Here is a 922,746-nt window from a genome sequence, read left to right as displayed (position 1 = left end):
GGCTTTTCACGAAAACTCAGATGGCTGCAGAATGTCGTGCCTTGCCCTCTGCAAGGTAAGCGTCGAAGGCGGCTGCCGCGAGCCTGACATAGGGGCGACCCGCATCCGTTACTTCGACCTTGGCATTATCGTTTGCTCCAAGATCCAGTCGAACAAGACCATCCCTTGCAAGGTCCTGAAGTGCGTCGATTGCGTCCGAAAGATCATGTGTCGACAGGCCGAATGCATTGCAGGCCGGCTTGAGATCGCAGGAATAGTTGGTCATCAACTCTTCAATGATGTGACCGCGCAGCCGGTCGTCGGCGGACAGTGCAAGTCCCTTCGACACCGGCAGCTTGCCGGCTTCAACATTGCGGCGCCAGTTGCCGACATCCGGCATGTTCTGAATGTATCCGTTCGACACCTTGCCGATGGAAGATACACCAAAGCCGATCAGTTGCTCGCCCTGGTCCGTTGTGTAACCCTGAAAATTCCGTTTGAGCGATCCATCCATCAGCGCGATAGCCATGCTGTCATCCGCTCGTGCGAAATGATCGAGTCCAATGGCAACATAACCGGCATTCAGCAGTTCGGCCCTCGCCAGATCTGCCAATTCGATCCGTTCAGCAGCTGTCGGCAGGGTGCCTTCGTCGATCAGCTTCTGGTGCTTGCGCATCCAGGGCACGTGGGCATAGCCGAACAGCGCGATGCGACCCGGCGCCAGCGCAAGAGTTTTTTCGACCGTATCAAGGATGGTTTCACTGGACTGGCCAGGCAGCCCATACATCAGATCGAAATTGAGGTCGTCTAGACCGGCCGCACGGAGATTCGCTGTCGCGCGCTCGACAACCTCAAAGGGTTGAACTCTGCCGATCGCTTTTTGCACATCCGGATCGAAATCTTGAACGCCAAGGCTGGTTCGATTGATGCCGATCGCTGCCAGGGTCTCCGCCAGACCGGCAGATACGAGACGCGGGTCCAGTTCGATTGCGTGTTCCACGTCGGGAGCGAAATTGAACATCACCCGCAACAATGCCGTCAGCTCCACAAGGCTTTCCCGTGGAAGCAAGCTCGGGGTTCCGCCGCCCCAATGTATGTGCCTGACAGGGCCGGCATTTTGCAGTTGAGCGCCGACAAGAGAAATTTCCTTGCCCAATGTCGTTGCATAGGCCTTCAGCGGCGCATCTTGACGGGTTGCTTTGGTGTGGCACCCGCAATAATGACAGAGCTCCCGGCAAAACGGTACATGCAGGTAAAGCGAGAGCGAGTCGGCCGGTGTGACCGCCTGGAGCCAATCTGAATAGGTCTCTGCCGACACGCCATCGTGAAAATGCGGCGCGGTCGGGTAGCTGGTGTAGCGCGGTACATTGCGCAGTGCGTAGGAAAGCGGATCTTTCATCATGGTTCATGTTTCTGATATTTCGCTGGCCCTTTCCTTGATCTTGCTCAAGCGTACGACTGAAGTCAGGCCTGACTTAGCAGGGAGGGGTGTTGTTTGACCGAAATGCCCACATCATCCAACCCAAATCGCCCCGATCAACCCGTCGCCGGCACCTACCGGCTCCACGGATCTCCAGACAGCGCCAATCTGGTTGTGCGCCTTGTGCTGGAGGAAATTAAAACGCCTTATCAATATGTTCCGGTCGACCGGCTCCGGTCTGAGCAGAACTCCGCAGCCTATTTGAAACTCAACCCGCAAGGTCTCATTCCGGTGTTGGAAGTGCCGGGGCAGGATGCCCCCTTATTTGAAACTGGCGCTATTCTCCTTCATCTCGTGGACGCACACGGACACCTCGGTCCGGCAGTCGATTCCTCGGAACGGGGACGGTTTTTGAAATGGCTTTTCTTCATTTCCAATACACTTCATTCCGAACTGCGCATTTCATTCAAGCCGTACAAATATGTTGCAGAAGGAAAAGCGGCCGATGACCTGTCGGACGGTCTCATTGGGCAAATTGCCCGGAGCTTCGAATTGCTGGATCGGGAAATCTCGGCAAGTGGTGGTCCCTATCTCATGGGGCAGGATCTGACCTGTCTGGATCTTTATGTAGCCTGCTGCGCGCGCTGGGCGCAGATCTATCGCAACGAGGGCAAATGGGCTCCACTCGGCACGCCAAACCTTAGAAGAATGATCGAGAAGCTGGAGGGACGTCCTGCAGTGAACCGCGCTTGCAGTCTCGAAGGTATCAGGGGTTTGCCCTTCAGCGAACCTAAGCCCGTGACTTTGCCCGGCACGACGGCCTAAGTCTCGTCATTTGGTCTTCTACCATTCAGGTTATGTTGATTGAAGCAATCAAGCATGCCAAAGCTGATGGACGGTTCTATAGGGTATCTTCCCTATCAGAAAACGGTTGCTCATGAATTCGATGTCTATCGAGTCGATCTTCGGCCGCGTTCTCCTCACGGTACTGGTTGCCGCACTCGGAGGAACTGCGTTTTATCTTATGGACCTTCCGGCCGCGTGGCTTTCCGGCGCGATGGTTTTTGTTGCGCTTGCAACGCTGGCCGGTGCGCCAACACTGCTGCCCGACAAACTTCGTGACACGCTCTTTGTCCTGATCGGCCTGTCAATGGGAGCCGGTGTCCGTCCCGATGTTCTTGAACGGATAGGAGAATGGCCGGTTTCCATGGCCTTGCTGGTTGTTGTCGTGGTCAGCGTGACGCTGGCCGGATATGTCGTGCTGCATTTTGGTGCGAAGTGGTCACGTGACACGGCTTTTTTCGGCGCTATTCCGGGCGCACTGAACTACGTGATTGCGTTGGCGACGGAGCGTGGTGCGGACTTGCCACGCATCGCATCCAGTCAGTCTCTCCGCCTTTTTGTGTTGGTCGCAATATTGCCCTTTGCCGTCGTGACATCGAATGGTGAGCCGACAGGGGAGGGAATGTCGGTCATTGTTTCCACCCCTCTGGAAATCCTTTTGGGTCTGCCATTGTGTCTGGCGGCCAGTTTTCTGGCCGTAAAGCTTCGGGTGCCCGGCGGTTGGATGACCGGTGCCTTTTTCATGAGCGGGGGGCTCAACGCAACCGGACTGCTAACCGTTGCCTTACCTGAGTTCGTTGTTCTTCCCTGCTTTGTCATGATGGGAGCGATGATCGGCTGCCGCTTCGCCAACATGACATTCCGTCAGTTCATGAGCGTGCTGGGCGCTTCGATCGCCGCGTTTTGCGCTGCTTTTCTAACGTCGATCGCCGGAGCGCTGCTTCTGTCGGAAATGGCCGGCATACCTTTTGGCCAAGCGCTTCTCGCCTATGCGCCCGGCGGACTTGAGGTCATGACACTGCTGGCGTTCATGCTCGATCTCGACCCGGCCTTTGTCGCTGCGCATCAGATTGTCCGCTTCACGAGCATGGTTCTCTTGCTGCCGCTGATAACCGTTCTTGTCCTGGGCAGGCGGCCGACCTGACGTTTCAAAGAAGCAAAGATTGAAATCGCAGCCTTGTCTGAAAAGAGTGTTCCAAGATTGCACGTCGCCCGACATGGCCAAGAAAAAAGGGCCGTTTTGCAACGGCCCTTTTGATTTGCGAAGCGATCAGTCTCAAGCAGCTGTGCGCAAACTGAGTTGCTCCAGCTGAAACTTGATATCGGCAATATGATCCAGCTTCAGCGGGAACTGAAGTGTGGTGCCTTGATCGTCCGTTACGGAGACCCGTGCCTGGACGGGCTCTTTCAGCCACTCCGTCTCAAACACGACGGGTGTTCCGGCCGGGCAATCGAGTTTGACGTCGATCAAGCAATTGGCTGAAGAGATGCGAACACATTTTGCGGTCATCTGGTTGTCGCCAACGCTCAGATTGGCAGCCCAGTCGACACTATAGATCCGATAGGTCTCGTCATCGGACCGGTTTCCGATCGCGCCGAGGAAAGTTTCGACCTCAGAGCCCAGAAGCACAGCTTCGTCATAGACAACGGAGCTTCCTCTTTTGACAAGAAGTGAGGAAGAGGCGCAGTTTTCAGCGTTGTCCCGCATGACCGATACGCTATCGCGCACCCTCATGGCATTGCTCGACACGGTTTCCATGCTCTGCGCAATTTCCGAAGTCGCGCTTTGCTGTTGCGAAACCGACGCCGCGATGCTGTTGGCAACTTCGCTGATTTCCTGAACAGTCTCGTAAATTTCGCTCATGTGCTGTTCGGCGCCCTGGGCAGTGCGCTGAACGGCACCAACCTGATTGCCGATTTCGCCTGTGGCGCGGGCGGTCTGTGCGGCGAGCTCCTTGACTTCGGAGGCAACCACCGCAAATCCCTTGCCCGCTTCACCTGCACGCGCCGCTTCAATCGTCGCATTCAGGGCCAGGAGGTTGGTCTGGTCAGCAATTTCGCGAATAAGATCAACAACGCTTGTGATCTGATCTGCTGCGCTGACGAGCTCGGCAAAATTCGAGCGGGTTTCTTCCGCCTTTCCGGACGCCTTCGTGGCGATTTCCGCCGAGTGGTCTGCGTTTCGCTGGATTTCCTGAATGGAGGAAATCAGTTCTTCGGCCGCGGAAGAAACGGTTGCGACCATTCCGGAAGTTTCCGAAGCATCCTGATCAAGTGTCAAAGCCTGAGACGTTGAATGATCTGCATTCTGGGTCAAGTCTTCGGCGGTCGTGGACATTTCGGTGGAGGATTCGGACATGCGTTTGAAGATGCCGCGGATGGTGTTGCCGAAGATGCCGACCATCTGGTCGAGCTCGTCCCTGCGCCGTTGCGAAGTTTCGCGATCTTTTTCCTGCTCTTCACGCATTCTGTGACGCTCAATCAGACCGTCCCGGAATACGATGACTGAACGGGTCATTTCTGCGACTTCGTCCTTGCCACGCGGTTCAGCAACAGGTGTGTCGAGCTTGTTTTCAGAAAGGTCATGCATGGTTCCCGAAAGCTGAACGATGGGGCGGCTGATCATGCGACCGAGAACAACGGCGGCTGAAAGGCCCAGCACCAGTCCAATCAACGTTCCTGCAATCGAAAACAGAATTGCGCTGGATGTCTGCGCGTGAACCAGGTCTTCGATCTTGTGTTCGGCCTCGACTGCAAAGTTTTTGATCATTTCCAGATCATCGGTGATGATCTTCGCCTCAGACAGCATGACGTCCGTTTCAAGACGTTTGATGTCCCGATCAAGTGTACGGTAGTCGCTCAGAGCAGCAACGTAGACTTCAATCTGTTGAACAGCGTCGTCGACGAGTGCCTTGTCTTCACCTTTCAGCGCCGCCATGGAGTCGCTGGTTAGATCTTTCTTCACACGCTCGATTTCTGCGAGGGCATAGTCCAGTTCGCTTTCATCGTGTGAATAGACATATCGGTTGGCATGATCGCGGGCGATCAGCAGGTGAACGGTGGCATCCGTGACGAGATCAAGTGTCTCGCTCGGGGTCCCGCTTGCGAGCTCGCCTTCCAGTTTGTGTTTGAAGACGGTCAAGATTTCCGACTGAAGCTTGTCTCCAGTTTTGTGGAGCTGTGTGTCCACGATAACGAGCTGCTGTTCACGCTCCTCGGCGAGTTTCTGAAAGTTTTCCCAATAGATCTCGATATGCTTTTTCGCATCCTTGAGGCGCTCAACCTCTTCCGGAACATGCAATTTCTTGAGCTTTTCCTCGATCAGTTGAGCGAGTTGCGAGTGTGCAGTGTCAACCCTGTCCAGGTTCTCATGTGTCGGATTGGTGACGTAATTTAACGCCGAGATTTCCATCTCTGAAAACCCTTGCGTGATGTCCGCGGCGGCAGCAAGCGCATTGCCATGCTCTGAGAATTCGGAGAATTCATGATCGAGCGTTTGGAACATCAAGGCGGACTTTCCACCGAGAAAGAGCATCACAACGAGTAATGCGCCGAAGGCAAGCAGAAGCTTCTGCGTAAGCCGCATATTGTAAAACCAGGCCACGATTACCCCTCCGAAAGCGTGGTTGAATGTCTAGATCAGCTCGAGGTGAGATCGCGCACTGTGTCGATCAGAACTTCGTTTGTGAAAGGCTTCTTCAGAACTGCGTCGGCCTGCGAAGACGGAAGATGAAGTGCTTCCTTTGCAGGAATGCCTGCGCCCCCGCCTGACATGGCGACCACTTTCGGCCCTGCCGGTGCAGACTTGAGCGCAAACACGACATCTGTGCCGTCTGTTGCGGGCATCATGATATCCGTGATCACGAGGTCGAATGTCCGGCTTGAAGCGATCTCGAGACCTTTTTGACCGTCCTCGGCCTCGACAACTTCATGCCCAGCTTTACGCAAGGTAGCCGCAATCGCGTGGCGAACCGGCTGCATATCGTCAATCAGCAGAATTTGACACACGGTATTCCCCTCCAAGTACTACCTAGAAACAACCTTACGTAATGTTGGGCAGATCTAAAGTAAACATACAACCATATCCACGTCCGTCTGGTTGTATTAAGCCCTCACTAAGATGAATTATTCCACCAATATTATTAATAATTTGCAAAGCGACAGGAAGGCCAAGTCCGGAACTATTTTTACTTAGACTTTTTGAGTAAAATGGTTTGAATATTTTATCCCTATCAGACTTTTCGATGCCTGGCCCATTATCGGAAATGGAAATCTGGAGTCTGGTGTTTTCAGTTTTCTTGAGTTCTATACGTATTATCCCTAGATGCTTTGTCGCTTGGGACGCGTTGGTGATGATATTGATTAATACTTGTGCAAACAGAGTTTCATTGATGGGTATAGCCAGATCTGCTGGAACGTTCCGAAAGTCGGACTGAATACTGACAGTTGTCGGCAACATGAGCTGCACCAGTGAGATTGTACGGACCAGCGCGTCAGGAAGCTGAGTCGAATCGGCACTGTCTTGAAATTCCCCGCGTGAGAGCCCGAGCAGATTGTTTGAGAGGTCTGCAGCCTGGTGCGCGCTATAACGTGCCATATCCAGGTCAGCCCTGATCGTGGGGTCGGGGATGTCAGGCAAATGAAGAGAAATCAGGCTCTCTATGGGATGCAGCAGATTGTTCAATTGATGGGCGAGTGCGCCTGACGCAGTCCCAAGCGTTTCTAGCCGGTTCTGTGTCTTTTCGCTTTCTTCTCTAAGTCGTTCCTGGGTGATGTCGCGCTGAATGCCCAAATAGGCGGAAAGTTGTTCGGATTTGTCGAAGATAGGTGCCATGCGCAACGCATTCAGGAATGGCTCCCCGTCTTTCCTGTAATTCAGCAGAACGATGTCGATTGGTTTCTGCTCTTCGATGGCCTTTCGAATTCTGGCAACGTCATCCCTGTTGGTATTCTCGCCCTGAAGAAACCTGCAGTTCCGTCCAAGTGCTTCGTCTGAGCCATAGCCGGTTGTCTGCGTAAATGCCGGGTTCACATAGGTGAGTGGCAGATCGGGCTGGGTTACATCTGAAACGCTGATGGTGTCTGGCGAACCTTCAAGGATCGACTTTAGGAGATCCGGGGCTCCTTTGATCAGGTGCCCCAGGGCTGCGTATCCGTCGTTGCTAGAGTCCGGCATATCCGTGTTGCCCCCGATGCACTGAAGAACTTGCAACGCAAAGGGTATTCACAGACTGGACAAAACGGAAGGCACTTGATGGTTCAAGTCCACGGTCTGGATTACGTCAGCACATAGTGCAAAGCTCCGAAACTGCCACGCCATTCCGCCACCCGCCCGGCCATTGCTTTCGGATCGTTTGATCGCAGAGCCTCGGCTATCAGGTGCGCCAGCTGCGGCATATGGGTATCGTCCATGCCCCAGCGCACCAGTTCGGGTGTGCCGATTCTCAGGCCGTTCATGTCACCGGCAACATTCGCGACAGGCAATCCGATGCCGCACGCCAGAAAGCCGGCCTTGCGAAGTTTCTTGGATGCAGTCTGCCCGCCACCAAAAGGAGCCGCCTCAAGTGCGAATTGATGTGACGCGGTAAAGCCATTGCCGGTCTTGAAGACCGGCATGCCTTCTTCGGCAAGCGCTGCGGCAAGCGCCTGCGCGGTGTCCGTCACTTTCCGGGCATAGGCAGTCCCGAATTCGCGCCAGTCCAGCAATGTAATCGCCAGCGCTGCAGACTTTGCCACGTCGAAATTGGCCGTCATGCCCGGGAACGCGATTGCATCAAGCCTCTGAGCCAGGTCCGCCTCGTTCGTGACGATCAGTCCACCGGCAGGGCCACCAAGGCTTTTGTAGGTGCTCATAGTCATGAGGTGAGCCCCTTCAGAAAGCGGATCGGCAAATACACCACCGGCAATCATTCCACATTGATGTGCTGCATCGAACAGGACCAGGGCACCGACTTCGTCTGCTATCTCCCGAATGTCCGCAACGGGATGTGGAAAGAGGTTCAGGCTCATCCCGATGGTAATGAGGTTCGGTTGCTTTTCCCGGGCAAGCTGCCTCAAACCGTCAATGTCGATTGTGTAGCCGTCTGCATCAACCGGGGCTGTATGAATTTCGAGACCGTAGAGACCGGCGCATCCCGGTTGGTGGTGGGTCACGTGGCCACCGACCGATGCCGGTGGAGCGATAATGACATCGCCCGGACGCGTGGTGGCCATGAAGGCGTAAAGATTGGCCATGGCCCCGGAAGCGACGCGGATTTCGGCATGGCTCGATCTGAAAACTTCGCAGGCCAGTGCGCTAGCCAGCACCTCTATCTCTTCTATTGCTTCAAGACCCATCTCATATTTGTCACCTGGATATCCAAGCGACGGCCTGGAACCGAGACCGCTTGCCAACAGAGCTTCGGCCCGTGGGTTCATGACATTGGTTGCAGGATTGAGATTGAAACAATCCTTTTCGTGGATTGTCCGGTTTTCGTCGGCCAAGTTTTCGATGCGTGAGACGATTTGCTGCGAAGTCAGTTTCCTGGAAGCGTCCGTGATCCCGTCGATCCGTGAAACGACTTCTTCGGGCAACCAGGGATGTGTGTCACGTGCACTCATGTCTCAACTCCAGTTTCTCGTCTCTATCAGATTGCATCGAGACCTTGCTTTTAAACAAACTAGATTTTAGAAATTTAAGGGCTAGAAAAAATAGGCCTTAGACTATGTCAGTTGCCCCTCCGGTGCCCCGGCTGCCGTCTCTCAACGCGTTGCGGGCGTTCGAAGCTTCCGCAAGGTTGGGCGGGTTCTCCCAGGCAGCACAAGAACTGAATGTGTTGCCGGGAGCCGTTGCGGCCCTGGTCAAGAAATTGGAAGAAGATATCGGGGCACCGCTTTTTGAGCGCCGTGCACGGGGCGTGCGTTTGACACCGCTTGGCGAAAGAGCACTACCCGGTTTTGTCGCCGTTTTTGACAGTCTGGGTCAGACCGTACGTGACCTTCGACGAGAAGCAGCGCCGCGTAAGGTTCACATCGCCGCATTGCCGGCGCTCGCGGAACTCTGGTTGGCACCCCGTCTCCCCGCGGTCCGGGCGAAGCACCCGGACATGGATATTTCCGTGACGGCTCTGGAGGTTCCGCCGAACCTCAAGCGTGTTCCGTTCGATTTATGCCTTTTTTATGCGGACGCGTCAGACCGTGGGGCAACTGTCATTTCGTCAGATGAGCTGCTGCCTGTGTGCACTCCGGAAATTGCCGCGACGCTTAAGTCACCCATGGATCTCGACAAAGTCACTTGCCTGACTGACAGCGCCTGGTCGGATGACTGGCGCATCTGGGCATCTCGTTCTGTAAACGGTTGGGAGTTTGTTCCCAAAGGCCCCGTCTATTCGCTCTACTCCCTCGCTGTTCAGGAAGCTCTCAGCGGTGCCGGCGTTCTGATGGCGCACAGGAGCTTGATTGAGGAACACTTGCGTTCAGGTGATCTGGTGGCTCCGTTTGCAATGTCGGTGCGCCTTGAGAGACCGATGAGCCTGTGGAGCCTTCCGGGAGGGCGAGGCAACAAGGCGGTCGACGATGTCACGCTGGAATTGAAGAGACTGGCAACGCTGAACGATTAAACAAGACCGAACGACGACAGCTGATCACGATTTGCCGCGAACTTTGCCCCCACGCCACAAAATGAACAGTCCCGAACCGACAATGATGCCGCAACCGATCAGCATTTGCGTATCGACTGTTTCTCCAAACCAGACAACACCCAGTAAGACACCGAATAAAAGCCTGGAATAGCGGAAGGGTGCGACCGTGGCGATTTCACCCGTCCGCATCGCCTTCATCAATGCCGTATAGGCAAAGATGCCGAAAAACACGGCGGCCAGAAGGGCGAAAATACTGTTAGGGGGAGGTGCGACAAATACCGGTTGTTCCCAAAGACCAAACAGGAGCCCCGCGATCAGTATGGTCACGAAGCCGTAAAACCCGAGCACATTTGTGCTGAGCGACGCAGGTGCAGCCCGGCTGGCCAGGTCACGTCCGGAAAAGCCGAGCATTCCAATGACAGCAAGAAGCGACAGGGGGGTAAACGATCCGCTGTCAGGTTTCAAAACGATAATGACGCCGACAAGGCCGACGAGAATGGCCGTCCAGCGGCGCCAGCCAACCTTCTCGCCGAAGAAAAGGGCTGCGCCCAACACCACAAAAATTGGCGTCGCCTGCAGAATGACGGTTGTGGCCGAGAGCGGAGTGAGGGCAAGAGCGAGAATATAAAACAATCGTCCGACAAGCTCAAAACCGAACCGCACCTGCATTACCGGCGATATGACTTCGCGCCTGAATACGTGCTCGCGATTAAAGGCCGCCAGCGCCCAGAAAGCCAATGCCCCGCCGAGGCCAAACAAGACAAGAATTTCGCTGACAGGAAGCTGAAGCGCAGCCTGCTTTACAAAAGCATCCTCCAGTGCGAACGCCGCCATGGCGGCGATCATCCAGAGGCTGCCGGCAAGATTCGGCGGCAAGGGCGTTCTGTTCTCGTGCATCGACGGCAAGAAGCATGTCCTGGTTTGGCGGTGTCGGCGGCACTTTAACCAGCACCGACGTGAGGAAGGGCAGTGACGAAGTAGCACAGCTTCCTGGTGCGCGCGCTGAAAATTCGTGTTTCAGGGACGAAAGTGGTCGGCAGTTCCTGATTGGAAAGAGGGCAAATTATTGCGCTTTGCGGGGCCCGGACCAGGAGCTGCGACATTGTGCCGGTCAGGTGCGACAACCTGCACTCAACCTTTTGTCTAGAGGGACTGTATGACCCCATTGATATGAATCAACGCGGCTCGGGAAAGTCGTGTGCATGGTCGTGCCATCGTTGGCACCTTGTATGGATTCTAAGGACTGGGGCGCTGAAATGGCACAAAATAAGGCCAAAATGATCTCGCTCGAGGAAGGCGGTTTTGCGATCTTCCTCGTGGTGCTTGCTTTTGTCTGCTTGATCGTAGCGGGCAAGACATTTGATCAGGTCATGGCATTTCACGCTGGCATCGGCACTTTGTTTGCCGCTGTGGGCGTGTTTTTTATCTTCAAGAACTACTTCGACGACGGCGGGGAACCGATCCCGGCTGAAATCGACGGAAAACCGAACTACAACATGGGACCGGTCAAATTCGGGACCATCGCAGCAATGTTCTGGGGACTGGCCGGCTTTACGGTCGGGCTCGTGATCGCGTTGCAGCTGGCATGGCCAGCGCTGAATTTCGACCTTCCCTGGACCAATTTCGGGCGCTTGCGTCCCTTGCACACCTCAGCCGTGATTTTCGCCTTTGGCGGCAACGTGCTGCTGGCCACGTCAATGTATGTGGTGCAAAGGACCAGCCGGGCTCGCATGCCGGGCAGGATCCTGCCCTGGTTCGTTATTCTCGGCTACAACGCTTTCATCGTTATTGCCGGCACTGGATACCTTCTGGGCGTGACCCAGAGTAAGGAATATGCGGAACCGGAATGGTATGCCGATCTGTGGCTGACCATTGTCTGGGTCTTCTATCTGTTCCTGTTCCTCGGCACGCTCTGGAAGCGCAAAGAGCCGCATATCTATGTGGCCAACTGGTTCTATCTGGCGTTCATCGTCACGATTGCCATGCTTCACATCACCAACAACCTGACGATACCGGTGTCGATCTATTCGACAAAGTCCTACATCGTCTGGTCGGGTGTACAGGATGCAATGGTTCAATGGTGGTACGGCCACAACGCGGTCGGGTTCTTCCTGACAGCCGGCTTCCTGGCCATCATGTACTACTTCATTCCGAAGCAGGCTGACCGGCCGGTCTATTCTTACCGCCTGTCGATCGTCCACTTCTGGGCGCTGATCTTCCTCTACATCTGGGCTGGTCCGCACCACCTGCACTACACGGCTCTGCCGCAATGGGCATCGACCCTGGGTGCAACCTTCTCCATCATCCTGTGGATGCCGTCCTGGGGTGGCATGATCAACGGTCTGATGACCCTGTCGGGTGCCTGGGACAAGCTGAGAACCGATCCGGTTCTGCGTATGATGGTTGTCTCGGTTGCATTCTACGGCATGTCGACCTTTGAAGGTCCGTTGATGAGCCTGCGCTCGGTCAATTCACTGTCGCATTACACCGACTGGACCATTGGCCACGTGCATTCCGGTGCTCTCGGCTGGGTGGGTTACATCTCCTTCGGCGCGATTTACTGCCTCGTTCCCTGGCTGTGGAACAAGAAGCAGCTCTATTCGCTGAAGCTGGTGAACTGGCACTTCTGGCTGTCGACGCTCGGTATCGTTCTCTACATCACCGCGATGTGGGTGTCCGGTATCATGCAGGGCCTGATGTGGCGGGCATATGACAGCCTCGGCTTCCTTGAATACTCGTTCGTGGAAACCGTGGAAGCAATGCATCCGTTCTACATCATCCGTGCTCTCGGTGGTGCGCTGTTCGTGCTCGGCGCCGTGATCATGGCCTACAATCTCTGGATGACCGTCCGTCATGGCGAGGCTGAAGAAGCCGACGCTGCGCCGGCTGGCTCCCTGGCTCCGGCCGAATAAGGGAGGGACAAAAATGTCTGCATGGAAAAAACACGAAGTCTTTGAGAAGAACTCCTTTGTTCTGCTGATTGGCATTCTGGTGGCGGTCGCCATCGGCGGTCTGGTCGAGATTGCACCGCTCTTCTACCTGAAGAGCACAATCGAGAAGACAGTCGGAATGCGGCCCTATACGCCGCTCGAGCTCAAGGGGCGCGACATCTATATCCGTGAAGGGTGTTACCTTTGCCACTCGCAGATGGTGCGCCCGATGCGGGATGAAATGGAGCGCTACGGTCATTTCTCGCTGGCGGCGGAGTCAATGTATGACCATCCGTTCCAGTGGGGGTCCAAACGCACAGGCCCTGACCTTGCCCGCGTTGGCGGCAAGTATTCCGACGCCTGGCACACGGAGCACCTGATCAACCCACGGTCTCTGGTTCCTGCGTCAATCATGCCCGGCTACCCGTTCCTGGCGGAAAACAAGCTGGACACGCGTGACACTCAATCGGCCCTGACGGTCAACAGCATCGTTGGTGTGCCTTACACCGAAGAGCAGATTGAGAACGCAGCCAGCGATCTGATGGGACAGGCTCGGCCGGACACGGATGCAGCTTACGCATTCGAGGAGCGTTGGCCGACGGCTCAGATCCGCGACTTCGATGGCAATCCCGACGCCGTCACCGAGATGGACGCTCTCGTCGCCTATCTCCAGGTGCTCGGCACGATGGTGGACTTCTCCATCTACGACAACAAGGCAAACTCGAGGTAAGGGCGATGAACGAAACGTATACCGCTTTCGCAGGCTTCGCGCAGACCTGGGGCCTACTCTACTTCATGATCCTGTTTGGCATCGTCCTGGCCTATGCGTTGTGGCCAAAGAACCGCAAAAAGTTCGACGATGCAGCTCAGATCCCGTTTCGGGAGGATTGATTGATGGCTGACGCACACAACAAGGAAGTCGACCAGGTTTCCGGGGTCGAGACCACCGGCCACGAGTGGGATGGCCTGAAAGAACTGAACAATCCCTTGCCGAGATGGTGGCTGTATCTCTTTTACGTCACCATCGCCTGGGCGGTTGTTTACTGGATCCTCTATCCGGCTTGGCCGTTGGTATCCAGCTACACGAAAGGTGTCCTCGGCGCTAACCAGCGCATGGAAGCGATCGCCGCTTATGATCAAGGTATTGCCGATCGGTCCGAGTTTGCCGACAAGATTGTCGCCACCTCGCTACAGGACATTTCGGCTGATCAGGAGATGCTGCAATTTGCGTTGGCAAACGGTCAGGCTGCCTTCGGCGACAACTGTGCACCTTGCCACGGCAGTGGCGGTACCGGTGCTGAGGGCTATCCGAACCTTCAGGATGATACCTGGCTTTGGGGCGGTACGCTGGATGACATCCACACCACCTTGCTCCATGGCATCCGGACCACCAACGACGACACCCGCTTCGGTGACATGCCGGCCTACGGTCGCGACGAACTTCTGAGCAAGGACGAGATCAATCAGGTCTCGAACTTCGTTGCGTCCAAAGCCGGACTTGATACGGACGACGGTGTTGATCTGGCCGCTGGGCAGACACTCTACGAAGACAATTGCGCAGCGTGTCATGGCGACAACCTGGAAGGAATTCAGGAAGTCGGTGCACCGAGCTTGATGTCGGCCAATTACCTTTATGGCAAATCGCTTGATGCCATCAAGGCGCAGGTCACGAACCCAAGGAACGGCGTGATGCCGGCATGGTCGGATCGTCTCGATCCGGCGACCATCAAGTCGTTGACCGTTTACGTCCACTCCTTCGGTGGTGGTCAGTAAATCCGTCAGGCCGGACCTGTAATTCACAGGACTGATGCGACAAAAACGCCAGAAGGCCTGAATGATTTGATCCGGCGCAAAGTGTGACGCTTTGCGCCGGTTTATTTTGAGATCCGGATGCTAAAGATCATGAGCATCTGAAAGTTCAGATCCTATTGGGGCAGGATCGCGTTTAAGAGGACGGGCGGCATGTCTACGGACACCGAAACGCATGAAGGCTCGCAATCCGAAGAATGGTTTGCGTCAGCCAAAAAGATCTATCCCATGGCGACCCACGGTCTGTTTCGCAGAATCAAGTGGGCTCTGCTTTTCATTACTCTGGGCATCTACTACTTCCTGCCTTTCATTCGTTATGACAGGGGGCCGAACGCACCCGGCCAGGCTGTCCTGGTCGATATGGAGCATCGGCGGGCCTACTTTTTCTTCATCGAGATCTGGCCGCAGGAAGTCTACTACCTCACGGGCCTGCTCATCATCGCTGCAGTGACCCTGTTCTTGATGAACGCTGTTGCAGGCCGGATCTGGTGCGGCTATCTGTGTCCTCAGACGGTCTGGACGGATCTGTTCCTGTGGGTTGAGCGAAAGGTAGAGGGCGACCGGCGTGAGCGGATCGCGCTCGACAAACAGCCCTGGACCGCCGGAAAGGTTGGCAAAAGGGCTACAAAACATTTCTTCTGGCTGATGATCGCCTGGTGGACGGGTGGAGCCTGGGTTCTTTACTTCAACGATGCCCCGACGCTGGTCTGGCAGTTGCTGACGTTCCAGGCACCCATGATCGCCTATATCTGGATCGGGATCCTGACCACCACAACCTATCTGTTGGCAGGTTTTATGCGGGAACAGGTGTGCATTTATATGTGCCCCTGGCCACGTATTCAGGCTGCACTGACCGATGAAAAAGCGCTCAACGTTACCTATCGCTGGGACCGCGGTGAACCGCGCGGGTCCCTGAAGCAAAACAAGAAATTGGTTGATCAGGGGCTTCCGGCAGGTGATTGCATCGACTGCTACCAGTGTTTTCAGGTCTGCCCGACCGGGGTCGATATTCGCAAAGGCATGCAGCTAGATTGCATTCAGTGCGGTCTCTGTATCGACGCGTGCGACAACATCATGACGAAGATCGGAAAGCCTACGGGCCTGATCGCTTATGATACTGACGAAAACATTGAACGCCGGATCGAAGGCAAGGAGCCGGTCTACGAGATTGTCCGGGTCCGGACGGTTATTTACGCAGCAGTCATAGCACTGGTTGGCGCAATCATGCTGTTCGTGCTGCTCAACCGTGATTTTGCCGATATCAGCGTTCTGCACGACAGAAATCCGATCTTTGTGGAACAGTCCGACGGATCTGTGCGCAATGGTTATACGGTTCGTCTTTCGAACAAACGCCGCCACGAGCGCCACTTCATGCTTCATGTGGAGGGCATGCCGCCCGAAACGCTTGTTGAGGCTGTAGGTGTCGACGAAACCTTTGCCGGCCGGCCCTTCATCGAAGTTGGTCCGGACACCACACGGGAAGTTCGGATATTGGTGACATCGCCACCCTCTGAGGACATGCCTCATTCGACACCTGTCGTCTTTCGGATCACGGAAAGCGTGATGGGTGAGGTTGTGACCGCCAAAGACACGTTCAAAGCCCCGGGAAATCCTTGAGGAGATAATGATGACCATGGTTCAGTCGAACATGAAGGATCCAAAGGCCATCACCGGCAAAACGGTGCTGGCTTGGTTGATAGGATTTTTTGGCGTTATTTTCACGGCCAATGCGATCTTTCTTTACCTCGCTTTCGGTTCATTCCCGGGGGTGGTCGTAGAAAGTTCCTATGAGGCCGGACAGGCCTACAATCGGGAAATTGCGGCTGCAAAGGCCCAGGAAGAATTGCGCTGGCAGGTGACCAACGAAGTTACGCGGACGACAGGTGCAGGTGCCAAGGTTCAGGTTACGGCGTTGGATGCGAAGGGCACGCCTCTTTATGGTGTGGATGTCAAAGCCGCGTTGCGGCGACCGGCTCAAGGGGAGGGGGATGTGGAACTCTTCCTGAATGCAGATGGCGGCGGCAGGTATACGGCAGACGTTTCTGACCTGCCCGCGGGCAACTGGAACCTGGTGTTGGTAATCGAGCAGGACGGTAAGCGGATGTTCAAATCCGAAAACCGGATTTTCCTGACGGATTGAGGCGACGGTTTTGACGGTTCATCAGCGCGATTGGCAGGCCTTTGTCACCCCGGGAAAGGACGGCGCGGTTCATATGGACCTCGCCGTCGACGGCATCACCTGTGCTGCCTGCATGGGCGAAATTGAGCGCGGTCTGCATCGTCTTCCCGGAATTCGCAATGCGCGGGTCAACCTGACCAGCCAGCGTCTCGCGGTCGATTGGGTTCAGGATGAAACCGGAGCCGATGAGATAGTCGCCGAGTTGGAGCGCCTCGGCTATGCGGCGCATCCCTTCGATCCGGCAAGTCAACGCGAACGCCAGGACAAAACCGGCAAGCAGTTGTTGCGTTGCCTGGCGGTCGCGGGCTTCGCCGGCATGAACATCATGCTGCTGTCCGTTTCCGTCTGGTCCGGAAACGCAACTGACATAACCCCGGAAACGCGCGATTTTTTCCACTGGTTGTCAGCATTGATTGCCTTGCCGACCGTTGCCTATTCGGGCCGTCCATTTGTGACAAGCGCGTTCAAGGCGCTCGCTGCCGGGCGGTTGAATATGGACGTGCCAATAGTGATCGGTGTTTTTCTTGCGGTTGCGCTTTCAGTCGTGCAAACGATCCAGCATCATCATCATGCCTATTTTGAATCTGCGGTGATGTTGCTCTTCTTCTTGTTGATCGGTCGTTATCTCGACCACAACATGCGCGGGCGCACGCGGTCCTTCGCTGAGAACATCGCTGCATTGAAGGCTGAAGTCGCAGCCCGGATCAATCCGGATGGCACCGTCCGCGAGGTTCCGCTTTCCAAGATCGAGACTGGTGACCTGGTCATGGTCTCCGGCGGTGAACGTGTCCCTGTCGACGGAGTTGTGGAAACGGGCGCTTCGGAAATCGACCAGAGCCTCGTGACGGGGGAAAGCGTACTTGTTCCCGTAAATCCCGGGCAGCGTGTTTATGCGGGTACCTTGAACGGGGCAGGAGCCTTGCAGGTACGTGTTGAGGCAGCGTCCGGTGCGACGCTCCTGGATGAGGTCAATCGGCTTCTTGAAACCGCATCACAGGCAAAGTCGAAGTATGTGCGCGTTGCGGATCGAGCAGCCCGGCTTTATGCACCGCTTGTGCATGGCGCAGCTGCCATCACTTTCCTTGGGTGGCTGCTTGCGGGACTGGCGTGGCAACCCGCGCTTGTGATTTCCATTTCGGTTCTGATCATCACCTGTCCCTGTGCACTCGGACTTGCGGTGCCCGCGGTCCAGGTCGTTGCCTCAGGACAGTTGTTTCGATGCGGTGTCCTTTTGAATTCAAGCGATGCGATCGAACGTCTGGCTGACATTGATACCATCTTGTTCGACAAGACAGGCACCTTGACACTGGCTGAACCGGAACTGTGCAGTGAAATAGACCCGGCAGACGACACCGTGCTTCTTGCCGGCCGGCTTGCTCTGGCCAGCCGGCACCCTTTGTCAGCTGCACTGGTCAAGGCAACGGGCGCAATCACACCGCTTGCTGAAGTGACTGAGATTTCTGGCGCAGGACTGGAAACAGAGGTTGCCGGCAAGACACTCCGGCTCGGCAGCCCGATGTTCTGTGGTGCGTCTCACCAGCAGATCGAGCAAGCCTTGTCCGAGACGCCCGGTGCATCGCTTCTTGCAATCCGCCACGGTGATGCGCCGGTTCGGCTTTTGACCTTCCGTCAGAGCCTGCGGCCTGATGCGCGCGCTGTCATTGATCAGCTGAAGGCGGATGGGTTCGCGCTAGAGATTGTCTCAGGAGACACGGAGCCGGCTGTCGCCGACTGCGCACGGGCTCTTGATGTGGAGGCCTGGCAGGCAGGCATGAAACCTGCCAGCAAGATTGCCCGGTTGGAAGCACTTCAAGCTGAAGGCAGGAACGTGCTGATGGTGGGGGATGGCCTCAACGATGCGCCGGCATTGGCGGGCGCAAATGTGTCGCTGTCTCCGGTCTCTGCGGTGCATTTGAGCCAGGCTGCTGCGGACGCGGTCTTTCTGGGCGAAAAGCTGCAGCCCGTTGCGGATGCGCTGCGTCTTTCAAAGAGAGCCCGAGCGGCGATCGAGCAGAACCTTTGGATATCTGTAGTCTACAACATCATTGCCGTACCGATCGCCGTTGCCGGCTTCGTGACACCGCTTATGGCCGCTGTCGCCATGTCTGCGTCTTCGCTGGCAGTGACGGCAAATGCGCTGAAACTGCGCTTCGGTGAGACCGCCAATTCACGTGAACCAGTGCCGGTTCGCAAGTCCCAAGACCAGCTGGCAAAGGGATAACGCTCATGGATGTGCTCATTTTCCTGATCCCGATAGCCTTGTTCTTGGGGGCGCTTGGCTTGGGCGCATTTCTTTGGTCTCTCAAGAGCGGCCAGTATGACGATCTGGAAGGTGCAAAATGGCGCATTCTGGACGATGACGATCTGCCCGACTGAACGGCGCTCTATTTGATAGCGTGAGCTTGTACTGACGACTACACTGCTAAGACTTGGTGCTAACGCCAGCCTTGGGATGTTGTGCGTGGGAAAGTTTCCCGAAGAAAACAAACCCGGTTACGCGGTCTATTCTCGAAGAACTCTCGCGCTCTACGACGCATTGGTTCTGGGGTTTTCCAACCGTTTCATCTGGCGCTGTCCAAGCAGGCATCTCATTGGACATCACGTGGCCAACTTGTCGGCTCGCCATCTTGATATCGGCGTCGGAACCGGCTTCTTCCTCGACAAGGCCAGGTTTCCTGCAAAGTCACCGCAAATTACTCTGCTTGATCCAAACAGAGAGTGTCTTGAAAGCGCGTCGGAACGCATCAGCAGGTACAAGCCGAAATCCGTTCATGCTGATGCTATGGTGCCATTACCCGGCGCTCTTGGTCACTTCGACAGTATTGGCCTGAACTATCTTCTGCATTGCCTGCCGGGCTCCATGGCTCGAAAGTCGGTTGTCTTCGATCACCTGAAACCCCATCTTTCCGAAGGGGGAACAGTCTTTGGATCAACCATCTTGCAAGTCGCAAATCCACGCCCTCTGCTCGCAAGCAAGCTCATGAGCATCTATAATGCAAGAGGCGTGTTTGCAAACGCTGACGACACTCTGGAAGCATTGCGAGCGGAACTCTCTGCGCGGTTCGCCGAGGTGTCCATTGAGATGATTGGATGTGTTGCCTTGTTTACTGCCAGATTTGCAAAAACCTGATGGGCAAGTTGCCGGTTAAATGCGAGTCCGCTGGCCTAGGCCAATGCGTTTGACATCGCCATGCCTGCTGCCAGCAATACCAGCGCGACACCGGCAATCAGTAAGAGATTCTCGCGCTGAAAAGATCTCTGACGCACATCAACGTCCGGTTGCTCGGCAGCAAACGTTTCTTCGTTTTGGAACATTTCTTGTTGCAAAGGCATATGACGGACAACCGGTAGAATGTGTGTTTAAGGCTTTGACGATACAGCGTTACCATGACGCTCAGAATTGAATCTCGTGTTAAACCGATAGGCGACAAAAGATTAATGTGGCGCAACATTACCGAGAGATGAAACCGTCTCTTTGCATCCAAACGGTTTTGTAAACGCCTTGCCAATCCATGCAGGCACTTTGGCCACTGCAATTCAAAGCAAGACAGGCACAAGCCTCTGGCTAACTCATTGTTCAGACTTTCATGTCAACACTGTCAGGAAACATGGAGGACTAGGTGAGCCTGGATCTTGCCTCGCTGACATTTTTGTTGGTCGAAGACAGTGCATATATGCGGACGATCCTGCGCACGATGCTGCAGGGTTTTGGCGCGCGCCGAATTGTCGAGGCTGAGGACGGTGCTTCCGGCCTCGAGGCGATGGACCGCGCCAATCCGGATATCTTGATCCTGGATTGGGTCATGCCCATTCTGGATGGCGCCGATATGGTTCGCATGATCCGCAGTCCCAACAATCCGTTTGCTTATATCCCGATAATCATGGTGACGGCGCATACGGAACGCAGCCGGATCGTTGAAGCACGCCGGCTCGGCGTGCATGAACTGTTGTCCAAACCGATTTCTGCGAAGTCTCTGTATCAGCGCGTCTCGAGCGTCATATTGCATCCGCGCGACTTCATCAAAACCGCCACCTACTTCGGTCCTGCACCGCGGGAAATCCGCAACCGCCAGAAGATCTGGCAGGGAGGACCTGGTCAGCCACAAGGCCAACCACCGGGCCAGGATGGTCCAGTCGAAAACGTTACCGCAATCGGTTGATTTTCAGGATATTCGTGCCGCCAACTCTGGCTGCGGTTAAGCAGCAGCGCCGGCTCTTGCCGACTGGTACGTCTCACCGCCTTGTGCAACGACAGAACTTCTGTCTTCCACTGCATCGGCAAATTGGGCCAGCACATCAAGATCAACAGTATAGTGGTCCAGAAGGAACTGAGACAGAACGTCAATGGGGAGGTGCTGATAGCCCTCGATGGCTGACATCAGAGCTTCTAAAGTGTCCAGCCGTTCACGCAGCTTGATCATGATTTCTCGCTTAGGTGATTTTCATACACACTGGAGATTTATGGTTAATAGTGCGTAAATCTGGCGAGTGCAAGTGCACGTCTAAGTATGCTTGGTGTAATCGGGAGCCGTCCACAATCTTTTGTGGTAGTTCAATCAATTTCGCAGGAATGTCTGCAGGAATCTTGCCGTTTTTGACGGTGAATAGGGAACATCTTACATGGCGAAAGTTGTCTACATACTGAACGGACCGAATCTCAACCTTCTTGGGAAACGGCAACCGGAGATATACGGTTCTAAGACGCTTGATGATGTTTGCCGGCTTTGCGAAATCATGGGTTCGGAAGTCGGGGTCGAAATCGTATTTCGTCAAAGCAATGCTGAACATGAACTCATAGACTGGATCCATGAGGCCCGCGAGAAGGCCGATGGGATTATCATAAACCCCGCCGCATATTCACACACGTCAATCGCTATTCTTGACGCGCTCAACACCTTTGACGCACCTGTTGTCGAGGTTCACATCTCGAATATCCATAAACGCGAGGATTTTCGCCACCATTCCTACGTTTCAGGGCGTGCGGATGCTGTGTTGGCAGGATGCGGCGTTGACGGGTATCTGCTGGCCGTCCGACATCTTGCGGACCTGCTCAGGTCAAAAGCCTGAATTTGTCCGTCTGGAATATGGAATCTAGCGGTTCAGATCGGCGCACTCAGTAGCCTTTGCCACTGAAAAACTCGGTTCGCACGGTTTCGAGAATAATCTTTATGTCGAGCAGCAGCGACTGGTTCTCGACATAGTGAAGATCGTGCTCCAGCCGCATGCGTGCCGGATATTCTTCCCGGGTCTCACCTCTGAAACCGCTGACCTGTGCCAGTCCTGTAATGCCTGGAAGAATTCTGTGGCGATCCATATATCTTGGATCAAACTCTTCGTACGGAACGCCGGCGGCGAGCATACCGGGCACATGCGGGCGAGGCCCAACGAGAGACATGTCCCCCTTCAATACATTGATCAGCTGGGGCAGCTCGTCGAAATTGCTCTTCCGCAGGAAGGAACCAACAGGTGTCACTCTGGGGTCATTCTGAACGGTTTGCACGACACCGCTATCGTCGCACATATTCTTGTACATCGTCCGGAACTTCAGCACTTCGAATGGCACGCCGTTCAAGCCATGTCGCCGCTGCTTGAAAAAAACAGGTCCTCGGCTCGTCAGTTTGATTGAAAGCGCAATCAGCACAAACAAAGGCATCAGCAGGACGAGCCCGAAGCTTGCTCCGACAACGTCGAGAGGTCGCTTCAGGAAGCGTGACCTGTTCTTTCGCGCAGATCGCAACCGACGCGGCTGCAGACCGGAAATTCCGGACAGCTTGATCGGTCCGCTGCGATGATCGTCAGCGTCATATGAGACAGTTTCGTTTGCCAAAATCCGTCAGCCTCGCGCGGTCGCGTGCAATGGGAGAACAACGGTAACATTGTACCTGTTGGGTCCTGTGCGCGCCACGAAATCGTAAACAACTGGTTAACAGAACTCGTAAAAGTTCTTCTTGTTAAGGATTTGGTTACCACGCAGAATTTGATCGCGCAATAATCCAAAGTTAAATGTGATGTGAAATTTTGGTAACGTTTTCAAAGGTGTGAGTCAGAGCGGTTGCAACCAAGTACAACCATTCTGAATACTGTCACCGTCAATACAACTTAGTAGCTTCTACCAATGCTTGTGTATTCGAACCCGCGGCTACCCATATAGTCAGAGGTGTAAATGTTGCGCAGGTCCACCACTTTCGGCGCGTTTAGAAGCGTTTTCATGCGCTCCAGATCCAGTGCCCGGAATTGATCCCACTCGGTAACAATGACAACGGCGTCCGCGTTTTCGATGGCGTGATAGGGCCCATCGCAGAACAGAACACCCGTCATGAGCTTCTCTGCTTCTTCCATGCTTGCAGGATCAAAGGCGCGGACGTTGGCACCGGCATCTTGCAATTTTTCGACAATGTCGAGGCTGGGCGCTTCACGCATGTCGTCCGTATTCGGCTTGAAAGCCAGTCCGAGCAGGGCAATGGTCTTTCCATCGACATCTCCGCCCAAGAAATCAATCACCTTGTCAGCCATCTTCTTTTTTCGGGCTGAATTCACCTCAATCACAGAGTCGACCACTTTCAGGTCGGACTGGGCGTCTGCGGCGATCTTTGACAGAGCAAGTGTGTCCTTGGGGAAACAGGAACCGCCGTAGCCTGGGCCAGCGTGCAGAAACTTTGAACCGATGCGGTTATCAAGTCCGATGCCACGCGACACTTCCTGAACATTGGCACCGACCTTTTCGCAAAGATCTGCGATCTCGTTGATAAAGGTGATCTTGACGGCGAGAAATGCATTCGCGGCATATTTGATCAATTCAGACGTGCGCCTGCGGGTGACAATGATCGGCGTTTCGTTGAGGTAGAGCGGCCGATAAAGCTCACGCATGACGTCCACGGCCTGTTCGCTCTCGGTTCCCACAACAACCCGGTCAGGGCGTTTGAAGTCATTGATTGCTGCACCTTCGCGCAGGAATTCCGGGTTCGAAACCACCGCGAATTCAGCATCAGGATTGGTTCGCTGAATAATGGCTTCCACTTCGTCACCTGTACCAACCGGTACGGTCGATTTCGTGACGATAACGGTAAAGCCTTCGATCAAGGCTGCGATTTCTTCTGCGGCAGCATAGACATAAGTGAGATCCGCATGGCCATCACCGCGCCGCGTTGGTGTGCCGACAGCGATAAAAACCGCGTCCGCCTGTCTGATTGCGTCCTCAGGATCGGTCGTGAAAAAAAGACGTTCTTCAGAAACGTTTTTTGCGACAAGATCCTGCAGGCCAGGCTCATAGATCGGGATCTCGCCATTGTTCAATGCATCGATCTTGGAGGTGTCCTTGTCAATGCATGTCACGACGTGACCAAAGTCGGCAAAACAAGTTCCGGACACCAGACCGACATAGCCGGTTCCAATCATTGCAACGCGCATTGTTCATTCCCGCTTTTGGAGGCTTCTCGGCGAACGCCAATCATCGAAAGTTGCGAACCGATTACATCCTGCAGCCGGAAAAGGCCAGACCTGAATGGGGAGACGGTCAATTTGCCCTTACGCTTTTGCAACGAGCCTCTGCAGTATTTTAGGCTGGGCAGCCGTCAAGATCTCAGACTGTAAGGAAACGCCTGACTTCGGCCTCGCAGAGGTCAGCACCGGACCCGGAGAGAACGATTTCGCCGCGGTCCATCACGGAATAGTCGTCTGCCAGATCGCGCGCAAACTCAAAATACTGTTCGACAAGCACAATGGCCATGGTGCCTTGATCCCTTAGCCAGGAAATCGCCCGTCCGATATCCTTGATGATAGACGGTTGAATACCTTCAGTCGGCTCGTCCAGGACCAGAAGCCTTGGCCGGGTAACAAGTGCACGTGCAATGGCGAGCTGCTGTTGCTGACCTCCGGAGAGATCTCCGCCGCGCCGGTTCAGCATGTCTTTCAGGACCGGAAACAGTTCGTAGATCGTTTCCGGGATATTTCGATCCTGGCGTTTCACTGGAGCGTAGCCGGTCTCCAGGTTTTCCTTCACCGACAGGAGCGGAAAAATCTCACGGCCTTGGGGCACGATGGCAATGCCGCTTTTTGCGCGCGCATGCGCTGGCAGCGTGGAAATGTCGGTTCCATCCCACACAATCTTGCCAGAGCTTATGCCATGCTGGCCGGCAACTGCGCGCAAAGTCGAGGTTTTGCCAACACCATTGCGGCCCATCAGGCACGTCACTTTGCCTATTTCGGCGTTGAGCGAGACGCCCTTGAGCGCCTGAGCAGCACCATAGTGAAGATCGATTTTCTCAACTTGCAGCATGTTTCAACGGCCCAGATAAACTTCGACAACCCGCTCATCCGCGGATACATGATCAAGCGACCCTTCTGCCAGCACCGAACCTTCATGAAGCACGGTAACTTTGACATCCAGGGATCGCACGAAGACCATGTCGTGTTCGACGACCACAACGGAATGGTCCTTGGCGATATCTTTCAACAGTTCCGCGGTTTCGGCGGTCTCCGCGTCGGTCATTCCAGCCGCAGGCTCATCAACCAGCAGAAGTTTCGGGTCCTGCGCAAGCAACATGCCGATCTCGAGCCATTGCTTTTGGCCGTGACTTAGGTTGGCGGCCAATTCATGGCGTTTCGACCCAAGCCGTATGAGATCAAGGAGGTGGTCAATGCGTTTCTTTTCGCTCTGAGCGATGACGTGAAACAGGGTTGAAAACGGGCCACGTGGAGCTTTAAGCGCAAGCTCAAGGTTGTCCCAAACCGTGTGGCTTTCGAACACCGTTGGTTTTTGAAACTTGCGGCCAATCCCGAGCTCGGCAATCGATGCTTCGTCTTCACCAGTTAAATCAATGGCACCATTGAAAAACACTTCTCCAGAGTCTGGGCGGGTTTTGCCTGTAATTACGTCCATCATGGTCGTCTTACCGGCTCCATTGGGACCAATAATGGCACGCATTTCCCCTGGAGCAATGATCAATGAAAGCTCGTTCAGCGCCTTGAAGCCGTCAAAGGAAACGGAAACGCCATCGAGATAGAGAAGGCTTGTTGCTCGGGCCATCGACTTACTCCGCAGGCTGTGGTTTGGCTGCGCCAGAGGCGTTAGGTGCAGTGTTCTCGGTTCTAGGGGAGACGTTTGCAGCAGCGCCTGGTGAGTGGGGCGCAGGGCTTGGCGGTTGATCGGAACCAGCTTCATATCTGGCGGAAATCTTGCGTTGCCTCAACGCGGTCCAACCGGAGCTAAGAGTGCCGACAATTCCCTTCGGCAGGAACAGCGTGACCACGACGAAAAGGCCACCAAGTGCAAACAGCCAGACGTCCGGTAGTGCTGCGGTGAACCAGGTCTTGGCAAAGTTGATCAGAACTGCACCGAGAACCGCACCGACCAGTGTTCCTCGTCCGCCAACGGCCACCCAGATGACCACCTCTATGGAATTCGCAGGCGCAAACTCGCCTGGATTGATGATACCGACCTGCGGCACATATAGCGCGCCTGCAATCCCTGCCATCATGGCGGACAGGGTCCAAACAAACAGTTTGTAGTGTTCGACCCGGTATCCCAGAAAACGTGTTCGGCTTTCCGCGTCGCGAACAGCTACGAGAACCTTGCCGAGCTTTGAACGCGTGATCGACCGGCAAATCAGGAAGCACAAGACCAGCGCAAGGCCTGAGGCTGCAAACAGGCCGGCGCGGGTCGTGTCGGCCTGAATATCGAAGCCGAGAATGTCCTTGAAATCAGTCAGGCCATTGTTGCCGCCGAAGCCCATGTCATTGCGGAAAAAGGCAAGCAGCAGGGCGTAGGTAAGCGCCTGGGTGATGATGGAAAGGTATACGCCGGTAACACGCGAGCGGAACGCGAACCAGCCGAACACGAAGGCAAGAGCACCTGGCACCAGCAGCACCATCAGCGCGGCGAACCAGAACATGTCGAAGCCATACCAGTACCAGGGCAAGTGCTCCCAGTTCAAAAACACCATGAAGTCTGGTAGGACCGGGTCGCCATAAACGCCACGGGTACCGATCTGACGCATGAGATACATGCCCATGGCATAGCCGCCAAGCGCGAAAAACGCGGCGTGGCCGAGCGAGAGAATGCCGCAATACCCCCAGACCAGATCAACTGCCAGGGCAAGCAGCGCATAGGTCAGGTACTTGCCCATTAGCGTCACGGCATAGGTCGGCACATGGAAGGGCGATGTCTCCGGAACCAGAAGATTGCCAGCCGGAATGAGGACAATCGCTGCTCCGAGTATCGCCAGGAACAATCCGGCTTTTGCGTCCATCGCACGGAAGAGAAAGGAAGACATCATGCTTCAACTGCCCGGCCCTTGAGGGCAAAGAGGCCTCTTGGACGCTTTTGAATAAAGAGAATGATGAAGACGAGCACGAAGATCTTGCCGAGCACGGCGCCGGCATAAGGCTCAAGAAACTTGTTGACGACCCCGAGTGTCATCGCACCGACGAGTGTGCCCCAGAGATTTCCGACCCCACCGAACACGACAACCATGAAACTGTCGATGATGTAGCCTTGGCCGAGATTGGGGGAGACATTGTCGATCTGGCTGAGCGCGACACCCGCTATACCGGCAATGCCCGATCCGAGCCCGAAGGTCAGAGCGTCGATCCACGGGGTGCGAATACCCATGGAGGCGGCCATGCGCCTGTTCTGTGTAACCGCGCGTGTATAAAGGCCAAAGGGAGTTTTCTTGAGAACCAGCATCAGTCCTGCAAAAACCAGCAATGCAAAGACGATGATCCACATCCGGTTATAGGTGATTGTCATTTGTCCAAGCTCGAACGCTCCAGACATCCAGTCAGGATTGCCGACTTCCCTGTTGGTCGGCCCGAAGATCGAGCGCACGGCTTGTTGCAGGATCAGTGAAATGCCCCATGTTGCGAGCAAGGTTTCAAGAGGCCGACCGTAAAGCCAGCGTATGACGCCGCGTTCGATCGCAATCCCAATCAAGCCGGCGACAATGAAGGCAAGCGGAAGCGCAATAAAGAGCGAGTATTCAAACAGCCCCGGCATAGAGGTGCGGATCACGTCTTGAACCACAAAAGTGGTGTAGGCGCCGATCATCACCATCTCGCCATGCGCCATGTTAATGACGCCCATCACACCAAACGTAATGGCAAGACCGATTGCCGCCAGCAACAAAACCGATCCCAGCGACACCCCGTACCAGATGTTTTGGGCCGCATCCCAAGCGGCAATTGACTTTTCAATCTTTGTAACGGCGTCGCTTGCAGCGGATTGGACCGCGCCTTCAGACGAGGCTCTGACACTTAAAAGCAACGAAAGGGCATCTCTGTTGCCCATGTCCGACAGAGTGGCAACAGCGTCAAGCTTTTGCGTCTCATCAAGATCTGAATTCAAAACGGCTGCCGCACGAGCCTGCTCCATGACACGGCGCACACCTTCGTCTTCTTCTGCAGCAAGTGCGACATCAAGTGCTTCAATGCCGTCCGGATCCTTGGCCTTGAAAATTGCCACAGCCGCCTGTCGCCGCACCTTCGGGTCCGATGCCATCAGCGTCAAGGAACCAAGCGCCGACCGGATCACCCGGCGCAGCTTGTTGTTGACCTTGATTTTTTTGACTTCGCGTCTTCCGGCTTCCCCTGCTGTCTCGAGCGTCAATGGATCCGTCAGGTTATAAGACTTGCCTTGCTTTTCAGCGATGAAGACGGCGCCGTCGGACTTGCGAAAGAAGAGATCGCCTTCGCTGAGTGCTTTCAGCGCTGGTGCAACAGCAGGATCGCCCGTTGCAGCCAGGGCGCCGATCTGCTGTTCCGTTTCGGCATATTTGCCTTTGGCAAGCTCGTTAATCAACGGGCGGAGCGTTTCCGGCTCGGACTGGGCAAGTGCTGGGCTCGCGATGGCGCCAGTGACAAGACCCAGGATCAGGAATAAGGATTTCAAGAAGGACATGTGTCCACCGGCGTTGTGAGCTTGAGATGGCGGCCTCTCTTTGAGGAACCGCTTGGTGGTGCCCGCAAAGCGGGAAACCGGTGCCTTGGATGTCGGCGTGTTCATCCAATTGAAACTGTTGGCAATCGATGGGCGGGAAGGATCCTTTGAGGCCTTTGTTGTCCGCGTCACGAACCAAGCCGATAGGGCGGGCCAAAGTGAAGGCCCGCCCCTGTGCTGGTGGATCCCTTAGGAACCGGAGCCGGTGCACTCGCCGGTAGCGGTGTTGAAGCTGCCGCAGGACATCGGAGCACGCCAGTCGGAAATCAGGTCCTTGGAGCCTTCCAGGTAGTCGGACCAGGCGTCGCCGACGACGAGGCCGGAGGTTTCCCAGACGGTTTCGAACTGGCCGTCATCCTGGATTTCACCGATCAGGACCGGCTTGGTGATGTGGTGGTTCGGCATCATTGCGCTGTAACCGCCAGTCAGGTTCGGCACCGTCACACCGACGATGGAGTCAATCACGGCATCGGGATCGGTCGTGCCGGCCTTTTCAACGGCCTCAACCCACATGTTGAAGCCAATGAAATGGGCTTCCATAGGGTCGTTTGTCACGCGCTCTTCGTCGCCGATAAAGGCATGCCAGGCGTCGATGAATTCAGCGTTGATGTCGGTGTCTGCGGACTGGAAGTAGTTCCAGGCAGCCAGATGGCCGACGAGCGGCTCTGTGTCGAGGCCTGCAAGTTCTTCTTCACCGACCGAGAATGCAACGACCGGAATGTCCTCGGCCTTGATGCCGGCATTCGCAAGCTCCTTGTAGAAAGGAACGTTGGCATCGCCGTTGATGGTGGACACAACAGCGGTCTTCTTGCCAGCGGAACCAAAGGTCTTGATGTCGGAAACGATCGTTTGCCAATCGGAGTGACCGAACGGCGTGTAGTTGATCATGATGTCTTCTTCAGCGACACCCTTCGACTTCAGGTAAGCTTCCAGGATCTTGTTGGTTGTCCGCGGGTAGACATAGTCCGTGCCAGCCAGGACCCAGCGCTCGACACCTTCTTCATTCATCAGGTAGTCAACTGCAGGAATGGCCTGCTGGTTCGGTGCCGCACCGGTGTAAAAGACGTTGCGCTGTGATTCTTCACCTTCGTATTGAACCGGATAGAACAGAAGTGAGTTCAGCTCTTCAAAAACCGGCAGAACGGACTTGCGCGAAACGGAGGTCCAGCAGCCGAAGACCGCATCGACACCGTTGACTTCAATCAGTTCACGCGCTTTTTCCGCAAAGAGAGGCCAGTCCGATGCGGGGTCGACGACAACCGCCTCGAGTTTCTTGCCGAGAAGACCACCCTTTTTGTTCTGCTCTTCAATGAGCATCAGCATGGCGTCTTTCAGCGTAGTTTCCGAAATCGCCATGGTGCCGGAGAGCGAGTGCAGGATACCAACCTTGATGGTTTCTTCTGCAGCTGCGCCGCCGATCATTGTGGAGGCCATCAGGCCTGCCAATGCGAGTTTGGTAAAAGACTTTTTCATATGAGTTCCCCTTTTCAATGACGTCGCCGGTTCCCGGCCGGCGAATGGCGGCTGGAAGGACTGCCGCTGTCGGGGAAGGATCGTGCGCCGGAACTGTTGCAGCGCAACATACGTCAATTGACGTAAGTGACCAAAACGGGGCTGCGACGAAGATAAGGCCGGTTCGGCACGAAAAATGCTGAGTGTTTTGGCTAACCAGGATAACGGGGCGGGAAAACGGGCTGATGAGGACGTGTGTTTGCCGAAAAAGCAGGCAAGTGCTGAATTATGAGGCAGTAACTTGCTTCATGACGGTACGCACACACGCCATTTTCGGGTTGAAGAAGCCGAATGCTGTCTTGGCTGCGAGGTCCGCCAAATGAATGCCCGTCAACGCATTCTGCCCATTCGGCGCCAATACAACAAATGGGTCAACAACCAGACGCTTGAAGACTATGCGTTGCGCTTCACCGCCAAGAGTGCGCGCAAGTTTTCCTCGCGCGCGATCTCACAAACAGCGATTGGAGCCATTTCCTTCCTGGCACTCGAGGCCATCGGCGGCGCCATCACGCTCTCACATGGAACCGCAAATGCTTTTCTTGCCATTCTGGTCGGCAGTCTTGTTCTTCTCGTAATTGGATTGCCGATCAGCCGGTATGCAATGCGCTACGGCGTAGATATCGATCTTCTGACCAGAGGCGCGGGTTTCGGCTATATCGGTTCAACGGTCACTTCGCTCATCTATGCCAGCTTCACCTTCATCCTCTTCGCCATTGAAGCGTCGATCATGTCGAGCGCGCTGGAATTTGCTTTCGGAGTCCCGCTCTGGCTTGGCTACATCATCAGTGCAGTGGCGGTCATTCCGCTTGTTACGCATGGCATTACCTGGATCAGCCGGTTTCAACTGGCCACACAGCCTTTCTGGATTATTCTCAACATTCTGCCCTTCGTTTTCATCGCCTTCACGGATTGGCAGGCCGTCGGTGAGTGGCTGAGTTTTTCCGGTATCGATCCAGCAACAGGCGCACCGGCGATGACTGGAGGAGGCTGGGACAACATCAGCCTCGTCAGCTTTGGTGCTGCCTCCGCAGTTATTCTGGCATTGATGGCCCAGATCGGCGAACAGGTCGACTTTCTTAGGTTTCTTCCCGCTCAGGATTTCGCCCGGAAGCGGCACCGCCTCGCTCTGTTTCTGGCTGGACCCGGCTGGGTTGTTCTGGGTGCTCCCAAAATGATTGCGGGGTCCTTCCTGGCGGTGCTTGTTTTGTCCCATGGGGTGCCGGTTGAACACGCGGATGAACCGGCGCGTATGTATGCTGTTGCTTTCGGCTACATGATCCCGAACGAGACCTTGGTGCTGCTGCTAATGGCGGCGTTTGTCGTCGTGGCCCAGCTCAAGATCAACGTCATGAACGCCTATGCTGGGTCGCTTGCATGGTCGAACTTCTTTTCACGTCTGACCCATTCTCACCCGGGCAGGGTGGTGTGGTTGGTCTTCAATGTCGGTATTGCACTGCTCTTGATGGAACTCGGCATCTATGGGCTTCTGGAAGAAACACTTGGTATCTTCTCCATTGTTGCCATGGCTTGGCTGTCTGCCATCTCGGCAGATCTGTTCATCAACAAGCCATTGGGCCTGTCGCCGCCGGGCATCGAGTTCAAGCGTGCGCATCTTTATGACATCAATCCGGTCGGCACCGGGGCAATGTTGTTGGCGGCGGGCTTGGCCCTTGCGGCCCATTTTGACATGTTCGGTGAGATCGCAGCAGCACTCGCAACGTTCCTGGCGATGGGGATTGCCTTTGTTACTGCACCTCTGATCGCCTACTTGACCGGGGGAAGATACTATCTGGCGCGAAAGCCGAGGCAGAGCTGGCAGAGCGCCGATCAGATCGCCTGCTCCATTTGCGAAAACCCGTTCGAGCCCGAAGACATGGCTTATTGCCCGGCCTATCGCGCTCCAATCTGTTCGCTATGTTGCTCGTTGGACGCTCGATGTCACGATTCCTGTAAACCGAAAGCGCGCCTTTCCTATCAGGTGGGGGCTGTCGCAGGAACGGTCTTACCCGAAAGAATGCTTGTCCATTTCCGGTCCCGGCTCGGGCGCTATGCCCTTTTTTCGTTCTTATCGGTGACCAGCATCGGCTTGGTGCTCTGGATTATCTATGCGCAGGCAGCAAGCCGGCTTGGCGATCCAACCGGGATTATTGCCCAAACCGTTGCATTGATTTTCTTCGTTTTCGCCATCGTTGCGGGCATCGCCTGCTGGTTTCTGGTTCTGGCCCACGACACCCGCCGGGTTGCGGAAGAAGAGTCAGTACGCCAGAACGCGCTCCTTCAAAAGGAAATCGACGCCCACGGGGTAACGGACGCGGCCTTGCAGAAGGCAAAGGAAGACGCTGAAGCGGCCAATCTTGCCAAGAGCCGCTATGTGGTCGGACTGAGCCATGAACTCAGAACGCCCTTGAACGCGGTCATGGGGTATGCGCAGGTCCTCGAGCGGGATGAAACTCTCCCGCCCGCGCGCAAGCCTGCCGTCAGCACTATACGCCGAAGCGCAGAGCATCTTTCTGGACTGATTGACGGTCTTTTGGATATCTCCCGCATCGAGGCGGGACGATTGCAGATCTATTCCAATGAAATCAACCTTCACGAATTTCTGGACCAGATCGTCGACATGTTCCGCATGCAGGCTGCCGCCAAAGGGCTCGGTTTCAACTATGTCAGGGCTCGCAACTTGCCGGTTTTCGTTCGAACAGACGAAAAGCGGCTGCGGCAAATTCTGGTCAATCTGCTCTCGAACGCGATCAAATTCACGGACGCTGGTGAGGTCTCATTGTCCATCAGCTATCGGTCCCAGGTCGCCAGCTTTGTTGTGAGCGACAGCGGCCCTGGCATTGCTCTGGATGAACAGGGAAAAATTTTTGAACCGTTCGGCCGCAGCAAGGCAGCCAGCGGTGCAAGGACGCCCGGACTCGGGCTCGGATTGACGATCACCAAATTGCTGACTGAGACGATGGGAGGTGCGATCGCGCTCGCCAGCGAGCCGGAAAAAGGCGCTTCATTTGAAGTCCGGCTCATGCTTGCGGCCGTGGATCGCCCGGTTGATACCGTTCGCCTTGAACGCCAGGTTCGTGGCTATGAGGGCCAGCACCGCACAATCGCAGTAATCGATGACAATCCGGACCATCGCGCCTTGGTGAGCGACATTCTCAAACCAATAGGCTTCACCGTTCTGGAAGCCGAGGACGCACAAACCTGCCTGGGCAATATCCTTGAGAAGGAACCCGATCTTTATCTCATCGATATCTTAATGCCCGGCATGAATGGATGGGAACTTGCAGAGGCCCTGCGGGACCGGACTGTGACTGCACCGATTGTCATGTTGTCGGCCAATATCGGTGATCAGGCTCTGCGGCCCGATGGCCCTTCCCATCATGATGCGACGCTGGCCAAGCCATTTGATATCGGCCAGTTGTTTGACCTTTTGCAGAAACACCTGTCGCTGATCTGGACTGAAAAACCAAATTTTGAAAACCGAATTCCTTTGCCTGCTACGAAATTGCGCTCACCTGGAGCCGATCAGGTGGCGGATCTGATCTCGCTTGCAGAGATCGGGTATGTGGAAGGCATCGAAGCGAAATTGACCGAGCTCGCCGAAACGCCGGAATTCCGCCCACTCACCGAAACCTTGCAGGGACATCTCACGCGTTTCGACTTCAAAGCCTACAAAGATGTCTTGAGCGGATTGGAATTACATGACGGATGAGCGCCGCGATACGGTTCTGGTCGTTGACGACAGCCCGGAAACGCTGGGCTTCGTCACTGAAGCGCTGAAGCAGACCGGCATTGCCGTGCTGGTTGCGACGAGCGGTGAAGCCGCGTTGTCCGTGTGCGATAAGGTGACACCCGACACGATATTGATGGACGCAGTCATGCCTGGCCTTGACGGGTTCGACACTTGCCGCAAGATCAAGGACAATCCTGCATTAAAGCATGTGCCGATTATCTTCATGACAGGTCTTTCTGAGACTGAACATGTGGTCAGGGCCCTGGAATCGGGGGGCGTGGACTTCCTCACCAAGCCCATTGACGTTGATGAGTTGAAAGCACGCATCAAGGTGCATCTGAAAAATGCGCGCTCTGTGCAAAGTGCGCATGTTGCACTTGATGCGGCAGGGCGCCATCTCGTGGCAGTGTCACGAGAAGGGGCAGTCCTCTGGTCGACGCCACAGATCCAGAACCTTCTTGCCCGCACTGGCACTGCGGAAAACAGTCTCTTCCGATTGGGCCGGGCATTGGGCGACTGGTTGGACGGCGCCGGACAGGCAAACGACCGGCGCAAAAGCTTCATGCTTGGACTGTCGGAAGAGCTTTCGGTTCAATTGCATCCGCTTGGCCGCGTCGGACCCGATGAAAACCTGTTCCGGGTGACTGCTGAAAACGAAGCCGGACAGATAAGCGCCTTGCAGGAGCGATTTGATCTCACCAATCGGGAAGCAGAGGTGTTGATCTGGATATCCAAAGGCAAGTCGAACAAGGACATCGGTGAAATCCTCGGTTTGTCCCCGCGCACGGTGAACAAGCATCTGGAGCAGATCTTCGTCAAACTCGGTGTTGAGAACAGGGCATCTGCCGCCGTCAGGGCAGCAGAAGTGATCTACGCACTTTAGACAGGTGTCATTCAACTGTAATGTCTTTGAAACATACGGAACGCCCCTAGGTCGACAAGTGGGCACCCTTCGCCTATGCATACATTAAAGCCGTGGAAAAACGGCACTAGACAATGCATGGAGGAGCGGGGATGCCGCAATTTAGGGAGGTGCAGCGGGCGTCTCTTTTGCCGGATCAGATAGCTGCTGACATCATGGCCAAGATCACCGATGGCGAATTGGTGCCCGGTGACTCATTACCGACAGAGCACAGCCTTGCCGACACTTTTGGCGTTAGCCGCAATGTCGTGCGAGAAGCCATCGCGAGGCTGCGTTCGGATGGCGTCATTGAATCCCGCCAAGGACGCGGTGCCGTCGTCAAACCCGTGTCGGAGCGCGAAACGTTCCGTGTCGATATTCGCGCGCTCGGCAAGTCGGACAATCTTGCCGATCTGTTCGAATTGCGCGGCATCCTGGAAATCGAAGCTGCAGGGCTCGCAGCTGAACGCCGAAGCGCCGAAGACCTTCAGGATATGCGAAATGCACTTGCCGAGATGGAAGGACAAGAGCAATTCGATGAAGAGCGATTGGAAGCAGATGCCGCGTTTCACCGCGCACTCGGAAATGCAACGGGAAACACCTATCTTTCCGGCATCATCGGATATATTTCGTCCCGGCTGAAAGACACCACCCGGGCGACGTCCAGCCTACATGCAAGGAAAGATCTGGTCGGCATTACGATTGCAGAACACCTGAAAGTTCTGAATGCAGTCGAGGCGTCTGACAAATCCGCTGCACGCGATGCCATGGCCGCTCATGTACGTGGCGCTGCCTCGCGGTTGAAGGTCAAATCCAAGCTGGCAGGCAGGCGCTAAGCATTTCCTGTTTGCGCAAGGTGAATTATCTGCTTGCACATCGCGCGCGCGCCAGCACTATTCGTTTTCAACAAGGATCATTCGCCGGTCATTTTGACCGCTGACGAGGCGAGGTGGATTTTGAGAGCGTTCACAGGGCAATTTACGCAACAGGAAGCCATTCCAGACGAAGCGATCGCGGCTGCGGTGGACGTTTTGAAATCCGGCCGCCTGCATCGCTATAATACCCTGGGCAGCGAGTTGAGCGTCGCAAGTGAGCTTGAGCGAGATTATGCAGCCTTTCAAGGCGCAAAATTCTGCCTTGCCTGCGCCTCTGGCGGTTATGCCATGTCGATTGCACTGCGTGCAGCTGGCGTTGTCCCAGGTGAAAAGATCCTCACAAACAGCTTTACCCTAGCCCCGGTTCCAGGTGCGATTGCATCTGTCGGCGCAGTCCCTGTTCTTGTTGAGATTACACCGAACCTTGTGATCGACCTGAACGATCTGCGCAAGAAAATCACCGACAGCAACGCGAAGTTCCTGCTGTTGTCGAACATGCGCGGACACCTGTGCGACATGGATGAACTTGTTGGGATCCTGAACGAGACCGGCGTGACGCTTCTCGAAGACTGCGCTCATACAATGGGCGCACGCTGGAACGGGACTCTGAGTGGAAATTTCGGCCTGGCGGGGTGTTTCTCGGCACAGACCTATAAACACGTCAATTCCGGGGAAGGAGGACTTCTGACATCTGATGATCCTGACTTCATGGCCCGGGCCATCATGCTCTCTGGCTCATACATGCTTTATGAGCGACATGGTGCAGCGCCTGCAAGGCAGCACTTTACCGACGCGCGCCTTGATACCCCGAACATGTCCGGCCGGATGGACAATCTGAGAGCAGCAATCCTGAAGCCTCAGATTGCAACACTGGAAGCAAACATTCAGCGCTGGAATCAACGTTACGATCTTGTCGCCACGCACTTGGGCCGCTCGGCCACAGTTGTCGTGCCAGAGCGCTCATCGAAAGAATTTTATGTCGGCAGCTCTGTCCAGTTCCGTATTCCCGGAATTGCTGAGCCTGATGCGAGGCAGTTTGTGGCTGATGCCAAATCATTGGGTGTGGAACTGAAATGGTTCGGCGACAGGGACCCCGTTGCCTTTACCTCAAATCATCACAGTTGGCGGTATCTGGAAAGTCAGATATTGCCGCAGACCGACGACGTTCTCGCAGGTTTGTTCGACATGCGGATCCCGCTTACGTTTTCACTGGATGATTGCCGGCAGGTCTCGGAAATCATCGTGCATTGCGCCGAAGGTCTCGTCCTCGACGGCGCAGCCTGACACTTGAGTTCACTGGGTGCTCCCTTTGAAAGCGCAATGCCGGGTCCACAAAAGGTCTGACGGATCAGCTCCGCATGAGTAGATGTCCGGGATCATATGGTGAATGTGGAATGACGGTCGCCGTGATCAACTCGCCGCACAGATCGAGCGTCATGGTGTTTCCGACTTCTGAAAAGGCCGGGTCAACAAAGGCATAGGCCAGGTTCAGTCCAACCCTGTGTCCCCAGTCGCCGGACGTCACCGTACCGACGACTCGCGCATCCATCATGAGCGAGGCTCCCGGTGGCGCCGGCGCATGTTCGGCTTCAATTCTCAGCGTAACCATCCTTTTGGTTGGCCCATTCGCCATGTGTTCTTGAAGGGAGGCTCTTCCAATGAATGTGTCCTTGGACATTTTCACAAATCGATCGAGGCCGGTCTCAAAGGGATTGAACTCAGTCAGAAGATCCGCCTTCCAGTGGAAAAAGCCTTTCTCCAGGCGCATGGTCTCCACCGCGCGCGCACCAAACAGCTTCATGTCAAACGGCGCTCCTGCCTTTCGGAGCGCAAGATATGCGCCATAGAGCGACGCATTCGGAACATGGATTTCATAGGCCAATTCACCGGAGAAGCTCACTGACATGACTGTGGCAGGCGCAAATCCGACAAAACACTCGCGGACGCTAAGCCACGGAAAGGCTTCAGCGGACCAGTCGCCTCGTGCGCATCCGGACAGGACCTTTCTTGCATTCGGTCCGGCAAGAACAAGGATGGTCTGATCATTGGTCAGGCTTTTGATCTCAACATCTTCGTTGTCTCGAAGGTGCTGCTGCAGCCAGTCCATGTCATGGAATTCACTTGCAGCGGCAGAGCCATACCAGACGCGGGCTGGGCCGCGATCGCTCCTTGGCAAGTTTGCAAATGTTGCTTCGCATTTGATCCTGCCATGATGATTGAGAAGATAGCCAAGTCCGACACGGCCATCGCGCTTTGGAACAGTGCTGCAGACGAGACGATCCAGAAAGGAATGCCGGTCGGCGCCTGAAATCTCAATTCTGTTGAAACCATTGACTTCGCAAAGGCCGACGTTGTCCCGGACGTTTTCAACCTCGTGCTTGACCACCTCAAACGCTTCATCGAACCCGTAGCCAAGTGAGGGATGAAAGGCTTCATTTGGCTTGATGTAGTCGACGCGTTCCCAGCCATTGACCACAGTGAACTCTGCACCCTCGACCTTCAATATGGGCGTGAGCGGGGTTGTTTTGGCCGGTCTTCCAGCAGGTCGGTGTTCATGTGGAAAGTGAAAACGGAATTCGTTCTGATAGTCTTCGATCGCTTTCACTGATGTCAGCTCGACATTGGCATGCCCGGTAAATCTTCGCGGGTCGATGCACCAGGTATCGTAGCAGGCCTCGCCGTGAACGATCTGCTGGGCCAGAAGCCATCCGTGGCCGCCACCTTCTCCAAGGCCAGCTCTGAGGCCGATTATGCAAAAGGCGTTTCGCTTGCCCGGAATGGGGCCGACAAGCGGTGCCCCGTCAATCGTATAGGTTATGGGGCCGTTTATTACCGAGCGGATTCCGGCACTTGTGAGCGCGGGCATTCTTGCAAATGCGCCTTCCAAAACATCCATGATGCGATCGAGATCGTCTGGACAAAGCGCGTTGACGAAGTTTGGGTCAATGCCATCCATGCCGAAGGTCTTGCAGCCTTGCTCGTAAAAACCGATCAGCAGTCCCTGTTTTTCCTGGCGGCAATAATAGTCGCTGATGGGGCACCGAATGAGCGGCATCCGGTGACCTGCCGCAACAATCTCCGGAATGTCTTCGGTAAGAAAATACTGGTGTTCCATGGAGGCGACCGGGTGGTGCACATCCATCATGGCGGCGACTTCATTGACCCGATAGCCGCACGCGTTGACAACGACATCGCAGTCAATATCTCCGTGTTCGGTATGCACCGTCCATGTGTCGTCCCGGTGTTGGGTTAAAGCCGTTACGGGGGTGTTGCGGTAGATTTCAGCGCCTGCCTTGCGGGAATGAAAGGCGAGGGCCTGGCACAATTGAGCAGGGTCGATGTCGCCGTCCAGGGGATCCCACAATCCACCCAGGAGATTATCCTTGGAAACCAGCGGGTGACGGCGGGCGCATTCGTCTGCGTCAATAACTTCAAAATGCACGTCCATTGCACGAGCCATGGAGGCGAAATGCCGATAACCCTGCATCTGGGCTTTGGTATTCGCCAGCCGCATACCACCATCGCCATGATGATAGTTGATCGGGTAATCAGGGTTCTCCGCAAGTTCCTTATACAGGCGGATGGAATGACTTTTGAGGCCGACCATCGTTTGGTTCATGCCAAAGTTCGTCACTTGGGCTGCTGAATGCCAGGTCGTGCCACTTGTCAGCTCATTGCGTTCGACGAGGACAACGTCGCTCCAGCCTTCTTGCGTGAGATGAAAGAGCGTTGAGCATCCAGCAATGCCTCCGCCGATGACCACGGCCCTGGTACGCGACTTCATTCAGTTAAACTCCAAATTCGGTGGAGCGCCCATAAAGCCGAATGCCCAGACTGCCGACAATGTAGTGATCTATAATTTCGAGAAATTAGAAATATAAAGACGATTTTTTCAAAATTTGCTCAATTTCATTGCACCGGCTTTGTGGATCTTCTGAAATTGCCTGCAAAGGTTCTGGAGGGTCCGTCATGGCGGGAGGTCTGAGGAAGAGAGGTGGCCGCAAGGAGCGATTGGCAATGCGGGCCGCAAAACCTTTGATCGACCCGTGTCCGCCCGGTCAGCTGGGGGGGCGGTACAGGCCGCTCGAAGACCATGAACTGCGTCAGGTTTTTCAAACCGCACTTGACTTGCTTTCGCATCTGGGAATGGGAGAGGTGCCAGCTCGGCTTCGAACCGATCTGCTGGCTGCGGGCGCAAAGCAAGCGAGTGGCGACAGACTGTGCTTTCCCCAAAAGCTTGTTGAGGCTGCGATCGCTTCAGCCGCCAAATCCTTCACTTTTCACGGGAGGGATGAGCAACGGTCGATTGTGGTCGGTGGTGACCGGGTCTATTTCGGAACCGGAGGCGCGGCAGTTCAAACGCTTGATATGGAAACCGGTCTTTATCGACCGTCGACGCTTGCGGACCTTCACAATTTCGCCCGGCTTCAGGACGTGTTGCAGAATGTCAGCTGGTTTACCCGCTGCTGCGTTGCAACGGATGTTCCGGACAATTTCGATCTGGATGTGAACACCGTTTATGCGCTTCTCAAAAACACCACCAAACCGATCGCGACCTCTTTCACGTTGCCGGAACATGTGAGCCCAATTGTGGAGATGCTGGATGTTGCTGCTGGTGGCAGAGGTGAGTTCGCAAAACGACCGTTTCTGAAGGCGCATATCAGCCCGGTGATCTCTCCTCTGAGGTATGGTGAGGACGCTGTTGGGGTGGTTTATGAATGCATCCGTCACAAGATACCGATGACGTGTATCACGGCCGCGCAGGCAGGTGCGACGGCACCGGCGACATTGGCCGGTTTTCTGGCGCAGTCACTTGCGGAAACCCTTGCGAGCCTTGTCATGGTGCACGCCATTTGCCCCGGGTTTCCGATGATCTTTTCCAACTGGCCACTTGTTGTGGACCTGCGCACAGGTGCCTTTTCAGGCGGCGGTGGGGAAACAGCCCTTTTGAACGCCGCTTCCGCACAATTGACGAACTGGCTTGGGCTTCCTTCCGGTGTTGCCTGTTCCATGACCGATGCCAAGGCTGTCGATGCACAGGCCGGTGTTGAAAAGGGCATTACATCGCTTGCAGCAGCACTGGCAGGTGGCAACCTGATTTACGAAAGTTCGGGCATGACGGCATCCTTGTTGGGGGCAAGTTTTGAAGCCTTCGTATTGGACGATGAAATGCACTCTCTCACTTATCGCACCTTACGCGGCATAGAGGTGACTGAGAAAAGCCTCGCCTTTGAAACCATTCGAGACGCAGTTCTGGGAGAAGGACATTTTCTAGGCTGCGAAAACACTTACCAGGCCATGGAACGGGACTATTTTTACCCTGCACTCGCGGATCGGGACGAGCCGAGAACCTGGGCGCAAAACGGCGCACAAGATGCCTGGGGGCGGGCGCGTGAACGCGCAACGGATATTCTCAACAGCCATCACCCGGTTTATCTCGACAAGGAAGAAGACCGGTATATCAGAAGCCGCTTCAAGATCCTTTGAAGGTCCACTGGAGCTTCCCAGTTATTTCAATCCCAGAACCTAGTCGAGCAGCCTGAAGCCTTCCGCCAGCCAGGACGCATTTTGTTGAGTGGGTTTGATGAGCTTTTCCTGGATAAGGTCGCGCACGGACGTCTCCACCAGATCCAGCACTGAACGGGAACAATCGTCGTTTGCCAACACCGCCAGCGTGCGCGCAAACCCTTTTCCCGGAAAACGGTGCATCTCAATATGCGTGTGAAAGCGTCGGGCTCTTGAAAACAAAAGGGGTGTGGTAACGGCCCAACCCGTCCCGGCCGCGACCATCGCAAGCAGCGTCTGGTTGTTGTCGCACTCGAACCGGTGCGCGGGCAAAACGTTTATCCGCCGCAGTTGAGCCTCGATCTGCCGGGCAATCACGAGATTGCTTGAAAATCTGAGAAATGGCAGGTTTGTTTTGCCGTTCAAGACCTCGGCGGGCGGCCATTCCAGGCTCTTCGGCAATACCATGACAAACGGGTCACGCAGCAGTGGCCGCTCAACGCAATCAGGAAACCGCTCATTTGAAGTCGCGGTAATGCCGATATCAAGGTCCCGGTTCTTCAGCATCTCCACGATCCTGTGGCTTGAATCAGTGTGATAGACGAAGTCGCACTTGGGCATGCTTTCAAACAGCGAGACGGCGAGCGAGGGAATGACGTCGCTGTCGAAATCTTCAATTGCTCCCACTCTCAGGAAACTTGCATCGGACGTGTCCCCGACAGCGGCCTCGGCTCTGGCCTTGCGCAATGCATGCAGTGCATCGTCAATGTTGCGAAGGAAAACCTTGCCCTTTGGTGTCAGGACTAGCGGACGCCGTGAGTGGTCTATCAATTGAACGCGTAAAGAACCTTCAAGGTTGCGCAAATGGTGTGAAACGGTGCTTGGCGACAGGCCGGTTTCAGTCGCAACAGCCTGAAGCGACCCGCGGCGGGCGCATAGTTGGAAAAGCTCCAGGGCCTTCAGGCTGAGATCCTTGATATCCGGGCGTTGAGGCATTGGTCTCCTGGTATCGGTTCATCAAGTTCAATTGATCCCGACACTCAGACTAGCACTGCAATACCGTCGATAGTGCGCTCGAGGACACTGAAAGTCCAAAAAGCTGTTCAGAAGCATATGAAGCCCTAGTCGATCAGGCGAAGGCCAATCAAAACATAGCCTCCCAGAAACACCGTTTCAGCAACGATGAGCGCGATGGCAACACCGCCGACGTCGAGCATCTTTTTCAAGGAGGTCTTGAGACCAACCGCTGCGATGGCAATCAGAAGAAACCATCGAGACAAATTGCCGGCGGCTTCGGAGATGAAGGGCGGGATCAGGCCGATTGAATTCAATATTGCAAGGATCAGAAAGCCAACGACGAAGCCAGGGAGGAGGGGAGGTTTGTTGCCGGTTGTTGCCTTGCTGCTGGAGCGATAAGCAAGTGAAAAAATCAACACCACCGGCGCCAGCATGGCGACCCGTATCAGCTTAACCAGAGTGGCGTTTTCGCCAACTTCAGGGCTTATCGAAAACCCTGCCCCGACAACTTGAGCAACGTCGTGGATGGTCCCACCCAAAAAGACGCCGCTGTCACGGGTGCTGAATCCGAACAGGTTCGACAGCATCGGGTAGAGCACCATGGCAATCGTCGAGAGGACCGTCACCGAAAGCACGGTGAAGACAAGATCCCGTTGGGATTTGTCGTGTTTTGGCAGGACCGCAGCAATGGCCATGGCTGCCGAGGCCCCGCAAATTGCGACCGACCCACCCGTCAACAACGCAAAGCCGATGGAGCGTCCGACAAGACGGCAGACAATCAGCGCAAATACGATTGTCACGAGCACGCCTGAGATCACGAGCGCGATCATCGGGGTGCCAAGCCCTACCAGCATGTCGGCACTGATCCTGGCGCCCAGCAGCGCAACACCGAGCCGCAGCACCGTGCGTGCCGAGAGCGAGATGCCAGGCTCGGTGCGTGTGCCTTCCTCCGCAAGAAAGTGCAGGGAAAGCCCCAGAAGCAACGCCATGAGCATGGCTGGTGCACCGTAATGCTCGGACAGGAATTGCGCCGATATGGCAATCAGGACAGAGACGGCGATGCCGGGAAAAAGCGACTGTAATTGTGCGGTTGTCGGGACAAATGATTTCATTGCGCCAATCCTTGATTGCGCATTCAAAAGAAACTGGAACGCGGCAGTGTTTCCGCCGCCGCGCTTAGTGTTTCAATGGATCAGGCAGCGCCTTGTTGCGGGCGCATATCGGCCTTGTCGATACCGGCGACAACGACCGGCTTTTTCATCGCATCCCGCCGGAACGGTTCACCGAGTTCCTGGTTCAGCAGCACTTCAATGAAAGTGGTTTTGCCTTCCTTCATCTGACGTTCGACAGCCTTGTGTAGTTCGTCAGTCAGTTCTTCCTGCGACTTGACCAATACGCCTTCCGCCGAGCAGGCTCGTGCGATGCCGGCATAGGATGTATCGCGATCAAGCTCCGTACCGACAAAGTTGTTGTCGTACCACAGCGTCGTGTTCCGCTTTTCTGCCCCCCACTGGTAGTTTCGGAAAATCACCATGGTGATGGGCGGCCAGTTATCTCGCCCGCATGCAGTCATCTCGTTCATCGAAATGCCGAATGCGCCGTCCCCGGCAAAGCCGATCACAGGCGTGTCGGGGTTGCCGATTTTTGCGCCGAGAATAGATGGAAAACCGTATCCGCATGGACCGAACAGGCCAGGTGCCAGGTATTTTCGGCCTTGCCGGAAGGATGGATACGCATTGCCGATTGCGCAGTTGTTGCCGATGTCGGAGGACACAATCGCGTCCTCAGGAACTGCCTGCATGATCGCGCGCCAGGCCTTGCGTGGGGACATCAGGTCAGCGTCGCGCTCGCGTGCACCCACATTCCATTCGGTGCCCGGATCGTCATCTTCATGATCGAGGCTGGAGAGCTCCTGCGCCCAGGATGATTTCGTCACCGAAATCAGGTCTCGCCGTTCCTGCCGACCCTTATCGCCTGCATTCGGGGCCAATTGTGCCAGAATTCCACGCGCGACCTTGCCAGCGTCTCCCTGAATACCGACTGTAACCTTCTTGGTCAGACCGATGCGGTCGGCATTGATGTCGACCTGAATCACTTTCGCCTGTTTCGGCCAGTAATCGATGCCATAGCCCGGAAGCGTCGAGAAAGGATTGAGCCGGGTGCCAAGTGCGAGCACGACATCAGCCTTGGCAATCAGCTCCATGCCCGCCTTGCTGCCGTTGTAGCCAAGAGGACCAGCCGCCAAGGGGTGTTGGCCAGGGAAGCTGTCATTGTGCTGATAGTTGGAGCAAACCGGGGCTTCCAGTCGTTCGGCAAGAGCAACGACATCCGGGATCGCGCCACCCAGCACCACTCCGGCACCAGACAAGATCACCGGAAATTCGGCTTCCGACAAAAGCTTGGCGGCTTCGCTGACCGCTTGTTCACCACCGGCAGGACGTTCAAACGCGACGACCTGTGGCAGATCGACGTCGATTACCTGGGTCCACATATCACGCGGAATGTTCATTTGCGCCGGTGCGCTGCAGCGCCACGCCTGCATGATGACGCGGTTGAGAACTTCCGGTATCCGGCTCGGATCGCGCACTTCTTCCTGATAGCAGACACTGTCGGCAAAAAGCCTCATCTGCTCCATTTCCTGGAAGCCGCCCTGACCGATGGTCTTGTTGGCTGCCTGCGGTGTTACCAGCAAGAGAGGCGTATGGTTCCAGTAGGCTGTCTTGACCGGTGTCACGAAGCCAGTCACGCCAGGACCGTTCTGTGCAATGGCCATCGACATCTTTCCGGTGGACCGGGTAAACCCGTCCGCCATCAGTCCGGCATTCGTCTCGTGGGCACAGTCCCAGAAATTGATTCCAGCCTGCGGGAACAGGTCACTCACGGGCATCATCGCTGACCCGATAATGCCGAATGCCTGCTCGATCCCATGCATCTGCAGTACTTTGACGAATGCCTCTTCCGTCGTCATCTTCATAGTGCGTCTCCTGATTTCAAAAAAATGGTGATCAGATCGAACCCGCGCGGTCTTCCAGGATCATGTTGCTGGCTTTCTCGCCGATCATGATGGCGGGAGCGTTGGTATTGCCGCTGACGATTTCCGGCATGATCGAGCAATCGGCGACCCTGAGACCGCGAATGCCGTGCACGCGAAGCCGGGAATCGACGACCGATCCCGGCCCTTGCCCCATCTTGCAGGTTCCCGTTGGGTGATAGATGGAGGAGGAATTGCTGCGGGCCCAATCAAGAGTTCCCTCATAGTCCTCCAGATCGAGATCATTGGATGGGCGGAATTCCTCCGAGATCTTCGATTTCAACGGGCTGTGCCGGGCAATTTTCCGCGCCACTTTCACACCCTCCACGATGGTGCGGCAATCCAGCTCCGTTGACAGGTAGTTTGGATGGATTTTCGGATAGGTTCGCGGGTCATTGCCGCTCAATTTGATTTCGCCGCGGCTTTCCGGGCGCAGCTGGCAAACCGACATGGTGAAAGCGGAAAACGGGTGCACTCCCTCGCCGGGGCTATCTGCGGACCAGGGCTGCACGTGAAACTGGATATCGGGTGTTTCGACATGCGACCCGGTTCTCATGAAACCCACGGCAAGACTGGCTGCCATGGTCATGGGGCCCGCGCGGAACAGTGCATATTTGGCAAATATGCGTGCCTGATTGAAAAGGCTGCGCACTTCGTCATTCAGGGTCGGTTCGTTGCATTTGAAAACCAAACGGGCCTGCAGGTGGTCCTGAAGATTCTTGCCGACGGCCGGTAAGTGGTTCTGCACCTCAATGCCGTTGTCTTTGAGATGTTCTGCGTCGCCCACACCCGACAGCATGAGAATTTGTGGCGACCCAATTGCACCGGAGGACAGAACCACCTCGCGAGAACAGTGGACTGTATGCTCTTTGCCGGTGCCGTTCAGATACGTGACGCCGGTGGCGCGACCGTCCTCAATCTCGATCCGGCGGACCAGTGCCTTGGTGATGATCTGCAAATTCGGCCGTTTGCGGGCGGGTTTCAGGAATGCAGCAGCAGAGCTGCAGCGCCGGCCATTGCGGGTCGTCAGCTGAAAATAGCCGACGCCTTCCTGAGTTGGGCCATTGTAGTCAGGGTTGAACGGATAACCTGCTTCCTGGGCAGCTGCGACCCACGCGTCGCAAATCGGCCGTTGCAGGCGCATGTTCGAAACGGAAAGTTCTCCTCCAACGCCGTGATAATCATCAGCTCCGCGTTCCTGATTTTCAGAGCGCTTGAACAGTGGCAGAACGTCATCCCAGCCCCAGCCTTCGTTGCCCATCTGCCGCCAGCGATCATAGTCTTCCTTTTGACCGCGCACATAAAGCAGGCCGTTGAGCGAAGATGATCCCCCAAGCACCTTGCCGCGCGGCCAGTCGATGGTTCGCTGATTGATTCCAGCATCCGGTTCAGTGCGATAGCACCAGTCGACCGAAGGGTTGTGCATGGTTTTGAAATAGCCGACCGGTACGTGGATCCATGGGTTCCAGTCACGCGGACCCGCCTCAAGCAGGATCACGCGGTTCGACGGATCTTCGCTCAAACGGTTTGCCAGCACACATCCAGCAGAACCGCCGCCAACGACGATATAATCGGCTTTTTGCGCTCCCATCTACCAGACCCTCCAAAAGACGCGAATTGGAACCGAATGAAGTTTTCCTTGCGGTAGCAACAATAATGATTAAAAATGATACTGCAAGTCTCAAAAATTGCCGAATATGAACACGGAGGAGGAGTTCATGAAAATTTCGGATAAGCTTGATGGGGTTTCTCGTCGGGAGTTTTTCCAAGTCGCCGGGCGATACGGTCTGTCTTCCACACTGTTTGCAGCAAGCGCTCTCGGAGGCACGGTTTCTCTGAGCGCACTGGCTTCAGCAGCGGAGTCCACTTACGAAAAGCGTTACAAGAAGGAAGCAAAGCACAATCTGAAGTTCGGAGCTGCGGGTTTCAATGCGCGCAACTTGTTGATCGAACGGGCAGGATGCTTGGAATTTGCGCGTGACCTGGAAGAGCGCACAGATGGTGAAATCAGAATTGAATTCATCGGTGACAACCAGATCTGTGGTCAGTTGAACTGCGTTGAAAAAACACAAAACGGCATCGTGGACATCTACGCTGCGTCGACTCAGAACTCTGCAGGTGGCGCTCCCTACCTGAACGTTCTTGACTATGCCTATGTGTTCCCGGGCCGCGCGTCTCAGTATCATTTCCTCTACAGCCCGGAATCTCAGAAGATCCTGCGCGATCCACTTGAAAAACGCCATGGCCTGAAGTTCCTCTTCAGCCATTGCGAATTGCGCGGCATCCAGCTTGGCCAGTCTTTTGCGGACAAGCCGACGGTTACGAAACTCGAAGAACTGTTCGGAACCAAAAACCGCGTTACTGGCACCCAGCTGGGGCGTATTGCCATGCAGCTTCTGAACCTGAACCCGGTTCCGGTTGCCTGGGAAGAGACCCTGGATGGCTTGAAAACAGGCCTGATCGACGGCGCGGAAACCTGGGCTTCTGCAGTTGCCTACGCCAACATGTCGCCGGTCGTTTCGCAATCGGTTGACCTGCGTTTCTTCTGTGGCACCGAGCACACTGCCATGTCCGCCAAGGTCTTCGACAGCCTTGATGCAAATCTGCAGGATGCGGTTATGGAATCGGCCTATCTGGCGCAGGTTCATGTTCAGGCTGCCAACGAGGCGGCGCTGGTCAAGACCGTCGGTTTCTCTGATCCGGTGATGCCGGGCACGCTCTTTGCCGAGAACGACGTTCGTCCGGCCTTCCTGGCTGATGATCAGATCAAGATGGCTGAGGAAATGTGTTCGCCGGAATTCAACCCGGAACCTTGGGCACAATGGCGCGAGCGCATCAACAACTGGGCTGGCGGCATGGATACCTACGCGGAACTCTATCGTGTGGCCCGCGAAGTGCCTGCCGACATGAAGCCGGAAAACGTAGAGCCTCGCCGTTGGTGGAAGGGCTGACGAGAAGAAAACAGCGGCGGCGGGGTGGAGGACCTCGCCGCCCTTTTCACAGATGGGGCCTGAGGGGAACTTCATATACGTTTCCAGGGAACGCGTTTTCAGAAACGTATTTCAAGAACCCCATGGCACGTGCCGTGGGCTCCATGGGTTACGTTGCAGATCTGGTGCCCGGACGAGCCGGCATTGAAACGGAGTGGTCACCAGCTGCAAAAGTCCAGACACGGTCTGGCTTGGGAGGAGACATGTCATGAGTATCGTCAGCGAAGCTGCCGAGATCTTCAGTGCTGTTTTGTCAAACGATGCCTGGATGATCAGTGAAGCCCTGAAAACCGATGCAGCTTGGGTTGTCGGAGCCTTTGTTACCCTCATTGGCGGCGCCCTGATCGTGCTTGTCTATCACTATGTGCCCTGGATCGAGCGGAGCCTTGAAGCCACAATCATGACGTCGACCTATCTCCTGATAGGTGCGATCATATTCGTTGAGGTCTTCCGGCGATTTGTTTTGAACGTACAGGCACCCTGGTCGACCACGCTTCCTCCTTTCCTGTTCCTGATCATGACGTGGATGGGCTGCGCTTATAATGTGAAGCTTAGGACGCATTTGGCGTTCTCCGAATTCCGAATGGCTATGCCGCGTCCCGCACAATTTTTGTGTCTTACCCTGGACGCCCTTTTATGGCTCGGCTTTTCCTGGGTTGTTGTTGTCACCTCCACACAGGTTGCGGCGAACTCTGCTGCAAATTTCCAAATCATGCTCGGCACCGACAACGTGCTGCAGTGGTGGTTCCTGATTTCCGTGCCGCTCGCATTCTTGCTGATTGCGGCCCGGGCAATGGAGAACTGGTTGATTGACGTGAAAAACCTGATGACCGGAAAGCCGCTTACCGGCGCCGTCGCGATTGGCTCAGACTGAGGAATTCAAGACATGACTGACGGTACCTGGACCACTCTCATCTCAATCGGCGTCACAGTCTTGTTCATGCTCGGCGTGCCGGTGTTTCTCGTCATCGGATACTGGGTGATCGGCATGAGCTTTGTGCTGGGCCTTCCCCTCATCAACACAGGTGCGGCGCTTGCAGACGTATTTACTGACGGTTTCGCGCTTCTTGCCATGCCGCTCTTTATTCTGACAGGAGACCTGATCAACCGATCGGGGATTGCCAAACGCCTGTCGGACTTTGCTTATGCCTGTCTTGGCTGGCTGCGCGGCGGTCTCGCGATGGCCAGTCTTGGAGCGTGCGGATTGTTTGCAGCCATATCGGGTTCCAACTCCGCGACAACGGCAACAATCGGCTCGATGCTGCATCCGGAAATGGTCAAGGGCGGCTACGACGAGCGCTTTTCAGCGGCGACGGCCGCCGCCGGTGGAACGGTGGGGATCATTATCCCGCCGTCGATCATCTTCATCGTCTATGGATTCCTTTTGAACCTGCCGATTTCCGAGTTGTTCCTCGCCGGAATTGTCCCCGGTGCCATGATGGTCGGCGCCATGATGCTGGTCGCATTTGTCATTTGCAGCAGAAATGCCTGGGGTCATCTCATTCAGCTGGATTTCATCAGGGTGTTCAAGACAGCAACCGGTGCGTGGCTGGGCTTCTTTGCCATCGGTCTCGTGCTCTGGGGCATTTACACCGGCAAGTTCTCACCGACAGAAGCTGCGGGCGTTACTGTCGGCTTCTGCGTTCTGGTCGGTTTCATAAGTTTGCCGCTGTTCAAGTTGCTGGGCTCACCATCTGAAGAGCGCAGCTACAAAGAACGGAACATCGGAGAATACCTGGTCGTCAAAGGTTTCGGCCCGTTGGAGCTGCCGCGCATCACGATGCGTTCTGCGCAGATCGCCGGTATTCTCGCACCGCTGATCGCTGTGTCTGTGGTGATGCAGCAAATACTGTCCGTGCTTGGTGCACAGCAGATCATCGGCGATTTCGTGACGGGCATGGGGGGCTACTACGCCGTTCTGTTCACATCGATGATGATTGTTTTCGTCGCAGGAATGGTGCTTGAAAGTTTGCCCGTGACGATCATCCTTGCGCCAATCCTTGCTCCGGCAGCCCATTCGGTCGGTGTCGATCCACTGCAATTCGGCGTCATCTTCCTCGTTGGTGCGTCAATTGGCTTCGTCACCCCGCCATACGGACTTAACCTCTATGTCGCATCGGGCGTAACGGGCGTTCCCTATTTCCGTCTTCTGAGGTACACGGTGCCATATCTGATCTCGCTCCTGGTGGTCTGGTTTATTGTCGCTTTGGTCCCAACCCTCTCGACAATCCTGGTTCCAACCGGTTAAAGCGGAGGCAGGACAGGGGGAAGGGGACTGCATGGTGGACGAAAACGGCAGGGAAAATGCAATTCCAACCAATCTGCGTTTGCTGTTCGTTCTCGAAGAATTGGCCGAAACAGGCGTTCCGGTCACCCCCACCGAGCTGAATTCCAAACTCGGGTTGCCCAAGCCGACCATCCACCGGCTGTTCACGACGCTGGAAAGTGAAGGGTTCATCCAACGGGAGATTGACGGAAAGGGTTACTCGCCCGGTCTTCGTTTGCGGAAGATGTCGGCAGGTATCCTGTCGTCGTTGCGCATTCGTACGGCGCGTCTGGCAATCCTGGCAAAGCTCGCAGAAGAGATCGGCGAGACCTGCAACATCGCTATTCCTGACCGCGATGCCATGATTTATCTGGACCGCGTAGAGACCAAGTGGCCTTTGCGCATACAGCTGCCGGTTGGCACACGAGTACCGTTTTACTGTACCGCTAGCGGCAAGATGTATCTGAGCAGTCTTGATCGCAGGCATCTCAGGAACTATTCGGCTTCAACAAAACTGGACGCCATGACCGAGACAACGATCTCAGATCCTCAGGTGCTGATCGAAGAGGTTGCGAAAGTTCGCGAGCGCGGCTTTTCAACCGACAACGGCGAGTTCATGGAGGGCATGATTGCTGTTGCCGTGCCAATCATCGAAGCCAACGGCCGGTTGGTTTCAACCCTGTCTTTTCACGCCCCGGAACAAAGATTGCCGCTCGATGACGCGATCAATCATGTCGACAAATTGAAATCAGCCGCGGCTCAGCTCTCCAGCCTTCTTGCCGATTGAGATCCATTCTCAGTCTTATCATTCAATGTTGAAGTCCGGTTTTGTGTGAAAAACCTGAAGTATCCTATCTAGTACCGAAGCACTCTTGGGTCAGTTCAATCGGAACTCGATGGCTTCGAAATCTGAAATCAACGGACACGCGGGTCTTGTGTCGGTTGGACTTGCAAAGCCGATCGCAATCACATCACATCCAGCGTTCAGTCCAGCCTGAATTCCAGCAGGAGCGTCTTCAAAGACAAGGCACTGGTCGGCGGTCGTACCAAGCCTTGTCGCAGCCAGGTGGTATCCAGAAGGATCCGGCTTGCCGTGTTCGATATCTTCCGCACACACGAGAACTTCGGGTATGGGCAGACCAGCAGCCGACAACCTTCTGATAGCGAGATCGCGGCCTGCAGACGTAACGACTGCCCAACGTGTCAGCGGCAAACGGCTCAAGAGTTCGGCTGCACCCGGAACGGGCACGATACCGCAGACATCGGCGGTTTCCGCCGCCTCAATTTTTACCGCTTCCACCTCACAATCAGTACCGGCTTTCGCGAAGTCCCGCAGTGTATCGATGGTCCTTCGGCCATGTGAAACTGCGAGCAGGGCATCGGGATCGACGCCGTTGGCAACAGCCCATTCCGTCAAAATCCGCTCGATTACCACACGCGAATCCACCAGCGTTCCGTCCATGTCGAACAAGACAGCCGAATAAGCTCGATCTAGCTTCATCATTTTTGGGGAATGTTCCTTCTGCAATAAGTTTTGAAATTTTGCCCAAACAACGGCTCGGCATGAAATCGCGTTGCGACGCTATCATATGTTCCGTCCCCGGAAGCCTTGAAAGTGAGACGCCTCCTGCCGGAAGGTGCATGGATTCTGATTGCACCGATGGCGCCTGGTAGAGCGAGACGCGCACATCAGATGAGATGGCACTCATGCCTTGCTCAAGTCGGCGAACCTATTGCTCAGCTGTCGATTGTGGAATGGGCATCGTTTCAAAGAAACGGCCTTTGACGCTCGTCAAAGTAAGATAGGTGGGTCTGAGTTAGCTTGTCAGGATCTTGAAAAACCAAGCAATTATTCAGCCCGGAACCAAGTCCATGGAAAGCAAAGCCAAGTTTGATTGTTGTGACAACGCCCAGGAAAAACGGCTTTCGAGCGTCAATGACACCGTGTCACGGGCTGTCAGCCTTTGCAGCAAGATCACCGAGTTTGAAGACGTTCCATTGCCGGACGCCGCCGGCAGGGTCAACTTTGGTGAAACGGTCTCGCTTTTCTCCTTGCCAATTCATGATCATTCGGCGGTTGACGGATATGCGCTGGGTGGAAGCGGGGAAAAAGCGTTCAAGATTGTCGGGCGAATGATTGCCGGAGACTGCCCGAAAGGCCGGATTGCCCCGGACGAAGCTGTCCGCATCATGACCGGCGCTCCAACGCCAAACGGTACCCAATCTGTTGTGATGCAGGAACACGCGAACGTTGCGGATGGGCATGTTGTGCCTAACTTCGACGTGCCCGAAGGCGACAACATTCGCCGAACAGGCGAAGACGTTCAAGTGAACCAGTCTCTTGTCCGCAGTGGCACACGCCTCGATGCGCGCCATACTGCGTTGATGACGGCAAGCGGCTATCAGACGGCATGTGTTGTCAGGAAAATTCGCGTGGCCGTGCTGTCGACAGGCAACGAGCTGCGCGATACGGGCGTTGGAATGGGCCCCGGCCATATTTTCGATACCAACCGGCCGATGCTGCGCACACTGCTCAATTCAAACGCCGTGGAGACAACCGATCTGGGCATCATCAAGGATGACCTCGGCGCGATTGCGGAGACGCTCAAAGAGGCAGCACGAGATCACGATCTCATCATTACATCGGGCGGAGTGTCGGTCGGTGAGGAAGATCATTTGAAATCTGCCGTGGTTGCCGCCGGAGGCAGCATAGAAGGCTGGCGTATGGCAATTAAGCCCGGCAAGCCGATTGCGCTCGGAAAAATCGGCAAGGCGGTATACCTCGGTTTGCCGGGAAATCCGCTTGCCTGTTTTGTTGATTTTCTTTTGGTCGGCAGGCCGGTTCTTGAAGCCCTGGTCGGTGCTGTGCAACGAGCGCCATTGATCCTGAACGCCAGAGCTGCCTTTAGTTGGCAAAGAAGGCCTGGTCGGCAGGAATTCTTCCCCTGCAATATAGTCGGAACGTCACAGGAAGGTTTTCCGCTTCTTGAAAAGACGGGCAGGGCCGGCTCTGCTCGCCTCATGCCTCTGATCGAGGCAGACGGCCTGGGGGCGGTTCCTGCTAGCTGTTCAAGCATAGAACCCGGATCTGAACTGCAATTTTATCCGTTCAGAGCCGACATGGGTCTCTAAAGATAGCAGCCGGCCCTTGAAGGATCTCAGGGCCGGCTGTTTTTTCAAACTGCTCCAAAGCCTACCCGGAATATTGCAGCTGAAACGCAGAAACGCGAGTGAACCGGGCTAACGCGGGAACTTTGCGTCCAGTTTTGCAAGCAGCTCCTGGAGCTTTTCGTCGTAACGACCTGAGAGTTTCCTGGTCCAGCTTTCCGGCGGATTTTTCCAACTGTCAGGGTCTCCGACAGCCAGCAGCATGACCATGCCATAGCGGCCATGAACCTTGCAGGTCAGGACATAAAGTCCAGGCACGTCCATTGTCATGGTTTCGGTTGCGGTATTGGCAACGGAAATCTTTTCAACTCCGTCGGGTATCAGTCCCTTGACGCTTACAACAGTGTGCTGGCCCCTGGAATTATTGAATGTGACCCGTTCTCCCGTCTTCAGTGCAACGAAATTCGGCTCAAACCGAAACATGTCCAGCACCCGGTCGGCCAACGGGTCGCTGATTTGATCGATCTTCGTGTTGGAAGTTGTGTCTTCGGCATAGGCGGGTGATGTCGCAAGGACGAGGGCAGCCAAAACGGAGGCTACCGCAGCATGTTTAGAGAATGCGCTTGGCATGGTTGAGTTCACTCCAGGTTGACCTGGCTACCTGTCAAGAAGTGGCGTTCACGACGCCTGTTGACCGCGATGGCTTGGCGGATTGAAAGTGTGGACAGAAGAACAGCCCAGTTGGGTGCATTGAGTGGGCGCTGCTAAGCGCCACGTTTTCTGGGACGTCCCCCGTTGGCAATCAGACGCAATCGGCGAACGTCCTCAATGGTGACCAGGTCGGCTTCGGGAAGGCTGATAACCCCTTCATTCGTCAGCGTGGTAAATCCTCTGCTGACGGTTTCTGGTTGAAGTCCGAGATAGTCGGCGATGTCGCGGCGCCCGAACGGAATGGTGATCGAATTGAATTGATGTCCGCTTCGCGGCAGCATCCGGCTTTTGAGCTCAAAAATGAACGCGGCAATGCGTTCGATCGGCGTCTTCTTGGCAAGATCGTTGCTGTGGTCGAGAAGGCGGAAAAGAAAGTTGTTTGTCTGATCGATAAAGTGGTCTCTGGCCGTATCGGAACGACTGAGAAGTTTCTCGAAAACCGGGTATTCCATCAACTGGACCGCGCTGGGTGTCAGTGCCGTTATCGTGCCATCGAACTGGCGTTGCAGTGTCGCGAGATTGATGTAGTCACCGGGCAGGAAAAGGCCTGTGATCGTTCTTCGGCCGTCGCTGAGGTGGGCAACGATCGCGACCGCGCCGGTCAGGATGCCGATAACGGGTGAATTTGGAAGTGTCTCGGGGTCTAATTCCTGTCCGGTCGCAAGCGCATATTTATGCGCACCTTTCGGGAGATCTATTCCGAAAGTCGTTCGAAGAGCGGCGCAAATACAGTTTTGGGAATGAAAACCGCAGCTGTGTTCCAGACTGCACAGATTGCCGGCATCTTGATCTTCAGTATAGCTCTCCGCCGACAGTCCGTTCATTGTTCTCATATCAGGCCCCTACTGTTGGAGGGACTATATGGTCTGTCTTCGAATACATAATTGAGCAATATCAATCGTCACAATTGTTTGATAAATATATATTTTCGAATGTTTGAATATTAAATTTACTTCCAATCTCTACGTATGATTACTCAAAAAAACAGACGATTGATTGCAATCAGTGCTGATGATTTTCACAAGTGAATACTCGCCGTGATGGGGGAGTTGAGCGGTCGCCGAATTCAGTGGTGATCGCGTTCTAATACTCCTCTCCACTACGGAGGGTCCTATGCGCCTTACTGCAAGTATTGCAGCTCTGCTATTAGCCACCACGGCTGCCTGGTCCGCAGATCAGGGTCCGGTTACGCCGATGGAGGTCAATCCCGAGCTGGCCGAACTCGGCAAGCGTCTTTTCTACGACACGCGCCTGTCCGGCGACACCAATCTTTCCTGTTCGTCTTGCCATCAACCGGATCTCGCCTTCACCGACGGCGAAGCCCTTTCAACGGCCTATAGCGGCTCGGAAGGTTTTCGGAACACGCCCACGCTTGCCAATGTTGGCCAGCGCGCGGCCTGGATGCACGATGGCCGGCTCGGCACGAACCTGAACGATGTATCCCGTGAAATGATCACGGAAGATTACATCATGAACATGGACATGCGGATGATGCAGGAGCGTCTGAAGCAGGATCCTGTCTATGTCGAAATGTTCAAGGCTGCCGGCAAGGGTGAACCCTCAAACGGCGGCGCGCGGTCTGCGCTTCAGGAGTTCCTGAAGTCGATCGCCTCTTCGGGCTCCCCGTTCGATACCGGTGAAATGAGCGAAGCCGCGAAACGCGGTTACGTGAACTTCAAGGGCAAGGCTGGCTGTACGGCCTGTCATTCCGGTGACCGTTTCACCGACGATCAGCCGCACAACATCGGGGTTCCCGACAATCCGGACATTTGGTCCGACCCGCTGCGGCACCAGACATACGTCGCCTATGCGAAATTCATGGGTGTCGAAAACTACATGAACGTGCGCACGGATCTCGGAGCCTACATTCGCGATCACAAGGAAAGCTCGAAACGAACCTTCATGACCCCGACCTTGCGCGAGCTGACCTACACCGCGCCGTACATGCACAATGGCACGCTGGCAACGCTGGAAGACGTGGTCGAATTCTACAACCAGGGCGGTGGAGATGATCCGAACAAGGATTCTCGTCTGAAGCCGCTTGAACTGACCCGCGGCGAAAAGGCTGACCTGGTTGAATTTCTGAAGGCGCTTTCCGGCGATAGCTACAACCAACCCGCCTATGTCTGGGAACAGGATGACTATGCATTTGAAGTCGTTCCCGACTGGAAAAACGCGACCAACTGAGGAGACAGGATCATGTCAAAAGCCATGAAGAAAACCGTCTCCGCATGGGCTCTCGCAGGTGCATCAGTGCTTGCAATCGCCACCGGAGCAATTGCCGCCGATCGGCCGGCAGACCTTGCGCCGCTGGGTGATCCGCCCATTCCGGCAGACAACCCGCAAACACCTGAGAAGATCGAACTCGGCAAGATGCTGTTTTTCGATCCGCGTCTTTCCGGTAACAGCGCAATGCCATGCTCGGCATGCCACCTGCCCGATGCCGGGTGGGACTTCCCCGACAAGATCTCGCTTGGATATCCAGGCACGGTTCACTGGCGGAACTCCCAGACAATCATCAACTCGGCCTATTACGGCAACCTCTTCTGGGCAGGGTCCTCCAAGTCGCTGGAGGCACAGGCTAAATCGGCAGCCAAAGGGGCAGTCGCCGGGAATGGCGAAGATGACATGCTCGAAGCTCGCCTGGCTTTCGTGCCGGAATATCGTGAACGGTTCAAGGACGTCTTTGGAACCGAATATCCGCGCCTGAGCCACGCCTGGATGGCAATTGCCGCATTTGAGCGCACACTTGTTCAGACCGACACGCCATTCGACAACTATATGCGCGGCGATGATGCGGCTCTGGACGATGCTCAAAAGCGGGGTCTGGAACTGTTCACCGGCAAGGCAGGCTGTTCCCAGTGTCACAATGGAGCATTGCTGAGCAACCAGAAATACTACAACCTCGGCGTTCCGGCATATGATGGCTGGGAAACTGACGAGCTTGCCCAGATCACCTTCCGCTATGAGCTTTATGCGAAGGGATCGACGGAAGAAATGTACCGGACCTTCAAGGACGATCCGGGTGTCTACTTCCGTGCGAAGGACAAGAACCATCTCGGCAAGTTCCGCGTCCCGTCGCTGCGCTACACAAAGTACACAGCACCATACATGCACAACGGCATGATCGAAACGCTGGAAGACGTCATCGAGTTCTACAACCAGGGTGGCGGTGAAAACGAGTTCGCTGAAACCAAGAGTGAGCTCATCAAACCTCTCGGCCTCAATGACGACGAAAAAGCCGATCTGCTGGCCTTCCTGGAAAGCCTTTCCGGTGAACGTATCGTGATGGAGGAGCCAGAGCTTCCCGAATACGACGTCCTTCCGGCGGCTTCGAACTAAGGAGACGGATTATGACGAAACATCAAAAACCGATCGATCCGGCCCTGATCGAAGCCATAAACGGCCCGAAGGACGTTGCCAAGACAGGCAAGCGGTGCCTCATGAACAGACGTCAGTTTCTTCTGACGTCGGGCATCACCACGTTCACGGTCATGGTCGCTCTGAAGGCAGGCCCTTCGTCTGCAAAGGTTCCGGCGGTGGTTTCGACCTACGAACGCAAGCTGATCGGCAAGCTCTCGGAGCTGAAAGAGGATGAGCCTCTCGACTTCACCTATCCGGATGATGGTGCCTATTCGGAATCCATGCTGGTCAAGCTCGGCCGTGAAGCCGGCGGCGGGATCGGTCCCAACAAGGATGTGGTTGCCTTCAACTACACCTGTACTCACCAGGGCGGACCGCTTCAAGGCACTTACAAATCCGAGGACAAGGTGCTGGGGCCGTGCCCGTTGCACCTGACCACATTCGATCTGACGCGCCACGGTATTTTCATTTCCGGACAAGCTTACCAGAGCCTGCCTCAGGTGCTGCTCGAGCTGGATGGAGATGACATCTATGCCGTTGGAATGTTCGGCCTGATCTATGGCCGTTACGACAATCTCAAGGGCTGAGGAGACCGATAATGTCCACACCCTACTATATCCCAGAGACGAATATTCCGCTGCCTCCGGTGGATGCGGATGTGATCTCGACCGCTTGCGACTACTGCATTGTCGCCTGCGGTTACAAGATCTATCGCTGGCCGGTCAAGGGCGGCAAGGTTGGCGGTGAGAAGGCCGAGGAAAACGCTTTCGGCGTCGACTTCCCGGTCGATCCGCTCGGCCCCTGGGTTGCACCCAACCAGTACAATGTCGTGCTGCATGATGGCGAACCACATCACGTCATCATCATTCCCGACAAGGATACCGAGCACGTCAATCTTCTCGGCAACTCATCCATTCGCGGCGGGGCTCTGGCGCAGAAGGTCTACAATCCGCAGACCCCGACCCGTGACCGGTTGAAGTCTCCGATGATCCGCATGTTCGGCGTCCTGATGCCGGTAACTTGGGACTTCGCGATGGAAATCGCGGCGGAAGTCGGCAAGCATGTGATCAAGACACACGGTGAAAATGCCTACTGCGTCAAGACATTCTCGTATGGTTATATGGAAAACACATATGCCATCACGAAATACGCCCTGAACAGTGTCAGCACCGCCAATTTCACCTTCCACGACACGCCGTCCGACGTGACGTCCACACCCGGCTTCCGGGATGCGGGCTTCGATAACTTCGGACCATCTTACGAAGACTGGAGAGACGCCGAAACGCTGCTTGTTTGCGGCACCGACCCTTATGAAACCAAGACCATCCTGTTTACGGACTGGATGATGCCTGGCATTCAGAATGGTCAAAAAGCGATCTTCATGGTTCCCCGCAAGACCGGTGGTATCGCCTACGCCGAAAAGAACGGCGGCATGTGGCTCGACATTCAGCCGGGCACAGACCTGCTGGTGGTCAACGCCATCGCCCGCGTCATCGTGGAAAATGGCTGGGAAGACAGCGACTGGATCCAGAAATGGGTCAACAACAAATGGGAAAGCTCGTCTGGTTTCGGTCAGGGCACCCGCAACACGCCGTGGCAGTGGCGCACCACTTGGGGCAAGTTCCAGACCGCCGGTTTTGAAGACTGGAAAGAATGGCTCCTGTCCCAGGACGAGTTCGCTCCGGAAACGGCTGCCGAAATCGCCCAGATCGACGTTGAGAAGATCTACACCGCTGCAGAATGGATGGCGAAACCGAAGGAAGACGGATCACGTCCGAAGACATCGGTCATGATCGAAAAGGGCTTCTACTGGTCGAACAACACCGGTAACACCCAGGCCATCTCCGCTCTCGGCATCATCGTCGGGGCCGGTGGACGTCCCGGGCAAGTGATTGGCCGGGCTGGTGGTCACCAGCGTGGTGGTCTACGTGGCGGCAAATACCCACGTAACAAATCGCCTGAAAAACTGCCTGGCCGCCGCCGCCGTGCGATGGATACGGACCGGTATCTGATGTCCGGCCACACGCGCTTTGCGCACGTGATCGGCAACACCTGGATACAGTCCATGTGCGGATCGCAGTCTCTTGCGGCGAAGTTCAACGAGCTGACTGTGCAAAATCCGCATCAGATCCGTTCGTTCGACAAGCAGGAGATCATCGACACGTTGAAGCGGCGCGTTGACAGTGGTGGCATGGTCGTCGTCAACCAGGATATCTATCTGGTGGATCCGATCGGCGCACGCTATGCCGACATCGTTTTCCCGGCTGCCGGTTGGGGTGAAGATACCTTCACCCGCGCTAATGGCGAGCGTCGTATTCGGCTCTATCCGAAGTTCTACGATGCACCGGGTGAAGCCAAGCCGGATTGGTGGATCATTGCCAAACTGGCAACCGCGATGGGTTACAAAGGCTTTGATTGGAAGAACTCCAACGAAGTGCTTGAAGAAGGTGCCCGTTTCTCACGAGGAAGCCGCAAGGATTTCTTCAACGTCAAGGTTGTCGCACAACGTGAAGGCAAAACCCTGCACGAGAAACTGGCGGAGTTTGGCACCAACGGCATCCAGGGGCCGGTCCTTCTGCAGGACGACGGCACGCTGGTCGGTACCAAGCGTCTGCATGACACTGAACGCAAGTTGCCAGCCGACGGACCGTCCGGAGCAAACCGCCTCGGCAAGAAACTGACCCATTTCAACTCGCAGACCGGCAAATGCAACATCCAGAAGTCACCTTGGAGCCTGTTCTCCGACTACTGGGCATGGCTGAAGCCGAAAGACGATGAGTTGTGGGTCACGTCTGGTCGTATCAACGAGCGCTGGCAGTCCGGTTACGACGATCGCCGTCGTCCGTACATCGTTCAACGCTGGCCCGAAAACTGGGTGGAAATCCATCCCGATGACGCGGCGGCCAGAGGCATCGAGAACGGCGATTATGTCATGCTCTATTCTGACCGGATTCCGGTTCAGAAAGACACGATCATCGGTGTGGAAGGCGATGACTTCCAGTTCGAAAAACTGATGGAGCATGGTCACATCGAGTTGACGGAAGCTGCGATCACAGCTGTCGCCATCGTGACACCAGCCGTGAAGAAGGGGCTCCTTTACATGGACTTCCTGCACACGGCTCAACCAGCCAACGCCTTGTCCGGGCGTGTGGTCGACTGGATCAGCGGTAACTACAACTACAAGATGGGCGTCGGCCGGATCCGTAAGATCGGCACATCGCCCTACAAAACAAGCTACCGTTCAATGTCCTTCGCACGCCGTGACATCGCCTAAGGGTGTTGCGAGAGACTGATCAAGATCAAGGCGGGGACGAGAGTTCCCGCCTTATTGTTTTTCCAAGCATTTTAACGACAAAGGTTCTTCTGAAATGGCCCAGCCTAAACCTTCGATTCCCTTGAAGCCTGAGGCGTTGGCACTTGGTAGCGATCTTGAAAACACCATGCTTCAAATCGTGCAATCAGGTTCGCCCGCAGAGCAGTGTCTGGCCATAAAGGCAGCTGGTCAGTGGGGGCTCCCGTCAGCGCGCAATGTGCTGCTGGAGGCAACTCGGAATGACGACCCCGATGTGCGGGTCGACGCGCTGCAAACGCTGGTAAAGCTTGGTGAGAAGGGATTGGGAGAGACCTTCCTCTGGAGCCTTCGGAACGATCCCGTAAGCGAATCCAAGATTGCGGCACTGAGCGGACTTCAAGCGGAAGACCGCGAGCTTGCGGCACCGCTTTTGCGCAAGCTATCGGTTGAAAGTTTCGACGACGAAATTGCCTGGGAAGATGAAAACGCCGACTGGGATGACTGGCTCGACGTTCAAAAGGAAGCGATCCGGACGATCGGCCGCCTGGGGATCGAGGAAGCACTCGATGATCTGATGACGGCGGCAAAGGATGAATTTGGCCAAGAGCTCTGGCGCGAGGTCTTTGAGGCTTATGCCGGTCTTGGTCGCCCCGGGTTCCTCGCGCTTCTCGATGCCGGGCAGAGCGCGTCGGAACGTCAGCGCTCCCGGGCTGCCCGTGCCCTTGGCGCCTCCTCTGACCCCCATGCCTTGAAGGCCTTGGATGGATTGTGTCAGGACAAGAGTGTCGATGTGCGTTTGGCCGCGCTCGAAACCATGTTGGAGCGCGGAGCCCCCTTGTCTGACGCTCAGTTGATCGAAGACCCGTCTCCGCTCATTCGATCCATGACAGCGGCAAAGTCGCCCACAATATCGGTCGATGACCTGGTCAATCTGGTTGTGCATGATGACGACAGAACCGTCAGGCTGGCCGCGATCCGTCGTCTGAACGAATGCAACTTGAAATCAACCCAACTTGGCAAACTTGTCGATCTCACCGGTGCGAAACTGCGCGGTGAAAGAGAAGACTTTGTATCCGCCCTGGTTGACGTTCTGGGCCGCAGCAAAAGCGAAGAGGCGTTTCAAGCACTTCAGGAAATCAAGACGCATAACCCAAAACCGGAAATCCAACGATCTGTATTGTCGGCGCTCGCTTATTTCCAAAAGCCTGAGGTCCTTGAGTATCTGGCTGAAGGGATAACTTCAAAGAGCCAAATGGTGCGACTTTCCGCGCTTGCGTCAGTGTCGGCCTTGTCCGATGGCGACGGCGAGGTTGCCGACAACGCTGCCGCTATTCTGCTTCTGGCTGCGCAAGGCGATCTGGTGTCTGAGGAAATGGACACCGAGAATGAAGAAAAGCAAGGTGGAGAAGAGGAGCAGAAGCAGTTTGGCGCGCGTGCACGCGATGATGACGGCGGTACGAAAAACCGTATCGTGTTGGACCGGGATGGAAACATTATTCCTCAGGACGAGACGGATGAGCCGGTCAAACTGAGCGACTATCGCAAACCGGAACCCAAGAATGATGACACTGAAGACGCCGACCAAATCCAAGCGCAAAGTGTTGTCCTTGATAGGGGTGAAGGCGAACAATCTGAGGAGACGGCTGAAATTGTCGCGTTCCCTCAAAGCACGCTGGCAGCAATCCTGCAAGGTGATGTCGAACAAGCTGAATTTGCGGAAGAGAAGATCGACTTGTCCGACGAGGACCTGAAGTTTCTGGAACTCGCGCAATCCACATTGAAAAAGAAGCGTGTTCGGCCCGACGTTGCATCAAATACGGCCCAGGAAATCCGTAGAATTGCCGTCAGGCTGATTGGCGAGCAAAAACTGACCGTATTCACACCGGTCTTGCTGGCGGCGATGGAGTCCCGGGACGACGAATTGCGCGTTGCTGCCTTAACGGCGCTTGCGACACGAAGCGGCAACGGCGTAACCCTGTCTCAGGCGGATTGGTCGCTTCTTGTGAACTTGCCACCAGATAATTATGCACCGTCAAGGGCAGCCTTTCTTGATCTCTTGTCCTTCGCACCAGACGCCGTTGCGGCTCCGCGCTTTGAGGCAGCTCTCAGCGGCAACGACCCGGCCGATCAGGCGGCTGCACTAAATGCTTGCATGACATTGCAGACTCTTCCGACGCAAATTGGTGAATTGCTTCGATCTGATGATCGAACGACACGGCGCGCAGCCCTGAAAGGGATGTGTGCATCTGCCGATGGGGATGCTGCCGATGCTCTGTTCGAGGCTGCATTCAAAGAAAGTGGCGCGCTCTGGTCAGAGCTCTCGGCCGCTGTCGGAAAACGAGGGGTTTGTGATCTGACCACCAGCATCATGACCAAGCTGCAAGACGCTTGCGCAGTCAGTGGAGCAGGCCGTATCATCGCGCTCGAAATTCTTGCTGATCTCGGCAAAACGGCTCGGGCCGAATAAACCTTCGATGCGAAACGCATGCGCCCGCGGACCAAAATGGACCGCGGGCGTTTTGACATGCGAGTCGGACCTATTTGCCGGGTCGGTGAGCCTTCAACACAGATGGATCGGTTTCGATGTAACCTGCACCGATCAGGTCAAGGCAATAGGGGACTGCGGCAAAGACCGCCATCAGACAGACATCGATGCTTCCAGGTGAGCCAGGCAGATTGAGCAGAAAAGTCTTGCCGCGAATTCCGGCTGTTTGCCGGGAAAGGATAGCCGTTGGCACAAAGTCCAGACTACGCCGGCGCATCAACTCACCAAACCCCGGCAGTTCTTTTGTGAAGACAGCCAGTGTTGCTTCCGGAGTAAGGTCCCGTGGAGCCGGACCGGTGCCACCGGTCGTCAGCACCATGTCAAATGCCTTGGCATCGCACAGGTCGATCAATGTGTCGCGAACGCTTTCAAAGCCATCCGGAATGATGATCCTTTCACATTCAAACGGTGTGGTGACGGTCTTTTCCAGCCATGCCTGAATAGCCGGTCCACCCCGATCTTCGTACTCGCCCTTTGAGGCGCGGTCCGACACCACGAGAATGGCAATACGCATCGGCTTATCCCCCAAGGGTCGACATGGAGCGAACGATTCCGCTAACCCCGGTGTCGTTGATTTGAAACGCATGTCCGCGTGGCTTGTCGAAGACCTTTTGTCGAATGAGCTGCGCCACTTTTTCGTTGCCGTTCGATTGACGCAAAGGCTCCCTGAGAGCCAGGCCGCCTTCATGCCCCATACAGGTATAAAGATCGCCGGTGCAGCTCAACCGGATGCGGTTGCAGTCAGCGCAAAAGTCGCAGGACATCGGCGTGATGAACCCCAGCTTGCCGCCGGTCTCCTTTAGCCGAACATATTTTGCGGGACCGCCGGTCGTCTCTGACAAGGGTTCGAGCGTCCATTCCGTTTCAAGTCGTCCGCGCAATTCCGCAAGAGAGAGGAAACTTCGACTGCGACACGCTGCCGCCCCGCCAAGTGGCATTTCCTCAATGAGGGTGAGATCCATATCCTTTTCATGGGCAAAACGGATCAAGTCATTGAGCTCGGTTTCAAAGACGCCTTTTTGGGCGACGGCATTCAGTTTGACTTTCAGGCCGGCCCGTTTTGCGGCCTCCAATCCTGCGAAGACGCGCTCGATTTTGCCCCAGCGCGTGATGGTTCTGTATCTATCGGCATTTAGCGTGTCGAGCGAGACGTTGACCCGGCGCACACCACAATCCACAAGCTCACCGGCGTAAGCTGCCAATAGTGATCCGTTCGTGGTCAGGGTGACTTCATCAAGTTCCCCTGTTTCCAGATGTCGGGACAGGTTCTTAAAAAGGCTGGTCACATTCTTGCGGACAAGCGGTTCTCCTCCGGTCAGTCTGATTTTGCGCACGCCATGACCGATGAAGATCGTCGCAAGCCGATAAAGCTCTTCAAGCGACAACAGATCCTTGCGTGGAAGGAAAGTCATGTTCTCTGCCATGCAATAGGTGCATCGCAGGTCACATCGGTCGGTTACAGACAGGCGCAGATACGTCGCGGTCCGACCGAACTGATCGTTCAGCGTACCGCATGCAGGATCAAGACTAACCATTGGCCGCCACCGCCGCCGGTTTGCCGGAAACAGTCAGGCACCAGGCCACGGTTGCATCCAGGTCAGCTGGAAGATCGACAGCCAATTCGCCGGCAAAATTACGCCAGGCCTCCAGGTACGGCTCTCGAACCACGGTCAGAACCGGAATGGAGAGCTCCATGGCCTTGCCGATCAACTGTCGAAAGCCCTGGCCATCCTGTTCGCCTTTTCCGAATCGATTCAGGACAAGGAGGTCGGGTCTCAGGTCGATTTCAGTCTGCAATCGAGCCGTTATATCGGCGAGACTGCGCGGATCGAGCCGGCAGCCCTGCGATCCTCGCCCCAGCGCCTGCGATATTTCGATCGTCTCGCCACTCGATATGAGTTCAAGCCCCATATCGGCGCAGCAGGTATCACCATATTCGGCGCGGCGTTGTACGACCCCGGATACACAAAGCCCCTCGGCCTGAAGCAGTTTGACAAGCGTTTCCAGGAGGCGATCTACGTTTTCGCCTCGGTTGGATCTGATTGCTCCGCAGAGCGGTGTGTCTTCAACCATCTGAATTGTCCAATGAGACTGTCAGCCCGTTGTCAAAAGCTGACGGATTGCGCTCAAGTTCAATTCAAGTTGTGAGCCGCTTCCAGCTGTGTTGCCATGACCTTAGTCAAAGTTGAGAAATGCTCTAGTGGCTGATCATCCAAGGCCTTTTTGAAGGAAACGTCTTGCTGCCGTCTGCCTTGTAAACAGCACTTGAACGAAAGCTGTTTTTGGAACTCGAACAGCAGGAACAACCAGCCGGGTGACGTTTCCTGCGCTCTTTGGCCCCATCTTCTCTATCCGACTTGGTCGAATGAACGGGGCTGTGGCGGGACGTTTCATTTCGTTGATGTGCTGTCCGATCGCTCGTTGAGAGAGTTGACATGTTCGGCGCTTGCAGGAAAGCGCGTGGCGCCTCCTGCTTGCAGACCGGACATTCGATTGGTTCTGAGTGAGCCGACATCGGTCGCAGCGCCGTTATCGGCCCACATTGTGCACAAAGGTAGTCATAAACCGGCATAGCATTCTCCTCAAAGGTCTAGAGCCAGCGGAATATCAACGGACCCGTCAATGAACTTCATTGGCCCTTCCGAGCCTGGCATCATGTCGAAGTCGAAAATGTCGGTTGGCAGCCACAATGTGGCGCAGGCATTTGGTATGTCGACTACGCCGGATATGTGCCCCTGAACGGGTGCTGTACCCAGAATGGCGTAGGCCTGAGCGCCCGAATATCCAAATTTCTTCATATATTCTATGGCGTTGAGGCAGGCCATCCGGTAGGCGATATGAACATCCAGATAGTGCTGGGTTCCTGCTTCATCGACTGAAATGCCTTCGAAGATCAGGTAGTCGTCGTAGCTTGGAGTGATCGGTGAAGGCTTGAAAATCGGGTTTTTGACACCATATTTCGCTACACCGCCCTTGATCAGGTTGACGCGGATATGCAGCCAACCGGCCATCTCGATCGCGCCGCAGAAAGTGATCTCGCCATCACCTTGGCTGAAATGCAGATCGCCCATGGAAAGGCCTGCACCGTCGACATAAACCGGGAAATAGATTTTTGAACCACGTGACAGATCTTTGATGTCGCAATTGCCACCATGCTCGCGCGGCGGCACGGTGCGCGCGCCTTCTGCGGCAGCCTTTTCCTTTGCTTCGCCTTTCAACTGGCCCATGTGAGCTGACTGAGTGTTGGGAAGCGCTGCCAACGGCGGAACACGGTCGGGCTCCGTTTCGAATAGGGCCTTCTCACGTGAATTCCACATATCCAGCATTGAGCGGTCAGGCAGACAGCCGATCAGTCCGGGATGAATAAGCCCAGCATAACTGACGCCCGGCACGTGCCTGGAGCGCGTGAACATACCTTCAATGTCCCAGATCGATTTTTGTGCCTCCGGGAAGTGTTCCGTCAGGAAGCCGCCGCCGTTTTGCTTTGAGAAGAAGCCATTAAACCCCCAGAGCATTTCTTCTTTGGCGCCGATATCGAGAATATCGACGACGAGGAGGTCTCCCGGTTCTGCACCTTTGACGCCGATAGGGCCGGAAAGGTAGTGGACCTGTTCAAGTTCGACATCCCTGACATCGGCTGCATCATCGTCATTCTTGATTTGCCCACCAGTCCAGTCGTAGGTCTCGATCCTGAAATCGTCACCCGGTTCAACCCAGACCGCCATGGGGATGTCCGGGTGCCAGCGATTGTGTATTTTCTCGTTTGTATGCGGAGACTCACTCAAATCTACCGAAATCAGCGTATCAGCCATGGGGTTCTCCTCTTGGAAGTGCGCATGCGTTGGCGCGGTTGGAAACGGAGTTAGACGGAAAGGAATGCTGCGACCTTGTCTTCATCGACACTGTCACGGGGTTCATCGTGGACGAGCCGGCCATTCTCCAGAACGAGCACGCGGTCGGCGACGTCCAATGCAAAGGAGAGCACCTGTTCGGAGACAACGATGGACAGGCCGCGCTCATCGCGGATGCGCCTCAACACCCTTGCCATTTCCCGGATAATGGAAGGCTGAATACCTTCGGTCGGCTCGTCCAGCAGAAGCACTTTGGGATTTGTTGCAAGTGCCCGGGCGATAGCCAATTGTTGCTGTTGACCGCCGGAAAGGTTACCTCCGCGGCGTCCGTTCATTTCAAGCAAAACCGGGAACAGCTCGTAGATGTCTCCTGGCACCTTGGATTGGCCGCTGATCGTCAACCCGGTTTCGATGTTCTCCTGCACCGTCATGGTTGGAAAGATCATCCGTCCCTGAGGTACATAGGCGATGCCGCTGGCCACTCTCTCGTAGCTTCTCATCGACGTGATATCGATGCCGTCAACGGCAGCCGCACCATCCTTGGTTGGAACGATACCCATCAGGGATTTCATCAGCGTGGTCTTACCCATGCCGTTCCGTCCCATGATGGCAATGATTTCGCCCGGGGCCACCGTGAAATCGAGCCCATGCAGGACCTCGCTTTGGCCGTAGGCCACGTGGTAATGCGCTACATTCAGCATGTGAGCCTCCTAGTGACCGAGATAGACATCGATGACCTTGGGATCTGCCTGGACCTTGGCCATTGACCCTTCAGACAGGATCTTGCCCTGGTGCAGGACGGTGACGCGGTGGGCGATGTCTTCGACAAACTTCATGTCGTGTTCGACCACCATCACCGAGCGCCCTTTGGTGATTTCATTCAGAAGTTTTGCGGTCTGTTTGCGTTCCGAGACGCTCATGCCGGCAACCGGCTCATCCAGCATCAAGAGCTCCGGGTCCTGAATGAGCAGCATGCCGATTTCCAGCCACTGCTTCTGACCGTGGCTCAAAAGAGCGGCTTGCATGTCCAGAAGAGTGTCCAGGAAGACCATCTCGGCGATTTCTCTGACGCGAGACCTGACTTCCTCGTCGCGCTGAAAGGTGAGAGCGCCAAAGACGGTCCGGCCACGTGGAAAAGAGAGCTCCAGGTTCTCAAAGACCGTAAGATCTTCATAAATGGACGGGTTCTGAAACTTTCTGCCGACACCCTCCCGCACGATCTCGTGCTCTCGCATGGCTGTCAGTTCCTTGTTGCGAAACTTGATCGACCCGTCGGTTGCCTTGGTTCTTCCGCAGATGAGATCCAGAACCGTTGTCTTGCCGGCGCCATTCGGGCCGATGATGACGTGGATTTCGTTCTCGTCGATGTAAAGATTGAGATCGTTGACCGCCTTGAAGCCGTCGAAGGACACGGTCAGGTTCTCGATGGCGAGCAGGAAATCCGTGTTGTTGTTGAGCGTGTTCATGACTGCGTCCTACTCCGCGGGTTTGGCTGTTGTGTCCGCACTGAAAGGTGCCACCGGCGTTGGCTCGTCCGGCTCAGCCTTTCGTCCCTTCGGAACGATGAAGCGGTCCACAAGCGGCGCGAGATAGCTGCGGTAGAGACCTGACAGTCCGTTGGGGAAGACCAGAACCACCGCGATGAACAGAGCTCCGAGGCCGAAGAGCCAGAGTTCGGGAAACGTCTCGGAGAATGTTGTCTTTGCCCAGTTGACGAGCAGCGTTCCGTAGACGGCTCCAAAGATCGACAGGCGCCCACCAACCGCGCAAAAGATGACCATCTCGATGGAAGGGACGATGCCGACGAAAGACGGCGACATGAACCCGACCTGCAGGGTGAACATCGCGCCCCCAATCGCGGACAGGACGGCTGCGAAGCAGAAGACGAAGATCTTGATATTGGAAACGTCGTAGCCGGAGAACCGGACCCTGTCTTCCTGGTCCCTGACTGCAACCAAAAGCCTGCCGAGCTTGCTCTTCAGAACGATTTGGCTGAGCAGCAGGACCGCGATCAGCAGGCCGCCATTGACATAATAGAGGATGTACTTGGCTTCATCGGTCCGTATATCCCAGCCTTTGAGAGTGCGCAGATCCGTGATGCCGTTGACGCCGCCCGTATAGCCCTGTTGACCGATGATGAGGATGGTCAGGATTGCCGCGATCGCCTGGGTAATGATGGCAAAATAGACCCCGCCCACACGGCGCTTGAACATGGCTGTGCCAATGATGAACGCAAACAGAGCCGGAACTGCGATGATCGCGACGATCGTGAAGGTGAGGCTGTTGAATGGTTGCCAGAACCAGGGCAGTGCCGTGATCTGGTTCCAGTCCATGAAATCGGGGATGCCCGGTGTCGACTGGATGGCGGTGGCCTCCGGTGTTGAGGCCTCCAGCTTCAGATACATGGCCATGCAGTACCCACCGAGGCCGAAGAAAACGCCTTGCCCGAGGCTCAGAATTCCACCCTTGCCCCAGCAAAGGACAAGGCCGATTGCGACAAATGCGTAGGTCAGATACTTGCCGAACAGGTTCAGTCTGAAGATATCCATGGCGAGCGGCATGACAACGAACAGCACCGCTGCAATCACCAGGAGGCCGAGCATTTCCTGCCGGGACATGAAGGATTTCAAGCTGGTCATCGTTACCTCCTCAGCGGCGGATTTTCAGGGAGAAAAGACCTTGAGGGCGCAGCATCAAGATGCCGACAACCGTCAACAGGGTGAGCACCTTGGCCATTGAGCCGGACAGGAAGAATTCCATTGTCGATTGCGCCTGACTGATGGCAAAAGATGAGGCAATCGTGCCCAGAAGGCTGGCCGCGCCGCCAAATACGACGATCAGGAACGTGTCGACGATATAGAGCTGACCCGCGGTGGGTCCGGTTGAACCGATCATGGTGAAAGCGCTGCCGGCGATGCCGGCGATGCCGCAGCCAAGAGCAAAGGTGTTCCGGTCGACTTTTTCGGTGTTGATACCGACGGCACCCGCCATCACACGGTTTTGCACCACGGCGCGCGTCTGCATGCCCATGCGGGACCTGAACAGGATGAAATAAACGCCGATCGCGATGAAGAAGGTGAGCACCATCACGAAGATCCCGTTGATCGGGATCTCGATGATGTCTGTCAACGGAACCGATCCGAGAAGCCAGTTCGGAAGGGTGACACCCACCTCTCGAGCACCGAAAATCGACCGGTATGCTTGCTGCAGGATCAGGCTGAGGCCCCATGTCGCCAGCAACGTATCGAGCGGCCGCTTATAGAGGTGTCTGATGAGAGACCATTCAACAAGCGCACCTAGCGACCCGGCGGCGACAAAGGCCAATATCATGGCAAAGAAGAAGTACACACCGAAGAGGGATGGCGCGTAAGCTTCGACAAAATTGGAGCACAGGTACGTCACGTAAGCGCCGAGGATCATGAACTCGCCATGAGCCATGTTGATGACGCCCATCTGGCCGAAAATGATGGCCAGGCCGAGGGCCATCAGGACAAAGACGGAAAACAGGATCAGTCCGGCAAAACCCTGCATGGCAAAGATTGACCCGAGTTCTGTCCAGGTATAGTCGGCGAACATTGCGCACGTCTCCATGCTTTGGGGCGGCGCAAATGCCGGTGCCCCTGCTGTGGGAATGGGTTGGGATGAGGTTGTTGAGGCGGCGCTGCGCAGGCTGCATCCACGCAGCGCCCCGGGTTGGCCCGTCCTTAGAGCGGGCGTTTCCGTCCCTGGGGAACAGGCGTCGGCTTACTGGTAGCCTTCCGGGAACGGATCCGGTTCCATCAGGTCCGCGGTTTCGTAGATCATTTCATACTGACCGTCGGTTTTGGCGAGACCAATTCTGGTCTTGGACCAAAGGTGATGGTTTTCATGCACGCGGACATATCCTTCCGGTGCGGTCGTCAGCTCAATACCAGGTGACGCGAGGCGAACCTTGTCGATATCGAAGCTTCCCGCCTTCTCAACGGCGGCTTTCCAGAGCCACGGGCCAAGATAGGCTGCTTGCGTCACATCGCCGATCACGATGTCGTCGCCCCATCTCTCCTTGAAAGCCTTGACGAATGCCTGGTTGTTTTCATTGTCGAGAGACTGGAAGTATTTCATCGCAGCGTAAGCGCCTTCGATGTTTTCTCCACCGATGCCACGAATTTCATCTTCGGTCACCGAAATGGTCAAAAGCAGAGGCTTCTCTTTTGTCATGTCGATGCCCGCAGCCTTGAGCTGCTTGTAGAAGGCGACATTTGAACCACCGACCACGATTGCGTAGATCACATCAGGCTTCTTCAACTTGATCTTGTTGATCACCGAATTGAACTGGGTGTGGCCGAGCGGATAGTACTCCTCGCCGACAACCTTGTGGCCCAGCTTTTCGATGTGTTTGCGTGCGATCTTGTTGGACGTGCGCGGCCAGATATAGTCCGAACCGAGCAGATAGAAGCTCTTGGCACCCTTTTCCTTGGCGACCCAATCAATGCCGGCAATGATCTGCTGAGTGGCTTCCTGGCCGGTGTAGATCACATTAGGTGACTGCTCCAAACCCTCGTAGAAGGTGGGGTAGTAGAGCATGCCGTTGTACTGTTCAAAGACCGGCAATACGGCCTTGCGGGATGCGGAGGTCCAGCATCCGAACACGGCGGCTACCTTGTCGTTGACCAGAAGTTTTTTCGCCTTTTCCGCAAAGGTTGGCCAATCGGAAGCGCCGTCTTCCTGAATATATTCGATCTTGCGTCCCAGAACGCCGCCCATGGCGTTGATTTGCTCGATTGCCAGCTTTTCTGCCTGTACCGAACCGGTTTCGGAAATTGCCATTGTCCCGGTAACGGAGTGCAGGATCCCGACTTTCACGGTGTCTTCAGTAACGGCAAGACCGGTCGTGTTGACATCTTGTGCGAATGACGGCGTCAAAGCACCGGTCATCGCGAGTGTTGCAGCCGACACTGTTCCGGCAAGAACTGCCCGGCGGGAGAGCCGGTTTTCAATCAGGTTTTTCAGGCGTCGCATCAGGTGACCCCTCCATGTTTGAGGTTGGAGCAGGGCACCACGTGGCGCCACCGCATGGAGGGAAGGCTCGCTTGAATTTGTGCACTGCCGCAATGCGTCAGTTGCTGTGGGTCAATTGACTGATTCCAAACGCAGAGAAATTATGAGATCGTTTTACGTTTGTATGGGTCGAATTGTTTGGGGGTTAATACGTTGAGATTTTTCATCTCTATTGATGATGAGAGAATATCAAGAGTGAATCGTAAATATAGTTTTGAATACAACTTTTAAGGTAAAAGTTATTTTCAAAATTTTTAGGCATGTATTTTGCTTTTGAGAAAGGTGAGGGGAAGATTTGTTGTTTCGTCAGCGCGCTCTGCCGTGAGATTGTGCGAAAGCAGCAGGTCAATTGATTGCATTGCACAAATACTAAGCGTGACTGACCAAAGCAGTTTCGCAAGGCGGGGTATATGGCAGGTCATCAGCGGGTCGTTCGCTTGCGTCGAACTTATAACCAGTGGGTCGCTAACCAGACCCTGGAAGACTACGCCCTGCGCTTTACCGCCAAAAGCGCACGCAGGTGGTCCCCGGTGTGGGTCGCCAATACCGCGCTCGGCGCGATTTCGTTCTTGGCACTGGAGGCGATCGGAGCTGCCATCACCTACAATTACGGCTTCACAAATGCCGTATCGGCCATCCTTTTGGTGGCATTGCTGATTTTCATTACAGGCTTGCCGATCTCCTACTACGCAGTGAAATACGGCGTAGACATCGACTTGCTGACGCGCGGGGCCGGTTTCGGTTACATCGGATCCACGGTTACCTCGCTCATCTATGCGAGTTTCACTTTCATCTTCTTCGCTCTGGAAGCGGCGATAATGGCAACGGCGCTTGAGCTGTTTCTCGGCATTCCGCTCAACATCGGCTATCTCGTCTGTTCGCTCGTTGTCATCCCGATGGTGATATACGGCATTACTTTGATAAGCCGTCTGCAAGTCTATACGCAGCCCGTGTGGATCGCCCTTCAATTGCTGCCATTCGTGTTTCTCGCCTGGCAAGGTGTTGCGCCGATTGAAGACTGGCAGAGTTTTTCAGGGCGCTTCGGGAATGAAGAGGGGCAGTTTGAACTTCTGCTCTTCGGCGCGGCCAGTGCGGTTCTATTTTCCTTGATTGCACAGATTGGGGAGCAGGTTGACTTCCTTCGATTTCTGCCACGTCAAAGGCGGGGACGACGCGGCAGCTGGTGGCTTGCGTTGTTGGCTGCAGGGCCGGGATGGATCGTCGTTGGCGCTATAAAGTTGCTTATGGGCTCGTTCCTGGTCGTCGTTGCCCTGCAAAGTGGATTGGCGCCAGACAAGGCTGTCGAACCGACGCATATGTATCTTGTGGCTTTCAGCAAAGTCACAACGCCGGAAGTGGCCATCGCCCTGACCGGCGTCTTCGTCATCGTGTGTCAGATCAAGATCAACGTCACCAACTCCTACGCGGGCTCAATTGCCTGGTCCAACTTCTTTTCCCGCCTGACACACAGCCACCCTGGACGGGTCGTTTGGCTGGTATTCAACGTGGTAATCGCGTTAACGCTCATGGAGCTGGGTGTCTACAAGGCGCTGGAGCGCACACTCGGCCTTTATTCAATCGTCGCGGTCGCATGGATTGGAGCGATCTTCGCCGATCTGGTGATCAACAAGCCGTTGGGTCTGAGTCCTCCGCATATCGAATTCAAACGGGCACATCTCTACGATATCAATCCAGTCGGGCTCGGGTCGATGACCGTTGCAAGCGTGGCCGCATTTATCGCATATGCGGGCTTTTTCGGTCAGACAGCGCACGCCCTGGCAAGCTACATTGCGCTTTTCACCGCAATTCTCCTCGCTCCTCTCATTGCCTATCTGACAAAGGGCCGGTTTTACATTGCCCGGGAACCTGAAGATGTGGTCTCCGAAACAGGCGTAAAACAACATCGGATCCAGTGCTGTATTTGCGAGCACACGTTTGAACATGAGGACATGACCAATTGTCCGGTCTATGCAGGGCCAATCTGTTCTCTTTGTTGTTCTCTGGACGCGCGTTGTGAGGACGATTGCAAGGAAAATGCTCGGCTGGGTGATCAGATTTCAATGTTTCTGCATGCTTTGTTGCCGGCAAACGCTGCCAGCAGGCTCGGGTCAAGGGTTGGCAAATACCTTGGTGTGATGCTGATTGTCGTGGCGTCACTGGGCGGCATTCTCTCGCTTGTCTTTGTCGAAGCGAAGTCCGTCGACCAGGATGGCGTTGCAAGAGCGCTGACACAGGTCTTCTTTATTCTCCTCGTAATCTCGGGTGTCATGGCCTGGCTCTTTGTGCTTGTTCACGAAAGCCGGAAATTCGCCAATGAGGAGACCCGGCGTCAGACAAGTCTCCTGATGAAGGAAATCAGGGCGCACAAGCGCACGGATGCCAAGCTGGAAAAGGCAAAGGAAGCAGCTGAATCGGCCAATCAGGCAAAGAGCAGGTATGTGGTCGGGATCAGTCACGAGCTGAGGTCACCGCTCAACGCGATTGCCGGTTATGCTCAGCTGATGCGCAAGGATCCGACGATCCCGGCACATCGCCGCGACGCGGTCAAAGTGATCCAGCATTCAGCCGATCACCTCGCAGGACTGATCGAGGGGCTCCTCGACATCTCCAAAATCGAAGCCGGTCATCTGACAATTTATCGCGAGCGGTTCAACCTGCACGATTTCCTCAACCAGATTGTCGATATGTTCCGATTGCAGACCGATGCCAAGGCGCTGACGTTTTCCTTCAAGCCTGCAGACAATCTTCCTCTCTTCGTCTTCGGCGACGAAAAACGACTGCGGCAAGTGCTGATCAACCTGCTTTCCAACGCAATCAAATGGACCGATCGGGGCAGCGTGAGCCTGATCGTCAACTATCACAGCCAGGTTGCAGAGTTTTCGATCGTTGATACCGGCATCGGTATTGCGGAGGAAAACCTTGGTCGGATCTTCAATCCCTTTGAGCGGGTGGAAGAAGAAGGGCAGGCAGGCGTACCAGGAACCGGCCTCGGCCTGACGATCACCAAGCTCTTGAGCGAAATCATGGGTGGTGACATTCAGGTTGAAAGCGAAGTTGGCAACGGCAGCACATTCAAGGTTCGCATGTTGTTGAGCGCAGCCGACGCACCGGCCAAGGTGGCAAGGGCCGAAATGCGGATCAATGGCTACGAAGGTCCGGTCCAGACGGTCATGGTGGTCGATGACGATGCCGCACAAAGAGCTCTCATCGAGGATTTTCTGAGCCCGCTCGGCTTCAAGGTATTGTCCGCTCCAGGCGGCCAGGCATGTCTGGAAATTGCGGAGGTTGAAAAACCGAACGCATTTCTCCTGGATATCAGCATGCCGGGCATGAACGGCTGGACCCTTGCCAGAACGTTGCGGGAGAGGGGGCATAGCGACGCGGTGATCATCATGATCTCCGCCAATGCGGACGAAAGCGGGCGCGAGCCGCTGCACCGGATCTTCCATGATGACTACCTGGTCAAGCCGGTGCGGCTGCAAGATCTTCAGGAAAAGCTGCAACAGGGACTTAAGATCGTTTGGCGGACCGTTCCGGCAGAGCCCCGCATACAGCCGGGTTTCCCAAAATCGGTCTCAGAGCCGGTTTTCGAGCGGGGCAGATTGCCCTCGGTGGAAAGCCTGGAAATGCTGAAACAATTGAGTGGTCTTGGATATGTGCGCGGCATTCGCGCCAAGCTTGATGACATTGAAGCACACGAACCCCACGCCGTGGAGTTTGTGGTGCATATGCGTCGTCTCATCCGCGAATTCGATCTGACACAATATGACAAGGTACTTGAAAGGCTCGGACATGATCATGAGTGCTCCTAGTCCAAGCGAAACGGTGCTGGTGGTCGACGACGCGCCGGCATCGCTGGGAATGCTGACAGATGCATTGGAAGAGGCCGGCTATACCGTGCTGGTCGCTCAGGACGGGCGCAAGGCGCTCGACATTGCCTCGCGGGTGACGCCAACCGCAATCCTCATGGATGCGATCATGCCGGAACTTGACGGGTTCGAAACAAGCAAACGGATCAAACGACTGGAGGCGCTCCGCGATGTTCCGGTCGTGTTCATGACGGGGTTGAGCCAGACGGAACACATTGTCAGGGGGCTGGAATCGGGAGGGGTCGACTACGTTACCAAACCGGTCGACCCGGAAGAGTTGATTGCCAGGCTCCGGGTCCACATCTCCAATGCTCGCAGTTCTCACAGCGCCCATGTGGCTCTGGATGCATCGGGCAGGTTCCTGATCTCCGTAGATCTTTCCGGCGCAATCTGCTGGGCGACACCGCAGGCCATGGTCTTGATCGACGGCGGCAGCCACAATGAGCCGGATTATGTCGGCCAGCTGCCCGCAGAAGCGGTAGAGTGGTTGCGCAGCTATCTCCTCAACGTCGGCAAAGCAGCGAACAATGACAGCAATGTCGTTGCCGACATGGCAGGCCTTTCGCTGCGCTTCAGCTATGCAGGGCAAATAAGTTCGGGCGAGCATCTGTTGAGGGTCGCCGAAATGGTTGACGGCAACCCGACCGACCTCCTGCGCAAATCCTTTGATCTGACCGAGCGCGAAGCAGAAGTGCTCATGTGGATCGCACACGGAAAATCGAACAAGGAAATCGCGGCCATTTTGGAAATGAGCCCCAGGACAGTGAACAAGCACCTGGATCGGATCTTCGGAAAACTGGGCGTCGAAAACCGAACCTCCGCCGCCGTCGTCTCACTCAAGAAAATTCTGGAGCGTTGAAGAAAGCCATCAAGCTGATGCCTAAGCTAGACAAAATGGCGATCAGGCCTGTTTCAGGTGAAAAACACCGCAAAAACAGACTGAGCGTTATATGACGCTTACTCTCCGAGATAGGTCCCAATTCTTCCTTGACGCATGCTGACCGGGTTGCCGTAGACGCATCCTGAGCGGTGAAAATCTAAGGAAATTTCTCCGCCTGCGTCCAGAAGCGGCTGGAATTCGTTGGGAGGAACGGATGAAGAAGCAACTCCTGGCCGCGGTATCAGCGGCTGCATTTCTAACGACAGGTGCCGCCTATGCGGCAGACCCCTTGAAAGTCGGCGTTCTGGCCACCTTGGAAGGAACCTATACGGTTCTCGGAGAAGATGGTGTGCGCGGCCTCAGAACGGCGCTGGCCGTCCGAGGCGAGCAGGCAGGTGGTCGAGATCTAGAACTCATCATCCAGTCGACCGATGCGTCACCGGACAGTGCCGTACGCGGAGCTCGCAAACTGGTCGAGCAGGACAAGGTGGACATTGTCATAGGTCCGCTTTCTGGATCTGAGGGGATCGCGATCCGCGACTACTCGAAGACGCAACCACAGGTGACTTTCCTGAACGGGATTTCCGGAGCACAGGAAACGACTTATGTCACCCCGTCCGACAACTTCTTCCGTTTCAACACAGACGGCGCGCAATGGTCGGCCGGCCTCGGCGACTATGTGTTCAATGACAAGGGATGGGAAACGGTCGCCACGATCGGTGAAGACTATTCCTTCATCTACACACAGGTCTTCGGATTTGCACTTGAATACTGTCAGGCCGGTGGCGAAATCACCGATCGCTTCTGGGTGCCGCTTGGAACCAAGGACTTCGGATCGATCATTGCCTCGCTTCCCGATGATGTGGATGCAATCTATCTCGGTCTGGGTGGGGGCGATGCCGTCAACTTCCTGAACCAGTATCAGCAGGCTGGCGGCGACGCCAATCTGATCGGCGGATCCATCATGGTGGACGGCACAGTGCTGAACTCCAAGGGTGACGCCAAAAAGGCTCTGATCGGAACGCCGTCTTCAGGACCTCAGGCAGACACCTGGGACGATGAAGGCTGGCAGGCTTATGTGAAAGCCTATCAGGATGCGTTCCCGCCCGACAAACGCTTCCCGAGCCCGTCTCTGCTGGCAACCGGCTATTACAACGCCACGACAGCGGCCATGACTTGCCTTGATGAGGTTGGTGGTGATCTGTCCGATGGGCATGCCGCGTTCCGTGCCTGCCTGAGCAATCTTGAACTGGATGCTCCGAACGGCAAGATCAAGCTTGATGGAAACCGTCAGGCCATCGGTGCCAATTTCGTGTCGGAAGTAACCGAACTCGATGATGGATCACTGGTCACGAAACTGGTGAAAATCAAGGACAATGTCCCTCAGACACTCGGCATCGATCCCGAGGTCTTTGCAAAGATCGGCCTCCCGAGCCGCGACGTGCCTGAGTGTAAGACTTCTTACTGACGGCGACTGCACCGGGCAGAAGTTTCTGCCCGGTGCCGATTTATCTTTTCGCGCTCCAGTGCAGCGTATCCTCGAGATCAGGCCATGACGCTCATCACATACGTCACGCGAGTTCATTTCGCCGACGGCGTTTTGGAAGAAGCGCTTTGGTCCGAAATTGAAGTCAATCGCAAAAAGCGTCCCCTGATCATCACGGACGAACCGCATCTGAACAGCGAGCTTTTTGAGCGCTTGCTGGCCGGTTTGCCAGTGCGCACTTCCCTTGAAGTTTTTAGCGATATTCCCGACATTCCGAACGAAACAGCGGCCAAGGAAATTGCGACGGTGTTCCGCCAGACTGAGCGCGACCTGTTGATCGCATTTGGCCGCAATACGGCGATTGACCTGGCCAAGATTGCAAGAATTTCAATCGCCCATGCCGAGCCTCTGGAAACCTTTTCCTATGCCAGCGGCGGATCGAGGCGGATCGGCACAAACCTGCCTGATCTTTATGCGGTGCCGAGCATTCAAGGGTTTGGTGCAGCCGTGAGCGCACATGCACCGGTTATACTGACAAGCGGCGAACGAACCCGCCTGATGTGCAAGAAACTGGTGCCGACCATGACGATCTGCGATCCGACGCTGACCTTGGGTGCAGGTCGGATTGAGAGTGCCAGTGCCGGGGCTGATGCCATGGGCCGGTGCATTGAGGCTTATCTCTCTCCCGGGTTCAACCCGCCCGCTGACGGCATAGCTCTCGACGGCCTCGGCCGTGTTGTCAGCAACCTTCATAAGGTTCTGGACGAGGACACTGTTCAGGCCCGCAGAGAATTGATGGCTGCCAGTCTGAATGGCGCGTTGGCACTTCAAAAAGGCCTCGGGACGATCCATGCGATTGGATGCGCCCTGGAAACGGTGGCCGGCAGACGACTGGATCCCGGTGCTCTCAGCAGGTTGCTTCTGCCGGCGGTTCTGCAGTTCAACGCAGATGCCGCACAGGAAAAATACATCACGCTGAGGCAGGTTCTCAAATCGGGAGAAGATAGGTCGCCTGCACGCTGCGTTGCTGATTTTCTTTATACGCTGCCACTGCCGGAAAGCCTTGCCGAGATGGGCATCAACGAGGAAGAAATCAGGATTGCGGCCGATCTTGCCGCATCGGACCTGGCAGCGGTTCAAAGCCCGAGAGCGCTCAGCAGCCCGAGCCTGTTTTCGATCATGAAGTCGGCTCTATCGAATGAAATTCAGGTGAATTGATGAAGCCTCTCTTGATTGACGGCGCTTGGGTCACGACAGCGCATGCGGAGGAAAACCGCAATCCGTCAAATACGAATGACGTGATCGATCTTTATGCCCATGCGGGCAGGGCCGAGACGCAGGCCGCGATAGAGGCGGCAGCCCGCGCCGTTCCGGCCTGGGCGTCCACCACCCCGCAATTCAGGTTCGACATCCTGAACCGTGTGGCAGACCAAGTGATCGGACGGAAAACTGAAATCGGGACGCTTCTGTCGCGTGAGGAAGGCAAGACACTGCGCGAAGGGATTGCGGAAACCGAACGGGCTGCCAATATCTTTCGTTTTTTCGCCGGCGAATGCCTTCGGCAAGCCGGCGAACTTCTTCCGTCCGTCCGCCCCGGTGTGTCGGTTGAAGTCACGCGTGAGCCACTTGGTGTTATCGGGATCATCACGCCCTGGAATTTCCCGATGGCGATACCATCCTGGAAGATTGCCCCGGCTCTTTGTTATGGCAACACCGTGGTTTTCAAGCCAGCTGAACTTGTCCCAGGATGTGCATGGGTGCTGGCTGACATCCTTCAAAGTGCTGGAGTTCCAAAGGGTGTTTTCAACCTGGTCACCGGGCAGGGATCAGTTGTTGGAAATACGATCCTCGAAGCTGAAAATGTTGAAGCCGTCACCTTTACCGGTTCTCAGGGCGTGGGCTCTCACGTCGCGCAGGCTTGCATCAGGCATATGCGCAAGCTGCAGTTGGAAATGGGGGGGAAAAACCCCCTTGTCGTGCTTGACGATGCCGATCTGGATCTGGCGGTCGACTGTGCTGTCGATGGAGCCTTCTATTCAACGGGTCAAAGATGCACGGCCTCTTCCCGGCTCATCGTGACGGAGGGCATCTATGGAAGGTTCATCGAAAAGCTGACCGAAAGATGCCGGGCACTAAAAGTTGGCGATGCATTGGACGCTGAAACCGATATCGGGCCGGTGGCCAGCGCTGCGCAACTGGAAACGGACCTCAAATACATCGAGATCGCGCGCGCTCAAGGAGGCAACCTGCGTGCTGGAGGCGATCTCGTCAAAGGTTCGAACGAGGGCTATTTTCTGCGGCCCGCGCTTTTTACCGATACCACCAATGACATGCGCATCAATCGTGAAGAGGTGTTCGGGCCGGTTGCTTCCGTTATCCGCGTTCGCGATTTTGAAGAAGCGTTGGCTACAGCCAACGATACAGAGTTCGGACTTTGCTCGGGCATAATGACAACGAGCCTCAGATATGCATCCCAATTCAGGAAAGAATCCCGTGCCGGGGTCGTGATGGTCAATCTGCCGACAGCAGGTGTGGACTACCATGTTCCCTTTGGCGGAAGGAAGTCATCGAGCTATGGCCCGAGGGAACAGGGACGTTATGCAGCTGAATTTTTCAGTACAGTAAAAACAAGTTACATCCGAGCCTGATCGCTGCATTGCAGCATTATTTGTAGTCTTTTTCCATAACTCTAAGTCTCTTTGTGAGTCATTTCGTATTGCCAATATCGATTTTTACGGAGGATACTTAAAAGAAAACGTTTACATCGATAAACGTGCAAGTCATCGGGAGGAATGATGATGAGCGAGGCGATCTCCGTTCACCACGGTGAGTTCGGTCGGGCAGCGCTTTATAAGCTGGACAAGCCGATCGTGACGCACGCACATCGAGAAGGTCATTTGATCTTCTATTTGAGCGGTGCCGAAGCAAAGGTCAGCGTATCGGGAAAGTGGGTGCCGGCCGACAAACACACAGGCGTGGCCGTCAGTCCCTGGGAACAGCACAGCTTCCATTTGAAAAATGCATCGACTGCAGAAGCATGTCTGTGCCTCGTGCTCTACATCAAACCAATCTGGTTTCTGGAAAACAGCCAGTCTGCGGAGTTCGCGCTGAACTTCGGAAGATCTCATGTCTCCATGACGCCGGATGTCATGAATTGGGTGAAGCGGCTGACGTCGCTGCTGCTGGATGGCGGCAATGATCATCTGTTTGATGGATATCTCTACCGCACAACGCTTCAGTGTTTCGAGCAATCCTGGCGCAATGCCGATCGCAGTTCGGTGCTGGAAGACAGCAAGCGGCGTTTTACCGATTATCGCGTCCGTCGTTCTCTGCGTCTCATGCAGGAAAACTACACTGAAGAAGTTGAGGTGGAGTGGCTTGCCCGTGAAGTCGGACTGTCGCGTCCGCATTTCTTCAAGCTTTTCAAGAAGCAAATGGGCATCACACCCAATCTCTATTTGAACACGCTAAGGGCGGAGCAGGCGATTTCGGATCTGATGACGACCGACAAGTCGGTCACAGAAATCAGTTACGATCTCGGCTTTTCCTCGCAGGCAAGCTTCACGCGGTTCTTCTCTTCCAATGTCGGCATTCCGCCAAGCGACTATCGCAGGGTTGCTCATGTCGAATAGCGCCTGAGCGCCAATCTGCATCGGCATCAATAATGCCGATGTTGGGCCATCCGAGAAGACTATCGGGTACGCCGAATTCCGAAACTAAGCCGTAGCCTTTCTTCAAGAGCGGAAGACTTTGTCGTCAACAGCGCTTTGGGAGGGTGTCGCATTATGCGGCAATTCGAATACAGCACCGGGACCTATCTCTTGTGCGAGGTCCGCACATGAGGGCCTTCGCATCACGGCATCCTGGATGGACGATTGTCATCCTGCTGGCGGTCGCAGTCCTGATCTGGCTGATTTTTGCGATCTGGCCGAAGGGGCTGGTCGATGTGATCGGCCGCAAGAAAGTGTTTCTCAACGCCTTGTTCAACGGCATCACGCTCGGTGGACTGTATTTTCTGGTCGCCAGCGGGTTCACGCTCATTTTCGGCCTCATGCGCAACGTCAATCTCGCGCATGGATCCCTTTACCTGCTCGGCGGATATATCGGCTACTTCGTTGCGTCTTCCACAGGGTACTGGGTGCTGGCCTTTCCTGTCGCGTTTGTGCTCGTGGCGGCCGTCGGTGTCCTCATGCAGATTTTCATCTTCCGCCGCATGGAAGGACAAGATCTCAGGCAGACACTCGTCACCATCGGAATTTCGATCGTCATGGCAGATCTCATGCTTTGGGGCGTGGGTGGAGATTTTTACAACATCACGCCACCAAGCTGGTTGAGCGGTCCGATGGAAACGCTTCTGGTGACAGGTGTGAAACGCTCTTCCGGCGATCTCATTTACCTCAAGTACCCCGTTGTGCGTGTGGTCATCTTCCTGGCCTCCGTCGTCATTGGAATTGCCATGTGGCTGATCTTGAACCGGACGCAGATCGGAATGATGATCCGTGCCGGCGTCGATGACCGGGACATGCTGTCGGCAACAGGTGCACGCATTCAACTTGTCTTTGTCGGTGTCTTCGCCTTTGGCGCTGGTCTTGCGGGCATCGCAGGTGTTGTCGGCGGCACGTTTCAATCCGTGGCACCGGGCGAAGACATTCGCTTTCTGCTGGCCTCGCTTGTGGTCGTGATTGTCGGCGGTATGGGGTCGATCACCGGTGCCGCGCTCGGCGCATTGCTGATCGGTCTGGCCGAGCAGTTCGGCTCTGTCTATTTCCCGACTTATGCGGTTGTTCTGACATTTCTGATCATGGTGCTGGTGCTTGCTTTCCGCCCGCAGGGCCTCATGGGGAGGTCTTGATCGATGGCGCTGGCGGAAACCAATTCCACATCCAGAACACATAATGCACAGGACAGGGTCTGGTTTGAGCGGATTCCGGCAAGCTATTGGGTTGTCGGCATCGTCCTCTTGATCATGCCTGCTTTTGCAAGCGACTTCGCACTTTATCAGGTCTTCGGCTGGACCTTCATCCTTGGCATGATTTCGCTCAGCCTGATGTTCCTGGGTGGTTATGGCGGCATGGTTAGTCTGGTTCAGATGTCCATTGCCGGCCTTGCCGGATACATGGTGGCTATTTTCGGTGACAGTGCGATCACCGATATCAGTATGGGTTGGCCCTGGTATGTCGCGATCCCGTTGGCGCTGATCGTGGCCATGCTTTTCGGCACGATTGTTGGCTCTCTCGCAGTGCGGACCGAGGGCATCTATACCATCATGATTACGCTCGCAGTGGCTGCGGCGTTCTTCTATTTCACGCGCCAGAATTACGTCGTGTTCAACGGGTTTTCCGGCTTCAACGGCGTTTTGCCGCCCGATCTCTTCGGTGTCGACTGGCGACAAAGCAAACCGTTCTACTACTTGACCTTGTTCTGGGCAGCCGTTGCCTATTTTTCGGTGCTTTATATCTCCCGGGCTCCATTCGGGCTCGCACTCCAAGGGGTGCGCGACAATCCCCGACGGATGGCGGCGTTGGGGTACAGCGTCAACGCACACCGGATTGCAGCCTACGCATTTGCTGCACTGATCGCTGGGACGGGAGGCATTCTACTCACCTGGCAGTCCGCGCAGATTTCGCCGGGTACCGCGGGCATCGGACCGGCAATCGATATTCTCGTGATTGCTGTCATAGGCGGTATGAGCCGGCCGATCGGCCCCTTTATCGGAGCGTTCATCTATGTCCTTCTGAAGACATTTGCCATTGATGTCCTGCTGTCAGTTGGTTTGAGCGGAGAACGTTTTCAGCTGCTCATCGGTCTCGGTTTCCTGGCAATTGTCTTCTTTTCGCCGGACGGTCTTCTCGGGCTCTGGGATCGTTGGCAGGACTACCGCAAGCGCGACCCGCTCCTTGATCGAGGGGAGGACATGCGTTGACCCTGCTTGATCGTGCCAGTTCCTCAGTTTCCGATCGCTTGAGCGCAACCGGGACAGCCAATGCGCTGGAACTTCGCAACGTCAGCAAGATGTTTGGCGCGCTGGCAGCGCTCTCAGATATCGACATGACGGTCAAGCCCGGTGAGAGGCGTGCGGTGCTTGGGTCCAACGGTGCCGGCAAGACAACGCTGTTCAATTGCATCACGGGCGACTTCGCCCCGACCACGGGATCTATCCGGTTTTTCGGCGAGGAAGTCGCAGCGTTTCCGGCTCAGGAACGCATTCGGCGTGGTTTGCGCAGAACCTATCAGATATCCCTGCTGTTCACCGGCTTGAGCGTTCTGGACAACGTCTATCTGGCGTGCTGCGGTGTCTCGCGCGGTCGGTTTTCTTTCGTCCGGCCTGGACGGGATGACGCGTTGATGGCCAGCGCGGAAAACCTTGTTCAGGTGGTGCACCTGGATGAGTTGCGCGACACCAAGGTGGCAGACCTTTCCTATGGTCAGCAGCGGCAGCTGGAAATTGCCATGGCGCTGTCCGGCGCACCGCGTTTCATTCTGTTTGATGAACCTGCCGCGGGATTGTCACCCACTGAACGGCGCGAACTGATCGAGATACTCACCGGTCTTCCCAGCCACATGGGGTTCATCATCATCGAGCACGACATGGATGTCGCCCTGCGCGTCGCGGAGTCCGTCACGATGATGCACAACGGACGGATCTTCAAGGAAGGCAAACCGGCTGAAATTGAAGACGACGAAGAGGTGCAGGCTCTCTATCTCGGCGGCGAGGAGGGGCTTGGACATGGCTGACCGCTCCGCACCCGCGCTCGAAATCAGAGACCTGAATGTCTACTACGGTCACTCACATGCCCTACAGGGTGTCGACCTGACACTTGACCACGGTGTGTTGTCCGTCGTTGGACGAAACGGCATGGGCAAGACCACAACCTGCAAGGCGATCATGGGGCTTGTGCCGGTAGCTGCTGGCACAATCAGCCTGGCAGGCCGAAATCTTGCGGGATTGGGCCCGGCGGAAATTGCCCGCCTGGGTGTTGGATATGTTCCGCAAGGTCGCCGTTTGTGGCGTTCGCTGACTGTTGACGAACACCTGAAACTGGTGGCTCGCAGAGGAGGCGACTGGACCCCAGAACGCGTTTACTCCGTCTTTCCGAGGTTGGCCGAACGTCGATCAAACGGAGGCGCGCAGCTTTCCGGCGGTGAGCAGCAAATGCTGGCAATCGGGCGGGCACTGCTTCTCAACCCCAAACTCCTCGTGATGGACGAGCCGACCGAAGGTCTGGCGCCTGTTATCGTCAATCAGGTTGCCGAGATGCTTGTGCGGCTCGGGCAGGAAGGCGACATCGACGTTCTGGTGATTGAACAGAACATCGGAGTCGCCTGTGCAGTTGCCGATCAGGTGGCCATTATGGTCAACGGCAAGATCAACCGGATCATGCCGTCAGCTCAACTGGCCGCAGATCGGGACCTTCAGCAGGCGCTTCTTGGTGTTGGCCGTCACGCTCACGACGAGACCCCGGCGCCTGCAAGGGTCTCGGATTCAGCGACAGGAACCCCCAGCGTTCCTTCGGTAGCCAGGATTTATGTTTCCAACCCGAAGATCCCCACACGCTGGTCGAATCCGGTTCCGGTCAGGGTGATTGAAAGTTCGGCGCGAACAAGCACCGCCGCCGCGGTTCCCTCTGCATCTGTGACGCCCCTGTCTGCGCAAAGAGCGAGGGCTGGGGCAACTGTCTATGTGGCAGGAACGCTGGATACCAAGGGTGAAGAGCTTCGCTACATGCGCGATGTCTTGAAAGCAGAAAGCCTGTCCGTTCAGTTGATCGATCTTTCAACGAGCGGCAAGCCTTCGGGCGCGGAAGTACCTCCCCATGCGGTCGCAGCATTTCACCCGCGCGGGGCGAGCGGTGTTTTCACCGGAGATCGTGGTTCTGCAGTCGCTGCGATGACACTTGCATTTGAGCGCTGGATGGAAGCCCAGTCAGGCGTTGCGGGGATCATCTCCGCCGGCGGATCCGGAGGAACGGCTTTGGTCACCCCGGCCATGCGCACGCTGCCGGTTGGCGTTCCCAAGATCATGATTTCAACGGTCGCAAGCGGAAATGTCGAGCAATATGTCGGCCCGTCGGACATCATGATGCTGCATTCGGTTGCCGATGTTCAGGGGCTGAACTCAATCACGCGCGAAGTGCTTGGCAATGGTGCCGGTGCGCTCGCAGGAGCTGTCAGGGCACGCTCGAAACGCAAACCTGTTCTGGATGCCAAGCCTGCTGTCGGCCTGACCATGTTCGGCGTTACGACACCTTGCGTGCAACAGGTCACCGCGGCCTTGGAAAATGACTTCGACTGCCTGGTCTTTCATGCCACAGGCGTGGGCGGCCGCTCCATGGAAAAACTCATGGACAGCGGCATGCTGGCTGCCATTGTCGATCTTACGACAACGGAAATCTGTGACATGGTCGCTGGCGGTGTCTTTGCCGCCAACGAAGACCGTTTCGGCGCTTCGATCCGCGCCGGGCTGCCATACATCGGCTCGTGCGGCGCACTGGACATGGTGAATTTCAATGCGCCAGACACAGTGCCGGAAAGATATCGCGGACGCATTTTCTATGAGCACAATCCGCAAATCACCTTGATGCGAACAACGGTTGAGGAAAACGTCGAGATGGGACGCTGGATTGGCCAGCGCCTCAACGAGATGACAGCGCCTGTGCGGTTTTTCCTGCCTGAAGGCGGTGTGTCCCTGCTTGATGCACCAGGCATGGCCTTCCATGACCCAGCCGCTGACGAAGCACTGTTCAAATCCCTTGAAGACACTGTGCGCCAGACGAGCGAGCGCAGGTTGATCAGGGTACCTCACAACATCAACGACCCCGAATTCGCCGATCTGATCGTCACGGCGTTCCGGGGCTTTCATTCCAGCCGGCGCAGCCGAGCAGCAGGAGACTGAGCATGTTTGATCGCAGGGAACTTGTTTCCAGGTACCGCGGCATGATCGCCAGGGGCGAGCCAATCATCGGCGGTGGCGCGGGCACCGGATTGTCAGCCAAGGGCGAGGAAGCGGGCGGCATTGACCTGATCGTTATCTACAATTCCGGCCGGTACAGGATGGCGGGGCGGGGCAGTCTTGCCGGGCTTATGCCTTATGGCGACGCCAATTCAGTGGTGATGGAAATGGCGGGTGAGGTCCTGCCGGTTGTGCGTAACACACCGGTCCTTGCAGGCGTCTGCGCTTCGGATCCTTTCAGGCTCATGGACCGGTTTCTGGACGAAGTGAAAATGGCAGGTTTCTCTGGCGTTCAGAACTTCCCGACGGTTGGCCTTATCGACGGAAACTTCCGGGCAAATCTGGAAGAAACCGGCATGTCCTATCAGCTTGAAGTGGACATGATCCGGATGGCTCATGAAAAGGACCTTCTGACGACGCCTTATGTCTTTTCAACCAAGGACGCGGCCGCAATGGCTGCTGCGGGAGCCGATATCATCGTCTGTCACCTTGGGCTGACGACTGGCGGCAGCATCGGTGCTGAAACATCCCTGAAACTGACGGACTGTCCGCAGATCGTCGATGAATGGTCCGAAGCAGCTCTTGAGGTCAATCCGGATGCCATTGTTCTTGTCCATGGCGGCCCGGTCGCCATGCCGGACGACGCGGAATTCGTTCTGAAGAATACGCGCAACTGTCACGGGTTTTACGGTGCGTCTTCTATGGAACGCCTGCCGACCGAAATCGCTCTTGTCGAACAAACCAAAAAATTCAAGGAAATCCGCGGCTCTTGAGCTGTGGAGGGAGGATCGAAAATGGCTGGTCAGCTCATCGGACAACTGGTGCTGTGGCTCATTCTCGCGGTCATTGTGGTCTTCATCCTCTACTGGGTGATGCATTGGCTCTATCGGCGTTCGACCAAGGAAGTTGCCTTCGTTCGGACCGGTTTCAGGGGAGAAAAGGTCGTGATCGACGGGGGCGCATTCGTCTGGCCGATCATTCACGACATCACACCGGTCAACATGAATTCGCTTCAGATGGCGCTGACCCGTGAAAAGGAAGACGCCCTGATCACCAAAGACCGTCTGAGGGTCGATGTCGATGCGGAGTTCTATGTGCGTGTCGGTCAGACCAAGACGGCCGTCAGCCTGGCTGCGTCCACATTGGGTCGCCGGACGCTGGAGCCTGAACGCATCCACTCGCTGCTTTCGGGCAAATTCATATCCGCATTGCGCACCGTTGCGTCCGAGATGACCATGGAGGAACTGCATGAGAACCGGCACGTCTATGTCGACAGAGTTCTTGAGGCGGCCCAGGTCGGCCTCGACAAGAACGGCCTGGAGCTGGAAAGCGTTGCTATCACAGACATCGACCAGACCGGCATCGAGTACTTCAACCCATCGAACAGGTTCGACGCTGAAGGCCTGACGACAGTCATCAGGGATATCGAGGACAGAAGAAAACTGCGCAACGACATCGAGCAGGATTCGATGATCCGAATTCGCACCCGAAACCTGGAAGCGGAAAAGCAAGTTCTCGACATCGAACGCGAAAGCGAGAAAGCGCGTCTGGAACAGGAGCGGGAGATTGAGTTCAAGCGTGCGCAGCAGCACACCGATCTGGTGCGCGAGCGGTCCGAGCGTGAAAAAGAAGCCGAGCAGGCTTCACTGTTGAGCCGCGAGGCCATCGAAACGGCACGGATCGAAAACGAAAGGCTCATTTCCGAGGCGCGCATCGCATCGGAACGCGAAGTCAGGCAGAAGGAGATCGAGCGTCAGCGTGTGATCGACGAAGCCGAAATAGTAACCCGCGAGGCCGTCGAAAAAGCAAGGATCGGCCAGGAAAAGAACCTGACCGAAGAGCGGATTCGTACGCAGCAGACAACGGAAGCAGCCGACATTGCGGCAAAGGAAGCCGTTGAAAAGGCGCGTATTGCCCAGGAACGCACCCTGACCGAAGCCCGGATCGCCAAGGACCGTGAAACCGAAGCGTTGGAAATCGAGCGCCGCAAAACAATTGAGGAAACCGATATTGCCGCGCGTGAGCTCGTGGAAAAGGCAAAGATTGCTCAGGAAGAAGCGGTAACGGAAGCGCGCATCGCCTTTGAGCGTGTCACGCGTGAAAAGGAAATCGAACGAAATCTGGCAATTGAGCAGGCGGAAATCGCGTCGCGCGAAGCCGCGGAAAAACTGCGCGTTGCTCAAGAGCAGACTGTCAACGCTTCTAGGATTGAGGCGGATCGCGAAACACGTCGCCTTGAAATCGAGCGGCAAAAGGCCCTCGAAGAAGCCGAGATCGCAAGTCAAAAGGCAACCGAGGCCGCTCGTATCGCACGGGAGAAGTCTCTTTCAGCGGAGCGTATCGCATCTGAACAGGCCACACGAGCACTCCAGATCGAACAGCAGCGTGAAATCGAAATTGCGCAGATTGCTGCTCGCGAAGAAACCAACAAGACGCGGATTGCCCAGGAAGAGCGGATCAGAAATCTCGAAATCGCCTCCAACAAGGCGATAGACGAGGCTGAGATCACGGCCCGTGAAGCCGTCGAGAAGGCACGGATTGCACAGGACAAGCAGCTCTCCTTTGAGCGGATCGCGGCGCAAGAGGCAACGGACGGCCGCGACGTGGAACGTCAGGCAGCGCTGGATGCCGCCAATATTGCCGCCAAGGAGGCGACAGAAGCCAAGCGCATAGCACAGGAAAAAGTCATCGCCGCTGAACGGATCGGGTTCGAGCAGGAAACACGTGCACTTGAAATCGCCCGCAACAAGGCCGTTGAAGAGGCGGAGATTGCAGCACGTGAAGCTGTAGACGCCACACGCATCGCTCAGGAAGCCAAGATCGCCTTGCAGCGTATCGAAAGCGAGGAAGCCACCAGAGAACGGGATGTCGCCAGAGCGAAGGCCGTCGAAGCGGCAGAGATTGCGAAGGCCGAAGCGACCGAGGCAGCACGTATTGCCAAGGAGAAAAAGGTTGCCGCGGAACGCATTGCCTACGAACAGGATCTGAGAGAACGCGAAATCGCGCGCAACCGTGCCGTCGATGTTGCCAATATTTCTGCGCAGGAACTGGTCGAAGCGGCTCGCATTGCGCAGGAAAACAAGGTGCGCACGGCGGAAATCTCCAAAGATGCCGAAGTCAGAAAACGGGAGATCGAACGCACCGAGGCAATCGAGACTGCGGAAGTTGCCTCACGCAGATCCGTCGAACAGCTTCGGATTGCCAAGGAACAGGAAACGACGGCGGAGAAGATCGCCCGCGACGAGAAGATCCGGGCTCTGGAGATCGCCCGCAACCAGGCAATCGACGAAGCCCAGGTTGCCGCAGATCAGGCGATCGAGGCCGCAAGGGTGGCCAAGGAGAAATCCGTCGACGCCGAGCGTATTCTTGCCGAGCAGGAACTCGACGCGAAGAAGCTGGAACGCAAGAAAGTGCTCGAGCAGCTTGAGATCTCGCGCGTTCAGGCATTGCGCGAAGCCGAAATCTCCAGCCAGGAAGAAATCGAGCGGGCTCAGATCGCATCCGAGCGTGGTCTCGATGATGCCAGGATCGGTCATCAGACAGAGCGCAGACGCCTCGAGATCGCGCGTGAGAAGGCCGTCGAAAGTGCCCAGATGGACAAGGCCATCGAGCTCTACAAGAAATCGCTTGATGAAAGCGCAGCCGCTGTAGAGGCCGAGGCCGCCAAGGCTCGGGCAACCGAAGCTGCAGAAAAGGTCAAGACTGCGCAGGAAACCGAAGTCGCGACACGTCGCAAGTCGGTCGATGTGGTTCTTGCGGAAAAGGAAGCAGAAGAAAAGCGTATTGCTGCCGATGCAGAACGGGTTCGCAAGGCTGTGGAGGCCGAGGCCCAAAAACTCATCAACGAGGCCGAAAACGTTCTCACCGATGCAGCGCGACACTCGCTCTTCAAGCGCAAGATGTTGGAGCATGTGGAAGGAATTGTCTCAGCATCCGTGAAGCCGCTTGAGAAAATCAATGACATCAAGATCATGCAGCTGGGCGGGAGCGGAACATCCGGCCTTGGATGGGCGGATGGAAATGGAGCAGGAACCGTCGCCGGCGGTGGTGGTGGCGGAGGTGGAAGTCCCACAGACGAGGTCATCAACTCGGCACTCCGGTATCGGGTGCAAGCGCCGATGGTGGACAGTCTGCTCAGCGACATCGGGATCGATGGGTCCAATCTCGCCAAATCGGATGTGATGAGAACCGCCAACGACATGACCCGAGCCGCCAATGAAATGAAGCGGCTGAAGGCTGATGACAAACCCAAGGGCCAGGGCACCTCCAAGGAGGGCAAATAAATGGCACGGGTTTACACCTCATCCGTGATTGATGCCCCGGCGGCCAAGGTCTGGGAACGTATCCGGGACTTCAACGGATTGCCGAAATGGCATCCGCGGATACGCGAAAGCCGCATTGAAGAAGCGCTGCCGGCCGACAAGATCGGTTGCATCAGGAACTTCAATCTTCAGAACGGCGACAACATTCGCGAACAGCTGCTCGGTCTCTCCGACTACGACCTTTTCTACAGCTATTCGATGCTCGAAGGCCCCATGCCGTTGAGCGACTACATCGCGACCTTGCGCCTGACGCCGGTCACGGAGGGGGACCGGACATTCATTGAATGGTCGGCGGAGTTTTCCTGCGAACCGGACGTGGAAGACGAGTTGGTCACCGGTATCGGCACCAACGTCTTTCAAGGCGGTTTCGAAGCCTTGAAGAGACATTTTGGAGCCTGAGTTGCCGATTTGATCGTCGAATTGGGAGGAAAGACGATGAGTTTCCAGAAAACGTTTTGCGCACTTGGATTGATCTTCGGAACGTCCAGCGCATTGGCACAAGACCTGCCGCCACTCGAAATTCAGCCCAACGCGGAACGTGTGACCTTTGAACATATCGATGCGCTGAACGCCTGCGACTGGAACCGGTTGATGGCGCAATATCCCGAAGAGGTTCTGTTCATTCTTCCAAATGGTGTCTGGATTGAAGGACGGCGCAACATCGGAGACGTTTTTGCCGGGTTTTGCAAATCTCGAGAAGAAGGTGGCTTTAAGGGCGCGACCTTCATCGCGGAAAAGGTCAAAACCGTTGGCGACACAGTGAATGTCTCCTGGCGCGTCGAGGCAGACTATCTGGCTGAGCCCTACAAGGGGGCGGATGCATATGTCACGCGCGATGGGCTGATGTACGTGCAGGTCACGACTTTTGATCCAGCCGACATGAAATTCAAGTGAAAACAGAAAGTTAGCCTCGTGGTCAATGTTGTTCGCAGCACAATAGTGAAGGCACCGATCGAAGCCGTGTGGGACATCCTGCGCGACTTCAACGGCCACGACCGCTGGCATCCGGCAGTGGCGTCCAGCCAGATCGAGCGCGGCGGGAGCTCCGACAGGGTTGGGGCTGTCCGTCGTTTCAAGTTGAAGGACGGTTCAGAACTCAGGGAGCAGCTTCTGACGCTCTCTGATCTGGAACAGACCTTCTCTTACTGCCTTCTGGATACGCCCATCCCGCTTTTCAACTATGTCGCCCATGTCCGTCTGTCACCGGTCACGGACGACGACACCACGCTTTGGGAGTGGCAAAGCCGGTTCGATACCCCGGCGGGTCGCGACAAGGAGCTGGCAGCTCTCGTCGGCGATGAAATCTATGTGGCCGGCTTCAAAGCCGTATCGGACTTTATGGGACTGGAGGCGTAACAAATGGTGACGATTACAACAGTCGAAACGCTCCAGGAAGCAGCAGCAAACGGGGGCCAGGGAACTGCGTTCCTTGGCGGTGGTACCTTGCTCATGCGCGGTGTGAACTACGGCGATCAGGACGTTTCGCACATCGTGCGGCTGCGGCAGCCCCAAAGCCTTGCAGGCGTGTCGCTGGAGGGGGAACGTGTCCGGCTCGGGGCATGCGCGACCATGGCGACAATACTAAGATCCACCGATGTCGCTTTTTTGCACGCTGTGGCCCGTGCCGTTGGCGGGCCGGCGATCCGGAACATGGCGACAGTCGGCGGCAATGTCTATGCCCCGCATCCTTATGGAGATCTTGCGGTTGCGTTGCTGGCATTGGACGCAAAACTGCGCATGTCGGATGGCAGCGAAATGGAGATGGAGCGTCTGCTCGCAACGCGCGACACGGAAACACGTCTGATTGAATCTGTTTCAGCTGTGCGTCCTTCCGGCGATGATTTCCGGTTTTTGAAAGTCACCCGTGTCAAACCGCGAGGGGCGTCAGTGCTCAGCATCGCTGCCTGGTTGCCGAGACGTGCAGGCCGCATTTCCGGCGCACGCATCGCATTTGGCGCGATGGCTCCTACGCCGGTTCGAGCGCCGACTGTGGAGGCCGCGCTCGAGGGCGCCAGTCTCGATCAAAATGGCATAGATCGCGCCCTTCAAAGCGTTGCCAACGACCTGAACCCGCCAGACGACAGTTTGGCCTCCGGTTGGTACCGCAAGGAGGTCGCGCCCGTGCATCTCAAACGTCTTCTTCTCGGGCAGGGAACACGCTGATGTCCAAGACACCCGTACAGTTTTCACTCAATGGCTCCCCGTCAGCGGTTTTTGTCGATGACGCGCAGAACCTTCTTGATGTTCTAAGACGCGGTGTTGGCGACTTGTCGCCGAAATACGGCTGCGGCCAGGGCACCTGTGGGTCTTGCACCGTGCTGATCGATGGTGAGCCGCATTTGAGCTGTCTGACGCTGGCCGAAACCGTTGAAGGCCGCGCGGTGGAAACCACAAATGGCCTGGCGACCGGCCCTCAGCTCCATGCGCTCCAGGAAGCCTTCATGGAAAATTTCGCGGCACAGTGCGGCTATTGCACGCCTGGAATGCTGATGGCTGCCAAGGCCTTGCTTGACCGGACCCCAAGGCCGAGCCGCGAAGAAGTTATCGAAGCCATTTCGGGCAACATCTGCAGATGTACCGGTTATGAACCCATAATCGATGCAATCATGGCCGCGAGCGGTCAACCGACACGGAGGACCGGTTGATGTCTTCCGTGGAGTTTCGCAAAGACCTTTTCAACGATGAACGTGACGACAATCTGCAGGAGATCGGCAAGCCGACACGCAGACAGGATATCCTGGGTCACGTAACGGGCCGCTCGCCTTACTATGACGACCACCTTTTTGATGGCCTCTTGCACATGCGGTGTGTGCGGTCTCCCCACCATCATGCCCGGATCAGGTCTATCGATACCGGCACGGCGGAACGCATGCCCGGCGTTATCAGGGTGGTTCTCGCCCGCGATGTTCCGAACAATCTCAACACCTTGCTGTCGTTGATCAATTTTGGCAAAGACGAAGAGAAACTCATACAGGATACCAAGGTTGCCTATATCGGTGAACCTGTCGCGGCCATCATTGCCGAAACCGACCGTCAGGCCCGTGACGCCTGCGCTGCGGTCAAGGTGGACTATGAGGTTATTCCGCATGTTCTGGATCCGGAAGAGGCGCTTTCACCCGACGCTCCGGTTGTGAACGAGATCTATCCGAACAACACGTTCGACTACCACGACCTCTACGATCATCAGAAGCTCAGGTTCGGAGACGTTGAAAAGGGCTTTGCGGAGGCGGATCATATCGTCGAGGGCGAATATCAGATGTCGCCGATCGAACAGGCTCCGATCGAGACCTGCGGTGCAATTGCAGCGCCCGAAACCAATGACAGATACGTCTGTTATACCTCCACGCAAGCGCTGTTCTTCTCACTCGTGACCACTGCAAAGCTCCTGAATATGGCCTCGTCGCGGCTTCACTTCATCGGCGGTACAGTGGGTGGTGGTTTTGGCGGCAAGGTCGACAGCATTGTGGAACCACTGTCTGTCCTTGGTGCTGTATTGACCGGACGGCCTGTGAAGTTCATGTGGGACCGCACCGAGGAAATGCAGGTCGGAGCCCCGCGCGGCGCGGAGCGCTGGCGGATCAAGGATGGCGTTGCAAGAGATGGCCGCATTTTGGCCCGGGCCTTCACCGGTTTCTTCGATGCCGGCGCTTACACCCGGCTGTCTTCCTACGCGATCATCAAGTGCTCGGCGCATTTGCCCGGGCCGTACACCATCCCCAATGTGGCCTCGAACGTCTTTTGTGTCTTCACCAACCGCACGCCCGCGACCGCAATGCGCGGCTTTGGCATCACGGGTGTCGATTTCGCGATCGAGTGTCACATGGACAAGGTCGCGGAAACGGTCGGCTTGAACCCGATCGAATTGCGGATCCTCAATGCCTATCGTGATGGCGATATGAAGCCGCATCGTAGACTGGCAAAAAACACGGCTCTGATCGAGTGCTGTCAGGTCGCGGCGCAAAAATCCGGATGGAGCATTGGGGCAGATGCCACACGGCAGTCTTCTCTCTTGGGCGGTGGGGGCTCAAGGGCGGAGATCCCGGAAACAGTTACCGACAGTGCAGGACGAATAGGAGAGCGGAGGCGCGCACCAGTCCCGACGGCCCCTGGAGAAGGCGCTGCCAGCAAGGGGCATGTTCGTGCCGGGACACAAGGTATTCCAATCGTTGCTGCTGCACCTCAGGACGAAGACATGGTCATCGATCCGGCTCGCACAGGTTACCGGGGACCGGCTTCCACACCGACAAGCATACCTGATGCTGCCATGACGCAGGATCGTCCTCCTCAGCCTGCGGCAGCTCCACCGCCGGCAAGCCGGCCTGGCCCCGTGGCACCTCCAGGCAGCCCGCAATATCAGCAAGCGACGCCACCCCCTCCTGAAGCGCAGGCAGCTGCTGAGCCTCCTGCTGCGCAACCCCCGGCAGCGCCGCAACCACCGGCACCACAGCCCTACAAACCGGAGAAACCATTTTCACGCGGTGTCAATCGGCCTGGCGTTTCCAGGTTCTTGTCCGGTTCAAGGAGACGCTGATCATGACTGTTCACAAGGGACGTGGCTTTGCCTGCATCAATTACCCGATTGGCATGAACCTGGGTGGCGATCCGAGCCAGGCACTGGTCCATTCGACACCGGACGGAAAGTTCATGGTGTCCTTGTCCTCGATCGACCTCGGACAGGGCATGAAGTCGGTTACGCGACAGATCGCGGCAGAAACGCTCGGGGTTCCGGTGTCGGACGTCTATGTCGACACCGCCGACAGCGACACGGGTCCGCACTGCATGGGCTCCTTCGCATCCCGGGGTACGCACCGGGTCGGAAATGCCGTGATCCGGGCGGCAACGGAAGCTCGAAAGGCGTTGCTGGAAGCTGCCGCTGAAGAGCTGGAAGTCAACGCTTCGGACCTGGGCACCGACGGTCAGGGAAACATTCACGTCAAAGGGGCTCCCAGTCGAACCATCACGGTAGCCGATACCGCAATTGCGGCGCAATTCAAGCAAGGGCGGACCTTGTCGGGCAGGGGAATTTTTCTGATCCCGCCCTCAGATGTTGACCCCGATACAGGTGAAATGACGCCGGTGTCGTGTTTTGCCCATGCCGCATTGGTTGTTGATCTGGAAGTGGATGACGAAACCGGCGAGGTAACCGTCAGGGAAATAAACTCGGCCTATGAAGTTGGCCGCGCGCTCAATCCGAGACTTGTCGAACAGCAACTGATCGGTGGGGCGTGGATGGGTGTTTCCCACGCGCTCTATGAAACGACGGAACCCTACTATCCTGATCGCCGCCACGCTCCCGGAGACTTCAATGCCTATTTGATGCCCGGCCCGGGTGAAGTGGTCGATCACAACATTGCTGTCCTGGAACGACCCGCAGAAGACGCTCCTTTTGGCGGCAAGGGCCCCGGTGAAATGTGTGCCAATCCGGTCCTGCCGGCCATTGCCAATGCCGTCTATAACGCTGTTGGCGTTCGTTGCGACACGTTGCCGATCACGCCGGAAAAGGTTCTGCGTGGATTGATCGCCAACGGTGGTGCCCGGCCGCAGGGAGTGCGCTGATCCATGCCCGTGAAGCCGTCCATCGTCGGAATTGACGGTCCAGACCGCCTGAGAGACGCGTTGAATGCCGCCCAGTATATTGCGGGCGACGACCTGTCGACGGCGGCTTACCTGGCTTTAGCCCTTGGCAAACCCTTGCTGCTGGAAGGAGCGCCTGGTGTCGGCAAGACGGAAGCCGCCAAGGCCATTGCCTCGGTGCTGGGCCGCCGCGTCGTGCGTCTGCAGTGTTTTGAAGGCATTGACGCAGCATCTGCTCTTTACGAATGGAATTACACACGCCAGATGCTCGCCATTCGCCAGGCGGGTGATGATTATATCAACATCTATGACGATCAGTTCCTGTTGCAGCGACCCATGCTGGAAGCGCTTCGCTCCCCGGATGATTGTGTTCTTCTGATCGACGAGATCGATCGGTCTGACCAGGAATTCGAAGCTTTTCTTCTGGAATTCCTGTCCGACTTTGCCATCTCCATTCCGGAAACAGGTACGGTGAGGGCACAGCGCCCTCCCGTGGTGGTTCTGACATCCAATCGGACGCGGGATCTGCATGAAGCGCTTCGGCGGCGCTGTGTTTATCACTGGATCGACTATCCGGATATTCATCTGGAGTCGCGGATCGTGATGGCACGGGCCAGCTCAGTCGCCGAAGCAACTGCTGCCGCCGTTTCAGCGGCAGTGGCCAAACTCAGGACAGAGCCGCTTGCCAAACCGCCCGGCGTTGCTGAAACCGTGGAATGGGCCGAGGCCGCAACTCTGCTTCATGATCAGGGGGCGACATGGCCGGAGGCGTTCCGGCGTGCGATCGGCGTCGCGCTCAAGGACCATGACGACCTGGCTTTCCTGGAAGAGCGTTTGGACAGCTTCATGCCGCAGGAGGCCGCATGACGCTTCCCACCGCGACCAGGCCCTTTGTCGAGTTTCCAGCGATCCTTCGGGCGCACGGATTTCCTGTCGCACCGGATCAGACGATGGGTTTCGTTGAAGCCGTGGGTCTGCTGGGGCCGCGAGACATGCGCGATATCAGAAATGCGGCAATTGCCATGCTGTCCGTGCCCAGAGAGCGCCATGTTGAGTTCGATGCTTTGTTCCGGGCCTATTTCCTCGGTCAGGGTCTTGCCACCTCAATTGAAGATGAGGACGAGGAGGACGATCTCGAAGCCTTTGAGCCGACCGGAGCTCAGGTAGATGTTGAAGAGGGTGCCGAGGAAGACGAAGCCGGCGACCTTGCGACCTCCGCAGAGCTCCTGAGCCGCCGGCAATTCGTACCGGCAGACGCGGGCGATGCGCTGAGACATCTCGCGCGGCGTGCGGAAAGGGATCTGCCACGGCGCGTATCCTATGGGCGGAGTTTTTCGCAGCGTGGCGACCGCATCGATATGCGCAAGGCATTGAGACAGGCGTTGCGCCGGGATGGCGAGGTCCTCGATCTGCCGGTGACCCGCAGGAAAACACGACAGCGCCGTATTCTGCTTCTGGTGGATGTCTCCGGTTCTATGACGGACCAGAGCGAAGCGACAATGCGGTTTGCGCACGCGCTGACCCAGGCCGCTGATCGCGTGGAAACATTCACATTCGGGACCCGGCTGACGCGCATCTCGCAGTCCCTGCGTATCAGAAATGCCGATCAGGCTCTTCAAACGGTCGGCGCCAGCGTTGCAGATTTCGATGGCGGTACGCGCATAGGAGACGCGCTTCAGGCGTTTCTTTCAGTTCCACGATTTGCCGGTCAGGCAAGAGGTGCTGCCGTGTTGATCCTGTCAGATGGTCTGGAACGTGGAGACCCTGCAACGCTTGTTGAAGCGGTCCGAAAGCTGTCGCGCCTGTGTTGGCGCCTGGATTGGCTGACACCCCTTGCCGCTGACCCGCAATACGAACCGCGAACCGAAGCATTGTCGGACTGTCTGCCTTATCTCGACAGCCTCGTACCGGGCGACAGGATCGAGGTGCTCTGTTCACATGTTCTCAGCCTATCGAGGTCTTCATGATCGATGCCCATCATCATATCTGGTTGCAGAAGGATCTTCCGTGGCTACTGGGGCCGGAACAACCACGCATTTTCGGCCCATATGAAGCAATCAAACGCGACTATCTTGTCGATGAGTTTCAGACCGACCTGAGCGGAACCGGGATAACCAAGTCGGTATACGTGCAGGCCAATTGGGCGCCCAACTGGTTTGAAGATGAAGTTGCCTGGGTGCAATCGGTTGCCGATGCTTCGGGCTGGCCTCATGGCATCGTGGGTTATGCCGATTTCACGGTCGAGGATGTCCGGCCGCAACTGGACAGGCTGAAGCGCTACCCGCTTATGCGCGGATTGCGACAGCAGCTTCACTGGCACGAAAACTCGCTCTATCGGTTTGCTGCCAGACCGGACCTGCCTGCCGACCCGATGGTTCAAAAGAACATTGCATACTTGGCCGACTATGGCTGGAGCTTCGATTTGCAGGTGTTTCCTTCGCAAATGGATGATGCTGCGAACCTGGCGCAAAACTGTCCGGATGTTCAATTCGTGCTGATGCATGCGGGCATGCTGGAAGACACCAGCCAGCACGGCATCAAGCTGTGGCGCAAAGGCATGAGGCGCTTGGCAGAGTGCGAAAACGTTGCGACCAAACTGTCGGCATTCGGCACCTTCATTCACAAGAATGATCCGGAGTTCATCGCCTTCATGATCAAGCAAAGCGTCAGCCTCTTCGGCGCTGAAAGATGCATGTTCGGATCGAATTTTCCGATCGAAAAACTCTGGACGACATACGGCGATCTCTTTGCCGCCTTTCAGGACGGGGCAAAGGGACTGACCAAGGCAAAAAGGCAGTCAATTTTCAACGATACGGCCGAACGGATTTACCGGCTTTAGCCGGTGTCTGCCGAGCGGTCTTTCATTCCATGGGAGTAATAAAAATGGCCCTTACCATTCACGTTCTGGACTACGGAGATATCGAGCTGGAGACATCGTTTCTCGTGCTCGGTCACGAATGCGGCCGGGTGCGCAGAGTGCCTGTCTATGGATTTCTGATCCTGGGCGGCACGCACCCGGTTCTCGTGGACACGGGCTATCGCGACAACGCGATCATGGAAAGCCTCGGCATGCGGGGCCTTCAGTTTCACGACAACATGATTGAGAACCAGCTTGCCAAACACGGTCTGAAACTTGGCGACATTCGCTACATCCTGCACACCCACCTGCATATCGACCATGCCGGTAAGGACGACAAGTTTCCGATGAACACCACCGTGGTTCTGAACCGGAAGGAAATGGAATTCTCCGTCTCCGGCATCATGTATCCGCAGTATCCGAAGCCTGACATTCTGCACCTCGTCGAACGGATCTACGAACCGGAGGCAATGCGCTTTCTGGATCTGGAGATTACGGGTGCGGAAGAAATCATCCCAGGTGTCTGGTGTGAAGCTGCCGGTGCGCACACCGAGGGGTCCATGAATGTCATTGTTGAAACCGCTGAAGGTCTCGCCTGCATCTGCGGCGATGTCATCTATGACTTCAACGACCAGATCGTGAACCACGTTTACACCAACAACTGGATGGAGCCCCGTGTGACCGGAAACCATGCCGGTTCGAAGCGAGAGGAAAAAGGCGCTATCAAGAAGCTCCTCAACAACTACACCTTCCTGCTGCCGGTGCATGACAAGCCCGCGAAAATTCAGAACCAGCAGGTGGTCGGGCGGCTCGGGATGAGTGTGCCGGGACCGATGACGGAAACCGTGCCGGAAAGGCAATGGTTTCCGATGTGATTGGAGCCGGTGAGAACGGCTTTGAAAGCCGCGCCGGCAAAGGGTGAAATTGGGAGGAGCCCATGGGCCACACTGTTGTTGACCCGAAATTCCGGGACCTGATGGACGAATTTGCTCCGGTCAATCAGATCGGGACAGGATTTGTGTTCACGGAGGGGCCGATCTGGCACCCGGCGGAGAAGTATCTCCTGTTCTCCGATATGCCCGGAGACGTCAGACGGAAATGGACGCCGGAAACCGGCGTGAGCGAATATTTGCGGCCCTCAAACAAGGGCAACGGCATGACCTACGATGCGGAGCTGAACCTTCTCGTTTGTGAACATGCAACAAGTTCCGTTGCCCGGTTTCGAACAGACGGCACCCGCGAGGTTCTTGCCTCTCACTTTGAAGGCAAGGAACTCAATTCTCCCAACGATATTGTGGTCAAGTCCGACGGGACAATCTACTTCACCGACCCGACCTATGGACGGCTTGAACATTTCGGTGTGCCGCGGCCACTTCAGCAAGGGTTTCAGGGCGTTTACATGCTGCCTGCGGACCATCGGCCGGGCGGTGAAGCGATCCTGGTGTCGGACCGCTACATGTTCACGCAGCCGAATGGTCTGTGTTTTTCACCCTGTGAACGGTGGATGTGGGTCAACGACACGGAACAGGCGAACATCCGGATGTTTGATGTCGGCGAGGATGGCCGGCTCAAGAACGGCCGCGTGTTCGCCTCGGGCATCAAGGATCCGCTCAAAGCCGGTGTTCCGGATGGCATGAAGGCTGATATCAACGGCAATGTCTGGGTGACGGCGCCAGGTGGCGTCTGGGTCTATTCGTTTGAAGGGCTGCTAATCGGCAAGGTGGACGTGCCTGAAATGGTGGCGAACCTCCATTGGGGAGGTGACGACTGGCAAACACTCTTCATGTGCGCCTGCACATCCGTCTACAGCGTCCAGACAAAAATCAGGCCGCGCAATGAGCCTTTCATGTACGCAACGCCAACAGCTGGCGGCAGCAATGCCCAACCAGGGGCACCGGTTGCGGCAACGGCAAATGCCGGAAACGATCTTCTGGTTTCGGCGTGCCCGGCAATCGACCCGAAGAAAACCGCGCTTCTCATTCAGGACTTGCAAAACGACGTCATGATGGACGGCGGTGCTTTCGCTGAAACCGGTTCACCGCAACATGCACGCGACCAGAATGTCGTTGCCAACGCGATTGCGCTTGCGGAGGCCGCACGCCGAAAGGGCATGCCCGTCATTCACATTTGGATGGTCTGTGAGCCTGGCCACCCGCTTCTGTCCCAACATGCGCCGCTCTTTCAGGGGTTGAAGGGAGAAAATGCTCTTGTGCGGGGAACATGGGGCGTTGCACCGGTCCCGGGTCTGGAACCGCGACCGGGAGACCTCGTATGTGAGAAGATGTCCATGAGCGGTTGGGAGACATCGCGGCTTGAAAGCTATCTTCACCACGCCGGCATCGACACGATTATCAACACAGGATCCTGGACCAATATGAGCGTGGAACACACGGCCCGCACCGCGGCAGACAAGGGGTTTCAGGTCATTGTGCCGGAAGACGCCTGTTCCACCATGAATGCGGACTGGCACCGGGCTTCAATCAACTTTGCCATGCAGAACGTCGCCAGTGTGACCAGCACATCGTCAGTGGTCTCGGCGCTGTCATGAGGATAGTCTCGCCATAAGGCCAAGCGACCGGATCATGGCGGCACGGGTGCTGCGTTCAGGAGATCATCATGCGAGAAATTGCGATTGTTACGGGCGGTGCCCAGGGCATAGGTCTGGCATGTGCCAAGCGCTTGCGGGAAAAGGGCGTTGAAATCGCATTGTGGGACATCGATGAAACTGTAGTGAATGCCGCAGCGTCAGAGATCGGAGCTGTTCCGATCTGCGCCGACATCTCCAATTGGGCCTCGGTCACAACGGCGATGGAAGAAACCGTATCCAAGGCCGGCGAGCCCTCAATTCTGGTGAACTCGGCAGGGATCGCGGGCCCGAATGCGGTGATCGAAGACTACCCCCTGGAAGACTGGCGCCAGATTTTTGACGTCAACACCACCGGCTCGTTCCACATGTTGAAGGCCGTTCTTCCGGGAATGAAGCAACGCAACTATGGGCGTATTGCCCTGATCGCCTCGGTTGCCGGCAAGGAGGGCAATCCCAACGCGTCCGCCTACAGCGCATCTAAAGCTGCGGTGATGGCTCTTGCCAAGAGCGCAGGCAAGGAATGCGCGTCTTTCGACATCGCCATCAACGCCGTCACCCCGGCTGCCGCGCGCACGCGCATTTTCGACCAGATGAGCAAAGAGCATATCGACTACATGCTCTCCAAGATCCCGAGGAACCGGTTTCTGGAAGTCAAGGAAGCCGCCGACATGATCGCCTGGCTCTGCGACCGAGAAAACAGCTTCGCCACCGGCGCTGTGTTCGATCTATCCGGCGGAAGGGCGACTTACTGACGGTTGGAAAGCGTTTAAAAGGATCGGCAGATGCGAGGGTATGGGCCATATTGCAAGACAAGTTTCCTCTTTGGGAACTGGCTAAGGTCAATTGTGCACCCCGCCGATCAACAGCAAGTCAATCTCTGCGATGGGCATCTCGACGACGTATGAAGACGTTGGCAAAGACGCTTGAAGTTGGCGCAGTGGATCGTCGAATTTCTTTCAGGTTTTGCCACGATATAGCAGCAGTCCAGGTTTCAAAAATAGGGACCGTTTGAGCGTAGGCGTCTGCCCTTGCGTCAGTGTGTCATTTCAACTCAAGAGTGTTTTTACGTGCTTGTCAAAAGTTACTAAGGCGTTAATCATGGGCGCTGCAATCGGAAAGAGGCGTCCGGTTGATCACGTTGAATGGGCCGGTCTTTTGATTGGCCAAATACAGCGCTGTTTGAGGTGCTGAAATGGGGCAGGTGAATTGCAGAATGGGCATTTGAGCTCCGGCGATCATTCGAGCGCGTCTGAGGTGGTATCTCAGGTACCGGAAGAGGTTTTGCCGCCGGATGACCTTGGGCAAGTTGGTGAAGTTCAATCCGGGCAAGCGCCTGTGTCCCCGCGTCCAAAATCAAACATGACCGTGCGGCTTGCCAATGGCTCAGAGAGCGATTGTCGTGCCGGGGTGTTTCTGGCGCGGGAAGCGCATCGGAACACGATCTTCCGCGAAATCCCGTTCTCGGAAGACAAGGCGCGGGCAATCTTCGAGAAAGCGACCTCGCGGCCGGATCGGTTCGGGCTGATCTATGCCGTGCCGAGTGCGGATGAACCGCTTTCAGAGGACGGCCTTTACGGCTTTGCTTCGGTGCATGCCGGTGAGTACTTCCTAGGGACCGGTGCTCTGATTGCGACAGTGCAGACGCTGAACATTTCCAAAAGGCTTGCCGGTACGCTGCTTGGTGGGAAAGTGGCACTTCGATTGGTGCAGGCAGTGCGCCACTGGGCCAAGGAGCGAGGCTGTGCGCATTTTATGGTGCATGTGACGAACGGTGACAACGCGGAAGAGGCTGACAGGTTCTTCCGGCGATGTGGAATGAAAACGATCGGTGGCAATTATGTATAAGAGTCTTCGATACGCGAAAACAGTGTTATCTACGTTAGTTTCACTGTGTTGCTGTGCGCTATTCTTAGTTTTCTCTAGTCAAGTTTCTACCGCGGAGTTTCGGCTTCGTGAAAATTTGATCGTGCCAAAGATTGAGGTAGACAATCCAGAGATTAGGCAGTTCATTATTTCATACTTAAACATTATTACTACGTATACCGAAAGTACGGTTTCTCTTAATCACACGGAAAATCTTATCATTATCGACGATCCTGAAATAATGAGAGGAAATGAGATCAATGTTGATCTTTTGAAAAAGAAATATGAAATCGAAGATTTACTTGTTAATCGCATTTTGGAGGCGAAACAAGACGCGGGAAGTTGCGGGATTCAGATCCTTGTTGGCAAGTCTAAGGCAATAGAAGCTTCTGTAACTATTTTGAATTCATCGAATGACTTTCAAGAAAAAATACGCTGTATCGAGATTTCTATAGGTGAGATGTTTGGATTTAGGCAGAAAGTCCCAACAAAAGAGGGGCGTCTAATCATGCCGATGAACATATTAGCTTTATCCGCCATGAAAATTTGTGAAAGTGAAGACGAATTTGACACGTGCATAAAGGGAGTTCTCGAGGCGTACATTTTGGAAATTGGGGCGGCAATTGGATTGAAAGGCGACAAGTAATGTCGGGCAAAGATTTTTGGAATGATTTGTATTTCAACGCATCTTATCAAGCCGGAAATCCGCGAGTTGGCACTGAGATTACAGCGGGTTTTGCTGTAGTAAATGTGGTTGTCGGCTCCCAAACCTCGTTAATCACTGGTGAACGTACCGGATATCGAGCAGTGGAAATTGGGCCATATGGGAGATCAGTTAGTGGGCCTTTGGAGGGAAGTCTTGCGAATTCAGTGTCTTTCTATGATCAAGCGAAAGACTGGGAAACCATTGAATATACCTTTGGCGAAGAGATTTATCGCGGAGTTGGTCTAGGTTTTCAGCTGGGATCCAGTGGTGATATTACTTTAAAGACTGGGCTGGGACTCTATGACAAACACTACTTCACAAATAATGGCGTTGCTGCAAAGAAAACTTATGCTTTCAACGTAAAAGACTCAATTCAAACCAATTTTTTTGAGAAATGGGTTCAATACGAAAATTACTTAAATAAGGGCTTTGCACCGGGGGTTTTTGGTCTTAATCAATCGCCTCGAAGATGTTTTGCTGCTGATACTGTTATCTCAACAAATTCTGCTCCGAAGGAAATTGCAAAGATTATTGCAAGCGACGTTGTCTATTCTTTTGATCCGTTCGCCGATTTTGGCCGTGGTTCCTTGGTTCCCAAAAAGGTCGTGCGGACTTTTACGAACATTACGGAGGAATGGCTCCGGCTGACGTGGGAAGAGGATGGCGAGGAGCGCGAACTTGTCACCACGCCTTCTCACCAGTTTTTGGCGACTCATGGTGGGTTCCGGGAGATTGAGAGCCTTGTTTCGGGCGGCAAGGGCAGGGTTGTTCTGGCTGACGGGTCTGAGGCAGAGGTTACATCCGAGCGTATTGTTTATTCCGCAGCAACGGCCGACATGTTCGAGCAGGCGGAAGGATACGTCTATCCGGAGAACGGCAATCTCGCGCTGAAGCCGGTCTTTAAGAAAGGCTGGAAGACCTACAATTTCGAGGTTGAGGATTTCCATACCTATGTCGCCGGCGGTGTCCGGGTTCACAACGATTCCTGGAACGATGGCGCGGGTTTTGAGTTCCACAAGGAGGATTACGGAACCGGCAATGCATACGCCATTACTGATCTTGAAGGTATCGTTCCGGTCAACGGATATGCGGTAGCTGCCTACAGGCTTTCACAAAGCAGTTCCTACGATTCAACACCTCAGGGCCGCGCGGAATCGGTTGCATTTGGTGCGGCAGCCGAAGGAGCAAGCAATCGCCAAGTCAATGCGGCCTCTTGGAGTGAATACAAGGCAAAGAGTACGGAGGGTCTCAGCGACAAGGCTGCTGCAGCCTGGACCACTGCGCATTGGAGCGCGAAAGAGTTCTCGCGTTTCGAAGCTTCCATCAAACATGGCCGCGATCAAGGCCGTGAAGTTGCAAAGCAGATTAATGACCAGAACGACCGCAATTCTGGTCGTGATAGTGAGGGCTCACGTGCGGATACGAGCCGTTCCAGCAATCCTGCTGACCGTGGAATTGGTCGTGGGGATTATGACAATGACGGTGAGGTAAGTGCCCGGGAATTCCGCCGCGCGGAAAATGAAGGGCAATTTGAAACCGACAACAAGGCAAAGAACAACAACAGCGACGGCAATTCCGGCGGCAATGGAGGATCTGGCGGCAAGCCTGTGCTGCTTGATCTTGACGGCGATGGTTTGGATGTGACGGCGCTGGACCGTTCGACCATTTTCCTGGATACGGGTGGGGACGGGTTCTTGCGCCGGACGGCGTGGGCGGACGCTGGAGACGGCGTCCTTTTTTATGATCCTGATGGACGCGACGGGATTACGGAGAAGCGCCAGTTTGTCTTTACCGAATGGGACCCGACGGCGACGAGCGATCTTGAAGCGCTGGCCTCCGTGTTTGACAGCAATTCCGACGGCGTTCTGGATGCGGGCGATGCGGAGTTCGGCAAGTTCAAGGTTCTGGTGACGCTGGCGGATGGCTCGACGGTGGCCAAGACGCTTGCTGAACTTGGCATTACGGCGATCGACCTGACGGCGGATGCCACCAATATCGAGCTTGCCGACGGCTCTGTGATCACCGGCAAGACGACGTTTACGAGGAGCGACGGTACGACGGGCACGGTCGGCGACATGCTGCTGGCCTCCGAAGCGCAGGGTCACCGGGTTGAGCAGGTCGAGAATGTCGATGGCACTGGCACGCGCACGCTTGTCTCCACCGCATATGCGGCCGATGGCAGCAAGGCCTATGAGATCCAGTCTGCGACGAGCGCCGACGGATCATCGATCACCAACCGGTATGACGATGACGGCGATGGGGTGACGGACCGCATCCAGACCATCGTGACGGTGCAAAACGCTGATAACAGCGAAACGGAAACGGAAGAGACCCTTGCGGGCAGCGATGCGGCAACGGCTGTGCTCAAGTCCCGTACCGTGACCACGGTGAGTGCGGACGGCCTGACGGAAACGATCGAGCGCGACACGATGGGCGGCGGCTGGTTCAACCAGCGCGAAGTCAGGACGGAACAGGCAGATGGCAGCCTGACGATTGTCATCAGTGACCTGGCCGAGAACGGCACGATGATCAAAAGCCGCAGTGAAACGGTCTCCAGTGATGGGTCTGTGCGCGTTGACGGAATTGACGCGGATGGCGACGGCCATGCCGATACGGTGGAAACGCATGGGATTGCAGTCCACGCAGATGACAGCCGCACGGAAACGGTTGCGGTGACCAATCAGGATGGCTCCCTGCGTTCCAAGGTGACCGAGGAGGTGGGGAGCGATGGCCGGTCCAAGGTCATCACCCGGGATCTTGACGGCAATGGGCAGACCGACCAGCAGGAGATCCTGGATATCACGGTGGCGCCGTCCGGCGGCAGCACCTCGCGGCTCGATATCCGCAATGGCGATGGCTCGCTCAAATCGTCCTCTGTTACGGTCACGTCGGATGATGCGCTGACGAAGACGACGGAGCTGGACCAGGACGGGGATGGCGATATTGACCTGAAGACCGTCGATACCACGACGGTCAATGCCGATGGCAGCCGGGAGCAGGTGATTACCCAGTGGAATGGCGACGGCTCCGTGCGTGCCATGCGCAAGGAAACGCTCGGCAGCGACAAGGTCAGCTTCGAGACCTTTGTGGATCTGAACCAGAATGGGAGTTTTGACGCCGGTGAGCGTGTGTCCTTTGTCTCGGTCGACGATACAACCCTGGCAAGAACGGCGACCAGTTGGACCCGCAATGCGGATGGGTCTGCCTCGGCAAAAGTGACGAGCGTGACGTCAGCGGACGGTCTGAGCAGCAGCACTGAAAGCGATCTGGATGGCGATGGCGACATTGATCTTCAGGTGGAAGACGTAACGGTTCTGAACGGTGACGGCTCTTCCAAACGCACGGTGACGACGAAGAATCAGGACAACTCGCTGCGCACGAAGGTAGAGACTGAGACGAGCGTTGATGGTCTGACCCGGACAGTGCGGGAAGATGTCGACGGCAAAAGCGACGGCGCGTTTGAAAAGATCAGCGTCACCACGTTGGAACTGGAAGCCGATGGCGGCAGCAAGCAGACGGCCACTGCCTATGCCGGTGATGGCACGACCGTGCTTTCAAAGACCGTCACGACGGAAAGCGCTGACCGGCGCATCATGACGGTGAGGCAAGACCGGGACGGGGACGGCGCTGATGATGTGGTCTCTGAGCGGGTTGAGGCTGAGGACGGCTCCAGGACGCTGACGGAGACGACTTATGCCAATGACGGCACGGTGCTTGGTCAGAGCGTCAGCACCACCAGCGCCAATGGCCTGGAGACGACGACGCAAACGGATCTTGACGGCGACGGAAACGCAGATGTCGTCAGCCGCAGCACCACAGTGCTGAATGCCGATGGCAGCCAGACGACGGTTCAGCAGACAGAAAACGGCGACGGCACGCTGAGGAGTTCTTCGACGGTCACCGTCAGCGATGATGGCCTGAAGACGGTGACCCGGACCGATGCGGACGGCAACGGCACGTTTGAACGGGTCATCCATGACGAAACCGTTCTGGACGCTGATGGCGGCACCACTCGCACGGTTGAGACCCGCTCGCAGAGCGGGGCAGTCATCAATCGAACCCAGACCGAGGTGAGCGATGACGGTCTGGTGCGCGAGATCAGAACAGACCGGGACGGCAACGGCAGCTATGATCTGATCGAGACATCATCCACGGTTCTGGAGGCCGATGGCGACACGGTAACGACGACGGAGACCCGCGAAGGCGGGGTTCTGCGCAGTTCCACGACCCAAACGGTCTCTGACAATGGCCGTTCCAATGTCGCAGAAACCGACGTCAATGGTGACGGCAAGACGGATACCCGCATCACGCAATCGGTTGCCGACAGCGGGCTTGCGACGGACCATGTTCAGCACAAGGCCGCCGATGGCAGCGTGCAGAGCCAGGTCCGCACGGTCACCAGCGCCAACGGCCTGTCGGCAACGTCTTATCAGGATGCTGACGGCAATGGGGCTTATGAGACCCGCACGGAAACCGTCCGCACATTGAATGTGGATGGCTCGACCACGACAACAACCAGCGTCAAGGCACAGAACGGTGCGCTGCAGTCGAAGTCTCAAAAGACCGTCAGTGATAACGGGTTGACCGTCACGCGTACCCAGGATTTTGACGGCGACGACAACGTTGACGAGACCTCCGTGCGCGAGACGGCGATTGCTTCGGACGGTTCGATCACCACCACGGAAACGGTAACGGCCCGGAACAACGATACGCTGATGCGTTCCGTTGAGACCACGAGCGGTGACGGGCGCTCGGTAACTCTGTCGGTGGATGCGGATGGCGACGGCATCAATGACCGGGTGACGACGACGACGCTGGCAGACGACGGTGTCACGACGACGGTTGCCGAAGCTTTTTCGGGGTCCGGCGACCCGATCTCCAGGACCACCACCACGGCAAGCGGCAATGGGTTGGAGCGGACAGCTTCGTTTGACCTGGACGGCAATGGCGTCGCCGAGCGGGTGATGCAGGACACGACGGAGATTGCCTCCGACGGGACAACCACCCGCAGGGTTGATCACGAAACAGGCTCCGGTCGGCTCATCGCCCGAGAGGAAATGACGTCTTCCGATGACGGCCTGATTGTGACAACGGCGCTGGATCTGGATGGACAGGGCGGCAATGACTTTGTCACCACCAAAACAATCAGCTTTGGCCATGACGGGTCGAGCGAAGAAAGCTGGGTGACCCGGGGTCCGGGCGGCCAGAAGGGCAGCGCGGTGGTGACCACCAGCGCGAACGGGCTGGAAACGGACACCCTCATCGATATGGATGGGGACGGCAGCATCGACCGGGAGACGGCGCTGGTTCTGGGTGCGACCGGTGGCAGCACTGAGACGATGGACTTTAACGGCGTGCGCAGCACGGTGACCAGCGTCAGCGCCAATGGCCGTTCGCAAACGACGACCATTGACCGCAAGGATGGCCAGGGCACGGATCTGCGCATCCAGACCTCGGTCGATCTGAGCGGTGACAAGACCACCACCTGGACGGATCTGACAGATGGCGGAGCAACAGAGGCCGTTATCCGCCGGGAAGCGGCCGCCAATGGCACAAGCGATCTTTACCGGCTTGATATTGACGGCAATGGCAGTGACGACATCACCCGCAAGACGGTGGTCGATTATGACGCCTCGGGCAATGAAATCCGCGTCTTTGAAGAGCTTGAGGGCAGTGCCGGGGTTCTGGCGTTCAAGTCGACAACGATCACCTCGGCCAACGGTCTGACCTCGACAACGCAAACTGACAGCGACGGCGATGGTGAGATCGACACCACGGCGGAAACGAAAACCGTCTTCAACGCTGACGGCTCTTCCACCACGACCAGCCGGGACTGGCATGACGACGGCACTTTGCGGTCCAGCTATGCCGAGACCGTCAGCGCCGATGGGCGCACCATCGTCGAGAGTTTTGACTTTGACGGCAACTCCGTCACCGACAAGACCGTCGTGAGTGAAGTCGCAGCAGACGGCAGCCGGGAGGTGACCGAAACTGGCTTTGGCGCAAACGGCGTTCAAAAGCGCATTGTCACCAAGACCTCGTCCGATGGATTGACGACAACGGTGCTGCGCGATGGTGTGAGTGAGGTTCTGTCCCGTTCCGCTGTCGGCAACGGCAGCTATGACTGGGACAATGGTGTCAGGGCCTCGTCTTCGAAGGCCCATATTTTTGTCACCCACAAGATCGACGGCCAGGGCCTTGAAACCTGGGAGATGACCTCCACCCAGAACGGCGTTGCCACCACGCATAGCGAGCGCTTTGACATGGCGGCCAAAGACCGGCTGCTGGCGGAAGCTGCCCGTCTTTATGATGCTGTTCTTGACCGGGCGATGGACAACTCGGAAATCGAGGTTCTGGTTCAATACGCGTCCAACAGCCAACTGAACCTCACCGCTCTGGCAAATGCTTTGCTGTCATCGGGCGAATACGCTGCGCGCTATGGCAGCTTGAGCGACACGGGCTTCATTGCCCGGGCCTATCAGAACACCTTTGGCCGCGAGCCGACACTTGCGGAACTGGGCGAGCACCTTGCTGAGCTTACCTCCGGCACCAGCCGCGCCGCTCTCATCGCTGGGCTCTCTGAAAGCGCCGAACATATCGTTGTCGGAAACGGGCACGGCAAGACAAACAACTATGACGTCTTCCTGCTGCCGATCGTCAAGGAAGACGATCTCATCGTCTCGTTCGGTGTCGAAGGGTTCGACCTGAACACAAGTGACGACAGTGCTCTTGTCGGCACAAACGCAAGCCAGACCTTGAACATTGGCAGTCACGAGGCCGTCTTCGGCCTGGGTGGCAATGATTCTTTGAACGGAGGCAATGGATCCGACATTCTGGTGGGCGGCACCGGCAATGACGGCCTGCGCGGTGGCGCAGGAGATGACGTTTACATCGTCAACCGCGGCGAGGGTGACGACGTCATCATTGACACAGGCAGCGGCGCAAACGGCGACAGGCTGGTCTTCGGCGAAGGCATAGACATCGAAGATCTGAACATGATCCGCTCCGGCGATCATTTGCGGATCGAGTTCCATGCGGAAAGTGCGGCTGAAGCTGCAGCCGCAGCTGCTAAGGGCCTTGCGCCCCTGACTGGCTCGGTCACCATTCGGTACTGGTTCTCCGACAACAATCTGCGCGTCGAACGCCTGGCCTTCGATAACGGTGAAAGCTACTGGATCGGGCATATCTCCTCATTCTCGTCCGAACCCGGCGTCAACTACAACATGTGGCGCCGCCGATCCGACAGCAACGACACATTCACCGCAGATCCGGGCCATGACATAATCCTCGGAGCAGGCGGGAATGACACGCTCTATGGAGCAGACGGAAACGACGTTCTGCTTGGAGGGGACGGCGATGACAGGCTCTATGGCGGAAATGGAAATGATATCCTGGATGCGGGAGAAGGAAGCGGGTCAAGCTGGCAGTACCTCTACGGTCAGCAAGGTGACGACACCTACATTTTTGGTGCAAAAAACGGCAAGGTTTATATCGATCACACAGAAACATCGAACACTGGAACCGACACCATTGTTTTCGATGAGCTGACGTTAAATGACTTCTCTTTCAGCACCTATGACTTCACCCATGGCGGAACTGTTCAAACACCCGCGGGTATAGGACTTCAGTTCAATCTGAGCGGCCAAAACTCTGGAGCACTTCGAATCGCGAATATGGGCGACCATATCGAGCGGTATGAGTTTGCCGATGGAACGGTTCTAAGCAGAGTCGCATTTTCCAGCCATGATCGGATGCATTTTGAGGGTACAGATGGCGATGATCTGATCGTAGGCACAGACAAAGATGATCAGATTTACGGCGGCCATGGCGATGACATCATCGACGTCGGCGGCGCTGCCTCTTTCTGGCAGCATGCGCGTGGTCAGAGCGGTGACGATACTTACTTGATCGGCTCCAATGCCGGCCGGGTTTGGATCATGCGGAGTTCGGAGAGCTCCGGCAACGACACCATCCGGTTCAAGGACCTGACACTTGCAGATCTGAACGTCATTGTTGAAGCCTATGAAGGCCAGGGTCAGATCCTGAGACTGCTCTGGAACAAGAACGGGCAGTCGGGCGAGTTGCGCCTTGCGGACGAGGGCGATCACATCGAGCGGTTTGAGTTTGCAGACGGTGTGACAGTCAGCAAGATCGCCCTTTCGAGCCATGACCGGATACATGTTGAAGGCACGGGTGGCGATGATCTGATCATCGGTACGGACAAAGACGATCAGATTTACGGCGGCCATGGCAATGACATCATCGACGTCGGTGGGGCGGCCTCTTTCTGGCAGCATGCGCGTGGCCAGAGCGGTGACGATACTTACTTGATCGGCTCCAATGCCGGCCGGGTTTGGATCATGCGGAGCTCGGAGAGTTCCGGCAACGACACCGTCCGTTTCAAGGATCTGACACTTGCAGATCTGAACGTCATTGTTGAAGCCTACGAAGGGCAGGGTCAGATCCTGAGACTGCTCTGGAACAAGAACGGGCAGTCGGGCGAGTTGCGTCTTGCGGACGAGGGCGATCACATCGAGCGGTTTGAGTTTGCCGATGGGATGACACTCAGCAAGATCGCCTTGTCGAGCCATGACCGTCTCCATCTTGAGGGCACGGATGGCGATGATCTGATTATTGGAAGCGACAAGGACGATCAGATTTATGGTGGCCATGGCGATGACACGATTGATGTCGGGGGCGCTGCCTCTTTCTGGCAGCACGCGCGTGGCCAGAGTGGCGATGATACATACCTGATCGGCTCTGATGCGGGCCGGATTTGGATCATGCGGAGCTCGGAGAGTTCCGGCAACGACACCGTCCGTTTCAAGGATCTGACACTTGCAGATCTGAACGTCATTGTTGAAGCCTACGAAGGGCAGGGTCAGATCCTGAGACTGCTCTGGAACAAGAACGGGCAGTCGGGCGAGTTGCGTCTTGCGGACGAGGGCGATCACATCGAGCGGTTCGAGTTCGCCGATGGCGCGACGCTCAGCAAGATCGCTCTATCGAGCCACGACCGTCTCCATCTTGAAGGAACGAATGGCGATGATCTGATTATTGGAAGTGACAAGGACGATCAGATTTATGGCGGCGCAGGCAACGACACGATTGATGTTGGCGCTGGAGCCGGTCACTGGCAGCACGCCAGAGGTCAGAGCGGTGACGATACATACCTGATCGGCTCTGAGGCCGGCAATGTGTGGATAATGCGGAGCTCTGACAGCTCCGGCTATGACACGGTCCGCTTTAAGGACCTGGCACTTGCAGATCTGAACGTCATTGTTGAAGCCTATGAAGGCCAGGGTCAGATCCTGAGATTGCTTTGGAACAAGGACGGAAAGTCTGGCCAGCTCCGTCTCGCGGACGAAGGCGATCACATCGAGAGGTTTGAATTTGCCGACGGGACGACGCTTGCCAGTGTTAAGCTGCGCAGCGATGGCCGTCTTGGGTTGACTGGGGACTCAGCCGCAAACCTGATCAACGGCACTGACCTAGACGAGTATCTTCAGGGCCGGGCGGGAGACGACATTTTAAACGGTGGCGCGGGCAGTGACGTCATCAGGGGCGGTTTTGGCAAGGATACCGTCTTTGGCGGCGCTGGTGATGATACGATTTACTTCGAAAACGGCGACAACTTCTGGACCAATGGCATCGCACGCGATGTCGGCGGTGAGGGGCGTGACAAGCTGATTGTTGAAGCCGGGTCCAGTTTCAGCACCGATGGTCTGTCCTGGTATGGCTTTGAAGAGTTTGTTGGAGCAGAGCTGAGCGACCGTGTGATCGGCAACGATGGCAACATTGACTATCGTTTGGACGGTGGAGCCGGTAACGATGTGCTGACAGGGAGCGGCGGCAATGACGTGATCCGGGGTGGTGCAGGCGACGATGATGTCTTTGGCGGGGCTGGCAACGACACCATTTATTTCGACACCGGAGATCTTTTCTGGACAGACGGGATCGCACGAAACATTGGCGGGTACGGATTCGACACGTTGATCGTGGAGGCAGGCTCCAGCTTCAGTACAGGCGGACTTACCTGGTACGGATTTGAAGCCTTTGTTGGTGCAGAGCTAAATGACAGCGTTACCGGTAATTCCGCTTCAGTCGACTACGTACTCAATGGCGGCGGCGGAGATGACGTTCTCAAGGGCAACGGCGGCAAAGATACGCTTATCGGTGGTCTTGGTGACGATGTGCTTACTGGCAATGGTGGAATAGACACATTCATCTTCTCTGCCGAAAGCAGTAATGACCATATAACCGACTTCACAAACGGCGAGGACCTCATCCAGATCGAAAACGGTGCGACGGCGTTCGCCGACTTGTCGATCTCGGCGTCCGGATCGGATGCGTTGATCCAGTTTGGCGGAACAACGATCACGCTTGATGGTGTCTCCGTGCTCGACCTTGATCAGGGAGATTTCCTGTTTAGCTGAGGGAGTTGATTTAGTGACTTGACCAATTGCGCCTGGACCTCACGGGGGTTCAGGTGGCAATTTGGTCGGTCTCTCCAAGAGGCCCGATTGCATCAGCGAAGGTGCGGCGCTGATTGAGAATTGGTCTATTGTGGTCGCCGGCTGCGTTGTAGCTTGGAACTGGCTTCCTAACACCGACTTTGCCGGATCCAAGGTATCTCTGGTTCAATGACACTCTTCCGGCACCATCAGTTTACGTCGGAGAGCCGGAAATCGTCACGTTGCAAAGAGTGTTGCCGGAGCCATTGGAGTTCTAGTCGTCTGACCTGGCATATTTTTGTAGCAGGAACCTTTGGTTTTCCGAGGTGCCAGCGGTTCGAAGGCACGAAAGAGTTCGGTGTCAATTGCAGGTCGGAACAGAGAAGCTTTACCTTGCGCTGGCAACTAGGTTTTAGCAGTCTATGCCGGTTGCGATCATAGGATTTCTTGCGAGCCTAGTATCTTGACCGACGCACCTTCAGGTCTACGCGGTTCAAAGGTGGTCGCCAGCGAAAAACAGCTATCCCTCCTCTCGCCGGCAATGTGAACTTATTGCGGACCTTAGAAAAGGCCAGCAACTCGATATTAACCCGGAGGTATTCGAGTTGGAACAAACCCTGCACAAAACTGTATGGGTTTTGTACGAGAAATGCCGCATACAGGCGTTTGTTCCTTGCATGTTCCTGCAAGAAGCGGCACGGCACCAGATTGAAAGTTTGCGTTAAGTGTTGATTTTATTTGGGTTTTAATGGTGCTGCCGGAGAGATTTGAACTCTCGACCTCTCCCTTACCAAGGGAGTGCTCTACCCCTGAGCTACGGCAGCGTGTGCGCGTCAAACTGGACGGGCTATGCGTCTGGAAGATCTTTGAAAGTTCCACATGAGAAAAGACGCAGTTTTTGTTGCCGATCAGCGGTGCCGACCGGAATGAGGGCGCTTTTGCCATAAGAGTATCGGGGACGCAAGCTGTGTTTTGGTTTTTTTTCCGTGCCTTCGCCAGCAGTGCTGAACCACGCCCATGCAGGGCTTAAAGGGCACTGGAATGCCTGCTTTTGAGAACGCCAAACGGCTGTGGATATTTATCAATGGCGCGACGGCTCTGATCGCTGCGCACGGGCTGGTTACAGCCCGGAGCATTGAAAGCGTTCGGAAGTCTAAGAAAGGCTGAATTGTTGCCCGCGAACGAAAGCCCGTCTTTGCAGGCCGCCCGGCTGTTGGTAAAAGGTGTGACTACTGAAATGCGCAAGCGGGCCTCGTCCATGGATAAAAAAGATCAGCAAGGTGAGGGTGTTACGACCGGCAAGGCGCACTCATCCAATGAGACGGCCAAAAGCGGTCAGGCCGGATCGGCAAAGGCCAGGGAAGACCGTCTTGCTGAAGCGCTGAGGGCCAATCTGCGCAGGCGCAAAAACGCTGCCAAATCCCGTAAGGAAGACTGATTGGCTGCAAGAAGACCGCTTGAGGTCTTTCTGCTTGCCGGAAATTGCCTGATCAAAGACAGGCCGCTGCCTTGCATGGGCCATAAGTTGTGTATAGATGGCGGTTTGAATGTGAGTTTGAGGCTGCGCCGATGAGTTTGTTACAGGCGCGCGACTATCAGCCGTTTTTCGTTATACGAGGGTTCGGAAACAAATGGACAGTATCAAGGTTGTCGGCGGTTCGGAGCTGAATGGTGTCATTCCGATTTCCGGAGCCAAAAATGCCACTTTGCCGTTGATGATCGCATCGCTGCTGACAGATGAAACCCTGACCTTGAACAATGTGCCCCGTCTTCGTGATGTGGCGCAATTGATGCAAATCCTGTCCAATCATGGTGTCGATTATTCGGTCAACGGCAAACGCAGCGGCCAGGACGAGCTTGCCGGCCAGACACTGAACCTGACGGCCCGAGAGATTGTCGACACGACCGCGCCTTATGAGCTTGTTTCCAAAATGCGCGCCAGTTTCTGGGTGATCGGACCGTTGGTGTCCCGTTGCCATGAGGCACGAGTGTCTTTGCCTGGCGGTTGCGCGATCGGAACCAGGCCGGTGGATTTCTTCATTGACGGGCTCAGCGCGCTCGGAGCGGATATCGAAATTGAAGGCGGCTATGTCGTGGTCAAGGCGCCGGGCGGCCTCAAGGGCGCGCGCGTTGATTTTCCGAAAGTTTCGGTCGGGGCAACACACACCATTATGATGGCGGCGACCCTTGCAAAGGGCGAGACTGAAATCGTCAATGCCGCCCGTGAACCGGAAGTGGTTGATCTTGCCAAGTGTCTGAAGGCGATGGGAGCCAAGATCGAAGGCGAGGGAACATCAACCATCCGCATCCAGGGTGTGCCGCGTCTGCATGGTGCGCATCATTCGGTCGTTCCCGACAGGATCGAGACCGGAACCTATGCGATGGCCGTTGCCATGACGGGCGGTGATGTACTGCTGCAAGGAGCCCGGACGGATTTGCTGGAAAGCGCGCTCGACACTCTGCGCCAGTCCGGCGCCGAGATTGAACAGACCCCCGATGGGATCAAGGTCTATCGCAATGGCAACGGCATTCAGCCCGTCGACATCACCACCGAACCTTTTCCGGGGTTCCCGACGGACTTGCAGGCCCAGTTCATGGCGTTGATGACGCGGGCAGGCGGCTCGAGCCGTATCACGGAAACCATTTTTGAAAACCGCTTCATGCATGTGCAAGAGCTGGCGCGTCTCGGTGCACAGATCCAGGTTGACGGACGCACGGCAACAATCGAAGGGGTTTCGACGTTGCGTGGAGCGCCGGTAATGGCGACCGATCTGCGGGCGTCGGTGTCACTGGTGATTGCTGGCCTGGCTGCAGAGGGCGAGACCACCGTCAATCGCGTCTATCATCTCGATCGTGGTTTCGAACGGCTCGAAGACAAGCTGACGCGCTGCGGCGCGACGATCGAGCGGATTTCCGGCTAGGACACCGTCTTAATCCTTTGCGGTGCGCCGCTCAATCACACGTCCGCGTGAGGCAAAGGAGGGCCCGGGTCCTCCGATGCCGCTGGTCATGATCGCCTCTGCGATCGGGCTGAGCGCGACTTCGTCTGACGTCCAGGTAACGAGAAAATTCGCTCCGACGCCACCGGTCGTATCATTGATCGGAATGAGCACGGTTCTGGATTGCAGCGGCCCTAGAACAAACGGCTCCTCCAACATCGCGCGGATCAGTTCGCCGCCTTCTCCATGATAATCGACGCTTTGCAATGTGATGGTCGTCTTCGGATCGACATTGTGAACAGCAAGCGTGGACGCCAGGAGGTCGGAACGGTTGGGATAGGAAAAGATCCGGGAATAGGCCGGAACATAGATTGTCTCACCCAATGCTCTTTCGGCGATGTCCTGAGCCTGGACAGTGGACTGAAGAGGCCAGAGGGTCAGTGCAACAAGAAAGATAAGTCGTTTCAGCATCGGTGTTCTCGCAATCCCTCAAGCGGGCGACAGATCGATGCACTTTCCGAAATGCTTGCCCTGATTGCAAGGGATCGGCGAGAGTAGCTGCCGATAGCAATTGTTGTCGAATGAGAACCAGGGAGACATCAGCGGATGGGAGCACAGGCAATCCGGTTTCTAATCCAGGTGGCGTTTGCCATGGCCGGACTATTCGCTGTCGTGTTGGTTGCGCCGCCCTATGGCGCATCTCTCGGGCTTTTTCTGCTGGTGTTTGGTCTGTGGCTCGGCAGGCACGTTTTCAAGCGGATCGCGACACTGGATGAGGTCAAGGCCGATCTGCGTGACCGCGTGGATGATGGACCGTAAAGGTGCCGGGCGTGCCGGCAATAGGATTCAACATTGCCAAATCCTTCATTCCCCATTAGGTCAACAGCCTTGGGATCAGGGCCAGTCCGCCTTATATGCGGGAAGCCAAAACACACACTCGACCGGATCAGAAACCGAGCACTATGGATCAGCTGAAACTTGCCGCACTCGACCAGGAAGACCTTGAGGTTCTTTCGGCCCATCTACAGGATGCCATCCTGACGGTTGCCGACATCCGTTTTCTGCCGAAGGAAAAGAAGGCTGTCTTTATCTTGAACAGGTTTGTTTGGGACAAGGAGGCGGACAAACGCTCCAAGGAGCATGAACGCCGACGCTCGGCGCTGGCCATCGCGCAGGTCACGGCCATGAAAGCGCAAAACATCCAGCAGGATGCCAAAGGAGCGGTGATGGAACTGCTCGCGGTGACGTTTGAAGCCGGTGATGAGCCGTCTGGACGTATTCAACTGGCATTTGCAGGCGGTGCCAGTCTTGTCCTGGATGTGGAATGTATCGAAGCGCAGCTGTCTGATCTCGGCGCTGCCTGGTCGACGCCGAACCTGCCACAGCACGATCTGAGCTGACGGGCTTCTATAAACCGAACTTGTATTTTCCCCGGACCTGATGGAGACACCGCGTGGTTCTGCGCCTTACAACTGCCGACACCGGATTTGACGATGACTTCAAGGCCCTTCTGGCTGGAAAGCGTGAAGTGTCGGAAGACGTCGACCATATCGTCCGGGATATTCTGGAAAGTGTTCGCCAGAACGGCGACAAAGCAGTGCTGGACTATACCAGAAAGTTCGACCGTCTCGATGCTGGAACCATGGCCGAGCTCACGGTCAGCGAAGCGGAAATTGATGCCGCAATGGCCGAAGTTCCAGCCGAAACGCTAAACGCGCTTCAGCTGGCCTATGAGCGCATTTATGCCCATCACGCCCGTCAAATGCCGGAAGATGACCGCTATACCGATGCCATTGGCGTGGAGCTGGGTTCGCTTTGGACCGCCGTTGAAGCCGTGGGTGTCTATGTGCCAGGTGGTCTTGCAAGTTATCCGAGCTCTGTTCTGATGAATGTCGTTCCGGCAAAGGTCGCCGGTGTAGACCGCATTGTCATGGTGGTTCCAAGCCCGGACGGCATTCTCAATCCGATGGTTCTGGCAGCAGCCAAGGTTGCCGGCGTGAGCGAGATCTATCGAATCGGCGGTGCTCAGGCGGTCGCGGCGCTGGCATATGGTACGGAAACGATCTCGCCTGTTGCTAAGATCGTCGGTCCGGGCAACGCCTTTGTCGCAGCGGCAAAACGCCGTGTGTTCGGAACAGTTGGCATCGATATGATAGCCGGCCCATCGGAAGTCTTGATTGTTGCTGATGGCGGCAACAATGCCGACTGGCTGGCGGCGGATTTGCTTGCCCAAGCTGAACACGACACCGCGGCTCAGTCGCTGTTGATTACTGATAGCGCCGATCTTGCGGACGAAGTTGAAAAGGCCGTTGAAGCACAACTGAAAACCCTGCCGCGCGAGGACGTGGCGCGTGCAAGCTGGCAGGATTTCGGGGCAATTATCCTCGTGCCGGATCTGGATGCCGCCATGCCATTGGCAAACCGGATTGCACCGGAGCACCTGGAGCTTGCCGTCAGCGACCCGGAAGCGCTGTTGAAAAAAGTACGCAATGCAGGTGCCGTATTTCTGGGCCATTACACTCCTGAGGCGATTGGCGATTATGTCGGTGGATCGAACCACGTTCTGCCGACGGCACGTTCCGCGCGCTTTTCCTCAGGTTTATCGGTTCTGGAATTTGTGAAACGAACCTCGATCCTGAAGTGCAATCCGGACAATTTGCGAGCGCTCGGCCCCGCAGCCATCGCGCTTGGTGAATCTGAGGGGTTGTCGGCGCACGCTCGCTCTGTTTCCATCAGGCTGAACCTTTAACCGGAGTCGAAAGAGGCCTTTCGAAGATGAGCGACCCGCAATCCGAGACCGATCAGCAGACTGCCGGTGGCAGGCTTGTGGATGTGGTCCTGGATGAAGCATCGATTGCCCGTTCAACGCCGGAAGTCGAACACGATCGTGCCGTTGCGATCTACGACTTGATTGAAGAAAACTCCTTCCAGCCGGTTGGTCACCCGCCGGTAAAGTATGTGCTCAAGCTCGGTGTGGTCGAAAAGAAGCTCGTCTTTCAAGTGACCACCGAAGATGAACACGCTGTCGTCACGCATGTTCTGTCGCTTTCGCCTTTGCGCAAGATCGTCAAGGACTACGATCTGATTTGCCAGAGCTATTACGAAGCGATCCGCCATGCGACGCCCAGCCAGATCGAGGCCATCGATATGGGGCGGCGAGGGGTCCACAACGAGGGCTCAGCCATATTGATGGAACGTCTTCACGGCAAGATCGAACTGGATACGCAAACAGCAAGACGATTGTTCACGCTCGTCTACGCGCTGCATTGGAAGGGATAGGGTGTAAGGCGACAAATATGAACCAATTGATGGTGGTCGGCAGTAGATTTGGAAAAGCGCATTGCGCAGCGCCGTATGGTGCAGGCAACGGGTGCGTGGCGTTCAAAAGCTGTCATTGCTGCTGCCGCCAGGCAGGTCAATTGGTTCATATTTGCCGTCTTGCGCTCTAGTCGCGATGACAGGGCCGGGCCTTCGTCCGACTGCGGTCCTATTTGCTTGCAGCATGAATGCCGTACGTTCCCCGATGGCAGAAGCGCTGGCAAAGCAATTGTTTCCGAACCAGATTTATGTGCGTTCCGCCGGTGTGCGTCCTGGCAAGATCGATCCCTTTGTTGATGCCGTCATGGCTGAAATCGGGATCGACATGAGCCAGCATCAGCCAAAGACCTTCGATGATTTGGACGAGTCTGGATTCGATCTTGTTTTGACGCTCGCTCCGGAGGCCCACCACAAGGCGCTGGAACTGACCCGCACAGATGCGGTTGAAGTTGAGTATTGGCCGACAATGGACCCCACCGTGGCAACCGGTAGCCGGGAGCAGATCCTGAATGAATACCGCGCGGTGCGGGATCAGTTGAGCATGCGGATCAAGAAGCGACTCGACTGGGCACCACCGCCAGGTGATTGACAAGCGGTTCCCGGAACGCGCTATGCTTCAACTTGGGAAAATCGAACAGCGCCAAAGTACGTTCCGGGGAGGATCAATGATGATTGTTCGGCTGGTTGCCTTTGTTTGGATAGCGTTTTTTATGGGTGGAGCTGCATTGGCTCAGGACAACCCAATTCTCAATCGTTTGAACACCTATATTGCCGCTTACAATGCGAAGGATGCCGAGGCGATCTCAGCCTATTATACCGAAAAGGCAGCCTTGCTGCCGCCCCAAAGCAGAGCGCTTGTCGGACGCGCGCCCATAGCCGCGCATTTTGCCAACGCCTTTAACAACGGCGTCACCGAACTGGAATACAATGTTTTGGAAATCGATCAGACAGGACCGGACACGGCAGTCGAGGTCGCAGAAACAAAGGTCAAACTGGGTACCAAGACAATTTCAGGCAGATCGATGCATGTCTGGAAAAAAGTGGATGGTGTCTGGTTCATTCACCGCGACATGTACCATGTCCTTGGCATTGCGCAGTAGTCACTCGGACTGAAATGTCTTGCGAAAGTTCAAAGTCTGGCGTGTCGAGGCACTATGGAATTGCCTCTGAGTTGCGGCTTTGCCTCGTCCGGAAGAACATTTGAACAACTCGATTATGCCCCTTGGAAGCTTTCTTTGATTAGGGTGGAAAGAAAGGTTCACTTTCTGGCACTAATCCGTTAGTTTCCCCGGCACCCGCGGGCAGGGCCCGCTTCATTCAGGATATCAAATGGCCAAAGAAGAAGCTCTGGAGTTTCCGGGCGTCGTAACAGAACTGTTGCCGAATGCGACGTTCCGCGTAAAACTTGAAAATGATCATGAAATTATCGCCCACACTGCCGGGCGTATGCGCAAGAACCGCATTCGCGTTCTTGCAGGCGACAAAGTTCTTGTCGAAATGACCCCTTATGATCTGACCAAGGGGCGGATCACCTACCGCTTCAAGTAAGTGGTTGTTTGAAGGTGACATCGGCTATCAGGCACGCGCATTCATGAACACCGCCCCTCAGTTGATCCTGGCCTCCGCATCGCCGCGACGTCTCGCGCTTCTGCAGCAGATCGGTTTGGAACCGGATCACCTTCTGCCGGCCGACATCGACGAGACGCCGAAAAAGCACGAAACGCCGCGCAGTCTTGCATTGCGCCTGGCTCGGGCCAAGGCAGAGACCGTCCGGCAGACCGCAGATGCGTCGGATGAGCTGCGGGACAGCGTTGTTCTGGCGGCCGACACAGTCGTTGCTGTGGGGCGCCGCGCGCTGCCAAAAGCCGAACTGACGGATCAGGCGCTTATGTGCCTGTCTCTACTTTCAGGCCGTGGTCATCGGGTCTTTACGGCGGTCGCCGTGGCTGAAACCACAGGTAAGGTGCGCTCCAAGCTGGTGGAGACCCGCGTTCGCTTCAAACGTTTGTCCCGAAAGGACATGGACGAATACCTTTCTTCCGGCGAATGGCGCGGCAAGGCCGGCGGTTATGCCATCCAGGGGTTGGCGGGAAGCTTTGTCGTCAAGCTTGTTGGTTCTTACCCGGCAGTTGTCGGTCTTCCGCTTGTGGAAACGGCCGGGCTCCTGAGTTCTGCCGGCTACCCTGTTCATCAGGGCTGGGCCACAGCAGCAGCGTAAGGTCATTCCCGGGAGCGCGTGGATAAGGGCAAGCAGAGGTATCATGACCGACAGCCAGAAACCTGAACGGCGAATGCGCCCGTGCCCGATCTGCTCGAAACTCTCGACCCCGGGAAATTATCCATTTTGCTCGGATCGCTGCGCCAAGATTGATCTCAATCGCTGGTTCACCGAAGGCTATACGATTCCCGTCGTCGAGACCGACGACATCGATGAGAGCGACCTGCCCGGAGATTAGGCAGGCGTTCGTTCAAATTGGTATTTATTCGGCTAATTTTCTTGCTTCTTGCGCACACGATGTCACTTGCAGACGTCACAAAACTGCACCAAGATCCGTCTACACCAACTAACCCGGTCGACTCGTCGCCGGTTGTGGCGCCCTCGTAAGGACGAAATAGGGGAGTGCCTAGCCAAGGCATTGGGAAACGGTACCGGGAGGTGAGGGAGACGGCCTATGGGTCAGTTCCTGCACAACAACCAATCCAAAGGGCGAGGGTCCGATGAAAAGAACAATCCTGAGCGCTGCGGTGCTGTCACTTACGACCGCGCTGTCCACAGCGGCTTATGCCGAGTATTCACTTACGGTTTTGCATCTGAATGATTTGCACTCGCGCATCGAGTCCATCAACAAATACGATTCCACCTGCGACGCCGAATCCGAGACGGAAGGCAAGTGTTTCGGTGGTATCGCACGCATCAAATCGAAACTCGACGAACGCCGTGCCGCATTGGACAGCGAAGGCAAGAACGTTCTTGTCGTCGATGCCGGGGACCAGTTCCAAGGGTCGTTGTTCTATACGACCTACAAGGGCGAGGCTGCCGTTGAGTTTCTGAATGGCATGGACATCGATGTGATGGCAGTGGGCAACCACGAATTTGACGATGGTCCTGAAGCCCTCGCCAACTTCATTGACAAGGCCGAGTTTCCGATCCTGTCGGGCAACATCGATGTCAATGCCGACGCTGCACTCAAAGGAAAGGTTCCAGGCGTCCTGATCGTGGAGAAGGGCGGCGAGAAAGTCGGCATCGTTTCGGCACTTGCCGAAGATACTGTCGATACGTCGTCACCAGGCGCGGGTGTCCGTTTCATTCAGGCCGAAGATTACCTGAAGGGTGCTGTCGAGGGTCTTGAAGCAGCGGGCGTCAACAAGATCATTGCTGTCACCCATATGGGTCTGCCGCGCGACATGGAGATCGCAGCAGCCGTGCCGGGAATTGATCTCATCGTTGGCGGACACTCCCACACGCTTCTGTCGAACACTCAGGAAGGCGCTGCAGGTCCTTACCCCGTCATCGTTCAGAATCCGGACGGAAAAGACGTGCCGATTGTCCAGGCCTATGCTTATGGCAAATTCCTGGGTGAGATCGATCTGACCTGGGATGACGACGGCAATCTTATCAAGGCGGAAGGCGAACCGATCCTGCTGGATGCTTCTGTGGAGCCCGATGAGGCGTTCCTGGCCAGGGTTGCAGAATTTGCAGCACCGATTGAAGAACTGAAGGCCAAGGTGATTGGTGCGACCGATGCGCCGATTGACGGCGATCGTGGATCCTGCCGTTCCGGCGAGTGTCAGATGGGCAATCTGGTCGCCGATGCAATGCTCGATAGAGTGAAGGACCAGGGCGTTCAGATCGCCATCCAGAATGGTGGCGGACTTCGCGCGTCAATCGATGGTGGCGAAGTGACAATGGGCGAAGTTCTGACCGTTCTGCCGTTCCAGAACACACTTGCAACGTTCCAGTTGAAAGGCGCTGACGTCATTGCAGCGCTCGAGAATGGTGTGTCCCAAGTTGAAGACGGAAAGGGCCGTTTTCCGCAGGTTGCCGGCTTGAAATACTCCTGGACGCGCAAGAAGGCACCAGGTGAGGGCCGTATTCTTGTCGTGGAAGTCATGGAAGATGGTGCATGGGCACCGATTGACCCGGAAAAGGTCTATGGTGTTGTTTCCAATAACTATATGCGCGGCGGCGGCGATGGCTACAAGGTGTTCGCTGAAAACGGCATGAATGCTTACGACTACGGGCCTGGGCTTGAAGTCGTGGTTGCTGATTTCATTGCCGAACGCAATGGATACACGCCTTTCACCGATGGTCGTATCACCGAGCAATAAGGTTCGGGAAATCATGAATTGAGCGCGCCGGAAACGGCGCGCTTTTTCTTTGTGCTACTTAAAGCGCGCAGTGTTGCATTGCGGTCATTGCCCAAAATCCCAGGGAATTCTAGTATATTCGAGCGTTTCGACGGGATTTCGAGGCGGTTGGATCTGAACTAGAAATTTTATTGGTGAGCGTACTCCGCTGGTTTTTGGCAGGAGATGAGTTTTTGGCAGGCGTAAGACACACGAGTTGCGTAAAGTTCTGCGCGCCCGTTCTGGGAGCGCTTGTCTTCGCGATTTTTGTCTTGCTTACAACCGGTTTGGCGCGTGCACAAACTGCTACCGATGACGGCCAGACCCAGACTCAAACCCAGGCACCTGAAACGCTGGCCGCCCGTCAGCAAATGCTGCTTGAGGTCATGCTGGCGTCGCCAGACGATCTTGATACAGCCTTTGAATATGCAATGGTTTCCTCGCTGCTCGGCGACTATGAGGCCGCCATTTCCACGCTCGAGCGCATGCTGATCTATGCACCGGGTTTGCCGCGGGTCCAGCTTGAGCTTGGGGTGCTGTATTTTCGGCTGGGTTCAAGGGAAACGGCGAAATTCTACTTTCAGGAAGCGATAAATTCGCCAAATGTTCCAGCTGAGGTGGAAGCCCGGGTCCAGGCCTACCTGACGACCATCTCAGATCAGGAAGACCCGGCCGATTTCCGGGCGGCGGTCGTCACCGGCGTTCGCTACCAGACGAATGCCAATGCAGCGCCAGGCAGCCGCCGTGTGGACCTGAACGGTGGAACTTTCCTTCTTGACGACACAGCAACAGGCCAGGCGGACACCAACGCCTTCCTGGCTGGGCGTGTTCAAGGATCATATGACCTTGGATTGCAGGGAGATCTTCTGGAGGCGGATCTGATTTTCTACAGCGCCCGTTACGCTGATATCGTTCGCCTCGACACAGCACTGGCGGAACTGACCCTTGGACCATCCATCAATCTGGAGCGGATCGATTGGGACAACAGCAGGCTGAGCCTGTATGCGGTCGCGGCGGGCGTTCGGCTGAACCATGCCAATTACAACGGCGCATTGGGTTTCGGCGCTCGCATTGTATCCGAAGTCACGCCGACGATGCTTTTGGATGCCAAGGCCGAATGGCGGCGCAGATGGTACAATGACACGGCTGAGTTTCCGACGGTTTCAGATAGGAATGGCTCCTTCTGGCGCCTGGCAGCAACCTTGTCCCGCAAGATGTCACCGGCGGTCACAGTGAGGGCGCTGTTGCTGGCTGATTTCGAAGAGACCAAACAGGAATGGACACAAAGCTGGGAGTTGGGCGGGGGTATCGGCGCGACTGTTCAGTTCGCTTCGCCGATCGAAAAGCTGCGCCAACCCTGGTCCTTGGACCTTGAGGCAGGGTACATCTATCGGTCGTACGAGGGGCCAGATCCGTTGGTTGACCCGGTCTTGGCCCAGGAAGATCAGGAAGGCTGGCTCAGGGCAGGCCTGTCCGTTCCCCTTCGCAATGATTTTGCCATCGGTTTTACCGGTGAATTCCGCCGCCAGCATTCCAACTATGATCTTGCAACCTACTCCAACACGTCCGCGTTGATATCGCTGACGAAGACCTTCTAGAGACACCCATGGTCACACCCTTGAAGCATAAAGCAAAATCCATCGCTGATCGCCTGCCTTGTCTGGCAATGGCGCTGCTTGCTGTTGGAGTTGGAATCTCGTGTGCACAGGCAACTGAGGTCGGAGTTGCTGCCGCTGTCAATTCAGATGCCTTCGGCACACCACCGGGCGGTGCGCGCAGCACCAAGGTTCTGGGCGACAACGTCATCTACAATGAAAGGATCGAAACAAGTGGATCCGGGCTTGTTCAGGTTCTGCTGGTCGATGGGTCGACATTCACGGTTGGCGCCAATTCCAACCTTGTGATTGACGAATTTGTCTATGACCCGAATGCGGGGACCGGAAAGCTGGTATCTTCATTCGGCAAGGGTGTGGCGCGTTTTGTCGGCGGCAAGCTCAGCAAGAAGCGCGGTGGCGTGACGGTAAAGACACCCGTTGGTACGATTGGCATCCGCGGCGGTATCGCCAATATCAATCTGGCCAGCAATCCGCCGGTCTTTTCTCTGCTTTTTGGCAAGGATCTCACTTTCACGTCTCCGAGTGGACAAAGATCTCGCATCCACCAGGCGGGTTACTCCATGGAGATCGGTTCCGGCGGGTCCACGCGGATCCGGCGCAGCACACAATCCGATCTTGGAAACGTGCAAACGGCATTGACCAACAGTCGTCAGCGTGGCGGCACCAGAAACTCGCCAACTGATGGTCAAATCGTCCAGTCTGGCCTATCCCGCGTGATTTCCGGTCTTCAGAATGTAACCACAACACCCAGATCAAAACCGACTTCGGCGACCGGAAATGGAATAGAGCAAACTGTGAATGGATTGATCCAGACACAGATCCTGTCGCAGTCGCAGAACACCCAAAGCATCGAACAGGAAGAAAGCACCGTTACTACCGACCGCGCGCGGATCCTGCGCGCTGGCAATAAGTTCGGCAGTACAGCAGCGCTCAATCTTGCTCCCGGCACGCTTGGAGTTGTCGGTGGGACAAGTGGTTTCGATGAGGTGGTCATCTTTACACAGGACCCAGATACCAGCGGAAATTCCTATAGGCTCTGGAGCGGAACCGCAGACGGAACGTCCATTTATGTCTTTGATCCTGACACCAGTGTGAATGAGTTCTACACGCAATCGGTCAACTCAAATGGCGACGTTATCGAGAACTTCAGCACCAGCAATATTCCGGACGCACCGTCCCTTTCGGGCACGATTGTTCAAAATGCGCGTGGACAGCGCATTACTGGAGACGGTTTCGGCTTTTTTGCCCATTTCGTGGCAACCGAAGCCGGTTCGGATCCAACGTTTAATTATGGCGGGACAGACTATTTCTACGGTCTTTATGGGTCAGCGACCGACTTTGACAACTTCAACGGTTCCGACGCAGAAAAACTCCGAACCTATACACTTCACGGAGACATTCTGACTGCCTTTCAGTTGTCTTCGGAAGATAATTTCGGAAACATTCAGGCAGCGACGTCTCAAGCTCTGTTTCTCAATCCCTCCATTGCGGAAGATCTGGGAACAAGCTTCCTGAGTTCGGTGAAAAGCAGTGGTCTGAAGGTGTTGGAAGGCTCATCAGACACGCTTGAAGGTGCTAGGTATCTGGCTGCGTCTATGTATGTTTCCAGCGGAACCACTGCTCAAAAGTCTTTCGTCTCCCTAAGTCTCGGCGATATTGAAAACGAAGGCGGTACTTTGGTGCTGGGTGGTGAGCGCCGTGGTGGCCACCGAACCGATGCGGAAAACAGCGCCGGACTTTATGGCGGCTCGATAGAGAGCATAGAAGGGGGCACTGGCGGAACAATCTTCGGAAGCAACGCCGATTATTTGGTGCTCGGCCCCGGAAACCTGGAAGAGGATGGGACCTACACTGACGGCTATGTCCAGGTGCCCACCGGCATTCAGTCGACTGATCAATTGAGCGCCACGATGCATGTTGCCGAGTTGTCGAGCGAAGTGGATGTATCCACGCTGGACAGAACCAGCAAGACACTAACGGGATACGCGGCCGGCGTTCTTGAATCCAACGTCAACTATTCCGCAGGGGTCGACCCCGTCATATATGCCAGCAACTCACTGGGCGACTTCGAGATCAGCTTCGACAGTCAAAATGGCTCGCTCTATGCCACGCTGAAGGTAAAGGACGTCGCCAATCTGGATGACGAGGTCGACCGGTATCAATTCGCTTTTGGTGAGCAATCGGGTTCTGGTCAATCTGTCTACGTCGATGCGGATACGTTCGCGGCGATTGAAACCTCCGGCGGATCTGACAACACAATCCTGACCGACTCTGAGGTGTTCGTATCGCCAAAATCCGGAACGACACCAAACAATTACCTGATCTCAAACACCCTGGTTAATGGGGCGGATAATGCCCTGTTTGTCGACAAAACCAAATGCACCTGTGACTTTCTCGAATGGGGGTACTGGGGCAGCAAGATGGAAGCAGACGATACCAATCTTGCCGGTGGTGAAAGGTTCGACACATTTCATATGGGCACATGGGTTGCAGGTGATGTAACCAATTCCATCGACCTTCCGACCAGCGGAAGCGCAACATATGTGGGGCATGCTGTGGGGAGTGTTGCGGACGGCACGAGACAATACCTTGCTGCGGGTGATTTCAACATGTCGCTGGATTTCACCTATCGCACCGGAACCGCGACAATCAGCAACTTCGACAGCAGAACCATGAGTGCCACACTGTCGGAGACCAGTGTCACCAGCGGAAACCTGTTCGAAGGCACGCTTTCCGGGACCGGCGGCCTGTCTGGCGATATCAATACGTCTCTTGTAAGAGGACCCAATTCCAACCATCAGGGCGTCATTGGTGACTTTCATGCCACCCAGGGAAACTGGTCGGCAGCAGGCATTGTTGCAGGGGAGAAGCAATAGCGTCAGTGTGCTGTTTGCAGTCGTTGATCTTCCGATTAAAAGTGTATGTTTTACAGAGGCTTGATTTGAAAATCACTTATCCCCAAAAGGCATGCCCGAAGGTGGCAAAAAACTTTGCCGTGGTGCTGGACAAGGTTTGAACGAGCCTCTATAAGGACCGGGCTTTCGACGAACGGGGTCCTGCTCCGATCAGTTAGTAAGGCGCGCCCAGATAGCTCAGTTGGTAGAGCAGCGGATTGAAAATCCGCGTGTCGGTGGTTCGATTCCGCCTCTGGGCACCACTCCCTTCTTTCCCAAGAATGTGAAATCCTTCCGATGTTCTAAAAATTTGAACGTCTGAGGCGGCGCATCCGTATCTTCGTTTCGGGCAACGAAAAACGCCCCTCCCAAATTGGGAGGGGCGTCGTTGCATTGCCGGCCTCTTCTTCTTGTTGTTGTCCTACGCGAACAGGTCATCCCGGATCTGAAGGTCGCTCAACTGGTCGTCCAGGATCATGAAATCCGAAATAACACCGTCAAAATGGTTGTTGGCCCAACCTATTTCGCCCGCTGGGCTGCCCCAGCCATTGGAGCCGACCATCAGATATTCCTTGTTACCGAGCCAGTCGGACTGGAAGTCTTCGTTACTCGCCACCTCAACACCATCAACAAACAGAAACGCTCCGTCATCGCCAAATGTGAAGGCAAAGTCGTGGTCTTTTCCGGCCTCGACAACATCCTTGGCTTTCAGCCAGATCTCACTGTTCTCATTTTGGAAGCGGACTTTGACATCACCTCCATCCGTTACCCAGGCGGTCAGATGACCGCCGGTGCCATTGCCCTTGGCATCCTTGGAAAAGAGAGCATCCCAACCTGATATGGTGTTCGAGTTGAACGAAAAGGCAATGGTTCCTTCTTCGAGCTCCATGTTCTTGTTGTGCGAAACCGCAATCTGCCCCTCTCTGCTTCCGTCAAGAGCAATGTCTCCCGCGATTGCAAAGACAGGGCTCATGCCTTGGGGGAGGGGCAGGTCGGCCTTGCCTGGGAGGTTGTCGGGTGGAGCGATCGGTCCTTTATCGGTGCCCATCTCGATCGGCTTGAGGGCTTCATCGAGATCTTCGATGGACCTGACGATGCCATAGGCGGGTTTGGCCGTTGTGGAGATGTCGGCCTTTGTGACGAGATCACCGAAGACCTTGATGGTGCCCAGATCGTCATTGTTGTGCGCACCGCCGCCATTGCCCTGGTCTGAATAGACGCTGATCAGGGAATGATCGACCACACCGTCCCCATCGCTGTCGCCATAGGTGATGGAGCGGATCTTTGTGGTGTGGCCTTCAAGGACGATCCTGTCACCTTCCGCCTTTGAGAAGTCGGCAATGACTTCATCGCCCAGCATATCGACCCAGTGGTCATGGATGTTGGCGTTTTCTCCTGCAACCCCGTGCCAGCGGATGGAACCGTCATCTTGTGTGTGCTCCTCGATGAAGCGCTTCTTGGCGTTGATGAGGGTCTGGAAGTAGAAGACGTCTGCTCCGGTTCCGCCGATCATGAGATCGTCCGCCGGGATCGGCTGGTCAGGATAGAGCTTGCCGTTGGTGAGTTCCTTGTACGGATCGCCTTCATCCCTGTCCGGGTCTTCCGCAACCGGGCCCTCGCGTCCGTCGGAGCGGGAGATCAGAAGGTCGTTGCCGGCCCCGCCATTGAGAATGTCCTCACCGTGGCCGCCATCCAGAACATCATTGCCGTCGCCGCCCTTGCCGTTGACGATGTCATTGCCAAGACCGGCGTCGATTGCGTCTGCGTCCTCGGTTCCCTCCAGCGTCTCTCCGGCATCGGTTCCGGTTTGTGCGGCAGCTGCAGCTGTCATCTCACCGTGATGGTTGAAGCCATAGGCCATGGCGAGGGCCTTGGCCTCGTCGGAACCGTGATGGAGCTGCTGGAAGGCGGGCATCAGGTCGTCCTGTGCCAGGGCTGCCAGTGCATCTGCTTCAAACGCGGCATCGACTTCACCGGCCAGGGCCGCCATGTCGGAGCCTGCGATCTGTTCGTTGAAGACCATGACATTTGCGATGGTGCCCTTGAACTGCTGGTGAGCCGTCTGGGCATCATCCTTGCGCCAGGCACCTGACGCGCCGACCAGGAAGGCGCGTTCGTTCATGTCCATGCCCTGCTTGAACTCCGGCTCTGCTGCCCACAGCTTGCCGTTGACATAGACGTTGAGGCCATCTTCGCCGAAGGAAACGGCCAGGTGATAGTCCTTGTTGGCCGACAGCTGGAGGTCCGGGACCTTCAGGTATTCTGTCTTGTCATCGGACTGCTGACGGACAACCAGACGTCCGTTCTGGATCCAGACGGTGAGGTGTCCGCCATCGTCATAGCCGTTGCCGTCCTTGGAAAAGAGCGCCTTGGAACCGGAGACGGTCTCTGCATTGAACGTGAGTGCTATCGTGCCCGCCGCAAGGCTCAGACTGTCCGGATTGCCTGCATCAAGATAATCGCCCTTCTCACCGGAGAAGCTGTTGTCTCCTGCGATTGCAAAGACGGGGTTCATGCCTTGGGGGAGGGGCAGGTCGGCTTTGCCTGGGAGGTTGTCGGGTGGAGCGATCGGTCCTTTATCGGTGCCCATCTCGATCGGCTTGAGGGCTTCATCGAGATCTTCGATGGACCTGACGATGCCATAGGCGGGTTTGGCCGTTGTGGAGATGTCGGCCTTTGTGACGAGATCACCGAAGACCTTGATGGTGCCCAGATCGTCATTGTTGTGCGCACCGCCGCCATTGCCCTGGTCTGAATAGACGCTGATCAGGGAATGATCGACCACACCGTCCCCATCGCTGTCGCCATAGGTGATGGAGCGGATCTTTGTGGTGTGGCCTTCAAGGACGATCCTGTCACCTTCCGCCTTTGAGAAGTCGGCAATGACTTCATCGCCCAGCATATCGACCCAGTGGTCATGGATGTTGGCGTTTTCTCCTGCAACCCCGTGCCAGCGGATGGAACCGTCATCTTGTGTGTGCTCCTCGATGAAGCGCTTCTTGGCGTTGATGAGGGTCTGGAAGTAGAAGACGTCTGCTCCGGTTCCGCCGATCATGAGATCGTCCGCCGGGATCGGCTGGTCAGGATAGAGCTTGCCGTTGGTGAGTTCCTTGTACGGATCGCCTTCATCCCTGTCCGGGTCTTCCGCAACCGGGCCCTCGCGTCCGTCGGAGCGGGAGATCAGAAGGTCGTTGCCGGCCCCGCCATTGAGAATGTCCTCACCGTGGCCGCCATCCAGAACATCATTGCCGTCGCCGCCATTGAGCTCGTCATTGCCGTATCCGCCCTGGAGGATGTCGTTGCCGCCCTTGCCGTTGACGATGTCATTGCCAAGACCGGCGTCGATTGCGTCTGCGTCCTCGGTTCCCTCCAGCGTCTCTCCGGCATCGGTTCCGGTTTGTGCGGCAGCTGCAGCTGTCATCTCACCGTGATGGTTGAAGCCATAGGCCATGGCGAGGGCCTTGGCCTCGTCGGAACCGTGATGGAGCTGCTGGAAGGCGGGCATCAGGTCGTCCTGTGCCAGGGCTGCCAGTGCATCTGCTTCAAACGCGGCATCGACTTCACCGGCCAGGGCCGCCATGTCGGAGCCTGCGATCTGTTCGTTGAAGACCATGACATTTGCGATGGTGCCCTTGAACTGCTGGTGAGCCGTCTGGGCATCATCCTTGCGCCAGGCACCTGACGCGCCGACCAGGAAGGCGCGTTCGTTCATGTCCATGCCCTGCTTGAACTCCGGCTCTGCTGCCCACAGCTTGCCGTTGACATAGACGTTGAGGCCATCTTCGCCGAAGGAAACGGCCAGGTGATAGTCCTTGTTGGCCGACAGCTGGAGGTCCGGGACCTTCAGGTATTCTGTCTTGTCATCGGACTGCTGACGGACAACCAGACGTCCGTTCTGGATCCAGACGGTGAGGTGTCCGCCATCGTCATAGCCGTTGCCGTCCTTGGAAAAGAGCGCCTTGGAACCGGAGACGGTCTCTGCATTGAACGTGAGTGCTATCGTGCCCGCCGCAAGGCTCAGACTGTCCGGATTGCCTGCATCAAGATAATCGCCCTTCTCACCGGAGAAGCTGTTGTCTCCTGCGATTGCAAAGACGGGGTTCATGCCTTGGGGGAGGGGCAGGTCGGCTTTGCCTGGGAGGTTGTCGGGTGGAGCGATCGGTCCTTTATCGGTGCCCATCTCGATCGGCTTGAGGGCTTCATCGAGATCTTCGATGGACCTGACGATGCCATAGGCGGGTTTGGCCGTTGTGGAGATGTCGGCCTTTGTGACGAGATCACCGAAGACCTTGATGGTGCCCAGATCGTCATTGTTGTGCGCACCGCCGCCATTGCCCTGGTCTGAATAGACGCTGATCAGGGAATGATCGACCACACCGTCCCCATCGCTGTCGCCATAGGTGATGGAGCGGATCTTTGTGGTGTGGCCTTCAAGGACGATCCTGTCACCTTCCGCCTTTGAGAAGTCGGCAATGACTTCATCGCCCAGCATATCGACCCAGTGGTCATGGATGTTGGCGTTTTCTCCTGCAACCCCGTGCCAGCGGATGGAACCGTCATCTTGTGTGTGCTCCTCGATGAAGCGCTTCTTGGCGTTGATGAGGGTCTGGAAGTAGAAGACGTCTGCTCCGGTTCCGCCGATCATGAGATCGTCCGCCGGGATCGGCTGGTCAGGATAGAGCTTGCCGTTGGTGAGTTCCTTGTACGGATCGCCTTCATCCCTGTCCGGGTCTTCCGCAACCGGGCCCTCGCGTCCGTCGGAGCGGGAGATCAGAAGGTCGTTGCCGGCCCCGCCATTGAGAATGTCCTCACCGTGGCCGCCATCCAGAACATCATTGCCGTCGCCGCCATTGAGCTCGTCATTGCCGTATCCGCCCTGGAGGATGTCGTTGCCGCCCTTGCCGTTGACGATGTCATTGCCAAGACCGGCGTCGATTGCGTCTGCGTCCTCGGTTCCCTCCAGCGTCTCTCCGGCATCGGTTCCGGTTTGTGCGGCAGCTGCAGCTGTCATCTCACCGTGATGGTTGAAGCCATAGGCCATGGCGAGGGCCTTGGCCTCGTCGGAACCGTGATGGAGCTGCTGGAAGGCGGGCATCAGGTCGTCCTGTGCCAGGGCTGCCAGTGCATCTGCTTCAAACGCGGCATCGACTTCACCGGCCAGGGCCGCCATGTCGGAGCCTGCGATCTGTTCGTTGAAGACCATGACATTTGCGATGGTGCCCTTGAACTGCTGGTGAGCCGTCTGGGCATCATCCTTGCGCCAGGCACCTGACGCGCCGACCAGGAAGGCGCGTTCGTTCATGTCCATGCCCTGCTTGAACTCCGGCTCTGCTGCCCACAGCTTGCCGTTGACATAGACGTTGAGGCCATCTTCGCCGAAGGAAACGGCCAGGTGATAGTCCTTGTTGGCCGACAGCTGGAGGTCCGGGACCTTCAGGTATTCTGTCTTGTCATCGGACTGCTGACGGACAACCAGACGTCCGTTCTGGATCCAGACGGTGAGGTGTCCGCCATCGTCATAGCCGTTGCCGTCCTTGGAAAAGAGCGCCTTGGAACCGGAGACGGTCTCTGCATTGAACGTGAGTGCTATCGTGCCCGCCGCAAGGCTCAGACTGTCCGGATTGCCCGCATCAAGATAATCGCCCTTCTCACCGGAAAAAGTTCTGCTTTCTGACACTTCAAAGACTGGGGAACCGATATTGGAAACTGTGTTTGCGTGCACTAACCTGCCCTCCTGTTAGGCAAAACAAATCTGTTCGCCGACCGGACGGTCGGCGTTGAAATTCCTTGTGTCTAAGCGATTAAATTCAGCGGATTATTTTTATGGCTTTAATGTATTCGGGCTAATTGGGCGAAAAATGCGGTGAAATAAGGCAAAATATTTACAATAATTAGAAAATAATTAGATCAAAGTAACTTAAGTAATGATCGTATTTGCATAATTTTTGATAATGCGTTGTAAATAATGCGAAATTAAGATTGAGGATCGATATTTAATTGCGCTGATTAAGCTGATTTAGAAAGCGGAAGTACTTTGAAACAGGGTGGTGCTGTTGTATTTTGAATAAATCTTTTTTTGTAGAATTTTTGTTTTGAGCTTAGCTTTCGCGAACCAAAAATGGTTGTGTTCCGGTTGTGATGTCGGGGTGTTTTGGGCCACCAGTATTAAGGGATGTGCGAGGCGCTTCTGAACCAGAAGTAGGTTGCCGATTTGGTATGTCGGGCGACTGCTGCAGATCAACGATTCAGATCAAACAGCGCCGGAGTTCTCAGGGATACCTTTCTTGCCCGGTTACAGCCCGTAAAACCTCTCGGGCGACGATTTGGGCAGCTGGTGTCAAAACCTGGCCTTTTCGCATCAAGAATGAGTAGGTCTGAACGGACAGCGATACGCTGCATTCCAATATCGTCACCGTGCCAGGGGAGCCATCCGGCCGGGCGGCAAAGCTGTTTGCCACGGATCTCGCAACAGGAGCCACAGCGTTGGTCTGTTGCACGGTCGCCAGAGTGAACAGGAATGAGGATGTGGTCAGGACACGAGACGGCAAAGCCAGGCCTTTGTCGCGCAGCGCCTGTTCGGCAGTCGCTCTGATCGGCGAGCCGACCGGTGGGAGAACCCAGTCAAAACCAAGAAACGCCTCAAGCTCCAAGGGGAACTGACTGCGGGTGAGGGGATGCTCAATACGACCGACCATGAGAGCCGGCTCGCGCAGCAGAGGTTTTTCCTCAAAGAGCGAAGGGTCCAGCTCTGAAGGTACACGGCTGAACGAAAAGTCCAGCCGACCATCTTCAAGCATCGGTGCAAGCGTGTTGCTGGGCCCGACCTCAACAGAAATGGAAATGTCGGGGTAACTGAGGCGTATGTGGCGCAGAGCCGGCAGAACATATTCAATTGCAGGCCCTGTGACCGAACCGATTGTCACATGGCCGCTCTGACCCGATTTGTGCTCGTCGATATCTCGACCAGCATCCGCGAATTCCTGAAGAATGCGGACACAGCGTTCCGCGAGTTTGCGGCCAACATCGGTCAACTCGATTCCGCGCCCCGAACGCACATAGATCTCTGCTTCGGCAATCCGTTCAACCTCGGCAATGAGACGAGAGGCGGCCGGTTGTGTCATGCCGAGTGCAATGGCGGCATCTGTAAGGCGCGACTGATTGGACAGCTCTGAGAGCAGGCGCAAATGAGACATTTTCAGACCGCGCCGCAACAGATCCAGTGTCATTCGAAAGATCACTCCGATATATATCAATTTAGGTATGAAAGAATAACGAATAATAATTTGACGGTCATGTGATTTTTCTCACATCTACAAAGCCGGTCATTCGTTCTGGGGACCGAAACAGAGTGCGGTCGGCTGGCGTCCGACCCGGGAGGAGAAAGATGCATTTCATTTCAAAGGCACTGGTCGCTGCAGCAGCTGCCGCTACCGTGATGTCCAGCGTCGCGCTGGCGCAGGACAAAGGGTCCATAGGCATCGCAATGCCGACCAAGTCTTCGGCGCGATGGATTTCGGACGGAAATTCGATGGTCGAACAATTCACGAAGGCAGGCTATTCCGCTGATCTGCAATATGCTGAGGACGATATTCCGAACCAGTTGGCACAGATCGAAAATATGATCACCAAAGGTGTGGACGTGCTGGTGATTGCGGCGATCGACGGGACGACCCTGTCCAATGCCCTGGAAAATGCAGCTGCGACCGGTATCAAGGTTATCGCCTATGACCGCCTGATCCGCGACAGCGGTGATGTCGACTACTACGCAACATTCGACAACTTCAAGGTCGGCGTGCAGCAAGCGACGTCTCTTGTCGGCGGGCTGAAAGACCGCTTCGGCGATGGCCCCTACAATGTTGAACTCTTCGGCGGGTCACCGGACGACAACAATGCTTATTTCTTTTACGACGGCGCCATGTCCGTGCTGCAGCCACTGATCGATGACGGAACGGTTGTTATCCAGTCCGGCCAGATGGGCATGGACACGGTCGGAACCCTGCGTTGGGACGGTGCTGTCGCACAGGCCCGCATGGACAACTTGTTGTCCGCCCACTACACGGACAAAACCCTGCATGGCGCACTGAGCCCTTATGACGGCTTGTCGATTGGTATTCTGTCGTCGCTGAAAGGTGTCGGCTACGGTTCCGGCGATCAGCAAATGCCAATCGTGACCGGACAGGATGCCGAAGTGCCTTCTGTGAAGTCCATTCTGGCAGGTGAGCAATACTCAACCGTTTTCAAGGACACCCGCGAACTTGCACGCGTGACAGTGGGCATGGTGGATGCACTGCTTGATGGCGGCGAGCCGGAAATCAACGACACCAAAACCTACGACAACGGTGTCAAGGTGGTGCCGTCCTATCTCCTGGAACCGGTCGCGGTCGATGCGGGCAATTGGGAAGATGTGCTGATCGGCAGCGGTTACTACACCGAAGACCAGATCAAATAATCACCTGAGGATACAGCAACCAAGTCGCCCGCGAGCTTGTGTTCGCGGGCGGGTTTGCCACGTAATTTGGAGACCGGAGGCGATGGCACTCCTTTCCATGCAAAATATCAGCAAGGCCTTTCCAGGTGTGAAGGCGCTTGACCAGGTCAGTCTCGACGTTCAGGCCGGTGAGATTCACGCTATCGTCGGGGAAAATGGTGCGGGCAAATCGACCCTGATGAAGGTTCTCTCAGGTGTATATCCCTATGGTCAATATGACGGTGAGATCGTTTATAGCGGTCAGCCTGCCCGGTTCGGAGGGATCTCCGATAGTGAAAAACAAGGCATCATCATCATCCACCAGGAACTGGCTCTGGTGCCGGAGCTTTCCATCGCAGAAAACATCTTTCTCGGAAACGAATGCGCCTCCAGAGGCGTAATCGACTGGCGCCGGACAAACAGACGTACTGAGGAACTGCTCAAAAAAGTCGGTCTGAGCGAAGCCCCCACGACCAGGGTCGACAATATCGGTGTCGGCAAGCAGCAACTGGTCGAGATTGCCAAGGCGCTATCCAAGGATGTGAAGCTGCTCATTCTGGATGAGCCAACTGCGGCACTTCAGGAAAATGACAGTCGCAAACTGCTCGATCTGATGCTCGAGCTGAAGGCTCAGGGTGTGACGAGCATTATCATTTCGCACAAGCTCAATGAAGTTCGATATGTCGCTGACAGCGTCACGGTCATCCGGGATGGCCAGACGGTCTCAAATCTGGATGCAGCGGCGGGCCTCAGCGAGGACGAGATCGTTCGGGACATGGTTGGGCGGGACATGACACATCGGTTTCCGGATCACGACCGGACGCCCGGACAACGCCTTTTCGAAGTCAAGAACTGGAACGTCTGGCATCCCGAACATGCCGAACGACAGATTATCAAGAACGCTTCGTTCAATGTTCGGGCCGGCGAAGTGGTCGGGATTGCCGGCCTGATGGGCTCTGGTCGCACAGAGCTTGCCATGTCGATATTCGGCCGGTCCTATGGCCGCAATATTTCAGGATCTGTCGAGTTACATGGCAACGAGATTGACGTCAGTTCGGTCGACCGTGCCATTGCAGCGGGTGTCTCTTATGTCACGGAAGATCGAAAAGCGTTGGGTCTTGTGCTGGATGAAACGATCCGTTTCAACACAACGCTTGCTAATCTGAAGGGCGTGTCCACCGGATCCATCCTGAAGCGCAACGAGGAAACCGGCGTTGCTGAAAAGTACCGCGAAGTTCTGGCGATCCGTACACCGTCTGTCTTTCAAAAAACGGTCAATTTGTCAGGGGGCAATCAGCAGAAGGTGGTTCTGGCGAAGTGGCTATTCACTTCGCCTGAAGTTCTGATCCTTGATGAACCGACACGAGGCATAGACGTCGGTGCAAAATACGAGATCTACACGATCATCAACGACCTCGCCGCGGACGGGAAGGGCGTGATCATGATCTCGTCTGAAATGCCTGAACTGCTCGGAATGTGCGATCGAATTTACGTCATGAATGAAGGGGCTCTGGTGGGCGAACTTAACGCCGGCCAGGCAAGCCAGGAGCGAATCATGTCGCTCATTGTCAACGAATAGCGAGCAATACCTATGGATCTGGCAAAGAACGATAGCCAATCGAAAACGACGGTGGAAACCAAGGGCATCGGCGAATACCTGTCTTCTCATCTCAGACAATATGGTCTGCTGTTCGCGCTGATTGCCGTGATGGTGTTCTTTCAGATCGTTACGGACGGCACATTGCTGCGCGCAGTGAACATCACCAACCTGCTGCTGCAGAATTCCTATATCATCATTATGGCGCTCGGCATGCTGGTCGTGATCGTGTCCGGCAATATCGATCTTTCGGTGGGGTCTGTCATGGGGTTCATCGGCGCTCTTGCTGCCGTGATGATCGTCAACTTTGAGCAGCCCATTTTCCTTACCATTCTCACGTGTCTTGTCGCTGGCGGTCTCATTGGTGCGGCTCAGGGCTACTGGGTTGCCTATTGGAAGATCCCGTCCTTTATCGTCACACTTGCAGGAATGCTGGTTTTTCGGGGACTGTCGCTCTGGCTTTTGCAGGGGCAGTCGGTCGGACCGTTTCCCAAGGAATTCCAGATCATCGCAACCGGGTTTGTCCCTGACATCTTTCCGGCCGCACTTGGTCAGGGGTTGGCTGATCTCTTCGGGGCCCGGCAGGTCAATGTACTGGCACTCACCACCGGACTTGTCGCTGCAGCTCTCGTCGTTTGGCTTGGTCTGCGGCAACGAGCACAGAACAAGATTTATGGCATTGAAGATGAGCCCAAGAGTTTCTTCATTGCGCGGAATGTGATTGTCGCGGCGGCGCTCATTTTCGTGATGTATAAACTGTCCCTGTTCCGGGGGCTGCCCAACGTCTTGATCACGATGGGTGTTTTGACGATCATCTACGCCTTCATCACAGAAACCACCACTGTGGGCCGGCGTATCTATGCGCTCGGAGGCAATCAGAAAGCTGCCAAACTGTCCGGTATCAAGACCGAACGGCTTACCTTTCTGGCCTTTACCAACATGGGTGTGCTGGCGGCAGCTGCAGGTTTGGTATTTGCCGCGCGGCTCAACACGGCAACACCCAAGGCAGGTTTTGCGCTGGAACTGGATGTGATTGCAGCTGTCTTTATCGGCGGTGCATCGATGTCAGGCGGCGTCGGCACCATTGTCGGCGCAGTGGTCGGCGCTTTTCTGATGGGTGTACTCAATAACGGCATGTCGATCATGGGGATCGGGATTGATTATCAGCAGATGATCAAGGGTCTCGTGCTGCTCGCTGCCGTCATCTTCGATGTCTACAACAAAAACAAGCAGGGATAGGTGATGCTGATTTCGCAAATTAGGGACGATTCAGGTGAACTTGCTGTTGTCGTCCGAAACGGCAGCGAAGCCTCGATCCTGAAAGGCGTGTCTTCAAGTTACGATCTGGTGAAAGAGGCAATTGGCCGTGAGCAGAGCCTGACTGCGTGCATCAGGTCACATGAACTGGGTCCTGCTGTCGACCTTGAAAAGCTTGCCGAAGAAAACCGGTTGCTGCTGCCGATCCATCATCCGGACGCTGCGCACATGCATCTGACCGGCACGGGTTTGACGCATCTTGGCTCTGCCTCAACCCGGGATGCCATGCACAACAAGGCGAAAGAGGATCCCGACACCCTTACAGATTCCATGAAAATGTTTCACATGGGACTGGAAGCTGGACGGCCAGCGCCTGGCAATGTGGGTGTTCAACCCGAGTGGTTCTACAAGGGCAATGGCAGTGCAGCTGTCGCACCGGGGGACGATCTGATCAGCCCCGGCTTCAGCGAGGATGGAGGTGAGGAACCGGAAATCGCCGGCATTTATGTCATTGCAGATGACGGCACGCCTTACCGGGTCGGTTTTGCGCTTGCGAACGAATTCTCCGACCACGTCATGGAGCGGCAAAACTACCTTTATCTGGCGCACTCCAAACTGCGGCCCGCGTCCTTCGGCCCGGAGTTGCTGGTCGGACCTTTGCCGGAAACTGTTCAGGGGACGAGCAGGATTTTGCGCAATGGCAGTGTCCTTTGGGAAAAGCCGTTCTTGTCAGGCGAGGCGAACATGTCTCACACATTGGCCAATCTGGAACATCATCACTTCAAATACGAGCTGTTTTGTCAGCCTGGTGATGTTCATGTGCACATGTTCGGCACGGCAACGCTTTCATTTGCCGATGGTGTTTCATGCAAGGAAGGCGACGAGGTTGAGATTTCAGCGCCGGGCTTTGGCGTTCCACTCAAAAACCGTCTTGCCTTTCGCGCAGATGAAAATGCGGCCACACTCGTGAAAGTTCTCTAGTCAATGGTTTTCCAACCCGCAAAGTGGCCGCGCAAACTGCGTTCGGCCGAATGGTTCGGTGGCACGAGCCGCGATCATATCTATCACCGCAGCTGGATGAAAAATCAGGGCCTGCCTGATGACCTGTTCGATGGTCGTCCGGTGATTGGCATCTGCAATACCTGGTCGCAATTGACACCCTGCAACGCGCATTTGCGGGACCTGGCAGAACGGGTCAAACACGGGATCTACGAAGCAGGTGGGTTTCCCGTCGAATTTCCTGTCTTTTCGACAGGCGAAAGCACGTTGAGGCCAACGGCCATGATGTTTCGCAATCTGGCCAGTATGGACGTTGAAGAGGCTATCCGTGGTGCGCCCCTGGACGGGGTTGTCCTGCTTGTGGGATGCGACAAGACTACGCCGTCACTGATGATGGGGGCAGCGTCCGTTGATTTGCCCGCCATTGTTGTCACTGGTGGCCCCATGCTGAACGGCTGGTTCCAGGGAGAACGCGTCGGATCCGGAACGCATTTGTGGAAGTTTTCAGAAGCGGTCAAAGCCGGTGAGATGACTTCGGAAGAGTTTCTGGAGGCGGAAACGGCCATGAGCCGGTCACCTGGAACATGCAACACCATGGGAACGGCATCGTCCATGGCCTCCATGGCTGAAGCCCTTGGTATGGCATTGTCCGGGAATGCTGCGATCCCTGCAGTTGACAGTCGCCGCCGGGTGATGGCGCATTTGTCCGGGCGCAGGATCGTGCAAATGGTCAAAGATGACCTGAAACCGTCAGACATTCTGACGCGTGAAGCATTTGAAAACGCCATCCGTACAAATGGCGCAATAGGCGGATCAACCAACGCTGTGATCCACCTGCTTGCCATTGCAGGGCGTGTCGGGCTGGATTTGTCGCTGGAGGACTGGGACCGCTTCGGCAAGGACATTCCGACAATCGTCAACCTGATGCCGTCCGGCAAATACCTGATGGAAGAGTTTTTCTATGCAGGCGGTCTACCCGTCGTCCTCAAGCGTCTTGGGGACGCGGACCTGCTCAACAAGGATGCGATCACAGTTGCCGGCGAGCCGATTTGGACCCAGGTGAAAAACGCCCGAAACTGGAATGAAGACGTCATCCTGCCAGTTGACCGCGCCCTTACATCGCAAGGCGGCATTGCCGTTCTGAAAGGCAACTTGGCCCCAAGCGGAGCGGTCCTGAAACCTTCCGCAGCATCTCCGCACCTGATGCAGCACAGAGGCAGGGCCGTGGTGTTTGAAGATATCGATGACTACAGGGCAAAGATAAACGACGAAGCTCTCGACATCGATGAAACCTGCATCATGGTTCTCAAGAACTGTGGTCCGAAGGGATATCCCGGCATGTCCGAGGTTGGCAATATGGGGCTCCCACCCAAGGTTTTGAAAAAAGGGATCACGGATATGGTGCGCATATCCGATGCTCGTATGTCCGGGACAGCATATGGAACCGTCGTGTTGCACACATCGCCCGAGGCTGCCGCCGGAGGCCCGCTTGCCGTCGTGCGCTCGGGAGATATGATCGAACTGGATGTTCCAAACCGCCGATTGCATCTGGACATATCCGAGGTTGAGCTAGTAGACAGGTTGGCCGCTTGGACACCGTCGCATCATGTTCCGGAAAGTGGCTACGCTCGCCTGTTTCATGACCATGTCGAAGGGGCTGATACAGGCGCTGACTTTGATTTTCTGAAAGGGTGCCGCGGTTCTGCGGTGCCGAAGGACTCCCACTAATGGCAGAAAAACTGGCGCTGGTTGGCATAGGCAAGATTGCTCGGGATCAGCACATTCCGTCAATTGAAAGCAACCCGGACTGGTCGCTGCAGGCCGCGGTCAGCAGGCATGCCTCGATTGACGGCCTAGATCACTATGAAGCTCTTGACGAGCTTCTTGATAGCAGGCCCGACATCACCACGATCTCCCTGGCCATTCCACCTCAGCCCCGTTTTGAATATGCGGCTCAGGCGCTGAAGGCAGGCAAGAACGTGATGCTGGAAAAGCCGCCGGGGCAAAGCCTTGCAGAGTGCTATACGCTTGAGAACCTGGCAAAGGAACATGGTGTTTCGATTTTCGCGACATGGCACTCACGCTACGCCGATTGCGTGCCTGACCTGAAATCATGGCTGTCCAGCCGCGTCATCCGAAAACTGCTGATCACCTGGAAAGAAGATGTCCGTCGCTGGCATCCCGGTCAGGAGTGGATCTGGGAGCCAGGTGGCATGGGTGTCTTTGATCCGGGCATCAATGCTCTGTCGATCCTGACTGAAATTATGCCGTATCCGGTTCACTTGTCCGAGGCCACGCTTGAGTTTCCGGAAAACAGGTCGACACCGATCGCAGCGGATCTGACCTTCGTTGACCCCACGGGTGCGGACATGAGCGCCGTTTTTGACTGGAGAGAAGACGGACCGCAGAATTGGGATATCGATGTGGAAACCGATCAGGGCCGTGCAAGGCTTTCAGAAGGCGGTGCGAAGCTTGAAATTGACGGTACCCTGGTGAAACAAGGTGCAGACCACGAATATGCCAATCTTTATGCCCGCATGGCAGAGCTGGTCAAACACGGTAAAAGCGACATGGATCTTTCGCCTATGATCCATGTCTGCGACGCGTTCTCATTGGGCCGCAGGCTCACCACCGACGCCTTTCATTATTGATCAGTTACAAAACCAAAAGGTTTGACATGACTTTTATGCCCCACGGAAAGCAACTCGTTGCAGGTCAATGGGTTGCGAGCGACGCCTCGTTCCAGTCGCAGCCTGCGCAGGGAACACCTCACAGCTATTCCACTGGATCGGCTGCACAGGTGGATGCCGCCTGCCGCGCGGCCGAGGAAGCTTTCTGGAGTTTCGGATACTCTTCGCGTGAGGACCGGGCCAGGTTCCTGAATGCAATTGCAGATGAAATCGAGGCGCGGGCTGAAGCCATCACCGAGATCGGGACATCCGAGACAGGGCTCCCCGAAGCACGCCTTAATGGAGAGCGTGGCCGCACAACGGGTCAGCTTCGCCTGTTCGCCGCGCATATTCTCAAAGGTGACTACCTGGACCGGCACCACGACGAAGCACTTCCTGATCGTCAACCATTGCCGCGTCCAGATCTTAAACTGGTGCAAAGACCGATCGGGCCGATCGCGGTTTTCGGAGCATCCAATTTTCCTCTGGCCTTTTCGACTGCGGGTGGTGACACGGCGTCTGCTTTCGCAGCAGGTTGTCCCGTTGTGGTCAGGGGGCATCCGGCGCATCCTGGAACGGGCGAAATTGTCGCTGAAGCGATTTCTGCTGCCGTCAAATCCTGCGACCTGCATCCTGGCGTGTTTTCCTTTATCCAGGGCGATGGTTACGAAGTCGGGCAGGCGTTGGTGCAGCATCCGTTGATCTGTGCCGTCGGATTTACAGGTTCCTTGCGGGGCGGTCGCGCATTGTTTGATCTTTGTGCTCAGCGCCCGGTTCCAATCCCGTTCTTCGGCGAACTTGGATCCGTCAATCCGATGTTCCTGCTGCCCGCGGCGCTTTCGGGCAAAGGCGAGGCCATTGCAAAGGGCTGGGCTGGGTCCTTGACGATGGGGGCTGGTCAATTCTGCACCAATCCGGGTCTTGTCATCCTTGTTGACGGTCCCGACGCAGATGCATTTGCCCAAGCTGCGACAGCGGCTCTCAAAGAGGTTGGCAAGCAGACCATGTTGACCGATGGTATTGCAGCTGCCTTCCGGTCAGGCAGTCAGCTTGTTGCCGATACCACAGGCATCCGGGAGCTGATCGGCACCAGCTGTGATACCCGCGAAGCCTCTCCCTATCTCTTTGAAACGACAGGCGAAGCCTGGTTGGAAAACGAACAGCTCGGCGAAGAGGTATTTGGCCCGCTTGGCATTATCGTGCGCGTGAAAGACGAAGCGCAGATGATTGAGATTGCCAAGAGCCTTGATGGCCAGTTGACCTGCACGCTGCATTTGGAAGAGGGCGACACCGCGCTTGCTCGCACCTTGATGCCAGTCCTAGAGCGCAAGGCGGGCCGCGTCCTGGCAAACGGATTTCCGACAGGTGTTGAGGTCGCTGATGCCATGGTTCATGGCGGTCCTTATCCGGCATCGACGAATTTCGGCGCAACCTCGGTCGGTACGCTGGCAATTCGCAGGTTCCTGCGGCCGGTTTGCTATCAGAACCTTCCCGATGCGCTGATGCCGGAAAGCTGATCCGAAACGTCGAATTTGAAAAAAACGCCCGAGACACATGCTCGGGCGTTTTTCATTTGAGACGCTTGTAGCATTTAGCCGTCGAGTTTGACCCAGGCGGCATTGCGTGATGACGACTTTACGCAGGCATCTATAAAACGAACGCCGGCCAGGCCGTCTTCCACATTCGGCACGAGTGAGGAGAGATCTTCCCCGCGTTGATGCGCACGGATGACATCCGCCGCGTCCTTATAAAGGTTGGCAAAGCCTTCCAGATAGCCCTCAGGGTGTCCTGGTGGAATACGGGTTGAAGGCCCGATACTTTCCGACATGCCTGCACCGCCACGGGTGATAATCCGTTTCGGTTCGCCAAATGGTGTCAGGTAAAGATAGTTCGGGTTTTCCTGATGCCACTCCAGGCCGCCTTTGTCGCCATAAACGCGGATCTTGAGATTGTTCTCATTTCCCGGAGCGACCTGCGAACACCACAGCATGCCTCGAGCGCCGCTCGCGTAGCGAAGCATGACGTGGCCATTGTCGTCCACCTGGCGTCCCGGTACGAAGGATTGGAGATCGGCGGCGAGGCTTTCAGCCAGCTGACCGGTGATGAAGCTTGCCAGATTGTAGGCATGTGTTCCGATGTCGCCGGTCGAGCCGCCCAGCCCGGTCCGTGCCGGATCGGTTCTCCACTCGGCCTGCTTGTTGTCTTGTTCGATCGTAAGCCAGTCTTGAGGGTATTCGACCTGGATGACGCGAATTGTGCCAAGCTCGCCACTTTGAACGAGTTCACGCGCCTGACGGACCATAGGATAGCCGGTATAGTTGTGCGTCAGGAAAAACAGGGCACTCGAGCTCTCCGCTGCCTTGACCAGTTTCTTGGCGTCGGCAAGCGTAGACGTGAGCGGCTTGTCACAGATGACATGAATGCCGCGTTTCAAAAACTCCCTGGCGGCCGGATAATGCACATGGTTGGGCGTCACAATCGCGACGGCCTCGATGCCGTCCTTCAGTCGTGCTTCCCGTTTGGCCATATCGGCAAAGGATGCATAGGTCCTATCTTTTTTCAGACCGAGAGCCTGTCCGGATTCAAGCGCTTTTTCCGGGGTTGAGGAAAGGGCACCGGCAACCAGCTCATAGGCACCGTCGATCCTGGAGGCAATCCGGTGGACTGCTCCGATAAAGGCGTCTTTGCCACCTCCCACCATGCCGAGGCGGATCGGGCGTGTTTGCGCGGTGTCTGTTCCTTCAATGGCCATCCTGGTCCTCCAGTTTGTTCTACAAGCACCTGATCAGGCGCTTCATAAATCGATTGAATACTCTTTACAAAGAAACGCCGCCGGGAGGAAGCGCGCCGACGCCATCACGGAGAAGATCATTGAATTCGCCATAAATGACTGGTCCGGTAAGACGGCGTGCGGCAATGCATTGCGTGTTCTGACTAACCTATTCCAAGCATTTTTCGGTTGGCCGCGTCATCGGTGCCTCCGTCGGCGAAATCGTCGAAAGCCTTTTCGGTGACGCGGATAATGTGGTCCTTGACGAATTGCGCGCCTTCCCGTGCACCGTCTTCGGGGTGTTTCAGGCAGCATTCCCATTCGACAACGGCCCAGCCGTCAAAGTCATTTGCGGCCATCTTGGAAAAGACTGCACCGAAATCGACTTGACCGTCACCGAGAGAGCGGAACCGACCCGCACGATCGACCCATGGCTGATAACCGCTATAAACACCTTGCCGTCCGGTTGGGTTGAACTCGGCGTCCTTTACATGGAACATGCCGATCCTGTCCTTGTAGATGTCGATGTTGTCCAGGTAGTCGAGGCATTGCAGCACGTAATGCGACGGGTCGTAGAGCATTTTGCATCGGTTATGATTGCTCACCCGTTCAAGGAACATTTCGAACGTGATACCGTCATGCAGGTCTTCACCCGGGTGAATTTCATAGCAAACGTCGACACCCATATCTTCGGCATAGTCGAGAATGGGACGCCACCGTTTTGCAAGCTCGTCGAAAGCTGTTTCAACCAGACCGGCAGGGCGCTGTGGCCAGGGGTAGAGATAGGGCCATGCCAGCGCGCCGGAGAAGGTTGCGTGTGCCGAAATGCCGAGATTGTGGCTGGCGGTGAGGGCCATTTTTACCTGATCGACAGCCCAGGCCTGCCTGGCGGCTGGATTGCCGCGCACATGGGCAGCGGCGAAACCGTCAAAGGCATCGTCATAGGCAGGATGTACGGCAACCAGTTGGCCTTGAAGATGGGTCGAGAGTTCCGTGATCTCAACTCCGTTGTCCTTCGCTGTTCCAGCAAATTCTTCGCAATAGGTCTTTGAACTAGCTGCCCTTTCCAGATCGATAAGGCGTCCGTCCCAACTCGGGACCTGTACACCGAGATAGCCGCAATCCGCAGCCCATTTCGTGATTGAATCCCAGGAATTGAATGGTGCTTCGTCCCCGGCAAACTGGGCTAGAAACAGTGCTGGACCCTTGATGGTTTTCATTTTCGCTTCTCCAGAGTAGGGACAAAAATGGGCCGGGACCCCATCGCAAGATCCCGACCCAAGTGGCTACTTGTTCCTTAGAACGGTGAGTCCGGGAAATAGTAGCTTTCTGCGTTGTCTTTGGTGATCAGGGTCGCACCGAGAATGTAGCGACCGGCTACAGGACCGTTGGATTTGAATGCCTGAACAGTTGCATCCATGGCCGTTGCGATCATCGCAGGCGGATAAAGCACGTCGACCGGGATCAGTGTTTCACCATCCATGATGCCCTTGATGATTTCCTTCATGCCGGCACCGCCGACAACAAACATGCCATCACCATCGCGTCCGGCCTGTTTGAGCGCGGCCACAACACCGATTGCGATATCGTCGTCCTGAGCCCAAACCGCATCGATATCCGGGAAGCGGGACAGGAAGTCCTGCATCACTTCAAAGCCGTCGTCGCGGTTCCAGTTCGCATGTTTGTGGTCCAGAACGTTGATGCCGGAACCCTCGATTTCGGCCATGAACGCATCAAAACGCTCATTGTCGATCACGGTCGGTATACCGCGCAGGACAACAATGTTGTCGCCGTCTTTCAAACGGGTCTTCATGTATTGAGCCGAAACCCGGCCGAGTTCCGGGTTATTGCCGGCGACGTAAAGATCCTCAATGCCGGGCTGGCTGAGGCCACGGTCGACGACAGTGATCCAGGCACCGGATTTCTTGACGTTGAGGACCGGGTCGGTAAGCGGCTCGGATTCAAAGGGCAGAACCACCAGTGCATCGATCTGATGCACGGACACAAGGTCTTCCAGGGCGCTGGCTTGTGCTTCCGGGTCGGGAGAGTTGACCAGGATAAGGTCGACATCCGGATAGAGCTCTTCGAGCCTCTTTTCAGCCTGTTCCGCGTGCCAGTTCATGCCCGCAGCCCAGGCATGGGTCGGTGTCGGATAGCTGACGCCGATCTTGATTTTCTCGTCGGCGACTGCGGAGCCTGCAAAGGCAAGCATCCCTGTCAGTGCCATTGCTCCCAAGGCTTTCTTCATAAGCATGGTTTCCTCCTCCAATGCCTTTCACTTGGACGCACCTCTCCCGTCCGGTGCGAACCGGTCTTTAAATTGGGGACGGGACCCTATTCCGTTGAGTTCAGCGCATCTACCTACTTGCTCTTGCCAAGTTTCCAGTCGCTGCGCTGCAGTAGAACCGCAACGATGATGATCAAGCCCTGCATGGTTCCATTCAGGTAGTTCGAGATCAGATCGGTGAAGTTCAAAATGTTGCCGATGGTCGTCAGGATCAAAGCGCCGAGGATCGTGCCACCAATGCGGCCGTATCCGCCCTTCAGAACCGTGCCCCCGATGATCACAGCCGCAATTGCTTCCAGTTCCCAAAGAACGCCGGTTGAGGCAGAAGCAGATCCAAGCCGCGGAACATAGATGATCGTTGCGAAGGAAACGCACAGTCCCTGAATGACATAGGTAAGCGTCTTCACACGGTCGACATTGATCGCGGAATAGCGGGCAACGGCTTCGTTTGATCCGATCGCCGTGCAGTAGCGCCCGAATGCGGTCCGGTTCAACAGCAGCCAGCCGCAGATCGCCACTCCGATGAACACCCAGACCGGGTAGGGCAGACCAAGAAAACTGTCATAGTAGACGGGCCGATAGGTGCCGCGGATATCAAAGTTGAGCGACAAGGTCCCGCCATCGGCGAAGTAGGTCACGAGCGAGCGATAGATGCCCATCGTGCCAAGGGTGACAATGAACGCTTCGATCTTGCCTTTGGTTGTCAGGGCGCCGTTGATCCAACCGGCACCTATTCCGAGCACGACAGCGCAGCCGCAGCCCAGCAGAACCGTTGCGACACCGGTACCCATCGTATCGACCGCGTTGTTCATGATGATGATCATGACGCCGGAAATCGCCGCGGCCATCGAGCCGACCGAGAGGTCGATACCACCGGCCGTGATGACGAAGGTTGCACCGACCGCGATGATGCCGATGAAGGCAGAACGGGTCAGAAGGTTGGTCAGGTTGCCTTCGCTCACGAAAGACGGGTTCAGCAGAAAGCCGATGATACACAGGATCAGAAGGGCCAAAGCCGGTCCGATCGTCTTGAAATCGATGGAAGACCGCTTGGCAGTCGTCTCGGTCGATGAGGTGACCATGGTCAATGAAGTTCCTCCCGTTTCAGCCCGGCGGCGTAACGCATGATTTCGTTTTCGTTGATGTGATCACCGGTCAGAACGCCCGTAATGCCGCCTTCGCGCATCACCACCACCCGGTGGCAGATGCCGATAATCTCGGGCATTTCGGAGGAAATGACGACGACCGAAACGCCTTCGGCGGCGAGTGCTGCGATGAAATGATAGATCTGCTGCTTGGTCCCGACATCGATGCCGCGCGTTGGCTCGTCGATGACGACGATCTTTGGATCGCACTCCATGATCTTGGCGAGCAGCAGTTTCTGCTGGTTACCGCCGGACAGTTTGCCGACGGTGATATCGTTGTCCTTGGCCCTAACGTCGAAACGGCGGATCGCGCGTTCAAGCGCTTCTTCTTCACGTTTGCGGTCGATGGCAAAATTCTTCACGAATTTCGGGAGCGCGAAAAGGGTCAGATTCGGCTGCATCTTCTTGTCGAGCAGCAGCCCCTTTTCCTTCCTGTCCTTGGTCAGATAGGCAAGTCCGGCATCTCGTGCACCGGCCACTGTCATCGTGCCGACATCCCGTCCGAACAGCCTGATTGTTCCACTTTCGATCGGGGCAAGTCCGCAAACCGCTTCAAAAACAGCGGTTCGACCTGACCCGATCAGGCCTGAAAAACCCAGGATTTCACCTTTGCGAAGCCCGAAGCTGACCCCGCTCACGCCCGTTGCAACAAGGTTGTCGACTTCCAGAACCAGTTCTGCGTCGACATCCGCCTCCAGCATCGGGGGATAGAGGTCTGACAGTTCACGCCCCACCATCATCTGAGCCATCAGATCCGGCGTCAGATCCTGCGCATGTCGCGTGTCGATCCATTGACCGTCCCGCAAGATGGTGATCCGATCCGAGATTGCCTTGACTTCATTTAGCTTGTGGGAAACGAACACGATGCCAACGCCGCTTTCCTTAAGCTTCGTAACTTGCCGGAAGAAGACTTCCGTTTCTTCTTCGGTCAGCACCGCGGTCGGCTCATCCATAATCAGAATGCGGGCGTTGCGGCTGACAGCCTTGACGATTTCAACCATTTGCTTCTGCGCGATCGTCAGGTCGGAAATACGGTCGACCGGAGAAATATCCAAGCCGATTTCATCGAGATAGCCCTGTACGGTTGCGCGCATTGCTGCCTTGTCGAGCAAGCCCCTGGATTTGACCTCTCGCCCGAGAAAGACGTTCTCTTCGACCGTCATCTGCTCGGCAAGATTCAGTTCCTGGTGAATGAGCACAATGCCGAGCGATTCGGCTGCGCCATTTGGAGGCAGGTCTGTCTTTTTTCCATCGAGCCGGATCTGACCGGAGGTAGGGTCGTGGAAACCGGACAAGATCTTCATGAGTGTCGATTTGCCGGCGCCGTTTTCGCCGATCAGCGCATGCACTTCTCCCGGGCGCACATCCATGCTCACGCTGAACAGGACCGGCACCGGACCGAAGGATTTGCTGATGTTGACAGCTTCGATGATCGCCGCTTGTGCGGTCGTTTCCATCTGCATTTATGTCTTCCTCCCAAGCGCCGACATGTTTCCTCCACACTGGCGCCATGTTTGGTATGTAAACGTTTTCACGATTGATGTAAACCTTTACATTGCATGTTGTAAACCTTTTCATCAGAGCCAATGCGCTTTATACAGCGTAGAGGGCGTGTAGATTCATGAACTTATTGGGTGCTCGCGCTGCAACATGTCTGGATCAATAAATGAGCGAACCGCTGGAGCGGCCGGCCACAATTGAAGATGTTGCAAAACTTGCGGGCGTGTCGATTGCCACCGTCAGCAGGGCTCTGCGCTCGCCCGAGAAGGTTGCCGAAAGTACGCGGAAAAAGGTAACCGCCGCGATTGCGCGCACGGGCTACACCGCCAATGCCATGGCGCAGAACCTGCGTATGCAACGTTCGCAGATGGTTCTGGTCCTGGCCTCTTCGATTGCAGATCCGAATTTTGCCGGCATTTTGACCGGCCTGGAGAAGGCTGCGGCGGACAGAGGCTATGGCGTCCTGATCGGCAACACGGAAGGCACCACCGGCATAGAGCAGACCTACATGCGATTCTTGTCGACCGGCATGGCGGATGGACTGGTGCTTTTGACTGGCCATATTCCCGTTGCCGGCGAACCGCAGACGCCACTCAGCTCATTGCCGGCTGTTGTTGCAACGGAACGGCCATTGGCGCACTCAGATATCAGTTATGTCGGCGTGGATGACGTTGCCGCCTCAAAAATGGCGACGGAATATTTGATCTCGCTCGGCCATCGGAAGATCGTATTCATCTCCGGAGGACCTGCAGACATTCGAAGTGATTTGAGGCATTCCGGCTACCGCCAGGGACTGAAAGAGACACCGGACGCGCCGAGAGACTGGCGTGTTGAAGGAGACGGAACGGCAGAAAGCGGCCGTGCCGCCGTCGAGCGCCTTTTCATCAAGGATGACCTGCCTACAGCGTTCTTCTGCTTTAACGACAACACCGCAATCGGCGTCATTTCCGCCCTGCAGCTGCGTGGTTACAACGTTCCGGAAGACTTCTCGGTTCTGGGGTTTGACGATATTCCCTTTGCCAACAATTTCACGCCGGGACTGACGACCATTCGCCAGCCTCGTCATCATATCGGCGAAAAGGCCATGACAATCCTCCTGGATCGCTTGGCAAACAGGTCGCTTGAAACCAGGTCGCATCTTTTGCATGGGGACCTGATCGTCCGGGAAAGCTGCGCGGGTGTCAGCAAACGGGCCAGATAGGCCTGAAAGGTCCGTTGCGCGGTATCAGAACACCGTGACCTTTATGCGCTGACACGATCCTTTGCCGGAGCAAGTTCTGCAATTCCTGTCAGCACCTGGTTGGTCACGGCTTTGGTGCCCATGTCTCCACCAAATTCCATCGGTCTCAAGGCGTTTTGTTCAAATGACTCATCTACGGACGAATTGATCAGGTCTGCAGCATCTGCGAGATGAGAATTTCCAAGTTTCTCGGCCAGATAGTCCAGCATCAGGGCTGCGCTCAGGATTGCTGCCAATGGATTGGCCTTGTCCTGCCCCATAATGTCGGGCGCGCTTCCGTGGGCTGGCTGAAACAGGCCGGTCGTCTCTCCGATCTCACCGCAGGCTGCCATTCCCATGCCGCCAACAAGGCCACCTGCAAGGTCGGACAGGATGTCACCGAACATGTTCTCCATCACCAGCACATCGAATTCCCAGGGCTTGCGGACCAGGTCTAGCGCTTGTGCATCAACGTAGTTGTAGCCGACAGGAACGTCAGGATAGGTCTCTTTCACTTCATTGAAAATCTGGCGGAAGAAAGCGAGCGATGTGAAGACATTGGCCTTGTCGACGCAGGTGAGGGTGCCGTTCTTGCCTTTGGCTCTGCGTTTGCGTGCCAGATTGAAAGCAAAATGATGCAGTTTTGTTGTCGTCTTGCGCGTAACGCGAAGGACGTCCTGAACTTCGTCGTTGTTGGCAACAAGCGTGCGCTTGTGGGCGGCTGCCGAATAAAAAAGGCCTTCTGTGGACTCCCGCAGGATAATCAGATCGATACCCGCCGCGCGCGGATCTGCCAGCCGTTGCGGTGCATTCGGATAGGCCTTGACCGGACGCACTCCGGCAAACAGCTCAAAGCGATCGCGCAGCCGCAGGTGCGGAGAGATTTCCGTCCCATCGGCGTGACGGATCGAAGGCATGCCGATAGCGCCGAGAAAAATGGCGTCGGCCTCGCCCGCACGCATTTCACCATCTGGTTCAATGTCGGTTCCGGTTTCCTGAAAATAGCCGGCTCCGGCCAGGATCTCGTCATAGACCGGTAATGCCTGGCCTGTTTTCTGCAGAGCAGCTTCCATGACAGCCATGGCCGCTTCTGCAACATCGACGCCGATCCCGTCACCTTTAATCAGTGCTATTTTCATCGGTAACTTCCTCAATTCCAATCAACGTCAAAACGCTCAACCACCTGGCCAATCTGATCCGGTGTGAGAGATATGGCTCCGGTTCCGCGCAAAAGCAGTGCCAGCCGGGCCGTGGCTTCCAACTCTTCCATTGCATAAACTGCGGCGGTCAGATCCTTGCCGGCCACCACGGGGCCGTGATTGGCAAGCAGGACTGCCGATCGTTTTCCCGCCAGACCCCGCACCGCTTCGCCCATCGCCGGGTCGCCTGGTACAAAGAAGGGCAACAGTTTCACCTTGCCGAGCTGCATGATCCCGTAAGGTGTCAACGTCGGCAGGACGTTTTCCGGATCGATGTCTGGCAAAAGTGTGAGCGCGACCGAATGACAGGAATGAAGATGAACAACCGCACCGGTGTTGCTGCGGGTCTCATAAAAGGCGGTATGAAGCGGGATTTCCTTTGTCGGCTTGTCGCCTGACAAAAGGTCGCCCTTTTCGGACACATGACTGATCCGTGCCGGATCCAGAAACCCCATGGAAGACCCTGTTGGTGTGACCAGCAGGGTGCCGTCGGACAGCCGCAGCGAGATATTGCCCGTCGATCCGTGTGTCAAACCACGGTCAAACATGGATTTCGCCACAAGACAGACCTGCTCACGTGCCGAGGCGATTTCGCTCATACCCGGCCCTCCAGAACAGAAAGCGCTTCGGAAAAGAATTCAGGTCCGCCGAAATTGCCTGACTTCAGGGCAAGGGCGAGGGGGCGTCCGGCAACCTTCAATGCGGGAACGCCCGCTGCGATCTTGGGACCGATCTCAAGCGTGTCTGCCTGGAGGCCCGAGACAACAGCTCCTGAGGTCTCTCCTCCGGCGACCACGATCCTTTTGACCCCTTCATGCGACAAGGCGGCAGCAAGGTTGGCAAAGACTTTCTCGATTGCATCCGCACTATTCTCACGGCCGTATTTGTCCTGTGCGGCGGCAACGATTGCAGGATCCGCTGAAGAATAAAGAAGGGGAGCGGTATCCTGACGGATCGCCCACTCGACGACCTCCTGCAGCGACAGCCTTTGAGACATGATGTCGTCTGCATTCAGTTCGCGCGACGGCGCACTGGCCTTGTAGGCAGCCACTTGGCCGCGAGTGGCTGCGGAACAGGAGCCGGACAGGACAACGGCCTTGCCGGAGACCCCTGCCCAGGAAGACGTTTCAGGTTGAAACCCGAAGTTCTGTGGCAGGCCAAGGGCGATGCCCGATCCGCCGGTCAGAAGTTTCCGTGACGCCGCGGCGCGGCCGAATGTCATCAGGTCTTCGTTGCGGACAGCATCGACGACGACCATGGCCTTGCCGGCCTTTGAAGCGTTTTGGATTACGGCATCCGGACCGGCCCAGACGTCGGAAACAGAGATGTGCTTCACGGATCGCGAAGTTTGCCGTGCGAGCACACGCCGAATGTCGGGATCGGTCATGGGCGTCAGCGGATGGTGCTGCATACCGCTTTCGCTCAAAAGAACGTCCTTGACGAAGAGATGCCCCTGATAGACTGAGCGTCCGTTTTCGGGAAATGCCGGGCAGACCAGAACAGTTTCTTCACCAAGCCGATCTGCCAATGCTTCGGTTACCGGGCCAATATTGCCTGCGTCGGTGGAATCGAAAGTCGAGCAAACCTTGAAAATGATTTGCTGGCAGCCCTGGCTCAACAGCCAGTCACAGGCTTCCAGAGATATTGCAACGGCATCAGCGGCCGCAATGGTGCGTGACTTGAGACCGACAACGCCTGCCTCGATATGATCGTCAATGCTGTGCTCCGGGACACCGACGAATTGTGCGGTCGGCATGCCACCTTCAGACAGCATCAGCGCGATGTCGGATGCGCCGGTAAAATCGTCGGCAATGACACCAAGCTTCATGGCAGGAACACCTTTTCCGGGCCCCGGTCGAGGCGAACGATGTGGTCCGGACCGTGGGAAGGAAACAATTTGCGCACGAGTGGGTCATGCCCGGGAATGACGAGCTCCTTCGAGCTGGCAAGACGCTGAATGGTCTTGAACCCGTTAAGCATGTCGCCAAGGTTGACCACGATCGGAAAGGGTTTTTCCTCCAGGAAGTTTTCATAATAGTGAGACGCGTCGGAGGCGAGGCACAACCAGCCGGCTTCGGTCAGGACGCGCACGACCTGCAGGCCGTCGCTGTGCCCTCCGGTCCGGTGAACCGTCACACCTTCGCGAACTTCGCCGTCCCCCTCATGAAAGATGACCCGTCCCGAATAAAGCCTTTGAACGGCTTCGCAGATATGGTCAGCCGTGAAGGGCGCGTTCAAGGTTCCATGGCACATGCAGGGGCCTGTGGCATATGCCATTTCTGCCGCCTGGAGATGAATTGTGGCGTTTGGGAAATGCCGCAGGCCGCCTGCATGATCGTAGTGAAGATGCGTCACGATGATGGTTGTCACGTCTTCAGGCACGATGCCAAGCGGCGCCAGTGCCTCAGCCGGGTTCAGCCGAATGGGTCGGCCGCGCCGATCGCCTTCTTCCTGGTCGTATCCGGTGTCGACCAGCAGGATTTCGTCACGCTGACGCAGCACCCAGATGAAATAGTCCATGTCGTGGGGCTGATTGTGATTGTCATCGAACAGAAAACTGTCCTTGCGCGTCCTGGCATTCCGGTCGGCATATTTGACTGCGAAGACTTCCCAGGGGGTCATGCGTCCACCTTCTGAAATGTCTTGACGGATTTTTCGGCAATCATGTCGGAGACCCTGGCATCGAAGTCCTTGAAATGGTCGGTCGCAAGATGAAACTGGAATGCAGCAGCATCTTCATAGATTTCATAAAGGAAAACCTCACCCGGCAGATCCGGATCGGTGCAGACATCAAACTGTCTGCACCCTGGTTCGTCTTTCACCGAGGTTTGTGCATTTGCGATCATCAGGGGCATGAAGGCATCCATTTGTCCGTCCTTGATGCGAAACAGCACGGTTACTGCAAACATCGTTTCAACTCCTCCTCACCGGAACAGATGCACCATACTCATTGAGACGGCCGGTATGTAGGTGACTGCAAGGAGCGCGATGATAGCCGCGATGTAAAGATGTGCCATTTTTCTGGCAATCGAGAGCACGCCAACACCGGAAATCCGCGAGGCAACGTAGAGCGTTGCACCCACCGGCGGTGTGAACAGGCCCACGGCAACGTTACAGGTCATGATCACGCCAAGATGCACCGGGTCGACGCCAAAGGCCTTGGCCGTTGGCAGGAACAGTGGTGCGGTCAGCAGGATGGCGGGAACAGGGTCAAGCACGAGGCCCAGAATGAGCAGCACGATGTTGACCAGCAACAGGAACATCCACGGGCCGGAGGAGAACTCCTGAACGAAGGCAACCAGGATCTGGGGCATCTGTTCCAGGGTTATCAGCCAGCCGAGCACAGTGGTCGCGCCGATCACCACCATCACCACCGAACTGGTAACGAAGGAATCGATCAAAAGGCGCGGCAGATCCCTGATCTTGAAGTCGCGATAGACGACTGTCGTCACGAACAGACCATAGACAACGGCGAGAGCTGCAGCCTCCGTCGGCGTGACCCAGCCGGTGAAGATACCGCCAAGGATCAGGATCGGCATGAAAAGGGCAGGGGCCGTGCCGATAAAGGACGATGTCAACTCCTTCAGCGTTGTTGTTCGCCCGCCCGGATCGCAATTGGTCGTTTTGCCCACGTAGTAGCAAACCGCCATGAAGAGCGCGCCGAACAAGACGCCGGGGATCATGCCGCCAAGGAAGAGATCCGCGACGGATACGTTGCCGACAAAACCGTAGATGAGCATGGGAATGGACGGTGGAATGATGATGCCGATGGTTCCCGCAGCTGCGACGAGGCCCGCTGCAAACGCTGTGTTGTAACCCTCTCGCGACATGTTCTTGATCATCACCGAGCCGATGGCTGCAGAATCTGCAATTGCCGAGCCGGAAATGCCGCCGAAGATCATGGAGGCGCCAACGACGACCATGCCGAGCCCGCCCGCCATGAAGCCGAAAGCTGCGCGGGCAAAACCGATGATGCGCAGGCCAACGCCACCGCGGCTCATCATTTCGCCAGCCACGATGAAAAGCGGAATGGCCAGGAAGTGGTTCGGTTCCACACCGCCGATGAAATTCAGGAACAGCGCCTGAAGCGGATATCCAAGATCAAAGACGATGATCGGCAGAACGGCGGTGAGCAGAATAGCCCAAACAAGCGGAATACCGATGAAGACAGAGGTCAGGAAGACCGCCACTACAAAGATCAGTATCATTAAAAGGCCTCCCCGCCGTCAGAATGGGATGCATGAGGCACGACCGGGTTTCTAATGTCGAACACCATGTTGAACAGATGGAAGATCAGCGTCAGCGCCATGCCGGCGGGCATGGAGGCATAAAGCAGTCCGACCGGCCAATAGAGCACCGTGGTCTTCTGCGCCCAGGTATGAACGGAAATGTTGTACCCGGTGTAGATCAGGCTGATCAAAAGGATCGCGATGACGACGTCGATCGCAATCGACAAAATGCGCTGACCGAGCATTGGAACCAGTTTTTCGACAATCTCGGTAACGCGCATATGTGCACCGCGTGCAATGGCCGCCGCGCAGCCGAAAAAGGTGCTCCACAGCAGCAGAAAGCTGGTGACTTCCAGAGACCATGCCAGGTCAAACCCGGCAAATCCGCGAAGGGAAGCGTTGCAGAACACCAGTGTGACGATCGCAAATCCGCCAAGCGCCAGGCAAAAATCGACCATATGGCTGAGCCAGCGCAGCACAGCCGGATAATGCTCTCGGTAATCCAAGGCTCTTCTCTTTTAGGAAAGGGCCGGGACCCTGAGAGTCCCGGCTAGTTGTCGCCCGAAGTGCTTGATCAGTTCTGGGCGGGGAGTGCTTCGCGGATCGCAGCCGCGTCGGCCAGGATCTTGTCGACAGCTTCGTCGCCGTAAACGTCCTTGGCTTTTGAATAAACCGACTGGACGGCATCGCGGAACGGTCCGATTTCCGGAACGCTGACCGTTGCACCTTCTTCGGTCATCTCTGCAAGCTGGCTCTCAACAGAGCTCTTGACGAGGTTGCGGCTGAACGTTGCGGATTCCGCAGCTGCTTTCAACACGGCTTCCTTGTCTTCATCAGAGAAGGACTGCCAGGTCTTTTCCGCAATTGTCAAAGGCAGCGGGCTATAGACGTGACGCGTCAGCGTGATGTTCGGCGCAACTTCATAAAAGCGGAGCGACTTGATCGTATCGACCGGGTTTTCCTGGCCGTTGACGATGCCCTGCTGAATGGAGAGGTAAACATCAGTGATCGGCATGACCACTGTCTGGAAACCGATGGCTTCCATCGACCAGCGGATCATGTCGTTCGGAAAAACGCGCATTTTCATGGATTCCGCGTCGGTCGGAGACGCCAGCGGCTCATTGGTTGTGAAGCTGCGGAAGCCGGCTTCCCAGGTGCTCAGGACACGGAAACCTTTTTCGGGAAGTTTCGCGAACTCACCCTGCAACCACTCGGAATTGTCGTAAAGTTCCCAGCCCTGCTCGTAGGTATCGACCAGAAACGGCATGGCCGTGAGGTTCAGGGTTGGCATATGGGTCGCATAGGAACCTGTTGCGGACACGGTAAAGTCCAGACCGCCCAATTGCAGCAGCTCGATCGCCTTCGGATCGTTGGCGAGCTGCCCGGACGGGAAGATCTGAACTTCGTAACGGCCGTCCGTGTATTCAGCAACCTTTTCAGCGAACAGTTCTGCCGCCGCCTGGCGGGAACCGCCCGGATTGTCGGTGTGGCTGAAACGCAGGGTTTCCACAGCATGTGCGCCACCCATACCGGCAGCAAGGATTGCCGCGCTCAGCAACAGACGGCTCAAACTCTTCTTATCAAGCATTTCGGTCTCCTCCCACGGCCGCTCCAAAAGGCCGTATCGATTTACACATTCGATTGCGTATACGTAAATCAATCCCTTGTCAACTTGGGAAATGTCGACTATCAAAAATCCAACAATGAACGCGCTGATCTTGTTTGATCGGCGAAAGCCGGCTCTGATCGACGAGACTGCCAGTAGGCGGCGCACTCAGACATCGGGTGTCAGCCGGCGGGAGGAAGCAATTGACAAGAAACGGTGGTGAAGCCTTGCGTGTTGCCTGCCTTGGCGCAGGCTACTTTGCTCAATTTCATTATGATGCCTGGCGACGGAACGCGCGCGTCCGCCTGGTGGGCTCCTGCGACCGGGACCGGGAAAAAGCCAAGGCCACGGGTCTGACCGCCTTTGGCGATCTGGAGCACATGCTCAAGATGGCCAAGCCGGATCTGCTCGATATCATCACGCCGCCACCGACGCACTTCGAGGCCATCAAGCTGGCAATCGCAAAGGGTGTGAAGGCGATAATCTGTCAAAAGCCGTTCTGCACTTCTCTGGAAGAAGCAAAAGAGGCAACTGAACTGGCCGAGACCGCCGGTGTTACGGTTGTTGTCCACGAAAACTTCCGCTTTCAACCCTGGTATAGAACCATCCATCAGGCACTTGACGATCGTCTGATCGGAGACGTTCTACAGGTCACATTCCGGCTGAGAACAGGAGACGGGCAAGGGCCGCGCGCCTATCTCGATCGTCAGCCCTATTTCCAGGAAATGCCGAAACTGCTCATTCATGAAACCGGCGTTCACTGGGTCGACACTTTCCGGTATCTGCTTGGTGAGCCGGAGGCTGTGTATGCCGATTTGCGCCGTCTCAATCCGGCAATCAAGGGCGAAGATGCGGGCTATTTCGTCTTTGACTATGCCAATGGAGTTCGCGCACTCTTCGATGGCAACCGTCTTTTGGATCACGCTGCCGAAAACTGCCGCACGACACTTGGAGAAGCTCTGATTGAGGGGGCCGAAGGGACACTGACCTTGTCGGGCGATGGGTCTGTAAGACTACGCCACTTTGGCGATGTGAAGCCAAGCATTCTCCTGGCTGCTCAGAACTGGAATGGCTTTGGCGGCGATTGCGTAAAGAATCTGATAGACCATGTTGTCAACGGTGTGTTGGACGGAATGCCGCTTGAAAACGAGGCGCGCGCGTATTTGAAGGTGATCGCGATCGAACAGGCGATCTACGAATCGAACCGCCTGGGGACGAAAATCCGGGAGTTTGCCCATGCTTGAGGCGCCAAAACCAAAAACGATCACCACCCAGGCGATGGAAAAGATCCGTCAATTGATTTTCGACGGTGAATTGGCAGCTGGCTCCGATCATTTGGAAAGCGAATTGGCGGATCGCCTGGGCATGTCCCGGACACCTGTACGTGAAGCAACGCTGATGCTTGCCCAGCAGGGGCTTTTGGAAGTGCGGCCCCGCAAGGGCGTAAGGATCTCGACCCTGTCGCTGAGAGACATGGAAGAGATCTATGCTGTGCTGACGGAACTGGAGAGCCTGTCTGCGGAACAAGCCGCTGACAAGGGATACTCTGACGAGGATCTCAGTGCACTGAAGCAATCGATAGAGGCCATGGAAGAAGCGCTGGGACGTGAAGATCGTGAAGCCTGGGCAATCGCGGATGACGCTTTTCACGACGAGCTCGTGAGATTGGGCGGCAATTCACGCGTGGAATCCATCGTGTCCATGATGGCGAACCAGGTCCGCCGGGCCCGCGCCATGACGCTCTATATTCGTCCCCTTCCGGTCAAGTCCAACGAAGACCACAGGGCTGTCTATGCCGCGATCAAGAAGGGCTATGCCAACGAGGCGCGTGAACGTCACAGAAGTCACCGGCAACACGCCCGTGAAGTGCTGATCGAGCTGTTGAAAAAACACAAACTGTTTCAGCTTTAGGCCCGCGCAGTGTTGCCTCTGGTGCTGCAAGGGGCCCTTAGGACACGGTTACCCGCCTTGCCAGACCTTGATGGCCTCAATCGGGTATACAAGCATCAGGACGTTCAGGGTCAGATTGTCCCGAATGACCCAAAGTGCCAGCAGTTCAAAAGCGATGGCAGTCAGAATGGTCACCCAAACCGGCATACGCGCCGCAAAGAAGAACCCGGCAAGCATCCAAACAATATCGAAGACGGAATTCAGAACACTGTCGCCGGTATATCCGACGGCAATGGTTGCTTCGCGGTAGCGATCGATAATCCAGGGGCTGTTCTCTGCGATTTCCCAGGCCGCCTCGATCAGGATCGCACCAAGCGCCCGCTCTGCAACAGAGTTGCGACGGAAGAGCAGCCACAGCAGCCAGTAAAAGATAAAACCGTGAATGATGTGGGAGAACGTGTACCAGTCGGCAATATGCTGCGAGGAACCGGCGACATCGTCCGCCGGTGTCCAAAAGAGGACATAGCCGCACTCGCAAATGGGAATGCGCCCCATGGCCAGAAGAATGGCTGCGGTGACGGCGGTCATTGCGATCCCGATGATCAGGCATTTGGTTCGGCTCATTGTCATTCCAAATCTGTACAGGATTTCTAGTTGGCTTAGTGTTAGCGAGCCTTAAATTTGGCTAATTGGTTCGCAAAGGAGATTGATACTCTCGGCGGGACCCGTCAAAACTGCGGGCGCTTATCTGGTCTGATAACTGTTTCGCCCAGTTTCCGTTCCCCGGAAGTATTTTTTCCAAAGCTTCAAGAACCTCGCCTATTGACTGATCATTCCACGACCACTTTACGTTGAACGAATTGAATTCTTCGAAAACAAGATCGGCGAATGTGCTCGGGAGCAATGACTTTGATGCCACATCTAGCAATCCAAGTTCATTCCAAAGGTTTTCCACTGGGCCTCTTCCATCGCGGTATCGAATTGCGACCCAGAATATTCCAAACTTGAATGCTTCGCGCGAAGTGAAGCCATATTTTTCTAAGTAACTTCGAACCAAGATGTCTGAAGAGAAAACTTCATGTTCACCATCTCTCCGAGCAAGATACTTTCTGAAAACGTCCAAGCTTGCTTGTTCTTTCAGAACCAAATGCTTTAGGGCTTGCGCTAACCCACCCGTCGGATAGCCACTTTCCGGGTCTACCCCACCACACACACTTGTGTAGCATTCGGAATTTAGATCTCTTTCTTCGAATTTATCCAGCCATGTTTCCAGCAAGGCGCGGGTTTCACTTAGCAAATTCCAATTTTCACGTGTTACCCGGTCAAAAAAGTCGGCTTCGCTATACAATTTCTCTTGGTATCGAAATGCCAACTCAAAAGTATGATTGTATTGGCCTCCACCGAGCATATCTGAAAATCTAGAGCGCAACTCTTGCTTCAGGTTGGTCAGCGCCTGTTTTGCCCCAAGCTCGGACCATTCCATGAGTTCGACGATATGCCCGCTTAGATGAAGAAGATCTCGAGCTTTGAGATCTAGACCAGCATTCTCGCATAAAACAACTACTTGAGCGTCTTGCTCTGATATCCAAACCTCATTGGAATTTTGGAAAACAGACGATCTAGGCAATCGCAGCATGCAATATTCATTGCGTATGACGAATTCTTCGTCTGTTGCCGTTACATCAGCCAGCGTATGCCTCCATAATTCTCTCGTCGCCTCCGCGCTTTGAGCGCGCGAGACTTTGGAACCAATGCGAAGAATTGGCGATACGGTTCCATCCATTCCAATACGGCGGAAGCCGTCGGAATGCGTCATCCAAAATGCCTCGTTGGTATTCTCCCAAGCGCTTTGCCAGTCCCAGTAGCGCTTCCGAAACTTCTCATGAAGATCATCGAAATAGTGCGTAAATGTCGCTTTCGGAGGTTGTGAGAGGCCCTTGTCGATTTGATAAAAGGGTTTTTCAAGATTGTCGATCATGTCTCCGACACGTATCCGGTCGTTCACATCTTGCTTGTTCTCAATTGCAATCCAACTGACATCTAGATTCCGCACAAAACTTGCGTTTTCGAGGTCCCATAGCTCGAAACTGTACAGGAACCGATCACAGCCATCGTCGCGAAGATCAGGATGCCGGTAGCCTTTCTTTCTACCGAAGACTTTTTGCTGGAAACCGGCAAGCGGCACCGATTTATGGTGCTTCATATACCTAAGGTTTCGGCGAAGTCCCCATTTGCCATTCGGGCTGGCTGCAAAAAAAACTGGACGTATCGGATTGGCGTAAAAACTATCTATTTCCTTCTTAAGAATGGTTTGAGCGCGAACATCAATTTCATAAACTCCAATAAAATTGAGCCGTTTGCCCGTGTCAGAAGTCGAGCCTTGTTTCCCATCCCCTTCTTCGCAGTAGCCTGTGATTATCTTTTCACTGTTCCGCTCGCGGACAAACCCACTGAAACTTAAGCGCCGAAGAGATGTGCCAGGAGAACCTAGCTGCATTTTTAAATCGGGAGATAGTTCCCTGGTTCTTACTAATCGCCCGGTTGCTCCATTCCAGGTTGCGCAGTCGGTCGCGAATACATGAGATAGATCAATTTCATTCAGCAACAGCAAACGATGTTCTGCTAAAAGCGCAATATAGCCATGATGTTTTAGGTGAACCAAGTCCTTGACTAGACTGCCCGCACGGAAAAACTCCGAAATACTGCGTGAAGCGATGCGCTCGCCCGTTCGGCCATTGAATATCACGAGGTTTGCTCGCTCTCCGAGGAGAACAATCTGATCGTTGCTCAAAGCGAGCACGGATTCGAATTGTTCTCCTCGGAGTGGTTTGTGAAGATAAGTTTTGTGGGTCGATGTATCGACGACTTCCACAAAACCTCGATATTCGCTGTCACTGCTTCGAACTCTAACATCCAGCATTGCTGCACCAACACCCGTTCGCTTGATAGCTTTTTTGAATAGCTTGGATCGGTAAACCGGGGGTTACGACTTCAGATTGTAACGGTCACTCGGTCAGACTTGGCGCAGTTGGCGAACGTAGCTGGATCAGCGCATTGGGAAGCGCCAATTAAAAGGGACCCTTCAATAGAGGCACAGGCAGTGGGCTGCCACAAAGCTAGTTTTTGCCAGAATTCAATCAGTTTCCTGCGATCGAACCAAATGGCGAAAACTTCCATTATTCCAGACAGACGTCTCAAACAGGGAACAAGTTTACAAATTCCTCACTAGAAATCTTGCCGGATTCTCTCTATGAACTTGCGCCAACGAAACATCAATCCTTCCGGCCCCATTGATTGAAGTTGCGCCCCGGTTTCAACCGATGCGTTTGCGCAGCCTCGCCGGACAAGGCATTCAGGAGTTCTTTATGTCCAGCCTCAACGGCAAGGCACCGTTTCAGGACCGTCGCACATTTGCGATCATTTCCCACCCGGATGCCGGTAAGACGACCTTGACCGAAAAGCTGCTGTTGTCCGGTGGTGCGATCCGCGCTGCGGGGCAGGTGAGGGCACGTGGTGAAAGACGCCGGGCACGGTCAGACTGGATGAAGATCGAGCAGGAACGCGGCATCTCGGTTTCGTCATCCGTCATGACGTTTGAGCGTAAGGGAATTGTCTACAACCTGCTCGATACACCAGGCCACGAGGACTTCTCGGAAGACACCTATCGCACCCTGACGGCTGTTGATGCTGCGATCATGGTGATCGATGCCGCAAAAGGCATTGAGACCCAGACCCGAAAGCTGTTCGAAGTCTGTCGCTTGCGCGATATCCCGATCATCACTTTCGTCAACAAGATCGACCGTGAAGGCCGCCACGCACTTGAGATCCTCGATGAGGTGCAGGAAGCGCTCGCGCTGGACGTGAGCCCGCAGACCTGGCCGGTGGGCATGGGATCGGATTTCTTTGGCGTTTATGACTGGCAGAAAAAGAAATTCCATACTTCGGAGGGCGAGCGCGGTGGTGCTTTTGCCCAAACGAAGGAAGTCTCGGGTCTTGATGACGGCGCTTTGACCGACGTCGTCTTTGATCGGATCATGGAAGAGCTGACGGAAAACGTTGAACTCGGTGCAGAAGGCTACGCCGAATTCGACCAGGAAAGCTTTCTGGAAGGTCATTTGACCCCTGTCTTTTTCGGTTCCGCTTTGCGCGACTACGGCATTGAGGAAATTCTCGACTTCATCGCGGACTTTGCTCCGGCACCCCATTCCCAACCTGCCACCGGCGGGCGCACGATCATGCCGGCAGAAGACAAGGTCACGGGTTTCGTCTTCAAGGTACAGGCCAATATGGATCCCAAACACAGGGACCGGATTGCCTTTGTGCGGTTGTGTTCAGGCACGTTCAAGCGCGGCATGAAGCTGAAACATGTGCGAGCCAACAAACAGATCGCAGTGTCGGCACCGATCTTCTTCTTTGCCGAGGAGCGTGAGATCGCGGATCTTGCCTATCCTGGCGACGTGATCGGGGTTCCCAACCATGGCCAGCTGCGCGTCGGCGACACGTTAACCGAAGGCGAGAATATCCACGTCACCGGCTTGCCTGCCTTTGCTCCAGAAATTCTGCGCCGCGTGCGCCTTTCCGACACCATGCGGGTCAAGCAGATGCGTCAGGGCCTTCAGGATCTGGCAGAGGAAGGTCTTGTGCAGATCTTCAAGCCGGACCTCGGTTCAAACTGGATTGTTGGCGTCGTGGGCGCGCTGCAGCTCGATGTCGTGGTCGACAGGCTTAAGGCGGAATACGGGACAGAAATCGGCTTTGAAACCGTGCCGTATTCCACGGCACGCTGGATCGAAACCGACGGTCAGACCTTGCAGAAGATCATTGAGGGACACCGCATGTCAGTCGCAAATGACCGTGATGACAAGCCGGTGTTTCTCTTCAAGAATGCCTGGGAAATCGGACACGTTACCGAGAAGTTCCCTGATGTCACTTTTCGTGAGACACGGGAAATTGTGCACGAAGCCTGAAGAGGCTCATTTATCTGCCTCTTTTTTTGCCGAAGGTGCTTCCGGTTCTGCTGCGCGGCTGTGCAACGGTGTAAGGCTAACGAGATCGACGATGGCGTTGCGATCAAGTTCTTCGCTATCGTCATTGCCCAGGAGCAAAGCTAGCAGTTTGGCGTCGCCTTTGATGCGCTCAACCTCAGCCAGAGTTGCGTCTTCGGAATCGGGGAGTTCAGCCGCAAACCCCTTGTTTTTCATGAGCTTCTTGTAGGCCTGTTTGGGGTTCTGCTCACTGAGCAGTTCCGTCAGGGACGGATAAGAGGCCAATAACCGCCAGGTTTTTGGCCACTCGGTCATGATCACAATCCAGCGGGCAAGCTGTAACCAGCGTTCATCGTCAGGTGGCCAGTCACGTTGTCGGAACGCGACTGCGTTATACATCGTCACGCCATTGATGATGCGTTTGATCTGGCGCGGGTTCGCCGGAAGGTGATCGGCCAAGGGTTCGAGCCGATGGGAGATTTCTGCCTCAACCTCCTCGTCGGTGGCCGCGTGGATTGTGAATTCGTCCTTAAACCAATCATCGAAGGCTTCGGTGTTTTCAAGAGCGCTCTTCAAGTCCGCGGTCGGGACGGCCTTGGCATCAGAGGTGTTGCTGAAATCCGTAGCGGTCGATGCGGTTGTAGCTGCGCTGCGGACCTGTGCCTTGAGAGCTTCGCTGTCCAGCACTGGTGCGGCAGGTTGTTGAACCGCTTGTTGAAAGAAGACGCGCAAGTTTTGCGTTGTTTCGCTGGAGAAAGTCTTGGTCTGCTCGGTGTCCAGATTGGCTCTGGAGCCCAGGAGCAGGCGCCGGACATAATCCTTTTGCCTGTCCGGGATAAGGCCAGGCAGGATAAAGGACATCTGGATTGCCTTTTCAACGAAACGCGCACCGAAAGTCTGTTCGGGACCGACACTTACCTTGTTCATGTCCTTGTGATGGACTTCGAAGGCGCGCTCGATCCAGTCACGGTCACCAAGAATGACAAAGACGACGCGGGGACTGCGCAATAGCGTCTGCATACCGCGCACGAGGTCGACAATGAATTCCGGGCTGCAACGATCGAGATCGTCAACCACCACGAGAACGGGACGTTTCAGCCGCTTCATTGTCTTGTAGAAATGCCGTCGGAAACGCTCAAACGGGTCGCCATTGCCAAGGGACAGACGCTCGGCAAGTGTGTCGGTGCCAGGTCGAATGGACTCTGTAAAGCAGGCTCCGATCCCCCAGAGAAAACTCAGCCCCGTCAACGCCGTCAGCATGAGGCCAATGCCGTCTGCAATGCCGAAACCCTTGTCCGATCCGACGCTGAACATGAGACTGCTCTGGCCTTTGGCATTGGTGTTGAGTTCCAGAATGCCAAAAATATAAAGCAGCCAGAAAAGCAGCAGACTGACGACCCCCGTTGAGATCAGGGCCACGATTTTCGGGCTTGTCAGGCGCCAGAAAATTTCCGGTAGCCAAAGCCGCAAGCGCAGATACTGACGCTGCCACCAGTCGGGTTTGCGGGCCGGTTCTCCATCGACTGTTTCAGGATCCCAGCCTTCATAAATTACGGAATCAAAACAACGCTTGCGCACGGATTGGTAAAAGACCCACCAGGGCGGTGTGACATGCTGTGCCTGCCAGGCATTGAAAGGCACCACTATCCAGGGTCTGCGCGCGCTGGATGGCCAATTTCGGCCATCTCCGGTGGTGGAGCCGTCCTTTGGCAACGGGTCGCTGAGGAAGACTGTGGTCAGGTCTGCATTGCCGTATCTTCTGGTCAGAAACGAATTCTTGCCGTGCCGATATCCGGTAGGGTTGAGCACTCTTGCAAGGAAGTTGGCAAAGGTCGTTTTGCCACCGCCCCAGGGGGCGTCCAGGTGCAGGACAAATCCAGCGCGTGTGTTGGTGCGTGACCGGTCTCCGGAAAAACCCTCCGCCTGCTCAACTGAATCCGGATCGTTGCCGTCGCCGCTTAGTTCCGCTGCGCCCGCACCTGTCCAATATGCCGAAGAATAGAGCGGACGACGGGGAAACTCCGTCGGATCTTTCGCTTCCTGCCACATGGCGTCGTTGAGCCGGCACCAGATCAGATGCAGTCGTCTGGCCAGCGCAATGGCCAGAATTCCTCTGCCAAGATCGTCGCGTTCCGTCTCGGCGTCATCGGGTGCGAAACTGGTTTCAGATTCGACAAGAGCATCTCCTTGCCCGGTTCCCTTGGCTGTTTGATCGGCCTGCGTTTGAGAATTTGATCCTGCCGCATCGGATTGCATTCGGCTGGATTGAGCAACTGCTTGAATTTGGCTGTCATTGAACAATGGCGGGCGGTTTTGTGTCCGCAGAAATGCGTCGAGTTGAAGAGCCTGGCTTTCTGGCAAAGCCAGAACTGCACCTTGCCAGTTTTTCCGCGTTATACCTGATGCCTCGATAACGGATTTCCGCGAGATCAGGCGCGTCTGATCGAACTCGTGGACTTCTGTCTCAAACCTTCGTTGACCGTCATTGCTCGCTTGTGTTCCAAGCTCCGTCGATGTGACGCGGCCCGTGCCGACCAGTCCCCCGTTCGAACGTGTTCGCCAATAAATGACCGGATCATTGGTCTGCATCTCCGTCGGAAGTGCCTTTGCGGTCTTCCAGGGTAAGGTTTCACCTGTGTTGAGCACATCCGGAGCGGAGGTCCAGTCCTCCGGATTGAACTGCAGGATCCAGACCCGGGGCAGGGTGGCGGTCTCTTCGGTTTCACTTTGTCCGCTGGTGTCCACCTCGGACGAGACTTCGGCCTCGGTCTGCGTCCCATTGCTAGACAAGCGGGTTTCCTCTCCAGAAGAACGACTATGCAGTTCGTTCATGCGGGCCTCAACGGCCTCTGGCCCGTCCTTGTCGAAAAGCTCCTGTAGGTTCGCGATTTCAGGGTTGACTGCGCTTGCGCCATCCATCCACATCGGGTCAGGCAAGGCGATGCGTGCAATCTCCAGCGTCAGGTCACGCAGTTGCTGGCCTGCAAGGCGTTGCTCATACCAAAGTGTCCAGACGTCCCAGTCAGGACCGCCTTCCAGGAGCCGTGCCTTGAGCTCTTCCCACATTTTGAGGACATCATCTGGCATGTATGCGTCCGGCCAGAGAGCGCTTTGCACAAGAGCGTCAGCAGGAAGCCCCTCATAGAGTTGCAGAACGTCCTTTTCATAGGCTGAGCCGTTATAGTCGCTGTCAATGTAGATTGCGTTCAATGTGGCACGGATTGCCAGCGTCCGGATCGCGTCATCCTGCGTTTCATTGAAACGCGGATCGACAGAACCCTTCGTTGTTTCCGGTGAGGCGAATGCAGAATCTGCGCTCTGATATCCACTCACGACAGCCGGGTTTTCGCTTGACGTAACCTGACTGACAGAAGTGAGGCCTGAAGCGCGAATGAACTCGCCGCCGGAGCAGACAAAGGCAAACACAGCGTTGTTTTGGCGAAAGGTTTTCAGGATTGCCGCATCGGCAGTCTCGTCGTTTTCGAGGTGCAAAAGGAGAAGCGGCAATGCGCGCAGGGAACAACGCAGCGCAATAGCCGCCGCAACGCTTCGGGGCTGTTTTGAAAGCCAAGCCTCAAACTCAGTGAGATCAAATTCCTGTTGTCGCGCAGTCACGTGATCACTCCCCCAAACTTCAGCTTAAACGGGAGGCACTGTCTCGAGCAACCATCGAAAATGGCTGCTGCCATGGCGTAATCTGGCAAGGCGACACTTGCTGGCCGGATTTATCGCACATCATTTACACCGAAAGACGCCTTTGAGACACTTGGTACAAACAGGAGATTTCGTTGATTGAACAACCGCTTGAAATCATCCTCGATCTGCCTTGCTGGTCTGGGCCGATAGACCCTGAGCCACTTTCCGGTGGGATCACCAATACGAGCTACAAGGTGAAGGACGGCGGGCGCACGTTCGTTGCCCGGATTGGCGGTGATATCCCGGTGCACCAGATCATGCGCTTCAACGACATCGCGGCCAGCCGTGCTGCCTTCGATGCCGGTCTGTCGCCTGCGGTGCACTATGCACAGGACAATGCCATCGTGTTGGACTTCATCGAGGGGCGCACGCTTGCGGTCGATGACCTGCAAGATCCCATGATGTTGCAGCGTGCGGTCGACCTGTTGCGCCGTTGTCATCACGACGTGCCCCGGTTTTTGAAAGGGCCGGTCATGGCCTTCTGGGTGTTCCACATTTTGCGCAACTATGACCGGATCTTGCGCGATGACGGGAGCAAATATGTCCCAATGTTGCCGGAGTTGCAGTGGCAGGCGAGCCACCTGGAAGAAACCATCGGCTTGATCCAGATGGTTTTCAGCCACAATGATCTACTGGCGGCGAATCTGATCAATGACGGCATTCGCCTTTGGTTGATTGACTGGGACTATGCCGGTTTCAATTCGCCACTGTTCGACCTTGCTGGGCTTGCGTCGAACAATTCTCTCTCTCCGGAACAGGAAGCGCTTGCACTTGAGATCTACTATGGCCACTCGCCGGACGGACTGCTTGTGCGGCGTTACCACGCGATGAAGTGCGCCGCACTTATGAGAGAGGCGATGTGGTCCATGGTGTCAGAGCATCATTCTGAAATCGACTTCGACTTTGCGGCCTATGCCGAGGAAAATCTGAGCCGGTACCAGACGGCTTTTCGAACATTTGAGGGGCTCTAGAGAAATGCGGGGCCCTGGACAAAAGACTGCCAGGCGCGGCGTTGGCCCAGCCTTAGAATGACCAAAACGTTGACATTTGCTTGACATAGCAGCCCGGCAAGGTGCCAAACTGTGGTGCATGAATTGATTTCGACATTATCAGGCAGGGAAAGCGCCGCCAATGTTGACAGTGCCGGGACTTGCGGCCGACGCGCTCGGCGATTTTTTGACTGCCTACGTGCAGCGCCGGTTCGGCAAGTCCGATCCTGAACTGGCTGAACTGGTGCCCTCCATTGCCCGTATCGCCATGGAATGCATTGGCAACAGCGATGCGCTCTACCACAATATTGAACACACGATGCTGGTCACCTTGGCCGGGCATGACATCTTGCGCGGACGCGCATTGCACACTCACATGGCGCCAACGGATTATGCGCATGTGATCGTTGCCTGCCTGACGCATGATATCGGCTATGTACGCGGCATTCTGCCCGGCGACGATGCTGATGGCTTTGTCATCGATGACACGGGGCAGAAGATTCAACTGGCACGTGGGGCGTCTGATGCCGCCCTGACGCCGTACCATGTTGACCGGTCGCAGCTTTATATTTTTGAACGGATCTCCGGCACCGGATTGCTTGACCCTCACCGGATCGCCGATGCGGTTGAAGGGTCACGATTTCCAAGCAAGTTCCCGGACGACAATGAAATACTCGGTGAAGATGCAACTTTGGTTCGCGCAGCCGATTTCATCGGACAGCTCGGCGATCCGCATTACATCCGCAAGGCCAATGCCCTCTATTTCGAATTTGAAGAGGCGGGCCTCAACAAACAGCTTGGCTACGACACCCCGGCGGATCTTGTTCTGAAATATCCTCAATTCTACTGGAACAGCGTCGCGCCCTATATTCAAAAGGCTATTCAATATCTGAAAATCACGGCGTCCGGGCGTCAGTGGATTGCAAACCTCTATTCAAATCTCTTTTTGGCGGAGAGAGACATAGCGCTCCTCGGGCCACAGCGCTGAACTGCATTGCTTTCAGCCGACATGCTCGGCTTCAAAAGACTCCTCTTCAACCGATATAGTAACTCCAAGTTGCAGTGATGTTAATTTCGCTGAGCATCTCAAATTGCCCAATTGGTAATAATGCGGATTATTTAGTTTAAAATTCAATGGCAAGTATTGTTAGTAATTCTTAGTGCTGGAGTTTATTGAAAGTCGCTTGTTGGTAAGTAGTATGATTGAAGTAAGCATTTATAAATTCATGCTAATTCTAAAAGTGCTTACTTTGGGTGAGTTTTAGGGAGTAAATCCCGAGCATGGTTGAATGAGATCTGCAAAGAGGGTGGGTTTGTCTCCTTCTGACCAATCAGACGGCCGCAGCACAACTGTTGCAACTCAATCAGTTGGAGTTGAGGCCCAGGCGGCAGAAATTCGCCGACTGTCCAGACCGTTTTGGGCGACAGTCTTGATCGGTGCTGTCAGCTTGTTGGTCTTTGTCGCGTTTCTGACACGGTCGCTCGACCGGAATTCTGTCGAACAGTCTCAGCAGGTTTTCAGAGCCTTGTTGACCGACCGCATGGGACGACTTGAAACGGTCGTTCTTGAATACGGTTACTGGGACAGCGCTGTCGAGAACCTGGTGAGGGATTTGAACCTTCAGTGGGTGGAGGAAACCTTTGTCGACTACCTTCAGGAAAATCTTCAGGTCGAGGCTTTGCATGTTCTGGACGGCGACAACCGTCCTAAACTTCAAATCGTGGATGATGCGATAGCTGAATTTGATCTGTCCCAGTACGAGAGCGGCCTTGTGCCGCTTTTGACAAAAGCGCGAGAGGGCAATGCATTTACAGCACCCGAGCCCGTTTCCGGGTTGATTGGAGATTTGACCGATCTCTCAATGGCCGGTGCGATTGTTCTTACGACCTATGACGACGTGGATATTCGAACCGACCACGTTCTTGTTTTTGTGCAACCGCTGGATAGCAACGAACTGGCTGCGTTGAGCGAAAAATACGGCCTTCCAAACTTGCGCCTGTCCTCTTCCATGCCAACCTACTGGCAAGGTGGGTTTGAACTCTCGACGATTGACGGAACTGAACTGGGTTACCTGATTTGGGACCCTGCATTGCCGGGCATCCGATTGTTGCCCTTGATGGCCATCGGTGTCCTTCTGGTCTTCATATGCACACTGTTGACCGCGCGGCTCTACGTTCACAGGGCGACCGCAATTGTAAGGGACCTGGCAGAAGCCAAACACGAGGCGGAACGCTCAAAGGAGCTGCTTGCAGAACAGGCACGGCGCGACTTTCTGACTAAACTCGGCAACCGGCGCTTCCTGGATGAGAAGATGGCTGAACTGGAGGCACAGGAGGTCTCAGCAGACTATGCGCTGCTTTATCTCGACCTGGATGGCTTCAAGCAGATCAACGACGAGCACGGACACGAAATGGGGGATCTGGTACTTCAACACGTCGCCAAGTCACTGCGTGCATTTGCCGGCGACGATGACGCTGTTGTGCGCATCGGCGGAGATGAGTTCGTTGTCGTCTTTTCGAAGGCGGATAAAGAACGGATCAATGAACTCGGACGCACGATAATCGAGCACCTCAGTGAACCCATGCAGTTGAACGATGTGGCCTGCAAATTTGGAGCGAGCATAGGCATCGCATTCGCAACGCAACCTGCTGAACTGCTCAGGCAGGCTGATGTGGCCCTTTATGCTGCAAAGAGGCGCGGCAGGGGCCAGATGACCGTCTATACCGATGAGTTGCTTGAACTGAAAGGCAGCTAGCGCTGTGGTTCGTGCAAGCGCGTGCGGCAGGCAACTAGGTACGGAACCTTCTATCCGGATACCTTCTTGGCGCGTGGCTGGATCTCCCGATATTGAATGCGGAAACTTTCAAGAGGCCGGCGTGTTCGGCGGATCACGTTCACTCGTGAACTGCACCAGTGCCTGAGGATCTTGTGCTTCTTGAAAGAGAGCGTTTGGCCGGCGAGCTTCAGACCAATCTTCGAAGGGCCTGACCCACCCAATCAGGCGTTGGCATCAGAATTGAACCCTGCAGGGCATTTCTGGGCGCATCCGGGAAAGGGGCAGACCTTTCCGCCTTTGTGTCATAATGCAGAAGCATGCATTCGAAAGTGGCGCATTCACGGCTGTCGCACAGCATGGTGTGACCAACGTGCAATCGCTTTGCGTCCACCCCCAATATGGCGGTCTCTATTTTGAGAGTTGCAGGTGCACGGACTTCGCCGACATATCGTAAATGCGATTCCAGCGTGTAGAGTGCACAACCGGTCTTGTCGAAATAGTCTTTCCCAATCCCAAAGTGGTCTTGCAGCTTCCAGGTCGCATTGCTGAACGGGACCAGATAATAGGCCTCGTTCAGGTGGCCATAAGCATCCAGCCAGCTGGTCTGTAGCGGTTCTTCGTGCAGTTGCAACGTCGCCATGATGTCTCTGGATCAGGAGGGCTTCACAAAAACAACCAATTTGGTCATCGCGGGAATGAGGTTGTCAACGATATCGACTTTAAAGCCCATCTTTTTGCCTGCGTCTGTCAGCCATCCGACAGACAGCGAGCGGGCCTCAGGAGTAAATGCCATATGCTGCAACTGCCAGAGAGCGGCAAGGGCCGGTCCGCGCCGGTCCTCTTCAACCATGAAATCATGCACCATCAGCTTGCCGCCTGGAGACAGCGCATTGAACGCCTTCTTTAGCAGCCCTTCCACATCATCGCCCGGCACACCGCTCATGAGGTAAGACATCAGGATGGCGTTCTGATTGCTGGGCCATTGAACATCGATGGCATTGCCGGGAATATACCGGACGCGATCGACCAGATCGGCCTCGGAAATGAAGCGCCAGCCAATTTCCGCCACGTTTGGAAAGTCGATGATCGTCGCGTGCAAGTTTTTGTATTCATTGCACAGACTGATCGTCATGGCGCCGGTCCCGCCGCCAACATCCAAGAGGGATTCCGCGTCACCAAGATCGACTTTCCGTGCAAGTGTCCGGCCAGGTCCGAGTGAGCCCGCGTGCTGGCTTTCAGAATAGACGGAAGCCTGCTCTTCGTCCGTCATCCAGTGGCTATAGGAAGCAATGGCATCGTCGGACAAATCGCCTTTTATCACGGCGTTCAGCTGGAGCAGGAATGGATACATCTGCTGGTCGATCTGATGGCGAAGGTAGTCACCAAAATCATATTGGGACTGCTTGGAGAGAAAGTTCTGCGCTGCAGGAGAATTTGAAATCTTTTTATCGTCACCGATTGCCAGCAAGCCAACGCTGGCAAGGGCCGTCGTCAGAATGACGATGCGATTGACTGGTATATCAGTGGCTTCTGCCAACTGTTCGGCCGTTTTGGGGCCGTCAGCGAGAACTGAAAACATATCGACATGCAGTCCGGCAAACAGAGACTTGGATGCCATGAAGCCGAATGCGATCGATGACAGGTCCTCCGCGCTTTCGATAGTGTTTTCACTCGTTGCCGCGGTGTCTTGGACCAGCATGCCGTATTCACTCCTCTGTTTTGAACTTGAGGTGCAAAACATACACCTTCAGTTCCGCAGTGCAACAAAGAGGGCGGCTGCCGGGCAGTTGGGGACGATACATGCCCAAATGATGGAGGAGGTGTAGGCGCGTTCAATCCACGACCACGGAGAAAGCAAATCAGCTTGCATCAATGAACTGATTTTAGTCACAGGCGTTAGCCAGGGGCACACACCAAAGGACAGTCTCTGATGGACATAATCAGCCGGTTTCCGCCGGGATATGCCGTCTTCAATATGAGAGTTCATGCTTCATGCGGAACAGAAAAACCGGCCAAGAGGGCCGGTCAATCTCAGGTTACGAAGATGATCTCAAGAGGCGCGCGCGGCCGGAAGCTCGATGTCGATACCGAGTGTTGTCACATCACCGGAGCGGTCCATTTCAAGTTTGACGGAATCCGGATCAATGTCGACTCGTTTGGCGACGACGGCCAGAATATCTTCCCGAAGACCGGAAATCAGTGCCGCGTCTGAACCGTCATCTGCCCGCTCATGCGCTAGGAGAATTTGCAGCCGGTTTTTGGCCACTGAGGCGCTAGCGCCTCTTTTGCCAAAGAGGCTTAGAAGGTTCATGCGGCCCTCCCTTTGAAGAGCTTGCCGAGGAAGCTTTTCTTCTCTTCAGGAATGGTCACCGGAATGTTTTCACCAAGCAGCCGGCGCACCGCTTCCATATAGGCCTTGGAGGCCGGTGAGGTTTCGTCCGACACGGTGATCGGCAATCCGACGTTGGAAGCCTTGAGCACGTCCTTGCTCTCCGGCACGACGCCGATGAGAGGCACCGACAGGATGTCGACGACATCGTCTGTCTCCAGCATATCGCCGGACTTGGCACGTTCCGTGTCATAGCGTGTGATCATGAGGTGCTTTGGCATCCGGCCGCCGTCTTCGGCAATCTTGGTCTTTGCATCAAGCAGGCCAATGATCCTGTCACAGTCGCGCACGGACGAGACTTCAGGATTGGAAACAATAATTGCTTCGTCGGCGTGGCGCATGGCAAGGGTTGCACCGCGCTCAATGCCGGCCGGACTGTCGCAAATCACCCAATCAAAATACATCCGCAATTCGCTGATGACGCTGGCCACGCCCTCTTCGGTCAGCGCGTCCTTGTCTCGGGTTTGCGAGGCAGGAAGCAGATAGAGATTGTTGAGTTTCTTGTCCCGAACAAGGGCCTGCTTGATCGAGGCTTCGCCTCGCACAACATTGACCAGATCGAAGACGACACGGCGTTCGGCACCCATGATCAGGTCCAGATTGCGCAGACCGACATCAAAATCCACCGCGCAGACCTGGTAGCCCTCTTTGGCAAGCGCCGAGGCAATCGCAGCGGTTGTGGTGGTTTTGCCCACTCCGCCTTTGCCCGACGTGACCACAACGACAGTGGCGTTGCTCATGGTGTTTGTCCCGTTTGTTGTCAGCGCCGCATCTGATTGGACTGCGGCACCATGGTTAGTTCAGTGCTTCAAAGACCAGGGTTTCGTTTTCGAAGCGGATCTGAGCTGGTGCGTTGCGAAAAGTTCCGTCGAAATCGTCTGCGACTTTGTAAAGTCCGTTGATGGAGACCAGCTCCGCGTCCAGTTTCGAGCAGAAGATCCGTGCGCAATCCTTGCCGGAGACGCCTGCAAGTGCGCGTCCCCGCAATGTTCCATAGACGTGAATGGAACCGCCCGCGATGATTTCGGCGCCGGAACTGACTGATCCGATCACGGTGACGTCTCCTTCCGGATGCAGAATGCTTTGGCCGGAGCGCACAGGCTCGGTCACAACAATCGAAGATCCGCTGGGAATGCTCGCCGGGCCAGCCGCCTTGTCGGCAGCACCCTTTGGTGCAGCTGTGCTCGCATCGATACCGTTCGCAGAAGCAGCTTCTTTGCTTTGAGCTGTCGAAGTCGAATTTTGTGCAGTTTTCGTTTCTGCCGGTTCAATTGCAGCGTTTTCCTGCTCTTTGCCCTTCGGCGCTGGGTTCTTGGGCGAAACAGGCTCGGGCACTTCAACATCCGATGCCAGTCGGCCACCGGAAAAGCTGGGAGGCATACCTGGTTTCAACCGGGTTCCAGCCACACCGTCGATACCCATGACCCTGACTGAGCGTTCCGACAATCCCGACAGCAGCTCTTCCAGATCGTCTATCGGGATTTTGCTGCCTCGAACGTCCAGAATGATGGGGCGATCGATGAAAAAGCCCGGAGACCGGGCGATGATGCGGTCGATTTCCTGGAACCAGGCATCAAAGGGCGGCTCCGGCGACAACACAATCGCAATGAAGGATTTTCCTTTGAATTTCATTCAGAGGTCCGGCAGCGTCTTCAGTGATCGGGGAGGGGATTCCAGCCCGTGGTGGTTCAGGTTGATTTGCTTTTTCAAAGGTATCATCAACCGAACGGAAGGTTCACACGGGCGTTCGTTTTCCACCGATATCAATTTTCGTTTGATATTTCAGGTAATTGGCTGTTCGGCGGAGTCTGTCTTGGGAATCCGTCACTGGCGACTTGCTAGAAGTACCGAGTCCGATTGCCAGAATCGAACCGGTAACGCTGGTCCAAATTCCTTTGCCGGAGCAGGAGTTAACTGACTTCCCGCTTAACGCTGGATTTTTGCCATATTGCAGTGCAGTATGATGCAGTAGGTGTTGGGGCGCAATGGCGTCTTGGGGACAAAGATGAGTAATTTCAGTGATATGGTGAGTTACATTGGCCTGACGCCGTCTGAGGCGGCGGCGGCTCTTGATGTATCTGAGAATGAAATTGTTCGCTGGTGCAGCACGGACGAAGCGCCGCCCATCCATATTTGGCAGGGTCTGGTTCGCATGCTCGACGAGATCCGCATTTCCGCAGAAGAAGCTGCAAAATCTGCGGATCTCGACCATATTGATGCTTCTGATCTGAATAGGATTGACTTGACGGTGCCGGGTCAGACCACAGCTGAATTTGCGGGCCCGAAACGGGCCGCGACAGCGCTCGCCGTGGCAGCACTTGCCCGAGTGTTCGTCTGAAGCCTTGGACCGCGATCCCTATCCGGCAGTTTCTTTTCGGCAAATCAAATGGTCAGCCCTTTGGGAATTCGGCTCTTTCTGATATCAGATTGGAGGGCCAGCTATCCGAGGGCCTCTGGCGCAAAACTGGCTCAGCCGCACAGCGCCGACTTTCTCTAAATCGTGACGCCTGCTGGATTGCAGGCTGAAGTCAGATATCTGAAAGGGGCATTGCCATGTCTGCAACGCTCAAGGGCCTATTTGCGGCGCTGCTTGCATTCGGTGTGTTTTCGTCTCACGACGCGCTTATCAAGGCGCTGGGGGCGGACTATCCGGTCTTTCAGATTATCTTTTTTTCCGTGTTGTTCGCTTTTGTACCGATGTCGATGATGATGCTCGCGGACAAGGCGGTCGATAATTTCCGTCCGCGGCATCCTCTGCTTGTTGCAACCCGCGCAGGGCTTGCAATTATCGCCATGTCCTGTGGTTTCTATGCGTTCACGGCGCTGCCACTGGCTGAAGTCTACGCGCTTTTGTTTGCCATGCCGCTGCTGATAACGGCGTTATCCGTCCCATTGCTGGGTGAAACAGTGAGGGCGCAGCGCTGGGCCGCTGTGATTGTCGGCCTGATTGGGGTCCTTGTCGTGCTACGTCCGGGCGTGACCGAGCTTTCCTTGGGTCACGCAGCAGCGTTGGCGGCTGCCTTTGCCAATTCCCTTTCAACGGTTCTGGTTCGCAAGATCGGAGGCCGCGAACGTCCCGCTGTGCTGATCCTTTATCCGATGATCCTGGCAATGACGGCAATGTCCATGACACTTCCCGTCGTCTATGTGCCGGTCCAGCTTCCGGACCTGGCCATGATGGCCGCCGTGGGATTTTTGTCGGTCATCGCGCAGTTCTTCATGATCTCAGCCTATAAGGCCGCCCCGGCAGCCGTCGTTGCTCCGTTGCAATACAGTCAGATCCTGTGGGCAACCATGTTCGGTATGCTGTTTTTTGCCGAAACGCCTGACATGTATGTCGGCATCGGCTCATCGATCATCATTCTGTCGGGAATATTCGTTGTCTGGCGAGAAAGCCGAGAAAATGTTTCCGATAAGACACCGGTTCTGAAGACGGCCAACCCTCGTTTCGACACCGGCCCGCAGCCGAAATAGCAAGCTGTCTGTCAGTCCAGCCGCTTCTTGAAACGCAAGGCTGCAACGAACATACCAAGCACGAAGAAACCGCACATCCAGATCACATCGCGGTGCAGGTCCAACAGACTTGCGTCTCGAAGCACGAAGCCTCTGATCATGCGCATGAAATGGGTCGCAGGAAACACCTCAGCGATATATTGCGCGACCAGCGGCATGCCTTCATAGGGAAACATGAAGCCGGACAGCAGGATCGACGGCAGCAGCACGAATACGGTCATCTGTGTTGCCTGGAGCTGGCTCTGGGCGATGGTCGACATCACCAGTCCGAGAGAAAGGCTGGCACCGATAAACAGCAATGTGCCGACGAAAAGATCCAGCGTTCTGTCACCAAACGGTACGTTGAACAGAAGGTGCCCGAGGCCGAGAATGATCACCGTCTGCAAGAGGCCAATGAAGATGTAGGGAATGATTTTCCCGATCATCAGTTCCATTGGCCGGACCGGCGTGTTGATCAGCATCTCCATGTTGCCGCGTTCGCGCTCGCGTACGATGGCTGACGAGGTGAACATGATCATCGTCATGGTCAGGATGATCCCGACAAGGCCAGGCACAATGTTAATGGCAGTGCGTTGTTCGGGATTGAAGAAAAGGGCCACTTCGAAAGTGGGTGTCGAGCGGTTTGGAGGCTGCCGGTTGAGTTCGGACAATGGCATGCTTCGCAGGGATTTGATGGCGCCTGCGATCATGGTGTCAGATCCGTCGACGATCCATTGGGCGACCGGGCGACTTGTTTCCTCATCCGTTGAGGCTGGCGTGCCAAGTCCTGCCGCAGGCGATCTTGCAACACGCTGCGACAGGTCTTCGGGCAGAATGAAGGCCGCTCGGACACGTGCGGATTTGATTGCCTGTTCTGCTTCTTCGACCGAATTCAGACGCTCGGTGACTTCCACAACTGTCGTCGCCTCGACGATCTGGATGAGCACTCGGCTGAGCCCGGTCTGGCTGTGATCGACGACAGCAACGGGGATGTCTCGCACATTCGTGTTGATGGCATACCCGAAGAGAATCAATTGAATAAGCGGGATCATGATCACCATGCCGAAGGTCATCCTGTCCCGCCGCAACTGATTGAGTTCCTTGAAGAAGATCGCGGCAATGCGGGAAAGCGGTCTCATTGGCGGCCTTCTCCGGTTGCGGTGACGAAGACGTCCTCCAGGTTCGGACGGACCCTTTCAATCAGCGTAGCGCCATCGGTTTCAGGTCTGGCTTTCAAAAAGGCTTCAGGGTCAGCGATGCCTGTTTCCACAAGAACCCGAAGGCGCGCGCCAAGCTGCGCTGCGGCCACGATGCCCTCAGTGTCCAGAAGATGGCGCCGGATGTCGCGCAGGTTGGGACCTTCGATTTCCACCACGTTGGCGCCCATTTCGGCCATGAGATCCTTCGGGGCTCCGTCAGCCCGCTTTTGACCGGCTTCCAGGATGGCAATCTTGTGGCACCGTTCCGCCTCATCCATGAAATGGGTGGTAACGACGATGGATGTGCCACCTTCAATCAGGTCAAAGAGCTGTTCCCAGAAATGCCGCCGAGACTCAGGATCGACTGCTGAGGTCGGTTCATCCAGAAACAGCAATTGAGGCTCGTGCAAGACAGCTGTCGCCAAGGCCAGACGTTGACGCTGGCCACCGCTCATCCGGCCGGCAAATCGGTTCTGAAGGTCGCTCAGCTCATAGCGGTCCATGACCTCGTTGATCCGCTGTTTGCGCCTTGCACCCGACAATCCGTAGATAGTGGCCATGAAGCGGAGATTTTCCAGAACCGTCAGATCGCCATAGAGTGAAAACGCCTGCGTCATATAGCCAATTTTGTATTTCAGCGCCTCCGCATCCTTGGGGACCGACAGACCAAGGACTTCGACACTTCCTTCAGTCGGTGTGAGCAGTCCGGTCAACATGCGCATGGCGGTGGTCTTGCCGCAGCCATTTGGCCCCAGAAAACCATAAATCATGCCGCGTTCTATGGTCAGATCAAGCCCGTCGACCGCGCGGAAGTCCTTGAATTTTTTAACAAGTCCCTCGGCGTGGACGACAATATCGGTGTCTGCGGCCGTCACGGCAGCACGACCTGCGCAGGCACGCCATTGGGCAGATCGCTTGCGCTGTCGGGAAGTTGAACTTCGGCTACATACATCAGCCGTGCGCGTTCCGACTGATTGAGCGCGTAGTAGGGAGTGAAGGAGGGTTCGGAACTGATCCATCGAACGTGACCTTCTAACGGGTCGTCGAGGCCATCCACCTTGATCTCCAGCTTGTCGCCTTCGTTGATCTTGACCCGGTGCGGTTCTGGCACATAAACGCGGGCAAAGGGCGCTGCACCAGCCAACATGACGGCAACCGGACTGCCGGCCGTCACGCGCTCACCAAGATTCCAGGGAAGATTGTCCAGTACACCGTCGCGGCTCGCCGTGATGGTCAGATCGGACAGGATCTTTTCCTGTGTGGCAAGGCTCGCCATTGCTGCTTCAAGTTCAGCTCTTGCAATATCGAGATCTTCTGGACGTGTTCCGGTTACCAGTTCTTTCAGCTGTTGCTCGGCACTTTGAAGGCTGGCGCTGGCCGCATCACGTGTGGCCTTGGCACTGTCGAATTGCGCCTGGCTCGTCGTACCTCTTTGTGTCAGATCCTGAAAGCGCTTGAATGAAGCTTCAGCATCGACCAGCTCGGCCTTGGCTCCGGCAACATTTGCACGGGCCTTTGCGATTTCCTCTTCCCGCGCCCCGTTTTCCAGTTTGATCAGATTGGCGCGCGCCTTTTGTACCTCTGCACGTGCCTGGTTGACGATGGCTTGCTGCTCTCCCGGGTCGAGCTGTGCCAGGACGGTTCCTTTTTCAACGAAGGTCCCTTGTGCAACCGGCAGGGAAACCAGAACCTCGTTGGCGGTGGCCGTCAGCGCGACACGGTCTCGCTCCAAAGTTCCGAGCGCTATGTTGCCCTCATCGGGACTGCAGGCAATCAGCAAGGCGCAGCAGGCCAGAGCAAGGCTTGTGTGAAGTCGAGCCAGAGTCATGACGTTCCTCCCGTCGGATCGCTGGCATTGGGCCAAACGGATCTGAGTCGGATGAAACTTTAACGCGACTGTCGGAAGAGGGCCATTGCAAGAGAGTTGCCCTGGGAATGTGTGCAGATGGCCGACAGAGCTTGAATACCCTGAAAATAAGGAAGCCGGGAGGGCCCGGCTTCAGTGTCTCATGTGATTTGCTGTGGTCAGCTCGCGCGCTTGAAGATGTTGTACCAGCGCTTTTTGGGCACGGTGATTGCGCGTTCCAGGATTTCGGCTGCATAAAGGGCGGCGTTTTCGCGAGCCTTTTTGACGCCGGAAACCACCGATGGATCGAGTTCCGAAAGGCCGGCACCGAACTCAAACAGGTCGCGGAAGGCGGCTCGTTCAACAATCGGCGTCATCAGGACATCGATATTCTGGGCCGCCAGAAAATCCTGCACCGCCTTCATGGCCCGCGTCGTGACCGCGGCATTGGTGCGTGTCAGCACCACGCAGTGCTGGATGTCGTGGCGAACGATCTTTTCAAGCTTTTTGATCAGCGTCAGGATCTTGGCCCCGCCGCGTGCATCCATGGATGAGCCCTGAATTGGAACAACCACAAGATCCGACACAGACAGCGCATTCGCGACGACGAGGTTCTCGGTTCCTTCCAGATCGACCACCACGTAATCGGAGTGTTCCGCCGCATAGGTGATTTGCTCAGTAATGGAGGCTGGCGAGATCTCGCTGATCACAGAAATACCGGGACATTTCTTCGGCAACTCATGCCATTTCGAGATCCATTTTTGCGGATCGGCATCAAAGATCGTGACACGCTTTCCCCGGGCTGCGACTTCTGTCGCCAGCAGAAGCGCTGCCGTGGTTTTCCCGGCGCCGCCCTTTGCGTTTGCGAAGGAAATGACTGGCATTTGGGTTCTCCTGAACTTGCCGTGCATTGTCTCTAAGACGGGCCTCAAGGGGTCCTATCTATCTGGCAGTCTTGGATTTTTATGGTTACCAAATTCTTAAATTCGCATTTTGCGACAGAGTTATTCAGTGGTTGTTAATGAATGTGGATAAGAGGGGTAAGAACTCTAGTTACAATTTGCAGGGGTGCATCGTGATTAATCGCCATGTTCCAAAAAGAAACTGCGTGTTCACTTGTATTTTGTTGAAAATTATTTTCGGACTTCCTGGGTGAAGCAGCGTGATTTTGAACTGTTGCGAACCTTTTGTACACTTAAGCTGCCAGAGCGCCGATTACCGACAAGAGGCATAAGAATGCCGAGCCAACGGCATTCCAATTACAATCAGGCGAATGGAAGTCCGTGGTGCTGCAGGCTTGCTTCACTGCAGCTGACACTTCGAAAGAGGGCGGACCGCCGTGCACGACCAAGCCGAAGCCCGGTTTAAATGTCAACGGGCAATCCGCCTTTCACCCACTTGGATATTCCTCCCTCGACAATCTTCAGGTTGGTTAGGCCTACTTTTCGAAGGCGCCTTGCCGCCGATTTTGCACGGCTCCCGGACAGGCAACTTAAGGCCAGCGTGGTGTCCGGGGCGGCTTTAAGGAGGCCCAAAACGGCTTTCTCGAAGTCTTTATCGTTCTGACAAATGCGACGACTACTCTTTGGACTTCCCGTCGCCTTCCATTCGTTCGGCGTTCGAACATCAATGATCGTGACGTCGCCCCGAAGACTACCTTCATAGGCGTCCCCGGGCGAAAGCCGGTCGAACCTTGCAAAGAGGCTGAAGAGTTCGGAAATTTTCACGGTGACTTAGGAGTTGGACCGGGTGCTGGCACCAATGATCCGGTAGATCGGACAAAAACTGATGAACCCCGTTCCTACCAGAACCGCGCCTGCAATCATCAGCACAATTCCAAGCGTCGATGACACACTGGCAACGAAACCGAGCAAGGGGGCAAGAATGAGTGCTGCACCCAACACAATACGGACGATACGGTCGAGTGAACCCACGTTGGCGATGCTCATTTTATGTCTCCTGACTTAACGATGAGCCAGACATAAATCTTAGTGCCTGAAGGTGTCTGTGACTTAGTCACGTTGGCCGCAAAGCACGGTGAGCGCGGGGCGTGACAGGATGTCGATGCTGCCCCTGTGTCGGGCAATCAACCCCTGTTTTTCCCAGTCCGTAAGTTTTCTTCCGATCACCTCCCGAGCGGAGCCGAGGTCTTGCGCAAGACGTTCATGTGTCGTCTCAACGAAGTCTCTCTCGCCTGCCAATTCCAATAGCCGCTTGGCAAGACGGCTGTTGAGAGAAGCAAATGAGACTTCATCGACCTTGGCCATCAACCGGGTAAGGCGCGAGGAAAAAGAGCGGAAGACGATCTCTCGAAATTGCTCAGAGGAAGCGATACGCGCCTGAAACTCGTTTGCAGGAATGACCAGCGCAGTCACATCACTTTCCGTGACGGCTTCTGCGCTGTAGCTTTCGTGCGACAGCAGACATGACGTGGTGAGAACGCAGGTTTCGTTGGCACCGATACGGTAGAGAAGGATCGATTTTCCTTCTGAGTTCATGAGATCTACGCGGACTGAACCGCTTTCAATCAGATAGAAATTGCGGCAAGGATCTCCTGCCCGAAACACGGTTGCGCCCTTTGGGAGCGATACGCTCTGGGACCCTTCAAGGCATTTGGGTCTTAACTGGTCTTGCGGCATAGCTTTGCGTTTCTTCCAGATAACCGATCCACCAAAAATCGAGATCTTAAATTGGTCCGTGATTTCGTGATGGTATTGTTTGTCCCGGACCGGCGGCGCGTACGGTCGGTTGGCAGAACAAATTCAGGAAAACTTTATCATGTCGCCGGTTTGTGCACGATTGCGGCAAAAGGACCGAAAGGCTACCTTGGCGCTAAGATTCTATTGCGAAACTTTTCCAGGGTTCCTTGAGGACTGACATGACAATTCGGCACAAACTTTTGACGATTGCAACGACAGCGGCTTTCCTGGTGACGGGGGCTCTTGCCGCACACGCCGAAGCGTTGAAACCTTATAAGGACCGACTGTTCCGTTACAAGAAAGTCCATGAAACGCTTTATAATGGCGACTTCATCGTCGTTGAATATTCAAAGCAGAGAGACCTGCGTGACCGGGACGAAGTCGATGAACGCCGGGTCTATGGCAACTACGTATCCTATAAGCCCAAAAGGGGGCGCGGCAGCGCCGAGTTAAGCGCCAACGGTCGGACAATCCAGTATATGGGAACCGGCAAATGGAAGGGCGGTGCAAAGGCAATTGTCATCTACATTCATGGCCAGGGCGGAAATCGCTTTCAGGGCATGAACGATGTTTCCTTTGGTGGCAATTTCAATCGTATTCAGAACCTCATGGTGCGCAACGGAGGTGCTTACCTTACGGTTGATATCAAGAATTTCGACAAACGAGGAACGGCAGACGTCGCCGCGCTGATCCAATACCAGAAGCAGATTTCGCCGGGTGCGAAAGTCGTTGTCGCTTGCGGCTCGATGGGTGGGATTATCTGCTGGAACCTTGTGAGAAACGGCAATTACTCGCGTTTGCTCAGCGGTATCATGCTTCTTGGATCACCCAAGGATCCGAATTTCCTGGGGTCCAGTGCGCTGTCTCGGAATGTGCCGATCTACATGGGGCAGGGCACGCTGGATCGGGTCTATAATTGGGAAGATCAGGCGAATTTCTTCAAGCAGATCAAATCCAAAGCACCGAACTACCCGATCAAGTTCACGCTATTTGATACCGGCACACACGGGACACCCATTCGCATGACGGATTGGCGACTTGTGTTGAACTGGATGCTTGGGTGAGAAACTGAGCAACGGCGATTGAATTCAGAATTTGCTTTTCAATTTCTGTTAGCAGAAAGCGATGGAGGAGAAATTGAAGGTCAGCGCAAGAACCACAACTCGATACGTCGCAGTCACTTTCAGTCTCTTGTTGTTAGCACCGGCCAAGGCGCATGACGCAGAAGAGCTTCTTAAATCTGTTGAGGGCAACTCGTCGCGTATAGATCTTACCAATCAGATCCTGACCAACACCTCCTCGGATTGTGCAGACTATGTGAATGCCTATGAAAGCGAAGTGGAAGACCTGCAAAAAAACAGGGCATTGCGCGGTGCCGTGATCGTCGGGCTTGAGGGCAGCTATTGCACCATTGAGTCTAACGGTATTCCAAACCACGATGTAGGCGGAGGCTCTAGACGCGACTTTGCTTCAGAAGTCGAAGCCATTGGCCACACCTTCAAGATTGCTCGCAATCCTGAATCCAAGGGTTTGTCATCGACGCTGGAACATACGAATTACGACGCTGTGCTTTTGAACGGTGCAGTTGTCGATATTCAATCAGCAGGTTGTTATCGACCGAATAGCCCACAGGCAGACGAGAACGGGAATGTTCTGGCGGGTTGCAGGGCCAACGATCCATATCTGCTCGATCCAATGTCGCCATTGGCTACCTTTGCCGAAGATGATCACCATGCACATACCCAGCCAGATGGCCGATATCACTATCACGGCAACCCTAATGCCTTATTTGATGACAATCCCGGGCCGAACGGATCTCCGTTGATTGGTTTTGCCGCCGACGGGTTTCCTGTTTTTGGCTCTTTTTTCAAGGATGAAACTGGAACAGTCCGAAAAGCGAAACCGGGCTATACCTTGAAACAAGGAGAACGACCATCTGGTGATGGTAATCCGGGCGGTGCTTACAATGGTCTCTATCGTTCGGACTATGAATTTACCAACGCTGGCGACTTAGATGAGTGCAATGGCATGACCGTGAACGGCGTTTACGGCTACTACGTCACGGACAGTTATCCCTGGATCGTCGCATGTCTTATGGGAATGCCGGATGCGTCCTTCGACAAGTAGTCACGCTCCTGGCGGCGTGATCGTTGCTTTCAGTCGCGATCAAGCGGGGAAGGAAGCAGTGGGTAAACTTCAGCTCGATCTATTTGCCGAAATGTTCAATAACCCTTCAGCCAGATGATCGAAGACAGTCCGAATTCTCAAACTGGTGTGCAATTCCCTGTGGGTTACCAGCCAGATGGGAAAGGTGACCGGAGCAACGTCCTCGAAGGCGGGAACGATATCAGGACACCGATCGGCGACTTCGTCCGCTCCCACACCAAGGCCAAACCCCAAACGCACATACTCCCAGGCAACAATCAGGCTTGGTGAGCTGAGCTTGATGTTAGCCTGGGTCACGTCAAGGCCCATAGCGCGCAGATAGCCGATCAGCTGTTCGTTGTCTTCATAGCCGAGAAAGTCGAGCTTGGGCGCATCCTCTTTCGTCAGCTTACGGCCGAACCGCTGAAGATAGGAACGGGCGGCAAAAATTTGGCCGCGCGCATCGCGCAGTTTGCGGGCGTAGAGTTCCGGATGGTCGGGTTCGACATGGCGTATTGCGATGTCGGCTTCTCTGCGGCGTAAATCGCTGACGCTGTTTGTGGAGACGACTTTGATTTCGATGCCGGGGGCTTTCCGGCGCAGGTCCCGCAAGATGTCCGGCAAAAGATAGGCAGCCATCACATCGGTCGTGGAAATGGTAACCAGTCCTTCGATCTGCTGCGATTGTCCCGAGGCCGAAAGAGAAACGCGGCTGGCGGCTTCACCCATGGCACGCACGTGTTCGGCAAGCTCAACACCTGCCTCTGTCAGTATCAGGCTCTTGTTGACACGTTCGAACAAGGTCACGCCAAGCGTTTCTTCAAGGGCGGCGACCTGTCGGCTCAAGGTCGGCTGGGTCAGTTTGAGTGCTCGCGCGGCCGCCGAAAGCGACCCCTCTTCTGCAGTGACAAGAAAGGCGCGTGCCTGGTTCCAGTCAAATGTAATGCTCTGCCAGTTCATGCAAATATGTATATCACCCAGTGGAAATTCGGCAATTCCCATTCAAATCTGAAGGGGTTACCTAGCGGTTCAAAGGAGTGTTTCCCATGAATCCGCAATGGCTGACAGTGACATTGGTGAGAATGATTGAGCTGGTCTTGTGCTTTCTGGCATCGCCAAGTGGCGGCCGGGAAATCGGCCGCGCTATTTTTGATCGCATTGGGCTTTGGGGCGGTGCGGGGAAACGCAAATGACACTTGAAACCCACGCGCCACATATCCCGGTCTTCAAACGTCGTCTTGGTTCCTGGCAGATTGCCGTCAGCCGACAGGGCTTTGCCGACGACCAGCTGCGCCGCGCTTATGACGATTGTGCGCCGTCCTGGCAAAGAACCATCGAGCGGCTCGGATTTCCACTGGCCTACCGGCAGGTTCTTCGCCAACTGGTGCCAACCCTGACAAGTGATCGAGAGAGGCCCGTAAAGGTCTTGGACTGCGGTGTCGGAACAGGCGCGATGGCCCTTGCTCTGGCTGCGGAAATGGACGCTTCATTTGAGCTGTCGGCTGTCGATATCTCACCGGTCATGCTTGAGGAGGCATCTGGCAAATTTGGGCTGATGGGCGTCAATTGTCAGCCGCAAGTCGCCGACATCAGGGCGTTGCCTTACGCCTCTGAAAGCTTTGACTTCGTGATGTGCGCGCATGCGATTGAGCACCTGGAGGTGCCCCAAGCTGCAATCAGCGAGATGTACCGGGTATTGAAACCAGGCGGAACTCTGCTTGTCGTGACCACCCGGAAAACCCTCTTCGGCACATTCATACACCTGAAATGGCGAACGCACCGACTGACTTCTTCGGCCCTGCGTCAGTGGCTGACGCAGAGTGGTCTGACCGACCTTGAGACGATGCCCGTCGGTGCCGGCCGCTGGACCCGGCTCTGGAGCACGGCAGTTTCAGGACGAAAGCCGCTGTCGACGATATGCGCCGCGCAAGACAATACGCCATGCGCCGCGTCCCGCTCTGCATGATAAGGATAAAAACACCATGACGATCACTTGGACCAACGACATGACCCCTTCAACCCGCTTCTGGAGTAAGGCCGCCAAGAAATACGCTGCCTCCCCTGTTAAGGACCAGAAGGCCTACGAAAAGACGCTGGAACGGACAACCGAACATCTCGGCCCGCAGGACAAGGTACTCGAGCTTGGTTGCGGTACCGGCTCAACTGCGCTTCTTCTGGCCGGAAATGTCAGCTCTTATCTCGCGACCGACTTTGCTGACGGAATGATCGACATTGCCAACGAAAAACTGCTTGCAGAGAAAGAACGGGGCAGTGCCTCGGCAGACGGATTGAGCTTTGCGGTTGCTGATGTTTTCAGTGAGGAGATCGAAGCCCGGGACGGCAAGGGGTATGATGCGGTGCTGGCTTACAATTTCCTGCATCTGGTTGAAAACCCGGAAGACACTTTGAAAAGAGTGCGGGACCTTCTGAACCCGGGTGGTCTTTATATTTCCAAGACCGTGTGCCTGAAGAAAAAGGCCTGGTTGTTCACACCGATGATCAAGGTGATGCAGCTGTTTGGCAAAGCGCCATTTGTGCGCATGTTGTCCTTTCAGGGCCTGGAAGACATGATTGCCTCGAGTGGATTTGAAATCATTGAAACCGGCACCTATCCGGAGCCTTACAGCCGGTTTGTGGTTGCCAGAAAAACTTGAACCACTGGTTTGTGCTGCGCCGGGTGAACACAATCGGTTCGAGGCAAGCTGCAGTTGCAGGGCTTTATGGTGGGTGATACGACAGTCGTCCCGCCAATATTGGTCCTTTGAAAGCATCTGATGCTCGTTCGCGACCGCGCGTTTTTCGCGTCCATGTTTCTGACGGTTCTGGCCGATCAGATCCTGCTCTTTCTGGTGCCGCTGGTCATCTTCCAGATCACCGGTAATGTCGCGTGGTCCGGCCTGGCGTTTTTCTTTGAAACATTGCCTCGTTATCTGACATTTCCGTTCGCAGGAATTTTGTGTGACCGGTATTCCCCGATCATGTTGTTGCGCGTCAGTCGCGTACTGCGAGCCCTTGTCTGTCTGATCGGCATCACGGGTCAGCTCGTTTTCGGTGGTGTCTGGTGGCTGATCGCGCTCTCCGCGATTGTCGGCGTGCTGACGACACAGGGACTGCTCGCACTGGAAATGGTTCTGGTCGGCGCATTCAAGGATCAACGCTTTGAAAAGGTGGCGAGCTACAGTCAACTGGCCTCACAAATGGGTGTCGTGCTTGGACCATTGACGGCAGCTTATCTGATGGTGTTGTGGCCTTGGGAAACCGTTGTGATCCTGGCAACCGGGTTGTTTGTTCTGTCGGACGCCGTGTTTCGGCTCTGGCCTGGCCAGCTGCGCTTGGCAGATCCCCCTGCGCCCCTCGAAAAGCGTCACCCTGTTGCTGATCTGAAGCATGCCTTCGTGCTGATCTGGCAATTGCCGGATCTCTTGCGCGCCATCTTTCAGGCCGCGGGTGTCAATCTGATAATCGGTGCAACGCTGGCAACCGCGGCAGCCATGATGACGGGCTTTTTCGATCGGTCCGAGCAGGAATATGCCTGGCTGCAGGTAGGGGGAGCACTAGCGACGCTCGCCGTTCTGACTTTGACAGCACATATCCATTTTGGTCTGAACACGCTCGGTCGCACGGCCTACGCGCTCATTTGTCTTGGCGCTGTCTTGACCGGTCTCGGTGCTCATCCGCTGGTCTACGCGCTCGGGTTCCTGTTGATTGCCGGCTTCGACAAGATGTTCAACATCTATGTGCGCACCCTGCGCAAGGAAATCATCCCGCCATCCGAGTTCGGCAAGACCACAGGCGCAATCATTTGCCTGAACAATCTGTCTCAACCGCTTGCAGGTCTCATGGTGGCAGTGTTTGCCTCCGGAGATGATGCAAGAGCTGTCCTCTTAGGGTTGGCGGCGGCTATGGCACTCATTGGCCTTGGCACTTTCCGGCACAAAATAAAAGCGTCTCATTGAAGAGGCAGGGTTTCCGCCGACCGGCGGACGATGCCTGCAATCTCGGTCAACTGACTGGCAAGAGGGCTGCTTCGTCTCCACACCATGCCGATGGTTCTGTTGGGTTCAGGGTCTTCAAACCGGGATATGGCGACCGGTGCGGATCTGGTTTCAACCGGAACGGCCATTTCGGGAATGAGTGTTACGCCCATTCCTGCACTGACCATCTGGACCAACGTGGACAGGGAACTGGCATCCAGAACTTCCCTTGGTGGCCCGGAGGGCAGATTGCAGAAAGACAGTGCCTGATCACGGAAACAGTGGCCTTCTTCCAGCAATAGCAACCGCATTTCCTTGAGACTGTCCGCGTTGGGCAGTGGAAGATTGGCTTCACCTGCAGTGCGCACCAAAACAAAACTCTCTTGTATCAACGGTATTTCTTCAAGTGAGCTTTCAGAGACCGGCAAGGCGACGATTGCCGTATCGAGCCGGCCTTCCTTCAGCTCCTGTATCAGCTTGGGTGTCACCGTTTCCCGGACATGAATGTCGAGTTCCGGGTAGTCTTCCTTGAGATTTCCGATCACCTTTGGCAACAGGTATGGGGCAATTGTCGGGATCACGCCGATGCGGAACCTGCCTACCAGCCTTTCACGCGAGGCGCGGGCGAGATCGCCAAGTTCGTCGGCTGAGCGCAGAATGTCTCTGGCACGCTCAACCGCCACTTCCCCAAAATGAGTGAGTCTGACCTGGCGTGCGCCTCGTTCAAAGAGCGCTGCTCCCAGGACGTCTTCCATTTCCTTGATTTGCATGGAAAGAGCTGGCTGCGAAATTGCACAGGCTTCCGCTGCTTTGCCGAAGTGCCCGTGGCGCGCGAGCGCTTCAAAATAGCGGAGTTGCTTCAGAGTGATGTTGATCATAACTATAACTTATCGAAGCGATCAGAAAATTCAACTTCTTCTGATGATTGTGGTTTGCTAGTTTAGAATCAGAACAGACTGGACTGATGGCCTCACATCTATTGGTGGTATTGTCCGCAGTCTGTTCAGCCAAGAATTGAAACGGTGTGGTCTGTCACTATTTCCAGAGCATACAGCGAGTTTCGCAAGGTCGTTCCGGCCCGCTGTCAAATTGCTGACAAAGGGTCTGATTTGTGTAAGCCGGTGCAATGCACCGAGTTTAGAATTGGAGAGGAAGATGGACGCTAAGGTCGATAAATCAGGTGGTTGTCCCGTTATGCACGGTGGCAACACGGCCATGGACAAGCCCGTCACCAAATGGTGGCCAAATGCGCTGAACCTGGACATCCTCCACCAGCACGGTGCGCGTACCAACCCGATGGATCCGGACTTCGACTACAAGAAGGCCGTGAAAAACCTCGATCATGAAGGTGTCAAAGCCGATTTGCGTGCGCTGATGACCGACAGCCAGGAATGGTGGCCGGCAGACTGGGGGCATTATGGTGGCCTCATGATCCGTCTGGCCTGGCACTCAGCCGGCTCATATCGCATGCAGGACGGCCGTGGCGGCGCCGGTTCTGGCAACATTCGTTTTGCCCCGCTCAATTCCTGGCCGGACAATGCCAGCCTGGACAAGGCCCGTCGCTTGCTCTGGCCGGTCAAGAAGAAATACGGCAATGCCTTATCCTGGGCGGATCTGATCATACTCGCCGGCAACATGGCTTACGAATCCATGGGGTTCAAAACGTTTGGGTTCGGTTTCGGCCGCGCCGACATTTGGGGCCCGGAAACGGATGTTTACTGGGGGTCTGAAAAAGAATGGCTGGCGCCCGCAGAAAACCGTTACGACAACACTGATAACGCGGAGTCGCTTGAGAACCCGCTTGCTGCTGTTCATATGGGTTTGATCTACGTGAACCCGGAAGGTGTCGACGGCAAGCCGGACCCGGTCAAGACCGGTGCGCATGTGCGGGAAACCTTCAAACGCATGGCCATGAACGACGAAGAAACCGCAGCGCTGACCTGTGGTGGACACACCGTCGGCAAGGCTCACGGTGGAGGTGCCGGTGACCACATCGGTGCCGAGCCGGAAGCGGCAGGTGTTGAAGGACAAGGCCTCGGTTGGGCAAACCCGGACCAGGACGGCAAGGCGTCCAAGGCTTTCACTTCGGGTATTGAAGGCGCATGGACGAAGGAGCCGACCAAGTTCGACATGGGCTTCTTCGACTATCTCTTCAACTATGAATGGGAACTGACGAAGTCTCCGGCAGGTGCCTGGCAGTGGAAGCCGGTGGATATGCCGGAAGATCAGAAACCTGTTGATGCCTCTGATCCGTCGATCCGTCACGATCCGATGATGACCGATGCGGACATGGCCATGAAAATGGACCCGGTCTACAACGAAATCTGCCGGAAATTCATGGCGGATGAAGCCTACTTCCGTGATTGTTTCGCGCGTGCCTGGTTCAAGCTGACCCACCGCGACATGGGGCCGAAGGTCAACTATATCGGTCCCGATGTTCCTTCCGAAGATCTGATCTGGCAGGATCCGATCCCGGCTGGTTCAACTTCGTATGACGTTGATGCGGTCAAGGCGAAGATTGCTTCCAGCGGCCTTTCCGCCGCAGAGTTGATTGCGACGGCATGGGACAGTGCACGTACCTTCCGCGGCTCGGACAAGCGGGGCGGCGCAAACGGCGCACGCATTCGCCTGGCACCTCAAAAGGACTGGGCTGGCAATGAGCCGGAGCGGCTTGCCAAGGTTCTGTCTGTTCTTGAGCCAATTGCAGCCGAAACAGGTGCTTCCATTGCAGACGTGATCGTGCTTGCCGGCAATGTGGGTGTCGAACAGGCGATCAAGGCTGCAGGTCTGAGCGCGACAGTTCCATTCTCGGCCGGTCGTGGCGATGCAACGGACGCGCAGACGGATGGTGAATCCTTTGACGTGATGGAGCCGCTTGCGGACGGTTTCCGGAACTGGGAAAAGGAAAACTACGTCGTCAGCCCCGAAGAAATGATGCTCGACCGTGCTCAGCTTCTGGGTCTGACCGCCCAGGAAATGACGGTTCTAGTTGGCGGCCTGCGTGTTCTTGGCGTGAACCATGGCGGCACCAAGCATGGTGTCTTCACGGATCGCGAAGGAGCGCTTACCCCGGACTTCTTCGTCAACCTCACCGACATGACCAACAGCTGGCTTCCTGCATCGGACGGCACATATGAAATCCGTGACCGCAAGCTTGGAACGCTGAAATGGACTGCAACCAGTGCTGACCTGGTGTTTGGTTCCAATTCCATTCTGCGGGCCTATGCTGAAGTCTACGCCCAGGACGACAACAGCGAGAAGTTTGTAAAGGACTTCATTGCTGCCTGGGCCAAGGTGATGAACGCAGATCGGTTCGATCTGGCCTGACACATTCACCTTGAAAGGTGAAAAACGGCGTCCCGGAGCAATTCGGGGCGCTTTTTTTGCATTGCGATAGCTGGCATTGATCGCCGGAAGCACCTATTTTCCTTGCATGGTCATTCTGCCATCATGATGGATATGCTGCACTGCGGAGTGGTGCCAGGAGGCAGTCCGGTCAATGAGTTTCGGCCAGCCGTCAGGTATCACGGCAGCTGAGCCTTCCTTGTGGAAAGTTCGAGTTCATGTTCGATCTGACAGGTCACAAAGCCCTTGTTGTTGGTGTCGCAAATGATCAGTCCATAGCTTATGGCTGTGCCAAGGCTTTCAGGGCACAAGGTGCCGATCTTGCAATTACCTATGCGAGCGAAAAGGCCGAAGCCTTTGTCAGGCCTCTGGCCGAAGAGCTTGAGGCTGAGATCATCGCACCGCTCAATGTACGGGACGAGGGTGAACTTGATGATCTGTTCTCTGTGATTGCCGAACGTTGGGGCAGGCTCGACACGCTACTTCATTCAGTTGCCTTCTCGAACAAGGAAGATCTCCATGGCCGGGTTGTCGATTGCTCGGCCGAGGGGTTCGCTCTTGCGATGGATGTCTCTGTCCATTCGTTCTTGCGCTTGATCCGGAGGGCCGAACCCCTGATGCCGGAAGGAGGTACGTGTATGACGGTCTCTTTCATGGGGGCTCAGCGCGTGGTCGACCGGTATGGCCTCATGGGCCCCGTAAAAGCTGCACTTGAATCGGCAACGCGCTATGCTGCTGCAGAATTGGGCCCGAAAGGCATATCGGTTCATGCGCTTTCGCCTGGTCCGTTGATGACGCGCGCTGCCTCGGGCATTGCAGAATTCGATGCACTTCTCAATGACGCTGCGGAACGCGCACCAACCCATCAACTGGCAACCATCGATGACGTCGGCGCTTACGCCGCGTTTCTGGCAAGCCGCGAGGCATTCAATGTAACCGGCAGTATTCACCCGATCGATGGTGGCTACAGCATTCTTGGATAGGAGCTTCTGATGAAGGACATTTTCGACGCTCTTGAAAAGGGACAGAACCAGTTCCTGGACATGCTTTCCGATGCGACTGCCTGGGCGCCTTCCGAGCACTCCACCCGTATGCAGGCTCAGGCGACGGAACTCACCAAGATGACGGAGCTTATGACCCTTGGTCTGACCCGGCACATGACAAGAATAGCCGACGTTCAAAAGGAGCATTGGCAAAAGAACCTGTCGGCTTTCAACAAGTCCATGCAAGATATGGGCGAAGCGCAGAAATCAGGCGCTCTTATCGACAACTGGAACAGCTATTGGCAGGACGCGGTGCAACGTACCGTGCTGACCATGGATACGTTGCGCCAGCGCGGCGACATTTTTCTGGAACATGAAGCTGCTGGGTGCCCACCGGTTCTGATTTACGATTACGAGCTTGTCGTGGACGGTGCCGACCTGCCGCGTTCATGCAACTACATGCTGCTCAAGATTATCCCGCCAAAGGACTCCAAGTTCCGCGAGCACCAACCCTGGAAACGGCCCTATATCATCATCGACCCGCGTGCCGGCCATGGTGCCGGCATCGGCGGTTTCAAATCGGATAGTCAGGTCGGTGTTGCGCTCCGTGACGGCCACCCCGTCTACTTCGTTGCGTTCAAACGCTGGCCGGAAAAAGGTCAGACGCTTGCCGATGTCACCAATGCCGAAGCTGCTTTCGTTCGGAAGGTGAAAGAGCTGCACCCAAGAGCGCCAAATCCGATAGTGACCGGCAATTGCCAGGGTGGGTGGGCAACGCTTCTTTTGGCTGCCACCAATCCCGATCTGACTGGGCCCATTGTTCTCAACGGCGCGCCTGTCAGCACCTGGTCCGGGCGGGTCGGGGAAAACCCGATGCGATACAATGGCGGGATTCTGGGTGGAACCTACAACGCCATGTACTATTCCGACCTCGGGCACGGCGTTTTCGATGGGGCAGATATCGTTCAGAATTTCGAGTTGCTCAATCCGGCGAGAAACTATTTCGGAAAATACTACGATCTCTATTCAAAGGTTGATACGGAGCCTCAGCGTTTTCTGGATTTCGAGCGCTGGTGGGGCGGTTATTTCCTCTTGAACGAAGCGGAAATGAAATGGATTGTCGAACAGTTGTTTGTCGGCAACCGATTGGCCAAAAACGAGGCGCAACTTGAGCCGGGGCGCAATATCGACCTCAAGGAGATCAGGGCGCCGATCATTGTCTTTGCCAGTTGGGGAGACAACATCACTCCGCCGCAACAGGCGCTCAACTGGATAATCGACAGCTATACGGACGAAAGAGAAATCGCAATCCGGGGCCAGCGCATCATCTACATGGTGCATGACCAGGTTGGTCATCTGGGTATTTTTGTGTCTTCAAAGATCGCGAAGAAAGAACATACGGAAGTTACGTCGACCCTGAAAACCATCGAAGCGCTGCCGCCAGGGCTCTATGAGATGACGATAGACGACTACGCCGGTGACATTCTGGAGCGCGAATTCACCGTGAGTTTTCATGAGCGCACAATGGATGAGCTCCGAGAGATTGACGATGGCCGGGATGAAGAACACGCCTTTGCAGCAGTCGCGCGCGCTTCAGAACAACAATCTGAATTTTATGACGTCTGTGTTCGGCCGTTTGTACAGTCCGGCGTGACTGAGCAAAGCGCAGATCTGCGACGCCGCCTCCATCCACTTCGCGTGCAGCGGTCCATGATGTCCAGCCTCAATCCTTTTCTTGGACTTTTGCCGGGCTGGGCGGACAAAGTGAAAGAAAGCCGGACGCCTGCGGGTCCAAATAACCCGTTTGTAGAACTTGAGCACCTCAATGCGGCTCTTGTCGAACAGTCGATGGATCTCTTCCGGGACCTTCGCGACACAATGTATGAGAACTTGTTCCTTTCAGTTTGGGGCTCGCCCTATATGCGGTGGTTCGGTCACAGCAGACTGCCGGGACGCACGTTGAAACGGAAAGAAGATCTGCGCAGCTTGCCACCGGTTCAGGCAGCCTTGATGCGCATCGAAGAGGGTGGCTTCTGCGAAGCTGTTATTCGCATGCTGATCTTGCTTGCCGAAAGCCGTGGAGCCGTGCGCAAGGATAGACTGGAACGGTCGGCTCGGGTTCTCACTCAGGATGAGCCCTTCAAGTCGTTGGCTGCCGATGAGCGCAGCTTCATCCTTCAGGAACAGACATTGATCGTCGAGTTTGCCCACGAAAAAGCAATAGAAAGCCTGCCGAAACTGCTTAAAACGGCCGAAGAGCGAGAGCTAGCGTCCAATGTGGTTCGATTTGTCCCGGGTGCCTTGAAGGAAATGGCGCCTCATACTCTGGAGACCTTGCAGAAATTTCAAAAGGTCCTGGGCTTGCCGCCGGTTTCGGAAGACATCACTGAAAACCCACTGGAAGCGCAGGTGAAATGGAAGAAAACAGCTGCTGAAGCGAAGGCATCAAAGAGCGCCTCCAGAGAGAAACCGGAATCCTCTGAAGCAAAAACGGCGGTTGTCAAAAAGTCGTCTGCCCGAAAGGCACCGGCCCGAAATACAACAGCCAAAAAGTCAACTTCAGCGCGCAAGCCGCGGCGCGCCGTCGGAAAATCGCAAGAACCGGCAGAATGAAAAAGGGGCGCCCGGGCCTCTCGGACGCCCCTCAGAGCCCCCCTGGATTGTTGTTGGAGTTTGGCTCTGAACAGCAGTGGCAGCTTTTTGTGCCAAGCTTGTCTAAAGTCCCGGAATCCTGCAAATAGGCTCGTCTCGGAACGCTCTTTCGGTAAAGATTCTGCAAAACAGAATACCAAGACCACGTCACTCGGCAAGGCCTGAAGAGCTCTGCAAATATTAAATTTTGTCCTGTTGATGACCATGCATAGAAATTATGCACGGCCGCAACCATAGGAGGTGGTTTCCGCAGGGGAAGTAAAGGTCAACTGGGGAAGCCTCTTCACAGGAAGAGACGGATCGCCAAACCTTTGGCCCAATTTGGGGTCAACTCTTCCAACAACACGAGTGGTGCTTTGGCAGCCGATTGACTGCTACGGTAGGACGTATTGAAAATCAGTGGCAGAGCGGAATGTTCGACTGGACGTACAAAAAGAGATTGAAGGACGACCTTGAGGTCTGGGTGTCCAATGGATGGGTGAAGCCGGATGGAGCGGCGCTGATCCTCAAGGACCAGGAACAGGGCGATGGCCGCTCACGATTGCCGATGGTGCTCGCGGGTATCGGCATGATGTGTGTGGCATTGGCCGTATTCGCTTTTATCGCCGCAAATTGGGGGGTGATCCCCAAAACAGTGAAGCTCGTTGGGATTGCCTGTCTCATTGTGGCGAGCCACGGTCTCGCAGCATTGGCCGCTAAGGGTGGAAAAAGGGGCGTTGCCGATTTGGCAACCGGATTTGCAACGCTTGTCTTTGTTGGGGGCATGGCTCTGGTCGGCCAAATTTTTCATCTGCCGTCAGACTGGGCCGGAGGTGCATTTCTCGTCTGTCTAGGTGCGCTCGTTGCAGCATGGGTCACAGGCTCCAGGGCGTCTGTGGCTGTTGCTGCCATCGCCGCGATTACATGGCAGGTCATGAGGGAAGACTTCGGTGAACCTGGTCTGCTGCCTGGCCTTGTTGGACTGGCATTGCTCGTCGCCACTTTCGCACATTCCATAGTCTATCCGGCACGCTTGTCCAGGTGGGCCGCGATCGTACTCTTTTGGGTGACCTATGGTCGCTGGTTTGCCGAGACGGCTGACATCCTGAGCGGCGGGGACGATATCGTTCTGGCAATGGCTTTGGCTGGCATCGGCGGCGTGGCAGCGCTCATGGTTCAGCTCGACCCGGTTGCGGACCTGTTTGTCAAATGGTCGAGCGATCGACCGCTGCGAAGCCACGGCCATTGGCTGATGGCGCGGTCGCTTCAGGATGCCGGTATCATGATCCTTTGCATTCTGCTGGTTCTGTCGCTCATTCTCGTGCCCGAGATCTCCGACGACCTTGTCTCTGCAGGCCTTCTGGCACTTCCTGCCTTGGTACCGCTCGCATTGGCGGTGCTCCTGTGCGTGGTCGGCTTGGTACTTTCCTTCAAGACGACAAAGGCCCTTGCACTCTTTGCTGCTGTTGGGTTCGCGCTCTTCGCAATTCTCGTGCCCTTGGCCACTCTAAATGTTCTGCTTCTATCAGCATTCAGCCTGGCCGCTCTTGTTGGCCTTTGTGCACTTGGAACCTGGAACAGCAACCGGTTCTGGATGCTCTGCGCCTATCTCGGCCTGACAGCCGTTGCGCTTTGGCTGCTTGAAGTCACCATAGGTTCATTGTTGGGTCAGTCCTTGTTCTTCCTGGTTGCGGGAGTGCTGTTGCTTGGGGTGGCGCTTTGGCTGGCACGCGTCTTCAGACGGAGCGGGCAAGTGAAACAATCCCCGGCGAACGAGGAGGTCCTGCCGACATGAGCGATGTTGCCGGAACACTGCCATCTACCCGACCCAGTTTCCTTCGCCTGCCATATTTGCGGTGGGGCCTTGTGGCCATCATTCAACTGTTCCTGATTGCAATTCCACTTGCTGACCGGTTTGACGTCCAGCGAAATGGCCAGGTGGTGCCGTTGGAACTTGTACCGGTGGATCCGAGGGACCTTCTCAGAGGGGACTACGTCATCATAAATCTCGCAATCAACAGTCTCTCAAAAGATTTGAGTGAAGGCGACAAAATTGCTGTGGGAGACAAGATCTTTGTCGGCCTGCAGGCAGGAGCAGGCAAGGCAGCGCAGCCGGTTGTTGTGAGCGTGGAGCGCGACAACGCCGGCGATCTGGCCATGTCCGGGACCGTGCGTTCCCTCACTGAAAACGAGATCCGGGTTGACTATGGCATAGATGCTTTTTTCCTGCCCGAGGGCGAAGGGAGGATCATTGAGCGTCTCGATACCAGCCGCGTTCTGCTTGAAATCGCTGTGACCGAAGATGGCAGGTCTCTGCCGCTGACATTGCTTGTTGACGGTAAGGCGTTTCAGTCCGATGCAGCCTTTTGACCTGGAGGCCGTCAGACGTTATGAGCGCCGGGTAATATCTTCGCTCAATCAGGTTCTAAATGTCCGATCCCGTGCTCGAAACACTGTTGCTACCTCTCTTATCCGGTGAAGTGGAGCCTGGATCAGATCCAAAGGCTCTGTTCATGCGTGCTCGCGCCGGGCAGTCCCTGAGAGACCTCGCACCGGCCAAGCTTGTTTGCGAACAGAGTTTTGCACCTGATCGCGACGCCTTGCAAAAATCAGGCTTTGAAGTTTTGGCCGAGGTTGCCGAGACCGGATTTGATCTGGTGCTTGTATTGCCCGGACGCCAGCGCCAGGAAGCGCGTGCGCAACTGGCGCGGGCAGTTTCAAAGGCAGTAACCGGTGGGCAGGTGATTGCGTGTTCGGCAAATACGGAAGGGGCAAAGACACTTGAAAGCGATCTTTCCGATTTGCTCGGACGCACTGAAAAGCTCACAAAGAACAAGTGCCGCGCCGTCTGGGGAACCGTGCAGGTTGAGAATTTGAACCAGGATCTTCTGGAAAAATGGTCCAGACTAGATAAGCCCAGAACGGTGCTGGAGGGTGCCTATGTCAGCCGGCCAGGTATTTTCGCCTGGGATCGTGTAGATCCGGCCTCGGCGTTGTTGGTTAGCCATTTGCCGGAAACTTTGAAGGGGCGTGGGGCGGACCTGGGAGCAGGCTTCGGCTATTTGAGCCGTGCGATCTTGGAGAAAGCTCCGAAAGTTGCCGCAATGGATCTTTATGAAGCCGAGAAACGGGCTTTGGATCTGGCGGAGCAAAACCTTTCTGCCTTCAAAGGAAAACGCGCGTTGAACGGGATCTGGTCGGACGTGACCAAAGGACTTGAGGGACCATATGACTTTGTTGTTTCCAATCCACCGTTTCACCAGGCTGGGCGGGCAGATCGGGTCGATGTCGGGCAAGGCTTTATTCGTTCTGCAGCCGGAGGACTGAGGCCGGGCGGAGACTTTTTCATGGTCGCCAACAGGCACTTGCCCTATGAGCAGACACTTTCCGATGTATTCGCCAACGTCGCTCAATTGGCTGACGAGGGGGGATACAAGGTCATTCGGGCCGTAAAGGGAAAGGGAGGGCGGTAGCATGCGTCTTGTAAAGCTTCTCGCCAATCTGGGCTACGGCAGCCGCAAGGAAATGCAGCTCGCGATCCGGAACGGATGGGTGACAGACAAGGCAGGCAATGCTCTGAAGGTTGACAGCCGCGTCGACCACGAAGACCTCCTGTTTGATGATGAACCTTTGGATCCGGCACAGGGCGTTGTTCTGCTCATGAACAAGCCGCTTGGCTACACTTGCTCGACCAAGGATCAGGGCAGGCTCGTTTATGACCTGCTGCCTGATCGGTTCCGGATGCGCAAACCCGTCTTGTCGACGATAGGGCGCCTGGACAAGGAAACATCGGGCGCCTTGCTCTTTACCGACGACGGGACATTCCTGCACAAGGTGATTTCACCGAAATCGAATGTGCCGAAGATTTATGACGTGGTTCTGGACCGCCCCTTGAAAGGCGATGAAGCCGGCATTTTCGCATCCGGTGAAATGATGCTGGAGAGTGAGGAAAAACCACTGAAACCGGCTCTGCTAGATATCGTGGATGAAACGCACGCCCGCCTCACCTTGCACGAAGGGCGGTATCATCAAGTGCGCCGTATGTTTGCAAGCGTTGGCAATCACGTCAATGAACTGAAGCGCAGCGCAATAGGTGGTTTGGGCTTGGATTGTGTTGAAGAAGGCAGTTGGCAGGTGCTTTCCGATGCGCGCAAGGCTCAGATTTTCAACTAGGTCCGCCAAGTCGGGGTGCCCGGCAGATGACCGGACACCTTTGTCTGTCAATTCAGATCAGCGGCGTATCTGAAGTCAGCTTTCACGGCTGAGAACCCGAATGCGGCTGTCGAACTCTCCGCGATCAACGTAGCAGCCCCGCAAATGACGGAAGCCTGTATTCGGGTCAAATGACGACCTGCCATGCAACACGCGGCGATTGTCAAAGATGACCATCTCGCCTCCATTGAGGCGTGTGGTGATGACATAGTCGTCAGAGCGCGTCATTTTCATGATTGTCCGATAGGCCCGGTAATAGGTTTCCATCACCTCTGCCGGCAGGTCGAAGATGCCGGCCAGATGGGCATTGAAATGCAATTCCTGCAATCTGCCGAACGGATCCAGGTCGATAACCGTCTGGTGGCGCCGTATGTCGAAGTCCGTATCGTGGAACCGGAATGGCACCGGCGTTTCAGCCAATAGTCTGAAAGTCTCGGGGTCGTTTTCCCGAAGGTCGGAGGCAATTGCAAAACCGTCGCAGAAGGTCGAACCACCGCCTTCGGCCTCATTGGCCAGGCAGTGCAGGAACTGGAAGCCCGGTGGCAGTTCCTGGTTGGCAAGATCCGTGTGCAGGGGGAGTGCGTGCGAGGTATAGGCCAGATTGTTCGGGTTCGGCTTGGACATGACCTCAAAGGTGGTACCGAAATTGGTCTGCCGCAGGAAGCCGATCCGACGGGCAACCGTCATGCCGGCTTCAGAATCGTCAGCCATACCGGTAACGATAGACAGGCCCGTTTTCTTGGTTTCTGTCAGAAACTCCAGAAGGGCTGAATCATTGATCAAAAGGTCCTGCGCATCTGCGCGAGGCAGGGTGGCAGGCGGCAGGTCACCGCGCCAAAGTGTGGGTTCGATCTGTGCCGGATCTTTCAATCCGAAGCCGGGTCGATGTTTGCGCAACCAGCCTGAGTCAAAACGGCTGACATGGTCTCCGTGGTTCCAGGTCAAAACGATCTCTTCTGCCTCCAGATCGGCATTCGAGACTGAAATGTCCATTGGGATACTCGTCAGGTCGAATTCGCGTTCCTGGGTTTGCGGGTGAAAACCGCTTGGGCAGTTGTCGCGCAGCCAGACGAATGGAAAGTCTGCACTTGTGCCGTCACCCCAGGCAACATGAAGCACGCGGTCATCGCCGCGCAGTGAAATGCTGGTCATTCTAGAAATCCGTTGATGTGTTTTGGTCGTGTTTAGGCGGCGCCGTTGGCGCGCATCAACGGCTGGAGGGGGGCGGCCACCACCAGTAGGCTTTGTTATGCGGATTGCCGGGGTTGCGCCCGAGAATAGCAAACATCAACGTGAGCCTTTTGCAGGAAATACCTGCGATTAAACACGGGAAGAAAGTGACATCAAATAAAACACCCGGCAATAGAGATTTTGCCGGGTGAAACAATCTTCTGAATACCGGTGGTTACAATGCCTATCTAGCCTTTGGCCGCACGTGCTGCCAGGGCAATGGCAATGTAGCTCCAGCCATTGATCAACACGGAGACACCTGCGATCAGACCAAGGGCCCATGTTGCTGAGCCAGGCAGGTCAATTGCAATCATCAATCCAGCTGCCAGCGACACGATCCCGGCAACAAGTACCCAGACCCAACCCTCGTGCGGCTTCAGCTTGAAAGCCAGCAGGATCTGACTGATGCCTTGAGCGGCGAAGACAGCTGCGAGAAGTAGTGTCAATGTGAAGGCGCCGACAATCGGATTGACGTAGATCAGGATCCCGCCGATCACCGCCACGATGCCTGTAATCAGGTTCCAGAGAAAACTGGAAGTTCCTTTGGTTTTCAGAGAGTTGTAGATCTGCACAAGGCCGCCGATGAACAGGACTGCTGCAATCAGAACGGTGACGGCGATTGAAGTTGCCAGTGGCGCTGCAATCAGGATCATGCCGCCGATCACAAGAGCAATGCCAAGCGCCAGAAACCACCCCCAGTTTTCCTGAATTTTCTGTTTCATGTCTTCTACAGCTTGCAATGCGTCCGTCATATGGACCTCCTCAGATTGCATCATTCCGGTTGTCGAAGCTGACGGTAATCGCTTCTGGAGAAAACGCAAACTGCCGGTCAGCGTCGCCGATAGCAACCTGCCTCGATGTGCTAACTTGACAGTTGATGTGTATTTGCACAGTAAAAGGCATGGAAGAAGATGACTTCTCTCTTTGTGTACTGGACAACGCCCGAAAAGCCGCGCGTGCCGTCAGTCGCCACTATGATCGATTGGCGCGAACGGTCGGCATGACTGCTGGGCAGTTTTCTGTTCTGGTCGTGATACGCCAGGCACGTGAAGAGACGACGGGGCAACTTGCAGACCGGCTTTCCATGGAGAGAACAACCCTTGTGCGCAACGTTGCTTTGCTTGAACGCAAAGGCCTTGTCACATCGAACCCTGCGCATAAAGGGCGGGGCAAAACCTATTTGCTGACACCACGCGGATCAGAATTGTTCGATCAGGCCTTGCCTCTTTGGCGGCAGGCGCAACGCGATGTGGAAACTCTTCTGGGCAAAGAGAACTTCACCAAGGCGCTGGGTGCCTTGAAACAGCTTTCGGAGCTTTGATCGATTTGGCAGGAGCTTTCCGGCCAGCCAGGGTTTCAAGGGATCTGCGTCCGGAACATGCGGCCAATTGACCAGCAGAGCGTTCTGCGGCCGCTTGTATGTTTCGTCTGGTCCGGTTTTGCTCTAAACAGCAATTCTGTGCCATTCGGGAAATAAATCTATTCTATTTTCAACTATTTGGAATAAGTAATACTACCAATTATACAATTGTAGATGTTCCTGTGAAGTCTTATCTCAAGTAGTGGTGGCGTCGCGATTGTACTAAATCGCAATGAGGGGTCCTTTTAGTTGTGCTTTAGTATAACTATTTTCGATCTTGATCAGTGGTCAATTGTGAATTGTTAATCCCTAAGGATAATCATTGTGTTAGACGGCACAGCGACAGAGGATTTTGTTTGCGAGTCTTATGAACGCCTGGCAAATGTCAAATCAGCTTATGAGATATTCAAGTTCTTGAGGTCTGTTGCTGAAAGTTACGACTATTCTCATTTCTCGGTGATTTACATCCCCGTATTCGGGGAGGAGCAACTCCGCCGCAAGATTGTCTTGAGCAACTGGCAACCCGAACTGCTGCGCGCCTATGATGAAATGAAGTTGCTTTCAAACAGCCCGATCATCAAGAAACTCAGAAAATCGCACAAGCCGTTAGAATGGGAGCTTGAGAAGCTGAATCTTGAACGCTCGGAAACAGAGTTGAAAAATAGCGTGGAGCTGTTTCGAAGCTTCGATATGCACAACGGCGTTTATTTTCCGACATACGATATCAAAGGCATCAAAGGCGCTGTCTCTTTTGCAGGAAAGCGAGCGCCGCTGCAAATGAACGAAATTGCGGTGCTGCACATCATTTCCGTGTTTGTGTTCAAAAAACTTTCGATCTTCCTTGAAGAGGAAGATGGCAACGGACCCAGTTTGACAAAAAGAGAACTCGAATGTCTGAGCTGGTCAGCTCAAGGCAAAACGAATGCTGAAATCTCAGTTATTCTGTCGATTTCCGAAAATACGGTTTCAGGCTACATAACCTCAACTTGCCGGAAGCTTGATGCGTCGAACAAGGTGCATGCAGTCGCGCAGGCTCTTCGACTTGGCTTGATTAAATAAAATCGTAGTTTTCAAATCATTCGCAAATAGTGTCTCGTAAACAATTCGTTAATTTCATGCCCGCTATTTTAAGGGATCAAAACCTCTCACTGCTTGTTGACCAATTTTATTTGAAATCAGATCACCTTTATAAAGAAGGGTGGTAGTACGTATTTTTACGCGCTTAGCGCTAGTAAGCGTCAGGACAAACAACGCTCACCCTGATCAAAGCCCTAAAAAATGTGGGCGACAAACATGATTTTGTGCACTCGGGTGATGCTATGAATTATCTGTCAAATCTGAAAGTTCGAACGCTAGCGGTCGTTGTGATCGTCTTTGCGATTGCAACCGGGGCCGTATTTGTCGGCACGTCTCTTGTGATCGATCACGATGTCACGCAATCGGAGCAGGCCTGGGCTGCCTTCAAGGCTCAAAACGAGCCGAAGGCAAAGGCGCTCAGCGAGATCAAGCGGCACATCGGTTACGGCGGCATGATCCATCAGTTCAAGAACTATGTTCTGCGTCACGATGAAAAGCGGATCGGAAAAGTTCAATCGGCCAACGGCGCAGTCCTCTCGGCAATCGACTATTACGCAGCTAGCGGGCCCACGCCCGACGAGCTCGAAGCGCTCAATGTCCTACGCGACACCGTGACCTCCTATGCAGCGAAACTGCAAGATGTTCGCGATCTGGTCGGCGAAGGAAAAAGTGCTGCGGAGATAGACAAGGCCGTCAAAATCAATGACGCGCCTGCGTTGGATGCCATCGCGACGCTTACCTCTTCCGTAAGCGGTGCAAAATCTGACGATGCAGACATTACAAAAACCGAGCTTCGAGGCCAAATTCGCGCAGCGCTTGGTTATGGCGGCATGATCCATCAGTTCAAGAATTATGTGCTTCGGCAAGATGAGGCGCGCGTCGTGAAAGTCAGAGCCGGGCTGCACGCAACACTCGATGCGATCGACACGTTTCTGGCAGGTTCCATAGAACCTGCCGAACGGGAGGCGCTGCAAGACATCCGAACTGTTGTTCAGAAATATGCCGCCGGTCTTGATCAGGCTATTCAGTTGGTCAAACAGGGCAACACGCCGGAGCAGATTGATAAGGTCATCAAGGTGGATGACGGCCCTGCGCTCGCAGGTTTGCAGTCACTGACACTTCAGGCCGGAGCAGACACAGTGATTGCAGGTCAGGAACTGTCGCAAAACCTCAAAGAGGTTGCGCAGGTCACCAGGAGCATTGTGTGGATTGCCGTTGCCACAGCCGTCGTCCTCTCGCTTCTGGTTTACCTGGTCTTGTTCCGTCAGATTCTCTCGCCACTAAGAGCTTTGACTTCTGCCATGAAAGGTCTGTCGGAAGGCGATCTTGGTGTGGAGCTGCCTAAGAGCACAAAGAATGAAATCGGCGAAATGATCGCGTCTGTTCAGGTGTTCAAATCGAATGCGCTACGCGGCAAAGAGCTTGAAGCGGAACAGGAGCAGCAGAAGGAACACGCTGAGCAGGAACGCAAGGCACTTCTTGAATCGCTGGCCGATGATTTCGATGCAAATGTCGGCGAAATCATCAATACGGTTGCTTCGGCATCTTCCGACCTGAACAATTCGGCAAAGTTCATGGCCGAAACGACCGCAAAGACAGAAGCCCAGGCAACAGCTGTGTCCCAGGCGTCGCACGAAGCATCCATGAACGTACAGACCATTGCGACTGCAGCAGAGGAAATGGCGAGCTCTATTGGTGAAATCAACCGTCAGGTTGTTTCGGCTTCGGACGCATCAAAGCTTGCACTTGCTACAGTCGATCAGACCAGCTCCCGGATCGCACAGCTTGCGGAAACCGCGGAAAAGATCGGCGCAGTTGTCGAAATCATTTCTGAAATTGCCGAAAGAACCAATCTGCTGGCGCTGAATGCCACAATTGAATCTGCAAGGGCAGGGGACGCCGGCAAAGGGTTTGCCGTTGTTGCAGGCGAGGTGAAGCAACTTGCAAGCCAGACGGCGAGCGCGACTGCGGAGATCAACAAACAGATCGAAGGTATTCAGTCTTCCACCAAAGAAGCCGTTGTCTCGATGAACGAAGTGTCGAAGGTCATGAGCCAGCTCGATGAAACCTCGGCCTCGATCGTCGCGTCAATCGAACAGCAGGGAGCAACCACCAAAGAGATTTCTCAAAATGTCCATGAGGCGGCAAACGGCACCGCCCAGGTGTCCGAGAATATTTCCGGTGTGACCCAGGCGGCCAAGGAATCAGGATCTGCAACGACCGGCCTGACAGATTCCGCCAACAGACTGTCCAGTCAATCCGAGATCCTGAAACAGGCAGTCGGTTCGTTCATTTCCCAGGTTCGAATGGGCTGATAAATCCGCAATGGAGCCGGGTTCCGGCATTCCAGCGGACTGCTTTCGCGCAACCTTCCCCCCACCCCGGTTGCGCGAAAGCTCTTTTGTTGGCGCGGCATTTCATTGCTTCATGACCGGTCTGGCGTTTCTCATACTGAAAAACCAGAAGTTGCGCAGCGCGTTTTTTCGCTAAGCTGCCTGGCAGAAACTCAAATCCCTGAACTTTTTAAAGCGCGCTGGACAGTTGACGCTTGAGTTGCCGACGTTGGATGTGTAATTACACATTCGAATCCATGAATCAGTAGAGGTCAGATATGCGCCGCGTTGTCGTTACAGGATTGGGAGTTGTCTCGCCGGTCGGAACAGGGGTCGAAGGCTTTTGGGAACGACTGACCTCTGGCTACAATGGCATTAGGAAAATCAGCCACTTCGAAGCTGGTGATCTTGCTTGCCAGGTTGCCGGTGAAGTGCCGACACGCGCTGAAGACACGTTTGGTTTTGACGTCGACGCTGTCATGCAGCCGCGTGAACAACGCCGGTCTGATCGCTTCATTCACTTTGCCATGGGCGCCGTTCAGGAAGCGCTGGCTCATGCAGGCTGGGCTCCGAAGACGGATGCAGAGAAAGAGCGAACAGGTACGATCATCGGCACGGGTGTCGGCGGCTTTCCGGCAATGACTGCCGGCACGCGACTGGTGGATGAGAAGGGACCGCGCAGGGCATCTCCCTTTCTGGTTCCCTCATTTCTTGCCAATCTTGCAGCCGGACAGGTTTCCATCCGGCACGGCTTGAAAGGGCCGATAGGCGCACCGGTCACAGCTTGCGCGGCCAGCCTGCAAGCACTTGGAGATGCCGCAAGACTTATCCGCGCAGGTGAGGCAGATGTTATGGTCGCCGGTGGCGCGGAAGCCTGCATCGACCGTGTCTCATATGCCGGGTTCTGTGCAGCCAAGGCCATGTCTTCGAAGCGAAACGATGATCCGGCTCACGCGTCCCGTCCGTTCGATCAGGACCGGGATGGCTTCATCATGGGGGAAGGAGCCGGCATTCTCGTGCTGGAAGACTATGAGCACGCCAAGGCGCGCGGCGCGAATATGCTGGTGGAATTGACCGGTTACGGCACCAGTGCCGACGCCTATCACGTAACAGCCTCATCTCCCGACGGTGAAGGGGGCTTACGGGCTATGCGGCAAGCCCTGTCGACGGCAAATCTCAAACCGGCAGAGATTGGTTATGTCAATGCTCACTCGACCTCGACACCGGTTGGAGACGCTGCAGAAGTCGCAGCTCTGACAACGTTGTTCGCCGGGCGTGGCAAGGATCTGGCCGTTTCCTCGTCAAAATCGATGTTTGGCCATCTTCTGGGGGCAGCGGGCGCCGTTGAAGCAATTGCCTGCGTCAAAGCGCTTCTCAGTGGTTTGCTGCCGCCGTCGCGGAACCTGGAAAATGCGGATGAAGGCATGGCGAAATTCGAGATGATCCCGGATCGGGCCATCGCGAGGCAGGTGGATCATATCCTGACAAACGGTTTCGGTTTCGGTGGCGTCAATGCCAGCGCGGTGTTCTCAAAAGTCTGAGGCCATCGGCTGACTTGAATTTCAAGCAATTCCCATATTTGAGAATATTATCATTTATGGGAATTGGCTGATGACCGACACAGACGAACAGCTGGGACGCCGTATTGCCGAGTTGCGTAAATCTCGCAACTGGAACCTGGACCTGCTTGCTGAAAAGTCCGGCATTAGCCGCGCAACGCTGTCGCGAATAGAGCGGGGCGACACCAGTCCAACAGCAGCCTCGCTCGGGCAGCTTGCCCGGGCCTTCGAGATTACAATGGCAGAAATGTTCGGCTTCGGAGCCCCTGTATTGGACGCAAAGATAGCGCGCGCAGAACAGCCTGTTTGGCAGGATCCGGAAACCGGGTTCCTGAGACGCTCTGTGTCGCCGGCATGCAGCGGATTCCGTGGAAGTGTCGTTGAAGGCGAATTGCCTCCCGGCAAGATAATCTCCTACTCAGTACCTCCACTTCCCGATCTTGAGCATCACCTTGTTCTGCTTCAAGGAACCATGACGATGACGATTGGCGATGAGCGTCATGAACTCACACCTGGAGACTGTTTGCGGTTCCGATTGAACGCTCCCAACTCCTACCACGCAACAGGCGCAGAACCGGCGCGTTATCTTTTGACGGTGGTCACGCCATGACATCGACAGACTTTGTCCCGGAAGCACCGGTTTTCCTTCTGACGGGTAGTGAAGCAGAGGCCGCGTTGCCGCAACTTGCCGGCCTTCTCAGAGCCTGCGTCGAAGATGGCGCAGGGATTGGTTTCATTCTTCCATTGTCATCCAAAAGGGCGGAAGCCTTCTGGAAAAGACAGGTGGCAGCGATTGAGAAAGGCGAGGCGTTTTTAATGGTCACCCGCGAACAGGGGGAGGTGACCGGAGTGGTCATGCTCGTTCCTGCACTGCAGGACAATGGCTTGCACCGCGCAGACGTCGCTAAGCTGATGGTGCATCCAGATCACAGGCGCAAGGGTCTGGCGCGCCGGTTGATGGCAGCCGTCGATGGCTTGGCGTCGTCAATTGACCGCTGGCTGCTCGTTCTGGACACCGTCACCGGAGATCGGGCGGAGCAGCTCTATCCGACATGCGGTTACAACATGGTCGGCGTCATACCGGACTATGCCTATGGCAGCCACGGTGCCCTGGACGCAACGACCGTGTTTTACAAGGATCTGAGGCCATCGTAACTGGGGGAGGCCTGAGCCCGGGCACCAGACAATTGAAAGGCGCTGTCAGCTTTCCTCGCTCAACAATTCCAACTCCAGCCACTGTTCCTCGGCAGCGTCCTTTTCTGCTGTCAGATCAGTGATTTGTTGCGATAACTTGGCAAATTTGTCAGGGTTCTTAACGTAAAGCTGCGGGTCATTCATTTCCACCTGAAGCTTTTCAAGTTTTGCTTCAAGTTGCTCGATTGTGTCCGGCAGCGTTTTTAAAAGATGCTGCTGAGTGAAACTGAGCTTCGACTTTGATTGCGGCTTTTGAACCGAACCGTTTGATGAAGATGACTTTTCTTTCTTTGCCGGTGCAGGTTTCTCGCCTTTTCGCGCTTTCACGCCTTCACCGCGTTGCGCCAGCATGTCGGTGTAGCCACCGGCATATTCACGCCAGACGCCGTCATCCTCCGAGACGATGACCGAAGTGGCAATCCGGTCGAGGAAATCGCGATCGTGCGAAACGATCAGAGCTGTCCCGGGATAGTCCGCGAGCAATTCCTGCAGCAGGTCCAGCGTTTCCAGATCAAGATCGTTTGTCGGTTCGTCGAGCACCATCATGTTGGACTTGTTGGCAAGCGCACGCGCGAGCATGGCGCGGGCCCGTTCACCTCCGGAAAGAACACCGACCGGTGTCCGGGCCTGTTCGGGTGAAAACAGAAAGTCCTTCATATAGGACATGACGTGTTTGGTTTCGTCGCCAATGACAACCATGTCCCCTCGGCCACCGGTCAGCACAGAAGCCAGTGTGTCACCGAGATCGAGCTTTTCCCGTTTCTGATCGAGGGTCACCATTTCAAGGTTTGTGCCGAGACGGGTCGTACCACTGTCAGGCGCCAGCTCCCCGGTGAGCATTTTCAGGAGTGTCGTTTTGCCGGCGCCATTGGGGCCGACGAAACCGATCCTGTCACCACGCTGGATGCGGGTAGAAAAGTCCTGAACGATCCGCCGATCGCCATAGGCTTTCGAGATGCCTTTTGCTTCCACCACGAGCTTGCCGGAGACCTCTGCCTCCGTCGCGCTGAGTTTGGCGGTACCCTGCGGACCGCGATGTTCGCGCTTCTGTTTTCTCAAGTCGGCAAGTTCGCGCACCCGGCGCATGTTGCGCTTACGGCGCGCTGTGACCCCGTAAGTCATCCAGTGTTCTTCGCGTTTGATCTTTTGCGCCAGTTTCTGCTGGTCGATTTCTTCTTGCTCAAACACTTCGTCACGCCAGGCTTCAAAATGGGAGAAACCTTTTTCCATGCGCCGGGCAATGCCGCGGTCGATCCAGACCGTTGCACGGGAAAGGTTTTCCAGAAAACGGCGGTCGTGAGAAATCAGGACCAGTGCAGATTTCAGGCTTTTGAGCTCTTCTTCGAGCCATTCAATCGCAGGAAGGTCCAGGTGGTTGGTCGGCTCGTCGAGGAGAAGGATGTCCGGCTCCGGCGCGAGCGTGCGCGCAAGCGCTGCGCGCCGCGCTTCCCCACCAGAAAGCGACTGTGGGGTTTCTTGTCCACTCAGACCAAGCACTCCCAGTAGATACGCTCCACGATAAGGGTCGTCGCCCTCCGTGAGGCCTTCGTTCACATAGTCCAGTACAGATGCATACGAGGAAAGGTCAGGGTCTTGCGGTAGATAACGAATGGTCCGGCCGGGTTGAAAGAAACGCTCGCCCTTGTCCATCTCGACCTGGCCCGCAGCAATTTTCAAAAGCGTTGATTTGCCTGAGCCGTTGCGGCCAACGAGACAGAGGCGCTCACCTTCGGATACCGAAAGATCAGTACCGGTCAACAGCGGTGTTCCGCCAAAGGTCAGGTGGACGTCGCGGAGCGTAAGAAGCGGTGGGGCCATGTGTGCCTGTCGGTCAGAGGTCAAGGGGCAAGAACGGCGCCCGGTTTACTGGTCGTGCAAGTGCACTGCAAGCACATGGAACAACCCGTCGCTCATTTTTGATCGGCAAGCCCCGAGATTTTCGCCTAGAATTCGGTTATGATCCTTACGACGTGGACAGGGGCGACCACCAACGTTCGGCCGAAACGGCTGACAGGAGAGAGCATCATGTCTTATCGGCTAGTTGGCCCGAACTGGGCCGCGCGCCTGAAAACGACCTTCAAATCCTGCCTTGCAGCGACCGTTCTGACCGTAGCTGCCGGAACAGCTTCCGTATTTACAGGAGTAGGTGAGGCCCGCGCCGACGCATTCTATTTTGGCGGCGGCGGCGTCGGTATCGCGATTGGGTCGCGAGGGTACCGTGGCTATCGAAGCGGCTTCTATTACGGGTTTGGTCCCTACGGTTTTTCAGGACCTCCATTCAGACCCTATGGCGCTCCTTACTACTACCATCCCTATGACAGGCGGGCTTATCCGTACCGTTCAAGGGTTTATGTGAACCCGCCAAGACGCGCCTACAGACAACCGCAGCGTGTGCCTTACACCAAGACAGGATTGGCTCCGTTCACGCCGCAGTGGGTGGCCTATTGTTCGCGGAAATTCAAGTCTTTCAATCCCAATACGGGTACTTACCTGGCCTATAGCGGAAAATATCGATTTTGCCGATGACTTCGGCATAATGTTGCCCATCTCTGCGGGTGATCCATTGGCAATATCGGAAAAGAGCGGAATTTTATTCCGGTTGACGTGCGTTTTCTGCAAAAACATAGCCTATTTTCGACCTTCGTCGAAATGTGCCGTTGGGGGATGCTTGATTGCGCGCAAAGGTCGTGGAATCTTGTCCGGTATCGTTCCTGTAACATCAAACATAACCGAAGAGGGGAGAGCGATATGATCAAGTCTATGCGCGTGACCGCGCTTGCGGCGGCTCTGATGGCCGCTACATCTCTTACCGCCTTTGCTGAAGTGGTTTACCACCGCGGCAACACTGCTGACCCGGAAACACTGGACCAGCACAAGACCTCCACAACATACGAAGCGCATATCCTGCGTGACCTTTATGAAGGCCTCGTTTCCTACAGTGCCGACGGTCAGGTGATCCCTGGCGTTGCGACTGATTGGACGATTTCAGATGACGGGACAGTCTACACCTTCAAACTGCGTGACGATGCCAAGTGGTCCAATGGCGACCCTGTCGTAGCAGGTGATTTCGTCTATTCGTTGCAGCGTATCATGACGCCCGAAACCGGCGCCAAATACGCAAACATTCTTTACCCGATCAAGAATGCAGAGAAGGTCAACAAAGGCGATCTGAAGCCGGAAGAAATCGGCGTCAAGGCGATTGACGATCACACTCTGGAGATTACGCTTGAGGCTCCGACACCTTACTTCATCGATCAGCTGACGCACCAGACTGGCTTGCCGGTTCACCCGGCCTCCGTCGAAGCGCACGGCTCTGATTTCGTGAAGCCGGAAAACATCGTTACCAACGGTGCCTTCACGCTGGCTGAGTTCATTCCGAACGCGCATGTCAAGGCGACGAAGAACCCGAATTTTCACGACGCGGACAACGTCAAAGTCGACACCGTCTTCTTCTATCCGACCGAAGACCGTGGCGCTGCGCTCCGCCGCTTCCAGGCTGGTGAACTGCACACCAACAACGATGCTCCGACCGAACAGGTTGCCTTCATGAAGGACAATCTGGGCGATCAGTTCCGCGTTGCGCCCTATCTGGGAACCTACTACTACGCTCTGAACCACGAAGATGAGGCATTGAGCAATCCTGAGGTTCGCCAGGCACTGTCCATGGCGATTGACCGGGAGTTTCTTGCCGACGAGATCTGGGGCTCCACAATGGTCGCGGGCTACTCCTTCGTGCCGCCTGGCATCGGCAACTACGGCGAGCCGGCCTTTGCAGACTACAAGGACATGTCTCAGATCGATCGTGAAGAAAAAGCGATCGAAATGCTGGAAAAGGCCGGGTTCAGTGAATCCAACCCGCTCAAGCTGACCATCAACTACAACACCTCAGAAAACCACAAGAACACGGCTGTTGCGATTGCCGATATGTGGGCGCCGCTGGGTGTTGAGATTTCGATGATCAACACAGACACCAAGACCCACTACGCCATGTTGCGTGACCGTCAGGACTTTGACGTTGCCCGTGCCGGCTGGATTGGTGACTATTCCGACCCGCAGAACTTCCTGTTCATGGTCGAGAGCGACAACACCGGCTTCAACTACGCTCGTTACGAGAACCCGGAGTATGACGCGCTAATGGATCAGGCCGCGGAGACCATTGATTTGGAGAAGCGCGCCGGCATCCTGAAGCAGGCAGAAGAAATGTTCATGCGCGATCTGCCGTTCATCCCGCTGATGTACTACGGCTCCATGAACCTGGTTTCCGACAAGGTTTCCGGATTTGAGGACAATCTCCTCAATGTTCATCCGACCCGCTTCATAAGCATCTCCGAATAATCGATAACGCCAGGACCGGCAGGGAACTCCCTGCCGGTCTTTTGCAAGGCGGCAATCAAAGACCGCCGGCAAACCAACAGGGGCAAACCTATGCACCGCTATGTGCTCGGTCGATTGCTTGGAGCAATCCCGACTCTCTTTCTGATCGTGACCATTTCCTTTTTCCTGATCCGGATCGCGCCTGGTGGCCCATTCGATCTCGAGCGCCCGTTAGAGGCCAAGGTGATGGAAAACCTCAACAAGATCTATCACCTGGACGAGCCGCTCTGGAACCAGTACCTGCTTTATCTGAAAAGCATCGCGCAACTGGATTTCGGGCCGAGCTTCTATTTCAGAGATTTCACGATCAATGAGCTTTTTGCACAAAGCCTTCCTATTTCGATCCAACTCGGCCTGACAGCGCTCTGTCTGGCTCTGGTGGTCGGAGGAACGCTCGGTGTGGCTGCGGCCCTCCGCCAGAACAAGCCTGCTGATTATTCGATCATGGCGGCGGCAACGCTCGGTGTGACGATCCCGAATTTCGTCGTTGCACCCATTCTCACGCTGATACTTGGGGTCTGGCTCGGCTGGCTCCCGGTGGGCGGATGGAACGGCGGCGCCTTCGTCAACGTCATCCTGCCCGTGGTTACGTTGGCCCTGCCTCAAGTTGCTGTTGTTGCGCGCCTGACCCGCGGTTCGATGATCGAGGCGCTGCGATCAAATCATGTCCGCACCGCACGGGCTTATGGCCTGACCGGCTACATGGTCATCGTGGTGCATGCACTCAGGGGTGCGATCCTGCCTGTTGTTTCCTATCTGGGACCCGCCGCAGCCGCCCTGTTGACCGGCTCCGTGGTGATTGAAACAATCTTCGGCATTCCCGGTATCGGTCGCTACTTCGTCCAGGGAGCGCTCAATCGTGACTACACGCTTGTGATGGGAACCGTTGTGGTCGTGGCTTGTTTCGTCATCTTGTTCAATCTCGTTGTGGATCTGCTTTACGCATTGCTCGATCCACGCGTGCGGTACGATTGAGGAGGGGCGTTATAATGACCATTGCCATGTCAAACAACGAAGCTCCCGCGAAAGGCAGATCCCTTTGGGACGATGCCCGCGACCGGCTTCTGGCCAACCGCGCTGCTGTCGCCTCAATGATTGTTCTGGTGATCATCGCACTGCTCTCGGTTCTTGGGCCTATCTTGTCGCCCCATAAATTTGACACCGTCTACCGCGACTACGTCAAAGTACCTGCCAGCCTTGAAGCCTACCCGCGCCAGGAACAGGTCGAACCGGGCTTTGAAAGAGCAGTCAAGCGTGCTCGCGTGACCTTGGACAGCTATGAGCAGGTCGGCGACCAGGTGATTGCCCGCATCAGCTCCCGCCGTGAAATCGACCCGCGAACCACGCGATATATTGATCGAAGCGACCTGTTCAAGAATGCCGAGATTGGCGAGTTTTCGGCCGACAAGAAACAGGCAACACTTCGCGCTGACATCAACTACATCCATTTCTATTTCGGCACTGATGCGAACGGCCGGGATATGATGACACGAACGTTTATTGCCGGCCGGGTGTCACTGACCATCGGGCTCCTGGCGACAATCGTTGCCATCAGCATTGGTGTCCTCTATGGGGCCACCTCCGGATATCTTGGCGGACGCATTGATCAGATGATGATGCGGGTCGTAGACATACTCTATTCGCTCCCCTTCATTTTCTTCGTGATCATGCTGGTGGTGTTTTTCGGTCGCAACTTCATCTTGATGTTCATCGCCGTGGGCGCTGTCGAATGGCTCGACATGGCACGTATCGTGCGCGGTCAAACGCTCACGATCAAACGTCAGGAATATGTGCAGGCCGCAGAGGCCATGGGTGTTGCCGATGGCGGCATCGTGCGACGCCACATCATTCCAAACACGTTGGGTCCGGTCGTTGTCTACATGACACTGCTGGTGCCCAAGGTCATTCTGCTGGAAAGCTTTCTGTCCTTCCTGGGGCTCGGCATTCAGGAGCCGATGACAAGCTGGGGCGTTCTGATTTCAGAAGGCGCACGCAATCTGCAAGGAGCTGCCTGGATGCTCATCTTCCCATCCATTTTCCTGACATCGACGCTATTCGCGCTGAACTTTATCGGCGACGGTCTGCGCGATGCGCTGGACCCGAAGGATCGGTGAGGAGAGAGCGATGACAGATACGAAAAACAAGACAGTGCTCTCCATCAAGGATCTCGTCGTCGACTTTGAGACGGCAACGGGCACGGTCAACGCGGTTCGAGGCGTCAACATTCATGTCGATGCTGGCGAAACGGTTGCCATTGTTGGTGAAAGTGGGTCCGGCAAGAGCCAGACATTGATGGCCGCAATGGGCCTTCTTGCTTCAAACGGCAGAACCCAGGGCGAAGTGATCTATGAAGATCGCAACATTTTGGGGTTGCCGGTTCGGCAGCTGAACGGCATTCGCGGTGCCAAGATCACAATGATCTTCCAGGAACCCATGACGTCCTTGGACCCACTCTACACCATTGGCCGCCAGCTGGCGGAACCCATGGTGGTCCATGGCGGTCTGTCCTGGAAAGCAGCGAAGGCAAAGGCGCTCGACCTTCTGAAGCTCGTCAACATTCCCGAGCCTGAGCGCAAAATCAAAGCCTATCCATATGAGATGTCCGGCGGTCAGCGCCAACGTGTCATGATCGCCATGGCGCTTGCGAATGATCCCGATGTCCTGATCGCTGATGAACCCACCACGGCGCTTGACGTGACAACGCAGGCCCAGATCCTGGACCTTCTGGCAGATCTTCAAAAGCGGCTTGGAATGGCTGTGATTTTCATCACCCATGATCTCGGTATTGTTCGGCGCATCGCCGACCGGGTCTATGTGATGAAAACGGGTGAAGTGGTTGAAAGCGGAGAGACCAACAGCATCTTCACGCAACCGGAGCACCCTTATACGAAAATGCTTCTGGACGCAGAGCCCACCGGCCACAAACCGCAAGTTCCGGAGACTGCTCCTGTTCTTCTGGAAGCCCAGAAAGTTGAGGTGGAGTTTGAGCTGGATTCAGGTTTCCTGAAGCCAAGGCATGTCCTGCGGGCGGTTGACGACATCAGCTTTTCGTTGCGCAAGGGCCAGACCCTCGGGATCGTTGGTGAAAGCGGTTCCGGCAAATCAACACTGGGCCGGGCCATTCTGAACCTTCTCCCTGCCGGTGGACGGGTTGTGTTCCAGGGACAGCAGATTACCGGCAGAGACCGGGCGGCCATGCGGGAGCTGCGCAAGGACATGCAGCTCATTTTCCAGGACCCGTTCGGCTCTCTCAGTCCACGCATGACGGTCGGACAGATCATATCCGAAGGGCTTCTGGTACACGAACCGTCCTTGAGTGGAAAAGACAGGGACCTGCGTGCCTGCAAGGCGCTTGAGGAGGTCTCGCTCGATCCCGCAATGCGCAACCGCTACCCCCATGAATTTTCAGGTGGCCAGCGCCAGCGTATTGCGATTGCACGCACAATGGTTCTGAAACCGGAACTGGTTGTCCTTGATGAGCCGACATCCGCGCTTGACCGGACGATCCAGAAACAGGTGGTTGAACTGCTGAGAGATCTGCAGAACACCTATGATCTGACCTACCTTTTCATCAGCCACGATCTTGCAGTCGTGCGTGCACTCTCGGATACGGTGATGGTCATGCAGCGCGGTAAGGTGGTCGAGGCCGGTACGGTCGACGACATATTCGAAGCCCCGAAGTGCGAATACACCAAAGAACTGATCGGTGCGGCCATGCTGACACAACAGCAGATGATGGAAAGCGCCTGACGTTACGGCGCAGGCTTGAGCTTAAAACCCGGTCAGCCCGAGCGCCTGAACGGGCTCATGGTCGTATTCATTCTTCAATCTGCCGAGATCTGAACCATAGAAGTGCGGCGCGAGCAGAACGGCGCTTGAGAGAATGTGCGCCTGCAGTGAATTGAGCGCACCTTGGACATTTCGCTTCTGCAGCGCGTCGAAAATATCCTTGTGAGGGGTCACATTTGGCCGCGACCATGCCTTCTCCGATCTGGGTGTCGGCAGCATCACACGCTGCAGCATCATCGTAGTCCGGACCAGGACAGGTTCCAGAACAGGCATCTGTGCTATCCGGAAGAGCTTTAAGTGCAAATATCTGTCGACTTCCGCGCATCCAAAGACATCTCGCACGGCGCGGTATTCCTCAAAGTCCTGGTCAAGTTCCCTGAGTTCCTCGATCTGCCTTGGCGTGACCAGTTTGGCTGCTTCCAGAATGCCGGTGGATTCAATGTCGAAGCGCAGCTTCAGCATCAGTTTTGCTTCCAGCGGTGTCGGGTCGGTGACAAACGTGCCCTGGTAGCCGCGCCTGACAACAAGTCCGTATTCCTGAAGCAGCATCAAGGCTTCGCGTATCGTGCTTTGCGAACAAGCATAGTCCTTTGCGAGAGACTGTTCGGTGATCGGGCTATCGGCTGTCAAGGTTCCAGTCAGGATCTTGCGTTTAAGGTCCTGATAGACGGCATCTGACTTGCGCGCCCGTTTCTTGTTGGCCTTTGCCCTGGCTTGCGGCACGTTTTCCGCAATTACAATCTCGTCCAAGCCGTTGCCTCCCCCTGGCAGCGAATAAGACTGGCAGCACCACAAGAACTGTCGCCGGAGAATAATCTCAGGCCACTGTTTGTTCGAGTCTCTACCCGGTGTTCCAAGTTTGGAAAGCCGGTCGATGGGGCATGTCAGTCACGGACAGCCAATTTCCCGATGAAAGCACCTGTCTGCGTCTCTTCTTGCAAAATAACAGCAAGAGCAAAAATGCGCAGTTACAATGCGATACCTGATTGATGAGTCAATGGCTGCTAGAAATTACAGTGTCGTCATTCTTCCGTTTAGGGTAACCAATTGCAATCGCGATTTCGACAGCATCAGTAACAAAAATGAGAGCAGGTCCGAAAAGTGTACCTGTACGCAAGGCAGTATACGGCACCTTTCCATCCCGGCTCGGAAGTCAAGATGCCCTCTGTCGGTAACGCGATTGGCTTGTCTTTATGCCGCCGCCTTCTCAAGAGCGGAAAGCCAGTTTTTGTAAGCAATTTTCTCCAGAAGCTGGGAATTGAAGCCACGGGCATCAAAAGCTTCCATCAGACGATAAAGTCCGGTGACATCGCCGATGTCTTTTGGAAGCATGCATCCGTCGAAATCGGATCCGAGCGCCACGCAATCTTCGCCAACGCGATCAACAAGATAAGCCGCATGGTCGGCCATGACATCAAGTGACATGTCACGAGCGTAGGCGCCATCGGGACGTAAAAAGGCAATGTGGAAATTGATGCCGACGAGCCCTTCGCTTTCTTTGATCGCATCGAGCTGCTTGTCAGTCAGGTTCCGGCTGCTCGCGCATAGTTCGTGAACGTTGGAATGACTGGCAACGATGGGTCGATCCGTGATGCGGGCGAGGTCCCAAAACCCCTTTTCATTCAGGTGTGAGACATCGAGAAGGATGCCCAGTTGATTGCAGGCGCGAACCAGGTCACGTCCTGGGCCGGTCAATCCAGGACCGATGTCCGGTGACGCGGGGTGGGCCATTGGAACACCATAGCCAAACGCATTCTCGCGGCTCCAGACGAGACCAAGTGACCTGAGACCGCGCTTGTGGAGTTCCTCCAGGGCATATAATTGCGTATCGATCGCTTCCGCACCCTCAATATGGAGGCTGATCGCCATGGTCTGCGCGTCGATTGCCGAGCGGATTTCATCCGGCGTTCGGCAGATCGCGACGCGTTGATCCGAATCCTCAACAATCTGCTCGGCACGCTCGATCAGCCGATAGGTGAACTCCAGGGCTTCCTTTTGCGGGACAGGCTGATAATTGGCCGGGTCCTTGGGGTCGAACGGTTTTGAAAAGTCCTGGTCGGGATTGGAAGGCACAAACATGGCAAAGAGGCCGCCTGCAAAGCCTGCTTCCTCGGCGCGGACCATGTCGATGTGACCTGTCTTGGAGCGGTCGAAAAAGCTCCGTTCCTTGCCCTTTATCTTGTCAATTTCCAACTTGAGCAGTGTGTCGTTGTGACCGTCGAACACGGGGAAGGGGGACTTGGTCGTCTCGTTTTGCAAGGGAGAGTCCTTCAAGAATGGCAATAAACGGCAGGGAAGTGAGGCCCTCAGGTAACAGGCTCCGTTAATCTAGGCAATCATGCGAAGAATGTAAGGCAGATCGGCGGAATGTGACTTGCAACTGTTGAAAAGCTGTCTCAATAAGAAGCCTGATTTTCAGGAGGTCCCATGAAGCGTACCAAATCGCTGAATGATACTGTACCGGCGCAAGAAAACGTTTTCAGTCGCCGCTTTCTTCTTGCTGGCAGTCTTGCACTTGCCGGATCCGCACTCGCCGGTTGCCAGACTGCAACCATTGTCGGTCTGCCGGATCAGGCCGAACTGCCAGGTGAAGAATTCGACTATGCTTCGGCCTATGCAGCTTTGCCCGACGGGGACTTCACCTGGCCTGCGATCAACTACAAGAAATTCGACAAGCAATACTGGCGTCAGGTGGTTGAGTACAAAACCCGTGAGAAGCCAGGAACGATTGTCGTCGATCCCTACAATAATTTTCTTTATTGGACGCTCGGAAACAACAAGGCGCTGCGTTATGGCATCGGCGTGGGACGTGCCGGGTTTGCGTGGTCAGGCGAGGCATTGATCCGAGTAAAACGCCCTCATCCTATCTGGCGCCCTCCACGGGAAATGATCGCGCGCAAGCCGTCGCTGGAGCGATACTGGGAAAAAGGTTTTCCTGCCGGACTGCGAAATCCACTCGGGGCCCGCGCCATGGATTTGTGGCAAGGCGCAACGGACACGCTGTACCGGATACACGGAACAAACCAGCCAAATTCCATCGGTAAGAGCGTTTCTTCGGGCTGCATCCGCATGTGGCAGCAGGACGTCATTGACCTGTTCAATCGGGTGCCGCTCAGGACCAAGGTTGTTGTTCTGCAGAAAGATCCGAACGCCGAAGCTTGACGAAATGCGATGCTTTTAAAGTGCAGCTTGCTGAATGCGAGCTGCACTTTTTCTTTGTTTCACAGCCATCATGGTGTCATGGCCAGGGCCACATCGTGAAAAACGGCCGTGAAATGACAGACCGCGGCCGCAAGCACGAATGCGTGCCAGATCGCATTCTGGAACGGCAGCTTCTTCCAGGCATAAAAGACTGTTCCGATCGTATAGAGCAGCCCGCCGGCCAGGATCATGAAAAAGCCGAAACTGGACGCTTTTTCGATCAACGGCTGGACCGCAAAAACAACAACCCATCCCAGGCCGAGATAGATTGGTACCGTCAGACGGTCCAGGCCTGTCAGGTGCGCCAGCTTGACGATAGCTCCCGCCACAGCGCCAGTCCAAACGATGGCCAACAGGATACCTCCCGTCCAACCTCCGATGATGATTGCGGCCAATGGTGTATATGTGCCTGCAATCATGAGGAAGATTGCTGCGTGATCGAGACGTCGCAAGATGCCCGATTTATGGTCCTTGGCGAACATGTTGTAGAGCGCAGAACAGATCAGCATCGTCATCAGACAGGCGGCGTAGATCATGACCGTCACCTGGCGTGCGCGATCCGCTACGTCCCACATCGTCACGGCCAGAATGACCGTTGCCGTTATGCCCAAACAGATGCCGACCAAATGAACGGCGCCGTCGGCAATCAGTTCCGCCAGTGTCAGTCCCCTGATTTCAGGCATCCAGGATATCCTCGCTGCTTTCCTTGGCCGAAGTGACGGCACAACCCAGCATACCTTGAAAGAGGTGTTGGCCGAAATTGAGGTAAGTCAAGGAAAGGACCGTCACAACGGCCAGAGACTTCGTAAGTAGCATTGGCAGTTCAGCTAAGGAATGTGACCTTGCTGAAATTGTGGAGACTTGCTTTAACTGTCAACCCGAGCGGCTTATGGCCTCGGCACTTGACGGCAAACCTGGGAATTCTTGATGAGCAATCACCTATTCGACGCGCTGACCGCCTTTATCCCGGATCCCGAAAAAGTATTTCTGGAAACCGGAGACGGAAACCGGTTGACCTATCGAGGTATGCTTGCCCGCTCGGCGCAATATGCAGGGGCTTTGCAGAAACTCGGTGTAAAACCGGGCGACAGGGTTGCCGTACAGGCCGAAAAGGCGCCCGACGCATTGATGCTCTATCTCGGCACGATCAGAGCGGGCGGTGTCTTTCTGCCGCTCAACACAGCTTATACACCTGCTGAAATTGCCTATTTTGTCGGTGATGCCGAACCGGCAGTGTTTGTATGCGATCCTGCCAAGGCCGATGCGCTTGCCGGAACGGCGCAAAAGGCCGGTGCCAAGCTGCAGACGCTTGATGCAGACGGTGCCGGCACGCTCTCGCAGCTGGCCGATGAAATGTCGGAAGAGTACGAAACCCGCCCGAGGGACGAAGACGATCTGGCCGCAATCCTTTACACCTCCGGCACGACCGGCCGATCCAAAGGCGCCATGCTCAGCCATGGAAACCTGGCCTCCAATTCCCAGACGCTGGTCAAGGTTTGGCGGTTCACCGAAGATGATGTTCTGTTGCACGCGTTGCCGATCTTTCACACGCATGGTCTTTTTGTTGCAACGAATTGTTTGATGATTGCAGGTGGTTCGCTTCTGTTCCTGCCCAAATTTGACCTGGAGCGGATGCTCGCCCTGTTGCCGCGGTCAACATCGATGATGGGTGTTCCGACTTTCTATTCGCGATTGCTCGGGTCCGATGCGTTTACGCGAGATCTTGTTGCCCATATGCGGCTCTTCATATCCGGTTCTGCGCCGCTTTCGGCGGAAGTCCACAAGGAGTTCTCGGACCGCACCGGCCACGCCATTCTGGAACGCTATGGCATGACGGAAACCAACATGAACACCTCCAATCCTTATGATGGTGATCGGCGACCGGGCACCGTTGGCTTTCCGTTGCCTGGTGTCGGTATCAGGATCGCCGACCCAAAGACCGGCCGGGAGGTGGCGCAAGGTGACGTTGGAATAATCGAGATCAAGGGTCCGAATGTTTTCCAGGGCTATTGGCAGATGCCGGAAAAGACAGCTCAGGAGTTTCGTGTCGATGGCTTCTTCATCAGCGGTGACATGGGCCGCGTCGACGAAGAGGGCTACATCTCTATTGTCGGACGTTCCAAGGACCTAATCATTTCCGGTGGCTTCAATGTTTATCCGGCCGAGGTTGAAGCTGCGCTGGACGAAATGCCCGGTGTTGCGGAAAGCGCGGTGATCGGCGTACCGCACCCCGATTTTGGAGAAGCTGTTGTCGCGGTTTTGGCTCCAAAACCCGGAGCAAGTCTGGAGGGCGGCGACGTTCAATCGGCGCTTTCCAGCAAATTGGCCAAGTTCAAGCAACCCAAGCGGGTCCACGTTCTGGAAACCCTGCCGCGGAACACGATGGGCAAAATCCAGAAAAACGTCCTGAGAGACCAGTTTCAAGACGACTTCGCCTGAGAAGCGCCGGCACGGGTTTATAGGTTGCGCCGGAAACTACTGTTCTTCCGGCGCTTCATCGTTAAATGCGGTCAAACCGTAGAGCGCACACAAAATGATCAGAGCGCCTGTCACCCAGAAAATGGCAGGAAAGCCAGCGTTCATGGCCAACAGGACGCTGCCTAGAGTGACGCCGAGAGTTCCCCCGACCAGCCTGACTGTAATCACGATGCCACTGACTTCGCCCTGTTTGTCTTGGGGCACTGCATTGGCGTTCAAACGTGTTGCGGGGATCATGGCAATCGGCAGCGCGGTGCCCCACAAAACAAGGGCCGGCGCAATGGCCCAGTAGCTGTTGAAATGCATCAGTGCGCCAATCAGGATACAGGCGATACCAATCAGAAATAGAGAAATCACCACGGGTCGTCGTGACCCGTGTTTGTCGACGAACTTGCCCGCAGGTGCAGCCAGGAACGGGAAGGGGAGCACGGCTATCGCAGTTCCTATGCCCGCCCAAAGGGCAGCAAAATGGAGTTCCAGCTGGAGAAAGTGCGGAACGAAAATCGCAACCATGATCTTGCTCATCTGTGTCAGCAAGATCACCGCTGCGCTGGCGTGAAAGGGTTTCAGCCGAAACAGCGAAACATCGACCAGTGGTTTGCTTTGCTTGGCTTCAAACAGCACAAACGCAACAAGTCCAATGATGCCGCCCGCCAGGCTGGCGAGAATAACCGGCGTGGCCCAGCCGAAATCGGGGCCTTCCATAAGGCCGAAAATCAAGGCGGTTAAGCCGATCAAAAGCAAGACAAGACCGATACGGTCAATGACGGGGCGTGGCCGTGGATGCTCCGGATTGCGCCAGAGCACGCAGGCCAGACCACCACCTGCGACGACAATCGGGATGTTGATCCAGAAGACCCAACGCCAGGACAGGAAATCGGTCAAAATGCCGCCGAGCATCGGGCCTGCCGCCAGAAAGATCGTCGCCATGCCGGCCAGAATGCCAATGGCTCTTCCACGTTCCTTTTCCTCAAAAGACAGTGTCGTGGCAGCAAGCGACATGGGGAACATGATTGCGGCACAAAAACCCTGGACCACGCGCATTGAAATCAGCATGGCCGCACTGTCGGAAAACCCGGCGAGAAGGCTCGCAATCGCAAAAACGGTGCAACTCACGATTAAGGCTGGTCTCAACCCGAACAGGTCGATCGCCTTGCCGCCAATGGCAGCAAAGCACGTGAAGGTGAGCATGTAGGAATTGATGATCCAGTGTGCGGTCGTCGGCGAAAGATCAAGTTCGGCGCGGATTGCGGGAAGCGACACGCCCAAGATGGTCTCATCCAGCATGACTAGCCCGCCAAGACCGCCGACCGCGAGTACAAGACCGCGCTTTCGCTCCTTTTCAGATAATCCTGCCAAGTGCCGTCCCCCCAACTTGCAAAAGCTGCTCCCGCCACCTTAAGTCACCTCGGCGGTTTGTACCTGATTTTTTTGATCCGAGTGTTTCCTCAGGCATGATCGGGTGTCCAAAATATCTTTTATAAAAGTATCTTGATATCAAGATAAAAGCAAACTATCTCGAACAGGACAGGGCGGACAGAAGCCCAGTAAAGAGCTGGAGTAACGAATATGAACGTCAGAACACCTGATCATCCGGTCACGGATCTGTTTGTCGAGCGCTGGTCTCCACGTGCATTCGATGGGGCGGCGATGCCCGAACGGGATCTAAAGACCATCTTGGAAGCCGCGCGCTGGGCGCCTTCTGCATTCAACATTCAGCCGTGGCGCTTCGTTTATGCATTGCGGGGTGAGGACGCGTGGCAGCCATTGGTCGAGTTGCTGAACCCGTTTAACCGGGACTGGGCGCAACATGCCTCCGCACTTGTTTTTCTTTTCACCGATCAGGAAGTCGACGGCAAGGATGGCAAGCCGAACCGGGCCAATGGCGCACACTCTTTTGATGCTGGCTCTGCCTGGGCGCATGCTGCCTTGCAGGCAACGGCCCTTGGCTATCACACCCATGGCATGGCCGGTATTCTGAAGGATGAGATCCACGAAAAACTGGGTGTTCCTGTTCGTTTCAAACCAGAGATCGCCTTTGCCGTAGGCAGGCGCGGGGATGCCAATCAGTTGCCGGAGAGCTTGCAGTCCAGGGAAGCGCCAAGCGGCCGCAAACCGTTGACGGAAATCGCCTTCCCTGGTCGTTGGACCTGACGGAGAACGTCCGGGCTCTGGTGTTGGAACAATTGCACCGGAAACGCTGATTGCGGCAATCTGCTCAGCGTTTCCCGCAAGATCCTGGTGTAATGTCTTCACGTTCTATCAATGGATCCGGAGCTGAAGATGAGCATTGCCGACACTCTTCCTCGTGACAGTCGCCTCAACGCCTATCATTCGAAAGGCGACTATATGGACACCTTTTCCGTCTCACTGAGAGGCCGTCCTGACCTGCGGTCGGTCGATATTAGAGTGCTTGCGGATCACATGCTCAATGCGGATATCGGCTGGATGAACAAGCTTCTGTCGGCCCGCGATGCAGTTGTTAAGCCGCTGGGGCTGAAAACAACCGATGACCTTCTCAAAGAGCAGTCAGACACACCTTTGGCGGAGCGAGAGGCTGGTGACAGGGTCGGGTTTTTCAAGATCTACAGTGTCGGGCAGAATGAGATCCTCCTGGGCGAAGACGACTGGCACCAGGATTTTCGCCTGTCCATCTTCCGCAGCGTTGGAGAAGCGCCACGCGTTTATGCCACGACCTGCTGCAAACGGCACAACCTGTTCGGCTACGCCTACCTTGCGCTGATCCTGCCGTTCCACAAAAAAATCGCTGCGACAGTGCTCGACACAGCTATTGAGGAAGACCTGGCTGCTTAGGGATTGGGTCCTCCGTGATTGCAGATTTACGGCATTGATTTCCGCGATGCGCTGGAGGCACATATCGCACGTCGTGCCACCGCGCTTCCGGCGTTTGGTTTCGTTCATAGCGTGATCTTCGCCCTCTCCAAACACCTCTCCGCTGCAACAAGTTTACGGACTGCCGCAATAGTCGACGACCAAAAACCAATCCGAACCTCATGGATCGCCGCTGTCGTCCGTGATGATCTTCACCATCTCAATGCCCCGCCGGTGCGTGTGAAGAAAAGTTTAAACGTGCATAGTTTCAGGACGCCATGTCGTTGTGAATGACCTGAAAAAGTTGTGCGTTTTCGAACGAGATCGGACTTGGCTAATGGTACACGTCTGGAGGAAAAAATATCTCTCTAATTTCGTCATTTGACGTCGGCAAATTGTAGCATCTATATGGAACCCGAAATTCGGTTCGCTGTTACGGGTTACGCGGATCCGATTTCTTGTACCAGTATCACGTTTATGGGTTGAAATAAGATGGAAAATGGCAAAATTAACGATGGGGCTCAGGAGCACCACTGGACGGGCCGTAAAGGAGATCAATACACCCAGCGCAATGATATCGATGAGACAAATATTGCAAACCAAGTCCCTCAATGGAAACGTAGTTTTCGCAAAGCGGAGGGTATCACCTCACTCATTGAGTTTGGTACAAATTGTGGGCCAAATTTGCGATCTATTGTGCAGGCATTTCCAGCGTTACAAGTCTCGGGCGTAGAGATCAACAAAAAAGCAGCTGACCTTGCCAAGGAACGACTTCCAGAAGCAAACATATTCAATGAAAATATTGTCACTTTTAATTCAGATCTAAGGTGGGACCTCGTTCTGATAAAAGGTGTTTTAATTCATATCACTAAAGAAGAAAAATATCATGCCGCGCTCGCAAACCTGGATAAATATGCGAAAAAATTCGTTCTGATCGTCGATCATGTTTCTCAAGATCCGACAAAAGTACAATACTACGGACGCGATGACCTATGGCTTGTAAGAAATTTTCCGATTGATTTCATTGATAGATTTCCGAGCTGGAAGATCATTGATATTGGGCATTGGAGCCGAAATGACATTGGAGATGGATTGCGAGATGATTGTCGAGATGTGCGATGGTTTCTTCTTGGTAAGTAACGAGAGTAGCGAATACTTTCTAGATTGGCTTGCTGACCTGCATTCAAAATGTAGATGCTGAAACTTGATCTGGCAACTCGGTCAGCACTTTGAACTAAGCCGCCACCGCTTTGGCATCGTCGGATATGACAGGCATAACCGCGACTACTGATTAAGTGGTTTCTGGGTGTAGTTGGCGCAGTCCGTTTGCTTGAACGGAAACTGCTTCAGCTTCTTGGTGTTGTCCGCATTAGACAGCTTTACTGCTCAGCCAATCTGTATTGGCCAGCGCTGTCACACAATTCTGGCCGTTCTGCGGACGTGTCAGGGGCATTTTTTCTGTATTTCCAGCACAGTCAGTTCTCGGTTTTGAATGCACAAATATCCACAGGAACGCCCACAAAGTGTCCTGACAAATCGCTGTCACTCGCGCCTCGATGAATGGGAGCCAGCGAAGCCGTCTCCAATCACGCCAAACTTCCAAATGCGCCATAGCCGACTTCCGTGATCAATCTTAAGTCAACATCCCAAGATTCATCGACAACGATGTCTTCGAATGGGTTTTCGTAGTGGTGACCTCGCGGCTCGTCTAGCTCACGTTAGGAAAGGGTTGGCTGGTACCCGACATCTTGCCAGTCAGGGTGTCCAAGACGGTGTCCTTGCAATTTCTCCCTGTCATGGGGCGGGCGTTGATGTCCCGGTACCTTCTGTCGCGACCGGCGTAACCGCGCTGCTGAGGTTATTCCACTCGATGAAGGTCGAAGCATTGAAAGGATTAACAGCTGCGGGAACAAAAAGATTCCCCGGTGCGTGATGGATTTCCAGCGTGCTTATCTGAATTCGCTTCGCTGCTTTCAGAGTGTTGAGCTGCTCTAGGAGGTTGGTATTGTACCCCTTGCTAAAACTCCAAAATCCGGAATTGAAGGAGACGGGAGTGCGGGCGTAAGCGCGCAAAACTGGATCGAAAGAATACCGCTCTTTCCAAGTTGGAAGAAGCGTCAAATTACTGCGGATTTTCTCAAAAAAGGCCTTATCGCCTGTCCGCCTTGCCTTAGCAACAAGTGGGTGAGCTTGCCAGCCAACAGGTTCGTTGTGGGCGACGTGACAGCCTGGAAACTGCAACAAAGTCTCGAAAAAAACATCTGGCAATGTCGTGATTTGTTCGATTGAATGATTACTGAAAAACATGATTTTCCGAGGCCGGTCTTTAAGAAAATCAAGGTCTGGTTTGTAATAGTTGAAGGGGTAACCTGTAAATTGCATTTCAGGTTCCCGGCTTGCGAGTAATTCAGCGGCTTCGCGCCCTTTCTCTGTGAACTCACACCCAAAAAACTCTACACTTTGGCGAAATGGCCAATCGATCAAGTGGTAACATCGGAAAAGGTTGTCGCTTGAGCCGGACCCCAGTTCGACAATCGTGTTTACTTCACCGGCCTCGACTAGGCGTTTGGCGGTGATTGCGACATGCATCAGTGGGCTTGGGATGTAGCTTTCTCCACAGGCGACAACCCGATGACGTGTGTCGATTCCCCGCTGTGGCAATTCTAGTGCATCAAAAGCTTTTCGGACTTCGACGCCGACAGTCGGGTCGTTTAGAAGGCCGTAGCGCAGATTGCTGTCAGCCGAAATCAAGTTCAGAATATGCAGGCTGTCGGCCCTATCCGGGCCGAAAAAACGGTGTATGCGACGAATCTTGGCAGCCCATGTTTTGCGATACTCAGTGGCAGCATCTTTTTCCGAGCGATTTTTGTTTTGAAGCATTGAGTACGCCAGCGTTTGATTGGACAACGAATTTGCGATTAATAACGTTGTGCCACCAATAATTGTCAATATTGTCTGCACGAAAATGATGATCAAGACGGTAGCGGACAAGGGAGAATATGAATGCCAACGACATAATATTGGCCGTTATTAAAATAGATGTGGCTGATCGCTTCGGCACCGTTAGGGTAAACGGCATGCGTGGAGCCGAACTCCTTGTTATTCTGGGTTGCAAGCTTCTAATCATCAGCCTCGGCACGGGGCCAGCTTGGTGTAATTCGGACCTGTGGCTGTTTCCCAGTCGAATTCTACGAATTAATACATTTCGACCGTCTGACCTGACGAAGTGTTCTCCGAGTCAGGATTTACGTTTAACTATCTTGCCGCAGCAGGGGGCACTCATTCAGGAATGGCAAAGCTTACTTCGCCGTAGTCATATTTAGCTTTTCGAAGTCACCTGCCTAGAGCCGCAGTGTAGTCGCACGAAACCTGCTGACAGCCCGTGCCAATTCACGCTCTCACATGGCATTAATCGGCGCAAGAACATCCAGCTCAGGCTGGCGCTTTGTCATTTAAGTTTTGATCTCGTCGACGCACTACGATAGCAGTCTAACAGCCATAGAGCGAACATACCCGATTTCAAAACGCTCACAAAACTCAATTTTGTAAGCGTAGTAAGTGTTTTGATCGCATGGATGTGCATACTGACCCTCGATGAGGTTTATATTGAATGTCCAATTTTACCTTCAATTGGTCTAACTAGTTATTTTACGTAGTTGGAGTTTTTTCATGCCGCCAATCTTTAAGCTTTCTGTAAACATAAATATGGAGTCTTTATCGTCATTCCTACTTCGGGACCAGGCGCCATAATATCCTCGGTTCATCCCAACCTAGGCTTCAAACATCTTTGGCTCGCCCAGCGCTCTTTAAATTCGCTTCCGGTGGAATTCTGGGAAAACCCGGCTATGGAGGGCCCACGGCTTTGCAACGGTTGAGGAATCGTGCTGACTACCGCATTGCAGGAAACAAGGTCTGGGGAATGAAAGGCGCTGCAGAAGCGGTGTCTCAAGTGATCGTATGACAGTACAGATCGATATTGGGGAAATGAGGGGCGGGACACGCGCCGAGCTTGATCTTGAAGAGCTCTTGGCAACCCGGTTGTTGGTGCAGGGCAATTCCGGGTCCGGAAAGTCGCATTTGTTGCGCCGGTTGCTGGAGCAGTCGGCAGCCTGGGTTCAGCAGGCGATCATTGATCCCGAAGGCGACTTTGTCTCGCTTGCCGAAAAATACGGCCATGTGGTGGTCGATGCCGTCGGCACTGAAAAAGACTTGCAGATGATTGCGGGACGTGTGCGCCAGCACCGCGTGTCTGTTGTCCTCAATCTGGAAGGTCTGGATGCCGACCGGCAGATGAAGGCCGCAGCCACATTTCTGGACGGCTTGTTCGATGCGGACCGGGATCTTTGGTACCCGATGGTCGTCGTTGTTGACGAAGCGCAGCTGTTTGCCCCGGCCGCAGCCGGAGAAGTGACGGAAGAAGCCAGGCGCCGGTCGCTGGGTGCCATGACCAACCTGATGTGTCGTGGCCGGAAGCGCGGACTTGCCGGTGTCATAGCAACACAGCGTCTTGCAAAACTTGCCAAGAACGTTGCGGCGGAAGCCTCCAACTTTCTGATGGGACGGACTTTTCTGGACATCGACATGGCACGAGCAGCCGACCTGCTCGGTATGGAACGACGACAGGCGGAGAGTTTCCGCAATCTGGACCGTGGTCATTTCATCGCGCTTGGTCCGGCAATGTCACGGCGTCCGATCCCGGTCAAGATTGGCCCTGTCGAAACTGCGGGAAGGGGCGGTAGCCACAAGCTGATGCCACTTCCTGAGCAGCCAAAGGAAGAGGCAAAGGACCTGATTTTTACACCCGGCGCAGACGAAGTTCAGCCGGTGCGCCAGCGCTATATTGAACCGGTGGCTTCGACGGGTGACGTGCTGGACCGCCTCTCGAGTGCAGAAAAGGCAGGCGAGACCGATACACCGCAGGCTGAAAGCCTATTGGACTTTGGCGAGCGGGATGAAAAGATTTCCGAGATCATCGCCGGAATTCTTGAGGACGAAGACGCCGCCTTCCAGCCGATTGCATCGCTCTATCAGGACTTCCAGGTCCGGTGCCGGATTACCAAATTGCCAGGTGGGGCACCTGACCTGCAGGCCTTTCGCGAAAAGTTGTCTGTCGCCAGGGCTGGTGTTGAAAAAGGCGAGATGGATGACGGCGCTTGGACACAGGCAGAGTTGATTGCAGCCGAACTGCCGGAGGATATGCGCGGCGTCTATCTGCTTCTGGCCAAGGCCGCGCTTGCAAAGGCACCTTGCCCGGGAAATCTGGAGATCGCGACGGCCTATGGAACGCGCTCGCCCGGTCGCGCCCGCTGGCTTCTCAGCCATATGGAAGAACGGGGATTTCTTGTCTGCGCCACGGATCTGCGCGGCAACAGGATCGTGACATTGACGGACCTTGGCTGGCAAACCGCACCGGGTGACGAAGCAGCAGCATAAGCCGCGCCCCTTGGATGTGGATTTTGCTGTTGGGATCGTGAGCGTCATTTGAAGAGCGTGTCTGGTTTTCAAGACATGCAAAGATGCACCTTGAAGCTGGTGCTTCAGCTGGCTTGAAGAAACAAGAGCCCTGTGGCCAGGGAGGGATCTGTGACACTGGAAGAAACCATCGACACCTATTGTGCGGCCTGGTCGGAACGGGATCCCATTCGTCGTGGAGAGCTACTGGATAAGGCCGTGACGGCAAATATCCGATATACGGATCCTCAAACGGATATTGTCGGTCGTCCGGGCCTTGTCGACCATATTTCCGGCGTTCTTGCAGCGCATGTCGGCGCCAAGATTGTCCGCTGCAGCGCAGTCGATGAACACCATGGTATGGCGCGTTTCGCCTGGCGATTGGTCAAAGCAGACGGAACCTCACTGCCAGACGGACTGGATGTTGTTTCCTTCGATGCACAAACCGGGAAGTTAAAATCGGTGCTTGGGTTCTTCGGGCCGCTCAAAAGCTGAAACGACTTCATAGGTCTTAGGGGCCAGACAAGACATTCGGTTCTTTGCCACAGTCATACAAGTTCAAAACGTGCCTGCGTTCACTCACTTCGTGATGACCTATTTGGCAAATGAAAGTTATCGAGGCCATTGTTGAAACTGCCTTCGATCAACATAACTTTGACGCAGGCTGAATGAGAACCGAGGATTAAAAAATGCTTCGATGGTTGCTGCTTCTTTGTTCCCATGGCGCGGTGCTTGCGGTCGGGTTCGCCCTCGGCGTCTATTTTCTTCCCATTCTGACAGCGCCGGAAGGACCGGATGCCGCCTCTCTTTCAGCTGCAGCAGAACAGGCGCAATACGAAGCCGAACTGACCAGAGACTTGAAAGGTAGCGATCTTCTCCATTGGGGCGAAGGCACTATCAGCTTATCGGCTAAGCAGATTGTCCACGAAGGGGAGTTGTCGCCGGGGCCTGATTACAAGCTATATCTGACCAAGGAATTTGTTGAGGATGAAGCCGGGTTTGAAACCGTCAAGACAAGCGCCCGGAGGCTGGGCGATATCAAGACCTTCGATGGGTTTATTGTCGATGTGCCTGATGACGTGAATATCGACGACTACACCACCGTCCTTGTCTGGTGCGAAGCTTTTGGCGAATTCATCACGGCGGCCAAGTACCGCTGACGGTCAGAACAGGCATTGAAATGATGCGCCGATGTGGCTGATCGGCGAGCGAACAATCATCAGATAGCCGGGCGCATTCTCCGTTTAGGTGCTGGGTTCGAAGATGCATCAGCCGGCTTGCAGGCAAGCAGATAATCCAGTTGAGACAATTCCAGGGTGATGCCGTCTATCGTGCGTTTCAGAACGCCTTCAAGGTAGCTTCCCGCCGGTGCACGATCGCGAATGTCGATAGCCCGATCCCGTGCTTTTCTCAAATAAAGCATCATGGTTCGCACATCCTGTGCGGTGACATCAGTTGTAGACTGAGTTTCAAACTGTGGTGTGTGTGAAGCCACAAGTACGGATGATTGCTCACGGATCGGGTCTGCCAACCGCATCGGTCACCTCAAATGTTCATGTTATGTTCTCATATGTATCAGCTCTTCAAATTTCTGGCAAGAATGAATCTTTGCCGTCTGGGCAATTGCCTTGCGCGTCAGTGGAGCAGCTTGTGCAAACCGCGAAAAGCGAAAGCAGAACAGGCACTTGGTTTGGCAAATCGAGCTTCGTCGCGCGTAAGTGTCCGATCCAGCTTGACGCCGCATAGGTGAAAAGTTACATCTGTAACTAAATTAAATCTGAACCGGGAGGTCATCATGGATCAGAGAACAGACAGTTCGACCGGGTCCCGGAGCGCCGGACACAATTCTTCGGATCTGGGTTACATGCCTGGCTTTGGCAACGACTTCGAAACGGAAGCTTTGCCCGGGTCTTTGCCGCAGGGCATGAACAGTCCTCAAAAGTGCGCCTATGGTCTTTACGGTGAGCAATTGTCCGGCACTGCCTTCACAGCGCCAAGCCACCAGAACGAGCGCACCTGGTGTTACCGGATCAGGCCTTCGGTCAAACATACCAGCCGGTTCCGAAAGATAGACCTGCCTTACTGGAAAAGCGCTCCGAACGTCCTTGAGGATGTGATTTCGCTGGGACAGTACCGCTGGGACCCGGTGCCGCATACCGATGAGGACCTGACCTGGCTGACCGGCATGCGAACGATGACGACCGCGGGCGACGTGAATACCCAAGTCGGTATGGCAAGCCACATCTATCTGGTCACCCGGTCGATGGAAAATGCCTATTTCTTTTCCGCCGACAGCGAGCTGCTGGTTGTTCCCCAGGAAGGTATATTGCGCTTTGCAACCGAACTCGGTGTCATTGAGCTTGCACCTAAGGAAATTGCGATCCTGCCGCGTGGTCTCGTCTACCGGGTTGAGGTTTTGGAGGGACCGGCTCGCGGCTTTGTGTGTGAGAATTACGGTCAGAAGTTCGAGTTGCCGGGCAGGGGACCTATCGGCGCCAATTGCATGGCCAATCGCCGAGATTTCAAGACCCCCGTCGCCAGCTTTGAGGACAAGGAAGTGCCTTCGACGGTCACGGTAAAATGGTGCGGGCAGTTTCACGAGACCAGGATCGGGCATTCACCGCTCGATGTCGTGGCCTGGCATGGCAACTACGCGCCTTGCAAATATGACCTTCGAAATTATTGCCCGATCGGATCCATTCTGTTCGACCATCCGGATCCGTCGATCTTTACCGTGCTGACAGCTCCGTCGGGAGTGCCAGGCACCGCCAATATAGACTTTGTACTGTTCCGTGAGCGCTGGATGGTGATGGAGGATACGTTCCGCCCGCCCTGGTACCACAAGAACATCATGTCCGAGTTGATGGGCAACATATACGGCCAATATGACGCCAAACCTCAGGGTTTCGTGCCCGGCGGCATGAGCCTTCACAACATGATGCTGCCGCATGGGCCCGACAACAATGCATTTGAAGGAGCTTCAAATGCAGATTTGAAGCCTGAGAAGCTCGACAATACCATGTCCTTCATGTTTGAGACCCGTTTCCCTCAGCATCTGACCGAATTCGCCGGCAAGGAAGCGCCATTGCAGGACGATTATATCGACTGTTGGGAAACGCTTGAGAAGAAGTTCGACGGTACGCCAGAAGGAACCTGGAACGCAGAATGAGCGGAACGAAACTGCCTGAACTTCAGGATCGCCTGGTCATTCTGGGGTCCAAGGGCGGCCCGGCAATACGATCGGGTGGGCCTTCGCCAACCAGCTCCCTGCTCGAGATTGGCGGTCGTCGCTGTGTCGTCGACTGCGGGCTTGGCGTAACACGAGGGCTTGTGGAAGCCGGTGTTGTTCTGAAGCAGCTCGATCTTGTTTTCATAACTCACATGCACTCAGATCATGTGCTTGAACTTGGCCCATTGCTGCATACCGCGTGGACGACGGGTCTTTCCAGTACCGTGAAGGTCTATGGTCCTGCCGATCTCATGGAGTACTGGGACGGTTTCCTGGCGTCGATGCGCCATGATATCGATCTCAGAATTGAGGATGAAGGCCGCCCGGATTTGCGCGAACTCGTGGAAATTCATCTCCTGAAAGAAGGAGAGGTCGCGCTGGAAGATGGAACTCTCAACGTCAAGGCCTTCAAGGTGGATCATCCTCCGGTCGACGATTGCTTTGCCGTGCGGTTCGAATCGGAAGACTGGTCTGTCGTTTTCTCTGCCGACACCACTTATTTTCCCCCATTGGCCGATTTTGCGAAAGGGTGTGATCTGCTGGTCCACGAAGCGATGCTGGCTCGTGGGGTAGACAAGATCGTTGAAATCACGGGGAATGGAGACAGGCTGCGCCAGCACTTGCTGGCAAGCCACACAATGGCACCCGATGTTGCGAAAATCGCTGAAGAAGCGGGGGCGGGAAGACTGGTTTTGAATCACCTTATCCCGGCGGATTTGCCGGGCTTTGAACATGCGGAATGGATCGAGGCAACCAAGACCTTTTCGGGGGAAACCATCGTTGGCCATGACGGTCTGACGATCACAAGGAAACAAAGTCAATGAAGCTGGCAACGCTGAAGGACGGCACCCGGGACGGCAAACTTGTCGTCGTGAATGAAAGGCTCACCTATTGTACGGAGGCGGCCCATATTGCCCCCTCGCTTCAAGCCGCGCTCGATGACTGGGGCAAGGTCGCGCCGAAGCTGGCATTGCTCGCCGAAAGCCTTTCGCACGAAGCCGTCCCAATGCTTCGCTTCCATGAACATAACGCGCTGTCGCCACTCCCGCGCGCCTATCAGTGGGCGGACGGGTCGGCCTATGTCAACCATGTCGAACTGGTGCGCCGCGCACGAGGCGCAAAGATGCCTGAAACCTTCTGGACGGATCCGCTTATGTACCAGGGTGGATCGGACACATTTGTCGCGCCGCGTGACCCGATTAGAATGCGGGACGAGGCCTGGGGCATTGACATGGAAGGCGAGATTGCAGTTGTCACCGGCGATGTTCCCATGGGCGCTAGTGCCGAAGAGGCCCGCAACGCAATTCTGCTTGTCCTGCTGGTCAATGACGTGTCGTTGCGGGGCCTGATCCCGGCGGAGCTTGCGAAGGGCTTTGGCTTCTTCCAGTCAAAACCATCCTCGGCCTTCTCGCCGGTTGCTGTGACGCCTGACGAACTTGGCGATGCCTGGAAAGGCGGGAAACTTCATCTGCCCTTGCATGTTGATCTCAATGGCGAGCCTTTCGGCCGCGCCAATGCCGGCATCGACATGACATTCGAATTCGGCGAACTCATTGCGCACGCGGCAAAGACACGAGACTTGTGCGCGGGAACCGTCATTGGGTCAGGAACGGTCTCCAACAAATTGGAAGGCGGTCCGGGCAAACCCGTTGCGCAAGGCGGAGCCGGTTATTCGTGCATCGCTGAAATCCGCATGATTGAAACAATCGAGACCGGGAGCGCCAAAACACCCTTTCTGAAGTCGGGTGACACGGTGCGTATCGAGATGCCTGACGAGGAAGGACACTCTATTTTCGGCGCTATTGAGCAGACCGTCGACGTGTCGGATGAAGCCTAGCCTTTCTTTTTTTGTTCGGTTGATCAAAGACAAATTGAAACAGACTGCCGGGGAGCAGATTGGGAGATGAGATGAGCAAGCAATTCGCATCCGCCGGAGACATGACAGAAAAACAAATCTCGTTCACCGAGATTGGCAGGGATCTCTGGGCCTTTACCGCTGAAGGTGACCCGAACACCGGCGTTATCATCGGCGATGACAGTGTCATGATCATCGAGGCGCAGGCGACCCCTGAACTCGCCAACAAGGTGATCGAGAAGGTGCGCTCCGTAACCGACAAACCGATCAGTCATCTTGTGTTGACCCACTATCACGCCGTGCGTGTGCTGGGGGCTGCCGCCTATCAGGCGCCGACCGTGATCATGAGCCAGAAGGCTCGTTCGATGGTTGTGGAACGCGGCGCGGAAGACCGAGAATCTGAGTTCATGCGCTTCCCGCGTCTGTTCATGGGCTATGACAACGTCAGTGATATTCCGCCCCTGACCTGGCCGACGACCACCTTCAACGACCGCATGACCGTCTATCTTGGCAAACGCCGGGTTGATCTTCGCTTCCTTGGTCGCGCCCATACGGCGGGGGACATCGTTATTCATGTACCGGACGAGAACGTCATGTTCACCGGTGACATCGTCGAATACCACTCTGCGTGTTACTGCGGTGACGGCCATTTCAACGACTGGCCGACGACGCTTCAGGCCATCCGTTCCTTTGATGTGGAAGCCATTGCACCTGGCCGCGGCGATGCGCTGGTCGGCAAGGAGATGGTCGGCAAGGCGTTGACCAACACCGCCGATTTCGTGTCCTCGACCTTTAGGCCTGTGGCCCGGATCGCCCAAGGCGGCGGTTCGCTGAAGGACGCCTGGGACGCCTGCCGTGCCGAATGTGATCCGAAGTTCAAGGACTACGCAATCTACGAACACTGCCTGCCGTTCAACGTCGCCCGGGCCTATGACGAAGCGCTCGGCATCGACACACCGCGCATCTGGACGGCCGAACGGGACGCGAAGATGTGGGCGGATCTGCAAGGGTGAAAGGCAACAGTTTGATCGAAAGCCCATCATAGGGACATAATTTCATGCAGCTTCAGGTTGAGGATGATTTTCTAGATAGGATTTGCCATGAAGTTAGGTTGCAAGTTTTTGTCGTCAGCATTCGTCACTTGGGCGTGTGCTTTTGGACCTGCTCTGGCATGTCCGCAACCTGTTTCGGGTGAATACGATAAGCCTTCTCTTGAAGATGCCTTGGGATTTGTTGCGAACGTTGTAGCTTACGACCTTCAAATAACTGAAGAGTCCGTGTGTCAAAAAACGACATACGATATTCAGGAGGTTTTGATTGGCGAATATGAGGGGTTGCTTACGTCAGAAGTTTGCTATGCCAACGATGAGGACTTCCAAGGAGAAAAGGGTGTCGAAGGCCAGATCGAGGAGATGTCGGGCTACGATCGAATGATCGGTAACTATCCTGGGGCTCTCGTTGTTGGCCTTCTGACAAGACAAACAACTCCAGGCTCTCTCGTTCCGAAGATAGTGTTCCAGACACAATACCGGCCTGCGATAACCTCTTGCTGGCCTGTATATCAGCTTGACATCGGCGAGTTGCCTGAAGAGAAGCGTCACAGCCTCATATCTGAGTACAGAGAAGAATTAAAAGAAAGTCTTGTGAGTGAAGCAACGGCCGGTCAGGCGATGCAAAACACACAAGCAAATCAATGATCATGCGGTCAGGCTTGCCTGGGAAATTCCTGACGAGTTCTTTCTGGATTTCGACCGGCATCCGATTGCCGCCAAGTTTTTATGAGGTCAGGAGCCGGGAGGACAACCTGTGACCAAATTGTTCGAGGTACCGCTCTATCCCTATAAATGGAGCGATGATCAGGGGGCTGCTGCACCTGTGCGCCATGCGGTCGTCATCATCGGCGCCGGACCGGTTGGGCTCGCCATGGCGATCGACCTGGCCCAGTCTGACATTCCCGCTGTGGTTCTGGATGACAACGAGCGGGTCAGCGTCGGCTCACGCGCCATCTGTTTTTCCAAACGCTCGCTGGAAATTTTCGATCGGCTCGGCTGCGGAGACGAGATGGTCTCGAAAGGCGTTGTCTGGAACAACGGCAAGGTGTTTTTCAGCGACAGGCAGGTCTACGCGTTCGACCTGTTGCCTGAAGAGGGTCACAAGCGGCCAGCTTTCATCAATCTCCAGCAGTACTATTGCGAGCTCTATCTTGTTGAGCGTATCCGGGCACTGCAGGCAGAGGGAAAACCGGTTGAGATCCGCGGCGGCAATCGGGTTGCGAACCTTCAAAACCACGATGACCATACACTTGTGACCGTGGAAACCCACGAAGGCGCTTACAACATTGAGGCCGACTGGTTGATCGCTTGCGATGGTGCCGGCTCACCGGCAAGGCGCATGCTGGATCTTGATTTTGTCGGCAGGGTCTTTGAGGACAACTTCCTGATTGCCGATGTGGTTATGAAGGCAGATTTCCCGACCGAACGCTGGTTCTGGTTTGATCCTCCGTTCAACAAGGACCAGTCGGCTCTGCTGCACAAGCAGCCTGACGGCGTTTGGCGCATTGACCTTCAACTTGGGTGGGAAGTCGACAAGGATGAGGAAAAGAAGCCTGAAAATGTCGTGCCAAGGCTGCGGCAGATGCTTGGACCGGACGTTGAGTTCGATCTGGAGTGGGTATCCATCTACACATTCCAGTGTCGGCGAATGGAGAAATTCAGGCATGGCCGCGTCATCTTCGCCGGCGACAGCGCACATCAGGTTTCACCGTTCGGTGCACGGGGTGCAAATTCCGGTTTTCAGGATATCGACAATCTGGCTTGGAAGCTCAAACTTGTTCTTCAGGACAAGGCTCCTGAAACGTTGCTGGACAGCTATGGTTTCGAACGGGAACTGGCCGCAGATGAAAACATCCTTCAAAGCTCGCGCTCAACGGATTTCATAACACCCAAGTCGGAAATGAGCCGGATATTCAGGGACGCTGTTCTGGATCTTTCCGAACACCATTCCTTTGCCCGGCCACTGGTGAACTCGGGCCGTCTGTCCGTGCCGGCCGTCTATGATGGCTCGCCTTTGAACGGCGAAGACCAGGTTGACCTTCCCGTGCGCACGAGGCCTGGCAGTCCCGCCATTGATGCACCATTGGGAGATGACTGGCTGGTGGACAGTCTCGGAGACCGTTTTGTTCTGCTCGGTATTGGAGTGGATGTACCTGAAACGAGCGATATCCTGGGTGTGCAGATTGCTGGCAAGAGCTTGTCCCGAGCTGAAATCGGCCCCGAAATCAAAGAGCGCTATCTGGGAGATCTTGAGGCTGCTGTCTACCTGTTTCGACCTGATCAGCACGTGGCAGCAAGATGGCGTGACTTCGATGCGGATAGACTGGCCTTTGCGCTCAAAAACGCGGTCGGCAAAGGAGAGTGAAGCTCATGAGCAAGCAAGAAATTGGCCCCAATCTGGAAGCGCCGGACGACTTTTATGCCGATCTCTTGTCGGCCCATGAAGGCCTGACAAAACAGGAAAGCGACGCCCTGAATGCGCGTCTTATCTTGTTGTTGGCAAACCATATTGGCGAACGCGCAACTTTGAAGGAACTATTGGACGCCGCACATCTGAAAGAGGTTGTTGGCGGATGAAAAAGTCCCTCGCAAGCATTCAATTTGTGAAAAAAGTATAGAATCGATCGAAGCATAACTACATAATAGTAAGCGTTCAGAGGTCGTTTTTGAGCTCTTGTACACTTTTCAAGATGAGCATCATTTAATTTAGGCAAAAAAGATCGAGTGAATTTTTGCCTCTATCCTGTTGTTGATAATAGAACTTTCGCCTTCGATTTAATTCACCAGCCGAATGGTGTTTCGGTGGCCCAATCTCTTCACCAATTGTTTATCTGCCCCGCCTTCTATGAAAGAAAGTGCGGGGTTCACATGTCCAAGTTACTTACACCATTAAAGAATGCACGCTTCTCGGCCAAGGTTGGGGGCGGTTTTGTCACGATGATACTTGTTGCGGCAGCGGTAGGTGCTGTTGGAACTGTTGCAATTCTTGGATTGCGGGCTCAATCGGATGTCAGCGCCAAGGCCACGGCGGCTATGGCAAATCTACAGCAAGTTGCGCAGGCGCAAGAAGCCTATCTAGCCGACAGCAACCCGGATCTGGCACAATCAGCGAGTGCCCGTATTGGGCAGCTGGAACAGGCGTTGGTCTCTTTGGACAACGTCTCCGATAGCGGAGCGGGCGGTGAGGCGACCGATGAGGCCATAGCTCTGGTCGGACAGTTGAGCGGCGAGTTCTCCGGATTTGTAGCCGCGGTCGACAGCCGGCAGGCTCAGGTGGACAATCTGTTGAAGTCCGCGGTTCGGTTGGAGACACTTTCCGTTCAGATCACTGATCAGATGAACAAGATACAAAGGGATGCCGGAAGCGCTGCAAAGAAGGCGACCGGCACCCGGAACCGGGCCGACAAGGTTGGCCGCATGCTCTCCGATATGGAGGATACGAGCTCCGAATTGTCGGTGCTGATTGCCGAAGCCGGAGAGAGTGCAGAATTGCCAGGTGAACTGTCGGTTGGCCTTTCCGAGGGCGTTGCCTCTGTTGCCAAGTGGGCCAAAAAAGCCGCGAAGCTAAAGGTGGAAGGTCTGGACGCTGAAAAGATGAAAGGCCTTTCAGCGCTTGCCGTTGGTTTGAAAGATAAGTTGCCGAAGGTCGAGGGGGAGGGCGCTCAGGTCGCACCGGTGTCAGCTGATTTGGCCACTGAAATTGTTGCCGGGCTTCACAGCATTCATGATCAGGCGTCCGCATTGCGTAAGGTCGTTTACGCAGCGAGCGACGACGCCAAGAAGATTGCCGGAAAAGCGTCGTCCAAGCTTGGTATCGTCGATCTTGTGAACGTCAACGCCATCAAGTTCCAGCGGGCGGCACTGGAGATCCGCTCGGTCACAATGGAGTTTTTCGCCGGCTTTGAATCCATGGGGGCAGACGACGTCACCACGCGCATCGGTATTCTTCGCAATCTCGCGAACACGCTCAAGGCCGATAGTGCTGCCTTTCCTGAGATCACCGAAGCGGTTGCCGCTATTGAGCAGGAGGTGAACAACTATGAAGCAGAGTTTGCGAACATGGTTGCTGCCAAGGAGGCGTTCGATACCAAAAGGCTCGAGCTTGCGGCGATCTCCGACAAGGTCCGGACCGTCATCACGGGATTGACCGAAGCACAATCGGCAAGCGCTTATGCACGCGCCGACACGGCTCTTGGTCTGATTGCCGTTGCGCTGTTTGCTGCAGTGTTGGTTGGCGGATTGCTGGCCTTCGTCGTCTCGCTTGTCATTACCAAGCCGACAAGGGAGTTGACCGTCGCGATGGGGCGTCTGGCGGAAGGCGACACGGATGTGGAAATTCCCTCGACAGATCAACGCGACGAGATCGGCGACATGAGCCGAACAGTACAGGTTTTCCAGGAAAACGCTCGTGAGCGCGTCCGTCTGGAGCACGAGGCTGACGACCACAGACAGGAACAGTTTGCCCGCCAAGGGGCGGTTGAAGATCTGATCCAGGGGTTCCGGGAAGAAGTTCAGGGCCTTTTGAGCGCACTTGATGAAACCGCGGCCGGTATGAGCGGCACGGCGTCTTCGCTGGGCGGCATTGCAAAAGACAGCGCCGAACAGGCCGGGGACACTTCGCGTGTCAGCGAAGATGCTTCCATGAGCGTTGAAAACGTCGCTGGTGCCGCCGAAGAATTGTCTGCCTCGATCGCCGAGATTGGCGAACAGGTGCGCAGATCATCGGATATCGTGACACAGGCAACCGGGGCCGTTCACGAGACTAACGGCAAGGTGCAGGGTCTCGCGGAAGCCGCATCCAAGATTGGAGAGGTGGTCAACCTTATTCAGGCCATCGCTGAACAGACAAACCTGCTGGCATTGAATGCCACCATTGAAGCCGCGCGTGCCGGCGAGGCTGGCAAGGGCTTTGCAGTTGTTGCAGCCGAGGTCAAGGAACTGGCGAACCAGACCTCAAAAGCAACGGAGGAAATTTCTTCGCAAATCCAGACCATCCAGGACTCCACCACTGATGCGGTTGCCGCGATTGGTGAGATCTCCGACACCATGGAAGAGGTCAACGGTTATACACAGGGCATCTCAACTGCGGTTTCCCAACAAGGCTCTGCCACGAACGAGATTTCCGGAAATGTTCAGCGCGCTGCACAAAGCACGATGGCAGTGAAATCCAACATGGACCGGTTGGCAAAAGCAGTGGTTGAAACCAAGGATGCTTCCGGCAATGTGCTTGCAGCTTCGGATGACTTGAGCAACCGCAGTCTTGCTCTGAAGCAGGGGATCGAAACGTTCCTGGACAAGGTTTCAGCCGCCTGAGGCACTAACGCAGGATGCATTTTTGACATGTGAAAACCGCCGGTCCTTGGATCGGCGGTATTGCTTTGGTGGGCCTGAATTCAGTTCAGAAGGGTTTTTAATATTGCAACTCATTCGCAACTAGCTTGACAGTTGCGAATGAGTTGCAATATCACTTGCAAGAAGATACTTTTCTGTTTGGGAGTTTTGAATGACTGGTAACAAACGCTTTTCAATGACAGCTGCCTTGCTGGCAACGGCGCTGGCCTCATTTTCATCTGCAGCTGCCTGGGCTGACGACAAGATGAAGGTCGTGACAACCTTTACGGTTCTTGCAGACATTGCGCAAAATGTTGCTGGAGACACGGCTGAAGTGGTTTCCATCACCAAGCCGGGCGCGGAGATCCATGGATATCAGCCGACGCCACAGGATATCGTCCGGGCTTCTGACGCTGACCTGATCCTGTGGAATGGCATGAACCTCGAACTCTGGTTCGAGCAGTTTCTGGGCAATCTGGGAGATATTCCATCAGCAACCCTGACAGATGGCATCGACCCGATTTCGATCCGCTCGGGCTCATATGAGGGCAAGCCAAACCCCCATGCATGGATGGGTCTCGACAACGCATTGATCTATATCGACAACATCGTCGATGCGTTCTCCGCCCAGGATCCTGACAATGCCGCCGTTTATCAGAAAAACGCCGACACATATAAAGAGCAGTTGCGTGCGACGATTGAGCCGCTTCGCGATGCTGTTGCGGAAATACCGGAAGAACAACGCTGGCTCGTAACCTGCGAAGGCGCTTTCAGCTACCTTGCCCGCGATTTCGGCATGAAGGAGCTTTATCTTTGGCCGATGAACGCTGATCAGGTGGGAACTCCGCAGCAGGTACGTGCAGTCATCGATGGCGTGCGCGAAAACGAAATTCCGGTTGTTTTCTGTGAAAGCACAGTCAGCACCGCACCTGCGGAACAGGTTGCCCGGGAAACCGGTGCTGCCTACGGAGGTGTTCTTTATGTGGACTCTCTCAGTGAGGCCGGTGGACCGGTACCGACATACCTTGACCTTCTCAAGGTAACTGCCGGGACAGTCGCGGACGGATTGAAGTCGGCGGCAAACTGAGACCTGGCCTGCTGCGTAAAAACTGCAATTGCGGTCAAGAGTTGGCCGCAATTGTGATCGTTTCAATAGTGTTCTTTAATGGCTTTTCGTGATGCTTCAAATCCTCAAGGACCCGGACATGGACATGACCGCTCAGGCAGCCGGTGATGGCATAACCGCCGAAGACGTCACGGTGACCTATCGCAACGGACATACCGCGCTTTGGAATGCCAGCTTTGAAATACCGTGTGGCACCGTAACGGCTCTCGTCGGCGTGAATGGGGCGGGCAAGTCCACTCTGTTCAAGGCCATTATGGGATTCGTGCCGGCTGCAAAGGGACGGATCCGGATTCTCGGTCAACCGGTGCAGGATGCCTTGCGCCGGAACCAGGTGGCTTATGTGCCGCAATCTGAGGAAGTCGACTGGTCGTTTCCGGTACTTGTTGAAGATGTCGTGATGATGGGGCGCTATGGTCACATGGGCTTCCTGAGGCGACCGAAACAGGCAGACCGTGACGCCGTCGACCTGGCGCTGCAACGGGTCAACATGCAGGAATTCCGTCATCGCCAGATTGGCGAACTGTCTGGAGGACAGCGCAAGAGGGTGTTTCTTGCCAGAGCGCTGGCGCAGGACGGTCAGGTGATCCTTCTCGACGAGCCTTTCACCGGCGTCGACGTCAAGACCGAGGAGCAAATCATCGCGCTTTTGAAGGAACTGCGCGATGAGGGCAGGGTCATGCTCGTTTCCACTCACAATCTGGGTTCAGTTCCGGAGTTTTGTGACAGGACGGTTTTGGTTAAGGGCACTGTACTGGCCTATGGACCGACTGACACCACGTTCACCCGTGACAATCTGGAACTCGCCTTCGGCGGAGTGCTGCGTCATTTCACGATTTCCGACGAGACGCTTCACACCGATGGCGATCAACGCAAAGTGACCATCCTGACAGACGACGAACGGCCTTTCGTTCAATACGGCGATCAGGTGCAGACGACCAAGAAGGCACCGGAGCAAACCGGCCGAGAAGAGGCGTCTGGATGATGGAAGTGCTCCTGGAGCCATTCAGCTACAACTACATGACGAATGCCATGTGGGTTTCCGCACTGGTTGGCGGTGTCTGTGCGTTTCTGTCCGCCTACTTGATGCTGAAAGGCTGGTCGCTCATCGGGGATGCTCTTGCGCACTCCGTCGTGCCGGGTGTCGCAGGTGCCTATATTCTGGGTTTGCCATTCGCGCTCGGTGCGTTTCTGGCCGGTGGTCTTGCGGCAAGTGCCATGCTGTTCCTGTCCGAACGGTCGGGACTGAAAGTCGATGTCATTATTGGATTGATATTCACGTCCTTCTTCGGGCTGGGTCTGTTTGTCGTCTCGATCTATCCGACTTCCGTCTCCATCCAGACCATCACAATGGGCAACATCCTCGCCATCACGCCGGAAGACACGTTGCAGCTGGCGATCATCGGCTTCGTTTCATTGGCTATCCTGCTGACGAAATGGAAGGATCTGATGGTGACCTTCTTCGATGAGAACCACGCCCGGACCATCGGTCTTCGACCTGGCGTACTGAAGGCGGTTTTCTTTGTGCTGTTGTCGGCATCCGTTGTCGCCGCCATGCAAACCGTGGGGGCTTTTCTCGTCATTGCCATGGTTGTGACACCAGGTGCCACCGCCTACCTGCTCTGCGACCGCTTTCCGCGATTGATCGCACTGTCAGTCGTCATCGGAGCGTCGACAAGTTTTGTCGGCGCTTATGTCAGCTACTTTCTGGATGGCGCGACGGGCGGCATTATCGTCACGTTGCAAACGCTGATTTTCCTGGCCGCGTTCGTGTTCGCTCCCAAGCACGGATTGCTGGCGGCAAAACGCAAGGCCGCTCAAGCATTGTTGAAGGGACCACCCGAAGACTTGGAAACTCTGGATGATGCAGGGAATAGCCTGCACCGTTCCAAGAATGTGGAGGGAGTTGTCTGATGGACCTGGAGACACTTCTTCTGCCATTTCGGTTCCCGTTCATGCAGAACGCATTTCTGATCTGCGTGATTGTTTCCGTTCCCACAGCGCTCCTGTCCTGTTTTCTGGTCATGAAGGGTTGGGCCTTGATGGGAGATGCGGTCAGTCACGCGATCCTGCCAGGCATTGTGGTTGCCTATATTGTCGGACTTCCGCTTCTGATCGGTGCTTTTGCAGCTGGAATGATCTGCGCTCTTGCGACCGGATACCTGGCAGGCAACAGCCGGGTAAAGCAGGACACCGTCATGGGTGTCGTGTTTTCCGGAATGTTCGGCCTCGGGATCGTGCTCTATGTTTCGGTAGAAACCAATGCCCATCTCGACCATATCCTTTTCGGCAATATGCTGGGGGTCGGGCGGGAGGATCTTCTGACAGCCGGTATCATTGCTGTTCTCGTCGGCGCAGCGCTCATATTGAAGTGGAAGGACCTGGTGCTGCACAGCTTCGATGCAGCCCAGGCACAGGCCTCCGGATTGCCTGTAAACCTCTTGCACTACGGATTGCTGGCAGCCTTGTCTCTCACGATTGTCGCAACATTATCCGCTGCCGGTTTGATCCTTGCCATCGGCCTGTTGATTGCGCCGGGCGCAATCGCTTTCTTGCTGGTGCGAACATTCGGTACCATGCTCTGGGTTGCCGTTGGTGTGTGCATGGCATCCATGCTCGCCGGCACCTATGCGAGCTTCTTCCTTGATAGCGCTCCGGCTCCGACAATTATCCTGATCCTGACAGCGCTGTTCGTGCTTGCCTTCATTCGCCGCATACTGCTGACCCGGAAGATGTCGCAGAAGCGCATGGAAGTTCCTGTTGCGGCGGAGTGATTGACCTTTTCCTGACCTGGTTTACCCGGGTTTGAGGAAACGCTCGTGTGGGTGAAGCGGAAAACGGTAACGAGGGCGAGATTTTGGCCTCGCCCTCTCTGTTTTGACGCAATCAGATCAGTCGGGTTTTGCGTACTGATCGAGGAACTCAAGAATGAGCGCTCCTTCCTCTTCGGTGACGCCGGCATTCACGAACATGCTTTCAGTTATGCCTCGCCACTGATTTTTGGTGTGTGACGCCGGATCCTGCGGCACGTGGCACAAGGTGCAATACTCGTAAAAGAGCTTTTCACCTGGCTCCATATTCGCGGTGAAGGTTTCCTGAAGATTGTCCGCACGTTCCAGCCCGAAGCCCGATGTATCCAGAGAGACCACGTCAATCGTGGTCTTGGGAGGCTCATAAGCCTGGTTTGGACCATCAACGTCTGTAGCCTTGCGCATCTTGGCGATACATGTGTTGGCCGTTGTTGCCTGACTCAAGCCGCTTGAGGCCCTGCTGGACGTGAGAATGTTGATCGCGCCGGAATTGCAGCGCCCCTTGCTGTCGAAGGACAGCCAGGCTCCTTCATAGAGCGACGCGACACCACGCATGATGTTGTCGGAAACACGGGCACCGGCAATCAACGCACCACGCTCGTTGTGAAGCTCAACGAGGTCACCATCCTCGATGCCACGCTCGGCTGCATCTTCCGAATTGATCAGCAGGAATTCCCGATCCTGGACATTCAATTCATGCCTCAGATCGGATTGTGCGAATTGCGAGTGAATCCGGTTAAAGGGGTGTGGACTGACGACGTGAATATCGTCGGGTTCACTGTTACCCAAGTACTCGTCCGGCTCCAGCCACATCGGCATCGGCGGGCAATCGGGAATATTCATCTTTGCGATTGTCTCGCTGTAGATTTCAACCTTTCCGGAAGGTGTTCTGAGCGGGTTGGCATCCGGGTCTTCGCGGAACTTGCCATGGCGAACCCACTCGAATTCTTCCTGTGGCTGAGGGACACGGGCGACCCCGGTGGTCCAGAATTCCTCGAAATCCATGTGATCCGCCGCTGTGGACTTTTCATAGGACTCCTGAATGATATCCATGCGTTCCATGTTGTTGGTGAAGGGGCCCTCCACGCCGAATTTTTCCGCCAGGCGCCGGAAGATCTCAAAATCGTCCAGAGATTCCCCGACAGGATCTATGAGCTTGCGCATGGCATAGACCTTGTCCTTGGAATAAGTGCCACCGGAGCTGATTTCATCCCGTTCAACATGCGATGTTGCCGGAAGGACGATATCGGAGAACCGGGCGGCCGCAGTCCACCAAGGGTCCTGACAGACAACCGTTTTTACTTTCTCCATTGCCCGCAGCAATTCATTGGTGTCTTGCTGGTGAGACGCGAAATTGTTGCCGGAATTGTAGATGAGATGAACATCCGGGAACTTGAATGTGCTGCCATTTCGGGTGAACTCCTTGCCCGGATTGAGCAACATCTCGTTCAGCCGTGACGCAGGGCAAATGCCGATGACGCGGTTGCGCCCCTGAGGCAGGCCGCCCGGAACACGCGCTTGGGCGAACAGGGCGCCGCCCTGGCCCCAGTGCCAACTGAACCCTACGCCACCACCCGGCAGGCCGATCTGGCCGGTCATTGCCGCAAAGGCGGTTATCGCCCAATACGGCATTTCACCGTGTTGTGCGCGCTGGATGGCCCAGGACCCGGCGAACTGGGTTCTGGTAGTGGCACACCGATCGGCGAGGGCGCGGATCTGATCGGCATCGATGCCAGTGATCGCGGCGGCCCATTCCGGTGTTTTGGGAAGGCCGTCTGTCTCGCCGGTCAGGTAGTCAATGAACTTGTCTGCACCGACCGTATATGTGTCGAGGAAAGCTTGATCGTAGCTTCCGTTGTCAAAGACGTGGTAGCTCATGGCGAGGAAAAGCGCCGTATCCGTGTTCGGAACGATCTTGATCCATTCGGCATCCAGCCATTCATCAGTGGTTGTGCGCTGCGGGTTGATCGAGATGAAGTCGACACCGGCCTCCTTGATCTGTTCCCATCTTGGATACATGGAGTGATCGGTCGTACGGCCTTCTGCACGGCCGTTTTTATGCATGTCGGTGCCAATCATCACGAAGGTCTCGCAATGCTGCAACATTTGCCACCAGGAGGTCTGGCGCGAATAAACTTCCATGTCGCCCAGAACGTGCGGCATGATGATTTGTCCCGCACCGCCTGAATAGTCGCCAACGGTAACAGCCGCACCGCCGATCAGATTGAAGAAGCGACCCTGCAAGACATTGGGTGTCAGAACGCCGCCATGAGACCAGCCGCCGTAGGAAGTTGAAAAGAGACCCTCGTTGCCGTGTTCATCGATTGTGTCGAGGATCGCACGCGCCACCAAATCAAGTGCAGTGTCCCAGTCCACACGCACGAACTCTTCACGCGCACGCAAATCCGGCCGCACATCTCCACTTTCATAGCCTTCAAGATAAGACCGGCGGACATGTGGATATTTGACACGTGTCTGGTGATAGGTTCGGCTGACGACCCCTTCGCTGATCATTTTGGTTGGGCGTGGATCAAATTCTGTCCGTGGGATCGCCTTGATCAGTTGGCCATCCTTGATCATGCCCCAAAATGCGCCGGCCTGACCGGCATGGGGAACGAATGTCACGCCGCGGTTCGCCGCAGCATGCGCCGAGATAGGAAACATACTCACCAGAAGAGTTGAGCAAGTCGATTTCAAGAAGTTTCGACGCGATAGAGTTACAGACATCATCATCGTCCTGTTGATTTAGGAATTTGCGCCGCAAGGCAGAGACACGAAATTGCGCCCGGAACTCAATCCGGAGCTGAGGTAACGTGTTCAATTTTCATCAGAAAACCTTGGAGGCACCTCGCACAGAAGTCATGCGATGTAACTAGTTACAAAAAAATTGAGCACATCGGCATTGAGGTGTATCAATTCGCTGTTGCAATTTTTGGGGGTGGCGATTCGGCGCGCGAAAGTGAGGGCCTAAATTGCCCTCATTTTCGAGATCCAAGTCTTGAAGTGTGCGCGCTGAAGGATCCCTTTATGTGTGGCCTCAGCCTTCGGGAAATCCGTCGCCGAGATCCCAAAACAGCCCTGTCATCATCTGCAGACCTTCTTTCATCAAATGCGGCAGCACATGCTCATCGGGGGCATGTTGGGAGCAGCCTGTGTAGCTGTGCGGAACCCAGATCGTGGGCATGCCAATGATGTTGAGGAAAATATCGTTCGGCAGTGAGCCGCCCGCGTTTGGGATGACCGTAACCGGTTTTTCTGTTGTCTGTTCAATTGAAGTGACGGCCCAAGCCACTGCCGGGTGCTCAGGATCCAGTCGAGATGCGCGCAGCATCGACATGCGGGCCGGTTCAACGGTGATCCCGTCAAATCCTTGCGCTTTAAGATGTTCGCGGATCAGTGGAAGGAAAGTATCGGGATCTGTATCGACCACGAAGCGTATCTGACAGATGGCTTCCGCGAAGGGTGGCACGGCATTCTGAGTTTTCACAGGATCGCCGGTGATGAAGGACAACACCTCAAAGGTGTTCCAACCGAACACCTTTTCCGCCCCGCTCAGCCCGGATTCACCCCACCAGGGATCGATTTCAGGATCGTCGGGTCCGGAAGTAACTGTCACATTGGCCAAGGCAGCGCGGACTGATGGCTTGATTTCATCCGGCTTCAAACCGGGATGAAGGATTTCACCTGTTCGGCTCACAAGAGTGGTGAGAGCATGCATGAGCACGATTGCGGGATTGGCAAGCAAACCACCCCAATTGCCGGAGTGGTGTCCGCCGTCGCGAAACTCCAGTCTGAAGCGAAGGTTCAGACTGCCCCGGGTGCCGAGCTTGATATCCGGTCCGTCCGTTGAAAAACGAGGGCCATCGGAGGCGATCAGCAGATCGGCTGCCAGCAGGTCGCGGTTTTCTCGGCAGAACTCTCCAAGGCCCGGAGACCCCATTTCCTCCGCCGTCTCGATCAGAAAGGTGACGTTGTATCCAAGTTTGCCACGTGTTTGGAGAACGTGGCGCAGGGCTTCCATGTTGATGGCATGTTGGGACTTGTTGTCCGCTGTTCCACGACCGAACCACCGTTCACCGGATGGCGTTTGGGCGACCGTCAGGGCCCAGGGGTCACGCCCTTCGCTCCAGCATCCGTCTTCTCCGGGCACTGTGTCACCATGTCCGTAGCAAAACAGTGTGGGCAGGGCAGGGTCCTCAATGCGTTTTGCCACCAAAAACGGCGCGCGCTCAAGCATTTCATTGGGATAAATCTCGACCGAAAATCCCATCGCCTCAAAGCGGGCCCGCATCAGGTCATCCAAATATCGTGTCAGCTCCTTTTGGTGCTCGAGTTCCCTGCTCGATGTTCGCACCGCCACCCTTTCGGCCAGTTCGGCCTGAAATTCACCTGTGTCGAAATAGTTGGATACAGCCTTGATCGCCGCCTCGCGCGTCGCCATTTGCGACCTCCCTCAGTTAAAAAATCTTGTCAGGTATCACGCCTTGCCAATCTTACCGCCGTCTGTCCGCGCCAGAGGCGCTTGGAAGGCATCACGAGCATGAGATCGTCTTCAGGCGTTCGAACGGGAGTTGTCCCATCATATCCGATCAATGTTCCTTTCTGCGCGATAACTTCTCCCCCTGAAAACGGTTTTGAAAAGACGAATTCTTCGTTTTGAATGGTGATTGCCTCAACAACGGTGAATGCGGATTGCGCGACACTCGGTTTGGAAAATCCCGCTAATGTCTCCTTGCCAAGTGTCCGTGTGGCGACCAGAAAACGGATAGCAGCCTCCTTTGCAAGATCCTCTGCCGAAGCCTGCCAATGCTGACCGCATTCGATCAAAAGCGCTGTATTTCCCGCATCAGGATCGTCGAAAGCTCCATAGTCACGCATGCGACGACCTTCGGCATGGCCTGCATCACCAACGACCCGTTCCGGCACGCCAACGCTCCTTGCGAGTGTCTTTGCGCGTTTCTGGCGACCCGACATCATCAACGGGGGTGCAAGATGCTGCATACTGTGAATGTCGAGGAGGTAATCGATGTCAGTCAGCGCCGGTCGAACCTCCCGCGCTCTGCGCAATTCGACACTTTCTCGGTCTCCTTCAAGTACCGCGACATCCCAGACCCGGTTGAAGTCCTCGTCAATCCACCTTGTTGCATTCGGGTCTGCCGGGTTGAAGGCCTCATAGGCAGCAATGTTCATGAAGGCCAAGGTCAGGCTGCCAGCCGCCGGCCTCACGTCTCTTTTCAGTAACCAGTCGAGCGCAATCGCTCCGCAAGGCTCGTTGCCATGAACAATCGCGCTGATCATGACATTTGCCCCAGCCTTGCCGCTGTCAAACCGCCAGATGTAGGGGATACCTGAATTTCCGGACTTGTATGGCGAAAGATCGGGAGCCTTGAGTTCAACTGGGTATTCGTTCGGAATGTTGATTTCGGCCACGGGAACGTGCTCCTTTTTCATTAAGACAGGAGTGAGGAGAGACACTGGTGCACACACCCAAGGTTGCTTTGCTGGGCATGATTTTGGAATCGAACCGCTTCGCGCGTCCGGCAAGGGAAGAAGACTTTCGTTCGCTGACATGGATGGCTGGCGAAGAACTGCTTGAAGAAGCCCGCTCGGAAACTCCTGCGCTTGCTGCCGAGTTCGCCGCATTTGTCCGCGCCATGGATGCGACGGGTCCCTGGCAACCGGTGCCCTGTACGCTTGCAGCCAGTCACCCGGCGGGGCCCGTTGAACGGGAGGTGTTTGAAAAAATATCCGACAGTGCAATCGCTCAATTGACCGAAGCGGGGCCAGTCGATGCGGTCTACATTTGCAATCACGGCGCCATGGTCGCCGAACATTTTCACGACCCCGATGGAGAGCTGATGGAGCGTGTCCGGTCGCGTGTCGGTCAAGAGCCGATCATTGTCAGTACGCTCGATCTTCACGCAAACATTTCGCCGAAGATGGCAGACGCTTGCGACCTGATCGTTGGCTACCGGACCAATCCTCATGTCGATATGATTGAACGAGGAGAAGAAGCAGCCTTTTCGTTGCGGCGTTGCCTGGCAAGCGGAAGAAGGCCGAAGACAGCGCTTCAAAAACCACCGATCGTTCCGGCCTCCGTGACCCTCTTGAGTGCCGAGGCTCCTTACGGTGAGTTGATCAATTTCGGGCAGCAAAGACAGGCAGAGCTGGGCAGTGCGATTATCAATGTCTCGGTGTTCGGCAATTTTGTATTTTCCGACACGCCGGACAACGGCTTGAGCGTGGTCGTGACAGCGCGAGAGGATCAGAAGCTCGCAGATGATCTGGCTCTGGAAATTGCGCAGCGCGCCTGGAACCAACGAGAAAGCTTCTCGCGCGCTCTGACTTCGGTGCAACAGGCTACTGCGATTGCGCTCGGTCCCGGAAAATTGCCGGTGATCTTTTCTGACGCCGGCGACAACCCAGGGGGCGGTGGATCGGGGCGCACGACGGAGCTTCTTGCAGCGCTCAAGGAAAGCGGTGCTGATCGCGTTCTTTATGGTTCGTTTTTCGATCCTGACCTTGCCCATGAAGCTCATGCGGTTGGCGTTGGTGCCAGTTTTACCGCGAGGTTCAACCGCAGCGCGGGTGCTGAGGTCTGGGAGAAATGGGACATGCCGTTCGATGCTTCGGCCAAGGTGCTTGCCTTGCATGACGGCAATGTTGTGGGGGAACGCGGCATGACAAAGGGCCGCCGGCTTCATCTCGGGCCTTGTGCAGCTCTCGATCTCGGCGGGGTCCGCGTTGTTGTCATTTCCGATCGTACACAGACGGCGGACCCGGTGTTTTTCCATATGCTTGGGTTGGACGTCGACAGCGCCAAGTGCGTGGTGGTCAAGTCCCGAGGACATTTCCGTGCCGGATTTGCGAAATGGTTCGCACCCGATCAGGTTTTCGAAATCGACACCGCTGGCCTGACCAGCCCGGTGCTTGAGCGCTGGCCCTTTGAGTTTCTTCCACGTCCGAGTTTCCCATTGGACCCGGACACAAATTGGGAGAGCGCCGACCAAAGCTAAACGGTCTCCGAGTATTCGTCAGGCGGAGTGGTGACTTTGACATATTCCATAAATTGCTGGGCGAGCTCGGAGGGCTGTCGCCCGGTCGGCAAGACGAAGCTGGTGTTGTAGGTGATTGGCGCGTCGAACGGCCTGACCGTGATATCCGCCATCCCCCCGGCCAATACCGGAAAGGGATTGAGGAGCGTGACACCAAGGCCTTCCCGGACCAATTCAAGCGCTGCCATGTTTGTTGCAGTTTCAGCAACGGTGCGCGGGCGAACACCCGCCCGGGCAAAGACCTGTTCTGTGATTGCTCGCGTTCCGAGCCGCCTCAAGAACTCGATGAGTTCAACGTCTTCAAGGTCGGACGGGGTGATGATCTCTTTCTGTTCCAGAGGATGGCCGGTTGGCATGGCGCACACGACCTGCGACCGCCGCCAGGGCACAAGTGTCACACCGGAACGCTGGATCATGGCGCTGGTCAGGCCAAGGTCATACCGCAGGTCCAGGATGCCTGAGACAAGCACGTCCGTTGCTTGAATATCCAGTTGAAGGCTTTTGCCCGGGTTTTGCTTCAAAAAGGCTGCAACCTGCTTGATGACAAAATTATGCGCCAAGGTGGGCGGTACGATAAGGCGCAAAGGTTCTTCGTCCGCCGCTGCCCACTCCGCGCCTTCGATCAGAGCGAGCGTTTCAAAGAGCGGATCGAGTTGTTCATTCAGCCTTAGCGCAGCAGCCGTCGGTTCGATCTTGCCGGAGCTGCGCAAAAAGAGGCTGCGTCCAACGCGCTGTTCCAGTTGTCCCAATGCCCGGCTGATGGAGGACTGCGAGACCCCCAGTCTTCGTGCGGCCCCGATTGTTGTCCCAGTCGTCACAAGCGCTCTTAGCGCCTCCATTTCTCGCAGTCTGTGACGGTGTTCTGCCATGAATGTCGTGTTTCCAGCGTGAGGAGGGTGGTTGGTTATGTTGAATTGGCCTATGCAAAAATGCATTAACTTTACTGTTGGCAATGAATTTTCTGCAAGCTAACATCCTTTTCATCGTGCGGCAAAAAGTCCGGAAAAGGACACCGCACCTTCCGAGGGAGTTACACAGTCATGATAAAACTTACAGCCGCGGCTGCGGCTACAGTAAGCGCTCTGGCGTTGTTTACCGGAGCGGCTTTCGCAGAGAAGCTCACCATTGGCCTGGCGTCCGAACCAACGTCTATGGATCCTCATTTTCACAACTTGGGACCGAACAACGCAATGTCGGTTCACCTGTTCGATCGCCTGATCGCACAGGACGAGAAGCAGCGCCTGTCGCCGGGCCTCGCTGTCTCCTGGAAGCCGATTGACGATCTGACCTGGGAATTCAAACTGCGCGAAGGCGTCAAATTCCATGACGGCAGTGACTTCAATGCTGACGATGTCATTTGCACCATGGAACGAGCACCAGAGGTGCCGAATTCGCCGTCCGGTTATGGAACGTACTTGAAAGGCAAGACCTTCAAGAAGATCGACGATTACACGGTACATGCCATCACTGAAGCGCCTTACCCGCTGATGGCAAACGATATTTCGACCATTCCGGTTATTTCCGACAGTGCCGGATGCGGGGCTGCAACGGAAGATTTTAATGCCGGCACCGCAGCTGTCGGAACCGGTCCTTTCAAGTTCTCGAACTATAAGCCCGGCGAAAGCATCACACTTGTTCGCAATGAGGACTATTGGGGCGATGCTCCAGTGTGGAGCGAAGTGGAATTCCGTCCGATCAAGTCCGGACCGAGCCGTGTCGCGGCGTTGTTGGCCGGTGATGTGGACATGATCGCGGGTGTTCCGACAACGGACATCAAAACGCTTGAGTCAAAAGACGACATTCAATTGAGCCAGGGCGTTTCAAACCGCGTCATCTACTTGCATATGGATCAGTTCCGCGAAGACTCTCCCTTCGTCAAGAACAATGATGGCGGCGCTATCAAGAACCCGCTTATGGATCAGCGCGTTCGACTGGCAATCTCGAAGGCAATCAACCGTGATGCCATCGTGGAACGCGTGATGGAAGGCGTGGCGCTGCCTGCCGGACAGCTGCTGCCGGAAGGCTTTTTCGGCGTCTCTGACAAACTGCAACCTGTTGCATACGATCCTGAAGGGGCGAAGGCTTTGCTGGCGGAAGCCGGTTATGGTGACGGTTTCCAGATGACCATCCACGGCCCGAATGATCGCTACATCAACGATGCCAAGATCGCCGAGGCAATTGGCCAGATGCTGACAAGAATTGGCATCAAGACGGCGGTTGAGACAATGCCGCGTTCTGTCTATTTCGGGCGCGCTTCTCGCGGCAGCCCGGACGGACTGCCCGAGTTCAGCTTCATCCTCGTTGGATGGGGTGCTGGGTCGGGTGAAGCGTCTTCGCCGCTCAAGTCTCTCATCCACACCTATGACAAGGATAAGGGCTTCGGGTCTTCCAATCGTGGTCGGCACTCCAATGCGGAGATCGATGCGCTGATCGAGGAAGCTCTGAGCACCGTGGACGACGAGAAGCGTCAGGACCTGTTGGCCAAATCCACCGAAATGGCCATTGAGGATGTTGCAATCATCCCGACGCATTTCCAGGTCAATACCTGGGCAGCCAAGAAGGGCTTGAAGTACATTCCGCGGACCGACGAATACACCCTCGCAACGGGTGTCGTGAAGGAATAGTCGATCCTTCCGGGCCGCTACCTGTAGTGGCCCGGGCCTTCCTTAAGTCGGGAAATCCCCATGACTGTATTCGTCATCCGTCGGTTGATGCAGGCGTTCTTTGTCGTCTTTCTCATGTCCGTGATCGTCTTTTTCGGCGTGAATATCGTCGGCGACCCGGTCTATATGTTCGTCAGTCCTGATGCGGATCAGGCAGATATTGAAGCAGCTATCCGCCGACTGGGGCTCGATCGTCCGATTTGGGAGCAGTACTTCCTTTTTCTGAAAGGTGCAGCTCAGGGCAATCTCGGAGATTCCTTCGTCTTCGGTGAACCGGCTTTAAAACTGATCCTTCACCACATGCCGGCAACGCTGGAGCTGGCATTCAGCGCGCTGTTTTTATCGATCGTCCTCGGCATTCCGCTGGGTCTTTTCTCCGGACTTTATCCCGACAACCCGGTGTCAAAAGGCATCATGGCCGGGTCCATTCTCGGCTTCTCGTTACCGACCTTCTGGGTTGGCCTGATGCTGATACTTCTGTTTGCCGTCGAACTTGGGTGGCTGCCTTCAACGGGCCGTGGCGACACGGCATCGATTTTTGGAATTCAGACAAGTCTGGCCACTTGGGACGGGATCCGACACATCTTTCTGCCGGCCCTTAACTTGTCGCTCTTGAAGATTTCCCTGGCAATCCGGCTGACGCGGGCAGGGGTCCGCGAGGCGATGGGCCAGGACTACGTCAAATATGCCCGCGCCAAGGGCGTTTCGACCAGTCGCATCATTTTCGTGCATGTGATGAAAAACATCATGATCCCGGTGGTGACCGTGATGGGGCTGGAATTCGGCAGTCTGATCGGGTTCTCGGTCGTGACGGAGACGATTTTCGCCTGGCCAGGCATGGGCAAGTTGCTGATCGACGCAATCCTGCAACTCGATCGCCCTGTGGTCGTGGCCTACCTGATGATCATGGTTCTGTTCTTTGTCCTGATCAATCTGGTCGTTGACATACTCTATTCCATTCTGGACCCGAGGGTCCGCCTACAGGATCAGGGCGCATGACCGATACAACGATCCAGACATCAGGACAGGTAACGGCCAAGGTCGAAACGCCGTTTCAGCGGTTCAGGGCCGAGTTCTTCGAAAGCCGCATTGCGGCCTCGGCGTTCGTTATCCTGATGGTCATTATTCTCCTGGCGGTGCTAGCACCCTGGATAACACCCCAAAACCCCTATGACCTGGGGCAGGTCGATGTCCTGGATGGCCGACTACCGCCAGGTTCTGAAGCCTTTGCCGGTTACACCATGTGGCTTGGCTCGGATGGTGCTGGAAGAGATCTCTATTCGGCGATCCTGTATGGCCTGCGGATCTCAATTTCGGTCGGCTTGGCCTCAGGCGTGATTGCTCTTTTTATTGGTATGGCGGTTGGACTGATCGCTGCCTATTCCGGCGGCCGGACGGAAGCAATCATCATGAGAGTGGTGGACTTGCAACTGTCTTTCCCCGCCTCCCTGGTTGCTCTGATGCTGGTCGCCGCGCTCGGTAAAGGCGTCGACAAGATCATCCTCGCGCTCGTGGTTGCGCAATGGGCCTATTACGCGCGAACCGTCCGGGCGACGGCACTGGTGGAACGCGGCAAGGAATATGTTGAAGCGGCGCAATGCCTTGGCCTTTCCAGGATGCGCGTTGTCTTCAGGCACATTTTGCCCAATTGTCTTGCTCCGCTGATCGTGGTCGGCACGGTACAGACCGCACATGCCGTTTCTCTTGAGGCAACCCTCTCTTTTCTTGGTGTTGGACTGCCGCAAACCGAGCCATCGCTTGGCGTACTGATCGCCAACGGCTTTGAGTACATGTTGTCTGGCCGGTACTGGATTTCCGTTTTTCCCGGCATCGCGCTGCTCTTGACCGTTGCATCGATCAACCTCGTCGGCGACCAGCTGCGCGACGTTCTCAATCCGAGGATGAAGAAATGACGGCTGTCCTGGAAGTAAGCGGTCTGAAGACGCATTTCTTCACCCACGCCGGTGTCGTAAAGGCTGTCGATGGCGTCGATTTTTCGGTGCGAAAAGGCGAGGTCATGGGTCTCGTTGGTGAATCGGGCTCTGGCAAGTCGATTACGGGCTTTTCCATCATCGGCCTGATTGATCAGCCTGGCCGGATCGTTGACGGCGCCATCAGGTTCAACGGTGAGGATATCGCGGGCGCTCCCGAGGAGACGCTCAAATCCATACGCGGCAATCGGATTTCAATGATCTTTCAGGATCCTATGATGACGCTCAATCCGGTCTTGCGCATCGATACGCAAATGATGGAAGCGATCCTGGCACATGAAGCCGTGCCCAAGAAGGAAGCATGGGAGCGCTGCCGTGACGCGCTTGGACTGGTTGGTATTCCCTCGCCGGAAGAGCGTCTCCGGGCTTATCCGCACCAACTGTCAGGCGGCATGCGCCAGCGTGTGTCCATCGCCATTGCCTTCCTGAACAAACCGGATCTGATCATCGCAGATGAGCCGACCACAGCCCTCGACGTGACCATTCAGGCGCAGATCATTTATGAGGCGCAGAAACTGACGAAACAAACCGGGACGGCGATGATCTGGATCACGCACGATCTAGCAGTCGTTGCCGGCCTCGCCGACAGGATTTCTGTCATGTATGCCGGCAAGATTGTCGAGCAGGGAGAGACCGACGACATTATCGACCGGCCGCTTCACCCTTATACGGTCGGATTGCTTGGGTCCGTTCCGACGGCAAACAACCGAGGGGAGCGCCTGTTCCAGATCGAGGGCATGACACCGAACATGCTGGCGCTTCCTGAAGGATGCGCCTTTTCACCCCGTTGCGGCTTTGCCAGCGACGCGTGTCAGGTGCCGCCTCCAGTGGAGCAGGTGGCAAGCCGCGAACTGCGCTGTTACCACCCCCAGTCACAGGTGGCCGCAGAATGACGACCCCGTTGGTAGAAATCAAAGACGTCTCCAAACGCTTCGCAAAGCGGCTCGATGTTGCCGGAAAGATTGCCCGGAAACTCGGAGCAGATATCCATGAGGAAGTCGTTCACGCCGTGGACGAGGTCAATCTCGAGATCCGTCAGGGTGAGGTCCTTGGTCTGGTCGGGGAATCTTGCTGCGGTAAATCCACCCTTGGCCGTGTCGTGGCCGGTATTCACGCACCTAGTGCCGGACGGCTTCTCTTTCAGGGGTCTGATGTCGCAACCATGTCGAGCGCTGACAAACGGGCGGCGACCCTTGCCGTACAGATGATCTTTCAGGACCCGTTTGCCAGCCTGAACCCGAGAATGCGGGTTGAGGATATCATTGGTGAGGCCCCAAGGGTCCATGGCATTGTCTCCCGCTCTGAAGCGTCTGACTACGTCGACGATATCATGCGGAAGGTGGGGCTCGATCCTTCCTTGAAGAAGCGCTACGCCCACCAGTTCTCCGGTGGTCAGAGACAGCGTATCGGTATTGCCAGAGCACTTGCCGTCAAGCCGAAATTTCTTGTCTGCGATGAGGCGATTGCCGCACTGGATGTTTCCATCCAGGCCCAGGTAATCAACCTCTTCATGGATCTGCGCGAAGAGTTCGGATTGACTTATCTGTTCATCAGCCATGACCTTAGTGTCGTTGAGCATATCGCTGACCGTGTTGCCATCATGTATCTCGGCCGGATTGTAGAAAGCGCTTCGACCGAAGACATATTCAGCGCACCCAAGCACCCATATACGCGCGCTCTGTTGGCAGAAGCGCCGCGTCTCGATCAGCGCAAACGCGACTTCGCTCCAATCGAAGGAGAAATTCCATCTCCGCTGGCGCCGCCGGACGGGTGTTACTTCAACCCGCGCTGTCCGCATGCAAAGGACCTCTGTCGCCAAGAGCAACCAGGTCTTGAGAGTTTCGGAAATGCGCGTTCGGTCGCCTGCCACTATTGGAAGGACACATGATCTCAGTCACCGGAAATCCTGGCCCTTTGTCCCGTAGCTGACTGGACGCGGGCGCGTGCCCATGTCCGCTCGGGCCGGCCAGCCTGGTGGACAACGACAGAACTAATCGAATGACTGCTGCTCCGCATCTTCGCGGTGACGCAGATCTATTGCCAATTCTTGGAGGAAAACATGAAAAACACTGATCGGGTCTGGGATCTGGTGGATAAACGCCGTGAGGACTATATCGGTCTGTCAGACCGCGTTTTTGACCTCCCGGAGATCGCATATACCGAATTCAAATCGGTGGCTGAACACAAGAAAATGCTTGAGCAGGAAGGTTTCCGGATCAGCGAAGGTATTGCTGGAATACCGACCGCAATTGTCGGTGAGGCTGGCGACGAAGGACCGGTGATCGCAATTCTTGGAGAGTTTGATGCTCTTCCCGAGCTTGGACAGGTCGCAGGGGTTGCCGAGCACGAGCCGGTGGAAACAGGCGGACCAGGTCATGGCTGTGGGCACAATCTTCTGGGATCGGCTGCACTCATGGCAGCCTCTGCTGTCAAGGACTACCTTGCAGAACGCGGTCTCAAGGGTCGCGTTCGGTATTATGGCTGTCCGGCCGAAGAGGGAGGTGCTGCCAAGACCTTCATGGTGCGCGAAGGCCTTTTCGACGACGTGGATGCGGCAATTTCCTGGCACCCGGCAACTTTCACAGCGGTCAACGAAGCACGCTCACTCGCCAACACCCGGATTGATTTTACCTTCCACGGACGCGCTGCGCATGCCGCCGGTGCGCCGGAACTTGGCCGCAGCGCACTTGATGCGATCGAACTGATGAATGTCGGTGTCAACTACATGCGCGAGCATATGCCCGATGATGCCAGGGTGCACTACGCCTATCTGGACGCCGGAGGCATTGCTCCAAATGTCGTGCAGTCCAAGGCAACCGTGCGCCAGCTTGTCCGGGCGCGCAATCTGAAGGAGTTGCGAGATCTGATCGAGCGTGTGCGCAAAATAGGCGAAGGTGCTGCGCTAATGACTGAAACACGGGTTGAAACCAGCGTGGTAAGCGGTGTCTCGAACCTCCTCGGCAATCGCCCGTTGGAAGAAACCATGCAACGCAATATGGAGCGGCTCGGTGCACCGGATTTCGACGACAGTGATCGCGAGTTCGCAGAAAAGATCCGCGAGACACTCAGCGAAGACAATATCACCGTCTCCTTCCGCCGGATTGGAGCGGACGTCGACCCGGACCTGGCACTTTGTGATTTTATCGCTCCGCTTGACCGGCAAAGCGAAGGCGGGGAGGGGTCGACCGATGTCGGCGATGTCAGCTGGGCGGTCCCGACCGTTCAGGCACGCGTGGCAACCTGCGCGGTTGGAACCCCGTTCCACACATGGCAACTGACTGCACAAGGCAAGGCACCTGCGGCGCACAAGGGCATGACACAGGCGGCTAAGATCATGGCCGGCACAGCGGTTGATCTCTTTGAAGACACTAAAGTCCTCGAAAACGCGATCGAGGCTCACAAGAACACTCTGGAACGAGATCCCTACGCCTGCCCGATCCCGGACGATGTTTCGCCGCCACTGAAAGCCATGAGCAATCAGTAGTTTCCGGGCGAGATATGAGTGCGCCGTGCTGTGTCTTTGTGCTGCGAAGCGTCAAGCTTGGCCGGAAAGAACTGGCTCAATGCGGAATTTGTCGTCATCGCAAAACGACCAAAGCAAACTCTGGCTCGCTTTCCAGTTAAGTTGAACAGAGCATCCTTTGCGCAAGATAAGTGCTAGACCTTGAGCAACGTAAAACCGGGATCTGGAGAAGCTCTGTGATAGACCACGTAACCTTTGGTGTGACTGACTTCGCTCGGTCGGTGGAATTCTATGATCAGGCATTCGCACCGCTAGGGGTGAAACGGTTGTTTGAAGTGCCGTTGGAACACACAGGCGGCGTGAAGGTCGCAGGTTACGGCGACGACAGGCCCTGGTTTTGGCTTGCGGAAGAAAATGCGACACGGGGAATGCTGCATATCGCATTGACGTCGAAAGACCGTGCAAGCGTTGATGCGTTTTACGCCGCAGCACTCCACGCTGGAGGCAGGGACAACGGTGCACCCGGCTTGAGGCCCCACTATCACAACGACTATTATGGAGCTTTCGTTCTCGATCCTGACGGGCACAACATCGAGGCCGTTTGCCATTCCCCTGAGGCGACCTAGCTGCCTGGGCTGGTGAATTTCCAAATAGTGTTACAGTGATCAGCTCGGGCTCTGCTCGAAACAAGAAGACTGCGACCTCTTCCAGTCGGTTTAAGGCGGTCAGCCGTCAGAACCCATGTGCTGCCCAAATCGGATGTTGTACCCATTTAAATCGACGGCGTTGAACTCGCGCATTCCCCACGGATAGGTTTCCGGAGCGCGGGTGATGTTCACCCGACTGGTCGTTGCGCGGGCGTAAACAACATCCAGGTCATTCACGTCAAAATAGAGCCAGTTCGCACCAAGCTGAGGCTCACCTTGCCAGAAATGTACGCAGGCCTTGTCAAGCAGAACAGCGCCATGCGTTGGCGGCTCACCCCAAACGAACCTGATAGTGAAGCCGAGATGGTCGACATACCAGTTGCAGGTGTCCAGAACATTGGGCACGGCAAGTGTCGGGTAAACGGCAGAGCATTGAAATGACTTTGACATAAGCGTCTTCACAAGCGGTGTTTTTGGCGTCTCCATCAAAATGGGCGTCAAGAGAGCGAGGCGACGTGACCCACCAGATTTCCATTCAAAGTATAACGCGTTTCAACAGCCCAGCCATATTCGGCCAGCGTTTTCTGCACGCTCTCCCGGCTCAAGAACTTTCTGGCCGAAGTCTTGTTGCACGTGACGATCATGACCCTTTGGTTTTGGATAGGGCTTTTGCCGAGCCAACTTCTCAGTTCCTGAACGGACGAGACCTTGATGCGTTTCAGATTTGGAATGAGCATGTCCTGCCAAGCCCGTTGCTGATTGGGATCAAAGTGTAGGTCAGAACGGTGACGCCTTAAAGTGGCAATGCTTCAAACGCATCGACAAATGTTGCTCGCCAGGGGCGTTGGTTCTATCGCAATGATGTAAAGTGACCTTTACATTGCGTTGAATTATCGATATGTAAAGGAGGCTTTCCATTTTCGGAGAACTCATCATGACGACGGAACAGGCGACTTCCCGCTTCTTTAAGATCTTCATCCCGGCGATGATCGTCTACATTGTCGGAACAGCATCGATCCGATGGTACCCAGGTAGTGAAACGCTTCCTGCTTATTCGCTCTACGCACTGGCGCTCATCCCGATAGTGGCAATTTTCATTGCATTTTGGGCGCAATGGCGATTTGCGATGGAACTCGACGAATTTCTTCGCCTGATACAAATCAAGGGAACGCTCGTTGGAATAGCCTGCGTGATGATGATCGCATCGGGATGGGGACAGCTGGAAAGGTTGGCTGACGTACCGAGACTACCGGTGTTCTGGCTGTTGCCGATCTTCTGGGCGGTGCAGGGCTTGGCGACCACGCTGATATCGAAACGTGAAGGCGTGTTTTGATGAAGAACCACTTGAAGGCCCTGCGGGCAGAACGGGGCTGGTCCCAGGCTGTCCTCGGGGACTACTTGAGTGTTTCCCGGCAAACCATCAACGCCATCGAGGCGGGACGCTACGATCCATCGCTGCCGTTGGCCTTCAAGATCGCTCAGCTGTTTGAAAAGAAGATTGAAGATATTTTTGAAGCAAGCGAATGACAGGCAGCTCAACTTTCAAGCCGATGATGTTCAGTCTTTACCTTCGCGCTGGCCAGGTGTTGCGCTTCGCCTGGAAGTTGAACTCAACAAGGCTCCGGCGATGGCAAACAGCGCTCCAACAATTGTGTTTGAGGTAACATTGCCAAGTCCGAACGCAGCCAGCAGCCCCATGGCGACAAGCGGGGTCAGAAAGGCGAAGCTGGAAATTGCCGCTGCAGAACCTGATCGCGTGGCTTTGTCCCACAACATATTTGCAACCGTGAACGGGCCGATGCCCATGAGAACGATCGCAAGCCATTCCGTGGCGGACGGCCAGTAGGCAGGTTCGATGGCAAAATGTGCGCTGAGTGCGGCGAGCCCGGCAAGTCCGAGCGATGGCCCGACGACATTCGTTTCGATCCTGGCCAGAGAGCGACCGACAGAATAGACCGCGAAGGTCAGAGCGCCACAGACACCAAGCAGCACCCCAATGCCATCAAGGCTTCCTGCCATCTGAGGATAGAGGGCAACCGCAACCCCCATAAACCCGAAAGCAACGCCAAGCGCCTGAAGCAAAGACGGCAAGCGCTGCTGCAACATGGACGCGAGCAGCACGAGAAAGACCGGCCAGAGATAGTGGACGACATTGGCCTCAGCCGGCCCGATCCGTCCAATGGCGGCAATATAGAATGCGTTGTTGCCCATCAGCCCAAGGGCAACGAAAACCATCGTCTTGAACGGCAAGGACAGGAATGTGTGAGCTGCACCTTTTCGAGCTGCCAGCAAAAGGGAGAACAAAAATCCGATCAGTGCTGATGCACCCAAGGTCAGGAATGGCGGTGCAGGACCGACCGCCGTTGCAAGCGCCGGCCAACTCGCCCACAAAACAACAGCACCAGAGACAAGGCCCAGTGTTTTTGTCTGTGGACCACCGGAAGTGCCGGTCAGCTTCATTCCGACTAGCCGACCAATCCAGCGAAGGTGAATGTCAGCGGATTGTCTTGTGGGTGTAGCAAATGTCGCGGTCATTCTGCTCCAATCCTTACCTTCAACCGTTCGACTCACTCGACGATGGGCCGCTTACTTTGATAGAATGTCGAACAGATTGTTGAGATCTGCACGCAGATCCTCCTGGTCCTCCAGACCAACATTGATCCGCAAAAAGATCCGCTGATGTTCCGCTTGCCCGAACTTCCTCGCGTCTTTTACCGACATGGGAGCAACCAGACTGCGTGTCCCGCCCCAGCTCGCGCCAATTGCCATGACTTTGAGCTGATCAAGCCCTTCATCCAGGCGACGTTCCTGGCGTTCACTCAGGACTACACTGAAAACCCCGCTCGCGCCTGAAAAGTCGCGTTTCCAAAGCGAATGTTGGGGAAACCCCGGAAGCGCAGGATGCAGCACTGATCCAGCCTCAAGGCGGGATGCCAGTTCTTCAGCAAGGTTCAGCGCGACTTTTCCCACGTGTGCAAGCCGCACCGCCATCGTCTCGATACCCCGTAGTGCAAGCGATACTTCATCGGGTGAGACGCCAATGCCGAGCATTCTCATGGTGTCGCGCAGCTTTTTGCGCAGTTCCAGATCGTTGACGCAAATGGATCCGAGCAGCAGGTCCGAATGCCCGCCCACATATTTGGATAGCGCTTGCATTGAAAAGTCGATGCCGAGATCCAAGGGTTTCAGCTGCAAGGGAGTGGCCCAGGTATTGTCGGCTCCAGTCAAGATGCCATGTCGCTTGCCAAGGGCAGCGATCATTCGCAAATCCTGCAGTTCCATGGTTGTTGATCCGGGCGTTTCCGCCCAGATCAGTTTGACTGACGGATCAATCAGATCTTCGATGCCTTCGCCGTCGGGACGATAGATCTTGTGATGGATGCCGCGCGGTTCCAGATAGTTGACGCAAAAATCAAGAACGGGCGGGTAAACGTTGTCGGGAACAAGGACTGTGTCTCCCGGGTGCAGAACACTTAAAAAGACGATTGTCGCTCCGGCCTGGCCTGAAGGCACGATGACCGACCGAAGGCCGTTCTCCAGCTTTGTGATCTGCGCTTCCAGCGTTCGCGTCGTCGGTGTTCCGTGCAAACCGTAAAAATAGCTGTCGAGGTCCCGCTGAGTGCGCGTTGCATAGGACCGCGCATCTTCAAACACGATTGTGGATGCGCGATACGTCGGCACTGTCAGGCTTGAAAACTCCGACAGGTCAACGGCAGGGTGGATCGTGCAGCTTGTCGCGTCGCGCATGGGTCTTCCTCTGAATGTTTTCCCGACTACAGCAAAATCCAGACTGGTAAACAATTAATAGTTCGGCATAATTCTATGCACTAAACTTATATATGGTGAGCGCAGAGTATGAAGTTCAGACAGCTTGAGGCCTTTCATTCCCTTATGATCTCGGGATCGACGGTTCGTGCCGCTGAACTCATGCAGATCACGCAACCTGCTGTCAGCAGAAGCATTGCTGAACTGGAAGCGTCTCTCGGTTTCACACTTTTCGATCGGGTGCGCGGTCGCATGGTACCGACCACAGAAGGGCAGCTGTTCTTTCGTGAGGTTTCCGAGAGTTTCAAGGGTATGGATCGGTTGCGCTCCGCCGCGGCCTCGATCCGGGACTTCGGTTCAGGACACCTGAAAGTCGCTTCGTTATCGGCCCTGGGCGCGGAAGTGGTGCCAAAGGCAATTCAGGATTTCAGAAGGAGCAATCCGCGCGTCAGGATAACGCTTCAGATCTTGCCGTCGGCGCAGGTCCGCAATCAGGTCGTCGATGGAAACTTTGATATCGGCCTTGCCGCTGATGAGATCGACCGCTCCGGCGTCGATACGACCCATTTTGGCGGGTTCTCCGGCGTCATCGCGATGTCGTCCCACCATCCATTGGCAAAGCGCGACATTCTTGGCCCAGAAGATCTGGCCGGTCAGCCGATGATCGGCCTTGCCCCAGAAGACCGCGCACGCGACAGGTTCGACGCCATTTTGTCCGAGGCAGGCGTATCGCCCGAATATGTGGTGGAAACACCGTCGTCCACAACGACATGTGCCTTGGCGCTTGCCGGAGACGCAGTCGGGCTGGTCAATCCGCTTGTCGTGGAAGGTTTTGTTGCAAGAGGGTTGGAAGTTCGACCGTTTGCCCCGTCGGTCAATTTTCGTTCGTTTCTCTTGTTCCGTCCGGACATTCAAAGGTCGAAATTGGTCAGGGATTTCACGAAATGCCTGTTTGATCTGAGAAACGCGATTGTTTGATGTCAGCGCGCTCCACAGCGGAAACGCATAAGGATGCTCGAGAGGAAACTTTTATGCGTGAGGGTCTTTCTTCAATTTGCATCAGACCGCAAACCCAACGCAGCGTCGCAAGCGTCTGTGTGTTCGGCAACCTCCTCAGAGAACCTGTCCTTCCACTGTCGGCTTTCAGCCAACTCAAATGACAGCTCGGTCAGGGTGTTTGCAAGCCACAGACAGGGGGAAAATACATTCAGTTCGCTTAGTCTGGGCGGAGTGGCACTGGTTGCTGCAAGCGTGTCGGCAGACCATTTCGATTGAAACGCCAAACTGGCGTCAAGCAGTTCAAGAACACCCGCGCGATAGGTGTCTCTTTGCTGATTTGGCGGCGCGCCACTTGCCTGGGCAAGCATCCCGGCAACGACGACGTTTTTGGAATGAAGGTCCCCAGCCACCTTACGCGCATCCTGAAGGCTCAGGGTGTCTGCGGCATTGGCGAGTGAAACCGGCAAAAGAAGATAAACAACTGCAAGCACAAACTTCATGATTGTTGCCCAGGACTGAAATCAGCAGGAGTATGCAACTGCGAACGAACGAAGTCGATGATGCTGATCATACGAAACAGCGAACTGTCTCAACCTTCGCAAGAAACCTGTTCTGCCAAGAAGCCGAATACCAACGTATATCAACGCTTTAGAGGAAAAATGGTCGGAGTGAGAGGATTCGAACCTCCGACCCCCTCGTCCCGAACGAGGTGCGCTACCAGGCTGCGCTACACTCCGACACTTTATTGGATCGCATAAGACTAGATCCATCGGGAACAGCATGGCAAGGGCCCGCTGCGTGGAGGGTCATTTAGCAAAGCTGACTTGATCCCGCAAGAGAATTGCTGAAACGGGTAGGACTTTTTTGGTTTCCAAAACAAATTCAGAAAGTTAGGCTGAAACAGAGGTATTTCTTTACGGCAGTCAGCGCCAAGAATTTTCCGAAAATTCTATCGCTACATAGGCTTCCACACGAGCCCTGTCTTGTCGGTTCAAACAAGGTGCAAAGCCTTCTGGGGAAAACCACTCCAAACAGCTCAAAGATTGAGCCTGGGAAGGCTTGCGCTTCAGAAGCGGCCCCGTTATACACCTCTCCCACGGCCTTGGGGTGTAGCCAAGCGGTAAGGCAGCGGTTTTTGGTACCGCCATGCGCAGGTTCGAATCCTGCCACCCCAGCCAACTTTCTCTCTTAAGATTTGAAGCCTTTCAAAGCTCCCTTCCGGAGTTCAGCTGTGTCCTGCTGAAACGTCTGATCGCAGCAGTCATGAATTGACGCAGTGCCGCAGAAATATCCTCTATTTGCTGCGTTGCAGAAGTAAAATCCGACAAATCGCATAAGATTTTGTAGTTAAAATGGAAAGCTTACTCGTGAGTGATTTTATACACAAGTTGTCAACAGGCTTATTCTGTAGATGTTGAAAAGTAAATATCTCAGTAGACAGTAAGTAAATATTTGGCCACTATCATATCAACTACTGAGCCAGACAGGTTCCGCCCTGGTAAGCGGGTCACCAAACTGGGTAATCAGTAGCCCATGCCCAGATTGACTGGGGGTTATCCTTCGGGAGAGCTTACCAGAAGGTTTTGGGAGACCACATGGGATGCGCTTTCAGCGGCCACGTGACGCAGATGGCGCTCCGGCAAACCGGTAACGGCGGGCTATCCGTGAGACCGGCGTGGGTTCGAAATCCGCCAGATTTCGTGCGCATGGGCTGAAAGGCTTCTGGAAGGAAGCTTGAAGGTCAGGAGACCAGGATCGATTTGGCATCGCGTTTCTTCGGAAACGCAGCTGAAACAAGCGTCTTGCTCCAAACAGGGGGGTGCTGGTGCAAACCGGCACCCTTTTTGTTTGTCCGGCCTTCAGAGTACTTCGCCGTGAAGCCTTTGTTTCTAAATGGTTTTCAACTCTCCACACTCTAAAAAAATCCGATAGACTTTCTACGCTACGCAGTAAGCACTTGCAGGCCTATTGTGACCGCATGGCCGTCTGAAGCGAGCGCTGAAGTCAGGCTTCACCTGCTGGCGTGATTTCGGTACGCCGACGCATTGGTCGTTGGATGTCCTGCGCCGCCTGTACCTTTCGTTGAGCCTTTGAGTTGACCGCAAGACCGCGAAGGCGCGTGTCTTTTCCTGGCCCTGTCACGCCAACGAACATCGACAAGAAAAAAGTTGCCACTGGACGCCGCGTCCTTGCCCGTTCCAAACTGGAAAAAACAACTGGGAGGATTTCATGCGGCGGAAGGTTGTCTCTGCGTCGGATGCCGCTGCCCTGGTGAAGGACGGCGACACCATCACAACATCCGGTTTTGTCGGTATAGGTGTTCCTGATGAGCTTCTTGCGGCGATTGAAGCAAGATTTCTGGCGCACGGGACACCCAGAAACCTCTCGTTGTTTTTTGCAGCCGGTCAGGGAGATGGAAAGCACAGGGGCCTGAACCGGCTCGGTCATCATGGCCTTCTGAAAAAGGTGGTTGGCGGTCACTGGGGACTGATCCCGAAAGTGGCCGAGCTTGCCGTTTCGGGAAAAATTCAGGGTTGGAACCTGCCTCAGGGATGTATCAGCCAACTCTACCGGGACGCCGCAGCCGGTAAACCGGGCATGTTGTCAAAAGTCGGGCTTGAGACATTCGTCGATCCGCGCAATGGCGGCGGCGCTATCAATGACATGTCCACCGAACCTCAAATTGACCTGATGAAACTGGGTGGAGAGGAGTATCTTTATTATCCGGCCCCGAAGCTGACCGTTGCCTTGCTGCGCGGCACAACGGCGGATGAGGCAGGCAATGTCACGATGGAACGCGAAGCATTGGTGATCGACAATCTGGCGCAAGCCATGGCGGTCAAGAATGCAGGGGGTGTGGTGATTGTGCAGGTTGAGCGCCTTGCTCGCGGTCGCAGTCTGCAGGCGCGCGACGTCCAGATACCCGGTATTCTGGTTGATGCCGTGGTGGTGGCGAAGCCGGAAAACCACATGCAGACCTACAAGACTGACTTTTCCCATGCCTTCACCAACCGCATTCGACCCCCTGCCGGTGAAATCCCGGCGATGCCGCTCGGACCGCGCAAGATCATCGCAAGGCGCTGCGCGTTTGAGCTTCCGGTCAACGGCGTCATAAACCTCGGCATAGGAATGCCGGAAGGGGTGGCCGCGGTAGCGGCAGAGGAGGGCATGCTGAACCACGTCACCCTGACGGCAGAGCCTGGGGTTGTCGGGGGGCAGCCGGCGTCCGGTCTCGATTTCGGTGCGGCCGTGGATGTCGATGCCGTCATTCCCCAGAACTCGCAATTTGATTTTTATGACGGCGGCGGACTGGACATGGCCTGTCTTGGGCTTGCTCAGGCTGATACCCTTGGCAACGTCAATGTGTCCCGCTTCGGGCCGCGCCTTGCGGGGGCAGGTGGGTTCATCAATATCAGTCAGAACGCCAAATCGCTTGTCTTTGCCGGTACTTTTACGGCCAAGGGGCTGCAGGTCAGGTTGACGGACGGTCGGATGGAGGTTGTGAACGAAGGATCGTCGCGCAAATTCCTGAGCGACGTGGAACAAGTCACATTTTCAGGACGACGGGCTGCGCGCCTCGGGCAGCCAGTGCTTTATGTTACGGAGCGTTGCGTTTTCAAGCTGAGCGAAGAAGGGCTCGTCCTGACCGAAGTTGCACCGGGCATCGATGTCGATCGCGATATCCTGGACCGTATGGGGTTCCGGCCGATCATGGGTGAACTCCAGGAGATGGATGCACGTCTCTTTGCTGAAGGGCCAATGGACCTGAGGCGCGAATTGTTGCATCTCGATCTGCCCGAGCGTATCGCGCTCGATCCTCCCCACGACCGGCTTTTCATCAACTTTGAAAAGATGCGCATCCGCACACGGACCGAAGTGGAGCAGGTCCGCGATCAGGTTGAGCGGGTCTGCGGTCCCTTGAGCGAGCGTGTCGATGTGATTGTCAATTATGATGGTTTTCACCTGGATGATGACATTGCCAACGACTATGCGGAAATGGTCGCTGATCTTGAAAGTCGGTTTTACAACACAGTGACCCGGTATTCCGGGTCGGCCTTCATGCGCCTGAAGCTCGGAGAGACCTTGAAAGGGGCCTCTCACATCTACGAGACAAGGCAATCGGCGCAGGCCTTTCTGGACAGTCAGGAATAGCCGGGCGGGCAGCGCAATTCCGCCGTCGTTTCAGCTGAAGAGAGCTCCTTCGGCGATTCTCATTTTATGGACAGCGGTCTCTCTTGGATTGCAAGTTGTTGAAAAATCGATGCCAAGCAGAAACGCAGTAAAAAAGCCCCGTCAGAGGATCTGAGGGGCTTTCAGGTCTGCTAGAACCAAATACCTTTAGCGACGTTTTCCGAAGGTAGGTTTCCCGCCGGCCGAACCAGGTCGCGGGCGGCTCAAGGGTTCACCCGGCTTTACCGGCCGCCTGTCGTCAGCCTTGCGCCGATCGAAAAAGCCTCCGGTACTATCGACATACTGGTCGTCGTCTTTTGTCAGGGCTTCTTCGGATGTTTTCAGCGACTGGGCGCGCATTTGCGCCACTTGCCGCTTCTCACCGATGAACATGACACCGCAGCGCAAGCCCTCTTCCCAACGGCGTTCGCAGCTGACTTCATAGTCTTCCAAGTCGATGTAGAGCTCGAAGTGCTTGGGGAGCATATAGGCCTGCTCAAATTCCAGCAGTGCGCCACCTTGGGATATGTTGCGCACGATGCAAGGAATGGAACGCAGGCCGTTTTGGAAAACCATTTTCCCCTTTTTGTACACACGTGCACGGCGGGCACGCGGAACCATTTCCGTGGCCTCTTCCGAATCTGCCTGCAGCGAGGGACTGGTGTCCGACATGGCGACTTATTTCTCCAATAACTCGGGGTTTTTACCACCCTTGGCCTGTAAGTTTAGCCAAAAGCCCTTGCCAAGAAGTGAATCTGATCGTTGAAAGAGGCCAACTGCCTCGAACGTTTTCTTGAGCGGCGGAACAAAACCGCATAAGTCGGGGCGAGACAGTTTCGTGTGTTTTCCATTCTGCCGGTTTCGTGGAACACCATTCCTTGAATTGATACACATTGTTCCTTTTATTTACGGCGACGCTCATGAAGCGGAAAAAGCGCAGGGCTCCAGAGGAACTGCGCTTGAAGAGGTGTTGATGACGGAAGAAAAGATATCCTTATTGAACCAGCTTGCCGTGCAAGCTGGTGAGGAGATCCTGAAGGTTTATGCCGAGCCGTTCGAAGTGGAAAACAAGTCGGACGGATCGCCTGTGACCGTGGCTGATGCGGCTGCCGAAAAGGTTATTCTGGCCGGACTGTCAAAGATTTTCCCCGAAATTCCAGTGGTCGCGGAAGAATCCGTCGAAGCTGGAGAATTACCGGTTGTCGAGGGACGGTATTTTCTGGTGGATCCGCTGGACGGTACCAAGGAGTTCCTCAAGAGGAATGGAGAATTCACCGTCAACATTGCCCTGATCGAGGATGGCTGCCCTGTGTTCGGTGTCGTTTCCGCACCGGCGCTGGGTGAGATCTATTGGGGCGGCGCATTGTCAGCAAACGACCAACAGAGCGCCTTCAAAGGGCGGATCGAGGCTGGAAAAATTGTGGACGTTGCAGCTATTTCGGTGCGGACCCCACCGCAGTCTGGCTTGAGTGTTCTGGCCAGCCGTTCGCATATGTCCGAAGAAACAGCCGCGTTGATAAACCGGTTGGGCGTTGCGGAACAACTGAATGTCGGCTCCTCATTGAAACTGTGTTGGCTTGCCGCCGGGCGGGCAGATTTTTACCCACGGATGGCGCCGACAATGCAATGGGATATTGCAGCAGGAGATGCGTTGCTGCGTGCTGCGGGCGGTGCACTGGTCTATGCTGAAACAGGCAACGACTTCACCTACCAGGTGCCAACTCAAGCGATTAAAGACGATTTGCGGAATCCCCATTTTCTCGCGGTTGGCTGCCGTTCCGTATTGGCCGATCTTGCCGTTTCCGGCTGATCTCAGCTGAATGGACGAAACAAAGACTTTGGCCGTCCGCGGCCACAATGGAAAAGTGAACATGAACATGCAATCTCAGGGCATCACACCCGAGCGCCTCAGCAATCTGAAGCGACTGGAAGCGGAAAGCATTCACATCATCCGTGAAGTGGCTGCGGAGTTTTCCAATCCGGTGATGCTCTATTCCATCGGTAAGGATTCCGGTGTGATGCTGCATCTGGCGATGAAAGCGTTTTATCCGGCCAAACCGCCGTTCCCGTTGCTGCACGTGGATACCACGTGGAAGTTCCGGGACATGATCACATTCCGTGATGAGACGGCCAGCCGGTTGGGGCTGGATTTGCTCGTTCATACCAACCCCGAAGGATTGCAGAAGAACATCAACCCGTTCGATCACGGATCTTCGGTCCATACAAACATCATGAAAACCGAGGCCCTCAAACAGGCCTTGAACCACTATGGCTTCGATGCCGCCTTTGGTGGAGCGCGGCGAGACGAGGAAAAGTCTCGCGCCAAGGAGAGGGTGTTTTCCTTCCGCAATGCCAATCACGGGTGGGACCCGAAGAACCAGCGTCCCGAGCTCTGGAACCTTTATAATGCGCGGGTCGCCAAGGGTGAAAGCATCCGCGCTTTCCCGCTGTCGAACTGGACTGAGCTGGATATCTGGCAGTACATCCTGACTGAAAACATTCCGATGGTGCCGCTTTATTTTGCTGCCAAACGTCCTGTTGTTGAGCGGGATGGAATGCTGATCATGGTCGATGACGATCGAATGAAGCTTTTGCCCGGCGAAGTCATCGAAGAAAAAAGTGTCCGTTTCCGCACACTGGGCTGTTACCCGCTGACCGGAGCAATCGAATCTGATGCCGAAACATTGCCGGCCATTGTTCGCGAAATGCTGATTGCCCGTACGTCCGAGCGCCAGGGTCGTCTGATCGACAAGGACGAAAGCGCCTCGATGGAGAAAAAGAAGCGGGAAGGATATTTCTAAGATGACGAGTGTTGACGTTCAGGAAGCTGCCGAAACAGCTGTCACCGACTATATCCTCGCCCAGGAAAGCAAGGACCAGCTCCGGTTTTTGACGTGCGGCTCCGTCGATGACGGTAAATCCACCCTGATCGGGCGGTTGCTTTATGACACCAAGCTGATCTTCGAAGATCAGCTTGCGGCCCTTGAAAGGGACTCAAAAAAGCACGGTACAGTTGGTGAGGACATCGATCTTGCTCTGCTTGTCGACGGACTTGAGGCTGAACGCGAGCAAGGCATCACCATTGATGTTGCCTATCGTTTCTTTGCGACGGACAAGCGAAAATTCATCGTCGCCGATACACCAGGCCACGAACAATACACGCGCAACATGGCGACCGGAGCCTCGACAGCGGATCTTGCCGTTCTGCTGGTGGATGCACGTAACGGCCTGATGGTTCAAACACGCCGCCATGCGTTCATCGCGTCCCTCTTGGGGATCCGTCACGTGGTGCTTGCGGTCAACAAGATTGATCTGGTGGGCTACTCGCAGGATCGTTTTGAGGAAATCCGCAAGGAATTCGAGACATTCGCAAACGGCTTCGACTTCGAGACGCTGCAAGCGATCCCGATGTCTGCTCGCTACGGTGACAACGTCACCATGAAGAGCGAGAAGATGGTCTGGTACTCCGGTCCGCATCTTCTGGAACATCTGGAGACGATTGAAGTCGGCGAACACGCCCTTGAAGCCCCGTTCCGGTTTCCTGTTCAATGGGTGAACCGGCCCAACCTCGATTTCCGTGGCTATTCCGGCACAGTGGCGAGTGGCCGCGTAAGCGTTGGCGAAGAACTTGTGGTGGCAGGCCCGGCGACTTCATCGAAGGTTCAAAGCATTATAGGTACCGGTGGCGAAGTCAGCGAAGCTCGAGCGGGTGAAGCGGTCACGATCACGCTCGAAGATGAAATTGACATTTCCAGAGGCGATCTCTTGTCCTCAGCCGCGCACCGGCCAGATGTCGCCGACCAGTTTGCGGCGCATGTCATCTGGATGTCGGATGAACCACTGTTGCCAGGGCGCCCCTATTTGTTGAAGCTTGGCACACGAACAGTGACGGCGACCGTTTCGGAGATCAAACACAAGATCAACGTCAACACGTTCGAACATATTGCCGGCAAGACGCTTGAGCTGAACGAAATCGCCTTCTGCAATTTCGCGCTCTCCTCTGCAGTCCCGTTCGATCCCTATGAAGCCAACCGCTCCACGGGGTCGTTTATATTGATCGACCGCATGTCCAATGCGACCGTCGGAGCCGGATTGATCTGGTTTGCGTTGCGCCGTGCCAGCAACATTCACTGGCAGGCTTTGGATGTCGACAAAAGCGCGCGCTCGGAAAAACTCGGCCAAAAACCCGCAGTGCTCTGGTTTACGGGGCTGTCCGGGTCAGGCAAGTCGACCATTGCCTCGATTGTCGAGAAGAAGCTGCACATCGAAGGGCGTCACACTTATACGCTCGATGGCGACAACGTTCGGCATGGTCTCAACAAGGACCTGGGCTTTACCGACGCTGACCGTGTGGAGAACATTCGCCGGGTGGGAGAGGTCGCCAAGCTCTTTACGGACGCTGGCCTGATTACGCTGGTTTCGTTTATCTCGCCGTTCAGGTCAGAACGCCGGCTGGCGCGCGATCTGATGGGCGAGGACGAATTCATCGAAGTCTTTGTCGATACGCCGATCGAGGAGTGCCGCAAGCGAGATCCGAAAGGACTTTATGCAAAGGCAGACCGCGGCGAGATCAAGAACTTCACAGGTATCGACAGTCCTTATGAAGCACCGGAAAACCCGGAACTACATATTCGAAACGTCGGTCGTGATCCTGAAGATGTTGCCGAGGACATCATCGAATATCTGCGCGACCATGGCTTCTTGTCCAATGCAGGAACCCACGGAGACGGGATCTAAATCTTGAACGGAAACGTCTGAAGGGGAGAAGACGGTCAGACCCGATTTCTGCGGGTGAGACTGTCTTCCCAGCGATAGGCGTCCCCGACAATCTGGTCGATGGTGTCAAGTTCAGGTTTCCAGTCCAACTCGGTTCGAGCAAGCGTGCTTTGGGCGACCACTTCAGGGCAGTCTCCAGGGCGGCGTTCCCCCAGCTCGACAGCGAAATCCGATCCTGAGGCCTTCTTCACGGCGCGGACGACATCCAATACTGAAAATCCACGCCCGTAGCCGCAATTGACAATGAGATTGCCTCCGCCGTGACGCATGCGTTCAACAGCAAGGCGATGCGCCATCGCGAGATCCGAAACGTGGATATAGTCACGGATCGCGGTTCCATCGGGGGTGTCATAGTCCTGACCGAATACAGTCATTGATGACCGTTTGCCGGTCGCCGCTTCACAGGCGACTTTGATGAGATTGGTGGCGTTGTGCGTGGCTTGGCCGGCGCGTCCGCGCGGGTCCGCACCGGCAACGTTGAAGTAACGCAGCGCAGTAATCGTAAGATCGTGAGCATTTGCGACATCCAGAAGCATCTGCTCGGTCATGAGTTTCGACGTGCCATATGGTGCTTGAGGTCTCAATGGAGCCGTCTCGGCAACCGGAACGCTGTCCGGAAAACCATAAACGGCGGCGGTCGAGGAAAACACAAAGTGTTGCACGTTCGCCGCGACTGCAGCTTCCATCAGCCCGAGTGAGTTTGCAGTATTGTTGCGATAGTATTTGAGCGGATTTTCAATGGATTCCGGCAGTATGATCGATCCCGCAAAGTGAATGACGGTATCCACTTTGTGCTCAAGCATGATGTCGGTGACAGCATCCTTGTTCGCGATGTCCAGCTGGTAAAAAGGAACGCCCTCGGGCACCAGCCAATCGAACCCGGTACTCAGATTGTCGACGACGATCGGTGTTTCACCCGCATCCAGAAAATTGAGCACTGTGTGGCTGCCGATGTATCCGGCACCGCCGGTGACAAGAACGGACATGAATGTTGGAGCCTTTTCACTGAAGCCACGAAGGCAATGGCAATTTCTTAGCGCCCGGTCGGTGAATGCTCAAGCAGGTTCGAAAACGGACTTTGTCATTGCCCGGTCATACGAAGCCCTTTAAGACGCGTTTTAAATCAGTCATCGATGGAAGGCTTCGAGCGCAGTATGAAAACCGTTCTTGTAACCGGATCTGCCGGCTTTATCGGCTATTTCCTGTGTACGCGCCTCCTTGCGGACGGTTTCAGGGTCATCGGGCTCGACGCCATGACCGATTACTATGACGTTCGGTTGAAGGAGCGACGTCAGCAAATGCTGCTCCAGCACGAGCATTTCAAAGCGGTCAACGACCGGGTGGAAACACCTGAATTGCTCATGACCCTGTTCAAGACCGAAACACCTGACTTCGTCATACATCTGGCCGCTCAAGCCGGGGTCAGATACTCCATCGAAGCGCCGCGATCCTATCTGGAGAGCAATATTTGCGGAACGTTTGAATTGCTGGAAGCTGCGCGGGCGCATCCGCCGGAGCACATGTTGTTGGCGTCGACGTCGTCGGCCTATGGTGCCAATACGCAAATGCCATATACGGAAACCGACAAGGCGGATCACCAGCTCTCGTTCTATGCAGCGACAAAGAAGGCGACGGAATCGATGGCGCACTCCTATGCCCATCTTTATCATCTACCGGTGACCATGTTCCGGTTCTTCACGGTCTATGGGCCCTGGGGCCGCCCCGACATGGCACTTTTCAAATTTACCAAGGCAATTCTCGAAGAACGACCGATCGACGTTTACAATTATGGGGACATGAAGCGAGACTTCACCTACGTGGAAGACCTCGTTGAGGGCATTCGCCTGTTAATGGACGCGGTGCCAGTTCGTCCTGAGGAAGATGAAGAAGTACCGAATGGTGACAGCCTTTCGCCTGTTGCGCCCTGGCGGGTGGTCAATATCGGCAACTCCACCAGCGTGCAGCTGACGGAGTTCATTGCGGCGATTGAAGATGCGACCGGCAAGCAGGCGGCGCGCAATCTGATGCCAATGCAAGCAGGCGACGTGCCGGCAACCTGGGCAAATGCGGATCTGCTTCAGCGATTGACTGGATATCGTCCCGTCACATCAGTACAGGAAGGGGTTCGGCGATTTGTCGAGTGGTATCGCGACTACTACCAGATCTGACGCTCGGATTTCGTCAGGGACTTAATGGTGTTTGGCAGACATCGACCCATTCAGCCGAGGTTATCTCCGCCATGCGCTGAGGCGATATCTTGACGGCCGCGTTGGTTGCGCCGGCAGCGGGAATGACGATATCGAAATCCTTCAGCGACACATCACAATAGACCGGTAGTGGTTCGGCCAGTCCGAAAGGGCAGACGCCGCCAACGGGATGACCGGTTAGCCGCTCGACGTCCTCAAGACCAAGCATTTTGACTTTGCCGCCAAAGGCCGCCTTGGCCTTCTTGTTGTCTAGCCGGACATCGCCACGCGTGACCACAAGAAAGATTTTGTCCTTGAGCTGGAACGACAGGGTTTTGGCGATCTGTCCCGGTGCGACGCCATGCGCCTGAGCTGCAAGATCTACGGTTGCACTGCTCTCGGCCGTGACAAGAACCTCCAGTTCAGGTGCAACATTTTCAAAGTGGGCACGGACGCTTTCTAAGCTCATATTGGTCACAGAACCTTTTGCCAAAGAGGAGATATCTGAATTCCGGGGCGAAAATTTAAAAAATACGGGATAATTTTGTGTAGCGTCATGATTTCATCATGGTCTATTTTATTAATGTATCCATAGTGACTTTAAGTGGTAATTAACTATTTACCTTTTAAACGGTGAGATGCGGAGTTGGAACTGCTAATCCAATTGCACCGCTGAACACCATTTTTGAAGGTAGCCGGTATGGCCAGGACGGCATCAGCAATGTCCGACGTTTGTGACACCAGGGGTGGGGATCGCAAACGGTCTGCAACGCCGGTTCATCGGGGTGGGACTGTGAATATGCCCGTTTTGTTGGCGAAGAACTTGCTGTTTTGGGGTTCTATTTCAGCGACCATTTATGGTCTTTACGCCGTTGTGGCTGCCCTCTAGCACTCCATTGAATTTGCTGCGATTAGAACAAACACCTTCTGTTGGTGTGTGTTCCTCTTTGTGTTCCTCAAAGCGTGTCTCAACCTAATTCCGGCAACTCTGATCAGCTGTCAGCCTCCAACCGGTTGATGCCAAAATGGTGTGCTGGTTTGAAGGTCTCGGGCAGCTCATGCGGCGCAGATCCGCCGATAATCTCTGCTATGAGAGCATCCGCTATTCGGTGGGCGATGCCGAACGATATCTTGAAGCCACCAGTTGCAATGAAGAGCTTCTCGTGGCCGGGAAGTTTGCCGATCAATGGATCGCGCTTATGACATCGGGGCCGAATGCCGGCCCAATCCTTGATCAGTTGGCGGCCTGTCAGTTTCGGACAAAAGGCAGTGGCGCGTTCCATTAGTTCCCTGCTCCTGTCAGGCGCAGGTTGGGTGTCTGTGAATTCCCTGTCCGACGTGCTGCCGATCGCAACCGTTCCATTGTCATGCGGCACGACGTATAGGCCGTCACAATAGATCGCGGGATAGCCCTCCAGCCCGGCGCCGTCCAGGACCAAGGCCTGTCCCTTTTCGCCGCGTCCTACGCGCTCACCGGTCAACTGCTCGACAAGTTCGAATGTCGAAAAGCCTCCGGCAAGGATGAGGCAGCTGGTTTGGAAGGCGGACTGATCGTCTGCGAGCTTTACGCGTCCCGAGGCTTCGTCGAAGCCTGTGACCTTAGCGTCTTCGACAAGAGTTGCGTGCTTTTGAACAAATGCGCTGAGGGCTGCAAGATATTGCCGGGGTGAAACGCGTGCGGCGAGGGTCTCGTATACAATACCGAACGGCGCTGCATCCGCAGATAGCCAGTCTGCACGGCTGCCGGCTGGCTCAACGGCATAAGTGAAACCGGTTTGGTCAGGGTGCCAGCGGAGCCGGCTTTCTGCAGCGCGTTCCAGATGATGCTCAAGCTTGTCCTTTGTCGTGAGTGGCAGGATGCGGCCGCAGCGACTGTATCCAACGGATTGACCCGTTTCGGTTTCGAGTTGCCGAACATGATTTTCCAGGCTCAAAAGCGCCTGGAACTGAAATTCCTTTTTCGGGTTCCAGCGTGCCGGCATATGGGGCATCAAAGCGCCAAGCAGCCCGCCGCTTGAACCTGCGCCAACCTTTTCTGCTTCGAATACGATCACCTTCTGGCCAGCCTTGATTGCTGCATAGGCAATTGACAGGCCGAAAATGCCTGCACCGGCAATTGCGATGTCGTATGAGGCGGCTTGGCCGTGCGCCATGTTGAAAAACCTTGCTGGTTGATTGAGCCCTCCGGCTCTCATATGAGAAGCGTCAGGCAATGGCAATTGCGGCAAATGTGAAGCCTGTCGCTGACGACAACCGATTGATGTGAAGTGATATGTCGACAAATCCACCTGAACTGCAATGGCTGGACGGAGATGTCCCGAAAGCGATGGGATTTGAAGATACCTATTTCTCAAAGGCAGGCGGCTTGGCTGAAACGCGTCACGTTTTTCTTGCCGGAAACCAACTTCCTGCCCGTTTTGAAACGACAAAGACATTTACAATTGCCGAATTCGGTTTCGGCACGGGCCTGAATTTTCTGACAGCGCTTGCTGCCTCGCGGGCCGTTGAAAATCCGCCGGAACTGACCTTCGTGTCTTTTGAACTCTTTCCGATGACCACCGACCAGCTTGCAAAGGCGCTCAATGCGTTTCCGGAGCTTTCCGACCTGGCAGGTGAACTTGTTGAAAAGTGGCAGCCGCGGACCGGGTGGATGCAGGTCAATGTCGCCGGTGCAAACCTGGTTCTGGGCGTGGGCGATGCTCGGGAGTTGATCAAGGACCTGAAGCCTGAAACTCAGGCCGCCGATACGAGCAGTATTGTCATTCCACTTGTCGATGCCTGGTTTCTTGATGGCTTCAGCCCTGCGCGCAATCCGGAACTTTGGGATGCGGGTCTATTGAGGTCAGCGGCGGACCTGACTGCTCCTGAAGGGACGTTGGCCACCTATACGGCTGCGGGCTGGGTTCGGCGCAACCTGGTGGCCGCAGGATTTCTCATTGAAAAGAAAAGCGGTTTTGCAGGCAAACGGGAAATGGTCATCGGCCGGAAAGCTTAGTCCAGGCCGTTTTCAGACTTTGTTTCGGTTTCCAGCCAATGCCGGAACTTCTGCATGGCGCCCGTCTCCTCTCGCGACTTCAACCAGGTGAGCCAGTAGCTGCCGATACTGACGCCTGCCTGGAAGGGCTGAAAGATGCGTCCGCTTTTGAGGTCAGACTGAAACATGCCGACCGGGACAAGTCCGACACCTGCGTTTTGTGCGACAGCCTCAACCATGGTCAGGGAAGAATCGAACATCCAGCCACGTGTCCTGGGCGCGGGCAGTGAAACAGCCTGAAACCACAGCGCCCATTCATCAATCCGATAGGACCTCAGCAGCGGAAAGTTAGCCAGATCTCCCGGAGTAACTAGCCGTGTTGCTATTGCCGGTGCGCAAACAGGCGACATTGCTGCCGACATCAGTTTGACTGCATTCGTGCCGTGCCAGGCTCCGTCTCCGAAGCGGATGAAACAATCCAGACCATCGGCCAGGATGTCAGCGCGGTTGTTGTTCGTCCGCAGGCGCAGGTCGATCTGCGGGTTGGCAGCCGAAAAGTCTTTGAGACGCGGCAACAGCCAGCCGGTGGCAAATGTTCCCACGATGCCAAGTGTCAGGACTTCGCGAAAGTTGCCGTCCTCGAACCTTTTCAGGGTTGCGCTCATGCGGCGGAACGCGTCGCTAAGGACAGGCACAAGGGCCTGACCTTCTTCTGTCAGGTTTACACCGCGCGGCAGCCGTTCGAAGAGTTCAACGCCCAGCCGTTCTTCCAGCGCCTTCACCTGATGGCTGATGGCAGTCTGAGAGACACGAAGTTCCAGTCCCGCTCTTGTAAAACTCTGCAGCCGGGCGGACGCCTCGAATGCCCTGAGGGCGTTGAGCGGCAATTGCGAGATATCGATGTCAGTCTCCGAATGGCTAAGTTTTTCTCATGTCAGACGTCATAAATGATCGTTTGTTTGATGTCTATTACCAAGGCATTGTGAAGATCTTGCTGGACCGGCAGTGCTTTGGGGCGCGCATCGACGGTCCGAAACACAACCCGAAATCTTAGAGATTTAACGATGAACCATCTTATTCGCCGCGCCGCCTTTGGATTGTCTCTTGTTGCCGTTGGGGTGACCGGTCACCAGCAGGCGGCATTCGCAGCCGAATTCGACCCTGCGCCGATCGAGAGAGCTGTAAAGGATGCGCAGGCGCGTCTTTCGGCACGCATTGGCGTTGTCGTTGTTGACAGGCAGACCGGAGAAAACTGGATACATCGTGCACAGGAGCGTTTTCCTCTTAACAGCACCTTCAAGACTTTTCTGTGCGCTGCATTGTTGCATCAGGGCGAAGCTGGAGAAACGGATCCCACCCGGCGTGTTGAGATCCGAGGGGCGGATCTCGTGTCCTATTCTCCAGTCACGGAAACCAAGGTTGGAACCGATGGTATGACCCTCCTGGAACTCTGCGAGGCGACCGTGACGAAAAGTGACAATACAGCGGCCAATCTTGTTCTGGACGAAATAGGTGGACCTGACGCACTGAACCGCTACTTGCGCGGGATCGGAGACACGGTCACACGTCTCGACAGGCGCGAGCCTGAGATGAATTATGGCCAGCCTGGAGATGAACGGGATACGACGACGCCCGCAGCGGCCGCCGCCACTTTGCAGAAACTGGTTTTGGGAAACGCTCTGAGCGCTGACGCGAAAAATCAGCTGCAAAGCTGGTTGGAAGACAATCGCGTTGGGAACTTAACGCTGAGAGCTGGATTGCCGGCAGGTTGGAAGGTGGCTGACAAGACCGGGGCAGGAGGGAACGGATCGCGCAGCAACATCGCCGTCATCTGGCCGGAAGGTCGGGCTCCCGTCGTTGTCGCGGTCTATATCACCGAAACGCAGGCCTCTTTCAAGGCACGCAACCAGGCAATAGCCGATATCGGCCGCGCGATTGCTTCAGCCCTGAAACCGTAAGCCATTCGGAGGCCAAAGCTCATGTTCCCGGCGTCGCTTGGAGTTCAAGTCGTGATCAGGTTCTTGTCAGCACTTGCAGCGCTTTGTGTGGTCGCTTGCCTGGGAACAGGTGTTGCCACTCACGCGCTGGCGGAAAGCCGGGATGAACGGCGGCAGCGGAACTGTGCTCATTATCAGGAGATGTCGACGCGGGCCTTGGCCATGGTTGGTGAACCGAATTTGACGCCTGAATTCCTGAAAGACAGCAATGCCTTCATTGAGGCGGGCTGTCTTTCCAACAAGCCTGTCTGCCCGAAGACGGAAGCAGATTTTGCGTTCGCCGATCTGATAATCATGATGAGCGTGAGTGCAAACATGGGCAGCACTTTCACGCCTTTCCGGTGCCCGGTTGAACCCGGGCCTGGTGGCGCTGACTGAAAAAGGTTGGTTGTGTTTCTAGGTCATTTCCGGAACGGGAGTAACCGCCCGGCCGGACTTGAACCAGCTGGTCAGGTTGTCGACGACAAGCTGGCCCATTGCATTGCGGGTTGCTTGTGACGCCGAACCCACATGAGGCAGCACGGTGACGCGCGGCAACCTCAGCAAAGCTTCGGGAACTTGCGGTTCTTGTTCGAAGACATCAAGTCCAGCCCCGTAAATCGTGCCGTTTTCAAGAGCCTCGATCAAAGCAGTTTCATCAATAACACTTCCCCGGCCAATATTGAGGACGATGCCATCAGGGCCGAGTTTTTCCAGCACCTTCGCGTTGACCGCATGTTCGGTGGCAGCACCCCCCGGGGCGACCACCATCAGCGTATCGCAAGCCTCGGCCAGACCTTCCAGACTGTCGTCATAGGGATAGGCAACGTCTTTTTGCGGGTTCCGGCCGTGGTAGCGGATCGACATGCCAAAGGCTTCCGCCCGCTTGGCGATTTCCTTGCCGATGCGGCCCAATCCGAATACTCCGAGTGTGCGTCCGCGCAGTGTGGCCTGGGTCAGAGGGTAGGGGCCCTTTGCAAGCCAGTTTCCCTGCCGCAGCCACTGTTCGGCCTGACCGAGTTCCCGGATTGTCATGATCATTAATCCGATGGCCGTATCGGCAACCTCGTCGGACAACACGTCCGGGGTGTGGGTCACCATTACATTCGCTGCCTTGCAGTCGGGAATGTTGATGTGATCGTAGCCCACGCCGAGACTGGAGACGATTTCCACATTCGGGATCTTGGCCAGCAACTGTGCGTCGACTGCACCAAACGCCATGGCAACGCCTCGGATCTTGTTGCCCACTTCACGCAGCATGGCGTCGGGATCTTCGGCCTTATAGGACCGATGTACCGTAAACGCCGCATCCAGTTGCTCCTCGACAATAGGCAAGGTTGGACGGGGAAGAAGTATGTCGATCGCAGTCATGGGGATTTTCCGGAAGGAATTAAACAGGCTGTCCGGGCGACATTACGTCGAAGGCTCCAAGGAAGAAACCCTATATGATAGCTAAATGATTGGTTGGGACATCGACCAGGAAAACGAATTCTCGTCATTACTTTCTCAATGAGTTCGATAAGAGTTGGTAGTTGGAACAATTTGGATCAACCGCAAGCTTTCTTAAGCTCGCTAAGGCCGGTGCGCGAAATACTGCTAAGATCGCTTCTTGCAAAAATCGCGAAACCTTACCCATTGCTCTACGCGACCATTTCCCCTAAAAGACCCGGCAGAATTCCAAAGATTCCCGTCAGTTTTCGAAAGTGGAGAAGCGGAGCCCCATGGCGCGCCAGTTCATCTATCACATGCACGGCCTCTCAAAGGCCTACAACGACAAGAAAGTTCTCGACAACATCAACCTCTCCTTCTACCCGGACGCCAAGATCGGCATCCTCGGGCCGAATGGGGCAGGTAAGTCGACGCTTTTGAAGATCATGGCCGGTCTCGACAAGGAATATACCGGTGAGGCCTGGGCGGCGGAGGGTGCGAAAGTCGGTTACTTGCCGCAGGAGCCCAAGCTGGACGAAACCAAGACCGTGATGGAAAACGTCATGGAAGGCGTTGCCCACAAGCAGGCGAAACTCGACCGCTACAATGAACTGATGATGAACTACTCCGACGAAACCGCGGACGAGGGTGCTCAGCTTCAGGACGAGATTGACGCGCAGGACCTCTGGAACCTGGAAAGCCAGGTGGAAATGGCGATGGAGGCTCTGCGCTGCCCGCCATCCGACAGCGCTGTCGACAAGCTCTCGGGCGGTGAGCGCCGCCGCGTCGCGCTTTGCAAGTTGCTTTTGTCTGAGCCGGACCTTCTGCTGCTCGACGAGCCAACCAACCACCTGGACGCTGAAACCGTCCATTGGCTTGAGCGGCACCTGCGCGAATTCAAGGGTTCTGTTCTGATCATCACCCACGATCGCTACTTCCTGGACAATGTTACCGGCTGGATCCTGGAGCTCGACCGTGGACAGGGCATCCCTTACGAGGGCAACTATTCGGTCTATCTGGAAAAGAAGACCAAGCGCATGGAGCAGGAAGGCCGCGAGAACATGGCTCGCTCCAAGGCCATCTCTCGCGAGCGCGAATGGATGGGCATGAGCCCGAAAGGACGCCAGACCAAGTCGAAAGCCCGTATCCGGGCCTATCAGGACCTGGTGGCTATGCAGGAAGAGCGTCAGCCAACCATTGAGCAGATCCTTATTCCGGTCGGTGAGCGTCTGGGTGCTAACGTCATCGAAGTCGATGGTGTCTCAAAGGGCTTCGAAGACCGTCTCCTGATCGATGATTTGACCTTCAAGCTGCCACGCGGCGGCATTGTCGGCGTTATCGGCCCGAACGGCGCTGGTAAATCCACTTTGTTCAAGATGCTGACCGGTCAGGAAAAGCCTGACAATGGCAACGTCACCATCGGTGACAGTGTCCAGCTTGGGTACGTCGACCAGTCTCGCGATGCCCTGGACCCCAACAAGACGGTCTGGGAAGAAATTTCCGGCGGCGCTGAGGTGATTTATCTTGACGACAAGGAAATCAACTCCCGCGCCTATTGCTCGTCCTTCAACTTCAAGGGCCCGGCACAACAGGCCAAGGTGGGCGACCTTTCCGGTGGCCAACGCAACCGCGTGCATCTTGCCAAGGTCCTGAAAAAGGGCGCCAACGTGCTCTTGCTCGATGAGCCGACCAACGACCTCGACACCGAGACGCTTGCCGCTCTTGAGGATGCGCTGGAAAATTACGCCGGTTGCGCCGTGGTCATTTCGCACGATCGTATGTTCCTCGATCGCCTCGCGACGCACATGCTGGCATTTGAAGGCGACAGCCATGTGGAATGGTTTGAAGGAAACTTCGAAGACTACGAGAAGGACAAGGTGCGGCGTCTTGGTGCCCATGCCGCCGACCCGCGCCGGATCAAGTACAAGCCGTTGACGCGCTGACCCGCAAAGCGGTTGTAACGGAAAAAAGCGTTCCATTGGAACGCCTCAGATTGCTTGCAAGCCCGCGAATTTTCGCGGGTTTGTTTTTGCATATGTTTGCATTCGGGTTTTGGGGGGCAGAGTTTGGTGTGGGCGGCCACTGTGGGTGTCAGGTCATCGCCACGCCACCTTTTCCCGACAGGTTGGACACTTTGCATCCGTAATGCTTGCAACTCTGCCAGTGCATTGAATTGCCTGCTGAGCGATCACAATTTCTTCCGTGCAGTCGGCCAAAGTCGCTGTCACCGGCGGTATTTGAGCCTGCATGTTCAGCGTAGGTTCTGACCTCGTTTCTACAGCAGGGTCAGAAAGGAGTGTCGACAGCACCTCGCCAAAATCACGGAAAAAGTTGAACAATTGACAGAAACGGTGCCAATCTTCTTTTGAACGCAATGATTGCATAGTAGTTGGAAGCATGCATAGGCTGCATTATGGAAGTTCCCTCGCGGGCGGGGCTGCAGTACGAAATCGAATGTCAAATTGGTTCAAGGAAAAGCAATGTCTATCAAAAAAACTATCGTGGCAGGCGTCGGGCTTTCGTTGATGTTTTCCGGCGCAGCTCTTGGTGGAGGAATTTCAGAGCAAGCCGTAATCGATGCCCAAGAACGCTGGGGTAAGGGCATCGTCGATATAGCTGCTCTGTATGCAAACGGCGGTGACTATAAAGCCCGCGCAACCGATCATATTCAGAAACTTTATGCCTATGGCGACACCGACGTCATGTTCAAACCGACGTTGGCAGCTGAAGACCAATTCCGTGAAACATTTGACGAAGCACTCAGATATTTCATTGGCGCTGATGGCACAGAAGATAGTGGTTTTGCAACAAAGGGGTGGACACAAGTACGTTGGGAAAACAATGGAATCTATACGGGTGACAAAGTAGCCATGGCAATGGGTAATTACTTCTTCACTGATCCTGATGGCAAGGAGGTTAAAGTAGAGTACACGTTTGGCTACTTGAAGGGTGCTGATGGAAATCTAAAAATCAATCTGCATCACTCATCACTACCTTACTCGCCATAAGTAACAACTGGTTTTGTGAGTAATAAAAGCACTCGAGGAACGAAATCAATTCACTTTGGTGGAGCGTTCCATTGTTCGGTATCAGGTGAGTAAGTCCGCCTTGGATACAATCCGCATAGTCGGGTTTAGCTTTCACCTTGAACGGCTTGCAATACATTCTCAGCCGTATTCGAAGACTTTGTTGCACATCCTGTTTGCCTTTTCTGGCATTCGCGCAGTGCGGAACATTTCGAGCATCACTCGAGTGAATGGTCCCGAGCCGGGACCTTTGTGAAGTCGGTTATTCCCGAATGACCCATTGCTTTTGAGCTGCAGGCGTTGAGGCGCAATTGGCAAGTGCAAGGTCGCGTGAAACGAACGGTCCTGCGCTGCGTGTCTCTCCCGGGCTTGCCAGGCAAAGACCGCTTGTGTCTTGAGGTTGGAATTCCTGCTTGGCCGGATCGTAAGTGAACGCCTGCAATGGGCTGTCGCTGCAGGGCAGGAGCCCAAGCGTTACGCCATCCGTCGCCGAGGCGAGCAGTTCGGCACAAAGGTTCTCGAATGTGGCGGACTTGATCTGCCCGGTGGCCGCCAGGAAAAGGAACTGTACATCTCCCCCTTGCGGTTTGCAGGAATGGGCGTGAAGGCGATCCGATAAGCCGCGTCCGACCGTGTCTATACAGAAGCCGAGGTTCTGGTTTTCATCCAGATTGTCGGCCAGAAAGATGACGGGGGCTGGCGCTTTCAGATCAGGAGGAGCGGCGCTGGCCGTGTGCATGCCCGAAAGGATCAACACTGCGGTCGCTGCAATTGAGAATGTGCGGATCATGCCGTGCCTCCTGAAAGCCGAAAGTCTCGATAGGCTAAAGTCGCCAGGCAATGTCAGCAACATCGCTCACCGCCAAAAAGTGTAACAAACTGTCTGGCCCATTTTGCTCTGGTTTCGCGACGTCCGGTAACCGATGTGTCCCATAGCGGAAGTGAATAGGGATCTTGCGATCAACCCCATGAGAAAAGTTGTATCTTTTCTTTTGCCGCAGCCGATATTCGGCTGCATTCTGGGACATCCAGTTGCCGAGCCCCGATTGAGTGAAGGGTCTTGATAAGAAAACCAATGATTTGACACCAGCAGTTCACGTTAGACCAATGCTTCAAAAGCTGTTTCACGCGCCGTCCCGTTTGCTGACCTATGATCCTGGCGCACTCAGACTTGTGCGTGGTGTGCATTTGATGCTGACCGTTCTCGTGGCAGCCACATTGGGGCACATGGCTGGAGGCTATGTTGAAAATGTCTCTGGCTTCAAACTGGCTGTGCTTGCGGCGGCTGCAGGCGCTCATTGCCTGATCTTCACCCCAGTTGCGACGAAGCGTCAGGAAATTGCGTCGTTGACCGCGATGGCGGGTGTCTTGGTCCTTCTCTTCAGTATTGGCGGTGTCGTCGGGACATTGGCTGGAGCATCAGTCTCACTGGTATTGCAACTGGTCTGGGTGGCCGTGATCTCGCTTGGTTTCGCACTGGACGGAATCGGTGGATTTTGGCAACGCGCCGGTCGGATGATGGCGATTTGCTGGTTGTTCGTAATCATGGGCAGCTTGCCGACGTCTCCCGGCATCTGGATGCCGGCAATGGCGATCCTCGGAGCAGTTGTCGCTTTGATCATCCGCGTAGGCGTGTGGCGACCTTCAACTGAAAAGACCTATCTTAGCGTGGAAACGGCGAACAGGGAGGCAATGGCCGGATTTCTAAATCTTGCAGCCGCCGGTTCGTTGGAAGATCGCCAGAGTGCCGCTGCTGCTATGGCGGATCTGGCGGCTTTGCGCGGGGAACTGCGACTAAGTACGCAGCTTCTGGGCGCAAAGCCTTCCGTGCAAGGCATCTCGCCGGAAAATGCTACCATGATAGAGCTTGCTTTGGAGGTGGTTCGGGATGCATTGGCCCACATGTCGAAACCTGGCAAAGACCGGCTTATCTCCGCTCCAGCTTTCAAAAGCTCGGTCGATGCGCTCGTGGCAGCACTCCAATCTGGTCGCGAGCCGAAGCCGGAAGAGTTGAGAAAAGGCTGGGAGGTGCCGGATAAGAGCCTTCCGGTGAGTGATCAGTTCCATATACTGAGAATTGCTCAGGCGTTCAGGAGATTGAGTGTACTGTCGCGAAGGGGCAATCCTGTCCCCAAAATTTCACCCACAACAGCGGAAAGCAGCAATGCGGCCTGGTGGATCCGTCTTTCCTGGCCACTCGCGCTCCAGGCAGGGGTTGCTGCTGCAATAGGATATGGCCTCGGCGTCTATTTTCAGCTGAGTCACGCCTATTGGGTGACACTGACAATTGTCATCGTTCTGAGCAATACGCTTGGCACAACGGTTCAGCGCACCATTCAGCGAAGTCTTGGTACGGCAGCCGGTGTTGTTGTCGCAATGGCCGTTGATCCTCTGCTTTCTTCGTTGCCGGAAATCCGAATAGGCCTGGTGGTGGTCTCTATTCCTGTCGTCATCGTCTTCATGGAACGCAACTATGCGCTTGCGTCCGGCATCATCAGCTTTCTGGTGGTCATGGGGCTTCAGACGCTTGAAGACCTGCCCATTTTAGAGCTCTGGTCACGGCTCTATGACACGCTCATTGGGGCGGGTATCGGGTTGGGCATTGCCTTTGTCCTCTTTCCAAAACGGTCAGACACCGGGATTCGTGCGCTTGCCGCTGACTATCTGAGTGCCTGCAAAGCCTATCTGCGTACGGATGGGGACAAGGGGAAGGACGACTGGGGTGATTTTTCCGCATTGCGCGTGTCCGCCGGCAAGCTGGTGACCACCGCGAGCGCCTATCGTGCCGAGCAGGCTCCCTGGTCGAGTTTCTCCGGAACGGCAAACAGGCTTGATGTTCTTGTGATCGTTCTGGCCGACTATGTGGTTCTCTACCATCAAGCTCGAACGGCGGTGGAACAGGAATTGTCCGCAAGTCCGGACGCGGTCGATCTTCAACAGCTTGCGGACAGGCTCAATACCCGCATTTTGAGTGTGTTTGATGAGATACTGGCTGAACATGGATCTGAGATCGCCGACGACTGGTTAGCGGTTTTGCCAGATCTTGCAGGCACAGACACTGATCTGATCACCGATTGGGTTGCGATGCTCTATCACGCCCGCAAGGTGATCTATTGTCTCAACGCCTTGAAAGAAGACAGTCTATGGTCGTTGGCATTTGAGACTTCAATGGCACCGGCGGTCCGTTGAAACGAGAAGGTTGGCATCGGTGGATGCGGGCGGGGCAACGTTACCAAGATTTCACCCTGCCGCCTTCATCCAGCTGCATTTGGCGCGGCACAGTGTGTTCCATATCACAATCGAAATTCGCCACCCGTGTAAAAAGCTGAAGATCGGGTAATACCCGGAGGAGGTATGGACAATGACGACACTTCATTCAGCGCGTGATTTGATGATTGCAGCCGGTCTTGCCGGCATCATGATGTCCGGCCAGGCAATGGCCCAGGACGCCCAACCAGTTAATGCGGATCCGACACCGCCGCCGACATATGATTTTGTGCAGCAGGCCGGCGATATGACGTTTGACGGCAGCACATTGACCCTGTCGAATGCCAACACGGGTGTGCTTTTTTTCAGCGACCGTCCCTATCGCGTAGGCGGTCAGATTACCAACGCGCAGTTTGCGGATTTCTGGACATCTGCTGATGGCTTCGAAGGTGACCCGCCAAACGCGGTGGTCAGTATCCTGAGCAAGACGGACAAGGCACCGGCACTTGTCGAGCTGACGTCGGCTAAAACCGAAGGCTCATCCATGGTTTATGGTGTCACGGTGTTGCGCGGCGAGCTTCCGAAAAGTGCCGAGGGTGTTGCCTTGTTCATTGACCGCAGTTCAAGACCCCATCACGCGCAGCGCCATGGCACAACCGCAGCCGCGCCAGGAAGCGTAGGCTTTGAACCCTATGGACCCTATTGCTACCACTCGCCCCAGGACCCGCGATGCCGCGCCTGGCACCATCCCTATCATCCCTACTACCCGCCCTATCACCCGTATTACCCGCCGTACGGACCTTATTATCATCCAGGTGCCTATGCGGCTGGTGTAGCAACAGGAGCTGCGATCGCAAATGCCAACAAGCAGCCTGCCTACTACTACTATCCGATCCCGACAGGACCGCTGCCGCCGAATTGCTGGATCAATTCACAGCACACTCAAATGGTTTGCACTGTGAAGCTGCAATAGGTGAAGCTGCAGTTGTTGGATGACTGCCCTCCGTGCCTCAAGGCGCGGAGGGCGTCTCGTATGTGCCGGCGTGCAACTGGCCTTTGGCACAGACACATCAATCGGCATTCTTGATCAATTCATCAATTAGATTTGCTGGTTCAGGGAGACCTCCTCGCCTAGATTGGCCCAAATCGCCATCAGGAGGCTCTCATGAGTGACCAGCTTTCGCTCCTACCCAACACCTTCGAGACCACGCCCAAATTCAGAATCTCAGGGCGCATCGAAGGCGTTTTCGGAACGTCCGGCAAGGACGACTTTCGGACGGACCCTGTCGATTGCCTGGAGCTGACCTTCGAGGGTATCCCCGGGGACAGACACGCAGGTTTTACAAGACTGTCGGGTGGACGTGAGCCTTGGTATCCTCGAGGCACCGAAATGTGCAACGAACGGCAGGTATCGCTTCTGTCGAGCGAGGAGCTCACCGAGATTGCAGCACAATTGCAGATCGAGGAGGTGAAACCTGAATGGGTCGGGGCCAATTTTCTTCTCTCCCAAATTCCTGCCTTGACCAGAATACCAGCGCGCACGCGACTGGTATTCGAAAGTGGCCTTGTGATCCGCGTCGACGGCGACAATCTGCCGTGTCGCTTTGCAGGGGCCGCGATTGCGCAAAACTACCCCGATCGGGAAGGGCTCGATCTTCTCTTTGCACAAAAAGCCCGTGGATTGCGTGGTCTGGTTGGCTATGTCGAAAAACCCGGCATTGCTCGTCCGGGTGAAGAGGTCGTGGCGCATATTCCCGAGCAATGGATTTACCGGCGCTCCTGAATCGATACTCTGGGTCGTGAGTTCCATCGACGCGGAGAAACAGATGCTGCCCATCCATCACATGATTGATCAGGCCCCGGAGCCGGTCGCCCCGTTTTCTCATGCTGTTGAGATCGACGGCTGGATCTTCGTCACTGGCCAGATGCCGACCGCGCCTGACGATCCGGATGCTCCGTTGCCTGACGGTATCGAGGCGCAAACCGAGCGCGTAATGGAAAATCTGAAACTTGTTTTGGCAGGGCTCGGTCTCGGGTTGGAAAACGTTACCTTCATGAGGGTCTATTTGACCGAGTTCAAACGCGACTATCAGGCCATGAACGAGACCTACAAGAAATTCTTCAACGAAGGAAAACTACCGGGGCGTACCTGCGTCGGCGTCTCGGGCCTGGCTGTTGATGCGCTGGTTGAAATCGACCTGGTCGCGCGGCGTCCCTAGGGCGTTTCACCTCCAGGAGCGACAGTCGCAACAGGAGCTGTGTCTTCAGGAGATAACGTCGTCTTCTGCCGAGACACGGTTTTTACAGCCCCAGCCCTCCAGTACCGTGTTCATGTCGTCGACGACAAAGAACCTGGCGGCATCCCTGTCGTAACCATCGTCTAGAAGCGTATCGTAGTCTGTCAGTTCATGCCGCACATAGCTCGTTGTCGCCTGCCATAGCGCGATGGATGGAGGCAGATGCCTGAGATGCCCTGCCAGAGATGCTGCGAGGATGGCTTCGGCGTCGCGCATTGGGATGTGCGGTAGCAACAGCCGTAGAGCCTTGCGCATGTCCTTTTGTCGTTTCGTGCCGCCAGTCATGACTTCTGGTAGCACGGCGGGAGGATCAACATCAGTAACAAAACCGGTCAACCGTTCGATTGGAGAACTATTCCGTTGATGGAGCCGTTCGACAGTGAGAGGCCATCGACCGTCCCGGCTTCTAGGGCACTGGCTGCAACGGTTTCGTAAGGTTGCGGCCGGCCGAACAGGAATCCCTGAACCAGATGGCACTGCAGGGCTTCCAGGACCTCAAGTTGGTCGGGTTTTTCAACGCCCTCGACGACACACAAGATCTGCATGGAGCGGCACAGGTTGACGATCGAGTTGACGACACCGATGGCGACAGGGTCCGCGATGCCTGAAACGAAACTGCGATCGATCTTGACGCAGTCTATGGGCAGTCTGTGAAGATATCCGAGACTGGAATAACCGGTTCCGAAATCGTCCAGGGCCAGCTTTACCCCTGCGGCGCGCAGCGTCTTGAGGCAAGTCTCGGCAGCTTCATAACTTCCGATGACCGAAGTCTCGGTGATTTCGAACATGATCCTGCGCGGGTCAATTTTCTTCAGGCGAATGATGTCCAGAAGCGCGGCGACCGTCTCTGCCGAGGTAACGTCGTGCGCAGACAAGTTGAAGGAAAGACTGAGCGAACCCGGCAAGCCATTGATCTGCTCGACGGCCCGCTCGAAGAGGTGAACAGTCAAGCGATGGATCATTCCGGTGCGCTCGGCTATCGGAATGAAACGATCGGGTGGAACCCGGTTCAAAACCGGACTGTCCCAGCGTGCAAGCGCCTCGAAGCCGACAACTTCGCGTTCAGGCAGAGAAATGACCGGCTGGAAGTAGATTTCAAATTCTTTCGCCAGATCCGCGTTTTGCAACGCGTTTTCTATCGCGCGCTCAGAACGGATGCGTGCCTCATGCTCGGCTGAATAGACGGTCGTTCGGCCGCGCGAGGTTGTTTTGGAATTATAAAGCGCATAGTCCGAACGGTCGAAGAGAACATGCGCACTTGTGCCGGCTTCCGGATAATACGCTATCCCGCAGGAAGCCCCGACCGTCAGTTGCAGGTCACCGATGCGATAGGGTTCGCTGATCTGCTCGCAGATGGTTTGACCGGTCTGTGCGGCGTCTTCGAGATCGCCACGGTACAGAAAACCGAACTCATCACCACCCAGCCGGCAAATATCCAGCTGCGACATACCGAGGCTTTTCAGCCGGTTTCCGACCTCGGTGAGAAGCTGGTCGCCAAGCTTGTGACCATATGTGTCGTTGATGGGCTTGAAGCGGTCCAGGTCAACAACTCCGACGGCAAATACCGCGTCGGTTCCATCCACTTCCGAAATCAGGTTTTCGAGCCTGTTGAAGAAATAGCGGCGGTTGGGAAGGCCAGTCAGGGCATCGGTCTGCGCGAGTTGAGCGTTTTCAGCGCTCAGCCGTTCTGTTTCCTTTTGCTTGGCAGCCAGAGCCGCCTGGGAGCGAACGAGTTTGCAAAATCCCTTGTAACCGCTGAGCAGAACCTGAATGACGACAAGGCAGACGAGAAAGATGTTCATCGCGATCGCGATGTAGACGTCCTGTTCCTGGCGGATGTAGTGAAAGAGATATGGAACAGTCACGATAATCATTACCATGAGCGCTGCCTGTGGCAGGTTCATGAGGCAGAAAATACAGCCGATGACCGTGATGGCGATGAATAGCGCAATATGTCCTCTTTCGGCAGGACCGCCATATCCGTCCAGGCTTAAAGACCAGGCGATATAGATGACTGCCACGAGGCTTCCCAGAATGACCGTCTGGCGCATCTTCTTGATGGCCTCGTCCGGACCCAGAACCACGCGGCGCGCACGCAGCCACGTCACCATTCTGATCGAGGTGAAGATCAGCATCGGCACAAGGACGCCGACGGTTAGATAAAAGGGTGCAACGTCGTAATGCGTGTAGGAAACCGCAATCGCATTGACCATCAGCAAGGCATAAAGGGAAGGAATTTGCGACTTCAGCTCATTGTATTGAGCCTGAGCAATATCCGGATGGCGAGGATCGATCATCATCCATCTTATGAAAGCCGAAAATTTGTTCATCTTCTCCTCTGCCATGCTTTATTTCTATCGGATAGAAGATGAAAGAAAAGTTATAGATGTAATAGCACGTTACTTAACGCGTTTGACAATTTGCGCCAAAAGATCACATGGATGACGAAGCGTTAATACGGTGCGATCATTGGAAAAGCAACTTTTAAGTGTGTCATCTGAGGGTTCGGGTTGCTTTCTTTGGTGTTTTCATCGCGTCTGGCTTTGAACCTCGTGACCTTCACAACGTTCACAGGCACATCTTTGCAGGTTCTTCGGCTCCTGTCTGCGATGAAGGCCAGCTAAGGATTGCCGATAGATAGATCGTCGCTAATAAGAAAAGCGAACTATTTTTTTATCGTTGAAATGCGCTATATATCCGGCCATGGCAGATAGAACCAGAACACGGCTCCTGAACGCTCTGAAATCCTCCGGTCCCAAAACAGCGGCAGATCTTGCCGAAGGGCTTAGTGTGACATCAGTTGCCGTACGACAGCACCTTGACGGGTTGTTGCAGGATGGTCTGGTGGCCTTTGAGGACCTGAAGGGGTCAGTCGGGCGCCCGAAACGGGTGTGGGACCTGACGCCTCAGGGGCATCAGCAGTTTCCTGACAATCACTCCAATCTGGTGCTGGGGCTGTTGAACGGTCTAACTGATCTTTATGGCGCGGCAGGGCTGGAGAAATTGATATCCCACCGCGAGGAGCAAAGCCGGATTGCCTATCTGGAAGCCTTGAGCGAAGCATCCAGCTTGTCTGAAAAAGTGGATGTTCTGGCCGAACTGCGTACGCAGGAAGGTTACATGGCAGATGTTGCCCAGGAGGGCGATGGCTTTTTGCTGATCGAGAACCACTGCTCGATCTGTGCTGCTGCGACTGCCTGCCAGGGGTTTTGCCGATCGGAGCTCAAACTGTTTCAGGATGTGCTTGGCCCCGATGTTGACGTCGAGCGCCTTGAACATCAACTCTCAGGCGACAGGCGGTGCGTCTACCGCATCGAGGCACGTGCCTGACGTCGCTTCCTGCTGTTGAACTTGGAAGCATTCCCCGCAGATCCGGTCTCGCGTGACCGTCAAAACCATCAAGCCCCAGCATACAGCAAGGAGGTCAGGCAGTGTCGTTCATGAAACCCGTCCTGGCGCGGTTGATCGATCGGTATTTCCAGCCTTTCGAGACGCATTTCAAGCCGTTGGAGCTTCCTGTCACCCCTTTGCCGGACAAAGGGCCACTCTTTCTCGTCTGGCATTTTGCCAAGATGTTCCGGTGGCAGCTTGTTGTCGTGTCGGTTCTGGCCATGATTTCATCTGCGCTGGGTCTGGCTGGAATTTGGGCGATTGCCTATGTGGTGGATGGGGTGACCGGGCAGGGGCCTCAAGCGTTCCTGCAAACTCATGTCTGGTTTCTAACGGTCATTTTCGTTCTGTTTGTTCTGGTGGATCCGGTCGTGTTTCTGCTGCGGCAGACTTTCGCCTTTCAAACGGTCCGGATACTGCTTCCGGCTGCCATGCGCTGGCAGGCCCACAAGGCAGTGGAAGCGCAGGATCTCGCATTTTTTGAAGATACCTTTGCCGGTCAGGTCGCTTCGCGGATTGCTCAGGTCACAATGTCCGTTCATCGGCAGATGATGTTGGCAATCGAAACCATTCCGTACCTTGTTATCCAGTTTGGTGGTTCGTTCCTTCTGCTTTTGGCTCTCGCCTGGCCACTGGCAATCCCTGTGTTGATCTGGATTGGTGCCAATGTTGTGGTCGCCTGGGCCGCGATTCCAGCCTATTTGCAGCGCTCCGCGAAAGTGGCGGCGGCCAACTCGCGCGCGACCGGGGCCATGACGGACGTTTACTCCAACATCGCCATGGTGAAGCTCTTTGCGGCTGAAGATTCTGAAGCCGGCGCTATCCGGAAGGTGATCGGTGAAACCATAGATACACGCCACAACGAAAATCGTTCATACATTTTGACCGACAGCAGCGTCCATTTTCTCAATGTGCTGATGGTGCTGGCGGTTGTCGCCATCGGTTTTTGGGGTATGAGCGGCGGTTGGGTTTCGATTGGAGATTTCGTCGCCGGGCTGACCGTCACGCGTTCGCTCTCGGCTGCGTCTTCGAGTTTTATCGGCGTCGGTCAGTCAGTCACAAGCACGCTTGGCACCATCAAGGATGCCATGCCGATCATGACGAGCAGACCGGAAATAACGGACAAACGCGATGCGGTCGACTTGACCGTCGACACCGGAGAAATCAGTTTTGATCAGGTCTCCTTCGCATATCAGGAGGATCGTCAACCCGTTCTGGAAGACTTCAATCTCAGGATTTCCGCCGGTGAACGCGTTGGTTTGGTTGGTTTGTCCGGAGCAGGCAAGTCAACGGTCATTTCTCTTCTTATGCGACTGCGCGACGTGTCCGCCGGAACCATTTCTATTGATGGCCAGGATGTACGGGATGTCACCCAAGTCTCCCTGCGCAGTCAGATCGGTGTCGTGACCCAGGACATCTCGCTTTTGAACCGCTCTATCCGAGACAACATCCGCTATGGCAAACCTGAGGCATCGGATGCGGAAATTCTGCAAGCGGCGAGGGCGGCAGAAGCGCTGAACTTCATTGAAGACCAGAAAGACAGCAAAGGCCGGCAAGGACTTGATGCACATGTCGGAGATCGTGGCGTCAAACTGTCAGGCGGCCAGCGACAAAGGATTACGATTGCAAGGGTCCTTTTGAAGGATGCTCCGATCTTGATTCTGGACGAAGCAACTTCTGCACTCGACAGCGAGGCGGAACTCGCCATTCAACAAAACCTCGCACGCATGATGGAAGGACGTACGACGCTTGCGGTTGCCCATCGCCTGTCGACCATCGCTGCAATGGACCGGCTGGTGGTGATGGACAAAGGCAAGATCATTGAAGAAGGCAGTCACCGCGAATTGCTGACCCGCGGCGGGCTTTATGCAACGCTCTGGGAGCGGCAATCCGGCGGATTTTTGGCATTTGACTCAACAGAGTCGACTTAAGTGTGGCGAGAGTATAATTAACTCTAAGTAGAGTTCCTGCTTCGCTCACCAGTCGATGCAACCTATAGACAACCAGCTGTATCGAAACTGGAGTGCGTGGATGCCGGGCTGGAAAAGTGCCTTCCTTGCCATCGTTATGATGCTTGTGTCCGGCTATGTCTCGGCTGGCATTGTCTGGGCTCAGGCTATTTCGGACAGTTCGTCAGAAAAACTCACTTATAAAGAAGACTTCAACGGTGATGATCCGGAGCTGATGCTGGGTGGTCAAATTGAGTTTGACCAAACTGACCGACCCTGGGTGAAAAAGGTCGAAAAGGGCAGGCTTGTTTTCGTGAACGATGCCAACCCCAGGGCCACCCACTACGACATTATCAACTGGGCACGCTTTGAAGGAACCAACAGTTTGACCCGCTTGTACGGCAGGGCAATGGCTGTCACGGTGATTTCAAATAATTCAGGCAAGGGTGGCGCCGGTATTGCGGTCCTGACAAGCAAACGCGGTGACTACTGGTTGTTTGCTGTTGCAAGCAAGGGAAAATATCACGTCCTGCGAAAGGAACGTGGCAGACTGACATTGGCATATAGCGGCGAACACGCTGCCCTGAAAAAACGTGGACCAAACCGCATAAGTTATAGGGTTTTGGGGAACGAACTGGTTTTCAGAGGAAACGGTATTGAGATCACGCGCGTGCCGTTCGACCGATTGAAGTCCCGAGAAATTCAGCTGGCGCTTGCAGCTTTTGGGCGTGGTACTTTCGAGTTCGATGACGTTGTCTTTAGAGGCAGGAAAACCAACAAAACAAGCGGCTCCAAAATCAAGAAGATAAAACCCGGGAAACTCAAGGTATTGGTGCCTTCCGGTGCCAAGTTCGAACGGCTTGAGAAAAATGATCAAAAGCGCAGCGCTAGCCCATCGAGCGGGGGAACGAGGTTCTGATCAAAGTGTGGCAGGATCTGCTGGAGCCTGTGCGTCGCATTGCCGTAGCTTTTGAAAATCGCAAGACAGTCCGGTTAGCGCCTTCGTAAGATAACATTCAGATGCCATTGCTCGAGTGCAAGTGCTGAAGTCTTTTCCTTATAAAGTGCTTCATATCTTTTGAAAAACTCGGTCTCGAGTGCTTCAGCGGTCCGCTTGGTGGTTTCAGACGGGCGAAAGAGTTGATGCCTCAGGGAACTGGCTGCAAATGCTCGCGTATATCCGGCATAGTTCTGCGCATAGAGATCCGGTTCATCGATGCAATCGGCGAAGATGTCACCGTTCTGATCCGGGACAACCTCGATTGTATCTATTTCATAGGCTTCATTCAGATCGGCATGGATCTCAAACGGACTGCGCGCTTCTTCCGCGGTCATGAACCAAAGGCCGAACAGGAAAGCTTCTGAAGCTTTTCGATCCAGCAAACCGTCTTCGGTCATGCTGGAAGTCACGTCCTGCATTGCTCTGTAAAGCGTCCGCCCGGAAGCTGCGGTGCCATTGACTTCTCCTTTGTCCGGGGCCGCGCCGATTGTCGAGACAAAAAGATAGCCGTCCGGACGCAGTTCTTCCGCGCGCAGCCGCAGGAATCTGATCCAGTCTCGCTCGGCGATTTGCCACATTCTGGTTCTGGCCTCGCCCGTAAGGTCGGCAAACCAGACCGTGTCGGGAGCGGGCAGTGAAGCGGGGCTGCGAAGCCAGTGGCTTGCAAAGAAACACGTCGCCAGAGAAACGGACCGGTCGGGACGCATGCGTTCATAAAATGAACCAACGGACGTTGACACCTGCGCAGGGTTTGCGCCCCGCACATACCCGTTGTCACCGAAGATCCGCTGCATGAGCGCGTTCCAGTCGTTGCCCGGCTGGTCAGCATGACACACAGAAACCATCTTGTTGGGCGCGCAATCGTTCCAGCAGGAAAGGGCCGGCTTGACGGTTTCAATTGCGCTTTGCCCGGGGCCGCACCCAAAGTCGGTCATGTTCAGGACGTCAGCATGTGAGGAGACGCGCTGGGCAAGTTCACTGATGACCTCGGCATTTCCAAGAGCATTGTTTTGTTGCGCGCGAGAATTCGCATCGTAGTCGATCATACCGTCGGTCGAGCGGTTTTCTGCCTTGCCACTTTTCATAGAAATCTCCGGCGTTCCCACGAATTTCAGTATGCCCCAAGGATTTGTGCAGTTCAGCCTAAGTTTTAAGGGCCGCTTTGGCCAGCTTCATTGGCGCAATGCGAGTGCCTTGCAGGGATTGGAGAACTCAATCAAGACTGGATGAAGTCCTCCTGACCCATCGTTTGGTTGAATTGGATCCATTTGCTGGGTTTAGAACTGCTTGACGTGCCAAACCGCTTCCGGGTCGAAGATCTCCCTGAGACCGAGCGGCAGTTTTTGAAGTCACAGGCCTGTTGATTTTTCGAAACCTGAATGACAAAACTCCCCTATGGATAAAAGAGACCGCGCCGAGCTATTTCGCGAAAGGCTGTCAGATGCCTTGCGCAGCCGGGACATGAACCGGAGTGACCTCGCGCGCGGAGCAAAACTTGACCGCTCCACCGTGTCGCAACTTTTGTCTGAAGACGCGCCGCGATTGCCGAACGGGCAAGCTCTCGCTGCTATTGCAACGGCCCTGAGCGTGTCTTCCGACTGGCTGCTTGGCCTGTCCACCCATCGGGGGGCAGCAGCTGAGATCCTCGATCAGGCCGTCCAGGTGGCGGAAACTGAGCGCCATCCCGTCGATGAGCATCTGCTCGCATGGTATCGGGACGCGGTTGGCGCGAAGATCCGGCACGTCCCGGCCAATTTGCCGGATGTTCTAAAGACCGAAGCCGTGCTGGCATATGAATATGCCGGTGAAACGCTGCGTACCGCAGATCAGGCCATCACTGGTACGAAGGATCAGCGCGCCCTCTTGGGGCGGGCCGAAACCGACATGGAAATTGCGCTTTCCAAGGAAGCATTGGAAGGTTTTGCAAGCGGTGAGGGGCTCTGGTCAGGCCTTCCACCTGAAACGCGTAAAGAACAGCTCGAAACCATGGGACGGATCCTGAACGATCTGTATCCGTCTCTCCGGCTTCATCTTTTTGGCGCAAATGACAGGTTCTCCGCACCTTTCACGGTCTTCGGCAAAAAATGGGCCGCGCTCTATCTCGGCCAGCGCTATCTCGCTTTTTCAAACACCCGCCATGTACAGCTTTTCTCCGGCCACTTCGACGACCTCGTACGCCACGCACTGATCCGCTCCCACGAGGCTGGCCAGTTTGTTTTGGACTTGAGCAAGAGTATCTAAGCTCGAGACACCTCAACCGAGCCAGAACATCGCTAATGTTGATGGTGCAGCACCACTCAACAAGTCGGCCCGTCGATTGTAGCGTGTTGGAATCCGGCTTCGATCATTCCCCTGTTTGAATGACTTTTCACTTGTGTTCCGCTTTCGACAAAGAACCTTGTCGTGTTGCGTCGGTATTTTCGACCCTCGGGGTGTAACGTCTGGCATCATTTGTGGCGGGCTGAGCATCTGCTGGCTTTTGAGATTTCATATCTGCCACGCTCAAGCGATCTTCAACACCGAAAATTCAGATGGTAGCGGCGCTCGCCTGGGTTGATTTCACTGCCTTTGATACATTTCGGATTGAATTTTGTTGACATGTGTTAAAAAATGAATACATTTGTAAACGAAAGAAAACAAACGTTGACGAGTGACCATCGTGCCCAAAAGCATTCCAATCAGTGTCAGACTAAGTGATGATGATGTTGCGTTTCTGGCGAGTTATGAAGTTCAGGGCGCACGCACTCCAAGCGACAAGCTCCGTGAAATACTGAAAACGGCTCGAGAGCGAGAGCGAGGAGCACAGGATGTCTCGTCTTGTGAGGACTTGCTCCGACAAATGGCGCGGCCCGGTGAAAAAAAATTGCGCCAGTTACAGAGGGAGACCGGGGTCAGGTCCGACCTTGTACTTAAATTGTACGAGCGCTTGCCTGAAATGCTCGCAGAGCTGATCGCAGCTGCGCCGGGGCCAGGCGGAGAAGAAAATGAACTACGTCGATTTGAAGCGGACTTGTCAGCGGAATTGTTCTCATTGATCGAGGAGGTCTTCGACTTGGGTTTGACCTCGCCAAGCCGGACATACGATCCGGAATTAATGGACAACAGGCTGACGCCGATTTTGGAAATTGCCAAAATACTCGACCAGCGCCGGCAGTCTGAAACCTGAGTGGATACTTTATCGAGCGGTTTCTGCCGACAGTGCCGCTTTTGTGCAATTTGCGTTCGCGCATTTTTTTGATCGCTGGATTTCAGAATATTGGCGAAGGCTTCTCTGAAATCCGGGCAATGACTTTATTCTTGTTGAAGCGGAAAAGGAGCAAATCATGTCAGAAGGTCTTGTCGCACGGGTGACACGTCTGGTTTCGGGCGGTGTGAATCAACTTGTTGATTCCATCGAAAACGCATCTCCTGAAACCGTAATGGCTGAGGCTATACGCGAAGTTGAGCGCGCCATCGATCAGGTGCGAGACGAGTTGGCAAGCGTTTTGGCCAACAAGCACCTGGCGAATACTCGTTTGGGTGACACAACAAGTCGTCACGAGGAGTTGCAGGGACAAATAGCACTTGCGATCAACGAGAGCCGTGATGATTTGGCGGAAGCAGCAATTGCGCGCCAGCTGGATCTTGAAAGCCAGATCCCGGTTTTGGAAACTGCCGTCTCAGAAGCCAGCCGTGAGGAAAAGGAACTGGAGGGTTATGTTGAGGCCCTGCAGGCGCGCAAGCGTGAGATGGAAAGTGAGCTGGCCAATTACCGCAAGTCGATGCAGCAATCCACAGCAGATGCTGCAGCTTCTGGTGCCGCTGCCTCTAAGAACAGCGTCGAAAGCAAGACCCGCAAAGCTGAAGAGACCTTTGACAGGGTAATGAAAAATGCGACGGGTTTGCCGGGAGGCAAGGTGACGGATCTCGAAAACGCAGGCAAGCTGGCCGAACTTGATGAGCTCACACGCAAAAACAGGGTTTCCGAGCGCCTGGCAGCCTTGAAAGCCTCTGCGAGAGACAGTTGAGCATGATTGATTTCATTCTTGCGGATCAGAACACGTCCTTTGCGGTTGCACTTGGTTTGATGATTGCAATCGCAATGGCGGAGGGCGTCGGCACCCTTATGGGGCTAGGACTGTCGAGCATGATCGATAGCCTGCTTCCCGAGGTTGATCTGCCCGATGTTGATGTGCCGGAATTCGATGCGGACATGTCGGGCGGAGCGCTCCCGGCTGATCTTGAAGTCGTTGGCGCGTCAACTGATGCCACTGCCGCAGGTCCTGGTCTTTTTGGCAGGATCCTGGGATGGCTCTGCTTCGGACGTGTGCCGGCTCTGATCATCCTCGTGATTTTCCTGACCGGTTTTGGCATCGCGGGTTATCTGGTTCAAGGGATGATTCATTCTGTGACCGGGTGGCTCTTGCCCGGCATCGTTGCCTCTGCTGCTGCATTCGCTGGAGCTTTGCCGTTTACGAGAGTGACGGCCTTGGGGCTCTCGAAAATCATGCCCAAGGATGAAAGCGATGCGGTTTCTCGGGCAACCTTCGTTGGGCGGTCGGCGCTGATCGTTCAAGGAAATGCAATGAGTGGGCTGCCTGCGCAGGCGCGTTTGCGGGATGCGACTGGCCAAAGTCACTACTTGCAAGTGGAGCCAGACGTTGACGGTGAAGTTCTTGAACAAGGAACGGAGATCATAATCGTTCGCCAGCTGGGAGCCACTTACACCGCGATCAGGAACACCAATGAGACCCTCTCCGGGGCTGTGTGAAAACCGGAGTCATTCGCGGAAATTTTCTAAGAAGTTGAATAAAGGAGTGCCTTATTATGGAACAAATAGTTGGCATCGTCATTCTTGTGGGCATCAGTTTTGTCGCTCTGCTCGCCATTGGTTTGATTATTTCTCGGCTTTATCGCCGGTCATCCAAAGAAGTCTCGTTTGTAAGGACCGGCTTTGGCGGTCAACGAGTTGTCATGAATGGTGGCACGCTGGTCTTGCCGGTTCTGCATGACATTATTCCCGTCAATATGAATACGTTGCGCCTGGAAGTCCGGCGCTCCAACGAACAAGCTTTGATCACCAAAGATCGTATGCGCGTGGACGTGCTTGCCGAGTTCTACGTAAGGGTTCAGCCAACCATCGAGTCGATTGCAAATGCCGCCCAGACCCTCGGTCAGCGCACCATGAAACCGGAAGCGTTGCGCGAACTCGTTGAGGGTAAATTTGTCGATGCGCTACGTGCTGTGGCTGCGGAGATGGCAATGGAAGAATTGCACGAGCAGCGTGTCAACTTTGTACAGAAAGTGCAGGCGGCAGTTTCGGAAGACATTCTCAAGAACGGTTTGGAACTTGAATCCGTGTCGTTGACAGGGTTGGACCAGACCAACAGAGAGTACTTCAATCCGGAAAATGCCTTTGATGCGGAAGGTTTGACCAAACTTACGCAAGCGATTGAAGAGCGCCGCAAAAAGCGCAATGACATCGAGCAAGAGACTGAAGTGCAGGTTCAACGGAAGAATCTGGAAGCCCAGCAAGAGCGACTGCAGATCGATCGTGATAATCAGTTTGCTCAATTGGAACAGCAGCGCGAAGTGGAAGTGCGTCGCGCCGAACAGTCCTCTCTAATCGCCAAACAACAAGCCGAGCGAGAGCGCGAGGCCGAAGAAGCCAAAATCATGGCGCATCAGAAGGTACGGCATGCTGGTATCGAATCCGATCAAGCGGTGACAGAGCGGCAGATTGCCATGGATCAACAGGTCCGTGAGCGTGAAATTTCCAAGGAACGTTCCGTTGAAGCGGCAAATGTTGAAAAGCAGAAGCTTATCGAGCTTGCAGAGCAAGATCGCGATATCGCGGTTGCCGCCAAATCCCGCGAAAAGTCGGAGGCCGAAGCGGAAGCCGATGAGGCCCGTGCGATTGCAGCGCGCGCCGCAGAGCAGGTTTCAACTGCACGCGAAACCGAAGTTGCAGAGCGTGACAAGCAGATCGAGCTGATCGAGGCACGCAAGGCGGCTGAAATGGATGCCGTTGCGATTACAGTCGGTGCAGAGGCTCAAAAGCAGGCGGCAGCAGACCATGCTGAAGCCGTTCGCATTGCCGCAGAAGCGGAAGCTGCCAAGTCACGTATCGAGGCGCAAGGTTTCGCCGAGGCAGAAAAGCTGCGCGCGGAGGCACAACAGGCCATCTATGCAGTGGAAGCGGCCGGTCAGCAGGCAATCAATGAGGCTGCAAACCTCTTGTCGCCGGATCAAATTGCCATGCAGGTGCGCATGAAACTGCTTGAGCAGTTGCCTGAAATCATTGCTGAGAGCGTCAAGCCGCTCGAGCAAATCGATGGCATCAAAATCATCCAGGTTGATGGAATGGTTGGTGCTGGAAGCGCAACAAGCGGAGGGAGCGGAAATGGTGGTGGCGGAAACCTCGCCGATCAGATGGTTTCTTCTGCGTTGAAATATCGCTCTCAAGCGCCTCTTCTTGACGCAATGATGAAGGAAGTCGGGCTGGACGGTTCAGGTTTGGCAGGCCTGACTGCGAACATGGAGATGGCGCCAAAAGAGGTTGCTGATGAAAAGGCCGCCGCAGGGGAAACGCCTGTCTCAGAGTGCGGTTCAAGCAACGCTACGGTGGAAAATGAAGTTGTTTCTGTGGAACCGGTCAAGGGGAACAATGGAGATGCTTCGTCTCCGGTTTCAAGGTCCACGGACTGACCAGTCACAGGCCCGGTATCTGCCGGGCCTGCTTTTCCTCTATTAGATCTGACGCCGAAATTAATTGGAGCTTCTGCTCTCATTCGCAAGGTTGAGAACCTGTCGGTTGCACGCGAAATTCAACAATCGAAATTGCAAAGTTGTCGATCGTCCACTCTTGCGCATCCTTCGTTCCTGGAACTCCGTCAAAAACTTGAAACAACAAGCAAAGTGAACCAGCAGCCTGGAACTGACTAATTTCGCCCCCTTTGGACGTGACTTAACAATTACAAAAGACAAGTCTTTCATCAGGTTATTTCAGAACGCAACTTAACGCGTTTCAGGCTTCTCGGTCGATGGAGCGGACCGCAAAAACTATCACCACAAAACGGTGTTTCTTAAAGAAGGCATGTCCGTGAAAGTTGGGTTTCGGTTTTTCGATTTCCCTAGAGGAATTTCCCGCTACAAGACATTGCAGCTCAACATTGACAGGCAACAAGTCGCATTTGAAAACGTTCAGATCGACCCCTGAATTAAGTTACCTGCTGGGGCCTAGAATTCTGTCTCAGTGGCTAACCTTGTGATGCTGTAGTGCTTTTGCGGTTGCCAGGGATTTGGCTGGGTGAAAGCTGTCCGCCACGGCCATTTCCCAATAGGTTGAATAAGCGGGAATGTTGTGCGCTTCGTCGAGCAGTTCTCCGCGTTTCACCCAGGTGAGTGCAGCGCTTGCAGGCATGATGGCGCGGTTGCCTTCGCGCAGGTAGAAATGCTCCGGCTCGAATTCGCTCGGATGGTCGAAGCCGGAGGCTGCCGTGAAGGCCTTCAGAGACCTCAGCGTATTGCGATGGAAATTCTCGACCCTTTGGGACTTGTCGGGAACATCAAGCGCCTGCTGACGTTTGGGGTCCTGAGTTGCAACGCCGGTCGGGCAACGGTTGGTATGACAACTCTGGGACTGAATGCAGCCGACAGCAAACATGAAACCGCGTGCTGAATTTACCCAATCCGCACCGAGCGCCATGGTTCCGGCAATATCATAGGCGCTGATCAGCTTGCCGCTGGCTGCCAGTTTTATGTCGTCGCGCAACCCAGTGCCGACGAGGCAATTGTGCACGAATGAGAGCCCCTGACGAAGTGGTGTTCCAAGCCTGTTGGCAAACTCGACGGGCGCAGCACCCGTTCCGCCTTCCGCCCCGTCCACGACGATGAAATCAGGCTTGATGCCTGTCTTCAGCATGGCTTTGACAATTGCCATAAACTCCCATCTGTGGCCCACACAAAGCTTGAAGCCAATCGGCTTGCCGCCTGACAATTCGCGCAGTCTGGCGATGAAATCCAAGAGCTCGAGCGGAGTAGAGAAGGCGGAATGACTGGCCGGTGAAACGCATTCCTTGCCAACAGGTATACCGCGCGCCTCTGCGATTTCTTCCGTTACCTTGGGTCCTGGCAATACGCCGCCATGGCCAGGCTTTGCCCCCTGGCTCATCTTGATCTCGATCATCTTGATTTGCGGATTGGCAGCCTGTGTCTTGAATTTCTCCGCATCGAAGGTGCCATCTTCTGCCCGGCAGCCAAAATAACCACTGCCAAGTTCCCAGACCAGATCGCCGCCGCCTTCCCGATGGTACCGCGAGACGCTGCCTTCGCCCGTATCGTGATAGAAGTTGCCTGCCTTGGCACCCTTGTTCAGTGCCAAGATCGCGTTGCCCGACAACGACCCGAAGCTCATGGCGGAAATATTGAACAGAGATGCCGAATAAGGTTGCTTGCAGTCCGGGCCGCCGATTGTAACCCTCAAGTCGTCATGCGTTTCAGGTTTTGGGCTGATTGAATGGTTCACCCAGCCATACGCGTCGTCATAGACATCAAGTTCCGTGCCGAAGGGCAGCACATCTTCAATGTTCTTCGCCCGGTCATAAACCATCGACCGTCGTTCGCGCGAAAAGGGCCGCCCATCCTGGTTGCTTTCAAAGAAATATTGCCGAAGTTCGGGCCGGATGGCTTCAAACAGAAACCGGAAGTGACCGATGACCGGATAGTTTCGAAGGACGGAATGCTTGGTCTGCGAGAGATCCAGCACACCCGTCACTGAGAGAGCTGAAAAGACGGCAAATGGCCAGAGGAAATGAATGTTCCAGGCAAAGATCAAGATGAAGCTGACAAGTGTCAGAAAAAGGCACAGAAGGAAAACGAAATAGCGGGCGGGAAACACAGGCCGGTGACTCCTCAAACATATTGGCATTCATAGTTGTGTCAGGCAAAGGTCGAAAAGAAAAGAGAGATCCCGCCACCTGATCGAAATCCTGTCTTGCCGGTGGCCTTGAGAGCACAAGATATTTTGGTCGAACAAGGTACTTGAACTGTCGGGATTTGGCGTCGGTATTCACCGATATAGCGAGATCGGAAACGCAATTGTGCCCGATGCTTTTGGTACCAGGTCGGTTCTAGGAATGAATGCGTCTTTCAACCACTGGGTGTATATCGGTTGGTAGTGTCTGACGATAAGTCAATTTAGTATATTTATGTAATTTCAGATTTTTATTCTTCAAAATACAACAAAAATGGAGGGGAGAGTGCTTAGCTTGAACGCCATTCTGATTATAATTCTATGTTTGCTGGTCTTTATTTCCGGTGTGCTTGCTTACATCGCGTTTAATCGGAAGGCTAAGGAAGCTGAAAAGCCTGCACCAGCTTCCGAGGCATCTTCTGGTTTTCGTGAAATGCTGGCTGACGATATCGTCAAGTTTTCCATTGTCGGGTTGATTTTTGTCTCGGTGGTCGTTCTGGGCGTTGGTATTTTTGGCGCTTCGAACAGTGATGCAGTTGAAAACAGTCAGTATGTTTTCGCAGCGCTGTTGCCCCTGTTTGCGACCTGGGTGGGCACAGTCCTCGCTTATTACTTCAGCAAGCAGAACTTCGAGGCGGCCAGCAAGGCGACAGAGAGCCTCGTCAAGTTGTCAGGGCAAAAGCTCAGGGCTGTCCCAATCGAGGAAGCCATGATCCCGATCGACAAAATTGTTGGAACTGTTGAGGCGCCGAACGGAGATCTCAAGGAAGTTCCTATCCAGAAAGTGGCGGAAGCGTTTGAAGACAAACTCCCGGGCGGCAGGCCAATCTCAAGAGTTGTCATTCTGACGCCGGGCAAGGCCTGTGTTGGCGTGCTTCATCGAGGCCTGTGGAGTGAAATGCGCGCCATCGACCTTCCCTCAAATGTTACCGTGAATTTCAAGAATGACCCGAAGAACAAGGACAAACTGGAAAAGGTGCACGACCTTGCCAGCGAGTCGCGAGCACCTGAAACTTTTGGAGCATTCATCACCGGGTATGTCGCCTTTGCGCGTGCCGGGGGAACGCTTGCCGACGCGAAGATGCATATGGAGAACAAGGACGGTTGCCAGGATGTGATCGTGACGGCCACTGGAAAGTCAACCGAGCCGGTTGTCGGCTGGGTCACCAATGTGGAAATTGGCAAAGCTCTAGAAGCCTAAGTAGGCTCTTGTTTGACCTGGCAGTAGGTGCGGACGAGCGTCGAGTCATGATCAATGTGATTTCTGACCGGTCTTGAGAACGCCGAGCAGGTATCGCGCGGTTCCGGCCGCGCCGGGTTCGCTTGACATCGTTTCGGCAGCTTTTTCAGCACCAACTCGATATTTGGGATCTTCAAGGGCGTTCAAGGCGGTTGTCAGCTGTGTCGTGGTGAGTTGTTTTTGAGGTAATGGGGCAGGGCCCGCGCCGATCTTGTGCACCCGGCTTCCCCAGAACGGCTGATCGCCGAAAACCGGGCAAATGAGAGACGGCTTGCCCCAGCGCAGCGCTTCATGCGTGGTGCCGGCTCCGCCATGGTGGACAACGGCTGAACACCGCGGAAACAGCCAGCTATGTGGGGCTTTGTCGATCAGGAAAAGGCGATCGGCCATTTCAGTGGGAAGGTTCTCTTTCACAAGTCCGCCCCAACCAGTGGCAAGCACTGCGCGCTGTCCCGTGTTCTTAAGACTTGCAAGAACTGTTTTCGTCAGCTTCTCAGGATCTTTGCTCGGCATGGACCCAAAACCCAGATAGACGGGAGAACTGTCGTCTTGCAGGAATTGCTGAAGATCGGCTGGCGGGCGATACGCAGCGTCGGTCTCCGTGAGCCAGTAACCGCAGGCAATATTTTCTTCGCTCCAGTCTTCCGGTGTCGGCACCAGCGCTTTGGAAAAGGCTTGTAGCGCTGGCGCCATGCCGCCACCCGGCCAATGGCCGTCCATTAGAGCGCCGGACATTCCAAACTCTGCTTCTGCTTCCGGCTTGATTGGTTTTATGAGCGTTGCCAGTCCGACTTTCATCAAGAAACGTCCGGCCAGATAGCTTTTGCGATTGAAGTAGCTGCCAAGGTCAGGAATGGCGAACAACGGCAAAGGAAATTCTGCGGTCGGTGCGGTTACGGGCTGGAGAGCAGTCGGGAGCGCGGGCACTCCAAGGCGCCGGGCTGCGAGCGTCACCACAGTCGCTTTCAAATTGAACAGGATCAGGTCGGGCTGCTCATCGAGCGTTATCGACCACAGACACCTTGTCAGCTCTTTCTGAAGCGCAAGGTTCTGCTTTGCTGCCCGGATTTTCCCTTTCAGCGAAAACAATGCCTCTTGAATATCTTCACTCTGCAGGAGTGTCTGGTAGTTGATCGGAAGAGGGCGGGCCTTTGCTCCCACCTGTTCGATCATGTCCTCAAAGCCTTCGCCGGTGGAAAGCGTCACTTCAGCGCCCTGCAGCACAAGCTCTTTTGCGAGCGCGACATATGGCTGGACATCACCGCGCGTACCAAGCGAGGCAATCAGAATTCGTTTCGCAGGGATGGACATGAGTACTTCCAGAACCGGTGACACCGAGTGCGGCGATGAGAGGCCTTAGCTGAGATGGCGGTTGCCAGTCCCGGTTGCAAGCACCAAACTGTATCTTGGTTTTCGTGCCAGGCTGGAAAGCTGGTGCCTATGGGGTGATTGTCAGAGAAAAGCGAATGGCATAAGCCTCTACACAATCGAACAGTCCTCTTTCTGAAAGCCCCAAATGCACACCGTTTTTTCTATTCGCACGGAAGGTCAGGGTCTTTACGAGTTCACCCGTAATGTTGCCGGCTGGGTGTCCGATCAAGGTGGCCAGGATGGATTGTTGACGCTTTTTGTGCGTCACACGTCCTGCTCACTGTTGATACAGGAAAATGCCGACCCGGACGTGCAAATTGACCTGAAAGCCTATCTGGAGCGATTGGTGCCGTCTGCGGATCACCCGTCCATGAACTATCTGGTTCATACATTTGAGGGACCGGATGACATGCCGGCCCATATCAAGGCAGCACTCTTGCCTGTTTCCTTGTCCATCCCGGTGACCAACGGTCAAATGGTCCTGGGCACTTGGCAGGGTATTTATCTGTTTGAGCACAGGACACGTCCACATCAGCGCCAAATCGCGGCTCATTTCCTCTCGGACCACTAAGCTTCGTTGAAAAAAAAGGGAAATTGGAAACAGGTGTGACGATCGTCACACACGAAAATGTACATCTTCATAGAGTGGTCACTATGTCCAAACGCGTTTGCCGCGCAGGTGATCAGCCTCAATGGGAGCACTCCAATGCGATCAGGTCTTGTGATTTTCTTCATGCTGCTTTCCCAGTCTGCCTTTGCAGACCAGGACCCCAACCGGCCGACCGACAGGATTGCTCAGGACCTCCAAATTGAAGAAGCTGTGTTCATCGAATGTTTCAAGCCGGTCAATCCGGCGCCTGACAAATATCCAAGCGGTGCGGAACAACGGGCCAATAAGGCAATTCTTCTACCGTGCCTTCAAAATGCAAACCCTGCCATCACCAATGACCGGCTTGATGCCGTCATGGACAAGTATCGTCCGGAAGGGGCGTTTAGAAAATAGAGATCGGGCTTATTTGTCTCGAAGCGCGGGAAGACCGACACCAGTGCTTTCAAACCCACCATCGGCGGCGATCACCTGGCCGGTTACATATGCCGCCTGATCGGAACACAGGAACGCAATCACTTCGGCAATTTCAACCTCCTGGCCATAGCGGTTCAGCGGTATGGCATCGTGATAGGCATCGATGATTTCCTGGCTGTGTACCGCCAAGGCGAGTTTGGTTTTCACAGGTCCGGGACAGACGCAGTTGGCTCGAATTCCGCTTTCGCCGAGTTCGGCCGCTTGCTGTTTGGTCATCTGGATTACGGCAGCTTTCGAAGTACCGTAGGCAACGCGCAACGTTGAAGCGCGCAGACCGGAAATGGAGGCGATGTTCACGATCGCCCCCTTTGTTGCCTTCAAGGCAGGCATCGCCTCTTGAGATACAAGAAAAACGCCATCCAGATTGGTCTCCATGACCCGTCGCCACATTGCGAAGTCTGTCTGGTCGATTGGACCGAACTCTGCAACGCCCGCATTGTTTACCACCGCGTCCAGGCGCCCAAATCTGGAGAGAACCTGAGGCAGAGCCGTTGCCACCTCTTTTGGAATTGAGACATCGCAGATGAATGGCGCTGCTTTCTCAAGGCCACTCGTGACTTTGAGCAGCTCTTCGCCGTCCCTGTCCAACATGGCGACGTGCCAGCCACGATCCATCATCAGATGTGCGGTGGCAAGACCTATGCCTCTGGCCGCACCGGTGATCAGAACAACATTATTCGTCATGTGCTTCTCGATTGATGATTTCGGGCTTCAACGCATTGAGATACAGACACGGATCGCCCCGGCATTGTCCCAAAGGGCAACGTCCTTGTCGTTGATCCTGAAACTGTAGGTACCGGAAGGATCCGGTGCATTGACTGCCAGTGCGGCAAACTCTGCAAAAGGAACGATCCTTCCAGCCTGGTCCCTGACCAGCATTTCGCCAAAGGAATAGGACTGGTCAAATTTATAGCCATACAACGGGCCGAGGCTCTTCGCGTCCTTGCCGGAATATCCGCGCGGCCCGACCGGCTTGTAGATGCCATTGATGACACTCCAGCTGCCGTTGAAGCTGACCCGCCGTATTTTTCCATCAGGCAACGTAAGCCTCTGCCACCCTTTTTTGGAATGAACGTCGACACAAAAATCAGCCGCTTCTGCGGTCACAGGGAAGAGGCAGAGAAGAAAGACAGACAGGCGGGCCAGACACATGACAATTTCCAAGAGAACGATTTTCTAGAGAAGACCGCAGCGTCAATGAACCGTCAAGGCGGATAAACCGCGCAAATGCCCCGCTTCCTTTTCAATCGGGTTCGGGCCGTCAATCAGAGGCCCGTGTTGAATCAGCTTGTAAAGCCCTTGAATCATTTTCTCAGGAGGTAAAGATTATATTTTTCAATTAATTAATTGAGGTTTTTAATATGCTGGTATCAACTGGATATCGAGGATCCGCGTTTCGGCTCTCGTTCGGACGGTTCTTGAAAAGCTGATCCGGAAACAAGAGAGAGGCGCAATTCCAGTGCCTGTCGCGGCTCGGATTCACGTCATGCTCACATTTTATTTTCTTGCAAGTTTAACGATGCAGACCCACATGTCCTTTGAACGATGAGGGTCGTTCCTCCCCAGACTGGCGCCGGACTTCATGGAAGTTTCGGCGCCTTCTTTATGTGGGCTCTCGGAAATCTGCCTTGCGGACTGTCTTCAAAAGCCTTCGTTTTGTCGCAGCCGGTGCCGCCTTTTTTTGAGCCGCAGTATCGTGATCTTTCCAGTTTGATCGAAGATCGATTAGGTGGCCCGCGCCGTCGGACGGGGACGGCGCGGGCGCTAACACCGGCCTGAAAAGGAGGGGCTCAGGACACGGTGTTTTCGGTCGCCGCCAGTTTGGCGGCAATCTGGTCTTTCAAAAAAAGGCGTTTCTTCTTCAGGTCTTCCAATACCTCATCCGAGGCGGGTGCCACGTCTGTTTCGATGCGGTGAACTTCTCGATTGATGGTGTGGTATTCGTCTGCAAGACGCGCAAAATGACTGTCGCCAATTTTCAGTTGATGCAGTTTTTCGGCCGCTTCCGGAAATTCTTCATGCAGCTCGTGTGGGACGTGGCTCATTCTTGCCTCCTTTTAAGACACTCAAAGTGCCGCCAAGCCGGAGCGGTTACCTTGAGCAAGATCAATGTTGGTGGCATTTGAGCAGATGAGTTTTCCTGCCGCAGCGATAACAACGCTATGCAGGCTTGGCGATGTGCAGGCTTCTGTGGATTTGCTTCAGCGCAAGCGGGCCGTGCACGGGCTTCTTCGCTCTGTTTGGATGGCCTGATCGGCACCAGACACGAATGGTGCTGAGCGTACGCCCTTGGCATAATTGGGCGCATAAGTCAGTTCGATGTCGGAACCGAAAACTTATTGGACGCAACGACTTTTCAGGTTTTTGGAGGCTCGAGAGCACCTTTCACCAAGGTCTTGGCAGCCCGCCCAGCTTCTTGAATATAGCTTGGGTCTCGGTGCACGAGCATGGTGGAAAATGCACCATCCATCAGCAAAACAACCTGACGCGAAATTGCGTCCGGGTGGGTGCAGCCATGAGACGACAATGAGTTGGTCAGCCAGTCTTCGAACTTCTTTTTGTGTGCAGCGCCCACGCGCAGCGCGGGGTGGCCCGGCTGATTGGCAAGTTCCGCCGTGGTGCGCAAGAAACCGCACCCCTGCCATTTCGGGTGCCTCGCGGCCTCGGTCAATTCCAGGAAAATCGCTTCGACCTTGTCGGAAACGTCCCCTTGCGCAGCTCCAAACCAGGTTTCATAGAGCCTCAGATTGGGTTGGTCGCGTGACGAAAGGTACTCTGCAACAAGGTCATCCTTGCTTTCGAAGTGATAATAGAGCGTCTTTTTCGTAACACCGGCCTTGGCGGCAACTGCGTCGACACTGACCGCGCGAATACCCTCCCGATAGAAGAGCTTCGTCGCGGCATCAACAATCTTGTCTCGTGTGTCTTTTCTCATTTTTACATTATTTTCAGTTAGTTATAAAAAGTATACTGACTAGTGAGTTTACTGACATTCTCTCTCCCGCTAGCGTTCCTGTCAATCGAACAGGAGAAACGCCTTGGACAACACAGTGATCCTCGAAATGCGTGGCAAAATCGCCTTGCTGACATTGAACCGACCCGAAAAACTCAATGCACTCAACTACGAAACGAACGACCGGCTCCTCTCGCTCCTTGATCAGTTAGAGCAAGATGAAACGACCCATGCCATCGTATTGACCGGCGCAGGTGACAGGGCCTTCTCCGCAGGTGGCGACATTCATGAATTCACAAAGAGCATCAAACGTGGAACAGACGAGGCTGTAAAAGAGTTTTGCCGACGTGGACAACGCATGACAGCGAGACTTGAGGCATACCCCAAACCGGTGATTGCTGCAGTGAATGGCATCGCATTTGGCGGCGGCTGTGAGATAACCGAGGCGGTTCATCTCGCTGTGTCCTCCGACAGGGCAGTTTTTGCCAAACCTGAGATCAACATTGGAATTCCACCGACATTTGGTGGCACCCAGCGTCTGCCTCGCCTGGCCGGACGCAAGCGTGCATTGGAACTTCTGCTGACCGGCGACACGTTCGGACCAGACCGTGCTCATGAGCTGGGTCTTGTCAACAAGGTCGTTCCGCACAAAGACCTGTTGCCGGCAGCATTCGAGTTGGCAGAGCGGATCCTGAGGCATTCGCCTTTGGCGGCAGCGCGCATCATTACTGCCGTCACACGGGGCTTGAACATGGCCATCGGAGAAGGGTTGACCGTCGAGCAGGAACAATTTGCCAGGATGTGTGCAACGCAGGATATCATTGAAGGACTGGACGCATGGATTGCACGCCGCACGCCCTGCTATGCAGGCAACTGAGCGCAATGCGCGCACTTCAATCTCGGCGACCCGCCTGTAGAACCGCGCAATGACAGCTTCGAGCAACTGAGCACAGGTGCCGTAACCTGCCGTCCTCCGCGGAACTCACTTGTCTCAGATTGAATACACCAGACCGTTGAGCCGTTCCGCGATCCACCAGGAAGACAGTAGCGCGATCCCGGTCAGTGCTCCCAATCTGACGGGCTTGAGTGCCGGCTCTGCGAGTTGTTTCATGAAGAAGACAATGCTCCACGTGGCGGCAAGAATCGCGAGCTGACCAAGTTCAATACCGATATTGAAAGCAAGGAGAGCCGGGACGAGGTCCGGCGCGTCGCGGCCGAGAATGTCACCGAGCACAAAGGAAAATCCGAGTCCGTGCAACAATCCGATACCTGTAAAGACCAGAACCGAGCCGGATCTATGGATCATCGCCGCTACGGCGGCATAGAGCACCGAAGCAGCAATAGCTGCTTCAACAGCTGGAACGAACCATGGCCAGGTCGGTGTTGCACCCAGAAACGTAGCAATCAGCGTAACAGAATGCCCGAGGGTGAAAGCAGTCACCAAATAAATCAGTTTGCGTGTGGCACCGACGCCAAGGGCCATGGTAATGACCAGAAGCACATGGTCCAGACCTTCCACAATGTGCAGGGCACCTTGAAAAACGAAATGGCCAAAGGTTGAAAGACGCGATCCGTCGATCACTGCCGGTTGCTCGAGCTGCCCAGGTGCGGTCAGAGAGACCGGTGGGTTCTCGCGCGCGTCGATGAGATGATTGTCTATTGCAACACCCGGTCCCGGAATAAGCGGTCCATAGCCTGCACGCACGCTTAGGATCCCCAAAGGGTCCTGGCTGTCCAATTGCACCACGTAATCAACCACGGCCTGTCCGAAAAGCGGATCAAGGTGAGGGGGAGGCTCTGCGACTGCTGTCTTGGCCGCCGACAGCGAACCGAACTCTGATTGAGGACGCTGCATGTGCACTGTGAAGCCAGCGATCTTTGCGGAAAGGTCGAGACCCGCTTGAGAAAAGACCAGTGCTTCGGTCAAACGTGTTTCGAACGAGCTCCGGTCTTCAGCGATTGCACCCATGTTCAGTCTGTAGCGATTGCCGGTTCCGGTTGTCTCAAGGCGCAAGAAGGACGATTCCAGAGGCGTTTGGTCAACCTGCGCTTTGCCGACCAGATCCGAAAAGACAAGTGGCGCAGGCGCCCTGACATAGGCGACCAGAATACCGTTCTCCTCAGCAACCAGAATTGTGCGGACCTTTGTTCCGTCAGAAAAATGTGCGCCTGCGGGCTGCGTCAGCAGCATGGCAAGGACATAAAACAGGCTGAAGAATGCAAAGTTAAGTGCACTGGTGCACTTGCGGCTTTGAGGCATCGGGTCATTCCGTCGAATGGAGCCCGGCCGCTTCGAAAAAGTAGCCGGGTTATCTTTATTGCAGTTTACCGGTTCTTACAGGTTATTCATTCCAGAATTTCTCTTGCCATGTCATTTGCGGCAATTCGTCCACCACCTCGAAGGTTTTGGTTTGTTTATAAATGCGCCCATAGCGGTCTGTTGTGCGGACTTCGAGCGTATGGACGCCAGCCGGCAGATCTCCGGGGAGCTCGGCCCGCCAGAGATGGCTTGATTTTGTAGTCAGCATCCAATCCTGAAACGGGCCAGCGACACCGGTCCATTGAAGGCCCTGCCAGGTGCGGTAGCCGGCGGTTGCGTCGCCTCCGGTTGTACTGCGTACGGCCTGACGCCCGTTTGTGGACTGCTTCGCCATCGCAAGTGGGTCGGAATAGGTCGGACCGTCGAAGGCTTCCTCGCCTTCGCCTTTTTGCGTGCGCTCGGCCTCAATCGGATCGCCACCATTTATGGAGAAGGATACCCGGCTTTCCTTCGAACCGTTCCAGACGTTGATGGCGACATAAGTCGTTCCGGAGAGGTCCGCCCTTGTCAACATGTCCATGTCTCCCAGGTCGTTGACGGTGACCGGAGGTGTGATGTCGTTCGGGATGTCGTTTTGGGTCGTGTAGCTGACCAGTTGCTCCGCCCAATCGCGAAAGCGGGGCGTGTTGAAAGAGACGTGAAGTTGATCGTTTTCGTCGCCTTCGAAGGTCAAAAACGTGTCGACATAGTCAGAACCCGCGAAATCCAGAACATAGTAGCCACGTGGGGAGCCAAGACGCTGTGTCGCATGAGGAACGCCGCTGTTGTTCAGGTCACCTGCCCACCAGGAGCCGGAGACTGCACCAGTGATGATCTGATGAAATTTGGCAGGCCCTGTTCCCGTAGCCTCTTCCCAGCCCTTGTAAAATTCGCCCGGCAGGATCTGTTCCGTTGTGTGCGTATGGCCTGAAAGCCCGAGCGCGGGTCTGTCGCCTATCAAGTCGTAGAGCTTGTCGAGATTGTCGACCTGGTGTTTCTGGGCGGTTGCATCCGTGTAGGTCACGAATGGTATGTGAGCGCTCACAACGATCAGCTTGTTTTCCGGCACATTGGCAAGATCGTTTTTCAGCCATTCCAGTTGGCGCTCGGAGATGACGCCGTTGTAAGAGGGTTTGGCCGACAGATCACAAAATGCGTGGGCGTCTACGCCATTGCATGGGTACCGCACGTCATCGAGAACGACAAAGTGCACCTGACCGATATCGAAGGAATAATACTCCGGGCCGAATTCGCGGCGAAAAGTGTCAAAGCTGTCGGCATCGGATTTGGCATCGAAGTCGAGGTCATGGTTTCCTGCAACGTAGTATTGCGGCACGTCACCCTTGGCGACAATCTGCTTGAAGCGCGGATAGAGCGACAGGTCATCGCCCATGACATCACCCTGAAACAGCAGACACTGGGTGGCACTGTTGTCACGGTTGGTCAAAAGCTTGCCCACCGTCTGGCGGACATAGGAAACTTCCTGGTTGGAATATGGCTGTGTGTCCCCGAAGACCAGACATTGGAATTCATCGCCGACCGGATCTTCCACAAGCGGGAAATTGACCGATTGGGGCAGGGGCCCTGTTGGCTCGATGCCGCCAAAGCGCAGATTGGCGGAACCGGCAACTTTGTGCACATAACTGAACTGCGGGATCATGTCGTCACTAACTGGCGTCATGTAGCCAGCCGGTTTCGTAATGAAGAGGTTCATGTCGTCGTAAGCCGGCAATGTGTAGGAACCGTCTTCACCGGTTGCCACAACTTCACGCCCGTTTGAGACAAGAACCCCGGCCAGGCCAGCCTCACCGGCGTCCAGTCTGGAGTTGCGGTTGGTGTCCAAAAACACCTTTCCGGTTGCTGTGTCGGCAGAACTGTCGCCGTGAACGACATCAATTTCACCAATATAACCGGCATCCTTGGCAATCGCGCTGAATGCCATGGCACTGGTGCCCGCCAATAGCAGGACCTGGGTCAGTTTTCTCATGAGAGCCTCCGCAGGGAATGGGCTGGTGATCAGCCAGAACACTCTGCAAGCACACAGTGACGGAAGATTGACACTCGCGTTAAAGTTATATCTCAGTTTCGTTGCACGCAGTGTCATTGTGCTGGCAAATTGTCACAAACCGGATGAAACAAATTGGGCTGAAGGTCGTTTTAGGGCCAGAAACCAAAACCTTGCCAACGAAAGCTCTGATGGTTTCTCCTGACAGAAGGCTGTCAGGAGCCCTTTGCTAGAGTGCCTCACATCACTGCAGCCAAGGAGACTTTCAATGACATTTGTTCCTGACAACTTCACTGTTTGGATGGAGATCCCGGTAACTGATCTGGACAAGGCAATCAGTTTTTACAATGACGTTTTCAAAACCGAACTCAAACTTGTTACAGATATGGGACCGAACCATATCGCGATGTTCACGACCAACAAGCAGGACGGAATTGCAGGACATCTTTATCCCGGTAAACCGGCAGGTGACGGGTCTGGACCCACGGTGCATATCGCGTGTCCGGACACGCTTGAGGAAACCATGGAACGTTTTGCAAAGGCTGGCGGTGAAGTCGTCTCCGACCCGATTGCAATTCCGGCAGGCCGGTTTGCCTATTGCATCGACCCGGATGGCAATTCCATCGGGCTTTTCGCTGCTTAAGGGTCTTGCAGCATGAGACGCGCCGACCGCCTTTTTCAGATCGTTCAATATCTGCGTGGCGGCCGGCTTGTCCGGGCACGACAGTTGTCTGAATGGCTGGAAGTATCGGAACGCACCATCTATCGCGATGTCGCCGACTTGCAGGCCTCCGGTGTCCCCATCGAGGGAGCTGCGGGTGTCGGTTACATCATGCGAGATGGCTACGAGTTGCCACCTCTCATGTTCACACGAGATGAAATTGTCGCGTTGCTTGCCGGTGCACGGTTGATCCGCGCCTGGGGAGGTGCAGCCATGGCCCGTGCAGCCGAAGAGGCCATGATCAAGATCGATGCCGTCATGCCTGACAAGCTGCGGGTAAGGCAAAATGAGGTGCAAATCCACGCATTTGCGCCGGAGATGACACCTCAGGTTAGGTCACACATCGATTTTCTTGAAAATGCAGCGGACACACGCAAGCGTCTTTCAATCGCGTATCGCGATGGAAAAGGCGATGCCTCTGACCGGGTGATCCGTCCACTTGGTCTGTGGTTTTGGGGCAAGGTCTGGACACTTGTTGCCTGGTGTGAACTTCGTCACGACTTCCGCATGTTTCGTCTCGACCGCATATCCGAACTGCGGGAAACCGGCGAGAAGTTCAAGGCGGAGCCTGGCAAGACCTTGAAGGACTTCTATCGCTCAATGGAGAGCAAGGATCCGGGACGATAATTGCGTGGGCAGACTATGCCCGTCTGGGTGAGACCCCAGACAGTTGGCGGATTTCAGTCATCCGAATTGTGTTGGATTCCAGGACCCACAAAGCCTCAACTTATTTGAAAGCCATTGGAATATTGACCGGCGTAACGATTTGAATATCGCTGAGAGATGTGATTGGCGCCGCGCCGAGACCATGAAATGCCATTATGTGTCGAAAGGCCGTTCTCAAATCGGAGCGAAGGTCGTGATGCAGGACGAATGTCAACTTCTCCTGACGAAGCAGTTCAAGATTGTCTTCATCAAGGTCATGGGCGACGAAAACCGACGGCGTCTTTCCGGCACTTTCCAGGACTTTCAAGACAGCTTGGTTGCCACCGCCCATGGAATAGACGCCGGCAATTTCGGGTATGGACCGGATTTTCGCAGCAACCGCACGCTCTGTTGCAGTGTTCAGGCCGCCGCCACCGCTGGCGTCAATGACCTCAATATCAGGCCGCGACCGACCCAGTTCTGACCGGAACCCGTCGTATCGTTCCTCTTCGCCCTGAAATGCAAGCTGGCTGAGAATTGTCAGAACAACCCGGTCCGCTGGGCCAAGCTGTTTCAGCATGAGATAGGCGGCGGTCTTTCCCGCATTCTGATTGCTCAACCCAGCATATGCCAATTTCTGAGAACCGGTGATGTCGGTAAACATCGTGACGACCGGAATGCGCTTGTCTGTCAGGCGAGAGATGGCACTGCGCAATTCAGGAGTGTCTCTGGCTTTCAGGCAAACGCCATGACTTCCACGTTTGCGGATCCTGTCCAGCGTTGCTGCGCATGTGGCAGAGGTCATCGTCTCAGCGATTGAAAATCGCGTTCTGAGCGCCGCTGGAGCCAGCTGCTTCTGGACGTCTTCACTGGCCAGCTGAACTTCCCTGCTGAAACGGGCAGGTGCTTCCATGACCACGTCGATGAAAAGACGACGGCCCTTCGCCGCCAGCTGGCCTTCCTGCCGGCCAAGTTCTTCGATTGCGTCATGAACCCGGCGATGGGTCTGCGGGCTGACATTGGGTCGTCTGTTGAGAACGCGATCTACGGTCGCCGTGCTCAGGCCGGCCTGCAGTGCGATCTCCTTGATGGGAAACCGATGTGTCATTTGATGGATTCTTGATGGATCATGTCGGCGACGCAAGATCGATTTCTGATAATCTTCAGGTTCTGGCAGATTGACGGATGCCCGGGAGGAAAAGATGGACCAGAGAGTGGCTGTGAGCGGCTATTTCGATGCTGTTGATTGTGACATCACAGAGTTCAAGGAACTTGTCGGGCGTCAGCTCGATCCGGCCGCTGTGCCGCACGCGGAAAGGGTAGCATCAAACATACCGATTTATCGGGTCGCGGACTTGCAAGATGTGTTGCGTGGAACTCATTCACGTCAGCGTCTTATGGCCGAATGGGCAAAGGTGCTGATGGACGGAGCTGGTGTGCTCATCCTTGATGGAGCCTATGCAGATTTCACGGCCATAGATCAAGCCACCGAGATATTCAATCGGGTTATCGAGGCGGAGAAGCGTTCCACCGGCGGAGGGGCAGATCATTTTGCCGCAAGCGGGGCAAACGACAGGATATGGAACAGTCTTCAGAAGCTGTGCATGGCCTCGCCCGAAGTGTTCGCCACCTATTTTGCCAACACGGCAATCGACGCGGTCTGTGAGGCTTGGCTTGGACCCAACTATCAGATGACGGCCCAAGTCAACGTGGTGCGACCGGGGGGCGCTGCACAGCAGGCACACCGGGACTATCACCTGGGTTTCCAGACTGCAGAAATCTGCGCACGGTATCCGGCACATGTGCACGAACTCTCACCAGTGATGACCCTGCAAGGAGGCATTGCTCATTTGGATATGCCGGTTGAAAGCGGTCCGACAAAGCTGTTGCCGTTTTCTCAACTCTATCGTCCGGGATATGCGGCCTACCGCCTAGAGCCGTTCAAGCAGTTCTTTGAAGAAGCCTATGTTCAGCTACCTTTGAAAAAGGGTGATGCGTTGTTCTTCAATCCAGCTCTCTTTCATGCAGCGGGCGCAAACATCAGCAGCGATATCCAACGCATGGCCAATCTGCTGCAGATATCGTCCGCATTCGGAAGAGCCATGGAAAACATCGACAGGCAATCGATGTGTACTGTCCTCTATCCTGTCCTGCTTGAAAGGGTAAAAGCTGGCGATCTGGGGCAAGCAGAACTTGAGGCAGCAATTTCCGCCTGCGCTGAAGGGTATTCATTTCCCACCAATCTGGACAGCGATCCCCCGGTCGGCGGCCTTGCACCTGAAACCCAGAAGCAACTCATGTTAAGAGCCTTGGGCGAACGGATGAGCGTTGAAGAGTTTGTGGACGCACTCAAGACTCAAAGCTCTCGACGCCTTTTTTAAGGCGCTGCATGTCTTCACGACTTGCGATGCATAAAGATGAAGCGATGCTCTAATGCCGCCCGCGATGCGTTTGCGGGCGGTTAACGCCTGAAGTCCTTCGCCGTTGAACAGACACAATCGACATTTGAAAAAAGCTTCTGAGAAACCGGCTTGAGAGCCACCCGGTCCGATGGTCGGTCCTTTGGAATTGTTGCGCTGCAAAAAAATTTTGCCGAAGGACTTGAAGCCCGCCAAGCACCTGGGGCAGGCTTAGGACATGTACGCATCCCATGGATTTTTGAGGTCGGACATCGGCGACGTCGATGTCGTTTATCACGATGGGTTATTCCATCTTTTTCATCTCGTTCTTCCAAATCACGATTTCATTGCCCACGCAGTCAGCTCCGACGGCATGACCTGGCGCCGCGTAAAGAACGCGCTTTTTGTGGGAGAACCTGGAGAGTGGGACGACGACATGCTCTGGACGATGCATGTCACACCGGACCCCGACAAAGCGGGAGAGTGGCGCATGTTCTATACGGGCCTCGCCCGTTCTGAATTTGGCCGTGTCCAGAGGGTTGGGTTGGCGCGCTCGAGAGATCTCTACCAATGGGAGCGCTGCAATCAGGGTGTTTATCCACTCGAGATTCCAGCACCCCATTACGAAAGCTCGATTGACGAGGGACGGCACTGGGTCAGCTTCCGGGACCCGTTTTTCTATCATGATCGGCATAGCGGAGACCGGTTGCTTTTGAGCGCGGCGCGCGTCAAGGACGGACCGGTCATTCGGCGCGGTTGCGTCGGGCTTGCGCGCGAGACGGCACCTGACAGGTTTTCGTTTGAGGCCCCGTTGCATCGACCCGGCCTTTATGACGACGTTGAGGTTCCGAACCTCTTCCGGCTTCACGACCGCTATTATCTGATGGGTTCGATCCGAGAAGATACAAAGATCCACTATTGGTACGCGCGGTCCTGGGATGGGCCGTATGAGAACTTCTTTGACAACGTGTTGCTTCCCTCCGGAAACTACGCTGGCCGCATCTGTCAGACCGAAGATCGATTGCTCTTATTCAATTTCTTTTCAAAGACCGAGAATGTTTACGGACGCGAAGTGGTCAAAAAACTGCTGCCGCCTCCAAAAGAGCTGGACACCGACAAGGCTGGGCGTTTGAAAGTCAGATCCTACAGAGGTTTTGACAACCTGGTGACGGGCCGAGAGATCGTTACAGCCTCGTATCAATGCAAGATACTTTATGAAAACAAGTATGCCACGGCCGTAGATCGACCCGACGGCCTCCATCTGGCCTGCACAAGCGGCTACGAGGCCTATCTGCTTCCCGGTCAGCATCAGGATTTCAGGCTGAGTTCACAATTGATGCTTGAAGGGTCTGGAAAAACGGGTCTCGTGCTGCGGATGAACGAAGAGGGCGACGGATACTATCTGTCTCTCGATCTGGTGAATGGAATTGCGCAAATGCGCGCGTGGGGCGCAAATCCGACACCGGAATTTGAGCACGCATTCCGATATGAGCCGCTTCAGGAGGCGCATTTTCGCGGCAGCGACCAAGGACCATGGCAGATCGAAGTTGTTGCGCACGGCATGTATATCGAGTTTTCGATCGATGGATATGTCGTCTTAAGTCTGGTCGACGACAGTTTCCATGAAGGCGGTATTGGTTTTTATGTCGAAAGCGCAGCTGTTTGCCTGAAAGATCTCGTAATTGAAACTTTGCGAAGGCCAGTCAGTGAAGACACCGCGGAACGGGTCTATACGACCACTTATCTTGCGCCTGAAGACGAGGCGGACACGCGATGAGCGAAGCTGCCGATGTGTCAGAGCCGTGGCTCCTGGTCTGCGACATCGACGATACGCTGACCGGGAACAGCGAGGCTTTGCGAAAGCTTTGGCAGGCTTTAAAAGAACGTCAGAATACCCTGTCGCTGGCCCTTAACTCCAGCAGACCCTGGCAAAGCGTTGATGAAACCATTTCGACGTATTTCCCCGAAGATTTTGAACCTGAAGCGGTCATCACCGGACTAGGTACTGAAATCCGCGTAAGAGGTGCCTGGCTCGACAGCTGGCAGGAACAGTTCAATGAGTGGCCGGACCAGCGTGTCCGCAAACTCGTCACAGATATGGGGTATGCTGCTCATTCAAGTGCCTTCCAGACAAGTGGAAAGGCAAGTTTTGAGGTTGCCGGCAAAGAAGCGGTCCACAGTGTGTTGAACGCTCTGACGGATCAGGGAATACCGTTCCGTTCGGTCTATTCGGGAACAAGTGACCTGGACATTTTGGCGCCTGGCGGTGGCAAGGACACTGCTATGATGCATTTGGCAGACATCCTTGAGATCGCACCGTCCCGCACGATTGCTGCTGGAGATTCCGGAAATGATCTTGCGCTTTTTACTGCCGCAGCCAGGGCAATTGCCGTTGGCAACGCACGTCGTGAGTTGATTGCCGCCATGCCGAGGGAAAAAACCTTTCACGCAACAGCCTCTCATGCGGCCGGTGTGATGGAGGGACTGATAGAATTTGGTCTACTGACCGATGAAGAATGCTGAAAAAGCCTTCGAAAACAAAAAATAGAATGCCTGGGAGGGATGAAGTCTCAAACGCGAAAGAAGGCTATCTCTCATGACTAAGCAAAACATCGGTTCACTGCTGATGATTTCATTACATGGCTATGTCGCCGGCTCGCCAGAGTTGGGCAAACCCGACACTGGTGGTCAGGTTGTTTTTGTTCTGGAGCTGGCTAAGCGCTTCGCACGCCTCGGCTACAGGGTGGATGTCATGACGCGCCAGTTCGAAGACCAGCCAGCTGAAGATATTATCAATGAAAACCTGCGGGTTGTCAGAGTGCCGTTTGCGGGTAAGGAGTTTGTGCGCAAGGAAGACATGCACGACTGGTACGGCGATTTTGTCACGAACGCTTTGGCCATGATACGCGCCAAGAACTTGCATTATGACGTGATCAACAGCCACTACTGGGATGCAGGCGTGTCTGGACAGAAAATCGCGGAAGAACTGCAGATACCGCACATACACACACCGCACTCTCTTGGCTGGTGGAAAGAACATGACATGACCGGCGCCGGTGACGAGGAGATGGCTGGCTACCGGTTCGAGGAGCGCATTCAGAGAGAATTTGTTCTCTACAGGAACTGCGATCATGTGATCTCAACGACTGAGCAGCAGACCGATCTCATCGTCGAACACTATCAGCTGCCCAAAGAGCACATCACCATGATTCCGCCCGGGATTGACGAGGGCCGGTTCATGCCGGCAACGCCGGGTAAAGTTGAGGATGCCAGGGCCCGGCACGACATGAAAGACACCGACATCTATGTGGTCGGCAGAGCTGCGGAAAACAAAGGCTATGACCTTATTATCGAAGCCTTGCCCAAAATTCTGGAACTTCAACCGGACGCACGGCTGGTTCTGGCCGCAGGTGCGAATTCCGAAAGCGACATCGCTCTCCTGAACCAATGGAAACAGACGGCTGCCGACATGGGGGTTGGCGACCGGATCAGCTGGCGCGGATATGTCGAAGACGAAGACCTTGCAGATCTTTATCGTGCCCCTGGGATATTTGCCCTGCCATCGCGTTACGAACCATTTGGAATGACTGCGGTTGAGGCCATGGCTTGCGGAACCCCGACAGTCGTCACTGTTCACGGCGGCCTTTTTGAACAAATCGAATTTGGAAAACACGCGCTAATCGCTGATCCCAAAAGACCTGAAGAATTTGCCACCATGGTCAATATGCCGATGCAGTATCCCTGGATCCGGGAAACGCTCGCCGTTGAGGGCGCAAGATTTGCACGGCGTGTTTTTGGCTGGACCGGGATCGCCCGGCGGACGCTTCAGGTCTTTGAGCACTTCAAGGGCCGATATGACGATTTGCAAACCGAAGACATGCTTCTTGGCTAAGGATTTCTGAGAAGGTGGTGGTTTCCGTTTTCTAAAGGGATGGTTCAGCTTGCGTTCATGTGAATTTGATTACACGTTGATCATCAAATCGTAGGCAGAACCGGAACCGAAAACGTGAAACAGCTCGTTGCCCTTTTAATCGTGTTTTTTGCCGCCGTGACCCCGGCAAGCGCGGCCTGCCTGTCTCAGGCGCAGGCCCGCGATGCGGTGGCGAGCGGCAAGGCAGCGCCCCTCGGCGCAGTCGCGGGTCGTGCTGGCGGGGAAATCGTCAAGGCACAACTGTGCCAACAAGGCGGCGGCTATGTTTACAAGCTGTCGGTTCTGAAGGGCGGTAAGGTGACGACGGTCACAGTCAACGCCAGTCGCTAGAGGATATTCCCTGTTGTCCGGCGGCTCGGATTGAGAATTGCCGGAGTGTTCCAATTATGAAAGCCCGAAGTCAAAACGCATGCGCATTCTCGTTGTTGAAGATGATACGGATCTGAACCGCCAACTGGTTACCGCTCTCGAAGAGGCAGGTTATGTGGTTGACAGCGCCACGGATGGCGAGGACGGACACTTTCTGGGCGATACAGAGCCCTATGATGCAGTTGTACTCGATCTTGGTCTGCCAACGCTCGACGGTCTCTCTGTCCTGGAAAACTGGCGTCGCGACGGACGCACGATGCCGGTTCTGATCTTGACCGCGCGCGACCGCTGGTCGGACAAAGTAGCTGGGATTGACGCAGGCGCTGATGATTATGTCGCAAAACCCTTCCACATGGAGGAAGTCCTTGCGCGCGTCAGAGCGCTGGTGCGGCGCGCGGCCGGTCATGCTTCCAATGAATTGACGTGCGGCCCCGTTCGGCTCGACCTTCGGGCTGGCAGGGTTACGGTTGATGGTAATCCCATCAAACTGACCTCTCACGAGTACAGGCTTTTGTCCTACCTTCTCCACCACCAGGGCAAGGTCATCTCCCGCACGGAGCTGACGGAACATCTTTATGATCAGGACTTCGATCGGGACTCAAACACAGTCGAAGTCTTTGTTGGCCGTCTTCGCAAGAAAATTGGATCAGACCTGATAGAAACCATAAGAGGGCTTGGGTACCGCCTCGGAGACGCCAGTGACAGCTGAACCGGCTGAAGAGGCTCCAAACGTCAAAGCGCGGCCGCAGCGGTCGCTCGCAGCCAGGCTCGTTCTTGTCGCGGCTGTTTGGTCAACCATTGCTCTGGCCCTTGCAGGCGTGTTTCTTGTCAGCCTGTATCAGCGGGCAAGCGAGCGTGCTTTTGACACGCAGCTGGAAATTCATATCAAGGCGCTGATCTCCGAAATGCTGGAGACCGATGCCGATGCGCCTGAAGCTGCTGCACGCGTGACTGCGCCGACCTATCGCGGCGACCCAAGATTTTCGCTGCCACTGTCAGGTTGGTATTGGACTGTGCGGCGGGCGGACAGTTCAGCGATCCTCTATGCTTCTGAATCGCTTGTCGGTGACCCGTTGAACGTTCCGGAAATTGGAGACGCGGAAAGCGCGGTTGGTTTCATCACCGGGCCGACTGGCGATGAAATCAGGGTGTTGCAGCAAAGGATTTCCATAGAAGACGTGCCCTACATCATTGCCGTTGGTGCTGCCACGGCGGGCTTTTGGGCCGATATTGCCGAATTCAGCCGTATGGTCGCAATCACGCTCTGCGTCGTCGGACTGGGTCTGATTCTGGCAATTTTCCTTCAGGTTCGCGTCGGTTTGCGGCCATTGTCACGTTTGCGCGCGTCTTTAAGCGCAGTGCGTCAGGGAGAGGCAGACCGAATTGATGAAGCTCTGCCGCGCGAGATTGCGCCTCTTGCAGTGGAACTCAATGCTCTGATTGTCTCCAACAGGGAGATTGTCGAACGGGCCCGTACTCATGTCGGCAACCTCGCCCACGGGCTTAAGACCCCATTGTCGGTGATTTCCAATGAGGCTCGAGCGTCCGGTGGGCCGCTTGCCGAAAAGGTTTCGGAACAGACCGCTATCATGTCGACGCAAATACAGCATCACCTGGAGCGGGCTCGCATGGCTGCACAGCGCCGGGTGATCGGCGTTTCGTGCGAGACCGAACCGGTTCTGTCCCGTCTGATCCGAGCCATGGGCAAAATCTATCGCGACAAAGGCGTTGCGGTGACGTTCGATCAGGCACCCGAGATCCGGTTCCGTGGAGAGAGTCAGGATCTGGAAGAAATGGGCGGTAATCTGATTGACAATGCTTGCAAATGGGCTGTTTCGAAGGTCGCGGTAAAAGTCGAAACGCTACTGGACCCGACAACCAACCGGGACATGTTCTCAATTACCGTCGAAGATGACGGTCCAGGATTGACACCCGAAGAGCGCGCTGAAGCCGTCAAACGTGGCCGCAGGTTGGATGAAACTGTTCCTGGAACTGGATTGGGCCTGTCGATCGTTGCGGATCTTGCTGCTCTCTACGGCGGCAAATTCACGTTGGACGGGTCGGATTTGGGCGGTTTGAAGGCGAAACTCATCCTGCCGTCGCTCACCAGGGAATAGGCGATTTTTTAAGTGTTCCATGCCAGTTTGATAAAGCGACTGTGATAAGCTGAATCACAAATCGTGTGCTTATATTCCGGTTTGTGGCCAAGTTCGGCCACAAATTGAAAATATCAATGATTCACCCACCGGTTCAGGCCGGTTCTCAAACCCACCGGGGCATGTCACCTTCAAGTGACGATCGAAAAGATGCTCTGGTAACTGGAAATCGAGCAACAGCCCTGCGGTTGGCAGACTTGCCGCCTTACGGTGCTCTGGGAGCTTCAACGCATGCGTTTTCGCAGTGCCATATGTCTTGCTCTGTTCACCGCTCTGGCCGGCTGTTCCATGACATCCGGCACGAAGGACACCAGCGGATTGGGGTCGTTTTTCGGCGATCCGAACGCGAATGTCGCAGGCTCTGAAGCCAACGCTGCAATTTCGGTGCTCGTAAACAACGAGTTCGGAGATGCGCTTGAACCTTCGGACCGACGGGCAGCAGAAGATGCTCAGAACCGGGCGTTGCGGGCCAAGGGTGTCGGCGTGTCAGTGGCCTGGCAAAATGACCGTACCGGCCGCAGTGGCCAGGTGCGTCCTGGTCCGGTTTATTATGTGAATGAGACTGGCTGTCGAGAGTTCACTCATGAAATGGTTCTGCGAGGGCAAATCCTGCAGGCACGGGGTACAGCCTGTGAGACCGATCGTGGCAAGTGGCAAGTCATCGGTTGATGGTCGTTCTGCGGTCTTGATCTCAGAAAGCAATTCCCAAGAATTATCAAACAGCTACTTGCTATCTCAACAATTGCTTAAGTCTCTGCGGATACCATCTGTCGGATTGAGATCGCGATGTTGACGCTGTGAATGGTATATTCGGACAAGCTTGAAACCAAATTGAAGTCATATTTGGGCAGCCTCAGTCCTCAGGCGGTTGAGGCTTTGGTCCGTAATTTGGAACGCGCCAAAACCGAAAAGAACGCAGATCCCAACATTCAGTTTATTCTTGCTGCAGCTGTAAAATTACTTCGAAAACCTCAAAAGGTGACGCCTGATATGCAGGGCGGGGCGCAGCGGCGCGGCCAGATCCAGCGGATGTTTTTCTCGCCGTTGGATGACTTCCTGATCAACGAGGTTCTGCCGAACAGGCAGGAAGGCCGTATTTACCGGGGCATCCTGGACAAGGTCTGGGCATGGCTTTGTCGGGATGTCATGGCGACCGATGTAAAGATCGTCCTGGAACAGGCCGGCAATGCGACCGTAAGCGGTGAAAGGGTTGATGCTCTTGTTCAGGCTTTGCGCAGCCGATCCGTCGAGCTGATCAGTGAGGCATTGCATCGCGCCGAAATCTCAGAGAAAGAGCATCGGCGAATTGGCGTTGAACTCGGCGGCGAACGGGGTGTTGCTGAAGTCAGGGATATCCTGAAGGTTTTTTCCGCCGAAAAGTGGTTGTTGCCCCTGTTGCAAAACATACCAGACCGGATCAATGAACATCGTTTGAAGAAAGACATGGATGTTCTACGACTGGTCGACAAATGCTCTGCGCGTTTCCCCGATCACGTGCCCGTGCTCGCAGCAGCACTGGTCGAGCGATCCGAAACACCATCCGCGCTGTGCACCTTCGCCGGAAGGCTCGTTGGAGACGACGATCCGAAAGCCATTGCAGGGTCGCAATTCGCCCCGTTTGTCGATGTGGTCATGAGCGAGGCCGAACGCTTGCAGATCCTTGCGTTCGAACACCGTAATCACAATCCGGATCCTGTCGCGTTTTCTCAAGCACTTTCGGAGTATCACTCCCTTGTTCGTGGCGTGGAACGTGACATCGATCTGACAGTTACAGGCAAGTGGCACAAGCAGCTGTCGGAAACCAAGCGCAGCATCTCCGGTGTCGTCACACGTGAACTTGACGGGGCCCACGGGGCCATACGGCGCGCCTTGCGGCTTCCCAAGCATGACCAGAGCGGCAATCTCGTGGTGGACCAGTCTGCTGTCGATGAAGCGGTTCGGGCGCTTCGGGTCGTGGCGATGGTGCGCAATGCGTCGGAAACTTTTGCTGTCAACGAGATAGGAAAGCGGACCCGCCAGGCCGTCGAGCAGACGCTGGAAATCATGACCCGTTCCTTGATCACCGACCTTGGGAAGGCAAAGGGCCAGCAGTTGGAAGCAAACACGGCTGCGGCGGACACGGCGATCATGCTCTCTGAAATCTACTTCGGAGCCGACTATGCCGCACAGCTGCGGCGCAGCCGGCAGTCTGCGGTCGGCAAGGGTTCGCCGAAAGAGGGTGCTGCGCCCAAAAACCCTGAACGAAAGCTCGTCGCCAGCGCACTCGGGCGGCGCTGAAGACATCTCCAAATTCTTGTTGAACGTACATTGTTACTGGTTGGTGAGCCGCGACCGCCGGTCACAGGACAGCCGCCTTGCATTTGTCTGCTGCCGGTAGTCTATAGTGCGCCCATGATGTTCTGGATCCTTATTGCAGCATTGACGGCAGCCGCAACGCTTGCGGTTCTCGTTCCGCTTTCAAGAAACCGCCAACCTGCCGACGCCGCTTCAAAGGCGGATGAGGCTGTTTATCGCGAACAGCTTGAAACTGTGGATCGCGACCTGAAAAGGGGGCTGATCGAGCCGGAAGCTGCCGAGGCAGCGCGTACGGAGATCGCGCGCCGTCTATTGTCGGCTAACGAGCGGCAGACTCAAACAGTTGAAAAGAGCGAGAGGTCTCTCCAGAACAAGATTGCAATCGGCCTGGCAATTGTTTTCCTGCCGGCTGCAACTTTCGGCCTCTATGTCCTCCTCGGGTCACCGGATCAGCCGGACCAGCCGCTGTCAGCGCGCCTCGAAGGACCTGCGCAGGGCCAGTCTGTTGATGTGCTGGTTGCCCGCGTTGAGCGCCACCTTGCCGAAAATCCCGAAGACGGCCAGGGCTGGGCGGTGATTGCACCGGTTTATATGTCCATTGGGCAACCAGAGAGTTCGGCAAGAGCCTACGCGAACGCGCTTCGCATTGTCGGTCCGAATGCCGATTGGCTGACCGACATGGGTGAAGCGCTCACAATTGCCAATCAGGGCCTGGTGACAGCAGATGCACGAAAGGCCTTTGACCAGGCAGTGAGCCTGCAACCCGAAGCGGTGAAACCACGCTTTTTCCTGGCGATGGCACTTGGACAGGAAGGTCGGACGGATGAGGCGATAGCTGCCTGGGAACAGCTCCTTGAAGGCGAGGATGAAACGCAGGCTTGGGTGGGTGCAGCGCGTGCTCAACTTGCGGAACTTCAAGGAACAGCGCCTCCGCTGGCGAATCGGCCAGGACCCACGGAAGAAGATGTTGCCGCCACATCAGATATGACAGCCGAAGATCGCCAGACCATGATCCAGGGAATGGTTTCCGGTCTTGCCGAGCGGCTTTCGGCGGAAGGCGGAAGCGTGGATGAATGGAACCAGCTCATGCGCGCTTACATGGTTCTAGGTGAAAAACAGAAGGCGGAAACCGCCTTGAAAGATGCTCTGACGGCTTATGCCGAAAATCCGGATGATTTGTCTCTGATCAAGGACGCTGCCGATCAGTTAGGCTTAACTGGATCATGAACGGAGCCGAGTGAGGGACATTTGGGGGCCCAAACGACTTCGCAATTGAAATTCGGACGCAAAGCCATGACAAGAAAACAAATGAGATTGACGCTGATCGGATCGGCTGGTGCCGTTCTGGCCGTGGCGCTTGGGCTGATCCTGTTTGCCCTAAATGATCAGATCGTCTTTTTCCAAAGTCCAACTGACATCACGCAAAACACGATCCCCGACGGACAACGCATAAGACTGGGTGGTCTTGTCGAAGAAGGCTCCATCGTCCGCTCTGACAACGCTCAGGTTGAATTCCGCGTGACCGACATGGAGAACGTGGTTCAGGTGTCCTATAAAGGTATTCTGCCGGATCTCTTCCGTGAGGGGCAGGGTGTTGTCACGGAAGGTATCATCGGGACCAACGGTATTTTCGTCGCAGACAGCGTTCTGGCAAAACACGACGAGAACTATATGCCCAAGGAGGTTGCCGAAGCCCTGAAGGATCAAGGGCACTGGCAAGGTGGAGAGGCGACTGCAAACTAGATTTGCGGTCGAAATGGACGGGACTTAAAGGCCGACGATGATCATCGAATTCGGACACTATGCGCTGGTACTCGCGTTCGCTCTGACGCTGGTGCAATCCATCATCCCATTCTGGGGCGGTATCACGGGAAACGAACGGCTGATGGCGGTTGCCTCTCCAGTCTCCGTGATGCTTTTCATCCTGGTCTTGATATCCTTCATTGTCCTGACCCTGGCTTACCTGAATTCTGACTTTTCCGTTCTGAACGTCGTGCAGAATTCACATTCGGCAAAGCCGTTCCTCTATAAGTTCACAGGGGTTTGGGGCAATCACGAAGGGTCGATGTTGCTCTGGGTGCTTATCCTGGTGTTTTTCGGCGCCTTGGTTGGCTTTTTCGGCGGCAACCTGCCGGCTGATCTCAGGGCTCTGACCCTTGCCGTTCAAGGCTGGGTGACCGCCGGTTTCATACTGTTCCTTCTGGCAACGTCAAATCCGTTCCAGCGGGTTGTGAACCCGCCGCTGGAAGGCGCGGATCTCAATCCGATCCTTCAGGACATTGGCCTGGCAATCCATCCGCCGCTTCTTTATGTCGGCTATGTCGGGTTTTCCATCACCTTTTCATTCGCGGTTGCTGCCCTGATCCTGGGGCGGACTGACGCCGCGTGGGCACGATGGGTCCGCCCGTGGACACTGCTTGCCTGGTGCTTTCTCACACTCGGCATCGCGATGGGCTCGTACTGGGCCTACTACGAGCTCGGCTGGGGTGGCTGGTGGTTCTGGGATCCGGTTGAGAATGCCAGTTTCATGCCCTGGCTGGCCGGGACTGCGCTTTTGCATTCCGCAATCGTCATGGAAAAGCGTGAAGCGCTGAAGGTCTGGACGATCCTGCTGGCGATCTTCACCTTTTCGCTCTCGCTTCTTGGAACCTTCCTTGTCCGTTCGGGTGTCCTGACCTCAGTACACGCATTCGCTACCGACCCGGCGCGTGGTGTGTTCATCCTGGGCTTATTGTGCTTCTTCATCGGTGGTTCTCTGGCGCTTTATGCCTGGCGTGCGCCGATGTTGAAGCAAGGCGGATTGTTTGCCCCGATCAGTCGGGAGGGAGGGCTTGTTCTGAACAACCTCTTCCTGACAGCCGCCTGCGCGGCCGTTTTTGTCGGCACGCTTTATCCCCTGGTGCTGGACGCGATAACGGGTGAAACGATCTCCGTCGGCGCACCGTTCTTCAACCTGACATTCGGACCGTTGATGATACCGCTTTTGATGGCGGTTCCCTTCGGACCGATACTCTCCTGGAAGCGAGGGGACCTGCTGGCGGCCTGTCAGAGGCTTTACGTTGCACTGGGTATTGCGCTGGCAATGACCCTGTTCACATTCTGGCTCTGGGGCATGGAAAAGGTCCTGGCGCCGCTCGGTGTCGGTCTGGGTGTATGGGTCATGGCCGGTGCGGTTTCTGAGATCCTGACGCGCGTGAAGCTGTTTGAAATCGGCTTGAAGCGGGGCATCTCCAGACTTTGGGGACTTCCGGGTTCAGCCTGGGGAACTGCGGTTGCGCATTTCGGTGTCGGGGTGACGGTTCTTGGTATTGTGACCGCATCCGCTTTTCAGGAAGAACACATTCAGACAATGCGTCCCGGCGACTCGGTTGAGCTGTCCGGTTATCAGGTAACCTTTGACGGAGCCGCTCCCAGGCGGGGACCCAACTACACCGAAGAGGTCGGTCACTTCACGATCCGCAAAGGTGGTGTCGTTGTCAGCGAACTCGATCCATCCAAAAGGGTTTATACCGCGCGGCAAATGCCAACGACGGAAGCCGGGATTTACACGACCGGATTTTCTCAGGTCTATTTGTCGCTTGGTGAGAGTCGCGGCGATGGCGCGGTTGATGTCAGGGTCTATTTCAAGCCGATGATCACATTGATCTGGATTGGCTGCGTGATCATGTCACTCGGGGCGGTCTTCTCGATGGCTGACAGGCGTCTTCGCGTCGGCGCGCCCAAACCCTCACGAAAACGCACCGCGGCGGCAGCGCCAGCACCGGCAGAGTAGACCCATGTGGAAGACATACTTTTCAGCCATCGTCCTGAGTTTCTGCTTGATGGTTCCCTCTGCAAACGCTGTCACACCGGACGAGGTCCTGGATGACCCGGTTTTGGAACAGCGTGCACGAGCGCTTTCAGCTGAACTCCGCTGCATGGTGTGCCAGAACCAGTCCATTGATGACAGCGATGCACCTTTGGCAAAAGACCTGCGGGTCCTCGTACGCGAAAGGCTTGTGGCTGGTGACAGCGACAAGCAGGTGATCGACTATCTGGTGTCGCGCTACGGCGAATTTGTTTTGCTGAAGCCCAGGCTTGCCTGGCATACGATCCTTTTGTGGGCAGCTGGCCCGATTTCCCTGATCGCCGGCATGATCGCAATTGTCCTGACGCTTCGAGGGCGCTCGAAACGATTGCAGGCCGAGGCAGGCTCGGCGCATACGAAACTCTCAGCTGAAGAAGAGCAGCGCCTCAAAGCCTTGCTGGAAAAAACGGACTGACTTTGCAGCCGGCTCAACGCCTGTGAGTGCGGATCACACTGTTCACACCAAGGCGTGACTTGCATGGCAATTGCTCGTGCTTACCTCTGGCGCAGACAAACGCTGGAGGGCCTTGATATGGCAAGTCGACCGCAGAAACTGGAATTTGACGGCGCGCATGGTGCAAAACTGGCGGCGCGGTTGGATCTTCCGGCTGGCAAGATTCGGGCATTTGCATTGTTCGCTCATTGCTTTACCTGCTCAAAAGACATCCCTGCCGCGCGCCACATTGCTGGTGCTCTTTCGGCCGAGGGTATTGCAGTTCTTCGCTTCGACTTCACTGGACTTGGCGGCAGCGGGGGTGATTTTTCGTCCACCGGATTTTCTTCCAACGTCGAAGACCTGAAGCTGGCCGCCGACTTTTTGCGCAAGAACTACGAAGCACCGCAGCTCATTATCGGCCACTCCCTTGGGGGAGCTGCTGTCTTGAGCGTTGCTGGCGACATTCCTGAAGTGCGCGCGGTGGTGACCATCGGAGCGCCTTCTGACGCCGATCATGTGATCCACAATTTCAAAGGGGCGGAAGACGAAATTCGGGAAAAGGGCCTTGGCGAAGTTGATCTCGCAGGCCGGACCTTCACCATACGGAAGGAGTTTCTGGAGGATCTGGAGGCGCAGTCCGTGAAATCAAAAACGGCCAAACTCGGCAAACCGTTGCTTGTTCTGCACGCGCCTCTGGATGAAACAGTCGGCATTGACAACGCGACCAGTATTTTCGTCGCTGCCAAACACCCGAAGAGTTTTGTATCGCTCGACAAGGCGGATCATCTGCTCACTCGAAGCGAGGACGCGGCCCATGCGGCGCGTGTCATCGCCGGTTGGGCAAGTGGATATCTCGACATGGACGAAGGGACGAAGAATGCCCCGGTATCGGAAGGCGTTGATGTCGTCGAGACGGGGCAGGGCAAGTTCCAGGCGATGGTTGCTGCTGGCCATCATCGGTTGATTGCCGATGAACCGACTTCTTATGGCGGTCTGGACAGCGGCCCGTCACCCTACGGTTACCTGTCGGCAGCTCTCGGCGCCTGTACGGTGATGACGTTGCGCATGTATGCCGACCGCAAGGGGCTGCAACTTGACCGCATCGGGACGCGGGTTTTTCATGACAAGGTGCATGCGGCCGATTGCCAGGAGTGCTCTGAGGAGCAGAAAGCCCGGGGCGGCAAGATCGATCGCTTCGAGCGCGTTATCTCTCTGGAAGGCGATCTGGATGCCCAAACGCGCGCGCGCATGCTTGAAATAGCCGACAAGTGTCCAGTCCATCGGACGCTGGAGGCTGGTGCTGCTGTTGTGACCCGCGAAGACGCAAAATAGAGCCTTCCCCGAAGAGAGGCGGCTGACTGAGTTAGGCAGCTGCCTCGCTTTCGAGCGATGAAAGGCGGATTTTCATGAAGGACAGCAGGCGGCGCGCATCCCGGTCCGTCAGCGACTGATAGTCGTTTATCCAGTTTTCCACCGTCGATTGCGGCTGCTTGTTGTGCATGGCGCGTGCCTTGCACAATGCGGTGTAGTCTGTGTTGTCCACGCCAAGTGCGCGACAAAGAACGGCTACACCTGTTGCGTCGTACCGAACCATGACGTTGGTGACGTATTTCTGTTCCAGGCCAGCCATTTCTGCGAGCAGAAAACAGATATCCAGCAGGTTGTTTGACAGTGCCAGTTTGGTAATAGCCTTGCCGAGCGTGCGCTGGCCGGCACGGATTTCTTTCAGGACAGCCTTGGAGTCGATCCGGGTTGCCTTGCGTTCCAGTTTCGAGCTGGCAACGACCTTGCTTGCCTTGTGGAAGAGGTCGTGAATGAGTTCTTCGTTTTGCGACCGCATCTCACGAATGCGCTTTTGTTGCTCGCTCGGCATCTGTGCGATGAGCTTCTCATAGTCCGCTTCGCTGACGTCTGCCCGTTCCATCATCGCGTCGCGGATCTTGTCATCGCGTTCGGCGAGCTTGATGAGCAGGCGGGAGCCCCAATCGGAGAATTCTGCTCCGGAGTTGGCGGCAACGGACTGTTTGACCGGGCTTTCACCACGCTCCAGAAGAACGTCGGTGACCTTTGGTTCAAGATTGTCGCGCTTGGAAATGGCCAGCAGGTGACCTTGCCCCATTGTCTTGGCTAAACGGAGAATGTCTTCGCTTGCCAGTGCTTTGGATTGGGTTAGCATCGGACGGGCGATATCGATCTCTTCGCGGGCCAACTGGTTGGCAATCTCCGTTGACGTGCTGTCGATCGGGGCCAACTGTTCGGACACGTCTTTCTTCTGTTCCCGCTCCATCGTCGGCAACATCTTTTCAAGCACCGTATTGAAGAGTGTGATCTCTTCGGTCTGGTAACTGTCCGCACCATTTACAAACAGCTCGGTAACATGTTCGACGAGCTGATGGCGTTTTTCCGGCGTGGTTTCCTGGGCGAGATTAAGAATATCTTCGATCATATCGGGGCCAATCCGTTCTTTTGACCTTCAGGACTACCGTATAGACCGTTTACAACTGGATAAAACGCACCAAAAAAATTCAATTAATCTTGGATGCATTGTGAAAAATCACAGTGAAGGAGCGAGGCGACGCAGCAAATGCAAGTGTTCAGAGCTCTTTCCATTGTCGCATCGGCGTACTCGAAATCGACCCACGCATCGTTGTCGGACGCGCAGGTCGGGAGTGGAGCCTTTCGAGGGAGTTAGGAGGTGCTCAAAGGCGATGGATAGGGCCTCCGTTTTTACTGAGCAACCTCGAAATGATCTTCGCGCAACAGGACACTGCCGTCAGGTTGCAGGACCCAATGCTCATTGGTGATGATCCCTTGTGCATTGTTCATTTTCCAATCCGCCGCAACGCGCGCGGAGGTCAGACTTTTGTCAACGATTGTGGTTGATGTGTTGAAGTAGACGACATCATCAAATCCATCTTCAATGAGTTTTGTCCAGAACGCTTCAATGGCGTCACGGCCTTTGAATGTTCCGAACGGTTTGGCGACCATGATAGCGTCTTCTTCATAAAGCGCTGCAGCTGCGGTTGCGTCACCAGCATTGAAGGCATCGCGCCAGGCACGGCTGGCCTTTGCAACGGCGGTGCTGAGTTCGTATTCGCTGGCAGCACGCGTCTCCGCTTCCTGCGCGAAAATTTGTCCACCGGTCAGGGCGAGGATTGCGACAATGGCGGTGAGTGTATGTTTCAGTTTCATTGGTCTGGTTCCCTAATGTAGGTGTCAGGCTTGGGTGAAGTGAGTGAGGGCAGGTTCGGCGGCGAGAAGCTTGCGCAGCCTTGCATAGTCGCCGCGTTCAACGCGCCAGTTCAGATAGGCTTCAAAGGCGGTTTTCGATTGCCATTTCTCGATGAGCAAAGCCTGGGCAGGCGCGCTTTCAGAAAGGGCGAATTCAGCGTTTTTGCAGCCTTCAAAACGACGGGTCTCCGGCAGGATGGTTTCCAGGAAGGTGGCGAGGCTGTCACTCGCCCCGTCTGCTGAGGTCAACTCAAAGGTAACAATGTGGGTCATGATCGGCTCCGTGTTGAATTCCGGTGCCGCTTATTTGAGGTGTTTCTATTGTTCCAAAAAGAGTTTAAAAAAGAAAATACTGTTCATTTTTAGAGAACAAAAAATGATGTTATCCGTTTTGCCGCAAACTTTCGTCACTGTTGTTGAGACTGGCTCGATTACCCGTGCTGCGGAAGATATGAACCTGGCAAAATCGGCGGTCAGCCAAAATCTGAAGCGACTTGAAACCCAGCTCGATGTGAAGCTGGCCGTACGCACGACGCGACGTTTGTCACTCACGCCTGCAGGCAAACGGTACTACCAGAAGTGCAAAGAGCTGATTGCGTTGTCGCGACTTGCGCAAACGGAAATGGAAGCCTTCGGCGCCAGGCCATCTGGACCGATCACGATCACCGCGCCCCACGCATTGATTGCAACTGTCATAGCACCGGCGATCGCGCTTGTGAGGCGGCAGTTTCCGCATCTGACACCGCAGGTTATCGCTGACGACAAACGGCTTGATCTTGTTGCCGAGGGTATTGACGTATCACTGACTGTTGGAGATCTGCCGGACAGCAGTTTGAAGGCAAGACGTGTCGGCGCTTTGAGGGACGTGCTTTGCGTTGCCCCTGAACTGCTCGATGCCGCACCTTCTGCCGACGATCCGGCCTTCATGGAATGGGCGCAGTCACTGCCTTACATTGCACACGTGCGTGAGCCTGAGAATCTGGAGCACATCCTTCAATCTCAAGAAGGTGGCAATCCGATAAGACTTTGTTTCAAAACGAGCTTTCGCAGTAACACCGTCGAAGCCATCGCCGCACTCGCTAGGGAAGGTTTGGGCGTCGCACTGTTGCCGGACATAGGCGTTGTTGAAGACCTGCGCGCAAAAAGGCTTGTGCCTCTTTTTAGCAAACACACGCTCGAACCAACGCCTGTTTATGCACTTCATGCTTATGAAAAACTGCAGCCCGGGTCAGTTCGGGCAACCATCAAAGCGATCGAGACTATTCTTGCAAGCGCCGTTGCCTGGCGTTGAAGCAGGGGAAGAGATGACAGTACCCGCTTCGCCGTCTGCGCAAGGGAGTTCAAAAAAAAGACGTGAATGCAAATGGCCTTCGCCGTTCTGAGAACGGTCAGGCGGCCTTTTCCTGTTTTGTCGCCTTCAGCTTCATCTTCATGAGCGACAGCAAGCGCCGGGCATCGGTCTCATCAAGCATGTGATAGTTGGTCAACCACTTGCTGCCTGTGCTTTCGGGAAACTTCAAGTGCTTGCAGCGTTCCTTGCAGATGGCTTGAAATTCCTTCGCGCCAATACCGGTTGCACGGCAAACTGTTGCGATACCTGTTGAATCAAAGCGAACCATCAGGTTGTGAACATACTTCATGTCCAGTCCGCAGAAAAAGGACAACAGTGCAACGGCATCCAGAAGATTATGCTCGATGGAGAGCTGATAGATTGCCTTGTTCAGATTGGTTTTCTTCAGCCTGATGCCCATCAGCCAGGCTTTCGGACTGATCTTTGACGGGCGTTTGACAAGCTCTTTGCCGGCAGCGATTTCTCCGTCGTCCTTGAAAAGGTCCTCAAGCAGTTCGTCATTCGACTTGCGCAGATGCCGGATGCGATCCCCCAGCTGTTTGGGCATGTCCTTAACCAGGGTCTCGAACACCGGCATGGTGATCTCGGCGCCCAGATTTGCCGCGACCGCATGCTTAACCTTCTTGCTGCCGCGTTTGACGAGAATACCGCCAAGATCCTTGCTGATGTGGTCGCGTTTGGCCAACGCAAGCAGATAGGCTTCGTCCTTGGTTGCAGCGATGTTCTGAAGATCTTCCTCGCGAAGGGAATTGGAGCGCTCAAGAACCGCCTGAGCAATCGGCAATTCATCGCCCGCCATTGCTACGGCAAGCTTGTTTGAAGTCGCCTCAACAGTGCAAAGGCGTTCGGACATCGTTTTCCGGGCTTCCAATTCCAGAGAATCGTAAACGCCTTCGAGCATATTGTTCAGGAGACTGGTTTCTTCTGATCGAGTGTCGCTTGCCCGTGCTACAAGCAGTCCGGTCACGTGCTCTGCGAGCTCGTGTTTCTTGTCGGCGGAACTGTCTTTTGCAAGTTGAAGGAGCGACTCAGTCATGTTGATATCCTAAGTCAAAAGTATCACTGCAATTCATTTACAACCGGTGAAGAAAAAGCCTTTAGGTTGCATTTGATTGGTTTCATAATGTGTTTTTTGCACTTTATGATTGAAGTAAAGAATAAGCATGAATACCTACCCAATTCTGTACTCCTTTCGGCGATGTCCCTATGCAATTCGAGCGCGTCTTGCTTTTCACGCAAGCAGAAAAACAGTTGAACTGCGCGAGATTGTACTGCGTGACAAGGCTCCTGAATTTCTGAAAACGTCGCCATCGGCAACAGTTCCTTGCCTGAAGGAAGGGAACACTGTGCTGGATGAAAGTTTGGACATCATGCTGTGGACGCTGCGTCAATCTGATCCAGAGCATTGGTTGCAGCCCGAAGTAGGGACGCTTGATGAGGCACTCGAGTTGATCGAGATGTGCGACGGCCCATTCAAGCGCCATCTTGACCGTTACAAATACGATACCCGCTACCAGGACGCTGACCGTGAAACTGAGCGCGGTGCTGCGTCCGACATCCTCTGGCAGTGGGAAAAGCGCTTGTCGCAAGGCTCCTGGCTGATGGGAAAACGTGCGTCACTTGCCGACTACGCAATTCTTCCCTTTGTCCGTCAGTTTGCCAATTCCGACCGAACATGGTTCGACGGAGAGGCTTGGAATGCCATCAAAGCATGGCTTACAGCATTTGAGGCTTCTGAGCAGTTTCAAGCCGTAATGCCCAAATGGTCGAAATGGACGGCGGGGAACGCGCCAGTGTTGTTTCCAGACCCCTCGTCGTAAGAAGCAACTCTGCAATGGTTGGTTCCGACCGAAGAGACCATTTGCCATTCCTCTTTTTTGTATGAGCAACAGCGCAGAAGTCAGCGGGCTTTTACCGAAACTGCGCCCCTTCAGCACAATCTTACAAAAACGTAATGCCACCGACAGGCGGCTGTAAGGAACGATTACCTAAGTTCTTTCTCGAACCGGAACGTGAGTCCCCGCAAACGTTCCTGCAACGACCTTCAATTTGAAAGTCTACAGAGGAAGATAATATGCAAAACGGTCGGTCAGTTTCTCCCTTGCGGTCTCGCCGCGCCAAATTACTGGCAGGAGTATTCGCGCTCGGCGCTGCGGGTCTTTTGACCGCGCAAACCATTGTCCCCAGCCAGTTGGCGCACGCCGAAGCTGTACGCGTGAATGCAGCGTCTCCGGCGGACTTTTCTGACGTTGTCAGCACCGTAAGCCCTGCCGTTGTCAGTGTTCGCGTGAAGCAGGCAGTTGAGCCCCGCATGATGAACTTCAATGGCAGAGAAGGATCCCAGGAATTCTTCAAAGGCCTGCCGGACGGGCATCCGTTTGAACGCTTCTTCCGTGACTTTGGAAACCCTGGTGCTGAAGAAGGCCAGCGCGAGCGTCGCAATCCGCGTCAGTTCGGCATGTCTCAGGGCTCCGGCTTCTTCATCTCCAAAGATGGTTTTGTTGTCACCAATCATCACGTGATTGATCGCGGTACCGAATTTACGGTCATCGACCAGAATGGTGACGAGTCCAACGCAACCCTGATCGGCGCTGACAAGCGCACAGATTTGGCGCTACTGAAAGTCGAAGCCGACAAGGACTTTACTTACGTCGATTTTGCCGATGATGCTCCGGAAGTCGGAGAGTGGACAGTTGCAATCGGCAATCCGTTCGGTCTCGGCGGTTCTGTGACTGCAGGTATCGTATCTGCTCGTGGACGCGATATTGGCGCCGGTCCTTACGACGACTTCATCCAGATTGACGCGCCAGTCAATCGCGGAAACTCCGGTGGTCCGGCTTTCAACATGAAGGGTGAGGTGATTGGTGTGAATGCGGCGATCTTCTCGCCGTCAGGTGGCAATGTCGGTATTGCCTTCGCAATCCCGGCTTCGACCGCGCAAGATGTCATCATGGAGCTGAAGGACGACGGTACAGTCGTACGCGGCTGGCTGGGTGTTCAGATCCAGAACGTGACCGATGACATCGCGGAAAGCCTTGGCCTTGATCAGGCCCGCGGCGCCATCGTCGCGGAAGCGCAGGAAAACAGCCCGGCTCAGAAGGCTGGCCTGCGCTCAGGCGACACCATCCTCGCGGTGGACGGCACCAGCGTCGAAGGGCCTCGTGATCTGTCCAAGATCGTTGCTGCCTATGAGCCCGACACCAAGGTTGACGTTACCATCTGGCGTGACGGCGAAGAACAGGACGTGACCGTTACACTCGGCCGTCTGAAGGAGCAGGAACAGGCTGCTGTCGAACAGCCTCAGGTCGAAGAAACAAAAACCAGCCTTGATGAGTTGGGCCTGGTTCTGACCACCAAGTCCGAAGCCGGTATGGAAGGCAAGGGCGTTGTGATTGCGGAGATCGATCCGGAAAGCCCTGCAGCCGAAAAGCGTCTCAGCACTGGTGACGTCATTCTTGAAGTCGCCGGGATGCAGGTGAGCAACCCGGAAGATGTTCTCAAGGCACTCGACAAGGCCGAGAAGGACGGCCGCAAGGCGGTTCTCTTCAGGGTCGAGACCAACAACTCAACACGGTTCGTGGCGCTTCCCATGAACCTTGCCTGATCAGGACCCGGTCCCGCCCCGGACCGGCCCCTGTGTGGCAAGACCGGCCTGCCCTCTGCCCCCAAACCCCGACAGGCCGGTCTTTGCCTAGGGTTTAGCCTCTAAACCCGCACTGACTGGCGGCGGCGTCTCACATCCATCGCCGCCGCCAGCCATTTTCATTCTGCGCAACTCACGGTAAAAGGAAGCTATGTTGAGGATTCTTGTTATCGAAGATGATCCCGAAGCGGCCAGCTACCTCGTGAAGGGCCTGACCGAACTCGGGCACACGGCCGACCAGGCCGCAGACGGGCAGACAGGATTGCAGATGTCGCTGGACAGCGACTACGACATCCTCATTGTCGACCGCATGTTGCCCCGGCTGGATGGACTGTCCGTGATTCAGCAGCTTCGCGACGAAGGCAATCATACACCGGTGTTGATCCTTTCCGCCCTCGGTCAGGTGGATGACCGGGTCAAGGGCCTGAAAGCCGGCGGCGACGACTATCTGCCCAAACCTTATGCCTTTACCGAACTCCAGGCGCGTGTCGAAGCGCTTGCCAGACGGCCGAAATCCGCCAGCCAGGTCGAAACAACCTATACCGTCGGTGATCTGACACTTGACCGTATGGCGCATTCCTGCCGCCGGGGCGAAACCGAAATCCCTCTTCAACCTCGAGAATTCCGTTTGCTCGAATACCTGATGCAGAATGCCGGTCAGGTGGTCACCCGCACCATGCTTCTGGAAAATGTCTGGGAGTATCATTTCGACCCGCAAACCAATGTGATCGACGTTCATATCTCGCGCTTGCGCGGCAAGATCGACAAGGGCTTCGCCACACCGCTTCTGCACACCATCAGAGGTGCTGGATACACGATCCGTGACGCGGCTCACTAGATTTACTCGAACGACGGCATTCAAGCTGTCGTTGCTCTATGTCGGCGTTTTCACGGTCATGTCCGGTTTTCTGGTCGTTTACGTGGCTGAAAACACCGACCACCTGATGTCCGAGCAGGTCGTTCAATCCGTCGATTCCGAGCTTAAGGGATTGGCGGATGTGTACGTTCGCGGTGGCGTCCGTGATCTGGTGGAAACCATTGACCGTCGCTCCAGACATCCTGACGCCAGCCTCTATCTGCTGACCGACTTTGCCGGCAATGCCCTTGTCGGAAACATTGCCCGCCTTCCGACCGTTGTGCTCGAAGAAGCCGATGGCGGATTGCGCCGCGTACGCTACACGAGGCTTGGTCAGAATACCGAAGATATTGAACGCCAGGCCATGGTGCGCACGTTTGAGCTGCGCGGCGGCTTTCGTCTTCTTGTCGGACGGGACCTCGGCGATCAGCTGAAATTCTCCAATTTGTTGGCGAACGCGCTGCGGCTCTGGCTCGTCGTTATTGTTCTGATGGGCGCGATCACCTGGTTTTTTGTCAACAGCCGCGTGATGAAGCGTATCGACGATATCTCCGCCACCAGCCGGACCATTATGCACGGCGATTTGACAGGCCGGCTGTCTGTTGCGGGCAATAATGATGAATTCGATCGGCTTGCGATCAATCTCAACACCATGCTGGAACGCATTGAGCTGCTCATGCAGTCGATGAAAGACGTGACCGACAACATCGCCCATGACTTGAAAACGCCCCTGACGCGCCTTCAGACACGCATCGAAATCGCATTGCGCGATGCAAAGGGAGAAGAGGGGTATCGCGACGCTCTCGAAGCCACACTCGATGAGACCGACCACCTGCTTCGGATTTTCAATGCATTGCTGAGGATCGCCAGAATTGAATCGATGGCGCCTGGAACGGTCATGGAGCCGACAGATCTGAACAAGATGGTCGCGGAAATCGCAGAGCTCTATGAACCGCTCGTTGAAGATGAAGGCGGGCGCCTTGAGACCGAGGTACCAGCCGGCCTATACGCTGAATGCAACAAGGACCTGATCAGCCAGGTTCTGGTCAACCTGACTGAAAACGCCTTGAAATATGGCCGCCCTATAGAAGGTGATCTCGTGATCCGAATGTCGGCACGTCTGGAAGATGACCGGGTGCAGCTGTCGGTCAGCGACAACGGTGCTGGTATTCCGGAGAAGGATCAGGACCGGGTGAAAGAGCGCTTCGTGCGTCTAGAAGAAAGCCGTTCAGAACCTGGAACCGGCCTTGGATTGAGCCTTGTCAAGGCAGTCGCCCGCTTGCATGGAGGAGAGTTGCGCTTCAAGAATGAGACGCCGGGCCTGTCCGCCCGGATCGACTTGAAGCCGGCAGAGCCGGATGGCAGCGGGAGTGGAAATGGACAAGACGGGAAAACCGGAGAGAAACGCTCTTGATGGCAAAACTGGCACCAGAGGTCTTCTTGCTGACCGGATAACCATCGTCCCGACAACGCCCGATCCGGACCATGCAGACCTTTTTCTGAAAGACCTGCTGGATCATCCTGAAGCGGGCGAACTCCTGAAAAACCTGATCGGGGAAAAACCGAACCTGGGCGAATTTCTCTCAGGCATTATTTCCAATTCCCCTTATTTGCGCGACCTGATGCTTGCTGATCCGCCGCGCTTGTTGGCCTTGCTGCAGGAGGTGCCAGAGGAGCGCATCGGTCGACTGTTGTCAGAAGCAGAAAATGCAGTCGCGGAAGATGAAGACGGTATCATGCAAGCGCTCAGACTGTTCAAGCAGAACCTTGCGCTGACATTGGGGCTGGCGGATGTCTGCGGAGCAATTGTGCTGGACCAGGTAACGGGCGCGCTTGCCGGTTTCGCCGACGCGGCGCTGACAGCAGCCATCCGGTTTTGCCTCAAGGATCTGACCCGCCGCAACAAGTTTTCGCCTGTTGACGACGAGCGGCCCGAGGTCGACAGCGGAGTGATCGTGCTTGCAATGGGCAAACACGGTGCAAACGAACTCAATTATTCTTCAGACATCGATCTGATCGTGCTCTACGACCCGGACAAGGCACCGATGTCCGGCAATGCAGAAGCTCCTGTTGAATTTGTTCGCATGACCCGGCGCCTGGTAAAGATCATGCAGGACAGAACGGCTGACGGTTACGTCTTTCGAACTGATTTGCGCCTGCGTCCCGATCCGGGCGCAACACCGCTGGCAATGTCCGTTCCCGCAGCATTGGTCTACTATGAATCTCTCGGGCAGAATTGGGAGAGAGCAGCACTGATCAAAGCCCGGCCTTGCGCTGGCGACATTCCGGCAGGCAAGGAATTCCTCAGAGAAATTGTGCCTTTTATCTGGCGTAAGTATCTGGACTTCGCAGCGATTTCGGATGTGCAGTCGATCAAGCGGCAAATCCATATGCACAAAGGCCACGGCGCCATTGCCGTTGCTGGCCACAACGTCAAGCTTGGACGTGGCGGTATTCGAGAAGTGGAATTCTTCGTTCAAACGCAGCAGCTGATTGCAGGTGGCCGCAATCCTGAACTGCGTGGGCGCCGGACACTTGAAATGCTTGATGCGCTTTGCGATGCGGATTGGATCCGGGTGCGCGCAAGAGATGAGTTGAGGAACGCCTATGTCTTCTTGCGGGATGTGGAACATCGCATTCAAATGATGAATGACGAGCAGACCCAGCTTTTGCCAAAAGACAACGAGGGTCTCAATCGTGTCGCCGCATTGATGGGGTTTGAAGGCCTGCCCGAGTTCGAGAAAGTCTTGCTCGATCATCTGCGCAAGGTGCTGCATCACTATGCTGAACTCTTCGAAGACGAGCCCGGCTTGTCGTCCGAGCTGGGCAATCTGGTCTTCACCGGTGATGATCATGATCCCGATACGCTGGATACCCTGGCGAGGCTCGGCTTTCAGCAGCCGTCCGAGGCCGCCAACATTGTCAAATCCTGGCACTTCGGCCGCTATCCCTGCACACGGTCGACCAAGGCCCGTGAGCGCTTGACCGAAATGCATCCCTCACTGATCGGAGCGCTCGCGGCAACGGACAACGCGGATTCGGCGCTAAGAGCATTCGACAGTTTCCTGTCCAAACTCCCCGCCGGCGTGCAATTGTTTTCGCTTTTGAGATCGAACCCGCAGTTGCTGTCGTTGCTTGCAACGACCATGGGAGCTGCCCCGCGCATGGCCGAAACGGTTTCAAAGCGCGTGCATGTTCTGGACGCGGTCCTTGATCCGGCCTTCTTCGGTGCCATGCCAAGCGTACAGGAGTTTCGCGTCGGTCTTGATCGTACGCTTGCACAGTCTCGCTTTTACGAAGAAGCCTTGGACAGGGCGCGCATCTTTACTCAGGAACAGCAGTTTCTGATCGGCTTGAGGTTGATCTCAGACACGCTTTCCGCCGACCGGGTCGGGTTTGCTTTGGCCAGACTGGCCGAAGTTGTTGTCGACCGCATCCTGCGGCAGGTGATTTCTCATGTCGGTGAGAACCACGGCAGTGTTCCAGGGGGAGAAGTCGCGGTTCTTGCCATGGGGAAACTTGGCGGACGTGAGATGACCGCTGCCTCGGATCTCGATCTGATCTTGCTCTATGACGCTCCGGAGGATGTCAAAGAGTCCGATGGACGACGGCCATTGGCGATTTCACAATACTACACCCGCCTGACGCAAAGGCTTGTCACCGCTCTGTCTGCGCCGACAGCAGAAGGCTCTCTTTATGAGGTTGACTTCAGGCTGCGTCCATCCGGCAACGCTGGCCCATTGGCAACAAATCTGGGCGGCTTCATCGCCTACCAGGAAAAGGAAGCGTGGACCTGGGAGCATATGGCTTTGACCCGAGCCAGAGTGATTGCGTCGTCGTCACCGGAGTTCAGAGCCAGGATTATCGGGAACATCTGCGAGACGCTGACCAAACCACGGGATCTTGCGCAACTTGCCAATGACGTGCGGGCCATGCGGGCGCGCATTGAAAAGGAAAAGGGAACTAAAGATGTCTGGGACCTGAAACAGGTCGCCGGTGGCTTGGTCGATATCGAATTCATTGCTCAATTCCTGCAACTGGCCAATGCCGAAAAAAGCAAAGAGATTCTGGCGCAGGGAACAGAAGAGGCGCTGGAAAAACTGCGGGACGCTGGCTTCCTGGCACTCGGCGATGCGGAGTTGTTGCTGGAGGCGTTGCGTCTCTACCACAGGCTAACGCAGATCCTTCGGCTTGTGCTGTCCGGCAAGTTTGTGCCTTCGGAGGCTCCAGGTGGCGTGCTTGACCTGCTTGTTCAGGCGTCCTCGAGCCCGACATTCGTGCGACTGGAGGCGGAGCTGGCGGAACTGCAAAGTAAGGTTCGTTCAGTGTTCGTGCGATTGATTGGAAAAGTCGAGATCGAGGAATGATCGGTCTGCGCGGCGCGACTAGGCGGCTTCTGCCTCGGCAATTGGAAGCGTGAAGCTGACGGTCGTACCCTTTTTGACCTCAGATTCAATTGTCAGCTTGCCGCCATGAAGTTCAACGAGTGAACGCGCGATGGCCAGTCCAAGGCCGGAGCCCTGGTGGGTCTTGGTGAACTGGTTTTCAACCTGCACGAACGGTTGCGCGAGACGTTCTATGTCGCGCTCGGATATGCCTATGCCCGTGTCTGTCACCTCGAAGCGCAGCTTGTCGCCGCGCGGGATGGCCCGCAGTGTGACTGTGCCGTTGTCCGGTGTGAATTTCACTGCATTGGCAAGCAGGTTCAGGAGGATCTGCTTCAGCGCCCGTTTGTCTGCCAGCACCTGGTAGTTGTCCGAAACGTCCTCGACCACGGTGATGTTCTTTTCGGTCGCCGCGCCAGTAACGATCCGACCCGCATCTGCCGCCGCTGCTGTCGCGCTGACAATTTCGGTTTCGATAGACATGCGCCCGGCCTCGATTTTGGACATGTCGAGGACGTCGTTGATCACATTGAGCAGGTAAGTTCCGGAGGAATAGATGTCCTTGCAATAGTCATTGTAACGATCAGTGCCGAGAGGTCCGAACATTTCTTGCGTCATGATATCGGAGAAGCCGATGATCGCATTGAGCGGTGTGCGCAGCTCATGCGAAATATTTGCCAGAAACTCTGATTTGGCCTGGTTGGCAGCTTCAGCCCGTGTCTTTTCTTCCTGGTATTTATCCGCCATTTCCACGAGCTGGCGTGCCTGGATTTCAAGTGTCTGACGGGATTTCTGCAGATCGGAAACCGTGGCCTTCAACCGTTTCTCCGACTCCATCAGTTTTTCTTCGTGCTTTTTCAGCGCGGTAATGTCGGTGCCGACGGAAACGAAGCCACCGTCTTTGGTGCGGCGCTCGGAGATCTGCAGCCAGCGGCCGTCTTCCAGTTGAGCCTCATAGGAGCCTTCAGGCGCTCCGCCACGCTGTGTCACGGTGATCGGCTTCGGTGCGACTTCCGAATTGGATGCGGCCTCCATGACAGCCTGATAGGGCGTTCCCGCCTTGATGACCGCGCTCGGCAGGCTGTGCAGTGACTGATAGTTGGAGTTGCAGATGACCAATTCGTTTTTGGCATTCCAGAGAACAAAAGCCTCCGAAATGGTCTCGATCGCGTCACGCAAACGCAGGTCAGCCATCCGGCTTTGCTCCGCCAGCTCATGCTGTTCGGTGATGTCGATGCAAATGCCGATGAGATGCGGTTCTGCGCGGCCAGGTTCTGACTGGATCTCACCGCGAGCGCGAAGCCAGATCCAGCTTCCGTCTGAATGCCGCATGCGAAAAGTCTCGTCGACCAGTGTTTCGCCGCTTTCAAGCAGGTGTTCTGCAAGGCCGAGAAGGTCGATATCATCCGGGTGGGTGATGTCCGCGACGTCTGCAAAGCTCAGAATATCGTCTTTCGGCTCTCGCCCGAGCAACTCGTAGAGCGAAGACGACCAGAACATCCGGCCTCTGGAAAGGTCCCAGTCAAAGAGACCGCAGCGACCATGGGTGAGGGCGGTATCAATGCGTCCTCTTGTGGTCGCATACATTTCGTCGGCAGTTTCCGCGCGTGTTGCCTGGCTGAAGAAGCCGTAGATCACGGCCAGAAGAACCAGGGACGTTCCGACGAACAAGGTTACGTTGGCCGAAAGATCGTTGCGCCAGCTCGAATAGATGTCCGTTTCCGGTTGAATAACGGCGATCATGCCAAGACGACCGGACAAATGATGGACTGTCGCGAAAACTTGCTCTTCCTGGTCGAGGCCGCCGATGTCCGCGGGAATGGACAGTACACCGGCCCGTGCGCCAAAGACTGTCAGCGGCTGTGACGGGCCGAGCAAGTCGGTGATCGGCCGGCTCTCAAGACCAGGCTGAATGGGCGCAGTTGCAACGACAGTGCCTGATTTGTCGGCGACAATGTAGATACGTCCCTGGCTGGTTGCTCCAGCTGGCAGACTGTCAGCGAGAATGCGCTTGAGCGTCGTCCTGTAGCCGGTTTCGGGCAGGGTTGTTTCTGATGCGTCGAGACTGTTTGAAACGACAGTCGCCATCAAGCTGAGGGTTGTCTGCGCCGAGCGCTGCGTGTCTGTATATCCGTTTGCCAGCTCACCGGCTCGGAATATCGCAAGGACGATGATGAAGATGATGGCGAGGCCCGGAATAAGACGGCGCATCAGGCTGTCTGATCTCGCCAGGCCTGAGGAGAGGGCAGTGAGCAGAGAGCGGAGAGACAAGCTGGTGTCGCTTGTTCTTGTGTCGCCGTTTGACTCCTTATCGCCGCGCCGCGCAGATGCGTCGCCAGCCAATGCTCGCGCCATAGGAAGTGTGCCTCAAAAACCGCCGTCTCGGGGTCGGCCCCGAATCACTTCCATTTGAATCAAAACATGAGTTTTTGTCCAGACCTTGCCAAGAAGAAAATGGTTAACGCGGCGACGCTTTACCGGCTGTTGCGTTAACCTTTTCCAGTATTTCACACTATTGCAGTGTTCTGTCGACGATATCGCGACTGTCTCTTGACAGATTTTCGAATGATGAAACCCTCAAGAGGGCAGTTTCAGCAAGGGCAGAACGTTGTGGGTCTAGTGCGCGCCACGAACGGAAACTGGTCAAAAGCCTGGAAGCAACCTGTGGATTCCGGCGATCGATCTCCAATACTGATTCGGCAACAAGCTCAAATCCAGCACCGTCACCTCGTGCAAACTGTGTCGGATTTCCTGTTGCAAAGGATTGCAGCAAAGAGCGCACCCGGTTCGGGTTGCCGGCATCATAGAGCGGGTGGGTCTTGAGTGCGCGAACCTTTGCCAGAGTTTCTGCTCCAGGGGCTGTCGCCTGCGTCATGAACCATTTGTCCATGGCCAGCGAATTGCTCTCATGCCGCTTGAGATAAGTGGCGAGAGCTTCTTCTTCCTTGGCAAGGTGGTCATGGACAAGCAGTGTCAGTGCGGAGATCCTGTCGGTCATATTGTACGCTGCGGCAAAACGTTCCCAGATCGTTTCAGCAGCCCCTGCCAGTTCAGAGACGGCGACAAAGGAAAGCGCTCGATTGGCGAGTGCGCGCTTGCCGGCGCTTGCAGCATCAGGAGAAAAGGGGCCGTTTGGCATGGCAGACTTGGCAATCGACTGAAATTCAGCCCCGTGAGCGCCTGCAATGGCCTTTCGCAGTTGCTGGCGCGCCTCGTAAACGGCATCAGGATCAACGTTCTTGCCGATCTCCTGCGCAATATCGGCTTCACTCGGCAGGACTAGAGCCTGAGCGCGCAATGCTTCATCCAGCGATGCATCGGTCAGAACATTGCCGATCACGGCAATTGTATCCGAGGACGGTGCTGCGCGGTTTCCCTGCCTCGTTTCACCGGTCAGTCGCACGAGATCTTTCATCAACAGGGTTTGAACGGCCTGCCACCTGTTGAAGGGATCGCTGTCTTTGGCGGCGAGGAACACCAGTTCGTCTTGTGACAGGCTTTGATTGAGCCTGACTGGCGCGGAAAACCCTCTGAGCAGTGACAGGACGGGACGGGATTCAATATTGTCGAAGGTGATCTTCTGATGAGCCTTGTTGAGTATGAGTACGTCGCCTTGCAGGCGTGTCCCCTCGGGAGCCCCGGTATCGAGGTCATTTCCATTTGCACCAATGAGCCCGAAACGCAGCGGAATTACTGCCGGTTTGCTGTTTTTCTGACCAGGTACAGGAGGAATTTCCTGGGAGAGCGACACAGTGAATGTCTTGGAACCCTCATCGTAGTCGGTCTCGGCTGTCACAACCGGTGTGCCAGCCTGTTCATACCAACGCGAAAACTGATCGAGATTGGTTGACGCTGCTTCGGAAAAACATGCCAGGAAGGCCTCGATTGTCGTGGCGTCGCCGTCATGTCGCTCAAAATAAAGATCAAGTCCTGCCTTGAAGGCATCATCGCCAATCAGTGTTTTTAGCATTCGGACAACTTCAGCACCCTTTTCATAAACCGTGGCGGTGTAGAAGTTGTTGATTTCATGATAAGTTCTTGGCCGGACCGGATGTGCAAGCGGGCCTGCGTCTTCAGGAAACTGGTGGGATTTGAGCAATCTGACATCTGCGATCCGCTTCACGGCGCGGGAGCGCATATCGGAAGAAAACTCCTGGTCGCGGAAAACCGTCAAGCCTTCCTTCAGGCACAACTGGAACCAGTCTCGGCAGGTGATGCGATTGCCGGTCCAGTTGTGAAAGTATTCATGTGCGATCACGGCTTCTATGTTGGCGAAATCCTGATCGGTCGCTGTCTCCGGATCGGCGAGAACATATTTGTCGTTGAAGATATTAAGGCCCTTGTTCTCCATCGCTCCCATGTTGAAGTCCGAAACGGCGACAATGTTGAAGACGTCCAGATCATATTCGAGCCCAAAGACCTCTTCGTCCCAACGCATGGAACGTATCAAGGAGTCCATAGCCCAGGCGCATCGATCTTCTTTGCCGTGTTCAACATAAATGTTGAGCGCAATTTCATTGCCGGATTGCGTGGAGAAACGGGCAGGAACCCGGGCAAGGTCACCGGCAACAAGCGCAAATAAATACGCCGGTTTGGGATGCGGATCGTGCCAGACTGCAAAATGCCGCCCGCTGTCACCAAGGGGACCTTCTTCGATAAGGTTGCCATTGGCCAAGAGAACCGGACAGGCGTCTTTTTCAGCCTCCAGTCGAGTTGTGTAGACGGATAGGACGTCGGGCCGATCGAGGAAATAAGTGATACGGCGAAACCCTTCCGCTTCGCATTGCGTGCAATAGGTCCCGGACGAACGGTACAGCCCCATGAGTTTGGTATTGGCATCCGGGTCAAGGCGGGTAACAAGCTCAAGTTCAAACGACTCCGCCGGGGGCGTGAATAGCTCCAAACGATCCGGTGCAGCGTTGAATTCGTCTTGGCCAGGCACGCGCCCGTCAATCGTCAGGGACACCAGTGCCAAATCGTCGCCGTCAAGTTCCAGCGGGGTTCCAGGGTGTGTCCCGTCTTGCCGCGTTATGGACAGTACCGCCCTTACGATGGTTTCGCTTGGCGCAAGTTCGACGCGAAGATCTACCGTCCCAATGCGATAAGCAGGCGGTTGATAGTCTTCCAGCCGGATGGCGGGCGCCGTTTCAGAACGCATCTGGATCTCCTGAGTGACAATGGCCAAGCGTTGGCAGCGGATTGGGTTCCCGCGTTAACATGATCGCGGAACATGGCAAAGTCTAGATTCCATGGCGCGCTGTCGATCCCCAATTCCAGCACCCGGTGACAGCAATTTAAGCACAGGTTTTGACGCGGCTCCGGCCTTTGTCTATGTGAGGGGCAACGTCACTTGAAGGGACATTTTGAATGAGCCGTCTGGACAGCTTTATCCGCCGCATGACCTCGCAGAAAATCTTGCTCGAGTATCTGGTCGAAAAGGTCAATCAGGTCGATGGACCGGTCCTGGAGCTGGGGTTGGGAAACGGCCGGACCTATGACCATCTTCGGGAAATCTACCCAGAAAAGGAAATTTTCGTATTTGATTTTGCCATGAATTGCCATCCGAGCTGCGCGCCGGATGCGGACCATATGATCCTCGGTGATATACGCGACACACTGGCATTTTGCGAACCTCGTGTTGGTGCAAAGGCCTCGTTTGCCCATATTGACATCGGTTCTGCCGATCCGACCAATGACCTTGCCATCGTTCACTGGCTCGCGCCTCTTTTGAACGAACGCATGGCAGTTGGCGGTTTCGTCCTGACGGCATTGAAACTGGAGCTTTCGAATTTCGAAACGCTCGACAAACCGGAAGGCATTCATCCCGGCCGGTATCACATCTACCGCAAAGTTTCGGAAACCTGATCATTCCTGACCGTTCAAGGATATCAAGACTATGAGCGCCCCACTGGAAGGCATCAAGGTTGTTGAACTTGCCCGAATTCTGGCTGGTCCCTGGACGGGTCAGACGCTGGCAGATCTTGGCGCTGATGTTATCAAGGTCGAAAGTCCGCAAGGCGATGACACCAGAGGGTGGGGGCCACCATTTGTGGATGGCGATGCCGATGAGCGCAGTGACGCTGCTTATTTCCACGCCTGTAACAGGGGGAAACGCTCAATCACCGTCGATTTCCGGACCGAGGAAGGACAGGACATTGTTCGGCGGCTTGTCGCCGAGGCCGATATTCTGATCGAAAACTTCAAGGTTGGTGGCCTGGAGAAATACGGCCTCGACTATGACAGCCTTAGCAAGGTCAATCCGAAACTGATCTACTGTTCGATCACCGGGTTCGGTCAGGACGGGCCGTACGCTCACCGCGCTGGATATGATTTCATGATCCAGGGTATGGGCGGCATTATGGATCTGACAGGCGACCCTGACGGCGACCCTCAAAAAATCGGTGTTGCCTTTGCCGATATCTTCACGGGTCTTTACGGTGTCGTGGGTGTTTTGGCTGCCCTCAGACGTCGTGATCAGACCGGCGAGGGTGAGTGGATCGACATGGCTTTGCTGGATGCCCAGGTCGGAGTGCTCGCCAATCAAGCGCTGAACTACTTTGTGTCCGGCAACACGCCAAAACGCCTTGGCAATGCGCATCCCAACATCGTTCCCTACCAGGTGTTCCCTGTCGCCGATGGTCACCTGATCATCGCCGTCGGCAACGATGGTCAATTTGTAAGACTGTGTGACGTTTTGGGGTGCCCTGAACTGCCGAAGCGCGCCGAATTTGCTTCCAACGCTGCGCGCGTTGCCGCTCGCGATGAATTGGTGCCTCTCCTGACGGAGGCAATGGCCGGATACCGCCGAGACGACCTTCTGAGCGCGCTGGAAAAGGAAGGCGTTCCTGCCGGTCCTATCAATTCCGTTGAAGATGTCTTTAACGATGAACAGGTTCGGCACCGGGGCATGAAAGTTGATCTTCCCGCATCGCAGTCAGCGACAGGAAACGTTTCTTCAGTACGTACGCCGATTAGCTTCAAGAATGGAAATCTCGTTCTTGAAAAGGCGGCTCCTGTGCTCGGAGAACACACAGAAGAAATCCTTGAGGAGCTCGGTCTGCAATCCGACTCCTGAAAATTGGAGAATTGCGTGAAAGATACAGAGTATCTGAAGGTCAAGGGCACCAAGGTTCTGGCCAATGAATGGGGCACGCTGACCCAGTTCAAGGTTGACTATCGCCGCAAGGACGGAAGATGGCAGGAGCAGATCCGTGAAGCCTATGATCGAGGCCACGGCGTAGCCTGTCTTCTGCACGACCCGGAAACGGATTGTGTGCTGCTGACGAGACAATTCCGGCTGCCGGTCTGGTTGAGCGGCTCAGACCCGTTTTTGATCGAAGCACCCGCCGGGTTGCTTGAAGGAGCGCAGCCGGAAGAACGCATGCGTCTGGAGCTGATCGAAGAAACCGGATTTGAGGTTTCCGAACTCAATCACCTTTTCGATGCCTATATGAGCCCAGGGTCCGTCACCGAGTATCTGGCATTTTTCACTGGCACTTACCATTTGAAGAATAAGGTGGCCGTCGGCGGAGGCGCGGAAGACGAAGGGGAGGACATCGAGGTTGTTCATGTTCCCCTGCGTGACGCACTTGGCATGATGCGGTCGGGCGAGATCAGGGATGCGAAGACAATTATTTTGCTGCAGGAACTTGCACTTCGGCAGTTTTCTGTGAGCAAAGACTGAGCTGGGGACAGCTTCGATAACACTGTTACATCTCTTAAATTGACGGCTCTTTTCAGGCTAGTAAGCTGCCAGATGTAAATCGAGGAAATTGGCCAATGGCAAAACCAGCACGGAATGACCGGCGTTTGAAGCTGCGCTTGGCCACCGTCGTTGGACTTGGCTTTGGGGCATTTGTCGCAATCGCCATCGGCCTTGTGCTTGGTCTTTCCGTCGCCGCCAACTTCAAGAACACGTTCTCGCTTTTGAACGACAAGGCGATTTTGAGCACGCAGGCGCTTGAGCAACAGTTGCGCACGCATTTCGGCTCGGTTCAAAGTGCGGTTGTTGGACTGAAACCCTATTTCGACGACGGCACTCTCGGCTTTGAAAACCCTGAGCGTACGCTCGAAGACCTGAAAATAGCACTGAACTCCAACAACGATATTACGACACTTGCGGTAACGGATCCCTCAGGCAAACGCATGGGGATCTATCGCGCTCCAAATGGAAAAATGTGGCGTATCGAGAGCGATGTTCCGCCGCCCGGCATGACATCGAGGGCCTTGCCAAAACTTGATGCCGACAGCCCGCCGAGCTGGGGTCCGCTGGTGGAGCATGAAGTCGGCCTTTTTGCAAATGTCTCGGTTCCGATCGTGCAAGATGGCAAGGTCAAGGGCCTGCTAACGGCCGCCAGTTCCATGGAAGACCTGACTCACATCGTGGCCTCTCAGGACGAGGGCAGGGACAATACGGTTTTCATTCTGGATGGCGACAACCGAGTCATCATGCACTCAGATACCGGTGACTTGCAGACCGGCAGCGAAATCAAGGCGAAGCTGCCCAGTGCGCTCACAACTGCGGGGGATCCGGTGCTGGCGGGAATGTCGGACGAGGAAAAGCTGACCGAGTTCGAAAAGGCAGCGGACCTAGGTATCGAGGTTTCGTTTGTTCAGGTTGGAGACGCCGAATTCATCTTGATGAAGGCCGCGCTTTCCGGTTTCAGCCAAAAGCCATTTACAATCGGCCAGTATTTTCTAGGGGCGACAGTCTCGCGTGAAGTCGAGCGTTTGGCCGGTTCCATGTTTGTCGGATTTGGAGCGCTGGTCATCTCGGTCCTGATTGCATTCTGGATCGGACGCAGGGTTGCACGGCCTTTGCGGACACTGGCCGTTCAGTCGGAACGTGTCGGAACACTGTCCTTGAACGAAGTCGAACCGTTGCCGCGTAGTCGGGTTGCTGAGCTTGACCAGGTTGCCCTTGCCTTCAACACCATGGTTGAAGGCCTCAAGGCGATGAACACCTATGTTCCGCGTTCATTGTTCATCAAGCTGATGCGTCTTGGAGGCGGCGAAGCTGCCGAAGCAAGAGAAGCGGAACTGACGATCCTGTTTACCGATATCGTTGGCTTCACTGCGCTTTCTGAACACATGAGTGCCGAGGAAACCGCGGGCCTCCTGAACGATCATTTCGCTATTCTTGTGGAGGCGGTTGAAGGAGAGGGTGGAACCGTCGACAAGTTTCTTGGTGACGGCATGCTGGCGTTTTGGGGTGCGCCCGATGCGCGACACGATCACGCCGAAGCTGCCGTCAGAACGGCGCGCCGGATTGCTTCGGCGTTGCGTGAGGCCAATGCCAGGGCAAAAGAGAACGGAAAGCCTGAGATGTGCCTGCGAATTGGCATCCACACAGGACCGGCCGTTGTTGGCAACGTGGGAGCCCTTGACCGGTGGAACTATACCGTTGTCGGTGACACGGTGAATGCAGCCGAGCGATTGCAGACCCTCGGCAAGGAAGTTCCGGGGCACCCGGACGTCACAATCCTGGCAAGCGCGGATACGATTGCAAGGCTGCCGGAAGAAGAAAATCAGCGGGCTGTTGGCGAGCACCACCTGCGTGGACGCAGCGGTCTGATGGAAGTTTACTGGCTCGATCCGTTCCCGGTTGGCACGGTTCAGGCCAAAAACCTTCCCGTCAGTGCGGCGGAATAGAGCCTGTTTCCGGCCACTTGGCAGGCCAAGATCATGAACCGCAATAAAAAATTTTGAGAATGTGACGAACGTCACAGTCGTTTATCACTGATTTCTGCATTGCTATCGACCGGCGAATTTGGTTGTCTTTCTGTTGCAATAAGGGCTTAGTAAGCCTCTCGCAGACAATCCTTGCCGGGGAGGAAAAGCGCAGTGAATGTTCTCTCGATTGAGGGACTGACGGTAGATTTTAATACAGCAGAAGGCCGCGTGCGTGCTGTCGATGATGTGTCGTTTGTCGTTCCCGAAAACCGGACTGTCGCGCTGGTAGGGGAATCGGGGTCCGGCAAGACCGTTATTTCGCAGACAATCATGGGGCTGTTGCCTCAGGCAGCGGAGATCTCGTCCGGCAAGGTAATTCTGGCAGATCCGACAGGCGAAGAACCACCCGTGGACATCGCGGCTCTGGAACGCAAGGGGCCGCAAATGCGGCATCTGCGCGGAAATCGTGTTGCGATTATTTTTCAAGAACCGATGACATCACTCTCGCCGCTCCACACGATCGGAGACCAGATCGGCGAAGCCGCCCTGTTGCACAGGAATGTTTCCAGGGCAGAGGCAAGCGAACTGACCAAGACAATGCTCAGTCTCGTCAAGTTTCCCGATCCTGAGAGAGCGCTCGAAACATATCCCTTTGAGTTGTCCGGTGGCTTGCGCCAACGAGCCATGATCGCGATGGCGATGATCTGCCGGCCCGCATTGTTGATCGCCGATGAGCCGACAACGGCTCTCGATGTTACGATCCAGGCGGAAATTCTGAAGTTGATCCGTGAAGTTCAATCGGAACTGCGCATGTCCGTTCTGATGATCACCCACGATTTCGGTGTTGTTGCCAATATGGCTGACGAGATCGCAGTGATTTATCATGGGCGGATCATGGAGAAAGGTACTGCACAGCAGCTTTTTTCCGATCCGAAGCACGACTACCTGAAAGCGCTTTTGAACGCGGTTCCAAGCTTTCACATGGACAAGGATGAACGGCTGGTGCCGATCCGGCCCATTGTTCTGAAATCGGAAGAGCTGACGAGCAACAGGCCCCACTGCGACGTGGCGCCAGGCGAGCCGCTGGTTGAAATGCGGAATGTGACCAAGCAGTTCACGCTGCGCAAGGGGTCATTCTTCGGGGCCAAGGCCAAGACCCTGACCGCTCTGGACGATATCAGCCTGACCATTCGCCGCGGAGAATGCCTTGGTCTGGTCGGCGAATCCGGATCAGGCAAGACAACAGCCGCAAAGGCCATATTGAGGGCCATAGGTATCGAGGGCGGTCAGGTTCTCTACAACCGCGGCAAAGGACTGGAAGACGTCGCCAATCTGAGTGGCGCGGATTTGATGGATTACCGTCGCCGGGTTCAATTGATATTCCAGGATCCGTTTTCCTCGCTCAACCCGCGCATGACCATCAACGACACGCTGATGGAGCCCTTGGAAGTGCATGGTGTCGGTACGCCGAAGGAGCGCGCGGAACGCGCGCGCAATCTCATGAACCTTGTCGGTCTCGATCCGCGGTTCCTGAGACGGTATCCGCATTCCTTTTCCGGAGGTCAAAGGCAGCGCATCGGTATTGCCAGAGCGCTGACGCTCAACCCGGAATTCATCTTGTGTGATGAGCCGACGTCGGCACTGGATGTTTCTGTCCAGGCGCAAATCCTCAATTTGCTTCAGGACCTGAAGCGAGATCTCAATCTCACTTACCTTTTTGTCAGTCACAACCTTGCCGTTGTCGATTATGTTGCCGACAGGATCGCAGTCATGTGCCGCGGCCGTTTGGTTGAAATTGGTGAGACGCGAACTGTGGTTGGCAACCCGCTTCATCCTTATACAAAAGCGCTCTTGTCCGCGGTACCGGAACCGGACCTGTCAGCGCCACTTGATTTTGCCGCCCTGGATGCGAACAACGCATCAGAGCCGCAACTTTGGCCGGAACCATTCCGCCTTGTAGACGGTCAGGAACCGTTGCTTGTGGAAATGGAACCGGATCACTTTGTCTGCGCACCTGGCCTAAAGAACACTGGGGCGCAAGAGGGGACAGCTGCATAATGCTTATGAACACCGTAAGGGCCGGTCTGTTTGTGACCGCTGCCATGTTCGCGGGGCCTTTGGCCGCGCTGGAACTGAAGGAAACGCCAGGGCTCGACCCGGCACTTCCACCGGTGGCCGAAAGGCTTCCATCCGAACCGCTTGTCGTGGATCTCGAATCCAAGGGCCGCACGGTCGGCAAACACGGCGGTGCCATCGACACACTTATTGGACGCGCCAAGGATGTGCGTCTGATCAATGTCTGGGGCTACGCACGCCTCGTTGGCTATAACGACAAGCTGGAGCTGCTGCCCGACATTCTTGAAGATGTTGAAGTGGAAGATGGACGCATTTTCACGTTTCACACCCGTGAAGGCCACAAATGGTCCGATGGACATCCTTTTGGAGCCGAAGACTTCCGTTACTATTTTGAGGACATTGTCAGCAATGAAAAGTTGACACCCTCCGGTTTGCCGCCGTTTCTTGTTGTGAACGGCAAAGGTCCGAAGTTCGAGGTGGTGGACGAGACCACCGTTCGTTTCACGTGGGATGAGCCCAATCCGCTGTTCCTGCCGGAACTTGCTAAAGCCCGGCCTCCGTTTATCTATCGCCCGGCGCATTATCTGAAACAGTTTCATGAGAAATACGGCGATCCGGACTTCATCACCAAGGAAGCTGCCAAGGTAAAAGCGCGCAACTGGGCACCGCTTCATGCCAAAAGAGACGACATGTACAACGCCCGGAATGTCGCGCTTCCAAGCCTTCAGCCCTGGGTGCGCATGCGCGACGACAGCGATCTTCGGTTCATTCTGGAACGCAATCCATATTACCATCGGGTCGACAGCACCGGACAACAGTTGCCTTATGTCGACAACGTCATCATGACGGTGGCTGACGGCAAGCTGATCCCGGCGAAAACGCAAGCCGGCGAGAGTGACCTGCAGGCCAGAAACTTGAGCTTCTCAGATATCACCGTCCTGAAAAAGGGTGAGAAGCAGAACGACTACGTGACGGCGCTGTGGTCCAATACCAAGGGCTCCGAAATTTCCATTCTTCCGAACTTCACAGTGAAGGATCCCGAGTGGCGCGCGCTGTTCCGTGACAATCGCTTCCGCCACGCATTGTCGCTCGGCATCGACCGCAATCTGATCAATCGTGTTCTGTTCTTCGGTCTTGGTACGCCAGGCAACGACACGATCCTTTCGGCAAGCCCGCTTTACAAGCCTGAGTACACGACCAAGTGGGCCGAATATGACCCGGACAAGGCCAATGAGCTGCTGGATGAAATTGGTCTGACGAAGCGCGACGACGAAGGCACGCGCCTTCTGCCGGATGGCAGGCCGATCGAAATCATCGTGGAGACAGCAGGCGAAGCCCAGGTGCAGGACGATGCATTGGAACTGGTGGGTGAGATGTGGGGTGAACTCGGCATCAAACTGTTCGCCAAACCGAGCCAGCGCGACAACCTGCGTGAACGGGCAATCACCGGTCAGCTGGTCATGTCGGTCTGGTGGGGTCTTGAGAACGGTATTCCAACTTCAGAAATGCCACCGGAAGACCTTGCGCCGGTTCATGGAGATGTTTTGTCTTGGCACGCCTGGGGTGACTACTACGAGACACAGGGAGAGGGTGGCGAAAAGCCGGATTGGGCGCCTGCCGAGCGTTTGATGGAACTCTACAAGTCCTGGCTCGTCTCCAAGACACCCGAAGAGCGCACAAAGATCTGGGATGAGATGCTCCAGATCCATGCCAACGAGACAATCCGCATTGGTCTTGTCTCCGGCGTTCGCCAGCCAGTTGCGATCAAGAATGTGGAAAATGTCCCGCTTGAAGGCATCTATGGCTGGGATCCGGGCGCGCATTTTGGAATTCATCGTATGGATGAGTTCTATCTGACGAACTGAACCAGCACCTGAAAGGGATTTCCGGGACTCATACGGAGGAAATATGGCTGACCGGCTGGAGATTACCGCAGACCTTATCGACTATGTTTGCCAGCACGGGACCCGGGAATCCGCATCACTTAAAAGACTTCGCCACCACACTCAAATCCTGCCGGACGCCGATATGCGTGTCCCGCAGGAGCAGGGCCAGTTGCTGTATTTCCTGATCAAGGCCTTGAACGCCAAAAGGGTTATGGAGCTTGGTGTGTTCACCGGCTACTCCACACTATGGATGGCCTCTGCTCTGCCTGATGATGGCCGCGTTGTCGCCATCGACAAGCGCAACAATTGGCAGGAGCTGGCAGAAACCCATTGGCAGGAAGCTGGTGTTCGCCACAAGATCGATTTTCGGATCGGACGGGCGCAAGGGGTCATGCAGGACATGCTCAACGAAGGTGAAGGAAGTTCATTCGATCTGATTTTCGTCGACGCCGACAAGAAGAGTTATACCGCCTATTACGAGCTTGCCTTGAAACTGCTCAGAACCGGCGGGATTATGGTGTTCGACAACATGCTTCGTCTCGGTGACGTCATCGATCCGGAAATCAAGGATCCTGCTGTCGATGACATTCGCGCCTTGAATGCGCGATTGCGGGATGACGACCGGGTGGTGATTTCAATGTTGCCGTTTTCAGACGGCCTGACGCTTGCGCTGAAGGCGGCCTGATGCTGGGGTAATAGTTCATGTTGTCGCTGGTGCAGCGACGGCTCTTATTCAGACGCAGTTGGGGCTTAGGGGGAATAAGTGCTCTACTATATAATACGTCGGATATTGATGATGATCCCGACTTTGCTGGTGATCAGCTTTCTGACGTTTTTCATCATCGAGCTTCCGACCGGAGACTATATTTCCAACCAGATTGCAGCTCTGAAGGCTTCAGGGGAGAGTTCGTCTGTTGCGAAGCTGGAGTTCCTGCGCAAGGAATTTTCGCTTGATCGGCCATTTTTCGAAAGATACCTGATCTGGGTCGGTCTGTGGCCCGGACCTCATGGGCTTGATGGGCTCATTCAAGGCAATTGGGGCTGGTCTTTCGAGTTCGACAAGCCGGTTGACCAGGTAATCGGGCCGACATTGCCGCTCACGGTGGTTCTGAATTTTGCAACGATCCTATTTGTCTATGTGGTTGCCTTTCCGATCGGCATCTATTCCGCTACACGGCAGTATTCCTGGGGTGACTATGGCATCACCTTTGTCGGCTATATCGGATTGGCCACGCCGAATTTCCTGCTTGCCTTGATCCTTCTTTATTTCTTCAATCGCTGGTTCGGCCTCTCGGTGGGCGGACTTATGGCGCCGGAGTATATCGATCAGCCGTGGAGTTTTGATAAGGCGATGTCGGTGTTGGCCCATTTGATTGTGCCGACGATTGTGATCGGAACCTCCGGAACGGCGGCCATGATCCGTCGTCTTCGAGCCAACCTGCTGGATGAACTTCACAAACAATATGTCACCACCGGCAGGGCAAAGGGGCTGAAGGAGAATCAGCTTCTGGTGAAATATCCGCTTCGAATGGCGATCAATCCGTTCATTGCCGATATTGGCAACCTGATCCCGTCGATGGTGTCAGGCTCGGTGATTGTGTCCGTGGTGATGAGCCTTCCTACGGTCGGACCCGTTCTGGTTTCGGCACTTCAGTCGCAGGATCAGTTCCTTTCAGGGTTCATATTGCTTTTCGTAGCTGTTCTGACCCTGATTGGCATGTTGATTTCAGACCTGCTGCTTGCGGTTCTCGATCCGCGCATCCGTCTTGGCGGGAGGGCATCGTCATGAGCTCGGATGCAAACAATGGAACGCCGGTTCGGGACGTTGAACACTACGTCGATCCCACTCCTTTCAACCCCGCTGTCGCGGAGGAAATGACGCCTGAACAAGAGCGTTTCTATCAGGCTTCGCAGTGGAAGATCATGTGGTGGAAGTTCAAACGCCACAAGGTTGCGGTCTGGTCAGGTGTCATCCTGATCCTGTTCTACCTGACGGTACCTTTTGCTGAACTGATTGCACCTTATGACGCGAATACCCGCGACAGCTTGCATCTTTATGCGCCTCCCCAACCCATCCACCTCTTCCACGAAGGATCCTTTGTCGGGCCCTTTGTCTATGGGATGACGTCCGAGATCGACATGGAGACCCTGCAATGGGTGTTCAAGGACGACACGACGCAAGTGCAGAAGCTGCGGTTCTTCTGCAGTGGGGACGACTACGAATTCTGGGGCCTGTTCGACGCGTCTTTCCATCTGGTCTGTCCGGCTGAAGGCGGCACGATGTTCCTGTTGGGAACGGACCGTCTGGGCCGAGATCAATTCTCCGGTCTTGTCTATGGCGCACGTCTGTCCCTGACCGTCGGTCTTATCGGTGTTGCCATTTCAATCGTTCTCGGCCTCTTCTTCGGCGGCATCGCCGGCTATTTCGGTGGTTTGGCCGACAGCGTGATCCAACGCGCTATCGAGATCATTCGATCCTTGCCTGAGTTGCCGCTCTGGATGGCGCTTTCCGCAGCGTTGCCTGTTACCTGGAGCCCGGTCTGGATCTATTTCGGCCTCACGATCATCCTGGGGCTGCTGGATTGGCCCGGGCTTGCCAGAGCCGTCAGGTCAAAGCTTCTGTCTCTGCGTGAGGAAGAATATGCCAAGGCTGCGGTGTTGATGGGGGCAAAGCCGAAACGGGTCATCACCCGGCATCTGTTGCCCGGTTTCACCAGCCACATCATTGCGTCTGCTTCGTTGTCGATCCCATCGATGATCCTGGGGGAAACAGCGTTGTCGTTCCTCAACCTCGGCCTCAGGCGTCCGGCGATTTCCTGGGGTGTCTTGTTGAATGAGGCACAGAACATTTCGGTGGTAACGGTTTATCCCTGGCTGATGGCTCCGGTAATCCCCATCATCATTGTTGTGCTGGCGTTCAATTTCCTCGGCGATGGTTTGCGTGACGCAGCAGATCCCTATAAGTGATGCAGCACAAATTCTGAAAAGACATGACGGGCCGTTCTGGCCCGTCTTTAGTGTTAGGAAGCGATCCATGTCGAAAAACGCCACAACTGCCGAAGGTTGGGATGAAGAATATGAAGCAGGCCGTTGGGCCTTCTTGCGTTCACTGCCGGAAAGCGGACGCTATGGCATTATCGGCATGTGGCTCAGCCTGACCGGAACCATGGACGAGGTGCTCGACATTGGTTGCGGTGAAGGCCTGCTCTACGAACGCCTGCAGCCCATGGGTATCAAGCGTTATGTGGGCATGGATCTGTCTCCAGCTTCCCTGGAAATCGCCGATGTGGATCCGGCAATCGCATCCTTGCGCGCCGGCGACATGCACACATTCGAACCGAAGGACGGAGAATCCTTTTCTGCCATCGTTTTCAATGAAGTGCTGCATTTTGCTGACGATCCCGCAGCACTTGTTGCCCGCTATGTGCCGTTCCTGAAAAAGGACGGGGTCATCGCGCTTTCCATGTATTCCCCGAAACGTCCTGAGTCGGGGGCTAACAAGCTGATCAACCGGCTCTGGGAAGCGACGGACAATGAGGCGAACTGGGAAGTTCTGGATGACTACCGCCTTGTCTCGGACAAGAAGGGCGTGACCTGGCGCATGCGTCTTGTGAAGCCGGTGAGTTGAGTTTGATGCTGGCCGCTTTTTTGTCGCTGCCCAACAAAGTCGGATGTAATGCCCAGATGGCTTAATAGTCGGAAATCGCCGAAGGTGTAGCAAAGGCCGACGGAGACAACCAGCCCTGAAATCAGGGCTGGCTCAAACATCAATCCGGCAGCATGATGATGGTCGATTTACCACCCTTGTTGCGCAGTGCATGGACCTCGGCGAGCTCCGGATCCGCGTGCCATGCTTGAGCTGCCTTCGTATCCGGAAACGAGAGCAGTGCAGTGATATTCGGAGCGTCTATGGCAGCTTCCAGCACCAACGGCTCTGGATCAGCAGCAACCACGCTTCCCCCATGTTTGGCAAGCGCATCGGCGGCTTTTTCGCGGTAGGCGCTGAGAGTTTCCTTGTCTGTGACGGTAATCATGGCAAGTGCCTGTATGGTCATCTCAAAACTCCTTTTGAAGAGATGGCGCAACACTGCATCAAGTTTTCATGCGAAAAAATATTCAAATTCGGAATGCTAGTGTGCAAAAATGCACGGCATGGACAACTGGGATGATTTGAAGTTTGTGCTCGCCATTGCGAACGCTGGCAATGTGACCAAGGCGGCAAGGGCGCTCGGGGTAACTCACTCCACTGTGTCTCGCAGATTGTCGGCACTGGAAGACCGCCTCGGGACGAGACTGTTCGACCGCCTGCCGGATGGGTTCAAGCCAACCGTTGCCGGCGAAGAAGCTGTTTCGGCAGCACGGCGCGTTGAAACGGAAGTGTTTGCGCTCGACACTAGGATCACCGCACAGGACACGGATCTTGAAGGCCCCCTTCGTGTCACTGCGGCACAGTTGCTTTTTCAGGTTCAAGTCGCAGAGATCATGCAGAAGTTCTCAGAGCGGCATCCGCGCATTGAACTTGAGATGATTGCGGCCAACGAAAAGCTCAGCCTGCATCGGCGCGAAGCAGATGTCGCAATCCGCGTGACCAACAATCCTGATGAAAATCTGTTCGGCAGGCAGGCGACGGGTCAAAACCGAACGTTCTATATGTCGAAGGAATTTGCGCGCCGCAATCGTGAGGCCATGGATGTTAGTCATGACAATGCGGACTTGCCATGTGTTGTCTTCAAATGGTGGGGGCGCAACGTTCCAAAAGAGATCCGGGCGCGCTATCCCAAAGCCTATGTCAGTCTGGTGTCGGACGACATGATCGCCATGCTGGCAGCCATTAAAGCTGGAATGGGCATTGGTCGGTTGCCTTGCTTCTTGGGCGATCCCGATCCTGAGTTGGTCAGGGTGCCAGGCATGGAGCCGAGCCGGTATCTCGATATTTGGGTCCTGACTCATCCCGATCTTAAAAACGTCACCAGGATACGGACCTTTCTGCGGTTCGCAGCCGATTCATTCAAGGCGAGTAGCGATCTTTACCTCGGGCGAACCTGACGGGTCAGATCCAGCGCGGAACCCGAGCTTTGTAGGAAAGGTAGTCCTTTCCGAACTTGCTCTTGAGGTGATCTTCCTCCGGCTTGATTTGAAACTCCGTCAGATACCAAATGAAGAGAGGGACGACAGCAGCAACGGTCAACGTTCCGTAGTAGGCCGCCAGCGACAAAAGAAGCAGAACATCAGCAACATACATCGGGTTTCGGCTGAACCGATAGAGCCCGTTCGTCACAAGGACATTGACTTTGTCCGGTGTTGTTGGATTGAAGGTTGTCTTTGCCATTATGAATCGAAAAAGCGCGTGACATCCGATTGCAAGACCGGATGCCAGCAGCACGATCGCGAGCGATATCTGACCAGGAAACGACAGGCTAAAGCTCGGTAGCTGACGATCGCCCAAATAAAGCAGGCCGAGGCCAATCAACACGACGACGGGTGGTGGCACCTTCAGATGCATGATGCCGTCAGCGATCAAGTTCGATCGGTTGGCCATGAGGCGTCGCCCGTGCCGCTTGGTTCCAGGCTTCCCTTAGTTGGGAAAGCTGGTCCGCTGCCGCGACGCCTTTTTGGGCCAACAGTTTTTCAAATGCATTCAGCCAATGATCGTAGTACCCCTTTGTATCGCCTGAGCCGTCACCATCACCAGCAAGTTCAGCGCCAAGTGTGTCTGCCCATTCGCTCCACGAAAAGACGCCTGCTTCGTGGGCCTGGAGCGTCATGGCAAAGACACGCGCTTCCCAGGGAGCTGAAAAGACCGGCCCCCCATCTTCGTCAAGAGGAAGGTGCGGTGCTGAGCTCTTCTGATCAGGCCGGGTCAAGGTATGGCTCCCAAAGGTCAATACGAAGCGTCAGCGTTGGATCGCTGTCTTCGCCCCAGATATCCGGTCCGCGAAAGACCACGCCGTAGAGCCAGCAAGGCTGTTCACCCTTCCCATGTGCATTTGCATCCGGAAAGACATGAACGCCGTGGATGGCTTCAATTTTTCCAACAACATCTCGCGCGTATCTGGGAAGGCGTGTGTGATGCTCAGGGTGCATTCTTTTGGTTCGCACAGGGTCTCCAACCTTGAACCGGGCGGCTTCCGATTGGGGACGGTCAACCGTTGCGCCTTTCGCCAGTGTGGTTGCAACGTCAGCTGACTTGAGCACTTTTTTGACCGGTTGGGCCGGAGCCTTGGGCTGACCTTCCTTCAACTCGTCCTCTGTTACGAGGCCGTATTTGACGACGAGACGCTCCAGTCCCCTGGCCCAGATTTCGTAGTAGCTGGATGAAAGATAGACATCTGGCGGAAGCGACTCGCGTGAAAAGCGGGAAGCGTCGAGTGTCCATGTTCCGGTAGCGCCCATGGCAAGTGTCACTGCAAAAGCCCGCTTTTCCCAATCGGCATGAAAGTTGGGTTCGTTTTCTTCCAGCTCTATGGGGCCGAATCCCATCTGGCCCCCAAGGTCCTGTGCACCGTTCATGCGCTTTCCTTCGCCTGCTCTGGAGATGCTGCAAGTCCAGTGCCGATCATACTGTCTCGGGTGACAAGCTCCGCCAGTTGTTCTGCACTCCAGCCGTCTGTGCCCTCTGGGCGTTCCGGGACGACGAGATATCGAACTTCAGCCGTTGAATCCCACACCTTTATTTCCTTTGCCGCCGGTAAAGTTATTCCGAATTCCGCCAGCACACCACGCGGATCACGCACCGCGCGGGAGCGATAAGGTGCGGATTTGTACCAGACAGGCGGCAGGCCGAGCACCGTCCACGGATAGCAGGAGCAAAGTGTGCAGACGACCATGTTGTGTGTGCCGGGAGTGTTCTCAACCGCCACCATGTGTTCACCTTGTCGGCCTGTGAAGCCGAGTTCTGCGATCGCTGACGTGGCATCCTCCAGCAATCGGTTTCGATAGTCCGGATCGGTCCAGACTTTTGCAACCACTTGCGCCCCGTTCTTGGGGCCGATCTTGGTTTCATAAGTCTCGATCAGCTCATCCAGGGCAGGGGGGTCGACATAACCTTTTTCCGTCAAGAGCGTTTCCAGCGCTCGAACGCGGAGTTCGATGTCGCTCAATTCTGAATGGTCGTGATCATGGTCGTGACCGGACATGGATGTCTCCTGATTTGTGCCGGCCTCATTTGAGGTCGGACCACACTGGCTGTCAATCTTGGACCGAACTCAGCACCGGTTGCTGCAAGGATCGACGGTGTCAAACCGCCGCCGGGGCAGGGGCAGCGTGTAGAGCGCATTTTGAAAAATCTGTAAGTCATTGAAAGTGTGAGAAAATGCCCAGATCTCACTGGCTCTAAGCTCACTGTTGCAAACTCCCTTGGGGGAATCTTTGCCAAGCCATTTTGATTATTTCTCTTCAGGCGGCAAAATGGCATGCATTCGACGAAGCCTTGGAGACGTTTCTTGAAAATCGGGCTGGGCGGTGGGTGCCACTGGTGCACCGAAGCCGTCTTTCAGGCAATTGCTGGCATATCGAAGGTGGAGCAGGGATTTATCCGCTCTGATCCTCCCGAAGATGCTTGGTCGGAAGCGGTTATCGTGACCTTCGATCCAGAAGTGCTGCCTATGGACGTCTTGATCGAAATCCATCTGCGCACACATTCAAGCACTTCCCGCCACAAGATGCGGGGCAAATATCGCAGCGCTGTCTACGTGTATGATGCCGGAACAGGTGTGAAGGTCGGTCGCATCCTACGTAAACTTCAACGTGAATTCGATGAACCCTTGATTACCAACGTCATGACCCTCGCCGGTTTCAAGGCGTCAGACGAACGTTTTCTGGGCTACTACGAAAAGGGTCCCGAGCGTCCTTTCTGCAAGACCTATATAGATCCGAAACTCGCGTTCCTTAGACGGGAGTTTTCGAAGGTACTGAAGGAAGATCACGTCGAAGCTGCCCAATAGGTGCTCCACCCCTTGTTGCCTTGAGCCTTAGCCAAACAAGGTTTCAACGCGCGGCCATTCCGCACCCTCATGGTGGGCAGAAATAGCCAGAAACTCTTCCAGAAACTCAAAGCACTCTTCATCATGCGCCAAATGATGTGTCAGGAGGCCGACAGGTTCGCTGCCTGTGTTGCGGCGGCGCGTGAGCTGCAGATCAAAGCGTAACCGAGCACTTTCCCAGCCAATGAAACGAACCCGTTTTTTCCACTTTATGATGTCGACATGGGACTGGACTTGATGGTCGCGAGGGAAATTGTGCCATGTGAAAGTGGAAAGACCTGGAAGTCCCACGCCCGGCAATCTGCGTGAAATCTCAGGTGCAATCCGGTTCCAAGGCGGCACCATGGCCTTGATGAATTTGGCCGCAAACAACTTTTCAAGCCGTAATTTACCGTCGGTAAGCTGGGCTATCAGTTCATCCGGGTCGCGCCGGGTGCCAAGCTCAGCCGCTTTTTCGCGCAGATCCTTGCGTTGAAAGTTCTTGTGCTGCCAACCATGTTGCAGCACCCATGCATGAGGCTCGTCTTGAAGTCGGGCTGCAAGGTTTTCTGTCGCATTCTTCGGAATAACAGCGAGTGCCATATCGACCCCGTGTCGATTGCAAAAAGCCAACATGCGGTCAAGCGCTGGTGTTGGTTCCACCGCGTCGTCATCCCGCCACCAGAAGCTCACTTTGCGCCCGCGTTCTGCAAACCAGTCGAGATGTGCTGTCAGTTCGTCTTTGAAACGTTGCAGATCCGTTGTCATGCGGCGCACTCTTTAAGGTCGTTGAGGAGAATTTCAGCGCTCTTTGCTGCGCCGCCAAGCAAAACAGCATGATGACTGCGGGGAAGGGCCAGAGCGTCGTCTGCAGCTGCAGCAAGCCGTTCGGGTGTCAAACCCATTTCGGGCGTAACAATTGCCCTGCCATGGCGTGCCAATGCTTCCGCACGTTGCGTTTGCTCCGTTTCGTTTTTCTGTGCAAACGGAGCAAAGACAGCAGCGACACCGGCAGTCAGCACGTCGAGTACTGTGTTGTAACCAGCCTGGCTGATGGAGAGCCGAGCACGTTTCAATAGGTCAGGAAAATCCCTGCGAGCGCGTTCGACGCTAACACCGGTTGATGCGCGTTTCTGATAGGCGTGAAAGCTGTCTTCCGGCACGTCGTGTCCAACAAGGACCCGCCAGCGAGTGTCTCCCGCACGTCGCGACAAGGGGCGGGCATCCAGGGCTGCCGTCAGGAGACTTGCTGCGACTGCGCCGCCACCGCACGAAACGATCACTTCGTCATTGCCATCAGACCCGTCGGCAGCTCGGCCGGCATGTCCTTCGACATAACCGGTATAGCGGATCAGATGTTCGATCCGGTCTGCAAATGGGAAGCTGTCGGAAAGTTGGATGAAATCCGGGTCGGAATGGACAAGCACTCGATGATAATGGTTCAGTGCCTGATCAGCCATCCATTCTTCTTTCCAGAGTTCCTTCTTGCGCACCAGAATATCTCGAATGGATGTCGCAACAATTGGCGGATTGGGCCGTGCCTTTGCCGCGTTGAGGAGAGGACTTAGTTCAAAGTCCAGCTGGCGCCGCCCAAAGGGATAGGTCTCCGTCAAGAGCAGGTCGAATTCTTCTTCCTTAAACGCTTGAATCGATGCTTTAACGCGTGCTGTTTTCCATTCATTGTCAATATCTTCATCGTCTAAAGTAACAAGTCGCTTGAACGCAGCGTCAGGGCTTTTGCAGGCGGGGAGTTCGACAATACGAAGCGGCCCGGTGTCCAGGGTTGGGGGAATTTTGTTGCCGCTGGCTAATGTCACCTCAACGCCTGAAGAGGCCAATGCTTTGCCAATTGCGGCTGCCCTGACCACATGGCCGGTACCCAGCAGGTGCTGCACGTGAATGAAGGCCTTGCGGGTCATTTTCCTTGGTCTTTCTGAGGCCGTCTGTGGTTGTCGACAGCCTTGCGGGCAAAAAGGTCCAGCCGAGCAGCCCCGGCTTCGAGCGAATGGTTGGCGGATATATATGCGCTGGCTGCAATGCCCAATCGATCGGCAATGCCTGGGTTCCTGATGACGTTTTCCAGATTTGCGGCAAAGGCTTCAACATCGCCTTCTTGCGAAAGCAATCCGGTTTCTCCCTGCCGGACAATATCAGGAACTCCGAAAGTGTTACCTGCGACAACCCCGGTGCCAGCCGCTTGAGCTTCCATCAGGACCAGACCAAACGCTTCACGAATAGCAGGCCAAACAACGAGATCGTGTTGAGCATATTGCGCTGGCAAGTCTTCTGCCCCAAGAGCGCCGAGAACGGTAATCCTGTCCGCCGGGAAGAGATCAACAACCTTGGAACGGACAGGCCCGTCACCGATCAGGGTCAGATGCCAGGATAGATTCATAAGGCGATCAAGGGCTGCGGCAAGCACCTCATAGGATCGAAACTTGTCGCCTTCTCGCATCATTCCAACGGCAAGAAGTTTGAGGGGCGCAGATGCGGGCGGTTTGGAGCCGGTCACTGCTTGTCGATAAGGTGCTTCATCCAGAAAAGGCAGAAGAACGTCAAGACGGTCCGGAGGGACAACCTCGTGCAAGCACTCTGCATCTGCGTTGTGAATTGCGGCAACGGCGTCAGCCCGTTGCAGAGCCATATCAGCTGCAGCAAAGCCGAATGCCCAGTTGCCCGTTTTGCGTTTCGGCGCGCGGCTTGCTTCGATGATCGCGTAAGGCAGATCAAATCGATCCGCCAAAGCGGGCCCAATCCAGTCGGGTGCCTTGTGATAAAGATGATATGTCAGGAACAGGTCGGGCTTTTTCCTGTCACGTTTCCAGTCGTTGGCGATGCGGCTGACTTCCTTGAGAGCTTCGGCTTTCACCTTGGACTGGAGTTCGTCGCTGCCATCCTTGCGCCAGGACCGGAACGTGCTGGCTACCTCAACCTCATGCCCCGCTGACTTGAGGGCCTTTACAATCAGGCGACCCATCGTCCTGTCGCCAGAAGGGACAGGATGATCAAGGGGTTTCATCGGGGCTGTGAAGGCGATTCTCATAGGAAGTCCTGCTGGCGGATCAAAGCACCTTACGAAACTTCTCTGCCAACCGGTCAAGGCCGGGATCAGTTGAAAACTCCTTGCGTACACGGTTTGCGGCAGCAAGCCCTAGCATGCGCCTGCGATCGGGATCTGCAATCAACCCGCTCAAGGCATCTGAAAGCTCTTCTGGGGAACCGGGTTCCACAAGAACCCCGGTCTCACCACTGACGATCAACTCCGGTATCGCCGACACACGTGTGGAAAGGCAACAAAGCCCCATGGATTGAGCTTCCATCAAGACATTCGGCAATCCGTCCCGGTCGCCTGACTTTGCAAGTTTCGACGGCAAGACGAACAGGTCAGCGTCTGCACAGGTCGCGATGACCTCTTCCCTTGGCTGCGCTCCGCGCCAGGTGATACGCTGTGCAACGCCAAGACGCTCAGCTTCTTGCTTCAGCACCTCTGAGAGGTCGCCACCACCAATATGCGTGAAGCGCCAGTTCAAGTCGTTGGGCAGCATTGAAAGGGCGCTCAGGAGATCGTCGTACCCCTTCTTTTCAACCGCACGTCCAACGGATACGAGCCGAACCGGCTCTTCGCTGCCATCACGCTTTGACATCTCCTTGGAGGGCTCCGGAAAGCCGGAAAAATCAAGTCCGTGATACAGGAGCTCAACCTTGTGAGGTGTATCAGCAAGTCCCTTGAGGAAGGTGGCATTGACGGTGGTGCAGGTCACACCCCAGGCTGCGTCGTTGATCTTGGTTCTCAAATCCCACTTGGGGCTGGTCCAGATATCTTTCGCGTGAGCGGAAAACGACCATTGGCGACCGGACAAGTGCGCTGCATAGCGAGCCGCGGAACAAGGTGTATGCAGATAGTGGGTGTAGATCCAGGTGATGTCTTCCGGCAACTCGTGCGCGAAAACACAGGCCTGTGACCAGCGACGTTGCCGATCCGCATTGGATTGCCGGGCAAAGTCGGCATCAAAGAGCGCTTTGGCCTTTTCGAAAGTGGGTTGCCTTTCAGCCCATTTCTTGGCCCTGGCAACGCGCGCCGGGTCGTCTTTCACATATTCGGGAAGATAGAGAACGTCCGCAGAGATTTGTCGGTGCAGGTCGTGAATGAAGGGGTCATAGGGTTTGCGCAGCGCGACGATCAAGATGCCTATTCCCCGCCGCTCAAGGCCTAGAATCTCTTGTGCAATGAAGGTTTCGGACAGGCGTGGATAGCCTTTGACCACAACGGCAATTCGGGACATTACTACAATCTTTGAAAGGGTTGATCGTTGAGCTGTGAAACGCGAAAGCGATCAGACGATAGCCAGTTTGACTTTGCTATCTGCTGGAAGCTGCTCATCGAAGATTTCGCCGACACGACCGGAAATAACTTCCAGTCCGCCAAGCAGATTGTCTACACTGGCAGCCGAGGGTGGCGCGAGGTTTGGTAGTTCCGACAATGCCGTCGCCATGAGATCGGGATCCGGATAGCAGTCTATCGGCAGGACCTTCAACAGGCCGCTCTTTTCCGCCCGCTCAGCGCGAATAGCCTGTTCGCGGCGCGGAACGACACGCGGCACCATCAAGGTGGGTTTGTCGAAGGACAGTATTTCGCAAAACGTATTGTAGCCCCCCATACCGACAATTGCCGTGGCATTGGCAAGATAGGGTTCGATCTGGGGTGTGAACCGGATTACCTCCACGTCGCGAAGATGTTCTGCCCGTTCGGTAAACTGTGCGGCCGAGGCGGCTGGCATAAAGGGGCCAAGCACAATCAGGGCCGGAAAAAGAGGCCGTTGGCGCGCTTCATAGGCCCGCATGACCCAATCCACCATTTCAACGCCGTCACCGCCGCCGCCAGGTGTTACCAGAATATAAGGTTCTTCGTCGAAAGGTGCTGGCGCCGGGTTTTCCAACGCCGCACTCGGCATTTCTCTGCGCAGGTAACCCGTATATCGGAGTTTTTCCGCTACGCCTTCCGGCAGGTCCATACCCTCAAGCGGGTCGCAGATATCTTCCGGACCATATACCCAGATTTCGTCGTAGAGATCCTTCAAGGCAGGGAACACATTCTTGCGGTCCCATTCTTCTTTCAGGACGGTCGCATCGTCCATAACGTCCCGCAAGCCCAGGACAAGGCGGGTGTTGGTGCCTTTGAGAGCCTCCAATGTGCCAAGCACTTCGCCTCTCAGTCCAAGCGGTTCCTTGTCGACAATGAAAATGTCGGGTTCGAAAATCTCGGCCGTGTGCTCGATGATTGACGAACGGATTGCCAGCGTCTGATCGATGTTGATGTGCAGGGACAAAGGGGTGTATTCGCCGTTGCGCAGCTTGATGACACCGGGAATCCTGACAAAGTCGACCCGGGTCCTGAATTCGAAACTGCCAATGATGGGTGAGCCTGAGAGGATCAGAACGGAAAGAGTGTCAAAGTCCCCAACCAGTGACTGAGCGATTGCACGGCAGCGCCTTAAGTGGCCTAATCCGAACGAATCATGGCTGTAGATCAGTATCTTAGGCGTTCCGGAACTCATACTGCCCCTAAATTTGTAAATCTGCCCCGAGGCACTTATGTCTCAATTGACTGGAGTTTGTCACGTTCCGATCTGCCTTGACAGACATCTTTCGACAGGGAACGGTCAACTGATACTTTCAATACGGTTGTGCCAAATGCTAAACCCGGCTAGCACTTCGAATTCGGATCGTTAATATACCAAATATGATCTGCTTGCACATTTTTGATCCATTTCTGTTTGGATGAGCTGATGGAAAAAAGCCTTTTCCGCTTCATTTGGAAGTATAGTTCGCGCCAGCAGATTTTTATTTTGATGGTCACCGTCCTTACCTACCCGGTGGTCTATTTCCTGCTCGAATTGCCCAAGTTGATTGTCAACGATGCCGTTCAGGGAGACAATTTCCCGCGCGACGTCCTGGGATTTGACTTCGACCAGATCCCGTATCTCGTTCTCCTCTGCCTGACATTTTTGGGGCTCGTTGTGGTCTCCAACGGGCTCAAATTTTATCTGAACGTCTACAAGGGGCGCCTGGGCGAGCGCATGCTGCGCCGTCTTCGTTTCGAACTCTTTCAAAGGGTTCTGAGATTTCGACTGCCGCATTTCCGGAAAGTGAGCTCCGGCGAGATCATTCCCATGATCACGTCCGAAGTGGAGGATGTGGGCGGTTATATCGGTGAAGCCTTCGCTCTGCCCGCCTATCAGGGCGGTATGCTGATCGTTCAGCTGGGCTTCATCTTTATGCAGGATCCACTGCTGGGTCTGGCGGCGATCAGCTCTTATCCGATCCAGGGCTACATCATCCCGATGCTGCAGAAGAAAGTCATTCTGCTGTCTCGCAAACGGGTGAAAAACGTTCGTCTGATCGCGGACAAAGTCGGTGAGAGCATCACCGGGGTCGCAGAGATCCACGCCAATGATGCGGCGGCCTGGCACTCGGCGGACATTTCCGACCGCCTCTATGAGAACTTCAAGATCCGATACGAGATCTTTAACCGGAAGTTCCTCATCAAGTTCCTGAACAACTTCATGAACCAGCTGACGCCGTTCTTCTTCTACCTGATCGGCGGGTATCTGGTTATTCAGGGCAATCTGAGTATCGGTGCGTTGCTGGCCGTGATCGCGGCCTACAAGGATCTGGCAGGACCGTGGAAGCTGTTGCTGTCCTTCTATCAGATGACGGCTGATGTCAGCGTCAAGTATCAGACCGTTGTCGAAAACTTCGACCCGCCGGACATCTACGACACCGAGCGCCTGACCGATGACGACCAGGTTGAACTGTCGGGTGACGTGAAGTTTGAAAGCGTCAGCTTTTCTGGTGGTGCCGCCGGTCAGGAAGTCATGGATATCTCGCTGAAGGTCCCGGCGAACACCACATGCGCGATAGTCGGGCCCGACGGTTCGGGTCGTTCGGAAGTGCTGCAACTCGCTGCCGGTCTGGTGTCGGCGTCCTCGGGCAAGGTCTGTATTGGGGAGCACGACCTCGACAAACTGACCGATTCCACCCTCGGCCGAGAAATCGCTTATGTCGGTGGGGCTGTTCACGTGTGGACCGGCACGATCCGGGACAACCTTTACTATGGCCTGCGTCACCGTCCTCTCGTGCCGCCCGAGCGGGAAGGGGACGACCTCAAGAATTACAAGCGCAGGGTCAATGAAGCCAACCAGACACGCAATCCGGTCTACGACCTTGCTGCAGACTGGGATGACCTGTCGGCAGCGGGTGTTGATGATGAGGAGCAACTCGACGCCAAGGCGCTGCAGTTGCTGGAAGCGGTCAAACTCGACAAGGATATTTATCGGCTCGGCCTTCAGTCGCGCTTCGACCCATCCATGAATGACGCCTTTGCGGACAAGATCCTGAATGTTCGCAAAAACCTGGCTGGCCGCATTGCGAGCGAACCCGCCTTGGGTGGTTTGGTCGAGCTTTGGCACAAGGACCGTTTCAATGCCAGTGCAAGCCTGGCCGACAACCTGTTCTTTGCTGTCCCTTCAGATCCGGACATCACCATGGACGAGGTACCGGACCTTGAAGAGGTGAAAACGTTCCTGTCCGACACCGGGTTTGATGTCAAACTGCAGCAGATCGGTTTGAAGATCGCAGAAACCATGCTGGAACTCTTCTCCAACGTTTCCGGCGACAGCGGGCTTCTGGGGTCCTATTCCTTCATCAATCAGGATGATCTACCCGAGTTTGAACGGATTGTAAGGATTGCGAAGTCAGGGCACCAGCGTCCGGGTCTGACGGAAGCGGACAAGTCACGCCTGACCGGACTGGCGTTCAAGCTCGTCCCCGCCAGGCATCGTCTGGGCGTTATGGACGATAGCTTGAAGGATGAGGTCGTGGCGGCCCGCAAGCGGTTCCTTGAGGGTGTCGTGAAGAACAGCGATGGCTTCGTTGCGTTCGATCCTGACGTTTATCTGCCGCCGCTTACAATTGAGGACAACTTGCTGTTCGGTCGTGCCAGGGTCGACCGCAGGGACGCCCGGCGGCGCATCGACGACGTTATTCGTGCCATTGTGGAAGAGACCGGACTGCGTCATCCGATCATCTTTGCCGGCTTTGGCTACCATGTTGGCGTTTCGGGTTCGCGCTTGTCTGCTGGCCAGCGCAGGCGCATCGCATTGGTAAGAGGTCTACTGAAGAACGCAAAAATCACCATATTGGATGATATTGCTACAGGTATGACAGAAGACGACAAAGAATTGCGTAATGGTTTGCGGGGAATACTAGCCGGGAAAACGTTCTTGTTCGGTACATCGAACATGGATATTGCCGGTGAATTTGATCAGCGCTTCGTTTTGGATCAGGGACGTATTGCAGACAAAGGGTAGGACAATGGCGGAAAACACGGTAAGGCCGCGAAGCAGCGGCCCAAAATGCCGGGGAGGAGAACATGACACTAGAAACTGAAGTCGAAGCCCTTCGTAAGGTTCCGCTATTCCACGGTATTGACGAGACCAAGCTGCGTCTCCTTGCCTTCATCAGCGATCGGACCGAGTATCCTGAAGGAGAGCGTCTTTGTTCCCAGGGTGAAGAAGGTGACTGTGCCTTTATCATCCTGTCCGGCGACGCGAATGTCCTGGTCCAGACACCTGAAGGCGAGAAGAAAGTCGCCCAGGTGTCGGAAAATTCCATTGTCGGTGAAATTGCCATTTTGTGCGACGTTCCCAGAACAGCGACACTTGTCGCTGCCAACAACATGGACGTTCTGACTGTTTCAAAAGATGATTTCTTGAAACTCTTGCAAGAATTTCCGGATATATCGCTGGAAGTGATGCGGACGCTTGCGCTTCGTCTTGAACGCACGACCCGTGACCTTGCGGATGCGCGCAGGGGGTCCTCCGGTGGTTAGGGAGTAACACGTGGCTGAGGAATTTTCGCTTCGATGCTGGGGAGTCAGAGGCTCAACTCCGACGCCGGGTTCGAGCACTCTCCGGTATGGCGGCGAGACGTCGTCGTTCGAAATCCATGCAGGGGACGCACTCGTCCTCGTTGATTGCGGATCAGGCGCACGAAACCTTGGCATGGAGCTTCTAAAAGGTAAGCATCGCCGTTTCGATCTTTTGTTCACGCACACGCATCTCGACCACATATGCGGTCTGCCGTTTTTCAAACCTGCCTACGATCCGAGCTTTGAAGTGACTGCCTGGGCCGGTCATTTTCAGGATGAAACCAGCCTCGTCGACATCGTCAGCAGGATCATGTCGCCGCCGATCTTTCCAGTCGCGGCCAAAACGTTAAAAGCCGTGGAATTCAAATCCTTCACTGCAGGCGACAACATCCCGCGTGAAGACGACCTGGTCATTCGAACCACCAAACTGAACCATCCGGGCGGTGCCTGCGGCTATCGGTTTGACTACCATGGCAAGTCGATCTGCATCATTACGGACCACGAACATGGCGACCCGGAAATCGACGCGGCCTTGCCTGACTTCGTGCGCGGCGCTGACATCATGATCTATGATGCCATGTTTACTGACAGCGAATACGTTTCCTTCAAGGGCTGGGGGCACTCTACGTGGGAAAAGGCCGTTCAGTTGGCCAAGGATGGAGATGTGAAAACACCTGTGCTGTTCCATCACGATCCGCGCCGTTCAGATGATGAGCTCGATGAAATCGGGCTTGCGGCACAAAACAGCTACCCGGGTATGTTGGTTGCAAGTGAAGGCATGGTGTTGCGGCCCTAACGAGCCGCGACGGGGCCAGAAATTAAAGACGGGCCTCTAAATTAAAAAAGGCGGCCCAAACGGCCGCCAAAAAAATAATACACGCTAAACTATTGATCGCCTGCCGACTGCAGGAGTGCGGGAATTCCTTGGTTGCACCCGGAACTCAGACGCTCTCAACTTCCAAACACGTAGAGAACGAATGACCTTTGCGATCAAAAGTTGTTTACAGGGTGTATACATTAAGTGCATGGTCCATTTGGGCTAAACGTGTCGAAATCTTTTTCAGAACGCACGTGAGAAATGCCGAATTGACGTCGCGTATGTGAGAACCTTGGGGGGCAAGGGTGGTCATTTCTGCGGAAAAATTCCTGCATTTGTCCAATCTTGCAGTGGCCGCTGCGATGGATCCGCTTTGCTGGCAACCGTTTCTCGACGAATTGGGAAAGGTGCAGGGTACGCACATCTGCACGCAGTTGATCGGCTTCGATCAGCTCACCAAGGTTGCACCGCTGGCATTTGCCTCTGGCTATGATCCGGGGATCCTTGAATTATACGAAGCGCACTATGCCGATAAGAACCCATATGCGGCTCATTTCACCAAATGCCCGGTTGGAGACACCATCTCCTCTGACGAGATGATTGTCCCTGGCGAACTCAAGAGAACATCCTTTTATGCGGATCTTCTGCTGCCTATGGAAGACATCTGGGGTGGTGGGGGCGCCATGCTGGCCAACGACGCGGATCGCATGTTTCTGATCGGAGGCAACATAAGGGAAAGAGACCGGGCAAAATTTGAAAGCGACTGGCTTCAGCTCTGCAAGGATCTGGCTCCCATCATTCGGCAGTCGCTTGAAATAAATCGCACGATCGCGGGGCTGTCGTTTGAAAAGTGGGCCGCCGAACAACACAGGCTCGGTTCACGGACTGCCATACTGCTTGTTGATGCCGGCAGAAGGATCCACTACGCCAGCAGCGAGGCCCAGGAACTGCTTGCGGAAGGCAGTGTCATCGAGGCAGCATTTGGCGAGCGTATCCGGTTTTGCTCAGATGCCATCCAATTTGAATTCAGTCATATGGCCCAACTTCAAGGCAATGGCCGACGAGCACCATTTGGCAACTGGAATTTCAAGGACCAGAAAGGCCAGGGCTGGACCTGTCACGCGATGTCCGTCCGCCTGGATGAATTGGACAGAACGCCGTTCAGGGCATTTGTTTCCAAGAACAACCCGGCGCTTCTGGTTGCAATCAAACCTGAAGCTGACATGGAAACACTGCAACAACAGGTTCAGGACTGTTTTGATCTCAGTAAGACGGAAGCCACCGCAGCCGTGATGCTGGCAAACGGCCAATCGATCAACCAGATTGCCATGAACCGAAGCGTCAGCGTTCATACCGTGCGCAATCAGATCAAAGCAGCCTTGTCGAAGTCAGGGTGCCATCGACAGAGCGAACTTGTCTGCAAAATCGAGCAGTTGCGCCTGAGTGGCGGTCGGTGACCGGACTACAACTCTTCACTTTGACTCACATTCCCGAAGGTCTTATTGCGCGTCGCAGCATATATGTGGAAACTCCGAGGCCTTGAAATGAAGGGTCAACATGAGCTCACTTTCGGACAAAATGCGATACATATTGCGCGGCGGACCGCCGGAAGCCGGCATTCCTGACCGTGTGCGCGCCGAAATCCGCGCTCGTGAGGCCTCTTCGGAACGTCTGATCAGTTGGGTTCAACTGGCGCTCGTGCTGTTTTTCTCGACGCTTTACATCATTGCGCCACGTGCTGAGGGGTCAGCCGGGTTCAATTTTGTGCCCTTTGCGCTCGGAGCGTATTTCCTCTTCACGATCTTTCGCTTGCTACTGTCCTACCGTTTCGAACTCCCGCAATGGTATCTGCTGATTTCTATCGGCGTCGACATGGCACTGCTGGTCGGGCTCATTTTTTCATTTCACATTCAATATGATCAGCATCCGGCGTTTTATCTCAAGACGCCAACACTCATGTATGTGTTCATATTCATCGGTTTGAGAGCTCTTCGTTTCGACCCGCGGTTTGTATTGACAACGGGTCTTGTCGCTGTCGCCGGCTGGCTTGGCCTGGTGTTTTATGCCGCCTTTGCCGACATGGACTCCATGCGGGTCACCCGAAACTATGTGGAATACCTGACCGGAAATTCGATCCTGGTGGGGGCAGAGCTGGACAAGACCATGGTGATCTTCGCAGTCACCGTGATCCTGTCGGTCGCGCTCTATCGGGGACGCTCAATGCTTTTCGAAGCAACGCGCGATCATGCTGCGGCCATGGACTTACGGCGCTTCTTCGCGCCAGAAGTTGCTGCGTCTATTACCGATGCCAATACCGAACTTCAGGCAGGTGAAGGCAACCTGCGTGAGGCAGCCATCCTTTATGCGGATATTCGCGGGTTTACCTCAGTGTCCTCGTCGCTTCCTCCTGAAGTCGTTCTGAAGGTGCTTGCCGAATATCAGAACCTGGCGGTTGAAGTGATCAATCAGGCCGGTGGTCGGGTCGACAAGTTCCTGGGTGACGGCATTCTGGCGACCTTTGGAGCGGTTCAACCTTCGGAGAGTTTTGCCGCCGATGCACTTGAAGCTGCGACCACGCTCGTGGAAAGCGTCAGGTCGGATCAACAGCGCTTCCGCTTGGCCGGCTGGCCGGGAACTTTGACGATTGGAACGGCGGTTGCTGCAGGACCGGTAACGGTCGGTGTCATCGGCTCAAAGAACCGGCTGGAATTCACCGTTATCGGCGATGCCGTCAACCGTGCTGCAAAAATGGAAGACGCCAACAAGGCGCAATTGACAAAGGCGCTGACGGACAAAAGCACTTGGGAACTGGCGCAAAGCCAGGGGTATCTGGGTCCGGATGTCGAAATCCGTTGTGAAACGGTCGTATCAGGCGTCCTGAAGCCGTTGGATCTCGTTGTCTTGGCGCGGTGAACCAGAGCGCAACTTTACAACCTCCTTCACACTGTTTTCCTCGGAAAGCTTGACCGCAGGGCATTTCTCGGTCACTTTGGCGCGTAAATTGACTATATCGTCAATAGAGAGAATTAAATTCATTGATTTCAATGAATTATGTGTTCAGGGAGAGCGATGTGAAATTGGATTCCTCACTGGCTGCCATTGTTACTGGTGGTGCATCCGGGCTCGGTGCGGCGACGGCGCGCATGCTTGCAGCTGAAGGCGTCAAAGTAACCCTCTTCGATCGCAACTCCGAGCAGGGCGAGGATATGGCCGCGGACGTTGGCGGCTTGTTCGTTAGCGTCGATGTGACGGATCAGGCGAGTGTGGAACAGGGATTTAACACGGCCCGTGCTGCACACGGGCAGGAACGCATACTTGTCAATTGCGCCGGTATTGCCCCTGTTGCCAAGACCACGTCTCGCGGTGAGCCGCACCCCATCGACATGTTTGAAAAGGTGGTGGGCGTCAATCTGATCGGTTCTTTCCGCTGTTTGTCTCTGGCGGCCACCGGGATGGCAGATCTTGAGCCCGTGACACCTGATGGTGGCCGCGGCGTGATTGTTTCTACTGCTTCGGTTGCCGCTTTTGACGGTCAGATAGGTCAGGTTGCCTATGCCGCGTCGAAAGCCGGTGTCGCAGGCATGACGCTCCCTGTGGCGCGCGATCTGTCAAAGTCCGGCATTCGTGTGATGACTATCGCTCCCGGGATATTTGAAACGCCTATGCTCCTCGGTCTATCTCAGGAGGTTCAGGACAGCTTAGGCCAGCAAGTGCCGTTTCCTTCGCGGCTCGGCAAGGCGTCGGAATACGCCCAGCTTGTGAAATCAATCTGCGAGAATGACATGCTCAATGGCGAGACCATTCGTCTGGATGGTGCTATCCGTATGGCGCCGCGTTAGGGTACAGACCTGTCAATCTTTACAATCCTGCCAATGACCTGACCGGTGGAAGCGGGCCATGTTGCAGCTTTCCACTGCAAGATCTTCAGTTGACTTGTTTTTTTTAACACGGCCGGTTCAGTTTCCTTTTTAATGTGACGCAGCGTTGCCGGATTTTTCCCGGCGCCCTGGTACGCACGGGAGAAACCAATGGCCGAAAACGCGCATGAATTAGCGCCCCATCATCTACCTTATTTTATTCCAGCTGCCGACGGTAGCGACCAGATGATGACGAGTGTCCTCATCGGACTGATCGTCATCGTCGTGCTCCTTGGCACGTTTTACCTGTATTTGCATTCATTGCCTGAACGCCTGGCACACAAGCATGGCCGCATTCAATTCGAACTTGTTGCTGTGCTTGGGTTGTTGGCACTGTTCACCCATAACCAGATTTTCTGGGTCGCAGCACTCGTTCTGGCATTCGTGCAACTGCCGGATTTCATGTCACCCTTGGAATCGATAGCCAACTCGATGAGCAAACTCGCAAATCGTTCTGGGGATGATGCCTGTGAGCCCGCGCAGGCGAATGAGGGCTCTCCTGAAGGAGCTGCTGCGTCCGAGGCGCTGCCTTCTCAACCGGCAGAAGATCCCGGATCGGTAGCGGCAACACAAGCAGTTGGTGAAGCTCCGGTGGTTCAGGCTGAAAAGCGGGAGGACACATAATGTTCGAGACGCTTTTCAGTGCAATGATCACAATTCTTCCTGACTATTTGTTTCGCAGATACGTACAGGGCAAACGAATTGGTCACGAAATCACACTCTATTCGGTCTGGTATGAGCTTAGGTTCGGCATTGTGACGTGCCTGATGCTCACAATCACATTGATCACCCTGATTTTTTATTATCACCCAACGGCAACAAGCGCGGTGTCCACATTCCGCACAATTCCCATCCTCCCGGAAGCATCCGGTAGGGTGGAAGAGATATTCGTTCCCAACGAACTTGAGACAGAGATCAAGGCGGGAGCGCCAATCTTCAAGTTGGACAGCAGTCGGCAGGAAGCTGATGTCGTAACCGCGAAGCAGCAGGTTGAGGAAATCAAGGGTGAAATTGCACTCGCAGAGGGCGAACTTGCGGTCGCGTCTGCACAGGTTGACCAGGCTGAAGCTTCATTGAAACAGGCTCAGGACGAACTTGATACACGGCAGGAATTGTTTGAACGCAATGCGAATGTCGTCAGTGAGCGCGACCTGGAAAAGCTTCAAAACACGGTCGATTCCCGCACGGGAGCACTCGAGGCTGCGAAAGCAAACAAGGACCTGGTTGAAACCAAGATCAACGTTGCGTTGCCCACAAAGCTGTCCAGTGCAGAGGCAAAGCTTGAAGAAGCCGAAGTCGAATTGGGGAAGATGACCGTATATGCCGGCGTCGACGGCATGGTCACGCAATTCGTGCTGCGTCCCGGCGAGATCGTCAACCCGTTGATGCGCCCGGCAGGGATACTCATTCCTCATGATTCAGTGCAGGAACGGATTGTGGCCGGTTTCGGACAGGTCGAGGCGCAGGTGATCAAACGGGGAATGATTGCAGAAGCGTTTTGTCCTGCCGTTCCATTCACCATCATCCCGCTGGTCGTGGCCGATGTTCAGTCTGAAATTGCCGCTGGTCAGGTCAGCACTGGGAGCCAGCTTGTGGATGCGACCAAGGCGTCGGAAACATCGACTGTAACTGCGATCCTGGAGCCTTTGTATGAAGGCGGGCTCGACAAGCTGCCACCGGGTGCGAGTTGTGAGGTGAACGCCTATACCAGCAATCACGACAGGTTGTTGGAAGACAAGGACTTGACGACAGCGCAGTATGTTTTCCTGCATGTGATCGACACTGTTGGCCTGGTGCATGCAATTATTTTGCGCAGTCAGGCCATTCAGTACCCGATCAGAACACTTGTGCTGTCTGGGCACTGAGTTGCCGGTCCGGATCGGGCGGCTTTTTCCGCCCGATCCCGGTCCTGGGTGTCAGCTTGAATAGCTGACGACTTCAATTTCAATGCCGTCATCATCGTCGAAATAGAATCGGCGACCCGGTTCATAGTCACCGTGATTGTGGGTCTTGTAACCACCGGCCTTTATGCGCTCTTCCGTGGCGTCCAGATCGTCCACCACAACGGCAATGTGGTTGAGGCCACCGTGGCGGGAATAGCTGCTTTCCTTCACCGCTTCCGTTTTGTGCGCAGGTGTATAGGCCGCCACATAACTGGTTTCGTTGCCGATGTGATACGTGGTGCCACCGTCCTTAGCTGCACCTTTCCAGCGAACTTTCCATCCGAACCACGTTTCCAGCCGCTTTGCGGTCGCTTCCGGGTCGCTGACGGTGACGTTCACATGTTCCAAAAAGGGGGCGCTCATCTGGTGTCCTTTCTCAGATTGACTTGATCGGGACACTGGAGATAATTCCTCAAGTTAAGTTGAGGTCAAGAGGGAAAAGGGAAAAAATTGAATAGGGTTATGCGAGGGAGTGATCTTCTCAGTATTGGTGAACTGGCGAGCAGAACCGGTCTTTCAGTGTCGGCGATCCGTTTTTACGAGGAAAAGGGTCTGGTGCATCCCGTGAGAAACGAAGGCGGTCAAAGGCGATTCCTGCGCGCGGATATCCGAAGACTGTCTTTTGTTCTGGTTGCACAGGAATTCGGGTTTTCAATTGGAGAAATCGCCGGACAGCTGAAACAGCTACCAGAGGGTAGAGCGCCAACAAAGGCAGACTGGACCCGCATCGGAAGGGACTTTCGCCGGCATCTGGATGATCGGATTGAGCGCATGACGACATTAAGGGACAAGTTAGATGCGTGTATCGGATGCGGGTGTCTGTCGATGAAGTCCTGCCAGCTTTATAATGCTGGCGACGCCGCGTCCCGTCATGGCCGGGGTCCACGTTATCTGCTGGGAGACTTGCCGGATCCCGATGTCATTGAAAAAGCCGCCCGTTTGAACAGGCCCCGTCGTTAGAAAAAACAATCTGCTGCATTGCGTCAATGGCGTGAGTGAAGAAATTTCACGCTATTTATCAGAGTCTTGAAGTGTAATTGCCTTCAATCCTTCATATCCAGTTCTGCGTTTTAATCCATCTGTCATCTACCCGTCATCGCTCTGTCACGTGGACCCATTTAATGCGTGGTGTGCGCAACAATGCGATTCACCTCAGCCATCCGATGGAGAGCCACTATGGATCATATCAACAAGGACGATCTTTCCTGGGACGAATGGGACGAAATGGTCCGTCCCACTTCTGAAACGACAGATTTCGATAAAATTGTCGAATCCGGCCTTTCTCGGCGTGGTTTTCTCGGAGGCCTGGTGGCATTCGGATCCGGTGCGGCTGTCATGGGCCTCGGCACTGGAGCGAGCCTCCTGAGTTCCACTTCCGCCAGGGCGCAGGATGCTGGCCGCTTTGCATTCAGCCCGGTTGGCGTTGCGACCGACAGCACGGTTCATGTTCCGGAAGGCTACACATGGGACATTTTGGTGAAATGGGGCGATAAACTCGTTTCCGACGCGCATGATTTCTCGCATGAAGCCGGTGTGCCGATCAGTTCTGCCGACAAGGTCTTCGGTGAAAACACGGATGGCATGGAACTTTTTGCCGTTGGTGACAAGCAGGTCATCGCGGTGAACAGTGAATATGTGAACCCCAAGATAAATCTGCCGCATACTGAAGATGGAACCCCACAGACGGCTGATGATGTCCGTATGCTTCAAAACTTCCAGGGCGTTACAGTCATGGAAGTGGAGGAGGGCGAAAATGGTTGGCGCGTGGTTGTCGACAGCCCGTTCAACCGCCGCATCACGCACAACACGGAAATGGCGATTTCCGGTCCGGCTGCCGGTCATGATCTGTTGAAGACTGAGGCAGATCCAACAGGAACACGGTCTCTGGGCACCTTCAACAATTGCGGCGCCGGCAAGACGCCATGGGGCACATATCTGACCTGCGAGGAAAACTTCAACGGTTACTTCGGCTCCACGGATCCGGCCATCGAGCTTCCCGAAGACTTCAAGCGTTATGGCATTGCTGCTGAAAGCCGCTATTCCTACGAGAAGTTCGATGATCGTTTCGACATCTCCAAAAACATCAACGAGCCACGCCGCGCTGGCTATATCGTCGAGATCGACCCCTCTGATCCAGCATCGACGCCCGTAAAGAGGTCCGCGCTTGGTCGTTTCAAGCACGAAAACGCTGCTTGCGCGCTGGCACCCAACGGTCAGGTCATCGTCTACATGGGAGATGATGAGCGAGGTGAGTTTCTTTACAAGTTTGTCTCGAGCGGCACCTACACTCCGGGCGCATCGACAGACGGCCTTTTGGACAACGGTACTCTGTACGTCGCCAAGTTTGCAGATGACGGAACTGGCGAATGGATGGCCTTGACCCCGGAAACGACCGGCATGAGCCTGGAAGAAATCTCGATCTTCACGCGCATGGCGGCTTCAAAAGTAGAGGCAACAACAATGGACCGTCCGGAATGGGTTGCGGTCAATCCAGTTGCCGTCGAAGCGTACTGCGCGCTGACCAACAATAAGAATCGAGGAGTGAAACCGAATGCCGGTGGTGACGACACCGCGGTGAACGGTCCTAATCCGCGTGAGAAGAACAATTACGGCCAGATCGTCCGTTGGTATCCCGAAAACGATGATCATGCAGATACCAAATTCAAATGGGATCTCTATGTCATGGCCGGGAATCCGGATGTCCATTCTGGAACCCCTTATGCGGGTTCGGACAATGTCCATGCAGGCAACATGTTCAACTCGCCTGACGGCATGATGTTCGATACTTCCGGTCTCTTGTGGATCCAGACTGACGGAAACTACAAGAATGAGGGTGATTTTGCGGGCATGGGCAACAACCAGATGCTGGTTGGTGATCCCGTTACAGGCCAGATCGAACGCTTCATGACTGTTCCTTATGGATCTGAAGTCACCGGCATTACGTGGTCGACCGACCGACGCACGCTATTTGTCGGCATACAGCATCCTGCTGCACCATTCCCCGACGGCGAGGGCAAACTGGCGCGTTCGTCCGTGATTGCGGTAAAGCGCGCCGACAATGCCCTGATCGGCTAGCGTCGGACAAACTCGGTTTGAAGAAAAAGCGCGCCGGAACCCGGCGCGCTTTTGTTCCTTGTGCCAGAAGCACTTTTTTATCGATTGTCCAATTGTGAGCGGACACGCATCAAACCCAGCTGAGTAATGCGATATGGCCCGCTGTTTTTGGACGCGATAAGGCGCTTGTATTTGAGTTTGCGGAAAAGTCGCAAAGAGCAGCCGCCCCAATACCAACCGTCCCGCGTAACCGTTTCCTGTTTGAGAATATGGCCGTGCTCGTCCTTTTCCACGAGAATACAGCCACCTTGAGCCAGCAGGTGCAGAACCCGCTGCTCGGCTTTCGAAATGTCCATTGATGTGAGAAGCCTGAATTTTGATGCAGTTAATCAGCCACTGCCGCAAAACGCTTGCAGTGCTGGTGTGCATGACCCCGGCAAAAATCAGCCGGGGATTACCGGGACTCTGACAATCCGCGCATAAAACCTCTCAATTGGAAGCTTGCGCCTATCATGCCATGTCACGCAACACAATCACGAGCTTATGCTGGAGCTACAAAAGGGGCTGGATTTGATGCAACTGTTGCAATTCAGCAATCAGATCAGCTGCTTTCCGCTGGCCAAAAGCCGCTTTCAGGGTCTCTGGAAACGACAACTGCGTTGACCTCAGTCGACCCGCATTTGGCGCAAGTCAGGCCGCTGCTGACGTCGGATACTTTTTGAGAACCGGAAAATTTTGAAATCTTCAAGTAGCGAAAACGGCCGCAATAGTCGCACCGTATGGCGAGCCGCCGATCAGTTTGAGCCAAGGTGTCCATCGTGGGATCGTCGACGTCGACGGTTGCGCGCAATGCCATTGTAACAAACTTGTCTAGCTGAAAATCTGCATGGGATCGGTAAAAATCCGGATCTTCAAGGTAGCACACGGTTTCAATTAATAAAAGTTATATATAAGTATGATTAGAATTTCATTTTCTTAGATGAATGAAAATACCCTTAAGTAAAAATGATGAATTAATGTGCAAGTGGCGGTTGATCTAACCTCCTGCAGGTTTTTTAAAGTGCTTTGTTGAAAAACGATCCTCTTTCGGCATGGAAAGCCTCTCGCTTTTTTTGACAGGCGGCAGTATGAGGAGCGCATGACAATGCTATCAGACACTTGGTTCGACCTGCTCGGTCTGTCAGGCCTGCTCAATCCATTCGCACTTCTGATTGGAGGGTATCTTGGATGGCGGGCCGATCGCACTGGCAAATTGTGGATCGCTGGCTTTGCCGCAGCATCACTCTCTTTGATACTCGAGGCCGCAGTCGGAATGCTGCAGATACCGCTACCGGTTTCGCAGGATGCTGGGGCACTGGCCATGTTTCCATTTCGCTTTGTCGGTGGTGCTTTGGCCGGCGCACTCACCTACTGGATTGGCAGACACCGTCAAAGAACCTAAGCGGAGCTCAGTCGTCCAGCCAGCTGTTAAAAAGTTGCGCATTCGGACATTCGGACAAGGCCTTGTCAGCGCCATCAGCGTGCTTGTCCAGCCAGTTTTTGCATTTCTCGGTTTCCGAGCAATTGATACACCGGAATGCAGCAGACCGGATCGCAATTTCGCTCGGCGGTCCTGCCGGGATTTTTTTCATAGCGCCGATGGTTTCCAGCATTCTTCCCATCAGATCAGCGCGTTCGTTCAAACGGTCCATCCAGTTCACGCTCTTGTCTCCTTCTGCCGGGACGAGTAGCGGACATTTGCCGCTTAGTGTTTTGTGGAGCCGGACAGTGGCAGGCGCAGACCGGCAAGTCTGCACACACTGCCTGATCGCAGTCACACAAGCCTTGATCCGTATCAAGGCTGTGCAGGCAACCTGTTTACGGCCATAATCAGCTTGAGAATCTTTTCGGCACACGACACCAGGAGATGGTGTGATGGTTGACACGGTGAGCGCGCAGACGCTCCCACAAGGCGCTAGCGGTTCATCCACTGCCAAAGGGCTGGAACCCGGCATCGTACTGAAAGCCAAGGTCGAGCAGAACTTGCCTGGGGGCGTTGTTCGTTTGACAACGGCTGAAACGAAACTGGACCTTCGTGTCCCGGCTCCACTTCCTGTTGGCGCGGATGTGACAGTCACGGTATCCGGCAGCCGTCAGCAACCTGCGATCCAGATTACGACGCTTCCTGGAAGCGGGCAGGTTGCGAATTCCACAGGACAACAGTCGACGACTTCCGGCAATAGCGCTTCTGCGCCCCCGACAGCACAAGGGGCGGGCGTATTAAGCGGGCCAGCGCCGCGACCTGCTCCGTCAATGGCTCATGTGTTGCAATCGGTTGCGCCACCGTCGCCACAAGCTGGCGCTGGTTCCGAAACGTTGAGACCTGGAACACCACCATCAGGACAGAGCGCCGCGACACAAATTCGTCAGCCAATCCCTTTGCCGCTTCAAACGCAGCCTTTGGCAAGCGGGGCGCAACTGCCAACTCCAGCAACAGGTTCGGTTCCAAATGCGGGAGCAAACACCACCACCACGCAATTTGCTCCGACACAATCAGGCCTGCCAAATCAGCCATCGCCTCAGGTTCCGAACACCGCTCAATCAGCAGTGACACAAAGTCCGGGGAACACTCCGACACCCAGCGCTAATGCGCCAAACTCAGCACCGATTGGCGGCACGTCCGGTGTTCCGATTTCCGCCCAGGTAAGTGGTCCGGCAAGTGGGCAGTTGGCAACGGTCCCTCCGCCAACCACATCGACGACACCAGTGACCAGCAGTGGTCAGGGGCTGGCGCAGACAACTGGCGCTGAACAGGCTTCGGGTGCGCCGCGACAGCCTGTAAGCGTGCCTCAGGCAACAGTTCAACAGTCCGCCAATCCCCCGCCACTTCAGACCACGGGCTCAGGTCAAGGTGGGGCGGGGACACAGTTGACATCGGCACAACCTGTTGCCCCCAGCACTCAAAGAGTGCCTACCCCCAATGCAACAGACATACGCCAAACACCGCCGGGACAAACGCTCCAAACTCAATCTGTTCCTACTGCGGCAAATGCGGGCCAGTCGTCCGTCCCGAAAGCGGGCGCCGGGCTGATACCTGGTTCCCCACTACCGAGCAACACGCCTCAATCCGGGCAGACTGGCTCAACCGTGCCTGCGGGCACGCAATCCACCTCCGTTCCGGTCTCAGGAGCACGTGCGCCGAGCATTGCGCCCGCAGTCCCGTCGCACGTGTCGGCAGTTGCCAGCCTAGGAACAAGTTTTGAAACAGCATCGTCGCGTGCGCCCGTATCTCAAGCCTACGCTGCCAAGACCGGCGGACTGTCGGAAGGGCAGAGAGCGGTCACTCAACAAAAGGGTTTTCAACAGCCTGTGGTTCAAGCCGCAGCTCAGCTGAAAAAGCCGCTGACTGAACAACAGGCCAGCTACAGCGCGCTGTTTGCGCAAATTGGCAGTCTCACGACGGCTCAATCGGCAGGCAAGGTTTCCATGCCGGATGCCGTCGTCAAGGCAATGCAACAGATCCTGGGTCTGCGCTTGAATGTCGGTCAACCGCTGAGTGCGCAATCGCTGCAGCAGGCTGTGAGCCAGTCCGGACAGTTTCGTGAAGCCGGCTTGACCAGATCTGGCAGTGGGAATCTGCCGCCTCCTGATTTGAAATCGGTGCTTTTGTCCTTCAAGTCGCTCTTGCGATCTCTTGGAACACAGGAGCAAGTTACCAGGCCTGCCGGACAAGCGGCTCCGCCTTCGCGGCATGGTTCTCCGCAAGGACAGGCGCCGCAAGCTGCAAGCGGTTTTTGGGCTGGCGCAGCTGCGCAGAACTTGCAGGCATTGTTGAAGGATACCGATGCATCGCTCGCACGGATAAGGCTCAACCAGTTGGTCAATTCGGGTCTTGCGGGCGAGGAGGGGCCAAGGGCTGCGTCGCGCCCGATGGACATTGTGCTGGAACTGCCGCTCGCATTAGGACAGGAAACGGCCATCATGCAGATGCAAATCGGCAGGGATGGAAATGGTTCGCAACAGGAAGAAGACGGTGAGCCGGCATGGCGGCTGCGATTTGCGTTGGACTTGACCGCAACCGGACCTTTGGAGGCTGCGATCAGTCTGCGCGGTGGTGGCACCTATGCCAGTTTGTGGGTTGACCGCAAGGAAACCTTCGACAATCTGAATTCGTTGCGGGAGACCATGGAAGCTGCATTTGCCGATGCCGGGCTCGATCTCCAGGAGTTCCGGCTTATCCGCGGGTTGCCACCAGGAACTGCCGCCCGTTACGGCGCATTGATTGATCGTCAATCTTGAGGACGGCTGCCTGATGACTGATCAGAAAAAAGACAAGAAACTGGCAATTGCCCTTCAATACGAAAACGAGGGGGCGCCCATTGTTACTGCCAAGGGCGCCGGAACCGTTGCAGAGCAAATTGAACAGATCGCACGGGAAGCAGGCATCCCCATTGAGGAAAACCCGATGATGGCAGAGGCCCTCTCGCAGATCGAAATCGACCAGGAAATTCCGATAGAACTTTATCAGGCGGTTGCCGTCATGATTGGCTTCATCATGCGTACCGGGCAAGCGCAGAACCCTCCTGTAGAACCCGGACCGTCCTGAAGTCATCCCGGTTTCCCCGACAGCTTGTTACCGACTGTGCGAAAGCGCATGGCTGGAGCAAGGAAAACCTTGCAGCAGAAGCAATTCCCGACTAGGTCAACAGACAGCTACAAATTCGCGCCGCAACATAGTCTTCCGGGCTGCCTTTCAATAGGCGCAACCTAAAAACAGGATTCTTGACGAAAATGACGATTGTCGACGTACGCACACCCGATCCGAAGAAATTCATCAAGGGCGCGACCGGCGACTGGGAAATTGTGATCGGCATGGAAGTCCATGCCCAGGTCACGTCCGAAGCCAAGCTCTTTTCCGGTGCCTCTACTGAATTCGGCAAGGATCCCAACAACAACGTTAGCCTCGTCGATGCGGCCATGCCAGGCATGTTGCCGGTCATCAACGAAGAGTGCGTAAGGCAGGCAGTCCGCACTGGTCTTGGTTTGAAAGCCGAGATCAATCTGAAATCGGTTTTTGATCGCAAAAACTATTTCTATCCGGATCTGCCGCAAGGCTATCAGATCTCACAGTTCAAGCAGCCGATCGTGGGCGAAGGCCAAATCCTGCTCGACATGCCGGACGAGCAGGTCGAGATCGGTGTTGAGCGTCTTCATCTGGAACAGGATGCCGGCAAGTCGCTGCACGATCAGCATCCTTCCATGTCCTTCGTCGACCTGAACCGGTCTGGCGTTGCTTTGATGGAGATCGTGTCCAAACCTGACCTGCGCTCTTCTGATGAAGCCAAGGCCTATCTGTCCAAGCTGCGTACGATCTTGAGATATCTTGGCACCTGCGACGGCAATATGGACCAGGGTTCCATGCGCGCAGACGTCAACGTATCTGTTCGCCGTCCTGGCGGTGAATTTGGTACGCGCTGCGAAATCAAGAACGTCAACTCGATCCGATTTGTCGGTCAGGCCATTGAATATGAAGCGCGCCGACAGGTCGCGATCCTGGAAGACGGCGGCGAGATCGACCAGGAAACACGCCTGTTCGACGCCGTGAAGGGTGAGACGCGATCCATGCGTTCCAAAGAGGAAGCACATGACTATCGCTATTTCCCGGATCCGGACCTGCTGCCTCTGGAATTCACCCAGGGCTTTGTCGATGAATTGGCAGACCACCTTCCCGAATTGCCGGATGACAAAAAGAGCCGCTTCGTAGCCGACTACGGGCTCACGGCCTATGATGCCGACATACTTGTCGTTGAGAAGGCATCTGCAGATTTCTTCGAGGACGTTGCCAAGGGACGGGATGCGAAACTGTCCGCGAACTGGGTGATCAACGAGCTATTCGGCCGCCTGAACAAGGAAGGCAAGGATCTAGCCGACAGCCCCGTTTCTGCCGCGCAGCTTGGCGGGATTGTCGATCTGATCAAGGCCGGGACGATTTCGGGCAAGATCGCCAAGGACCTGTTCGAGATCGTGTGGACAGAAGGCGGTGATCCCGCACAGATCGTTGAAGACCGGGGCATGAAGCAGGTCACAGATCTTGGTGCGATCGAAGCGATTGTCGACGAAATCCTCGCCGCGAACCCGGACAAGGTCGAACAGGCCAAGGAAAAACCGAACCTCGTGGGATGGTTTGTCGGCCAGGTCATGAAAGCCTCAAAAGGCAAGGCCAACCCGCAGGCAGTGAACGATCTTCTGAAGCAGAAGATCGGTCTGGAATAAGACATGTCCGCAAATGCACCGCAAGCGAATGTGGCATTGCCGATTACCGGTTCATGCCACTGCGGTGCAGTCTCGTTTGAAATGAATGCAGTTCCTCGATACGCGGTTGAATGCAATTGTTCGATTTGCAGAAGTCTTGGAACAGTTTGGGGACACGGGCAGGCGGCTGATATCACCATTCACGCCGCCCCTGAAGCGACAATCAGCTATTCTCGTGGCGAGAAAGAACTGGCTTTCCACACATGCAGGACGTGCGGTTCAACCACACATTGGGAAGCCGTAAAGGGTGACGCCGTGGGCCGACTGGCCGTCAACCTGCGCCTTGCAGAACCTGGAACTATCGAAGCCATCGGACACCGCTATTTCGATGGGGCGGAAACCTGGACGTTTCTGGATTGAGATTTGAGGATTTCACCTGATATCGTGAGACTTCGGAATTCGAGACAGGACTGCTCCGTTCTGTCGGTTATCGCTATCACCAGTACCAGGACCAGGAGCTTTGATGAACGCGGATCTTTCAAGCCTGTTGCTGGCACTGGGCATATTTGCCGTCGGATTTGTTAGCATTGGTCCCAATATTCTCGCCATTATCGGCACCTCCATGGAACGTGGACGCCAGTCGGGTGTCAGGTTGGCGCTGGGCGTTGGTCTGGGGTCCGGCATCTGGGCAACTCTCACCGTTGCCGGTCTTACCGCGCTGATTGCCGCTTTTGCCTATGCAATCACTGTTTTGAAAATATTGGGGGCTGCCTATTTGATCTGGCTTGCTTTCAAAGCCTTCCGTTCCGCTGCCAGTCGAAACGGTCACATCGCTGTCAAAGCAGCCAGAGGTGATCGGCTCCTTTTGCAAGGACTGGCCATTCAGATGACCAATCCGAAAGCAGCCCTGCACTGGATCGCGATAGTTGGCGTTGGTCTGGGACCGAACGCGCCACTGTGGGTTGGGCTCGCGCTCATCGTCAGCTGCACGATCATGTCTGTTCTGGCTCATCTTGCATATGCCGTCACCTTTTCTACGCAGCCTGTCGTCACGCTTTATCGTCGCTTACGCCGTCTGATTGAAGCAGGGCTCGGCATGTTTTTCACCTTTGCTGCCTTCAAGCTTGCAACCTATCGCAGCTGACCGCTAGGCAACAAAGTCTCGATAGGCTAAACGGCTGACAGTCTTGATCAAACCGCTGAGCCGCATGACCGCTAGTTTCGACACCAGCTCTTCGAAAGCGCCATTTTACGCCACGCCTGTTGGTGTATGGGCTATCGTGGCTTTCTGGGGTCTTTCGCACCTGCTGCTGCGCGCCTTGTCGACACCGGTTCTCGGCACGGACGATATGTTCGAGAACGTGTTGGTTCAAACCCTTGAACCCGGATACATGCTGCGTCAACCGCCACTTTACGAATGGCTTTTGTGGTCGGCGCAGCAGGTTTTTGGACCGACAATCTGGGCAGCGCTTTTCGTCAAATACGGACTGATTTCACTAGCAGCCCTGTTCTTGTTCCTGATCGCACGCAAGGCGCTTCTTGATCCGAGATTGGCCGCGCTCTGTGCGTTTTCCTATTCGCTTTTTTATCAGTTTGGCTGGAACCTTCATGAGGGTGTGACCCACACCGTCGTCCTGACAACAGCTTGCGCCGCTAGCGCCTTCTTTTTTCTGAAGGCATTGGAAACTGAAAGGCTGGTCTTTTACCTGCTGTTCGGGGCAGTTGCCGGTGCAGGGCTTTTGGGCAAGCATTCCTATCCACTCTTTGCACTTGCCCTTGTTCTTGCCGCGTTGAGCGACGCCCACTGGCGCGAACGGTTCCGTTGGACTGGTCTATTGCTGGTGCCGCTCGCTGCGGTGTGTGTCTACAGCCCTTACGCGACCTGGATCCTGAGCGAAGGTTTGAAACTGCTCGCCTCCGTATCCGATACCATGGGCGTAACCGCGCAGACGCCGCATGTTCTCAGGGTTGGCGAAGGGCTGGGGAAACTCGCATTCGGACTTCTTGGGTTTTCCGTGCCGCTTGTTCCGCTTCTGCTTTTGCTATTCTGGCCGAGATATCTGCTGCGTCTCCAGCCGGATCGAGCTTCGGTCAATGCAGTCGCGCGCCTCTGTGGACGGACGGTGCTGGTGATGATCGTCCTGACAGCCTTGCTGATCCTGATAACCGGGGCGACCTATGTCAAAGAGCGGCACATGCATCCGCTGTTGCTGCTGTTGCCGGTCTATCTGTTTGCCGATTTGGAGCGTTTTGAAGCCAAGGCCCGTTGGCGTTGGCTGGCGGTCGTCGTGTTTGCTGTGGTGGCTGTGGCGTTTCTGGCCCGTGTTCCGGGCCTTATCGCGCCAGACAAGTTTTGGTGCGGCGGCAAGTGCCGCCACATGAAGCCATACGCCGATCTGCAGATGCCACTCTCTGAATTGGGTGCAGAAAACGCCACCCTGATTGCGGACGACGGCTATACGGGCGGCAATCTGAGAGTGCTTTTCCCTGACGCGAGGATTGTCACCAAGGCGATACCCGCTCGAGTGCCCCCTCGCGGAAAGTGTTTCTACATCTGGGAGGAAGGCGACCGGGAGCCGGAGCTCCCGGCCCAAGACCGTTTCAGCAAAAACGCCTATTGGGACGCGGCGGATCCGAAGTCAGCGCGCTATTTAACCGGAAGTTGGCCTCATCTTTGGAAAGATCAAGATTGGAGGACAACCTGGTGGGGCGTTGCTGAACTGGACCCGGATGAGCCGATTTGCAGATAGTGATCTGCTTAGACCAATCGAAATATGCCCTGGACAGGGAAAACAGCATGAGCACCACGATCCTAATTGAAAAAGCGTCTCCTGATCACTTGATGGAGATTGTCGAGATCATCAACGCCGGAGCAACATCCGTTCGCAAGAACAAGGAATATGACAACTGGCAAGACTATCGCCCCGCCTTTGATGCTCTAAGAACCGCCCCTGAGTGTGACATTTACGTGGCTCTGGATGAAACCGGTGCGGTTGTCGGAACATATCAAATCCATTTCCTGAAGGGCATTGCCTTCATGGGACGGCCGCGCGTGGAGTTGGAAAGCGTTCACGTACGCGCCGACCAGCGCGGAAAAGGCATTGGCCGTGCCATGATGGAACATGCGGAAGCACTGGCGCGTTCGGTAAACGCTTGCATCATTCAGCTGACCTCAAACAAGGAGCGTGAAGGCTCTCATCATTTCTACCGTCAGCTTGGTTACGACCAGAGCCACCTCGGTTACAAGAAGATGATGATGTGAGGCAGCCCACATTGGTGTTCGATGCTTAGGTCGCAATCGGCGGCAGCCGGGCTTGCCAGAACAAACCCGACTTGCTTCACTGCGCTGACTTTCCCCAGGCACGTCGCCGTCAAACTGGAAATTCCATGACCCAAATGCAGGAAAAACCGATCGAGCTCTATTTCTGGCCAACGCCGAACGGCTGGAAGGCAAGCATCATGCTTGAAGAGCTTGGGGTTCCCTATAATCTGAACTTGGTCAATATCGGCAAGGGAGATCAGTTCGAACCCGAATTCCTCGCGATTTCACCCAACAACCGGATGCCGGCCATTCTTGACCCTGAGGGGCCCGGCGGCGCACCGATCTCCGTTTTTGAATCCGGTGCAATTCTTCAATATCTCGGTCGAAAATTTCAGAAATTTTATCCTGAAGACGAACGCAAGCGCGTGGAGACGGAAGAGTGGCTGATGTGGCAGATGGGCGGATTTGGGCCGATGCTCGGGCAAAACCATCATTTCCGCCATTACGCCCCGGAAAAAGTGCCTTACGCGATTGAGCGATATTCAAATGAGACCCACAGGCTTTATGGCGTTCTGAACAGGCGGCTGGAAGGACGGGCCTACATTGCGGCTGATGAATATACGATTGCGGATATTGCAACATTTGGCTGGGCGCAGCGCTGGCAACGACAGAATATCGATCTGGAAGAGTTTCCCAATGTCAGAGACTGGCGGTTGCGGTTGGAGGCGCGTGGGGCTGTTCAGCGCGGTCTTGCTGTCGGCGCAGATCAGCAGAAAACACTGGTGATTGAGAAGGACAAGGCAGCCCAAAGCGTCTTGTTCGGGCAAAAGGCGCGGTAACGCTCTCAGACTGAATAAACGTGGGCCTGCACACTACTCAATTGACTTTGCGCCAGACTTCCTTTTCGCAAACATTGAACACCACCCGGACACAGCCTTGAACTTCGAGCGCTGACCCCCCCTTTTTTCGTATGGTCGCGTTGGCGCTGAAACCCCTGCGTGGATCATAAACCCGCCCCTTCCAGGCGTTGGACTGCGATTTCATCCGCCAGAGCACCTTGAGACCAAGGATCTTGCGGCCGCGTTTGCTGGCATCCCTGTTCTTAAGATCCGGCGTGTTTTTCATCGTGTAGCCCTTGGGCGGCGTGAAGCGCACGATTTTCCCGCAGGGTGCACTGCCACACGTGCTGATGTTGATGATGGCCCCTGCCGGTGTTTTCCAGTTGCCTGATATGTCAGGAGCAGCAGTTGCAGGAGGAGCTGCCAGGAGAAGCAAAACCGGGATTGCGATCCCGAAGGCGGCTCGGCATGGAAACCGGAGCAAATTGAAGAATAAAAAAGATGTCACAAAAATACCCCGCCGCGATGCCGATGAAGATTGCGCCACAATTTTTTATCAGCAAATGCGACGGGGCAATGGCCAAATCACAACGATTTGGCAAACAGCACAGTTTTCTAGTTGGCGCGGGTCCAGGTTTCGCCCTTGCAGATCAAACCACCCATGACACAACCTTCCAGCTTAAGCTTGTCTACTGCGGTCAGTTCAATGAAACCGGTGTAGGTCTTGCCGTCTTCGGCGTTGTAAACCTTGCCCTTCCACTGGTTGGATTTGGCCGTGGGTTTCATCGACTTGACGATCCGTGCACCGAGCAAGGGCTGTTCACGTAAGGAAGCGTCGGGATTGTTGGTGTCGTTGCGTGGTGTTTTCAGCCAGATCAGTTTGCCGCAAAGAGCAGCGCCGCACGAACTTATGCGGATTTTTGAGGCCCCGTTCGGGCGCACCCAGTCTCCCTTCGCGTCTGCGGCAAGAGACAGCGTTGAAGACGCGGTGACAAAACCAGCGGCCAAGGCAGCCGCCGCGATCATGGATTTCAGCATTATGTCCTCCCAAAGCGGAAAAGCTTCCGTTTACGGAAACGGAATGTATACGCATTGAAAGCTTGCTGAAAACCCGTGTCCCAACGTCACGTGGCGGATTTTTTCTATTCGCCTGCGAATTGTGACCTCAAACCCGATTCAGGTTCTCAATCCATTTCAAGGTTTTGGCGGCGATGTCTTCCCAGCCATCTTCAAGCTGCATGTAGTGGCAGCGTCCTTCAATCAGTTCGAAGGTTGCCTGGCTCCCATATCGGTTGGCCATGGTGACGGCGGTGGAGGGGGGAACGACTTTGTCTTCGCTTCCGGACAAAAACAGCAATGGCGCTTTCGCCTTGGCAAAGTCGACCTTGGTGGTCTGGTTGACATCGTACATCCAGAAAAACAGCTCGAAGAGCACGGCTCCGGACTCCGTACCCAACCGATCACAGATTTCGTGCTGTTGTCGTTCCGGCATGGTGTTGAGACCATAAGCGGCCAGCAACTCGAAATCCTGCCCAGGCACCATTTCCCAAAAACGCCCTGCTGACATGAACATCTTGCCGAGAGCCCGCTCCATTTCGGTCGTGGGCAGAGTGCCGTGAATAATGCTGCTGTTGATCAGAACGCCGGCCTCAATAAGGTCGAGTGGGGATAACAGCTGAGCAATCAGCCCCCCGAGAGAGTGACCAATGACAATGGGCCTTCGGTCCATCTCTTTAACGTAGTGAGCAATGTCCTCAACATAGTCTGCAATGCTGGCTCCCGTCAGCGCATCAATCCTGGCGTCTCCTTCGGGTAGGTCATGCCCACGATAGCTCGGCGTATGGCACTCAAATCCTGCACCCTCAAAAAAAATCTTGAACGTTTCCATGGTCCAGGGCTGTGCATTTGTGCCGTGCAGGAGAACGATAGGCGGGTTTGGCATTTTCTTTCACTCCGAAGTTGGGACGGTTCTCCCAAAAATTTCAGCCAAGACTGCACTGAATTTCTTGTTTGGTGAACAGAACGTTGAAAGGTCCTTTCAAATTTTGTGAGAATGTCACTGATTTTAAAGCGGAATTCGCAACTGCATGCTTACCGGCAAGTAAATTTCAGAGATATTTAAATTTTTGTTCGCATTACGTTAAACCTGTATTTTAACTGGCCATTTAACTGCTCCTGCTGAAGTACACCTCAAGAAACGACGGGGAAAGATTTGCGAAATCTTGCGTTTCTTCGGTCGGAATAAAGGCGCGTTTTCGCTCCTGACCGATCAGCAAACAGGGGGAAGCATCTGGTGTTCATCAGAACGCAGAGACGCTTCTGGAAAGACAGAGTAGGAAAGGGGAGCATCATGGCTCGTTTTGAAATTCATTCGGCTGATATGGCCATCATGGGCGGCAAGCCCGTTACGGCTGACATTCTGTTTCAGATGGGTCTGGACAGCGCATGCGGCCGCAACGGTGCAACTGATCTGGTCACGGCACATAAATGGTTCAACATTGCGGCTCTTAAAGGCAATCAGGATGCAGTCCGGTACCGGAAGGAAATTTCCGGTGAAATGAGCTCATCTGAAATTGCTGAAGCTCAGCGCTCCGCCCGTGAATGGCTGTCAATGCATTGAGCCGGTCGAAGGCTGCCGGCCATACGGCACCTCAACCGCAAACACTCATCTGACGCGGCAGTAGATTTCAGTCTGCCGCGTCCGACCCATGATCGAGATTGCAGTCCGCTCGATCAGCATAAGGTCAGTGAACTGGCGCTAGCCCGTGTTCATCCCAGAGCGTCCTCGCGATTTCCGCGCCGAGTGCATATTCAAAGCCGACAATTTTTTGGCTGCCCGGTTCAAGACGGCATCTATAGGCAATTTCGTACCAGACACGATTGCTTCTGATGGCACCTGCCGTGACATGGAGCGTGCTTCCTTTTGAAAATCCGTTCCTGAAAGCATGCGGCGCAAGCCGTGTCGGCCGAAAGTCCGGCCTGTCTTGACGGAGCTGTTCCATGGCTTCAAGTGCGCAAACCTGTTCGTGTTTGTCAGCCCCCGTCAACGAGGCAAGGGCCACACGTGCCTGCTGGGACCGAGGGTCTTTTAGGACGTCCGCAGCCAGGAAAGATTTGGCGGAAATCCAGCTTTTAACCAATGGATCGACCGGTTCCGCTCGAGGCGCTTCAGGCACGCCAACGTTTGCTTCACCCGTCAAGTCACGTCCCCTTGGAAGGCTCGCGTCGTCCAAGCTCTTTCTGGCTATTACCGATGCTCGCACAAGTTCCACTTCCACCGTCTCCTGGCCAGAGGTCTGTTGGTGTGGCCAGTAGCCGGCTCCGGTCAGAAAACTAAAAACAGCAAGGTGCAAAAGTACGGCGCAGACCCAGTCGAACCGGGTTGCGATGAGTTGTGAAAGTGCAGCAGGGGCAGGTGGACTATAAATGTCACGCTCCGAACCTTACCAAAAAAGAGCTGTCAAGGTGACCAAGGAGTGCGGCTGAAGTGTGAAAGCAGGGAAGCCTTGCAACCGTTGCCTGTGCAAAAGAGAAGCCTTTGAGAGAAAGGAGCGCGCGCCTCATTCATAATACTGCTCGTCGCTTGCCTTTCTTGAAGGACGAGGACCAAACCATATTGACGCATGTCGCTTAGCCGCGTCATTCAACCTGCAAGCCTATGGCGGCCAATGGGGAAAACAAAAGGGCGTTCAAAAAAACGCCTTGAACTCCGAGGTTTTTGTTCGTACACGGAGCTTACCGGAGAGGTGGCCGAGTGGCTGAAGGCGCTCCCCTGCTAAGGGAGTATACCGGGAACGGTATCGAGGGTTCGAATCCCTTCCTCTCCGCCATTCTCACTTAGAACCATCTGACTTTATCGGTATCTGAGAAAGCTTAACCATAGATCTTGTCCAGAGCTCTGAACTTCTTGGGCGAGTAGCCGGTGTAGTGCTTGAATTCCCGCGACATATGAGACGAGCTGCTGAAGCCAAGGTCCTCTGCCAGGATCGACAACGGCAGATCTGATGAGTGCAACTCGTTTTTGACCAGAGTGATCCGCTTTTTCCGGACGTAGTCTTGTGGAGAGACGTCGAACGTTGCCTGAAATTTCCGGACAAAGTGTGAGCGGCTCATGCCAGCCAGATGGTGCAGTTCCGAGATTTTCACACCCGTGCGGAGATTGTCTGCGATGTGTCTGAGAACCGGCGCCATTCGCCGGACATCGCGTTGACGCTTGAGATCCCTGTGTTTCGCGCGTGTTTTAAAATGAGGAGAGAGAAGGGATAGAATCTGGCTTCGAACGAGGATTTGATCTGCAAAGAATTCGCTGGTGAGATGCTCGTCGATCAGTGTCATCGATCGGAATGTCTCTGACACTGACTGCGCCTGAATTTCGAAGCACCAGGGATAGAGGTCGAGCACATCAATGCCGCCCTGAACAGTCATCTTAAAACAAACATTTAGCAACCTGAGATGCGACGGGCAGGAATAGTCGAAGCGTCGCGTTGTCGGAAAGAGATATGTCCGTCCCTCCTCAAGCTGGCAATGGTGACCATCGTAAGTCACTTCGGCAGAGCCCCCGGCGATGAAATAGAGCCGGTGATAATCGTCATTCAGACGGGTCCCGTTCCACTCGGTGAGGTAATCCGAGTTGTCGGAGTGAAACAGCACGATTTCAAGCCCGCTGATTTCCAAAGATCTGCTCACATTTGGAATAAAAGACATCACATCAGTGAATGATAATTGGCGATAAATAAAGCTATTTTTCCAAAAATGGGAAATCAGTGCAAAAAAATGAAACACTGATGCATAGACAGTGAGGTATCTCGCAGGCTGTATTTTCCAAGCCATTGAAGGCATCGACGCTCTGGGAGGACCGATGAGGATCGAGAAATTCGAGACCTGGATATGCAGGCGCGGGCACGGGGTATTCGATGAAGCCCGAGAAGGTGCAGCGCCAATGCCTTGGGACTATGGTGTCGGAAAAATTGTGACAAGTGACGGTGTCGAGGGTCTCGCAACCTTCTGGGCCGCACGCTCCGGCGCTGTTACCGACGCCTACCTGCAGGACGTTATCGCTCCGGTCATTCTCGGTCGCGACATATCAGACCGCGAACGTATCTGGCACGACTTCTGGAACATCGACCGGCACGGCGCTTTTTTTCCTGTCTTCCTGCCAGGTCCCATCGATGTCGCTCTCTGGGATGCGGCGGCAAAGACCGCAGAACTCCCGTTGCACAGATTTATCGGCAGTTACAGACAGAAACTTCCTGTCTATGCCAGCAGCCTGTGGCTGGATTCAGTGCAGGCTTACGTGGATGAAGCGCTGAAGTACAAATCGAAAGGCTTCAAGGCTTACAAGGTCCATCCTTGCGGCCCGTCCGAAATGGACATGGAAATTCACGCAGCAGTGCGCGCCGCGGTTGGTCAGGACATGATCCTGATGTCCGACCCGGTGTCCGAATACACACTTTCTGAAGCAATCAAAGTGGCCAGGCAGCTCGAGGATCTCAATTACAGATGGCTCGAGGAACCTTTCCGTGATTACGAACTTGATAAATACGCCAAGCTTACCCGCGCCACCGATATCGAAATCGTTGGAACCGAAACCACGCGCGGCGGCCCCTGGGGAATTGCTCAAGCCATCAAGTTCGACGCGGTTAACACCGTGCGCGCGGACGTCTCATGGAAGGCAGGCATCACGGGAACCCTGAAATCCTGTCATCTGGCCGAAGCCCACGGGATGAACTGTGAACTGCACACGACAACCATGGGGCCCATGGACATGGCGAATGTTCATGTCTCTTGTGCGGTTCGAAACTGCGATTTCTTCGAACTCTTTGTTCCAGAAGACATTTTCCAAGCCCCTATGCGCCAGAGCTACTACGAGTTCATCGACGAAAATGGCGACATTCACGCTCCTGAGGGGCATGGACTTGGCGTGGAGATCGACTGGGACCTCGTCGATGACAACTGCGTTTCTCATCGCATCTACAGCAACTGATTATTACCGGCGCAGGAGGAAGCGCACGGAATAATCGAACTGGGAGGAAGTAAAAAATGAAACTGATCGCAAAACTCGTAACCGGTGTCGCACTGAGTGCGATGACCATGGTTTCGGCCGTGGCTGACGACGCTCGCTACGCCTGGTATGCGTCAACCGTGCATCCCTATTTCGATGAGGTGCAAAAAGGCGTCGACAAGTTTTCGGAAGATTTTGGGATCGAGGTCACTAAGCGCCTCGGCCAGGATTGGACACAGGACAACCAGAACGAAAACGTCGCTGCCATGGCAGCACAGGGTTTCAATGCTTTCAGCATTTTTCCGTCAGATGTGTCAGGTGCCAGAGGGCTCTATGAAGAGCTTGCCGAGCAGGGCATCACCATCGTGGACTTTGGTCAGGCAACCAAGGAGCCAACACCAGCTGCCTTCTATGTCGGGACCCAGCTGAAAGAGGCGGCGATGCTCGCCACTGAAGAGCTGATCAAATCCATGGGTGGCAAAGGCAACATCATCAATGTTCTGGAGGTTCCGGGAGACAACACCCGCTTGCGTCAGGAAGGTGTCGAGGAAGTGGTCGCCAAGTATCCTGACGTCAAGATCATCCAGACTGTCGGCGATCTATCTTCAATCGAAGACAGTGTCGAAAAGGTTCAAAACGCCATTGCCGCCAACCTTGGCAATATCGACGGTATGATCGCGACCGGTTACACACCTACCGTTGCCATTGCCCAGCTGCTGACCGAGTATCATGAAAATGGCGGTGAGCGCATCCACTTCTACGGTATCGACACGGATGCTGTTGTTCTCGATGCGATCCGGGCTGGCCATATAGATGGAACGATGGCGCAGAACCCATTCGGGCATGGCTATATTCCAATGGTATTGCTGAAAAAACTGTCCGAGGGTTACAAGCCTCGCGAAGGCGTGCATGCGATCGATGCTGGTGTCGTGCCGGTTACTGCTGAAAACATCGATACATTTCAGGCTGATATCTCTGAACTGACCAAAGACATCATCGACAATCTCGACAGCACTTATCTGACCAATTGATCCAGCTGAAATACCTCGCGGAACCGGCTTGCCGGTTCCGCGAGCCATGCTCATATGTCAACGACAGGACCCAGCTGTGTTTCTCACCAGGCTAAAGTCGGGAAAGATCATCACGGGAGCAGAGTCAGGCATCATTGGTGCCGCCCTGATCCTGGTGATTTTGTTCGCACTCTCATCGGACAGCTTTCTGACCCAATACAATCTGTTCAATCTCACACGCACGCAGTCGCTCTATATCTTTGTCGCTCTTTCGCAGGCGGTAATGCTGGCCACCGGCAACATGAACCTTTCGGTTGGGGCGATTGCCGGACTGACCGCGGTAATTTTCGGCTACTCTGTCGACACGCTTGATCTCGCATGGCCGCTCGCTCTGTTGATTGCATTGGGTGTTGCCTTGTTTGCAGGTGCTTTCAACGGGTTCGTGATGACCGTTCTTGGTGTGAACTCGTTTATCGTGAGTTTGTCGACCCTCTTCATTTTCACCGGGTTCGTCTACGGGATTTCGGAGGGTTATTCCTACCGCGAGATACCAGCGGATTTTGTCAGGATAGGCCGCGGCAACTTTCTGGGATTGCCCTATTTGTTTTACCTGATGGTCGCGACCTTGATCGCTGTCTGGTACATGTTCCGGTACACAGTTTTTGGACGGCAGGTGCTAGCAACCGGCAGCAATCTGGAAGCTGCCAAACTCTCAGGCATCAACACTGGCCGCATCATAATGGGCGCTAATCTCCTGTCGGCATTCTTTGCTGGCGTCGGCGGCTTGCTTTGGGTGTCCAGGCTGGGATCTGCTCAACCTGCCATCGGTCAGAATTGGCTTCTGATTTCATTTGCAGTCGCGATCATCGGTGGAACAGCACTCGCCGGTGGCCGCATTACAGCCATCGGCCTTTTCTGTGGCGGCCTGATCATGGTTCTGATCAAAAACGGCCTCATCCTGGTGCAGGCAAATGTCTACTTCGAGCAGGCGTTTTTGGGATCAATCATCCTCCTGACCATATTGCTCGACCGGGCCCGTGAGGTCTGGAGCCGCAAGGCCGGAAAGTCATGACGCTCGAGCTTAGGAACATAAGCAAGTCCTTTCCCGGTGTGAGGGCCCTGGACGATGTGTCAGTCACATTTAATCCAGGGGAGGTTCATGCGTTGCTCGGTGAAAACGGCGCCGGGAAAAGCACTTTGATCAAGGCCATTTGCGGCATTCAAAGGGCCGACCACGGCACGATCTCGTTGGATGGTGTTCCGCTTAACCTGTCGTCCCTGAAGGACGGAATGCGTCACGGCATCACTATCGTGAACCAGGAAATCCAGGTGTTTTCGGAAAGCAGCGTCGCCGAAAACATCATGATCGACAAACTTGAAAAGTACCGCGGCTTTGGCGGGATTTCCTGGAAGCGTCTCAACGCTGATGCGCTGGAATATCTTGAACTTGTCGGACTTGAGATTGACCCGGAGACACCTATTGGAGGCCTCAGTGCCGCGCAGAAGCAACTTGTCCAAATTGCCAAGGCGCTTTCCAGCAAGGCGACTGTCATTTTGTTCGATGAACCGACATCATCCATTACCGCAAATGAAGTCACCAAACTGTTTGAGGTGATTGGGGACCTCAAGGCCAAGGGCTACACCTTGATCTTTGTGTCCCATAAGCTTGAGGAAGTTCTCGAGATTTGTGACCAGGTAACGGTGCTTCGCGACGGTCGCCATGTCGGGACGCGATGTATCTCGGAGCTGGACAAGGAAACGATCATCGAATTGATGATCGGCCGGAAAATTCAGATCGAGAATTTCGCCAGGCTTGAGACTGATCCAGATGACGTGGTCTTAAGTGCAAAGGATCTGTCGTCGAAAGGTCTGTTCGAAAACGCGTCATTCGCTCTCCGGCGCGGAGAGGTTCTGGGCTTTTACGGATTGGTCGGTTCCGGGCGGACCGAACTTGCAAAGACGATTATCGGCCACTTTCCAATCAGTTCCGGAGCGCTGTCCGTCCATGGACGCGATGTAAAGGTGCGAAACGTCGCGGACTGCATCAAGACGCACAACATCGGCTACGTTTCGGAGAACCGCAAGGAAGACGGTCTTTTTCTAGATTTTGATATCGAAACCAACATGACATTGGCGATCTGGAAGAGAATTCAGAACCCTTTGACACGCGCTATTGACGTAAAAGAACAACGCAACGTTGCAAACGGGCTGATGAGAGCGCTGGATGTGCGTGCAACCGGTATCGATCAGCGTGTCGGCAATCTGAGCGGAGGCAATCAGCAGAAGATTTCGATCGCAAAATGGCTTGCAGCAAATTGCGATATCCTGATTATCGATGAACCGTCGGTTGGCGTCGATATCGGCGCGAAGACCATGATTCACAAGCTGATCTGGGATCTTGCCAAGGTCGAGAAGAAGTCGATTATCCTGATTTCCTCGGATATGCCGGAAATGATTTCGCTGGCCAGCCGGATCCTTGTTTTCAAGGAAAAACGCATCACGGGCGTGGTTCCGGGCATCGCAGAACCCGGGCAAACCTACGATGCATTGAGCCGCGGGATCGGGAGACTGATGGCATGACGACACTGGAAAGTCCGTTCCGCCTGGACGGGAAAGTAGCCTTGATCACCGGTGGCGGAAGCGGATTGGGGTTGGCCATGGCCCGCTGCTTTGTTGCTTCAGGTGCCAAGGTTCTGATTGCCGGCAAGACAGAAGCAAAGCTGCGGAGCGCTGTGTCGGAACTGGGCGAAGGCGCTTCGTATCATGTCGCCGACATCACTTCGCAAGGTGCTGCACGCGATGTGATCAGCACCTGTGTCGAGCGCTATGGAGGCCTCGACATATTGGTCAACAACGCCGGAAATCATGTCAAGAAACCACTCCTTGAAACGGAAGTGGGGGACATTCAAGCCATATTGGACACCCATGTGCTGGCGGCATTCGAACTGAGCCGAAACGCCGTTCCGGTCATGAACGCCCGGGGTGGTGGCTCCATCTTGTTTATCGCATCAATGGCTTCATATCTTTCCGTACCCCAAGTCATCGGCTACACGGTGGCAAAATCTGCGGTGCTTGGGCTAGTCCGGGGAATAGCAGCGGAAATCAGCCTGGAAGGCATCCGCATTAATGGAATTGCCCCAGGGTGGATCGAGACCCCCATGACGGCCAAGGCACTCGACAATGATCCGGAACGCAAGAACAAGATAATTTCAAGAACACCGATGAAGACCATGGGCAAGCCGGAAGATATCGGCTGGGCGGCGACGTATCTGGCCTCAGATGCCGCCGCCTTTGTGAACGGTCATGTGCTGGTCGTCGATGGTGGGGCCCTTAGCGGATTTTAGCAATGAGAGCATTTTATATTGACAGCCCCGGAGTTACGCGCTTCGGGACCGCAACGCCGCCTGAGATGAAGGAAGATGAAGTTCTTCTAAGAGTTCAAAGGATTGGCTTATGCGGGTCAGATCTGAATACGTATCGAGGGCGCAATCCTCTTGTCAGTTACCCTCGCATTCCTGGGCACGAAATTGCCGGTGAAATTGTCAAAGTCGGATCACGGGTTCCGGGCTCAATCCAACCTGGTCAACACGTCACTCTGAACCCTTACAAAAATTGCGGTGAGTGCCCGGCATGCCGCAAAGGACGGATCAATGCTTGCCGCAACAACCAGACCATGGGTGTTCAGCGTGAAGGCGCTTTGACCGAAGTCATCGCGGTCCCCTGGGAGCGGATCGTGAAGGCATCCGTCAAGGAGCTGAATCATCTTGCGCTCATCGAGCCGATGGCCGTTGGCTTTCATGCGGTCCGGCGCGGGCGGGCCCACAAAGGGGACAAGGTCATCGTGTTCGGCTGTGGTGCCATCGGACTTGGGGCCATCGCCGGCTGCGTGCGTGCTGGCGCGGAGGTTCTGGCAGTCGATATTGTCGATCGGAAACTGGAGATTGCACGTGAAGTGGGCGCCGTTGCAACAATCAACAGCAGGTCTCAGGATGTCATTGATTTTGTGATGGATTTCACCCGCGGCGACGGTATGGACCTTGCAATTGAAGCCGTGGGCCATCCCCAAACCTTTGTTGATTGTGTCGAGGTGGCGGCTCCTGCTGGACGCGTGGTTTATATCGGTTATTCAAAAGCGCCGGTGTCTTACGACACAAAAAAGATCCTGACCAAGGAGTTGGACATCATGGGATCCCGCGGTGCGTTACAGCAGGATTTCGAGGATGCGGTAAATTATGTCGAGGCGGGCGGCTATCCAGCCGATGCGACGATCACCAGAGTTTTCGATTTCGAAGATGCCGGCACCGCGCTTCAGCTTTGGGAAGAGGACCCGAATTCGGTTACCAAGTTCATCATAGCGCATCCTGAAGTACCCAGCCGTGACTGATGCTGTTGGCGGTCTTGCTTTTGGCACTTCTGCGCTTGCCGGCCTTTATAGGCCTTGCGACGCGGATGCTGCCAATTCAGTGCTCTGGGCGGCTTGGGCACATGGCATCCGCTCGTTTGACACGGCGCCTCACTATGGCAATGGAATGTCCGAGCGGCGATTGGGCGATTTCCTGCGGGAGAAGGAGGGATGGGTTCTTTCAACAAAGGTCGGCCGTCTCCTGACACCTGCCGCCGAGACGACCGATAGTGTCAATGGGTTCCACAATCCGCTGCCCTTCGACCAGCATTTTGATTTTTCCTACGACGGCATTATGCGGTCTGTTGAGGCAAGCTTTCACAGGCTTGGTCTCAACCGGATCGATACGCTTTATGTTCACGACATTGGAGATCCCGTCGCTGGCACTGATACAGCTGTTCACAAGAAGCAGCTGCTTGAAGGCGGGCAGGTGGCCTTGAGCGAGTTGAAGTCTGCCGGTGTCGTCAAGATGGTTGGACTGGGCGTCAATCACACGGCGATCTGCTGTGAGCTTGTACCAGATATGGATCTTGATCAAATCCTGCTTGCCGGCAGATACACGTTGCTGGACCAATCCGCTCGGGAAAAGCTGTTTCCGATACTTGAAAAGAGAGGTGTCCGTCTGGTTGTCGGCGGAGTGTTTAACTCGGGTATTCTGGCAACAGGCCCAACAAAGAGCGCGCACTATGACTATGCTCCGGCTTCGGACCTTGTATTGAAGAAAGTGTCTGAAATCGAAGCAATTTGTAAGAGCCACAACGTTCCACTTGCGGCAGCCGCTTTACAGTATCCGGCACGCAATCCCCTGGTTGCATCGACCTTGATTGGCACGGCCAGGACAAGTTCATTGATGAGAAACATCGAGCAATTCAAGACACCCTTGCCCGAGGCATTGTGGAATGATCTGCGACGATCCGGGTTCATTGGAGAGAGAGAATGATTGTCGACGCCCATCAGCATTTCTGGACGCTGGCAAGAGGTGACTACGCCTGGCCGAACGAAAGCGTCGCACCGATTTTCAAGGACTTCGGTCCACAGGATCTGGAGCCATTGCTTGTCGCTGCAAGCGTTGACCGCACGGTTCTGGTTCAGGCGACCGATAGTGTCGACGAAACAAGGTTTCTACTCGATTTGGCCGGGAAGTCGGACCGCATTGCCGCAGTGGTCGGATGGGTCGATTTTGCATCCGATGCGGCGGTCAAAACAGTTCAAGACCTGGCGAAGAACCCTCTGCTCAAGGGGCTCAGACCCATGTTGCAGGGGATTGAACAGTCAGACTGGATTTTGCAAGACGCTGCCGAAGCTGTCCTGACACAAATGGTCAGTGCCGACTTGCGGTTCGACGCGTTGGTCCAGCCGCGTCATTTGCCGCATCTATTCGAACTGGCAAAGCGCCACCCGGGTCTGGCGATTGTCGTCGACCATCTGGCCAAACCGGAAATGGGAGAAGGTCGCGAACCTGATCATCTCTGGAGGATGGGAATGGAGAGCCTTGCAGCAAGGCCGAACGTCTATTGCAAACTCTCCGGCATGGTTACGGAAATAGGGCCAGACTGGAAACTGCAGGACCTGCAGCCGTTTGCAAAGACGATCCTTGATTGCTTTGGACCTGATCGGGTGATGTTTGGGAGCGACTGGCCAGTCGTAAACCTTGCAAGCGACTATGCTTCCTGGATAACAGCTGCCCGTTCACTTCTGTCTGGTTTGTCGGAGAGCAACGTGAGCAAGATCATGGGCGGCACGGCGCGGAAATTCTACGGGATCGACTAGCCTGATCTGTGCTGCGAAGATCAGAGATTTCTCGCAAGCCAATGATGTCATTACAAGATCTGAAGCCGAATACCCGGAACGCGATCAGGATATTTGTGGTCTTTCCTGAAAACGGTTGAGGACTGAGCGCCAGGCATGCTTGAGATGTCGACGCATGACAGCTCTGGCCGCACTGCGCTCGCGGGCTCGAAGAGCGTCGATGATTTCCAGATGATCATTGAGCGCAATAAGCCGCCGCTCCGTGTTGTGTTCCCGCCAGCTTTCGTGGAACCTGAAATAGAATATCAGGGACAAAGCAGCTTCGTTGACCAGCAACAGAATGCTGCTTGAATACCTCAACAGCAGGCGATGGAAGGCTGCATCCATCTCAGCGACATTCTGAGAGGACTCTTCGGGAGCGTCGAGGTAGGATCTGTGCAGCTGTTGTGCTGCGTCCAGGTGTTGCCAGAACTCAGAATCTTCGGGCAAGTCGACAAGTTTGTCCAACGCCGACATCTCGCAGTAGTACCGGAAATCAAAAAGGGTATCAGCCAGTTCTCTGGTGAAGCCATGGTAGATCCAGTTTCTGTGCTGTTCTTTGCTGAGAAACCCAAATCGGCTGAAGCTGACAAAAATCTGGTGGAGTGTTGCGATCGGGACGTTGATCTGAGAGGCAACATGACTTTCGGAGATCCTGGCTCCTCTCGCGATCTTCTCATCCAAAAGCCAATTGAAAAACCGTGTTTCAGCAATTTCGCGTGTAGGCTTCGTCAAAACGGGAGAGTAAAAATCGGAGCCTCTGACAGGTTGCAACAGTTGAACGCCACCATCGTTCCTTTCGATGATCTTGTTCTTTTCCAGGTGAGCCAAGACCTTTCGCGCTGTCGTCCGGCTTACTCCAAGGGCCAAGGCAAGCCCTTGTATGGTCGATGGAAGTTTTTCTTCACGGCATAAATTCAGCGACTCATTGTAGGACAGCTTAAATGTTTTGTCGGTTCGAGCCATTTCAAGCTCCGCTGCTGGAATTCTGAGTGTTCTTAATATCTGTTTTATATTTTTAAAAACATCTTCTCAAGGCATACGTGTCTTTTATAAATTTTGAACATAGAAGTGTGCGGCTGGATGGAGGTCTGGTCGAGGAAGGAGACACAATGTTCAAGAAATCTATGAATCGCCTGTTGGCCACGTCCATAGTCAGCGCAACTGCTGTTTTGGGGGCAAGTGCTGTTCAGGCTCAAGACGTTTTGAAGTTCGGACATGTTTACGAGGCGGCCACCCCTTACCATGAGGCAGCGCTCCGGACCGCGGCTGAATTTGAAAAGGCAACTGACGGCAGATTCAAAATTGAAGTGTTTCCTGCGTCTCAGCTCGGCAAGGAAGTCGCGTTGAACGAAGGATTGTCTCTGGGCACTGTCGACATAATCTACACCGGCATGGGGTTCATGGGTCAAAGCTACCCGCCAATCTCCATTTCAGACTATCCCTTCACACTGCGTGGGTATGACCATTGGAAGGCCTATGCCACATCGGATCTGTTCCGTGAGCTTGCTGGCGAATATACGAAAGTAACGGGCAATCTGGTTGCGTCGATGACGTATTACGGAGCCCGTCACGTAACGTCGAACAAGCCTATCCTGAAGCCGGAGGACATGGCTGGTCTTAAGATCCGCACGCCAAATGCACCCGCCTACCAGTTGTTCCCGAAGGCAACCGGTGCGAACCCGACACCGATGGCATTTTCTGAAGTCTATCTTGCGCTTCAGCAAGGCGTTGTCGACGCACAGGAAAACCCGCTTCCGACGATCCAGTTCAAGAAGTTCTACGAGGTTCAGTCGAACATCAACCTGACCGGTCACATCACCAACTCGCTGGCGGTTCTGGTGTCGCCGATTACAGCTCAGAAGCTGGGCGATGACTACGCGGTTCTTCAAAAGATCCTGGGTGAATCCTCTGATTGGGCTTCGGGAAAAATTGTTGAATCCGAAAACAATCTCGCTGGTTGGTTTCGCGAACAGGGCGTAACGGTCAATGAAGTCGACCGGGCACCGTTTATCGCTGCCGTAGCGCCGCATCTGAAAGGCGACGAAACACCGTTCTCGGCGGAGCTTTACGACAAGCTTCAGGCGATCAAATAACCCACCCGGATTATTTGAAACGTTTATTGGTTTGCCCCAACCGGGGCAAACCAACTGGCGAAAGGACGGTACATGGCTGTGGACCCGGCAAGCATTGAAAAGCTGCTAAAAGAACAGGAAGTGGAACAGGCAAAAGCGACCGAAGGGAACCGGCTGTCCATAACCGACTATGTGCTTCTGGCGATTTTCCTGACGCTTTTTGTCGTCGTATTCCTGCAGTTTTTTACCCGCTATGTTCTCAACGACTCCATCGCCTGGACCGAGGAGGCTGCACGTTATCTGCTCATCATCCTCGGATTTGCGGGAGCCTTTAAGTGCCAACAGCTCGATCTTCACATCAGACTGGAATTTGTAGACCACTGGCTGCCCAGACAAGCAAAGTATCTTAAGTTCTTTGCATTGATTGCCACGACGGTGTTCTTTGCATTCTGCGGCTATTCCTTGCTGGAACTGATCGAGAAAACGAGTTTTCAGCACATGGTGTCGCTCCCGTTCCCCAAATACTACCTCTATTACGTGCTCTTGGCGGCAATCGTCGCCGTCGTCTGCCTCCAGCTGGTGCAGTTGACGAAGGCTTTTCGGACACTCCTCAAATGACAATCTTCCTTTTGTTTGCAAGCCTCTTTGCGCTGATGCTGTTGCGCGTGCCGATAGCCGTCGCTCTCGGATTGTCTTCGCTGGGTTACATTCTGATTGAGGGGCTGCCTGCTGTTGTCCTGCCGCACAACATGATTGGGGGTATGGACAGTTTCCCGCTTCTGGCTGTTCCATTTTTCATTCTCGCCGGCGCTTTGATGAACTCGGCCGGTATCACCTCACGCATATTCGATTTCGCGCGTTCCATTGTCGGATGGATGCATGGCGGCCTTGGTCATGTGAACATTGGCGCGAGTATCATTTTTGCCGGTATGTCTGGCGCCGCCGTCGCAGATGCCGGCGGGCTTGGTGCAATCGAAATACGGGCGATGCGGGACTCCGGTTACGATGACGACTTTTCCGTTGGTGTGACGGCAGCTTCGTCGACAATAGGCCCGATTATTCCTCCCTCGCTTCCGCTTGTGATCTTTGGCGTGATGGCGTCCGTCTCAATCGGCGAATTGTTTGTTGCAGGCATCGTACCCGGGCTGTTGATGGCGTTGTCGCTGATGGTCATGGTCTGGTTCTATTCGCGTCGGCGCAACTACCCGAGGGACACCGAATTTCGCTTGGGGAATGTCTGGAGCACCTTCAAACGCGCCTTTTTGCCCTTAATGACACCGGTCATTATCGTCGGCGGCATTGTTTCTGGAGCCTTCACACCAACGGAAGCTGCGGTTTGCGCGGCTGCCTATGCCATGTGCCTCGGGCTGTTCGTGTACGGGACACTTAATGCCAAGCGTCTGGCCACGGCTGCGATGGAAACGATCGAAATGACGGCGTCCATCCTCCTCATTGTCGGCGCGGCAAGCGTGTTCGCCTGGATCCTGACCTCCAATCAGGCCGCGGCCCTCTTTGCAAAAGGGCTGTTGTCGCTGACCGAAAACAAGTATCTGATCCTGCTGTTGATCACTCTGGTGGTCCTGGTTGTGGGCCTGTTCATGGAAACGATTGCGGCGATTTCCATTCTGGTTCCGGTTCTGTTGCCCGTGACACAGCAAATTGGCGTCGATCCTGTACACCTGGGCATCATCGTCATTTTGAACCTGATGATCGGACTTTTGACGCCGCCCGTCGGTATGGTGCTTTTTGTCCTCTCGAAGGTTTCGAACGTGCCATTTGAAAGATGCGTCAAAGCAACCGTGCCGTTCCTGGTGCCATTGGTAGGCGTCTTGCTCCTCCTGACCTTCGTACCCTCGCTGACACTCTATTTGCCGGAGGTCCTTTACCGGCAGTAGGGCCTTCGCGTATCAGCGCGAATGCACGTGTAGAGCGCAAAAGTATGTAAAGGGAACGTGACCGCGGTACCGGCGTGGTGGTTGTCCCGGCTGCGACATGGCGCTGTTTGAACACAGTCAATTCTAACGGTTGCGGCAATGGCCAAATAAGGCTTCTTGATCTTACAAGAAGAGTCAAATTACGGCAAAGGCACTGACAAGACTTCGCTGAAGAGCAGGGTGCATGCGGCGATTACTCCCGTGACACTCAGGATCAGGATCGTCCAACTCTTCGCCGAGTATTTGTCATGCTGTGCAATGACTGTCAGAACCAGGCCAAGGAGCGCTGCCGCAATTCCAAACCCGAGGACGGGAAAGAGAAACACTGCGCCGAGCATGGCGATGGGCAACGCCGTAATTCGGATCCACGAACCTTCCACAGCGAACTCGGTCACGTGCCTTGTTAGCGCAAGCCGAAGAAGAGCAAGACAAACAAACGCTGTCATTGCCATTGCGATCGTGCGAGGGAACACAGCAGCTTCAGGATTGAGATGCGCCGACTGCTGAAGAGCCAGCAGCGCGATCCCGCCAGCGATCAGAAGAGCAATCAGGTCGCGCATGATCGCGGGTCTTGCTGCGCGCTCGCGATCATGTCCAGGTGTCTCCTCGCGTCGAGAGACGATTTGCTTCAGGCGCGGCAGGAACGGGTAGAAAAACGTAAGCAATGTCAGCGCAATGATCGCCATGGACAAGGGACGCCCAAAGAACTGCCCCCAGAGATTGCCGATGGCGTCGCCAATCGTCCAGCTTTGAACGAACCCCTGTTCCGCGATGCGGCCGAGGATCAGGCCAAGTACGATGGGTGAAACGGAAAACCCGCGCTTGCCTGCAACCCAGCCGACCACGCCAAGCACGATCATGATCGCAATGTCCGACAGGCTGTTGCGGATTGCGAATGTGCCAATCACTGTCATGAAGGCAACCACCGGAACGAGGGCAGCTTTCGGTGCCCGCACAATAGCGCCATAGGCAAAGCGGCCGATCATCAATCCGACAGGCAGCATCAGAACAGTCGCCAGCAAGAGGCCAAAGATAAAGGTGTAAACGATGCTGGCACCGTCAGCGAAAAGGCTGGGGCCCGTGCGCACTCCCTGAACCAGCAATGCACCGAGGATAACCGCGTCGGGTGGTGTACCTGGAATGCCGAGTACCAGGGTTGGAATGAAGCCGCCTCCGACCGTGGCGTTGTTTGCAGATTCTGTTGCGACAATCCCGCCAGGGTTGCCCTCGCCATAAGATGGTTTGCCTTTGTTCGTGCGCCTTGCTTCGGAGTAGGCAACCAGACCTGCAATCGATCCACCAGCGCCTGGCAGCGCGCCTACCATGGTGCCGACCACGGAACTGCGAATGACGTTGACCTTGTTCTTGATCAGAAGCCGAAATGCTTCCGGAAGCCGAAAGCCGCGGGTCTGCTCCGGTGCCTTCAGATGCCGGTCCGGGGTGGCGACGAGATCAATCAGAACCGGAATACAATAAAGGCCGATCAGGGCGGAAACAGTCTCGACACCACCTAAAAGCACATTTGACCCGAAGGTGAAGCGGACCTCCGCGCTTGTCTCGGAAATTCCGATCATCGCAAGAAGCAGCCCGAAGCATGCGCCGATCACGCCTTTCAGAAAATCGCCTGTAGACAGCGCTGCGATGAGCGAAAGTCCGAAGATGGCAAGCCAGAAGTATTCCACCGGGCCAAAAGCCAGGGCTGCCTCGGCAAGCGGTGGCGCAAGCAACAAGAGCGCCAGGGCGCCGACAAGCCCTCCGATGACCGACGAGATACAGGCGACCGACACCGCCAGGTCTCCATCACCGCGTTTGGCCATCGGATAGCCGTCGAAGGTTGTCGCGATTGCCGATGGTGTGCCGGGTGTATTCAGCAAAATGGCGGCATATGCGCCGCCATAAATTGCTCCGGTGTAAATCGCCCCCATGAGAATAAGCGCGCTGTCCGGCGACATTGTAAATGTTAGCGGAACCAGAACCGCAACGGCCATTGTCGCTGTTAAACCGGGAATGGAGCCGATGATTGTACCTGCTGCCACACCCAACAGGGCGAGCAGCAGATTTAGCGGTGACAGCGCACCGACAACAAACTCGAGCATCGATTCCTCCTGGGAGAGACGGGCGCGTCAGGGACGTGAAGAAGGAGGCGCGGGGTGCGCCTCCTTCAGCAGTGTCACTCGATGATACCCGCTGACCGCGCAGCATTCAGATAGCCATCGGCCTTTTCTGAAATAAAGGCGTCCATATCAGCGCCATAGCCCACGTCCACGAGCGCAAAACCGCCATCGAGCATTTGCTTCTGGAACTCGGGATCGGCGTTGATGGCCTTGATCGCGTCAGAGACTTGCGTCCGCACCTCTTCCGATGCGGAGTTAGGCACCGCAATGCCGCGATACGCACCCGACACCATGTCAAATCCAAGCTCGCGGAAGGTGGGAACGTCAGGAAACGCCGGATGGCGATCTTCCATGGCGACCGCAAGCACACGTACTTTGTCACCTTGTGCGGCGCCGACAGTCGTATAGCCCCAGGCTGCTTTTACCTGGTTGCCCAAAAGAGCCGTAACAGAAGCGCCCGTACCCTTGAACGAGACATAAGTGCTTTCGATGCCTGCCATTTCGTCGAACTGGACTTGTGCCAGGTGATTTGCCGTGCCTTTGCCTGAACCGGAGAAAATGACCTGCTTCGGATTGGCCTTGGCATCATCGATGAGATCTTGAAGCGTCTTGTAGGGGCTGTCTGCCGTTACCACAATGGCGTCGGGCGTGTAGTGAAACATGTAAACCGCAGCCAGATCATCAGTCTTGAAACCGACATCGCCTTGTTCCGGCTTGATGATGATGTGGGGAAGGTTGATCCCCATGATGACCGACCCGTCGCCCGCCATGTTGTTCAGCTGCGACCAACCCACGGCACCGCCACCGCCCGGCTGATAGTTTACCACCATCTGTTCGCCAAAGAGCTTCTCGAAAAAGGGTTGCTGAAAACGTGCCGTAATGTCGGATTCACCGCCCGGACCGAATGGAATGATATAGTCTACGCTGCCCTTCGGAAAATCCTCAGCAGACGCAACGCTGGCGAATGCGGTTAGTGTCAGCGCCATTAAGGTCGACGTCAACTTCATGTGTATCTCCTCCCATTTGAAATGCTTATTCTTGATTGTTTTTTTGATCTTAGGCATTTTGCGCAGGGTTCGTCACGTGTTTTTACTTAGAAAATCTTCTAGCCTCAGAATTCCTCCCGGTTAAAACTTGAAGGACATTTTCAACGGTCACCTGGCTCACTCGGATATTCGCCTGTTGCGTGACGCCTGCGATATGCGGCGTCAGAATGAGATTTGGACATGTTTTGAAGATGGCCGCTGCGTTCGCGTCGAGTGGCTCATCTGAGAAAACGTCGAGGGTTGCACCTGCCAGTTGGCCTTGCTTCAAGGCAGAGGCGAGAGCAGGCTCATCAACGATTCCGCCCCGTGCCGTGTTGATCAGAAGCGCACCGGTCTTCATCCTCGCGAGCGCGTCTGCTCCGAGCAATCCCGCCGTGGATTGTGTGAGCGGGACGTGCAGGGAAAGGATGTCTGAAATTGCGAGAAGTTCATCCAGATCGCAAGAGTGCACATTTGCCCGGGCCGGATCCGCTTCGGGCAGAATAGGGTCGAAAGCGGCGATTTTCATGCCAAGCGCACGTGCGGCCTGCGAGACCGCCTGTGCAATCGCTCCAAACCCCAGAAGGCCGAGGGTGAGCCCGTGAATTTCGCTGCCGGTGCCAAGTGTGCTCCGTGGCCAATCACCGGTCAGAATATCGGGGCTTGATGAAAAGACACCCCGCCTCAGAACCAGCATAGTTCCGATGACATACTCCACGACCGACTGTGTGTTGGCCCCTGTCGCGGGTTTGACGCTGACGTCTTTCTCCGCGCAAGCTTCAAGGTCGATATTCTCCAATCCGACCCCCAGGCGGCCAACGACGCGAAGGTCTGGTGCAGCGCTCAGGAGAGCCAGATCAACCTGTGTTCGATTGCGCACAATCAACGCATCTGCTTGTGCAAGCTCCTTGTGCAGGCGTTCGGTATCGTCAACCAATGTCGGATCATAACAAACGTCAAATTCCGGGCCGAATGCTTCAAGAGATGGCTCGTGCATGAACTCTGATATGACGACTTTTTCTGCCAACTAAACCCCTCCCTCGAGTACTAGCAACCGCGTGGTATGCGCCGATCCTGCCGACCAAGGACAACCATAGCAAGGTAGGCTGATGTCCCGGCTGCAGTCTACATCGGCGAGGCACTTAAGCGCCTACGCGCATTTCGGCTTGTCGAAAGCGTGTTTCAGCCGGACTGTTCTGCGATCAAGTCCCGGCCCATTTGCTGAAACAGATCCAGGTAGTCCAGCAACACCCAGTTTTCCATGATCTTTCCATCGGCACAGCGGTAGAAATCCATGACGCGAAGGGTGAGGGACTTGCCGGAAGCCGCTTCCCCCAGATAATCGCCTGCATGCGTCATCGTCATGGAAGGCCACCCGCTGACTGCTGCATAGTTGCCATTGCCGATCCGGCAATAGTGATCGCCACCCACCCGGTCTGGAAAAGCGGTCAGGAAAGACGCGCGATGGTCTTTTTCGAAGCCGCTCCAACGGTAATTGGAACCGATGCCGCCAGGCCCGTACCAGAGCATGTCGTCATGCCAGTAACCGTCATCGCCGGTCTGGCCCTTTGATGTGAAGGTTTTTGGGTCGAACGCCTTGAGATCAGCCAGCATTGCCTCGCAAAGATCAAGTGTCTTTTCCCCGTCAGCCTGTTCAGTTGGCAAAACACCGTCGTGAGTGGCCGGACCGGGAAACAGCATCTCCGTGCCAAGCATTTTCGGTAGAGGCAAGCCACCCGATTGACGCATCAGGTCCAGGAGGTCGATGATTATCTTGGCTTCCGAAATCCGTCCGTCGGGTTCCACGCGGTAAAACTCTCCTGCACGCAGAAAAGCAAGATGACCTGATGGTTTGACGCCGAAAAGCGGCTCTTCGAAATTTCCGACATAGTGCGCTACGCTCGCCAGCCAGTGCCCTCCGGGCGTACGCCTGTTCGGGCCTCCGATGAAGATTTCGTCGCGGCGGCGAACGTCTTTCAGTGCGTTTGCCAGCGGATCGAAGAAACCGGCAATAACGGCATCGCGGCCTTGAAGGCGATTGACCGGATAGGCGACGTCAAAGACAACATCCTCTGCCAGATGACGGTCAAACAGGTCTTTTGCCTGAGAAGCTGAGACTGTGTGAACCTCACTCAGAAATTGATGCGGGGTTTTCCGAAAATCGGGCATTTCCAAACCTTTAAGATGAAGAGCTGAACGTGTCTTGATATCATTTTTGCATTCGTATGCAAAAAATCATTGCCAAAGAATGATAAGTGTGTCTACTTATTTTGCATAGGAATGCAAAATGAGCTTGCGGACGGTTCGGGAGGGGCGCTGTGGCTGAGATTCAGCTTAAAAACGTGTCAAAACGTTGGGGTGCCTTTGTCGGCGTCGACAACTTCAACTTGACGATCGCAGATCGTGAATTCCTCGTACTTCTGGGACCCTCCGGATGCGGCAAGACCACAACGATGCGCATGATCGCAGGTCTTGAGGACGCCACGGACGGCGAGATTGCCATTGGTGACCGGGTGGTCAACAATCTCGAGCCCAAGGACAGAGATATCGCCATGGTCTTCCAGTCCTATGGCCTCTATCCGAACATGAATGTGTATGACAACATTCGCTTTCCGCTGAAGGTGCGCAAGGTCGACCCCTCGACCCATGATGAAAGGGTCATGCGCGCTGCCGACATGGTTGAACTTCGCGAGTTTTTGCACCGAAAGCCTGCGGAACTGTCAGGTGGTCAGCGTCAGCGCGTTGCGCTTGCCCGCGCCATTGTGCGCGAGCCGAACGTATTCCTCATGGACGAGCCGCTCTCCAACCTTGATGCGAAGTTGCGCGTCTCCACACGGGCGCAGATCAAGAACCTGCAGCACGAGCTTCAGGTCACTACGATCTATGTGACACACGATCAGATCGAAGCAATGACGCTTGCTGATCGTGTTGTTGTGATGCAGCGCGGTATCATCCAGCAGGTCGGGACTCCAACCGATATCTATGACAAGCCGGCCAACACATTCGTTGCGGGCTTTATCGGTTCCCCAGCTATGAACCTTATGAACGGCACCCTAAAGGGCGGCACATTTACCGGCGAGCATGTCGAAATTGCCGGATTGAGCGGCCCGGACGGACCGGTGACCCTCGGATTTCGTGCCGAAGATGCAGCCGTTGCTCAGTCCAGTGCCGAAGCGGAGATCAATGCACCGGTCTACACGATGGAGCTTCTCGGCGATGCCACGATGATCACGGTCAAGGCGGGAGGCGCACTGGTCTCCGTGAAGGCGAGCAAAGACTATCGAATAGAGATTGATGAGACCGTCGGTCTGCATATCCCGCCAGAGATCTGTCACCTATTTCATCACGAGACAGGCGCGCGTCTCGACGCCTAAAGCCTGTCCATACCCGGCATAGCCGGTTTCCAGAGATGCGTCATAGACGCAAGGAATAGCAGGAGGACAAACATGCTTGTAAAAAGACTATTGTTGGCAGGTGCCATGTCGGTAATGGCGACCGCAGCATACGCTGAGTGCGGCGTCGAAAACGGCCGTGTCAGCATCATCGGCAACGAATTTCCGGCAATTCAAACCGTTGGGGCGGGCGCTCAGGAATGCGCTTCGGACACGGTTGAAGTCAAATCGAACCTCACGGCTGACCATCAGAAGCTCAATGTTGCTGGCATGAGCGGAGATCCGGCCGAATACACCACAGCGATCATCGCCAACTCCTCCATCGTTGCCTTGATGAACGAGGATCTGATCCGTCCGCTGGATGATCTTGTGGCCAAGCATGGCGATGGCTTGAGCAAGAACCAGCTGATCACAATTGATGGCAAGGTCATGGCGGTTGCTTTCATGGCCAACGCGCAACACCTGGTTTACCGAAAGGACATCCTGGAGGAGCTTGGGGTCGAGCCGCCGAAAACCTATGAGGACATGCTCGGCATCGCGCAGATGATCCGCGACAAGGGCATCATGGAAAATCCAGTTGGCGGTGCCTATGCTGCGGGCTGGAACCTTGCGCAGGAATTCAACAACATGTTCCTGGGCTTTGGCGGTGAGTTCTTCAAGCCGGGTACTGCAGAGCCGAACGTCAATTCCGAAGCCGGTATCAAGGCTCTGGAAATGATGAAAGCGCTCAGCGAATACATGAATCCGGATTTTCTGACCCACGATTCAAACGCCACAAATGCCGAGTACCGCGCCGGCAATGTTGCGTTGATGAACATGTGGGGATCGCGTGCAGCCACTTTGACAACGGCTGACGGTGTGCCTCAGGACGTCGTTGACGGGTTTGCCATTTCCGGTCCGATGACCGTGGGCGGTGGTTCAACACCTGCTTCGACACTTTGGTGGGACGGCTGGACCGTTGCAAAGAACATTTCCGACGAAGATGCGGAAGCGACTTTCGTTGCAATGAAAAATGCGATCGATCCGTCCATTCTCAAAGACGACGATGTTGCGATCCAGGCCGTCTGGCTGATCGACGGTTATGAGCCGACACCGGCAGCAACTGGCGTCTTCGATGCTGCCAACAAGGGCACGATCCCATATCCGACATTTCCTTACATGGGGCTGATGCACACAGCGCTTGGTGCTGAGTTGACAGATTTCATGCAGGGCAAGGAAAGCGCTGAACAGGCGCTCAAGGATGTGGAAGCCGCTTATACAGCTGCTGCCAAGGAAAAGGGCTTCCTTTAATCGGAACCGCCCGGAGTGCGCCCAACTGGACGCACTCCATTTTCTCCAATCAACCAGATGATCGGGCAACGGTATGAAACACAGGACCTTCTTTTGGTTTTTTCTACCGACAGCACTCGCAATGCTGATCTTCATTGCGGCGCCTATAGGGTCGGTCGTGATCCAGTCGCTGTTCGTACCTCATGAGGCCGTGCTGGTTGAAACGGAAAACTGCGGCCCCTTTGGCTGTACCAAAAGCGTGGTGATCGACCAGGAGGCGACGGCGCAATTGCGTGAGGCCGAACCGCTTGGCCGATTTGCCGGACTTGGGATCTATCTGGACCGAGGACACCTGGCAGTTGCTGAAGTGAGCGAGGCCTGGACCACAAGCCAGAGCATCGGTGAGTTCTTCAGTGATGTCGGCGACCTTCCCTTCTATAGGGCAATGGCTTTCACGCTGGCTTACACGTTTGTCGTGACACCGGCGCTCATAGCCCTCGGATTTGTGATCGCGCTTGCAGTAAACTCGCTGAACCGAAGAATACGCGGTTTCGTTATTTTCTTCTCGCTTCTGCCGATGATCGTGACCCCGCTGATCGGGTCACTGACCCTTTATTGGATGATCGACAGCCGCGGCATCATAGGTGAATTCATTCAATATGTTGCGGGCAGTCCGGACCTGTCGCTGAAGGCCTCGACACCATTGATGTGGATCGCCCTGATGGTGTACGGCATTTGGCATTCGGCACCTTTTGCTTTCGTTGTTTTTTACGCCGGATTGCAAACCGTGCCGCAGGACACGCTGGAAAGCGCGCAGATTGATGGCGCAACACGCTGGCAGCAGACCAGATATGTTGTGCTCCCGCATCTGACGCCGCTCGTGACCTTTGTGGCTCTTATCCAGCTCATGGACAATTTCCGCGTGTTTGAGCCGATCATCGGTTTCAATGCCTCCGCTCATGCAACGTCGCTGTCTTGGATCATTTTCAACGATCTGAGCGGAGAGACCAATCAGCTGTCAGCGGCTGCGACCACATCCGTTCTGACGATTATCGGGGTGGCCATTTTGCTGTCGCCGGTTCTTGTGCGCACTTGGCGCGACTTCAAAGGGAAGGCTTGAGCCATGAGTTCATCTGCCAGGCAGGCACCGGTTTCCCTGAAGGTTGCCTCGACCTTGTTCATCGTATTCTGGCTTCTGCTAGCTGCGTTTCCGTTCTTCTGGACGCTATGGGGGTCGTTCAAGGTCGAACTCGACTTCTTTTCAATTGCCGATTGGACCAATGCGATCACAGGCAAGCTGACGGAAGAAACGCACGGGTCGGCTTTTACCGGGGCAGGGTACTACGGTGCCTGGGTGCAGGAAGAGTTTTGGCGCGCTGCGCTGAATACAGGCATTGTCTGCCTCTTTGTTGTCGTCACCTCGTTGACGATTGGCACGCTTGGTGGATACGCGCTCAGCCGCTCCAACTACAATTATGTCTTCTGGCTCCTCATTGCCGCGCTGATTTTCCGCGCCATGCCTCAAATCACGCTGGTTTCCGGGTATTTGCCGCCGTTCTTTGCCTGGAACCTTTGGGGGTACCTGCCGACGGCGATCATCGTGCTTGTGGCGATAAACCAGCCGTTCACCTTGTGGATGCTGCACTCGTTCTTCAAGAAGATCCCGATCGATCTCGACGAAAGCGCCAAAGTTGACGGATGCACCCAGTTTCAGGCCTTTCGCTATGTCATCATTCCGGTGATGTGGCCCGGTGTCATCACGACCGGTTTGTTCAGCTTCCTGCTCGCCTACAATGATTTTGCCGTCACCACGATGCTGCTGAACGAGCAGAACCGGACCATGGTGCCGAAAATCGCGGCGTTTCTCGGAACGACCTACACCGAAGGTAACGTCATGTTTGCAGTCGCGGCTGTCGTGTCGGCCACAGCACCGTTGTTCCTGCTCGTGATGCTGTTCCAGCGCCAGATTGTCTCCGGACTGACCGCCGGTGCGGTGAAAGGCTGATCGGTGAACCAGGTGTCTCCCATACCGGTGAATAAGGCTGCCCTGAAGACGTATGTGGACGCCTACCGGTTGGAACGTGCCGGTGGCACAGCGGCCGCAGCGCGCCGCTTTTTCGCCGGTGACGCGGTTATCAATCTTGTGCATCCCTTTGATGCGATTATCGGTCCGGACAGCTATATCGACCAGTTCCTGGAGCCACTTACTCAAGCTTTGAGCGGACTTGGGCGGTCAGACTATATCGCCTTTGGCGGCAGCTTTGAGGAGGCAAGCTGGGTCACTTCGACAGGTTACTATTTTGGGAATTTCACATCGCCCTGGCTTGGCATCAGGCCCACAGGAACGCTGGCGTATCTCCGCTTTGGCGAGTTCCACCGAATGGAAGAAGGGCGCGCTGTCGAGAGCTACATCTATCTCGATATTCCCGAGCTGATGATTGCGGCCAGTCAGTGGCCAATTGCCGTTTCACCAGGCGCGACCCGCGGCTATACGGGGTATTTGCCTGGTCCGGTGACCCAGGACGGTCTGCAGTGGCACCACAATGATCCGGCGGTAAGCGCGGTCTCCCTGAAGATGGTCACACACATGCTGCGCAAGCTCGCGACCAAGGACGAACAGTGGCGCCCGTACTGGCATGAAAACATGCTCTGGTATGGACCCGCCGCCTTTGGCAGTTTTGCGGGACTGGAGAGCTTCGCCGGGTTCCAGGTGCCATTCGAAAACACATTCAGCGAGTGGATCGGAGGAGCCGTTGAAGGCAGCCGTACCCGGCATTTCACGCGATTTGGTGACGGTAATTATGTCTGTTCAGGCGGATGGCCATCGCTGAATGCGGTTCAGGCGAAGCCGTTTTTGGGGCAACCGTCCAAAGGGGATCGTCTCTATATGCGCGTGTGCGACTGGTGGCGACGTGAGGGAGACAAGTTGATGGAGAACTGGGTCTTTGTCGATGTGCCACATGTGCTTTTGCAAATGGGTTTTGATGTTTTTGACGAAATGAACAGAGGCCGAACATGAAGGGATCTCGTCCAGAACAGGCTGTTTTGAGCCGTGATACGGATATGAGCAAAACCGATGAGACGAAACGTGTCATCGAGACAATGGTCGATGGCCTCAATGACCACCGGATCGCCGACATTGGAGAATTCTTTTCTGAAGGGTTCCGTTGGCTCGGCAACACCGGCTGCGGCACGAAAACCGGACTCAAGGAATTTCAGGACAATTGGCAAAAGCCTTTTCAGGCGGCCTTTTCGGAAAAGATTTGCGTTGATGAAGCGCGTCTTTACATGGGCGAGTGGGCGGCTGCATTCGGGAGGCAGGAAGCGACACATTCAGGTGCGTTCATGGGCATCGAGCCGACCGGCAAAAGGATCCAAATCCGCTACATGGACTTCTGGAAAGTCGTTGATGGCAAGATTGTCGACAACTGGGTCATGGTGGATTTTCCGCATGTCCTGGCTCAGCTCGGAAGAGACGTCTTCAACGGGGAAGGGTGGGAGGCCTTCGACCGTGGCGACCGTCAACCTCCTGTTCCTGACAAGGCGGCCTAGCCGGGCCGCGAACCACTTCCAGAGCAATCTGAATAAGCATCTTGATTGTTCTGCATACGTATGCAAATTGAGAAATGACAACCTTGCGTAAAGGGCAGGAGGCCGGAACAAGACCTTCGCCGGCGCTTTGAAAGGGAAGAAACATGGCGATTGAATATCTCAAGCGTGGCAAGCCGGAAGCCGAACGGTCTGAGGATGACGCCAAGGTTCGTTCCATCGTCGAGGGAACGCTGCACGAGATCGAGACACGCGGCGATGCTGCCGTGCGCGAGCTCTCAGAAAAGTTCGACAATTACGCACCGCAGTCCTTCCGCCTGTCGCCGTCCGAAATTGAAGCCCTGATGAACAAGGTGTCGCCGCGTGACATGGCCGACATCAAGTTTGCGCAGGAGCAGGTGCGGAAATTTGCGCAGGCGCAACGCGAATCCATGCTCGACATCGAGGTGGAAACCTTGCCCGGTGTCATTCTCGGTCACAAAAACATCCCGGTTCAGTCGGTCGGCTGTTATGTGCCTGGTGGCAAGTTCCCGATGGTCGCTTCAGCGCATATGTCCGTCGCAACGGCATCCGTGGCGAAAGTACCGCGTATCGTTGCCGCAACGCCGCCTTTTAAAGGTGCGCCGAACCCCGCGGTTATCGCGGCCATGCATCTGGGTGGTGCACACGAGATTTACGTGCTCGGCGGTATTCAGGCAGTCGGCGCAATGGCGATCGGGACAGAGACCATAGACCCTGTACATATGCTGGTCGGTCCTGGAAACGCATTTGTTGCTGAAGCCAAGCGACAGCTGTTTGGGCGCGTCGGGATCGATCTCTTTGCAGGGCCGACGGAAACCATGGTCATTGCGGATGAAACGGTTGACGCTGAAATGTGCGCGACAGACCTTCTTGGGCAGGCAGAACATGGCTATAACTCTCCAGCCGTCCTCGTCACGAATTCCCGCAAGCTTGCATCCGGGACATTGACGGAAATCGACCGTCTCCTGGGCATTTTGCCGACAGCCGAGACTGCTTCGAAATCCTGGGAAGACTATGGCGAAGTCATTCTGTGTGACAGCTATGATGAGATGTTGGCTGTCGCCGACGATATTGCGTCTGAACATGTGCAGGTGATGACGGACAGGGACGATTGGTTCCTTGAAAACATGACTTGCTACGGTGCGCTGTTCCTGGGCGCTCGAACCAATGTTGCCAATGGTGACAAGGTCATCGGTACGAATCATACGCTGCCGACAAAGAAGGCCGGCCGCTACACAGGCGGCCTCTGGGTTGGGAAATTCCTGAAGACGCACTCTTACCAAAAAGTGCTGACAGACGAGGCCGCAGCTGAAATCGGCGCTTATTGTTCCCGTCTCTGCATGCTTGAGGGTTTCGTCGGCCATGCCGAACAGGCCAATATCCGGGTGCGCCGCTATGGAGGTGGCAATGTACCTTATGGAGAAGCAGCAGAATGATAAAAGTCCATGGACGTCTGACATCCGCCAATGTTCAGCCCGTCGTCTGGTGCCTGGAAGAACTGGGCATATCTTATGAACGTCTTGATGTCGGTGGGCCGTTCGGCGGCAATGACACGGCGGAATTTCTTGCAATGAATCCGCTGGGTCTGGTGCCCGTGTTGGAAGACGATGGTCAGACCCTCTCAGAGGCCATGACCATATTGCGTTACCTCATGCGCAAATATGGCGATCATCCCTCTGATCCGATGGCTGCTGCTCAGATCGAGCGCTGGGCAGACATGTCGAGGCAGCACATCTATGTCCCGCTTATCCCGACCATTTTCATACAATTTGTGCGCACCACGGTCGAAGACCGGAACGTAGCCGCAATTGCTGCGGCAGAGGCAACACTTAAACAAGCCATGACCATTGTCGAACAGTTGATAAAGGGTCCCTATATCGGCGGCGACACGCTTAACCTTGCCGACTTTCAGATTGGCGGTCTGCTGTACCGATACTATGAGCTGGAGTTTGATCGCGCGGATCTGCCGGGGCTCAAAGCATATTACGACCGACTGTGTGAACGCCCAGCCTTTCAGAAGAATGTCATGATCGATTTCTGGCCGATGAAGGTGCCAGGCGCATGATGCTGGACAGGCATACGCAGCACAAGCAACGCATCGCCTCCTTGCGCGAAGCGATGTACGATTTTGAGGAGGTGAGTGTCCGCAAGGCGCTCACCGACCTTTGTGCTCCGGATGCCGTGTTTCGTCTTTGCCATCCAATTGGCGAAACGACGGGAAGCGACGCTTTTTATGACAAGGCCTATGCTGCCTTGTTCAAGGCCATACCTGACCTGGAGCGCCGCGATACCATCGTGATGGCCGGGCCGACACCTGAGGGCAATGACTGGGTCGGATGCGGTGGGTATTACACCGGTTCTTTTTTGAGCCCCTGGCTCGATATCCCGGCGACCAGACACCAGGTCGCCATGCGTTTTCACGAGTTTTTCCGTTTTGCCGACGGCAAGGTGGTCGAGTTTCAGGCTCTTTGGGACATACCGGAGGTCATGATGCAGGCCAACGCCTGGCCTATGGCACCGAGTCTAGGCAGGGAGTGGCAAGTTCCGGGACCTGCCACTGCCGATGGCATTGTGCCAGGACCTTACGACGCAAGCGCCGGCGAGGTCACTTGTCAGCACATTATCGATATGCTCACTTACATGAAGCGGCACCCTTCGCAAGGTGGCCCTGAAGTTATGGAAATGCCGAGATTCTGGCACCCTCGGATGAGCTGGTACGGCCCGTCCGGTATCGGGACCGGACGCGGCATCGAGGGCTTCCGCAAATGGCACCAGATCCCATTCCTCAACGGTATGCCGGACCGAGGAAAATACGTGGATCAGGTCCAGTATCACTTCTTTGGCGATAGAAATTATGCCGCCGTGACCGGTTGGCCGAACATGATCCAGACCGTTTCGCACGACGGCTGGATGGGAATTGCGCCTTCCGGCAAGAAAATCACCATGCGCAGCCTGGATTTTTGGAGACTTGAGAACGGACTGATCCGTGAAAACTGGGTGCTGGTCGATCTGCTGGACGCCTATGCGCAGCTCGATGTTGACGTTTTCCATCGTCTTCGGGAATTCAACAAGGCCCGTGCGGGCTTTGACCCAGACACCGGAGTGGCCCTTAAATGATCGAGCTTCCTTCCACCCCAAGTTTTTCTCTTGCTGGAAAACGTGTCCTTGTTACAGGCGCTTCATCCGGTATCGGGCTGGCTTGTGCCACAGCATTGGCGGAAGCTGGTGGCGAGGTTGTCCTGGCTGCCCGACGCGAGGAAAAGCTCAAAGAGGCCGTCGAAGCGCTCAATGGACGAGGCTGGAATGCATCTGCTTTGCAGCTCGATATTGCCGATGTGCTGGAGGTGCAGGTGAGCGTGGAAAGGCACGGGCCGTTTGACGTACTTGTAAACAGTGCAGGCCTTGCTCGGCACACTCCGGCGACACAAACCACGCCTGAAGATTTTGACGCGGTGATGAATGTCAATCTGAGGGGCGCTTATTTCATCACACAGTGTGTCGCCAAGGGCCTGATCGAAGCGGGGAGACCCGGTTCCCTGATCAACATGTCATCTCAGATGGCGCATGTCGGTGGCATAGATCGCGCAGTCTATTGTGCATCGAAATTTGCCGTCGAAGGCTTCACCAAGGCAATGGCCCTGGAATTCGGGCCCAAGCAGGTGCGGGTCAACACCATTTGCCCAACCTTCATCCGAACACCCTTCACCGAACAGACCTTCGACAATCCCGAGCGTGTCAAATGGATCGAACAAAAGATCAAGTTGGGACGCACTGGCGTTGTGGAAGACATCATGGGCGCGGTGCTTTACCTGGCAAGTGATGCATCGTCCCTCGTGACCGGAACGTCCATGCTGATCGACGGAGGTTGGACGGCAGATTGATGGGCAGCGAAAAAGTCACCTCAGTTGAAGTTGCGCGGCATGCCGGTGTCAGCCAGTCGGCGGTCAGCCGCGTTTTCACGCCAGGTGCCTCCGTGTCTCCGAAAATGGCAGACAAAGTCCTGAAAGCGGCTGAGGAGCTTGGATATCGGCCAAATGTTCTCGCCCGCTCACTGATCACGGGGCGCTCTCGCATCATCGGCCTCGTTGTGGCCTATCTGGAAAACCAGTTTTACCCGGATGCTTTGGAAAAGCTTTCAAATGCCCTTCAGGCACACGGGTACCACATTCTTGTTTTCATGGTGTCGAATGATGATGCCGGCATCGACAAGGTGATGGGTGAACTGCTCGACTACCAGGTCGACGGCATCATCACCGCTTCGGTCGGCATGTCGAACGAGCTTGCTTCTCGCTGCTCGAGCGCCGGTGTGCCAGTGGTGCTATTCAACCGTGGGCAGGATGACGAGCGCCTCAATCAGGTGACCTCCAACAATTTCGAAGGTGGCCGAAAGATTGCTGAATTCCTGGTGGCCGGCGGTCACAAACGCATCGCGCATATTGCCGGATGGGCTGGATCTTCAACAGGGCGGGACCGTGAAGCAGGTTTCCGGGCGGGGCTGGCAGCAGCAGGTCAGGACCTGGTGGCCTGTGTTGACGGAATGTACAGGCGTGAGACGGCGGCCGCTGCAGCACTAGACATGTTCAAGGGCGAGGACCGCCCTGACGCGGTTTTTGTCGGCAACGATCATATGGCTTTCGCCGTCATGGACGTTTTGCGGTTTGAGTTGAAACTGGATGTTCCAGGCGATGTTTCGGTCGTCGGCTACGATGACGTGCCTCTTTCTTCCTGGCCCGCGTACGACCTGACAACGTTGCGCCAACCTTCCAACCGGATGGTGGAAGCGACGGTTTCCACGCTGCTTGGCTGGATCGAGGAAGGCAGCAAGGACGTTCAGAAAATCAAGATTGATGGGCCGCTCATGATCCGCGGGTCCGCACGTATACCGGAAGGATGGCCGAATGAAAGGCTTTGACCCGCGCTGGAAGGATTTTCCCGATTATATCATCGGGATCACCCGGGAAATCTGGGAAGAGCGAAAGATTGCCACGCTTCATCACTACTATTCCGACGACATCGTAGTTCGTTCGCCAGGGTCTGTCGTTGTTGGCAACCAGGACGTTATCGGGGCGACAATGGCAACACTTGCCGAGTTTCCTGATCGCACGCTTCTGGGAGAAGATGTCATTTGGTCCGGTTCGCCTGAAGAAGGCATGCTGTCGTCTCACCGGATCATTTCTACAGCGACCCATCTCGGCGACGGTGTCTACGGCAAGGCAAGCGGCAAGAAACTCCGGTACCGGATCATCGCCGACTGTCACGCGATCAACAATCAGATCAATGACGAGTGGCTGATCCGAGATCAGGGCGCAATCGTGCGCCAGATGGGCTGGGAACCGGCAGACTATGCGAGAGACCTTATTGCGCGTGAAGGCGGCCCTGAGGATTGTGTGCCTCCATTCACGCCGTCCATTGACCAGCCAGGCCCTTACAAGGGCAAAGGCAATGACAATGAGTGGGGCGCCAAGTACGCGGATATTCTCACACGGATCATGAATGCCGATATGGCAGCCATAGAAGCTGAATATGATCGAGCCTGCCAGCTTGCCTATCCTGGTGGGGCTGCTGGTTGTTCCTGGGGTGATGCAGACCGGTTCTGGATGGGGCTGCGTGCAAGCTTTCCGTCAGCAGAATTCAATATCGAGCACCAGATTGGGCGCGATGACCCATTGATGCCACCGCGTGCGGCACTTCGTTGGTCGCTCCAGGGCACACATGACGGCAGGGGTGCCTTTGGACAGCCGTCCGGTGCCGAGGTCCATGTGATGGGCGCTGCCCATGCCGAGTTCGGCCCATGGGGCCTGCGCCGTGAATACGTACTTTTTGATGAAACGGCGGTCTGGAAACAGATTGTCCTGAAAACAGGCTGACCGCCAGCCACAACACCAACAGGTTCCGTTATGACCCCTGAAGAAATGGAAACACGGATCGTCCGATACGGCGATTTGAAACCCTGCCGTACGGCCTTTATCGATGCCCATACGCCGGGCTCCGATCAAAAGGAGAACTTTACGATCATTGGAGGCGGTGTTTCCGAAAGCCCGGACCAGCACGTCCATATCAAAGAGACGCCAGGCTTCAACATAGGTGCCGCCGGACAACCGCCAAAGTGTCGGAATTCACTTCACTCGCACACAACTGCCGAAGTGTTTTATGTCTTGAAAGGGCGCTGGCGTTTCTTCTGGGGTCGTTGGGGCAAGGCCGGGGAAATGGTGCTTGAAGAAGGCGACATCTTCAATATTCCGACCGGAATCTTTCGTGGTTTTGAAAACATCGGTACAGACTACGGGATGATCATGGCAATCCTTGGCGGTGACGATGCCGGCGGAGGGGTGACCTGGGCACCACAGGTGATCGAAGACGCCGCAGATCATGGTCTTGTGCTGGGTGAAAACGGCGTTCTTTATGACACTAAAAAAGGTCAGTCACTGCCTGCTGATGTCAATCCGATGCCCCTCTTGAGCGAAGAAGAACTCAAGGCGTTTCCGGAACCTGGCAACGACGCTGTCGTTCGCGATTATGTCGCGCGATACTGGGACATGATGGCGCTTGCAGCTGGCAATCCCTGTAAGGTTATCGGTGAAAACGCACTCCTCAAGGACAAACCGGGTTTTGAAGTCGAATTCCTGACCCGCGGATCGATCCCCGATACCGCCTACAAGCTGAACTGCCACGAGATCCTGATGGTCATGCGCGGTCATTGGAAACTCAGCTGGACAGGTGGCGAGAAGGTCTTGGCACCGGGGGACACCTGCGCTGTGCCGCCAGAACTGGAGCACCGTCTGGAACCGTCGATGAGCGGAGAAGCCAGCCTCTTCAGAGTTATGAACACAGCCGACCCCGCCGGACCAACCTGGATCGGGTGACATTGAGTTTTGATGGACAGGCCTACCTGTTCCGCAAGGGGGAAATGCACATGAGCAAAATTGAAGTCACGCATGTGGGATCGCTTCCCCGCACGCAAAAAGTCGTCGACTACATATTCGCCCGGGAAAATGGTGACGACTATGAAGTCGCTGCGTTTGATGCGGCAATGACGGAAGCAGTCAATGACACCGTGCGCAAACAGGTGGATGCGGGTGTGTCCATTGTAAGCGATGGTGAGACTTCCAAGATTTCTTACGCGACTTACGTGAAGGATCGATACACTGGTTTTTCAGGTGACAGTCCGCGCAATGCTCCTGCTGACTTGAAGCTCTATCCGAGTTTTCTGAAACGCATCGCAGAAAGCGGCGGCACTCCGAAATACGCCCGGCCGATGTGTACTGGTGAAGTTCGTTCAAAAGGGCAGGGAGAGCTGGAAAAGGACATCGCCAATCTGAAGGCGGCGATGGCAGCCAATGGAGTCGAGCGCGGCTTTATGAATGCAGCGTCCCCTGGGGTGATCTCGCTCTTTTTGCAGAACGACTTTTATTCTTCGCGTGAGGCTTACCTTGAAGCCCTGGCCGAGGTCATGAAGGCGGAGTATGAGACAATCGTTGGTGCAGGGCTGGATTTGCAGCTGGATTGTCCCGACCTGGCCCTGTCGCGGCACATGCTCTTCACCGATCTGTCCGATGAAGAGTTTCTGAAGATTGCTGCGAGCCATATCGAGGCTCTCAACCATGCCCTGCAGAACATTGATCCAGCCAATGTGAGGATTCACATTTGCTGGGGCAACTACGAAGGACCGCACGTGTGCGATATTTCCATGGACAAGGTGTTTTCCACGTTGATGTCCGCGCGAGCAAGGTATGTCCTCTTCGAGACGTCAAATCCTCGCCATGCTCATGAATGGTCCGTCTTCAGGGATCGAAAATCTGAAATTCCCGAGGACAAGATCCTTGTACCGGGCGTTGTCGACACCACAACGAATTTTGTCGAGCACCCGGAAGCTGTTGCACAGCGTCTCGACCGGTTTGTCGACATTGTCGGTTCAGATAGGGTGATTGCGGGCTCCGATTGTGGCTTCGGAACATTTGCAGGTTTTGGTGCCGTTGATCCTGAAATTGCCTATGCCAAGCTTGGCGCACTCGCCGAAGGGGCTGCCATTGCCGGAGAGCGTGCGTGACACCTTTGGTCCTGTTGCCCGGCATGATGTGTGATGCGCGTCTTTACGGACCGCAGATCGCCGAATTGTCGGGCAAGGTGCCATTGCATCTGGCGCCTGTGACAGGGCATGCGAGCATCGGTGAACTGGCCGAAGAAATCCTGCAAAATGCGCCTTCTCGTTTCGCGCTCGCCGGCCTTTCAATGGGCGGCATTGTGGCAATGGAAGTTGTCCGCCAAGCGCCGGAGCGCGTTGCAAGGCTTGCATTGCTCGACACCAATCCGCGCGCCGAACTCGATGAGGTCAAGCAAGGCCGTGAACCGCAGATAGACAAGGTCCGGGCCGGCAGCCTCAAGGACGTCATGAGAGACGAATTGAAGCCCAATTATCTGGCAAACGGACCGCGTCGCCAGGATGTCCTGGATCTCTGCATGAATATGGCGCTGGATCTGGGGGCTGGTGTATTCGAACGCCAATCACGGGCCTTGCAGACGCGGCCGGATCAACAGAAGACCTTGGCCGCAGTCGCGTGTCCGACCCTGATCCTCATGGGCGCCGAAGACAGGCTTTGCCCGCTCGACCGACACGAACTGATGCATGACCTCATAAGCGGATCGACTTTGACGGTCGTGGAAGGTGCTGGGCATCTCCCGACACTTGAACAACCTGACGCTGTCAACGAGGCGTTTAAAACCTGGCTGGAAATCTGATGGATACTGACCTCATCGACCTCCTGAAATCCGTCGATACCCCGACTGTCTGCAACGCAATCGAAGTCGCCGAAGGAGGGCGGGGTTTCAATCGCTTCACGCGTGGCACAATGTTGTGTTCCGCGCCAGAGGCCGGCGCGATGGTCGGAATTGCAAGAACGGCAAAGATCTCCGCTTTGGCACCGCCAACGGAGCCGGCCGAGGTTATCAAGGCTCGGCGTATGGATTACTACCGCTATATGTCGGAAGGTCCACGTCCGGCGATAACGGTTGTCGAAGACCTCGACTATCCAAATGCGATTGGTGCCTTCTGGGGGGAGATCAACACAACGCTGCACAAGGGGTTTGATCTGGCAGGCACACTCACCAATGGCGTCATGCGCGATCTTGGCGACTTGCCTGAAGGGTTTCCGGTTGTCGCCGGATCCATCGGCCCGAGCCATGGATATGTGCATGTGAAGGAAATCGACACGCCCGTGAAGATCTTTGGCCTTGATATTCACCCAGGTGAACTTGTGCACGCTGACCGCCACGGTGCACTTGTGATACCGGATGCGGTCTTGCCAAACCTTGCAAATGCCATCCGAAAACTTCTGGAAACAGAAATGCTGGTTTTGGGCCCTGCGCGCGAACCAGGGTTCAATTTCGAGAAATTTCAAGCCGCATGGACCGCGTTCGAAAAAGCGCGAACGTGAGCTTGTTGTCTGCTCTTCAAGGGCCCCGGCAGCGGGGCTGGTTCAAACTTGCCTAGCGTTTTACAGAGTGTCGATTTGACGCCAATTCAAATGAGCTCATTTGGTGGTTGTTTTCGTTGAGCGCGGCACAACTGGCTCCTTGAAAGTGCTTGGCTGAGAATGCATATCGAGTGAAACAGACCAAGGTCAGTTCCGTGAGCATTTCGGTTCGGCTGGGTTTTCTCGGTAAAGGTACTCATTGCCGCATTGGACCAAGTGCCGAACATGCACTAAACATCAAGCCGAACTCATCAAGCAGGGCTGATCATTCGCCTTCCGCCTCCGATCCACGAAGACTGAAAGGACACATCACATGTCACTTCGTATCAACGATACAGTTCCGAATTTCACAGCTGAAACCGACCATGGTCAGATCACTTTCCATGACTGGATCGGCGACAGCTGGGCGATCCTGTTCAGTCACCCCAAAGACTTCACCCCGGTGTGCACCACTGAGTTCGGCGCTGTTGCACAGCTTGCAGCGGAATGGGAAAAGCGGGGCACCAAGGTGATCGGCGTGTCGGTCGACAGCGCGGATGATCACAAGAAGTGGAAAGCCGATATTGAAAAGGTCGGTGGTGCTGCTGCCGGTTTTCCGATCATTGCCGACGAGGGGCTGGAAGTTTCAAAGGCCTTCGACATGTTGCCGTCAGAAGCGTATCTGCCGGATGGGCGTACACCTGCAGACAGTGCGACTGTGCGTTCGGTTTTCATTATCGGACCGGACAAGCAGCTGAAACTGTCGATGACCTACCCGATGACGGTCGGCCGTAACTTTGCCGAAGTGTTGCGTGCGCTTGATGCGCTGCAGACAACAGGCAAGGGTGTTGCAACACCGGCCAACTGGGAAGTCGGTCAGGACGTAATCATCCCGGCGACCGTAAGTGACGAAGATGCCAAGGCAAAGTTCGGTTCGTTTGAGACCGTTCTGCCGTATTTGCGCAAAACCAAGGTTCCGGCCTAACGCAAATAACCGGAACAGCACCCACGCGTGCTGTTCCGGCGTCTGATCGCAAACTCATTGCTGATTGAGCTGTTCGAAGGTGCCGGCAATCCGTTTTGCCAACCTTTACAAAGCCTCTGAAGTCTCGAGGCAGTTGATTTCCTGCCGTTTTTTCACGTCACTTGTCACTTTGTGGTGCAAGGCTTGCAAGGTACGTCAGGATAAAATCCTGGACAGTCCTGTCCTGAATGCCGACATGGCGCATCTTTGTTCCAGGAAGAAAACCGGTGTTGTCTTCCATCCAGGCGCGAAGCGCAGCAGGGGTCCAGACAATGCCTGAAGCGGCAAGAGCTTCAGAATAGTCATAGTCCGGAAACGTCCCGGCTCCTCGGCCAATGATGTTTTCAAGCGGTGGTCCGTAACTCGGGTCGTTCGAATTGGGTGCATGGCAGCGCCGGCACTCTACCCTGTAAAGCATTTCTCCAGCAGTAATCTTGGCCTTCTCAAAGACTTCCGATGCTTGTGCGGTTTGCGCAAGTGAAACCACTGCAATTGCCAAAAATACGTCCCGGATTGACATGGGATTTCTCCTCTTTTGGATAAGAGGAGGAAACGCCATGCGCAACTATGCGACGTTGATCTGGGTCAACGATTTTATTGTCCTTTGGTACAGGGCAGGGAATGCTTTCCGGAAACCTTCTTGATCTAAAGGACAGTTGCGTCAGTTTTTCCGAACAGAAAAACTGCCTCTCATGGAGGAGTTTCAAAACAGGGCGCTTGGCTGTCTGGGCGGGCTGGCAAAGCACATCGTCTTTGCCGCTGCGGTTCTTTTACTATTGCTCTCAGCAAGCAGCGCTGAGGAACTGGAGCGGGAAGAAGCAGCGCGTTACATCGAACCTCCCTATCAATTGGGGGACCTGCTTGAAGGCGGCATATATGAGCTGATCAACCTGGATGGCAGGGTTTCCGGCTACGCATTTGAGACGGAGCCTTTGGCACCACTTCCCGGTTTTTCAGGTGCCCCGATCAATCTGTTTGTCATTCTGACGCTGGAAGGGCGCCTGATTGACGTGGATATCGTTTCTCACAACGAACCGATCTTCGTCTCGGGGCTTGGCGAAGCCCCGTTTCAGGAATTCATTTCGCAATACAAGGGATACTCCATCACCGATTCACTGGTCATTGGTGTTCCCTATGGTGACCAAAGCAGCGGCTCATCGCTTGTTTATCTTGATGGTGTGACAAAGGCGACAGCCAGCGTGCGTATCGCTCATGAAACGCTGCTTGCTGCCGCGCTCAAGGTTGCGCGTGAAAAGATGCAAGGGATTGGCGGACGGGCAGCCGCCAAACCGGACCTTGAACACGCTGAACCGTTGACCTGGGAGCAAATTGTTGAGGAGGGTATTGCGGGCCGCCGGGTGGTTACCAATCGTGAAGTCGACGATGCGTTTGCAGATTCGATCTGGGCCGATGACGACCCCGTGGCAAAGGATGAGCCGGACGAAATCTATCTGGACCTCTGGGTGGTCGATCTCGGCCCTCCTGCAATTGCCGAAGCCATTTTAGAGCCGGACAGTTTGAGCCAGCTCAGAAACTTCCAGGAGTTGTCGCCGGACGATGAGCCGATCCTTGTGATCGATGCAGGGCGCCACGGCCTTGTAACTGAGGATTTTGTGCGAAACACCAGCCCCAATTTGATCACGGCAAGTCAGGATGGCTTGCCGATTTCATTGCGGGACGCCGATCTGGATGTCGAATTGCGGGACGGCATACCCGGCGAATTTGCAATGGTGCTGCGGACAGATCGCCGACTGGGTTTCAATCCGATCGATGAATGGTCTTTGTCAGTCCGTGCTGTCCGGGAACATGGGTCTTTTCGGCCTGAAATCGGAACAGTTGACTTCACAGTTGCACACAAGACAGACGAGCGGTTTTTCATAAAGGACGAACCTCCCGCCCCTGTTCCAGTATGGCGCCAAGCTATGGATGCAAGGTCAGGTGACCTCGTGGTGCTTGCCGGCGGACTTGCCGCGCTGGTGCCTCTGCTGTTGCTGGGCCAGTCGAGATTGGCTGGGTTTCGACAATATACCCTTGTTCGGCTCGCAATTTTGGCGGGCGTGATCGGTTTCGTCGGATGGTGGGGACAAGGGCAGCTTTCCATTGCGACCGTCCTTGGCGTTGTGCGCAGCCTGTTCGAAGGGCAGAGCCTGGCCTTCCTGCTTTATGACCCGTTTTCACTCTTGATCTGGGGTGTTGTGCTGCTGACATTTGTCATTTGGGGGCGCGGGTTCTTCTGCGGTTGGATGTGCCCTTTTGGCGCTATGCAGGAGTTCATGCACTATCTTGGCCGACTGTTGCGTCTTCCGCAGATCCAGGTTCCCGATCGCATCGACTTCTGGCTGGTCAAGCTCAAATACGTGATCCTTGCTGGCCTTCTCGCGCTTGCGATCCTGGCGCCAACCTATCTCGACACTGCCATTGAAGTGGAACCCTTCAAGACCGCGATAACAACTTTTTTTGTCCGGGAATGGTATTTTGTTCTTTATTGCGTCGGTCTGCTTTTGCTCAGCATGGTGGTGTTCAAGGGGTTCTGCCGCTACATCTGCCCGCTTGGGGCGGTGATGGCGATTGGCGGATTTCTGCGGCTGCGAGATTGGATTCCACGCAGGGATGTTTGTGGCAGTCCTTGTCAGCTATGCCGCGTAAAATGCAATTACAATGCAATCAAACCGACCGGTGGCATCAAATATGATGAGTGCTTTCAATGTCTTGATTGCGTGACCATTCACGACGACGACAATCAGTGCGTCCCGCTTATCCTTGCAAAACGGGGGAGGCAGCTTTGAAGCCTAGTCGACGCCGGTTCCTCACTATTATGGCCGGGTGTGCCATGTCGGTATCCGGAAGTTCTCCTGCGCAGTCTGAGGTGTCTGTCTGGCGCGGACGTGCACTCGGGGCGGAAGCGGAGATTCGGTTGTTCGGTGGCGACAACACCAAGACAGGTCAGGCTATCGCAGCAGCAAGAGACACTGTGCTACGGATGGAAAGGCTGTTTTCCCTTTACCAACCGCGATCCGCATTGAACGCACTCAATGCGAACGGTTTCCTGGAAATGCCGCCCGAGTTCGCCCGCCTGATGAGTTTGGTGGACAAGTTACATCGCCAGACTGACGGATTGTTCGACCCGACGGTTCAGCCCCTGATGGTGGCACAGGCGCGCGCGGACGGAGAGCTGTCAGCGACCGTCAGAAAAGCGCTCGCAGCGAAGGTTGGGTGGGCCAAGGTTCAAAGACAATCATCGCATTTGTCGTTTGCCGTACCGGGAATGGCAATGACACTGAATGGAATAGCACAGGGCTTTGCAACGGATCGGGTCAGCGAAGTCCTGAATGCGCATGGTTTTGCGCCCCACCTGGTTCACATTGGTGAATACCGTGCGGGGGAACAGTCAGCACATATTGGTATCGCCGGTCAGCAAGGTGAGGTGTTGGATAGCATTCAGCTTTTCAATTCGGCAGTCGCGACATCTGCGCCTTTGGGAACCCGTTTCGAAAACGGCAATGGCCACATTGTGAACCCGGATCTGACCAAAACCATCCCCAGTTGGCGATCTGTCAGCGTGAAGGCGAAGACCGCAGCTGAAGCTGACGGCCTTTCAACCGCGATTGCATTGACGGCATCACCCGAATTGGCAAAGCAAGCAGTAGAAATAGGCCTGGCGCAGGCAATCTGGCTCGAAGCGACCACGGGTGAATTGTTGCGTTTTTGATCAGGGGTACGGCCCAACCAACAGTAGGTTCTGTTCGTTCGAGCCTTGATCTGCTGTGTTTCCTAAGCCTGTGGGCGATGAAAGGTGGGGTCTGGCAAGTCAAGACCATGCACATGCGCGCTCAGTTGACGTCTGAAAGTGTTCTGTACACTTGGGGCCGCTTCGCGCGTTTCAGGCTACCAATCGGGTTGCGTGTAGGTCAGGCCATGGTCTTCAAAGATCTTCGCCATCCGCCCGTCCTCAACGGCATAACGGATAGCATCATCGACCGCATAGGATAGCGGGCGCCAGTTGTGCCGTACCGCAAGCCCCAGTGTCCAGGAAGACTTGGCCAATCCGGGGAAAGGGGGCGAGTGCACCGCCAACCCCTCAGTCAAATCGTGCTCAAGCTGAGATAGAGGTGCCATGACTGCCATGACCTCACCGTTCGCCAGGGCCGACATGGCGTCGCTCGCACTTGGATAACGGCGCATGTTTGACACAAGCTGGCCTCGAGCGAAGCCAGTCAGATAAAAATCAGAGAGAGTGTCGTTTTCAACGCCGACAGTGTCAAAACGGAAATAGGCAGGAACGGGTGGATCTTCCGGATAGGCGTCCTTCCGGTAAGCAATGGCAAGCTGTTCGTTGTAGTACTGACCGTTCAGGACCACCATTTCATTCCGGCAACCGAGCTCACGATCATAAGGCACATGAAGCATGACGTTGGAGATCTGTCCGCCAATTAGCTTGCCGCGCCAGACGTTGTTTCGCAGGTCACCATCGACGTTCTCATCAGCTGCCGTGACGATGAACTGAGCCTCAACGCCAAGGTCTGCCGCAATCAGCTTGCCAATCTCGATATCTACGCCTTTCAAGATACCGTTTTCCTTATAGGAAAATGGCGGAAAATCTTCATAAACAGCGATTTTGATCGACCCGCGTTCCTGGATATCGTCAAGACTCCGGCCAACGATATCGCGACCTACATTTTGCGGTTTGCGTTCCGCTTCATCGCCGAAACGCACATTTTCACAGTTCTGGGCAAACGCATCAGTCCCGGCCATGGTGATCATAGCCAGGACTGCGATCGCTGCTTGTCGCGCAAGTTTGAACATTATTCGGCGGCCGATAGTCCGATCGTCAGTATCTCAGCGGTTTTCTTAAGACTGTCATCTGAACCATCCAACTGCAGGACGGCCCGGGATGCAACGGAATCCGCTCGAGGAGCGCCGGAACCTGTTTCCAGGGAATTGGCAATTTCCTCCATTTCCAAGCGGAGCGGTGCGATCGTGCTTTCAGCTTCAGCTGCAGGGATGGACTTTTCGGAGAGTTCCTTGATCACATCTCGTATTGCCTTCAAACGCTCCGAATGTGGATCAAGTGCGCCTTCGTCTGGCCGCGTTTCAACATAAGTGCGAATGGCCCATGCTGCTTCCTGGCCGAGCAATTCGCCGAATGCCGGCATCTTGGTAATGCCGTTCTGAGTGTAGCCGTTCTGGTACCGCTCCAAGTACCATTCGTCCCCGAAGTCGTCGGCCTCCAGATATCTGAGGTCGGGGGCCAGCCCGCCGGAAATCACCTCCAGGCCATGGCAGCGTGCACAATTCTGATTATAGCCCGACGCGCCGACCTTGACCGCCAGCGCCCAGAATTCACTGTCTGGATCTCTCCAGGGATTTTCCAGGAGCCACTCTTCGCCGAGATCAGGAAGACCGGCCGTATCGACCGCCTGTGGCGCTACATCGCCATGAGCTTCCACACGTCCCATCGGGTCAAGTGATGTCAGGGAAAGGGCGGTTCCAGCCGCAAAGATGCCCAGCATGCATTTGCGAAAATTCATGAGTTCTCTCCTCCCGAGATCGTCGCGAATAAATACGCACAGCTGATGAAGAGGCGCTATTGTACCAAGGGACAAGTCTCCTTTCCTTGCTTCCGTAGTGACTGTCAGACTAACCTGTTGGTTGTTGAATGTTCACGCGTATTCGGATCACGGAGACTGGTCGAATGATTATCAGGTCGATCGCGAAATACTTAGTGATATTATGGGTTTGTTGCGGTGCGGCATATGCTGAAGTTGCCGTTACGATCGGTTATCTGGAGCAATTGGAACCACAACCTCCGGTACTCTCAAATCTCGACCCGGTTCCCGCCGATGAGGGTTTGGCGGGTGCAGGAATTGGCCTAAAGGACAATGCAACGACCGGCCGCTTTTTGAAGCAGACTTATGCGCTGGAGGCACGGATCGTGGAAGAAGGCGGAGACTTTGCTGCCGCCGCGCGTGACCTGCTGTCGATCACACCCTTTATCATCGTCAAGGCACCCAGGGACAAGTTATTGGCATTGGCGGATCTGCCGGAAGCCAACGCTGCGGTCATCTTCAATGTGAGCGCGAACGACACGGATCTGAGGGATGCATCTTGCCGGGCAAATGTTTTGCACACTCTGCCTTCAAGGGCCATGCTGACTGATGCTCTTGCCCAATTCGGCGTTCGCAAGAAATGGACGGACTGGGTCGTGATTGCCGGACCAAACCCAAAAGACCAGGCCTATGCCGATGCTCTTGAGAGGTCGGCAAAGAAATTCGGTGTGAGCATCCATGAAAGCAAGGTCTGGGATGTTGATGCGGACATGCGTCGTACTGCCTTCCAGGAATTGCCCTTGTTCACGCAGGATTTTCCCGAGCATGACCTTTTGGTTGTTGCCGATGAGACGGATGACTTCGGCCGGTACGTCCCCATGAACTTGTGGCAACCCAGGCCGGTTGCCGGAACAGAGGGGCTGGTTCCCACTGCATGGCACAGGACTGTGGAACAATGGGGCGCTGCGCAACTGCAAAAGCGTTTCGATAGGGCCGCAGACAGGCCAATGCGATCCGTCGACTATGCGGCTTGGGCGGCAATGCGGGCGATCGGAGAGGCTGTTACACGTACAAACCAGGCGGATGCCGCAGCCATACGCGGGTACCTGCTTTCGGACAAATTCGAGTTGGCCGGATTCAAGGGCAGGCCACTGACCTTCCGGTCTTGGAATGGCCAATTGCGCCAGCCGATCCCGCTCATACATTCGCGTGCGTTGGTGGCACAGGCCCCGCTGGAGGGGTTCCTCCATCAGCGCACCGAGCTCGATACCCTTGGAATAGACGAAGCGGAAAGCGCGTGTACCGCGTATAGGGAGTGAATCATGCGAAGGTTATGGCCAATCATTGGGCTCGCAGCCGGGATGGGGCTGACGTCTGCACTGGCTGACGAGATTTGGGTGTCCAACGAAAAAGACGACACGATCAGTGTGATCGACATCGACACACTCGAAGTTGTCCGCACGATCGACGTTGGCGAAAGGCCACGCGGCATCACATTCGCCATCGACCATTCCGTGCTCTACCTATGCGCATCCGACAGCGACACGGTGCAGGTCATAGACCCGGAAACGGGCAAGATTCTGCACGAACTTCCATCCGGTGAAGACCCGGAACAGTTCGTGTTGCACCCGGACAACCGACATCTTTACATCGCCAACGAGGATGACGCGATCACAACCGTGGTGGACACTGAGACAAAACGTGTTGTGGCACAGATCGATGTTGGAATTGAACCGGAAGGGATGGCGGTCTCGCCGGATGGAGAGATTGCGATCACGACATCCGAGACGACCAACATGGCTCATTGGATCGACACCAGTACGCAGGAACTGTTCGCCAACACGATTGTCGATCAGCGCCCGCGCCATGCGGAGTTCACACTTGACGGTTCGGAACTCTGGGTCAGCTCGGAGATTGGCGGCACGATCACGGTTTTCGACAGGGAAAGCCAGCAGGAAAAGGCCAAGATAGAATTCGAGATACAGGGCATCCATCCCGATCGTGTTCAGCCTGTCGGTTTTGAAATGACGCGCGATGGCAAACACGTGTTCGTTGCTCTCGGTCCGTCAAATCATGTGGCTGTTGTCGATCCAAAAACCTATGAAGTGACCGACTACATCCTGGTCGGTCGCAGGGTTTGGCACATGGCATTCAACGGTGACGAGAGCCTGCTTTTTACCACCAATGGCCTTTCTGGAGATGTCACCGTTATTGATGTTGCCGAACTGGCGCCCATCAAATCGATCAAGGTGGGCCGCTTCCCGTGGGGAGCGGCGTTCCGGCCAACAAACTGAATAAATCTGGGAGGAAAATATGAAGTTTTTGCTCGCTTGCGCGACGACACTGGCTATCCTGACTGCCCCGGTCCTCGCGAGTGAAGGGGATGACGATGACGACGATGCACCGACATTCGGCACTGCAGGTATCCTGTCCCGTGACAACAGGGAAGATCTTCCGGCACTGACCTTGTCTGCCGGTGTGCCGCTGACCGAAAGCGGAACTCTCGAACTCAAATCCGGCACTTACTACGAGATTGAAATCGAGGCAGACGGCAGCCAGGAATTGGCATTGGCCGGGGCAGGGTTCTTCAGGGCGATCTGGATCGATGAGATTGTCATCGAAGGCATTGAGATCCGCCCGCTTGGCGTCGATAGTCTGGAATTCGACGAAGCGGGAACAGCTGAAATCAGCTTCCTTGCAATCAAGCCTGGAACCTACAGTTTCGGCGTTCCATGCAGTGACCTTCAAACGCTTGAGATCACCATAAAGTGACGGTTCGCCTTGATGTTCAGGGCATCTCGCATCGATTTGGAAAAAAGACTGCCCTGAACGATGTCTGTTTTAAACTGAACCCCGGGACATTTTGCGCTCTTCTCGGTCCGAACGGAGCCGGGAAGAGCACCTTGTTTTCAATAATGACCCGGCTGTTTGTCCCTGATGCCGGTCAAGTCCTGGTTGATGGCTATTCGCTGGCGCGTGAACCCGGAAAGGCACTTGCATGCATCGGTGTCGTGTTCCAGCAGCCGACGCTCGACCTGGACCTTACGGTGTGGCGCAATCTCAAGTATTTCGCAGCCCTTCACGGAATGTCGGGCGCTGAGGCTGACAAGCGGATCACGGCATGCCTGGAGCGTGTAAACATGGCAGAGCGTGTCGGTGAAAAGGTCAGGGCACTCAATGGCGGACACAGGCGACGAATGGAAATTGCCCGTGCGTTGATCCACGATCCGCAGGTTCTCTTGCTCGATGAACCCACAGTTGGACTTGATGCTGCTACCAGGCAGTCGATCACAGCTTATGTTCATGATCTGGCACGCGAGCGGGATCTCGCAGTCCTGTGGGCAACGCATCTGGTTGATGAGATCAATGACGAAGATCGACTTGTCGTGCTTCATGAGGGCAGAATTTGCGCTGATGGACATGCGGGAGAAATTGCGACGGGCAGATCGCTTCAGTCTCGTTTTCTGGAGCTGACTGGAGACAACGAATGAGAGCCGCTCTGGTCTGCCTCCTGGCAATCATTCACCGCGAGGCCCTGCGATTTGTATCACAGCGCGGACGTTTTCTGGCGGCAATCGTCAGGCCATTGGTATGGCTGATCGTTTTTGCGGCCGGATTTCGTGCTGCACTCGGACTATCAATACAGCCGCCGTACCAGACCTACATAACTTATGAGATCTATATCGTTCCCGGACTGTGCGGCATGATACAGCTCTTTTCAGGTATGCAATCCTCGCTCAGTCTGGTCTATGACCGTGAAATGGGATCGATGCGCCTGCTTCTGACAAGTCCGATCCCACGCTGGTGGCTGCTGTTTTGCAAGCTGTTTGCAAGCACCATCATTTCGATTTTTCAGGTCTATACATTCCTCGCGATCGCAGGGCTCTTGGGCATCGGTTTCTCGCCGTCCGGCTATGCCGCCATTCTGCCCGCTCTCATTCTGAACGGACTGATGCTTGGCGCGCTCGGTCTCTTGCTGTCGAGCACGATCAATCAGTTGGAGAATTTCGCCGGCGTGATGAACTTCGTGATCTTTCCGATGTTCTTTCTGTCGACGGCTCTCTATCCGCTTTGGAAGATGGCGGAAGCCTCAATCATCCTGCGGGACATTTGTGCGTTCAATCCGTTTTCCCACGGCGTCGAACTCATTCGTTTTGCACTTTACGGACAGGTTGACTGGATAGCTTTGCTTTGGGTGGTGTTTGCTTTCGCAGTCTTTCTCTTTGGCAGTCTTTGGGGGTATGATCCGTCACGCGGCATGGTCAGGCGAAAGGCCTGAGCACGTGTCTGACGGGTTTTGTAAACAGGAGGCCCGGACATGAAATACGGACTTGTCACAATATTGCTCGCGACCGGAATTTTGGGGCAGAGCGCGCTGGCGGAACAGGTCGACAGTGGCGGAACACTCAATCCGGACGAAATGAGCCTCAGCAAATCGCTTAGCCGTGCTCTGGAAGGCGACGTTGATATGGTCGTGTGCGCACAGGGCTACATGCTGACAAAGAAAGGCGACCACGACGCGGCGCGCAAACTGTTTCGGACCTGCGCTGAACAAGGCTGGACAGGAACCATGACCTGGATGGCCTATATGGAGCAGAACGGTCTTGGAAAGGCTGAGAACCCGGAATCTGCTGCCGAATGGGACCGAAGAGCCGCCGAGGCTGGCGACCCAATCGGACAGTTCAACTACGGCCTGGATCTTCTGCGCGGCTATGGCGTCGAGCAGGACATTGACCTTGGCAAGAGTTTCATTGACCGGTCAGCTGAGCAGGGCTTCGAAACCGCGGAAGAACTTCAGCAGGGTGGGTACGACTGGAAACTTGTTACACCAGATGCTGACGAATGGAAATTTCAACGTATTTACTAGGGCGTTTGTTCGTTTGCGGGAGCGTTTGGACGACTGCGTTGGTCAGTTGTCCTGCAGCTGAACAATAAACTGCATGTCACAGTTCTGCGGATCAATTTCATGTTTCTGCGCCTACTTTGTGCAGCTACATGCAGCCTTCCAACCAGACATCGGAATTGTCGATTGGGGCGCATTTGCCCGAAACAAGTCTGCCAATTCTGCCAGTTCGGTCAGCTAGAGCGTCATCCTTGGTTCCGATCCGGTACTGCGCAGGGGCAATCATTACCGCGAGAAGAGACAGATATTGCTCGTCTTTGATCGCGCGAGGTGGTGCGCCAAATACTGCCTCACTCATGCGATGAAAGCCCGTCACCCAACCCTCCGGTCCACGTCCCATTTCCAGAGTGTCCAGCCAAAGTGCCATTATTTGCTCTTTGCTTAGTTCGCTCTCCAAACCAAGCGCGTAGCCGGTTTGCCTGATTTTCCCGATACCCGGGGTGAATTTTTCAAATCCGACACGCTTTGACAGCGATTGCGAAATGGTTGTTATGCCGGCGCCCGGTGTTGTCATGTCCACGCCGCCATGTTGCTCGAACCGTGGGTCTTGTACCGCCAGAAGCTGTTGGTAGCGCTCCGCTCCCAAGGAAGCTCCCCCGAAGTCGGAAGCAATGAGGGTATCGGCCCGCGTTCTCAAATCGTCTGCATCGGAAATCGCGTCAAAATAGCCAAACGCGCCATAGCCAATGCATCCAGCCAGCAAGAGTGCGATCGAACCCGCTCCGACCTTGGCGAACTTTTTCATTGATTGTATCCCTGGTTGCAGCCTCCCTGGCGAAGTTGATGGTCCTGAATTGCGGCATCAAAAAGTTGCAACAGCTGATTTACGTGGGAAATCGGGTTTGAGGCCGTCATGCGCCTCCGGCCATTTTTCGGCGAGATGGGCATTGAAAACTGCTATTCCTACCCAACGCAAATTCACAGAAAGAACCTGGAACAGGCGGTCCACCAAGAGCGAAACCGAGTGCTCGCCCGTATCGATTTGTCATTGGACCTACGCATATGCAGACACATCCAAGTGCGTCGTAATCAACTCGGTCAATTCGACTGGCTGGTTGAATCAGTTGCGGCGGATGGCTCATCTGCACGGCTAAAGGCACCTTCGCCCAGTTGATATCTTTCCAGAGCCCGTTTCAACGCGTTCGATATCCAGCCTTTTGGGACGATGTGGCCACGCTCGTGGAGGCACAACATGACCTCTTTGCCGCTTTGGCAGGTTGACCATGTCAGGCAGGTGTGACCGTTGAGCGTTTCGGTATGGTCAGGTTCCTGCGCGCACATGTTGGTCCGCCGCCATAATTCGACAGCCACGTTCGGGCTGCCGTCCGGACTGAGTGGAAGGTCCATGACATTGTCCTTGAACCCATGAACATGCATGACGTTCATTGGGCCGGTCGGGCAGTCTATTCCGTCTTGCCGGTAGAGTGTTCCGGCAGCCGGCAAGATACCGGCAACCAGATCTCCGGCATCGCATGCCACGCGCCATGCCATTGCTGAACCGTAGGAAAAACCGGTCGCATAAATTCTGCTGCGGTCAATTGGGAACCTCTTTGCGACATCCTCAATCACGGCGCGGACGAAGGGCACATCCCGGTTGTTGCGTTCCCAGAAATCCCATGTCCGGCGCAAGCCCTCCGGTGCAACCAGAAGTGCACTGTTCCCGTTGATCGCTTTCAGCACCTTCGGGTTCTTCAAAGGGTGTTTGGAGTCGCGCTTCCAGCCGTGAAAGTGGATCAGGACCGGCAGAGGCGTTACGCCATCCCAGTTTTCCGGGGCTTTGGCTCGATAAACCCTGTTGTCCAAACTGCAGGCTGCATCGAGCCCGCAAGGATGCGCATTCGCCGGCGAGATGACGCCGGCATTTCCGATCAGAGCCAGTGCACCCAGAATGGATAGTAGTTTCACGCGTGGTGATCGCCATCGAAATCTTGTCATTGAACGTAGCCTATGGCGCACCATCAAGGCGGCCAATTCAAATCACCGTCAGCAACCTTCACACGAACTCGCTTCTAACCCGGCGCGTTGGACAAGAGGGCGGGGTGACCTTGCAGATGCAGCACACGAGTAGCCAGTGCCTCTGCTTCGATTTCGGAATGCGTTACCAGAAGTGTTGCGACCTGTGTTTCCCTCAACAAGTCTCGTGTCAATTCGATCATCTCGCCAGAAAGCGCCTTGTCGAGCGATGCATAGGGTTCGTCCATGACCAGAAAGTCCGGTTTGGCAGCAAAGGCGCGCGCAAGTGCCAGCCGACGTCTTTGGCCAAGGGAAAGCTGGTCGGGGAGATGATCTGCTTTTCCGTCCAATCCGACCCTTTTCAAGGCCTGATCGACCTCTTCGTCGTCAAGGCCGACTATCAACTTCAGATTTTCGCCTGCGGTGCGCCAAGGTAGCAGCGTCGGCTCCTGAAACACCATCGAAAGGCGGTCCGGTCTGCTGACTTGCCCTTCAAAAACCGTATCAAGACCTGATGCGATCCGAAGCAGGGTCGTTTTGCCTATACCCGAGGGGCCAAGCACAGCCACGCAATCACCTGCTTCAATGTCGAAGCCGACCTTTCCCAATACCGGCAGGCTTCCATAAGCCTTGCTTTGAATGTCAATCTTGATCATGCGCGCCGCCAACGGCTTGCCCTGCGTTCCCAAGGCTGAAGAACGGCAAACTCTATCAGGAGCATGACAATGATGAATGCAAGAGCATAGGTCAGCACCATGGCCACATCGAAGAGCTGGAAATAGAGATGGATCTGGAAGCCGACACCGTTCGATCTGCCAAGGAACTCGACCACGAGAACAATCTTCCAGATCAAGGCTGTTCCCGTGCGGGCGCTGGCGGCAAAAAATGGCGCCAATTGGGGGACAGTAATATGCCTGAACCGCGTCAGGCGAGAAACGCGGAAAATCTTGGACATGTCATCAAGGGCAGGATCGAACGTTCTTGCGCCTTCGCGAATAAGCACCGTGACCATCGGGATCTTGTTGATGGCGACCGCGGCGATGGCCGCGACTTCGGTCAGCCCAATCCAGAGGTAACACAGTACGATTGTAACAAGAGCAGGCAGGTTCAAGAAAAACAACAACCACGGATCAAGCCACGTATCGACTGCTTTTCTTCTTCCCATAATAAGGCCAAACACAGTTCCGATGGTCATGGCCAGAACGAATGCGGCCAGAACCCGGGCGAGCGTTATTCCCAGGTGATAAAGCAAAGGACCATTGGTCAGTTCGCTGAAGGTCAGCCCCCCGACTTCAAAAGGTGAGGGGAGGATAGCCGGGTCTGCTATGGCAGCTGCGAAGGCCGTCCACCCAACCAGAAGCAGACCCAACGAAATCAATCGGATGCTGATTGATCCTGATACCTCGGTATCAACCTTCCGGGACGACAAACACACCCTCCGGCAAACTGGTTGCCGACCCGACGAGTTTTTCTCCGCCCAGTCGTCCCATGACTTCGAGCATCTGCTCGGCCTGCTCTTCATTCACCGGACCTGGGGCGGGAATTCCGGCGATGAATCCGGCTTTCAACGCCTCAAAATCCGCATCGCTTTTGGCGCGCATCATGGGCCTTATCTTGTCAAAAGCAGTTGGGTCGTTTGCCAAAACATCCTTTGCTCCTCGGGATGCTGCCATGAAGCCGCGCACGAGATCCGGTTGTTCCTTGAGCATTTTGCCGTGAAAGACATATCCAAGGAGCGGAGTATCGGGATTGAGTCCAAGCGCCTTGGCTGCCTCGGATACGGAGATCAATTCTCGCATGCCTTTGGCTTTCATCTTGGCTGCGAAATGCCAGAAATTGATGGCACCGGCTGTTTCACCAGACAGTGCACTCTTGAAGATCAGTGGTGGAGCACCGAACACCTGTTCTGTTTCTGCTGCAAGATCAAGACCGTACTCCTGCTCCGCATAGGCTCTCAGAATAAGCCAGCTCTTGTCGACCGGCCCACCGGCAATTCCGATTTTTTGACCGACCAAATCATTCAAGGATTTGGCCTGACTGTCTTTCGGGACCATAAGGCCACCAACGGATTTGGAATAGGGCACGAAAACGTAGTCGTGTCCGTCAGCCCGCTGGCGGGCAACCCAAAGCCAGTCGGCGACAACGATATCAGCTTCACCGCCCTGAAACGCAATTCGTGTTGCCGGATTGCCGGCCATTCCCATAACTTCCAGTTGAAATCCGTTTTGGGTGTCCAAGCTGTTTTGTTTGATGGTTTCAAGTTCCCAGTTAACCGTCCCAACTTTCAGGACAGCTGCTTTGAGAACGGGTGTCTCCTGCGCGCTTGCTGCTGGTGCAAGTGCAAGGCTGCAGAAACCGACAGCAAGCAATTTGATAAGCCGATGCATGATTTCCTCCCGAAATCGTTTTGATCCAGCTTAGCAGTCATGGACCGGCAATGAATTGGACTTTCGGTCGGGCAGGGCTTCCTCAACTGTGCTTCCCGGGCGCAATGGGTTGTCTCAGAGCCTTTGAAAAAACGTCGCGTAAGTTCGACGCGGTCAAACTTCGATTTTGTTGCGCCGCACTTTTCACAAATTGCAGAAACACGCCATTTTTGAGGTGCACTATGGTGCAATTCTCGTCGAGGATTGTTTCCACTAGACTTAAATTCAGGGAGGCGGCGACTTCAGGTGTTCATCCATACGTTGGATTGGTCGCTCTGTCCGAACTGAACCTGGGAGGAGACAGGATGAAGAAGTTTTTCGCATTGGCTGCGGTCAGCGCGCTCGCGATCACAGGTGCGCACGCAGACGTAACGGAAGAAGATCTGGCCAAAGACGCCGTGACGACCGACAGCGTTTTGACCAATGGTATGGGCCGCGATCAGCAGCGGTTTTCGCCACTTAAAATCATCAACAAGGACAACGTCAAAAACGTTGTACCGGCTTGGGCCTTTTCGCTGGGAGGCGAAAAACAACGCGGTCAGGAAACACAACCTCTGATTTATGACGGGGTGATGTATATCACCGGCTCCTATTCTCGCCTCTATGCGATCAACGTGAAGACCGGCGAGGAGATCTGGCAATATGATGCCCGTCTGCCGGAAGGTATTCTGCCATGCTGCGACGTGGTCAACCGTGGCGCCGCAATCTATGGCGATAAAATCTATTTCGGAACACTGGATGCCAGGATTGTCGCCCTTGATCTGAAGACCGGTGACGTCGTCTGGCGCAAGAAAATCGCGGACTATAAGGCAGGTTACTCCTATACGGCCGCACCGGTTATCGTGAATGGTCTTGTCGTCACTGGAAACTCAGGCGGCGAGTTTGGTATCGTTGGCGAAGTTCAGGCCCGCGATGCGGAAACCGGAGAGCTTGTCTGGACCCGGCCTGTGATCGAAGGACATATGGGAACCTTCAAGGGCGAAGAGAGCACCATGACCGGAACGCTGAACGCGACCTGGCCAGGCGACCTTTGGAAGACCGGCGGTGGTGCCACGTGGCTTGGTGGCACGTATGATCAGGACACAAACACGCTGGTGTTCGGCGCTGGCAACCCAGCACCCTGGAACAGTTGGCTGCGGTCTGCGGGCAATCCGACGGGGACTGAAGGCGATAATCTCTACGCAGCCTCGCGGATCGGCATCAATCCGGAAAACGGCGAGATCAAGTGGCACTATCAGACAACGCCCCGCGAAGGTTGGGACTTTGATGGCGTGAACGAGGTCATTCCATTTGTCGATGCCAGCGGTAACAAGCGTTATGCGACTGCAGACAGGAATGGATATTTCTACATCCTCAATCGGGATGACGGTGCGTTCGTCAACGCCTGGCCGTTCGTCAAACAGATCACCTGGGCAGACGGCATCGGTGAAGACGGTCGTCCCAAGTTTGTTGAAAACAACCGTCCTGGTGATCCAAGCAAGGCAGCAGACGGTAAGAAGGGTGAAGTGGTCTTTGCCGTGCCTTCGTTCCTGGGTGGCAAAAACTGGATGCCGATGGCACACAATCCGGACAACGGCCTTTTCTACGTTCCATCCAACGAGTGGGGCATGGACATCTGGAATGAGCCGATCACCTACAAGAAAGGCGCTGCCTATCTTGGTTCCGGCTTTACCATCAAGCCTATCTTCGAAGATCATATCGGTTCTCTGAAGGCGATTGACCCGAACACCGGTGAGATCAAGTGGGAATACAAGAACAACGCTCCCTTGTGGGGTGGTGTTATGACTACAGCCGGCGGCCTTGTGTTTACCGGCATGCCGGAAGGCCAGTTCAAGGCGTTTGATGCTGATACGGGCGAAGAACTCTGGTCCTTCCAGACCGGTTCGGGCATCGTTGGGCAGCCGATTACCTGGGACATGGATGGTGAGCAGTATATTGCCATTGCATCCGGTTGGGGTGGTGCGGTCCCGCTTTGGGGCGGTGAAGTCGCCAAGAAAGTGAACTACCTGAACCAGGGTGGATCGATCTGGGTGTTCAAGCTTCCCAAGCAGCTGGCGTCCTCCAACTAAGGCCAGACGCTCATACGCTTCCGGCGGAATTCGCGCCGGAAGCGTCCCGTTCTTAAGCGCAAGTAGCAATCGAAGAACCCTGTCGGAACCCATCGTCCGAAACCGGGAGTCAGCGGATCATGTCAATCGAGGCCGAAAATGCCAACAAGTTCCTGATCATCGATGATCATCCCTTGTTTCGTGAAGCTTTGCATAGTGCCGTGGAGCTGGCTTATCCCAACTCTGATACGCTTGATGCGGCCTCGCTGGACGATGCGTGTGAGTTGCTCGACGACGATTCCGGCTTCGATCTTGCACTGCTTGATCTGTCCATTCCCGGCGTGAAAGGCATGGATGGACTTTTGCATCTCAGGACCCATTATCCGAGGCTTCCGGTTGTTGTGGTCTCCGGCGCAGAAGATCCTCCGATCATTGCCCAGGTGATGGCCTATGGGGCGGCCGGTTTCATTCCAAAGTCTTCAAAGAAAAAAACATTGGCGCTAGCCATACAGCAGGTCATGAATGGTGCCACTTACCTGCCTGAAAACTATAACGACACCGATGATGAACCGCTTGACGACCAGACCCGGAAAATGATCGAGCGCCTGTCCAGTTTGACACCGCAACAGATCCGCGTTCTTCAGATGATTTGCAGTGGTTTGCTGAACAAGCAGATCGCATACGAACTTCAAGTTGGCGAAACAACCGTCAAGGCGCATGTCTCTGAAGTCCTGCGCAAGTTATGCGTCTCAAGCCGGACGCAGGCCGTGATAGAGGTCAAGAAACTGGAGGCTTTGGGTACGGCAGATCCGTTTGTCTCAACGACAACGGCAGGCCCGGGTTTCAGGCCGGCGCGTCATCATAGCTGAACTGGCTCAGAAGCTTCGACCTGGCTAGCTGAAACCCGACGATTTATGCATGTGCGCGCGATGTCGAGCTTGAGATGTCAGGCTCGGTAGGAGATGGCATTGTTCGAATACAGTTTATTTTACATGGATTTATGATGTGCCATAAAGTCTAAGTCATTCGATCCTTAGTACAATTTACTATTTTTATTAACTGATATCTTTTGCGCGAATGAATGTACGAAATATAATTCGTGGAGAGATTCTTTGGATATTTCTGGCAACCAGACAATCATGGCGGGGCGTGAAGACGTATGGCGAGCCCTCAACGACCCAGATGTTCTAAGGGCCTGCATTCCGGGCTGCCAAAGCCTCGACAAGACTTCCGACACACAGATGAGCGCTGAGGTCACGACGAAGATCGGGCCGGTAAAGGCGAAATTCAAAGGTGCCGTGACACTCGAAAATATCAATCCGCCCGAAAGTTATTCCATCAATGGAGAAGGTATCGGTGGCGTCGCTGGATTTGCGAAAGGGGGCGCGGATGTAAAGCTGTCGGAAGTGGAAGGTGGCACCTTGCTTGAATATGTCGCCAAGGCTCATGTCGGGGGCAAACTTGCGCAATTGGGCAGCAGGTTGGTGGAATCCACAGCCCGGAAAATGGCCGACGAGTTTTTTACAAAATTCTCTGAAATGGTTGTCGGCCAAGCGAAGACTGAGAGTGCTTCACCGGCAACGGCTCCTTCAAAAGAGAAAGATCAAACGGCTGCTCCCGCTTCTGGTGTCAGTGCTTCTGAAACTGCGTCTTCTGCAGGCTCCGTCAATTCAGATAGGGCAGAGGAGAAATCACTTTTCGGCAATCCGATTTTATGGGGATCGGCAGCAGTCGTCGTGCTCGTTATTGCGTTGGCCGTTTTGAGTTAAGGGCCAATTTGATTGAGAGCGCTTGGGTGGCTGGCAGATTGTACCGGTAACAGACGGCCGGAATGAAATCGGGTAGTATGTTCTCAGTGTGGAGGAGTTTGAAATGCGCAAACTGGCGTTGATGCTTTGTGTCCTCGTTGCAGCTGGTGCTGCTCATGCGGAAACACGTTTCACAGTTGAGGATGATCTTGGCGTTCTCAATCCTCAAGATACCGGCGTTCAAATGCTGAAGCGGAAGATCGAGATGGGTGTGATCGATTCCGTTACGTGTTCACTTGGGATCAATGCCACCAAGAATGACAACCACGAACTGGCTCGCAAACTGACCCGGAGATGCGCAGAGGCAGGTTACACCAAGGCCATGACCTGGATGAGTCAACTCGAAGACAATGGCATGGGCGGAGACTACAACCCCGATGCCGCCGCCGAGTGGGACCGTCGCGCCGCCGAAGCTGGCGATCCGGTTGGCAGATACAATTATGGCCTGGATCTGATGCGCGGACATGGAGTTGCCAAGGACGAAATGCTCGGCCGGCGGTATGTCGACCAGGCAGCACAGGACGGCCTGGAAATCGCCAAGCGTCTGCAAAGAGCAGGTTACGACCTCGACGAAGTCACTCCTGATGCAGACAACTGGAAATACGCACCACTCTTCTAAAGTTGCGCTTCAAAGCGTCAGTAGCGCATCGCTCGGCTCGTCGGCTCTGTCGCGATGTCGCGATGGCTGAGAACGACAAACTGGTTATAGCGCCTCGCCGGCGTTTGCTTCGGCGGCCCTACGCCAATCACTGGCATAAGCCGCAAGACCTGGAATAGCTGCAGGTTCCACCGGTTGCAGACGAAGTTCGAAAGGCTGTTCGCCCAATACCCGGGCTGCCAGGCAAAGGGCGCCAATCACGACGCCATTTTTTTCTTCTGAGAGTTCAGTTTTGATATCTGGGCGCAGAGCTGCGACCAGCGGCGCATACAAAGGCTCCTTCAAAAAAGTACCGTCGAGGATCAAGCGACGACCACCCCCAAGTGTATCCGCGCAAGTCACCGTCAAAAGGGCGGCCTGCAGCACTGCAAGAGCCGTTCGCTCTGCAGTGGTTTCCGGCATTGGCCCGACAATCTGGCCATGCCCGGCGCTACCAGGAAACTGGCCGTCATTGTTGCCGAAGCCGGGAAGGGCCATGGTGCCTTGTTCCACGATGCGAATGAGCGGACCAAGCTCGGCTTTGTCGCCGTGCCAGCTGGGGCCGGCAATTGCCGAGAATTCACGTCCTGCCATCACCAGGGCGCCGCCAACAGGCAAACCGTTCATGTCGGCGTTTATCGTCGTGCCTCGATCGTGATCGAATGTCGCCAGGTTGGTTTCCCTTGACATTGCAACGACCCAGGTGCCGGTTGAAACCAGTGTGAAGTCTTCAAGTCCAGCGGCTACATATCGGTAGAAGTTTGAGCTGGAATCGTGGGCGCCGGTCAGAACGGTAATGTTGGCAGGCAAGCCGTAGCGTCTCATCAGCGTGTGACGAACGGTGCCGAGTTTGGACCAGGCTGGCTGGAAGTCTGGCAAAAGCCCACGCCAACCCTGTATATCCACAATGGGGCTCCAATGATGCCGCAAAACATTCCAGAGATGCGACTGGGCCCCCATGGCAGAATATTCAGAAACTGCGACACCGGTCAGCCACCATCCCCAGTACTGGGCAATGTTCAGATAGTGGTTTGCCTTTGCGAAGGTTTTTGGATCGGCACGTTGCATTCGAAGCAATTGCCTCGCCGCGTGGGTCGAGGCCATCATCACCTGACTTCCGCGATCTTCGAATGTGCCGCATTTGCCGAGGTATTCGGAGTTGATGTCTTCCGGGCAGTGATCCTCATAGTCGATCATGGGCAGCATCGCACCCATGTTTTCGTCGGCAGAATCCTCGCCGACCAGAACACCTCCCGCGCCGTGTCCTACCGGTATAAGGAACTCAATCGGATGGTGCTGGCAGATGTCGGCAAGAGTTTCTCCCAACCAATCGCTCAATGTCTTCAGGTCATGGTGCCGCCAGGGTGGGCCGTCGGAGACTCTGTTCGGCGTCGATCGGTTTTCAAGCAGGTTTCCAGTTCGATCCGCCACCCACAGGTCAACGTTGGTTTTTCCAACGTCGAGGACCGCGATTTTGCCCTTGCCGGTCATTCTCCGTAACGGATTACAAAGTCAGCTGAAGTTTGGTGTTCCCGGACGAGCCGTCCGTTTGGCAAATCGTTCTCCTCGACTTTGGCAGCGATCTCGGCCTCGCTGAGCTGAAAAGCCTCCCAGCGTTCGCTGAGCCTTTTACGAAGCACGCTTTCAGGAACATCCAACGACACTGTCACGTCAAAGTATGGAAGCAGGTTCTTCCAAGGATCTCTGTCCAGAAGAAGGTAATTTCCTTCTGCCACAAGAATACGAACCGATTTGCCGATCAGGCGCGCACCGGCACGTGCAATTTCGATCTCACGGTCGAAAACCGGCACCGCCACGGTCGGCTCTTTGTTGTCGCGCAGCCGGGCCAGCATGGAAGCAAGTCCGCCGACATCAAATGTGTCGGGGGAACCTTTTCGTGGGCGCAGGCCAGCTGGGACAAGATACAGATCGTCATAGTGAAACCCGTCCATCGGAAACACTTCGGCAGTTCCGGGCAGGCCTGCATTCAGACGGTCGACAAGGGAGCCTGCCAGTGTCGACTTGCCTGATCCGGGTGCACCTGCGACCGCACAGATGATGCGTTGCCCTGAGGCCATTTCCAGCAGGTGGTCTGCCAGGGCAGCTTCTGAGATTTCCACGCTCATATCAAACGATACTGCTTTGCCTTGTTGCGCAGGAAGGGGAGGCCCTTGTCCATCACTTCTTCAAAAGAGTTGGCGACCGGCCTCCAGATGGCAAGGCCGTATCCCACTTGCGGCGGCATGTTGATGAAGCTCTCCATCGCCAGTCCGCCCTTGAAGCCGATGGCCGCCAGAGTGGCGTAGATTTCATCCCAGTCGCAGGTTCCTTCGCCCGGCGTTCCTCTGTCACTTTCCGACAGGTGGATATAACGCAGATGTTCTCGCGCATCGAGGATCCCGTTGCCCACCCCCTTTTCTTCAATGTTCATGTGATAGGTGTCTAGGTGAATGAAGATGTTGTCAGCTCCCACCTTCTCAATCATGTCTTTTGCCTGCCAGCCCGTATTGATCAGGTGGTTTTCATACCGGTTTACCGGTTCGATCCCGAAGTCGATGCCAAGGTTCTTGGCGTGCTTTGCTGCGGCCTCCAGGGCACGGGCGATATTGTCGTATTCGGTCTGGGTAGGCGGCACGCCGGTGCGTTCACCAATCCCGCCATAGGTCACGCCGGAAAGCGCTTCCGCGCCCATGGCCTTGGTCATGTTCATTGCATCGATCAGATGCTCGATGGCACCGTCTGGGTTCACCGATGCCCAGTTTTCCTGCGGCAGACCCAACGAGCAGACAGCTCGCATGTTGTGCTTGGTCAGCAGATCGTGCGTGTGCTGCGCGTCAACGACGCTTGTGTCCAGAAGCGCGATCTCGATGAAATCCATTTTGTAGGCCGCGGCAGCCGGTATCGTTCTTTCTGCGCCCGCGCGGTCCCAATGCATGGTCCACATGCTTGTATGTACGCCGAAACCTTCCACGGTCATGTTCCTTTTCGTTGTCTGCTGCGCCATCGCAACCCGACCCACCTGAGCGCCATCACGGCGATCAGAAACAAGCCCCAGACTGCGGTCGAAAGATGTTGGTTTGCCCCGATCAGGTTCAGACCCGATGACAGCGCTTGAAGGATTATCAAGGCAATGGCCACGGGTAGGACGCGGCCGAAGCCACCGAAGGGGTCGATGCCACCTAGAAAACATGCCAGAACCGTGACAAGCAAAAGAGCCTCGCCATGGCCGACACGAACTGAGTTGAAACGCGCCGCCATCACGATGCCGGCAATCGCGCAAATAACGCCTGAGATGGCATAGATCGTGACCAGGGTTTTTCGGGTATGGATGCCGGAATACTCGGAGGCCTTGATGTTTGAGCCCACCATATAGACCGAGAACCCGTGCCGCGTGCGCTTCAACATGATGTGCCAGACGATCGCGGCAAGGATGAAAATGATCATCGGAACCGGAATGCCGGCAAGACTGCCGTGACCGAGGATGTTCACGAATTCCGGGAACCCTGAAATGTCACCGCCTCTGGTCAGAAATTCTCCCAGTCCGCGCAGAAAAATCATCATGGCAAGCGAAACAAGAATGGGGTGGGCGCCGACATAGGCAACAACAGCCCCCATGACCGCGCCAGACAAAGCACCGACAAGCACTGCAAGAGTGACGCCAAGGATAAAGGCTCCGATACCGGCATCAGGGCCGCCAAACTGGATCAGCGTCCAGGCCAAAGCCAGTCCGGATATGTTGGCCTGGTAAATAATCGCAAGGTTCAGCCCGCCGGATAGAATGGGTACCAGCATGGCCAGTGTCAGCAACCCCAGCACAGGCATCTGAAATGCCATGGATCTGAGGTTTGCCCCGGTGAGAAACAACGGTGTTGCCAAGGAGAATGCCAGGAACACCAGTCCGAGAAAAATCAGAAGCGGCAACGTTTCTGTACCGGCAACGGCATGAATGCGCTCTCTTAGGCTCATGTGGCGTTTTCCTTCAAGCGCGCCTCGGTGTCTCGCGACCTGTTCCAGAGTTGGAAGGACAAGTTTGAAGAGGAAATCGCAACAAGGATTGCCGCACCAATGATCATCTGGAACGCGAAGGGAGAAATGCCGAGAAGGTTCAAACCGTTTTGCGTGATTGCAACGAACATCACACCCAAAATGCAACCGACAACCGTTCCACGGCCACCGCCAAGGCGCGCGCCGCCCAGTACGACCGCTGCCAGTACGTCCAGTTCTCGGCCATAAAGCGCGTTGGGCACGACCTCCTGGGCAATATTGACCTGCATTAAGCCGCCAATACCCGCCATCATCCCGCACCAGCCGAATGCAACGATCTGCATTTGCCAGATATTGACGCCGGAGCGGCGCGCGCCTTCCGGATTGTCGCCAAAGGCGTAGAGTTGGCGACCGAGCGTTGTGAGCCGGATCAAAGCCCATGTTGCCAGAACGCAGGCGAGCATGACTGCAACAGAAAGGTTCAGCTCCGACCAGCTTCCGTCCGGTGCCTGGCGTTCAAAAATGAAGATCCGGTCAGTCCACCAGTCAGGAAGATTGTAAATGTTTCGCCCCTTGGTGAAGAACATCAAGAGGCCGAAAAACGCGTTGAACGTCGCGATGGTGATGACGATGGATATCACCCGGAAACCATGGATCAGAAGCGCGTTGACCAGCCCCAGACCAATTCCCAGTGCCGCAGCGACCAAAAAGCCGATAGCCCAGCTGCCACCGCCGATCCCCATGAAAATCTGTGCTGCGACGTATTGTACGACCGAGGCAGCAACCGCGAACGAGATATCGATGCCCCCGGCAATCAGAACCACAAGAAGGCCGACGGCCCAGATCAGATTGACAGCGTTGTTGTTGAGCAGCGACGTGATATTGCCGAGTGTGAGGAAAGTGTCTGTTGCCAGCGAGAGGCCGAGGATCATCAGAAAAAGCACGACGGAAAGACGCGCCTCAACAGGGTAGGTGCGGAAGAGGTCACGCATAAATCAGCGCCTCCAATTCCTGCACGCTGGTGGCGTGAGGATCGTATTCCCCAACGATCTTGCCGTCAGCCATATGCAAAACACGGTCTGCGTTGAACATGACCTCGCTCACTTCGTCAGAGATCAATAGTATCGCAAGGCCTTCATCCGCCAGTTTTCGGACGATGCGAAAAATTCCTGCCCGTGCACCCACATCGACACCCACAGTCGGGCTGTCGAGGATTAGGAGGCGCGGTTCGGTCGCCAGCCATTTGGCGAGTACGACCCGCTGCTGGTTGCCGCCGGATAGAGTTGAGACGGCATCAGCTGGTTTTCCGATCTTGACAGCCAGTTCGTCGATCCAGTGCCGCACCAGCCTTGATTGGCGCGCTGGAGAGATCAGACCAAATGCACCGAGAATGCGGTCGAGCACCGAGATGACGGTGTTGTCGGCTATGGATTGCGGCTGGATTAGCCCCAGTGACAATCGATCTTCAGACACATAAGCCACACCGCGCGCGATTGCGTCGCGGATCGACTGGAGGCGGATCGGCGATCCTGCAAGACGGATTTCGCCCTGGTCGGGTGTATTCATGCCAATTAGGGCATGCGCAAGTTCACTTCGCCCCGCTCCGATCAGTCCTGTCAGGCCAAGCACTTCTCCCTGGCGAATGGTAAGATCTATATCCTTGAACTCGTCTCGTCGTGAAAGGGCTTTGACTTCCAATACGGGCAGAGCGGATGACCGATCTTTTGCCCGTACGACATTTTCGAGCTGCGCGCCGGTCATCAGTTCGCCAAGTCGAAACTGGGTCATGCCTTCGGTCGGATAGACGCCCACAAGCTTGCCGTCGCGCAGGACAGTTACTCTTTCAGAAATATCTATGACCTCTGCCAGCCGGTGACTGACAAAAACCACGGCAACGCCCTGCGCGGAGAGCGTTCGCACAACTTTCAAAAGCGCGTCGGTCTCGCTTTGTGTCAGGGACGCGGTTGGCTCGTCCATAAAAACAAGCCGGGCTTCACCCATTAACGCGCGGGCGATTGCAACGATCTGCCGCTGCGCAATCGGCAGGTCGCCAAGCCGAGTGTCCAGGTCAAGTGACACGTTCAGCCGTTCAAGTACCTTCCTGACGCGGCCCTTGTAACGCCCGCTGAAGGCGAGACGAGGAGCGACACCCACCATCTCGTCGAATGCGATGTTCTCAGCAACGGTCATGTGGGGAAAGAGGGCAAGATCCTGCCAGATTACAGCGATCCCGAGGGCTCTGGCCTTGGTCGGGGAGGTCGTGCCGACCCGTTCTCCAAACAGTTCGATTTCGCCGCCCGGGTCTGGGGAATAGACACCGGTCACGATCTTTATCAGTGTCGACTTTCCGCAGCCGTTTTCACCGGCGAGGCAGTGAACCTCACCCGCACGCACCTCGAAATCGACAGACTGCAGGGCTTTCACGCCGCCGAAGGTCTTCGAAACGGAACGAAGCCGCAGCGCGTGGGCTGTATCGGAAACTGTTGTCATGGTTGTTTTCAGCGCCTGACGGGGAACCCGCTTTGCGCGGGGTCCCCAGGTTCAGCGGCAAGAGGTCTTAAAGACCCTTGGCGGCCAGATCATCCACGGTGCTCTTGTTGATCTCAAGCAGGTTGTCCGTGATGATGTTGCGGGTTTCCGCGTCAGGCTCAACAACGCCGAGCCCTTCGATTTCGGTACCGCTGGCGATTTCGTCACCGTTGACCAGCATGTTGCCCATCGTGACAAACACCCGACCGGCTTCAGCCGGATTCCACATGAAACCGCCGGAAATAACGTCGTCCTTCAGGAGTTTCTGGCCCTGGCCGGGCGAGAACGGTCCCATGACGTGGACCTTGCCGCCCAGTCGACGTTCCTCGATGGCTCGGCCTGCGCCAATGGGGCCCTGGCTGCCAAAGGCAAGGAAACCGCGCAGATCCGGGTTGGCCGCGATCAGGTCAAGTGCTGTCGAACGGCTGTCATCCACACTTTCGGCCACACCATAGCGGTCACCGACCGGCTGCAGCTTGTCAGCGCAGTTCTCGGCGATCCACTTGATACCTGCATCGGCCCAAGCGTTGTGAAGCGGCACGGTGAGGGAACCCACATAAACTGCGTATGTGCCTGGCTCACTTGTTTTTTCGCACAGCAGTTTGGCGTGGGCTTCACCAAAACCATCCGCTGATGCCAGTTCGAAATTCCAGTCGACATTGTTCAAGCCGGGGCCTTCATGCGCGACAACCTTGATGCCGGCATCCATCGCCTTTTTGAGAACCGGTTCAAGTGCGGCTTCGTCGTTTGGCACCACGCCGATGACATCGACGCCCTTGGCGATCAGATCTTCAATCGCGCGGACCTGCAGGGCAGGGTCTGCCGAAGTCGGTCCGATCATTTCCGCACTGACACCAAGTTCTGCTGCGCGCTCCTTGATGCCTTCTTCCATTGCGTTGAACCAGGGGATGCCACCGATCTTGACGACAATACCCATCGAAGTTTCTGCGTTGGCAGTGCTTGCGCAGGCCACCAAGGCAATCGCTGCTGTGACGTACTTTAGTTTGTTCATGTTTTCCTCCCATGCGCGGCACGCGGGTACCGCATAGTCATCCGGTCCAATCCAGTTGGCCGAAGCTCGACTGGGCAAAAAACAAGTTGCTCAATCGATGTAGCAATGTTAGGCAGAAAGAAAAGTTCAGTCAAGCTGCTCGTGACGCAATAATTGAAGGGCACTGTCGCGTGAAATCCAGACAGAAGAGCACGATCTACGACATCGCACAGAAGGCGGGCGCCTCTCCGTCGGCGGTGTCTGCGGCTCTGAACGGCAAATGGAAACAGCGACGACTGAAGAAGGAAACGGTCGACAGGATCCAGCGGATCGCGCAGGAAGAGGGCTATATGGCCAACCTTCAGGCGCGGGGTTTGCGGAAAGCGGAGTCCGGGCTCGCCGGCATGGTTTTGCCGGACCATGAAAACCGGTTTTTTGCCGAGCTGAGCCAACAATTCGCCAAGGAGGCACATGCGCGCGGGCTTTGCCCGGCAATTGTGCATGCGGGACGTGATGCGGACGCTCAGCTCACGTCAGTCGAAAGCCTGATTGCCTATTCCGTTGACCTTTTGATGATTGCCGGTGCAACGGAACCTCTAAGTTTGGCCAGTGCCTGCAGCAAGGCACGCATAAGGCATGTTTTTGTCGATCATCCCTGCAGCGAGGCGCCGTCCATCGTCACCGACAACACAGGCGGTGCCGCGATGCTGACAAAGACGCTTCTGGATGAGATGGATATGCCGTCGGAAATCGATCCGACCACATGGCTCTATTTTCTCGGTGGTGAATCGAGCCTGCCAGCTTCGGCAGACCGTATTCAGGGGTTCCGCCAGCAGGCAGAAGCAGCCAAGGTTCTGTTTGATACTGGTCAGATATTGGCCTGCGGGTATGAAAGCGAAAAGGCCGAAAAGGCACTTGCCGAGCTTTATTCGAATCTTGGGCAGTTGCCTGCGGGTTTGTTTGTGAATTCAATCGGCTGTTTTGAAGGGGTTCTGCGTTTTCTCTCGCGACTGCCAGAGGGAGATATTTCACGATCAACGTTCGGCTGTTTTGACCATGACCCCTTCGCCACGCTGTCGCGGTTTCCGCTGCGCATGGTCCGCCAGCGCGCAGACCTTATGGTGGAGGAAGCTTTTCGTCAGTTGGACAAAGGAACTTCCGAAGCGTGTTTGATCCGGGTCGCGCCTGATCTGGTCTGACATCTCGCGAACTCTAACCTCAAGACCGAAATGCCGTTTGCAACAAGCGGAAGAGGGGACGGGTGCTCAACAGGCCTTCTGGCTTACGACAGTCTAGTCAAAAAGATCGGGTCTTGACTGCCTGAGCGGTTCGAGGCGCTCTACAAGATCGCGCAGGTGTTTCAGCATCGCGTTGCGGGCCTTTTCAGGGTCTCGTTGCTGTATCGCTTCGATGATCTGGCAGTGTTCTTCGAATGCCTGGTGCGAGCGACCCGGTATCGGAAGCAGCAAGCGGCGCGCACGATTGACCTGAACCCAGCCGGAAACAGCAATAGCAGTCAGTTTCGGATAGCCGGTAAACTCAAAGATCAGGTCATGCATACGCTGATCTTCCCGATAAAATCCGGCTTCATCCCTGTCTTCCAGACATAGCGACTGAAGGCGGAGATTTCGGTTCAGTTCCGAGAGTTGTTCATCTGTGCGCCCGGTGGCGACACGCGCAACGGCGGCGAGTTCAATCGCCTCGCGCAGGAAAGCACCTTCACGAATTTCAGGCATGGAAAACCGGGTGACCCGCGAACCGGATTGGGGAACAACCTCTACCAGCCCTTCACCGGCGAGCTTGGTAATTGCTTCAGTTACAGGTGACCGGGAAACGCCAAGTTGCGCGCAGATTTCCTGTTTTTTCAAAAGCGTGTCCGGAGGAAGTTCCATGGCCAATATGGCGGCACGCAAGGTTTCATAGACGCGCTGGGCCAATGAACCCTTGAGCTTTCTGATATCTGGCAGGACGTAAGGCGATAGGTCGCGTTCGGCGTTTGGGGGCATAAGAGTTCCGTATATGAATGCTAACATGTTAGTTGACGTGAGTGCCTTGTCAAGATAACCGTCAGGGCCGAAGGTGCTCGCGCCTGGAAAGACTTTGGGGAGACAAGTGTGGCGCAAGCTCGGCCGAATACGATCCTATTGAATGCTCAAGATACTGTTGTCGTTGCCTTGCAGGACATTGCAGCCGGGGAAGTGGCAACACACATCGAAACGCCTCTGCCGGGGCAGATTCAACAAGGGCACAAGATTGCCTGTAAGGATGTAGACAAGGGTGACCATATCATCCGCTATGGCCAGATCATCGGGCAGGCAACCCGGAATATCCGGGCCGGTGAACATGTGCACACTCACAATCTTGGAATGGGTCAGCACAATCGCGACTACCAGCACGCAGAAGCTTCGCAGCCGCTCCCGGCTGCAAACAGCGAGCGGTCGTTCATGGGATACCGGCGTTCAACAGGTAAGGTCGGCACGCGCAACTATATCGGCATACTGACGTCGGTGAACTGTTCAGGTTCGGTCGCAAGGTTCATAGCCGAGGCGGCTGAAAAGTCCGGATTGCTCGATGACTACCCGAATGTCGACGGCATTGTGCCGATTGTGCACGGTACCGGTTGTGGCATGTCTTCAAGTGATGAAGGCTATGCCACCTTGTTCCGAACCCTTTCAGGATATGCGCAACATTCGAATTTTGCGGCCATTCTCCTGATCGGACTTGGCTGTGAAGTGATGCAGATCGCGGACCTTGTTGGTGACCGGAAAATGCGGACAGGCGGCGATCTGCGGTATATGACCATTCAACAGAGCGGCGGAACCCGAAAGACGATCGATGCAGGGCTTGCCGAGTTAAAGGCGCTCGCCGAACTTGCCAATGAAGCTGTACGCTCGCCTGCTCCGATTTCCGAAATCACCGTTGGTATGCAATGCGGTGGGTCCGATGGCTATTCCGGTATAACGGCCAACCCCGCGCTCGGTCTGGCCTCAGACATGCTGGTGCGCCATGGCGGGACGACGATCTTGTCGGAAACTTCAGAGATCTACGGAGCGGAACATCTGTTGACGCGCCGGGCCGTCTCCGTCGATGTCGGCGAAAAGCTGATTGAACGCGTGCGCTGGTGGGAAGACTATACAGCCAGAAACGGTGGTGAAATGGACAACAATCCGTCACCTGGCAACAAACGCGGCGGGTTGACGACCATCCTGGAAAAGTCGCTCGGTGCTGCAGCAAAAGGGGGCGCGGCACCTCTGGTCGATGTCTACAAATTCGGCGAGAGTATCGACAAGAAGGGCTTTGTCTTCATGGATAGCCCCGGTTTTGACCCCTGCTCGGTGACGGGTCAGATCGCATCAGGTGCAAACATTGTCGTCTTTACGACCGGTCGGGGCTCTGTTTCGGGCTATATGCCGACGCCCTGCATCAAACTGGCCACTAACAGTGAGATGTATCAGCGGATGTCTGAAGACATGGACATCAATTGTGGTGACATCGTTTCTGAAAATGTCAGCCTGGAGGCCAAGGGGGACGAGATCTTTGAAACGATTATCAGAATTGCCTCCGGCGAGAAGTCCAAGAGCGAAGAGCTTGGCTTTGGCGGTGTCGAATTCGTTCCCTGGCAGATCGGTGCGGTGATGTAGCCACGCCGTCAGATATTCGAGTTCGGGCCAGAGAAGTGGAAGCTCGAACGTGCAGGAGACAGAAGCTTTAGCGCGAGGGTTTCTGACTTTGCCTGCCGGAAAACCGGCTAAGCAAAACCGCAACGTTTTTGGCCTGATACTTCTTCAAGAGGCGCGCCCGAACGTCTTCAACGGTTCTGGGCGACAGGCCTAGAACCAATGCCATTTCCTTGCTGGTCTGACCTTGTGACAACAACAGCAGAACGTCCCGTTCTCGCTTCGTCAGTTGTGGACCGCTTGGTGTGTTGTCGATCAACGCGAAGCTTAGGACGATGCGGGCTAGCGGCACCTCGGGGGTCAGCGTGCGCGCACGAAACCGGCACCATATGGCAGATCCATCTGCACGACGCATCAGGCGCTCATCTGTATAGGGCTGGGACTGGCGCAAGGGTTCAAGCCCGATGTCACGGATCTGGTGAAACTCCTGATCGGTTCCGTAAAGCACGCGGAAACTTTGTCCGACCAGATCTGACTTTTGATAGCCGAACATCTGCGCAAAGGTGTTGTTGCAGCTGCGGATAATCCGGTGTTCCGTGAGGGCAAGACCCATCGGGGCACAATCGAAGGCGAGTTCATCCAGTGGGGTCATGACTACCGTGTTCCTACGGTATTGGCACCGTAGTTGGACGATAGCATAGTATTTCTTTGCTGTTCAAAAGGGTAGGCGTAGAATGCCGTTATCGGATCGACTGAACACCGAAATCGATGCCAGACGGGAAGACCTGATCGCGTTGACACAGGATCTGTTGCGTATTCCAACCCTGAACCCCCCTGGCGAAAACTATCTCGAGATATGCGAATACATCTCAAATCGGTTGCGTGACGCCGGTTTTACGGTCGAGTTGATCCGTGCACATGGGACACCAGGCGATAGCGAGAAGTATCCGCGCTGGAACGTCGTTGCGCGGCGTGAAGGAAATCGTCCTGGCGAGTGCGTTCATTTCAACAGCCATATCGATGTCGTGGATGTCGGGCACGGCTGGACCAAGGACCCGTTTGGCGGCGAACTAATCGATGGGAAAATCTACGGCCGTGGAGCCTGCGACATGAAAGGAGGGCTGGCTGCAAGCATCGTCGCGGCAGAAGCATTTCTGGCGGTTTGCCCTGACTTTTCCGGCTCAATCGAAATCAGCGGAACTGCGGATGAGGAGTCCGGTGGCTACGGAGGCGTCGCCTATCTGGCGGAAAGGGGATACTTCAGCCCGGAACGCGTCCAGCATGTGATTATTCCAGAGCCGCTCAACAAGGATCGTATTTGCCTGGGACACCGAGGCGTATGGTGGGCGGAGATTGAAACGCACGGTGAGATTGCGCATGGATCGATGCCATTTCTGGGCGATTGCGCTGTCCGGCACATGGGAGCTGTTTTGGAGGAGATGGAGGAGAATCTTTTTCCCGCTCTTGCGCAGAAACGAACCGATATGCCGGTGGTTCCCGAAGGAGCGCGTCAATCGACACTCAACATAAACTCAATTCATGGCGGTCAGTCAGAGGGCGACGAAGATTTCACAGGCCTTCCCAGTCCTTGTGTGCCAGACAGCTGCCGTGTGGTGATAGATCGTCGTTTTTTACTTGAAGAAAAGATTGAAGATGTTCAGGCTGAGATTAAGGATATTCTTGAAGACGTTGAAAAGAAAAGAGAAAATTTTCGATATGACCTGAAGGAATTGCATCGCGTCCTGCCGACCATGACCGACAAGGACGCACCTGTGGTCAAAACGGTCGCAAAGGCGATCGCGCAGACGATGGGGAAGGAAGCGGAATATGTCGTAAGTCCTGGAACTTACGATCAAAAACACATCGACCGGATCGGCAAGTTGAAAAACTGCATTGCCTACGGACCGGGGATACTGGATCTGGCGCACAAGCCGGACGAATATGTAGGCGTGGAAGATATGCTCGATTCAGCAAAGGTAATGGGCCTTTCGCTTTTGGAGCTTCTTGCAAAGCCGTAGCGTCGCGGCACCGACAAAGGGGAGAGCTATGCGTTTGACGAAGTTAGGGAGTGGACTGATCAGCGTTCTGGCATTGGCTGCGGGAATTTCCATGGCTCATGCCAAGAGCGACATTGTCGTTGCCATGCAATTGGAACCGCCGCATCTGGACCCGACCAGTGCCGCTGCCGGAGCAATCGATTCCGTTCTTTATTCCAATGTCTTCGAGGGGCTCACGCGGTTCGGACCCGACGGTTCGGTCAACCCGGGGCTGGCGGAAAGCTGGAGCATCTCCGAAGACGGAAAGACCTATACGTTCAGACTTCATGAGGGCGTGAAGTTCCATGACGGGTCCGACTTGACCGCCGAGGATGTCAAATTCAGCCTGGACCGTGCACGTGGTGAAGACAGCGCAAATGCTCAAAAAGCTCTTTTCGCCGGCATTGAAAGTGTCGAGGCTATCGACCCGACCACGGTCAAGGTCACGCTGAAGGAACCGAACGGGAGTTTGCTGTTCAATTTGGCATGGGGCGACGCAGTTATCGTTGCGCCTGAAAGCATTGCCGATATCAAGTCCACCCCGATCGGAACCGGTGCCTTCAAATTTTCCAATTGGGTCCAGGGTGACAGGATCGACTTGGAAAAAAACGCGGACTATTGGGGAACGCCCGCCAAGCTGGACAACGTTACCTTCAAGTTCATTTCGGACCCGACAGCAGCTTTCGCTGCTGTCATGGCGGAAGACGTGAATGCGTTTGTGGGGTTTCCAGCGCCTGAAAATCTGCCGCAATTCGAAGCCGATCCACGGTTTCAGGTGCTGGTGGGTTCGACGGAAGGTGAAACCATCTTGTCGACCAACAACAAGCAGCCACCGCTAGACAATCCCAAGGTTCGCAAAGCCATTGCGCATGCAATCGACCGGCAGGCGATCATTGATGGCGCGATGTTCGGTTACGGAACGCCAATCGGTACACACTTCGCGCCACATAACCCGGACTATGTCGATCTGACGGGCCTGAGTATGTACGATCCGGAGTTGTCGAAAGAGCTTCTGGCGGAAGCCGGGTTCGCCGATGGCTTCTCCACCACGCTCAAGCTGCCGCCACCTTCCTATGCCCGCCGGGGCGGCGAGATCATCGCATCTCAATTGCGCGCGGTCGGTATTGAAACCGAAATCAGCAATCTGGAATGGGCTCAGTGGCTGGAACAGGTGTTCAAGGGAAAGGATTTCGGTCTGACCATCGTCAGTCACACCGAGCCGATGGATATCGGTATCTATGCCCGCCCGGATTACTACTTCAACTACGACAGTCCTGCCTTCAAGGAACTGTTTGAGAAACTGACCGTTGAAAATGATCCGGAAAAACGCTCTGAGCTTTTGAAGGAAGCGCAGAAAATGATCTCCGAAGACTATGTCAACGGATACCTCTTTCAGCTTGCGTTCCCGACGGTTGCCAATGCCAAGATCAAGGGCCTATGGAAAAACCAACCCACGCAAGCGACCGACCTGACAGCGGTCTACTGGGAAGACTGATCTGACCTCGCATCGCGGGCGCTCGCATGATCGACGAGCGCCCGTTTCCAGATTCACTTTATTGCAATCGCTCCGGCTGTATGTCGCCGGTTGGCGTGTGACGGGGTCATGCTGCGGTATTTTCTGAAAAGACTGCTGTCTCTTGCGCTCAGCCTTGTTGCGGCGTCAGTGGTCATATTCCTGGTTTTGGAAGTTGTTCCGGGAGATCCGGCTGCATACATGCTCGGATTGAACGCGCAGGAAGATACGCTGAATGCGCTTCGTGAGCAGCTCGGCCTGAACGGAACGATCCTGGAACGTTATCTCTCCTGGGCAGGAGGTCTCCTGACGGGTGATTTTGGCGTTTCCTATACTTATAGAACGCCTGTTGCGGAGATGATCGGAGACCGGCTCTGGGTTTCGCTGCCGCTCGCACTTTACGCACTGACCTTGAGTACGCTGATTGCTTTCCCCGCCGGTATCTGGGCGGCATCGCGCCGAGGTTCCTTTGTCGATACCGGCGTCATGGGGGCGACCCAGCTTGGCGTGGCAATACCCAATTTCTGGTTCGCAATGCTGATGGTTCTGGTTTTTGCCATCAATTTGCGCTGGTTCTCCGCCGGTGGTTTTGCCGGCTGGGATGCAGGGTTTCTTGCCGGGATGAAATCGCTGACATTGCCGGCAATTGCCCTCGCGCTTCCTCAGGCAAGCATCCTGACCCGTGTCATGCGATCCAGCTTGCTGGACACATTGAGTGAAGACTTCATCCGGACAGCTCGCGCAAAGGGGCTGACCCGTGCCCAGGCGATGTGGCGGCACGCGCTGCGCAACGCGCTCATCCCAGTCCTGACCATCATGGGCCTACAGTTCTCGTTCTTGCTGGCAGGCGCGATCATTATCGAGAATGTCTTTTATCTGCCAGGCCTAGGGCGTCTTGTTTTTCAGGCGATCAGCGCGCGCGATCTGATCGTGGTCGAAAGCGTTGTGATGCTGCTCGTCTTTGCGGTGATTGTTGTGAATTTCGCCGTGGATCTTGCCTACGCGCTTGTTGATCCACGGTTGCGGAGGCGTCGCTGAATGAGCCTTCTGTTCCACAATCGTTCGTTTTTACCGGGGATCATTCTGACAACTGTCTTTGCAGCTGCAGCCCTCATCAGCTTGGCCTGGGTTCCATACGACACGACCATTCTGAATATTGCCGAGAAATTAAAGACCCCGAGCCTTGCCCATCCCCTCGGTACCGACCAGTTCGGACGCGACATCCTCAGCATGATCATGGTGGGGGCAAGAACGTCGATTGCCGTTGCATTAGTGGCTGTCGGCATCGGCATGATTGCCGGTGTTCCACTGGGCCTGGCAGCAGCTGCACGGAAGGGCGGGTTGCTGGATGAGGTCATCATGCGGATGAATGATCTCGTCTTTGCGTTTCCAAGCCTTCTGATCGCCGTGATGATTACTGCTGTATTCGGGGCATCGGCGCTGAATGCGATCATCGCAATCGGTATCTTCAATATCCCGGTTTTCGCTCGGCTGACGCGCGGCGCAGCGCTCACGCTGTGGAGCCGGGAATACATTCTGGCAGCCAGGGTTGCAGGCAAGGGACAGGCGCGCATCTCCATCGAACACATCTTGCCAAACGTGGCCAACCTGTTGATTGTTCAGGGTACCATCCAGTTTTCGCTGGGAATCCTTGCTGAAGCCGGTCTCAGCTATGTTGGCCTCGGTGCTCAACCGCCTACCGCCAGCTGGGGCCGTATGCTGGCAGACAGCCAGACAATGATTTCCTTTGCGCCGCATCTGGCTCTGTTTCCCGGACTGGCCATTCTCCTGACTGTTCTTGGACTGAATCTTCTGGGTGACGGTCTGCGCGATCTTCTCGACCCCAAACTGAGGAGGGCAAGAACGTGACCCTTCTCAAGATCGATCGCCTTTCGCTGACGATCCATGGCACACCCATCCTCAAGGACGTGTCGCTTAACGTCGACCCCGGGCGTATTCTGGGCGTGATCGGTGAGAGCGGATCCGGCAAGTCGATCACCGCTTTCAGTGTGTTGCAGCTCTTGCCCAACGGGACTGAGTGCACCGGAAGCATCAGGCTGAGCGGCACGGATATCCTTACCTGCAGCGAACCGAAACTTTGCGGCATCAGAGGCCGGGACGTTGGCATGGTGTTTCAGGAACCGATGACCGCTCTCAATCCATTGCAGACCATCGGCGCACAAGTCGCTGAAACGATATTGGTGCATGAGAACGTATCGAAAGCGGAAGCGACGAAGCGTGCGGCAGAAGCTTTGCAACGAGCAGAGTTGCCGCAAGAAAAGTTTCCGCTGTCGCGCTACCCACATGAACTCTCCGGTGGTCAGCGCCAACGTGTGGTGATTGCCATGGCAATTGCGCTGAAACCAAAGCTGCTGATTGCCGACGAACCGACAACGGCGCTCGACGTGACGACACAGGCGCAGATCCTGGATTTGTTGAAGCGCCTGGTAGCGGAAGACAACATGGGTCTGATGCTGATCAGTCACGATCTGGCAGTCGTTGCCGACCTTGCTGATGACCTGGTGATCATGCAGCAGGGCGACGTGGTGGAGAGCGGTCCCGCTCAAGCGCTTTTCGGTGCCATGCAGCATCCCTATTCAAGAGCGCTGCTGGAAGCTTCAAGCCACGTGCCGGACCGGGTTGGGGAGAAACACGAGACCTCGCTGCTCCAGGTTCGCAATGTCGTGCGAGACTATCAGCAACATGTTCACGGCTGGTGGGGAGCAACAACGCATTTTCGGGCCGTCAATAACGTGAGCTTCGAAATACAGCGCGGTGAAAGCCTGGGTCTTGTCGGCGAATCCGGTTGCGGAAAATCGACGCTGACCAGAGCCATTCTCGGACTGGAAGAAGTGCAGGGTGGCGAGATTCTTTTTGACGGTCAGCCGGTCTACACCCACCACCACGCCAACAAGGATGTGCGGCGGCGAATGCAGGTGGTTTTTCAGGATCCATACGGAAGTTTCAATCCGCGTTGGCGCGTTGAGAAGCTGGTCAGTGAGCCGTTTCACCTGCTTCAGACACCTCTTCGCGGGCAGGAACGAGAAGACGCTGTCGTTGAAGCACTGGAGAGCGTTGGTCTGGGCGCAAAAGACCGGCACAAGTACATTCACGAGTTCAGTGGTGGTCAGCGCCAACGCATTGCGATCGCACGAGCCTTGATCATCAAACCAGACCTGATCATCCTGGATGAAGCGGTGTCCGCCCTGGACGTTTCGGTGCGTGCCCAGGTGCTCGACCTTCTTGCTGATCTCGGGGATCGGTTCAATCTGACTTATCTCTTCATCTCTCATGACTTGAGCGTCGTACGCTCCATTACCGATCGGGTGCTGGTGATGAAATCGGGAGAGATCGTTGAGGACGGGCCGACAGATGCGGTCTTCGATCATCCAAGTCACGACTATACGAAACAGCTTGTCGCCGCGGCGCCGGTTCTGCCGGTCGGTGCCGTGTGAGGAGGAATGATGACTGAAAACCTGAATCTCTGGTTTGACCCTGAAAAGTGCTTGATCGCCGGAAAATGGATCTCCTGTGCGAGTGGCGACAGCCTCCCGCTCATGAACCCGTCAAATGGTGAACGGATAGGGGCGATCGCTCGAGGAAGGGCTTCTGACATCGATGCAGCAGTTGCGGCAGCTCATGAAGCGCGCAAAGGCGATTGGGGAAGAACAACGGCTGCCGAACGTGGCCGGTTTCTGTTTCGCCTCGGCAAACTGGTAGAGGATCGCATCGAGGATCTGGCTCGCATTGAGGCACTGGACGTCGGAAAACCGCTCAAACAGGCGCGCAATGATGCGGTCGCTCTCGTCCGCTATCTTGAGTTTTACGGCGGCGCCGCCGACAAGCTCCACGGCGAGACCATCCCCTATCTGGAAGGTTATACAGTCTACACCTTGCGTGAGCCTTTTGGGGTTACGGGCCACATCGTGCCGTGGAATTATCCCATGCAGATCATAGGACGGTCGGTTGGCGCAGCCCTGGCAGTTGGAAATGCCTGCGTCCTGAAACCGGCGGAGGATGCCTGTCTCACTGCGCTGGCTTTTGCCGATCTTGCAAGGGAAGCTGGTCTTCCGGAGGGGGCGTTGAATGTGGTGCCAGGTCTTGGGTCTGAGGCCGGAGCTGCGCTCACAGCCCACCCGAATGTTCAGCACATCAGTTTTACAGGATCCGTGGCAACGGGTGTTCAAGTCCAGATGGCTGCCGCAAGAAATGTCGTTCCCGTGACGTTGGAGCTTGGCGGCAAGTCGCCCCAGATCTTCTTCGAAGACGGGGATCTTGAGGCTGCCCTGCCATTTCTTGTGAATGCGGGGATCCAGAACGCCGGACAGACCTGTTCAGCATCGTCGCGCATCCTGGTGCAAAGATCCCGTTTGGCTGAAGTCGCTGAGCGCATGGCTGAAAAGTACCGTGCCTTGAAAGTGGGACCGGCATTGGCGGACCTTGATGTCGGTCCTCTCATTTCAGCAAAACAACAGGGCATCGTCTCAAGTTTCCTGGATCGTGGTGCCGATCTGGAGAAGGTCGCAGAGGGACGGTTTCTGGACGCACCTGGCGAGGGCAATTACGTCAAGCCGACGCTCTTTGCAGGGGTCGATCCCTCTCACGTCTTGGCACGGGACGAAATCTTTGGTCCTGTCCAGGTGATCATTCCCTTCGACACCGAAGATGAAGCGACTGCGATTGCCAACGGCACTGACTATGGCCTGGTCGCCAGTATCTGGACACGCGACGGTGCGCGACAGATGCGCATGGCTAAGAAAATTCGGACAGGCCAGGTGTTCATCAACAACTACGGAGCGGGTGGAGGTGTTGAACTTCCGTTCGGGGGAATGGGCAAGTCCGGCCATGGCCGGGAAAAGGGATTTGAAGCCCTTTATGGCTTCACGTCGCTCAAAACCGTCGCTGCCTACCATGGCTGAGCCATGCCAGGCGAGACATCGAATTTGAAGGAAACGCGCATATGAGACTTCAGGGAAAAACGGCAATCGTAACGGGCGGTGCCTCAGGCTTTGGAGCCGGAATTGTGCGTAAATTTGCGGCCGAAGGTGCCAGTGTTCTGATTGCAGATCTGAACTTGGATCTCGCGCAGGATGTCGCAAAAGAAACCGGTGGTCAGGCAGTCAAGGTCGATGTCGCGAGCAACGAAAGCGTTCAATCGCTTGCCGAAACCGCGCTGGCCAACCTCGGGCGGGTCGATATCCTGGTCAACAATGCTGGCATTACCCATCTTCCAAAGCCAATGCAGGATGTGACGGAGGACGAGTTTGACAAGGTGTTGGCCGTCAATTGCAAGTCGGTTTATCTGACAGCCCGGCACCTGGTTCCCGTCATGACCGCAGCCGGTAAGGGCGCTATCTTGAATGTGGCTTCGACCGCGGGTTTGAGCCCGCGCCCGAAGCTCAATTGGTACAATGCCTCCAAGGGCTGGATGATTACAGCAACCAAGACAATGGCCGTGGAACTGGCTCCCGCCGGGGTGAGGGTCAACGCGATTTGTCCGGTTGCCGGGGAAACACCGCTCCTGAAAAGTTTCATGGGCGAGGACACCCCTGAAATTCGCGCCAAGTTCCTGTCGACCATTCCAATTGGCCGCTTCTCGACGCCGGAGGACATGGGCAACGCTGCGTGTTTCCTATGTTCGGATGAGGCCGGCATGGTTACGGGTGTCGCTATGGAGGTCGATGGGGGGCGCTGTATCTGATTTGACGGTCCTGTACCTGGCCTCAGGTCTTCCACCAACACTTTGATCCAATCGAGTCTGCGCATGAATGCGCTGGTGCCATTCGGTCCGGCGATGAACGATTCTGCGCAAGCTTCATTGTATTTCATAAATACCCGACTTGTTTTTGCTTCAGCCATTTTGATGGCAAAAGGCCGGTTTTCTGCCGTTCATTCGCTAGGCAAGAATTCTTTGTCCGACAAAATTTAAACTATGTCAGACAAAGAATTTGCAATGTCAGACATAGTTCGTATTATGTCTGACAAAGTTGCTTTGCTTATCAATGAACGAGAAAAGGCAGCATCGACTCATGTCGGCAGACCCAAAGAAAGTGCACGCTGATATCGACGCAGACCGAGAAGACGGTCCTCGTGATGTGCCCAGAGCTCTCATCAGATTGATCGAAGACGAAGGGCTGCAGGTTGGAGACAGGCTGCCTCCCGAGCTTGAGTTGGTTCGAAGACTTGGTTTTGGTCGCTCGACCATCCGCGAAACCTTGAAGACCTGGGAAAGCATGGGGGTCGTCAGCCGGAACAAAGGGGCCGGCACCCGCCTGATCTCCGAGATATCCAGAAACACGCTACGGGTTGCCCTGACGATCAAGCACGAAGCCGAAAGCCTCTTGCGAATGCAGCAGGTGCGTCGTCCACTCGAGATAGAGGCTGTGAGAATCGCGACCCGGCTTGCAACGCCCGAGCAGCGTCGGATCATCAGCGCGCGGGCAGCGGAGCTGATGGCAATTTACGAAGTCGGCGAAGACTGGCGGCCCGCCGACAGCCGATTTCACAATGCCATTCACGAGGCGACTGGAAATCCGCTCTTCAAGCAGTTTATCGAGCAGATCCAGAAAGCCTTTCACGACATTTACGAAACGCCATTTGGGACGCCTCATCTGGGCCAGGAGACCATTCCACTTCACCGTCCGCTTGCCGACGCGATCATTGCCGGAGATGAGGATAGGGCGGCAGAACTGACAGCGACCATCATCGATATGGTGTGTACTGCAACTCAAAATTTTTCCGAGGAACACGATGGCTGACTCTGTGCCCGGAAATTATTCCATTCAGACGCTACTTGCTGCCGCTGCAACCGATTTTGGTGGGGCTGTAACGCCGCCAATCATGCAGACATCACTATTCACATTTGACAACTACCATGCTTTCGCGGAGCGGATGGCGGGGCGGTCCGATGATCCGCTTTACACCCGTGTCCAGAACCCCACGGTCTCTGCATTCGAAAACCTGATCGCCAAGGCAGAAGAAGGGGAGGCAGCGGTTGCCTTTGCTTCCGGTATGGCTGCGATTTCTTCTGCCGTCATCGCATTTGTGAAGCCCGGCGACCGGATCGCCTGTGTTGAGCATGTCTATCCGGATGCTTACCGGTTCTTCGAAAAGCTGCTCCGCCCGTTCGGCGTTGAGGTGACCTATCATTCTGTAGAGGCATTCGAGACGGATGAAAATCTGCTTGCAGGTGCGCGTCTTGCCTATCTGGAAAGCCCGAACACAGTTGTTTTTGAGGCAATGGATCTTCCGGCCGTCGCTGCCCATGCCAAACGTCATCAAACGCTCACGATGATCGATAATTCCTGGGCAACACCGCTTTTCCAGCAGCCGTTGACGCTCGGCATCGACATCGTATTGCACTCCGCTTCGAAATATCTTTCAGGCCACTCAGATACGGTCGCGGGTGTCGTGGTTGCAAGGCAGGACCTGATTGACCAGATCCGTGAGCTGTCGCTCGCGCTGTTGGGTGGCAAACTGGCGCCATTTGAGGCCTTCTTGCTCACGCGCGGACTAAGAACGCTGACAGCGCGGATGCATCAACACCAGGCCACCGCAAATCAATTCGTTGACAAGCTGTCTGCGCACCCGCTTGTGAAAAGAGTGCTTTCGCCCGGCCCGAATGTTGTTCCAGGACTGACCGGTCGCTCTGGCCTGATGTCGGTGGAACTCGATGGTGCCGTGGACATTCCCGCATTCGCAGACACCTTGAACCTGTTTCGTCTTGGCGTGAGCTGGGGCGGGTTTGAGAGCTTGGTCCTGCCGACAAAAATCGCCCTCGAACAGGCGGGCGAACAAAATTCAATGCAACGCTTTGGCGTCTCCGACCGGATTGTTCGTCTGAGCCTGGGGTTGGAAGACCCCGATGATCTTTGGGCTGACTTCGAAGCGGCCCTGAGCACAAGCGCCCACCGATAAGCGGCGTATCCAAAAACGAAACCCGAAACAGTGGAGTTGATCATGAGGGGATTGATAGGAGCTATTAGCGCACTTGCCATAATGGCGAGTTCAGCGGCGAGCGCGGAAAGCCTGAAACTGGTGGAAGTGATCACCAGTCCGGAGCGAACCAAGGTCCTGCAGCAACAGGTTGAGGCATTCGAAGCCGCCAATCCTGGAACTGAAGTGGAAATCGTGTCGTTGCCATGGGGGCAGGCCTTCGAAAAGTTTGCGACCATGGTTGCAGGGGGAGACATTCCTGACGTGGTCGAAATGCCGGATCGTTGGGCCGGTATCTACAAGGACAAGCTGGTTGATCTGAACAGCCGGATTGCTGACTGGGAACACGGTGAAACGCTGACCCAAAAGACAATCGACATGGGGCGGCAGACAGACGGCAAAACCGTGCGAATGATCCCCTACGGGTTCTACCTCCGCGCCTTGTTCTACAACAAAAAACTGTTGGAAGAGGCGGGTGTGGGCGAAGCGCCGAAGACCATGGCCGATTTCATGGCCGCGGCCAAGGCGGTGTCCGAGCTTGATGGCAAGTATGGTTATTGTCTTCGTGGCGGGCCGGGTGGCCTGAATGGCTGGATCATGATGGCCGCCACCATGAACGGCAATAACACCTTCTTTGACGAAAACGGCAAGAGCACGCTCAACCAGCCGGGTTCGGTGGAAGGGATCCAATTCCTGATTGATCTCTACCAGAACGGATATGCACCGAAGGATTCCGTAAGTTGGGGGTTTAATGAGATTGTGGCCGGTTTCTATTCGGGAACTTGCGCATTTCTTGATCAGGACCCTGATGCCCTGATTGCAGTGGCCGAGCGCATGGAGGCCGACGATTTTGCTGTTGTTCCCATGCCGGTCGGGCCGGCAGGTAAAGCTTTCCCGACAATCGGTTTCGCCGGTTGGGCAATGTTCGACACAACGTCTAATGAGGATCTTTCCTGGAAGTTGATTGCGCATCTGGCAAGCCCGGAGGCCAACAAGGAATGGGCAAAGCGTGTGGGCGTTATCCCGATCCATGAGGGCGCTGAGCAAGATCCATATTTCAAGACCGAACAGTTCAAGGGCTGGTTCGATACCCTGAACGGAGACCAGTATGTTCCAACGGTTATGCCGACCTACCTGGAACAGTTCGGATATTTTGCAGATTCCATCGCCTTGGAAAGCAGTCAGGAGGCTTTGTTAGGTCAAATCAGCGCTCAGGAAGTCGCTGACAAATGGGCTGAATTTCTGACCGAAGAATATGCCCGCTGGAAAGCTGCACAATGATGTCGACTGCAACACCTGCGCCCGGGAAACCCCGGGCGCGGCCTTCTTTCTATTTCCGATACCTGGTCGAACCGTATCTCTATATTGCGCCGGCATTTGTGCTAATTGCACTGGTGATGCTGGTGCCATTGGTTATCGGAGTGTCTTATGCCTTTCAATCCGTATCGCTGCTGCGCCCGTTCGAAACAGGCTGGGTCGGAACGGAAAATTTTCAGGCGCTTTGGTCGGACAGGAAATTCTGGCTGGCGCTGAAGAACACCTTCTGGTGGACCCTTGGGTCGATCTTCTTTCAGTTCTTTCTGGGTTTGGGGCTGGCACTTCTCCTAAATACCCGTTTCTACGGCAAACGCCTGGTTCAGGCGCTCGTATTTCTGCCGTGGGCAGTGCCGACTTTTCTCTCGGCCCTGACCTGGGCCTGGCTGTTCAATCCGACGATTGGCCCGTTGCCGCACTGGCTGGCCGCGCTCGGCATCTTGTCTGAGCCTTTCAACATCCTAGGTGATCCCGACCTTGCAATGTGGGGCCCGATCACTGCGAATGTCTGGTTCGGGGTTCCGTTTTTTGCCATCACGCTTTTGGCTGCGTTGCAGTCGATCCCCGGCGAACTCTATGAGGCAGCTGAAATTGACGGCGCGACAGCCTGGCAAAGTTTTACCAAGATCACCTTGCCATTCCTGGCGCCTATGATTGCCATCACCGTCATGCTGAGAACGATCTGGATCGCGAATTTCGCTGATCTCATTTTTGTCATGACCGGTGGAGGTCCTGCCAACTCCACGCAGATCCTATCGACATACATCTTCACAACGGCTTTCCGAAAGCTCGATTTCGGATACGCGTCGGCTATTGCTGTTGCTTTGCTGGCTCTTCTGTTGATCTACGCTGTCATCCTGCTTGTTCTGCGCCGCAGACTGGTCAAGATCTGAGGTTTGTTATGAGTGCGCTTCGCAAGTCCTCACCCTTGGCCGTGACCGGGAAATATCTGGCTCTGGCCTTTTATCTGACCTTTGCCCTTTTCCCGCTTTACTGGCTGGCAAAAATCGCGGTGACACCGGACAAACTGATCTTCTCGGAGGGAACTGCGATGGTTCCCAGCAGTTTCACGTTCGAGAATTTCAGAACTGTCCTGATCGCCACCGACTTCTTGTCCTATTTCAAGAACAGCCTGATCGTGTCCCTGGGTACAGCGGCCATAACCACATGTGTGGCAGCCGCGGCAGGCTATGCCTTTTCTCGCTTTGACTTCCGTGGCAAGCGCCTGGTCATTGCGCTTATGCTGATCACCCAGATGTTTCCGCTTCTGATGATCATTGCCCCAATCTACAAGATCGTGGCTGCAGTCGGATTGCTGAACTCACTGACAAGCCTGATCATCGTCTATACCGCCTTCAATGTGCCCTTCGCCACATTCCTGATGCAGTCCTTCTTCGACGGCATTCCGAAGGACTTGGAGGAGGCCGGAATGATCGACGGCTGCACGAGGTTTGAAGCGCTGCGCAAGATCATTCTGCCTCTGACGCTGCCGGGATTGGGAGCAACACTTGGCTTCATCTTCACTGCGGCATGGAGCGAATTGCTCTTTGCGCTGATGTTGATCAATTCCAACGATACGATGACATTCCCTGTCGGGCTTTTGACGTTCGTCTCAAAGTTCTCGGTCGACTGGGGGCAGATGATGGCCGCCGGTGTCTTGGCGCTTGTGCCATCCTGCCTCTTCTTCATCTTCATTCAGCGCTATCTGGTCCAGGGGCTCACCTCTGGTGCCGTAAAAGGATAGGAGCCCAAAATGGCCCGCATTGAACTGCAAAACATCGCCAAATCCTACGGATCTGTTGAAGTCCTGCGCGACATTAACCTGACGATTGAAGACGGCGAGTTTATTGTGCTGGTCGGCCCGTCCGGCTGTGGCAAGTCCACTTTGCTGCGGATGATCGCCGGCCTGGAACCGATCACGGGTGGCGAATTCACCATCGATGGCAGGCGCATGAACGAGGTTCCACCCCGCGACCGCGACATGGCCATGGTGTTCCAATCTTATGCGCTCTATCCACATATGGACGTTTCACGAAACATGGGCTTTTCCCTTGAAATCCGGAAAGCCGCCGCGGAAGAGCGTCGGTCCAAGGTTCAGGGCGCGGCGAAGACACTGGGTCTCACTGGCCTGAAGGAACGCTTGCCAAAACAGCTTTCGGGCGGCCAGCGTCAGCGCGTAGCAATGGGCCGCGCAATCGTTCGAGACCCAAGCGCCTTTCTCTTCGATGAACCCTTGTCAAATCTGGATGCGGCCTTGCGTGTCGAGATGCGTCTTGAAATTGCACGCCTTCACCAACGCCTTGAAGCCACGATGATCTATGTAACGCACGACCAGGTAGAGGCACTGACACTTGCGGACAGGATTGTTGTTCTGAATGCGGGCGACATCCAGCAAGTCGGAACACCACTCGACCTTTATGAGAGACCTGCCAACAAGTTTGTTGCACAATTCATCGGGTCACCGACCATGAATGTGCATCGGGCCGAAGCCAAGGGCGACAGCATTGCACTTTCCAGCGGCACCAGAATCCAGGTTGAAGGGGAGGTGCCTTCTTCTGGCGTGAGTGAACTTGGAATACGCCCGGAGCACATTCACGTGGCAGGATCGGAAGCCGCTCAATTCAGCGGAAAAGCCGAACTGGTTGAGCATCTCGGCTCAGACACGAATATCCATGTCCAGGTCGACGGGATCGGAGCGTTTCTTGTGCGCGAACATGGACATGTGCCTGTCAATACCGGCGACCCGATAGGCCTTTTCATCGATCCGCAGAAAGTTCACCTATTCGCGGAAGACGGGCGGTCTTTGCGTTAATCCAGTTGCGGAAAGACGGCGGTTTTTTTCACCGTTCCATAGACGAAACTTGTGTCGATCGAGGCAATGCCTCCGATTGGGTGGATGCGTGTTCGAATGAAGGTTTCATAGGCCTCCAGGTCGGAGACCACCACACGCAACTGATAATCCATAGCTCCGGTCAGGACATGGCACTCCAGAATCTCATGGATTGTTTGAACGTGCCGCTCGAAACGCTGAACGTCTTCTTCGTTGTGACGCTCCAGCCGTATGCGGACAAAGACGGTAATCGGCAATCCGTATGCAGATGCATCCACGTCGGCCATGAAACCGCGGATCGCGCCTGAGTTTTCCAAATTGCGAAGGCGGCGCAGGCAAGGGGACGGCGAAAGATTGACGGTGTCCGCGAGGTCCTGGTTGGTCATGCGCCCGTCACCTTGCAGCGCTCGAATAATTTGACGGTCTTTTGCGTCCATGGGCATCGTCTCTGGCAGATTATGCTAATATGACGTTCAAAGTTAGCATATTTTGAAATCAAATGCCCGCCCATCTTTCCTAAGCTGCTGAAAAGCAACTCGGGAGAATGATATGAGCATGTATAAGGGTTTTGCCAGCAGAGCGATCCACCACGCTTACCGGCCTTCGGACAACGAAGGATCGCTCACGCCGCCGCTTCACTTGAGCTCCACATTTGTCTTTGAGACCGCAGAAGCTGGCGGCGAAATGTTTGCAGGCGAGCGGCCCGGTCATATCTATAGCCGTATCTCAAATCCAACCCTTGATCTTCTTGAGCGTCGGATTGCCGATCTTGAGGGTGCGGAAGCCGGTTTGGCACTGTCTTCCGGCATGGGGGCGATCACAGCAACCCTTTGGACACTTGTTTCGCCTGGCGATGAAATCATCGTGGATGAGACGCTTTACGGCTGCACATTTGCATTCATGCGCCACGGTTTGACCCGGTTCGGCATCAAGATCTCGCACGTCGACATGACCGATCCGGAGAAACTGCGAGCTGCGATCTCGAACAAGACGCGGATCGTCTATTTTGAAACACCGGCAAACCCAAATATGCGTCTCGTCGACATCGAGAAGATTTCCGATATTGCCCATGAGGCAAGCGCGACCGTGATTGTCGACAACACCTACGCAACCCCTTACCTGACGCGGCCCATTGAACTGGGCGCCGACATTGTTCTGCACTCGGCCACCAAGTACCTGGGAGGTCATGGAGACGTTGTTGCCGGTCTCGTGGTCGGCTCGCAGGAGCAAATCCAGGAGATCCGTCTTGTCGGTATGAAAGATATGACGGGTGCTGTCATGGCACCATTCAGCGCTCTGCTTGTCTTGCGAGGCCTGAAGACGCTTGCATTGCGCATGGACCGGCACTCCTCATCGGCGATGAAAGTGGCCCGTTGGCTGGAGGCGCAGGCCGCAGTGTCCAAGGTTTTTTACCCGGGGCTTGAGAGTTTTGAGCAGCATGATCTTGCACAGACCCAGATGCGGCAGCCCGGTGGCATGATCGCTTTCGAACTGACCGGAGGATTGAATGCCGGTACCAACATGATGAATGCTCTGAAGATGATCCAGCGGGCGGTGTCGCTCGGGGATGCAGAAACACTGATCCAGCATCCGGCGTCCATGACCCACTCGACTTACACACCTGAAGAACGCGCTGCGCATGGCATCAGCGATGGACTGGTTCGTCTTTCGGTTGGATTGGAAGAGGTTGACGACATTCTGGAAGACTTACGGCAGGCGCTGCCGAGCGAAACCGTGGCTGAAGCAGCCTGAGGGTCAAGGTGTGCGGGCAACAGCGGACTTCACCCGGCGAAGCGGGATGGAGCTTTCAATGTTCGCCACGCCTGGCACACGGGTGAGTTTGCCTGTCAGGAAGGTCTCGAAACTGGCCAGACCGGTGGTCGCGACGCGCAGAAGGTAGTCGCGATTGCCAGTCATCAGCCAGCAATCAACTACTTCGGGAAAACCCTGGATCGCAGTCTCGAAACGCTCAAGGCTGACATCGACCTGTTTGTCCAGCTGGACTGAAACGAACACCGATACTTCGTAGCCCAATTTCATTTCGTCGATCAGGGCGCAATATCCGGTGACAACACCGTTTTCTTCCAGATGCCGCAGCCTGCGCGCGACCGGTGTTGGGCTAAGACCGATTTTCTCTGACAGATCTTGTATGGAAATACGCCCATTCGCGCGTAATTCGCGCAGGATCTGGATATCAAACTGATCAAGGTTGACGGAAGTCATTATAGTTTCCAATTTTTCTAGCGAAAGTGTCTATTTTCTAACCTCTGTGACTACGAAAAAGCAAGAAACCAGCTCGAACCGACCGTTAGGTTGGTCGTCAAACGAGAAATGGACGGAACCGGCATGAAAACGAAGACGGAACATCTCAAGACGATCGAGCAGCGGCTACTGTGGCTGTCGCACTGGATGATCCACAACGCCAATCATGTTCGACCAAAGGCTGACGGGATCAAGGTTGGCGGGCATCAGGCAAGTTCGGCGTCGATGGTATCGATCATGACGGCGCTATACTTTTCAGCACTACGTCCTGAAGATCGGATTGCTGTCAAACCGCATGCTTCACCGGTTTTTCATGCGATCCAGTATCTCATGGGCAATCAAGATCTGGAAAAAATGAAGAATTTCCGGGGGTTCCATGGTGTCCAGTCCTATCCGTCCCGCACGAAGGACATCGATGATGTCGACTTCTCAACCGGTTCCGTCGGTTTGGGCGTCGCGATCACGTCGTTTGCCTCCCTTGTTCAAGATTTTGTAGATGCGAAGGGTTGGTCAAAGGATCGGACCTTGGGGCGCATGGTGGCATTGGTCGGCGATGCCGAGCTGGACGAAGGCAATGTCTACGAGGCACTTCAGGAAGGCTGGAAAAACGATCTCAAAAATTGCTGGTGGATCATTGACTACAATCGGCAGTCGTTGGACGGAATCGTCCGGGAGGGATTGTTTGACAGGGTCGAGAAGATCTTCGACGCCTTTGGCTGGGATGTCGTCCGCGTCAAATACGGAGCTCTGCAGCAGGCAGCATTCAGTGAGCCGGGCGGTGCCAAGCTGAAGCAATGGATAGATGCCTGTTCCAACCAGGACTATGCGGCGTTGACTTTCATGGGGGGCGCTGTCTGGCGCAAGCGGCTCATGGATGACCTTGGCGACCAGGGCGATGTGAGCGCTCTCATCGACAGACGTTCCGATGACGGGCTTGCCGCTTTGATGGAAAATCTCGGTGGCAACTGCACCGAGACAATGGCGGCCGCTTTTGATGCAATCGATCACGACCGTCCGACATGTTTTCTCGCCTATACGATCAAAGGCTGGGGCACACCGATTGCGGGCCACAAGGACAACCATGGCGGCTTGATGAACAAGACCCAAATGTCTGCATGGCAGGATCATATGGGTGTCAGTGAAGGAGAAGAATGGGAGCGCTTTGCTGGGGTTGAAGATGTCGCTGCACTCCAGGCGTTTTTGAAACAGGTCCCGTTCTTTGCCAAAGGGTCTAGGCGTTTCACCGCTGACAGGGTCGATGTGCCGTCAATTGAACTCAATTCAGACCGGGAAATCTCGTCCCAGATGGCTTTTGGCAAAGTGCTCGATGATCTGTCGAAAGGTGACAGCGAACTGGCACGGCGGATTGTAACCACGTCTCCGGACGTGACGGGCACCACCAATCTCGGGCCTTGGGTAAACCGTCGCAAACTCTTTGCTCGCACCGCCATGGCCGACGCCTTTATCGAGAACCGGATTCCATCGACTGCCAAATGGGAGTTTACGCCGGAAGGTCAGCATATCGAACTTGGCATTGCCGAGATGAACCTGTTCTTGCTGCTTGGCGCAGCTGGTTTGTCGCATTCGCTCTTTGGCGAGCGATTGATCCCGATTGGGACTGTCTATGATCCATTTGTTTGCAGAGGACTCGATGCGCTCAACTACGCCTGCTACCAGGATGCCCGCTTCATGATTGTCGGCACGCCGTCCGGGGTTACGCTGGCTCCGGAAGGGGGCGCACATCAATCAATCGGAACACCGCTGATCGGTATGAGCCAGGATGGAATAGCAGCTTTCGAGCCGGCCTTTGCTGACGAACTGGCCGTTATCATGGAATGGTCTTTCGACTACATGCAGCGGGATGGGGAAGGGGATCCGGACGAGCGCACCTGGCTTCGCGACGAAACCGGTGGCTCGGTCTATCTGAGGCTCTCTACCAATCCGATTGAGCAACCGGTCAACCGGGCAGATGACGAATTCAGGCAAGGTGCGATCGATGGCGCATACTGGTTGCGCAAGCCAGGGCCGAACTGCGAAGTGGTGATCGCCTACCAGGGCGTTGTTGCCCCCGAGGCCATCAAGGCAGCTGGGCTGCTTGCTGGAAACCGGCGCGATGTCGGTGTTTTGAGTGTTACGTCCGCGGATCGTTTGAATGCGGGATGGACTGCTGCGCAGCGAGCTCGGTCTCGCGGCAATTCCGGTGCAAGATCGCATATTGAAAAGCTCATGGGCGAATTGCCGTCCCATTGTCGGCTGATCACTGTTATCGACGGACATCCGGCGACGCTTGCCTGGCTTGGTGGCGTAATCGGGCATCAGACGATCCCGCTCGGAGTGGAGCATTTCGGTCAAACCGGAACGATCTCGGATCTCTATCGTCACTTTGGCATCGACGCCGTCTCGATTGTCGAGAAGGTAAGCGGCCTGACACCCGGCCCGGCAATCTGACCCGGTCGTCCTAAGACAGACTGCAGCGCGTCAAGCGTTGGCATACCCGCAATCGCTCTGAAGCGGAGCGCTGGGCAGACGTTGCTTTTTTACGGCTCCAGATAGAGGCCGCGAAACTCTTTCACCGTGCTGAGACTGAGCAGTGTCTTCATTTGCGACACTGACGGGATTTGCGAGAGCCTGTTTCGGTAGAGCTTCTCGTAAGCGGCCGTGTTTTTCGCAACAAGTCGAATGAGATAGTCGAACTCACCCGATATCAGGTGACATTCCAGTATTTCAGGCATTTTCGCGATCGCGCTTTCGAAGGCGGTAATGTCGTCGGTGCGCGCGCTGGTCAGTTTGACTTCAATGAAGACCTGGATCTCCAGATCCAGGGCACTTCGCTCCAGCCGCACCGTATAGCCAGAAATCACGCCATTTGCTTCCAGCAGTTTGACCCGTCGGTGACAGGCCGAAAGGGACAGCCCAACCTGTTCAGAAAGCTTGGCCATGGAGATGCGGCTGTCAATTTGCAAGGCTGTAAGAATTTTCTGATCAATCGCATCCATGAGAAAAATTCCGAAAACTCCGGCTAATTTCGATAATTATTCATAAAATATCCTAATTTCGCCGAAATTCGAGAACTTTTATGATTGCGTGCTGGCTAAATTTAACTACGGCAAAACGCCGCACGACAGGGGAAAATAATCATGTCTAAGAGGATCGTCGTCGGATATGACGGCAGCGAAAACGCCATGAACGCAGTGGAGTTCGCGGTTGGTTTGGCAAAGGCGGGGGGGGCGGGGCTCGTGGTTGCCCATGTGCTCGAGTGGTCGCCTTATACTTTCCTGACACCTACGGAAATTGAAGAACGGCACGCGAGGCGGACCGAGGAACTGGAGCGAGCGCAAACGGCCGTTCTGGAACCCGTTCTGACCAAGCTGGCTGGTACCGGGCTCGAGGTTGTCTCTGAGCTGCGCTACGGCCACATCGCAGAAACGCTCATCAAGATTGCGGAAGAAGATGGAGTGGATCACCTCGTGATCGGCCGTACTGGCCACTCCAAATTATCGTCCCGCATCTTCGGGTCCGTTGCCGGAAGTCTGGCACAGGCAGCGCCTGTCCCGGTCACCATCGTTCCGTAAATCTTGGAAGGCGAAACACATATGAAAAACATCAGCGCTGCGGTTCTGGCCGCATTCGCCTCGCTCTGCGTATCCGCACCGGCGATGGCTCAATCGATTGACGAACAGATCAATTCAATTTTTGCAAGTTCCACCGGCTGGTTCGTCAGCTTCATCTTCAGCCCCTTTCCGGGAACGTCCTTTCCCTGGATCGTCGCCTGGCTGGTGATTGCCGCGACCATCTTTACAATCTATTTCGGCTTCATTCAGTTCCGGGCTTTCCCGCATTCAATAGCTTTGGTCAAAGGCGATTACTCCGACCCGAATGATGCGGGTGAGGTAAGTCACTTTCAGGCGCTTGCAACAGCGCTTTCCGGCACGGTTGGGCTAGGAAACATCGCTGGCGTTGCTGTTGCCGTTGGCATCGGTGGACCTGGGGCGACTTTCTGGATGATCCTTGCAGGCCTCATGGGAATGGCCTCCAAGTTCACCGAGTGTACGCTCGGCGTCAAATACCGGAATGAGTATTCCGACGGCACCGTTTCCGGTGGCCCGATGTACTACATGACCAAGGGTTTTGAGGAACGTGGCCTGCCTGCAGGCAAAATTCTGGCTATCCTGTTCGCGATATTCTGCATTCTCGGTTCACTGGGTGGCGGAAATATGTTCCAGGCCAACCAGGCTCATGCCCAGATCGCAAATGTCGTTGGCGACTATCCGGGCTGGATCACTGGTCTGGTGTTTGCAGCGATCGTCTTTGCGGTCATCGTTGGCGGTCTGAAATCCATTGCCTCGGTAACGGAAAAAGTCGTGCCGTTCATGGGCGTTCTTTATGTCATCACCGCATTGGTTATCATTCTGATGAATGCCGACAAGATTGGTTGGGCATTTGGGCAGATCTTTGAAGGGGCGTTCACAGGTCTTGGTGTTGCCGGCGGCTTTGTCGGAGCGCTTATTCAGGGCTTCAAACGGGCAGCATTCTCCAACGAAGCCGGTGTCGGCTCCGCGGCGATTGCACACTCGGCCGTGAGAACAAAGGAACCGATCACCGAAGGCTTCGTATCGCTTCTGGAGCCTTTCATCGATACCGTCGTGATTTGTACGATGACAGCCCTCGTGATCATCATCACCGGTCAGCTGGTTTCCGATCCGCAAACGGGTCTCTACCTCCTCAATGAAGGCGGAACCGCTATTCAGACTGTTGACGGCAACTCAGGTGTTGCTCTGACATCGGCGGCCTTCTCATCTTCATTCGGCTGGTTCCAGTACATCCTCGCAATTGCAGTTGTCCTGTTTGCTTTCTCGACAATGATCAGCTGGTCCTACTACGGCCTGAAGGCTTGGACCTTCCTGTTCGGTGAAGGCAAGACCAAGGAGCTTGTGTTCAAGGTTATCTTCTGCATCTTCGTTGTTATCGGAGCGGCAGCGAGCCTTGGTCCGGTGATCGACTTCTCAGACGCGGCGATCTTCGCAATGGCTGTTGTCAACATCATCGCACTTTATGCGCTGATGCCGATCGTCAAGCGGGAGGTCAACAGCTACCTGAGCCGTCTGAAATCCGGTGAAATCAAGAAATACGGCTAACTGCGCAGCAGACCCGTCCAAAAAAGAAGCCGCCCCTCGTGGGCGGCTTCCTGCTGTCTGGAAATCGGATCGGCATCACCGCTCACCACTGCTGAACACATTGGGGGATTTACCTCATGGGGGCTTGGGGGAACGGATCTTACCTCTTTTTCATGGCGCTCACCGCGCTTCGAGCTGAAGCAGGCTCGTGCATTGCTGAAAAGAGAGAGATTGAGAAGATGCCAAACCTTTATTTGAAAATCCTTTGTGAAAGAACGTCCCTGGTTGCAAGGCGCAGACAAATGCTCAGCGCCGCGTTGGCCGCACTATGCCTTCTTGGAGCTGTCGTTGGACTGCCGGCGATTGCGACGGCGGCCCCTGCTCAGTTCTGCGCGGCCCATGGCAGCCAGATGATTTGCACAGGGCACACGGGTCCAAGAGGGGACTTGATGTTTGCCCAATATGCTCCTGCCTTGCAGAGCGGGCTATATTTCGGCGTGTGGAAAGACGGACGTCCGATGATCGAACGCGTCAACGCTTCTGCAAATGAGATCGTGATCACGCGGATGGCTGGTGGTGATGTGGAAGGCAAGACCTCCCGCTATATCCGCAGTGGTGCCAGTCAGTACAACTCTGCTTCCGGACACAGGATCTTCGTGACCGGCCCGAATTCCTTCACGTGGACCAATAGCAGTGGTCAGAACGGAGTGTCGTACACCCGGCAATAGAACGCCTGGCTACAGCTCACTTTCGTAGCCTTGAAACGATCAACCCCGGCCCGCGGCCGGGGTTGTCTGTCTTGATGATCTTAACCGATCTGCGTCAGCAGCTTGTCGAGGCTGGCCTTCGCATCGCCGTAATACATCCGCGTATTGTCTTTGAAGAAAAGCGGGTTTTCGATGCCGGAATATCCGGTGCCCTGGCCGCGTTTGGAAACGAAGACCTGTTTGGCTTTCCAGACTTCCAGCACCGGCATGCCTGCGATTGGTGAGTTCGGATCGTCCTGTGCCGCCGGATTGACGATATCGTTGGACCCGATAACGATGACCACGTCCGTCGATGGGAAGTCTTCGTTTATTTCGTCCATTTCCAGCACAATGTCATAAGGTACCTTGGCTTCTGCCAGGAGTACGTTCATGTGGCCGGGAAGGCGGCCGGCAACCGGGTGGATTGCAAATCGAACGTCTTTGCCTTTGCCACGCAGCCGTTTGGTCAACTCGCTGACCGACTGCTGTGCCTGGGCAACCGCCATGCCGTAGCCCGGGACGATGATGACGCTGTCGGCATCGTCGAGCGCTGCAACAACACCGTCGGAATCGATGGCGATCTGCTCGCCTTCGACTTCCATGGCAGGACCGGTCGTGTTGCCGAAGCCGCCAAGGATCACGGAGATGAAAGAGCGGTTCATCGCCTTGCACATGATGTAGGAAAGGATCGCGCCGGAGGAGCCCACAAGAGCGCCAACGACGATCAGCAGATCGTTGCCGAGTGAAAAGCCGATGGCGGCAGCTGCCCAGCCTGAATAGGAGTTCAGCATCGACACCACCACCGGCATATCGGCACCGCCGATGCCCATGATGAGGTGATATCCGATGAAGAACGCAAGCAAAGTCATCAGGATCAGCGTCCAGATGCCGGCACCGTTCAGGAACAGGATGAGCAGAATGAAGCTGAGAGCAGCCGCGCTCGCATTCAGCATATGACCGCCGGGAAGCTTTTCAGCTTTCGATGTGACTTTTCCTGCCAGCTTACCGAAGGCAATGACTGACCCTGTGAAGGTCACCGCACCAATGAAGACACCCAGGAAAACCTCAACGCGCAGGATTGACTGCTCAATCGGCGTTTTGTGCGCGAGGATCGCGGCAAAGCCTTCCAGCGCGTGGCGTTCTTCTTCGCTCATGCCGTTGACACGCACGAGTTCGATATAGGCGTTGAAGCCGACAAAGACGGCTGCAAGACCCACCAGCGAGTGCATTGCTGCAACAAGCTGAGGCATCTCGGTCATCTGGACGCGCTGGGCGACGTAGTAGCCGATGATGCCGCCTGCGGCGATTAGCGCAACAGACAGAAGCCAAAGGCCGGAACCTGGGCCAATCAGTGTCGCGACAACGGCCAGTGCCATACCGGCAATGCCATACCAAACCGCACGCTTTGCGCTTTCTTCACCCGAAAGACCGCCAAGAGACAGAATGAAAAGAACAGCCGCGACAACATAGACGGCAGTCGTAAAACCGAATTCCATCGTTCGGCCTCCTTAAGATTTCTGGAACATGGCGAGCATGCGCCGGGTGACTAGGAAACCGCCGAAAATGTTGATCCCCGCCATGAAGATGGAGACGCCGGCAAGCAGGATAACCAGGAAGGATCCGGACCCGATTTGCATCAGGGCTCCGAGAATGATGATCGAGGAAATCGCGTTCGTCACCGCCATGAGTGGTGTGTGCAACGAATGGCTGACATTCCAGATGACCTGGAACCCGACAAAGACCGAAAGCACGAAGACGATGAAGTGCTGCATGAAACTTGCCGGTGCCACAAGACCGACCAGAAGCAGTGCCAGACCGCCAACTGCGAGCAACGTGACCTGCTGCTTCGTCTGCGCCTTGAATGCTGCAGCTTCCTGCTGGCGTTTTTCTTCCGGTGTCAGTTCCTTCGGCTTTTCCTTCGATTTTGCCGCAATTGCCTGAACCTTGGGCGGCGGCGGCGGGAAGGTAATTTCACCTTCATAGGTAACTGTGGCGCCGCGGATGACGTCATCTTCCATATTATGGGCAATCTGACCGTCTTTTTCCGGTGTCAGATCGGTCATCATATGGCGAATGTTGGTGGCATATAGTGTCGACGACTGGGAGGCCATCCGTGAAGGGAAGTCCGTGTAACCGACAATGGTAACACCGTTGTCTGTAACGACTTTTTCGTCCTTGACGGTGCCTTCGACATTGCCGCCGCGTTCTGCGGCAAGGTCGATAATCACCGAGCCCGGTTTCATGGCCTTGACCATGTCTTCAAGCCAGAGTTTCGGCGCATCCCGGTTCGGAATCAGCGCTGTGGTGATGACGATGTCCATATCGGGAGCAAGTTCGCGGAACTTGGCAAGCTGTGCTTCCCGAAACTCCGGTGACGAGACGCTGGCATAGCCTCCGGTGGCAGCACCATCCTGCTGTTCTTCCTCAAAATCCAGGTAGACGAACTCAGCACCCATGGATTCAACTTGCTCGGCGACTTCCGGGCGAACGTCAAAGGCATAAGTTACCGCGCCAAGAGAGGTCGAGGTGCCGATGGCAGCAAGACCAGCCACACCGGCGCCGACAACAAGGACCTTTGCGGGAGGAACTTTACCTGCCGCTGTGATCTGCCCGGTGAAGAAGCGGCCGAAATTGTTGCCGGCTTCAATAACGGCTCTGTATCCGGCGATATTCGCCATGGAGCTGAGTGCGTCCATTTTCTGGGCACGGGAAATGCGGGGCACCATTTCCATGGCAATAACATTGGCACCCTTGACCTTGGCGGCTTCCATCCCGGCTTCGTTGCCGCCGGGATTGAAAAAGGAAATCAGGGTTTTATCTTTGGTGAGGTAGCCGAGCTCCTTGTCATCCGGCTGGCGGACTTTGGAGACGATATCGGATCGTTTCCAGAGGCTTGGTGCGGTTTTGATAACCTCGACACCGGCGTCCTTGTAAGCTTCGTCCGAAAACCCTGCCGCTTTGCCTGCGCCACTCTGGATCACGCAAGAATAGCCGAGTTTCTGGAGTTGCTTTGCCGATTCCGGGGTCATGGCCACACGGGCCTCCCCGGGGAAGGTTTCCTTCGGTGTGCCGATTATCAGCGCTTCTGACATATGTCGCTCCAAGATGGTGACCGGGAGAGGCCAATCGTAAGGTTGCCCACGCGATCAGACATTGTGGATGTCGATGCACCGCAGGCATGCATGTGTGCAGCGCATATAGAAACAAAAAAACTACTTATGACAAGGTGCGATTGCCTTAGAATTGGGCGGTAAATCCGCGCAGCTTTATGAAAGGTGCTAAACTTTATCGAGCGGCGCAGGCGGGGAATTGAGAAATCGTCGTTGCCGACAACGCAATTCCTTTGCCGAATTACTAAGAATTTCGAGTTGATTAGTATTTTTTTGCGCTGCGCAATCTATGGGCCGTCGGGCTCATTACAGGGCAATGAGTATGACATTTTTCACCGCGACCCCATTTTCAGGGGACGCGGTGAACTCAGATGCTTACTCCGCTGCCGCTTCGGCAGCCGGTTTGAGGTCAAGATCGGATGCATCATGGCGTTCCGGGACCTGTTCCGTTTCGTCGCCCCAAACACGATTGATCCGGCGTCCGCGCGCAACGGCAGGACGCGCATCGATCTTCTCTGCCCAGGCTTTCACATGTTTGTATTCGTCGACCGCAAGGAACTCCGCGGCATCATAGAGCCGTCCAAGTACCAGGCCGCCATACCAGGGGAAAATGGCTATATCGGCGATTGAATAGTCATCGCCTGCAATATACGGCCTTTCAGCGAGAGCCTTGTCGAGTACATCGAGCTGCCGCTTGGTTTCCATGGTAAAGCGGTCGATCGGGTACTGGAACTTTTCCGGAGCATAGGCATAAAAGTGACCAAAGCCACCGCCGACATAGGGAGCTGATCCCATCTGCCAGAAGAGCCAGTTCATGGTCTCCGTGCGCGTGGCAGGATCTTTTGGCAGGAAAGCATCAAACTTTTCAGCGAGATAGACCAATATCGAGCCCGATTCAAAGACGCGGGTCGGCGTCTGCGTGCTGTGATCCATGAGAGCGGGTATTTTGGAATTCGGGTTGGCGCCGACAAATCCACTGGTGAATTGGTCACCTTCATTGATGCGAACGAGCCAGGCGTCGTACTCCGCACCCTTGTGTCCGAGTTCAAGCAACTCCTCCAGCATGACTGTCACTTTCACGCCGTTCGGAGTGGCAAGCGAATACAGTTGCAAGGGATGTTTGCCGACGGGAAGGTCTTTTTCCTGTGTGGCACCCGATATCGGTCGATTGATGTTGGCGAATTGGCCGCCACTGGGTTGCTCCCAGGTCCAGACTTTTGGCGGCGTGTATTCGGAAGAGTCGCTCATGTGAAAATGGCCTCCGGAACGGAATTGACTGTTGTGTGCTCAGATCTTCGGGGTTCCGACTGAAAACGGAAACCATCGCAATCTTACGATCAAATAGGGTGTCTTGTCGGAATTGCCTAGAGGGCAACAGGAAATCATTCTGCAAAGAAGTGTGAGAGACGGAGCTTGGAAGGGCCGGCTCAGGTCAATGCAGCGCCGGCCTGGCAGTCTCCAAGAAGGCTGGATTCGAACGGAAACAGTGAAAGTGTCTCAGTTCCGGTCTCTGTTATCAGGACCTGTTGTTCCAGCTTCACACCTTCAGCGCCGCCATCTTCGCCAATGAAGCTTTCAACACAAAGCGTCATGCCTGGTTCGACGAGGCCGTCATATCCGGCATCTGGAAAGTCACCGTGATGATAGAGATAAGGGTATTCACCGGTCATGCCGCACCCATGTGCAGACAGGTAGTAACGGTTGGCATAGTATTTCGCGGGGATGTTCCAGGCTCTATCCGCATAGTCGCGAAACGTCATTCCGGGCCTCAAGATGCTCATGTTGTAATGAACCTGCTCATAGGCGACCTTGTAAAGATCTTGCTGTTGCCGAGACGGACGGTCTGGGCCGGAGTGAAACGTGCGCGAAAAATCCGAATAGTATCCGTGACAACCGACAACGTCGGTATCCAAAGCGATCAGCTCGTTTTCGCCGATCACATTTGTGGAAGTTTCCTGGAACCATGGATTGGTGCGTGAACCGGCGTTAAGCAGCCGCGTTTCGATATAGTCACCATTTTGTTCGATGATGGATTTGTGGAGCACCGACCACAGCTCTGCCTCGGTCAGGCCTGGACGAATGGCTTCGCGCAGCTTTCCGACACCAGCTTCCGTCGCGCGCAGAGAAGCTATGACGCATTTCATCTCTTCGGGCGACTTGATTGCTCGGGCCATCTCGACAGGTTGCTGTGCATCAACCACCGTCAGCCCAGCCTCTCGAAGTGCGATTGCAGTGCCTGCGTTCAGCCGTTCCAAACCGACAGTCGCGTTTCTGATGCCTGCCAGTTCTCGAATGATGTCAGCCATCTCCGATGCCCAGGACTTTTCCCGCTCGGCAATCTGAGGACCGGCCGCGACAAAACTGGCTGTTTTTGCCGGGCGAACCTCATCGACGGTCTCATAGCCTTCACCGAGATGCAGGCAACCCGTGAATTCAAACAGAATCGAGCGATTTTGGGTCAGCAACAGGTAGCGTGACGCTGCATTGCGCATCGAAAACACTTGCATATTCCGTGTACCGCTTGCGTAACGGATGTTCACCGGGTCAGACAAGATAACGGCGTCGATATCATATTCGGCCATTTTCTGCCGCACCCGCTGCTGACGATAGGTACGAACGGCAACCAGATCGATCTCACTACTGAGCGACGTTCGATCGAGCTGTGCGAGACCTTGTAAATCGCTGCGCTCTGCGTGCCAATCCAACTCTGCCAAAGTGAAAGTCCCCTAATATCCATTAGGTAATATCACCTGAAGAAATTTTGTTGAAAATGCTGGAAAAACTCAGGCTAGTTGATAACTTTTAGGAATGCAAAGCTATCGAAAATCATTGCCGCCACTGGACACGTTGGTGTTTTTTGAAGCAGCAATGCGCCATCGCAATTTCACTGAAGCTGCGGAGGAGCTTTTCGTCACGCAGGCTGCAGTAAGCAAACGCGTCCGTCAGCTTGAAGACTGGTTGGGTGCAAGACTGTTTGAAAGGGAAGGCCGGAAGTTGTGGCCGACAGATGCAGGGCTTTATCTTGCGGAGAAAACAGGCGCCACGCTGGATTTTCTGGATCAGGCCCTGAGGGCAATCAAGGCAGAGCAGCGCTCGCTGGTGCGCATCGCCTCTGTAACGACGCTTGCAGCCTTCTGGCTTCAGCCGAAATTGAGAGATTTTGCGCTTTCCGACGAAGCGTGCCTCTTCAACCTGATCACGGCGGACGAGATTGGCGATCTCTTGAGACCCGGACACGATCTAGTCGTTCTCCATGGCGATGGCAGGTTTCCAGGTTGGAGGTGCGAATTGCTCTTTCAGGAGGTGGTGGTTCCCGTCGGTACTCCGCAAGTTATTGAAGCCTTGGACGATGCAAAAAGCCTCAATCGACCTCCGTTGCTCAGTTATCCAAGACTGGCACCCAACTGGATCGATTGGCAAGGTTGGATGCAGGGAACCGGCAGTCAAACGTTCAGGGACTGGCCGTCCCGTCATTGCGCCAGCTACAACCAGAGCATCGGAAGGGCCTTGAAGGGGCAGGGGGTGGCACTCGGAACCGTTCCTCTTCTGCAGGAGGAAATGAGTTCCGGCCAACTTGTGTCACTGGATGGCGGCACGTTAGCGACCGGCAGAGGCTATTATCTGGCCTGGCCAGAAACACAATCGCTCAGCCTCGAGGCTGAGCGATTGAAGTCGGTATTGCTTGGGTCAAATTGATGCTGCTGCCCGCACTAGCCACGCACGACATAAACTGAGCAGTTGGAGTGCCGGACAACGCGAGCTGCGTTCGGGCCAAGCAGGAACTCTTTTAAGTCCGGTTTGTGAGCTCCAATCACAATAAGGTCCGAACCAGCCTGCCTCGCAGCTTCCAGGATTTCTTCGTAGATGGACCCGGCCGCAACCAGATGCCTGACATCCTTGTTGCGCTCCGGTCCGAGTACCCTTCCAACCGTGTCAGTCAATGCCTGACGCGTTTTGGAGACCATCTCTCCTTGAAAATTCTCGTCGAAATAGGAGCTGACGAGGGTGACACCGAAGTTCGGCACAACGGTGATCACATCAAGCTGTGCTTCGTCGAGGCGCGCGAGTTTGTCTGCGGTTTCCAGAACCTGCATGTCGTCCTGGTGGGAGACATCGATTGCGCACAAAATGGATTTGACGGTCATGCCGGTGCTCCTTCCAGGCGGCCAGCACGAGCGCGCTGAACCAGATAAATCAGTATCAGAAGTGCAAAGCCGGGAATGAAGATCAGTTCCTTGGGCAATTGGGCGACCTCGATCTGGGCTGTATCGATGATAACCGGTTCATCGGCATAGAAGTCAAAGTTGCTCATGGCCTCGAAGAATGGTGTGCCCGGGAAAGGCTCTTCCAGCTTGAGAACGCCGTCTTCTTCAAGAACGGTCAGGCCAAGCGCACTCAGACGCGCATCGCCGCCATCCTCGCTTCCTGGTGACAACACAAGAGTCGTTGCCGTCGTCAGGCCAGTATCGAAATCGGGACCGCTGACCTCTACACGGATTTCCTCGCCTGCAGGCGCATTTCCGACAGCCTGAACAAATTCGGTTGGCGGAACTTGCTCAAACGGAGGCTGGATCCTGTTCATGAAGAAGTCCGGACGGAACAGAACGAACGCGACCAGAACCAGAGCAATGCTCTCGTAGATTTTGTTGCGCGTAATGAAGTGTCCCATGGTCCCGGCTGTGAACACCAGGATCGCGACGGTGGCGACAATGAAGACGATTATGCCCTGTATCCAGCCAACATCGATCAACAAAAGATCGGTGTTGAAGATGAACACGAATGGCAATGCGACTGTACGCAGCGAATAGAAGAAGGCGGTGAAGCCCGTCTTTATCGCGTCGCCTCCCGACACCGCGGCCGCAGCGAAGGAGGCAAGCCCCACGGGTGGCGTCACGTCCGCCATGATTCCGAAATAGAACACGAACAGGTGCACGGCAATCAACGGCACAATCAGGCCGGATTGAGCCCCAAGCTCGACCACGACACCAGCCATCAACGAAGACACGACAATGTAGTTTGCTGTTGTTGGAAGGCCCATGCCGAGCACCAGCGAGAGTACGCCGACAAACACCAGCATCAGGACCAGATTGCCGCCGGAAACGAACTCGACGAGATCAGCCATGACCTGCCCGATGCCGGTCAATGTCACAGTGCCGACGATCACACCAGCGGTCGCCGTGGCAAGGCCGATGCCGATCATGTTACGGGCACCGTCAATCATGCCGTGGACAAGGTCGCTGACCCCTTCCTTGAACGCTTCGACCATTTCATTTTCGCCGCGGAAAATTGCCTTGATCGGACGTTGCGTGAGCAGGATCACGAAGAGCAGCGCTGTGGCCCAGAAGGCTGAGAGGCCCGGCGACTTCTGCTCGATCATCAGGAAGTAGACCAGCACAATGATCGGCAGCAGATAGTAGAGGCCGGCTTTGTAGATCTCGGAGATCTCCGGAAGCGTGATTTCCTTTGCATTCGGATCGTCCGGATGAAGGTCGTCAACGCTGGCTGCCAGCTTGAGAAGTGCCAGATAGGCAACGAAAACCAGAGCTGCAAGTATCCAGCTGGCACCGGCAGGCACGAGTGCGACGATCCAGCCGATCGGGAACTGGATGACGTAACAAAGTACGGCAAATCCGGCGAAGAAAAAGAACATGCCAAGTACAGTGCGCAGCGTCGAAACGGCCTTGTGACCGATTGTCGGCATGTTTCGCTTCACGGCTTCCAAATGCACGATATAGACCAGCGCGATATAGGAAATCAGAGCTGGTAGGAACGCGTGGGTGATCACTTCAACATAGGAAATGCCGACATATTCAACCATCAGGAAGGCCGCAGCGCCCATAACCGGTGGCATGATCTGACCGTTGACCGAAGAGGCGACTTCGACAGAACCGGCCTGTTCGGAGGTAAAGCCGACCCGCTTCATCAAAGGAATGGTGAATGTGCCTGTAGTGACAACGTTGGCGATGGACGAACCTGAAATCAGGCCAGTCGCCGCTGAGCCCACGACAGCAGCCTTTGCCGGGCCGCCTTTAAGGTGACCAAGCGCACCGAACGCCATCTTGATGAAGTAGTTGCCTGCGCCCGCCTTATCCAGCAGCGCACCAAACAGAACGAACAGGAATACAAATTTTGTGGAAACGCCGAGCGCAATTCCGAATACGCCTTCGGATGTGATCCACATGTGGCTCATCGCCTTTTGAAGGGATGCCCCCTTCCAGCGGATGACTTCCGGCACCCAGGGTGAAGAACCGAAGAAGACGTAGAGCAGGAAGATCGTTGCCACGATCGCCATTGCCGGGCCGAGCGCGCGCCTGGCGGCTTCGAACAGGACAATTATACCGGCCAGCGCAAACCACTTGTCGGTATGATCAGCCAGGCCACCGTTGTTGACGATCTTCTCATAGAAGAAGAAGCCGTAGAGCGCGATGAAGGCCCCAAACAGGGCAAGGATCCAGTCCTGAATAGGTACATGATGGCGTGGGCTCGATTTCAGAGCCGGGTAGGCCATGAATGCCAGAAACATTGAGAACGCCAGGTGAAACTGACGGCTGTTGTTGATCAAGTCCGAAGGCAAAACATTGTAGACGATCGGAGAGGCCAGCAGGACCTGAAAGCACGACCATGTCAGGGCAATGCCGGCTATAAGCAGACCGACCGCACCGGCAGGGTTTCTCGATCCGGAATCAGAGGCGGCAACAAGTTCTTGAAGTTCTTCTTCAGAAAGGCCTTGCCCCTTTGCCTGCCCGTTCTGTTGGTTCTGCTCTGACATTAAAATTCCCCCGGTCATCCGGCTGATCAACAGCGCCGGCACTGTTCAAATTCAACGATCGGGCAGGAGGCAGTCCTGCACCTAGATCAGACTTTATAATTCTTGAAAGCGCAATCGGTCATGAAGAATGGAAATAGGACCGGCGCTATAGAACGGGCCCGGAAATTCCGGACCCGTATTTTTGAAAGACAGGAACTTAGTTGATCCAGCCCTGCTCTTTGTAATATTTCGCAGCGCCCGGATGAAGCGGTGCGGACAGGCCGTCCTGAGCCATTTCTTCAGGCTTCAGGTTGGCGAATGCCGGATGCAGCTTCTTGAACGCATCGAAGTTTTCAAAGACGGACTTCACCAGCGTGTAGACTGTGTCTTCGGAAACGTCTGCGGAGGTTACGAAGGTTGCGCCAACACCGAATGTGCCGGTGTCTGCATCGTTGCCGCGATACATGCCGCCTGGAATGGTGGCTGTACGGTAGTAGCTGTTGTCTGCGACCAGTTTGTCGACAGTTTCACCACCCACATTCACCAGAACGGAGTCACATGCAGTCGTGGCTTCCTGAATAGAACCGGACGGGTGACCCACAGTGTAGATCATCGCGTCGATCTGATTGTCGCAAAGCGCAGCGGACTGCTCAGCAGCCTTCAGCTCGGTGGCCTGCGTGAAATCGTCCGTGGTCCAGCCCATTGCTTCCATCAGAACTTCCATGGTGCCGCGCTGACCGGAACCCGGGTTGCCGATGTTGACGCGCTTGCCTTTCAGGTCTTCGAAGTTCTTGATGCCTGAATCCGCACGCGCGACAACCGTGAACGGCTCCGGATGCACGGAGAACACAGCACGAAGGCCTTCAAACGGACCTTTTTCTTCAAACTTGGAAGTGCCGTTGTAAGCGTGATACTGCCAATCGGACTGTGCCACACCAAATTCCAGCTCGCCTTCACGAACAGTGTTGATGTTGTAAACAGAACCACCAGTCGATTCGACCGAACAACGGATCCCATGATCCTTTCGGCCTTTGTTGACCAATCGGCAGATTGCGCCGCCGGTCGGGTAATAAACGCCAGTCACACCACCAGTGCCGATGGTGATGAATTCCTCCGCGGAGGCGGCGCCCGTGAATGCAATGCTGGTCGCCATTACAGCGCCTGCAAGGTTCATTTTCATCATCATTTGACTAGGCTTCCCTCTTATTCAAGTTTTCTAAGCCTAAAATGGTCGTTGCCACCTTAGACGTTTTCAAATTCGTCGAGCAAGCGGTTGTGCTTCTCGACGTCTTGGATCCGGGCTTCTGCATCGGATCCGGCTCGCGCGACCAACATGCCTGTTATCGTTTCTATCAGCACAAGAGTGGCCGCGTAAGATGAGAAAAAGTGAGGACTTTCAGTGCGTTGTACGAAGTGAAAGTCGGCGAATTGTAATCCTGGAAACGCGTGGCTGTCAGTCAGGACCACCACTTTGGCACCGCTCGCCGCTGCGACCTCTGCCGCGCGAACAGAACGATGTGCGTAGGGATGTTTCGAGATGACAATCACAGTATCTTTGGAAGACACTCCAGCAAGCGTACTTCCAAGCGTTGCGCCGTTGCGACCGGCGACGATCCACCTGTCATCAAACCATTTGGCGAGATAGGCGAAGTAATCGGTGAAACCTGCCGAGGCAAGAGCGCCGATCAGGATGATCCTGCGCGACCGTTCAAGCTGCTTAACCGTTGCGTCCAGTGTGGACGGATCAATGTCGTCCACGAGCGCCTTGATATTGTCGATGCAGGCAGAAACCTGACGCGGCAGCAACGGCTGGTCCGCGTAGGATTGCAGTTTCCGGGCCTTGTCCTGAAAGGACCCGCTGCCACGTCGGCTGATTTCCGAGCGGGCCTGTTCCCTAAGAGCCTCGTAGTCTGAAAAACCCAATGCCCGCGCGAGACGGGTGTAACTCGCTGGAGACACGCCGCTGGCAGACGCAACCGACCGCAGGCTGCGGGTTGCAATTTCAACCTGGTTTTCGGCAATATAATCCGCCGCGACACGAAGTGTGTCACTCAGCTCGGCGTAGTTCGCCGAGATCGCTGTCCTTATCTGGGGCGGCGAAATAGTTTCCATTCGGTTACTGTTTCATTTGTTTTTTTGAAAGTCAAACCATGAAACAAATGTTTCGTTGCGGAAGCTTTTGTTTCTTTTGCGATTGTCAGATTTGAGGAATGCCGGGGCGTACTCGTTCGTTATATTGGGCGCACTGAACGAGTGCCAATTCGTTGGTTGCCGCTCGTCGGCCCGTGGTAATAAGGCCCGAAGCACAGAGTTCTTGACGCCAGTCTCAATCACCGACGAAGCTTGGGGCTACCAAAGGAAGCCGGTTGTGATTCCATTCGATGTTCTGACAGTCTTTTTTGCCGCTGCGATCGCGCTTGGTTTAGTGCCCGGGCCAGACAACATTTTTGTTCTTACCCAGTCCGCTCTTTATGGCAGGCTTGCCGGCTTGGTTGTCACCCTTGGTCTATGCATGGGCTTGATCGTTCACAGCGTTGCAGTTGCGTTGGGTGTCGCCGCGATCTTCGAAACGTCAGTGTTGGCTTTCACATTGCTGAAATTCGTCGGTGCAGCCTACCTGATCTATCTGGCGTTCCAGGCTTTTCGGGCAGGTGGGGCGGATCTGAATATGCAGGGCACGCCATCCTTGCCGTTGCCTGCACTTTTTCGCCGCGGCATCATTATGAATGTCACCAATCCAAAAGTTGCCATCTTCTTTTTGGCATTCCTGCCGCAGTTTGCCGATCCGGCAAGAGGGTCGGTGCCGATTCAGATCATGCTGTTCGGGGGGCTGTTCATCGTTGCGACGATCCTGGTTTTCGGGGCAGTGGCCTTGGGCGGCGGCTTGATCGGCACCTACTTGAGGCAGTCTCCAAGCGCCCAGATCTGGCTCAATCGCCTTGCAGGCGTTGTCTTTGTCGGACTTGCCGTCAGGCTGGCAATCACCGAGCGCTGACGGCAATATCCTTAAAAACACTTCGCGTTACAAAGCCTGCATTGTGTAGACCGCGAAATAGCCGTCGTGGTCGGTATCGGCACTCAGAATCCGCCAACCGGCCTCATCAGCAATTTCGGCAAACGCGTCTTCACCGTATTTGTGCGAGTTTTCAGTGTGGATTGTCTCGCCTTCCTGGAAAGTGAAGGTCACCCCTCCAACGTCGACCGATTGTGTGCATTTGCTGACAAGATGCATTTCGATCCGGCTGTCTTCAGCGTTCCAGACCGCTTTGTGTTCGAAAGCCGAAAGGTCAAACCGACCGTTCAGATCGCGATTGATGCGCTGCAGAATGTTCTGATTGAAAGCAGCTGTAACCCCGGCAGGGTCATCATAGGCCTCAATCAGGACCTCCTGTGCCTTTGGGCGGTCTACACCGACAATCATAGTCGCGTTCGGCATTACCGTCCGAATGTTCTTCAAAAGGCTGGCAGCATCAGCCCTTTCGAAGTTGCCGATGGTTGAACCGGGGAAGAACACCAGAACCGGTAATTCCGGTAATAGCGGCAGCTGACCCAGAGGTTCGGTGAAATCCGCCGCAACAGGAATAACGGCGAGGGAGGGAAATGCCCTTCGAACACGCTCCGCGGCCTCTTTCAGGTGATTGGCCGAAATGTCGATTGGCATATAGACCGACAGATCAGGAAAGGCACCAAGCAGCAAATTGGTCTTTCGGCTTGAGCCGCTACCCAGTTCAACCATGGCGCCACGTGCGCCGGGTAACTTCCGGTACTTGTCGACATTCTCTTCCAGAATGGTCAATTCCGTGCGAGTTGGATAGTAGGCATCCAACTCGGTTATGGCTTCGAAGAGGTGTGAGCCGACATCATCGTAAAGCCACTTGCTGGAAAGCCGCTTTTGATCTGCTCCCAGGCCCGACAACACATCGGATCGGAACGCATCATTGTGAGAGACAGGGGGAACGTGTTTGCTCATTGGTCAGCCGCCAGTCTGAGGCCCAGCATTTGCCAACGCTGGTGTGGATAGAAAAAGGTGCGATAAGAGGCGCGCATTTGCAGCTTGGGTGTTGCGCAGGATCCGCCTCGGAGAACCATCTGGTTCACCATGAACTTGCCGTTGTATTCGCCGATTGCACCTTCCGGCGGCTTGAAGCCGGGGTAGGGTGAAAAAGCGCTTGATGTCCATTGCCAAACATCCCCCCAAAGACTGTCCTTTTGTCCGGTCGGCAAAAGCACCCCGGTGTCCAGGAAGTTTCCATCAATTGCGGTTGGCTCGGCGGCAGCTTCCCATTCTGCCTCGCTTGGAAGGCGATGACCTGCCCAACGGGCAAACGCATCGGCTTCATAGTAGCTGACATGGACAACGGGCGCAGACGGATCGACAGGGCGTGGACCCTGCAAGGTGTATGTCCACCATTCGCCATCCTGCTTCCACCAGTATAGCGGTGTGTCCCAAGCGTTCTGTTCCTTGACCGCCCAGCCTTCCATCAGCCAGAGCGTTTGGGTTTCGTAGCCACCGTCCTCCATGAAGGCGATCCACTCGCCATTGGACACGGGTCGATTGGCCAGCCTGTATGGATTGAGCCAGACTTTGTGGCGAGGTCCTTCGCAGTCATAGGCAAATCCGTCTCCGGCATGCCCGATTTGCAGAAGTCCACCGTCAAAGCTGGCCCAGCTCAGGTCACGTGCCGGTGTCACCGGGAGCGGCTTCGGTTCGCAATAGGCCGGAAGCAGCGGATTGTAGGAAAAGGCGTGCAAAAGATCGGTTACCAGAAGTTCCTGATGCTGCATTTCATGGTGGCAACCAAGCGTGATCAGTTCTTCAAGCTTTGGTTCGTCTAGGTCGAATGCATCGGTCATCAGTCCGTGACGAACGGCATCTTCGACGTGATTGCGGTAATTCATCACGTCTTCTGCCGAAGGACGGGACAAAAGTCCGCGCTTGGAACGCGTGTGCCTTGGGCCGGCCTGCACATAGTAGGAATTGAAGAGCTGGGCGAAACGATCATCAATCGGCTGATAGCCGGGGAGCGATGGCTTCAGGATAAACTCTTCGAAAAACCAGGTCGTATGAGCCAGATGCCACTTGGGAGGACTAGCGTCCTCCATCGATTGAAGGCCCATGTCTTCAGCACTCAATGGGGCGCTCAATTTCAGGGTTTGAGATCTGGTTCGATTGAAGAGATGCAGAATGTCGTCAACCGGCGACGGTTGTGTCTGCCCGTCCAAGTTTGTCATATCAATTCCTCCACGCGGATCCCGGTCGACTTGCCCCCGACCGAGCCTGTGAATGCCACCAAGCGGTTTGAACGTAAGCGGGCTTTCCGGTTTTCCAATGTCGGGAATTGCACCGCACCGGTGCAAAAATGCGCCGACAATCGGGCCGAGTTCTCATTGTTTATGAAAATCAACACTGTTGAAGTTCGCTTCCTTTATCGTGAAATGGTGATGAAAAATCCTCATCGCATTGTTTTTTCAAAAACAATTGGTGCGACAGTGTCAAAAGGCTGACGCCCTGGATCTGGGAGAGAATAGGGAGAGCATCCTGACAACCTGCTGTCAGGATTGCCGGTGGTATCTCTTCACATTGACGTGAGCGTTCGATCCCCTGACTTCCAAGCAGCCTTGAAAGCAGGTTGCTCGCGAACCTTCATCGACAACGATTGGCATAAACTGGGATTGCAACACTACACGATCAATCTCGAGGGAGTTGATTTAATAGGACGATTGTCCTAAATTCTAGGTCAATTGTCCTAATGACGTTAAAAAGCCAGGCAAGTCAAAGAGTGGGAAAGTGCAGCAATGGCAGCAATCGAAACCCGGAGACAGATCATCGAGGCAGCTGATGACCTGTTCTACAGCGCCGGATTTGGGCAGACATCGTTTGCCGACATCGCCAAGGCTGTGAACATCTCGCGGGGAAACTTCTACTATCACTTCAAGACAAAAGACGAGATCCTCGATGCTGTGATCGACAAGCGCTTGGCTGACCGTGAGACACTGTTGGCCAAGTGGGATGAAACGGCTGACGATCCGGTCCAGCGCATCATTTGCTTTATACGCATCGTCATTGTGAACCAGTCAAAGATAATGGCTTACGGCTGCCCGGTCGGCACGATGACAGCCGAACTTGCGAAGCTGGATCATCCCTCATCGGGCAGGGCCAACAAAATCATGGCTCTCTTTCGCAATTGGCTCCAGCGTCAATTCGATGTGCTTGGCTGTGGCGAGGAAGCCGAGGCGCATGCACTTCACGTTTTAGGTTGGAGCCAGGGTGTGGCGAGCCTTGCGCAGGCATTCGGTGACGATGCGTATGTACGCCGTGAGGTCGAGCAAATCACTCACTGGCTAAAGGGCGTCGCTGCCGCCACTAGCCGAATTTCCACTACCAATTGAACGTCACAATCAAAGTTGCGAGGTGAGCGAAAGATGTTTGTTGTCACACTGAAATTTTCTAAGAACAGAAATAGGGCAGTTGAGCTTATGGCCGAGCACAAAGCCTGGATACAGCGCGGATTTGATCAAGGTTTTTTTCTGATGGTGGGCAGCCTGCAGCCCAGTCAGGGAGGTGGTATCCTCGCGCACCAGGTTTCACGCGACGACCTGGAGAGGTTTGTATCAACAGACCCGTTTGTTGCGGAAGAGGTGGTCAGCGCCGACATCCTTGAAATCACACCTGCAAGACTGGATGAGCGGTTGAACTTTCTGGCCGCATAGACCCGTGAAGGCCTCCTTCCGGAGCAAGCAGACGCGAGACTTGCGGGCTCGGACAAACGTGTCCTGGCTATTGCACCGGTTGCAATTGCGAGCCGTTTAGTGTCACAGCTTCGTTCTTGAACATGACCAGATACGGAGCGGCGCATTGAAATGTGCCGCAGGCGGGAGACCACAATGCCGGACTTTAAAGGATCCATTCCTGCTCTTGTGACCCCTTTCAAGAACGGCAAGGTGGACTACGAAGCGTTGGAACGCCTTATCGAGTGGCATGTCGATGAAGGCAGTCACGGAATCGTTGCAGTGGGCACGACCGGCGAAAGTCCGACAGTTTCGAAGTTGGAACACAAAGACATCTTGAAACGTGTCGTAGAATTCACGGCTGGCAGGCTCCCGGTGATCGCCGGAACTGGCTCGAACGCAACCGCTCAATCTCTGGACATGCTGCAACACGCCGAGAGTGTTGGCGCTGATGCAGCGCTTATCGTCACTCCCTACTACAATAAACCGAACCAGGCAGGCCTTTTGAGCCACTACCAGGTGCTGCATGACAACAGCAATCTGCCGATCATTATCTACAATATTCCCGGACGGTGCGTGATTGATATCTTGCCCGACACAATGGCTCAGATGGCCCGCTGGCCGCGAATAATCGGCGTCAAGGATGCAACCGGCAGCATGGAGCGGGTCAGTCAGCAACGCGCCAAGTGCGGGAAAGACTTCCTCCAGCTCAGCGCGGAAGATGCAGCTGTCCTCGGCTTCAATGCACACGGTGGAAGCGGGTGCATTTCAGTCACCGCCAATGTCGCTCCGCGCCTGTGCGCCGAATTTCAGGAAGCCTCACTTGCGGAAGACCTGAGCCGTGCACGAGCGCTTCAGGATCGACTATTGCCTCTGCATAGCGCCGTGTTTCTGGAACCGCCGGCAGCATGTGTCAAATATGCCTTGTCCAGGCTCGGCCATTGTACCGATGAGGTTCGCTTGCCGCTGACCCCGATTGCCGACGAGACGAAGAAGGCACTCGATCAGGCAATGGAGGCAGCCGGGCTGATCTAGTCGATAGAAAAAACGCCCCGGCTGGGGCGTTTTAGAAATTTGCATTAGCGCTGTTATTGTACGCGTGGGAACAGGGTCTCAATCTCGCCAAGGTCACCACCGCCGAGAAGCTTGTCCAGTTCCGGCTTCCAGGGCTGAGCCGCGTCAGGTGCGTTGAGCATGTTCAGCGCGCGACTGGCGGATTCTGGAATGACCTGTTGCAGGGCTTCCATCACGACCCGCAGGCTGTCGAGCGTCACATAAATCACCGTTTGGCAACGTTCTCTGGTGTCATCATTCTTGATGAGTTCCCAGGGAGCCTGCTCGGCGAAATAGTTGTTCATTTCATCCGCGACAGTGATGATCGACTGCATTCTCGCCGGTATGTCCGCGAGATCGATCCATTCACCCAATCCCGCTGTTGCATCCACGACCGCTTTGCGAATGGCTTCGTCCTGAGCCGACAGCGGCCCCGGAACAGGCAAAGTGCCATCGAACCGCGCCTTGGAGAACTTTGCAGCGCGAGACAGAAGGTTGCCGATCTTGTTGCCCAGTTCACTGTTATAGCTTTGCGTGATCAGCTCGACCGAAATCTGGCTGTCGCTGTCTGCGCGCATATGGCGCGCAAGATACCAGCGCAGGGCATCAACGCCGAGTTTCTCGATCACTTCGATCGGATCAACGACATTGCCGATGGACTTTGACATTTTCACGCCGCCAGCACCCACCCAGTGGCTGTGCACCGAGAGTTTCTTTGGCAGCGGAAGACCTGCGGCCATCAGCATGATCGGCCAGTAAACCCCGTGAGGTTTCAAAATGTCCTTGCCGATCAGATGTTCGCATTCTGCCCACCAGGTTGCATACTTGGTGTCTGGCCAGTCAATGTTGGTCAGATAGTTGGCAAGCGCGTCGAACCAGACATAGGTGACGAACTCGGTATCGAACGGCAGGTCGACACCAAGGGTTACGCGGGATTTTGGGCGCGAGATGCAAAGATCCTCAAGGGGATCTGACAGCATCTGTTTCAATTCGTTTCGGAACGCTTCAGGCTGTACGAAGTCCGGGTTGTCGGCAATATGCTTCAGCAGTTGCTCGCGAAACGGCTCCATTTTCAAGAAGTAGTTGGTCTCTTCCGTATGCTCCACCTTCATGGTCGGATGCAGTGGGCACTGACCGTCTTCAGTGAGATCGGATTCCTTTTTGAACTCTTCGCAGCCCTTGCAGTAGGTGCCGGTGTAATTCTTCTTGACGATCAGCCCCTTGTCGAAGATCGACTGCTCCATGCCGCCAACGGCCGCCTTGTGCCCCTCACGACTTGTCCGGACAAAATAGTCGTACCGCACGTCCAGTTTGTCGAAAACGTCGCGGAATTCCTTGCAGCGCATGTCGAGAAACGCCTCGACAGGCATTCCGAGGTCGCCAGCAGCTTCCTGGTTTTTTTGGCCATGCTCGTCAACGCCGGTGGACAGCATCAGCTCATACCCCAGCGCCTCACGGTTCCGCTTCAAGATGTCAGCCATCACGGAAGTGAAGGCGTGACCGATATGCGGGGATCCATTGACGTAGTAGATCGGAGTGGTGATGTAGCTTTTCATCCAAACGCTTTCGAAATTTTGGCCTTTAAGGGCAGTCCGTCGACAGTTTTATCGGGCGCGTGAGCCCGTCTGTGCCGAATATATGAAGTCGAAGCTATATTTCACACTCATGTGCCCATTGAAAGCCCTGGGCCGGTGAAAAGCACAGCGCCCACGATGACCGGTCAGCTGCGGCAAGGGACAATGCCGGAACACCTATCTGTCTATCGGCAAGCCACTGGGAACACTTTTGGGAATGCCGAAGGGAGGATTGGAAACCGAGGCTGTTCCTGTCAGAGCTTTCAGGAAGCCAACCAGATCGGAAATCTCATCGTCGCTCAAAGCAATGGGGGCGATGTCGCGAAACCTGGCATGCCGCGCCATTTCCCGTTTGTCGTTCCAGACGACAAAATCAATTGCCTCCAGCCAGGGAACATTGGGAAGTGAGGCAGTTTCTGGACGCCATGAAGCCAGGCTTCCATCGGGATCGAGGTGATGACGAACAATGCCTTCCAGCGTTGGATAAGCGCCATTGTGGCCATAAGGACCGGTCAGCTCCACATTGCGCAGCATAGGGGTGCGGAAGCTGTAGGCATCTTCCAGCCGGTCGCTTTCTCCCATACGTCCGACATCGCGTACCATGGGATCGAAGCGGCGGGTTCTGCCTGGCCCGAATGGCGGCAGGCCAATGGCATGGAATTCTTGATCGCTGAGCAGACTTCCAGAGTGACAGCTGGAGCACTGCGCCTTCCCATAGAAAAGCTCAAGGCCACGTTTCTGAGTGGGTGAGAGGGCTGTCTTGTCACCTGCCAGGTATTTGTCAAAAGGGCTGTCGTAGCTTTCCCACTCAATGGCCTGGAAAGCAGCAAGCGCATTGGCAACTTCGGCAATTGTCACTTCATCCGGTGTGTCTACGTGGTCAAACGCTTCGACAAATAGACGTCCATACTCGGGTATAACGCGCACGCGTTTGGCAAGGATCGGCCAGGACGCGTCGATGCGATCATGCACTGCTCCGGCAACTTCGTTTTCTCTCGGATTTCCTGCCATCTCGAACTGGGCGACAAGCGGAAAGATCGCCTGTGCAGCAAGCAGGGATTCAAGGCCTTCTGGAAGCCATTCTTCCGCTGGAGAATTGAAACCGTTTTCGTAGGTGTCGGCGATCGACAAACGTCCATCGTGAAAGAGCGTGTGAAGGTCTTTTGCACCGAGATTCCAAAGGCCTGGCGCGTTTCGCGGAATCCGTTTCTTAATTCGGTTGCCGCCTTCACCGGCCGTACGTTCCTTGCCAAGCCCGGCACCGCCTTCGCCGATGCCAAGTGACAACCGGTCGCCTGTTCCAAGCGTTGGATGATGGCACGTGGCGCAGGCAATATTCCTGTTACCCGACAGGATCTTGTCGTAAAACAGGAGTTGACCGAGCGCTGCCTGCTTTTGATCGAAGGCGATGAAGTTGTCTTCAGTAAGCGGTGGCGGTAGTTCCGCAGCATATGCCGGGGCTGACAAGAGAAGAACAACGGGGAACGACAAGAACTGATGACGAAAACCCTGAAAGCCGCCTTGTTGGCGCTTGTTGTGATGAACGCGCCTGTCCACGCGGAAATCGAGGAGGCGCGCGACCTGATGGAGGCCGATCGCTATGAAGAGGCGATGAAGGAACTCTGGCCGGCTGCGCGGTCCGGCAACGCGGATGCCGAAGAGCTTATCGGCATCATGTACGCGATGGGACTTGGCGTCGAACGGGACGATCAGAGGGCGTTCGAATGGTATCTCCGAAGCGCAATGAAGGGGCATCCGGGAGCTCAGTCCGGCGTCGGATGGTACTATGAAATCGGTCGTGGAATGCCGGCACCCGACCTTGTGCGCGCTTATATGTGGTACACCCTTTCCGCGATCGGCGGCGATCCTGACGCTGCGATCTCGCTTGAGGAAGTGGTCAAGAAAATGACGAAGGATGAGATTGAGAAAGCGCATATCCTGGTCGATGACTACAAGGTTTGGATGTATCCGTTCCGCTGATTTGAAAGCGGTCAAACGCCTTGGCCGGCTTCATGTTCCCAGGTATTGCTTGAAACAGTCAATTCAAACGTCCTGAGTAGCTTTGCAAAAATGCAGGAGCCCGGCAAATCACCGGGCTCCTTTTTTGATCCGAAGGATCAGTTCAGGTCAGCGTCGCGTGCACCGTTGATGTCGGTTTCAGCTGCAGCAACAGCTTCTTCCAATGCGCCGAAGATTTCGCCGCCACGGTTCACGTTGTCCTTGAACCAGTCATAAACGGGAGCAGCAGCTTCTTTGAAGGCTGCTTTCTCTTCCGGGGTCGGGACGTAAAGATCGCCACCACCGGCAACGAAGTCTTCATAGGCCTGAATGGACTTGCGCTTCGGAGACGCGAAAGTCGCCTGCTGCAGGGCATAGAAGCCGTCGACGACGACGCGGCGCATGTCTTCAGGCATGGAGAGGAACTTCTCGTTGCTCATCCACCAAAGTGCGCCCATGTAGGCATGGCCGTCCAAAGTGACATACTGCAGGCCGGCATCCGGGAACTTCATGCCCATGATGTCAGTGATGCCATTCTTGGAGCCTTCAACAACACCGGTCTGGAAGGAGGTGAACAGCTCCGGCCACGGAATCGGGGTTGGCGAAGCACCAAGTGCCTTGACCAGTTCCTGCGGAAGGTCGGCGACCACGGTCCGGATTTTCAGGCCTTCCATATCGGCCGGATTTGCAACACGACGCTTTGTGTTGGCAAAGTTACGCCAGCCGCCGGTGTTGCCGACAGTCATGAGGCGAATGGCGTTCTGGCTGTCTTCCAGTGCCATGGCGCGCATCGTGCGGACAAAGTCGCCGGACAGGACATGCTCGGCAATCCGGTCGTCAGCCATCATGTAAGGCAGGTCGAGAACCTGCACATACGGGAAGATGCCCGATGCACCGCCGGAAGTCGAAATGTAGATGTCGATCGCGCCGCCAGCAACACCCTGAAGACACTCGGCACCGTTTGAGCACAACTGCGTGCCGATGAAGAGTTCCACCTCAATGGCGCCGTTCGAGGCGGATTCCACGAAGTTCTTGAACACGACCAGACCGTCATAGTCTTCGTCGTTTTCGTTGGAGTTTGCGGTTGCGCGCAACGTGTAATCCGCGGCAACGGCACTCAAGGCCGATCCGGCGAGCATCGCCGCAACGGTGAGCGTTTTCAGTGCAGATTTGAGCATTAGGTACCTCCCTTTAATAGCTCATAATCAGTTGGCAAATCCGGTCAGACGCGGAATCGTCATGGAAAGTGCCGGGATATAAGTGATCAAGAAGATCACCGCGATCTCTACCGCCAGGAACGGCAGAATTGCTTTGGCGATGGTCTCAACCCGTTCTCGTGAGACCGATGCCGCGACAAACAGAACGAGCCCCATCGGCGGCGTGGCCAGACCGATGGTCAGGTTGACGCTCATGATGATGGCGAAATGGATCGGGTCGACACCCATGGATGTGAAGATGGGGCCGAGGATCGGGCCGAGAATGATGATGGCTGGACCTGCATCCAGAAACATGCCTACGACGAAAAGCAGAAGGTTGATCAGGAAAAGCAGGATCAGCGGGTTCTCGGTGAGGCTGAGAACGAAAGCAGCCATTGTTTCCGGAGCATGGCTCAGACTAACGACCGTCTTGAAGGCCATTGCAGCGCCAACCAGCAAAAGCACGACGGCAGACGTAATTCCGGCCCTGTTCAAAACGCCCGGGATCTCTTTCATCTTCAAGGAATGAAGAACGAAAAAACCGATCAGAAGCGCATAGGCGACGGCGACCGCGGCTGCTTCGGTCGGCGTGAAAACGCCCAACAAAATACCGCCCAAGATGATGATCGGTGTTTGCAAAGGAGCGACCGCTTTCTTGCAGACCACCCGGAAATCACTTGAAACCGCGCCGCGCAGGCTGACAAGCAGGAAATGCGACAGCACCATCATCACGACAAAGAGAAGGAGTGTGACGGTGTAGGAGAAGGATTCAAATCCGAGCGCGGAAGCTATGCCTGTCGCTGCGACGGTTGCAAGACCGGCAACGTTGATGCGCAGAACGACAAACGAGAACCATTTTTCAACCGGTGCCATGGACTGGCCTGGATTGACGATCCGTTGCGCTTTCGGAAGATCGTATTTGTCCGCCATGAAACGCACCATCAGCATCAGGCCGATGCCGACCATGACACCGGGCACAATGCCGGCCAGAAACAGCGCGGCGACGCTTTCACCCATGACATAGGCATAAATGATCATGATGCCGGATGGCGGAATGATCGGACCGATGACGGACGAGGCAGCTGTAACGGCAGCGGCAAATTTTCGGGTGTAGCCCTGCTTCTCCATCGCGGGGATCAGCATTGACCCGAGAGCTGACGTATCAGCGACTGCAGAACCGGAAAGCCCTGCGAACAGCATCGAAGACAGAATGTTCACATGAGCAAGGCCGCCCCTCAGGTGGCCCATCAGCGCCTGTGAAAATTCCACGAGGCGCATGGTGATGCCGCCCTTGTTCATCAGCTCGCCCGCAAGCATGAAGAACGGAATCGCCATCAGAGGAAAACTGTCCATACCGTTGTAAACGTTACGGTAGAGAAGGGTGATATCCCGTTCTTGGCCATTCAGCCAAAGCAGGATACCCGGCGCTGCCAGGAGGCCGAAGAATACCGGCAGACCGATCATCAGGAAGACAAGAAAGACGGGCAGGAACCAGATAAGCATCAGTCAGCCCCCGCCATGTCTGCATCGGGCATGACCGGCATCCGGTCATCGCCGCCAAAAAGAGAGATAAGGTTTCTCAGGATCAGTTCGATATTGACCAGCGTTAGCAGGATCACGCCCACGAACATCGACAGCATCATCCAGCTGCGAGGAACCCTGATCCATTCTGTCAGTGTGAAATTGCCCGGCACGTAAAGAGAAGCGGTCGCGAATTTTCCGCCAAATCCGGTCACCTCAAAATATCCGATTTGTACGGAAACGACCAGAACGGCCAGCGAGATGAGCAGCAGGACTAGCGTCAGCACCTTTCCCGCCATCGCAGGCAAGGCCTGGCCCAGCATGTCAATGGCGACAAAGCCGCCGCGACGAAAGGCCGTCGGTGCCATGAGCCCCGCCATCCAGAGCATGCAGAAACGAGCGGCCTCATCGGGCCATGGAAGAGCGTTGTTGAAAACATAGCGGAATACGACCTGAATCAGGATCGCAACAACCATCAGGGCGACAGCGACGACGCCTATAGCTCGGCCAATGCGCAACAAATGCGTATTGACGAAAGCGAACGGTGCTAACACCGCCAGCAAAATGCCCATGAGGGCCCTCCCAAGTTTTTCCTCCTGGCGGGACTCAGCATCGCCCCGCAGTCCGCCCTTACCGTGGAGCGATTTGCCCGAGCTTGCCCGAGAAAAATGTCAAGGCGTCACCGGTGCGCATTTCCGCCTGCAATACCTGACCCAGAACAATCAGGTGATCGCCTCCCTCATAGGCAGCAAAACGCTTGCACTCGAAACGCGCAAGGCAATTCTCGATCAGCGGTATGCCTTTTTCATCTATTCTGTGTCGCAGCTGATCGAAAGCGTGCGCATTGCGCACGAAACCATTGCAGACCTCCGCCTGATGATGGCTGAGGACGTGAATGGCGTAGTGTTCGGCCTCTTCGAAATACTGAAAACGCCGCGATCCCTTGTCCGGCATCCAGAGCACAAGCGGCGGTTCCAGAGACACGGAAGAAAAGCTGTTGGCGGTAATGCCGACAGGACCATCAGCCGAATGCGTGGTCACGACGGTAACCCCGGTGGCAAATCGCCCAAAAGCGTCGCGCAACAGCCGTGTGTTGTCTGAGTCCGGCTCGAAGGTTACGGGATGATTGGCATTTTGCATGGTCATCAAGGCACCTCGTTGCCAAGGGCGGCTTCATAGAGCCGATACCAGGTTTCACGATCTATCGAGACTTTCAGGGCATCGGAAATCTTTGCGATCCGATCGGTATTGTTCGTGCCCATAACCGGCAGCAAACCTGCGGGATGGGCCAAGAGAAATGCGACCGCCACCGCAGAGCGATCAACGCCATGGGCCCCTGCAATTTCGTCCAACACTGCACCAAGCTGGCCACCTTCGGAAATCAGGGCGCCTCCGCCGAGGGGAGACCAGGCCATGAGCTTCGTGCCGAGCCGCTGATGGAAGGCCAGGTCACCGTTGGTGAAAGGCGAAATTTCTTTCAGACTGATCTCGATCTGATTGGTCACCAGCTTGTTTGACATAGCCGATTGCAGCAGCTCCCAATCCCAGGGACGGAAGTTGGAAACACCCGCATTCTTCACTTTGCCGCTTTTGATCAGATCGTCGAGCGTTGCGCCGGTCTCATGGTGATCCATGAGCGGGTCGGGGCGGTGGATCAAAAGTAGATCTATCGTCTCGATGCCCATTTCGGAGAGCGAAATGTCGACGGATTTCTCGATGTGGGAACGGCTGGTGTCGTAGTATTTCACTTTGGCATCGGCATATCGTCCTGCGGGTGCGACGATGTCACATTTGGTGACGATTTCCATTCGCTGACGCAGCGACGGGTTTGCTTTCAATGCACCGCCGAGCACCGCTTCGGCAGCGTAGCCGCCGTAAATGTCTGCCTGATCGAACGTCGTGATGCCTTGATCAAGGCAAATCTGGATCTTCCGCTCAACATGAGCAGGAGACGTATCTGTGTCGTCACCCAGCCGCCACATGCCGTAGATCAGTTGGGAAAATTCCAGGGTTTCTGTAAGTTTGACGCGGTTCATCAGCGGCGGACTCCGTTGCCGAGTGGTGTTGCCGGTGTTTCAGCAGGTACGCGGCCATAGGCATGGGGCAGCGAGCATGTTTTCAAATTCGGCAATACGCGGGCGCCGAAGTGTTTTGCTTCTTCAAGGTGCGGGTAGCCTGAGAAGATGAAGGCCCGAATGCCCATCTTCTGGTAACCCTCGATTTTCGTCATGACCTGATCTGTGGAACCAACAAGCGCAGCGCCGCAGCCCGAGCGGGCACGTCCAACCCCGGTCCAAAGGTTTGGTTCGATGTATCCGAACTCGTCAGCGACTTCACGGTTCTTTGCCTGGTGGCTGACACCCAGTGACTTTGCGTCGAGAGCGCGTTCGCGGATTGCTGTGCCTTGTGCATCGTCGAGTTTCGAGACGATGTAGTCGGCATATTCCTGTGCTTCTTTTTCCGTATCCCGCACGATCATATGTACCCGCAGGCCGTAATCGAGAGTGCGGTTGTAATTCTCCGCAACAGAATTGACCGCTTTCATACGGCCTTCCAGCTCACCCATAGTTTCAGGCCACATCAGATAGACGTCGCAATGTTGTCCGCAAAGCTCGAGTGCTGCAGGCGAGTAGCCACCGAAATAGAGCAGGGGGCCGCCGGTCTGGTAAGGCCGGACCGGATCCGTTGTCAGGTTCTTGAAGTTGTAGATCTCGCCTTCGTAGTTGATTTCGTCCTGTGTCCAGGCCTGTTTCAGGATTTCAACAACTTCTCGTGAGCGCTGATACCGGTAGCCGCTGTCTGCCTGTTCGCCCGGAAAGTCGGACGAAATGATATTCACTGTAAGACGGCCTTCGAGCATGTGATCGAGCGTCGCGATTGTCCGCGCCAGCATGATCGGCTGCATCTCGCCACAGCGCACTGCGGCCAGAAGATTGATTTTCTCGGTGATCGGTGCGCAGCCGGCAACGAAACTCAACGTGTCCTGACCCACCTGATAAGAGGACGGGCACAGAATGTTTCGAAAGCCCTGTGCTTCCGCTGTCTTCACAATTGAGGAGCAATGCTCCCACGAAGAACGCAGATCGCCCTCCGGCACTCCCAGGAACTGATAGTCGTCGGAGCAAAGTGCGGCAAACCAGGAAACTTCCGCTGCATCAAGGTCCGGCGAAGTGACTGGGACTACGGTCATAAAGTGCCTCCCTGGGACTGACCATTTCAACCCTCGGATCTTGCCTTCGAGCGGCTACCGGGGTGTTTTCGTTTGTTTTCGAATGGCTTCATTTTGCCTTCGATTTCTTCTTGCATATCACTCGGTTTGATGTAAATCAATAGTGTATCAATTTTGAAAATCAGGCAACAAAAACGTCATGCCAACTGACTCGCAAACGTCCGGAGCGCTGCCGCTTTATGTGCAGATCAGCGAGCTTTTGATTAGGGATATCGCTGCTGGGCGGCTGATCGATGGAGAGCGGTTGCCACCAGAGCGAGACATGGCGGAAGAGCTTGGGATATCCATCGGCACCTTGCGAAAAGCGTTGGCGGACCTTACGGATAAAGGCTTACTTGAGCGAATTCAGGGCTCGGGGAATTACGTACGTCAAGGAGGCACACAGGAAAGCGTCTATGCGATGTTCCGCCTGGAGCTTTTGTCCGGAGGCGGTTTGCCGCGCGCCGACATCCTCACGGTCGACCGCCTGCACAAGCCGGATGAGCTACCAACCTTTGGCACAAGCCGTGAAGGCACGCGCATTCGTAGGCTCCGCTACCTGAATGAGGTCATGATTGCTGTGGAGGAAATCTGGCTTGATGGTGACTGTGGCACGGTGCGACAGGATCTGCTTTCAGACTCTCTCTATCGCTTCTACCAGAAGCATCTTGGATTTTGGATTGTTCGCGCCGAAGACAGGGTGACGATCGGAAAGGTACCGGAGTGGGCTCCGGACGTTTTTTCAAAAACACCTGGAACACTCACTGGATATATTGAGCGTTTCAGCTGGTCCGATAGAGCCAGGCCGGTCGAGTATTCACGAACTTGGTTTGATACGGACAAGGCGCATTACGTGCAACGGTTGAAATAGGCGGACGGCAAGAAACCGCCGGAATTAGGAGAAGGAAATGCCTGCAAAGGTAAGATACGGGGTTATTGGCTGCGGAATGATGGGCCAGGAGCATTTGCGCAATATCGCCCTGCTTGCCGACACGGAAGTGACCGTGGTGTTTGAGCCGGATGCTGATATGGCCCGCGAGGCCGCAGCGTTTGCACCTGGTGCAAAGTTTGTCGGATCCGTTGCCGAGCTTTTGGAAGTGGAAGAGCTTGATTGCATCCTGATCGCGAGCCCCAACCACTGCCACGTGCCTCAGATGGAGGAGATTCGCAAGAAGCGGCCGCTACCATTGCTCGTCGAAAAGCCGCTTTTCACCGACCCGAAAGATCTGGCGGAATTGGAGACCTTCAAGTCGGCCTATCCCGCGCCTGTTTGGGTCGCCATGGAATACCGCTACATGCCGCCGATTGCAGCGCTGATTGAACAGGCTGAGGAAGCGACCGGTGGGATCAAGATGTTGACCATTCGCGAACATCGGTTTCCGTTTCTCGACAAGGTTGGTGCCTGGAACAGGTTCAACAAGTATTCCGGGGGCACCTTCGTTGAAAAATGTTGCCACTTTTTCGATCTGATGCGCCTGATCATGAAAAGCGAACCTGTTCGTGTGATGGCCTCAGCTGGCCAGGACGCCAATCACAAGGACGAGACTTATGACGGCGAACAGCCTGACATCCTGGACAACGGCTATGTGATTGTTGATTTCGAAAATGGCTCACGTGCCATGCTCGAACTTTGCATGTTTGCAGAAGGTTCGCGGTACCAGGAAGAAGTGGTTGCAATCGGATCTGAAGGAAAGATCGAAGCATTCGTTCCAGGTCCAGGGCGTTTCTGGCCATCGGATCTTGGCGATCCGCCAGTGCCTCAATTGGTTGTGTCTCCGCGGCAGCCCAAAGGACCGCGCCAGATAGACATTCCAGTGGATCCGACAATTCTCGACGCTGGAGATCACAACGGCTCAACCTTCTATCAGCACGAAGGGTTCGTTGCCGTAGTAAGGGGTGAAAAACAGGCTCCTGAAGTAACGTTGGAAGACGGTCGCCGCGCTGTTGAGATGGGTCTTGCGGCCCAACAGTCAGCGCGCACCGGCCAGGCTGTCCTTCTCATGAGCAACAAGCTTTCCTCGGTCGCCTGTTGATTTAAAGGTGTTTCCTCCGGGGTAACTGCCGGCGTGACGCTGTCACGCCGGCATTTTTATGGATCACCAGCGCGTTGCCGGCAGGTGATCGATGGTCGCGTCTGTACTGAAGCCGTCCCGGCCCCTGCGCATGTTGAGTGCGCGAATCGGCACCTTGTATTCCCTTCCTGTATCCGTTTGCCGGCATTGTTGCTTCCGATAGGCGATGTTTTCCGGAACACCTTTGGTGTTTTGAACCAATACGCAGAAAAGGTCATATCGGCCATTGATCGCGATTTCGCGGCGAGCGCCCTGAGCGACAATGATCTGGCGGTGGCGTGTGAAGCCATTGTCGAACAACAGAAAATTACAGTACTTGGCCGAACCGGCCGGTGTACGCGTGCTCTGGCAAAAGAAGATCTCTGCCTGAGCAGTTGAAGAAGTAAACGGCCAGAATGCGGAGAAACCAAGAAGCGTCAGCAGGAAAACCAACGATCTCTTCAGGTTCTGCATGTCGATACACTCCGTTCGTTTAGTGAGGTCATGTGTTTGAAACGCATCAATTTTAGCTTTCAGACTATGGTCCGCTTCATTGTGCTGTTGTGACGAGCTGGACATTTGGCTCAAGCGATGTGCAGGATAACTATTGGACCGGGTTGCAAAATCTATATTGGCAACTTTGACAATGTGATTTTGTAAACCGGCTCCTGCATATTTCGCATTTTGGAGGGCCCTATGCGCAAGTCCTTGTCCGTTCTTTTATCTTCTGCATTGGTATTTCAGACGGTTTTCATAAATGGTGTTTTTGCAGCTCCGGCCGTGACCACGGCGAACGTGAACTTTCGCCAGGGCCCTGGAACCAATTTCGGATCATTTGGAACATTACCAAATGGCGCGGAGGTCGATCTTCAAAACTGCGACGACAATGGAGCATGGTGTTCGGTAAGCTATAACGGGCAAAACGGTTTTGTCAGCGGGCAATATCTTCAACTGAGCGAATCTGAAGACACAACAGGGTGGCCAAGATCGTTTCAAACAGATGCCGGTGCAACGTTGGTCCTTTATCAGCCTCAGTTCACCGAGTGGGACAATTTCAAAACCTTGAAGGCGCTTGTTGCAGCCGAATACATTAAAGATAAAGACGCAACACCCGTTTTTGGTGTGATCGGCGTCAATGGTGACACGGTTGCAGACCCTGAAAAGGGTGTCGTCGATGTCAGCAACATTCAGGTCACCCAGCTGGACTTTTCAGCGCTTGATCGAAGTTCGCTTGGTGACCTTTCGCTGCAGATCGGCAAGATCATGCCAACCGGGACGATCACGGTCAAAGAAGATCGCATTACCGCGGGTCTCGCCGAGTATCAGCGAATGGACGACGTTCAGGGGCTGAACTCGGAAGCTCCACCGATTTTTATATCCAATGAACCGGCCATTCTGGTTCAAACCGAAGGCGAACCCATTTTTGCGCCGGTTAAGGGCGATCAGGGCCTCAGCTTTGTCGTCAACACCAATTGGGACATTTTGCAGATCGACGAAACGAAAGAGCTTTACCTGCGTGATGAAAAATCCTGGTTGAAGACCATGGACGTTTCAGCCGGATGGGAAGCCGCTTCAGAACTTCCGGAATTGATCAAAGCCCTACCGGATGACGACAACTGGAAGGAGACGCGTGAAGCCATTCCCGGTGAAGCGTTTGCGGACAACAAACCGCCAAAGGTAGTTTATTCCGACAAGCCCGCGGAAATGATCGTGTTTGACGGTGAACCGAAACTGGAGCCGGTCGAGGGAACGGATCTTGAATGGGCCTCCAACACCGACAGTGATGTCTTTTTCCTGAAATCCACATCCACCTGGTACATCCTGGTTTCAGGCCGCTGGTTCAAGTCCGCGTCCCTTGATGGGCCGTGGACTTTTACCACTCAGGACATGCCTTCCGATTTTCAGAACATTCCGGAAAATGCGCCTTACTACTCCGTGCGGTCTTCAATCCCAGGCACTTCGGAAGCCTCCCAGGCACGGCTGAAGGCCAGCATTCCGACGACTGCGCGTGTCGAAGTGGGTTCGGTGAGTGCGGATGTCGCCTACGCGGGAGACCCTGAGTTTGAGCCGATCGAAGGCACATCCATGTCTTATGCGGTCAACACCAACGAACAGGTGATCCAGGTCGGTGCCAAGTATTATGTGCTGCAAAACGGTGTCTGGTTTGTCAGCGATAATCCCGATGGCCCATTTGTCGTTGCAACTGCCGTTCCAGATGAAATCTACACAATTCCGCCTTCCTCGCCGGTTTATAACGTGACTTATGTTCGGGTCTATGAAAGTGAACCCAACGCGGTGTGGTACGGCTACACTATGGGATACCTGACGGGCTTTCTTGCCTGGGGCGTCTTCGTTTACGGAACAGGGTATTACTACCGTCCATGGTGGCGCCCGGGCGTACGCCCCATTTATTTCCCACGACCGGTTACCTACGGAATTGGTGCGTTTTACAATCCGGTACGCGGGACCTTCGGGCGCTACGGCTATGCGTATGGACCACGCCGGGGCATTGCCGGAGGCGGGATCTACAATCCGCGCACTGGAGGTTATATCCGGGGCGGCGCCATCAGTGGCCCCCGCGGCAGCGCCGGTTTCATAAGCGCCTATAATCCACGCACCGGTAACCGGATTGTTGCCGGTGGCGCCAGGGGAATATACGGCTCTTGGGGCGGTGCGGTCGTCTCGGGACCGCAATGGTCACGGACACGAGACCTCCAGGCAAACGCCGCCCAGCGCTGGAAGCAGGACGGCAATCTTGGCCGGGCCGCCAGTTTCGACAGGCGCAGCGATGTGTTTGCCGGGCGCGACGGGTCGGTCTATCGGCGCGATGGAGAGAACTGGAAGAAGTTCGAAGGCGGCCGCTGGGGTGATGTTGCTGCACCGTCACGCGAAAACTTGCAGGACAGGCTTGGAGACCTCGGCGCTGGAGCTGCTATCGGTGCCGGTGCGGGCGCAGCGATAGCAAACCGACCTGCTGGCGACAGGCTCCAGAACCGCCCTAATGCGGGCAATCGCCCCAACGTCCAAAGACCCGCCAACCTTCCCGCAGGACAAAGACCGAATGTCCAACGGCCTGCCCAGCAGCCCAATGTTCAAAGGCCGGCCCAAAGACCCAATGTCCAGCGTCCCGCGCAGCGGCCTCAGCAGAGACCTGCTACGCGCCCGGCGCAAAGGCCTCAGCAGGCACCGGCGCACCTGAACCGGGATCGCCGAGCGAGAGATGCGGGCAACCGACAGGTCAATCGCCAACGCAATGTGCAACGGTCCAGGCCGCAGCAGGCGCGTCCGCAACAGGCGCGCCCGCAGCGCGGTGGCGGCGGACATCGCCGTGGCGGAGGTGGCCGTCGTCGTTAAGGCGATCCTGGTTGAAATGAAGCGGCCGATGTTCTCCGGGACGTCGGCTGTTTGCGTTCGTGTCGCCATTACAAAGACTTAATTTGCTTACGTAACGTAGCATGCCCACCTCATGCGCACAGGCAGTTTACTGGACGCAAGAGAGGAGCGGAGAAATGGCGGAGCCTGCCAGAGCAACGCACGGCATGATTGACTACGACTTGAATTCCGTCGATCAGATCAAAAACATCGAAGATCACGAGACGCTGCTGCGAGAATACGCAGGCAAGACGCAATCCTTGAACGAAGTGCCTGCCATTGCCGACTTTGGCTGTGGGCCCGGATTGGGGTCTCTTCGCACTGTGCGTCCCGTTCTTGATGTGTGGCGAAAAGCGCCACCTGCGCAACGGGTTTCAGCCTGTTTTGTAGATCTGCCCGGCAATGACTGGTCGGCGTTGAGAAGCCGATTGTTTGGGCAAGACGGCATAGTTTCCAAGCCAAATCCGCCGCAAATTCAGCTCGTTGCGCGTGACTTCTACAAGGAGATTTTTCCAAAAAACGCGCTCTCACTATCGACTGCGTTTTACGCGACACACTGGCTCAGCAGGCCTCAAACAACTTTGTCGCCGGGCACTTTGTGGTTTCATGAGTTGCCTGCGCTGGCCTATGCGGATCTGAGACAGAAAGCCCTGAACGACTTTGCCCATTTCGTGAAAAACCGAATGCACGAACTTGCGACAGGTGGTCGCCTGATCGTGTCAACGATGGGGTCGGTTGCCGACAGGAACACCAGGAATGGGGTTGCTCCTTCGAGAAGCATCCTAATGCCCTTCGCAACCGAAACGGCCTACGCGATGGTCAAGGATGGTCTTCTCGAGCAGTCTCTGGTCGATAATTTCGTCGTAGCGGTCTGGTTCCTGACGGCAGATGATGCCCGTTCGGCTATTCATCAGGCTATGTCGCAGGGAACGGCTTGTGAAATTGAGCATCTGGACATCAAGTTCAGCGATGGTCAGGATGCGGATCCCTTAGGCGGTCTTTTGATGACACCGCACCTTTATGCTCGAAAAAAGACCAAGGCTGCGCGCGCTGTACTTCACAGCACGTTGAAGGCGCATTTGTTCACGCCGTCGAGCGACACGCCTTTTGAAGCGGCTCAACTGGCGGAGATCTTTTACGAGCGCATGGAAAGGGCTATCTGGGCCGACGCTTGCAGAGGGCCAAATCGACGGCACCTTGAGAAAAAAACCATCCTGACCGTCGTCGTGAAGAAAACCGAACACTCCTGACGGGCCAGAGAACGACTAAATCGGAAGATCGCGGGCGTCCGCGATCGCTTCCATGGTCATGTAAGATGTGACGGTGTCGAGATCGATCTTGTCGATAAGGCGTTGATAGATTCGGTCGAAGGCATTCATGTCCTCCGCAACCACTTTCAGCATGTAGTCGTAGTCCCCGGCGATTCGATAGAAATCGATCACGTTGGGGATCGACGCGACTTCATCGCGGAAGGTCTTTAGCCATTCCTTGGAATGGTGACGTGTTCGGATCATCACGAACACAGTAAGATTGAGACCAAGCCGGGCAGGGTTCAGACGCACGGTATGCCCTTCGATAAGTCCGCTCTCGTGCAAAGCCTTCAGTCGGCGCCAGCAGGCATTTTGGGAAAGGCCAACCTCGTCAGCAAGTTCCCTCTGCGAAAGACGCGCTTCACGCTGCAATGCCCTGACGAGCGCACGATCAATTTGATCTAATTTTTTCTCCATATCGGTTCAATTGACACAAATTTGGCAGCAAAACAATCTCATTAGGTGAAGAAACCAAACCTTGATGGGTCGTATGATCTGAGAAATCGGATTCGGAGCACATAATGACCCAAACAAGCGATACAGCGCTCGATTGCTTCAAGAACGAACTCAAGGGTGACGACCTCATGGATCGGCTTCGGGCCGGCCTGATTGGCGAAGGGACAACCATTTCAGGCCCGTTCGGCGAACGGGAAATGATCTATGCAGACTATGTCGCGTCCGGGCGCGCTCTGCGTCAGATCGAGGATTTCGTCCTTGAAGAGATACTGCCTGTCTACGCCAATTCTCATACAGAAGCGTCTTATTGTGGCAGTGCCATGACGCGTATGCGTGGTGCAGCACGCTCTGAAATCGCAAGGATTTGTGGCGCGAACGAACACTATGCCACCGTTTTTTGCGGTTCGGGTGCAACGGCCGGTTTGAACAGGCTGGTCCATCTTCTTGGCGTGTCGGCTGCAGTCGAAGAAGGTCATCGTCCGCTGGTCGTCATCGGCCCCTATGAACATCACTCAGACATTTTGCCTTGGCGCGAAAGCGGAGCTGAGGTGGTTGAGGTTTCTGAAGCTGAAGATGGCGGTCCGGACCTCCATGACCTGGAAACCTTGCTGAAAAACGCGGGACCGGACCGGTTGATTGTCGGTGCCTTTTCAATGATGTCGAATGTCACCGGTATTGTGACCGATAGCGACGCGGTCACACGCGTCCTAAAGAAATACGGCGCGCTCAGTGTCTGGGACTGCGCAGGTTCAGGACCTTACCTTCCGATCGACGTCAATGCCGGGCAGGAAACGCAGATAGACGCCTTGGTGGTCTCACCACATAAATTCATTGGTGGCCCCGCAGCCTCTGGTGTGATGATCGTGCGCAAGGCTGCAGTCTCGCTGGGCACGCCTGTTTTTCCAGGTGGCGGTACGGTCCGTTTCGTATCTCCCTGGCAACACGATTACTGCGAGGAAATTGCCGTCCGCGAAGAAGCCGGAACGCCCAACGTGGTGGGAGACATTCGCGCCGCACTTGCATTTCTCGTCAAAGAGGCAATCGGGCAAAGCTGCATGGATGAGCGCAATGCGGTGGCGCGCGCGAAAGCGCTTTCGGCCTGGCGGCACAATTCGGCGATTGAAATTCTGGGGAATCCGAACGCTAGGCACGCGCTTCCAATTTTTTCCTTCCGCATCAGGGATACCGAACGTGGTGGCTACATCCACCAGCAACTGGTTACAAGGATGCTGTCTGATCTTTACGGTATTCAGGCACGTGGGGGCTGCGCGTGCGCCGGACCTTATGCCCACCGCCTTCTGGGCATAGACAGGGACGAGTCGGAATTGCTGAGAGCAGGTATTCTGTCCGGTGAAGAACTCAAAAAGCCCGGCTGGACAAGACTCAACTTTTCCGTGCTGATGAGTGACAAAAAGACTGACGCAATCATCGCAGCAGTTGAGGAACTGGCACTCAATCCTTACCCGGCCGCTGACTCTTACAACTGTGACACGACCACCGCGCGCTTCAAGGCTGTGCGGGACGCAGCGTAAAGGAGACCATATGTGCCGCTGGGCCGCCTGGAGTGGAGCTCCCAAATATCTGGAGGAAGTGATCTGCGACCCGCAGCATTCCCTCATCGACCAAAGCCGGAATGCGCTTTCCTGTAAGACAGCAGTCAATGCGGACGGGTTCGGAGTCGCCTGGTATGGCGACCGTGAAACGCCATGCCTCTACAAGGATGTGCGCCCGGCCTGGTCGGATCCGAACCTTCTCCAGATCGCCCGTCACGTTCGCTCCGGACACTTTCTGGCGCATGTGCGCGCGTCGACGGGTACCGCAACAACGCGCGACAATTGCCATCCCTATACCTTCGAGCACTGGACATTCATGCACAATGGCCAGGTTGGCGGATACGACACCGTTCGGCGACGCCTGGACAACATGATCCCGGATGATCTTTACCGCCACAGGGCAGGGGGCACAGACAGTGAAAGTCTGTTTTTGATCGCTTTGGCCTATGGTTTGAAACTGCATCCTCGGGCCGCAATGGCGCGAACGGTGAGCGAAGCCGAAGCCGTTTCCAAATATGCCGGAACCGCGCCGCACATGCGGTTTGCGTCGGCCTGGTCGAATGGCGAGACCCTTTATGCAGCGCGCTATGCATCGGATCGATTTGCCCCGACGCTCTATTACCGGAAGTTTTCAGACGGCGTCATGGTTGTGTCCGAACCGCTCGATGAAGCACCAAATTGCTGGGTGGAAGTCCAGCAAGGTCACATGATCGAGGTAAAAAATGGGACGGTTACTGAGATGGCGTTTGTAAGTGACGAGGAACTTGCCGAAGTTGCCGCCGTTTAGCTTTCTATCCAATGCCAGGCGATTTCAATTTCATTTCTGTCAAAGTGTTTTTCCTCGATCCCGACCAGCTTTGCAAAAGTCGCATCGACGGCAACCAGGGTTGCCAGCATCTTGCTGTCAGTCACGATAGCAATCTTGTTGAGATGCGCCAGGTGAGTGAGCATCCATCTGATGTCGGCAGCCGCCGCCTCAAATGACGTGCCAATATGGTCACCGAGCGTGACAAGTATGCTGATCTTGTCATGTGCTTCGATCAGCTCTTCAGCCTTGGCGATCAGCTCTTTTTCTTGAGCGATGTCTATTTTTCCGGATATCTCGACACCAAGGACAGGGCCCAGGCTGCGGGGCAATACTGAATACATGTCGTTTTCTCCGGATGTGATGGTCAATCGATCCTTTCACATCAGCTTAAGGGTCCACAATCCGGTTGTCCAAGACCCAGAAATGCATGTGTTCGCTTCACGAAGTCTTCCCGCCGCGTAAATTGCATTCAGGTCCTGGATGCGGCGTTCTGCAGATCCTCCATAATCTGTCGTGTGCCATTGTCCACCAAATCTCGTATTTGCCGGGTCAGCGGAGAAAAATCCGTACGTTCACGTCCATAGGTGAGATTGAATTCGTAAAAGATCACGTCTCCCGGGGGCATCAGGAGATGCTGGAGCATCGTTTCCAGCTTGTCGAAAGCCTTGGCCAGCTGAGCCTCTGCGGTTTCTGCAGCCGCATATTCCAACCAAAGAGCCATAAGATGGTCTCGCATGTCTTTGGGCAGCGGCGCACAGAGCGTTTCAAAGTCGCGCCTTTCCCGTTCCTGTCTGTCGTCATCCTGTCTTTGGGACGGAGCCGGAACATCTCCGGAAATGGCTTCGCCAAGGTCATGGATGAGGCACAGTTTTATCAGTCTTTGAAGATCGAGCCCTTCAAGCTCGCGCTCGAAAACAAGCACCATGAGTGCAAGCCGCCAAGTGTGTTCAGCTGTGCTTTCCGGTCGTTTCTTTCGCGTGGTGCCTGACCGCAGCGTGTCTTTCAGTTGCTCTGCGGCCTGGAGAAATGACAGAAGGCCCGAAAGTCGGTCGGCATCCATCCGGGCAAGAGGTGAAGCTTTGTCAGCAGGAATGATTTGATCGGTCATATGCGCAGTTTAGCGCTGAGCACCCGTCCCAACGAGAGCCTGAATAATTTATGCGGCACTCGACGATTCTTCTCTGACAAGGCGTGCGAAGCTGCCGTCTGACAACTGAAGCCTTGAAATCCGGATTTGGCTTTCTGGAATGGACATTTCCGGAAAATCGGCAGCTTCGGTCCAATAAACAACGTCATCGTTGAGCGGTTCGAACCAACCAAAGTCGGCCAACCGGTGCTCAACACTGCGGATGCCGTCGGTCGCAAATCGCCAGAGCGGGCGGTGGAGAAACTCCGAGACAGGCGCGCGCCATTCCCGCTCCCGAGCAGGCGACATGGCCAAAAGCCGGTGTGTGAGATCGCAAACCAGGTGAACGGGCTCGCTCGACCGGGACACCAGATGCAAAAGAGCATTGTCGGCCGCACTGTCCGCGCGTGCGCGCAGGAGCGTCGTAATCCTTAGGCAGTCTTTGTGGTTTGGGTGAGACCGGCCGCTTTCCCATCGCGAAATGCGGCTTTGGGAAACACCCAGCTCGTGTGCCAGAACGTCCTGCTTGATGCGATTCAGCACTCGCCAACGACGGAGCGACAAACCCAAGCTGGAAGGTAGAACGGCCGGAACGTTTTTCATTCAGCAAAGACTACAGGCTATTGGCCCAAAAGGGGAGGCTTACTTGCCTTTGTCCTGGTCTCTGTAAGCGCGGCTGGACACTTGGACGGAGTTTCCGTCCGGATCTTTGGCGTTCGAAAATGAATAGCCGTCAGCTTTGTGAACGGGGCCGAACTTCAAGCCCTTTTTGTTGGCCTCTTTCCGAAAAGCCTGCACATCCTCGACATCGAAAACAAGTTTGACGGACGCTTGGCCAAGCTTTTGGGCCTTGCCAGCCCGGTGAAGCAGCAAGTGCGCGCCCCCATTTTCCGGCACCAGTTCTGTCAATCGGTCCGTTGGGGTTCTCACGACCTTGAAGCCGAAAAAGAAAGAATAAAAGCACGCGCTGATGTCCACATCGCGCACATAAAGAATGATGCGGCTGAGACTGATTGCAACAGTGGGCTGCGTGTTCTGCATGGTGTCGAGATCATGCGTACTCATTTTCTGAGCTCACCCTGTGTGAAGGCAATCGAAGGATCTGAAGAGTGCTCGACATTTTCCCCTGGTACCGTGACCCAGGAATGCTTGCGGTGCTCGTAAACCGAAAAGCGCGGTGAGGGAAATTCAGGATCTGCAAACGCACCCACCGGAATTGCGATAACGCCGGGCCAGCCTTCAATTACGAAGGCAAGTGTGGAGCCGCATTTGGGGCAGAACCTGTAGGTCGCTACATGCTCGCTGTCACATTCCCGCTGCCATTCGGAGAAATTTCCTTTTATCAGCACCTTGTCGTCAGGCCAGCGAGCTTGAACGGCGAACACACTGCCCGTTCTCTTCTGACATTCGAGGCAATGGCAAGCCGAGATACGTACCGGATGACCCTCGCACTCGGCGCGCAATTGCCCGCATCTACAGGTCGCAATTCGTGTCGCCATCAAGTGCCTCCCATAAAGTTTACCGTTCAGCAAAGCACTCGCAGGGGAGGCGTTCAATATGGCTTTTTTCGAAGAGACCTATCGATATTTTTCAATAAACGCGTCGATCGCCAGCTTTCGGAAATCCGGCAAGCGCTGCTTGAGCGTTTCATGGCTCCAGTCCCACCAGGCAATTTCCATCAGAGCGTCGGCCTGTACCTCTGTAAAACGTCGCTTGATCGGCTTTGCGGCAACGCCGCCTACCACCGTGTAGGGTGCCACGTCCTTTGCGACTACGGCACCCGCCGCAATGATGGCACCGGTGCCAACGCGGACGCCGGCAAGAACGGTGGCATTGTGACCAATCCAGACGTCATGTCCTACGGTGACCCAGTCGCTCTTACGCCATTCGAAGAAATCGGCATCGTCCTCGCCAAGTCCATAGGCTGCAGCGCGATAGGTGAAGTGATGCTGAGAGGCTCGCCAGGTTGCATGGTTGCCTGGGTTGATGCGCACACGGCGCGCAATTGAGCAAAACTTGCCGATAGTTGTCCAGACGACATCTCCTTCTTGAACGATGTAGGAATAGTCATCCATTTGGCTTTCGCGCATTTCAGTTCGCGCACCAACTTCCGTCCATATGCCCAGCTCGCAATTTGTGACGCTCGCTTCAGGATGAATGTTAGGGGCCTCGTTCAGGGACTGTTTTTTAGTGGGCGCGGACATTTGATCTCCATCGGCTCAAAAGTGGTTGAGAACCCGGGTTTAGTCTTTGCGCAACAGGTCTTGGTGACAGTTTGATGACATTGCCATGACCCTTTTCGTTTCTCCGGAGACGGTTTTTCCAAATCGGATTGATGTTTGACACCGGATATTTCCTTCAGAGCGGATGGTGAGCTCCGGAAAGGCAGCCCCTCTCAGTAAGGTGGATCAAAGCGCGAAGGGTTTGAGCTTGCTGCGGGTTTTCTGACTGGCAGGTGTGATTGAGCGTTGCGCGATCATGCATGTCATTGATCTGTCATAAATTTTTGACGTTTCAGTCAAATAGCTGTCATCCCTTTGTAATGATCCAGTGGCTCTTGTGCGCCGGGCACCACAGGACAAAACGAACAGGGCCGGCGCGTGATTCAGTTTCAGGAAGTTACCAAGACCTTCGGGTCTCGGACCGCTGTCAACAAGGTCAGCTTTAATATCGATGAGCCGCAAATGGTCGGCATCATTGGGCGCTCGGGTGCCGGCAAGTCGACCTTGCTTCGCATGATCAATCGCCTGACCCCGGCAACCTCAGGGCAAATTCTGTTTGACGGGCGCGACATCTTAAACCTGACGGGTGGCATGATGCGCCGATGGCAGCGCGATTGCGCGATGGTGTTCCAGCAATTCAATCTCGTGCCTCGTCTGGATGTGGTGACCAATGTGATGCTGGGCCGGTTGAATGGCCACGGCACAATCAAAAGCCTCTTTAATGTTTTCAGCCCGGACGATGTGAACGACGCTCTTGCAGCTCTTGACCGCCTCGGCATCGCGCAGGAAGCAACAAAAAGGGCTGAAGAGCTTTCCGGCGGCCAGCAGCAACGTGTCGCGATCGCACGTGCTCTCATGCAAAGCCCGCACATGATCCTTGCGGATGAGCCGATTGCCTCGCTTGATCCGATGAACGCTAAGATCGTCATGGATGCCCTGCGTGAAATTCACGAGCGGGACAACAAGATCGTCATCTGCAATCTCCACACACTCGATACCGCACGAAGTTATTGCGACCGGGTCATCGGTATGCGCGACGGCTTCATCGTCTTCGATGGCGCGCCGGCAGCGCTGACAACGGCTGTTGCTCGCGAAATTTACGGCGCGGATGAAAGTTTCAACGAAGCGGCAACCTCCACCGCTATCGATGCCGGCGAGACCGGCTCACAAGAATCCGCCGGTGCGATGACCCCGGCGGCAGCGGCGGTCTGAACCGTCTGCGCACCCTTCAAACGTCATCGAGATTGAGAACTCTCAGGGAGTGTCCCAAATGAAAATCGTTTCCAAAGTCGTTGCGCTTGCTGCTGTCAGCATGATCGCATTGAACGCCGCTGTTGCAGGTGCTGAGGAAATCACCGAATTCCGCATCGGCATCCTTGGCGGAGAAAACGCCTCGGATCGTCTGCGTGCTTATGAGTGCCTGGAACAGAAAACGGCAGATTTGCTTGGTGTTCCAGTCAAGCTGTTCGCACCAGCTGATTATAACGGTGTGATCGAAGGTCTGCTCGGCGGAAACCTCGACATGGCATGGCTGGGCGCTTCGGGCTACGCCAAGGTTTTTCTGACAGATCCGGAAGCTGTTGATCCGGTTCTCGTCAAAGTCAATGTCGACGGCGGTTACGGCTACTATTCAATCGGCTTCGCACGCGTCGACAACGAGATCAACTCGCTGGAAGACATGAAAGGCAAGGTGTTCGGTTTTGGTGATCCGAATTCCACCTCCGGTTACCTGATCCCCTCGATCGCGATCCCCCAGGAAGGTTACTCCATGGAGAAGGGCGCGTATTTTGGCGACGTCGTCTTCACGGGTGGTCACGAGCAAACCATCGTTGCCGTTTCCAATGGTGACATTGACGCCGGTGTGACCTGGGCTGACGGCCTGGGCGAGTGGGAAGATGGCTACAATTCCGGCGCTTTGCGCAAAGCCTCTGACGCAGGTTTGGTCGACATGACAGAAATGAGGGAAATCTGGCGTTCGCCGGTGATCCCGGAAGGCCCGATCGTTCTGTCCAAGAAGCTGCCGGAAGACGTCAAGGTCAAGATGACCGGTCTTGTCGCTTCCATGAACTCGATCGATCCTGACTGCGCCTACAACATTGCTGCCGGTGAAACCAAAGGTTTTATGCCGATCACGCATGAGGCCTATGCGAACATCATCGAAGCTCGCAAGGCGAAAAACAAAAACTAATCGGTTCTTCAGAACCAAATCGCGGGCCGGATAACGGCCCGCGTCTTCTCACGTTGCCCTCAAAGGAACATGGTCATGGCCGTTGCCGCCCTCGAGCAGGAAATCCTGTCGCTGCGCAAACGTCGCCAACTCTATTCGCTCATCGGATTGTTGCTGGTCGTTGCCGTTGTTGTTTCCGGATATTCAAAGTCCAACGAGATGAATTCCGGTGGTTTTCTGCAGGGTCTTTCCAAGTTCTTTGACTATCCAGGTGAAATTGTCGCCGAAGCGTGGCAGTCCGGGCCGGCGTTTTTCTCCCTGATCCTGACATTCGTGCCAGCGATGCTGGAAACACTCAACATCGCAGCTGTTGCAACGTTGATTGGCGGCGCGATGGCCGTGGTCCTCGCCATGGCATCTACCCGCAATGTCGACAGTTGGGGACCGCTCATTCCCGTGGTTCGCCGTCTGATGGACGTGATGCGCGCCTTTCCCGAATTGATCATCGCCCTGTTCTTGATTTTCGTTCTCGGCTCCAGCCCGGTTCCGGCCATGATCGCCGTCGCCTTCCACACCGCAGGGGCGCTCGGAAAGCTGTTCTCGGAAGTGAATGACAACATTGATCGCAAGCCAATCGAAGGGTTGTCCGCCTGCGGTGCAAGCTGGCTCCAACGGATCCGGTTTGCTGTCATGCCGCAAGTCGCGCCGAACTATCTCAGCTATTTCCTGCTGCGACTTGAAATCAATGTGCGCGCGTCGGCAATTCTGGGTTTCGTCGGCGCAGGGGGTATCGGCCAGGAGCTGCGCCGGACAATAGGCTGGGGCCAGGGTGCCGGTGACGAGACAGCAGCCATTTTCGTTCTGCTGTTTCTCACAATCATGATGATTGACCAACTGTCCTCCTACCTTCGCGGCAAGCTTGTCGGCGCAGGCCGGGCGCACTGAGGAAGTTGAAGATGGCTTACGAAACGTTCAACGAACCGGTATCTGATCGCAACACGGTGTTTCAGACAGTCCGCCGCAGGGCATGGATTACCGTGGCCGTGCCGGTCGCCGTTTGTCTTTACCTTGTGTACACATGGTTTGCGTTCGGCGTCCCGCAGCTACTGTCCAAAGCCCAGCCCGAAAGGGCCGCCATTCTGGCGACTGACTCCGTCGCCTATAAGGTTCATGTTACCAAGCTTTTGCGCCGCGACATTATGGAAGTCGCCATTGAAGGCGAACGCCGTGCGACCTACGAGAACGAGGATCTGCCGGACTGGGTAAAAGTGGACGGAACCGACGCTCTTGTTGATCTTGGCCAGGGGTATGAGATCGCGATTGCAGGCAAGGTGATGGAATTCACGGTGCCGGACTACGGTACGATCAGGGTGACCGCTACACAAAGCGGTGTGAAGACCGAACTTCCGCCAGGCCCTATCCCGGATTGGATCAAGGACGATCCGAAAAAGTTCGATGCCCGCCCGACATTGGACAGGCGCGTTCAGGTCACGCGCACCAAGATAGAAGTTCACAACTATTTTGGCGGATGGGAGAACTTCTGGTTTCCATTCCACTCAGAACTCTACGGACTGTCCTTCAGCCAGCTTTGGGCGATTGCCTTGTCAAACGAGCGGATCGATCCTTCGCAGTCGAACATGTCTCTGATCATGCATGACTTTCTGGGCAATCCCGACTGGCAGCATGGCGAGGTTTTCATTGCATTGTTTGAAACCATCATGATGGCCGTGCTCGGCACATTGACAGCAGCCTTTTTCGGCCTGCCGCTGGCCTTTCTCGCTGCCCGGAATTTCACGCCTTCAAAGATCCTTCGTTTCGGTACCCGGCGGCTGTTCGACTTCCTGCGGGGGATCGACATGTTGATCTGGTCGCTGATCTTCATTCGTGCATTTGGCCTTGGTCCGCTCACAGGTGCTCTGGCTATTGCGTTCACTGACACCGGGTCTCTTGGAAAGCTCTTCTCGGAAGCGCTTGAAAATATCGACAACAAGCAGGTGGAAGGTGTGCGCGCAACGGGCGCCAGTCAGATACAGCGCTACCGGTTTGGCGTGATCCCGCAGATCCTGCCGGTCTTCGTTTCACAGGTCCTCTATTACCTTGAGTCGAATACCCGTTCGGCAACGGTTATTGGTGCTCTTGGAGCAGGGGGCATCGGTTTGATGCTCGTTGAAACCATGAAAACTTCTCGGGACTGGGAAAACACAAGCTATATCATCATCTTAACGATACTCGTTGTGATCATCATGGACCAGACATCAAGCTGGCTCCGGCGAAAGCTGATCGAAGGCAAATAGTCAGACCCTGGGACCAGAAAGGGGACAAGCCATCCGCCTGATGACGTTGGTTGCCCTGATTTTGCTTGAAAACTGTTCTTCGCATCTTTTTGCCGCATTTCCGTCGCGCTACCGTGTCAGCGTTCCCTTAAGGAATCAGAGCTGGCGGAGCGGGCGATGCAGCAAGGTTTTTGGAAGACGTGGACTAGTGCGGCTGTCGGAGCCGGAATACTCATGATGGGGACGACCGTCTCTGCGCATGCGATTGAGAGCTGTGTCGCCTCCCTCAAGAAACAGGCTGTTTCTGCCGGTGTTAAGCCGGAAATTGCCGAACGCATGCTTTCCGGTGCCAACTACGATGAGAAAGTCATCCGCTTTTCCACATCACAGCCGGAATACAAGACCGAGATCTGGGACTACATGGCGTTTCTGGTGGACGCCAAACGGATCGACGACGGAAAGAAAAACCTCAAAAAACACAGCAAAACGCTGTCAGCAATCGAGAAAAGATATGGCGTCAACCGTCACGTCGTTCTTGCCGTTTGGGGCATCGAAAGTGACTATGGTCAGTTCAGAGGAGATTTTTACACTCCCCATGCACTGGCGACACTGGCGTGCGCCGGTAAGCGGCGTCAAAAGTATTTCCGTGGCGAACTGATCAAGACATTGCAGATTGCGTCTCGCGGGGACGTGCCGATCAACGACTTCAGAGGGTCCTGGGCAGGTGCATTCGGCCAGACACAGTTTATGCCGAGCACATACAACAGTCTGGCAGTGGATTTTGACGGGGACGGCCGAAAGGATCTCGTGAATTCCGTACCCGATGCATTGGCATCGACGGCTAATTTCTTGAAAAACGCTGGTTGGCGTGACAGTCGACCGTGGGGCATCGAAGTGAAGGTGCCGAGCGGGTATTCCGGTCCGTCGGGCCGCAAGAAAAATGCGTCATTGGCAACCTGGAACAAACGCGGTTTGACAAGGATAGATGGCGGCAAACTGTCCGGCAAGCTGGAGGCAGCTCTCATCCGGCCGGCTGGCGCAAAGGGCCCTGGCTTCCTCGTGACGAGGAATTTTCGTGCACTGCGATCTTATAACGCGTCTACATCATACGGCATGGCGATCGCCTTGCTGTCGGAGCTCGTTGCCGGTGGTGATCCGTTCAAGACACCTTGGCCCACAAACAATCCGGGATTGTCGAGGGCACAGCGTCTGGATCTTCAGAAGCTCTTGAACAAAAACGGCTTTAATGTGGGTGAGGCCGACGGAAAGGTTGGTCCGGCCACTCGCGCCGGTATCCGCAAAGCCGAGGCTAAATACGGGATGCCCGTCACAGGCCGGCCATCCTGGAACGTCTACTATGCGCTTGGCGGACGATAGTCCAAAGCGCTTGTTCAACGCTTAAACGAATTGCCTTGTTGCGCTGCAGTATTTTGCAACGCAATATTGAGCCGGAAACTTGGAGGTTTGCCATGTCCGGTCGGATATTGACAGTTGCGCAACAAAAAGGTGGCTCGGGAAAAACCACGCTGGCGGCTCACCTGGCTGTTGCCTTGGCAAAACAGTCCGGTGAACCGGTCGCAATTCTGGATGTAGACCCGCAAGGATCACTTGGGACCTGGTATGAAGCCCGCGAGGAGGCTCACGGCGAGGATGAGACCGGACTGGAATTTCGGACAGCGTCCGGATGGGGTGCGCGCAGGGAGGCGAGGTCTCTCGCAAGATCGCACGGCTATGTCATCATCGATACTCCGCCCAAGACTGATACGGACGCTAAACCGGCTATAGACGCCGCTGATTTTGTCATCGTTCCGATACAGCCGACGCCGGTGGACCTTTGGGCAACGTCACAGACAATAGATCTGGCAGCCCGGGAAGATACGCCGGCCTTGCTCGTGCTCAATAGAGTGCCGCCGCGTGCTTTGCTGACAGGCGAGATGGCCGAGGCGATAGCAGAATCGGGTTACGACACACTCAATGCCCGTCTCGGGAACCGAACGGTTTTTGCATCGGCAATGGGCAGGGGATGTGCGGTGACTGAAGATGCGCCGAGCAGTAAAGCTGCACAAGAAGTTGCGTCATTAATTGAGGAACTTGTCGACAGGATCGGCTGACGCGGGCCTCATCAGTCATCACTCTTCGAAAATATGCCTTGTCCTTGTCACGTTCCGGTGCCTTGATAGAGGAAATTATAGGCCCCGGAGGATTGGCCATGTCTATTTTTTCGCTTGTTTTTAAACATAAACTTCTGAATTCAAACAAAGATACTGCCCGCATCTGCACTGCCGTTTTGGCAGCGACGTTGCTCTTTGGCGGATTGCACCCAAATGCAGCAAGTGCCCAGGACAGGCGTATCGTCACAATCGACGATGCTGACTTCTTCGGCAGCGATTACCGAACGGTCAAGGATGTTGACCTGGAAGGCTGCAAATCGGCGTGCCTGAAGGACAATCAGTGCCGGGCTTTTACGTTCAACACGTCTGCCGGCTGGTGTTTCCTGAAGACTGATTTCGGAGAACTCCAGAGTTTCTCAGGTGCCATCGCAGGGCGCGTGGTGGCAGTACAGGCACCACGAGCCGACATGAGTGCCGATCGGCGGGCGGAACTGAATTTCGTGCCGGAAGCTCAGCTTGAGAGCGCAAAAACCTATTCGCTTCAAATTGAAAACTCGGTTCGCGGCAATGGCCAAAGCGCGGACGTGAACCGACGCAACGGACTTGCAGCGCTGAACAACCGGAACGGTGCGCTGGCGGAGAGCGACTTTCTGCAACTATTGTTGCTGGAACCGGGTGACTACGAAGGCTGGACCAGCCTGACAACGGCACTTCTGCTGCAGAATCCGGACGATTGGCAGACAAAAGAGACCAAGCAAAAGAATGCGATCTCGGCAGCGATCAATGCGTATCTGCGTTCAGTCAGCTCTAATGAAAGGGCGTTCTCGCTCGACATCCTGAGCAGGGCATTTGAGCGCCGCAATGAATTCAAGACTGCAATCAAAGCCCTTCGTGCGTCTTTGGCACTCGAGGAAAACGCCAATCTGCGCCGTCGTTACGACGACCTGATTGCCAAACATGGCTTCCGGATTGTCGATCATGTGGTTGATTCCGATAGTGTGACACCAAGGATATGCCTGGTCTTTTCGCAAAAGCTGGCCCTGGGTGAAGACATGAGCCCGTATGTCAGCGTGATCGGTGAAGGGACTGCTTCCATTGAGGCGAACGACAATCAGATCTGTGCTGACGGCCTGAAACACGGAGCCAGATACAAAATTACGGCTCGCAGCGGGCTGCCCGCCGCCGATGGCGAAAAACTGGAAAGATCAGCTGATCTTTCCGTTTATGTGAAAGACCGGTCTCCTTCGGTGAATTTCCTCAGCCGTTCCTACGTTCTGCCTGCTGGAGGCAACCCGACGATCCCGATCATTTCGGTCAACACCACCGAGGTTGAGGCATCTGTCTACCGGGTCGGCAACAGGGCGATCGCGGATATTCTGAGAGACAACAAGTTTTTGCGTCAGCTGGATTCCTACCAAGCTGAGCAGATTGAAGATGAATTGGGCGAAAAGGTCTGGACCGGAACTGTCGAGACTGAAAACGAATTGAATGTGGATATCACGACTGCCATTCCGCTCTCGGAAACGGGAATTGAGTTGGAGCCGGGTGTCTACGCGATGACGGCCCGCTCGAAACTGGATCTCCAGAACCGTTGGAGCGCTCTGGCAACACAATGGTTTCTGGTTTCCGATCTCGGAGTGACGGCTTTGAGTGGCGACACCGGAGTGGCCGCCAACATCCGTTCATTGACCACGGCTGCCGCACTTGAAGGCGTCAAGGTTCGTCTGCTTGCCGTCAACAACGAAATCCTGGGTGAGGAGGTCACCAACGCAGACGGATTTGCCGAGTTTGAAGCAGGAATGACCCGCGGACGTGGTGGCCTTGCACCAGGTGTTCTGGTCGCGGAGACGGATGACGGGGACTATTCTTTCCTTGATTTGCGCAAACCGGCTTTCGATCTGTCCGACCGTGGTGTCGAAGGCAGGCCCGCGCCAGGGCCGTTGGATGTATTCGCCTGGACAGATCGCGGTATCTACAAGGCCGGTGAAACCGTTCATGCGCAGGCGCTCTTGCGCAATGCCAAAGCCGTCGCCCAAGAAGACTTTCCTCTTACCTTTGTCTTCAGTCGTCCAGATGGTGTTGAGCACGCTCGTTTTACCGTCAATGACGGTGGATTGGGCGGACATCTTCAGGACCTGACCTTGAGTGCCTCGGCCCAGCAGGGCATTTGGTCTTGGGAGGTTTTTTCCGATCCCAAGGCAAGCGCACTGAGCCAGGAAACCTTCCTCGTCGAGGACTACCAGCCCGAACGGGTGGACTTCGACCTTGAGACATCGGCAACGGCCTTCAACCGCACTGAACCGACAGAGGTTTCGCTTGATGCCAAATTCCTTTACGGCTCACCGGCAAGCGGCCAAGCCTTGGAAGGCGATATCATTGTTAAACCGACGCGATCGCTCAAGGCCTTTCCCGAGTACCAATTTGGTCTGGAGGATAGCGAAGTTTATACGCAGCGCCGCAGCCTTCCATCCGGCCTCAAGACCGACGCTGACGGAAAACTGTCTTTTGATGTGATACTTCCGGAGTTGGCGGACACGACGCAGCTTTATAACGGCCAATTGGTTGCCAGGCTGGTCGAGGCCGGAGGCCGCTATGTGGAGCGAGATCTTGAACTTTCTGTCGCGCTCGATGGGCCTCGGATTGGAATCAAACCGGCCTTCGATGGCGGTGTAGATGAAGGCGGGCCTGCCGATTTCACGGTCATCGTAGTCAGCGGCGATGGCACAGAGCAAAGTGCAGAGGGTCTCACCTGGACGCTTTCGAAAGTTGATCGCAGATACCAATGGTACCGCGTCGACGGCCGCTGGAACTACGAGCCGATCACCACGACGCGTAGAGTATCAAGCGGCTATCTGGACGTCCTTGCAGGACAGCCGGCGCGATTGTCACTCCCGGTTGAATGGGGTGAATACCGCCTCGACATTCAGGGCGGTGGTGATTTGCAGACTTCCACCGCTGTCACGTTCGATGCTGGTTGGTACACTGCAGACGCGACGTCGGAAACGCCGGACTACCTGGACGTCGGCCTTGACAAGAGTTCCTACAGGCCCGGCGACACCGCAAAGCTCAGACTGAAACCGCAAACATCCGGGATTGCTGTCATCAATGTTGTTTCCGGTGGGCTCGTTTCCAGCCGTTCGGTTGAAGTCGACGCGACTGAAACGGAAGTCGAGATCCAAGTCAGCGATGACTGGGGTGCAGGTGCCTATGTCACAGCAAGCCTCTATAGGCCCATGGATCTCGACCAGAACAGGATGCCCTCGCGTTCTATGGGTCTGTCCTGGCTGAAAGTCGATCCAGGTGCACGCGCAATTGAAGTCGAACTTTCAGCGCCTGATAGGATTTTGCCGGAAACGACATTGGATGTGCCGATCAAGCTGGCTAACCTTCAGTCGGGAACGCAAGCATATGTCACTGTTGCAGCGGTTGATGTCGGTATCTTGAACCTGACTGCTTTCGAAACACCGGATCCGGAGAATTGGTACTTCGGCCAACGACGTCTAGGTACGGATATCAGAGATCTTTATGGTCAGCTCATTGACCGCACCGCAGGCACGCTTGGCCGCGTGAGGTCTGGCGGCGATGCCATGGCCTTGCGTCTGGATGCCCCGCCGCCCGATGACGAACCGGTCGCGTTGTTCTCCGGTCTTGTTGAAATTGGTGCGGATGGTGAAGCCACAGTTTCATTCGACGTACCTGCATTCAACGGCGCCCTGAAGCTGATGGCGGTTGCCTGGAGCAAGGACGGCGTTGGCCACGCAGAGCAGGAAGTTGAGGTTCGCTCGCCGGTCGTGATGACTGCGAGCGCACCAGCGTTTCTTGCCCCGGGCGATCAGTCGCGCCTTGCTCTTGAGATAGACAATGTCGATGGCGCGTCGGGCTCTTATGAATTGGAAGTATCTGTTGCCGAGGGATTGGCACTCGAAGGCGGCACTGACCGCCAGACCCGGACCTTCGATCTGGAAACCGGCAAGAAAACCTTGTCGCTTCTGCCTGTGTCTGCCGGAGCGTCACCCATCACGTCTGAAGTCGTTGCCTCACTTACAGGTCCCGACGGCAAGGTTTATGTCAAACGCTTCGGTCTGGACGTGAAGGACACTCAGCCAGAGGTGGTTCGCAGATCGTCGTTTCAGCTGGCCTCTGGCGGCAGTCTGACACTCAGCCCGGATACATTCGACGGTTTGCGCGCCGACACGGTCGATGTCACGCTGAGCGCCGGCGGCGCAGCAAGCATCGATATCGCGGGATTGCTGGCAGCGCTGGACAGGTATCCTTATGGCTGCACGGAGCAGACCACCAGTCGTGCTTTGCCATTGCTTTATTTGAGTGAAGTGGCGGAAGCGGCCGGCCTTGGTGGTGACAGTGCTATCCGGGAACGTGTCGTGAAGGCGATTGCTGCCGTGTTGGCCAATCAGTCGGCATCCGGTGATTTCGGGCTTTGGAACAGCTATGGCGACGGCGACACCTGGCTGGATGCCTACGTCACCGATTTCCTGACCCGCGCAAAAGAGAAAGGCTACCGGGTCCCGGATCTTGCCTTTACCACCGCGCTGGACAATCTGGAGAACCAGCTGGCTTACGCATCCGATTTCCAGGATGGCGGTGAGGGCATCGCGTATTCGCTCTATGTTCTGGCGCGAAACGGACGCGCCTCCATGGGCGATCTGCGTTATTACCTTGATGCCAAGCTGCAAAGCTTTGCTACGCCGCTGGCCAAGGCTCAGGTGGCAGCTAGCCTTGCTCTCTATGGTGAGCAGGAACGGGCAGCGACGGGATTTGTCGCTGCGATCTCGGCACTTCCCCGCGAGAAGAAACAGACTTACCGGTCTGACTACGGGTCTATCCTGCGCGACAGCGCAGGTGTCACCGACTACGTGGTCTCGGCGTCGATGGGAGAAAAACTGAAGGAAGATGCACTGGCTGCGCTGAAATCTGCGCAGGCACGAACGGGTGGACGTTCAACCCAGGATATGGCCTGGCTGTTGCTGGCCGCACAGGCATTGAACCAGTCGGCTGAAGAAGCCCGGATCTCCGTAGACGGAGATGAGACGCCCGGTCGATTGGCATGGTCGTTTGCGGGTGAGGCAATCTCCAGCGCTCCCGTCAATGTTACAAACAACGGTGCCGACGAAACTGATCTGCTTGTTTCTGTTGCGGGACAGCCGCTGACGCCGGAACCCGCTGGGGGCACAGACTATGCGGTCGAGCGGAAGATCTATGATCTCAATGGAAATGAGATCGACCCTTCAGCGGTACCCGTAAACACACGTCTTGCCGTTGTCGTCACCGTTCGTGCACTGACCGATCAGCCGGGCCGTCTGATGGTGGTTGACCGATTGCCAGCGGGACTGGCTATCGACAATCCTCGGCTCGTGCGTTCAGGCGATCTAGGTGGTTTGTCCTTCCTTTCGATGATTGATCGGCCGGAACACAGCGCATTTTATAGTGACAGGTTCGAAGTTGCGATCGACCAGACACGGCAAAATGGTCAGGAAATGAGTTTTGCCTATCTGGCGCGTGCTGCAACGCCGGGTGAGTTTGCTCACCCGCCGGCGTCTGTGGAGGATATGTACCGGCCGGATCGTCGTGCGGTCACTGCGACAGGCCGCTTCACCGTTCTGGGACCAACCAGGTGATGAGGCGGTCGGCAGCAAGGCGGTAGCAACATGCCTGATGTGTTTAAAATTCACCATCGGCGAAGCCTGCACACGGCCGGACAGCGGCTTGTCGCTGCCGGAATCGGCCTTGCGTCCCTGGCGATGTGCGGGGTTTTGAAAGTCCAGGCCGACTATGGCGCCTTACCGCCATTGCCTGCAGTGAGTGACTTGTCGCTTTCCGTTGTCGTGCTGGATAGGCAGGACAGGCTATTGCGGGCCTTCACAAGTCTTGATGACAAATGGCGTTTGCCTGTCGAGCTGGAAAGCATCGACCCGCTTTATATCAAAATGCTGCTCGCATTCGAAGATCAGCGCTTTCACCGGCACCACGGGATCGACGTCAGGGCACTTTTGCGCTCGCTGCTTGCCAGCCTTCGTCAGGGACAAATTGTTTCCGGTGGATCCACGTTGACGATGCAGGTCGCCAGGTTGCTGGACGAAAGACCGACACGGTCATTGAAGCGCAAATACGAGCAGTTTTTAAAAGCCGTACAGCTTGAGCAGGCCTATTCCAAAGAAGACATTTTGCGTTTCTATGCGCTGAGAGCCCCATTTGGCGGCAATCTTGAAGGGGTGCGTGCTGCAAGCCTGACATGGTTCGGCAAGGAGCCGAAGCGGTTGACACCGGCGCAGGCCGCTCTGCTTGTCGCTCTTCCACAGAGCCCTGAAGCCCGGCGACCGGACCGATTTGCTGAAAATGCGATGAAGGCACGCAACAGGGTGTTGAAGCGAGCGTTGGCGGCTGGCGTTCTGACCAAGGACGAAACCGCGTCGGCAATGACTGAGCCTGTTCGCTCCAAACGATACGACATGCCGTTTCTGGCCCCTCATGAGAGCAGGGAAGCAAAAGCTGGAAATCCCGTCCGGTCCGAGCACAATCTGACCCTTGACCGAGATCTCCAGGCAGCACTTGAAAAGCTGGCACGCCGAAAGATCACCGCACTGCCAGCACCCATTTCGTCATCTATTATTGTCGCGGATCACCAAAGCGGCGAAATCGTTGCCCGGATTGGCGCCCCGGATATGCTCAATGGCGGGCGTCTCGGACATGTCGATATGACACGAGCAGTCCGCTCACCAGGCTCGACTCTCAAGCCCTTTATTTATGGCCTCGCATTTGAGGAAGGCATCGGGTTGCCCCAAAGCCTTATTGTGGATCGGGCAATCGATATCAGTGGCTACCAGCCGACAAACTTCGATCAGGCCTATCAAGGCACCGTTACATTGCGGGAAGCCTTGCAGCTGTCACTCAATACTCCGGCTGTTCAGTTGCTCGAGGCGGTTGGTCCTGCACGATTGATCGCGCGTTTGAAGCGCGCGGGCGTTCGTCCTGTGCTGAAAAAGGATGTTGCTCCCGGCCTTGCGATCAGTCTGGGGGGCGTTGGTATCACTCTGAAAGACCTCGCCCAGGCTTATGCAGCCCTGGCCAGAGGAGGGGTTCCCATTGACCTTACGACCTGCCGAATTGATTGTAAGGTGGAAAGCAGCGCTCAGGTGTCACAGAGACTCTTGTCCGGGAAAGCATCCTGGATGGTCAGCGACATATTGACGGGTCTTCCACAGACACAGAGCGCCGAGACTTCACACATCGCCTATAAGACCGGGACGGCTTACGGGTACCGGGATGCTTGGGCGGCTGGGTTCGACGGTCGGCATGTTGTGGCCGTTTGGGTTGGCCGACCGGATGGCACGCCCGTGCCTGGGCAAACAGGCGCATCGGTTGCTGTTCCCATCCTGTTTGAAGTCTTTCAGAAACTGGGGCCAGAAAGGGTTCCGCTCCAAGACGCCCCTGTAGACGTTTCCCGGCAAGCGCAAGGCGAAGTTCCTGTTCCGCTACGCTATGCACGATTGCCGGATGCGCAAAACCGGGGTTCTGGAAACGAAGGTCTTCGCATCGCCTTTCCACCTGACGGTGCGGAACTGGACCTGGGGTTTACTCGGAACGAGACGTCAAGTTGGCAAGTCCAGCCGTTGGTGGTGAAGTTGAAAGGAGGCAAGGCTCCCTATTCGGTGCTGATCAATGGACGGCCTTTGCCGGAGAAAATGCAACGCCAGCAGCTGGTCTGGCAGCCGGATGGGCCAGGCTTCACCGAGGTGACCATTTTGGACAGATCAGGTCACAGCGACAAAGTGACGGTTCTGCTTCGGTAGCCTCCGGCGTCGCTCGGTGAGGCGTGAAACCATTCGCGCTGTGAACTGCCGGGGCGCTCAATTCCGATATCTGATTCTGAGACAGTCGATTTTTCAACGAGGGGATTCGCGAGCCCTATATTCTTGTGGCTCCTGCGGGTGAAGATGGTCTGTTCGACGTGGATTCGATTCCCGGTTTTGACCGAAATTCTCGAAAACACTTTGGAGAGTCTGCCCATCGGGACCACGCTTCAGGGGCAGAACCACGCCTATTTCCTAACAGTTCCTAAATTTCACCACCGATTTTGTGACATTCGCGCAACACCGGTTTTTGAAAACAGGCTCAGAGGGTTGGGGGAACCGCATTCTGTGTTGAACCGCGATGCTGGATGCGTATGGTCACATTTGCGAGCGGCTTCGCGCCGCACTGGTTTGCACACCTCGGACGTCCAACCTCCGGTCGGTAGCAAACACAGACATAATTCGCGGGGACAATGGTGCTTCTGTTTAGTACCGATTGATATGACTGATTGGAGGTCAAAAATGAAACTCTTTAAGGGCATGATGCTCGGCGCTGCTGCAGTTGCTACTGCTGCCACCGCTCAGGCTGCCGATCTTCCGGTTGCTCCGGAGCCGGTCGACTACGTTCGTATCTGTGACGCATACGGCGCACGCTTCTACTACATCCCGGGCACAGAAACCTGCCTGCGTGTTGGTGGCCGTGTTCGTACCCAGTTCATCGTGAACAACGTTCTTGACGATGGTAACTGGGGCACTCGCGACTCTGACGGTTACTCCTGGCGTACACAGGGTTACCTGTACCTCGACGCTCGTACCGCAACTGAGTTCGGTACTCTGCGTGCCTATGTTGAGCTGTCTCAGCGAGTAGACAACGACGTCGAAACCTTCGACTTCGGTTCCACTTACATTCAGTGGGGCGGCCTCACCGCTGGTTACCTCGGTTCTAACTTCGACATCTTCACCGGTCAGGTTTTCGTCGGTGTTGTTGGTCGTGACTGGTCCGATGAAACTCTGAACCAGATCGCTTACACTGCAGCTTTCGGCAACGGTTTCTCCGCTACGATCGCTCTTGAAGATCAGGCTGGCCGTCAGGTCGGTTCCTACGGCGGCACCCGCATGCCGGACGTCGTTGCTGCTCTTGGCGTTTCCCAGGGCTGGGGTTCTGCACAGCTTTCCGGTGCTCTGCACCAGGTCTACCCGAGCACAGCTGCTGCTCACCAGACTGGCGCAACCAACAACGGTGCTGACGATCAGCTCGGTTGGGCAATCGGCGCTGGCGTGAAGTTCAACCTGCCGATGATCAACTCCGGTTCGAACATCTACTTCCAGGGTTTCTATGCTGACGGCGCTCTGTCCTACATCGGTGCAGGCAGCACTGAAGGCGGCGTGACTGTTTCTGACTTCGGCGCAACTAGCGGTACTTCCACTGGTTACTCTCTGTCAGCTGGTGCATACGTCCAGGCAACTTCCACTATCGGTCTTGCACTCGACGGTTCTTACATGGACGTCGACCAGGCTAACGGCTTCACCGACTTCTCCCGTTGGGCGATCGATGGTTCCGTACAGTGGGAGCCGGTCTCTGGCTTCGTAATGGGTGCAGACGTTGGTTACTCCAACACTGACCCGAACACTGGTTCCGATGTTGACGAACTCCTCTTCGGTGTTCGCCTGCAGCGCACCTTCTAATCAACCCTCTCTTGAGGTTTGATGAGAAACCCGGCGGAAACGCCGGGTTTCTTTTTGTTTGAATGTTTAATTGAAAAACCGGTCTCTGCAGATTTCTTCCGGAGACACTGTGTTGAGCGGCGGACCATTGCTACTTAGTCCTGCCGACCGGTCTTGAACTCAGATCGAACTCAAGAACTCTGCGATGGTCTCATGGGTGTCAGTCTCCCAGAGGACCGGGGCGTGTCCCTGACCCTTGATCGTTTTAAGTTGAGAATTGGGATGCATGTCGATCATTCGTTTACACGTTTCGGCGCTCAACAGATCTGAGTGCTCACCCCGCAGGATCAAAACAGGTCGGTCCGTAAGATTGTCATAAAGAGGCCAGAGATCGGGGACCGGTGCGGCATCGTCCAAACTTGCAAACTGGCGCGCAAGTGCCGGGTCATAATCCATGACAAACGAACCATCGTGCTTGGAAGCCAGTTGCGCGGCCATTTTCAGCCAATCATCCTTCCCAAACACTGGAAATTGTGGCCCAAGTGTCCGGGTCAGCGTCTCAGCAATGCCATCAAGAGTGGCACAGGACATGTTGTGACCAAGAGTTGCCGCAATCCGGTGGATTGCGCGCATCTCGATATGCGGACCAATATCATTAAAAACCACTGCCGCCATTCGATCTGCCGGGTAGCGCAGGCCCAAAACAAGCGCATGAAGACCACCGCGCGATGTTCCGAACAACGCGAACCGTTCTAGCTTGAGATGGTCAATGGCGGCATCGATATCCTTTTCCTCTATCGGGAGAGCGTAGTTTTGCCAATCCGGATCCCAATCGCTTTTGCCGCGCCCTCGATAGTCGAGTGCGATAACGCGATGTCCTTTTCTTTGAAGGAAATTGGAGATCTCATTGAAATCTCTCGTATTTCTAGAGAGACCCGGCAGGCAGAGAACTGGTATCGGTGTTTTGTGCGCTTCATTCGCGTTAGGTGATGCTGGCCATTCTCTCCCAGCGAGGGTCAAACCATCATGGCTTTTCCAGAAGAATTCACTCGTCTGAGGCAACTGATCACTATTCTCGCCGGTCGGTGCTTCTTGCGGCACGAAAGCCATGAGCGTCTCCTCAAAGGTTCTCAATTCTGTTTGCCGCGAAAGATAATGACCTTTCAATGCGGTTGCCAGAAGACAAACGGAAGATCGCAGCCGGAGTTCGCTATTTTCAGACGAAATGCCGCTTTGATTTGCTCCGGTCAGAGGTGGGGCTTTTGATCATTTGGAATGTGGTCGAGACTTTTAGATCGCCTGTCGCGTTGGAAGTATCCGGTTGCAGCAAGAAAAGTCGTTTTACGAGCTGGGAATGGTACAGCAAGCATTGCCCGATGACCTGCAGATGAGTATGTTGCGCCTCCATTCAAGACAGTAAGTCTAAAATCTGAAAAGTCTGACCAGACGGTTCAAGAGGAAACAGAAATGTTCAAAGGCTCCATTCCAGCACTGATTACACCCTTCAAGGATGGAGTACTTGACGAGAAACGGTTCCAGGACTTTGTAGATTGGCAGATTTCTGAGGGCTCTTCCGGTCTCGTGCCTGTTGGTACAACTGGTGAAAGCCCGACGCTGACCCACGAAGAGCACAAGCGTGTAATTGAACTCTGTGTCGAAGCAGCATCTGGCCGCGTTCCCGTAATGGCGGGGGCCGGGTCTAACAATACGACTGAAGCGATTGATTTTGCGCAGCATGCCGAAAGGGCCGGCGCCAATGCAATTCTTGTCGTAACACCATATTACAACAAGCCAAATCAGGCCGGATTGAAAGCACACTTCAAGGCTGTCAACGATGCTGTCGGCATTCCGATCTTCATCTACAACATTCCGGGTCGCTCCATCATCGATATGACCCCGGAGACAATGGCTGAGCTCTTTGAAACCTGCGAAAACATCAAAGGTGTCAAAGACGCGACCGCGGATATGGCAAAGGCGAGTCGCCAACGGCATTTGTGTGGACCGGAATTCGTTCAGTTGTCCGGCGAAGATATTTCAGCATTGGCATTCAACGCTCATGGGGGCGTCGGCTGTATTTCCGTAACCGCCAATGTTGCTCCGCGAATGTGTGCTGAATTCCAGGCAGCCACGCGCGCAGGTGACTATAAAAAAGCCTTGGAACTGCAGGACCGCTTGGCTCCACTACATCGCGCTTTGTTTCTGGAACCGAGCCCGGGTGGGTCGAAATACGCATTGTCGCTGCTTGGCAAGATCGACGAGGAACTTCGTCTGCCGCTTGTTCCGATCTCGGAAAGCGCGAGGACCGAAGTCAGAGATGCAATGGCGCATGCAGGCTTGATCAACTGATCGGACGTAACAAACAAGGTGCAGCGCACCTGGAAAGAACAAAATGGCTCCGAAAAAGGGGGACGTTCCGGGACGGACCATTATCTCCGACAACCGGAAAGCCCGTTTCAACTTTGAAATAGAGGACACGCTGGAAGCTGGCATTGAGCTGAAGGGCACGGAAGTCAAATCCCTGCGCAACGGCAAGGCGAATATTGCCGAATCCTACGCGGCTGAATATGGCGGAGAGATTTGGATCTACAACGTTTATATTCCGGAATATCTTCAGGCCAACCGTTTCAATCACGAGCCGCGTCGTCCGCGTAAGCTATTGTTACACAAGCGTGAAATCGGGAAGCTTGCAGGAGCGGTTCAAAAGGAAGGCAAGACCATTGTCCCGCTCAAGCTTTATTTCAACGACAAGGGCCGGGCGAAGCTTGAACTGGCCCTTGCGCGAGGGAAGAAGCTTCATGACAAGCGCGAGACTGAGAAAAAGCGCGATTGGCAACGCGAAAAGTCTCGCCTTATGAAGAATTTGGGCTAAGCGACACTTCTTTTTTGAACCTCAGGATCGCAATCGAGTCTGTGTGCAACCTGTTATCAGCCTGAGGATAAGCTGTGAATGGTGTGTGACTTTCCTGTGGTTTGTCACTTTTACCTTCAACCGGCAATCCTGTTGAAAGCTTGTGGTTTGTGCCAGAACTTCCACGACTTGTGTGATTGATGCCTATTTAAGCCATCAAGCTTGTTAGGATACTGCGTTTCTGGTGGGAAATTGTGACTGGTCTTCGGCTGTTTCGGTCCACCTGCACATGGACGAAACGCCCGTGCGCAGCCGTTTCGTTGGCGTCGCCCGAAAACAGACCGATCCTGAAAACCACAGAACTTCCGCCAAGTTTTTCGATCTTGAGACCTGCGGAGACCTCATTAGGGAATGTGAGTTCGGAAAAATAGTGGCATCCAGTCTCGACGACCAGAAAGATCTCGGAACTGTTTACCGGATCCAGAAGGCCATTGGCCACGTACCAGCCATTCACGGCAGTGTCGAAGAAGCTCAAATACTGGACATTGTTGACATGGCCATAGATGTCCACATCCATCCACCTGGTGGGGATTTGTTGAAAAGCTTTGAAATCCGAACGGTTTAATGAGACGGGGCGGGCAACTTGTGGAGGGATACTTGTCGTCATAGGGCGGCCGTATAGATCTCAAGAGCGTCTTTTTCAGCGATGTCGCGCGGGTTGTTGATCAGGAGCCGCGTTTGTTTCATGGCATCACGTGCCATCTTGGGAAGGTCATCTTCGCCGATGCCAACGTCGCGCAAACTGGTTTGAAGTCCGAGTTTTTCTGACAGGTCGGCTAGCCTTTCCGCAAACTCGTCTGCGCAGTTCGACGGATCATCGATAAGGGCAAGATCGGGAAACAAGACGGGTGCAATTTCAGCGTAAAGCTCTGCAGCAACTGGATTATTGTACTTCAGGACATGCGGCAGCACCAGTGCGTTTGAAAGGCCGTGTGGGACGTGAAAGGTTCCACCGATCGGGTAGGCGAGGGCGTGTACGGCGGCCACCGGCGCGTTGGCAAATGCCATGCCTGCGAGCATGGAGCCGAGAAGCATCGCGCCGCGAGCGCTCTCATTTTGTGGCGAAAAAACCGCTGTTTCGATATTGGCTCCCAAAAGTCGCAATGCTTCGACCGCAAGTGCCTTGGAAACAGGATTATTGTTTGCAGATTTCGAGGCATAGGCCTCAATGGCATGCACCATGGCATCTATACCCGTGGCCGCCGTCACCGGGCCGGGCAGTCCGAGTGTCAAAAGCGGATCAAGAACGGCAATGTCTGGCAACAGGACCGGTGACACGACGCCGCGCTTTTCCTCATCGCCAACAGTGATGATCGAGATTGGTGTTACTTCGGAACCGGTACCCGCTGTTGTCGGTATCAGGATAAGCGGCAAACGTGGTCCCTTGGCATTTCCAATTCCCCAGGCCCCATCCAAGTCCTCATTGCTGCCGGCAAGGAGCGCAACGAGTTTGGCAACGTCAAGGGACGAACCGCCGCCAAAGCCGATAATTGAGGTCGCTCGATGCCGTTTTGCCGCATCCACGGCCTCAGCGACAAGTGCTCGCGGTGGATCGGCGGCAACTTTTTCAAACCGTCCCAGATCGCGGCCGGTTTTAACAATTGCGCGCTCACAAGGGCTTTGCAGACCAAGAGACAGGATCCCCGGGTCGGTGACAAGGAACGGACGTTCACCAAGGAATTCGGCAGCGTGGTCTGTCAGTCGTTCCGCGGATCCGTTTTCAAAGACGATGCGTTGGCTGGTGTTGAAAGTGAATGCACCGATCATTGTTTCCCTCATCTGACAGAGAACCGAAGATTGCCCCCCAAAAGGCAATTCGTCGAGGGGCCAAGGACCAGACTTTAGATGAAGTCGAACGGTTCAGGGATGCATGCGAGCCCCTTTTGAGATTTTGTCTGCAGTTTTCCTGTCGGTGTGAAAGGCAATCCCCACAACATTGGCGTTGTCTGGCGAGAATTTCGAGAACACCTCCCTGTTGGCGGTGTCGTGTCCCGTTGCAAACATCTCTTCGACATAGAGGCTGGAGGAAACGTCTCGATTCAGCGCGCGCTGCTGTATCTTGGCAAGTGTTTCTGCGTCTGCGCAAAGCACAATGATCGGCTGGACGCTCATTGGATAATAGACATTATTGGCAGCATCGCGATAGTTTTCACCAATGATTTCAACCTTGGCGGAGGCAATACCGGTCGCCAGAAAAGCGGTGACATTCAGCTTTTGCCAAACGGCAAGGTCGTCGCGAACAACAACGACAAATTTGGTTTCGAACATGAGCACAAACTCCACGTTGGGGTATCAAGAAAACAACACGGCCCAGACCCTAGATGCGGGGCTGGGTGCAGGTCTTGAACGTTTGTGCAACACGCCGGGAGACGGAATAACATCAGCGCCACCTGAAGCCGGTATTGAGCGCATTGAAGCCCGGTTTCAAGGCAATGGATTTTCTCCGCATCGCCACGACACTTATGCGATCGGTTTGACCATCAACGGCGTGCAAACATTCAACTATCGGGGAGAGGGGCAGGCATCCTTGCCAGGTCAGGTCATTGTCATTCACCCTGACGAACTCCACGATGGCGGAGCTGGGAATGAACAAGGCCTGCGTTATCGAATGATTTATGTTCCGCCCGAAAAGATCTCAGACGCGCTCGCAGCGGGCCGGGACAGCGGACTTCCCTTCGTATCTTCACCAGTTCTGACCGATATTGAGTTTCGACAGGATCTTGTCGAGGCCCTGTCCGATATCGAGTGTGAAATCGGAGACTTGAAACGTGACTGCTTGCTTGCCGATCTTGCTGCCTGTCTGAAACGGCATGCAGACAACGGAAAGTCTAACAGACCGGCAGTGCTTGACCACAAAGCCTTGAAGGAATGCAGCGACTTGATGAAGGAGTGTTGCGATCGGGACGTGACACTGGCCGACCTTGAAGCGATCGCGCAAATCGACCGATATTCTCTTGCCCGCCAGTTTCGTCGTGCCTACGGCACCAGTCCGCATCGCTACCTGGTCATGCGACGTCTGGATCGGGTGAAGCTTAAATTGCAGAAGGGCGAGAAGCTTGCCGATGCCGCTGTTGGCAGCGGATTTTCCGATCAAAGCCACATGAACCGACACTTCAAGCGTGCCTTCGGCATGTCTCCGGGCGAATGGCGGCGCCTGCACGCCGCCGGCGGTCAAACTTTATAGTTTATTTGGACCGAACTTGTTCGACCGTGGGAAGCCGGTTGGCGGCAAGCGGCCAGCGTTCCCGCGTTCTCCGCGCCAATCCGCAAGTTCATCGAGAGATCGTGTGAAGCTCCGTCCGGAACTGTCTGTCCAAGTCAGACCCTGTTCGGCGCTGAAGACGCGCAAGTCGGAGATGTTTCCATCCCTGTAGCGCTGTAGCCGCACTCCGCGTCCACGGCCCATCTGCGGTATCTGCGCCAAGGGGAACACAAGCAATTTGCGGTTTTCACCTATGACGGCAACCTGATCGCCAGTTGCTTCGACACACAACGAAGCCTCAGCCGGTGTAGAAAGGTTCAATACCTGCTTGCCTTTGCGCGTGTTGGCAATGACGTCATCTTCACAGACAACAAATCCGCGCGCTTCGTTGTTGGACAACAGCAGGTTCCGCCCCGCCTTGTGAACAAACGCGTTCACAACATCCTGCGCTTCGTCCATTTCAACCATCAGACGGATGGGTTCGCCATGGCCGCGACCGCCAGGAAGCCGGTCTGCACCAAGGGTAAAGAACTTGCCGCCCGTTGAGAAAACCAGGATCTTGTCCGTTGTTTCTGCATGGAACGACAGCTTCAGATTGTCCCCCTGTTTGAAGGACAAGCTCGACAGGTCCGTCTGGTGGCCTTTGAGCGCGCGTATCCAGCCCTTCTCGGAGATAATGACGGTGATCGGTTCCTTTTCAATCATCGCCTGTTGAATATCGACAAGGTCGGCTTCCGGTGCTTCGGATTTGTCCGTGCGCCGCCGACCGATCTCGGTCTCCGGACCATAAACCTTGGAAATTTCGGAGATTTCCTTGGATATCTTGGTCCACTGGCGAGCGTCGGAACCGAGCAGTTTCGACAGCTGGTCCTTTTCCTCGGTGAGCTTGTCGTGCTCCTTGCGGATTTCCAATTCTTCCAGCTTGCGCAAGGATCTCAGGCGCATGTTCAAGATGGCTTCAGCTTGAACATCGGTCAGTTCGAACGTTCTGATCAGCTCAGCCTTGGCATCATCCTCTTCACGAATGATGCGGATCACTTCATCAAGATTCAGATAGGCAATCAAATAGCCTGCAAGGACCTCAAGTCGGTGATTTATCTGACCGAGCCGGTACTCGGAACGGCGTATCAGCACGACTTTGCGATGGTCCAGCCATTCACGAAGCACCTGCTTGAGGCCCATGACCATCGGCACCTTGCCCATGGACAGAACATTCATGTTCAACGAAAAGCGGTTTTCAAGGTCGGTGAGCTTGAACAAGGATTCCATCAGCAGATTGGCATCGACGTTGCGAGACCGTGGAACCAGCACGACACGAATGTCTTCCGCCGACTCGTCACGAACATCGTCCAGCAACGGAAGTTTGCGTGCCGTCAGCAGCTCGGCGATCTTCTCTATGAGGCGAGATTTTTGGACCTGATAGGGAATTTCTGAAACCACGATGACCCATTGGCCACGTCCCAGATCCTCAACTTCCCAACGCGCCCGGATACGGAAGCTTCCTCGACCGGTGGCATAGGCTTCGCGAATGGATCCCTGGTCCGACACAAGCAGACCACCAGTCGGAAAATCAGGCCCCTTGATGAATTCAAGAAGCTGGTCGACTTCCGCCTTCGGGTTCTTGATCAGGTGCTGGCAGGCTTCGCAAAGTTCAAAGGCATTATGCGGCGGGATCGATGTCGCCATGCCGACCGCGATGCCAGAAGACCCGTTTCCAAGCAGGTTCGGGAACCCGCCGGGCAGAACGATAGGTTCCTTGTCTTCGCCATCGTAGGTTTCCCGGAAATCAACAGCGTTTTCGTCTAGGCCATCAAGCAACCTCTTCGCCGTGTCCGTCATTCGGGCTTCGGTGTAACGCATCGCAGCCGCGTTATCGCCGTCGACATTGCCGAAGTTGCCCTGACCGTCGATCAGCGGATAACGCTGCGCAAAGTCCTGTGCCAGCCGGACAAGTGCGTCATAGACAGCCTGGTCACCATGGGGGTGGTATTTACCGATTACGTCACCGACCACACGTGCGCATTTCTTGAAACCGGCACCCGGGTCCAGCTTCAGGAGCCGCATGGCGTATAGAAGGCGTCGGTGAACCGGTTTCAAACCGTCGCGCACATCCGGCAGTGCCCGGTGCATGATGGTCGAAAGGGCATATGCAAGATAGCGCTCTTCCAGCGCGTCTTTCAGATTGATGCCTTCGATTCCGCCGCTTGGTGGAGGTGTCGTCTCTTTTCCCATATTCGCTTGCTAAACCTTTCCGCCAACCGGTGCAATTCGATTGCGGATGTTTGCAGCCACGAATGGCGGATTTTCAACGGAAATCGAACGTGTAGTGAGCAAAAATGTACAATATCTCTGTTCGACCCAACTATACCCGAAGCCTTTAGATCGACTTGGCTTCTGTCTGTTTGCTGGAACTGCAAGTCAGGCGACTTGCCGGGGGGCAAATATTCATTCAACCAGGTGGAGAGGAGCGTGATTGATGCGCTCTGGTTGAAATTTCGCTGACATTGAATACATCGAACTGGCCACGTTTCACTTTGCCCCCGTTCATGATTTTAACATTTGAATTCAAGGAGCTGAAATTGACCCGATCTGTGAAGACACTCCTTTTGTCAGGATTGGTCCTGGGGGTTTTGGCGCTAATAACCACTGCGTTTTTCTCGACAAGTTTCTACTATTTGCGCGCCAAACCTTTTGAAACACCTGCAGGCAGCATGCGCCCGACGCTTCAGCAAGGAGACAGTTTTCTTGTCAGCCAGATCTTTCCAATCATTGGTGAAAGATATGCACCCGAGCGCGGAGACATCGTCGTTTTCCGTCATCCTCAGAACCCGGGCGTCACATATGTAAAGCGTGTGATTGGCCTGTCGGGTGAGCGCATCCAGATGAAAAAAGGGGAAGTCTATCTGAACGGTCAGCCCTTCGAGCGGCAGCAAACGGAAGCGATTGAAGAAAAGTCCAGAGATGGAAAAGTTTCAATGGTTCAGACCTACCGCGAGACCTTGCCGAACGGGAGATCACATGAGGTCATTGACCTTCAGGTTGACGGCAGGTTCGACGAAACACCGGAATTCGATATCCCCGAGGGGCATTTGTTCGTGCTGGGTGACAACCGGGACAATTCGATAGATAGCCGCATGCAAGGTCATTTTGGATTTGTACCGATAGAAAATGTCACCGGCATCGCCCGGCATGTCTATTTCTCAGGTCCCGAAGACGGGTTTGTTTGGCGCTCCCTGGAGCAGAACTGAGATAGGTCTGAGAAAAGCCCTATTGAAAATTCCAGGGAAAGTCGGCGCGAAACCGTTTTTCCAACGCTCCGACCAGCATGTCACGCGTACCGCTGTCTTCACCGTTTCGCTCCATCAGGTGTCGGTTCAGGAAAAAGCCTGTCAGTTCAAACCCCTCCGTCACGTCATGCCAGGTCAGTTCGCTGCCCTTCTGTCGCTGTCCATCCAGTAGGAAGGAGGGCAGTGGCAAAAGCTTGTCATGATAGGGGAGGCCGGCCTGCCGACTGACTGCGCGAGCCGATTTTGGTGAGACATAGACGAGGTCTTCCTGCGTGCCGTTTGCCGCGCACGATGTAAGATCCAGGCCAACACCAAGATCGCGAAGCAGCTCGAGCTCGAATCGGATGAGCAGTGCCGCAGCGGCGTCTGAACTCTCCAAATGATCAAGAACAACAGCCAAGGCTGAATAGAGCTTCGGATAAGGATGGCGTTCAGGCAATAGCCTGAGCAGAAATGCAAGGTGCTGAAGAGCCGTGAGGCCAACCGAGTTTGTCATGAGGTCTCCAGCTCGCAGAGCGTGAGGCTCAATCTGGAATTGACCCAAATGATCGGAAAGACGTGCTTTCCAGGTCAAATCCAGCTCGTTTCCAGGCTGCAGCATGGGGCGGTGGCGTCTGGATCGTCCACCGCGCACCAGGCCGAGGTGACGTCCCCGGTCCAGCGTCATGACTTCCAGAATGATGTCGTTTTCACCATGTTTGCGGGTGGTGAGAACCACGCCGCGTCCGCTCCACTCCACGTCTCAGGTCCCGTGCTTGGATGACAATCGATACCGGATCTGCTTTGCCGATCTTCGCGAAATTCGGTCTGAATGCCAGTTATTTCGGAAATTCCAACCCCATTTCGCGGTAGCGTTCCGGGTCATTGGCCCAGTTTTCGCGTACCTTTACAAACAGGAACAGGTGCACAGGCGCATCGATGATCTCAGATAGTTCTTCGCGCGCGGCTTGTGAAATTGCTTTGATCGTTTGGCCTCGCTTGCCGAGTACGATGCTCTTCTGGCTGTCACGCTCCACATAGATCGTTTGTTCGATACGTGCAGACCCGTCCTTTCGAGTTTGCCATTGTTCCGTCTCCACCGTGGAAATATAGGGCAGCTCCTGGTGCAGGCGTTCAAACAACTTTTCACGCGTGATCTCTGCCGCAAGGATCCGCAAGGGCAGATCAGACGGTTGATCTTCGGGATAGAGCCAAGGTCCTTCCGGGACTTTGGACGCAAAATAGTCAAGTATCGCGTCTGTTCCGTCGCCGGTCAGCGCTGAAACCATGAAGGTTTCTTCAAACTCGATGTATTCGTTGGCCATTTGCGCCAGGTTGAGCAGTTTTTCCCGCTTGGCAATGTCGGTTTTGTTCAGAATCAGAACCTTCGGGGCCGGCTGGTTCCTCAGGCGCTTCAATATGTTCTCCACTTCTTCATCGATACCCTTACGAGCATCGATCAAAAGCGCAATGACGTCCGCATCCCTTGCGCCACCCCAGGCGGTGTCGACCATGGCTCGGTCAAGGCGCCGTTTGGGTTTGAAAATACCGGGAGTGTCAATGAAGACCAGTTGGGCGGAGCCGTGCATGGCCACTCCGCGCACGATGGTACGCGTCGTTTGGACCTTGTGAGTAACGATTGACACCTTGGTGCCGACGAGCTGATTGATCAGGGTTGATTTGCCCGCATTCGGGGCTCCGATCAGGGCAACGAAGCCCGCTTTCGTGTCGGCCGGCATGTCGGCCAGAGGTTCTGGAAGCGGCATGTCAAAACGGCCGCTCGGGGCAACGAACCCATTGTCCTCATCGTCCGGATCGCCGTTGGTGTTCTCATCGCTCACGGTGTCATCATTCCTTCCAGACGCCTTCACGGCGCAGAACGGCCTCGGCCGCATTCTGTTCGGCAAGCCTCTTTGAACCGCCTTTGCCTTCCCCTGGTGCCAGACCCTGAACGATCACGGCAACGGTAAAACTGGGAGCATGGTCAGGGCCATCCCGGCCGATCACGTCATATCGAGGAGTTGGCAGACTTTTGGACTGTGCCCATTCCTGCAATGTCGTCTTCGCATCTCTTAGCGGACCGGACCAAGATAGCATACGCGGTTCCCAAAGGCGTCTGACGAAGTCCTGGGCGGACTCAAATCCACCATCCAGATAAATAGCAGCGATCACCGCTTCGCAGATATCAGCGAGCAGGGCGGTTTTCTTGCGCCCGCCTGTCTGTGCCTCGGCAAGCCCGATGCGCATTGCGTCACCGATGCCGAGCTCCTGCGCGATTTCGGCACAGGTCTCTCGCTTGACCATATGATTGAAACGCCGTGCAAGTTCACCTTCATCAGCTTTTGGAAAGTGCTGATGAAGCATGGAGGCAATGGCAAGGCCAAGAACCCGGTCGCCCAAAAATTCCAGTCGCTGATAGCTGCCCGCGACGGTTTCAGAGGGATTGAGCGCACTGGCATGCGTCAGGGCTACTCTCAGAAGTTCCAGATCCTTGAAGTCGTACTCCAGGGCGGATTTCAATGCTGAGATTGGGTTCTTCGGTTTTAGGGTCATGCGGTTTGACAGAAATCCGGACTAGAGGGTCCGGCCAATCCGCTCCCAACGCACGCTCCAGGGCCAGGTCCAGATCTGCCAGGCAGGGGTTTTGTCTTTGATGGAAAAGAACAGGATTTCCGCACGGCCCATAAAGTTTTCGATCGGCACGTAACCGACCTTGCTAAGTACACGGCTGTCGACGGAATTGTCGCGGTTGTCGCCCATCATGAAGTAATGGCCTTCCGGGACCTTGTATTCGCGCGTGTTATCCAGCTGGCCGTTAGTGGTCAGGTCCAGAGTGTCGTAGGAAACGCCATTCGGCAACGTCTCTTTGAAACGCGGTACCCGGCGAACGGCACCCGACTCAGACTGCTCGATATAGTCGTCAATGCGCTCGCGTTTGACCGGTTCGCCGTTGATGTGAACAACACCTTCCAGCACCTGGATTGTATCGCCAGGCAAGCCGATAACCCGTTTGATGTAGTCGATGGATGTGTCGGTCGGTAGTTTGAAAACGGCCACATCGCCACGTTCGGGATCAGCCGACCAAACGCGGCCCGGGATTGGTACCAATCCCAGCGGGAACGAATATCGGGAATAGCCGTAGCTGTATTTGGACACAAACAGGTAGTCGCCAATCAGCAAAGTGTCCTTCATCGATCCGGATGGAATGTTGAACGGCTGAAACAAAAATGTGCGCACGACAAGGGCAAGCAGAAGCGCCTGGACGATCACCTTGATGGTTTCGCCAACGCCGCTTTCCTTCTCTTTTTTGTTTTCGGTCACGCTCATAATATCCCTTAAAATACTTTCCGTTGATCCGGAGGGCGACGCTGCAATGCTGCGCGACTTTTAGCTGTTCACGTCTGCGGAAGCAATGCAGGCGAGGGCGCTATGCCCAACGCCTTTCAGTTTGATCCTGGTTGGGGTGGTTCAGGCCAGTCCCGGGGCCATGCGGAAATGACGACGAAGGCCTGCGCCAACGGAAAATCATCCGTGATTGTGAGATCGATAGTCGTTTTGAAGCCTTCAGGTGTCATCGCGGCAAGCCGTTCGGCTGCCCCTCCCGCCAAGGCAATTGTCGGCTTTCCCGATGGCAGATTGACCACACCCATTTCCCGCCAGGCGACACCCATGCGGATGCCACTTCCCAACGCCTTGGAGCAAGCCTCCTTGGCAGCAAAACGCTTGGCGTAGGAAGCGGCTCTCTCTGCGCGCTTGTCAGATTTGGCTCGTTCAATATCGGTGAAGACCCGATTGGTGAAGCGTTCGCCAAAACGGTCCAGTGTTTTTTCGATCCGACGGATGTCGATCAGATCGCTACCAATGCCCAAGATCATGTTTCTTGATTTCCGTCCCTGAGGGGTATCGGCAAAAAGTGGTGCATGCGGGGCCTGGAATCAAGCGCCGCCATCTTCTTCCAGCGTGCGTCCGGGCGCCGGGAACAGCTGTTCGCCGCGCTCGGCGAGAATGCGTTTGCGCCGGCGCTGGTAGACCTCGACGCTCTTATAGACAATCACATAAGATACCGAACCGATGACCAATCCGAGCGGGACGCCACCAATGAACATCGGTTTGAGCATTGGCCAAAGAGAATCGAGCGATTTTTCAAAAAGCCCATGTTGAAACTGCTGATGGACATGCGCAGGATCTGCTTTGGGTGCGCGTCCGTGCAGGATCCATTGACCGATCTTGAATGTGAATGCCCAGATAAACGGGAAAGTAATCGGGTTGCCGATTGAGGTACCTAGAGCCGCTGCAATCAAATTGCCGCGAAGAACCCAGGCCAGGCCGAAAGCCGTGAGGAAGTGGAACCCAACCAAAGGCGTGCAAGAAGCAAAGGCACCTGCGGCGAACCCGATGGCAATTGCGTGTGGGGTCGCGGTCAGACGTAAAACCCGTTTGCCGAAATACTTGGTAGAACGTGACCAGCTGTTCCGTGGCCAGACGGCAACGCGCAATCGCTCTATGCGTGTTGGTATTTGTCTTCGGCGGAACAGCATTGTGTAGGCTTCGTCTCCGTTACTTTTTATTTCAGCTCAGTCCGCGACTGCCTGGTTTGACCGCGGGCAGGGCTGCCAGTTCCGGAGGCAGGTTATCCGGTTCGTAAACAGGCACCTTATATTCCGTTAGCGCAATTAGAGGCACGGATGTGTCCGCCTCGCCTGCAGAGCGGTCGATCAGGCAAGCCACTGCAACCACTTCAGCACCAAGAGCTTTCAGTGAGGTTACCGTCTCGCGCACTGAAAGGCCTGTTGTGACGATATCTTCGACAATAACCACTTTTGCACCCTTCGGAAGGTCAAAACGGCGTAAGCGAAATTCGCCATCTTCACGTTCCACCCACATTGCAGGGACGCCCAGGTGACGAGCTGTCTCATAACCGGGGATAAGGCCGCCAAGTGCAGGTGAAATAATGTAATCAACCTGTCCAAGCCCTGAGGACCTGATTTTGTCAGCCAGTGCCTTGCACAACGTCTCGGTCTTGTCCGGATACATGAATACCCGCGCCTTTTGCAGGTAGACCGGACTGCGAAGCCCGGACGTCAGAATGAAGTGCCCTTCCATGTAGGCACCTGCCTCGCGAAACAAGGACAAGACTTCGTCGCGTGTCATTAAGCTGATCCTCGGGTGTAGCGTGCTAGCCGTTTACGCGGTTGACGCTGGAAACATTCGGTTTGGAACGCAATTGGTTGATAATCCGGTTCAGGTGCTTCAGATCCCAGACCTCCAGGTCAATGAGCATCTGATGAAAGTCGCGCGCGCGCTGTACCATCTTGACATTGTCGATATTCCCGCTGTTCTCACCTATCACCTGGGCGATTGTCGCCAGAGACCCCGGTTCATTGGCAGCAGATATGTCCAAACGGGCCGGAAACCGCTCTGGATTGTTGAGGTCGATATCCCAACGCACATCTACCCAGCGTTCCGTCTGGTCATCAAATTCCTTCAATGCCGGCGACTGTATCGGATAAATGGTCAGTCCCTCCGACGGGGTCAAGATACCAACGATACGGTCCCCCGGAACAGCGCCGCCATCCGGTGCGAAAGTAACGGGAATGTCACCTGATAGGCCTCTTATCGGAAGGGCGGGACCTTCGCCGGGATCATCCGACTGTTCGGCGGTATTTTTGTCTGCTGCAAGGGCATCGGGGGGAATGCGGAACTTCAGGCCTTGACCCTGCTTGAGCCCGAACCAGCCTTCTTCAGTCAATGGCCCCGAAATGGCGACCCGTTCGTCCTGATAGTCCGGATGCGCCGACTTGAGCACCATTTGGGCGCTGAGGTCTCCTCGACCGACAGCAGCCAGCAGGTCGGCGACGCTGGACTGATGATGCTCCGCAAGGACAGCTTCCAGAAGATCCTCCGAATAGGCCTTGTCGGCGCGAGCAAAAGCCCGTTTCAAAATGTGCTCGCCCAGAGCGCCATATTGTTTGCGAACCGATTCCCGGGTTGCGCGCCGAATGGCCGCCCTTGCCTTGCCCGTGACGGCGATCGCCTCCCAGGCAGGCGGTGGTGTCTGAGCCGGTGAGCGGATGATCTCCACCTCGTCGCCGTTTCTAAGCTCGGTGACGAGCGGCATGATCTTGCCGTTCACCTTGCACCCGACGCAGGTGTTTCCGATCCCCGTGTGAACGGCGTAGGCAAAATCGATTGGGGTTGCACCTCTGGGCAGAGCGATCAGGCGGCCTTTCGGCGAAAAACAGAAGACCTGATCGTGGAACAGTTCGAGCTTTGTATTTTCCAGAAACTCTTCCGGCGTATCTCCCTGCGCAAGCAGTTCAGTCGTCCTGCGCAACCATTCGAATGCTCGGCAGTCTTCCGTGTGGCGGGCAATGTTGCGGCCGCCGAACTCACCGTCCTTGTAAAGCGCATGTGCCGCAATGCCGTATTCGGCGACACGATCCATCGAAATCGTTCGGATCTGAAGTTCAACGCGCTGGCGGGACGGGCCGACAATGGTTGTGTGGATCGAACGGTAGTCGTTTTGCTTTGGTGTTGAGATGTAGTCCTTGAACCGTCCTGGAACTGTTGGCCAGGTGGTGTGAATCACGCCCAGTACGCGGTAGCAGGCTTCGACTGTTCCGACGGTGACCCGAAACCCGTGAATGTCGGAGAGCTGTTCAAAGCCAATTGCCTTGCGTTGCATCTTCCGGAAGATCGAATAAGGCCGCTTTTCTCTGCCGCGGACTTCCGCTGCCATGCCTCGTTCGCTCAGGCGTTCGGTCAGCGTGGTTTCAATGTCCTTGATCAGCTCGGCATTGCGGTCGCGCAGGTCGCTCAACCGGCTGGTAATCGTCTCATAGGCTTCGGGGTTGAGCGTGTGGAAGGCAATGTCTTCCAGTTCCTCACGCATGTCATGCATCCCCATGCGACCGGCGAGCGGCGCGTAGATTTCCATGGTTTCTTCGGCAATTCGGCCACGCTTGTGTTCCGGCATGTGCTGAAGCGTGCGCATGTTGTGCAAACGGTCTGCCAGTTTGACTAAGAGCACCCGCACGTCATCGGCAATGGCAAGCAACAGTTTGCGGAAGTTTTCCGCCTGTTTGGCCTTTTGTGAAACAAGATCGAGCCGCTTGATCTTGGTCAGGCCTTCAACAAGTTTGCCGATTTCCTCGCCAAAAAGAGAGTCGATCTCGGATCGCGTCGCATCCGTGTCCTCGATCGTGTCATGCAACAAGGCGACAGCAATCGTTGCGTCATCAAGGCGCAGATCGGTCAGAATGGCCGCGACTTCAAGAGGATGGGAAAAATAGGGGTCGCCCGATGCACGCATCTGGGAGCCATGTTTTTGCATGGCATAGACGTAAGCCTTGTTGAGCAAGGCTTCGTCAGCTTCCGGATTGTAACGCGTAACCCGTTCAACGAGTTCGTATTGACGCATCATGGCCGCAACCGACCCTGGAAACCGGCTGAGACTTCAGCAGGACAAAGAGAAATACGAGCAAAGCGCGGGCTGAAGCCAGCCGCGCTTCGAACGAGCTTGAGACGTGAAATCAGACGTCGTCGGTCCGCTCTGGCGGAACCAGGCCTTCCAGACCACGCAGAAGATCTTCTTCTGACATGCGGTCGAATTCAACAGCACCGTCATCGACAGTGTTCACCTGAGTCACCTGCTGCTGTCCAGGCGCAGGCACCACCGGTACGGCTTCCGCTTCCGGCTCGTCCACTTCCACAAATTTCTGCAGAGAGTGGATCAGGTCTTCTTTCATATCTTCCGGGCTGACGGTCTGCTCGGCGATCTCGCGAAGCGCGACAACAGGGTTTTTGTCGTTGTCACGGTCGATGGTCAGCGGCGAACCGCTAGAGATCATGCGAGCCCGGTGCGCAGCCAGCAGCACCAGCTCAAACCGGTTTTCGACCTTGTCGATGCAGTCCTCGACGGTCACGCGCGCCATTCGACGTCTCCATAAGCTTTAGGAACTTGAAGAACCAGCGTATAGTAGTCGCGTTTAGAAAAAGCAACCCCTTGTCAATTCTTGGAAGCGGAAGCTTTTGTTGACGTTACGGATGGTCAATTTTGGCTGAGTTTTTGTCGATTTTTTGAGAGTGTCTCTCGCTTTTGCATTGCGGCACTCCAATATTATAGTGTAGGGCACTGGCAGGCCCTTAACTAAAGAATCAAAAGGCCGGTGGGAAAACAAAACAATAAGCTGTTTGACGTTGCCTTATACGTAGCATCTCCACAGCAAAATATGCGCTGATTGATGACGAAAGCTGGCGGAAAGTGCCTGGCTGCGGGAAGCCCGGCACATGACGACCTCTTACCTATCTGCGCATATGACTTGGAAAGGTTTCAAATAAAATGTTTGACGCTCGTGAAAAGGTTGCCTTGTTCATTGATGGGGCCAACCTCTATTCCACTGCCAAGGCTATCGGCTTCGACATTGACTACAAGCGGCTGCTGAAAGAATTCCAGGGGCAAGCCTATCTTCTGCGCGCATATTACTACACCGCTTTGATCGAGGATCAGGAGTATTCTTCGATCCGGCCTTTGATCGATTGGCTTGACTACAACGGATACAAGGTCATCACGAAGCCTGTGAAGGAATTCGTCGACAGTGCCGGCCGTCGCAAGGTCAAAGGCAACATGGATATCGAGCTCGCCGTCGATGCGATGGAGCTCGTGGATTCCGTCGATCACGTTGTGCTGTTCTCTGGTGATGGCGATTTCCGTTCGCTCGTTGAGGCCCTGCAGCGCAAGGGCCGCAAGGTCAGCGTTGTATCAACCTTGAAGACACAGCCGCCGATGATCGCCGACGATTTGCGCCGCCAGGCTGACCATTTCATTGATCTTGCCAATCTTGCCAACAAGATCGGCCGTGACCCGTCAGAACGTCCGGTACGCCCGCAAGCACCGGCGCATCTGGATGACGAGGACGAGGAAGACGACTACTGAGGTCGGGTCTGCCTTGACGATGAATTTGCAGAACAAAACTCACGGGCCGGTCGATCCTCCTCTGGATTGTCCGGCTTGTCCGCGTCTGGTTGAACTTCGTGAGGAGCTAAAAGCCACGCACCCCGACTGGCACAACGCGCCTGTCATTTCGTTTACATCTGAAAAGCCCCGCCTGTTGGTCATCGGCCTGGCGCCCGGCATGAAAGGCGCCAACTGCACAGGACGGCCTTTCACGGGCGATTACGCCGGTGATCTTCTCTATAAGACCATGCTTGATTATGGCTTTGCCGAAGGCACTTATCTGGCGCGGCCTGATGATGGTCTGCAGCTGAGGGACGCCATGATCACCAATGCGGTGCGGTGCCTGCCGCCGCAGAACAAGCCGACAGGCGCGGAAATCAAAACGTGCCGTCCCTATCTGTTGTCGACATTGGCCGCCAATCCTTCCATTCGTGCTGTTCTTGCACTGGGCCGGATTGCCCATGAGACCTTTCTGACGGCGCTTGAGCTGAAACGGTCCGCCTTTCCCTTTGCGCACTGCGCGGAGCATAACTTGCCAGACCATGGCACGACGCTCTTCGACAGCTATCATTGCTCGCGATACAACACGAATACGGGCCGGCTGACGGAAGACATGTTCCGTTCTGTCTTTGACAAGATCCGAAATAAGATCCCCTGATCCAATTGAGCCTTTGTTCTTGAGTGAGCACAAAAGCTGCGAGACCAGGCAGAGTGCCAGGCGGTGTATCCCGGAACTCAGTTCAGACTGGCGCTAGCAGGCAAAGTCTTGACTGTGTCGCTCTCAAGGTGCGCCGCGAGGAAAAAGGGCAGAACCTCATTCGGCAGTGTGCGGGGCCTTTTTGTAGTCTTCTGCATCCGCAATCGCCCAGCCATTGGGTCCCAAATGCTCCTGAGGCTTGAAACGCGCCTTGTAAGCCATCTTTTCAGATCCTTCGACCCAGTATCCGAGGTAGACATAGGGAAGGTGCAGCTTTCGTGCGCGTTCAATATGGTCGAGGATCATGTAAGTTCCGAGCGCTGTGTCGGCGTGGTCGGGGTCATAGAACGAATAGACCATCGACAGGCCGTCGGAGAGCTGGTCGCTGAGAGCAACCCCCAGAAGCGGACCTTCACCAGTGCCCGTAATGAAAGAATTCGGTCCCCGCTTTCGATACTCGATCAGTAGCGTGTCGACATGGGTATCTTCCACCATCATTGCGTAGTCGAGAACGCTCATTTCGGTCATGCCGCCGTTCTCGTGGCGTTCTTCCAGGTAGTCGCGGAAAAGATCGTATTGCTCGGCTGACGGGCTGGGCGGCAGCCGCGCTCCGACCAGGTCTGAACCCGATTTCCAAACCCTTCGGAAAGAGCGGCTCCATTTGAAGTCGTCAACGCGGACGCGCACGGAGACACAGGCCTGACAGCGCTCACATGCAGGTCTGTAGGCAATATTCTGGCTGCGACGAAAACCGCCTTGGGTCAGGACTTCATTGAGAGCCGGTGCGCCATGGCCAACAAGGTGGGTGAAGACCTTGCGCTCTTGTTTTCCCTCAAGGTAGGGACAGGGCGCAGGTGCTGTAAGATAAAACTGCGGATGATCTGTTGGGTGCCGTGTCACCGTGTTGTCCCGCGATGCCTCAAAATATGTCCCTGATCTGTTGTCTTACAATCCATAATACCATGGAGCCACCAAAGAGAAGGTCAACCATAAAATAATAGCCAGTGGCGTACCAGCCCGCACAAAGTCAGCAAAACGATAATGACCGGGCCCCATGACGATCAGATTGGTCTGATAACCGACCGGTGTTGCAAACGAGGTGTTTGCCGCGATGATCAGACAAACAACAAAGGCTTCAGGTGGCTGGCCGATCTGCTCGGCAAGATTGATCGCAATGGGCGTAAAAAGGACAGCCGCAGCATTATTCGACAGAAAATTCGTCAGTATCATAACAATGAAAAACAGGGCCGACAGCACGACAGATGCCGACGCGCCCTCCAGAACCTGGACGAGACCGGACGCAATCGCGACCGCACCTCCAGTGCCTTCCAGGGCAACGGCTCCTGCAAGAGAAGCTCCGACGAGCATGAAGATCCGGCTGTCGATGGCACGCATGGCCTGGCGAATGTTCAGGCAGCCTGAGGCGATCATGGCAAACGTGCCGGCGACTGCCGCGGTTACAATGGGAACGATGCCAGTAGCCGCTAGCGCGACGACGATTGCAAAAATTGCAAGAGCCCGAGGAGCATAGCGCCGCCTTGGCACCTCGGTGGTCGACCAGTCGAGCAGCAGCACATCCCTGTTGCCGCGCAGTCGCGCGATCTCGTCCTCGTTTCCGGCGACCAAAAGGACATCGCCGGCTTCCAGACGGATATCATTCATGGCCATACGGGGCATGCGGCTGCGCCGTTGAATGCCCATCACCAGGCAGCCGGTTTCCGAATAGAACCCGGACTGTGGCAAGGTTCTGCCCATCAGCCGCGATGCCGGAGCGACAACCACCTCCGACAAACTGATCGACCCGGGCTGAGCCGCCGAGATCTCGCGCTCGGCACTGCTCGGGGTTTCGCTGTCGGTCTCCAACAATGGCTGGCGGCGGGCAAGCGCATTTGCGAGCGCCGCACGCGTCGCTGCAACAATCACCGTGTCACCGGGGGTCAGCACGACATTTTCAAAGGGTGGCAGAATTGGTTTTTGACCACGTTGAACCAGTCGGACCGTCATGTCCTTGAGCTTGGGAAACATGCCGGACACGGATTCGACCCCAACCAGCGGATGGCCATGAGTGATCTCGATCTGAGCTATGAACTGCTTGCCCGACGTTGCCTGAAACTCCTCTGCCATTGTTTTGCGAGCGCGCATGAGATGCGGCATCACAAAGAGCACATAGATGGCACCTGTCCCCGCGACAATCATTCCGATGGGCGTGAAGCTGAAGAAGGTCAGCTTCAGATCGGACGTTTGAGCCGCATAATTTGCCACCAGCAGGTTGGTCGAGGACCCGATCAGTGTCGTCATGCCACCAAGGATGGCAATGAAGGAAAGCGGCATCAGCACCCGGGCAGGGGACTGCCCGACTGTTGCAGCAACGGCCGTCAAAATGGGCAGGAACATCACCACGACCGGCGTGTTGTTCAAAAACGCACTCAGAACGGCAACAACGATCAGAATTGGAATGGCGGCGCGTGCCGAATGGCCCCGCGACATCTGGACGATAATTTTTGCAGGGCCTTCCAGCGCGTCTGTCTGAAACAGTCCCTGACCGATGATCAAAAGGCAGATAACGGTGATAAGCGCCGGATTGGCGAAACCGGCCAGAAAGTCCGCCGTTGTGATCGGATCGCCTTCCGGCGATGTGACCGGAATAATCGAAAATATAACGATAAACGCGGAAACGGATCCTAGCGCGATTGTTTCAATCGGATAACGTTCAAGGGCGTAAAGAAAGACGGTTGACGCGATCACCAGAAAGGTCAGCGCCATCGCAATATCAACTGAGTGCATTCACCTGCCCAAAGCCATAGTGGCCAATCTATATAGAGCGACAGTTTAAAACAGCCGGTCGGTCGATTGGAAGGGGATGCTGACCAGAATACGGTTAAAAGTTGCAGGTTCGGTGAGATCCCGCTCACTTAACATGAGGGAATGTCAAATTCTCGATATCAAAGGGAATAACCCCGGTCCTGTCCCGTTTCTCTCAATGACCGCGTCAGAGCGGTCTGACCAGAAGAGGAAACGGACATGGAAAATATCTCACCCGCCCGCATTATGGCAGCAAAGCCCTCATATGCCGTGCGCCGCGTCGACCTGCAAGACTGCGCAGCTGTATCTTCCGCTGACTATAAACCGCAAGCCGGCGACCTCGTTCTGGCTCGCGTCTCCGAAATCGGTTCCCACGGTCGCATCGAGTTGCCAAATGGCCGGAAAGCCAAGCTCAACATCGGCGACGAAATTATCCTGGCCTATGGCAATAGATATGCTCCCGACCAATACGAATCCTATGTTCCAGATAGTCTGGAGCCCTGCCATATGGTTGCGGCCGGTGGCATCGCATCAAAGGCTGTCTCCTGGCACAACAAACTTTCCGGCCCGACTGCAATCGAACCCGTCGGCGTACTTTGTCAGTCAAATGGCCGTCCAGTGAACTTGAACTCTTACGCGTTGCCCACATTGGCCGGGCCAATGCCTTCCGTCGTGCTCGGGGTCTTCGGAACGTCGATGAATTCCGGCAAGACGGCAACTGCGGCGGCGCTCGTCAGGGGCTTTGCACTGAACGGCTATCGTGTCGGAGCTCTCAAGATCACAGGAACCGCAGCAGGCGGGGATCCCTGGCTGATGCGCGACTCTGGCGCAAGCGAGGTCCTTGATTTCACGGATGCCGGAATGGCGACCACCTTCGGCGTTCCGCTAGACACCCTCGTTGCCTCAACCCGAAATCTTCTGAGAACCCTCAGCAGATCGGATTGTGATCTTGCGGTCGTTGAAATCGCGGATGGCCTGTTTCAGGACGAAACCAGACAGATTGCGGAAAGCAAACTGATCCAGTCCGTCTTCGATGGTGTTGTATTTGCCTCCGGCGACGCATTGGGCGCGGTTGCAGGTGCAAAACAGCTGACTGACCTTGGATATAACGTGCTCGCAATTTCCGGTGCCTTGTTGCGGTCTCCGCTTGCTGCACGGGAAGCTGCTGCAAATCTCGGTCTGCCGGCCTATGACCTGCCGGAATTTCACCAGGCTGAAAAAGTCTCTCAAATCATGGATACCGTGGTATCGCCGCGGTACGCGGCAACCGGATGAGCCAGTTTCAACCGAACAACGGCGAGGGCTTTCCACGATTGTGGAAGCCCCGCCGGACAGTAATGTGCGTGGCTCTTGTAACTGCCGGAATCGCACAGGCGGTTGGTGCAATCGTCCTTTCAGTCAGTGCGAGTTCATTGCTCAGAAAGGACGCTGAACTGTTCGGGCAACCCGTCCTGGCAGTCTTCACACTTGCTGCCTTTTCTGCTCTCGGGCTTTTCATTTTTCAAAACAGGCACGCTGAACGATTTGCGTTGTCTTACGTGCACGAAGTGCGACTGGCCTACGCGCGACACGCTCTTTTGTTGCCCTTTGACGGCAAGGCCCCTGGTGTTGGATTGTCTCTGACCAGGCTCGTCAACGACCTCGGGGCAATCAAATTGTGGCTTTCCAGAGGGCTTTTGGCACTGATCGCCCTTGTTCCAACGGTTGCGACACTGGGCACATGGATATTTTTGGCAGAACCGACGCTTTTGGTACCGCTTTGTGCCGTCATCGGGATGTGGGGCCTTGCCCTTCTGGCGACATTGCCGCCGCTCAGGCACAGCATACGCCGGTCGAGGCAAAAGCGCGGTGGAATGGCTTTGCTTCTTGGCCGGGCGTTACCTGACCGCCTGCCGTTGCTGCTTCATGGCCGGCTTGAACCGCTTATGCGACGACTTGCACGGCGTAGTGAGAAGGTTTGCAGTTATCTCATTCAACGCGCAACATGGTCTGGTGTCCTGAAAGCCTGCAGCCGTGCGACATTTCCTGTCGCGGTTGGTTTGTTTGTCGTAACGTCACTGGACAGTGCGGAAACGATTGTTTTGTTCCTGATGTTGTTTTCGTTCCTGGCAACGCAACTCGAGACGGGTGCGTCTGGCATTGAATATTATGAAGCCAACAAAGTTGCCCGTGAAAAGCTGGCACGGGTTTTCGCCCTTACTGCTTTGAAACCTCAATCGAAGGCACCCGGCAACAAGGCTGATTGGCATGCTCCGATCGTGATCTCAGACCTGAGGTTGCCATCAGGTGCTTCTGTCTCAGCGCGGATTGAGCCGGCCACCTGCAACGACATTGTGCTGACGGCCCCGGAGGATAGGCATTTTCTTGCGCTTAGCCTAGCCGGTTTGACGGTGTCGTCAGAACACGGCAGCATTCGACTGGGTGAAATCGACTATGCGTCTCTGGGTGCCAAGGAGATCTGGAGGGCGGTTGCCTTGGTTTCCCAGGCAAATGGAATTCCGGAAGAAACGGGCGCTAAACAGGCCGCAATACTTGGCATGAAATCCGGTGTCTCTGATGAGGTGCCTGAAAGTCTGTTTGAGATATTTGAACTTCAGTCGGATTGGGACAGCAGGACTGCGGCTCGCCTGTCTGAGGCGGATCGTTTGAACATCAGGCTTGCGCGCGCACTCTTGCGTCAGCCGAAAGTCCTCATCATTCAGGACAGCGGAATTTGCCGGACTAATGCGACCGGCAAAAAGGTTCGCGAACTGGCAGAAGACGCCGGGATGACACTCTTGTTTCTTTCAGCACCAAAGACCGATTGAACAAAAAAGCCCCTAGCTTCCACAAAGAGCAGAGACCGAAAGCAGTCCCGAACCAAACACGGGGTCGGGGCCGGGTTCCCCCAGGTCTTCAGCATTTGATTTGAGAAGCTCAAAAACATCATCGACTGAAAGTTCCGGATTGTTCTGACGCGCAACAGCCGCTGCAGCAGAAACAAACGGTACTGCAAATGATGTTCCGGTTTTCCACTTTGCTCCCTTTACCGAGGCGGCCGACCATACATTGACGCCGGGCGCTGCCAGATCGACATAGTCGCCTCGGTTTGCCCGTCGATAGATGCGTTTGTTCTTGTCGACCGCTGTTACCGCCAACACTTCAGAGAAAGCTGCAGGGTAAGCGGGTTTGGCGCTTGGGCCATTGTTGCCAGCCGCGGAGATCAAAGCGATACCCCGGTTCTCCTTGATGTCATTGACGGCCAGCGCGAGGACGCTGTTCTCAGGTCCGCTCAGGCTGAGATTGATGACGGAAACCTGCTCTTCGGCGAGCCTGTAAAGCGCATCGACAAGTGTGAAGGCGTCGGCCCTTTCATCCCGCCCGCTTCGGTAGAATGCATCAACGGCGATCAATTCGCTATCCGGCAGCAGGCCGGGTGTGCGCGTCTCAGGTTGTCCGATCAAAATCGCAGCAACAGCGGTTCCGTGACTGGCCTTGGAGGCGGGCCGCTCCTGGTCGGCCAATCGGAATACCTTGATCTTGGCACCCTCGAATGTGGTGTGGTTTTCGTTTAGGCCAGTATCGACCATGCCAAGACGGATCCCGGATTCGCACTTGTTCGAGAGGTCGGCAACCTGATCTGGCCAGTCTATCAACGTAAAGGCAGCGCAATGCTGGCCGACGCATGTGTTGTCGCCGCGGTCCAGGCGGTAGAAGTGATTGAAATCAGCATTTCCACCTGAAGGTAGCGAGCGTACCGCGTCACGCGCGTCTTCCAGACTGGTGTTGGATGGAGGGCTGAGACGATGAGAGCGGACGGTGCCGCCCGGAACCGAGCGTTCTTCCAAGATACTGAAGCCGTCATCCAGGAGATTTTGCAAGTCCTGCGGCGAGATGTTGAAAACGATGATTTCCGAAGAGGCAAATTGAGGCAGAGGCGCAGCCGGAGCTACCCGTCTGGGTGAAGTCTGTTCCTGACGTTGCCTGTTCTGGCCGCCAAAAAGCCGACGCAATGGCGAGAGGCCTGACGCCGATCCGCTGTTTCGGCTCCCCTGACTGCTCTGACCGCTCCGTTGGTTCTGGCTGTCGTTCCGGTCGTCATTGTCATCATCGTCGTCGTCATCGTCGCTATCATCGCTGTCGCTATCTCCCCCATCGCTATCGCTATCGCTGTCATCGTCGTCAGCGTAGGCTGAAGTTAAGAACAGATACGACGCGCTTTCCTGTCTGAAGGCGTCGGTAAGGGGGAGGAAAAATGGCATTGCGACGAACGCAAAAAACAGCTTCTTCATAACGTCACCTTTTCATGCATCGGTTGCGGAATAAACCGCCCGCTTGTTTCGTACTCATAGGAAGAACGTGAAAACGGCTCGAATATTCCGCTCCTCAGGCTTTTAAAATGGTACATGCATGACTGACCCGTTTTGTGGATTATTGATTGAGAAACTGCCGAATTTGAGACGGTATGCTCTGTCACTGTGTCGATCCGGAGACCAAGCTGACGATCTCGTTCAGTCAACTGTCGAACGTGCGTTGAAGGCGAGATCCAGTTTTGATCCCGCAAGCAAGATTGAAGCGTGGTTATTTCGTATTTTGCGAAACGCATGGATCGACATCCTTCGAAAAAACAAGGTTCGGGGCCACGAGCTGGAATATGACGATGCTCCCGAAATTGCAGACAACGTATGTCATCAGGGTGATGCACGCCTGATGGTTTCCAGCGTCATGGCAGCAGTCGAGCAACTTCCCGATGGTCAGCGGGAAGTTCTCCTGTTGGTGAGCGTCGAAGGGCTGAGCTATGCGGAAGTCGCAGAAATACTCGAAGTGCCTATGGGAACAATCATGAGCAGGCTTTGCCGTGCCCGCCGCGCACTCGCAAGCAAAATGGGACTGTCCTCGGAATAAATCGGGTTTCAAACCGTATTCCGAAAGAGTAGAGGCTAACTATGGACCAGAACGAGATGACAGATGAACTCATTATGGCCTATGCGGACGGCGAATTGACGGCAGACGAGGCCGCAAGGGTTGAAGAAGCCCTGAAAACAGACCAGTCCGCGCAGCGCAAGCTTGCCATGTTTCGAGAGACCGCTGACCTGTTGAAGGCCGCGCCAGCTCCGCCAGTACCTGATGATCTGGCCCACCGGATCGACGCGTTGATCGCGGACAAGGACGATGAGCCGGCACCAGCCGAGACAGACAACGTGGTGCAATTCCGTCGCTTTGGACGCTCGGGATTTGTTCCGACCGCAATTGCGGCCTGCCTGGCGCTCGCAATCGGCCTTGGAACAGGTTATTCGCTCAACCAGCCTGAACCGGCAGGCAAGGGCTCACCCTTTGGCGTTGCTGCGCTTGCAGATCCTGGGATCAAAGGGGCGCTGGCGTCTACACCATCGGGCGAAAGCAGCGTTCTGGCGTCAGGAGCAACGCTCAACCTGATCGCATCCTTCATGGACGAAGCCGGAGTGCTTTGCCGAGAATTCGATTATGAAGGGGTGAATGGACACTCTGTTGTGTCGGTCGCCTGTCGCGATGGAGGCCAATGGCAACCGAAAATCGCCATTGCTGCCACCGGAGATTCGGTGAACCACTACGCTCCGGCGTCTTCGCTAGATGCCCTGGAAGCCTGGTTGAAATCGTCCGGTTTGGGAGATCCGCTCGGCGCCGAAGATGAACAGCAACTCTTGGCCGTGAGATAGATCTCCCGGGTTTCGAAAGCTTAGCCTTGCTGGTGATCACCGACATATTGCTGATGATAGGACGAGTTGATCACCACAACGCCCAGGATCAAGTCATGCAAAAGACGTTTGCGATCCGAAAAAAGCGAAACCAGCAGCACAAGAGGCGTGAGCAGCGATATGGAGAACCAAAAGAGCAATACATGAACGGCCGCCAGCAACGGATAGGGCTTTGCGCCGTACCACAGACGCATCTCCAGGCCCATGGCGCGCATCCCGAGCGTTGAAGCTTGCGGTCCGCCAAGTGTGAAGGCGACATAAAGCAAGGCGACTGCCGCTGGCAGGATCCCGTAGAGCAGGAAGCCGAGGCCAAGGGTGAAAACGCCGAGGAAGAAGACGAGGACGCCGGCACCGAAGGTCAAAAGCGCAATTACAATCACGTCTATACAAAACGCAAATATCCGACGACTGCGAACACCGGCAAAGAGCTCCGGGTTGACCATTGGATCAAAGACGTCCTGGCGTGTGTAATCGGCGGTGCTTGCAGCTGACATTTTCAGGCTCCCAAGAATGTGATGAACCTGATGTGGGGATTGAAGTGTGACTTCGCAAATCTGACAGCAGATTACAATGTGTCGGTCGACGTTCATGTTCAAAGGCAAACATCGCTTGGCTCTTCATCTCGATGCGCCGGGCGCAGACCGATATTTGTGCTTTTGAATCAATCCATTCTGTCGCCGATTTCAAGGTAGCGCACCACAAATCCGCGTTCGCGCAAGGCCGCCACAATCCGCTCTCCATGGGGGCGATCGAAGGCCTCGAACGTGACATCAAGGGTTGCGCCTTTGGCCGGCACGTTCAGGAACAGCCTGTGATGTTCCACATCGACCACATTGCCCTGCATGTCTCCTATTACAGTGGCAATTTCACCGAGCGTGCCCGGACGGTCGGGTGTGTCGATACGGATAGACACAAGCCGGCCGTCGCGGGCGAGCTCGCGCACAACAATCTTGGAAAGAAGGCGAGGGTCGATGTTGCCACCGCAAAGGACAAGTCCGACCTTCTTTCCGGCAAATCGATCCGGGTCGCTCAAGAGGGCTGCAAGTCCGGCTGCCCCTGCACCTTCCGCAATTGTCCGCTGCAGGGTCAGATAGGCATTGATTGCCTGTTCAATGCTGCTTTCTGAAACCAGCAAGATGTCATCAACCCGATCCTTGATCACTTCGGTCGTCAGTTGACCAATGTCCCTCACGGCAATGCCCTCGGCAATGGTCGCCCCTTCGCATCGCACTTCCTTGCCGTAGAACGCTCCCCACATGCCAGGATAAAGCGTTGTTTCAACACCGGTCACTGTCACCGAGGGTTTCAACGCCTTGGCCGCTGTTGCGATGCCGGAGATCAGGCCGCCACCTCCAACCGGGATCACCAGAACCTCGAGATCGGGTTGCTGTGCCAGCATTTCCAGGGCAATGGTTCCCTGTCCGTGAATGACATGCGCATCATCATATGGATGAACCCAGACAAGGTCCTTCTCCAGCGCCAGCCGGTCGGCCTCTTCCTTGGCATCGGCAAGTGTGTTGCCGGCCAGAACCACTTCAGCGCCGTATCCACGCGTGGCTGCAATTTTCACAAAGGGTGTCAGGACGGGCATGACGATAGTCGCCGGAATGCCAAGTCGGCCAGCATGATAGGCAACGCCTTGCGCATGGTTACCGGCAGACACGGCAATCACGCCACGCGACTTCTCCTGATCGGTCAGACCGGAGAGTTTCACCAGCGCACCACGTTCCTTGAAAGCGCCGGTAACCTGCATGTTCTCGTATTTGACGAAAATATCTGCGCCGGTCAGTTGCGACAGGCGCGGTGCAGGCAGGCAGGGGGTTTCAAGAACCGCTCCTTTGATGATTTCCGCTGCTTGTTTGATCTTGTCGAAAGTTACTTGCTGCGGGTCGTTGAAGGCCAGTGTCATGAACGCTCAGCCAGCATTCCTGCCACTTTCGGCGCGAAATAGGTTAAAATGCCGTCAGCTCCGGCGCGCTTGAATGCCAAAAGGCTTTCCAGCATAGCCTTGTCACCGTCAAGCCATCCGTTTGCAGCAGCTGCCTTGATCATCGCGTATTCGCCTGACACCTGGTAGGCATAGGTCGGGACCTGGAATTCGTCTTTCAACCTGCGCACGATATCGAGATAGGGCAAGCCCGGCTTCACCATGATCATGTCCGCACCTTCAGTGATATCGAGTTCAGCTTCGCGCAGAGCCTCATCTGTGTTGGCCGGATCCATCTGATAGGTGCGCTTGTCGCCCTTCAACGTGCCCGACGACCCAACGGCATCTCGGAACGGTCCATAAAACGCAGATGCATATTTGGCCGAATAGGCCATGATCTGCGTGCCTCGAAACCCTTGAACGTCAAGTGATTGGCGAATTGCGCCGATACGGCCGTCCATCATATCGGACGGGGCGATGACATCCGACCCTGCCTCGGCCTGAACGAGCGCCTGCCGGCAGAGCTGATCGACTGTCTCGTCATTCAGAATGGTTTCGCCGTCCATCAGGCCGTCGTGGCCGTGGCTGGTATAAGGGTCCAGCGCGACGTCCGTCATCAGGCCGATGTCAAATCCTTCAGTCTTGATGGCACGCAGCGCACGGCAGGTCAGATTGTTGGCGTTCAGCGCTTCTGAACCGGTGTCGTCTCTCAAAGAAGGATCCGTGTAAGGAAAAAGGGCAAGCGCTGGAATGTTCAGCTTTGCGGCGCGCTCTGCCTCGCGCACAGCCTCATCCACCGACAAGCGGACAACGTCGGGCATCGACGGAACCGGTTGTCGGATACCTTCACCGTCCACCAGAAAAATCGGCCAGATCAGATCATCGACGGTCAGCGCATTTTCACGCACGAGACGCCGGGACCAGTCTGTCTGGCGATTGCGGCGCATGCGGGTTCCCGCAAGCAGCGTATCCATATGGTCGGACGTGATCTTCGGGAGGGGCGTTTTGGACGGCATTTCAGCAGCCTGTATTTGAGGAAAGTTCGTTTTCGCATTCTGCCGGGAGTGAGCCGACAATCTACCACGCAGTTTGACGCAGTCCAACATTCTGTAAAATAACTGAAAATAAAAACAAAAAAGAGATTGTTTGACGTTTGCGTCAAATATGGTTTAGTGCTGCCGCAATTGGAAGCGGCGGGTGTTTCCGGGGAAAGAGCCTCTGTCTCCGCCTGCGATGGGAGGACAACAAAGTGGACTTTTCACCGAACGAAGATCAGCGTGCCTTTCAGGATATGGCAGCAAGCTTCTCAAGAGATGAGCTCGCACCCTTTGCCAAGGAATGGGACGAGGAAAGCCATTTTCCGATCCCGACATTGCGCAAGGCCGCTGAACTCGGATTTGGTGGGATCTATGTTCGGGAAGATGTTGGCGGATCTGCGCTCAGTCGGCTTGATGCGGCATTGATCTTTGAAGAGCTTTCCAAAGGGTGCACATCAACAGCCGCCTATCTTTCGATTCACAACATGGTGGCCTGGATCATCGACACATTCGCTTCAGAGGAGTTGCGCCAGAAATATTTGGCCAGGCTCTGCACGATGGAGTTGCTGACAAGCTACTGCTTGACGGAGCCGGGTTCCGGTTCCGATGCCGCGTCCTTGAGAACCAGCGCTAAGGAAGATGGCGATCATTACGTTCTGAATGGCTCCAAGGCTTTCATTTCTGGCGGTGGGGTCAGTGATCTTTATGCGGTCATGGTTCGCACCGGCGGCGAGGGGCCGTCTGGTGTTTCCTGTCTTCTGGTCGAAAAGGGCACACCAGGCCTCAGCTTCGGTGCCAATGAAGTCAAGCTCGGCTGGAAAAGCCAACCGACGGCACAAGTCAATTTCCAGGACTGCCGTGTGCCAAAGTCCAATCTGATCGGTGAAGAGGGACAGGGTTTCAAGATCGCAATGTCCGCGCTTGATGGGGGGCGTCTCAACATTGGGGCTTGTTCTCTCGGTGGCGCGCAAGCCTGTCTGGACCTGGCAGTGAATTACGTCAAGGAGCGCAAGCAGTTCGGAAAACAGCTCGCCGATTTCCAGGCTCTTCAGTTCCGATTGGCCGACATGGTCACCGAACTCGAGGCCGCTCGCCTTCTGTTGCACAAGGCCGCGACCGCGGTCGATGCCAAGTCGCCTGATGCCACGCAATTGGCCGCGATGGCGAAGCGGCTGGCAACCGACACAGGGTTTAAAGTCGTCAACGAAGCGCTGCAGCTTCACGGCGGGTACGGCTACTTGCGGGATTATCCGGTCGAACGTTTCTTGAGAGATGTCAGGGTGCATCAAATCCTGGAAGGTACGAATGAAATCATGCGCCTGATTATTGCCCGACAGCTCTTGAAAGACTGAGTGAATTTAATCTGCTTGGAAATTGAAAAGACTCTTCTTTCTATGTGAGGCGCAAAGTGAGCGACGAAATACTCTTTGAAAAACGCGGCAAGGCCGGCTTTGTCATTCTCAATCGACCCAAAGCACTGAACGCACTCAGCCACGCAATGGTTCGCTCGCTTGCAGGACAGCTCACGCGCTGGGCAGACGATCCGGAGATCGCGCATGTGGTCATCACCGGCACCGGCGAAAAAGCTTTTTGCGCCGGTGGTGACATTCGCAGCATCTATGATGCCAGAATGGCCGGAAAGACAGATGGCTTGGGAGTGTTCTTCCGCGAAGAGTATCTGCTCAATGCGCAAATCAAGGCCTATCCAAAGCCCTATATCGCGTTGATCAACGGCATCGTCATGGGAGGTGGTGTTGGTGTTTCAGTTCATGGAAGCCACCGCGTCGGTACGGAAAGAACGCTCTTTTCCATGCCGGAAACCGGTATTGGTTTTTTCCCGGATGTCGGTGGCACGTATTTTCTGCCGCGCATGCCGAAGCAGACTGGAATTTATTGCGCCCTGAGCGCCGGTCGCTTGAAGCAGGCAGATGCACTTTCGACGGGTGTCCTGACGCACGCTATAGAGGAAAGAAGTCTGGATGATGTTGCCGTGGCGCTTGAGACTGCTGAGGATATCAACACAGCTCTGGCACCGTTTCTGGTAACACCTGAAAAAGGGCCTGTAGCTGAACAGGCTGATCTGATCGAAAATCTCTTTTCAGGTTCCAGCGTGAGCGACATTCTTGAAGATCTCGACGGCTCCGGCGAAGAGTTTGCCCGGAAAACCGCGAGCGCAATTCGCGCAAAGTCGCCGACCAGCGTTCTTATTGCCTTTGAACAGATGAAGCGCGGAAAAGAATTGTCCTTTGATGAGTGCATGAAGCTGGAATATCGCATCGTGTCGCGGATTTTGCTGGAAAACGACTTTTATGAGGGTATCCGAGCAGCCATTGTCGACAAGGATCAGGACCCTGCCTGGAGGCCTACCCAGTTCGGGCAAGTAGACAGCGCGACGCTGGCGTCGTATTTCGAGGAACCGCCTGAGGGCGATTTGCCTCTTTGATACCGACCAATGGACACTCGCCGAATATGATCACCAGCTTTCAGGACCTGATCGACTCGCGCCCGCCCTGGAGCACTCTGCTGATCTTGTATCTGCGCGGTATCGCGATCATTTTGATCGGAGGTGGCGTCATTTACTGGGCGCGGATCATAGGCATTGTCGAGTGGCGGGGACTTTGGTTCTGGGAAATGCCGATTGCACTTCAGGGAGCAATCGTGTTTTTCGCCGTTCTGGATCTTGTGGCTGCAACAGGGCTCTGGCTGACGGTCTCCTGGGGAACGGTGATGTGGCTGTTTCGCTGTTTCTGCCAGATCGTAATGCATACCGCCTTTTCCGACCTGTATGGTCGCCGGCCATATGAGATCGCATTTTATCTGCTGACGATCGCGGTCTATGTGGCGCTTCACTATCTGACCATCAAGGAAAACCGGGAGGCTGCGGGTCGACCTGCAGAGACCGGAACTTGAATCAGTTTTTGAACCGCCTTTGACAGCGGTTCAAGACGAGCGGTCAACCGATTCAAAAACAACGCAAAATCACTTTGGGAGGAAACCATGCCAAGCATTATCGGATTCATTGGTCTGGGCAACATGGGCGGACCGATGGCGATCAATCTTGTCAAGGCCGGGCACAAGGTCCTTGGATTTGATCTTTCCGAAGCGGCCCTGGCGCTCCTGACCGATGCGGGTGGAGAAAAGGCCGGCAGTGTTGCAGACCTTGCTGCACAGGCGGACGTGGTCATCACCATGCTGCCTGCAGGAAAACATGTACGGCAGATCTATCAGGGTGAGGGCGGCATCCTGGACAATGCCAGATCCGGCACCTTGTTGATCGATTCCTCTACGATTGATGTCGACAGTGCTCGCGCAGTCAGTAGCGCCGCGGAGGAAAAAGGCATGCCGATGGTCGATGCGCCGGTGTCCGGTGGTGTTGCCGGTGCGGCCGCCGGTACGCTCACTTTCATGGTGGGCGGGGCGGACAAGGCTTTTGAAGAAGCCCAGCCCTTCCTCGACATCATGGGCAAGACAATCGTTCACGCAGGCGGTGCAGGAAACGGTCAAGCCGCAAAGATTTGCAACAACATGATCCTTGGAATTTCGATGATTGCGGTCTCCGAGGCTTTTGTTCTCGCCGAGAAGCTCGGTCTGGACGCGCAAAAGTTGTACGATGTTTCTTCGACTGCATCGGGTCAGTGTTGGTCGCTGACCTCCTACTGTCCGGTTCCAGGGCCATTGCCGACGTCGCCGGCAAACCGCGATTATCAGCCAGGCTTCGCCGCAGCAATGATGCTGAAGGATTTAAAACTCGCGCAAGAAGCAGCAAATTCTGCAGGCGCTGCGACACCGCTCGGCGCTGAAGCCTCGTCTTTGTATGCATTGTACTGCAACTCTGGCGGTAACGAGACGGATTTCTCCGGGATTGTGAACTTCCTGAGAGGGGTAGGGTAAACAAGACATTAATCGGACCCCTAAATGACCCTTCAAAAGTTAACTTATGATTCAGTGTGTCTCTTAAGCGGATTTTAGAATCGCTCGGTTAGATTGCAGGTCAAGGCGGGAAAATATCCGCCGAAAGACAGGTACTATAAGAGGCGCAAACAAATGATCACCGCAAGTAGGGCAGTCGACGCTGTGGCACCGGGTGAAGAGGAAGCAGTGGACATTAAACCACTCTACCTCGAGGCACTTACGCTCGTTGAGCGACTGCATAGACGTCTTTTGGACGTTATCAAGGATGAGTTCGATCGCATGGGTCGGTCCGATGTCAACAGCGTGCAGGCTCTGCTGCTGTTCAACATTGGCGATGCTGAATTGACGGCCGGTGAACTGCGGACACGCGGTTACTACCTGGGATCAAACGTTTCCTACAACCTGAAGAAACTGGTTGAGACCGGCTATATTCATCATCAGCGTTCCCGCATGGACCGTCGGTCCGTCCGTGTAAGCCTCACGGACAAGGGGCAGGAAGTGGCAACGATCGTCAATGATCTTTATGAGCGCCACATTCTGTCCGTTGAACAAGTCGGTGAAATCGGACCGCAGGATTTTGTTGCTCTCAACAAGTCTTTGCGCCGTCTCGAGCGGTTCTGGACTGACCAGATTCTCTACCGTCTGTAAGTTTTCGCGGTACATTCAGATGACAAGGCACCGCCCTCGGGGCGGTGCCTTTCTTTTTAAGTAATTTTTCCAAGGGTATTCGACGCCTCACGTAGCGCTGAAACCACATACAGTGAGTGCTTTATCGACCTCACGCAGAATTGCGCTGCCGATTTGTTGATTTCAGCTCAAAAAACTGGTGTCTTCGCCACAGATAGACCTAGCGGCAAGAAACTGACATCTTGTGGTCACATTGGAATGGCTTTGTGCGGTATTCCAAACGAAAAGATGGTTAAAAAATCAAGCGATTTGTTAACTCCCTTCCGCTAGGAATTGGTATAGCTGGCTTGGTTTAGTTATGGCAAACCAGCCTGAAACACGGAAACATCCGCGCATAGTCGCAGCAACATGAGGTCGGCAATGAACCTTTTATCCGGACCGTTCGGGATAAAGCTTCACGTCAATAAGACGACTGGGAAATCGCTAATGAGCCTTTGCGCGCTCGGTTTGGCGGTGCCTTTTGTATTGGGCGGACCGGATCCGGCTCAGGGTGGCCAGACCGTTGAATGGGCTGACAATTTCGACATCGCGACCGAAAACATTACGGAAGTGAAGTCATCGGCGCCGACGCTGTCTCCCAACACGGCCGACTACAATGCGATTGCGATCAACCGCTACCAGCAGATTGTCCAGGCCGGTGGATGGGGAACCGTGAGCGGTGGTAGCAAAACCCTCCGCATCGGCTCCCGCGATCCGCGCGTCGTGGAACTGCGTCGCCGCCTGATCGCTTCCGGTGATCTTGAGCAGCAGGCAGGCCTTAGCGACACGTTCGATTCTTATGTTGATGCGGGATTGCGCCGTTTTCAGCTTCGTCACGGCCTGATCCCCGACGGCGTCATGGGTGCAGATACGGTTGCCGCGCTCAACGTGCCGGCGCATGTCCGGTTGCGCCAGCTTGAGACCAACATGATCCGCCTGCGGTCGATGTCCGGCTTCAAGGGCGACCGTTATGTGATGGTCAATATCCCGGCAGCTGAGATCGAGGCCGTTGAAAACGGCCGGGTACGCTCCCGCCACACTGCTGTCGTAGGTAAAATCGATCGCCAAACGCCGATCCTGAACAGCAAGATCTATGAGTTGAACTTCAACCCATACTGGACGGTGCCAAAGTCGATTATTCGCAAGGATCTGATCCCGAAGATGAAAGAGGATCCGCAGTATCTTTCAAAGAACAACATCCGGATCTTTGACTGGAGTAACAACGAACTCAGCTGGCAGCAGATCGACTGGAATACCGACGAAGCGACACAATACCGCTTCACGCAGGATCCGGGCGCAGAAAACTCGCTTGGCAACGTGCGCATCAACTTCCACAACAAGCACCAGGTTTATCTGCACGATACACCTTCCAAGACGCTGTTCGGTGAAGCCAACCGCTTCCACTCTTCCGGCTGCGTCAGGGTTCAGAACGTGCGTGAGCTGGTAACATGGATGCTGCAGTCATCAAACGCGGATTGGAGCCGGAACAAGGTGGACTCCGTTATTCGTACAGGTGAGCGTGAAGACGTGAAGCTGAAGAAGTCCATTCCGCTTTATCTGACATATGTGACAGCCTGGTCCAATGCCGACGGTGTCGTGCATTTCCGTGAAGACATCTACGACCGGGACGACATTCATGGAACCGGGTCGCAAGCCCGTCTTTAAAGCCGTTTCATCCGGTTTTTTGCTATGTGGATTGAAGACGCCGGCCTTGATCAGGCCGGCGTTTCGTGTCTTCTGGACCTTGTTGAGCAAGGAGCAGGGCAATGAGTCGCGATCCGCGGCCGGGTGAGATCTATCTGGAATTCAGACCGGTCGGGAAACAGGTCAAAGTCACTGCTATTGATGCGGCAACCGGTATCGAGGTGTCGACCTTTGGTCCTGCATCCGTTGCGCAGGAAGACCTTAAGCGGATCGTCGTACGCAAGCTGCAGCGGCGCATTGAACAAGAAGCCGCAGCCAAAACTACTCGACCAGATCCGACACTGTATTGACAACGGTGGATCCGTCGCTGCGTGACCTCACGCACCTTGATTGATTTACTTGCGGAACAATTTTGATTTTGCGGAACATTGGTGTCGTTTTCCAAGTGGGCCGCGTCGCTATGGCCCTTGGTTCTTGCCGAACGCTGTGTTAATCCCTCGCGTCAAGCTGGCACGGTCGCGATGAAGGTCTGCCGAAGACCGTACCGCTGGTGCCTTCTGCTCCTCGCACAGAATACAAGGATGATGCGATGTCTTTGATGGAAAGCTCTGGTCAATCCCTGCAGTCCGGTTTCTTCACAAGCGGTCTTTCAGAGGCTGATCCGGACATTTTCGGCACGATCGAAAAAGAATTGGGTCGTCAGCAGCATGAAATCGAATTGATCGCTTCGGAAAACATTGTTTCCCGTGCGGTGTTGGAAGCTCAAGGCTCGATCTTCACCAACAAATATGCCGAAGGATACCCGGGCAAGCGGTATTACGGCGGTTGCGAATTTGCCGATGTAGCCGAAACACTGGCCATCGAGCGTGCCAAGGAACTGTTCGGTTGTAACTTTGCCAACGTGCAGCCGAATTCCGGTAGCCAGATGAACCAGGCAGTTTTCCTGGCGCTTCTGCAGCCGGGCGATACATTCATGGGTCTTGACCTGAATTCTGGTGGTCACCTCACGCATGGCTCTCCTGTCAACATGTCCGGTAAGTGGTTCAATGTCGTCTCGTATGGTGTTCGTGAGGATGACCATCTGCTCAACATGGACGACGTCGAGCGCCTTGCACATGAACACAAGCCGAAACTGATCCTGGCAGGCGGCACCGCCTATTCCCGGGTTTGGGATTGGAAAAAGTTCCGTGAGATTGCCGACAGCGTCGGAGCGTATCTGATGGTGGACATGGCCCACATTGCAGGTCTCGTGGCAGGTGGTGTTCATCCGTCTCCGGTTCCTCACGCTCACGTCGTGACGTCAACGACGCACAAATCCCTGCGCGGTCCGCGCGGCGGCCTTATCCTCAGCAATGACGAAGCGATCGCGAAAAAGATCAATTCTGCCGTGTTCCCCGGACTTCAGGGTGGCCCGCTGATGCATGTGATTGCCGCCAAGGCAGTGGCTTTCAAGGAAGCCTTGCAGCCCGAGTTCAAAGCCTATGCACGCGCGGTTGCGGAAAATGCGAAGGCTTTGTCCGAGGCCTTGAAAGAGCAGGGGCTCGATATCGTTTCCGGCGGAACCGACAACCACCTGATGCTGGTCGATCTTCGTCCCAAGAACGCGACCGGCAAGGTCGCTGAAAAGGCGCTTGGTCGGGCGAACATTACCTGCAACAAGAACGGCATTCCGTTCGACCCGGAAAAGCCCTTTGTTACATCCGGCATTCGTCTTGGAACACCGGCGGCAACGACACGCGGCTTCGGCGTAGCTGAATTCCGGGAAGTTGGTCAGCTGATCACGGAAGTGTTGGACGGTTTGAAGGCCGCAAACAGTGAAGAGGGCAACGCGGCAGTTGAAGCAGCCGTCAAAGCCAAGGTAGAAGCACTGACGGCCCGCTTCCCGATTTACGGGGGCTGATGATCGCGGGCTCGGTCAGGAGCTACATGAAATGAGATGTCCTTTTTGCGGCGGCGACGAAACCCAGGTCAAGGATTCCCGCCCGACCGAGGACAACACCGCTATTCGTCGTCGCAGGATCTGCAACACCTGCGGCGGCCGCTTCACCACTTTTGAAAGGGTGCAGCTGCGCGAATTGATGGTGCTGAAGCGCTCCAACCGCAGGGTGCCTTTTGATCGGGAAAAGCTCATGCGATCGGTTCAGATCGCCGTTCGAAAACGGCCTGTTGATCCGGAAAAGATTGAACGCATGGTCAGTGGAATTGTTCGCCAGCTGGAAAGTTCCGGTGAGAGCGAAATTACTGCGGAAACAATCGGCAACCACGTCATGGAAGGCCTCAAGGGCATAGACGATGTCGCCTATGTGCGCTTTGCTTCTGTCTACAAGAACTTCCGCGAAGCCAAGGATTTTGAGGCCCTTTTGGACGAACTCAGTGATTCCGATGGGCAACCTGTAAAAAATACATAATTCCTCAGTATCCGGTTTTTCATGTCACTAGTATCCGATCTCGATTCGCGTTTCATGGCGGCCGCAGGACGTCTTGCCAGGCGAGGCCTTGGGCGTGTTTGGCCCAACCCTTCGGTGGCAGCTCTGATTGTCAGAAAAGAGGAAGAAGGTCAGCGCCTTGTTGGCCGCGGTGTCACCTCCCGGCCAGGAATGGCCCATGCCGAAGTCAATGCTCTGGCTGAGGCCGGTGACAACGCCCGAGGTGCGACCTGTTATGTGACGTTGGAGCCCTGTTCCCACTATGGCCGGACACCGCCCTGTGCGCTTGCACTCATCAATGCAGGCATTGGCCGTGTTGTTGTTGGAATGCTTGATCCCAATCCACGTGTGGCCGGACGTGGCGTCAAAATGCTGCAAGATGCCGGAATCCCTGTGACGATTGGGGTGCACCAATCCGAGATGGAGGATATCTATCACGGGTTCACTTTGCGCCAACTCAAGCAACGGCCGCATGTTTTTCTGAAATTGGCGGCATCACAAGACGGTTTTATTGGCCGCGCAGGCGAGGGGCAGGTCAAGATTTCCGGTCCGCTGTCCATGCGTAAAGTGCATGGGTTCAGAGCCGAGCATGACGCGATCCTGGTCGGGTCTGGTACAGCGCTTGCTGACGATCCGTTACTGAATTGTCGACTTCCGGGACTGGCGGAAAGGTCTCCTGTCCGTGTGATCATCGATCGCTGCGCGCGCCTCCCGCTGGAATCCAAACTTGTAAGAACTTGCGTTGACGTTCCGGTCTGGCTGATTTGTGGCAACGACGCAGATGCCGACAAAATCGAAGTTCTGACAGCTGCCGGTGTCAACGTGATCCGGGTTCCGGCAAGCGACTGCAGCATCAAGCCGGCGGTGATCTTGAGCGCCCTGGCAACACGCGGCATCACCAGCGTCATGGTGGAAGGCGGAGCAAGAATGGCCTCGTCATTTCTTGCGGCCGATCTTGTCGACGATCTGTGCGTGGTGACAGGAAATCTCGTGATCGGCGAGAATGGCATACCGGCCCTGCATGATCTTGATCTTGAGAATGTACTGACAGACCCCAAGTTTCATCGGGTCGAGGCCGGTAGCTACGGTGACGACGCGTTCATTTATCTCAGACGGCGTGGAGCCTGACATGTTCACCGGCATTGTGACCGACCTTGGCGAAGTTCTTTCAGTTGAAGATGTTCCAGCTGGCAAACAGACACGGATACGGACCACATACGACACGGACACGTTCGATATCGGAGCGTCGATTTCCTGCTCCGGCGTCTGTCATACGGTGACAGCAAAACAAAACTCTTCCGATGGCAACTGGTTCGAGGTTGTTTCCGCGGCAGAAACACTTGCGCTTACGAATGTGTCCACATGGACTGCTGGCCAGAAGATCAACCTTGAGCGATCGCTGACACTTGGCGCTGAGCTCGGTGGTCATCTGGTGTTGGGTCATGTTGACGGACTGGCGACCGTCACGAAGCGGGAAAATCATCCCGAAAGCGTCTATTTTCAGTTCGAGGCAACTGGGGAGACAGCTCCCTTCATTGCCAAGAAAGGCTCAGTCGCGCTTGATGGAACCTCGTTGACCGTCAATGAGGTTGAAGGACGACTGTTTTCGGTATTTCTCATTCCGCATACGCTCGAGGTGACCACTTGGTCAGAACGTCAGGTCGGCGACAAGATCAATCTGGAAGTTGATATGATGGCGCGATATGCAGCGCGTCTTGCGGAATTCTCCAAGACCGGGTAGGGGACGGATCCAATACCTTCTTGAAAGAACTGTTTTTCCTGATTGTGAGTGCCGGGCGGCTCAGATTTCGCCAGGTTTTTGCGATCATGCTCGAATGAGACTGGACAAACCCGGGCAGACATGGTTCCTGTCGCGGCCTTATAAAGGATTGTACGACCCATGAGCGCTGCAAAGAAACTTCTGATCATCGAAGCTCGCTTCTACGACGATCTTGCCGATGCGCTTGCTGAAGGTGCTATCAAGACCATCGAGGCCGCTGGTGCCACCTATGACAGGGTTGCTGTGCCAGGTGTCCTGGAAATTCCGGCAGCTTTGTCCATGGCCATGACTGCAATGGAAGGTGACGGCGTTCTGTATGACGGTTTTGTGCTTCTAGGCGTGGTGATCCGCGGTGAAACAACTCACTACGATATCGTTGCCAATGAATCGAACCGTGTGGTCATGGATCTGATTGTGGACGCGGATCTTGCGGTCGGAAACGGGATTTTGACCGTCGAAAACAGCGATCAGGCGTGGGCGCGTGCAAAAGTAGACGACAAGAACAAAGGCGGAGCTGCAGCTCAGGCGGCCCTGGACATGATCGCCCTGCGTGAACGCCTCGGAGTATAACGAATGACCGGAAAGGCTGACCCGGAAAACCCGGCTGCCAAAACTGTGCGCCCTGCAAACAAACGGGGTGTTGCCCGCTTGGCTGCTGTCCAGGCTCTGTACCAGATGGATGTGGGTGGCGCGCCACTTACCAGTGTGATCAGCGAATTCACGGCTTTTCGTCTGGGAAAGGAAATTGACGGAGAGCAGTACCGTGATGCCGATGAACAGTGGTTCAAGCAAATCGTTGCCGGTGTCGTTGAAGACCAGAAGTTCCTAGATCCTTTCATCCACACAGCGCTCACGGAAGACTGGCCGCTCAAGCGCATCGACAGTCTTTTGCGCGCTATCTTGCGGTCGGGGTCATATGAGCTGCTGCGCCGGAAAGATGTTCCTCCTAAAGTGATCATTTCTGAATATATCGACGTCGCCAAAGCCTTCTTCGAGGATGATGAACCGGGTCTCGTCAATGGCGTCCTCGACCGTCTAGCGCATGAGCTGCGAGACGCTGAGCTCGGCGACAAGAAGGCCGATGGTGCCGCCTGACGATGGTTGCGGATCGGCCTGGCGAGTTTGATCTCATCAGGGAGTTTTTCGCTCCGCTGGCAAAAGATCCGGGAAGCCTGGGCCTGACCGACGATGCGGCCGTGCTGACAGTGCGCGCAGGGCATGATCTTGTGCTTACCAAAGACATGCTTGCCGCAGATATTCATTTCTTTTCGCAAGATCCGCCGGAAGCAATCGCTGCAAAAGCGTTGAGGGTCAATCTTTCTGATTTGGCCGCAAAAGGGGCAAAACCCCGCGGCTACATGATGGGCCTGGCCCTGCCGTCCGACTGGTCACCCGACTGGTTGGAAGGTTTTTGCGCTGGGTTGGCCGACGATCAGAAGGCATATGGCTTCGATCTCCTGGGTGGAGACACGATCCGCTCTTTCGGCGGATTGCTTGTTTCCATCACAGCACTGGGTGAGGTGCCTTGCGGAAAGGCTGTTCGCCGCTCGGGCGCGCAGCCGGGTGACCTTCTTTTTGTCACCGGTACGATTGGTGATGCAGCCGCTGGACTTCAGCTGCGGTTCGACCCGGCGTTTGGGCAAGACCGCACACTATCTGCTGCCGATGAGCAATATCTTCGTGATCGTTATTTGCTGCCCAGACCGAGGACAACCTTGGCTCCCCTTCTGCTTGAATATGCAAATGCAGCCATGGACATTTCAGATGGCTTGATTGCCGATTGTGGTCATTTGGCAAGCGCGTCCGAGGTCGACATCGTGCTTGATTTGGACAAGGTTCCGGTATCGCACGCGATTGCGAAGATTAACGCAAACTCGCAAGACGATTTCCTGCGCTGCGTTGACGGGGGCGACGACTACGAAATCCTTACATGTGTTTCTGAAGCAAATGCCGAGCAGTTTTCAAAGCATGCCACTGCCGTGGGCTGTCCTTTGACCCTGATTGGACGTGTCGATCAGGGAACGGGGATTGTTACCGTGACAAAAAAGGGAACGCCAATTCACATGGATGAATTGGGTGGTTTCCGCCATTTTTAATCCGGTTCTCTTCTGATTCTGAAAATGTGATATCGCATATGGCTTTGTGTTCAGGCGCGCTCATGTTACCGGTTGCGTCCTGCCTGTTTTGACCATCTGAAACCAGAGACCTGAGCCATGAACGCCGCTCTGACGGATACCTTTGTTGATGACCGATTGGCCAAGCGCAATGCGTTGTTGCTTGCCCTTGCACAGGCCGTCGGAGGCGCTTCAGCTTCAATCGTGATCGCAACGGGTCCGCTTGTTGGGTACATGATGCTGGACGAGGACAAATCCCTTGCGACCTTGCCCGTTTCAACCATGGTTCTTGGCACGGCGTTCGGTACCATTCCTGCCGGCATGATCATGCGGCGTTACGGGCGTCGTGCAGGCTTTGCGGGCGCGTCTCTTATCGGTGTCCTTGCAGGTCTCCTGGCCTCTTTCGCAGTCTTCAGGGACAGTTTCCTGCTGTTTTCTCTGGCCTGTTGCCTGGGTGGCTTTACCGGAGCATTCGTCCAGCAATACAGGTTCGCCGCCGCAGATACGGCAAGCAATGCCTTCAAACCCAAAGCGATTTCCTGGGTGTTGGCAGGTGGTGTTCTTGCCGGCATTGTCGGTCCCCAAACCGTGATTGCCACCAAGGATCTTTTCTCACCTATTCTTTTTGCCGGGACTTATCTTGCTCAGGCGGGTCTTGCGCTTGTTGCCTTTGTCCTGGTCCTGTTTATCAAGATCCCCAAACCGCCCCGGATCAGTCATGCCCAGGCTGGCGGTCGTCCGCTGCTTGAGATCATGGCACAGCGCCGCTTCATAGTCGCCGCAGCCTGCGGGATCTGTTCCTATGCTCTAATGAGCCTTGTAATGACGGCAACGCCCCTTGCCATGATCGCTTGTGGCCTGACCGAGACAGACGCGGCGCTTGGCATCCAGTGGCACGTGTTGGCGATGTTCGGCCCGAGTTTTTTCACCGGCAGTTTGATTGCACGTTACGGCAAGGAAAGGATCGTTTCCATTGGTCTGGCGCTTCTTGCCGGGTGTTCAATCGTTGCGCTGATGGGTATTGAACTGGCGCATTTCTGGACTGCTCTTGTCCTCTTGGGTTTGGGCTGGAACTTCGGCTTCATAGGCGCAACTGCTATGCTGACGGATGCATACCGACCCGAAGAGCGCAATATGGTTCAGGCGGTAAACGACTTTCTGGTGTTCGGATTCGTGGCTGCAGCGTCGTTTTCCTCCGGTGCACTTCTCAATGCCTTCGGCTGGGGCACTGTCAATATTCTGGTCTTTCCGTTTGTGGCACTTTGTCTCGGTTTGTTGGGCTGGCTCGCTTGGGCTGAAAGAAAAGAAGTTACAACCGCTTAAAGTCGTTGCGAAAATTCATTTCGTCATTGCAGCATAGATGCCGCACTGCACCAAACAATACCGCAACGGAAGTACCAAATTAAACAATGTGAGAGCTTGACGAAGCGCTCCGCTTTGCTGCTATCGTGTCGACGCTTCACGCTGCGGAAATGGCGTGAAATGCGGTACGGCGGAAAAACAACAAGAAAATCATGCCGCCACAGTCTTGGGAGGAAGTATGATCGAGCTTGTCGTCATCATTATTTGTGGCCTCTTGTCCATCGCTTATGGCGCATGGGCCATTCAGTCCGTTATGGCGGCGGACGCGGGAAATGCCCGTATGCAGGAGATCGCGGGAGCGATCCAGGAAGGAGCCAGCGCATATCTCAACAGGCAATACACCACGATCGCGATCGTTGGTGCTGTTGTTTTCGTACTTGCTTGGATACTGCTTTCCGGGCCTGCGGCTATAGGGTTCGCCATTGGCGCTGTCCTCTCCGGCGCAGCCGGTTACATCGGCATGATGGTTTCCGTGCGGGCGAATGTCCGCACTGCGCAAGCAGCCAGCCAAAGCCTTGGGGCAGGGTTGGAAATTGCGTTCAAGGCCGGTGCCGTCACCGGCCTTTTGGTTGCCGGCCTCGCGCTTTTGGGCGTTGCCGTCTACTTTACAATACTGACTGGGCCCATGGGCTACGAGGCGTCCGACAGAACCGTGATCGACGCTCTGGTGGCTCTTGGCTTCGGGGCTTCTCTCATCTCGATCTTTGCACGTCTCGGCGGTGGTATCTTTACCAAGGGTGCTGATGTTGGCGGTGACCTTGTCGGTAAGGTCGAAGCCGGTATCCCGGAGGATGACCCCCGCAACCCGGCGACCATTGCGGACAACGTCGGTGACAATGTCGGCGACTGTGCCGGCATGGCCGCCGATCTGTTCGAAACCTATGCGGTGACAGTTGTCGCCACAATGGTTCTGGCATCGATCTTCTTTACCGGCGCTGAGGCGGTTGAGCTGATGCTGTTGCCGCTTCTTATTGGCGCCAGCTGCGTGGTCACTTCCATAATCGGGACGTTCTTCGTCAAGCTTGGCGAAAACAATTCGATCATGGGTGCTCTCTACAAGGGCTTTATTGCGACTTCGGTTTTGTCCGCAGTCGCACTTGCGGTGATCATTTTCGGCTGGCTCGGCGGCAGCACCGAATACACAACCTCAGGCGGAACAACCTTCTCGGGCTTTGATCTGTTCGTGTGCGGCGTTGTTGGGCTGATTGTGACCGGTCTGATCATCTGGGTGACGGAGTATTACACCGGCACCGAGTACCGCCCGGTGAAATCCATCGCGCAGGCGTCGGTTACAGGTCATGGCACCAATGTCATCCAAGGGCTTGCTGTTTCGCTCGAGGCAACAGCCCTTCCGGCAATCATCATCATTGCCGGCATATTGGTGACATTCTCCTTCGCTGGGCTGTTTGGCATCGCAATCGCGGTGACCACAATGCTTGCGCTTGCAGGCATGGTTGTTGCCCTGGATGCATTCGGCCCGGTAACGGACAATGCTGGCGGTATTGCCGAAATGGCAGACTTGCCTGCTGAAGTCCGTACAACGACGGACGCGCTCGACGCTGTGGGCAACACCACAAAGGCTGTCACCAAGGGCTACGCAATCGGTTCTGCCGGTCTCGGTGCCCTGGTGCTGTTTGCTGCCTACACGGAAGATCTGAAATTCTTCTCTGCCAATGCGGAAGAAGGGTCGATCTTCTACGGCATCGATGTCAGCACACTGTTCACGCTCTCCAACCCTTATGTCGTCGCCGGCCTTCTGTTCGGTGGACTGCTGCCCTATCTCTTCGGCGGCATTTCGATGACCGCTGTGGGTCGGGCAGCCGGGGCTGTTGTGGAAGAAGTCCGCAGCCAGTTCAAGGAAAAGCCCGGCATCATGCAGGGTACAGAGCGACCGGACTATGGCCGGGCAGTGGACATGCTCACCAAGGCAGCCATTCGGGAAATGATCATTCCTTCGCTGCTTCCCGTGCTGTCACCGATCGTGGTCTTCTTCGTGGTGCGCGCGGTTGCCACCCCGGCGGATGCATTTGCAGCCCTCGGCGCCATGCTGCTTGGTGTGATCGTCACCGGTCTGTTCGTGGCGATATCCATGACCGCAGGTGGCGGTGCATGGGACAACGCCAAGAAGTCGTTTGAAGACGGCTTCACCGACAAGGACGGCGTGACCCATGAAAAGGGTGGTGAAGCGCACAAGGCATCGGTGACCGGCGATACAGTTGGCGATCCTTACAAGGACACTGCCGGCCCGGCGGTGAACCCGATGATCAAGATCACCAACATCATGGCGCTGTTGCTGTTGGCGATCCTCGCACACTGACGATAGACGACATCTAAAAAAGAAAACCCCGGCCTATCAGGCCGGGGTTTTTGTTTGCACCGCTGAAATCGATCAGAGACTGAAATTCGGGTTGGTCGCGCCGCGCAGGATCTGGGTCAGGAAGCCGTAGTCGGCACCGCCTGTCCGCGTTTTGCGGGTCACGATATCGACGATCTTGCCGTCTTCAAGAGAGTAGTTGCCCATGTCCTTCACGAAGCCGTCCTCATCGAAATAGACTGCAACGACGCGCTGCTCGACGATATCAGGGGCCATGAAGGCCGTGGTCGCGGTCTTCTGGGAAATGTAATAATAGGCATCACCCGCAAGGCTTGATGTTGTGGAGGGTGAGCCGAGGACCAGTTCTACCTGCTCGCGGCTGGAGCCGACCTGCACCTGGCTCATCATGTCGCTTGTGATGACATGACCATGCGTGTAGGTGGTCGTGAAACATCCGCCGAGCGGCAGTGTTACAAGAAGCGGTAGGATCAGGGCGCCTGCCTTGAAGTTCATTTAAGAAGTCCCATCTTGCCAGATCTGCTGGCTTCCTTGAATTTCGTTGCTTGGCAAAGTCACTATCGTGGGATAGGGCACAAGGCAACACCTGGTTTTATGGAGACGTCATGCTTTTTGGGCTGTTTCGCCGCCGATCCCGTGATGCCGAGCACAAGGTTTATTGTGAAATCGTGGCTCAAGCGCGGCAACCGGTCTTTTATTCGGGGTTACTTGTTCCCGATACTGTGGATGGCCGGTTTGACATGATTGTTGTTCATGCAGTGCTTTATTTCCGTCGTATGCGGGGCGAGGGCGCCAATGTTGCTGAGTTTGCGCAAAACGTCTTTGACTTGTTTTTTCAGGATATGGATGCGTCCCTGAGAGAGATGGGCGTCAGCGACACACGCGTTCCCAAAAAAGTGAAGGTGATGGGGGAGGCCTTCTATGGTCGGGCAGACGCTTACATCTCCGCTATTGATAGCGACAATGTTGCTGAACTCGCAGACGCTATCGGGCGCAATATCTTTACCGATGATGCGCAACCTATCGCGCAAAAGAGGCTTGCTGCCTATATTCTGGAGGCTGCGAGACTGTTAAACGATCAATCGGCGCAGGATCTCATGCGCACCAATATTCGCTGGCCCGATCCAAATGCTTTCAAGACGTTGCCAGTCTGATTCTTTGTTTCGAAAAAAACAAAACTCTGGCGAACAAAAATTAGAAGAAGAATGATGGCACAGAACACTTTTCCCTATTCCTTCAAGGTCAATGCAAGCAAAGTGGTCGACAAGGACCAGTTGGTGGTCGTGGAGCCGGATCAAGCCGCGTTGGCTGCAATAGCGAAAACCTATGAACTGGATGGGATCGATACACTCAAGGCTGACTTCACGCTCAAGCCCTACAGAAAAGCTGGATTGCGCGTGATCGGGCCGATATCGGCAACTGTGACGCAAACCTGTGTGGTAACGCTTGAGCCCTTCCAAAGCAGCCTCAAACTGGACGTGGACCGAACTTTCGAGCCACACTCGACCAGGCCACGCAAGATCCGAGATCTGAATGATGAGGGCGAGATCGAAATAGATTTGGAATCGCTCGATCCGCCTGACGTAATCGAGGACGGCGTGCTTGATCTGGGTGGGGTCATCTGTGAGGAACTTGCATTGTCGCTGGATCCCTTTCCGCGTCGTCCTGGCGCAGAGTTCGAAACCGGGGAGGAAGAGGCCCCAGACGAGGGTAAGCGGGCAGAGGAAAAACCCTCTCCATTTGCCGCGCTTCAGGCACTGAAGGAAAACCCGGCCGACAAATGATCACGCCGTAACTCATGTTGGTTGGTGCGGACCATCCGGCTGCTTGAGTGGGTTTTCAACGCCAGATCGGCACACGATCATTAAAACGGTTGTCAGTCTTGCCAAAACCGTTATGTTCGCGCCCGTTCTTGGCACTCCTGTCTGGGCCTCTGTCGTGGTGGCAGGACTATGGGGGGCGCCATCCGGTGCTGTTCTTGGTAGCGAAACGTCAAAAGACATTCTAGATGGCGAAAACTATACCGATTTCCCTGGACGCCATGGGCGGCGATAACGGGGCCGAGGTTGTCATTCCCGGCGCTGAGATCGCGCTTGTCAGGCATCCTGACATTCATTTCATCCTGTATGGCAATGAAAAGGTCATCGGTCCGCTTCTCGAAGAGTATCCGCGTGTTCGCGACGCTTCGACTTTTCACCATTGCGACGTTTCCATCGCCATGGACACAAAGCCAAGCCAGGCGCTGCGTCAGGGGCGCTGGAGGTCTTCCATGTGGCGGTCGATCGAGGCCGTCAAACAGGGTGAAGCCTCGGTCGCCGTGTCTGCCGGAAATACCGGTGCGCTGATGGCAATGTCCAAGTTCTGCCTGCGCACCATGGCAAACATCGAGCGGCCCGCAATTGCCGCGATTTGGCCGACGACACGCGGTGAATCCGTTGTGCTGGATGTGGGGGCCACGATTGGCGCTGATGCGCAACAGCTCATCGACTTTGCTATTCTGGGCGGCGCAATGGCGCGCGCCCTGTTCGGTGTGCAACGACCAAGCGTCGGCCTTCTCAATATCGGTGTCGAAGAGGTGAAAGGGCTGGAAGAGGTCCGCACCGCTGGCCGATTGTTGCGCGAAACGCCTCTGCGTTCACTCGAATACGCCGGTTTCGTCGAAGGCGATGACCTCGGAAAAGGGACCGTGGATGTCGTGGTAACCGAAGGCTTTGCCGGCAACATCGCATTGAAGACGGCAGAAGGCACGGCCAAGCAGATCGGCAGTTACTTGCGTTCGGCGATGAATCGGACCTTTATGTCCAAAATTGGTTATCTCTTCGCCAAAGGCGCCTTTGATTTGCTGCGTGAGAAAATGGATCCGCGCAAGGTCAATGGCGGCGTGTTCCTGGGATTGAACGGCATTGTGATCAAAAGCCATGGCGGTACGGATGCCGAGGGCTATGCCTCGGCAATCGATTTGGCCTATGACATGGTCAAAAATGAACTGACGCACAAGATCGCTCAGGATCTAGTGCATTACCATCGGGGCCGCTTCGCAGAAGCCGGGCCGACATCGGAAGGTGATTTGTGAGCGTGATCCGTTCGACCGTGACCGGCTGTGGCAGTTTCCTGCCGGAAAAGATCCTGACCAATGACGACCTTTCGAAGATGGTCGATACTTCAGATGATTGGATCGTGCAGCGTACCGGCATCAAACAACGGCACGTGGCGGCCGAAGGGCAGGTGACATCAGACCTAGCGCTGGGTGCAGCAAAAAGAGCGCTTGAGCATGCTGGTCTTGATGCCCAGGACATCGACACGATCATTCTTGCAACCGCAACACCCGACAACACGTTTCCTGCGACGGCAGTGACCGTTCAAAGCGGTCTTGGCATTTACCACGGCGCTGCCTTTGACGTTCATGCCGTCTGTTCGGGGTTCGTCTATGCCCTAACAACGGCCGATGCCTATATCCGGTCCGGCATGGCAAAGCGGTGTCTTGTGATAGGTGCGGAAACGTTTTCCAGGATACTTGATTGGACCGACCGCACGACCTGCGTGCTCTTTGGCGACGGAGCGGGCGCTGTTGTTGTCGAAGCAGCGGAGAGCACCGGATCCAACGCGGATCGCGGAATTCTGACTTCGCACTTGCGCTCAGATGGTCGGCACAAGGAAAAGCTGTTTGTCGATGGAGGGCCTTCGGCAACCCAAACGGTTGGCCATTTGCGCATGGAAGGCCGGGAAGTCTTTAAACATGCGGTTGGCATGATCACCGATGTGATCGAAGACGCTTACAAGGCGACCGGGCTGTCCTCTGAAGATCTGGACTGGTTCATTCCCCATCAGGCCAACAAGCGCATCATTGACGCTAGTGCGAAAAAACTGAACATCGCGCCTGAGAAAGTGGTGACCACGGTTCAGCTGCACGGCAACACGTCTGCTGCCTCCATACCACTTGCCCTGGATACGGCCGTCAGGGACGGACGTGTCAAAAAGAACGATCTTTTGATGTTGGAGGCGATGGGCGGCGGATTTACGTGGGGTTCGGTCCTGCTGCGCTGGTAGTCGGTCTTCATTCAAAAAACGACAAATGCAATCTTGTTAAGGAGTTCCGGTTGACCGGCTCGCCGTGAGGCCGTACCGTATGGCCTTGCATCGGAGTTCTCTTGCAAAATCAGCCAGATCACTGGCGTCCTTGAGGAGGGGTTATGGGCAACCGGACTATTACCCGCGCGGATTTGTGCGAAGCCGTTTATCAAAAAGTCGGGCTTTCGCGCACCGAATCTTCTGAATTGGTCGAACGTGTACTTTCTGAAATTTCTGACTGTCTTGTGACGGGAGAATCGGTAAAATTATCAAGCTTCGGGTCATTTGTGGTTCGCTCTAAGGGGGAGCGTATAGGCCGCAATCCGAAGACTGGCGAGGAAGTACCGATTTCACCGCGCCGTGTGATGGTGTTTAAACCGTCCAATGTATTGAAACAGCGGATCAATGATGCGCTGACAGGACAGGCCAGCAAATAAACTAAAAAGACCGGATGAGCTCGCAGGATAAAAGCCCAGACGCTTTTCGTACCATTAGCGAAGTCGCAGAAGACCTTGACCTGCCGCAGCATGTGCTGCGCTTTTGGGAGACACGGTTCTCGCAGATCAAGCCGCTAAAACGGGGTGGGGGTCGCCGCTACTACCGGCCCGACGATGTGGAGCTCTTAAAAGGCATCCGGCATCTGCTCTACGGTGAAGGATACACCATCAAGGGTGTCCAGCGCATTCTGAAAGAGCAGGGCCCGCGTTTCGTCATGCAGGCCTGGCAGGAAGATATCGCACAGATCCAGATGGAACCGGTGGCTGTGGAAGCTGTCTCACCAGTACCAGAAACATCTCCACCGCCGACGCCTGTACACACTGACAATGGCTACGGACCGCATGAGAAGTTGCCAAGCGGCCTGTTACCGGATGATGCCCCCGACACGGAAACGAGTTCGCAGTCTGGCGGATTGAACATTCTTGGCCGCTTGCGAGGCGATAAGCCTGCTCCAAACGTTCCGGCCGGCAAGGCGTCGGTCACCAAAGAGGACATCAGGCGCTTGCAAGCGACGCTTTTTGAACTTCTGGAATGCAAACGCACGCTCGATCAGGCGCGATAAGCTCGAAATTCAACTGGCCGGTCCGGGCCGGATCGACTATTTGCCGAACAGTTTCTTCAAAAATGCTCGTTTGCCGGTTTTTGCCTCAGGCTCAGCATCCGCCACCTGGGCTTCGCGCGCAAATCTTCTGAGTTCCTCCAGCGAAACTCGCTGAGAAGGACCGGACTGAGAAGAGCTGGATTTTGGCTCTTGGCGATAACCCATTTCAGTCGTCTTCTCATTTGTTGCAGACCTTGCCTCGGTAGGCTCTTCAGCGATTGCGCTTTCAGGTGAAACGATTGCGTCTGGTTCAGGAGGAGACGCTTTCTTTATTGCGAGCAGTCGGTCCAAAATGGCAGCATCAATGGGATCATTGGGGTCCAGTCCGCTGACGTCCACGTCTGAAACTGTTGAGGAAAGGCGCTCGCCATTGTCATCATACTGGTGATAGATGCTTGGACGGTACTCACCTTCTATGCCCAGTTCGGCACTTGACTGTACAGTTAGTAAAATACGATCAGGTTTGTCTTTTTCAGTTTGCTTGAAGGAAATTCTGACCTTTTCATCCTGGTTTTTTCCGAACACGTCGCCTTCTGGCAGTACTTCTTGGCGCTGTAGGCAAAAGGCGACAAAGTAGTGCAGATTTTCGACCATATAAGAGGGAGGAACAGTGCTAGGTTCGAATTCGACCCGGTATCCAATCAGATGTTCTGCGCCGGATGCGACAACTCCAAATGTCCTCGTGTCGGAAACGCTTTGAATTGGTGCGTGCAGGTGCGGCCGGATATAAAGAAGGGTCTCATCGTTTTGGATTGCCAGCTCAGCGAACCGTTGAGCAGGCAAAAGATATCCATTCTGGCCCCAAAAAACTCCCTCGCAACGGGTTTTAAGAGAGATTTGTACGGCGATTACCTTCGCAATGTTCAATGCGAATTTGGTCGACTTGCTGTCACAGAAGCAGTCGAATTCAGGACCTAACATTTCGGAGAATTCATCCGAAAGCTTTGCACCACCTAATGCAAATTTCTGTACTGATATCGTAGTCACGGCCTTGCACTTGGTGAGTACATCAGCGGCATCCGGGAAAGCTTGGCTGACAGCATAGTCCCGAGTGAGTGGCTCAATATGTGACGTGTCGGACAACGGCAGGCTTTGGGTCACCAGGATCTGCAGGTCGTTCAGCAACATGTAAATGTCAGCTTCGGTGCTGGTGCGCATTAACTGGCAGGCTTCCCTTGCAAAGCCGCATTGCTGCACAGCAGAGCGAACGATCTCCTGAACTTGTTCGCCGTTTAAAGGTGCATAGGTCTCATAGAGCAGCTGACAATCGACACTGCGCAACGGATGGGTTTTCAAGGCCGCCCCCAATTGAATTGCTATGGGACTAGGTCTAACGACAAACGGTAAACGCGGCCTTGCAACGCAAAATTGAATTTGCCCTATCTGCGCATTTACTTGAGGCCCATGCAGGACGCGTAGAAACTGGTGGTTGCCGGCCAATCAGAGAAGATACCCTTCACGCCAACGTCTCCGGCCAGAACATCGACGACTTCCAGCATGTCACCATCAGATTTGATCACGTCGCTGACGGTCTGATAGTACCAGCCGCCGCCTGTGTTCAGTGGGCCTGAACGCTCCAGCGTCCAGGTGATCAGGTCCAATCCGGCCTCTTTTGCGGCTTTCGCATAAGCTGATGGAACGATTTTGCCGTCTTCGACGCTCAACAGTACAAAGAGCGGCGGTGCGATGTAGTTGACGCCCATTTCCTTCAGTTCTTGCATCGAGGGAGAAAATGTCGACGGATCCTGAGGATTGATGTCGCGCCGGCCATCCAGGAACACCGCCTGTTTGCCGAATTCAGGTTCGTTCTCGATCCAGTATAGAACGTCATCGAGACGGAAGGATTGTGCGAAGACATCCTCAGGTGGAATGCCAGCTTGCTTGTACTCGTCGATCAGCTTCTGTGCGTAGTCGGCTTGCGAAAAGCCGTCATGAGGCATGTCGATTTTCGGAGATTTCAATTCCGGGGTGAATTTGACACCAAGGTCTTTGAAAAGGGCGATGGACTCAGCGTGCGTCATCAATGTGCCGGTTGCCCCGTAAAGCTCCGTCCGCCAGGAAGCTGTGCCGTTCATGTAATCCTCAACCGACTGTGCCTGTTTGTCTGCACTATCCATTTTCCCCTTCAGCGACCTGAATTCCGCCAGGCTGATGTCCGAGGTTCTGCATTCGGCTGAAGCCGGGTCACCGCCGCTGGCAGGTTTGAAACCAGAAGTGCATTTGGCTGCCAGGTCTGTCGCAAGAATGTTGGTGGTGGTATGCAAATCATTCTGGGAGTGACGGCAAACCAATTCCTTGTCTGCTGTAAAGGTCACATCACATTCAAGAATGCCCGCGCCCATCAGCGCAGCGGCCCGGTATCCTTCTTCTGTATGTTCGGGAAATTGCAGCGGTGCGCCTCGGTGACTGATGGAAAAGAGGGATGGCTTCGCTGGGTTGCCAATGCAGGCGGCGAGCTTGTCCCTCAACGGGCCGGGGTTCATTTGAGAAACGAGATAGGCGGGGCGCGGCCCCAGATCGACGCCTTCAGCAAATGCTGTCGCGCCAAAGCCGAAGCCGAGAAGGATTGAAAGTGAGAGACTGATACGCATGGTCTTTAATCCCGGGTCTTGAATCAAATTCTTAAGTGGCTTCAGAAGGTATTTTAGGTCAGGAGGTTATCAGGAAAAGGTCAAGCAGGCTTCCAGGCAACTCTAAGAGCCTGCGGACCGCGCACCGACAGCCCACGTTTGTATTTTGGAGCCTCTTCCGCCAGCTCAACGGATCGAAAGCGCCTCAACAGCGTTGAAAAGATGATGTCCATATCCAGTCGGGCCAGATGATTGCCCAAACAAAAGTGCGCGCCTCTACCAAAGGCTGTGTGCCAGTTGGGGGTGCGCCCGACGTCGAACGTGTCGGCATTGGGGAATTGTCGCGGATCTCTGTTGGCGGCACCGTAAAGCACCCCGAATTTCGTGGCCCTGGGAAACATGCTGCCGCACACATCCATGTCCTTGGTCGAATAGCGATGAAAGAAGGGAAGGGGAGATTCATAGCGAAACATTTCCTGCACAGCCGTTTTCATCACACCGGGTTCATCACGTAGTCGCTGCATTTCTGCCGGAAATTTCAAAAGGGCATGCAAACCGGAACCAAGTACATCGATTGTCGATCCGTGACCTGCCATCAGGATCAGCATGGCCGTGGAAAAGAACTCGTCGTGGTTCATGTGCCCCTGGCGTTCGGCCTGGATCATCACCGACAACAGATCATCCCTGGGAACCGCCTCACGCTCTGCTTTCAGCTTCAGCAAGTACTCGTAGAACTCGGTCGTGTTCCGCTCCGCCAGTTCTTTTCGTTCATCGGATCGGTCAACATCGAAGAACTGGACAATGTTTTCCGACCAGATCCGCAATTGCGGACAGTCTTCGTCGGGAACACCAATGATCCGTCCAATCACATGGCCCGGCACATGGGCGGCAAGATCGGCAACAAAGTCAATTTCGCTTTGATCCTGCAAACCGTCGAAGAGGCTGTCCACATAGGCCTGTATCTCGTCGCGGAGCTTCCCCACCATGACCGGTGTAAACAGCTTGAACACCTGCTTGCGCAACCTGTCATGAATGTCACCGTCGCTATCCAGCAATGAGAATTGCACGAAACGGGAATGATGCGGCATGTCGTGCCAGTTGCCGGCCTGCTTTTGCGCCGATATTTCTTCCGGACTGGCAACATGCTCCATGGATCTGACCATGTCCTCATGCATGACGATTTCCATAACGTCGTCAAAACGCGCGGCGAGCCAGACATCAAACTCTTCGTAGTAGGTCAAACCGTCGCTTTCACGCAGAGCCTCATACGTCGGGTAGGGATCTTGCGCGAAGGCGTCTGACAGTGGCTCGAAGGAAAGGTCTGTGGACGGGGGCATCAGGTACTCATGAGAAGCCGCTCATTGCGGTAAAATTGTGATTCTTGGCAGGGTCGAAGATTTGGCTGGCCAAGTGCAAGGAAAATCCGCTGTCAATCTGCTGATATCAGCAAATTTCCGCGATTTTCAGCAAATGGTGCTGAAGGCTTGGGGATAGCGAGGAAAGGATAAAACTGACGATACCGGCCCGTGGATCGGGTTCTTAACGATTATCAAATCGCAAAAAGGCGGCTGAAGCTTATGAAGAGCCCCTTTGCAAGCTGGAGTGCGTGAGACCGACATGAAAGTGCCGAAGGCTTTCATCAACGAGTATCAGACCTTCTTGAAGGAGGCCGGGTTCGACAATCCGAACCCGCAGGCGCTCTTGATGGAACTCGCCTCGCTCAGCATGGAAGTCTACCTGAAAGAGATAGCCTGGCTGTCGGATTTCATCGGTAGAATCAGGAAGGCCAACCGCGAAGCGGCCTAGACAAAAGCACTCCAAGACCGGCCCAATTTCTCTTTTCTGATCACGCGGTGACGACTGCACTCGTTTCGCTAAATTTCCAACGAATGGTGTGCGATCGCTGTCGCTGCCTTCTGAAGTTTCCCGTTTCTGAATCTGAGTCCCGGAGAAGCGCTCTTGTCTTCTCTATAGTCGAATTTGGGTTTCAGCATTCGCTGGACACCCGTTTTCATTAATCACCGATTTTGAGACGAGCGTTGACTTGTTTGAAAAAATACATAACCATTCTGTTATGGATTCGAAAAAACTCGATCTCGTATTCTCGGCTCTCTCAGATGCGACGCGCCGCGGAATTCTGGCCAATTTGGCATTGGGAGAACGGACAGTGCACGAACTCACTGCTGCGTTTGACATTTCACAGCCGGCAGTGTCTCGGCACTTGCGCGTGCTGGATAGCGCCGGGCTCGTGAAGCGAGAAAAGCGGGGCCGAGAGACTTTCGTGACCGCGGCCACCGAAACTGCAGCTGAAGCCGCGCACTGGTTGGCGCATTACGTGGATTTCTGGACCGCACATTTTGATCAAATGGACGCCATCCTGACAAAGCAAAAGGAGCGACCCGATGACCGTTAAAACCAATTTCTCAGACAACACGCTGACGATTACCAAGGAATTTTCGCAGCCGATTGAGGCAGTCTTCGATGCCTGGATTGACGCGGCAAAAACAACTCATTGGTGGGGGTGCGCAAATACGACCAGAGTTGCTTCCACGGTTGAGCCGAGAGTAGAGGGAACCTACCGGCACACTATGTCCATTGAAGGCGTCGGGGATCATACGATTGAAGGCACGCTGGTCGACTATGACCCACCAAACAAACTGGCATACACGATCCCGGCAAATGACTTTGCACCCGAAATGCTCGTTTCGGTGAGATTTGAACAGACCGGGAAGGGGACACGGGTCATTCTCAAACAGTCGGAAATCGGTGGCGGCCTGAAGGACGTGGTCGCGGTCGGATGGACGGCGTCGTTTGAGCGGCTTGAAGCCTATTTTGAAGGCCAGCGGCGGGTGGCATGACTTCTTGCCGAGTGAACAAGGGCAATGCCTTCCCAGAATGCCACACTGGTCTGTTTGAGGCTGAGATGCACGCAAACCACTCGTTGAAAATGGAGTGATGCGTCCGTTTGTCTAAGGGGTTTCGGCGGTAAACCTGGAATGAATCGGCAAGGTTGCCGCTCCGTAGGCGAGCGCATTCGGTCCAAACTGGCTTCCGGTTACCGTTAGACCGGCCGAGACCTTCAGTTTCAAATCAGAAACCAGCACATCGGTGATTGATTTTGGCACCGGGGCCGACAAGATCAGTTCAGAGACAGTTGCAAACTTTCCAAGGCTTTGAACGAGAGTGTCCAGCTTTTCGACAACTGCGCCAAGCCATTGGCGAACCGCAGGATCATCGTCTTGTGCACCAGACGTGATTGCGTCATGCGTCCTTTGCCAAGTCTCGCTGTCACAAATGGAGATCTGCGGTGTTGAGCCTGTGTAAATGCGGCCACCGAGGATGAGCCGAGGCTTCAGGTCCTCACAAACGTAACAGAAAAGCAGATCGTCAATCCGTTTGGCCTGACCGAACAGGGTCTCAGCACTGGCGGTCGCGGTTATGTCATTCTGGATGAAGACTTCAAAACCTGTGTGCGCACGCAAATCTTCTTCAAAATCATGCGCAAGAATGGCTTGTTCCTCCGGCCTATCGGCCTCGAAACGCCCAGGCAGGGTGAGGCCAACCCCTGCAATAAGTGCTTTTTGCTCAGCACCCAATTCCGATAGCAAAGCGTCGACTGTTCCGGTGAGCGTGTCTTGAACCGTCTGGACATCAAGTGCGGCCAAGGAGCTGCGCCTTTGAAACACCGGCTCACCGACAAAGTTTATGATGCTTGCCTCGATTGCGTGACGGTCAACATGAAGCCCGATTGAAAAAGCACCGTTGGGGTTCAAGCTGATTGGCGTGGTTGGAGGTCCGATCCGTCCGCGGACAGCTTCGCCTTTGCTGACCAGGTTGTCGCGTTCAAGAGCTCTGACAATGACAGATATCGTCTGTGCGGACAGTCCGCTTTCCTGTCCGAGCTGGAGACGTGTCATGCCCTCGTGCTGCAAGAGAAGGGACATGATCAATCGTTCGTTGAAGCTGCGCGCCAAAACCTGATTCATACCACCTGGGTGTTCTGCAACACGAACAGTTGGTGGCGGGGCAAAACGCATATCCGGCAATAGTACAGCCTCCGGCTTTCAAATCAGGGTTGGTTGCTTTCACCTCGGGATCGAGGCAGGGCTTCACGTTATGGGTTATCACGTTTGGGCGGCAGGGACCGGCGTTTATGACTTGTCCGATCTTGAACCTCCCATGGTTTAGTCACGTTGTTCCGGCCAGCCAATCGCTGCGATCTCTTCCGCGATTGCATGGCCCAAGTCCTTGTGGGCCTGCACATCGAGATGAAAGCCGTCCTTGTCGCTGGAGTTGACGACAAGGCCAGCGTTGAAGAAATGAACCTCGTGGGCTTCGGCAACCCGTTCATACTCCCGGGCCAGTGCACGCGATTTTTCCTGCGCTCCGAGAAACACATCCGACCATTCTTTCAGATCAAGGGCTGTCGGCGGTGGCGCGACGATCAGAATTTCGGGGATTTTTCCATCGACGCCGGCAGGCATGGACTTGATGTCGCTGACGAGTGCTCCGACGCCCATGGCGATTTCACCCGGCGTCTTGTTGAAGCGCACTTTCAAGTCGTTGGTGCCGAGCATGATAATGACCAGATCAAGCGGCTTGTGGCTCATGATGCATGGCCGAAGATAGGTCCGGCCATTTTTCTCCGAACCCTCAATCTCGTCATCACTGACGGTGGTTCTCCCGCTCAAACCTTCTTCGATAACAAGCCACTCGTTGCCGACTAGGCTCCGCAACACTCCAGGCCAGCGCACATCATGCGGATATCGGTCATCTGGTTTGTTGGCGGTGGTTTGTCCATACGTATTGGAATCTCCGTAGCACAACACTGATCGCATACCGCCTCCAAAAGACAAATTTTTTCAATAATTTAGGCAGTCTGATCGCGATTGCCAACGTGATCCAGCCTAGAAGCGGATCTTCAAATGGTCAATAGTAATTCATCGTGAATAATTATTGACACAGACATATTTTCCGTGCTCATCATGATGAACAGACACACGGATCCGGTCGAAAATTGCCTTGTCCGTGTCGTCAGATCACGGGAGGATCAGATGAAGCTCATGAAATCAGTTCTGGCGGCTGCCGCCGTCACATTAGGTCTTGGCGCCACGTCGCCGGCATTGTCCAACGAAGAGGGGCCAATCCTGGTTGTAAGCGGCCCGCTGTCCTGGCCGTTCTTCGCAGCGGTGAAGAAGGGCTTTGACGACGCTGCGGAAATTTTCGAAGTCGACTATCAGTATATCGCGGTCACAGACACCTCGAATATGACGAGCGATTACCCGAGGCTTCTGCAGCAGGCAATCAGCCGCGAGCCCAGAATGCTTCTGGTAGGGGAGTTCTTTCCAGATGGCATGGATCCATTGATCAAGGAGGCGACTGCGGCCGGTATTCCTGTCCTCATTCACAACTCCGGCCAGACCCTTTGGGAAGGCAACGGTTCAATCGGGTTTGTCGGCGAAGACCCTTATCAGATGGGTTACAAGGCGGGTCAGATACAGGCGGAAGCCGGTGTGACCACAGGCCTCTGCTTCAATCAGGTTCCCGGAAATCCGACGGTTGAAGAGCGGTGTAACGGCTATGTCGCTGCCATGAAGGAAGCTGGCAAGGAAACTGTCTACCAGACCATTGGTACGGGCGACGCGACAAACCCACAGGCGATGACACAGGCAATCAAAGGCAGCCTTCAGGCGAACCCTCAGATTGACGGGATCTACACACTGAATGCGGTTCCGGCAATGTCCGCATTGCGCGCTGTGGATGAGGTCGGGCGCAAAGGTGAGATCATGGTTGGAACGGCAGATTTGTCCAACGAGGCGCTGCTTGCGATCAAGAATGGCGACCTGGCCTTTGCCATGGACCAGCAGCCGTATTTGCAAGGGTTCATGTCCATTCAGATTGCGCATCAGTACTTGAATTACGGACTGCATCCGATCGGTCATGTCAAAACCGGACCATTGGTGATCGACAGCTCCAATGTCGAAGAAACGCTGAAGGTAAACAAGGAACACGCAGGAGTACGCGGCGCCTCTTAGGCGCCGCAAGGTTCCGGTCGGGATATCCAACCAAGCTCACCTGGAGAATGACGTGCTCAGGAATTTCATGAAGCGGCCCGAAGCGGGCGCTTTCGCGGCCTTTGTCATCACTTACCTCTTCTTTGCGTTGGCAACGCCGGGAACTGGTTTTGTGTCAGTGAACGGAACCGCCGGATGGCTCAATCTTGCCGCTGAACTGGGAATTGTCGCGATTCCGGTGGGGCTTTTGATGATCTCAGGTGAGTTCGACCTGTCAATCGGTTCGACTGTCGGGGCGTCGTCCATGATCCTCGCGCTTGGCACCAACCAATACGGATTGCCGGTCTGGCCAATGGTGTTTCTGGCGCTGGCTGCCGGTGCTGCAATTGGACTGGCGAACGGACTTGCGGTCGTAAAAACCAAACTGCCGTCTTTCATTGTAACCCTGGCAACCAACTTCATTGTGATCGGTGCAACGATGGGCATCTCACGCCTGATCGCCAATGTCACATCAAGTTCGATTGTTGCCTCCGACAGCGCAAAATTCGTTTTTGCAGCACGTTGGGGTCAGGCCAATATCTCTATTCTCTGGTGGTTGCTCGTCGCGTTCATTGGCTACCGGATTTTGAGCCGCAGTATTTTTGGCAACTGGATTTATGCCACGGGCGGCAATCTGGATGCTGCCAGAGGTGCGGGCGTGCCGGTTCAAAGGGTCAAGATCAGTCTTTTTATTGCAACCGGACTTGCTGCGGCGCTTGTGGGCATCCTCCAGGGCGTCCAATGGAACTCAGGCAACGCGACCTACGGCATGGGCTTTGTGTTCCAGGCACCGATTGTCGTTGTCATCGGTGGAGTTCTGCTCACCGGCGGGTATGGCAGTGTCACCGGCATTGTTCTCGGCACGGCGTTGTTCGGCGTCATTTCCAGTGGGATTTTCTACACCGGCTGGAACACGGACTGGATCCAGTTGTTCCTCGGGCTTTTGCTTGCTGCGGCCGTTCTTGCCAACAACTACGTTCGCCGGTTGGCGCTCTCAAGCAAATAGGGTCCGTCATGTCTCAGCCACTTATGGAATTGCGCGACGTCGACAAGTTTTTTGGGTCTACCAAGGCGCTCAAACACGTGTCGATGCAGGTCGAACCTGGCAAGATCCTCTGCCTGCTCGGTGACAACGGAGCCGGCAAGTCAACCTTGATCAAGGTTCTCTCCGGCTATCACCAGCCAACATCAGGGACGTTGATGTTCGAGGGCAGGCCAACAAAATTTGCCTCGCCCCGTGAAGCACGTCAGCGCGGCATCGCAACAGTTCATCAGGACGTTGGCTCTATTCCGTTGATGAGTGTTGGTCGCAACTTCTTTCTGGGTGCTGAACCCGCGACGGGCCGTTGGCCGTTCAAAAGCATAGACACACGTCTTGCCAATGAAGTTGCCGTGGAACAGATGCAGAAATTCGGCCTCACCCGGGTGACCAGCGGAGATCAGCTTGTTGGAACGATGTCCGGTGGCGAACGCCAGGTGCTGGCAATCGGACGGGCAATGTATTTCGGGGCCAAGATGCTGATCCTCGATGAGCCGACATCCGCACTGGGCGTCAAGGAAGCCGCGATGGTCCTCAAAATGATGAGAATTGCCCGGCAAAACGGTGCGGGTATTGTCTTCATCACGCATAATGCGCGTCATGCCATGAGTGTTGGCGACACTTTCGTAGTCCTGATTCAGGGTGAGGTCGCAGCGTCATTCAAGCGGGGCGAAAAGTCTCGTGAAGAAGTTCTCAATCTCATGGCTGGTGGCGAAGACATGAGTGAGCTTGAAGATGACCTTGAACAGATTGATTGACCAATGAGCCTGTTTCTAGCGGTGGATGTTGGAACCGGCAGTGTGCGTGCGGGTGTATTCAGCCAGGACGGGCAGCTGCTTGGGCAGGCCAGTCAGGACATCAGAACCTGGCACCCGAGACCGCATTTTGCGCAACAGTCCAGCGCCGACATATGGGGTGCGGTGTGCGCGTCAGTGCGAACGGTCATAAACCAGGCCGCCATAGCGCCGGAAGACATCGCGGGACTGGGGTTCGATGCGACCTGTTCCCTGGTTGTTATTAACGGGCAGGGCGATCCTCTCAGCATTTCGCCCGATGGCGAACAGGAACAAGACACTGTTTTGTGGGCGGATCACAGAGCGATCGCAGAAGCTTCCAGGATCGATGAAACGGGTCACCAGAGATTGAATGTTTCAGGCGGCAAGATTTCGCCTGAAATGCAATTGCCGAAGCTGCTGTGGATCAAGGAGAACCTTCCCTCGATTTGGCAGCAAGCTGGTCACTTCTTTGACCTTCCGGACTGGCTGACCTGGCGCGCCACGGGAAACCTGACGCGGTCCTTGTGCAGCACCGTATGCAAATGGACCTATCAGGGAGAGGCAGGCACGAAAGGTGAGGGCTGGGATGCCGAATTCTTTGCTCTTGCTGGACTGAAGGATCTCGCGGACGAGGGGTTCAGTCGTATCGGCACCGAGTGTTTGAGCCCCGCAGCCCCTCTTGGCCCGTTGAGCGAAAAGGCGGCGCAAGAACTCGGATTGACGACGTCGACACTGGTCGCGGCAAGTATGATTGATGCCCATGCCGGTGCCATGGGCACGCTTGGGGTTACGGCTGACGCAGTCGGCCTGGATCGTATGGCTCTGATAGCCGGCACATCCGCCTGTCACATCACTGTTGCGCAGCAGGCGGCATACGTGCCGGGTGTCTGGGGACCTTATTATGGCGCGGTGTTACCTGACCTTTGGGCAAATGAGGCCGGTCAATCCATGGCTGGCGCGGCAATCGACACAGTGTTGCAGAGACACAGCGCCTTTGAAGGGGCAAAAGCAGCGGCCCTAGAGCAGGGCATGACCATCTATGACTATCTGGATGATCTCCTGTCCGGTCTTGCGAGCGAAGAGCCACCATCACTTTTGACCAATGATCGTCACATTATCCCGGATTTCAACGGAAACAGGGCACCACTCGCGGACCCTCGCCGATTGGGAGTGACTTTGGGACAAACCGCGATCCCGGATATTGGCGATCTTGCGCGTGATTATCTCGCCTGCATCCAGTCACTGGCCTATGGGACACGGCATATTCTCGACCAGTTGGCAGAGAACGGCGTGCGTCCGGACGCCATTGTTGTCAGTGGCGGCCTTGGACGCAACAGTCTCTATTGCCAAACCCATGCAGACGTCACCGGATTACCAGTGCTTTTGCCTGATCAGGAGGAGCCTGTTCTGCTCGGAACCGCAATGTTAGCGGCTGTGGGGTCAGGAAAGTTTGAAAGCCTGAGCAGCGCTATGGACGCAATGAGCGGGCCTGCAAAGGTTCTGCGGCCGGACACCGGGACAAGGGCCTTCCATGACAGGAAGTACCGCGTCTTCCGCGCCATGCATGACGACTTTGAAACCTACCGAAAAATCATGTCCGAGTAAGGCCTGACACCATGTCCGAGAACTCCATCTACCTGTTTGCCAGCGGCGACAGCAGGGAAAGCGCGAACCGAACCTGCTGGCCGGCCCAGGAAGCCATGGAAAAGGCGTTTGCCCGGGAGTGCCGGGAACTCGGATTTGACGTCATTCGTGCGCACCGTGTCGATCTGGTGAAAGGACATGGATTTCTTGCCTCGCAGCGCGAGGGCATGGACGCCGTCGCGTCTGTTCCGAGCAACGCGAAGATCGTGGTGGCGGAGGCCGTCTGGCAGTATTCGCATCACATTCTTCCTGGCCTCACCAGTCACAAGGGTCCGATCCTCACACTGGCAAACTGGTCCGGGCAATGGCCGGGACTTGTTGGGATGCTCAATCTCAACGGCTCCCTCACAAAGGCAGGGGTCTCCTATTCGACCCTCTGGAGTGCTGATTTTGATGACGGTTTCTTTCGCGAACATCTAAAGGCATGGCTCTCAACCGGCACAATCAGTCACGAGGATAGCCACGTCGCGGACTATGATCCTGATTTGACTTCGGATGCCGACAAGGAAACGGCTGGCCGGATTGCTTCGGATCTAAGGTTGAACAAGTCCATCATGGGGGTCTTTGATGAAGGCTGCATGGGCATGTACAACGCGATCATTCCCGATGAGCTGCTCATGCCGCTAGGAGTGTTCAAGGAACGCCTGTCGCAATCGGCTCTCTATCATGAAACGCTCCAGGTCTCCGAAGTTGAGGCCCGTGCTGTTTACGACTGGATGCGGGCAAGGGGAATGACCTTCCATCTTGGCCGCGACGGGGCAACGGAACTGACCGAAGAGCAGGTTTTGATGCAATGCCGGATGTATGTCGCAGCTGTGCGGATGGCAGATGCATTTGATTGCGAAACGATCGGAATACAATACCAGCAGGGTCTCAAGGATCTGCTGCCAGCCTCCGATCTGGTGGAAGGCATGCTGAACAACACTGAAAGGCCGGACGTCAAGCGTGCCGATGGCAGCGTGATCAGGCCCGGTCTACCGGTTATCCATTTCAATGAAGTGGACGAATGCGCCGGTTTGGATGCCTTGCTGATAAACAGAACCCATTCGGCGCTTGGTGAGCCACTGGAAACAACGCTCCACGATATCAGGTGGGGAGATTTGGACGCCAGCGGCACGACTGATCAGTTTGTCTGGGTTTTTGAAATCTCCGGCGCTGCGCCTCCCGCTCACCATCTCGGTGGCTGGACAGGCAGTGAAAGCCTGCGCCAGCCAGCGATGTATTTTCCTTCGGGTGGCGGCACACTCAGCGGCGTTGCCAAACCGGGCGAGATAATCTGGTCGCGCATTTATGTCCAGGACGGTGCCCTGCATATGGACATTGGCCGCGGACGATGCATTGAGCTGCCTGAAAGTGAAACGGAACGACGGCGGCAAAACACAACGCCGGAATGGCCGATCATGCACGGAGTTCTTGATGGTGTCAGTCGCGACAAGCTCATGGGACGACACAAGGCCAACCACATCCAGGTCGTTTACGCGAATTCAGCATCCGGCGCAGATCGAGCACTTTGGATGCGCGCGCATCTGGCGCATGAGTTGAACATCCAGGTCAATATCATTGGAGACGTTACCAGATCGGGTTGAACCCGAGACGCGTAATCCTGGTTGATTTGCCTCCGTCATCCAGACAAGTCTCACAAGATTTCTGTAACCTTTGCGCAGCCCTACCGCTTCTGGCCATTGTCCTAGATCAAGGCGGACAGGCCGCACATCCGCCAGTCTAGGGTCTTGCAATTAAGGGAGGCCTGACATGGCTCAATCCATCTTAATTCCTGTTGACCTTGCCCATAAGGACGCTTTGTCAAAAGCCGTTTCCGTGGCAGGGGATCTTGCAAAACTCGGCGACGGCGCGAAACTCACCCTGATCGGCGTGACAAGCTCTGCAGTAACCGAAGCTGCACACAATCCAGTCGAGTTTAAAAAAAACCTTGAGGCATATGCGCGCGAGGTCTCTCAAGACATCGGACATCCAGTCGAGACACGCTCGATGATCGACAACGATGTCGCCGTTGATCTTGGCAATGTGCTTATCAAGGCGGCAGAAGACATGGGCGTCGATCTGATCGTGATGGCATCTCATATTCCCGGGTTACTGGAGCACATCTTTGCCTCCAATGCGGGGTATGTCGCCAGCCACGCAAAATGCTCTGTCTACGTGGTGCGCTGACCAGGGCCTTTGGTGGTGCAAAGAAGATGCAGGCTGACACCATTCAGGGTCGCCGACATTTTCTGCGCGCATTCCAGTCGCCGTTGCGTGGTGATGTGGCCCGAAGACCTGGAAGTTTTCATGAGGTCTCCGAGCGATCAGTCGCGGGCGGCGGCGTGCGGGAGAGGGCAGCAATCTCTTCTCGCGTCGATGGCGTCATCTCGATGTCTATGGACCGCAGTGCGGGCTCAAGCTGACGCGTGTTTCGAGCACCGATGATCGGGCAGGTTATGCCTTCATGCGCGCCGGCCCACGCAACAGCGAGACTGACGGGATCATAGCCGCCTTCGCGCGCATAAGCCGTGAACGCTTCGGCAACATCGTAAACCCAATCGTCACCATAGCGGGACGCGTACATGTCATTGTCTTTCAGGCGTCCGGCATTCTTTGGTGCCGTTCCAGAATACTTTCCTGTCAGGAGACCGCCGCCAAGCGGGCTATAGGAGATGACAGCCAACTCCTCTGATTGTGCCAACGGCAGAATTTCGACCTCCGCCTGCCGCTTTACAAGGTTATACATCGGTTGAATCACCTCGAAGCGTGACCAGCCGTTCCTTGCGCTCACACCGAGTGCCTTGGCTATCTGCCAGGCCGCGTAGTTGCTGACGCCGAGATAAAGGACCTTGCCCGATCGTACGAGGTCCTCAAGCCCGCGCAGGGTTTCTTCAAGCGCAGTGTTTTCGTCCCAGCGATGAACGAAATAGACGTCAAGGCGGTCGGTGTTCAGTCGCTTCAAGCTCGCTTCAACGGCCTTTGTCATGTGCCTGCGATTGGTGCCGCCGTCATTGATGCCATCCCCCATTTTGCCGAACACTTTCGAGGTGATCACCAGGTCATCGCGTTCATGAGAGATCAACTTGCCGAGGATCTCCTCGGCCAGGCCATTGCTGTAGACATCGGCACAATCGAAAAAATTGATGCCCGCGTCGCGGGTCGCCTTGTATAGCTCTGCAGAAGTGGCTTCGTCCGCATCGCCGCCGAAAGACATGGTTCCAAAGCAGAGTTGCGAGACTTTGACGCCTGTGCGGCCGAGTAGTTTGAATTGCATCTTTCAGCATCCTCGAAGACAGGATTTGCATCCGCTGATGGCCGGAACAGGTTCCGCGGTCCGGCAGAAGCGGATCGGAGTTTAAGTTTAAAACTTGAAGGTCAGGCACACTGGCATTGCTCTGAGCGTGCTTTTGGAGGGACATCAAGGATAGCGGTCAGAACAAGGTAATTCAATTCACGAAAGCCGACGTCAGACCACTTTATGAAGTTTCGTGTGTTTTACAAAAACGCCCCAGGTCATCCGCCATTGCCTGAAATTTAGGACGGTCTGGCTGGTTGCAATCCCTTGAGCGATAGCAGATCCAGCAGTTTTGCTGAAAGGGATAGGAGAGGATAATTCTCCGGGCATATCCCGGATAGGCCGCGCCTGCTTTGCAGCGGCGGGCGGTGCCTTCTCTAAAAAACTGTTTTACCGGAACAAGGTGGCCGGTACCGGCCACCTTGAAAGAACGTGCATGGACTATTGCGCCGTTGGAGCGGATGACTGGGTGGTGTCCGTATCGCCGACGGCCGGCGCGCCGTCGCTTGGTGCAGAGCTCTGGGGAGCAACACTCTCATTCCCCTGTGAAGCCCCATTGGGTTGATTGGAGTTTTCGCCATTGCAAGCGGCAAGCCCAAGTAGTGACGCAGCAACAACAACCATGAACGCGCTTTTCATCTGGAATCTCTTTCCTCAAGTCTGCGCTTGCAAGTATTTATCCTTGCAAGTGCGTTCGTTTAGAGTTCCCGCCCCGTCTTTGTTATTATGTTTGCGATTCTAGAAATTGATTTCGTCGATAAGTTGAAATTTTGGAGCTAAAATTGTGGAATTAATTTAGATCTATTTTCAGCTTGCTTTGTCACTGCTTGCCTTGACTCAAGTATGATCAGTATCGGCGCTGTATGCCCTAACTCCCTGTTTTGAGAGCTGTTTGGCCTGTGACAGGAGCTGTTGCCTCCCATCCAACCAAGGTGTCCGATGTCCGGCCAGTCTGGCACAAAGTGTCCATTCTTTGACGCAAAAGAGATGCCTGCGGACCGTCAATTCCGGCAAGGGCGGCTGTTGTCTTCCAGGCCTTGAGTTTGCTCCTGCGCATAGCAGCCATCTGTGCGACGGAACAATTGCGATCTGGAAACGCAAGTCGCCTTTTGTTCGTCTGTCGTTTTGGTCCTCAAGTGATGCCAACCGGCACTTTTGGCCAGCCGCTGCACACTCCAAAACACTGGAAATTCCTGCCGGCAGGGCTTTAAAGATTTCTCGATCCAAGATTCTGATTAATCGATTAACTTAAGCGTTGACTTTGCGTTAGCGAGCTTGCTTAATCGTTAAAGCATTGGGGGCGTGATGGTCAGCATCAAGCAAATTGCCAACGACATTGGCGTGTCGACCGCAACGATTTCGAACGCGTTGACCGGCAAGGGACGTGTTTCTGAGGAGTTGGTCACGCGTATCCGGGCAAGAGCGGATGAACTTGGATATCGTCCCAGCACAGCGGCCCGCGCTCTCAAGACGGGGCAGACCGGTATTCTTGGTCTGGTCATGCCGGACCTGACCAACCCGTTGTTTCCGCGCATCGCCCAGACGCTCTCAATGGAAGCCGACAAGAGAAAACTTGGCATTCTGATTGCGGATTCGCGGGGCAGTGCGGACGAGCAAACCGAAGCATTGCGCAGACTGCTGGATCGGGGCGTGGACGGCCTTATCGTCGTGCCGCAAAAAGGCACGACACCGGATCCGATGCCTGTGCCGATTGCGGTGTTGAACACAGCTTCTGACCCTGGAAACTCAGTCTCGGCGGATCATGCGGGTGGCGGTGCGCTGGTTGCCCGGCACATTTTGGATATCGGACATCGCAAGATCGTCATCCTGGGCGGGGACGAAGTCTCCGAAGTGCAGCGTGACCGCATTGCCGGGATGCGCAGCGCCTTGCCTTCGGACATTGATGTCGATGTATTTTGGGGTGAAGCGGGCATTGAACGGTCTGTCGAAAAGGTTCAGGCAGGCGCAACAGCGATCATGGCCACTTCAGACCTGATTGCGCTGCAGGTGCGCACCGAACTGATGCGCGTGCAGATTTCCGTCCCGGACCAGGTCAGCCTGACAGGCTTCGACAACATGTCTTTTTCTTCAATCATGCATCCGGCGCTCACGACGGTTGCCCAGAATGTCGACGAAATCGCCAGCCGCGCGATTGACATCATCTCAGCCAAAATCAGCGGCGAAACACCGGCTCAAGAAGGGGAAACCGTGCCAATGCGATTGGTGGTACGGCAATCAACATCTATCCCGAGCCAGCTTTTAACAAGGAGACGACCTCAATGACCAAGTACATATCAATCCTTGCGCTGAGTGCAGCTCTCACTGCGACCGGCGCGGCAGCACAAGACAAGCTTACCATCTCGGTCTATTCCTTCGCTCAGGATGCCTACAAAGAAGCGCTGTATGATCCCTTTGAAGAGATGTGCGGCTGTGAACTGGTGATTGAAACCGGAAACTCCGTGGAGCGCATGGCCAAGATCGAGGCGAATGCGGCGGACCCGGTGATCGACATGGCCGTGATTTCCTCCCACGACGCACTGAGCCTTGCGCGCAAGGGTCTTCTCCAGTCAATTGATACGTCAAAGCTTCAAAGCTTCGACAAGCTTTATCCGGCCGCACAGGATCCGATTGGCGACAGCATGGCTGTTGGCTACACTTTCTATGCAAGTTCAATCGTTTATCGCAAAGACCTGGTGAGCATTGAGAGCTGGAACGACCTGCTGGGCGAAAAGCTGGCCGGCAATGTTTCCCTACCGAACATCACCGGGACACAAGGGCCGCTCACCTTGATGATGCTCAACAAGGCTGAAGGCGGCGATCCGGGTGATTTTAGTGCGACGATTTCGGAGATCGGCAAACACGCTGATGACATCGTGACCTTCTACTCCCGGTCTTCCGAGCTCGCGCAGCTCATGAACCAGGAAGAAGTCATCGCTGCGCCTGTCGGCCGCTTCGCCTGGAGCCGCTTCAAGAGTTCTCCGCTTCCCTTCGCATGGGCTGATCCGAAAGAAGGCCAGGCAGGCGGCATGAATGTCATGATCATGACCGCCAACAACGGCAATGAAGAACTGGCCTATAAGCTCATGGACTATTGGCTTTCAACAGAAGTTCAGACCCGGATCGCCGAGGCTCTGATTGACAGCCCGGCAAATAGGGACGTGAAGGTCAGCGATGAAGTGGCGGAAAATCTGACCTACGGGGCTGAACTCATTAACTCGCTCAACATTCTCGACCCAGCCGTCATCATCGCCAACCGCGATGCATGGGTCGACCAGTGGAACAATGAGGTCATCCGTTAAAGACGATCGGGGGCGGTCAGACCGACCGCCCTCCCACGCCCATTCGCCCGGAGCTTCCTCATGTTTCTCAACCGCGCAGAAGGACTGGCGCTTGCCCTGCCTGCCGCGCTTTTCACGTTTCTTGTGTTCCTGGTGCCGGTTGGCATCCTGTTGTCTGTTGCCTTTCAGGCTGAGAGCGGGGCCTGGAGCCTGCAGGGCTATGTTGATTTCTTCTCCGAGCCTTTGAACCAAAGCGTCTTTTTCCGCACGCTCAAACTCGGAATTCTGGTCGCCGGCACGTCTGCTGTGATCGGTTATGCGGCCGCGTTCTGCATCGTCAACCTGCCGGCAACCTCACGCGGTCGCATATTTGGACTCGTTGTTCTGCCGCTGATGATTTCTCCCGTTGCCCGGACTTATGCCTGGATTGTCATTCTGGGTCGTACCGGCATCGTCAACGACGTGATAGTCGGGCTCGGCCTGTCGGAGTTGCCCATTCGTCTGCTGTTCACTGAAACGGCTGTCTTCATTGGTCTTCTTCAATTGTTTCTGCCGCTCATGATCATTTCCCTGGTTTCCGCCATGGAGAACATCCCCCGCGACGTTGTTCCGGCAGCTCGTGTGCTGGGCGCCAGCTGGTTCCAGGTCTTTTTCCGGGTGATCCTGCCGCTGACCAAGGAGGGGCTGGTCATTGGCGGTACGCTGGTCTTTACCGGCGCGCTTACGGCCTACATCACACCGGCCATTTTGGGAGGATCGAAGGTCCTAATGCTGGAGACGCTACTCTACCAGAAGGTCAATGTTTCAAACGACTTCGTGTCGGCAAGCGTTATTGCCATGATCCTGATCGTCATGTGTTTCTCGGCCAATCTGGTCCTGAAGCGCATTGCCTCGGTGCGGAGGTAGACCGTGTCCCGTTTAACTGTCTGGCTCATTCTGGGTGCAACGCTCACATTCCTGATCGGCCCGTTCCTGATCGTCATTCTCGCAGGCGCTTCAGCTGGAGAGGCTTTGTCTTTCCCGCCTCAGGGCCTGTCTCTCAAATGGTACGCCAAGGTCTTCACGGTGGAGAGCTTTCGAGCCAGCTTTGCCTTGTCGATGTTCCTTGCGATCTTTGGCACGTTGGCAGCGCTGTTGATCGGCATCCCGGCTGCCTACGCGCTCAACCGCTATGATCTGCCCGGCGCAGAGACCATCCGAACGATTGTTGCAGCGCCAATCATCGTCCCCGGCATCATCGTTGGGCTCGCGCTTCTGCGTTACTTCGTTGTGCCGCTTGATGTCACGATCACCATGGCGCTTTTCGCGACACACACCGCTCTGGTGCTGCCCTATGCGGTGCGTGTTGTGTCCTCGAGCCTGAACAATCTGCGTGCCGATATGGAAGAGGCTGCGGTCATTCTCGGCTGTACCCGGCTGCAGGCGTTCACCAGGGTTGTCCTTCCCAACATCAGGGGAGGCATTCTGGCAGCCTTCATTCTGGGTTTCGTCACCAGCTTCAACGAGGTTCCGGCTTCGTTGTTCTTGTCCGGACCTGGCGTGCGCACGCTTCCGATCGACATGCTGTCCTATATGGAAATCACCTTCGATCCGTCGGTTGCAGCGCTGTCGGCTCTGCTGGCCTTCATGTCGGTCGCCATTGTATTTGCCGCCGAACGACTTCTGGGGTTCTCTCGTTATGTCTAACGCATTCGTTTCATTGTCGGATCTCACGCTCTCCTACGGGCAGACGGTTGCGGTGCCGGATCTCAATCTGGATATTCGAAAGGGCGAACTGATCGCCTTGTTGGGCCCATCGGGCTGTGGCAAGACAACCACCATGCGCGCAATTGCCGGGCTTTTGACGCCGACAGGCGGGAAGATCATGATCGACGGTGCGGACGTGACCCGGACACCGGCAAACAAGCGGGGCATCGGTCTTGTATTCCAGTCCTATGCGCTCTTTCCTCATCTCAGTGCCTTTGAGAACGTCGCGTTCGGGCTCCGGCTTCGCAAGTTGCCGGATGCACAGGTGCGGGCCAAAACGGAAGCCGGCATGGCAACGGTTGGCCTGAAGGGCTTTGAAGCCCGCAAGCCTGCCGAAATGTCCGGCGGACAGCAACAGCGCCTGGCGCTCGCCAGATCTCTGGTGATGGAACCCAAGGTCCTCCTGCTTGATGAACCGCTGTCCAACCTGGATGCACGACTTCGGCTGGAGATGCGCAATGAATTGCAGCGGGTGCAAAAGGACACCGGAATTACAATGGTTTTTGTGACTCACGACCAATCAGAGGCCCTGGCCCTGGCTGATCGGGTCGTGTTGATGAAGGATGGCAGGATTGAGCAACTGGGGTCGCCGTCAGAGCTTTATGCCGAACCCAGCACAGCGTTTGCAGCAAACTTCATGGGGTTTGAGAATATCTTCCGGATGGAGGGAACAGATCTTGTCTCTGACCATGGTCGATTGCCGCTTGGCTCTGAAGTCACCGCCCCCATGCTCGCCTGGCGCCCGAGCGGTGTCGCGGTCGGGAAGGGGCCACACACCGGCCGGGTGATTGCAAGCAGTTTTGCCGGCGACCACCGGGAATACGTGATCGACAGTCCTCTGGGGCAGATCAAGGCCGATGCCTCAATCGAGCTTCCTGAAGTGCCGCTTGGCGAGCAGGTTGCATTTGATCTTCCCCAGGCAACCGCACGGCAATTGGCAGCGTGACAGCAATTTGGGTCGATACGGATTTCGGGTTTGACGACCTGTGGGCACTTCTCGTGCTGAGGCATCTTGGGCGGAATGTGGCTGGCGTCTCCCTTGTTGCGGGAAACGCACCGCTTGCTCAGGTAACAGTCAACGCAATGGGCGCCAAGACCGCTTACGGGTTCGACTGGCCGGTATGGCAGGGAGCAGCAAAGCCCCTGAAGCGTCCGTTGGAAACCGCTGAGCGCATCTTGGGCCCGACAGGCATCAGAACCAGGGGAATGGTGCTGCCAAAACCGGATACCAACGCGCCTTCTGAAGGTGCGGTTCAGGCTCTTGCAAACTGGCTTTTAGAGGACACAGGTGCTGAACGCGAGGTTTTGGCGCTTGGGCCACTGACCAATATTGCTTTGCTTTTGCAGCAGTCGCCCGAACTGGCTGACCGGATAACGCGGCTGATCTGGATGGGGGGAAGCGCGGGCAAGGGAAACCACACGCCTCTGGCGGAGTACAATGCCTTTGCGGACGCAGACGCATTGGCCTATGTGCTGTCGACCGGCATTCGGTTCGACATTGTCGATCTGTCATTTTGCCGAAAAGTGACCTTTGGACCAAAGGACATGCCCCTGACGGACCCGCTAACCGGTGACCTTCTCGGAGGTTATCTCGACATTGCCTTGGAGCGCGGGCGGCCCGCAATGGCGATCTACGATCCTCTGGCCGCACTGGCAGCGGCGCAGCCGGACTGCATAGGCTTTTCGCCATGCGCCGTTGAAGTGTCGACCAAATCTGACGAGAGTTACGGCGCAACGAACGTCTCGCACGTCGCAGCGTCCAAAGTGAGACTTGCAACAACTGCCGGAACCAATCTTGCCCGGCTCTGTCTGAGTGCATTGAAACGGGAGGCCATGGATGGCCCAAGATAGCAACATCAACGCGCCGGAACTGCGGGCCCGCGCTGTGAGAGCTGCCCAGGGTCTTGCACCGTTCGATCTCCTCATATCGAACGCGCGGTTGTTGGACATGGTCACGGGCCGGGAACGGGACGCCGATATTGGCATTGTCGGCGGGCTCATCGCCAGCGTTCGAAAAGCAGGCTCAAAGCCCGATGCAATTGCAAGTCTCGATGCCGGAGGCCGTTACGTGGTGCCCGGTTTTATCGACACGCACATGCATGTTGAAAGCTCGATGGTGACACCAGCTGAATATGCTGCTGCCGTGGTTCCGCGCGGCGTGACCACCATTGTCTGGGATCCGCATGAATTCGCCAACGCATGCGGTCTTGCCGGGGTTGATTATGCGATTGACGCCGGCAAGGAGGTGCCGTTGCGCTTGCTTACCCTTGCGCCCACATGCGTTCCGTCCGCACCCGGGTTCGAGGCGAGCGGAGGCGACTTTGACCCGGATCTGCTGACAGAGCTTCTGGCAAGACCTGACATCCATGGCGCTGCGGAGTTGATGACAATGCAGCCGCTTTTGAATGGCAACGACAGGGTTCAGGGCATCGTGAATGCCGGTCTGGCAAGCGGTAAACGTGTGTGCGGACACGCGCGCGGTCTGAACGACGGCGCATTGTCGGCCTATGCCGCAGCCGGTGTTGAGACAGACCATGAACTGTCTTCAGCCGAAGATCTGATTGCACGCCTTGAAGCCGGTATGACCGTTGAATTGCGCGGTTCGCACGAACATCTCCTGCCGGAATTTGCCAAGGCCATTCTCGACTTGGGCCATCTTCCGCAAACGCTCACACTCTGCACCGACGACGTCTTCCCGGACGATCTTCAGCGCCAGGGCGGTCTCGACAACGTCATCCGTCTCATGATCCATTTCGGACTTCCCTCGGAGTGGGCTTACCGCGCAGCAACTCTCAATGCGGCAACGCGCATACGGCGACCCGACCTTGGCCTGATCGCGCCGGGCAAACGTGCCGACATCGTTCTCCTTGACGATCTTGCGCAGGTGAAGCCGAGCCTTGTTGTTGCAGATGGCAAAACTGTCTCTGAAGATGGCAATCTGACAACGCCCTGCCGCAGCACCGAGCCGCCGGCTGCGCTGCGCAATTCCGTGTCCGTCGCCGAATTTCAGGCTGATGATTTTGAAATTCAGGCTCCCGGCTCCAGCGCACAGATCGCGGTTCTTTCAAAACCGCGTTTTCCGGTCTGGGGGTCAAAAACGGTCGATGTGGAGGCGGGCAAGCTGATCCTCCCTGACGACATGATCCGTATGGCCGTTGCGAACCGCTACGGGCAAAATGCGCCCGTCCGGGTCGCCTTTCTGGAAAAGTGGGGCAGGTGGCGCGGCGCCTTTGCAACAACCGTTTCCCATGACAGCCACAACCTGACAGTCTTCGGCCGTGATCCTTCTGACATGGCTCTGGCCGCCAATACTGTCCGGTCTTCAAACGGCGGAATGTGCGTGGTCGCCAAAGGCGAAGTGATTGAAAAAATAGAACTTCCCTTGGCGGGCCTGGTGAGCGAAGCACCGCTGTCGGAGATCGCCGTGCGCTTCGCCGCTCTGCGCCAAGCTCTCGATGCCTTGGTCGACTGGGAGCCGCCCTATCTGGTGTTCAAGGCACTCTTCGGCGCATCTTTGGTCTGCAATGCGGGACCACGCCTGAGCGATGTCGGCATCGTTGATGTCTTCAAGGGACGTGTTCTCGAGACGCCGGTGCTGTCTTTGGACAGCTCACTTGAGTGAGCAGTCGGGTCCTTAGACATGACTGCATTGCGGCAACATGAATTCCCTTTGGCTCGCGAGCCCTTTTTCCGAACGTTGCCCGTATCATCGGAGAACGCGACCCCGAATGGATGTTCTGCGAAAACGTCGCGCGACATCTGGACCTTCAATCCGGATTTTCAGACTGAATGATGGACTGGCCAATCGGGCGGAGCAATCCCGCGCAGCCGGTAACGGGGTTGTCCCGCTGGTCGGAGCTTATGCGTGGCGAACTCTCAAGGCAGCTTTCATTTAAAGAAAAATGACAGCTTTGGGCGGGGAGCGGTCTTTTGTTGCGGTTTGAACGAAGCTCTGCACTGCGGACTTTTTGGATCTTCGACCGAATGGTATTCACAGCCGTGAGCAGACGTTCGTAGCTGCACTAATCAATAACCGCATTCAACCGAATGCGATGGATAACACTAAGAAGTACGCCAAGAGAGGCTCATCAGCTAGCTAGTCTTGACAAAAAGTCTTCAAGGGATTTCGTTGGATCTGGATCTTCTCCTATCAGCGTTTTAACACCCCACCTGGCAAGGACCTTTTCTTCAATCTCGTTAGGCCGGGGAAGGAAAACATAAGAATTGGGCTGGTGAGCTGAATGCGGCGAAGAATTCCATGTCTGCCATAGTTTGTGAAGCAGTATCCGGACATTGATGTCGGACAAGCTATAGCCAATGAACAGAACTGGGCGCGCCAAGACGTCTGAACGAAGTCTGATATCAAGTGGCGATTCAAATGAAAGGCGGTCAAAGTAGTGTGTCTCTGTTAAAACAATTGAATCATCATTCTGAAAATCGCCGTGTAATTTGATTACTTGGCGCTCGTCACTTTGAACAAATAGAAAGTCTTTCACATCAACGATTTTCCGGACCTTTTTCTCTTGCAACTCAAACGCACGTTCGATGTTGCTATCGTAATTCGTCGTGTAGATTATTGGGAAATCTAATTCGACGATAAGCTCATGGACGCGTGAACTTTTGATTTTTTCATCTGGGAAGTTCCAATTTTTATCCATCCAGCTACGCAGCGGTCCGATGCTTCCGCGCTCAATCTTGTAGTACTCGGCAAGCGTCAAATAATTGGTGCTGAGAGAACGAAATACGTCAGCTTCAAAACCAAGTTCGGCCCCTATCTGATTTATCAGCTCCCCCCATGTCGGAGCGCCAAGTACGGCTGATACTCCCGCTCCCGCGAATAGAATCGCCTGCTTGTTCCGAACCGACTGTTTCAGTTGGTCAATCATCTTGAGTTTCCTTCCAGAAAACAGGCAAACTCTTCCAAGGCTTTTCGCCGCATGGAGATTTCGTTTTTCTTTTCCCCCATCTCAGCGAATGTTTGCGTCTCACCTTCCGGTATAAAAATGCAATCCCATTGAAAGTCTCTATTGCCACGCGGCTCAGAAGAGATCTTCCCGAGTATTTCACCCTCAAATTGATGAACCTTCTTCCCGTCACAATAAGCGATCCTTGTAGTCGCCTTTACTGAGGAATCTGCCATTTCCCCAAAAATTTCAGCGACTTTGTCGGCTTCCAAGGTATCCCAAAAAACTTGAGTAAGCCCCCCGGGAAACCCATTCAGGGGTGAAATATGAAGGCTTGTATGCTCAACAAAGATAGGGCGGCTCACTTTTTGAAACGCTTTAATGCATTTGTCGTGAACAAGGGCAGGTACATCAATCGTTTGGATCTCGTTGATTTTGTAATCTACAGGGATAACTGTGATTTCGATTTTGGTCAGAATATCTTCCACCTCCTTGACCTTGAAGGGGTTTCCCGAAAGAAATCTTAGGGTACGCATTGAAAACCTCGAATCAATCTCTAGTTGATGAAATTCTACAGGTAGGGAAATTTCGTGACAACGGAGGGTGGTGCCATTCAAAGGGCAGAAATCTTGGTTCCGACCTTAGATTTGCATTGTCACCTCAGAGGTACAATGCATCCAAGCCTAGCCTTCAAACTCGCAGAAAAGCACAATATCCATCTGCCAATATCATCGGCCTCGTGCGAGTACCCTTTCTCTGGGTTTGAGGAATTCCTATCACTTTATGATCAGATCGGGCATGTAATCAGAACGGCAGACGACCTTAGAGATGTTGCCTATCAATATTTGTCTCATGTATCGGAAAGTGGGACTCGATATGTCGAGTTTATGATCTCGCCAGGCCATTCCATGGAAAATGGTATCTCTTTTCCTTCACAGGTTTCGGCGATTTCCGATGCTATCGATCAGGCAAATAGTGAATGTAGCGTCGCTGGATGCATGATCGTTACCTGTGTGCGACATCGTGGGCCAGAAGAAGCCTTGGAAATTGCCGAGCTAGCCACGTCAATTGAGAGCCGGCACGTTCGGGGATTTGGCCTAACAGGAAATGAGCGACTTTACGACATTGATGCGTTCAAGGGAGCTTTCCTTGTCGCCAAAAGCTCGGGCCTTGGATTGACTGCACATGTTGGTGAATGGTTGCCTGCGGAAACTGTTCTTCGGGCGGTGAACTCCTTAGAACTGAGTAGGGTCGGGCATGGTATTTCTATTGCAGAGAATGAAGATGTCCTTGCCGAACTGGCCGAGCGAAAAATTGGGTTTGAAGTCTGTCTGTCTAGTAATGTCATTCTCGGAGCAACGAAAGGCTATGAACTACATCCTGCGAGAAAGATGCTTGATGCAGGGTGTTCCTTGTCTTTTTCTACTGACGACCCGGCATATTTTCGCACTACACCAAAGCAAGAAATGACCCTTGCAATTCAGCATTTAAAACTCACCGACACTGAGCAGTGGAGAGCATTTGATGATTCAATTGAAATGGCATTCTGTGATGAAGAAACTAAAGCATACATCCGCAGCCACAGTTTGAGACAAAAACCTTAAGTGAAGCAGGCTGACTTTTCCGCTTCGCGCTTCTACTAACCACAACTATGACGTTCTACGCAAAGCAGTCAATCGCGGGGAGCACAGCGAATGACTGCTTCCCGCCCGAATTTCGAGTACAGCGCAGCATACCAAAGGTCCTGGAAGGGCTCAAAGCGGACGTTTGTTGCACGAGACACCAAAGACAGCTCTGGGCCGAAAGCGCCTTTGGTTCGCCCTCAATCTGGATGCCAAATAAAATTGCGCGCTACACCACGATCCAAATTTCAGCGTCAATCATCGGCCTTTCGCTCGGCAACCGAGCGCAAGATCTCAATGTCATCCATGTCTTTGAAAAATGGTCGGGCAGGCCGGATTTGAACCGACGACCCCTTCACCCCCAGTGAAGTGCGCTACCAGGCTGCGCTACTGCCCGAACGGACCCTACCTAGCTTGTTCGCTTTGCAAGCGCAAGCAGCTTGTTGCGCTCGTCCTTCGAGTTTTTTGAAACCGGTCAAGGGGACTTTATGCAGCTGCCAGTCTTTGTCTGCGGGCGCGCTTTTGCTCGATCTTGTCCGTCGCGATCATGCCCCAGGCAAGGCCATAGAGCATGTACATGTGGCGCCAGTGATCGGTGTCGATAATCACCGACAGGATCAGATGCGCCACGAAGACCGCAAAGACACACTGGGTGAACGCCGTCCAGGGCCGGGACTTGAACAGGAGCGGCACCAGGGCGCAAACCGTCCAGAGTGCCATCGCGATATAGACGAACCCGCCGAGCCAGCCATAGGTGGTGAAGCCTTTCAGGTAGACGTTGTGTTCGTCTTCTGGAAAGTACTTGTTGAACTCCAGCGGACCGAGGCCGAGCGGATATTCCATCACCATCTGGAAACCGAGCGCATAGCGCGCAAAGCGTCCGAGGCGGGCTCCGTCATATTCCTGAACGAGCCGGGCGCGCTGGGAAAACATGTCCGACACGGTGTCGATGGAAAGGGCTGCGGCAAGCAGACCGGCACAGGCCAGAATGCCGGCAAAGCCGAGGAACACCAGGCGCGCGCGCCGGCGGTTGCTCTGCTCTGTTACCAGCGCAAGGAAATAGACCACAAGAACGGCTGCCACCAGAACGCCCCAGGCACCGCGTGAGAAGCTGAGAAAGATGCCGAGCAGGAGGATGGCAAGCGGCAACAACAGCGCAAAGTTCCTGATAACGGAGTCGCGCAGCAGCTTCTGGATGATCAGCATGGTCGGCAGCACCAGAAACGGCCCGAAGACGTTCGGGTCCTGAAAGGTGCCGCGTGCCCGGCTGTAAAGCGTGAAATACTCAGCGCCCGGAAACAGATTGAAATAGCCGGCAATCCCGATCATCGCCACAAAGACCGCGCTGATCGTGTAACCGCTCTGAATGACGCGGAACCGGTCCGGCTCATCGGCAAGGATGGCGGCATAGAAAATCGCCGTAATGGCGAGGAAGCCCGAGACGGCGATATACATCACCGCATCGCCGAACTCCTGCGCCATCGGGATCGAGGCGACGCCACCGGCGACATAAAGCATCATGCAGATGATCAGAGGGCCGAATTCCGGACGCAGCTTCAGTCCGAATGCCAGCCAGATGACCGACAGCAGCACCATGTAGAGTTCATAAGGGGCCGGTTCCTCAATAACGAAACCCGACAGGAAGGCTGCAAGCCACAGTGCTGCATTTCCCAGGCTTTTGGCCGGGAGGCCGACAGACGCACGCACCAGAGGTGGGCCGCCATGTGTGCCAGCCATGGCGCTCAATAGGCATTCTCCGTGTTGAGCAGGCGGAACGGTGTCAGAAACAGGATCTGCAGATCGAAAAGCAGGGACCAGTTTTCAATATAGTAGACATCGCACTCGACACGGTTCTGAATTTTCTCCGGCGTGTCGACTTCACCGCGCCAGCCGTTGATCTGCGCCCAGCCCGTGACGCCCGGCTTGACCTTGTGACGGGCGAAGTAGCCGTCGACGACGTCATCCCAGGTCTTGTTGTCCGTATGAGCGTTGACCGCATGCGGACGCGGACCGACCAGCGACAGGCTGCCTGCCAGAACGTTGAAGAGTTGCGGCAGCTCATCGATGGAGGTTTTTCTGATGAAGCGTCCGACGCTGGTGACACGCGGATCACCCTTGGTCACGACGGTCTTTGCATCGGGGTCCGCCATGTCGGTGTACATCGACCGGAACTTCAGGACATCGATGACCTCGTTGTTGAAGCCGTACCGCTTCTGACGGAAGAGGACCGGTCCCTTGCTGTTGAGCTTGATCGCGACGGCCGCTGCGATCATCACCGGGAAGAGGGTGACGATGGCAAGTGTTGCGAACACCAGATCGAAGATCCGCTTGGCGACCATGTCCCAGTCCGCAATCGGTTTGGCGACAACATCCACAAAGGGAACCGTGCCGATAAAGGACGCGGCGCGATTGCGGAAGCGGACCTTGTCAGTATGGGCCGACAGGCGAATGTCGACGGGCAGAACCCAAAGCTTTCTGAGAAGTTCCAGCACGCGTTTTTCCGCGCGCAAGGGGATGCACACAATTAGCATGTCGATGCGCGCAAGCCGCGCAAATTCCACAAGCGCACTGATGTTGCCGAGCTTCTGATAACCCGCCACCACCGGTGGTGAGCGATCATTCGACCGGTCATCGAAGATGCCGCAAATGCGGATATCGTTTCCCGGCTGGGCTTCAAGTTCGTGAATGAGCTCCGCAGCAGCCGTGCCGCCCCCGACGATGATCGCGCGCCGTTCCAGCCGGCCCGACGACATCCAGCGGCGCACCAGCCGGGAGACGATGAGGCGGGAAACGCAAAGCCCTGTCAGACCAAATACAAACCACGAGCCGATCCAGGCCTCGGCCAGCCCGATGCCGACCCCGGTCGTGGAGCGCAGCAGGGCGAACATGGCAAAGACAAGGGTCCAGCCGGCAGCAACGCGGCCAAGCTGGGACAGGCCCTGGCGCATGACCTGAACCTGATAAACATCCGCTGCCTGAAAAAAGGCCAGCGTGAACAGCAGCGCTGCAGCAATTGCAAAGACGTTTTCCAGCCCGAAACCGGAAGGTTCTGAACCTGCAAACGCTGCGACCAAAGCAGAACCGGCAACCAGCAGAATGTCGGCCAGGCGCACAAACCCGGACAAAACGGGCGCGGAAAGCCCCTTGCCACCGAGACCTTGTGCAATTTCAGCTGCTTCCACGCTCAAGCTGGAGCTGTTTCCGGACAATTTCTGGATATTGTCGGGATCGGTGATGCCCTGAAGCGATTCCCGGAATTGCTTTTCCAACCGGTCGTCCAGGTCGTCAGCGCTCGCGCCGGCACCTGTCTGTGCAGCAAATGCCTTGGGCTCAATCGGGTCCGTCGGTTTTAGGGCGTGGCTGCTCATGATCTGTTGCTCGACCTCGCCAGCGCAGTTTGCGCACGCGCAACACCGGAAAGACCGTTTGCCGGAGCAGCAACCGACTGATCAGCCGGTTTGATGCCTTTCAGCTCCTGGTAGAGCGTTGTGATGCGATCATTCATCAGCTCGGTCGAGAACGTCTCAGCCAGACAGCTTCTAAGTTCCTTTGCCTCGCCCGCCATCTGCTCAGGGCTGTCAAGGGCCGCTTCCATCGCAACGGTCAGCTTGCCAATGTGTCCCGGTTCGATCAGTCGATTGGAATATCTGCCGAAGATCTCCGGTATTCCGCCAACGCGCGTTGCGATCAACGGGCGTTCAGCAGCAACAGTTTCCAAGATGATGTAAGGCATTGCCTCCGCGCGGGAGGGGACCACCACATTTCTTGCAAGCTTGAAGGCTTCGCGGGCGGGCAGGGCGCCATGGAACGTGACAGCACGTTCCAGGTCGAACCTTTTGACCATATTTCGATAGCGCTCTTCATCCGGGCCTTCACCGACGATATGTGCACGCGGTGCCTGGCCGGTCTTCAGGCGGATATTGTGGAGTGCCTCAATGAAGAGATCCGGTCCCTTCAAATCACGCAGCATACCGATATAGAGGAAGTCGCCGGCGCTCTCGTCGACGCTGACCGGTGCAAATTCGGCAGGCGTCAGCCCGTTATAGACAATCCGGGACAGCGCGCGGGGTTGTCCGACCTTGCTTTCGTAAGCCGCAGCTTCGTAGTCGGAGACAAAAACCAGCCCATCGGTCAAACGGCCAAGCATGCCTTCAATCGTATGATAGATCCGGCCTTCGAAGCGGTTCGGATCGTAATGAAGGCTGCCGCCATGCGGACAGTAAACGCGGGACACCTTCTGACCGCGGAGCTTCAAAATGCTGCCGATCAGGCGCACGTATGCGCCGCCCTTGGCGCCATGGCCGTGCAGGATATCCGGTTTCAGGTCACGGATATGACGATAAAGCGCAAGCGTCGCGGTAAGGTCCTTGAAGGTCAGCTGACGCTGCATTGGAAAGCGAGCCAGGCCGAGAGCCAGCTTCGGTTCAAGCTCTTCCACGCCTCGATTGTCGAAAGCGCTGCCCGTAGTGCTATCGCAAATTAAGCCGACATCGTGTCCCGCTTCCGCCTGGGCTGTTGCCAGATCGCGGATATGACGGAAGATCCCGCCGATAGGCGAGCGAACACAATGCACGATCCGCATGGGAGTCGTTGTCATGGTGCAGTTTCCCTGTTCTCGCCCCCAGGTTTCTTATTGAACCTGTGGAGCTCTGAAACTGCACACTAGCAAAGGGAGGTGAGTCCGCGGTTAACTTCGTGGATCTCTAAAAATAGCGTTCGCGGACGTAAATTGTGTCTCCGGGACGGACAGGGTCCGAAATGGGCACACGTCCGTTTAGGATTTCACCATTGATCTGACGGGTCACATCGACGTTCGATTGTTGTGCCCTGGCCGAAAATCCACCGGCTGTGGCAATGGCATTTTGCACTGTCATGCCGGCCACGTAGTTATACTGGCCTGCATTTTGCACCTCTCCCATCAAAAAGATCGGACGATAGGTATCGATCTCCACGGAGACATCCGGGTCGCGGATAAAACCTTGCCGCAATTTACCGGCAATCTCTGAAGCAAGTCCTTGCTGAGTCTTGCCGCGAGCCGCGACGCTGCCAACCAATGGAAAGGAAATATATCCAGCTTGATCAACGACATAGGTGTTGGACAGGTCATCCTGACCAAACACGATGATGCGCAGCCTGTCGCTTGAATCCAAGAGATAAGGCTGTGTCAGTGTTTCATGAAATGCTGTCGGCGGCTGCCTGTACCCGCTGCAAGCAGCAAGGCCCAGGCAGATGCCCAGGACAAGTAGCGCTCTCATTCGCATCAACGACTCTCCTACAATTCGGAGATAGCATCGCGTGTTATGGTTAATTGAGGGTGAAGAGGAAAAAACACTGAATGGAGGGATGAAAGAAACCCTCGGAAAAAAATTAACAGCTGATCTGACCGGATTTGGGACAGTTTAACCGATCGCTTACCCTAATTCGACATAGTTTGCCGGAACTTTGGAGTTTCTAACGATGAATGCTGAGCGGCAGACCCTTCCTGACGACGACATGGCGCTGGACCTGGGCGGTCTTTTGCGCGCCATTGGACGGTCCCTGAGCTGGCTCGTGCCGCTGACACTGATCGTTGCCGCTGCAGTCTTCTTGGGACTTCAGTTCGTTGCGCCGAAATACAAAGGCGAAGCGCGTATCATTATCGAGAGCACGGACAACAATTTTCCAGGCGCCGCGCGCGGTGCGGAAGAAGAACGAGCGCTGCTTGACGCAGAAGGTGTCGCCAGCCAGGCGCAGCTCCTCATGTCCGCTGATCTGGCTCGCCGTGTCGCCAGCAAACTCAACCTCGCTGCAATACCCGAATTCGAAGCCCAACGGTCAGGCGGCCTGGTCAAGGGTCTGCTGTCGATGATTGGTCTGGGCACTACCTCAGCTGGCAACAGCGAAGAGGAGAGGGTGCTCAAGCACTATTATGAGAACCTGGATATCTATCGCCTCGATGGGTCACGCGTGATCGCCGTTGATTATACGGCTGAAAATCCTGTGCTCGCAGCGAAAGTCGCCAACACCATCATCGACCAGTACCTTTTGCTGCAGTCAAACGCCAAGCGCCAGACTACGGAACAGGCTTCAGCCGCGCTTGAGCCCCAGATTGTCGAGTTGCGCAAGGAAGTGCAGGCTGCCAGGCAGGCTGTGGCCGACTTCAGGGCCCGGGCGGACCTTCTCATCGGTGCCGACAACATTCCTTTGAACCAGCAGCAGCTGGCAGAGACCAGCAGCGATTATTCCGCAGCTCAGGCTGCCAAGGCAGAATCGCAAGCCAAAGCAGATCTTATCCGCGAACTTTTGAATTCAGGTGGGTCGCTTGAAACCGCTAGCGATGTTCTCAATTCTCCATTGATCCAGCGTTTGCGCGAACGGCAGGTGGAAATCCAGTCCAACATTGCCGAACTGTCCATCACTCTTTTGCCAAGCCATCCGCAGCTGAAAGCGCTTCAGTCGCAACTGGGCGACTATGACCGGCAGATCAGGTCGGAGGCACGCAAGATCCTGCAGGGCCTGGAAAACGACGCCAAGGTCGCAGAGCAGCAGGCCAGGGCACTGGAAACGCGTTTGGACAGTCTGAAGACAGCTGCCGCAAAATCCAATGCGGATCAGGCGCGTCTGGCCGAGCTGGAGCGAGAAGCGAATGCCAAGGCGATGCAGCTTGATCAACTGCTGCTAAGCTATCAGGAAGCAGACTCGCGATTGCGGGCACAGGTACTCCCGGCCGATGCAAGGGTCATCTCCCAGGCCGCTGTTCCGGTTGAGCCCGATTCCCCGAAAATCATGTCCAGCACGATAATCGCAGCACTCGTTACTTTCATCCTCGGTTGCGCCTTTGTCCTGATGCGTGAATTTTTGAGTGGCAATGCGCTCTACCGGATGAACCAGGTGGAACCGGCATTTGCCGGCGCTTCGCAGGACCAGTCCGGCGGACATGTTGCGTCTGCCTCTTCAGAAGCCGATCGCGCGAGAAACATCGGCCCCGGACCGGACGACAGTTTTGGTTGGGAGCGAGGCTACGGCCAAACCATTTCCAACTATCGGATGGACACCGGTTTCCGTGAGCCTCAGCGATCCGGCGCGTTCGGCGACAATGACGACAGCGCTGCTGGCGCCGCACACGATCGTTTCGATGGCAAGGGCGAAACGTCAGCACAGACAGGCCGTGAGAATAAGCGCAAGAGGCGCAGCCTTCGTGACCGTAACAGCTATGATCATGACGTCGCGCCTGACTGGATCGGGAGCATGCGTGGCAACGAGGTGGATGAAGACCCGAAACCAGTCACTGACGATGTTCCACCGCGCGATTCGAAATCTGCCTTCGATACGGCGAAGGGTGCGATTGCAGCTGCAGCGCTTGGGAAAAAGCGCCGCCTGAAAAACGAAGAAGACGACATTACGGCAACCTATGCAGACGAAGTCGAACCAAGTGGCCGTATTGTCGTTCTGAGCGTCGACGATGACGCGTTGTCTCACGACCTGGCGTTTGATCTTGTTCGCAAAGCTGCAGGCTCCAGTCGGTCCGCATTGATCATGGAAGTCTTTCCGGAACAGTCCAATCCGAAAGCTGCTGAAGGCTTTGCCGATATTGTTGCCGGCCATGCACCGTTCGCAAAGGTCGTCTACCGGGACGCGGGATCCAAGGCCCATATCATTGAAGCGGGACGAGAAGTCATCACCGACGACATGGTCAACGCTGAGCGGTTTAAGCTTGCTCTGGAAGCGATTGATTCTACTTACGAAACCATCGTCGTTGACCTGGGCGCCATTGACGGAACCCTGGCCAGTGCGCGGATGCTGAGTTTTGCGGACAGGGTTCTGATCGCCGCCAGTGCTCCTGACCAGGGGCACGAATTGCAAAGCGCTGCCAATCTCCTGGCGCACAATACCGGGGCAAAGGTGGAAGTGGTGATTGCAGGTGGCAAGGGACCACGCCGGAATGGAGACGGCCACGCGGCCTGAGGATAATATGGTTCCGAGGGAGCGGCCTACCCGCGATTGCCCAGTCCGGCTTTCAGTTTTCTTAGCCGCCTGACCAGAGGCCAGAGAGCGTCTGAGTTTCGGATGCCCGTTTTGATGCGCAGCCGGAGCGCATTCTGCTTTTGCCGCAAGATCCCTTTCCAGGTAAACGCCAACGCGAGGTCTTTGAGCGGAACAGCCTTGGTCCAGGCTGTCTTGTATCGTTCCTCGCCGAGGCCAAGGTCGAGAACCTCTATTTGCGGCGATCCGCAGGCATATTCAATGATTTCCTTGATCAGCACCAGACCAGGGCTGTTCGGCAGCATATCATCATGTGCAACGCTGTTGCTGTAGGCGTAAAGCGTGCTGTCCTGTTCCACACACAGATAAGTCGCGCGAATGGCCCCCCCTGTTTCCAGGAACCAGATGTCCATCGATTTTGTCGCTTCACCGGACGCGAATGGTTTCAATCCCAGAAGCTGCGCCAGAAAATCCTGTGCTACGGGATTTGAAAACGCATTTGGAATTCCTGCTTCGCCAGCCCGTTTCTCACGCTGGTCCAAAAAGGCGCGAAAGGCACGATTGATCTCGTCAGGCTCGACGGCCTTTCCAACGCGATAGTCGCCGGTTGCCTGCAGATGCCTTTGCTTGCGGAGCAGGTTCTTGCGCGACGATTTGCTGTGCGTTTCCCGAAAGAAGGTGTCGAAGGTCTCAGGAAGATCCTGAACGAAGATGGGGCTCGGACTTTGTGTCGCAGCTGCGCTCAAAAATGGGTGTGGCCGTCCGTGCCAGTGTTCGGGAATGTTCGAAAGACTGAATACGTCCGCACCAGTCTGTTTCTGGACGTTTCGCAAAATGTCTTCGATCTGGGTCTTGGTCACTTCACCATAAAAGCTCAGATCCCATAAACCTGTGTTTTGATTGCCATTTTGATGACCCAGAAACGTAAGCGTGCTGGCAAGTCCACCACGTTCCAGCGCAAAGGGCAGGATCGCGACAGGCTTTTCCTCTATCTGAACCACCGCGATGGCGACCTCGATCTTCCGTTCTTTGCCAATGGTTTCAAACCATGAGGAAAGCCACTCGGAAGACTGATACGGGTTTCTACAACCTGCAGTTCTTAAGTGTTGCCAGTATGGTAGCGCTTCGCTAAGGCTATTGAGAACAGTGAGGCGCCAAGGGCAGGGAGCTGAGGTCACAGGCTTTTCCTCGACCTCATCAAAGATCGTTTGAACAGGATTGTTACACTCGGATAAACCATTTTGAACGATCATGGAGCCTAGACCGTATCGCACGCTAGAAGATCAGATTAAGTCTCGATAGATTTAGCAATAATTGTTAAAGAAACCGTGCCTAAGTGGCACCTTCTTCACAAATGGGCATCACGCCAGATGAAAGTTCGGCACAAGTCAGTTTCACGCGCGTTCCGGGTCCTGAAAGGGACCGGACTTGACCGTGTGTTGGCGCCGTTCACGCAGGGCTGCGGTGCAGTCTTCATGATGCACCATGTCAGACCTGCCCGCACGAATGCTTTTCAACCAAATCGGCATCTGGAGATCACACCGGAGTTTCTGCGCCAGGCTGTGGAGCGGATCAGGGCCAACGGATATGAAATCATCGCGCTGGACGAGGCTGTCGATCTTTTGAAATCAGGCTACGGCAACCATCGCTACGCCGTTTTGACATTTGATGATGGATACAAGGACAATCTTGAGGTTGCCTATCCGATCCTCAAAGAGTTGGGGGCACCGTTTACTGTCTTCATCACCAGCGGTCTGATTGATCGGACTTGCGAGTTATGGTGGTTGGCGCTTGAGCGGATCATCGCTGAGAACGATGAGGTGATTTTCACCCAGGCTGGTGAAGCCAGCGGCCTTCCCTGCGCAAGTCTTGACGACAAGATCGCTTGTTTCGACAAGATCGTCGACTACCTCACCTTGGAAATAGGTGAGTACGATCAGCGAAAAATCATTCGTGCCCTGGCTGAGAAATACGGACTGGACCTCGCCGCGATAGCCGATGAGCTGGTGATGACATGGGATCAGGTGCGAGAACTCTCTTCTGATCCACTGGTTTCGATTGGCGCACACACGCATGAGCACTACGCAATGGCCAGACTTGAGGCTTCTGTCGCGCGCGCAGATGTTCTCAAAGGTTTGAGCCGGCTCGAAGAAGAGCTTGGCCGGCGTCCGAAACACTTCGCCTACCCATATGGCAAATCGCACGCGGTCAGTCTGCGGGACGCCGAAATCGTCAGGGAAATAGGCTTTGCGTCTTCGGTGACCACATTGCCCGGGGTTCTTCAGTCCGCCAATGCACGTGACCCCATGATGTTGCCACGGGTGTCGCTCAATGGCCGGTTCCAGGATCCGGGTATCGTGGATCAGTATCTGACGGGAGCGCCATTCGCGCTTTATCGGGCTGCGCGATGGGCTGCCTCTGGATTTGGCGTCAGGTCCGGTTTTTCCCGCCTTTTTCCATCCACCAGATGATGGCACCGGCCGGAACCACCCAGACCAGACCGGCAATCGCAAAGTAAATCAGTCGTACAACGGATGAGGCGTTCTGCAGCGTGATGTCACCAATCACCATCGCGACGAGTGCGTAGATCACAACGAACACGACCAGCAGCACCATGCCAACGAATTTTCTGAACGAGGGGACCATTTGCAAGGGTTTCCATTTTCTTTCGATGGATTGTGATGGCTGTCACAGACACGTCCAGCGAGTGTCCCGTAAATCTTGTTTCATAACGGAAGACATCCGGCGCAGCTTATAGCCCGGATCTGCTTTTTGCGGCAAGCGGCCCCTTGTGTTTGACCGGATCGCTCGCCGTCACATTGAGACAATTGAAATTTCTGACTTGGCGAAGGGCGATTTTGGGCCCGAGCGCGCTGACCCGCAAAACGATTTCGCGGGAGCAGATGCACTTTGATTTGCGCACAAAAGCAATGGTCATTTGATCTTGGCCTTGCGATCCGGACCAAGTCGTGAACGGCAAGGTGTTTGACATGATCAATTCTTCCATAGGCATTACAGGCTCTGTCGGGCGGTGGGGAAAGAATGACCAACTCGACGTGGTCGCGGTGCAGACGCGGCTGAACGAGCTCATGGGCGGGTCGCGCACAAACCTCGTTCCAGATGGTATCAGCGGAAGGAAGACGCGCGGAATGATCGCTGATTTTCAGATCAGCGTGGTTGGATTTCGGAAGCCCGATTCCCGTGTTGACCCGGCAGGGCGCACAATAATCGCGATGAATGATCCGAATTCTGCATCGGTGTGGCAGAGGATGAGTATTCCGGATCTGCCGGACGACAACGGTCCGTCAGGTGGCGGTTCTTCCGAAAAACCGAAAGTGGATCCAAAACCGGCAACGCGCCCGACAATGGTGCCGCGCGCCTTGACCGACAAGGAAATTGCCGCGACCAAGCCAGGTGGGTTCTTGAGGTTTGCAGATGCGGCGTCGCCGGGTGGGTTTGCCACCGTCAAGGCTGGTGAAACCTGGCTGGCACCGGAAGGCAAACGTCTGATCATTCATGCCATCGAATATGAGACGCGGGAGGACGGTAAACTCAAGCCCAACGGCATCATTACCTATCAGCAAATCACATCGGACATTGCGACGGCGAAGGAGGGGGTGATCTACCGGCAAAATCGGGAAGGTTTCGTCACAGATATTCTTTATGCTGGGATTGCGCATGCCGGGAAGAAACTGAAGTCCACCCAAGTTCTGATCGAGATGGAAATGGAGTTTCTGCTTGCGGTCGCTTCTGCCAATCCGTTCGTTTTTGCCGCAGATGTCGGGCTCAAGGTTGCCGAGTGGACTGCAAAGAACAAGGACAACTTTCCAAAATGGGCAAAGGCTATCAGTCTTGTTCTTGCCGCGCGAAAAACACTGAAAACCTATGCTCCAACCTTGTGGGACAAGATCGTGGACGCCGCCCTCTTTGCGGCATGGAAAGGAACAAAGGCAGCTGTTGCCATGTTCGGAGAAGACGTCGCACGCAACATTCCGGATGCGATGGCAGGGGACACCAAAAAGATCACCAAACTTGCAGGATCTCTTTTGGGCTCTATCGGCAAGAGCGGCTTTAACGCGCGTATGACGGCACTTCGTTTGGTTTGGACCATCTTGTCGACTGTTGCCATGAAGGCACTGACGTCTATTCCGGCGGCGGTCAAAATCACGGCTGCCGAAAAGAAAAAGGCCGCTCTGGATCTGGTCTTGTCCCTCAAGAAGGCAGGTGTTGCCCTGACTGAAGGCGATGCTGCGACAATCGTTGAGGAGGTGGTGAAGAACGCTGACGAGGTGAACGACGCAATCAAGAAGCTCAAAGCTGGCTACGATGCCATTCGCTAGCGGTTGGTGAACCTGTCGCCAGCCGTGGATAAATTCGGCTTGCAGAAAGCTCTAAGCGCGCGTGCCGGTTGAGCGTCAGGTCTGAACTAAATGATATGACCATTGGAATTGACACAAAGTGTCTCAGGCTCCTTGCCGACATGCTGCTACCCCTATATTTCGGCAACCAAGGGATTTTTCGGAAACGCGACGGGCCGGGGCTGGTTTATGAATGTCATTGCAGACAGCGCTAAGGAAAGCACAGGACAATTGATTCCAGCCAGAAGACAGAGGATCCAGCAAAGCCGGGCGATGATCCGGTGGTGGCTCTATGTAGTGTGCGCGCTGATCCTGGCAATGGTTGTTGTCGGCGGGGCCACCCGGCTGACGGAATCGGGTCTGTCCATCACCGAGTGGAAGCCCATTCACGGCGTCATTCCGCCCTTGAGCGAAGCCGAATGGGAAGAAGAGTTAGAAAAATACCGGCAAATTCCCGAATATCAGCTCATCAACAAAGGAATGAGCCTGGAGGAATTCAAGTTCATCTTCTGGTGGGAATGGGGACACAGGCTGTTGGGCCGCTTCATTGGTGTCGCTTTCTTTGTCCCAATGGTTGCGTTCTGGGCAGCGGGAAGAATTGAGCCGTGGCTGAAGCCGAGGCTCTTGTTGGGACTTGCTCTGGGTGGATTGCAGGGGTTTGTCGGCTGGTGGATGGTGGCCTCAGGTCTGGTTGAGCGTGTTGACGTCAGTCAATACAGGCTGGCAGTACACCTGACGCTGGCTTTGATTATCTTTGCCTATCTGTTCTGGATTGCACGACGACTGACGCCACTTTCGCAACCAACCGAAACAGAAACGGCACGTTTGTCCGGACTGAGCAAACTCGTGTTCGCGTTTGTTTTCCTGCAAATGTTCCTGGGCGGTTTGGTTGCAGGCCTGAATGCGGGACTGACATTCAACACCTGGCCATTGATGGACGGTCAAGTGATCCCGAAAGGGCTTTTCGTGATGGATCCGATCTGGCTCAATTTTTTTGAAAATGTCATGACGGTCCAGTTCCAGCACCGGGTTACAGCATATATTCTGGTCTTCATTGGCCTGGCGCTAACAGTTGCCACATTCCGCGTCAGCAGCCGTCCGGCCTTGCGACGGGCTGGCGCAAATGTTGGTGGCTTCATTTTGCTTCAAGCAATTTTCGGAATATTGACTCTGATCTGGCAGGTTCCGCTTTCAATTGCACTGGTCCACCAAGGGTTTGCAGTCATCGTGCTTGCGGCCATTGTTGATCACATGGCCCTGTTGAAAGGGCCTTACCCGTTGCAAAGCAAGGCCTAGTCTGCAAAGAGTAGAACACTTGCGCTGACGGTTTGACAATCGAGTGCAGTGCAACCCAGACTTGCCCATCAAAGAGGAGTGCTCCGACAGTGATCAAGTAGAGGCCAACTGAAAAAACGCCTTCGGGCAATTTGGACTTACTTGCGGAGCACATCATGCAACCCATCATCTATGACGTGGCTGTCTCAATTGACGGCTTCATTGCCGGTGCAGGCGACGACATCACGAAATTCGCTCACGAGGGTCAGGTTGTTGAGGACTATTTCGAGCGCCTCAACACATATGCCATCGCAATCATGGGGCGGAAAACATATGAATTTGGCTACCGATTTGGGCTCGAGCCGGGCGCCAACCCGTATGAGAACATGAAAACCTTCGTTTTTTCCAGATCATTGGAGCTTCCGGGAGAAAGCGCGGTTGAAGTGATCGACAAAAACGAGCTCTCCAAAATCAAGGATCTGAAGGCCAACGCGGACGGTCCGATTTATGTGTGCGGGGGAGGGGAGTTCGCAGGCCATCTCATGAGCAATCGCTTGATTGATATCCTTCGTTTGAAGCGGGCCCCGATCCTTCTGGGCAGCGGCGTCAGGTTGTTCGGGGATTTTGGTGACGGTCGTGAAATGATCAACACGACAACGCGCATTTACGATGGCGGTTACCTGTTTCAGGAGTTTCAGGTCAAACCTTAGAAAGACAACAAAAAAGCCCGCCAACCGGCGGGCTTTTCATGACCCGGTAGGAAAATCTATCCGGAAAGTGCCTGGTCGAGATCTGCAATGATGTCATCGACATCTTCCAGTCCCACAGAAATACGAACCACGTCAGGCCCAGCTCCGGCTGCGACCTTCTGATCATCTGACAGCTGACGGTGTGTTGTCGATGCCGGGTGGATGATCAGGCTACGGGTGTCGCCAATATTGGCCAGGTGCGAGAACAGTTCCACCTTTGATACGAGATTCACACCCGCATCATAGCCGCCCTCAACGCCGAAGGTGAACACGGCGCCAGCACCCTTGGGCAGATATTTCTGCTGCAAAGAGTGGTGCTTGTCTTCGGGTAAGGCTGCATAGGACACCCAGTTGACCTTGTCGTGACCCGACAGATGAAGCGCAACCTTCTTGGCGTTGTCGGAGTGTCTCTGCATGCGCAATGGCAAGGTTTCGATACCGGTCAGGATCATGAACGCGTTGAACGGCGAGATCGCAGGGCCGAGATCACGCAGTCCAAGAACGCGACAAGCGATGGCAAAGGCGAAGTTGCCGAATGTCTCATGCAGCACGATGCCCTGATACTCCGGACGAGGCTGCGAGAGCAGGGGATAGTTGCCGCTGGCAGACCAATCAAAGCTGCCGCCATCCACGATAATACCACCCATGGAGTTACCATGACCGCCCATGAATTTGGTCAGGGAATGCAGCACAATATCGGCACCATGCTCGATCGGACGGCAGAGATAGGGACTTGCCATCGTATTGTCGACGACGAGCGGAATGCCTTTTGCCTTTGCAAGGGCCGCAATGGCTTCGATATCGACGACGATGCCACCCGGATTGGCCAGGCTTTCGATGAAGATCGCGCGGGTCCGATCGTCAATTGCAGCCTCGAATGAGTTGATATCGGCAGGATCGGCCCACTTTACGCCCCAGCCGAAGCTTTTGAAGGAGTGATTGAGCTGGTTGATTGAACCGCCATACAGTTTGTTGGCCGCAACGATGTTGTCGCCGGGTTGCATCAGCGAGTGGAAGCACAGAAGCTGAGCGGAGTGGCCGGACGCGGTCGCCAGCGCGGCAGTTCCGCCCTCAAGGGCGGCGACACGTTCCTCAAGCACAGCGGTGGTCGGGTTGGTGATACGCGTATAGATGTTGCCGAAGGCCTGCAGACCGAACAGGGAGGCCGCGTGGTCAACATCATCAAAGACAAAGGATGTTGTCTGATAAATCGGTGTCGCCCTGGCACCGCTCGAAGGGTCGGGTGCAGCGCCGGCGTGAATGGCAAGCGTGGAAAAGCCCGGAATGTTTTCGCTCATTAATTAACCTCCCTTTTGGATTGGCGGCCAGTTTGACCGAAGGCCTCAGGGAGGTCAAAGCAGGATTTTCCGATTTCCGGACGGGAGCAAAAATTGTAGTTCTGAAAACGCGAACAATGCGCAATGCGGACTACTGATTAGAGATGTCATCTCCTTGGTTCAGTCTCATCAGAAAATAGACACCGAACACCAGGGCGATCGCCAAAATGGGGAGGCACAGCGCCAAGAGGACTGTATCACTTACCATAGTAAACATGAGCACCTCCTGTGCTTATGAATGCGGACCTGCAACTGCGAGTGTTGACCCGCCAATATGGAGAAACAGGAAAATCAGTTCTCTGCATTTGTGCAAAGATCAACGAAACATCTCATCAAAAAAGCTTAAATCTTTAAGCGCGTTTGGTTTGCGATGAACGCCTATTCGACCCTTTGCCCTGCCTTTGGAACCCTTTTTCAGACCAGCTTTCGTCACGGTCGGCGAAAGGCGATCCGGGTTTTGCGCGGTTTGAGATCACAAACAAAACGAATGACACCAAGCCAGCCATCGCCATCAAAACCAGTTCAAACGCCGTAAACAGGGTCGGTTCCTGCATTCTGTCCCCCTCTTCGAACATGTTTCCGGACTTGATGTCCGGTTGAAAGGGTTTGGTCGACGAGACGCCATCCAAACCAGTCACATGCAATGTCGAAGCTGGCGGCATTTTTCTAACCGTCTTTGTCCCCGGATAGTCCACGGTGTTGGAACCCAGATTTCAGGGATGGGCGCTTCGAGGACAGAGTCCTCGAGTTGACACCCGCCCAACCGATCTCACCGGACAACCGACCATATTCGATCTTGGGACAGCGGTTCATAACCACCTTTATCCCGGCATCTTCAGCTCGTTTTGCGGCCTCATCATGGCGAACCATCAATTGCATCCAGATTACCTTCGGCAACTTCTGGTTCGAGATCACCTGGTCGATAATTTGTCCCGCCGCTTCTGAATTTCTGAAGATGTCGATCATGTCGGGAATGGCTGGCAGGTCATCCATCGACGCGTACACCTTCTGGCCAAGAATTTCTTTGCCAGCCTGGCCAGGGTTGATCGGCCAAACGTCATAGCCTTTAGACAGCAGATATTTGAGCACAAAAAAGGACGGACGTACGGAGTTGGCACTCGCCCCGATCATGGCAACAGTTTTGACCTCGTCCAGAATGCCTTTGATGTAGGCATCGGAATATCCGTCGTGGTTCATCGTCAAAGTATCCCTTTTGTGTCTGGCGCCATCCAATGCGAAACCGGAGGATGCTGCAAGGGTGGCAGAGAGCACAAAAGGTCACAACTTTGAAAAAGCGCACGTACGGTCAGGCAAATCTGTTGGACAGCGTCTAGACAAGTTGAGTCAGAGGCAAGAGACAGGCTTGGGAAACACCAGATGAACGCAATCAAGAAGCGTTTAGAAGACACGCTGGAAAAAATCGATACAACACTCGATGCGCCCTTGGATATTGCTGCATTGGCGACCGCTGCAGCCTGTTCAAGGTTCCACTTTCAGCGGCAGTTTTCTGCATTTGTCGGTATGGGGGTTGCCGATTATCAGCGTCTTATGCGGTTCAGGCGCGCTGGTCTGCAACTTGCCTTCCGACATGAGACACCCATCACCGAGGTTGCTTTCAACGCCCACTACGAAAACCTGGAGAGCTTTTCCCGTGCCTTCAAACGTGTCTTCGGTCAGAGCCCGAGCGCGTTCCGAAAGTTGCCCGACTGGTCACGCTGGCAAGAAACTTATCAACCGATATTGGATTTGAAAGGAGAGATTATGCGGAACGTCGAACTCAGTGCCGAAGAGGTGCGCATCGTCACATTTGAAGAAACCTTGGTCGCGAGTCTGGAGCACCGTGGACCGCCAGCACAAATTCCGGCATCCGTTCGAAAGTTCATTGCCTGGCGCAAGGACTTCGGCACACCGCCCTCAAAGAGTGCGACGTATAACCTTTTTTACGATGATCCAAAGACAGCGCCAGCCGAGGCCTTTCGGTTCGGCATTTGCTGCAAGGTCGAAAGGCCTGTTGAGAAAAACACTTTTGGGGTCGAAACCGGTATCATTCCCGGTGGGCGTTGTGCGGTGTTCCGGCATAGAGGGCCGCTTGAAAATGCCGATGATGCAATTCGCGAATTCTATAAGGACTGGCTTCCGGCAAGCGGGGAAACCCTTCGAGATTTTCCACTCTTTGTCGAACGCGTCAGCTTTTTTCCGGATGTAGCCGAGCATGAGGCGATAACAGATATCTATTTGCCGCTTCAGCAGTGAACCGGACTTTCACCTCTTCAAGAGAGTTTTTCTGCCTGTTGAGCGCGCAGTTCCTTGCGGATTACCAACTTCAATCCTGACCAGGTTGCATCGACGGCGCAGACTTTTATGTCGACAAAACCGATCGGCAAGCAGACATCACGAATGACATCTTCTGTGACGGTCGTCGGCACCTTGCTGGCTTTCTTGGGCCAGGAGATCCAGATCATGCCGTTCGGTGCAAGGGAGTCTCTGAGGTGCAGAAGTTGAGTTTCCAGGTCATCTCGTTCGGTCACGAAGACATGGGCACAATCCAGTCCTGGTTCAGCGCTTGTGAGCAGAGTTAGAGCTGGCTCCTGCGCCTTCAGTAGCTCGGCAATTTCCTGAGGCATGCCCTGTCGCCAGCAAGTCATTCCGGGCTTCAGTCCGAGCTTTGCCGAGAGGGGGCGACCGGAATAGCCAGCTTGTGTCATGGTCGTTCCCACCTCGCTGAAACAACTGTCACCTCAGGTGTCGGTCCATTCGGGTTTACGCTTTTGCAGAAAGGCTGAAATTCCTTCCTCTGCATCTTTGGCCATCATATTTTCCACCATGGTTTCGGCAGCAAAGTCGTAAGCCTCGGCAAGCGGCATCTCCAGCTGGCGGTAGAAGGCTTCTTTCCCGATCTTGAGAGTCTTTGCAGACTTGGATGCGATGACTTCGGCGTATTTCTGGACAACCTGCTCCAGATAGTCACCAGGAACGATGCGGTTGATCAGGCCGAAGTCCTTGGCGGTCGATGCGTCTATGCTTTCTCCTGTTAAAAGCATTTCCATAGCCTGTTTCGGAGCCACATTTCTCGACAGGGCAACCATGGGCGTAGAGCAGAACAGACCGATATTGACACCCGGCGTGCAGAAGGTCGCCGTGTCGGTCGCAATTGCAAGATCGCACGAAGCAACCAGCTGACATCCGGCGGCCGTTGCAACGCCGGTTACCACCGCTATCACGGGTTTTGGATGTCGGACGATCTGCTGCATCAGGTCCGAACACTGCCGCATGATCACCTGGTAAGTTTCTTTTCCGCCGTCGCTTTCGGCCCGTGCCGCGGTCAGTTCCTTCAAATCGTGACCAGCACAGAACACCTTGCCTTCCGCTCCAAGCAGAACAACACGAACATTCGGATCGGCTTCTGCTTTTGTCAGCTCATCCGATAAAGCGCTCATCATCTCTCGCGAGAGCGCATTCATACGTTCTGGACGCTGCATGACAATGCGATAGACACCTTCGTGAAGAAGTGTGGAAAGCAGGGGCTTTTGGGCGTCGTCATTCGCTGCGGCTTCGGACATGGGGCACTCCGTGAACTGATCCGTTGTTGGTCTTATACCTGATCCAATCCCGGCTTCCATAGTGGTGTGTTCAATAGGGCCGGCTTGCGAGGTTTCCGATCACAGATCGTTTATCAGGTCCCTGAAGCAGGCAGCTGACGGTTTGCGCCGGATCGGTTATCCTCGGTCGATGTGGAAGATTGCCCCATTCCGGTCCTGGACCGGCGCATTGCTGGGACTTCTTGCCCTTCTTGCTCCAGCTTCTGGGCAGGAAAAAGTCGATGTTGCGCTTGTTTTGGCGGTCGACGTCTCCCGCTCCATGTCTCCGGAAGAACTTGAGATCCAGCGCAAAGGCTACGCAGCGGCAATCTCTAGTCCTGAAGTCGTTCGCGCAATCGAGCTTGGAGCTCACGGTCGGATCGCACTGATGATGTTCGAATGGGCCAACGAAAATCACGCCCGCGAAATCGTCGGCTGGTCTGTCATCGAAACGCAGGAAGATGCGTTGACCTTCGCCGACAAGATTCTGAATGACAGGTCTTTCGGACAACGCCGTACGTCCATTTCGGGTGCAATTCGGCATGCAGCCTCAATACTTGCCGACGTGCCTTTCGAAACGGATCGCAAGGTCATCGATATCTCAGGCGACGGACCGAACAATCAGGGGCTTCCAGTGACACCTGTGAGAGATGCCGCGGTGGAGGCGGGGCTTGTCATCAACGGGCTCCCATTGATGACCAAGGGCGGCATTGGGTTTCAGTTCAATATTCCGGATCTTGATGAGTATTATCGCCGGTGTGTAACAGGCGGGCCGGCAAGCTTTGTGATCCCGGTAATCGAATGGGCACAGTTTCCGGATGCCGTGCGCCGCAAGCTTATCCTGGAAATCGGTGGGCGGGTGCCAGCTGAAGCGCCCAAGGTTCTCAAGGCGCAGATCCGCTTTGAGGAACCCTATGATTGTCTTATTGGCGAAAAGATCTGGCGACGGTTGCGCGAGCAGTATTTTTGGGATCCGTGAAGACTGGATTTACGCAAACAACAGCGAACAAACTTCACAAATGGCGTGCTGAGAGTTGTCTTCGTTTCACGCCAGTTGCCTGCAAGCAGTGCTTGCTTGCCATTCGTTTACCATAACGGAAATTCGAGCGTCGTTTCACGCGGGGGTTGTGTTATGTATGCATCAAAGGGGTCCAGCAGGTCGTATCGGTTTCAGGGGGAAGGGTGTCGCTCGACATCGAAAAAATATTGACCAGAGAAGCGTCCAACGTACTTGGGCGCATTGTCACGTCTCGTGAAGACCTCAATGATCATTTCAACATCAATAAAGTTCTGAAGTTCGTTCAAGGTGTTTACAAGAGCACCGGCATCGAACTCGATGTGAATTGTTTTTATGTCTGGCCGAACATCAAGTCTCTCGCCAGGGCCGTTCGGCAAAGACAATACCAGGACATTCCCAAGCTGATTTTGCTCAAGGAAGGCGACGAAAGTGTGCCGCTTTTTGTCTTCGCCGGAGGGGCAAGCTGCTTTCTGGAGTTGAAAAACATCTTGGCGGGTCTCGATTTCAGAGGTGCCATCTACGGTGTCCGCCAGACACAATTCGGAAGGCATCATACTGCGCCTGCTGTTGTTGAAGACGAAGTGGAAGCCTGCTGTCACGTCATTGAACAAAGGTTCAAGGGCGTGCCGGTTCGTTTGCTCGGCTATTCGTTTGGAGGTGTTGTTGCACTTGAGCTGGCGCGAAAGCTAAAGGCTGCAGGCTCGGAAGTCAGTTTTCTCGGGCTGATCGATACACATCAAAGTGAACATGCGTGGCCACTCGGGATCTGGGCGCGCGTTGTCGGCAGGAAAATTCTCAGCCGTCTGGGAAAAATCAAAGCCGCCTTGACGTCAAGCCAACGCAAAACGAGCCCAGCCGTTTCCACAACGGTGTCATTGCCCAGAAAAGTCCTGGCGCGGCGGCTGAGCCCGATACTTTTCAGGTTTTACAGGCCGACATCTCTCAGGTACCCGGAAATGGCGCCGGAGTGGGTCTACGGTCACACACCAAAATATGAAAACGCCGGAAAGCAATTGCTGCGAATGCGCGGTCTTTATCAACCAGAAGCCTATGGTGAGCATCTCGTCTTCTACAGGGCAAGCGGCCTCAAACCGCAAAGCTGCGATCCATGGGACACTTGGCATCGATTTTTGCCGAAGGCAGAGTGGTCAAGCGTACGGGGCAATCATCTGAGTGCAGTTGCCGGTAAAAACGGCTTTGCCATTGGCAAGGACGTTGCCGATCGCCTGAACATGACGATGACAGAGGCTCCAGCCTGGGACGTCCGTCTGGCAGGCGCAGGATAAACCTGTTCCAACACGCGTTGCCGACTATCCTCTTCGACGGCGTCTGCGCCGCTCGCCGGTTCCGGTCTCTGGTGACGAGGTTTGCAACGGCTCAGGCAGTTCGACAGCGGAGCGCAGGTGCGGGAAGCTGTCTGCCTTGTTCGGCAATGCCATTGCGTTGACGAAATGCTCCTGAAATTTCGGTTCCAGTGCGGTTTCAATTTTCTCGATATCGCGCACCGTCTGTTCGATTTCCCGACGATAGCCGCGGTTGAGCAACGCCATGCGTGCCCCGGTGCCTGCGGCGTTGCCGACGCCGGTCACACCTTCAAGAGAGCAGTCGGGTATCAGTCCGAGGATCATCGCATATTTGGGATCGATATAGCTGCCGAAAGCACCCGCCAGGCGAATACGGTCAAGGTGATAGGTACCGAGTTTGTCCTGCAGCAGCTTTACGCCGGCATATAGAGCGCCCTTGGCAAGCTGTATCGCGCGAATGTCGGTCTGAAGGATTGAAATTTCGACACCATCTTCGGCGATCGAATAGGAAAAGGTGCGGCCTTGCGACCGAATGCGCGTTGTTCGTGCAGCCATATTGCCGTTGATGACGCCGTCTTCGGTGATCAAACCGGCAAGAAACATTTCCGCAACGGCCTCGATGATACCCGAGCCGCAAATGCCAGTGACGCCGACACTATCGATTTTCTCGGCAAACCCTTCCTCGTCGGACCACTCGTCGACGCCAATGACCTTGAAGCGCGGTTCCAGCGTCTCCTTGTCGATCCGAATGCGCTCGATCGCGCCGGGAGCAGCGCGTTGGCCGGACGAGATTTCTGCTCCTTCAAAGGCCGGTCCCGTCGGGGAGGAGGCTGCAAGCAGGCGATCCTTGTTTCCAAGGACGATTTCCGCATTGGTGCCGACGTCGACCAGCAGAGTGATCTCGTCGTGTGAATAAGGGCTTTCAGACAGGGTCGCTGCCGCAGCATCAGCGCCAACGTGCCCGGCGATACATGGCAGCATGTAGACACGCGCCCCTGGATTGAGTTCCAGATCCAGATCACGCGCAACCAGGTTCATCGCATCGGAGGCGGCGAGTGCGAAGGGGGCTCCACCAAGCTCCACCGGATCAATTCCAAGAAACAGGTGATGCATCACAGGGTTGCCGACAAAGGTCGCATCAAGCACGTCGGAACGGTCAGCGCCGACATCGCCAACAAGTTTGCCAACAAGCGCGTTGACCGCCTCACGAACCGCCTTCGTAAGGTCGGGTAGTTTCGCCGGGTTCATCTGAACATAGGACACCCGGGACATCAGATCTTCACCAAAGCGGATCTGCGGATTTGATGTGCCGGCTGAAGAAACTGTTCGACCGTTTTGCAGATTGCACAAATGAGCTGCAATGGTCGTGGAGCCGATGTCGACCGCGAGACCGTAGACAGCTTTCTTTTCACCCGGCCAAAGGGCAATCAGTGTTGGTAATGTTCCAAGATCCTGATGAATGGCTGCCGTTACGTTCCAGTTTGCCTTGCGCAACATGACTTGAACGCCAGGAAGCAGGGCAGGATCAAAGACGAGGTCAGCAAGGCCAGTTGCAGCGATCAGGGCATCGCGAAGGCGGTCGATGTCTCCTCGTGGTGTTTCCATGTCTGGTTCGTCAATGGAAACGCTCACGAGCGAAATTGCGCTATCCGCCTCGATCTGTTTGGCTTCGGCGCGCTTACGGACCACCTGCCGGTTCGTTTGCGCGTCGGTCGGAATGTCGACCACCAGGTCCCCGAGAATTTTCGCCTGGCAGGAAAGACGCCGATCCTCGGGCAGTTTGCGCAAGGTGGCATAGCGGGTTTCGGCCTCAGTCGCACCTTCCAGGTGTTCAGCCGAGCTGATGACGTTTTCCTTGGCAAATTGCCCTTCGGACACGGTCACCTGGCACCGCCCGCAAATGCCACGTCCTCCACATACAGATTCCACATAGACGCCAAGTGAGCGAGCTGCATCAAGCAGGGGGGTGCCGACGGGAAAAGTGCCGCGTCGCCCGCTGGGCTGAAAAACAACTTTGGCGTTTTGAGGTGTCTCGGTCATGGCTTTGGTTCAGTCACCACAGGGATTTCTCAATTCTCAGTAATCGTTTTGCCTATCCACTCACTGCGGGAGAGGGAACGCATATCAGTAGCAGCAATTCTTCGCCACGGTCTTGAGCGGCTGCGCGTATTTCAACGGCTCCGCGATGCACAAAACCCCTCCCGTTAGCGGGAGGGGACTGACGCAGCGATTCGACCCGGTCACTGACCTCATCTGGTCTTTCTGATCCCTCAGCCTGCAGACCGCCGAGCCGCGCGACCTCCACGGCGACGTCCGCCGCCGGCAGATGCTCCGCCATCCGCTGGAGTTGAAGATGCAGCGCTCGCTGCCGCCGGCTGATGGTCCCTGTAAGTCATGATCCATTCCTGGCAGTTAGGATCCGTTCCATTCAGAACATTGGCGGCGCGCACGGCTTCCATTTCCTGTGGGCGGCAGGGGTTCATGATTGCTGAAGTCATGCCGGCGCCGATCACCATCGGAATGAAACCTGCATTGATGCCGTGTCTGTGTGGCAGACCAAAGGAAATGTTGGAAAGGCCGCAGGTCGTGTTCACCTTCAGCTCGTCGCGCAAGCGGCGTAGGAGTTTGAACACTTGCTGACCGGCAGTTCCCATTGCACCGATTGGCATGACCAGAGGATCGACGACAATGTCATGTGACGGGATGCCGAAATCAGCCGCCCGTTCCACGATCTTCTTGGCAACGGCAAAGCGCACATCCGGGTCTTCGGATATCCCGCTTTCGTCGTTTGAGATTGCAACAACCGGGACGTCGTACTTCTTGATTAGCGGCAGGATCGCTTCAAGCTTTTCTTCTTCACCTGTTACCGAGTTGACAAGCGGACGGCCCTTGGCGACCTCCAGCCCGGCTTCGATTGCCGCGGTTACAGATGAATCAATTGACAAAGGAACGTTCGTAAGCTCTTGAACAATCTCAAGAGTTTTAACAAGAAGCGGAGGCTCGGTCTCGTTCGGGTTAACTGCGGTAACGCCAGCATTGACATCGAGCATCGTTGCACCGGCTGCAACCTGCGCCAGTGCATCGGCCTTGACGGTTTCGAAATTGCCTTCGATCATTTCCGCGGCCAGTTTCTTGCGGCCGGTCGGGTTGATCCGTTCACCGATCACACAAAACGGCTGGTCGAAGCCTATGATGATTTCCTTGGTGGCGGAGGCGACAACAGTGCGGGTCATTTAGGCGCTTTCGTTGGCTGTCAGTGTGGAGGAGGGGGATTGAAAGGACCAGCTCCCGCGGTTGTGGAGCCAATCCGCGGTTTTCTGGACCCCGCCAAACGGATAAACATGGATTTGAACGAGCTGACAGGAGGGCTGACTGACAACACGGTTCTCAAGCGGCTCAACCATGGTGTCCGGGTCATAGCCGGAGAGCATGGAGACGACTGCACCACCGCGTTTTTTCAGGAAATTGAGTGAATTCTCGACACCGGCAAAGGCTGCGTATTTCAAAAGCGTCGTCATCTTTGCAGGGCCGGCCACCCCTATATGTACCGGAAAGAGGTTGCCCCAGTCGCGCAACTCGTCAAGCCAGAGGCTGACCCGGTGAGGGTCGAAACCGAACTGGGTGACGATGCGGAATTCCGCATCGCTTTGAGCAGCAAGTTCATGCTTGCGGTTCAAAAATTCCCGGATGACATCAGGTGAGATGTCGGGAGCGCCTTCCGGGTGACCCGCGACGGCAATTTTTTTTATGCCAAGCTTGTCGAAAAGACCGGTTTCCAGAAGGGAGACTGATGAAGTCAACGGGCCGGACTTTTCGGCTTCACCCGCAATCGCCAAGACTTCGGTGACGCCTGCCTCTTGCGTGAGCCGGTGGATGCGTCGCTCAAAGGCTTCATAGGAGGGGTACCGGCGTGCCGCCATATGCGGAACTGGCGTCAGCTTGTGGCTGGTCAGTGTGCGGGCAGCGGCAACAATGGTGTCTTCCGATGCATTGCCGAGGTCTGTCACATAGACCTGTGTTCCGGTGGGAATGCTGGCAAGCAACTCCGTTTTTTCGATCACCTGTTTGGGTGACATTTCGGTCGAGGCGGGAAGCCGCCCATTCGCCAAAAGACGCTGTTCAGTCATTCTCGCTGCCTCCACTTGCCAAAAGGGTTTTCAGACGGTCCTTCGGATAGGCCGTTACCAGCTCACTCAAGGCTGTCTCTGCTTCAGATTCCAGGTCGTCAGAAACCTCAACCGGGTCTGCACGGCGCCACTCGGCCATATAGGCCTCGCTGTCTTTGGCCCCGACCCTCATGGCGCAGGCGTCGATTGCCTCCATGAACATGGCTGGCAGTTCCCTGCGGGCAGATTTCCGTCCCTTTTTCACCAGGATCTGTGCCGGGATATCCCGCCAAAATACGATGATCTTCTGCGCCATGGCCTCTTTCTCCACCTGACAATCTATCTTTGAAGGAAGGGCTGATCTTCAGGCCGCCTGATAGCGGCATCATCACGTGAAAAACCGACTTATCCCACGGTGGGAACGACGGAATTCATTTTGGAAGATCTTTGCCGACAAAAGGTGCCAGCATTCCATAGCCGGTCTTTTTGATTTCGAACGGTAGGTCCAGGCGTTCCGCGGCGCGCCTAGCGGCTGCTTCCAGGTCCGGATCGTCGGTCTGAGCAAGGTAAAGCAGGCGCGTATAGTGCGCGAAATACATGTCTCTCAAATGCGGATGCCAGTCGAGGCCAAGCGGTTCGATAACCATTGTCTGGAAGTGTCTTGCAAGAAAGTCAGTCAGGTAGAATGTGCCCAACTGGTCCTCCTCCATCTGATCAAAGGCCTCCAGACCGGAAAAGAAGGCATAGCAATGCGCGCCTTCGATACGACGGGCACCCGTTTCTTTTAGTACTTTGTCCAAAAGGCCGCCGGTTCCACAATCGCCATAGGCGACCAGAATCTCGGAATAGACATCGTTGTTCATGAGGATGGTCCTGCGAACCTCCTCAGGAATCTTGTCCGGCGTATTGTGCAGCTTGGCGGGTAAGCAAGTAAGATCGATATGATCGAGATTGTTCTGGTCTCTGATCGCTATGATTTCACGTGCCAGAGCTCCGCAGGCAATAACGAGCACGCGGCCGATCTTGTCGCCCGCGTCGCCTTCCGTCTCGATTGGGAAGAGAGGCTCGCCCGCCTGCATATCGGCAGCCTCCTTGAACATGTCTCAGCCTCAGCCTTTGGCCAGCTGGTTGTGGCGCCGGGCGATCAGGTCCTTTGCCATTTCCACGGCAACGGCTGCGTCCCGGCAATAGCCGTCAGCTCCGACCGCCTCGCCGAATTCCTCGTTGAGAGGCGCGCCGCCGACGAGCACGATGTAATCGTCCCGAATGCCCTTTTCCTTCATCTCGTCGATCACGACTTTCATGTAAGGCATCGTGGTCGTCAGCAGTGCTGACATGCCGAGAATATCCGGTTGATGCTCTTCGAGGGCAGCCAGGTAGTTTTCGACCGGATTGTTGATACCGATATCGATTACCTCAAAACCGGCACCTTCCATCATCATGGAAACGAGGTTCTTGCCGATATCGTGGATGTCGCCCTTCACCGTGCCGATCACCATCTTGCCAACCTTTGGAGCGCCTGTTTCGGCGAGCAACGGGCGTAAAATGCCCATGCCGGCTTTCATGGCGTTGGCGGACAAAAGCACTTCCGGCACGAAAAGGATGCCGTCCCGGAAATCTATGCCGACGATACGCATGCCTTCAACGAGGGCTTTCGTCAGGACGTCGTAGGGTGTCCAGCCGCGACCAAGAAGGATGTTCACTCCTTCTTCGATCTCTTCCTGCAGACCGTCATAGAGATCATCATGCATCTGTTCGACAAGTTCGTCGTCGGACAGGGAGGCGAGATCGATATCGTCTTCATCGGACATAAGGCAGCTCCAACCTGGCGCTAAGGGCCAACAACTTAGTGAAAAACCTTATGCCCCAAGGTGGAATCGTCGATATCTCCAATGCGACACGGCAAGTCGTTTACGCGACAGCTGTGCTTGGAAGGGCGCATCTCGAGTTGTTTTGCATACCGGATTAGCCTTTAGCCACCGCAGTTTACCCCATGTGTCGCTGCAAAAAGAAAAGGCGGATCGAATGATCCGCCTTCAGTTTGTCGTTCCGATCCGGACGTGGTCAGAACAACCCTTCAATCTGTCCGTTGTCATCAAGGCGGATATGGTTGGCCGACGGCACGCGTGGCAGACCCGGCATTGTCATGATCTCGCCGCAGATAACGACAATGAAGCCGGCACCAGCGGACAATCTGACTTCACGAACCGGCAGACTGTGACCGGTCGGTGCACCGCGCATTTGCGGATCCGTTGTGAAGGAATACTGTGTCTTGGCCATGCAGACCGGCAGATCACCGAAACCGTCGGCCTCCCAGCGCTTCAACTGGTCGCGCACGGATTTGTCGGCGAGTACTTCATCAGCGCGGTAGATCCGCTTGGCGATGGTTTCGATCTTTTCAAAAAGCGACAGGTTATCGTCATAGAGCGGGGCAAACTGTGCCGCACCGCTTTCAGCCAGTTCAACCACACGGTTTGCCAGTTCTTCCGTTCCGGCAGAACCATTGGCCCAGTGCGTAGCCAGGATGGCATCGACACCGAGGTCTGCGCAGTAGTCTCTGACCGCCTGAACTTCCGCGTCTGTATCAGCAGTGAAGTGATTGATCGCAACAACCGCTGGAACGCCGAACTGCTTCACGTTCTCAATGTGCCGGCCAAGGTTTGCGCAACCCTTGGCGACGGCATCGACATTCTCGGCGCCCAGGTCTTCCTTGGCGACGCCGCCATTCATCTTCAGGGCCTTGATCGTGGCGACGATGACGACTGCATCAGGGGAAAGACCGGCTTTGCGGCATTTGATGTCGAAGAATTTTTCTGCACCGAGATCCGCACCGAAACCGGCTTCGGTCACAACGTAGTCGGCAAGTTTGAGAGCTGTCTGTGTGGCAACCACTGAGTTACAGCCATGCGCGATATTGGCGAACGGACCGCCATGGATGAAGGCCGGGTTGTTTTCCAGTGTCTGAACCAGGTTCGGCTGCATCGCCTCTTTCAGCAGCACGGTCATCGCGCCGTCCGCTTCAAGGTCGCGTGCCCGGATTGCCGTGCGGTCACGGCGATAGGCCACGATGATGTCGCCAAGGCGCTTTTGCAGGTCGTCCAGGTCAGTTGCCAGACAGAGGATCGCCATGATCTCGGAAGCAACGGTGATGTCGAAACCACCTTCCCGAGGAAAGCCATTGGCGACGCCGCCGAGCGAACAGACGATGGAGCGCAGCGCACGATCGTTCATATCAAGCACCCGGCGCCAGGTGACACGGCGCTGGTCGATGCCGAGCTCATTGCCCCAGTAAATGTGATTTTCAATCAGGGCAGCCAGCAGGTTGTGAGCTGAGGTGATGGCGTGAAAGTCACCTGTGAAATGCAGGTTGATGTCTTCCATCGGCACGACCTGTGCGTAACCACCGCCTGCTGCGCCGCCTTTCATGCCGAAGCATGGGCCAAGCGAAGGTTCGCGCAGGCAGATCATGGCATTCTTGCCGATCCGGTTCAGACCGTCGCCGAGACCAACAGTCGTTGTTGTCTTGCCTTCACCGGCCGGCGTCGGGTTGATGGCCGTGACCAGGATCAACTTGCCGCTGTCGCGCCCATCCAGACTGTCGATATAGTCAGCTGCGATCTTGGCCTTGGTGCGGCCATAGGGCAGCAGGGATTCGTCTGGAATGCTCAGTCGCTCGCCGATGTCCTGAATAGGTTTCATCTTGGCTGCGCGGGCAATCTCAATATCGCTGGCCATCTTTATGTCTCCGGGGCGTGTCCAATATTGGGGTCTGCTCAAGCAGACGGTTGCTGCTCAAGTCGTTGAGGGAACGCTATTTGAGAGCGCGGTACCTGAACTGTTCCGAATACGACAGGATGCGCCCCGGAAGCGACGACACATTCAGTCCCTTTGAACAGGAGGGCACGAGAGTGGAAAAACAGCAGAAACTGAGCAACGATTGTCGGCAATGGCGACGCTCTCGGCGCACGTGCTACCGCCGCTTGCTATTGACTGCGAGAAGTCGAGCGCCAGGTCAGCACTAACAACTCAGCAAGTAATTGCAGGGTGCTATCCGGTCAACGCCAGCAGGGAAACACGGACAAAGGCCAGTCGGGCCTCTACTTTTTGAAAGGCCACTAGTGTGCAAAGGGCAGACAGGACTTTTGATGAAAGCGCGGCCGCCACAACGGATTTCGGCCCCTATTTCCTTCTTGCTGATGCCGATCTCAAAATCTACTCCGTATTCGATGATCTGCGATACGACCGCTCAGATGCCGAGATTATGAGTCCCGCAATGCGGCGCCACGCTGTTGCAAAACTGGCAAATCTGGGCTTCAGGCAGACGTCTGGTTCTGTGTTGCACAACAAGGCAACGGACGTTTCTTGCTACATTCCAAAGCCCCAGGTGCTGGGGGCCTCTCCCTTCGATGTGACGCGCTATACGCCCAAAAGGGACAAAGATTTCTACATCCTCACGCCAACGCAGACAGCTTGCCAGTTCATTGATACCTATCCTTATGATCTTGCCGTCGAAAAGGTGATTTCACTAGTTCAGAAACAGCCAATCAATCTCTACCGAATTCTTGACTATCTGGAACACAAGCCGGCTCACGAGGCTATTCGCCCGGCATTGGGTTACTTCAAGTCGGTTCAGCGAAAGGCGGTCCAGTCAGAACCATTGTGTCGAAGGCGAGCGCTTGGGTAATGGAGCTGCGCTGATGCGGCATAGACCGCCTTTGAGGGCAGGGCGTCAGTGCAAACTCAACAGAACTTCAATGTCTGTTTGAGAGAGAGGTTCCAGCAAGGCTCTTTCTTCAGTGTTCAGCTTGGCATCGCCTTGGATGTAGTCCTTGATCTGAAGAGCGATTGTGCTGGTTGACTGGTAGTATAAATCACCGTGCGAACGGCTGATCTCGAGAAGCAGTCGTTCGATCAGCTTCTTGCGTTTGACTGAATCAAGGTCAATCCGCTTCTCTCTTAGCACTTGCTGCACGTCCGGTGTTTTCGCGTTGAACCGCTTCCACTCGGTTAGGTAGGTCAGGAGCGTCTCACTTCCAGAGGCAATGCTCGCTCAATCTCCTCCTGCTCCAAAACCAGACGTGACAAGGCTGTATTTTCGGTAGATCCTCTCAACACCATGACTGATTCAGAAATTCTCTCACGTTTGCCGGAACGCCTGAAAAAAGCGCGCCGCGCGCAAGGACTTTCGCTTGAGGCTGTTGAAAAAATCTCGGGTGTTTCTCGATCCATGGTCAGTCAAATTGAACGCGGAGAATCAAATCCAACCGTTGCGACATTGCTCAACCTGACCAGGGCCTTGAATGTCGATTTTGCAGGGCTTTTGGGCGAGGACACGCCAGAAGATCGGGTGGAAATTCTGCACGAGCATCAGACACCCGCGCTTGATAGAGCAGGCGACGGGTGCAAGATCCGAATACTGTCGCCGCCGCAGGACACCGGCCGGTTTGAAGTCTATGAGCTTATTTTCGCCAAAGGCGGCAAACTGGAAAGCAAGCCTCACGAACGCGGAACCCGCGAGCAGTTGATCGCGGAGGAAGGACGGCTGGAGGTAACATCTGGCGTTGCCAAGGGAGTCATCGACAAGGGTGATACTGCACGCTATGCCGCCGACGTTCCCCATTGCATAGAAGCGATTTCAGGTCCGGCCCGTGCAATTTTGATGGTCGTGAAGTTCTGAGGTTTGACGATCAGCAGCGATAACGCGTGTCGACCTGTCACGGACGGCGCTGCTCAAGCTCCAATATGTTGCCTTCCAGATCGCGCATATAGACCAAGAGAATTGGTTCTTCAGTTGATCCGAAATTCGTCACTTCGCCAAGGCGCGTGCCGCCAGCCCGGATAATTGTGTCCATCGCCGAATGGATATCAGCTATTTTAAAGGCGAGGTGCCCAAGTCCGGGTTCATTCACTCTTGGGACCTGCCGCTCTAGGCCATTGCTGTATTCATGAATTTCCAAGAACGGTCCATCGTCGCCGGGAAACTGCAGCCAGATGGATCTTATTTCGGACGAGGGAAGACCATTGCCTTTTGAAACTCTTTCACCCGAGAGCAGACGAGGAGGTCTCAGAAAGACCAAGCCAAACGCTTCCACATAAAACGCCGCCAATGCATCAGCATCTCGCGCGACGATGTTCACATGGCTTAACCTCGGCAAATGCATGACGATACGAAGCGCCCCTATCGGAAATGAGCACGGTGTTAGTCCGCAATGGAAGCCCCGTCAGCATAATCCATCATTCCAGACATACACATATTTTGCGCGCCTACTCCTTTGGCATCGGGACGTCTGGCCATTCTTCGGTCACTTCGGCCTGAACAGGACGGTCCAGATATGTCGTCAACACAACGTAGCTTCGCGTCGCCCTGACGCCGGGGAGGGCATAGACCTGGGCCAGGAAGTTTTCCATTGCGTCCGCGTTGGCCGTCCTGACCTTTAAGATCACGCAGGTGTCGCCTGTGACGGAATGGAGCTCTTCCACTTCTGGAAAGTCCCTGAGGCGCATCATTCGCTCGCTTTTGCCCCAGCCGCTTGCATCAACATGAACGAAGGCCAGGAAAGGCTTGCCGACGGCCATAGCGTCAATATCGGCGTTTGTGCCTTTGATGATCCCCGAGGCGGTCATGCGTTTGACACGTTCATGCACCGCTGGTGCCGACAAGCCGACTTCACTACCGATTTCAGCATAGGTCTGGCGCGCGTTGCCGACCAGTTTGCCTAATATCTTTCGGTCGAAGGCGTCCAATGGCTTCTTCGGCAGCCTGTTTTTCTGAATGTCTTCTCTATTTGATATCATTCGGCTCTTCATGGATTGATCAAAAGAATATTCAGCATCATGCTCTCATGGAAGAAGAAGTTCGGCAAGGAGAGTTTGCCATGCATGAGCGAATGATCAATCCGGCAACCGGAGTTTATCCGGCAACGCCAGACTACATTCATGCGCTGGAAGTTCAGCAAACAGGCCGTCTGCTATTTGTCAGCGGCACGATGGGGCTCGACACTTCCGGCCACGCTCCTGAGGGACTGGACGAGCAGCTTGAGCTGATCTGGAACAATCTTCGGCACATCCTGAACACTGCCGACATGACAAGCGACAATATCGTGCGCGTCACGAGCTATCTGACAAGCGTCGACTTTGCAGAAAAGAACCAGAACGCGAGGCTCAAGGCCCTCGGAGATCGGCGTGTGCCGACAACTGCCATCGTTGTGAAGACCCTCACACCTGAATGGTTGGTTGAGATCGAAATCGTGGCAGCTGCCTGACGGCATTCAACACGCATTCCATTGCAGAAATCGGAGACCGAAATGCAATTCGATGTCTTTTTGGTTTTTTTCATCACCACGGTCGTGGTCGTTTTCACACCAGGTGCTGCAGCGATAGCCGTTGCCTCGCAAGGCGCGGCAAACGGCGGCAAAAGGGCGCTTGCAGGTGTTTTCGGGATCGCCTTTGCCAATGCACTTTACTTCGTACTTTCGGCGACCGGGATCGCATCCTTGCTCGTCGCATCCAACCTTGTGTTTTCAATTATCAAATGGGCTGGGGTTACTTATCTGGTATGGCTCGGACTGACGTCGCTTCTGGCTCCTTCTGGTGCTCTGAGCGTAAAGCGCGACGGACAAATGTCGAGTTTGAAGAGCTTGTTTGCAAAAGGCTTTGTCATCGAGTTCGCCAATCCGAAAGCGCTCTTGTATTTCGCAGCGATACTGCCCCAGTTTCTTAACGTCGATCAGCCTCTTCTGCCCCAAATCCTGATCATGGGTAGTATGACCTTCCTTATCGACCTGACATCCTACACCGCTTACGCCTTCCTCGGAGACAGGCTGACAAGGGGCGGTGTTCAAAACTGGATTGTCTCTCTTTTCAACAAATGTACTGGAGGTGCGTTGATTTACGCAGGCATTCGAATGGCCAGCGTAAGCACGCCCCGGTGAGTTGGAATACTCGTACGAACGTCAAAATTTCCGTGATATCGGAGGCAGCCTCTTCTATTTCGAATAAAAATCCGGCATAGTGGATGAAATATCCATTTTGCCGGAGAAATGCCGTGTCCGAGGCCTTCCTGTTACATATCCGTGAGACCTTGAAAGAAATTGAAGCAGAAGGGTTTTATAAGCGCGAGCGCCAGATCACGTCGCCGCAGGGCGGTTTGATAACGGTTGGCGGTCGCGATGTGATCAACCTGTGCGCCAACAACTATCTTGGCCTGGCTGACCATCCAGCACTCGAAGAAGCTGCCAGAAAAGCGCTGGAACCCAAGGGGTATGGCATGGCATCGGTGCGCTTCATTTGCGGAACTCAGGACATCCACCGTCAACTCGAACAGCGCCTGGCCGGGTTTTTGGGTAAAGATGACGCCATCTTGTTCGCAGCCTGTTTTGACGCGAATGGCGGCTTGTTTGAGCCTCTTCTCGGGCCTGAGGATGCGATTATATCGGACGCGCTAAATCATGCGTCGATCATTGACGGCATCCGCCTTTGCAAGGCCAGTCGCTTCCGTTATGCAAATTCCGATATGGCGGATCTGGAAGCGAAGCTTCAGGAAGCTCGCGAGGGTGGCGCGCGGCACCTCATGGTCGCCACTGACGGTGTCTTCTCTATGGATGGCTATCTGGCCAAGCTTCCCGAAATCACTGCTTTGGCGAAAAAATATGGCGCTGTCGTCATGGTGGACGATTGCCATGCAACTGGTTTCATGGGTCCAAAGGGCGAGGGCACCCCAGCTCATTTCGGCGTGGATGTCGACATTCTGACCGGAACGCTAGGAAAAGCGCTGGGCGGTGGCATTGGCGGATATATTGCCGGACCGCAGCCCGTTATTGACTTGCTGCGTCAGCGGGCGCGGCCTTACCTGTTTTCCAACTCATTGCTGCCGGCGGTCGTAATGAGCGGACTGGAAGCCATCCGCCTTGTCGAAGAAGGGGATGATCTGCGCCAGGCTCTTTTTGACAATACCAGCTATTGGCGAGCGGGCCTTGAAGGTCTCGGCTTCAGGCTGCTCCCGGGCGAGCATCCAATTGTGCCGGTCATGCTGGGTGACGCGAAGCTTGCTCAGGCTATGGCCGCAGAACTCTTTGAAGAGGGAGTTTTTGTTTCCGGTTTCTTCTTTCCGGTCGTTCCACGGGGACAAGCGCGCATCAGAACCCAGATGAATGCCGCTTTGTCCCGCTCCGACCTTGATCGGGCGCTGGAGGCCTTTGCCAAGGCTGGCAAGGCAACAGGGGTTTTGTCATGAACAGCAATCAGATGAAGGCGTTGTGCAAGGCCGAGCAGAGGGAAGGGCTCTGGATGACCCGAGCACCCGTTCCCGAAATCGGCCCTGATGATGTTCTGATCCGCATTAACAAGACAGGCATTTGCGGAACGGATATCCATATCTGGAATTGGGATGACTGGGCATCTAAGACTGTTCCCGTGCCGCTGATCACCGGACACGAATTTGCCGGCGAAATCGTCGAGATCGGCAGCGCTGTAACGGATCTTGAAATTGGCCAACGCTGTTCAGGTGAGGGACACTTGATCGGCAAACACTCTCGGCAATCGCGGGCTGGCAAGTTTCACCTTGATCCCGAAACCCGTGGCATAGGGGTCAACGAACAGGGTGCCTTTGCGGAATACCTGCGTCTGCCGGCTTTCAATGTGGTGCCTCTTCCTGACGAGATAGACGATGAAATTGGCGCTATCTTAGACCCGCTTGGCAATGCCGTGCATACGGCGCTGAGTTTCGACCTTGTCGGCGAAGACGTGCTTATCACGGGCGCAGGACCCATTGGCATCATGGCTGCCGCCGTTGCGCGCCATGTCGGTGCCCGCAATGTGGTGATCACGGACATCAATCAGGCGCGCCTGGACCTCGCGACACGGGTAGCCGACGTGGTTCCGGTGAATGTTGCCGAGGAAGATCTCAAGGGCATCGAACATAAACTCGGTATGAAAGAGGGCTTCGATGTCGGTCTGGAAATGTCCGGCAACCAGATAGCCCTCGACCAGATGGTAGAAAACCTTGTGATGGGCGGGCGCATTGCGCTTCTGGGAATACCGCCGGGAAAGTCTCCAGTGGACTGGTCTCGCATTGTCTTCAAGGCGATCACGATCAAGGGTGTCTATGGCCGCGAGATTTTCGAGACCTGGTATAAGATGATTGCCATGCTTCAAAACGGTCTCGACGTCAGGAATGTCATCACTCACCGGTTCACGGTTGATGAGTTTCAGCAAGGCTTTGCGGCAATGAAATCGGGGGAGGCCGGGAAGGTCGTCTTGAGCTGGACCTGAGTCGGAGCTCAATTCGCGAGTTGCGCTGGAGCTGGGCCTGAAACTCTCTCTCCTTTGACAATCTACCCAAAAATTCTTATTGCATCTTGAATATACTCAAAATGAGTATTACTATCGGATCAGTCGAGGAGTTCGACTGACCATCCATCAATTCGAGGGAGACTCGAATGTCCAAATTTGACTACGGTGTATTTATCGGCCGTTTTCAGCCGCTGCATATCGGCCATGAGGCTGTGATCCGCTCGGCGCTTGAAAAGGTCGATACCTTGATCGTGCTGATCGGCTCCGCACGACAGGCACGCACCCCCCGCAATCCGTTCACGTATTCCGAGCGCGAAGACATGTTCGCAAAGGTCTTCAAACACGAATTGACGACCGGGCGACTTGTCCTGAAACCTGTTCAGGATCATCCCTATTCCGACACAGCGTGGTGCACGGAGGTGCAACGCGTTGTTAACGAAACCGTTCTTGAGCACTACAACAAGGGCGGGGTCGTTTTGCATGGATTGCAGGACCTCCGGATCGCCTTGGCCGGCTATGGCAAGGATCGGAGCAGCTACTATCTGAAACTGTTTCCCGAGTGGGGCAATGTTCAGCTTGCGAGCCAATACGGCACGTTTTCCTCAACAGTTGTCAGGAAACAGCTCTTCCAGCGCATTCCCGTGATTTCGCAATCTGTCCTGTCGGAGGAAGTAGCGGAATGGCTGAAAGCCTTTGCTCTGTCAGATCCTTTCCGAGAACTGCTGGAAGAAGCCGAATTTCTGGATGCCTACCCGGACGAGTGGGGACGAGGTCCCTTTGTGACCGTCGATGCTGTGGTCATACAGTCTGGCAATATTCTGCTGGTGGAGCGTGGTGAAGCGCCTGGCAAGGGGCTGCTGGCTTTGCCTGGAGGTTTTCTCGATCCGCGAGAAAGCATTCGCGACGCGGCTATTCGGGAGCTGAAGGAAGAAACCAGGATCAGCGACCACAAGGGCGAGATACCACCCGCGATGCTGGCCTCTTTCATCGATGGTGCGAAAACGCGGGTATTCGACCATCCCGAAAGATCTTTGCGTGGCCGCATCATCACCCATGCCTATCTATTCAGGCTGCCCGAGCGGCGTGAGCTGTTCTCGGTCACGGGCGGAGATGACGCCAGAACGGCGAATTGGCATCGCCTGGGGGATCTGAAACCCGAGCAGTTCTTCGAAGATCACTGGTCCATCATCGATCTGATGGCAGATCTGTGACGCGAGACCGTTCACAAGCCTGAGGGGGAGCCCCTCTGGCACGTTCACCTTGTCGCGTGAGGAGTTCACAATGACAAATCCACTGTTGGCAACCGACAGCTACAAGCAATCTCACTTCAGACAGTATCCGCCTGAAGCACGTCAGATCTCGGCCTATGTCGAGGCGCGCACCAATCCATTTTCGGATGATGTGTTGTTCTTCGGCCTACAGGCCTATTTGAGGAAGGCGCTTCAACGACCGATATCGGACAAGGACATTGAGCGGGCTGCTCAAATCTGTTCGGCACACGGCGTCCCGTTCAACCGGGAAGGCTGGCAGCAGATCGTTGACGATCACGCTGGCCTGCTGCCATTGGAAATCAAGGCACTGCCTGAAGGTTCTCTGGTGCCAAGTGGTGTGCCGCTGGTCCAGTTGGAAAACACCGATGACCGCATGCCCTGGTTGACCACGTGGGTCGAAACCGCGCTGCTCCGCGCAGTCTGGTATCCCTCAACGGTCGCTACAATGTCCTTCAAATGCAAACAGGTCATCTATCGCGGATTGCTGGCGACATCCGAAGAACCGGACCAGCAAATTCCATTCAAGTTGCACGATTTTGGCGCTCGCGGTGTTTCGTCGTCCGAAAGTGCCGCTCTTGGAGGGATGGCACATCTTGTGAATTTTGCCGGCACCGACACGATGGAAGCCCTGGAGGCTGCCTCGGAATACTATGATGCAGAGGTTGCCGGCTTTTCCATTCCAGCTGCCGAGCACTCGACAATGACAAGCTGGGGCCCTGAGCGGGAGACGGCTGCTTACGCCAACGTGCTCGATCAGTTTGCGCGAAAGGACAAGTTGGTCGCGGTTGTCTCTGACAGTTATGACATCCACAACGCCGTAAGGAATATTTGGTGCGGTACCCTGAAGGATCAGGTACTGGCATCTGGTGCAACGGTTGTCATCAGGCCGGATTCCGGCAGTCCTGTTGAAACACCCCTGAAGGTTCTTGAGACGCTTTGGCAAAGCTACGGCGGTACGGAAAACGCCAAGGGAGCACGGTTGCTCAATCCTGCTGTCAGGGTCATTCAGGGTGATGGAATGACACTGGCGACGATCGAACAGCTTGTCGCCGAAATGGTCCGTAAACGCTGGTCTCTCGACAACATCGCCTTTGGCATGGGCGGCGGACTGCTGCAGCACGTCAATCGGGACACGATGCGTTTTGCCATGAAAGCAAATGCGATGAAAACTGAGGACGGCCAATGGAAGGACGTTTTCAAGATGCCGGTTTCCGATCCGAACAAGGCCTCCAAGGCCGGGCGCCAAGCGGTAGTCTTCCAAAACGGTCAGCTCGTTGCCAGAAAATTTGACGAAGTGGACCCGGCGGATGACCAGTTGAAAGTGGTCTACCGGGACGGGAAGCTGCATGAATCGTCAAGTTTTGATGACGTGCGTGCACGCGCGAATGACGGTCTGAAACAAAGTCTGTCCTCAGGATAGCCGAAACGAGCCGATGTCTCGAACTGAGTTCTCGTTCGGCCGTGCAACCTGGGAGTCTGCATCAAATCTGAGGAGACGCCGACTGACGGCGTCTCCTTTTTTATCATCTGTTTCTGAAGCGAAACCCAAGCTTTTCAGCATCCTGAAACCACTCGGTGTGCTGATGATCAGTTGCGCAGTTTTCCGAAAAACACTTCTCGCGGTGCTGACAGCAAGTCAGAAACTCTGAAGCCTGCGCCACCTGCGTAGCGGATCAGGACCAAAGAGGCCGCCAAAAAGGCAAACTCACGTTTGATGGCGTTCAAATTGTCCCAAAGCGTCTTGTCGAAACTGATCTTGCCGACGCAATAAACCACGAGGATCAAAAATGCTGCAGTCGCCGCGATCCGAACCCCGTGTCCTGAGGCAAGCATCAAACCGACAAGAATGAGCAGCAAGGGCATGCCGGACCAGCTTTTGACATGGTCTAGGCCATAGAAAAATCCACCTGCCAGAAAGGCTATGGCGACCGAGAGACGAAGCAGCAGGCCAAGTGACGACCAGTCGGCCTCTTGTGCGCCGGCTCCCCGTCCGGTCAAACGTTCATCGAGGCTCCAGCTGCCAGACCCGAGAACTGCAAGTGTGAAACACATTCCGGACAGACCGATGTCACGGATTTGGACAATCATCGCCGGGGTAAAGAAGGTGCTGGCCGAAGTGTCTTGACCAGGTACTGTTGCAACGGGAAGGGCGGCAACGAACGACCACATCATCAGGCCAAAGACAATAGCAAGGGGCCGGACAAGAAAGCCGGCTACAAGCGCTGCTCCCGCGACGAGTTCAAAGGCAGAGAGTGCTGTCAGGAACCCCCAGGCGGACAGCCAGTTACCACTGAACAGGTACGACTGGAAAAAGTCATTTATGTAGCCGTTTGAAGCGGTATATTTTTCAACGAGATCGCTCGCTCTGCTGGCGTCGATCGCCCGTTGAAGTTTCCACCAGCCACCGACAACAAAAACGGATCCAAGCCCGAGCCTGAGAAACAAGGCGACTTGGTCACTTTGACGGACAGTCAAATGATCAGGTCCGGCGAAAAAGGCAGGTTTAATTTGCGCGGCAAAACCGCTTGCATGTTTAGAATTGGAAGACATTCGTCTTACTCCGGAGTTCATTAAACAAGATCCCGGTTTGGCCGGGGGGCGGAGTTAGATGAAAGCTTTGGGTGGTGCGGGGTCGACAGGCACTTCAACACCGTCGAGCACATTCGGCAGGTCTCTGACAGCGCGCTGAATTCTCCAGTCGCGAACCGTGTCCGCAGGGTATATGGTCAGTGTCGCCGAACAGTGGCTTGAACAAAAGTCAGTATCGGAAAAGCAGGTCAGAAAACAGGCCCTGTTGTCTTGCTGTTCTGAAGTTCCTGACGTCATGTGCATTGCGGCCGAGTCACGAGAAGCACCCGGAAGCGACGATGTTTCAGCTGTTGAGTAGGTGAGCGTTACGTTGCCGACCGACAAGGCGAACGAAACGGTCTGGGCTGAGGTCCAGAACGCCAACAGGACAATGGCAAGCACAGGCAGGTGACTGTTAAAGAAACGGGACATGTTTCGACTCGATCAGCTTTTTGCGATGCAGCATGCATTTCGCGCTAAAGGCGATCAAGAAAAAAATGCAATCTAAAGTAAATGTGTTCTCTTTTCAAAACCGCTCGAGAACGATGCGTCGGCGACTTGCGTTTTCGGAGTTTCAACTTAAGCAGCTGTCCTTACGACATGACCGACTTACGAAAGAAATTGGACTTTTCTGGGTCTCTCAATGTGTTGAAAAACTGCTCAATCACAGGTTCTGACACTTTGATCGGCGAAGGTCCGTAGGTCTCATATTTGTCCGACAGGGCTTTGTTCACGGCATTCGAGAAGTTCACAAAGTCAATGTGTTCTGATGGAAACTGCTTTGAAGCCCTGCCGACGATTTCTCTGATGAGCTTGTCGTTGGCAATGGTAATGGCCGTAATTTCGTTGCCATGAGACTTGGCAAGTTTGCGATAGGCTTCAGACAATTCGTCAATGAATTGAGCATCCGACGTTCGGCAGATATAAGCCGCGAAAGCCTGAAGAAATTCGATTTCCCAAGAAGGATCCGCGCGCTTGATCTGTGGTTCGAAAACTTTTCTGACGACATCAAAGCACAGGAACCTCAGCACCGACATTGCGAAGAAGTCCTTGTTTGCGCCGACAAATGGCTGCTTCTTGTGAATGCGGCCGCAAGCCTCATAATTTGAACGATAGATGTCGAAGAGGTCCTGCGAGGCTGACAGAAAATCAAACACGGCCTCGATGTCAGCTTTGCTGAGCTTGCCGTCACGAAGCTCCGCGGCACTAACAAGGCTTTTGCGCGCAAGATCCATCGCCTTTTGTCCAGCCCCCACACAGATGTGCGGTCCACTGAGTTTGGGCCATGTCACAGCCGATTTCTTGTCTGGCAAACGCATCATCAACCTCGTGGCTCGATGGCAAATGATGCACTTTATTGGTTAGTTTATTTTTAACTTTCTTGTCAGGGAAAATACTGAAAACGCAACAAAAAGCAGGGAGATCTTAATCAGCAATGTCTTGCAAGCATCGGACCGCGACGAGCCGTTAGCGTGTCCTTTGCCAGTCGGTTTCGTAGCTGATTTCCGAACACCCCGCAAAGCGGGCGATGCGATTGAGTTCTGCCGCAAGTTTTTCCGTTCGAGCCTTTGAGGCGCGAACACCTTTCTCCGGCCAATAGGCACGAACATGCAGCCTGTCTTCGTTCCGAAGCGCTTTCATATCAATGCGCCCGATAAGGCGAGAGCCTTCGAGCACCGGAAAGACGTAATAACCATATTCGCGCTTGGCTTCCGGAACGAAAATTTCAATCCTGTAGTTGAAGCCGAACAGCCGTTCGCTTCGCTTCCGGTCTCTGAGCGCCGGGTCAAAGGGCGATAGGACGCGCACACGGGAAGGCGGTGTTTCGAGACTGTCGAGCGTCTCAATCGTTTCCGGAAAGGCATACACACGCCGGAAGGACCCGTCGGCACATTCAACTTCTACTTCAGTCAGAACGCCACTGCTATGTGCCCTCTGACACCAGTTCTTGGCTTCTTGAGAAGTAATCAGGTCCCAGAAAGCCGCAATTTCACCCGAGGTTGCAAAGCCAAGACGTTCCATGGCCGAGCGCGCGGCCCAGTCAATGGTTTCCTCGGCATCGAACCGGGTGTTCAGGTTGTCATGTGGTATGACGCGTTCGGTCAAATCATAGACCTTCTGGAAGCCTGCGCGGTGGCAGACTGATAGCTCACCCGTTCGCCAGAGAAATTCCAGAGCGGTTTTGGAAGGGTGCCACTCCCACCAGCCACCGCTGCTGCGTTTTTCATCCTCGCCGACAGTTGCCGAGGTTGCCGGACCGTGATCGCTGATTTGCTTGAGAACGCTCTCGACCTTGGCTTCAAATCCGTTTGCATGCCAGTTGCGCCAACGCCCGATCAAAGCCTCCCGATCTCGCTGGAAGCGCAGTCGCCAATGCGGAAAGAACTGTGTCGGAACGACGGATGCATCATGGGTCCAATGTTCAAAAAGAAGCCTGTCCCGTTCCAACAGAAGTTTGAGATTCTTCTCTTTGTAAGCGGGTCTACGCGCTGCCAGGATCATGTGGTGCGCACGTGCGACGGTGTTGATGCTGTCGACCTGGGTAAACCCGAGTTTCGTGATCAATGCAGCCAGGTCTTCACCCTTGCCACTGCCTCTGGGTGGTTCGCTAAGTCCATGTTTTTGCAGAAAGAGATGTCGAGCCACCGGGTTCGGCATCTTGAAAATCGAGGAAGACGTCATGGAGAAAGGTTAGCATCACGCAGCACACCATGACCAGACATGGGTGCTTGAATTGGTGTTTATGACAATGGTTTTTATGCAATCCTGCCACGCAACGCCAATTGGTTGGGCAACCGGGTCCGCGTTTACCGCTTTTGCATTGACCGCAGGACCGCTAGCGGCTTGATTGGTTGGTATGTTTAAGGGCAAACATTTCAAAGCTGTGGTCGAATGTATCTGAATTTTTGCAGCAGGGCTGCTGCTTGTATGTCGTTGGTTTTGGTTTCGGTCCTGGCGGTCACACCGAATGGTTTTGCAGGTACGCGAAGCTGCGATCAAATCAGAATAAACGGGTCAAATGTCTGGTTCCCGATCTCGATCAGGCACGAGGGAGCTGAGAATCTGAGCGGTGTCTTTCCAGACCTTGCGCAAGAAATCTTTCGATCGATGCAGGTTGATGTTGCGTTTGGCGCTGAAGTGCCCTGGAAACGTGTTTTCGTTCAACTCGAGAGCGGTGAAATCGACATGGTCGCCGGTGCTTACCACACCAAGGATCGGGCTCGTAACTATGTTCTTAGCTCTCCTGTCATCAAGGAGCCGGTAGCAATTTTTGTGCGCGCCGACATGACAGATCGCCCGGGGTCACTTGATGAGCTGATTGGTTTGCAAGGGTTGGCACCTTTTGGTGCGACCTTCGGAGAAGAGTTCGACAATTTTGCAAAAGAACACCTGACCATCAACCGTCAGTCCTTTGATGATTTTTCGACCAACATGGAACTCCTTGTTGATCGCAAGGCGGATTATCTGGTCATAGCCCGTCACGCCGGCGATATGATGTTGAAAGATCTCGGGGTGGAAGGTCAGGTCGAAGCGCTGCCATGGCCGGCACTCGAAAACTCTTTGCACTACATGTTTTCAAAGAAGTCACCTTGCCTGAAGCACATCAGTGCCTTTCAAAAGGAGCTGGAAAAACGTGTCGAGGCAGGAGAGGCTGCCAACATGATGAAAGCCTTCAACACATCTACAAGCGGGCAGGAATGACACGGGGAGACTTGTCTTGACCGGACTGGCGAATGCAAGCCCGGAATTGATACTGGTCTCAATCACGGCGTTCCTGGTTGCCGGTTTCGTCAAAGGTCTTGTTGGGTTTGGCCTGCCGACAATCGGGCTGGGTCTGATGACCGTTTTTGTCGGCGTTGAAAAGGCGATGGTGTTGGTCCTGTGGCCGGCGTTTTTGACAAATCTCTGGCAGGGGCTTTTGGGTGGTCACCTGCGGGCTTTGCTCCAGCGTTTGTGGCCGTTTTTGAGTGCCGCCGTCCTTGTTCTCGGTGCAGGCACTCTGGTTCTGACCCGTCTTCCGGTAGGGGCTGCCGATCTGGTCTTGGGTATTTTGATGGTGGCTTATGCCGTGCCATTGCTGGCGGGAGTTGTTCTGACAATACCGGCACGCCTTGAGGTGCCAACCGGTGTCGGGCTTGGTCTGGTCAACGGGGTCTTTTCAGGTCTGACCGGATCCTACACTGTTCCGGGCGTCATGTATCTTCAGGCGATTGGGTTGCCGAGAGATCAGCTGATCCAGGCTATGGGGCTCTTGTTTCTGTTTTCAACGGTTGCACTCGGTATCTCTCTCGGCAGCTTTGGACTGGTGAGCGGGCGCGAAACCCTGGCGTCCATAGTTCTTGTGATACCGACGCTGCTTGCGGTCTGGGCAGGCCAGAAAGTGCGCAAAAAGGTCTCCGAGGCAGCATTCAGACGCTTGGTCCTGGCAGCGATTCTGGCGCTTGGCCTCTATCTGATCCCAATCGGTGTCTGGCGACTGGTGCAGTAACAAAAAACGCCGCGATTTCGCGGCGTTCATGTTCAGACGGTATGTGCATGCATCAGGACTTTGCGACGAGCCTCATGGGTGTTGCTGTTCCGACACCGGATGTGGATTTGGTATTGGCCCATTGATAAGACTGCCGCTCCTCCGTCGGTGTGCACAGGAAACGTTCCCGATAGCATTTGGTGAAGTGTGACGTGGAGGCAAAACCACAGGCAAGGGCAACATCCAGCACCGGACGGCTTGTCCGGCGCAAAAGGTCCCGCGCGGTTTCCAGACGCAGACGCAGATAATACTGGCCGGGAGTGCAATTGAAATGACGACGGAACAGGCGCTCCAGCTGACGGGGCGACAGGCTCACGGTCATCGCCAGTTGCTGGCAGCTCAGCGGATCTTCGATGTGCAGATCCATGATGCGAATGGCGTCGAGGATCTTGGCATTGGAGATGCCGGTCCGTGCCTCAATGTCATGGCGCTGCGCAGATTCGCCTGAGCGCATGTTCTGGTAAAGTGCGACTTCGGCAACCTCATGAGCAAGATATGCTCCGTGCTGGATGGCAAGTAGCCTCAGGATCATGTCGAGCGATGCCATGCCTCCGGCACAGGTGATGCAATTGCGATCAATTGCAAAGATATCCGATGTCACTTCAACATCAGGGAACTCCTCACGCAGCGAACGCAGGTTCTCCCAATGGATGGTGCAGCGCCGGCCATCGAGCAGATTGTATCTGGCGAGGAGATAAGCGCCTGTGCAGATGGCACCGAACGTGCGGCCCATGGCATTCAAGCGTCTGAGCTTGTTGCCGAGATCCGGATCGAGCGGCAAGCGTTCCACGTCAATGCCAGTACACAATAGTGTAATATCAGCGTCGTGAAGCTCACGAATAGATTTTTTTACTGCAACCTCGCATCCGTTGCTTGCCACGACTGAATTCCCGTCAAGGGAATAAGTCGTCCATGCGTAAAACTCCCGACCAAGCAACCGATTTGCTATACGCAGTGGTTCAATGACGCTTGCGAATGCGTTCATGGAGAACCGGTCCAGCAGAACGAATGCTATCGTCTGACCTGTTTCTTCGTGTGTGCGTCCGGACATTTACTTCACCTCGTTGGAAGGTATTATTGAGGTTTATCTTTGTTTATCTATAGATTTTTCAATTTGTCTTGATCTGTCAAATAAAAAACGACATTGACTGTCGGATTCGTTGAATTGTCACAAATGATTGCAAATTGTGATCGACTACGTGATCGCCAGATGGAGATGGCAGGGGCGACGTTTTCCGTTTTTCAGGCGTTGAAATTCTCCGGCCGCTTTGAGGGCAGGGCGACAGCTTCCGTCCCCTCGGCACAGTCTCTTGAAGGGGTGCCATTGCAGGCATCATGAAATGTCTGGCACAGCCGAAAATGGCTGCACCTCTTCAAAAAGGGGACACGGACCCTGAAAGTTGAACGAAATTAGAATGTTTTTTTTGAATTTTGGCTGTTTCGTGGATGCGGGTTGCTTCAAGTCAATGTAGGAGTGGTGCTACATGGGGCACAAATCCACCAGTGCGATGACCTACGGACCTCAATTCAAATGAATGTACTTGCCAAACCCGCTGACCTTGAAGCTGCCGCTCCGGCGGGTGTCTTCGTTGAGGAAGTGAAAACCGTACAACATTATACGGACCGCCTTTTCCGGTTCCGCATGACCCGCCCGGCGAGCTTTCGCTTTCGTTCCGGCGAGTTCGTCATGATTGGCCTTATGATCGACGGCAAACCCCTTTACCGGGCCTATTCGATTGCCAGCCCTGCCTGGGACGAAGAACTGGAGTTCTTCTCAATCAAGGTTCCGGACGGTCCGCTGACTTCGCATCTCCAGAAGATTCAGCCGGGTGATGCGGTGTTGATGAAAAAGAAGCCGACCGGCACTCTCGTCAATGACGCGCTCGTACCAGGCAAAAGGGTCTATATGTTTTCCACCGGCACGGGGATCGCGCCTTTCGCGAGCCTGATCCGGGACCCAGATACATATGAAAAGTTCGATCAGGTCATTCTGACCCATACCTGCCGGGAAGTGGCGGAGCTGAAATACGGTGAAGAGCTGGTGCAGGAAACAATCAACGATCCGCTGATCGGGGAATATGCGAAAGACAAGCTGGTGCATTACACCTCTGTCACCCGCGAAGACTTCCCGCGTCAGGGCCGCATTACCGATCTGATCCAGTCAGGTAAACTGTTTGAAGATCTCGGCGTGCCTGCACTCGACCCCGCGGTCGACCGCGGCATGATTTGCGGCTCCATGGACATGATCCGCGACACCAAACAACTGCTCGAAGCCGCCGGCCTCACCGAAGGCGCCAACAACAAACCCGCCGAGTTTGTCGTCGAACGCGCATTTGTGGGATAGACGTCTCTGGAAAATCAGCAAATCTTCTAAGGGTCGGGTCTTCCGACCCTTTTTTGCTTCTGGAAGCGAAAAGCCGCGATCAGACAGAACGGTTCAGAATAAGTTAAAAAATCAAGCAATGTCTTTCGCATATCTGTGGAAGGCAGCATTGAAGTACGTTGCAAGAATTTCAACTGTCGACACCATGCAATACTCTAATAGCCTCACACGATAGGTTCTGGCCCGCTTGCTGGATCCATCCGCAATTGGGTTTCACCTTATGAAAGTTATTGCTGAACTCGGCATCAATCACCGCGGTTCGACCGAAGTCGCAGAGCAACTAATTAAGATAGCCAGCGAAGCAGGTGCTTGGGGAGCGAAGTTCCAATACCGCAGCAAACATGGGTTCTATCAAGCGACAGACGAAATAGGCGACGAGATCCTTAGTCGAGAAATCGACGAATGTTACATGCCTCCATCAGTTGTTCTTGAGCTTACAGCTAGAATAAAACAAAGCGGAATGGCTGCCGGAATTAGTTTTTTTAAATTCGAAGACACTTTTGATTTTGGCAATAATATTTCTGAGTTTGATTTTTTCAAAGTTCCCTCTGCAGAGCTACTCAACGAAAACTTGGTCAAATCTCTTGCCGCATTAGGCAAGCCTCTAATTCTGAGCACAGGTGGCCATAGCGAAGAGGATATTTTTCGCGCAGTCGATGCAACGAAAAATATCCCCGACATCATTTATCTTCACTGCATTTCCAACTATCCGGTGTTGCTGGGAAACCAGCAAATGGCATTTGTCAAAAGCTTGAAGGAAAAATCGAATTCAGTCGTGGGCTACTCCAGCCACGACTTGGATTGGGAAGTGTGCCTCATAGCCGCAGCAAATGGTGCAACAGTGTTTGAGCGTCACTTGACCCTGGACAAAGAGGGACGAGGCATTGATGACAGTTCAAGTTCTGATCCAGATGAGTTTGCCAGACTGTGCCGACTATTGAACTTCTTCAAAGCTGTGCAGGGGGAAGGGGCACGTGAACTGAATCAAGGTGAACGCATAAACATGCAAAACCTGGGATCATCACTATATGCTTCTCGTGCCATCGAAGTTGGCGAACAATTGAGTTTGCAAAATACGATCACTCGAGCACCTCGCAAGGGACTGACCTGGGATGGCGTGATACAGCGAGAACTTGGCACCGTCAAAAGGTCGATTGCCGCCGGTAGCGCGATTGCAGAGCAGCATTTCACTGAACTGAAGCCTCCGCTTCAGAGAAGTCTAGTATTGTTTTGCGACGAAAAACAAATTTCGATCCCATTGAGACTGCATGATGCGCAAGCATTGCAAGAACGGTTTCCAATAAAAAACAACGAGCTGCATCTATCATATGAAGAAGTTGAGAGATTTCGTCTTTCGATGGTAGATGGCTTGTCGAAACTCAATTTGTCTAGACACTATTCTATTCACATACCCGATTACATTGACAGCAAAACACTGATCGACCCTCTCAGTGAAGATGTAAGAATCAGAGAGGGGAGTCGGTCTGTTGTCGATACTTGCGTTGATCTCGCAATAGAATTAGCAAATCGGACAGGAGAAAACGTACCGATTGTTGGTAGCTTTTCTCGACTAAGGCCTGAAGGCAAGTTCCAGACATACGAGAGATTGCAGACATTTTTGCTCAATGCGGGCCAGAATCGCGGTGCTCCAATTTACCCGCAATGGCTGCCAAAAATTGCATGGTACTTTGGCGGCGCAGACGTTCTGGACATGTTTTGCGATGAAGGCGACATAGCGATTTTGCAAGAGATTGGAATGGAGCTATGCCTCGATCTGTCTCATTTGATTTTATCGGCGAACTACGCCAAGGCCAGTTGGCGCGACTGGTATGACGAACTCATTCCGCTTGCGAAACACATTCATATTGCGGACGCGATCGGGATAGATGGCGAGGGAATAAAGTTTGGTCAGGGTGATCTGGGAGACCCGACTTCGTTTATCAATGGTCCAGGACGTAAAGTACTTGAAGTCTGGCAAGGTCATTTGTCCGAAGGAGATGGATTTGAAAATGCTATTCGGCAGCTAGGAGAGAAGCATGGCTAAAGTGCTAATCACCGGAATTTCTGGACAAGATGGGGCCTTTTTGGCTCGTTCTCTGTTGAACCGCGGTGATGAAGTTTGGGGGGCAATGCGTCGAGGAAGCACCTCCAAGACCGGCCGTCTCAAGGAACTGGGGATAAGGGACAAAATCAAATTCTGTACCTTGGAGGTGACAGAGTTTGCCAACGTTCAGAACATTTTAAATGAAATTCGACCCGATTTGATTTTCAATTTGGCTGCGCAGAGTTTCGTCGCCGACAGCTTCCAGTTCCCCCACTATACTTCCGATGTGAATTACATGGGCGTGTTAAATATCCTGGAAGCCATGCGCCTTTTGAAACTGGACGCTAAACTCTATCAGGCTTCGACTTCAGAAATGTATGGGGATGTTCTTGAGAAACCTCAGACAGAAAAAACGCCCTTTAATCCTTTGAGCCCATATGCAGTGTCAAAACTTGCTGCACATTCGATTGTCGTAAATTATCGGCAAGCCTATGATATGTTTGCCACTTCCGGGATTCTCTTCAACCATGAATCAGAACTGCGTGGATACGAATTTGTGACGCGCAAGATCACAAGTTGGCTCGCCCGTATCAAACTTCAGAACGCGGAAGCCATGCCACTAGGCAATCTGAGCAGTGTGCGGGATTGGGGATATGCACCGGAATACACCGACATGATGATCAAAATGCTTGATCACGGCAGTCCGGACGATTTTGTAATCTCAACAAACACGGAATACACCGTCAGAGAGTTTCTATTTTTGGCGGCTCAGGAATTTGGCTTCGATCTTTACTCCGAAGGAGAAGGCATTGAAGAAAAGTGTTATGATCGCAAAACCGGTAAAATGATAGCTTTTGTCGATCAGAGATATTTCAGAGCGTCTGACGTGGTCTATTTGCGTGGTGATAATTCTAAAGCGCAGGAAGTTCTTGGCTGGAAACCTGAAGTTCTTGCTCCTGAAATTGCAAGACGTATGGCAATCTACGACCTGAAAAAGGCAGCTGTGAACACGCAAGGTCTTTAGAACTATTCACGAGTCGACCAATTGACGAAAACAGGGAATATAATGAAGCGCGCTGTCGCAATAATCCCAGCTCGTGGCGGTTCCAAGGGAATTCCGGGAAAAAATATCAAACCTTTTCTTGGGGAACCCCTAATAGGGCACTCCATTCGAGCAGCGATGGAAGCGCAGTCAATTTCGGATGTCATCGTTTCTAGCGACGATGATGCAATCTTGTCGATCGCCGAGAAGTACGGCGCAAAAACCGTCAAAAGGCCGGCAGAAATTTCAGGCGATGAGGCTTCATCTGAAGCCGCACTGTTGCATGCAATAAGGGCACTGGACTTGCAGTCCAAAGTAGAAACAGTCGTATTTCTTCAATGCACCTCTCCGCTGACTACTCCTGCGGAAATAGACAAAGTAGTAATTGAGCGGAACGAACGTAATGCTGACACGGCATTTTCCGTGGTCGAGGTTCATGCATTTCTTTGGAAGATCAATCCAGACGGGACCGGTGTCGGTGTAAATCATGACACCTCGAAGCCGCGCCAGAGGCGCCAGGACCGGTCGAAGGAATACAGGGAGACTGGAGCGATTTATGCACTCGACATGAACGGCTTCGTGAGCTCTGGGCAACGGTTTTTTGGCAAAAGCGTTCCGGTTGTTTTGCCGGATGCACCGGAAATCGATTTGGACACGCATAGGGATTGGCTCACACTAGAAACCTACGCCAATGCTGTTGAATACGGAACCAGTACGCACAATTGATTATCACGGCAAATGTCAAATTCAGATAGGCGTGTCATGACGGCAAGTATTTTCCAAACCCTCAGTAAAATTGGGGTCGCCAGCGAGGCTAACAAAGAGGTTTTTGCTCATGGTACAAGGGACCGGAGCGACATTACAGTCTATAGGGATCGGCACTCTGGCGTGATCTACATAGATAATTTTTATGGTGGTGATGAGATCTATGAAGAAGGCAAGTACAGGTCCGTAAATCTAGCGGAATCAGGAAATCGCGATTTTGAAGTCTCGCGGGACGCTATGCGCCGTTCTGAAGCATACAGAAAATACATCTGCGGGCGAGACATAGTAGACTTTGGGTGCGGTGATGGCGCATTTCTGAGACGCGTTGAACATGAGGCCGCATCAGTCACAGGTGTGGAACTCCAAAAGACTTATGTAGAGGCGCTGAACAACGAAGGGATTCCATGCCAACGGTCATTGGAGTTCTTCTCCGAAAACAGCATGGATACCGTAGTAAGCTTTCATGTTTTGGAACACCTGCCAGAACCCATGTTGGTTCTGAATGACATTTTTCGGTTGTTAAAACCTGGAGGCCTTGTCGTTGTCGAAGTTCCTCACGCACGGGATTTCCTCCTGGAAGATCTGCAAAATGACGCGTTTCAGTTATTTACCCTTTGGAGCCAACACCTCGTTCTTCACACCCGAGAAAGTCTTAGGAGGTTGCTGGCATATTCCGGGTTCGTCGATATCACTGTCGAAGGCGTTCAGAGGTATCCAGTTTCAAACCACCTCACTTGGTTGTCCTTTGGAAAACCAGGAGGGCACAAGTCTCCGTTGGCGCTAATTGATACGCCGGAGCTATCGGCGACTTATGAGGCTGCATTAAACAGGATCGACAGAACGGACACTCTGGTTGCGATCGCTCGCAAACCAGGCTGAGACAATTTTCGATGATGGACCCTGGAGTTACTCTAAAGGCCGAGCCGAGCATTTCTAGGGGCTGGCGACCAGCCTTCCAGGTGTTGGTTCATCGCGGCAATAATTTCCGGTACAAATTCCGCGCACGGCCGATCTAGGAAGGGGTGCATGTATGTCATGGATGGGTACCATGGCGGATTCTGCTGTCCAAGGAGCAAGCTGGCTTCTTGTTGTCCAAAGCGAATACATGGAACGTTCAAAAGACCGGCCATATCAGCAACACTTGTGTTCGCAGAAACAACCAGGTCACAGCAAGCAGTTAATGCTGCAGCACCGAGAAGGTCGTTGAACAGGTCTATATCCTCCAGGTTGTGAAACCTGTCGCCGAACTTGCTTCGAAAAAACTCAAGTTCTTTTGCTACGGGAAGGTATTGTAAGTTGACGAAAATCGCGTCACGAGACTCAAGAACTGGCGCGATCCCTGGCGCTGACAAGTAAAATCGGGCACGATTTACAGCAAGATTTCTCGATCTCCAGGAAAACCCGATTATAGGTTTTTTTTCATGACCTTGTAGTCTTTTTAAGTAGCCAATCGCGCGTTCTTTCTCGAACGAATAAACTGGGCACTTTGCATTCTTGAATGACACCAAATCCGGTCGGAAAAACTCTACCAGGTCACTGATGTTGGTATGCACATCGAAATCAGATGCAGTGGCATTCAGGTCTTTGTCCACTTGAGCTATGCGGCAAATAGTACTCGGAAAAGAGTATTTGAAGAACTTGGCGGCTTTTTCAGAAAGTTCTATGATCACTTTGCCAGACTTTTCAATGAGTTCTGGCAGCATAGTTCCTGCTCTTAGGGCATCTCCGAGACCCTGATCCGCCCAGACCAATACTGTCTTGTCTGAGATGTCTTCTCCAGTCCATTCCGGTACTTCGAATTTCCGATCTGCAACCTGTAACGACGGGTCGCCAAATCTTGCTTTGTGAAGAGCCCAACCATTTTCAAGATCTCCGTTCGCCAGATACGCCAGCGAAAGGTTCCACTCGATTGTTTTGCTACCCTGGGGCCCCAATCTTTGGGCCATTTTCATCGTCTCAAGAGACTCTTTTTCTTCTCCGAGCATCAAAAGGCTCACACCTAATGTAATGGCTTTGTGATAGTTTTTCGGATCAGAGTTGAGCGATTTGCGGGCATATTCAACGCTTTTCCGAGACTCGTTCATGCAAAACAACAGCCTCGCAGCTTCATGCTCAACTTCACTGTCGCCCGGAAACCTCTCAAGAGCTTCGGATAGTTCTAGCTGAGAGGGTTCATACTGTTTCAATTTCATTCGACATCTGGAGCGTTGAATGAAATTATTCGAATTGTCAGGATCCAGTAAGCAAGCTTTCGTGAAAAAATTAATGGCGTGCTCAGCTTTGTCAGCCTCCATCAACAAGTTCCCAAAATTGTGGTAGACGTCGGAAAAATTGGGATACTCGACTACCAGCTCCTGAAAGATCATTTCTGCTTCGTTGAATTCTTTGAGCTGAGTGAGTGCAATACCTTTTATGTTGCGCGCTTCTCGCTCCTTGGGATTTAGCAACAATGCTTTGTTGCATACCGCCAGAAGGCTTTCAGGGTCCGTGCCAATGTCCATCATGGCCCGTGCCAGGTTGGCGTAAAAGGGGGCCTGATTGCTGTTCGCTTTAATGGCTTTTTGGATGTACTCGACCGCTCGCTTGGGATAGCCCTGTTGACGGTAGGTTACTCCGAGCAAATGAAGGGCGTCGGGATGATTTGGGGACTTCTTTAGGACCTGCTTATAGCAGCGTTGCGCTTTCTCGATTTCACCTGATTTCTGGTAGGACAAACCTTTCAGCATCTTTTCCCGAGCGGGGTTGTTTGCGGTTTGTGTAGCCATATTTTTCCTGCCGGATTGGAATCACTCTTTGACAATACCAGACAGGTTCCGTCGGAAAAAATTCAACGACGCGTTTTGAGAAATGGCTTGGGGACGGCCGAGCAAACTTGTCGACAAAGCAATAGGATGTCGACTCAAGTCACGGCTGTTTGTAGCCATGAGTGCTGACTGAGACAGTGACTTACTGCCTCACAAATCCCTGGTTCTGGAATTGTTGCCGGCGATACTGTTGGGGGCGGTTGCGGACGCGGCGGTATTGTTGAGAGCGGTATTGCTGGCGTTGGTAGCTTTGACGGTTCTGCGCCGCCCGGCCTTGCCTTTGACGCTGTTGAAGCTCACGCTGTTGCAGGCTTTGCTCGCGTGCTCTCTGGTTGGCTCGTTGTTGTTCGAGGCGCTGCCGTTCCTGCTGTATCCATTGACGCTGCAGCTCAAGCAGCTCTTTTTGCCGCTTTAGTTCTTCGCTTTGCGCAAATCTCAAGGGTGTTTCAGACTGAGAGCGGTTTGGCCAAATGGGCAAGATCTCACGAAGCGTGTCGGCATGCGTTTTGTCCATTGAAGTTGCGTCGGTCTGTTGACGGGCTTCAGCGGGAAACACAATTGCGAGCGTCGCTATCAGGCATGTCGCCAGCGTGATGGATTTGAGGAAGGTTATGAACATGTGATGCCGGTTCTTGGCCGGTGACTGTGAAAGGCATTTCGCCAATCACTCAGCTCTACCGGTGACTGAGTCGTTCTTCCTGTAAGTTTCAACTTAACAGATCGCTTACAGTCGCGGTCTTTCTTAACGATTTGATTAAGAAATTATGCCCAGTTTTCTTGAAATCCGAGAGATCCGCGGCCAGCGCCGCAATGCTATGTTTCGATTGTACATGCGCCGCCATTGGCCGAGTTAGCGCCGTGTCCCCAAGTACCCTCGATTTTGTTTTCCGTGATGGAGTTGAGCAGGAACTGGCGCATTTCACCCTGAAACTGAATGTTTCCCTTGAGCGTGATGCCGTTCACCAGGCCGGTCTGTCTGGCAACTTTTGAATCTCTGCGGGTTGAGAGATCGAAAGAGCCACTCGCCATGGCTTTGGCAGCGGGACCGACAGAAACTTTGAATCTGGTACCGGTTCCGGAAAACTGACAGTTTTCAACGAGCTGTGATTTCACTTTCCCCTGATCAAAGAGCGTCATTTTCCAGTTGCGCATGACGAGGATATTCGGCCAGACGGTTGCGGCAAGTTCTTGAGTGTAGAGGCTGGGATTGTATGTTTCGCTCCAGTCCTTGGTGACGAATTTGCTGAAGCTGAAGCGTTGGCCGGGAACGCTTTTTTCTAGGTCCTTGTAAAACTGGGCTCCCGCATTGTTGGCGCAAATATCTGCCTGCGAATAGACACCAGTGTTTGCTGCGCCGAAGCTGTTCATCTCGGAGTTCTGATTGTAGCCCTTCTGAGTGAACTTGAACGCGTTTGGATATTTCGCCGTCAGAATTGCCTTCGCAAAGTGCCCCCTCGGATCCTTGTATCTTTTGCCCGTGCGCGAATGCAGCCAGTTGTTGAAGACCTTCACGGCCCCGTCTGCAACGTGTTCAAAAACGACGCCGCTGGTTGACCCATTCAGTCGGCTATAAATGGTGTATCCGAGTTGAAAGAAGTGCCCAACCTTGTCGATGCCGATTACGATCCCGTTGCAATTGATCACCGGCGACAGAAGCGTAACCGTGCCTTTTGCGCCATTGTATTTTGAATTCTTGACATCCAGCTCACACTTGCGACCGGATGCACCCTTTTTCGGATTGTGAAACTCCTGGATCAGTTCATCTTCGATGCTCGCCAGATGCGGCTTGTTCACCAAAGTGTCTCCGAATTGATCAAAAACCAGTTCCGGCAAATCGGCCGACGCGTAACCTTCGCGGCGCAGGTTTGCGATAAAGTTGTTTAATTTGGCGTCCAGCACCTGGCAGCAATCCGAAAGCTGAGTGCCCGCAGGTACTGCTGTTTCGTCTGTTTCGGCCATAGTTAATCCAAAGGACTTGTTTAAAAGAAATAGCAACGAACAGCATTATTGAAATTTTTCATTTGGAGATTTGCCATGTACCGGCGATTTAAAGCTTGAAGAATTGGCTTAAAATGCGCGTCATGGTTGATTTTCTGACAGCATTTGCCTGATCGAAGATGGAAAACGGCATCTGATTGCTCTGTGATATTGTCAGATATGACAATAACCCGAAAGGAGGATCGGTCGTCAGTGTTGCGAGTGAACCATGACCCTTCTGGGATATTTCAGGATTTTTCCGTTGAATGATCAGCTTGAAATCTCGTGTTTGAACCGAACTTCGTCCTTGAAGCTACTCAAGCTTTGGTAAGTGTCATTTGGTGATCTGCGGCACATGGATTTCCCACAATGGCCGTATTGTCTGCCTATCGATTTTGCCTCTTGCCGTCTGACCGGAGTTTTTCAATCATGTTGTCTCGACTTACTTCAACTGTCGCTTTTTTTATTGCTATTCCAGGTGTTGTCCTTGGTGCAGAAAACGGTCCGATTACCAGCATAACACTGTCTTCCGGTGGCCTGGCGGAAGTCGTTCGCAAGGCGGATATCGATAGCACAGGTCTGATCAACATGACGGTGCCGCTCGATCAGGTGAACGATGTTCTGAAGAGTATTGTTGTTTTCGATGAGAAGGGAGTCGTGGAAGGCATCACGTTACCGGGGCCCAATCCTCTGGCGGAGACGTTTAAAAACCTTCCCTTTTCGGTTGATGACCTTCAGTCACCAGCCCGTTTGTTGGCCGCTCTGCAAGGGACCAATGTGCTCATCGAAAAGGCGGGATCCAGTGTTGAAGGATTGGTATTGGGCGTTTCCACAAGGGACGAAGGAGACAGCGGGCAGCGCAATGTCGTTTCTGTCCTGAGCATAGGCGGCATCAAAAGTGTCGATCTGACAGCCGACACGGAAATTCAGTTCCTGGACGAAGACATACAGCAGAAAGTTGCCAAGGCACTCGGAGCCGTTGGCAGAGGCAAGTCCGACGGCGCACGCGCTGTCGCGCTGAAAGTTGCGGGTGAGGGGGCTCGCGAAGTTGCGGTTTCCTATGTGGTGCCAACCCCAATCTGGAAAACGGCCTACCGCGTTGTAACGCTTGCTGACGACACGGCCCGCCTGCAAGCCTGGGCGGTTTTGGAGAACGCCAGTGGTGAGGATTGGCAGGATGTCACGGTCACCTTGTCTTCAGGTGCACCGGTCACTCTCAAACAGCGTTTGCACGATCTTTATTGGAAACAGCGACGTGAAGTTCCGATCGACGTTTCTGCTGGATATGTTCCACCGGCGGACACCGGCGCTGAACCAAGAATTGAAGTGGCGGAAAGTGAGGCCATGTTTGACGGTCGCTCAAGGATTGCCGCGTTGTCGGCGGCAGCTCCTGCAACGGCACCCATGGCGCGCAAGATGGCCAACGCCAATGTTGGCGAGGCAAGTGAAGGTGCTGTGACAGCCTCTTTCACGCTGCCGTGGCCTGTGAGCCTTGAGAGCGGTGAAACACTATCAGCTCCGATTGTTGACAAGGTCGTTTCCGCAGAAACTGTCTCCGTTTTTCGGCCCGAAAGCGGATTGCCGCATCCAGTTGCCGCAATCTTGATCAAGAACGAAACCGACACCAGTCTGCCCAGAGGCATCTTGACAGTCTATGACGAAAGCGAAGGATATGTCGGCGATGCCCAGATCAATGGCATGCCGTCTGGTGAGAGCCGTATGGCGAGCTTTGCGACCGACAAAAAGGTCAGAATTGCGCAGTCGGCCAAATCCGACAATCAGATCACGACAATCAGGGTAGCAAACGGTCTGCTAACGGCATCTGTGCTCCAGCGGGCTGAAACGCGCTATGCGATCAAAGGTGCGCCTGATGATGCGCGCACGGTTGTCATCGAACACCCCAGACGACCGGGCTGGGAGTTCTCCTCATCTGAACATATGGACGATACCGCCACTCACAATCGGCTAAAGATCGAAGTTCTGGAAGGAGCTACCCAAACCGCAGCCGTGTTGGAACAACGCACGCTTTCAGAAACATATTCGCTGATCACGACCGATGCTCAAACCCTTGTCAGTCTTGCTTCACGTGCCCCTGAAAGGCAGACAGCAACCAAATTGAGGGAACTGGCGAAACTGCAGTCCGAGATCACCCAGGTCGAGCGACAGATCAGTCTGCTGCGCGCGCGCAAGGACGAAGAGACATCAGATCAGGACCGGCTTCGTGCCAACTTGTCTGCCGTTCAGACAGGTGCTGATCTTTATAAGCGCACGGCCCGCAAGCTTGCCGAGTCGGAGACCCGCATCGAGGCGGTCGACACGGAAATTGCCGCCCTGAAAGAACGGGGCGAAGAAATCAGAGCAACGCTAGGTGAGGCGATCAGGACGTTCTAGGCGGCGTGTCGGCCAAGGCCGCAACAGCGCCCGCCAATTCGTCAAAATGGGAAATGATCCTGTCGGGTCCGAGCTGCTCGACAGGGACAGGCGTGTAGCCGAAATCAACGGCAATGACCGGAATACCGGCATTGCGGGCTGCATTGATGTCGGTAACGCTGTCTCCGATCATGATCGAGCCGGTCACCGTACCGCCAGCTCTGCTGATTGCACCGTGGACCGGTTCAGCATCCGGCTTTGAAACGGAAAAGGTGTCGCCGCCGACAACAGCATCGAAATATTGCGACAGATCCAGCTCTGTCAGCAGCGGCAGCGTCAGGCGCTCTGCCTTGTTGGTGCAGACTGCCAGCTTCCATCCGTCCTTCCGAAAGGCCTCAAGTGCGGTGACGACACCAACGAAGGGGCGCGTGTGCACAGCGATATTCGCCGCATAGTGTTCCAGGAAGTGTTCGAAGAGCGGTTCGATGTCTGCGTCCGTCCAGTCAACGCCATTAAACTCCAGACCCCGTTGGATCAGCACCTTTGCGCCCATACCAACCATATGTGCGACATCGTCCTGGGGAATGGCTGAATGTCCGGCAGCTGTCATGACAACATTGAGCGTGACAACAAGATCTTCCATGGAAGACACCAATGTGCCATCCAAATCAAACACCAGAACAGACATGAGACCCTCAGCTGATTTACAGAACGCCAATGCCTAACGGCTTCGCATGTATGCTGCAAGCCAATCAACCGGCATGGGAGACATCGTTTTGGGGCTCATTGGTGTCAGAGCTTGTAGGCAGTGCGGAAACCGCCCCAATGTCGACCTTGCACGATAATGGGAGCATCGACTTCCTTCATCCAGACGATGTTGCCGCCACCCATGTCCCTTGCGTAGGACTGGATCAGGAAAGGGCGGGTGTTGCGCGCAGCGCTCAGACCGGCACGATCGTCGAAAATGCGTTTGTTTCTGCAGTTGGCCGCGTTCCAGACGGGATCATCCGGGTTCTGGGGTTTCGAATAGACAAGGTTGTGAACCGGCAGGTAGCCATTCCGGTCAACGGTGGCGCAAAAGGCCAGTCCTTTACAGCTCTCAAGAATGTCTTCCTGGATCTCGGGCAATATGTCTTCCAGTTTGGCGAGCGCGCGTGTCGAGACCTGTTGCGGATTGGTTCCGGCAATCGGTTTGTAGACCGTGTCAAAAAGATCGTCTTGAGTAAGTGTGCGCGCAGCAAGCAGGTTTTCCATTGCGGCGGCGATCCTTGCAGCACCGGATTGTGCGCGTTCGACTTCGGCTGCATGACTTTCATGTATGGCCGCGATCTTTCGCGCCAAACCAGCCTTGAATGCGTCATTTGGATCACTGAATGCGCAATGACAGCCGCTTTCCGAAACCGCAACAATTTTCATTTCGGTCTGGCCAATGCCATTCAGGTCCAAGTGTAGCGTGAAGCCTTTGGAGAAATTGCTGTTTTCATCCGGCTTGAACAGCAACCCACCTTCGGAAATATCAAGCGTTTCAATACGGACGTTCTTTGAGCCACTTGATACCGCACCCGAAATCTTGACGGGCAATCGGTCGGATTGTCGGCGGTCACCCATCCCGGTTTGACGGATCATCATTGTGAAACGAGATTGCAGAGAACGGGTTGCAGCACTCATCTCAACGCCGGTTTCGCGCGCCAGCGTACCACCTTCCTCTGCCTTCGCCGCGGAATTGGTGATGGATTGTGCCGTGTGGACAACTTCCTGCACGAAGTCGGCGGTCTTGTGCGCCTGACCACCAATAACGTTTGTTGTTTCGATCTGGGTCTGAACGGCTTCCTCAACGGCTGCAAAGCTCGGACGAATTTTGCCGATCACGTCGATGATCTGTCCGACAGATCCCAAGCTCTGCTCTGCAGACTGATTGAGCCGATCGATATTGGCAACGATCTGTTCGGTCGCCGATTGTGTTTCAACCGACAGGGCTTTGACCTCGCTTGCCACAACGGAGAAGCCTTTTCCTGCTTCACCGGCCCGGGCAGCCTCAATCGTCGCATTGAGAGCCAGAAGGTTGGTTTGCTTGGCGATGTCCGAGATCAGGCTGACAACATTCGCAATGTCATCAATCGCCTGCTTCAGATCCATAACGCCTTGATTGACTTCGTCGGCAACATCCCGGGCTTCATTGGCAAGCTCATTGGAAACGCCGACCTGGTTGCCGATTTCTCCGCTGGATGCCGTCAGCTCTTCGATGGAAGCTGCAAGCCCGGTGGCGTTTTCCTCGGCAATTGCTGATTGGTCGGCGAGCGACTGACTGCCGCTGCGAATTGTCGCGAGCGTTTCCATCTGGCTGTCGAGGCGGCTCTGCACCTTTTGTGCTGATGAATCGATCGACTTGGCTGCGACTTGTAGATCGTCCTCAAGGCTGTCGAGCACAAAACCCATCTGGTCGGCGTGAGAAGGATCATTTTTTTCAGCCGAAAGTTCAATTTCAGTGGTCTCATCGCGAGCTAAGTCGTCCGACAAAGCAATATTGTCCTGATCGCGTCGCGGTTTCAGTCGAAAGATGTTCATCTGATTCTGTGCTTCCCGAACACTGAATAATTTCAAGTATTATCGAGTGTCGGTCTAAAATGATGGTTAACAAATTAACCATACGGAACTGTTCGTGGTCGGCGGCAGTTTCCCTTTGAAAAGGGGAATGTCACTGGACCGGCGGAGGCTGGCCATGTTAAGCACCCGGCGGCCAGAAAAGAGACGGCCGGTCGACATGCACCGCAACGGGCGTTGACCGGAGGAACAGGTAATGAGCGATCAGTTTAAACAGGAAGCTGCCGAACGCGCGGCAGAAGACGTTACCGAGGGAATGCGGCTTGGTATTGGAACGGGCTCAACGGCCGAGTTTTTTGTTCAAGCGCTTGCAAAGCGTGTGGCTGGCGGACTCAACATTGTCGGTGTCCCCACGTCCGAACGCACGCGAGATCTTGCAACCGAGCTGGGCATCAAACTGACCACTCTGGATGAAATGCCTCAGCTCGATCTGACCGTTGACGGTGCTGATGAATTCGATCCGGAACTCGCGCTGATCAAGGGCGGGGGAGGCGCATTGCTGCGTGAGAAAATCGTGGCGGCAGCATCCGAGCGCATGATTGTGATAGCCGATGGCAGCAAGGAAGTTGACGCACTTGGGCGTTTTCCGTTGCCGATAGAAGTGGTTCCGTTTGGACTGGAAGCAACGCGGCGGGCAATTGTCACGGTGCTGAGCGATCTGGGACTTCCGGACGTATTGGTGCTGCGAGGAGGTGCTTCACAACCGTTCGTGACCGACGGAGGCCATTTTATCCTAGATGCGCACCTTGAAAAAATCTCCGATGTGAAGGCTCTCGCCACGCGCCTGGTTGCCATACCAGGCGTGGTCGAACATGGTCTTTTCATCGATCTTGCAACAAAGGCTTACGTGGCAGGCACAGATGGGGTAAAGACCGTCTTGCCCATCTAAGTAGTATGGAAATGGCTTTCCAGGCTCATGAGGAAGCCGCCTAGGAGTAAAAAAATGAAGCTAATCAAATCATTCCCGCGGGCAGCTGTTCTGGGCGCAGTCATGATGGCTACCGGTTGCCTGTCGACGGCCGCGCTTGCACAGGATGGTCCGTCAGAGAGCCATCTGGCAGCGGCAAAAAAGGTGACAATCGCCACCAGGATGCTGGAGCCGTTTGATGACATCCTGCCGTTGCTGGCGGAGCAGACCCGAACTGCCTTCATTCAGGCGCAGCCGACGCGTGCAGAGGACGTCATCGACGTTACCCAGAAGATCGCACTGCAACTGGCACCAAAACGCGCTCTGTTGAACGAGAGAGTTTATACGCTGTGGGCCGAGAGTTTCACGGAAGAAGAACTCAATCAGCTTGCTGAATTCTACAGCACTGATCTTGGACAGAAACTGACCCGTTCGATCCCGGTTGTCACGTCCAAGTCGGTTGCTTCTGCTCGCGAATGGCAGGATGCCCTGTCCACCGAAATGGTGACACTGGTCCAGCAAGAGCTCGAGCGTATCGACAGCGCTCAGTGAGCCCGTGTGCCCTCGAGTGCCGGCCGGTATCGAGCGGACACATGAACTACACGATGATTTGACGTCTGCCTTCTGGCTGACGTGAAGGGCCGCGAACGCGGCCCAAATCGTTTGGGTTTGCGTGCAACTCTCTTCGTTGGCATTTGTCCGTTTCTGCGCCGGGCCTTGTTTGAAAAATCCGACCGCTTATCTGCGCACCGAATGAAACAAAAGAGCAAAAGCCGACAAGGCTGAGAATGAAGAGGCTGTGATGACTGAATACAACTACGATCTGTTTGTCATCGGGGGCGGGTCCGGCGGTGTGCGCGCGGCGCGCATCGCGGCGACCCATGGTGCCCGTGTCGGGATCGCAGAAGAGTATCGCTACGGCGGCACATGCGTTATCCGCGGCTGTGTCCCGAAGAAACTCTTTGTCTATGCCTCGAAGTTCTCTGAGGAGTTTGAAGACGCGGAAGGCTTCGGTTGGTCGGTTGGCGAGCGCAGTTTTGACTGGACCAAGTTGATTGCCGCGAAGGACCAGGAAATTTCCCGGCTTGAAGGCATTTATCGGCGCAATCTGGAAAGAACCGATGTGGACATACACGACAGCCGCGCGGTTGTCGAAGATGCTCACACGGTTCGTCTGCTCTCAACCGGTCAGACCATCACGGCCAAGTATATTCTGATCGCCGTTGGGGCATCACCCAATGTTGATACCAGCCTTCCGGGTGTGGAACATGTCATCACGTCCAATGAAGCCTTTCACCTGAGTGAATTGCCGGACCAGATCGTGGTTGCGGGTGGTGGCTATATTGCGGTCGAATTTGCCGGCATTTTCAATGGTCTTGGTGTCGACACCACATTGATCTACCGCGGTGAGGAGATCCTTCGTGGATTTGATCGTGACTTGAGAACGACTGTTCGTGAAGAGATGGAAAAGAAAGGTATCAACGTCATTTTGAATGACACCTTTTCCAAGATCGAAAAACAGGCTGACGGCTCGCTGGTCGGCGAAACCAAGGGCGGGCGCAGCCTCCAGGCCGGTCAGATCATGTTTGCAATCGGACGTCGTCCGCACACCAGCGACCTAGGCCTTGAAAAGGCTGGCGTTGAAATGGACAAGATTGGCGCCATCAAGGTGAGTGATGACTCGCAGACAAGCGTCCCGTCGATTTACGCTGTCGGCGACGTTACCAACCGGGCCAACCTGACGCCGGTCGCTATCCGGGAAGGTCATGCTTTTGCAGACACCGTTTTCGGCGGCAATGCCTGGACGGTCGACCACAGCCTGATCGCGACAGCCGTGTTCTCCCAACCCGAAATGGGAACCGTTGGACTGACACAGGAACAGGCGCTCGAGAAAACGCCAGATCTTGATATCTACAAATCCAGTTTCCGGCCGATGAAGCACACTTTGTCCGGGCGCGACGAGAAGATGCTCATGAAGATGATCGTCGATGCAAAGACACAGAAAGTGTTGGGAGTGCATGTGGTTGGACCGGACGCCGGAGAACTGGCTCAGATTCTCGGCGTTACACTGCAAATGGGGGCGACAAAGGCTGATTTCGATCGGACTATTGCCGTACATCCAACCGCAGCGGAAGAGTTGGTCACCATGCGTGAGCCGACAGAACAGCTCCGGGGCTGATCGCGTTCTGTCATAGTTTTGAAAAGAGAAGTCCCGGCGGTCTTCACGCCGCCGGGCCGGTTCCGGATCGTCGAACCTGACGGCGTGCACGCTCCTGACCTGTCACTTGACTGGTCTCTTCTTCCTTGAGGAAAGTTTCTTCAAAGAACGAGTATCTGCCGCGTCCCAGTTTCTTGGAATGATAAAGTGCGGCATCGGACCTTGCGACGAGCTGCTCAAATGTCGCGCCATCTTCAGGCGCAATCGCAATCCCAACACTCATGCCGATCTGAGCAGATGTTGTGGCGTCCAGGGAAATCGGCTCATTTCCAGCCCTGATCATTGCCTGCGCACAACGCGTCAACCCAGCGCGAGTGAGCGTTCCCTTGTAGAGCAACATGAACTCGTCTCCGCCGATGCGGCAGGCAAGTCCACGTTCTGCAATGATGTCCTGCAGACGCTCTGCAATGGTTCTGATGACCTTGTCACCCGCGGCATGACCGAAGGTGTCGTTGACCGCCTTGAACTTGTCGAGGTCACAATGGACAACGGCAAAGGGTTGATCCGGTAAGGCCTCGACAGACGCTTCGAGCGATCGGTTGAACTGCAGTCTGTTCCCAAGCCCGGTCAACGTGTCATGCAAGGCAAGAAACCGGTTCTGCTGCTCACTGGCTTGAAGGGAGCTCGTCAGCTGTCCGATGCGCCACGCGATTCCAAATGCAAGTGCGGCAAGAGCAACGCTCAGAACAGCAATCACCGGAATGACCGTTGGCCAAATGGACGTTCCTTCGGTCTGGCTAGCCCACTTGAAGGTGCCGACTGGTTCACCGTTAGGGTCTGAGACCAGGTGAAAAGGTTCCCGAGCGCCCGGGTCACTGCCTTCAACGAAGGAAAAGGATTCAAACCGGAGTTGGGCATTCAGCTGTTTTAACAGCAAACTGTCCAGATAGCGGGCAGAGAAGAGGATCGTTGGAGGGCCGTCCGGCAGAGTTTGCGCATGTTTGTCCGGAACAATCGGCATGGCTCCAAAAATGGCCGGTTTGCCGTCGATCCGTGTGAAACCCATTAGCGCATATTCGCTCGTGTCAACACCTTGCAAGGATCTGTGTCCGAAACCGCCAGGGACACGGACACGGTTTCGCTGATAAAGCAGTTTCAGCTTTTCATGAACAGTTTGGAGTTCTGGCGTTTCTGCAACGGGGCGCCGGATAATGTGGATGTAGTCATCAAAGGACTCTGCCAGAACCTCACCGCCACCGGAGATCAGCACCACCTTGTTGTGCCGATAGTCGGTCCAAAGCGTATCGAAGCTACGCTGAATATGAACCGGATCCAGAGAGTTGACGAGACGCGCCACAGCTTCGTCCGATGAGGCAACACTGATCTGTTCCCGTACAATTGTCCGCAATTGGTAAGCAAGAGCGCCGTCGAACAATTGCTGTTCATTGTCTATGGCCTGCCGGTTCGATGCGTGAGACGCGACCAGCCCTACGAACACGAGCGACGCCGCAGTCACAGCGATAAGCAGCCCGGCCAGCAGGAAGGCCAGTCGCGATATCTGCTGCCGCGGAACTTTCCAGGTCCGGTCGCTGTATCTATTGGCAGGCTCGCTCACACCTTGATCCTGTTTGGCACCATCAACCAAGATGAACGCCATGGGTTGCTGTATGTGATGAAATTCTAAGCAGAGATTGCTTAATAAGACGTGCGGAAAAATTGAAATTTACAAGTAGTATCAATGAGTTTATGCAATTTTCAGTTCTGATCACATTGCCAGTATTACGGATAAAGGTGAAAGGATTGAACTTAGTGCAGCTTTGATTGGGTGGTGAAACCCGACATGTCTCCCGCGTCAGGCGCGGATGGAGCCATGGCAAACTCAAAGGCATTTCGGCCGTTGTCTTTCGCGCGATAGAGAGCCATGTCCGCGAGACGGATCAGGTCTTTTTCCGTAGCGCCGCAGTCTGGTGCCGTCGCAATACCGATAGAGATGCCGATTTCCACTTGCTGTCCATTGCCGATATCAAACGGTTGCGCAACGGCGGATCTGAGCTGATTTGCCAAGAGCTGCAGCGGGTGTTTGTCAGAGAGGCTCGTCACCAGAATGATGAATTCATCACCGCCGATCCGGCTGACAACACCTTTGTCTGCGACGAGACCTTGAAGGCGGTCTGCGACGGCACAGATCACTTTGTCGCCGGCCTCATGGCCGTAAGTGTCATTGACCGGTTTGAAGCGATCCAAGTCGCACGTGAATATCGCGAACGGTCGGTCGGGCAAGTTGTCTAGGGCAAAGGCAAGGCAATCGGAAAAATGATGTCGGTTCGGCAGGCCGGTCAAGGCGTCATGCCTGGCAAAATAATGGTTTTTCCGCTCGCTTTCCTCCAGCGACGTCGACAATCGGCTGATCTTGCTCGCCGCAGCGAAAGCGACAACGGCGATCAGAGTTGCAAGAACGAAAATCAAGGGGAGGGCAGCCGCCCATATCTCGCGACCCGGCTTGGCATGATCCCATCGAAAGTATCCGAACACCGAACCGTCGGCTGCCACTACCAGATGATTGCGCACATCATCCTGTGACGGCATCCCAAGCTGAAAATGCAGATCCTTGAAAGAGAGCTGGTCGTTGATTTCCGCGATCCAGTCTTCATCGAAATAGGCGGCATTCACCAAAACGAGTGGATAGTCCTCATTCAGCTGCACCTGGCCGTCATCTGGTAGAATGGGCATGGCGCTCAGGAACGCGGGCGTGCCGTCCACAAGGGCAAATGTTGCAGCTGAAAGGTCCAGAAGAACCGATTGCGGCATGTACCAGTCTGAAAAGACGGATCCTGACTCACCGCGCTTGGCCTCAAAGGCAGCTCGTGTTTGATCTGCCAGCTTTCTTATAAGGTTGTCGGGGGGCAGCTGTTTGGGTTCGAACCTGGTTTCCAGTTCAACAGCCTCTGCAATCAACATCCCGTCTTTGCGGACGATAAACGTACGATCCAGCACATAGTCTTCCCAAAGGTATTCGACGAGTTCGTCTTTGATGAATTCCTTGTCGAGTGGGGCCTGCACGGCGTTGAAGGTCTTGTCCCACTGCGCCAAAGACAGTTGATCGCGCCCAATCTGCCAGTGAATGTCCTTGAGCATTGCGTCCATGCGCATTTGCTCGCTTTCCAGCGCCTTACGATCGGCTTCACGCCAGGCCATGTGGGCAATAAATGTCAGCGAGGCTGCAGACAACACGATGAGCAGTGCTGCTAACCCGTAAATCCAGACAGTTATTTTCCGCCCGGCATTTAATCCGGTGGAAGAAAGGCTGTGCGGAGCGCTGTCATTTTTGCGTTTGCCAAGCAAAGGCAGGTCACCTGTTACGTTAAAAACGAAACAACACTAGCCTCCAAGACTTAAAACTGTCTGCCCTTGAGGTTATTTTCTGGGAGACTTCTCCCCAATTCTTCGAAGAGCCTTAACAAAGAGTTCGATTTCATCTTCAGTATTATAAGCATGCAGGGAGGCGCGCACGACCGAATCCAGCCCTCGTTCGGGCAGGTCTATGCGTGCCGAACTCGCGGTGCTGACCGAGACGTTGATCGATGATTCAGACAGTCGGGATTTGGTTTGCTCCGCTGGTTCGCCTTCAAGCGTGAAGGTCACAATACCGCCCTTTCTGGCGCCTTTGTCATGGAGGTTGGACCCGGTGATGCCTTTAAGTTCAGAGCGCAATTGTGCGCCTAAAGCACAGATGCGATTGCCAATACGCTCCATGCCGAACCCAATGGCATATGTGGTGGCAACTCCCAGACCGATTTGCCCTGCGACATATCTTTCCCAGGTTTCGAACCTTCGAGCACCAGGTACGAGCCGGTACGTTTTTTCGTCGATCCATTCAGCCGATTGCAGGTCGACGAAAGGTGGGTCGAGTTGATCAAGCACCTGGTCGCTGACGTAGAGAAATCCTGTGCCTCGAGGCCCTCGCAGATACTTTCGACCGGTACCGGACAACATCTGACATCCGATTTCACTGACGCTGAGCGGTATCTGGCCAGCCGACTGGCACGCGTCCAGCAGATACAGGACACCGGCCTTGCGCGCGATCTCGCCAACGTCTTCGGCTGGATTGATCAGGCCGGAAAAGGTCGGGATATGAGTCAAAGCGATCAACCGGGTTCTCGGCGTGATGGCAGACTGAAGCTGCTTGAGGTCGATCTGCCCGTCTGCGTCATCTTCTACAATGTCGATCTTGATACCTTTGCGGCGCTTCATCTGGAGAAAGGCAACGTAGTTGGACACATATTCCGCACGCCCGGTCACGATGCGATCGCCTTCCCGGAAGTCTATGGCATAAAAGGCCATGTCCCAGGCGCGGGTTGCGTTTTCGACATAGGCAATTTCATGCGGCTTGCTGCCGATCAGCGCGGCAAGTGCCGTATAAAAACCGTCAAGTTCAGCCTTTGCCGAAGCCGCAGCTTCATAGCCACCGATCTTAGCCTCAAGGTCGAGATGCTGTTTGACAGCATGCAGCGAAGTTTGCAGGGCCAGACCCGTACCGGCATTGTTAAAGTGGATCAGCTGGCCTACACCGGGTGTGTCTGCCCGCAAGAGCTCGACATCTTGTTGAGACAGGGAAGGGACAATCATGGCAACCCTCATGCAGCACTAAGAGTAATCTGTAGACTCAAGACCGGTTCATCATGACAATCACTTATTTTGGTTATGGCTCTCTCGTCAATGTTGACACCATTCCCGCTGCAATGGAGGTGACGCCTGGTCGTCTGAGCGGCTGGGTCCGCGAATGGCGGGTTTGCGGCATTGGTGAAGACGGCCAAGGTCGATGTGCCTTGAGCGTTCGCAAAAAGGAAGGTAGCGAAATCTGGGGCGTAATGGCGCGTGAGGCAAAAGCGGGCCTAGCTCAACTGGAGCATCGCGAACGCCGCTACGAAAAGGTCGAGGCAATCGGAACCGCTTTTGCCTGTGAGGCAAAGAACGAGCCTGGCCCTGCCGATCTTTTTCTCTTCAAGGCGACACCGGAGCATCTGAGGTGGGGGAACGACACTCATCCCATTCTGCAGAGCTACCTGGATTGTGTGCTGGCAGGCTACTACGGGATCTGGGGTGAAGAGGGGATCGACCACTTCCTGGAAACGACTGACGGATGGCAGGCCCCTGTGCTCTACGACCGGCACAAACCGCATTATCCGCGTAGCATCCGGCTTGAGAAGGACCTTGCGCTTCTCGTGGACGAGAAGCTGACCAACAAGGGCGTTGAATATATGCAGTCCTGAAACGGGCCTGTTAAACACCTTATGCGCCCGGCCTAGCCAAGCCAGGTCTGCAGACCATGACCTGCAAGGTAGGCGATACCAGCCGCCAACATGCCGATTGCCATTGTTTCCACTCCACAGGACATCCAGTGCCTTTGAGACCACTTCGCCCGGAAAGACCCGATCGCGAAGAAAGCTATCGCCGTTAGGATCGTTGCTGAAACGGCATCGGCTGGAAACGGCAGGACAAAGGGAACCAGCGGGATCGAACCAAAGAGAACAAACGCCGCAAAGGTATAAAGGGCTGCCTTGAGCGGGTTGCGCATGGCGTCCGACATTCCGTATTCGGCCTGCATCATGGTTTCGATCCATGTGGTCCGGTTTGAGGAGATTAGTCGCACGATCTCTTCAAGGTCATCACCGGAAAACCCCTTGCCGGAAAAGATCTGTCGCAGTTCTTCCCTTTCACCGTCCGGTTCAAACTCGATGTGTTTTTCCTCGATGGCTTTCAAGCGCTGAAAGTCCTCGTTTTCGGACTTGGAACCACTGTAATTGGCAGCGGCCATGGAAAACCCGTCTGCAAGCAGATTTGCAATTCCAAGGATAAGGATGACTTTCGTTGAGAGGTTCGCGCCAACGGATCCGGCAACGATTGCAAAGGTCGTTACGGCACCATCAATCCCGCCATAGATCCAATCCCGCAAATAGCTGGTGTCTGGACCGGCTGCGAGGCGGACGGAGATATCTGAGGGCCGGTGGCTGTGTTCGAGACTTGGCTGCGGCATGGAAGTGTCCTGAATTTTGCTCAGGTTCTGCGCTATTTGGGTGCCGCGCCATGATCCGCCTCAAGGCTCGCGATAATTCAGGCCAGGATTTCTTGGAAAATCGAACCGGAATTCCATTGAAATTTGGCGGAATGCCCTGTGGCATAATCGGCACTTGGCGTGTATAAGGCCGCACGTTTGCACGATTTGGGCAAGCGAAAACGAACGAATTTGTCGTGGACTGTCAGGTTGGCCAAATGGAAAGAACCTGCAGGTCCAATGAGGAGTAGGAATGATGGCGGAGAAGTGGAGCCCGGACAGCTGGAGATCGAAGCCGATCTTGCAGGTGCCGGAATACCCGGATCAAGAGGCTTTGGCGGATGTTGAACAGCGCCTGTCGACTTATCCGCCGCTCGTTTTTGCAGGTGAAGCGCGTGCACTGAAGCAACAGCTCGCAGATGTCGCGGCCGGTAATGGTTTTCTTCTTCAGGGCGGAGACTGTGCGGAGAGCTTTGCTGAGCATCATCCAGATCACATCCGTGACTTCTTCCGCGTTTTTCTGCAGATGGCAGTTGTTCTGACCTATGCCGCCGCTCAACCTGTCGTGAAGGTTGGACGTATTGCAGGACAGTTCGCAAAGCCGCGCTCGTCGAATATCGAGAAGAAGAACGACATAGAGTTGCCGAGCTACCGTGGAGATATCATCAACGATATCAACTTCACGTCCGAAAGCCGGATCCCGGACCCGACGCGTATGGCCATGGCCTACCGGCAGTCAGCTGCTACGCTGAATTTGCTGCGCGCATTCGCGCAGGGTGGCTTTGCCAACCTGGATCAAGTGCACCAATGGACGCTGGGCTTTGTCTCCGACAGTCCGCAAGGGCACCGTTACAAGGAATTGGCTGACCGGATTGCGGAATCGCTCGCGTTCATTCGCGCTTGCGGTATCAGCGGCGATACGGTTCCTCAAATGCGTGGAACGGATTTCTTCACCAGTCATGAGGCTCTGCTGCTTGGTTACGAAGAAGCGCTGACCCGTGTCGATTCCACATCTGGCGATTGGTACGCAACATCCGGTCACATGATCTGGATTGGTGACAGGACCCGCCAGCCGGATCATGCCCATGTGGAATTCTTCCGCGGCATCAAAAATCCGATTGGCCTGAAATGCGGCCCGTCCCTGACGCCGGATGGATTGCTGGAACTGATCGACGTTCTGAACCCGGACAATGAACCTGGCCGTCTCACGCTGATCGCCCGCTTCGGTGCCGACAAGGTGTTCGACCACCTGCCTCAGCTGGTGCGGGCAGTGGAACGCGAAGGCAAATCCGTTGTCTGGTCGTGTGACCCGATGCACGGCAACACTGTGTCCGCTGGCGGCTACAAAACCCGTCCATTCGACCGGATTCTGAAAGAGGTGGAAGCGTTCTTTGCTGTTCACCGCGCTGAAGGCACCCACGCAGGCGGTGTCCATGTCGAGATGACAGGCCGGAATGTGACCGAGTGTACCGGCGGAGCAAGAGCGTTGACCGAAGAACAGCTTGGCGATCGCTATCACACACATTGCGACCCGCGGCTGAATGCTGATCAGGCTCTGGAATTGGCTTTCCTCATTGCGGAAAACCTGAAGAAGGAACGCGACGACAAGCAAGCCGAACCGATGGCGGCAAGCGCCTGATCGGACCTGTTCCTTAACGCAACGTTATCAAGAGGCGGCTTCGGCCGCCTCTTTTCGTTTCCAAAGCACAAAAAACGCGGCAGGGCACAGATTTGGTAAGCCTCATTTAACGCTCCAGGGGCATACCTGCATTTGAGGCGTTTCTCTCGTTGCCACGTTCCGGCGAGGAGACAGGGCGCTTCAGGGATTGAGTACAACCGGGTGGATTTTGATTGCCGGTTGGGTTGATTGTCGAGTTGTGGGGGAGATGGCTTTGCGCGAACGGTGGGATCTTTCAAAGATTTCCTGTCTGATTGCTGAAGACAATGCCCACATGCGTGCAATCATGCGTTCAATCCTGACTGGGTTTGGAATTCGCGCCACCTTCGAAGCAAGTGACGGTGCAGAGGCCTTGGAACTGGTCGTGGATCGGAAGCCCGACATTGTTCTGTGCGATTGGGTCATGTGCCCCTTTGGCGGCAATGAATTTTTGCGCATCCTGAGAGGTGACAGAGATCCGCTCATCAGCACAACACCGGTTTTGATTGTGACCGCCCATGCCAAACGCGCTACGATCCTGGAGGCGGTTGGTATCGGTATTCATGGATTTGTTGCCAAGCCGGTTTCACCCGCCGTTCTGTACAATCATATTGGCGAAACACTGGAACGCCAGGATCTGAACGGTCGATCCAAAGGAGTTCTTGGACCGGGTCACCAAAAACTCCATCGGAAACTCAATCTGTCAGATACTCCTGAAGCCGAAGCGCCGCCGGCACAGCCCTATGAGGATTTTGACGCCTCTGGCTTGGCACTGCTTTAAGCAGAAACCGACATCCTTTCCTCACATAGCAAAACGCAACCATCTTCTCGCAATCACCTCGTATTAGGTTCGAGAAATCCGGTGCCAACGGAGCATGCGTTCTTGCGCTGAGTTCCGGAAAATCTACATCCGAATGTAGCCCCTGGAGTTTGATATGGGCCGGAAAGGAAAAAGTAGATGGCAAGGGCAATTGTGTATACCGGGGGCTGCCTGTGCGGCAATATCCGTTTCAAAGTCACTGGTCCGGCCTTGAACCCTCATACCTGTTCTTGCCAAATGTGCCGCAAGCACACTGGAGCTCTCACCGCGGCGTGGGTCGAATTTCCAAGTAAGGCAGTCGCTTGGACAGGACCGGGTGGTCAACCGGCCACGTATCGATCATCAGAGATTTCTTCCCGGGCATTTTGCCAAAAGTGCGGCAGCACATTAGGTGCTATCGATGACGCGCCGACAATAGCTCTGCTCCTCGGGGCCTTTGACAAACCCGCCAAACAAGACCTCGTTCCAACCGGCCATTCGTTTCGAAGCGGTCGGCCGAAATGGTGGTGTGTCGAAATCAAGACCGATCAGACGTGACGCGAGCAAGCCAAGAGGCCTGCGGAAAACGTCATTCTCTTTGTTTCACGCCGAGGATGCAAAGGTCAGAACTCTTTCAATGCATCTGCAAGAGTGATCTGCTTGTCGGACGTCTCAGGACCAAAGAACATATAAAGGTTCGCGAGATCAGATAGACAGGTGGCGTTCTTCAGGCTACATCTTGGGTGAATGACACTTCCTGGCATTGCTCCCATGATATCTGATCGTTTTAGACTGGCTGTCGCGCAGCTGAACCCGACCGTTGGCGATGTGGCCGGAAATACGGACCTTGTTCGAAAGGCTCGAGCCGAGGCCGCTGCAAACAAGGCGGATATCGTTCTGACCTCCGAGTTGGTTCTTGCCGGTTATTTGCCTGAAGACCTTGTGTTGAAGCCTGCATTTGTCAGCCGGTGCATGGAATCTGCGGAGGCGCTGGCAAAGGAAACAGCTGACGGTGGGCCAGCGCTTGTGGTTGGTACACCCTGGAGAGCTGACGACGGTAAGGTTTACAACGCAGTCGCGCTTCTGGATGCGGGTGAAATCAAGGCCGTCCGTTACAAGTACGACCTGCCGAACTATAGCGTTTTTGACGAAAAACGCGTCTTCGCAGCAGGTCCATTGCCGGGCCCGGTCGATTTTAGAGGTGTTCGCATCGGCTTGCCGATCTGTGAAGATATCTGGAACGACGAAGTCTGCGAATGCCTCGAAGAAACGGGCGCTGAGCTTTTGATGGTGCCAAACGGGTCTCCATATTGGGAGAATCGTGCCGAAGAGCGTATGCAGGTAGTCGTTGCCCGCGTTGTCGAGACTAATTTGCCACTGATCTATTGCAATCAACTCGGTGGGCAGGACGAACTTGTTTTCGACGGCGGATCTTTTGCTTTGGCGGCGGACAGAAGTCTTGCGTTTCAAATGCCACAGTTTGAACCCGGCATCGGCATCAGCGACTGGACGAGGACCGGTAACACCTGGGCTTGTGAAAAAGGCGAATTTGCCAAATTGCCGGATCTGGATGAGGCCAATTGGCGTGCCTGCGTGATGGGTCTTGGTGACTACGTGAACAAGAATGGCTTCCCGGGCGTCGTTCTGGGACTGTCAGGCGGTATTGATTCCGCCATTTGTGCAGCCATGGCGGTGGATGCGCTGGGGGCTGACAGGGTGCACGCGATCATGCTGCCTTATCGGTATACGTCCGAGGAAAGCATCGAGGACGCAGCCGCATGTGCCAAAGCACTTGGCATCCGCTATGACACCGTCCCGATTGCAGAACCCGTGGAAGGGTTCACGTCTGCTCTTTCCGGCCTTTTCAGCGGAACCCGTGAAGACACGACAGAAGAAAATCTACAGTCACGGGCGCGTGGCGTCATCTTGATGGCCGTCTCCAACAAATTCGGCAACATGGTCATGACGACTGGAAACAAGTCGGAAATGTCGGTCGGCTATGCGACCCTTTATGGCGACATGAATGGCGGCTACAATCCGATCAAGGACCTTTATAAAACGCAGGTTTATCATTTGTCGGCCTGGCGCAATGCGCACCTGCCGAAAGGGCTGCAGGGCCCCGGCGGGGAGGTCATTCCCTCCAATATCATCACCAAGGTTCCAACCGCTGAACTTCGTGAAAACCAGACCGATCAGGATTCCTTGCCGCCTTATGACGTCCTGGATGACATTCTGGAGTGTCTGGTCGAAGAGGAAATGTCTGTTAGCGACATTGAAAAACGCGGTCATGACAGAGCGTTGATCCACCGGATCGAGCACTTGCTTTATATCGCCGAATACAAACGGCGTCAGGCGCCTCCCGGCGTCAAGATCACGGAGCGGAATTTCGGCAAGGACCGCCGCTACCCAATTACCAACAGGTTCCGGGACCGCACCTGAGGCCGGTTCCGCACCTTTCTGCCTGGCAGGCTTCATGAGCTATTTCAGTTTCCTGCGTGACAACGCGCGTTGGCTCTCGGCTTCCTATTTGCTGGCTGTGTTTTCCGGTTTTGGGCAGACGTTTTTCATTTCCCTGTCAGCCGGTTCCTTGCGGGAAGAATTCAGTCTCAGCCACGGTGACATCGGTCTTTTGTACATGTTTGCAACATTGGGCAGTGCTCTGACACTGCCTTATGTGGGCAAGAGCCTCGATCATTTCCCGGTTCAGCGGATTGCCGCCGTCGTGATGGTTGGTCTTGCGCTTTTTTGTGTCCTGATGGCCAACACAGCGACTGTCTGGATGATCTTTGTTGCGTTCTACGGGCTTCGCCTTTGCGGGCAGGGAATGATGACGCACACGGCGATCACAGCGTCGGGACGCTGGTTCTCCGCACAAAGAGGCAGGGCTGTTTCAATCGCCACGATGGGGTTCCCGACGGCAGAAGCGCTCTTTCCGATCTGTTTTGTTGCCTTGAGCGGTCTGTTCGGTTGGCGCGGTGCATGGACTGTTTCCGCGCTCGTGCTGATCGTAGTGTCCATGCCGGTGATACTGACACTGCTTGCAAAGGACAGAGTGCCGAGCGCCAAGGAAGTTGCCGAAAAGGGGCCGGAAGGGCGGCAGTGGACACGGCCTGAAGTCCTTCGCGATCTCAGGTTTTGGTTGGTTTCTTTCGGTGTCAACGCACCCGCGTTTATTGGCACGGCAATTTTCTTTCACCAGGTCTATCTAGTGGAGCTGCGTGGCTGGTCTCTTGAGGTGTTCGCCAGTGCCTTCGTCATCATGGCTTTGGGCGTTGTCTGCGCGGCGCTCGTCATCGGTCCGCTGATAGACCGCTATTCCGCACGCCAGCTTTTGCCATTCACGCTTATGCCGCTGACAATTGCCTGTGCTGTGCTTGCGTTCTTTCATGCGCCAGCAGCAGCCTTTGTCTTTTTGGGTCTGGTCGGGATCTCCAACGGCTTCAACGGCACGTTGGTAGGGGCACTATGGCCCGAAGTCTATGGAACCACTCACATGGGTGCGATCAGGTCTGTGGCGTTCGCCTTTATGGTGTTTGCATCGGCTGCCGGTCCCGGGCTGATGGGATGGTTGATCGATCGAGGGATTTCCTTCGATCTGCAGATCATGGCGGCAGGGCTCTACTGCATAGTCTTTTGCGGTGTTCTGGCCACCATGGCGAAGGCCTACCGGCCGGAGCGCAGGGCGATCTAAACTTGATGGGCCAAAGAACCTCAACGGCCTTCTGGAGCGGTCCTGTGATCGGTTCAACAAAGCAAATCTTGCACGAAAGTTGCGGATTTGGTTGCCACAACACGATGCGGCAAGGGCCTCATTTATGTGGCTTGCACCAGTTAGGGGTTGCCGCCGGGAAGCTGCCAAGTTAACTCAGTCCGCATGACTGTAACTGTTCGTTTTGCGCCGTCCCCGACGGGCCACATTCACATCGGCAACAGCCGTCCCGCCCTTTACAATTGGCTCTTTGCCCAAAAGATGGGTGGCCAGTTCATACTGCGATTTGACGATACCGATACGGTGCGATCAAAGCAGGAATATGCGGAGTCGATCGAAAAGGACCTTCGGTGGCTCGGTATAGATCCGGACCGCATCGAGCGGCAATCCGATCGCCTGTCGACCTATGATGTTTCTGCGCAAACGCTGAAAGACGCGGGCCTACTCTATCCCTGTTACGAAACTCCAGACGAGCTGGAACGCAGGCGTTCGCGGCAGCGCGCGCTTGGAAGACCGCCGGTTTATGACCGTTCTGGACTGAAACAGAGTGCTGAAGAACGGGCAGCCCTGGAAGCGGAAGGACGCAAGCCGCACTGGCGCTTCCTGTTGCCAAATTACGATGGTGACCCGTTCTCAACCAAGCGGACCGATGTTGCCTGGAAGGACTTGTGCAGAGGTGACCAGGCTGTTGATCTTGCATCCATGTCCGATCCGGTTCTGATCCGTGCAGACGGCTCTTACCTTTATACGTTCACATCCATTGTCGACGATATCGAAATGGGCGTCTCTCACATACTCAGAGGCGAGGACCATATCTCGAACACTGCCGTTCAGATTGCGATTTTCAGGGCTTTGAAAGCCGAACCACCAATATTCGGTCACCACAATCTATTGACCACGCAGGATGGGGAAGGCCTGTCCAAGCGAAAAGGTGCACTCTCTATCGGGTCTTTGCGGGAAGAGGGCCTGGAACCAATGGCAGTGGCCTCTCTTGCTGTTCTGACCGGCACCAGCCAAGCCGTTGAACCGGTCCCGACAATGGAAGTGCTTGTTGAGAAGTTCGATCTTACCAGTGTGTCTAAGTCTTCTGCGAAATTCGATCCCGAGGAGCTAAAGGGACTGAATGCCAGACTGGTCCATGAGCTGCCGTTTGAGGCTGTGAAGGATCGATTGGTAAACCTGGGTATTCGCCCAAGCGCGGTCTTTTGGGAAACTGTGCGCGGAAACTGTGAAACTGTTGGGGATGCCCGTCACTATTGGCAGGTCGTTGTCGGTCCCGTTGAAAGCCGGGTCGAAGACGATGATGCTGAATTCGTTGCGAAAGCGAAGGAGTTCTTGCCGGACGGCGACATCACGGAAGACAGCTGGGGCGCATGGACGTCAGCCCTGAAGGCGGAAACGGGCCGAAAGGGGCGTGGACTTTTTATGCCGCTCCGCCGCGTGCTGACGGGGATGGATCACGGTCCAGACATGAAGGCATTGCTGCCGCTTATTGGGCGACAAAATATTCTGGACCGACTACCCTGACAGCTTCCTTGCGACTGTCCTGAACCGGCCTGAAACCGTCGTCATGTGTTCTGAACACAGGCGACGTGCCGTCATCTTCATCGTCTTCGCCCAAACGGGCCCGGATGGAGAGCACCGGCAGCCCGTCTTTGGTTTGGATGGCGTTGGCCAGTTGCTCGCCAGCCGTGCCTTGTGCGTCAGACAGACGGTTTAGAGAAACGGTGACGTCAAAGCCCTTTTCCAGATTGAAAAGCGTATCCGGATCCTCAAAGCGAGGCAGGTGGGCTCTGCGCAGCGGCGTACGGGCAAGCGGAGAGGGGGCGTTTGCGTCTTCCTCATAGGTTCCGCCACGGCTCGGCTGTAAGGTACGGCGTGGAAGACCCGCACTGATGTCGGACAAAAATATGCGGTTGCCAGACCCGGTAGACAACTCTGTCCAGGAAGATGGCGTTTTGGCTTGTCCGGTCGCACGGCAACTGCAGCCCTCGACATATTCGGACTTGTAACGGTAGGCAAAAGGCTGTTCGGCATAAAGATCGCCGGCCAATGACATCATTTGCGCCTGATCGCCGCCCGGGTTTCGGTAGACGTAAAGTTCGGTTTCGGCCGCAGGACAGATCTCAGAGCATCGGGCCTGATCATTCACAAACTGGTTCTTTCCTGTCGAAAAACTGACCGGAAAGAAATAACCGTCGCAGGTTCGCACACACAACGTCCGGAATGTGCCGCCGGTTGGAATGCGCGAGCGGCTCAAGTTGGTGCTCGCTTTGCGGCGCACGGCACGGATGTCACGGTCGCCCGAATGGGCCGCGACAGGTTCTGCTCGTGTCTGTGGATTGAACAAACGCGAAAACAGGTTCCTGGGCTTGTTTTCACCAGCATTCGTATTTCTGTTGGCTTCGCGAGAATTGGCGGGTCGATTGCACTTGGTGAGTGCGGCCTTGATTTGCCGAATGCGTTTTGTGTTCTTCACCGAACCACCACCGGACCTGGACAGTTGCCTTTCGATCTTGGCCAGGTTGGATTTCATACGTTTGATCTTGCTGTTCAAACCAGCGCAATTGGGGTTGTTGCCCCGGGCGCAGTTGAAATATCGGGCATCGCGTTCGGCTGCGGAAATTGCACTTTGCTGTTGCTGCTTCGCCGCGCTCCATTTCCGTGCGGCAGCGCTCTGGTTGCCCGAGCCGGACTCCAGACGCCGCAGTTCCGATTTCAGGCTTGCGCAACTGGCGGCTATTGCATCATGTGCTGGCAGGACGAAGGCTGCGCACACAATCAGCGTGCGCAAAACGTTTCCGGACTTGGCGTTTCGGCAAAGTCTCATGACCCATCCCCAGCAGCGTTCAACCTCACGCCGTGTCAGCTATTGCCTACGGCAACACTATTGCTGCAACACCAATCAATAGCAACGAAAGCTCTCACGTTAGGTTAATGCTTGAGACGGTTTTTGATCGATCCTCAGTCCATTGAAGTTGGATCGGCAGCGAGCGCGAGCCGGTCGAGAATATCCTCAAGCATCGCTTTCTGGTCCGCAGTCAGCGCATCTAGGAGACCTTTTGAATAGGAAAGTGCTTTGGGGACGATGTCTTCATAAAGTGCCAACCCCTTTTTGCTCAATTGCAATGGGTGTTCCCTTTGGTCGCCGCTGCTTCGGTTGCGTTCCAGGAAGCCTTTTTCCGCAAGCGCGGAAACGGCCCTGCTGACCTTGGTCTTGTGCATTGAGGTTTCGCGGCCGATATCCCGGGCCGCCATGGATCCGTGTTCGCCCAGTGTGGCAAGCACGCGCCATTCGGGGATTCCGATCCCATACTTGTCCGCATAAATCTTCGAAAAGGATCGACTGACCGTCTCGGCAAGGTGATTGAGACGATAAGGCATAAACTGACGCAGCTTCAGAACCGGGTGATCCTCATCAGGTGAAGCCGGATCATGCTGCGGTTGCTTTGATTGGTCTGACATGATCGCGATATCGCCCTGCGAAATTCGTTAAGCCTGTTTTGCGGCCAGAATTGGTCTGCCGTGATCCGGCCATTTTCTGTGTCTAGCAAGTATAATCAATTGAAGTTTTCGGCAAAGACAGTCGAAGCTTCTTCAGAAAATTACAAGTTGCGTAAGCAAGTGTGGCGGAGAGCTTGCGCGAACGAAGTGAAAATGCGGCAAATGCGTGGAGCTATCTGTTGATAAAGAGGGAATAGTTAAGGATTCGGTGGGGGCGAAATTGCGAATCAGAGACGTAAGCTGAGACGCTACAGTCAATAGTTAAAGCGCATGATCGGATGCGGGAAGTCCGCAAGCGCCGACACTCAGCTGGCAGGAAAGCGAGGCCGCTATGGTGGAAATCAGGAACCCTTCCGAGGCTGTTCCGGGGAACAATGACCGGTTCGAAGAGCTCGGAAAAGGCTGCTATGCATTTAGCGCCGACGGTTGTTCCAACACGGGTGTGATCATTGGTGAACGCGGTGTTCTTGTCGTGGACCCACAGGCGACACCTGCACTTGCCGAGAAGGTACTTCAGAAAATTCGGGAGCTGACGGACAAGCCTATCAAGCAGGTTGTTCTGACCCATTTTCACGCCGATAGCACGCTTGGGGCAACAGCTTTCGAGCCGGCGGATGTTGTTGCATCCGACCTGACAAGACGTATGATCGATACGCGGGGATCAGATGATATCCGCGTATTGCGCGACCGCGACGCTGCTCTGTTTTCAGACTTGCCAAAAGACAGCACGGTCATCCAACCCAGTATGACGATTGCGTCTTCAATGACGATCGACCTTGGCGGTATGGAAGTTCGCCTTATGCATCTTGGCCGCGGTCATACCATGGGCGACATGGTCGCCTGGGTCCCGCAGAGTTCAGTCATTTTTGCAGGCGATTTGGTCCAGAAAACAAGCGTGCCGTATTGCGGGGATGCCCACCTGACGGATTGGCCACGTGCGCTCGATCGTGTGACGGCGTTCCGACCGAATGCACTGATGCCCGGACGAGGAAAATCTGCCAAGGGTGGTCCTGCTGTTGCAACCGCCGTAGAAATGACGAGGGATTTCGTTATAACACTTCGCGATGCAGCGTCCGCATGCGTTGAGCAAAGCCTGGGCCTTCGGGACACATATCTCGCCGTCAAAGACGCGCTGGCGCCTCAGTTCGGGTCGCGTGAGAACTTTGAGTTTCACCTGCCATTCAATGTTGCGCGCGCCTATGACGAGGCGTTGGGGCTCGATCAGCCGCAAATCTGGACACTTGAGCGTTGTGCGGATCTGGTCGATGCTTTGGGTGGCACGCAACCGGCAGAGGGTGCCGCTGCTTCCGATGAGCAGGCGACGGCCACTGAGCAGTCTGATGCTGCTGACGAGGATCAGACCACCGAACGGCCTTTGGAAGACCAAGCAGCCGAAGAGGGGCAGTCCGAGCTTGTGACCGACAATGAGTTTGCGGCGTCTCTGGTTCTTGAAGCTGCCGAAGACACCGATGGCGAAGATCTGGACCTTTCTGCGGACGACATTGTTGAAGAAAACGATGAGGCACCAGCTGTCTCACAGCAAGGCGATGGCGAAAACCAGGAAAAGGTTCTGGAAAACGTGCGCTGATACCGGCAAGAGAAATAGTCTCATTGAGTGTGACGCGCGCTTGGCCAAGCGCGCGTTTTCTCTGTTTAGCGCTTGATCATGTTTGTGAGACACCCACATGTGAGGCGTTCCTAGGATCTGGAGAATATCAATGCGTTTTTTGACAGCCGCCGCGTTTGCACTTGCCGTTTGTGTCTACGGCGCGGGCTCGGCGTTCGCTGACGACGACCCCGATTTGATCTTCAAGAAATCGACCGTCTGGAAATTTCTGACCCCGGATCACAAGCTTGCGACCTATGCAATCGACGATCCTTTGGTGGATGGCGTTGCCTGCCACTTCACGGTGCCGGAGAAGGGCGGCGTGTCAGGCTGGCTGGGTGTTGCGGAAGAGGTTTCCGATGTTTCTCTGGCCTGTCGTCAGGTTGGACCGGTAACGATCAAGGAAAACTTCGAGCAGGGCGAGGAAATGTTCCGTCAGCGTCGATCATTCATGTTCAAGAAGATGCGTATCGTTCGAGGGTGTGACACAAAGAGAAACGTTCTGGTCTATCTGGTCTACTCAGACAAGCTGATTGAAGGCAGCCCGAAAAATTCCACATCGACGGTGCCGCTCATGCCCTGGGGGGATCAAACGCCGCCAAACTGCGGTGATTACCTGAACGACTGACATTGACAACAGTTGGCTTTGGCGCGGATCAGTCTGCGTCAAGCGTTTCAAGATGCTTGGCGACCGGAAGGTCGGCATCGGCGCAAAAATGCTTGTAGAGCATGGCCATGATGTCTTTGACCGGTTCGCTTGCCAGCCGATAGTAAATCGTAGTGCCTTCGCGCCGGGTGGTTACCAATCCTTGTGTGCGCAGCAAGGCCAGTTGTTGTGAGACCGTTGGCATTCGCAACCCGGTTCTTTCCGCCAACTCGCTGACGCAACGTTCCTCTTCCAGGACCAGGCACATCAGCAGCAGGCGCGGCGCGGATGCCATCATCTTTAGAAATTCCGCCGCAGATTCCGCTTTGTCTTCTAGTGCCTTGTATTCCATGAGATAACCTTGCCAAACAAAGGATCGCACTGCAAGCGAGGAGCTCGGCCAAAGCAGTGCAGGTGCTTTTTATATGCGGCTGGCTACCGTGACAATGATATTGCCGTTGCCGCAACCTGTGCCCGTCATCCAGCACATGCTTTTCTGCTGCATTTCCTGACCGAATGCTTTGGTGCCGTCAGTGATTACAACGATGGCTGCAAATGGGCCGCCAAAAACAATGGCCAGAAAGATGATGACAAAGAGGCGGTTCAACATGGGTATCTCCTGATGGCAATCCGTATCGATTGACTGGAGATTAGGCGTGTGGCCTTGAACCCATGCTGAGTGTCACATTCAGCTACCGTTCAGTTTCGTAAACACTGAATTAGATTTTTCTTTTCAGTGGCTTAAGCGCTTAGAGGTTCTTTGTCATCGCTGTTCGAAGCGCTTCCAGCAGAACCTTGTCGCGGTCGTAGATGTCCTTTCTGAAATGCGTTGACCCGTCTTTGTTCATCCAGGCCGTCAGATAGGTCAGATGCACTTCTATGGGCACCTTCGGCTTGATGACAGTTCGTTTTTCACTGTCTCTCACGGTTTCCCAGTGTCCCGGATTGACGGCGCTGTCGACGAGCAGCACATCGGCTAGTCCGAAGGGGTTGGAGACCCGGATGCAGCCGTGACTGAACGCGCGCTCGGATCGTGAGAACAAGGACTTGGACGGCGTGTCGTGGATATAGATGTTGAACCGGTTCGGGAACATGAACTTGATCCGGCCAAGGGCGTTTCCATCGCCTGGGTCCTGCCGCAGCCGGAATGGAAAGTTGCCGCGCGAATAACCATTCCAGGCAATTTGCGTCGGGGCTATTTCAGTACCATCCCGAAATATTCTGATTTTCTTGCTGGTCAGGGCAGAGGGGTTCTGCTTCAGCTTGGGGAGGTATTCCTTCGTTGCGATGGAATAAGGCACATTCCAGAACGGGTTGATCTCGATATATTCCAGCTGGTCGGAAAAGACCGGCGTTGCGTGATAGGGCTTGCCGACGACCACCCTGGCGGTGTGGATTGTCTTTCCATTGCGCACCACTTTCAGATTCTGGTCGGCGAGGTTTGAAAAGACATAGAACTCGCCAAGATCGTCCCGCATCCAGCGACGGCGCTCCATGTTGAGCTCCATCTGGATCAGCTTTTCCTGAATTGGCGTGTTGAGCCTGGCAAGCGTGTTCTTGCCGATGACGCCATCCGTATCGAGGCCGTGATATTCCTGAAAGGTTTTGACTGCGTCGACCAGCACCCCTTCGTAAAGATCTCCAGTATGCTCTTCAGCGCCGGGAACATCCTCTTCGATCAACCTTTGACGAAGAGCTTCGAGACGAGGGTCAGTCATTCCCGGCTTCAGGACTTCACCATCCGGTATCTGCGTGAAGCCTCCATTTGCGGCTTTTTCCCTGTATTGAGCGAGCCGGCGTTTCAATCGGGCATAATTATCTGACTGGGGCGCAAGGCTCTCCAGAAAAGCGCTGAAGTCGACTGCCTTCTCGGCATTTTCAAAAAGGTTTTTTGAATCCGGTTTGTCCGGAAACAGGTTCAGCGCCTTGTTGATTGCATTGGGCTGCACTCTGCCCGAGGACAAGTGGGTGGCATATCGCAGAAACTGACGGGAAAGGTCCAAGTCGAACGCGGCCCATTCATCTGCAGTCTGAGAGGTTTCAGATCGTTCAATGAGCTCAATAGGGCCGTAATTGTTTGGATTGAGCGCATGGTCATTGGCCTCGGCCATCGCGGCGATGACGAGATGCGCATTCTCGGTCAGCCCGTTTTCGGTGAACCAGACGGGAGCGAACGCACGTTCTCCGTAGTAGAAAAACAGACCACTTTCATCATCATCCACCATGGCGGCCTGGATGGCCTTGGCAATCAGCGTTTGAGGATCAAGCATCTGAGGCTGCGGGACAATCTGCGTCTCTTCGGTTGCCGGTGCCTCGGCATTTGCAAGAGCCTCTTGAACGCCGTGCGGCAAGCCCAGTCCCAGAACCAATATCAGGACTTTGAAGTCAAATCGAAATGATGAAAAGCTTTCCAAAGGAATACCCCCTCTGATTCCCGGTAGGTTCAGTCTAAAACAAGTCAGGTGATGCGCCAACGTCACGGTAGTCACGTTTTGGAGGTCCGCGATATTTGCTGCCTTGACCGGCTCGCGATTTCCGGTCCATAAAGCTGGCCATGATGACGGCCACACGGAACATCATTTCGATCACCATTATTTGCAGCTAGCGACACCGCTGGCTGTGGCCGTTCCCTCTTGGCAAAAATTCCTCTGAGACGGATCGCCCGGCCAGCCGGCCAGGAGACCGTTTGACATGAGCGCCGCTGAAACAGCGATATCCGGCACTTTCAAGGGCTTGAAGCTCACCAATACATTGACGCGCCAGAAGGAGGACTTCCGGGCGATCGATGACGGCAACGTGCGGCTCTATGTCTGTGGCCCGACGGTTTACGACTTCGCTCATATCGGCAACGCGCGTCCGGCCATCGTGTTCGACGTGCTTTATCGTCTGCTGCGCCATCTGTATGGCGAGAACCATGTCACATATGTCCGCAACATCACCGACGTGGATGACAAGATCAACGCCAGGGCACTGCGGGACTATCCCGATCTACCCTTGAACGAAGCCATCGCGAAGGTGACAAAGAAAACAACGGATCAGTATCACAAGGATATTGAGGCGCTCTGCGTTCTTGAACCCACCTTTGAGCCTCGCGCCACCGAGCATATCGACGGAATGGTCGAAATGATCGGCGTTCTGATCGACAAGGGTCACGCCTATCAGGCCGGTGGTGAAGTCCTGTTTGATACGTCTTCAATGGACGGTTATGGCGGCCTCTCCAAGCGCAAGCTGGACGAACAGATGGCTGGTGCCCGCATCGCCGTTGATGAGCACAAGAAGAACCCGGGCGACTTCGTTCTCTGGAAACTGTCCAGCGAGGAAGAGCCTGGCTGGGAGAGCCCTTGGGGCAGGGGGCGGCCTGGCTGGCATATCGAATGCTCTGTGATGAGCGAGCATCACCTGGGCAAGGTCTTCGACATTCATGGTGGCGGTCTAGACCTGATCTTCCCCCACCACGAAAACGAGATCGCACAGTCATGCTGCGCGCATGGCACTGAGCTGATGGCCAACTACTGGATGCACAATGGCTTCCTTCAGGTCGAAGGTCGCAAGATGTCCAAATCGGAAGGAAACTTCTTCACAATCCAGGAACTTCTGGAAACGGAGAGTTTTGGCGACCGAACTTGGCCGGGTGAAGTTCTGCGTCTTGCCATGCTGATGACCAATTACCGCGAGCCGATCGATTTCTCGAAACGTAAGCTCGAGGAAGCTGAGAACCTGTTGTCCAAGTGGCCAGAGCCTGTCGAGACGGATGCTCTACCTGCCGCAGAGGTTGTCGATGCACTGCTGGACGATCTGAATACGGCCTCTGCCATTCAGGCCCTTCATGTGCTTGCGCAGGAAGCCTCAAAGGATCCTGAAAAACTGCAGGTATATTCTGCCTCTGCGGTCCTGCTTGGTGTTTCGCCGGTCAAGGTTGATCTCTCTGGAATTGATGAAACCTCAATCCTGTCTTCCATAAGTCGTCGTTTGGAGGCGCTAAACGCCAAAAACTGGGCAGAAGCCGACCAGATACGCGATGAACTGACGTCTCAGGGAATTCTTCTAAAGGATTCAAAAGACTCAGAAACAGGCGAACGGGTCACGACCTGGGAGGTTAAGCGGTGAGCGTGGTTGAACAGCGTTCTTTGACCGGCGGGTGCCAGTGCGGAGCTGTGCGTTATCGTGTCACTGGTAAAGTCGACTATCCGCATCTGTGCCACTGCCGAATGTGCCAAAAAGCGTCGGGCAATTTCTTTCTGCCTTTGATCGGGGCAGAGAAAAAGGATTTCGAATGGACCCGGGGAGAACCGACCTGGTTTCATTCGTCCAAGCCTGTCCGGCGCGCGTTTTGCAGCACCTGCGGCACTCCGCTAGCCTTTGATACAGTCGGAGATACTGTCATTTCCTTTACCCATGGCAGCCTGGACGATGTCGGGGCCATCACACCTGTTGAGCAATCCGGAGTGGAGGGGCGCGTTCCCTTCTATGACAAACTCTTCGCGCTCACTGAAACGTGGTCAAATCGCGACGATCTCCCTGGGGGCATAAGCGACGTCGCGTCGACCAATTGCCAGCATCCGGATCATGACACCACACACTGGCCGGAGGAACATCCATGACCGGGTACAGCGGTGGTTGCCAATGCGGTGCGGTTCGATTTCGCGTTACCAGCAAGCTGGGCAAGGCGTCGATTTGTCATTGCCGCATGTGTCAAAAGGCTTTCGGTGGTCTCTATGGTCCACTCGTCAGCGTGCTGGATGAAAAGGACCTCAGCTGGACGCGGCAGGAACCGAAACGGTTCCAGAGCTCAAACGCGGTGAAACGTGGGTTTTGTAGTGAATGTGGTACGCCTCTGACTTATGAAGCCCCCGATGGCATCGCGTTGGCGATTGGTGCATTTGATGACCCGAGCGCAATAGCGCCCGTCATTCAATACGGGATCGAGGGCAAATTGCCGTTCACGGACCATATGGCGGACATTCCGGCGCGCTCGACTGAAGATGATTTTGAGGCACTTGCCTTTCTGGCCTCGATTGTTTCGAACCAACACCCTGATCACGACACTGAGACCTGGCCGCCGGTTAAGTCCGGACAAACGGAAAACACATAATAAGCAGCGAACGCGCTGGGTAGGAAATGCATATGACCAAGGATCGCCTTTATCTATTCGACACAACATTGCGTGACGGCGCGCAGACGAGCGGGATTGATTTTTCGGTCAACGAAAAGATTGTAATTGCCGGACTTCTTGAACGCCTCGGTGTCGACTATCTGGAAGGCGGTTATCCGGGGGCCAATCCGACCGACACAGAATTCTTCAGCGAAAAGCGCACGGAAAAGGCGATTTTTACAGCGTTTGGTATGACCAAGCGGGCAGGTCGTTCCGCTGCCAATGACCCGGGTCTGCAGCAGATCCTGTCGTCAAAGTCAGACGCATGCTGCTTTGTCGCCAAGGCCTGGGACTATCACGTCAAGATTGCACTTGGGTGCACCAATGAGGAAAACCTGGATTCGATCCATGAAACAGTGACCGCTGCAGTGGCCGCCGGAAAAGAGGCCATGATCGACTGCGAGCACTTTTTCGATGGATACAAGGCCAACCCGGACTATGCTGTCGACTGCGCCCGGACCGCTTATCAAGCCGGTGCCCGTTGGATAGTGCTCTGCGACACCAATGGCGGCACGCTGCCGGACGAGATCTACGATATCGTGACACGTGTTCAGGAAGTCGTGCCGGGTTCACACCTCGGCATCCACACCCATGATGACACGGGCCACGCCGTTGCCAATTCGCTGGCGGCCGTTGATGCGGGCGTCCGTCAGGTTCAGGGTACGCTCAATGGGCTTGGAGAACGCTGCGGCAACGCAAATCTGATCACTCTGATCCCGACTTTGAAGCTCAAGCCCGCTTTCAATGAGCGTTTTGAACTAGGTGTCAACGATGATCAGTTGAAGGACATTACGGCGATCTCTCATGCCTTTGACGAGATCCTGAACCGGTCCCCGGATCGTCAGGCTCCTTATGTCGGTGAAACGGCATTTGCCACGAAGGCCGGTATCCACGCGTCTGCTATTTTGAAAGATCCGCAGACCTATGAACATGTTGCGCCTGAAAATGTTGGTAACCAGCGTCGCGTTCTGGTGTCTGACCAGGCTGGCAAAAGCAATTTGCTTGGAGAACTTAGTCGGGTCGGCATTGAAGTCGACAAGGCCGACCCAAAGCTTGATCGGCTGCTTGCACTGGTCAAGGAACGGGAAGCGGAAGGCTACGCTTATGAGGCAGCGGATGCTTCCTTCGAACTTCTGGCCCGGCGCGAACTTGGAGAAGTCCCGCGCTTTTTTGACGTGAATTCCTTCCGGGTGATGGTCGAACGCCGCTTCAACGCCATCGGCGATCTGGTCACGGTGTCGGAAGCGGTCGTCAAAGTGGATGTTGAAGGTGAAACCCGCATGTCGGTGGCGGAAGGAAACGGTCCGGTCAATGCACTCGACATGGCTCTGCGCAAAGATCTCGGCAAGTATCAGTCGGACATTGCAGGTCTGGAGCTGATTGATTACAAGGTGAGGATCCTCAATGGTGGAACGGGCGCTGTAACGCGCGTTCTCATTGAAAGCCATGATACCAAATCCCACCGCCGCTGGTTCACGATCGGTGTTTCTTCAAACATTGTCGACGCTTCTTTCCAGGCTCTGGTCGACTCCATCACATTCGCGCTTTTGAAGGCAAACGGGTCTGACTAAGCACCGTCCGCGGGAAAGCGCCAGAAAGGCAATCTGATGTCGCAGACGGTGTCTGACGCCGAAGCGCATGCGGAGTTCCGCAGGGGACTGATGTTCGGTTTCGCAGCTTATGGCATGTGGGGGTTTTTTCCCGCTTACTACAAGCTGACCGACACGGTTCCAGCCGACATAGTTGTCTCCCACCGCATCCTCTGGTCGGTTCTGTTCGTTGGGCTGTATTTGTACCTGCGGGGCCGTTGGCCTGAAGTGCGCGAGGTCTTCAGACAACCCAATGTGCTAAAGGGCCTGTGCGCCTCGGCAAGCTTTATTGCTGTCAACTGGCTCGTGTTCGTGTGGGCGATTGCCAACGAACAGGTGCTCGACGTTTCACTTGGGTATTTCATCAATCCCCTTGTGAGCATTGTCGTCGGCCTGGTGGTGCTGCATGAGCGCCTGTCGATAGGGCAGGGCATTGCGGTCGGGATTGCTGCCCTTGCTGTGTTGATGCAGGCAGTGCTTGCCGGCGGATTGCCCTGGGTGTCCCTGGTACTGGCTTTTTCCTTTGCCGGCTATGGCTATGTCCGCAAAGTGACGCCCGTTAAGGCGACGCCGGGAATGTTCGTCGAAACACTTTTGCTGATGCCGCTGGCAAGCCTCTATGTAATTTTGTGCATCAGTTGGGGTGAAGATGCCTTGGTGCTGAATGATTTGCCGGTTCTCCTGGCACTCGCCGGGACTGGTATCGTCACCGCTTTGCCGCTGATCTTCTTTTCTTCTGCGGCGCGGCGTTTGCCGCTCTTCATGCTTGGCTTGATGCAATATATGGCACCTTCCATGCACTTTCTGATGGCGGTCTATGTCTGGGGCGAACCCCTCGACCCAACAAAGCTGATGGCTTTTGCACTTATTTGGCTGGCGCTCGTGGTCTTCACGTTTGACAGTTGGCATCGCTACAGAAAGGCGCATTGAGAGAAGGCCAGACTGGTTTTCGCTTAGTCTGCGGCTACCAGCTGGCCGCGTCCGGTTCTTTTGGCCGTGTAAAGTCTTAAATCAGCGGTTTTGAGGGCCGTATCGAACTTGTCCTCTTCAAGCACGGACGCCCCGATGCTTGTTTGAATGTTGTGTTCCTGACCATCGAATTTGACGGGTGAGGCTTGAAGGGTTTCAAGCAATCCCTGCAGACTTTGAGCGACCTCGTCCTCCGACCTGTTGCAATAGACTATGCAGAATTCATCTCCTCCCAGTCTGGCAACAATGTCGTTTTCTTTGGTCAGTCCGGCCAGGTGCCTTGCAAAGCTCTTGAGGACCGCGTCCCCGAAATCGTGGCCGAGCGTATCATTTATGTCCTTGAAGGAATCCAGATCCAGCAAAGCCAGCCAGTGGTTGCGGCCTTCGGTTACAGCCCAGCCCTTCATGACCTTTGCCGTCTCGTCGAGAAGATAGCGCCGATTGTATAGTCCTGTCAGAGCATCACGCATTGCCATGTTGTTCAGTTCTTCAATGCGATAAATGTAGTCCAGGTTCTGCGATACTCTGAGAAGCAGTTCCTCCGGCGAACAGTTTTTGTCGACAAAGTCCGCGGCACCATACTTCAAAAACCGAACCCGATTGTCCGGGTTTGCAAAGGAGGACATGCCGATGACGCCAACCTTTTCAGCGTCGTGCAATCGCCTGCAGGCTTTCAAAAAGGCAAATCCATCTTTGTCCGGCATGAAATAGTCGGCCAGCACCAGTTTGATATCCGGATTGGCCGCGAGACATTCCAGAGCTTCATCCGTGGAACCGGCCTGATAGACCTTGTAAAGGTGTTTGGAGATTATCTTGGAAATCGCGTCGCGTTCGACTGCAGCATCATCAAGAACCAGAATGCCGATGCTCGGATTCTTCGCGAGTTTGCGGATCAGGTCGGCAACGTAGTTCAGACTGCCCGGTGAATCCTTCAAGACATAGTCGATCACACCCTTTTCCAGCATTTTGCTTCGGGTTTTGGCGTCGAAACGGCTGGTAAAGACGATTGTCGGAATTTTCCATTTTTCACAAAGGTCGACGATCTCGCCATCGGGTGCGTCGGGCAAGGTCAGATCGACCAGGGCAAGATCCGGCTCGCCGATGGGCAGATTAAGGCAGCTCTCGGCTTCCGCATAGTTTCGGGCCACCATGATCTGGTTTCTGCCGACCTCATGCAGTTTTTTAACGATCGCTTTTTCAAAAAACGACGCGTCTTCAACCAAAAGGGTCGTTTGCATGGAGGGACCTACTGCTACCGAATCTTACGAGACGGTACTATTCAATGGCACCAACTGCAATTTATACTGTTGTTGTTTTTTCGGTGACCTAGAGAGAATGAACGTTCTACCTGAGTGCTCTGTTCACAGCTCTCTGACATCCGCCAGGTGATCTGAAACCTGATGCGTAGTGCCGGAGACTTGTTGGCGCAGCAACGGCAAGATGTCTTCTATCTTCTTGGCAACCAGATAAGGGACTTCGGTATCTGGGCGGATGTAGCCTTGAGCACGCATATGGTCCAGCAGTTCCAGAAGCGGCGACCAGAACCCGTTGATGTTTGCAAGGACGACAGGTTTGCGGTGCTGACCAAGCTGGGCCCAGGTCATCATCTCCACGGCCTCCTCCAAGGTGCCGATGCCGCCGGGAAGCGCGATGAACGCATCCGATTTTTCGAACATCAGATGCTTGCGTTCGTGCATGTCGTTGGTGATGACAAGGTCTTCCAGCGTGTCCAGCATCACTTCACGTTTTTCCAGGAACTTCGGAATGATCCCGGTAACGTCGCCGCCGGACTCCAGCGCAGATTTTGCAACCGTGCCCATAAGGCCAACCGAACCGCCGCCGTAGACAAGACGCAGCCCCGCGTCGGCAATAAGTTGACCAAGACGGGTTGCTGCTGCTTCGTGAGTCGGGTCCGAACCAAAGCTGGAACCACAATAAACGCAGACGCTTTTAAGCTGATTTTGAGAAACCGTATTCATGACGCAAAGATGTGGCATTCAGATTGCCATGTGGTCAAGCATTCTGTTTGAAAGGCCTTGGTTCTGAAGCGGGATTTCTTGCCGCGCTTGGAAAGAACAGCTATGCATGAACCCTGACAGGACTTTTCTGACTGTGGTTGAAGCTGCGGGGCCTGTGGCAGGGAACAGACACGGAAATGCCGCGAACAAGAATTCGCGTTTCCGACAGGAAAAAAAATGAACAAGCTGACATTGATCTGGACTTTGATTGTGGGTGTACCGGTCGGGGTTGCTGCGGTCGTGACAGGGTACACTTACAACACGACTGGACGGTTGCCGTTTCAGCAACCTGCAGAGGTTGTATCTGCACCTGCCACGCAGAAATCGGACGAACAATCTGTCTCGTCGCTTCAGCAACCCTCTGCATCAGATGGTCCGGTTGAGACCAAGGCAGCCGAAGAGAGCGTGGAAGTTGAAGGTGGAACACCGCCAAAGGGTCCCAGCTTTGATGTTGTCGGCGTAGAGCCCACAGGTGAAACAGTTGTTGCGGGTCGTTCCGATGCCGGTGCGATTGTCGCGCTCCTGGCCAATGGCAAGGTTGTCGGAACAAGCATTGCAAACGAAGCCGGAGAATGGACAATCATTCTCGATGAACCCTTGAAGCCGGGCGATTATGACGTCGGCCTCGAGGTCCATGACGAGAAAGGTCAGCCCGTCGAGCAATCGACTGAAAGGTTGGCTGTGTCCATTCCTGAAGGCGGAAAGGAACAGCCGCTGGTCGTGTTGAATACGCCGGATGGTCCCTCTGACGTTCTTCAAAAGCCAGCGACGGAAACCGTGGTTGCCGCGGCGCCGCAGTCCAGTGAAAACACGCAAGTTGCTGGCGATGGGGCTTCCGCCGATACGGCCCAGACTCCGCCAGCGGAAACAGCAAAAGCTGCGGCCGAAACGACGGGCGAGGAGGTTGCCGCCAACTCTTCTGAAGTTGCAAAACCAGCCGCCGAGGTTGCCGCTGCTTCGCCCGCTGCACAGGAGACACCGTCGCAGACTGCCGAAGAACAGACTGCTGCTGCATCAGAGGACACAACTCCCGCTCAAGAGGCTGGCGAGGCACAAGTTGTCGCTCAAAGCTCCAATGCACCGAATGGAGAAACATCGGCTGTTGTTGAAAACAGCAATGATGCGACACCCGACGTGACAACTGGGGAAACGCAAACAGCAACTGCTCAGAGAGACAGCCAGGGCACCACCGAGCCGCAAAGTGCAGATGCGAGCAAAGCGGAAAAGGCTCCTGCGGAAACAGGTGTCGCCGCATCAACGGGCCCCGAGCCGTCGTCCGAGGCAGCCCCGACTGTAACTGTGGAAGCGGTTGAGTCCGAAAAAGACAAGGTCTTTGTCGCGGGCACCGGCGAACCCGGGTCATCAGTGCGTGTTTATGTTGGCGACGAATACCAGGGCGAAACGCAGGTCAACTCCAGTGGAAAGTGGCTGGTACAGGGCAGCAAAAATATCGCCGAGGGTGACGTGGAAGTTCGGGCGGACCTGATTGCCGGTGACGGCAGTTCCGTGGATGCCCGTGCAGCGGTGACCTTCGAAAAGGAAGAAGACAAGCAGATCGTCCTGACAAAGGTTGTTGCCACGGGCAGCGGCGACACGGGTGACGGGCAGGGTGCTGAAGTGAAGAAGTCGCTGCCTGTGGTGATCATCCGCAAGGGGGACAACCTTTGGCGGATTTCGCGCAGGCTCTACGGCGATGGTGTTCGCTACACCACGATTTACAAGGCAAACACCGACCAGATCCGCAATCCCGACCTTATTTATCCTGGCCAGGTTTTCTTGACACCTGAGGGAGATCTCAACTGGTCCGATGGATCGGATGACGACGGACGCAACGGATAAGTGGGTCAACTTTAGTCAACGCAAAGAAGGCGGGAGAGGAATGCACTCTCCCGCCTTTTTTCGTTTCCCGTCTTGTTTTTGAATTGATTCATCGCATATTCACGATGGAACACGCGGATGTGAGCCGGGATATGCTCGATGAGCGAAACGGATGTGAAAACCAAAACCTGCCTTGAAGCGTCGCGTGCGTGCTTGCAAAGCTGTGAGGATCTTGCTGGAATTTTTCGCGCGCTGGGGCATCCTGCGCGCCTTGCGATTATCAAGCAGCTTGCTGTTCGCAACGAGGCCTGCTGCGGCGAAATCGTAGATCATCTGCCTCTGGCGCAATCAACCGTATCCCAGCACTTGCAGGTCCTGAAGGATGCCGGCCTGCTGACTTGTGACACCCGTGGCAGAAACTGTCATTACATTTTGGATTGGGACAAGCTTGCACAGGCCGAAAGGTGTTCTCAGGACTTTTGGACGTGCCTCAATGCCGCTCAGCCCGATCAGGGGCAGGTCATCAAGAAACCGGCGACCGCCACCGGCGAATAAATAAAGAACGGTCGCAGCCGCGGCCCGGAGAGAATTTGTGACAGATCAATCAGCCACCTCGCCGCACACGTCTGGTGCGGACGCAGGCAGCCAGTCAGACCGACCCAAGATACGCAAGGCAGTTAATGCCGATGAAGGCAGCACGCTCACAACACTGGCCAATCTCTGGCCTTTTATCTGGCCTTCGGATCGGCCGGATCTGAAAAAGCGCGTTTTGTTGGCGATCTTTGCGTTGATCATCGCAAAATTCGTTACGGTGCTCTCACCTTATTTCTTCGCCTGGGCGACCGACGCATTGACGGGTGAGGTGGCGGACCTTCCGGCATTCCTGGTCGCGCCGGTCATGCTTGTCCTTGCCTATAATGCTGCGAGAATTCTGTCGGTCGCCTTCAATCAGCTTCGGGACGCACTGTTTGCGCGGGTGGGTCAGCATGCTGTGCGAGAGCTTGCGATCCTGACGTTTCGCCATTTACACCAGCTTTCACTGCGTTATCACCTTGCGCGCAGGACCGGCGGGCTCAGCCGTGTCATCGAGCGTGGGGTGAAGGGCATTGAGTCCATAGTCCGTTTCACGATCTTGAACGGACTGCCAACCATTCTCGAATTCGCCATTATGGCGGCGGTGATCTGGTATCAGTTCGGCTTTTTTTATGTGGTCGTCGTGGCAGTCATGATCGCAGGCTATGTCTGGTTCACGATCAAATGCACCAACTGGCGCATCGGTATTCGACGCGAAATGAATGAGAGCGACACGGAAGCCAATTCCAAGGCGATCGACAGCCTGTTGAATTTCGAAACAGTGAAGTATTTCGGCAATGAGAAGATGGAAACCGAACGCTTTGATGTTTCCATGGCAAGATACGAATCCGCGGCAACAAAAACCTGGACATCGCTTGCCTGGCTCAACCTCGGACAAACAGTCATTCTTGGGATCGGGATGGCCGTCTGTATGGCGCTCTCGGCCCAGGCTGTTCTGGCGGGCGAACAGAACATAGGCGACTTCGTTCTCATCAACGCCCTTTTGATGCAGATTTCCATCCCGCTCAATTTCATAGGATTTCTCTATCGCGAAATTCGGCAAGGATTGGCGGATATCGAAACCATGTTCGACCTTCTGCTGGTGCCGGCTGAGATCAAAGACTTACCTGGAGCCGCACCGCTTTCAGCCGTTGCGGGCCAAATTGTCTTCAAGGATGTCAGGTTCCACTATGACGAGGACAGGCCGATCCTGAAGGGAATTGATTTCGAAGTACCTGCCGGCAAGAGCGTTGCCATTGTCGGTCCATCCGGGGCCGGGAAATCGACGATTTCCCGGTTGCTATTCCGTTTCTATGACGTAACTGGGGGCGCTGTAGAGATCGATGGGCAAGACGTTCGCAACGTGACTCAGGAAAGTGTTCGCCACGCGATAGGCATGGTTCCTCAGGACACCGTGCTTTTCAACGACACGATTGCGTACAACATACGGTACGGCAGACCGGGCGCGAGTGAAGAAGACGTCAGGGAGGCTGCACGCATGGCGCAGATCCATGACTTTATCGAGAACCTGCCGAAGGGGTTTGACACAGAGGTTGGCGAGCGTGGATTGAAACTGTCCGGCGGCGAAAAACAACGTGTTGCAATTGCCCGGACAATTTTGAAGTCACCTCCAATTCTGATCCTGGATGAGGCGACATCCGCGCTCGACACCCACACGGAACGGGAGATCCAGTCGGCGTTGGATCAGGTTTCGAAAAACAGGACCACGCTTGTGATTGCGCACCGTCTGTCAACGGTCGTCAATGCAGATCAGATCATTGTGCTTGAGGCCGGAGAGATCGCAGAACGTGGCACCCACATGGAGCTTTTGGATAGGGGAGGCCTCTACGCTTCCATGTGGGCACGTCAGAGAGAAGCGGACGAAGCTGAGGAGCGACTGCGCGCTGCGCGAGAGCACGACGATCTTGGCGTGGTGACGCGTGGCAAGACTGCGGACTATATTCCAGCAAAATAAGGATACATTGGAAACACTTGGCGAGAGCCACCGCGCAGCGATCAGGCTGCGCGGTGAACTTCAACGCTAAGGTCGTTTGCGCCTTGCAATTCTTCGAACCGCTTGTGGGCGCGTTTCGAAGAGGTGGAGCGGAACAAGAAGCGCGAGAAAACGTCTGTCAAACGGCGCAGTTCCTGGTTGCGGAGCGAACGAGCGCGGAGTTCGTAACTATCGCCGGTGTGCAACATGATGATCTCCTTTGTGTTACTGACCCCTGTATCTCATATTGAGAAAGTTGGGAGAATTAGGCTTATTTGGAAGGTTTTGTTCCAAAAAGTCGAATAATTGAGTGTATCTTCTGAAGATTGGTGCTCCTGGTTGGGTGGCCGGGCCTGCTTCAGGTACGCCACGTCTTCCCAATGGTCTGTTGCGCCGAAGCGAGCTGTTGAATGCTGGTGCGAGACCCAATTCGAGTGCTTATGCAACGCGCTTGATCTCAACTACGCTGTCATTGGCATTCTCGAATTTGAAAGACCTGTCGGCCCGGTGTGTTGCCCTGCTTGTCGAACGAACCAGGAATCCGGTCAGCGCGCTTACCAACTGCCGCAGTCCTTCGTTCCGTGCGGCGCGGGCTCTGATTTCGTAGATATCGCCTGTATGCAACATGGTGGTCTCCTTCGTGTTGGTAGAGACGTTATTTCATATTGCGATCCTTGGAAGAATGTGGCTTGAATAGAAATTATTATTCTAGAAAGTCGAAGAATGAGACTGGAAGATCTGAAGTTCTTTATTCGCATTGCTGAACTGGGCAGCATGGCAAGTGCGGGCCGGGAAATCGGTTTGTCACCATCTGCTGCCAGTACAAGGCTAACCGGACTTGAAAAAGCCTTTGGTGCTCAGTTGTTTGCAAGAACTACGCGAAAGACGACTTTAACGGAAGCCGGCCGCGTCTTGTTGGACCACGCGCGCGCTGCCGTCGGAGAAATTGATCAGGCCAAAACAATCCTCGAGGCATCCAACGAAGCACCACGCGGGTCATTGCGGATCTCCTGCAACACGTTTTTTGGCAGAAAGCATATTCTGCCTCATCTGGTAGAGTTTCGTGCCCTTTATCCGGACATCCAACTGGAAATGGACATCTCGGACCGGATGGTGAGTGTCGTCGACGAAGGCTATGACATTGCGGTCCGCGGGGCGCCACTTGCCGATTCATCTCTTCTTGCAAGGCGACTCGGCGGCAATCCGAGGGCTCTTTGCGCATCGCCGGACTATCTGGCCCGCAAGGGCGTGCCCAGTACCCCGGAAGATCTGGCCAATCACGACTGCATCAGCATGGCGTCCGTACCCATCTGGTATTTCAACGGTCCTGAAGGTGAAACGACATTCGAACTGAAGAAGCCGGTTATCAAGGGAGACAGCGGCGATCTGACTTATGATGCCGCTATCCATGGCCTCGGCCTCAGTCTGAAATCGCTTGCACACGTTTGGGAGGACTTGCGCGACGGACGGCTGGTTGCGGTCATGGAAGACTACGCCATCGCCCGAACCGGGGCTATCTGGGCGGTCTATCCGCCCAGTCAGTTCGTTCCGCCGAAAGTGACGGCATTTGTGGACTTCCTGATCAGTAAATATGGCAAGCCGCCTTATTGGGAGACCGACTACAAGCTTCCCTCGGCCGCAAGTCTTGGGGAGAGACCGGCAAGATTCGAATGAATAACGGGATTTGCCGGTTCTCTTGATAGTAAAAAGCCTCTAGAAGCGGGGAAAGACAAGCGCAACAGGTGCATTTCAATTTGGGACGAGAACCGGCAACGCCGGGCCCTTAAAAGCCTGTTCAGTGAAGCGGATGAAAAATGTCGATTGTTGATAGCGTTACCAAGTCCATGGTCCCGATCCACCGGGAAGGGTGGCCGTTTGTTGCCATCGCACTGGTTGCAACTCTGGTGGTTGGGTGGTTCATCGATCCGCTGTTCTGGATTGGGCTCTTTTTCACAGGATGGGTCTGTTACTTTTTTCGCGATCCGAAGCGGGTCACCCCTGTCAGTGAAGGATTGGTCATATCCCCGGCGGATGGCGTCGTGAGTCTTGTTGGCCTGGTGCGTCCACCGGCTGAACTGGAGCTCGGCAACGAACCTTTGATGCGGGTCTCCATCTTCATGAATGTCTTCAATTGCCATGTGAACCGCGCACCGATCGGTGGCAAAATCACGCGCGTGGCCTATCGTGCAGGCAAGTTCTTGAATGCCGAACTGGACAAAGCCAGTGAAGACAATGAGAGAAACGGGCTTGTCATTGAGACGGGAGACACCCGGATTGGCGTGGTTCAGATTGCAGGACTTGTTGCACGCCGGATCGTGTGTTTCGTGCGCGAAGGGGAAACGCTCAACACGGGTGAGCGTTTCGGCCTGATCCGCTTTGGCTCTCGTCTGGATGTTTATTTCCCGGCGGATACACAGCCGAAAGTGGCACTTGGGCAGACAATGATAGCCGGTGAAACGGTGCTGGCGGATTTGAATGCTCCCCAGGAAACCGCACAAACGCTGACCAGAGTAAGCTGAGGCCAGATGTGACCGAGGCCCCTGAAACAGACACTGACCAGAACCGCTCGGCGCCGCGTTTCCGCCGCGTTCCTTTGCGGCTGATTGTGCCGAACATGGTGACGCTGCTTGCGCTATGTTCCGGGCTGACAGCGGTGCGTATGGCTTTTGAAGGCCGTTGGGAGTTTGCTGTCGGGGCCGTACTGGTGGCAGCTGTGCTTGACGGGCTGGATGGGCGTGTTGCACGCATGATGAAGGGAACCAGCCGCTTTGGTGCGGAACTGGATTCACTTTCCGATTTCGTCAATTTCGGTGTGACGCCCGCGCTGATGCTCTATCTTTGGATCCTCAAAGATGCAGGAAACCTGGGTTGGATCTCTGCGCTCATTTTCGCGATTTCAGCCGCGCTGCGGCTGGCAAGGTTCAATGTCGCGCTTGACGATCCCGATAAGCCTGCATGGGCCTCACGTTTCTTTACAGGCGTTCCAGCTCCAGCTGGGGCGCTGACGGTCCTTCTGCCGCTTTATCTGGACTTTCTCGGCCTGTTTCCGCATTGGTTTGCCGACGCCGCGTTCGTCGCCGCATATACGATCTGCATTGGATTTCTGCTGATCAGCAGGTTGCCGACCTATTCCGGTAAAACGCTCGGCACGCGCGTCCGGCGCGACTACGTCTTGCCCCTGTTCGTTTTCGCCGTCCTGATCGTGGCTCTGACCGTTAGCTATCCATTCCGCATGCTTGCTGGTGGGGCAGTTCTTTATCTCCTCACGATCCCGTTTTCCTGGCGCGCTCACAGAAAGCTGGCCCTTGCAGATGCATCGATCCATCTCGATGACGATGGAGACGAGTGCGACACTGACCTCGACAATATCGCAGACCGAGACAAGGATCATGGCGGCTGACGACCAATGGTCAGCTGTCGGCATCTGATCTCGCAAATCGGGTTTCAACACCTCAAAATCCGGTTCACTTAAAGCGCCTCTTTCAACTGAGGAGCTGAAAATGTTGCATGAAAAAACAATAATCATCACTGGTGCCAGCAGCGGAATTGGCGCTTCCGCGGCACGCCTGTTTGCCGGCTCTGGTGCGAACCTGATTCTGACGGCACGTCGCCAGGAAATGTTGGAAGAAGTGAGGGCGTCGATACCTGATGCTGCCCGCAAGGTGGAAGTTTTGGTTGGAGACGTGACTGACCCGGATTTCGCGAAAGCAGCGGTGTCAATGGCCATTGAAAGGTTCGGCGGTCTGGACGGTGCCTTCAACAATGCCGGAATGCTTGGTGACATGGGGCCGGTTTCGGAAATGAGCCTCGGCAGCTGGCGGCAGGTGATGGACACAAATCTCACCAGCGCATTCTTGCTTGCCAAACATCAGGTGCCGGCCTTGAAGGCACGCGGTGGCGGCGCAATTGTCTTCACATCATCGTTTGTGGGCCAAACGATCGGATTGCCGGGCATGGCCGCATATGCGGCATCGAAAGCAGGGCTGGTCGGGTTGACACAGGTTCTTAGTGTTGAGCATGGCCCCGACAACATTCGGGTAAACGCGCTTCTGCCTGGCGGAACACGCACCGAAATGGCAGGAGATGATCCGGCATTTCACGACTATGTCGCCGGTTTGCACGCGCTGAAACGCATGGCTGAGCCTGAAGAGATTGCCAACGCAGCTTTGTTTCTTTTATCCGATGCCGGTTCCTTCGTAACCGGCTCCGCGATGCTGTGTGATGGCGGCAATTCAATCACCAAGGCATAAGGGAATTCGGCAACAGGCATTAGGTAAAGACAGGGTCGTGCTGAGTTCCCGCAAGGTGAGCCGCAATGGCGATGTCAAGAAACCGTCGTGTCTGTTGCCAGTCCGCGCACGCTGAAGGTTCAGCGTCCCTCACTGGCGCTTTCGAATGAACTTTTGCTCGGTGACTGCCTTGCCCCATTGGTCACCCACATATTCCTCGGCAAGGTCGAAGCCGTTGGTTTCATAGAGGGCCCGTGCTGCTTCGAGCCCTTTGAGTGTCCAGAGATGTATTTCATCGAAGGCGTGACGATCACAATGCTCCAGAGCGCATTTCAGGAGAGATTTTCCAAGTCCTTTCCCGCGAAGACGTTCGGACAAAATGAACCAGCGTAGATGTGCGGTGTTGTTTCCAAGATGCTCTCCATCAATGCTGATGGAACCAATTACTTCGCTGCCGTCGAGCACGCTCCAGCTGTTGTTAAGCGGGTTGCCGATCCTGGGCATGAACTCGGCCATAGACGCTGAAACTACGCTTTCGAAAGTTGCACCCATTCCGACTATCGGACCGTGGGTCCGAGCGTGCATTGCCGCAATGTCACCGATCATTCCAGTCTGATATCCCTCGACAATCGGGTATTTTGTTTGCACCGCCTCACGATCTGCGTCTGATCCTTGCAGAGCCTCAGCATACGAAGACATGGCCTTTGCGACATTTTCAGGGTTTTCACCACTAAGACGGGAGAGGGCGTCTTGCGCTTGATTGTTTCCGAAGCGGTCAATTTCAGAATAGGTAAGCTGGCCCTTCTCAGTAAGGCTCAGGCCGAAGGCCCTGCCATCGGATGTTGAACGGGTTTGTTCAATGTCTCCACGTCGCTCCAAAGACTTGAGAAGCCTGCTGATCGTAGATTTTTCAAGTTTGAGCCGGGCAGAGAGGTCTTTTGCAGTGAGTCCAGGGTTCAGCCCGATCTCTAGAATCGCATGAACGCCGGAGCCGGAAAGGTCAGTGCCGGCGATTGCCTTGTCCAGGAAACCGAATTCACGCACGAGTTGACGGGAAGCGGCACGAACGGACTGAACAACGGAAGGGGAAACAAGTGTCATACGCGAATTCCAATATAGTTGTATAGAGCAACTATATTGGAAGAGATGCAAACAGCAAGTGCTTTTTGGTCTTGCGGTCGACAAAGGAAAGGCCGCCAAAGTGGCGGCCTTTCGTCTTGCTTGGAGGTCACTCCGCCGCGTGCGGCAGTTCCTCTTGCGGGGGGACTTTGGGGGGAGCCGGTTTGGGCATCGACACGACCTTGGCGGCCGGACGTTCCTTTTCCTGCTGCGGATCTGTCCATTCGACATCCTGATCCGCTTCCGTTTCCACCTCAACCGTTTGCTGAAGTTCCTTGCGCGCTCTTCGGCGAGCCATAATTTCCGCAGGCCAGACCCAGACGGCTTTGGCGGAGCGGACAAATGTGCTCGGCAAGGCGATCATCACCGGGATCATGACCAGTGTCAGGATCGTCGAGAACGCGAGGCCGGAGATGACCGCTGTCGAGAGCTGAATCCACCAGATAGCCGTAATACCCCCAACCGCGACAGTCTGCGTAAAGAAGTCGAGATTGACGGCTGTTGCCATCGGAATGAGGCCGACAATCGTCGTCACAGTCGTCAACAGGATCGGACGCAGACGCTGGCTTGAGGTCTTCAGGATAGCATCCAGCGGTTCAAACCCGTCGTGCCTGAAGCGGTTATAGGTGTCTATGAGAACAATCGCATTGTTCACCACGATACCCGCGAGCGCGACAATTCCCGTCCCGGTCATGATGATCGAGAATTTCTGCCCCGTCAGCATCATGCCCAGCAGAACACCCATGACCGACATGACAACGGTCGAGAGCGTCAGGAACGTTTGGTAGAACGAATTGAACTGCGTGAGCAAAATGAGGAACATCAGGAAGAGCGAAGCAACCATTGCCTTCATCAGGAACTCACCAGACTCCTTCTGATCTTCATCAGCCCCACGGAACTGCAGGAAGACGTTGTCAGGGAAAGTCTGTGCATCCAGCCATTCACTCAGCTCTTGAACCTTCGCGTCAACCGTCACCGGCTTGCCTTCTGCATCAAGCGCTGTCTGGTCGACGGTTGCCTTCAGCATCATGGAATAAAGGCCGTCCCGGCGTGTGATTGCCGAAACCTTCTGTTCCGGTGCCCGGTCAATGAAGTTGGCAATCGGCACCAAACCGAGATCGGTTTGCAGACGCAACTGGTCAAACCGGTCAAGCGTGCGCTCATCGGCTGGCAATCGAACACGAATATCAACTTCGTCTTCTGAATCTGTCGGACGATAATTGCCGATCAGAACACCGTTGGTCACGAGCTGAACCATGTTGCCGACAGAGCCGATACCTGCCTGATAACGGCCTGCCTGTTCGCGGTCGATGGTGATCTGCCATTCGATGCCGGGCAGGGGGCGACCGTCTTCCTGATCAAGCAGGTTTTCCATCTGGTCCAGTTTGGACCGGATCCTGGCAACCTGTTCAACCATTGTGTCGTAATCGGTCGACTTGACTTCCAGCTGCAGATCCTTGCCGGTCGGGGGACCGCCTTCGATCTTGCGGGTTTCTACTTTAATGCCCGGGATCGAGGCCGTGCGCTGACGGATCTCCTCAAAGATCTCGGCAGCATTGCGCCGACAGCAATACTTCGCCAGTTCCAGCGACATTTCACCGATCACGTCAGCAGGCTTGTCTTGCACCCCGCCAATGAACTGAGGGCCGCTGCCGCCGCCCGGAGGGAAGGCAGACGTGATGACATTCTGGATACCGGCTGTCTGAAGAACTTCAGCCTCAACCTGCTGAACGATGGTCAGCGACTCGGCAGCAGACATGTTGCCGCGCGCCGAAACCATGACAACAGCCTGATCAGGTTCTTCATCAACGAAGAACTCGACCCCAGTCGGATTGGACGAAAACGACGTGAAGATAAGACCACATGTTCCAAGAACGACCACAATCGTTAAAATGTTGCCGATCGGATTGCCTGCCAGGAGCTTCAAATGGCGGACATAGAGACCGGTGAACCCCTTGACTGTTGTCGCGTCGAACGTGAGCTCCGCAGGTTTTTCGCTCTGACCACCGCCATTGCGGGTGCCGAAACCAAGACGCTTGCGCACGCCGTCAAAAACCCACTCAAGCAAGTGAACAAGCGGGGAGATTGTCTTGTAACCCGCCCAGACGGCAACAACTGCCAGACCGCAAACTGTCAGGTAGAAACCGACATCAAGGGCAATCGGGTGCGAGAAGATTGCAAATGGTTGAGCCAGCCCGGAAAGGTATGTGAACACCGTTTCGATGGAACCGGTGATAATTTCCGGTCTTGATGTGACCAGGAAAAAAGCGAAATACGCCGCAAAACCAACAGCCACCATCTCAAACATCAAAGAGACGAATGTAACAGGCCGGAAGCTTTTGGACGGCTTTTCGTTTTCAAGCTCAACTTGCTTCGCAGCGCGCTGCCGGCGCCAGCGAACGAAGGGGCGCAATACCAGGAAGGAAAGCACACCTACGACAATGAACGACAGGGCGGCCACTGGGACAGCCAGCGGAGCTTCTCCAATTCGCGCGGCAAAATCGGGCGACCCGATCATGGCACCGAACATGGCAAGGGCCGATACAGCCGAGATGACGCCGAACAGGAATGCAAGCACAATGGCAGCGTTCCGCTCGACCCAATGCGTGGTAATCGCAAAGACGCCGCCGGTCACAGGTAGGAACACCATTGCCGTCAGCAGGGCTGCGGTCAGAACGATGATGACCATGATCGGCAGGTAGCTCATGAATTCACCGGCAACACCCGGCCAGAGCAACATCGGTAGGAAGGCCACCAGGGTTGTGGCGGTCGAGGAAACGATTGGCCAGAACATCAGCCTGGCGGCACGGATATAGGCCTCCCGGTCTTCCATGCCTTCGTGAACCTTGCGGTCCGCATATTCGACCATGACGATCGCGCCATCGACGAGCATACCAACCGTTAGTACGAGGCCGAACATCACCATGATGTTCACCGTGTAACCCAGACCGGACAGGATCAGGAAGCCGACCATGAAGGAGGTCGGGATGGCCAGACCGACGAGGAGGGCGGATCGCAAGCCGAGAGCAGCCAGAACAAGGATCATCACGAGAAAGATCGCTGTCAGGATCGAAGACTGCAATGAGCCCAGCACTTCGAAGATATTCGAAGACATGTCGAGCATGTAGTCGACCTGGATGGTTTCGGGCCAATCCTTGGTGGCTTCATCGACAACAGCCCGGATTGCCAGATTGTTCTCGATGATGTTGGTGCCGATCCGCTTGGTCACATCCAGGGCAATGGCTGGCTTGCCGTTAACTCGGGTATAGGAGTCTGCGTCCTTGAAGGTTCGACGGATCTCGGCAAGATCGCTGAGTGTGACGACGCCTTCTCCGGACTGCTTGATCGGCAGTGAATATACGTCGAGGGAGTTTTCGATCAGACCCGGAACCTTGACGTTGAAGCGTCCCTGGCCACCATCAATGTATCCGGCAGGTACAAGCTGGTTGTTGTTGGACAGCGATGTCAGGAGTTCCTGCTGCGTGACCGAATAGGATTCCAGCTTTTCAGAATCGATCAGGACCTCAAGGAGTTCCTCCCTGTGGCCCTTCAAGTCGGCGGAGCGAACCGTATCGATTGCCTCGACTTGATCCTTCAACCGCCGCGCATGCTGATACAGCGTGCGTTCCGGCACGTTTCCGGACAAGGCGATTGTAATCGTCGGGATAAGCGCAAAGTTTGTTTCAGAGATCGTCGGCTCTTCAGCATCCGCAGGCAATTCACCCTTTGCGGCATCGACCTTGTCGCGGACATCGGCAAGCGCTTCGTCCTTGTCGAATGAGATGTCGAATTCCAGGACGATACCGGCATGGCCTTCAGACGCAATTGCCGTGATTTCCTTAAGTCCGTCCAGGCCGCGGAGTTCTGTTTCCATGGGCCTGACGAGCAGGCGCTCCGCGTCTTCCGGTGAAATGCCCTGCTGGGAAATGGAGACGTAGAACACCGGAACATCGATGTCCGGACTGTCTTCCTTTGGAATGCTGATATAGCTGAACACACCTGCTACGAGCAGGGCGACCATGAGTACGAAAACCGTTTTGGGACGTCGGAGGACGCCTTCGAGCATGTCAATCACTGGCTGACCTCCGCAGTTTCAAACACTGGTTCGACAGTTTCACCATCGCCGACATATTCCTGTCCGACGACAATCACCGTAACGTCTCCTGGCAATCCGCCGACCCACAGGCCGTCAGTTTCGCCCCCGAGCACTTTGACTGGGTAAAAAGCAGTTTTGTTGTCTTCACCAACCGTACGCACACCGACCTGCCCATCGTCATTTAAGGTCAGGATTGCAGGTGAAATCTTGTGAGCTTTTTCCACCGGAAGCGGAAGGCGGCTGACAGCAGTGACACCGTCACGGGCCTTGCCGTCCTTGTTGGGAAGCTCGATTTCGATCCGGAAAGTCCGGGTGTCAGGGTCGGCAGACGGAGAGACGTAGCGCACGACGCCGTTGATCGTCTCGCCGGTGACCAACTCCACTTCGGCTTCCATGTCGACGGTAATCTTGCCGATGTTGACCTCCGAAACCTGGCCAATCGCGATCATCGGGTCGGAATTCACAACGGTGGCACAGATGCCTCCACTTTCAAGCTGCGCACCAACTTCAGCCATGGGGCTCTCAATAACACCATCAATTGGCGAACGGATGATCGTGCGCTCCAGCTCGAGCTTGGCTTCCTTCAATCTTGCGGTCGCTGCGTCCTGAAGGGCCTGGGTCGCAGCAGCCCGGGTCTGCGCCGTGAAGCCCTTTGTTGCCAATTGCGTTGCTGCGCTGTGGTCCAGTTCTGCCTGTGCGAGGGCGGCTTTGGCTTCAAGAACGCGTGCTTCGCGTGTGCCGCTGTCCAGCTCGCATAGGATATCGCCAGCAGAAACTCGCGCGCCTTCGCGTGCCGGCCGCTTGACAACATCGTCCGTCGTCGCCGACCTGACAGCGACCTTGGCTTCAGCCTCTGTCCGGCCACGAACTTCAAGGACGGCCTGCCGGTCTTGAGCTTTCAGCCGCGCGACCTGAACACGGAACGTGTCGCCGGTAGTGGCGGCGACTCTCTCAGCGGGGGCTGGTGTCGCGTTTTCACCGTCGCCGACACCTCCGACCACTACAGAGCCACTCGACATCCAGATCCCGATACCAGCCGCCAATGCGACTGCAAGGATGTATGAAAGCTTCACACGCATTCTTAAACTCCGCGATATTCGCTCACTCGGCAGCCGCAAGCTGCTCGGCGCTGTCTTCAGCTATCTTGATCAAGGCCTCGCCATGCTCTTCCAGGTAGGCGAGGGTGACATTCATGCAGGCAATGCCATAGTTCCGGGTCCAATCAGAACCGGGATGGCGGCATTCCTCATTTTCGCATTCCGTCAAAAGTCTCAATTCTTCATGCACCTGGGCCTTGCGGCGCTCCAAAGCGCGACGAATGACCTCTGGAGGCAGTTGCGCTGCGTTCAAGGCAATGAGGAGAAACGGTGATTTGAAAGTGTCTGCAGCTTGCGGTTCACATAGAGAATTAATGAACTCTGTTCTGCCAGCCTCGGTTATTGAGTACACTTTCCGGGCCGGTTTGCCTGCTTGGGGTTCTTCGCGCACAGTCACGAGGCCATCTGACTCCAGCCGGGCGAGTGCAGGATATATCGACCCGAAACTCGCATCGTCAAAATAGCTGAACCGCCCCTCGGTCGATTCCTTCCGAATTTCATATCCGGTGGCATCGCCGAATGACAGGATCGCAAGACAGAGGCTGCGCACACTCATTGATTTCTCCGTACCCGGAAGCGTCCTCCCGGTCTGACGGTTGTGAGACGAACCACCACATTACGACTGGCAAGACATTCCGGATGACTGCTTGTAGCCTGTAAAAAGTATCATATGCTGGTTCGATATATCGACTAGTTATATATCAATTCGAAACTAATCAAGAGTGCGTTGCACAATTTTTTGAAGCGAAAAAGCACAAATTAAGGCAGATGCGCCCGACTTGGCGGAATTGACACCTTGCTGACACAAGTCGTGGCGACATAACGTTAGGACGTCATCGTTGTCATTTGAAAGAGTCAGGTATGACCGGCCCGTTTTCTCGGTACCTTAAGCTGCCTAAAGATCCCCTGTTTCGTTTGCTTGTAATAAACGGCGCTGCGGGTCTGGGTATTGCGGCACTCGTTCTGGGGGGCATCTTTCTTGCAAACATCGGAAATCTTCGTGAACTTGTGCTTGCTGCCGACGATCCATTCCTTCCCGTGATCATGCTCGCATTTGGTCTGATAATTACCCTCGTATCGGTGGTTATGGGATCTGCAATCATGTTGCTTGGCGATAAATCACGAGAAGGAGGCGGAGGTGGAAAGCGAAAAGCTCTGCACTTCAGCGCTCCATTGAATCCCATTCCGGTGACGGTAGCGGGGCAAGGCATTCGCAAAGATCGCGATTAGTGCCGATCACGGCTGATAGTCTGACAAGTTCAGGCTTATCTGTGCAAGCCATAGAAAGAACTTTCTGCCTGTGCACCGCCTGAAGGACGGGGTCCGAAATCGGCAAAAAGGGTCATGGCGGCAGCAGCAAGAAGAAGCAGCAATCCTGCAGATGAAAGCCTCATCTCTCCGGTCCTGTCGATCATCGTGCCCTCCCAATTCTCAACCGTCTTATAAGCGCCCAGCATCTAAGGTCCCGGTAATAGGTCCTGTAAAATTTTACAGGAACTGATTTTGGGCCAGGAAAACTCTGTTCGGTTGACCTGGCCGCGGCTGGGTTCTTGCGGTCAAGGGGTAAAAAATGACTGCCTCGTACCCCTGGAACGGCAATTCGCACCCATTAACTATGATCGTTAAAATACAACTTAAAACTGAATGTATCAGGTTGCACCCCAAGGCTATGGCAGCTACGAGTCTGGTAAGTTAACGATTTGTTAATGAGTGCTTGGGGTTGCAATGCGATATTTCTTCAAAAATCTGCATATATTTGTTTTTACGTTCTTATCCGTCTTTGTGGCGCTCTGGGTGGCTCAAAATACGGACCGGACAACTGCGGGAATTCGACCATTGGTTGAGGATGCTATTGAATTGAGCGACGTTGCAGAAGGGGCTTATCACGAGATCAAATCCGTCAGTTTGAGTGAAATCGCGGACGAATTTGTCTCGATATATGTGGACACGATGAGACTGCCGACAACGCTGTTTGAAAGACTGTCGGACCGTCTTGGAAACGTGGAGGCAGACCTCAAGCGCAAACGCGCGTCAACGCGGACCGAAGCCAATGAGCCGGTGGTCGAGACAGAATATTTGTTGCGCACTCATCCGTTAGGGTGGGAGGCCTCACACAGAGGTAAGGGAAAGGGCAATTCCCTGACCGACGCCGATGCACATGGTGGCGAGCGCCAGTTTGCCACCCCGCTTACGCAACTCTAGCGCTGCTGAACCGATGATCCTTGCGCCCGACATGCCCAAGGGATGGCCAAGAGCAATAGCGCCGCCGTTCGGGTTCAATACATCACTGTCTTCAGGAAGGCCAAGGTCTCGCATCACCGCGATTGCCTGAGCAGCAAATGCCTCATTCAGCTCGATAACATCAAACTCCGACAGTGAAAGTCCGAGCCGGGCGCAGAGTTTGCGGGTGGCTGGGGCTGGTCCGATCCCCATGATCCTTGGCGGGACACCTGCCGTTGCACCACCGACAACGCGCGCAATCGGGGTGAGTTTGTGCTTGGCAACGGCTGCTTCTGATGCAATCAAAAGCGCCGCAGCCCCGTCGTTGACACCCGAAGCATTTCCGGCCGTCACCGTACCTCCGTCACGAAAAGGCGCTTTGAGAGCCGACAACGACTCAAGCGTGGTTCCTGCTCGCGGATGTTCGTCCGTGTCCACGAGGATGGGGTCGCCTTTGCGCTGGGGGATCATGACCGGAACGATTTCCTCTGCGAAGCGGCCGGACAACTTGGCGGCTTCGGCTCGCTGCTGGCTCCGTAGCGCAAACGCATCCTGGTCGTGCCGGGAGATCCGGAAGTCCTCAGCTACGTTTTCGGCCGTTTCCGGCATGGAATCGATACCGTACTGGTTTTTCATCAACGGATTGACGAACCGCCAGCCAATGGTCGTGTCGAAGATTTCGGCGTTTCGCGAATAGGCACTCTCCGCCTTTGGCATCACAAAAGGTGCCCTGGACATGCTTTCGACACCGCCTGCAATCGCAAGATCCATCTCGCCCGCCTTGATGGCCCGTGCGGCGGTCATGACCGCGTCCATGCCGGACCCGCAGAGCCTGTTCAGCGTCATGCCCGGGACTGTCTCCGGCAGGCCTGCAAGCAACGACGACATTCGAGCAACATTGCGATTGTCTTCGCCGGCCTGGTTTGCGCAGCCGAAAAAAACGTCGTCAACTTCTGTCCAGTCTGTATCCGAGTTTCTTTCCATCAGGGCCTGTATCGGGATTGCGCCAAGATTGTCGGCCCGCACTGAGGACAGCATCCCACCGAACCGACCGATCGGTGTCCTGACGAAATCACAGATATAGACATGATGCATAGGCAAGTTCCCGCAGTGGCGCATTCTGGGCGCACAGTGATTGGAAAGTGCGCGATGGTTGGGTCAAGTCTTGCCGGATTTCCGCATTGATGGCAAGAAAGCGTCACAAATTTCCTCGAAAATGATCAAGTTTGTGATGTTTGATCGTGGCGAATTATGTCGTCTTCGCTGAGATACGTTCCAGACTGCACTTCGATCATGCGCACCGGAATTTTGCCCGGATTTGTGAGCGTGTGGCGGGCACCGAGAGGCACATAGGCAGACTGGTTTTCCGTCAAAAGTCTTTTATCGCCATTGATTGTGACTTCCACCGTACCTGAAACAACAATCCAGTGCTCTGCTCTGTGCAAATGGCTCTGAAGGCTCAGTTGTTTGCCTGGCTTGATGAGCATTGATTGTACGGAAAACCTGTCTCCCGCGTTGATCCGCTCCGTATAACCCCACGGTTTATAAGCGCGAGGGTGCTTTTCAGCTTCTTCACGGCCTTCGGCCTTCAACTGCTCAACCACATCCTTGACGTCTTGAGCGCGGTCCTTGTGTGCAACAAGTACACTGTCGGCAGTTGCAATCACCATCACATTTTCAAGGCCGATGACCGAAACAAGGCCCTTGTCGGCAAAGGCAAGGCAATCCTTGGAACCGAGAAACCTTGCGTCGCCCAATGCGGAGTTGCCATCGGCATCTTTGTCCAGAACTGTCCAGATGGCAGACCAAGAACCCAGATCATCCCATTCCGGTGCAACAGGAGCGCAAACGACATTGCTTGCCTTTTCCATGATCGCGTAGTCGATCGAAATGTTGTCGAGTTTTTCGAACGTGGCGGTGTCCAGCCGGGTGAAGTCAAGGTCGGCATGCCGTGTTTTCATGACCGCGCTAACGTCTTCAAAAAGCTCTGGCTGCAGCGACTTGAACGCATCAATCATCGTCTTGGCCGAATAAAGAAAGATACCCGCGTTCCAGAAATAGTCGCCAGCCTGCAGGAATTCTTCGGCTCGGGCGTGGTCGGGTTTCTCAACGAATGCGTCCACTGGTCGTACAGGGTCATTGCCCGAGGCGACCTTTATGTAACCGTATCCGGTATTGGGCTCCGTCGGAGTAATGCCGAAGGTAACGATTGCACCGTTTCTTGCGGCACTCCCAGCGTTCAGAACAGCAGCAATAAAGTCATCTTCCTTTCGGATCAGGTGGTCTGATGGCAATAGAAGAACAAGGGCATCCGGGTCGGCTTCCGCCGCAGTCATCGCCGCCATTAAGGCAGGGGGGGCGGTGTTGCGACCGACAGGCTCTAGCAGAATGGACTGGGCTTCAATGCCAAGTTCCGCAAGCTGTTCTCCGATCAGGAAGCGGTGACTGTTGCTCCCGATGACAATTGGGTCTGCAAAGCCGGGCGCCTGAACCCGTTTGCAGGTTTTCTGAAACAGGCTGTCACCATCGAATATGGTCAAAAACTGTTTGGGCCTGTCCTTGCGCGACAAGGGCCAAAGGCGCGTTCCAACGCCTCCTGATAGAATGCATGGATAAATCATCGGTTGATCCTGAAGCTGGCCATGCCTTGGCTAATCACGGCAAATCATCAATTTGACTGGATTGTTAAACAGCGGAGGTTGAAGTTGCAAGCAATGGGGTTGACGGGTAATTGTGTTATAAAGTAACGCCCGAGGGCGATGCACCTATTGAGATGAACTGGCCTTCAAAACATGACAAAATCAGCAACCAGTCTTGTGAGGCTAGACCGTGCGGGGATCCGGAAGGGCACTGATTGGCTGGTAAGGGGTGTTGATCTGTCTGTTGAGCCAGGCGAGATCGTGACCCTGATCGGGCCAAACGGGTCAGGCAAGTCAACGACTGCCAAAATGGCGCTTGGCATCATGAAGCCGAGCGAAGGCAGCGCAGTGCGAAACCGCGGGCTCACGGTAGGGTATGTTCCGCAGAAGCTTTCGATTGACTGGACGTTGCCATTGAGCGTTCGGCGTTTTCTGCGCCTGACGAACCCTTTAACTGACGCAGAATGCGATGAAGCTCTTGAAAAAACTGGAGCGAAACGGCTCATCAATGCAGAGATGCGCTCATTGTCAGGCGGGGAGTTGCAACGAGTTATGCTGGCTCGCGCCATCGCCCGGGCGCCCGGTCTGCTTGTTCTCGATGAACCCGTACAAGGCGTCGACTATGTCGGCGAAATTGCAATCTATGATCTGATATCCGAAATCCGAAGCGCACTGGGGTGCGGCATCTTGATGATCTCGCACGATCTCCATGTGGTCATGGCGGCGGCAGACCAGGTCATTTGTCTGAACGGGCATGTCTGTTGCCGCGGAACGCCTTCCGATGTCAGTCAGAATGTCAATTACCAGGCCCTCTTCGGGGCGCGTGCCGGAACGGCGCTGGCCGTCTACGAACATCATCATGATCACGTGCATCTGCCAGACGGCAAGGTGCAGCACGACGACGGCTCACTTTGCTCTGACTGTCTGGGTGAGCATCATGAACACGATCATGGCAGCGATGGTGCTGAAGTGCAGTTGGAGCATCAAAATGCTCGATGATTTTTTCACAAGAGCGCTTGTGGCCGGAATAGGTGTCGCCCTTGTTGCTGGCCCGCTTGGCTGTTTCATAGTCTGGCGCCGGATGGCCTATTTTGGCGATACGCTCTCACATGCAGCTCTTCTGGGTGTGGCCCTGTCGTTGTTGCTCAATATCAACACAACACTTGCGGTGGGGGCGGTTTCTGTTGTGATCGCAACGCTCCTGGTATTATTGCGCCGAAACGACACCTTTTCATCGGACGCCCTGCTGGGTTTGCTCTCACATTCAGCCTTGGCACTCGGACTGGTTTGCCTAGCATTCATGACCTGGGTCAGGGTCGATCTGCTTGGATTGCTGTTTGGCGATATTCTGGCTGTTACACGCATCGACATTGCACTGATCTATGCAGGGGGCGGCATTGTGCTCTTGGTTCTGGCACTTATCTGGAGGCAACTATTTGCTGCGACCGTAAGCCCGGATCTTGCTGCCGGTGAGGGGCTGCGGCCCGAGCGTACGGAATTGATCTTCATGATCCTGACTGCAATCGTTATCGCTATTTCTCTCAAGATCATCGGAGCGTTGCTGATTACGGCGCTGTTGATCATTCCTGCGGCAGCAGCGCGCAGGCTCTCTACGTCGCCGGAGCAAATGGCGGCACTTGCGGCCATTATCGGAAGCGCATCGGTTGTGGGGGGGCTTTATGCCTCCCTTAATTATGACACACCTTCCGGCCCTTCGATCGTGGTGGCAGCAGTGGTCCTGTTTACACTAAGCCTTGTTCCTGGCGGGCTTCTTGTTAGGTGGATGAGAACAAATAGAAGTGGAGACCGGCCGTGAGTGCTGAAACGCATCCTGACTTGACCAAGAACCAGGCACTGGTCTTTGGATCTCTATCGGACGCAGGCGGTCCGTTGACAGCTTATGCCATTCTGGATCAGCTGCGCGGCGACGGGTTCCGCGCACCGCTTCAGGTTTACAGAGCGCTGGACAAGCTGGTCGAATACGGCATGGTACACAGGCTGGAAAGCCTCAACGCATTTGTGGCCTGTGCTCATACAGGTTGCGCGACCCACGGGGCTGCAGCGTTCGCTATTTGCGAAAACTGTGGTGATGTGTCTGAATTTACACCGGAAAAGGCAATGGACCTGCTGCGCACCTGGACGGAGCAGCAGGGGTTCCAATTGTCTCGAACCACGATTGAACTGCGCGGCACCTGCAAAGGATGCGCTTCAAACAATTGAAACGCACCTTTGGTTTTCAATCAGAAGAATGGTCAACCGGATTAGTCGAAATTTCAACTTAAACGGTTGATGCTTGTCAGATACACGTCATACTCTCTTTCGCGACAGTCAATCGCGGAAATTGAGAGGTACCTGTGACTGACCGAATTGGTATTGGCATCATCGGCTGCGGAACTATCTCAAAAACCTATTTTGAGTTGGCTCCTAAATTTACCGGGCTCGATATACGGGCATGTGCCGATCTGAGCAGGGAAGCTGCCGAGATCAAGGCAGACGATTACGGTATACGTGCTTTGACGGTGCACGATTTGTTGCTGGCTGACGACATCGATCTGATAGTCAATCTCACCGTGCCCGACGCACATTATCTTGTCTCTCATGAGATACTGGTTCACGACAAACACGTTTATTCCGAAAAGCCCTTGGCGCTGACCATCAAGGATGGAAAGGCTTTGGGAGACTTGGCAAAAAAGAAGCGCCTGAAAGTCGGATGTGCACCCGACACATTCCTTGGCGGGGCGCAACAAATAGCCAGAAAGGCACTGGACGACGGGTTGATCGGAGATGTGATTGGCGGCACTTGTCATGTTCTCAGTCATGGCAAGGAAAGCTGGCATCCCAATCCTGACTTTTTCTATAAATCTGGTAGTGGACCCTTAGTTGATCTCGGGCCCTATTATATTGCGGCACTGGTCAATCTAATCGGACCCGTGAAGCGTGTCGGGGCACTTTCGTCCTCCGCCTTCAACATGCGAACCATCGAAACCGGACCGAGGTCTGGCGAACGCATTCGAGTGGAAACACCCACCACTGTCCATTCTCTTCTCGAATTTGAAAATGAAGCATCGGTGACACTGTCGGCCAGTTGGGATGTCTGGGCCCACCGTCACCCTCCCATCGAAATATATGGCACAAAGGGTTCACTCTTTTTGCCGGATCCAAACCGTTTTGGCGGAGAAGTTGAATGGGCAGGGCCCGATGGCCAGATCAAACGTCTGGACCAAACCGGACATCCATTCGCAGTGGCCAACGTGCAGCAAAACAGAACCGCATATGCCAATTATCGGTCAGCCGGCCTTGCCGACATGGTTCAATCCATTCTTCACGGGGGTGACTTCCGTTGCTCCTTAGACCGTGCTTTGCACGCGGTCGATGTCATGGCCTCAATTCTAAAATCTGGCGAAACGGCCGCTTTCGTTGACATTGAGCACTCGGCCAAACGTCCCGAACCTCTGTCCGCGGTCGCCGCAAACCAACTCTTGCAATAGCGGCGGTTGCAGTGGCTATGCGGGGCTCTTATGTTCCGCCAGAGGTCCTGTCACTTTTGCCGATCGGACCAGCCAATTGCCGGTGGTTCGAGGGAGAGAATTTATGGCGATCTTGATAACAGGACTCGTCCTGTTTTTCGCAATACACGTGTTGCCAATGGTTCCTGCCACGCGGGCGGGATTGATCTCGAAACTCGGCGAAAATGCCTACAAGGGCCTCTTCACGCTAATCTCGATTGCCGGCTTCGCACTGATAATTTACGGCTATGGCGTTGCCAGGTTTGAAGGTCCGCCGCTGCTATATGATCCGCCGCTCTGGTTGCGTCATGTGACCATGCTGCTCATGGTGCCGGTCTTCATTTTTCTGGTGGCAGCGTACGTGCCGTGCAGGATCAGACGCGCCTTGAAACACCCGATGCTTGTTGCGATCAAACTCTGGGCGCTCTCACACCTACTCGCAAATGGTGATCTGGCCTCGGTTCTTTTGTTTGGCACTTTCTTTCTCTGGGCAGTCGCAGACCGGATCTCCGTGAAACGTCGCGGGCCTGGTGCGGGGCAAATTGCCGGTGCGACGGCCGAGCCGGGTAGACACACCGACATCGTGGTGATTCTGATCGGCATTGTTCTCTACGGACTTTTTGTCTGGAAGTTGCACGGTTGGCTTTTCGGCGTCCCGATAGTCTGATAAACGCGGGCAGCTGATGAAAAACCTCTGCGGATTTGTCAATTCATCGAGGTTTGCCCCACTTGCGCCACGAAAAGAATGTTAAGCGCGTCCTGGGAATTGCCCGAGACGGATCAAATGGATAATGTGCGCCCCGCGCAATGGGGTGTTGATCCGGTCATGGCGCCGGGCCGGTAGAGTGAATGCAGGAACACGACACGTATGTCTGATATTTTTCGTGAAGTCGATGAAGATATCCGCCAGGAGAAATACCGTCGGCTTTGGGATCGGTTTGGCCCGTGGGTAATCGGTGTCGCAGTTCTGATTGTTGTTGGTACTGGTGGCTATCGCGGTTGGCTCTATTGGCAGGAAACGCAGGCCCAAAGTGCTGGCGACAAGTTCTTTGAAGCCGTTCGGTTGTCCGAGGCCGAAAATTACCAGGAAGCCGCAGCGCTCTATGGAGAACTGGAATCGGCGCTTGGCGGGTATCCGGCTCTTGCAAAACTGCGTAAGGCGACCGACTTGGCAAATTCCGGACAGGCTGCTGATGCTCTGGCGCAATTTGATGCGCTTTCCAGAGATGCCGGCCTGACCAATGCCTTGAAGGATGTTGCTGCTCTGCGAGCAGGTTACCTTGCCGTCGACAGCGAAGATTATACCGGTGTCGCAGATAGGGTTGAGAGACTCACATCCGACACGGGCCCTTTTCGAGCTGCCGCACGCGAACTTCTCGCGCTAAGCGCCTGGAAAAGCGGCGAGGTTGAAACAGCACAACAATGGATTTCTGCGCTTGAGGACGACCCGGAGACACCGGCTGAAGTCAGTCAGCGGGTTTCTTTGTTGAGCGATGTCATTCGTGCCAGCGGTGGCGCTGTATCCCCTGAAAGTGAAGGAACTGGCCAGTGACACGAGCAGTCGTTTCTTCAATGGGGCGCGGGCCGCTGGCTGTTATCGCACTGTCTCTTGCGTTGACAGGATGCGGTTCGGTGAGCGATTTCACGCAGAACGTAAACCCGTTCAACCGCGAGAAAATTCTGTCTGGCGACCGTCAGCCGGTGTTTGACGGTGCTGATCCTGCATCTGAAGCCCTTGGACAATCTGCGAAAGTCGGGCCTGCAACCGGCGGGCAGAGCTGGACCACCGCTGGTGGCGGGCTGACAAATGATCCGGGCAACATCGCTATTTCCGTTTCCGGAAACAGAGCCTGGCGGACGCAAGTCGGCACTTCAGGTCGCGGACTCACCTCGTCTGCCCTCAGGATCTCTTCAAGACCTGTGAGCGATGGCAGCAGAATCTATCTTTATAAGCCGAACGGCGAGGTCGTTGCGCTCTCAACCGGGGGCGGCCGGCAGTGGACAGCGAATCTGCGCCCGGAGGGTGAGCGTGACGTTGGACCCGGTGGTGGCGTGACGGTTGCCGGCGGCATTGTTTATGCCGCTACGAGTTACCGCCAGCTGGTTGCACTGGAAGCCGGCTCGGGCCGCGAAATCTGGCGTGCGGATCTGGATACACCGGCACGTGGTGCTCCCGTTGCGGGGGCAGGACACGTCTTTGTCGTTTCCCAGTCAAACGAAGTCTATGCGCTGTCTCAGTCCGACGGTTCGGTTGCGTGGAGCTATGCCGGGGTGGAGGAAACAGCAGGCTTGTTGTCTGCAGCAAATCCCGCAATCTCCGGAAACAAGGTCATCGTCCCGTTCTCATCGGGCGAGATCATGGCAATTGATATCAAGAGCGGTGAACCAGAGTGGATCGACGGGGTTTCCCGAGGGTTCAGGACACTCGCGTTGTCCGGCCTTGCCGATGTTTCGGCAAGCCCGGTAATCGCAGGCAATACTGTTTATGCGACCGGCGTTGCCGGACGCACTGTGGCTGTTGATGCCCGCTCAGGGCAACGCCGCTGGGAACAGGATCTTGGCAGTGTGCATACACCTGTCGTTTCTGGGAACGCGCTCTTCATGGTGGATCTCGACGATCGCATGGTGGCGCTGGATCTCAAAAGTGGCGAACCGCTTTGGGCAACATCGCTGCCACGTCCGGAGAAGAAGAAGCGCCGTCGCAATTGGGCTGGGCCGATTCTGGCAAACGGTGCGCTTGTGGCGTTCTCCAGCGATGGTCAGATTGCCGTTGTTGACGCGGCATCCGGGAATACCATGCTGACGCAACGCACAAACGCGGATGTCTACGTGACACCCATTGTTGCAGGTGGCCGCGTTGTGGTGCTGACCGGAAATGACGGCGTTGCTGCCTACAACTAGCAATTAAGGGATGGGCTCACGAAGAGGCCCACCCGTCAGGAGTTACTGCTGTGGGCGCAACTGTCGCCATTATTGGACGGCCGAATGTCGGTAAGTCCACGCTATTCAATCGCCTGGTCGGCAAGCGGCTGGCGCTGGTCGACGACACACCCGGTGTCACACGCGACCGGCGTCCGGGTGACGCACGACTCGGTGATTTGCGCTTTACGATTATCGACACTGCCGGTCTGGAGGACGCAGATCGCCGTTCGCTTGAAGGACGCATGCGCCGACAAACGGAAGAGGCGATCGAAACCGCGGATGCCGTACTCTTTGTCATAGATGCCAGAGCCGGCATCACTCCACTTGATTCTCATTTTGCCGAAGTCGCCCGCAAGACCACGCGACCTGTTATTCTTCTGGCCAACAAGGCGGAAGGCAGAGCAGGTGAAAGTGGACTTTACGAGTCCTTTTCGCTCGGCCTTGGGGATCCAATCGCCATTTCCGCCGAGCACGGCGAAGGCCTTGCCGATCTTTATGACGCGCTGAAACCTCATGTTGATCGGGTCACCGAGGAAGAGGAAGCCCGGCGCGAGGAAGCGGTTACCAACGTCGATGTCGATGAAGACGGAGAAATCGTCGACGAGGAAGATCCTGTCGGCACCATTGAGAGACCTCTTCGGGTTGCCATAGTCGGCAGGCCGAATGCCGGCAAGTCCACCTTGATAAACAAGATGCTCGGTGAAGACCGGATGTTGACCGGGCCTGAGGCTGGTATCACGCGGGATTCCATCTCGGTTGATTGGAGTTGGCGCGATCGGCACATCAAGTTGTTCGACACGGCTGGCATTCGCAAGAAGGCGCGTGTTCAGGAGAAACTTGAAAAACTCTCGGTTGCCGATGCACTTCGAGCGATCAAGTTTGCCGAAGTGGTCGTTGTGACCCTCGATGCAACGATGTCCTTTGAAAAGCAGGATCTGCAGATCATTGATCTGGTCGCAAGAGAGGGCCGGGCCCTCGTCATCGCGATCAACAAATGGGATCTTGTCGAAGACCGAGAAGCGGCTTGGAAAAAGATCCGCGACGCCAATGAGCGCTACTTTAACCAGATCCGTGGCGTGCAGATCGCGACACTCTCAGGGCTGCAGGGACAGGGCATCGATCGGCTGGTTGAGAGCGTCTTTACCGCTTATGAGGCCTGGAACTCGCGCGTGTCGACATCCATGCTGAACCGCTGGCTTGACCGTGTGACGATCAATCACCCGCCTCCTGCTGTTGCGGGGCGACGGGTCCGGTTGCGTTACATGACGCAACCCAAAACAAGGCCGCCGCATTTCATCGCATTTTGTTCGCGGCCCGAACAGCTTCCCGAAAGCTACACCCGGTACCTGGTGAATTCGTTGCGCGAAAAGTTCAACATTCACGGTACACCTATTCGCCTTTCTTACCGCAAAGGCGAAAATCCATACGCGACCAAGAAAAAGCGAAAGATTCAGTAGCCGGGGTGTGCTCCGGCCATTTCCAGCATGCCTTGCCCTGGAAATGAAGGGCAGGTGTGGTGCCTTATTTTTGAAGGAGACGTGTTGATGTCGAATGAGCGGCTTGATTTTGCCGTGGCGCTAGCTGAGAAGGCAGGTGTCCTGGGGCTGGATTATTTTCGCAAGCTGGACACTCTGACGATTACTCAGAAAGGGCACCAGGATCTCGTTTCCGAGGCAGACCGGAATGTGGAAACGCTTATCCGTGACGAGCTCGCAAAGGCATATCCCGACGATGCCATCCTGGGTGAAGAGCACGGCATGGAAGAAGGGTCGTCCGGATACACTTGGGTGACGGATCCGATCGATGGAACAGCAAATTTCGTAACCGGTATCCCACAATGGTGCGTCATTATTGCCTGTGTGTATCAGGGCAAGGTGATCGTGGGTGTTATTCACGACCCCGTGGCGAAGGAAACATTCAAGGCTACTGCCGGAGGCGGGGCATTTTTGAATGACAAGCCGATCAAAATTTCCGACAGCCAAAGCCTTTCCGTTGGTTCCGTCGGTGTTGGCTTTAATGGCAGAACTGCAATAACCGATGCGGTCAATGTTGTTGGTGCCGTTGTGTCCAAGGGCGGCGTTTTCTTTCGCAATGCCTCAGGCGGCTTGATGCTTGCCTATGCAGCCTCGGGAAGGCTGATCGGCTATGTGGAATCGCACATGAACGCCTGGGATTGCCTCGCAGGTATGCTCCTGACAATTGAAGCTGGCGGTGTTGTAATGGAGCAGGACATCAACCACGCGCTCCACCACGGAGCTCGGGTCGTTGTCGGGGCTCCTGGCGTCTTTGAAGATTTGCGGGCAATCGCAGAGAGCTCATTCGCTCCACTGGAAGCCGCCTAACAGTGGGTCAAAAAGAGTGACGGCATGATTTTGCGCATGCCGTCGTCTTAGACTTTCATACGGTCGGAAAGTCTCGTTCAAACGTGCTGATCAACAAGCACTGGGTTTCCGTCCGGGTCGACAAGGGTGAAACTGGTCGGCCCGGACGTTGTCTCATCTGCCTCAGTCACAAAGGTATAGCCCTTGCCTTTGAGTTCTTTCTGAAGTTCGCGAATATCCTGAAAACTGTCCAGCTTCTGCGCGTTCTGATCCCAACCGGGATTGAATGTCAGAATGTTCTTGTCGAACATGCCCTGAAACAGCCCGATGACAGTATCGCCGTTTTTCATGATGAGCCAGTTGTCGGCACCGGATCCACCAAGATCTGAAAATCCAAGACCTTCATAAAAGGCCTTCGATTTTTTGATGTCCTTCACGGTCAGGCTGATTGAAAATGCACCAAGTTTCATCCGCTCGTCCTCCTAGCCCACATTTTGGGGCAGCCGTGATGCTGTCAAAGGCCGAGAAAGGTTGCAAGACCCGCTCGTGATGCATCTGTAAAGTGATAGGCATGCCAGCCGATCGCTTTCGCAGCTGCCACATTGGCCGCGCTGTCGTCGATCAATAGCAACTGCTGCGGCGCAAGGTCGAGCGTGTCGCTTACATGCTCGAAAAACGCGGTTTCAGGTTTGGCGTGACCGATGCGGCCGGATGAAAAGACCTGACTGACCCGATCGCCAAAACCCGACACATGCTCGATATAGTTGGCACGGTGATGTTCATTGTTGGTTGCAATCACTTGCTGCAATCCTTCAGCGGTCAATCTGTCCAGCAATTCGCAGGTAAAAGGGTCTTTCAAATCGTCTTTCCGAAACCAGTATTCCAGCAGTGCCTCGACGCTGAGTTCGTGATTGCTCGCTTCCAGCCAGCGCTGAACGTGAGTTTTGAGATCGATCTTGCCCGAAATCACATCCGGGAATGTGTCATCAAAAACGCCCTTTTGAAGATCGTGCAACGAAATGCCGAAATCGTTTTGAAGGTTATCAGCCCAGACAAAGCGGCCATCAATGATGTTTCGGTTCAAAACACCGTCGAAGTCCCAGGCAATCGCTTTGAGCTTGTGATGCATTGTTTCAAAGTTCGATGATCAGTCTGGAGCAAGGTTTTCGAAGTCTGTCGGATGGGACGGATCCATGCAGCCAGACTACACCCACTCTTGACTGACGCGATCGTAAAGTCTGCCTGTTTCCAAGACATCTGGTTTGACCAGCGCAAGAAGGTCTTCCGCGACAAGATCAGGTGTTGCGAGATTGTCGGGAATTTCTCCCGGCATCGCCTTGGCGCGAAGCCCTGTGCGTGTCGGACCCGGGTCAGCCATGTTGATCTTCATAGAAGTTTGCAGGCTCTCATTGGCCCAGGTCTTTGTCATGGCTTCAACGGCAGCCTTGCTAATGGCGTGAAGACCCCAAAATGCAGTGCAGGTCTGGGCCTGTACCGCCGTCAGGAAAAGCGCACGTCCGGCATCGGATTGACGCAGCAACGGATCCAGCGACCTGATCAAACGCCAGTTCGCAGTGACGTTCGTCGACATGACTTTCTCAAAGTCCTTTGGACTGATGTGTCCGATTGGGGACAAGACACCCAGCATGCCGGCATTGCCGATCAGAATGTCGAGTTTCTTCCAGCGTTCGAACAGAGCAGCACCGAGCCTGTCGAGAGCGTCAAAATCCATCAGATCGAGCGGCACGAGAGTGGTTTGCCCGCCAGCTGATTTGATTTCGTCGTCCAGATCCTCCAGGCCACCCACTGTGCGGGCAAGGGCAATCACGTGGGCTCCGCGTTCGCCAAGCTTCTTTGCGATCTGATAGCCAATACCGCGGGATGCGCCGGTTACAAGCGCTACCCGGCCGTCGAAGTCTTTTTCCATAATGTACTCTTAGCCGACTTCTACCAGGCGAGGGGCTGACACGAAGTCCTGGTCTTCGGACAGGTCTGTCAAAGGCGTCGGGTAGTCACCGGTGAAGCAATGGTCGGTGAACTGCGGGTTCGCGTCGTCTCTTCCGTCAAAGCCCATGGACTTGTAGATGCCGTCAACTGACAGGAAGGCCAGGCTGTCCGCACCGATATATGCGCGCATTTCCTCAAGACCATATTTGGCCGCCAGCAGTTTTTCGCGCACTGGCGTATCAATCCCGTAGTAGTCCGAGTATTTGATGGGCGGGCTGGCGAGACGGAAATGCACTTCGCGCGCTCCCGCTTCACGGATCATCTGAACGATTTTGACTGAGGTGGTGCCCCGGACAAGGCTGTCGTCAACCAGAACGACCCGCTTCCCTTCGATCTGGGACCGGTTGGCGGAATGTTTCATTTTCACGCCAAGCGCCCGGATCTGTTGGGTCGGTTCGATGAATGTTCGCCCGACATAGTGGTTTCGGATAATTCCAAGCTCGAACGGAATGCCGCTTTCCTGGCTATAGCCGATCGCCGCCGGAACACCGCTGTCGGGTACGGGTACAATCACATCCGCATCGGCCGGCGTTTCCTTGGCAAGCTGCTTGCCCATTTCCCGGCGAACGTCATAAACACTCCGCCCGCCGACAACCGAATCCGGCCTGGAGAAGTAGATGTATTCAAAAATACAGGGGCGGGCCGGGCACTTGCCGAAAGGAAAGTAGGATTGGATGCCGGTGGACGTGCACACAATCACTTCGCCGTTTTCGACTTCACGAATGAACTTGGCACCGATGATATCAAGTGCACATGTTTCCGATGCCAGGATGGGCGCTCCGTTCAGGTCTCCCAGAACGAGTGGGCGGATACCGAGAGGGTCGCGTGCGCCGATCAGTTTTTTGGACGTCAGGGCAACGAGGGAATAAGCCCCTTCCATTTGCGTGATGGCCTCGATGAAACGATCGACGATCTTTCCCTTCCGAGACCGGGCGACAAGCTGCAGCACCACTTCTGAATCCGACGTGGACTGACAAATCGCCCCATCGCGGATCAGTTGAGCGCGCAAAGTCAGTGCATTGGTGAAGTTGCCGTTATGACAGACCGCAATACCGCCGCCGTCGAGCTCGGCAAAGAGTGGCTGGACATTACGGAGGATTGTTTCACCGGTCGTTGAGTAGCGGACGTGACCGATGGCAGCCTTGCCGGTCAGCCGTCCAATCGTGTCCGCGTCGGAAAAGTGGTCACCAACAAGCCCCAGATGCCGTTCTGCCCGGAACTGGTCATTGTCGAAGGTGACGATGCCGGCGGCCTCTTGACCGCGATGCTGAAGGGCATGAAGGCCGAGGGCTGTCAGAGCACTGGCATCCTCATGTCCCAAAATGCCAAACACACCGCACTCTTCGCGCAGTGTGTCGTCATTGATGTCAAACGGCTCGTGAATCTCAGTTCCGCCAGTCATGGCGAACTCTCCTTGAGTTCGGCCGGTTTGTCGAAACCGGTCCGTCTATGGTCAAGATCGGCGCCGTCCGGCGGCGTCAGTTGTTACTGTCCGTAGTCAGCTGTTCGAGACCTTGGGTCTCGGACTCGCTGTAAGTCGGTTCTTCTGAAGGCGTGCTGGCATTGCCGCCGCCACTCAGATTGTTCTCGCGGATCTTGTCGAGAATTGCCTTCTCGGGATCCTCCGGCAGCACGGCTACCAGGCGTTCTCCGATCGACAAGAGAATAGGTCTCGATTTCGCATCAAGCACCCATTGCGGCTGCTGGTCCGGCTGGACAAACCAGTTGAAGAACATCATTGCGACGACCACCAACAACAAGCCGCGAACAGCACCAAAGACAAAGCCAAGCGTGCGGTCGAGCGCGCCAATGCGACTGTCCAGAACGAAGTCCGAAATCCGCATTGTTATGTAGCTGACAACGAGAAGCGTCACGAGGAAGACAGCGGCAGCGGAAACACCCATGGCGACGATGTCATGGGAGATATACTGCTTGGCGTAAGGCACGACCCGCTCGTAAAGCAGGAATGCCGCTGCTGCGGCTGCCACCCAAGACACGATGGAAAGAACTTCCCGAACAAATCCGCGGATCATCGCGAGGATCGCCGAAATGAACATGATGGCCAAAAGCAGTCCGTCCAGCAGCGTTATCGGCATGATCCTTGAAATTCCTCTGTCTGGCGCTCCGGCAAGAGCCTAAACCTTTTCTCAAACCCGGCGCATAATGCGTCAGGTCCGCCCTGAAGCACTAGCCTCTGCCGAAAGTTTGGCAACAAAGTCCCCAAGTTCCGGCAGTCCTGTGGCTTTGAAAGCCGATGCGGCGTTGTCCTTCAGGTTTCCTTCCGGACAATAAGCCTGATCGAAGCCGAGTTTTTCCGCTTCTTTCAGCCTGGATTGGGCCTGGGCGACTGGCCGGATGGCTCCTGACAGGCTGACTTCGCCGAAATAGACGCAATTGGCCGGAAGGGCAAGCCCGCTGAGTGAAGAGATCAGAGCTGCCGCGACAGCCAGGTCAGCACCGGGCTCACTGATTTTAAGTCCGCCTGCAACATTCAGGTAAACGTCATGCTGCGAAAAACGCACGCCGCATCGTGCCTCCAGCACTGCAAGGATCATCGACAAGCGCGCGCTGTCCCAACCGATAACCGCTCTGCGCGGTGTTCCAAGTGAGGATTGTGCGACAAGCGCTTGGATTTCGATCAGCAGGGGACGTGAGCCTTCTAAACCCGCAAAAACCGCTGCTCCCGGGGCTGAAGTGTTGCGGTCTCCAAGGAACAAGGCAGAAGGATTTGGCACTTCCACCAGACCTTTGCCGGTCATTTCGAAGACGCCGATTTCGTCTGTAGCGCCGAAGCGGTTCTTCACAGAACGCAATATCCGGTATTGGTGCGCACCATCGCCTTCGAAATAGAGGACCGCGTCGACCATGTGTTCCACGACCCTCGGGCCAGCAATCTGACCGTCCTTGGTCACGTGACCGACCAGCACCAGTGTCGTTCCGTTCTTTTTGGCGTAACGAACCATGGCCTGAGCCGATGCGCGCACCTGGGTGACCGTGCCGGGAGGAGAATCAACCTGGTCGGTCCAGAGCGTTTGTACGGAATCCAGAATCAGAAGAGCGGGAGCGGTATCGGCTTCAAGCGTTGCAAGAATATCTTCAACACTTGTCTCTGCAGCCAGAGCGACAGGAGCATCGGCCAGACCAAGTCTTTCGGCTCTGAGCCTTACCTGACCAATGGCTTCTTCGCCGGAAATATAGATTGTCTTGTGACCGAGATGCGCCAGTTGGGCTGCTGCCTGGATCAGGAGTGTCGATTTTCCGATGCCCGGATCACCCCCGACAAGCAGTGCCGACCCGCGCACAAATCCGCCACCAGTGACCCGGTCAAGTTCCGCAACCTTGGTCTCGCATCGTGGCGCTTCCTTGCTGTCTCCGGACAGACCGACCAGCGGAACCACCCGGCCTTTGCTCCGGGAGGCTCGTCCGGGTCCGCCGCCCACTCCGCCTCCGGTCTGTTCTTCAACAATCGTGTTCCAATCCCCGCAGGATTCGCAGCGACCGACCCACTTTGCGGTAACTGCGCCGCAGGATTGGCAAACAAAGGAAGTCGAGCGACGCGCCATTGCCGTTTATCAAGCTCCGATCAGGAGAGAGGCCCGTAGACGCGTTCAAAACGACGCCCAAGGCTGGTCAGGTATTCGTAATCGATGGTCTCCGCATAAGCTGCAATCTCCGCCGCCGCAACATTGGGACCGAGCATTTCCACAAAGGCACCGCGTCGCAGAAGGTGTTCAGGCACATCCGTGACATCCAGAGTAATCATGTCCATGGAAATACGCCCGAGGATCGGTGCCTTGTGGCCGCCGATCATGCCGAACCCACCCGGTCGATCATCGCTGGAGCTGGCGCGCCGCAGCATGCCATCTGCATATCCGGCGGCGATGACGGCATTCTTCAAGGGGCGATGTGCCGTCTGTTTCGCTCCATAGCCTATTGTGTCGCCTTGGGGCACATCGCGCACGATCATGATCTTCGCTTCAACCTTGGCAACTGGCTTCATCGGATTGGGAGCCGTTTCGATCGCCATCCCACCGTAAAGCGCGATGCCGGGCCGGACGAGATCGAAGTGATATTCCGAACTCATCAAGATGCCGGCAGAGTTTGCCAAAGACTTTGGAATGGACGGGAAAGAGGCGGTGAGCTCACGAAATCGATCCAGCTGTTCCCGGTTCATGGGATGGTCTGGCACCGAACCGCAGGCCAGATGGCTCATGATGAGCGATGGCACGAACGGACCAAGCAGTTCCTTGTTCTGCATGGAGGCTTGAAACTCTTGCGGCGAGAGACCGAGGCGATGAATACCTGTGTCAACGTGAACCGCGGCAGCAAGACTTTTGCCTGCTGAGCGGCAGATCCCGGCCCATTCTTCCAGCTCTTCCAGGGACCCGAGAACCGGACGAATATTCTGGCCCAGAAAATGCTCAGCAGTGCCGGGAAGCAACCCGTCGAGGACGTATATGGTTGCCTCAGGCAAGATCTGCCGAAGCTCAACCGCTTCGGTTGGAACGGCGGTAAAAAAAGTTCGACAACCGGCTTCAAAGAGACGAGGACCGACTTTTGCCTGGCCAGCGCCATAAGCGTCGGCCTTGATGGCGGCTGCACATTCCGTTTCGCCGATGAGCCTATTGTTGAGATCTGACCAGTTAGCCGCAATGGCATTCAGATCGATTGTCAACCGGCCGCCATAAAGTTCGGCTGGGAATGTTGAATGCTGATACGGCGACACGATGCGCTTTGGTCTCCAGCCAGAATCGGTGAGTGCTCAATGGGCGGGAGTTTAGCGCATCAAAGACAGGGAATGCCAATGCTGAGATCGGCGGATGACGAAATTGAGATCAATCCATATAGAGGAATTCGACCCCGGTCTCGCCGCTTCGAATCCAGCGAATTTCAGCGTAGAAACGCAGTCTGCGGCTTTCAACCTCAATTGTGACCCGCTGCCCTGGCTCCAGCCCCTTGGTATTCGTGGCAAGGCGGCACCCACCAACGCTGATATCTTCCACAACGCAAGGACGATGCGCTCCTTCCTGCTTGAGCAACCCGGGCCACTTGCACCTTTTTCGCGGGAAAATCCTCGCTTCTTCCAGGAGTTTTTGTTTCGAAGAATACAAGTGGTTTTGCCTGAAATGCATTGTTAGAAATAGTCAGGGTCAAACCATATCTAAAGTTGTTTAACAGCGCTTTAAGTTCGCTACTCGCTCTTTCTAGTTGCGGATATTTCCAGGGGAGGCCTAATTGCACCGTTTCTTGTTGCAAAGGTGATGGTTTTCAGGTGCCAACTACCCGTCGACTTTGGCATTTGCGTCGCGGCTATTCGTACCTTTGCGGCAAGTGATCGTCCTCTGCAAGATCGGAGAAACGGGTGAATTCGCCCTGGAAGTGCAGGTTGGCTGTGCCTGTCGGTCCGTGACGCTGCTTGGCGATGATCACTTCAGCCTTGCCTTTGGCCGCATCGTGCTTGGCTTCCCAGGCGGCATATTCCGGTGATCCGACCTCTGGTTCGGTCTTCGAAAGGTAGTATTCTTCACGATACACGAACAGCACCACATCGGCGTCCTGCTCGATGGATCCCGATTCACGCAGATCCGACATCATCGGACGTTTATCGTCTCGCGATTCAACCTGACGGGACAGCTGTGACAGCGCGATGATCGGTACATTGAGTTCCTTTGCCAGCGCCTTCAATCCCGTGGTGATCTCGGTGATCTCCTGAACGCGGTTACCGGAGTTCTTGGCGGATCCCGAAAGAAGCTGGATATAGTCGACTACCAGAAGATCCAGTCCGCGCTGGCGTTTCAGGCGCCGCGCCTTGGCAACGAGTGACGCGATGGAAATGCCGCCGGTCTGGTCGACGTGAAGTGGCACAGCTTGCATTGTCTGAGCACAAGCGGCGAGCTTTTCAAACTCCGCTTCCGTGATATCCCCTCGTCGGATTTTGGAAGACGATATTTCAGCTTGCTCGGAAATAATACGCGTTGCGAGCTGTTCGGCCGACATTTCAAGCGAGAAGAAGCCGACCACACCGCCATTCACGGTTTTGATCGAACCATCCTGCTGCTCTTCCGACTTATAGGACTGAGCAATGTTGTACGCGATGTTGGTGGCAAGCGATGTTTTGCCCATGGCTGGCCGGCCGGCAAGAACAATGAGATCCGAATGCTGCAAACCGCCCATCAGTCGGTCGAGTTCACGCATGCCGGTGGAAATGCCCGAGAGTGCACCCTCACGATTATAGGCCGCATGCGCCATTTCAATGGTTTCAGACAACGCATCGCCAAAGGCGACGAAGCCACCTTCTGAGCGTCCGGTTTCCGCCAGTTCGAACAATCGGCGCTCGGCGTCGTCGATTTGCTGCCCAGGCGGTACGTCGATCGGAGCGTCAAAAGCGATGTTGACCATGTCTTCGCCGATTCGGATCAGGTTCCGGCGAATGGCAAGGTCATAAATCGTGCGACCATAGTCTTCGGCATTGATGATAGAGGCTGCGTCTCCGGCAAGCCTCAGCAAAAACTGCGTGGCAGACAGATCCGCGATTTTGGCGTCTGCAGGATAGAAGGTCTTGAGCGTTATCGGAGAGGCGGTTTTGCCGGCTCTGATAAGGTGGCCGATCTTTTCGTAGATATCCTGATGTGACGGGACAAAGAAGTGGTGCGGTTCCAGAAAGTCGGAAACCCTGTAGAAGGTTTCGTTGTTCACGAGAATTGCACCCAGCAGCTGCCGTTCGGCTTCCGCGTTATGCGGCGCCAGGCGTTGGATGTCTTCTTCTGTTTCGACCTTCTGCAACGTGCCCTTCATTTCGTCCCCCGATGACCCAAGTTCATTCGGAATACTCTCTGTTGAAGGGCCGCTCAAGCACCAACAAGAGCAGTTTTTGATTCTTGCTGAGATCCACAGATCAACGGGGAAAGAATCGAATCTCGCTTGACTCTAAAGTCGATTGAAGACTCAAGGCTGTAGCTCTTAGTGTTTGAAATCAAACAATTTTTTGTAGAGGTAAATGGAAGCTTAATAAATTTGTCATGAGTTTCAAGGCCTTGAATGAGACTCTGAATTCACCGAATGAAGTGCCTCGTAGATGATCGGAAATAAATAACTGGCAAAAGAAAAACGGCGCTGAAAACAGCGCCGTTGATCTTTAGCCGGTGAAGTTGAATTCAGGCCCTTAGGCTTCTTCTTCAGCAGCAGCTTCTTCGGTTGCTTCAGCGCCTTCTTCAGCGCTTTCTTCTTCTGCTTCTTCGTCTTCTTCAAATTCGAAGACATCCTGTTCAGGAGTGGTGAGGTCTTCACCAGCAGCCTGGCGGACAGCTTCGTCTTCAGAACGGGCAACATTTACAGAGATGCTGACCTCGACTTCCGGATGAAGCTGAATCAGCACCGAGTGCAGGCCGATGGTTTTGATCGGTGTGCGCAATTCAACCTGGCTGCGAGCAACGCTGAAGCCGCTTTCGGTGAGGCCTTCAGCAATGTCGCGCGTAGACACGGAACCGTAAAGCTGTCCGGTCTCACCCGCAGAGCGGATCATGACAAGGGATTCGCCGTCGAGTTTGGAAGCAACTGCTTCTGCCTCGGACTTGCGCTCAAGGTTACGTGCTTCGAGCTGGGCGCGTTCACGTTCGAAACGCTCAAGATTGGCTTTGTTGGCGCGCAGTGCCTTGCCTTGCGGCAGAAGGTAGTTGCGGGCGTAGCCGTCGCGTACACGAACCTTGTCGCCCATCTGGCCGAGCCTGGCGATACGCTCAAGAAGGATAACTTGCATGTTTATCTCCTACTGTCCCATTGGTAAGCCCAATGGTTAGAGACCGTTTGCCCGCAGTCCCAATACGGGTCTCCCGGGAAGAACCCGGGAGAGGGGTGTTTCTGAAAGCCAGAAACGCTTAGCTGATCACGAAAGGCAGCAGGCCGAGAAGGCGGGCGCGTTTGATTGCGCGGGCCAGTTCACGCTGCTTCTTCGCCGAAACTGCGGTGATACGGCTCGGGACGATCTTGCCGCGCTCGGAAATATAGCGCTGCAGCAGACGGATGTCCTTGTAGTCGATCTTCGGTGCGTTTGAACCGGAGAACGGGCAAGTCTTCCGACGACGGAAGAAGGGACGGCGGCTCGGAAGCTGTGCAATATCAACCATTGTCTCTTACTCCTCTTCGGTCCGGCGCGGCGGACGGCCACCACCAGAACGCTCACCTCGGTCACCGCGGTCGCCACGTCCGCCACCACGGCGATCGTCACGGTCGCGCTTCTGCATCATTGCGGAAAGCTCTTCATCCAGTTCGTCGACACGGAATGTCATGTGACGCAGGACGTCTTCGCTCAGACCCATCTGGCGTTCCATCTCGGCAACAGCGGCGTGCGGTGCCTCGATGTTCATCAGAGTGTAGTGAGCCTTGCGGTTCTTCTTGATGCGGTAAGCGAGAGTCCGAAGACCCCAGTTTTCGATTTTTCCGACTTTACCGCCGGCGCCTTCGATCAGGCCCTTGTACTGTTCGACAAGTTGTTCGACCTGTTGGGCCGAAACGTCCTGGCGTGCCAGGAACACGTGCTCATAAAGAGGCATGGAAACAAGCCTTTCCTCAAGTTGACAACACGAGATCTGGCGCAGAGCCTCCTCGCAACCCCGGAAAGGCACGAGAAATCTAACGAGAGCGGGAACACGGGAAGTCGGGTTATTTGAGAAAACCCTGGCTAGCGCCCTTCCGTTCAGCCCCCGGCCAAACCTCGGATGAAGCGCGCTCTATACTCCTTTCGGGAGAAAATGCAAGACTTGGTGAGCGAAATCTGCGGACAGTTGATCCTCCACAGCGCGCAACAGTCCTTGGCAACGATAGCGCTGGCTTCTAGCTTGTTCGGCATGCTTGGTAGGACGGCGCATGTGTATAGGGCTAACAAGTCGCGCAAAACCGACTGAAATTGAGAAATCCTGGCGCAGGGCCTTGACAGTTAGGTCAAGAGCGTATCATAGCCTCGCGCCAAGTTCGACTTCAGCCCATCCCCGGGTTGGTATGCCGCTTTCTTATTAAAGCCGGGCGCAGAACGCGAAAGCATTCCGGTCCCGCGCACGTGTCTCGGAGGCGATTTCAGATGACGATTGCATTCACATTTCCCGGTCAGGGCAGCCAGAGTGTAGGCATGGGCAAGGCACTTGCGGATGCCTTTCCGGAAGCAAGAGCAGTCTTTGACGAAGTCGATGAGGCCTTGGGCCAGAAACTGTCCGACATTATGTGGAATGGGCCTGAGGATGCCCTGACACTCACCGCGAACGCCCAGCCTGCGTTGATGGCGGTCAGTCTGGCAACAATGCGCGTTCTGGAAGCAAAAGGTCTTGATCTCAAATCGACCGCTGCTTTTGTCGCTGGTCACTCACTGGGAGAGTATTCGGCGCTTGCGGCAGCCGGCAGCTTCGATGTTGCTACCGCGGCAAGGCTTTTGCGGGTAAGAGGCGATGCCATGCAAAACGCCGTTCCTGTGGGACAGGGGGCTATGGCGGCTCTTCTCGGTCTTGATTTCGAAACCGCTGTGGAAGTTGCTGAAGATGCCGCCCAGGGCGAAGTTTGCCAGGCAGCGAATGACAACGCACCTGGACAAGTGGTCGTCTCCGGTCATCTCGCAGCTGTTGAGCGCGCAGTGGAGATTGCCAAGGCCAAGGGCGCGCGTCGTGCGGTGATGTTGCCGGTCAGTGCACCGTTTCATTGTTCCCTGATGGCGCCGGCAGCAGATGCTATGGCAGCAGCGCTTGCGAGTGCCGACATCAAGGCGCCAACAGTACCGCTGGTGGCCAATGTTCTTGCTGCACCTGTTTCAGATCCGGCTGATATTCGCGATCGCCTCGTTGAGCAGGTAACCGGAACCGTCCGCTGGCGTGAGAGCATCACCTGGCTAGCTGAAAACGGAGTTGAGACCTTTGTGGAAGCCGGGACCGGCAAGGTTCTGACGGGAATGGTCCGTCGGATCGCAAAGGAAGCAACCGGTATTGCCGTCAACACACCTGAAGACATCGATGCGCTTCTGGAAAAGCTTTCCGGATAGGCCGCTTTTTCTGTAGGTTTCACCATCAAATGCCCCGAACGGGGTAAGGACCGACGAGGGAAGGACCCCTAATGTTCAGTTTGGAAGGGAAAAACGCACTTGTCACGGGTGCGACCGGCGGCATCGGTGAGGCAATCGCCCGTGCGCTGCATGCTCAAGGTGCGACGGTTTCTCTGTCTGGAACAAGGGCCGAAAAACTGGAGGCACTTGCCGCCGACCTCGGCGAACGTGCGTTCGTAACTCCAGCCAACCTGTCTGACCGCGAGGCCGTAGATGCTCTTCTTCCCCAGGCGGAAGAAAAGATGGGTTCGGTCGACATTCTGGTCAACAACGCAGGTATTACCCGGGACAATATCTTCATGCGTATGAAGGATGACGAGTGGGACCAGGTTCTGGAAGTCAATTTGACGTCCGGTTTCCGTCTCTGTCGTGCAGCGATCAAGGGCATGATGAAACGCCGTTCTGGGCGCATTGTTGGTATCACGTCGGTTGTCGGAGTGACCGGAAATCCGGGCCAGGTGAACTACGCTGCGGCAAAGGCCGGCATGATTGGCATGTACAAATCTCTTGCCAGAGAAGTTGCCAGCCGGAACATCACCGTCAATACGATCGCCCCTGGTTTCATCGAAACGGCTATGACCGACGCGCTGAATGATAAGCAAAAAGAATCGATTTTGACCAGCGTCCCTGCCGGGCGTTTGGGCACTTCGGCTGAAATCGCTTCAGCCGCCCTTTATCTTGCCAGTGACGAAGCCGCCTATGTGACAGGACAGACCCTGCACGTAAATGGTGGCATGGCAATGATTTAAAAGGAAAATTTGCCGGGAAGGCAAAACGAATCCGGGCCGTTGACAAGCGTTCTGGACCGGCTGGTAAAGGTCAACAAAGTGTGTTACCAACCCGCCGATTGTTACGAAATGCGCATTCAAGTCCGGTTTTCCGGTTTGGATGCGTATTGGCATCTTGAAGACCGCGATGTCGCGCCTCCGCTTTTTGGAAAACCGGTCAGGGGCAGGTCGCGAGATATGATTAGAAGAAAACTAAGGAAGTGAAAGATGAGCGATATCGCGGATCGGGTAAAGAAGATCGTCGTGGAACACCTCGGTGTTGACGCAGAAAAAGTTGTCGAAGGCGCAAGCTTCATCGACGACCTGGGTGCGGACAGCCTTGACACCGTTGAGCTGGTCATGGCCTTCGAAGAAGAATTCGGCGTAGAAATCCCGGACACAGCGGCAGAAACCATTCTCACTGTGGGCGACGCTGTCAAATTCCTGGAAGCCAACAAGTAAGGGCATTGCCCTTCTTTTTGTGAGTGTATGAAGATCGGGCCGGCGGGGATATGCTCCGCCAGGCCCTTCAACAGTAAGTGCGGGTGTATGAGGCGAGTAGTCGTAACTGGGTTGGGCATGGTCACGCCGCTTGGCAGCGGTGTCGATGTCACTTGGAAAAAGATCCTCGAAGGTAAAAGCGGGGCCAACAAGGTCGACAATTTCAAGGTTGACGATCTGGCCTGCCAGATTGCCTGTCAGATCCCGCGTGATTCTGCTGAAGAAGGCGCGTTCAATCCGGATGACTGGATGGACGTCAAGGAACAGCGCAAAGTCGACGACTTCATTGTCTACGCAATGGCCGCTGCCGATCAAGCCATGGCGGACTCCGGTTTCAAGGCCGAAACGTATGAGCAACAAGCCAGATCAGGCGTGTTGATCGGGTCCGGTATCGGGGGGCTTCAGGGAATTGAACAAGGTGCCCATCTGCTGGCCGAAAAAGGCCCGCGCAGGGTTAGCCCGTTCTTTATTCCCGGTCGACTGATCAACCTGGCCGGCGGTTACGTTTCAATTCGCCACAGCCTGAAAGGCCCGAACCATGCAGTTGTGACTGCTTGTTCGACGGGTGCTCATGCTATTGGCGATGCTTCACGCTTGATTGCCTTCGGTGATGCCGATGTGATGGTTGCCGGTGGCACTGAGTCTCCGGTTTGCCGATTGGCTCTCGCCGGTTTTGCAGCTTGCCGTGCGTTGTCCACCGCATTTAACGACACTCCGGAAAAAGGCTCGCGGCCATATGATGTAGCCCGTGACGGGTTCGTCATGGGTGAAGGAGCCGGTGTTGTCGTTCTGGAAGAATACGAACATGCGGTCAAACGCGGCGCAAACATCTATGCCGAGGTCATTGGATATGGCCTCTCCGGAGACGCCTACCACATAACGGCGCCTTCTTCGGATGGTGATGGTGCCTACCGCTGCATGGAAGCTGCGCTGAAGCGTGCCGAGGTAACTCCTGCGGATGTAGACTATGTGAATGCTCATGGGACTTCAACGCCGCTCGGCGATGAAATTGAGCTCGGCGCCGTCACACGCCTTGCAGGCGAACATGCTTCGGGTCTGACCATGTCGTCGACCAAGTCTTCAATAGGCCATTTGCTGGGGGCCGCTGGCGCTGTGGAATCCATATTCTCTGTGCTGGCCATTCGTGACGGAATGGCTCCGCCAACGATCAACCTTGACAATCCGTCCGTTGAAACGGAAATCGATCTGGTTGCGCACAAGCCGAAGAAGTTGGACATCAATGTTGCCTTGTCGAATTCATTCGGCTTTGGTGGCACAAATGCTTCCCTCGTCTTCCGCAAAGTTGCCGCATAACTCATTCAATTTCTCTCCAGCCGGGCACGATTCGTTAAAAGTCCGGCTCGGGAAATTGACTGTGACAACTGATCCGATTGGGCTCATTATCCCGGATGTGAGGCTCAATCCTGGAGGTGCCGCTAAACATGCGCATTAAGCCGAAAAGCCCGCGTGAAGCCCTGCAGCCTGAACCTGCGCCAGAGCCGCCGCAGCGCTCAAGGCATGTCCGCAACCCTCTGGTAATCTTGATCAATCTCGTGATCACGCTGGCGGTCTTCGGTCTCGCAGCGGTTGGTGGTGCCCTGTACTTCGGAAAAGAAAAGTTTGAAGAGGATGGCCCACTTCAACAGGAAGCCACCGTCGTCATATCCTCCGGTGCTGGCCTCACGGGCATCACCAACCGACTTTCCGGCCAGGGTGTCATCGGGGACAGCCTCATCGATGAATGGATCTTCAATCTCGGAATTCGGTTTTACAAGAACGCGACCAAGTTGAAGGCCGGCGAATATGCATTTGCACCAGGCGTGTCGATGCAGAAGGTGATGACAGATCTTGTCGAAGGCAACGCGGTTGTTCACTCGGTGACCATTCCGGAAGGCTGGACAACGGCGCAGATCCTTGAGCGAGTGCGTGAACATCCGATCCTCACCGGCGAAATCACGGAAGTGCCCATCGAAGGCGAATTGCTTCCCAATACCTACACATTTGCTCGTGGAGCTGCCCGTCAGGACGTATTGAATCAGATGAAGGCGGCACAGGAAAAACTGCTTGCCGAGGTTTGGGAACGCAGAACCGAAGGCCTTCCCGTCGAAACACCTGAAGAACTGGTGATCCTTGCTTCTATCGTTGAGAAGGAAACAGCCTTGGCGGATGAGCGTCCGCGCGTGGCAGGTGTCTTTGTAAACCGCCTGAACAAAAACATGCGTTTGCAGTCCGACCCGACGATACTTTATGGCCTTTATGGCGGTGAGGCATGGTTGAAGGATCGTTCGGCAATCAAGCAATCAGAATTGCGTGCCGAGAACGACTACAACACCTATCAGATCGACGGTCTGCCGCCTGGTCCGATCGGCAATCCCGGTCGCGCTGCCATGGAAGCGGTGGCAAATCCATCGCGAACGCAGGATCTCTTCTTTGTGGCCGATGGTACAGGCGGACATGTTTTTGCCGAGACGTATGAGCAGCATCAGGCGAATGTTCGCAAATGGCGAGAGATCGAGCGTGAACGCCGGCAGGCAGAACAAGAACAGACGACTCAGCCGGAAACATCGAATTAACCGGGAGTGCGGGCCCGATCACAACAGATCCGGAGGGGGTAATGGCGCTAGCCAGCATGACAGGGTTTGCCAGGTCGATTGGAGAATCCGGTCCGGTTCGTTGGACCTGGGAACTCAGATCCGTCAACGGCAAGTCTCTGGATCTTCGGATCAGAATCCCAACCGGTCTGGAAACTCTCGAACCAAAGATCAGAGAACGTTGCGCGAAGGTGCTGAGACGAGGCAACGTCTCTATTGGTCTGTCCATGAACCGGGACCAGTCCGAGCAACAGTTGCAGGTGAACGAATCCGCGTTGGAAGCGGTTCTGGTAACCATCGAGTTGTTAAAAAATCGCGTTCCTGAACTGGCACCTCCGTCGGTCGATGGAATTCTGTCTCAGAAAGGTGTGTTCGAACTCAAGGAGCCGGAGGACGACGAAGTTGCGCAGTTGGCCTTGCACAACGCGCTTTTGACTTCACTGGACGCTGCCTTGATCGACCTTGTGGACATGCGCCACACGGAAGGAAAGGCAATCGGGTCTGTTGTTCGTGACCAGATCGACAGGATCGCAGACCTGACGCAGGCAGCCGAAGTTTTGCCGGCACGCAAGCCTGAGGCAATCAAGGCGAGGCTGAAAAAGCAGCTGACCGATTTGCTGGAGGCGGCCGACGGTCAACTGGATCCGCAGCGACTTCATCAAGAAGCAGTCTTTCTTGCCACCAAAGCGGACATACGCGAAGAACTCGACAGGTTGCATGCTCATGTGACTGCCGTCAGAGAACTCATGGATAGCGGGGGCGCCATCGGCAGACGCCTGGATTTCCTGGCGCAAGAATTTAATCGCGAAGCGAACACTCTGTGTTCCAAGTCGAACGACGTTGATCTGACCGCAATCGGACTGGACTTGAAAGCGGTCATCGATCAGATGCGCGAGCAGATACAAAACCTGGAGTGAGCCAAATGACCGACGCAGCTGTTGGTACGACCAGCGGGACCACCGTCAGTGCTGAACAGGCGGAGCAACAGCGCCGGGGCCTGATGCTTGTTTTGTCGTCTCCTTCCGGCGCTGGCAAATCGACGATTGCCCGCCTGCTTTTGGAGAAAGAGGATAATCTTGCCCTGTCGATCTCCGTAACGACGCGTGCGCGGCGTTCAAGCGAAGTTGACGGTGTTCACTACCACTTTCTGGACGGCAAGCGTTTTGAGCAAATGCGTGATGCCGATGAGCTGCTGGAGTGGGCCGAGGTACACGGGAACCACTACGCCACGCCAAGAGGACCGGTTGAAAACGCGATTGAGAACGGGCGTGATATTCTCTTCGATATCGATATTCAGGGAACATTTCAGCTGTTCGACAAAATGCGCAACGATGTCGTTTCAGTTTTCATTCTGCCGCCGTCGATTGCCGAGATGAAGTCGCGATTGAAGCGGCGTGCAGAAGATTCTGACGAGATTATCGCTAAACGCATGAAAACAGCGGTCGGAGAAATGCGCCACTGGTCGAAATACGACTATGTGGTTGTCAATGACGATCTGGAGCGCGCCTATGAGAATGTCCGCGCCATCTTGAAAGCAGAACGACTGAAGCAGTTCCGGTCGCCCAAAATCGGCCCGCTCATTCAAGGCATGGTCGATGATCTGGAGACGGAACTCGGCGAAAACAAAGCCTGAAGCGTCTCTCTATCATTCTTGTTCACGGGATGCCTTAAGGCTTTGAGAGGTTTCGGCATATCGTTGTCGATACAGAGCTGCGACCCGGTCTTTGACTTTGGCAAGATCGGGGTGTAGTCGCAATCTTTCATGGAAGCTCATCCAGGAGTTTCCAAGCGCGAGTGGCTCTTGGTTCAAGCGTCGCAAGTCTTCATGCTCGCCAATCCAGTCCGGCAAGATCCCCATCGCTTCACCTGTTCGCAGAATATCCAACAAGGCTCTAGAATTGTTGACGGCATATCTGCAGGGCGATCCATCCAAAATGCCAGCCAGCAATTGGGAAGAACGCAGCTTGGCTCTTGCTCCGCAGTATCCGGCCCAGATCTGAGTTGACCAGGATGTAGGGTCGTAGGCATCTGCGTGCTTTTTGAGATAGTCGGAAGATGCGTAGACATAAAAGCCGCGCTCACCCAGCTTTTGCGCAATCAGATGAGATTGGGTAGGGGCCTGGTTTCCGACCGCGATGTCTGCGGAGTTTCGACTGAGATCCCAAAAGGTGTCATCTGCATAAAGTTCGATGCGGACATTTCCAAGGCCGTCGACGAGCACTGGAACATGATGTGACAGAAAGTGTTGACCCCATTCTCCCAAAGTGATCCGGCAAACTTGCTCAACACTTCCGGCCTTTTCAAAATCCACAGCTCTTTGGAAGTCAGCAGCGCCCCGCGCCATGGACCTGGCAACCTTGACGAGCCGCATTCCGCCTTCTGTCAGCACATAACCTGTTTGCCGTCTGTCAAACAGTTGCACTCCGAGCCGATCTTCCAGTCGTGCAATGTGCCGTCCAACGGTTGGTTGCGATAACGCAAGCGTTTCCGCTGCACGGCTGAGGCTCTCGTTCTCAGCAACTGCCAGAAATACACGAATGGTATCCCAGTCGAAATCGAAGTCATTCATATTTGAATGATAGCATACAATATCATTCAATTACATTGGCTTCATTGTCTGACACTTTGCCATTGTCGCAATGGAGGCCACTCATGCTTTACACTTGGCTCGCATCGCTTGGACACCGGCAACCCAGGAAACTTCGCGCCTCGTATGCGCTGCACAGATTTGGGAACGGTCTGTCGGCCCATTTGCAAAAAGATATTGGCCTGAACGACCCTGAAACGTTCAGAAAGAGGCTTGAATGCGGCTCTCAATTGCAGCCAGTTGACCGCTCTCCAATTTCCAGGTCGGCTGGCTGGCTCATGCGGAAGTGGCGGCGTCCCTAAAGACATTGCTGAGTACAACAAAACCTTCAATGTCGATTTCTTCGGCCCGGGCGGTTGGCCTCAAACCAGCGTCTTCGATAAGGCTCTCAGTGTTTGGTGCAAGGGACTTAAGGCTAGCACGCAGCATTTTCCGCCTCTGTCCGAATGCAGCGGCCGTCACTCTCTCCAGAGATTTCAGATCGCAGGGCAGGGGTTTATTGTTTGGTGTGAGATGCACAACTGCCGACGTCACCTTTGGCGGAGGTGTAAAAGCTTTGGGGCTGATGTCAAAGAGGATACCGCCCTTGCAGCGCCATCCAGCCAATACACCAAGGCGGCCATATGCCTTGGATCCGGGTACGGCGGCAATCCGTTCTCCCACTTCCTTTTGAAACATCAAAGTCAGTGAAGACCAGAAGGGGGGCCAGGTCTCAGTGGTAATCCAGTTGATCAGAAGCTGAGTACCAACGTTATAGGGAAGATTGGCCGCAATGCGGACTTTGTCGCCACCAGTTATTGAAACCGGGTCTATCTGAAGTGCGTCACCTTCTATCACTTCAAGTCGTCCGGGATAATGATCGGCTATCTGCGCGAGGGCCGGTAGACAACGGCTGTCTTTTTCGATTGCAACAACCTTTTTTGCGCCTGATGCAAGCAGAGCTCGTGTCAGTCCGCCTGGGCCGGGTCCAATTTCAAGGACCGTGCAGTCCTCGAGGCTTCCTGCAGAGCGTGCAATTCGCGATGTCAGGTTGAGGTCGAGCAAAAAGTTCTGACCCAATGACTTTTTGGCATTGAGACCGTGATTAGCGATCACTTCGCGAAGCGGCGGCAGGTCGTCGATTTGAGCCATCAGATCCTGTCAGCGATTTAGAGGCGTTCTGGATTGGCAAGCACCGATGCCATGCGCAGCGAGGCCGCAAAGCTGTCGATCCGAACCGAACCTGTGCCGGCCAGGCTGTAGGCAGTGCCGTGGTCCGGGGAGGTACGAACAAAAGGCAGTCCAAGCGTTATATTGACGCTGTCATCAAAGCCAATTGTTTTGGCGGGAACCAGAACCTGGTCGTGATACATGCCCAGGACACAGTCATAGGTCTTGCGCGCTGCCGCGTGAAACAGGGTGTCCGCTGAATGGGGCCCAGTGGCGGTGATGCCCATCTCGATCAGTTTTTTAATTGCCGGTTCGACGACGTCGCGGTCCTCGGTTCCCATTGTCGCATTTTCGCCTGCATGTGGATTAAGACCGCAAACCGCCAAGCGCGGATCTGAATAGCCAAATCTGGTTTTGAGGTCGTCAGCGGTAATGCGCGCAGTTTCGATGATCAAGTCGGTTTTGAGCGTGTCCGGAACGTCTTTCAACGGGATATGAATGGTGACTGGGACCACCATGAGTTCCGGTCCGGCAATCATCATCACTGGATTTGCATGTTGGTCCGGCCAGTGTTTCTTCGCCAGGTCCCCGAGAAATTCGGTGTGTCCTGGAAAGCTGAAGCCGGTTTTATAGAGCGCTGCCTTGTTGATCGGGTTGGTAACAATTGCTGCTGCCAGACCGTTGGCAATGTCTTCCACGCACTTCTCGATTGACATCACAACCGAGCGTGCGGTTGCTTCCTGCTCTTCACCTGGCTTGTCTTCAATTATGGGACCAGTCTGCACGATTGGAAGAGACTTGGTGAAAACCTGTACAGCCTCTTCAGGACTGATATCGGCCATGCGCACATTCAGACCCAGTCGCGCCGCGCGGCTCTCAAAAAGGGCGCGATCACCACGAATGTAGAATGGTGGCAGCTGGAGCGACTTCCGGTTTTTCCAGGCAAGCAGGACCAAATCCGGGCCGATGCCAGCAGGTTCACCCATGCTGACCGCAAGCGGTAAAGGCGTGGGTTTCATGTCAGATCAACGATAAATGATTGTCGCGCGGCGGCGGACTTCAAGCAGATACCGACGGGACTGACGTTGGCTTTCTTCGCTGCGGATTTCGTTTTCGAGTTTGGTTCTGACCGCAATGTCGGAAGCTATTTCTCGTTTTCCGCAGACCGCAATCATTTCGTAGCCAACGGGTGAGTTCGACGGTTTCGTCAATTTACCCGGTTTCAGAGCCGAGATTTCATCCTTGAGACCTTCCGGCAATTCTGTTTCCAACCTGCGGCCAATGGGTTGCACAACGACTTCGCTGTATTTCCCGAGCAGGGCGCCGGCATTGTCGCAGCCGTCGAAGGAGGCGCGGATCTGATAGCTTTCGCGTTTGCGTTTGGATTTAAATCCACCGGAAGAGCTCTTCGGAACGACAACGATGACGCGCTTGAGATCATATTCGACAGACGTCCTGCGCTCTTCCTCATCGGTTTTCTGGAGTGCTGCGATAATGTCGGATTCATCGACCTCAACACGTCCACTGAATTTACGCCGCAACAGCTGATTCCAGGCCAACTGTGCCTTCAGGCGTTTTTTCAGTGTGTCGGGTTGAACACCACCCTGACGCAGGGCCGAAGACAGCTTTGATGGTGTCATTTTGACACCGCGAGCGATGTTGTTGAATGCACCGTCGACTTCGCTTTGCGAGACTTCGATGCCGACACGATCTGCTTCAGCCAGCTTGACTTGATCGTCTACGAGCTCTTCAGCGGCCTGACGCTTAGCGACAGAAGCCGATTTCCGCTGTGTGAGCGTAATCAGGCGCGCACGCTGCGTAATGTCGTAGTCGGTAATCGGAACGTCGTTGACGATTACCTTGATAGCTGCATGTGCTGGCATCGCCAACGGCGTTGCCAGGATCAGACCTAGACTGAGGAAAATTGGGGCAAGACGAAGTCGCATTGATGAACCATCCGTGCTGGCCTTTGGCCAAACCGAAGTTTTAAGCATTTCGACGATTTCAACAAACCGCCTATCGCTTTGTTTTCTAGTGTCATGATGTTTCGCACATCATGACTTTAATTTCAAAATTTCAGCAAATGTGGTCAAAATTCGTGGCGGTAAGATGACCCAACGCATTTGTGATGGTCAAAACTCAACCGTTTCTAGCGTGAAACGTGTATCAGTTAAGAGCACCGCTTGATACTTGTGTATTGCCGATGGTTCTCAACCCAATCCGGAAATAAAGTGTTCTGTTCACTTCATCGCCATCATTCCGGCTTCGGTCTTCTGCGTAGGAAACCGAGAAGGAGAACCCTTCATCGTCATAGCCAATGCCGAATCCGTCCTGAACGATATTGCTGTTCTGAAGATCATAGCGCACGGAGCCGAAAACGCGCCAGTTTTCCTCAAGGCGCAAGCTGGCCGAACCAAGTAATTCTTCTCGAGGATCGTCGATACCGATGTCGGGTTGCGCATTCAGGAACGCATAGGCCAGAGACGAAACGACGGGACCATAGATCGCGCTTGCCTGAGCCTGCATGCGGTTGATGGTCAGGTCTTCCTTGTCGAGCCGAGCCTGGGCACCGACCTTCACGCCATAGCGTGTATCGATATAAAGACTGCCGACATAGTCGGACAGGTCTGTCTCAAGGCCGGAATCCTGCGTAGCGCCAAGGATGTCAGGTGTCGCGTAAGAGTTTTCGCCGGCAATGTGATAGGACCGGCCGAAGAGACCGCTGACGTAGTAGCCGCTATCAAGCTGCAGTTTGTAATTCAGGCCAACATTCACGCGCGTACCACCTTCAGCACGGTCGAAGCCAGAGAATTTATCGTAGTCGAACAGAGTCGTGGTGTCGAAGACGATGCTTTGAGCATCATCGTTCGGCAATTCTCCGATCCGCTGTTCATTCGGGCGCGCGACGATTTGGGCAACCGGCTCAAGTATCTGATTGCCGCCGTTAAAGGTTGCGACAAATGGATATCGGTATTCCATGCCGACCGCAGGCATGGCACGACCGACAAAACTCTCGCCGCTCAACGCCGTCACATCTGAATCAGGCGAAGCAAGGAAGAACAGGTCGCCGCGCATATAGGCAAATGGCGTAAAGGTCTGCCCGAGGGGGTCGATAAACGTCTTGCGCCAGTTTCCTTTTAAGGACAGACGCGAGAAGGTTCCGTCAACGCCGCGGAACTTGGGCGTTGTGCCACCGTCCACCGAGAACGCATCGGTTTCATCGCGTGTTAGCGACGTGAAGTTCGCCGTAAGCGCCAGTTCGCCGGCAAGGATTGGATCGGCGAATACATAATCATAATCGATCACCGGAAGAACCAGCGGTTGCTTGTCCTGAAGTGAACTGCCGACAGGAGAGAAGCCGTTCGCATTGAACTGACTGTCGGTATAGTCCTCCTGGGAGATTTGGTAGGCATAGCCCCTGACGGTCAGCGCATTGCTGTCTGTTCTGCCTTCCAGATAGATCTCCGACGTGTCGCCGTTTCCGCTAAAGCTTGTGAAGGAATAATCCTGGAAGAACTGGCGATCGCTTTTGTAGGTCAGGTTCCAACCAAGGGTCCAGTCTTTCGCAAGACTGAAAGAACCCTTTGAGTTGATCGCACCACGCCAGCGCTCGTCTGCGCGAGACGTGGTGAAGTTGTTCGGCTGCGCCTGATAAAGTCCAGCACCCGACACACTGATTTGGCCCGATGAAAACCGATAGCGTGCTTCAACGTCACCAAAGACACCCTGTTTGGTCAAAGGGGTCAAAATGGTGGTGACGTCATAATTCGGGGCGAGGGCCCAGTAATAGGGAATCGTAACGCCGTAGCCGAGCTTGTCGTTGATGACACCTTCCGGCATCAGGAAGCCCGATTTTCTCTTGACCGTCGGATCCGGCATTGACAGGTAGGGCAGATATGCAATCGGTTGGCCATACACTTCAAAGGCTGCGTTCTCGAACCGGATCACCTTTTCCTGCTGGTTGTGGATGATCTTTTCAGCTCTCACGCGCCACAGAGGTGGCTTGTTCGGCGGGTTGGTTGGTTTCGTATAAACCGTATAGAGGCCGTTATCGATCGTTGTGACGTTGCTGCCTTCGCGCCGCGCCTGTTCGGCAATGAAACGCGTGCGCTTGGTCGTGTCGATCTGCAGCGCTCTGGCAAAGCCCTCTGAGAAATCTTCCGACAACACCATTTCTTCAGTGCGAACAACTGTACCGTTCGCTTCGATGAAAATAACATTGCCTGCCGCGCGCAGTTGCTGACTTTTGCGGTCGAACACAATCTGCTGTGCCTGAACGGTGTTGCCGTCGTAATAAACCTGAACGTTTCCTGTCGCGACGATCAGGTCACGGTCGAAGTCGTAGGTGATCTCACTGGATTCAAGCAGAAGATCTGCATCCGGATTCACATCGTCGGCAAGCCCGGACACGAGATCCTGCGCCTTGGCAGTATCAGTTATCGGAAAAGAGACAGCAACGGTTATGGCGACTGCGCTTACCGCCGCCAGCAGGTTGCCCTTCTTGGACCAAATCTCTGTGTTCAGGAATGCTGCAAAAGACATCGCTTTAGCCATCTTCCTGATGCAAGAGAATAGTCAACCCCATAAGTACTCCAAATATTCCAGGCGCCCACGCAGCAAGAAGGGGCGGGACGATTCCCGCACCTCCAAAGTCTTTCGCAAGCTCGGTTAGAACGTAAAGCACGAACCCGGACAGGATTCCACCCAGAATCATACTTCCCAATCCACCAAACCGCGAAACTTTAAGGGAAACTGCGGCTGCAATCAGAATCATAGCGACAAGAAGAAGCGGGCGGGCAAGAAGAGTCTGGTACTGCAAATTGTACCGATAGGCCGGTAATCCTGCATTTCTTGCCAATTCGATGAAGCGCGGCAAATTCCAGAACGAAATTGATTCGGGCGAGCCGATGCTTTCGCGAACTTCGGTGGCAGTCAGGAAGGTGCTGACTTCGTAACGTCCATAAGTCTGCGGATCCTGCTCGGTGGTGTAAACGATCGCGTCGCTCAAATACCAAATTTCATCACCAAGACGGGCTTCATCGGCCTCAATCCGTTCTCTGAATGTGCCGTCTTTGTCAAAAGTGAAAATCGTGACACCTACGAGCAAAGTCCCGCCTTCAAGAAGCTTTTTGGCCAGAAGCACTGATTCCCCGTCAAGCCCGTCCTGGCGGACCCAGACGTCTGAAGACGTTTGCAATAGAAAGTTTTGTTCGGACCCAAAGAGGCCCGTGGCGACTTCATCGGACTTTTGCTGAAACCAGACGGCCGCCGGATTGTAGACCGTGATGGAAAGAATGCCGAGCACGATACCAACGACGATTGCAGGCATGGAAAACTGCCAGACACTGATACCCGAAGCGCGGGCAACAACCAGTTCAAGTGCACGGCTCAAAGTCACGAAGGCAGCAATCGCACCGAACAGCACAGTGAAGGGGATAACTTGTTCCAGCAGAAGCGGCACTCGCAAAAGCGAAATCAGCGCAACCCGCAGGACGGAAAAACCTTCCCGGTCACCGCCGCGCCGGACCAGTTCCAAAACGTCAAACAGGAAGATCAGAACTGCTGCAAACAGGAAAAGTCCGAGAATGGCCTTCAGGAATCTGCCTGAAAAATAGAGCGAAAGAGTGTGGCCCAGGATCATGCTGCGCCTCCCGTCCGCCGGCCATTGAGGCGGTCACTAAGGCCATCGATCAGATCCTGGATCTTCAGCTGCAGATTGGTGAGCCATTTCGGCTCTGCCGAAGTCTGTTCCCTGAAGATCGATATCAAGGCAAGAGCAGCCCCGGTGATCGGCACGACATAGAGCAGCGCCAGAACTGCGGAAGAAGCACCGGCAATGGCCGTGACACCGAAGCCTGTCGTTCTGAGCAGCACACAGGAGCAGATTGCACCGAGCACAGCCGCACCGCGCCCTTGCCGGGTTGTGCGTGCCTTGCCGAGGAACGCAAACACAATGAGACCGAATGCGATGCAATAGAGCGGCTGGCTGAAACGTTCGTGCAGCTCCTGGGCCAGCTTGTCGGGGTTTTTGAGGGCATAAGCGTCGTTTCGGCCAGGCACCATCAGGTTGGCCGTTGTGCGCTCGCTTGCCTTGAACACCGGCTCACCGGCTTCAGGAATAAGATTGGAAAGGTCGAACGCATAGGACTGAAAGCGCACGATAGATATGTCACCGTCCTGTTTCGGACGCCGCTGAATAGTGCCGTTCTGCATCACCAGAAGCGTTCGCTCGGACGCTTCAACGATCTGACCCGTTTCAGCCTGGTAGGTGAAGGCAGTTTCTTCATCGCGCGTGTCGTGCAGCAGAAGGCCATCCAGGGTGCCGTTGCCCGAACGGTTTCGTATGTGAAATGTGAGCCCGTTTTCGACGGTGATGAAACGGCCCGGTTTGACGATGTTGGCAACTAGGTCGGCACGAACGCGGGTAATTTCCGTTCTGAGTTGGGCCAGGCCCAAGGGTGCGACGTAGAGCGCCATCGTGCCCGTCAGCGCCAAAACAACGACGGAAAAAATCATGACGGGCTTGAGCACAAGAAACCGCGAGCCGCCGCTTGCGTCGATCACGATCAGTTCGCTGTCGCCGGAAAGCGCGTTGAGAACAAGGATCAGCGCGATCATGAGTGCAAAGGGAGCAACGATCACGATCAGGAAGGGCAGGGCCAGCATGGTGATGCCGATAAACTGCACGATGGTCTGGCCTTTGGACGTGACGAGATCGAGCTGGCGCAGTGCCTGCGTTGCCCAGACAACACCTGTCATGGCCGCAATGGTCAGGGTGAAAGCATAGACCGTCCGGCGGATAATGTACCGTTCAAGCGTCTTCATAGCTGCCGGAGCTTGTCCCTTGTAAAATTGACGATCTTTCAGCCCACGTCCGAATAACACGAAATGTGGTGAACGGCCCATGAAGAAGAATGGTAAATATACATTAATTTTTGCAGCACTTGCCGAAAAGCTGTTGAAACCCCATGATTTGGAGAGAATTTAGCAATCCAGGGGATAGGGTGCCTTCAGTCGATGGCAACTCCAGATATGCCTCCTTATCAATCCGCAGCAAAACAAATAATTTACAGGACCGTCGCATGAGAAAACTTGCAAAAATCACCTTTACAAAAGCAGCCGCCCCAAAGGGTGGAGTGGCCGTTGTCCTTGCCGGCGAAGATCTGAGCTTTGGACAGATCGCCTGTGAACTCCTGTCCGGTCTTGAGGGAGGCTTTGCTCGTGTCGCGGAGATAGCCGGCTTTGAAGGCAAGAAAAAAACCACATTGGATCTTGTCGCGCCTGCCGGCCTTGCCGTTGATCGACTGATCGTCCTCGGTATCGGCAAACCTGACGACCTGACCCGGGATGATTGGCGTGCGTTTGGAGGTACGGTTCTGGCGAGCCTTCGAACTGCAAAAGCGAGCGCTGCAACTGTGCTTTTGGACGCACCTGAGGGCAGTGACCTTACGGCGGACCTGGAAGCTGAATTTGCCATGGGTGCAAAGCTGCGTGACTATGCGTTCGATGTCTATAAGACCGCTAAAAAAGACGGCGAAAAGGCAAAGGACCTGAAACTCGCGCTGTCAGTTGCTGATCAGAAGGCCGCCAAAAAAGCTTGGGGATCGGCCGAAGCAATCGCTGATGGTGTGATCCTCGCCCGCAATCTCGTCAATGAACCTGCCAATGTGCTTGGTCCGGTTGAATTCGCCAAGAAGGCCCAGGAGCTTGAAAAGCTCGGAGTTGAAGTTGAAGTCCTTGGCGAAAAAGAAATGAAAAAGCTGAAGATGGGCGCTCTTCTTGGTGTGGCTCAAGGCTCTGTCCGGCCCCCGCAACTGGCCGTAATGCGCTGGAACGGCGGCAAGAAGGGGACTGCACCGGTTGCTTTGATCGGCAAGGGTGTTGTTTTCGACACTGGCGGCATCTCGATCAAACCGGCAGGCGGCATGGAAGACATGAAGGGCGACATGGGTGGCGCTGCTGCTGTCGTTGGCGCTATGCATGCCGTCGCGGGCCGGAAAGCCAAAGCCAATGTGATCGGTGTTATCGGTCTTGTTGAAAACATGCCAGATGGCAACGCTCAGCGGCCGGGAGACATTGTTACAGCCATGTCCGGTACCACGATCGAGGTCTTGAACACGGACGCCGAAGGACGTCTGGTGTTGGCCGATGCGCTCTGGTACACACAGGAAAAATACAAGCCTTCGATCATGATCGACCTCGCGACATTGACAGGCGCTGTTCTGGTCGCACTTGGCAATCTGAATGCGGGACTTTTTTCCAACAGCGATGAACTTGCAGACAATCTTCTGGCGGCTGGCAAGGCCAGCGGTGAGCCGCTCTGGCGGCTGCCGCTTTCCAAAGGCTATGACAAGATGATCGATACGCCTAACGCCGACGTAAAAAACATTGGCGGCCGCTGGGCTGGCTCCATTACCGCCGCACAGTTTTTACAGCGCTTTGCCAATGATGTGCCATGGGCGCACCTGGATATTGCCGGCACGGCGTTCGGGGCTCCCAAGGACGAAATCTGTCAGAGCTGGGCCTCAGGCTACGGTGTCCGGCTTTTGAACCAGTTGGTAGCCGATCACTACGAAAACTGAGCGCACTGTCCAGAAAAAGAAAAACCCGCCAATCGGCGGGTTTTTTTAATTCCTGGCGTTTGCTTTAGCAGGTCTTGTAAGCTTGGCAGGCCGTAGCCGGTTCAACCAAAAGCCCCATTCCAACTGTGGCACCTGCGACTACTGCTACCAACGCAAAAAACACAACTACTCGTGCAAGCATTCACCAAACCCCTATGTGAGCTGGTTCGGGAAAACCGTTCACCAGCCAAATCAAAAATGATCATTGGATCGTCCCCGGGGACGAACCCTAGTCAATCGACATTTGCGAAGGGTTAATGATACGAGTCTTGTGGCCTGTCTATGTCGGTTTTGTTGTTCTGGCAATTTGAAGGCGATGCTGTTGCAAGGCTGCATCACTCCTGCGACGGCAATACCCTGGGTCGCTGGAATATGAGCCGCACAATCAATGTGGCGTAGCAGTGGAATGCCCTATGAGCGTTGAAGTTGTCTTTTATCACCTGTTGCACAAGCCGCTTGAAGTGGCCTTGCCGCAGTTGCTTTTAAAATGCCTGGAGAGAGACTGGAAAGTTGTGGTGCAAACCGGAAGCGATGAGCGCTGCAATGCACTTGACGCTCATCTGTGGACGTTCGCAGACGACAGCTTTCTGCCACATGGTACGAAGGCTGATGGGTATGCTGAACATCAGCCGATCTTCCTGACTTCAGGACCGGACAATCCAAATGAAGCAGATGTTCGCTTCCTGGTCGATAGAGCGGAACCACCTCCACTGGCTGCTTATAAACGTGCAATCTACATGTTTGACGGCAATGACGGCGATGCAGTTCAGGAAGCTCGAAACCGGTGGAAGGAAGCCAAGGCGGAGGGTTTTGAAATTGCCTATTGGCAGCAAACCCCAGCCGGGGGCTGGGAGCGCAAGGCTTAGGGAAGTGTTTCCGCATCTGGCGCGGTAACTTGCAGTTTATGCAATTCTGGCCAGGAGCAAAGGTACCTTGCCGATGTGATCGAGCCGATGGTAGCGATCGTTTCCAAGAGGTGCTTCCGCTTCCTCCAGAGCCCAGGTGATCTGGTAAGGCACATGGACCCCGTAGGAGCCTGCTTCCAATGCAGGAACAACGTCCGACTTTAAAGAGTTGCCGATCATCATGGCATTTTCAGAACCAGACCCGTGTCGGGCAAAGAGCGTTCGGTAGGTCGCCGCCGACTTCTCCGATACAATTTCGACGGCATCGAAAAAGACATCCAGGCCCGACGCTGTGACTTTGCGCTCCTGATCGAACAGGTCGCCCTTGGTGATCAGCACCAGCCGATATTGACCTTTCAGAGCCTTCAAAGTTTCTTCGACATGAGGCAAGGGATCCACAGGGTGTTTCAACATATCCCTGCCGGCTTCAAGGATTTCAGAAATCACGTCGGCATGGACCCGTCCGTCGGTGACTTCGATCGCTGTTTCAATCATGGACAACGTGAAGCCTTTCACGCCGTAGCCGTAATGCAACACATTGCGTCGTTCGGCAGCCAGCAATCGGTCGGAGAGGTGGGTCTTTTCCGTGAACTCGGCAAGCAGCGCAGCGAAACGGTCTTGCGTCAAACGAAACACACGTTCGTTGTGCCAAAGCGTGTCGTCGGCATCAAAGCCGAGCGTGGTGATGCCGGCCATCAGCTTGCTTCCTCGTATTCTGCGGAAAGTTCCAACCAGTCTTCTTCGGTCTTGACCAGCTTCTTTTCGCAGTAGGCTCGCTCCTTGGCGAATTTGGCAGCACGCTCAGGCTCTTTGGTAAAAAATGCGGGATCGGCAAGGGCCTCGTCCAGCTTGCCAATCTTGTCCTGCAGCCGTGCCATCTCCTTTTCAGCAGCATCGATTTTCTGCTTCAGCGGTTTCAGCTGGCTGCGTTTTTGAGCAGCCTCTCGGCGTTTGTCCTGTGCGGACGCTTTTTCGGCTTCTGAGGCAATTGCCCTGTCCCTGGCTTTTTGCGCTGCTTCCGGGCCCTGTAGAATGAGGCGGCGGTAATCATCCATATCGCCGTCATAGGGTTCGACCTTGCCACCTGCGACAAGCCAAAGCCGGTCGGCGCAAGCTTCTATCAGGTGCCGGTCGTGACTGATCAGCACCACCGCACCTTCGAAGTCATTCAATGCCATCACCAGGGCTTCACGGCTGTCGATGTCCAGGTGGTTGGTCGGTTCGTCGAGGATAAGCAGGTGAGGACCGTCGAACGTTGCCAACCCGAGCAGCAGGCGAGCCTTTTCACCGCCTGAAAGGTCTTTTGCAGGCGTGTCCATTCGATCGGTCGGCAACCCGAACCTGGCCACTCGTGCCCGTACTTTAGCTTCAGGAGCGTCCGGCATGAGCGTGCGCACGTGTGCGACGGCGTTCTCCGCTGGTTTCAATTCATCCAGCTGGTGCTGAGCAAAAAAGGCAATCTTCAGTTTTGAAGCCTTGGTCACGTCACCGGCCATCGCAGCCAAGCGTCCTGAAATCAGTTTCGCAAAAGTAGACTTGCCGTTGCCGTTGGCTCCAAGAAGCGCAATCCTGTCGTCCGTGTCGATATTCAACGTCAGTTGCCGGAGGATTTTGGTTTCACCATAGCCCGTCGCAACATCCTCAAGTTTAAGGATTGGAGGGGCCAATTGGTTTTCCGGGTCAGGAAATTGGATCGGTCTGCTGCTTTCTTCCGTCAGGGCGGCGATCGGTTGCATCTTTTCAAGCATTTTCAGCCGCGATTGAGCCTGCCGTGCCTTGCTTGCCTTGTAGCGGAACCGATCCACAAACGCCTGCATGTGCTTTCGTTGCGCATCCTGTTTTTCCTTTGCCTTTTCGGCAAGAATCATGGCTTCGCGTCGCTGGCGGTCAAAACTGTCGTAGCCACCTGAATAAAAGGTCAGCTTGCCGCGATCCAAATGCACGATACTGTCGACTGAATTGTTGAGAAGGTCCCGGTCATGGGAGATCAGGAGAACCTGATGCGGATACCTGGAGACATAGTTTTCGAGCCACAAGGTGCCTTCCAGATCCAGGTAGTTGGTCGGTTCATCGAGCAGCAACAAATCCGGTTCAGAAAATAGAACGGCAGCAAGGGCAACGCGCATGCGCCAACCGCCGGAAAAGGATGAACACGGCCTCAGCTGCGCTTCCGCATTGAAGCCAAGACCGGACAGGATAGCGCCAGCGCGCGCTTCCGCGGTGTGTGCACCAATATCAGCGAGCCTGGTGTGAATTTCCGCGATCTTGTCAGGTGACGTTTCGCTCTCGGCATCTTCAAGCAATTTTGTGCGTTCTGTGTCGGCCGCGAGCACGACGTCCATCAGAGTATCTTCGGTTCCGGGCGCTTCCTGTGCCACCTGGCCGATCCGGGCCCGCTTGGGAACCTTCACATGGCCTGTCTCGGTGGAAAGGTCTCCGGTAATGATCTTGAAGAGCGTTGACTTGCCCGCACCATTGCGCCCGACGAGGCCGGTCTTGGCCTTGCCGGGCAGGGTTACGCTGGCCTTGTCGATCAGGAGACGGTCCCCGATCCGGTAAGTAAGATCAGAAATTAGCAACATGGGCCGGATGTTTGGCGAACCTGTGTCCCGGATGCAAGGAGAAAGCGAGCCTTTTTAGCAACGAATATCCGCCTGTGGCCGAGATGCACATGACAAGGCCAGCCAGCCGATCATTGTTCCAGGAAATTGACAATTTCCCGGACAATGCGTCGATGCTGCTTTTCCCGCTCGGCACCGCCTTTGATACATACCATTTCATCGCCGGGCTCATGTTCTTTCAATATGTCAAACCCCGACGGTTTACAGACGCCCATGAAGTCGAAGTGACCGGCATCCTTCAATTCGACATGACGATGGAGGTTCTTCGGTAGTGCCGACGAAAGGGCGCGCGACTCGATGGTTTGATCGAGCATGTCCGCTCTTCCGGAACCAAGGACAAGAACCGGCTTATCGATGGCCGCGAGGCTGTCGCGAGAAAGGACAGGTGTTCCTCCAAGGTCCAGGCTGATGAACTTGGCAACACGTTCGTCCTTGCGCCGCGTTTCCATTTCCTGCTGATCTCTTTGTGTCTCTGCAATGGACCAACCCTTGAGGACGCTGCAGGCAACGGGTGTGGCGTCATCCGCACAGACCGAACGGTATTGGGCGGTATCGAACTGGGCGCCGGCGAGTAGCATTGTCGTGAAACCGCCGAGCGAGTGGCCAGCCGCATAGATGCGATCGGCGTCGATGCGTGACTTGAAAGGGCTGGTTCCAATCAGATAGCTGATCAGGCGGCTCAGGTCGACGGGACGCTCCCAGAGCTCTCTGGCCTGATCAGCGTCACGTTTGAATGTACTGGTTCCAGGATGATTGACCATGGCGACGATGTAGCCTCGCCGCGCCATATCCGACGCCAGCCAGGCTTGATTGAATGTGTTGCCGTACATTCCATGAGAAATGACGAGCAGAGGGAAGGGACCTTCCGCAGGCGCACCTTCCGGATCGGCATTCGCCATTTTCCAGACTTTGCTCTTGTCAGACCGCTGAAAAATGTTGGGGGTTCGTGTCGGATACCATAGATCGCCCCCGAGCTGTCGATCATCTCGATTGTCCTGAACCTCCAATTTGGTGACGCCGGGTCCAAATGGCAGTTGGGATGCCGTTTCGGATCGGCTTAGGGTGGTGGTCACCGCCAAGAGTGCGGCCGCTGCAAAGGATGCCGAAAGAAGGCTCGTGACTGTCTTCCGTGGGGCGGGTCTATTCTGGAACATTTGGGGTCCGCTGGTTGATTGCAATAGCAGTCAGTTGGCGCTGCTCCCTGCGTGTTGACAATCGGTCAGGGGTACTTGTGCTGTCCTTGATCGCGATAAAGGACAGGATTGACGCCGTGAACTGCTGTCTAGAGCACATGCATCGAATGATGGGCTGTTTGTCCGGTGGGCATCTTTTGGTGCTCAGGCAGTCTGAGCTTCACCGATAGCCAGCGACAAGCGTGCAAAAAACGCTGTCGGTGGAAGGACAAGTTCGGCCTTACGCGACACGACTTGCCGAATGAACTGCTTTCCGGCATCAAACACCCAAAGTTTATTGAAAGCGCTCCTGGGTGCCTATGATTAGCATTCCCATCTCGTTTTTACTCGCCAGTGTCTTTCTCGGTCTGGGCGTCCTGACTTTTTCCTGGAGAGTTTTTCCAACGCTCACCAGGTGCCTTTTCCTTGCGCTTTTTTGCGTGATGTCCCTGGAGGCGGTGCTGGTCGGCTTGCGGTTTGCGTTTGCAAACTACACTTTCCTGCCGCTACAGCGTGTTCTCCCGGTTTGGATTGCGCCACTCGTATTCTTGTCGTTTGCCTCGCTGGCAGTCTCCCAAGCAACACTTGGTAAATGGCTACTGGTCAATGGCGTGATTTCGGCTGGCTTGTCCGTTGCCTTGTTTTTGCCGGTTCCCTTTGTTGGCTATATCGACGCGGTGATCGCGCTGAGCTTCACTGTCTATGCGGTGGCTTTAATACGTTTGTGGAGTCAGGGAAGGGATGTCTTTACCCAATCTCCGATAGAACTTGGCGCGTTGCTGTCAAAACTCCTCTTGGCCGCAATCGCAGTGATGATCGCAACGCTGATTATCGATGGTCTGGTCGCGATCCTTTTTGCCCAAAACAGGCCGGATGCAGCAGCCATTGCAATTTCGTTTGCCAGTCTTTTCTTCCTGATTGCGTCGGTCGCACTGATTGCAGTTGGCGCAAAGTGGAAACCTGGACGATCAAGGTCAGACGACCCTTATGTTGCAGATGAGGCAAAAAGCCGTGCGCTCGTTGACGAAGCTCGCGGCCTGCTCAAGGGCCGCGGATTTGCAAAGGATCCACAGTTGTCTCTGACACGCCTCGCCAGGCGATTGGGAGTTCCTGAACGGGATCTGTCCCAAGCAGTCAATCGCACGCTTGGCATGAATGTAAGTCAGTTCGTCAACAGTATCAGGCTGGAGGAAGCTGCCGACCGGCTGAAGGTATCAGATGAGCCTGTGTCTTCCATACTGGAAGAGGTCGGTTTTCTGACACGCTCCAATTTCTATCGCGAATTTCAAAACCAATACGGTGAAGCACCAGGAACATTTCGAAAAAAGGCTCAGTCCGAGCTGTCGAGGTCAGCCCGATCTTCTTCATAGGCAAGATCGGCGAGATATACGGCCGCAAATCCCGCGACCAACTCATGACAAAGAATGACTTCCCGGCTCCCAGGATCCCAGAAGGCGTTTTCCTCTTCACAGATGGCAGCCCGAAACGTTACGTTTTCCGGGAGTTCATAAAGACTATCGAGTTCCTTGGCGACCCTTTCCATCAACTCGGTTTCCTTCAGAAAAAGCGCAAAAGGCTTTAACTCATCAGGAGCCTTTTCATGAACGACCGAGATTTTGCCACCGGGCCCAGCATTTTCATCGCGCCAAAACGGTTCTGTCGAATATTCCCAGGAATCGGCAACTTGCTCATATTCGTCGACGCAGGTTTCAATGCGGTCTTCGGGCATACCAAGATCGTCGGCGAGTTCCAGAAACGTTTCTTCATCCGCCCCAACCATGAGGCAAAGCATCTGGTAGCCGCGCTGAACATTGAGATCATGTTCATCGTAGAAAACCATGCTCTCAACATCTTGCTCGGCGATCATGAACCACCCAACCATCGCACTGATCAGCAGAATGTCGGTGTCTTCGGTATCGTCCGCCAGCATGGAGACCGTGGCCAGATTGTCGACCGCGTTTTCTTCCTGTGCAAGAACGGGCAGCTCGAGTTCGGAAACGAGCATGTGTCCGCCCTCGTGATACAGCGTATGAAGGACATTGCCCGCTACGAAGACGAACAGTTCTTCCCGATCCTCGGGGGAAAGGGCGGCGATTTCCTGTTCAAGGGAGCTGGCGGCCACATCGCTGACGTTCCGGAGTGTCGGCGCGTCTCCCAGGAACGTGCTGAAACCGAAGGCAGCAATGGCAGTGCTCAAAAGGGACGGTAGTGCAGCGGCCGCTGATGCGATGAATGACATTGGAGAATAGCCTTTGCCGGGTCCCTGGACAGCCGTTGAGTTCTTTGAACTGGGCAGAGTAAGCTTGAACAAAGTCCTTTTCCAGCGTCTTTCGCGCTGCGGCAAGTGTTTGACTTGGAAATGTCATACACCCGCCCCCTTGCGGGCGAGGCAGCGCCCCGTTATTAAGGCCGCGAAATTCAGATATTCGGGACCTGGCATTTTGCCGGTCTGCAATTGAACAAGAAAGACGACACAATGGCGATTGAACGCACGTTTTCCATGATCAAACCGGACGCCACCAAGCGCAACCTGACCGGTGCCATCACCGCCAAGCTGGAAGAAGCCGGCCTGCGCGTGGTTGCTTCCCGTCGCGTATGGATGTCCTTGCGCGAAGCTGAAGCCTTCTACGCCGTCCACAAAGAGCGCCCCTTCTTTGGTGAACTCACCGAATTCATGTCGTCCGGCCCGACCGTTGTTCAGGTACTTGAAGGTGAAGGCGCGATTGCGAAGAACCGTGAAGTCATGGGCGCAACCAACCCAGCTGAAGCAGCCGAAGGCACCATCCGCAAGGAATTTGCGCTTTCCATCGGCGAAAACTCCGTACACGGTTCTGACGCACCTGAAACAGCTGCTGAGGAAATTGCCTACTGGTTCTCCGGCACTGAAATTGTTGGCTGAAAAGAGCAATAAATCTCGTTGAGATCTGAAAGGGCCGGCTCATTGCGCCGGCCCTTTTTACGTCTGCCAAGTGTATTATGATACATCCCGTTACACATTCATACGAAGTGAAGACAGCGTCCAAAGCACGAATGACTCATAGTTGTCCTGTCTGGGCGACAACTTGGAGACAAACATGCGACTATGTCTTGCGTTGGCCGGTGTGCTGATAACCGTGCCGGCAACCGCCCATGACAGCACCACGCCACTTCACGGTGAAGAAGCAGTTGAACACACCCACATTGGCGATGAGATCTGGGACCTGCTGTTACCTGAAGCCGAAGCGCACGCGGATATCACTATCGACGGTACCTATCGGCGCATTCGCGCAAACGGTTACCCCGACAAGGCTCCTGGCCAGTTTCCCAATCGCAACAACCCGCATTCGATTTCAAAAAAGAATTACAATCTGAAAATTCCTCTCAAACCGCACCGGACCGGAAAGGCAACATTTGCTCAGGGAGCAGTTTTCGGCATTGCAATCAACGGTGTCGTGATGGATCCGGGCACTGCAGAATTTTGGCAAAACGATCGGAGTTCAGGATGGAACTATGAAGCGCTGGGCGGCGCGTGCAAGCTTGGCCTGGATCGTTACAATGCGCATGTTCAACCCAACGGCACCTACCACTACCACGGCATACCGACTGGTGTTCTGGCCGCCAATGGCGGTGATGCTGTTCCGGCAATGATCGGCTACGCTGCCGATGGTTTTCCGATCTATGGGCCATTCGGATATTCCGATCCCGGGGAGGAGACTGCCGTCCGTAGATTGAAGTCCAGTTTTCGTATCAAAAACGGGACGAGACCAGACGGCCCGGGCGGACGTTACAATGGAAAATTCACGCAGGACTGGGCATTTGTATCAGGTTCAGGTGATCTGGATCGGTGCAACGGAAGATTTGCGATAACGCCGGAACACCCGCAAGGCATCTACCATTATGTTCTCACGGACGCGTTTCCATTCATTCCGCGCTGCTGGATGGGAACACCGGATGGCAGTTTCTTGCGCCTGAAGGGACGGCGCGGTGACCTTGAGACGCAAGGGGTGGAGCCGACGGTCGATTTTGCAGCGATGACTGACAACTTTGACACGGCTCTGACGCTCATCCAGGCTCAGGGGGGACATCCACCCCGATTGCGCCGTGGCGGACGAACGCCGCCTCCCGGGCTGGGTCCGCGGGAGGGCCGGGGACCGCGACAGGGCGGAGTGCCACCACCCGGTGGACGGCCAGGTGGCAGAGGGCCCTGCAGCGGCAGCTGATCAGACAGGTTCAATTCCCGGAAGAGGCGCTTGACGGCGCCTCTTTTTGTTTTTCATAAGGCTAGTTCGCCTTTGCGAAACCTGCGCGCCAAATAGGTCCATATGAACCAGCAACCACCCAAAAGCACCTACTCTGTGTGTCCGCACGATTGTCCGTCGACATGTGCGCTGGACGTTCATTTTGATCCGCATGGAGATGTTCGGCGGCTGAACGGAGCCAGGGACAACGCTTATACTGCGGGTGTTATCTGCGCAAAGGTCGCCCGATATGCGGAACGCCTTTATCATCCCGACCGCCTGACCAAACCCTTGCTGCGCGACGGCAAAAAAGGGGAAGGCCGTTTCAGGGAAGTGTCTTGGGACGAAGCCCTTGATCTCACTGCCGAAAGGTTTCTAAAAGCGGAAGCTGAGTTCGGAGCGCAAAGCGTCTGGCCGTATCATTATGCGGGCACCATGGGCCTGGTTCAGCGAGACAGCATTCATCGTCTTCGGCACGCGAAAGGGTATTCGCGCCAGTTCGACACGTTCTGCACCAATATGGCCTGGACAGGATATATTGCCGGAACCGGGCGTCTCGCCGGACCGGATCCACGCGAAATGGCATCGTCAGACCAGGTTGTCATCTGGGGAACGAACCCGGTCGCAACACAGGTCAACGTGATGACCCATGCCGTAGCTGCCCGAAAGAAACGCGGTGCGCGCATCATTGTTGTGGATGTCTATGAGACGGAAACGATGAAGCAGGCAGACCTGGGTTTGATCTTGAAACCTGGAACAGACGCAGCATTGGCTTGCGCTATCATGCACGTGCTCTTTCGCGATGGCCTGGCAGATCGGGCATATCTGGAAAAATACACCGACTGTCCGGGCGAGCTGGAAACACATCTGAAAGACAGATCTCCGGAATGGGCTTCGGGCATTACAGGTCTCAAAACAGCGCAGATCGAAGAAGTTGCCCAGCTGATCGGACAGGTGAAAAGAACCTATTTCCGCCTTGGTTACGGCTTTACCCGCTCTCGGAACGGTGTTGTCGGAATGCATGCGGCTTGCTCGATTGCATCGGTTACAGGGGCCTGGCAGTTGGAAGGTGGCGGCGCCTTTCACAACAACGGCGCGATTTATCAACTCAACAAGGAAATGATCGAAGCCGGATCATTGAAGGACCCTTCGGTTCGCGTGCTCGACCAAAGCCTGATCGGTCGCATCCTGACGGGTGATAAAGAGGCGCTGCAAGGTGGGCCACCCGTCAAGGCATTGCTTGTTCAAAACACCAACCCGGTGTCGGTTGCACCTGAACAGGAACTGGTGAAACAAGGCTTCGCACGCGAAGATCTGTTTACCGTCGTGCACGAGCAGTTTTTGACCGAGACGGCGCAGATGGCGGATATCGTCCTGCCGGCCACCCAGTTCCTGGAACATGACGACATCTATAAAGGTGGTGGTCATCAGTATCTCATGTTTGGTCCAAAGGCGGTCGATCCGCCCTTGGGGCCAAAAGAAAACCTCTTTGTTATCAGTGAGATCGCAAAGCGCGTTGACTCAAAACCTCACGCCGGATTCGATATGAGCGCGCGCGATCATATTGACTGGATGCTGCAGCATTCAGGCTATGGCACCCTGGATGAACTGGAAGCTGGAAAGTGGCGGGACCTGCAGCCGGATTTTGAAACCGCGCACTATTTGAACGGGTTCGCATATGCAGACGGTAAGTTCCGGTTCAAACCCGATTGGGGCCGGTTTGCAGCACCTAACAAACCGGACGGGAACACGGTTTTCGGACCGGTGGCGGAGATGCCTGAACTGCCGGATCAATGGGACATCATCGAGCGAGCTGATGAGGAACATCCATTACGGCTTGTGACCGCTCCGGCGAGGTCCTTCCTGAACTCGACATTCAACGAAACCGACAGTTCACGCAAAAAAGAAGGGCGGCCCGAAGTCTGGCTAAGACCGGACGACGCAGCAAGGCTCGGGATCGAGGATGGTGCCAAGGTGAAGATGGGCAATGGCAGAGGTGCTGTCACGCTTCACGTTCGCCTGAAGGACAGCATTGCACCCGGCACGGTTGTCTCGGAGGGGCTTTGGCCCAACGATGCCTTTGAAGACGGCAGAGGCATTAACACGCTGACCAGTGCAGACCCGGTTGCCCCCTATGGCGGCGCAGCCTTTCACGACACAGCGGTCTGGGTGAAAAGAGTTTAAAGAGAAAAGCGGCGCATCGGTCTTGCGATGGCGCCGCCCTCTTGCAAAAAGCCAAACCCAAGTCAGGTTTGGGGCTCCCGGTAATCAGGTCTGGCTTTCTGAACTTGTGGTTTCCGACGTGACGAGCTTGCCTTCTTCAGCCTTGTAAAAATATTGGCTGGCAACCAGCCATCCCTTAAGTGGCCGCAATATGGGAATGCAGGTTAGAAGGATTAGAGGCAGAGTTGTCACAAGATGGACCCAATAGGGGGCGGTAAAGGCGATTTCCAGCCAGATGGCAAAGGCAACAGCCGGAACGCAGCCAAAGCAGATGACAAAGAATGCCGGGCCGTCGGCCGGGTCGGCAAAGCTGTAGTCAAGGCCACAATGGGTACAGCCGCTTTTCAGCTTCAAGAAACCGTCGAAAATGCTGCCTTCACCACATCGTGGACATCTGCCCTTGATGCCGGTCTGGATCGGAGGAAGTTTCGGCCAACTCTCTGACGTGCTCATCGGGTGCTCTTTCTGCAGGCGCATCCTTGTGCGTATCTGCCCTGCCACTAAAACCAGTCACTTTGCAAATTTGACTGCAAGTGAATGCAGTCAAAGATATGCCAATTTCACACGATTGCAAGATGTTTGCCTGCGACGGATTGCCATGGGGCGCAGGTTAGAAATAGGTGGTGACGTCTTTGGGTTCATTGGACAGCGTTTCGGCAATGACGCTGAGCGCCGTATCAATTTGTGAGCGCGTGTGCGGGCCACCCAGACAAAGCCGCACGGCTTCGGGTGATTGACCCGATACAACAAAGGCATCGCTCTCTGCCAAACCGATTGCCTGGTTTCGAACCTGGCTGACAAATGCAGCGGAGGTCCAGCCATTGCCGAGTTGCAGCCATAGGTGAAACCCGTCCGGACCGGCTTGGTAGGACAAATCTTTCAGATGCTGTGCGGCAAGTCTCTGGCGTGCGGCGCTCTCGTTTCGAATATGCCAAAGCATTTCATTGGCGGTGCCGTCTTCGATCCAACGGCTCGCAAGCGCCATCATGAGTGGGGAGACCATTACGCTTTGCGAGCGCAGGACGCGGGACAATCGCATGGATGCGTTTCGCTCCGGTGCAACAACATGAGCAAGGCGAAGACCGGCCCCAACGCATTTGGATAGAGACCCGACATACCAAGTCGTCTCGGGCGCAAGCGATGCAAAGGGCTGCGGTTTCGTTTGGCAAAGCTGACCGTAGGCATCGTCTTCCAGAATGGGAACACCGTGCCGGGTTGAGATCGCAGCAAGTTCCTTCCGCCGTTGCAGCGAAAGGGTGCGTGTTGTCGGATTGTGAAGTGTCGGGTTGAGATATAGCGCCTTGATCTTGCTGTCTTTGCAGGCACCTTCAAAGGCCGCGGGGTCGAGCCCGTGTTCATCTTCTTCAAGCCCTATGAGCCCGAGATTGAGCTGGCTGCAAAGCGAGCGGATGCCAGGGTAGGTCAGGGCTTCGCACGCAATCGTGTCGTCAGGTGTTGAGAGTGTCGACAAGATGCCTGCGAGCGCAGCCTGTGCCCCGGCTGCAAACTGAATCCGGTCCGCGGCAGGCGTAAGTCCGACACCTTTGAGCCAAAGCAAAGCCGTTTCCCGATCAGGGCCGTCAGGGGGAAATGTTTGGTAGCGCAACAAGGACAAAAGATCTTGAGACAAGGCATCAGTACCGGCGCGCAGACGGGCCAGCAGAGTTTCATCATCGGGCTCCGGGGGCAGGTTCATTGAAAAGTCAGCCGGGCCGTTGCGGCGCATGTCCAACTTCACAGGCCGGGTACCTTCGGTATTTCCTGGTTCCGTGACGTAGGTTCCGCTTCCGACTTGTGAAGCCAAAAGACCGCGACGTTGCGCTTCCGCATATCCTCTGGCAACGGTGGTGAAATCGAGCCCAAGTTCACCTGCGAGCCGGCGCTGCGCCGGCAATCGGTCTCCAGGTGTCAGCCTTCCAGCAGCAAGATCAGCTGCAATTGCGTCAGCAATGGCCATGTAGCGTGGTGTATTTGTGGTCGAAAGGTCTGGGATCCAGTTTGTCACGATCGTGCACTTCTAAAATGACTGCATAATGACTGTATATACGATTTGAAAAATGTAGTCATTCAGTAAATGGAGTCCCCTTGATGTTTTAGCCCGGGATTTGGTCGGGAATCATGGATGCCTTTCGCGCTTGCTCAGCTTGATCACCTCAATCGGTGCGCCTAGGCTTACGTCATGAGGTATCGACAGGTGAGGAGCTGACCATGATCTGTGGACGTAGGCATGTATTGACCGCATCGCTGGCCGCCCTGTTTTTCAGGCCAAAACACGTGTCAGCCTCAAGTCGAGAGATAAAGGTGATATCGGCAGACGACCTGACTACTGAAGCGAGAGCGAGTCACGAGCGTTACATGCAAATGGCCATAGACGCCCTTGGTGGGGGCGCGCCATTTGGTGCCGTCATTGTCGATCAGGAAAGCGGTGAAGTGATGTGCCACGGCGTGAATCGGGGCAGCGTCAACCGAATTTATCACGGCGAAATGGACGCCATGATCAACTGCACCAACCTGCATCCGGATATAGATTGGTCCAAGATGGCGCTTTATACGACCGGTGAACCTTGCCCAATGTGCATGAGCGCAATCGTTTGGAACCGTATTCCCAAAGTCGTCTATGCGACTTCGATCAGGAAACTGAAAAACATCGGTCTAAACCAGATCGGTCTTGAGTCCCCGACAGTTGCCGGTGCCGCTCCGTTTTACAGCGGTGAAATCATCAGCGGTGTTCTGGAAGATCGCACCAACGCGATGTTCGAGAAGTGGTGGGCAGCAAGGCAAGCACGTTTCCAGAGCGAGCAGAAAACGGCCAATTAAAAAAGGCCCGACATTACTGCTTCTTGGCGAAAGGATCAGGTCCGGTCCATCACTTCGACGGACAAGACGGTTGGCAAATGTCTTGCGATTTCCTGCCAACTCTCTCCTTCATCAAGACTGGCAAAGATCGAGCCAGTATTTGTGCCGAAATAAAGCCCTGCCGGGTCTCTGTCGTCACCTGCCATGGCTTGCCTGAGAACGGTGAAAAAACAAGCCTCCTGAGGCAGGCCCCGACGTTTCGCGTGCCAGCTCTTGCCCCCATCTGAGGACTTCCAGACGGCTGCTGCGGCATCGGGTGGAAAGCGGCCGCCAGTGTCGCTATTGAGGGGCAGCGTCCAGATTGTGTTGGGATCTCGCGGATGAACCCTGATCGGAAAGCCGAAAGTTGATGGCAGACCTTCGTTGATGTCGTCCCAGCTGCGCCCACCATCTGAAGAACGCCACACTCCGTGGTGGTTTTGTTGATAAAGAACATCGCCACTGCCAGGTGCCAGCATCATGTTATGCACACAGTGTCCTGTTTCTCCGTCACGCGGCGCGGCCGGGTGAGGGCGGTCCTCACAGGTAGCAGCGTTGGACAAACGGTTTCTGCGCTCCCATGTCTTGCCGCCATTTTCGCTGGCAAAGACACCTGCAGCGGAAATGCCGATCCAGAGCTTGTTTGGCTCCGCTGGATCGGAAACGATCGTGTGTAGAACAAGTCCAGCAGCACCGGGGGACCAGTCCTTTGCGGATGGGTGCTCCGAAAGGCCCTCAAGATGCTCAAAACTGCCGCCGTCATCCGTACTCCTGAGCAGCCTTGCAGGCTTGGTTCCTGCGTAAAGCACGCCATGCGCGAAATCCAATGACCATATTTGGGTAAAGTCTTCTTCGAATGGGGCGTCTTGGGGTGTCCAGTTGAGGAATTGCGCAGTGTCCGGATCGTTTGCCGCCCACTCATCTACCGTGCCCTTGGTCAGCTTGGTGCAGGACCACGTTTCACCACCGTCCTGTGATTTCCAAACACCAGCCCCAGTCCAGTCCCCACCACCACCAGCCCAGATTGTTCCGGTATCTGCCCGGCCAATCACATGGTTGATGGGCCAGCCATCGCAATAGGGACCTTTGACCGACCAGCCGGATCTGGTCGAGCCCCCGTTCAAAAGAAACGCTCCCTTTGTTGTGCCAACCAGAACAGTCAATTCGTTCGTCGTCATCACCCGACCTCCCTGGCTTACTGGCAATTCTATCATGCAAAGGGCGTGAAGTGCGTGCGCGGCCTATATGGCGGCTAACTTAAAAGTGGCATCATGAAAAAAATAAACAATAAATTGCAGATGAGGAATTGCGGGTGTTAAATGTCGAAACCGAGATGATGTCACCTCAAGGGTGTATCGGTGGCTTTTTTGGAGGGGCAAATGCGCAAGACAGTTTCCATGATCGACCGGACCGCTATCAGCGGCTACCCGACCTATTGCGACGGATATGCCCGCCCCGGGAACAACGGCAATGGGTATGTCTCGGTTGTGAAGGTTGCAACGGGTGTCGTTGAAAAAACAGACGATTTTCTTCTGGACGGGATCGTCGCATATGACCGTGCTGAGGCCAATGATGCCTATATCGGCCAGATCAACATGGAAACGGCATCCTCGTTTTGCGGCATTGCCGGCAATGTCTGGGGATATGATCTTGCATACAATTCAGCCATCGACACGCTTCAGCCGATGTTCAATGCGCAGCAATATGACGGATCTGACCTGCCGGTCTACGATGCCGGCCCCTTGATTGATGCTGGCATTGCACTCTTCGGTACCGAGCAATCAAGGCGCTTTCCACCAGCGCCAGGCGCACATGTGATCTGTGCCAACAAGAGCACAACAAACCTTCGCCCCAGGGCCGGTGTGCCGGACCCGGTCAAAGGCGAAGCCTACGGCGTCTGGTGTTACATCGCGTTGTCGATCACGCGGGACAGAGAGAACTCAGCTGACCTTTTCATCGAAGATGCCGGAACCTGGACTGAAAATGACAATCCGCAGGATCTTCAGGCATTTCTTGATCAGCACCAGAGATCGGTTGCCTGGAGCATCGTTGCCTGCGGCAAGGACCAGTCAGTGCTCTACGACCGGACTTTCATGGCCTATGCCTACACAATCATGGAGCCAGGTTTTGTCGGAACAGCTCTAACAGTGGCTCCTTATGTGACACTCGCCCAAAGAGCCGTTCCCCAAGCTGGCTTTAACGCGCTCTATGACGTGACGCTTTCAGAGTGGGAGCAGTCCGTCAGCTGAAACTGACGCAGATTTGGCCTCAGTGGTTTCTCAAAGGCAGTGCGTGCGCAAGGCGCACGGCCGATGCGACACCGTCTATGACCGGTATCTGAAATTTTCTGGAGAGGTCATCCGCCAGATCCGCCATGCCAGCGCATCCCAGAGAGACAGCGCCGATGCCGTCTTCCGTTAGGGCTGCTTCAATCTCTTTTTCTATTTTGTGACGCGCGTTGCTTTTGGGATCTTCAAGCTCCAACACAGGTACGTCAGATGCACGAACCCTGGCACAGCGCGTCGCCAGACCGTTCAGGACCAGATTGTGCTCCAGCACAGGCACTGAAACGGACAATGTCGTCACCACCGAAAATTTGGGCGCTGCGACCGATGCGATGTGATACGCCGCTTCGCCGATGCCGATCACCGGGATCGGTGATCTTTCCTTCAGCTCAAACAGGCCCGTATCGTCGAAGCAGGCGACGATGACTGCGTCGATGCTCGCGTCGTTGTTCAAGTGTTGGTCAAACACTTCAAAAAGACCAGGAAGTGCGGCTGCTCCATCCTCAGGACCCTGGATGGCGGCAGGGCTGCCGGTTGGGTTTACAGCTGTTATCCGACTGGCGGAACCTGCAGCCTTTTTTGCTGCTATCGCGATTTTCTCCGTCATGGATGCGGTCGAGTTCGGATTGATGACGAGAATATGCGTGTCTGTCATATCCGCCTCAAACGAGACCCTGTCCGGCATCCGATCCATGTTTGGAGCGTCGCCGGTTCAGTGTGATGACAATTGCCAGAAACAGACCGATGATCAGAAAGGAAAATGCGGTTGTCAGTGTTCCAAGGGCGAAGATGACGGGCGTCGTGACATTCGTGGTCATGCCGTAAATTTCAAGGGGCAGGGTGTTGTAGCTGCCGGACGTCAGAAGTGTGCGCGCGAACTCGTCATAAGACAGGGTGAAGCCGAATAGGGCGACGCCGATCAGCATCGGTGCAATAATCGGCAAGACAACATATCGAATGGTTTGCCATGCACTCGCACCTTGGTCGCGCGCGGCTTCTTCATAGGATTTATCGAAGCGATTGAAGACGGCAAACATGATCAACAGACCAAAGGGAAGGGTCCAGGTCAGCTGCGCACCAAAACCGGATGTCGACCAATGTACCGACAGGCCCGATTGCGAAAATATCAGTCCGACACCAAGCGATATCAGGATCGATGGGATCACGAGTGAGGTGATGATCAGGTAAAAGATCACACTTGAGCAGGGAAACCGTTTGCGAAAGGCGAGACCACCCATTACCGACACGACGACTGTCGTGATCATTACCATCAGACCGAGCGTGAGCGAGCGAGCAAAGCTCCCCCAGATGTCGCCGACAGCCTGTTGCCGGAAGAGATCCTCAAACCAGTGAAACGAGACACCGCGCATCGGAAATGTCAGTCCACCCTGCGGTCCCTGGAAAGAGAGGATCGCAATCGTGATGGTTGGCCCATAAAGGAACACCAGAAAAACTGCGAAGACGGTTGCAAGCACATAGAAGGTCCGGGAGCGTTTTTCCATCTCTTTATAGCTCCTTCCGAATGTCGACGAACCTCAGGAGAATTGCGATCACGAGTATCACCGTGATCAGCAGGATCACGGCGGTAGCTGCCGCCGAAGGGTACTGAAGCAGCGCGATGTCGTTCGAAATCAAGCGTCCGACATTGGCCTTCTGGCTGCCAGACATGAAGCGAACGGTTATGAAATCACCCATGACAAGAGTGACCACGAAGATCGACCCGATCATGATGCCTGGTTTGGTCAGAGGAATGATAACATTGGTGAGTGTTTGAAATCCGCTTGCGCCATTGTCATAGGCAGCTTCGATCAGGGATTTGTCGATGCGCATCATCGTGTTGAAAATCGGCACCACCATGAAAAGCGTGTAGAGATGCACGAAGGCCAGGATTACCGAAAAATCGGAGAACAAAAGCCATTCAAGCGGCTCATCGATGACCCCCATGGAAATCAGTGTGGAATTCGCAATGCCATTCCGGCCCAGAAACGGGATCCAGGAGATCATGCGAATGATGTTGGAGGTCCAAAACGGGATTGTGCAGAGCAGAAACAACACGATCTGCCATGTCAGTGAGCGGACATGGAAGGCCAGGAAATAGGCAATCGTGAACCCCAAAACCAGTGTTATGGCCCAGGTGATCAGAGCGTATTTCACGGTGTTGAGGAAAACCTGGTAGGTGACGGGCGAGGTCAGCAGAAACTGGTAATTGTCAAACTGGAAAGCCGGGTAGATTGAAAACTCGGTAGCACCCCAGAAACTGACCACCACGATCATTGCGATAGGCAGTACAAGGAAAAACAGAAGGACCAGCGCAAGGGGCAAGGACAATAGCCAGCCGGATACCGCATCAGGCAGACCTTTCAGCCGGCCGGTGCTCTTGGGCAACGTCTTGTCGGTGTTGTCAGCGGGAATGAAGAGATGCGTCTGGTCTGTCATTAAAGCCCAGTTCCGATTGTGGGAGATTGCGCCGGGGCCGTAGCCCCGCGCGCATTTGCCGGTTCGATGTCAAGCAGCAATGAATTCGTTCCACTTGCGAACCATGTACTGGTTCTCGTCCATGACCGCGTTCCAGCAGGCAACCGCTCCCATACGCTCAAGGAAGGAGCCGCCATCGCGGGTTTCGCCGGCTTTTGCCAGAACATCGCCGAAGGGATTGGTAATGTCGCCTGTGGCTTCCTTGCCCTCGAACCAGTAGCCCCACTCGTTTTCGTCCATGTGGTTCTTGGAGGTTTCCGGAACAGCGGAATAATAGCCTTGGCGCATGAGGAAGCCGCCAACCCAGCCATCCAGGTACCAGTTGATATATTCATAAGCAGCTTCCAGCTCGAGGCCGGACAGGCTCTTGGAAAGTCCGATGCCGCCACCCCAGGAACGGTAGCCTTCCTTCAGCGGTTGGTAGACACATGGAATACCGCGTGATTTCACGGCTGTTATTGCAGGCGACCACATGGATTGAATGATCACTTCGCCTGACGCCATTAGGTTGACGCTTTCGTCAAATGTTTTCCAGAATGCACGGAACTGGCCGTTCTTCTTGGCTTCGGTGAAGATCGCCATGGTCTTGTCGATCTCTTCACGCGTCATGTTGCCCTTGTCGCCGTACTGGATTTCACCCATGGCTTCGCAAACCATCGCAGCGTCCATGATGCCGATGGACGAGATGTCCAGGATCGACGCCTTGCCCTTGAATTCCGGGTTGAGCAGTTCAGTCCAGCTTTCGATCGGGCGTCCGATCAGATCGGGCCGAATGCCGAGCGTGTCAGCATTGTAGATCGTCGGGATGAGGGTCATCCATCCCGTTTCTTCAGTGGCAAAGGTCTTGCCGTCCGGACCATCGACGAATCCGACCGTATGCGGGGCAGTGCCTTGTGCAATGGTCGATTCCGGCGTCAGCTTGCCGCTTTTGAAGATGCCGACGATCTTGTCGTAGTTCTTGATCTTGGTGGTATCCATGGCTTGGAGGTTGCCCGTCGGCCAAACCTTTTTGCAGATCCAGTATTCGATGTCGGCAATATCGAAACTGTCCGGCTGGGTGGCTGCGCGCTGTGTGACCGCGTCTGAATCGAGCGCGGTCATTTCCAGCGTGAAGCCGAGATCTTCTTTCACTTTCTGGGCAACCTCGTTGAGGTTGGAGACCCCGGTGCCAAACTGGCGCAGCGTCACGTCTTTGATGTTCTGCGCCCAAATGGTCGGAAAACCTGTGATGGCTCCGGAGCCAAGAGCTGCACCGGTCGCAGCCGCCCCACCTTTCAATATGCTACGCCGGCTAATGCCTTTTTCCGTCAGTTTCTTAGTCATCTGTCCTACTCCTGTTCCCCTCTGGAGTTTTGTTCGGCTCCGTCTAAAAGAGCCGTGATTGGTGGCCTTACGCCGCCAGCTCGTGAGCATCTTCCGGCTTCCAGGTCAGAAAGACGGTTGTGCCGATTTCAATTGGATCTTTGAAAAAAGTGTCGTCGCTGAGCGCAGCCGTCAGCTCACCCGCACCGCCTGCGTCCAGAGCAAGGTTCACGCTTGAACCCAGGTACTCGACATCCTTGACAAATGCGCTAAGGAGCGTGCTTTCGCTCTCGGCTGACCTGTTTACCAGCAGCCTGTCAGCACGCAGGGCTATTGGTTTGCCTTGCTGTTTCAGTACGTTGTGGCCACCAATAAAGCGTGCGACAAACTCTGTCGCCGGCGTATTGAAAACGACTTGGGGCGGTCCGGCTTGCTCAATCTTTCCGCCGTTCATTACGATGATGTCGTCGGCGAGTGCCAGAGCTTCATCCTGGCTGTGTGTCACATGAATGAATGAGATATTCAGCTCGCGTTGAAGCCGTTTGAGTTCGAGGCGCATCTTGATGCGCAAGAATGGATCGAGCGCGGACAGCGGTTCATCAAGCAGCAAAACCGTCGGCTCGGTTATGAGTGCTCGGGCAAGTGCGACACGCTGTTGCTGACCGCCTGAAAGTTGCGCGGGCAGGCGCTCCGCATAGGCTTCCATATCCACCAGCTCGAGCAGTTCAAGTGCCTTTTTAAGCCGCACCGGCTTATCGATACCTTTCATCTTCTGGGAAAAGGCCACGTTGTCGATGACGCTGAGATGCGGAAACAGCGCGTAGTTCTGGAACATCATCGCTGTGCCGCGACGCGCCGGCGGCAAGTCGGTGATGTTGGTGCCGGCCAAAAGAATGTCGCCTGACGAGACGCTTTCATGCCCGGCAATCATGCGCAGTGTGGAGGATTTACCGCAGCCGGAAGGGCCAAGCAGACAGGAATATGATCCCGCTTCGAACTTGTGATCGAGGGCGTCGACCGCAACTGTATCCCCATACTGTTTGGTTGCCGCCACAAGTTCCAGATCAAGGGATGTTGCCATGTCCGGGCTTCTCCATGTGAATGCCATGTTCGGACTGGAAGTCAGCAAGCGTCGTGCCAAACTCAAGGAGTGGCGGAATTCAGCCGAAAAGTAGGGGTGTGTGACAGGTGCTTTCGTAAGCCACGAGTTTAAGTGCACAATAAATTGGCAAATAGAATACACATTGCTCAAAAATTGTATACGATATTTCATTGTGGTGAATGTGCATGAAGAGTAGGATCAGGCCATTGCTTGATCCTTCTTGCCAATCAGACAACGACGAAGACCATGACCAACGCCGCTCTCAGCGATAGCAGCCATCTGCACGAGGTGATCGCCTTGCCTCCGGGACGCGCGCTGGAGATCTGTCGCAGCCTGCATTCGGCTATCCTGGAGCACAAGTTGGTGCCGGGTTTGAAGTTGTCTGAAGACGAGGTCGGAGAAATCTATGGTGCCAGTCGTACGGTGGTCAGGGCGGCATTGCAGGCGCTGGCCCATTCCGGTTTGGTCAGCATCGAAAAGAACAGGGGCGCCTTTGTCGCGAAACCCTCCGTCCAGGAGGCGCACGAGGTCTTTCAGGCCCGCGCTTTGATCGAACCTGCGGTTGCCCGCTTAGCCGCAGACATGATCACTGATGCGCAGATCAAACGCCTTTACGCACATCTGGAAGCTGAACACAAAGCGCTTCATGACGGAGATATGGGAAAGGCATTGTTGCTCTCGGGCAATTTTCATACAGAAATTGCGGATGTCGCCGATCACAGGGTCTTTGCCGGAATGGTCAGGTCCCTGATCTCACGTTCCTCGCTGGTGATTGCGCTCTATTGGAAACGGTCTGACACGGCATGTGAAAGCCACTCTCACCATGCCCTGATGGACGCTTTGGAAAAACGCGATGCTGAAGCTGCTGAGAGTATCCAGAAAAGCCACATCATCGACCTGCATTCAGGCCTGGACCTCAGGTCAAAATCAGATCAGGGTCTGTCGCTTAGCCAGGCGCTGCAAGGCGAATAGTCTTTCACTGCGGTTGCATTTCCACCACTGAGCAATAGACATCCAGAGCGGTCATCTGAGCAACCGGGAAGCTAGCTAAAGCTGTAAACCCTTCAATGATTTTCGACTTTCGCCGGTTTTTTGAAGAGCTTCAAAAGCGGCAGAATAATCTTGTCTGTTACGGGGATTAGCGCCAGACCTAGCGCAAGTCCGAAAACGCCGTCGAGAGCGGCTGTGACTGCCCAGGTTACGAAACCTTGTGCAACCTGAACCGCATGGGCTGCACCATGACTGATATCGTGGATGATATGATAGAGCCCTCCAAACCCGAGGACTTCGGTTCCATGCAGCACGATCGAGCCTCCAACCCACAACATGGCCGCGGTGCCGACGATCATCAGTAATTTCATGAAACCCGGCATCGCTTTGACAATACCTAGACCAAGAGCCCGGGTGAGCGCCAGGCTGCCTTCTTTGGACATGTGAAGGCCGACATCATCAGCTTTGACAATCAGCGCGACGGAACCATAGACGAGCACCGTGATGCCAATGGCGACGACGGCGAGTGTTGCGGCTTCCATCCAGATATTGCTGTCCGGGATTTCCGAAAGCGCAATCGTCATGATCTCTGCAGAGAGGATGAAATCGGTCTTGATTGCGCCCGACACTTTCTGTTCTTCCAGGTGGACGGGATCAGGCACATATCCTTCCGGCTCATCTGCGTCGTGATGCTTGGGCTGGAACAGGTGATAGACTTTTTCTGCTCCTTCGAAACACAAATACGCTCCACCAATCATCAATAGGGGAGTGATGATCCATGGCAGGAAGGTGTTGAGCAAAAGGCCGACAGGCAGAAGAAAAATCAATTTGTTCTTCATCGATCCTTTGGCAATACGCCAGACGATCGGGAGCTCGCGGGCCGGAGAGAACCCGGCAACATATTTCGGCGTAACCGCTGCGTCGTCGATGACCGCGCCTGCCGCTTTTGCCCCGGCTTTGGCTGCCTGACCGACAACGTCATCAACCGATGCTGCGGCAACTTTGGCAATTCCGGCGACATCATCCAGAAGGGCAAGCAATCCGCTCATGTCAGCTCCAAATGTGCAATTTTGAAAAGTGTTCTTACTAGATACCGTGTTTAGCAGCATTTAGCCGACAGCTTGAATTTTTTCCACAACGCCTGTGCTCCAAACCTGAAAAAGATGACGCGGAGTGGTCGCAACTTCTGGCCTTGGGTCTTTGAAAGAAGCTTCTGTAACGTGACCTTAGGTGATCTTTGTGTTTACGCTGGTTCCCTTAGAGCATAGGTGCACGAGAGTTGAGCTGATGTGTTTGAAACTGGTTCGCAGTGTTTTTCCCGTTTTCGCGTTTCTTGCCTTTCTGATTGCCGCGGGCCTGCTCGCGCGCGCCGATGAACCCATTGGGGATGGGGTCAACGACCTTCCGCTTTTCGATGCGCATATGCACTACAAGGAACCGGCCTGGGAGCGGTATCCGGTTGAAAGCGTGATTGAACTGATGGACGAAAACGGTGTCGCGATGGCCTTGGTTTCTTCAACGCCTGACGAGGGCACGATCATGCTCTGGGAACATGCTCCTAACCGCATTGTGCCGGAGCTGAGGCCCTATCACGGCAGCGCCGGGTCCGGGAACTGGACCAAAATGAAGGGTATGGATGCCTATCTCGAGCGCCGGTTGGAACAGTACCCGCACGAAGGGATCGGTGAGTTTCATATCCATCGGCTCGATACGTCCGATGAAGCGCTGTTTCGCAAGGTTATCGGGATGGCGCGGGAGAGGGACATTTACCTGCATGTTCACTCGGGAGCCGAACCGGTTCGATGGCTGTTTTCGCTTGATCCCGATGTGAAAATAATTTGGGCACACGCAGGCCTGAGCACGCCGGCATCTGATGTACACAAGTTGATGTCGGACTTTCCGACATTGCTCGCCGACACGTCCTTGCGTGAATGGGAAATTGCAGGCTCAGGGAGCAGTCTTGACCCGGAATGGGCAGAGATCGTTTTTGATTTTCAAGACCGTTTGATGATCGGAAGCGACACCTGGGTGAATGCGCAATGGGACAAATATTCCGACGTCATGGCATCCAACCGACAATGGCTTGCGATGCTACCGAAATCGGTTGCCGAAAAGATTGCGTATAAAAATGCTGAACGCGTATTCGGGCGGGAAGTGACGACCGATCTCGTCGGGACACGATGACGTTTGGTCGGTTTCAACCGGTTCTCAAAAGTATTCTTGGCTCGGGTCAACCTTGAGCGATCTTGTTGCCCTCAAGGTGTTGGAGTGCTCCAGAAGGACGCTTCATAAATATCAGAATAGGACGGCACCGTTACAAACTGCATGCCGAGGCGCTCAAAGAATGGACGTCGGTGCTTGCTGCTTGCATTTTCAACATCAATGAACCAGGCGGGTTGCCGGAAGCTCTCATCTAGTCGCTGTAGCCGGGCGCGTTCCAGAAACAGCCATCTGAAGAAATTTTCGTCTTTGCCAAAACCGAAACCGAAAATGAGCAGCGGTGAATGAAAAAGGATATCAAGCCAAGTGTCTGAACCGCGCCATGTCGAAGTGTGATCTTTGGCGCTGCGCCGAAGTCCGTTTCCTGCATAGACCCAATGGCGCGCGCGCTGAACAGCACCCATGTAATGCGTAAGACCGAGGCGAATGCTTCTGCGATACCGCATCATCCCGTGAGCATGCCAAATCGCGAAACTGTTCCGAGGTGTGTCGATTGCCTGGTCCGAAAAATAGGAACTCCAGGGATAGTAGTCGGTAAAACCCTCTTTCGACCGAATGAACTTGGCGTCGATTGATCTGGAAAGGTTTTCATCGAAATTGACCGTGATAATAGGCGTGCGCTTGGATTTCGCCCAGGTCACGATCTTTGAATGATGTGAACTGTGTCGCCAATCCGTCATCAGGTCGCAAAACGCTTTTTGCAAAGACACCTTTTCTTCGAGCGGCCGGCCGAGATCCAGGATGTCAAAAAACTCAGTGTTTGACATCTCCTTCATCTCGTCATCGGTAAGGGAAAGTCCCTGCTGATTGGAGAGCTTCTTCAAGAGGCCTTCCCAGCTTGCGTTTTGCGAGCCGCCATAACGGTTTATGCCGTTGCCGATCAATAAGGCCGGTTTCAGATCCGTGGGAAGCAGGTCTTCAAGAAATGGCAATGTCCGTCTCCCTGGGATTAAAGCCAAACGCTCTTTTCAAAGGTTATTCGATCAAGCATTACCTTGAATCACAAGAGGTACGGAGCCTTGGGTTGTGAGGAGCAGAAGGCAAACCTGCATTTGGACCGGACATGAACGCCTTGCCAGACGGCCGTCGAGGTGCGTCGGTCCCGGAGACAAAACTCAAGAAGCTATTGAGGGAAAGTTGTTTAGGGCCAGACCAGGTTGTCTGACAGTGAACCTTCCACGCTTCCCGTTGTGACGCGGGCACCTGCGACCTTCGCTTTTCCTGAAGCCACAAGTTCCAACGCTCTGGGATAGATCCGGTGCTCGATTTCCAGCACGCGCGCGGCAAGCACATCGGGTGTGTCGTCGTCCAGGACGGGCACAGCGCCCTGCGCAATGATCGGTCCATCATCCATTTCGGCTGAAACGTAATGCACGGTTGCGCCGTGTAATTTGACGCCTTCTTCCAATGCACGTTCGTGGGTTGCAAGTCCTTTAAAGGACGGCAGAAGAGCTGGGTGTATGTTGATCATGCGGTTGGACCAGGCATTGACCAGGAAGGGGGTCAGGATCCTCATGAAGCCTGCCAGGGCGACGAGCTCAATCTTGTGCTGCTTCAATACCGCATCAACGTCTTTTTCAAAGGCTTCCCGGTCGCCTGAAAAATCCTTGTGATCGACCACCCCGGTCGCAATGCCAAGCTCTTTCGCGTGCTCCAGCCCTTTCGCATCTGGGCGGTTTGACAAAACCAGTGCGATTTCCGCCGGGTAGTCTGGAGCCATTGCCGCCGAAATCAGGGCACTCATATTGCTGCCGCGACCGGAAATCAAAACGGCTGTTTTCTTGCGGGTCATGTTGAAAAGCCCAGGCTACCGTCGAATACCACTGGCGCACTGCCTGCTGCTTCTATCCTGCCGATCCGGACTACCTGTTCGCCTTCGCTTTGCAGAACGCGTGTAACTTCATCGGCTTCGGTTTCGGCCACAACAAGAACCATTCCTATCCCGCAATTGAATGTCCGCAGCATTTCCTTTTCAGCCACACCGCCGGTGTTGGCCAGCCAATTGAAAACTGCAGGAGCACTGATGGCCGAAAGATCAATACGTGCGGAAGAATTCTCTGGCAGAACGCGTGGCAGATTTTCCGGCAAACCGCCGCCCGTAATATGAGCCAGAGCCTTGATGCCTGTCGTAGCTTTCAGGGCTGCCAGCAGCGGTTTGACGTAGATCTTTGTCGGTTCCATCAGCGTTTCGCCAAGGGTCTTGCCGTCGGCAAAAGGTGCTGCATCAGACCAGGTCAGGCCGGCAAGTTCGATGATCTTGCGCACCATGCTGTACCCGTTGGAATGAACGCCGGAAGAGGTCAGTCCAAGGAGAACATCGCCTGGGGCAACGTCCTTGCGCGGCAGGATAGCGCCGCGCTCAACCGCCCCGACTGAAAAGCCGGCAAGGTCATAGTCGCCTTCGACATACATACCGGGCATTTCAGCGGTTTCGCCGCCGATCAATGCTGCGCCTGCCAGTTTGCAGCCATCGGCGATACCGGCAACGACATCGCTTGCCGTTTCAACGTCAAGTGCACCGGTTGCGAAATAGTCGAGAAAGAAGAGCGGCTCTGCGCCCTGAACAACGAGATCGTTGACGCACATGGCAACGAGGTCGATACCGACTGTACGGTGTTGTCCGGTTTCAATGGCGATCTTGAGTTTGGTGCCGACACCGTCGTTGGCCGCAACCAGGATCGGATCCGTAAAGCCAGCGCCCTTCAGGTCAAACAGGCCACCGAAACCGCCAATATCGCTGTCCGCGCCTGGCCTGGAAGTCGCTTTGACCAAGGGCTTGATGCGGTTCACCAGTTCGTTTCCGGCATCGATATCGACCCCGGCATCGGCATAGGTCAGACCGTTGGACCCAGAGGATTGGCTCATAAGGCGCTCCAAGACATTTCAGGCAGGTGGCTATGCTAACGCGGCTTACCCTCTGGCGCCGCGGAACACAAGTGGTGAGGGGGCATTGCTCCACGCTTTGCCCCAAGGCTTGGGCAAGATTGCACAACCAGAGCGTCTGGTCTCACCACTGGACTTGACCGTTGCTGGCGTATAATCCCATCTGAGTTGGCTTTGATCCGTTTCTATTGTGCCGTTTGAGGAGCGCCATTCATGACCCTTCGCCGTCAGGTTCAGTTCTGGTTGATATCCCTCGCTGTATTCTGCCTGTTTCTCTATGTCTTTTCCGGTGTGTTGCTGCCGTTCGTGGCAGGCATGGCGGTCGCCTACCTGTTGGATCCGGTGTGCGACCGGCTTGAGAAACTCGGCATGGCCAGAATGTGGGCCACCTTGACGATCTTGTTCGCGTTCGTCTTCCTTCTGGTGCTTTTCTTCATTTTGATCCTGCCTTTGCTCGGCAATCAGCTCGCACTTTTTCTGGAGCGGTTTCCGGATCTTGTGCGCAAACTGCAGACGCTGCTTTCGGAGTATTTTCCGGCAGATTTGGCGACCGTGGCCGGGATCAATCCGGAAGATCTGCAGTCCTCCATGTCGGATCTCATCGGACAGGGCGCGAGTTTTGTCGGCAAACTGGCACAGTCCCTGTGGAGCGGTGGTCAGGCTCTGCTGTCGATCCTCTCGCTTTTCGTCATCACGCCGGTGGTCGCATTTTATCTTCTGCTCGACTGGGACAGAATGGTGGAGCGCATTGATGGCTGGATACCGCGAGATCATCTGGGCGAGATCCGCGGTCTTGCAGCAGAAATGGACGGTGCGGTTGCCGGTTTCGTCAGGGGGCAGGTGTCCGTCTGCCTTATCCTTGGTGCATTTTATGCGATCGCACTTGCCGTTGTCGGCCTGAACTTCGGTCTTCTGATCGGCATGGCCGCCGGTCTTGTGAGTTTCATTCCTTTTGTTGGCGCAGGACTTGGTCTTGTTCTTTCAATTGGTGTTGCGCTGGTACAGTTCTGGCCGGAATGGCCATGGATCATTGCGGTTGCCGCTATCTTCGGCGTCGGACAGTTTCTGGAAGGCAACATCTTGCAGCCGAAATTGGTGGGAGACAGCACCGGATTGCACCCTGTCACGCTGATGTTCGCACTTTTTGCCTTTGGATATCTCTTTGGATTTGTGGGGATGCTGGTCGCAGTCCCTGCAGCAGCGATGATCGGCGTGCTTGCGCGCTTCGGATTGAAGCAGTATCTCGCTAGCCCGGTGTACAAGGGCATCGGCCGGGCGACCCCGGTTGGTGACGACAAGGTATCAGAGTAACCGAACATGGCGGAACCTCCGCGCCAGCTGCCGCTAGATCTGCCGCACGAAGCAGCCTTGAGCCGCGACGACTACCTGGTCGGCGGTTCTAACCGAGCTGCGTTCGAGCTTTTGGAACGCTGGCCTGACTGGCCATCGCCGGTCGTTGTTTTGGCCGGTCCGGTCGGTGCCGGCAAAACCCACTTGGTCAATGCGTTTCGGGACGAAACGGGAGCAGCTGTCGTCCAGGCGTCTGATCTCAAGGAAGACGACGTGGAATTGCTTGCGTCAGCGCCGGCAGCAGTCGTTGAGGACGCTCATCTGGGCGTCGATAACACCGCGCTTTTTCATCTTCTCAATTCAGCCAGACAGGCAGGAAATTCGGTATTGATCACCAGCCGAACCTGGCCTGCGAGCTGGAAAATAGTGTTGCCTGATCTTCTTTCCCGTCTGCGCGCGGCAACACCCGTGGAAATTCAGGAACCTGACGATGATTTGCTCCGCAGGGTCCTGGTGAAATTGTTTGCCGACCGTCAGATCGCAGTGGAAATCGGCGTGATCGACTATTTGGTTGTGCGCATGGAGCGATCGCTTGAGGTGGCCTTGCGCGCGGTTGAGGCCATCGATCGGGAAGCGTTGGCAGGCCGGGTCAAGATCACGAAGCCTCTTGCGGGCAGGGTTTTGGAAAATGTGCATAAAGGCCAATAATCTGAGGGCAGCACAAAGAACTGTCATTTGCGAGCGGAGCAGTCCATGTTAGTCACGGCTACGAGAGGCAAGCGCCCCATGTTGGATGTAGGTGTCCCAATGCCTTACGATGGAAGATGACATGAACGAAGCCACGGATCTTTCGGACATTCTACCCTCATCTCAAGTCGTTCCCGATCCGCGTATCAAGTCGGACGGACCTGGAAGCGGGCAAGATCTGGCGCTTTCTCCTGCAAGGTTCATGAACCGCGAATTGTCCTGGTTGCAGTTTAACCTGAGGGTTCTAGAAGAAGCCATGAATCCCAATCACCCGTTGCTTGAACGGGTGCGTTTTCTGTCGATATCAGCCAACAATCTCGACGAATTCTTCATGGTGCGCGTTGCCGGGCTGCGTGGACAGCAACGGGCCGAGGTCACCAACCTGTCCGATGACGGCCTGACCCCCACTGAACAACTTGAGAAAATCAGCGAAGCTGTTCGGGAACTTCAGGCGTCACAGCAAAAGATCTGGGGTGAATTGGGCCGTGAGATCGCTGAAAAAGGCATCGAAATCCTTCAAGGAGATACGCTCGGCGAAAGCGAACGGGCATGGTTGCAGGACTATTTCCTGAAGTTCGTGTTTCCGGTTCTCACACCACTGGCCATCGATCCGGCGCACCCGTTTCCATTCATTCCCAACCTCGGTTTCTCCATCGTCTTCGAGCTGGTCCCAGTTTCGGGCGGCCGCGGCATGATCGCGCTTCTCAGAATTCCCAATCAGGTGGACAGGTTCGTCAAGCTGCCGGGTGGCGAGGACGGAGCGGCCCGGTTTATCGCTATCGAAAAAGTCGTTAGCCTTTTCATCGGCCGGCTTTTCCCTGGCTACGAAATTCGTGGCAAGGGTGCCTTTCGTGTCATCCGTGACAGCGACCTTGAGATCGAGGAAGAAGCAGAAGATCTGGTGCGGCTTTTCGAGAGCGCTCTGAAGCGTCGCCGACGCGGATCTGTGATCCGGCTTGAGATTCAGGAGACAACGCCGCCGGCCTTGCGTGAGTTTGTGGCCGATGCACTTGATGTCGGTGAAAGCGAGATTTTTCTGGCCAATGGGTTGCTCGCACTGAACAACCTGTCGCAGATCGTCGACCTGGAGCGTTCTGACCTGAAGTTTCAGCCCTATACAGCGCGTTTCCCGGAACGCATTCGGGAGCATGGTGGCGATTGTCTTGCTGCAATCCACCAAAAGGACATCATCGTTCACCACCCGTATGAGTCCTTTGACGTTGTCGTGCAATATCTGCGTCAGGCCGCGCGGGACCCGGACGTTGTCGCCATCAAGCAGACGCTCTACCGAACGTCCAACAATTCGCCGATTGTCAAAGCCCTGGCGGAAGCTGCTGAGGCCGGAAAGTCCGTGACGGCTTTGGTGGAGCTGAAGGCGCGTTTTGACGAAGCGGCCAATATCAAATGGGCGCGGGATCTGGAACGGGCAGGGGTGCAGGTCGTGTTCGGCTTTATCGAGCTGAAGACACACTCGAAACTCTCAATGGTCATCAAGCGTGAACATGGACAGCTGAAGACCTACTGCCATATCGGGACAGGCAACTATCATCCGATCACCGCACGCATATACGAGGATCTGTCCTTCTTCACCGATGATCCCGGAATTGCCGAGGACGCGGCAAGGGTTTTTAATTTCATCACAGGGTATGCCCAGCCCGCCGAACTGAACCACCTGATGGTCTCGCCCGTGAATTTGCGCGAGCGCATGCTGGAAATGACCGAGGCGGAAATTGAACACGCCAGAGCGGGCCGTCCGGCACAAATCTGGATGAAGATGAATTCTCTGGTCGATCCGGAAATTATCGATGCCCTCTACCGTGCAAGTCAGGCAGGCGTTCAGATCGATCTGATCATTCGTGGCATCTGCTGCCTGCGGCCAGGCATTGAGGGCCTGTCTGAAAATATCCGGGTCAAGTCAATCGTCGGGCGCTTTCTGGAGCATTCGCGTATTTTCTGTTTCGGCAACGGTCAGGGACTGCCTTCGCCAGAAGCACATGTCTATATCGGATCTGCGGATCTCATGCCGCGCAATATCGACCGGCGTGTCGAGGTGTTGACGCCTTTGTTGACGGCAACCGTTCATGAACAGGTGCTTGACCAGATCATGGTTGCCAATCTGAAAGACAACCAGCAAAGCTGGCGGATTCTTTCGAACGGACGGCACGAACGCATCGTGCCAGGCGCAAACGAAGACCCTTTCAATGCCCACCAGTATTTCATGACCAATCCGTCCCTGTCGGGGCGCGGCAAGTCGTTGAAGAGCGATCGTCCAAAGCCGTTCAATGAACGGCAAAAACGAGGATAGTATGAAAGCCCAGTTTCAGCCGGCACGAGGTCGGCTTAACGGGTCCGGACCGATTGCGGTTGTGGACATCGGCTCAAACTCCGTGCGTCTCGTGATTTACGAACGCAAGGCCCGCACCCCTACTATGCTTTTCAACGAAAAGCTGCTCGCGGGGTTGGGACGAGGGGTCGCTGCAACAGGGCGTATGGCGGACGATTCAGTAAACCTCGCCTTGAACGAACTGGCTCGCTTCAAAGCGTTGATCGAACACACCGGGTGTCAGGAGACCTATGTCGTTGCAACCGCTGCGGCGCGGGATGCGGCCAATGGTGCTGAGTTTGTCGGCGAAGTTGAAGCCTTTCTGAAGTCACCCGTGCGCATTCTTGACGGGAATGAAGAAGCTTACTATTCGGCCCTTGGTGTGATCGCTGGCTTCTGGCAGCCTCGTGGGCTTGTCGGCGATATGGGTGGCGGCAGTCTGGAACTTGTTGAAATCGACAAGAACCTGCCGGGAAAAGGGTCCACCTTTCCGCTTGGCGGATTGCGTCTTTCCGAAGAAGCGGATGGCAAGATACCCAAGGCGGTGAAGATTGCCGAGGCAGCGTTGAGTGACTACGACTGGCCGGATCTCGCCCCTGGCGAACGGACTTTCTACGCTGTTGGCGGAACTTGGCGATCCTTAGGTCGCCTGCATCTTTTGCAGAACGATTACCCATTGCACGTGATGCACAACTACGAAATTGCTGCGGACGAGGCGATCGAATTCTGTCGCAAGGTTGCGGTGCCTAATCTGGAAGGCGTCGACAAGGGAGAGATTATCTCCAAACAGCGCCGACCGCTTGTTCCGATCGGCGCGGTGGTGCTGGAACAGGTATTGACTGCCATGAAGGCTGAGCGCGTGATTTTCTCGGCAACCGGAGTGCGCGAGGGGCTCTTGCACGAAACCTTGCCCGCAGACATGCAGGCTCAGGATCCCGTCATTGAAGCTGCACGTGAGCTATGTGTGTTGCGTGCCCGTTCTCCAGAGCATGCAGAGGAACTGATTGCCTGGACGGACAAGTTGTTCAAGGTTCTGGAAATCGAGGAAACCGCCAACGAAACACGCTTGCGACATGCCGCCTGCCTGTTGTCCGACATCGGATGGCGCGCACATCCGGACTATCGTGGCGAACAGAGCTTGAACATTATTTCCAACGCCTCGTTCGTCGGTCTGGACCATGCGAGCCGGGCTTATCTTGCAGCTGCGGTCTTTTACCGGCACCAGGGCTTGAGAGAAGGGGCTCTGTCCACGGTGATCCGGCAGCTGTTCACGGACCGACTGCGTATTCGAGCCAAGGTACTGGGTGCAACTCTGCGTGTTGCATCGCTCCTGAGCGCCTCCATGGCTGGTACGCTACCGCATGTGGGCATCTCATCGGTCGAGGGAGGAATTTCGCTCGATCTCGGCAAAAAGCTGGCGGATCTCGAAGGCGAACGCATGCGCAAGCGGGCGGCACAACTGGGCAAGGCAATCAGCGCGACGGTTGAGATCAACGCCGGCTAGGTCCTGAGCCTCTTGCGAGACGGCATGGTGTTCGTCCGCTTATTCCGCCGCTTGCCTTTTGGGCTCAGCCGGAGCTGGTTGATCGAGAGCGACTATCTGCCGGTTCTGGAAAGCAAGGGCGACTTCGCCGCGCTTCAGTTTCAAAGCAGTTTCTCCGAAGAGCTCCCGGCGCCATCCTTTCATGGCGGCAACGTCAGCAGCATCGTCCGCTGCGATCTTTTCCAGATCGTCGACTGTCGCGATCACCTTTGCCGCAACGCCATTGGCTTCGCTGACAAGCTTTAGGAGAACTTTCAGGAGATCGACGGCGGCCGCTGATCCGTCAGGTGCCTGGCGACCCTTTGGCAGTTTCGGCAGTTTTTCTTTTGGAAGGGCTAGCGCTTTGCGAACCGACTTCAGGATTTCGTCGGCCGATTTGGAACGCTCGAAACCTCTGGGAATGGTCCTAAGCCGTCCGAGGGCTTCCGTGTCCTGTGGTTGTTGTGCGGCAAGCTCATAGATTGCATCGTCCTTCACAACACGGCTGCGCGGCACATTTCGGGATTGAGCTTCCCTTTCGCGCCAGGCCGCGACTTCCATCATCACGGCCAGTTCGATGGGTTTGCGCACCCGAAGCTTCAGCCGTTTCCAGGCTTGCTCGGGAACCGTTCTGTAAGTGGTGACAGACGTCAGCACTTCCATCTCGTCCTGAACCCAGTGACTGCGGTTCTGTTCGGCCAGGTTCGCCTTCAGGAACTGATAGGCGTCCCGAAGATGGGTAACGTCGGCAAGCGCGTAGTCGAGCTGCTTGTTGGTAAGCGGACGTCGGGCCCAGTCGGTAAACCGGGACGACTTGTCAATTCGGGCACCGGTGACCTTGTAGATAAGTTGATCGTAGGAAATTGAGTCGCCAAAACCACAGACCATCGCCGCGACCTGAGTGTCAAAAAGCGGGGCCGGGATGAGTTCGCCCAAATGGTAGATGATTTCGATATCCTGACGCGCCGCGTGGAACACCTTGGTCACACTTGCGTCACGCATGAGCTCGAAAAAGGGTTCCAGGTCAAGCCCTTCGGAGAGCGCGTCGACGATGAAAGCCATGTCTGGCCCTGCCATTTGAATCACGCAGAGCTTCGGCCAGAAAGTGGTTTCACGGAGAAATTCCGTGTCGACCGTAACGTAGTCATTTGCTGCAAGGCGCTGACAGGCAGCGGCGAGGTCTTTTGTTTTTGTAATCACATGCATGGTGATGTTCAGCTATACCTGAGTTCTGCCGCTTTGTCGCCACGAAATGGCATTTTTGGACAGCACTCTACTTGTAAAGGCGCAAAATGTGCGCCTATGTTGAAATGAGCTGAAGCGAAACCTGTCGGGACTGGGAAGTGTATATGCGCAAGATACTTGTGGTGAATTCCAAAGGGGGCTGCGGGAAGACAACCGTGGCCACGAATCTCGCCGTTGCTCTCGCCGCCCGAGGAGAAGACGTGGCTCTCGCCGATGCCGATCGTCAGAAGTCTGCGCTTGCATGGGTGAAGCGTCGTCCCAAGCATCTCAACAAAATCGAGGCTTTGAACTGGACAAAGGAAAGCGCGATTGGTGAAAAGGACAAGAACTTGGACGCGATCGTAATCGACGGACCGGGAGGCCTGAGATCAGAACTGGCCAAGAACCTCATCGCAGAAGCATCCGACATCGTGGTCCCGGTTCTGGCAAGCGCTTTTGACTGGAATGCGACGTTGAAATTCCTGGACGGAATTTCAGACATCAAACGTGTTCGCAAAGGCAAAGCCGAGATATTCGTGGTGGCCAATCGAATCAACAGGCGGTCAACGCAGGTCGCTGACCTTGAACAGACGCTGTCGAAGAAGGGCTACCCGCTGTTGGCCAGAATTTCCGATCGTGTTCTTTATGCGCGTCACGCAGCCGCGGGAACAGGGGTCTTTGATGTGATGGACAACAAGTCTCACGAAATCCGTGGCCAATGGCATCCGCTGCTTCAGGCGGTGGATACCTGATGGTCTTTTCCCGGTGGGAGCGGGCGATGAATGAGCCAAAGACTGCAAGCCTATCGGCATTGCTGCCAAGTTTATCACACAGATATTAAGGATGACGGCATTGCCCCGGACAAATCCGGGGCAGATTTTATCTTGAGCGGCACGCCGAAAACGGGTTTCAGCATGCTTGCGGACGACTTTATGCGCGTTGCTCAGCTTCCCATTTGAGCTGTGCATTGACCGAGACCCCGTACTTGAACATCTCGAATGTGAAATCACGAAGAGGTGCGCCTGAGGCAATCTTTTTAGGGAGGTCCGGATTGAGCATGGCAGCCTTGCCGATGGAAACAAAGTCCGCGAGCTGGTCTGCAATGACCTGGTTCGCCAAGCCAATGTCCTGAAGCCCGCCATTGGCAATCACCTGCAGGCCCGTAAGACTGCGTGCAAAAGCAGTGAGGTTCTCACCTGTTTTTGCTGTACTGTGGTAGGTGTAACCTCCTTTATCGCTTGCAAGGTGGATGAAGTTGGCCCCAGCTTCGGCAACCGCGCTGAATATCACTCGGGCATCTTCAAGGCCGTTTGGCCAGAAATAGTCCTGAACAGTTGCCTTGGCCTGGGAAAGGCGCACACCAACGAGGAAATCCGGAGAGGTTTTTTGTTGGCACATTGATAAAATATCGGTTGTCAGGCGCAGCCGGTCTTCAAGGGTCCCTCCATAAGTATCGTTGCGCAGGTTGGTTTCCGGTGTGAGGAACTGATCGAGCAGATACCCGTTGGCACAGTGGATCTCCACGCCATCGAAGCCTGCGGCTTCAGCTCGCTTGGCTGCATCCACAAAAGCGGAACATATGGCGCGAATGTCGTTCACCGACAGCTCCCCGGGCGTGTCATAAGGTCCCTGGCGTGGCCCATATCCCTGAAGCATTTCACCCATGGGGCGCACAGGCGACGGCGCAAAGGCCCTCTCCACAAATTGTGACACCGCGCCGGCATGAATGAGTTGCAGTATGATCTTGCCGTTTTCCCGTTTGACCGCTTCGACTACGGTCCGCCAGCCTGCCTCGTGGCTATCTGTAACAAGGCCAGGCTGATTGCCGTAGCATTGCGAATAGTTGGCGTCGACAAAGGCCCCTTCAGCGATCAGCAGACCAAAGCCGCCACGCGCAAAGCCAGCATAGTAGCTCGCCATTTCAGCAGTGGGAGTACCGTCTGGTTCAGCCGATGTACGCGACATGGGTGCAAGCACCAGTCGGTTTGAAAATGATTTTGACCCGATAGTTGCCGGACGCAGGAGTGCAGTTTGGTTGGACATGGTTTTTCCATCTGTTGAACGCGATGGCCAAGAGGTAGAAAACACATGATTTTCTGACAAGTACGCAATATTTTGGTATATACATACAAAAAAGTAACTATTGGGATTTGTTATGGGAACGCTGATCGATCCAATGTTCTGCCCAACCGAAACCGGTCTTGGTGTAATCGGTGGAAAGTGGAAAGGCATGATTCTCTGGTGTATTTGCCGGAAAACAATGCGTTTCAATGAGTTACACAGGATGATTCCATCAATCTCACAGCGCATGCTGACCAAACAGCTGAGGGAACTCGAAGAGAGCGGTATTATCGAGCGAGAGGTTTACGCCCAAGTCCCGCCCAAGGTGGAATACAGTCTGAGTTCACACGGACAAAAGCTGAAACCAATTCTGGACCAGTTGGAAGACTGGTCCCGTGAATACCTGGAGCAGCGTCAGCAAGACTGAAGAGACGGGAATGGACCGGGGAGGGAGGGAAACGATCAGGAACTCCCGGGGCGCATGGCGGCGTCTCCCTTGACTTTCGCCTCGCAACATGGCTTGTGCAGCCCGACACGGCCTGCCTCCGGCGGGCCGTAATGATTTTCCATGCCAAGAATAATGTCGAGGAACAAGAATGCACCCCTACCGTAGTCACACGTGCGGTGATCTCCGTCTGACCGACGAAGGCCAGACCATCCGTCTTTCCGGCTGGGTTCACCGGGTCCGAGATCATGGCGGGGTGCTGTTCATCGATTTGCGCGATCATTACGGCGTGACACAATGTGTTGTCGATCCCGATTCGGATGCCTTCGGGCTCGCCGAGACGGTGCGCTCTGAATGGTGCATACGCATCGACGGGAATGTGAAAAAGCGGACGGACGAAACCATTAATCCTGATCTGCCGACAGGTGAAATTGAAGTCTTTATCCGCGAAATGGAAGTGCTTGGTTCTGCCAAGGAGCTGCCGCTGCCTGTCTTTGGTGAGCTGGACTACCCGGAAGAAGTTCGCCTGAAGTACCGGTTCCTCGACTTGCGCCGCGAAAAGCTGCACGACAACATGATCCTGCGGTCAAACGTCGTCCGCGATCTGCGGGATCGCATGTGGGACATCGGCTTCAACGAATTTCAGACACCGATCATCACTGCGTCTTCACCGGAAGGTGCGCGAGACTTCCTGGTGCCGTCGCGTCTGCATCCTGGAAAGTTCTATGCACTCCCGCAAGCTCCTCAGCAGTTCAAGCAGCTGCTGATGGTTTCCGGCTTTGACAAGTATTTTCAGATCGCCCCGTGTTTCCGCGACGAGGATCCGCGCGCTGACCGCTCGCCCACAGACTTTTATCAGCTCGACATGGAAATGTCCTTCGTCACCCAGCAGGAAGTCTTCGACACGATCGAACCGGTGATTGCAGGGTGCTTCGAGCGTTTTGGAAAAGGACGTCCGGTCAACCGCAGTTGGCCGCAGATCTCCTATAAGGATTCCGCGCTCTGGTACGGCACCGACAAGCCGGATCTGAGAAACCCGATCAAGATGCAGATCGTTTCGGAACATTTTGCCGGATCGGGCTTTGCAATCTTTGCAAATCTCCTGGAGCAGCCTGGTACCGAAATTCGCGCTATTCCGGCACCGAAAGGCGGCAGCCGCAAGTTCTGTGACCGCATGAACAAGTTCGCACAGGGCGAAGGTCTTCCAGGCATGGGATATATCTTCTGGCGCAAGGCAGAAGACGGTTCCACGGAGGCTGCCGGCCCGCTTGCCAAGAACATTGGTCCGGAACGCACGGAAGCCATTCGTGTTCAGCTCGGTCTTGAGGTCGGTGATGCCGCCTTCTTCCTGGGTGGAAAACCGAAGCAGTTCACGGCCGTTGCCGCAAAAGCGCGCGTGATCATTGGCGAGGAACTCGGTCATACCGACAAGGAGCGGTTTGAGTTTGCCTGGATTGTCGACTTCCCGATCTATGAACGGGACGAGGAAACCGGCGAGATCGACTTTGAGCACAACCCATTCTCAATGCCTCAAGGTGGCATGGAAGCGCTGGAAGGTGACCCGCTGGAAGTTCTTGGCTGGCAATACGATCTGTCTTGCAACGGACATGAACTTGTTTCCGGTGCTATCCGGAACCACAAGCCGGAAATCATGTACAAGGCTTTTGAGATTGCCGGGTATCCTGCAGAGGAAGTCAACAATCGCTTCGGCGGTATGGTCAATGCCTTCCAATATGGAGCGCCGCCGCACGGTGGTTGCGCTGCCGGCATAGATCGTATCGTGATGCTGCTGGCAGACGAGGCCAATATTCGTGAAGTCATGCTCTTCCCGATGAACCAGAAAGCCGAAGATCTGATGATGGGTGCTCCGAGCGATGTAACTTCAGCCCAGCTTCGGGACTTGCATTTGCGCCTGAATCTGCCCGAAGCTTAAGTAAAAGGGCCACTTGCGGGCGACCGCACTTTAAGAGTACCCCTCTAGCACTGTGAGGGACGTCGAGGCCGGCTGGGCCGGCCTCGCTTCATTCGGGGCGAAAGCCCACTTGAAAAGGCAAGGCGGCGTGCGAAACCCGTTTAAATCGAAGACCTGGACGGACCCGAATGGCACGGTTCAGCTGATCAAGCGTTTGTTCAGCGAGAATTTCAGAACTTACATTCCCAAATACATGCTTGCGTTCGTATTCATGGCCATGATTGCGGCGACAACCGCGGCAAGCGCCTGGATCATGCGCGATGTCGTCAACGAGGTCTTCGTCAACAAAGACGCAGGTATGGTCTATGTCATCGCCTTGGCTGTCTTGTTGATTTTCACGCTCAAAGGCGCATCGACATTTGGCCAGATGGTTGTGCTGGCACGCGTGGGAAATTCTATTGTCGCAGACCTGCAAAGACGGATGTTTGACCACCTCGTGCGACAGGATCAGACCTATTTCGACAAGATGTCTCTTGCGGAAATTGGTGTACGGGTCGCACAGGGAGTTGGGGCAGCAAGAACTACCCTTGACCTGATAATCGTCACGATTGGCCGTGATGTCCTGACTTTGATCGGCCTTGTATTCGTGATGGTCGTGCAGAACCCGCTGCTGAGTGTCTTTGCCCTGATCATCATGCCGCCCGCCGTCGTCGGCGTCGCTGTCCTGGTGCGCCGGGTCAAGCTCTATGTGAAGCGCCAGGTTGTCTCGAGCGCAAAGATCCAGGCGACACTTCAGGAAACGGTGCTTGGTGTGCGCATCGTCAAGGCCTTTGGCATGGAACCGGCGATGCGAAAGCGCATGGAAGTCGGTGTTCTGGAAGTTCAAAGGCAATCGAACAAGATTGCTTCGCTGACGGCACGAACATCACCGCTCATGGACACGCTCGGTGGCTTCGCCATTGCTTTGGTGATTTTCTACGGCGGATATTCGGTGATTGAGCTCGACCAGGATCCGGGTGCGCTGTTTTCCTTCATTACGGCGCTGCTGCTTGCCTATGACCCGGCAAGGCGGCTTGCCAGATTGAACGTCAATCTTGGCAAGCAGATTGTTGGCCTGCGGCTCATGTATGAACTCGTTGACCGCGAGCCGGCAATGAAGGACACCGAAGCTTCTCGGGACCTTGAGGTGCGGGGCGGACGGATCGAACTCAAGGACGTTGTGTTCACCTATGGCGAAAGCGCGGCCTTGTCCGGAACGAGCTTCGTTGCTGAGCCAGGAAAAATGACCGCTCTTGTCGGCGCTTCTGGCGCTGGCAAATCCACTGTGTTTGCGTTGATTGAAAGGTTTTACGACCCTGCGTCAGGCGCAATTCAGGTTGACGGCGAAGACATTCGATCGTTCAAGATCGCCTCCTTGCGCTCCCAGGTTGCCTATGTCGGACAGGATTCGTTTCTATTCAATATCAGCGTTCGAGAAAACATTGCCGTTGGTAAGCCCGGCGCAACTCAGGCAGAAATTGAAGAAGCAGCACGTTCGGCGAACGCACATGACTTCATCGCCCGTCTTCCGGAAGGCTATGAAACACGCTGCGGTGAGGCGGGCAGCAATCTGTCCGGCGGTCAGCGCCAGCGTATTGCGATTGCCAGGGCAATGCTGAGGGACGCTCCCATATTGCTGCTCGATGAAGCGACATCAGCGCTCGATGCTGAATCAGAGGCAAAGATACAGTCGGCTTTGGAAAAACTGATGCAGGGGCGCACCACACTTGTGATCGCCCATCGCCTCAGCACAGTGCGCCACGCATACAAGATCCACGTCATGGATCAGGGAAAAGTCATCGAAAGTGGCACGCACGATGAGCTCTATGAGCATGATGGTACCTACCGGCGTTTGTGCGAATTGCAGTTCCAGAGCCGCAATCAGGCCGCCGAATAGCGGGATTCCAGAATAAGAAATGCCCGGACAGATGCCCGGGCATTTTTTTGTTCAATCGGCTGATCCCGATCACTGGTTGGCAGTAATTCCAACTGAGAGGATCTGCGGGATCATCTGCGGCGCCAGCATGGCCGTTCCCATGATCTGGGAAACTGGTACGGGAGCGCCAGGCGCAGCGGTCACCTCAAGAGAACCAGGCGTATTCAAGAACTCCGTGACCGCTTCGGTAACCTGTGCTTCCAGTTCCTTGTTCTGAAGCATACCGAGCATGAGTGGCAGGGTACCGGTCAGTCCGGCAACGTATTGCGGGGTCTCGACACCAGCCTTCTGCGCTTCCTGCGTGAGAATGCGTCCGGTCAGGGAAGCATCGTCCAGACGGATCTTGGCATTTTCGATTGTGACATTCTGCAGAAGCGCCATTGCTTCTTCCGGCTTGTCAGATGTTTCATCAAGCTGATTGACGACATCTCGCGTGACACCGCCCAGAGACAGGGAAAGCGTGAGGCTTGCCGCATCCTTGGCGTCGATCTTGAGTTCGGGGATCATGAGCGTTGCTGCGTCCGGATCCCACTTACCTTGGCCGGAGATATCCATGGAAAGTGTTTCATAGCCAAGGTCAGCCAGTGCCTTGGTTTCTTTGGCCTCCAGCTGTTTGACGTCGATTGTCGCTCCCGTGACCGCAAAGCTGCCGCTGGTTGGAAGGTCACCATCCATTCCGTCAATGGAAGAAGCGATTTTGGCAATGTCTGCGACCTTGCCGTCTTCATCGCGTATCTCAATAGCGTTGGCTTCGAAGGTCTTGTAGCCAGGGCCAACAGGTGGTGTGCCGGCTTTGACTTCATCAGGAGATGGCAGAAGAAGGTCAGTGACAGTCAGTGAGCTCAGGGACATGCCACCGTCATCAGCTGTAAGCTCCAGCTTTTCAAGATCGAGACCTGATAGCTTCAGCCGTCCGTCTCCTTGTACGCTGCCACCGGCAAGCGTTGTTGCGCCGATAGTCGCCTTTGCGTTTTCATCGGCATCGTTGGAAACGACAATGTCTTTGATCACGACCGTATCGCCAGAAACGTCAACGGAACCGTAGCTTTCAACGGTTCCTTCTTCTGAATCAATCAGTGTCAGAAAGGCGTCGGCAACGTCGTTGCCGGTTGGGTCGAATGCGAGTGCAGGCGAGGCCTGCAGGGCAATAAGGCTAACTGCTGTCGATAGACCGACAACCAAACGGTTTGAACGCGAAAACATCTTTTTATACTCCACCAAACTAGGGCGGCCACACTCTGCTCCAAGTTCTGTCTTGAAACAAGGCGTAAGCAGATCTGACAATGCTTCGCCTATGCTCTTACACAGGCTTGTTTGCCGTCACGCGGCAACCTTTTCCTGAAAGGTTCCGTTGGCGCGTTCGATATCCTCAAGTGTTGGCAAACTGGCTTCATTTCCAAGATGCTGGATGGCGTGGGTTGATGCGCCGCGTGCGAACTTGAAATGCTGGTCCCAGCTGTTTTCCGGCCAACGCAGATATGAGGCGATATAGGCACCGTGGAAGACATCGCCGGCGCCGTTGGAATCGACCACCTTTTCCAAAGGCACCGCCAAGGCAGGCAGGATCTTGTCAGGGCCACCAGCTTCATACCAGACCGTCCCATGTTCACCGAGCGTGACAGCACCGACAGGACAGTTCTTGGACCTCAGGTATTGCAGGGTTTCTCCAGTTGTCTTTCCGAGCTGTTGGCAGAAACGCTCTGAAACGACCGGCACATCTATGTGCTCAAGAAGCTCGTCTGTGTTTTCTCGAACGGCGCCCCCGTCAAGAGACGTCAATATGCCGAGACCCTTGCAGGTCTTGGCGTAGTGCAAGGCGGCATCCGGCATATGGCCGTCCAGATGAAGAGCCTTCATCCCTGTGAGCGTCAGCGGTGGGAAGGGGTGCAGAAATTCATTGTCGCGACAGCGCACAATCGCGCGTTTTCCGCCGTGAGGCATGATGAAGGACAGGGAAGACTCACGCACCTTCCGGCCATGAATGGAGATGCCATAAGCTGCTGCCATATCCAGAAACATCCTTGCCAGCCAATCGTCCGCCTGCGAGCACAGGACATCCGGTTTTCCGCCCAGCTTCGCGCAACAAAAAGCTGCCGTCACCGCATTGCCGCCAAAACTGATGGCATAGTCCTCTGCGATTGCCTTTTCGTCGCCGGTTGGCAGACAGTCGGTCAGAAAAGTGACGTCGATATAGGCCTGTCCAATAAACAACGCCTGCATGCAAACCTCCATTCATCAGGTTCCGCGTTCAAACCGCACCTAAACACAACAGCCTGGCGGACAGCTTTGATCTGGATGAAATTCCATCACATTCAGTCCTTGTTTACCCAGATCAGCGATTGTCAGAAAGAGTTTATTCGCGAACAGGTTCCAGCGTTGTCCTTCCGGTATATGGGTTTTGCTAAGACGGTGATGATCGCCCTCGCGTTGGCGACCGCTCCGCTGTTTGCAGGCAACATCATACTGGACCAATACGCCGAACGTCGTGCCATCACCGAAATGGAGGCGATGGGCAAAGCTTCGATCCAGCGCGCCGAAGAAGTCATCAGTGCCACGGTCGCCGTGCTGCAGAGACTGGACCGGGACAAGATTGAAACCTGCAGTGCTGAAGATCGCGTCATCTTTGAAAAGCAGATTGTCGAGCACGGCATGATCGATGCCATCGGTCTGGTGGATGCCATCGGTCAACGCATGTGTATCATTCCGGACCGGGATCTGGCAGGCAAAGTCGTGCTCCCGCCGCTGCGCGTTGATGGTCCGCTGGTTGGCATTGGCATGCTTGACCGTGCCTATCTCGGTGCGCGTGCCGCCGTGATCAGCTGGGATTTGAAAAATCAGACACGACTGTTTGCCGAAGTTACGCCGGCCGTTATCGCTCTGGATCCGGGACCTGAATACCTGCGGTCCTATCGCCGCACGGAACTGCGCCTGGGCGATAATCTGCTCTGGTATGATGTTGGCGGTTATAATTCCGAGGCAACGACGCCTGAAGAACAGCTCAACGTTGAAGTTGCCTCCGAGCTGTATCCTCTCGTTGCAACCGTGACCGCGCCTGTGTCAGCTGCGGCATTTGTGGTTCAGGATCTGAAGGTCGTGGCAGCGGCGGCCTGCGCAGGCATCGCGGTTCTTTTCGTTGCAATCGGTGTCTGGCTGTCCTGGCGTCCCGAGAGCGAAGCCAATGACGAGTTTGTTGCGGCAATTCGCAACGGTGAGTTCATTCCGTATTATCAGCCGGTCATGGATATCGAGAGCGGGCGTCTGCGTGGCTGTGAGATCCTGATGCGTGGCGCCGTCCAAACGGCAATATTGTCTCGCCGGGACAGTTCATGGCCTATGCTGAGAACAACGGACATATCTTCGACATGACGCGTCAGATGATGCGTATCTCTTCAGAGGAAGTTGGCGACCTTTACGGCGAGAACCCGGATCTGAAGATGTCGGTCAACCTGTTTGCAGGCCACTTCCTTGACCGTGAAATCATTTCAGATATCCGGTCTATCTTTGAAAACTCCAAGATTTCCTATCAGCAGATTGTCGTTGAAGTGACCGAGCGCCACCCGCTTGAGGACATGGAATTGGCTCGCAAGATCATGGCCGAACTTCAGGCTCTTGGTGTGCGCGTGGCGCTGGACGACGTTGGAACGGGTCATGGCGGCATGGCCTATCTGCAAAAACTCGGCGTCGATATCATCAAGATCGACAAGATGTTCATCGACACAATCGGCTCGGACGACAATTCAACGACGATTGTCGATTCCATGGTCGAGCTGGCCGACAATCTCGGCATGGGCATCATTGCGGAAGGCGTTGAGAAGGAGGAACAGATCGAACGCCTCCTCGAACTTGGTGTCACCGCGGCGCAGGGCTATTTCTTCGCGAAGCCCATGTCTGCCGAAGACTTTATTGCCTTCGCAGAAAAGACCGAGGAAGAAGCCCGCGAGCGTGCACGCCTGGCCGCTGAAGCAGCTGCGGCAGAGCAAGCTGCATCAGAAGCGGCGATGACAGCATCTGCTGCCTAAAATTTCCCCAATGGAAATTACTGTTGGTTCCCCAAACGTTTAGGCGTTGAGGTTCGGGTTTCGCCTGAGCGTGATGAATTGAAGCCTCTTGTCTGTACCGACTGGACGGTTTATATGCCCCGTTCAACTGTACTGACTGGACGGTATAAAATGGCGGCGCGCGCGTTACGGCAAGCACAGGACTCCAAGTCCGAAATTCTGCAGGCAGCACTTGATCTCATTCGGCAGTCTGGCGCTGCCAGCCTGACGATTGACGCTGTCGCAGAAAGGAGCGGTTTCTCAAAGGGGGGAGTGCTCTACAATTTTCCGACCAAGGACGCCTTGATCATTGGGATGGTCGAGTTTCTGGCGGGCCAATTCGAGACAGAAGTCAGCACTGCACGGACATCGCACGAAAGCTCGAAAGCACCGACCTTGCATGCCATGATCGACGTGACCGAAGGCTGGCTGCTGGCCAATCGCGACGTCGCGCGCGCCATGCTGGCAACCAAGGCCGACAGGCCGGAACTCGCCGAGCCTTTCATGGTCGTAAAAAAGCGCCTGAAAAATGCCATCACACAAGAAACGGACGAGCTTGCAAAAGCCTGGGCAATTTGGGCGAGCCTGGAGGGCCTTCACTTCTCAGAGGCTCACGGCGTGTCGATCCTGTCTGATGATGAACGGGCTGCGGTCCTTGCCGAGCTTCGCCGGCGTCTTGTTGAAACTTGAGATTTGGAACGGACAAAAAATGTTGGTGTTTGAAAAAACTACTCTCGTTCGTTGGGCAGGCGTTTTGGTGCTGGCGGCCATTGTTTCTGCTTGTCAGGACGATGCAATGGACCCGGTCGCACAGGCCGAAGCGGAACTTCATGCAGCGCCCAGACCTGCAAAGATCTTCACGGTCACCGATCAGATAGGTTTGCTTGAGCGCCGATTTGCCGGTCGGGTTGCGGCAGTCCAAACGGTCGATTTGTCCTTCCAGGTTCGTGGCAAACTGCTCGAATTGCCGGTGCTTGAAAGTCAGCAGGTCAAGAAAGGGGATCTGATCGCCAGACTGGACACCGCCGACTACGACAGAGCCGTCCGTGAAGCGACTATCAATACCGAACAGGAAAAACGTGAGCTGGACCGTCTGAAGACGCTTCTGGATCGATCAGTCATTTCGCAATCAGCATTGGATGAACAGCAAAACACCTATGATCTGGCCGTCGAGCGTTTGAAAGAGGCAAAACAAAACCTCGAATACACTTCACTTGAAGCACCATTTGACGGGGTCGTCTCAGTCCGGCTGGTTGACAACTTCACAACCGTCAATGTCGGCACTCCAGTCGTGCGTATGCATGACGTTTCTGAGGTTCAGGTCGATATCAATGTTGCAGAAGCGCTCTTCGGACGGGTGACAGAATCTGAAGTCGCATCCATCGAGGCGAAGTTTCCAGCATACAGCGAGAAAGTCTTCCCGCTGAACTACCGTGAACATTCCAGCCAAGTTGACGAAGTCGCCCAGACCTACCGAATTACGCTTGCGATGCCGAGGGAAGGGGCTGAACAGCTTTTCCCGGGCATGACGGCGTCGGTCATCGTGAAGTTTCTGCCACAGGGCCTGGAACTGGGCGAACAGTTCCTGGTGCCGACCGGTGCTGTTGCCGTGGACGGTGATGGAAAATCCTTTGTCTGGAAATTCGATGACGGCACCGAAGCAGTGTCGAAACAGGTGATCGAAGTGGGGACCGTCATGGGCGACTTCATACCAGTCAGCCAAGGTCTCGCGGCCGGAGACGAAATTGTGTCCGCGGGCGTTGCCTATTTGAGTGACGGACAGGTCGTGCGCCGGTTGCGCTGATCCGAACGGGTTCAGGAAGAGGATCAGACACGTGGATATCGCACGCTATTCCATACAAAAACCGGTCAACACCTGGATGATCGTCATCATGGCGTTTCTGGGCGGACTGTGGGGCCTTTCCACCGTCGGCAGGCTGGAAGATCCGGCCTTTACGATCAAGGAAGCACAGGTGATCACCGGATATCCCGGGGCAACCGCGGCTGAAGTTGAAAACGAGGTCACGGAAGTTCTGGAAACGGCGATCCAGCAGATGCCTCAGCTGGATCTGATTACGTCGGTCTCCGAGCCGGGCCTGTCTCGCATCGGCGTTGAAATCAAACCAACCTACGATGGCAGCGAGTTGCCCCAGGTCTGGGATGAATTGAGACGCAAGGTCTCTGACGAAGTGCGAAACCTGCCGGCAGGGGCAGGAGCGCCGCTTGTCTATGACGATTTTGGAGACGTTTACGGACTTTTCTATGCCTTCACTGCGGACGGTTATACCAATCGCGATATTCGCGACACGGTGAAACGCATCCGGCGGGAGCTTTTGACGGTGCCCGGTGTCGGCAAGGTTGAGGTCGCAGGAGAGCCTGAAGATGTCATTTATCTGAACGTCGATCAGGACAAGATGGCCGGTCTGGGCATATCCATGACCGACATCATTGGTGTTCTGGACGCGGAAAACCGAATTCAGACCAACGGATCCGGCGTATCGGGTCAAAAACGCATCCGATTGATGACGGCATCCGCATTCGACGACTTCAGAGGCATTCAGGATCTGGTGATAGGCAGGCCGGGTTCGACGGCCATGATCCGCCTGTCCGACATTGCGACTTTGGAACTGGGAGACCCAGAACGGCCTGACCGCCTGATACGGCATGACGGTCATGAGGCGGTGACAATCGGCGTTTCGCAGGTTGACGGCACCAACATTGTTGAAGTCGGCACGGGCGTCATTGAGAAATTGGCGCAAATCGAAACGCAATTGCCTGTCGGTATGCAAATCCACCCGATCTACGAGCAGAATGTGGTCGTCGATGAATCCGTCAACGGCTTCATTTTGAACCTTGCCGCCTCGGTCGTGATCGTGATTGGCGTCTTGGCTCTGTTCATGGGCTGGCGGGCAGCCCTCGTGGTCGGGACGGTACTGCTGCTTACGGTCATGGCGACTGTTCTGTTCATGCGCATATTCGCCATCGAAATGGAGCGCATTTCTCTGGGCGCATTGATCATCGCGATGGGCATGCTGGTTGACAATGCCATCGTTGTCGCCGAAGGCATGATGATCAACATGCAGCGCGGTCAAAAAGCGATTGATGCTGCCAGCAAGGTTGTCCGGCAAACCATGTGGCCGCTGCTTGGCGCGACCGTGATCGGCATCATGGCGTTTTCAGGCATCGGGCTGTCGCCGGACGCAACTGGTGAGTTCCTGTTCTCGCTGTTTGCAGTAATCGGCATATCCTTGATCCTCTCCTGGGTGTTCGCGATTACCGTCACGCCGCTCTTTGGCAAGTACTTCTTCCGCACAGCAAGCGGAAATCTGGATGATCATGATCCCTATAAAGGGCTGATCTATACGATCTATCGCCGTTTTCTCATTGGAACGCTGCATGTCCGATTGTTGACTGTCGCCGCACTCTTGGGAATCACTGTGGCGTGTGTCATGGCCTTTGGAAATGTGAAGCAGGCCTTCTTCCCGGACAGCAACACGCCTATCTTCTATGTCCATTATTGGGCTCCGCAAGGCACCGATATCCGCGCAACGGAAGCAGATCTGACCGAGATGGAAAAGGTTGTTCTGGCAGACAAGCGGGTCGAAGCCGTTACGAGTTTCGCCGGCGGCGGCGCCACACGGTTCATGCTCACCTATGCTCCGGAGGATGCAAATCCGGCTTATGGACACATGATTGTCCGTACCACGGATCGGGAGGCCATCGATGAGCTGGCACTGGACCTTCGGCGACAGTTTGCCGAAAGTTTTCCGGCAGCCCAGGTTATCACCAAAAGGCTCGTATTCGGGCCTGGGGGAGGTGCGAAAATCGAGGCACGGTTTACCGGTCCCGATGCAAACGTGCTCAAGCGTCTTGGTGATGAAGCGCAGTCCATTTTCAATCTGCCGGACAACGGCCTGGCTGACGTCAACACGGATTGGCGCCAGCGGGAACTCGTGGTCAGGCCGATCTTTGACGAAGACCGTGCTCGGATTTCCGGTGCCACCCGTGAAGAGCTTTCGCTGTCTCTGCAGTTTGCAACAGAGGGGGTTCGGGTCGGTGCTTATCGCGACGTTGATGAATCAATTCCGATCGTCGCGCGAAAGGCCGGCCCTGATGGTATTTCGGTCAACGAAAGCGTTTCGGATTCGCTGATCTGGAGCAGCAGTCAACGCCGGTACATTCCCATTGATCAGGTGGTTCAGGAGTTCCTTATGGAACCTCAGGACACGGTGATCCACCGCCGCGACAGAGTTCGCACGCTTACGGTCAAGGCGGAAACCACTGCCGGTGAGACGGCCTCGGCAGCACTGGCCCGGGTTCGACCCCAGATCGAGGCCATGGCCTTGCCTCCCGGCTACAGTCTGGAGTGGGGCGGCGAATATGAGAGCACCAACGATGCCCAGGCTTCATTGGGCGCTCAATTACCACTCGGCTTTCTGGTCATGCTGATCATCTCGATCCTTCTTTTCGGATCGGTCCGTCAGCCTCTGATCATCTGGTTGATGGTGCCCATGTCGATCAATGGCGTTGCCATTGCGCTGCTCGCAACCGATACGCCCTTCGGGTTCATGTCATTGCTGGGGTGTCTGTCCCTGTCGGGCATGCTGATCAAGAATGCAATTGTGTTGTTGGAAGAGATCGACCTGTTGATCCGCGAGGGCAAAGAGAAATATGCGGCAATAGTTGAAGCCAGCGTCTCACGTATGCGCCCGGTCATGCTGGCGGCGATCACGACCATCTTGGGAATGGCGCCGCTTCTGTCGGACGCTTTTTTCAGAGGCATGGCAGTGACGATCATGGGTGGGCTGGCATTTGCAACGGTCCTGACGCTGATCGCTGCTCCAGTTCTCTACGCGCTGTTCTTCCGTATAAAACCTTCGAAGGAAGGACAGCAAGGGTCTTTGCCTGACAAGGATACGGACCACGCAACGGTCGGTGCACAGCCCGCAGAATAGCGTGAACCACATCTTTTCTAAGGCGAAGAAGTTCGCCTTAGAATATATTTTTCAGTAGGTTGCGTTCGAAATCCGAATCAATTCCTCAACGGAAGTGAGCCGCGACCAATTTGTTGTTTTTGGAAAATTGGCATTTCAGGCGCGAGCCGATCATTGGTGATCGAACTACGCGGCTTCAGTGCGGGTGCCGCAAAGTCTTGCAAATAAAAACCCGCCCGCGAGGCCGGTGCGGGCGGGTTGGTCCAGCTATTGGGGCACTCTATCCGGACCGCGGAAGTCCGGGGGGGCTTTAGGTGCGTGAGGCCATCTCGCGCTGGACTTCAGACCGTGCGGTCTTGATGTTGTCGAGCACCTGGGGGCATGAGGTGCCCGACGCCTGCTTTTCCGATAGGAAGGACGTCATCCGAGCGTTGAGGTCCTGCAACCGGCTCTGTCTGGAGAGAGGCGGTTGCGTTGCAGGTAAAGTCATGAACGGCCAGAACGGGTTCATCGTCGTATTTCCTTGAACGTGATGCGGTTTTTACAAACTAGTAAACGAGACGGTTTGCGTTGAGAGCGCCCTCGATGCGGCTAATCTCGTCGCGCAGACGGAGCTTGAATTTCTTCAATGATCGAATGTGCTGGGTATCCGGGTAGGGATGCAACTCTTCGCGGCGGATCAGGGAATCAAGAGTGTTGTGTTGGCTGCGCAAGGATTTCAACCGGTTGTACATCGCCTATCTCCACTTCGCTTCGATTGCTTCGTTGACAACAATGATATGGTGACAGGGCGGAATAGAAGAAATACATTGTTTGTATTATATTGATAGAAATAATCTATAACATGCGAGGATCGGATGAGCTTCCGCCCATCACCGCGTCAACTGGAGTATTTCATCGCGCTGGCTGAGACGATGCATTTCGGCAAGGCTGCGGAGAAATGCAATGTCTCTCAGCCCACTTTGTCGTCACAATTCAAGCTCTTGGAGGATCAACTGGGGGCAATACTGCTTGAGCGGGGAGGCGGCGATATCAGCCTTACGGCTGCTGGCGAGAACCTCCTGCCACTTGCCCGTCAGGCCTTGGAAAACCTAGACGAAATTGTGACGGCGGCGCAGGCCGGCCAATCCAATCTTGGCGGATTGATCCGATTGGGTGTGTCACCGACCTTCGGTCCGTACTTCATGCCGCACTTCCTGCCGATTCTAAAACGAAATTACCCGGGGCTTGAACTCTATATTCGCGAGGACAGGCCCAACCTTTTGGAGGAGGGGATCGCCTCCGGTGCACTGGATTGCGTCATCACACCGGACATTTCGCCCAGCAACCAGCTGGTGGAACGGGTTCTTTGTCACGAAGACGTTTCGTTGGCGGTTCCAAAGTCACACCCATTGGCTGGGCTTGATGTTGTTCCGACAGCAATGCTCCGCGACGAAAAGCTGTTGTCTCTCAGTCAGGGATTTCGTCTCCACGACGATGTTCAGGCGCTGGCGCGTGCAGCAGGCGCGGATTTCCGACAAGAGTACGAGGGAACGAGCCTCGATGCCCTGAGGCAAATGACATCCATGGGTATGGGCCTGGCTCTGTTTCCGGCGGCCTACATTGCTTCGGAGTTCGGCAAGGAACCGGATCTGCTCCTGAAGAAAGTCGAGGATCTTCCGATGCTCAGGCACATGTATCTTGTCTGGAGGCGCGGAAGTTCGAGAACAGCTCATTTCGAAACGCTTCTGGAGCTTGCGCTCATGGCGGTTGAGGCAATGAACGTGAAAGGGGTGGAGGTGCCTGGCAAATAACGTTCTCCTTGTTGCCGGGCCATGCAAAACATGCCAGCCTTTTCAGCGACGCGAATACGGGAGAAAAACGATGCCAGAGATTTCTAGTGGCAAAGACTGCCAGACCGTGATCACCACGTTTGAAATGACGCCCGGGACCTGTTTCGATCTTCTGGATGAGTTGAAGGAAGCCTACGAGAATTTCATTCGTCACCAACCGGGTTTCATTGGCGCCGGTCTTCATGTCAATGATGCTCAAACACGCATTGCCAATTACTCCCAGTGGCGCAAACGCGAGGACTTTCTCGCCATGTTACGCACGCAGGAAATGCGGGAGCGTAACCGCAGAATAAGCGCACTTTGCAAGAGCTTTGAGCCGGTCATGTATGACGTTGCAGAAAGCTTCGACTAGCTCAAATCGCCGTTTAAAATGCGACCTGCTTGACCGGGAAAAACTTTAATCAATCAGAGCATGAAGCGCTGCGATTGGATTCGAGGAGCAATTCCAGCAGTCGAAGCGTGTTTTGGTGACCAGGATGTATGGGCTCTATGCGCCCAACTTGGAGGGCCAGAAAGGGCCGGATTACGCACAATATTGCCACCTGGTCGAAACCGGGCTCCGTAGTCAGGGACCGCTGAAAAAGGTACCAGTTCCACAAAATGTCATTTGAAATAGCAAACTGCGCCGGAATTGAGCCCACGTTGCTTTGTGGAGCCATGAACATGGCGTTTTCCGATTATGTCGTCCCGCTGCATATGAGCATTGAGAAATTCACGGACTTTCAAAAACAGCGCGGGTTTTCATCCAGACACTCTTTTGTTGCGAGGACAGATGGTGAGATTGCAGCATTCTGGTATTCCGCTGCCCCAAACCCGGATTGGGGAGGGAGCGCTTATACGTTGTCCGTCGGAACACACCCGCAATATCGGCGGAGCGGCCTGTTTGGTCAGCTTCTGAAAGTGGTTTCCGGTCAGCTTGCAGCCGATGGTGCCACCGGAATGCAGCTTGAAGTGATCACAAGCAACGACAAAGCCGTCGCCGCCTACGAAAATGCGGGCTTTCAAGCAAGCAGAGGACTTCGCGTTTGCAAGCTGCCAAAAGATGGGCTTGAGAGATCATCTGCAGAATGGGGCTTGCAGCCAATAGAGATTGGTGAGCTTCCCTCGGATGAGACCGCTTATTTCGACTGGCAACCGACACCTCAAAACAGCAAGAATGCCCTGATTGCACTGGCCGGAAAGATCAACGCAATCGCCGCTCGCTCTGGTGGAGAGATCTTGGGATGGGTTGCTGTTTATCACGATGGTTCGGTCGCGCAGATTGCTGTCAGGAAAGATCACCGCAGAAAGGGCATTGGCAGCGCCTTGCTCGCCGCCGCTGCCGAAAGTGTGGACGGCGAACAATTGGTGTTCGTCAATGTAGACAAGTCAGACATGTCAACGAATGCGCTGTTGGATCGGTTCGAAGCTGAAGACATTCTGGAACAGCAGGAAATGCGCCTGACGTTCTGAAAGCCGGCTGAGTGCTTGCTTGTTTTCTTCAGGTCGCATCCCGGTTTTTAAACGGGGCATGGCCAGCAAGCGCTTCGTTTTCCCGTTCGACTGCCCGTCGTTCGTGTTCCAGAAAATCCGCGACCGCATCATGAAGACCTTCGTGTGCGATCCAGTGAGCTGAATAGGTGGTTGCCGGCAGGTAGCCGCGCGCGAGTTTGTGTGCCCCTTGGGCGCCGGCTTCTACCCGTTTCAAGCCTTTGGCAATCGCAAAGTCGATGGCTTGATAGTAGCAAAGCTCGAAATGCAGGAACGGATGATGTTCTGTGCATCCCCAGTGTCTGCCGAACAAGGTTTCCGAGCCGATGAAATTCAGAGCGCCTGCAATATATCGGTCGTGACGTTTGGCTAGCACCAGCAATGTCCGCTCCGCCAGCCTTTCGTTGATCAGTGAAAAGAAGTCTCGGTTGAGATAAGGCCGGCCCCATTTGCGAGAGCCGGTATCCAGATAGAATTCATAAAAGGCGTCCCAATGGGCTTCGGTGAGGTCTGACCCTGTGACCCATTCCACCTCGATACCGTCGGCGGAAAGGGCTTCTCTTCGCTCCTTTTTGATCGCCTTGCGTTTGCGAGATGCCAGGTCGGCAAGGAAGCCGTCAAAGTTTTCGTATCCGTGATTTTCCCAGTGAAACTGCTGGTCGGTGCGTCGAAGATAACCAAGGTCGCCCAAGGTGTCCCATTCTCCCTTCGAGAGGAAGGTCGCATGAACAGATGAAGCTCCGGTTTTCTGGCAGACCTGTACCAGGCCTGCCGCCAGGGCTTGAAGCCCGGCTTCCCGGTTGACGCCAGGCCCGGTCAAAAACCGTCTTCCCGTTGCCGGCGTGAAGGGAACGGAAATCTGGAGCTTGGGATAATAGTCGCCACCGGCCCGGTAGAATGCGTCCGCCCAACCGTGATCGAACACATATTCACCTTGTGAATGGCTCTTCAGATAAGCTGGCACGGCGCCGAGCACTGTCTCGTTCTCATCTTGAAGCAACATGTGCCGTGGCATCCAGCCGGTCGCATTCGTAGCGCACCCTGAACTCTCAAGCGCTTCAAGAAAATCGTAAGAAAGAAAAGGGTTAAATGAAGTTTCTTCAGAAGTTGGTTCAAATTCTTTTGCCAGGGCGCCAGACAGGTCCTTGAGCGATTTGCAGTCGTCTTCTGGCGTCAGCAATCCGCGCCCGGAAAGCTTCCAGCCTGGATTTGCAACCTGATCCCAGGCCTCTCGGGAGACATTCTTCAATGAAGACAAGATACGCAAGGTAATGGCTTGTCCGGCGTCCGCAGGACTGTCGCTGCCTTGGGATGAAGTGAAGCTCATACGTTCATAAAGACCACAGTTTGAAACCACTATCAAAATGTAGCGCTGGCTTTTTGCGGTGCAAGAGCGGAACGCAGAGTGACGTCAAACCCCGGGGCTTTTATCAGGATCAAACCCTTCGAAGACCACTTGATCTGCATAGCGCGCGGCGATTTCGCGTTGTTCGCGTGTGCGCACGGTCCAGCACATGAGTGGAAGTTTGAAGACCGAGCGCAACAGGCTGGGGCCTGCTTTCGGCAGGTCCTTGACACCATAGGACACGAAATTCGGGCGTGTGCGCGGCGCGTGAAGAAGATGACGAAGAATGAACCGGTCAACACGGCTGAAGCTTACATAGGTGCGGCCTGGTTCCGCGCCATCTGCAACAATGCCGCGCAAGACCTCTCGATTGTGGTCTCTTGCAATCGAAAGCATGTCCGGATCGAAGGTTTTGATGCAAACCGGGCCATTGTATGCGGCAACCTGATCGACAACATGGCGCACAAAGTCGCCCTGCGCATCGCGGCGCATCAGCGATTTGATCTCAATAACAAGCGGAACCTTGCCTTCGACAAGTGAAAAAAGGTCCTGAAGCAACCAAAGCTTGTCGGTCCCCGTTTTCATATGGATCTTTTCGAGTGCCTTCGAACTGTAGTCGATGACCTTTCCAGATCCTTCGGCCAACCGGTCAAGCGTGTAGTCATGAAAAACCAGTGCTTCGCCGTCAGCAGTCTCTTGAATATCGACTTCGATTCCGAAAGACCTGTCGATAGCTTCCCGCACCGCAGAGGGTGAGTTTTCCATAATCCCGTTATCCGCATCGTGAAGTCCACGATGCGCAATTGGACGGGCAAAGATAGCCTCAAGGTCGGGAGACATAAAATGAAATACCGATTCGGCGTTTTGGTGGAAACTGTAACTTAGTCGGCAATCTCGAAGATGGCTTCGATCTCGACGGCGGCGCCAAAGGGCAGGGAGGCTGCGCTAACTGCAGATCGGGCGTGGCGGCCCTTGTCGCCCATGGCTTCCACCAGGAAATCCGAGGCACCGTTGATGACCTGCGGTTGATCAGCAAACTCTCCGGTCGAATTGACGAAGCCGACGATTTTGACAAGTCGAACGACTTTCTCAAGGTCACCAGTGGCTGCTTTTGCCTGAGCAAGCAAATTGATGGCGCAAAGTTTTGCAGCATGTTTGCCTTCATCAACACCCAGTCCGTCGCCAAGCTTGCCGGTAACTTCTATCTTGCCGCCGCTCATTGGCAACTGCCCGGACACAAACAGCTGATTGCCCGTTTTCACGAAAGGCACGTAGTTGGCGGCAGGCGCAGCTGCTTCTGGAAGCGTAACGCCAAGGTCTGCGAGCCGGGTTTCGATGGTGCTGCTCATGTATGGTCTCCGCAGGAATTCGATCCGATTGTTGGTCGCGGTGTCTTCGCTCAATTTGGCGACCGGCACAAGATCAAATTTCCACGATGAGAATGGTGGCAAAATGCAAGGAAACAAACTGCAATTGCAGTCACAGAGCGGATTAATCCTGTGAGAACAGGATATGCAGCACACAAGTTTCCTATCGATTTGCGCATTCGCTGTAGCGAAATGCACCTTTTCCCGAATATGATAGTCCAAACGCATTGGCGGCCAGCGAACCGTCGGTGAAACATGAGGTTCTTGATGCAGACTGTCGTGAAATTTTCGTTCTGTGCCGCCACGTTTCTGCTCTTGTCAGGGGTCATTGGCGCAACGCCCGTAGCTGCGGCCGGTGCGGCACCGGTCGGGACAAAGCTGGTCCCTCACAGGGCCGTCTACGACATGAAACTTGGCGACACGGAGGAGCAATCTGGTATCGCAGGGCTCTCGGGCCGCATGGTCTATGATTTTTCCGGAAATGCCTGTGAAGGCTACAGCGTCAATTTCCGGTTTGTGACCGAATTTCAAGATACCAGCGGTGGATCTCAAATCACCGATCTGCAAACAACTTCTTTCGAAGAGCCGGAAGCAGAGAGCTACCAGTTCCTGTCCAAGACTTATGTCGACCAGAAGCTTGTTGAAGAAACACGTGGCACTGCGCATTCCGGCGCGGAGGCGAAAAAGGTTGAGCTGAAGGAGCCTTCGGAAAAGTCACTCGAAATAAGCAATGAAGTGCTGTTCCCGACTGAACACCTGCTGTCGATCATGAAGTCTGCCAAGGATGGTATCCGTTTCGTCGCAGCTGATATTTATGATGGCGCGGAAACTGGCGAAAAGGTCTACGCCACGACATCCGTGATCGGAACGAAGGCGGTCAATTCTGTCAAATCGAATTCCAGCAGCGCCGATGCGCCCTTGTCGGGCATGAATTATTGGCCGGTGACGGTTGCCTATTTCGATCCCAGCACGGACGATGCATCCGGCGAACTTCTTCCTGTCTACCAGCTCTCCTTCTGGCTTTATGAGAACGGTATCAGCGGCCATCTGAAACTGGACTACGGTGATTTCACAATTCAGGGCACCATGACGTCTCTGGAACTCTACGACGAGACGGATTGCCAATAAGTGCAAGAGAGCTCTGTCGGTGGGTTACTTGTCATCCTTTGCCGCCTTGGCAGCATGCGTCAGACCCAGTTCAACAGCCGAATTGCCGAACTTGTCCCTTAGCCTGTCGACAGCGCGTTCAGCGCTTTTTCGCCGCTCGGCGGACTCGTCCAGAAGGTCCTGGGGGTCGGCTCTTTCGGCTGTTTCCAAATCACTGACACCAATGCCGATCAGGCGGAAGCGTCTGCCGTCTGTCTCGTTTTCAAGCAACGAAACACCGGCAGAGTAAATTCTGTCAGCCAACTGTGTCGGATCTGTCAGATGTCGGGCTCTTGTGATGGTCTTGAAGTTCGCCGTCTTGAGTTTCAGGGTTATGCCTCGACCGGAGAGGTCTGATTTCTTGAGACGCGCCGAGACCTTTTCGGACAGATCGCGCAGGATCGGGCGTAGGGTTTCGAAGCTGGAGATATCTGTTCTGAATGTGGTTTCGGTCGATACGCTTTTGGCTCCCCGCTGCGGCTTCACCAGTCTGCTGTCGTCACCCTGAGACAAGTGAGCCAGGCGCAGTCCGATTGAGCCGTATTTGCGCGCGAGATCTGCAGAATCCATCGTTTGCAGCTGACCGATCGTCCGAATGCCATCCTTTTCCAGTTTCTTTTGAAAAACCTTTCCAACGCCCCAGATCCGGCCCACTGGCATGCCCGCCAGAACGGACTTGGCCTCCGCAGCGCCGATCACCGAAAACCCGCGCGGTTTTTCAAGATCTGAAGCAAGTTTCGCCAGAAATTTGTTCGGTGCCAGGCCGACCGAAGCGCTGATACCGATATCTTCCTCAATTTCCCGAATGAATTTGGCGAGTGTTTCAGCAGGTGTTGCCCGATGCAAGCGCTCCGTTCCAGTAAGATCGAGAAAGGCTTCATCGATGGATAGCGGCTCCACCAACGGGGTAAGCGCACGCATGCGCTCTCGCATTTCTTTTCCAATTCTGGAGTACTTCTCCATGTTCGGCTTTATAACAATCGCGTCCGGGCAGGCCTCAAGAGCCTTGAACATCGGCATGGCGGAGCGAACACCGTAGATCCGTGCAATGTAACAACAGGTGGAGACGACGCCGCGTTGCCCACCGCCCACGATCACCGGCTTGTCGAGAAGGTCCGGGTTGTCACGCTTTTCGATAGACGCATAGAAGGCGTCGCAATCGATATGCGCTATGGACAAGACGTCGAGCTCCCCATGCTTGACCAGCCTCGGACTTCCACAAGCCGGGCACCGGTTCATATCTGCAGGCAGGCGCGTGCCGCAGTCTCTGCAAAGCGCGGGAGCCAGGTTGGCTGAATGGGTGATGTCCGTCGACATGGATATCTCTGGTGCGGAAGCTGTGTTCCAAGCTAGCTGGTTTTCGCCGCCGACAGAATACTGCTGATAAAGGTTTCCGTCTCCTGCCAATCTCCAGTCAACAGATCAACATGCTGCTCGCGCGTCATTGACGTCAGGAACCTAGGGTCGGCAATAAATTGGATCTGAATGGACGAGGGCAGGGAGGCATTCACCGAATTATGGTTGGTCGGGCTGTCGTCGATGAAGACGACGGGTGAGGGTCGGCCCGAGGCCAGGGCTGCGACAGCGCCGCCCTTGGGTCCGGAGTTTGTGAGCACCGGGTAGTTGAGACCCTTGGCTGCCAGAAGGTTCTCTCGAACCGGTTTGTTGTGTGCCCCTGGAAGATTTGTCAGCAACACAACGTCCCAATCATCGGAAAGGCTGTGAAGCGCCGTATCAGCGCCGGGGACAAGGTCCTGATGTGGGCTGACTTCATCAAAGAAACTCATGAGAAGCTTCTTCACCTCGGTCGCATTCAGCGACGTGCCGGTCTTCTTGCTACCGATATTTCCGGTCAGACGGTATTCGTATTTTAAAAACATCAGACCGTTGGAATGAAGATAGTCTTCCAGATGCGTTGTCAGATGCAAAATGACTTCATCGACATCACAGATAATCAGCGGCCTGCCTGACGCCGGCAAGGCGCGGATCTGGCTCAAAACCTCTGGAAGTACCGGTGTTGGTTCAGGCATGATCTTCCATGCCTCCGGTCAAGGCATACCGGGCGGCTGCGATCATGGTCGGGCGGATGCCGGCGTTCTCGCAAAAGGCAAGCAAAAGTGCCTCGTCCATCATGTAGAACTCCAGAACGCCTGCAAGAAATCCTGGTTCTCCTGCAGCTTCCCGAATCATTTCTGGGCCAATACCTGAAAAAGCCAGAAAACGGCCTATCTGTTCTGGCTCCCGGCTCAACTGCAGCAGTGCTTCAGTGGCAATTCCTTGTGCTTCTTCAACGGATAATGACTTTCCGTGTACATTTTTCATTGTGTTTTTTTGCCTTTCTGAAACGATTCCGGGTTAGAAGAAACCTAATGCGGACCAGGGAAGGGTTCCATAGCGGATCAGAAATGCCGCAAATTGAAAGATGGGACCGGCCCTGAGCCGGGTGAAGGGCCGGACTTATGGCAAAATCGGTGTTAATCGTCGAAGACAACGAGCTGAACATGAAATTGTTTCATGATCTGCTTGAGGCGCACGGTTACGACACTTTGCAGACACGGACCGGAATTGAAGCTCTCAAGCTTGCGCGGGAACATCATCCAGACCTTATCCTGATGGACATTCAGCTTCCGGAAGTTTCCGGGCTTGAGGTCACCAAGTGGATCAAGGAAGACGAAGACATCTCGTCTATTCCCGTGATTGCGGTGACTGCATTCGCAATGAAGGGTGACGAAGAGCGTATTCGGCAGGGCGGGTGTGAGGCTTATATCTCGAAGCCTATCTCGGTTGCCAAGTTTCTGGAGACTGTGCGCACCTATCTGGGCGAAGCCTGATCAGCGCATCGAAAAATACTGCGTCAGCGAAAGATTTCGCAAAGACTTCGAGCAATCACCAGTTGTCGAAACCCGATCATGAGCTACGACTTTGGTCAATGAAAACGAAATTCGAGCTCACATTAAGGTTACGAATTTACTAAAACCGCATTGTTTCTGTGTATATTTTGCGGAATTTATTGCAATCAGGCAACAATACGGTACTGTGGCCGAAGATTAGGGATTTCCCTGATGGCCTTGTTGGCGCGGTTGTGATTGCCGCGACGTTAATCTGGCAATTAGTTTCCCCTCGGAGTGCTCAGGTCCGCCGCATCTCCTGGGTCCGTGGGGCAGGTCGGTTGGGAACCGGCCGATGAGTGGCCTCCTCGAATGCCGTGTTCCCGCCGACCACAAATTCTCTCAGAATATCAGGCTTATGACTTTGTGCGCCTTTTGCCGTGTGCGCGGGCGTGCCCAAAAAACAAAACCCGCCGAATTGGCGGGTTCCGGTCGTTCCATCATTCAAAACCAAATTACTTGATCTTGGCTTCCTTGAACTCGACGTGTTTTTTCGCAACCGGGTCGTATTTCTTCTTGACCATCTTTTCGGTCATCGTGCGGGAATTCTTCTTGGTGACATAGAAGAAGCCGGTGTCCGCCGTGGAGAGGAGCTTGATTTTGATTGTTGTCGCCTTGGCCATGGCCTTGGATCCTGTTCTCTTGTGTCGGGCAAACAATTCTCGCGGCCAGATTGGCTGGCGGTGAATCTACCCCAATGTCTGAAATCAGCGCGCAAAGTACTCATCAGGTTGCCAAAGTCAAGCGCTGCGTGCCGTCCCGGACGATTTTTAATGGGCAATGGCAATGCGCGCGCGTCGATACATGGGGATGTGTGTTGTCATGGCTGGAAATCCTAGTCGGATTTCGGTACTCGGTTGGCGACGGCCTTGATTTCAATCACGGCCCCATCTCGCACAAATCCAGCCACTTCAATTGCGGTCCAGGCCGGATAGGGTTCCTCGACATATTCCGCGCGTATCTGCTTGAAAAGTTCAAGATGCTCTTTCAGGCCAACGTGATAGGACGTCATTTCCACTAGCGCATTATAGCTCAGGCCCGCTTTTGCAAGCACCAGTCCCACCTTACGGAAGGCCATGCGAATCTGTGTTTCAGGATCATCGGAAAGGTTTCCGTCAGCGTCGGCGCCGGTAAATCCCGAAAAGAACAGGAAATCCCCACAGGCCAGCCCGGGCGACATCTTCCAGTCGCTGTAATAACCCTCCAACTCGTCCGGAACGATAGCGCGGTCTTTCATGGAACAAGGCTCCATTTGTTGCAGCTGTTCAATTATAGCATTGCATCGGGAGATCCGTTGCCCGGAATTTCAAACACCTACAAAAGGTCACGTACAAATGCGCCGTTCCTAAAGTAATAGTAGGGGACGGGGGTGTCTGGAGACAGGTCTGGATCCGTTTCCAGACGGCTCTCCAGATCGGCCAGTATCTTCGTTGTGATCAGCGGCAGTTCTTTTTCCCGTGCCTCTTCAAGCGTGAGCCAGGCGCAGTCTTCCAACTCCCCTGAAGGACCTTTCCCATCTGGCAGTCGGTCGGCGATCGCATCGGCCCAGACCGAAAAGAAACGCGTGTCGAAGCGGCGAGGGCGTTTTGTCGGTGTGACGGCTCTGGCGATCATACGCAGGCCACCAAGGTCCGGCTGAATGCCACGTTCCATGAAGGCTTCGAAACCGGTGCCTAGCCGTTGAGAGGTTCCGTTGCCTTTTTGGCCGATGAAAAGTCCCGCTTCTTCATAGGTCTCTCGGATTGCCGCCAGCGCGAAGGCGCGGACGCGTGCTTCGGTTTTGACCTTCTTCAAACCTTTCGAAAGACGCGCCTGAACGTCCGGATGATAGGGAAGCACATTCGCCACTCTGGAATCTGCCGGATCTACCCGCCCGCCGGGGAAAACGAATTTTCCGGGCATAAATGTGTGGCGCATGTGCCGACGGCCCATCAGCAGTCTGACGTCACCTGATCCGTCCCTGTCGAGGATAAGCAGTGTGGCGGCATCCTTCGGTCGAATGTATGGGTAATCGCCGGCTTTTTCGTCTTTTGCCAATTGCTTTTCAAAAGAACCGGTCATTGGGTGCCTTCGTGCCTTGCCGGCATGTCAACAACGGGCATGTCGTCTTCGGCTTCCGGATCGAAACCGTGCATGTAGAGGGCCCATTGCAAACCGACCAGCGCCCCTTTCACGGGTCGCATGAGAGCGAGTGCCAGGAAAACGGTGAGTGGTAACCAGATCGACATATGGATCCAGATTGCCGGGCGCCACATGACTTCGACAACCAGCAGGGCAGGAATAATGATGTGGCCGACAATCGTGATCGTGAAATAGGGCGGTGCATCGTCAGCGCGATGATGATGAAACTCCTCACCACATTTCGAACAGGCATGGCGCGTTGTCAGGAAACCGTCAAAGACCTTTCCTTCGCCGCAGGCCATGCAACGATTGAACGCGCCCCGCATCATGGCCGGCATGACCGCGCGCCGCGGCTTTGCTGCCTTCTCAGGTGGCGCAGAAAGGTTTTCATTCAACTCATAGCGAACCGTCACTAGGCCCTCCTTCGGCTTTGCTTCCGTGTGGAGGTCTTGTTGCGTCCGCCTTTGGGCGGACCGCGCCGCACCTTGGGTGCTGCTTTGCGAATACGTTTCCCGGCCATCCGTCCATGGCTGAGAATCTCGAATGTGAGAGCTCCGGCAAAGGGCGCAGCTTCAACAAGCCTGACTTCCACCTGATCGCCAAGTTGATAAGTCTCGCCGGTTTTGTCACCTATCAAGGCATGCGACCCTTCGTCGTAGCGATAATAGTCGACACCAATAGTCGATGCCGGAACAAATCCATCTGCACCTGTCTCTTCAAGGCGCACGAACAGTCCGGACTTTACGACACCGGCAATACGCCCTTGAAACGTCGCACCGATCTGATCGCTCATCCAAAGTGCGATCAGGCGATCGATGGTATCGCGCTCGGCAAGCATGGCCCGGCGTTCGGCCGATGATATTTCTGCACCGATTGCTTCGAGTTTGGCTTCAATGCCGTCTTGCAGGCCGTCATTGCCAAGCTCCAGGGCCGAAATGAGGCCGCGATGGACGATCAGATCCGCGTAGCGACGAATGGGAGAGGTGAAGTGAGCGTACCGACGCAGGTTCAGTCCGAAATGCCCGATATTTTGCGGCGTGTATTCGGCTTGCGCCTGACTGCGCAGGATCACCTCGTTGACCAGATGCGCCTGCGGCGTGTCCTTGACCTTCGCCAGAATTCCATTGAACACGGCAGGCCTCAATCCACCGGAGGATGGAAGCTTCATGTTCAAAGTCGACAGAAAGTCCTTGAGGCTTTCAAGCTTTTCCGGGGTTGATGCGTCGTGCACCCGGTAGAGCAGGGGCGTCTTCTTTTTTTCCAGTGTCTCTGCCGCCGCGACATTCGCCTGGATCATGAACTCTTCGATGAGTTTGTGTGCGTCGAGACGCTCAGGCACGTAGACATGGTCAACAGTGCCGTCAGGCTTCAGTTTGATCTTGCGCTCAGGCAAATCGAGTTCCAGTGGCTCTCTGGCTGTGCGGCCCTTCTTCAAGACCTGGTAAGCTGCCCAAAGAGGCTTCAGAACGCCTTCAAGGAGCGTTTCGGTCTTTTCGTCGGTGACACCGTCTATGGCCTTTTGAGCCTGCAGATAGGACAGCTTTGCGGCCGAGCGCATCAGGACCCGGTGAAAAGTGTGGCTGATCTTGCGCCCGGTCTTGTCAAAGACCATGCGCGCGCCCATTGCCGGCTTGTCTTCTTTTTCCCTGAGGGAGCAAAGCTGATTTGAAATGCGCTCCGGCAACATTGGGATGACGCGATCCGGGAAATAGACCGAATTTCCGCGCAAGTGCGCTTCGCGGTCCATCGGCGATCCTGGTGTCACATAGTAAGCAACATCGGCAATCGCGACATAAACGACGTGTCCGCCTGCATTCTGCGGATCGTTGTCCGGTTCTGCATAGACGGCGTCGTCGTGGTCCTTGGCATCGGGCGGGTCGATGGTGATCAATGGTACCTGGCGCCAGTCTTCACGTGTTCCCAGTTTTTCAACGGGTTTCGCACTGTCTGCCTGCTCAGTTACCGAGGACGGAAAGACGTGCGGAATGCCATGAGACTGTAGCGCAATCTCAGAAACAGCCTTTTCCGAGTTCATGGAACCGAACCGCTCGACAATGGATGCCCGCGGCTGACCATATCGACCGGACCTTGTCACCTGGACACTGACGAGGTCGCCGTCGTCAGCTTCCTTCATCTCTGCCGGGTCAACATCCAGTTCCCGTTGTTTTCGGTCTATCGGCTCCAAATACGCGGGACGATTGCCGTTGCGTTTGCGAAGAATGCCGAGGATGGCGCTCTGTCGCTTTTCCAGAACCCTGATGACACGGCCCACATGCTCCGCTTCCGGACCGGTCTCTGCTTCGGTCAGGCGGATCAGCGCCCTGTCTCCAACCCCGGCCTGCGTGTTTTTGGTCTTGCCGGTCAGGACAAGAATTTTTGGTGGCGCACCCGCTTCCTCGTCCCAATCAACCGGGGTTCCCAGAAGCTCGCCATCCCGGTCACGTGCGTTCAAACTGACGACAAAGACGGGAGGCAGGTCGCCTGGCCTGATCATGCGCTTGTTGCGTTTTTCAATCAGACCGTCATCTGCAAGATCCTTGAGCATTTTCTTGAGATGAATGCGCGCGCCGCCGATGATCCCGAAGTGACGCGCAATTTCCCGTTTGCCTGCGCGTCCCGGATTGTCGGCAACAAAAGCGAGAATGTCCTCACGGGAGGGCATTTCGCCGGGAACTTTGGCGTGCTTGCGTTTGGTATGTTTGCGCGTGTTAATGCGTTTTGCGCTCAAGAGGCGTCATCCCAGGGTACCTCGTCGGAAGAAGCATCCACTTTGGCCTTGGTCGCGGTTTTCTTTGGGGCTGTCTTCTTGGTCGTGGTTTTTTTGGCCGTGCTTTTCTTTGCAGCCGCCTTTTTCTTTCCGCCGCCCTTGGCGGCCTTGGCAGCGATCAATTCAAGCGCTTGTTCCAAGGTGACTGCTTTTGGATCTGAATCCTTTGGCAACGTGGCGTTGATTTTACCGTGTTTGACGTAAGGCCCATACCGTCCGTCATAGACATTTATGGGACCACCCTCGTCGGGGTGTTCGCCGAGTTCCTTCAGAGGCGTGGCCGCCGCCCCACGCCGACCGCCCCCTTTGGCACGTTTTTCGGCAAGCGCATCGACGGCACGGTTGATGCCGACGGAAAAGACCTCATCCGGTGTGGATAGATTGGCGTAGGTGCCTTCATGAAGGACGAATGGACCATATCGGCCGATACCGGCACTTATCATCTTCCCGTCTTCCGGGTGCGGTCCAACTTCGCGCGGCAAGGACAAAAGCTGCAGAGCCTTGTCCAGGTCCATATCAGGCGCGGACCATCCCTTGGGCAGGGAGGAGCGTTTTGGCTTGGCTTCTGTGCCAAGTTGAACGTAGGGGCCGAAACGACCGGTTCTTAGGGAGACTTCCTGTCCGGTTTCGGGGTCGACACCCAAGACTTTCGGACCTTCATCTGCATCGCCGTCTTCGCCGCTCGGTTTGCCCAGCTGACGGGTGAAACCGCATTCGGGATAATTGGAACATCCGATAAATGCGCCCCAGCGGCTGACTTTCAGTGACAGTTGCCCGGTGTCGCATGACGGACATTTGCGCGGATCGGTGCCGTCTTCCTTGGGTGGGAAGATATGCGGACCAAGCAGTTCGTTCAGTGCGTCGATGACCTGCGCAACGCGCAGATCCTTGATTTCATCGACAGCGCCGGAAAAACCGGTCCAGAAGTCTCGCAAAACATCGAGCCAGGACAGCTCACCCGCTGAAATCTTGTCGAGTTTTTCTTCAAGACTCGCGGTGAAATCGAATTCGACATAGCGCTGGAAGAAACTTTCAAGGAACGCAATGACGATCCGGCCCTTGTCTTGCGGGACCAGCTGCTTCTTTTCGAGTTCGACATAATCGCGGTCGCGCAGCGTTTGCAGCGTCGAAGCGTAAGTCGATGGCCGGCCAATGCCAAGTTCTTCCATCTTCTTGACGAGACTTGCCTCGGTGTAGCGCGGCGGAGGCGTCGTAAAGTGCTGGCTTGATTCGATCGCTTCTGTCGTTCCGTCGACGGAAGTCGCGCTTAATGAAGCGCCTTGATCGACCGGTGGAAGACGTTTGGAATTTTCGTCGTCGTCATCGTCGCGGCCTTCCTGGTAAAGCGCCAGAAAACCGTCGAAGCGCACGACGGACCCTGTTGCGCGCAAGTTAGCGCGCTTGCCCGAGCCGTCGGCGACAATTTCAATGGTCGTGCGCTCCAGGACCGCAGATTCCATCTGCGACGCCATGGTGCGTTTCCAGATCAGTTCGTAAAGTCTGGCCTGGTCGGGGTCGAGAAACTGGGCAACATCCTTGGGTCGACGCGAGAGGTCGGTCGGTCGGATTGCCTCGTGCGCTTCCTGAGCATTCTTTGCCTTGGAGGAATAAACACGCGGCTTTTCGGGCACGTATTTGTCACCGAAATCCTTGCCGATCACCGAGCGCGCAGCAGCAATTGCTTCTCCGGCAATCTGCACGCCATCGGTACGCATATAGGTGATCAGACCTGAGGTCTCACCGCCAATGGAAATGCCCTCATAAAGCTTCTGCGCCACCTGCATTGTACGGGATGCTGCAAATCCGAGTTTGCGCGAAGCTTCCTGTTGCAGAGTGGACGTTGTGAACGGGGCGGCCGGGTTCCGTTTGGCGGGCTTGGAAGCAACACTGTCGACCTTGAAACTGGCGCTTTCCAGCATGGTCTTGATCGTGGTGGCTTCCGTCTCGTTTTTGACATCGAGACGGCCGATCTTCCGGCCGTCGAACCCGGTCAGTCCCGCCTGAAACATATCGCCGGCAGGTGTCTTCATATTGGCGAAGATCGACCAGTATTCCTGCGGCTCGAAGGTTTCGATCTCCATTTCCCGGTCGCAGATCAGTCTCAGGGCAACGGATTGAACCCGCCCGGCTGAACGCGCACCCGGCAATTTGCGCCACAAGACCGGAGACAGGGTGAAACCGACCAGATAGTCGAGCGCGCGGCGGGCAAGATAGGCATCGACAAGGGGGGCATCCAACTCGCGCGGATTGTCCATTGCTTCCAGGATGGCCTTCTTGGTGATCGCGTTAAAGACCACCCGTTCCACCTGCTTGTCCTTCAGGACACGTTTCTTCTGCAACACTTCAAGCACATGCCACGAGATCGCTTCGCCTTCCCGGTCGGGGTCGGTTGCGAGAATAAGGCGATCTGCTTCCTTGACTGCATTTGCAATCTCGGTCAGGCGTTTCTGGGACTTGGAGTCCACCTGCCAGCTCATGGAAAAATTGTCGTCCGGCAGCACCGAGCCGTCTTTCGCCGGCAGGTCGCGCACGTGGCCATAGGAAGCCAGAACAGTGTAATCGGAGCCTAGATATTTATTGATCGTCTTGGCTTTCGCCGGCGATTCCACAATGACGACGTTCATTCTTACCCAAATAATTTTTGCCGGAAACGGGGCTGCCGCCCGGTGGAGAAGGGGATCTTTCAGATACTGTGTTGGCGCAGACGATCAAGGATCATGCGTCGCCTGTCAAATGGACCTTTGAGACACATCGGTCAAGTTGTTCGCTGCTGATACGAGTTATCCACTGAGATTCAAGAGATTTCTTCCAATCACATCAGGAGTGAGATTTTGTTGCCCGGATGCCTCTCCAGGCGTCCGCCAAGCTCCAACTCAAGAAGCAGGACGTGAAGTGTACGGGCATCGACTTCGGCAAAGCGAATGAGTTCGTCGACATCGATCGGTGTCGGGCCGAGTGCCGAAAGAAGCTTGTCCCTAAGTTTTCCACTCGGCTCCGCCCCGCCCGGGGAAGGCCTGTTCGGTTCCAGCAGTCTTGGCTGAAGAGGCAGAATGGGTTCAAGACGCCCCGACAAGCCCTCCAGTATGTCCTCGACACAGGTTATTAGTGCTGCGCCTTGCCGTATCAGTCCGTTCGTTCCTGCTGATCTCGGGTCGAGAGGCGAGCCGGGAACGGCAAAAATGTCTCGGTTCTGTTCCAGGGCATAGCGCGCTGTGTGAAGTGAACCGGACGCCTTGGCCGCTTCGATCACGATCACACCGAGGGAAACTCCTGATATCAGCCGGTTTCGCCTTGGAAAATCACGCCCGCGCGGCTTCCACCCTAAAGGCATTTCACTGATGGCGGTTCCGCCAGCATCCAATATGGCGGCAAGCAGCCGGTCATGTTCCGGTGGATAGAGAACGTCGATGCCACCGGCAAAGGCGGCAATCGTACCGGACCGGGTCGCAGCTTCGTGGGCTGCCGCGTCAATGCCTCTGGCCAGCCCCGAAGCTATGACAAATCCCTCTTCGCCAAGTTCTTTTGCAAATCTTGCCGCGAGCTTGCGACCCGAAAGCGAAGCGTTCCGTGCGCCGACTATTGCGATCATGCGAGGCTGACTGAGTGCATTCCCGCCCTTCACTGACAAAAGGGGCGGCGGCGCATCAATATGCATCAGATGCTGCGGATAGCCTTCTTCGCCATATGCGACAAGCCGGGCACCTTTGGAGTGGTGAGAAGAATACTCGGCTTCAGCTTCTTCGGGCGAACAGATCTTGATCGCCTTCTTGCCGCCGCGACGGGACAGTGCCGGCAGCATCTCCAAAGCAGTTATGGCAGATCCTGCATGATCCAGCAGATCGTGGAACGTTGCCGGACCGATATTCTCAGATCGTATAAGCCGAAGCCACGCAAGTTTCTCGGCCTCCGGGAGACCCTTGCTTTTATATTGAGCTGAGCTGCTCACGAGCCTCCATTGTCCGGCTCGAGTGCCGTTTCTGCTGCCGGTTTGGAAGTTGCGCCGATTTTGCTCTCCTGTCCCTTGAGAAGACGGCCAATATTTTCATGGTGCTTTAGCCAGAGCAGGACTGAAAGCAGCAGAAAAAGTTCAGCGATCTGTGCCTGTTGGAAAACCAGAAAGAGCAGGACTGGCGTTAATAGGGTCATCGACAACGCGGACAAGGATGAATAGCGGAAAACGAAGGCCATCCCGACCCAGATCGCGGCAGCCAGTAGAAACATCGGCCAATAAAGACCGAGCAAAATGCCCAGATAGGTGGCGACACCTTTACCACCTTTGAATTTCAGCCAGACGGGGAAAAGGTGCCCGAGAAACGCTCCGAGGCCTGCAACAACAGCCATATCCTGACCATAGAACGAACCAGCGACCAGAACCGCTACAGTTCCCTTCAGCCCATCCCCCAACAGCGTCGCAGCTGCAACGGCCTTGTTGCCTGTACGCAGGACGTTGGTCGTCCCGATGTTGCCGGAGCCGATCTTGCGAATGTCTCCAAGGCCCGCCATGCGCGTGAATATCAGGCCAAACGGTATTGACCCGAGCAGATAGCCGAAGACAAGCGCGGCAACAAAATAGGGCCAGGCGAATTCCCAGCTGATCGGATCAGGCACGCTGTTTTCCTTCAGGTAGTGCGCGAAGCAATTTGCACCGGCACTGTAACGGTATCGCTTACCGGATCAAGGAGATCGTGGTCAAAACAGCCTGCCAGGTGGAATAGGGTGTTGATCACCAACAGAAATCGGATCCTGCACTCAATCTGACAGTTTGTATTTTTCAGCTTCGACCACAAGGGAGCCAAAGGGAAGCGAAATAGCGGCCCGGAGAGGCACCAGATAGGGTTTGTTGCCAACTGGTGCGAGCCAGACCTCCATGGACTTGTTGGCAGCCAGCTCCTGAATAGCCTTACGCTTCGGCCGGTGACCTGAAACGGGCTCATAGCGGACGCGGCAGACGAGCACCTTTCCCTTGAACCGGCGGTCAGCTGTCTTTGTGGTCCTCGTGCTCTTGTAGCTAAGATGCGCGTCGTATCGCTCTTTGCCATCGTAGATACGCAGAGTTCTGTTGCAGCTATCTTTCTCCAGCCCGTTGGGTGCAGGCATGATTGCTGCAGACAAGGGATCTAGAACGTTTTTCAGATGACCAGCTGACACCTTTATTCGTTCTTTCATTCGATCCTGAGGAGGGATGACTTCAACGTCCTTGACGTTTCCGGATCGCATTGTCATGGCAACCGTGCCGCTGTCGTCCTCACTCTTGATGTCAAGTGAATAGGTTTCAGGCTGGAAACCGAGATTTCGCACGCCACCGCGTACATCGGCTGATCCCTTACCATCGGAAACCAATCGACCAAACGCGGCAGTCTGGCCTTTTGCGCTCAGCGAATAGTTTTTGTCGTTCACATCCAGCAGAAGGATGCCCGACCCGACGGGGAGTCCAAGCGCGTAAAGCTTGTATTTCAGATAAAGATCCGCTCCTGCCGCCGGTGTGAGGCCTAGAAGCTGAAGTGAGAAGAAAAACGCCAACAAGCGCATGGGGCTATCCAGTCCGGTTCGTCGTTGACCACAAGATCCTGGAGAATTGTGGCGCCAAACAGGTCGTTGGAACATCCTGAGCCTTGATTGCAGTCTGGTCTGGACGCGTGTCCGCCAATGAGTACGGCAGATGAAGAGGGTAAAAGAACAGATTGAGAGCACCTCGATTGGGTCGGTTCAGCAGACCTGAGACCCTGACAACCGCTTGTGTTGGAGAAAATCACACTTAGATCTCAATGATAATCACGAGGAGGTTGGTGAGGATGCGAAAGTCGATTTTCAGTTGGATGATCTCGGCTCTCATCCTGATTCTGAGCCCCAATTTCGCATTGGCACAGACCGCTTTTCCAGATCATGGCCGCGTGCTGGAAGTTAAAGTGCCTGCGCCCGCTTTGAAAGGCAATCTGGTCGGGACGCTCAGCGTCCAGAACATCGCGATTTATCTGCCTCCCAGCTATGACCTGTCAAAGGACAGCCGGTACCCGGTCATCTATCTTCTGCACGGCATATTTGATGACTATGGCGTCTGGGTTGAAAATTTTGACGTCCCGAAGATCCTGGACCGGCTGATCGCCAGTGACGAGATCCCTGAACTGATTGTCGTAATGCCCAATGGCGGCAACAGATATGGTGGGGGCTTTTACCGAAATTCACCAGTGACCGGCAATTGGGCCGATTATATTGCAGATGACCTGGTTGCCTATGTTGATAAGGAATTTCGCACGGTAGCAAACACCGCAGCTCGCGCCATCATGGGCCATTCGATGGGCGGCTACGGTGCGCTCAATCTGGCAATCAAGCGATCAGATGTTTTTTCGGTCGTTTGGGCACTCAGCCCTTGTTGCCTGGTGCCCGAAGAAGATTTGAGTTTCGGCAACGATGCCTGGCGGCGTGCGGCGGCAATTGAGAACACCGAAGACCTTCGAAAGCTACTGGAAGATCGGGATTTTTATCCGATCGCTCTCTTGGGGATCGTGACAGCTTTCAGTCCCGATCTTCATGCCGCTCCGATATACGGGGACTTTCCATTCGATATCGTTCGCGGTGAAATAGCACTCGATGGTGAGGTCCTCGACCGGTACCTGGATCAGTTCCCTGTGCGTCAGATAAGAGGTTCTCGCGAAAGTCTTCGCGGTCTTCGCGGTTTGGGAATGAGTGTCGGGCTGGATGATCAGTTTCTTCATATCCCTTCAGGGACATTGGAATTTTCGCAAGAACTGGGCAAAGAACGGGTTCCCCACAGACTGGATGTCTATGACGGAGACCATCGTGAGCTCGTTGAGGAGCGTCTGGAAAGAACGGCATTCCCATGGGTGGCCGAGCGATTGGCCTTAACCGAATAGGGAAAAGGCAAAGCGCATCTTTGTGCGCTCAAGGCGCCTTGGAAACTGAGGAACCTTGCGCATGGCGAGGGCCGGTGTTTTCGGGGCTATCAGTCTAGGAGTAGCGATAAACTGTTTTGCCCGCGACGACGGTGGTCAGAACGCGGCCTGAGAACCTTGCATCTTCAAAAGGCGAATTCTTGGACCGGGATCTGATGGCGTTCTTTTCCAGCACCCATGGCCGTTCCGGGTCGAAAACCGTGACATCCGCCGGAGCACCTTTTGTCAGCCGTCCTGTTTCAAGACCCAGTCTGTCGGCAGGGTGGCAGGTCATGGTCTTCAGAAGAGTTTTCAGATCAACCTGTTCTGCATGATAGAGCCGCAATGCCGCCGCAAGCAGGGTTTCCAGACCAATGGCTCCGTCTTCAGCTTCCGCCCACGGATGGCGCTTCGTTTCCACGTCCTGAGGATCGTGATTTGAACAGATGATGTCGATGGTTCCATCTGCAACTGCTTCGATCATCGCCTGCCGGTCGTCTTCATCTCTGAGAGGCGGGGACATCTTGAAGAAGGTCCTGTAGTCCCCGATGTCGTTCTCGTTGTGGGTGAGGTTGTTGATCGAAATGCCGGCCGTTATGTCCAACCCCCGCTTTTTCCCTGTCCGAATGACATCAGCGCTGTCGGAAGTCGAGATCAGGTTCGCATGGTATTTGCCTTTCGACATGCCGACCAGGCGTAAATCCCGTTCCAGCATGATGATTTCCGCTTCACGGGGGACACCTGATAGGCCTTTCCAGCTTGCGTTGAGACCGGCATTCATGACACCTCCTGCAAGATCAGGATCTTCGGCGTGATGGATAACAAGAGCGTCGAAATCGCGGGCATAGGTCATGATGCGTCGCATGACCTGAGCATTTTTCAGGGAAAGGTGCCCGTTTGTGAAAGCAACGGCACCTGCTTCCTTGAGCAGGCCGATTTCGGCCATTTCCTTGCCCGCGAGCCCTTTGGTCAGGGCAGCAAGCGGATGCACATTGACAATTGCCGTGTCGCGGGCGCGCCTCAAGATGAAGTCGACCAGAGCCGGATCGTCAATTACCGGATCCGTATCGGGCATGGTGCAGATGGTGGTGACGCCACCTGCTGCGGCTGCCTGTGACGCGCTGGCCAGGGTTTCACGGTGCTCAGCGCCTGGTTCCCCCACTGAGACGCACATGTCAATCAGGCCGGGGCAGGCAATCGCCCCCTTGCAATCGATGATCTCAGCCCCGTAAGGCGTTCCCTGGTTGGCTGCTTCCGGTCCGGCAGCCAGGATCGTGCCATCGGCAATGATGACCGATCCCGGTGCATCCAGATCCCGTACAGGGTCGATCACTCTGGCGTTGGAAAGAACCAGAGGTTTTGGTGTGTCGAGTGCCACGGTGTCTGTCCCCGGTTCAGTTGTTCGGCAAGTTGGCGGCGAGTGCTTCCAGAACGGCCATGCGCACGGCCACACCCATTTCGACCTGTTCTCGGATCAGGCTTTGAGCACCATCGGCAATGGAAGCGTCTATTTCGACGCCGCGGTTCATCGGGCCGGGATGCATGACCAGTGCGTCGTCACGCGCAAAGCCGAGCTTCTCCGCATCAAGTCCGTAGTAGCGATAGTACTCGCGAACGGAAGGTATGAAGGCTCCGTTCATGCGTTCGCGCTGAAGACGGAGCATCATGACGATGTCAGCTCCCTTGAGACCCTCGCGCATGTCGTTGAAGACCTCGACACCCATTTTGGCGATGCCCGAAGGCAGCAAGGTCGACGGTGCGATTGCCCGGACCCGAGCACCGAGAGCATTCAGCAAGATGATGTTCGAACGGGCGACACGCGAGTGGGCAATATCACCGCAGATGGCCACGGTAAGCCGGGCAATTTTGCCTTTGTGCCGCCGGATTGTCAGAGCGTCGAGAAGCGCTTGTGTCGGGTGCTCATGCGGACCGTCTCCGGCATTGACAACTGAACAGCCGACCTTTCGGGCCAGCAAGTGAACGGCACCAGCTGCATGATGGCGCACAACCAGCAGGTCCGGATGCATCGCATTCAGCGTGGCCGCCGTGTCGATCAGCGTTTCGCCCTTCTTCACCGAGGATTGAGACACCGCCATGTTCATGACATCTGCCCCAAGTCGCTTGCCGGCCAACTCAAAGGAGCTTTGGGTGCGTGTTGAGTTCTCGAAGAAGAGATTGATCTGGGTTCGTCCCGCCAGCACATGCTTGCGTTTGTGGATCTGGCGGGAAACTTCAACAGCTTCCTCGGCTCTGTCCAGAAGGCCCAGAATTTCGTGCGGGTGAAGACCCTCTATGCCCAGCAGGTGACGATGGGGATAGGGATGGTCTCGATGGGTATCTGTCGCTGTCATCGAGACCATCCCTATATGGGGAATCGCTCTCCTGTACAAGACACAATTCGCATCGTGCCCGCTGTCCACATGTCAGCTAAGGATTTGAACAAATGGACAAATATTAAATGCGTTGCGCATTCCTGTCTGCAGCGTCACGTGAAGATCAGCAAGGCGATGGGAATAGTCACGGTGGCGGCCAATGTCTGCAGTGTGATGATTTCCGCCATGAGTTTGGCATCGCCGCCAAGTTGCTTGGCCAATAGATAGGAATTGCTCGCGCATGGCACGGAACAGGCAATGATGACAACAACCATCGCCGGACCGGAAACACCGAACAACATGGCAAAACCAAAGCCAAGGAATGGCATCAGGACAGGTCTCAGAAATGTTCCCATGGTCAGGGCCGGACCGGGTCTTCTCAGTGAACTCAGATCGAGACCGGCACCGACACAGATTATACCGATCGGCAACGCAGCTCTTGAGAAGATTTCAAGCGTGTCGTTGATTACGAAGGGAAGGGTCAATCCGCTGATGTTAAAGACAATACCGGCAGCGATAGAAATGATGAACGGATTTGAATAGAGATCCTTGAGGACCTTGGCAGCGCTCGGAGCAGGACCGCTTGCATAGCGGGACAGCACTATAATGCTCATGATGTTCAATGGCAGGATCATGAACACCATTGCAACGGCCATCAGCGCAAGGCCTGTGTCTCCCAGGATATTGTCTGCGATCGCGAGCGCTATCATGACGTTCCATCGCAGCGTGCCTTGAAAGATGGAGGTGAAGCGGGTCGCGGCTATGCCCCAGATGCGTTCGATAACCGGTTGAAGCAGCAACAAAATACCGGCCATGACAAGAATTGCGACAAGCAGAGCAAGGCCGAGATCCAATGTCGGAAAGCTGGAAAAGTCTGCCTGTGAAATTGTCCGGAAGAGAACGGCTGGAAAGAGCGCATAAAAGGCGAGCTTTTCAACGCCGCGCCATTGTTCACCCGTAATCAGGCCAATGCGTGCAAGAAGGTAGCCAGAGGCAATAACAAGAATAACCGGCGTCAGCGCGGCAAGGGTCGTCAGCATATTGTGATGGTCGCGAATTGGATACGCCCGGCTCGCTCAATAGCGGGAAAGCTATTCAACAAACGGCAGGGCAGGTTGTCAGCTATCTAATCCCATAAACCCCAGTCGGTCCAGAAATCCCTGAAGAATGAAAGCTGCGGCCATTTTGTCGACTGCCTCTGCTCTTTTTGCGCGACTGGAATCGGCTTCCAGAAGTGTCCGTGTCACGGCAGCGGTAGAGAGGCGTTCGTCCCAATAAGTTATCGGCAAGTCGGTTTTCTGCGACAGATTGCGCGCAAACGCTCTCGTCGCTTGCGCACGCGGGCCTTCGCTGCCATCCATGTTCAGAGGAAGACCGAGGACGATGCCAGCGACATTCTGACTGGCACACAAGCTCAGCAGATGCTCCGCATCAATGGTGAATTTTTTGCGCTTTATTGTCTCCATTGGCGTAGCTATGCCGCGGCCAAGGTCAGAAAGTGCAAGACCAATTGTCTTGGTGCCGAGATCGAGGCCAATCAACCTGGTGTTTGCAGGAAGAGTGGACACAAAATCTTCAAGTGAAAGCGCGGGATCATTTGCCATGCGGAGCCTTTAACAGGACAGGTGCCTCTGATCCAGCGTGAAAAGGGTCCGCAAAGCTGAAAGCTTGGCTGGGACCACCATTGCGTCTGGTCATCTAATTCAGGTCAAATTCGAGTGGTTCCATTGCGCAACAGGCGCTCAAATTCCGTTGGCCGGACATTGTGCAATCACGCCAAAAGAAGTTTCATAGGGGCGTGATGACCACGCGCGGCACTCAAGCAGAGTGCCCGGAAAACGAGCAGACAAAGAGGCGGCGCAGATGAAATTGACGTGGTACGGCCATTCCGCATTCAAGGTCGAAGTCGGTGATGCGTCCATCCTCATCGACCCGTTCCTGACAGGAAATCCTTCGTTTCCGGAAACGCTCGCGATTGATCAGGTTTGTGAGGGCGTGAACCACGTTATTCTGACCCACGGTCACGACGATCATATTGGAGATGCAGTCGCGATCCTGAAGAAGACCGGTGCGCTGCTGACCACAAACTTCGAGATTTGCATGTGGGCCGGTCGACAAGGCGTCGAGAACATCAACCCGATGAACAGTGGTGGATTGGTGGATACCGGCGAATTCAAAGTTGCGTTGACATCGGCTTTGCATTCCTCATCCAAACAAGGTGACGGTGAAGCGATCTATCTTGGAAATCCGCATGGCGTGATTATCGATGCGCCAAATGAACCGGTTCTCTATCATATGGGCGATACGGATATTTTTTCCGACATGGCACTGATTAACGAAATTTATCAGCCGAAGATCGGGCTCGTGCCGATTGGTGACCGGTTCACCATGGGCGGCAAGGTGGCCGCAATGGCTTGCCAGAGGTTCTTTGATTTCGATGCTATCGTCCCGTGCCACTATGGCACCTTTCCGATTATTGATCAGACGGCAGAGACATTTGTTTCGGCTCTCGGGGCCGACTCAGGCAAAGTAAAAAGCATGGAGCCCGGTTCCGGGATAAGCCTCTAACCGGTATTTGGAGAGAAGTGAAAGTGAACATCACCGTGAAGTCGCTGCTGGGATTGCCGGCATGTTTATGTTTGACGCTGGCACTTGTTGCAAATCCGGTTGTTGCTGCTGACAAATCCATTACGCCGGACGGAAAACCGGCTCCGTCGCAACCTCTGGCAAAGCCCGGCTCCAAGGCCGCGATCGAGGCCGAAAGTGCCGCCAAGACGCCTTATGAAAAAGTCCAGGAAGTGTTTTCCGGCGATCTGACGGTTGCAGGCGAGAAGGTTACTTTTCCGCAGGACAATCCATCGGTGAAGGCTTTGATCGTCACCATGGAACCGGGTGAGGTAACTGGTTGGCATCAGCACCACGCGCCTTTGTTCGCTTATATTCTGGAAGGCGAAGTAACGGTGACCTACGAGGAAATCGGCAAGAAGGTCTATCGGGAAGGTGAGGGTATTCTCGAAGCGATGAATGTAACCCATCGCGGTGAAAACACAGGAAGCGTTCCTGCCAAGATCCTGGCTGTCTTTCTGTTGGGCGATGATGGCAAAGCGACGGTTGATGAGGCCGCGCCCGGTTCTAACGGGGTCAAGGTCGAGTGAGCTTTCGAGGCTGATAGCCGCTACGTCGCGACGCCGCAAGTGATGGCGAGCGCGGGCGAAGTTGGACCAAGATAGAAGTAGTTATCGAGCCCGATCGCAAACACCGAAACGCCGATCAGTGTGTGTTCCAACCACACGGCCGCGAGAGATCTGTATTTCCTGTATGTGCGATAAAAGGAAAGACCAGCGACAGCGGCAAGAAAGACCGATAGCCAGGTGCCGAAGATGATGTGTACCCATCCGAAAAGCGTGGCAGAGACCAACAGTGCTGGCACATAGGGAACATTGAAAGTGTCCATCCGCCAGGAAACATACGCCCGGAAGGCAATTTCCTGCGGCAGAACAGAAACAAGCCCGTAAAAGACCACGATCGCTGCCATTGCAAGAGGGTCTGCGCGTGGAATGCAAAAGAGCCTGTCCGGACTGACCAGAAGAACGATAAGCGCAATCGCTCCAGTGCCCAGGAGCCATCTGGCAAGAAGGCCAGGCAACGCTCGGGTGCAGCCTTCCCAATTGATTGCGAGATAGATCATCTCGACGCCATTGGCCTTTAAGCGCCAAAAGCAGTAACCGGCGACTAGGAAGATCGTCGAGAACCGGAGCAATTGAGCGCTCAGACCGGTAAGGGCAATCGGACCGGCAACAATTACCAGAAGCTCAAGAACAAGCAGGGCTTTCCCAGGTCCGGGTTTGGCCGTGCGGCTACCGTCAGAATTTCGGAACCCATGCTCAAACACAGTCCTGCCATTTCAACGAATATGGCACATCATAGCAGCTGGCGATGCGGTTCCAATCTTCCAATTCGCTGGGTGACCGAACTACCGTTTCTCTAAACGCGTCGCTCGCGCCGTTTCAAATGCGCCTGCGTCAAAGTCGATTGAGCAATGCAGGGGTGGGCCAGGCATCTGCTGGCATGCCAAGTCGTTCCTGAACTGCCTGGACGGCCGCACGAGTTCCAGCTCCAAGAATACCGTCGATTTTGCCGACATTGAATCCCATGCTCTGAAGCTTGGTTTGCAGCTGTTTCATCTGAGCATCATTCAGGCCTGGATCAGGATTGCCCGGGGTATAACGCGGGGCACCGGCAAGCCGTGTCGCGAAATAGGCCGCCGTTGTCGTGTAGATGAAGGACTGGTTCCATTCCAGGTAAATGTTGTAGTTCGGATAGGCGAGAAATGCCGGACCCTTGCGGCCCTGTGGCAGCAAGAGTGAAGCCGGCAGGTTGCCGGAGATCTGACCCCAGCGGGGCTGGACCCCAAGTGCCGCCCATTGCGCACCGGTCTTGGTTTTTCCAAGCCCGGTCTCGGCCCAGTTGAGGTTCTGCGGCACAGCCACTTCCTGAAGCCAGGGTTCGCCGCGTCGCCAGCCAAGATTTTGAATGAACGCACCTGCTGTCAGGATTGCGTCTTCGGCACTCTGCTTCAGGCGGACATGGCCGTCGCCGTTTCCGTCCTTGCCGAACTTGATGATGTCTTCGGGCAACATCTGGACCATGCCGATTTCGCCTGCCCAGGCACCCGTTGTGCGCTGTGGGTCAAGGTCCCCGTGCTGGACCATTTCGATGGCAGCGATGAGTTGCGGCCGAAAGAGCTCGGGCCGCCGGCAGTCATGGGCAAGTGTTGCGAGTGCATTGACTGTGTTGAAGTCGCCCTGGACTGCCCCGAAATCGGTCTCCAGCGCCCAGAACGCAGTGATGACGGGTGCCGGAACGCCATATTCTTGCTCGGTGCGCTGAAAAATGGCGGCGTATTTCTTCATATTGGCCGCGCCATTTTTCATGCGGTAGCCGGAGATAACTCTCTTGGAAAAATCCAGAAATGTCATCTTGAAGACGCCCTGCGCCCGATCTCGGGAAAGCACCTTTCGGTCGATCTGGGCACCTGCCAGCGTTTTGTCCGCGGCGTTGGCGGACAGGCCCTTGGCGACGGCTTCCTGCTTCACCCCTGCCAGAAACTGACGAAAGTCTCCGCCGCATTGCTGAGCAAGGCTTGGTGCAGTTGTCAGGCAAAGTCCGGTCAGGGCAGTAAGGGCGAGCTTTGAAGCGAATTTGGCACGGCGGTTCATGAACAGTCCTGTCGTATTCTGGCGCAATGGAGACGGCGGAGCCTAAAAAAACCAGCCTAGTTGACTGTGCTTCGCGGGCAAGGTCAACAGGTCAAGCGCGCTGAAATGTGTCGCGCACAGGATTTCGGGCGCAAGAAGGTTTACTGGCAATTGCCGAAATCAGACCCTGCCATAATCGCACCATCTGGCGAGCGTTTCAGATGACCGTTGACGGTCGCTGAAGACCGGCAATCGGAGCGCGGACCTGCCAACCCGGATTGCGGGTAACTGTCAGCATTCACGCCGGAAGTCTGCTGCTGACACATTTGGTAGGCCATATCGTAAAGTGCTTCCCATCCGCCTGGCATCGATCCGAGATTGTCCAACACGCCAAGCGCACCGCCTGCACGGGCGCCTCGGCGCGCACCGCGCGGGCCGCGCCATTCGCCTCCAACAACAGCTCCTGCCATGCCGCCGGAAACGGCGTCTCCCACAACGTCTCCGCTTCCCACATGTGCATTTGCATAGTCGGTGGCATAAACGACGCAGTCCGTTCCGTCTGCGAGCGCCGGTTGGCTGAAGCTCAGGCCGGACAGGGCGAACAGTGTGGCGGCAAGTGCGAACGATCGGCGGCAAGCCATGATCTGTCTCCGTAGCTGCTTTCAGGCTTTTTAAGTCATCCACCGGAGCGTTTCCAGTGTGTCAAGGACAGCCCATCAAGAGATGGACGATGAGCCCTGGAGAAAGATACGGAGTAGGGCTTAACAAGCTTCTACCTGGATAGATGACTCATTCGCTAGCAGGTTTCTGTTCTATAAACTTCTTGCCGACAAAGCCGGTCTGTCCATCGAAGTCGACACCGCACCACCACGTGCCGCATGTGTTGAAACTGATGTCGGTACCGGCAGGAATTACAGCAAGGATCGTTCCGTCCTTGTCTTCCGATTTCCTTAGATTGACCGATGCAGTGATGGTCCCCTTGTTGGGATAGTCGGTACTGCCAGCGCTTGCCGGAGCATCCGTCGTTGCAGGTGTCACACTGGCGGTTTCAGGAGAGTCGCCAGACGCTGATTGTAAGGTTGTTTCCTTTTGCAACGGTGCTTCGGACTGAGATGCAGGTTCCGTGATTGACGGTGCAAGAGTAGCCGTGGTGCCGGCAGTAACCGCTTGAGCATTGCTTCCGGCGATTGCATCAATACCAGTTGCATTGTCGCCCAAGGTGAGCGTCGGCTGCTCGGAACCTGAGGGCATTGTGTCGTTTGTCTGCGGGTAGAGTGGTGCAACTTGTGGTGTGCTCAGGGTGCCGCGTTCCGCGAAAGCAAGCCGGATGCGCTCCTTCGCATTTTCAAGTTGTGCAGTTGTCGCCCCGCTGTAATGGAGGGCAGGTGCACCAACCGGGGATGCCGCGTCTTCGGCGATGAGCCCTTCAATGGTCGGTTCGGCGGAGATCGCTTCGGTTGTCACCAGTCGGGAATCTTCCTCAACCGGTTTGTTGGCAGCTGCCATTCCGATCGCAAAGCCCGCGGAACCTATCGCGGCAATGAGTATGGCGCTGATCAGAAACATTTTGGATTTCGGGTCCTGTAGACCGGACCGGGCTTTCAATTTGATAGCGTCAGACAGGGGAGCTGCAGTCGGTTCCTGAGGCGGTGCATCAAAACTTTCTCGCGGCCGGCGAAACACGCCTGGAATTTCCAAATCCGCTTCCTCATGCCCATCGAGCAGTTTTGGTTTCCGTGCTTCCTTGATGTCCGCATCCTCAGACGTTGCATGCATGTGTAGGATCTTTGCTGCAATCTTGCTGGCATCCAGTGGTTCGGGATCTTGAAGAGCAATTGCAGCCGTATCGGTTGTATGGACGAGTTTAAGGTCTTTTTTTGGTGGTTTAGCTGTTACATTGTCCGTTCTGTAGCTGGTGCTGATATCGCAAGAATTGGCAGGCGCGATTACGGAATACATTTGGCCCTCCCGGGTTTGCGCTACGGGTACGCTCAGAGCGGTGACATTGGTCCCGGTCGGTATTTCTTGCTGAACACTCCTGTTCCTGCCGTCTTCAACAAGTTCAAAACGGCATCAGGCACTGACCACGACCTGAAGCATTAACCTTTGTTAATGCGTCGGTTCACAGGCCGGATTGGGGCAGCACTGGGGAATTTTACGGAAAATGTGACGGGCTTGTGGTGAATGCCGGGCATCACGGCCTTGTTTGCAAATGCCTAACGAGTCTCGTCCACAATATGTGCGAGTCGAACGTTCGGATGCGAAATGTGGGTCGCGCCGTCGTTTAGAAAAATGGGCAAGTGAATATTATGGCGCGCTGGTTATCTCAATTCTTCATCAAGGCAATGGGTGTCGCTGTGGCATCGGCCTTTGCGATGAGTGTTTCTGTCGCTCAGGAAGCCAAGGAACTGAGGGTCGGGCTCCTGGCAACTTTGTCAGGACCGGCTGCGATCTTCGGTGAACACATGCGGGACGGCTTCATGCTGGCGGTCGCGCAATCAAATGGTGCACTTGGAGGTCTGGCGACAAACGTGTTGGTCGTTGACGACAAGCTCGATCCCGAACACGCGGTAAAACAGGTCACCAAACTGATAGATGAAAATGGTGTCGACGTGCTCGTCGGCGTCAATTTCTCCAGAGTGATGCTTGCGGTACACGATCCTGTCGTTCGGTCGAAGACACTGTTCATTGGAACGAATTCCGGACCCGCTCCCATCGCAGGCGGCAAGTGCAACCGGTACTTTTTCTCAACCGCATCCCAGGATGATCAGGTCCACGAGACCATGGGGCGATATGCCAGCCTCAAGGGATATCAACAGGTTGTCACAATCGCCCCAGACTATGAAGCTGCGCGAGATGCTGTGTCTGCATTCAGGCGGCACTTCAAGGGTCAGATTGCGCGCGAGCTTTTCCCAAGACTTGGTCAGACCGATTTTGCCGAGGAATTCAACCAGATCGCCGAAATTGAACCCGATGCCATTTATGCCTTTATGCCGGGTGGTATGGGTGTCGAGCTGGTGAAACAGTTTCACACCTCTGGACTGAAGGGCATTGTCCCTTTCCTGTCATCGAACACGATCAATGCAATTACGCTTCCAATCACGTCAGAGATGGGTGAGGGGCTTTTCTCGGCATCTCACTGGGCACCCAATCTCGACAACCCCGCGAACAAAAGGTTCGTTCGGGAATTTTCCCGAAAGTACAAATACGCGCCGTCAGTCTATGCAGCACAAGGATATGATGCCGCCAAGCTCATTCATTTTGCGCTCGAACTGACAGGTGGGGTGAAGGAGCAGGAAGCTCTTATTTCGGCAATCAGTGCTGCTCCGTTCGAAAGCGTTCGCGGTGACTTCCGGTTCAATTCGAACCAGTTTCCAATTCAGGATTTCTATCTCGTCGAAGGCGTGCGCAGAACCAGCAGGCTTTATGAAATGGAAGCCATTGCGCGGGTTTTTGACGATGTCGGCGACGCGTATGCCGGTTCTTGCCGCATGTAGTTTGGCTCAATTCGGTACCGCATTGCACGAGTATTGAATTGGTCAGTCCAAAAAATATCTGCGGCCTTCTTGTATTCTGAACTGGCCAGTCCATATCAGTGTCATGAGCAACGCTGCGAGCAAATCGACATCAGAGCAAAAACGGGCTTCAGGGCCTGGGCGTCCTCGTGCATTCGATGAGGCAGCAGCGCTGGAAGCGGCGATGAATGTCTTTTGGCAGAAGGGTTTCGAGGCAACCTCACTTGATGACCTGACCAGTGCCATGGGGCTGAGCCGATCGAGTTTTTATGCAACTTTCGGCAGCAAGCAGGACCTGTTTCTAAGGGCCGTTGGATACTATTCCCGCAATGGGATACGCGGCCTGGCGGAAACCGCACGGGCGGCTGAGGCGAGCGATGCAAATGTTGTCGATGCCATGATGCAGGCCTTGTCGGACCCCAAGGGCGGACCGCGCGGGTGCCTTTTGATCAACTGCATTACCGAGCTTGCCCCGCATGACGAGAAAGTCGCCGAACTTGGTCGGCGCCATCTTGAAAGCATCGAAGATCTGTTCGCCAAGGCACTAGATCCCGCAAATCCGGATGCCGCCCGAGACAAGGCCAGTGCCTACTCGTCACTGGCCATTGGCACGCTGGCGCTCAGAAAAGCTGGGATACCTGCCGAACGGATCACGCGAACGATTCAGCAAGCCAAAGAGGTGCTTTCACCTTAAGCCAACCTGATCGGAACACCGCAGACAAGTTTCACGACTATTATTGGACTGATCATTCCAATTTTATGCCAACCCGACCACAAGACTGCAAAGGATAGCAAGATGTCGGACAGCAAGCTTTTCCAAGCCTCACATGCAGGTGCGATTGAACTGAAGAACCGTGTGGTCATGGCACCGCTGACGCGGAACCGCGCCCGTGCCGAGGACGATGCCCCAACAGAATTGCAGGCCGAATATTATGGCCAGCGAGCAGGGGCAGGCCTGATCATTACTGAAGCCTCACAGATATCGCCGCAAGGCAAGGGGTATGCGTGGACACCGGGCATCTATTCCACGTCCCAGGTTGATGGATGGAAAAAGGTAACCAGCGCGGTTCATGCCAAGGGTGGCAAGATTGTGCTTCAACTCTGGCATGTCGGCCGGATCTCGCATCCTGTTTTGCAGCCGGATGGTGTCGATCCCGTTGCTCCAAGCGCGATTGCCGCTCAATCGAAAACCTTCGACGGCGAGCAATTTGTAGATACCCCGACACCACGAGCGCTTGAAGTCAGTGAAATTCCTGGAATTGTCGAAGACTACCGCAAGGCTGCGGCAAATGCCCTTGATGCAGGCTTTGACGGGGTCGAAGTGCATGCGGCCAACGGTTATCTGATCGACCAGTTCCTGCGAGACGGGTCAAACAAGCGAGAAGACGCTTATGGTGGATCTGTCGAAAACCGGTCACGTTTCTTGAAGGAAGTCATGGATGCTGTCGTAAGTGTCTGGGGCGGCGCAAGGGTCGGTATCCGTCTTAGTCCATTTTCCAACGCGAACGACATTGCCGACAGCGACCCGCAACAAACCTTCTCACACGTGATACGTTTGTTGAACGAATACGACCTTGCGTACCTTCACCTTGTTGAAGGCCAGACCGGCGGGCCGCGCGACATCCCCGAAGGGGGCGACCTGGCTGCGCTGTATGGGCTCTTCAACGGCGTCAGAATGGGCAACAATGGCTATGAACGGGCTTCGGCGATCGATGCCATTGAGAGCGGGAGACTTGATCTCGTGGCTTTTGGAAGGCCGTTCATCTCCAACCCCGATCTGGTGGATCGTCTGAGAGCTGACGCTCCGTTGAACCAGCTCGATCCCGAGACACTCTATGGTGGCAATGAAAAGGGCTACATCGACTATCCTTCATTGGATGAAGCGACAATTGCCGCCGAATAGACGGGACAAGATTCAGGCTGTCTGACATCCACCCCTTCTGAGGCGGTCTGAAGCTTAGCCGGTGCAGTGCATTTGCCTGCACCGGCTTTTTTTAGCCTGTTTGCTGCGTTGGCGCGCGCGCGTTGACCACAAGGAGCGCGCACCATGCGCCAAGAACAAGCTCTATTGCCAATGCCGCAAGAAGCGACACAGGTGGAATTCCGTCTATCGGCAGGCTGATCAGGCGTCCAACGCCATAGGATAGCAGCAGCACAGCCGACAAGGTGAGTGCTGGTCTCAGCAGTCTATCGTCTTTCAAGCCGGCCATTGCCAGGGCGAAACCGACGAGGACCAGCACGCCGGGAGCTCTGATTTCACTCATCATGGCCGCAGACGGATCAAGAACGACTTTGTTCAGCTCAAATAAAGACGCAGGCGCAAAAACGACGAGACTGCCGACGGTACCCAGTGTCAAAGCTGATAGGGATAGGGCGATTTTTGTTTGAATGCTGGCCATTCCAATTCTCCGGTTGTGGTTTGGTCTGGCGTAAAGGTGACGGGGCTGGTCTGGATTTTCCATGCTTGAAAGTGTTAAAAAGTCAGCAGATCGTCCAGAATCAGGCTCAGAAACACATCCTTGTCCGATATCGTTGCTGAAGAGAATAATCCCGCGCCTGTGAGCACCGACAAGCGTGATCCGTTGAGCGAAGTGCTTCACCTGCTCAATCTCAGTGGGACATTTTATTGCGTGCCGGAACTGACGGCGCCTTGGGGTATTGCGGTTCCGGAGCTTGCGAAGCGACTGGTTCTGATCGTCGTGACCGAAGGCAAGTGTATCTTGGACCTCAAGAACGGAGACGTGCTTGAGCTGGGGCACGGCCAATTGGCCCTGCTTCCGCATGGACGCGCGGTAGACCTGCGGGATAACGCAGGCAGCCCGTTGACACCTCTCTTTGACATTCCCGCCAAAAGACACAGCCCAAATTTCGAAACCATGAGTTTCGGAGGCGGCGGCGCCATGACACGCATGACCTGCGGTGTGCTGAAAGTGGACCATGTAGCAGCCGAAAGACTGATCGAGCTTCTGCCTCAGGTGATATTTCTGGACGAATTTGACTTGCAGGCGGGCAGGTGGCTCGAAGGTACGCTTCAATACCTTGCAGAAGAAGCCCGGAACCCACAGCCCGGCGGTGAAACGGTGCTCACGCGTCTCACGGACATCTTGGTTGTTCAGGCCATTCGAAGTTGGTTGAAGCGGTCACCGGATCAACAAACCGGATGGATTGCGGCGCTCCGTGATCTGAAGGTGGGCAAAGCCCTGCAGGTCTTTCACAAAGAGCCTGACGCCTCCTGGACGATAGAGCGTCTTGCCCAACATGCCGGCATGTCCAGATCGGCGTTTGCTGCTCGGTTCAAGGAATTAACCGGTGACGGGGTCATGAATTACGTAACCCGATGGAGAATGCAGCTGGCTTGCAGCGAATTGAAGAACAGCGGCAGTTCCCTGGCCGAGATTGCTTCTTCCGTTGGTTATGAATCCGAAGCGGCATTTGCACGCGCCTTTAAGCGTGTCGTCGGTCAGACGCCTGCTTCATTCCGCAAACTCTGAAGACTACTTTTCTGCAATCGACTGGTCGATTTCCTCCAGCGAAATCCCGCGTGTCTCAGGTGCATATGCCCAGGAAAACCAAAGCCCGAACGCACAGCAAAGAGCGAACAGCGTAAAGGTCATGGCTTCTCCCAGACCGGCCGCGAGCGCAGGAAACAGAAAGACGACAAGGAAGTTGCAAATCCAGTTTGAAAGCGAGGCGATCGCCATTCCCTTGCCTCTGAGGGCGAGCGGGAACAACTCGGACATATAAAGCCAGGGGAGTGGTCCGAGGCTGACAGCAAAGAAGAAAACGAAAGCGAAGAGCCCGACAAGAGTGAGCCATGCAAAGCCTGGGTTGTCGATCTGGAAGAGAACCGCAATCAGCGTAAGACTTAGGAAGGCACCAGCAAAGCCGAAGATGAACAAGGGGCGGCGACCGAGGCGATCGACCATGAGCATTGATAAGATGGTCACTGCCACGTTCAATGCGCCGATGCCAGCAGTGGCAATCAATTCGTTGGCCAGACCGCTGAGGCCTGCTTTTTCAAGGATTTGAGGTGCATACGACAGGATGACGTTAATTCCGCTGAATTGCTGCAGGAAGAATGCGGCCACACAGAAGATCAGCAGAAATCGCAGGCGTGGATTTTTGAAGTTACTCCAGCTTTCCTGAGCCGGGTCGGACGGACGGCTGGCTTCAATCTCATTGACGATCTTGTCGACCCGTCCCGGCGTGATGTCAGGCTGAACGGTTTGCAGAACCTGCCGCGCATCTTTCTCCCGGCCTGCCAGAACAAGCCAGCGTGGGCTTTCCGGAGCGCGCAGGATACCAGTCAGGCAAATGCAAGCTGGCACAAGACTGAACCCGAGCATCAGCCGCCAGGACCCTGAAAACGAGAAAGCCCAATCAACAACAAAGGCGGCAAGGATGCCGACGGTGATCATAAGCTGGAACGCGGAAACGACAGCGCCGCGAATACGCGCTGGCGCGATCTCTGCCAGATACATGGGGGCAACCAGAGAGGAAACACCGATAGCGGCCCCGATGATCACGCGGGCTGCCGTTAGCGACCAGACACCAAAAGCAGAGGCGGCTGCAAGCGATCCGGCGGCAAACAGGATTGAGCTGAAGATCAGCATGGGTCTGCGACCGAAGCGATCGACGAGAAGGAGCGCGGCGATTGCCCCGAAAATTGCTCCAAAGGGAACAGCGCCCGTCATGAAGCCTTCACTTTGAACCGTGAAGGCGTATTCCTTTTTCAAAAGTGGCAAAGCGCCTGAGATGACGCCTTGGTCCGTGCCAAACAGGAAACCGAACATGGCGGCCAGAACGGCCAGCAAAATGAGCACTGCATGCCTCCCAAATAACGCAGCTTTCCGGTTTGGCTCTATCTTTGTGATTTTTCTGAAGCTTGAAACCGGTCCAAAACCATTGCGCTTGTAGCGGCCGGATGCAAGCCCTGAATGGGCAGCATCTTTCATGCAACCATATGTCGATTGTGCGAATTCATGACCTTTAAATCGCCAACCGTACCGGAGCGTACTCTTTTTCGAGGATCTGTCCTTTCCCGAATTTCAAAAACCTGTCACACCCTGATCAATGACAAATGGGCATTTATCTGGATCCGGATTGACGGGTTTCAGCCGTTGAGGCGATGAAGATGCCCGCCAGCAAGACGGATAAGTGAAATGCCTCCCTATCGTTCAAGAACCTCAACCCATGGCCGTAACATGGCCGGTGCACGCGGCCTTTGGCGTGCTACAGGGATGAAGGAAGACGATTTCGGCAAACCCATCATCGCGATTGCCAACTCGTTCACTCAGTTCGTGCCGGGTCATGTTCATTTGAAGGACCTCGGTCAGCTTGTGGCCCGTGAAGTGGAAAAGGCTGGCGGAGTTGCAAAGGAGTTCAATACGATTGCGGTCGATGATGGCATCGCCATGGGCCATGACGGCATGCTCTATTCGCTTCCCTCGCGCGAAGTGATCTCCGATGCCATTGAATACATGGTCAACGGCCACTGCGCGGACGCGATTGTTTGTATTTCCAATTGCGACAAGATCACCCCAGGTATGTTGAATGCCGTCATGCGGCTGAACATTCCTGCCGTTTTTGTTTCTGGTGGACCGATGGAAGCCGGTAAGGTTGTGCTCGAAAACGGGGTTGAGAAGGCAATCGATCTCATTGATGCAATGGTTGCGGCCGCAGACGAAAACATGTCTGACGCGGACGTGTTGTCCATGGAACAAAATGCATGCCCAACCTGCGGCTCGTGTTCGGGGATGTTCACGGCCAACTCCATGAATTGTTTGACGGAAGCGTTGGGACTTTCTCTGCCTGGAAACGGTTCAACCCTCGCCACGCATGCTGACCGAGAGCGCCTTTTCGTCGAAGCCGGACATTTGATTGTGGATCTTGCCAAAAGATACTACGAGCAGGATGACGAGAGCGTTCTTCCGCGCAAGATCGCCAATTTCCAGGCCTTTGAAAATGCCATGAGCCTCGACATTTCAATGGGGGGGTCCACCAACACAATTCTGCACCTCTTGGCCGCGTCATATGAAGGTGAAATCGGCTTCACCATGGATGATATCGACCGCTTGTCCAGAAAGGTGCCGGTGCTCTGCAAGGTCGCGCCTGCGGTTGAAAATATCCATATGGAAGATGTCCATCGGGCAGGGGGCATCATGGGGATCTTGGGCGAGCTCGATCGGGCAGGGTTGCTGCACTCGGACATTCCGACCGTTCACACCTCCAGCATGAAAAAGGCATTGGCCAGGTGGGACATTTGCCAGACAAACTCTGAAAGCGTGCACGAGTTTTACAAAGCCGCTCCAGGTGGAGTGCCCACTCAGACGGCCTTTAGCCAGGACCGCCGTTGGGGCGATCTTGATCTTGATCGCCAGTCGGGGGTAATTCGCGAACTGGATCATGCCTACAGCACAGATGGCGGACTTGCCGTGCTTTACGGCAATATTGCTGAAGACGGCTGTGTTGTGAAAACAGCTGGAGTGGACGATAGCATCCTGAAATTTGTTGGCCCGGCCCGTATTTTTGAAAGTCAGGACAGCGCCGTTTCAGCAATTCTCACCAACAAGGTCAAAGCGGGCGATGTCGTTTTAATCCGGTATGAAGGTCCGCGCGGTGGTCCTGGCATGCAGGAAATGCTCTATCCGACCAGCTATTTGAAGTCGAAAGGGCTTGGCAAGGAATGTGCACTGATCACGGATGGGCGTTTTTCCGGCGGTACATCCGGCCTCTCAATCGGTCACATGTCGCCGGAAGCCGCTGAAGGCGGCGCAGTTGGCCTCGTGGAAGAAGGCGACACGATTGTCATCGACATTCCGAACCGTGTCTTGCGAGTCGACCTCACAGACGAGGAACTTGCAGATCGCCGTGCTGCCATGAATGCCAAGGGCGAGGAAGCCTGGAAGCCACTTGAAAAACGCAAACGCAAGGTTACCAAAGCACTCAAGGCATACGCCAAAATGACAACGAGCGCTGCCAAAGGCGCTATCAGAGAAGTGGACTAAGCAGACAGTTGAGCTGGAGAGAGGCGGAAAACTTCCGCCTTTTCAATTTCTGACCATTGTCTTCTGCTGGTGCGTGCCTCACATAACCGGCTAACTTTGTCGTTTCTTATCCCACCGGTTGTTTTCATGGATTCTTTGACACAATTTGCCCTTGGCGCGGTCGTCTCCACTGCTTGTCTGGGGAGCAAGGTAGGTCCGCGGAAGGCGGTGCTCATAGGAGGTGTGCTGGGCACCTTGCCGGATCTGGATGTTTTTATCCCCTTTGACGACCCCATAGACAGCTTTGTGTATCATCGCGGCTGGACGCATTCTGTTTTTGTCCACGCGCTTGCAGCGCCAGTGATCGGAGAAATTCTGCTGCGATTGTTCAAGGGACTGCGGGAAAGCAGATGGCTCGTCTGGGCAACCGTGTTTCTGTGTCTGTCGACCCACGCCGTTATCGATGCGATGACCGTTTACGGAACCAGAATATTCTGGCCGTTGTACCCCGATCCTGTTGGGGTTGGCTCAGTGTTCATCATCGATCCGACATATTCGCTTCCACTGCTTGCAATCGTCATCTGGGCACTTTTCAAGAAATCCTGGACAACACGCTTTCGAAATGGAGTAGCTGCAGCCCTGATTTTTTCGACCGGATATTTGGGGCTCTCGATGGTCGTCCAGAAAGTTGTCGAGGGTAAAGCCGAGCAATTGTTTGCTGAAGTGGGCACTCCTCCTGACACGATTTATGCCATTGCCGCGCCGTTCAATATTCTTCTATGGAAGGTTATCGGCCTCAAGGATGACCAATACCAAAACCTTTATGTTTCTCTCTTTGATGGGGATGGAGATCCGGAAATCTATGCGCATCCGCGTCACCCGGAACTTGTTGCCTGTATTGAGGACACGCCCGCATTCAACAAACTGGAATGGTTTAGCAGAGGTTTTTACAAGGCTGATCTGGTCGATGGGAAAGTTGTTGTATCGGACCTGCGCATGGGATTGACGCCAGGCTATGCTTTTCGTTTTGCCATCGCGGAGCAAAAGGGTGACAAGTTGCAACCGATCGAACCGGAACGTGTTGTGGACCAGGTTCGTGTGGAAGAAGACGACTGGGCATGGTTGGGAGCGCGGTTAAAAGGTGAACCACGCCAACGAACCGCGGAAGCCCGGCTTGTGAAACCCATAGAGGTAGCGGCGCAGAATTTTTGCGGCCAGGAGCCTACTACTGCTGGCTAGGTGAAAGTTGCAGTGATTTTCTGTGAAGTTGCACGCCCCTAGTCCGTGCGATGCAGTGGTCTCTCGTCAGCTCTCCGGCAACGGGGCCAGGAGCGTTTGACTGAGCAGACTGTCCGGATCGTGGACTTCGGGCACTTGTGTGCAATCAGGCGAGTGGTCGCTGTCAGCGCCTTGATGTTCCTTCAAGGAGGCGCAGATCGGAATTGCCGCTTGTCTCGTACCTTGCGAGGCAGCGGTCATCACATCGAGGAGCGTTCCCTCTGTTTCACCGAGAGCCAGGGACAAGTGCTTCGCGAACAGGGATATCGTTCTGTCAGCGCTATAGTTGGCCATCTGGCCCTGGCCGGATGATGTGACGAGCGCTTCCGGCCGGTTTTCAAGATCGACTGAATGCTCATCCAGAAGGTCCAGATTAACCGCATAGGAATTGTTGGTGTCGAGGATCAGCACAACTTCACCGGCGCGAATGGTATGTATCATGGCCGCGAAGGCCGGCGCAGACATCCAGATGCCTTCAGCTATTGCTTCGCCGGCTGTTTCGGGGGACTGATCGGCCCAGAGTTCCAAAACATGGCCGAAGGCTGTATCTGCGTCGGCCACCTCTGCGCTGCTTAAGGGAAGGTTCGCGTAGATGATCAGACGGTCATCCGGGCCGAGATTGTTGGAAAGTTCTGTTGCTTTTAGCTTCAGCGCGGATGCACTGGCTCCTTCGTTCACGAGCAAATGCGTCTGGCTGGGACTTGCATCAAGTCGTGGTGCGAGTGCGGACATAACCTTGTCCAAGCTGTTCTTGCACATTTCCGGCGACTGTGGGTTCCAAGGCGGGCAAATGCCAATGCCGAGAATGTGGTTTTGAACGTCCTGGTTCTCCGCATTCCCACTTTCTTGTGCGCTTGCGACGAGGCTAGGTCCACTGGCCAAAACAATGGCGTAGATAGACATCAGAGATGACCGCAGGAACTTTGAACCTATCCGGCGGAAGGCCTCGAACATGTTTTCTCCCCGGTGCCTATTCTCGCAGTTTCTGACGTCAGAGGCTTCTTCCGTTGAAGGCCAGCGAGCGGCTGAATTCAATGACAATGACCTTGAAAACCAAACGTGTCTGTTGCCGATTATAGATTATGTTCTAAGGGATTAAACACCGAAATGGCTCGTCTTCAAACAGGCAAAACACGTCATGGCCAAACTCTTGTTTTGAGCTGCTAGTCTGTACTGTCTCTTTGTCAGTTCAGGAGTTGCTTCAATCGCTCTATCACCTGTTGCGTGTCATCGGTCAAAGTTCCCGTATCGGCGCGCCCTACCGCGTTCACCATCTGCATCATGTCTGGAATTGTGTCCCGTCCGCCGAGCTTCACGGTTCGCATGATCAGTCTGCGGATCATGTCATCCTGATTGCTGCTCTGGCTGGCGATCCATTTAGCGAAAACATAGAGCTCTTTGGAATCCGATTCAGAAAGCTCAAAGACCTTCCGCAACTGTTCCTCTATGCTCTCCTTTTCTGCCCTGGAAATGCCGCCATCAATTTCCGCGACCAGTATCAGCAACGCAGCGCCCGTCACACGCGGATCATCAACGCTTTCAGTCGGGTGCTGGTTCAGAAGTGCTTTGTATCCAAACCGATTGGCCGCCGCTTTGACGTCCTGAGGTGCTTCAAGGGCAGTGCCCGAGGACTGTGTGGTCTGGCCGGTTCGAAAGATCCAGTAGGCTATGATGGCAACAAGTGCGAGCGCTGCGAGCAGGATGTGCAAAGGAAACCTCTTCTAAATGCAGTGGCAGGCAGCACACGGCGATTGGTATGGAACCGCCGTGACAAGCATCACGATGCCGCTGCGACGTCCTGCGCTTTTGCAGACACCAGTCGGCTGACGACATTCTCAATAATCTTGTGCCCCGCGTCCTGGTCAAGAGACATAATGGACTCAGGATGAAACTGGACGGCGGCGATCGGTTCTTTTTGGTGCTCGACGGCCATGACCACTCCGTCCTCAGTTTCTGCAGTGACACGCAGATCCGTCGGCAGTGTGTCGCGGTTGGCGAAAAGAGAATGGTAACGTCCGACTGTAACCGGTGCCTCAAGACCATCAAACAACATGGAGTTGCCGGACAAGCTGATCGGCGAAGGTTTTCCGTGCATGGGTGTTTCCAACTGACCAAGCTCAGCGCCGAAATATTCTGAAAGTGCCTGCAGACCAAGGCAAACGCCAAATATTGGCAAGGCACGGGAACGAGCACGGCCGATGGTTGCGGCGCAGTCAAAGTCTTTGGGGTTTCCGGGGCCGGGCGATAGAACGACCAGATCCGGTGCCACGTCGTGGAATACATGGTCTGCAACAGGGGTGCGGTAGGTGACAACATCCGCACCTGTTTGGCGGAAATAGTTCGCCAATGTGTGGACGAAACTGTCCTCGTGGTCGACCAGCAGGATTTTCATGCCCTTGCCGGGTTTTGCTTCTTCAGGTTTTTCTGCCGACTTGGAAGCAAGACCCGCTTCCCTGACCGCAGCGCGCATGGCTTCCGCCTTCAGTTCCGTCTCGGCTTCTTCATCTTCCGGGACGCTATCATAGAGCAGGGTTGCACCGGCACGGATCTGAGCCATGCCATCCTTGATGCGCACCGTGCGCAGCGTCAGACCGGTGTTCATGTCGCCGTTGAAGAGAACCGCTCCAATGGCGCCGCCATACCAGGCACGCGAGGACTTTTCGTGATCCTCAATAAACTGCATCGCCCACCGTTTTGGTGCTCCGGTGACGGTGACAGCCCAAGTATGAGACAGGAACGCATCAAGCGCATCCATATCTTCGCGAAGAATGCCTTCGATGTGATCCACCGTGTGAATGAGGCGGGAATACATTTCGATCTGACGGCGTCCGATCACCTTGACGGAGCCGGGGACGCACACCCGGCTTTTGTCATTCCGGTCGACATCGGAACACATTGTGAGCTCCGCTTCGTCCTTTTCGGAATTCAGCAGTTTGCGGATCTGCGCCTCGTCTTCAATTGCGTTTTTTCCGCGCCTGATCGTGCCGGAGATCGGGCAAGTCTCCACGCGGCGCCCACCGGTTACGCGCACGTACATTTCCGGTGATGCACCGACCAGATACTCGTTGTTGCCAAGATTGAAGAAGAAGGAATAAGGGGAGGGGTTGATCTGAGCCAGACGTCTCGAAACAGCAGACGGTGGGTTGGCGCAAGGTTCATAGAATGTCTGGCCGGGCACAGTTTCAAACAGGTCGCCACGCCTGAAGTAGTCCTTGGCCTTTTCAACAAGTTTCGAATACTCACCGGGCTCGTGATCGCCGCGGCCAGGATCAATATTTGCTGGTGTATATTGACGTTTTTCGCCAGTTCGTTCCAACCCCTTGGTGCTTCGTCCGTTCACGACGAAATCGTATTCCAGAACATAGGCCCGCTTGCCGTGGTGATCGACGATCAGGATTTCATCGGGCAAAAACAGAACCACATCACGCTGATCGTCTGGCCTTTGCAGTTTCAGATCGATCGGCTCGAACTGAAAGGCAACGTCGTAGCCAAAAGCGCCATACAGGCCGAGCTGATCGTCATCGCAGGCGAAGATATTTTTCAACTCCCGAACAATCGAGAATGTCGATGGCTGCCGGGATCTTTCTTCTTCGTTGAACAAGCGGTCCGGCGCTTTCACCGTCAGCTCGATCTTGGTATCGCTGGCCTCGAAAGTTTCCACGTCCGGATGAGATTTCAAAAGATCGCGAATGGCGGGAAGGATAACCATGCCGCGCTCGTTGAGTGTCCGGATCTCAACTTTACGATCAGCTGCTTCCATCACCAATGGAGGGTTGACCAGAGCCATGTCCCAACGGGTGTATCTGCCCGGATACTCATAGGACGAGGCAAGGACAGCTCCCAACTCGGAATCCAACCTGTCGATCCAGTCCGAAGTCCCAGTCTCATAGTCGGAAGGACGCGAGGTGCGCAGGATTGTGATCCCGCCTTTTGTTTCATAGGTCTGATCTGCCAGCGCCGGCATTGGTCTGTTCCCGTATTGATGGCTGCCTAGAGTTACCAGCAGCCTCTTAAATGCACCAAGGCCGCCAGCGGTGTCCCGCGGCGGCCTTGGTGAAAATATGATCCGTTCAGAGCATGAGTGATCGTCGGCCGCCTATTTTGCGCCGCGCCACCACCAAGCTGCTTTCAGGTTCATCAACATGCAGACAGCCATAGCGGAAGGTGCAGAGGTTGGCAACGGCTTTGTTGCCTCGTCTGTCTGATGGAATCAAACTTCGCCATGGAAGCAATCGTTTGCATGTGACCATTGTCGTAATCTGACAAAGAGCTGGACCGGATTGGCAACCAACCGGTGCTCAAATTCTTCAATTTTGCTCAACAAACAAGCAGATCAACAACTGAGCGAACCGCAGCAAACACTCAATTCACGACTTTCCGGTATCGGATCTTGACGCCTTCTTGCAGATGCTGTTGTTGCGCTGCAATGTGTGGTGGGAGCAATGAGGGGCACAATGGACAAGTATGATCTTATCGTGATCGGCAGCGGACCCGCGGGACGCAGGGCAGCGATCCAGGCGGCAAAATTTGGCCGCAACGTAATGGTCGTCGAACGCGGTCGCAGGGTCGGCGGTGTTTCTGTGCATACGGGCACAATTCCATCCAAGACCTTGCGTGAAACAGTGCTCAATCTGACAGGCTGGAGAGAACGTGGTTTCTACGGTCGTTCATACCGTGTGAAAGAAGACCTGACAGCAGATGATCTCAGGGCCAGACTTCACATCACACTCGACCATGAAGTTGAAGTTCTGGAACATCAGTTCGCCCGCAACAAAGTTGATACTATTGGCGGCGAAGCGCGCTTCCTTGGTCCGCACACAATCGAAGTCACTGGAGAAGCTGGTGAAGTCCACACCTTTGAGGCCGAGAAATTCATCATTTCGGTGGGCACAAAGCCTTTCCGACCTGACTACGTGCCCTTCGACGGCGAATATGTGCTCGATAGCGACGAAATTCTTGAACTGAATGAACTGCCGAGATCAATCGCGGTGATCGGTGCCGGTGTGATCGGTGTTGAATACGCATCAATCTTCTCGGCTCTGGATGTGCATGTCACCCTTGTGGAGCCCCGGGAAACAATGCTCGATTTCCTGGACAAGGAACTTGTCGCCGATTTCACGCATCAGCTGCGTGATCGTGGCATTGCACTGCGCTTTGGTGCGACTGTTCAGAAAATTGAAAAGCACGGGGCTGCGGACTGCGAGATCACCTTGGAAGGGGGGCGTTGCATCCGATCAAATGTCATATTGTTTGCAGCCGGCCGCATGGGGGCCACGCCCGCCTTGGCCCTGGACAAGTGTGGACTTGAGACCGACCACAGGGGGCGATTGAAAGTCGATCCGATGACGTTCCAGACATCGGTACCGCATATCTTTGCCGCCGGCGACGTCATCGGCTTTCCAAGCCTTGCGTCGACTTCCATGGAGCAGGGGCGCATTGCCGCTTGTCACGCGCTGGGAGAGACCGCCTACGATCCACCGGAATACTTCCCATATGGCATTTATGCTGTCCCGGAAATTTCGACTGTGGGCATGACTGAGGAAGAAATACGAGAGCGGGGCATTGCTTATGAGTGCGGAGTAGCCCGGTTCCGGGAAACGTCTCGTGGGCACATCATGGGACTGGACACCGGGATGTTGAAATTGATCTTCTCGCTCAAGACCCGGCGATTGCTCGGTTGTCATATCGTCGGCGAAGGCGCCACTGAACTGGTGCACATCGGTCAGGCTGTGCTGAACCTGCGCGGTACACTGGAGTATTTCGTTGAAAACACATTCAACTATCCCACCCTTGCTGAAGCCTACAAGATAGCTGCGCTGGATGCCTGGAACCGCATGCCGCCTCTTGAGGAATAAAAGCTGTCTTGAAAAGCAGGTGACGGCCGCAATTTCGTCAATAGCTTTGGAACGGCTGGACACATAAGCTTTACGTAATTGTACGACAACAACGATTCGAGCCGGTCAATCCCAATGGTCCGAACACTGCTTTTGAAAAACGCCGACATGCTCGTGACCATGGATGGCGAGCGCCGTGAAATTAGAGGCGGCGGCTTATATGCTGAAAATGGCATCCTGAAAGCAGTCGGCCCGACCGAAAACCTTCCGGAAACAGCGGAAAAGGTTATTGATGCGACAGGTCAGATTGTTCTGCCCGGGTTTGTGAATACACATCACCACTTGAATCAGACGCTGACACGCAATCTACCGGCGGCTCAAAACAACAATCTGTTTCCCTGGCTTCAGGCACATTACCGGATTTGGGCAAAAACAAATCCGGAGGCGTCAAGAGCCAGTACGCTGGTCGGTCTGGCGGAGTTGGCATTGTCGGGGTGTACGACAGTATTCGACCACACCTATCTTTTCCAAAGCGGCAACAAGGTCGATTACCAGATTGAAGCAGCGAAAGATCTTGGCGTGCGCTTCCATGCAAGCCGAGGGTCCATGTCGCTGGGTGAAAGCCAGGGCGGGCTCCCGCCAGATGAGTGTGTTGAAAATGAAGACGACATCCTTACCGACACGGTTCGGGTAATCGACAGGTACCATGATGCGTCGCATGGTGCGATGACACGCATTGTTGTGGCACCATGTTCACCGTTTTCCGTATCTGAAAATCTTTTGCGCGAAAGTGCCAGCCTCGCCAGAGACAAAGGCGTGATGTTGCACACCCACCTTTGTGAAACACTGGATGAGGAGCGTTACACACTCGAACGCTTCGGCAAACGCCCCGTTGAATGGATGGAAGGACTTGATTGGACAGGACCAGATGTCTGGTTCGCGCATGCCATTCATGTTGACGACGATGAAATCCGGCTATTCGCAGCAACGGGCTGTGGCGCCGCTCATTGCCCTTGTTCCAATATGCGCCTTGCTTCCGGAATAGCACCCATCAAGAAGTACATGGCCGCCGGGGTTCGGGTTGGACTTGGTGTCGACGGATCCGCAAGCAACGATGGATCCAATATGCTGATGGAAGTTCGGCAGGCCATGCTTCTGGCACGACTGCAACTGGGCCTTATGCCGCCGGAAGGTCCACGCAAACACACCCTGTTGCCGGTTGCTCATCCACTGCGTGCCAATGAGTGGATGACTGCGCGTGAAGCACTTGAACTTGCGACCATCGGTGGCGCTTCCGTTCTGGGGCGGGACGAAATCGGTTCGCTGCAGGTTGGCAAATGCGCGGATTTCTTCACTCTGGACCTGAATTCCATACAGTTTGCTGGTGCTCTACATGACCCGGTGGCAGCGGTCGTCTTCTGTGCTCCCCAGTCTGCCAGAACAACAGTGATCAATGGCAGAACAGTGGTGGAGGACGGCGCTGTGGTGACGATGGATATGGCGCCCGTCATCAATCAACACAATCGCTTGAGCCTGGAACTGGCATCTGATCTCTGATGAGGCAGCGTTCAGACGATGGTGGTCGCTCTACAGCGTTCTGTGGCGGTTCTATCTGAATGGGGGGCGAAAAGAGGCTTGGGCTGACCAGAATACTGTCAGCAGAGCCAGCAATTTTCCGGCATGGAGGCTTGCGTAATTTCACCGCCTTGATCTATCCAGCTCAGGATCCCATCCTTGACATTGGCGACCTGCGTAAAGCCTGCCTGACCGCTTAAATACTCCGACAGCACTTGGCTGCGTCGACCGGTGCGGCAGATGAAAACGACTTCCTCCGAAGGTCCTGCAACCAGTTTTTGAAGTTCGGCTCCAAAAGTTGGGTTCACGTTGCCATTTGCATCGAAAAACGTCAGCAAATGACTCCCGGGAATAACGCCTGTTTGCTGCCATTCGTCAGGCCTGCGGATATCAATAACCGTGGTGCCAGCGGCCAGTTTGCCTTTCAGGTCTTCATTGTTGAGGTCGGAGAACTTCTTTGCTTTGACTTCAAGCAGCTCAATTTCAAATTTCAACGTCGCATTTGGCGGAATGACACCGCCGGCCCCCTGAGCGCCATAACCCATTTCAGGCGGAATGATCAGCTCCCGCTTGCCACCGACCTGCATACCTTCAACGCCCTTTTCCCATCCAGGGATCACGCGTCTTTCACCGAGGGTGAAGGAAAAAGGAGTACCTCTATCAAGACTGGAATCGAACTTTGTTCCGTCCATGAGCCAGCCGGTGTAATGCACCACCACCGTCTCTCCGACATTGGCTTCTTCGCCGGTTCCCTTTTCGATATCACGGATCTGAATTTCTTCCTGTGCCGTTGCCGGGAAGACCAGCAACATTGAGGTTAGAATACCAGCGAGCCATTTTACCATTTTGTTTCCATTCTTCCGGGAATTGAAGATCATGAAAGTCGGTGATTAGAACCTGAATTGCAATTCAACGGTTCTTGAATTCAAGTTTGGACGCGGATCCAAGTGACAGGTTGCTTTTATGATCTGGCGGGTTCCGTCTCTGAATGGCAAGTCAGGGCACCTTCTTTTCGTTGGCTGTTCGTATCAGCTTTTCCAGCAATCCCGATAGTTGCTGCTGTTCCTGTTTGGATAGACCGTCTACAGCTTGATGTTGCATGTCGACATAGTCGGGGATCTTGCCTTTGATCAAGTTGAGGCCCTTTTCCGTCAGGCAAACCGTAAGAGCTCGCCTATCTTCCGGGTGAGGGCACCTTTCAACAAGTCCACCTTTTTCCAACTTGTCTATTCGAGCCGTCATGCCACCAGAGCTCATCATTGTGGTGCGGTAGAGTTCTGTTGGTGTCAGTTTATAAGGCGGTCCAGAGCGCACCAGGGTTGCCAGAACGTCAAACTCGCCGGTTTTGAGGCCAATATCTGCATAGGCGGGCGCGAGATAGTTTTGGCTCATGAGCTGTGCAGATTCGCTGAGCCTGCCAAGCAGTACCATCGGAGACAAGCGGTCTGCGACTTCAGGCATTTCCTTTTGCCATTGTCTTTGGGCGCGTTCGGCTCTGTCAACCAGCAGGTCTGCAGGATCGCCAAACAAGTGAGAATTCGATTTTGACGGTGTGTCTGATTGAGACGTCATCGGAAGAACCTTGTTTGGCGGACCATTTTGTTATCTGCGCGCGAATGAACAATGGCTGGCGGGTGCACACTGTCCGGTTTGTAGGATTGAAATTCTCCAGCGTTATCAGAGGGAAGTCAACAAAAGCCAAGAATCTTGAAGACAAGTATCTTGAAATCAAGATAAATGTTGCTACTTCTTGGTCAGGCAGCAGGCTTGCCGCCGGCGAAAGATCAAGAAGGGATATCCAAATGACAAAGGTGCTGAGTTCGGAGCCGATCTCGGCCGGACCAAATGTCGAAACAAACGAACGGTCCCGAGGCCGCTTTCAGATCAAAAGCCCTGAGCAACCACTCGTGCTGCTTTTGATCGTCGGAAGCTTTCTTGCTGTTTCGACAATCATTGCCAAGGCGGCACCTGAGTTTGGATGGCATCCTTTGGCATTGCTGCAATGGTCTATTCTTGGCGGCGCCATCGGTCTTTTTGCATTGACCAGATTGTTTGCAGGCTCCAGGTCTGGCCCAGAGCGTGCGCGAAGTAGCGCTGGGCTTGCTCAGTTGGCGTTCTATCTCCTTGTGAGCGGAGTTTTGTTCATCATTCCGAACATGATCGCAGTGGTGGCGGCGCCCAAGGTAGGTGCGGGTTTCGTGTCCTTGAGTTTTGCCTTTCCACTGGTGCTGACATACGCATTCGCCGTGGTTCTGCGGATTGAGCATTTCCAGAAGCTTCGGGCAACGGGTGTTCTCTTTGGTTTGGCTGGCGGTGTTCTCCTGGCCGTATCTGGCAGGGATCTGAACGTCGAAGCCTCCTTTTGGTCTCTGTTTGCGCTGACCATCCCGGTCTTTCTGGCAACCGGCAATATTTATAGAACACTGAAGTGGCCAGCCGGTGCCAAACCAGTCGACCTCGCGCTCGGCATGATGGCAGTCGGTTTTGTTGCACTAGCGGTTTTCAACCTCTTTTTCGGCGTTCCTTTTGCGCCGGGGAGCTGGAACGAAAACGCAGGTGCGCTGCTTGCCGCGCAAGCCGCCATCTTTTCGCTTCAATACGGGCTCTATTTCCGGTTACAGCAGACCGCAGGGCCTGTTTATCTCAGCCAGATCGGGTCTGTTGCAGCCGTTGTGGGGCTTGGTCTTGGATTTCTCGTTTTTGGAGAAATTCCGAATGCCGCAAAACTGGCTGCCGTGGCCGCTGTCGGGGCAGGGATCGTGCTTGTCACACGTGGCCGAAACAGACACTGACAAGTCACAACTGCAATGTTGTGGTCGCAATTGTCAAAGCAGGATAGAAGCGCCATCTAGGTTGACAGGCGCTTCTATCCTCCGATACCAGCGGCCCTCTTTTCACCAATCAAAGAGCCTCGGTAAATGCTTTTCGATATCAACAATACGAACTACAAGTTCCGGGAAGAATTCAACGAATTTCCCGACATCGAAAAGCATACGTTCGAGTTCACGAAGTGTATTTGTGGCAGCAGCGAATCCATTGTGGTCTCGACGGTTTCCAGGCATCGAAACTTCTTGCCGATCGTGGCTTGCACCAGATGCGGTACATTGCGTGCAAACCCTTACTTCACGCGCGAGACAGCGGCTTACTACTATGGCCAGGTTTATGGTGACGTGAAGCGCAGCGACAAGACGCCTGCGCAGCTTTTCAATGACCAGAATGACAGAACCATCGTGCCCTTTTTTAAGGACCTGATGCCCGAGTTCGATAGCGTTCTCGATTTTGGTGGGGGGGCCGGCGGGCGCACTGCCGGCTTCCTTGCCGAAGGCAAGGTGGTTTCGCTGCATGAGGTAGAGGGAAACTACAGCCAATTTGCCTACGACAACGGCATTCTTCCGTATGACAATGCGATAAAATATGACCTCGTGGTCGTCTCACACGTTATTGAACACATGATCGACCCGTTTGCGGAAATGAAGACAATCATTCAGGACTGCTGTAAGCCCGACGGCCTTCTTTATGTTGCTACGCCCATAATCGACCGGCAGCGCGCGCGCCAATGGCTTCAGCACTTCCACATCGCGCATAAATACTATTTCACGCACGATTCCTTTATAGGCTTGATGGCAGGCCTTGGCTGTGAACTCATCAAACACAACAACAATGATGGCTTCCTGTTCAAAGTTGGTCGCAAGGTTGACCGGAACCTCATCGAGAAACACTTCAACGACAGTTCCAGGAAGGTTCAGGAAGCCGTCGAAAAGGAATTGAGGCCGACAAAATCCAAGATCATGCAATTGCTACGGTTCTGGCGGCCTCAACCCCACAACCAGGCAGCGCCCCGGACACCCGAACTGTCTCCATGAACCGCTTTGCGGATTGGAGTGTCAAAAGTGTCGGAGAAGATGTAAGGCGCCATTGCCGGCGGCAGATCTTCATAGAGTTCGCTGATATTTGACATGCCGCCTCCCAGAACAAATACATCCGGGTCCAGTAAATTGGCGGACATAGCAAGGCTCCGCGCCAGGCGGCTGACATAGTCGGTATAGACAGTGCGTGCGGTTTCGTCTCCCTGACGCTTCAAATCCATGATTTGGTGACCTTTTAGGCCCTTGCCGGTTTTTTCCTTGTAGTCGAGTTGGAATCCGGTTCCGGAACACCAGCGATCGATAACGCCCTTGTGCCCGATCCAGCTGTCCGGCCCCGGGAACTCGTCAGGTTTCAACCATGGAACCGTGATGCCACCCCATTCACCGCCAATACCGTTTGCGCCGCGATGGGCGGTTCGATCTATGGCGATTCCAGAGCCGCATCCTGTTCCGATGATGATGGCGTGGACAACATGTGCTCCTGCACCTGCACCATCGGTCGCCTCTGAAACGGCAAGGCAATTGGCGTCGTTTTGAATGCGGACCTTTCGTTCAAGATGCCGTTCGAGGTCCTTGTCCAGCGGCATGCCATTCATCCATGTGGAATTGGCATTCTTTACAAGACCCGTCTTTGGAGAAAGCGACCCAGGTATGCCAAGACCAAGAGTGCCTGTCTGTCCCGTTTCTCCCTCGGCGGCATCAACCAGGAATTTTACAGCGTCAAGACACCCTTGGTAGTCATCGCGAGGTGTGTCGACCCGCTTGCGGAAAATTTCTTCGCCGTCATTGGAAAGGGCGATAATTTCAATTTTGGTGCCACCCCAGTCGATCCCAAGCCGCATGTCAGTCCGTCCGTTTCGATAGTTTGAAGTCAGCCGTTTGGCCAGTTTTCATTTTATTTGTCTGGTTGCCGCTGCTTTGTAATTCGAGCAGCGTATTTGCTGTTTCCAGTTTGCTTTAATGGACTGTGTCACCAAAAAACCGGAATGGATGTGTGCACTGGCATCATTCGAAGTCACATTCGTCAGTGCCAATCGTTTGTCTGTTGCAATAGTCTCATGACGTGGATCATGCTCTTCGCCTGGAAAGGATTGCATTATTGTCTCGTCGCATCGGTCTGATGGTTGGATTGCAGGACTCATGGACGGATCATGAATGCAAAATCGTGAAGTTGGACCTTAAATGACAGGGATCCAGTTGTGTTTTCAAGACTTTGGTTGAATAAAAGCGTGGTTTTGTGCCGGTTTTGTAGTGGACGACACGTGCAGGATTGAATGTCTGACGTTGGAAACAAGATAAGGCAACTTCTGATTGGCCGATCAAACAGCGAAAAAGTCCGGCCAAAGAACTCATCCGGCCGAGGTGGGCATCCCGTTGCTACGGGACCGCGATGGGCTGAACCGGCCGGCAACCTCTTTGAAGAAGATAAGCCCCCCCAGAAACCCAAACGGCGATCACGGCAAGTAAGTCGACCCTTTGTGACGCCATACTATATCTGGGGCACGTTGGCCCTATTGACCGCCGGGTTTGCGGTCGGCGCGCTGTTTTTGAGTTCCAGCGATCGTGAGGTCATTGAATTGAATGAACATGCGCTGGCGTTCGGTGACCCACTTCAACCCTTTGACCCGGACATGAGGTCTGTGTTGCTCAACAGATCTCCGGAACTGGCTGCGGAGTTGAAACGAAGTTTTCTCGGCAAGCCCGACGCACTCTGCGCGGAATTGAAGGCGCTGGGCCTTGAAAATCCAGGTTGGAAAAAAGCTCCGTTTCAGCGGGAGCGTTGGCAATGCGCGTCCGACCTCGTTCCTTTGACGACGCCTAGTGTGGATTTCGGGTCAACGACCCTATTTTTCCTTTTGCGAGGCCCATCTGAGGAGCAGATCGACTATTTGCGTCTCAAACTCGTGGTCGAAGATCCAAAACAGAAGCAGATTGGTCTGGACGCGGTCTGGTTGGTGATTGACGCTTTGTCCCGCCGCTACGGGTGGACCGTACCAAGCTCGTTCAGGCAAGCGATTGCTAATTTCGGTCAGATCGAGACGACCCATCGCGGTGTTCAGCTTTCCGTCGCGCCGGAAGACCCTAACCTCACAGGCGATCCCCTGGCAGATCAGCGCCTGAACATAATCATGAATTTCGGGGAGCCGGATCTGATCCGGCCCGCCGATCGCTTTGAACAGGCACCACCGCTGGAAAGCGGCTGGAGTGTCAGGGACCTGGGCGATCCGGAAGCGGAATAAATTCTTCCGCATCGCCGGGCACGGTGTCGAAACGCCCAAGCCGCCAATCTTCTTTTGCCTGTTCAATTCTCTCTTTGGAGGACGATACGAAGTTCCACCAGATGTAGCGTCGTCCGTCCATGGGCTCCCCGCCAAGAACGACAAATCGGGCAGGGGCATGTGAGTTGTTTTCAACGACAAGATGGTCACCTGCCCTGAAAACCAGGAGCTGCGCCGGATCGAAGCTTTGTCCCGCGATGGAAATCTGCCCCGCGATTGTATAGAGCCCACGTTCTTCCCACCCTGCATCGAGCGGTATTTTGGCACCCGGCTCCAGCGAAATGTCAGCGTAAAACATGTCCGATGCCGTCTTTACCGGTGCCTTGTGGCCGTAGAGTTCTCCTGCAATCAGTTTCACAGAAGCTCCCTTGTCAGCAAACTCCGGCTGTTCAGTACTGCCGAAGTGCTGAAAGTCGGGATCGCTTTCTTCTGAATCCTTTGGCAGGGCCACCCAACTTTGCAATCCAAACAAAGGCCGCTTTTGCTGCAGTCGTTCAGGACGCTCACGTTCTGAATGAACAATACCTTTGCCGGCACTCATCCAGTTCAACGCGCCGGGCGAAATGGCAATTTCCGTACCCAGACTGTCGCGGTGATACATTTCACCTTCGAACAGATAAGTGACAGTTGCCAAACCGATATGCGGATGGGGGCGAACGTCAATGCCGCCCCCCACGAGAAGTTCCGCAGGCCCCATCTGATCGAAGAAGATGAAGGGGCCGACCATGCGGCGCTTGGCGGAGGGCAGTGCACGTCGAACAGAAAAGCCGCCCAGATCCGATGTCCGGGGAACGATGATGGTGTCAATCGGATCGCAGCTTGCGCTGTCGCCGGGAACGGGGTCAGGGCAGTTCAACCAGCTCATATTCCTCTCCTCAGATCTGGTGAATGTGTCTGAGGCTTAGATAGGGTTGCTATGGCAAAAGTGTCCATTGAACAGTCTGTTTCGCGGTTTCAATCTCCTGCACAATGTGTATAACCGCGAGCTCTCCCGAGCTCAGCAGGTGCACACATGAAACGTGTCATGATTGTCGGCGGTCCCGGTTCGGGCAAAAGCACTCTTGCCCGGCTATTGGGTGAAAAGACCGGACTTCCTGTCTTTCACATGGATCACATCCATTGGAAACCAGGATGGGTCGAGCGTCCGCGAGAGGAAAAAGATATTCTGTCTCATCAGGTTCATGCAGCTGACGCTTGGATCTTCGAAGGAGGTCATTCCAGTACGTATTCAGAACGGGTGGCGCGGGCAGATACATTCATTTGGCTGGATGTGCCCGTTGGGCTAAGGATGTTCAGGGTTCTGAAACGCTCTGCGGTCTATTTCGGTCGCAACAGACCAGACCTGCCCGAGGGCTGCCCAGAGCAGTTTAACGCTCAAACCGCGGAGTTCCTGCAATATATCTGGCGTACCCGAAAGACCGCTCGTGCCAAACTGGAAGCTGTCTATAATCAGCCGCCGCCGCACCTGAAAGTCATCAGATTGACCTCATTGGCCGAAATCAATGCGTATTTGAAGAAGATAGAAACAACCAGCTGAGCTGGCTGTCTGCCTACAACCTGACAGGCTTCTCGACACAAAAGTCTGTTCAATCCATATCACTGACGCTATTGAGAAAATCGTCTCAGTCTCTTTGGCAGCTTTCATGAAACTCGATCCGTTCTATCTCATCGTCGACAGTGCCAGTTGGATCTCGCGTTTGGTGCCACTGGGCGTGAAACTAGTTCAGCTCAGGATCAAGGACGCCGATGGTGATCTATTGAGATCACAAATCGCTTGGTCCAAAGCGATTTGTGCCGAATATGGATGTCAATTGATCGTCAACGATCATTGGAAACTCGCGATCGAAACAGGCTGTGACTTCGTGCATCTCGGACAGGAAGATCTGGCGATTGCCGATATAAATGCCATTCGCAATGCGGGTTTGCGCCTTGGTGTGTCCACGCATGACGGCGCAGAGCTCGACACCGCTCTCGCTGTGGAGCCGGACTACATCGCACTAGGTCCGGTATTTTCAACAACCACAAAAGAGCTGAAATGGGCTCCTCAGGGTTTGGAAAAAATCTCCGGCTGGAAGCAGCAGATCGGTGGCTTGCCGTTGGTTGCCATTGGAGGCATTTCGCTTGAGCGCCTGCCCGGCATCTTTGAAAACGGTGCCGACAGTGCCGCGGTGATTTCCGATATTACCAATAGCCAGGATCCGGAAACCCGTGTAGGCGATTGGATTTCGGCAACAGCGAGCTGGCGGAACTAGACCCGCCTTTGAATACAGCGATGAACCTAACCGAAGATATTTTTATCGTGCGCGACTTGGTCGCGTAAAAAGCTTTGAACAGCCGCGATATGGCGCAATGGGCGCGAGCTTTCATGCGTAACCATCCAGTATGCTCGGCGAAGTTTCAGCTCCGGCAATACCGGTACCAGATTGGGATCCTCACGTGCGATAAAATCGTGCAATATACCAATGCCGGCTCCAGCCTTGACAGCTTCGGTTTGCCCGAGCGCCGAAGCAATTTCAAAACGAGATGTCCAATCGCCAGAAAACTCCGAGCCGTAGTTCAGCGACGGTGTGTAGAGCAAGTCCTCGACATATCCGATCAAATCGTGGGCGGTCAAATCGGCTGGCGCGTTGGGAAGTTCGTTGATTGCTGCGTAAGCTTTCGACGCATAAAGACCAAGTGCGTAGTCCACCAGCTTGCTGGCGACAAGGCGGCCTGTTTCCGGCCGGTCAATCGTAACGGCGATGTCAGCTTCTCGTCTTGAGAGCGAAAAGGAGCGCGGTACCGGAACCAGTTGAATGGTCAGGCCGGGGTGTTTTTCTGTGAGTTTGCCCAGTCGAGGAGCAAGAAAGGCAACACCGAACCCGTCCGGCGCTCCGATGCGGACGGTGCCGTTGATCTCTGGCGTGTTGTTTTCAATGTCAGCCTGCGCGGACAGGGCTTCGGCTTCCATTCGTTCGGCTTTTTCAAAGAAGCGGCTGCCTGCATCTGTCAGTGCGCAGCCCGACGTTGAACGATCGAACAGACGGACACTGAGACTTTCTTCAAGCGCAGACAGCCGGCGTGCAACCGTTGCATGGTTCAGACCAAGCCGGCGTGCTGCCGCCAGGATTTGACCCGTACGCGCAACGCTGAGGAAAATGCGGATGTCGTCCCAATTCATGTATCGTTTGGTCCTTGCCAGTTCTGTGGTCGGGCAGTGAAATCAGCCTATCAAAGCCTAGCAAAGTGCCGACTTACCACGCTGCACCAATGACTGCTTCTGTGCCTAGGGAGGAGCGCCAGCTTCGTGATGACAATCATTGTTCAGTAGGCCTATCCTCTCCGGCGTGAGCTCGAGAAATAGTGGTTGTTGGCGTAACTATAATTTTTGCACAACAGATACGCTATACTGGATCTTGTTTGTTGCAAAAATAAAAGTCAAAAGAAACTAAGCGCCGGAAAATTGAAATTCGACCGGCACCAGTCAGGTCAATTTGGGAGATACGCACATGGAAAAGATCGGTCATTTTATCGGCGGCAAGCGGGTCGAAGGAACGTCAGGCCGATATGCCGATGTCTTTAATCCAGCGACCGGCGAAGTGCAGGCTCAGGTAGCGCTCGCAAGCCAGGAGGAAATGGACGCAGCAATCGCCAATGCAGCTGCGGCTCAGCCGGCATGGGCGGCGACCAACCCGCAGCGCCGTGCGCGTGTCATGATGAAATTCGTCGATCTGCTCAATCGTGATATGGACAAGCTCGCCGAAGCATTGTCGCGTGAGCATGGCAAGACCTTGCCGGATGCCAAGGGCGATGTCATTCGCGGTCTCGAAGTCGCAGAATTCTGTATTGGTGCGCCACATCTTCTGAAGGGTGAATTCACCGAAGGTGCAGGGCCGGGCATCGACATGTACTCCATGCGTCAGCCGCTGGGTGTTGTTGCCGGTATCACGCCGTTCAACTTTCCCGCCATGATCCCGATGTGGAAATTTTGCCCGGCGCTCGCATGCGGCAACGCTTTCATTTTGAAGCCTTCTGAACGTGATCCTTCCGTGCCGATCATGCTGGCTGAACTGATGATTGAAGCCGGACTGCCAGAGGGCCTTTTGAATGTAGTCAACGGTGACAAGTCTGCCGTTGACGCAATCTTGGACGATGAAACCATTCAGGCCGTCGGCTTTGTGGGGTCCACACCTATCGCTCAATACGTCTATTCTCGGGCAACCGCGGCGGGCAAACGTGCCCAGTGCTTCGGTGGTGCGAAAAACCATATGATCATCATGCCGGACGCCGATCTCGATCAGGCGGCAGACGCCCTGGTCGGTGCTGGCTACGGCGCAGCGGGCGAGCGTTGCATGGCGGTTTCGGTTGCTGTTCCTGTTGGGGAAAGCACCGCCAACGCTTTGATCGAAAAACTGGCGCCGAAAGTCGAAGCGCTCAAGATTGGGCCGTACACCGCCGGCAACGACGTTGATTTCGGCCCGCTTGTCACCAAGGAAGCACTGACACGCGTCAAGGGTCTGGTGGACCAAGGCGTTAAGGAAGGTGCCAACCTTGTTGTTGATGGACGCGGCTTCTCCATGCAGGGCTATGAGGACGGTTTCTTCATGGGCGGCTGCCTGTTCGATAATGTCACCAAGGACATGGACATCTACAAGACTGAAATCTTCGGGCCAGTTTTGTCAGTTGTCCGTGCAGAATCTTACGAAGAAGCGCTCGACCTGCCACTCAGCCATGAGTACGGAAATGGTACTGCGATCTTCACTCGAGATGGTGATACCGCACGCGACTTCGCGTCCCGCATCAACATTGGCATGGTTGGTATCAACGTGCCGATTCCGGTGCCGCTTGCCTACCACACGTTTGGTGGCTGGAAAAAGTCCGGGTTTGGCGATCTGAACCAGCATGGTCCGGACGGGTTCAAGTTCTACACCCGCACGAAAACCGTCACTTCTCGCTGGCCTTCCGGTCTGAAAGATGGTGCGGAGTTTGTCATTCCCACCATGAAGTAAGCGTAGCTTCATGGGTCACAATCAGACCACCCCCGAGTTTCGGGGGTGGTTTTTCTTTATAGAAATCAAGCGTCAGGCCGCTTCAGAAAGAGCGTCGACCATACGGTCGAGACGAAAGTGGGCCATGGACACCAGTCCATCCATTTCCGCCATGATGGCGGCGAAACCGGGCTCTTTGACAACCTGTTCCGCCGCCGCTTTGGCGGCCTCCAGATCGCGCCACATGACGACATCTGCAAAGAGGTTTTGTTCATCATGAGCTTCGTAGGCGGACCAGGATATGAAACCGTCGTACTTCTTGACAACATCCTGTGCCATGCGTCTGGCTGTACGTGCCTTTTCGGGATCTTTGATTTTGAAAACAACGAGTTCGAGGCAAGGTTCTGACATTTCAGATCTCCGTCGTCTGATTGGAATATTCAACACGCCTCTACATGACACAGGCCTCCTGACACCATTGCGTCAGGACGTTTCAGGACTGGAAAAAATCCAGTTTCGGAGTTGGAAAAAGAGCGTGTGGTATTCCGCCTAAAGTACCTTTACCTATGAGGTCAAAATCGGCTGACAAATGTTGTCTTGAGCGAGCATTGCGTTAGTCCAAACAACGGGCCGTCAATTACTGGCCTTTAAAAAGCGGCTTTGAATGGGGAGGCTGGAATTAGCGCAGGGACGGAACCGGGAATCGGACAATCGACAGCACAAGAAGACAAAGTGCTGCAAAGAGCCGGTCATTTGCTTGTTTTGTCAGATGTACTTTGGATTGCGCAGGCAGGCCTGATCGCGAGCGCGCTTGCTTCCGCATTGTCTTCTCTCAACGTCTCCAACCCTCTGGACGTTCAGCTTCCAGTTGGCTTTCTCATGCTCATGGCTCTGTTGGTTGGCCTGATTGCAATTGTTCGTGTTCTGCTTCAGGTCGCGGCACAAAAAAAGTCCCGTTTCGCTGCACGTCACATCAAGAGCCGGACACGGAGTGAATTGTTAAACGTTGCAGTCTCGCGCTCGCCGGCATTGCCGTTCCCAAGTTCGGGAGCCTTTGCAGTTCACATCGGTGAACAGGTAGATTTACTCGGACCTTACTACCAGAATTTTAAGCCACAAGAGACGCGGTTGAAACTCGTACCTCTGGCTATTGTTCTTGTGACGCTATGGTTCAGTTGGTTGGCCGCATTGATACTGGTCGTCAGTGGACCGATGATACCAATCTTCATGGCACTGATAGGCTCTCGCGCTAAGGCGGCAAGTGCTGAGCGGCAAGAAGAACTCACCCGGCTGAGCGGTAGTTTGCTTGACCGCATCAAGGGTATGGAAACGCTCCGGCTTTTCGGTGCTGTCGATCGAACACGGGAAGACATTCGAAGGGCGGGGGACACATTCCGAGTCGGCACGATGCGCGTCCTGAAAATCGCTTTTCTATCGTCGACAGTTTTGGAGCTCTTTTCTGCGCTTGGGATTGCGTTTTGCGCGGTTTATGTGGGGTTCTCTTTGCTTGGCGAGTTTCAGGTAGGAACATGGGGCGCTCCACTAAGCTATGCACAGGGCCTCTTTGTGTTGTTGTTGGCACCGGAGTTTTTTGCTCCGCTCAGGGCATTCGCCGTCGCTTACCATGACCGGGCCGCTGGCTTGGCAGCCCAGCAAAAGTTGACTGACCTTATCAATGAAACAAGCGCAACGGCTGATTGCTCTCAGGTAAACTCATCGAGTGAAATGCGGCCTGACAAGTTCTTTTTAGTGCCGCCAAGAATTCGCTTTGTCGGGGTTTCGGTGACCCATTCCGACTATCCCATATTCAAGGATCTGAACCTTGAGATCCTTTCTGGAGAGATGCTCTTTCTCAAAGGTGAAAGCGGAAGCGGGAAAACGACCTTGCTTGATTGCATTCTGGGCTTTCATCAGCCCGCCGAGGGAGAGGTCAGAATTGGGGACCAGCGCCTTTCGGATGTCTTGGTGCCTTTGCGCGAAAATGTGATGTGGCTGAGCCAGTCGCCCCGCCTGTTCCACGGATCGTTGAAGGCCAACTTGATCAAGGGTATCCGAAACGGGAATGAGGTTACCGACCAAGAACTCCATGCTGCTTTGCGTCTGGCGGGAGCAGGTGAGTTGGTCGAGCGATTGCCGCATGGTTTGGCGACACAATTGGGTGAGGATGGGTTCGGCCTGTCTGTTGGTGAAATTCGACGTGTTGCGCTGGCAAGGGCAGCAATGCGAAAGGAAGCAGTTTTGCTCTTGGCCGACGAACCGACAGCAGGACTTGACCCGCAAACCGCCACCGATGTCATCAACGGCCTCACAGTTCTTTCCAATGGACGCACCAGCCTTATCGCAACCCATGACCCGCTTGTCCTTGGCTTGCAGGGCAGGCAGCTTGACGTTGCAGTGTTGCGTTGCCCAGCTGAGTTGGCCGCGACATGAAGACAGTGTGGCAAATCATTCTAGAGCAATACCGATACAGCCGGTTTCATTTCGGCATTGGTATTTTGGTCGCTCTCCTGCCGGCCCTTGCTGGAGCTCTCCTGCTCGGGGTCTCGGGTTGGTTCATCACTGCGGCAGCTATTGCAGGAACAACCGGCGCATTCCTCAACATCTTTGTACCAAGCGCAATCATTCGCGCACTTGCGATCATAAGAACCGCCGGCAGATATGGCGAACGTGTTCTGACACACGATGCCACCTTTCGATTTTTGACCGGTTTGCGAGACCGTGTCTTTTCAGCAATCGCTCTTGGCAATGAACGCGGTCAACGTTCAGGCCTCGTGCTTAACAGGCTTACTCTGGATATCGCTGCGCTGGATACCGTCTATCTGCGTCTTGTCGTTCCATTGCTGGTTGCCACCATACTGGCACTGCTGTTGGCACTAATCTGGTGGACGCTTTCTTTTCAGCTCTTTCTGGTCGGTTCTGTCTTTTTGTTGAGTTGGGCAGCTCTCGCCTGGGTTTCCTTTGCAAAGGCGGACAACAAAAATGCGCGCCGAGAGGATGCGGCGTCGGATGCGATTGGCCTGCGTGCCACGGACTTGATTGCAGGGCGGCGGGATCTCGCAATTTATGGCGGTTTGATCGAAGCAGCGCGCCGAGTATCAAACGCGGACGACCGCCAGGCACAGGCGCATGAAGCGTTGGAGGTGCGTTCAACTTGGCTTACGGCAGTTTCAACCCTGATAGGACAGCTTTTCTTGGCGACCGTGTTGATGGCTACAATTTTTGGCGCGGCATCTGCTGAGTTCGGAATTTCAGCAGCCGTTGGATTGGTCCTCGTTGTCATGGCGCTTCCGGAGATCTTTTCGATGATGCTCCCGGGTCTTGCTGGTCTGCCGCGAATTGCTTTGGCGGCCAGGAGAACGGTCGATCGACTAAGGGCAGGAAATAGCAGTCTGCCAGTCGACCAGGTGCGGGGAAACGACACGGCTCACAATGTCAGTGCAGATGCAATTGCCTTCGACAAGGTCTCTTTTCGGTACCCGGGCGCTACAGGTAACGTCATTGACGGCGTGTCCTTCGAAATACGTCCGGGAGAAGTGGTCGCGCTCTCAGGGCGAAGCGGTTGCGGCAAAAGCACTGTCGCAGCCCTAGCATCACGATTGCTGACACCGGACCAAGGGCAGATAACCCTGGCTGGCCAAGCGCTGAACGGTCTTTCTGAAGAAACGTTACGCCGGTCTGTCACGGTCTTGTCCCAGCGTGCTTATCTTTTCAATGACACTGTTGCTGCAAATTTACGAATTGCAGCGCCGCTTGCCAGCGACGGGGAGCTCTGGGCTGCTCTTGAAATGGCCGCGCTTGGTGACCGTATTTCCCGAAATGCCGAAGGCCTTCAAACAATTCTGGGCGAAGGAGGTGTGGGACTTTCCGGCGGTGAGCAGCGAAGGCTCGCATTGGCAAGGGCGTTTCTGACGCACCCCGGTTTGTTCATTCTGGACGAGATGACAGAAGGATTGGACGAAAGGACGTCCAAGGAGGTGCTGGATCGGTTCCATTCTCACCGGGGAGCGGCAGCCGTTCTGATTGTTGCACACAAAAAATGCGAACTTGACCTGGCGGACCGCAGTATCGATTTGCGTGCACTTCAGGCCGCTTCAGGCGGCGCGATGCGATAATTCTTTCCAAATTTCAAAGGATTACCTCCAGCTTTTCTGCTATTTCAGGTTGTTGTTTACGATCTGTCGCATTGACCTTGCAAGATCGCCGAGGCACGATTGCTTCATGTGAAGACTCATTTGACAAGTCGGTTCTTTGACGGGATTGGCAGGCGCGATTTCATTCGACTTCGACAGGGATGCCTTGCCGCACCGGCTTGTGACGTGAGTTTTCATCCTAAGCTTCGTGCTCGGGCCGCTAGGGCCCGAAAAGGGGGAATACGATGGAACTAAGCGTCGTTGACCTGTCCCGGCTTCAGTTCGCCATGACAGCGCTCTACCACTTTTTGTTCGTTCCTTTGACGATTGGCCTTTCCATACTGCTCGCGACCATGGAAACGGTCTATGTCATGACCGGGCGCGAGATCTGGAAACGCATGGTCAAATTCTGGGGAACGCTCTTCGGAATCAATTTTGTCCTTGGCGTTGCAACGGGCCTGACCATGGAATTCCAGTTCGGAATGAACTGGGCCTATTTCAGTCAGTACGTTGGCGATGTATTCGGCGCACCACTTGCCATCGAAGGGCTGATGGCCTTCTTCTTGGAGGCAACTTTCGTCGGCCTGTTCTTCTTTGGTTGGGACAGGCTCTCCAAGCGCCAACACCTTGCCGCCACCTGGGCTGTCGCCTTTGGGACGAACTTTTCGGCGCTTTGGATCTTGATCGCCAATGGCTGGATGCAGCATCCCGTTGGGGCAATCTTCAACCCAGATACCATGCGCATGGAGGTCAGCAGTTTCTTCGACGTGCTGTTCAATCCCGTTGCACAGGCGAAGTTCGTTCACACGGTTTCGGCAGGTTATGTAACCGCTGCCATGTTCATGATCGGCATTTCATGCTGGTACATGCTTCGAGGGCGGCATTTGCAGATCGCCAAACGCTCACTCGCCATTGCCTCGGCCTTCGGCTTTGCCTCCGCATTGTCAGTCGTCGTCCTGGGTGACGAAAGCGGCTATGAGGCCAACCTGAACCAGCAAATGAAACTCGCCACCATTGAGGCCATGTGGGAAACGGAGCCGGCTCCTGCAGCATTCAATGTGGTTGCCTGGCCCGACATGGAAAAGCGGGAGAATATTTTCGCTATCGAAGTGCCTTACGTGATGGGTCTGATTGCAACGCGGTCACTCGACACTGTCATTCCGGGTATCAACGATCTGGTGGATCGCTCCAAGGATCGGATCCGGCAGGGGGCAATTGCCTGGGATGCGCTTCAGAAGATACGTGAAAATCCGGCTGAGGCGAGCGAGGAACTGCGCGAAACTTTCAGCCAGAACGCAAACTCACTTGGTTATGCCTATTTGCTTCTGCCTTTCACGGACAATCCGATGGAGGCAACGACGGAGCAGGTTGACGCTGCTGCCTGGTCGACAGTGCCAAATGTGCTGCCGATGTTCTATGCATTCCGCATCATGGTCGCGTGTGGCTTTTTCTTCATCTTGCTGACGGCTGTGTTCTTTTACTATTCGTCGTCTGGGAAACTGGACACGCTGCGTGAAAAGCGCCGCTGGCTGCTGCATGTTGCAGTCTGGTCGATCCCATTGCCCTGGATCGCGTGTGAAATGGGCTGGTTTGTTGCCGAATATGGCCGCCAACCGTGGATCATCGAAAGTATGCTGCCGACGTCGGCGGGTGTTTCCAGTCTTTCGGTAACCGAAGTTCTACTGACGTTGGCAGGGTTCATCCTCCTCTACACCACACTTCTGGTGATTGAGATCAGCCTGATGATCAAATATATCAAGATCGGACCTGAAGACGGGGAGGAGGCTGTGGCTCCGCCGCCATCCCTACAACCGGTTCCGTCTTCAGCCACCGTTCCTGCGGAGTAAGACACGATGATCCTTTATGAATTGATCGATTACTCGGTACTAAAGATGATCTGGTGGCTGCTTCTCGGCATTCTGCTGATCGGCTTTGCCGTCACGGACGGTTTTGACATGGGTGTTGGAGCCTTGCTGCCCTTTATCGCTGAGAGCGACATCGAACGGCGTGTCGTAATCAATACGATTGGCCCGACCTGGGAAGGCAATCAGGTCTGGTTTATCCTGGGAGGCGGTGCGATCTTCGCTGCCTGGCCGCCGCTTTATGCGATCAGCTTCTCAGGTTTCTATCTCGCGATGTTCATCGTGCTTGCAGCCATGATCCTCAGGCCTGTCGCCTTCAAATACCGGTCGAAACGGCCGGACCCCTCATGGCGCACTGCCTGGGATTGGGCGCTGTTTACCGGTTCATTCGTGCCTGCGCTGGTCTTCGGCGTTGCCGTTGGCAATGTGTTGCTGGGTGTTCCGTTCAGCCTCGATTCTGACCTGCGCATGACTTATGAAGGGTCGTTCTTTGGCCTGTTTTCACCATTCTCCCTTCTTTGTGGCTTGTTGTCTGTCGCGATGCTCGTGATGCACGGTTCGGTTTGGCTCGTAATGCGGGCCTCGGGAGACATTGCGGCACGCGCTCGGCGGTTCGGCACGCTTGCATCTGCTTTGGGTATCGTTCTGTTTGCGCTCGGTGGTTATCTCATCGCCAGCGGTTATGTCGAAGGCTTCCGGATCACCTCGGAGGTTGACCCGAACATGCAGGCCAACCCGCTGGCCAAACAAGCCGTCACGGAAAGCGGTGCATGGATGATCAACTACGCGGCGCATCCCATCCTCTGGCTTGCACCAGGGCTCGGTTTTGTCGGCATGCTGGGCACAATGTTGCTCCTGCAGACACGACTGGAAATGCCGATCTTTCTGTTTTCCAAGTCAGCGGTCGTCGGGATCATATCCACCGTCGGTGTATCCATGTTTCCCTTCATACTGCCATCTTCGGTTCAACCTGAAGCCAGCCTGACGGTCTGGGATGCGTCGTCGACACATCGAACACTGTTCAACATGTTGGTGGCGACCTTGATCTTCCTGCCTATGATCCTCGTGTACACGGCCTGGGTCTACAAGGTCCTGTGGGGCAAGGTGGATGAGGAAACCATCGAACGCGACAATCACACGGCCTACTGAGGAGATGACCTGATGTGGTATTTTGCCTGGATCCTCGGGATGCCGTTGGCGTGTTGCCTCGCAATCCTGAATGCCATGTGGCTGGAACTGCGAAGTGAAGACGAGCGTCGGCGACAGGAAGACCTGAGACGATAGACAAAAAAGCCCCGGATCTCTCAATCCGGGGCTTTGAACAAGCAGATAGAAGCCTGTTCTGATTTATGCGGCTTTGACTTTGTCGGCGCGCAAGGATTCAAGAATGTTTTGCGGGGAAGACAGACCGTAGGGGTCGCTCTCGCAATTGTCGGAGAAGCCTTCTTCTTCAAACCATTGTTCGACAACACCATCGTTGACAATGGCGCCATACCTCCACGAACGCATTCCAAAGCCAAGATTGTCTTTGGCGACGAGCATGCCCATCTTGCGCGTGAACTCGCCGGATCCATCAGGAATAACTTTGACGCTGTTCACGCCCTGCGCCTTGGCCCAGGCATTCATAACGAACGCGTCGTTCACCGATACACAGTAGATTTCGTCGACACCTTCGGCTTGGAAGTCGGCATAGAGTTTCTCAAAATCGGGGAGCTGAAACGTGGAGCAGGTTGGCGTGAATGCACCTGGAAGGGAAAACAGGACGACCCTTTTGCCCTTGAAATAGTCCTCGCTGGTTTTGTCTTCCCAACGAAAGGGGTTAGGTCCATCGATTGAATCGTCGCGAACACGGGTGCGAAATGTAACGAAAGGAATTTTTTTGCCGAGCATTGAAGGGACTCCTGAATGAATTCAAAAACCGGAAGATGCCGGATTTCCGCTGGGAGGAAGCCACTTTGCTTTAGGAGGAGAAAGGAGCGCAGTGGCCGCGCGGTGATGACGGCACCTTGCCAATTTGGTTATCGTAATTGCTGCGGCGCAGCAAGGAGTCAAAGTGAGTTCATGATAGTCAAAGTTGTGGAAATAGAGCGTCAAATTTCTTTTTAAGATTCTGAAATCTATCCAAAAAAATTCCTGCGCCTGAATGCGTGTCACAATCTTCAGACCATTCAAGCAGCTAAGATTGGTTGTTGAGTTTTTGCGACGCAAACTTTCTCCTTTCGGTGACCAAATAGAAATTCAGTCAGGCGACAGTCGAATGCGACGTTGGTTTCAGACTGGATTGCCGGGACCTGATCTCATGAAGCCCGGGTGTGTGAACAAAAGAGATATAACGGTGTGTAGGATTTTCACGCCGCAGGAGCCTATTTTCGCCTGGGGGTTATCGTGGCTGCGAAAGTAAATGCTTCTATACATGACCAAATCAGGCGACTAATCTGCACCCGATTTGAGCGCCGGATCAAAAGAGTCAATCGAGTGCATTGTTGGACGGAAGTTATTGGAACGGACTTTTGATGCGAGGGATTTTCAATACCGTCCGATGGATTTGCATGGTGCTCACCGCAACTGTTTTTCTGGGACAGCTGCTGATTGTCTTGATGCGTTACCTCTTGGGTTTCGGTTTTTTGGAAATACAGGATGCGGTCAATTATGCCTTTGCGTCTCTGGTTGCCTTGTCGGTTATCGTTGCATTTGACGGGGGAAATCACGTGCGTGTTGATGTCTTTCGCCAAAAATGGGACGACGCCGTCAATCGACGCATAGACTGGCTCGGAGATCTTCTTCTTGCGCTTCCGGTTTTCGGCATCATGCTTTGGGCGGCATTCCCGCTGGTGAAGAGCTCCTGGGTCATTCTGGAGGGCTCGCCGGAAACAGGAGGGCTCCCAGGATTGTTTCTGGTCAAGACCTGCTTGCTGATTTTGCCGGCGCTTGTGATCCTCCATTGCCTTCAGAGACTGATCGGCGCTGTCCGGCAGGCCTTCAAATGAGCATGGATGTTGTCTGGTTGCTCATAATGGCCATGGCCGTTTTCGGCTGCATTTTGTCCGGTGTCCCGGTTCTGCTGGCCATTGCCGGAGCACCCACCCTTGTCGCATTGCTTGCTGCCGCTTTCGGCCAATTCGATCTCGTTTTTTTTCAAGCTGCGCCGCAGCGTGTCTTCGGGGTCATGTCCAATCCGTTGCTGCTTGCTGTGCCACTCTTCGTGTTCATGGGCCTCTTGTTGGAGAAATCGCGGCAGGCCGAGAAAATGCTCAAGAGCCTGACGAATGCGTTGGGTGGCAATCAAGGGTCGCTTGCTCTCGCCGTCATTTTGGTGAGTGCGTTGATTGCAGCGTCTACGGGCATCATCGGCGCGACTATTGTTATGCTGGGCACAATCACACTCCCGGCGCTTCTGTCGTCGGGCATCAACAAGCACATGAGTGCCGGGTTGATCTGTGCAAGCGGCACATTGGGCCAGATCATCCCGCCTTCAATTGTCCTCATTCTTTTGGGTGACCAGATTTCCAATGCCTATTTCGAGGCGCAGCAGGAGGCCGGAAATTTTGCTCCGGACCCCGTTACAGTTGGGGATCTGTTCGCTGGCGCGCTGCTGCCCGGGCTTTTACTTGTCTTGCTTTACGCCGCTTATGTCCTTTTTCGCTTACGCGGCACTCCTGCGGCAGACCGGTCGAATGCGGACGAAAACAAAGTCTCGGTCCTTGAATTGATTGGAAGCATTGCTCCGACACTCGGATTGATCGTCGCAGTTCTTGGTAGCATTCTTGTTGGCGTTGCAACGCCCACCGAAGCCGCATCTGTTGGGGTGGCTGGCGCCGTATTGATCGCCGCCTCAGGCCGGGGAGGTCCCGCCGCACGTCTTGCAATTGCGTGTGCAATATTGGCCCTTCTGCTTTTGGTTTTGCGCAGAGCAGGCGTCTTTGGCCTTGAATTTGCCGGCGGCAAGATCGTGTGGTCGGGCACAACGATTGTTTCCGTTGCCTTGATGTTGTTGGCTTTCTGTCTGTTGTTGGCTGCTGCAAATTCGCTTCTGAAGAAAGATGTTTTGATACCTGCACTGCGTGAAACTGTGTCGATTACGGGCATGATCTTCGGCATCGTGATCGCTGCCAGCATTCTGTCGCTGGTCTTTCGCGGTTTTGACGGAGATGAGCACGTCGCCGAAGTTTTGCAGGCATTGCCCGGCGGCGCTTATGGCATGCTTGTTTTGACGCTTCTGGTCATATTCCTCCTGGGATTCATCCTGGAATTTGTCGAAATCATCTTCATTGTCGTGCCAATTGTCGGGCCGATCATCCTGCAATCGGACATAAGCCCGGTCTGGTTTGCTGTGCTGATTGCGCTCAACCTGCAAACATCCTTCTTGACGCCGCCCTTCGGTTTTGCGCTCTTTTACTTTAGATCTGTGGCCCCGGCGGAAATCCGAACGTCTGACATTTACGTTGCGGTTATTCCGTTTGTCGCAATTCAATTGCTGGCGCTTGCCGTAGTCGTTGCGTTTCCGGTGCTTGCCACCTGGCTGCCCGCTGTTTTGTTTTGAGGAGAAGTTGAAATGAAAAGACGCGATTTCCTGAAGGTCGGTGCCGTTGCTGCGCCCGCAACCATGCTGTCTGCCCCGGCGATTGCACAGGGCAAGGTCGAGTGGAAATTACCGACCTCCTTTCCTGCAAAGGCACCCGGTGTTGGCACCAATGTGACATCTTTTGCTGAACGCGTTGCGGCAATGTCAGATGGTCAGTTAACCCTGAAGGTCTTTTCCGGTGGTGAGCTGGTGCCACCGTTTGGTGTTGAAGATGCGGTGGAGCAGGGAACCGCTGAAATCGGCCATTCAACGCCTTATTATGCGGCATCGAAAAACTCGGCCTTGCACTTCTTCTCAGCGGTACCTTTCGGCATGACTGCAGTGGAAACCACTGCTTGGCTGCGATACGGCGGTGGTCAGGATCTTTGGGATAGCATTTATGCGGAACGTGGTCTGAAACCCTTCTATTCCGGCAGTTCCGGAGTACAGGCCGCAGGCTGGTTCAAGAACCCGGTGGAAAGCCTCGACGATCTCTCAGGCCTCAACATGCGTATCGCTGGTCTCGGCGGTGAAGCTATGCGCAAGCTTGGTGTCAATGCGGTGCTCTTGCCGCCTCCGGAAATTTTTCCGTCTTTCCAGTCGGGCGCCATTGATGCGGCAGAATGGGTCGGGCCCATGCTCGATCAGGCCTTTGGTCTGCAGAAGGTTGCCAAATACTGTTATGTCCCGGCCTTCCACGAGCCGTCTGCTGCCTTGGAAATCGTTGTCAACCAAGATGCCTATGATGGTCTGCCGGCGCATCTGCAGGCAGTGATTGCCAACGCTGCGGAGGCCGTTTCGGTCGAAACCACGGCGCAGTTTGATTATTTCAACGCCGTCGCCATGAAAAAACTCAAGGACGATGGCGTGACTTTTGCCGCATTCCCTGAGGATGTGATGGCAGCGCTCAAACCGGCTGTCTCAGAGGTCATGGCCGAAAATGCTGCTGCCAACCCGAAATTTGCCGAAGTACAAGAAAGCTATGACGCGTTCCTTGCTCTGGCAAAGGACTACGCGATTGAGGTCAAGGCCGCGACGTTTACTCAACGAGTCTGATAACGCATCCCGGAAGGAAACGATCCCGCGATACGGACGCGCGGGGTCGTTCGCGTTTGACCCAATAGCCAGTGCGCATATTGGGCGTTACAGCTCGACAGAAGGGTCAATCAGGCCTTCGCGCAGGGCATAGGCAATCAGCTGCGCAACGGAATGAACATCAAGTTTCTTCATGAGATTGGTGCGGTGGCGGTCGACTGTTTTGGCACTGATGCCAAGTGTATCGGCAATTTCCTTGTTGGATCGGCCTGAGACAATCAAATTGAGAGTTTGCCGTTCGCGATCAGACAGTATCGGCACATCCGGAGCATCCTCAAGCAAAGTTTCAAAACGCGTTGCAATGTGGCGATGCCCGCGCAAGATGTTCGGCAGCTTACGGATTAGCTCATCATGGTCTTCGCTTTTAGAAAAAAGCCCATCAACGCCGCTGGCCACCAACTCACCAATCTTGCCGATGGCTGAAACGCCGGTCAGCACAACGACTTTTGTCTCCGGCGACCAGCGCCTTGCCTCCACAAGTACTTCCAACCCGCCAGCATGCGGCATCTGGACATCCAGAATTAGCAATGTAGGACGGTGCTGCCGAAGCGCTGCAATCGCCTGCAATCCGTCGCTGGCTTCAGCAACGACTTCTATACCGTCTGGCTCGACGGTGCCTGGAGTTTCAAGGGCACTGCGCAATCCGGCTCGGACAATTGCATGGTCATCAGCAATTACGGCATGAAAGCGGGACTGCGACAATGTATGCTCGACCAAAAAGGTGAAGGGGACGGTGTGAGAGCAGTCATAGCATATTTCCTTGTCTGCTTGAGTGTTGTTTTCGCAACCGTTGCAGCGTCAGCCGCACCGCAAACACTGGAACTCAAACACAACCGGCCTGTCGAAAATGTCGGTGAATTCATGGGCTTTGCGGAAGACAGGAAGCAGGCGCTTGCCGAGCTTGCAGCCCAATTCAAAGATGGCGGTTTGTCGGTCAGCTTCGAAGGCGTTGCAGCGAAGGTCGTTCCTTATCAGGGGATCTGGGGACTACTTGCTCTGAAGGGCCCTGAACGGATCCCTGATCAGGCCCACTCTAGCTGGGTCCTGGCTTCCGATATCTACGGCTTGATTGCGCTCGACGTTCACCTCATCAGGCCGGATGGAACTGTCGAACAGCTCCTCGAACACGACATTCGCCGCGCGTTCAATCCAGACGACTACAGCATGTCTCGCCTTCGCAGCCTTTCGATTGTTCTTGGCCCGGGTGAAGAAGCAGTGCTCGCCACACGAATGGTTCACGGCGCTATTGAGGAAGTCGATTTCGTCCTGGAGCCGCCAGCCTTTCATCAGGAAAATGCATTCGCGAGTGGACTGAAGCTTGCTGGCTTTTATGCCTTTCTCGGCTCTTGCCTGATATTCTTTTTCGTCTTCAGCATCGCAATGAAGAGCGTTGTGGAATTTTCCTATGCGTTGCTCCTGATGCTGGGTCTCGGGTTTGTCGCTTATCTGGACAATTTTCCCTACCGTTGGCTCCATCCTGATCTACCTGACATTCATCTGTCAGTGGGGCTTGTCCTGCTGCTCCTGGTGATCGCTCAGGGCTACTATTGTGCAGGGTTGTCGCTGCAGCGGTATTCCAGCCGGCAACGCTTCCACATGCAATTGTCCTGGGCGGGTGCTGGAGCACTTGGTGCGATCATCCTTGTATTCATCCTTCCAGCCGAATTCATGGCGCAATTTTCATATGTTCTCCTTGCAGGCATGCTGCTTGCGCAGGTCTATGCCGTTTTTCACTGGGACGCTTTCAATGGCGCACGCAAGCGGGTGGTTCGCTGGGTCACTTCAGTCACAATTGCGGGTTTCACCCTGGTGATTGTTCTGGCGATTTTTCGTATGGGCATCGCGGAGATCTCCATTCCTTGGTTCATAAAGGGTGTCTACGCCACATTGGCATTTGGCGTTATGGCAGGTCTTTCCACCGGGCTCGTCGAATTGCGGCGCGAACATGCAAGAGCGCTGGACAGGGAAATTGAAGCCGTCCGCAAGGAAGCGGATGCCGCGCGGGAACTGCTGAAAGCCGAACAGAACTATTCGCGTATTCGCGAATTGGCCGAGAAGCGCCAGCTCCAGTTGGCGACCATGTCACACGATATCAAGCAACCCTTGAGCGCGCTTCGCATGACGGTTGAGGCAATGACGCGCGATGAAACAAGTGCCACACGCGAGCGTCTGCACGAAGCTTTCGACTATATTCAGAATCTTGCCTTGGAGCATCTTGAGGATGCTCGCCCGAAGGTCATGGAAGAGAGCACAGAAAGAGACCACGAGCGAGAGCAGCCAGATCCGGAACCATACGGGATTTCGCTGGTCCTCGAGACCGTTGGTCAAATGTTTCGGGACGAAGCCGCTTCAAAGGGCCTCGACCTCGTTATTGTTGAATCCAGTGCCATGATTTCAGTTCAGCCTTTGGCCTTGATGCGCATTGCTTCGAACCTGGTGTCGAACGCTATCAAATATACCGAAAGAGGCAGGGTGCTCGCCGGTATCAGACGCCGGGCTGATCACGTGCTTTTGCAGGTTGTCGACACAGGACCCGGCATGAGTGAAGTAGAACTGGCACAGTTCAGACGAGCCTGGCAATCGGGAGAAGAGAGCGAAGGTCATGGCCTTGGTCTTGCCATTTGCATGGACTTGGCCGCGCAAAACGGTCTTGTGCTTGATGTGTCTTCCGAACCCGGGCGAGGGACAGTGTTTTCGCTGCGAATTCCGTCAGTAGACGTGAGCTGACAATGAAACTGGATCGCAACCGCAAAAGGGTTGCCTGCTTCTGAGACGCTCATGGTCGCGGCGTGACTGAGCCCGATCGCTGCAAAATCCATATGCGAAGGCTGCGATTGGGGGATCTACCCCATACCGGGTAATTCCGGCCGATCTTAGCTTTCTGACAACGGAAACGCTGTCAGGAGCTGAAACAATGGCCCAATTGCAACCCACCCCGGAAGTGACGTTTGCCATGCTTGGCGAGGCGACGGCCCTAATGGCTGAAAGCGCCTTGCACAAGGACCGTACCATTGCCGAAGTCGGAGGCCTCATCTTGCCGCCGCTTATGCTTGGTCAGGTTCGCATCTGGCGGCGTGGCGGACTGCCCGTTGCACTGGCAACCTGGGCCTGGCTCGACGAGAAAACGGAACGGGCTGTTCTTCACGAAAATCACGTCCCAGACCCTGAGGAATGGAACAACGGTTCCAACCCGGTGGTGATCGATTTCATCGCGCCCTTTGGCGACGGTTTTGCGACCGCGCGAGATCTGAAACGGACCGTATTTCCCGAACGTGCGCTTCGTTCGGTCCGGCGTGATGCAAAAGGCCGCGTTCTGCGCATCGTCCAGCATCCCGGACTGGATCAAAACGGCCGTTCTGTAAAAGCCCGCGCCTTTGCGGCGTGATCCATTCATTTCTCTATTTTAAGGAACTTTCAAAATGGGCTCTTCTTCAAAAAGCATTCATCAGACATACAAATTGTACGGTCTTTACGGCAACAAGGACGGCGGCTCCGGCAATGACAAGCTTTATGGATACTCAGCTATCCGCAACAAGCTTTATGGCGGTTCCGGCAATGATTACATCGAAGGCTGGGCGCCACTGAATTATCTCTATGGCGGTTCCGGAACCGACAAGATCAAGGCCTACGGCGCAACAAATTACCTTTATGGCGGAAGCGGCACCGACAAGCTTTATGGCTATGGCGGCTACAATGGCATGTATGGCGGAACCGGTACGGATTATCTCTACGGTTATGGCGCCAAGAACGTCATGCGCGGCGAATCCGGCACGGACTATATGTACGGCCGCGGCATCTGGAACGATATGGACGGCGGCAGCTACAACGACCGTCTTTATGGATATGGCGCAACCAACATCATGAAAGGCGGCTCCGGCCACGACGGCCTTTACGGTTATGGCGCTTCCAACAAGATGTACGGTGGAACCGGCAATGACACCATGAAGGGTTACGGAGCCTCCAATGTGATGAAAGGGGAGGACGGCAACGACCATATGGAAGGTCGTGGCGCTTCCAATGTCATGTATGGCGGTGCTCATGATGACAAGATGTACGGTTACGGTGCTTCGAACGTCATGCACGGCGACAGCGGCGACGACCACATGGAAGGCCATGGTCTTTCAAATGTGATGCACGGCGGAACCGGCAACGATGACATGTTTGGCTATGGCGCTTCCAATGTCATGAACGGCAATGACGGTGAAGACCATATGGAAGGCCGCGGTGCATCGAATGAAATGCGCGGAGGCAATCACGACGATGACATGTACGGCTACGGCGCTTCAAACGTCATGCACGGCGACAGCGGCGATGACCACATTGAAGGCCACGGTCTTTCGAATGTGATGCACGGTGGAACCGGCAATGACGACATGTTTGGCTATGGCGCCTCCAATGTCATGAACGGAAATGACGGCGAAGATCATATGGAAGGCCGTGGCGCATCGAACATCATGCGCGGTGGCAATCACGACGATGAGATGTTTGGTTACGGCACCTCCAATGTGATGCACGGCGACGCTGGCAATGATCACATGGAAGGTCGTGGCGCTTCCAATATCATGCATGGCGGCGACGGCGCCGACGTGATGGAGGGCAAAGGCCTTTCCAATGTCATGCGCGGCGGTGACGGCAACGATGAAGTCTATGGTCGCGGTGCATCCAATGTGATGCATGGGGAAGATGGCGAAGACCATATGGAAGGCCGTGGCGCATCGAATGTCATGAGCGGTGGAGCGGATGATGACGCCATCTACGGATATGGCATTTCAAATGTCATTCATGGCGATGCCGGTGACGATCTGATCGAAGCGGTGGCGGGTGCGACCGTTGCCAATGGCGGCACAGGGAACGACACAATCAAGGCTGCAGGTGGCGTCAATGTTCTTCACGGTGATGATGGCAACGACACGATAACCGCGATTGGTGGTGTGAATGTTGTTCACGGCGGTGACGGCGAAGATGATTTGTTCGCGCTGGGCGGCGTCAACACAATGTTCGGCGGTGCGGGCGATGACAAGCTGAAAGCGCTCGGTGCGGCTAACATTCAGTTTGGCGGTGAAGGTGAAGACCTGTTGGCTGCCGCTGGTGCCGGCAATCTGCAATTCGGTGATGGCGGCGATGACAAGATATTCGGTCTTGGAACCAATGTCGGACAGTTCGGCGGCGATGGTGAAGACATTCTTGTCGGCGTGGCAGGCTTGAACCTGCAACATGGCGGTGCCGGCGATGATGCACTGTTCGCGGTTGGTGGTGCCAATATCCAGATTGGCGGTTCCGGCCATGACTTCCTGATGGCAGGTGGCGCGAACAACATCCAGTTTGGAGACCATTTGTGGAGCGCGATCCCGTCAGATCTTGGTTTTGACGATGGCAAGTTCGCTGAAGTTATCGAGAATTTCGATGAGCATTTCGAAACAGAAGGCGGCGGCACCAACGTTCTGATCGGCGGTGGTACCAACAATCTCCAATTCGGCGGATCCGGCAAGGATTTTGCCTTTGGCGCTGGAGCCATGACGACACAGGTTATGGGTCAAGGCAATGATGTCATGATCGGCGGTGGTGTCGGTGTGCTGCAATACGCTGATGCCGGTAATGATATCATCGTTGGCGGCGGTCAAGGCGTGGCACAGTTCGGTGGCGACGGCTCAGATGTCATGGTGTCGGCAGCCACCGTTATTGCTCCACAATTTAAGGGAGCTGTCTCCTTCCAGTATGGCGGGGCAGGGACCGACATAATGCTTGGCGTTTCCCTGGGCGACGAAGCTGCGGCCACACTCGAATTCAGCAACGACAAGGATGCGAACGGCAACCGCAAGGCCAGCGTGACCGGTGCCTTGCCGGACGAATTGGTCGTGACTGCACAGCTTGGTGGCGACGGAGCAGATTTGATGATCGCAGGCGGTCCCGGCACGATTGTCCATGGCGGCGACGACAACGATATCGCCTTTGCGACAGCCGATACCAACTCTCTGGTAATGGGAGGTGCCGGCGACGATTTGATCCTCACGGGCGAGAGCCTCGATGATCTGATTGACTCCCTGGAGCTAAACGAAGAAGTCAATGACGACGCTCCTGTCGAGATTGCAGCCATTAGTGCCGGCAACTTGTATTCCGGTGGTGCTGGTTCGGACGTTATTCTCGATGTGGTCGATTTCACAAAGATCATGATCCACGACATGCTTTCCGATGTACCGCTGGTTCAGGATTTCCGTTCCGCACTCACAAGCACGGTAAGCGCTATCAAGGACATCACAGAACCGGTTTCAGGCGTGCTCGACGTGGCTGCCGCCTTTAGCCCGGAATTTGGTGTTAACGGTTTCGGTTCTTATGAAGTCAAAGCCAATGTCACCTTGGGCGGTGCCGGAGATGACGTTCTTGGCGGCACGGGTTTCCTGTCAGGTGAAGCCGGAGACGATGTCTATGCGATTTGGGCTGATGGCGAAGCAAAGATTGCCGAACGCGCCACCGATGGTGTCCAGTCTTTCCTTGAATCCTTCGGTGTCGACATCCCGCAAATCGATGAAATCAGCCAGGCACCTGATGGCAACGATGTCATCGAATTGCGCAGCTTCACAATCCTGGGATTTGAAGAGGATACGTTCAGCTTCACGAAAACGGCCGACAAACTGGCAATCCATGTTGAGGACAAGACGGTCGCTACAGTCTACGGCATGGATGATGACACGACCGCAGTTGAATGGCTGAAGGTTGTTCAAGGAGCTGACAGTTTCGCCTTTGACCTGAAGGCGATTTATGACCAGCCGGACTTGGACGATGGTGTTGCCGTGAGTGCTGACAGTGTCTCGATCGGCTCTGAGATGTTTGCATCTGCGGACATTATGAACCTCCTTGACGGAGCTGCCGACACTCTCGGTTCCTTCGGGGGCGCTGAAGGTGAGGCTGTAGCCTCTGACCTGACAACTGCACTTGCACACGGCTCGAATGCGGTTCAGGTCTCTGTTCCGGATACGGATTTTATCTGATCCATATTGGCAAAGAACAACACAGACAGGGACGGTCAATCGATCGTCCCTGTCTGTTTGTGCCCGGACAGTTCCACTAGCAACAGTTCAGGTTATGCTTCCTGTTGCCGCTCGCGCAACACGATATAAATGCCGCTGGCAATGATGATGACAGCGCCAACATATGTCGCAACATCAGGTATCTCCTCCCAGAGCAACCATCCGAGCAGCGTTGCCCAAAGAAGGGCTGTGTAATCAAACGGCGCAACGACCGCTGCCGGCGCAAACCGGAAGGCTTGTGTCATCAACGTGATGCCGGCTGTGCCGAACAATGCGATGCCCAGGAACAACCAGATATCCTCAAGACGCGGTGGTACCCACACAAATGGCAGAAGCAATGCACTCAGGAGCGCACCTGCACCAACAAGATAAAGCATAAGCGTCCAGACGCTTTCGCGCGGATCAACCCAGCGAGCGCTCAGCATCAGCAAGGCATAGAAGAACGCGGTAGTAAGAGGCAGCAACGACGCTGCCTGAAACGTTCCGAAACCTGGCCTGATGACCACCAGGACGCCTAAAAATCCTGCAAGAACCGCTGTCCATCGGCGCCACCCGACTTGCTCCTTGAGAAGCAATGCCGAAATTGCTGTCACAAATACTGGCATGGCAAATATGAGCGTCGTGGCTTCGGCAAGGCCAAGGTAGATGAAGCTGGTGAAAAAGAGCCCGGCAGCAAGGAGCCAGAGGACGCCTCGCAACAGATGAGCCATCGGCCGGTGAGACACAAGCGCGGAGCGACCGCCCAGCTGTAGGGCGATGAGTGCCGCAAAGGGAAGTGCAATGATGTTTCGGATGAAAATGATCTGGATTGGGGAATAATCCGCCGTCAAGGCCTTCGCGATTGCGTCGCTGACACAGAGACTTGCAACCCCGACACTCATCATCAAGATGCCGGTGCTGACTTGCGATTGGGAGTGTGTTGTGACCGTTGACATGGGCTGCCCTCAGACTGAGCAAGCACCTAATCACCGGCAATGAACCGCGACAAGGCCACTTTGCGCATGAAGCGTCCGTTCAACAGTGGTCGCGAAGACAGTCAGACCTGTATTGTTCCGGCTAGAAACGCGTAAATAATTGGAAATTCAATGAAAAATCGAACTTCTTTGATCTATGCAACCTGCTTAAATTGTAGGCTTGTTTGAGCGTTTTTCAGGCTGGTGTTTCGGTCGACTGCCGACTTTTGGTACACCAATGAAGGGCAGAAATCCGCCAACCAATCCAGTTCTGTCGACAATCTTCATTGACAACACCAACTACACGCTGTGCGAGATATTTTTTCTGACACAGCATTGCCCAAACCTTCCGCAATCCCGCGGTTGTTTTGCCAGAATTCGCCATGAGCCTGCGGCCCGTTACGTGAAACGGGAAAGGGTAGATCATGGCCGACAATCCGGTGAACAGACTGAGTTCGAGCGAACAGCTGATTTTGGAACTCGTGAACAAGGAACGCCTGGCAGCAGGCCTCGAGCCACTTGCATCCGAAGCACAGCTTAACTCGGCAGCTCAAAAGCACTCCGACTGGATGGCATCCGGTCGCGTTCTTGATCATACGGGCGCAGGCGGATCCCAGCCATGGGACAGGATGAAAGCTGAAGGCTGGACCGAGTATCCAATGGGCGAAAACATCGCCTACAATCCCTTTAATCAATCCAAGCCGATATCCGGCGAGTATGTGCCTCAAAAGATCATTGAGGACATGCATGAAGGCTGGATGAATTCATCTGGCCATAGAGCCAACATTCTGAGCGCGAATTATTCAGTGCTCGGTGTTGGTGATGCCATTGGTGGCCACCCGAACTCGCCAGACCATTCTACCAGCTACGCCACACAAAACTTTGCTGGGACAGAGAAAAACTATGTGACGGGCGTTGTCTTTGATGATGCTGACAGCGACAAGTCCTATGATCTGGGTGAGGGGCTCGGTTCCGTTACGGTCACGATTGTCAACTCCTCTGGTGCAACTGTCGCCTCTCGAGCCACAGATCCCGGCGGTGGATACAGTATTGCATTGGCAGATGGTTCCTACACAGCCAAGTTTACTGGTTCCGGCATCGACGGTACCATTGAAAAGACTGTCTCGATCTCGGGCAAGAACGTCAAGCTGGACGTCAAGGACGGATCGGAAGGCGGCGGGAGCACCACACCGCCTCCGGTCGGAACCAACGGCAACGACACAATCTACTATACCAACGGCGATGACTTTTGGACGAATGGGGTTCCGAAGGACATTGGCGGCGCAGGCATCGACACGTTGATCGTCAACAAGGGCTCGGTTTTCAACACTTCAGGCCTGTCCTGGTATGGTTTTGAAAGGTTCGTAGGCGCGGAGAAGAATGATCGCGTCATCGGCAACGAGAGCGATGTCGATTATCGGCTTGTCGGTGGAGCTGGAAACGACATACTCCGCGGAAATTCCGGCAATGATTACATCAGAGGCGGCACAGGTCGTGATGATGTCGCAGGTGGTGCCGGAAACGACATCATCTTCTATGGCAGCGGCGACAAGTTCTGGGACAACGGCACGCCAAGAGACATCGGCGGCGCAGGCATCGACACGCTTGTCGTTGAGGCCGGATCGAAATTCAACACGGCAGCCCTCTCCAAGTACGGCTTTGAGAGATTTCAGGGCGCAGACAAGGATGACCGCGTTGTTGGTGATGATGCCAAGGTTGCCTATTTCCTGAACGGCGGTGGTGGCAATGATATTCTCAAGGGCAATGCCGGAAACGATACCCTCAAAGGTGGTTCTGGCAACGATACACTGGAGCCAGGAGCGTCCGCAGGAGGCTTGCAGAAGCTTATCGGTGGCTCCGGCAATGACACCTATGTCGTCACATCCAAAGGCGGAAAAATAGAGATCGTCGAACTGGCGGGAAATGGCGCGGACAAGCTGGTCTTCAAAGATCTCAATCGCTCCGACATTGATGCCTCGCGCGACAGCGACAACAACATGGTCCTGTCATGGGATGATAGTCCAGGTGAAATCACGATCAATGACCAGGGCGCGCATCTCGACCAGTTCGTTTTTGCCGACGGAACTATCCTTCAGCCGGACGATTTTGCGATCGTCTGATCTGCTTCAGAACCCGCTCTAAGGGAGCGGGTTCTGCGATATCGAACGCTCAAGGCTGAGAAATCGATTGTCAGGCTTTGCATGAATTCAGCCTCTCACCGAGATCGGCTTGAGCGTTTGGTGAGGTCTTGCGGGGTCGCAATGAATCTGGGCGTGCTGTTGTGAAAACGGTCAGCACAACCTAACTTTCAATGGAAACCTGCAACACAGAGTGTCTTCATTGAAACGATCCCTCGGACCTCAAGAAACTCTATTTTCTGAACTCATACGCCGAAGCAATGGCGGAATACAGCTGGTTGCGATGGCGAAGTTTGACGTCCCGCCAACTGTTTCAAGGCTTCGATCGGCGCTGAGACAGATCCACAACCGTCACCCTATGATGCGCGCTCGAATAGAAGGGCAAACTTCCCGGGACTGGGTTGTGGACGTTCCATTTGAAAAAACTGAGATAGCGGTTCACCAAGCAGGAGAAGCGTTTGACGTCGAAGCGTTCTATACCGAAATTGCCAAACAGGTCCTGGACATTTCAACCGTATCCTGGCGTGCCTATCTGGTGACCGGCCAAAACGATGAGGTTACCTGGATTGCATTGGTAACCAATCACGGTGGGATCGACGGACGCTCGGCGCTGGTCATTCTCAATGATCTTGACCACCTGCTGCAGGAACCGGAAACCTGGCAGACGTCAACGTTGCCGATGACTGCGCCAGTGGAAGAAGGGCTCGCCGCAAGAGGTTTTTCCGGGGATCGATCAATACTCTCGTCCTGGCCGAAAGAAACCAATTGGCCCGTCAACCAACCGGCCGACAGCAGCCAACGCGTACCATATGGCTTTTTACGTATCCTGAGGCCTGAGACCTTGAGTGCGCTTCATGCCTGTCTGAAACAAAACGGATTGCATCTTGCTTCGGCTTTTGGCGCCGCGGCAGTCAAGGCGGCGTCAGTTTTGCCAGGGGGGACGGGTTGGACCGGCATCGTTGCCCCGACAGATGTTCGCGACGATTGCCTCCCCGCCATTTCGCATGATGCAGTCGGGGAATATGTAGCCGGTATCACTCTGCTCCTGGGACCGGAATATCGTAAAGCAGATACACTTGAGATTGCTCGCGCTCTGCAGACCCAGTTCACGGAGCATCGTCCACCGTCCCTGTTGATGGATGCAGACGTGCCTCTTGCTGTCACTCTGGCAACGGTCGACCAGATGTCGGCGGCAAACACTGCCTTTGTTGGCGGGATTTGCGTTACCGATGTAGGCGACCTTGAACAGCTTTCCGGTCGTGCTGTGGGCTATTCTGAGCTTCTATTAATGCCTTCGCAGAACCATGGCATCCATCCGGTGCTGGTTGCCATTGTCTCGACAGCGGCCGGGGTATGTTTGTCCTTCGGCTACTCGGAACCTTTACAGACGGGTGAAACCGCGCATGCCTTCGCTGACAGCTACGTCAACGTTCTGGAAGCGCTCGCTGCCGGAGACGCTTGATGGGCTATCTCTCGATGTCTTTGAGGACGTTGCTGCCGCAATTGGTGAGGTAAAGGAAATAGACCTAGCCGTTGAGGCAAGCACAATCGGAGGACAAGCATGCTGCCAAGAGGACTGACGCTCCTTGCCGCGTTTCTCTTTTCAACTGGGCCAAGCGCTGCGTTCCATGACTATCTTGATCGTAACTCCAACACCGTCACGACGACACATCAGGCAGCTTACCGGATCGGTATCGGCGAAAGCTTTGTGCCGCTTGGGGAATTGCATCATCGTCAGGAGAGCAATGGGCGGATGTTTAAGGTTTCCTTCGCAGCCTTTTCAAAAGGCTCGGACATTGTCCTGATCCATGCCGAAACGCTCGAGGAACCAACCGGCATTCTGGATTATGGTCATCTCGATCAGGTGATGATTGACGATGTCTCTGTTGCATTCAGAGAGCAGTGCGTTCCAGAAGAGGCGGAAGCGGCATTGGCCAACAATCCGGAAGCGAATTTTGTCAAAGACAATGGTTTTGAGCTCCGGCTACCTTTCTTGCTGACACAACACTTGCTGACGTCTGGTGATGGAAACGCAGAAGTCGTCATCTCATACGGCAGACGCGTCGCAAACTGCGACGAGATTTCCGATGTCATCAGGAAAGACATCAGGGCGCGTTTGGAAAACACAATCACGCTGGAGCGGATAACGAACTAGTTGGAGTTTCGACCTTTAGCCCCGGGGAACGTCTGACATTTCCTCTGACTGAGAAGGATGTGAGTTCCATTCCGGCAAGCGAGAGCATGCGTGCTTTGTCCCAGACAAGTCGTCGACTTTTAAGTGGTTAGGCGCAGTCCACTAATGCACCGGGCAACGTCTCAATGGGCCGTTCTTGACCGGAAAATCCCACCGGAGTGTGAGTTCATCCTGTTCCAGTTTCACGCCCAGAAAATACTGACGAACGCTGTCTTCTCCGCAACGCGCATAGGCTGCTGAAAAGAGCCCGTTTTCACGCCTTTCAACCGGGCCCCAGCTGAGCATGCACCACAATTGGCCCTGCCTGAGCCACTCTGGTCCGATCTCAAAGGGTTCTGAGAGCACGGTTCCGCCGGACTTCAGTGGTACTCGCGCGCATTGTTTTGCAGTTCCCCAGGTCCCGAAAAAGCTTCGGTGTTCCCCAGCACCAGCGGGCAACACCAGCATTGTCAGTAAAGCGATCAGAAAGGCCGTGCGCATGGAAAATGGATAGCGACAAGAAACATTGGCAACCAATCACTTCGGTTTGATCGGACCTTTGAAACTGTAACGAAGTCAAACACAAGGCCTGACAAACGTTGGAAGCTCACAGCTCCCTAATGAGTTTGTGATTGGCAGGTCACTGCAACAGCGCTCTACCGTGTCTCATGCGTTGAAAGACCCATCGCATGCGGAAGCACTGATGGCGTGGGCAACCTTGGAAAGGCGACAGAATGGCAGTGGCAATCAGCTTACGGTCCCGTTTGAAACTTGCAGCTTTCATAACTGCGCTGGTTTGTCTTTTCTGTATCGACGACTTGCGCGCTCAAGACGCCGGCAAGCTGCCAGACTATGTGATTGAGACCTATGGCGAACGCCCGTCGGTGCCGGATGGCCCGCTTCCCGAAGACCTTCAAAAAGCAATCCGTTCAGCGTTCATCGACAGTGTCACGCAATCAGCTTGGGGCAGGGACCAGGTGGTCGCCTTGTCGGAAATTGCCGCGTCGAAGGACCCGCGCATTGCCTGGATCATTAGTGATCTGATGCGTTTCATCACGTCGCCTCAGCTGAATGTGGCTCTCTCAACAGCGGCTTCCGATCTTTTGGGCAAGGACCTGCGAAAGCAAAACGCCTGGGGCGTCCTGACGGATCATCTCATTGCATGGGACATCCCAGCGCCACCCGGCTATCTGCAGGTCAAACGCGAAATTTTCACGAGCATCATCCCGGGCTGGGACAAGATATTCATTGAAGGCGATATAGACTGGCGAATGGTGTCCTGGGGAGGTGTTCTGATTGACAATCGTCCGCACGACAAAACCGATGAGTTGTGCAATTGCATACCGGCGGCCGACAATCCGGAAGTGATCAGCGCTCAAGAAGCAAGCTGGCTGAAAGACGACGATATCGTTTTCGGAATTACAGTGAATGGCGAATCTCGTGCTTACCCGCGCCAGATCATGGAAGTGCGCGAAATGGTCAACGACACGCTTGGTGGTCGTGATCTGGGCATTCCCTATTGCACCTTGTGCGGGGCGGCCCAGGCATACTTCACGGATCGCATGCCGGAAGGCATTGACCGTCCGATCCTGCGCACTTCAGGTCTTCTGATCCGGTCCAACAAAGTGATGTACGACCTCAATACTTATTCCGTCTTTGACACATTTCTTGGCCACGCGGTGACAGGCCCGCTTTCTGAGAAGAACCTGAAACTGGAGCAGGCAACAGTGGTGACGACCGACTGGGGCCGGTGGAAAAAGGAGCATCCCGACACCACGGTGCTGAAAGAGCGTTACGCCCTCGGCCGTGATCCGGATTTCCGCAATACCCGCGACGCAAATGGGCCGATTTTCCCCATCGGCGACATCGATCCGCGCTTGCCCGTTCACGAGGACATCATCGGCGCGTTGACTGCTTCAGGCAAACCGGTTGCCTTTCAGCGCAGCAAGGCAATGGCCGCGCTTCAAAGCGGAGAAGAAATCGCCTTTGAAAACGTGCGTCTCAAACTGGACGCCGGAGGCATCCGCGCACAAGACGCCGATGGCTCCGATCTCGGCAGTCACCAGGCCTTCTGGTTCGCCTGGTCGCAATTTCACCCCGGTACAGCGCTTTGGCCGGAGTAACGGATCAAGTAAAAGGGAGCCGGAGCTGATATCTCCTGCCCTGGTTTGTGGCTTGAAATCCGAACGACCTAGCCGCCCTGTCTCGGAATGCTAACCGGGACGTGGTCAAGTATTGCAGCGCTGACAGACCTCAGATCGCATCTTTCCGCATTGGATGAGTCTTGATATATGCAACTCATTCGAAGCGAGAGCACATGCTTGGGATTGATCCAGCGGATGGTATTCGTTTGCTGGCAACGGTCATGAAGGACGCGGATGACTGTGCTCTGAAGAAGCGCTGGTTTTCGTTGTAGGTTTTGAAAAATGAATAAAATCAAAGGCTATGATGCGGACGCTGCAAAGACTGATCAGCACCGTTTCTCCGTCGCACCGATGATGGAGTGGACGGACCGGCACTGCCGCGCGTTTCACCGGCAGCTGACGGCGCATGGCTTGCTCTATACTGAAATGGTGACGACTGGTGCCGTGATCCATGGGGACCGGCAGCATCTGATTGGCTTTTCCGAGATTGAACACCCGATTGCCTGCCAACTGGGCGGATCAGATCCGGATGAAATGGCAAAGGCTGCGAAAATTGTGGCCGACTTCGGGTATGACGAGGTCAATATCAATGTCGGTTGTCCATCCGACCGGGTACAGTCCGGCCGCTTCGGCGCTTGCTTGATGCAGGAGCCGGACCTGGTCGCCAAGTGCGTGTCGGCAATGAAAGACGCGGTCGATATACCGGTGACGGTCAAGTGTCGGCTGGGCGTCGATGATCAGGACACTGAGAAAGCCCTGGATGACATGGCTGACAAAGTCTTTGCAGCCGGAGCGGATGCACTCTGGGTGCATGCCCGAAAGGCATGGCTTCAAGGTCTCAGCCCCAAGGAAAACCGGGACATCCCACCGCTCGACTATGACCGTGTCGTCCGTTTGAAGAAGCGATTGCCTGAGCGGTTCATTGGCCTGAACGGCGGTCTTGAAACGCTCGATCAGGCCGAGCCCTTTCTGGAAAACCTTGATGGCTTGATGTTCGGGCGCGCGGCCTATCACACGCCTCAACTCCTCGGCGAGGTCGACCGCAGGCTCTATGGCAGCCAGGAGGGTGATGTTTCACCCTGGGATGCTGTGCGGGCGCATATGACCTATCTTGAAGTCCAGCTTGGCAAGGGTGTCAAACTCGCTCACATGACCCGTCACATGTTGGGGCTTTTTCACGGACGACCAGGCGCACGGTCCTGGCGGCGCATTTTGACTGTCGGGGCGATCAAACCGGGGGCAGGGCTCGAAGTTGTCGAGAAGGCTCTGGCTGCCGTCAGTCCGACGGACTATGACGCCGAGGCTGCCGAATAGCGCTGCTTCAAGGGGTCATGATCAGGCGGTCGCCTTCGATCCGCCAGCTTCTCAGCCGGTCCAGTGCCGTCATTCCAAAAAGGCTTGCTTCGAGATTGCCTTGTCTTCCGACGAACGCACGAATATTGCGCAAGGTATGATCGCCGATGGTTAGGCTTTCGATCCGCACGGGCGCGACCAGAGTTCTTCCATTGGCCGTTGAAACCGGGACTGTGAAAGAAAGATCCCGATCCTCAAAGCCGGCGCGGAGGGCGTCCTGATAGCTCAGAACAACTGCGCTGGCGCCGGTATCAAGCAGGAAACTGGTCCGTGTACCGTTGACACGGCCATCAAGGACAAAATGGCCCCCGGCATCGCGCACAATCAGGAGCGACCCATCAGGTTGGCTGACAGCAAGACCCGGCGACAAGGCACCCAGAACCCGGTAGCCTGCCTGCACAAGATCGGTACGAAACGTGTAGCCGATCACAAGAAGAGCGCAAAGTCCGCCCCAGAACAGCGTTCCCTGGATGATTTCCCGCACTTTCGGTTGGCCGAAAATGAAGCTGGCGATGAAAACAAACGCCAGTGCCGACAAGGCCACGACGCGCGGGCCCCTGTCATCGAAGTTGGCGTTGGCCGGGTCTGTCGGATCACCGAATACGGCGTAGAAAACGGCGATGCCCATGACCACGATCAGGACGGCAACGATGAGGCCGCGCAGTTGCTTGGGGCCACCCATCAGCGAGCTCCGGAAATGCCGCCACCACGCGTTTCGTGTGCGACCCTGCGGCTATCCAGCCCGGACATGATCTGGGAGCGGGTTTCTTCGCTATAGCTCGACCAGCCGGCAATTTCGTCGAGCGAACGCCAGCAGCCCGTGCAAAGGCCGCTGTTTCGGTCGATCTGGCAGATTTTTATACATGGCGAATTCATGTGGCGCATATGGCGCTGGAATATGGCTTTGCCAAGACGTCAGGCCTCAATCAATTGCAATGAACCATCAAGTTCCACCGCCGGCATAATTGAACGGGGCGGCAATGATGCGCACGGGCAGCGCAATTGTATTGCCCACCAAATTGCCCAGATCATCGCCAACCGTCCCCGCGTTTCCGCGGTTTACCGACCTGGTCAAGCTCGATTGTCCGAGGGTTTTGCGCAATTGCGGTTGAAACTGGGCCAACTGAGCGAATTTCGAGTGATGCGACCCGTCCTGGGCATCCAATTCCGTTAGATCCACGACGACGGCTCCAAGTTCGGTTAGCTCTTTGTCATCGGAATAAGCGCCAACTCGCTCTTTGCCACCGGCAATGGCCCGTGAAAGGCGCAAGGCCCGGTCGTCACGAGAAACAATGACGATATATGGTTTCGGCGGGCGGCCGAGTTTTTTCAGTTGTGCCTTGAAGAGGTCGATGTCGATATCGGGTGCTGCAAGTATGACCTCGTCAATCTTGCGCGTCATTTTGCGCCGGTCGCTAACAGACGCCTGCACCGCTGTTTCCATCAACAGCCAGTTACCCATGGAGTGCGCGAGAATGGTGATCTTCTCTGCGCGTGTGTTTGACAACTGAATAAGTGTTTGTTCCAGCGCTTGCCGCGCAATCGCAGCGCTGTTCAGGTCATAGACATAGTCCTGAACCTTACCTCGCGAAGCCCATGTGAACAGAACCGGTACGCCTGCAAACTCAGAATCATGAATGATCTGCGTGAACCGGTAGAGGGCTTCGGGAAAGCGGGTATTGTAGCCGTGAATGAAGACAAAAATTTCTCGTTCGTCACGTGGTTTTGAGGCAAGTCTGCGGTTGATCTCGTTCGTGAAGGAGGCCTTGTCAGCGATATAGCCTGCCTTGCGGGTTACAAAGTTCTTTTCTGGATCTCCGGGAAAACTGTTTGGCCATTCAATCTGTCCCGGCTCATGATCCGGAGGAACGGAAATGGAGGCTTCGGCATAGCCGATTGCCTGTCCGCGTTCACCGCCGAAATAGGTGTCCGGGGTCGCATCCTTGTCGCGGGTCGTGACGATCATGATGTCGGTGACCTCTGCACCCGGCGCGGGCGCGTCGTTCAGCGCCAAAGCGCCAAGGTCAGGCCGTCCGCCGCAGGCACCGAGACCGAGACACAAAAAAACAATCGCGAAAGCCTTGAGGCATGCTGCCTGGTGCTTGAAGAACGGATCTCGCGGAAAAGTGGCGGTCATCTGTTTGGCAGCCTTTACTCAGTAACTCAGGGCACCATAAGCATCCCAAGCAAAAAACCAAGTGCACAAATTTGCTGAATTGCGCCCAGAATATCGCCTGAAACACCACCAATCTTCTGGTCTGCGAGTTGTCCAATGCCAAATGCCAGGGCCGCCGGTAGCAGACAGGCCAGCAGGAAGCCCGGTAACGAGAGCAGGAAGGCTGCGGGCAGCAGGAATGGAACGGTGAACAAGAACGCCTGCCGGACACAGGTTTTGTCGGGTTTTCCGAACCGGGCTGCCAGACCGTCTGGACGGGCGAGGGGGTGTTGTTGCCACTGCCAGACAATGAAAGCGCGACTGGCCGCTTCTCCGCCAAGCAGAAGCAAGGCAGCATCCGCAGGGTCGAAGCGCTGCCAAAGTTCGGCAAGCAGCGCGATCTTCAAGACGACGGAGAGCACCAGAGCCAACGCCCCGAAAGCACCGATGCGACTGTCTTTCATGATTTCCAGCCGCTTTTGAGGGGTTGAACCGCCAAAAAAGCCGTCCGCAACATCGCTGAGACCATCTTCGTGAAGGGCGCCTGTCGTCACAGCCAGCATGACGACAATCAGAGCCGCAATGGCAAGAACCGGAAGCGCCGTATAGCCCAGAAGCATGCCAAGTCCAGCGGCAGGCAAGGCAACGGCCACGCCGGCAATGGGCGCAGCCCGACTGATCCTTGCAAAGTCTGGCGCGGCTGCCGGATCGTCTTGAGCGTTGACCTTTGGAAGGGGCAAACGAGAAAAGAATCGAATGCAGGCTGCAGTGTCAGCCATCAGTGCCGGGAAACCCTTGGTGAGCCGATTGAAGTGATCCCGGGTTTTGTCGGTTCCGGTTTTTGCACCTGAATCAGCAGGTTGGTCGGTTTCAGGGCTCATCAGGCCGGTCCTGTGCTTGAGTTTTGCGTGTGCGCCGTTATAGATCAGCGCCTTAGCGAGACCAAGTGGCTGGCATGATCCGGCCTGAGAACCGGAACCTGAAATCCATGTCCCTTTCCGAGACCGCGCTTCCCTTTGATGACATCCGCAATCTGGTGAAATCCATGCCTGGACCGGATGATGAAGCGGTTCGCAAGGTCAAGGAGCGGGACGCACAACTGACCAAGCCTGCCGGCTCGCTCGGTCAACTTGAAGAGATTGCAGAGTGGCTGGCAGCTTGGTCCGGCAATGCGCCGCCCAAGGTGACGCGTCCTCTTGTGGCGATTTTCGCCACGGCTCATGGTGTTGCCGATGAAGGGGTGTCCGCATTTCCAAGCGCGGTCAACCGGCAAATGGTAGAGAACTTTGCCGCCGGTGGTGCCGCGATCAATCAGATCTGCCGCGCATATGATGTCGGATTGAAAGTGTTTGACCTTGCCGTCGACATGCCAACGCCAAGCATCACACAGGAAGATGCACTCGATGAAGCCAACTGCGCTGCGACCATGGCCTACGGCATGGAAGCGCTTGCCGGCGGTATTGACCTGATTTGTCTTGGTGAAATGGGGATCGGCAACACGACGGTTGCAGCTGCGGTCATCAATGGTCTCTTCGGCGGAAAGGCAGAGGATTGGATCGGGCGCGGCACCGGTGTTGATGATGAAGGCCTGAAGCGCAAACGTGACGCTGTTGAGAAAGCTGTTGCCCGCCTTGGCGGCGAGAAAGACCCGCTGGAAGTCTTGCGCAAAGTCGGTGGTCGGGAGATCGCGGCAATGGCCGGATTGATCATCGCTGCTCGCTTGCAAAGAGTGCCCGTCATCGTCGATGGATTTGTCACGACTGCGGCAGCAGCCGTTGTTTATGCAATGGACCCCGACGGCCTTGATCATTGCCTGTTCGCTCATCTTTCCGCAGAGCAGGCGCATGCCAAGACCCTTGAACACATGGGCAAGGAAGCCCTGTTTGATTTTGGAATGCGGCTTGGTGAAGGCTCGGGCGCAGCGCTTGCTGCCGGTATTGCAAAGGCTGCCGCAGAAATGCATTCCGGCATGGCAACTTTCGCGGATGCTGGCGTTTCGGAAAAATCGGACGACGAAGAAAGCTGACGCGGTTCTGGTCAGTCTCAGGCCGACTTGGCGTCATTGTCCTTTTCGTTCCTCGGTGCCCACTGAACTTCCGGCGAATAGTTCATGATGCGGGTGCGCGGCAGTGTGACGGTAACCTCGGTGCCGTTTCCAGGGTTCGATTTCAGAGAAAACTTGCCGTCATGCATGCCGATAAGCGCTTGTACGATCGACAATCCAAGTCCGGTCCCCGGTTCAGCACTCTTGATGGCATGAGACCCCTGGCCAAATGCCTCCAGAACGGTCGGGATTTCATCTTCAGGAATTCCAGGTCCACTGTCCTTGATGGAAACGTATTGACCGCCCTCTGATGTCGGACCGACCATGATCCTGACTTCTCCGCCAACCGGAGTGAATTTAAG

General features: G+C 55.0%; 825 protein-coding genes, 6 tRNA genes and 1 pseudogene (1 of these 832 running past the window's edge). 485 read left to right on the top strand and 347 right to left on the bottom strand.

The features are described 5' to 3' along the window. Positions 1-16 precede the first annotated feature (16 nt). Entirely contained in the window at positions 17-1,381 is a 1,365-nt protein-coding gene (hemN, locus tag K1718_RS21385) for an oxygen-independent coproporphyrinogen III oxidase (RefSeq protein ID WP_265680917.1), read from the bottom strand. 102 nt (positions 1,382-1,483) lie between these two features. On the opposite strand from hemN, the gene K1718_RS21380 reads away from it, so the two are divergent. After that, on the top strand, positions 1,484-2,224 hold the full coding sequence (locus K1718_RS21380) for a glutathione S-transferase family protein (RefSeq protein WP_265682506.1): 741 nt from the start codon (positions 1,484-1,486) through the stop codon (positions 2,222-2,224). 112 nt (positions 2,225-2,336) lie between these two features. Further along, positions 2,337-3,386: an AbrB family transcriptional regulator gene (locus tag K1718_RS21375; protein WP_265680918.1), complete on the top strand. Its 1,050-nt coding sequence runs from the start codon at positions 2,337-2,339 to the stop codon at positions 3,384-3,386. 132 nt (positions 3,387-3,518) lie between these two features. Here the strand turns inward: K1718_RS21375 and K1718_RS21370 are convergent, their stop codons facing one another. The 4 genes from K1718_RS21370 to K1718_RS21355 form a co-directional block, all read right to left on the bottom strand. Next, complete coding sequence (locus K1718_RS21370) at positions 3,519-5,846, bottom strand: methyl-accepting chemotaxis protein (RefSeq protein ID WP_265680919.1); 2,328 nt, start codon at positions 5,844-5,846, stop codon at positions 3,519-3,521. 35 nt (positions 5,847-5,881) lie between these two features. Then, positions 5,882-6,250: a response regulator transcription factor gene (locus K1718_RS21365; RefSeq protein WP_152502872.1), complete on the bottom strand. Its 369-nt coding sequence runs from the start codon at positions 6,248-6,250 to the stop codon at positions 5,882-5,884. 34 nt (positions 6,251-6,284) lie between these two features. Next, positions 6,285-7,418 (bottom strand): two-component system sensor histidine kinase NtrB, encoded by a 1,134-nt coding sequence (locus K1718_RS21360; protein ID WP_152502871.1) that lies wholly within the window; start codon positions 7,416-7,418, stop codon positions 6,285-6,287. A 101-nt stretch (positions 7,419-7,519) separates the two neighbouring features. Then, positions 7,520-8,842, bottom strand: coding sequence for a serine hydroxymethyltransferase (locus K1718_RS21355; protein WP_265680920.1), 1,323 nt, complete (start codon positions 8,840-8,842; stop codon positions 7,520-7,522). Positions 8,843-8,946: 104 nt separating this feature from the next. Here K1718_RS21355 and K1718_RS21350 point away from each other — a divergent pair, with 104 nt between their 5' ends. Then, a complete protein-coding gene (locus K1718_RS21350; protein ID WP_265680921.1) occupies positions 8,947-9,840 on the top strand; it encodes a LysR family transcriptional regulator in 894 nt (297 codons plus the stop codon). A 24-nt stretch (positions 9,841-9,864) separates the two neighbouring features. Here the strand turns inward: K1718_RS21350 and K1718_RS21345 are convergent, their stop codons facing one another. Continuing rightward, positions 9,865-10,758, bottom strand: a complete 894-nt coding sequence (locus K1718_RS21345; protein WP_247649437.1) for a DMT family transporter — start codon at positions 10,756-10,758, stop codon at positions 9,865-9,867. A 359-nt stretch (positions 10,759-11,117) separates the two neighbouring features. On the opposite strand from K1718_RS21345, the gene ccoN reads away from it, so the two are divergent. The 9 genes from ccoN to K1718_RS21300 all read left to right on the top strand — a co-directional run bounded on the left by ccoN (position 11,118) and on the right by K1718_RS21300 (position 19,909). Continuing rightward, the gene (ccoN, locus tag K1718_RS21340) at positions 11,118-12,773 is read left to right on the top strand and encodes a cytochrome-c oxidase, cbb3-type subunit I (RefSeq protein WP_152502868.1); all 1,656 of its coding nucleotides are present in this window, start codon (positions 11,118-11,120) and stop codon (positions 12,771-12,773) included. Positions 12,774-12,786: 13 nt separating this feature from the next. Beyond that, positions 12,787-13,521 (top strand): cytochrome-c oxidase, cbb3-type subunit II, encoded by a 735-nt coding sequence (ccoO, locus tag K1718_RS21335; protein WP_152502867.1) that lies wholly within the window; start codon positions 12,787-12,789, stop codon positions 13,519-13,521. Positions 13,522-13,526: 5 nt separating this feature from the next. Next, positions 13,527-13,682 (top strand): cbb3-type cytochrome c oxidase subunit 3, encoded by a 156-nt coding sequence (locus K1718_RS21330; RefSeq protein WP_152502866.1) that lies wholly within the window; start codon positions 13,527-13,529, stop codon positions 13,680-13,682. Positions 13,683-13,685: 3 nt separating this feature from the next. Then, the gene (gene ccoP / locus K1718_RS21325; RefSeq protein WP_265680922.1) at positions 13,686-14,564 is read left to right on the top strand and encodes a cytochrome-c oxidase, cbb3-type subunit III; all 879 of its coding nucleotides are present in this window, start codon (positions 13,686-13,688) and stop codon (positions 14,562-14,564) included. A 189-nt stretch (positions 14,565-14,753) separates the two neighbouring features. Beyond that, positions 14,754-16,217, top strand: a complete 1,464-nt coding sequence (ccoG, locus tag K1718_RS21320) for a cytochrome c oxidase accessory protein CcoG (RefSeq protein ID WP_265680923.1) — start codon at positions 14,754-14,756, stop codon at positions 16,215-16,217. Positions 16,218-16,224: 7 nt separating this feature from the next. Next, the gene (locus tag K1718_RS21315; protein ID WP_209006667.1) at positions 16,225-16,740 is read left to right on the top strand and encodes a FixH family protein; all 516 of its coding nucleotides are present in this window, start codon (positions 16,225-16,227) and stop codon (positions 16,738-16,740) included. Between the two features lie 10 nt (positions 16,741-16,750). Continuing rightward, entirely contained in the window at positions 16,751-19,000 is a 2,250-nt protein-coding gene (locus K1718_RS21310; protein ID WP_265680924.1) for a heavy metal translocating P-type ATPase, read from the top strand. Positions 19,001-19,005: 5 nt separating this feature from the next. After that, on the top strand, positions 19,006-19,155 hold the full coding sequence (gene ccoS / locus K1718_RS21305; protein ID WP_152502863.1) for a cbb3-type cytochrome oxidase assembly protein CcoS: 150 nt from the start codon (positions 19,006-19,008) through the stop codon (positions 19,153-19,155). 85 nt (positions 19,156-19,240) lie between these two features. After that, a complete protein-coding gene (locus K1718_RS21300; protein ID WP_265680925.1) occupies positions 19,241-19,909 on the top strand; it encodes a class I SAM-dependent methyltransferase in 669 nt (222 codons plus the stop codon). 35 nt (positions 19,910-19,944) lie between these two features. On the opposite strand, the gene K1718_RS21295 is transcribed toward K1718_RS21300, so the two are convergent. Then, on the bottom strand, positions 19,945-20,094 hold the full coding sequence (locus K1718_RS21295; protein WP_173006106.1) for a hypothetical protein: 150 nt from the start codon (positions 20,092-20,094) through the stop codon (positions 19,945-19,947). 359 nt (positions 20,095-20,453) lie between these two features. On the opposite strand from K1718_RS21295, the gene K1718_RS21290 reads away from it, so the two are divergent. Further along, positions 20,454-20,939, top strand: a complete 486-nt coding sequence (locus tag K1718_RS21290) for a response regulator (RefSeq protein WP_247649435.1) — start codon at positions 20,454-20,456, stop codon at positions 20,937-20,939. A gap of 36 nt (positions 20,940-20,975) precedes the next feature. Here K1718_RS21290 and K1718_RS21285 read toward each other — a convergent pair whose 3' ends face one another. Beyond that, entirely contained in the window at positions 20,976-21,200 is a 225-nt protein-coding gene (locus K1718_RS21285) for a hypothetical protein (protein ID WP_265680926.1), read from the bottom strand. A gap of 199 nt (positions 21,201-21,399) precedes the next feature. On the opposite strand from K1718_RS21285, the gene aroQ reads away from it, so the two are divergent. Continuing rightward, complete coding sequence (gene aroQ / locus K1718_RS21280; protein WP_265680927.1) at positions 21,400-21,846, top strand: type II 3-dehydroquinate dehydratase; 447 nt, start codon at positions 21,400-21,402, stop codon at positions 21,844-21,846. Positions 21,847-21,892: 46 nt separating this feature from the next. Here the strand turns inward: aroQ and K1718_RS21275 are convergent, their stop codons facing one another. The 7 genes from K1718_RS21275 to urtA (K1718_RS21245) form a co-directional block, all read right to left on the bottom strand. Beyond that, entirely contained in the window at positions 21,893-22,606 is a 714-nt protein-coding gene (locus K1718_RS21275; RefSeq protein ID WP_274706373.1) for a sugar transferase, read from the bottom strand. A 272-nt stretch (positions 22,607-22,878) separates the two neighbouring features. After that, complete coding sequence (locus K1718_RS21270; RefSeq protein ID WP_265680928.1) at positions 22,879-24,186, bottom strand: UDP-glucose dehydrogenase family protein; 1,308 nt, start codon at positions 24,184-24,186, stop codon at positions 22,879-22,881. Positions 24,187-24,358: 172 nt separating this feature from the next. Then, the gene (gene urtE / locus K1718_RS21265; RefSeq protein ID WP_152502856.1) at positions 24,359-25,054 is read right to left on the bottom strand and encodes an urea ABC transporter ATP-binding subunit UrtE; all 696 of its coding nucleotides are present in this window, start codon (positions 25,052-25,054) and stop codon (positions 24,359-24,361) included. A 3-nt stretch (positions 25,055-25,057) separates the two neighbouring features. Next, a complete protein-coding gene (gene urtD / locus K1718_RS21260; RefSeq protein ID WP_265680929.1) occupies positions 25,058-25,804 on the bottom strand; it encodes an urea ABC transporter ATP-binding protein UrtD in 747 nt (248 codons plus the stop codon). Between the two features lie 4 nt (positions 25,805-25,808). Next, positions 25,809-27,053: an urea ABC transporter permease subunit UrtC gene (gene urtC, locus K1718_RS21255; protein ID WP_265680930.1), complete on the bottom strand. Its 1,245-nt coding sequence runs from the start codon at positions 27,051-27,053 to the stop codon at positions 25,809-25,811. Further along, complete coding sequence (gene urtB / locus K1718_RS21250; RefSeq protein WP_265682508.1) at positions 27,050-28,672, bottom strand: urea ABC transporter permease subunit UrtB; 1,623 nt, start codon at positions 28,670-28,672, stop codon at positions 27,050-27,052. The genes urtC (K1718_RS21255) and urtB (K1718_RS21250) overlap by 4 nt, the downstream gene beginning before the upstream one ends. Before the next feature lie 228 nt (positions 28,673-28,900). After that, positions 28,901-30,184, bottom strand: a complete 1,284-nt coding sequence (gene urtA, locus K1718_RS21245; RefSeq protein ID WP_265680931.1) for an urea ABC transporter substrate-binding protein — start codon at positions 30,182-30,184, stop codon at positions 28,901-28,903. A 358-nt stretch (positions 30,185-30,542) separates the two neighbouring features. Between urtA (K1718_RS21245) and K1718_RS21240 the strand changes: the two genes are divergently transcribed. The 4 genes from K1718_RS21240 to K1718_RS21225 all read left to right on the top strand — a co-directional run bounded on the left by K1718_RS21240 (position 30,543) and on the right by K1718_RS21225 (position 37,013). Continuing rightward, on the top strand, positions 30,543-33,932 hold the full coding sequence (locus tag K1718_RS21240; RefSeq protein ID WP_265680932.1) for a hybrid sensor histidine kinase/response regulator: 3,390 nt from the start codon (positions 30,543-30,545) through the stop codon (positions 33,930-33,932). Beyond that, entirely contained in the window at positions 33,922-34,836 is a 915-nt protein-coding gene (locus K1718_RS21235) for a response regulator transcription factor (RefSeq protein ID WP_152502851.1), read from the top strand. Before K1718_RS21240 ends, K1718_RS21235 begins: the two co-directional genes overlap by 11 nt. Positions 34,837-34,967: 131 nt before the next feature. Then, positions 34,968-35,690 carry a FadR/GntR family transcriptional regulator gene (locus K1718_RS21230; protein WP_173006105.1) on the top strand — a complete coding sequence of 241 codons (723 nt, stop codon included), beginning with the start codon at positions 34,968-34,970 and terminating at the stop codon, positions 35,688-35,690. Positions 35,691-35,810: 120 nt separating this feature from the next. Beyond that, positions 35,811-37,013, top strand: coding sequence for a DegT/DnrJ/EryC1/StrS family aminotransferase (locus K1718_RS21225; RefSeq protein ID WP_265680933.1), 1,203 nt, complete (start codon positions 35,811-35,813; stop codon positions 37,011-37,013). Between the two features lie 64 nt (positions 37,014-37,077). Here the strand turns inward: K1718_RS21225 and K1718_RS21220 are convergent, their stop codons facing one another. Further along, positions 37,078-39,513 (bottom strand): GcvT family protein, encoded by a 2,436-nt coding sequence (locus K1718_RS21220; protein WP_265680934.1) that lies wholly within the window; start codon positions 39,511-39,513, stop codon positions 37,078-37,080. Between the two features lie 185 nt (positions 39,514-39,698). Here K1718_RS21220 and K1718_RS21215 point away from each other — a divergent pair, with 185 nt between their 5' ends. Beyond that, positions 39,699-41,216 (top strand): trimethylamine methyltransferase family protein, encoded by a 1,518-nt coding sequence (locus K1718_RS21215; RefSeq protein WP_265680935.1) that lies wholly within the window; start codon positions 39,699-39,701, stop codon positions 41,214-41,216. A 39-nt stretch (positions 41,217-41,255) separates the two neighbouring features. On the opposite strand, the gene K1718_RS21210 is transcribed toward K1718_RS21215, so the two are convergent. The 4 genes from K1718_RS21210 to K1718_RS21195 all read right to left on the bottom strand — a co-directional run bounded on the left by K1718_RS21210 (position 41,256) and on the right by K1718_RS21195 (position 46,873). Beyond that, entirely contained in the window at positions 41,256-42,230 is a 975-nt protein-coding gene (locus K1718_RS21210) for a LysR family transcriptional regulator (RefSeq protein WP_265680936.1), read from the bottom strand. A gap of 125 nt (positions 42,231-42,355) precedes the next feature. Next, entirely contained in the window at positions 42,356-43,363 is a 1,008-nt protein-coding gene (locus tag K1718_RS21205; protein ID WP_152502845.1) for a YeiH family protein, read from the bottom strand. Positions 43,364-43,443: 80 nt separating this feature from the next. After that, positions 43,444-45,225: a sulfoacetaldehyde acetyltransferase gene (gene xsc, locus K1718_RS21200; RefSeq protein ID WP_152502844.1), complete on the bottom strand. Its 1,782-nt coding sequence runs from the start codon at positions 45,223-45,225 to the stop codon at positions 43,444-43,446. 31 nt (positions 45,226-45,256) lie between these two features. After that, positions 45,257-46,873 (bottom strand): GMC family oxidoreductase, encoded by a 1,617-nt coding sequence (locus tag K1718_RS21195; protein ID WP_152502843.1) that lies wholly within the window; start codon positions 46,871-46,873, stop codon positions 45,257-45,259. Positions 46,874-47,000: 127 nt separating this feature from the next. Here K1718_RS21195 and K1718_RS21190 point away from each other — a divergent pair, with 127 nt between their 5' ends. The 5 genes from K1718_RS21190 to K1718_RS21170 all read left to right on the top strand — a co-directional run bounded on the left by K1718_RS21190 (position 47,001) and on the right by K1718_RS21170 (position 51,325). Continuing rightward, positions 47,001-48,233, top strand: a complete 1,233-nt coding sequence (locus K1718_RS21190; RefSeq protein ID WP_152502842.1) for a TRAP transporter substrate-binding protein — start codon at positions 47,001-47,003, stop codon at positions 48,231-48,233. A gap of 122 nt (positions 48,234-48,355) precedes the next feature. Next, positions 48,356-48,484 (top strand): hypothetical protein, encoded by a 129-nt coding sequence (locus K1718_RS21185; protein WP_256366665.1) that lies wholly within the window; start codon positions 48,356-48,358, stop codon positions 48,482-48,484. Then, entirely contained in the window at positions 48,481-49,146 is a 666-nt protein-coding gene (locus K1718_RS21180) for a TRAP transporter small permease (protein ID WP_152502841.1), read from the top strand. Before K1718_RS21185 ends, K1718_RS21180 begins: the two co-directional genes overlap by 4 nt. A gap of 12 nt (positions 49,147-49,158) precedes the next feature. Further along, positions 49,159-50,520, top strand: coding sequence for a TRAP transporter large permease (locus K1718_RS21175; protein WP_152502840.1), 1,362 nt, complete (start codon positions 49,159-49,161; stop codon positions 50,518-50,520). 31 nt (positions 50,521-50,551) lie between these two features. Then, the gene (locus K1718_RS21170) at positions 50,552-51,325 is read left to right on the top strand and encodes an IclR family transcriptional regulator (RefSeq protein WP_152502839.1); all 774 of its coding nucleotides are present in this window, start codon (positions 50,552-50,554) and stop codon (positions 51,323-51,325) included. Positions 51,326-51,415: 90 nt separating this feature from the next. Here the strand turns inward: K1718_RS21170 and K1718_RS21165 are convergent, their stop codons facing one another. Next, positions 51,416-52,042: an HAD-IA family hydrolase gene (locus tag K1718_RS21165; protein WP_265680937.1), complete on the bottom strand. Its 627-nt coding sequence runs from the start codon at positions 52,040-52,042 to the stop codon at positions 51,416-51,418. Between the two features lie 368 nt (positions 52,043-52,410). On the opposite strand from K1718_RS21165, the gene K1718_RS21160 reads away from it, so the two are divergent. Continuing rightward, entirely contained in the window at positions 52,411-53,670 is a 1,260-nt protein-coding gene (locus tag K1718_RS21160) for a molybdopterin molybdotransferase MoeA (RefSeq protein WP_265680938.1), read from the top strand. Between the two features lie 108 nt (positions 53,671-53,778). Here the strand turns inward: K1718_RS21160 and K1718_RS21155 are convergent, their stop codons facing one another. Beyond that, on the bottom strand, positions 53,779-54,276 hold the full coding sequence (locus K1718_RS21155; protein ID WP_265680939.1) for a plastocyanin/azurin family copper-binding protein: 498 nt from the start codon (positions 54,274-54,276) through the stop codon (positions 53,779-53,781). Positions 54,277-54,410: 134 nt separating this feature from the next. Next, positions 54,411-55,190, bottom strand: coding sequence for a Crp/Fnr family transcriptional regulator (locus K1718_RS21150; protein ID WP_152502835.1), 780 nt, complete (start codon positions 55,188-55,190; stop codon positions 54,411-54,413). 280 nt (positions 55,191-55,470) lie between these two features. Between K1718_RS21150 and K1718_RS21145 the strand changes: the two genes are divergently transcribed. The 5 genes from K1718_RS21145 to K1718_RS21125 all read left to right on the top strand — a co-directional run bounded on the left by K1718_RS21145 (position 55,471) and on the right by K1718_RS21125 (position 63,479). Continuing rightward, a complete protein-coding gene (locus K1718_RS21145) occupies positions 55,471-56,544 on the top strand; it encodes a cytochrome-c peroxidase (protein ID WP_152502834.1) in 1,074 nt (357 codons plus the stop codon). Positions 56,545-56,556: 12 nt separating this feature from the next. Further along, positions 56,557-57,699 carry a cytochrome-c peroxidase gene (locus K1718_RS21140; RefSeq protein ID WP_209006666.1) on the top strand — a complete coding sequence of 381 codons (1,143 nt, stop codon included), beginning with the start codon at positions 56,557-56,559 and terminating at the stop codon, positions 57,697-57,699. An 11-nt stretch (positions 57,700-57,710) separates the two neighbouring features. Then, positions 57,711-58,307, top strand: coding sequence for an arsenate reductase (azurin) small subunit (locus K1718_RS21135; RefSeq protein ID WP_152502833.1), 597 nt, complete (start codon positions 57,711-57,713; stop codon positions 58,305-58,307). Between the two features lie 11 nt (positions 58,308-58,318). Then, the gene (locus K1718_RS21130) at positions 58,319-60,994 is read left to right on the top strand and encodes an arsenate reductase (azurin) large subunit (RefSeq protein ID WP_152502832.1); all 2,676 of its coding nucleotides are present in this window, start codon (positions 58,319-58,321) and stop codon (positions 60,992-60,994) included. A gap of 94 nt (positions 60,995-61,088) precedes the next feature. Next, entirely contained in the window at positions 61,089-63,479 is a 2,391-nt protein-coding gene (locus K1718_RS21125; protein WP_265680940.1) for a HEAT repeat domain-containing protein, read from the top strand. Positions 63,480-63,549: 70 nt separating this feature from the next. Here K1718_RS21125 and mog read toward each other — a convergent pair whose 3' ends face one another. The 10 genes from mog to urtA (K1718_RS21075) all read right to left on the bottom strand — a co-directional run bounded on the left by mog (position 63,550) and on the right by urtA (K1718_RS21075) (position 72,322). Next, positions 63,550-64,071 (bottom strand): molybdopterin adenylyltransferase, encoded by a 522-nt coding sequence (gene mog, locus K1718_RS21120; RefSeq protein WP_265680941.1) that lies wholly within the window; start codon positions 64,069-64,071, stop codon positions 63,550-63,552. A gap of 4 nt (positions 64,072-64,075) precedes the next feature. Beyond that, positions 64,076-65,092: a GTP 3',8-cyclase MoaA gene (gene moaA / locus K1718_RS21115; protein ID WP_265680942.1), complete on the bottom strand. Its 1,017-nt coding sequence runs from the start codon at positions 65,090-65,092 to the stop codon at positions 64,076-64,078. Beyond that, entirely contained in the window at positions 65,085-65,630 is a 546-nt protein-coding gene (locus tag K1718_RS21110; protein WP_265680943.1) for a DUF2478 domain-containing protein, read from the bottom strand. Before K1718_RS21110 ends, moaA begins: the two co-directional genes overlap by 8 nt. A gap of 124 nt (positions 65,631-65,754) precedes the next feature. Beyond that, complete coding sequence (locus K1718_RS21105; RefSeq protein WP_152502827.1) at positions 65,755-66,129, bottom strand: FmdB family zinc ribbon protein; 375 nt, start codon at positions 66,127-66,129, stop codon at positions 65,755-65,757. A 10-nt stretch (positions 66,130-66,139) separates the two neighbouring features. After that, positions 66,140-67,369, bottom strand: coding sequence for a formamidase (fmdA, locus tag K1718_RS21100; protein WP_265680944.1), 1,230 nt, complete (start codon positions 67,367-67,369; stop codon positions 66,140-66,142). A 50-nt stretch (positions 67,370-67,419) separates the two neighbouring features. Then, on the bottom strand, positions 67,420-68,109 hold the full coding sequence (gene urtE / locus K1718_RS21095; RefSeq protein ID WP_152502825.1) for an urea ABC transporter ATP-binding subunit UrtE: 690 nt from the start codon (positions 68,107-68,109) through the stop codon (positions 67,420-67,422). Positions 68,110-68,118: 9 nt separating this feature from the next. Next, entirely contained in the window at positions 68,119-68,874 is a 756-nt protein-coding gene (gene urtD, locus K1718_RS21090) for an urea ABC transporter ATP-binding protein UrtD (protein ID WP_152502824.1), read from the bottom strand. 9 nt (positions 68,875-68,883) lie between these two features. Continuing rightward, complete coding sequence (gene urtC, locus K1718_RS21085; protein WP_265680945.1) at positions 68,884-70,047, bottom strand: urea ABC transporter permease subunit UrtC; 1,164 nt, start codon at positions 70,045-70,047, stop codon at positions 68,884-68,886. A gap of 10 nt (positions 70,048-70,057) precedes the next feature. Then, a complete protein-coding gene (gene urtB / locus K1718_RS21080; protein WP_265680946.1) occupies positions 70,058-70,984 on the bottom strand; it encodes an urea ABC transporter permease subunit UrtB in 927 nt (308 codons plus the stop codon). Positions 70,985-71,152: 168 nt separating this feature from the next. Next, entirely contained in the window at positions 71,153-72,322 is a 1,170-nt protein-coding gene (gene urtA / locus K1718_RS21075) for an urea ABC transporter substrate-binding protein (RefSeq protein WP_247649434.1), read from the bottom strand. Positions 72,323-72,855: 533 nt separating this feature from the next. On the opposite strand from urtA (K1718_RS21075), the gene K1718_RS21070 reads away from it, so the two are divergent. The 28 genes and pseudogenes from K1718_RS21070 (at position 72,856) to K1718_RS20935 (ending at position 115,975) form a co-directional block, all read left to right on the top strand. Further along, complete coding sequence (locus K1718_RS21070) at positions 72,856-76,257, top strand: hybrid sensor histidine kinase/response regulator (protein WP_265680947.1); 3,402 nt, start codon at positions 72,856-72,858, stop codon at positions 76,255-76,257. Next, positions 76,244-77,173, top strand: a complete 930-nt coding sequence (locus K1718_RS21065; protein WP_265680948.1) for a response regulator transcription factor — start codon at positions 76,244-76,246, stop codon at positions 77,171-77,173. Before K1718_RS21070 ends, K1718_RS21065 begins: the two co-directional genes overlap by 14 nt. Before the next feature lie 235 nt (positions 77,174-77,408). Continuing rightward, on the top strand, positions 77,409-78,662 hold the full coding sequence (locus K1718_RS21060) for an ABC transporter substrate-binding protein (protein ID WP_152502819.1): 1,254 nt from the start codon (positions 77,409-77,411) through the stop codon (positions 78,660-78,662). 84 nt (positions 78,663-78,746) lie between these two features. After that, positions 78,747-79,898 carry an iron-containing alcohol dehydrogenase gene (locus K1718_RS21055; RefSeq protein WP_265680949.1) on the top strand — a complete coding sequence of 384 codons (1,152 nt, stop codon included), beginning with the start codon at positions 78,747-78,749 and terminating at the stop codon, positions 79,896-79,898. Further along, positions 79,898-81,328: an aldehyde dehydrogenase family protein gene (locus K1718_RS21050; RefSeq protein WP_265680950.1), complete on the top strand. Its 1,431-nt coding sequence runs from the start codon at positions 79,898-79,900 to the stop codon at positions 81,326-81,328. The genes K1718_RS21055 and K1718_RS21050 overlap by 1 nt, the downstream gene beginning before the upstream one ends. 150 nt (positions 81,329-81,478) lie before the next feature. Further along, on the top strand, positions 81,479-82,312 hold the full coding sequence (locus tag K1718_RS21045; RefSeq protein ID WP_265680951.1) for a helix-turn-helix domain-containing protein: 834 nt from the start codon (positions 81,479-81,481) through the stop codon (positions 82,310-82,312). A gap of 206 nt (positions 82,313-82,518) precedes the next feature. Then, positions 82,519-83,532: a branched-chain amino acid ABC transporter permease gene (locus K1718_RS21040; RefSeq protein ID WP_265680952.1), complete on the top strand. Its 1,014-nt coding sequence runs from the start codon at positions 82,519-82,521 to the stop codon at positions 83,530-83,532. 3 nt (positions 83,533-83,535) lie between these two features. Further along, entirely contained in the window at positions 83,536-84,603 is a 1,068-nt protein-coding gene (locus K1718_RS21035) for a branched-chain amino acid ABC transporter permease (protein WP_152502814.1), read from the top strand. After that, positions 84,600-85,415, top strand: coding sequence for an ABC transporter ATP-binding protein (locus tag K1718_RS21030; protein ID WP_371419545.1), 816 nt, complete (start codon positions 84,600-84,602; stop codon positions 85,413-85,415). The genes K1718_RS21035 and K1718_RS21030 overlap by 4 nt, the downstream gene beginning before the upstream one ends. Further along, entirely contained in the window at positions 85,402-87,573 is a 2,172-nt protein-coding gene (locus K1718_RS21025; protein ID WP_418068045.1) for an ABC transporter permease, read from the top strand. Before K1718_RS21030 ends, K1718_RS21025 begins: the two co-directional genes overlap by 14 nt. A gap of 2 nt (positions 87,574-87,575) precedes the next feature. After that, positions 87,576-88,403, top strand: coding sequence for a phosphoenolpyruvate hydrolase family protein (locus K1718_RS21020; protein WP_371419544.1), 828 nt, complete (start codon positions 87,576-87,578; stop codon positions 88,401-88,403). Positions 88,404-88,424: 21 nt separating this feature from the next. Next, positions 88,425-91,913: a flotillin family protein gene (locus K1718_RS21015; RefSeq protein WP_265680954.1), complete on the top strand. Its 3,489-nt coding sequence runs from the start codon at positions 88,425-88,427 to the stop codon at positions 91,911-91,913. Next, positions 91,914-92,351 carry an SRPBCC family protein gene (locus K1718_RS21010; protein WP_152502810.1) on the top strand — a complete coding sequence of 146 codons (438 nt, stop codon included), beginning with the start codon at positions 91,914-91,916 and terminating at the stop codon, positions 92,349-92,351. Positions 92,352-92,387: 36 nt separating this feature from the next. Next, on the top strand, positions 92,388-92,846 hold the full coding sequence (locus tag K1718_RS21005) for a nuclear transport factor 2 family protein (RefSeq protein WP_265680955.1): 459 nt from the start codon (positions 92,388-92,390) through the stop codon (positions 92,844-92,846). Between the two features lie 18 nt (positions 92,847-92,864). After that, entirely contained in the window at positions 92,865-93,308 is a 444-nt protein-coding gene (locus K1718_RS21000; RefSeq protein ID WP_152502808.1) for an SRPBCC family protein, read from the top strand. 3 nt (positions 93,309-93,311) lie between these two features. After that, a complete protein-coding gene (locus K1718_RS20995) occupies positions 93,312-94,115 on the top strand; it encodes an FAD binding domain-containing protein (RefSeq protein WP_265680956.1) in 804 nt (267 codons plus the stop codon). Next, positions 94,115-94,597, top strand: coding sequence for a (2Fe-2S)-binding protein (locus tag K1718_RS20990; RefSeq protein ID WP_152502806.1), 483 nt, complete (start codon positions 94,115-94,117; stop codon positions 94,595-94,597). The genes K1718_RS20995 and K1718_RS20990 overlap by 1 nt, the downstream gene beginning before the upstream one ends. Next, positions 94,597-96,288, top strand: a pseudogene (locus tag K1718_RS20985) (xanthine dehydrogenase family protein molybdopterin-binding subunit); the annotation flags it as partial. The gene K1718_RS20990 and the pseudogene K1718_RS20985, both read left to right, overlap by 1 nt. Positions 96,289-96,485: 197 nt before the next feature. Next, on the top strand, positions 96,486-97,508 hold the full coding sequence (locus K1718_RS20980; protein WP_265680957.1) for a xanthine dehydrogenase family protein molybdopterin-binding subunit: 1,023 nt from the start codon (positions 96,486-96,488) through the stop codon (positions 97,506-97,508). 3 nt (positions 97,509-97,511) lie between these two features. After that, a complete protein-coding gene (locus K1718_RS20975) occupies positions 97,512-98,393 on the top strand; it encodes an AAA family ATPase (protein WP_265680958.1) in 882 nt (293 codons plus the stop codon). After that, entirely contained in the window at positions 98,390-99,493 is a 1,104-nt protein-coding gene (locus tag K1718_RS20970; RefSeq protein WP_265680959.1) for a vWA domain-containing protein, read from the top strand. The genes K1718_RS20975 and K1718_RS20970 overlap by 4 nt, the downstream gene beginning before the upstream one ends. After that, entirely contained in the window at positions 99,490-100,365 is an 876-nt protein-coding gene (locus K1718_RS20965) for an amidohydrolase family protein (RefSeq protein WP_265680960.1), read from the top strand. The genes K1718_RS20970 and K1718_RS20965 overlap by 4 nt, the downstream gene beginning before the upstream one ends. Before the next feature lie 44 nt (positions 100,366-100,409). After that, positions 100,410-101,258: an N-acyl homoserine lactonase family protein gene (locus K1718_RS20960; protein WP_152502800.1), complete on the top strand. Its 849-nt coding sequence runs from the start codon at positions 100,410-100,412 to the stop codon at positions 101,256-101,258. A 62-nt stretch (positions 101,259-101,320) separates the two neighbouring features. Further along, positions 101,321-102,931: an isochorismatase family protein gene (locus K1718_RS20955; RefSeq protein ID WP_265680961.1), complete on the top strand. Its 1,611-nt coding sequence runs from the start codon at positions 101,321-101,323 to the stop codon at positions 102,929-102,931. Between the two features lie 68 nt (positions 102,932-102,999). Continuing rightward, the gene (locus K1718_RS20950) at positions 103,000-103,722 is read left to right on the top strand and encodes an SDR family NAD(P)-dependent oxidoreductase (RefSeq protein WP_265680962.1); all 723 of its coding nucleotides are present in this window, start codon (positions 103,000-103,002) and stop codon (positions 103,720-103,722) included. Between the two features lie 469 nt (positions 103,723-104,191). Further along, a complete protein-coding gene (locus tag K1718_RS20945; protein WP_265680963.1) occupies positions 104,192-104,815 on the top strand; it encodes a GNAT family protein in 624 nt (207 codons plus the stop codon). Positions 104,816-104,936: 121 nt separating this feature from the next. Next, complete coding sequence (locus K1718_RS20940) at positions 104,937-105,479, top strand: hypothetical protein (protein ID WP_265680964.1); 543 nt, start codon at positions 104,937-104,939, stop codon at positions 105,477-105,479. Positions 105,480-106,144: 665 nt separating this feature from the next. After that, entirely contained in the window at positions 106,145-115,975 is a 9,831-nt protein-coding gene (locus tag K1718_RS20935) for a DUF4214 domain-containing protein (RefSeq protein ID WP_265680965.1), read from the top strand. Between the two features lie 767 nt (positions 115,976-116,742). Here the strand turns inward: K1718_RS20935 and K1718_RS20930 are convergent. Then, a tRNA-Thr gene (locus tag K1718_RS20930) sits at positions 116,743-116,817 on the bottom strand. Between the two features lie 434 nt (positions 116,818-117,251). Here K1718_RS20930 and K1718_RS20925 point away from each other — a divergent pair. Both K1718_RS20925 and murA read left to right on the top strand, forming a co-directional pair. After that, the gene (locus tag K1718_RS20925) at positions 117,252-117,431 is read left to right on the top strand and encodes a hypothetical protein (protein ID WP_265680966.1); all 180 of its coding nucleotides are present in this window, start codon (positions 117,252-117,254) and stop codon (positions 117,429-117,431) included. 193 nt (positions 117,432-117,624) lie between these two features. Beyond that, positions 117,625-118,914, top strand: a complete 1,290-nt coding sequence (gene murA, locus K1718_RS20920) for a UDP-N-acetylglucosamine 1-carboxyvinyltransferase (RefSeq protein WP_265680967.1) — start codon at positions 117,625-117,627, stop codon at positions 118,912-118,914. 9 nt (positions 118,915-118,923) lie between these two features. Here murA and K1718_RS20915 read toward each other — a convergent pair whose 3' ends face one another. Then, the gene (locus K1718_RS20915) at positions 118,924-119,403 is read right to left on the bottom strand and encodes a DUF3124 domain-containing protein (RefSeq protein WP_265680968.1); all 480 of its coding nucleotides are present in this window, start codon (positions 119,401-119,403) and stop codon (positions 118,924-118,926) included. A 135-nt stretch (positions 119,404-119,538) separates the two neighbouring features. On the opposite strand from K1718_RS20915, the gene K1718_RS20910 reads away from it, so the two are divergent. The 13 genes from K1718_RS20910 (at position 119,539) to K1718_RS20850 (ending at position 131,370) form a co-directional block, all read left to right on the top strand. Next, the gene (locus K1718_RS20910) at positions 119,539-119,751 is read left to right on the top strand and encodes a hypothetical protein (RefSeq protein ID WP_265680969.1); all 213 of its coding nucleotides are present in this window, start codon (positions 119,539-119,541) and stop codon (positions 119,749-119,751) included. Positions 119,752-119,894: 143 nt separating this feature from the next. Further along, on the top strand, positions 119,895-120,332 hold the full coding sequence (locus K1718_RS20905) for a DUF2948 family protein (protein ID WP_152502787.1): 438 nt from the start codon (positions 119,895-119,897) through the stop codon (positions 120,330-120,332). 53 nt (positions 120,333-120,385) lie between these two features. Then, complete coding sequence (gene hisD / locus K1718_RS20900; RefSeq protein WP_265680970.1) at positions 120,386-121,681, top strand: histidinol dehydrogenase; 1,296 nt, start codon at positions 120,386-120,388, stop codon at positions 121,679-121,681. Between the two features lie 26 nt (positions 121,682-121,707). Then, the gene (locus K1718_RS20895) at positions 121,708-122,211 is read left to right on the top strand and encodes a UPF0262 family protein (protein WP_152502785.1); all 504 of its coding nucleotides are present in this window, start codon (positions 121,708-121,710) and stop codon (positions 122,209-122,211) included. Positions 122,212-122,434: 223 nt separating this feature from the next. Beyond that, the gene (locus K1718_RS20890) at positions 122,435-122,839 is read left to right on the top strand and encodes an arsenate reductase ArsC (protein WP_371419543.1); all 405 of its coding nucleotides are present in this window, start codon (positions 122,435-122,437) and stop codon (positions 122,837-122,839) included. A 76-nt stretch (positions 122,840-122,915) separates the two neighbouring features. After that, a complete protein-coding gene (locus K1718_RS20885) occupies positions 122,916-123,350 on the top strand; it encodes a YybH family protein (RefSeq protein ID WP_173006100.1) in 435 nt (144 codons plus the stop codon). A gap of 229 nt (positions 123,351-123,579) precedes the next feature. Then, entirely contained in the window at positions 123,580-123,798 is a 219-nt protein-coding gene (gene infA, locus K1718_RS20880) for a translation initiation factor IF-1 (RefSeq protein ID WP_006939340.1), read from the top strand. Positions 123,799-123,841: 43 nt separating this feature from the next. Next, the gene (locus K1718_RS20875; RefSeq protein WP_265680971.1) at positions 123,842-124,468 is read left to right on the top strand and encodes a Maf-like protein; all 627 of its coding nucleotides are present in this window, start codon (positions 123,842-123,844) and stop codon (positions 124,466-124,468) included. 43 nt (positions 124,469-124,511) lie between these two features. After that, positions 124,512-124,706, top strand: a complete 195-nt coding sequence (gene yacG / locus K1718_RS20870) for a DNA gyrase inhibitor YacG (protein WP_152502782.1) — start codon at positions 124,512-124,514, stop codon at positions 124,704-124,706. A 262-nt stretch (positions 124,707-124,968) separates the two neighbouring features. Next, positions 124,969-126,579, top strand: a complete 1,611-nt coding sequence (locus K1718_RS20865; protein WP_152502781.1) for a bifunctional metallophosphatase/5'-nucleotidase — start codon at positions 124,969-124,971, stop codon at positions 126,577-126,579. A 173-nt stretch (positions 126,580-126,752) separates the two neighbouring features. Beyond that, the gene (locus K1718_RS20860) at positions 126,753-128,195 is read left to right on the top strand and encodes a hypothetical protein (RefSeq protein WP_265680972.1); all 1,443 of its coding nucleotides are present in this window, start codon (positions 126,753-126,755) and stop codon (positions 128,193-128,195) included. An 8-nt stretch (positions 128,196-128,203) separates the two neighbouring features. Then, complete coding sequence (locus K1718_RS20855) at positions 128,204-131,089, top strand: FecR domain-containing protein (protein WP_265680973.1); 2,886 nt, start codon at positions 128,204-128,206, stop codon at positions 131,087-131,089. Positions 131,090-131,294: 205 nt separating this feature from the next. Continuing rightward, positions 131,295-131,370: transfer RNA gene (locus tag K1718_RS20850), tRNA-Phe, on the top strand. 158 nt (positions 131,371-131,528) lie between these two features. On the opposite strand, the gene K1718_RS20845 is transcribed toward K1718_RS20850, so the two are convergent. Both K1718_RS20845 and K1718_RS20840 read right to left on the bottom strand, forming a co-directional pair. Next, complete coding sequence (locus K1718_RS20845; protein ID WP_274706374.1) at positions 131,529-136,829, bottom strand: LamG-like jellyroll fold domain-containing protein; 5,301 nt, start codon at positions 136,827-136,829, stop codon at positions 131,529-131,531. Positions 136,830-137,376: 547 nt separating this feature from the next. Further along, positions 137,377-138,333 (bottom strand): LysR substrate-binding domain-containing protein, encoded by a 957-nt coding sequence (locus K1718_RS20840; RefSeq protein WP_152502778.1) that lies wholly within the window; start codon positions 138,331-138,333, stop codon positions 137,377-137,379. 158 nt (positions 138,334-138,491) lie between these two features. Here K1718_RS20840 and chvE point away from each other — a divergent pair, with 158 nt between their 5' ends. The 7 genes from chvE (at position 138,492) to K1718_RS20805 (ending at position 147,613) form a co-directional block, all read left to right on the top strand. Continuing rightward, the gene (chvE, locus tag K1718_RS20835; protein WP_265680974.1) at positions 138,492-139,556 is read left to right on the top strand and encodes a multiple monosaccharide ABC transporter substrate-binding protein; all 1,065 of its coding nucleotides are present in this window, start codon (positions 138,492-138,494) and stop codon (positions 139,554-139,556) included. A gap of 82 nt (positions 139,557-139,638) precedes the next feature. Next, the gene (gene mmsA, locus K1718_RS20830) at positions 139,639-141,153 is read left to right on the top strand and encodes a multiple monosaccharide ABC transporter ATP-binding protein (protein ID WP_265680975.1); all 1,515 of its coding nucleotides are present in this window, start codon (positions 139,639-139,641) and stop codon (positions 141,151-141,153) included. Positions 141,154-141,165: 12 nt separating this feature from the next. Then, positions 141,166-142,410 carry a multiple monosaccharide ABC transporter permease gene (gene mmsB, locus K1718_RS20825; protein WP_152502775.1) on the top strand — a complete coding sequence of 415 codons (1,245 nt, stop codon included), beginning with the start codon at positions 141,166-141,168 and terminating at the stop codon, positions 142,408-142,410. A gap of 3 nt (positions 142,411-142,413) precedes the next feature. Then, positions 142,414-143,409, top strand: coding sequence for an AraD1 family protein (gene araD1 / locus K1718_RS20820; RefSeq protein ID WP_265680976.1), 996 nt, complete (start codon positions 142,414-142,416; stop codon positions 143,407-143,409). A gap of 3 nt (positions 143,410-143,412) precedes the next feature. Then, the gene (gene araD, locus K1718_RS20815; protein WP_265680977.1) at positions 143,413-145,155 is read left to right on the top strand and encodes an L-arabinonate dehydratase; all 1,743 of its coding nucleotides are present in this window, start codon (positions 143,413-143,415) and stop codon (positions 145,153-145,155) included. Beyond that, positions 145,155-146,078, top strand: a complete 924-nt coding sequence (locus tag K1718_RS20810) for a Gfo/Idh/MocA family protein (RefSeq protein ID WP_265680978.1) — start codon at positions 145,155-145,157, stop codon at positions 146,076-146,078. Before araD ends, K1718_RS20810 begins: the two co-directional genes overlap by 1 nt. A gap of 26 nt (positions 146,079-146,104) precedes the next feature. Further along, positions 146,105-147,613, top strand: a complete 1,509-nt coding sequence (locus K1718_RS20805) for an aldehyde dehydrogenase (NADP(+)) (protein ID WP_152502771.1) — start codon at positions 146,105-146,107, stop codon at positions 147,611-147,613. Between the two features lie 74 nt (positions 147,614-147,687). On the opposite strand, the gene K1718_RS20800 is transcribed toward K1718_RS20805, so the two are convergent. From K1718_RS20800 to K1718_RS20780, 5 genes are all read right to left on the bottom strand, one after another. Continuing rightward, complete coding sequence (locus K1718_RS20800; protein ID WP_152502770.1) at positions 147,688-148,848, bottom strand: Gfo/Idh/MocA family protein; 1,161 nt, start codon at positions 148,846-148,848, stop codon at positions 147,688-147,690. A 182-nt stretch (positions 148,849-149,030) separates the two neighbouring features. Then, a complete protein-coding gene (locus K1718_RS20795) occupies positions 149,031-150,086 on the bottom strand; it encodes a sugar phosphate isomerase/epimerase family protein (protein ID WP_152502769.1) in 1,056 nt (351 codons plus the stop codon). Positions 150,087-150,163: 77 nt separating this feature from the next. Further along, positions 150,164-151,120 (bottom strand): substrate-binding domain-containing protein, encoded by a 957-nt coding sequence (locus K1718_RS20790; protein ID WP_152502768.1) that lies wholly within the window; start codon positions 151,118-151,120, stop codon positions 150,164-150,166. A 107-nt stretch (positions 151,121-151,227) separates the two neighbouring features. Then, the gene (locus K1718_RS20785) at positions 151,228-152,235 is read right to left on the bottom strand and encodes an ABC transporter permease (RefSeq protein WP_152504383.1); all 1,008 of its coding nucleotides are present in this window, start codon (positions 152,233-152,235) and stop codon (positions 151,228-151,230) included. Between the two features lie 2 nt (positions 152,236-152,237). Further along, on the bottom strand, positions 152,238-153,761 hold the full coding sequence (locus tag K1718_RS20780; RefSeq protein WP_152502767.1) for a sugar ABC transporter ATP-binding protein: 1,524 nt from the start codon (positions 153,759-153,761) through the stop codon (positions 152,238-152,240). Positions 153,762-153,964: 203 nt separating this feature from the next. On the opposite strand from K1718_RS20780, the gene K1718_RS20775 reads away from it, so the two are divergent. Next, positions 153,965-154,999 carry a LacI family DNA-binding transcriptional regulator gene (locus tag K1718_RS20775; RefSeq protein ID WP_152502766.1) on the top strand — a complete coding sequence of 345 codons (1,035 nt, stop codon included), beginning with the start codon at positions 153,965-153,967 and terminating at the stop codon, positions 154,997-154,999. A gap of 41 nt (positions 155,000-155,040) precedes the next feature. On the opposite strand, the gene K1718_RS20770 is transcribed toward K1718_RS20775, so the two are convergent. The 8 genes from K1718_RS20770 to K1718_RS20735 form a co-directional block, all read right to left on the bottom strand. Further along, on the bottom strand, positions 155,041-156,156 hold the full coding sequence (locus K1718_RS20770; protein WP_265680979.1) for an isocitrate/isopropylmalate dehydrogenase family protein: 1,116 nt from the start codon (positions 156,154-156,156) through the stop codon (positions 155,041-155,043). An 11-nt stretch (positions 156,157-156,167) separates the two neighbouring features. Further along, positions 156,168-156,815: a 3-oxo-tetronate 4-phosphate decarboxylase gene (gene otnC, locus K1718_RS20765; RefSeq protein WP_152502764.1), complete on the bottom strand. Its 648-nt coding sequence runs from the start codon at positions 156,813-156,815 to the stop codon at positions 156,168-156,170. Further along, complete coding sequence (otnK, locus tag K1718_RS20760) at positions 156,812-158,044, bottom strand: 3-oxo-tetronate kinase (RefSeq protein ID WP_265680980.1); 1,233 nt, start codon at positions 158,042-158,044, stop codon at positions 156,812-156,814. Before otnK ends, otnC begins: the two co-directional genes overlap by 4 nt. Then, a complete protein-coding gene (locus tag K1718_RS20755) occupies positions 158,041-158,838 on the bottom strand; it encodes an N-acyl homoserine lactonase family protein (RefSeq protein WP_152502762.1) in 798 nt (265 codons plus the stop codon). Before K1718_RS20755 ends, otnK begins: the two co-directional genes overlap by 4 nt. Beyond that, positions 158,835-159,125, bottom strand: a complete 291-nt coding sequence (locus K1718_RS20750) for a putative quinol monooxygenase (RefSeq protein WP_265680981.1) — start codon at positions 159,123-159,125, stop codon at positions 158,835-158,837. The genes K1718_RS20755 and K1718_RS20750 overlap by 4 nt, the downstream gene beginning before the upstream one ends. A gap of 15 nt (positions 159,126-159,140) precedes the next feature. After that, entirely contained in the window at positions 159,141-160,424 is a 1,284-nt protein-coding gene (locus tag K1718_RS20745) for a TRAP transporter large permease (protein ID WP_152502760.1), read from the bottom strand. Next, on the bottom strand, positions 160,424-160,951 hold the full coding sequence (locus tag K1718_RS20740) for a TRAP transporter small permease (protein WP_265680982.1): 528 nt from the start codon (positions 160,949-160,951) through the stop codon (positions 160,424-160,426). Before K1718_RS20740 ends, K1718_RS20745 begins: the two co-directional genes overlap by 1 nt. Before the next feature lie 68 nt (positions 160,952-161,019). After that, positions 161,020-162,033: a TRAP transporter substrate-binding protein gene (locus K1718_RS20735; protein ID WP_152502759.1), complete on the bottom strand. Its 1,014-nt coding sequence runs from the start codon at positions 162,031-162,033 to the stop codon at positions 161,020-161,022. A 221-nt stretch (positions 162,034-162,254) separates the two neighbouring features. Here K1718_RS20735 and K1718_RS20730 point away from each other — a divergent pair, with 221 nt between their 5' ends. After that, positions 162,255-163,295 carry a Gfo/Idh/MocA family protein gene (locus K1718_RS20730; protein WP_265680983.1) on the top strand — a complete coding sequence of 347 codons (1,041 nt, stop codon included), beginning with the start codon at positions 162,255-162,257 and terminating at the stop codon, positions 163,293-163,295. Continuing rightward, the gene (locus K1718_RS20725; protein ID WP_152502757.1) at positions 163,288-163,962 is read left to right on the top strand and encodes a GntR family transcriptional regulator; all 675 of its coding nucleotides are present in this window, start codon (positions 163,288-163,290) and stop codon (positions 163,960-163,962) included. Before K1718_RS20730 ends, K1718_RS20725 begins: the two co-directional genes overlap by 8 nt. Before the next feature lie 48 nt (positions 163,963-164,010). On the opposite strand, the gene K1718_RS20720 is transcribed toward K1718_RS20725, so the two are convergent. Both K1718_RS20720 and K1718_RS20715 read right to left on the bottom strand, forming a co-directional pair. Further along, entirely contained in the window at positions 164,011-164,565 is a 555-nt protein-coding gene (locus K1718_RS20720) for a DUF2585 domain-containing protein (protein ID WP_265680984.1), read from the bottom strand. A 61-nt stretch (positions 164,566-164,626) separates the two neighbouring features. Further along, positions 164,627-166,861, bottom strand: coding sequence for a hypothetical protein (locus tag K1718_RS20715; RefSeq protein ID WP_265680985.1), 2,235 nt, complete (start codon positions 166,859-166,861; stop codon positions 164,627-164,629). 445 nt (positions 166,862-167,306) lie between these two features. Here K1718_RS20715 and K1718_RS20710 point away from each other — a divergent pair, with 445 nt between their 5' ends. Further along, the gene (locus K1718_RS20710) at positions 167,307-168,908 is read left to right on the top strand and encodes a peptide chain release factor 3 (protein ID WP_152502755.1); all 1,602 of its coding nucleotides are present in this window, start codon (positions 167,307-167,309) and stop codon (positions 168,906-168,908) included. Between the two features lie 6 nt (positions 168,909-168,914). Here K1718_RS20710 and K1718_RS20705 read toward each other — a convergent pair whose 3' ends face one another. Beyond that, on the bottom strand, positions 168,915-172,541 hold the full coding sequence (locus K1718_RS20705; protein WP_265680986.1) for a P-loop NTPase fold protein: 3,627 nt from the start codon (positions 172,539-172,541) through the stop codon (positions 168,915-168,917). A gap of 173 nt (positions 172,542-172,714) precedes the next feature. Between K1718_RS20705 and K1718_RS20700 the strand changes: the two genes are divergently transcribed. The 3 genes from K1718_RS20700 to K1718_RS20690 all read left to right on the top strand — a co-directional run bounded on the left by K1718_RS20700 (position 172,715) and on the right by K1718_RS20690 (position 176,367). Beyond that, positions 172,715-173,593 (top strand): choline kinase family protein, encoded by an 879-nt coding sequence (locus K1718_RS20700; protein WP_265680987.1) that lies wholly within the window; start codon positions 172,715-172,717, stop codon positions 173,591-173,593. A 160-nt stretch (positions 173,594-173,753) separates the two neighbouring features. Further along, complete coding sequence (locus tag K1718_RS20695) at positions 173,754-174,599, top strand: metal-dependent phosphohydrolase (protein ID WP_265680988.1); 846 nt, start codon at positions 173,754-173,756, stop codon at positions 174,597-174,599. 301 nt (positions 174,600-174,900) lie between these two features. Next, positions 174,901-176,367, top strand: coding sequence for a diguanylate cyclase domain-containing protein (locus K1718_RS20690; RefSeq protein ID WP_265680989.1), 1,467 nt, complete (start codon positions 174,901-174,903; stop codon positions 176,365-176,367). Between the two features lie 208 nt (positions 176,368-176,575). Here K1718_RS20690 and K1718_RS20685 read toward each other — a convergent pair whose 3' ends face one another. The 5 genes from K1718_RS20685 to minC all read right to left on the bottom strand — a co-directional run bounded on the left by K1718_RS20685 (position 176,576) and on the right by minC (position 180,409). Continuing rightward, a complete protein-coding gene (locus K1718_RS20685) occupies positions 176,576-177,028 on the bottom strand; it encodes a thioesterase family protein (protein ID WP_265680990.1) in 453 nt (150 codons plus the stop codon). A 12-nt stretch (positions 177,029-177,040) separates the two neighbouring features. Then, positions 177,041-178,087: a methyltransferase gene (locus tag K1718_RS20680; RefSeq protein WP_152502750.1), complete on the bottom strand. Its 1,047-nt coding sequence runs from the start codon at positions 178,085-178,087 to the stop codon at positions 177,041-177,043. Positions 178,088-178,438: 351 nt separating this feature from the next. Beyond that, complete coding sequence (minE, locus tag K1718_RS20675) at positions 178,439-178,699, bottom strand: cell division topological specificity factor MinE (RefSeq protein WP_152502748.1); 261 nt, start codon at positions 178,697-178,699, stop codon at positions 178,439-178,441. After that, a complete protein-coding gene (minD, locus tag K1718_RS20670) occupies positions 178,696-179,517 on the bottom strand; it encodes a septum site-determining protein MinD (RefSeq protein ID WP_152502747.1) in 822 nt (273 codons plus the stop codon). The genes minE and minD overlap by 4 nt, the downstream gene beginning before the upstream one ends. Before the next feature lie 55 nt (positions 179,518-179,572). Further along, positions 179,573-180,409, bottom strand: coding sequence for a septum site-determining protein MinC (minC, locus tag K1718_RS20665; protein ID WP_265680992.1), 837 nt, complete (start codon positions 180,407-180,409; stop codon positions 179,573-179,575). A 373-nt stretch (positions 180,410-180,782) separates the two neighbouring features. On the opposite strand from minC, the gene K1718_RS20660 reads away from it, so the two are divergent. Both K1718_RS20660 and K1718_RS20655 read left to right on the top strand, forming a co-directional pair. Further along, positions 180,783-181,115 carry a MerR family transcriptional regulator gene (locus K1718_RS20660; protein WP_265680993.1) on the top strand — a complete coding sequence of 111 codons (333 nt, stop codon included), beginning with the start codon at positions 180,783-180,785 and terminating at the stop codon, positions 181,113-181,115. 215 nt (positions 181,116-181,330) lie between these two features. Next, complete coding sequence (locus K1718_RS20655) at positions 181,331-182,251, top strand: DMT family transporter (RefSeq protein ID WP_152502744.1); 921 nt, start codon at positions 181,331-181,333, stop codon at positions 182,249-182,251. An 11-nt stretch (positions 182,252-182,262) separates the two neighbouring features. Here the strand turns inward: K1718_RS20655 and K1718_RS20650 are convergent, their stop codons facing one another. The 7 genes from K1718_RS20650 to K1718_RS20625 all read right to left on the bottom strand — a co-directional run bounded on the left by K1718_RS20650 (position 182,263) and on the right by K1718_RS20625 (position 187,953). Further along, the gene (locus K1718_RS20650; RefSeq protein ID WP_152502743.1) at positions 182,263-183,408 is read right to left on the bottom strand and encodes an ABC transporter permease; all 1,146 of its coding nucleotides are present in this window, start codon (positions 183,406-183,408) and stop codon (positions 182,263-182,265) included. After that, positions 183,405-184,343, bottom strand: coding sequence for an ABC transporter ATP-binding protein (locus K1718_RS20645; RefSeq protein ID WP_265680994.1), 939 nt, complete (start codon positions 184,341-184,343; stop codon positions 183,405-183,407). Before K1718_RS20645 ends, K1718_RS20650 begins: the two co-directional genes overlap by 4 nt. Further along, positions 184,340-185,296: an HlyD family secretion protein gene (locus K1718_RS20640; RefSeq protein ID WP_265680995.1), complete on the bottom strand. Its 957-nt coding sequence runs from the start codon at positions 185,294-185,296 to the stop codon at positions 184,340-184,342. Before K1718_RS20640 ends, K1718_RS20645 begins: the two co-directional genes overlap by 4 nt. A gap of 197 nt (positions 185,297-185,493) precedes the next feature. Beyond that, a complete protein-coding gene (locus tag K1718_RS20635; RefSeq protein ID WP_152502740.1) occupies positions 185,494-186,198 on the bottom strand; it encodes a ParA family protein in 705 nt (234 codons plus the stop codon). A gap of 480 nt (positions 186,199-186,678) precedes the next feature. Beyond that, on the bottom strand, positions 186,679-187,041 hold the full coding sequence (locus K1718_RS27555) for a rhodanese-like domain-containing protein (protein WP_418068044.1): 363 nt from the start codon (positions 187,039-187,041) through the stop codon (positions 186,679-186,681). A gap of 6 nt (positions 187,042-187,047) precedes the next feature. Beyond that, complete coding sequence (locus tag K1718_RS20630) at positions 187,048-187,263, bottom strand: YgaP family membrane protein (RefSeq protein ID WP_152502738.1); 216 nt, start codon at positions 187,261-187,263, stop codon at positions 187,048-187,050. Positions 187,264-187,326: 63 nt separating this feature from the next. Beyond that, the gene (locus K1718_RS20625; protein WP_265680996.1) at positions 187,327-187,953 is read right to left on the bottom strand and encodes a Crp/Fnr family transcriptional regulator; all 627 of its coding nucleotides are present in this window, start codon (positions 187,951-187,953) and stop codon (positions 187,327-187,329) included. Positions 187,954-188,192: 239 nt separating this feature from the next. Here K1718_RS20625 and K1718_RS20620 point away from each other — a divergent pair, with 239 nt between their 5' ends. Both K1718_RS20620 and K1718_RS20615 read left to right on the top strand, forming a co-directional pair. Beyond that, positions 188,193-189,077 carry an alpha/beta hydrolase gene (locus K1718_RS20620; RefSeq protein ID WP_152502736.1) on the top strand — a complete coding sequence of 295 codons (885 nt, stop codon included), beginning with the start codon at positions 188,193-188,195 and terminating at the stop codon, positions 189,075-189,077. A 61-nt stretch (positions 189,078-189,138) separates the two neighbouring features. Then, a complete protein-coding gene (locus K1718_RS20615; RefSeq protein WP_265680997.1) occupies positions 189,139-190,140 on the top strand; it encodes a YHYH protein in 1,002 nt (333 codons plus the stop codon). Between the two features lie 69 nt (positions 190,141-190,209). Here the strand turns inward: K1718_RS20615 and K1718_RS20610 are convergent, their stop codons facing one another. Further along, positions 190,210-191,118 carry a LysR family transcriptional regulator gene (locus tag K1718_RS20610; protein ID WP_265680998.1) on the bottom strand — a complete coding sequence of 303 codons (909 nt, stop codon included), beginning with the start codon at positions 191,116-191,118 and terminating at the stop codon, positions 190,210-190,212. Between the two features lie 86 nt (positions 191,119-191,204). On the opposite strand from K1718_RS20610, the gene K1718_RS20605 reads away from it, so the two are divergent. The 4 genes from K1718_RS20605 to K1718_RS20590 all read left to right on the top strand — a co-directional run bounded on the left by K1718_RS20605 (position 191,205) and on the right by K1718_RS20590 (position 194,114). After that, a complete protein-coding gene (locus K1718_RS20605; RefSeq protein ID WP_265680999.1) occupies positions 191,205-191,351 on the top strand; it encodes a hypothetical protein in 147 nt (48 codons plus the stop codon). Continuing rightward, on the top strand, positions 191,348-192,124 hold the full coding sequence (locus K1718_RS20600; protein WP_265681000.1) for a class I SAM-dependent methyltransferase: 777 nt from the start codon (positions 191,348-191,350) through the stop codon (positions 192,122-192,124). The genes K1718_RS20605 and K1718_RS20600 overlap by 4 nt, the downstream gene beginning before the upstream one ends. Positions 192,125-192,140: 16 nt before the next feature. After that, positions 192,141-192,812, top strand: a complete 672-nt coding sequence (locus K1718_RS20595; RefSeq protein ID WP_265681001.1) for a class I SAM-dependent methyltransferase — start codon at positions 192,141-192,143, stop codon at positions 192,810-192,812. Between the two features lie 120 nt (positions 192,813-192,932). Next, on the top strand, positions 192,933-194,114 hold the full coding sequence (locus tag K1718_RS20590) for an MFS transporter (RefSeq protein WP_265681002.1): 1,182 nt from the start codon (positions 192,933-192,935) through the stop codon (positions 194,112-194,114). Here the strand turns inward: K1718_RS20590 and K1718_RS20585 are convergent. After that, the gene (locus K1718_RS20585) at positions 194,108-195,010 is read right to left on the bottom strand and encodes a hydrogen peroxide-inducible genes activator (protein WP_265681003.1); all 903 of its coding nucleotides are present in this window, start codon (positions 195,008-195,010) and stop codon (positions 194,108-194,110) included. The two genes, K1718_RS20590 and K1718_RS20585, sit on opposite strands and share 7 nt — an antisense overlap. A 277-nt stretch (positions 195,011-195,287) precedes the next feature. Here K1718_RS20585 and katG point away from each other — a divergent pair, with 277 nt between their 5' ends. From katG to K1718_RS20550, 7 genes are all read left to right on the top strand, one after another. Further along, entirely contained in the window at positions 195,288-197,459 is a 2,172-nt protein-coding gene (gene katG, locus K1718_RS20580; RefSeq protein ID WP_265681004.1) for a catalase/peroxidase HPI, read from the top strand. 236 nt (positions 197,460-197,695) lie between these two features. After that, entirely contained in the window at positions 197,696-198,460 is a 765-nt protein-coding gene (gene fabI / locus K1718_RS20575; protein ID WP_265681005.1) for an enoyl-ACP reductase FabI, read from the top strand. Between the two features lie 9 nt (positions 198,461-198,469). Then, positions 198,470-201,073, top strand: coding sequence for a DUF3141 domain-containing protein (locus K1718_RS20570; RefSeq protein WP_265681006.1), 2,604 nt, complete (start codon positions 198,470-198,472; stop codon positions 201,071-201,073). 451 nt (positions 201,074-201,524) lie between these two features. After that, on the top strand, positions 201,525-202,886 hold the full coding sequence (locus K1718_RS20565; RefSeq protein ID WP_265681007.1) for a DUF2157 domain-containing protein: 1,362 nt from the start codon (positions 201,525-201,527) through the stop codon (positions 202,884-202,886). Next, positions 202,883-203,461, top strand: coding sequence for a GDYXXLXY domain-containing protein (locus K1718_RS20560; RefSeq protein ID WP_265681008.1), 579 nt, complete (start codon positions 202,883-202,885; stop codon positions 203,459-203,461). Before K1718_RS20565 ends, K1718_RS20560 begins: the two co-directional genes overlap by 4 nt. A gap of 59 nt (positions 203,462-203,520) precedes the next feature. Continuing rightward, positions 203,521-204,564 (top strand): class I SAM-dependent methyltransferase, encoded by a 1,044-nt coding sequence (locus tag K1718_RS20555; RefSeq protein ID WP_265681009.1) that lies wholly within the window; start codon positions 203,521-203,523, stop codon positions 204,562-204,564. A gap of 1 nt (position 204,565) precedes the next feature. Continuing rightward, a complete protein-coding gene (locus tag K1718_RS20550; RefSeq protein ID WP_265681010.1) occupies positions 204,566-205,264 on the top strand; it encodes a pseudouridine synthase in 699 nt (232 codons plus the stop codon). 75 nt (positions 205,265-205,339) lie between these two features. On the opposite strand, the gene K1718_RS20545 is transcribed toward K1718_RS20550, so the two are convergent. Together K1718_RS20545 and K1718_RS20540 are read right to left on the bottom strand one after the other, a co-directional pair. Next, the gene (locus K1718_RS20545; protein WP_265681011.1) at positions 205,340-206,455 is read right to left on the bottom strand and encodes a TauD/TfdA family dioxygenase; all 1,116 of its coding nucleotides are present in this window, start codon (positions 206,453-206,455) and stop codon (positions 205,340-205,342) included. Between the two features lie 266 nt (positions 206,456-206,721). Next, complete coding sequence (locus K1718_RS20540; protein ID WP_209006661.1) at positions 206,722-207,285, bottom strand: HdeD family acid-resistance protein; 564 nt, start codon at positions 207,283-207,285, stop codon at positions 206,722-206,724. A 125-nt stretch (positions 207,286-207,410) separates the two neighbouring features. Between K1718_RS20540 and K1718_RS20535 the strand changes: the two genes are divergently transcribed. The 6 genes from K1718_RS20535 to K1718_RS20510 all read left to right on the top strand — a co-directional run bounded on the left by K1718_RS20535 (position 207,411) and on the right by K1718_RS20510 (position 214,017). After that, positions 207,411-207,854, top strand: coding sequence for a MarR family winged helix-turn-helix transcriptional regulator (locus K1718_RS20535; RefSeq protein ID WP_265681012.1), 444 nt, complete (start codon positions 207,411-207,413; stop codon positions 207,852-207,854). Between the two features lie 363 nt (positions 207,855-208,217). Continuing rightward, positions 208,218-208,952, top strand: coding sequence for a helix-turn-helix transcriptional regulator (locus tag K1718_RS20530; protein WP_152502724.1), 735 nt, complete (start codon positions 208,218-208,220; stop codon positions 208,950-208,952). A 260-nt stretch (positions 208,953-209,212) separates the two neighbouring features. Next, positions 209,213-211,285 (top strand): methyl-accepting chemotaxis protein, encoded by a 2,073-nt coding sequence (locus K1718_RS20525; RefSeq protein WP_265681013.1) that lies wholly within the window; start codon positions 209,213-209,215, stop codon positions 211,283-211,285. A 296-nt stretch (positions 211,286-211,581) separates the two neighbouring features. Further along, positions 211,582-212,844: a beta-ketoacyl-ACP synthase II gene (gene fabF, locus K1718_RS20520; RefSeq protein WP_265681014.1), complete on the top strand. Its 1,263-nt coding sequence runs from the start codon at positions 211,582-211,584 to the stop codon at positions 212,842-212,844. Between the two features lie 70 nt (positions 212,845-212,914). Continuing rightward, positions 212,915-213,472 carry a helix-turn-helix domain-containing protein gene (locus K1718_RS20515; protein ID WP_265681015.1) on the top strand — a complete coding sequence of 186 codons (558 nt, stop codon included), beginning with the start codon at positions 212,915-212,917 and terminating at the stop codon, positions 213,470-213,472. After that, entirely contained in the window at positions 213,469-214,017 is a 549-nt protein-coding gene (locus K1718_RS20510; RefSeq protein WP_265681016.1) for a GNAT family N-acetyltransferase, read from the top strand. Before K1718_RS20515 ends, K1718_RS20510 begins: the two co-directional genes overlap by 4 nt. A gap of 45 nt (positions 214,018-214,062) precedes the next feature. Here K1718_RS20510 and K1718_RS20505 read toward each other — a convergent pair whose 3' ends face one another. Then, positions 214,063-215,874, bottom strand: a complete 1,812-nt coding sequence (locus K1718_RS20505; protein ID WP_265681017.1) for an ABC-F family ATP-binding cassette domain-containing protein — start codon at positions 215,872-215,874, stop codon at positions 214,063-214,065. A gap of 207 nt (positions 215,875-216,081) precedes the next feature. Here K1718_RS20505 and K1718_RS20500 point away from each other — a divergent pair, with 207 nt between their 5' ends. The 5 genes from K1718_RS20500 to K1718_RS20480 all read left to right on the top strand — a co-directional run bounded on the left by K1718_RS20500 (position 216,082) and on the right by K1718_RS20480 (position 222,180). After that, the gene (locus K1718_RS20500; protein WP_152502718.1) at positions 216,082-216,582 is read left to right on the top strand and encodes a BA14K family protein; all 501 of its coding nucleotides are present in this window, start codon (positions 216,082-216,084) and stop codon (positions 216,580-216,582) included. Between the two features lie 222 nt (positions 216,583-216,804). Further along, the gene (locus K1718_RS20495; RefSeq protein ID WP_152502717.1) at positions 216,805-218,391 is read left to right on the top strand and encodes a peptide ABC transporter substrate-binding protein; all 1,587 of its coding nucleotides are present in this window, start codon (positions 216,805-216,807) and stop codon (positions 218,389-218,391) included. A gap of 90 nt (positions 218,392-218,481) precedes the next feature. Further along, complete coding sequence (gene oppB / locus K1718_RS20490) at positions 218,482-219,405, top strand: oligopeptide ABC transporter permease OppB (protein WP_152502716.1); 924 nt, start codon at positions 218,482-218,484, stop codon at positions 219,403-219,405. A 14-nt stretch (positions 219,406-219,419) separates the two neighbouring features. Beyond that, positions 219,420-220,544: an ABC transporter permease subunit gene (locus K1718_RS20485; RefSeq protein WP_152502715.1), complete on the top strand. Its 1,125-nt coding sequence runs from the start codon at positions 219,420-219,422 to the stop codon at positions 220,542-220,544. A 10-nt stretch (positions 220,545-220,554) separates the two neighbouring features. Further along, positions 220,555-222,180 (top strand): ABC transporter ATP-binding protein, encoded by a 1,626-nt coding sequence (locus tag K1718_RS20480; RefSeq protein ID WP_152502714.1) that lies wholly within the window; start codon positions 220,555-220,557, stop codon positions 222,178-222,180. Between the two features lie 21 nt (positions 222,181-222,201). Here the strand turns inward: K1718_RS20480 and K1718_RS20475 are convergent, their stop codons facing one another. Both K1718_RS20475 and K1718_RS20470 read right to left on the bottom strand, forming a co-directional pair. Next, the gene (locus K1718_RS20475; RefSeq protein ID WP_265681018.1) at positions 222,202-222,969 is read right to left on the bottom strand and encodes a GntR family transcriptional regulator; all 768 of its coding nucleotides are present in this window, start codon (positions 222,967-222,969) and stop codon (positions 222,202-222,204) included. A 441-nt stretch (positions 222,970-223,410) separates the two neighbouring features. Then, complete coding sequence (locus tag K1718_RS20470; protein WP_265681019.1) at positions 223,411-224,478, bottom strand: dipeptidase; 1,068 nt, start codon at positions 224,476-224,478, stop codon at positions 223,411-223,413. A 168-nt stretch (positions 224,479-224,646) separates the two neighbouring features. Between K1718_RS20470 and K1718_RS20465 the strand changes: the two genes are divergently transcribed. Next, on the top strand, positions 224,647-225,381 hold the full coding sequence (locus K1718_RS20465; protein WP_152502712.1) for a L,D-transpeptidase: 735 nt from the start codon (positions 224,647-224,649) through the stop codon (positions 225,379-225,381). Between the two features lie 68 nt (positions 225,382-225,449). On the opposite strand, the gene trhA is transcribed toward K1718_RS20465, so the two are convergent. Further along, positions 225,450-226,103 carry a PAQR family membrane homeostasis protein TrhA gene (gene trhA, locus K1718_RS20460; protein ID WP_265681020.1) on the bottom strand — a complete coding sequence of 218 codons (654 nt, stop codon included), beginning with the start codon at positions 226,101-226,103 and terminating at the stop codon, positions 225,450-225,452. A 244-nt stretch (positions 226,104-226,347) separates the two neighbouring features. Here trhA and K1718_RS20455 point away from each other — a divergent pair, with 244 nt between their 5' ends. Further along, positions 226,348-227,859 carry a malonate--CoA ligase gene (locus K1718_RS20455; RefSeq protein ID WP_265681021.1) on the top strand — a complete coding sequence of 504 codons (1,512 nt, stop codon included), beginning with the start codon at positions 226,348-226,350 and terminating at the stop codon, positions 227,857-227,859. A gap of 36 nt (positions 227,860-227,895) precedes the next feature. Here the strand turns inward: K1718_RS20455 and K1718_RS20450 are convergent, their stop codons facing one another. Then, positions 227,896-229,257 (bottom strand): MFS transporter, encoded by a 1,362-nt coding sequence (locus K1718_RS20450; RefSeq protein WP_265681022.1) that lies wholly within the window; start codon positions 229,255-229,257, stop codon positions 227,896-227,898. A 210-nt stretch (positions 229,258-229,467) separates the two neighbouring features. Here K1718_RS20450 and K1718_RS20445 point away from each other — a divergent pair, with 210 nt between their 5' ends. From K1718_RS20445 to K1718_RS20435, 3 genes are all read left to right on the top strand, one after another. Continuing rightward, positions 229,468-230,052: a nitroreductase family protein gene (locus K1718_RS20445; protein ID WP_265681023.1), complete on the top strand. Its 585-nt coding sequence runs from the start codon at positions 229,468-229,470 to the stop codon at positions 230,050-230,052. A 129-nt stretch (positions 230,053-230,181) separates the two neighbouring features. Beyond that, positions 230,182-230,712, top strand: coding sequence for a DUF2867 domain-containing protein (locus tag K1718_RS20440; RefSeq protein ID WP_265681024.1), 531 nt, complete (start codon positions 230,182-230,184; stop codon positions 230,710-230,712). Positions 230,713-231,222: 510 nt separating this feature from the next. Then, on the top strand, positions 231,223-231,870 hold the full coding sequence (locus K1718_RS20435) for a pseudaminic acid biosynthesis-associated methylase (RefSeq protein ID WP_265681025.1): 648 nt from the start codon (positions 231,223-231,225) through the stop codon (positions 231,868-231,870). 654 nt (positions 231,871-232,524) lie between these two features. Here the strand turns inward: K1718_RS20435 and K1718_RS20430 are convergent. Then, a complete protein-coding gene (locus tag K1718_RS20430; protein WP_285806035.1) occupies positions 232,525-233,679 on the bottom strand; it encodes a type 1 glutamine amidotransferase family protein in 1,155 nt (384 codons plus the stop codon). Between the two features lie 1,008 nt (positions 233,680-234,687). Here K1718_RS20430 and K1718_RS20425 point away from each other — a divergent pair. From K1718_RS20425 to K1718_RS20415, 3 genes are all read left to right on the top strand, one after another. Further along, positions 234,688-236,163: a helicase HerA domain-containing protein gene (locus K1718_RS20425; RefSeq protein ID WP_152502706.1), complete on the top strand. Its 1,476-nt coding sequence runs from the start codon at positions 234,688-234,690 to the stop codon at positions 236,161-236,163. 150 nt (positions 236,164-236,313) lie between these two features. Next, positions 236,314-236,676 (top strand): nuclear transport factor 2 family protein, encoded by a 363-nt coding sequence (locus tag K1718_RS20420; RefSeq protein ID WP_152502705.1) that lies wholly within the window; start codon positions 236,314-236,316, stop codon positions 236,674-236,676. 194 nt (positions 236,677-236,870) lie between these two features. After that, a complete protein-coding gene (locus K1718_RS20415; protein WP_265681027.1) occupies positions 236,871-237,341 on the top strand; it encodes a DM13 domain-containing protein in 471 nt (156 codons plus the stop codon). A gap of 59 nt (positions 237,342-237,400) precedes the next feature. On the opposite strand, the gene K1718_RS20410 is transcribed toward K1718_RS20415, so the two are convergent. After that, positions 237,401-237,718, bottom strand: coding sequence for a hypothetical protein (locus K1718_RS20410; RefSeq protein ID WP_265681028.1), 318 nt, complete (start codon positions 237,716-237,718; stop codon positions 237,401-237,403). Positions 237,719-238,045: 327 nt separating this feature from the next. Between K1718_RS20410 and hmgA the strand changes: the two genes are divergently transcribed. The 12 genes from hmgA to K1718_RS20350 all read left to right on the top strand — a co-directional run bounded on the left by hmgA (position 238,046) and on the right by K1718_RS20350 (position 251,545). Continuing rightward, positions 238,046-239,350, top strand: a complete 1,305-nt coding sequence (gene hmgA / locus K1718_RS20405; RefSeq protein ID WP_247649432.1) for a homogentisate 1,2-dioxygenase — start codon at positions 238,046-238,048, stop codon at positions 239,348-239,350. Further along, entirely contained in the window at positions 239,347-240,234 is an 888-nt protein-coding gene (locus K1718_RS20400) for an MBL fold metallo-hydrolase (protein WP_265681029.1), read from the top strand. Before hmgA ends, K1718_RS20400 begins: the two co-directional genes overlap by 4 nt. After that, on the top strand, positions 240,231-241,247 hold the full coding sequence (locus tag K1718_RS20395) for a fumarylacetoacetate hydrolase family protein (RefSeq protein ID WP_265681030.1): 1,017 nt from the start codon (positions 240,231-240,233) through the stop codon (positions 241,245-241,247). Before K1718_RS20400 ends, K1718_RS20395 begins: the two co-directional genes overlap by 4 nt. Before the next feature lie 71 nt (positions 241,248-241,318). Then, positions 241,319-242,278 carry an MBL fold metallo-hydrolase gene (locus K1718_RS20390; RefSeq protein ID WP_265681031.1) on the top strand — a complete coding sequence of 320 codons (960 nt, stop codon included), beginning with the start codon at positions 241,319-241,321 and terminating at the stop codon, positions 242,276-242,278. An 87-nt stretch (positions 242,279-242,365) separates the two neighbouring features. Then, a complete protein-coding gene (locus K1718_RS20385; protein ID WP_265681032.1) occupies positions 242,366-242,962 on the top strand; it encodes a hypothetical protein in 597 nt (198 codons plus the stop codon). Between the two features lie 109 nt (positions 242,963-243,071). Next, a complete protein-coding gene (locus K1718_RS20380; RefSeq protein WP_265681033.1) occupies positions 243,072-244,682 on the top strand; it encodes an FAD-dependent oxidoreductase in 1,611 nt (536 codons plus the stop codon). Between the two features lie 5 nt (positions 244,683-244,687). Continuing rightward, a complete protein-coding gene (locus K1718_RS20375; protein ID WP_152502696.1) occupies positions 244,688-244,894 on the top strand; it encodes a DUF2783 domain-containing protein in 207 nt (68 codons plus the stop codon). Between the two features lie 291 nt (positions 244,895-245,185). Next, complete coding sequence (locus K1718_RS20370) at positions 245,186-247,630, top strand: methyl-accepting chemotaxis protein (RefSeq protein WP_265681034.1); 2,445 nt, start codon at positions 245,186-245,188, stop codon at positions 247,628-247,630. Positions 247,631-247,820: 190 nt separating this feature from the next. Beyond that, positions 247,821-248,735, top strand: a complete 915-nt coding sequence (locus K1718_RS20365) for a metal ABC transporter substrate-binding protein (RefSeq protein ID WP_265681035.1) — start codon at positions 247,821-247,823, stop codon at positions 248,733-248,735. A 118-nt stretch (positions 248,736-248,853) separates the two neighbouring features. Beyond that, a complete protein-coding gene (locus K1718_RS20360) occupies positions 248,854-249,756 on the top strand; it encodes a manganese/iron ABC transporter ATP-binding protein (RefSeq protein WP_274706375.1) in 903 nt (300 codons plus the stop codon). Further along, positions 249,753-250,685: a metal ABC transporter permease gene (locus tag K1718_RS20355; RefSeq protein WP_274706376.1), complete on the top strand. Its 933-nt coding sequence runs from the start codon at positions 249,753-249,755 to the stop codon at positions 250,683-250,685. The genes K1718_RS20360 and K1718_RS20355 overlap by 4 nt, the downstream gene beginning before the upstream one ends. Next, on the top strand, positions 250,685-251,545 hold the full coding sequence (locus tag K1718_RS20350; RefSeq protein ID WP_265681036.1) for a metal ABC transporter permease: 861 nt from the start codon (positions 250,685-250,687) through the stop codon (positions 251,543-251,545). Before K1718_RS20355 ends, K1718_RS20350 begins: the two co-directional genes overlap by 1 nt. A gap of 117 nt (positions 251,546-251,662) precedes the next feature. Here the strand turns inward: K1718_RS20350 and K1718_RS20345 are convergent, their stop codons facing one another. From K1718_RS20345 to K1718_RS20335, 3 genes are all read right to left on the bottom strand, one after another. After that, entirely contained in the window at positions 251,663-254,206 is a 2,544-nt protein-coding gene (locus K1718_RS20345; RefSeq protein ID WP_265681037.1) for a molybdopterin-dependent oxidoreductase, read from the bottom strand. Between the two features lie 412 nt (positions 254,207-254,618). Next, on the bottom strand, positions 254,619-256,022 hold the full coding sequence (locus K1718_RS20340) for a M20 family metallopeptidase (protein ID WP_265681038.1): 1,404 nt from the start codon (positions 256,020-256,022) through the stop codon (positions 254,619-254,621). A gap of 29 nt (positions 256,023-256,051) precedes the next feature. Next, positions 256,052-257,011 (bottom strand): M14 family metallopeptidase, encoded by a 960-nt coding sequence (locus tag K1718_RS20335; protein ID WP_265681039.1) that lies wholly within the window; start codon positions 257,009-257,011, stop codon positions 256,052-256,054. 47 nt (positions 257,012-257,058) lie between these two features. On the opposite strand from K1718_RS20335, the gene K1718_RS20330 reads away from it, so the two are divergent. Continuing rightward, the gene (locus K1718_RS20330; RefSeq protein ID WP_265681040.1) at positions 257,059-258,597 is read left to right on the top strand and encodes a M81 family metallopeptidase; all 1,539 of its coding nucleotides are present in this window, start codon (positions 257,059-257,061) and stop codon (positions 258,595-258,597) included. Here the strand turns inward: K1718_RS20330 and K1718_RS20325 are convergent. Then, positions 258,594-259,505 carry a LysR family transcriptional regulator gene (locus K1718_RS20325; RefSeq protein ID WP_209006653.1) on the bottom strand — a complete coding sequence of 304 codons (912 nt, stop codon included), beginning with the start codon at positions 259,503-259,505 and terminating at the stop codon, positions 258,594-258,596. The genes K1718_RS20330 and K1718_RS20325 overlap by 4 nt on opposite strands. Positions 259,506-259,676: 171 nt before the next feature. On the opposite strand from K1718_RS20325, the gene K1718_RS20320 reads away from it, so the two are divergent. From K1718_RS20320 to K1718_RS20290, 7 genes are all read left to right on the top strand, one after another. Continuing rightward, positions 259,677-261,260, top strand: coding sequence for an ABC transporter substrate-binding protein (locus K1718_RS20320; protein ID WP_152502689.1), 1,584 nt, complete (start codon positions 259,677-259,679; stop codon positions 261,258-261,260). A 60-nt stretch (positions 261,261-261,320) separates the two neighbouring features. Beyond that, entirely contained in the window at positions 261,321-262,298 is a 978-nt protein-coding gene (locus K1718_RS20315; RefSeq protein ID WP_152502688.1) for an ABC transporter permease, read from the top strand. Then, a complete protein-coding gene (locus tag K1718_RS20310; RefSeq protein ID WP_265681041.1) occupies positions 262,295-263,212 on the top strand; it encodes an ABC transporter permease in 918 nt (305 codons plus the stop codon). The genes K1718_RS20315 and K1718_RS20310 overlap by 4 nt, the downstream gene beginning before the upstream one ends. After that, positions 263,209-264,183 carry an ABC transporter ATP-binding protein gene (locus K1718_RS20305; protein ID WP_265681042.1) on the top strand — a complete coding sequence of 325 codons (975 nt, stop codon included), beginning with the start codon at positions 263,209-263,211 and terminating at the stop codon, positions 264,181-264,183. Before K1718_RS20310 ends, K1718_RS20305 begins: the two co-directional genes overlap by 4 nt. Further along, positions 264,180-265,178 carry an ABC transporter ATP-binding protein gene (locus K1718_RS20300; RefSeq protein ID WP_265681043.1) on the top strand — a complete coding sequence of 333 codons (999 nt, stop codon included), beginning with the start codon at positions 264,180-264,182 and terminating at the stop codon, positions 265,176-265,178. The genes K1718_RS20305 and K1718_RS20300 overlap by 4 nt, the downstream gene beginning before the upstream one ends. Before the next feature lie 171 nt (positions 265,179-265,349). After that, complete coding sequence (locus K1718_RS20295) at positions 265,350-266,774, top strand: M20 family metallopeptidase (protein ID WP_265681044.1); 1,425 nt, start codon at positions 265,350-265,352, stop codon at positions 266,772-266,774. A gap of 215 nt (positions 266,775-266,989) precedes the next feature. Continuing rightward, positions 266,990-267,379 carry a VOC family protein gene (locus tag K1718_RS20290; protein ID WP_265681045.1) on the top strand — a complete coding sequence of 130 codons (390 nt, stop codon included), beginning with the start codon at positions 266,990-266,992 and terminating at the stop codon, positions 267,377-267,379. Positions 267,380-267,478: 99 nt separating this feature from the next. Here the strand turns inward: K1718_RS20290 and K1718_RS20285 are convergent, their stop codons facing one another. Further along, complete coding sequence (locus tag K1718_RS20285; RefSeq protein WP_209006652.1) at positions 267,479-267,850, bottom strand: VOC family protein; 372 nt, start codon at positions 267,848-267,850, stop codon at positions 267,479-267,481. 47 nt (positions 267,851-267,897) lie between these two features. Continuing rightward, entirely contained in the window at positions 267,898-268,137 is a 240-nt protein-coding gene (locus K1718_RS20280) for a hypothetical protein (RefSeq protein ID WP_265681046.1), read from the bottom strand. A 197-nt stretch (positions 268,138-268,334) separates the two neighbouring features. On the opposite strand from K1718_RS20280, the gene K1718_RS20275 reads away from it, so the two are divergent. After that, a complete protein-coding gene (locus K1718_RS20275; RefSeq protein WP_152502681.1) occupies positions 268,335-268,733 on the top strand; it encodes a hypothetical protein in 399 nt (132 codons plus the stop codon). Next, positions 268,733-268,927, top strand: a complete 195-nt coding sequence (locus tag K1718_RS20270) for a helix-turn-helix transcriptional regulator (RefSeq protein WP_265681047.1) — start codon at positions 268,733-268,735, stop codon at positions 268,925-268,927. The genes K1718_RS20275 and K1718_RS20270 overlap by 1 nt, the downstream gene beginning before the upstream one ends. Before the next feature lie 30 nt (positions 268,928-268,957). Here K1718_RS20270 and K1718_RS20265 read toward each other — a convergent pair whose 3' ends face one another. Together K1718_RS20265 and K1718_RS20260 are read right to left on the bottom strand one after the other, a co-directional pair. Further along, positions 268,958-269,935 carry a DMT family transporter gene (locus tag K1718_RS20265; protein WP_265681048.1) on the bottom strand — a complete coding sequence of 326 codons (978 nt, stop codon included), beginning with the start codon at positions 269,933-269,935 and terminating at the stop codon, positions 268,958-268,960. Between the two features lie 51 nt (positions 269,936-269,986). Continuing rightward, entirely contained in the window at positions 269,987-271,147 is a 1,161-nt protein-coding gene (locus K1718_RS20260) for a trans-sulfuration enzyme family protein (RefSeq protein ID WP_265681049.1), read from the bottom strand. Between the two features lie 108 nt (positions 271,148-271,255). Here K1718_RS20260 and K1718_RS20255 point away from each other — a divergent pair, with 108 nt between their 5' ends. Continuing rightward, the gene (locus tag K1718_RS20255; RefSeq protein WP_265681050.1) at positions 271,256-272,143 is read left to right on the top strand and encodes a LysR substrate-binding domain-containing protein; all 888 of its coding nucleotides are present in this window, start codon (positions 271,256-271,258) and stop codon (positions 272,141-272,143) included. A 71-nt stretch (positions 272,144-272,214) separates the two neighbouring features. Here K1718_RS20255 and K1718_RS20250 read toward each other — a convergent pair whose 3' ends face one another. Next, positions 272,215-272,664 (bottom strand): hypothetical protein, encoded by a 450-nt coding sequence (locus K1718_RS20250; RefSeq protein ID WP_265681051.1) that lies wholly within the window; start codon positions 272,662-272,664, stop codon positions 272,215-272,217. Between the two features lie 160 nt (positions 272,665-272,824). Continuing rightward, positions 272,825-272,901: transfer RNA gene (locus tag K1718_RS20245), tRNA-Pro, on the bottom strand. 366 nt (positions 272,902-273,267) lie between these two features. Here K1718_RS20245 and K1718_RS20240 point away from each other — a divergent pair. Next, positions 273,268-273,342 (top strand) — tRNA-Gln (locus K1718_RS20240). An 826-nt stretch (positions 273,343-274,168) separates the two neighbouring features. Here the strand turns inward: K1718_RS20240 and K1718_RS20235 are convergent. After that, on the bottom strand, positions 274,169-274,339 hold the full coding sequence (locus tag K1718_RS20235; RefSeq protein WP_265681052.1) for a hypothetical protein: 171 nt from the start codon (positions 274,337-274,339) through the stop codon (positions 274,169-274,171). A gap of 54 nt (positions 274,340-274,393) precedes the next feature. Between K1718_RS20235 and K1718_RS20230 the strand changes: the two genes are divergently transcribed. Beyond that, positions 274,394-276,316 carry an acyl CoA:acetate/3-ketoacid CoA transferase gene (locus K1718_RS20230; protein ID WP_265681053.1) on the top strand — a complete coding sequence of 641 codons (1,923 nt, stop codon included), beginning with the start codon at positions 274,394-274,396 and terminating at the stop codon, positions 276,314-276,316. Between the two features lie 186 nt (positions 276,317-276,502). Here the strand turns inward: K1718_RS20230 and K1718_RS20225 are convergent, their stop codons facing one another. Then, positions 276,503-277,006 (bottom strand): PilZ domain-containing protein, encoded by a 504-nt coding sequence (locus K1718_RS20225; protein ID WP_152502674.1) that lies wholly within the window; start codon positions 277,004-277,006, stop codon positions 276,503-276,505. Positions 277,007-277,307: 301 nt separating this feature from the next. On the opposite strand from K1718_RS20225, the gene cysQ reads away from it, so the two are divergent. From cysQ to cysN, 3 genes are all read left to right on the top strand, one after another. Next, entirely contained in the window at positions 277,308-278,144 is an 837-nt protein-coding gene (gene cysQ, locus K1718_RS20220; RefSeq protein ID WP_152502673.1) for a 3'(2'),5'-bisphosphate nucleotidase CysQ, read from the top strand. A 61-nt stretch (positions 278,145-278,205) separates the two neighbouring features. Continuing rightward, positions 278,206-279,135 carry a sulfate adenylyltransferase subunit CysD gene (gene cysD, locus K1718_RS20215; protein WP_152502672.1) on the top strand — a complete coding sequence of 310 codons (930 nt, stop codon included), beginning with the start codon at positions 278,206-278,208 and terminating at the stop codon, positions 279,133-279,135. 1 nt (position 279,136) lies between these two features. After that, a complete protein-coding gene (gene cysN, locus K1718_RS20210) occupies positions 279,137-281,071 on the top strand; it encodes a sulfate adenylyltransferase subunit CysN (protein ID WP_265681054.1) in 1,935 nt (644 codons plus the stop codon). A 35-nt stretch (positions 281,072-281,106) separates the two neighbouring features. Here cysN and galE read toward each other — a convergent pair whose 3' ends face one another. Further along, entirely contained in the window at positions 281,107-282,096 is a 990-nt protein-coding gene (galE, locus tag K1718_RS20205; protein ID WP_265681055.1) for a UDP-glucose 4-epimerase GalE, read from the bottom strand. Positions 282,097-282,264: 168 nt separating this feature from the next. Here galE and K1718_RS20200 point away from each other — a divergent pair, with 168 nt between their 5' ends. Continuing rightward, positions 282,265-283,278 carry an NAD-dependent epimerase/dehydratase family protein gene (locus K1718_RS20200; RefSeq protein ID WP_265681056.1) on the top strand — a complete coding sequence of 338 codons (1,014 nt, stop codon included), beginning with the start codon at positions 282,265-282,267 and terminating at the stop codon, positions 283,276-283,278. Positions 283,279-283,291: 13 nt separating this feature from the next. On the opposite strand, the gene K1718_RS20195 is transcribed toward K1718_RS20200, so the two are convergent. Both K1718_RS20195 and K1718_RS20190 read right to left on the bottom strand, forming a co-directional pair. Then, positions 283,292-283,765: a YbaK/EbsC family protein gene (locus tag K1718_RS20195; protein WP_152502668.1), complete on the bottom strand. Its 474-nt coding sequence runs from the start codon at positions 283,763-283,765 to the stop codon at positions 283,292-283,294. 523 nt (positions 283,766-284,288) lie between these two features. Beyond that, complete coding sequence (locus K1718_RS20190) at positions 284,289-285,449, bottom strand: NAD(P)/FAD-dependent oxidoreductase (protein WP_265681057.1); 1,161 nt, start codon at positions 285,447-285,449, stop codon at positions 284,289-284,291. Between the two features lie 119 nt (positions 285,450-285,568). Here K1718_RS20190 and mnmC2 point away from each other — a divergent pair, with 119 nt between their 5' ends. Beyond that, on the top strand, positions 285,569-286,291 hold the full coding sequence (mnmC2, locus tag K1718_RS20185) for a tRNA (5-methylaminomethyl-2-thiouridine)(34)-methyltransferase MnmC2 (protein WP_265681058.1): 723 nt from the start codon (positions 285,569-285,571) through the stop codon (positions 286,289-286,291). Here the strand turns inward: mnmC2 and K1718_RS20180 are convergent. Continuing rightward, positions 286,288-287,172: a LysR family transcriptional regulator gene (locus K1718_RS20180; RefSeq protein WP_265682516.1), complete on the bottom strand. Its 885-nt coding sequence runs from the start codon at positions 287,170-287,172 to the stop codon at positions 286,288-286,290. The genes mnmC2 and K1718_RS20180 overlap by 4 nt on opposite strands. Before the next feature lie 162 nt (positions 287,173-287,334). Between K1718_RS20180 and bla the strand changes: the two genes are divergently transcribed. Together bla and K1718_RS20170 are read left to right on the top strand one after the other, a co-directional pair. After that, positions 287,335-288,228, top strand: a complete 894-nt coding sequence (gene bla, locus K1718_RS20175) for a class A beta-lactamase (protein ID WP_265681059.1) — start codon at positions 287,335-287,337, stop codon at positions 288,226-288,228. 21 nt (positions 288,229-288,249) lie between these two features. Beyond that, positions 288,250-288,645, top strand: coding sequence for a hypothetical protein (locus K1718_RS20170; RefSeq protein ID WP_265681060.1), 396 nt, complete (start codon positions 288,250-288,252; stop codon positions 288,643-288,645). Positions 288,646-288,663: 18 nt separating this feature from the next. Here the strand turns inward: K1718_RS20170 and K1718_RS20165 are convergent, their stop codons facing one another. Then, complete coding sequence (locus K1718_RS20165) at positions 288,664-289,617, bottom strand: 2-hydroxyacid dehydrogenase (protein ID WP_265681061.1); 954 nt, start codon at positions 289,615-289,617, stop codon at positions 288,664-288,666. A 350-nt stretch (positions 289,618-289,967) separates the two neighbouring features. Between K1718_RS20165 and ettA the strand changes: the two genes are divergently transcribed. Together ettA and K1718_RS20155 are read left to right on the top strand one after the other, a co-directional pair. Then, the gene (ettA, locus tag K1718_RS20160) at positions 289,968-291,617 is read left to right on the top strand and encodes an energy-dependent translational throttle protein EttA (protein WP_152502660.1); all 1,650 of its coding nucleotides are present in this window, start codon (positions 289,968-289,970) and stop codon (positions 291,615-291,617) included. A 537-nt stretch (positions 291,618-292,154) separates the two neighbouring features. Next, positions 292,155-292,682, top strand: coding sequence for a phosphoribosyl-AMP cyclohydrolase (locus K1718_RS20155; RefSeq protein ID WP_265681062.1), 528 nt, complete (start codon positions 292,155-292,157; stop codon positions 292,680-292,682). A 280-nt stretch (positions 292,683-292,962) separates the two neighbouring features. Here K1718_RS20155 and K1718_RS20150 read toward each other — a convergent pair whose 3' ends face one another. Beyond that, positions 292,963-293,490 carry a ricin-type beta-trefoil lectin domain protein gene (locus tag K1718_RS20150; protein ID WP_265681063.1) on the bottom strand — a complete coding sequence of 176 codons (528 nt, stop codon included), beginning with the start codon at positions 293,488-293,490 and terminating at the stop codon, positions 292,963-292,965. 317 nt (positions 293,491-293,807) lie between these two features. On the opposite strand from K1718_RS20150, the gene K1718_RS20145 reads away from it, so the two are divergent. The 4 genes from K1718_RS20145 to K1718_RS20130 all read left to right on the top strand — a co-directional run bounded on the left by K1718_RS20145 (position 293,808) and on the right by K1718_RS20130 (position 298,126). Beyond that, the gene (locus K1718_RS20145; RefSeq protein ID WP_265681064.1) at positions 293,808-295,889 is read left to right on the top strand and encodes an FUSC family protein; all 2,082 of its coding nucleotides are present in this window, start codon (positions 293,808-293,810) and stop codon (positions 295,887-295,889) included. Between the two features lie 172 nt (positions 295,890-296,061). Continuing rightward, complete coding sequence (locus tag K1718_RS20140; RefSeq protein WP_265681065.1) at positions 296,062-296,880, top strand: hypothetical protein; 819 nt, start codon at positions 296,062-296,064, stop codon at positions 296,878-296,880. Between the two features lie 192 nt (positions 296,881-297,072). After that, on the top strand, positions 297,073-297,690 hold the full coding sequence (locus K1718_RS20135; RefSeq protein WP_265681066.1) for an MOSC domain-containing protein: 618 nt from the start codon (positions 297,073-297,075) through the stop codon (positions 297,688-297,690). Positions 297,691-297,733: 43 nt separating this feature from the next. After that, positions 297,734-298,126 (top strand): RidA family protein, encoded by a 393-nt coding sequence (locus K1718_RS20130; protein ID WP_265681067.1) that lies wholly within the window; start codon positions 297,734-297,736, stop codon positions 298,124-298,126. Between the two features lie 45 nt (positions 298,127-298,171). Here K1718_RS20130 and K1718_RS20125 read toward each other — a convergent pair whose 3' ends face one another. Continuing rightward, positions 298,172-298,489 carry a DUF2293 domain-containing protein gene (locus tag K1718_RS20125; protein WP_265681068.1) on the bottom strand — a complete coding sequence of 106 codons (318 nt, stop codon included), beginning with the start codon at positions 298,487-298,489 and terminating at the stop codon, positions 298,172-298,174. Positions 298,490-298,536: 47 nt separating this feature from the next. Further along, a complete protein-coding gene (locus K1718_RS20120; protein WP_209006649.1) occupies positions 298,537-300,534 on the bottom strand; it encodes a putative bifunctional diguanylate cyclase/phosphodiesterase in 1,998 nt (665 codons plus the stop codon). A 373-nt stretch (positions 300,535-300,907) separates the two neighbouring features. Between K1718_RS20120 and K1718_RS20115 the strand changes: the two genes are divergently transcribed. The 3 genes from K1718_RS20115 to K1718_RS20105 all read left to right on the top strand — a co-directional run bounded on the left by K1718_RS20115 (position 300,908) and on the right by K1718_RS20105 (position 304,462). Further along, positions 300,908-301,534, top strand: coding sequence for a helix-turn-helix transcriptional regulator (locus tag K1718_RS20115; RefSeq protein WP_152502652.1), 627 nt, complete (start codon positions 300,908-300,910; stop codon positions 301,532-301,534). 110 nt (positions 301,535-301,644) lie between these two features. Next, a complete protein-coding gene (locus K1718_RS20110) occupies positions 301,645-303,525 on the top strand; it encodes an ABC transporter ATP-binding protein (RefSeq protein WP_265682517.1) in 1,881 nt (626 codons plus the stop codon). A gap of 100 nt (positions 303,526-303,625) precedes the next feature. Continuing rightward, positions 303,626-304,462, top strand: a complete 837-nt coding sequence (locus tag K1718_RS20105; RefSeq protein WP_265681069.1) for a hypothetical protein — start codon at positions 303,626-303,628, stop codon at positions 304,460-304,462. A gap of 74 nt (positions 304,463-304,536) precedes the next feature. Here the strand turns inward: K1718_RS20105 and K1718_RS20100 are convergent, their stop codons facing one another. Continuing rightward, positions 304,537-305,628, bottom strand: coding sequence for a class I SAM-dependent methyltransferase (locus tag K1718_RS20100; RefSeq protein WP_152502649.1), 1,092 nt, complete (start codon positions 305,626-305,628; stop codon positions 304,537-304,539). Between the two features lie 376 nt (positions 305,629-306,004). On the opposite strand from K1718_RS20100, the gene K1718_RS20095 reads away from it, so the two are divergent. The 5 genes from K1718_RS20095 to K1718_RS20075 all read left to right on the top strand — a co-directional run bounded on the left by K1718_RS20095 (position 306,005) and on the right by K1718_RS20075 (position 311,230). Beyond that, positions 306,005-306,784: a helix-turn-helix domain-containing protein gene (locus K1718_RS20095; RefSeq protein ID WP_285806034.1), complete on the top strand. Its 780-nt coding sequence runs from the start codon at positions 306,005-306,007 to the stop codon at positions 306,782-306,784. Positions 306,785-307,202: 418 nt separating this feature from the next. Further along, positions 307,203-307,709 (top strand): hypothetical protein, encoded by a 507-nt coding sequence (locus tag K1718_RS20090; protein ID WP_265681071.1) that lies wholly within the window; start codon positions 307,203-307,205, stop codon positions 307,707-307,709. A gap of 157 nt (positions 307,710-307,866) precedes the next feature. Further along, on the top strand, positions 307,867-308,550 hold the full coding sequence (locus K1718_RS20085) for a PspA/IM30 family protein (protein WP_265681072.1): 684 nt from the start codon (positions 307,867-307,869) through the stop codon (positions 308,548-308,550). A 2-nt stretch (positions 308,551-308,552) separates the two neighbouring features. Then, entirely contained in the window at positions 308,553-309,293 is a 741-nt protein-coding gene (locus K1718_RS20080) for a YqiJ family protein (RefSeq protein ID WP_265681073.1), read from the top strand. Between the two features lie 56 nt (positions 309,294-309,349). Continuing rightward, the gene (locus K1718_RS20075) at positions 309,350-311,230 is read left to right on the top strand and encodes a flotillin family protein (RefSeq protein ID WP_265681074.1); all 1,881 of its coding nucleotides are present in this window, start codon (positions 309,350-309,352) and stop codon (positions 311,228-311,230) included. 544 nt (positions 311,231-311,774) lie between these two features. Here the strand turns inward: K1718_RS20075 and K1718_RS20070 are convergent. Further along, on the bottom strand, positions 311,775-313,451 hold the full coding sequence (locus K1718_RS20070; RefSeq protein ID WP_265681075.1) for an FMN-binding glutamate synthase family protein: 1,677 nt from the start codon (positions 313,449-313,451) through the stop codon (positions 311,775-311,777). 331 nt (positions 313,452-313,782) lie between these two features. On the opposite strand from K1718_RS20070, the gene K1718_RS20065 reads away from it, so the two are divergent. Next, a complete protein-coding gene (locus K1718_RS20065) occupies positions 313,783-314,697 on the top strand; it encodes a S8/S53 family peptidase (RefSeq protein ID WP_265681076.1) in 915 nt (304 codons plus the stop codon). Between the two features lie 51 nt (positions 314,698-314,748). Here the strand turns inward: K1718_RS20065 and K1718_RS20060 are convergent, their stop codons facing one another. Further along, a complete protein-coding gene (locus K1718_RS20060; protein ID WP_265681077.1) occupies positions 314,749-316,047 on the bottom strand; it encodes a glycosyltransferase in 1,299 nt (432 codons plus the stop codon). Positions 316,048-316,252: 205 nt separating this feature from the next. Here K1718_RS20060 and K1718_RS20055 point away from each other — a divergent pair, with 205 nt between their 5' ends. Beyond that, complete coding sequence (locus K1718_RS20055) at positions 316,253-316,678, top strand: secondary thiamine-phosphate synthase enzyme YjbQ (protein ID WP_265681078.1); 426 nt, start codon at positions 316,253-316,255, stop codon at positions 316,676-316,678. A 135-nt stretch (positions 316,679-316,813) separates the two neighbouring features. Further along, positions 316,814-317,110 (top strand): hypothetical protein, encoded by a 297-nt coding sequence (locus K1718_RS20050; RefSeq protein ID WP_265681079.1) that lies wholly within the window; start codon positions 316,814-316,816, stop codon positions 317,108-317,110. 9 nt (positions 317,111-317,119) lie between these two features. On the opposite strand, the gene K1718_RS20045 is transcribed toward K1718_RS20050, so the two are convergent. From K1718_RS20045 to K1718_RS20030, 4 genes are all read right to left on the bottom strand, one after another. After that, positions 317,120-317,875, bottom strand: coding sequence for an SDR family NAD(P)-dependent oxidoreductase (locus tag K1718_RS20045; protein ID WP_265681080.1), 756 nt, complete (start codon positions 317,873-317,875; stop codon positions 317,120-317,122). Between the two features lie 27 nt (positions 317,876-317,902). Beyond that, on the bottom strand, positions 317,903-318,343 hold the full coding sequence (locus K1718_RS20040) for a hypothetical protein (RefSeq protein ID WP_152502641.1): 441 nt from the start codon (positions 318,341-318,343) through the stop codon (positions 317,903-317,905). 638 nt (positions 318,344-318,981) lie between these two features. After that, a complete protein-coding gene (locus tag K1718_RS20035; protein WP_152502640.1) occupies positions 318,982-319,236 on the bottom strand; it encodes a YdcH family protein in 255 nt (84 codons plus the stop codon). A 311-nt stretch (positions 319,237-319,547) separates the two neighbouring features. Beyond that, positions 319,548-320,126, bottom strand: coding sequence for a TetR/AcrR family transcriptional regulator (locus tag K1718_RS20030; RefSeq protein WP_265681081.1), 579 nt, complete (start codon positions 320,124-320,126; stop codon positions 319,548-319,550). 127 nt (positions 320,127-320,253) lie between these two features. Here K1718_RS20030 and K1718_RS20025 point away from each other — a divergent pair, with 127 nt between their 5' ends. Further along, on the top strand, positions 320,254-321,021 hold the full coding sequence (locus K1718_RS20025; RefSeq protein WP_418068137.1) for a crotonase/enoyl-CoA hydratase family protein: 768 nt from the start codon (positions 320,254-320,256) through the stop codon (positions 321,019-321,021). A 114-nt stretch (positions 321,022-321,135) separates the two neighbouring features. On the opposite strand, the gene K1718_RS20020 is transcribed toward K1718_RS20025, so the two are convergent. Both K1718_RS20020 and K1718_RS20015 read right to left on the bottom strand, forming a co-directional pair. Then, positions 321,136-322,404, bottom strand: a complete 1,269-nt coding sequence (locus tag K1718_RS20020; protein ID WP_265681083.1) for a HupE/UreJ family protein — start codon at positions 322,402-322,404, stop codon at positions 321,136-321,138. Between the two features lie 82 nt (positions 322,405-322,486). Further along, positions 322,487-324,430: a calcineurin-like phosphoesterase family protein gene (locus K1718_RS20015; RefSeq protein WP_265681084.1), complete on the bottom strand. Its 1,944-nt coding sequence runs from the start codon at positions 324,428-324,430 to the stop codon at positions 322,487-322,489. A gap of 286 nt (positions 324,431-324,716) precedes the next feature. On the opposite strand from K1718_RS20015, the gene K1718_RS20010 reads away from it, so the two are divergent. Beyond that, positions 324,717-325,091: a VOC family protein gene (locus K1718_RS20010; protein ID WP_152502635.1), complete on the top strand. Its 375-nt coding sequence runs from the start codon at positions 324,717-324,719 to the stop codon at positions 325,089-325,091. A gap of 12 nt (positions 325,092-325,103) precedes the next feature. Then, positions 325,104-325,796 carry a helix-turn-helix transcriptional regulator gene (locus K1718_RS20005; RefSeq protein WP_152502634.1) on the top strand — a complete coding sequence of 231 codons (693 nt, stop codon included), beginning with the start codon at positions 325,104-325,106 and terminating at the stop codon, positions 325,794-325,796. A gap of 100 nt (positions 325,797-325,896) precedes the next feature. Here K1718_RS20005 and K1718_RS20000 read toward each other — a convergent pair whose 3' ends face one another. Beyond that, positions 325,897-326,922, bottom strand: a complete 1,026-nt coding sequence (locus tag K1718_RS20000) for a LacI family DNA-binding transcriptional regulator (RefSeq protein ID WP_265681085.1) — start codon at positions 326,920-326,922, stop codon at positions 325,897-325,899. 94 nt (positions 326,923-327,016) lie between these two features. On the opposite strand from K1718_RS20000, the gene K1718_RS19995 reads away from it, so the two are divergent. The 14 genes from K1718_RS19995 to K1718_RS19930 all read left to right on the top strand — a co-directional run bounded on the left by K1718_RS19995 (position 327,017) and on the right by K1718_RS19930 (position 342,579). Further along, positions 327,017-328,195, top strand: coding sequence for a phytanoyl-CoA dioxygenase family protein (locus tag K1718_RS19995; protein ID WP_265681086.1), 1,179 nt, complete (start codon positions 327,017-327,019; stop codon positions 328,193-328,195). Positions 328,196-328,451: 256 nt separating this feature from the next. Then, positions 328,452-329,990, top strand: a complete 1,539-nt coding sequence (locus K1718_RS19990) for a glycosyl hydrolase (protein WP_265681087.1) — start codon at positions 328,452-328,454, stop codon at positions 329,988-329,990. Further along, entirely contained in the window at positions 329,987-330,736 is a 750-nt protein-coding gene (locus K1718_RS19985) for an HAD family hydrolase (protein WP_265681088.1), read from the top strand. The genes K1718_RS19990 and K1718_RS19985 overlap by 4 nt, the downstream gene beginning before the upstream one ends. A 73-nt stretch (positions 330,737-330,809) precedes the next feature. Then, positions 330,810-332,105, top strand: a complete 1,296-nt coding sequence (locus tag K1718_RS19980; RefSeq protein ID WP_152502629.1) for a glycosyltransferase — start codon at positions 330,810-330,812, stop codon at positions 332,103-332,105. Between the two features lie 114 nt (positions 332,106-332,219). After that, positions 332,220-332,474: a PepSY domain-containing protein gene (locus tag K1718_RS19975; RefSeq protein WP_173006090.1), complete on the top strand. Its 255-nt coding sequence runs from the start codon at positions 332,220-332,222 to the stop codon at positions 332,472-332,474. 79 nt (positions 332,475-332,553) lie between these two features. Continuing rightward, positions 332,554-333,222: a response regulator transcription factor gene (locus tag K1718_RS19970; protein WP_152502628.1), complete on the top strand. Its 669-nt coding sequence runs from the start codon at positions 332,554-332,556 to the stop codon at positions 333,220-333,222. Then, complete coding sequence (locus K1718_RS19965; RefSeq protein ID WP_265681089.1) at positions 333,212-334,630, top strand: ATP-binding protein; 1,419 nt, start codon at positions 333,212-333,214, stop codon at positions 334,628-334,630. The genes K1718_RS19970 and K1718_RS19965 overlap by 11 nt, the downstream gene beginning before the upstream one ends. A 270-nt stretch (positions 334,631-334,900) precedes the next feature. Further along, positions 334,901-335,338, top strand: a complete 438-nt coding sequence (locus K1718_RS19960) for an RT0821/Lpp0805 family surface protein (RefSeq protein ID WP_152502626.1) — start codon at positions 334,901-334,903, stop codon at positions 335,336-335,338. A 162-nt stretch (positions 335,339-335,500) separates the two neighbouring features. Next, positions 335,501-336,946: a hypothetical protein gene (locus K1718_RS19955; RefSeq protein WP_285806033.1), complete on the top strand. Its 1,446-nt coding sequence runs from the start codon at positions 335,501-335,503 to the stop codon at positions 336,944-336,946. A gap of 114 nt (positions 336,947-337,060) precedes the next feature. Continuing rightward, complete coding sequence (ccmI, locus tag K1718_RS19950) at positions 337,061-338,191, top strand: c-type cytochrome biogenesis protein CcmI (protein WP_265681090.1); 1,131 nt, start codon at positions 337,061-337,063, stop codon at positions 338,189-338,191. Positions 338,192-338,257: 66 nt separating this feature from the next. After that, positions 338,258-338,707 carry a cytochrome c maturation protein CcmE gene (gene ccmE, locus K1718_RS19945; protein ID WP_152502623.1) on the top strand — a complete coding sequence of 150 codons (450 nt, stop codon included), beginning with the start codon at positions 338,258-338,260 and terminating at the stop codon, positions 338,705-338,707. Between the two features lie 37 nt (positions 338,708-338,744). Beyond that, complete coding sequence (locus K1718_RS19940) at positions 338,745-340,736, top strand: heme lyase CcmF/NrfE family subunit (protein ID WP_152502622.1); 1,992 nt, start codon at positions 338,745-338,747, stop codon at positions 340,734-340,736. A gap of 4 nt (positions 340,737-340,740) precedes the next feature. Next, positions 340,741-341,226: a cytochrome c-type biogenesis protein gene (locus K1718_RS19935; RefSeq protein ID WP_152502621.1), complete on the top strand. Its 486-nt coding sequence runs from the start codon at positions 340,741-340,743 to the stop codon at positions 341,224-341,226. Between the two features lie 117 nt (positions 341,227-341,343). Further along, the gene (locus K1718_RS19930) at positions 341,344-342,579 is read left to right on the top strand and encodes a bifunctional alpha/beta hydrolase/OsmC family protein (RefSeq protein ID WP_265682519.1); all 1,236 of its coding nucleotides are present in this window, start codon (positions 341,344-341,346) and stop codon (positions 342,577-342,579) included. A gap of 31 nt (positions 342,580-342,610) precedes the next feature. On the opposite strand, the gene K1718_RS19925 is transcribed toward K1718_RS19930, so the two are convergent. The 3 genes from K1718_RS19925 to K1718_RS19915 form a co-directional block, all read right to left on the bottom strand. Next, positions 342,611-343,693 (bottom strand): DUF2336 domain-containing protein, encoded by a 1,083-nt coding sequence (locus K1718_RS19925; protein WP_152502620.1) that lies wholly within the window; start codon positions 343,691-343,693, stop codon positions 342,611-342,613. A gap of 281 nt (positions 343,694-343,974) precedes the next feature. Next, complete coding sequence (locus K1718_RS19920; RefSeq protein WP_265681091.1) at positions 343,975-344,439, bottom strand: nuclear transport factor 2 family protein; 465 nt, start codon at positions 344,437-344,439, stop codon at positions 343,975-343,977. Between the two features lie 24 nt (positions 344,440-344,463). Beyond that, the gene (locus K1718_RS19915; protein WP_265681092.1) at positions 344,464-344,751 is read right to left on the bottom strand and encodes a putative quinol monooxygenase; all 288 of its coding nucleotides are present in this window, start codon (positions 344,749-344,751) and stop codon (positions 344,464-344,466) included. Positions 344,752-344,854: 103 nt separating this feature from the next. Between K1718_RS19915 and K1718_RS19910 the strand changes: the two genes are divergently transcribed. Beyond that, positions 344,855-345,769 (top strand): LysR family transcriptional regulator, encoded by a 915-nt coding sequence (locus K1718_RS19910; RefSeq protein WP_265681093.1) that lies wholly within the window; start codon positions 344,855-344,857, stop codon positions 345,767-345,769. Between the two features lie 97 nt (positions 345,770-345,866). Here K1718_RS19910 and K1718_RS19905 read toward each other — a convergent pair whose 3' ends face one another. Beyond that, positions 345,867-346,865 (bottom strand): DUF2336 domain-containing protein, encoded by a 999-nt coding sequence (locus K1718_RS19905; RefSeq protein WP_152502617.1) that lies wholly within the window; start codon positions 346,863-346,865, stop codon positions 345,867-345,869. Positions 346,866-346,992: 127 nt separating this feature from the next. Here K1718_RS19905 and K1718_RS19900 point away from each other — a divergent pair, with 127 nt between their 5' ends. The 5 genes from K1718_RS19900 (at position 346,993) to K1718_RS19880 (ending at position 354,695) form a co-directional block, all read left to right on the top strand. Then, the gene (locus K1718_RS19900) at positions 346,993-347,649 is read left to right on the top strand and encodes a glutathione S-transferase (RefSeq protein ID WP_265681094.1); all 657 of its coding nucleotides are present in this window, start codon (positions 346,993-346,995) and stop codon (positions 347,647-347,649) included. Positions 347,650-347,903: 254 nt separating this feature from the next. Beyond that, on the top strand, positions 347,904-349,433 hold the full coding sequence (locus K1718_RS19895; RefSeq protein WP_265681096.1) for a Do family serine endopeptidase: 1,530 nt from the start codon (positions 347,904-347,906) through the stop codon (positions 349,431-349,433). A gap of 190 nt (positions 349,434-349,623) precedes the next feature. Further along, positions 349,624-350,310, top strand: coding sequence for a response regulator transcription factor (locus K1718_RS19890; protein WP_173006089.1), 687 nt, complete (start codon positions 349,624-349,626; stop codon positions 350,308-350,310). Next, a complete protein-coding gene (locus K1718_RS19885; protein WP_265681097.1) occupies positions 350,294-351,742 on the top strand; it encodes a sensor histidine kinase in 1,449 nt (482 codons plus the stop codon). The genes K1718_RS19890 and K1718_RS19885 overlap by 17 nt, the downstream gene beginning before the upstream one ends. Beyond that, positions 351,705-354,695 (top strand): bifunctional [glutamine synthetase] adenylyltransferase/[glutamine synthetase]-adenylyl-L-tyrosine phosphorylase, encoded by a 2,991-nt coding sequence (locus K1718_RS19880; protein WP_265681098.1) that lies wholly within the window; start codon positions 351,705-351,707, stop codon positions 354,693-354,695. The genes K1718_RS19885 and K1718_RS19880 overlap by 38 nt, the downstream gene beginning before the upstream one ends. Positions 354,696-354,713: 18 nt before the next feature. Here the strand turns inward: K1718_RS19880 and K1718_RS19875 are convergent, their stop codons facing one another. Both K1718_RS19875 and pepN read right to left on the bottom strand, forming a co-directional pair. Then, a complete protein-coding gene (locus tag K1718_RS19875; protein WP_265681099.1) occupies positions 354,714-357,068 on the bottom strand; it encodes a PAS domain-containing sensor histidine kinase in 2,355 nt (784 codons plus the stop codon). 157 nt (positions 357,069-357,225) lie between these two features. After that, the gene (gene pepN, locus K1718_RS19870) at positions 357,226-359,871 is read right to left on the bottom strand and encodes an aminopeptidase N (RefSeq protein WP_265681100.1); all 2,646 of its coding nucleotides are present in this window, start codon (positions 359,869-359,871) and stop codon (positions 357,226-357,228) included. A 209-nt stretch (positions 359,872-360,080) separates the two neighbouring features. Here pepN and K1718_RS19865 point away from each other — a divergent pair, with 209 nt between their 5' ends. From K1718_RS19865 to K1718_RS19820, 10 genes are all read left to right on the top strand, one after another. Further along, positions 360,081-360,578, top strand: a complete 498-nt coding sequence (locus tag K1718_RS19865) for a class I SAM-dependent methyltransferase (protein ID WP_152502610.1) — start codon at positions 360,081-360,083, stop codon at positions 360,576-360,578. A gap of 31 nt (positions 360,579-360,609) precedes the next feature. After that, the gene (locus tag K1718_RS19860) at positions 360,610-361,788 is read left to right on the top strand and encodes a CaiB/BaiF CoA transferase family protein (RefSeq protein WP_152502609.1); all 1,179 of its coding nucleotides are present in this window, start codon (positions 360,610-360,612) and stop codon (positions 361,786-361,788) included. Between the two features lie 15 nt (positions 361,789-361,803). Further along, complete coding sequence (locus K1718_RS19855) at positions 361,804-362,397, top strand: NUDIX domain-containing protein (RefSeq protein ID WP_265681101.1); 594 nt, start codon at positions 361,804-361,806, stop codon at positions 362,395-362,397. Positions 362,398-362,492: 95 nt separating this feature from the next. Continuing rightward, positions 362,493-364,364, top strand: a complete 1,872-nt coding sequence (locus K1718_RS19850) for an adenylate/guanylate cyclase domain-containing protein (RefSeq protein WP_265681102.1) — start codon at positions 362,493-362,495, stop codon at positions 364,362-364,364. Positions 364,365-364,556: 192 nt separating this feature from the next. Further along, the gene (locus K1718_RS19845; RefSeq protein WP_265681103.1) at positions 364,557-366,443 is read left to right on the top strand and encodes an ABC transporter ATP-binding protein; all 1,887 of its coding nucleotides are present in this window, start codon (positions 364,557-364,559) and stop codon (positions 366,441-366,443) included. Then, positions 366,443-368,326, top strand: a complete 1,884-nt coding sequence (locus K1718_RS19840) for an ABC transporter substrate-binding protein (protein ID WP_209006645.1) — start codon at positions 366,443-366,445, stop codon at positions 368,324-368,326. The genes K1718_RS19845 and K1718_RS19840 overlap by 1 nt, the downstream gene beginning before the upstream one ends. A 43-nt stretch (positions 368,327-368,369) precedes the next feature. Next, on the top strand, positions 368,370-369,032 hold the full coding sequence (locus K1718_RS19835) for an O-methyltransferase (RefSeq protein ID WP_152502605.1): 663 nt from the start codon (positions 368,370-368,372) through the stop codon (positions 369,030-369,032). A gap of 78 nt (positions 369,033-369,110) precedes the next feature. Next, positions 369,111-370,136, top strand: coding sequence for an ABC transporter permease (locus K1718_RS19830; RefSeq protein ID WP_152502604.1), 1,026 nt, complete (start codon positions 369,111-369,113; stop codon positions 370,134-370,136). After that, positions 370,133-371,314, top strand: coding sequence for an ABC transporter permease (locus K1718_RS19825; RefSeq protein WP_152502603.1), 1,182 nt, complete (start codon positions 370,133-370,135; stop codon positions 371,312-371,314). Before K1718_RS19830 ends, K1718_RS19825 begins: the two co-directional genes overlap by 4 nt. A gap of 67 nt (positions 371,315-371,381) precedes the next feature. After that, on the top strand, positions 371,382-371,975 hold the full coding sequence (locus K1718_RS19820) for a class I SAM-dependent methyltransferase (protein ID WP_152502602.1): 594 nt from the start codon (positions 371,382-371,384) through the stop codon (positions 371,973-371,975). A gap of 139 nt (positions 371,976-372,114) precedes the next feature. On the opposite strand, the gene K1718_RS19815 is transcribed toward K1718_RS19820, so the two are convergent. Beyond that, positions 372,115-372,402 carry a DUF1330 domain-containing protein gene (locus tag K1718_RS19815; protein ID WP_152502601.1) on the bottom strand — a complete coding sequence of 96 codons (288 nt, stop codon included), beginning with the start codon at positions 372,400-372,402 and terminating at the stop codon, positions 372,115-372,117. A gap of 97 nt (positions 372,403-372,499) precedes the next feature. Here K1718_RS19815 and K1718_RS19810 point away from each other — a divergent pair, with 97 nt between their 5' ends. After that, a complete protein-coding gene (locus tag K1718_RS19810) occupies positions 372,500-373,393 on the top strand; it encodes a LysR family transcriptional regulator (protein WP_152504365.1) in 894 nt (297 codons plus the stop codon). Between the two features lie 4 nt (positions 373,394-373,397). Here the strand turns inward: K1718_RS19810 and K1718_RS19805 are convergent, their stop codons facing one another. The 4 genes from K1718_RS19805 to nthA are packed head-to-tail and all read right to left on the bottom strand — an operon-like array spanning position 373,398 to position 375,483. Beyond that, on the bottom strand, positions 373,398-373,886 hold the full coding sequence (locus K1718_RS19805; protein WP_265681104.1) for a methyltransferase family protein: 489 nt from the start codon (positions 373,884-373,886) through the stop codon (positions 373,398-373,400). Beyond that, the gene (locus K1718_RS19800) at positions 373,858-374,211 is read right to left on the bottom strand and encodes a nitrile hydratase accessory protein (protein WP_265681105.1); all 354 of its coding nucleotides are present in this window, start codon (positions 374,209-374,211) and stop codon (positions 373,858-373,860) included. The genes K1718_RS19805 and K1718_RS19800 overlap by 29 nt, the downstream gene beginning before the upstream one ends. Further along, positions 374,198-374,857, bottom strand: coding sequence for a nitrile hydratase subunit beta (gene nthB, locus K1718_RS19795; RefSeq protein ID WP_265681106.1), 660 nt, complete (start codon positions 374,855-374,857; stop codon positions 374,198-374,200). Before nthB ends, K1718_RS19800 begins: the two co-directional genes overlap by 14 nt. Next, a complete protein-coding gene (gene nthA, locus K1718_RS19790; RefSeq protein ID WP_152502598.1) occupies positions 374,854-375,483 on the bottom strand; it encodes a nitrile hydratase subunit alpha in 630 nt (209 codons plus the stop codon). The genes nthB and nthA overlap by 4 nt, the downstream gene beginning before the upstream one ends. A 306-nt stretch (positions 375,484-375,789) precedes the next feature. On the opposite strand from nthA, the gene K1718_RS19785 reads away from it, so the two are divergent. After that, the gene (locus K1718_RS19785) at positions 375,790-376,290 is read left to right on the top strand and encodes a peptide-methionine (S)-S-oxide reductase (RefSeq protein WP_265681107.1); all 501 of its coding nucleotides are present in this window, start codon (positions 375,790-375,792) and stop codon (positions 376,288-376,290) included. 27 nt (positions 376,291-376,317) lie between these two features. On the opposite strand, the gene K1718_RS19780 is transcribed toward K1718_RS19785, so the two are convergent. From K1718_RS19780 to K1718_RS19760, 5 genes are read right to left on the bottom strand one after another with little or no spacing between them, the layout of a single operon-like run. Then, the gene (locus tag K1718_RS19780) at positions 376,318-377,076 is read right to left on the bottom strand and encodes a polysaccharide deacetylase family protein (RefSeq protein ID WP_265681108.1); all 759 of its coding nucleotides are present in this window, start codon (positions 377,074-377,076) and stop codon (positions 376,318-376,320) included. Further along, positions 377,073-378,227, bottom strand: coding sequence for a glycosyltransferase family protein (locus K1718_RS19775; RefSeq protein WP_265681109.1), 1,155 nt, complete (start codon positions 378,225-378,227; stop codon positions 377,073-377,075). Before K1718_RS19775 ends, K1718_RS19780 begins: the two co-directional genes overlap by 4 nt. Further along, positions 378,224-379,351, bottom strand: coding sequence for a glycosyltransferase family 4 protein (locus K1718_RS19770; protein ID WP_265681110.1), 1,128 nt, complete (start codon positions 379,349-379,351; stop codon positions 378,224-378,226). The genes K1718_RS19775 and K1718_RS19770 overlap by 4 nt, the downstream gene beginning before the upstream one ends. A 19-nt stretch (positions 379,352-379,370) precedes the next feature. Continuing rightward, entirely contained in the window at positions 379,371-380,591 is a 1,221-nt protein-coding gene (locus tag K1718_RS19765) for a glycosyltransferase family 4 protein (RefSeq protein WP_265681111.1), read from the bottom strand. A gap of 51 nt (positions 380,592-380,642) precedes the next feature. Next, complete coding sequence (locus K1718_RS19760) at positions 380,643-381,863, bottom strand: glycosyltransferase family protein (protein ID WP_152502592.1); 1,221 nt, start codon at positions 381,861-381,863, stop codon at positions 380,643-380,645. Positions 381,864-382,094: 231 nt separating this feature from the next. Here K1718_RS19760 and K1718_RS19755 point away from each other — a divergent pair, with 231 nt between their 5' ends. The 8 genes from K1718_RS19755 to K1718_RS19720 all read left to right on the top strand — a co-directional run bounded on the left by K1718_RS19755 (position 382,095) and on the right by K1718_RS19720 (position 391,836). Next, positions 382,095-384,677 (top strand): ATP-binding cassette domain-containing protein, encoded by a 2,583-nt coding sequence (locus tag K1718_RS19755; protein WP_265681112.1) that lies wholly within the window; start codon positions 382,095-382,097, stop codon positions 384,675-384,677. 62 nt (positions 384,678-384,739) lie between these two features. Then, positions 384,740-385,198, top strand: coding sequence for a cyclic nucleotide-binding domain-containing protein (locus K1718_RS19750; protein WP_152502590.1), 459 nt, complete (start codon positions 384,740-384,742; stop codon positions 385,196-385,198). 10 nt (positions 385,199-385,208) lie between these two features. Beyond that, on the top strand, positions 385,209-386,033 hold the full coding sequence (locus tag K1718_RS19745; protein ID WP_152502589.1) for an MBL fold metallo-hydrolase: 825 nt from the start codon (positions 385,209-385,211) through the stop codon (positions 386,031-386,033). Between the two features lie 326 nt (positions 386,034-386,359). Further along, the gene (locus K1718_RS19740) at positions 386,360-387,511 is read left to right on the top strand and encodes a helix-turn-helix transcriptional regulator (protein WP_265681113.1); all 1,152 of its coding nucleotides are present in this window, start codon (positions 386,360-386,362) and stop codon (positions 387,509-387,511) included. Positions 387,512-387,611: 100 nt separating this feature from the next. After that, positions 387,612-388,967 carry an adenylate/guanylate cyclase domain-containing protein gene (locus K1718_RS19735; RefSeq protein ID WP_265681114.1) on the top strand — a complete coding sequence of 452 codons (1,356 nt, stop codon included), beginning with the start codon at positions 387,612-387,614 and terminating at the stop codon, positions 388,965-388,967. Positions 388,968-389,125: 158 nt separating this feature from the next. Next, positions 389,126-389,893 carry an SDR family NAD(P)-dependent oxidoreductase gene (locus K1718_RS19730; protein ID WP_152502586.1) on the top strand — a complete coding sequence of 256 codons (768 nt, stop codon included), beginning with the start codon at positions 389,126-389,128 and terminating at the stop codon, positions 389,891-389,893. A gap of 189 nt (positions 389,894-390,082) precedes the next feature. Next, positions 390,083-390,595: a hypothetical protein gene (locus K1718_RS19725; RefSeq protein WP_265681115.1), complete on the top strand. Its 513-nt coding sequence runs from the start codon at positions 390,083-390,085 to the stop codon at positions 390,593-390,595. Further along, complete coding sequence (locus K1718_RS19720; protein ID WP_265681116.1) at positions 390,595-391,836, top strand: HlyD family secretion protein; 1,242 nt, start codon at positions 390,595-390,597, stop codon at positions 391,834-391,836. Before K1718_RS19725 ends, K1718_RS19720 begins: the two co-directional genes overlap by 1 nt. A gap of 51 nt (positions 391,837-391,887) precedes the next feature. Here K1718_RS19720 and K1718_RS19715 read toward each other — a convergent pair whose 3' ends face one another. Then, the gene (locus K1718_RS19715) at positions 391,888-392,277 is read right to left on the bottom strand and encodes a VOC family protein (RefSeq protein WP_152502583.1); all 390 of its coding nucleotides are present in this window, start codon (positions 392,275-392,277) and stop codon (positions 391,888-391,890) included. Positions 392,278-392,376: 99 nt separating this feature from the next. Here K1718_RS19715 and soxR point away from each other — a divergent pair, with 99 nt between their 5' ends. Beyond that, positions 392,377-392,874 (top strand): redox-sensitive transcriptional activator SoxR, encoded by a 498-nt coding sequence (gene soxR / locus K1718_RS19710; protein WP_152502582.1) that lies wholly within the window; start codon positions 392,377-392,379, stop codon positions 392,872-392,874. 216 nt (positions 392,875-393,090) lie between these two features. Continuing rightward, on the top strand, positions 393,091-394,989 hold the full coding sequence (locus tag K1718_RS19705; RefSeq protein WP_265681117.1) for a PhoX family protein: 1,899 nt from the start codon (positions 393,091-393,093) through the stop codon (positions 394,987-394,989). A gap of 77 nt (positions 394,990-395,066) precedes the next feature. On the opposite strand, the gene K1718_RS19700 is transcribed toward K1718_RS19705, so the two are convergent. Continuing rightward, on the bottom strand, positions 395,067-395,324 hold the full coding sequence (locus K1718_RS19700) for a YjhX family toxin (protein WP_152502580.1): 258 nt from the start codon (positions 395,322-395,324) through the stop codon (positions 395,067-395,069). A 782-nt stretch (positions 395,325-396,106) separates the two neighbouring features. Between K1718_RS19700 and K1718_RS19695 the strand changes: the two genes are divergently transcribed. Then, positions 396,107-396,409, top strand: coding sequence for a phosphatidylglycerophosphatase (locus K1718_RS19695; RefSeq protein WP_265681118.1), 303 nt, complete (start codon positions 396,107-396,109; stop codon positions 396,407-396,409). A gap of 7 nt (positions 396,410-396,416) precedes the next feature. Here K1718_RS19695 and K1718_RS19690 read toward each other — a convergent pair whose 3' ends face one another. Further along, positions 396,417-396,659, bottom strand: a complete 243-nt coding sequence (locus tag K1718_RS19690) for a DUF6455 family protein (RefSeq protein WP_152504363.1) — start codon at positions 396,657-396,659, stop codon at positions 396,417-396,419. 223 nt (positions 396,660-396,882) lie between these two features. Here K1718_RS19690 and fliK point away from each other — a divergent pair, with 223 nt between their 5' ends. The 8 genes from fliK (at position 396,883) to K1718_RS19650 (ending at position 405,300) form a co-directional block, all read left to right on the top strand. Further along, positions 396,883-399,246 (top strand): flagellar hook-length control protein FliK, encoded by a 2,364-nt coding sequence (fliK, locus tag K1718_RS19685; RefSeq protein ID WP_265681119.1) that lies wholly within the window; start codon positions 396,883-396,885, stop codon positions 399,244-399,246. A gap of 13 nt (positions 399,247-399,259) precedes the next feature. After that, positions 399,260-399,553, top strand: coding sequence for an EscU/YscU/HrcU family type III secretion system export apparatus switch protein (locus K1718_RS19680; protein ID WP_265681120.1), 294 nt, complete (start codon positions 399,260-399,262; stop codon positions 399,551-399,553). Between the two features lie 185 nt (positions 399,554-399,738). Next, on the top strand, positions 399,739-401,220 hold the full coding sequence (gene gatB / locus K1718_RS19675; protein WP_265681121.1) for an Asp-tRNA(Asn)/Glu-tRNA(Gln) amidotransferase subunit GatB: 1,482 nt from the start codon (positions 399,739-399,741) through the stop codon (positions 401,218-401,220). Positions 401,221-401,223: 3 nt separating this feature from the next. Next, complete coding sequence (locus K1718_RS19670) at positions 401,224-401,619, top strand: GFA family protein (protein ID WP_152502575.1); 396 nt, start codon at positions 401,224-401,226, stop codon at positions 401,617-401,619. 103 nt (positions 401,620-401,722) lie between these two features. Further along, positions 401,723-402,343 (top strand): LysE family translocator, encoded by a 621-nt coding sequence (locus tag K1718_RS19665; protein WP_265681122.1) that lies wholly within the window; start codon positions 401,723-401,725, stop codon positions 402,341-402,343. Between the two features lie 64 nt (positions 402,344-402,407). Beyond that, on the top strand, positions 402,408-403,949 hold the full coding sequence (locus K1718_RS19660) for an ArnT family glycosyltransferase (RefSeq protein ID WP_265681123.1): 1,542 nt from the start codon (positions 402,408-402,410) through the stop codon (positions 403,947-403,949). Between the two features lie 47 nt (positions 403,950-403,996). Then, the gene (locus K1718_RS19655) at positions 403,997-404,461 is read left to right on the top strand and encodes a GNAT family N-acetyltransferase (RefSeq protein ID WP_265681124.1); all 465 of its coding nucleotides are present in this window, start codon (positions 403,997-403,999) and stop codon (positions 404,459-404,461) included. Positions 404,462-404,586: 125 nt separating this feature from the next. Continuing rightward, positions 404,587-405,300, top strand: a complete 714-nt coding sequence (locus tag K1718_RS19650; RefSeq protein WP_152502571.1) for a glutathione S-transferase N-terminal domain-containing protein — start codon at positions 404,587-404,589, stop codon at positions 405,298-405,300. Between the two features lie 37 nt (positions 405,301-405,337). On the opposite strand, the gene K1718_RS19645 is transcribed toward K1718_RS19650, so the two are convergent. From K1718_RS19645 to K1718_RS19635, 3 genes are all read right to left on the bottom strand, one after another. Then, a complete protein-coding gene (locus K1718_RS19645; RefSeq protein ID WP_152502570.1) occupies positions 405,338-405,808 on the bottom strand; it encodes a DUF2147 domain-containing protein in 471 nt (156 codons plus the stop codon). Positions 405,809-405,915: 107 nt separating this feature from the next. Further along, complete coding sequence (locus K1718_RS19640; RefSeq protein WP_265681125.1) at positions 405,916-406,338, bottom strand: DUF2147 domain-containing protein; 423 nt, start codon at positions 406,336-406,338, stop codon at positions 405,916-405,918. A gap of 127 nt (positions 406,339-406,465) precedes the next feature. Further along, positions 406,466-407,242, bottom strand: a complete 777-nt coding sequence (locus K1718_RS19635) for an alpha/beta hydrolase (protein WP_265681126.1) — start codon at positions 407,240-407,242, stop codon at positions 406,466-406,468. A 438-nt stretch (positions 407,243-407,680) separates the two neighbouring features. Between K1718_RS19635 and K1718_RS19630 the strand changes: the two genes are divergently transcribed. Next, entirely contained in the window at positions 407,681-407,920 is a 240-nt protein-coding gene (locus K1718_RS19630) for a hypothetical protein (protein WP_152504362.1), read from the top strand. Positions 407,921-408,044: 124 nt separating this feature from the next. Here the strand turns inward: K1718_RS19630 and K1718_RS19625 are convergent, their stop codons facing one another. Then, on the bottom strand, positions 408,045-408,572 hold the full coding sequence (locus K1718_RS19625; protein ID WP_265681127.1) for a DUF930 domain-containing protein: 528 nt from the start codon (positions 408,570-408,572) through the stop codon (positions 408,045-408,047). Between the two features lie 468 nt (positions 408,573-409,040). Between K1718_RS19625 and K1718_RS19620 the strand changes: the two genes are divergently transcribed. After that, positions 409,041-409,130 (top strand) — tRNA-Ser (locus tag K1718_RS19620). Between the two features lie 43 nt (positions 409,131-409,173). Here K1718_RS19620 and K1718_RS19615 read toward each other — a convergent pair. Further along, the gene (locus K1718_RS19615) at positions 409,174-410,004 is read right to left on the bottom strand and encodes a helix-turn-helix domain-containing protein (RefSeq protein WP_285806032.1); all 831 of its coding nucleotides are present in this window, start codon (positions 410,002-410,004) and stop codon (positions 409,174-409,176) included. A gap of 154 nt (positions 410,005-410,158) precedes the next feature. Here K1718_RS19615 and K1718_RS19610 point away from each other — a divergent pair, with 154 nt between their 5' ends. From K1718_RS19610 to K1718_RS19575, 8 genes are all read left to right on the top strand, one after another. Beyond that, complete coding sequence (locus K1718_RS19610) at positions 410,159-411,283, top strand: enolase C-terminal domain-like protein (RefSeq protein ID WP_265681129.1); 1,125 nt, start codon at positions 410,159-410,161, stop codon at positions 411,281-411,283. Between the two features lie 56 nt (positions 411,284-411,339). Next, complete coding sequence (locus tag K1718_RS19605; RefSeq protein WP_152502564.1) at positions 411,340-412,332, top strand: sugar ABC transporter substrate-binding protein; 993 nt, start codon at positions 411,340-411,342, stop codon at positions 412,330-412,332. A gap of 76 nt (positions 412,333-412,408) precedes the next feature. Continuing rightward, positions 412,409-413,383 carry an ABC transporter permease gene (locus tag K1718_RS19600; protein ID WP_173006083.1) on the top strand — a complete coding sequence of 325 codons (975 nt, stop codon included), beginning with the start codon at positions 412,409-412,411 and terminating at the stop codon, positions 413,381-413,383. Further along, positions 413,380-414,891, top strand: a complete 1,512-nt coding sequence (locus tag K1718_RS19595) for a sugar ABC transporter ATP-binding protein (protein WP_265681130.1) — start codon at positions 413,380-413,382, stop codon at positions 414,889-414,891. The genes K1718_RS19600 and K1718_RS19595 overlap by 4 nt, the downstream gene beginning before the upstream one ends. Then, a complete protein-coding gene (locus tag K1718_RS19590) occupies positions 414,888-415,655 on the top strand; it encodes an SDR family NAD(P)-dependent oxidoreductase (RefSeq protein WP_265681131.1) in 768 nt (255 codons plus the stop codon). The genes K1718_RS19595 and K1718_RS19590 overlap by 4 nt, the downstream gene beginning before the upstream one ends. 2 nt (positions 415,656-415,657) lie before the next feature. Then, the gene (locus tag K1718_RS19585) at positions 415,658-416,695 is read left to right on the top strand and encodes a zinc-binding alcohol dehydrogenase family protein (protein ID WP_152502560.1); all 1,038 of its coding nucleotides are present in this window, start codon (positions 415,658-415,660) and stop codon (positions 416,693-416,695) included. Then, entirely contained in the window at positions 416,688-417,653 is a 966-nt protein-coding gene (locus K1718_RS19580) for an aldo/keto reductase (protein ID WP_265681132.1), read from the top strand. The genes K1718_RS19585 and K1718_RS19580 overlap by 8 nt, the downstream gene beginning before the upstream one ends. Further along, on the top strand, positions 417,650-418,483 hold the full coding sequence (locus tag K1718_RS19575; RefSeq protein WP_265681133.1) for an amidohydrolase family protein: 834 nt from the start codon (positions 417,650-417,652) through the stop codon (positions 418,481-418,483). Before K1718_RS19580 ends, K1718_RS19575 begins: the two co-directional genes overlap by 4 nt. Positions 418,484-418,567: 84 nt before the next feature. Here K1718_RS19575 and K1718_RS19570 read toward each other — a convergent pair whose 3' ends face one another. Next, positions 418,568-419,467: an FCD domain-containing protein gene (locus tag K1718_RS19570; protein ID WP_265681134.1), complete on the bottom strand. Its 900-nt coding sequence runs from the start codon at positions 419,465-419,467 to the stop codon at positions 418,568-418,570. 146 nt (positions 419,468-419,613) lie between these two features. Between K1718_RS19570 and K1718_RS19565 the strand changes: the two genes are divergently transcribed. From K1718_RS19565 to K1718_RS19555, 3 genes are all read left to right on the top strand, one after another. Next, complete coding sequence (locus K1718_RS19565; protein ID WP_152502556.1) at positions 419,614-420,597, top strand: sialic acid TRAP transporter substrate-binding protein SiaP; 984 nt, start codon at positions 419,614-419,616, stop codon at positions 420,595-420,597. A 72-nt stretch (positions 420,598-420,669) separates the two neighbouring features. Then, entirely contained in the window at positions 420,670-421,194 is a 525-nt protein-coding gene (locus tag K1718_RS19560; RefSeq protein WP_152502555.1) for a TRAP transporter small permease, read from the top strand. Further along, positions 421,191-422,471 carry a TRAP transporter large permease gene (locus K1718_RS19555; RefSeq protein ID WP_265681135.1) on the top strand — a complete coding sequence of 427 codons (1,281 nt, stop codon included), beginning with the start codon at positions 421,191-421,193 and terminating at the stop codon, positions 422,469-422,471. Before K1718_RS19560 ends, K1718_RS19555 begins: the two co-directional genes overlap by 4 nt. Positions 422,472-422,650: 179 nt before the next feature. On the opposite strand, the gene K1718_RS19550 is transcribed toward K1718_RS19555, so the two are convergent. The 4 genes from K1718_RS19550 to K1718_RS19535 all read right to left on the bottom strand — a co-directional run bounded on the left by K1718_RS19550 (position 422,651) and on the right by K1718_RS19535 (position 427,818). Beyond that, positions 422,651-424,606, bottom strand: coding sequence for a tripartite tricarboxylate transporter permease (locus K1718_RS19550; protein ID WP_265681136.1), 1,956 nt, complete (start codon positions 424,604-424,606; stop codon positions 422,651-422,653). A 74-nt stretch (positions 424,607-424,680) separates the two neighbouring features. Beyond that, positions 424,681-425,631, bottom strand: coding sequence for a Bug family tripartite tricarboxylate transporter substrate binding protein (locus tag K1718_RS19545; protein ID WP_265681137.1), 951 nt, complete (start codon positions 425,629-425,631; stop codon positions 424,681-424,683). 82 nt (positions 425,632-425,713) lie between these two features. Beyond that, complete coding sequence (locus K1718_RS19540) at positions 425,714-426,646, bottom strand: hydroxyacid dehydrogenase (protein ID WP_285806085.1); 933 nt, start codon at positions 426,644-426,646, stop codon at positions 425,714-425,716. Between the two features lie 185 nt (positions 426,647-426,831). Next, the gene (locus tag K1718_RS19535; RefSeq protein WP_265681139.1) at positions 426,832-427,818 is read right to left on the bottom strand and encodes a nuclear transport factor 2 family protein; all 987 of its coding nucleotides are present in this window, start codon (positions 427,816-427,818) and stop codon (positions 426,832-426,834) included. A gap of 149 nt (positions 427,819-427,967) precedes the next feature. On the opposite strand from K1718_RS19535, the gene K1718_RS19530 reads away from it, so the two are divergent. The 17 genes from K1718_RS19530 (at position 427,968) to K1718_RS19450 (ending at position 444,314) form a co-directional block, all read left to right on the top strand. Then, positions 427,968-429,023 (top strand): ABC transporter ATP-binding protein, encoded by a 1,056-nt coding sequence (locus tag K1718_RS19530; protein ID WP_152502551.1) that lies wholly within the window; start codon positions 427,968-427,970, stop codon positions 429,021-429,023. A 72-nt stretch (positions 429,024-429,095) separates the two neighbouring features. Beyond that, entirely contained in the window at positions 429,096-430,331 is a 1,236-nt protein-coding gene (locus K1718_RS19525; RefSeq protein ID WP_152502550.1) for an ABC transporter substrate-binding protein, read from the top strand. 73 nt (positions 430,332-430,404) lie between these two features. Beyond that, the gene (locus K1718_RS19520; RefSeq protein WP_152502549.1) at positions 430,405-431,430 is read left to right on the top strand and encodes a carbohydrate ABC transporter permease; all 1,026 of its coding nucleotides are present in this window, start codon (positions 430,405-430,407) and stop codon (positions 431,428-431,430) included. Between the two features lie 3 nt (positions 431,431-431,433). Further along, positions 431,434-432,315, top strand: coding sequence for a carbohydrate ABC transporter permease (locus K1718_RS19515; RefSeq protein WP_152502548.1), 882 nt, complete (start codon positions 431,434-431,436; stop codon positions 432,313-432,315). 12 nt (positions 432,316-432,327) lie between these two features. Beyond that, positions 432,328-433,329 carry a hypothetical protein gene (locus K1718_RS19510; RefSeq protein ID WP_265681140.1) on the top strand — a complete coding sequence of 334 codons (1,002 nt, stop codon included), beginning with the start codon at positions 432,328-432,330 and terminating at the stop codon, positions 433,327-433,329. Further along, positions 433,326-433,862, top strand: coding sequence for an ester cyclase (locus K1718_RS19505; RefSeq protein ID WP_265681141.1), 537 nt, complete (start codon positions 433,326-433,328; stop codon positions 433,860-433,862). Before K1718_RS19510 ends, K1718_RS19505 begins: the two co-directional genes overlap by 4 nt. A 143-nt stretch (positions 433,863-434,005) precedes the next feature. Continuing rightward, complete coding sequence (hisD, locus tag K1718_RS19500) at positions 434,006-435,316, top strand: histidinol dehydrogenase (RefSeq protein ID WP_265681142.1); 1,311 nt, start codon at positions 434,006-434,008, stop codon at positions 435,314-435,316. Continuing rightward, the gene (locus K1718_RS19495; RefSeq protein WP_152502544.1) at positions 435,313-435,945 is read left to right on the top strand and encodes a glutathione S-transferase family protein; all 633 of its coding nucleotides are present in this window, start codon (positions 435,313-435,315) and stop codon (positions 435,943-435,945) included. The genes hisD (K1718_RS19500) and K1718_RS19495 overlap by 4 nt, the downstream gene beginning before the upstream one ends. Continuing rightward, on the top strand, positions 435,942-436,997 hold the full coding sequence (locus K1718_RS19490; protein ID WP_265681143.1) for an ester cyclase: 1,056 nt from the start codon (positions 435,942-435,944) through the stop codon (positions 436,995-436,997). Before K1718_RS19495 ends, K1718_RS19490 begins: the two co-directional genes overlap by 4 nt. Continuing rightward, a complete protein-coding gene (locus tag K1718_RS19485) occupies positions 436,994-437,761 on the top strand; it encodes an SDR family NAD(P)-dependent oxidoreductase (RefSeq protein ID WP_265681144.1) in 768 nt (255 codons plus the stop codon). Before K1718_RS19490 ends, K1718_RS19485 begins: the two co-directional genes overlap by 4 nt. Then, complete coding sequence (locus K1718_RS19480) at positions 437,761-438,792, top strand: LacI family DNA-binding transcriptional regulator (RefSeq protein ID WP_265681145.1); 1,032 nt, start codon at positions 437,761-437,763, stop codon at positions 438,790-438,792. The genes K1718_RS19485 and K1718_RS19480 overlap by 1 nt, the downstream gene beginning before the upstream one ends. Then, positions 438,779-439,747 carry a nuclear transport factor 2 family protein gene (locus K1718_RS19475; protein ID WP_265681146.1) on the top strand — a complete coding sequence of 323 codons (969 nt, stop codon included), beginning with the start codon at positions 438,779-438,781 and terminating at the stop codon, positions 439,745-439,747. Before K1718_RS19480 ends, K1718_RS19475 begins: the two co-directional genes overlap by 14 nt. 30 nt (positions 439,748-439,777) lie before the next feature. After that, the gene (locus tag K1718_RS19470; protein WP_265681147.1) at positions 439,778-440,743 is read left to right on the top strand and encodes a cupin domain-containing protein; all 966 of its coding nucleotides are present in this window, start codon (positions 439,778-439,780) and stop codon (positions 440,741-440,743) included. A 50-nt stretch (positions 440,744-440,793) separates the two neighbouring features. After that, positions 440,794-441,927: a cobalamin-independent methionine synthase II family protein gene (locus K1718_RS19465; protein ID WP_152502538.1), complete on the top strand. Its 1,134-nt coding sequence runs from the start codon at positions 440,794-440,796 to the stop codon at positions 441,925-441,927. Then, a complete protein-coding gene (locus K1718_RS19460; RefSeq protein ID WP_152502537.1) occupies positions 441,924-442,616 on the top strand; it encodes an alpha/beta fold hydrolase in 693 nt (230 codons plus the stop codon). The genes K1718_RS19465 and K1718_RS19460 overlap by 4 nt, the downstream gene beginning before the upstream one ends. Further along, complete coding sequence (locus K1718_RS19455) at positions 442,616-443,311, top strand: RraA family protein (RefSeq protein ID WP_152502536.1); 696 nt, start codon at positions 442,616-442,618, stop codon at positions 443,309-443,311. The genes K1718_RS19460 and K1718_RS19455 overlap by 1 nt, the downstream gene beginning before the upstream one ends. 352 nt (positions 443,312-443,663) lie before the next feature. After that, complete coding sequence (locus K1718_RS19450; protein WP_152502535.1) at positions 443,664-444,314, top strand: peroxiredoxin; 651 nt, start codon at positions 443,664-443,666, stop codon at positions 444,312-444,314. 157 nt (positions 444,315-444,471) lie between these two features. On the opposite strand, the gene K1718_RS19445 is transcribed toward K1718_RS19450, so the two are convergent. Then, positions 444,472-444,873, bottom strand: a complete 402-nt coding sequence (locus K1718_RS19445; RefSeq protein WP_209006639.1) for a c-type cytochrome — start codon at positions 444,871-444,873, stop codon at positions 444,472-444,474. A 172-nt stretch (positions 444,874-445,045) separates the two neighbouring features. Here K1718_RS19445 and K1718_RS19440 point away from each other — a divergent pair, with 172 nt between their 5' ends. After that, a complete protein-coding gene (locus K1718_RS19440; protein ID WP_152502534.1) occupies positions 445,046-447,139 on the top strand; it encodes a 4Fe-4S binding protein in 2,094 nt (697 codons plus the stop codon). 44 nt (positions 447,140-447,183) lie between these two features. After that, positions 447,184-448,062 (top strand): FAD:protein FMN transferase, encoded by an 879-nt coding sequence (locus tag K1718_RS19435; protein WP_265681148.1) that lies wholly within the window; start codon positions 447,184-447,186, stop codon positions 448,060-448,062. Between the two features lie 176 nt (positions 448,063-448,238). Here the strand turns inward: K1718_RS19435 and K1718_RS19430 are convergent, their stop codons facing one another. After that, positions 448,239-449,156 (bottom strand): transporter substrate-binding domain-containing protein, encoded by a 918-nt coding sequence (locus K1718_RS19430; protein ID WP_265681149.1) that lies wholly within the window; start codon positions 449,154-449,156, stop codon positions 448,239-448,241. Then, entirely contained in the window at positions 449,156-449,881 is a 726-nt protein-coding gene (gene pedF, locus K1718_RS19425; RefSeq protein ID WP_152502531.1) for a cytochrome c-550 PedF, read from the bottom strand. The genes K1718_RS19430 and pedF overlap by 1 nt, the downstream gene beginning before the upstream one ends. Positions 449,882-450,045: 164 nt before the next feature. On the opposite strand from pedF, the gene K1718_RS19420 reads away from it, so the two are divergent. The 6 genes from K1718_RS19420 to K1718_RS19395 are packed head-to-tail and all read left to right on the top strand — an operon-like array spanning position 450,046 to position 454,766. Next, a complete protein-coding gene (locus tag K1718_RS19420) occupies positions 450,046-451,218 on the top strand; it encodes an ABC transporter substrate-binding protein (RefSeq protein ID WP_265681150.1) in 1,173 nt (390 codons plus the stop codon). Between the two features lie 3 nt (positions 451,219-451,221). Next, positions 451,222-452,193, top strand: a complete 972-nt coding sequence (locus K1718_RS19415) for a YVTN family beta-propeller repeat protein (RefSeq protein ID WP_265681151.1) — start codon at positions 451,222-451,224, stop codon at positions 452,191-452,193. 19 nt (positions 452,194-452,212) lie between these two features. Further along, complete coding sequence (locus K1718_RS19410; RefSeq protein WP_265681152.1) at positions 452,213-452,671, top strand: cupredoxin domain-containing protein; 459 nt, start codon at positions 452,213-452,215, stop codon at positions 452,669-452,671. Then, positions 452,668-453,390: an ABC transporter ATP-binding protein gene (locus K1718_RS19405; RefSeq protein ID WP_265681153.1), complete on the top strand. Its 723-nt coding sequence runs from the start codon at positions 452,668-452,670 to the stop codon at positions 453,388-453,390. Before K1718_RS19410 ends, K1718_RS19405 begins: the two co-directional genes overlap by 4 nt. Then, positions 453,387-454,178 (top strand): ABC transporter permease, encoded by a 792-nt coding sequence (locus K1718_RS19400; RefSeq protein WP_265681154.1) that lies wholly within the window; start codon positions 453,387-453,389, stop codon positions 454,176-454,178. Before K1718_RS19405 ends, K1718_RS19400 begins: the two co-directional genes overlap by 4 nt. 39 nt (positions 454,179-454,217) lie before the next feature. After that, positions 454,218-454,766 (top strand): tetratricopeptide repeat protein, encoded by a 549-nt coding sequence (locus tag K1718_RS19395; RefSeq protein WP_265681155.1) that lies wholly within the window; start codon positions 454,218-454,220, stop codon positions 454,764-454,766. A gap of 124 nt (positions 454,767-454,890) precedes the next feature. On the opposite strand, the gene K1718_RS19390 is transcribed toward K1718_RS19395, so the two are convergent. The 5 genes from K1718_RS19390 to K1718_RS19370 form a co-directional block, all read right to left on the bottom strand. Continuing rightward, positions 454,891-455,547 carry a transglycosylase domain-containing protein gene (locus K1718_RS19390; RefSeq protein ID WP_265681156.1) on the bottom strand — a complete coding sequence of 219 codons (657 nt, stop codon included), beginning with the start codon at positions 455,545-455,547 and terminating at the stop codon, positions 454,891-454,893. A gap of 293 nt (positions 455,548-455,840) precedes the next feature. Beyond that, positions 455,841-456,707, bottom strand: a complete 867-nt coding sequence (locus K1718_RS19385) for a CE1 family esterase (protein ID WP_265681157.1) — start codon at positions 456,705-456,707, stop codon at positions 455,841-455,843. 104 nt (positions 456,708-456,811) lie between these two features. Next, on the bottom strand, positions 456,812-457,411 hold the full coding sequence (locus K1718_RS19380; protein WP_265681158.1) for an ATP-binding cassette domain-containing protein: 600 nt from the start codon (positions 457,409-457,411) through the stop codon (positions 456,812-456,814). Beyond that, positions 457,408-458,184 carry an ABC transporter permease gene (locus K1718_RS19375; protein WP_265681159.1) on the bottom strand — a complete coding sequence of 259 codons (777 nt, stop codon included), beginning with the start codon at positions 458,182-458,184 and terminating at the stop codon, positions 457,408-457,410. The genes K1718_RS19380 and K1718_RS19375 overlap by 4 nt, the downstream gene beginning before the upstream one ends. Next, on the bottom strand, positions 458,165-459,142 hold the full coding sequence (locus K1718_RS19370) for an ABC transporter substrate-binding protein (RefSeq protein WP_265681160.1): 978 nt from the start codon (positions 459,140-459,142) through the stop codon (positions 458,165-458,167). Before K1718_RS19370 ends, K1718_RS19375 begins: the two co-directional genes overlap by 20 nt. Before the next feature lie 344 nt (positions 459,143-459,486). Here K1718_RS19370 and K1718_RS19365 point away from each other — a divergent pair, with 344 nt between their 5' ends. The 4 genes from K1718_RS19365 to K1718_RS19350 all read left to right on the top strand — a co-directional run bounded on the left by K1718_RS19365 (position 459,487) and on the right by K1718_RS19350 (position 463,656). Next, the gene (locus K1718_RS19365) at positions 459,487-461,250 is read left to right on the top strand and encodes a PQQ-dependent methanol/ethanol family dehydrogenase (protein ID WP_152502519.1); all 1,764 of its coding nucleotides are present in this window, start codon (positions 459,487-459,489) and stop codon (positions 461,248-461,250) included. A gap of 119 nt (positions 461,251-461,369) precedes the next feature. Further along, a complete protein-coding gene (locus K1718_RS19360; RefSeq protein WP_152502518.1) occupies positions 461,370-462,098 on the top strand; it encodes a response regulator transcription factor in 729 nt (242 codons plus the stop codon). Positions 462,099-462,341: 243 nt separating this feature from the next. Continuing rightward, positions 462,342-462,998: a CoxG family protein gene (locus K1718_RS19355; RefSeq protein ID WP_265681161.1), complete on the top strand. Its 657-nt coding sequence runs from the start codon at positions 462,342-462,344 to the stop codon at positions 462,996-462,998. Between the two features lie 103 nt (positions 462,999-463,101). After that, a complete protein-coding gene (locus K1718_RS19350) occupies positions 463,102-463,656 on the top strand; it encodes a tetratricopeptide repeat protein (RefSeq protein ID WP_152502516.1) in 555 nt (184 codons plus the stop codon). A gap of 84 nt (positions 463,657-463,740) precedes the next feature. Here K1718_RS19350 and K1718_RS19345 read toward each other — a convergent pair whose 3' ends face one another. The 7 genes from K1718_RS19345 to K1718_RS19315 form a co-directional block, all read right to left on the bottom strand. Beyond that, positions 463,741-465,165, bottom strand: coding sequence for an FGGY family carbohydrate kinase (locus K1718_RS19345; protein ID WP_265681162.1), 1,425 nt, complete (start codon positions 465,163-465,165; stop codon positions 463,741-463,743). Further along, a complete protein-coding gene (locus K1718_RS19340; protein ID WP_152502514.1) occupies positions 465,162-465,800 on the bottom strand; it encodes a nucleoside/nucleotide kinase family protein in 639 nt (212 codons plus the stop codon). Before K1718_RS19340 ends, K1718_RS19345 begins: the two co-directional genes overlap by 4 nt. Continuing rightward, the gene (locus K1718_RS19335) at positions 465,797-466,645 is read right to left on the bottom strand and encodes a sugar phosphate isomerase/epimerase family protein (protein ID WP_152504358.1); all 849 of its coding nucleotides are present in this window, start codon (positions 466,643-466,645) and stop codon (positions 465,797-465,799) included. The genes K1718_RS19340 and K1718_RS19335 overlap by 4 nt, the downstream gene beginning before the upstream one ends. 2 nt (positions 466,646-466,647) lie before the next feature. After that, complete coding sequence (locus K1718_RS19330; protein WP_152502513.1) at positions 466,648-467,640, bottom strand: ABC transporter permease; 993 nt, start codon at positions 467,638-467,640, stop codon at positions 466,648-466,650. Continuing rightward, on the bottom strand, positions 467,637-468,650 hold the full coding sequence (locus K1718_RS19325) for an ABC transporter permease (protein ID WP_265681163.1): 1,014 nt from the start codon (positions 468,648-468,650) through the stop codon (positions 467,637-467,639). Before K1718_RS19325 ends, K1718_RS19330 begins: the two co-directional genes overlap by 4 nt. Next, positions 468,643-470,148 (bottom strand): sugar ABC transporter ATP-binding protein, encoded by a 1,506-nt coding sequence (locus K1718_RS19320; RefSeq protein WP_265681164.1) that lies wholly within the window; start codon positions 470,146-470,148, stop codon positions 468,643-468,645. Before K1718_RS19320 ends, K1718_RS19325 begins: the two co-directional genes overlap by 8 nt. A gap of 67 nt (positions 470,149-470,215) precedes the next feature. Then, positions 470,216-471,199, bottom strand: a complete 984-nt coding sequence (locus K1718_RS19315) for a substrate-binding domain-containing protein (RefSeq protein WP_418068043.1) — start codon at positions 471,197-471,199, stop codon at positions 470,216-470,218. A gap of 170 nt (positions 471,200-471,369) precedes the next feature. Here K1718_RS19315 and K1718_RS19310 point away from each other — a divergent pair, with 170 nt between their 5' ends. Beyond that, positions 471,370-472,377 (top strand): substrate-binding domain-containing protein, encoded by a 1,008-nt coding sequence (locus K1718_RS19310; RefSeq protein WP_265681165.1) that lies wholly within the window; start codon positions 471,370-471,372, stop codon positions 472,375-472,377. 93 nt (positions 472,378-472,470) lie between these two features. Here K1718_RS19310 and K1718_RS19305 read toward each other — a convergent pair whose 3' ends face one another. Further along, entirely contained in the window at positions 472,471-473,184 is a 714-nt protein-coding gene (locus K1718_RS19305) for a GntR family transcriptional regulator (RefSeq protein WP_265681166.1), read from the bottom strand. 108 nt (positions 473,185-473,292) lie between these two features. Between K1718_RS19305 and K1718_RS19300 the strand changes: the two genes are divergently transcribed. Then, positions 473,293-474,819 (top strand): UxaA family hydrolase, encoded by a 1,527-nt coding sequence (locus K1718_RS19300; protein ID WP_152502507.1) that lies wholly within the window; start codon positions 473,293-473,295, stop codon positions 474,817-474,819. Between the two features lie 67 nt (positions 474,820-474,886). Here the strand turns inward: K1718_RS19300 and K1718_RS19295 are convergent, their stop codons facing one another. Beyond that, the gene (locus K1718_RS19295; RefSeq protein WP_152502506.1) at positions 474,887-475,447 is read right to left on the bottom strand and encodes a PAS and helix-turn-helix domain-containing protein; all 561 of its coding nucleotides are present in this window, start codon (positions 475,445-475,447) and stop codon (positions 474,887-474,889) included. A gap of 82 nt (positions 475,448-475,529) precedes the next feature. Here K1718_RS19295 and K1718_RS19290 point away from each other — a divergent pair, with 82 nt between their 5' ends. The 13 genes from K1718_RS19290 (at position 475,530) to K1718_RS19230 (ending at position 490,405) form a co-directional block, all read left to right on the top strand. Further along, the gene (locus tag K1718_RS19290) at positions 475,530-476,813 is read left to right on the top strand and encodes an acetylornithine deacetylase/succinyl-diaminopimelate desuccinylase family protein (protein WP_265681167.1); all 1,284 of its coding nucleotides are present in this window, start codon (positions 475,530-475,532) and stop codon (positions 476,811-476,813) included. 28 nt (positions 476,814-476,841) lie between these two features. Continuing rightward, on the top strand, positions 476,842-478,326 hold the full coding sequence (locus tag K1718_RS19285; protein WP_152502504.1) for an ABC transporter substrate-binding protein: 1,485 nt from the start codon (positions 476,842-476,844) through the stop codon (positions 478,324-478,326). 108 nt (positions 478,327-478,434) lie between these two features. Next, positions 478,435-479,382, top strand: a complete 948-nt coding sequence (locus K1718_RS19280) for an ABC transporter permease (RefSeq protein ID WP_265681168.1) — start codon at positions 478,435-478,437, stop codon at positions 479,380-479,382. Further along, on the top strand, positions 479,383-480,213 hold the full coding sequence (locus K1718_RS19275; protein WP_152502502.1) for an ABC transporter permease: 831 nt from the start codon (positions 479,383-479,385) through the stop codon (positions 480,211-480,213). After that, complete coding sequence (locus K1718_RS19270) at positions 480,210-481,799, top strand: ABC transporter ATP-binding protein (protein WP_265681169.1); 1,590 nt, start codon at positions 480,210-480,212, stop codon at positions 481,797-481,799. Before K1718_RS19275 ends, K1718_RS19270 begins: the two co-directional genes overlap by 4 nt. Before the next feature lie 9 nt (positions 481,800-481,808). Further along, positions 481,809-483,263, top strand: a complete 1,455-nt coding sequence (locus tag K1718_RS19265) for an aldehyde dehydrogenase family protein (RefSeq protein WP_265681170.1) — start codon at positions 481,809-481,811, stop codon at positions 483,261-483,263. 41 nt (positions 483,264-483,304) lie between these two features. Further along, entirely contained in the window at positions 483,305-484,045 is a 741-nt protein-coding gene (locus tag K1718_RS19260; protein ID WP_152502499.1) for an SDR family oxidoreductase, read from the top strand. A gap of 328 nt (positions 484,046-484,373) precedes the next feature. After that, a complete protein-coding gene (locus tag K1718_RS19255) occupies positions 484,374-485,102 on the top strand; it encodes a FadR/GntR family transcriptional regulator (protein ID WP_265681171.1) in 729 nt (242 codons plus the stop codon). Then, positions 485,095-486,261 (top strand): aminotransferase class I/II-fold pyridoxal phosphate-dependent enzyme, encoded by a 1,167-nt coding sequence (locus K1718_RS19250; protein ID WP_152502497.1) that lies wholly within the window; start codon positions 485,095-485,097, stop codon positions 486,259-486,261. The genes K1718_RS19255 and K1718_RS19250 overlap by 8 nt, the downstream gene beginning before the upstream one ends. Before the next feature lie 42 nt (positions 486,262-486,303). Then, the gene (locus tag K1718_RS19245) at positions 486,304-487,560 is read left to right on the top strand and encodes an ABC transporter substrate-binding protein (protein ID WP_152502496.1); all 1,257 of its coding nucleotides are present in this window, start codon (positions 486,304-486,306) and stop codon (positions 487,558-487,560) included. Continuing rightward, entirely contained in the window at positions 487,560-488,486 is a 927-nt protein-coding gene (locus tag K1718_RS19240) for a carbohydrate ABC transporter permease (RefSeq protein ID WP_209007057.1), read from the top strand. Before K1718_RS19245 ends, K1718_RS19240 begins: the two co-directional genes overlap by 1 nt. Before the next feature lie 8 nt (positions 488,487-488,494). Further along, positions 488,495-489,337, top strand: a complete 843-nt coding sequence (locus tag K1718_RS19235) for a carbohydrate ABC transporter permease (RefSeq protein ID WP_152502494.1) — start codon at positions 488,495-488,497, stop codon at positions 489,335-489,337. Between the two features lie 9 nt (positions 489,338-489,346). After that, positions 489,347-490,405, top strand: coding sequence for an ABC transporter ATP-binding protein (locus K1718_RS19230; RefSeq protein WP_152502493.1), 1,059 nt, complete (start codon positions 489,347-489,349; stop codon positions 490,403-490,405). On the opposite strand, the gene K1718_RS19225 is transcribed toward K1718_RS19230, so the two are convergent. Further along, positions 490,402-490,860, bottom strand: a complete 459-nt coding sequence (locus tag K1718_RS19225) for an Lrp/AsnC family transcriptional regulator (protein WP_152502492.1) — start codon at positions 490,858-490,860, stop codon at positions 490,402-490,404. The two genes, K1718_RS19230 and K1718_RS19225, sit on opposite strands and share 4 nt — an antisense overlap. 112 nt (positions 490,861-490,972) lie before the next feature. Here K1718_RS19225 and K1718_RS19220 point away from each other — a divergent pair, with 112 nt between their 5' ends. Next, on the top strand, positions 490,973-492,175 hold the full coding sequence (locus tag K1718_RS19220; RefSeq protein ID WP_152502491.1) for a methionine gamma-lyase: 1,203 nt from the start codon (positions 490,973-490,975) through the stop codon (positions 492,173-492,175). A gap of 3 nt (positions 492,176-492,178) precedes the next feature. On the opposite strand, the gene K1718_RS19215 is transcribed toward K1718_RS19220, so the two are convergent. After that, positions 492,179-492,646, bottom strand: a complete 468-nt coding sequence (locus tag K1718_RS19215) for an Lrp/AsnC family transcriptional regulator (protein WP_152502490.1) — start codon at positions 492,644-492,646, stop codon at positions 492,179-492,181. A 123-nt stretch (positions 492,647-492,769) separates the two neighbouring features. Between K1718_RS19215 and K1718_RS19210 the strand changes: the two genes are divergently transcribed. Continuing rightward, complete coding sequence (locus K1718_RS19210) at positions 492,770-495,133, top strand: transketolase-like TK C-terminal-containing protein (RefSeq protein ID WP_265681172.1); 2,364 nt, start codon at positions 492,770-492,772, stop codon at positions 495,131-495,133. Between the two features lie 89 nt (positions 495,134-495,222). Here the strand turns inward: K1718_RS19210 and K1718_RS19205 are convergent, their stop codons facing one another. After that, positions 495,223-495,681, bottom strand: coding sequence for an Lrp/AsnC family transcriptional regulator (locus K1718_RS19205; RefSeq protein WP_152502488.1), 459 nt, complete (start codon positions 495,679-495,681; stop codon positions 495,223-495,225). A gap of 141 nt (positions 495,682-495,822) precedes the next feature. Here K1718_RS19205 and K1718_RS19200 point away from each other — a divergent pair, with 141 nt between their 5' ends. The 3 genes from K1718_RS19200 to K1718_RS19190 all read left to right on the top strand — a co-directional run bounded on the left by K1718_RS19200 (position 495,823) and on the right by K1718_RS19190 (position 498,527). Beyond that, positions 495,823-496,257, top strand: a complete 435-nt coding sequence (locus K1718_RS19200; protein WP_152502487.1) for a universal stress protein — start codon at positions 495,823-495,825, stop codon at positions 496,255-496,257. Positions 496,258-496,278: 21 nt separating this feature from the next. Further along, a complete protein-coding gene (locus tag K1718_RS19195; RefSeq protein ID WP_152502486.1) occupies positions 496,279-497,820 on the top strand; it encodes an alanine/glycine:cation symporter family protein in 1,542 nt (513 codons plus the stop codon). A gap of 281 nt (positions 497,821-498,101) precedes the next feature. Further along, a complete protein-coding gene (locus K1718_RS19190; RefSeq protein WP_265681173.1) occupies positions 498,102-498,527 on the top strand; it encodes a hypothetical protein in 426 nt (141 codons plus the stop codon). 80 nt (positions 498,528-498,607) lie between these two features. Here K1718_RS19190 and K1718_RS19185 read toward each other — a convergent pair whose 3' ends face one another. The 4 genes from K1718_RS19185 to K1718_RS19170 all read right to left on the bottom strand — a co-directional run bounded on the left by K1718_RS19185 (position 498,608) and on the right by K1718_RS19170 (position 504,369). Continuing rightward, positions 498,608-500,041, bottom strand: a complete 1,434-nt coding sequence (locus tag K1718_RS19185; RefSeq protein WP_152502484.1) for an NAD(P)(+) transhydrogenase (Re/Si-specific) subunit beta — start codon at positions 500,039-500,041, stop codon at positions 498,608-498,610. A 12-nt stretch (positions 500,042-500,053) separates the two neighbouring features. Continuing rightward, entirely contained in the window at positions 500,054-501,625 is a 1,572-nt protein-coding gene (locus K1718_RS19180; RefSeq protein ID WP_265682521.1) for a Re/Si-specific NAD(P)(+) transhydrogenase subunit alpha, read from the bottom strand. A gap of 405 nt (positions 501,626-502,030) precedes the next feature. Continuing rightward, a complete protein-coding gene (yghU, locus tag K1718_RS19175) occupies positions 502,031-502,903 on the bottom strand; it encodes a glutathione-dependent disulfide-bond oxidoreductase (protein WP_265681174.1) in 873 nt (290 codons plus the stop codon). Positions 502,904-503,082: 179 nt separating this feature from the next. Then, positions 503,083-504,369 carry a M24 family metallopeptidase gene (locus K1718_RS19170; RefSeq protein ID WP_265681175.1) on the bottom strand — a complete coding sequence of 429 codons (1,287 nt, stop codon included), beginning with the start codon at positions 504,367-504,369 and terminating at the stop codon, positions 503,083-503,085. A gap of 136 nt (positions 504,370-504,505) precedes the next feature. Between K1718_RS19170 and K1718_RS19165 the strand changes: the two genes are divergently transcribed. After that, entirely contained in the window at positions 504,506-505,351 is an 846-nt protein-coding gene (locus K1718_RS19165; protein ID WP_265681176.1) for a LysR family transcriptional regulator, read from the top strand. A gap of 14 nt (positions 505,352-505,365) precedes the next feature. On the opposite strand, the gene K1718_RS19160 is transcribed toward K1718_RS19165, so the two are convergent. The 4 genes from K1718_RS19160 to K1718_RS19145 all read right to left on the bottom strand — a co-directional run bounded on the left by K1718_RS19160 (position 505,366) and on the right by K1718_RS19145 (position 510,515). Further along, positions 505,366-505,800, bottom strand: a complete 435-nt coding sequence (locus K1718_RS19160) for a universal stress protein (RefSeq protein ID WP_152502480.1) — start codon at positions 505,798-505,800, stop codon at positions 505,366-505,368. After that, complete coding sequence (locus K1718_RS19155; protein ID WP_265681177.1) at positions 505,797-508,424, bottom strand: TRAP transporter permease; 2,628 nt, start codon at positions 508,422-508,424, stop codon at positions 505,797-505,799. Before K1718_RS19155 ends, K1718_RS19160 begins: the two co-directional genes overlap by 4 nt. A 196-nt stretch (positions 508,425-508,620) precedes the next feature. After that, the gene (locus K1718_RS19150; RefSeq protein ID WP_173006080.1) at positions 508,621-509,589 is read right to left on the bottom strand and encodes a TAXI family TRAP transporter solute-binding subunit; all 969 of its coding nucleotides are present in this window, start codon (positions 509,587-509,589) and stop codon (positions 508,621-508,623) included. Between the two features lie 56 nt (positions 509,590-509,645). Then, complete coding sequence (locus tag K1718_RS19145) at positions 509,646-510,515, bottom strand: MurR/RpiR family transcriptional regulator (protein WP_152502478.1); 870 nt, start codon at positions 510,513-510,515, stop codon at positions 509,646-509,648. Between the two features lie 256 nt (positions 510,516-510,771). Between K1718_RS19145 and K1718_RS19140 the strand changes: the two genes are divergently transcribed. Next, entirely contained in the window at positions 510,772-511,398 is a 627-nt protein-coding gene (locus tag K1718_RS19140; protein WP_265681178.1) for a LysE family translocator, read from the top strand. 27 nt (positions 511,399-511,425) lie between these two features. On the opposite strand, the gene egtD is transcribed toward K1718_RS19140, so the two are convergent. Next, entirely contained in the window at positions 511,426-512,373 is a 948-nt protein-coding gene (gene egtD, locus K1718_RS19135; protein WP_265681179.1) for an L-histidine N(alpha)-methyltransferase, read from the bottom strand. Next, on the bottom strand, positions 512,370-513,635 hold the full coding sequence (gene egtB / locus K1718_RS19130; RefSeq protein ID WP_265681180.1) for an ergothioneine biosynthesis protein EgtB: 1,266 nt from the start codon (positions 513,633-513,635) through the stop codon (positions 512,370-512,372). The genes egtD and egtB overlap by 4 nt, the downstream gene beginning before the upstream one ends. 564 nt (positions 513,636-514,199) lie before the next feature. Here egtB and K1718_RS19125 point away from each other — a divergent pair. From K1718_RS19125 to dapA (K1718_RS19115), 3 genes are all read left to right on the top strand, one after another. Further along, the gene (locus K1718_RS19125; RefSeq protein ID WP_152502475.1) at positions 514,200-514,793 is read left to right on the top strand and encodes a TetR/AcrR family transcriptional regulator; all 594 of its coding nucleotides are present in this window, start codon (positions 514,200-514,202) and stop codon (positions 514,791-514,793) included. A gap of 87 nt (positions 514,794-514,880) precedes the next feature. Further along, the gene (locus K1718_RS19120) at positions 514,881-515,114 is read left to right on the top strand and encodes a YciI family protein (RefSeq protein WP_371419540.1); all 234 of its coding nucleotides are present in this window, start codon (positions 514,881-514,883) and stop codon (positions 515,112-515,114) included. A 174-nt stretch (positions 515,115-515,288) separates the two neighbouring features. Next, the gene (dapA, locus tag K1718_RS19115; RefSeq protein WP_265681182.1) at positions 515,289-516,167 is read left to right on the top strand and encodes a 4-hydroxy-tetrahydrodipicolinate synthase; all 879 of its coding nucleotides are present in this window, start codon (positions 515,289-515,291) and stop codon (positions 516,165-516,167) included. A gap of 53 nt (positions 516,168-516,220) precedes the next feature. Here the strand turns inward: dapA (K1718_RS19115) and K1718_RS19110 are convergent, their stop codons facing one another. Together K1718_RS19110 and K1718_RS19105 are read right to left on the bottom strand one after the other, a co-directional pair. Further along, a complete protein-coding gene (locus K1718_RS19110; RefSeq protein ID WP_265681183.1) occupies positions 516,221-517,741 on the bottom strand; it encodes a methionine--tRNA ligase in 1,521 nt (506 codons plus the stop codon). 195 nt (positions 517,742-517,936) lie between these two features. After that, positions 517,937-519,250, bottom strand: coding sequence for a cytochrome-c peroxidase (locus K1718_RS19105; protein ID WP_265681184.1), 1,314 nt, complete (start codon positions 519,248-519,250; stop codon positions 517,937-517,939). A gap of 6 nt (positions 519,251-519,256) precedes the next feature. On the opposite strand from K1718_RS19105, the gene K1718_RS19100 reads away from it, so the two are divergent. Further along, entirely contained in the window at positions 519,257-519,739 is a 483-nt protein-coding gene (locus tag K1718_RS19100; RefSeq protein WP_173006079.1) for a tetratricopeptide repeat protein, read from the top strand. A gap of 137 nt (positions 519,740-519,876) precedes the next feature. Here K1718_RS19100 and K1718_RS19095 read toward each other — a convergent pair whose 3' ends face one another. Genes K1718_RS19095 through K1718_RS19070 form a run of 6 tightly spaced genes read right to left on the bottom strand, consistent with a single transcriptional unit; the run spans position 519,877 to position 525,664 of the window. Further along, positions 519,877-520,935 (bottom strand): TRAP transporter substrate-binding protein, encoded by a 1,059-nt coding sequence (locus K1718_RS19095; RefSeq protein WP_152502471.1) that lies wholly within the window; start codon positions 520,933-520,935, stop codon positions 519,877-519,879. A 27-nt stretch (positions 520,936-520,962) separates the two neighbouring features. Beyond that, entirely contained in the window at positions 520,963-522,456 is a 1,494-nt protein-coding gene (locus tag K1718_RS19090) for a TRAP transporter large permease (RefSeq protein WP_265681185.1), read from the bottom strand. Beyond that, the gene (locus K1718_RS19085) at positions 522,456-523,046 is read right to left on the bottom strand and encodes a TRAP transporter small permease (RefSeq protein WP_265681186.1); all 591 of its coding nucleotides are present in this window, start codon (positions 523,044-523,046) and stop codon (positions 522,456-522,458) included. The genes K1718_RS19090 and K1718_RS19085 overlap by 1 nt, the downstream gene beginning before the upstream one ends. Before the next feature lie 58 nt (positions 523,047-523,104). Next, complete coding sequence (locus K1718_RS19080) at positions 523,105-523,620, bottom strand: flavin reductase family protein (RefSeq protein WP_265681187.1); 516 nt, start codon at positions 523,618-523,620, stop codon at positions 523,105-523,107. Continuing rightward, positions 523,620-524,510: an aldo/keto reductase gene (locus K1718_RS19075; RefSeq protein ID WP_265681188.1), complete on the bottom strand. Its 891-nt coding sequence runs from the start codon at positions 524,508-524,510 to the stop codon at positions 523,620-523,622. The genes K1718_RS19080 and K1718_RS19075 overlap by 1 nt, the downstream gene beginning before the upstream one ends. After that, on the bottom strand, positions 524,510-525,664 hold the full coding sequence (locus K1718_RS19070) for an LLM class flavin-dependent oxidoreductase (RefSeq protein ID WP_265681189.1): 1,155 nt from the start codon (positions 525,662-525,664) through the stop codon (positions 524,510-524,512). Before K1718_RS19070 ends, K1718_RS19075 begins: the two co-directional genes overlap by 1 nt. Positions 525,665-525,842: 178 nt before the next feature. Between K1718_RS19070 and K1718_RS19065 the strand changes: the two genes are divergently transcribed. Together K1718_RS19065 and K1718_RS19060 are read left to right on the top strand one after the other, a co-directional pair. After that, positions 525,843-526,553 (top strand): GntR family transcriptional regulator, encoded by a 711-nt coding sequence (locus tag K1718_RS19065; RefSeq protein ID WP_265681190.1) that lies wholly within the window; start codon positions 525,843-525,845, stop codon positions 526,551-526,553. A gap of 37 nt (positions 526,554-526,590) precedes the next feature. Beyond that, positions 526,591-527,715, top strand: coding sequence for a Gfo/Idh/MocA family protein (locus tag K1718_RS19060; protein WP_152502464.1), 1,125 nt, complete (start codon positions 526,591-526,593; stop codon positions 527,713-527,715). 63 nt (positions 527,716-527,778) lie between these two features. Here the strand turns inward: K1718_RS19060 and K1718_RS19055 are convergent, their stop codons facing one another. Next, positions 527,779-528,207 (bottom strand): hypothetical protein, encoded by a 429-nt coding sequence (locus tag K1718_RS19055; protein ID WP_152502463.1) that lies wholly within the window; start codon positions 528,205-528,207, stop codon positions 527,779-527,781. A 222-nt stretch (positions 528,208-528,429) separates the two neighbouring features. Between K1718_RS19055 and K1718_RS19050 the strand changes: the two genes are divergently transcribed. Together K1718_RS19050 and K1718_RS19045 are read left to right on the top strand one after the other, a co-directional pair. After that, a complete protein-coding gene (locus K1718_RS19050; RefSeq protein ID WP_265681191.1) occupies positions 528,430-531,087 on the top strand; it encodes an SH3 domain-containing protein in 2,658 nt (885 codons plus the stop codon). 155 nt (positions 531,088-531,242) lie between these two features. Beyond that, positions 531,243-532,355: a class I SAM-dependent methyltransferase gene (locus tag K1718_RS19045; protein ID WP_265681192.1), complete on the top strand. Its 1,113-nt coding sequence runs from the start codon at positions 531,243-531,245 to the stop codon at positions 532,353-532,355. Between the two features lie 15 nt (positions 532,356-532,370). On the opposite strand, the gene K1718_RS19040 is transcribed toward K1718_RS19045, so the two are convergent. After that, a complete protein-coding gene (locus K1718_RS19040; RefSeq protein ID WP_152502460.1) occupies positions 532,371-532,832 on the bottom strand; it encodes an Lrp/AsnC family transcriptional regulator in 462 nt (153 codons plus the stop codon). A 104-nt stretch (positions 532,833-532,936) separates the two neighbouring features. Here K1718_RS19040 and K1718_RS19035 point away from each other — a divergent pair, with 104 nt between their 5' ends. Both K1718_RS19035 and K1718_RS19030 read left to right on the top strand, forming a co-directional pair. Beyond that, entirely contained in the window at positions 532,937-534,403 is a 1,467-nt protein-coding gene (locus K1718_RS19035) for an aminotransferase class V-fold PLP-dependent enzyme (protein ID WP_265681193.1), read from the top strand. A gap of 10 nt (positions 534,404-534,413) precedes the next feature. Continuing rightward, positions 534,414-535,211, top strand: a complete 798-nt coding sequence (locus K1718_RS19030) for a class II glutamine amidotransferase (RefSeq protein WP_265681194.1) — start codon at positions 534,414-534,416, stop codon at positions 535,209-535,211. Here K1718_RS19030 and K1718_RS19025 read toward each other — a convergent pair. The 6 genes from K1718_RS19025 to K1718_RS19000 form a co-directional block, all read right to left on the bottom strand. Beyond that, complete coding sequence (locus tag K1718_RS19025) at positions 535,208-535,573, bottom strand: SpoIIAA family protein (protein WP_265681195.1); 366 nt, start codon at positions 535,571-535,573, stop codon at positions 535,208-535,210. The genes K1718_RS19030 and K1718_RS19025 overlap by 4 nt on opposite strands. A gap of 128 nt (positions 535,574-535,701) precedes the next feature. After that, positions 535,702-536,340 (bottom strand): HD domain-containing protein, encoded by a 639-nt coding sequence (locus tag K1718_RS19020; protein WP_265681196.1) that lies wholly within the window; start codon positions 536,338-536,340, stop codon positions 535,702-535,704. Positions 536,341-536,388: 48 nt separating this feature from the next. Beyond that, entirely contained in the window at positions 536,389-536,901 is a 513-nt protein-coding gene (locus tag K1718_RS19015; protein ID WP_285806031.1) for a helix-turn-helix transcriptional regulator, read from the bottom strand. A gap of 99 nt (positions 536,902-537,000) precedes the next feature. Then, a complete protein-coding gene (locus K1718_RS19010; RefSeq protein ID WP_152504351.1) occupies positions 537,001-537,372 on the bottom strand; it encodes a VOC family protein in 372 nt (123 codons plus the stop codon). A 47-nt stretch (positions 537,373-537,419) separates the two neighbouring features. Next, positions 537,420-537,857 carry a GFA family protein gene (locus K1718_RS19005; protein WP_152502455.1) on the bottom strand — a complete coding sequence of 146 codons (438 nt, stop codon included), beginning with the start codon at positions 537,855-537,857 and terminating at the stop codon, positions 537,420-537,422. A gap of 78 nt (positions 537,858-537,935) precedes the next feature. Then, a complete protein-coding gene (locus K1718_RS19000) occupies positions 537,936-538,562 on the bottom strand; it encodes a DapH/DapD/GlmU-related protein (protein ID WP_265681198.1) in 627 nt (208 codons plus the stop codon). 396 nt (positions 538,563-538,958) lie between these two features. Between K1718_RS19000 and phnC the strand changes: the two genes are divergently transcribed. The 9 genes from phnC to K1718_RS18955 all read left to right on the top strand — a co-directional run bounded on the left by phnC (position 538,959) and on the right by K1718_RS18955 (position 554,625). Continuing rightward, positions 538,959-539,792 carry a phosphonate ABC transporter ATP-binding protein gene (gene phnC, locus K1718_RS18995; protein WP_152502453.1) on the top strand — a complete coding sequence of 278 codons (834 nt, stop codon included), beginning with the start codon at positions 538,959-538,961 and terminating at the stop codon, positions 539,790-539,792. 58 nt (positions 539,793-539,850) lie between these two features. After that, positions 539,851-540,768, top strand: a complete 918-nt coding sequence (gene phnD, locus K1718_RS18990) for a phosphonate ABC transporter substrate-binding protein (RefSeq protein ID WP_152502452.1) — start codon at positions 539,851-539,853, stop codon at positions 540,766-540,768. A 75-nt stretch (positions 540,769-540,843) separates the two neighbouring features. Continuing rightward, positions 540,844-541,692, top strand: a complete 849-nt coding sequence (gene phnE / locus K1718_RS18985) for a phosphonate ABC transporter, permease protein PhnE (RefSeq protein WP_152502451.1) — start codon at positions 540,844-540,846, stop codon at positions 541,690-541,692. A gap of 11 nt (positions 541,693-541,703) precedes the next feature. After that, positions 541,704-543,041 (top strand): phosphonate ABC transporter, permease protein PhnE, encoded by a 1,338-nt coding sequence (phnE, locus tag K1718_RS18980; RefSeq protein ID WP_265681199.1) that lies wholly within the window; start codon positions 541,704-541,706, stop codon positions 543,039-543,041. Positions 543,042-543,254: 213 nt separating this feature from the next. Beyond that, positions 543,255-544,397, top strand: coding sequence for a lytic murein transglycosylase (locus K1718_RS18975; protein WP_265681200.1), 1,143 nt, complete (start codon positions 543,255-543,257; stop codon positions 544,395-544,397). A gap of 92 nt (positions 544,398-544,489) precedes the next feature. Next, a complete protein-coding gene (gene parA / locus K1718_RS18970; RefSeq protein WP_265681201.1) occupies positions 544,490-545,131 on the top strand; it encodes a ParA family partition ATPase in 642 nt (213 codons plus the stop codon). Between the two features lie 98 nt (positions 545,132-545,229). Further along, positions 545,230-550,767, top strand: a complete 5,538-nt coding sequence (locus tag K1718_RS18965; protein ID WP_265681203.1) for an alpha-2-macroglobulin family protein — start codon at positions 545,230-545,232, stop codon at positions 550,765-550,767. Between the two features lie 30 nt (positions 550,768-550,797). Next, positions 550,798-552,939 (top strand): penicillin-binding protein 1C, encoded by a 2,142-nt coding sequence (pbpC, locus tag K1718_RS18960; RefSeq protein WP_265681204.1) that lies wholly within the window; start codon positions 550,798-550,800, stop codon positions 552,937-552,939. 522 nt (positions 552,940-553,461) lie between these two features. Then, a complete protein-coding gene (locus tag K1718_RS18955; protein ID WP_152502445.1) occupies positions 553,462-554,625 on the top strand; it encodes a porin in 1,164 nt (387 codons plus the stop codon). Positions 554,626-554,784: 159 nt separating this feature from the next. On the opposite strand, the gene K1718_RS18950 is transcribed toward K1718_RS18955, so the two are convergent. Then, a complete protein-coding gene (locus K1718_RS18950) occupies positions 554,785-555,714 on the bottom strand; it encodes an alpha/beta fold hydrolase (RefSeq protein ID WP_265681205.1) in 930 nt (309 codons plus the stop codon). Between the two features lie 357 nt (positions 555,715-556,071). Between K1718_RS18950 and dapA (K1718_RS18945) the strand changes: the two genes are divergently transcribed. Both dapA (K1718_RS18945) and smpB read left to right on the top strand, forming a co-directional pair. Then, positions 556,072-556,950 (top strand): 4-hydroxy-tetrahydrodipicolinate synthase, encoded by an 879-nt coding sequence (dapA, locus tag K1718_RS18945; RefSeq protein WP_152502443.1) that lies wholly within the window; start codon positions 556,072-556,074, stop codon positions 556,948-556,950. A 43-nt stretch (positions 556,951-556,993) separates the two neighbouring features. Beyond that, positions 556,994-557,473, top strand: a complete 480-nt coding sequence (gene smpB, locus K1718_RS18940; RefSeq protein ID WP_152502442.1) for an SsrA-binding protein SmpB — start codon at positions 556,994-556,996, stop codon at positions 557,471-557,473. 187 nt (positions 557,474-557,660) lie between these two features. Here smpB and K1718_RS18935 read toward each other — a convergent pair whose 3' ends face one another. From K1718_RS18935 to K1718_RS18925, 3 genes are all read right to left on the bottom strand, one after another. After that, positions 557,661-558,029, bottom strand: a complete 369-nt coding sequence (locus K1718_RS18935) for an acyl-CoA thioesterase (RefSeq protein WP_285806030.1) — start codon at positions 558,027-558,029, stop codon at positions 557,661-557,663. 86 nt (positions 558,030-558,115) lie between these two features. Continuing rightward, positions 558,116-559,279 (bottom strand): iron-containing alcohol dehydrogenase, encoded by a 1,164-nt coding sequence (locus K1718_RS18930; protein WP_265681207.1) that lies wholly within the window; start codon positions 559,277-559,279, stop codon positions 558,116-558,118. Positions 559,280-559,372: 93 nt separating this feature from the next. Next, a complete protein-coding gene (locus tag K1718_RS18925; RefSeq protein ID WP_265681208.1) occupies positions 559,373-559,780 on the bottom strand; it encodes a DUF2000 family protein in 408 nt (135 codons plus the stop codon). On the opposite strand from K1718_RS18925, the gene K1718_RS18920 reads away from it, so the two are divergent. Further along, a complete protein-coding gene (locus tag K1718_RS18920; RefSeq protein WP_265681209.1) occupies positions 559,779-560,696 on the top strand; it encodes an AraC family transcriptional regulator in 918 nt (305 codons plus the stop codon). The genes K1718_RS18925 and K1718_RS18920 overlap by 2 nt on opposite strands. Here the strand turns inward: K1718_RS18920 and parC are convergent. Continuing rightward, on the bottom strand, positions 560,691-562,946 hold the full coding sequence (parC, locus tag K1718_RS18915) for a DNA topoisomerase IV subunit A (RefSeq protein WP_265681210.1): 2,256 nt from the start codon (positions 562,944-562,946) through the stop codon (positions 560,691-560,693). The genes K1718_RS18920 and parC overlap by 6 nt on opposite strands. Positions 562,947-563,293: 347 nt before the next feature. Between parC and lepB (K1718_RS18910) the strand changes: the two genes are divergently transcribed. Continuing rightward, positions 563,294-563,962 carry a signal peptidase I gene (gene lepB / locus K1718_RS18910; RefSeq protein WP_265681211.1) on the top strand — a complete coding sequence of 223 codons (669 nt, stop codon included), beginning with the start codon at positions 563,294-563,296 and terminating at the stop codon, positions 563,960-563,962. A gap of 19 nt (positions 563,963-563,981) precedes the next feature. On the opposite strand, the gene recO is transcribed toward lepB (K1718_RS18910), so the two are convergent. The 9 genes from recO to rpoZ all read right to left on the bottom strand — a co-directional run bounded on the left by recO (position 563,982) and on the right by rpoZ (position 571,914). Further along, positions 563,982-564,719: a DNA repair protein RecO gene (gene recO / locus K1718_RS18905; protein ID WP_285806029.1), complete on the bottom strand. Its 738-nt coding sequence runs from the start codon at positions 564,717-564,719 to the stop codon at positions 563,982-563,984. Between the two features lie 100 nt (positions 564,720-564,819). Next, entirely contained in the window at positions 564,820-565,746 is a 927-nt protein-coding gene (gene era, locus K1718_RS18900) for a GTPase Era (RefSeq protein ID WP_173006254.1), read from the bottom strand. A gap of 82 nt (positions 565,747-565,828) precedes the next feature. After that, positions 565,829-566,533, bottom strand: coding sequence for a ribonuclease III (rnc, locus tag K1718_RS18895; RefSeq protein ID WP_152502433.1), 705 nt, complete (start codon positions 566,531-566,533; stop codon positions 565,829-565,831). A gap of 21 nt (positions 566,534-566,554) precedes the next feature. Continuing rightward, a complete protein-coding gene (gene lepB, locus K1718_RS18890; RefSeq protein WP_152502432.1) occupies positions 566,555-567,307 on the bottom strand; it encodes a signal peptidase I in 753 nt (250 codons plus the stop codon). Positions 567,308-567,423: 116 nt separating this feature from the next. Beyond that, complete coding sequence (gene acpS, locus K1718_RS18885) at positions 567,424-567,855, bottom strand: holo-ACP synthase (RefSeq protein ID WP_152502431.1); 432 nt, start codon at positions 567,853-567,855, stop codon at positions 567,424-567,426. A gap of 60 nt (positions 567,856-567,915) precedes the next feature. Next, positions 567,916-568,518, bottom strand: a complete 603-nt coding sequence (locus K1718_RS18880) for a DUF2062 domain-containing protein (protein ID WP_152502430.1) — start codon at positions 568,516-568,518, stop codon at positions 567,916-567,918. 31 nt (positions 568,519-568,549) lie between these two features. Next, entirely contained in the window at positions 568,550-569,131 is a 582-nt protein-coding gene (gene pyrE / locus K1718_RS18875; protein WP_152502429.1) for an orotate phosphoribosyltransferase, read from the bottom strand. A gap of 25 nt (positions 569,132-569,156) precedes the next feature. Next, on the bottom strand, positions 569,157-571,403 hold the full coding sequence (locus K1718_RS18870; RefSeq protein ID WP_152502428.1) for a RelA/SpoT family protein: 2,247 nt from the start codon (positions 571,401-571,403) through the stop codon (positions 569,157-569,159). Between the two features lie 109 nt (positions 571,404-571,512). Then, entirely contained in the window at positions 571,513-571,914 is a 402-nt protein-coding gene (gene rpoZ / locus K1718_RS18865; RefSeq protein WP_152502427.1) for a DNA-directed RNA polymerase subunit omega, read from the bottom strand. 407 nt (positions 571,915-572,321) lie between these two features. Here rpoZ and K1718_RS18860 point away from each other — a divergent pair, with 407 nt between their 5' ends. Both K1718_RS18860 and K1718_RS18855 read left to right on the top strand, forming a co-directional pair. After that, the gene (locus tag K1718_RS18860; protein ID WP_152502426.1) at positions 572,322-572,915 is read left to right on the top strand and encodes a LabA-like NYN domain-containing protein; all 594 of its coding nucleotides are present in this window, start codon (positions 572,322-572,324) and stop codon (positions 572,913-572,915) included. A gap of 19 nt (positions 572,916-572,934) precedes the next feature. After that, positions 572,935-573,594 carry a uracil-DNA glycosylase gene (locus tag K1718_RS18855; RefSeq protein ID WP_265682525.1) on the top strand — a complete coding sequence of 220 codons (660 nt, stop codon included), beginning with the start codon at positions 572,935-572,937 and terminating at the stop codon, positions 573,592-573,594. A gap of 156 nt (positions 573,595-573,750) precedes the next feature. Here the strand turns inward: K1718_RS18855 and K1718_RS18850 are convergent, their stop codons facing one another. Both K1718_RS18850 and K1718_RS18845 read right to left on the bottom strand, forming a co-directional pair. After that, positions 573,751-574,533, bottom strand: coding sequence for an arginyltransferase (locus K1718_RS18850; RefSeq protein WP_152502425.1), 783 nt, complete (start codon positions 574,531-574,533; stop codon positions 573,751-573,753). A 45-nt stretch (positions 574,534-574,578) separates the two neighbouring features. Next, the gene (locus K1718_RS18845) at positions 574,579-576,417 is read right to left on the bottom strand and encodes an SLC13 family permease (protein ID WP_152502424.1); all 1,839 of its coding nucleotides are present in this window, start codon (positions 576,415-576,417) and stop codon (positions 574,579-574,581) included. 237 nt (positions 576,418-576,654) lie between these two features. Between K1718_RS18845 and K1718_RS18840 the strand changes: the two genes are divergently transcribed. Both K1718_RS18840 and K1718_RS18835 read left to right on the top strand, forming a co-directional pair. After that, on the top strand, positions 576,655-577,710 hold the full coding sequence (locus K1718_RS18840; protein ID WP_152502423.1) for a molybdopterin-guanine dinucleotide biosynthesis protein B: 1,056 nt from the start codon (positions 576,655-576,657) through the stop codon (positions 577,708-577,710). A gap of 68 nt (positions 577,711-577,778) precedes the next feature. Next, positions 577,779-579,242, top strand: a complete 1,464-nt coding sequence (locus K1718_RS18835; protein WP_265681213.1) for an ABC transporter ATP-binding protein — start codon at positions 577,779-577,781, stop codon at positions 579,240-579,242. A 12-nt stretch (positions 579,243-579,254) separates the two neighbouring features. Here the strand turns inward: K1718_RS18835 and K1718_RS18830 are convergent, their stop codons facing one another. Next, entirely contained in the window at positions 579,255-580,706 is a 1,452-nt protein-coding gene (locus K1718_RS18830; protein ID WP_265681214.1) for a S8 family serine peptidase, read from the bottom strand. Positions 580,707-580,824: 118 nt separating this feature from the next. On the opposite strand from K1718_RS18830, the gene K1718_RS18825 reads away from it, so the two are divergent. Together K1718_RS18825 and K1718_RS18820 are read left to right on the top strand one after the other, a co-directional pair. Then, the gene (locus K1718_RS18825) at positions 580,825-581,319 is read left to right on the top strand and encodes an RNA polymerase sigma factor (protein WP_152502420.1); all 495 of its coding nucleotides are present in this window, start codon (positions 580,825-580,827) and stop codon (positions 581,317-581,319) included. Between the two features lie 41 nt (positions 581,320-581,360). Then, positions 581,361-582,110, top strand: a complete 750-nt coding sequence (locus tag K1718_RS18820) for an anti-sigma factor family protein (protein WP_265681215.1) — start codon at positions 581,361-581,363, stop codon at positions 582,108-582,110. Positions 582,111-582,130: 20 nt separating this feature from the next. Here the strand turns inward: K1718_RS18820 and K1718_RS18815 are convergent, their stop codons facing one another. The 3 genes from K1718_RS18815 to hemB form a co-directional block, all read right to left on the bottom strand. Further along, positions 582,131-582,643 (bottom strand): RDD family protein, encoded by a 513-nt coding sequence (locus tag K1718_RS18815; protein WP_152502418.1) that lies wholly within the window; start codon positions 582,641-582,643, stop codon positions 582,131-582,133. A gap of 167 nt (positions 582,644-582,810) precedes the next feature. Continuing rightward, positions 582,811-584,058: a threonine ammonia-lyase gene (locus tag K1718_RS18810; RefSeq protein ID WP_152502417.1), complete on the bottom strand. Its 1,248-nt coding sequence runs from the start codon at positions 584,056-584,058 to the stop codon at positions 582,811-582,813. Then, positions 584,055-585,050, bottom strand: coding sequence for a porphobilinogen synthase (hemB, locus tag K1718_RS18805; RefSeq protein WP_265682527.1), 996 nt, complete (start codon positions 585,048-585,050; stop codon positions 584,055-584,057). The genes K1718_RS18810 and hemB overlap by 4 nt, the downstream gene beginning before the upstream one ends. A gap of 275 nt (positions 585,051-585,325) precedes the next feature. On the opposite strand from hemB, the gene K1718_RS18800 reads away from it, so the two are divergent. The 16 genes from K1718_RS18800 (at position 585,326) to K1718_RS18725 (ending at position 601,334) form a co-directional block, all read left to right on the top strand. Beyond that, positions 585,326-586,465 (top strand): isobutyryl-CoA dehydrogenase, encoded by a 1,140-nt coding sequence (locus K1718_RS18800; RefSeq protein WP_265681216.1) that lies wholly within the window; start codon positions 585,326-585,328, stop codon positions 586,463-586,465. Positions 586,466-586,521: 56 nt separating this feature from the next. Then, entirely contained in the window at positions 586,522-587,556 is a 1,035-nt protein-coding gene (locus K1718_RS18795; RefSeq protein WP_265681217.1) for an enoyl-CoA hydratase/isomerase family protein, read from the top strand. A 26-nt stretch (positions 587,557-587,582) separates the two neighbouring features. Next, entirely contained in the window at positions 587,583-588,023 is a 441-nt protein-coding gene (locus K1718_RS18790; protein WP_152502413.1) for a DUF6163 family protein, read from the top strand. Positions 588,024-588,110: 87 nt separating this feature from the next. Beyond that, the gene (mmsB, locus tag K1718_RS18785; protein WP_285806028.1) at positions 588,111-589,004 is read left to right on the top strand and encodes a 3-hydroxyisobutyrate dehydrogenase; all 894 of its coding nucleotides are present in this window, start codon (positions 588,111-588,113) and stop codon (positions 589,002-589,004) included. Positions 589,005-589,157: 153 nt separating this feature from the next. Next, positions 589,158-589,673: a transcriptional regulator LdtR gene (gene ldtR, locus K1718_RS18780; RefSeq protein WP_152502411.1), complete on the top strand. Its 516-nt coding sequence runs from the start codon at positions 589,158-589,160 to the stop codon at positions 589,671-589,673. Positions 589,674-590,138: 465 nt separating this feature from the next. Further along, on the top strand, positions 590,139-591,356 hold the full coding sequence (locus K1718_RS18775; protein ID WP_335343005.1) for a L,D-transpeptidase family protein: 1,218 nt from the start codon (positions 590,139-590,141) through the stop codon (positions 591,354-591,356). Positions 591,357-591,457: 101 nt separating this feature from the next. After that, positions 591,458-591,685 (top strand): DUF6898 family protein, encoded by a 228-nt coding sequence (locus tag K1718_RS18770; protein ID WP_152502409.1) that lies wholly within the window; start codon positions 591,458-591,460, stop codon positions 591,683-591,685. A gap of 248 nt (positions 591,686-591,933) precedes the next feature. After that, positions 591,934-593,235 carry a serine hydroxymethyltransferase gene (gene glyA / locus K1718_RS18765; protein WP_418068136.1) on the top strand — a complete coding sequence of 434 codons (1,302 nt, stop codon included), beginning with the start codon at positions 591,934-591,936 and terminating at the stop codon, positions 593,233-593,235. 31 nt (positions 593,236-593,266) lie between these two features. Beyond that, on the top strand, positions 593,267-593,743 hold the full coding sequence (gene nrdR / locus K1718_RS18760) for a transcriptional regulator NrdR (RefSeq protein WP_152502407.1): 477 nt from the start codon (positions 593,267-593,269) through the stop codon (positions 593,741-593,743). Positions 593,744-593,764: 21 nt separating this feature from the next. After that, positions 593,765-594,889 carry a bifunctional diaminohydroxyphosphoribosylaminopyrimidine deaminase/5-amino-6-(5-phosphoribosylamino)uracil reductase RibD gene (ribD, locus tag K1718_RS18755; protein ID WP_265681220.1) on the top strand — a complete coding sequence of 375 codons (1,125 nt, stop codon included), beginning with the start codon at positions 593,765-593,767 and terminating at the stop codon, positions 594,887-594,889. A 1-nt stretch (position 594,890) separates the two neighbouring features. Beyond that, on the top strand, positions 594,891-595,502 hold the full coding sequence (locus tag K1718_RS18750; RefSeq protein ID WP_265681221.1) for a riboflavin synthase: 612 nt from the start codon (positions 594,891-594,893) through the stop codon (positions 595,500-595,502). A 159-nt stretch (positions 595,503-595,661) separates the two neighbouring features. After that, positions 595,662-596,111: a 6,7-dimethyl-8-ribityllumazine synthase gene (gene ribH / locus K1718_RS18745; RefSeq protein WP_152502404.1), complete on the top strand. Its 450-nt coding sequence runs from the start codon at positions 595,662-595,664 to the stop codon at positions 596,109-596,111. Between the two features lie 3 nt (positions 596,112-596,114). Continuing rightward, complete coding sequence (nusB, locus tag K1718_RS18740; RefSeq protein WP_152502403.1) at positions 596,115-596,636, top strand: transcription antitermination factor NusB; 522 nt, start codon at positions 596,115-596,117, stop codon at positions 596,634-596,636. A gap of 2 nt (positions 596,637-596,638) precedes the next feature. Continuing rightward, positions 596,639-597,637 carry a thiamine-phosphate kinase gene (gene thiL / locus K1718_RS18735; protein WP_265681222.1) on the top strand — a complete coding sequence of 333 codons (999 nt, stop codon included), beginning with the start codon at positions 596,639-596,641 and terminating at the stop codon, positions 597,635-597,637. Between the two features lie 117 nt (positions 597,638-597,754). Next, positions 597,755-598,978, top strand: a complete 1,224-nt coding sequence (locus K1718_RS18730) for an MFS transporter (RefSeq protein ID WP_265681223.1) — start codon at positions 597,755-597,757, stop codon at positions 598,976-598,978. A gap of 217 nt (positions 598,979-599,195) precedes the next feature. After that, positions 599,196-601,334: a sodium-translocating pyrophosphatase gene (locus tag K1718_RS18725; RefSeq protein WP_152502400.1), complete on the top strand. Its 2,139-nt coding sequence runs from the start codon at positions 599,196-599,198 to the stop codon at positions 601,332-601,334. A 72-nt stretch (positions 601,335-601,406) separates the two neighbouring features. Here the strand turns inward: K1718_RS18725 and K1718_RS18720 are convergent, their stop codons facing one another. Beyond that, positions 601,407-601,844: an outer membrane protein assembly factor BamE gene (locus K1718_RS18720; protein WP_265681224.1), complete on the bottom strand. Its 438-nt coding sequence runs from the start codon at positions 601,842-601,844 to the stop codon at positions 601,407-601,409. Between the two features lie 110 nt (positions 601,845-601,954). On the opposite strand from K1718_RS18720, the gene K1718_RS18715 reads away from it, so the two are divergent. The 6 genes from K1718_RS18715 (at position 601,955) to K1718_RS18690 (ending at position 606,477) form a co-directional block, all read left to right on the top strand. Then, the gene (locus K1718_RS18715) at positions 601,955-602,503 is read left to right on the top strand and encodes a ubiquinol-cytochrome C chaperone family protein (RefSeq protein ID WP_152502398.1); all 549 of its coding nucleotides are present in this window, start codon (positions 601,955-601,957) and stop codon (positions 602,501-602,503) included. Positions 602,504-602,554: 51 nt separating this feature from the next. After that, on the top strand, positions 602,555-603,133 hold the full coding sequence (locus tag K1718_RS18710) for a YceD family protein (RefSeq protein WP_285806027.1): 579 nt from the start codon (positions 602,555-602,557) through the stop codon (positions 603,131-603,133). 224 nt (positions 603,134-603,357) lie between these two features. Then, positions 603,358-604,422 (top strand): phosphate acyltransferase PlsX, encoded by a 1,065-nt coding sequence (plsX, locus tag K1718_RS18705; RefSeq protein ID WP_152502397.1) that lies wholly within the window; start codon positions 603,358-603,360, stop codon positions 604,420-604,422. After that, positions 604,419-605,396 (top strand): beta-ketoacyl-ACP synthase III, encoded by a 978-nt coding sequence (locus K1718_RS18700; protein ID WP_152502396.1) that lies wholly within the window; start codon positions 604,419-604,421, stop codon positions 605,394-605,396. The genes plsX and K1718_RS18700 overlap by 4 nt, the downstream gene beginning before the upstream one ends. Positions 605,397-605,539: 143 nt before the next feature. Continuing rightward, positions 605,540-605,854, top strand: a complete 315-nt coding sequence (locus K1718_RS18695) for an integration host factor subunit alpha (RefSeq protein ID WP_023003819.1) — start codon at positions 605,540-605,542, stop codon at positions 605,852-605,854. A 14-nt stretch (positions 605,855-605,868) separates the two neighbouring features. Continuing rightward, a complete protein-coding gene (locus K1718_RS18690; protein ID WP_265681226.1) occupies positions 605,869-606,477 on the top strand; it encodes a MerR family transcriptional regulator in 609 nt (202 codons plus the stop codon). A gap of 36 nt (positions 606,478-606,513) precedes the next feature. Here K1718_RS18690 and K1718_RS18685 read toward each other — a convergent pair whose 3' ends face one another. From K1718_RS18685 to K1718_RS18675, 3 genes are all read right to left on the bottom strand, one after another. Next, the gene (locus tag K1718_RS18685; protein ID WP_265681227.1) at positions 606,514-607,956 is read right to left on the bottom strand and encodes a hypothetical protein; all 1,443 of its coding nucleotides are present in this window, start codon (positions 607,954-607,956) and stop codon (positions 606,514-606,516) included. Then, entirely contained in the window at positions 607,908-609,107 is a 1,200-nt protein-coding gene (locus K1718_RS18680; RefSeq protein WP_265681228.1) for a glycerophosphodiester phosphodiesterase family protein, read from the bottom strand. The genes K1718_RS18685 and K1718_RS18680 overlap by 49 nt, the downstream gene beginning before the upstream one ends. Positions 609,108-609,187: 80 nt before the next feature. Then, on the bottom strand, positions 609,188-610,423 hold the full coding sequence (locus tag K1718_RS18675) for a cytochrome P450 (protein WP_152502392.1): 1,236 nt from the start codon (positions 610,421-610,423) through the stop codon (positions 609,188-609,190). Between the two features lie 265 nt (positions 610,424-610,688). Between K1718_RS18675 and K1718_RS18670 the strand changes: the two genes are divergently transcribed. The 3 genes from K1718_RS18670 to K1718_RS18660 all read left to right on the top strand — a co-directional run bounded on the left by K1718_RS18670 (position 610,689) and on the right by K1718_RS18660 (position 611,944). Next, positions 610,689-610,892: a hypothetical protein gene (locus tag K1718_RS18670; protein WP_285806026.1), complete on the top strand. Its 204-nt coding sequence runs from the start codon at positions 610,689-610,691 to the stop codon at positions 610,890-610,892. A gap of 268 nt (positions 610,893-611,160) precedes the next feature. After that, positions 611,161-611,499 carry an ArsR/SmtB family transcription factor gene (locus K1718_RS18665; RefSeq protein WP_152502390.1) on the top strand — a complete coding sequence of 113 codons (339 nt, stop codon included), beginning with the start codon at positions 611,161-611,163 and terminating at the stop codon, positions 611,497-611,499. Continuing rightward, positions 611,489-611,944 carry an SRPBCC family protein gene (locus K1718_RS18660; RefSeq protein ID WP_265681229.1) on the top strand — a complete coding sequence of 152 codons (456 nt, stop codon included), beginning with the start codon at positions 611,489-611,491 and terminating at the stop codon, positions 611,942-611,944. Before K1718_RS18665 ends, K1718_RS18660 begins: the two co-directional genes overlap by 11 nt. Positions 611,945-612,055: 111 nt before the next feature. On the opposite strand, the gene K1718_RS18655 is transcribed toward K1718_RS18660, so the two are convergent. Beyond that, the gene (locus K1718_RS18655) at positions 612,056-613,123 is read right to left on the bottom strand and encodes an ROK family transcriptional regulator (protein ID WP_285806084.1); all 1,068 of its coding nucleotides are present in this window, start codon (positions 613,121-613,123) and stop codon (positions 612,056-612,058) included. A gap of 147 nt (positions 613,124-613,270) precedes the next feature. Then, positions 613,271-613,924, bottom strand: a complete 654-nt coding sequence (locus K1718_RS18650; protein WP_265681231.1) for an SGNH/GDSL hydrolase family protein — start codon at positions 613,922-613,924, stop codon at positions 613,271-613,273. A gap of 216 nt (positions 613,925-614,140) precedes the next feature. On the opposite strand from K1718_RS18650, the gene K1718_RS18645 reads away from it, so the two are divergent. From K1718_RS18645 to K1718_RS18620, 6 genes are all read left to right on the top strand, one after another. Then, complete coding sequence (locus K1718_RS18645) at positions 614,141-615,121, top strand: sugar ABC transporter substrate-binding protein (RefSeq protein WP_265681232.1); 981 nt, start codon at positions 614,141-614,143, stop codon at positions 615,119-615,121. Between the two features lie 52 nt (positions 615,122-615,173). Then, positions 615,174-616,145, top strand: coding sequence for an ABC transporter permease (locus K1718_RS18640; RefSeq protein ID WP_265681233.1), 972 nt, complete (start codon positions 615,174-615,176; stop codon positions 616,143-616,145). An 8-nt stretch (positions 616,146-616,153) separates the two neighbouring features. Then, positions 616,154-616,936: an ATP-binding cassette domain-containing protein gene (locus tag K1718_RS18635; RefSeq protein ID WP_152502384.1), complete on the top strand. Its 783-nt coding sequence runs from the start codon at positions 616,154-616,156 to the stop codon at positions 616,934-616,936. A 3-nt stretch (positions 616,937-616,939) separates the two neighbouring features. Further along, a complete protein-coding gene (locus K1718_RS18630; RefSeq protein ID WP_265681234.1) occupies positions 616,940-618,559 on the top strand; it encodes an FGGY-family carbohydrate kinase in 1,620 nt (539 codons plus the stop codon). Positions 618,560-618,570: 11 nt separating this feature from the next. Continuing rightward, a complete protein-coding gene (locus K1718_RS18625; protein ID WP_265681235.1) occupies positions 618,571-620,184 on the top strand; it encodes a fucose isomerase in 1,614 nt (537 codons plus the stop codon). 166 nt (positions 620,185-620,350) lie between these two features. Continuing rightward, complete coding sequence (locus K1718_RS18620) at positions 620,351-620,767, top strand: universal stress protein (RefSeq protein WP_265681236.1); 417 nt, start codon at positions 620,351-620,353, stop codon at positions 620,765-620,767. On the opposite strand, the gene K1718_RS18615 is transcribed toward K1718_RS18620, so the two are convergent. The 3 genes from K1718_RS18615 to K1718_RS18605 form a co-directional block, all read right to left on the bottom strand. Beyond that, positions 620,752-620,889, bottom strand: a complete 138-nt coding sequence (locus K1718_RS18615) for a hypothetical protein (protein WP_265681237.1) — start codon at positions 620,887-620,889, stop codon at positions 620,752-620,754. The two genes, K1718_RS18620 and K1718_RS18615, sit on opposite strands and share 16 nt — an antisense overlap. Next, positions 620,886-621,854: an aldo/keto reductase gene (locus tag K1718_RS18610; RefSeq protein ID WP_265681238.1), complete on the bottom strand. Its 969-nt coding sequence runs from the start codon at positions 621,852-621,854 to the stop codon at positions 620,886-620,888. Before K1718_RS18610 ends, K1718_RS18615 begins: the two co-directional genes overlap by 4 nt. 462 nt (positions 621,855-622,316) lie before the next feature. After that, on the bottom strand, positions 622,317-622,514 hold the full coding sequence (locus K1718_RS18605) for a hypothetical protein (RefSeq protein WP_265681239.1): 198 nt from the start codon (positions 622,512-622,514) through the stop codon (positions 622,317-622,319). Between the two features lie 666 nt (positions 622,515-623,180). On the opposite strand from K1718_RS18605, the gene K1718_RS18600 reads away from it, so the two are divergent. Genes K1718_RS18600 through K1718_RS18570 form a run of 7 tightly spaced genes read left to right on the top strand, consistent with a single transcriptional unit; the run spans position 623,181 to position 630,521 of the window. Further along, positions 623,181-624,158 (top strand): LacI family DNA-binding transcriptional regulator, encoded by a 978-nt coding sequence (locus K1718_RS18600; protein WP_265681240.1) that lies wholly within the window; start codon positions 623,181-623,183, stop codon positions 624,156-624,158. Next, a complete protein-coding gene (locus K1718_RS18595; protein ID WP_265681241.1) occupies positions 624,155-625,174 on the top strand; it encodes an extracellular solute-binding protein in 1,020 nt (339 codons plus the stop codon). Before K1718_RS18600 ends, K1718_RS18595 begins: the two co-directional genes overlap by 4 nt. A gap of 60 nt (positions 625,175-625,234) precedes the next feature. Beyond that, on the top strand, positions 625,235-626,059 hold the full coding sequence (locus K1718_RS18590; protein WP_152502376.1) for an ABC transporter permease: 825 nt from the start codon (positions 625,235-625,237) through the stop codon (positions 626,057-626,059). A 3-nt stretch (positions 626,060-626,062) separates the two neighbouring features. After that, positions 626,063-626,839, top strand: a complete 777-nt coding sequence (locus tag K1718_RS18585) for an ABC transporter permease (protein WP_265681242.1) — start codon at positions 626,063-626,065, stop codon at positions 626,837-626,839. Then, a complete protein-coding gene (locus tag K1718_RS18580) occupies positions 626,832-627,845 on the top strand; it encodes an ABC transporter ATP-binding protein (RefSeq protein ID WP_152502374.1) in 1,014 nt (337 codons plus the stop codon). Before K1718_RS18585 ends, K1718_RS18580 begins: the two co-directional genes overlap by 8 nt. Then, on the top strand, positions 627,842-628,750 hold the full coding sequence (locus tag K1718_RS18575) for a nucleoside hydrolase (protein ID WP_265681243.1): 909 nt from the start codon (positions 627,842-627,844) through the stop codon (positions 628,748-628,750). Before K1718_RS18580 ends, K1718_RS18575 begins: the two co-directional genes overlap by 4 nt. Next, the gene (locus K1718_RS18570; RefSeq protein ID WP_265681244.1) at positions 628,737-630,521 is read left to right on the top strand and encodes an adenine deaminase; all 1,785 of its coding nucleotides are present in this window, start codon (positions 628,737-628,739) and stop codon (positions 630,519-630,521) included. Before K1718_RS18575 ends, K1718_RS18570 begins: the two co-directional genes overlap by 14 nt. 466 nt (positions 630,522-630,987) lie before the next feature. Here the strand turns inward: K1718_RS18570 and K1718_RS18565 are convergent, their stop codons facing one another. Beyond that, positions 630,988-631,785 (bottom strand): SIR2 family NAD-dependent protein deacylase, encoded by a 798-nt coding sequence (locus K1718_RS18565; RefSeq protein WP_265681245.1) that lies wholly within the window; start codon positions 631,783-631,785, stop codon positions 630,988-630,990. Further along, positions 631,782-632,291: a non-canonical purine NTP pyrophosphatase gene (locus K1718_RS18560; protein WP_285806025.1), complete on the bottom strand. Its 510-nt coding sequence runs from the start codon at positions 632,289-632,291 to the stop codon at positions 631,782-631,784. The genes K1718_RS18565 and K1718_RS18560 overlap by 4 nt, the downstream gene beginning before the upstream one ends. 102 nt (positions 632,292-632,393) lie before the next feature. Here K1718_RS18560 and add point away from each other — a divergent pair, with 102 nt between their 5' ends. Next, complete coding sequence (gene add / locus K1718_RS18555) at positions 632,394-633,407, top strand: adenosine deaminase (protein ID WP_265681247.1); 1,014 nt, start codon at positions 632,394-632,396, stop codon at positions 633,405-633,407. 338 nt (positions 633,408-633,745) lie between these two features. Here add and K1718_RS18550 read toward each other — a convergent pair. The 5 genes from K1718_RS18550 to K1718_RS18530 form a co-directional block, all read right to left on the bottom strand. Continuing rightward, positions 633,746-633,822 (bottom strand) — tRNA-Pro (locus tag K1718_RS18550). A gap of 89 nt (positions 633,823-633,911) precedes the next feature. Then, the gene (locus K1718_RS18545; RefSeq protein ID WP_265682529.1) at positions 633,912-635,162 is read right to left on the bottom strand and encodes an O-antigen ligase family protein; all 1,251 of its coding nucleotides are present in this window, start codon (positions 635,160-635,162) and stop codon (positions 633,912-633,914) included. 5 nt (positions 635,163-635,167) lie between these two features. Next, positions 635,168-636,793 (bottom strand): undecaprenyl-phosphate glucose phosphotransferase, encoded by a 1,626-nt coding sequence (locus tag K1718_RS18540; RefSeq protein WP_265681248.1) that lies wholly within the window; start codon positions 636,791-636,793, stop codon positions 635,168-635,170. Beyond that, positions 636,790-638,022 (bottom strand): glycosyltransferase family 4 protein, encoded by a 1,233-nt coding sequence (locus K1718_RS18535; RefSeq protein WP_173006069.1) that lies wholly within the window; start codon positions 638,020-638,022, stop codon positions 636,790-636,792. Before K1718_RS18535 ends, K1718_RS18540 begins: the two co-directional genes overlap by 4 nt. 106 nt (positions 638,023-638,128) lie before the next feature. Beyond that, the gene (locus K1718_RS18530) at positions 638,129-638,686 is read right to left on the bottom strand and encodes a polysaccharide biosynthesis/export family protein (protein ID WP_173006068.1); all 558 of its coding nucleotides are present in this window, start codon (positions 638,684-638,686) and stop codon (positions 638,129-638,131) included. Positions 638,687-638,882: 196 nt separating this feature from the next. On the opposite strand from K1718_RS18530, the gene K1718_RS18525 reads away from it, so the two are divergent. Next, positions 638,883-641,369, top strand: a complete 2,487-nt coding sequence (locus K1718_RS18525) for a GumC family protein (RefSeq protein ID WP_265681249.1) — start codon at positions 638,883-638,885, stop codon at positions 641,367-641,369. A 26-nt stretch (positions 641,370-641,395) separates the two neighbouring features. Here the strand turns inward: K1718_RS18525 and K1718_RS18520 are convergent, their stop codons facing one another. Then, positions 641,396-642,565: a GNAT family N-acetyltransferase gene (locus K1718_RS18520; protein WP_265681250.1), complete on the bottom strand. Its 1,170-nt coding sequence runs from the start codon at positions 642,563-642,565 to the stop codon at positions 641,396-641,398. 192 nt (positions 642,566-642,757) lie between these two features. Here K1718_RS18520 and K1718_RS18515 point away from each other — a divergent pair, with 192 nt between their 5' ends. Next, a complete protein-coding gene (locus K1718_RS18515; RefSeq protein ID WP_265681251.1) occupies positions 642,758-643,858 on the top strand; it encodes a polysaccharide deacetylase family protein in 1,101 nt (366 codons plus the stop codon). On the opposite strand, the gene K1718_RS18510 is transcribed toward K1718_RS18515, so the two are convergent. Continuing rightward, positions 643,818-644,033 carry a DUF2842 domain-containing protein gene (locus K1718_RS18510; RefSeq protein WP_265681252.1) on the bottom strand — a complete coding sequence of 72 codons (216 nt, stop codon included), beginning with the start codon at positions 644,031-644,033 and terminating at the stop codon, positions 643,818-643,820. The two genes, K1718_RS18515 and K1718_RS18510, sit on opposite strands and share 41 nt — an antisense overlap. Before the next feature lie 344 nt (positions 644,034-644,377). Between K1718_RS18510 and K1718_RS18505 the strand changes: the two genes are divergently transcribed. From K1718_RS18505 to K1718_RS18495, 3 genes are all read left to right on the top strand, one after another. After that, the gene (locus tag K1718_RS18505; RefSeq protein ID WP_152502365.1) at positions 644,378-645,727 is read left to right on the top strand and encodes a hypothetical protein; all 1,350 of its coding nucleotides are present in this window, start codon (positions 644,378-644,380) and stop codon (positions 645,725-645,727) included. A gap of 207 nt (positions 645,728-645,934) precedes the next feature. After that, positions 645,935-647,041: a COX15/CtaA family protein gene (locus tag K1718_RS18500; protein ID WP_265681253.1), complete on the top strand. Its 1,107-nt coding sequence runs from the start codon at positions 645,935-645,937 to the stop codon at positions 647,039-647,041. 155 nt (positions 647,042-647,196) lie between these two features. Next, positions 647,197-647,730, top strand: a complete 534-nt coding sequence (locus tag K1718_RS18495; RefSeq protein ID WP_265681254.1) for a dihydrofolate reductase family protein — start codon at positions 647,197-647,199, stop codon at positions 647,728-647,730. A 56-nt stretch (positions 647,731-647,786) separates the two neighbouring features. On the opposite strand, the gene K1718_RS18490 is transcribed toward K1718_RS18495, so the two are convergent. From K1718_RS18490 to K1718_RS18480, 3 genes are all read right to left on the bottom strand, one after another. Then, on the bottom strand, positions 647,787-649,067 hold the full coding sequence (locus tag K1718_RS18490) for an O-acetylhomoserine aminocarboxypropyltransferase (protein WP_152502362.1): 1,281 nt from the start codon (positions 649,065-649,067) through the stop codon (positions 647,787-647,789). Between the two features lie 389 nt (positions 649,068-649,456). Beyond that, positions 649,457-649,768 carry a hypothetical protein gene (locus K1718_RS18485; protein ID WP_152502361.1) on the bottom strand — a complete coding sequence of 104 codons (312 nt, stop codon included), beginning with the start codon at positions 649,766-649,768 and terminating at the stop codon, positions 649,457-649,459. Positions 649,769-649,772: 4 nt separating this feature from the next. Continuing rightward, positions 649,773-650,303, bottom strand: coding sequence for a CoA-binding protein (locus K1718_RS18480; RefSeq protein ID WP_265681255.1), 531 nt, complete (start codon positions 650,301-650,303; stop codon positions 649,773-649,775). 180 nt (positions 650,304-650,483) lie between these two features. On the opposite strand from K1718_RS18480, the gene K1718_RS18475 reads away from it, so the two are divergent. Further along, positions 650,484-651,359: an AraC family transcriptional regulator gene (locus K1718_RS18475; RefSeq protein WP_265681256.1), complete on the top strand. Its 876-nt coding sequence runs from the start codon at positions 650,484-650,486 to the stop codon at positions 651,357-651,359. Between the two features lie 17 nt (positions 651,360-651,376). On the opposite strand, the gene K1718_RS18470 is transcribed toward K1718_RS18475, so the two are convergent. Next, entirely contained in the window at positions 651,377-651,811 is a 435-nt protein-coding gene (locus tag K1718_RS18470) for a DUF3052 family protein (RefSeq protein WP_265681257.1), read from the bottom strand. Positions 651,812-651,844: 33 nt separating this feature from the next. Beyond that, positions 651,845-652,666: an enoyl-CoA hydratase gene (locus K1718_RS18465; protein ID WP_265681258.1), complete on the bottom strand. Its 822-nt coding sequence runs from the start codon at positions 652,664-652,666 to the stop codon at positions 651,845-651,847. A 169-nt stretch (positions 652,667-652,835) separates the two neighbouring features. On the opposite strand from K1718_RS18465, the gene K1718_RS18460 reads away from it, so the two are divergent. Together K1718_RS18460 and K1718_RS18455 are read left to right on the top strand one after the other, a co-directional pair. Continuing rightward, positions 652,836-653,663, top strand: a complete 828-nt coding sequence (locus K1718_RS18460; protein ID WP_265681259.1) for a DUF1194 domain-containing protein — start codon at positions 652,836-652,838, stop codon at positions 653,661-653,663. Positions 653,664-653,866: 203 nt separating this feature from the next. Beyond that, positions 653,867-654,988: a thioesterase domain-containing protein gene (locus tag K1718_RS18455; RefSeq protein WP_173006066.1), complete on the top strand. Its 1,122-nt coding sequence runs from the start codon at positions 653,867-653,869 to the stop codon at positions 654,986-654,988. A 24-nt stretch (positions 654,989-655,012) separates the two neighbouring features. Here K1718_RS18455 and K1718_RS18450 read toward each other — a convergent pair whose 3' ends face one another. The 7 genes from K1718_RS18450 to K1718_RS18420 form a co-directional block, all read right to left on the bottom strand. Beyond that, positions 655,013-657,046 (bottom strand): ASKHA domain-containing protein, encoded by a 2,034-nt coding sequence (locus K1718_RS18450; protein ID WP_265681260.1) that lies wholly within the window; start codon positions 657,044-657,046, stop codon positions 655,013-655,015. Positions 657,047-657,276: 230 nt separating this feature from the next. Then, on the bottom strand, positions 657,277-658,239 hold the full coding sequence (locus tag K1718_RS18445; RefSeq protein ID WP_152502353.1) for a methyltetrahydrofolate cobalamin methyltransferase: 963 nt from the start codon (positions 658,237-658,239) through the stop codon (positions 657,277-657,279). Then, positions 658,240-659,133, bottom strand: a complete 894-nt coding sequence (locus K1718_RS18440) for a methylenetetrahydrofolate reductase (protein ID WP_152502352.1) — start codon at positions 659,131-659,133, stop codon at positions 658,240-658,242. After that, a complete protein-coding gene (locus tag K1718_RS18435) occupies positions 659,126-659,428 on the bottom strand; it encodes a virulence factor (protein WP_152502351.1) in 303 nt (100 codons plus the stop codon). Before K1718_RS18435 ends, K1718_RS18440 begins: the two co-directional genes overlap by 8 nt. A gap of 115 nt (positions 659,429-659,543) precedes the next feature. Further along, positions 659,544-660,212 (bottom strand): DUF1638 domain-containing protein, encoded by a 669-nt coding sequence (locus tag K1718_RS18430; protein WP_152502350.1) that lies wholly within the window; start codon positions 660,210-660,212, stop codon positions 659,544-659,546. Between the two features lie 9 nt (positions 660,213-660,221). Next, on the bottom strand, positions 660,222-660,923 hold the full coding sequence (locus K1718_RS18425; RefSeq protein WP_152502349.1) for a corrinoid protein: 702 nt from the start codon (positions 660,921-660,923) through the stop codon (positions 660,222-660,224). Positions 660,924-661,176: 253 nt separating this feature from the next. After that, positions 661,177-662,847, bottom strand: coding sequence for a formate--tetrahydrofolate ligase (locus K1718_RS18420; RefSeq protein ID WP_265681261.1), 1,671 nt, complete (start codon positions 662,845-662,847; stop codon positions 661,177-661,179). 385 nt (positions 662,848-663,232) lie between these two features. Between K1718_RS18420 and K1718_RS18415 the strand changes: the two genes are divergently transcribed. Beyond that, complete coding sequence (locus K1718_RS18415) at positions 663,233-663,796, top strand: hypothetical protein (RefSeq protein ID WP_265681262.1); 564 nt, start codon at positions 663,233-663,235, stop codon at positions 663,794-663,796. Positions 663,797-663,841: 45 nt separating this feature from the next. Here K1718_RS18415 and K1718_RS18410 read toward each other — a convergent pair whose 3' ends face one another. After that, a complete protein-coding gene (locus K1718_RS18410; RefSeq protein ID WP_265681263.1) occupies positions 663,842-664,084 on the bottom strand; it encodes a hypothetical protein in 243 nt (80 codons plus the stop codon). Between the two features lie 144 nt (positions 664,085-664,228). Between K1718_RS18410 and K1718_RS18405 the strand changes: the two genes are divergently transcribed. Next, complete coding sequence (locus tag K1718_RS18405) at positions 664,229-664,789, top strand: helix-turn-helix domain-containing protein (RefSeq protein WP_152502347.1); 561 nt, start codon at positions 664,229-664,231, stop codon at positions 664,787-664,789. A gap of 37 nt (positions 664,790-664,826) precedes the next feature. Here the strand turns inward: K1718_RS18405 and K1718_RS18400 are convergent, their stop codons facing one another. Both K1718_RS18400 and K1718_RS18395 read right to left on the bottom strand, forming a co-directional pair. Further along, positions 664,827-665,249 carry a VOC family protein gene (locus K1718_RS18400; RefSeq protein ID WP_265681264.1) on the bottom strand — a complete coding sequence of 141 codons (423 nt, stop codon included), beginning with the start codon at positions 665,247-665,249 and terminating at the stop codon, positions 664,827-664,829. Positions 665,250-665,376: 127 nt separating this feature from the next. After that, a complete protein-coding gene (locus K1718_RS18395; RefSeq protein WP_265681265.1) occupies positions 665,377-665,907 on the bottom strand; it encodes an Lrp/AsnC family transcriptional regulator in 531 nt (176 codons plus the stop codon). Positions 665,908-665,987: 80 nt separating this feature from the next. Between K1718_RS18395 and K1718_RS18390 the strand changes: the two genes are divergently transcribed. The 6 genes from K1718_RS18390 to K1718_RS18365 all read left to right on the top strand — a co-directional run bounded on the left by K1718_RS18390 (position 665,988) and on the right by K1718_RS18365 (position 672,093). After that, positions 665,988-666,374, top strand: a complete 387-nt coding sequence (locus tag K1718_RS18390) for a RidA family protein (protein ID WP_265681266.1) — start codon at positions 665,988-665,990, stop codon at positions 666,372-666,374. Between the two features lie 42 nt (positions 666,375-666,416). After that, complete coding sequence (locus tag K1718_RS18385; protein ID WP_265681267.1) at positions 666,417-667,043, top strand: LysE family translocator; 627 nt, start codon at positions 666,417-666,419, stop codon at positions 667,041-667,043. Between the two features lie 113 nt (positions 667,044-667,156). Beyond that, positions 667,157-668,344, top strand: coding sequence for a glycine C-acetyltransferase (locus K1718_RS18380; RefSeq protein WP_265681268.1), 1,188 nt, complete (start codon positions 667,157-667,159; stop codon positions 668,342-668,344). After that, the gene (gene tdh / locus K1718_RS18375; RefSeq protein ID WP_265681269.1) at positions 668,341-669,381 is read left to right on the top strand and encodes an L-threonine 3-dehydrogenase; all 1,041 of its coding nucleotides are present in this window, start codon (positions 668,341-668,343) and stop codon (positions 669,379-669,381) included. Before K1718_RS18380 ends, tdh begins: the two co-directional genes overlap by 4 nt. Positions 669,382-669,548: 167 nt before the next feature. Next, positions 669,549-670,613, top strand: coding sequence for an NUDIX domain-containing protein (locus K1718_RS18370; RefSeq protein WP_265681270.1), 1,065 nt, complete (start codon positions 669,549-669,551; stop codon positions 670,611-670,613). Positions 670,614-670,683: 70 nt separating this feature from the next. Continuing rightward, positions 670,684-672,093: a nicotinate phosphoribosyltransferase gene (locus K1718_RS18365; protein ID WP_265681271.1), complete on the top strand. Its 1,410-nt coding sequence runs from the start codon at positions 670,684-670,686 to the stop codon at positions 672,091-672,093. Positions 672,094-672,260: 167 nt separating this feature from the next. Here K1718_RS18365 and K1718_RS18360 read toward each other — a convergent pair whose 3' ends face one another. The 4 genes from K1718_RS18360 to K1718_RS18345 form a co-directional block, all read right to left on the bottom strand. Further along, positions 672,261-673,223 (bottom strand): DoxX family protein, encoded by a 963-nt coding sequence (locus K1718_RS18360; RefSeq protein WP_265681272.1) that lies wholly within the window; start codon positions 673,221-673,223, stop codon positions 672,261-672,263. Between the two features lie 54 nt (positions 673,224-673,277). Beyond that, positions 673,278-673,673, bottom strand: coding sequence for a hypothetical protein (locus tag K1718_RS18355; protein WP_265681273.1), 396 nt, complete (start codon positions 673,671-673,673; stop codon positions 673,278-673,280). Positions 673,674-673,834: 161 nt separating this feature from the next. Then, entirely contained in the window at positions 673,835-674,563 is a 729-nt protein-coding gene (locus tag K1718_RS18350; RefSeq protein WP_152502336.1) for a hypothetical protein, read from the bottom strand. A 145-nt stretch (positions 674,564-674,708) separates the two neighbouring features. Then, positions 674,709-675,923, bottom strand: a complete 1,215-nt coding sequence (locus K1718_RS18345; RefSeq protein ID WP_265681274.1) for a winged helix-turn-helix domain-containing protein — start codon at positions 675,921-675,923, stop codon at positions 674,709-674,711. A 246-nt stretch (positions 675,924-676,169) separates the two neighbouring features. On the opposite strand from K1718_RS18345, the gene K1718_RS18340 reads away from it, so the two are divergent. Further along, complete coding sequence (locus K1718_RS18340; RefSeq protein ID WP_265681275.1) at positions 676,170-676,943, top strand: substrate-binding periplasmic protein; 774 nt, start codon at positions 676,170-676,172, stop codon at positions 676,941-676,943. Between the two features lie 16 nt (positions 676,944-676,959). Beyond that, positions 676,960-677,730 carry a sulfite exporter TauE/SafE family protein gene (locus tag K1718_RS18335; RefSeq protein ID WP_265681276.1) on the top strand — a complete coding sequence of 257 codons (771 nt, stop codon included), beginning with the start codon at positions 676,960-676,962 and terminating at the stop codon, positions 677,728-677,730. A gap of 52 nt (positions 677,731-677,782) precedes the next feature. On the opposite strand, the gene K1718_RS18330 is transcribed toward K1718_RS18335, so the two are convergent. Then, on the bottom strand, positions 677,783-678,820 hold the full coding sequence (locus K1718_RS18330) for a GlxA family transcriptional regulator (protein ID WP_152502332.1): 1,038 nt from the start codon (positions 678,818-678,820) through the stop codon (positions 677,783-677,785). 480 nt (positions 678,821-679,300) lie between these two features. On the opposite strand from K1718_RS18330, the gene K1718_RS18325 reads away from it, so the two are divergent. From K1718_RS18325 to K1718_RS18305, 5 genes are all read left to right on the top strand, one after another. Next, positions 679,301-680,113: a ferredoxin--NADP reductase gene (locus K1718_RS18325; RefSeq protein ID WP_265681277.1), complete on the top strand. Its 813-nt coding sequence runs from the start codon at positions 679,301-679,303 to the stop codon at positions 680,111-680,113. A 259-nt stretch (positions 680,114-680,372) separates the two neighbouring features. Further along, positions 680,373-682,196, top strand: coding sequence for an N-acetylneuraminate synthase family protein (locus K1718_RS18320; RefSeq protein ID WP_265681278.1), 1,824 nt, complete (start codon positions 680,373-680,375; stop codon positions 682,194-682,196). Beyond that, entirely contained in the window at positions 682,189-683,220 is a 1,032-nt protein-coding gene (locus K1718_RS18315) for a GDP-mannose 4,6-dehydratase (protein ID WP_265681279.1), read from the top strand. The genes K1718_RS18320 and K1718_RS18315 overlap by 8 nt, the downstream gene beginning before the upstream one ends. A gap of 42 nt (positions 683,221-683,262) precedes the next feature. Beyond that, the gene (locus K1718_RS18310; RefSeq protein ID WP_265681280.1) at positions 683,263-683,964 is read left to right on the top strand and encodes an acylneuraminate cytidylyltransferase family protein; all 702 of its coding nucleotides are present in this window, start codon (positions 683,263-683,265) and stop codon (positions 683,962-683,964) included. A gap of 36 nt (positions 683,965-684,000) precedes the next feature. Next, complete coding sequence (locus tag K1718_RS18305; RefSeq protein ID WP_265681281.1) at positions 684,001-684,882, top strand: class I SAM-dependent methyltransferase; 882 nt, start codon at positions 684,001-684,003, stop codon at positions 684,880-684,882. A gap of 32 nt (positions 684,883-684,914) precedes the next feature. Here the strand turns inward: K1718_RS18305 and K1718_RS18300 are convergent, their stop codons facing one another. Beyond that, positions 684,915-686,768, bottom strand: coding sequence for a tetratricopeptide repeat protein (locus K1718_RS18300; protein ID WP_265681282.1), 1,854 nt, complete (start codon positions 686,766-686,768; stop codon positions 684,915-684,917). A gap of 214 nt (positions 686,769-686,982) precedes the next feature. On the opposite strand from K1718_RS18300, the gene K1718_RS18295 reads away from it, so the two are divergent. Further along, complete coding sequence (locus K1718_RS18295) at positions 686,983-687,222, top strand: hypothetical protein (RefSeq protein WP_285806024.1); 240 nt, start codon at positions 686,983-686,985, stop codon at positions 687,220-687,222. A 398-nt stretch (positions 687,223-687,620) separates the two neighbouring features. On the opposite strand, the gene K1718_RS18290 is transcribed toward K1718_RS18295, so the two are convergent. Continuing rightward, entirely contained in the window at positions 687,621-688,766 is a 1,146-nt protein-coding gene (locus K1718_RS18290) for a hypothetical protein (RefSeq protein ID WP_265681284.1), read from the bottom strand. Between the two features lie 447 nt (positions 688,767-689,213). Here K1718_RS18290 and K1718_RS18285 point away from each other — a divergent pair, with 447 nt between their 5' ends. After that, complete coding sequence (locus K1718_RS18285; RefSeq protein WP_265681285.1) at positions 689,214-691,175, top strand: DUF4139 domain-containing protein; 1,962 nt, start codon at positions 689,214-689,216, stop codon at positions 691,173-691,175. Here K1718_RS18285 and gph read toward each other — a convergent pair. Both gph and K1718_RS18275 read right to left on the bottom strand, forming a co-directional pair. After that, positions 691,162-691,842, bottom strand: a complete 681-nt coding sequence (gene gph / locus K1718_RS18280; protein WP_265681286.1) for a phosphoglycolate phosphatase — start codon at positions 691,840-691,842, stop codon at positions 691,162-691,164. The two genes, K1718_RS18285 and gph, sit on opposite strands and share 14 nt — an antisense overlap. 104 nt (positions 691,843-691,946) lie before the next feature. Further along, positions 691,947-693,719: a methyl-accepting chemotaxis protein gene (locus tag K1718_RS18275; protein WP_265681287.1), complete on the bottom strand. Its 1,773-nt coding sequence runs from the start codon at positions 693,717-693,719 to the stop codon at positions 691,947-691,949. A gap of 232 nt (positions 693,720-693,951) precedes the next feature. On the opposite strand from K1718_RS18275, the gene rpiA reads away from it, so the two are divergent. From rpiA to gor, 3 genes are all read left to right on the top strand, one after another. Further along, positions 693,952-694,644 carry a ribose-5-phosphate isomerase RpiA gene (rpiA, locus tag K1718_RS18270; protein WP_265681288.1) on the top strand — a complete coding sequence of 231 codons (693 nt, stop codon included), beginning with the start codon at positions 693,952-693,954 and terminating at the stop codon, positions 694,642-694,644. 54 nt (positions 694,645-694,698) lie between these two features. Further along, positions 694,699-695,214 (top strand): DUF2059 domain-containing protein, encoded by a 516-nt coding sequence (locus K1718_RS18265; RefSeq protein ID WP_209006625.1) that lies wholly within the window; start codon positions 694,699-694,701, stop codon positions 695,212-695,214. A 250-nt stretch (positions 695,215-695,464) separates the two neighbouring features. Further along, on the top strand, positions 695,465-696,841 hold the full coding sequence (gene gor, locus K1718_RS18260) for a glutathione-disulfide reductase (protein ID WP_152502310.1): 1,377 nt from the start codon (positions 695,465-695,467) through the stop codon (positions 696,839-696,841). A gap of 43 nt (positions 696,842-696,884) precedes the next feature. Here gor and K1718_RS18255 read toward each other — a convergent pair whose 3' ends face one another. The 3 genes from K1718_RS18255 to K1718_RS18245 form a co-directional block, all read right to left on the bottom strand. Then, positions 696,885-698,477, bottom strand: a complete 1,593-nt coding sequence (locus K1718_RS18255) for a sensor domain-containing diguanylate cyclase (protein ID WP_265681289.1) — start codon at positions 698,475-698,477, stop codon at positions 696,885-696,887. A 149-nt stretch (positions 698,478-698,626) separates the two neighbouring features. Next, on the bottom strand, positions 698,627-700,051 hold the full coding sequence (locus tag K1718_RS18250) for a sensor domain-containing diguanylate cyclase (protein WP_265681290.1): 1,425 nt from the start codon (positions 700,049-700,051) through the stop codon (positions 698,627-698,629). Between the two features lie 183 nt (positions 700,052-700,234). Further along, a complete protein-coding gene (locus tag K1718_RS18245; RefSeq protein WP_265681291.1) occupies positions 700,235-701,446 on the bottom strand; it encodes an aminotransferase class V-fold PLP-dependent enzyme in 1,212 nt (403 codons plus the stop codon). Between the two features lie 53 nt (positions 701,447-701,499). On the opposite strand from K1718_RS18245, the gene K1718_RS18240 reads away from it, so the two are divergent. Further along, the gene (locus tag K1718_RS18240; protein ID WP_265681292.1) at positions 701,500-702,090 is read left to right on the top strand and encodes a gamma-glutamylcyclotransferase family protein; all 591 of its coding nucleotides are present in this window, start codon (positions 701,500-701,502) and stop codon (positions 702,088-702,090) included. 32 nt (positions 702,091-702,122) lie between these two features. On the opposite strand, the gene K1718_RS18235 is transcribed toward K1718_RS18240, so the two are convergent. Then, positions 702,123-702,854 carry a VIT1/CCC1 transporter family protein gene (locus K1718_RS18235; RefSeq protein WP_152502306.1) on the bottom strand — a complete coding sequence of 244 codons (732 nt, stop codon included), beginning with the start codon at positions 702,852-702,854 and terminating at the stop codon, positions 702,123-702,125. Positions 702,855-703,128: 274 nt separating this feature from the next. On the opposite strand from K1718_RS18235, the gene K1718_RS18230 reads away from it, so the two are divergent. The 6 genes from K1718_RS18230 to gltX all read left to right on the top strand — a co-directional run bounded on the left by K1718_RS18230 (position 703,129) and on the right by gltX (position 710,564). After that, a complete protein-coding gene (locus tag K1718_RS18230; protein ID WP_265682531.1) occupies positions 703,129-704,511 on the top strand; it encodes a class II 3-deoxy-7-phosphoheptulonate synthase in 1,383 nt (460 codons plus the stop codon). Positions 704,512-704,758: 247 nt separating this feature from the next. Continuing rightward, positions 704,759-705,310 carry a response regulator gene (locus K1718_RS18225; protein WP_152502305.1) on the top strand — a complete coding sequence of 184 codons (552 nt, stop codon included), beginning with the start codon at positions 704,759-704,761 and terminating at the stop codon, positions 705,308-705,310. A gap of 177 nt (positions 705,311-705,487) precedes the next feature. Further along, a complete protein-coding gene (locus K1718_RS18220; RefSeq protein ID WP_265681293.1) occupies positions 705,488-705,886 on the top strand; it encodes a GFA family protein in 399 nt (132 codons plus the stop codon). A 213-nt stretch (positions 705,887-706,099) separates the two neighbouring features. Then, positions 706,100-707,767 (top strand): NAD+ synthase, encoded by a 1,668-nt coding sequence (locus K1718_RS18215; protein ID WP_265682533.1) that lies wholly within the window; start codon positions 706,100-706,102, stop codon positions 707,765-707,767. Positions 707,768-707,801: 34 nt separating this feature from the next. Next, positions 707,802-709,019 carry an MFS transporter gene (locus tag K1718_RS18210; RefSeq protein ID WP_265681294.1) on the top strand — a complete coding sequence of 406 codons (1,218 nt, stop codon included), beginning with the start codon at positions 707,802-707,804 and terminating at the stop codon, positions 709,017-709,019. 183 nt (positions 709,020-709,202) lie between these two features. After that, on the top strand, positions 709,203-710,564 hold the full coding sequence (gene gltX / locus K1718_RS18205) for a glutamate--tRNA ligase (RefSeq protein ID WP_265681295.1): 1,362 nt from the start codon (positions 709,203-709,205) through the stop codon (positions 710,562-710,564). Here the strand turns inward: gltX and K1718_RS18200 are convergent. Together K1718_RS18200 and K1718_RS18195 are read right to left on the bottom strand one after the other, a co-directional pair. Next, a complete protein-coding gene (locus K1718_RS18200; RefSeq protein WP_265681296.1) occupies positions 710,527-711,867 on the bottom strand; it encodes a DUF2865 domain-containing protein in 1,341 nt (446 codons plus the stop codon). The two genes, gltX and K1718_RS18200, sit on opposite strands and share 38 nt — an antisense overlap. Before the next feature lie 134 nt (positions 711,868-712,001). Beyond that, complete coding sequence (locus K1718_RS18195) at positions 712,002-712,502, bottom strand: MarR family winged helix-turn-helix transcriptional regulator (protein WP_265681297.1); 501 nt, start codon at positions 712,500-712,502, stop codon at positions 712,002-712,004. Positions 712,503-712,872: 370 nt separating this feature from the next. Here K1718_RS18195 and K1718_RS18190 point away from each other — a divergent pair, with 370 nt between their 5' ends. Both K1718_RS18190 and K1718_RS18185 read left to right on the top strand, forming a co-directional pair. Beyond that, the gene (locus K1718_RS18190) at positions 712,873-714,129 is read left to right on the top strand and encodes an MBL fold metallo-hydrolase (protein WP_265681298.1); all 1,257 of its coding nucleotides are present in this window, start codon (positions 712,873-712,875) and stop codon (positions 714,127-714,129) included. A gap of 130 nt (positions 714,130-714,259) precedes the next feature. Further along, positions 714,260-714,775 carry a CreA family protein gene (locus K1718_RS18185; RefSeq protein WP_152502299.1) on the top strand — a complete coding sequence of 172 codons (516 nt, stop codon included), beginning with the start codon at positions 714,260-714,262 and terminating at the stop codon, positions 714,773-714,775. A gap of 28 nt (positions 714,776-714,803) precedes the next feature. On the opposite strand, the gene K1718_RS18180 is transcribed toward K1718_RS18185, so the two are convergent. The 3 genes from K1718_RS18180 to K1718_RS18170 all read right to left on the bottom strand — a co-directional run bounded on the left by K1718_RS18180 (position 714,804) and on the right by K1718_RS18170 (position 717,207). Then, positions 714,804-715,145, bottom strand: a complete 342-nt coding sequence (locus tag K1718_RS18180) for an ArsR/SmtB family transcription factor (protein WP_265681299.1) — start codon at positions 715,143-715,145, stop codon at positions 714,804-714,806. Between the two features lie 69 nt (positions 715,146-715,214). Beyond that, a complete protein-coding gene (locus K1718_RS18175; RefSeq protein ID WP_152502297.1) occupies positions 715,215-715,403 on the bottom strand; it encodes a sugar transporter in 189 nt (62 codons plus the stop codon). A gap of 139 nt (positions 715,404-715,542) precedes the next feature. Further along, positions 715,543-717,207 carry a L,D-transpeptidase family protein gene (locus K1718_RS18170; RefSeq protein ID WP_265681300.1) on the bottom strand — a complete coding sequence of 555 codons (1,665 nt, stop codon included), beginning with the start codon at positions 717,205-717,207 and terminating at the stop codon, positions 715,543-715,545. 277 nt (positions 717,208-717,484) lie between these two features. Here K1718_RS18170 and cysS point away from each other — a divergent pair, with 277 nt between their 5' ends. From cysS to rarD, 5 genes are read left to right on the top strand one after another with little or no spacing between them, the layout of a single operon-like run. Then, the gene (gene cysS / locus K1718_RS18165; protein ID WP_265681301.1) at positions 717,485-718,900 is read left to right on the top strand and encodes a cysteine--tRNA ligase; all 1,416 of its coding nucleotides are present in this window, start codon (positions 717,485-717,487) and stop codon (positions 718,898-718,900) included. After that, positions 718,897-719,394, top strand: a complete 498-nt coding sequence (locus tag K1718_RS18160; RefSeq protein WP_265681302.1) for a GFA family protein — start codon at positions 718,897-718,899, stop codon at positions 719,392-719,394. Before cysS ends, K1718_RS18160 begins: the two co-directional genes overlap by 4 nt. After that, positions 719,391-719,885, top strand: a complete 495-nt coding sequence (locus tag K1718_RS18155) for a GFA family protein (protein ID WP_265681303.1) — start codon at positions 719,391-719,393, stop codon at positions 719,883-719,885. Before K1718_RS18160 ends, K1718_RS18155 begins: the two co-directional genes overlap by 4 nt. 32 nt (positions 719,886-719,917) lie before the next feature. Beyond that, positions 719,918-721,516 carry a citramalate synthase gene (gene cimA / locus K1718_RS18150; protein WP_265681304.1) on the top strand — a complete coding sequence of 533 codons (1,599 nt, stop codon included), beginning with the start codon at positions 719,918-719,920 and terminating at the stop codon, positions 721,514-721,516. 36 nt (positions 721,517-721,552) lie between these two features. Next, the gene (rarD, locus tag K1718_RS18145; RefSeq protein WP_152502293.1) at positions 721,553-722,464 is read left to right on the top strand and encodes an EamA family transporter RarD; all 912 of its coding nucleotides are present in this window, start codon (positions 721,553-721,555) and stop codon (positions 722,462-722,464) included. A gap of 23 nt (positions 722,465-722,487) precedes the next feature. Here the strand turns inward: rarD and K1718_RS18140 are convergent, their stop codons facing one another. Next, positions 722,488-723,741, bottom strand: coding sequence for a GGDEF domain-containing response regulator (locus K1718_RS18140; RefSeq protein ID WP_265681305.1), 1,254 nt, complete (start codon positions 723,739-723,741; stop codon positions 722,488-722,490). Positions 723,742-723,864: 123 nt separating this feature from the next. After that, the gene (locus K1718_RS18135) at positions 723,865-724,500 is read right to left on the bottom strand and encodes an LOG family protein (protein WP_247649258.1); all 636 of its coding nucleotides are present in this window, start codon (positions 724,498-724,500) and stop codon (positions 723,865-723,867) included. Positions 724,501-724,698: 198 nt separating this feature from the next. Between K1718_RS18135 and K1718_RS18130 the strand changes: the two genes are divergently transcribed. The 3 genes from K1718_RS18130 (at position 724,699) to K1718_RS18120 (ending at position 728,887) form a co-directional block, all read left to right on the top strand. Further along, positions 724,699-726,360: a LysM peptidoglycan-binding domain-containing protein gene (locus K1718_RS18130; RefSeq protein ID WP_265681306.1), complete on the top strand. Its 1,662-nt coding sequence runs from the start codon at positions 724,699-724,701 to the stop codon at positions 726,358-726,360. A 138-nt stretch (positions 726,361-726,498) separates the two neighbouring features. Further along, positions 726,499-726,894, top strand: coding sequence for an ArsR/SmtB family transcription factor (locus tag K1718_RS18125; RefSeq protein WP_265681307.1), 396 nt, complete (start codon positions 726,499-726,501; stop codon positions 726,892-726,894). 109 nt (positions 726,895-727,003) lie between these two features. Continuing rightward, positions 727,004-728,887: an ABCB family ABC transporter ATP-binding protein/permease gene (locus K1718_RS18120; protein ID WP_209007053.1), complete on the top strand. Its 1,884-nt coding sequence runs from the start codon at positions 727,004-727,006 to the stop codon at positions 728,885-728,887. 41 nt (positions 728,888-728,928) lie between these two features. Here K1718_RS18120 and K1718_RS18115 read toward each other — a convergent pair whose 3' ends face one another. Continuing rightward, on the bottom strand, positions 728,929-729,114 hold the full coding sequence (locus K1718_RS18115) for a hypothetical protein (protein ID WP_152502288.1): 186 nt from the start codon (positions 729,112-729,114) through the stop codon (positions 728,929-728,931). A 229-nt stretch (positions 729,115-729,343) separates the two neighbouring features. Further along, positions 729,344-729,532, bottom strand: a complete 189-nt coding sequence (locus tag K1718_RS18110; RefSeq protein WP_265681308.1) for a hypothetical protein — start codon at positions 729,530-729,532, stop codon at positions 729,344-729,346. Positions 729,533-729,628: 96 nt separating this feature from the next. Here K1718_RS18110 and K1718_RS18105 point away from each other — a divergent pair, with 96 nt between their 5' ends. The 4 genes from K1718_RS18105 (at position 729,629) to K1718_RS18090 (ending at position 733,155) form a co-directional block, all read left to right on the top strand. After that, positions 729,629-730,579 carry a LysR family transcriptional regulator gene (locus tag K1718_RS18105; protein WP_265681309.1) on the top strand — a complete coding sequence of 317 codons (951 nt, stop codon included), beginning with the start codon at positions 729,629-729,631 and terminating at the stop codon, positions 730,577-730,579. Between the two features lie 140 nt (positions 730,580-730,719). Next, complete coding sequence (locus tag K1718_RS18100) at positions 730,720-731,424, top strand: phosphatidylserine decarboxylase (protein ID WP_265681310.1); 705 nt, start codon at positions 730,720-730,722, stop codon at positions 731,422-731,424. Positions 731,425-731,519: 95 nt separating this feature from the next. Further along, entirely contained in the window at positions 731,520-732,305 is a 786-nt protein-coding gene (locus tag K1718_RS18095) for a CDP-alcohol phosphatidyltransferase family protein (protein WP_152504334.1), read from the top strand. Positions 732,306-732,405: 100 nt separating this feature from the next. Then, complete coding sequence (locus tag K1718_RS18090; protein ID WP_265681311.1) at positions 732,406-733,155, top strand: SDR family oxidoreductase; 750 nt, start codon at positions 732,406-732,408, stop codon at positions 733,153-733,155. A gap of 129 nt (positions 733,156-733,284) precedes the next feature. On the opposite strand, the gene K1718_RS18085 is transcribed toward K1718_RS18090, so the two are convergent. From K1718_RS18085 to K1718_RS18070, 4 genes are all read right to left on the bottom strand, one after another. Further along, complete coding sequence (locus K1718_RS18085) at positions 733,285-734,235, bottom strand: helix-turn-helix domain-containing GNAT family N-acetyltransferase (protein WP_265681312.1); 951 nt, start codon at positions 734,233-734,235, stop codon at positions 733,285-733,287. 127 nt (positions 734,236-734,362) lie between these two features. Next, positions 734,363-738,328, bottom strand: coding sequence for an efflux RND transporter permease subunit (locus tag K1718_RS18080; RefSeq protein WP_265681313.1), 3,966 nt, complete (start codon positions 738,326-738,328; stop codon positions 734,363-734,365). Next, positions 738,325-739,428, bottom strand: a complete 1,104-nt coding sequence (locus tag K1718_RS18075) for an efflux RND transporter periplasmic adaptor subunit (RefSeq protein WP_152502281.1) — start codon at positions 739,426-739,428, stop codon at positions 738,325-738,327. Before K1718_RS18075 ends, K1718_RS18080 begins: the two co-directional genes overlap by 4 nt. Before the next feature lie 22 nt (positions 739,429-739,450). Then, positions 739,451-740,002 carry a PadR family transcriptional regulator gene (locus K1718_RS18070; RefSeq protein ID WP_152502280.1) on the bottom strand — a complete coding sequence of 184 codons (552 nt, stop codon included), beginning with the start codon at positions 740,000-740,002 and terminating at the stop codon, positions 739,451-739,453. 305 nt (positions 740,003-740,307) lie between these two features. Here K1718_RS18070 and K1718_RS18065 point away from each other — a divergent pair, with 305 nt between their 5' ends. Next, positions 740,308-740,676, top strand: coding sequence for a hypothetical protein (locus tag K1718_RS18065; RefSeq protein WP_265681314.1), 369 nt, complete (start codon positions 740,308-740,310; stop codon positions 740,674-740,676). Between the two features lie 35 nt (positions 740,677-740,711). Here the strand turns inward: K1718_RS18065 and K1718_RS18060 are convergent, their stop codons facing one another. Further along, on the bottom strand, positions 740,712-740,861 hold the full coding sequence (locus K1718_RS18060; RefSeq protein ID WP_173006059.1) for a hypothetical protein: 150 nt from the start codon (positions 740,859-740,861) through the stop codon (positions 740,712-740,714). A gap of 310 nt (positions 740,862-741,171) precedes the next feature. Between K1718_RS18060 and K1718_RS18055 the strand changes: the two genes are divergently transcribed. After that, positions 741,172-741,648 (top strand): hypothetical protein, encoded by a 477-nt coding sequence (locus K1718_RS18055; RefSeq protein WP_285806023.1) that lies wholly within the window; start codon positions 741,172-741,174, stop codon positions 741,646-741,648. On the opposite strand, the gene pcaF is transcribed toward K1718_RS18055, so the two are convergent. Both pcaF and K1718_RS18045 read right to left on the bottom strand, forming a co-directional pair. Beyond that, entirely contained in the window at positions 741,556-742,761 is a 1,206-nt protein-coding gene (pcaF, locus tag K1718_RS18050) for a 3-oxoadipyl-CoA thiolase (RefSeq protein WP_265681316.1), read from the bottom strand. The genes K1718_RS18055 and pcaF overlap by 93 nt on opposite strands. Positions 742,762-742,886: 125 nt before the next feature. After that, entirely contained in the window at positions 742,887-744,287 is a 1,401-nt protein-coding gene (locus K1718_RS18045; protein ID WP_265681317.1) for a mannose-1-phosphate guanylyltransferase/mannose-6-phosphate isomerase, read from the bottom strand. 171 nt (positions 744,288-744,458) lie between these two features. Here K1718_RS18045 and K1718_RS18040 point away from each other — a divergent pair, with 171 nt between their 5' ends. From K1718_RS18040 to K1718_RS18000, 9 genes are all read left to right on the top strand, one after another. Further along, positions 744,459-745,304 carry an ATP-binding cassette domain-containing protein gene (locus K1718_RS18040; RefSeq protein WP_265681318.1) on the top strand — a complete coding sequence of 282 codons (846 nt, stop codon included), beginning with the start codon at positions 744,459-744,461 and terminating at the stop codon, positions 745,302-745,304. Then, positions 745,243-746,121 (top strand): metal ABC transporter permease, encoded by an 879-nt coding sequence (locus K1718_RS18035; protein WP_371419539.1) that lies wholly within the window; start codon positions 745,243-745,245, stop codon positions 746,119-746,121. Before K1718_RS18040 ends, K1718_RS18035 begins: the two co-directional genes overlap by 62 nt. Further along, a complete protein-coding gene (locus K1718_RS18030; protein WP_265681319.1) occupies positions 746,118-746,525 on the top strand; it encodes a Fur family transcriptional regulator in 408 nt (135 codons plus the stop codon). Before K1718_RS18035 ends, K1718_RS18030 begins: the two co-directional genes overlap by 4 nt. A gap of 134 nt (positions 746,526-746,659) precedes the next feature. Beyond that, complete coding sequence (locus K1718_RS18025) at positions 746,660-747,793, top strand: Gfo/Idh/MocA family protein (protein WP_265681320.1); 1,134 nt, start codon at positions 746,660-746,662, stop codon at positions 747,791-747,793. Between the two features lie 103 nt (positions 747,794-747,896). Next, positions 747,897-748,478 carry an NnrU family protein gene (locus K1718_RS18020; protein WP_152502271.1) on the top strand — a complete coding sequence of 194 codons (582 nt, stop codon included), beginning with the start codon at positions 747,897-747,899 and terminating at the stop codon, positions 748,476-748,478. A 201-nt stretch (positions 748,479-748,679) separates the two neighbouring features. Continuing rightward, a complete protein-coding gene (locus K1718_RS18015) occupies positions 748,680-749,363 on the top strand; it encodes a tetratricopeptide repeat protein (protein ID WP_265681321.1) in 684 nt (227 codons plus the stop codon). Beyond that, entirely contained in the window at positions 749,360-750,712 is a 1,353-nt protein-coding gene (locus K1718_RS18010) for an outer membrane protein assembly factor BamB family protein (protein WP_209006620.1), read from the top strand. The genes K1718_RS18015 and K1718_RS18010 overlap by 4 nt, the downstream gene beginning before the upstream one ends. 50 nt (positions 750,713-750,762) lie before the next feature. Continuing rightward, complete coding sequence (gene der, locus K1718_RS18005) at positions 750,763-752,190, top strand: ribosome biogenesis GTPase Der (RefSeq protein ID WP_152502269.1); 1,428 nt, start codon at positions 750,763-750,765, stop codon at positions 752,188-752,190. An 87-nt stretch (positions 752,191-752,277) separates the two neighbouring features. Then, on the top strand, positions 752,278-753,075 hold the full coding sequence (locus tag K1718_RS18000; protein ID WP_265681323.1) for an inositol monophosphatase family protein: 798 nt from the start codon (positions 752,278-752,280) through the stop codon (positions 753,073-753,075). A gap of 77 nt (positions 753,076-753,152) precedes the next feature. Here K1718_RS18000 and K1718_RS17995 read toward each other — a convergent pair whose 3' ends face one another. The 12 genes from K1718_RS17995 to rpsF all read right to left on the bottom strand — a co-directional run bounded on the left by K1718_RS17995 (position 753,153) and on the right by rpsF (position 763,610). Further along, on the bottom strand, positions 753,153-753,524 hold the full coding sequence (locus K1718_RS17995; protein ID WP_152502267.1) for a VOC family protein: 372 nt from the start codon (positions 753,522-753,524) through the stop codon (positions 753,153-753,155). 44 nt (positions 753,525-753,568) lie between these two features. Continuing rightward, entirely contained in the window at positions 753,569-754,183 is a 615-nt protein-coding gene (locus tag K1718_RS17990) for an HAD family hydrolase (protein WP_265681324.1), read from the bottom strand. Positions 754,184-754,258: 75 nt separating this feature from the next. Further along, positions 754,259-754,981, bottom strand: coding sequence for an SDR family NAD(P)-dependent oxidoreductase (locus tag K1718_RS17985; RefSeq protein WP_265681325.1), 723 nt, complete (start codon positions 754,979-754,981; stop codon positions 754,259-754,261). Between the two features lie 9 nt (positions 754,982-754,990). After that, positions 754,991-756,463, bottom strand: a complete 1,473-nt coding sequence (gene purF, locus K1718_RS17980; RefSeq protein ID WP_265681326.1) for an amidophosphoribosyltransferase — start codon at positions 756,461-756,463, stop codon at positions 754,991-754,993. A gap of 76 nt (positions 756,464-756,539) precedes the next feature. Further along, entirely contained in the window at positions 756,540-757,157 is a 618-nt protein-coding gene (locus K1718_RS17975) for a CvpA family protein (protein ID WP_265681327.1), read from the bottom strand. A 72-nt stretch (positions 757,158-757,229) separates the two neighbouring features. After that, positions 757,230-758,624: a DNA repair protein RadA gene (gene radA / locus K1718_RS17970; protein ID WP_152502262.1), complete on the bottom strand. Its 1,395-nt coding sequence runs from the start codon at positions 758,622-758,624 to the stop codon at positions 757,230-757,232. Between the two features lie 20 nt (positions 758,625-758,644). Beyond that, the gene (gene alr / locus K1718_RS17965; RefSeq protein WP_265681328.1) at positions 758,645-759,787 is read right to left on the bottom strand and encodes an alanine racemase; all 1,143 of its coding nucleotides are present in this window, start codon (positions 759,785-759,787) and stop codon (positions 758,645-758,647) included. A gap of 109 nt (positions 759,788-759,896) precedes the next feature. Further along, positions 759,897-760,100, bottom strand: a complete 204-nt coding sequence (locus K1718_RS17960) for a PilZ domain-containing protein (protein WP_209006618.1) — start codon at positions 760,098-760,100, stop codon at positions 759,897-759,899. A gap of 271 nt (positions 760,101-760,371) precedes the next feature. Beyond that, positions 760,372-761,856, bottom strand: coding sequence for a replicative DNA helicase (locus K1718_RS17955; RefSeq protein WP_152502259.1), 1,485 nt, complete (start codon positions 761,854-761,856; stop codon positions 760,372-760,374). Between the two features lie 367 nt (positions 761,857-762,223). Continuing rightward, positions 762,224-762,817 (bottom strand): 50S ribosomal protein L9, encoded by a 594-nt coding sequence (rplI, locus tag K1718_RS17950; protein ID WP_265681329.1) that lies wholly within the window; start codon positions 762,815-762,817, stop codon positions 762,224-762,226. Between the two features lie 118 nt (positions 762,818-762,935). Further along, the gene (rpsR, locus tag K1718_RS17945) at positions 762,936-763,184 is read right to left on the bottom strand and encodes a 30S ribosomal protein S18 (RefSeq protein ID WP_029066450.1); all 249 of its coding nucleotides are present in this window, start codon (positions 763,182-763,184) and stop codon (positions 762,936-762,938) included. Between the two features lie 6 nt (positions 763,185-763,190). Continuing rightward, positions 763,191-763,610 carry a 30S ribosomal protein S6 gene (gene rpsF, locus K1718_RS17940; protein WP_152502257.1) on the bottom strand — a complete coding sequence of 140 codons (420 nt, stop codon included), beginning with the start codon at positions 763,608-763,610 and terminating at the stop codon, positions 763,191-763,193. 524 nt (positions 763,611-764,134) lie between these two features. Here rpsF and fabD point away from each other — a divergent pair. The 7 genes from fabD to gmk all read left to right on the top strand — a co-directional run bounded on the left by fabD (position 764,135) and on the right by gmk (position 770,631). Beyond that, positions 764,135-765,079 carry an ACP S-malonyltransferase gene (gene fabD / locus K1718_RS17935; protein WP_152502256.1) on the top strand — a complete coding sequence of 315 codons (945 nt, stop codon included), beginning with the start codon at positions 764,135-764,137 and terminating at the stop codon, positions 765,077-765,079. Between the two features lie 71 nt (positions 765,080-765,150). Beyond that, the gene (gene fabG, locus K1718_RS17930) at positions 765,151-765,888 is read left to right on the top strand and encodes a 3-oxoacyl-[acyl-carrier-protein] reductase (RefSeq protein ID WP_152502255.1); all 738 of its coding nucleotides are present in this window, start codon (positions 765,151-765,153) and stop codon (positions 765,886-765,888) included. Positions 765,889-766,134: 246 nt separating this feature from the next. After that, a complete protein-coding gene (locus tag K1718_RS17925) occupies positions 766,135-766,368 on the top strand; it encodes an acyl carrier protein (RefSeq protein ID WP_008194310.1) in 234 nt (77 codons plus the stop codon). A gap of 87 nt (positions 766,369-766,455) precedes the next feature. Next, positions 766,456-767,721, top strand: coding sequence for a beta-ketoacyl-ACP synthase II (fabF, locus tag K1718_RS17920; RefSeq protein WP_265681330.1), 1,266 nt, complete (start codon positions 766,456-766,458; stop codon positions 767,719-767,721). A 128-nt stretch (positions 767,722-767,849) separates the two neighbouring features. Next, positions 767,850-768,980, top strand: coding sequence for an endolytic transglycosylase MltG (gene mltG, locus K1718_RS17915; RefSeq protein WP_152502253.1), 1,131 nt, complete (start codon positions 767,850-767,852; stop codon positions 768,978-768,980). A 41-nt stretch (positions 768,981-769,021) separates the two neighbouring features. After that, positions 769,022-769,915, top strand: coding sequence for a YicC/YloC family endoribonuclease (locus K1718_RS17910; protein WP_265681331.1), 894 nt, complete (start codon positions 769,022-769,024; stop codon positions 769,913-769,915). Positions 769,916-769,920: 5 nt separating this feature from the next. Then, on the top strand, positions 769,921-770,631 hold the full coding sequence (gene gmk / locus K1718_RS17905) for a guanylate kinase (RefSeq protein ID WP_265681332.1): 711 nt from the start codon (positions 769,921-769,923) through the stop codon (positions 770,629-770,631). A 12-nt stretch (positions 770,632-770,643) separates the two neighbouring features. Here gmk and K1718_RS17900 read toward each other — a convergent pair whose 3' ends face one another. From K1718_RS17900 to lptF, 7 genes are all read right to left on the bottom strand, one after another. Next, positions 770,644-771,567 carry a LysR family transcriptional regulator gene (locus tag K1718_RS17900; protein ID WP_265681333.1) on the bottom strand — a complete coding sequence of 308 codons (924 nt, stop codon included), beginning with the start codon at positions 771,565-771,567 and terminating at the stop codon, positions 770,644-770,646. Positions 771,568-771,861: 294 nt separating this feature from the next. After that, on the bottom strand, positions 771,862-772,716 hold the full coding sequence (rsmA, locus tag K1718_RS17895; protein WP_265681334.1) for a 16S rRNA (adenine(1518)-N(6)/adenine(1519)-N(6))-dimethyltransferase RsmA: 855 nt from the start codon (positions 772,714-772,716) through the stop codon (positions 771,862-771,864). Between the two features lie 17 nt (positions 772,717-772,733). Further along, positions 772,734-773,753: a 4-hydroxythreonine-4-phosphate dehydrogenase PdxA gene (gene pdxA, locus K1718_RS17890; RefSeq protein WP_265681335.1), complete on the bottom strand. Its 1,020-nt coding sequence runs from the start codon at positions 773,751-773,753 to the stop codon at positions 772,734-772,736. 6 nt (positions 773,754-773,759) lie between these two features. Further along, positions 773,760-774,680, bottom strand: coding sequence for a SurA N-terminal domain-containing protein (locus K1718_RS17885; protein WP_265681336.1), 921 nt, complete (start codon positions 774,678-774,680; stop codon positions 773,760-773,762). A 220-nt stretch (positions 774,681-774,900) separates the two neighbouring features. Continuing rightward, complete coding sequence (locus tag K1718_RS17880; RefSeq protein WP_265681337.1) at positions 774,901-777,276, bottom strand: LPS-assembly protein LptD; 2,376 nt, start codon at positions 777,274-777,276, stop codon at positions 774,901-774,903. 4 nt (positions 777,277-777,280) lie between these two features. Then, a complete protein-coding gene (lptG, locus tag K1718_RS17875) occupies positions 777,281-778,375 on the bottom strand; it encodes an LPS export ABC transporter permease LptG (protein ID WP_152502245.1) in 1,095 nt (364 codons plus the stop codon). Beyond that, on the bottom strand, positions 778,372-779,559 hold the full coding sequence (gene lptF / locus K1718_RS17870) for an LPS export ABC transporter permease LptF (RefSeq protein ID WP_265681338.1): 1,188 nt from the start codon (positions 779,557-779,559) through the stop codon (positions 778,372-778,374). The genes lptG and lptF overlap by 4 nt, the downstream gene beginning before the upstream one ends. Positions 779,560-779,816: 257 nt before the next feature. Between lptF and K1718_RS17865 the strand changes: the two genes are divergently transcribed. Both K1718_RS17865 and K1718_RS17860 read left to right on the top strand, forming a co-directional pair. After that, a complete protein-coding gene (locus K1718_RS17865; RefSeq protein WP_265681339.1) occupies positions 779,817-781,316 on the top strand; it encodes a leucyl aminopeptidase in 1,500 nt (499 codons plus the stop codon). A gap of 452 nt (positions 781,317-781,768) precedes the next feature. Then, complete coding sequence (locus K1718_RS17860) at positions 781,769-782,221, top strand: DNA polymerase III subunit chi (protein ID WP_152502242.1); 453 nt, start codon at positions 781,769-781,771, stop codon at positions 782,219-782,221. A 36-nt stretch (positions 782,222-782,257) separates the two neighbouring features. Here K1718_RS17860 and K1718_RS17855 read toward each other — a convergent pair whose 3' ends face one another. From K1718_RS17855 to K1718_RS17845, 3 genes are all read right to left on the bottom strand, one after another. Then, positions 782,258-782,956, bottom strand: a complete 699-nt coding sequence (locus K1718_RS17855; protein WP_265681340.1) for an HAD family hydrolase — start codon at positions 782,954-782,956, stop codon at positions 782,258-782,260. Further along, a complete protein-coding gene (locus tag K1718_RS17850; protein ID WP_265681341.1) occupies positions 782,956-784,842 on the bottom strand; it encodes an ABC-F family ATP-binding cassette domain-containing protein in 1,887 nt (628 codons plus the stop codon). Before K1718_RS17850 ends, K1718_RS17855 begins: the two co-directional genes overlap by 1 nt. A 110-nt stretch (positions 784,843-784,952) precedes the next feature. Next, positions 784,953-786,035: an alpha/beta hydrolase family protein gene (locus K1718_RS17845; RefSeq protein WP_265681342.1), complete on the bottom strand. Its 1,083-nt coding sequence runs from the start codon at positions 786,033-786,035 to the stop codon at positions 784,953-784,955. Positions 786,036-786,373: 338 nt separating this feature from the next. Here K1718_RS17845 and K1718_RS17840 point away from each other — a divergent pair, with 338 nt between their 5' ends. Beyond that, positions 786,374-787,423 carry a helix-turn-helix domain-containing protein gene (locus tag K1718_RS17840; RefSeq protein WP_265682536.1) on the top strand — a complete coding sequence of 350 codons (1,050 nt, stop codon included), beginning with the start codon at positions 786,374-786,376 and terminating at the stop codon, positions 787,421-787,423. Here the strand turns inward: K1718_RS17840 and K1718_RS17835 are convergent. Then, a complete protein-coding gene (locus K1718_RS17835) occupies positions 787,384-788,292 on the bottom strand; it encodes a DUF4344 domain-containing metallopeptidase (RefSeq protein WP_265681343.1) in 909 nt (302 codons plus the stop codon). The genes K1718_RS17840 and K1718_RS17835 overlap by 40 nt on opposite strands. A 237-nt stretch (positions 788,293-788,529) precedes the next feature. Here K1718_RS17835 and ndk point away from each other — a divergent pair, with 237 nt between their 5' ends. The 3 genes from ndk to K1718_RS17820 all read left to right on the top strand — a co-directional run bounded on the left by ndk (position 788,530) and on the right by K1718_RS17820 (position 792,454). Then, positions 788,530-788,952 (top strand): nucleoside-diphosphate kinase, encoded by a 423-nt coding sequence (gene ndk / locus K1718_RS17830; protein WP_152502235.1) that lies wholly within the window; start codon positions 788,530-788,532, stop codon positions 788,950-788,952. A gap of 175 nt (positions 788,953-789,127) precedes the next feature. Continuing rightward, on the top strand, positions 789,128-790,252 hold the full coding sequence (locus tag K1718_RS17825; RefSeq protein ID WP_265681344.1) for a YHYH protein: 1,125 nt from the start codon (positions 789,128-789,130) through the stop codon (positions 790,250-790,252). Positions 790,253-790,354: 102 nt separating this feature from the next. Continuing rightward, positions 790,355-792,454: a molybdopterin-containing oxidoreductase family protein gene (locus K1718_RS17820; protein WP_265681345.1), complete on the top strand. Its 2,100-nt coding sequence runs from the start codon at positions 790,355-790,357 to the stop codon at positions 792,452-792,454. Between the two features lie 84 nt (positions 792,455-792,538). Here K1718_RS17820 and K1718_RS17815 read toward each other — a convergent pair whose 3' ends face one another. Further along, a complete protein-coding gene (locus K1718_RS17815) occupies positions 792,539-792,946 on the bottom strand; it encodes a DUF983 domain-containing protein (protein ID WP_265681346.1) in 408 nt (135 codons plus the stop codon). A gap of 157 nt (positions 792,947-793,103) precedes the next feature. Beyond that, a complete protein-coding gene (locus K1718_RS17810; protein WP_265681347.1) occupies positions 793,104-794,498 on the bottom strand; it encodes an aminotransferase-like domain-containing protein in 1,395 nt (464 codons plus the stop codon). Between the two features lie 203 nt (positions 794,499-794,701). Between K1718_RS17810 and K1718_RS17805 the strand changes: the two genes are divergently transcribed. Next, positions 794,702-795,310, top strand: a complete 609-nt coding sequence (locus tag K1718_RS17805; protein WP_265681348.1) for a nucleoside deaminase — start codon at positions 794,702-794,704, stop codon at positions 795,308-795,310. Between the two features lie 35 nt (positions 795,311-795,345). On the opposite strand, the gene K1718_RS17800 is transcribed toward K1718_RS17805, so the two are convergent. Next, the gene (locus K1718_RS17800; protein ID WP_265681349.1) at positions 795,346-796,506 is read right to left on the bottom strand and encodes a WD40/YVTN/BNR-like repeat-containing protein; all 1,161 of its coding nucleotides are present in this window, start codon (positions 796,504-796,506) and stop codon (positions 795,346-795,348) included. 201 nt (positions 796,507-796,707) lie between these two features. On the opposite strand from K1718_RS17800, the gene hdcA reads away from it, so the two are divergent. Next, positions 796,708-797,577 (top strand): histidine decarboxylase, pyruvoyl type, encoded by an 870-nt coding sequence (gene hdcA / locus K1718_RS17795; protein WP_265681350.1) that lies wholly within the window; start codon positions 796,708-796,710, stop codon positions 797,575-797,577. A gap of 19 nt (positions 797,578-797,596) precedes the next feature. Here the strand turns inward: hdcA and K1718_RS17790 are convergent, their stop codons facing one another. The 5 genes from K1718_RS17790 to K1718_RS17770 form a co-directional block, all read right to left on the bottom strand. Continuing rightward, positions 797,597-798,268 carry an aspartate/glutamate racemase family protein gene (locus tag K1718_RS17790; protein WP_265681351.1) on the bottom strand — a complete coding sequence of 224 codons (672 nt, stop codon included), beginning with the start codon at positions 798,266-798,268 and terminating at the stop codon, positions 797,597-797,599. A 7-nt stretch (positions 798,269-798,275) separates the two neighbouring features. Beyond that, positions 798,276-799,115: an ABC transporter permease gene (locus K1718_RS17785; RefSeq protein WP_265681352.1), complete on the bottom strand. Its 840-nt coding sequence runs from the start codon at positions 799,113-799,115 to the stop codon at positions 798,276-798,278. Positions 799,116-799,119: 4 nt separating this feature from the next. After that, positions 799,120-800,049 carry an ABC transporter permease gene (locus K1718_RS17780; protein ID WP_209006616.1) on the bottom strand — a complete coding sequence of 310 codons (930 nt, stop codon included), beginning with the start codon at positions 800,047-800,049 and terminating at the stop codon, positions 799,120-799,122. A 69-nt stretch (positions 800,050-800,118) separates the two neighbouring features. Next, positions 800,119-801,411 (bottom strand): ABC transporter substrate-binding protein, encoded by a 1,293-nt coding sequence (locus K1718_RS17775; RefSeq protein ID WP_152502226.1) that lies wholly within the window; start codon positions 801,409-801,411, stop codon positions 800,119-800,121. A gap of 67 nt (positions 801,412-801,478) precedes the next feature. Then, positions 801,479-802,471 carry an ABC transporter ATP-binding protein gene (locus K1718_RS17770; protein ID WP_265681353.1) on the bottom strand — a complete coding sequence of 331 codons (993 nt, stop codon included), beginning with the start codon at positions 802,469-802,471 and terminating at the stop codon, positions 801,479-801,481. 267 nt (positions 802,472-802,738) lie between these two features. Here K1718_RS17770 and K1718_RS17765 point away from each other — a divergent pair, with 267 nt between their 5' ends. Then, a complete protein-coding gene (locus K1718_RS17765; RefSeq protein WP_152502224.1) occupies positions 802,739-803,464 on the top strand; it encodes a GntR family transcriptional regulator in 726 nt (241 codons plus the stop codon). A 92-nt stretch (positions 803,465-803,556) separates the two neighbouring features. Here K1718_RS17765 and K1718_RS17760 read toward each other — a convergent pair whose 3' ends face one another. Continuing rightward, on the bottom strand, positions 803,557-804,531 hold the full coding sequence (locus K1718_RS17760) for a DUF808 domain-containing protein (RefSeq protein ID WP_152502223.1): 975 nt from the start codon (positions 804,529-804,531) through the stop codon (positions 803,557-803,559). A gap of 238 nt (positions 804,532-804,769) precedes the next feature. On the opposite strand from K1718_RS17760, the gene K1718_RS17755 reads away from it, so the two are divergent. Further along, entirely contained in the window at positions 804,770-805,666 is an 897-nt protein-coding gene (locus K1718_RS17755; RefSeq protein ID WP_265681354.1) for an amidohydrolase family protein, read from the top strand. Positions 805,667-805,737: 71 nt separating this feature from the next. Here the strand turns inward: K1718_RS17755 and K1718_RS17750 are convergent, their stop codons facing one another. From K1718_RS17750 to purM, 3 genes are all read right to left on the bottom strand, one after another. After that, a complete protein-coding gene (locus K1718_RS17750; RefSeq protein ID WP_265681355.1) occupies positions 805,738-806,634 on the bottom strand; it encodes an SIR2 family protein in 897 nt (298 codons plus the stop codon). A 209-nt stretch (positions 806,635-806,843) separates the two neighbouring features. Next, positions 806,844-807,494 (bottom strand): phosphoribosylglycinamide formyltransferase, encoded by a 651-nt coding sequence (gene purN / locus K1718_RS17745; RefSeq protein ID WP_265681356.1) that lies wholly within the window; start codon positions 807,492-807,494, stop codon positions 806,844-806,846. Next, on the bottom strand, positions 807,491-808,567 hold the full coding sequence (purM, locus tag K1718_RS17740; protein WP_265681357.1) for a phosphoribosylformylglycinamidine cyclo-ligase: 1,077 nt from the start codon (positions 808,565-808,567) through the stop codon (positions 807,491-807,493). Before purM ends, purN begins: the two co-directional genes overlap by 4 nt. Before the next feature lie 231 nt (positions 808,568-808,798). On the opposite strand from purM, the gene K1718_RS17735 reads away from it, so the two are divergent. The 4 genes from K1718_RS17735 (at position 808,799) to K1718_RS17720 (ending at position 814,449) form a co-directional block, all read left to right on the top strand. After that, entirely contained in the window at positions 808,799-809,896 is a 1,098-nt protein-coding gene (locus tag K1718_RS17735) for an AI-2E family transporter (RefSeq protein WP_152502218.1), read from the top strand. Between the two features lie 6 nt (positions 809,897-809,902). Continuing rightward, positions 809,903-810,583, top strand: coding sequence for a P-loop NTPase family protein (locus K1718_RS17730; protein ID WP_152502217.1), 681 nt, complete (start codon positions 809,903-809,905; stop codon positions 810,581-810,583). Positions 810,584-810,704: 121 nt separating this feature from the next. After that, a complete protein-coding gene (locus K1718_RS17725) occupies positions 810,705-812,927 on the top strand; it encodes an RNA degradosome polyphosphate kinase (RefSeq protein WP_152502216.1) in 2,223 nt (740 codons plus the stop codon). A 1-nt stretch (position 812,928) separates the two neighbouring features. Next, positions 812,929-814,449 (top strand): Ppx/GppA phosphatase family protein, encoded by a 1,521-nt coding sequence (locus tag K1718_RS17720; RefSeq protein ID WP_265681358.1) that lies wholly within the window; start codon positions 812,929-812,931, stop codon positions 814,447-814,449. A gap of 39 nt (positions 814,450-814,488) precedes the next feature. On the opposite strand, the gene rnd is transcribed toward K1718_RS17720, so the two are convergent. After that, positions 814,489-815,673: a ribonuclease D gene (gene rnd / locus K1718_RS17715; protein ID WP_152502214.1), complete on the bottom strand. Its 1,185-nt coding sequence runs from the start codon at positions 815,671-815,673 to the stop codon at positions 814,489-814,491. 194 nt (positions 815,674-815,867) lie between these two features. On the opposite strand from rnd, the gene K1718_RS17710 reads away from it, so the two are divergent. Then, entirely contained in the window at positions 815,868-816,443 is a 576-nt protein-coding gene (locus K1718_RS17710; protein ID WP_285806022.1) for a ParA family protein, read from the top strand. 178 nt (positions 816,444-816,621) lie between these two features. Here the strand turns inward: K1718_RS17710 and K1718_RS17705 are convergent, their stop codons facing one another. Further along, positions 816,622-817,734: an NADH:flavin oxidoreductase gene (locus tag K1718_RS17705; protein ID WP_265681360.1), complete on the bottom strand. Its 1,113-nt coding sequence runs from the start codon at positions 817,732-817,734 to the stop codon at positions 816,622-816,624. 112 nt (positions 817,735-817,846) lie between these two features. Here K1718_RS17705 and K1718_RS17700 point away from each other — a divergent pair, with 112 nt between their 5' ends. The 3 genes from K1718_RS17700 (at position 817,847) to K1718_RS17690 (ending at position 822,045) form a co-directional block, all read left to right on the top strand. After that, positions 817,847-818,179, top strand: coding sequence for a winged helix-turn-helix transcriptional regulator (locus K1718_RS17700; protein ID WP_265681361.1), 333 nt, complete (start codon positions 817,847-817,849; stop codon positions 818,177-818,179). A 169-nt stretch (positions 818,180-818,348) separates the two neighbouring features. Beyond that, positions 818,349-820,130, top strand: coding sequence for an aspartate--tRNA ligase (gene aspS, locus K1718_RS17695; RefSeq protein WP_152502210.1), 1,782 nt, complete (start codon positions 818,349-818,351; stop codon positions 820,128-820,130). A gap of 127 nt (positions 820,131-820,257) precedes the next feature. Next, positions 820,258-822,045, top strand: coding sequence for an ABC transporter ATP-binding protein (locus K1718_RS17690; protein WP_152502209.1), 1,788 nt, complete (start codon positions 820,258-820,260; stop codon positions 822,043-822,045). 69 nt (positions 822,046-822,114) lie between these two features. On the opposite strand, the gene K1718_RS17685 is transcribed toward K1718_RS17690, so the two are convergent. Beyond that, positions 822,115-823,287, bottom strand: a complete 1,173-nt coding sequence (locus tag K1718_RS17685) for a hypothetical protein (RefSeq protein ID WP_152502208.1) — start codon at positions 823,285-823,287, stop codon at positions 822,115-822,117. Positions 823,288-823,404: 117 nt separating this feature from the next. After that, entirely contained in the window at positions 823,405-824,304 is a 900-nt protein-coding gene (locus tag K1718_RS17680) for a sugar kinase (RefSeq protein WP_152502207.1), read from the bottom strand. Between the two features lie 75 nt (positions 824,305-824,379). Between K1718_RS17680 and K1718_RS17675 the strand changes: the two genes are divergently transcribed. From K1718_RS17675 to K1718_RS17655, 5 genes are all read left to right on the top strand, one after another. Next, positions 824,380-825,450, top strand: coding sequence for a hypothetical protein (locus K1718_RS17675; RefSeq protein ID WP_265681362.1), 1,071 nt, complete (start codon positions 824,380-824,382; stop codon positions 825,448-825,450). Next, positions 825,411-826,103, top strand: a complete 693-nt coding sequence (locus K1718_RS17670; RefSeq protein WP_265681363.1) for an EAL domain-containing protein — start codon at positions 825,411-825,413, stop codon at positions 826,101-826,103. Before K1718_RS17675 ends, K1718_RS17670 begins: the two co-directional genes overlap by 40 nt. 150 nt (positions 826,104-826,253) lie before the next feature. Then, entirely contained in the window at positions 826,254-826,811 is a 558-nt protein-coding gene (locus K1718_RS17665) for a TetR/AcrR family transcriptional regulator (protein WP_152504330.1), read from the top strand. A gap of 19 nt (positions 826,812-826,830) precedes the next feature. Then, positions 826,831-827,925: an efflux RND transporter periplasmic adaptor subunit gene (locus tag K1718_RS17660; protein WP_152502206.1), complete on the top strand. Its 1,095-nt coding sequence runs from the start codon at positions 826,831-826,833 to the stop codon at positions 827,923-827,925. Between the two features lie 31 nt (positions 827,926-827,956). Beyond that, the gene (locus K1718_RS17655; RefSeq protein WP_265681365.1) at positions 827,957-831,076 is read left to right on the top strand and encodes an efflux RND transporter permease subunit; all 3,120 of its coding nucleotides are present in this window, start codon (positions 827,957-827,959) and stop codon (positions 831,074-831,076) included. A 289-nt stretch (positions 831,077-831,365) separates the two neighbouring features. On the opposite strand, the gene K1718_RS17650 is transcribed toward K1718_RS17655, so the two are convergent. Further along, on the bottom strand, positions 831,366-831,566 hold the full coding sequence (locus K1718_RS17650) for a hypothetical protein (protein ID WP_152502204.1): 201 nt from the start codon (positions 831,564-831,566) through the stop codon (positions 831,366-831,368). Positions 831,567-831,603: 37 nt separating this feature from the next. Then, positions 831,604-831,789 (bottom strand): YdcH family protein, encoded by a 186-nt coding sequence (locus K1718_RS17645; RefSeq protein WP_152502203.1) that lies wholly within the window; start codon positions 831,787-831,789, stop codon positions 831,604-831,606. Positions 831,790-831,912: 123 nt separating this feature from the next. Here K1718_RS17645 and K1718_RS17640 point away from each other — a divergent pair, with 123 nt between their 5' ends. From K1718_RS17640 to K1718_RS17630, 3 genes are all read left to right on the top strand, one after another. Next, complete coding sequence (locus K1718_RS17640) at positions 831,913-832,848, top strand: LysR substrate-binding domain-containing protein (RefSeq protein WP_152502202.1); 936 nt, start codon at positions 831,913-831,915, stop codon at positions 832,846-832,848. 70 nt (positions 832,849-832,918) lie between these two features. Beyond that, on the top strand, positions 832,919-833,239 hold the full coding sequence (locus K1718_RS17635) for an antibiotic biosynthesis monooxygenase family protein (protein WP_152502201.1): 321 nt from the start codon (positions 832,919-832,921) through the stop codon (positions 833,237-833,239). Between the two features lie 311 nt (positions 833,240-833,550). Next, on the top strand, positions 833,551-834,339 hold the full coding sequence (locus K1718_RS17630; protein WP_265681366.1) for a GNAT family N-acetyltransferase: 789 nt from the start codon (positions 833,551-833,553) through the stop codon (positions 834,337-834,339). A 28-nt stretch (positions 834,340-834,367) separates the two neighbouring features. Here the strand turns inward: K1718_RS17630 and K1718_RS17625 are convergent, their stop codons facing one another. The 3 genes from K1718_RS17625 to K1718_RS17615 all read right to left on the bottom strand — a co-directional run bounded on the left by K1718_RS17625 (position 834,368) and on the right by K1718_RS17615 (position 837,051). After that, on the bottom strand, positions 834,368-835,684 hold the full coding sequence (locus K1718_RS17625) for a GNAT family N-acetyltransferase (RefSeq protein ID WP_265681367.1): 1,317 nt from the start codon (positions 835,682-835,684) through the stop codon (positions 834,368-834,370). An 84-nt stretch (positions 835,685-835,768) separates the two neighbouring features. Further along, entirely contained in the window at positions 835,769-836,467 is a 699-nt protein-coding gene (locus tag K1718_RS17620; protein WP_209006614.1) for a glycerophosphodiester phosphodiesterase family protein, read from the bottom strand. A gap of 116 nt (positions 836,468-836,583) precedes the next feature. Further along, positions 836,584-837,051 (bottom strand): RidA family protein, encoded by a 468-nt coding sequence (locus tag K1718_RS17615; protein ID WP_152502197.1) that lies wholly within the window; start codon positions 837,049-837,051, stop codon positions 836,584-836,586. A gap of 297 nt (positions 837,052-837,348) precedes the next feature. Between K1718_RS17615 and K1718_RS17610 the strand changes: the two genes are divergently transcribed. After that, entirely contained in the window at positions 837,349-838,197 is an 849-nt protein-coding gene (locus tag K1718_RS17610; RefSeq protein ID WP_285806021.1) for a cell envelope integrity EipB family protein, read from the top strand. 24 nt (positions 838,198-838,221) lie between these two features. Here the strand turns inward: K1718_RS17610 and K1718_RS17605 are convergent, their stop codons facing one another. From K1718_RS17605 to K1718_RS17595, 3 genes are read right to left on the bottom strand one after another with little or no spacing between them, the layout of a single operon-like run. Beyond that, the gene (locus K1718_RS17605; protein WP_265681370.1) at positions 838,222-839,532 is read right to left on the bottom strand and encodes a DNA polymerase IV; all 1,311 of its coding nucleotides are present in this window, start codon (positions 839,530-839,532) and stop codon (positions 838,222-838,224) included. Between the two features lie 32 nt (positions 839,533-839,564). Beyond that, the gene (locus K1718_RS17600; protein ID WP_265681371.1) at positions 839,565-840,245 is read right to left on the bottom strand and encodes a hypothetical protein; all 681 of its coding nucleotides are present in this window, start codon (positions 840,243-840,245) and stop codon (positions 839,565-839,567) included. After that, positions 840,238-840,537, bottom strand: a complete 300-nt coding sequence (locus tag K1718_RS17595; RefSeq protein WP_152502193.1) for a DUF3572 domain-containing protein — start codon at positions 840,535-840,537, stop codon at positions 840,238-840,240. Before K1718_RS17595 ends, K1718_RS17600 begins: the two co-directional genes overlap by 8 nt. Before the next feature lie 137 nt (positions 840,538-840,674). On the opposite strand from K1718_RS17595, the gene K1718_RS17590 reads away from it, so the two are divergent. After that, positions 840,675-841,046: a response regulator gene (locus K1718_RS17590; RefSeq protein ID WP_152502192.1), complete on the top strand. Its 372-nt coding sequence runs from the start codon at positions 840,675-840,677 to the stop codon at positions 841,044-841,046. A gap of 512 nt (positions 841,047-841,558) precedes the next feature. Here K1718_RS17590 and rpmG read toward each other — a convergent pair. The 9 genes from rpmG to K1718_RS17545 form a co-directional block, all read right to left on the bottom strand. Then, complete coding sequence (gene rpmG, locus K1718_RS17585) at positions 841,559-841,726, bottom strand: 50S ribosomal protein L33 (protein WP_055676652.1); 168 nt, start codon at positions 841,724-841,726, stop codon at positions 841,559-841,561. Positions 841,727-841,938: 212 nt separating this feature from the next. Then, positions 841,939-842,340, bottom strand: a complete 402-nt coding sequence (locus K1718_RS17580) for a RidA family protein (protein ID WP_265681372.1) — start codon at positions 842,338-842,340, stop codon at positions 841,939-841,941. A 77-nt stretch (positions 842,341-842,417) separates the two neighbouring features. Continuing rightward, complete coding sequence (locus K1718_RS17575; RefSeq protein ID WP_152502190.1) at positions 842,418-843,164, bottom strand: NUDIX hydrolase; 747 nt, start codon at positions 843,162-843,164, stop codon at positions 842,418-842,420. After that, a complete protein-coding gene (locus tag K1718_RS17570) occupies positions 843,161-843,637 on the bottom strand; it encodes a DUF983 domain-containing protein (protein WP_265681373.1) in 477 nt (158 codons plus the stop codon). The genes K1718_RS17575 and K1718_RS17570 overlap by 4 nt, the downstream gene beginning before the upstream one ends. Continuing rightward, positions 843,637-845,886: a ribonuclease R gene (rnr, locus tag K1718_RS17565; RefSeq protein ID WP_265682537.1), complete on the bottom strand. Its 2,250-nt coding sequence runs from the start codon at positions 845,884-845,886 to the stop codon at positions 843,637-843,639. The genes K1718_RS17570 and rnr overlap by 1 nt, the downstream gene beginning before the upstream one ends. A 62-nt stretch (positions 845,887-845,948) precedes the next feature. Then, complete coding sequence (gene topA, locus K1718_RS17560) at positions 845,949-848,615, bottom strand: type I DNA topoisomerase (protein WP_265681374.1); 2,667 nt, start codon at positions 848,613-848,615, stop codon at positions 845,949-845,951. 188 nt (positions 848,616-848,803) lie between these two features. Next, the gene (dprA, locus tag K1718_RS17555; RefSeq protein WP_265681376.1) at positions 848,804-849,937 is read right to left on the bottom strand and encodes a DNA-processing protein DprA; all 1,134 of its coding nucleotides are present in this window, start codon (positions 849,935-849,937) and stop codon (positions 848,804-848,806) included. Then, positions 849,934-850,599 carry a glycerol-3-phosphate 1-O-acyltransferase PlsY gene (gene plsY, locus K1718_RS17550; protein WP_265681377.1) on the bottom strand — a complete coding sequence of 222 codons (666 nt, stop codon included), beginning with the start codon at positions 850,597-850,599 and terminating at the stop codon, positions 849,934-849,936. The genes dprA and plsY overlap by 4 nt, the downstream gene beginning before the upstream one ends. Positions 850,600-850,740: 141 nt before the next feature. Then, on the bottom strand, positions 850,741-851,520 hold the full coding sequence (locus tag K1718_RS17545) for a DUF3108 domain-containing protein (protein ID WP_265681378.1): 780 nt from the start codon (positions 851,518-851,520) through the stop codon (positions 850,741-850,743). Positions 851,521-851,783: 263 nt separating this feature from the next. On the opposite strand from K1718_RS17545, the gene K1718_RS17540 reads away from it, so the two are divergent. Continuing rightward, the gene (locus tag K1718_RS17540; protein WP_265681379.1) at positions 851,784-852,863 is read left to right on the top strand and encodes an alpha/beta hydrolase; all 1,080 of its coding nucleotides are present in this window, start codon (positions 851,784-851,786) and stop codon (positions 852,861-852,863) included. Positions 852,864-852,957: 94 nt separating this feature from the next. On the opposite strand, the gene K1718_RS17535 is transcribed toward K1718_RS17540, so the two are convergent. The 4 genes from K1718_RS17535 to ruvX all read right to left on the bottom strand — a co-directional run bounded on the left by K1718_RS17535 (position 852,958) and on the right by ruvX (position 856,857). Then, positions 852,958-854,259 carry a dihydroorotase gene (locus K1718_RS17535; protein ID WP_152502183.1) on the bottom strand — a complete coding sequence of 434 codons (1,302 nt, stop codon included), beginning with the start codon at positions 854,257-854,259 and terminating at the stop codon, positions 852,958-852,960. A gap of 16 nt (positions 854,260-854,275) precedes the next feature. Next, complete coding sequence (locus tag K1718_RS17530) at positions 854,276-855,232, bottom strand: aspartate carbamoyltransferase catalytic subunit (RefSeq protein WP_418068042.1); 957 nt, start codon at positions 855,230-855,232, stop codon at positions 854,276-854,278. 134 nt (positions 855,233-855,366) lie between these two features. Continuing rightward, positions 855,367-856,293, bottom strand: a complete 927-nt coding sequence (locus K1718_RS17525) for an AEC family transporter (RefSeq protein WP_265681381.1) — start codon at positions 856,291-856,293, stop codon at positions 855,367-855,369. 78 nt (positions 856,294-856,371) lie between these two features. Then, positions 856,372-856,857 (bottom strand): Holliday junction resolvase RuvX, encoded by a 486-nt coding sequence (gene ruvX, locus K1718_RS17520; protein ID WP_152502180.1) that lies wholly within the window; start codon positions 856,855-856,857, stop codon positions 856,372-856,374. A gap of 259 nt (positions 856,858-857,116) precedes the next feature. Here ruvX and K1718_RS17515 point away from each other — a divergent pair, with 259 nt between their 5' ends. After that, positions 857,117-857,821, top strand: coding sequence for a metal-dependent hydrolase (locus tag K1718_RS17515; RefSeq protein WP_265681382.1), 705 nt, complete (start codon positions 857,117-857,119; stop codon positions 857,819-857,821). A gap of 23 nt (positions 857,822-857,844) precedes the next feature. Then, positions 857,845-858,408 (top strand): cupin domain-containing protein, encoded by a 564-nt coding sequence (locus K1718_RS17510; RefSeq protein WP_265681383.1) that lies wholly within the window; start codon positions 857,845-857,847, stop codon positions 858,406-858,408. A 20-nt stretch (positions 858,409-858,428) separates the two neighbouring features. On the opposite strand, the gene K1718_RS17505 is transcribed toward K1718_RS17510, so the two are convergent. From K1718_RS17505 to K1718_RS17490, 4 genes are all read right to left on the bottom strand, one after another. Beyond that, positions 858,429-859,145 (bottom strand): CPBP family intramembrane glutamic endopeptidase, encoded by a 717-nt coding sequence (locus K1718_RS17505; RefSeq protein WP_265681384.1) that lies wholly within the window; start codon positions 859,143-859,145, stop codon positions 858,429-858,431. Positions 859,146-859,275: 130 nt separating this feature from the next. After that, entirely contained in the window at positions 859,276-860,472 is a 1,197-nt protein-coding gene (locus K1718_RS17500; protein WP_152502177.1) for a lytic murein transglycosylase, read from the bottom strand. A 140-nt stretch (positions 860,473-860,612) separates the two neighbouring features. Further along, complete coding sequence (locus K1718_RS17495) at positions 860,613-861,092, bottom strand: hypothetical protein (protein ID WP_265681385.1); 480 nt, start codon at positions 861,090-861,092, stop codon at positions 860,613-860,615. A 148-nt stretch (positions 861,093-861,240) separates the two neighbouring features. Then, entirely contained in the window at positions 861,241-862,410 is a 1,170-nt protein-coding gene (locus K1718_RS17490; RefSeq protein WP_265681386.1) for an SH3 domain-containing protein, read from the bottom strand. 350 nt (positions 862,411-862,760) lie between these two features. Between K1718_RS17490 and K1718_RS17485 the strand changes: the two genes are divergently transcribed. The 3 genes from K1718_RS17485 (at position 862,761) to K1718_RS17475 (ending at position 865,869) form a co-directional block, all read left to right on the top strand. Further along, on the top strand, positions 862,761-863,948 hold the full coding sequence (locus K1718_RS17485; protein WP_265681387.1) for an ABC transporter substrate-binding protein: 1,188 nt from the start codon (positions 862,761-862,763) through the stop codon (positions 863,946-863,948). Positions 863,949-864,051: 103 nt separating this feature from the next. Then, a complete protein-coding gene (locus K1718_RS17480) occupies positions 864,052-864,660 on the top strand; it encodes a TetR/AcrR family transcriptional regulator (RefSeq protein WP_152502174.1) in 609 nt (202 codons plus the stop codon). Between the two features lie 102 nt (positions 864,661-864,762). Continuing rightward, the gene (locus K1718_RS17475) at positions 864,763-865,869 is read left to right on the top strand and encodes an alkene reductase (protein ID WP_265681388.1); all 1,107 of its coding nucleotides are present in this window, start codon (positions 864,763-864,765) and stop codon (positions 865,867-865,869) included. A 91-nt stretch (positions 865,870-865,960) separates the two neighbouring features. On the opposite strand, the gene K1718_RS17470 is transcribed toward K1718_RS17475, so the two are convergent. Next, positions 865,961-866,365, bottom strand: coding sequence for a DUF4345 domain-containing protein (locus K1718_RS17470; RefSeq protein ID WP_265681389.1), 405 nt, complete (start codon positions 866,363-866,365; stop codon positions 865,961-865,963). A gap of 120 nt (positions 866,366-866,485) precedes the next feature. Here K1718_RS17470 and K1718_RS17465 point away from each other — a divergent pair, with 120 nt between their 5' ends. Beyond that, positions 866,486-867,457, top strand: coding sequence for an AraC family transcriptional regulator (locus K1718_RS17465; RefSeq protein ID WP_265681390.1), 972 nt, complete (start codon positions 866,486-866,488; stop codon positions 867,455-867,457). Between the two features lie 3 nt (positions 867,458-867,460). Here the strand turns inward: K1718_RS17465 and K1718_RS17460 are convergent, their stop codons facing one another. Continuing rightward, positions 867,461-868,789: a sugar porter family MFS transporter gene (locus tag K1718_RS17460; RefSeq protein WP_173006050.1), complete on the bottom strand. Its 1,329-nt coding sequence runs from the start codon at positions 868,787-868,789 to the stop codon at positions 867,461-867,463. A 339-nt stretch (positions 868,790-869,128) separates the two neighbouring features. Here K1718_RS17460 and ilvD point away from each other — a divergent pair, with 339 nt between their 5' ends. Both ilvD and K1718_RS17450 read left to right on the top strand, forming a co-directional pair. Continuing rightward, a complete protein-coding gene (gene ilvD, locus K1718_RS17455) occupies positions 869,129-870,973 on the top strand; it encodes a dihydroxy-acid dehydratase (RefSeq protein WP_265681391.1) in 1,845 nt (614 codons plus the stop codon). 126 nt (positions 870,974-871,099) lie between these two features. Then, positions 871,100-872,191, top strand: coding sequence for a metal-dependent hydrolase (locus K1718_RS17450; protein WP_265681392.1), 1,092 nt, complete (start codon positions 871,100-871,102; stop codon positions 872,189-872,191). 66 nt (positions 872,192-872,257) lie between these two features. Here the strand turns inward: K1718_RS17450 and K1718_RS17445 are convergent, their stop codons facing one another. The 3 genes from K1718_RS17445 to K1718_RS17435 form a co-directional block, all read right to left on the bottom strand. Then, positions 872,258-873,184 (bottom strand): hypothetical protein, encoded by a 927-nt coding sequence (locus tag K1718_RS17445; protein ID WP_209006610.1) that lies wholly within the window; start codon positions 873,182-873,184, stop codon positions 872,258-872,260. Between the two features lie 230 nt (positions 873,185-873,414). Beyond that, entirely contained in the window at positions 873,415-873,939 is a 525-nt protein-coding gene (locus K1718_RS17440; RefSeq protein ID WP_265681393.1) for a TerB family tellurite resistance protein, read from the bottom strand. A 68-nt stretch (positions 873,940-874,007) separates the two neighbouring features. Further along, the gene (locus K1718_RS17435) at positions 874,008-876,194 is read right to left on the bottom strand and encodes an anthranilate synthase component I (RefSeq protein ID WP_265681394.1); all 2,187 of its coding nucleotides are present in this window, start codon (positions 876,192-876,194) and stop codon (positions 874,008-874,010) included. A 490-nt stretch (positions 876,195-876,684) separates the two neighbouring features. On the opposite strand from K1718_RS17435, the gene sthA reads away from it, so the two are divergent. Next, the gene (gene sthA / locus K1718_RS17430; protein WP_152502166.1) at positions 876,685-878,085 is read left to right on the top strand and encodes a Si-specific NAD(P)(+) transhydrogenase; all 1,401 of its coding nucleotides are present in this window, start codon (positions 876,685-876,687) and stop codon (positions 878,083-878,085) included. A gap of 114 nt (positions 878,086-878,199) precedes the next feature. Next, on the top strand, positions 878,200-879,621 hold the full coding sequence (locus tag K1718_RS17425) for an 8-oxoguanine deaminase (protein ID WP_265681395.1): 1,422 nt from the start codon (positions 878,200-878,202) through the stop codon (positions 879,619-879,621). A gap of 98 nt (positions 879,622-879,719) precedes the next feature. Here K1718_RS17425 and K1718_RS17420 read toward each other — a convergent pair whose 3' ends face one another. Together K1718_RS17420 and K1718_RS17415 are read right to left on the bottom strand one after the other, a co-directional pair. Further along, on the bottom strand, positions 879,720-880,484 hold the full coding sequence (locus tag K1718_RS17420) for an FKBP-type peptidyl-prolyl cis-trans isomerase (RefSeq protein ID WP_265681396.1): 765 nt from the start codon (positions 880,482-880,484) through the stop codon (positions 879,720-879,722). A gap of 151 nt (positions 880,485-880,635) precedes the next feature. Beyond that, positions 880,636-881,211 (bottom strand): MarR family winged helix-turn-helix transcriptional regulator, encoded by a 576-nt coding sequence (locus K1718_RS17415; RefSeq protein ID WP_265681397.1) that lies wholly within the window; start codon positions 881,209-881,211, stop codon positions 880,636-880,638. Between the two features lie 230 nt (positions 881,212-881,441). On the opposite strand from K1718_RS17415, the gene K1718_RS17410 reads away from it, so the two are divergent. Beyond that, positions 881,442-882,431 (top strand): DMT family transporter, encoded by a 990-nt coding sequence (locus K1718_RS17410; protein WP_265681398.1) that lies wholly within the window; start codon positions 881,442-881,444, stop codon positions 882,429-882,431. A 126-nt stretch (positions 882,432-882,557) separates the two neighbouring features. Then, positions 882,558-883,502, top strand: a complete 945-nt coding sequence (locus K1718_RS17405) for a methyltransferase domain-containing protein (RefSeq protein WP_265681399.1) — start codon at positions 882,558-882,560, stop codon at positions 883,500-883,502. On the opposite strand, the gene K1718_RS17400 is transcribed toward K1718_RS17405, so the two are convergent. Then, entirely contained in the window at positions 883,454-884,347 is an 894-nt protein-coding gene (locus K1718_RS17400) for an ROK family protein (RefSeq protein ID WP_152502161.1), read from the bottom strand. The two genes, K1718_RS17405 and K1718_RS17400, sit on opposite strands and share 49 nt — an antisense overlap. A gap of 432 nt (positions 884,348-884,779) precedes the next feature. Between K1718_RS17400 and K1718_RS17395 the strand changes: the two genes are divergently transcribed. Continuing rightward, entirely contained in the window at positions 884,780-885,745 is a 966-nt protein-coding gene (locus tag K1718_RS17395; RefSeq protein WP_265681400.1) for a DUF6030 family protein, read from the top strand. On the opposite strand, the gene K1718_RS17390 is transcribed toward K1718_RS17395, so the two are convergent. Continuing rightward, on the bottom strand, positions 885,714-886,649 hold the full coding sequence (locus tag K1718_RS17390) for a pirin family protein (RefSeq protein WP_152502159.1): 936 nt from the start codon (positions 886,647-886,649) through the stop codon (positions 885,714-885,716). The genes K1718_RS17395 and K1718_RS17390 overlap by 32 nt on opposite strands. 147 nt (positions 886,650-886,796) lie before the next feature. Here K1718_RS17390 and K1718_RS17385 point away from each other — a divergent pair, with 147 nt between their 5' ends. Both K1718_RS17385 and K1718_RS17380 read left to right on the top strand, forming a co-directional pair. Next, on the top strand, positions 886,797-887,321 hold the full coding sequence (locus K1718_RS17385) for a P-loop NTPase family protein (protein WP_265681401.1): 525 nt from the start codon (positions 886,797-886,799) through the stop codon (positions 887,319-887,321). Between the two features lie 106 nt (positions 887,322-887,427). Further along, a complete protein-coding gene (locus tag K1718_RS17380) occupies positions 887,428-888,036 on the top strand; it encodes a thiamine phosphate synthase (RefSeq protein ID WP_265681402.1) in 609 nt (202 codons plus the stop codon). A 26-nt stretch (positions 888,037-888,062) separates the two neighbouring features. Here the strand turns inward: K1718_RS17380 and K1718_RS17375 are convergent, their stop codons facing one another. Continuing rightward, positions 888,063-888,944 carry a LysR family transcriptional regulator gene (locus tag K1718_RS17375; RefSeq protein WP_265681403.1) on the bottom strand — a complete coding sequence of 294 codons (882 nt, stop codon included), beginning with the start codon at positions 888,942-888,944 and terminating at the stop codon, positions 888,063-888,065. A gap of 328 nt (positions 888,945-889,272) precedes the next feature. Here K1718_RS17375 and K1718_RS17370 point away from each other — a divergent pair, with 328 nt between their 5' ends. Then, positions 889,273-890,772 carry a CoA-acylating methylmalonate-semialdehyde dehydrogenase gene (locus K1718_RS17370; protein ID WP_152502155.1) on the top strand — a complete coding sequence of 500 codons (1,500 nt, stop codon included), beginning with the start codon at positions 889,273-889,275 and terminating at the stop codon, positions 890,770-890,772. A gap of 72 nt (positions 890,773-890,844) precedes the next feature. On the opposite strand, the gene K1718_RS17365 is transcribed toward K1718_RS17370, so the two are convergent. Continuing rightward, entirely contained in the window at positions 890,845-891,162 is a 318-nt protein-coding gene (locus K1718_RS17365) for a hypothetical protein (protein ID WP_265681404.1), read from the bottom strand. A gap of 342 nt (positions 891,163-891,504) precedes the next feature. On the opposite strand from K1718_RS17365, the gene cydD reads away from it, so the two are divergent. From cydD to cydX, 5 genes are all read left to right on the top strand, one after another. Continuing rightward, positions 891,505-893,181 carry a thiol reductant ABC exporter subunit CydD gene (gene cydD, locus K1718_RS17360; RefSeq protein ID WP_285806020.1) on the top strand — a complete coding sequence of 559 codons (1,677 nt, stop codon included), beginning with the start codon at positions 891,505-891,507 and terminating at the stop codon, positions 893,179-893,181. After that, a complete protein-coding gene (cydC, locus tag K1718_RS17355) occupies positions 893,178-894,863 on the top strand; it encodes a thiol reductant ABC exporter subunit CydC (protein ID WP_265681406.1) in 1,686 nt (561 codons plus the stop codon). Before cydD ends, cydC begins: the two co-directional genes overlap by 4 nt. A 263-nt stretch (positions 894,864-895,126) precedes the next feature. Beyond that, positions 895,127-896,728, top strand: coding sequence for a cytochrome ubiquinol oxidase subunit I (locus K1718_RS17350; RefSeq protein WP_265681407.1), 1,602 nt, complete (start codon positions 895,127-895,129; stop codon positions 896,726-896,728). A gap of 6 nt (positions 896,729-896,734) precedes the next feature. After that, positions 896,735-897,892, top strand: a complete 1,158-nt coding sequence (cydB, locus tag K1718_RS17345; RefSeq protein WP_265681408.1) for a cytochrome d ubiquinol oxidase subunit II — start codon at positions 896,735-896,737, stop codon at positions 897,890-897,892. A 12-nt stretch (positions 897,893-897,904) separates the two neighbouring features. Further along, a complete protein-coding gene (gene cydX / locus K1718_RS17340; protein ID WP_152502149.1) occupies positions 897,905-898,027 on the top strand; it encodes a cytochrome bd-I oxidase subunit CydX in 123 nt (40 codons plus the stop codon). A gap of 63 nt (positions 898,028-898,090) precedes the next feature. On the opposite strand, the gene K1718_RS17335 is transcribed toward cydX, so the two are convergent. Further along, positions 898,091-898,633 carry a peroxiredoxin gene (locus K1718_RS17335; protein WP_265681409.1) on the bottom strand — a complete coding sequence of 181 codons (543 nt, stop codon included), beginning with the start codon at positions 898,631-898,633 and terminating at the stop codon, positions 898,091-898,093. 623 nt (positions 898,634-899,256) lie between these two features. On the opposite strand from K1718_RS17335, the gene K1718_RS17330 reads away from it, so the two are divergent. Genes K1718_RS17330 through K1718_RS17320 form a run of 3 tightly spaced genes read left to right on the top strand, consistent with a single transcriptional unit; the run spans position 899,257 to position 902,360 of the window. Further along, on the top strand, positions 899,257-899,730 hold the full coding sequence (locus tag K1718_RS17330; RefSeq protein ID WP_209006607.1) for a TRAP transporter small permease subunit: 474 nt from the start codon (positions 899,257-899,259) through the stop codon (positions 899,728-899,730). Beyond that, complete coding sequence (locus K1718_RS17325; RefSeq protein ID WP_265681410.1) at positions 899,727-901,283, top strand: TRAP transporter large permease; 1,557 nt, start codon at positions 899,727-899,729, stop codon at positions 901,281-901,283. The genes K1718_RS17330 and K1718_RS17325 overlap by 4 nt, the downstream gene beginning before the upstream one ends. A gap of 12 nt (positions 901,284-901,295) precedes the next feature. Beyond that, positions 901,296-902,360: a TRAP transporter substrate-binding protein gene (locus K1718_RS17320; protein ID WP_265681411.1), complete on the top strand. Its 1,065-nt coding sequence runs from the start codon at positions 901,296-901,298 to the stop codon at positions 902,358-902,360. Between the two features lie 87 nt (positions 902,361-902,447). Here the strand turns inward: K1718_RS17320 and K1718_RS17315 are convergent, their stop codons facing one another. Further along, positions 902,448-903,101, bottom strand: coding sequence for a LuxR C-terminal-related transcriptional regulator (locus K1718_RS17315; RefSeq protein ID WP_152502145.1), 654 nt, complete (start codon positions 903,099-903,101; stop codon positions 902,448-902,450). Between the two features lie 3 nt (positions 903,102-903,104). Here K1718_RS17315 and K1718_RS17310 point away from each other — a divergent pair, with 3 nt between their 5' ends. The 3 genes from K1718_RS17310 to K1718_RS17300 all read left to right on the top strand — a co-directional run bounded on the left by K1718_RS17310 (position 903,105) and on the right by K1718_RS17300 (position 909,385). Beyond that, on the top strand, positions 903,105-905,126 hold the full coding sequence (locus K1718_RS17310; protein ID WP_265681412.1) for a sensor histidine kinase: 2,022 nt from the start codon (positions 903,105-903,107) through the stop codon (positions 905,124-905,126). 187 nt (positions 905,127-905,313) lie between these two features. Then, positions 905,314-905,784 (top strand): toxin-activating lysine-acyltransferase, encoded by a 471-nt coding sequence (locus tag K1718_RS17305; protein ID WP_265681413.1) that lies wholly within the window; start codon positions 905,314-905,316, stop codon positions 905,782-905,784. A 34-nt stretch (positions 905,785-905,818) separates the two neighbouring features. Then, on the top strand, positions 905,819-909,385 hold the full coding sequence (locus tag K1718_RS17300; protein WP_265681414.1) for a calcium-binding protein: 3,567 nt from the start codon (positions 905,819-905,821) through the stop codon (positions 909,383-909,385). Between the two features lie 92 nt (positions 909,386-909,477). Here the strand turns inward: K1718_RS17300 and K1718_RS17295 are convergent, their stop codons facing one another. Continuing rightward, entirely contained in the window at positions 909,478-910,359 is an 882-nt protein-coding gene (locus K1718_RS17295) for a DMT family transporter (RefSeq protein WP_152502141.1), read from the bottom strand. A gap of 443 nt (positions 910,360-910,802) precedes the next feature. Here K1718_RS17295 and K1718_RS17290 point away from each other — a divergent pair, with 443 nt between their 5' ends. From K1718_RS17290 to K1718_RS17280, 3 genes are all read left to right on the top strand, one after another. Beyond that, positions 910,803-912,497: a CAP domain-containing protein gene (locus K1718_RS17290; RefSeq protein WP_265681415.1), complete on the top strand. Its 1,695-nt coding sequence runs from the start codon at positions 910,803-910,805 to the stop codon at positions 912,495-912,497. Positions 912,498-912,918: 421 nt separating this feature from the next. Further along, the gene (locus K1718_RS17285) at positions 912,919-913,977 is read left to right on the top strand and encodes a hypothetical protein (protein ID WP_265681416.1); all 1,059 of its coding nucleotides are present in this window, start codon (positions 912,919-912,921) and stop codon (positions 913,975-913,977) included. A 99-nt stretch (positions 913,978-914,076) separates the two neighbouring features. Next, positions 914,077-914,670: a hypothetical protein gene (locus K1718_RS17280; protein WP_265681417.1), complete on the top strand. Its 594-nt coding sequence runs from the start codon at positions 914,077-914,079 to the stop codon at positions 914,668-914,670. Between the two features lie 141 nt (positions 914,671-914,811). Here the strand turns inward: K1718_RS17280 and K1718_RS17275 are convergent, their stop codons facing one another. Beyond that, entirely contained in the window at positions 914,812-915,054 is a 243-nt protein-coding gene (locus tag K1718_RS17275; RefSeq protein ID WP_265681418.1) for a hypothetical protein, read from the bottom strand. Between the two features lie 368 nt (positions 915,055-915,422). Here K1718_RS17275 and K1718_RS17270 point away from each other — a divergent pair, with 368 nt between their 5' ends. Together K1718_RS17270 and dusA are read left to right on the top strand one after the other, a co-directional pair. Beyond that, positions 915,423-916,811: a DUF3179 domain-containing (seleno)protein gene (locus tag K1718_RS17270; protein WP_265681419.1), complete on the top strand. Its 1,389-nt coding sequence runs from the start codon at positions 915,423-915,425 to the stop codon at positions 916,809-916,811. Positions 916,812-917,114: 303 nt separating this feature from the next. Continuing rightward, a complete protein-coding gene (dusA, locus tag K1718_RS17265; RefSeq protein WP_265681420.1) occupies positions 917,115-918,146 on the top strand; it encodes a tRNA dihydrouridine(20/20a) synthase DusA in 1,032 nt (343 codons plus the stop codon). A 7-nt stretch (positions 918,147-918,153) separates the two neighbouring features. Here the strand turns inward: dusA and K1718_RS17260 are convergent, their stop codons facing one another. The 4 genes from K1718_RS17260 to K1718_RS17245 form a co-directional block, all read right to left on the bottom strand. Continuing rightward, the gene (locus K1718_RS17260) at positions 918,154-918,867 is read right to left on the bottom strand and encodes a retropepsin-like aspartic protease family protein (protein WP_265681421.1); all 714 of its coding nucleotides are present in this window, start codon (positions 918,865-918,867) and stop codon (positions 918,154-918,156) included. Next, complete coding sequence (locus tag K1718_RS17255; RefSeq protein ID WP_209006605.1) at positions 918,867-919,061, bottom strand: DUF1289 domain-containing protein; 195 nt, start codon at positions 919,059-919,061, stop codon at positions 918,867-918,869. The genes K1718_RS17260 and K1718_RS17255 overlap by 1 nt, the downstream gene beginning before the upstream one ends. 67 nt (positions 919,062-919,128) lie before the next feature. Then, a complete protein-coding gene (locus K1718_RS17250) occupies positions 919,129-920,322 on the bottom strand; it encodes an alpha/beta hydrolase (protein WP_152502132.1) in 1,194 nt (397 codons plus the stop codon). Positions 920,323-920,348: 26 nt separating this feature from the next. Continuing rightward, complete coding sequence (locus tag K1718_RS17245) at positions 920,349-921,221, bottom strand: adenosylcobinamide-GDP ribazoletransferase (protein ID WP_265681422.1); 873 nt, start codon at positions 921,219-921,221, stop codon at positions 920,349-920,351. A 107-nt stretch (positions 921,222-921,328) separates the two neighbouring features. Here K1718_RS17245 and cobT point away from each other — a divergent pair, with 107 nt between their 5' ends. Further along, on the top strand, positions 921,329-922,366 hold the full coding sequence (gene cobT / locus K1718_RS17240; protein ID WP_152504322.1) for a nicotinate-nucleotide--dimethylbenzimidazole phosphoribosyltransferase: 1,038 nt from the start codon (positions 921,329-921,331) through the stop codon (positions 922,364-922,366). A 17-nt stretch (positions 922,367-922,383) separates the two neighbouring features. Here the strand turns inward: cobT and K1718_RS17235 are convergent, their stop codons facing one another. Next, positions 922,384-922,746 carry the end of a sensor histidine kinase gene (locus K1718_RS17235; protein ID WP_265681423.1) on the bottom strand. 1,179 nt of this gene lie beyond the right edge of the window, so 363 of the gene's 1,542 nt are visible here — the last part of the coding sequence; the start codon falls outside the window, past its right edge; its stop codon occupies positions 922,384-922,386.

This window comes from Roseibium porphyridii, from assembly GCF_026191725.2.
Taxonomy (GTDB): domain Bacteria; phylum Pseudomonadota; class Alphaproteobacteria; order Rhizobiales; family Stappiaceae; genus Roseibium; species Roseibium porphyridii.
This window is presented reverse-complemented; position numbering and strand designations above follow the sequence as displayed.

Bases quoted from the DNA above. Each gene is read 5' to 3' on its own strand.
- K1718_RS18830 (WP_265681214.1), bottom strand. From the start codon at position 580,706: ATGAAGAAGCTGTTTTTTGCGTTCGTCGCAATGCCATTTTTCCTCCCC.
- K1718_RS19250 (WP_152502497.1), top strand. From the start codon at position 485,095: ATGGCTGACTCTGTGCCCGGAAATTATTCCATTCAGACGCTACTTGCT.
- K1718_RS20725 (WP_152502757.1), top strand. From the start codon at position 163,288: ATGCTTGAGGCGCCAAAACCAAAAACGATCACCACCCAGGCGATGGAA.
- K1718_RS20770 (WP_265680979.1), bottom strand. From the start codon at position 156,156: ATGAAAATAGCACTGATTAAAGGTGACGGGATCGGCGTCGATGTTGCA.
- rnr (WP_265682537.1), bottom strand. From the start codon at position 845,886: ATGCCCTCCCGTGAGGACATTCTCGCTTTTGTTGCCGACAATCCGGGA.
- K1718_RS19225 (WP_152502492.1), bottom strand. From the start codon at position 490,860: ATGGACGCAAAAGACCGTCAAATTATTCGAGCGCTGCAAGGTGACGGG.
- K1718_RS20295 (WP_265681044.1), top strand. From the start codon at position 265,350: ATGAAAAACACTGATCGGGTCTGGGATCTGGTGGATAAACGCCGTGAG.
- K1718_RS17635 (WP_152502201.1), top strand. From the start codon at position 832,919: ATGCCAGAGATTTCTAGTGGCAAAGACTGCCAGACCGTGATCACCACG.
- K1718_RS17490 (WP_265681386.1), bottom strand. From the start codon at position 862,410: ATGTATTCCGTAATCGCGCCTGCCAATTCTTGCGATATCAGCACCAGC.
- K1718_RS17600 (WP_265681371.1), bottom strand. From the start codon at position 840,245: ATGCCTGAACCAACACCGGTACTTCCAGAGGTTTTGAGCCAGATCCGC.
- K1718_RS20610 (WP_265680998.1), bottom strand. From the start codon at position 191,118: ATGAACTGGCAGAGCATTACATTTGACTGGAACCAGGCACGCGCCTTT.
- K1718_RS19445 (WP_209006639.1), bottom strand. From the start codon at position 444,873: ATGTCAATCCGGGACGTATTTTTGGCAATTGCAGTGGTTTCACTTGCG.
- K1718_RS20855 (WP_265680973.1), top strand. From the start codon at position 128,204: ATGGTCACACCCTTGAAGCATAAAGCAAAATCCATCGCTGATCGCCTG.
- K1718_RS21065 (WP_265680948.1), top strand. From the start codon at position 76,244: ATGAGTGCTCCTAGTCCAAGCGAAACGGTGCTGGTGGTCGACGACGCG.
- thiL (WP_265681222.1), top strand. From the start codon at position 596,639: ATGGTTGCGGATCGGCCTGGCGAGTTTGATCTCATCAGGGAGTTTTTC.
- K1718_RS20525 (WP_265681013.1), top strand. From the start codon at position 209,213: ATGAATTATCTGTCAAATCTGAAAGTTCGAACGCTAGCGGTCGTTGTG.
- ccoS (WP_152502863.1), top strand. From the start codon at position 19,006: ATGGATGTGCTCATTTTCCTGATCCCGATAGCCTTGTTCTTGGGGGCG.
- fabG (WP_152502255.1), top strand. From the start codon at position 765,151: ATGTTCAGTTTGGAAGGGAAAAACGCACTTGTCACGGGTGCGACCGGC.
- K1718_RS18870 (WP_152502428.1), bottom strand. From the start codon at position 571,403: ATGATGCGTCAATACGAACTCGTTGAACGGGTTACGCGTTACAATCCG.
- ldtR (WP_152502411.1), top strand. From the start codon at position 589,158: ATGATCACCGCAAGTAGGGCAGTCGACGCTGTGGCACCGGGTGAAGAG.
- K1718_RS19835 (WP_152502605.1), top strand. From the start codon at position 368,370: ATGGCTGACCGGCTGGAGATTACCGCAGACCTTATCGACTATGTTTGC.
- K1718_RS18285 (WP_265681285.1), top strand. From the start codon at position 689,214: ATGTTGTCTCGACTTACTTCAACTGTCGCTTTTTTTATTGCTATTCCA.
- K1718_RS17495 (WP_265681385.1), bottom strand. From the start codon at position 861,092: ATGGCTTGCCGCCGATCGTTCGCACTTGCCGCCACACTGTTCGCCCTG.
- K1718_RS17500 (WP_152502177.1), bottom strand. From the start codon at position 860,472: ATGAACCGCCGTGCCAAATTCGCTTCAAAGCTCGCCCTTACTGCCCTG.
- K1718_RS19590 (WP_265681131.1), top strand. From the start codon at position 414,888: ATGACGACACTGGAAAGTCCGTTCCGCCTGGACGGGAAAGTAGCCTTG.
- K1718_RS20260 (WP_265681049.1), bottom strand. From the start codon at position 271,147: ATGCGCGACGCGACAAGCTGCACGATCCACCCTGCCGTTGACCTGTCG.
- K1718_RS19735 (WP_265681114.1), top strand. From the start codon at position 387,612: ATGAGCTCACTTTCGGACAAAATGCGATACATATTGCGCGGCGGACCG.
- K1718_RS19370 (WP_265681160.1), bottom strand. From the start codon at position 459,142: ATGCATCGGCTTATCAAATTGCTTGCTGTCGGTTTCTGCAGCCTTGCA.
- K1718_RS21180 (WP_152502841.1), top strand. From the start codon at position 48,481: ATGAGTATCGTCAGCGAAGCTGCCGAGATCTTCAGTGCTGTTTTGTCA.
- K1718_RS19900 (WP_265681094.1), top strand. From the start codon at position 346,993: ATGAATACCTACCCAATTCTGTACTCCTTTCGGCGATGTCCCTATGCA.
- egtB (WP_265681180.1), bottom strand. From the start codon at position 513,635: ATGACAAACTTGGACGGGCAGACACAACCGTCGCCGGTTGACGACATT.
- K1718_RS19395 (WP_265681155.1), top strand. From the start codon at position 454,218: ATGAAATACGGACTTGTCACAATATTGCTCGCGACCGGAATTTTGGGG.
- K1718_RS21145 (WP_152502834.1), top strand. From the start codon at position 55,471: ATGCGCCTTACTGCAAGTATTGCAGCTCTGCTATTAGCCACCACGGCT.
- K1718_RS20130 (WP_265681067.1), top strand. From the start codon at position 297,734: ATGCTGCCCATCCATCACATGATTGATCAGGCCCCGGAGCCGGTCGCC.
- K1718_RS17595 (WP_152502193.1), bottom strand. From the start codon at position 840,537: ATGAAAAATGTACACGGAAAGTCATTATCCGTTGAAGAAGCACAAGGA.
- K1718_RS18040 (WP_265681318.1), top strand. From the start codon at position 744,459: ATGACAAAATCAGCAACCAGTCTTGTGAGGCTAGACCGTGCGGGGATC.
- K1718_RS18480 (WP_265681255.1), bottom strand. From the start codon at position 650,303: ATGAACCACGACGGATATTCCGATGCCTACATCAAAGGCATTCTGGAC.
- K1718_RS17305 (WP_265681413.1), top strand. From the start codon at position 905,314: ATGGCCCAATTGCAACCCACCCCGGAAGTGACGTTTGCCATGCTTGGC.
- ribH (WP_152502404.1), top strand. From the start codon at position 595,662: ATGAGCGCTGCAAAGAAACTTCTGATCATCGAAGCTCGCTTCTACGAC.
- K1718_RS19825 (WP_152502603.1), top strand. From the start codon at position 370,133: ATGAGCTCGGATGCAAACAATGGAACGCCGGTTCGGGACGTTGAACAC.
- sthA (WP_152502166.1), top strand. From the start codon at position 876,685: ATGGACAAGTATGATCTTATCGTGATCGGCAGCGGACCCGCGGGACGC.
- K1718_RS18545 (WP_265682529.1), bottom strand. From the start codon at position 635,162: ATGGCTGGCACACATGGCGGCCCACCTCTGGTGCGTGCGTCTGTCGGC.
- K1718_RS20600 (WP_265681000.1), top strand. From the start codon at position 191,348: ATGACACTTGAAACCCACGCGCCACATATCCCGGTCTTCAAACGTCGT.
- K1718_RS17250 (WP_152502132.1), bottom strand. From the start codon at position 920,322: ATGACCGCCACTTTTCCGCGAGATCCGTTCTTCAAGCACCAGGCAGCA.
- K1718_RS21150 (WP_152502835.1), bottom strand. From the start codon at position 55,190: ATGAGAACAATGAACGGACTGTCGGCGGAGAGCTATACTGAAGATCAA.
- K1718_RS17785 (WP_265681352.1), bottom strand. From the start codon at position 799,115: ATGGAAAAACGCTCCCGGACCTTCTATGTGCTTGCAACCGTCTTCGCA.
- K1718_RS18125 (WP_265681307.1), top strand. From the start codon at position 726,499: ATGAGCGAAACGGATGTGAAAACCAAAACCTGCCTTGAAGCGTCGCGT.
- K1718_RS20785 (WP_152504383.1), bottom strand. From the start codon at position 152,235: ATGGTCACCTCATCGACCGAGACGACTGCCAAGCGGTCTTCCATCGAT.
- K1718_RS19380 (WP_265681158.1), bottom strand. From the start codon at position 457,411: ATGATCAAGATTGACATTCAAAGCAAGGCTTATGGAAGCCTGCCGGTA.
- K1718_RS19235 (WP_152502494.1), top strand. From the start codon at position 488,495: ATGAGTGCGCTTCGCAAGTCCTCACCCTTGGCCGTGACCGGGAAATAT.
- K1718_RS19060 (WP_152502464.1), top strand. From the start codon at position 526,591: ATGCCTGCAAAGGTAAGATACGGGGTTATTGGCTGCGGAATGATGGGC.
- K1718_RS17860 (WP_152502242.1), top strand. From the start codon at position 781,769: ATGAGCGTTGAAGTTGTCTTTTATCACCTGTTGCACAAGCCGCTTGAA.
- K1718_RS17350 (WP_265681407.1), top strand. From the start codon at position 895,127: ATGGAACTAAGCGTCGTTGACCTGTCCCGGCTTCAGTTCGCCATGACA.
- K1718_RS18110 (WP_265681308.1), bottom strand. From the start codon at position 729,532: ATGTTGCATACAGGCGATATCTACGAAATCAGAGCCCGCGCCGCACGG.
- K1718_RS19520 (WP_152502549.1), top strand. From the start codon at position 430,405: ATGAAACACAGGACCTTCTTTTGGTTTTTTCTACCGACAGCACTCGCA.
- K1718_RS18185 (WP_152502299.1), top strand. From the start codon at position 714,260: ATGCGTTTTTTGACAGCCGCCGCGTTTGCACTTGCCGTTTGTGTCTAC.
- K1718_RS20055 (WP_265681078.1), top strand. From the start codon at position 316,253: ATGCACACCGTTTTTTCTATTCGCACGGAAGGTCAGGGTCTTTACGAG.
- K1718_RS20615 (WP_265680997.1), top strand. From the start codon at position 189,139: ATGGAGGAGAAATTGAAGGTCAGCGCAAGAACCACAACTCGATACGTC.
- K1718_RS18475 (WP_265681256.1), top strand. From the start codon at position 650,484: ATGAACGCAATCAAGAAGCGTTTAGAAGACACGCTGGAAAAAATCGAT.
- K1718_RS19690 (WP_152504363.1), bottom strand. From the start codon at position 396,659: ATGGACCGTTTGAACGAACGCGCTGATCTGATGGGAAGAATGCTGGAA.
- K1718_RS17700 (WP_265681361.1), top strand. From the start codon at position 817,847: ATGGGAACGCTGATCGATCCAATGTTCTGCCCAACCGAAACCGGTCTT.
- K1718_RS20250 (WP_265681051.1), bottom strand. From the start codon at position 272,664: ATGAAGTTTGTGCTTGCAGTTGTTTATCTTCTTTTGCCGGTTTCACTC.
- K1718_RS19340 (WP_152502514.1), bottom strand. From the start codon at position 465,800: ATGAGCGTGGAAATCTCAGAAGCTGCCCTGGCAGACCACCTGCTGGAA.
- K1718_RS20095 (WP_285806034.1), top strand. From the start codon at position 306,005: ATGAACCGGAGTGACCTCGCGCGCGGAGCAAAACTTGACCGCTCCACC.
- K1718_RS20075 (WP_265681074.1), top strand. From the start codon at position 309,350: ATGGAACAAATAGTTGGCATCGTCATTCTTGTGGGCATCAGTTTTGTC.
- phnD (WP_152502452.1), top strand. From the start codon at position 539,851: ATGAAAATCGTTTCCAAAGTCGTTGCGCTTGCTGCTGTCAGCATGATC.
- K1718_RS17545 (WP_265681378.1), bottom strand. From the start codon at position 851,520: ATGCGCTTGTTGGCGTTTTTCTTCTCACTTCAGCTTCTAGGCCTCACA.
- K1718_RS20005 (WP_152502634.1), top strand. From the start codon at position 325,104: ATGAGACGCGCCGACCGCCTTTTTCAGATCGTTCAATATCTGCGTGGC.
- K1718_RS17580 (WP_265681372.1), bottom strand. From the start codon at position 842,340: ATGAAAGACCGCGCTATCGTTCCGGACGAGTTGGAGGGTTATTACAGC.
- lptF (WP_265681338.1), bottom strand. From the start codon at position 779,559: ATGAAGACGCTTGAACGGTACATTATCCGCCGGACGGTCTATGCTTTC.
- K1718_RS20755 (WP_152502762.1), bottom strand. From the start codon at position 158,838: ATGACCCCCTGGGAAGTCTTCGCAGTCAAATATGCCGACCGGAATGCC.
- K1718_RS17805 (WP_265681348.1), top strand. From the start codon at position 794,702: ATGATCTGTGGACGTAGGCATGTATTGACCGCATCGCTGGCCGCCCTG.
- K1718_RS17665 (WP_152504330.1), top strand. From the start codon at position 826,254: ATGGCGGCGCGCGCGTTACGGCAAGCACAGGACTCCAAGTCCGAAATT.
- K1718_RS20780 (WP_152502767.1), bottom strand. From the start codon at position 153,761: ATGCAGATGGAAACGACCGCACAAGCGGCGATCATCGAAGCTGTCAAC.
- K1718_RS19770 (WP_265681110.1), bottom strand. From the start codon at position 379,351: ATGAGAATCGCCTTCACAGCCCCGATGAAACCCCTTGATCATCCTGTC.
- K1718_RS18140 (WP_265681305.1), bottom strand. From the start codon at position 723,741: ATGCAAACGACCCTTTTGGTTGAAGACGCGTCGTTTTTTGAAAAAGCG.
- K1718_RS19505 (WP_265681141.1), top strand. From the start codon at position 433,326: ATGAAGGGATCTCGTCCAGAACAGGCTGTTTTGAGCCGTGATACGGAT.
- K1718_RS18920 (WP_265681209.1), top strand. From the start codon at position 559,779: ATGAGCACAAACTCCACGTTGGGGTATCAAGAAAACAACACGGCCCAG.
- K1718_RS17310 (WP_265681412.1), top strand. From the start codon at position 903,105: ATGCTCGACCAAAAAGGTGAAGGGGACGGTGTGAGAGCAGTCATAGCA.
- K1718_RS18210 (WP_265681294.1), top strand. From the start codon at position 707,802: ATGAGCTATTTCAGTTTCCTGCGTGACAACGCGCGTTGGCTCTCGGCT.
- ccoP (WP_265680922.1), top strand. From the start codon at position 13,686: ATGGCTGACGCACACAACAAGGAAGTCGACCAGGTTTCCGGGGTCGAG.
- K1718_RS18825 (WP_152502420.1), top strand. From the start codon at position 580,825: ATGACTGACCCGTTTTGTGGATTATTGATTGAGAAACTGCCGAATTTG.
- K1718_RS18635 (WP_152502384.1), top strand. From the start codon at position 616,154: ATGTCTCAGCCACTTATGGAATTGCGCGACGTCGACAAGTTTTTTGGG.
- rpmG (WP_055676652.1), bottom strand. From the start codon at position 841,726: ATGGCCAAGGCGACAACAATCAAAATCAAGCTCCTCTCCACGGCGGAC.
- K1718_RS17845 (WP_265681342.1), bottom strand. From the start codon at position 786,035: ATGTTCCAGAATAGACCCGCCCCACGGAAGACAGTCACGAGCCTTCTT.
- K1718_RS19025 (WP_265681195.1), bottom strand. From the start codon at position 535,573: ATGTATTCAGTATTGCCCCGCAGCCTGGGCCCTGTCCTTGGTGTCGAG.
- K1718_RS21295 (WP_173006106.1), bottom strand. From the start codon at position 20,094: ATGTTCCAAAACGAAGAAACGTTTGCTGCCGAGCAACCGGACGTTGAT.
- K1718_RS19570 (WP_265681134.1), bottom strand. From the start codon at position 419,467: ATGGCTCGAACCGACAAAACATTTAAGCTGTCCTACAATGAGTCGCTG.
- K1718_RS21345 (WP_247649437.1), bottom strand. From the start codon at position 10,758: ATGCACGAGAACAGAACGCCCTTGCCGCCGAATCTTGCCGGCAGCCTC.
- K1718_RS20445 (WP_265681023.1), top strand. From the start codon at position 229,468: ATGAACGTCAGAACACCTGATCATCCGGTCACGGATCTGTTTGTCGAG.
- K1718_RS20980 (WP_265680957.1), top strand. From the start codon at position 96,486: ATGACTGTTCACAAGGGACGTGGCTTTGCCTGCATCAATTACCCGATT.
- K1718_RS19755 (WP_265681112.1), top strand. From the start codon at position 382,095: ATGGAAAAAAGCCTTTTCCGCTTCATTTGGAAGTATAGTTCGCGCCAG.
- K1718_RS18155 (WP_265681303.1), top strand. From the start codon at position 719,391: ATGACCGGGTACAGCGGTGGTTGCCAATGCGGTGCGGTTCGATTTCGC.
- K1718_RS19765 (WP_265681111.1), bottom strand. From the start codon at position 380,591: ATGTCCCGAATTGCCGTTGTGGTCAAAGGCTATCCACGCCTGTCCGAA.
- K1718_RS21375 (WP_265680918.1), top strand. From the start codon at position 2,337: ATGAATTCGATGTCTATCGAGTCGATCTTCGGCCGCGTTCTCCTCACG.
- K1718_RS19815 (WP_152502601.1), bottom strand. From the start codon at position 372,402: ATGACCATACAGGCACTTGCCATGATTACCGTCACAGACAAGGAAACT.
- K1718_RS17300 (WP_265681414.1), top strand. From the start codon at position 905,819: ATGGGCTCTTCTTCAAAAAGCATTCATCAGACATACAAATTGTACGGT.
- urtE (WP_152502856.1), bottom strand. From the start codon at position 25,054: ATGCTGCAAGTTGAGAAAATCGATCTTCACTATGGTGCTGCTCAGGCG.
- K1718_RS19265 (WP_265681170.1), top strand. From the start codon at position 481,809: ATGACTGAAAACCTGAATCTCTGGTTTGACCCTGAAAAGTGCTTGATC.
- K1718_RS18090 (WP_265681311.1), top strand. From the start codon at position 732,406: ATGTTGCATGAAAAAACAATAATCATCACTGGTGCCAGCAGCGGAATT.
- ettA (WP_152502660.1), top strand. From the start codon at position 289,968: ATGGCGCGCCAGTTCATCTATCACATGCACGGCCTCTCAAAGGCCTAC.
- K1718_RS20370 (WP_265681034.1), top strand. From the start codon at position 245,186: ATGTCCAAGTTACTTACACCATTAAAGAATGCACGCTTCTCGGCCAAG.
- pcaF (WP_265681316.1), bottom strand. From the start codon at position 742,761: ATGCATCATGTCTATATCTGTGATTTCGTCAGGACACCGATCGGTCGG.
- K1718_RS20650 (WP_152502743.1), bottom strand. From the start codon at position 183,408: ATGAGACCGCTTTCCCGCATTGCCGCGATCTTCTTCAAGGAACTCAAT.
- K1718_RS18530 (WP_173006068.1), bottom strand. From the start codon at position 638,686: ATGCGAATGAGAGCGCTACTTGTCCTGGGCATCTGCCTGGGCCTTGCT.
- K1718_RS20570 (WP_265681006.1), top strand. From the start codon at position 198,470: ATGAAGGACATTTTCGACGCTCTTGAAAAGGGACAGAACCAGTTCCTG.
- dapA (WP_152502443.1), top strand. From the start codon at position 556,072: ATGTTCAAAGGCTCCATTCCAGCACTGATTACACCCTTCAAGGATGGA.
- K1718_RS20865 (WP_152502781.1), top strand. From the start codon at position 124,969: ATGAAAAGAACAATCCTGAGCGCTGCGGTGCTGTCACTTACGACCGCG.
- K1718_RS18485 (WP_152502361.1), bottom strand. From the start codon at position 649,768: ATGCCGCCAGCTTCGACATTGCATGTGACTGGTTTGGATGGCGTCTCG.
- K1718_RS18465 (WP_265681258.1), bottom strand. From the start codon at position 652,666: ATGTCCGAAGCCGCAGCGAATGACGACGCCCAAAAGCCCCTGCTTTCC.
- K1718_RS20545 (WP_265681011.1), bottom strand. From the start codon at position 206,455: ATGACCAGCATTTCACTGCGCGGCGATGACCGCGTGCTTCATGTTGCC.
- K1718_RS18390 (WP_265681266.1), top strand. From the start codon at position 665,988: ATGCATGAGCGAATGATCAATCCGGCAACCGGAGTTTATCCGGCAACG.
- K1718_RS20010 (WP_152502635.1), top strand. From the start codon at position 324,717: ATGACATTTGTTCCTGACAACTTCACTGTTTGGATGGAGATCCCGGTA.
- K1718_RS20120 (WP_209006649.1), bottom strand. From the start codon at position 300,534: ATGAACAAATTTTCGGCTTTCATAAGATGGATGATGATCGATCCTCGC.
- K1718_RS17405 (WP_265681399.1), top strand. From the start codon at position 882,558: ATGCTTTTCGATATCAACAATACGAACTACAAGTTCCGGGAAGAATTC.
- K1718_RS21040 (WP_265680952.1), top strand. From the start codon at position 82,519: ATGAGGGCCTTCGCATCACGGCATCCTGGATGGACGATTGTCATCCTG.
- K1718_RS18625 (WP_265681235.1), top strand. From the start codon at position 618,571: ATGTCCGAGAACTCCATCTACCTGTTTGCCAGCGGCGACAGCAGGGAA.
- K1718_RS18540 (WP_265681248.1), bottom strand. From the start codon at position 636,793: ATGAGCAGCCACGCCCTAAAACCGACGGACCCGATTGAGCCCAAGGCA.
- K1718_RS17705 (WP_265681360.1), bottom strand. From the start codon at position 817,734: ATGTCCAACCAAACTGCACTCCTGCGTCCGGCAACTATCGGGTCAAAA.
- K1718_RS17985 (WP_265681325.1), bottom strand. From the start codon at position 754,981: ATGGAAAAAGACTTCGACGGCCGGGTAGCGCTTGTAACCGGCGCATCC.
- K1718_RS20885 (WP_173006100.1), top strand. From the start codon at position 122,916: ATGATGATTGTTCGGCTGGTTGCCTTTGTTTGGATAGCGTTTTTTATG.
- K1718_RS19660 (WP_265681123.1), top strand. From the start codon at position 402,408: ATGACCGCTAGTTTCGACACCAGCTCTTCGAAAGCGCCATTTTACGCC.
- urtA (WP_265680931.1), bottom strand. From the start codon at position 30,184: ATGAAAAAGTCTTTTACCAAACTCGCATTGGCAGGCCTGATGGCCTCC.
- otnC (WP_152502764.1), bottom strand. From the start codon at position 156,815: ATGAGCGAAATCGCCTCGGCACGTGAGCAGGTCTGTCTTGTGGCGAAA.
- K1718_RS21045 (WP_265680951.1), top strand. From the start codon at position 81,479: ATGAGCGAGGCGATCTCCGTTCACCACGGTGAGTTCGGTCGGGCAGCG.
- K1718_RS20035 (WP_152502640.1), bottom strand. From the start codon at position 319,236: ATGAGCCACGTCCCACACGAGCTGCATGAAGAATTTCCGGAAGCGGCC.
- K1718_RS18695 (WP_023003819.1), top strand. From the start codon at position 605,540: ATGGGCAACCGGACTATTACCCGCGCGGATTTGTGCGAAGCCGTTTAT.
- ccoO (WP_152502867.1), top strand. From the start codon at position 12,787: ATGTCTGCATGGAAAAAACACGAAGTCTTTGAGAAGAACTCCTTTGTT.
- K1718_RS18275 (WP_265681287.1), bottom strand. From the start codon at position 693,719: ATGAACATCTTTCGACTGAAACCGCGACGCGATCAGGACAATATTGCT.
- K1718_RS17425 (WP_265681395.1), top strand. From the start codon at position 878,200: ATGGTCCGAACACTGCTTTTGAAAAACGCCGACATGCTCGTGACCATG.
- K1718_RS17675 (WP_265681362.1), top strand. From the start codon at position 824,380: ATGAAATTCCATCACATTCAGTCCTTGTTTACCCAGATCAGCGATTGT.
- K1718_RS17445 (WP_209006610.1), bottom strand. From the start codon at position 873,184: ATGTTCGAGGCCTTCCGCCGGATAGGTTCAAAGTTCCTGCGGTCATCT.
- aroQ (WP_265680927.1), top strand. From the start codon at position 21,400: ATGGCGAAAGTTGTCTACATACTGAACGGACCGAATCTCAACCTTCTT.
- K1718_RS20015 (WP_265681084.1), bottom strand. From the start codon at position 324,430: ATGAGAAAACTGACCCAGGTCCTGCTATTGGCGGGCACCAGTGCCATG.
- K1718_RS19400 (WP_265681154.1), top strand. From the start codon at position 453,387: ATGAGAGCCGCTCTGGTCTGCCTCCTGGCAATCATTCACCGCGAGGCC.
- K1718_RS18430 (WP_152502350.1), bottom strand. From the start codon at position 660,212: ATGTTCAAGGAGGCTGCCGATATGCAGGCGGGCGAGCCTCTCTTCCCA.
- K1718_RS20585 (WP_265681003.1), bottom strand. From the start codon at position 195,010: ATGATCAACATCACTCTGAAGCAACTCCGCTATTTTGAAGCGCTCGCG.
- K1718_RS19635 (WP_265681126.1), bottom strand. From the start codon at position 407,242: ATGCCAAACCCGCCTATCGTTCTCCTGCACGGCACAAATGCACAGCCC.
- K1718_RS17885 (WP_265681336.1), bottom strand. From the start codon at position 774,680: ATGCGACTTCGTCTTGCCCCAATTTTCCTCAGTCTAGGTCTGATCCTG.
- K1718_RS19045 (WP_265681192.1), top strand. From the start codon at position 531,243: ATGGCGGAGCCTGCCAGAGCAACGCACGGCATGATTGACTACGACTTG.
- urtC (WP_265680945.1), bottom strand. From the start codon at position 70,047: ATGACCAGCTTGAAATCCTTCATGTCCCGGCAGGAAATGCTCGGCCTC.
- K1718_RS19390 (WP_265681156.1), bottom strand. From the start codon at position 455,547: ATGAAAAAGTTCGCCAAGGTCGGAGCGGGTTCGATCGCACTCTTGCTG.
- K1718_RS20620 (WP_152502736.1), top strand. From the start codon at position 188,193: ATGACAATTCGGCACAAACTTTTGACGATTGCAACGACAGCGGCTTTC.
- K1718_RS20325 (WP_209006653.1), bottom strand. From the start codon at position 259,505: ATGGCAGAACACCGTCACAGACTGCGAGAAATGGAGGCGCTAAGAGCG.
- purN (WP_265681356.1), bottom strand. From the start codon at position 807,494: ATGACCCGCAAGAAAACAGCCGTTTTGATTTCCGGTCGCGGCAGCAAT.
- K1718_RS20410 (WP_265681028.1), bottom strand. From the start codon at position 237,718: ATGCGGTTGGCAGACCCGATCCGTGAGCAATCATCCGTACTTGTGGCT.
- K1718_RS17815 (WP_265681346.1), bottom strand. From the start codon at position 792,946: ATGAGCACGTCAGAGAGTTGGCCGAAACTTCCTCCGATCCAGACCGGC.
- K1718_RS18565 (WP_265681245.1), bottom strand. From the start codon at position 631,785: ATGATTGACCAACTGAAACAGTCGGTTCGGAACAAGCAGGCGATTCTA.
- K1718_RS17325 (WP_265681410.1), top strand. From the start codon at position 899,727: ATGAGCATGGATGTTGTCTGGTTGCTCATAATGGCCATGGCCGTTTTC.
- urtB (WP_265680946.1), bottom strand. From the start codon at position 70,984: ATGTTCGCCGACTATACCTGGACAGAACTCGGGTCAATCTTTGCCATG.
- K1718_RS17765 (WP_152502224.1), top strand. From the start codon at position 802,739: ATGACCAACGCCGCTCTCAGCGATAGCAGCCATCTGCACGAGGTGATC.
- otnK (WP_265680980.1), bottom strand. From the start codon at position 158,044: ATGAAGCTTGGTGTCATTGCCGACGATTTTACCGGCGCATCCGACATC.
- K1718_RS17725 (WP_152502216.1), top strand. From the start codon at position 810,705: ATGAACGAAGCCACGGATCTTTCGGACATTCTACCCTCATCTCAAGTC.
- urtD (WP_265680929.1), bottom strand. From the start codon at position 25,804: ATGGCCCGAGCAACAAGCCTTCTCTATCTCGATGGCGTTTCCGTTTCC.
- K1718_RS17395 (WP_265681400.1), top strand. From the start codon at position 884,780: ATGTCTGACGTTGGAAACAAGATAAGGCAACTTCTGATTGGCCGATCA.
- K1718_RS20630 (WP_152502738.1), bottom strand. From the start codon at position 187,263: ATGAGCATCGCCAACGTGGGTTCACTCGACCGTATCGTCCGTATTGTG.
- K1718_RS20565 (WP_265681007.1), top strand. From the start codon at position 201,525: ATGTTCGACTGGACGTACAAAAAGAGATTGAAGGACGACCTTGAGGTC.
- K1718_RS19515 (WP_152502548.1), top strand. From the start codon at position 431,434: ATGAGTTCATCTGCCAGGCAGGCACCGGTTTCCCTGAAGGTTGCCTCG.
- K1718_RS20995 (WP_265680956.1), top strand. From the start codon at position 93,312: ATGGTGACGATTACAACAGTCGAAACGCTCCAGGAAGCAGCAGCAAAC.
- K1718_RS19550 (WP_265681136.1), bottom strand. From the start codon at position 424,606: ATGCTCGAGTTTGTTGTCGGTGCGCTGTCACCGCTAAATCTGCTGCTC.
- K1718_RS18420 (WP_265681261.1), bottom strand. From the start codon at position 662,847: ATGGCCAGCGATATTGAGATTGCCCGCGCAGCCAAGATGAAACCTATT.
- K1718_RS17685 (WP_152502208.1), bottom strand. From the start codon at position 823,287: ATGTTTTCGCGTTCAAACCGTTTGGTTGTCGGTCTATCGACAGCAGTT.
- K1718_RS20125 (WP_265681068.1), bottom strand. From the start codon at position 298,489: ATGACTGGCGGCACGAAACGACAAAAGGACATGCGCAAGGCTCTACGG.
- K1718_RS18925 (WP_265681208.1), bottom strand. From the start codon at position 559,780: ATGTTCGAAACCAAATTTGTCGTTGTTGTTCGCGACGACCTTGCCGTT.
- K1718_RS18435 (WP_152502351.1), bottom strand. From the start codon at position 659,428: ATGGCGCAGAAGATCATCGTATTTTGGCGGGATATCCCGGCACAGATC.
- K1718_RS19095 (WP_152502471.1), bottom strand. From the start codon at position 520,935: ATGCTCAAATCTGCACTGAAAACGCTCACCGTTGCGGCGATGCTCGCC.
- K1718_RS19065 (WP_265681190.1), top strand. From the start codon at position 525,843: ATGCCAACTGACTCGCAAACGTCCGGAGCGCTGCCGCTTTATGTGCAG.
- K1718_RS19670 (WP_152502575.1), top strand. From the start codon at position 401,224: ATGTCCGCAAATGCACCGCAAGCGAATGTGGCATTGCCGATTACCGGT.
- K1718_RS19255 (WP_265681171.1), top strand. From the start codon at position 484,374: ATGTCGGCAGACCCAAAGAAAGTGCACGCTGATATCGACGCAGACCGA.
- K1718_RS21235 (WP_152502851.1), top strand. From the start codon at position 33,922: ATGACGGATGAGCGCCGCGATACGGTTCTGGTCGTTGACGACAGCCCG.
- K1718_RS20355 (WP_274706376.1), top strand. From the start codon at position 249,753: ATGATGGAAGTGCTCCTGGAGCCATTCAGCTACAACTACATGACGAAT.
- K1718_RS20805 (WP_152502771.1), top strand. From the start codon at position 146,105: ATGACTTTTATGCCCCACGGAAAGCAACTCGTTGCAGGTCAATGGGTT.
- K1718_RS19555 (WP_265681135.1), top strand. From the start codon at position 421,191: ATGACAATCTTCCTTTTGTTTGCAAGCCTCTTTGCGCTGATGCTGTTG.
- pdxA (WP_265681335.1), bottom strand. From the start codon at position 773,753: ATGAAACCCACGCCTTTACCGCTTGCGGTCAGCATGGGTGAACCTGCT.
- K1718_RS19940 (WP_152502622.1), top strand. From the start codon at position 338,745: ATGATCATCGAATTCGGACACTATGCGCTGGTACTCGCGTTCGCTCTG.
- K1718_RS20270 (WP_265681047.1), top strand. From the start codon at position 268,733: ATGAAGAACCACTTGAAGGCCCTGCGGGCAGAACGGGGCTGGTCCCAG.
- K1718_RS19275 (WP_152502502.1), top strand. From the start codon at position 479,383: ATGAGCCTTCTGTTCCACAATCGTTCGTTTTTACCGGGGATCATTCTG.
- hemN (WP_265680917.1), bottom strand. From the start codon at position 1,381: ATGATGAAAGATCCGCTTTCCTACGCACTGCGCAATGTACCGCGCTAC.
- K1718_RS18655 (WP_285806084.1), bottom strand. From the start codon at position 613,123: ATGCGTTTTGCCCCGCCACCAACTGTTCGTGTTGCAGAACACCCAGGT.
- K1718_RS18235 (WP_152502306.1), bottom strand. From the start codon at position 702,854: ATGCCGCAGCCAAGTCTCGAACACAGCCACCGGCCCTCAGATATCTCC.
- K1718_RS19560 (WP_152502555.1), top strand. From the start codon at position 420,670: ATGGCTGTGGACCCGGCAAGCATTGAAAAGCTGCTAAAAGAACAGGAA.
- K1718_RS21140 (WP_209006666.1), top strand. From the start codon at position 56,557: ATGTCAAAAGCCATGAAGAAAACCGTCTCCGCATGGGCTCTCGCAGGT.
- K1718_RS19360 (WP_152502518.1), top strand. From the start codon at position 461,370: ATGTCAATCGAGGCCGAAAATGCCAACAAGTTCCTGATCATCGATGAT.
- K1718_RS20840 (WP_152502778.1), bottom strand. From the start codon at position 138,333: ATGACACTGGATCTGTTGCGGCGCGGTCTGAAAATGTCTCATTTGCGC.
- K1718_RS20625 (WP_265680996.1), bottom strand. From the start codon at position 187,953: ATGCCGCAAGACCAGTTAAGACCCAAATGCCTTGAAGGGTCCCAGAGC.
- K1718_RS20195 (WP_152502668.1), bottom strand. From the start codon at position 283,765: ATGAGCTTAGAAAGCGTCCGTGCCCACTTTGAAAATGTTGCACCTGAA.
- K1718_RS17245 (WP_265681422.1), bottom strand. From the start codon at position 921,221: ATGAGCCCTGAAACCGACCAACCTGCTGATTCAGGTGCAAAAACCGGA.
- K1718_RS19985 (WP_265681088.1), top strand. From the start codon at position 329,987: ATGAGCGAAGCTGCCGATGTGTCAGAGCCGTGGCTCCTGGTCTGCGAC.
- K1718_RS19345 (WP_265681162.1), bottom strand. From the start codon at position 465,165: ATGACCGGCAAGGGCAAAATCGCGGTCCTCGACGTTGGAAAAACCAAC.
- K1718_RS17470 (WP_265681389.1), bottom strand. From the start codon at position 866,365: ATGGCCAGCATTCAAACAAAAATCGCCCTATCCCTATCAGCTTTGACA.
- K1718_RS18320 (WP_265681278.1), top strand. From the start codon at position 680,373: ATGAAAGTTATTGCTGAACTCGGCATCAATCACCGCGGTTCGACCGAA.
- K1718_RS19595 (WP_265681130.1), top strand. From the start codon at position 413,380: ATGACGCTCGAGCTTAGGAACATAAGCAAGTCCTTTCCCGGTGTGAGG.
- K1718_RS20735 (WP_152502759.1), bottom strand. From the start codon at position 162,033: ATGCTTGATAAGAAGAGTTTGAGCCGTCTGTTGCTGAGCGCGGCAATC.
- K1718_RS19480 (WP_265681145.1), top strand. From the start codon at position 437,761: ATGGGCAGCGAAAAAGTCACCTCAGTTGAAGTTGCGCGGCATGCCGGT.
- ccmI (WP_265681090.1), top strand. From the start codon at position 337,061: ATGATGTTCTGGATCCTTATTGCAGCATTGACGGCAGCCGCAACGCTT.
- K1718_RS18725 (WP_152502400.1), top strand. From the start codon at position 599,196: ATGATCGAGCTTGTCGTCATCATTATTTGTGGCCTCTTGTCCATCGCT.
- K1718_RS18580 (WP_152502374.1), top strand. From the start codon at position 626,832: ATGTCTAACGCATTCGTTTCATTGTCGGATCTCACGCTCTCCTACGGG.
- K1718_RS19205 (WP_152502488.1), bottom strand. From the start codon at position 495,681: ATGGATGCGATTGATCAGAAAATTCTTACAGCCTTGCAAATTGACAGC.
- K1718_RS18860 (WP_152502426.1), top strand. From the start codon at position 572,322: ATGTTTGACGCTCGTGAAAAGGTTGCCTTGTTCATTGATGGGGCCAAC.
- urtE (WP_152502825.1), bottom strand. From the start codon at position 68,109: ATGCTGAATGTAGCGCATTACCACGTGGCCTACGGCCAAAGCGAGGTC.
- K1718_RS19990 (WP_265681087.1), top strand. From the start codon at position 328,452: ATGTACGCATCCCATGGATTTTTGAGGTCGGACATCGGCGACGTCGAT.
- K1718_RS19575 (WP_265681133.1), top strand. From the start codon at position 417,650: ATGATTGTCGACGCCCATCAGCATTTCTGGACGCTGGCAAGAGGTGAC.
- K1718_RS21215 (WP_265680935.1), top strand. From the start codon at position 39,699: ATGGCGGGAGGTCTGAGGAAGAGAGGTGGCCGCAAGGAGCGATTGGCA.
- K1718_RS18930 (WP_265681207.1), bottom strand. From the start codon at position 559,279: ATGATCGGTGCATTCACTTTCAACACCAGCCAACGCATCGTCTTTGAA.
- K1718_RS18100 (WP_265681310.1), top strand. From the start codon at position 730,720: ATGTCGATTGTTGATAGCGTTACCAAGTCCATGGTCCCGATCCACCGG.
- K1718_RS20655 (WP_152502744.1), top strand. From the start codon at position 181,331: ATGTCTGCAACGCTCAAGGGCCTATTTGCGGCGCTGCTTGCATTCGGT.
- K1718_RS20230 (WP_265681053.1), top strand. From the start codon at position 274,394: ATGCGGCGGAAGGTTGTCTCTGCGTCGGATGCCGCTGCCCTGGTGAAG.
- K1718_RS19315 (WP_418068043.1), bottom strand. From the start codon at position 471,199: ATGAACAAACTAAAGTACGTCACAGCAGCGATTGCCTTGGTGGCCTGC.
- K1718_RS19930 (WP_265682519.1), top strand. From the start codon at position 341,344: ATGGCAAGTCGACCGCAGAAACTGGAATTTGACGGCGCGCATGGTGCA.
- K1718_RS18175 (WP_152502297.1), bottom strand. From the start codon at position 715,403: ATGTTGAACCGCCTCTTTGTCATCATCTTTCTGGCCATTGTTTTTGGC.
- K1718_RS17370 (WP_152502155.1), top strand. From the start codon at position 889,273: ATGGAAAAGATCGGTCATTTTATCGGCGGCAAGCGGGTCGAAGGAACG.
- K1718_RS21355 (WP_265680920.1), bottom strand. From the start codon at position 8,842: ATGAGTGCACGTGACACACATCCCTGGTTGCCCGAAGAAGTCGTTTCA.
- K1718_RS21175 (WP_152502840.1), top strand. From the start codon at position 49,159: ATGACTGACGGTACCTGGACCACTCTCATCTCAATCGGCGTCACAGTC.
- K1718_RS20990 (WP_152502806.1), top strand. From the start codon at position 94,115: ATGTCCAAGACACCCGTACAGTTTTCACTCAATGGCTCCCCGTCAGCG.
- hdcA (WP_265681350.1), top strand. From the start codon at position 796,708: ATGCGCAAGACAGTTTCCATGATCGACCGGACCGCTATCAGCGGCTAC.
- K1718_RS19700 (WP_152502580.1), bottom strand. From the start codon at position 395,324: ATGGACATTTCGAAAGCCGAGCAGCGGGTTCTGCACCTGCTGGCTCAA.
- K1718_RS19030 (WP_265681194.1), top strand. From the start codon at position 534,414: ATGTGCCGCTGGGCCGCCTGGAGTGGAGCTCCCAAATATCTGGAGGAA.
- K1718_RS18305 (WP_265681281.1), top strand. From the start codon at position 684,001: ATGACGGCAAGTATTTTCCAAACCCTCAGTAAAATTGGGGTCGCCAGC.
- K1718_RS19810 (WP_152504365.1), top strand. From the start codon at position 372,500: ATGGACAACTGGGATGATTTGAAGTTTGTGCTCGCCATTGCGAACGCT.
- K1718_RS17255 (WP_209006605.1), bottom strand. From the start codon at position 919,061: ATGAATTCGCCATGTATAAAAATCTGCCAGATCGACCGAAACAGCGGC.
- K1718_RS18055 (WP_285806023.1), top strand. From the start codon at position 741,172: ATGCGATATTTCTTCAAAAATCTGCATATATTTGTTTTTACGTTCTTA.
- K1718_RS18220 (WP_265681293.1), top strand. From the start codon at position 705,488: ATGGCAAGGGCAATTGTGTATACCGGGGGCTGCCTGTGCGGCAATATC.
- K1718_RS17840 (WP_265682536.1), top strand. From the start codon at position 786,374: ATGATTAGCATTCCCATCTCGTTTTTACTCGCCAGTGTCTTTCTCGGT.
- K1718_RS19605 (WP_152502564.1), top strand. From the start codon at position 411,340: ATGAAACTGATCGCAAAACTCGTAACCGGTGTCGCACTGAGTGCGATG.
- K1718_RS20285 (WP_209006652.1), bottom strand. From the start codon at position 267,850: ATGTCAAAGTCATTTCAATGCTCTGCCGTTTACCCGACACTTGCCGTG.
- K1718_RS17280 (WP_265681417.1), top strand. From the start codon at position 914,077: ATGCTGCCAAGAGGACTGACGCTCCTTGCCGCGTTTCTCTTTTCAACT.
- K1718_RS20720 (WP_265680984.1), bottom strand. From the start codon at position 164,565: ATGAGCCGAACCAAATGCCTGATCATCGGGATCGCAATGACCGCCGTC.
- K1718_RS18105 (WP_265681309.1), top strand. From the start codon at position 729,629: ATGAGACTGGAAGATCTGAAGTTCTTTATTCGCATTGCTGAACTGGGC.
- K1718_RS17410 (WP_265681398.1), top strand. From the start codon at position 881,442: ATGACAAAGGTGCTGAGTTCGGAGCCGATCTCGGCCGGACCAAATGTC.
- K1718_RS18265 (WP_209006625.1), top strand. From the start codon at position 694,699: ATGAAGCTAATCAAATCATTCCCGCGGGCAGCTGTTCTGGGCGCAGTC.
- K1718_RS21055 (WP_265680949.1), top strand. From the start codon at position 78,747: ATGACGCTCATCACATACGTCACGCGAGTTCATTTCGCCGACGGCGTT.
- K1718_RS19920 (WP_265681091.1), bottom strand. From the start codon at position 344,439: ATGAAACTGAAACATACACTCACCGCCATTGTCGCAATCCTCGCCCTG.
- K1718_RS19775 (WP_265681109.1), bottom strand. From the start codon at position 378,227: ATGACCCGCAAGGCCTTCATTCACGTGCAGCACCTGCTGGGTACCGGC.
- K1718_RS19190 (WP_265681173.1), top strand. From the start codon at position 498,102: ATGCTCAGCGCCGCGTTGGCCGCACTATGCCTTCTTGGAGCTGTCGTT.
- K1718_RS19160 (WP_152502480.1), bottom strand. From the start codon at position 505,800: ATGACCGTCAAATCCATTTTGTGCGCAATCGATGTCTCCCACCAGGAC.
- bla (WP_265681059.1), top strand. From the start codon at position 287,335: ATGAACCATCTTATTCGCCGCGCCGCCTTTGGATTGTCTCTTGTTGCC.
- rpoZ (WP_152502427.1), bottom strand. From the start codon at position 571,914: ATGGCGCGCGTGACCGTCGAGGACTGCATCGACAAGGTCGAAAACCGG.
- K1718_RS18600 (WP_265681240.1), top strand. From the start codon at position 623,181: ATGGTCAGCATCAAGCAAATTGCCAACGACATTGGCGTGTCGACCGCA.
- K1718_RS19905 (WP_152502617.1), bottom strand. From the start codon at position 346,865: ATGACTGAGTCGCTCCTTCAACTTGCAAAAGACAGTTCCGCCGACAAG.
- K1718_RS18950 (WP_265681205.1), bottom strand. From the start codon at position 555,714: ATGGCTTTCGTGCCGCAAGAAGCACCGACCGGCGAGAATAGTGATCAG.
- K1718_RS20895 (WP_152502785.1), top strand. From the start codon at position 121,708: ATGAGCGACCCGCAATCCGAGACCGATCAGCAGACTGCCGGTGGCAGG.
- K1718_RS17450 (WP_265681392.1), top strand. From the start codon at position 871,100: ATGGATTCTTTGACACAATTTGCCCTTGGCGCGGTCGTCTCCACTGCT.
- nthB (WP_265681106.1), bottom strand. From the start codon at position 374,857: ATGAACGGTGCACAGGACCTTGGGGGCCAGATGGGATTCGGCCCCATA.
- K1718_RS20415 (WP_265681027.1), top strand. From the start codon at position 236,871: ATGCTTCGATGGTTGCTGCTTCTTTGTTCCCATGGCGCGGTGCTTGCG.
- K1718_RS21010 (WP_152502810.1), top strand. From the start codon at position 91,914: ATGGCACGGGTTTACACCTCATCCGTGATTGATGCCCCGGCGGCCAAG.
- acpS (WP_152502431.1), bottom strand. From the start codon at position 567,855: ATGATCTTGGGCATTGGTAGCGATCTGATCGACATCCGTCGGATCGAA.
- K1718_RS20775 (WP_152502766.1), top strand. From the start codon at position 153,965: ATGAGCGAACCGCTGGAGCGGCCGGCCACAATTGAAGATGTTGCAAAA.
- K1718_RS17335 (WP_265681409.1), bottom strand. From the start codon at position 898,633: ATGCTCGGCAAAAAAATTCCTTTCGTTACATTTCGCACCCGTGTTCGC.
- K1718_RS20300 (WP_265681043.1), top strand. From the start codon at position 264,180: ATGACGACCCCGTTGGTAGAAATCAAAGACGTCTCCAAACGCTTCGCA.
- K1718_RS20550 (WP_265681010.1), top strand. From the start codon at position 204,566: ATGCGTCTTGTAAAGCTTCTCGCCAATCTGGGCTACGGCAGCCGCAAG.
- K1718_RS17955 (WP_152502259.1), bottom strand. From the start codon at position 761,856: ATGAAGGGCACGTTGCAGAAGGTCGAAACAGAAGAAGACATCCAACGC.
- plsX (WP_152502397.1), top strand. From the start codon at position 603,358: ATGGCGAAAACTATACCGATTTCCCTGGACGCCATGGGCGGCGATAAC.
- K1718_RS19075 (WP_265681188.1), bottom strand. From the start codon at position 524,510: ATGAACCGCGTCAAACTTACAGAAACCCTGGAATTTTCCCAACTGATC.
- aspS (WP_152502210.1), top strand. From the start codon at position 818,349: ATGCACCCCTACCGTAGTCACACGTGCGGTGATCTCCGTCTGACCGAC.
- K1718_RS18015 (WP_265681321.1), top strand. From the start codon at position 748,680: ATGTCTGATATTTTTCGTGAAGTCGATGAAGATATCCGCCAGGAGAAA.
- K1718_RS19915 (WP_265681092.1), bottom strand. From the start codon at position 344,751: ATGACCCACATTGTTACCTTTGAGTTGACCTCAGCAGACGGGGCGAGT.
- K1718_RS20465 (WP_152502712.1), top strand. From the start codon at position 224,647: ATGAAGCGTACCAAATCGCTGAATGATACTGTACCGGCGCAAGAAAAC.
- K1718_RS19070 (WP_265681189.1), bottom strand. From the start codon at position 525,664: ATGACCGTAGTCCCAGTCACTTCGCCGGACCTTGATGCAGCGGAAGTT.
- egtD (WP_265681179.1), bottom strand. From the start codon at position 512,373: ATGAGCAAACACGTTCCCCCTGTCTCTCACAATGATGCGTTCCGATCC.
- K1718_RS20635 (WP_152502740.1), bottom strand. From the start codon at position 186,198: ATGCCAGTCATTTCCTTCGCAAACGCAAAGGGCGGCGCCGGGAAAACC.
- K1718_RS18690 (WP_265681226.1), top strand. From the start codon at position 605,869: ATGAGCTCGCAGGATAAAAGCCCAGACGCTTTTCGTACCATTAGCGAA.
- K1718_RS19055 (WP_152502463.1), bottom strand. From the start codon at position 528,207: ATGCAGAACCTGAAGAGATCGTTGGTTTTCCTGCTGACGCTTCTTGGT.
- soxR (WP_152502582.1), top strand. From the start codon at position 392,377: ATGCGAGGGAGTGATCTTCTCAGTATTGGTGAACTGGCGAGCAGAACC.
- K1718_RS18195 (WP_265681297.1), bottom strand. From the start codon at position 712,502: ATGTCAGACCAATCAAAGCAACCGCAGCATGATCCGGCTTCACCTGAT.
- topA (WP_265681374.1), bottom strand. From the start codon at position 848,615: ATGAACGTCGTCATTGTGGAATCGCCGGCGAAAGCCAAGACGATCAAT.
- ndk (WP_152502235.1), top strand. From the start codon at position 788,530: ATGGCGATTGAACGCACGTTTTCCATGATCAAACCGGACGCCACCAAG.
- K1718_RS21155 (WP_265680939.1), bottom strand. From the start codon at position 54,276: ATGCCAAGCGCATTCTCTAAACATGCTGCGGTAGCCTCCGTTTTGGCT.
- gor (WP_152502310.1), top strand. From the start codon at position 695,465: ATGACTGAATACAACTACGATCTGTTTGTCATCGGGGGCGGGTCCGGC.
- K1718_RS20435 (WP_265681025.1), top strand. From the start codon at position 231,223: ATGGAAAATGGCAAAATTAACGATGGGGCTCAGGAGCACCACTGGACG.
- K1718_RS17990 (WP_265681324.1), bottom strand. From the start codon at position 754,183: ATGCATCACAAGCTCAAAGCGATTGCCTGGGACTTCGACGGTGTTTTG.
- ccmE (WP_152502623.1), top strand. From the start codon at position 338,258: ATGACAAGAAAACAAATGAGATTGACGCTGATCGGATCGGCTGGTGCC.
- K1718_RS19085 (WP_265681186.1), bottom strand. From the start codon at position 523,046: ATGGGCATTTTGCTGGCGGTGTTAGCACCGTTCGCTTTCGTCAATACG.
- K1718_RS21315 (WP_209006667.1), top strand. From the start codon at position 16,225: ATGATGACCATGGTTCAGTCGAACATGAAGGATCCAAAGGCCATCACC.
- K1718_RS20275 (WP_152502681.1), top strand. From the start codon at position 268,335: ATGACGACGGAACAGGCGACTTCCCGCTTCTTTAAGATCTTCATCCCG.
- K1718_RS18965 (WP_265681203.1), top strand. From the start codon at position 545,230: ATGTCTATTTTTTCGCTTGTTTTTAAACATAAACTTCTGAATTCAAAC.
- K1718_RS19020 (WP_265681196.1), bottom strand. From the start codon at position 536,340: ATGACCGATCAAATCATTCCTGCTGACAAAGCTTCACCTCTTGCCCGG.
- fabF (WP_265681014.1), top strand. From the start codon at position 211,582: ATGCGCCGCGTTGTCGTTACAGGATTGGGAGTTGTCTCGCCGGTCGGA.
- K1718_RS19715 (WP_152502583.1), bottom strand. From the start codon at position 392,277: ATGAGCGCCCCCTTTTTGGAACATGTGAACGTCACCGTCAGCGACCCG.
- cydX (WP_152502149.1), top strand. From the start codon at position 897,905: ATGTGGTATTTTGCCTGGATCCTCGGGATGCCGTTGGCGTGTTGCCTC.
- K1718_RS21130 (WP_152502832.1), top strand. From the start codon at position 58,319: ATGTCCACACCCTACTATATCCCAGAGACGAATATTCCGCTGCCTCCG.
- K1718_RS18045 (WP_265681317.1), bottom strand. From the start codon at position 744,287: ATGATTTATCCATGCATTCTATCAGGAGGCGTTGGAACGCGCCTTTGG.
- K1718_RS19680 (WP_265681120.1), top strand. From the start codon at position 399,260: ATGACTGATCAGAAAAAAGACAAGAAACTGGCAATTGCCCTTCAATAC.
- K1718_RS20790 (WP_152502768.1), bottom strand. From the start codon at position 151,120: ATGCTTATGAAGAAAGCCTTGGGAGCAATGGCACTGACAGGGATGCTT.
- K1718_RS19110 (WP_265681183.1), bottom strand. From the start codon at position 517,741: ATGAAAAGCTACATCACCACTCCGATCTACTACGTCAATGGATCCCCG.
- moaA (WP_265680942.1), bottom strand. From the start codon at position 65,092: ATGGTTAGTCTTGATCCTGCATGCGGTACGCTGAACGATCAGTTCGGT.
- K1718_RS18610 (WP_265681238.1), bottom strand. From the start codon at position 621,854: ATGCAATTCAAACTACTCGGCCGCACAGGCGTCAAAGTCTCGCAACTC.
- K1718_RS17630 (WP_265681366.1), top strand. From the start codon at position 833,551: ATGGCGTTTTCCGATTATGTCGTCCCGCTGCATATGAGCATTGAGAAA.
- K1718_RS20390 (WP_265681031.1), top strand. From the start codon at position 241,319: ATGAGCAAGCAATTCGCATCCGCCGGAGACATGACAGAAAAACAAATC.
- K1718_RS20225 (WP_152502674.1), bottom strand. From the start codon at position 277,006: ATGTCGGACACCAGTCCCTCGCTGCAGGCAGATTCGGAAGAGGCCACG.
- K1718_RS17825 (WP_265681344.1), top strand. From the start codon at position 789,128: ATGCGACTATGTCTTGCGTTGGCCGGTGTGCTGATAACCGTGCCGGCA.
- K1718_RS20020 (WP_265681083.1), bottom strand. From the start codon at position 322,404: ATGCCTCAAAGCCGCAAGTGCACCAGTGCACTTAACTTTGCATTCTTC.
- K1718_RS19215 (WP_152502490.1), bottom strand. From the start codon at position 492,646: ATGACTTCCGTCAACCTTGATCAGTTTGATATCCAGATCCTGCGCGAA.
- K1718_RS20970 (WP_265680959.1), top strand. From the start codon at position 98,390: ATGACGCTTCCCACCGCGACCAGGCCCTTTGTCGAGTTTCCAGCGATC.
- K1718_RS19260 (WP_152502499.1), top strand. From the start codon at position 483,305: ATGAGACTTCAGGGAAAAACGGCAATCGTAACGGGCGGTGCCTCAGGC.
- K1718_RS18470 (WP_265681257.1), bottom strand. From the start codon at position 651,811: ATGACACAAGCTGGCTATTCCGGTCGCCCCCTCTCGGCAAAGCTCGGA.
- K1718_RS19155 (WP_265681177.1), bottom strand. From the start codon at position 508,424: ATGTCAGAGCAGAACCAACAGAACGGGCAGGCAAAGGGGCAAGGCCTT.
- K1718_RS18200 (WP_265681296.1), bottom strand. From the start codon at position 711,867: ATGAGACTTTGCCGAAACGCCAAGTCCGGAAACGTTTTGCGCACGCTG.
- K1718_RS20495 (WP_152502717.1), top strand. From the start codon at position 216,805: ATGATCAAGTCTATGCGCGTGACCGCGCTTGCGGCGGCTCTGATGGCC.
- K1718_RS17385 (WP_265681401.1), top strand. From the start codon at position 886,797: ATGAAACGTGTCATGATTGTCGGCGGTCCCGGTTCGGGCAAAAGCACT.
- K1718_RS20360 (WP_274706375.1), top strand. From the start codon at position 248,854: ATGGACATGACCGCTCAGGCAGCCGGTGATGGCATAACCGCCGAAGAC.
- K1718_RS17365 (WP_265681404.1), bottom strand. From the start codon at position 891,162: ATGTCAGAACCTTGCCTCGAACTCGTTGTTTTCAAAATCAAAGATCCC.
- K1718_RS20315 (WP_152502688.1), top strand. From the start codon at position 261,321: ATGACTGTATTCGTCATCCGTCGGTTGATGCAGGCGTTCTTTGTCGTC.
- K1718_RS19125 (WP_152502475.1), top strand. From the start codon at position 514,200: ATGGCAGCAATCGAAACCCGGAGACAGATCATCGAGGCAGCTGATGAC.
- gltX (WP_265681295.1), top strand. From the start codon at position 709,203: ATGACTGTAACTGTTCGTTTTGCGCCGTCCCCGACGGGCCACATTCAC.
- K1718_RS19935 (WP_152502621.1), top strand. From the start codon at position 340,741: ATGTGGAAGACATACTTTTCAGCCATCGTCCTGAGTTTCTGCTTGATG.
- K1718_RS17735 (WP_152502218.1), top strand. From the start codon at position 808,799: ATGACCCTTCGCCGTCAGGTTCAGTTCTGGTTGATATCCCTCGCTGTA.
- K1718_RS19320 (WP_265681164.1), bottom strand. From the start codon at position 470,148: ATGACAACAGTTTCCGATACAGCCCACGCGCTGCGGCTTCGTTCCGTT.
- K1718_RS20875 (WP_265680971.1), top strand. From the start codon at position 123,842: ATGAACACCGCCCCTCAGTTGATCCTGGCCTCCGCATCGCCGCGACGT.
- K1718_RS21035 (WP_152502814.1), top strand. From the start codon at position 83,536: ATGGCGCTGGCGGAAACCAATTCCACATCCAGAACACATAATGCACAG.
- K1718_RS19725 (WP_265681115.1), top strand. From the start codon at position 390,083: ATGGCCGAAAACGCGCATGAATTAGCGCCCCATCATCTACCTTATTTT.
- K1718_RS18230 (WP_265682531.1), top strand. From the start codon at position 703,129: ATGGCGGAGAAGTGGAGCCCGGACAGCTGGAGATCGAAGCCGATCTTG.
- K1718_RS19895 (WP_265681096.1), top strand. From the start codon at position 347,904: ATGCAAAACGGTCGGTCAGTTTCTCCCTTGCGGTCTCGCCGCGCCAAA.
- K1718_RS19455 (WP_152502536.1), top strand. From the start codon at position 442,616: ATGGATACTGACCTCATCGACCTCCTGAAATCCGTCGATACCCCGACT.
- K1718_RS21005 (WP_265680955.1), top strand. From the start codon at position 92,388: ATGAGTTTCCAGAAAACGTTTTGCGCACTTGGATTGATCTTCGGAACG.
- gph (WP_265681286.1), bottom strand. From the start codon at position 691,842: ATGTCTGTTCTGGTGTTTGATTTGGATGGCACATTGGTGTCTTCCATG.
- K1718_RS18975 (WP_265681200.1), top strand. From the start codon at position 543,255: ATGATGGGGACGACCGTCTCTGCGCATGCGATTGAGAGCTGTGTCGCC.
- K1718_RS20965 (WP_265680960.1), top strand. From the start codon at position 99,490: ATGATCGATGCCCATCATCATATCTGGTTGCAGAAGGATCTTCCGTGG.
- K1718_RS19200 (WP_152502487.1), top strand. From the start codon at position 495,823: ATGTCTAAGAGGATCGTCGTCGGATATGACGGCAGCGAAAACGCCATG.
- K1718_RS18395 (WP_265681265.1), bottom strand. From the start codon at position 665,907: ATGATATCAAATAGAGAAGACATTCAGAAAAACAGGCTGCCGAAGAAG.
- K1718_RS20340 (WP_265681038.1), bottom strand. From the start codon at position 256,022: ATGGCGACGCGCGAGGCGGCGATCAAGGCTGTATCCAACTATTTCGAC.
- K1718_RS20400 (WP_265681029.1), top strand. From the start codon at position 239,347: ATGAGCGGAACGAAACTGCCTGAACTTCAGGATCGCCTGGTCATTCTG.
- K1718_RS21050 (WP_265680950.1), top strand. From the start codon at position 79,898: ATGAAGCCTCTCTTGATTGACGGCGCTTGGGTCACGACAGCGCATGCG.
- K1718_RS19100 (WP_173006079.1), top strand. From the start codon at position 519,257: ATGACGAAAACCCTGAAAGCCGCCTTGTTGGCGCTTGTTGTGATGAAC.
- K1718_RS20030 (WP_265681081.1), bottom strand. From the start codon at position 320,126: ATGAGAAAAGACACACGAGACAAGATTGTTGATGCCGCGACGAAGCTC.
- K1718_RS19705 (WP_265681117.1), top strand. From the start codon at position 393,091: ATGGATCATATCAACAAGGACGATCTTTCCTGGGACGAATGGGACGAA.
- K1718_RS17615 (WP_152502197.1), bottom strand. From the start codon at position 837,051: ATGAGCAGCACCATCGAAACCCGGCTCGCAGACCTTGGCGTTACGCTT.
- K1718_RS19220 (WP_152502491.1), top strand. From the start codon at position 490,973: ATGAGCATGTATAAGGGTTTTGCCAGCAGAGCGATCCACCACGCTTAC.
- K1718_RS17260 (WP_265681421.1), bottom strand. From the start codon at position 918,867: ATGGGTGGCCCCAAGCAACTGCGCGGCCTCATCGTTGCCGTCCTGATC.
- pbpC (WP_265681204.1), top strand. From the start codon at position 550,798: ATGCCTGATGTGTTTAAAATTCACCATCGGCGAAGCCTGCACACGGCC.
- ruvX (WP_152502180.1), bottom strand. From the start codon at position 856,857: ATGGCAAATGATCCCGCGCTTTCACTTGAAGATTTTGTGTCCACTCTT.
- K1718_RS21240 (WP_265680932.1), top strand. From the start codon at position 30,543: ATGAATGCCCGTCAACGCATTCTGCCCATTCGGCGCCAATACAACAAA.
- K1718_RS19805 (WP_265681104.1), bottom strand. From the start codon at position 373,886: ATGGCCAACCGATCGAACTTGATCGCTGACGGCATCATGCATCTGAAG.
- K1718_RS19875 (WP_265681099.1), bottom strand. From the start codon at position 357,068: ATGGCGCGAGCATTGGCTGGCGACGCATCTGCGCGGCGCGGCGATAAG.
- nusB (WP_152502403.1), top strand. From the start codon at position 596,115: ATGACCGGAAAGGCTGACCCGGAAAACCCGGCTGCCAAAACTGTGCGC.
- gatB (WP_265681121.1), top strand. From the start codon at position 399,739: ATGACGATTGTCGACGTACGCACACCCGATCCGAAGAAATTCATCAAG.
- K1718_RS21160 (WP_265680938.1), top strand. From the start codon at position 52,411: ATGGAAAGCAAAGCCAAGTTTGATTGTTGTGACAACGCCCAGGAAAAA.
- purM (WP_265681357.1), bottom strand. From the start codon at position 808,567: ATGAGCCAATCCTCTGGGTCCAACGGTCTGACCTATGCCGATGCCGGG.
- K1718_RS17390 (WP_152502159.1), bottom strand. From the start codon at position 886,649: ATGAGCTGGTTGAACTGCCCTGACCCCGTTCCCGGCGACAGCGCAAGC.
- rpiA (WP_265681288.1), top strand. From the start codon at position 693,952: ATGAGCGATCAGTTTAAACAGGAAGCTGCCGAACGCGCGGCAGAAGAC.
- K1718_RS19860 (WP_152502609.1), top strand. From the start codon at position 360,610: ATGAGCGCCCCACTGGAAGGCATCAAGGTTGTTGAACTTGCCCGAATT.
- K1718_RS19150 (WP_173006080.1), bottom strand. From the start codon at position 509,589: ATGATGATGAAAATGAACCTTGCAGGCGCTGTAATGGCGACCAGCATT.
- K1718_RS19995 (WP_265681086.1), top strand. From the start codon at position 327,017: ATGGACCAGAGAGTGGCTGTGAGCGGCTATTTCGATGCTGTTGATTGT.
- rpsF (WP_152502257.1), bottom strand. From the start codon at position 763,610: ATGCCTCTTTATGAGCACGTGTTCCTGGCACGCCAGGACGTTTCGGCC.
- ccoG (WP_265680923.1), top strand. From the start codon at position 14,754: ATGTCTACGGACACCGAAACGCATGAAGGCTCGCAATCCGAAGAATGG.
- K1718_RS17730 (WP_152502217.1), top strand. From the start codon at position 809,903: ATGGCGGAACCTCCGCGCCAGCTGCCGCTAGATCTGCCGCACGAAGCA.
- K1718_RS18035 (WP_371419539.1), top strand. From the start codon at position 745,243: ATGAACACGATCATGGCAGCGATGGTGCTGAAGTGCAGTTGGAGCATC.
- cimA (WP_265681304.1), top strand. From the start codon at position 719,918: ATGACCAAGGATCGCCTTTATCTATTCGACACAACATTGCGTGACGGC.
- K1718_RS17780 (WP_209006616.1), bottom strand. From the start codon at position 800,049: ATGACAGACCAGACGCATCTCTTCATTCCCGCTGACAACACCGACAAG.
- K1718_RS18255 (WP_265681289.1), bottom strand. From the start codon at position 698,477: ATGGCGTTCATCTTGGTTGATGGTGCCAAACAGGATCAAGGTGTGAGC.
- K1718_RS17290 (WP_265681415.1), top strand. From the start codon at position 910,803: ATGGCCGACAATCCGGTGAACAGACTGAGTTCGAGCGAACAGCTGATT.
- K1718_RS20105 (WP_265681069.1), top strand. From the start codon at position 303,626: ATGCCGGGCTGGAAAAGTGCCTTCCTTGCCATCGTTATGATGCTTGTG.
- K1718_RS18535 (WP_173006069.1), bottom strand. From the start codon at position 638,022: ATGACAACGACTCCCATGCGGATCGTGCATTGTGTTCGCTCGCCTATC.
- K1718_RS21285 (WP_265680926.1), bottom strand. From the start codon at position 21,200: ATGATCAAGCTGCGTGAACGGCTGGACACTTTAGAAGCTCTGATGTCA.
- K1718_RS19245 (WP_152502496.1), top strand. From the start codon at position 486,304: ATGAGGGGATTGATAGGAGCTATTAGCGCACTTGCCATAATGGCGAGT.
- K1718_RS18605 (WP_265681239.1), bottom strand. From the start codon at position 622,514: ATGAAAAGCGCGTTCATGGTTGTTGTTGCTGCGTCACTACTTGGGCTT.
- K1718_RS19415 (WP_265681151.1), top strand. From the start codon at position 451,222: ATGCGAAGGTTATGGCCAATCATTGGGCTCGCAGCCGGGATGGGGCTG.
- radA (WP_152502262.1), bottom strand. From the start codon at position 758,624: ATGGCGCGTCGCTCGACTTCCTTTGTTTGCCAATCCTGCGGCGCAGTT.
- K1718_RS21110 (WP_265680943.1), bottom strand. From the start codon at position 65,630: ATGGTTGAAGACACACCGCTCTGCGGAGCAATCAGATCCAACCGAGGC.
- K1718_RS17575 (WP_152502190.1), bottom strand. From the start codon at position 843,164: ATGACCGGTTCTTTTGAAAAGCAATTGGCAAAAGACGAAAAAGCCGGC.
- K1718_RS20115 (WP_152502652.1), top strand. From the start codon at position 300,908: ATGGCAGATAGAACCAGAACACGGCTCCTGAACGCTCTGAAATCCTCC.
- K1718_RS18630 (WP_265681234.1), top strand. From the start codon at position 616,940: ATGAGCCTGTTTCTAGCGGTGGATGTTGGAACCGGCAGTGTGCGTGCG.
- K1718_RS20505 (WP_265681017.1), bottom strand. From the start codon at position 215,874: ATGGCCCCACCGCTTCTTACGCTCCGCGACGTCCACCTGACCTTTGGC.
- K1718_RS20555 (WP_265681009.1), top strand. From the start codon at position 203,521: ATGTCCGATCCCGTGCTCGAAACACTGTTGCTACCTCTCTTATCCGGT.
- K1718_RS21230 (WP_173006105.1), top strand. From the start codon at position 34,968: ATGCCGCAATTTAGGGAGGTGCAGCGGGCGTCTCTTTTGCCGGATCAG.
- K1718_RS18500 (WP_265681253.1), top strand. From the start codon at position 645,935: ATGAATGTCATTGCAGACAGCGCTAAGGAAAGCACAGGACAATTGATT.
- K1718_RS21165 (WP_265680937.1), bottom strand. From the start codon at position 52,042: ATGATGAAGCTAGATCGAGCTTATTCGGCTGTCTTGTTCGACATGGAC.
- K1718_RS20145 (WP_265681064.1), top strand. From the start codon at position 293,808: ATGCTTCAAAAGCTGTTTCACGCGCCGTCCCGTTTGCTGACCTATGAT.
- K1718_RS18790 (WP_152502413.1), top strand. From the start codon at position 587,583: ATGATCACCAGCTTTCAGGACCTGATCGACTCGCGCCCGCCCTGGAGC.
- K1718_RS19325 (WP_265681163.1), bottom strand. From the start codon at position 468,650: ATGCGTGACCTCTTCCGCACCTACCCTGTTGAGGCGCGTCTTTCCGTC.
- K1718_RS19970 (WP_152502628.1), top strand. From the start codon at position 332,554: ATGCGCATTCTCGTTGTTGAAGATGATACGGATCTGAACCGCCAACTG.
- parC (WP_265681210.1), bottom strand. From the start codon at position 562,946: ATGGGAAAAGAGACGACACCTCCACCAAGCGGCGGAATCGAAGGCATC.
- mog (WP_265680941.1), bottom strand. From the start codon at position 64,071: ATGCGTATTGCCATTCTCGTGGTGTCGGACCGCGCCTCAAAGGGCGAG.
- hemB (WP_265682527.1), bottom strand. From the start codon at position 585,050: ATGGATACGCTGCTTGCGGGAACCCGCATGCGCCGCAATCGCCAGACA.
- yghU (WP_265681174.1), bottom strand. From the start codon at position 502,903: ATGAGCGACTCTTCCGAATACACGCCGCCAAAAGTCTGGACCTGGGAG.
- K1718_RS17420 (WP_265681396.1), bottom strand. From the start codon at position 880,484: ATGGTAAAATGGCTCGCTGGTATTCTAACCTCAATGTTGCTGGTCTTC.
- katG (WP_265681004.1), top strand. From the start codon at position 195,288: ATGGACGCTAAGGTCGATAAATCAGGTGGTTGTCCCGTTATGCACGGT.
- K1718_RS18370 (WP_265681270.1), top strand. From the start codon at position 669,549: ATGTCCAAATTTGACTACGGTGTATTTATCGGCCGTTTTCAGCCGCTG.
- K1718_RS18495 (WP_265681254.1), top strand. From the start codon at position 647,197: ATGCAACCCATCATCTATGACGTGGCTGTCTCAATTGACGGCTTCATT.
- pyrE (WP_152502429.1), bottom strand. From the start codon at position 569,131: ATGACACGCGACGAAGTCTTGTCCTTGTTTCGCGAGGCAGGTGCCTAC.
- hisD (WP_265681142.1), top strand. From the start codon at position 434,006: ATGGCGATTGAATATCTCAAGCGTGGCAAGCCGGAAGCCGAACGGTCT.
- cysD (WP_152502672.1), top strand. From the start codon at position 278,206: ATGAACATGCAATCTCAGGGCATCACACCCGAGCGCCTCAGCAATCTG.
- K1718_RS20640 (WP_265680995.1), bottom strand. From the start codon at position 185,296: ATGACTCTGGCTCGACTTCACACAAGCCTTGCTCTGGCCTGCTGCGCC.
- parA (WP_265681201.1), top strand. From the start codon at position 544,490: ATGTCCGGTCGGATATTGACAGTTGCGCAACAAAAAGGTGGCTCGGGA.
- K1718_RS21105 (WP_152502827.1), bottom strand. From the start codon at position 66,129: ATGCCGGTTTATGACTACCTTTGTGCACAATGTGGGCCGATAACGGCG.
- K1718_RS20800 (WP_152502770.1), bottom strand. From the start codon at position 148,848: ATGGCCATTGAAGGAACAGACACCGCGCAAACACGCCCGATCCGCCTC.
- K1718_RS19000 (WP_265681198.1), bottom strand. From the start codon at position 538,562: ATGTCCGCGCCCACTAAAAAACAGTCCCTGAACGAGGCCCCTAACATT.
- K1718_RS18880 (WP_152502430.1), bottom strand. From the start codon at position 568,518: ATGCTGTTCCGCCGAAGACAAATACCAACACGCATAGAGCGATTGCGC.
- K1718_RS17375 (WP_265681403.1), bottom strand. From the start codon at position 888,944: ATGAATTGGGACGACATCCGCATTTTCCTCAGCGTTGCGCGTACGGGT.
- K1718_RS20915 (WP_265680968.1), bottom strand. From the start codon at position 119,403: ATGCTGAAACGACTTATCTTTCTTGTTGCACTGACCCTCTGGCCTCTT.
- K1718_RS19240 (WP_209007057.1), top strand. From the start codon at position 487,560: ATGTCGACTGCAACACCTGCGCCCGGGAAACCCCGGGCGCGGCCTTCT.
- K1718_RS17820 (WP_265681345.1), top strand. From the start codon at position 790,355: ATGAACCAGCAACCACCCAAAAGCACCTACTCTGTGTGTCCGCACGAT.
- K1718_RS19495 (WP_152502544.1), top strand. From the start codon at position 435,313: ATGATAAAAGTCCATGGACGTCTGACATCCGCCAATGTTCAGCCCGTC.
- K1718_RS21205 (WP_152502845.1), bottom strand. From the start codon at position 43,363: ATGAAATCATTTGTCCCGACAACCGCACAATTACAGTCGCTTTTTCCC.
- ilvD (WP_265681391.1), top strand. From the start codon at position 869,129: ATGCCTCCCTATCGTTCAAGAACCTCAACCCATGGCCGTAACATGGCC.
- K1718_RS18660 (WP_265681229.1), top strand. From the start codon at position 611,489: ATGACCGTTAAAACCAATTTCTCAGACAACACGCTGACGATTACCAAG.
- K1718_RS18645 (WP_265681232.1), top strand. From the start codon at position 614,141: ATGAAGCTCATGAAATCAGTTCTGGCGGCTGCCGCCGTCACATTAGGT.
- K1718_RS19545 (WP_265681137.1), bottom strand. From the start codon at position 425,631: ATGAAGTTGACGTCGACCTTAATGGCGCTGACACTAACCGCATTCGCC.
- K1718_RS18190 (WP_265681298.1), top strand. From the start codon at position 712,873: ATGGTGGAAATCAGGAACCCTTCCGAGGCTGTTCCGGGGAACAATGAC.
- K1718_RS19890 (WP_173006089.1), top strand. From the start codon at position 349,624: ATGTTGAGGATTCTTGTTATCGAAGATGATCCCGAAGCGGCCAGCTAC.
- K1718_RS20395 (WP_265681030.1), top strand. From the start codon at position 240,231: ATGAAGCTGGCAACGCTGAAGGACGGCACCCGGGACGGCAAACTTGTC.
- K1718_RS19695 (WP_265681118.1), top strand. From the start codon at position 396,107: ATGACAATGCTATCAGACACTTGGTTCGACCTGCTCGGTCTGTCAGGC.
- K1718_RS20050 (WP_265681079.1), top strand. From the start codon at position 316,814: ATGCGATCAGGTCTTGTGATTTTCTTCATGCTGCTTTCCCAGTCTGCC.
- K1718_RS19440 (WP_152502534.1), top strand. From the start codon at position 445,046: ATGGAGGAGTTTCAAAACAGGGCGCTTGGCTGTCTGGGCGGGCTGGCA.
- K1718_RS21220 (WP_265680934.1), bottom strand. From the start codon at position 39,513: ATGAAGTCGCGTACCAGGGCCGTGGTCATCGGCGGAGGCATTGCTGGA.
- K1718_RS19880 (WP_265681098.1), top strand. From the start codon at position 351,705: ATGGACAAGACGGGAAAACCGGAGAGAAACGCTCTTGATGGCAAAACT.
- K1718_RS19465 (WP_152502538.1), top strand. From the start codon at position 440,794: ATGAGCAAAATTGAAGTCACGCATGTGGGATCGCTTCCCCGCACGCAA.
- K1718_RS20540 (WP_209006661.1), bottom strand. From the start codon at position 207,285: ATGACGGACGCATTGCAAGCTGTAGAAGACATGAAACAGAAAATTCAG.
- K1718_RS19780 (WP_265681108.1), bottom strand. From the start codon at position 377,076: ATGACAACGGATCTGCAACGTTTCAAAGACGAACTGACAGCACATCTC.
- K1718_RS20040 (WP_152502641.1), bottom strand. From the start codon at position 318,343: ATGTGTCTGGCCCGCCTGTCTGTCTTTCTTCTCTGCCTCTTCCCTGTG.
- K1718_RS21060 (WP_152502819.1), top strand. From the start codon at position 77,409: ATGAAGAAGCAACTCCTGGCCGCGGTATCAGCGGCTGCATTTCTAACG.
- K1718_RS19585 (WP_152502560.1), top strand. From the start codon at position 415,658: ATGAGAGCATTTTATATTGACAGCCCCGGAGTTACGCGCTTCGGGACC.
- K1718_RS20060 (WP_265681077.1), bottom strand. From the start codon at position 316,047: ATGTCCATCCCTGCGAAACGAATTCTGATTGCCTCGCTTGGTACGCGC.
- K1718_RS17680 (WP_152502207.1), bottom strand. From the start codon at position 824,304: ATGCAGGCGTTGTTTATTGGACAGGCCTATATCGACGTCACTTTTCTG.
- K1718_RS17880 (WP_265681337.1), bottom strand. From the start codon at position 777,276: ATGTCTTTTGCAGCATTCCTGAACACAGAGATTTGGTCCAAGAAGGGC.
- K1718_RS20750 (WP_265680981.1), bottom strand. From the start codon at position 159,125: ATGTTTGCAGTAACCGTGCTGTTTCGCATCAAGGACGGACAAATGGAT.
- K1718_RS19475 (WP_265681146.1), top strand. From the start codon at position 438,779: ATGAAAGGCTTTGACCCGCGCTGGAAGGATTTTCCCGATTATATCATC.
- rsmA (WP_265681334.1), bottom strand. From the start codon at position 772,716: ATGGCTCAAATCGACGACCTGCCGCCGCTTCGCGAAGTGATCGCTAAT.
- purF (WP_265681326.1), bottom strand. From the start codon at position 756,463: ATGACTGGCGGAACTGAGATTCACGAGCCGTTTGACATCAATGACGAC.
- K1718_RS18075 (WP_152502281.1), bottom strand. From the start codon at position 739,428: ATGCGTGTGAAGCTTTCATACATCCTTGCAGTCGCATTGGCGGCTGGT.
- K1718_RS17625 (WP_265681367.1), bottom strand. From the start codon at position 835,684: ATGAGCTTCACTTCATCCCAAGGCAGCGACAGTCCTGCGGACGCCGGA.
- K1718_RS19840 (WP_209006645.1), top strand. From the start codon at position 366,443: ATGCTTATGAACACCGTAAGGGCCGGTCTGTTTGTGACCGCTGCCATG.
- K1718_RS17770 (WP_265681353.1), bottom strand. From the start codon at position 802,471: ATGGCAACATCCCTTGATCTGGAACTTGTGGCGGCAACCAAACAGTAT.
- K1718_RS18425 (WP_152502349.1), bottom strand. From the start codon at position 660,923: ATGTCCGATGAAGACGATATCGATCTCGCCTCCCTGTCCGACGACGAA.
- mltG (WP_152502253.1), top strand. From the start codon at position 767,850: ATGCGCATTAAGCCGAAAAGCCCGCGTGAAGCCCTGCAGCCTGAACCT.
- K1718_RS18330 (WP_152502332.1), bottom strand. From the start codon at position 678,820: ATGTCCGGACGCACACACGAAGAAACAGGTCAGACGATAGCATTCGTT.
- K1718_RS18935 (WP_285806030.1), bottom strand. From the start codon at position 558,029: ATGGATGTGGACATCTATGGCCATGTCAACAATGTCCAGTATTTGAGC.
- rnd (WP_152502214.1), bottom strand. From the start codon at position 815,673: ATGCATGTGATTACAAAAACAAAAGACCTCGCCGCTGCCTGTCAGCGC.
- K1718_RS18665 (WP_152502390.1), top strand. From the start codon at position 611,161: ATGGATTCGAAAAAACTCGATCTCGTATTCTCGGCTCTCTCAGATGCG.
- mmsA (WP_265680975.1), top strand. From the start codon at position 139,639: ATGGCACTCCTTTCCATGCAAAATATCAGCAAGGCCTTTCCAGGTGTG.
- K1718_RS17900 (WP_265681333.1), bottom strand. From the start codon at position 771,567: ATGAATGACTTCGATTTCGACTGGGATACCATTCGTGTATTTCTGGCA.
- K1718_RS19665 (WP_265681122.1), top strand. From the start codon at position 401,723: ATGAACGCGGATCTTTCAAGCCTGTTGCTGGCACTGGGCATATTTGCC.
- K1718_RS17515 (WP_265681382.1), top strand. From the start codon at position 857,117: ATGAAATTGACGTGGTACGGCCATTCCGCATTCAAGGTCGAAGTCGGT.
- yacG (WP_152502782.1), top strand. From the start codon at position 124,512: ATGACCGACAGCCAGAAACCTGAACGGCGAATGCGCCCGTGCCCGATC.
- mnmC2 (WP_265681058.1), top strand. From the start codon at position 285,569: ATGTCGACAAATCCACCTGAACTGCAATGGCTGGACGGAGATGTCCCG.
- K1718_RS21330 (WP_152502866.1), top strand. From the start codon at position 13,527: ATGAACGAAACGTATACCGCTTTCGCAGGCTTCGCGCAGACCTGGGGC.
- dapA (WP_265681182.1), top strand. From the start codon at position 515,289: ATGCCGGACTTTAAAGGATCCATTCCTGCTCTTGTGACCCCTTTCAAG.
- K1718_RS19630 (WP_152504362.1), top strand. From the start codon at position 407,681: ATGGCCATCATGGGCGGCAAGCCCGTTACGGCTGACATTCTGTTTCAG.
- K1718_RS19410 (WP_265681152.1), top strand. From the start codon at position 452,213: ATGAAGTTTTTGCTCGCTTGCGCGACGACACTGGCTATCCTGACTGCC.
- K1718_RS19760 (WP_152502592.1), bottom strand. From the start codon at position 381,863: ATGAGTTCCGGAACGCCTAAGATACTGATCTACAGCCATGATTCGTTC.
- K1718_RS20385 (WP_265681032.1), top strand. From the start codon at position 242,366: ATGAAGTTAGGTTGCAAGTTTTTGTCGTCAGCATTCGTCACTTGGGCG.
- pedF (WP_152502531.1), bottom strand. From the start codon at position 449,881: ATGAATTTTCGCAAATGCATGCTGGGCATCTTTGCGGCTGGAACCGCC.
- era (WP_173006254.1), bottom strand. From the start codon at position 565,746: ATGCCGCTTCCAGAACCTCTGGCCGACATGCCGGCCGACACGAAAGCG.
- tdh (WP_265681269.1), top strand. From the start codon at position 668,341: ATGAACAGCAATCAGATGAAGGCGTTGTGCAAGGCCGAGCAGAGGGAA.
- K1718_RS21290 (WP_247649435.1), top strand. From the start codon at position 20,454: ATGCGGACGATCCTGCGCACGATGCTGCAGGGTTTTGGCGCGCGCCGA.
- araD (WP_265680977.1), top strand. From the start codon at position 143,413: ATGGTTTTCCAACCCGCAAAGTGGCCGCGCAAACTGCGTTCGGCCGAA.
- rpsR (WP_029066450.1), bottom strand. From the start codon at position 763,184: ATGGTTGATATTGCACAGCTTCCGAGCCGCCGTCCCTTCTTCCGTCGT.
- K1718_RS19195 (WP_152502486.1), top strand. From the start codon at position 496,279: ATGAAAAACATCAGCGCTGCGGTTCTGGCCGCATTCGCCTCGCTCTGC.
- hmgA (WP_247649432.1), top strand. From the start codon at position 238,046: ATGCCTGGCTTTGGCAACGACTTCGAAACGGAAGCTTTGCCCGGGTCT.
- K1718_RS18770 (WP_152502409.1), top strand. From the start codon at position 591,458: ATGAGTCGCGATCCGCGGCCGGGTGAGATCTATCTGGAATTCAGACCG.
- nrdR (WP_152502407.1), top strand. From the start codon at position 593,267: ATGAGATGTCCTTTTTGCGGCGGCGACGAAACCCAGGTCAAGGATTCC.
- ribD (WP_265681220.1), top strand. From the start codon at position 593,765: ATGTCACTAGTATCCGATCTCGATTCGCGTTTCATGGCGGCCGCAGGA.
- K1718_RS19230 (WP_152502493.1), top strand. From the start codon at position 489,347: ATGGCCCGCATTGAACTGCAAAACATCGCCAAATCCTACGGATCTGTT.
- fabF (WP_265681330.1), top strand. From the start codon at position 766,456: ATGAGGCGAGTAGTCGTAACTGGGTTGGGCATGGTCACGCCGCTTGGC.
- K1718_RS18115 (WP_152502288.1), bottom strand. From the start codon at position 729,114: ATGTTGCACACCGGCGATAGTTACGAACTCCGCGCTCGTTCGCTCCGC.
- K1718_RS20190 (WP_265681057.1), bottom strand. From the start codon at position 285,449: ATGGCGCACGGCCAAGCCGCCTCATACGACATCGCAATTGCCGGTGCA.
- K1718_RS17670 (WP_265681363.1), top strand. From the start codon at position 825,411: ATGGCCTATGCTGAGAACAACGGACATATCTTCGACATGACGCGTCAG.
- dusA (WP_265681420.1), top strand. From the start codon at position 917,115: ATGAATAAAATCAAAGGCTATGATGCGGACGCTGCAAAGACTGATCAG.
- K1718_RS18310 (WP_265681280.1), top strand. From the start codon at position 683,263: ATGAAGCGCGCTGTCGCAATAATCCCAGCTCGTGGCGGTTCCAAGGGA.
- cydB (WP_265681408.1), top strand. From the start codon at position 896,735: ATGATCCTTTATGAATTGATCGATTACTCGGTACTAAAGATGATCTGG.
- K1718_RS20515 (WP_265681015.1), top strand. From the start codon at position 212,915: ATGACCGACACAGACGAACAGCTGGGACGCCGTATTGCCGAGTTGCGT.
- cobT (WP_152504322.1), top strand. From the start codon at position 921,329: ATGTCCCTTTCCGAGACCGCGCTTCCCTTTGATGACATCCGCAATCTG.
- K1718_RS20560 (WP_265681008.1), top strand. From the start codon at position 202,883: ATGAGCGATGTTGCCGGAACACTGCCATCTACCCGACCCAGTTTCCTT.
- K1718_RS19655 (WP_265681124.1), top strand. From the start codon at position 403,997: ATGAGCACCACGATCCTAATTGAAAAAGCGTCTCCTGATCACTTGATG.
- K1718_RS19050 (WP_265681191.1), top strand. From the start codon at position 528,430: ATGCGCAAGTCCTTGTCCGTTCTTTTATCTTCTGCATTGGTATTTCAG.
- K1718_RS18810 (WP_152502417.1), bottom strand. From the start codon at position 584,058: ATGACACTGGCCTTCAACGACCCGCAGCAAGTAACTTTCGACAAGATC.
- K1718_RS18360 (WP_265681272.1), bottom strand. From the start codon at position 673,223: ATGTCTTCCAATTCTAAACATGCAAGCGGTTTTGCCGCGCAAATTAAA.
- K1718_RS20685 (WP_265680990.1), bottom strand. From the start codon at position 177,028: ATGGCGACGTTGCAACTGCACGAAGAACCGCTACAGACCAGCTGGCTG.
- K1718_RS17380 (WP_265681402.1), top strand. From the start codon at position 887,428: ATGAAACTCGATCCGTTCTATCTCATCGTCGACAGTGCCAGTTGGATC.
- nthA (WP_152502598.1), bottom strand. From the start codon at position 375,483: ATGTCCGGTCACGACCATGATCACGACCATTCAGAATTGAGCGACATC.
- K1718_RS17480 (WP_152502174.1), top strand. From the start codon at position 864,052: ATGAGCAACGCTGCGAGCAAATCGACATCAGAGCAAAAACGGGCTTCA.
- K1718_RS19650 (WP_152502571.1), top strand. From the start codon at position 404,587: ATGACCCAAATGCAGGAAAAACCGATCGAGCTCTATTTCTGGCCAACG.
- K1718_RS17995 (WP_152502267.1), bottom strand. From the start codon at position 753,524: ATGAAACTTGGTGCATTTTCAATCAGCCTGACCGTGAAGGACATCAAA.
- K1718_RS18290 (WP_265681284.1), bottom strand. From the start codon at position 688,766: ATGGCCGAAACAGACGAAACAGCAGTACCTGCGGGCACTCAGCTTTCG.
- K1718_RS20960 (WP_152502800.1), top strand. From the start codon at position 100,410: ATGGCCCTTACCATTCACGTTCTGGACTACGGAGATATCGAGCTGGAG.
- K1718_RS18130 (WP_265681306.1), top strand. From the start codon at position 724,699: ATGAACAAGCTGACATTGATCTGGACTTTGATTGTGGGTGTACCGGTC.
- urtC (WP_265680930.1), bottom strand. From the start codon at position 27,053: ATGATGTCTTCCTTTCTCTTCCGTGCGATGGACGCAAAAGCCGGATTG.
- K1718_RS20455 (WP_265681021.1), top strand. From the start codon at position 226,348: ATGAGCAATCACCTATTCGACGCGCTGACCGCCTTTATCCCGGATCCC.
- K1718_RS19290 (WP_265681167.1), top strand. From the start codon at position 475,530: ATGCCGTTATCGGATCGACTGAACACCGAAATCGATGCCAGACGGGAA.
- lepB (WP_152502432.1), bottom strand. From the start codon at position 567,307: ATGAGCGTGACCGAAAACAAAAAAGAGAAGGAAAGCGGCGTTGGCGAA.
- K1718_RS20365 (WP_265681035.1), top strand. From the start codon at position 247,821: ATGACTGGTAACAAACGCTTTTCAATGACAGCTGCCTTGCTGGCAACG.
- K1718_RS20605 (WP_265680999.1), top strand. From the start codon at position 191,205: ATGAATCCGCAATGGCTGACAGTGACATTGGTGAGAATGATTGAGCTG.
- K1718_RS19365 (WP_152502519.1), top strand. From the start codon at position 459,487: ATGAAGAAGTTTTTCGCATTGGCTGCGGTCAGCGCGCTCGCGATCACA.
- K1718_RS19640 (WP_265681125.1), bottom strand. From the start codon at position 406,338: ATGCTGAAATCCATGATCGCGGCGGCTGCCTTGGCCGCTGGTTTTGTC.
- K1718_RS20890 (WP_371419543.1), top strand. From the start codon at position 122,435: ATGAATGCCGTACGTTCCCCGATGGCAGAAGCGCTGGCAAAGCAATTG.
- K1718_RS17270 (WP_265681419.1), top strand. From the start codon at position 915,423: ATGGCAGTGGCAATCAGCTTACGGTCCCGTTTGAAACTTGCAGCTTTC.
- K1718_RS18515 (WP_265681251.1), top strand. From the start codon at position 642,758: ATGAAAGTTCGGCACAAGTCAGTTTCACGCGCGTTCCGGGTCCTGAAA.
- K1718_RS21380 (WP_265682506.1), top strand. From the start codon at position 1,484: ATGCCCACATCATCCAACCCAAATCGCCCCGATCAACCCGTCGCCGGC.
- K1718_RS19305 (WP_265681166.1), bottom strand. From the start codon at position 473,184: ATGCCCCCAAACGCCGAACGCGACCTATCGCCTTACGTCCTGCCAGAT.
- K1718_RS18720 (WP_265681224.1), bottom strand. From the start codon at position 601,844: ATGAACTTCAAGGCAGGCGCCCTGATCCTACCGCTTCTTGTAACACTG.
- cysS (WP_265681301.1), top strand. From the start codon at position 717,485: ATGAGCGCCGCTGAAACAGCGATATCCGGCACTTTCAAGGGCTTGAAG.
- urtD (WP_152502824.1), bottom strand. From the start codon at position 68,874: ATGAACACGCTCAACAACAACACGGATTTCCTGCTCGCCATCGAGAAC.
- K1718_RS20810 (WP_265680978.1), top strand. From the start codon at position 145,155: ATGGCAGAAAAACTGGCGCTGGTTGGCATAGGCAAGATTGCTCGGGAT.
- K1718_RS20310 (WP_265681041.1), top strand. From the start codon at position 262,295: ATGACCGATACAACGATCCAGACATCAGGACAGGTAACGGCCAAGGTC.
- K1718_RS18525 (WP_265681249.1), top strand. From the start codon at position 638,883: ATGAATGCTGAGCGGCAGACCCTTCCTGACGACGACATGGCGCTGGAC.
- cydC (WP_265681406.1), top strand. From the start codon at position 893,178: ATGAAGACAGTGTGGCAAATCATTCTAGAGCAATACCGATACAGCCGG.
- K1718_RS20710 (WP_152502755.1), top strand. From the start codon at position 167,307: ATGTCCAGCCTCAACGGCAAGGCACCGTTTCAGGACCGTCGCACATTT.
- K1718_RS17415 (WP_265681397.1), bottom strand. From the start codon at position 881,211: ATGACGTCTCAATCAGACACACCGTCAAAATCGAATTCTCACTTGTTT.
- K1718_RS18490 (WP_152502362.1), bottom strand. From the start codon at position 649,067: ATGAGCGAAAACATTCCGGGCTTTTCCACGCTTGCCATTCACGCCGGC.
- K1718_RS17850 (WP_265681341.1), bottom strand. From the start codon at position 784,842: ATGTTGCTAATTTCTGATCTTACTTACCGGATCGGGGACCGTCTCCTG.
- K1718_RS19960 (WP_152502626.1), top strand. From the start codon at position 334,901: ATGCGTTTTCGCAGTGCCATATGTCTTGCTCTGTTCACCGCTCTGGCC.
- K1718_RS19910 (WP_265681093.1), top strand. From the start codon at position 344,855: ATGATGTTATCCGTTTTGCCGCAAACTTTCGTCACTGTTGTTGAGACT.
- K1718_RS19865 (WP_152502610.1), top strand. From the start codon at position 360,081: ATGAGCCGTCTGGACAGCTTTATCCGCCGCATGACCTCGCAGAAAATC.
- K1718_RS17925 (WP_008194310.1), top strand. From the start codon at position 766,135: ATGAGCGATATCGCGGATCGGGTAAAGAAGATCGTCGTGGAACACCTC.
- K1718_RS17865 (WP_265681339.1), top strand. From the start codon at position 779,817: ATGAGAAAACTTGCAAAAATCACCTTTACAAAAGCAGCCGCCCCAAAG.
- K1718_RS18815 (WP_152502418.1), bottom strand. From the start codon at position 582,643: ATGTCAGCTGCAAGCACCGCCGATTACACACGCCAGGACGTCTTTGAT.
- K1718_RS20200 (WP_265681056.1), top strand. From the start codon at position 282,265: ATGAAAACCGTTCTTGTAACCGGATCTGCCGGCTTTATCGGCTATTTC.
- K1718_RS18820 (WP_265681215.1), top strand. From the start codon at position 581,361: ATGGACCAGAACGAGATGACAGATGAACTCATTATGGCCTATGCGGAC.
- K1718_RS18570 (WP_265681244.1), top strand. From the start codon at position 628,737: ATGGCCCAAGATAGCAACATCAACGCGCCGGAACTGCGGGCCCGCGCT.
- K1718_RS18505 (WP_152502365.1), top strand. From the start codon at position 644,378: ATGATCAATTCTTCCATAGGCATTACAGGCTCTGTCGGGCGGTGGGGA.
- K1718_RS20080 (WP_265681073.1), top strand. From the start codon at position 308,553: ATGATTGATTTCATTCTTGCGGATCAGAACACGTCCTTTGCGGTTGCA.
- minC (WP_265680992.1), bottom strand. From the start codon at position 180,409: ATGAAATTCAAAGGAAAATCCTTCATTGCGATTGTGTTGTCGCCGGAG.
- K1718_RS21070 (WP_265680947.1), top strand. From the start codon at position 72,856: ATGGCAGGTCATCAGCGGGTCGTTCGCTTGCGTCGAACTTATAACCAG.
- K1718_RS17790 (WP_265681351.1), bottom strand. From the start codon at position 798,268: ATGACAGACACGCATATTCTCGTCATCAATCCGAACTCGACCGCATCC.
- K1718_RS20680 (WP_152502750.1), bottom strand. From the start codon at position 178,087: ATGCTGGTCCAAGACACCGCGGCAACGAGTGAAAACACTATCGAAAGC.
- K1718_RS20905 (WP_152502787.1), top strand. From the start codon at position 119,895: ATGGATCAGCTGAAACTTGCCGCACTCGACCAGGAAGACCTTGAGGTT.
- K1718_RS20135 (WP_265681066.1), top strand. From the start codon at position 297,073: ATGAGTGACCAGCTTTCGCTCCTACCCAACACCTTCGAGACCACGCCC.
- K1718_RS20350 (WP_265681036.1), top strand. From the start codon at position 250,685: ATGGACCTGGAGACACTTCTTCTGCCATTTCGGTTCCCGTTCATGCAG.
- K1718_RS18750 (WP_265681221.1), top strand. From the start codon at position 594,891: ATGTTCACCGGCATTGTGACCGACCTTGGCGAAGTTCTTTCAGTTGAA.
- K1718_RS19980 (WP_152502629.1), top strand. From the start codon at position 330,810: ATGACTAAGCAAAACATCGGTTCACTGCTGATGATTTCATTACATGGC.
- K1718_RS20170 (WP_265681060.1), top strand. From the start codon at position 288,250: ATGTTCCCGGCGTCGCTTGGAGTTCAAGTCGTGATCAGGTTCTTGTCA.
- K1718_RS17760 (WP_152502223.1), bottom strand. From the start codon at position 804,531: ATGAGCGGATTGCTTGCCCTTCTGGATGATGTCGCCGGAATTGCCAAA.
- rarD (WP_152502293.1), top strand. From the start codon at position 721,553: ATGTCGCAGACGGTGTCTGACGCCGAAGCGCATGCGGAGTTCCGCAGG.
- K1718_RS17720 (WP_265681358.1), top strand. From the start codon at position 812,929: ATGAAAGCCCAGTTTCAGCCGGCACGAGGTCGGCTTAACGGGTCCGGA.
- K1718_RS17525 (WP_265681381.1), bottom strand. From the start codon at position 856,293: ATGCTGACGACCCTTGCCGCGCTGACGCCGGTTATTCTTGTTATTGCC.
- K1718_RS20150 (WP_265681063.1), bottom strand. From the start codon at position 293,490: ATGATCCGCACATTCTCAATTGCAGCGACCGCAGTGTTGATCCTTTCG.
- K1718_RS20715 (WP_265680985.1), bottom strand. From the start codon at position 166,861: ATGCTGGATGTTAGAGTTCGAAGCAGTGACAGCGAATATCGAGGTTTT.
- fliK (WP_265681119.1), top strand. From the start codon at position 396,883: ATGGTTGACACGGTGAGCGCGCAGACGCTCCCACAAGGCGCTAGCGGT.
- K1718_RS19470 (WP_265681147.1), top strand. From the start codon at position 439,778: ATGACCCCTGAAGAAATGGAAACACGGATCGTCCGATACGGCGATTTG.
- lptG (WP_152502245.1), bottom strand. From the start codon at position 778,375: ATGATCCTGGGCCACACTCTTTCGCTCTATTTTTCAGGCAGATTCCTG.
- K1718_RS17530 (WP_418068042.1), bottom strand. From the start codon at position 855,232: ATGACAGCGACAGATACCCATCGAGACCATCCCTATCCCCATCGTCAC.
- K1718_RS18245 (WP_265681291.1), bottom strand. From the start codon at position 701,446: ATGATTGTCCCTTCCCTGTCTCAACAAGATGTCGAGCTCTTGCGGGCA.
- K1718_RS18020 (WP_152502271.1), top strand. From the start codon at position 747,897: ATGGCGATCTTGATAACAGGACTCGTCCTGTTTTTCGCAATACACGTG.
- K1718_RS17400 (WP_152502161.1), bottom strand. From the start codon at position 884,347: ATGCGGCTTGGGATCGACTGGGGTGGCACCAAAATTGAAATTATCGCC.
- K1718_RS17975 (WP_265681327.1), bottom strand. From the start codon at position 757,157: ATGCCGATAACGCTGCTGGACGGACTGCTTTTGGCCATCATGTTCATT.
- K1718_RS17605 (WP_265681370.1), bottom strand. From the start codon at position 839,532: ATGTCGACGGACATCACCCATTCAGCCAACCTGGCTCCCGCGCTTTGC.
- K1718_RS20320 (WP_152502689.1), top strand. From the start codon at position 259,677: ATGATAAAACTTACAGCCGCGGCTGCGGCTACAGTAAGCGCTCTGGCG.
- K1718_RS18070 (WP_152502280.1), bottom strand. From the start codon at position 740,002: ATGAGTGTGCGCAGCCTCTGTCTTGCGATCCTGTCATTCGGCGATGCC.
- K1718_RS18620 (WP_265681236.1), top strand. From the start codon at position 620,351: ATGGCTCAATCCATCTTAATTCCTGTTGACCTTGCCCATAAGGACGCT.
- K1718_RS17755 (WP_265681354.1), top strand. From the start codon at position 804,770: ATGTGTTTGAAACTGGTTCGCAGTGTTTTTCCCGTTTTCGCGTTTCTT.
- K1718_RS18440 (WP_152502352.1), bottom strand. From the start codon at position 659,133: ATGACTGAACAGCGTCTTTTGGCGAATGGGCGGCTTCCCGCCTCGACC.
- K1718_RS18325 (WP_265681277.1), top strand. From the start codon at position 679,301: ATGAATGTACTTGCCAAACCCGCTGACCTTGAAGCTGCCGCTCCGGCG.
- K1718_RS20070 (WP_265681075.1), bottom strand. From the start codon at position 313,451: ATGCCAATATGTTTGAGGAGTCACCGGCCTGTGTTTCCCGCCCGCTAT.
- K1718_RS17640 (WP_152502202.1), top strand. From the start codon at position 831,913: ATGAGCTTCCGCCCATCACCGCGTCAACTGGAGTATTTCATCGCGCTG.
- K1718_RS18135 (WP_247649258.1), bottom strand. From the start codon at position 724,500: ATGCCACATCTTTGCGTCATGAATACGGTTTCTCAAAATCAGCTTAAA.
- K1718_RS18405 (WP_152502347.1), top strand. From the start codon at position 664,229: ATGACTGATTCAGAAATTCTCTCACGTTTGCCGGAACGCCTGAAAAAA.
- K1718_RS20690 (WP_265680989.1), top strand. From the start codon at position 174,901: ATGAGATCTGCAAAGAGGGTGGGTTTGTCTCCTTCTGACCAATCAGAC.
- K1718_RS20590 (WP_265681002.1), top strand. From the start codon at position 192,933: ATGCTCGTTCGCGACCGCGCGTTTTTCGCGTCCATGTTTCTGACGGTT.
- K1718_RS20535 (WP_265681012.1), top strand. From the start codon at position 207,411: ATGTGTATTTGCACAGTAAAAGGCATGGAAGAAGATGACTTCTCTCTT.
- K1718_RS17645 (WP_152502203.1), bottom strand. From the start codon at position 831,789: ATGTACAACCGGTTGAAATCCTTGCGCAGCCAACACAACACTCTTGAT.
- K1718_RS20155 (WP_265681062.1), top strand. From the start codon at position 292,155: ATGTCTATCAAAAAAACTATCGTGGCAGGCGTCGGGCTTTCGTTGATG.
- K1718_RS21360 (WP_152502871.1), bottom strand. From the start codon at position 7,418: ATGCCGGACTCTAGCAACGACGGATACGCAGCCCTGGGGCACCTGATC.
- K1718_RS21170 (WP_152502839.1), top strand. From the start codon at position 50,552: ATGGTGGACGAAAACGGCAGGGAAAATGCAATTCCAACCAATCTGCGT.
- K1718_RS21190 (WP_152502842.1), top strand. From the start codon at position 47,001: ATGAAAATTTCGGATAAGCTTGATGGGGTTTCTCGTCGGGAGTTTTTC.
- K1718_RS19330 (WP_152502513.1), bottom strand. From the start codon at position 467,640: ATGAGCCTAAGAGAGCGCATTCATGCCGTTGCCGGTACAGAAACGTTG.
- K1718_RS18445 (WP_152502353.1), bottom strand. From the start codon at position 658,239: ATGACCCGCACTGTTGTCGCCTCCGCCACCAAGGAAATCATCATAGGC.
- mmsB (WP_152502775.1), top strand. From the start codon at position 141,166: ATGGATCTGGCAAAGAACGATAGCCAATCGAAAACGACGGTGGAAACC.
- K1718_RS19145 (WP_152502478.1), bottom strand. From the start codon at position 510,515: ATGGAAACTATTTCGCCGCCCCAGATAAGGACAGCGATCTCGGCGAAC.
- K1718_RS17540 (WP_265681379.1), top strand. From the start codon at position 851,784: ATGCGAAAGTCGATTTTCAGTTGGATGATCTCGGCTCTCATCCTGATT.
- K1718_RS20510 (WP_265681016.1), top strand. From the start codon at position 213,469: ATGACATCGACAGACTTTGTCCCGGAAGCACCGGTTTTCCTTCTGACG.
- pepN (WP_265681100.1), bottom strand. From the start codon at position 359,871: ATGCGTTCTGAAACGGCGCCCGCCATCCGGCTGGAAGACTATCAACCG.
- K1718_RS20695 (WP_265680988.1), top strand. From the start codon at position 173,754: ATGTTGACAGTGCCGGGACTTGCGGCCGACGCGCTCGGCGATTTTTTG.
- K1718_RS17855 (WP_265681340.1), bottom strand. From the start codon at position 782,956: ATGGCCGGCATCACCACGCTCGGCTTTGATGCCGACGACACGCTTTGG.
- K1718_RS17295 (WP_152502141.1), bottom strand. From the start codon at position 910,359: ATGTCAACGGTCACAACACACTCCCAATCGCAAGTCAGCACCGGCATC.
- chvE (WP_265680974.1), top strand. From the start codon at position 138,492: ATGCATTTCATTTCAAAGGCACTGGTCGCTGCAGCAGCTGCCGCTACC.
- K1718_RS19540 (WP_285806085.1), bottom strand. From the start codon at position 426,646: ATGCACGAGCCATCTCTTGAAGCATTCGGCCCGGAATTTGACGTTTGT.
- K1718_RS18240 (WP_265681292.1), top strand. From the start codon at position 701,500: ATGACAATCACTTATTTTGGTTATGGCTCTCTCGTCAATGTTGACACC.
- K1718_RS19035 (WP_265681193.1), top strand. From the start codon at position 532,937: ATGACCCAAACAAGCGATACAGCGCTCGATTGCTTCAAGAACGAACTC.
- K1718_RS19280 (WP_265681168.1), top strand. From the start codon at position 478,435: ATGCTGCGGTATTTTCTGAAAAGACTGCTGTCTCTTGCGCTCAGCCTT.
- trhA (WP_265681020.1), bottom strand. From the start codon at position 226,103: ATGCCTGAAATCAGGGGACTGACACTGGCGGAACTGATTGCCGACGGC.
- phnE (WP_265681199.1), top strand. From the start codon at position 541,704: ATGGCTTACGAAACGTTCAACGAACCGGTATCTGATCGCAACACGGTG.
- K1718_RS19090 (WP_265681185.1), bottom strand. From the start codon at position 522,456: ATGCTTATCTGGTTCCTGCCCGTCTTTCTTGTCTTCCTGATGATCGGT.
- K1718_RS18590 (WP_152502376.1), top strand. From the start codon at position 625,235: ATGTTTCTCAACCGCGCAGAAGGACTGGCGCTTGCCCTGCCTGCCGCG.
- K1718_RS18680 (WP_265681228.1), bottom strand. From the start codon at position 609,107: ATGCGTATCAGTCTCTCACTTTCAATCCTTCTCGGCTTCGGCTTTGGC.
- K1718_RS20950 (WP_265680962.1), top strand. From the start codon at position 103,000: ATGCGAGAAATTGCGATTGTTACGGGCGGTGCCCAGGGCATAGGTCTG.
- K1718_RS20140 (WP_265681065.1), top strand. From the start codon at position 296,062: ATGACGACACTTCATTCAGCGCGTGATTTGATGATTGCAGCCGGTCTT.
- K1718_RS18095 (WP_152504334.1), top strand. From the start codon at position 731,520: ATGGTGACGCTGCTTGCGCTATGTTCCGGGCTGACAGCGGTGCGTATG.
- K1718_RS18450 (WP_265681260.1), bottom strand. From the start codon at position 657,046: ATGACCGAGACACCTCAAAACGCCAAAGTTGTTTTTCAGCCCAGCGGG.
- K1718_RS17435 (WP_265681394.1), bottom strand. From the start codon at position 876,194: ATGCCGGCGCTGGCAGATCAGACCTATGAAACAAAAGGCGGGATCACA.
- K1718_RS18715 (WP_152502398.1), top strand. From the start codon at position 601,955: ATGCTTTTTGGGCTGTTTCGCCGCCGATCCCGTGATGCCGAGCACAAG.
- cysN (WP_265681054.1), top strand. From the start codon at position 279,137: ATGACGAGTGTTGACGTTCAGGAAGCTGCCGAAACAGCTGTCACCGAC.
- K1718_RS21195 (WP_152502843.1), bottom strand. From the start codon at position 46,873: ATGGGAGCGCAAAAAGCCGATTATATCGTCGTTGGCGGCGGTTCTGCT.
- K1718_RS21015 (WP_265680954.1), top strand. From the start codon at position 88,425: ATGGCTGGTCAGCTCATCGGACAACTGGTGCTGTGGCTCATTCTCGCG.
- K1718_RS18675 (WP_152502392.1), bottom strand. From the start codon at position 610,423: ATGCCCCCGTCCACAGACCTTTCCTTCGAGCCACTGTCAGACGCCTTC.
- K1718_RS19430 (WP_265681149.1), bottom strand. From the start codon at position 449,156: ATGTTCAAACTTGCGCGACAAGCAGCGATCGCAGTCCTGGCTATGATC.
- K1718_RS19450 (WP_152502535.1), top strand. From the start codon at position 443,664: ATGTCACTTCGTATCAACGATACAGTTCCGAATTTCACAGCTGAAACC.
- galE (WP_265681055.1), bottom strand. From the start codon at position 282,096: ATGTCCGTTCTTGTCACCGGCGGTGCCGGATACATCGGCAGCCACACA.
- mmsB (WP_285806028.1), top strand. From the start codon at position 588,111: ATGCCAAGCATTATCGGATTCATTGGTCTGGGCAACATGGGCGGACCG.
- K1718_RS20795 (WP_152502769.1), bottom strand. From the start codon at position 150,086: ATGAAAACCATCAAGGGTCCAGCACTGTTTCTAGCCCAGTTTGCCGGG.
- K1718_RS18060 (WP_173006059.1), bottom strand. From the start codon at position 740,861: ATGATCGACAGGACCGGAGAGATGAGGCTTTCATCTGCAGGATTGCTG.
- minD (WP_152502747.1), bottom strand. From the start codon at position 179,517: ATGAGCAACGCCACTGTCGTTGTGGTCACGTCGGGCAAAGGCGGAGTG.
- K1718_RS17775 (WP_152502226.1), bottom strand. From the start codon at position 801,411: ATGACTAAGAAACTGACGGAAAAAGGCATTAGCCGGCGTAGCATATTG.
- K1718_RS18350 (WP_152502336.1), bottom strand. From the start codon at position 674,563: ATGATGCGTTTGCCAGACAAGAAATCGGCTGTGACATGGCCCAAACTC.
- K1718_RS20910 (WP_265680969.1), top strand. From the start codon at position 119,539: ATGGGAGCACAGGCAATCCGGTTTCTAATCCAGGTGGCGTTTGCCATG.
- K1718_RS18615 (WP_265681237.1), bottom strand. From the start codon at position 620,889: ATGAAAACTTCCAGGTCTTCGGGCCACATCACCACGCAACGGCGACTG.
- fabD (WP_152502256.1), top strand. From the start codon at position 764,135: ATGACGATTGCATTCACATTTCCCGGTCAGGGCAGCCAGAGTGTAGGC.
- K1718_RS20165 (WP_265681061.1), bottom strand. From the start codon at position 289,617: ATGACTGCGATCGACATACTTCTTCCCCGTCCAACCTTGCCTATTGTC.
- K1718_RS20745 (WP_152502760.1), bottom strand. From the start codon at position 160,424: ATGATACTGATCTTTGTAGTGGCGGTCTTCCTGACCTCTGTCTTCATC.
- glyA (WP_418068136.1), top strand. From the start codon at position 591,934: ATGGAAAGCTCTGGTCAATCCCTGCAGTCCGGTTTCTTCACAAGCGGT.
- K1718_RS20595 (WP_265681001.1), top strand. From the start codon at position 192,141: ATGACGATCACTTGGACCAACGACATGACCCCTTCAACCCGCTTCTGG.
- K1718_RS19350 (WP_152502516.1), top strand. From the start codon at position 463,102: ATGCGCAAACTGGCGTTGATGCTTTGTGTCCTCGTTGCAGCTGGTGCT.
- K1718_RS20100 (WP_152502649.1), bottom strand. From the start codon at position 305,628: ATGAAAAGTGGCAAGGCAGAAAACCGCTCGACCGACGGTATGATCGAC.
- K1718_RS19565 (WP_152502556.1), top strand. From the start codon at position 419,614: ATGTTCAAGAAATCTATGAATCGCCTGTTGGCCACGTCCATAGTCAGC.
- oppB (WP_152502716.1), top strand. From the start codon at position 218,482: ATGCACCGCTATGTGCTCGGTCGATTGCTTGGAGCAATCCCGACTCTC.
- K1718_RS21210 (WP_265680936.1), bottom strand. From the start codon at position 42,230: ATGCCTCAACGCCCGGATATCAAGGATCTCAGCCTGAAGGCCCTGGAG.
- K1718_RS19435 (WP_265681148.1), top strand. From the start codon at position 447,184: ATGTCGGTATCCGGAAGTTCTCCTGCGCAGTCTGAGGTGTCTGTCTGG.
- K1718_RS18300 (WP_265681282.1), bottom strand. From the start codon at position 686,768: ATGGCTACACAAACCGCAAACAACCCCGCTCGGGAAAAGATGCTGAAA.
- rnc (WP_152502433.1), bottom strand. From the start codon at position 566,533: ATGACCCTAAAACCGAAGAACCCAATCTCAGCATTGAAATCCGCCCTG.
- K1718_RS20440 (WP_265681024.1), top strand. From the start codon at position 230,182: ATGAGCATTGCCGACACTCTTCCTCGTGACAGTCGCCTCAACGCCTAT.
- K1718_RS19610 (WP_265681129.1), top strand. From the start codon at position 410,159: ATGAGGATCGAGAAATTCGAGACCTGGATATGCAGGCGCGGGCACGGG.
- K1718_RS21185 (WP_256366665.1), top strand. From the start codon at position 48,356: ATGGCACGTGCCGTGGGCTCCATGGGTTACGTTGCAGATCTGGTGCCC.
- K1718_RS18365 (WP_265681271.1), top strand. From the start codon at position 670,684: ATGACAAATCCACTGTTGGCAACCGACAGCTACAAGCAATCTCACTTC.
- K1718_RS20485 (WP_152502715.1), top strand. From the start codon at position 219,420: ATGACCATTGCCATGTCAAACAACGAAGCTCCCGCGAAAGGCAGATCC.
- K1718_RS17910 (WP_265681331.1), top strand. From the start codon at position 769,022: ATGGCGCTAGCCAGCATGACAGGGTTTGCCAGGTCGATTGGAGAATCC.
- K1718_RS18710 (WP_285806027.1), top strand. From the start codon at position 602,555: ATGATGGCACAGAACACTTTTCCCTATTCCTTCAAGGTCAATGCAAGC.
- K1718_RS18955 (WP_152502445.1), top strand. From the start codon at position 553,462: ATGAAACTCTTTAAGGGCATGATGCTCGGCGCTGCTGCAGTTGCTACT.
- K1718_RS17660 (WP_152502206.1), top strand. From the start codon at position 826,831: ATGTTGGTGTTTGAAAAAACTACTCTCGTTCGTTGGGCAGGCGTTTTG.
- K1718_RS20480 (WP_152502714.1), top strand. From the start codon at position 220,555: ATGACAGATACGAAAAACAAGACAGTGCTCTCCATCAAGGATCTCGTC.
- K1718_RS20305 (WP_265681042.1), top strand. From the start codon at position 263,209: ATGACGGCTGTCCTGGAAGTAAGCGGTCTGAAGACGCATTTCTTCACC.
- K1718_RS19750 (WP_152502590.1), top strand. From the start codon at position 384,740: ATGACACTAGAAACTGAAGTCGAAGCCCTTCGTAAGGTTCCGCTATTC.
- gmk (WP_265681332.1), top strand. From the start codon at position 769,921: ATGACCGACGCAGCTGTTGGTACGACCAGCGGGACCACCGTCAGTGCT.
- K1718_RS19005 (WP_152502455.1), bottom strand. From the start codon at position 537,857: ATGGCGACACGAATTGCGACCTGTAGATGCGGGCAATTGCGCGCCGAG.
- urtB (WP_265682508.1), bottom strand. From the start codon at position 28,672: ATGTCCTTCTTGAAATCCTTATTCCTGATCCTGGGTCTTGTCACTGGC.
- K1718_RS18775 (WP_335343005.1), top strand. From the start codon at position 590,139: ATGAGCCTTTGCGCGCTCGGTTTGGCGGTGCCTTTTGTATTGGGCGGA.
- K1718_RS18315 (WP_265681279.1), top strand. From the start codon at position 682,189: ATGGCTAAAGTGCTAATCACCGGAATTTCTGGACAAGATGGGGCCTTT.
- K1718_RS19420 (WP_265681150.1), top strand. From the start codon at position 450,046: ATGATTATCAGGTCGATCGCGAAATACTTAGTGATATTATGGGTTTGT.
- K1718_RS19485 (WP_265681144.1), top strand. From the start codon at position 436,994: ATGATCGAGCTTCCTTCCACCCCAAGTTTTTCTCTTGCTGGAAAACGT.
- K1718_RS19850 (WP_265681102.1), top strand. From the start codon at position 362,493: ATGGCAAAACCAGCACGGAATGACCGGCGTTTGAAGCTGCGCTTGGCC.
- K1718_RS18355 (WP_265681273.1), bottom strand. From the start codon at position 673,673: ATGTCCCGTTTCTTTAACAGTCACCTGCCTGTGCTTGCCATTGTCCTG.
- K1718_RS18460 (WP_265681259.1), top strand. From the start codon at position 652,836: ATGTGGAAGATTGCCCCATTCCGGTCCTGGACCGGCGCATTGCTGGGA.
- cysQ (WP_152502673.1), top strand. From the start codon at position 277,308: ATGACGGAAGAAAAGATATCCTTATTGAACCAGCTTGCCGTGCAAGCT.
- K1718_RS17590 (WP_152502192.1), top strand. From the start codon at position 840,675: ATGGCAAAATCGGTGTTAATCGTCGAAGACAACGAGCTGAACATGAAA.
- K1718_RS19040 (WP_152502460.1), bottom strand. From the start codon at position 532,832: ATGGAGAAAAAATTAGATCAAATTGATCGTGCGCTCGTCAGGGCATTG.
- K1718_RS20955 (WP_265680961.1), top strand. From the start codon at position 101,321: ATGGGCCACACTGTTGTTGACCCGAAATTCCGGGACCTGATGGACGAA.
- K1718_RS18085 (WP_265681312.1), bottom strand. From the start codon at position 734,235: ATGACACTTGTTTCCCCTTCCGTTGTTCAGTCCGTTCGTGCCGCTTCC.
- ccoN (WP_152502868.1), top strand. From the start codon at position 11,118: ATGGCACAAAATAAGGCCAAAATGATCTCGCTCGAGGAAGGCGGTTTT.
- K1718_RS18595 (WP_265681241.1), top strand. From the start codon at position 624,155: ATGACCAAGTACATATCAATCCTTGCGCTGAGTGCAGCTCTCACTGCG.
- K1718_RS21135 (WP_152502833.1), top strand. From the start codon at position 57,711: ATGACGAAACATCAAAAACCGATCGATCCGGCCCTGATCGAAGCCATA.
- K1718_RS18730 (WP_265681223.1), top strand. From the start codon at position 597,755: ATGAACGCCGCTCTGACGGATACCTTTGTTGATGACCGATTGGCCAAG.
- murA (WP_265680967.1), top strand. From the start codon at position 117,625: ATGGACAGTATCAAGGTTGTCGGCGGTTCGGAGCTGAATGGTGTCATT.
- K1718_RS17485 (WP_265681387.1), top strand. From the start codon at position 862,761: ATGGCGCGCTGGTTATCTCAATTCTTCATCAAGGCAATGGGTGTCGCT.
- K1718_RS20045 (WP_265681080.1), bottom strand. From the start codon at position 317,875: ATGACGAATAATGTTGTTCTGATCACCGGTGCGGCCAGAGGCATAGGT.
- K1718_RS20110 (WP_265682517.1), top strand. From the start codon at position 301,645: ATGAAACCCGTCCTGGCGCGGTTGATCGATCGGTATTTCCAGCCTTTC.
- K1718_RS17475 (WP_265681388.1), top strand. From the start codon at position 864,763: ATGTCGGACAGCAAGCTTTTCCAAGCCTCACATGCAGGTGCGATTGAA.
- K1718_RS19720 (WP_265681116.1), top strand. From the start codon at position 390,595: ATGTTCGAGACGCTTTTCAGTGCAATGATCACAATTCTTCCTGACTAT.
- K1718_RS18510 (WP_265681252.1), bottom strand. From the start codon at position 644,033: ATGGTCCCCTCGTTCAGAAAATTCGTTGGCATGGTGCTGCTGGTCGTG.
- K1718_RS19615 (WP_285806032.1), bottom strand. From the start codon at position 410,004: ATGTCTTTTATTCCAAATGTGAGCAGATCTTTGGAAATCAGCGGGCTT.
- K1718_RS20265 (WP_265681048.1), bottom strand. From the start codon at position 269,935: ATGACCGCGACATTTGCTACACCCACAAGACAATCCGCTGACATTCAC.
- K1718_RS17800 (WP_265681349.1), bottom strand. From the start codon at position 796,506: ATGACGACGAACGAATTGACTGTTCTGGTTGGCACAACAAAGGGAGCG.
- K1718_RS19210 (WP_265681172.1), top strand. From the start codon at position 492,770: ATGAAAACGAAGACGGAACATCTCAAGACGATCGAGCAGCGGCTACTG.
- K1718_RS19185 (WP_152502484.1), bottom strand. From the start codon at position 500,041: ATGGAATTCGGTTTTACGACTGCCGTCTATGTTGTCGCGGCTGTTCTT.
- fmdA (WP_265680944.1), bottom strand. From the start codon at position 67,369: ATGGCTGATACGCTGATTTCGGTAGATTTGAGTGAGTCTCCGCATACA.
- infA (WP_006939340.1), top strand. From the start codon at position 123,580: ATGGCCAAAGAAGAAGCTCTGGAGTTTCCGGGCGTCGTAACAGAACTG.
- K1718_RS20000 (WP_265681085.1), bottom strand. From the start codon at position 326,922: ATGACACATCGGTTTCCCATCAAGGAGATCGCACTGCAGGCCGGCCTG.
- K1718_RS20085 (WP_265681072.1), top strand. From the start codon at position 307,867: ATGTCAGAAGGTCTTGTCGCACGGGTGACACGTCTGGTTTCGGGCGGT.
- K1718_RS20500 (WP_152502718.1), top strand. From the start codon at position 216,082: ATGTCTTATCGGCTAGTTGGCCCGAACTGGGCCGCGCGCCTGAAAACG.
- araD1 (WP_265680976.1), top strand. From the start codon at position 142,414: ATGCTGATTTCGCAAATTAGGGACGATTCAGGTGAACTTGCTGTTGTC.
- K1718_RS17835 (WP_265681343.1), bottom strand. From the start codon at position 788,292: ATGTCATTCATCGCATCAGCGGCCGCTGCACTACCGTCCCTTTTGAGC.
- K1718_RS18385 (WP_265681267.1), top strand. From the start codon at position 666,417: ATGCAATTCGATGTCTTTTTGGTTTTTTTCATCACCACGGTCGTGGTC.
- smpB (WP_152502442.1), top strand. From the start codon at position 556,994: ATGGCTCCGAAAAAGGGGGACGTTCCGGGACGGACCATTATCTCCGAC.
- rplI (WP_265681329.1), bottom strand. From the start codon at position 762,817: ATGCAAGTTATCCTTCTTGAGCGTATCGCCAGGCTCGGCCAGATGGGC.
- K1718_RS17650 (WP_152502204.1), bottom strand. From the start codon at position 831,566: ATGAACCCGTTCTGGCCGTTCATGACTTTACCTGCAACGCAACCGCCT.
- K1718_RS18215 (WP_265682533.1), top strand. From the start codon at position 706,100: ATGATATCTGATCGTTTTAGACTGGCTGTCGCGCAGCTGAACCCGACC.
- K1718_RS19285 (WP_152502504.1), top strand. From the start codon at position 476,842: ATGCGTTTGACGAAGTTAGGGAGTGGACTGATCAGCGTTCTGGCATTG.
- K1718_RS18340 (WP_265681275.1), top strand. From the start codon at position 676,170: ATGTCGTTGGTTTTGGTTTCGGTCCTGGCGGTCACACCGAATGGTTTT.
- xsc (WP_152502844.1), bottom strand. From the start codon at position 45,225: ATGAAGATGACGACGGAAGAGGCATTCGTCAAAGTACTGCAGATGCAT.
- K1718_RS18845 (WP_152502424.1), bottom strand. From the start codon at position 576,417: ATGCACTCAGTTGATATTGCGATGGCGCTGACCTTTCTGGTGATCGCG.
- urtA (WP_247649434.1), bottom strand. From the start codon at position 72,322: ATGACCGGTGCTTTGACGCCGTCATTCGCACAAGATGTCAACACGACC.
- K1718_RS20925 (WP_265680966.1), top strand. From the start codon at position 117,252: ATGGATAAAAAAGATCAGCAAGGTGAGGGTGTTACGACCGGCAAGGCG.
- K1718_RS18650 (WP_265681231.1), bottom strand. From the start codon at position 613,924: ATGCGATCAGTGTTGTGCTACGGAGATTCCAATACGTATGGACAAACC.
- K1718_RS20280 (WP_265681046.1), bottom strand. From the start codon at position 268,137: ATGCTCATTCCAAATCTGAAACGCATCAAGGTCTCGTCCGTTCAGGAA.
- K1718_RS19490 (WP_265681143.1), top strand. From the start codon at position 435,942: ATGATGCTGGACAGGCATACGCAGCACAAGCAACGCATCGCCTCCTTG.
- phnE (WP_152502451.1), top strand. From the start codon at position 540,844: ATGGCCGTTGCCGCCCTCGAGCAGGAAATCCTGTCGCTGCGCAAACGT.
- K1718_RS18855 (WP_265682525.1), top strand. From the start codon at position 572,935: ATGAATTTGCAGAACAAAACTCACGGGCCGGTCGATCCTCCTCTGGAT.
- K1718_RS20375 (WP_152502696.1), top strand. From the start codon at position 244,688: ATGAGCAAGCAAGAAATTGGCCCCAATCTGGAAGCGCCGGACGACTTT.
- K1718_RS17330 (WP_209006607.1), top strand. From the start codon at position 899,257: ATGCGAGGGATTTTCAATACCGTCCGATGGATTTGCATGGTGCTCACC.
- K1718_RS20975 (WP_265680958.1), top strand. From the start codon at position 97,512: ATGCCCGTGAAGCCGTCCATCGTCGGAATTGACGGTCCAGACCGCCTG.
- K1718_RS18065 (WP_265681314.1), top strand. From the start codon at position 740,308: ATGACCGGCCCGTTTTCTCGGTACCTTAAGCTGCCTAAAGATCCCCTG.
- K1718_RS21270 (WP_265680928.1), bottom strand. From the start codon at position 24,186: ATGCGCGTTGCAATGATTGGAACCGGCTATGTCGGTCTGGTGTCCGGA.
- K1718_RS17620 (WP_209006614.1), bottom strand. From the start codon at position 836,467: ATGGAAAACTCACCCTCTGCGGTGCGGGAAGCTATCGACAGGTCTTTC.
- K1718_RS18840 (WP_152502423.1), top strand. From the start codon at position 576,655: ATGGAAAATATCTCACCCGCCCGCATTATGGCAGCAAAGCCCTCATAT.
- K1718_RS19080 (WP_265681187.1), bottom strand. From the start codon at position 523,620: ATGACCATGCAAAATGCCAATCATCCCGTAACCTTCGAGCCGGACTCA.
- K1718_RS21350 (WP_265680921.1), top strand. From the start codon at position 8,947: ATGTCAGTTGCCCCTCCGGTGCCCCGGCTGCCGTCTCTCAACGCGTTG.
- K1718_RS21020 (WP_371419544.1), top strand. From the start codon at position 87,576: ATGTTTGATCGCAGGGAACTTGTTTCCAGGTACCGCGGCATGATCGCC.
- K1718_RS19295 (WP_152502506.1), bottom strand. From the start codon at position 475,447: ATGACCCCACTGGATGAACTCGCCTTCGATTGTGCCCCGATGGGTCTT.
- K1718_RS18345 (WP_265681274.1), bottom strand. From the start codon at position 675,923: ATGACGTCTTCCTCGATTTTCAAGATGCCGAACCCGGTGGCTCGACAT.
- minE (WP_152502748.1), bottom strand. From the start codon at position 178,699: ATGAACCTTCTAAGCCTCTTTGGCAAAAGAGGCGCTAGCGCCTCAGTG.
- K1718_RS20425 (WP_152502706.1), top strand. From the start codon at position 234,688: ATGACAGTACAGATCGATATTGGGGAAATGAGGGGCGGGACACGCGCC.
- K1718_RS18000 (WP_265681323.1), top strand. From the start codon at position 752,278: ATGTCGAATGAGCGGCTTGATTTTGCCGTGGCGCTAGCTGAGAAGGCA.
- K1718_RS19120 (WP_371419540.1), top strand. From the start codon at position 514,881: ATGGCCGAGCACAAAGCCTGGATACAGCGCGGATTTGATCAAGGTTTT.
- K1718_RS19535 (WP_265681139.1), bottom strand. From the start codon at position 427,818: ATGCCCGATTTTCGGAAAACCCCGCATCAATTTCTGAGTGAGGTTCAC.
- K1718_RS19820 (WP_152502602.1), top strand. From the start codon at position 371,382: ATGTCGAAAAACGCCACAACTGCCGAAGGTTGGGATGAAGAATATGAA.
- K1718_RS18180 (WP_265681299.1), bottom strand. From the start codon at position 715,145: ATGGAATACAAGGCACTAGAAGACAAAGCGGAATCTGCGGCGGAATTT.
- fabI (WP_265681005.1), top strand. From the start codon at position 197,696: ATGTTCGATCTGACAGGTCACAAAGCCCTTGTTGTTGGTGTCGCAAAT.
- K1718_RS18225 (WP_152502305.1), top strand. From the start codon at position 704,759: ATGGCTTTGCGCGAACGGTGGGATCTTTCAAAGATTTCCTGTCTGATT.
- K1718_RS19925 (WP_152502620.1), bottom strand. From the start codon at position 343,693: ATGATCGAAGATATTCTTAATCTCGCCCAGGAAACCACGCCGGAAAAA.
- K1718_RS21125 (WP_265680940.1), top strand. From the start codon at position 61,089: ATGGCCCAGCCTAAACCTTCGATTCCCTTGAAGCCTGAGGCGTTGGCA.
- K1718_RS20025 (WP_418068137.1), top strand. From the start codon at position 320,254: ATGCGTGGCAAAATCGCCTTGCTGACATTGAACCGACCCGAAAAACTC.
- K1718_RS20660 (WP_265680993.1), top strand. From the start codon at position 180,783: ATGAGTAATTTCAGTGATATGGTGAGTTACATTGGCCTGACGCCGTCT.
- K1718_RS20255 (WP_265681050.1), top strand. From the start codon at position 271,256: ATGAAGTTCAGACAGCTTGAGGCCTTTCATTCCCTTATGATCTCGGGA.
- K1718_RS17320 (WP_265681411.1), top strand. From the start codon at position 901,296: ATGAAAAGACGCGATTTCCTGAAGGTCGGTGCCGTTGCTGCGCCCGCA.
- K1718_RS19525 (WP_152502550.1), top strand. From the start codon at position 429,096: ATGCTTGTAAAAAGACTATTGTTGGCAGGTGCCATGTCGGTAATGGCG.